852 protein-coding genes, 19 tRNA genes, 3 rRNA genes, 2 other RNA genes, 3 pseudogenes, 3 riboswitches and 3 other annotated features (2 of these 885 running past the window's edge) are annotated in these 922,746 nt (G+C 55.6%); of the genes and pseudogenes, 388 read left to right on the top strand and 491 right to left on the bottom strand.

Going from position 1 to position 922,746, the window contains the following annotated elements:
- Window positions 1–110 carry the 5' end (the start) of a transcriptional regulator BetI gene (gene betI / locus SERS4_RS0108325; RefSeq protein ID WP_012005946.1) on the bottom strand. The gene continues 487 nt to the left of window position 1, outside the view, so only the first 110 of its 597 coding nucleotides appear in the window; its start codon is at window positions 108–110; its stop codon lies beyond the left edge, outside the window.
- Between the two features lie 412 nt (window positions 111–522).
- On the opposite strand from betI, the gene SERS4_RS0108320 reads away from it, so the two are divergent.
- Window positions 523–2,562 (top strand): choline transporter, encoded by a 2,040-nt coding sequence (locus SERS4_RS0108320; protein WP_012005945.1) that lies wholly within the window; start codon window positions 523–525, stop codon window positions 2,560–2,562.
- A 70-nt stretch (window positions 2,563–2,632) separates the two neighbouring features.
- On the opposite strand, the gene SERS4_RS0108315 is transcribed toward SERS4_RS0108320, so the two are convergent.
- From SERS4_RS0108315 to SERS4_RS0108305, 3 genes are read right to left on the bottom strand one after another with little or no spacing between them, the layout of a single operon-like run.
- Complete coding sequence (locus SERS4_RS0108315; protein WP_017892132.1) at window positions 2,633–2,923, bottom strand: pentapeptide MXKDX repeat protein; 291 nt, start codon at window positions 2,921–2,923, stop codon at window positions 2,633–2,635.
- 58 nt (window positions 2,924–2,981) lie between these two features.
- Window positions 2,982–3,770 (bottom strand): molybdopterin-dependent oxidoreductase, encoded by a 789-nt coding sequence (locus tag SERS4_RS0108310; RefSeq protein WP_017892131.1) that lies wholly within the window; start codon window positions 3,768–3,770, stop codon window positions 2,982–2,984.
- Window positions 3,771–3,780: 10 nt separating this feature from the next.
- The gene (locus SERS4_RS0108305; protein WP_017892130.1) at window positions 3,781–4,392 is read right to left on the bottom strand and encodes a cytochrome b/b6 domain-containing protein; all 612 of its coding nucleotides are present in this window, start codon (window positions 4,390–4,392) and stop codon (window positions 3,781–3,783) included.
- A gap of 148 nt (window positions 4,393–4,540) precedes the next feature.
- On the opposite strand from SERS4_RS0108305, the gene SERS4_RS0108300 reads away from it, so the two are divergent.
- Complete coding sequence (locus tag SERS4_RS0108300) at window positions 4,541–5,254, top strand: response regulator transcription factor (protein ID WP_017892129.1); 714 nt, start codon at window positions 4,541–4,543, stop codon at window positions 5,252–5,254.
- Between the two features lie 3 nt (window positions 5,255–5,257).
- Complete coding sequence (locus SERS4_RS0108295; protein ID WP_017892128.1) at window positions 5,258–6,724, top strand: HAMP domain-containing sensor histidine kinase; 1,467 nt, start codon at window positions 5,258–5,260, stop codon at window positions 6,722–6,724.
- Here SERS4_RS0108295 and SERS4_RS0108290 read toward each other — a convergent pair.
- From SERS4_RS0108290 to SERS4_RS0108260, 7 genes are all read right to left on the bottom strand, one after another.
- Entirely contained in the window at window positions 6,721–7,383 is a 663-nt protein-coding gene (locus SERS4_RS0108290) for a fimbria/pilus periplasmic chaperone (protein ID WP_017892127.1), read from the bottom strand. The two genes, SERS4_RS0108295 and SERS4_RS0108290, sit on opposite strands and share 4 nt — an antisense overlap.
- Window positions 7,384–7,392: 9 nt before the next feature.
- Entirely contained in the window at window positions 7,393–9,027 is a 1,635-nt protein-coding gene (locus tag SERS4_RS0108285) for a hypothetical protein (RefSeq protein WP_017892126.1), read from the bottom strand.
- A complete protein-coding gene (locus tag SERS4_RS0108280) occupies window positions 9,017–11,497 on the bottom strand; it encodes a CS1-pili formation C-terminal domain-containing protein (protein WP_051071222.1) in 2,481 nt (826 codons plus the stop codon). The genes SERS4_RS0108285 and SERS4_RS0108280 overlap by 11 nt, the downstream gene beginning before the upstream one ends.
- 96 nt (window positions 11,498–11,593) lie before the next feature.
- Window positions 11,594–12,262, bottom strand: coding sequence for a hypothetical protein (locus SERS4_RS0108275; protein ID WP_012005936.1), 669 nt, complete (start codon window positions 12,260–12,262; stop codon window positions 11,594–11,596).
- An 80-nt stretch (window positions 12,263–12,342) separates the two neighbouring features.
- Window positions 12,343–12,930 carry a common pilus major fimbrillin subunit EcpA gene (locus tag SERS4_RS0108270; protein WP_012005935.1) on the bottom strand — a complete coding sequence of 196 codons (588 nt, stop codon included), beginning with the start codon at window positions 12,928–12,930 and terminating at the stop codon, window positions 12,343–12,345.
- A gap of 435 nt (window positions 12,931–13,365) precedes the next feature.
- Window positions 13,366–13,995 (bottom strand): LuxR C-terminal-related transcriptional regulator, encoded by a 630-nt coding sequence (locus SERS4_RS0108265; RefSeq protein ID WP_026142272.1) that lies wholly within the window; start codon window positions 13,993–13,995, stop codon window positions 13,366–13,368.
- A 158-nt stretch (window positions 13,996–14,153) separates the two neighbouring features.
- Window positions 14,154–14,993 carry a winged helix-turn-helix domain-containing protein gene (locus SERS4_RS0108260; RefSeq protein WP_026142271.1) on the bottom strand — a complete coding sequence of 280 codons (840 nt, stop codon included), beginning with the start codon at window positions 14,991–14,993 and terminating at the stop codon, window positions 14,154–14,156.
- 630 nt (window positions 14,994–15,623) lie between these two features.
- Here SERS4_RS0108260 and SERS4_RS0108255 point away from each other — a divergent pair.
- The 4 genes from SERS4_RS0108255 to SERS4_RS0108240 all read left to right on the top strand — a co-directional run bounded on the left by SERS4_RS0108255 (window position 15,624) and on the right by SERS4_RS0108240 (window position 18,299).
- Window positions 15,624–16,250, top strand: coding sequence for a hypothetical protein (locus SERS4_RS0108255; protein ID WP_017892122.1), 627 nt, complete (start codon window positions 15,624–15,626; stop codon window positions 16,248–16,250).
- Between the two features lie 14 nt (window positions 16,251–16,264).
- Window positions 16,265–16,870 (top strand): cytochrome b/b6 domain-containing protein, encoded by a 606-nt coding sequence (locus tag SERS4_RS0108250; RefSeq protein WP_017892121.1) that lies wholly within the window; start codon window positions 16,265–16,267, stop codon window positions 16,868–16,870.
- Entirely contained in the window at window positions 16,863–17,630 is a 768-nt protein-coding gene (locus tag SERS4_RS0108245) for a molybdopterin-dependent oxidoreductase (protein WP_017892120.1), read from the top strand. Before SERS4_RS0108250 ends, SERS4_RS0108245 begins: the two co-directional genes overlap by 8 nt.
- Before the next feature lie 138 nt (window positions 17,631–17,768).
- Window positions 17,769–18,299 (top strand): GNAT family N-acetyltransferase, encoded by a 531-nt coding sequence (locus SERS4_RS0108240; protein ID WP_012005920.1) that lies wholly within the window; start codon window positions 17,769–17,771, stop codon window positions 18,297–18,299.
- 9 nt (window positions 18,300–18,308) lie between these two features.
- On the opposite strand, the gene SERS4_RS0108235 is transcribed toward SERS4_RS0108240, so the two are convergent.
- Complete coding sequence (locus SERS4_RS0108235) at window positions 18,309–19,184, bottom strand: LysR family transcriptional regulator (protein WP_012005919.1); 876 nt, start codon at window positions 19,182–19,184, stop codon at window positions 18,309–18,311.
- Between the two features lie 93 nt (window positions 19,185–19,277).
- Between SERS4_RS0108235 and SERS4_RS0108230 the strand changes: the two genes are divergently transcribed.
- A complete protein-coding gene (locus SERS4_RS0108230) occupies window positions 19,278–20,261 on the top strand; it encodes a nitrilase family protein (protein WP_017892119.1) in 984 nt (327 codons plus the stop codon).
- 104 nt (window positions 20,262–20,365) lie between these two features.
- Here SERS4_RS0108230 and ompX read toward each other — a convergent pair whose 3' ends face one another.
- The gene (ompX, locus tag SERS4_RS0108225) at window positions 20,366–20,884 is read right to left on the bottom strand and encodes an outer membrane protein OmpX (RefSeq protein WP_012005917.1); all 519 of its coding nucleotides are present in this window, start codon (window positions 20,882–20,884) and stop codon (window positions 20,366–20,368) included.
- Between the two features lie 398 nt (window positions 20,885–21,282).
- Here ompX and rhtA point away from each other — a divergent pair, with 398 nt between their 5' ends.
- The 8 genes from rhtA (at window position 21,283) to ybiO (ending at window position 29,013) form a co-directional block, all read left to right on the top strand.
- Window positions 21,283–22,170: a threonine/homoserine exporter RhtA gene (gene rhtA, locus SERS4_RS0108220; protein WP_012005916.1), complete on the top strand. Its 888-nt coding sequence runs from the start codon at window positions 21,283–21,285 to the stop codon at window positions 22,168–22,170.
- 144 nt (window positions 22,171–22,314) lie between these two features.
- Window positions 22,315–22,782, top strand: a complete 468-nt coding sequence (gene nanQ / locus SERS4_RS0108215) for an N-acetylneuraminate anomerase (RefSeq protein ID WP_017892118.1) — start codon at window positions 22,315–22,317, stop codon at window positions 22,780–22,782.
- Between the two features lie 361 nt (window positions 22,783–23,143).
- Complete coding sequence (gene dps / locus SERS4_RS0108210; RefSeq protein ID WP_012005914.1) at window positions 23,144–23,647, top strand: DNA starvation/stationary phase protection protein Dps; 504 nt, start codon at window positions 23,144–23,146, stop codon at window positions 23,645–23,647.
- 159 nt (window positions 23,648–23,806) lie between these two features.
- The gene (locus SERS4_RS0108205) at window positions 23,807–24,073 is read left to right on the top strand and encodes a DksA/TraR family C4-type zinc finger protein (protein WP_012005913.1); all 267 of its coding nucleotides are present in this window, start codon (window positions 23,807–23,809) and stop codon (window positions 24,071–24,073) included.
- Window positions 24,074–24,420: 347 nt separating this feature from the next.
- A complete protein-coding gene (gene glnH / locus SERS4_RS0108200; protein WP_012005912.1) occupies window positions 24,421–25,164 on the top strand; it encodes a glutamine ABC transporter substrate-binding protein GlnH in 744 nt (247 codons plus the stop codon).
- A 105-nt stretch (window positions 25,165–25,269) separates the two neighbouring features.
- Window positions 25,270–25,929, top strand: coding sequence for a glutamine ABC transporter permease GlnP (glnP, locus tag SERS4_RS0108195; RefSeq protein WP_012005911.1), 660 nt, complete (start codon window positions 25,270–25,272; stop codon window positions 25,927–25,929).
- Window positions 25,926–26,648, top strand: coding sequence for a glutamine ABC transporter ATP-binding protein GlnQ (gene glnQ, locus SERS4_RS0108190; RefSeq protein WP_012005910.1), 723 nt, complete (start codon window positions 25,926–25,928; stop codon window positions 26,646–26,648). The genes glnP and glnQ overlap by 4 nt, the downstream gene beginning before the upstream one ends.
- 154 nt (window positions 26,649–26,802) lie before the next feature.
- Window positions 26,803–29,013 (top strand): mechanosensitive channel protein, encoded by a 2,211-nt coding sequence (gene ybiO, locus SERS4_RS0108185; protein WP_017892117.1) that lies wholly within the window; start codon window positions 26,803–26,805, stop codon window positions 29,011–29,013.
- 52 nt (window positions 29,014–29,065) lie between these two features.
- Here ybiO and SERS4_RS0108180 read toward each other — a convergent pair whose 3' ends face one another.
- The 3 genes from SERS4_RS0108180 to rlmF all read right to left on the bottom strand — a co-directional run bounded on the left by SERS4_RS0108180 (window position 29,066) and on the right by rlmF (window position 34,887).
- On the bottom strand, window positions 29,066–30,370 hold the full coding sequence (locus SERS4_RS0108180; protein ID WP_017892116.1) for a PAS domain-containing methyl-accepting chemotaxis protein: 1,305 nt from the start codon (window positions 30,368–30,370) through the stop codon (window positions 29,066–29,068).
- 322 nt (window positions 30,371–30,692) lie between these two features.
- On the bottom strand, window positions 30,693–33,701 hold the full coding sequence (locus tag SERS4_RS0108175; protein WP_017892115.1) for a DUF4214 domain-containing protein: 3,009 nt from the start codon (window positions 33,699–33,701) through the stop codon (window positions 30,693–30,695).
- 220 nt (window positions 33,702–33,921) lie between these two features.
- Window positions 33,922–34,887, bottom strand: coding sequence for a 23S rRNA (adenine(1618)-N(6))-methyltransferase RlmF (gene rlmF, locus SERS4_RS0108170; RefSeq protein WP_017892114.1), 966 nt, complete (start codon window positions 34,885–34,887; stop codon window positions 33,922–33,924).
- A 120-nt stretch (window positions 34,888–35,007) separates the two neighbouring features.
- Between rlmF and SERS4_RS0108165 the strand changes: the two genes are divergently transcribed.
- Complete coding sequence (locus SERS4_RS0108165) at window positions 35,008–35,646, top strand: flavin reductase family protein (RefSeq protein WP_017892113.1); 639 nt, start codon at window positions 35,008–35,010, stop codon at window positions 35,644–35,646.
- Window positions 35,647–35,709: 63 nt separating this feature from the next.
- Here the strand turns inward: SERS4_RS0108165 and SERS4_RS0108160 are convergent, their stop codons facing one another.
- Genes SERS4_RS0108160 through SERS4_RS0108145 form a run of 4 tightly spaced genes read right to left on the bottom strand, consistent with a single transcriptional unit; the run spans window position 35,710 to window position 40,732 of the window.
- Complete coding sequence (locus SERS4_RS0108160; RefSeq protein WP_017892112.1) at window positions 35,710–37,566, bottom strand: M3 family metallopeptidase; 1,857 nt, start codon at window positions 37,564–37,566, stop codon at window positions 35,710–35,712.
- A gap of 49 nt (window positions 37,567–37,615) precedes the next feature.
- Window positions 37,616–38,575, bottom strand: a complete 960-nt coding sequence (ybiB, locus tag SERS4_RS0108155; RefSeq protein WP_017892111.1) for a DNA-binding protein YbiB — start codon at window positions 38,573–38,575, stop codon at window positions 37,616–37,618.
- A gap of 39 nt (window positions 38,576–38,614) precedes the next feature.
- Entirely contained in the window at window positions 38,615–39,247 is a 633-nt protein-coding gene (locus tag SERS4_RS0108150; RefSeq protein WP_017892110.1) for an FMN-binding negative transcriptional regulator, read from the bottom strand.
- Window positions 39,248–39,307: 60 nt separating this feature from the next.
- A complete protein-coding gene (locus SERS4_RS0108145) occupies window positions 39,308–40,732 on the bottom strand; it encodes an MFS transporter (protein WP_017892109.1) in 1,425 nt (474 codons plus the stop codon).
- 100 nt (window positions 40,733–40,832) lie between these two features.
- Here SERS4_RS0108145 and SERS4_RS0108140 point away from each other — a divergent pair, with 100 nt between their 5' ends.
- Window positions 40,833–41,669: a helix-turn-helix transcriptional regulator gene (locus tag SERS4_RS0108140; protein ID WP_017892108.1), complete on the top strand. Its 837-nt coding sequence runs from the start codon at window positions 40,833–40,835 to the stop codon at window positions 41,667–41,669.
- Between the two features lie 2 nt (window positions 41,670–41,671).
- On the opposite strand, the gene SERS4_RS0108135 is transcribed toward SERS4_RS0108140, so the two are convergent.
- Together SERS4_RS0108135 and SERS4_RS0108130 are read right to left on the bottom strand one after the other, a co-directional pair.
- Window positions 41,672–42,301: a LysE family translocator gene (locus tag SERS4_RS0108135; RefSeq protein ID WP_017892107.1), complete on the bottom strand. Its 630-nt coding sequence runs from the start codon at window positions 42,299–42,301 to the stop codon at window positions 41,672–41,674.
- Between the two features lie 70 nt (window positions 42,302–42,371).
- Entirely contained in the window at window positions 42,372–43,286 is a 915-nt protein-coding gene (locus tag SERS4_RS0108130; RefSeq protein WP_017892106.1) for a DMT family transporter, read from the bottom strand.
- A 136-nt stretch (window positions 43,287–43,422) separates the two neighbouring features.
- Between SERS4_RS0108130 and SERS4_RS0108125 the strand changes: the two genes are divergently transcribed.
- Window positions 43,423–43,857: an Lrp/AsnC family transcriptional regulator gene (locus SERS4_RS0108125; RefSeq protein ID WP_012005895.1), complete on the top strand. Its 435-nt coding sequence runs from the start codon at window positions 43,423–43,425 to the stop codon at window positions 43,855–43,857.
- On the opposite strand, the gene dinG is transcribed toward SERS4_RS0108125, so the two are convergent.
- The 3 genes from dinG to SERS4_RS0108110 are packed head-to-tail and all read right to left on the bottom strand — an operon-like array spanning window position 43,858 to window position 46,827.
- The gene (dinG, locus tag SERS4_RS0108120; protein ID WP_017892105.1) at window positions 43,858–46,056 is read right to left on the bottom strand and encodes an ATP-dependent DNA helicase DinG; all 2,199 of its coding nucleotides are present in this window, start codon (window positions 46,054–46,056) and stop codon (window positions 43,858–43,860) included. It abuts the gene before it with no gap.
- Between the two features lie 14 nt (window positions 46,057–46,070).
- The gene (locus SERS4_RS0108115; protein WP_012005893.1) at window positions 46,071–46,505 is read right to left on the bottom strand and encodes a tautomerase family protein; all 435 of its coding nucleotides are present in this window, start codon (window positions 46,503–46,505) and stop codon (window positions 46,071–46,073) included.
- A gap of 4 nt (window positions 46,506–46,509) precedes the next feature.
- Window positions 46,510–46,827 carry a carboxymuconolactone decarboxylase family protein gene (locus SERS4_RS0108110; RefSeq protein ID WP_017892104.1) on the bottom strand — a complete coding sequence of 106 codons (318 nt, stop codon included), beginning with the start codon at window positions 46,825–46,827 and terminating at the stop codon, window positions 46,510–46,512.
- 394 nt (window positions 46,828–47,221) lie between these two features.
- Between SERS4_RS0108110 and ompC the strand changes: the two genes are divergently transcribed.
- The 3 genes from ompC to SERS4_RS0108090 all read left to right on the top strand — a co-directional run bounded on the left by ompC (window position 47,222) and on the right by SERS4_RS0108090 (window position 50,215).
- The gene (ompC, locus tag SERS4_RS0108100; protein WP_017892102.1) at window positions 47,222–48,319 is read left to right on the top strand and encodes a porin OmpC; all 1,098 of its coding nucleotides are present in this window, start codon (window positions 47,222–47,224) and stop codon (window positions 48,317–48,319) included.
- 192 nt (window positions 48,320–48,511) lie between these two features.
- Complete coding sequence (locus SERS4_RS0108095; protein WP_017892101.1) at window positions 48,512–49,363, top strand: GNAT family N-acetyltransferase; 852 nt, start codon at window positions 48,512–48,514, stop codon at window positions 49,361–49,363.
- A 21-nt stretch (window positions 49,364–49,384) separates the two neighbouring features.
- A complete protein-coding gene (locus SERS4_RS0108090; protein WP_026142269.1) occupies window positions 49,385–50,215 on the top strand; it encodes a 5'-nucleotidase, lipoprotein e(P4) family in 831 nt (276 codons plus the stop codon).
- Window positions 50,216–50,278: 63 nt separating this feature from the next.
- On the opposite strand, the gene SERS4_RS0108085 is transcribed toward SERS4_RS0108090, so the two are convergent.
- From SERS4_RS0108085 to SERS4_RS0108075, 3 genes are all read right to left on the bottom strand, one after another.
- Complete coding sequence (locus tag SERS4_RS0108085; protein ID WP_012005888.1) at window positions 50,279–50,797, bottom strand: GNAT family N-acetyltransferase; 519 nt, start codon at window positions 50,795–50,797, stop codon at window positions 50,279–50,281.
- A 2-nt stretch (window positions 50,798–50,799) separates the two neighbouring features.
- Window positions 50,800–51,369: a helix-turn-helix domain-containing protein gene (locus SERS4_RS0108080; RefSeq protein ID WP_017892099.1), complete on the bottom strand. Its 570-nt coding sequence runs from the start codon at window positions 51,367–51,369 to the stop codon at window positions 50,800–50,802.
- A gap of 110 nt (window positions 51,370–51,479) precedes the next feature.
- A complete protein-coding gene (locus SERS4_RS0108075; protein WP_012005886.1) occupies window positions 51,480–52,934 on the bottom strand; it encodes an MFS transporter in 1,455 nt (484 codons plus the stop codon).
- 104 nt (window positions 52,935–53,038) lie between these two features.
- On the opposite strand from SERS4_RS0108075, the gene SERS4_RS0108070 reads away from it, so the two are divergent.
- The 3 genes from SERS4_RS0108070 (at window position 53,039) to SERS4_RS27145 (ending at window position 55,062) form a co-directional block, all read left to right on the top strand.
- Window positions 53,039–53,692, top strand: coding sequence for a metalloregulator ArsR/SmtB family transcription factor (locus tag SERS4_RS0108070; RefSeq protein ID WP_026142268.1), 654 nt, complete (start codon window positions 53,039–53,041; stop codon window positions 53,690–53,692).
- A gap of 167 nt (window positions 53,693–53,859) precedes the next feature.
- Window positions 53,860–54,783 (top strand): drug/metabolite exporter YedA, encoded by a 924-nt coding sequence (yedA, locus tag SERS4_RS0108065; RefSeq protein ID WP_017892097.1) that lies wholly within the window; start codon window positions 53,860–53,862, stop codon window positions 54,781–54,783.
- A gap of 102 nt (window positions 54,784–54,885) precedes the next feature.
- Window positions 54,886–55,062: a hypothetical protein gene (locus SERS4_RS27145; protein WP_017892096.1), complete on the top strand. Its 177-nt coding sequence runs from the start codon at window positions 54,886–54,888 to the stop codon at window positions 55,060–55,062.
- Here SERS4_RS27145 and SERS4_RS0108055 read toward each other — a convergent pair.
- Entirely contained in the window at window positions 55,050–55,961 is a 912-nt protein-coding gene (locus SERS4_RS0108055) for a LysR family transcriptional regulator (protein ID WP_017892095.1), read from the bottom strand. The two genes, SERS4_RS27145 and SERS4_RS0108055, sit on opposite strands and share 13 nt — an antisense overlap.
- Before the next feature lie 503 nt (window positions 55,962–56,464).
- Here SERS4_RS0108055 and SERS4_RS0108045 point away from each other — a divergent pair.
- Window positions 56,465–56,842 carry a transcriptional regulator gene (locus SERS4_RS0108045; protein WP_017892093.1) on the top strand — a complete coding sequence of 126 codons (378 nt, stop codon included), beginning with the start codon at window positions 56,465–56,467 and terminating at the stop codon, window positions 56,840–56,842.
- 117 nt (window positions 56,843–56,959) lie between these two features.
- A complete protein-coding gene (locus SERS4_RS0108040; protein WP_017892092.1) occupies window positions 56,960–57,694 on the top strand; it encodes an SDR family oxidoreductase in 735 nt (244 codons plus the stop codon).
- Between the two features lie 2 nt (window positions 57,695–57,696).
- Here SERS4_RS0108040 and SERS4_RS0108035 read toward each other — a convergent pair whose 3' ends face one another.
- Genes SERS4_RS0108035 through SERS4_RS0108010 form a run of 6 tightly spaced genes read right to left on the bottom strand, consistent with a single transcriptional unit; the run spans window position 57,697 to window position 63,430 of the window.
- Window positions 57,697–58,476 carry a phosphate/phosphite/phosphonate ABC transporter substrate-binding protein gene (locus SERS4_RS0108035; protein WP_017892091.1) on the bottom strand — a complete coding sequence of 260 codons (780 nt, stop codon included), beginning with the start codon at window positions 58,474–58,476 and terminating at the stop codon, window positions 57,697–57,699.
- Between the two features lie 9 nt (window positions 58,477–58,485).
- Window positions 58,486–59,265: an ABC transporter permease gene (locus tag SERS4_RS0108030; RefSeq protein ID WP_017892090.1), complete on the bottom strand. Its 780-nt coding sequence runs from the start codon at window positions 59,263–59,265 to the stop codon at window positions 58,486–58,488.
- Window positions 59,262–60,197, bottom strand: coding sequence for an ABC transporter ATP-binding protein (locus SERS4_RS0108025; protein ID WP_012005880.1), 936 nt, complete (start codon window positions 60,195–60,197; stop codon window positions 59,262–59,264). Before SERS4_RS0108025 ends, SERS4_RS0108030 begins: the two co-directional genes overlap by 4 nt.
- Window positions 60,194–61,354 carry an ABC transporter permease gene (locus SERS4_RS0108020; RefSeq protein WP_017892089.1) on the bottom strand — a complete coding sequence of 387 codons (1,161 nt, stop codon included), beginning with the start codon at window positions 61,352–61,354 and terminating at the stop codon, window positions 60,194–60,196. The genes SERS4_RS0108025 and SERS4_RS0108020 overlap by 4 nt, the downstream gene beginning before the upstream one ends.
- Before the next feature lie 46 nt (window positions 61,355–61,400).
- Window positions 61,401–62,333, bottom strand: a complete 933-nt coding sequence (locus SERS4_RS0108015; RefSeq protein WP_017892088.1) for an ABC transporter substrate-binding protein — start codon at window positions 62,331–62,333, stop codon at window positions 61,401–61,403.
- Window positions 62,334–62,362: 29 nt separating this feature from the next.
- Window positions 62,363–63,430, bottom strand: a complete 1,068-nt coding sequence (locus tag SERS4_RS0108010) for a fatty acid desaturase (RefSeq protein ID WP_017892087.1) — start codon at window positions 63,428–63,430, stop codon at window positions 62,363–62,365.
- Window positions 63,431–63,904: 474 nt separating this feature from the next.
- On the opposite strand from SERS4_RS0108010, the gene SERS4_RS0108005 reads away from it, so the two are divergent.
- Window positions 63,905–65,386, top strand: a complete 1,482-nt coding sequence (locus SERS4_RS0108005; RefSeq protein ID WP_017892086.1) for an MFS transporter — start codon at window positions 63,905–63,907, stop codon at window positions 65,384–65,386.
- Between the two features lie 155 nt (window positions 65,387–65,541).
- On the opposite strand, the gene SERS4_RS0108000 is transcribed toward SERS4_RS0108005, so the two are convergent.
- Together SERS4_RS0108000 and SERS4_RS0107995 are read right to left on the bottom strand one after the other, a co-directional pair.
- The gene (locus SERS4_RS0108000) at window positions 65,542–66,672 is read right to left on the bottom strand and encodes a Gfo/Idh/MocA family protein (RefSeq protein ID WP_017892085.1); all 1,131 of its coding nucleotides are present in this window, start codon (window positions 66,670–66,672) and stop codon (window positions 65,542–65,544) included.
- Window positions 66,673–66,914: 242 nt separating this feature from the next.
- On the bottom strand, window positions 66,915–67,106 hold the full coding sequence (locus SERS4_RS0107995) for a DUF1127 domain-containing protein (protein WP_017892084.1): 192 nt from the start codon (window positions 67,104–67,106) through the stop codon (window positions 66,915–66,917).
- A 174-nt stretch (window positions 67,107–67,280) separates the two neighbouring features.
- On the opposite strand from SERS4_RS0107995, the gene SERS4_RS0107990 reads away from it, so the two are divergent.
- The 4 genes from SERS4_RS0107990 (at window position 67,281) to SERS4_RS0107975 (ending at window position 71,166) form a co-directional block, all read left to right on the top strand.
- Window positions 67,281–68,729, top strand: a complete 1,449-nt coding sequence (locus SERS4_RS0107990; RefSeq protein ID WP_017892083.1) for a PLP-dependent aminotransferase family protein — start codon at window positions 67,281–67,283, stop codon at window positions 68,727–68,729.
- Between the two features lie 170 nt (window positions 68,730–68,899).
- Window positions 68,900–69,922, top strand: coding sequence for an AraC family transcriptional regulator (locus SERS4_RS0107985; RefSeq protein ID WP_017892082.1), 1,023 nt, complete (start codon window positions 68,900–68,902; stop codon window positions 69,920–69,922).
- On the top strand, window positions 69,919–70,593 hold the full coding sequence (locus SERS4_RS0107980; protein ID WP_017892081.1) for an epimerase: 675 nt from the start codon (window positions 69,919–69,921) through the stop codon (window positions 70,591–70,593). Before SERS4_RS0107985 ends, SERS4_RS0107980 begins: the two co-directional genes overlap by 4 nt.
- A 72-nt stretch (window positions 70,594–70,665) precedes the next feature.
- Window positions 70,666–71,166 (top strand): DUF523 domain-containing protein, encoded by a 501-nt coding sequence (locus SERS4_RS0107975; RefSeq protein WP_017892080.1) that lies wholly within the window; start codon window positions 70,666–70,668, stop codon window positions 71,164–71,166.
- On the opposite strand, the gene SERS4_RS0107970 is transcribed toward SERS4_RS0107975, so the two are convergent.
- Complete coding sequence (locus SERS4_RS0107970) at window positions 71,163–71,588, bottom strand: NUDIX hydrolase (protein ID WP_017892079.1); 426 nt, start codon at window positions 71,586–71,588, stop codon at window positions 71,163–71,165. The two genes, SERS4_RS0107975 and SERS4_RS0107970, sit on opposite strands and share 4 nt — an antisense overlap.
- Before the next feature lie 114 nt (window positions 71,589–71,702).
- Between SERS4_RS0107970 and SERS4_RS0107965 the strand changes: the two genes are divergently transcribed.
- From SERS4_RS0107965 to sseA, 4 genes are read left to right on the top strand one after another with little or no spacing between them, the layout of a single operon-like run.
- Window positions 71,703–72,911, top strand: coding sequence for an SrfA family protein (locus tag SERS4_RS0107965; RefSeq protein WP_017892078.1), 1,209 nt, complete (start codon window positions 71,703–71,705; stop codon window positions 72,909–72,911).
- Window positions 72,911–75,856 (top strand): virulence factor SrfB, encoded by a 2,946-nt coding sequence (locus SERS4_RS0107960; protein WP_017892077.1) that lies wholly within the window; start codon window positions 72,911–72,913, stop codon window positions 75,854–75,856. The genes SERS4_RS0107965 and SERS4_RS0107960 overlap by 1 nt, the downstream gene beginning before the upstream one ends.
- Window positions 75,853–78,081 (top strand): virulence factor SrfC family protein, encoded by a 2,229-nt coding sequence (locus tag SERS4_RS0107955; RefSeq protein WP_017892076.1) that lies wholly within the window; start codon window positions 75,853–75,855, stop codon window positions 78,079–78,081. The genes SERS4_RS0107960 and SERS4_RS0107955 overlap by 4 nt, the downstream gene beginning before the upstream one ends.
- Window positions 78,082–78,123: 42 nt before the next feature.
- Window positions 78,124–78,969 (top strand): 3-mercaptopyruvate sulfurtransferase, encoded by an 846-nt coding sequence (sseA, locus tag SERS4_RS0107950; RefSeq protein ID WP_017892075.1) that lies wholly within the window; start codon window positions 78,124–78,126, stop codon window positions 78,967–78,969.
- On the opposite strand, the gene SERS4_RS0107945 is transcribed toward sseA, so the two are convergent.
- Entirely contained in the window at window positions 78,966–79,835 is an 870-nt protein-coding gene (locus SERS4_RS0107945; RefSeq protein ID WP_017892074.1) for a LysR substrate-binding domain-containing protein, read from the bottom strand. The two genes, sseA and SERS4_RS0107945, sit on opposite strands and share 4 nt — an antisense overlap.
- Window positions 79,836–79,940: 105 nt before the next feature.
- Here SERS4_RS0107945 and SERS4_RS0107940 point away from each other — a divergent pair, with 105 nt between their 5' ends.
- Both SERS4_RS0107940 and SERS4_RS0107935 read left to right on the top strand, forming a co-directional pair.
- Window positions 79,941–80,510 carry a DUF4865 family protein gene (locus tag SERS4_RS0107940; RefSeq protein WP_017892073.1) on the top strand — a complete coding sequence of 190 codons (570 nt, stop codon included), beginning with the start codon at window positions 79,941–79,943 and terminating at the stop codon, window positions 80,508–80,510.
- A gap of 72 nt (window positions 80,511–80,582) precedes the next feature.
- Entirely contained in the window at window positions 80,583–81,800 is a 1,218-nt protein-coding gene (locus SERS4_RS0107935; RefSeq protein ID WP_017892072.1) for an FAD-dependent oxidoreductase, read from the top strand.
- A gap of 44 nt (window positions 81,801–81,844) precedes the next feature.
- Here SERS4_RS0107935 and SERS4_RS0107930 read toward each other — a convergent pair whose 3' ends face one another.
- A complete protein-coding gene (locus SERS4_RS0107930) occupies window positions 81,845–82,483 on the bottom strand; it encodes an RES family NAD+ phosphorylase (RefSeq protein ID WP_017892071.1) in 639 nt (212 codons plus the stop codon).
- Entirely contained in the window at window positions 82,476–83,246 is a 771-nt protein-coding gene (locus SERS4_RS27320; protein WP_253275384.1) for an MbcA/ParS/Xre antitoxin family protein, read from the bottom strand. The genes SERS4_RS0107930 and SERS4_RS27320 overlap by 8 nt, the downstream gene beginning before the upstream one ends.
- Before the next feature lie 129 nt (window positions 83,247–83,375).
- Here SERS4_RS27320 and SERS4_RS0107920 point away from each other — a divergent pair, with 129 nt between their 5' ends.
- On the top strand, window positions 83,376–83,888 hold the full coding sequence (locus SERS4_RS0107920) for a GNAT family N-acetyltransferase (RefSeq protein WP_017892069.1): 513 nt from the start codon (window positions 83,376–83,378) through the stop codon (window positions 83,886–83,888).
- Window positions 83,889–84,043: 155 nt separating this feature from the next.
- Here SERS4_RS0107920 and SERS4_RS0107915 read toward each other — a convergent pair whose 3' ends face one another.
- The 5 genes from SERS4_RS0107915 to urtB form a co-directional block, all read right to left on the bottom strand.
- The gene (locus SERS4_RS0107915) at window positions 84,044–84,556 is read right to left on the bottom strand and encodes a DUF2165 family protein (RefSeq protein WP_017892068.1); all 513 of its coding nucleotides are present in this window, start codon (window positions 84,554–84,556) and stop codon (window positions 84,044–84,046) included.
- Between the two features lie 146 nt (window positions 84,557–84,702).
- Complete coding sequence (gene urtE / locus SERS4_RS0107910) at window positions 84,703–85,401, bottom strand: urea ABC transporter ATP-binding subunit UrtE (RefSeq protein WP_017892067.1); 699 nt, start codon at window positions 85,399–85,401, stop codon at window positions 84,703–84,705.
- An 8-nt stretch (window positions 85,402–85,409) separates the two neighbouring features.
- Window positions 85,410–86,216, bottom strand: a complete 807-nt coding sequence (urtD, locus tag SERS4_RS0107905) for an urea ABC transporter ATP-binding protein UrtD (RefSeq protein ID WP_017892066.1) — start codon at window positions 86,214–86,216, stop codon at window positions 85,410–85,412.
- Window positions 86,213–87,289 (bottom strand): urea ABC transporter permease subunit UrtC, encoded by a 1,077-nt coding sequence (gene urtC / locus SERS4_RS0107900; RefSeq protein WP_017892065.1) that lies wholly within the window; start codon window positions 87,287–87,289, stop codon window positions 86,213–86,215. The genes urtD and urtC overlap by 4 nt, the downstream gene beginning before the upstream one ends.
- Window positions 87,289–88,809, bottom strand: coding sequence for an urea ABC transporter permease subunit UrtB (gene urtB, locus SERS4_RS0107895; protein WP_017892064.1), 1,521 nt, complete (start codon window positions 88,807–88,809; stop codon window positions 87,289–87,291). Before urtB ends, urtC begins: the two co-directional genes overlap by 1 nt.
- A 166-nt stretch (window positions 88,810–88,975) precedes the next feature.
- Here urtB and SERS4_RS0107890 point away from each other — a divergent pair, with 166 nt between their 5' ends.
- A complete protein-coding gene (locus tag SERS4_RS0107890) occupies window positions 88,976–90,106 on the top strand; it encodes an RNA-guided endonuclease TnpB family protein (RefSeq protein ID WP_017892063.1) in 1,131 nt (376 codons plus the stop codon).
- Between the two features lie 113 nt (window positions 90,107–90,219).
- On the opposite strand, the gene urtA is transcribed toward SERS4_RS0107890, so the two are convergent.
- Genes urtA through atzF form a run of 4 tightly spaced genes read right to left on the bottom strand, consistent with a single transcriptional unit; the run spans window position 90,220 to window position 97,750 of the window.
- Window positions 90,220–91,488 carry an urea ABC transporter substrate-binding protein gene (urtA, locus tag SERS4_RS0107885; RefSeq protein ID WP_017892062.1) on the bottom strand — a complete coding sequence of 423 codons (1,269 nt, stop codon included), beginning with the start codon at window positions 91,486–91,488 and terminating at the stop codon, window positions 90,220–90,222.
- 44 nt (window positions 91,489–91,532) lie between these two features.
- Window positions 91,533–92,243 carry a GntR family transcriptional regulator gene (locus SERS4_RS0107880; RefSeq protein WP_017892061.1) on the bottom strand — a complete coding sequence of 237 codons (711 nt, stop codon included), beginning with the start codon at window positions 92,241–92,243 and terminating at the stop codon, window positions 91,533–91,535.
- A 51-nt stretch (window positions 92,244–92,294) separates the two neighbouring features.
- Window positions 92,295–95,918 (bottom strand): urea carboxylase, encoded by a 3,624-nt coding sequence (uca, locus tag SERS4_RS0107875; RefSeq protein WP_017892060.1) that lies wholly within the window; start codon window positions 95,916–95,918, stop codon window positions 92,295–92,297.
- Between the two features lie 2 nt (window positions 95,919–95,920).
- Window positions 95,921–97,750, bottom strand: coding sequence for an allophanate hydrolase (atzF, locus tag SERS4_RS0107870; protein WP_017892059.1), 1,830 nt, complete (start codon window positions 97,748–97,750; stop codon window positions 95,921–95,923).
- 617 nt (window positions 97,751–98,367) lie between these two features.
- On the opposite strand from atzF, the gene SERS4_RS0107865 reads away from it, so the two are divergent.
- From SERS4_RS0107865 to SERS4_RS0107850, 3 genes are all read left to right on the top strand, one after another.
- The gene (locus SERS4_RS0107865) at window positions 98,368–98,979 is read left to right on the top strand and encodes a carbonic anhydrase (protein WP_017892058.1); all 612 of its coding nucleotides are present in this window, start codon (window positions 98,368–98,370) and stop codon (window positions 98,977–98,979) included.
- Window positions 98,976–100,472, top strand: a complete 1,497-nt coding sequence (locus SERS4_RS0107860; RefSeq protein WP_017892057.1) for a SulP family inorganic anion transporter — start codon at window positions 98,976–98,978, stop codon at window positions 100,470–100,472. The genes SERS4_RS0107865 and SERS4_RS0107860 overlap by 4 nt, the downstream gene beginning before the upstream one ends.
- Before the next feature lie 491 nt (window positions 100,473–100,963).
- A complete protein-coding gene (locus SERS4_RS0107850) occupies window positions 100,964–102,604 on the top strand; it encodes a methyl-accepting chemotaxis protein (protein ID WP_026142265.1) in 1,641 nt (546 codons plus the stop codon).
- A 156-nt stretch (window positions 102,605–102,760) separates the two neighbouring features.
- Here the strand turns inward: SERS4_RS0107850 and SERS4_RS0107845 are convergent, their stop codons facing one another.
- The 6 genes from SERS4_RS0107845 to SERS4_RS0107820 form a co-directional block, all read right to left on the bottom strand.
- Entirely contained in the window at window positions 102,761–103,222 is a 462-nt protein-coding gene (locus SERS4_RS0107845; RefSeq protein WP_017892054.1) for a DUF1456 family protein, read from the bottom strand.
- 103 nt (window positions 103,223–103,325) lie between these two features.
- Window positions 103,326–104,225: a phosphonate ABC transporter, permease protein PhnE gene (phnE, locus tag SERS4_RS0107840; RefSeq protein ID WP_012005846.1), complete on the bottom strand. Its 900-nt coding sequence runs from the start codon at window positions 104,223–104,225 to the stop codon at window positions 103,326–103,328.
- Window positions 104,222–105,085: a phosphonate ABC transporter, permease protein PhnE gene (gene phnE, locus SERS4_RS0107835; RefSeq protein ID WP_012005845.1), complete on the bottom strand. Its 864-nt coding sequence runs from the start codon at window positions 105,083–105,085 to the stop codon at window positions 104,222–104,224. Before phnE (SERS4_RS0107835) ends, phnE (SERS4_RS0107840) begins: the two co-directional genes overlap by 4 nt.
- Before the next feature lie 76 nt (window positions 105,086–105,161).
- The gene (gene phnD, locus SERS4_RS0107830) at window positions 105,162–106,094 is read right to left on the bottom strand and encodes a phosphonate ABC transporter substrate-binding protein (RefSeq protein ID WP_012005844.1); all 933 of its coding nucleotides are present in this window, start codon (window positions 106,092–106,094) and stop codon (window positions 105,162–105,164) included.
- A gap of 39 nt (window positions 106,095–106,133) precedes the next feature.
- On the bottom strand, window positions 106,134–106,967 hold the full coding sequence (gene phnC, locus SERS4_RS0107825; RefSeq protein WP_012005843.1) for a phosphonate ABC transporter ATP-binding protein: 834 nt from the start codon (window positions 106,965–106,967) through the stop codon (window positions 106,134–106,136).
- A 119-nt stretch (window positions 106,968–107,086) separates the two neighbouring features.
- Window positions 107,087–108,100, bottom strand: coding sequence for a zinc-binding alcohol dehydrogenase family protein (locus SERS4_RS0107820; RefSeq protein ID WP_017892053.1), 1,014 nt, complete (start codon window positions 108,098–108,100; stop codon window positions 107,087–107,089).
- A 146-nt stretch (window positions 108,101–108,246) separates the two neighbouring features.
- Here SERS4_RS0107820 and SERS4_RS0107815 point away from each other — a divergent pair, with 146 nt between their 5' ends.
- Window positions 108,247–109,152 carry a GntR family transcriptional regulator gene (locus SERS4_RS0107815; RefSeq protein ID WP_017892052.1) on the top strand — a complete coding sequence of 302 codons (906 nt, stop codon included), beginning with the start codon at window positions 108,247–108,249 and terminating at the stop codon, window positions 109,150–109,152.
- Window positions 109,153–109,377: 225 nt separating this feature from the next.
- A complete protein-coding gene (locus SERS4_RS0107810) occupies window positions 109,378–110,736 on the top strand; it encodes an MFS transporter (RefSeq protein WP_026142264.1) in 1,359 nt (452 codons plus the stop codon).
- Between the two features lie 26 nt (window positions 110,737–110,762).
- On the opposite strand, the gene trpS is transcribed toward SERS4_RS0107810, so the two are convergent.
- Both trpS and SERS4_RS0107800 read right to left on the bottom strand, forming a co-directional pair.
- Window positions 110,763–111,770 carry a tryptophan--tRNA ligase gene (gene trpS, locus SERS4_RS0107805; RefSeq protein WP_017892050.1) on the bottom strand — a complete coding sequence of 336 codons (1,008 nt, stop codon included), beginning with the start codon at window positions 111,768–111,770 and terminating at the stop codon, window positions 110,763–110,765.
- A gap of 184 nt (window positions 111,771–111,954) precedes the next feature.
- On the bottom strand, window positions 111,955–112,863 hold the full coding sequence (locus SERS4_RS0107800) for a LysR family transcriptional regulator (RefSeq protein ID WP_017892049.1): 909 nt from the start codon (window positions 112,861–112,863) through the stop codon (window positions 111,955–111,957).
- A gap of 127 nt (window positions 112,864–112,990) precedes the next feature.
- Between SERS4_RS0107800 and SERS4_RS0107795 the strand changes: the two genes are divergently transcribed.
- A complete protein-coding gene (locus SERS4_RS0107795) occupies window positions 112,991–113,737 on the top strand; it encodes an SDR family NAD(P)-dependent oxidoreductase (RefSeq protein ID WP_012005837.1) in 747 nt (248 codons plus the stop codon).
- A 96-nt stretch (window positions 113,738–113,833) separates the two neighbouring features.
- Here the strand turns inward: SERS4_RS0107795 and SERS4_RS0107790 are convergent, their stop codons facing one another.
- The 4 genes from SERS4_RS0107790 to SERS4_RS0107775 form a co-directional block, all read right to left on the bottom strand.
- The gene (locus SERS4_RS0107790) at window positions 113,834–114,361 is read right to left on the bottom strand and encodes a cysteine hydrolase family protein (protein WP_017892048.1); all 528 of its coding nucleotides are present in this window, start codon (window positions 114,359–114,361) and stop codon (window positions 113,834–113,836) included.
- 27 nt (window positions 114,362–114,388) lie between these two features.
- Window positions 114,389–115,492 carry a suppressor of fused domain protein gene (locus SERS4_RS0107785; RefSeq protein ID WP_017892047.1) on the bottom strand — a complete coding sequence of 368 codons (1,104 nt, stop codon included), beginning with the start codon at window positions 115,490–115,492 and terminating at the stop codon, window positions 114,389–114,391.
- A gap of 164 nt (window positions 115,493–115,656) precedes the next feature.
- Window positions 115,657–116,529 carry an oxygenase MpaB family protein gene (locus tag SERS4_RS0107780; protein WP_017892046.1) on the bottom strand — a complete coding sequence of 291 codons (873 nt, stop codon included), beginning with the start codon at window positions 116,527–116,529 and terminating at the stop codon, window positions 115,657–115,659.
- Between the two features lie 58 nt (window positions 116,530–116,587).
- Entirely contained in the window at window positions 116,588–117,568 is a 981-nt protein-coding gene (locus tag SERS4_RS0107775; RefSeq protein ID WP_017892045.1) for a quinone oxidoreductase, read from the bottom strand.
- A gap of 120 nt (window positions 117,569–117,688) precedes the next feature.
- Between SERS4_RS0107775 and SERS4_RS0107770 the strand changes: the two genes are divergently transcribed.
- From SERS4_RS0107770 to SERS4_RS0107750, 5 genes are all read left to right on the top strand, one after another.
- Window positions 117,689–118,579 (top strand): LysR family transcriptional regulator, encoded by an 891-nt coding sequence (locus SERS4_RS0107770; RefSeq protein WP_017892044.1) that lies wholly within the window; start codon window positions 117,689–117,691, stop codon window positions 118,577–118,579.
- Between the two features lie 27 nt (window positions 118,580–118,606).
- Window positions 118,607–119,050 carry an acetyltransferase gene (locus tag SERS4_RS0107765; RefSeq protein WP_017892043.1) on the top strand — a complete coding sequence of 148 codons (444 nt, stop codon included), beginning with the start codon at window positions 118,607–118,609 and terminating at the stop codon, window positions 119,048–119,050.
- Window positions 119,051–119,299: 249 nt separating this feature from the next.
- On the top strand, window positions 119,300–120,325 hold the full coding sequence (locus SERS4_RS0107760) for a methionine ABC transporter ATP-binding protein (RefSeq protein WP_017892042.1): 1,026 nt from the start codon (window positions 119,300–119,302) through the stop codon (window positions 120,323–120,325).
- A complete protein-coding gene (locus SERS4_RS0107755; protein ID WP_012005829.1) occupies window positions 120,318–120,986 on the top strand; it encodes a methionine ABC transporter permease in 669 nt (222 codons plus the stop codon). Before SERS4_RS0107760 ends, SERS4_RS0107755 begins: the two co-directional genes overlap by 8 nt.
- A 17-nt stretch (window positions 120,987–121,003) precedes the next feature.
- A complete protein-coding gene (locus SERS4_RS0107750) occupies window positions 121,004–121,825 on the top strand; it encodes a MetQ/NlpA family ABC transporter substrate-binding protein (RefSeq protein WP_017892041.1) in 822 nt (273 codons plus the stop codon).
- A 52-nt stretch (window positions 121,826–121,877) separates the two neighbouring features.
- Here SERS4_RS0107750 and SERS4_RS0107745 read toward each other — a convergent pair whose 3' ends face one another.
- Entirely contained in the window at window positions 121,878–122,522 is a 645-nt protein-coding gene (locus SERS4_RS0107745) for a TetR/AcrR family transcriptional regulator (protein WP_012005827.1), read from the bottom strand.
- Window positions 122,523–122,697: 175 nt separating this feature from the next.
- On the opposite strand from SERS4_RS0107745, the gene SERS4_RS0107740 reads away from it, so the two are divergent.
- Window positions 122,698–122,955 carry a YdgH/BhsA/McbA-like domain containing protein gene (locus tag SERS4_RS0107740; RefSeq protein WP_012005826.1) on the top strand — a complete coding sequence of 86 codons (258 nt, stop codon included), beginning with the start codon at window positions 122,698–122,700 and terminating at the stop codon, window positions 122,953–122,955.
- Between the two features lie 204 nt (window positions 122,956–123,159).
- Complete coding sequence (locus tag SERS4_RS0107735; RefSeq protein ID WP_017892040.1) at window positions 123,160–123,417, top strand: DUF1471 domain-containing protein; 258 nt, start codon at window positions 123,160–123,162, stop codon at window positions 123,415–123,417.
- Window positions 123,418–123,507: 90 nt separating this feature from the next.
- On the opposite strand, the gene SERS4_RS0107730 is transcribed toward SERS4_RS0107735, so the two are convergent.
- Window positions 123,508–124,431, bottom strand: coding sequence for a bifunctional helix-turn-helix transcriptional regulator/GNAT family N-acetyltransferase (locus SERS4_RS0107730; protein ID WP_012005824.1), 924 nt, complete (start codon window positions 124,429–124,431; stop codon window positions 123,508–123,510).
- 485 nt (window positions 124,432–124,916) lie between these two features.
- Between SERS4_RS0107730 and amyA the strand changes: the two genes are divergently transcribed.
- The 3 genes from amyA (at window position 124,917) to SERS4_RS0107715 (ending at window position 128,341) form a co-directional block, all read left to right on the top strand.
- A complete protein-coding gene (amyA, locus tag SERS4_RS0107725; protein ID WP_017892039.1) occupies window positions 124,917–126,407 on the top strand; it encodes an alpha-amylase in 1,491 nt (496 codons plus the stop codon).
- A gap of 123 nt (window positions 126,408–126,530) precedes the next feature.
- A complete protein-coding gene (locus SERS4_RS0107720) occupies window positions 126,531–127,379 on the top strand; it encodes a PA4780 family RIO1-like protein kinase (protein ID WP_012005819.1) in 849 nt (282 codons plus the stop codon).
- A 143-nt stretch (window positions 127,380–127,522) separates the two neighbouring features.
- Entirely contained in the window at window positions 127,523–128,341 is an 819-nt protein-coding gene (locus SERS4_RS0107715; RefSeq protein WP_017892038.1) for an AraC family transcriptional regulator, read from the top strand.
- Here SERS4_RS0107715 and SERS4_RS0107710 read toward each other — a convergent pair.
- Window positions 128,338–128,931 carry a LysE family translocator gene (locus SERS4_RS0107710; protein ID WP_017892037.1) on the bottom strand — a complete coding sequence of 198 codons (594 nt, stop codon included), beginning with the start codon at window positions 128,929–128,931 and terminating at the stop codon, window positions 128,338–128,340. The genes SERS4_RS0107715 and SERS4_RS0107710 overlap by 4 nt on opposite strands.
- 87 nt (window positions 128,932–129,018) lie before the next feature.
- Window positions 129,019–129,312: a (4S)-4-hydroxy-5-phosphonooxypentane-2,3-dione isomerase gene (gene lsrG / locus SERS4_RS0107705; RefSeq protein ID WP_012005816.1), complete on the bottom strand. Its 294-nt coding sequence runs from the start codon at window positions 129,310–129,312 to the stop codon at window positions 129,019–129,021.
- Window positions 129,313–129,505: 193 nt separating this feature from the next.
- On the opposite strand from lsrG, the gene lsrK reads away from it, so the two are divergent.
- The 7 genes from lsrK to SERS4_RS0107670 all read left to right on the top strand — a co-directional run bounded on the left by lsrK (window position 129,506) and on the right by SERS4_RS0107670 (window position 135,564).
- On the top strand, window positions 129,506–131,071 hold the full coding sequence (lsrK, locus tag SERS4_RS0107700) for an autoinducer-2 kinase (protein ID WP_017892036.1): 1,566 nt from the start codon (window positions 129,506–129,508) through the stop codon (window positions 131,069–131,071).
- A gap of 235 nt (window positions 131,072–131,306) precedes the next feature.
- A complete protein-coding gene (locus SERS4_RS0107695) occupies window positions 131,307–132,491 on the top strand; it encodes an MFS transporter (RefSeq protein ID WP_012005814.1) in 1,185 nt (394 codons plus the stop codon).
- Window positions 132,492–132,551: 60 nt separating this feature from the next.
- Window positions 132,552–133,445, top strand: coding sequence for a LysR family transcriptional regulator (locus SERS4_RS0107690; protein WP_012005813.1), 894 nt, complete (start codon window positions 132,552–132,554; stop codon window positions 133,443–133,445).
- Between the two features lie 52 nt (window positions 133,446–133,497).
- On the top strand, window positions 133,498–133,959 hold the full coding sequence (locus SERS4_RS0107685) for a GNAT family N-acetyltransferase (RefSeq protein WP_012005812.1): 462 nt from the start codon (window positions 133,498–133,500) through the stop codon (window positions 133,957–133,959).
- A gap of 58 nt (window positions 133,960–134,017) precedes the next feature.
- Complete coding sequence (yajD, locus tag SERS4_RS0107680) at window positions 134,018–134,359, top strand: HNH nuclease YajD (RefSeq protein WP_004942039.1); 342 nt, start codon at window positions 134,018–134,020, stop codon at window positions 134,357–134,359.
- Between the two features lie 276 nt (window positions 134,360–134,635).
- The gene (locus SERS4_RS0107675; protein WP_017892035.1) at window positions 134,636–135,271 is read left to right on the top strand and encodes an AAA family ATPase; all 636 of its coding nucleotides are present in this window, start codon (window positions 134,636–134,638) and stop codon (window positions 135,269–135,271) included.
- Window positions 135,268–135,564 carry a hypothetical protein gene (locus SERS4_RS0107670; protein WP_012005810.1) on the top strand — a complete coding sequence of 99 codons (297 nt, stop codon included), beginning with the start codon at window positions 135,268–135,270 and terminating at the stop codon, window positions 135,562–135,564. Before SERS4_RS0107675 ends, SERS4_RS0107670 begins: the two co-directional genes overlap by 4 nt.
- Before the next feature lie 31 nt (window positions 135,565–135,595).
- On the opposite strand, the gene SERS4_RS0107665 is transcribed toward SERS4_RS0107670, so the two are convergent.
- From SERS4_RS0107665 to SERS4_RS0107640, 6 genes are all read right to left on the bottom strand, one after another.
- Window positions 135,596–136,327 (bottom strand): substrate-binding domain-containing protein, encoded by a 732-nt coding sequence (locus SERS4_RS0107665; protein WP_017892034.1) that lies wholly within the window; start codon window positions 136,325–136,327, stop codon window positions 135,596–135,598.
- Entirely contained in the window at window positions 136,320–137,099 is a 780-nt protein-coding gene (locus tag SERS4_RS0107660) for an ABC transporter ATP-binding protein (RefSeq protein WP_017892033.1), read from the bottom strand. Before SERS4_RS0107660 ends, SERS4_RS0107665 begins: the two co-directional genes overlap by 8 nt.
- A complete protein-coding gene (locus tag SERS4_RS0107655) occupies window positions 137,092–138,090 on the bottom strand; it encodes an iron ABC transporter permease (protein ID WP_017892032.1) in 999 nt (332 codons plus the stop codon). Before SERS4_RS0107655 ends, SERS4_RS0107660 begins: the two co-directional genes overlap by 8 nt.
- Window positions 138,087–139,136, bottom strand: a complete 1,050-nt coding sequence (locus tag SERS4_RS0107650; RefSeq protein ID WP_017892031.1) for an ABC transporter substrate-binding protein — start codon at window positions 139,134–139,136, stop codon at window positions 138,087–138,089. The genes SERS4_RS0107655 and SERS4_RS0107650 overlap by 4 nt, the downstream gene beginning before the upstream one ends.
- Window positions 139,137–139,304: 168 nt before the next feature.
- Entirely contained in the window at window positions 139,305–141,602 is a 2,298-nt protein-coding gene (gene bglX, locus SERS4_RS0107645; protein ID WP_026142262.1) for a beta-glucosidase BglX, read from the bottom strand.
- A 116-nt stretch (window positions 141,603–141,718) separates the two neighbouring features.
- Complete coding sequence (locus tag SERS4_RS0107640) at window positions 141,719–142,648, bottom strand: LysR substrate-binding domain-containing protein (protein ID WP_017892029.1); 930 nt, start codon at window positions 142,646–142,648, stop codon at window positions 141,719–141,721.
- A 220-nt stretch (window positions 142,649–142,868) separates the two neighbouring features.
- Between SERS4_RS0107640 and SERS4_RS0107635 the strand changes: the two genes are divergently transcribed.
- Window positions 142,869–144,023: a pyridoxal phosphate-dependent aminotransferase gene (locus SERS4_RS0107635; RefSeq protein WP_017892028.1), complete on the top strand. Its 1,155-nt coding sequence runs from the start codon at window positions 142,869–142,871 to the stop codon at window positions 144,021–144,023.
- A gap of 42 nt (window positions 144,024–144,065) precedes the next feature.
- The gene (locus SERS4_RS0107630) at window positions 144,066–144,845 is read left to right on the top strand and encodes an ABC transporter substrate-binding protein (RefSeq protein ID WP_012005802.1); all 780 of its coding nucleotides are present in this window, start codon (window positions 144,066–144,068) and stop codon (window positions 144,843–144,845) included.
- 320 nt (window positions 144,846–145,165) lie between these two features.
- On the opposite strand, the gene ddlA is transcribed toward SERS4_RS0107630, so the two are convergent.
- Window positions 145,166–146,269: a D-alanine--D-alanine ligase gene (ddlA, locus tag SERS4_RS0107625; protein WP_012005801.1), complete on the bottom strand. Its 1,104-nt coding sequence runs from the start codon at window positions 146,267–146,269 to the stop codon at window positions 145,166–145,168.
- Window positions 146,270–146,438: 169 nt separating this feature from the next.
- On the opposite strand from ddlA, the gene SERS4_RS0107620 reads away from it, so the two are divergent.
- From SERS4_RS0107620 to dld, 3 genes are all read left to right on the top strand, one after another.
- The gene (locus tag SERS4_RS0107620; protein WP_006324220.1) at window positions 146,439–146,642 is read left to right on the top strand and encodes a ParD-like family protein; all 204 of its coding nucleotides are present in this window, start codon (window positions 146,439–146,441) and stop codon (window positions 146,640–146,642) included.
- The gene (gene map, locus SERS4_RS0107615; RefSeq protein WP_012005799.1) at window positions 146,639–147,433 is read left to right on the top strand and encodes a type I methionyl aminopeptidase; all 795 of its coding nucleotides are present in this window, start codon (window positions 146,639–146,641) and stop codon (window positions 147,431–147,433) included. The genes SERS4_RS0107620 and map overlap by 4 nt, the downstream gene beginning before the upstream one ends.
- 183 nt (window positions 147,434–147,616) lie before the next feature.
- A complete protein-coding gene (dld, locus tag SERS4_RS0107610; RefSeq protein ID WP_017892027.1) occupies window positions 147,617–149,317 on the top strand; it encodes a D-lactate dehydrogenase in 1,701 nt (566 codons plus the stop codon).
- A gap of 69 nt (window positions 149,318–149,386) precedes the next feature.
- On the opposite strand, the gene SERS4_RS0107605 is transcribed toward dld, so the two are convergent.
- A complete protein-coding gene (locus SERS4_RS0107605) occupies window positions 149,387–149,977 on the bottom strand; it encodes a Yip1 family protein (protein ID WP_012005797.1) in 591 nt (196 codons plus the stop codon).
- A gap of 204 nt (window positions 149,978–150,181) precedes the next feature.
- Between SERS4_RS0107605 and SERS4_RS0107600 the strand changes: the two genes are divergently transcribed.
- From SERS4_RS0107600 to SERS4_RS0107570, 7 genes are all read left to right on the top strand, one after another.
- A complete protein-coding gene (locus SERS4_RS0107600; protein ID WP_017892026.1) occupies window positions 150,182–150,652 on the top strand; it encodes an acyltransferase in 471 nt (156 codons plus the stop codon).
- Window positions 150,649–151,191, top strand: a complete 543-nt coding sequence (locus tag SERS4_RS0107595; RefSeq protein ID WP_012005795.1) for a GNAT family N-acetyltransferase — start codon at window positions 150,649–150,651, stop codon at window positions 151,189–151,191. Before SERS4_RS0107600 ends, SERS4_RS0107595 begins: the two co-directional genes overlap by 4 nt.
- Before the next feature lie 104 nt (window positions 151,192–151,295).
- Window positions 151,296–152,132 carry a DUF1460 domain-containing protein gene (locus SERS4_RS0107590; protein ID WP_012005794.1) on the top strand — a complete coding sequence of 279 codons (837 nt, stop codon included), beginning with the start codon at window positions 151,296–151,298 and terminating at the stop codon, window positions 152,130–152,132.
- A 131-nt stretch (window positions 152,133–152,263) separates the two neighbouring features.
- Window positions 152,264–153,076: a MetQ/NlpA family lipoprotein gene (locus tag SERS4_RS0107585; protein ID WP_012005793.1), complete on the top strand. Its 813-nt coding sequence runs from the start codon at window positions 152,264–152,266 to the stop codon at window positions 153,074–153,076.
- Between the two features lie 146 nt (window positions 153,077–153,222).
- Window positions 153,223–153,555 carry a type II toxin-antitoxin system PemK/MazF family toxin gene (locus SERS4_RS25690; protein WP_017892025.1) on the top strand — a complete coding sequence of 111 codons (333 nt, stop codon included), beginning with the start codon at window positions 153,223–153,225 and terminating at the stop codon, window positions 153,553–153,555.
- 218 nt (window positions 153,556–153,773) lie between these two features.
- A complete protein-coding gene (locus SERS4_RS0107575; protein WP_017892024.1) occupies window positions 153,774–154,802 on the top strand; it encodes a MerR family transcriptional regulator in 1,029 nt (342 codons plus the stop codon).
- 125 nt (window positions 154,803–154,927) lie between these two features.
- Complete coding sequence (locus SERS4_RS0107570) at window positions 154,928–155,473, top strand: GNAT family N-acetyltransferase (RefSeq protein ID WP_017892023.1); 546 nt, start codon at window positions 154,928–154,930, stop codon at window positions 155,471–155,473.
- 32 nt (window positions 155,474–155,505) lie between these two features.
- Here SERS4_RS0107570 and SERS4_RS0107565 read toward each other — a convergent pair whose 3' ends face one another.
- Window positions 155,506–156,426, bottom strand: a complete 921-nt coding sequence (locus tag SERS4_RS0107565) for a DUF808 domain-containing protein (RefSeq protein ID WP_012005789.1) — start codon at window positions 156,424–156,426, stop codon at window positions 155,506–155,508.
- 257 nt (window positions 156,427–156,683) lie between these two features.
- Here SERS4_RS0107565 and SERS4_RS0107560 point away from each other — a divergent pair, with 257 nt between their 5' ends.
- Window positions 156,684–156,908, top strand: a complete 225-nt coding sequence (locus SERS4_RS0107560; RefSeq protein ID WP_017892022.1) for a hypothetical protein — start codon at window positions 156,684–156,686, stop codon at window positions 156,906–156,908.
- Between the two features lie 71 nt (window positions 156,909–156,979).
- Window positions 156,980–157,507, top strand: coding sequence for a hypothetical protein (locus tag SERS4_RS0107555; RefSeq protein ID WP_017892021.1), 528 nt, complete (start codon window positions 156,980–156,982; stop codon window positions 157,505–157,507).
- 75 nt (window positions 157,508–157,582) lie between these two features.
- Here the strand turns inward: SERS4_RS0107555 and SERS4_RS0107550 are convergent, their stop codons facing one another.
- The 3 genes from SERS4_RS0107550 to SERS4_RS0107540 form a co-directional block, all read right to left on the bottom strand.
- The gene (locus SERS4_RS0107550; RefSeq protein WP_012005787.1) at window positions 157,583–157,993 is read right to left on the bottom strand and encodes a VOC family protein; all 411 of its coding nucleotides are present in this window, start codon (window positions 157,991–157,993) and stop codon (window positions 157,583–157,585) included.
- Window positions 157,994–158,154: 161 nt separating this feature from the next.
- Entirely contained in the window at window positions 158,155–159,084 is a 930-nt protein-coding gene (pbpG, locus tag SERS4_RS0107545) for a D-alanyl-D-alanine endopeptidase (protein WP_017892020.1), read from the bottom strand.
- Window positions 159,085–159,245: 161 nt separating this feature from the next.
- Window positions 159,246–160,349: an adenosylhomocysteinase gene (locus SERS4_RS0107540; protein ID WP_017892019.1), complete on the bottom strand. Its 1,104-nt coding sequence runs from the start codon at window positions 160,347–160,349 to the stop codon at window positions 159,246–159,248.
- Window positions 160,350–160,444: 95 nt separating this feature from the next.
- Between SERS4_RS0107540 and SERS4_RS0107535 the strand changes: the two genes are divergently transcribed.
- A complete protein-coding gene (locus SERS4_RS0107535; RefSeq protein ID WP_012005784.1) occupies window positions 160,445–161,008 on the top strand; it encodes a DedA family protein in 564 nt (187 codons plus the stop codon).
- 23 nt (window positions 161,009–161,031) lie between these two features.
- Here SERS4_RS0107535 and SERS4_RS0107530 read toward each other — a convergent pair whose 3' ends face one another.
- Window positions 161,032–161,925 carry a LysR family transcriptional regulator gene (locus SERS4_RS0107530; protein ID WP_017892018.1) on the bottom strand — a complete coding sequence of 298 codons (894 nt, stop codon included), beginning with the start codon at window positions 161,923–161,925 and terminating at the stop codon, window positions 161,032–161,034.
- A gap of 126 nt (window positions 161,926–162,051) precedes the next feature.
- On the opposite strand from SERS4_RS0107530, the gene SERS4_RS0107525 reads away from it, so the two are divergent.
- Both SERS4_RS0107525 and ansP read left to right on the top strand, forming a co-directional pair.
- The gene (locus SERS4_RS0107525) at window positions 162,052–162,489 is read left to right on the top strand and encodes a PACE efflux transporter (protein ID WP_012005782.1); all 438 of its coding nucleotides are present in this window, start codon (window positions 162,052–162,054) and stop codon (window positions 162,487–162,489) included.
- Window positions 162,490–162,976: 487 nt separating this feature from the next.
- Window positions 162,977–164,440, top strand: coding sequence for an L-asparagine permease (gene ansP, locus SERS4_RS0107520; RefSeq protein ID WP_026142261.1), 1,464 nt, complete (start codon window positions 162,977–162,979; stop codon window positions 164,438–164,440).
- A gap of 38 nt (window positions 164,441–164,478) precedes the next feature.
- Here ansP and SERS4_RS0107515 read toward each other — a convergent pair whose 3' ends face one another.
- A complete protein-coding gene (locus SERS4_RS0107515) occupies window positions 164,479–165,258 on the bottom strand; it encodes a 2OG-Fe(II) oxygenase (RefSeq protein ID WP_017892016.1) in 780 nt (259 codons plus the stop codon).
- A 111-nt stretch (window positions 165,259–165,369) separates the two neighbouring features.
- On the opposite strand from SERS4_RS0107515, the gene SERS4_RS0107510 reads away from it, so the two are divergent.
- Window positions 165,370–166,272, top strand: coding sequence for a LysR substrate-binding domain-containing protein (locus SERS4_RS0107510; protein WP_017892015.1), 903 nt, complete (start codon window positions 165,370–165,372; stop codon window positions 166,270–166,272).
- Between the two features lie 15 nt (window positions 166,273–166,287).
- Here SERS4_RS0107510 and SERS4_RS0107505 read toward each other — a convergent pair whose 3' ends face one another.
- Window positions 166,288–167,142 carry an ATP-grasp fold amidoligase family protein gene (locus tag SERS4_RS0107505; RefSeq protein ID WP_017892014.1) on the bottom strand — a complete coding sequence of 285 codons (855 nt, stop codon included), beginning with the start codon at window positions 167,140–167,142 and terminating at the stop codon, window positions 166,288–166,290.
- 154 nt (window positions 167,143–167,296) lie between these two features.
- Here SERS4_RS0107505 and SERS4_RS0107500 point away from each other — a divergent pair, with 154 nt between their 5' ends.
- Window positions 167,297–168,595 carry an oligosaccharide flippase family protein gene (locus SERS4_RS0107500; protein ID WP_017892013.1) on the top strand — a complete coding sequence of 433 codons (1,299 nt, stop codon included), beginning with the start codon at window positions 167,297–167,299 and terminating at the stop codon, window positions 168,593–168,595.
- Here the strand turns inward: SERS4_RS0107500 and SERS4_RS0107495 are convergent.
- Window positions 168,592–169,173, bottom strand: coding sequence for a hypothetical protein (locus SERS4_RS0107495; RefSeq protein WP_017892012.1), 582 nt, complete (start codon window positions 169,171–169,173; stop codon window positions 168,592–168,594). The two genes, SERS4_RS0107500 and SERS4_RS0107495, sit on opposite strands and share 4 nt — an antisense overlap.
- A 132-nt stretch (window positions 169,174–169,305) precedes the next feature.
- Here SERS4_RS0107495 and SERS4_RS0107490 point away from each other — a divergent pair, with 132 nt between their 5' ends.
- Complete coding sequence (locus SERS4_RS0107490; protein WP_017892011.1) at window positions 169,306–170,205, top strand: LysR substrate-binding domain-containing protein; 900 nt, start codon at window positions 169,306–169,308, stop codon at window positions 170,203–170,205.
- Window positions 170,206–170,229: 24 nt separating this feature from the next.
- Here the strand turns inward: SERS4_RS0107490 and SERS4_RS0107485 are convergent, their stop codons facing one another.
- Entirely contained in the window at window positions 170,230–171,084 is an 855-nt protein-coding gene (locus SERS4_RS0107485) for a DMT family transporter (protein ID WP_017892010.1), read from the bottom strand.
- A gap of 81 nt (window positions 171,085–171,165) precedes the next feature.
- Here SERS4_RS0107485 and SERS4_RS0107480 point away from each other — a divergent pair, with 81 nt between their 5' ends.
- Window positions 171,166–172,104 (top strand): LysR substrate-binding domain-containing protein, encoded by a 939-nt coding sequence (locus tag SERS4_RS0107480; RefSeq protein ID WP_017892009.1) that lies wholly within the window; start codon window positions 171,166–171,168, stop codon window positions 172,102–172,104.
- A gap of 75 nt (window positions 172,105–172,179) precedes the next feature.
- Entirely contained in the window at window positions 172,180–172,941 is a 762-nt protein-coding gene (locus SERS4_RS0107475; protein WP_017892008.1) for an arylamine N-acetyltransferase, read from the top strand.
- 79 nt (window positions 172,942–173,020) lie between these two features.
- Here SERS4_RS0107475 and SERS4_RS27140 read toward each other — a convergent pair whose 3' ends face one another.
- The 13 genes from SERS4_RS27140 to SERS4_RS0107410 form a co-directional block, all read right to left on the bottom strand.
- Entirely contained in the window at window positions 173,021–173,191 is a 171-nt protein-coding gene (locus SERS4_RS27140; RefSeq protein WP_017892007.1) for a hypothetical protein, read from the bottom strand.
- A gap of 65 nt (window positions 173,192–173,256) precedes the next feature.
- The gene (locus SERS4_RS0107465) at window positions 173,257–173,814 is read right to left on the bottom strand and encodes a LuxR C-terminal-related transcriptional regulator (RefSeq protein ID WP_037410673.1); all 558 of its coding nucleotides are present in this window, start codon (window positions 173,812–173,814) and stop codon (window positions 173,257–173,259) included.
- A 65-nt stretch (window positions 173,815–173,879) separates the two neighbouring features.
- Entirely contained in the window at window positions 173,880–175,586 is a 1,707-nt protein-coding gene (locus SERS4_RS0107460; RefSeq protein WP_017892005.1) for a PglL family O-oligosaccharyltransferase, read from the bottom strand.
- A 634-nt stretch (window positions 175,587–176,220) separates the two neighbouring features.
- The gene (locus tag SERS4_RS0107455) at window positions 176,221–177,036 is read right to left on the bottom strand and encodes a hypothetical protein (protein ID WP_156816642.1); all 816 of its coding nucleotides are present in this window, start codon (window positions 177,034–177,036) and stop codon (window positions 176,221–176,223) included.
- A 50-nt stretch (window positions 177,037–177,086) separates the two neighbouring features.
- On the bottom strand, window positions 177,087–178,073 hold the full coding sequence (locus SERS4_RS0107450; protein ID WP_017892003.1) for a reverse transcriptase domain-containing protein: 987 nt from the start codon (window positions 178,071–178,073) through the stop codon (window positions 177,087–177,089).
- The gene (locus SERS4_RS0107445; RefSeq protein WP_017892002.1) at window positions 178,066–178,593 is read right to left on the bottom strand and encodes a fimbrial protein; all 528 of its coding nucleotides are present in this window, start codon (window positions 178,591–178,593) and stop codon (window positions 178,066–178,068) included. Before SERS4_RS0107445 ends, SERS4_RS0107450 begins: the two co-directional genes overlap by 8 nt.
- A gap of 14 nt (window positions 178,594–178,607) precedes the next feature.
- A complete protein-coding gene (locus SERS4_RS0107440; protein ID WP_017892001.1) occupies window positions 178,608–179,084 on the bottom strand; it encodes a fimbrial protein in 477 nt (158 codons plus the stop codon).
- Window positions 179,085–179,098: 14 nt separating this feature from the next.
- Window positions 179,099–179,596, bottom strand: a complete 498-nt coding sequence (locus SERS4_RS0107435) for a fimbrial protein (RefSeq protein WP_051071209.1) — start codon at window positions 179,594–179,596, stop codon at window positions 179,099–179,101.
- A gap of 10 nt (window positions 179,597–179,606) precedes the next feature.
- Window positions 179,607–180,263 carry a fimbrial protein gene (locus SERS4_RS0107430; protein WP_017891999.1) on the bottom strand — a complete coding sequence of 219 codons (657 nt, stop codon included), beginning with the start codon at window positions 180,261–180,263 and terminating at the stop codon, window positions 179,607–179,609.
- 28 nt (window positions 180,264–180,291) lie between these two features.
- A complete protein-coding gene (locus SERS4_RS0107425; protein ID WP_017891998.1) occupies window positions 180,292–181,041 on the bottom strand; it encodes a fimbria/pilus periplasmic chaperone in 750 nt (249 codons plus the stop codon).
- A gap of 6 nt (window positions 181,042–181,047) precedes the next feature.
- A complete protein-coding gene (locus tag SERS4_RS0107420; protein ID WP_026142257.1) occupies window positions 181,048–183,594 on the bottom strand; it encodes an outer membrane usher protein in 2,547 nt (848 codons plus the stop codon).
- Between the two features lie 54 nt (window positions 183,595–183,648).
- Window positions 183,649–184,194, bottom strand: coding sequence for a fimbrial protein (locus SERS4_RS0107415; RefSeq protein WP_017891996.1), 546 nt, complete (start codon window positions 184,192–184,194; stop codon window positions 183,649–183,651).
- Window positions 184,195–184,277: 83 nt separating this feature from the next.
- Window positions 184,278–184,802 carry a fimbrial protein gene (locus tag SERS4_RS0107410; RefSeq protein WP_017891995.1) on the bottom strand — a complete coding sequence of 175 codons (525 nt, stop codon included), beginning with the start codon at window positions 184,800–184,802 and terminating at the stop codon, window positions 184,278–184,280.
- Window positions 184,803–185,204: 402 nt separating this feature from the next.
- Here SERS4_RS0107410 and SERS4_RS0107405 point away from each other — a divergent pair, with 402 nt between their 5' ends.
- Both SERS4_RS0107405 and SERS4_RS0107400 read left to right on the top strand, forming a co-directional pair.
- Entirely contained in the window at window positions 185,205–186,044 is an 840-nt protein-coding gene (locus tag SERS4_RS0107405) for a winged helix-turn-helix domain-containing protein (protein WP_017891994.1), read from the top strand.
- Complete coding sequence (locus tag SERS4_RS0107400; protein WP_017891993.1) at window positions 186,041–186,505, top strand: FidL-like protein; 465 nt, start codon at window positions 186,041–186,043, stop codon at window positions 186,503–186,505. The genes SERS4_RS0107405 and SERS4_RS0107400 overlap by 4 nt, the downstream gene beginning before the upstream one ends.
- A gap of 64 nt (window positions 186,506–186,569) precedes the next feature.
- Here SERS4_RS0107400 and dusC read toward each other — a convergent pair whose 3' ends face one another.
- From dusC to SERS4_RS0107380, 4 genes are all read right to left on the bottom strand, one after another.
- Window positions 186,570–187,499, bottom strand: coding sequence for a tRNA dihydrouridine(16) synthase DusC (dusC, locus tag SERS4_RS0107395; RefSeq protein WP_017891992.1), 930 nt, complete (start codon window positions 187,497–187,499; stop codon window positions 186,570–186,572).
- An 80-nt stretch (window positions 187,500–187,579) separates the two neighbouring features.
- Window positions 187,580–188,539: a D-2-hydroxyacid dehydrogenase family protein gene (locus SERS4_RS0107390; protein WP_017891991.1), complete on the bottom strand. Its 960-nt coding sequence runs from the start codon at window positions 188,537–188,539 to the stop codon at window positions 187,580–187,582.
- A gap of 24 nt (window positions 188,540–188,563) precedes the next feature.
- A complete protein-coding gene (locus tag SERS4_RS0107385; RefSeq protein ID WP_017891990.1) occupies window positions 188,564–189,013 on the bottom strand; it encodes a universal stress protein in 450 nt (149 codons plus the stop codon).
- 12 nt (window positions 189,014–189,025) lie between these two features.
- Window positions 189,026–189,805 carry an IclR family transcriptional regulator gene (locus SERS4_RS0107380; protein WP_017891989.1) on the bottom strand — a complete coding sequence of 260 codons (780 nt, stop codon included), beginning with the start codon at window positions 189,803–189,805 and terminating at the stop codon, window positions 189,026–189,028.
- A 160-nt stretch (window positions 189,806–189,965) separates the two neighbouring features.
- On the opposite strand from SERS4_RS0107380, the gene SERS4_RS0107375 reads away from it, so the two are divergent.
- Complete coding sequence (locus SERS4_RS0107375) at window positions 189,966–191,573, top strand: MFS transporter (RefSeq protein WP_017891988.1); 1,608 nt, start codon at window positions 189,966–189,968, stop codon at window positions 191,571–191,573.
- 2 nt (window positions 191,574–191,575) lie between these two features.
- On the top strand, window positions 191,576–192,604 hold the full coding sequence (locus SERS4_RS0107370) for an HlyD family secretion protein (RefSeq protein ID WP_017891987.1): 1,029 nt from the start codon (window positions 191,576–191,578) through the stop codon (window positions 192,602–192,604).
- A gap of 60 nt (window positions 192,605–192,664) precedes the next feature.
- Here SERS4_RS0107370 and rhlE read toward each other — a convergent pair whose 3' ends face one another.
- Window positions 192,665–194,035 (bottom strand): ATP-dependent RNA helicase RhlE, encoded by a 1,371-nt coding sequence (gene rhlE, locus SERS4_RS0107365; protein WP_012005765.1) that lies wholly within the window; start codon window positions 194,033–194,035, stop codon window positions 192,665–192,667.
- 305 nt (window positions 194,036–194,340) lie between these two features.
- Here rhlE and cecR point away from each other — a divergent pair, with 305 nt between their 5' ends.
- The 5 genes from cecR to SERS4_RS0107340 all read left to right on the top strand — a co-directional run bounded on the left by cecR (window position 194,341) and on the right by SERS4_RS0107340 (window position 200,244).
- Window positions 194,341–195,039 (top strand): transcriptional regulator CecR, encoded by a 699-nt coding sequence (gene cecR / locus SERS4_RS0107360; RefSeq protein WP_012005764.1) that lies wholly within the window; start codon window positions 194,341–194,343, stop codon window positions 195,037–195,039.
- A gap of 208 nt (window positions 195,040–195,247) precedes the next feature.
- Window positions 195,248–196,234, top strand: coding sequence for a secretion protein HlyD (gene hlyD, locus SERS4_RS0107355; RefSeq protein ID WP_017891986.1), 987 nt, complete (start codon window positions 195,248–195,250; stop codon window positions 196,232–196,234).
- Window positions 196,235–196,244: 10 nt separating this feature from the next.
- The gene (locus SERS4_RS0107350; protein WP_017891985.1) at window positions 196,245–197,975 is read left to right on the top strand and encodes an ATP-binding cassette domain-containing protein; all 1,731 of its coding nucleotides are present in this window, start codon (window positions 196,245–196,247) and stop codon (window positions 197,973–197,975) included.
- Window positions 197,972–199,126, top strand: a complete 1,155-nt coding sequence (locus SERS4_RS0107345; RefSeq protein ID WP_017891984.1) for an ABC transporter permease — start codon at window positions 197,972–197,974, stop codon at window positions 199,124–199,126. Before SERS4_RS0107350 ends, SERS4_RS0107345 begins: the two co-directional genes overlap by 4 nt.
- A gap of 11 nt (window positions 199,127–199,137) precedes the next feature.
- Window positions 199,138–200,244, top strand: a complete 1,107-nt coding sequence (locus tag SERS4_RS0107340; protein ID WP_017891983.1) for an ABC transporter permease — start codon at window positions 199,138–199,140, stop codon at window positions 200,242–200,244.
- A gap of 44 nt (window positions 200,245–200,288) precedes the next feature.
- Here SERS4_RS0107340 and SERS4_RS0107335 read toward each other — a convergent pair whose 3' ends face one another.
- The 6 genes from SERS4_RS0107335 to moaA all read right to left on the bottom strand — a co-directional run bounded on the left by SERS4_RS0107335 (window position 200,289) and on the right by moaA (window position 203,977).
- Entirely contained in the window at window positions 200,289–200,999 is a 711-nt protein-coding gene (locus tag SERS4_RS0107335; protein WP_012005759.1) for a Bax inhibitor-1/YccA family protein, read from the bottom strand.
- A gap of 254 nt (window positions 201,000–201,253) precedes the next feature.
- The gene (gene moaE / locus SERS4_RS0107330) at window positions 201,254–201,721 is read right to left on the bottom strand and encodes a molybdopterin synthase catalytic subunit MoaE (RefSeq protein WP_026142255.1); all 468 of its coding nucleotides are present in this window, start codon (window positions 201,719–201,721) and stop codon (window positions 201,254–201,256) included.
- Window positions 201,722–201,723: 2 nt separating this feature from the next.
- Window positions 201,724–201,969 (bottom strand): molybdopterin synthase sulfur carrier subunit, encoded by a 246-nt coding sequence (moaD, locus tag SERS4_RS0107325; RefSeq protein WP_017891981.1) that lies wholly within the window; start codon window positions 201,967–201,969, stop codon window positions 201,724–201,726.
- On the bottom strand, window positions 201,966–202,445 hold the full coding sequence (moaC, locus tag SERS4_RS0107320) for a cyclic pyranopterin monophosphate synthase MoaC (RefSeq protein WP_012005756.1): 480 nt from the start codon (window positions 202,443–202,445) through the stop codon (window positions 201,966–201,968). Before moaC ends, moaD begins: the two co-directional genes overlap by 4 nt.
- 5 nt (window positions 202,446–202,450) lie before the next feature.
- The gene (gene moaB / locus SERS4_RS0107315) at window positions 202,451–202,963 is read right to left on the bottom strand and encodes a molybdenum cofactor biosynthesis protein B (RefSeq protein WP_017891980.1); all 513 of its coding nucleotides are present in this window, start codon (window positions 202,961–202,963) and stop codon (window positions 202,451–202,453) included.
- Window positions 202,964–202,990: 27 nt separating this feature from the next.
- Window positions 202,991–203,977: a GTP 3',8-cyclase MoaA gene (gene moaA, locus SERS4_RS0107310; RefSeq protein WP_017891979.1), complete on the bottom strand. Its 987-nt coding sequence runs from the start codon at window positions 203,975–203,977 to the stop codon at window positions 202,991–202,993.
- Window positions 203,964–204,106, bottom strand: a riboswitch (molybdenum cofactor riboswitch). Its footprint overlaps the gene before it by 14 nt.
- A gap of 260 nt (window positions 204,107–204,366) precedes the next feature.
- On the opposite strand from moaA, the gene yvcK reads away from it, so the two are divergent.
- Window positions 204,367–205,284: a uridine diphosphate-N-acetylglucosamine-binding protein YvcK gene (yvcK, locus tag SERS4_RS0107300; protein ID WP_012005753.1), complete on the top strand. Its 918-nt coding sequence runs from the start codon at window positions 204,367–204,369 to the stop codon at window positions 205,282–205,284.
- A gap of 4 nt (window positions 205,285–205,288) precedes the next feature.
- Here yvcK and SERS4_RS0107295 read toward each other — a convergent pair whose 3' ends face one another.
- Both SERS4_RS0107295 and uvrB read right to left on the bottom strand, forming a co-directional pair.
- Window positions 205,289–205,546: a VF530 family DNA-binding protein gene (locus SERS4_RS0107295; protein ID WP_012005752.1), complete on the bottom strand. Its 258-nt coding sequence runs from the start codon at window positions 205,544–205,546 to the stop codon at window positions 205,289–205,291.
- 107 nt (window positions 205,547–205,653) lie between these two features.
- Window positions 205,654–207,666 carry an excinuclease ABC subunit UvrB gene (gene uvrB, locus SERS4_RS0107290; RefSeq protein WP_017891976.1) on the bottom strand — a complete coding sequence of 671 codons (2,013 nt, stop codon included), beginning with the start codon at window positions 207,664–207,666 and terminating at the stop codon, window positions 205,654–205,656.
- A 1,138-nt stretch (window positions 207,667–208,804) separates the two neighbouring features.
- Between uvrB and SERS4_RS0107280 the strand changes: the two genes are divergently transcribed.
- Both SERS4_RS0107280 and SERS4_RS0107275 read left to right on the top strand, forming a co-directional pair.
- Window positions 208,805–209,515 (top strand): ATP-binding cassette domain-containing protein, encoded by a 711-nt coding sequence (locus SERS4_RS0107280; RefSeq protein ID WP_012005750.1) that lies wholly within the window; start codon window positions 208,805–208,807, stop codon window positions 209,513–209,515.
- A gap of 190 nt (window positions 209,516–209,705) precedes the next feature.
- Window positions 209,706–211,376: a hypothetical protein gene (locus SERS4_RS0107275; protein WP_017891973.1), complete on the top strand. Its 1,671-nt coding sequence runs from the start codon at window positions 209,706–209,708 to the stop codon at window positions 211,374–211,376.
- A 57-nt stretch (window positions 211,377–211,433) separates the two neighbouring features.
- Here the strand turns inward: SERS4_RS0107275 and bioD are convergent, their stop codons facing one another.
- From bioD to bioB, 4 genes are read right to left on the bottom strand one after another with little or no spacing between them, the layout of a single operon-like run.
- The gene (gene bioD, locus SERS4_RS0107270; RefSeq protein WP_017891972.1) at window positions 211,434–212,114 is read right to left on the bottom strand and encodes a dethiobiotin synthase; all 681 of its coding nucleotides are present in this window, start codon (window positions 212,112–212,114) and stop codon (window positions 211,434–211,436) included.
- Window positions 212,107–212,874, bottom strand: coding sequence for a malonyl-ACP O-methyltransferase BioC (bioC, locus tag SERS4_RS0107265; RefSeq protein ID WP_017891971.1), 768 nt, complete (start codon window positions 212,872–212,874; stop codon window positions 212,107–212,109). The genes bioD and bioC overlap by 8 nt, the downstream gene beginning before the upstream one ends.
- A complete protein-coding gene (bioF, locus tag SERS4_RS0107260) occupies window positions 212,858–214,009 on the bottom strand; it encodes an 8-amino-7-oxononanoate synthase (protein ID WP_017891970.1) in 1,152 nt (383 codons plus the stop codon). Before bioF ends, bioC begins: the two co-directional genes overlap by 17 nt.
- A complete protein-coding gene (gene bioB / locus SERS4_RS0107255; protein WP_012005745.1) occupies window positions 214,009–215,046 on the bottom strand; it encodes a biotin synthase BioB in 1,038 nt (345 codons plus the stop codon). Before bioB ends, bioF begins: the two co-directional genes overlap by 1 nt.
- 89 nt (window positions 215,047–215,135) lie before the next feature.
- On the opposite strand from bioB, the gene bioA reads away from it, so the two are divergent.
- Window positions 215,136–216,410: an adenosylmethionine--8-amino-7-oxononanoate transaminase gene (gene bioA, locus SERS4_RS0107250; RefSeq protein ID WP_026142254.1), complete on the top strand. Its 1,275-nt coding sequence runs from the start codon at window positions 215,136–215,138 to the stop codon at window positions 216,408–216,410.
- 4 nt (window positions 216,411–216,414) lie between these two features.
- Here the strand turns inward: bioA and SERS4_RS27430 are convergent, their stop codons facing one another.
- Window positions 216,415–216,816: a YkvA family protein gene (locus tag SERS4_RS27430; RefSeq protein WP_017891968.1), complete on the bottom strand. Its 402-nt coding sequence runs from the start codon at window positions 216,814–216,816 to the stop codon at window positions 216,415–216,417.
- Between the two features lie 166 nt (window positions 216,817–216,982).
- On the opposite strand from SERS4_RS27430, the gene SERS4_RS0107240 reads away from it, so the two are divergent.
- Window positions 216,983–217,465 (top strand): kinase inhibitor, encoded by a 483-nt coding sequence (locus tag SERS4_RS0107240; protein ID WP_012005742.1) that lies wholly within the window; start codon window positions 216,983–216,985, stop codon window positions 217,463–217,465.
- Between the two features lie 42 nt (window positions 217,466–217,507).
- On the opposite strand, the gene pgl is transcribed toward SERS4_RS0107240, so the two are convergent.
- Window positions 217,508–218,503 (bottom strand): 6-phosphogluconolactonase, encoded by a 996-nt coding sequence (pgl, locus tag SERS4_RS0107235; protein WP_017891967.1) that lies wholly within the window; start codon window positions 218,501–218,503, stop codon window positions 217,508–217,510.
- A 167-nt stretch (window positions 218,504–218,670) separates the two neighbouring features.
- Between pgl and SERS4_RS0107230 the strand changes: the two genes are divergently transcribed.
- Complete coding sequence (locus SERS4_RS0107230; protein WP_017891966.1) at window positions 218,671–219,495, top strand: pyridoxal phosphatase; 825 nt, start codon at window positions 218,671–218,673, stop codon at window positions 219,493–219,495.
- Window positions 219,496–219,527: 32 nt separating this feature from the next.
- Here the strand turns inward: SERS4_RS0107230 and modC are convergent, their stop codons facing one another.
- The 9 genes from modC to SERS4_RS0107185 all read right to left on the bottom strand — a co-directional run bounded on the left by modC (window position 219,528) and on the right by SERS4_RS0107185 (window position 228,415).
- Entirely contained in the window at window positions 219,528–220,595 is a 1,068-nt protein-coding gene (gene modC / locus SERS4_RS0107225) for a molybdenum ABC transporter ATP-binding protein ModC (RefSeq protein ID WP_017891965.1), read from the bottom strand.
- The gene (modB, locus tag SERS4_RS0107220; protein ID WP_017891964.1) at window positions 220,596–221,285 is read right to left on the bottom strand and encodes a molybdate ABC transporter permease subunit; all 690 of its coding nucleotides are present in this window, start codon (window positions 221,283–221,285) and stop codon (window positions 220,596–220,598) included.
- A complete protein-coding gene (gene modA, locus SERS4_RS0107215; protein ID WP_017891963.1) occupies window positions 221,282–222,055 on the bottom strand; it encodes a molybdate ABC transporter substrate-binding protein in 774 nt (257 codons plus the stop codon). The genes modB and modA overlap by 4 nt, the downstream gene beginning before the upstream one ends.
- A 286-nt stretch (window positions 222,056–222,341) precedes the next feature.
- Complete coding sequence (locus tag SERS4_RS0107210) at window positions 222,342–222,485, bottom strand: AcrZ family multidrug efflux pump-associated protein (RefSeq protein WP_012005736.1); 144 nt, start codon at window positions 222,483–222,485, stop codon at window positions 222,342–222,344.
- Window positions 222,486–222,653: 168 nt separating this feature from the next.
- Window positions 222,654–223,439 carry an ABC transporter ATP-binding protein gene (locus tag SERS4_RS0107205; RefSeq protein ID WP_017891961.1) on the bottom strand — a complete coding sequence of 262 codons (786 nt, stop codon included), beginning with the start codon at window positions 223,437–223,439 and terminating at the stop codon, window positions 222,654–222,656.
- Entirely contained in the window at window positions 223,436–224,482 is a 1,047-nt protein-coding gene (locus SERS4_RS0107200; RefSeq protein ID WP_017891960.1) for an iron ABC transporter permease, read from the bottom strand. Before SERS4_RS0107200 ends, SERS4_RS0107205 begins: the two co-directional genes overlap by 4 nt.
- A gap of 1 nt (window position 224,483) precedes the next feature.
- Window positions 224,484–225,239: a trans-aconitate 2-methyltransferase gene (locus SERS4_RS0107195; protein WP_017891959.1), complete on the bottom strand. Its 756-nt coding sequence runs from the start codon at window positions 225,237–225,239 to the stop codon at window positions 224,484–224,486.
- A 1-nt stretch (window position 225,240) separates the two neighbouring features.
- Entirely contained in the window at window positions 225,241–226,242 is a 1,002-nt protein-coding gene (locus SERS4_RS0107190) for an ABC transporter substrate-binding protein (protein ID WP_017891958.1), read from the bottom strand.
- A gap of 7 nt (window positions 226,243–226,249) precedes the next feature.
- A complete protein-coding gene (locus tag SERS4_RS0107185; RefSeq protein ID WP_017891957.1) occupies window positions 226,250–228,415 on the bottom strand; it encodes a TonB-dependent siderophore receptor in 2,166 nt (721 codons plus the stop codon).
- 204 nt (window positions 228,416–228,619) lie between these two features.
- On the opposite strand from SERS4_RS0107185, the gene modE reads away from it, so the two are divergent.
- From modE to gpmA, 9 genes are all read left to right on the top strand, one after another.
- On the top strand, window positions 228,620–229,411 hold the full coding sequence (modE, locus tag SERS4_RS0107180) for a molybdenum-dependent transcriptional regulator (RefSeq protein ID WP_017891956.1): 792 nt from the start codon (window positions 228,620–228,622) through the stop codon (window positions 229,409–229,411).
- Window positions 229,412–229,501: 90 nt separating this feature from the next.
- On the top strand, window positions 229,502–230,974 hold the full coding sequence (modF, locus tag SERS4_RS0107175) for a molybdate ABC transporter ATP-binding protein ModF (RefSeq protein ID WP_017891955.1): 1,473 nt from the start codon (window positions 229,502–229,504) through the stop codon (window positions 230,972–230,974).
- Between the two features lie 118 nt (window positions 230,975–231,092).
- Window positions 231,093–231,665 carry a cysteine hydrolase family protein gene (locus tag SERS4_RS0107170; RefSeq protein WP_017891954.1) on the top strand — a complete coding sequence of 191 codons (573 nt, stop codon included), beginning with the start codon at window positions 231,093–231,095 and terminating at the stop codon, window positions 231,663–231,665.
- A 153-nt stretch (window positions 231,666–231,818) separates the two neighbouring features.
- Window positions 231,819–232,637, top strand: coding sequence for a CPBP family intramembrane glutamic endopeptidase (locus SERS4_RS0107165; protein WP_017891953.1), 819 nt, complete (start codon window positions 231,819–231,821; stop codon window positions 232,635–232,637).
- A gap of 285 nt (window positions 232,638–232,922) precedes the next feature.
- Window positions 232,923–233,975 (top strand): galactose-1-phosphate uridylyltransferase, encoded by a 1,053-nt coding sequence (gene galT / locus SERS4_RS0107160; RefSeq protein WP_017891952.1) that lies wholly within the window; start codon window positions 232,923–232,925, stop codon window positions 233,973–233,975.
- Window positions 233,972–235,123 (top strand): galactokinase, encoded by a 1,152-nt coding sequence (galK, locus tag SERS4_RS0107155; protein ID WP_017891951.1) that lies wholly within the window; start codon window positions 233,972–233,974, stop codon window positions 235,121–235,123. The genes galT and galK overlap by 4 nt, the downstream gene beginning before the upstream one ends.
- Window positions 235,117–236,160, top strand: coding sequence for a galactose-1-epimerase (galM, locus tag SERS4_RS0107150; protein ID WP_017891950.1), 1,044 nt, complete (start codon window positions 235,117–235,119; stop codon window positions 236,158–236,160). The genes galK and galM overlap by 7 nt, the downstream gene beginning before the upstream one ends.
- A 196-nt stretch (window positions 236,161–236,356) precedes the next feature.
- On the top strand, window positions 236,357–236,695 hold the full coding sequence (locus SERS4_RS0107145; RefSeq protein ID WP_017891949.1) for a PsiF family protein: 339 nt from the start codon (window positions 236,357–236,359) through the stop codon (window positions 236,693–236,695).
- A 213-nt stretch (window positions 236,696–236,908) separates the two neighbouring features.
- A complete protein-coding gene (gene gpmA, locus SERS4_RS0107140) occupies window positions 236,909–237,661 on the top strand; it encodes a 2,3-diphosphoglycerate-dependent phosphoglycerate mutase (RefSeq protein ID WP_012005722.1) in 753 nt (250 codons plus the stop codon).
- A gap of 70 nt (window positions 237,662–237,731) precedes the next feature.
- On the opposite strand, the gene aroG is transcribed toward gpmA, so the two are convergent.
- Entirely contained in the window at window positions 237,732–238,787 is a 1,056-nt protein-coding gene (gene aroG / locus SERS4_RS0107135; protein WP_012005721.1) for a 3-deoxy-7-phosphoheptulonate synthase AroG, read from the bottom strand.
- A gap of 205 nt (window positions 238,788–238,992) precedes the next feature.
- Here aroG and SERS4_RS0107125 point away from each other — a divergent pair, with 205 nt between their 5' ends.
- Genes SERS4_RS0107125 through zitB form a run of 3 tightly spaced genes read left to right on the top strand, consistent with a single transcriptional unit; the run spans window position 238,993 to window position 243,757 of the window.
- Window positions 238,993–239,598, top strand: coding sequence for a response regulator transcription factor (locus tag SERS4_RS0107125; RefSeq protein ID WP_017891948.1), 606 nt, complete (start codon window positions 238,993–238,995; stop codon window positions 239,596–239,598).
- The gene (locus SERS4_RS0107120) at window positions 239,595–242,807 is read left to right on the top strand and encodes an ATP-binding protein (RefSeq protein WP_017891947.1); all 3,213 of its coding nucleotides are present in this window, start codon (window positions 239,595–239,597) and stop codon (window positions 242,805–242,807) included. The genes SERS4_RS0107125 and SERS4_RS0107120 overlap by 4 nt, the downstream gene beginning before the upstream one ends.
- Window positions 242,807–243,757 carry a CDF family zinc transporter ZitB gene (zitB, locus tag SERS4_RS0107115; protein ID WP_012005718.1) on the top strand — a complete coding sequence of 317 codons (951 nt, stop codon included), beginning with the start codon at window positions 242,807–242,809 and terminating at the stop codon, window positions 243,755–243,757. Before SERS4_RS0107120 ends, zitB begins: the two co-directional genes overlap by 1 nt.
- 37 nt (window positions 243,758–243,794) lie before the next feature.
- On the opposite strand, the gene pnuC is transcribed toward zitB, so the two are convergent.
- The 27 genes from pnuC to sdhC all read right to left on the bottom strand — a co-directional run bounded on the left by pnuC (window position 243,795) and on the right by sdhC (window position 266,266).
- A complete protein-coding gene (gene pnuC, locus SERS4_RS0107110) occupies window positions 243,795–244,520 on the bottom strand; it encodes a nicotinamide riboside transporter PnuC (RefSeq protein ID WP_017891946.1) in 726 nt (241 codons plus the stop codon).
- A gap of 21 nt (window positions 244,521–244,541) precedes the next feature.
- Entirely contained in the window at window positions 244,542–245,603 is a 1,062-nt protein-coding gene (gene nadA, locus SERS4_RS0107105) for a quinolinate synthase NadA (RefSeq protein ID WP_012005716.1), read from the bottom strand.
- Between the two features lie 316 nt (window positions 245,604–245,919).
- A non-coding RNA gene (locus SERS4_RS26195) (RtT sRNA) lies at window positions 245,920–246,044 on the bottom strand.
- A 44-nt stretch (window positions 246,045–246,088) separates the two neighbouring features.
- Window positions 246,089–246,164: transfer RNA gene (locus tag SERS4_RS0107100), tRNA-Lys, on the bottom strand.
- A gap of 53 nt (window positions 246,165–246,217) precedes the next feature.
- Window positions 246,218–246,293: transfer RNA gene (locus SERS4_RS0107095), tRNA-Lys, on the bottom strand.
- 70 nt (window positions 246,294–246,363) lie between these two features.
- Window positions 246,364–246,439 (bottom strand) — tRNA-Lys (locus tag SERS4_RS0107090).
- Window positions 246,440–246,446: 7 nt separating this feature from the next.
- Window positions 246,447–246,522: transfer RNA gene (locus SERS4_RS0107085), tRNA-Val, on the bottom strand.
- Between the two features lie 32 nt (window positions 246,523–246,554).
- Window positions 246,555–246,630, bottom strand: a tRNA-Lys gene (locus SERS4_RS0107080).
- Between the two features lie 178 nt (window positions 246,631–246,808).
- The gene (cpoB, locus tag SERS4_RS0107075) at window positions 246,809–247,609 is read right to left on the bottom strand and encodes a cell division protein CpoB (protein ID WP_012005715.1); all 801 of its coding nucleotides are present in this window, start codon (window positions 247,607–247,609) and stop codon (window positions 246,809–246,811) included.
- Window positions 247,610–247,618: 9 nt separating this feature from the next.
- Entirely contained in the window at window positions 247,619–248,134 is a 516-nt protein-coding gene (gene pal, locus SERS4_RS0107070) for a peptidoglycan-associated lipoprotein Pal (protein ID WP_012005714.1), read from the bottom strand.
- Window positions 248,135–248,178: 44 nt separating this feature from the next.
- Window positions 248,179–249,471, bottom strand: a complete 1,293-nt coding sequence (gene tolB / locus SERS4_RS0107065; RefSeq protein ID WP_012005713.1) for a Tol-Pal system beta propeller repeat protein TolB — start codon at window positions 249,469–249,471, stop codon at window positions 248,179–248,181.
- A 195-nt stretch (window positions 249,472–249,666) separates the two neighbouring features.
- On the bottom strand, window positions 249,667–250,899 hold the full coding sequence (tolA, locus tag SERS4_RS0107060) for a cell envelope integrity protein TolA (RefSeq protein ID WP_026142253.1): 1,233 nt from the start codon (window positions 250,897–250,899) through the stop codon (window positions 249,667–249,669).
- Between the two features lie 81 nt (window positions 250,900–250,980).
- Window positions 250,981–251,409 (bottom strand): colicin uptake protein TolR, encoded by a 429-nt coding sequence (tolR, locus tag SERS4_RS0107055; RefSeq protein WP_012005711.1) that lies wholly within the window; start codon window positions 251,407–251,409, stop codon window positions 250,981–250,983.
- A 12-nt stretch (window positions 251,410–251,421) separates the two neighbouring features.
- The gene (gene tolQ / locus SERS4_RS0107050) at window positions 251,422–252,105 is read right to left on the bottom strand and encodes a Tol-Pal system protein TolQ (protein ID WP_006324117.1); all 684 of its coding nucleotides are present in this window, start codon (window positions 252,103–252,105) and stop codon (window positions 251,422–251,424) included.
- Window positions 252,102–252,506 (bottom strand): tol-pal system-associated acyl-CoA thioesterase, encoded by a 405-nt coding sequence (ybgC, locus tag SERS4_RS0107045; RefSeq protein WP_012005710.1) that lies wholly within the window; start codon window positions 252,504–252,506, stop codon window positions 252,102–252,104. Before ybgC ends, tolQ begins: the two co-directional genes overlap by 4 nt.
- A 130-nt stretch (window positions 252,507–252,636) precedes the next feature.
- Window positions 252,637–252,933 (bottom strand): cyd operon protein YbgE, encoded by a 297-nt coding sequence (ybgE, locus tag SERS4_RS0107040; RefSeq protein WP_012005709.1) that lies wholly within the window; start codon window positions 252,931–252,933, stop codon window positions 252,637–252,639.
- Window positions 252,933–253,046, bottom strand: coding sequence for a cytochrome bd-I oxidase subunit CydX (gene cydX / locus SERS4_RS26190; RefSeq protein ID WP_012005708.1), 114 nt, complete (start codon window positions 253,044–253,046; stop codon window positions 252,933–252,935). Before cydX ends, ybgE begins: the two co-directional genes overlap by 1 nt.
- A 17-nt stretch (window positions 253,047–253,063) precedes the next feature.
- Entirely contained in the window at window positions 253,064–254,203 is a 1,140-nt protein-coding gene (gene cydB / locus SERS4_RS0107030; RefSeq protein WP_012005707.1) for a cytochrome d ubiquinol oxidase subunit II, read from the bottom strand.
- 14 nt (window positions 254,204–254,217) lie between these two features.
- Complete coding sequence (cydA, locus tag SERS4_RS0107025) at window positions 254,218–255,786, bottom strand: cytochrome ubiquinol oxidase subunit I (protein ID WP_017891944.1); 1,569 nt, start codon at window positions 255,784–255,786, stop codon at window positions 254,218–254,220.
- 781 nt (window positions 255,787–256,567) lie between these two features.
- The gene (sucD, locus tag SERS4_RS0107020) at window positions 256,568–257,440 is read right to left on the bottom strand and encodes a succinate--CoA ligase subunit alpha (RefSeq protein WP_012005705.1); all 873 of its coding nucleotides are present in this window, start codon (window positions 257,438–257,440) and stop codon (window positions 256,568–256,570) included.
- Window positions 257,440–258,606: an ADP-forming succinate--CoA ligase subunit beta gene (gene sucC, locus SERS4_RS0107015; RefSeq protein ID WP_017891943.1), complete on the bottom strand. Its 1,167-nt coding sequence runs from the start codon at window positions 258,604–258,606 to the stop codon at window positions 257,440–257,442. Before sucC ends, sucD begins: the two co-directional genes overlap by 1 nt.
- 112 nt (window positions 258,607–258,718) lie before the next feature.
- The gene (odhB, locus tag SERS4_RS0107010) at window positions 258,719–259,933 is read right to left on the bottom strand and encodes a 2-oxoglutarate dehydrogenase complex dihydrolipoyllysine-residue succinyltransferase (RefSeq protein ID WP_012005703.1); all 1,215 of its coding nucleotides are present in this window, start codon (window positions 259,931–259,933) and stop codon (window positions 258,719–258,721) included.
- Between the two features lie 11 nt (window positions 259,934–259,944).
- Window positions 259,945–262,758 carry a 2-oxoglutarate dehydrogenase E1 component gene (gene sucA, locus SERS4_RS0107005; protein ID WP_012005702.1) on the bottom strand — a complete coding sequence of 938 codons (2,814 nt, stop codon included), beginning with the start codon at window positions 262,756–262,758 and terminating at the stop codon, window positions 259,945–259,947.
- A gap of 276 nt (window positions 262,759–263,034) precedes the next feature.
- Window positions 263,035–263,751: a succinate dehydrogenase iron-sulfur subunit gene (locus SERS4_RS0107000; protein ID WP_012005701.1), complete on the bottom strand. Its 717-nt coding sequence runs from the start codon at window positions 263,749–263,751 to the stop codon at window positions 263,035–263,037.
- 16 nt (window positions 263,752–263,767) lie between these two features.
- Window positions 263,768–265,534, bottom strand: a complete 1,767-nt coding sequence (sdhA, locus tag SERS4_RS0106995; protein ID WP_012005700.1) for a succinate dehydrogenase flavoprotein subunit — start codon at window positions 265,532–265,534, stop codon at window positions 263,768–263,770.
- Between the two features lies 1 nt (window position 265,535).
- Window positions 265,536–265,883, bottom strand: coding sequence for a succinate dehydrogenase membrane anchor subunit (gene sdhD / locus SERS4_RS0106990; protein WP_012005699.1), 348 nt, complete (start codon window positions 265,881–265,883; stop codon window positions 265,536–265,538).
- Window positions 265,877–266,266, bottom strand: a complete 390-nt coding sequence (gene sdhC / locus SERS4_RS0106985) for a succinate dehydrogenase cytochrome b556 subunit (RefSeq protein WP_004949747.1) — start codon at window positions 266,264–266,266, stop codon at window positions 265,877–265,879. The genes sdhD and sdhC overlap by 7 nt, the downstream gene beginning before the upstream one ends.
- Window positions 266,267–266,999: 733 nt before the next feature.
- Between sdhC and SERS4_RS0106980 the strand changes: the two genes are divergently transcribed.
- Entirely contained in the window at window positions 267,000–268,292 is a 1,293-nt protein-coding gene (locus SERS4_RS0106980) for a citrate synthase (protein WP_012005698.1), read from the top strand.
- A gap of 107 nt (window positions 268,293–268,399) precedes the next feature.
- Here SERS4_RS0106980 and nei read toward each other — a convergent pair whose 3' ends face one another.
- The 12 genes from nei to SERS4_RS0106920 form a co-directional block, all read right to left on the bottom strand.
- The gene (gene nei / locus SERS4_RS0106975) at window positions 268,400–269,191 is read right to left on the bottom strand and encodes an endonuclease VIII (protein ID WP_012005697.1); all 792 of its coding nucleotides are present in this window, start codon (window positions 269,189–269,191) and stop codon (window positions 268,400–268,402) included.
- 56 nt (window positions 269,192–269,247) lie between these two features.
- On the bottom strand, window positions 269,248–269,892 hold the full coding sequence (pcp, locus tag SERS4_RS0106970) for a pyroglutamyl-peptidase I (protein ID WP_017891942.1): 645 nt from the start codon (window positions 269,890–269,892) through the stop codon (window positions 269,248–269,250).
- Window positions 269,893–269,901: 9 nt separating this feature from the next.
- Window positions 269,902–270,921: a DUF979 domain-containing protein gene (locus SERS4_RS0106965; RefSeq protein WP_017891941.1), complete on the bottom strand. Its 1,020-nt coding sequence runs from the start codon at window positions 270,919–270,921 to the stop codon at window positions 269,902–269,904.
- Window positions 270,918–271,649 (bottom strand): DUF969 domain-containing protein, encoded by a 732-nt coding sequence (locus tag SERS4_RS0106960; RefSeq protein WP_017891940.1) that lies wholly within the window; start codon window positions 271,647–271,649, stop codon window positions 270,918–270,920. The genes SERS4_RS0106965 and SERS4_RS0106960 overlap by 4 nt, the downstream gene beginning before the upstream one ends.
- Window positions 271,650–271,709: 60 nt before the next feature.
- Window positions 271,710–272,447 (bottom strand): 5-oxoprolinase subunit PxpA, encoded by a 738-nt coding sequence (gene pxpA / locus SERS4_RS0106955; RefSeq protein WP_012005693.1) that lies wholly within the window; start codon window positions 272,445–272,447, stop codon window positions 271,710–271,712.
- Window positions 272,437–273,369, bottom strand: a complete 933-nt coding sequence (gene pxpC, locus SERS4_RS0106950; RefSeq protein WP_017891939.1) for a 5-oxoprolinase subunit PxpC — start codon at window positions 273,367–273,369, stop codon at window positions 272,437–272,439. Before pxpC ends, pxpA begins: the two co-directional genes overlap by 11 nt.
- Window positions 273,363–274,019 (bottom strand): 5-oxoprolinase subunit PxpB, encoded by a 657-nt coding sequence (gene pxpB, locus SERS4_RS0106945; RefSeq protein ID WP_026142252.1) that lies wholly within the window; start codon window positions 274,017–274,019, stop codon window positions 273,363–273,365. The genes pxpC and pxpB overlap by 7 nt, the downstream gene beginning before the upstream one ends.
- Before the next feature lie 151 nt (window positions 274,020–274,170).
- Window positions 274,171–274,914, bottom strand: coding sequence for a type 2 GTP cyclohydrolase I (locus SERS4_RS0106940; protein ID WP_012005690.1), 744 nt, complete (start codon window positions 274,912–274,914; stop codon window positions 274,171–274,173).
- Between the two features lie 17 nt (window positions 274,915–274,931).
- Entirely contained in the window at window positions 274,932–275,912 is a 981-nt protein-coding gene (locus tag SERS4_RS0106935; protein ID WP_012005689.1) for an MBL fold metallo-hydrolase, read from the bottom strand.
- A 22-nt stretch (window positions 275,913–275,934) separates the two neighbouring features.
- Entirely contained in the window at window positions 275,935–277,365 is a 1,431-nt protein-coding gene (gene phrB / locus SERS4_RS0106930; protein ID WP_017891937.1) for a deoxyribodipyrimidine photo-lyase, read from the bottom strand.
- Window positions 277,366–277,380: 15 nt separating this feature from the next.
- Window positions 277,381–278,334: a 2-thiouracil desulfurase family protein gene (locus SERS4_RS0106925; protein ID WP_017891936.1), complete on the bottom strand. Its 954-nt coding sequence runs from the start codon at window positions 278,332–278,334 to the stop codon at window positions 277,381–277,383.
- A 143-nt stretch (window positions 278,335–278,477) separates the two neighbouring features.
- Window positions 278,478–278,684, bottom strand: a complete 207-nt coding sequence (locus SERS4_RS0106920) for a YbfA family protein (protein WP_012005686.1) — start codon at window positions 278,682–278,684, stop codon at window positions 278,478–278,480.
- 444 nt (window positions 278,685–279,128) lie between these two features.
- On the opposite strand from SERS4_RS0106920, the gene SERS4_RS25685 reads away from it, so the two are divergent.
- The 6 genes from SERS4_RS25685 to kdpE all read left to right on the top strand — a co-directional run bounded on the left by SERS4_RS25685 (window position 279,129) and on the right by kdpE (window position 287,069).
- Entirely contained in the window at window positions 279,129–279,218 is a 90-nt protein-coding gene (locus tag SERS4_RS25685) for a K(+)-transporting ATPase subunit F (RefSeq protein WP_004949718.1), read from the top strand.
- Entirely contained in the window at window positions 279,218–280,906 is a 1,689-nt protein-coding gene (gene kdpA / locus SERS4_RS0106910) for a potassium-transporting ATPase subunit KdpA (RefSeq protein WP_017891935.1), read from the top strand. Before SERS4_RS25685 ends, kdpA begins: the two co-directional genes overlap by 1 nt.
- 26 nt (window positions 280,907–280,932) lie before the next feature.
- Window positions 280,933–283,002, top strand: coding sequence for a potassium-transporting ATPase subunit KdpB (gene kdpB, locus SERS4_RS0106905; RefSeq protein WP_012005684.1), 2,070 nt, complete (start codon window positions 280,933–280,935; stop codon window positions 283,000–283,002).
- Window positions 283,003–283,021: 19 nt separating this feature from the next.
- Entirely contained in the window at window positions 283,022–283,591 is a 570-nt protein-coding gene (kdpC, locus tag SERS4_RS0106900; RefSeq protein WP_017891934.1) for a potassium-transporting ATPase subunit KdpC, read from the top strand.
- Window positions 283,592–283,667: 76 nt separating this feature from the next.
- On the top strand, window positions 283,668–286,361 hold the full coding sequence (gene kdpD / locus SERS4_RS0106895; protein ID WP_012005682.1) for a two-component system sensor histidine kinase KdpD: 2,694 nt from the start codon (window positions 283,668–283,670) through the stop codon (window positions 286,359–286,361).
- A gap of 18 nt (window positions 286,362–286,379) precedes the next feature.
- Window positions 286,380–287,069, top strand: coding sequence for a two-component system response regulator KdpE (kdpE, locus tag SERS4_RS0106890; RefSeq protein WP_012005681.1), 690 nt, complete (start codon window positions 286,380–286,382; stop codon window positions 287,067–287,069).
- 27 nt (window positions 287,070–287,096) lie between these two features.
- On the opposite strand, the gene SERS4_RS0106885 is transcribed toward kdpE, so the two are convergent.
- The 4 genes from SERS4_RS0106885 to seqA form a co-directional block, all read right to left on the bottom strand.
- Window positions 287,097–287,396 carry a DUF3861 domain-containing protein gene (locus tag SERS4_RS0106885; RefSeq protein WP_012005680.1) on the bottom strand — a complete coding sequence of 100 codons (300 nt, stop codon included), beginning with the start codon at window positions 287,394–287,396 and terminating at the stop codon, window positions 287,097–287,099.
- Window positions 287,396–288,052 (bottom strand): PadR family transcriptional regulator, encoded by a 657-nt coding sequence (locus SERS4_RS0106880; RefSeq protein ID WP_017891933.1) that lies wholly within the window; start codon window positions 288,050–288,052, stop codon window positions 287,396–287,398. The genes SERS4_RS0106885 and SERS4_RS0106880 overlap by 1 nt, the downstream gene beginning before the upstream one ends.
- 185 nt (window positions 288,053–288,237) lie before the next feature.
- Complete coding sequence (pgm, locus tag SERS4_RS0106875) at window positions 288,238–289,881, bottom strand: phosphoglucomutase (alpha-D-glucose-1,6-bisphosphate-dependent) (RefSeq protein WP_026142251.1); 1,644 nt, start codon at window positions 289,879–289,881, stop codon at window positions 288,238–288,240.
- 77 nt (window positions 289,882–289,958) lie between these two features.
- Entirely contained in the window at window positions 289,959–290,498 is a 540-nt protein-coding gene (gene seqA, locus SERS4_RS0106870) for a replication initiation negative regulator SeqA (protein ID WP_017891931.1), read from the bottom strand.
- Between the two features lie 241 nt (window positions 290,499–290,739).
- Between seqA and ybfF the strand changes: the two genes are divergently transcribed.
- From ybfF to fur, 4 genes are all read left to right on the top strand, one after another.
- Window positions 290,740–291,513: an esterase gene (gene ybfF, locus SERS4_RS0106865; protein ID WP_017891930.1), complete on the top strand. Its 774-nt coding sequence runs from the start codon at window positions 290,740–290,742 to the stop codon at window positions 291,511–291,513.
- A gap of 292 nt (window positions 291,514–291,805) precedes the next feature.
- Window positions 291,806–292,093, top strand: a complete 288-nt coding sequence (gene ybfE, locus SERS4_RS0106860) for a LexA regulated protein (protein ID WP_012005675.1) — start codon at window positions 291,806–291,808, stop codon at window positions 292,091–292,093.
- A gap of 228 nt (window positions 292,094–292,321) precedes the next feature.
- Window positions 292,322–292,861, top strand: coding sequence for a flavodoxin FldA (fldA, locus tag SERS4_RS0106855; protein ID WP_012005674.1), 540 nt, complete (start codon window positions 292,322–292,324; stop codon window positions 292,859–292,861).
- Window positions 292,862–293,181: 320 nt separating this feature from the next.
- Window positions 293,182–293,628, top strand: a complete 447-nt coding sequence (gene fur, locus SERS4_RS0106850; RefSeq protein WP_017891929.1) for a ferric iron uptake transcriptional regulator — start codon at window positions 293,182–293,184, stop codon at window positions 293,626–293,628.
- A 207-nt stretch (window positions 293,629–293,835) separates the two neighbouring features.
- On the opposite strand, the gene SERS4_RS0106845 is transcribed toward fur, so the two are convergent.
- The 8 genes from SERS4_RS0106845 to nagE all read right to left on the bottom strand — a co-directional run bounded on the left by SERS4_RS0106845 (window position 293,836) and on the right by nagE (window position 307,006).
- Window positions 293,836–295,797 carry a TcdB toxin N-terminal helical domain-containing protein gene (locus SERS4_RS0106845; protein WP_017891928.1) on the bottom strand — a complete coding sequence of 654 codons (1,962 nt, stop codon included), beginning with the start codon at window positions 295,795–295,797 and terminating at the stop codon, window positions 293,836–293,838.
- Window positions 295,787–296,839 (bottom strand): UDP-glucose 4-epimerase GalE, encoded by a 1,053-nt coding sequence (galE, locus tag SERS4_RS0106840; protein ID WP_017891927.1) that lies wholly within the window; start codon window positions 296,837–296,839, stop codon window positions 295,787–295,789. The genes SERS4_RS0106845 and galE (SERS4_RS0106840) overlap by 11 nt, the downstream gene beginning before the upstream one ends.
- Window positions 296,840–296,888: 49 nt before the next feature.
- On the bottom strand, window positions 296,889–298,034 hold the full coding sequence (locus SERS4_RS0106835) for an MFS transporter (protein ID WP_012005670.1): 1,146 nt from the start codon (window positions 298,032–298,034) through the stop codon (window positions 296,889–296,891).
- A gap of 76 nt (window positions 298,035–298,110) precedes the next feature.
- Window positions 298,111–300,768: a beta-N-acetylhexosaminidase gene (locus SERS4_RS0106830; RefSeq protein WP_017891926.1), complete on the bottom strand. Its 2,658-nt coding sequence runs from the start codon at window positions 300,766–300,768 to the stop codon at window positions 298,111–298,113.
- 14 nt (window positions 300,769–300,782) lie between these two features.
- On the bottom strand, window positions 300,783–301,109 hold the full coding sequence (gene chiQ, locus SERS4_RS0106825) for a ChiQ/YbfN family lipoprotein (RefSeq protein WP_012005668.1): 327 nt from the start codon (window positions 301,107–301,109) through the stop codon (window positions 300,783–300,785).
- 59 nt (window positions 301,110–301,168) lie between these two features.
- On the bottom strand, window positions 301,169–302,572 hold the full coding sequence (locus SERS4_RS0106820) for an OprD family outer membrane porin (RefSeq protein WP_012005667.1): 1,404 nt from the start codon (window positions 302,570–302,572) through the stop codon (window positions 301,169–301,171).
- A gap of 581 nt (window positions 302,573–303,153) precedes the next feature.
- Window positions 303,154–304,818, bottom strand: a complete 1,665-nt coding sequence (gene glnS / locus SERS4_RS0106815) for a glutamine--tRNA ligase (protein ID WP_012005666.1) — start codon at window positions 304,816–304,818, stop codon at window positions 303,154–303,156.
- 241 nt (window positions 304,819–305,059) lie between these two features.
- Window positions 305,060–307,006, bottom strand: coding sequence for a PTS N-acetyl glucosamine transporter subunit IIABC (gene nagE, locus SERS4_RS0106810; RefSeq protein ID WP_026142250.1), 1,947 nt, complete (start codon window positions 307,004–307,006; stop codon window positions 305,060–305,062).
- 334 nt (window positions 307,007–307,340) lie between these two features.
- Here nagE and nagB point away from each other — a divergent pair, with 334 nt between their 5' ends.
- The 12 genes from nagB (at window position 307,341) to SERS4_RS0106745 (ending at window position 315,780) form a co-directional block, all read left to right on the top strand.
- Window positions 307,341–308,141 (top strand): glucosamine-6-phosphate deaminase, encoded by an 801-nt coding sequence (nagB, locus tag SERS4_RS0106805; RefSeq protein WP_012005664.1) that lies wholly within the window; start codon window positions 307,341–307,343, stop codon window positions 308,139–308,141.
- A gap of 18 nt (window positions 308,142–308,159) precedes the next feature.
- Window positions 308,160–309,299, top strand: coding sequence for an N-acetylglucosamine-6-phosphate deacetylase (gene nagA, locus SERS4_RS0106800; protein ID WP_012005663.1), 1,140 nt, complete (start codon window positions 308,160–308,162; stop codon window positions 309,297–309,299).
- Window positions 309,300–309,326: 27 nt separating this feature from the next.
- Window positions 309,327–310,547 (top strand): N-acetylglucosamine repressor, encoded by a 1,221-nt coding sequence (locus tag SERS4_RS0106795; RefSeq protein WP_012005662.1) that lies wholly within the window; start codon window positions 309,327–309,329, stop codon window positions 310,545–310,547.
- Between the two features lie 67 nt (window positions 310,548–310,614).
- Window positions 310,615–311,367 carry an HAD-IIA family hydrolase gene (locus SERS4_RS0106790; protein ID WP_012005661.1) on the top strand — a complete coding sequence of 251 codons (753 nt, stop codon included), beginning with the start codon at window positions 310,615–310,617 and terminating at the stop codon, window positions 311,365–311,367.
- Window positions 311,368–311,545: 178 nt separating this feature from the next.
- Entirely contained in the window at window positions 311,546–313,000 is a 1,455-nt protein-coding gene (locus SERS4_RS0106785) for a carbohydrate-binding protein (RefSeq protein ID WP_017891924.1), read from the top strand.
- Window positions 313,001–313,289: 289 nt separating this feature from the next.
- Window positions 313,290–314,954, top strand: a complete 1,665-nt coding sequence (asnB, locus tag SERS4_RS0106780; protein ID WP_012005659.1) for an asparagine synthase B — start codon at window positions 313,290–313,292, stop codon at window positions 314,952–314,954.
- Between the two features lie 220 nt (window positions 314,955–315,174).
- Window positions 315,175–315,251 (top strand) — tRNA-Met (locus SERS4_RS0106770).
- A 10-nt stretch (window positions 315,252–315,261) separates the two neighbouring features.
- Window positions 315,262–315,346, top strand: a tRNA-Leu gene (locus tag SERS4_RS0106765).
- Between the two features lie 29 nt (window positions 315,347–315,375).
- Window positions 315,376–315,450, top strand: a tRNA-Gln gene (locus SERS4_RS0106760).
- Between the two features lie 47 nt (window positions 315,451–315,497).
- Window positions 315,498–315,572, top strand: a tRNA-Gln gene (locus SERS4_RS0106755).
- 37 nt (window positions 315,573–315,609) lie between these two features.
- A tRNA-Met gene (locus tag SERS4_RS0106750) sits at window positions 315,610–315,686 on the top strand.
- A 19-nt stretch (window positions 315,687–315,705) separates the two neighbouring features.
- Window positions 315,706–315,780: transfer RNA gene (locus SERS4_RS0106745), tRNA-Gln, on the top strand.
- A gap of 84 nt (window positions 315,781–315,864) precedes the next feature.
- Here the strand turns inward: SERS4_RS0106745 and ubiF are convergent.
- Complete coding sequence (gene ubiF, locus SERS4_RS0106740; protein WP_026142248.1) at window positions 315,865–317,046, bottom strand: 3-demethoxyubiquinol 3-hydroxylase; 1,182 nt, start codon at window positions 317,044–317,046, stop codon at window positions 315,865–315,867.
- Between the two features lie 199 nt (window positions 317,047–317,245).
- Here ubiF and miaB point away from each other — a divergent pair, with 199 nt between their 5' ends.
- The 12 genes from miaB (at window position 317,246) to SERS4_RS0106675 (ending at window position 328,890) form a co-directional block, all read left to right on the top strand.
- Complete coding sequence (gene miaB, locus SERS4_RS0106735; RefSeq protein ID WP_017891922.1) at window positions 317,246–318,670, top strand: tRNA (N6-isopentenyl adenosine(37)-C2)-methylthiotransferase MiaB; 1,425 nt, start codon at window positions 317,246–317,248, stop codon at window positions 318,668–318,670.
- 139 nt (window positions 318,671–318,809) lie between these two features.
- Window positions 318,810–319,145, top strand: coding sequence for a zinc ribbon domain-containing protein YjdM (locus SERS4_RS0106725; protein ID WP_017891920.1), 336 nt, complete (start codon window positions 318,810–318,812; stop codon window positions 319,143–319,145).
- 214 nt (window positions 319,146–319,359) lie between these two features.
- Window positions 319,360–320,415 carry a PhoH family protein gene (locus SERS4_RS0106720; protein ID WP_012005655.1) on the top strand — a complete coding sequence of 352 codons (1,056 nt, stop codon included), beginning with the start codon at window positions 319,360–319,362 and terminating at the stop codon, window positions 320,413–320,415.
- Window positions 320,412–320,885 carry an rRNA maturation RNase YbeY gene (ybeY, locus tag SERS4_RS0106715; RefSeq protein ID WP_012005654.1) on the top strand — a complete coding sequence of 158 codons (474 nt, stop codon included), beginning with the start codon at window positions 320,412–320,414 and terminating at the stop codon, window positions 320,883–320,885. The genes SERS4_RS0106720 and ybeY overlap by 4 nt, the downstream gene beginning before the upstream one ends.
- 84 nt (window positions 320,886–320,969) lie before the next feature.
- Complete coding sequence (corC, locus tag SERS4_RS0106710) at window positions 320,970–321,848, top strand: CNNM family magnesium/cobalt transport protein CorC (RefSeq protein WP_012005653.1); 879 nt, start codon at window positions 320,970–320,972, stop codon at window positions 321,846–321,848.
- 7 nt (window positions 321,849–321,855) lie between these two features.
- The gene (gene lnt / locus SERS4_RS0106705; RefSeq protein WP_017891919.1) at window positions 321,856–323,385 is read left to right on the top strand and encodes an apolipoprotein N-acyltransferase; all 1,530 of its coding nucleotides are present in this window, start codon (window positions 321,856–321,858) and stop codon (window positions 323,383–323,385) included.
- A 382-nt stretch (window positions 323,386–323,767) separates the two neighbouring features.
- Entirely contained in the window at window positions 323,768–324,664 is an 897-nt protein-coding gene (locus SERS4_RS0106700; protein ID WP_017891918.1) for an amino acid ABC transporter substrate-binding protein, read from the top strand.
- Window positions 324,665–324,861: 197 nt separating this feature from the next.
- The gene (locus SERS4_RS0106695; protein WP_017891917.1) at window positions 324,862–325,602 is read left to right on the top strand and encodes an amino acid ABC transporter permease; all 741 of its coding nucleotides are present in this window, start codon (window positions 324,862–324,864) and stop codon (window positions 325,600–325,602) included.
- Window positions 325,602–326,276, top strand: coding sequence for a glutamate/aspartate ABC transporter permease GltK (gltK, locus tag SERS4_RS0106690; protein WP_012005649.1), 675 nt, complete (start codon window positions 325,602–325,604; stop codon window positions 326,274–326,276). Before SERS4_RS0106695 ends, gltK begins: the two co-directional genes overlap by 1 nt.
- Window positions 326,276–327,001: an amino acid ABC transporter ATP-binding protein gene (locus tag SERS4_RS0106685; protein WP_012005648.1), complete on the top strand. Its 726-nt coding sequence runs from the start codon at window positions 326,276–326,278 to the stop codon at window positions 326,999–327,001. The genes gltK and SERS4_RS0106685 overlap by 1 nt, the downstream gene beginning before the upstream one ends.
- A gap of 109 nt (window positions 327,002–327,110) precedes the next feature.
- Window positions 327,111–328,043 (top strand): pyrimidine-specific ribonucleoside hydrolase RihA, encoded by a 933-nt coding sequence (rihA, locus tag SERS4_RS0106680; protein ID WP_017891916.1) that lies wholly within the window; start codon window positions 327,111–327,113, stop codon window positions 328,041–328,043.
- Window positions 328,044–328,191: 148 nt separating this feature from the next.
- A complete protein-coding gene (locus SERS4_RS0106675; RefSeq protein WP_017891915.1) occupies window positions 328,192–328,890 on the top strand; it encodes an FMN-dependent NADH-azoreductase in 699 nt (232 codons plus the stop codon).
- Window positions 328,891–328,948: 58 nt separating this feature from the next.
- Here the strand turns inward: SERS4_RS0106675 and SERS4_RS0106670 are convergent, their stop codons facing one another.
- On the bottom strand, window positions 328,949–329,431 hold the full coding sequence (locus tag SERS4_RS0106670; protein WP_017891914.1) for a zinc ribbon-containing protein: 483 nt from the start codon (window positions 329,429–329,431) through the stop codon (window positions 328,949–328,951).
- A 265-nt stretch (window positions 329,432–329,696) separates the two neighbouring features.
- Between SERS4_RS0106670 and leuS the strand changes: the two genes are divergently transcribed.
- The 13 genes from leuS to lipA all read left to right on the top strand — a co-directional run bounded on the left by leuS (window position 329,697) and on the right by lipA (window position 343,194).
- A complete protein-coding gene (leuS, locus tag SERS4_RS0106665) occupies window positions 329,697–332,279 on the top strand; it encodes a leucine--tRNA ligase (protein ID WP_026142247.1) in 2,583 nt (860 codons plus the stop codon).
- A 14-nt stretch (window positions 332,280–332,293) separates the two neighbouring features.
- The gene (lptE, locus tag SERS4_RS0106660; protein WP_017891912.1) at window positions 332,294–332,854 is read left to right on the top strand and encodes an LPS assembly lipoprotein LptE; all 561 of its coding nucleotides are present in this window, start codon (window positions 332,294–332,296) and stop codon (window positions 332,852–332,854) included.
- Window positions 332,851–333,885: a DNA polymerase III subunit delta gene (gene holA, locus SERS4_RS0106655; RefSeq protein ID WP_017891911.1), complete on the top strand. Its 1,035-nt coding sequence runs from the start codon at window positions 332,851–332,853 to the stop codon at window positions 333,883–333,885. The genes lptE and holA overlap by 4 nt, the downstream gene beginning before the upstream one ends.
- Window positions 333,875–334,537 (top strand): nicotinate-nucleotide adenylyltransferase, encoded by a 663-nt coding sequence (nadD, locus tag SERS4_RS0106650; RefSeq protein ID WP_017891910.1) that lies wholly within the window; start codon window positions 333,875–333,877, stop codon window positions 334,535–334,537. The genes holA and nadD overlap by 11 nt, the downstream gene beginning before the upstream one ends.
- A 188-nt stretch (window positions 334,538–334,725) precedes the next feature.
- On the top strand, window positions 334,726–335,043 hold the full coding sequence (rsfS, locus tag SERS4_RS0106645) for a ribosome silencing factor (RefSeq protein ID WP_017891909.1): 318 nt from the start codon (window positions 334,726–334,728) through the stop codon (window positions 335,041–335,043).
- Between the two features lie 3 nt (window positions 335,044–335,046).
- The gene (rlmH, locus tag SERS4_RS0106640; RefSeq protein ID WP_004949595.1) at window positions 335,047–335,517 is read left to right on the top strand and encodes a 23S rRNA (pseudouridine(1915)-N(3))-methyltransferase RlmH; all 471 of its coding nucleotides are present in this window, start codon (window positions 335,047–335,049) and stop codon (window positions 335,515–335,517) included.
- A gap of 38 nt (window positions 335,518–335,555) precedes the next feature.
- Entirely contained in the window at window positions 335,556–337,451 is a 1,896-nt protein-coding gene (mrdA, locus tag SERS4_RS0106635; RefSeq protein WP_012005639.1) for a peptidoglycan DD-transpeptidase MrdA, read from the top strand.
- A gap of 8 nt (window positions 337,452–337,459) precedes the next feature.
- Window positions 337,460–338,572, top strand: a complete 1,113-nt coding sequence (gene mrdB, locus SERS4_RS0106630) for a peptidoglycan glycosyltransferase MrdB (RefSeq protein WP_012005638.1) — start codon at window positions 337,460–337,462, stop codon at window positions 338,570–338,572.
- Window positions 338,573–338,582: 10 nt separating this feature from the next.
- Window positions 338,583–339,668 carry an endolytic peptidoglycan transglycosylase RlpA gene (gene rlpA, locus SERS4_RS0106625; protein WP_017891908.1) on the top strand — a complete coding sequence of 362 codons (1,086 nt, stop codon included), beginning with the start codon at window positions 338,583–338,585 and terminating at the stop codon, window positions 339,666–339,668.
- 178 nt (window positions 339,669–339,846) lie between these two features.
- The gene (dacA, locus tag SERS4_RS0106620) at window positions 339,847–341,058 is read left to right on the top strand and encodes a D-alanyl-D-alanine carboxypeptidase DacA (RefSeq protein WP_017891907.1); all 1,212 of its coding nucleotides are present in this window, start codon (window positions 339,847–339,849) and stop codon (window positions 341,056–341,058) included.
- 111 nt (window positions 341,059–341,169) lie between these two features.
- Entirely contained in the window at window positions 341,170–341,433 is a 264-nt protein-coding gene (gene ybeD, locus SERS4_RS0106615) for a DUF493 family protein YbeD (RefSeq protein ID WP_009636895.1), read from the top strand.
- A gap of 134 nt (window positions 341,434–341,567) precedes the next feature.
- The gene (gene lipB / locus SERS4_RS0106610; protein ID WP_017891906.1) at window positions 341,568–342,236 is read left to right on the top strand and encodes a lipoyl(octanoyl) transferase LipB; all 669 of its coding nucleotides are present in this window, start codon (window positions 341,568–341,570) and stop codon (window positions 342,234–342,236) included.
- On the top strand, window positions 342,229–343,194 hold the full coding sequence (lipA, locus tag SERS4_RS0106605) for a lipoyl synthase (RefSeq protein ID WP_012005634.1): 966 nt from the start codon (window positions 342,229–342,231) through the stop codon (window positions 343,192–343,194). The genes lipB and lipA overlap by 8 nt, the downstream gene beginning before the upstream one ends.
- A 95-nt stretch (window positions 343,195–343,289) precedes the next feature.
- Here the strand turns inward: lipA and tatA are convergent, their stop codons facing one another.
- Complete coding sequence (gene tatA / locus SERS4_RS0106600; protein ID WP_012005633.1) at window positions 343,290–343,499, bottom strand: Sec-independent protein translocase subunit TatA; 210 nt, start codon at window positions 343,497–343,499, stop codon at window positions 343,290–343,292.
- Between the two features lie 216 nt (window positions 343,500–343,715).
- On the opposite strand from tatA, the gene SERS4_RS0106595 reads away from it, so the two are divergent.
- From SERS4_RS0106595 to SERS4_RS0106575, 4 genes are all read left to right on the top strand, one after another.
- Entirely contained in the window at window positions 343,716–344,777 is a 1,062-nt protein-coding gene (locus tag SERS4_RS0106595; protein WP_017891905.1) for a diguanylate cyclase, read from the top strand.
- Window positions 344,778–344,871: 94 nt separating this feature from the next.
- Window positions 344,872–344,934: riboswitch (Fluoride riboswitch) on the top strand.
- A gap of 75 nt (window positions 344,935–345,009) precedes the next feature.
- Window positions 345,010–345,393 carry a fluoride efflux transporter CrcB gene (crcB, locus tag SERS4_RS0106590; RefSeq protein WP_017891904.1) on the top strand — a complete coding sequence of 128 codons (384 nt, stop codon included), beginning with the start codon at window positions 345,010–345,012 and terminating at the stop codon, window positions 345,391–345,393.
- Between the two features lie 302 nt (window positions 345,394–345,695).
- Window positions 345,696–346,292: a TetR/AcrR family transcriptional regulator gene (locus SERS4_RS0106580; RefSeq protein ID WP_017891902.1), complete on the top strand. Its 597-nt coding sequence runs from the start codon at window positions 345,696–345,698 to the stop codon at window positions 346,290–346,292.
- A gap of 5 nt (window positions 346,293–346,297) precedes the next feature.
- Window positions 346,298–347,488 (top strand): multidrug effflux MFS transporter, encoded by a 1,191-nt coding sequence (locus tag SERS4_RS0106575; protein ID WP_017891901.1) that lies wholly within the window; start codon window positions 346,298–346,300, stop codon window positions 347,486–347,488.
- Window positions 347,489–347,554: 66 nt separating this feature from the next.
- On the opposite strand, the gene cspE is transcribed toward SERS4_RS0106575, so the two are convergent.
- Window positions 347,555–347,764: a transcription antiterminator/RNA stability regulator CspE gene (gene cspE / locus SERS4_RS0106570; protein ID WP_002210315.1), complete on the bottom strand. Its 210-nt coding sequence runs from the start codon at window positions 347,762–347,764 to the stop codon at window positions 347,555–347,557.
- A 346-nt stretch (window positions 347,765–348,110) separates the two neighbouring features.
- On the opposite strand from cspE, the gene SERS4_RS0106565 reads away from it, so the two are divergent.
- The 5 genes from SERS4_RS0106565 to SERS4_RS27220 all read left to right on the top strand — a co-directional run bounded on the left by SERS4_RS0106565 (window position 348,111) and on the right by SERS4_RS27220 (window position 353,177).
- Complete coding sequence (locus SERS4_RS0106565) at window positions 348,111–349,274, top strand: M20 peptidase aminoacylase family protein (RefSeq protein WP_012005627.1); 1,164 nt, start codon at window positions 348,111–348,113, stop codon at window positions 349,272–349,274.
- Between the two features lie 184 nt (window positions 349,275–349,458).
- Entirely contained in the window at window positions 349,459–350,784 is a 1,326-nt protein-coding gene (locus SERS4_RS0106560; protein ID WP_017891900.1) for an LLM class flavin-dependent oxidoreductase, read from the top strand.
- A 92-nt stretch (window positions 350,785–350,876) separates the two neighbouring features.
- Window positions 350,877–351,404 carry a GNAT family N-acetyltransferase gene (locus SERS4_RS0106555; RefSeq protein WP_017891899.1) on the top strand — a complete coding sequence of 176 codons (528 nt, stop codon included), beginning with the start codon at window positions 350,877–350,879 and terminating at the stop codon, window positions 351,402–351,404.
- Window positions 351,405–351,452: 48 nt separating this feature from the next.
- Complete coding sequence (locus SERS4_RS27225; RefSeq protein ID WP_017891898.1) at window positions 351,453–352,340, top strand: amino acid ABC transporter permease; 888 nt, start codon at window positions 351,453–351,455, stop codon at window positions 352,338–352,340.
- Between the two features lie 9 nt (window positions 352,341–352,349).
- Entirely contained in the window at window positions 352,350–353,177 is an 828-nt protein-coding gene (locus tag SERS4_RS27220; protein ID WP_012005623.1) for an amino acid ABC transporter ATP-binding protein, read from the top strand.
- Window positions 353,178–353,207: 30 nt separating this feature from the next.
- Here SERS4_RS27220 and SERS4_RS0106540 read toward each other — a convergent pair whose 3' ends face one another.
- Window positions 353,208–353,717, bottom strand: a complete 510-nt coding sequence (locus SERS4_RS0106540) for a VOC family protein (RefSeq protein ID WP_012005622.1) — start codon at window positions 353,715–353,717, stop codon at window positions 353,208–353,210.
- Between the two features lie 166 nt (window positions 353,718–353,883).
- On the opposite strand from SERS4_RS0106540, the gene SERS4_RS0106535 reads away from it, so the two are divergent.
- Both SERS4_RS0106535 and SERS4_RS27130 read left to right on the top strand, forming a co-directional pair.
- Complete coding sequence (locus tag SERS4_RS0106535) at window positions 353,884–354,363, top strand: cold-shock protein (protein ID WP_017891897.1); 480 nt, start codon at window positions 353,884–353,886, stop codon at window positions 354,361–354,363.
- A gap of 268 nt (window positions 354,364–354,631) precedes the next feature.
- On the top strand, window positions 354,632–354,793 hold the full coding sequence (locus SERS4_RS27130; protein WP_017891896.1) for a YnfU family zinc-binding protein: 162 nt from the start codon (window positions 354,632–354,634) through the stop codon (window positions 354,791–354,793).
- Between the two features lie 5 nt (window positions 354,794–354,798).
- Here the strand turns inward: SERS4_RS27130 and SERS4_RS0106525 are convergent, their stop codons facing one another.
- The 3 genes from SERS4_RS0106525 to SERS4_RS0106515 all read right to left on the bottom strand — a co-directional run bounded on the left by SERS4_RS0106525 (window position 354,799) and on the right by SERS4_RS0106515 (window position 358,334).
- Window positions 354,799–356,247 (bottom strand): GGDEF domain-containing protein, encoded by a 1,449-nt coding sequence (locus tag SERS4_RS0106525; RefSeq protein WP_017891895.1) that lies wholly within the window; start codon window positions 356,245–356,247, stop codon window positions 354,799–354,801.
- Between the two features lie 493 nt (window positions 356,248–356,740).
- Window positions 356,741–357,292: a flavodoxin family protein gene (locus tag SERS4_RS0106520; protein WP_012005619.1), complete on the bottom strand. Its 552-nt coding sequence runs from the start codon at window positions 357,290–357,292 to the stop codon at window positions 356,741–356,743.
- A gap of 130 nt (window positions 357,293–357,422) precedes the next feature.
- A complete protein-coding gene (locus tag SERS4_RS0106515) occupies window positions 357,423–358,334 on the bottom strand; it encodes a LysR family transcriptional regulator (RefSeq protein ID WP_017891894.1) in 912 nt (303 codons plus the stop codon).
- A gap of 97 nt (window positions 358,335–358,431) precedes the next feature.
- Here SERS4_RS0106515 and SERS4_RS0106510 point away from each other — a divergent pair, with 97 nt between their 5' ends.
- Both SERS4_RS0106510 and SERS4_RS27215 read left to right on the top strand, forming a co-directional pair.
- Complete coding sequence (locus SERS4_RS0106510) at window positions 358,432–359,493, top strand: aldo/keto reductase (RefSeq protein ID WP_017891893.1); 1,062 nt, start codon at window positions 358,432–358,434, stop codon at window positions 359,491–359,493.
- A gap of 314 nt (window positions 359,494–359,807) precedes the next feature.
- Window positions 359,808–359,969 carry a YnfU family zinc-binding protein gene (locus tag SERS4_RS27215; RefSeq protein WP_216594072.1) on the top strand — a complete coding sequence of 54 codons (162 nt, stop codon included), beginning with the start codon at window positions 359,808–359,810 and terminating at the stop codon, window positions 359,967–359,969.
- A 97-nt stretch (window positions 359,970–360,066) separates the two neighbouring features.
- On the opposite strand, the gene SERS4_RS0106500 is transcribed toward SERS4_RS27215, so the two are convergent.
- A complete protein-coding gene (locus SERS4_RS0106500) occupies window positions 360,067–362,022 on the bottom strand; it encodes an acyltransferase family protein (RefSeq protein WP_017891891.1) in 1,956 nt (651 codons plus the stop codon).
- Between the two features lie 731 nt (window positions 362,023–362,753).
- A complete protein-coding gene (locus SERS4_RS27305; RefSeq protein WP_026142244.1) occupies window positions 362,754–363,275 on the bottom strand; it encodes a hypothetical protein in 522 nt (173 codons plus the stop codon).
- A 244-nt stretch (window positions 363,276–363,519) separates the two neighbouring features.
- Between SERS4_RS27305 and SERS4_RS0106485 the strand changes: the two genes are divergently transcribed.
- Complete coding sequence (locus SERS4_RS0106485; RefSeq protein ID WP_017891890.1) at window positions 363,520–364,209, top strand: VIT family protein; 690 nt, start codon at window positions 363,520–363,522, stop codon at window positions 364,207–364,209.
- 394 nt (window positions 364,210–364,603) lie between these two features.
- Here SERS4_RS0106485 and hxsA read toward each other — a convergent pair whose 3' ends face one another.
- From hxsA to SERS4_RS0106445, 8 genes are all read right to left on the bottom strand, one after another.
- Window positions 364,604–365,239, bottom strand: a complete 636-nt coding sequence (gene hxsA / locus SERS4_RS26170) for a His-Xaa-Ser repeat protein HxsA (RefSeq protein WP_071592997.1) — start codon at window positions 365,237–365,239, stop codon at window positions 364,604–364,606.
- Entirely contained in the window at window positions 365,236–366,348 is a 1,113-nt protein-coding gene (gene hxsC, locus SERS4_RS0106480) for a His-Xaa-Ser system radical SAM maturase HxsC (protein WP_017891889.1), read from the bottom strand. The genes hxsA and hxsC overlap by 4 nt, the downstream gene beginning before the upstream one ends.
- On the bottom strand, window positions 366,341–367,735 hold the full coding sequence (gene hxsB / locus SERS4_RS0106475; RefSeq protein WP_017891888.1) for a His-Xaa-Ser system radical SAM maturase HxsB: 1,395 nt from the start codon (window positions 367,733–367,735) through the stop codon (window positions 366,341–366,343). Before hxsB ends, hxsC begins: the two co-directional genes overlap by 8 nt.
- Window positions 367,732–368,007, bottom strand: a complete 276-nt coding sequence (hxsD, locus tag SERS4_RS0106470; RefSeq protein ID WP_017891887.1) for a His-Xaa-Ser system protein HxsD — start codon at window positions 368,005–368,007, stop codon at window positions 367,732–367,734. The genes hxsB and hxsD overlap by 4 nt, the downstream gene beginning before the upstream one ends.
- A gap of 278 nt (window positions 368,008–368,285) precedes the next feature.
- Window positions 368,286–368,552: an AlpA family phage regulatory protein gene (locus SERS4_RS25675; protein ID WP_017891886.1), complete on the bottom strand. Its 267-nt coding sequence runs from the start codon at window positions 368,550–368,552 to the stop codon at window positions 368,286–368,288.
- A gap of 299 nt (window positions 368,553–368,851) precedes the next feature.
- Window positions 368,852–368,928 (bottom strand) — tRNA-Arg (locus tag SERS4_RS0106455).
- Between the two features lie 145 nt (window positions 368,929–369,073).
- A complete protein-coding gene (locus SERS4_RS0106450) occupies window positions 369,074–369,370 on the bottom strand; it encodes a hypothetical protein (protein WP_017891884.1) in 297 nt (98 codons plus the stop codon).
- Window positions 369,367–369,576 (bottom strand): hypothetical protein, encoded by a 210-nt coding sequence (locus SERS4_RS0106445; protein ID WP_017891883.1) that lies wholly within the window; start codon window positions 369,574–369,576, stop codon window positions 369,367–369,369. The genes SERS4_RS0106450 and SERS4_RS0106445 overlap by 4 nt, the downstream gene beginning before the upstream one ends.
- 230 nt (window positions 369,577–369,806) lie before the next feature.
- On the opposite strand from SERS4_RS0106445, the gene folD reads away from it, so the two are divergent.
- Together folD and ybcJ are read left to right on the top strand one after the other, a co-directional pair.
- The gene (gene folD, locus SERS4_RS0106440; RefSeq protein ID WP_012005607.1) at window positions 369,807–370,673 is read left to right on the top strand and encodes a bifunctional methylenetetrahydrofolate dehydrogenase/methenyltetrahydrofolate cyclohydrolase FolD; all 867 of its coding nucleotides are present in this window, start codon (window positions 369,807–369,809) and stop codon (window positions 370,671–370,673) included.
- Window positions 370,674–370,683: 10 nt separating this feature from the next.
- A complete protein-coding gene (ybcJ, locus tag SERS4_RS0106435) occupies window positions 370,684–370,896 on the top strand; it encodes a ribosome-associated protein YbcJ (RefSeq protein WP_012005606.1) in 213 nt (70 codons plus the stop codon).
- A 68-nt stretch (window positions 370,897–370,964) separates the two neighbouring features.
- Here ybcJ and cysS read toward each other — a convergent pair whose 3' ends face one another.
- Complete coding sequence (gene cysS, locus SERS4_RS0106430) at window positions 370,965–372,350, bottom strand: cysteine--tRNA ligase (protein ID WP_017891882.1); 1,386 nt, start codon at window positions 372,348–372,350, stop codon at window positions 370,965–370,967.
- A 302-nt stretch (window positions 372,351–372,652) separates the two neighbouring features.
- Here cysS and ppiB point away from each other — a divergent pair, with 302 nt between their 5' ends.
- From ppiB to purK, 4 genes are all read left to right on the top strand, one after another.
- Window positions 372,653–373,147, top strand: a complete 495-nt coding sequence (gene ppiB / locus SERS4_RS0106425) for a peptidylprolyl isomerase B (protein ID WP_012005604.1) — start codon at window positions 372,653–372,655, stop codon at window positions 373,145–373,147.
- Between the two features lie 10 nt (window positions 373,148–373,157).
- Window positions 373,158–373,880: a UDP-2,3-diacylglucosamine diphosphatase gene (locus SERS4_RS0106420; RefSeq protein ID WP_017891881.1), complete on the top strand. Its 723-nt coding sequence runs from the start codon at window positions 373,158–373,160 to the stop codon at window positions 373,878–373,880.
- A gap of 165 nt (window positions 373,881–374,045) precedes the next feature.
- Window positions 374,046–374,570 carry a 5-(carboxyamino)imidazole ribonucleotide mutase gene (gene purE, locus SERS4_RS0106415; RefSeq protein ID WP_017891880.1) on the top strand — a complete coding sequence of 175 codons (525 nt, stop codon included), beginning with the start codon at window positions 374,046–374,048 and terminating at the stop codon, window positions 374,568–374,570.
- The gene (purK, locus tag SERS4_RS0106410; RefSeq protein ID WP_017891879.1) at window positions 374,567–375,634 is read left to right on the top strand and encodes a 5-(carboxyamino)imidazole ribonucleotide synthase; all 1,068 of its coding nucleotides are present in this window, start codon (window positions 374,567–374,569) and stop codon (window positions 375,632–375,634) included. Before purE ends, purK begins: the two co-directional genes overlap by 4 nt.
- Window positions 375,635–375,707: 73 nt before the next feature.
- Here purK and galE (SERS4_RS0106405) read toward each other — a convergent pair whose 3' ends face one another.
- The 4 genes from galE (SERS4_RS0106405) to ybbA form a co-directional block, all read right to left on the bottom strand.
- The gene (gene galE / locus SERS4_RS0106405) at window positions 375,708–376,724 is read right to left on the bottom strand and encodes a UDP-glucose 4-epimerase GalE (RefSeq protein WP_017891878.1); all 1,017 of its coding nucleotides are present in this window, start codon (window positions 376,722–376,724) and stop codon (window positions 375,708–375,710) included.
- Between the two features lie 71 nt (window positions 376,725–376,795).
- On the bottom strand, window positions 376,796–378,202 hold the full coding sequence (locus SERS4_RS0106400; RefSeq protein WP_017891877.1) for a sugar porter family MFS transporter: 1,407 nt from the start codon (window positions 378,200–378,202) through the stop codon (window positions 376,796–376,798).
- A 396-nt stretch (window positions 378,203–378,598) separates the two neighbouring features.
- Window positions 378,599–381,031, bottom strand: coding sequence for a putative ABC transporter permease subunit YbbP (ybbP, locus tag SERS4_RS0106395; protein WP_017891876.1), 2,433 nt, complete (start codon window positions 381,029–381,031; stop codon window positions 378,599–378,601).
- The gene (gene ybbA, locus SERS4_RS0106390) at window positions 381,028–381,714 is read right to left on the bottom strand and encodes a putative ABC transporter ATP-binding protein YbbA (protein ID WP_017891875.1); all 687 of its coding nucleotides are present in this window, start codon (window positions 381,712–381,714) and stop codon (window positions 381,028–381,030) included. The genes ybbP and ybbA overlap by 4 nt, the downstream gene beginning before the upstream one ends.
- On the opposite strand from ybbA, the gene tesA reads away from it, so the two are divergent.
- The 3 genes from tesA to SERS4_RS0106375 all read left to right on the top strand — a co-directional run bounded on the left by tesA (window position 381,685) and on the right by SERS4_RS0106375 (window position 384,060).
- Window positions 381,685–382,323, top strand: coding sequence for a multifunctional acyl-CoA thioesterase I/protease I/lysophospholipase L1 (tesA, locus tag SERS4_RS0106385; RefSeq protein ID WP_165366728.1), 639 nt, complete (start codon window positions 381,685–381,687; stop codon window positions 382,321–382,323). The two genes, ybbA and tesA, sit on opposite strands and share 30 nt — an antisense overlap.
- Before the next feature lie 25 nt (window positions 382,324–382,348).
- A complete protein-coding gene (locus SERS4_RS0106380) occupies window positions 382,349–383,125 on the top strand; it encodes an SDR family oxidoreductase (RefSeq protein ID WP_012005595.1) in 777 nt (258 codons plus the stop codon).
- An 80-nt stretch (window positions 383,126–383,205) separates the two neighbouring features.
- A complete protein-coding gene (locus SERS4_RS0106375) occupies window positions 383,206–384,060 on the top strand; it encodes a co-chaperone YbbN (protein WP_026142243.1) in 855 nt (284 codons plus the stop codon).
- A 35-nt stretch (window positions 384,061–384,095) separates the two neighbouring features.
- Here SERS4_RS0106375 and cfa read toward each other — a convergent pair whose 3' ends face one another.
- Window positions 384,096–385,247, bottom strand: a complete 1,152-nt coding sequence (gene cfa, locus SERS4_RS0106370; protein ID WP_012005593.1) for a cyclopropane fatty acyl phospholipid synthase — start codon at window positions 385,245–385,247, stop codon at window positions 384,096–384,098.
- Window positions 385,248–385,512: 265 nt separating this feature from the next.
- Between cfa and SERS4_RS0106365 the strand changes: the two genes are divergently transcribed.
- A complete protein-coding gene (locus tag SERS4_RS0106365; protein WP_017891872.1) occupies window positions 385,513–386,418 on the top strand; it encodes an SPFH domain-containing protein in 906 nt (301 codons plus the stop codon).
- A 2-nt stretch (window positions 386,419–386,420) separates the two neighbouring features.
- Window positions 386,421–386,882: an NfeD family protein gene (locus tag SERS4_RS0106360; protein WP_012005591.1), complete on the top strand. Its 462-nt coding sequence runs from the start codon at window positions 386,421–386,423 to the stop codon at window positions 386,880–386,882.
- Here the strand turns inward: SERS4_RS0106360 and cueR are convergent.
- Window positions 386,879–387,280: a Cu(I)-responsive transcriptional regulator gene (gene cueR / locus SERS4_RS0106355; protein ID WP_012005590.1), complete on the bottom strand. Its 402-nt coding sequence runs from the start codon at window positions 387,278–387,280 to the stop codon at window positions 386,879–386,881. The two genes, SERS4_RS0106360 and cueR, sit on opposite strands and share 4 nt — an antisense overlap.
- Before the next feature lie 105 nt (window positions 387,281–387,385).
- Between cueR and SERS4_RS0106350 the strand changes: the two are divergent.
- From SERS4_RS0106350 to ybaK, 3 genes and pseudogenes are all read left to right on the top strand, one after another.
- A pseudogene (locus tag SERS4_RS0106350) lies at window positions 387,386–387,583 on the top strand (cation transporter); the annotation flags it as partial.
- Between the two features lie 182 nt (window positions 387,584–387,765).
- Entirely contained in the window at window positions 387,766–388,569 is an 804-nt protein-coding gene (locus SERS4_RS0106345) for a TraB/GumN family protein (RefSeq protein WP_017891871.1), read from the top strand.
- 225 nt (window positions 388,570–388,794) lie between these two features.
- Entirely contained in the window at window positions 388,795–389,274 is a 480-nt protein-coding gene (ybaK, locus tag SERS4_RS0106340) for a Cys-tRNA(Pro)/Cys-tRNA(Cys) deacylase YbaK (protein WP_012005587.1), read from the top strand.
- Window positions 389,275–389,310: 36 nt separating this feature from the next.
- Here the strand turns inward: ybaK and ushA are convergent, their stop codons facing one another.
- Window positions 389,311–390,966 carry a bifunctional UDP-sugar hydrolase/5'-nucleotidase UshA gene (gene ushA / locus SERS4_RS0106335; RefSeq protein WP_017891870.1) on the bottom strand — a complete coding sequence of 552 codons (1,656 nt, stop codon included), beginning with the start codon at window positions 390,964–390,966 and terminating at the stop codon, window positions 389,311–389,313.
- A gap of 181 nt (window positions 390,967–391,147) precedes the next feature.
- On the opposite strand from ushA, the gene SERS4_RS0106330 reads away from it, so the two are divergent.
- Window positions 391,148–392,368: an MFS transporter gene (locus SERS4_RS0106330; RefSeq protein WP_017891869.1), complete on the top strand. Its 1,221-nt coding sequence runs from the start codon at window positions 391,148–391,150 to the stop codon at window positions 392,366–392,368.
- Between the two features lie 245 nt (window positions 392,369–392,613).
- Window positions 392,614–394,305, top strand: coding sequence for a YbaL family putative K(+) efflux transporter (ybaL, locus tag SERS4_RS0106325; RefSeq protein ID WP_017891868.1), 1,692 nt, complete (start codon window positions 392,614–392,616; stop codon window positions 394,303–394,305).
- A gap of 165 nt (window positions 394,306–394,470) precedes the next feature.
- On the opposite strand, the gene SERS4_RS0106320 is transcribed toward ybaL, so the two are convergent.
- From SERS4_RS0106320 to SERS4_RS0106265, 12 genes are all read right to left on the bottom strand, one after another.
- The gene (locus tag SERS4_RS0106320) at window positions 394,471–395,775 is read right to left on the bottom strand and encodes an inosine/guanosine kinase (RefSeq protein ID WP_012005583.1); all 1,305 of its coding nucleotides are present in this window, start codon (window positions 395,773–395,775) and stop codon (window positions 394,471–394,473) included.
- A 91-nt stretch (window positions 395,776–395,866) separates the two neighbouring features.
- Window positions 395,867–396,829: a ferrochelatase gene (gene hemH, locus SERS4_RS0106315; protein WP_017891867.1), complete on the bottom strand. Its 963-nt coding sequence runs from the start codon at window positions 396,827–396,829 to the stop codon at window positions 395,867–395,869.
- Between the two features lie 134 nt (window positions 396,830–396,963).
- Complete coding sequence (locus tag SERS4_RS0106310; RefSeq protein WP_017891866.1) at window positions 396,964–398,112, bottom strand: glycerate kinase; 1,149 nt, start codon at window positions 398,110–398,112, stop codon at window positions 396,964–396,966.
- 9 nt (window positions 398,113–398,121) lie between these two features.
- Window positions 398,122–399,387 carry a GntP family permease gene (locus SERS4_RS0106305; protein ID WP_012005580.1) on the bottom strand — a complete coding sequence of 422 codons (1,266 nt, stop codon included), beginning with the start codon at window positions 399,385–399,387 and terminating at the stop codon, window positions 398,122–398,124.
- Between the two features lie 118 nt (window positions 399,388–399,505).
- Window positions 399,506–400,639 (bottom strand): sugar diacid recognition domain-containing protein, encoded by a 1,134-nt coding sequence (locus SERS4_RS0106300; RefSeq protein ID WP_017891864.1) that lies wholly within the window; start codon window positions 400,637–400,639, stop codon window positions 399,506–399,508.
- A gap of 167 nt (window positions 400,640–400,806) precedes the next feature.
- A complete protein-coding gene (adk, locus tag SERS4_RS0106295; protein ID WP_012005578.1) occupies window positions 400,807–401,451 on the bottom strand; it encodes an adenylate kinase in 645 nt (214 codons plus the stop codon).
- 203 nt (window positions 401,452–401,654) lie between these two features.
- Window positions 401,655–403,520, bottom strand: a complete 1,866-nt coding sequence (gene htpG, locus SERS4_RS0106290) for a molecular chaperone HtpG (RefSeq protein WP_017891863.1) — start codon at window positions 403,518–403,520, stop codon at window positions 401,655–401,657.
- Window positions 403,521–403,655: 135 nt separating this feature from the next.
- Window positions 403,656–404,261, bottom strand: coding sequence for a recombination mediator RecR (gene recR, locus SERS4_RS0106285; protein WP_012005576.1), 606 nt, complete (start codon window positions 404,259–404,261; stop codon window positions 403,656–403,658).
- Window positions 404,261–404,590: a YbaB/EbfC family nucleoid-associated protein gene (locus tag SERS4_RS0106280; protein WP_012005575.1), complete on the bottom strand. Its 330-nt coding sequence runs from the start codon at window positions 404,588–404,590 to the stop codon at window positions 404,261–404,263. The genes recR and SERS4_RS0106280 overlap by 1 nt, the downstream gene beginning before the upstream one ends.
- 41 nt (window positions 404,591–404,631) lie before the next feature.
- Entirely contained in the window at window positions 404,632–406,584 is a 1,953-nt protein-coding gene (dnaX, locus tag SERS4_RS0106275) for a DNA polymerase III subunit gamma/tau (RefSeq protein ID WP_017891862.1), read from the bottom strand.
- Window positions 405,235–405,299, bottom strand: a sequence feature (DnaX frameshifting element). (Overlaps the previous gene by 65 nt.)
- 83 nt (window positions 406,585–406,667) lie before the next feature.
- Window positions 406,668–407,219 carry an adenine phosphoribosyltransferase gene (gene apt, locus SERS4_RS0106270; RefSeq protein WP_017891861.1) on the bottom strand — a complete coding sequence of 184 codons (552 nt, stop codon included), beginning with the start codon at window positions 407,217–407,219 and terminating at the stop codon, window positions 406,668–406,670.
- A 113-nt stretch (window positions 407,220–407,332) separates the two neighbouring features.
- Complete coding sequence (locus SERS4_RS0106265; protein ID WP_012005572.1) at window positions 407,333–407,713, bottom strand: DUF454 family protein; 381 nt, start codon at window positions 407,711–407,713, stop codon at window positions 407,333–407,335.
- Window positions 407,714–407,863: 150 nt separating this feature from the next.
- Here SERS4_RS0106265 and priC point away from each other — a divergent pair, with 150 nt between their 5' ends.
- Window positions 407,864–408,400: a primosomal replication protein PriC gene (gene priC / locus SERS4_RS0106260; RefSeq protein ID WP_012005571.1), complete on the top strand. Its 537-nt coding sequence runs from the start codon at window positions 407,864–407,866 to the stop codon at window positions 408,398–408,400.
- 106 nt (window positions 408,401–408,506) lie between these two features.
- A complete protein-coding gene (gene rsmS / locus SERS4_RS0106255; RefSeq protein WP_012005570.1) occupies window positions 408,507–408,686 on the top strand; it encodes a pleiotropic regulatory protein RsmS in 180 nt (59 codons plus the stop codon).
- A 43-nt stretch (window positions 408,687–408,729) separates the two neighbouring features.
- Here rsmS and mscK read toward each other — a convergent pair whose 3' ends face one another.
- The 3 genes from mscK to acrR form a co-directional block, all read right to left on the bottom strand.
- On the bottom strand, window positions 408,730–412,122 hold the full coding sequence (gene mscK, locus SERS4_RS0106250; RefSeq protein ID WP_017891860.1) for a mechanosensitive channel MscK: 3,393 nt from the start codon (window positions 412,120–412,122) through the stop codon (window positions 408,730–408,732).
- A 103-nt stretch (window positions 412,123–412,225) separates the two neighbouring features.
- Complete coding sequence (locus SERS4_RS0106245) at window positions 412,226–412,579, bottom strand: DsrE/DsrF/TusD sulfur relay family protein (RefSeq protein ID WP_017891859.1); 354 nt, start codon at window positions 412,577–412,579, stop codon at window positions 412,226–412,228.
- A 10-nt stretch (window positions 412,580–412,589) separates the two neighbouring features.
- Window positions 412,590–413,273: a multidrug efflux transporter transcriptional repressor AcrR gene (gene acrR / locus SERS4_RS0106240; RefSeq protein WP_017891858.1), complete on the bottom strand. Its 684-nt coding sequence runs from the start codon at window positions 413,271–413,273 to the stop codon at window positions 412,590–412,592.
- Between the two features lie 142 nt (window positions 413,274–413,415).
- Here acrR and sdeX point away from each other — a divergent pair, with 142 nt between their 5' ends.
- The 4 genes from sdeX (at window position 413,416) to ykgO (ending at window position 418,358) form a co-directional block, all read left to right on the top strand.
- Window positions 413,416–414,603: a multidrug efflux RND transporter periplasmic adaptor subunit SdeX gene (gene sdeX, locus SERS4_RS0106235; RefSeq protein WP_026142241.1), complete on the top strand. Its 1,188-nt coding sequence runs from the start codon at window positions 413,416–413,418 to the stop codon at window positions 414,601–414,603.
- A 17-nt stretch (window positions 414,604–414,620) separates the two neighbouring features.
- Window positions 414,621–417,767 (top strand): multidrug efflux RND transporter permease subunit SdeY, encoded by a 3,147-nt coding sequence (gene sdeY, locus SERS4_RS0106230; RefSeq protein WP_017891856.1) that lies wholly within the window; start codon window positions 414,621–414,623, stop codon window positions 417,765–417,767.
- Between the two features lie 180 nt (window positions 417,768–417,947).
- Window positions 417,948–418,205, top strand: coding sequence for a type B 50S ribosomal protein L31 (locus SERS4_RS0106220; protein ID WP_012005564.1), 258 nt, complete (start codon window positions 417,948–417,950; stop codon window positions 418,203–418,205).
- Between the two features lie 12 nt (window positions 418,206–418,217).
- Window positions 418,218–418,358 carry a type B 50S ribosomal protein L36 gene (ykgO, locus tag SERS4_RS0106215; protein WP_012005563.1) on the top strand — a complete coding sequence of 47 codons (141 nt, stop codon included), beginning with the start codon at window positions 418,218–418,220 and terminating at the stop codon, window positions 418,356–418,358.
- Window positions 418,359–418,471: 113 nt separating this feature from the next.
- Here ykgO and SERS4_RS0106210 read toward each other — a convergent pair whose 3' ends face one another.
- The 3 genes from SERS4_RS0106210 to SERS4_RS0106200 are packed head-to-tail and all read right to left on the bottom strand — an operon-like array spanning window position 418,472 to window position 420,943.
- Complete coding sequence (locus SERS4_RS0106210) at window positions 418,472–419,350, bottom strand: metal ABC transporter substrate-binding protein (protein WP_017891854.1); 879 nt, start codon at window positions 419,348–419,350, stop codon at window positions 418,472–418,474.
- Window positions 419,351–419,375: 25 nt separating this feature from the next.
- Window positions 419,376–420,233 (bottom strand): metal ABC transporter permease, encoded by an 858-nt coding sequence (locus SERS4_RS0106205; protein ID WP_017891853.1) that lies wholly within the window; start codon window positions 420,231–420,233, stop codon window positions 419,376–419,378.
- Entirely contained in the window at window positions 420,230–420,943 is a 714-nt protein-coding gene (locus SERS4_RS0106200) for a metal ABC transporter ATP-binding protein (RefSeq protein ID WP_017891852.1), read from the bottom strand. Before SERS4_RS0106200 ends, SERS4_RS0106205 begins: the two co-directional genes overlap by 4 nt.
- A 448-nt stretch (window positions 420,944–421,391) precedes the next feature.
- Between SERS4_RS0106200 and SERS4_RS0106185 the strand changes: the two genes are divergently transcribed.
- From SERS4_RS0106185 to SERS4_RS0106175, 3 genes are all read left to right on the top strand, one after another.
- Complete coding sequence (locus SERS4_RS0106185) at window positions 421,392–421,745, top strand: hypothetical protein (RefSeq protein ID WP_026142240.1); 354 nt, start codon at window positions 421,392–421,394, stop codon at window positions 421,743–421,745.
- A 162-nt stretch (window positions 421,746–421,907) separates the two neighbouring features.
- Window positions 421,908–422,276 carry an Hha toxicity modulator TomB gene (gene tomB, locus SERS4_RS0106180; protein ID WP_004940312.1) on the top strand — a complete coding sequence of 123 codons (369 nt, stop codon included), beginning with the start codon at window positions 421,908–421,910 and terminating at the stop codon, window positions 422,274–422,276.
- Between the two features lie 55 nt (window positions 422,277–422,331).
- Window positions 422,332–422,535 carry an HHA domain-containing protein gene (locus SERS4_RS0106175; RefSeq protein WP_012005558.1) on the top strand — a complete coding sequence of 68 codons (204 nt, stop codon included), beginning with the start codon at window positions 422,332–422,334 and terminating at the stop codon, window positions 422,533–422,535.
- A 77-nt stretch (window positions 422,536–422,612) separates the two neighbouring features.
- On the opposite strand, the gene SERS4_RS0106170 is transcribed toward SERS4_RS0106175, so the two are convergent.
- Entirely contained in the window at window positions 422,613–423,545 is a 933-nt protein-coding gene (locus tag SERS4_RS0106170; protein ID WP_012005557.1) for a LysR family transcriptional regulator, read from the bottom strand.
- A gap of 137 nt (window positions 423,546–423,682) precedes the next feature.
- Here SERS4_RS0106170 and SERS4_RS0106165 point away from each other — a divergent pair, with 137 nt between their 5' ends.
- From SERS4_RS0106165 to SERS4_RS0106155, 3 genes are all read left to right on the top strand, one after another.
- Window positions 423,683–425,470, top strand: coding sequence for an adenine deaminase (locus SERS4_RS0106165; protein ID WP_017891848.1), 1,788 nt, complete (start codon window positions 423,683–423,685; stop codon window positions 425,468–425,470).
- A gap of 82 nt (window positions 425,471–425,552) precedes the next feature.
- On the top strand, window positions 425,553–426,902 hold the full coding sequence (locus SERS4_RS0106160; protein ID WP_017891847.1) for an NCS2 family permease: 1,350 nt from the start codon (window positions 425,553–425,555) through the stop codon (window positions 426,900–426,902).
- A 424-nt stretch (window positions 426,903–427,326) separates the two neighbouring features.
- Entirely contained in the window at window positions 427,327–429,303 is a 1,977-nt protein-coding gene (locus tag SERS4_RS0106155) for an alkyl/aryl-sulfatase (protein WP_026142238.1), read from the top strand.
- Between the two features lie 230 nt (window positions 429,304–429,533).
- Here SERS4_RS0106155 and ffs read toward each other — a convergent pair.
- An RNA gene (ffs, locus tag SERS4_RS26160) (signal recognition particle sRNA small type) lies at window positions 429,534–429,630 on the bottom strand.
- A 156-nt stretch (window positions 429,631–429,786) separates the two neighbouring features.
- On the opposite strand from ffs, the gene SERS4_RS0106150 reads away from it, so the two are divergent.
- Window positions 429,787–430,101: an MGMT family protein gene (locus tag SERS4_RS0106150; protein ID WP_017891845.1), complete on the top strand. Its 315-nt coding sequence runs from the start codon at window positions 429,787–429,789 to the stop codon at window positions 430,099–430,101.
- 66 nt (window positions 430,102–430,167) lie between these two features.
- Here the strand turns inward: SERS4_RS0106150 and SERS4_RS0106145 are convergent, their stop codons facing one another.
- The gene (locus tag SERS4_RS0106145; protein WP_012005552.1) at window positions 430,168–430,659 is read right to left on the bottom strand and encodes a YbaY family lipoprotein; all 492 of its coding nucleotides are present in this window, start codon (window positions 430,657–430,659) and stop codon (window positions 430,168–430,170) included.
- 230 nt (window positions 430,660–430,889) lie between these two features.
- Here SERS4_RS0106145 and tesB point away from each other — a divergent pair, with 230 nt between their 5' ends.
- Window positions 430,890–431,753 (top strand): acyl-CoA thioesterase II, encoded by an 864-nt coding sequence (gene tesB / locus SERS4_RS0106140; protein WP_017891844.1) that lies wholly within the window; start codon window positions 430,890–430,892, stop codon window positions 431,751–431,753.
- Between the two features lie 97 nt (window positions 431,754–431,850).
- Here tesB and amtB read toward each other — a convergent pair whose 3' ends face one another.
- The 5 genes from amtB to SERS4_RS0106115 form a co-directional block, all read right to left on the bottom strand.
- The gene (gene amtB / locus SERS4_RS0106135; RefSeq protein ID WP_012005550.1) at window positions 431,851–433,137 is read right to left on the bottom strand and encodes an ammonium transporter AmtB; all 1,287 of its coding nucleotides are present in this window, start codon (window positions 433,135–433,137) and stop codon (window positions 431,851–431,853) included.
- Between the two features lie 36 nt (window positions 433,138–433,173).
- Entirely contained in the window at window positions 433,174–433,512 is a 339-nt protein-coding gene (gene glnK / locus SERS4_RS0106130; protein WP_012005549.1) for a P-II family nitrogen regulator, read from the bottom strand.
- Window positions 433,513–433,806: 294 nt separating this feature from the next.
- Entirely contained in the window at window positions 433,807–435,585 is a 1,779-nt protein-coding gene (locus SERS4_RS0106125) for a SmdB family multidrug efflux ABC transporter permease/ATP-binding protein (protein ID WP_017891843.1), read from the bottom strand.
- Window positions 435,578–437,353 (bottom strand): SmdA family multidrug ABC transporter permease/ATP-binding protein, encoded by a 1,776-nt coding sequence (locus SERS4_RS0106120; RefSeq protein ID WP_012005547.1) that lies wholly within the window; start codon window positions 437,351–437,353, stop codon window positions 435,578–435,580. The genes SERS4_RS0106125 and SERS4_RS0106120 overlap by 8 nt, the downstream gene beginning before the upstream one ends.
- A gap of 91 nt (window positions 437,354–437,444) precedes the next feature.
- Window positions 437,445–437,906 carry an Lrp/AsnC family transcriptional regulator gene (locus tag SERS4_RS0106115; RefSeq protein WP_012005546.1) on the bottom strand — a complete coding sequence of 154 codons (462 nt, stop codon included), beginning with the start codon at window positions 437,904–437,906 and terminating at the stop codon, window positions 437,445–437,447.
- A 122-nt stretch (window positions 437,907–438,028) separates the two neighbouring features.
- Between SERS4_RS0106115 and SERS4_RS0106110 the strand changes: the two genes are divergently transcribed.
- On the top strand, window positions 438,029–439,069 hold the full coding sequence (locus tag SERS4_RS0106110) for a PLP-dependent cysteine synthase family protein (RefSeq protein WP_017891842.1): 1,041 nt from the start codon (window positions 438,029–438,031) through the stop codon (window positions 439,067–439,069).
- Window positions 439,070–439,129: 60 nt separating this feature from the next.
- On the opposite strand, the gene cof is transcribed toward SERS4_RS0106110, so the two are convergent.
- On the bottom strand, window positions 439,130–439,954 hold the full coding sequence (gene cof / locus SERS4_RS0106105) for an HMP-PP phosphatase (RefSeq protein WP_026142236.1): 825 nt from the start codon (window positions 439,952–439,954) through the stop codon (window positions 439,130–439,132).
- A 103-nt stretch (window positions 439,955–440,057) separates the two neighbouring features.
- Here cof and SERS4_RS0106100 point away from each other — a divergent pair, with 103 nt between their 5' ends.
- Together SERS4_RS0106100 and queC are read left to right on the top strand one after the other, a co-directional pair.
- On the top strand, window positions 440,058–441,785 hold the full coding sequence (locus tag SERS4_RS0106100; RefSeq protein WP_017891840.1) for an SgrR family transcriptional regulator: 1,728 nt from the start codon (window positions 440,058–440,060) through the stop codon (window positions 441,783–441,785).
- A gap of 118 nt (window positions 441,786–441,903) precedes the next feature.
- The gene (gene queC, locus SERS4_RS0106095; RefSeq protein ID WP_012005542.1) at window positions 441,904–442,602 is read left to right on the top strand and encodes a 7-cyano-7-deazaguanine synthase QueC; all 699 of its coding nucleotides are present in this window, start codon (window positions 441,904–441,906) and stop codon (window positions 442,600–442,602) included.
- 35 nt (window positions 442,603–442,637) lie between these two features.
- On the opposite strand, the gene SERS4_RS0106090 is transcribed toward queC, so the two are convergent.
- From SERS4_RS0106090 to bolA, 9 genes are all read right to left on the bottom strand, one after another.
- Complete coding sequence (locus SERS4_RS0106090; protein WP_017891839.1) at window positions 442,638–443,051, bottom strand: thioesterase family protein; 414 nt, start codon at window positions 443,049–443,051, stop codon at window positions 442,638–442,640.
- A gap of 155 nt (window positions 443,052–443,206) precedes the next feature.
- Window positions 443,207–443,596, bottom strand: a complete 390-nt coding sequence (locus SERS4_RS0106085) for a ComEA family DNA-binding protein (protein WP_017891838.1) — start codon at window positions 443,594–443,596, stop codon at window positions 443,207–443,209.
- A gap of 139 nt (window positions 443,597–443,735) precedes the next feature.
- Window positions 443,736–445,619 carry a peptidylprolyl isomerase gene (ppiD, locus tag SERS4_RS0106080; protein ID WP_017891837.1) on the bottom strand — a complete coding sequence of 628 codons (1,884 nt, stop codon included), beginning with the start codon at window positions 445,617–445,619 and terminating at the stop codon, window positions 443,736–443,738.
- Window positions 445,620–445,801: 182 nt separating this feature from the next.
- The gene (gene hupB, locus SERS4_RS0106075) at window positions 445,802–446,074 is read right to left on the bottom strand and encodes a nucleoid-associated protein HU-beta (protein WP_017891836.1); all 273 of its coding nucleotides are present in this window, start codon (window positions 446,072–446,074) and stop codon (window positions 445,802–445,804) included.
- A 216-nt stretch (window positions 446,075–446,290) separates the two neighbouring features.
- A complete protein-coding gene (gene lon, locus SERS4_RS0106070) occupies window positions 446,291–448,645 on the bottom strand; it encodes an endopeptidase La (protein ID WP_012005537.1) in 2,355 nt (784 codons plus the stop codon).
- Window positions 448,646–448,840: 195 nt separating this feature from the next.
- A complete protein-coding gene (gene clpX, locus SERS4_RS0106065; protein WP_012005536.1) occupies window positions 448,841–450,112 on the bottom strand; it encodes an ATP-dependent protease ATP-binding subunit ClpX in 1,272 nt (423 codons plus the stop codon).
- A gap of 162 nt (window positions 450,113–450,274) precedes the next feature.
- On the bottom strand, window positions 450,275–450,898 hold the full coding sequence (gene clpP, locus SERS4_RS0106060) for an ATP-dependent Clp endopeptidase proteolytic subunit ClpP (RefSeq protein WP_012005535.1): 624 nt from the start codon (window positions 450,896–450,898) through the stop codon (window positions 450,275–450,277).
- Between the two features lie 438 nt (window positions 450,899–451,336).
- Window positions 451,337–452,641 (bottom strand): trigger factor, encoded by a 1,305-nt coding sequence (tig, locus tag SERS4_RS0106055; RefSeq protein WP_017891835.1) that lies wholly within the window; start codon window positions 452,639–452,641, stop codon window positions 451,337–451,339.
- Window positions 452,642–453,007: 366 nt separating this feature from the next.
- Window positions 453,008–453,322: a transcriptional regulator BolA gene (gene bolA / locus SERS4_RS0106050; RefSeq protein WP_012005533.1), complete on the bottom strand. Its 315-nt coding sequence runs from the start codon at window positions 453,320–453,322 to the stop codon at window positions 453,008–453,010.
- 361 nt (window positions 453,323–453,683) lie between these two features.
- Between bolA and SERS4_RS0106045 the strand changes: the two genes are divergently transcribed.
- From SERS4_RS0106045 to SERS4_RS0106010, 8 genes are all read left to right on the top strand, one after another.
- Complete coding sequence (locus tag SERS4_RS0106045) at window positions 453,684–454,262, top strand: lipoprotein (protein ID WP_012005532.1); 579 nt, start codon at window positions 453,684–453,686, stop codon at window positions 454,260–454,262.
- 53 nt (window positions 454,263–454,315) lie between these two features.
- Entirely contained in the window at window positions 454,316–455,794 is a 1,479-nt protein-coding gene (gene ampG / locus SERS4_RS0106040; RefSeq protein ID WP_017891834.1) for a muropeptide MFS transporter AmpG, read from the top strand.
- A 440-nt stretch (window positions 455,795–456,234) separates the two neighbouring features.
- Window positions 456,235–457,185 (top strand): cytochrome o ubiquinol oxidase subunit II, encoded by a 951-nt coding sequence (gene cyoA / locus SERS4_RS0106035; protein ID WP_026142235.1) that lies wholly within the window; start codon window positions 456,235–456,237, stop codon window positions 457,183–457,185.
- Between the two features lie 3 nt (window positions 457,186–457,188).
- Window positions 457,189–459,180 carry a cytochrome o ubiquinol oxidase subunit I gene (gene cyoB, locus SERS4_RS0106030; protein WP_012005529.1) on the top strand — a complete coding sequence of 664 codons (1,992 nt, stop codon included), beginning with the start codon at window positions 457,189–457,191 and terminating at the stop codon, window positions 459,178–459,180.
- Window positions 459,170–459,787 carry a cytochrome o ubiquinol oxidase subunit III gene (locus SERS4_RS0106025; RefSeq protein WP_012005528.1) on the top strand — a complete coding sequence of 206 codons (618 nt, stop codon included), beginning with the start codon at window positions 459,170–459,172 and terminating at the stop codon, window positions 459,785–459,787. The genes cyoB and SERS4_RS0106025 overlap by 11 nt, the downstream gene beginning before the upstream one ends.
- Window positions 459,784–460,122 carry a cytochrome o ubiquinol oxidase subunit IV gene (locus SERS4_RS0106020; protein WP_012005527.1) on the top strand — a complete coding sequence of 113 codons (339 nt, stop codon included), beginning with the start codon at window positions 459,784–459,786 and terminating at the stop codon, window positions 460,120–460,122. Before SERS4_RS0106025 ends, SERS4_RS0106020 begins: the two co-directional genes overlap by 4 nt.
- Window positions 460,123–460,139: 17 nt before the next feature.
- A complete protein-coding gene (cyoE, locus tag SERS4_RS0106015) occupies window positions 460,140–461,030 on the top strand; it encodes a heme o synthase (RefSeq protein WP_012005526.1) in 891 nt (296 codons plus the stop codon).
- Between the two features lie 200 nt (window positions 461,031–461,230).
- The gene (locus SERS4_RS0106010; RefSeq protein WP_017891832.1) at window positions 461,231–462,595 is read left to right on the top strand and encodes an MFS transporter; all 1,365 of its coding nucleotides are present in this window, start codon (window positions 461,231–461,233) and stop codon (window positions 462,593–462,595) included.
- 203 nt (window positions 462,596–462,798) lie between these two features.
- Here SERS4_RS0106010 and SERS4_RS0106005 read toward each other — a convergent pair whose 3' ends face one another.
- Window positions 462,799–463,290, bottom strand: a complete 492-nt coding sequence (locus SERS4_RS0106005; protein WP_012005524.1) for a YajQ family cyclic di-GMP-binding protein — start codon at window positions 463,288–463,290, stop codon at window positions 462,799–462,801.
- A gap of 182 nt (window positions 463,291–463,472) precedes the next feature.
- Between SERS4_RS0106005 and panE the strand changes: the two genes are divergently transcribed.
- Entirely contained in the window at window positions 463,473–464,384 is a 912-nt protein-coding gene (gene panE / locus SERS4_RS0106000; RefSeq protein ID WP_026142234.1) for a 2-dehydropantoate 2-reductase, read from the top strand.
- Entirely contained in the window at window positions 464,347–464,937 is a 591-nt protein-coding gene (gene yajL / locus SERS4_RS0105995) for a protein deglycase YajL (protein ID WP_017891830.1), read from the top strand. The genes panE and yajL overlap by 38 nt, the downstream gene beginning before the upstream one ends.
- A gap of 33 nt (window positions 464,938–464,970) precedes the next feature.
- Here yajL and thiI read toward each other — a convergent pair whose 3' ends face one another.
- Window positions 464,971–466,419, bottom strand: coding sequence for a tRNA uracil 4-sulfurtransferase ThiI (gene thiI, locus SERS4_RS0105990; RefSeq protein ID WP_017891829.1), 1,449 nt, complete (start codon window positions 466,417–466,419; stop codon window positions 464,971–464,973).
- 232 nt (window positions 466,420–466,651) lie between these two features.
- On the opposite strand from thiI, the gene xseB reads away from it, so the two are divergent.
- The 4 genes from xseB to SERS4_RS0105970 all read left to right on the top strand — a co-directional run bounded on the left by xseB (window position 466,652) and on the right by SERS4_RS0105970 (window position 470,823).
- Entirely contained in the window at window positions 466,652–466,915 is a 264-nt protein-coding gene (xseB, locus tag SERS4_RS0105985) for an exodeoxyribonuclease VII small subunit (protein WP_012005520.1), read from the top strand.
- A gap of 5 nt (window positions 466,916–466,920) precedes the next feature.
- On the top strand, window positions 466,921–467,841 hold the full coding sequence (ispA, locus tag SERS4_RS0105980) for a (2E,6E)-farnesyl diphosphate synthase (protein WP_017891828.1): 921 nt from the start codon (window positions 466,921–466,923) through the stop codon (window positions 467,839–467,841).
- A 34-nt stretch (window positions 467,842–467,875) separates the two neighbouring features.
- Window positions 467,876–469,741, top strand: a complete 1,866-nt coding sequence (dxs, locus tag SERS4_RS0105975) for a 1-deoxy-D-xylulose-5-phosphate synthase (protein WP_017891827.1) — start codon at window positions 467,876–467,878, stop codon at window positions 469,739–469,741.
- Between the two features lie 107 nt (window positions 469,742–469,848).
- Window positions 469,849–470,823, top strand: a complete 975-nt coding sequence (locus SERS4_RS0105970; protein ID WP_012005517.1) for an aldo/keto reductase — start codon at window positions 469,849–469,851, stop codon at window positions 470,821–470,823.
- A 43-nt stretch (window positions 470,824–470,866) separates the two neighbouring features.
- On the opposite strand, the gene pgpA is transcribed toward SERS4_RS0105970, so the two are convergent.
- The 6 genes from pgpA to nrdR all read right to left on the bottom strand — a co-directional run bounded on the left by pgpA (window position 470,867) and on the right by nrdR (window position 474,994).
- Window positions 470,867–471,361 carry a phosphatidylglycerophosphatase A gene (pgpA, locus tag SERS4_RS0105965; protein ID WP_012005516.1) on the bottom strand — a complete coding sequence of 165 codons (495 nt, stop codon included), beginning with the start codon at window positions 471,359–471,361 and terminating at the stop codon, window positions 470,867–470,869.
- Between the two features lies 1 nt (window position 471,362).
- Window positions 471,363–472,346 carry a thiamine-phosphate kinase gene (gene thiL, locus SERS4_RS0105960; RefSeq protein ID WP_012005515.1) on the bottom strand — a complete coding sequence of 328 codons (984 nt, stop codon included), beginning with the start codon at window positions 472,344–472,346 and terminating at the stop codon, window positions 471,363–471,365.
- A gap of 52 nt (window positions 472,347–472,398) precedes the next feature.
- On the bottom strand, window positions 472,399–472,815 hold the full coding sequence (gene nusB / locus SERS4_RS0105955) for a transcription antitermination factor NusB (protein WP_012005514.1): 417 nt from the start codon (window positions 472,813–472,815) through the stop codon (window positions 472,399–472,401).
- Between the two features lie 20 nt (window positions 472,816–472,835).
- Window positions 472,836–473,306, bottom strand: a complete 471-nt coding sequence (gene ribE, locus SERS4_RS0105950) for a 6,7-dimethyl-8-ribityllumazine synthase (protein WP_012005513.1) — start codon at window positions 473,304–473,306, stop codon at window positions 472,836–472,838.
- Window positions 473,307–473,424: 118 nt separating this feature from the next.
- On the bottom strand, window positions 473,425–474,534 hold the full coding sequence (gene ribD, locus SERS4_RS0105945) for a bifunctional diaminohydroxyphosphoribosylaminopyrimidine deaminase/5-amino-6-(5-phosphoribosylamino)uracil reductase RibD (RefSeq protein ID WP_017891826.1): 1,110 nt from the start codon (window positions 474,532–474,534) through the stop codon (window positions 473,425–473,427).
- A 10-nt stretch (window positions 474,535–474,544) separates the two neighbouring features.
- The gene (gene nrdR / locus SERS4_RS0105940; RefSeq protein WP_004949256.1) at window positions 474,545–474,994 is read right to left on the bottom strand and encodes a transcriptional regulator NrdR; all 450 of its coding nucleotides are present in this window, start codon (window positions 474,992–474,994) and stop codon (window positions 474,545–474,547) included.
- A gap of 187 nt (window positions 474,995–475,181) precedes the next feature.
- On the opposite strand from nrdR, the gene SERS4_RS0105935 reads away from it, so the two are divergent.
- Window positions 475,182–475,736 (top strand): DUF3251 domain-containing protein, encoded by a 555-nt coding sequence (locus SERS4_RS0105935; RefSeq protein WP_012005511.1) that lies wholly within the window; start codon window positions 475,182–475,184, stop codon window positions 475,734–475,736.
- 49 nt (window positions 475,737–475,785) lie between these two features.
- Here the strand turns inward: SERS4_RS0105935 and ttrA are convergent, their stop codons facing one another.
- Genes ttrA through ttrB form a run of 3 tightly spaced genes read right to left on the bottom strand, consistent with a single transcriptional unit; the run spans window position 475,786 to window position 480,651 of the window.
- Window positions 475,786–478,869, bottom strand: a complete 3,084-nt coding sequence (gene ttrA / locus SERS4_RS0105930) for a tetrathionate reductase subunit TtrA (protein ID WP_017891825.1) — start codon at window positions 478,867–478,869, stop codon at window positions 475,786–475,788.
- The gene (gene ttrC, locus SERS4_RS0105925; protein WP_017891824.1) at window positions 478,862–479,920 is read right to left on the bottom strand and encodes a tetrathionate reductase subunit TtrC; all 1,059 of its coding nucleotides are present in this window, start codon (window positions 479,918–479,920) and stop codon (window positions 478,862–478,864) included. The genes ttrA and ttrC overlap by 8 nt, the downstream gene beginning before the upstream one ends.
- Complete coding sequence (gene ttrB / locus SERS4_RS0105920) at window positions 479,917–480,651, bottom strand: tetrathionate reductase subunit TtrB (RefSeq protein WP_017891823.1); 735 nt, start codon at window positions 480,649–480,651, stop codon at window positions 479,917–479,919. Before ttrB ends, ttrC begins: the two co-directional genes overlap by 4 nt.
- 153 nt (window positions 480,652–480,804) lie before the next feature.
- On the opposite strand from ttrB, the gene ttrS reads away from it, so the two are divergent.
- Together ttrS and ttrR are read left to right on the top strand one after the other, a co-directional pair.
- On the top strand, window positions 480,805–482,562 hold the full coding sequence (gene ttrS / locus SERS4_RS0105915) for a tetrathionate respiration histidine kinase TtrS (protein WP_026142233.1): 1,758 nt from the start codon (window positions 480,805–480,807) through the stop codon (window positions 482,560–482,562).
- Entirely contained in the window at window positions 482,537–483,157 is a 621-nt protein-coding gene (gene ttrR, locus SERS4_RS0105910; protein WP_017891821.1) for a tetrathionate respiration response regulator TtrR, read from the top strand. Before ttrS ends, ttrR begins: the two co-directional genes overlap by 26 nt.
- A gap of 58 nt (window positions 483,158–483,215) precedes the next feature.
- Here ttrR and secF read toward each other — a convergent pair whose 3' ends face one another.
- The 5 genes from secF to queA all read right to left on the bottom strand — a co-directional run bounded on the left by secF (window position 483,216) and on the right by queA (window position 488,701).
- Window positions 483,216–484,184, bottom strand: a complete 969-nt coding sequence (gene secF / locus SERS4_RS0105905; RefSeq protein WP_012005505.1) for a protein translocase subunit SecF — start codon at window positions 484,182–484,184, stop codon at window positions 483,216–483,218.
- Between the two features lie 10 nt (window positions 484,185–484,194).
- On the bottom strand, window positions 484,195–486,042 hold the full coding sequence (secD, locus tag SERS4_RS0105900; RefSeq protein ID WP_026142232.1) for a protein translocase subunit SecD: 1,848 nt from the start codon (window positions 486,040–486,042) through the stop codon (window positions 484,195–484,197).
- A gap of 25 nt (window positions 486,043–486,067) precedes the next feature.
- Entirely contained in the window at window positions 486,068–486,400 is a 333-nt protein-coding gene (yajC, locus tag SERS4_RS0105895) for a preprotein translocase subunit YajC (protein WP_012005503.1), read from the bottom strand.
- A gap of 33 nt (window positions 486,401–486,433) precedes the next feature.
- Window positions 486,434–487,558, bottom strand: a complete 1,125-nt coding sequence (gene tgt, locus SERS4_RS0105890; RefSeq protein WP_012005502.1) for a tRNA guanosine(34) transglycosylase Tgt — start codon at window positions 487,556–487,558, stop codon at window positions 486,434–486,436.
- A 72-nt stretch (window positions 487,559–487,630) separates the two neighbouring features.
- Window positions 487,631–488,701: a tRNA preQ1(34) S-adenosylmethionine ribosyltransferase-isomerase QueA gene (gene queA / locus SERS4_RS0105885; RefSeq protein ID WP_012005501.1), complete on the bottom strand. Its 1,071-nt coding sequence runs from the start codon at window positions 488,699–488,701 to the stop codon at window positions 487,631–487,633.
- A 120-nt stretch (window positions 488,702–488,821) separates the two neighbouring features.
- Between queA and SERS4_RS0105880 the strand changes: the two genes are divergently transcribed.
- The 10 genes from SERS4_RS0105880 (at window position 488,822) to SERS4_RS0105835 (ending at window position 499,298) form a co-directional block, all read left to right on the top strand.
- Window positions 488,822–489,403 carry an ACP phosphodiesterase gene (locus tag SERS4_RS0105880; RefSeq protein ID WP_017891819.1) on the top strand — a complete coding sequence of 194 codons (582 nt, stop codon included), beginning with the start codon at window positions 488,822–488,824 and terminating at the stop codon, window positions 489,401–489,403.
- 229 nt (window positions 489,404–489,632) lie between these two features.
- Complete coding sequence (locus tag SERS4_RS0105875; RefSeq protein ID WP_012005499.1) at window positions 489,633–490,235, top strand: peroxiredoxin C; 603 nt, start codon at window positions 489,633–489,635, stop codon at window positions 490,233–490,235.
- 230 nt (window positions 490,236–490,465) lie between these two features.
- Window positions 490,466–492,229 carry a gamma-glutamyltransferase gene (gene ggt, locus SERS4_RS0105870; protein WP_017891818.1) on the top strand — a complete coding sequence of 588 codons (1,764 nt, stop codon included), beginning with the start codon at window positions 490,466–490,468 and terminating at the stop codon, window positions 492,227–492,229.
- A 114-nt stretch (window positions 492,230–492,343) separates the two neighbouring features.
- Window positions 492,344–492,937 (top strand): tyrosine-type DNA invertase, encoded by a 594-nt coding sequence (locus SERS4_RS0105865; RefSeq protein ID WP_017891817.1) that lies wholly within the window; start codon window positions 492,344–492,346, stop codon window positions 492,935–492,937.
- A gap of 418 nt (window positions 492,938–493,355) precedes the next feature.
- Window positions 493,356–493,904, top strand: coding sequence for a fimbrial protein (locus SERS4_RS0105860; RefSeq protein ID WP_017891816.1), 549 nt, complete (start codon window positions 493,356–493,358; stop codon window positions 493,902–493,904).
- Window positions 493,905–493,958: 54 nt separating this feature from the next.
- Entirely contained in the window at window positions 493,959–494,663 is a 705-nt protein-coding gene (locus tag SERS4_RS0105855; RefSeq protein WP_017891815.1) for a molecular chaperone, read from the top strand.
- Window positions 494,664–494,695: 32 nt separating this feature from the next.
- Window positions 494,696–497,209, top strand: coding sequence for a fimbria/pilus outer membrane usher protein (locus SERS4_RS0105850; RefSeq protein WP_017891814.1), 2,514 nt, complete (start codon window positions 494,696–494,698; stop codon window positions 497,207–497,209).
- Complete coding sequence (locus SERS4_RS0105845) at window positions 497,206–498,240, top strand: fimbrial protein (protein ID WP_156816641.1); 1,035 nt, start codon at window positions 497,206–497,208, stop codon at window positions 498,238–498,240. Before SERS4_RS0105850 ends, SERS4_RS0105845 begins: the two co-directional genes overlap by 4 nt.
- A 14-nt stretch (window positions 498,241–498,254) precedes the next feature.
- Window positions 498,255–498,779, top strand: a complete 525-nt coding sequence (locus SERS4_RS0105840; RefSeq protein WP_017891812.1) for a fimbrial protein — start codon at window positions 498,255–498,257, stop codon at window positions 498,777–498,779.
- 27 nt (window positions 498,780–498,806) lie between these two features.
- A complete protein-coding gene (locus SERS4_RS0105835) occupies window positions 498,807–499,298 on the top strand; it encodes a helix-turn-helix transcriptional regulator (RefSeq protein ID WP_017891811.1) in 492 nt (163 codons plus the stop codon).
- A 16-nt stretch (window positions 499,299–499,314) separates the two neighbouring features.
- Here SERS4_RS0105835 and malZ read toward each other — a convergent pair whose 3' ends face one another.
- Window positions 499,315–501,138 carry a maltodextrin glucosidase gene (gene malZ, locus SERS4_RS0105830; RefSeq protein WP_017891810.1) on the bottom strand — a complete coding sequence of 608 codons (1,824 nt, stop codon included), beginning with the start codon at window positions 501,136–501,138 and terminating at the stop codon, window positions 499,315–499,317.
- 248 nt (window positions 501,139–501,386) lie between these two features.
- Between malZ and SERS4_RS0105820 the strand changes: the two genes are divergently transcribed.
- Together SERS4_RS0105820 and SERS4_RS0105815 are read left to right on the top strand one after the other, a co-directional pair.
- On the top strand, window positions 501,387–502,652 hold the full coding sequence (locus SERS4_RS0105820) for a mechanosensitive ion channel family protein (RefSeq protein WP_017891808.1): 1,266 nt from the start codon (window positions 501,387–501,389) through the stop codon (window positions 502,650–502,652).
- 131 nt (window positions 502,653–502,783) lie between these two features.
- Window positions 502,784–503,047 carry a hypothetical protein gene (locus SERS4_RS0105815; RefSeq protein WP_017891807.1) on the top strand — a complete coding sequence of 88 codons (264 nt, stop codon included), beginning with the start codon at window positions 502,784–502,786 and terminating at the stop codon, window positions 503,045–503,047.
- Between the two features lie 33 nt (window positions 503,048–503,080).
- Here SERS4_RS0105815 and proY read toward each other — a convergent pair whose 3' ends face one another.
- The 6 genes from proY to phoB all read right to left on the bottom strand — a co-directional run bounded on the left by proY (window position 503,081) and on the right by phoB (window position 510,626).
- Window positions 503,081–504,487, bottom strand: coding sequence for a proline-specific permease ProY (proY, locus tag SERS4_RS0105810; RefSeq protein ID WP_017891806.1), 1,407 nt, complete (start codon window positions 504,485–504,487; stop codon window positions 503,081–503,083).
- Window positions 504,488–504,558: 71 nt separating this feature from the next.
- Entirely contained in the window at window positions 504,559–505,878 is a 1,320-nt protein-coding gene (brnQ, locus tag SERS4_RS0105805; RefSeq protein ID WP_012005486.1) for a branched-chain amino acid transport system II carrier protein, read from the bottom strand.
- Window positions 505,879–506,325: 447 nt separating this feature from the next.
- Window positions 506,326–507,432 carry a cobalamin-independent methionine synthase II family protein gene (locus SERS4_RS0105800; RefSeq protein WP_017891805.1) on the bottom strand — a complete coding sequence of 369 codons (1,107 nt, stop codon included), beginning with the start codon at window positions 507,430–507,432 and terminating at the stop codon, window positions 506,326–506,328.
- A 208-nt stretch (window positions 507,433–507,640) separates the two neighbouring features.
- Window positions 507,641–508,579, bottom strand: a complete 939-nt coding sequence (locus SERS4_RS0105795) for a PstS family phosphate ABC transporter substrate-binding protein (protein WP_026142230.1) — start codon at window positions 508,577–508,579, stop codon at window positions 507,641–507,643.
- 16 nt (window positions 508,580–508,595) lie between these two features.
- The gene (gene phoR / locus SERS4_RS0105790; protein WP_017891803.1) at window positions 508,596–509,912 is read right to left on the bottom strand and encodes a phosphate regulon sensor histidine kinase PhoR; all 1,317 of its coding nucleotides are present in this window, start codon (window positions 509,910–509,912) and stop codon (window positions 508,596–508,598) included.
- Between the two features lie 24 nt (window positions 509,913–509,936).
- Entirely contained in the window at window positions 509,937–510,626 is a 690-nt protein-coding gene (gene phoB / locus SERS4_RS0105785) for a phosphate response regulator transcription factor PhoB (protein ID WP_012005482.1), read from the bottom strand.
- A gap of 201 nt (window positions 510,627–510,827) precedes the next feature.
- Here phoB and sbcD point away from each other — a divergent pair, with 201 nt between their 5' ends.
- Complete coding sequence (gene sbcD / locus SERS4_RS0105780) at window positions 510,828–512,060, top strand: exonuclease subunit SbcD (protein WP_017891802.1); 1,233 nt, start codon at window positions 510,828–510,830, stop codon at window positions 512,058–512,060.
- The gene (gene sbcC, locus SERS4_RS0105775) at window positions 512,057–515,308 is read left to right on the top strand and encodes an exonuclease subunit SbcC (protein ID WP_017891801.1); all 3,252 of its coding nucleotides are present in this window, start codon (window positions 512,057–512,059) and stop codon (window positions 515,306–515,308) included. The genes sbcD and sbcC overlap by 4 nt, the downstream gene beginning before the upstream one ends.
- Window positions 515,309–515,387: 79 nt before the next feature.
- Here the strand turns inward: sbcC and SERS4_RS0105770 are convergent, their stop codons facing one another.
- The 3 genes from SERS4_RS0105770 to mak all read right to left on the bottom strand — a co-directional run bounded on the left by SERS4_RS0105770 (window position 515,388) and on the right by mak (window position 517,018).
- Window positions 515,388–515,774, bottom strand: coding sequence for a type II toxin-antitoxin system VapC family toxin (locus SERS4_RS0105770; RefSeq protein ID WP_017891800.1), 387 nt, complete (start codon window positions 515,772–515,774; stop codon window positions 515,388–515,390).
- The gene (locus SERS4_RS0105765) at window positions 515,771–516,004 is read right to left on the bottom strand and encodes a type II toxin-antitoxin system Phd/YefM family antitoxin (RefSeq protein ID WP_017891799.1); all 234 of its coding nucleotides are present in this window, start codon (window positions 516,002–516,004) and stop codon (window positions 515,771–515,773) included. Before SERS4_RS0105765 ends, SERS4_RS0105770 begins: the two co-directional genes overlap by 4 nt.
- A 105-nt stretch (window positions 516,005–516,109) precedes the next feature.
- Window positions 516,110–517,018, bottom strand: a complete 909-nt coding sequence (gene mak, locus SERS4_RS0105760; RefSeq protein ID WP_017891798.1) for a fructokinase — start codon at window positions 517,016–517,018, stop codon at window positions 516,110–516,112.
- 210 nt (window positions 517,019–517,228) lie between these two features.
- Here mak and SERS4_RS0105755 point away from each other — a divergent pair, with 210 nt between their 5' ends.
- Window positions 517,229–517,969 carry a response regulator gene (locus SERS4_RS0105755; protein ID WP_017891797.1) on the top strand — a complete coding sequence of 247 codons (741 nt, stop codon included), beginning with the start codon at window positions 517,229–517,231 and terminating at the stop codon, window positions 517,967–517,969.
- Here SERS4_RS0105755 and SERS4_RS0105750 read toward each other — a convergent pair.
- The 6 genes from SERS4_RS0105750 to SERS4_RS0105725 all read right to left on the bottom strand — a co-directional run bounded on the left by SERS4_RS0105750 (window position 517,944) and on the right by SERS4_RS0105725 (window position 524,160).
- Window positions 517,944–518,960, bottom strand: a complete 1,017-nt coding sequence (locus SERS4_RS0105750) for a carbohydrate kinase family protein (RefSeq protein ID WP_026142229.1) — start codon at window positions 518,958–518,960, stop codon at window positions 517,944–517,946. The two genes, SERS4_RS0105755 and SERS4_RS0105750, sit on opposite strands and share 26 nt — an antisense overlap.
- Window positions 518,957–519,817 carry a ketose 1,6-bisphosphate aldolase gene (locus SERS4_RS0105745; protein ID WP_012005474.1) on the bottom strand — a complete coding sequence of 287 codons (861 nt, stop codon included), beginning with the start codon at window positions 519,815–519,817 and terminating at the stop codon, window positions 518,957–518,959. Before SERS4_RS0105745 ends, SERS4_RS0105750 begins: the two co-directional genes overlap by 4 nt.
- Before the next feature lie 11 nt (window positions 519,818–519,828).
- Window positions 519,829–520,515 carry a D-lyxose/D-mannose family sugar isomerase gene (locus tag SERS4_RS0105740; RefSeq protein ID WP_017891795.1) on the bottom strand — a complete coding sequence of 229 codons (687 nt, stop codon included), beginning with the start codon at window positions 520,513–520,515 and terminating at the stop codon, window positions 519,829–519,831.
- A 62-nt stretch (window positions 520,516–520,577) separates the two neighbouring features.
- Window positions 520,578–521,522 (bottom strand): ABC transporter substrate-binding protein, encoded by a 945-nt coding sequence (locus tag SERS4_RS0105735; RefSeq protein ID WP_012005472.1) that lies wholly within the window; start codon window positions 521,520–521,522, stop codon window positions 520,578–520,580.
- 99 nt (window positions 521,523–521,621) lie between these two features.
- The gene (locus tag SERS4_RS0105730) at window positions 521,622–522,611 is read right to left on the bottom strand and encodes a ribose ABC transporter permease (RefSeq protein WP_017891794.1); all 990 of its coding nucleotides are present in this window, start codon (window positions 522,609–522,611) and stop codon (window positions 521,622–521,624) included.
- 28 nt (window positions 522,612–522,639) lie between these two features.
- Window positions 522,640–524,160, bottom strand: a complete 1,521-nt coding sequence (locus SERS4_RS0105725; protein WP_012005470.1) for a sugar ABC transporter ATP-binding protein — start codon at window positions 524,158–524,160, stop codon at window positions 522,640–522,642.
- A gap of 141 nt (window positions 524,161–524,301) precedes the next feature.
- Here SERS4_RS0105725 and SERS4_RS0105720 point away from each other — a divergent pair, with 141 nt between their 5' ends.
- Together SERS4_RS0105720 and rdgC are read left to right on the top strand one after the other, a co-directional pair.
- On the top strand, window positions 524,302–526,914 hold the full coding sequence (locus SERS4_RS0105720) for an ATP-binding protein (RefSeq protein WP_017891793.1): 2,613 nt from the start codon (window positions 524,302–524,304) through the stop codon (window positions 526,912–526,914).
- Window positions 526,915–527,002: 88 nt separating this feature from the next.
- Window positions 527,003–527,914, top strand: a complete 912-nt coding sequence (rdgC, locus tag SERS4_RS0105715) for a recombination-associated protein RdgC (RefSeq protein WP_012005468.1) — start codon at window positions 527,003–527,005, stop codon at window positions 527,912–527,914.
- A gap of 191 nt (window positions 527,915–528,105) precedes the next feature.
- Here rdgC and ppnP read toward each other — a convergent pair whose 3' ends face one another.
- From ppnP to SERS4_RS0105665, 9 genes are all read right to left on the bottom strand, one after another.
- Window positions 528,106–528,396 (bottom strand): pyrimidine/purine nucleoside phosphorylase, encoded by a 291-nt coding sequence (gene ppnP, locus SERS4_RS0105710; RefSeq protein WP_012005467.1) that lies wholly within the window; start codon window positions 528,394–528,396, stop codon window positions 528,106–528,108.
- 234 nt (window positions 528,397–528,630) lie between these two features.
- On the bottom strand, window positions 528,631–529,263 hold the full coding sequence (locus SERS4_RS0105700) for a two component system response regulator (protein ID WP_017891791.1): 633 nt from the start codon (window positions 529,261–529,263) through the stop codon (window positions 528,631–528,633).
- 31 nt (window positions 529,264–529,294) lie between these two features.
- A complete protein-coding gene (locus SERS4_RS0105695) occupies window positions 529,295–532,066 on the bottom strand; it encodes a two component system sensor kinase (protein ID WP_017891790.1) in 2,772 nt (923 codons plus the stop codon).
- Between the two features lie 481 nt (window positions 532,067–532,547).
- Window positions 532,548–533,309 carry a phosphatase PAP2 family protein gene (locus SERS4_RS0105690; protein ID WP_017891789.1) on the bottom strand — a complete coding sequence of 254 codons (762 nt, stop codon included), beginning with the start codon at window positions 533,307–533,309 and terminating at the stop codon, window positions 532,548–532,550.
- A 62-nt stretch (window positions 533,310–533,371) separates the two neighbouring features.
- A complete protein-coding gene (locus tag SERS4_RS0105685) occupies window positions 533,372–534,838 on the bottom strand; it encodes a hypothetical protein (protein WP_156816640.1) in 1,467 nt (488 codons plus the stop codon).
- A 99-nt stretch (window positions 534,839–534,937) separates the two neighbouring features.
- Window positions 534,938–536,707, bottom strand: coding sequence for an ABC transporter ATP-binding protein (locus SERS4_RS25670; protein ID WP_017891787.1), 1,770 nt, complete (start codon window positions 536,705–536,707; stop codon window positions 534,938–534,940).
- 69 nt (window positions 536,708–536,776) lie between these two features.
- Window positions 536,777–538,027: a glycosyltransferase family 2 protein gene (locus tag SERS4_RS0105675; RefSeq protein ID WP_156816639.1), complete on the bottom strand. Its 1,251-nt coding sequence runs from the start codon at window positions 538,025–538,027 to the stop codon at window positions 536,777–536,779.
- Window positions 538,024–538,677, bottom strand: coding sequence for an AAA family ATPase (locus tag SERS4_RS0105670; protein ID WP_017891785.1), 654 nt, complete (start codon window positions 538,675–538,677; stop codon window positions 538,024–538,026). The genes SERS4_RS0105675 and SERS4_RS0105670 overlap by 4 nt, the downstream gene beginning before the upstream one ends.
- A complete protein-coding gene (locus tag SERS4_RS0105665; protein ID WP_017891784.1) occupies window positions 538,674–539,384 on the bottom strand; it encodes a glycosyltransferase family 2 protein in 711 nt (236 codons plus the stop codon). The genes SERS4_RS0105670 and SERS4_RS0105665 overlap by 4 nt, the downstream gene beginning before the upstream one ends.
- Before the next feature lie 252 nt (window positions 539,385–539,636).
- On the opposite strand from SERS4_RS0105665, the gene SERS4_RS26725 reads away from it, so the two are divergent.
- Window positions 539,637–540,290, top strand: coding sequence for a LuxR C-terminal-related transcriptional regulator (locus tag SERS4_RS26725; protein WP_083906158.1), 654 nt, complete (start codon window positions 539,637–539,639; stop codon window positions 540,288–540,290).
- 70 nt (window positions 540,291–540,360) lie between these two features.
- On the opposite strand, the gene SERS4_RS0105650 is transcribed toward SERS4_RS26725, so the two are convergent.
- Both SERS4_RS0105650 and SERS4_RS0105645 read right to left on the bottom strand, forming a co-directional pair.
- Window positions 540,361–540,561, bottom strand: a complete 201-nt coding sequence (locus SERS4_RS0105650; RefSeq protein WP_026142228.1) for a YaiA family protein — start codon at window positions 540,559–540,561, stop codon at window positions 540,361–540,363.
- A 46-nt stretch (window positions 540,562–540,607) separates the two neighbouring features.
- Window positions 540,608–541,012 carry a nuclear transport factor 2 family protein gene (locus SERS4_RS0105645; RefSeq protein ID WP_012005461.1) on the bottom strand — a complete coding sequence of 135 codons (405 nt, stop codon included), beginning with the start codon at window positions 541,010–541,012 and terminating at the stop codon, window positions 540,608–540,610.
- A gap of 100 nt (window positions 541,013–541,112) precedes the next feature.
- On the opposite strand from SERS4_RS0105645, the gene SERS4_RS0105640 reads away from it, so the two are divergent.
- Complete coding sequence (locus SERS4_RS0105640) at window positions 541,113–541,886, top strand: AraC family transcriptional regulator (RefSeq protein WP_017891780.1); 774 nt, start codon at window positions 541,113–541,115, stop codon at window positions 541,884–541,886.
- 19 nt (window positions 541,887–541,905) lie between these two features.
- Here the strand turns inward: SERS4_RS0105640 and aroL are convergent, their stop codons facing one another.
- From aroL to SERS4_RS0105620, 4 genes are all read right to left on the bottom strand, one after another.
- A complete protein-coding gene (aroL, locus tag SERS4_RS0105635) occupies window positions 541,906–542,430 on the bottom strand; it encodes a shikimate kinase AroL (protein ID WP_012005459.1) in 525 nt (174 codons plus the stop codon).
- Window positions 542,431–542,546: 116 nt separating this feature from the next.
- Complete coding sequence (locus tag SERS4_RS0105630) at window positions 542,547–543,065, bottom strand: GNAT family N-acetyltransferase (protein ID WP_017891779.1); 519 nt, start codon at window positions 543,063–543,065, stop codon at window positions 542,547–542,549.
- Window positions 543,066–543,154: 89 nt separating this feature from the next.
- A complete protein-coding gene (locus SERS4_RS0105625; RefSeq protein ID WP_017891778.1) occupies window positions 543,155–545,278 on the bottom strand; it encodes a TonB-dependent siderophore receptor in 2,124 nt (707 codons plus the stop codon).
- On the bottom strand, window positions 545,271–546,386 hold the full coding sequence (locus SERS4_RS0105620; RefSeq protein ID WP_017891777.1) for an ABC transporter substrate-binding protein: 1,116 nt from the start codon (window positions 546,384–546,386) through the stop codon (window positions 545,271–545,273). The genes SERS4_RS0105625 and SERS4_RS0105620 overlap by 8 nt, the downstream gene beginning before the upstream one ends.
- 220 nt (window positions 546,387–546,606) lie before the next feature.
- Here SERS4_RS0105620 and SERS4_RS0105615 point away from each other — a divergent pair, with 220 nt between their 5' ends.
- Window positions 546,607–547,068 carry a GNAT family N-acetyltransferase gene (locus SERS4_RS0105615; protein WP_017891776.1) on the top strand — a complete coding sequence of 154 codons (462 nt, stop codon included), beginning with the start codon at window positions 546,607–546,609 and terminating at the stop codon, window positions 547,066–547,068.
- Here SERS4_RS0105615 and SERS4_RS0105610 read toward each other — a convergent pair whose 3' ends face one another.
- Together SERS4_RS0105610 and SERS4_RS0105600 are read right to left on the bottom strand one after the other, a co-directional pair.
- A complete protein-coding gene (locus SERS4_RS0105610) occupies window positions 547,069–547,626 on the bottom strand; it encodes a class I SAM-dependent methyltransferase (protein WP_012005454.1) in 558 nt (185 codons plus the stop codon).
- 242 nt (window positions 547,627–547,868) lie between these two features.
- Window positions 547,869–548,153 (bottom strand): DUF1471 domain-containing protein, encoded by a 285-nt coding sequence (locus SERS4_RS0105600; RefSeq protein ID WP_012005453.1) that lies wholly within the window; start codon window positions 548,151–548,153, stop codon window positions 547,869–547,871.
- A 309-nt stretch (window positions 548,154–548,462) separates the two neighbouring features.
- On the opposite strand from SERS4_RS0105600, the gene SERS4_RS0105595 reads away from it, so the two are divergent.
- On the top strand, window positions 548,463–549,644 hold the full coding sequence (locus SERS4_RS0105595; RefSeq protein WP_017891774.1) for a low temperature requirement protein A: 1,182 nt from the start codon (window positions 548,463–548,465) through the stop codon (window positions 549,642–549,644).
- A gap of 38 nt (window positions 549,645–549,682) precedes the next feature.
- Here the strand turns inward: SERS4_RS0105595 and SERS4_RS0105590 are convergent, their stop codons facing one another.
- Entirely contained in the window at window positions 549,683–551,047 is a 1,365-nt protein-coding gene (locus SERS4_RS0105590) for an esterase-like activity of phytase family protein (RefSeq protein ID WP_017891773.1), read from the bottom strand.
- A 449-nt stretch (window positions 551,048–551,496) separates the two neighbouring features.
- Between SERS4_RS0105590 and aqpZ the strand changes: the two genes are divergently transcribed.
- Window positions 551,497–552,192: an aquaporin Z gene (gene aqpZ / locus SERS4_RS0105585; RefSeq protein ID WP_012005450.1), complete on the top strand. Its 696-nt coding sequence runs from the start codon at window positions 551,497–551,499 to the stop codon at window positions 552,190–552,192.
- A gap of 99 nt (window positions 552,193–552,291) precedes the next feature.
- Here the strand turns inward: aqpZ and SERS4_RS0105580 are convergent, their stop codons facing one another.
- Window positions 552,292–553,062 carry a class I SAM-dependent methyltransferase gene (locus tag SERS4_RS0105580; RefSeq protein ID WP_017891772.1) on the bottom strand — a complete coding sequence of 257 codons (771 nt, stop codon included), beginning with the start codon at window positions 553,060–553,062 and terminating at the stop codon, window positions 552,292–552,294.
- Window positions 553,063–553,179: 117 nt separating this feature from the next.
- Between SERS4_RS0105580 and SERS4_RS0105575 the strand changes: the two genes are divergently transcribed.
- The 3 genes from SERS4_RS0105575 to SERS4_RS0105565 all read left to right on the top strand — a co-directional run bounded on the left by SERS4_RS0105575 (window position 553,180) and on the right by SERS4_RS0105565 (window position 555,496).
- Complete coding sequence (locus SERS4_RS0105575) at window positions 553,180–553,965, top strand: helix-turn-helix transcriptional regulator (protein WP_017891771.1); 786 nt, start codon at window positions 553,180–553,182, stop codon at window positions 553,963–553,965.
- Window positions 553,966–554,091: 126 nt separating this feature from the next.
- Window positions 554,092–554,844 carry a DUF2076 domain-containing protein gene (locus SERS4_RS0105570; RefSeq protein ID WP_012005447.1) on the top strand — a complete coding sequence of 251 codons (753 nt, stop codon included), beginning with the start codon at window positions 554,092–554,094 and terminating at the stop codon, window positions 554,842–554,844.
- A gap of 100 nt (window positions 554,845–554,944) precedes the next feature.
- Window positions 554,945–555,496, top strand: coding sequence for a GNAT family N-acetyltransferase (locus tag SERS4_RS0105565; RefSeq protein ID WP_026142227.1), 552 nt, complete (start codon window positions 554,945–554,947; stop codon window positions 555,494–555,496).
- Here the strand turns inward: SERS4_RS0105565 and SERS4_RS0105560 are convergent.
- The 6 genes from SERS4_RS0105560 to SERS4_RS0105535 form a co-directional block, all read right to left on the bottom strand.
- Complete coding sequence (locus tag SERS4_RS0105560) at window positions 555,490–555,747, bottom strand: hypothetical protein (RefSeq protein WP_012005445.1); 258 nt, start codon at window positions 555,745–555,747, stop codon at window positions 555,490–555,492. The genes SERS4_RS0105565 and SERS4_RS0105560 overlap by 7 nt on opposite strands.
- Window positions 555,748–555,842: 95 nt before the next feature.
- A complete protein-coding gene (locus SERS4_RS0105555) occupies window positions 555,843–556,286 on the bottom strand; it encodes a thiol-disulfide oxidoreductase DCC family protein (protein WP_017891768.1) in 444 nt (147 codons plus the stop codon).
- Window positions 556,287–556,349: 63 nt separating this feature from the next.
- Window positions 556,350–556,685, bottom strand: coding sequence for a hypothetical protein (locus SERS4_RS0105550; RefSeq protein ID WP_017891767.1), 336 nt, complete (start codon window positions 556,683–556,685; stop codon window positions 556,350–556,352).
- Between the two features lie 212 nt (window positions 556,686–556,897).
- Window positions 556,898–558,067, bottom strand: a complete 1,170-nt coding sequence (locus SERS4_RS0105545; RefSeq protein WP_017891766.1) for a type I restriction endonuclease — start codon at window positions 558,065–558,067, stop codon at window positions 556,898–556,900.
- Window positions 558,068–558,518: 451 nt separating this feature from the next.
- The gene (ycaC, locus tag SERS4_RS0105540; protein WP_012005442.1) at window positions 558,519–559,145 is read right to left on the bottom strand and encodes an isochorismate family cysteine hydrolase YcaC; all 627 of its coding nucleotides are present in this window, start codon (window positions 559,143–559,145) and stop codon (window positions 558,519–558,521) included.
- A gap of 139 nt (window positions 559,146–559,284) precedes the next feature.
- Window positions 559,285–560,166 (bottom strand): pirin family protein, encoded by an 882-nt coding sequence (locus tag SERS4_RS0105535; RefSeq protein WP_012005441.1) that lies wholly within the window; start codon window positions 560,164–560,166, stop codon window positions 559,285–559,287.
- A 126-nt stretch (window positions 560,167–560,292) separates the two neighbouring features.
- Here SERS4_RS0105535 and SERS4_RS0105530 point away from each other — a divergent pair, with 126 nt between their 5' ends.
- Window positions 560,293–561,201: a LysR family transcriptional regulator gene (locus SERS4_RS0105530; RefSeq protein WP_012005440.1), complete on the top strand. Its 909-nt coding sequence runs from the start codon at window positions 560,293–560,295 to the stop codon at window positions 561,199–561,201.
- Here SERS4_RS0105530 and SERS4_RS0105525 read toward each other — a convergent pair whose 3' ends face one another.
- Window positions 561,202–561,585, bottom strand: coding sequence for a VOC family protein (locus SERS4_RS0105525; RefSeq protein ID WP_012005439.1), 384 nt, complete (start codon window positions 561,583–561,585; stop codon window positions 561,202–561,204).
- 1 nt (window position 561,586) lies between these two features.
- The gene (locus SERS4_RS0105520; RefSeq protein WP_017891765.1) at window positions 561,587–562,369 is read right to left on the bottom strand and encodes a DeoR/GlpR family DNA-binding transcription regulator; all 783 of its coding nucleotides are present in this window, start codon (window positions 562,367–562,369) and stop codon (window positions 561,587–561,589) included.
- Window positions 562,370–562,627: 258 nt separating this feature from the next.
- Here SERS4_RS0105520 and SERS4_RS0105515 point away from each other — a divergent pair, with 258 nt between their 5' ends.
- Window positions 562,628–563,245, top strand: a complete 618-nt coding sequence (locus tag SERS4_RS0105515) for a hypothetical protein (protein ID WP_012005437.1) — start codon at window positions 562,628–562,630, stop codon at window positions 563,243–563,245.
- A gap of 9 nt (window positions 563,246–563,254) precedes the next feature.
- On the opposite strand, the gene SERS4_RS0105510 is transcribed toward SERS4_RS0105515, so the two are convergent.
- From SERS4_RS0105510 to pagP, 3 genes are all read right to left on the bottom strand, one after another.
- The gene (locus tag SERS4_RS0105510; RefSeq protein WP_012005436.1) at window positions 563,255–563,518 is read right to left on the bottom strand and encodes a DUF333 domain-containing protein; all 264 of its coding nucleotides are present in this window, start codon (window positions 563,516–563,518) and stop codon (window positions 563,255–563,257) included.
- 58 nt (window positions 563,519–563,576) lie between these two features.
- Entirely contained in the window at window positions 563,577–564,062 is a 486-nt protein-coding gene (locus SERS4_RS0105505) for a DUF2501 domain-containing protein (protein WP_017891764.1), read from the bottom strand.
- 236 nt (window positions 564,063–564,298) lie between these two features.
- Window positions 564,299–564,892 carry a lipid IV(A) palmitoyltransferase PagP gene (gene pagP / locus SERS4_RS0105500; protein WP_371257922.1) on the bottom strand — a complete coding sequence of 198 codons (594 nt, stop codon included), beginning with the start codon at window positions 564,890–564,892 and terminating at the stop codon, window positions 564,299–564,301.
- Window positions 564,893–565,696: 804 nt separating this feature from the next.
- Here pagP and SERS4_RS0105495 point away from each other — a divergent pair.
- Window positions 565,697–567,373: an alpha-keto acid decarboxylase family protein gene (locus SERS4_RS0105495; protein WP_017891762.1), complete on the top strand. Its 1,677-nt coding sequence runs from the start codon at window positions 565,697–565,699 to the stop codon at window positions 567,371–567,373.
- A gap of 16 nt (window positions 567,374–567,389) precedes the next feature.
- On the opposite strand, the gene SERS4_RS0105490 is transcribed toward SERS4_RS0105495, so the two are convergent.
- Window positions 567,390–568,298, bottom strand: a complete 909-nt coding sequence (locus tag SERS4_RS0105490) for a LysR family transcriptional regulator (protein WP_017891761.1) — start codon at window positions 568,296–568,298, stop codon at window positions 567,390–567,392.
- Between the two features lie 70 nt (window positions 568,299–568,368).
- Here SERS4_RS0105490 and SERS4_RS0105485 point away from each other — a divergent pair, with 70 nt between their 5' ends.
- Both SERS4_RS0105485 and SERS4_RS0105480 read left to right on the top strand, forming a co-directional pair.
- Window positions 568,369–569,223 (top strand): alpha/beta fold hydrolase, encoded by an 855-nt coding sequence (locus tag SERS4_RS0105485; RefSeq protein ID WP_017891760.1) that lies wholly within the window; start codon window positions 568,369–568,371, stop codon window positions 569,221–569,223.
- Window positions 569,224–569,238: 15 nt separating this feature from the next.
- On the top strand, window positions 569,239–569,847 hold the full coding sequence (locus SERS4_RS0105480; protein ID WP_017891759.1) for a glutathione S-transferase: 609 nt from the start codon (window positions 569,239–569,241) through the stop codon (window positions 569,845–569,847).
- Here SERS4_RS0105480 and SERS4_RS0105475 read toward each other — a convergent pair.
- Entirely contained in the window at window positions 569,844–570,947 is a 1,104-nt protein-coding gene (locus SERS4_RS0105475) for a DUF1615 domain-containing protein (RefSeq protein WP_017891758.1), read from the bottom strand. The two genes, SERS4_RS0105480 and SERS4_RS0105475, sit on opposite strands and share 4 nt — an antisense overlap.
- 206 nt (window positions 570,948–571,153) lie before the next feature.
- Here SERS4_RS0105475 and tehB point away from each other — a divergent pair, with 206 nt between their 5' ends.
- The 3 genes from tehB to SERS4_RS0105460 all read left to right on the top strand — a co-directional run bounded on the left by tehB (window position 571,154) and on the right by SERS4_RS0105460 (window position 574,450).
- Window positions 571,154–572,014, top strand: a complete 861-nt coding sequence (gene tehB, locus SERS4_RS0105470) for an SAM-dependent methyltransferase TehB (protein WP_017891757.1) — start codon at window positions 571,154–571,156, stop codon at window positions 572,012–572,014.
- Between the two features lie 153 nt (window positions 572,015–572,167).
- Window positions 572,168–572,806: a leucine efflux protein LeuE gene (leuE, locus tag SERS4_RS0105465; protein WP_017891756.1), complete on the top strand. Its 639-nt coding sequence runs from the start codon at window positions 572,168–572,170 to the stop codon at window positions 572,804–572,806.
- Between the two features lie 144 nt (window positions 572,807–572,950).
- The gene (locus SERS4_RS0105460) at window positions 572,951–574,450 is read left to right on the top strand and encodes an aldehyde dehydrogenase family protein (RefSeq protein WP_017891755.1); all 1,500 of its coding nucleotides are present in this window, start codon (window positions 572,951–572,953) and stop codon (window positions 574,448–574,450) included.
- Between the two features lie 36 nt (window positions 574,451–574,486).
- On the opposite strand, the gene feaR is transcribed toward SERS4_RS0105460, so the two are convergent.
- The 3 genes from feaR to SERS4_RS0105445 form a co-directional block, all read right to left on the bottom strand.
- Window positions 574,487–575,395: a transcriptional regulator FeaR gene (gene feaR / locus SERS4_RS0105455; protein ID WP_017891754.1), complete on the bottom strand. Its 909-nt coding sequence runs from the start codon at window positions 575,393–575,395 to the stop codon at window positions 574,487–574,489.
- 180 nt (window positions 575,396–575,575) lie between these two features.
- On the bottom strand, window positions 575,576–577,423 hold the full coding sequence (locus tag SERS4_RS0105450) for a hypothetical protein (protein ID WP_017891753.1): 1,848 nt from the start codon (window positions 577,421–577,423) through the stop codon (window positions 575,576–575,578).
- Between the two features lie 160 nt (window positions 577,424–577,583).
- The gene (locus tag SERS4_RS0105445; RefSeq protein WP_017891752.1) at window positions 577,584–578,225 is read right to left on the bottom strand and encodes a protein disulfide oxidoreductase DsbA; all 642 of its coding nucleotides are present in this window, start codon (window positions 578,223–578,225) and stop codon (window positions 577,584–577,586) included.
- A 221-nt stretch (window positions 578,226–578,446) separates the two neighbouring features.
- On the opposite strand from SERS4_RS0105445, the gene SERS4_RS0105440 reads away from it, so the two are divergent.
- The 3 genes from SERS4_RS0105440 to SERS4_RS0105435 all read left to right on the top strand — a co-directional run bounded on the left by SERS4_RS0105440 (window position 578,447) and on the right by SERS4_RS0105435 (window position 579,275).
- Window positions 578,447–578,695, top strand: a complete 249-nt coding sequence (locus tag SERS4_RS0105440; protein WP_017891751.1) for a hypothetical protein — start codon at window positions 578,447–578,449, stop codon at window positions 578,693–578,695.
- 147 nt (window positions 578,696–578,842) lie between these two features.
- A complete protein-coding gene (locus SERS4_RS27390) occupies window positions 578,843–578,977 on the top strand; it encodes a hypothetical protein (protein ID WP_256378003.1) in 135 nt (44 codons plus the stop codon).
- A 61-nt stretch (window positions 578,978–579,038) separates the two neighbouring features.
- The gene (locus tag SERS4_RS0105435) at window positions 579,039–579,275 is read left to right on the top strand and encodes a hypothetical protein (RefSeq protein WP_026142226.1); all 237 of its coding nucleotides are present in this window, start codon (window positions 579,039–579,041) and stop codon (window positions 579,273–579,275) included.
- 84 nt (window positions 579,276–579,359) lie between these two features.
- Here the strand turns inward: SERS4_RS0105435 and SERS4_RS0105430 are convergent, their stop codons facing one another.
- The 4 genes from SERS4_RS0105430 to SERS4_RS0105415 all read right to left on the bottom strand — a co-directional run bounded on the left by SERS4_RS0105430 (window position 579,360) and on the right by SERS4_RS0105415 (window position 586,577).
- The gene (locus tag SERS4_RS0105430; protein ID WP_017891749.1) at window positions 579,360–579,944 is read right to left on the bottom strand and encodes a flavin reductase family protein; all 585 of its coding nucleotides are present in this window, start codon (window positions 579,942–579,944) and stop codon (window positions 579,360–579,362) included.
- A 205-nt stretch (window positions 579,945–580,149) separates the two neighbouring features.
- Complete coding sequence (locus tag SERS4_RS0105425) at window positions 580,150–581,382, bottom strand: YncE family protein (protein WP_026142225.1); 1,233 nt, start codon at window positions 581,380–581,382, stop codon at window positions 580,150–580,152.
- 46 nt (window positions 581,383–581,428) lie between these two features.
- Entirely contained in the window at window positions 581,429–584,353 is a 2,925-nt protein-coding gene (locus tag SERS4_RS0105420; RefSeq protein WP_017891747.1) for a condensation domain-containing protein, read from the bottom strand.
- Between the two features lie 100 nt (window positions 584,354–584,453).
- The gene (locus SERS4_RS0105415) at window positions 584,454–586,577 is read right to left on the bottom strand and encodes a TonB-dependent receptor (RefSeq protein WP_017891746.1); all 2,124 of its coding nucleotides are present in this window, start codon (window positions 586,575–586,577) and stop codon (window positions 584,454–584,456) included.
- A 504-nt stretch (window positions 586,578–587,081) separates the two neighbouring features.
- Here SERS4_RS0105415 and SERS4_RS0105410 point away from each other — a divergent pair.
- Window positions 587,082–588,683, top strand: coding sequence for a condensation domain-containing protein (locus tag SERS4_RS0105410; RefSeq protein WP_026142224.1), 1,602 nt, complete (start codon window positions 587,082–587,084; stop codon window positions 588,681–588,683).
- A gap of 71 nt (window positions 588,684–588,754) precedes the next feature.
- Window positions 588,755–591,850, top strand: a complete 3,096-nt coding sequence (locus tag SERS4_RS0105405) for an amino acid adenylation domain-containing protein (protein WP_026142223.1) — start codon at window positions 588,755–588,757, stop codon at window positions 591,848–591,850.
- A 43-nt stretch (window positions 591,851–591,893) separates the two neighbouring features.
- Here the strand turns inward: SERS4_RS0105405 and SERS4_RS0105400 are convergent, their stop codons facing one another.
- Window positions 591,894–593,240, bottom strand: coding sequence for a condensation domain-containing protein (locus SERS4_RS0105400; protein WP_017891745.1), 1,347 nt, complete (start codon window positions 593,238–593,240; stop codon window positions 591,894–591,896).
- 486 nt (window positions 593,241–593,726) lie between these two features.
- Between SERS4_RS0105400 and SERS4_RS0105395 the strand changes: the two genes are divergently transcribed.
- Window positions 593,727–595,325: an ABC transporter substrate-binding protein gene (locus SERS4_RS0105395; RefSeq protein ID WP_017891744.1), complete on the top strand. Its 1,599-nt coding sequence runs from the start codon at window positions 593,727–593,729 to the stop codon at window positions 595,323–595,325.
- A gap of 117 nt (window positions 595,326–595,442) precedes the next feature.
- Window positions 595,443–595,967 carry a cytochrome b561 gene (gene cybB, locus SERS4_RS0105390; RefSeq protein WP_083906176.1) on the top strand — a complete coding sequence of 175 codons (525 nt, stop codon included), beginning with the start codon at window positions 595,443–595,445 and terminating at the stop codon, window positions 595,965–595,967.
- 248 nt (window positions 595,968–596,215) lie between these two features.
- On the opposite strand, the gene SERS4_RS0105385 is transcribed toward cybB, so the two are convergent.
- The 6 genes from SERS4_RS0105385 to gpt form a co-directional block, all read right to left on the bottom strand.
- Complete coding sequence (locus tag SERS4_RS0105385) at window positions 596,216–597,001, bottom strand: hypothetical protein (RefSeq protein WP_017891742.1); 786 nt, start codon at window positions 596,999–597,001, stop codon at window positions 596,216–596,218.
- 253 nt (window positions 597,002–597,254) lie between these two features.
- Window positions 597,255–598,508: a glutamate-5-semialdehyde dehydrogenase gene (gene proA / locus SERS4_RS0105380; protein ID WP_017891741.1), complete on the bottom strand. Its 1,254-nt coding sequence runs from the start codon at window positions 598,506–598,508 to the stop codon at window positions 597,255–597,257.
- 9 nt (window positions 598,509–598,517) lie between these two features.
- The gene (gene proB, locus SERS4_RS0105375) at window positions 598,518–599,621 is read right to left on the bottom strand and encodes a glutamate 5-kinase (protein ID WP_012005410.1); all 1,104 of its coding nucleotides are present in this window, start codon (window positions 599,619–599,621) and stop codon (window positions 598,518–598,520) included.
- Window positions 599,622–599,736: 115 nt separating this feature from the next.
- Window positions 599,737–600,138: a sigma factor-binding protein Crl gene (crl, locus tag SERS4_RS0105370; RefSeq protein ID WP_012005409.1), complete on the bottom strand. Its 402-nt coding sequence runs from the start codon at window positions 600,136–600,138 to the stop codon at window positions 599,737–599,739.
- 59 nt (window positions 600,139–600,197) lie between these two features.
- Window positions 600,198–601,445 carry an esterase FrsA gene (gene frsA, locus SERS4_RS0105365; RefSeq protein WP_017891739.1) on the bottom strand — a complete coding sequence of 416 codons (1,248 nt, stop codon included), beginning with the start codon at window positions 601,443–601,445 and terminating at the stop codon, window positions 600,198–600,200.
- A gap of 177 nt (window positions 601,446–601,622) precedes the next feature.
- Window positions 601,623–602,081, bottom strand: coding sequence for a xanthine phosphoribosyltransferase (gene gpt, locus SERS4_RS0105360; RefSeq protein WP_012005407.1), 459 nt, complete (start codon window positions 602,079–602,081; stop codon window positions 601,623–601,625).
- 324 nt (window positions 602,082–602,405) lie between these two features.
- On the opposite strand from gpt, the gene pepD reads away from it, so the two are divergent.
- Window positions 602,406–603,866, top strand: a complete 1,461-nt coding sequence (gene pepD / locus SERS4_RS0105355) for a beta-Ala-His dipeptidase (protein ID WP_012005406.1) — start codon at window positions 602,406–602,408, stop codon at window positions 603,864–603,866.
- Window positions 603,867–603,923: 57 nt separating this feature from the next.
- Here the strand turns inward: pepD and dinB are convergent, their stop codons facing one another.
- Complete coding sequence (dinB, locus tag SERS4_RS0105350; RefSeq protein WP_017891738.1) at window positions 603,924–604,985, bottom strand: DNA polymerase IV; 1,062 nt, start codon at window positions 604,983–604,985, stop codon at window positions 603,924–603,926.
- A 196-nt stretch (window positions 604,986–605,181) separates the two neighbouring features.
- Between dinB and SERS4_RS0105345 the strand changes: the two genes are divergently transcribed.
- Window positions 605,182–606,066, top strand: a complete 885-nt coding sequence (locus SERS4_RS0105345) for a glycerophosphodiester phosphodiesterase family protein (RefSeq protein ID WP_017891737.1) — start codon at window positions 605,182–605,184, stop codon at window positions 606,064–606,066.
- A 47-nt stretch (window positions 606,067–606,113) separates the two neighbouring features.
- On the opposite strand, the gene nqrM is transcribed toward SERS4_RS0105345, so the two are convergent.
- From nqrM to SERS4_RS0105305, 8 genes are read right to left on the bottom strand one after another with little or no spacing between them, the layout of a single operon-like run.
- On the bottom strand, window positions 606,114–606,341 hold the full coding sequence (gene nqrM / locus SERS4_RS0105340) for a (Na+)-NQR maturation NqrM (RefSeq protein ID WP_012005403.1): 228 nt from the start codon (window positions 606,339–606,341) through the stop codon (window positions 606,114–606,116).
- 7 nt (window positions 606,342–606,348) lie between these two features.
- On the bottom strand, window positions 606,349–607,380 hold the full coding sequence (locus SERS4_RS0105335) for an FAD:protein FMN transferase (RefSeq protein WP_026142220.1): 1,032 nt from the start codon (window positions 607,378–607,380) through the stop codon (window positions 606,349–606,351).
- Entirely contained in the window at window positions 607,381–608,604 is a 1,224-nt protein-coding gene (gene nqrF, locus SERS4_RS0105330; protein WP_012005401.1) for an NADH:ubiquinone reductase (Na(+)-transporting) subunit F, read from the bottom strand.
- A 15-nt stretch (window positions 608,605–608,619) separates the two neighbouring features.
- Complete coding sequence (nqrE, locus tag SERS4_RS0105325) at window positions 608,620–609,216, bottom strand: NADH:ubiquinone reductase (Na(+)-transporting) subunit E (RefSeq protein WP_012005400.1); 597 nt, start codon at window positions 609,214–609,216, stop codon at window positions 608,620–608,622.
- A 6-nt stretch (window positions 609,217–609,222) separates the two neighbouring features.
- A complete protein-coding gene (locus tag SERS4_RS0105320) occupies window positions 609,223–609,852 on the bottom strand; it encodes an NADH:ubiquinone reductase (Na(+)-transporting) subunit D (RefSeq protein ID WP_012005399.1) in 630 nt (209 codons plus the stop codon).
- Window positions 609,845–610,639, bottom strand: a complete 795-nt coding sequence (locus SERS4_RS0105315; RefSeq protein WP_017891735.1) for a Na(+)-translocating NADH-quinone reductase subunit C — start codon at window positions 610,637–610,639, stop codon at window positions 609,845–609,847. Before SERS4_RS0105315 ends, SERS4_RS0105320 begins: the two co-directional genes overlap by 8 nt.
- Window positions 610,629–611,870, bottom strand: a complete 1,242-nt coding sequence (locus tag SERS4_RS0105310; protein ID WP_012005397.1) for an NADH:ubiquinone reductase (Na(+)-transporting) subunit B — start codon at window positions 611,868–611,870, stop codon at window positions 610,629–610,631. The genes SERS4_RS0105315 and SERS4_RS0105310 overlap by 11 nt, the downstream gene beginning before the upstream one ends.
- 3 nt (window positions 611,871–611,873) lie before the next feature.
- Window positions 611,874–613,223, bottom strand: a complete 1,350-nt coding sequence (locus SERS4_RS0105305) for a Na(+)-translocating NADH-quinone reductase subunit A (RefSeq protein WP_012005396.1) — start codon at window positions 613,221–613,223, stop codon at window positions 611,874–611,876.
- A gap of 484 nt (window positions 613,224–613,707) precedes the next feature.
- Between SERS4_RS0105305 and dpaA the strand changes: the two genes are divergently transcribed.
- On the top strand, window positions 613,708–614,478 hold the full coding sequence (dpaA, locus tag SERS4_RS0105300; protein WP_012005395.1) for a peptidoglycan meso-diaminopimelic acid protein amidase: 771 nt from the start codon (window positions 613,708–613,710) through the stop codon (window positions 614,476–614,478).
- Here the strand turns inward: dpaA and SERS4_RS0105295 are convergent.
- On the bottom strand, window positions 614,410–615,216 hold the full coding sequence (locus SERS4_RS0105295; protein WP_012005394.1) for a class II glutamine amidotransferase: 807 nt from the start codon (window positions 615,214–615,216) through the stop codon (window positions 614,410–614,412). The genes dpaA and SERS4_RS0105295 overlap by 69 nt on opposite strands.
- Window positions 615,217–615,313: 97 nt before the next feature.
- On the bottom strand, window positions 615,314–615,895 hold the full coding sequence (gene lpcA, locus SERS4_RS0105290) for a D-sedoheptulose 7-phosphate isomerase (protein ID WP_004949058.1): 582 nt from the start codon (window positions 615,893–615,895) through the stop codon (window positions 615,314–615,316).
- Between the two features lie 245 nt (window positions 615,896–616,140).
- On the opposite strand from lpcA, the gene fadE reads away from it, so the two are divergent.
- The 3 genes from fadE to SERS4_RS0105275 all read left to right on the top strand — a co-directional run bounded on the left by fadE (window position 616,141) and on the right by SERS4_RS0105275 (window position 619,538).
- Window positions 616,141–618,597 carry an acyl-CoA dehydrogenase FadE gene (gene fadE, locus SERS4_RS0105285; RefSeq protein WP_017891734.1) on the top strand — a complete coding sequence of 819 codons (2,457 nt, stop codon included), beginning with the start codon at window positions 616,141–616,143 and terminating at the stop codon, window positions 618,595–618,597.
- Between the two features lie 283 nt (window positions 618,598–618,880).
- Window positions 618,881–619,033 (top strand): Hok/Gef family protein, encoded by a 153-nt coding sequence (locus SERS4_RS0105280; RefSeq protein ID WP_012005392.1) that lies wholly within the window; start codon window positions 618,881–618,883, stop codon window positions 619,031–619,033.
- Between the two features lie 352 nt (window positions 619,034–619,385).
- Entirely contained in the window at window positions 619,386–619,538 is a 153-nt protein-coding gene (locus SERS4_RS0105275; protein ID WP_012005392.1) for a Hok/Gef family protein, read from the top strand.
- Window positions 619,539–619,623: 85 nt separating this feature from the next.
- Here SERS4_RS0105275 and mtnK read toward each other — a convergent pair whose 3' ends face one another.
- Window positions 619,624–620,823, bottom strand: a complete 1,200-nt coding sequence (mtnK, locus tag SERS4_RS0105270) for an S-methyl-5-thioribose kinase (RefSeq protein WP_017891733.1) — start codon at window positions 620,821–620,823, stop codon at window positions 619,624–619,626.
- A 143-nt stretch (window positions 620,824–620,966) separates the two neighbouring features.
- Between mtnK and mtnA the strand changes: the two genes are divergently transcribed.
- A complete protein-coding gene (gene mtnA / locus SERS4_RS0105265) occupies window positions 620,967–621,995 on the top strand; it encodes an S-methyl-5-thioribose-1-phosphate isomerase (RefSeq protein ID WP_017891732.1) in 1,029 nt (342 codons plus the stop codon).
- 17 nt (window positions 621,996–622,012) lie between these two features.
- On the opposite strand, the gene SERS4_RS0105260 is transcribed toward mtnA, so the two are convergent.
- The 3 genes from SERS4_RS0105260 to SERS4_RS0105250 are packed head-to-tail and all read right to left on the bottom strand — an operon-like array spanning window position 622,013 to window position 623,852.
- Entirely contained in the window at window positions 622,013–622,555 is a 543-nt protein-coding gene (locus tag SERS4_RS0105260; protein ID WP_012005389.1) for an acireductone dioxygenase, read from the bottom strand.
- A complete protein-coding gene (mtnC, locus tag SERS4_RS0105255; RefSeq protein WP_012005388.1) occupies window positions 622,552–623,241 on the bottom strand; it encodes an acireductone synthase in 690 nt (229 codons plus the stop codon). Before mtnC ends, SERS4_RS0105260 begins: the two co-directional genes overlap by 4 nt.
- Window positions 623,238–623,852, bottom strand: a complete 615-nt coding sequence (locus SERS4_RS0105250) for a methylthioribulose 1-phosphate dehydratase (protein ID WP_026142219.1) — start codon at window positions 623,850–623,852, stop codon at window positions 623,238–623,240. Before SERS4_RS0105250 ends, mtnC begins: the two co-directional genes overlap by 4 nt.
- A gap of 160 nt (window positions 623,853–624,012) precedes the next feature.
- On the opposite strand from SERS4_RS0105250, the gene SERS4_RS0105245 reads away from it, so the two are divergent.
- Window positions 624,013–625,173 (top strand): pyridoxal phosphate-dependent aminotransferase, encoded by a 1,161-nt coding sequence (locus SERS4_RS0105245; RefSeq protein WP_017891730.1) that lies wholly within the window; start codon window positions 624,013–624,015, stop codon window positions 625,171–625,173.
- Window positions 625,161–625,934 (top strand): amidohydrolase, encoded by a 774-nt coding sequence (locus SERS4_RS0105240; protein WP_017891729.1) that lies wholly within the window; start codon window positions 625,161–625,163, stop codon window positions 625,932–625,934. The genes SERS4_RS0105245 and SERS4_RS0105240 overlap by 13 nt, the downstream gene beginning before the upstream one ends.
- A 45-nt stretch (window positions 625,935–625,979) precedes the next feature.
- Here the strand turns inward: SERS4_RS0105240 and uraH are convergent, their stop codons facing one another.
- From uraH to SERS4_RS0105195, 9 genes are all read right to left on the bottom strand, one after another.
- Complete coding sequence (gene uraH / locus SERS4_RS0105235; RefSeq protein ID WP_017891728.1) at window positions 625,980–626,315, bottom strand: hydroxyisourate hydrolase; 336 nt, start codon at window positions 626,313–626,315, stop codon at window positions 625,980–625,982.
- Window positions 626,308–626,808 carry a 2-oxo-4-hydroxy-4-carboxy-5-ureidoimidazoline decarboxylase gene (uraD, locus tag SERS4_RS0105230; protein WP_012005383.1) on the bottom strand — a complete coding sequence of 167 codons (501 nt, stop codon included), beginning with the start codon at window positions 626,806–626,808 and terminating at the stop codon, window positions 626,308–626,310. The genes uraH and uraD overlap by 8 nt, the downstream gene beginning before the upstream one ends.
- Entirely contained in the window at window positions 626,808–628,064 is a 1,257-nt protein-coding gene (gene hpxK, locus SERS4_RS0105225) for an allantoate amidohydrolase (protein ID WP_017891727.1), read from the bottom strand. Before hpxK ends, uraD begins: the two co-directional genes overlap by 1 nt.
- Window positions 628,064–629,305 (bottom strand): alanine--glyoxylate aminotransferase family protein, encoded by a 1,242-nt coding sequence (locus SERS4_RS0105220; RefSeq protein ID WP_017891726.1) that lies wholly within the window; start codon window positions 629,303–629,305, stop codon window positions 628,064–628,066. The genes hpxK and SERS4_RS0105220 overlap by 1 nt, the downstream gene beginning before the upstream one ends.
- Window positions 629,306–629,348: 43 nt before the next feature.
- Entirely contained in the window at window positions 629,349–630,092 is a 744-nt protein-coding gene (locus tag SERS4_RS0105215; protein ID WP_012005380.1) for an amino acid ABC transporter ATP-binding protein, read from the bottom strand.
- On the bottom strand, window positions 630,073–630,729 hold the full coding sequence (locus SERS4_RS0105210; RefSeq protein ID WP_017891725.1) for an amino acid ABC transporter permease: 657 nt from the start codon (window positions 630,727–630,729) through the stop codon (window positions 630,073–630,075). The genes SERS4_RS0105215 and SERS4_RS0105210 overlap by 20 nt, the downstream gene beginning before the upstream one ends.
- Complete coding sequence (locus SERS4_RS0105205; RefSeq protein ID WP_012005378.1) at window positions 630,729–631,394, bottom strand: amino acid ABC transporter permease; 666 nt, start codon at window positions 631,392–631,394, stop codon at window positions 630,729–630,731. Before SERS4_RS0105205 ends, SERS4_RS0105210 begins: the two co-directional genes overlap by 1 nt.
- A 12-nt stretch (window positions 631,395–631,406) precedes the next feature.
- Window positions 631,407–632,198, bottom strand: a complete 792-nt coding sequence (locus SERS4_RS0105200) for a transporter substrate-binding domain-containing protein (protein WP_017891724.1) — start codon at window positions 632,196–632,198, stop codon at window positions 631,407–631,409.
- A gap of 218 nt (window positions 632,199–632,416) precedes the next feature.
- The gene (locus SERS4_RS0105195) at window positions 632,417–633,256 is read right to left on the bottom strand and encodes a MurR/RpiR family transcriptional regulator (RefSeq protein WP_017891723.1); all 840 of its coding nucleotides are present in this window, start codon (window positions 633,254–633,256) and stop codon (window positions 632,417–632,419) included.
- Between the two features lie 145 nt (window positions 633,257–633,401).
- Between SERS4_RS0105195 and SERS4_RS0105190 the strand changes: the two genes are divergently transcribed.
- Genes SERS4_RS0105190 through hpxZ form a run of 4 tightly spaced genes read left to right on the top strand, consistent with a single transcriptional unit; the run spans window position 633,402 to window position 636,989 of the window.
- Window positions 633,402–634,988: a gamma-glutamyltransferase family protein gene (locus tag SERS4_RS0105190; protein WP_026142217.1), complete on the top strand. Its 1,587-nt coding sequence runs from the start codon at window positions 633,402–633,404 to the stop codon at window positions 634,986–634,988.
- A 25-nt stretch (window positions 634,989–635,013) separates the two neighbouring features.
- Window positions 635,014–635,205 (top strand): oxalurate catabolism protein HpxX, encoded by a 192-nt coding sequence (gene hpxX, locus SERS4_RS0105185; RefSeq protein ID WP_017891721.1) that lies wholly within the window; start codon window positions 635,014–635,016, stop codon window positions 635,203–635,205.
- Window positions 635,202–636,602, top strand: coding sequence for an AtzE family amidohydrolase (locus SERS4_RS0105180; protein ID WP_017891720.1), 1,401 nt, complete (start codon window positions 635,202–635,204; stop codon window positions 636,600–636,602). Before hpxX ends, SERS4_RS0105180 begins: the two co-directional genes overlap by 4 nt.
- A gap of 3 nt (window positions 636,603–636,605) precedes the next feature.
- Window positions 636,606–636,989 (top strand): oxalurate catabolism protein HpxZ, encoded by a 384-nt coding sequence (hpxZ, locus tag SERS4_RS0105175; protein ID WP_017891719.1) that lies wholly within the window; start codon window positions 636,606–636,608, stop codon window positions 636,987–636,989.
- Between the two features lie 31 nt (window positions 636,990–637,020).
- On the opposite strand, the gene SERS4_RS0105170 is transcribed toward hpxZ, so the two are convergent.
- Window positions 637,021–637,905, bottom strand: a complete 885-nt coding sequence (locus SERS4_RS0105170; RefSeq protein ID WP_017891718.1) for a siderophore-interacting protein — start codon at window positions 637,903–637,905, stop codon at window positions 637,021–637,023.
- Window positions 637,906–637,910: 5 nt separating this feature from the next.
- Window positions 637,911–639,134 (bottom strand): MFS transporter, encoded by a 1,224-nt coding sequence (locus SERS4_RS0105165; protein WP_026142216.1) that lies wholly within the window; start codon window positions 639,132–639,134, stop codon window positions 637,911–637,913.
- A 137-nt stretch (window positions 639,135–639,271) separates the two neighbouring features.
- Here SERS4_RS0105165 and SERS4_RS0105160 point away from each other — a divergent pair, with 137 nt between their 5' ends.
- The 6 genes from SERS4_RS0105160 to SERS4_RS0105135 all read left to right on the top strand — a co-directional run bounded on the left by SERS4_RS0105160 (window position 639,272) and on the right by SERS4_RS0105135 (window position 647,924).
- The gene (locus SERS4_RS0105160; RefSeq protein WP_017891716.1) at window positions 639,272–641,017 is read left to right on the top strand and encodes an IucA/IucC family siderophore biosynthesis protein; all 1,746 of its coding nucleotides are present in this window, start codon (window positions 639,272–639,274) and stop codon (window positions 641,015–641,017) included.
- On the top strand, window positions 641,014–641,964 hold the full coding sequence (locus SERS4_RS0105155) for a GNAT family N-acetyltransferase (protein WP_017891715.1): 951 nt from the start codon (window positions 641,014–641,016) through the stop codon (window positions 641,962–641,964). Before SERS4_RS0105160 ends, SERS4_RS0105155 begins: the two co-directional genes overlap by 4 nt.
- A complete protein-coding gene (iucC, locus tag SERS4_RS0105150) occupies window positions 641,961–643,709 on the top strand; it encodes an IucA/IucC family siderophore biosynthesis protein (RefSeq protein WP_017891714.1) in 1,749 nt (582 codons plus the stop codon). Before SERS4_RS0105155 ends, iucC begins: the two co-directional genes overlap by 4 nt.
- Entirely contained in the window at window positions 643,706–645,034 is a 1,329-nt protein-coding gene (locus SERS4_RS0105145; RefSeq protein WP_017891713.1) for a lysine N(6)-hydroxylase/L-ornithine N(5)-oxygenase family protein, read from the top strand. The genes iucC and SERS4_RS0105145 overlap by 4 nt, the downstream gene beginning before the upstream one ends.
- A gap of 161 nt (window positions 645,035–645,195) precedes the next feature.
- Window positions 645,196–647,433 carry a TonB-dependent siderophore receptor gene (locus SERS4_RS0105140; RefSeq protein ID WP_017891712.1) on the top strand — a complete coding sequence of 746 codons (2,238 nt, stop codon included), beginning with the start codon at window positions 645,196–645,198 and terminating at the stop codon, window positions 647,431–647,433.
- A gap of 161 nt (window positions 647,434–647,594) precedes the next feature.
- Window positions 647,595–647,924, top strand: a complete 330-nt coding sequence (locus SERS4_RS0105135) for a helix-turn-helix domain-containing protein (RefSeq protein WP_017891711.1) — start codon at window positions 647,595–647,597, stop codon at window positions 647,922–647,924.
- Between the two features lie 27 nt (window positions 647,925–647,951).
- Here SERS4_RS0105135 and puuE read toward each other — a convergent pair whose 3' ends face one another.
- From puuE to SERS4_RS0105120, 3 genes are read right to left on the bottom strand one after another with little or no spacing between them, the layout of a single operon-like run.
- Window positions 647,952–648,890, bottom strand: coding sequence for an allantoinase PuuE (puuE, locus tag SERS4_RS0105130; protein ID WP_017891710.1), 939 nt, complete (start codon window positions 648,888–648,890; stop codon window positions 647,952–647,954).
- A 19-nt stretch (window positions 648,891–648,909) separates the two neighbouring features.
- Complete coding sequence (gene hpxA / locus SERS4_RS0105125) at window positions 648,910–649,653, bottom strand: allantoin racemase (protein WP_017891709.1); 744 nt, start codon at window positions 649,651–649,653, stop codon at window positions 648,910–648,912.
- Complete coding sequence (locus SERS4_RS0105120; RefSeq protein WP_017891708.1) at window positions 649,650–650,399, bottom strand: GntR family transcriptional regulator; 750 nt, start codon at window positions 650,397–650,399, stop codon at window positions 649,650–649,652. Before SERS4_RS0105120 ends, hpxA begins: the two co-directional genes overlap by 4 nt.
- Before the next feature lie 166 nt (window positions 650,400–650,565).
- Between SERS4_RS0105120 and SERS4_RS0105115 the strand changes: the two genes are divergently transcribed.
- Complete coding sequence (locus SERS4_RS0105115; RefSeq protein ID WP_017891707.1) at window positions 650,566–652,026, top strand: NCS1 family nucleobase:cation symporter-1; 1,461 nt, start codon at window positions 650,566–650,568, stop codon at window positions 652,024–652,026.
- Between the two features lie 46 nt (window positions 652,027–652,072).
- Here SERS4_RS0105115 and SERS4_RS0105110 read toward each other — a convergent pair.
- Window positions 652,073–652,149, bottom strand: a tRNA-Asp gene (locus SERS4_RS0105110).
- A gap of 146 nt (window positions 652,150–652,295) precedes the next feature.
- Window positions 652,296–653,036, bottom strand: a complete 741-nt coding sequence (dnaQ, locus tag SERS4_RS0105105) for a DNA polymerase III subunit epsilon (RefSeq protein WP_012005357.1) — start codon at window positions 653,034–653,036, stop codon at window positions 652,296–652,298.
- A gap of 72 nt (window positions 653,037–653,108) precedes the next feature.
- On the opposite strand from dnaQ, the gene rnhA reads away from it, so the two are divergent.
- Window positions 653,109–653,576 (top strand): ribonuclease HI, encoded by a 468-nt coding sequence (gene rnhA, locus SERS4_RS0105100; RefSeq protein WP_017891706.1) that lies wholly within the window; start codon window positions 653,109–653,111, stop codon window positions 653,574–653,576.
- On the opposite strand, the gene SERS4_RS0105095 is transcribed toward rnhA, so the two are convergent.
- Window positions 653,573–654,292 carry a class I SAM-dependent methyltransferase gene (locus tag SERS4_RS0105095; protein ID WP_012005355.1) on the bottom strand — a complete coding sequence of 240 codons (720 nt, stop codon included), beginning with the start codon at window positions 654,290–654,292 and terminating at the stop codon, window positions 653,573–653,575. The genes rnhA and SERS4_RS0105095 overlap by 4 nt on opposite strands.
- A gap of 44 nt (window positions 654,293–654,336) precedes the next feature.
- Here SERS4_RS0105095 and gloB point away from each other — a divergent pair, with 44 nt between their 5' ends.
- Window positions 654,337–655,092 carry a hydroxyacylglutathione hydrolase gene (gene gloB / locus SERS4_RS0105090; protein ID WP_017891705.1) on the top strand — a complete coding sequence of 252 codons (756 nt, stop codon included), beginning with the start codon at window positions 654,337–654,339 and terminating at the stop codon, window positions 655,090–655,092.
- 71 nt (window positions 655,093–655,163) lie between these two features.
- Window positions 655,164–656,552 (top strand): murein transglycosylase D, encoded by a 1,389-nt coding sequence (mltD, locus tag SERS4_RS0105085; protein WP_172491173.1) that lies wholly within the window; start codon window positions 655,164–655,166, stop codon window positions 656,550–656,552.
- Window positions 656,553–656,615: 63 nt separating this feature from the next.
- Here mltD and SERS4_RS0105080 read toward each other — a convergent pair whose 3' ends face one another.
- Both SERS4_RS0105080 and SERS4_RS0105075 read right to left on the bottom strand, forming a co-directional pair.
- Entirely contained in the window at window positions 656,616–657,410 is a 795-nt protein-coding gene (locus SERS4_RS0105080) for an endonuclease/exonuclease/phosphatase family protein (RefSeq protein WP_026142215.1), read from the bottom strand.
- 242 nt (window positions 657,411–657,652) lie between these two features.
- Window positions 657,653–658,828, bottom strand: coding sequence for an MFS transporter (locus SERS4_RS0105075; protein ID WP_026142214.1), 1,176 nt, complete (start codon window positions 658,826–658,828; stop codon window positions 657,653–657,655).
- A gap of 105 nt (window positions 658,829–658,933) precedes the next feature.
- Here SERS4_RS0105075 and yafC point away from each other — a divergent pair, with 105 nt between their 5' ends.
- Window positions 658,934–659,821: a DNA-binding transcriptional regulator YafC gene (gene yafC, locus SERS4_RS0105070; RefSeq protein ID WP_017891699.1), complete on the top strand. Its 888-nt coding sequence runs from the start codon at window positions 658,934–658,936 to the stop codon at window positions 659,819–659,821.
- A 43-nt stretch (window positions 659,822–659,864) separates the two neighbouring features.
- Here yafC and dkgB read toward each other — a convergent pair whose 3' ends face one another.
- From dkgB to SERS4_RS0104985, 17 genes are all read right to left on the bottom strand, one after another.
- Window positions 659,865–660,668, bottom strand: a complete 804-nt coding sequence (gene dkgB, locus SERS4_RS0105065; RefSeq protein WP_017891698.1) for a 2,5-didehydrogluconate reductase DkgB — start codon at window positions 660,666–660,668, stop codon at window positions 659,865–659,867.
- 141 nt (window positions 660,669–660,809) lie between these two features.
- The gene (locus SERS4_RS0105060; RefSeq protein ID WP_017891697.1) at window positions 660,810–662,039 is read right to left on the bottom strand and encodes a beta-ketoacyl-ACP synthase; all 1,230 of its coding nucleotides are present in this window, start codon (window positions 662,037–662,039) and stop codon (window positions 660,810–660,812) included.
- Window positions 662,036–662,767 carry a 3-ketoacyl-ACP reductase FabG2 gene (locus SERS4_RS0105055; protein WP_017891696.1) on the bottom strand — a complete coding sequence of 244 codons (732 nt, stop codon included), beginning with the start codon at window positions 662,765–662,767 and terminating at the stop codon, window positions 662,036–662,038. The genes SERS4_RS0105060 and SERS4_RS0105055 overlap by 4 nt, the downstream gene beginning before the upstream one ends.
- Window positions 662,764–663,237, bottom strand: coding sequence for a hotdog family protein (locus SERS4_RS0105050; RefSeq protein WP_012005346.1), 474 nt, complete (start codon window positions 663,235–663,237; stop codon window positions 662,764–662,766). Before SERS4_RS0105050 ends, SERS4_RS0105055 begins: the two co-directional genes overlap by 4 nt.
- Complete coding sequence (locus SERS4_RS0105045) at window positions 663,234–664,403, bottom strand: beta-ketoacyl-[acyl-carrier-protein] synthase family protein (RefSeq protein WP_017891695.1); 1,170 nt, start codon at window positions 664,401–664,403, stop codon at window positions 663,234–663,236. Before SERS4_RS0105045 ends, SERS4_RS0105050 begins: the two co-directional genes overlap by 4 nt.
- Complete coding sequence (locus SERS4_RS0105040) at window positions 664,403–664,975, bottom strand: DUF3261 domain-containing protein (protein WP_017891694.1); 573 nt, start codon at window positions 664,973–664,975, stop codon at window positions 664,403–664,405. Before SERS4_RS0105040 ends, SERS4_RS0105045 begins: the two co-directional genes overlap by 1 nt.
- A complete protein-coding gene (locus tag SERS4_RS0105035; protein ID WP_017891693.1) occupies window positions 664,975–667,281 on the bottom strand; it encodes an MMPL family transporter in 2,307 nt (768 codons plus the stop codon). The genes SERS4_RS0105040 and SERS4_RS0105035 overlap by 1 nt, the downstream gene beginning before the upstream one ends.
- Window positions 667,271–667,876 (bottom strand): outer membrane lipoprotein carrier protein LolA, encoded by a 606-nt coding sequence (locus SERS4_RS0105030; protein ID WP_017891692.1) that lies wholly within the window; start codon window positions 667,874–667,876, stop codon window positions 667,271–667,273. Before SERS4_RS0105030 ends, SERS4_RS0105035 begins: the two co-directional genes overlap by 11 nt.
- Window positions 667,873–668,301: a thioesterase family protein gene (locus SERS4_RS0105025; RefSeq protein WP_017891691.1), complete on the bottom strand. Its 429-nt coding sequence runs from the start codon at window positions 668,299–668,301 to the stop codon at window positions 667,873–667,875. Before SERS4_RS0105025 ends, SERS4_RS0105030 begins: the two co-directional genes overlap by 4 nt.
- Entirely contained in the window at window positions 668,298–670,016 is a 1,719-nt protein-coding gene (locus tag SERS4_RS0105020) for a glycosyltransferase (protein WP_026142213.1), read from the bottom strand. Before SERS4_RS0105020 ends, SERS4_RS0105025 begins: the two co-directional genes overlap by 4 nt.
- Window positions 670,007–670,351 (bottom strand): 3-hydroxyacyl-ACP dehydratase FabZ family protein, encoded by a 345-nt coding sequence (locus SERS4_RS0105015; RefSeq protein ID WP_017891689.1) that lies wholly within the window; start codon window positions 670,349–670,351, stop codon window positions 670,007–670,009. Before SERS4_RS0105015 ends, SERS4_RS0105020 begins: the two co-directional genes overlap by 10 nt.
- The gene (locus tag SERS4_RS0105010) at window positions 670,348–671,721 is read right to left on the bottom strand and encodes an AMP-binding protein (protein WP_037410202.1); all 1,374 of its coding nucleotides are present in this window, start codon (window positions 671,719–671,721) and stop codon (window positions 670,348–670,350) included. Before SERS4_RS0105010 ends, SERS4_RS0105015 begins: the two co-directional genes overlap by 4 nt.
- Window positions 671,688–672,245 carry a hypothetical protein gene (locus SERS4_RS0105005; RefSeq protein WP_017891687.1) on the bottom strand — a complete coding sequence of 186 codons (558 nt, stop codon included), beginning with the start codon at window positions 672,243–672,245 and terminating at the stop codon, window positions 671,688–671,690. The genes SERS4_RS0105010 and SERS4_RS0105005 overlap by 34 nt, the downstream gene beginning before the upstream one ends.
- Before the next feature lie 42 nt (window positions 672,246–672,287).
- Entirely contained in the window at window positions 672,288–672,539 is a 252-nt protein-coding gene (locus tag SERS4_RS0105000) for an acyl carrier protein (RefSeq protein ID WP_017891686.1), read from the bottom strand.
- Between the two features lie 9 nt (window positions 672,540–672,548).
- Entirely contained in the window at window positions 672,549–672,809 is a 261-nt protein-coding gene (locus tag SERS4_RS0104995; RefSeq protein WP_017891685.1) for a phosphopantetheine-binding protein, read from the bottom strand.
- Window positions 672,810–672,813: 4 nt separating this feature from the next.
- Window positions 672,814–673,632, bottom strand: a complete 819-nt coding sequence (locus SERS4_RS0104990) for a 1-acyl-sn-glycerol-3-phosphate acyltransferase (protein ID WP_012005334.1) — start codon at window positions 673,630–673,632, stop codon at window positions 672,814–672,816.
- The gene (locus SERS4_RS0104985; protein WP_026142211.1) at window positions 673,632–674,348 is read right to left on the bottom strand and encodes a beta-ketoacyl synthase chain length factor; all 717 of its coding nucleotides are present in this window, start codon (window positions 674,346–674,348) and stop codon (window positions 673,632–673,634) included. The genes SERS4_RS0104990 and SERS4_RS0104985 overlap by 1 nt, the downstream gene beginning before the upstream one ends.
- A 285-nt stretch (window positions 674,349–674,633) precedes the next feature.
- Between SERS4_RS0104985 and SERS4_RS0104980 the strand changes: the two genes are divergently transcribed.
- Window positions 674,634–675,023, top strand: coding sequence for a hypothetical protein (locus tag SERS4_RS0104980; protein ID WP_017891682.1), 390 nt, complete (start codon window positions 674,634–674,636; stop codon window positions 675,021–675,023).
- A 186-nt stretch (window positions 675,024–675,209) separates the two neighbouring features.
- Here the strand turns inward: SERS4_RS0104980 and SERS4_RS0104975 are convergent.
- The 8 genes from SERS4_RS0104975 to rluD form a co-directional block, all read right to left on the bottom strand.
- A tRNA-Asp gene (locus tag SERS4_RS0104975) sits at window positions 675,210–675,286 on the bottom strand.
- Between the two features lie 94 nt (window positions 675,287–675,380).
- Window positions 675,381–675,496 (bottom strand): 5S ribosomal RNA (rrf, locus tag SERS4_RS0104970).
- 97 nt (window positions 675,497–675,593) lie between these two features.
- Window positions 675,594–678,503, bottom strand: a 23S ribosomal RNA gene (locus tag SERS4_RS0104965).
- 235 nt (window positions 678,504–678,738) lie between these two features.
- A tRNA-Glu gene (locus tag SERS4_RS0104960) sits at window positions 678,739–678,814 on the bottom strand.
- 143 nt (window positions 678,815–678,957) lie between these two features.
- Window positions 678,958–680,500 (bottom strand): 16S ribosomal RNA (locus SERS4_RS0104955).
- Together the 16S, 23S and 5S rRNA genes with 2 tRNA genes alongside form the textbook arrangement of a ribosomal RNA operon.
- A gap of 559 nt (window positions 680,501–681,059) precedes the next feature.
- Window positions 681,060–683,633: an ATP-dependent chaperone ClpB gene (clpB, locus tag SERS4_RS0104950; protein ID WP_017891681.1), complete on the bottom strand. Its 2,574-nt coding sequence runs from the start codon at window positions 683,631–683,633 to the stop codon at window positions 681,060–681,062.
- Between the two features lie 130 nt (window positions 683,634–683,763).
- Complete coding sequence (yfiH, locus tag SERS4_RS0104945; protein WP_017891680.1) at window positions 683,764–684,495, bottom strand: purine nucleoside phosphorylase YfiH; 732 nt, start codon at window positions 684,493–684,495, stop codon at window positions 683,764–683,766.
- Complete coding sequence (gene rluD / locus SERS4_RS0104940) at window positions 684,495–685,472, bottom strand: 23S rRNA pseudouridine(1911/1915/1917) synthase RluD (protein ID WP_012005329.1); 978 nt, start codon at window positions 685,470–685,472, stop codon at window positions 684,495–684,497. Before rluD ends, yfiH begins: the two co-directional genes overlap by 1 nt.
- Before the next feature lie 131 nt (window positions 685,473–685,603).
- On the opposite strand from rluD, the gene bamD reads away from it, so the two are divergent.
- The 4 genes from bamD (at window position 685,604) to pheA (ending at window position 688,438) form a co-directional block, all read left to right on the top strand.
- Window positions 685,604–686,335, top strand: coding sequence for an outer membrane protein assembly factor BamD (gene bamD / locus SERS4_RS0104935; RefSeq protein WP_012005328.1), 732 nt, complete (start codon window positions 685,604–685,606; stop codon window positions 686,333–686,335).
- A 312-nt stretch (window positions 686,336–686,647) separates the two neighbouring features.
- A complete protein-coding gene (gene raiA, locus SERS4_RS0104930) occupies window positions 686,648–686,989 on the top strand; it encodes a ribosome-associated translation inhibitor RaiA (RefSeq protein ID WP_012005327.1) in 342 nt (113 codons plus the stop codon).
- A gap of 122 nt (window positions 686,990–687,111) precedes the next feature.
- Window positions 687,112–687,238: a sequence feature (Phe leader region), on the top strand.
- Window positions 687,113–687,160 carry a pheA operon leader peptide PheL gene (pheL, locus tag SERS4_RS27210; protein ID WP_198010413.1) on the top strand — a complete coding sequence of 16 codons (48 nt, stop codon included), beginning with the start codon at window positions 687,113–687,115 and terminating at the stop codon, window positions 687,158–687,160. (Overlaps the previous feature by 48 nt.)
- 42 nt (window positions 687,239–687,280) lie before the next feature.
- Window positions 687,281–688,438, top strand: coding sequence for a bifunctional chorismate mutase/prephenate dehydratase (pheA, locus tag SERS4_RS0104925; protein ID WP_012005326.1), 1,158 nt, complete (start codon window positions 687,281–687,283; stop codon window positions 688,436–688,438).
- A gap of 41 nt (window positions 688,439–688,479) precedes the next feature.
- Here pheA and tyrA read toward each other — a convergent pair whose 3' ends face one another.
- Window positions 688,480–689,601, bottom strand: a complete 1,122-nt coding sequence (gene tyrA, locus SERS4_RS0104920) for a bifunctional chorismate mutase/prephenate dehydrogenase (protein ID WP_012005325.1) — start codon at window positions 689,599–689,601, stop codon at window positions 688,480–688,482.
- A gap of 6 nt (window positions 689,602–689,607) precedes the next feature.
- On the bottom strand, window positions 689,608–690,681 hold the full coding sequence (locus tag SERS4_RS0104915) for a 3-deoxy-7-phosphoheptulonate synthase (protein ID WP_017891679.1): 1,074 nt from the start codon (window positions 690,679–690,681) through the stop codon (window positions 689,608–689,610).
- Window positions 690,682–691,264: 583 nt separating this feature from the next.
- Between SERS4_RS0104915 and SERS4_RS0104910 the strand changes: the two genes are divergently transcribed.
- Window positions 691,265–692,029: a YdiY family protein gene (locus SERS4_RS0104910; protein WP_012005323.1), complete on the top strand. Its 765-nt coding sequence runs from the start codon at window positions 691,265–691,267 to the stop codon at window positions 692,027–692,029.
- Window positions 692,030–692,083: 54 nt separating this feature from the next.
- Here the strand turns inward: SERS4_RS0104910 and SERS4_RS0104905 are convergent, their stop codons facing one another.
- On the bottom strand, window positions 692,084–692,980 hold the full coding sequence (locus tag SERS4_RS0104905; protein WP_017891678.1) for a phage repressor protein CI: 897 nt from the start codon (window positions 692,978–692,980) through the stop codon (window positions 692,084–692,086).
- Window positions 692,981–693,226: 246 nt separating this feature from the next.
- On the opposite strand from SERS4_RS0104905, the gene SERS4_RS0104900 reads away from it, so the two are divergent.
- The 22 genes and pseudogenes from SERS4_RS0104900 (at window position 693,227) to SERS4_RS0104795 (ending at window position 711,661) form a co-directional block, all read left to right on the top strand.
- A complete protein-coding gene (locus tag SERS4_RS0104900) occupies window positions 693,227–693,532 on the top strand; it encodes a hypothetical protein (RefSeq protein WP_012005321.1) in 306 nt (101 codons plus the stop codon).
- 74 nt (window positions 693,533–693,606) lie between these two features.
- Window positions 693,607–693,828 (top strand): TraR/DksA C4-type zinc finger protein, encoded by a 222-nt coding sequence (locus SERS4_RS0104895; RefSeq protein WP_017891677.1) that lies wholly within the window; start codon window positions 693,607–693,609, stop codon window positions 693,826–693,828.
- A 4-nt stretch (window positions 693,829–693,832) separates the two neighbouring features.
- Window positions 693,833–695,896 carry a replication endonuclease gene (locus SERS4_RS0104890; RefSeq protein ID WP_017891676.1) on the top strand — a complete coding sequence of 688 codons (2,064 nt, stop codon included), beginning with the start codon at window positions 693,833–693,835 and terminating at the stop codon, window positions 695,894–695,896.
- Window positions 695,897–695,959: 63 nt separating this feature from the next.
- On the top strand, window positions 695,960–696,154 hold the full coding sequence (locus tag SERS4_RS0104885) for a hypothetical protein (RefSeq protein WP_026142210.1): 195 nt from the start codon (window positions 695,960–695,962) through the stop codon (window positions 696,152–696,154).
- A gap of 204 nt (window positions 696,155–696,358) precedes the next feature.
- Window positions 696,359–696,562, top strand: coding sequence for a tail protein X (locus SERS4_RS0104880; protein ID WP_017891674.1), 204 nt, complete (start codon window positions 696,359–696,361; stop codon window positions 696,560–696,562).
- Window positions 696,563–696,565: 3 nt separating this feature from the next.
- Window positions 696,566–696,784, top strand: a complete 219-nt coding sequence (locus tag SERS4_RS0104875; protein WP_012005317.1) for an HP1 family phage holin — start codon at window positions 696,566–696,568, stop codon at window positions 696,782–696,784.
- Window positions 696,768–697,280: a lysozyme gene (locus SERS4_RS0104870; RefSeq protein ID WP_017891673.1), complete on the top strand. Its 513-nt coding sequence runs from the start codon at window positions 696,768–696,770 to the stop codon at window positions 697,278–697,280. Before SERS4_RS0104875 ends, SERS4_RS0104870 begins: the two co-directional genes overlap by 17 nt.
- A gap of 39 nt (window positions 697,281–697,319) precedes the next feature.
- On the top strand, window positions 697,320–697,784 hold the full coding sequence (locus tag SERS4_RS0104865; RefSeq protein WP_017891672.1) for a phage tail protein: 465 nt from the start codon (window positions 697,320–697,322) through the stop codon (window positions 697,782–697,784).
- Between the two features lie 88 nt (window positions 697,785–697,872).
- Complete coding sequence (locus SERS4_RS0104860; RefSeq protein WP_017891671.1) at window positions 697,873–698,508, top strand: phage baseplate assembly protein V; 636 nt, start codon at window positions 697,873–697,875, stop codon at window positions 698,506–698,508.
- The gene (locus SERS4_RS0104855) at window positions 698,505–698,855 is read left to right on the top strand and encodes a GPW/gp25 family protein (RefSeq protein ID WP_012005313.1); all 351 of its coding nucleotides are present in this window, start codon (window positions 698,505–698,507) and stop codon (window positions 698,853–698,855) included. Before SERS4_RS0104860 ends, SERS4_RS0104855 begins: the two co-directional genes overlap by 4 nt.
- A 4-nt stretch (window positions 698,856–698,859) precedes the next feature.
- Window positions 698,860–699,768: a baseplate assembly protein gene (locus SERS4_RS0104850; protein ID WP_012005312.1), complete on the top strand. Its 909-nt coding sequence runs from the start codon at window positions 698,860–698,862 to the stop codon at window positions 699,766–699,768.
- Window positions 699,761–700,282 (top strand): annotated as a pseudogene (locus SERS4_RS27425) (phage tail protein I); the annotation flags it as partial. The gene SERS4_RS0104850 and the pseudogene SERS4_RS27425, both read left to right, overlap by 8 nt.
- A gap of 2,768 nt (window positions 700,283–703,050) precedes the next feature.
- On the top strand, window positions 703,051–704,790 hold the full coding sequence (locus SERS4_RS0104840; RefSeq protein WP_017891669.1) for a phage tail protein: 1,740 nt from the start codon (window positions 703,051–703,053) through the stop codon (window positions 704,788–704,790).
- The gene (locus tag SERS4_RS0104835; protein ID WP_017891668.1) at window positions 704,787–705,335 is read left to right on the top strand and encodes a tail fiber assembly protein; all 549 of its coding nucleotides are present in this window, start codon (window positions 704,787–704,789) and stop codon (window positions 705,333–705,335) included. The genes SERS4_RS0104840 and SERS4_RS0104835 overlap by 4 nt, the downstream gene beginning before the upstream one ends.
- Window positions 705,336–705,477: 142 nt before the next feature.
- Window positions 705,478–706,647 carry a phage tail sheath protein gene (locus SERS4_RS0104830; RefSeq protein WP_017891667.1) on the top strand — a complete coding sequence of 390 codons (1,170 nt, stop codon included), beginning with the start codon at window positions 705,478–705,480 and terminating at the stop codon, window positions 706,645–706,647.
- Between the two features lie 13 nt (window positions 706,648–706,660).
- Window positions 706,661–707,170: a phage major tail tube protein gene (locus tag SERS4_RS0104825; protein ID WP_006323695.1), complete on the top strand. Its 510-nt coding sequence runs from the start codon at window positions 706,661–706,663 to the stop codon at window positions 707,168–707,170.
- Window positions 707,171–707,234: 64 nt separating this feature from the next.
- Window positions 707,235–707,522, top strand: a complete 288-nt coding sequence (locus SERS4_RS0104820) for a phage tail assembly protein (protein WP_017891666.1) — start codon at window positions 707,235–707,237, stop codon at window positions 707,520–707,522.
- A gap of 32 nt (window positions 707,523–707,554) precedes the next feature.
- Window positions 707,555–707,677 (top strand): GpE family phage tail protein, encoded by a 123-nt coding sequence (locus tag SERS4_RS26135; RefSeq protein WP_207213182.1) that lies wholly within the window; start codon window positions 707,555–707,557, stop codon window positions 707,675–707,677.
- On the top strand, window positions 707,670–709,727 hold the full coding sequence (locus SERS4_RS0104810; protein WP_017891664.1) for a phage tail tape measure protein: 2,058 nt from the start codon (window positions 707,670–707,672) through the stop codon (window positions 709,725–709,727). The genes SERS4_RS26135 and SERS4_RS0104810 overlap by 8 nt, the downstream gene beginning before the upstream one ends.
- 12 nt (window positions 709,728–709,739) lie before the next feature.
- Window positions 709,740–710,201, top strand: coding sequence for a phage tail protein (locus SERS4_RS0104805; RefSeq protein WP_017891663.1), 462 nt, complete (start codon window positions 709,740–709,742; stop codon window positions 710,199–710,201).
- On the top strand, window positions 710,198–711,352 hold the full coding sequence (locus SERS4_RS0104800) for a contractile injection system protein, VgrG/Pvc8 family (protein WP_017891662.1): 1,155 nt from the start codon (window positions 710,198–710,200) through the stop codon (window positions 711,350–711,352). Before SERS4_RS0104805 ends, SERS4_RS0104800 begins: the two co-directional genes overlap by 4 nt.
- Window positions 711,353–711,442: 90 nt before the next feature.
- Window positions 711,443–711,661 carry an ogr/Delta-like zinc finger family protein gene (locus tag SERS4_RS0104795; RefSeq protein WP_017891661.1) on the top strand — a complete coding sequence of 73 codons (219 nt, stop codon included), beginning with the start codon at window positions 711,443–711,445 and terminating at the stop codon, window positions 711,659–711,661.
- Window positions 711,662–711,816: 155 nt separating this feature from the next.
- Here the strand turns inward: SERS4_RS0104795 and rplS are convergent, their stop codons facing one another.
- The 5 genes from rplS to ffh form a co-directional block, all read right to left on the bottom strand.
- Window positions 711,817–712,173 (bottom strand): 50S ribosomal protein L19, encoded by a 357-nt coding sequence (gene rplS, locus SERS4_RS0104790; protein WP_012005300.1) that lies wholly within the window; start codon window positions 712,171–712,173, stop codon window positions 711,817–711,819.
- A gap of 54 nt (window positions 712,174–712,227) precedes the next feature.
- Window positions 712,228–712,995 (bottom strand): tRNA (guanosine(37)-N1)-methyltransferase TrmD, encoded by a 768-nt coding sequence (trmD, locus tag SERS4_RS0104785; RefSeq protein ID WP_012005299.1) that lies wholly within the window; start codon window positions 712,993–712,995, stop codon window positions 712,228–712,230.
- 52 nt (window positions 712,996–713,047) lie between these two features.
- The gene (gene rimM / locus SERS4_RS0104780) at window positions 713,048–713,596 is read right to left on the bottom strand and encodes a ribosome maturation factor RimM (protein ID WP_012005298.1); all 549 of its coding nucleotides are present in this window, start codon (window positions 713,594–713,596) and stop codon (window positions 713,048–713,050) included.
- A gap of 18 nt (window positions 713,597–713,614) precedes the next feature.
- Window positions 713,615–713,863 (bottom strand): 30S ribosomal protein S16, encoded by a 249-nt coding sequence (gene rpsP, locus SERS4_RS0104775; protein ID WP_004932501.1) that lies wholly within the window; start codon window positions 713,861–713,863, stop codon window positions 713,615–713,617.
- A 216-nt stretch (window positions 713,864–714,079) separates the two neighbouring features.
- The gene (ffh, locus tag SERS4_RS0104770; RefSeq protein ID WP_017891660.1) at window positions 714,080–715,441 is read right to left on the bottom strand and encodes a signal recognition particle protein; all 1,362 of its coding nucleotides are present in this window, start codon (window positions 715,439–715,441) and stop codon (window positions 714,080–714,082) included.
- 169 nt (window positions 715,442–715,610) lie between these two features.
- On the opposite strand from ffh, the gene SERS4_RS0104765 reads away from it, so the two are divergent.
- Together SERS4_RS0104765 and SERS4_RS0104760 are read left to right on the top strand one after the other, a co-directional pair.
- Window positions 715,611–716,402, top strand: a complete 792-nt coding sequence (locus tag SERS4_RS0104765; RefSeq protein WP_017891659.1) for an inner membrane protein YpjD — start codon at window positions 715,611–715,613, stop codon at window positions 716,400–716,402.
- 40 nt (window positions 716,403–716,442) lie between these two features.
- Window positions 716,443–717,732: an HlyC/CorC family transporter gene (locus SERS4_RS0104760; protein WP_012005295.1), complete on the top strand. Its 1,290-nt coding sequence runs from the start codon at window positions 716,443–716,445 to the stop codon at window positions 717,730–717,732.
- 68 nt (window positions 717,733–717,800) lie between these two features.
- Here the strand turns inward: SERS4_RS0104760 and luxS are convergent, their stop codons facing one another.
- The 13 genes from luxS to pncC form a co-directional block, all read right to left on the bottom strand.
- Window positions 717,801–718,316 carry an S-ribosylhomocysteine lyase gene (gene luxS / locus SERS4_RS0104755; protein ID WP_004950350.1) on the bottom strand — a complete coding sequence of 172 codons (516 nt, stop codon included), beginning with the start codon at window positions 718,314–718,316 and terminating at the stop codon, window positions 717,801–717,803.
- Between the two features lie 166 nt (window positions 718,317–718,482).
- Entirely contained in the window at window positions 718,483–720,045 is a 1,563-nt protein-coding gene (gshA, locus tag SERS4_RS0104750; protein ID WP_026142208.1) for a glutamate--cysteine ligase, read from the bottom strand.
- 82 nt (window positions 720,046–720,127) lie between these two features.
- The gene (locus SERS4_RS0104745) at window positions 720,128–720,556 is read right to left on the bottom strand and encodes a YqaA family protein (RefSeq protein WP_026142207.1); all 429 of its coding nucleotides are present in this window, start codon (window positions 720,554–720,556) and stop codon (window positions 720,128–720,130) included.
- Window positions 720,553–721,119, bottom strand: coding sequence for a fructose-1-phosphate/6-phosphogluconate phosphatase (yqaB, locus tag SERS4_RS0104740; RefSeq protein WP_012005292.1), 567 nt, complete (start codon window positions 721,117–721,119; stop codon window positions 720,553–720,555). Before yqaB ends, SERS4_RS0104745 begins: the two co-directional genes overlap by 4 nt.
- Window positions 721,120–721,293: 174 nt before the next feature.
- A tRNA-Arg gene (locus SERS4_RS0104735) sits at window positions 721,294–721,370 on the bottom strand.
- Between the two features lie 50 nt (window positions 721,371–721,420).
- Window positions 721,421–721,497: transfer RNA gene (locus SERS4_RS0104730), tRNA-Arg, on the bottom strand.
- Between the two features lie 61 nt (window positions 721,498–721,558).
- Window positions 721,559–721,635 (bottom strand) — tRNA-Arg (locus tag SERS4_RS0104725).
- A 3-nt stretch (window positions 721,636–721,638) separates the two neighbouring features.
- Window positions 721,639–721,731, bottom strand: a tRNA-Ser gene (locus SERS4_RS0104720).
- A gap of 310 nt (window positions 721,732–722,041) precedes the next feature.
- Window positions 722,042–722,227 carry a carbon storage regulator CsrA gene (gene csrA / locus SERS4_RS0104715; protein WP_002209449.1) on the bottom strand — a complete coding sequence of 62 codons (186 nt, stop codon included), beginning with the start codon at window positions 722,225–722,227 and terminating at the stop codon, window positions 722,042–722,044.
- 252 nt (window positions 722,228–722,479) lie between these two features.
- On the bottom strand, window positions 722,480–725,107 hold the full coding sequence (gene alaS, locus SERS4_RS0104710) for an alanine--tRNA ligase (protein ID WP_017891656.1): 2,628 nt from the start codon (window positions 725,105–725,107) through the stop codon (window positions 722,480–722,482).
- 133 nt (window positions 725,108–725,240) lie between these two features.
- Complete coding sequence (recX, locus tag SERS4_RS0104705; protein ID WP_017891655.1) at window positions 725,241–725,747, bottom strand: recombination regulator RecX; 507 nt, start codon at window positions 725,745–725,747, stop codon at window positions 725,241–725,243.
- Between the two features lie 64 nt (window positions 725,748–725,811).
- Window positions 725,812–726,873 (bottom strand): recombinase RecA, encoded by a 1,062-nt coding sequence (gene recA, locus SERS4_RS0104700; protein WP_012005289.1) that lies wholly within the window; start codon window positions 726,871–726,873, stop codon window positions 725,812–725,814.
- Between the two features lie 112 nt (window positions 726,874–726,985).
- A complete protein-coding gene (gene pncC / locus SERS4_RS0104695; RefSeq protein ID WP_012005288.1) occupies window positions 726,986–727,474 on the bottom strand; it encodes a nicotinamide-nucleotide amidase in 489 nt (162 codons plus the stop codon).
- Between the two features lie 250 nt (window positions 727,475–727,724).
- Here pncC and SERS4_RS0104690 point away from each other — a divergent pair, with 250 nt between their 5' ends.
- On the top strand, window positions 727,725–729,119 hold the full coding sequence (locus SERS4_RS0104690; protein ID WP_017891654.1) for an MFS transporter: 1,395 nt from the start codon (window positions 727,725–727,727) through the stop codon (window positions 729,117–729,119).
- A 30-nt stretch (window positions 729,120–729,149) separates the two neighbouring features.
- On the opposite strand, the gene chbG is transcribed toward SERS4_RS0104690, so the two are convergent.
- From chbG to SERS4_RS0104665, 5 genes are all read right to left on the bottom strand, one after another.
- Window positions 729,150–729,911, bottom strand: coding sequence for a chitin disaccharide deacetylase (gene chbG / locus SERS4_RS0104685; protein WP_017891653.1), 762 nt, complete (start codon window positions 729,909–729,911; stop codon window positions 729,150–729,152).
- Window positions 729,912–730,064: 153 nt separating this feature from the next.
- Window positions 730,065–730,928 carry a transcriptional regulator ChbR gene (gene chbR, locus SERS4_RS0104680; protein WP_012005285.1) on the bottom strand — a complete coding sequence of 288 codons (864 nt, stop codon included), beginning with the start codon at window positions 730,926–730,928 and terminating at the stop codon, window positions 730,065–730,067.
- The gene (locus SERS4_RS0104675) at window positions 730,928–732,313 is read right to left on the bottom strand and encodes a glycoside hydrolase family 1 protein (protein WP_017891652.1); all 1,386 of its coding nucleotides are present in this window, start codon (window positions 732,311–732,313) and stop codon (window positions 730,928–730,930) included. Before SERS4_RS0104675 ends, chbR begins: the two co-directional genes overlap by 1 nt.
- Window positions 732,314–732,362: 49 nt before the next feature.
- Window positions 732,363–733,724: a PTS N,N'-diacetylchitobiose transporter subunit IIC gene (gene chbC, locus SERS4_RS0104670; protein ID WP_012005283.1), complete on the bottom strand. Its 1,362-nt coding sequence runs from the start codon at window positions 733,722–733,724 to the stop codon at window positions 732,363–732,365.
- Window positions 733,725–733,735: 11 nt separating this feature from the next.
- On the bottom strand, window positions 733,736–734,053 hold the full coding sequence (locus SERS4_RS0104665; RefSeq protein ID WP_020825274.1) for a PTS sugar transporter subunit IIB: 318 nt from the start codon (window positions 734,051–734,053) through the stop codon (window positions 733,736–733,738).
- A gap of 829 nt (window positions 734,054–734,882) precedes the next feature.
- On the opposite strand from SERS4_RS0104665, the gene mutS reads away from it, so the two are divergent.
- The gene (mutS, locus tag SERS4_RS0104660; protein WP_017891650.1) at window positions 734,883–737,438 is read left to right on the top strand and encodes a DNA mismatch repair protein MutS; all 2,556 of its coding nucleotides are present in this window, start codon (window positions 734,883–734,885) and stop codon (window positions 737,436–737,438) included.
- Between the two features lie 80 nt (window positions 737,439–737,518).
- Here mutS and rpoS read toward each other — a convergent pair whose 3' ends face one another.
- From rpoS to ftsB, 8 genes are all read right to left on the bottom strand, one after another.
- Entirely contained in the window at window positions 737,519–738,517 is a 999-nt protein-coding gene (gene rpoS / locus SERS4_RS0104655; protein ID WP_012005280.1) for an RNA polymerase sigma factor RpoS, read from the bottom strand.
- A gap of 53 nt (window positions 738,518–738,570) precedes the next feature.
- Window positions 738,571–739,557 carry a murein hydrolase activator NlpD gene (gene nlpD / locus SERS4_RS0104650; protein ID WP_012005279.1) on the bottom strand — a complete coding sequence of 329 codons (987 nt, stop codon included), beginning with the start codon at window positions 739,555–739,557 and terminating at the stop codon, window positions 738,571–738,573.
- 324 nt (window positions 739,558–739,881) lie between these two features.
- On the bottom strand, window positions 739,882–740,508 hold the full coding sequence (locus SERS4_RS0104645; RefSeq protein ID WP_012005278.1) for a protein-L-isoaspartate(D-aspartate) O-methyltransferase: 627 nt from the start codon (window positions 740,506–740,508) through the stop codon (window positions 739,882–739,884).
- Window positions 740,502–741,263, bottom strand: a complete 762-nt coding sequence (gene surE / locus SERS4_RS0104640) for a 5'/3'-nucleotidase SurE (RefSeq protein ID WP_012005277.1) — start codon at window positions 741,261–741,263, stop codon at window positions 740,502–740,504. The genes SERS4_RS0104645 and surE overlap by 7 nt, the downstream gene beginning before the upstream one ends.
- Window positions 741,264–741,534: 271 nt before the next feature.
- Entirely contained in the window at window positions 741,535–742,581 is a 1,047-nt protein-coding gene (gene truD / locus SERS4_RS0104635) for a tRNA pseudouridine(13) synthase TruD (RefSeq protein WP_017891648.1), read from the bottom strand.
- 4 nt (window positions 742,582–742,585) lie between these two features.
- Window positions 742,586–743,059 carry a 2-C-methyl-D-erythritol 2,4-cyclodiphosphate synthase gene (ispF, locus tag SERS4_RS0104630; protein ID WP_012005275.1) on the bottom strand — a complete coding sequence of 158 codons (474 nt, stop codon included), beginning with the start codon at window positions 743,057–743,059 and terminating at the stop codon, window positions 742,586–742,588.
- A 10-nt stretch (window positions 743,060–743,069) separates the two neighbouring features.
- Window positions 743,070–743,777 carry a 2-C-methyl-D-erythritol 4-phosphate cytidylyltransferase gene (gene ispD, locus SERS4_RS0104625; protein ID WP_012005274.1) on the bottom strand — a complete coding sequence of 236 codons (708 nt, stop codon included), beginning with the start codon at window positions 743,775–743,777 and terminating at the stop codon, window positions 743,070–743,072.
- A 3-nt stretch (window positions 743,778–743,780) separates the two neighbouring features.
- Complete coding sequence (gene ftsB, locus SERS4_RS0104620) at window positions 743,781–744,101, bottom strand: cell division protein FtsB (RefSeq protein WP_012005273.1); 321 nt, start codon at window positions 744,099–744,101, stop codon at window positions 743,781–743,783.
- A gap of 406 nt (window positions 744,102–744,507) precedes the next feature.
- Here ftsB and SERS4_RS0104615 point away from each other — a divergent pair, with 406 nt between their 5' ends.
- The 3 genes from SERS4_RS0104615 (at window position 744,508) to SERS4_RS0104605 (ending at window position 746,820) form a co-directional block, all read left to right on the top strand.
- Complete coding sequence (locus SERS4_RS0104615) at window positions 744,508–745,278, top strand: basic amino acid ABC transporter substrate-binding protein (protein ID WP_012005272.1); 771 nt, start codon at window positions 744,508–744,510, stop codon at window positions 745,276–745,278.
- A gap of 116 nt (window positions 745,279–745,394) precedes the next feature.
- Entirely contained in the window at window positions 745,395–746,114 is a 720-nt protein-coding gene (locus SERS4_RS0104610; protein ID WP_051071220.1) for an amino acid ABC transporter permease, read from the top strand.
- On the top strand, window positions 746,098–746,820 hold the full coding sequence (locus SERS4_RS0104605; RefSeq protein ID WP_017891645.1) for an amino acid ABC transporter ATP-binding protein: 723 nt from the start codon (window positions 746,098–746,100) through the stop codon (window positions 746,818–746,820). Before SERS4_RS0104610 ends, SERS4_RS0104605 begins: the two co-directional genes overlap by 17 nt.
- Window positions 746,821–746,872: 52 nt before the next feature.
- On the opposite strand, the gene SERS4_RS0104600 is transcribed toward SERS4_RS0104605, so the two are convergent.
- The 5 genes from SERS4_RS0104600 to cysG all read right to left on the bottom strand — a co-directional run bounded on the left by SERS4_RS0104600 (window position 746,873) and on the right by cysG (window position 751,712).
- Window positions 746,873–747,190, bottom strand: coding sequence for a DUF3561 family protein (locus tag SERS4_RS0104600; protein ID WP_012005269.1), 318 nt, complete (start codon window positions 747,188–747,190; stop codon window positions 746,873–746,875).
- A gap of 85 nt (window positions 747,191–747,275) precedes the next feature.
- Entirely contained in the window at window positions 747,276–747,905 is a 630-nt protein-coding gene (cysC, locus tag SERS4_RS0104595; RefSeq protein ID WP_017891644.1) for an adenylyl-sulfate kinase, read from the bottom strand.
- A 1-nt stretch (window position 747,906) separates the two neighbouring features.
- Window positions 747,907–749,352 (bottom strand): sulfate adenylyltransferase subunit CysN, encoded by a 1,446-nt coding sequence (gene cysN / locus SERS4_RS0104590; RefSeq protein ID WP_017891643.1) that lies wholly within the window; start codon window positions 749,350–749,352, stop codon window positions 747,907–747,909.
- An 11-nt stretch (window positions 749,353–749,363) separates the two neighbouring features.
- Window positions 749,364–750,272 carry a sulfate adenylyltransferase subunit CysD gene (cysD, locus tag SERS4_RS0104585; protein ID WP_012005266.1) on the bottom strand — a complete coding sequence of 303 codons (909 nt, stop codon included), beginning with the start codon at window positions 750,270–750,272 and terminating at the stop codon, window positions 749,364–749,366.
- Between the two features lie 9 nt (window positions 750,273–750,281).
- A complete protein-coding gene (gene cysG, locus SERS4_RS0104580; protein ID WP_017891642.1) occupies window positions 750,282–751,712 on the bottom strand; it encodes a siroheme synthase CysG in 1,431 nt (476 codons plus the stop codon).
- Window positions 751,713–752,128: 416 nt separating this feature from the next.
- On the opposite strand from cysG, the gene SERS4_RS0104575 reads away from it, so the two are divergent.
- The gene (locus tag SERS4_RS0104575; protein ID WP_017891641.1) at window positions 752,129–753,202 is read left to right on the top strand and encodes an aminopeptidase; all 1,074 of its coding nucleotides are present in this window, start codon (window positions 752,129–752,131) and stop codon (window positions 753,200–753,202) included.
- A 63-nt stretch (window positions 753,203–753,265) separates the two neighbouring features.
- Here SERS4_RS0104575 and SERS4_RS0104570 read toward each other — a convergent pair whose 3' ends face one another.
- The 3 genes from SERS4_RS0104570 to cysJ all read right to left on the bottom strand — a co-directional run bounded on the left by SERS4_RS0104570 (window position 753,266) and on the right by cysJ (window position 757,586).
- Window positions 753,266–754,000, bottom strand: a complete 735-nt coding sequence (locus tag SERS4_RS0104570) for a phosphoadenylyl-sulfate reductase (protein ID WP_017891640.1) — start codon at window positions 753,998–754,000, stop codon at window positions 753,266–753,268.
- Window positions 754,001–754,071: 71 nt separating this feature from the next.
- Window positions 754,072–755,787, bottom strand: a complete 1,716-nt coding sequence (cysI, locus tag SERS4_RS0104565) for an assimilatory sulfite reductase (NADPH) hemoprotein subunit (protein ID WP_012005259.1) — start codon at window positions 755,785–755,787, stop codon at window positions 754,072–754,074.
- Window positions 755,787–757,586 carry an NADPH-dependent assimilatory sulfite reductase flavoprotein subunit gene (cysJ, locus tag SERS4_RS0104560; RefSeq protein ID WP_026142204.1) on the bottom strand — a complete coding sequence of 600 codons (1,800 nt, stop codon included), beginning with the start codon at window positions 757,584–757,586 and terminating at the stop codon, window positions 755,787–755,789. The genes cysI and cysJ overlap by 1 nt, the downstream gene beginning before the upstream one ends.
- A gap of 437 nt (window positions 757,587–758,023) precedes the next feature.
- On the opposite strand from cysJ, the gene queD reads away from it, so the two are divergent.
- The gene (gene queD / locus SERS4_RS0104555; RefSeq protein WP_012005257.1) at window positions 758,024–758,383 is read left to right on the top strand and encodes a 6-carboxytetrahydropterin synthase QueD; all 360 of its coding nucleotides are present in this window, start codon (window positions 758,024–758,026) and stop codon (window positions 758,381–758,383) included.
- Window positions 758,384–758,412: 29 nt separating this feature from the next.
- Here queD and queE read toward each other — a convergent pair whose 3' ends face one another.
- Window positions 758,413–759,084 (bottom strand): 7-carboxy-7-deazaguanine synthase QueE, encoded by a 672-nt coding sequence (gene queE / locus SERS4_RS0104550; RefSeq protein ID WP_012005256.1) that lies wholly within the window; start codon window positions 759,082–759,084, stop codon window positions 758,413–758,415.
- A 323-nt stretch (window positions 759,085–759,407) separates the two neighbouring features.
- On the opposite strand from queE, the gene SERS4_RS0104545 reads away from it, so the two are divergent.
- From SERS4_RS0104545 to hutH (SERS4_RS0104510), 8 genes are all read left to right on the top strand, one after another.
- Entirely contained in the window at window positions 759,408–760,745 is a 1,338-nt protein-coding gene (locus tag SERS4_RS0104545; RefSeq protein ID WP_017891638.1) for an aromatic acid/H+ symport family MFS transporter, read from the top strand.
- A gap of 375 nt (window positions 760,746–761,120) precedes the next feature.
- On the top strand, window positions 761,121–762,812 hold the full coding sequence (gene hutU / locus SERS4_RS0104540) for a urocanate hydratase (RefSeq protein WP_017891637.1): 1,692 nt from the start codon (window positions 761,121–761,123) through the stop codon (window positions 762,810–762,812).
- Complete coding sequence (gene hutH, locus SERS4_RS0104535; protein ID WP_017891636.1) at window positions 762,809–764,344, top strand: histidine ammonia-lyase; 1,536 nt, start codon at window positions 762,809–762,811, stop codon at window positions 764,342–764,344. The genes hutU and hutH (SERS4_RS0104535) overlap by 4 nt, the downstream gene beginning before the upstream one ends.
- 100 nt (window positions 764,345–764,444) lie before the next feature.
- A complete protein-coding gene (locus tag SERS4_RS0104530; RefSeq protein ID WP_017891635.1) occupies window positions 764,445–765,836 on the top strand; it encodes an amino acid permease in 1,392 nt (463 codons plus the stop codon).
- Between the two features lie 52 nt (window positions 765,837–765,888).
- A complete protein-coding gene (locus SERS4_RS0104525) occupies window positions 765,889–766,854 on the top strand; it encodes an ABC transporter substrate-binding protein (RefSeq protein WP_026142203.1) in 966 nt (321 codons plus the stop codon).
- A gap of 68 nt (window positions 766,855–766,922) precedes the next feature.
- Complete coding sequence (locus SERS4_RS0104520; RefSeq protein WP_017891633.1) at window positions 766,923–767,768, top strand: proline/glycine betaine ABC transporter permease; 846 nt, start codon at window positions 766,923–766,925, stop codon at window positions 767,766–767,768.
- A 5-nt stretch (window positions 767,769–767,773) separates the two neighbouring features.
- Window positions 767,774–768,631: a glycine betaine/L-proline ABC transporter ATP-binding protein gene (locus SERS4_RS25660; RefSeq protein ID WP_012005248.1), complete on the top strand. Its 858-nt coding sequence runs from the start codon at window positions 767,774–767,776 to the stop codon at window positions 768,629–768,631.
- Between the two features lie 10 nt (window positions 768,632–768,641).
- Window positions 768,642–770,165: a histidine ammonia-lyase gene (gene hutH, locus SERS4_RS0104510; RefSeq protein WP_017891632.1), complete on the top strand. Its 1,524-nt coding sequence runs from the start codon at window positions 768,642–768,644 to the stop codon at window positions 770,163–770,165.
- A gap of 35 nt (window positions 770,166–770,200) precedes the next feature.
- Here the strand turns inward: hutH (SERS4_RS0104510) and SERS4_RS0104505 are convergent, their stop codons facing one another.
- The 6 genes from SERS4_RS0104505 to mazG form a co-directional block, all read right to left on the bottom strand.
- On the bottom strand, window positions 770,201–771,391 hold the full coding sequence (locus SERS4_RS0104505; protein WP_017891631.1) for a methionine gamma-lyase: 1,191 nt from the start codon (window positions 771,389–771,391) through the stop codon (window positions 770,201–770,203).
- Between the two features lie 46 nt (window positions 771,392–771,437).
- Window positions 771,438–771,809 carry a hypothetical protein gene (locus tag SERS4_RS0104500; RefSeq protein WP_012005245.1) on the bottom strand — a complete coding sequence of 124 codons (372 nt, stop codon included), beginning with the start codon at window positions 771,807–771,809 and terminating at the stop codon, window positions 771,438–771,440.
- A gap of 10 nt (window positions 771,810–771,819) precedes the next feature.
- On the bottom strand, window positions 771,820–773,010 hold the full coding sequence (locus tag SERS4_RS0104495) for an FAD/NAD(P)-binding oxidoreductase (RefSeq protein ID WP_026142202.1): 1,191 nt from the start codon (window positions 773,008–773,010) through the stop codon (window positions 771,820–771,822).
- A gap of 314 nt (window positions 773,011–773,324) precedes the next feature.
- The gene (eno, locus tag SERS4_RS0104490) at window positions 773,325–774,620 is read right to left on the bottom strand and encodes a phosphopyruvate hydratase (protein ID WP_012005243.1); all 1,296 of its coding nucleotides are present in this window, start codon (window positions 774,618–774,620) and stop codon (window positions 773,325–773,327) included.
- An 81-nt stretch (window positions 774,621–774,701) separates the two neighbouring features.
- Entirely contained in the window at window positions 774,702–776,339 is a 1,638-nt protein-coding gene (gene pyrG / locus SERS4_RS0104485; RefSeq protein ID WP_012005242.1) for a glutamine hydrolyzing CTP synthase, read from the bottom strand.
- Between the two features lie 367 nt (window positions 776,340–776,706).
- On the bottom strand, window positions 776,707–777,501 hold the full coding sequence (gene mazG / locus SERS4_RS0104480) for a nucleoside triphosphate pyrophosphohydrolase (protein ID WP_017891629.1): 795 nt from the start codon (window positions 777,499–777,501) through the stop codon (window positions 776,707–776,709).
- Between the two features lie 225 nt (window positions 777,502–777,726).
- On the opposite strand from mazG, the gene SERS4_RS0104475 reads away from it, so the two are divergent.
- The 6 genes and pseudogenes from SERS4_RS0104475 to SERS4_RS25655 all read left to right on the top strand — a co-directional run bounded on the left by SERS4_RS0104475 (window position 777,727) and on the right by SERS4_RS25655 (window position 784,302).
- On the top strand, window positions 777,727–778,320 hold the full coding sequence (locus tag SERS4_RS0104475; protein WP_017891628.1) for a tyrosine-type DNA invertase: 594 nt from the start codon (window positions 777,727–777,729) through the stop codon (window positions 778,318–778,320).
- Between the two features lie 418 nt (window positions 778,321–778,738).
- On the top strand, window positions 778,739–779,326 hold the full coding sequence (locus SERS4_RS0104470) for a fimbrial protein (protein WP_017891627.1): 588 nt from the start codon (window positions 778,739–778,741) through the stop codon (window positions 779,324–779,326).
- 79 nt (window positions 779,327–779,405) lie between these two features.
- Window positions 779,406–780,110: a fimbria/pilus periplasmic chaperone gene (locus tag SERS4_RS0104465; protein WP_026142201.1), complete on the top strand. Its 705-nt coding sequence runs from the start codon at window positions 779,406–779,408 to the stop codon at window positions 780,108–780,110.
- A gap of 94 nt (window positions 780,111–780,204) precedes the next feature.
- Window positions 780,205–782,687 (top strand): annotated as a pseudogene (locus tag SERS4_RS0104455) (fimbrial biogenesis usher protein).
- Entirely contained in the window at window positions 782,684–783,736 is a 1,053-nt protein-coding gene (locus SERS4_RS0104450) for a fimbrial protein (protein WP_017891624.1), read from the top strand. Before SERS4_RS0104455 ends, SERS4_RS0104450 begins: the two are co-directional and overlap by 4 nt.
- A complete protein-coding gene (locus SERS4_RS25655) occupies window positions 783,736–784,302 on the top strand; it encodes a helix-turn-helix transcriptional regulator (RefSeq protein WP_017891623.1) in 567 nt (188 codons plus the stop codon). Before SERS4_RS0104450 ends, SERS4_RS25655 begins: the two co-directional genes overlap by 1 nt.
- A 10-nt stretch (window positions 784,303–784,312) precedes the next feature.
- Here SERS4_RS25655 and relA read toward each other — a convergent pair whose 3' ends face one another.
- Window positions 784,313–786,544, bottom strand: a complete 2,232-nt coding sequence (gene relA, locus SERS4_RS0104440; RefSeq protein WP_017891622.1) for a GTP diphosphokinase — start codon at window positions 786,542–786,544, stop codon at window positions 784,313–784,315.
- Between the two features lie 514 nt (window positions 786,545–787,058).
- On the opposite strand from relA, the gene barA reads away from it, so the two are divergent.
- A complete protein-coding gene (gene barA / locus SERS4_RS0104430; protein WP_017891621.1) occupies window positions 787,059–789,779 on the top strand; it encodes a two-component sensor histidine kinase BarA in 2,721 nt (906 codons plus the stop codon).
- 66 nt (window positions 789,780–789,845) lie between these two features.
- Here the strand turns inward: barA and degP are convergent, their stop codons facing one another.
- Window positions 789,846–791,276 (bottom strand): serine endoprotease DegP, encoded by a 1,431-nt coding sequence (gene degP, locus SERS4_RS0104425; RefSeq protein WP_012005237.1) that lies wholly within the window; start codon window positions 791,274–791,276, stop codon window positions 789,846–789,848.
- Window positions 791,277–791,466: 190 nt separating this feature from the next.
- Window positions 791,467–792,984, bottom strand: a complete 1,518-nt coding sequence (gene dgt / locus SERS4_RS0104420) for a dGTPase (protein WP_012005236.1) — start codon at window positions 792,982–792,984, stop codon at window positions 791,467–791,469.
- 129 nt (window positions 792,985–793,113) lie between these two features.
- On the opposite strand from dgt, the gene mtnN reads away from it, so the two are divergent.
- The 4 genes from mtnN (at window position 793,114) to SERS4_RS0104400 (ending at window position 795,712) form a co-directional block, all read left to right on the top strand.
- Window positions 793,114–793,815: a 5'-methylthioadenosine/S-adenosylhomocysteine nucleosidase gene (gene mtnN, locus SERS4_RS0104415; protein WP_017891620.1), complete on the top strand. Its 702-nt coding sequence runs from the start codon at window positions 793,114–793,116 to the stop codon at window positions 793,813–793,815.
- Between the two features lie 46 nt (window positions 793,816–793,861).
- On the top strand, window positions 793,862–794,623 hold the full coding sequence (gene btuF / locus SERS4_RS0104410) for a vitamin B12 ABC transporter substrate-binding protein BtuF (protein ID WP_017891619.1): 762 nt from the start codon (window positions 793,862–793,864) through the stop codon (window positions 794,621–794,623).
- The gene (locus tag SERS4_RS0104405; protein ID WP_012005233.1) at window positions 794,623–795,237 is read left to right on the top strand and encodes a TRIC cation channel family protein; all 615 of its coding nucleotides are present in this window, start codon (window positions 794,623–794,625) and stop codon (window positions 795,235–795,237) included. The genes btuF and SERS4_RS0104405 overlap by 1 nt, the downstream gene beginning before the upstream one ends.
- 226 nt (window positions 795,238–795,463) lie before the next feature.
- Window positions 795,464–795,712, top strand: coding sequence for a hypothetical protein (locus SERS4_RS0104400; RefSeq protein WP_017891618.1), 249 nt, complete (start codon window positions 795,464–795,466; stop codon window positions 795,710–795,712).
- A 58-nt stretch (window positions 795,713–795,770) separates the two neighbouring features.
- Here SERS4_RS0104400 and erpA read toward each other — a convergent pair whose 3' ends face one another.
- On the bottom strand, window positions 795,771–796,115 hold the full coding sequence (gene erpA, locus SERS4_RS0104395; protein ID WP_012005231.1) for an iron-sulfur cluster insertion protein ErpA: 345 nt from the start codon (window positions 796,113–796,115) through the stop codon (window positions 795,771–795,773).
- Window positions 796,116–796,204: 89 nt separating this feature from the next.
- Window positions 796,205–797,644: a H(+)/Cl(-) exchange transporter ClcA gene (gene clcA / locus SERS4_RS0104390; protein ID WP_017891617.1), complete on the bottom strand. Its 1,440-nt coding sequence runs from the start codon at window positions 797,642–797,644 to the stop codon at window positions 796,205–796,207.
- Between the two features lie 179 nt (window positions 797,645–797,823).
- On the opposite strand from clcA, the gene hemL reads away from it, so the two are divergent.
- The gene (hemL, locus tag SERS4_RS0104385) at window positions 797,824–799,113 is read left to right on the top strand and encodes a glutamate-1-semialdehyde 2,1-aminomutase (protein ID WP_017891616.1); all 1,290 of its coding nucleotides are present in this window, start codon (window positions 797,824–797,826) and stop codon (window positions 799,111–799,113) included.
- A 60-nt stretch (window positions 799,114–799,173) separates the two neighbouring features.
- On the opposite strand, the gene ampE is transcribed toward hemL, so the two are convergent.
- A complete protein-coding gene (ampE, locus tag SERS4_RS0104380; protein ID WP_012005228.1) occupies window positions 799,174–800,028 on the bottom strand; it encodes a beta-lactamase regulator AmpE in 855 nt (284 codons plus the stop codon).
- A 215-nt stretch (window positions 800,029–800,243) separates the two neighbouring features.
- On the opposite strand from ampE, the gene nadC reads away from it, so the two are divergent.
- The 4 genes from nadC (at window position 800,244) to hofC (ending at window position 804,420) form a co-directional block, all read left to right on the top strand.
- The gene (nadC, locus tag SERS4_RS0104375) at window positions 800,244–801,134 is read left to right on the top strand and encodes a carboxylating nicotinate-nucleotide diphosphorylase (RefSeq protein WP_017891615.1); all 891 of its coding nucleotides are present in this window, start codon (window positions 800,244–800,246) and stop codon (window positions 801,132–801,134) included.
- Between the two features lie 198 nt (window positions 801,135–801,332).
- On the top strand, window positions 801,333–801,782 hold the full coding sequence (ppdD, locus tag SERS4_RS0104370) for a prepilin peptidase-dependent pilin (RefSeq protein WP_017891614.1): 450 nt from the start codon (window positions 801,333–801,335) through the stop codon (window positions 801,780–801,782).
- Window positions 801,779–803,224 (top strand): type II secretion system protein GspE, encoded by a 1,446-nt coding sequence (gene gspE / locus SERS4_RS0104365; RefSeq protein ID WP_017891613.1) that lies wholly within the window; start codon window positions 801,779–801,781, stop codon window positions 803,222–803,224. Before ppdD ends, gspE begins: the two co-directional genes overlap by 4 nt.
- A complete protein-coding gene (gene hofC, locus SERS4_RS0104360) occupies window positions 803,221–804,420 on the top strand; it encodes a protein transport protein HofC (RefSeq protein ID WP_017891612.1) in 1,200 nt (399 codons plus the stop codon). Before gspE ends, hofC begins: the two co-directional genes overlap by 4 nt.
- A 67-nt stretch (window positions 804,421–804,487) precedes the next feature.
- Here the strand turns inward: hofC and SERS4_RS0104355 are convergent, their stop codons facing one another.
- The gene (locus SERS4_RS0104355; protein ID WP_012005223.1) at window positions 804,488–805,531 is read right to left on the bottom strand and encodes a GMP reductase; all 1,044 of its coding nucleotides are present in this window, start codon (window positions 805,529–805,531) and stop codon (window positions 804,488–804,490) included.
- A 331-nt stretch (window positions 805,532–805,862) separates the two neighbouring features.
- Here SERS4_RS0104355 and coaE point away from each other — a divergent pair, with 331 nt between their 5' ends.
- Genes coaE through yacG form a run of 3 tightly spaced genes read left to right on the top strand, consistent with a single transcriptional unit; the run spans window position 805,863 to window position 807,477 of the window.
- On the top strand, window positions 805,863–806,477 hold the full coding sequence (gene coaE, locus SERS4_RS0104350; RefSeq protein ID WP_017891611.1) for a dephospho-CoA kinase: 615 nt from the start codon (window positions 805,863–805,865) through the stop codon (window positions 806,475–806,477).
- 5 nt (window positions 806,478–806,482) lie between these two features.
- Complete coding sequence (gene zapD, locus SERS4_RS0104345; RefSeq protein ID WP_012005221.1) at window positions 806,483–807,235, top strand: cell division protein ZapD; 753 nt, start codon at window positions 806,483–806,485, stop codon at window positions 807,233–807,235.
- A 50-nt stretch (window positions 807,236–807,285) separates the two neighbouring features.
- The gene (gene yacG / locus SERS4_RS0104340) at window positions 807,286–807,477 is read left to right on the top strand and encodes a DNA gyrase inhibitor YacG (protein ID WP_013811502.1); all 192 of its coding nucleotides are present in this window, start codon (window positions 807,286–807,288) and stop codon (window positions 807,475–807,477) included.
- A 43-nt stretch (window positions 807,478–807,520) separates the two neighbouring features.
- On the opposite strand, the gene mutT is transcribed toward yacG, so the two are convergent.
- The 3 genes from mutT to secM all read right to left on the bottom strand — a co-directional run bounded on the left by mutT (window position 807,521) and on the right by secM (window position 811,361).
- Window positions 807,521–807,925: an 8-oxo-dGTP diphosphatase MutT gene (gene mutT / locus SERS4_RS0104335; RefSeq protein WP_017891610.1), complete on the bottom strand. Its 405-nt coding sequence runs from the start codon at window positions 807,923–807,925 to the stop codon at window positions 807,521–807,523.
- A gap of 103 nt (window positions 807,926–808,028) precedes the next feature.
- Complete coding sequence (gene secA / locus SERS4_RS0104330) at window positions 808,029–810,740, bottom strand: preprotein translocase subunit SecA (protein ID WP_017891609.1); 2,712 nt, start codon at window positions 810,738–810,740, stop codon at window positions 808,029–808,031.
- Between the two features lie 87 nt (window positions 810,741–810,827).
- Entirely contained in the window at window positions 810,828–811,361 is a 534-nt protein-coding gene (gene secM / locus SERS4_RS0104325; RefSeq protein WP_026142195.1) for a secA translation cis-regulator SecM, read from the bottom strand.
- Window positions 811,362–811,387: 26 nt separating this feature from the next.
- On the opposite strand from secM, the gene SERS4_RS0104320 reads away from it, so the two are divergent.
- The gene (locus SERS4_RS0104320) at window positions 811,388–811,912 is read left to right on the top strand and encodes a DUF721 domain-containing protein (protein WP_012005216.1); all 525 of its coding nucleotides are present in this window, start codon (window positions 811,388–811,390) and stop codon (window positions 811,910–811,912) included.
- 14 nt (window positions 811,913–811,926) lie between these two features.
- Here SERS4_RS0104320 and lpxC read toward each other — a convergent pair whose 3' ends face one another.
- From lpxC to mraZ, 16 genes are all read right to left on the bottom strand, one after another.
- A complete protein-coding gene (gene lpxC / locus SERS4_RS0104315) occupies window positions 811,927–812,844 on the bottom strand; it encodes a UDP-3-O-acyl-N-acetylglucosamine deacetylase (protein WP_017891607.1) in 918 nt (305 codons plus the stop codon).
- Window positions 812,845–812,947: 103 nt separating this feature from the next.
- Window positions 812,948–814,102 (bottom strand): cell division protein FtsZ, encoded by a 1,155-nt coding sequence (gene ftsZ / locus SERS4_RS0104310; protein ID WP_004950150.1) that lies wholly within the window; start codon window positions 814,100–814,102, stop codon window positions 812,948–812,950.
- A 74-nt stretch (window positions 814,103–814,176) separates the two neighbouring features.
- Entirely contained in the window at window positions 814,177–815,433 is a 1,257-nt protein-coding gene (ftsA, locus tag SERS4_RS0104305; protein WP_004950148.1) for a cell division protein FtsA, read from the bottom strand.
- Window positions 815,430–816,281, bottom strand: coding sequence for a cell division protein FtsQ (ftsQ, locus tag SERS4_RS0104300; RefSeq protein ID WP_012005214.1), 852 nt, complete (start codon window positions 816,279–816,281; stop codon window positions 815,430–815,432). The genes ftsA and ftsQ overlap by 4 nt, the downstream gene beginning before the upstream one ends.
- A 1-nt stretch (window position 816,282) precedes the next feature.
- On the bottom strand, window positions 816,283–817,203 hold the full coding sequence (locus tag SERS4_RS0104295; protein ID WP_017891606.1) for a D-alanine--D-alanine ligase: 921 nt from the start codon (window positions 817,201–817,203) through the stop codon (window positions 816,283–816,285).
- Window positions 817,193–818,671 (bottom strand): UDP-N-acetylmuramate--L-alanine ligase, encoded by a 1,479-nt coding sequence (gene murC / locus SERS4_RS0104290; RefSeq protein ID WP_017891605.1) that lies wholly within the window; start codon window positions 818,669–818,671, stop codon window positions 817,193–817,195. Before murC ends, SERS4_RS0104295 begins: the two co-directional genes overlap by 11 nt.
- 83 nt (window positions 818,672–818,754) lie before the next feature.
- Window positions 818,755–819,819 (bottom strand): undecaprenyldiphospho-muramoylpentapeptide beta-N-acetylglucosaminyltransferase, encoded by a 1,065-nt coding sequence (gene murG, locus SERS4_RS0104285; protein ID WP_017891604.1) that lies wholly within the window; start codon window positions 819,817–819,819, stop codon window positions 818,755–818,757.
- Between the two features lie 3 nt (window positions 819,820–819,822).
- A complete protein-coding gene (ftsW, locus tag SERS4_RS0104280) occupies window positions 819,823–821,025 on the bottom strand; it encodes a cell division protein FtsW (RefSeq protein WP_017891603.1) in 1,203 nt (400 codons plus the stop codon).
- Window positions 821,022–822,341 carry a UDP-N-acetylmuramoyl-L-alanine--D-glutamate ligase gene (gene murD, locus SERS4_RS0104275; RefSeq protein ID WP_017891602.1) on the bottom strand — a complete coding sequence of 440 codons (1,320 nt, stop codon included), beginning with the start codon at window positions 822,339–822,341 and terminating at the stop codon, window positions 821,022–821,024. Before murD ends, ftsW begins: the two co-directional genes overlap by 4 nt.
- A 2-nt stretch (window positions 822,342–822,343) precedes the next feature.
- Window positions 822,344–823,426 carry a phospho-N-acetylmuramoyl-pentapeptide-transferase gene (gene mraY, locus SERS4_RS0104270; RefSeq protein WP_012005208.1) on the bottom strand — a complete coding sequence of 361 codons (1,083 nt, stop codon included), beginning with the start codon at window positions 823,424–823,426 and terminating at the stop codon, window positions 822,344–822,346.
- Complete coding sequence (gene murF / locus SERS4_RS0104265) at window positions 823,420–824,781, bottom strand: UDP-N-acetylmuramoyl-tripeptide--D-alanyl-D-alanine ligase (RefSeq protein WP_017891601.1); 1,362 nt, start codon at window positions 824,779–824,781, stop codon at window positions 823,420–823,422. Before murF ends, mraY begins: the two co-directional genes overlap by 7 nt.
- A complete protein-coding gene (gene murE / locus SERS4_RS0104260) occupies window positions 824,778–826,265 on the bottom strand; it encodes a UDP-N-acetylmuramoyl-L-alanyl-D-glutamate--2,6-diaminopimelate ligase (RefSeq protein ID WP_017891600.1) in 1,488 nt (495 codons plus the stop codon). The genes murF and murE overlap by 4 nt, the downstream gene beginning before the upstream one ends.
- A complete protein-coding gene (locus SERS4_RS0104255) occupies window positions 826,252–828,015 on the bottom strand; it encodes a peptidoglycan glycosyltransferase FtsI (protein WP_012005205.1) in 1,764 nt (587 codons plus the stop codon). Before SERS4_RS0104255 ends, murE begins: the two co-directional genes overlap by 14 nt.
- A gap of 42 nt (window positions 828,016–828,057) precedes the next feature.
- Complete coding sequence (ftsL, locus tag SERS4_RS0104250; protein WP_012005204.1) at window positions 828,058–828,378, bottom strand: cell division protein FtsL; 321 nt, start codon at window positions 828,376–828,378, stop codon at window positions 828,058–828,060.
- The gene (rsmH, locus tag SERS4_RS0104245; protein WP_017891599.1) at window positions 828,375–829,316 is read right to left on the bottom strand and encodes a 16S rRNA (cytosine(1402)-N(4))-methyltransferase RsmH; all 942 of its coding nucleotides are present in this window, start codon (window positions 829,314–829,316) and stop codon (window positions 828,375–828,377) included. The genes ftsL and rsmH overlap by 4 nt, the downstream gene beginning before the upstream one ends.
- Before the next feature lie 2 nt (window positions 829,317–829,318).
- Window positions 829,319–829,777, bottom strand: a complete 459-nt coding sequence (gene mraZ, locus SERS4_RS0104240; protein WP_012005202.1) for a division/cell wall cluster transcriptional repressor MraZ — start codon at window positions 829,775–829,777, stop codon at window positions 829,319–829,321.
- A gap of 871 nt (window positions 829,778–830,648) precedes the next feature.
- On the opposite strand from mraZ, the gene SERS4_RS0104235 reads away from it, so the two are divergent.
- Complete coding sequence (locus SERS4_RS0104235; RefSeq protein WP_012005201.1) at window positions 830,649–831,089, top strand: L-alanine exporter AlaE; 441 nt, start codon at window positions 830,649–830,651, stop codon at window positions 831,087–831,089.
- Between the two features lie 32 nt (window positions 831,090–831,121).
- On the opposite strand, the gene cra is transcribed toward SERS4_RS0104235, so the two are convergent.
- From cra to leuO, 5 genes are all read right to left on the bottom strand, one after another.
- Window positions 831,122–832,126, bottom strand: a complete 1,005-nt coding sequence (gene cra, locus SERS4_RS0104230) for a catabolite repressor/activator (protein WP_012005200.1) — start codon at window positions 832,124–832,126, stop codon at window positions 831,122–831,124.
- Between the two features lie 216 nt (window positions 832,127–832,342).
- Window positions 832,343–832,834 carry an acetolactate synthase small subunit gene (gene ilvN / locus SERS4_RS0104225; protein WP_004932806.1) on the bottom strand — a complete coding sequence of 164 codons (492 nt, stop codon included), beginning with the start codon at window positions 832,832–832,834 and terminating at the stop codon, window positions 832,343–832,345.
- A gap of 2 nt (window positions 832,835–832,836) precedes the next feature.
- Window positions 832,837–834,555: an acetolactate synthase 3 large subunit gene (ilvI, locus tag SERS4_RS0104220; protein ID WP_012005199.1), complete on the bottom strand. Its 1,719-nt coding sequence runs from the start codon at window positions 834,553–834,555 to the stop codon at window positions 832,837–832,839.
- 317 nt (window positions 834,556–834,872) lie between these two features.
- Window positions 834,873–836,681: a long-chain fatty acid--CoA ligase gene (locus SERS4_RS0104215; protein ID WP_017891596.1), complete on the bottom strand. Its 1,809-nt coding sequence runs from the start codon at window positions 836,679–836,681 to the stop codon at window positions 834,873–834,875.
- A gap of 463 nt (window positions 836,682–837,144) precedes the next feature.
- Window positions 837,145–838,092 (bottom strand): transcriptional regulator LeuO, encoded by a 948-nt coding sequence (gene leuO, locus SERS4_RS0104210; protein ID WP_017891595.1) that lies wholly within the window; start codon window positions 838,090–838,092, stop codon window positions 837,145–837,147.
- An 878-nt stretch (window positions 838,093–838,970) separates the two neighbouring features.
- Between leuO and leuA the strand changes: the two genes are divergently transcribed.
- The 4 genes from leuA to leuD are packed head-to-tail and all read left to right on the top strand — an operon-like array spanning window position 838,971 to window position 843,655.
- Window positions 838,971–840,545 carry a 2-isopropylmalate synthase gene (gene leuA / locus SERS4_RS0104205; protein WP_017891594.1) on the top strand — a complete coding sequence of 525 codons (1,575 nt, stop codon included), beginning with the start codon at window positions 838,971–838,973 and terminating at the stop codon, window positions 840,543–840,545.
- Between the two features lie 2 nt (window positions 840,546–840,547).
- Window positions 840,548–841,639, top strand: a complete 1,092-nt coding sequence (leuB, locus tag SERS4_RS0104200; RefSeq protein WP_012005195.1) for a 3-isopropylmalate dehydrogenase — start codon at window positions 840,548–840,550, stop codon at window positions 841,637–841,639.
- Between the two features lies 1 nt (window position 841,640).
- Window positions 841,641–843,041, top strand: a complete 1,401-nt coding sequence (gene leuC / locus SERS4_RS0104195) for a 3-isopropylmalate dehydratase large subunit (RefSeq protein WP_012005194.1) — start codon at window positions 841,641–841,643, stop codon at window positions 843,039–843,041.
- An 11-nt stretch (window positions 843,042–843,052) separates the two neighbouring features.
- A complete protein-coding gene (leuD, locus tag SERS4_RS0104190; protein ID WP_017891592.1) occupies window positions 843,053–843,655 on the top strand; it encodes a 3-isopropylmalate dehydratase small subunit in 603 nt (200 codons plus the stop codon).
- 49 nt (window positions 843,656–843,704) lie between these two features.
- Here the strand turns inward: leuD and SERS4_RS0104185 are convergent, their stop codons facing one another.
- From SERS4_RS0104185 to sgrT, 3 genes are all read right to left on the bottom strand, one after another.
- On the bottom strand, window positions 843,705–845,177 hold the full coding sequence (locus SERS4_RS0104185; protein ID WP_017891591.1) for a DASS family sodium-coupled anion symporter: 1,473 nt from the start codon (window positions 845,175–845,177) through the stop codon (window positions 843,705–843,707).
- A gap of 141 nt (window positions 845,178–845,318) precedes the next feature.
- Window positions 845,319–846,518, bottom strand: a complete 1,200-nt coding sequence (locus SERS4_RS0104180; protein ID WP_017891590.1) for a sugar efflux transporter — start codon at window positions 846,516–846,518, stop codon at window positions 845,319–845,321.
- A 156-nt stretch (window positions 846,519–846,674) separates the two neighbouring features.
- Window positions 846,675–846,848 carry a glucose uptake inhibitor SgrT gene (sgrT, locus tag SERS4_RS26115; protein WP_012005190.1) on the bottom strand — a complete coding sequence of 58 codons (174 nt, stop codon included), beginning with the start codon at window positions 846,846–846,848 and terminating at the stop codon, window positions 846,675–846,677.
- Between the two features lie 90 nt (window positions 846,849–846,938).
- Here sgrT and sgrR point away from each other — a divergent pair, with 90 nt between their 5' ends.
- The 7 genes from sgrR to ilvN (SERS4_RS0104145) all read left to right on the top strand — a co-directional run bounded on the left by sgrR (window position 846,939) and on the right by ilvN (SERS4_RS0104145) (window position 854,370).
- Entirely contained in the window at window positions 846,939–848,600 is a 1,662-nt protein-coding gene (sgrR, locus tag SERS4_RS0104170) for an HTH-type transcriptional regulator SgrR (RefSeq protein WP_017891589.1), read from the top strand.
- Window positions 848,601–848,637: 37 nt separating this feature from the next.
- Window positions 848,638–848,743: riboswitch (TPP riboswitch) on the top strand.
- A gap of 58 nt (window positions 848,744–848,801) precedes the next feature.
- Window positions 848,802–849,788: a thiamine ABC transporter substrate binding subunit gene (thiB, locus tag SERS4_RS0104165; protein WP_017891588.1), complete on the top strand. Its 987-nt coding sequence runs from the start codon at window positions 848,802–848,804 to the stop codon at window positions 849,786–849,788.
- Window positions 849,764–851,371: a thiamine/thiamine pyrophosphate ABC transporter permease ThiP gene (gene thiP, locus SERS4_RS0104160; protein WP_017891587.1), complete on the top strand. Its 1,608-nt coding sequence runs from the start codon at window positions 849,764–849,766 to the stop codon at window positions 851,369–851,371. The genes thiB and thiP overlap by 25 nt, the downstream gene beginning before the upstream one ends.
- Window positions 851,358–852,062: a thiamine ABC transporter ATP-binding protein ThiQ gene (thiQ, locus tag SERS4_RS0104155; protein ID WP_017891586.1), complete on the top strand. Its 705-nt coding sequence runs from the start codon at window positions 851,358–851,360 to the stop codon at window positions 852,060–852,062. The genes thiP and thiQ overlap by 14 nt, the downstream gene beginning before the upstream one ends.
- A gap of 88 nt (window positions 852,063–852,150) precedes the next feature.
- Window positions 852,151–852,267 carry an ilvB operon leader peptide IvbL gene (gene ivbL, locus SERS4_RS26920; RefSeq protein WP_371257883.1) on the top strand — a complete coding sequence of 39 codons (117 nt, stop codon included), beginning with the start codon at window positions 852,151–852,153 and terminating at the stop codon, window positions 852,265–852,267.
- Between the two features lie 111 nt (window positions 852,268–852,378).
- Window positions 852,379–854,073 carry an acetolactate synthase large subunit gene (ilvB, locus tag SERS4_RS0104150; protein WP_017891585.1) on the top strand — a complete coding sequence of 565 codons (1,695 nt, stop codon included), beginning with the start codon at window positions 852,379–852,381 and terminating at the stop codon, window positions 854,071–854,073.
- A gap of 3 nt (window positions 854,074–854,076) precedes the next feature.
- Window positions 854,077–854,370 (top strand): acetolactate synthase small subunit, encoded by a 294-nt coding sequence (gene ilvN, locus SERS4_RS0104145; protein WP_012005184.1) that lies wholly within the window; start codon window positions 854,077–854,079, stop codon window positions 854,368–854,370.
- Between the two features lie 137 nt (window positions 854,371–854,507).
- Here ilvN (SERS4_RS0104145) and SERS4_RS0104140 read toward each other — a convergent pair whose 3' ends face one another.
- Window positions 854,508–855,278 carry a DedA family protein gene (locus SERS4_RS0104140; RefSeq protein WP_017891584.1) on the bottom strand — a complete coding sequence of 257 codons (771 nt, stop codon included), beginning with the start codon at window positions 855,276–855,278 and terminating at the stop codon, window positions 854,508–854,510.
- A gap of 184 nt (window positions 855,279–855,462) precedes the next feature.
- On the opposite strand from SERS4_RS0104140, the gene SERS4_RS0104135 reads away from it, so the two are divergent.
- The 3 genes from SERS4_RS0104135 to rluA all read left to right on the top strand — a co-directional run bounded on the left by SERS4_RS0104135 (window position 855,463) and on the right by rluA (window position 861,704).
- On the top strand, window positions 855,463–857,826 hold the full coding sequence (locus tag SERS4_RS0104135; RefSeq protein WP_017891583.1) for a DNA polymerase II: 2,364 nt from the start codon (window positions 855,463–855,465) through the stop codon (window positions 857,824–857,826).
- 264 nt (window positions 857,827–858,090) lie between these two features.
- Window positions 858,091–860,997: an RNA polymerase-associated protein RapA gene (gene rapA, locus SERS4_RS0104130; RefSeq protein ID WP_012005181.1), complete on the top strand. Its 2,907-nt coding sequence runs from the start codon at window positions 858,091–858,093 to the stop codon at window positions 860,995–860,997.
- A 56-nt stretch (window positions 860,998–861,053) separates the two neighbouring features.
- Window positions 861,054–861,704, top strand: coding sequence for a bifunctional tRNA pseudouridine(32) synthase/23S rRNA pseudouridine(746) synthase RluA (rluA, locus tag SERS4_RS0104125; RefSeq protein ID WP_012005180.1), 651 nt, complete (start codon window positions 861,054–861,056; stop codon window positions 861,702–861,704).
- A gap of 57 nt (window positions 861,705–861,761) precedes the next feature.
- Here the strand turns inward: rluA and djlA are convergent, their stop codons facing one another.
- Complete coding sequence (djlA, locus tag SERS4_RS0104120; RefSeq protein WP_017891582.1) at window positions 861,762–862,583, bottom strand: co-chaperone DjlA; 822 nt, start codon at window positions 862,581–862,583, stop codon at window positions 861,762–861,764.
- 228 nt (window positions 862,584–862,811) lie between these two features.
- Between djlA and lptD the strand changes: the two genes are divergently transcribed.
- The 6 genes from lptD to apaH all read left to right on the top strand — a co-directional run bounded on the left by lptD (window position 862,812) and on the right by apaH (window position 869,573).
- Window positions 862,812–865,175: an LPS assembly protein LptD gene (gene lptD / locus SERS4_RS0104115; RefSeq protein WP_017891581.1), complete on the top strand. Its 2,364-nt coding sequence runs from the start codon at window positions 862,812–862,814 to the stop codon at window positions 865,173–865,175.
- 65 nt (window positions 865,176–865,240) lie between these two features.
- The gene (gene surA / locus SERS4_RS0104110) at window positions 865,241–866,539 is read left to right on the top strand and encodes a peptidylprolyl isomerase SurA (RefSeq protein ID WP_012005177.1); all 1,299 of its coding nucleotides are present in this window, start codon (window positions 865,241–865,243) and stop codon (window positions 866,537–866,539) included.
- Window positions 866,526–867,518, top strand: coding sequence for a 4-hydroxythreonine-4-phosphate dehydrogenase PdxA (gene pdxA / locus SERS4_RS0104105; RefSeq protein ID WP_017891579.1), 993 nt, complete (start codon window positions 866,526–866,528; stop codon window positions 867,516–867,518). The genes surA and pdxA overlap by 14 nt, the downstream gene beginning before the upstream one ends.
- Window positions 867,511–868,329: a 16S rRNA (adenine(1518)-N(6)/adenine(1519)-N(6))-dimethyltransferase RsmA gene (gene rsmA / locus SERS4_RS0104100; protein ID WP_012005175.1), complete on the top strand. Its 819-nt coding sequence runs from the start codon at window positions 867,511–867,513 to the stop codon at window positions 868,327–868,329. The genes pdxA and rsmA overlap by 8 nt, the downstream gene beginning before the upstream one ends.
- 12 nt (window positions 868,330–868,341) lie before the next feature.
- On the top strand, window positions 868,342–868,719 hold the full coding sequence (gene apaG, locus SERS4_RS0104095; protein ID WP_012005174.1) for a Co2+/Mg2+ efflux protein ApaG: 378 nt from the start codon (window positions 868,342–868,344) through the stop codon (window positions 868,717–868,719).
- Between the two features lie 2 nt (window positions 868,720–868,721).
- Window positions 868,722–869,573 carry a bis(5'-nucleosyl)-tetraphosphatase (symmetrical) ApaH gene (gene apaH / locus SERS4_RS0104090; protein WP_012005173.1) on the top strand — a complete coding sequence of 284 codons (852 nt, stop codon included), beginning with the start codon at window positions 868,722–868,724 and terminating at the stop codon, window positions 869,571–869,573.
- A gap of 39 nt (window positions 869,574–869,612) precedes the next feature.
- On the opposite strand, the gene SERS4_RS0104085 is transcribed toward apaH, so the two are convergent.
- The 4 genes from SERS4_RS0104085 to SERS4_RS0104070 all read right to left on the bottom strand — a co-directional run bounded on the left by SERS4_RS0104085 (window position 869,613) and on the right by SERS4_RS0104070 (window position 873,583).
- Window positions 869,613–871,502 (bottom strand): PhoX family phosphatase, encoded by a 1,890-nt coding sequence (locus SERS4_RS0104085; RefSeq protein WP_017891578.1) that lies wholly within the window; start codon window positions 871,500–871,502, stop codon window positions 869,613–869,615.
- Between the two features lie 193 nt (window positions 871,503–871,695).
- Window positions 871,696–872,178 carry a type 3 dihydrofolate reductase gene (gene folA, locus SERS4_RS0104080; protein ID WP_012005171.1) on the bottom strand — a complete coding sequence of 161 codons (483 nt, stop codon included), beginning with the start codon at window positions 872,176–872,178 and terminating at the stop codon, window positions 871,696–871,698.
- Between the two features lie 143 nt (window positions 872,179–872,321).
- Window positions 872,322–872,786, bottom strand: coding sequence for a threonine/serine exporter (locus SERS4_RS0104075; RefSeq protein WP_017891577.1), 465 nt, complete (start codon window positions 872,784–872,786; stop codon window positions 872,322–872,324).
- The gene (locus tag SERS4_RS0104070; protein WP_012005169.1) at window positions 872,783–873,583 is read right to left on the bottom strand and encodes a threonine/serine exporter ThrE family protein; all 801 of its coding nucleotides are present in this window, start codon (window positions 873,581–873,583) and stop codon (window positions 872,783–872,785) included. Before SERS4_RS0104070 ends, SERS4_RS0104075 begins: the two co-directional genes overlap by 4 nt.
- A gap of 128 nt (window positions 873,584–873,711) precedes the next feature.
- On the opposite strand from SERS4_RS0104070, the gene SERS4_RS0104065 reads away from it, so the two are divergent.
- Window positions 873,712–874,326 carry a LysE family translocator gene (locus SERS4_RS0104065; protein ID WP_017891576.1) on the top strand — a complete coding sequence of 205 codons (615 nt, stop codon included), beginning with the start codon at window positions 873,712–873,714 and terminating at the stop codon, window positions 874,324–874,326.
- Between the two features lie 43 nt (window positions 874,327–874,369).
- Here the strand turns inward: SERS4_RS0104065 and kefC are convergent, their stop codons facing one another.
- From kefC to dapB, 5 genes are all read right to left on the bottom strand, one after another.
- Window positions 874,370–876,223: a glutathione-regulated potassium-efflux system protein KefC gene (gene kefC, locus SERS4_RS0104060; RefSeq protein WP_012005167.1), complete on the bottom strand. Its 1,854-nt coding sequence runs from the start codon at window positions 876,221–876,223 to the stop codon at window positions 874,370–874,372.
- Entirely contained in the window at window positions 876,216–876,773 is a 558-nt protein-coding gene (gene kefF, locus SERS4_RS0104055; protein ID WP_017891575.1) for a glutathione-regulated potassium-efflux system oxidoreductase KefF, read from the bottom strand. The genes kefC and kefF overlap by 8 nt, the downstream gene beginning before the upstream one ends.
- Before the next feature lie 180 nt (window positions 876,774–876,953).
- Entirely contained in the window at window positions 876,954–880,178 is a 3,225-nt protein-coding gene (gene carB / locus SERS4_RS0104050) for a carbamoyl-phosphate synthase large subunit (protein WP_012005165.1), read from the bottom strand.
- 15 nt (window positions 880,179–880,193) lie between these two features.
- Window positions 880,194–881,342 carry a glutamine-hydrolyzing carbamoyl-phosphate synthase small subunit gene (carA, locus tag SERS4_RS0104045; RefSeq protein WP_026142192.1) on the bottom strand — a complete coding sequence of 383 codons (1,149 nt, stop codon included), beginning with the start codon at window positions 881,340–881,342 and terminating at the stop codon, window positions 880,194–880,196.
- A 470-nt stretch (window positions 881,343–881,812) separates the two neighbouring features.
- Entirely contained in the window at window positions 881,813–882,634 is an 822-nt protein-coding gene (gene dapB / locus SERS4_RS0104035) for a 4-hydroxy-tetrahydrodipicolinate reductase (protein WP_017891572.1), read from the bottom strand.
- 322 nt (window positions 882,635–882,956) lie between these two features.
- Between dapB and SERS4_RS0104030 the strand changes: the two genes are divergently transcribed.
- From SERS4_RS0104030 to SERS4_RS0104005, 6 genes are all read left to right on the top strand, one after another.
- Window positions 882,957–883,688 (top strand): FadR/GntR family transcriptional regulator, encoded by a 732-nt coding sequence (locus SERS4_RS0104030; RefSeq protein ID WP_012005162.1) that lies wholly within the window; start codon window positions 882,957–882,959, stop codon window positions 883,686–883,688.
- A gap of 204 nt (window positions 883,689–883,892) precedes the next feature.
- Window positions 883,893–885,323, top strand: coding sequence for a sugar porter family MFS transporter (locus tag SERS4_RS0104025; protein ID WP_017891571.1), 1,431 nt, complete (start codon window positions 883,893–883,895; stop codon window positions 885,321–885,323).
- Between the two features lie 28 nt (window positions 885,324–885,351).
- Entirely contained in the window at window positions 885,352–886,740 is a 1,389-nt protein-coding gene (locus SERS4_RS0104020) for an MFS transporter (protein ID WP_017891570.1), read from the top strand.
- 2 nt (window positions 886,741–886,742) lie between these two features.
- The gene (gene ilvD / locus SERS4_RS0104015; protein WP_017891569.1) at window positions 886,743–888,455 is read left to right on the top strand and encodes a dihydroxy-acid dehydratase; all 1,713 of its coding nucleotides are present in this window, start codon (window positions 886,743–886,745) and stop codon (window positions 888,453–888,455) included.
- Window positions 888,455–889,357 (top strand): dihydrodipicolinate synthase family protein, encoded by a 903-nt coding sequence (locus SERS4_RS0104010; RefSeq protein WP_017891568.1) that lies wholly within the window; start codon window positions 888,455–888,457, stop codon window positions 889,355–889,357. Before ilvD ends, SERS4_RS0104010 begins: the two co-directional genes overlap by 1 nt.
- Before the next feature lie 25 nt (window positions 889,358–889,382).
- Window positions 889,383–890,165: an SDR family NAD(P)-dependent oxidoreductase gene (locus SERS4_RS0104005; protein WP_012005157.1), complete on the top strand. Its 783-nt coding sequence runs from the start codon at window positions 889,383–889,385 to the stop codon at window positions 890,163–890,165.
- Between the two features lie 53 nt (window positions 890,166–890,218).
- On the opposite strand, the gene SERS4_RS0104000 is transcribed toward SERS4_RS0104005, so the two are convergent.
- The 3 genes from SERS4_RS0104000 to pvcA form a co-directional block, all read right to left on the bottom strand.
- A complete protein-coding gene (locus SERS4_RS0104000; RefSeq protein ID WP_026142190.1) occupies window positions 890,219–891,475 on the bottom strand; it encodes a glycosyltransferase in 1,257 nt (418 codons plus the stop codon).
- Between the two features lie 20 nt (window positions 891,476–891,495).
- Window positions 891,496–892,359, bottom strand: coding sequence for a TauD/TfdA family dioxygenase (locus SERS4_RS0103995; protein WP_017891566.1), 864 nt, complete (start codon window positions 892,357–892,359; stop codon window positions 891,496–891,498).
- A 90-nt stretch (window positions 892,360–892,449) separates the two neighbouring features.
- On the bottom strand, window positions 892,450–893,415 hold the full coding sequence (pvcA, locus tag SERS4_RS0103990) for an L-tyrosine isonitrile synthase (RefSeq protein ID WP_017891565.1): 966 nt from the start codon (window positions 893,413–893,415) through the stop codon (window positions 892,450–892,452).
- Between the two features lie 191 nt (window positions 893,416–893,606).
- On the opposite strand from pvcA, the gene SERS4_RS0103985 reads away from it, so the two are divergent.
- Window positions 893,607–894,530: a LysR family transcriptional regulator gene (locus SERS4_RS0103985; protein ID WP_017891564.1), complete on the top strand. Its 924-nt coding sequence runs from the start codon at window positions 893,607–893,609 to the stop codon at window positions 894,528–894,530.
- Between the two features lie 305 nt (window positions 894,531–894,835).
- Here SERS4_RS0103985 and ispH read toward each other — a convergent pair whose 3' ends face one another.
- Genes ispH through ribF form a run of 5 tightly spaced genes read right to left on the bottom strand, consistent with a single transcriptional unit; the run spans window position 894,836 to window position 900,538 of the window.
- A complete protein-coding gene (gene ispH, locus SERS4_RS0103980; RefSeq protein WP_012005152.1) occupies window positions 894,836–895,789 on the bottom strand; it encodes a 4-hydroxy-3-methylbut-2-enyl diphosphate reductase in 954 nt (317 codons plus the stop codon).
- Window positions 895,770–896,240, bottom strand: a complete 471-nt coding sequence (fkpB, locus tag SERS4_RS0103975) for an FKBP-type peptidyl-prolyl cis-trans isomerase (protein ID WP_012005151.1) — start codon at window positions 896,238–896,240, stop codon at window positions 895,770–895,772. Before fkpB ends, ispH begins: the two co-directional genes overlap by 20 nt.
- 1 nt (window position 896,241) lies before the next feature.
- Window positions 896,242–896,751, bottom strand: coding sequence for a signal peptidase II (gene lspA / locus SERS4_RS0103970; RefSeq protein ID WP_012005150.1), 510 nt, complete (start codon window positions 896,749–896,751; stop codon window positions 896,242–896,244).
- Window positions 896,751–899,567 (bottom strand): isoleucine--tRNA ligase, encoded by a 2,817-nt coding sequence (ileS, locus tag SERS4_RS0103965; protein WP_017891563.1) that lies wholly within the window; start codon window positions 899,565–899,567, stop codon window positions 896,751–896,753. The genes lspA and ileS overlap by 1 nt, the downstream gene beginning before the upstream one ends.
- Before the next feature lie 32 nt (window positions 899,568–899,599).
- Entirely contained in the window at window positions 899,600–900,538 is a 939-nt protein-coding gene (gene ribF / locus SERS4_RS0103960) for a bifunctional riboflavin kinase/FAD synthetase (protein WP_017891562.1), read from the bottom strand.
- Between the two features lie 390 nt (window positions 900,539–900,928).
- On the opposite strand from ribF, the gene rpsT reads away from it, so the two are divergent.
- On the top strand, window positions 900,929–901,189 hold the full coding sequence (rpsT, locus tag SERS4_RS25650; RefSeq protein ID WP_012005147.1) for a 30S ribosomal protein S20: 261 nt from the start codon (window positions 900,929–900,931) through the stop codon (window positions 901,187–901,189).
- Between the two features lie 69 nt (window positions 901,190–901,258).
- On the opposite strand, the gene nhaR is transcribed toward rpsT, so the two are convergent.
- From nhaR to dnaK, 4 genes are all read right to left on the bottom strand, one after another.
- Entirely contained in the window at window positions 901,259–902,158 is a 900-nt protein-coding gene (gene nhaR / locus SERS4_RS0103950; protein ID WP_004950031.1) for a transcriptional activator NhaR, read from the bottom strand.
- A 199-nt stretch (window positions 902,159–902,357) separates the two neighbouring features.
- The gene (gene nhaA, locus SERS4_RS0103945) at window positions 902,358–903,524 is read right to left on the bottom strand and encodes a Na+/H+ antiporter NhaA (protein ID WP_017891560.1); all 1,167 of its coding nucleotides are present in this window, start codon (window positions 903,522–903,524) and stop codon (window positions 902,358–902,360) included.
- 236 nt (window positions 903,525–903,760) lie between these two features.
- Window positions 903,761–904,888 carry a molecular chaperone DnaJ gene (gene dnaJ / locus SERS4_RS0103940; RefSeq protein ID WP_012005145.1) on the bottom strand — a complete coding sequence of 376 codons (1,128 nt, stop codon included), beginning with the start codon at window positions 904,886–904,888 and terminating at the stop codon, window positions 903,761–903,763.
- Window positions 904,889–904,994: 106 nt separating this feature from the next.
- Window positions 904,995–906,908 carry a molecular chaperone DnaK gene (dnaK, locus tag SERS4_RS0103935; RefSeq protein WP_012005144.1) on the bottom strand — a complete coding sequence of 638 codons (1,914 nt, stop codon included), beginning with the start codon at window positions 906,906–906,908 and terminating at the stop codon, window positions 904,995–904,997.
- 324 nt (window positions 906,909–907,232) lie between these two features.
- Here dnaK and satP point away from each other — a divergent pair, with 324 nt between their 5' ends.
- Window positions 907,233–907,832 carry an acetate uptake transporter gene (gene satP, locus SERS4_RS0103930; RefSeq protein WP_012005143.1) on the top strand — a complete coding sequence of 200 codons (600 nt, stop codon included), beginning with the start codon at window positions 907,233–907,235 and terminating at the stop codon, window positions 907,830–907,832.
- A 52-nt stretch (window positions 907,833–907,884) separates the two neighbouring features.
- Here the strand turns inward: satP and SERS4_RS0103925 are convergent, their stop codons facing one another.
- From SERS4_RS0103925 to tal, 3 genes are all read right to left on the bottom strand, one after another.
- Entirely contained in the window at window positions 907,885–909,192 is a 1,308-nt protein-coding gene (locus tag SERS4_RS0103925) for an MFS transporter (protein ID WP_017891558.1), read from the bottom strand.
- Window positions 909,193–909,316: 124 nt separating this feature from the next.
- On the bottom strand, window positions 909,317–909,904 hold the full coding sequence (gene mog, locus SERS4_RS0103920) for a molybdopterin adenylyltransferase (RefSeq protein WP_017891557.1): 588 nt from the start codon (window positions 909,902–909,904) through the stop codon (window positions 909,317–909,319).
- A 149-nt stretch (window positions 909,905–910,053) separates the two neighbouring features.
- Complete coding sequence (tal, locus tag SERS4_RS0103915; RefSeq protein WP_012005140.1) at window positions 910,054–911,007, bottom strand: transaldolase; 954 nt, start codon at window positions 911,005–911,007, stop codon at window positions 910,054–910,056.
- A 381-nt stretch (window positions 911,008–911,388) separates the two neighbouring features.
- On the opposite strand from tal, the gene SERS4_RS0103910 reads away from it, so the two are divergent.
- Window positions 911,389–912,813, top strand: coding sequence for a sodium:alanine symporter family protein (locus SERS4_RS0103910; protein WP_017891556.1), 1,425 nt, complete (start codon window positions 911,389–911,391; stop codon window positions 912,811–912,813).
- A 104-nt stretch (window positions 912,814–912,917) separates the two neighbouring features.
- Window positions 912,918–913,691 (top strand): peroxide stress protein YaaA, encoded by a 774-nt coding sequence (gene yaaA, locus SERS4_RS0103905; RefSeq protein ID WP_017891555.1) that lies wholly within the window; start codon window positions 912,918–912,920, stop codon window positions 913,689–913,691.
- A gap of 61 nt (window positions 913,692–913,752) precedes the next feature.
- Here the strand turns inward: yaaA and thrC are convergent, their stop codons facing one another.
- From thrC to SERS4_RS0103885, 5 genes are all read right to left on the bottom strand, one after another.
- The gene (gene thrC, locus SERS4_RS0103900; protein WP_012005137.1) at window positions 913,753–915,042 is read right to left on the bottom strand and encodes a threonine synthase; all 1,290 of its coding nucleotides are present in this window, start codon (window positions 915,040–915,042) and stop codon (window positions 913,753–913,755) included.
- Window positions 915,043–915,045: 3 nt separating this feature from the next.
- Window positions 915,046–915,975 (bottom strand): homoserine kinase, encoded by a 930-nt coding sequence (thrB, locus tag SERS4_RS0103895; RefSeq protein WP_012005136.1) that lies wholly within the window; start codon window positions 915,973–915,975, stop codon window positions 915,046–915,048.
- Between the two features lies 1 nt (window position 915,976).
- A complete protein-coding gene (gene thrA / locus SERS4_RS0103890) occupies window positions 915,977–918,436 on the bottom strand; it encodes a bifunctional aspartate kinase/homoserine dehydrogenase I (protein WP_026142189.1) in 2,460 nt (819 codons plus the stop codon).
- A 25-nt stretch (window positions 918,437–918,461) separates the two neighbouring features.
- Window positions 918,462–918,580, bottom strand: a sequence feature (Thr leader region).
- The gene (thrL, locus tag SERS4_RS26110) at window positions 918,519–918,587 is read right to left on the bottom strand and encodes a thr operon leader peptide (protein ID WP_071998276.1); all 69 of its coding nucleotides are present in this window, start codon (window positions 918,585–918,587) and stop codon (window positions 918,519–918,521) included. It overlaps the preceding feature by 62 nt.
- 212 nt (window positions 918,588–918,799) lie before the next feature.
- A complete protein-coding gene (locus SERS4_RS0103885; protein ID WP_012005134.1) occupies window positions 918,800–919,486 on the bottom strand; it encodes a tRNA/rRNA methyltransferase in 687 nt (228 codons plus the stop codon).
- Window positions 919,487–920,119: 633 nt separating this feature from the next.
- Between SERS4_RS0103885 and arcA the strand changes: the two genes are divergently transcribed.
- Entirely contained in the window at window positions 920,120–920,836 is a 717-nt protein-coding gene (arcA, locus tag SERS4_RS0103880) for a two-component system response regulator ArcA (RefSeq protein ID WP_004949989.1), read from the top strand.
- 47 nt (window positions 920,837–920,883) lie between these two features.
- On the opposite strand, the gene creA is transcribed toward arcA, so the two are convergent.
- The gene (creA, locus tag SERS4_RS0103875; RefSeq protein ID WP_012005133.1) at window positions 920,884–921,363 is read right to left on the bottom strand and encodes a protein CreA; all 480 of its coding nucleotides are present in this window, start codon (window positions 921,361–921,363) and stop codon (window positions 920,884–920,886) included.
- Between the two features lie 340 nt (window positions 921,364–921,703).
- Here creA and robA point away from each other — a divergent pair, with 340 nt between their 5' ends.
- Window positions 921,704–922,573 carry an MDR efflux pump AcrAB transcriptional activator RobA gene (gene robA, locus SERS4_RS0103870; RefSeq protein WP_017891553.1) on the top strand — a complete coding sequence of 290 codons (870 nt, stop codon included), beginning with the start codon at window positions 921,704–921,706 and terminating at the stop codon, window positions 922,571–922,573.
- On the opposite strand, the gene gpmB is transcribed toward robA, so the two are convergent.
- On the bottom strand, window positions 922,570–922,746 hold the end of the coding sequence (gene gpmB, locus SERS4_RS0103865) for a 2,3-diphosphoglycerate-dependent phosphoglycerate mutase GpmB (protein ID WP_012005131.1). The gene runs 471 nt beyond the window's last position; 177 of the gene's 648 nt are visible here — the last part of the coding sequence; the start codon falls outside the window, past its right edge; it ends in the stop codon at window positions 922,570–922,572. The genes robA and gpmB overlap by 4 nt on opposite strands.

Raw genomic sequence — 922,746 nt, 5'->3', positions numbered from 1 at the left:
CGCGCTATCTGCGCAATGGTGGCATCATGCATTCCAACTTCATTAACTGCGGCCAGCGTGGCATCTATCAACTGCTGCCTTCTGATCGGCTGCATCCCTACCTTTGGCATAATTCGACTCTCACAAAACCGACTTCGGCCTCGTCTCAGCGGCGGAATTTCACTGCCTTTCCGCCTGCTGAACTTGGTCTTCATGCTAACTATTAAACTTTTTTTTGATTGAACGTTCAATAAAAATTGAATATATTTTATTGCCGATTGGTTATAAATATGTATTTTTCGGTTGTGGAACTGGCTGATTTTTGTGAGGTATTTAACGAATCTGACCAAAATCAGTGTCTGTAAGCGGTTCCCACCACGAAGCGATTTTCCGCTTCGTAAACAAGCAAAGCGGCAATCTTTGGCAAGCAATAGTGATTGTCGCGGCGTTCTTATCCGCACTGTTTCCGGGCGACACCCGCGTGTCGTTCAGGCTGGTGTGTGGGCACGATTTTACTCAGTTGTTAAAAAACAGAGGAAGACGATGACAACACGCGAAACCTCCTCAAAACCGCAAAAGGATGGCCTTAATCCTGTGGTTTTCTTTACCTCGGCAGGGCTGATTTTGGCCTTCTCGCTGATGACCATCTTTTTTACCGATTTCTCCGGGCGATGGATCACCCGCACCCTGAATTGGGTTTCAACCACCTTCGGCTGGTACTATCTGCTGGCCGCCACCCTGTACATCGTATTTGTGGTGTTTATCGCCGCTTCGCGCTTTGGTTCGATCAAGCTCGGGCCTGAACAATCAAAACCCGAATTCAGCCTGATGAGCTGGGCGGCGATGCTGTTCGCCGCTGGTATCGGCATCGATCTGATGTTCTTCTCGGTCGCCGAACCGGTGACACAATATATGATGCCGCCGGAGGGTCAGGGTCAGACGCTGGAAGCCGCACGCCAGGCAATGGTCTGGACGCTGTTCCACTACGGCCTGACCGGCTGGTCGATGTATGCGTTGATGGGTATCGCCCTCGGCTACTTCAGCTACCGCTATAACCTGCCGCTGACCATCCGCTCCGCCCTGTACCCGATTTTCGGTAAACGCATCAATGGCCCGATTGGCCACAGCGTAGATATCGCCGCGGTGCTGGGTACCATCTTCGGTATCGCCACCACGCTCGGTATTGGCGTAGTGCAGTTGAACTATGGCCTGAAAGTGCTGTTCCACATACCGGAAAACCTGACGGTTCAGGCCGCGCTGATCCTGCTTTCGGTGATCATGGCCACCATTTCGGTGACTTCCGGCGTCAATAAGGGCATCCGTATTCTGTCCGAGCTCAACGTGCTGTTGGCACTGGGGCTGATTTTATTCGTGCTGTTCTTCGGCGATACCGAGTTCCTGCTCAATGCGCTGGTGCTTAACGTTGGTGATTACGTCAACCGCTTTATGGGCATGACGCTCAACAGTTTCGCCTTCGATCGCCCGGTGGAATGGATGAACAACTGGACCCTATTCTTCTGGGCCTGGTGGGTCGCCTGGGCGCCGTTTGTCGGCCTGTTCCTGGCGCGAATTTCACGCGGGCGTACCATTCGCCAGTTTGTGGTCGGCACGCTGATTATTCCGTTCGTGTTTACCCTGCTGTGGCTGTCAATCTTCGGTAACAGCGCGCTGTACCAGATTATTCACGGCAACGCCGCCTTCGCGCAGGAAGTGATGCAGTACCCGGAACGGGGGTTCTACAGCCTGCTGGCACAGTATCCGGGCTTTACCTTCAGCGCTTCGGTGGCAACCATCACCGGGCTGCTGTTCTACGTCACCTCGGCGGATTCAGGCTCGCTGGTGCTGGGTAACTTCACCTCACGCCTGAGCGATATCAACAATGACGCCCCTAACTGGCTGCGTATTTTCTGGTCGGTAGCGATTGGCCTGCTGACCATAGGTATGTTGATGACCGACGGCGTGCCTGCCCTGCAGAAAACCACGGTGATCATGGGCCTGCCGTTCAGTTTTGTGATCTTCTTCGTGATGGCCGGGCTATATAAATCGCTACGGGTGGAGGACTACCGCAAGGCCAGCGCGCTGAACACCAATGCGCCAATGCCGGTGTCCAGCAATGACGTGCTGAACTGGAAACAGCGCCTGTCGCGGGTAATGAATTATCCGGGCAGCCAATACACACAGAAAATGATGGATACCCGCTGTCGGCCGGCGATGCAGGAAGTGGCGCGTGAGCTGGAATTGCGCGGTGCCAAAGTGGAGTTCAGTGAAGTGCCGCCAACCGAAGATGAGCGTTTAAACCATCTGGAGTTGCTGGTGCATTTAGGCGAGGAGCAGAACTTTATCTATCAGATCTGGCCGCAGCGTTACTCGGTGCCGGGCTTTACCTATCGCGCCCGCTCCGGCAAGTCGCACTACTACCGGCTGGAAACCTTCCTGATGGAAGGCACCCAGGGCAATGACCTGATGGACTACAGCAAGGAACAGGTGATCGGCGATATCCTCGATCAGTACGAGAAACACCTGAACTTTGTGCACATCCACCGCGAGGCACCGGGTAACACCCTGACCTTCCCGGATATGTAAGCACTAATCCGCTGTTAAACACCAAAGGCCACATTACGTGGCCTTTGGTGTTCAGGGTAGGCTGAGCCACTTATTTCCCCATGGCATCTTTTTTCATTTCATCTTTCTTCATGCTGTCTTTTTTCATGCCGTCATGTTTCATCGCATCCTTACTCATGCTGTCTTTCTTCATGCAATCCTTGCCCATGCAATCTTTCTTCATGGCGTCTTTTTTCATGCCGTCTTTAGCCATGCCGTCATGAGACATCTGGCCCATATTGTCCTTTTTCATCGCGTCTTTGCTCATGCTGTCTGCAGCATTGGCACCGATAGAACCCAACATCAACGCGCTGCACATCATCACTGCGAATAACTTTTTCATGGTATTTCCTTCTCTCATTTAAAAAGCACCTGTGTGCCGGGGATAGTTGTGGCCGCCTTTAGCTGCCGCCAAACCAGTTGTAACCTTGATCTTCCCAGTAACCGCCGGGAAAGCGGTTGGTGACTTCAATCACCTGAATATGTTTCGGATTCTTGTAGCCGAGCTTGGTCGGCATACGCAGCTTCATCGGATAGCCGTATTTTCGCGGCAAGATCTGGCCGTCGTAGGTCAGCGCCATAATGGTTTGTGGATGCAGCGCCGTGGCCATATCGATACTGGTGTAGTAATCGTCGGCGCATTTGAAACTGACATATTTGGCGTTCAGGTCCGCACCGATCGCCTGGAGAAATTCCGCGAACGGCACTCCGCCCCATTTGCCGATCGCACTCCAACCCTCTACGCAGATATGGCGCGTCACCTGACTGATTTGCGTCATCTTGTGCAATTGCGGCAGCGTCCAGGGCTGCTTATTCAGCACCAGTCCGTTGACCTCCAGCCGGTAGTCGTCGCCATTGATCTCCGGTGCCTGCTCCTCGGCATAAAACGCGTTGAACGGGAACGGACGAGTGATCATCGACTCGGCATACACCGGTGCCAGATGGTCGGCATTGAACAGCCAGCCCTGTACCCGATCGTTAAAGCGTGAGATGCGGCTCAGCGCCTGTTCGACATTGGTGTTGTCGCTGATGTCACACCCGGTGAGCATGGCAATCCCCCCCAGCGTCAGCCCGTTGCGCAGGAAGCGCCGCCGCGAAGAGGACTCCAGCTTGCGTGCCAGCAGTTGCTGCGCCTCTCTGACGATCTCTTGCCCTTCACTGAGGCTTATTGGCTGTTTCTGTGCTTTCATCAGACTCTCCTTAACGTCCACGCAGCATGGCTAACAGCGTGCGTGGCACCAACGCCACCATCACCAGATGCACCACTACAAAACCCACCAGCCCCGACATGGCGAAAAAGTGGATATAACGCGCCGCTTCATAACCACCGAGCAGTTCACGCAACAGTGGAAATTGCACCGACTTCCACAGCACCAGGCCGGAAAGCACCATCACCACGCCCGCCACCATCACAAACAGATAGGCTGCCCGCTGCACCATGTTGTAATGGCGTAAATCGTTATGGCCGAGCTTGCCCCGCAGCGCCGCCAGCAAATCGCCGAGCAAGGCTTTCGGGCTGAGCGGCCAGAATTTGCGTTTCAGCCGGCCACTGAAAATATTAATCAGCAGATAACACAGACCGTTAATGCCAAACAGCCACATGCCGGCAAAGTGCCACTGCAACGCGCCACCCAACCAACCGCCCAGCGTCAGCTCATTGATAAAACTGAAGTTAAACAACGGTGAAGCGTTGTAGATGCGCCAGCCGCTGGTGACCATAATCAGCATCGCCAGCACATTCAGCCAGTGCGTCAGGCGCAGCCACAGCGGATGGATCAGCACCGGTTTCTCCGGTGTAATGGACATGACCATGAGGCTTTCCTTAGGGGGGCGTTTCGATGCGCTGAGTATCCGCCTGATTTGTTCCCCAAGACCTCACGCAAAGTTAAATAAAATGTGATAACTCCGGCACTGAGGGTTGTGTAGACTTCAATCAGGTCTGGCAATAGCGGTGAGAAGAGTGGAAAAGCCAAAGAAAATTTTAATCGTTGAGGACGACGGCAACATCGCTGAGCTGCTGCAATTACATCTGCGCGATGAAGGCTATGACATCAGCCATGCCGCCGATGGCAATCTGGGCATGGCGATGCTGGAACAGGGTGGCTGGGACGCACTGATCCTCGACTTGATGCTGCCGGGCATTGACGGGCTGGAGATTTGCCGCCGCGCCCGCAATATGACGCGCTACACGCCAATCATTATTACCAGCGCGCGCTCCAGCGAGGTACACCGAGTTTTGGGATTGGAACTGGGCGCGGACGACTACCTCGCCAAGCCCTTCTCGATGCTGGAACTGGTGGCCAGGGTCAAGGCGCTGTTTCGCCGCCAGGAGGCGATGAGCCGCAACCTGCGGTTGGACGCAGGCACCCTGAACTTTGACGGTTTAACCATCGACCCTATTGCCCGAGAAGTGCATTTGAACCAACAGAATGTCGATCTGACGCCGCGCGAATTTGACCTGCTGTATTTTTTTGCCAAACACCCCGGCAAGGTGTTTTCCCGCCTCAGCCTGCTCAATCAGGTGTGGGGTTATCAGCACGAAGGCTACGAGCACACCGTGAATACACACATCAACCGGCTGCGTATCAAGATCGAAACCAACCCGGCGAAACCCGAGCGCATCCTCACCGTATGGGGCATGGGCTATAAATTCGCGGCTGTGCCGCAAGAGTAAACCATGAAAAATCTTACGCTAACGCAACGCCTGACCCTGATCTTCGCTCTGTTGATGGTGATCAGCTGCGCCATTTTCGGCTGGATGCAGGTGCGCAGCAGCACCCAGTACAGCCAGGCGGTGATCCAACGGTTGTCCGGTAATCTGGCGCAGCACATTGCCGACAGTAACCCGCTGTTGGAGCAGAACGGGCCGAACGCAAAATCGGTGCAAAACCTGTTCGATCAATTAATGGCGGTGAATCCCAGCGTTGAGGTTTATCTGCTCGATAAGCAGGGCGAGATTATCGGCAACGCCGCACCGGCCGGTCACCTGAAACGTCAGAAGGTCGATCTGCTGCCGCTGCAGGCGCTCTTCAATGGTGCAAATATGCCGGTGTACGGCGATGACCCGCGTAATCCGGATGCCAAAAAAGTGTTCAGCGCCGCGCCCCTGAAGGTCAACGGTCAGGTTGAGGGCTACCTGTACGTGGTTTTGCTGGGTGAGGATTACGATGCGTTAGCCAGTCATGCCTTGCACAACTCCGCGGTCTCCATGGCGCTGTGGACCTCGGGCCTGATGGTGCTGTTCAGTCTGGTGGCCGGTGGTTTTGCGTTTTATTGGGTGACCCGACCTATCCGCCGTCTGACACGCCAGGTCAGTGAGCTGGACAGCGGTGGCATCGCGGCGGTACAAGCCTATGCGGCACTGCCGGCCGACAGCGGCGGTCGCGATGAAGTCATCCGACTGCAGCAAGCGTTCCGCAGCATGGCGCAACGTATTGCCGAGCAGTGGCAGACACTTTCGCAGCAGGATCAGCAACGCCGTGAGTTCATCGCCAATATCTCGCACGATCTGCGCACTCCCCTGACGTCGTTGCACGGCTACCTGGAAACCTTGTCGGTTAAATCGGCCAGCCTGAGCGACAACGATCGCCAACGCTATCTGGAGATTGCACTGGCACAGAGCCGTAAGGTCGGCCGATTGGCGCAGGAACTTTTCGAACTGGCGCGACTGGAATATGGCGTGGTGAAACCTCAGAAGGAGCCGTTCTCACTCAGCGAATTGGTGCAGGACGTGTTCCAGAAGTTCGAATTGGCGGCAGAGGCTCGCCAGCAAAGGCTGCTGGCGGATATTACCCCCGGCATTCCGTTGGTGTTTGCCGATGTCTGTATGATTGAGCGGGTACTGACCAACCTGCTGGATAACGCCATTCGTCACACGCCGCAGGGCGGTGAGATTGAGGTGCGCCTGTGGCAACAGGCAGGCAAGGTATTGGTGCAGGTTAATGACAGCGGCCCGGGCATCCCGCAAGAACTACGCGCCGATTTGTTTGTGCGCCCTTCGATTCTGAGCAACGCCCACCGCCATGCCAGCGGGCTGGGATTGATGATCGTGCGACGTATCTTGCTGCTGCACGACAGCGATATCCAACTGGTCGAGCGGCCGCAAACCGGTGCCTGTTTCCGCTTTTCGATCCCGCTGCGTTAGTTAATGCAGCTTTTATCGACGCTGATAAATTTGTCGTTATAAATAACAAATTTCTGCCCTTTCAGCCTAATACCGGCATGGGTCAACGTATCACCGGGACGCAGGTATTCGGTGATCCCCTCCTCGTCGGTACTGTCACAACCGGGTTTGAGCAGGAACTTGAAGTAGGTGTTGCCGGTATTGGTGAGAGTGCCACGCTGCGGATCCAACCGATAGGCGAAATTACTCTGGCGTGGGCGCACCACCAAAATGGTGTCCATCACCACTATCGGCTCCAGATTGACAGCGCTGGTTTGACGCTGCGCCGGGTCGAAAAGGCGGGTCGGGATTTCGCGAAATGATACCCGGTAATAACGCTCGCGATCGTCCTGCGGGCCACGGTAGAAGAACTTGTAATATTCGCCCTGCCCGGCCTGCAGTTGCAGCTGGCGCGGGGCAAACAGCAGTTCACCGTCCGCCGGGCGGCTGCGTGTTTCTTTCTCCCCCGGTCTGTCGATGGCGCGCACAGTCACCTGATAAATACGCGCGCTGCGGTTGTTGTTCAGCACCCGCTTGGCGGTGAACGATTGATCCTGATCCATCGCAAACGTCAGGGTGCCGACGTTTATCGCCGTCGCGCCAAATGGCCAACACAGCAGCCAGAACAGCCAGCTTCTCATGGGTTGTTCCTAGTTAATGTTGCGCCAGGTGGCTTCAACGTGGATCTCCCCGGCGGCGCTAACGTCGCCATACCAGCCGTTACCCGCGACCGTTTTCAATGAGATCGGGTTATTCATCGGGATGCTGAACTTGACCCGGGTTTTGTTCAGCACCCCGACCTCACCGGAGATGTCATTCCACGGCGTGCTGCTCCATAACGCATTGGTCATGTCATGCCACTGTCCGTCGCAGCCTGTGTCATAGCTTTGTTGGCCGTTGGTGCTGGTAGTGATACTGAGCATGGCCGGGAAAGGCACCTGACTTTGGTTATCCGCCGAGGAAAAAATGCAGTAATTAATCCCGTTGATCACCTGCGTTGGGCCGGTGGCCATTACCCGCACCTGGTCGGCGGCGGTCTTGCCGCTGGTGGTGACGATATAACCAAACTCCAGCGAAGGCTCCGCCGGGCCGACGTAACCTTCGCGATGTGGCTGGTTATCGTAATCGTCGGAGATGATGCTGATGCTGAAATCACGCGGTTTGATAATCAACTGGTTGGAGGTGGAAAACTCGTACCAGCCAGACTCGGGTGAGGTGGTGTTCTGGAAGCGGAAGTTAATCAGGTCACGAGTGCCGCTGTCGGAAATCCCCAGTTTCACCATTTGCTTGAAAAAGTTGCTGGCGAAGAACACGTAAATCACATTACTGCTCTTCAGTTGATTAAAGGTGTAATAGCTGCCGGTTCCCGAGGTGTTTTTCCAGCTATTGCCATCCAGGCTGAACTGTAAATCGGCGGCGTTGGTCGCCGACGTTAACGCCGCATGGTTGATCGCCGGGAACACGTGAATCGAGGTATTGCTGACGCTGCCGTCGGTCTGCAGATCGTAACTGACCATTTTACAGGTGATACCGGAGCGCGAGCCGATAGTCTGGTTTTTACAGTCGGCATTGCCCTCACCGATGATCGGTACGCCATCACTGTTAACAAACACTTCCGACACCGCGTTGGTGTTGATAAAACGCAGATGCGCCGCCTTGCTGTGGGTTACGGTGCGTTTATACCAGCTACCTCTGCTCTGATTCTGACAGCGCCCCCCGCTACTGGCATCGTAGACATCCGCGGTTTGGCAGGCATTAATCTGCATGCTGAATGCGCTGCCTGGGGCCATTTGCTGCAAGTATTGATAGAAACTCGGCGACATCATGCCATGCATCCATTTAGCCCCACCCGAAGTCACCACCGCACCGTAAAAGCCTTTCTCGTCGGTAGCCTGCGGCAAAATCAGGCTGGTATCCATATTGCAGCCGCCATACCAGTTAATGCAGCGCAGCCCGAGAAACGGGTTCTTGATCGGCGTATTTTCCAGCCACATGTCAAAACGATTGTTGGCTGACAGGCCGGTATTGTAGCCGTTATCCACATAGCCGAGGCTTTGTTGATAGATGGTGCCGGAGCCGCCGTATTTTAGCCCAGTCCACTTGTTGGCGCCGGTCATGCGCGGATCCAGCCCACCGGCCGGCGTAACAAAAAAGTTGTCATCGGCGTTATTCTCGACAAACACGAACTTCATCGTCGCGGCATCCGGCCAGTTGGTGACGCTCACCGCCGCGCGCAGCGGCAAGGTAACCCACAGCATCAGCAGCAGCGTAAACTTAGCCTTCATTGATCGTCTCTCCTGTCTGCAGGTTACCCGCGTAGGTTTGCAGTCCGCTACAAATCACGTCGCCGACCCATATCGCCCCCTGTGCCTTACTCAGGTCCAGACTCACTTCACAGCTCTGGTTACCCCTGTAGGTAAAGTCGATCACCGGGAACTTCTTATCGACGTCCATAATGAACTCACCTTTTTCATCGGTGCGGGTGCGGCCGATATGGTTTTTGATATAGGCGTTGGCCAGCAGTGTGCCGTCTTCCGCCTTGATGCGGCCAAATACCGTCACCATCTGTTTAATTTCCGGCGTGATCACCGCCACGTTGCCCGGATACAGCGTTAACTTGCTCTTGCGCCTGGTGACGATGTCGAAGCTTTCCGCCGAGTTTTTATTGTTCATCAACTCAACTTCGTACTGGCCATACGGCGACAACGGCACATAGTTTTTATTGCCGGTCAGCTTGACCGTCCGGCCATCAACCCGGGCGGTCAGCATGCCGCCATTTTCAATGCCGGTGTTAAAGATGATGCCCGCATTGCCCTCATTTCTGCCGCTGGCCGCAATATCACGCCCCTGCCAGCCGACGCTGCCGCTGGCGGTCAGGCTGGTGTTAACGTAACCGTCGGCAGAGCTACTGACGTTGACCGTACCGGCGGAATATTTGGTGTCAAAGCGCGCATAGGCCCCCCCGTTCATACTGTTGTCGCCCTTGGTGTCACCGGAGATCGCCCGTGACAGATTGGCACCCAGGGTGCGGATGGGCCCGTCTTGAATGTCTTTACGCGCAGCCAGGTTGGCAGTGGTATAGCCGTTCTGGTTTGAAACCCCGGCGCTGAGCCAGTTGCCCATCGGCAGTGAGAAATCGAGTGCGATGTATTTACCGGTATTCGAACTGTAGCCACCGTTGTTGTAGCGCTGTACGCCGGCACGCACGCCAAGCGTGCCAAAACGACCGGTGAAAATATTTTGGTAATAATCAGCGTTGTAATAGTGACTGCCGTTCTTTTTATCGTCGTTATAACTGAGGCTTAAACTCCCCAACGGTGACCAAAGCGCGCCAAAATTCATCGTGCCGCCGATGGCGCGGTTATGCGCATCGTTTTGCAGCAGTTTGTCGCCGATCACCGTTTTTTCCTGATTGACCCACAGGCTGCTGAAACCGCCGGGCAGCGCGGCACTGACGCTGTTGACCAGGCTCCAGGAATGGTCAGATGCCACCATGTTCTGCACGTTGAACTGAATCGACTGACTGAGTGGCACGCTGATACGGCTTTCACCCACCGCGTTGCTGTCAAACGAGTAACCGGACAGCGCCCAGTTCAGCGTCTGCAGGTTACCGGTGGCCGACGCGCCGATCAGGTAAGAATCCTTGGCCTGCCGCTGGCGTTGATCATCACCGCGCCAGTCATCCATACGGATCATCCCGCCCCAAAATTGCCAGGCCAGCGGTGCATTGGCGCCGCGGTTGGGGCTGAACAGCTTGTTCACCCGCTGCATGCGTTTATCCACCACCCGACCGTTGACCACCACCTCAACCTCAACGTCATAAATGCCGTAAGGCAAGTTGCCGGTATCCACCTCATGGTTGCCCATGGCAAAGTTCTGCACGCTCAACAGTCGTCCCTCGCGCGACAGATGCACTTCCCCCGCAGAGGGGAAGAACGCCACGATCGGCGTCAGCGATTGGCTGTTATCAAATACGGTGGAGTTGGCGCGGTTACCATAAGACAGACCATAGATCTTGCTGGAGTTGATGGTAGTGACCGGCCCCAGCGACTGTAGGTTCCAGCTGTCCAGCATGCCGGCGGCAAAGCGACGGCCGGCGAAATCACGTTCGTACATCGCCTTATACAGCGTGGCGTTCTCATCGCCGCTGCCGATGCCATAAACGGAACCATTAACTTCCACATGATGCTCACGCAGGGCAGTGACGCTGTTGAGCGACAGGTAGCTGGAGGTATTGCCCTCGCTGGCCCGGGTGCGGTTATCATAAACCCCGAGGTTATAATCCAGCGTACTGCTGACGGCATCCACGCTGGAAACGCCGATGTCGCTGGAGCGAGCACGCAACAGGGTTCCCATCGCCGCCTCCTTCACCACCAGCTGCAAATTAAGCTGGCGGAAATCCAGCGCCAGCCAGGCGTCATCCGTCAGCGCAATGCGCTGTTGCTGGTCAAACTTAGCCTCCTGCAACGCCTGCAATTGCCTGATGGTCTCTGCGGTCAGCGGCGTGCCATCGTCCCCGTCTTCCAGCGTGATCTGGCGGATTTTCAGCCGATCGTTATCCAGATATAAAAAAGCGTGCCCAATGCGGCTGTCATCTTTTACACCGCTGTTTTTTTCAAAGTGCAGCAGCAGTGGAATACTCATGCCTTCGCGCAGCGCCAGGCTGAAGGTCTGCGGGATCAACACACCGTCAATTTGGGTCAGCCCGGCAGCGATCGCCGCCTGCCCCGGTAGCAACACCGCAGGGATCGCCATCACCCCGCCGGCCAGCAGCGTTTTCAACAGCACAGCCTTCACATGCCACTCCTTGCTTTAATGTGGTGCATTCCGTTTCATTGCAGACAAGCTGCTCTATTTCACCGGGATAAACTGGTCGCCATGCCATAACGCCACGCGACCTTTCTTGTCGTTGACGTCTACTTTGCTGAACCCCCGCGCCTTGCCCGGCATCACGAAATAGTTTTCCTTGCAGTCATTGCCGTCTTTCTTGTTACGACAGTTGCCGTAGGCCACCACCTTGAAAGTGGCGTTGCCGGTGTTTTTGATCTGGCCGGCGGCAAACTGGTAATTGAATTGATCCTGCCGGGGTGCCACCACCAAAATGGTGCCGATTCGTGCAGAGGTGGTCGCGACGGCATTGCGCTTGGCCGAGTTTTGCCCCACGTCGCTCAGTGCCTGATCGAACCAGACGATGCGGTAGTAGCGCTCCTGGCCATCAGTTGGCCCTTTGTAATAAAAGCGAATCACATCGCTGGCGTTGGCCGGCAATATCAGGCTGGCCGGTGATAGCAACATTTCGTCTTTACTGCCCATCGGTACCACCGTTCCGGACTCCAATGGGCTGGAGATACGCTCGATTTTGATGTTCACCAGGCGACCACTGTCGGTGGTGTTCTTGATTTCTTTACTCAGACGCGCGCTATCGCTGTGCATGAACGAACTGATCTCACCGACATCAAGCGCGAAAACAGGGTAAGACAGCGATAACAGCAGGAGGGCGGCGAGAGAGAAAGGTTTCATGACGGTATTCCAGTAGCGTTCTTCAGTAGCGGTGAATAACAGGGGGTTACCCCCCTGTTTTACAGCGGTCACTCAGGGGATTAAGCGGTCCAGGTGGCGTTGAACTCAACGCTCACATCACCGCTCCAGATCCCTTCCGGCAAGGTGCTAAAATCAGTCACTGCGGTGGTGCCGTCAGAGGTGGCACCAATGATGGTGAAGGTGAACTGATCCTGTGCGCTGGTACGAACGGCCTTGTTATAGGCGTTAGACAGCGCGCTCAGGTTGCCACCCAGAATGCCGGCAGAGGTATCAATCATGGTGGTCTCAGCGGTTTTCTCTACGGCCTCGCCGTTGTAGTTCACACCCACGTTCAGGGTAGAACCAGAGGTGTCGAGCTGAGTCAGGGTGTTGGAAACCAGTTTGGAAGTCAGTTTGAATGCGGTAGCGGTGGCATCCCCTTCCACAGTCACGTCAAACAGACCTTTCTGGCTGTTAAAGCCCTTGATGCCTTCCGCGTAGTTGAAGGACAGGCTGCCGATAGGGGTAACAACCAGTTTGCTGGTGGTGTCTTTCTTTGCGGTAGCAGACCAGGTGGCCAACGCCTGAGCGGTGACGTCGGCGGCTTGTGCAGTGCTAACCGCAGCGAAGGCTGAAATGATTGCCAGTGCCAGTGTAATTTTCTTCATGGTAAAACTCCCTTCAACTTTAAATATGATTGTGCGTCCATTAGCGTGACCTGCTTTAGCCAGTCTGCTTGACGAGAAGGAGAGTAACCGCATCAAATCAAAAAAGAACCATTAACTACCAACACCTAAATATTTAGATTTTAATTCCACAATTAACGTCTAACCAACCAAATTTAAGCTTTAAAACCCAGAGCATGCCCACAGCAAGAACAAAATCCCTATTATTTTCCATGCCAATAAAACGGCCAAAACAGCATATGAAATGCTCAATTACGCCAGGCGTAAATGCGGTCATTTGAATTATTTTTGTAGGATATTTAAATTGATCTAAATCAATTCTGGCGAAATGGTAAGTGGCGAGAAAAATAAGCGATCTGAGGAAGTTTTATTAAGCCGCCGATCTGACTGGTAACAAGACGGACCGACGGTTGATTTTCAGGCAGGATGCTGAATGCGGAAAGCCAGAATCAGACGCATAAACCCTGCCTGATTAAGGCCAAGTTTGCGCATGATATTCAACTTATGGGTACTCACCGTTTTGTAACTACGATGGGTGACACGGGCGATGCGCCGCGGATCGCTGTCGGTAATCATCATCGCCAGTATAAGCCATTCGCTGCGTGAAAGAGGCTCCACGGGCTGGGTCAGCGCCGCCTGAATACCCGGGCTGCGAAACCCCACTCCCGTGTCGGCAACGGCAACGGCTTCGAGCAGACAATCCAGCGGATCGCCTTTTGCCACCAGGGATAAATGCGTCTCTGCCGACAGCATCGCCAGTATGCTGGCGTTAGTCACTTCAGTAAATATGATCAGCGGTGTCTTCGGCCAGAAATCATTAATCGTCAGAATGAAGCGTAATACATCATACAAATTCTCACTTTCATTATACAACTCCATAATGAGGATTTGTTTCTCATTCTCCTTCAGCACAGCCTCTATTTCTCTGATGCTGTAGACAAATTGGTAACGCGTTGGCTCGGGTTCAATAAGTGCCCGTAATCCTTTTCTTACCCAGGGATTGGGTTCAAAAAAGAGAATAGCCTCTTTGAAAGGAATATTCGTCATAATCTATTACCGTAATTTAGGTATAAAAATAGCGATTGAGGCGGAAATGCTGCATTAGTAGCCAAAAGGCAAAGCTTAAGTTATTAATATCAAGGTGATAATATTGGCGGCATATTCCTTTCCCCCGGGGTGGTGTTCATCCTGACACCGAGTAATGATTAATTGATAATTGCTGCTTTGTCGCTTTCAAGACCAGAACAAATTTCGACCCTGTGCTCACGCAAAATGCGACAACGCAGGAAAAATAGCCGGGAAATACCGGAAATGTAGGAGCGCACCTGGTTACTACGCACCACCAACAAGAACTCGTCGCCGCTGCACTCTGCCGTCTGCGGGGCAGCATAGGCCAGAATGTCACGACTCAGGCCGGCACTGACGGCAACCGCAGCGCCGGGCATCGACATGAAAACCTTACAGCTGTTGGCCTTACCCAAATAAATCTCCTGCCGGGAAACCGAGCCGGTGAGGTAACAGCTAATCGCCACCACCAGCATAATCACCCCCAGAGCGACGATGCCGGCTATCGTCCACCAACGTCGGGAATAGCCGGCATACACTGTCCCGACGCCCCCCGGCTTTCCGGCCGATGATGCTATTTCCGGTTGAACAGAGGCATGCGGAATAACAGACGTTTCTTCGTCGGTGAAGCTGTTTTCCGGCCCGTCACAATGTTCAACTATTATTTCATAGCGCAGCATAAAACCGACCTTGGGTACGGTGGCGATCACCTCTTCCTCAATGCCCAGGTTTTTAATTACCCGACGTAGCTTGCTCACGCACTGGTTAAGATTATTGTTACCAGAAACCATGCCATAATCGTCCCAAACCTTCTTGAATATCACTTCCCGGCCAACTGCCTCACCATGATGGGTAATCAATAGCAGCAGTAGTCGCTTTGAAGGATTGGAAATAGATATGGGGTCATCAGAGAACTCCGTTAGGCTCAGGGTGCCCGTATCCACATCAAAAATGATGTGATCGTTTAATCTATATTTCATTTTTTAGAGGTCACTCTAGTGATTATTTATCGCCGTCGTTAAATGTTAATAAAATATTAAGCAATATTTAATCAGGTTAATCAGTAATTCCAGTCTCCAATCGCAATGAAAATCAATTAACGCCACAGAATGGATGTTTCTCGCCTTACTGTTTTCGATATAAGATTTTTCTCATAAACCATAACCAAAGATTATACAAACATCACAACCATTGATATATTTATATGTAAAAGTTCTTAAAGTTAGTTTTTTGTTTTGTAAATTATCGCCTTTAAGCTAAAAATCCTTCCCGCTCATTTAATGCAAGCATTTTTAATGAAAAAATAATAATGCATAATTTTTGATGACACTATATTTAACCAAAAATCAAAGGGTAAAGCGTAAAATAGACGCAATTTACGACAGGATTAATCTTTTGATTCGGGGGTTATAGAGACAATAATGGGGGGAAATGAAAGTAAATGGTTACGAATACATTTGCGCCAATAATACCCTGCGTCACTATATTAGCGCTGAATAATAGTCTTGAGCGGCGGACATATTTGATGACATAAATGTCATCAAACGGACATGTTGCTGTCCCTGTTTTGCAACCATGCTTATCCAGCAACCTAAACAAAGGAGAACATTATGATTACCCGTCATCGTTTTGCCGGTTTACTGCTGTCAACCCTGATGCTGTGTAGCGGAGCTGCCACTGCCGCTCAGGCGCCGGATAAGAGCATTGCCCCATTGCGCGGTACCATCGTTCAGGCGACCGACAGCAGCCTGCAGGTCACCGACCGTAAAGGAGAAAAGATCAGCGTTAAGCTTAACGACAAGACCCGGGTGCTGAGCGTTTCTAAAGCCACGCTGGACGACATCAAAGCGGACAGTTTTATCGGCACCGCCGCTATACCACAGCCGGACGGCAGCCTGAAAGCGCTGGAAGTGCACGTTTTCGACGCCAGCCTGCGCGGTATCGGTGAAGGGCAATCGGCCTGGGAGTCCGCCACCGGTAAAACGGGAACCATGACCAATGGCACCGTCGGCAAGCTGGTGAAATCCAATGGACGCACTTTGACTGTGACCTATGGCAATCAGCAAAGAATCGTTAACGTACCGGAAGATGTGCCGATCGTCACTCTGGATCCCGGCGACCGCAGCCTGCTGACACCAGGTACACATATTATCCTGTTCTCTGCGATTGACGATAAGGGCGAACGCGTCGCCGTCTACATTTCCGCCGGCAAAGACGGCACCGTTCCGCCGATGTAATTCTGGAGTGCATGATGAAAAGCAACGCGCTGCAACAAGTGCATCGCTGGCCGGTCCGCATCACCCATTGGATTAACCTGTTCGCCATGGTCTGCATGTTTATGAGCGGCTTGGAAATCTACAACGCTTCCCCGCTGTTTGACTTCCGCTTTCCGCCACAGGTAACGCTTGGCGGCTGGCTGGGCGGGGCAATTGCCTGGCATCTGGCGGTGATGTGGCTGCTAGCCGGCAACGCGTTATGCTACCTGTTGTGGAGCCTGTTCAGCGGCCATTTTCGGCGAGATCTGCTGCCGCTACGCTTCGGCGCGCTACAACGTGAGATCTGGCTGGCACTGACCCTGCGGCTAAAACATCAGCACGGTCGTTATAACGCGATACAAAAGCTGATGTACCTCGGCGTGCTGGTGCTGGGGTTGCTGTTGGTGCTCTCGGGGCTGGCTATCTGGAAGCCAGTACAATTACAAGGGCTGGTGAGCCTGTTCGGCGGTTTTGACACCGCACGTTACGTTCACTTTTACGCCATGTTCGGCATTGGCTTATTTGTGGTGATTCACCTGCTGATGGTGATTCTCGTGCCGCGTACCCTATGGGCAATGATTACGGGTGGCAAACATGAATGATAAAAAACAGCGCCCTGCAGCACCGGCGCTGGAACCGGACCAGAAGAAACAGCTGGTCAATCTGCAACGCCGCCTGATGCTGCGTTCCGGTCTGACGTTGGGCGGTATCGCCATGTTGACCGGATGCAATCTGCAGGATGGCGACCAGGTAGATAAGGCGCTGTGGGCGATGTCGCGCTGGAACGATCGGGTGCAGGCCTGGCTGTTCAACGGTCAAAAGTTGGCACAGACCTATCTCCCGGAGCAGATCACTCATCCGTTCCCGTTCAACGCATTTTACCCTGAGTACAACGTCCCGGAAGTGGACCTCGCCAGTTATCGGCTGGAAGTATCCGGCAAAGTTGAGAAAAAGATGCCCTGGACGCTGGAACAGCTGCAGCGCCTACCGCAGCAGAGCCAGATAACCCGCTTGATCTGTATCGAAGGTTGGAGCGCCATCGGCCAATGGGGCGGCGTGCCGCTGCGCGACTTCCTGCAGCATGTTGGGGCCGATCTGAACGCCCGCTATGTTGGCTTCAAATGCGCGGACCGCTATTACTCCAGCATCGATATGGCCACCGCGCTGCATCCACAAACCATCCTGGCACTGGAATTCGGTGGCAAGGCGCTGCCGGCGGATTACGGCTATCCGCTGCGGCTACGAATGCCAACCAAGCTGGGGTTCAAGAACGCCAAACATATCGCCGCCATTTTTGTCAGCGATACCAACCCCGGCGGTTACTGGGAAGATCAGGGCTATAACTGGTTCAGCGGAATTTAGTTTTCTGCGCAACCGCCCCACACGTTGCGATGGGCTGATGGCCTCAGCGACTTTCTGTTCACCGGGTTGCTGTGGCTGGCGGTGTAATTTCTCTGGCATACTGCACAGACCCTTTTGGCTCTGTGCAGGAAAAAAATAATGCCCCTTATCACCACCGCCCCGCAGTTGCTTACCGAACGTTTACGCCTGGATGCCCATACGCTGGACGACTTTGACTCATTGGCCGCCATGTGGGCCGATCCTGAAGTGGTGCGCTATATCGGCGGCACGCCGAGAGATCGGGAAGACTCCTGGGGCCGACTGATGCGTTACGTGGGACACTGGGCGCTATTAGGTTATGGGTACTGGGCGGTGCGCGATAAAGTCAGCGGCGCTTACCTCGGTGGCATCGGCTTTTCTGACTTCCAGCGGCATATCACCCCGGCGCTCGACGCCCCGGAAATGGGCTGGACATTAGTGACATCGGCGCAGGGCAAAGGCTATGCCACCGAAGCGTTGCGTGCGGCCCTGGCCTGGGGAAAAGAGCATTTACCGGGCGATAAGGCGGTCTGTATCATTTCACCGGAAAACCAGCCTTCAGTGGCGCTGGCGAAGAAGGTCGGTTTTAGTGAAAGCCACCGCAGCGAATACCATCAGAACCCGATACTGGTAATGCACTGCCCGTTGTAAACCGGGCGGTTAACGCACCGACGCCGCGGCCAACGCAACCTGGATAAAATTATCCCGCAGCGCATCAGCCTGCTGCGGGTTCCAGGCAATGCCGACCTGCCACTCGGTCTGTTCACCGCTGAGCGGCAGAATATCGATACCCGCCGGAATAATATGGCTGACGCTGTGCGGCAACAGGGCGACGCCAATGCCGGCGGCAACCAACGCCAACAGCGTCTGGATATCCCCCGCCTGTTGCACCACATTCGGCACCAGTTGATGGGCGGCAATAAAACGCAGCGACTGTTCGCTCAGGCCGCGTCCGCGTTTTGGCGTCAGCTGCAGCAGCGGCAGGGTGTTGAATTGCCCGATGATCGCCTCCGCCTTCAGCGCCAACGCTGCGGGTGCCGCCAGCACCAACCGATCGCTCAGCAGCGCACTGGCCCGCAGCGGTTTGCTGACCGGCAACCGCACGAACCCCACCTGCAGCTCTCCTTGCAATAACAATTGATACTGCCGCTCCGAAGGCAAATCCTCCAGCCCCACGGCAACCTCGGGAAAACGCTGGCGGAAGGCGGCAACCAGTTGCGGTGCCAGGTGAAAACTGGACAGCCCGAATCCAATTGCCAACCGCCCCGCCTCGCCTTGCACGATCCTCAAAGCACGCTGTTGAAACTGTAAATGCTGCCCCACCAGCGCCTGTGCCTCGGGGTAGAGTCGCTGTCCGCTGGCGGTGAGCTGTGCCCCCTGGCGACCACGGTTAAACAACCGGGCACCCAGCAGCGCTTCCAGCGCCTGGATCTGTTTGCTCAGTGCCGGCTGGGTGATACACAGCCGTTCTGCCGCCAGGTGATAATTGCCCTGTTCAGCCAGCACCACAAAGGCGCGCAGTTGTCGAATATCCATTCCGTTTGGTTATCAAATTAAGAATTTAATTGATTATACAGTAATCAATAGCTTTGCTGTAATCAACGCCAGACAACGACCAAAGGTAACCTTATGACAAACTCTCTGCGCGCCGCGACGGTGCAGTTCCAGCATCGCGCCAACGATAAAAATTACAACCTGTCGGTGATCGAGGGCTTTATCACTCGCGCCGCCGCCGAACAAATCCAGCTGCTGACCTTCCCGGAGATGTGCATTACCGGCTATTGGCACGTGCGACACCTCAGCGCCGGCGAAATTGGCGCGCTGGCCGAACCCATTGCCACCAGCCCTTCGTTGGCGCGTATTCGTCCACTGGCGGAGCGCTACAACATGGCGATCGGTGTTGGGCTCATCGAACAGGGTGAAGACGGCAAATATTACAATGCCTACGCGGTTTGCCTGCCCGACGGCAAGCTTCACGTACACCGAAAACTGCATGCCTTTGAGCACCCGGCGATAGCCAGCGGCGACAGCTTCACCGTGTTTGACACCCCATGGGGGGTTCGGATGGGAGTATTGATCTGCTGGGACAATAACCTGGTAGAGAACGTGCGTGCGACCGCTTTGCTGGGGGCTGAAGTCCTGCTGGCTCCGCATCAAACGGGCGGCACCCATTCCCGTAGCCCGCATGGTATGAAGCCAATACCGTTGGAAGTCTGGCAGCAGCGGCAGACAAATCCGGCGGCGATAGAGGCAGCATTTCGTGGCGAACATGGCCGCGGCTGGCTGTTGCGCTGGTTACCGGCTCGCGCTCATGACAATGGCCTTTTTGTTCTGTTCAGCAATGGTGTGGGGCGCGATGACGACGAGGTCCGCACCGGCAATGCGATGATCCTCGACCCGTATGGCCGTATTTTGGCGGAAACCTGGGCGGCGGAAAATCAGATGGTCACGGCGGAACTTGATCTGTCGCTGATCCCGCTCAGTACCGGACGCCGCTGGATCCACGGCCGTCGGCCCGCGCTGTACGGTATTCTCACCCAGCCACAGGGCTATGAGCGAGATGCCCGCAGCGCACGCTTTTCGTCAGAGCCGGCACAGAAACTGGGTAAGTAGCCACCCGCGCCGAATGACAGGCAAAAAAAATCCGCCCGAGGGCGGATTTTTATCTGATGCGGCCAATTGCACCACACGCTCACACCCGTAGGCGTGGAGAAATCTTAGAAACGGTAGCCTACGCCAACGCTCCAGATGCCAACGTCAACGCTGCGGATACGGCTCTGCTCGTAACCCACGTCCAGAGCTACGTCCTGGATTGGGTTGAACTGCAGGCCAGCACCGTAGGTGAAGCCGTAGTCGCTGCTGCCGTTACGGTCAGAACCGTTTTGGGCGTTGTCGATGTTTTTGCCGTAGCCAACACCAACTACACCGTAGATGCTTGCCCAGTCGTTGAAGCGGTAAGCTGGACCAGCAGTGATAGAGTTGTACTGAGCTTTACCGTAGTAACCGTTCTCAGAACCGTTCTTTTCCACGTGGGTAAAGGAACCGATCACACCCAGTGGGTTGTTGTCGAACTCGTAACGGTACTTCAGGTTGAAACCGTCGGCTTTGTTGGCAACGCCTTGGAGATCACCCTGCGCATAGCCTGCGGATACGGTGCTCTGGCCAGCGAATGCGGTACCTGCGGTTACTGCTAATACACAGGCTGCTACTGCGGAAAGACATGCAATTTTTTTCATAACCACCTCAAACGCGTTATATTTTTAAGTAAATCCATTTGTTCATGCATTGAAAATATAACAAAAATTAGCGTGAAACTCTGCCTTAAAATGAGTGTCTAATGCTTTATATCGTGTAACATTAGATTTCAAGAACAGTGTATCTTCTTCTTTTCGCTCTATTTTCGAGCCGTATTCTACGCGTTTCTGTGACAATAATCACCTATTTAAAATCCAGATGATTCTTAAAAAAAGCGCACTTTTTGAGCATAAAACCTAGTCGGCCGTCCTAAATCTGGCGCTTTTCTCCGTTGCGAACGCTTTTCTCAGACACATTTACCTCATTTCATTTACACTGCCATCATCCGAATATCGACGGTCTTCCCTGGTAGTGGGAAACCCATAAAAGGCTCTTAAGGATGTCCTCGTCTGCAACCGCTAAAGCGTCTTCCACGCTGGTGCCTGTCTGTTTATTAATTATTGCCATGGTGTCGATTCAGACCGGTGCCTCACTGGCTAAAAGCCTTTTCCCGCTGGTCGGCGCTGAAGGCATCACCACGCTGCGCCTGAGTATCGGCACGCTGATCCTGTTCATTATCTTCCGCCCATGGCGCATGCGTTTCGCCGCAGGCAGCCGTCTGCCACTGTTTATCTACGGCCTAACGCTGGGCGCGATGAATTATCTGTTTTATCTTTCTTTGCGCACCCTGCCGCTGGGCATCGCTGTCGCCCTGGAGTTCACCGGGCCGCTGGCGGTCGCCATGTTCTCGTCACGCCGTCCGATCGACTTTCTATGGGTCGCATTGGCGATTGCCGGATTATGGTTCCTGTTACCGCTGGGTCATGACATGGGCAGTATCGATCCCATTGGAGCGGCCTGTGCGTTGGGTGCCGGTGCCTGTTGGGCGGTCTATATTATCTGCGGCCAAAAAGCAGGTGGTGACCATGGCCCCGGCACCGTGGCAGTAGGTTCCCTGATCGCCGCCGTGGTGTTCTGCCCGATAGGTGCCTGGCAAACCGGCAGCGCGTTGCTGAATGTCGACATCCTGCCCATTGCATTAGCTGTAGCCATTTTGTCTACGGCGCTACCCTATTCCCTGGAAATTATTGCATTGCCGAAAATTCCGGCGCGCACCTTCGGCACCCTGATGAGCCTGGAGCCTGCACTGGCAGCCCTTTCCGGCATGTTATTCCTTAATGAACACCTGACAACGGTGCAATGGCTGGCACTGGCAGCGATCATCGCGGCCTCGATGGGCGCCACCCTAACCATCAAGCCAAAACCGCAAATCGAAAAGCTGTCCTGAGGATCGCTACGCCTGCATTTGCCAAAAGCGGAATGCAGGCGGGTTAACTGTTTTCACAATGGCAAACAGGCATACTTTTCCGCGCAATATCCCCACGTTTTTATGGAAACGAACCCGACAGGGTTCAACACATGGAGAATTAAAGTGATTTATAACACTCTGTTTAACCCACGCTATGGCCGTGGGCTGTCACCGATACTGAATGAAACCCTCACCGCCCTTCGTCAATACGATCTGCCTGAGCTGGCACTGGGCCGGCATGAGATTGACGGTGAAAAAATTTTTATGGAAGTGATGACGCTAACCACCGGGTTGGCTGAAACGCGACGTGCAGTGCTGCATCAGGAATATGCCGAAATACATCTGTTAATCAGCGGTGAAGAACGTATTGATTACGGCATGCTGGGGGACTGGCAAAGCGAATTGCCCTATGATGAAGCTCAGGATCTGCAACTGTTGGACATCATCCGTCATCGCCAGACGCTGACGATGTTTCCGGGCATGTACGCCATCTTTTTCCCTCATGAACCGCATCAGGTCGGATGCCAGTTGAATACGCCGATGCCGATCAAAAAAGCGGTGGTCAAGATGCATTACACCCTGTTGCTGTGACCGGTGAGCCGGTCGATTCGGCCGGCTCTCTCGTCACTCTATTGAGAGCTGCAGCACTGGAGCTTAAATTTAAAAACAGATTCATCCGAATAAAATAAAAGTGAACAAAGTAATAAATTACATTTATAAATTATTACATCCGCAAACAGCCAGTAAAACACAAAAAAATTAAAAGCAATAAAAATCAATACCTTAAATAAAAACCAATTTATACTCGTTAAGTTACTCTTATTATTTATCATTTTCAATTCGTTACTCCCTATTTATCCAATAGCCATTTTCGGCCTGAAAAAATTCATATCATTGCTATAATTAATCCCGTACCAAAATAGGACTACGTCACAACAAGAGGAGATCTGATATGAGTACCGCTAAACTGGTTAAAACGAAATCTTCTGAGCTGCTTTACACTCGCAATGACATGGACGAAAAAACCAAGCTGGACGCCATCAAGGCGCTGAACCGCCAGGTTATCCAGTTTATCGATCTGTCGTTGATCACCAAACAGGCCCACTGGAACATGCGCGGCGCCAACTTTATTGCCGTTCATGAAATGCTGGACGGGTTCCGTACGGCCATCATCGATCATCAGGATACTTTTGCTGAACGCATCGTACAGTTGGGCGGCGTCGCCTTGGGCACCGTGCAGGTTGTGAACGATAAGACCCCATTGAAAAGCTATCCGACCAATATCCACAGCGTGCAGGAACATCTGAAAGCGCTGGCCGATCGTTACGGTGCCGTGGCCAATGACATTCGCAAGGCCATTACTGAAGTGGCGGATGAAGATACCGCGGATATGTTCACTGCCGCATCCCGCGATCTGGACAAGTTCCTGTGGTTTATCGAGTCCAACATCGAATAAACCCGATAGTACCAATCAAAACGGCCCGCATCGCGGGACTCAGCAGGCTGTGGGCTTTCGCCCCGGCCTGTTTTTCTTTTCACGTGGCTTGAATTGCTCAAAAAACAGCCCATAGTAGATAAAACAGGCGATGAGCTTCGCCACGATAGTGAGGTGACTATGGCAAGCGGATGGGCGGCAGAAGGTGCCGTGCAAGATCAAATCGACTCCACCGTGGATGACGCCGTACAGCGTGCCAGACAGGCGCTGGGCCGGGGTGAAAGCGAGCATTATTGCCAGGAATGCGGAGAAGAAATTCCTTTAGCCCGTCGGCAAGCGCTGAAAGGCGTGCGCTATTGCCTGGCCTGCCAAACCGAGCTGGATAAAAAACAGGCGGCGAGCAGCTTATATAACCGCCGCGGCAGCAAAGACAGCCAGCTGCGTTAACAACGTGCCACCCCAAAGCCCTTTCAGTGAACACTCCTGCACCAGATGCAACAGCCTTGCGGCACAAAAGTTAGAGTTAGTTATCAGTATTGAAGCGAAACTGTTAACTATCGGTTGTTTCAGCCCCGTTATTTGGTTAATGATAGGCCAGTGCACCAACAGGCAACCCAGAGCACCATTTTGGGGCCTCAATTTGGTGCATGAAAATAATAATTCGATCTTCAAACACAACATCACACCACAACTCTTTGTTTTTATAGTAGTTGAAAAGATGGCACGATTCTTTCATGGCACCAACTGCAATATAAAAAATGGGTAATCCGCAACCTGTACAGGAAATTCCTCTCATGAAGTCAATTTTTAAAGTCTCCCTGGCCGCCCTTTCGCTGGCCTTTGCCGTTAGCTCCCACGCAGCAGACAAACTGGTCGTCGCTACCGATACCGCATTCGTTCCCTTTGAGTTCAAGCAAGGCGACAAATATGTCGGCTTCGATATCGACCTGTGGGCCGCTATCGCCAAAGAACTGAAACTGGATTACACCCTGAAACCAATGGATTTCAGCGGCATCATCCCGGCACTGCAAACCAAAAACATCGATCTGGCGCTGGCCGGTATCACCATTACCGAAGAACGTAAAAAAGCCATCGAATTCTCCGACGGCTACTACAAAAGCGGCCTGCTGGTGATGGTTAATGCCAACGACAACAACATCAAGGGCATTGACGATCTGAACGGTAAAGTGGTGGCGGTGAAGAGCGGCACCGGTTCCGTTGATTACGCCAAACAACACATCAAAACCAAAGACCTGCGTCAGTTCCCGAACATCGATAACGCCTATATGGAACTGGGCACCAAGCGTGCAGATGCGGTACTGCACGACACGCCAAACATCCTGTACTTCATCAAAACTGCCGGCGCCGGCAAGTTCAAAACCGTGGGTGAATCACTGGAAGCTCAGCAATACGGCATCGCCTTCCCGAAAGGCAGTGACGAGCTGCGCGTGAAGGTCAATGGCGCGCTGAAAACGCTGCGCGACAACGGCACCTATAACGAAATCTACAAAAAATGGTTCGGTACCGAACCTAAATAACGGATGAAGTCAGTCACTGATTCACTTGAGCACAGGGGTGGTGTCTTAGCCCCTGCGCTTTGTTGTATCTGATTCCCACGTTTGGGATCACCGGGAGAAAACACCATGCAGTTCGACTGGAGCGCCATCTGGCCCGCCATCCCCATCCTGTTAGAAGGCGCCAAAATGACCCTGTGGATTTCGGTCCTCGGTCTGATTGGCGGCCTGATCATCGGCCTGGTTGCCGGCTTTGCCCGTACCTACGGCGGTTGGATCGCCAACCACGTGGCGCTGGTATTCATCGAAGTTATTCGCGGTACACCAATCGTGGTGCAGGTGATGTTTATCTACTTCGCCCTGCCGATGGCGTTCAGCGATTTACGCATCGATCCTTTCAGCGCGGCGGTGGTCACCATCATGATCAACTCCGGGGCCTATATTGCGGAAATTACCCGTGGTGCCGTGCTGTCGATTCATAGCGGCTTCCGCGAGGCCGGCCTGGCATTAGGCCTGTCACGCCGTGAAACCATCCGTTATGTCATTATGCCGCTGGCGCTGCGCCGCATGCTGCCACCGCTGGGTAACCAGTGGATCATCAGCATTAAGGACACCTCGCTGTTTATCGTGATCGGCGTGGCGGAACTGACCCGTCAGGGGCAGGAGATTATTGCCGGTAACTTCCGCGCGCTGGAAATCTGGAGCGCCGTGGCGGTTATTTATCTGATTATTACCCTGGTGCTGAGCTTCGTGCTGCGTCGTCTGGAAAGAAGGATGAAAATCCTGTGATTGAATTTAAAAACGTCTCCAAGCATTTTGGGCAAACCCAGGTGCTGCACAACATCGACCTGAAAATTAACCAGGGTGAAGTGGTGGTGATTATCGGGCCTTCCGGCTCCGGTAAATCTACGCTGCTGCGTTGCATCAACAAGCTCGAAGAGATCACCAGCGGCGATCTGATCGTCGACGGGCTGAAAGCTAACGATCCCAAGGTTGACGATCGGTTGATCCGTCAGGAAGCCGGCATGGTGTTCCAACAGTTTTACCTGTTCCCACACCTGACCGCGTTGGAAAACGTCGCCTTTGGCCCTATCCGCGTGCGCGGACTGAAAAAGTCGGATGCGGAAAAGCTGGCACGCGACCTGCTGGCCAAAGTTGGCCTGGCTGAACGTGCGCATCACTATCCTTCAGAGCTTTCCGGTGGCCAGCAACAGCGCGTGGCTATCGCCCGTGCGCTGGCGGTGAAGCCGAAAATGATGCTGTTCGATGAGCCAACCTCTGCGCTTGATCCGGAACTGCGCCATGAAGTGCTGAAGGTGATGCAGGATCTGGCGGAAGAAGGCATGACCATGGTGATCGTCACCCACGAAGTCGGCTTTGCCGAAAAAGTGGCGTCACGGCTGATCTTTATTGATAAGGGACGGATTGCGGAAGACGGCAACCCTCACGAGTTGATCAACAACCCACCAAGCCCGCGTTTGAAAGAGTTCCTGCAGCACGTTTCCTGATTTATCCTGTTCAACGGCGGGCGCACTCAGCGCTCGCCGTTTCTATTTAGCACGCGTTCCCACTCCCCGTCTCGTATCATTTCCTACTATATTGCTTGTTTTTATTAACATTTGTCTTTAATCCGCCGATTTACAGAGCCCCAAGAGAGGATAAATGCCCGCAACCGCATACTCCCGATTAGGTTCTCATCTGCGAGAACGCTGGTTTCCCCTGTTACTGCTGCTGATAGCCTGCACAGTTTCCCCATTGGCGATGGCGCAATCCGCGCAGAAAACCGCCCCCGTTGACCAAAGCCAACAGCAAAAAGCCTCTTACGCCGCACTGGCGGATATTCTGCAAGACGATAAGGCCCGCGCCGCGCTGATCGGCCACCTCAGACAGGCAGCAGATCAATCTGCCAACGGCCCGCCGAAAACAGAAGCGTCAGAAACGCCAGAGTCGCTGAGCGACAATCTGAGTAATCTGGCACAAGGGGGCATCAGCAGCGTTAACCAAAGGCTAAACTCGCTGCAAAAGCTGATCGACTCGGGGCCAAAACGCAGTTTTAATCCCGACAGTTTTTTCCGCGCCCTGGGCTACTTTCTGCTGACGGTCGCGGTGACCTTCGCCATCTTCCATCTGATCCGTCGGCTGATCCACCCGCTGTACAAACGCATGGGCAGTTGGGGACACAACGCCAAATTGCAGCAGGGGCCGTGGTATAAATTGCCGACGGCCATCCTCGGCGCTTTCGCCGTCGATCTGCTGGTATTGCTGCTGGCGCTGGCGGCGGGCAACCTGTTTGCGCGCCATGTTAATGCCGACAGCGCGACCATCCTGCGTTTGCAAACCCTGTTTCTTAGCGCCTTTGCGGTTATCGAATTCTTCAAGGCGATACTGCGGCTGATTTTCTCGCCCAACTTCGATTATCTGCGCCCCTTCCCGTTTAGCGATGCCAGCGCCCACTACTGGAACCAGCGTCTCGCCTGGCTGAGCGGCCTGATTGGCTACGGTCTGATGGTGGTGGTGCCGGTAGTGGCGACGCAAATCAGCTATCCGGCTGCGGCGGCCGCCAATCTGATTATCATGCTGGCCCTGACGCTGTATGCGGTGGCACTGATCCTGCGTAACCGCAAACCGATACAACGGCAAATTAACCTGCTGGCCGAACGATCCATGGCATTTTTCAGCATTATTTTGCGCGGTCTGGGCCACGTCTGGCACCTGCTGGCGATCGCCTATTTCCTGGTGTTATTTGCTCTGTCGCAGTTTGATATTGGCAACAGCCTGCGCTTTATGATGACCGCGACGGTGAAAAGCCTGGTGGTCGTTGGCCTCGGCGCCCTGCTTTCCGGCATGCTGACCCGTTGGATTTTCCGACGAATCTCACTGCCGGAAGACGTCAACCGACGCTACCCAATGCTGGAACGACGCATTAACTCCTATATTCCCAATGGGTTGAAAATACTGCGGGTGATAGTGGTGTTGGCGGTGACGCTGCTGCTGTTTGATGCCTGGCATCTGATCAATTTGTACCAGTGGGCCGGCAGCGAAAACGGCGAGAAAATCATTGGCGGGCTGGTGCATATCCTGCTGATTGTGGTGATTGCCGTGTTCAGCTGGACGCTGATGGCCAGCATTATCGAACACCGCCTGGCATTGGAACTGAGCAACGGTATTCGCCCGAGCGCGCGTGAACGTACCTTATTGACGCTGTTTCGTAACGTACTGGCGATAGTGATCAGCACCATTACCATCATGATTGTGCTGTCACAGGTGGGGATTAACATTGCGCCCCTGCTGGCCGGTGCCGGAGCACTGGGGCTGGCTATCAGCTTTGGGGCGCAAACGCTGGTGAAAGATGTGATTACCGGGGTATTCATCCAGTTCGAAAACGGCATGAATACCGGCGAATATGTCACCGTCAGCGGTATTACCGGCACGGTGGAGCGCATGACCATCCGTTCAATCGGTCTGCGGGACGACTACGGCGTGTATCACATAGTTCCCTTTTCTTCGATCACCACGCTGGCCAACTATGCCCGCGAATTTGGCGTCTACCGAGCCAATTACAGCGTTAGCCGCGACGAAGACATCGATCATGTCCATCAAGTGCTGCATCAGGCCGTTGATGCATTGAAACAAGACGATCAGGTGAAACATTTTCTGGTCGGCGAACCGGTATTCAACGGCGTGGTCGCGCTGGGTGACCGTTCCTTCACCACCCGGGTCACCGTTCGCACCCAGGCGTTGAAACAGTGGGTGGTGCAGTACGCGCTCGATCGCCTGGTAAAAATGCATTTTGACCAGGCCGATATCGCCATGCCACAACAGGCCATGCAGCTTTCTTATGCTCCTGGCTCAGAACCCCCGGCAACAAAATGAGTTGAATGGGAAAAGGCGCTAACCCTGCCAGTTGGGGCTAGCGCCAGCGGCCTCAGTGCAGCGCTTCTGGCTGTTTTACCGAGGCAAATGTCTGCATAAGTTTCACCACGTCTTGCATGCCCACATTCACCTGATTGATCACCTCACCGGCATCATGCGTCAGGGCAACGCCACCGCCCGCTTGCTCCACACAAACCGCCATTCCGGCAATCGCCGCTGCCACGCCCTGTTGAATCGCTTTGGTAATCCTTTCGATTTCTGTCGCCGCCTGGCGGGACTGTTCTGCCAGAGTACGCACTTCGTTGGCGACCACGGCAAAACCGCGCCCGTGTTCCCCCGCGTGCGCGGCCTCAATAGAAGCATTGATTGCCAGCAAATTGGTTTGAGAAGCAATTTTACGGATTGACTCCACCATGGCACCAATTTGCTGTGACCCTTTGCCCAGTTCGCTGACCACGGCGGAAGTATCGCGTGCGGCCGCTTCCACCTGCTGCATACCCGCCACCGCCTGCTGCACGATCACCGCCCCCTGCGCCGCGGTTCTGTCGGTATCCAAAGAAAGATGGTGCGCATTGCGTACCATCTCTTCCTCGTGCTGCTGCTGGATCATCAGCCGGGTAATGTCCTGGGCAATCTTCACCACTTTCACCAGCCGCCCATCTTCGTTGAGGATTGGGTTATAACTGGCCTCCAGCCAGACTCGCTCCCCACGACGGTTTACCCGCTCAAAACGCCCGGTAATAAACTCACCGCGAGCCAAACGCTGCCAGTGCTGACGGTAATCGTCAGAGGCGGCAAATTCTGGCGGGCAGAGCACCGCATGCGACTGTCCGCGCGCCTCCTCCAGCCGATAACCCATCAGATTCAACATATTGTCGTTCGCGTCGAGGATCTTTCCCTGTGCGTTGAAAGTGATCATCGCCATAGATCGATTTAACGCTGCCAGTAAACTTTGATGTTCCTGTGCCTGGGTAATGCGTTCGGTCACCACGCTGGCAATCTTGACGATCTCTATCACCCGCCCCTGCTTGCTCAATACCGGGGTATAGGTACCCTGCAGCCATACAACTTCACCGTCTTTGCGAATGCGCTTTATATTGTCGGTAATCGGCTTGCCATGATTTAACATTTCCCAGTGCTTACGGTATGCCGTACTCGTAACATATTGCGGGTCACAAAAAATACGGTGATGTTGGCCGATCACTTCCTGGCGCTGGAATCCCATAGTTTGCAGAAATAAATCATTGGCTCGCAGCACGGTGCCGTCGGGTTTAAATACAATCATGGCAACGGCATTTTCTATCGCGTTCAATTCCGCACGGCTGTGGGTATTTAACTGACTGAATCGTAACAGCATAGGGTAAAAATCCTTCTGGCAGATGATTTAGCGAACAATGGCTTCTCATTTTATTTTTACGCACGCCGCGCCCACACGCAGGCGCACATCAACCAGAGAAACAGGCAGGCCTAATTCTCCAGACAGATAACGCTAACCGGGATAAATATATCAATTCAGTAAAGTAACTATTAATTTTTGAATAAATAATTAAATCAGGATTTTTATTATGGTAACCGCATTGAGAATAACGCAAGTTGAAGAAATTGAAAGGAAAACGCGAAGTATTATTGGCGCCGGTTAAATAACCGGCGCCTGCGGACATTAATACGACAGTCAAGACTCAGGCGACCAGTAATTCCTCCGTCGATGCCGTAGCGGTGATAGTAACCTCCGGTGGGAGATAGCGCAGCTCACTGAGCAACATCTGGTGATCCTGGCCCAACAGCAGGATCACGCTGTCAGCCGCATCCAGCCGGTGATCGTCGTTATTGTCGACAATAATATAACTGCTGTTTTGATCGGCCAATACGCTGCTCACCCCCACCTTAGCGCTGAGAGCCCCCGGTCTGCCCAGATCCAGCAGTGCCGCCAGCAGTTGGCTGGCGCTGCCCATCTGTTCATCCCCCAGCACACCAATCCGGGCTTCGATATTTTGGCCGTCGCTGGTGCCGTAATCCGCTAATGAGCGACCTCCGGCATCATGGGATAAGCACACTCCGGACAAAACGTCAGTAATGCTGTCTTGCTGCAGTGAAAAACCCTTGAGTGTGACGCCGGAAGCCGCCGTGCTTGATTGCAGAGTTACGCTGTTCTGCCCTGCACCTGCGATTAGCGTGGTATCTCCCTTGATGTTGAACTGGTCATTGCCCCCTCCACCTTTGACTAACAGTTGCTCACCCACCAGCCCCAATTCGGCCAATAACGGATCCAATTTGGCCTGGCTGGCACCGCTGAGCGGCAGTAAATCCAGCATCTGGATCAGCGTACCGTTTCCGCTGCCGCCATGGGCCGAATTCAGGGTGAACGCATTACCGGCAAAGGCGGAAGCGTCAATCAGCCCCACGTTGTGGTAGCCCTCCTCCAACGTCAGGTTAAAGCTCGCTCGCCCCGAAAGCACAATGTCATGCACCTGGTCATTGCTGCCGGTCAACGTCAGTGCGCTACGCCCCCAACCCGTGGCATTGATGGCAATCAGCTCCAGCGGATTTTCACTGCCGTGAGAATCCAGCGCCAAAGACCCGACGTTTCCGCTGCCGGAAAATAACAGATCGACGCGGTGAGTGGCATTCGCCAGAAAATCGATTTCGAGGCGGCTGTCCGCCTGATCGCCCACGCTGCTGATTTCAAGCCGTGCAGCATTCGCATTAGCGTTAATCACTTTGACATTATCCGCCCGATCGGAAAGCAACAGTCCCCCGCTACCCAGATCGTTCGCAGCCCGATCCTGGACGACATACCCACCCCGAGTGCCCTCTACCGTCGCGTGACCATTTAGCACGCCATAGTCAAAAACGTGGGCTTCAGTCGCCAGTTTTTCTGTCTTAATCCCACTCCAACTGACCTTATTCAGAGTCGCTTCAGCCTGGCCGATATAACCAGCCAGGTTGAGCTGTTCAAAATGGCTGAAGTTGGCAGCGTTGCTGCTCACCGTGCTGACACGCATTCCCCAAAGATCGAGTGTAGAAGTGAGTTTGACGATCAGGTTAGCAGACAGGATGTCCATGCCCGCACCGCCGTCGGCTCTCAGCGCCCAACCGACATGGTTTGCCCCTCCAGTGGAGTTCCCGGCCCATAACAGGCTGTCATTGCCCTCATTGAGATTAAAATTCCCGCTGGCGGCAGCCACATCGGCCAGCGCCATTAACTGTACCTGATCGCTACCGTAGGTACCGTCGAGAGTGACGTTGGCGTTATTTACGGTCACCGCCACGCCATATTTAACGTTCGGGTTATGATGCAACTGAATGGCCGCAGCCCCACCCCCATTGATAGTCAAATAGGAAAGCTGGGAGGCATAGCTCAGATCCACAGAGACATCCTTATCTGCATTGAGGAAAACCCGGAACAGTACGGCAGTTTCCGCGTTGCTCAGCGAGTGTCCGACATGGGTGTTTACCGTCCCGTAAGCATTTCCACCCTCTTCGCTAGTGCCAAGTGAAGCCGTGGTTTTATAGGCCAGGCTTTGGCCAATCTCACGGGCAAACGCCCATTGCTCACTCTGAGTCACTCCGCCAGTGACGTCGTTAGTCATCAGATCCTCAACTACCGCCTGCGTAATCACCCCCTTGTCGTCACCCAAAGTCCGATAATGCGCCAGTTGCTGCTCATCCGCGGCTCTGCCATGAACGGCCTGATACACGTGTTGAATAAAAGCATCCCCCTGCAAATCACCAATCTGTCCCTGAAACTCGGGGGTTGCCAACAGGGCAGCGACCAACTCCGGATAACTCAGGGTGCCGGAAGCCAGAGTTTTGCTCCAGGTTTCCAGTGACGCGGCATCAATACTCCGTTCAGGAATAGCGCGAAACAGCGCTGCCACTTGCTCCAAATAAACCGTGGCAGGCAGTTCCCCCGACGGATATTGATAACCGGCATCATTGAAATGCTGCTGCGCAACCTGATCTTCCGGTGCCACTTCGCCACGTAATTGCTCAATCATGGCAACCAGCAGATCGCCACGCGTCGCCCCTTCCGCCAGTTGATTTTGATAATCGGTCAACTCAGACGCCGTTGGCGGGCGCTCAAAACCCTGTTCGAACAACTGCAAAATAAAATCGCCGTCCGAAAGATTATTTATTGGCAACGTCTCTATTTTTTCCTGCGCCAGAACGCCCAGGTCGGCCCCCTGATTAAGCTGACGGCCATAAGAATTGATTTCGTCAGTCAGCCAAGGGGCTTTCAGTAGGTAGAACATGGCGATGGCATCAGCGGCCCCTCCGACAGCATCATCGGCAACGGACGGGAATAGCCCTTCGGCAATCCTTTGATCCAATGCGTCACGCTGCGCGAGGATAGCCGGATCGTCCCCCAGATAATTAAAAAGACTGATGACCACACTGGCGATCGCGCTATTGAAATGGCCCTGCGTAAGCAGCTCGTTGATATAATCCGGGTCGGGGTAGGCGTTATAAACCGAAAGGTAGACTGAGGTGAGAATATCGTATTCGCTCTGGCCGTTCATCCAGTCGGCATCAGGCTGACTCATTAAAATACTGGCCATGTAAGCCGGTGGCTGGCTGCTGATATCAAATTGACTGTCGTAATAGTCAATTTCAGAAACCGTCGGCAGACGTCCAAAAATCCCGATGATCAGAGCGCCGACTTCTTGTTGCGTAGATAAAGGAATCATAATAACTCCCACTAATGTGTCGAATGAAAGATACGGCACATCAGTGCCGCAACCTGTCTCCAACTGCATGGAGAGAGACGATGCACACTGCTGGGATAGCTATTATTGGTATGGCTACAGTTAAGGAACCTTAATGGGATATGTCAAGAAAGGGTGTCAAGCCTAAAGTCGGTATGGGAGCTGCCTCCCATACCGGCAAAAATCTGTGCAAACTCCGAAATTAGCGCCAGCGTTCTGCCGCCCAGGCGGCCTGCTGCTCGGCGTCATGGAAGGTCCAGGCGACAAAGCGGCTGATCTTTTGCCCCTGCGCCATCTCGATAGTGCGCACTTCCGCCACCCCGGCCAACTTCGCCGCGTGATAAATCGACGGCAAAGTGGTGTGTTTGGATATCAAAGAAGTGAACCACAGGCAGTTCTGCGCCTTGCTGACGCTTTCTTCGACCATTTTACGCACGAAGGCTTCTTCGCCGCCTTCACACCACAGTTCGTTATTCTTGCCGCCAAAGTTCTGTACCGGCTTGTCGGCCACTTCGCCCTTGCCCAACTTGTGCAGTTTGCGGCGGGTGCTGGCCTGCGCTTCCTGCTCGGAGCCGTGGAATGGCGGGTTGCACAGCGTAGCGTCAAACTTCTCTGCCACACCGATGATGCCGTTAAAGATAAACTCCGGCTGTTTTTGCAGGCGCAGGCGCACGCTGTTTCTTAACGTCGGGTTCATTTCGACGATCATTTTGGCCGAATTGAGCGACACCGGGTCAATCTCTGAACCGGTAAAACGCCAGCCGTATTCGCGCAGGCCTACGATCGGATAAATGCAGTTGGCACCAATCCCCACGTCAAGGATCGCCACGCCTTTGCCACGCGGGATCTCACCGTCGTTGCTGGTCGCCAGCAGATCGGCCAGATGGTGCAGGTAATCGGCGCGCCCCGGGATTGGCGGGCACAGGTAATCGGCGGGAATATCCCAGTGCTCGATACCATAGAAGTGTTGCAGCAACGCACGGTTGAGCATTTTAACCGCCGCCGGATCGGCAAAATCTACCGAGATATCCCCCCAGGCGTTCGGCTTGACGAACGGCTCCAACGCCGGGCAGCTGGCGATCAGCGCCGGAAAGTCATAGCGTGAGCGATGACGGTTACGCGGGTGCAGTCCGCTTTTCTGCTGCGGGAAGCTTTTCTTTTTTTCCACCGTGACGGGCTCTCTTAAAGGTATTTCTGGCGCGTAAGATACCATAAAGCGAAGACAAACTTGCAGGCGGCGGGAAACACGTCAAAATATTAGCTCTGTTTCCCCTATCTCAGGCCACCTATGAGCAGTGAGTCCCGTTATTACTATGAACCCGCCGCCGGCCATGGTTTGCCGCACGATCCGTTGAACTCCATTGTCGGCCCGCGCCCGATAGGCTGGATTTCCTCGGTCAGCGTCACCGGCCAACGCAACCTGGCACCCTACAGTTTTTTTAATTGCTTCAATTATCGTCCGCCGATCATCGGCTTCGCCAGCAGCGGCTGGAAAGACAGCGTGGCGAACATCGTTGAAACCGGGGAATTTGTCTGGAATCTGGCGACGCGTCCACTGGCCAATGCCATGAATAACAGTTCCGCCAGCCTGGCGCGCGGTGAAGATGAATTTGCCTTTGCCGGCGTGACACCGCTGCCCAGCCGCTTGGTGAAGGCCGAACGCGTAGCGGAAAGCCCGGTTAACTTTGAATGCCGCCTGTCGCAGTGCATTCAATTGCAAAGCGCCGCGGGTGACAAGGTGGATACCTGGCTGGTGTTGGGGGAAGTGGTGGCGGTGCATATCGATCCGGCGCTGCTGGACGAACACGGCATCTATCAGACTGCCGCCGCCGAACCTATTCTGCGTGCCGGTGGGCCGAGCGCCTACTATGGCATCTCGGAACAGCACCGTTTCGACATGACCCGCCCGGATGCGCAGAAGCGCTGATCGCTCACGGGTGGTGATAAAAAGCCCGCCGGTGCAGACACGCGGCGGGCTTGTTCAGCGGTTTCAGGCCAGACGTGCGTTAATCGCTGCGGCGAAGTCACGGCACATCTTTTCATCGCTCTCGGCGTTATCCGCCAGCACCTGCTCGCCATCCACCACGCGGATATGCGCCGCCAGGTCGAAGTCCGCCGCCGGTTGCGGCCGGGCAGCGGCAGCAGCGATGGTCTGCTGAGCATCCTGCCACGCCTGCGCCACTGTCTGGTTACAGGCCTGCGCCAGATAGTCCGGGTTAAAGCCTTCGCCGGTCAGGCTGCGTAGCGTCTCATCATGGCTGACACCGTTACCCGGTAGCCAGTAGTGATGCGCCAGATCCGGGCCAATCGCCGGGTTATCGGTAAGATAGCCGTCACGCTGCAAGAAGAAATGGCGCGTCTGTTCGACCGCCATCAGTGCCAGCAGATACCCCTGATAGGAACAGGCCGACTCCAGCGACAACAAATGCGGGATCGCCAGCGTCGGACGCGGGCTGCCGCTAATGCCCAGAATTTTGTGCTCAACCTCGCGCGCCAGTGCGGTAATCGCCTCTGGTGTCAGCTGTTGCTCATCCCACTGATACAGCGCCCACTCAAAGTAAGGCACCAGCAGAATATGACGTTCATTGAACGCACGCATCGGCTGGCGTGCCGCAATACTGGCCTCAATCAATGTATCCGGCACCGGCTCACCGGCAGCGTTTTTCGCATAGCGTTTCAGCCAATCGGCGTCGTCCAGCAGGCTGTCACAGAACATCGACTGGGTTTCCGCATAGGCCATTGAGGTCGGCGGGAACTCCTGCGAGAAGCAGGGCGCGTTCTGGCAGATATTGGCAAAGTGCGCGGCATGCCCGCCCTCGTGGAACAGCGTATTGAGCCCATGAGCGCCACTGCCCACCTGATCCGGCTGCGCCAGGCTGGTGAAGTTAATCCGCGCCGGCAGCCATTTCCCCTGCTGGATAAACGGCGGTACCGGACCGTGCATAAAGCCGTTTTCATACTTGCCCTGACGCACCAACAGATCGAGATCCATCTGCGCGCCTCGAAAACCGATGTGCAACCGTTTGAAGCTGTTGATCCAACGCTCCAGCGACTGGGCAAACGGGAAGTAAGGATCCAGTTGTCGGGTCACGTCACCGGCGCTGGCAAAACGGATGTTCCAGGGTTGCAGCGCCTGCTCGCCCTTCTGCGCCGCCAGCTGTTGCAGACTGCGTGAATTGGCATCGCGGGTTTGCTGTTCAAAACGGTCCAGAATGGTGAATAACTGCTCCGGCGTCATGCGCTCGGTTTTATTGACCTTGTAGTCGAAATAGTTGCGAAAACCCATCTGGCGCGCAAAGCGGTTACGCAGACTAATCAGCTCCGGCAAACCGTTGTGCAACAGCCATTGCTCCAGCTCACGCAGCGCATTCTGCGAACTGCGGCGGTAGTCTTCGTTTTCATTAGTGGCCTGGTTGGTCAGCAACTCACCGAGCGAGGCGTTCACCCGCTGCCCGGCGGCATTCAGATGGCTGACCGGGTTGGCCTTGCGTCGGGTATACAAGTCCGCCTCGGCACTGATGATCTGATCCAGCAGCGTCTGAGCCTCGGCATCTTCAATGGCGTTACAGTCAAAGAAACGCAGCCAGCCATTCAGCCCATGTTGCAGCGCATCGCGCTGTGCATCCTGCGGCAGAACTTCAAGCCCAGCCAGCAACCGGCGAATTTCCGCCAATCGACGCGGTTCGGCGATAAAGCGTTTATAAGCGCTTTCCGCCGCCGAAAAACGTGCTGAAACATCGTCACCACCGGTGCCCATATAGTTGTGCCAGAACAGATCTTCTTTGGTGCGGTGAACCTCAAGATAATCCTGATTCAATTGATTGAAGTAATCGAGAGCCTGTTGCATAACCATCCTTTCAGCCGAATAGCGAAGTGTTCCAGTATAGCCAAGGGATTTACGCGCTGCGTAAACGTTCCAAACCCTGTTCCAGGGTGTCAACCTCACCGGCGGCCAGCAGGCAGCAGGCAATCTGGCGTTGGATCGCCAGCGGGATCGCCACCTCACCCGCCAGGCAACGTTCAGTCCAGCGCGCGGTCGTCTCGGCATCTTTTGCCGCCGGCAGCTCGGGAGTTTCATCCTGCGCCGGTCGTTCCAGCAGCACCTGCTGCTCGCCGTTAACCATGTAATGGATCTGCGGGCATCGCTGCGGGTTGGCATAGGCCTCGCCTTCGGTACCGTGCATCAGTAGCCCACGAGCGCCGATTTGGCGGAAAAACGAGGCCACACGGCCGACGTATTCCGGGTGCGACACGCTGGCAATACGCAGCACATCCTGCTCGGCAAACGGGGTGGCCAGTTTGGCCAGGGTATGGGCGCTGTTACGCACCCCCATGCGCCAGCGCAGGCCAAGTTGACGCTCCAGAGGGGCAGACAAGGTGGAAACCGGGATAAACACGACTTCACCTGCATCCAGGCGCTGCTGCGCATGAGCAACATCTTGCGACCAGGGCAGGCCCAACGCCTGGAAGGTTTCGGCGCTGGTGACGCGGGTGCTGTCATCGAGCACGCCATGTACCACCACCGGCAGACCGACGCGTTTGAGCAACAGCGCCAGTAGCGGCGTCAGGTTCGCCTGTTTGCGCGCGCCGTTATAGCTCGGCAACACTACCGGCATCGGTCGCCCAGACGGAGCCTGCAGGCGGATCACCTGCTGTTGCATCGCCTGATAAAAGCCGAGCATTTCCTCTTCGGCTTCGCCTTTAATCCGCATGGCAATCAGGATGCCGCCCAGTTCCAATTCGCCAACCTCATCGGCCAGCATCTTTTGATAGAGCTGAAAGGCGGTTTCCCGATCCAGATCGCGCGCATGGTTCTTGCCACGGCCGATCTCTTTAATGATTTTGGTGTAATCCATGGTCTGCTTTCCCCTGATTCAGTCTGGAGCCAGCATACCTTATCCACGCCGCCGCTCAACCTCATCTGCCAGTTGCTGCTGGTCAGCATCACCGGCTCGCAGCGCGGCGATCACCCCCTCGACATCTTCGGCGTTGCGGTTCTGGCTCATCTTCCATTTGCCTTCGCGGTGAGTCACGGCGATCTCGATACCGACAATGCCCCTGATCTGCGCAGCGATATAATTGGCCGGAGCATCGTCGATATGCCAGGGTTCAGGCTGGCGGCCTTCCTGCAACGCCGTCAACCCGTCCAACTGTTGTCGCAACCAGCCCGCGTCCTCCGTTACCCGCGGCACACCGCGCAGTTGCACCACGCTGTAATTCCAGGTCGGCACCGCCTTGCCGGTCTGACGCTTGGTTTCATACCAGCCCGGCGAGACATAGCCCTCACGCCCCTGAAACACTACCAGGCACTCCGGCAGGGTCTGTAGCAAGGACCAATGGGGATTGGTGCGGGACAGGTGCGCCCGCAACACAATGTTGCCCTGCTCATCGGCGTCAATCAAAAACGGCAGCGGGTCCGCTACCAGTCCCTGTTCACCGTGGCTGATTAACATGCCCAGCGGGTGGGCACGTACCAGAGCAATTTGACTTTCCAGACGGTCATCGCGAAATGAGGCGGGTTGGTACATGGCGTCAGGCATCCTTCAACGTTATCGGGTGGATAAATAGCAATACCACCCACTACCGGTTTACTGAAGATCCACTTTGCGCTGTTGTTGGATGATCCACCTCAGCAACACCAGGGCAACGGCCATCGCCAGCAGGTTGTAAACCATGGCCCCGGCAAACGCCCGCCCATAACCCTCTGCGCCCGCGCCGCCCGCCAACAAGGGAACAAAAAACGCGCCGCTGGCGGCAATCCCCAACGCCCCACCCACCTGTTGCACGGTGGAAATCACCCCGGCCGCCATCCCCGCCTGTTGTTCTTTTGCCAGTCCGAGCACCAGGTTAAGCAGCGGCGTCATACTCAATGCCTGACCAAAGCCCAAGGTCACCAGCCCCGGCAACAGCCACAGTGGCTGAACCAGCGCCGCGCCCCACAGCACCTGCGCCACCAACAGTGCCACCCCGGTGGCGTAAATCACCACGCCAAGCGCCAGCACGCCGTTGCCCCAGCGCTGTACCAGCGTCGGTGCCAGCAATGAGGCCAGCATAAAAGCCACGCTGGCGGGTGCAAACAGGCTGCCGGCCTGAAACGGCGTCAGGCCAATGCCCGCCTGCAACAACAGGGTAAAACACAGAAAAAACGAAGAGGCGGTAGAGTAAATCGCCAACACCACTGCCACGCCCGGGGTAAAACTCCCCTGCCGCAACAATGCCGGATCCAGTACCGCGTCCCCCGCACGCTGCGCCAACCGCCGTTCCCAGCGGATAAAGGCCCACAGTACCGCTACGCCCAGCGCCAGCGTAGGCAACACCCACCAGGGCCAGCCACGCGACGACCCTTCCAGCAGCGGAACCAGTAGCAACAACAGCCCGGTTGCCGCCAACAGCAGGCCAACGCCATCCAGCCGCTGCGCCTGTTCGAGGCGTGATTCGGGAATACGCCGCGCCGCCAGCATGGCCAGCGCTCCCATCGGCAGATTGATCAGAAAAATCATTCGCCAACCGCTGCCGAAGATATCGGCTTCGATAATAAAGCCACCGAAAATCTGACCCAAAATCGCCGCCAGCCCCAGCGTCATGCCCAGCCAGGCAAAGGCCCGCCGCCGCTGCTGCGGGCTGTACAACACCCGCAATAACGCATAGATCTGCGGGAACAACAGCGCCGCCGTCGCCCCCTGCAAAAAACGCGCTACGATCAACATGCTCAGGGAGGTCGCCAAGCCACACAGCGCAGACGTTAACGTAAAGCCCAACATGCCGAGACTGAACATGCGACGACGACCAAAGCGATCGCCCAACCGTCCACCGGCAATCAGTAACACGCCGAATGCCAGCTCATAACCGGCAATAATCAGACCCAGGCCGGCAAAATCAGCGGCGAATTGTTGCTGGATCACCGGCGCTGCCACGTTCACCACAAACAGGTCGAACACCGTGACAAAACCACCCAGCAACAACACCGGCAACCCCGACAGACGACGACCGTCCGCCGCTAATGACTGTTCCATAATAACCTCCAGAGATTGGGATGGCGGCAGTATGGAACATGTCTTAAACTGTTACTATATAGCCAGTTATACTATTACTAACAGCAACAGGACAGCCACTATGCCACCGCGTACCCTCAACCGAACCCGCCAGGATCTGGCGGATTTTCTGCGTCAAAAGCGTGAGAAATTATCGCCGCAGGCGGTAGGTCTGCCGAGTGGCGCCCGGCGCAGGACTCCAGGGCTGCGGCGGGAAGAAGTGGCCGCTCTGGCAGGCGTGGGTCTCACCTGGTATACCTGGCTGGAACAGGGCCGGGAAATCAACGCCTCGGTGGATTTTCTGGAGAATCTGGCACGGGTGCTGAAGCTGGACGCGACCGGGCGTTACCATCTGTTTTTGCTGGCGCATCAGCGCCCGCCGGTACCGGTCGGTCATCAGTGGTGTCAGGTTTCGCCGCTGGTGCGCCGCCTGCTGGACGACCTGCAACTGCGGCCGGCTTACGTCATGAACCTGAGCTGGGACATCATCGCCTGGAACCCGGCGGCGGATTTGCTGTTCGCCATCGGCGATCGCCCGGCGGAGCAGCGCAACATGCTGTGGATGCTGTTCGCCGACCCGCAACTCAACCAGCGCCTGGTGGAATGGCAGGCACAGGCGCCTCAGGTTCTGGCCAGCTTTCGCCGCGACTACGCCCGCGCCCCGGAAGACGCCGTCATGCAGCAACGGGTGCAGGCACTGGAGCAGGTTTCGCCGCAGTTCCGCCAACTGTGGCAACAGCATGATATTCACGGTCGTTGCCAGGGGCAGCGTACTTTCAAGGTGCCGGAGGTCGGCCAGGTGACTTTTGAACATGCTTCGTTCATTGTCGATGAGGAAAATCATTTACGCCTGGTGATGTACAGCGCGCTGGCGCAATGCCCGGCCAGCGCGGCGTTTGAGGCGTTGTTGCACGAGTAAGGCTATTTACGACTGTCAAAAATCAGTTTGCAAGCCAGCCCGGCAAACACGCCACTCAGCAGGTAGTTTGGCCAACGCGCACTGAAGCGACGGCCAACAAAGCGACTTTTCATACTGCTGACCGCCATAATCAACCCGCCGTTAATCAGCAGTCCCACAAGGTTCAGCACGGTCGCCAGTAACAGCATTTGCACCACCAACGAACCTGCCTGAGGATCGATAAACTGCGGGAACAATGCCAGAACGAACAGCGCCATTTTGGGATTGAGGATATTGGTAAACAGCCCCTGCCGAAAAATCCGCATGGCAGGTACCGCCGCTAACCCGGTGGAAGCCTGCAAACTGCTGCCGGTTCGCAGCGTTTTCCAGGCCAGATACAGCAAATAGGCCGCCCCTAACATACGCACCGCGTCATAGGCCAGCGGCACCGCGACGAACAGTTGTGACAAACCTAACGCTGCCGCCAAAGCGTGGCAATAGGTGCCGAGCTGGATCCCCGCCAGCGACGCGAAACCCGCGCGGCGCCCCTGACTGACACTGCGCGAAGCAATCAGCAGCATATCCGGACCGGGGGTAACCGTCAGCGCCAGACAGGCACCGGAAAACAACAAAAGTGTGGAAGCATCAACCATAAATCACCTGGTACACCGTAGCGGGAAACAGGCTTTATCATAGCTCTGCCGCAGCCGTTTTCCAGCACTGTCACTGTTCAGGTGCCTGCTTGCCGCCTGGCGTAGGCGTTAGCCGCACGCGGCGCTCACCCAGCAGGTTCATGCCTGCGGCTGCCAGCAGGATAATGGCCGCACCGGCAAACTGCAGCGCCACCAAGCGATGGCCAAACGCCAGCCGGTCTACCAGCATGGCGGCAATCGGATAAATAAACGACAGCGAGCCGATCAGGTTGGTCGGCAGCTTTTGGATCGCGCCGTACAGCAACACGTACATGAACCCGGTGTGCAATACCCCGAGCGTCAGCAGTATGCCCCATTGCCCGGCATTGGCCGATGCATGGAAATCCACCAGCGGCAGCAGCATCACTACGCCAACCGTCACCTGGATCAGCGCAATCAGGTGCGGCGGCGTTCCTTTCAGCCGTTTGGCGGCCAGCGCCATCAGGGCATAGAAAAACGCCGCCCCCAGCGCCAGCAGAATACCCATCAGGTAGTTGTTCTGTCCGCCAGCCTGCTTCGGCTGCGCCAACACCACCAGCATCATGCCGATAAACGCCAGCACCAGCCATAACAGTTTACGGGCAGTCAGTTTCTCACCGAGGAACAACGCGCCCAGCGCCACCAGCATAAACGGCTGCGTGTTGTACAGCGCGGTAGCAATGGAGATCGACGCATAAGAATAAGCAGCAAACAGCAGCAGCCAGTTGATCACCAGCGCAATGCCACCGGCAATCGCCACCAATAGCGTGGTACGGGTCAAACTGTCTCGCCGCAGTTGGCCCAGCGCCGCGCAAATGCCCAGCAGTACCAGCGCCCCCACCGCACAGCGCCAGAACACCACGTTCACTACCGATTGGCCCGACATCAGCACAAACCAACCAATGGTGCCGGAAATCAGCATCGCGGCAATCATCTCCAGCGAGCCGCGTTTTATCTCTGCGTTCATCGTTGTTTCCTCAGGATAACTCAATACGCTTAGCTTGCGACTTTCTCGTGCCGGTTTCTATGGCATAAAAAAGGTCAACGTGCTTAACTGCCTTTTTATTTAAGGCATAAATCCAAATTAACCTAATGAGGAACTTATGGATGATATCGATCGCCAAATCCTGACCCTGCTGGCGGAGGACGCACGGGTGTCACTGAAAACGCTCAGCGCCAGAGCCGGGCTGTCTTCACCCAGTACTTCAGAGCGCCTGCGGCGGCTGGAAGAAAATGGTGTGATCCAGGGTTATACCCTGAACGTCAATTTACAGGCATTGGGCTACGCTTTTCAGTCGCTGGTGCGCATCAAACCGCTGCCGGGCATGCTCAAGAAGGTCGAACAGTTGATCCAGGATATCCCGGAGGTGATTGAGTGTGACAAGGTGACCGGCGAGGACTGTTTTATCGTGCGGTTGGTGGCGCACTCGATGGAGCAACTCGACCAGATCCTCGATCGACTGGCCGAACGCGCGCAGAGCAACACTTCCATCGTCAAAACCACGCCGGTGAAGCGCCGCCTGCCCCCGCTGCTTTGATTAACGCGTACGTCGGCGGGTGAACGGACTCTTGCGCTTTTTGTCTTTTTTCTCCGCCGCAGCGACAGATTTAATGGCAGCCAGGTGTGCCTTGTCGGCCTCCGGCACTTCGCGCTGTTCGATAGGAAATACCGGCAGTGACGCCAGCAAACGCGAACCGTAGCTTTTGGTCAGCAGACGGCGATCGTAAATCACGATCTCGCCGTGGCATTCATTACTGCGGATCAGTCGCCCCACCTGCTGGATCAGGTTGAACGAGGCGCTTGGCAGGCTCTGCACTTCAAACGGATAACGCTTCAGCGATTTTAGCCATTCCCCCTCGGTCAGGATCACCGGGCTATCGATGGGCGGGAAGGCAATCTTGTGGATATGCACCTGGGTCAGCAGCTCACCTTTCAGATCCAGCCCTTCGGCAAACGACTGCAGGCCGATTAACACGCTGGCCGTGCCCTTTTCGACCCGTTTACGGTGTTCTTCCACCAGCCGATAGCGCGGCTGATCGCCCTGTACCAGCAGCATCAGGCGCAGATCGGTCACATAGCTGAGGAAGGTCTGCATCGCCCGGTGGCTGCTGAACAGGATCAGCATCCCCTTGTGCTTGCCAGTGGCCTGCTCCGCGCGGAAAAAGCGCGCCATCTCTTCCAGATGTTCGGCCTCATTGGCCATCGACGGCTCAAAGCGCATATTCGGAATAACAATCTTGCCCTGTTCCACATGATTAAACGGTGAAGACAGGGATTCAAAGCGATCGCCGGCCTTTTCACTTAACCCGCTCATTTCCTGCAGGCGTGCAAAGCTGTTCAGCGAGCGCAGCGTCGCCGAGGTGATCACCACGTGCGGTACCTTGCGCCACAGCAGCTTTTCCAACTGATCGCTGACGCGAATGCCCACACAATGCAGGTACAGGTGGGTCACGTTATCACGCAGATCGCGCGTGACCCATTTGGAGATCGGTGCGTTAGAGGATTTATCCAGCGCAGCCAGCCGCCACAGTTTACTCATCGCCTCCAGATAGCCCAGGGTGCGGCTCATCTGAATGATGGAGCGGTGCAGCCGCACAATGTCGTGCTTGCCGGTCTGTTCGCTGAGATCGTTGACGATAAACTCCGCCAGCCCGCGCAAGGCGTCGGTAAGCTTGAATAATCGTGCGCAGGTTTCTACCATCTCCGTCGGCAGTTCCCCCATTTCAAATCGATGTTCGGCGATGACCGTATCGGTCGGCAGATAGGCGCTGACCTGATGCTCGAAGATTTGGATCAGTTCGCGCAGTTCTTCACAGTGGTTCTTCAGGCGTTCGTCGTTTGCCAACCCCGGCGGGCTTTTCGGCCGGTATTGCGTCATGCACAGCTCAACCTGGCGCACGATCATGTCCAACTGCAGGTTGGTCGACAGTGCGGTGATTTCGCCTTCAATCTCCAGCGCGTCACGCGCCACCTCCGGCAGATGATGCCCTTCGTCCAGCACCAGCAGCAGCTCTTTCGGGTTCGGCAGTACCGACTCGGTTTCCAGCGCCGCCATCACCAACGCATGATTAGCCACCACCACGTCGGCGGTTTCAATCTCTTTACGCGCGATATAAAACGGGCATTCACGAATGTAATGGCAGTTACGGCCCAGGCAGTTGGCTTTATCGGTACTGAGCTTGATCCACAGCGGATCGTCAATCGACAATTGATAATGGTCACGCAGCCCGTCCCACTCATGGCGGCTAAGCGCCTTGCTCAGTTTTTGACACAGCGCCTGTTCTTCACCGCTCGAAGGCGCAAGTTCGTCACCCAGAAACAGCATCAGGTCGCCCTGCTCGCTGACGTCAGTGCAGAGCGCCGCCAGGTTACGCGGGCAAACATAGCGCCCGCGGCCAAAGGCACCGGTAAATTTCAGATCGGGAATGATCTTCTTCAGCAGCGGCAAATCCTTGCTGTAGATCTGATCCTGCAGCGCCACATTGGCGGTGCTGACCACCAGAGGTTTACTCTCTGCGCGGCCGACGGCGATCCCCGGGATCAGGTACGACAAGGTTTTGCCTACGCCGGTCGGCGCCTCAATCGCCAGATGGCGCGGGTAATCACCGGCCAGCGTTTTTGCCACTTCGGCGATCATCTGCCGTTGCGGTGCACGGGAAATAAAATCCGGTATTTGTTGCTGCAGGGCTTTGTACCACTGGCCAATCTGATCTTTAACTGCGGGGGAGAGCGCCATTCAACTCTATATCTCTACGAAATGATGGCGCTATTGTCCCACAGACCGTCGGCCACGTCAGCCTGGCCTTCAATCATTGAGGCGCGTCCCGCACTGAACGACCACTCATCCAATTGAGTGGTGGTGATCACCACCATCACATCTTGCGGACGCAACTGGAGATTCTCCGCCAGCAACGCCGCCAGCCGTTGATAAAAACGCTGCTTGGTGGCGGTATCACGCGGACGTCCTATGGTGATGTAGAACAGCACATAGTCCGCTGAACGCGGGCCGCCAAGATAGTCTCGATCGTAAATCAATTCGCCGGGGCGATATTGATCGATGGCCTGAAACTTATCGGCTGCCGGGACATTGAAGGTTTCGACCAGCGCCTGATGCAGACTGTCAGACAGGGTTTTCAGGTATTGAGCTGATTTACCCTGGTGCAAAGCGATGCGGCTGAATGGCATAAGACTACTCCTGTTTCAGTTCACGCAGGCGCACCACGGCAGAGGCCGCCGCAGGCCAGCCGGCATAGAACGCCAGATGAGTGATTAATTCGGCAAGCTGTTCAACGTTCACGCCATTGCGCTGGGCCAGTTGCAGATGAAACGGCAATTGCTCCACGCGGTTGAGCGCCACCAACGCCGCCACGGTGATCAGGCTACGCTCACGCGAAGTCAGTATTGGCCGCTGCCACACGTCGTCGAATAATACGCTGTCGCTCAGTTGCGCCAGCTTGGGGGCGATGTCGCCGAACGCCTGCTGCCCGGCCTGTTGGGAAGGTTGCATCATTTTCTCCTGTCGATTTACCAATAGCCTGAAACTACCCGCAATCACGGCAGGTAAAAATCGGGATTTTTGATATTGAAGGTCCACAAAAACAGGATGGTTAAAACAGAGTAACGGCGCGCAAGGTAGCCCGATGCATAAATCACACACATGATTCCTCCAGAAACCTGGAACTACATTGTTAGCGATAAACCGACAACCGACAGTTGTCCGAGGAAGAAATTCATTCTTTCCGCAACTTTTTTAATCGTTCGACATGGAAATGAATATTTTGTCATAAATAGATCACATAACTACGGTAAAAAACCTGCGCTGCAAACAAAACGGGCGGCACAGTAAAACAGCAGTACAACTGATGATAAGCGTCTTTCAATCGAATAAAGCAGGGTAAATCATGAAACGTAATCTTCTGGCCGTTATTATTCCGGCACTTTTAATTGCGCAGACAGCACAGGCAGCAGAAATCTATAATAAAGACGGTAACAAACTTGATTTTTACGGCCGCGTAAAAGCACTGCACTATTTCTCTGACGATGCCGGTAATGATGGCGATAAAACCTATGTGCGTATCGGTTTTAAAGGCGCTACTCAAATTAACGATATGCTGACTGGTTATGGCCAGTGGGAATATCAAATTTCAGCTAACCATTCTGAATCCGACAGCGCAAAAGACACCAAGACTCGTCTGGGCTTCGCCGGGCTGAAATATAAAGATATCGGTTCATTCGACTACGGCCGCAACTACGGCATCATCTATGACGTCGGCGCCTGGACGGATATGCTGCCTGAGTTCGGTGATGATGCCTACGTCAAGACCGACAACTTTATGAACGGCCGTACCAACGGCGTAGCCACCTACCGTAACAACGACTTCTTCGGCCTGGTTGAAGGTCTGAAATTCGCGGTTCAGTACCAGGGCAAAAACGAAAACGACGGCCGCGCCAACAGCAAGGCGAATGGCGACGGCTGGGGCCTGTCTTCCAGCTATGAAATCATCGACGGCCTGAGCGTCGGTGCTGCCTACGCCTCTTCCAACCGTACCGCCGGCCAAAAAGCAGGCACCTTCGGTAAAGGCGATAAAGCGGATATCTGGGCCGGCGGCCTGAAATACGACAATAACGACGTTTATTTGGCAGCGACCTACTCGCAAAGCCGTAATATCGCCCCTATTTCCGGCACCGCGGCCATCAATAATACTTCCACCTCCGTTAGCGGCTTTGCTAATAAGGCGGAAGGTCTGGAATTGGTTGCGCAATATCAATTCGACTTCGGTCTGCGCCCATCGCTGGGTTATGTTCAGCAGAAAGGCAAAGATATTGAAGGCATCGGCGACGCCGACCTGGTGAAATATATCGACGTTGGCGCTTATTACTATTTCAACAAGAACATGTCGACCTACGTCGATTATAAAATCAACCAACTCGACAGCGGCAACAAGCTGGGCCTGAAAGACGACAACGTCATCGCCGTCGCTCTGACCTACCAGTTCTGATGTGATGAAATAACCACCACTGCAAACCTTAGCTTCACTTGATACCCAGAGTCACTTCGCCGGGCGGCAACGCCCGGTTTTTTCATTTGGTGCCCTGACCGCTCTTCGCCTCTCATCGCCGCATCAGGAAACTTGCCTTACAAAACAAACGGGTCTACATCTATATGTTGCGCAAATCAACCTGGATGACCTATGCCAAACACTTCCCCATTCGAATACCACTCAGCGTTGCGCTACAGCAGTGACGAGCTGGCGCAGATCCTCTGTCATTGTTTTGAAAACTACATCGTGCGTTTCGTCATTGACGGTGCCACCTTCGCCCGCCGCTTTGGCGCCGAAGACCTTAGCCTGAATGACAGCATTGTCGTTACGCACCAACAGCAACCGGTGGCGCTGGCGTTGATTAGCCGCCGTGGTTTGCACAGCCGGGTATCGGCGCTGTCCATCCGACCGGAAATGCGTGGTAAAGGGTTGGGAAAAGCGCTGATGAAACGCATTGTCGCCGATACGCGTGAGCGCGGTGACCGCCAGCTGTCGCTGGAGGTGATCGAAGGCAATGACCCCGCGATTGCGTTGTACCATCAGGCTGGGCTGCAAATCGTCCGCACGCTGACCGGCCATCTGGCCGGCCCGCAGATAGCCACCGAAGTTGCAGAACTGCAAGAGGTCGATCCGCTGTTCGTCTCCCACCGCCTGATTGCCGATGGCGCCACCGACCTGCCTTGGCTAATCGCCCCGGAATCGCTGTTCAAACTGCCCGGCAAGCCCTATGCCTTTGCCCTGGGACAACACCAGGCCTATGCAGTGGTGCAGGTCGGCGCGGATAAGTGCTTTTTACGCATGATTTACGTCCCGCCGCAGCACCGTTTCCAGGGCCATGCCCGGACGATGCTGGCCGCGTTACAGACGAAATTCGCGCCGCTACCGCTGACGGCCAACGTTTACGTTCCCGAAGTGGCTGCCCCCTTCTTCGCCAGGCTCGGCTGGCAGCAGGACGCGTTACGCCAGTTTGAAATGACGATGACCTTAGGCACACCACAATAACAAGCAGAGAGTGATTCATTTATGGCAGGAATAAATAAGCAGAAAATGGCCCTTGGCACGGCGATCGGCATGGCGCTACTGACTCTGGTCGGCTGCGCGCAACCGCCAAAAACCGATCTGCAGGCCCAGCAGCGCCTGGCAGATCAGTCCGTGCTGGCACTGAACTGGTTCCAGCAGTCCGGAGAATATCAGGCGCTGTCGCACCAGGCGTTCAACAGCGCCAAACTGGCCTTTGATCAGGCCAGGGCCACGCCGGGCAAAAAGAAAGCCGTGGTGGTGGATCTGGACGAAACCATGCTGGACAACAGCCCGTATTCCGGCTGGCAGGCGCAGCAGGGCCAGCCTTTCGCCGCAGCCACCTGGGCCAAATGGTCGCAGGTAGAGCAAGCCGGTGCGGTTCCGGGTGCCGTGCAATTTGCCCGATACGTCAACAGCCATCAGGGCACCATGTTCTACGTTTCCAACCGCAAGCAGTCTGAATACGCCGCCACGGTGGCCAATATGCAGAAGCTGGGCTTTACCGGCATGTCGGAAAAAACCGTGCTGCTCAGTGGTGATACCTCCAACAAGCAGCCACGCTTCGACGCCATCAAAAACGCGGGTTACGATATTGTGGTCTACGCCGGTGACAACCTGAACGACTTCGGGGCCGCGACCTACCACAAGGATAACGCACAGCGCCGCGCGTTTGTCGCCGACAACCAAAGCAAATTCGGCACCGAATACATCGTGCTGCCGAACCCGCTGTACGGCGACTGGGAAAGTGGCATGGCGCCGGACTATAACAAGCTGACGCCGGAGCAAAAACTGCACATCCGCCAACAGGCTATCAAGGCCTGGAACGGGCAGTAATCCCTGCTCACCCGCTAATCTTGTAGGGACCCCGGTATTCGCCCCTACGGACGACGGGGAAAGTTACAGCAACTTATACATATAACTGGTGGCATCCAGCGCACTGCCGTTGCTGGCGAGGGCGTATTGCGGAATGCTACCCGCCAGTTGAAAACCCAACAGGCGATACATGCCCTCCGCCGTATCGCCGGTCAGGGTATCGAGCACCAATAAATGCCGATGCTGCTCAAGTGCACTTTGCTGCACCTGCAACATCAGGCTACGGGCAATACCCCGGCGGCGAGCGTCCGGGTGCACCATCAGTTTTAGCACCTCAGCCCGGTGGCGGCCGTTGTCCGGCATCGCCAGTAGCAGTTGTACCGTACCCACCACGCGCCCGGCATCGTATGCCACCAGCAGCAACCTTTCCCCACGCTCAATCGCCGGTAGCAGGCCACGCCAGAACGCCTGCGCCTGCTCTAATGTGAACGGCATGATAAAACCAATGCTCGCCCCCTGGGAGACGCTGGCTTGCAGCATTTCGGCCAGTTCCGGGATCGCGTTTTGTGCAGCTTCGGCATTCAGTTGCTGTATCTCAATCATGATTAAGGCCTGCTGATAACAAGGGTGTAGTGGGCCGGCTCAGGGCCGGAGGCATGAAATTTTGAAGCGCCGAACAGCCGATAACGCAGGCAGTCACCCGGCTCAAGCTGGAAGGTGCGCCCCTCCAGCGTCAGTTCGAGCCGCCCTGCCAGCAGCCACAAATGGTGCTCAAGCGCATGTATCGCGGGCGCGTCATAGGCAATCACCGCCCCGGCCTCGAGTGTGCATTCAATAAACTCGGCCTTATACAAGGCAGCAGGCGGTGATACCGAACGGCGATGAAAACCGCTTGCGCGATCCACCCATACCGTCTGCTGCTCACGATGCAGCAACTCCGGCGGCTCGTCCTCGACCTCGCTCAGCAGCCGCGACATGGTCAACCCATAGGCCGAGCACAGTTTGTTTAACAATGAAGCGGTCGGGCTGGTTTCAGCGCGTTCGACCCGCGACAACGTCGCCCGGCTGATGCCGGTTTGCTGCGCCAATTCCTCCAGCGACCAGCCCTGCTGCTGGCGTAAATCAGACAGTCGCTGCGCCAGTCTGAGATCGGCACTTTCCAATCCGTTATCCATGATTAAGTCTCTGATACAAAAAATCCCATATAAGAGAAATAATCTCAAATACGGGATTCGTCAACCAGATTTTTAACTGGCACTACAACTTGGCGAAAAGTCTTTCGCTGTTATGACGGTAGAGCCGACGACTCTGGTACCTGCTTGTCGCTGTCGGCAACCGGCGGTGCGATCGCCGCGCAACGCCAGGCACTGAACACCGCCAGCAGCGGCGCCAATGCAAACAGCAGGAACAGCCAGCGAGCAGCGGAGGCTGCACCCTGCGCACCACCCGGCACATTCAATCCGGCCAGGTTAGCAATCATCCCGGCCAACGCAGCCCCAAAGGCGGTCGCAAACAGTTGCACCGTGGTGATCGACGCCCCGGCAATATCCTTATCGGCCTCAGGCGAAACCTGCAGAATACGCGTCAACAGATGCGGCCAGCCGAAACCAATACCAAAGCCCACCAGCGTCAGCGCAATCACAATCGGCGTCAGCCCTGCCCAATGGCCGCCAGAAGGTATCGGCATCAGCAGGCCCAATGCCAGTAGCCCCACCAACACCAACATCGGCCCGCTGACGATGGCCCGGCGGATGCCCGCACTGCGCCAGCCGGAACTGAGGATTTCCGATAAGGTCCACCCCGCAGCCATGGTGGCCGCAATATAACCGGAAATCAGCGGGGACTGGCCGTGCAGCGTTTGCAGGAAATAAGGCACGAAGATTTCACTGGTCATGCCCACCACCAGTAAAGACACGGTGATATACAACGAGGCCAGCGGCGAACCGCGGCGCAAAGCCCCCTTCGGCAGCAATCGGGCGCGGGAGTGCGCTTCACGCTGTATCAGCCAGGCCATCATCAGCACGGCCAACGCAATGCCGCCAAGATTGACCCACGCGCTGTCCGCCAGGCTACCGGCGGACACCACCATTACCGCCGTCGCCAACAACAGCAACTGAGCCAGCGGTAGCGGTGCCGCCTGTTGCTGCGGTTTGCCTTTTGGCAGGATCAGGAAGGTAAACCCGGCGTACAGCACCATCACCGGCAACAGGATGCCAAAGGCCCAGCGCCAGGCATTCAGTTCGGCAAAAATGCCGCCCACCGCCGGCCCTACCAGGGTCGCGATGCCCCACATTGCCGAGATCAGCGCCATCGCCCGCGGCCAGAGCTTTTGCTCAAATACCAGATTGATCATGGCGTACGAAAGCGCGAAAATCAGCCCGCCGCCGAAGCCCTGCACGGTTCGGCCGAGGAGCATCACCGGCATTGACGGCGCCAGCGCGCACAGCATCGCCCCGGCAATAAAGAACAGTGACGCCACCACGTAGGCACTGCGAGCCCCGTAACCGCTGAGTAAACGAGCCGATAATGCCGAACCCAGAATCGACGCCACCACAAACAGCGTCGTATTCCAGGCATACAGACTCAGCCCGCCGATATCCTGCACCACCGAGGGCAGAATGGTGGTAGCGACCAGAATATTGATTGCATGCAGCGCTACGCCGAGTGAGAGCGCGATCGCACTGGCACCATTTTTGCCGGAAAATAGATCGGCCCAGCGGCTATCATCGTTGGTTATCACAGTTGTCGTCCTGTTTTCAGAGGAATGGCATTGAGTTAAGAGTGATATTGCGTTAAATTTAACAAGAATTATCTTGGAATAAGAGTAGGGCGAGGCGGAGAAATATGTCAAGAATAAACTTGGAAAATGGCGGTACCCCCGCACAATCGGTCAGTGACCGTTTGCTGACACTATTGAAAACCCGCGGCCCACAGCAAGCGTCTGATGCAGGAAAAGTCCTTGGTACCACCGGCGAGGCCGCGCGCCAGCAGTTCGTCAAGCTGGCGAAAGAGGGGCTGGTTGAAGCCGTGGCGGAAACCCGTGGCGTCGGCCGACCGGTGCAGCTCTGGCACCTGACTGCCGCAGGCAATGCACGTTTTCCGGATACCCATTCCGAACTGACGGTACAACTGCTGCGCACCGTTCGCGACAAACTGGGCGAACAGGCCATCGAACTGTTGATCGACACCCGCGAGCAGGAAACGCGCATTAACTACAAGCAGGCGATGGTCGGCGCCACCGATTTGCAGGAACGCGTAGCGCGCCTGACGGCGATCCGTTGTCGCGAAGGCTACATGGCCGAATCGCGCCTGCAGGAAGACGGTTCTTTTCTGCTGGTAGAAAACCACTGCCCTATTTGCGCCGCCGCCACCGTTTGTCAGGGGTTCTGCCGCGCGGAACTGAGTGTTTTTACCGAGGTGCTGCAGGCTCAGGTTGAACGCTCAGAGCATATTCTGGCCGGTGCGCGCCGCTGTGCCTACCGTATTTCACTGCTGTAACCAACGCCCGACACAAGGCAGCCCACAGGCTGGCGTCATCCGATGAGTCACCACCGGAAGCCAGCCCATTGTTCGCTTAAAAAAGTACTGAAAAGCGTTGCTTATCCTCTGCCCGATCGGGTTTACTGAGTCCTCTAATAATAACCTTCCCTGCAGAATTAAAATCCATGCTGAGCCAAAGTAGCCGTAACGTCCTGCCGTTAATCGGGGCGCTGTTCACGTTATATATTGTCTGGGGTTCGACCTACTTCGTTATTCGCCTGGGCGTAGAGAGCTGGCCGCCGCTGATGATGGCCGGCATCCGCTTTCTGGTCGCCGGCATAGTGCTGTTTGGCTTTTTAGCACTGCGCGGCCACGCATTGCCGACGGCAAAACAGTGGCTGGCTGCCGGCACCATTGGCATTTTGCTGCTGGCGGTGGGTAACGGCCTGGTGACCGTGGCAGAGCATCAGCACGTGCCTTCCGGCATTGCCGCCGTAATGGTGGCGACGGTGCCGCTGTTCACCCTGTGTTTCAGCCTGCTGTGGGGCATGCGCAATACCAGGCTGGAGTGGGCAGGTATCGGGCTGGGACTGGTGGGGATCGTGCTGCTGAACACCGGCAATAATCTGGTCGGCAACCCTACCGGCGCACTGCTGATCCTGCTGGCCTCCGCCAGTTGGGCCTTTGGTTCGGTACTGGGATCGCGCATTTCTCTGCCGGCCGGGCCAATGGCCGGGGCGGCGGAAATGCTGGTGGCCGGTGTGGTGTTGCTGGTCGTCAGCCAGCTCAGCGGTGAGCGTTTGACGCAAATGCCCAGCGCCAAAGGCTTCTTCGCACTGGGTTATCTAATTGTCTTCGGTTCGATGCTGGCGATTAGCGCCTATATGTTTTTGCTGAAAAACGTGCGCCCGGCGGTGGCAACCAGCTATGCCTACGTCAATCCGGTGGTAGCGGTATTGCTCGGCATCGGCTTTGCCGGCGAATCGCTGGCACCGCGTGAATGGGCAGCACTGGTGATTATCGTCGCGGCGGTGGTGCTGGTGACCCTGGGCAAATTCCTGTTTGCGCGTCCGACCAAAGTTCAGCCGGTCGGCAGCATTAAAGAGTGACCAAAATGGCGGTCTGCGGGCCGCCATTCAAAACGATTCTTGTTTCGTCCGTTGAAGAGACTATAATTCCCGCTGTTCCGGGCAACCTGCGAAATTATCCCAATGCTTAAAAAATCGTTCATTATCGTTATCTTTCTGTGTGCCTTTGGTTCACTCGGCGGCGTCTTCCTGGCCGGGCTGAATATGTACACCCGCTCCACCACGCCAAGCGAAGAAACCACCACCTCCAGCGAAGCCGCTGCCAGCGCTACCCCGTCAGCCAGCATTCAGACCAAGTGATACGCCATCCAGACCTGACAGCGCTGCTGTAAAAAGCGCTGTAGTAACCTGATGCGCTCCGACACCTGCGAACGATGTGGACAAACCAGGCTGATGGGCACCGCGTCGCTTTGCCACTCCGGCAGCAGCGTCACCAAACGCCCGGCCTGAATATCCGCCACCACATCAATGGCTGATTTACGGACAATCCCGTGCCCGGCCAGCGCCCAGCGACGCGCTACTTCACCGTCATCGGTAAAGTAGCGGCCAGTCAGCGGCACCTCCGTCAATTCATCGCCTCGCCAAAACCGCCATTCCGCCTGCCTGTGCCCACTGGGTTGATAAATCAGAATGCTGTGCTGAGCAAGTTCGGCTGGCGTTTGCGGCGTGCCATGTTGCTGCAGATAAGTCGGACTGGCGCAAATCAACCGTCGGTGCTGCGGCAGGATCGGTAGCGCCACCAGCGAAGAGTCCGCCAGTTGACCAAAGCGCAGCGCAATATCCACCGGTTCACGAAACAGATCGGCATGGCGGTCATTAATAAGTAACTGCAACTGGATATGCGGGTGTTGCCGTTTGAATTCATCAAGCCAGCCCAGCAACAGGTTGCGGCCAAAATCCGAGGGTGCGGAGATCTGCAGCACGCCGGACAGCCCCTGATATTTCTCGCGTATCGCCTGCTCGCCCTCCGCCAGCGCCCCCAAGGCCAACCGGGCACTGTCGAGATAGCGCTGCCCTTCTTCCGTCAGGCGCAAGCTACGGGTAGAACGCACCAGCAGCCGTACCCCCAGGCGCTGTTCCAGCCTTTTTATCGCAATGCTGGCCGCCGCCGGCGTCATATCCAACGCACGCGCCGCCGCTGAAAAGCTGCCGCCTTCCACCGTCCGGACAAACACTTCGAGGTCGATAAAGGATGTCATGGGTTATTCCTGCGGCTGGATAAAATCTGCAAATTTCCCCTATCTTACCGCGCCATAGGCATTCCGCCATGAATTAACATTGACCATAAATCAACCATTAGTTATGTTTAGGTCATAACTTTATGGAGCACCAAGATGGATGAAAACAATGGACTGGACTACATCCTTAGCCTTCATGGCACCCGGGTCAGCTGTGAAGATGGATACTGGTGAAAAATAGAAGCCTGGAAGGTCACCAAAACGGCATTTATTCCCCATGGCATACGCTACAACCTGACGTTACACGATAAATACAACACCCGGGTGTTTGGCATCGACAATGCCCATGCAATTAAAGCCCCTCGAAAAGGGAAATTTTCGGGCAGAGTACTTTATGACCACCAGCACCAGACTCCTACGGATAAAGGCTCTCCCTATGAGTTCCATTCCGCGTTTCAGTTGGTGGAAGACTTTTTCACTAGAATCGATGAAGTAATAAGCAAGAGAGAAAACCGAGGTTGAAGATGAAAGCACTGATTGGCGTAATGCCTGAAGAGTTGATCCGTAAACGGATCCTGGCGATTGCAAAAGGTGAATATCAGCCACCGGAGTGTGAACCGCTAATCTGGTTCACCTCGATGATTGCTTTGGCTCAGGTGCTCAGCAATGAGAACATCGCCCTGCTGCGGCTGATTGATACTGAAAAACCGGAGACCCTGAGTCAGTTGGCTGAGCTCTCCGATCGGCAATTAAGCAACCTTTCTACCACGTTGAAAACGCTTAGCGGCCACGGTTTGGTTACACTCGAAAAATATGGCCGAACAGTCAGACCCAAAGCCTTGTTTACCGACTTCGAGATCATTGTTGATCGGAAACTGAATGCTCGTTTTAGTGCGGCCTGAACGCGCATCTATTATTAAAATAATTTAACAAGTGTTTGCCATTTAGGCCAATTGCTCACGGATTTTCAATCAGGAATGATAGATAGCACTGAAACTCACTGAAATTGAGGCGCTATCATGACTATTCCTTCTTCTTCCCTGAACCGGCAAAAACTGGTGATACTCGGCGGTAACAGCGGCATTGGTGCGGCAGTGGCTTATGCCGCGATAGAACGCGGGGCCAATGTGGTGTTGGCCTCCCGCCGCGTCGGCAGCATGCAGCACTATCAGCCTGCCGACGGTAGCGGTAACATGCGGGTGATGCAGGCTGACGTGACCGATGAAAGCTCACTGCGTGCGCTGTTTGCCGAAGTCGGCGAGTTCAATCATCTGGTCTTCACTGCAGGGCCGCTGGTACAAGCCAGACTGCTGGCGGAAACCGATTTTGATGAAGCGCAGGCCAACTTCGACGTCAAACTGTGGGGCGCCCTGCGCGCCATTCAGGCGGCATTGCCTACCCTGGCGCCACAGGGTTCCATCACCCTGACCTCCGGCCAGCTGTCGCGGAAATACCTCAGTGGCCAGCTGATTAAAACCGGTATCAATGCGGCACTGGAGGCCATCGGCAAGCAGTTGGCAAAAGAGTTGGCACCGCGGCGGGTTAATGTGGTGAGCCCTGGCGTTACGGTCACCGAAGCTTACGACGCCATGAGCGCCGAACAGCGTCAGGCGATGTTTACCAAGATCGGTGCCGGGCTACCGGCTGGGCGTGTTGGCCAGGCGGCAGAGGTGGCAGCGGGTTATTTGCTGGCGATGGAAAACGGCTTTATCACCGGCAGCATCATCGATATTGACGGTGGTGGGCGGCTGTAAGCTTACAGCGACGTCACCCCAAGCGCGGCGGCCTGTTGTTCCAGAACGGCTATTTTTTGGTATGCCGAACGCGGCACCAGGCTGAAATCATCGATCAACAGGCTATCGCTCACCGCTTCACCCAGCATCGCCCTGGCCCCGGCGCGCAGTATCTCCAGCTGTTCCGGCGGGGTTTGTCGCGAGGTAATCAGCGGCAACCCCGGTACGCTGGCCGTTCGCCCAATAATTTTTAGCCCTGCCAGCGCCTGTGGCTGTGCCCGTTTCAACAGTTCCAGACTGACACAGTCAACGGCAGCAATATCCGCCTGCCGATTCTGGATCAGCTTAATCGACTGATAATGCGCACCAGAGGCAATGGCGGCGCGGAAGAATTTTCCCTCCTGAGCCAGGGGGGCAATCAACGCCCGCAGGCTGTTATGGCCTGACTGCGAGTCGGAACTGTTATAGGCCGCAACCCGGCCGCGGAAATCCTCCAGCCGTTCGCCGGGCTCATCATCGCGTACCACCAACCAACTGCTGTACTCCGGCCCTGCGCAACCCTCAACGCGATAATGATAGGTGCCAACCAGTTGCACCTGCGGCAGGCTGATGGCCAGCGGATAGCCGCAGGTTTGGCTGAGCAACAAGTCATCGCGCTGCCAGTGCTGTGCCAGATCCTGTGGCCAACTGAGCGACTCGGGCGCGTGCGGTAATCCCAGTTGCAACAACTTGCCGCGCAGCACCTGCCAGAAGGCTTCCGCCGGTTGATGTGTCACGCCGTACATCGGTAAAGATACCTGCATCATGTTCCCTTATCCGGCAGAAGAAGAAGTGACCAGCGCCTGCTGACGCCAGGCGGTGAGATGGCGTACCCAGCGCTCAAACAGCATATCGGTAATGATCGCCAACAGGGCCACCACCACCGCGCCCTGGATGACGTAGGCAGTATTAAAGCCACTCAGGCCAATAATAATCGGCGATCCCAGGGTTTTGGTACCCACGGTAGAAGCTATCGCCGCTGTACCAATATTGATGATCACCGAGGTACGAATGCCGGCGACGATCACCGGCGCCGCCAGCGGCAGTTCGACGCGCCACAGGATCTGCCGGGGATTCATCCCGACTCCCTGCGCAATCTCGCGGGTGGCGCTGGGCACCGACTCAATCCCCGCCAGCGTGCCCTGCAAAATCGGCAGTAAACCGTACAGCACCAGCGCGATGATCGCCGGCTGCTCACTAAAGCCCATCACCGGCACTGCGATCGCCAGTACCGCCACCGGCGGAAATGTCTGCCCCACCGCCACCAGGGTTTCCACCAATGAGCGGAACTCCTTACCGGCGCGGCGCGTTACAGCGACGCCGGCGCTGACGCCAATCACCACGGCAACCAGGCTGGAAACTGCCACCAGCAACAGATGCGCCCACACCAGTGAGATAAAGCTGTCCTGCTGATACACCGGTCGCTCCAGTTCGGGAAACCAGGCGGCAAACAGGCCATGTAAATGATTCATGCCAAACACCAGTGCCAGCAACAGGGCAAAGGTCCAGGGCAGCGGATCGCGCAGCCAGCGCATGGCCCGAAGCGCACTCATGACAGCGCCTTTTGGACAATCAGATCGCTGAAATGCAGCACGCCGAGCGCTTCGCCCTGTTCACCCGTCACCGGCAAACATTCGCAGCCGCGTGCCACAAACACCGACAGCGCTTCGCGCAGGCTCATGGCGGCGGCAATAGGTTCCCCTTCCACATGGCCAGGCCGCACCCGTTGCGCTACCGTTTCCAGCGACAGCAGCTTGATACCGCGATCGCTACGGCCAAAGAAATCACGCACAAAATCGTTGGCCGGTGCGGTCAACAGTTCCAGCGGCGTGCCCTGTTGCACGATGCGGCCCTGATCGAGCAGCACGATGCGGTCCGCCAGTGCCAGCGCTTCATCAATGTCGTGCGTCACCAGTACGATGGTGCGTCCGGAAAGATGGTGGATACGTGCAATTTCTGTCTGCAGTGCCGCACGGGTCACCGGATCCAGTGCGCCAAAAGGCTCGTCCATCAACAGCACTTCTGGGTCGGCGGCCAACGCACGCGCCACCCCAACCCGCTGCTGCTGCCCACCAGAAAGCTGGTGCGGGTATCGACGGCGGAACAAATCCGGCTCCAGATGCAGCAGCTCCAGCAACTCGGTCACCCGATCGCGAATGCGCGCACGCGGCCATTTCAGCAGTTGCGGCACGGTGGCAATGTTCTCTTCCACCGTCCAGTGCGGGAACAGGCCGATCGACTGAATGGCGTACCCCATACGGCGGCGCAGATCCTGCGGTTTGAACTTCTGGATCTCTTCATCGGCAAAGTAAATTTTGCCCTGATCGTGCTCGATCAGTCGGTTGATCATTTTTAACGTGGTGGATTTCCCTGAGCCAGAGGTGCCGATCAACACGGCAAATTCGCCCTTGGCAATCCGCAGCGTAAGATCGTCCACCGCCGGTTTGCCCTGAAAAATCTTGCTGACCTGATTAAACTGAATCATCGGCGTGACACTTCCAAAATTGAAACCAAAAATTTAAACAGCGAATCGACGATTACCGCCATCACGATCACCGGGATCACCCCCAGCAGCACCAGATCCAGCGCGCTGCTGAGCAGGCCCTGGAAAACGATGGCACCAAAACCTCCGGCACCAATCAGCGCCGCCACCACCGCCATGCCGACGGTCTGCACCGCCAAAATGCGCACGCCAGTCAGGAACAACGGCAACGCCAATGGCAGCTGCACGCGCAAGAAAATCTGCCCACGCGTCAGCCCCATGCCACTGGCGGATTCAATCACGCTGGCCGGCACGCTCTGTAATCCGGCCACTACGCTGCGCACCAAAGGTAACAGCGCATACAACACCAGGGCGACAATCGCCGGAGCCATGCCAATACCGCTGACGCCGTGTTCTGCCAGCCAGGGCAGCGCCTTCGCCAGCCCGGCTAATGGCGCGATCAGCAAGCCGAACAGCGCAATCGACGGCACGGTCTGGATAATGTTCAGTGTAGAAAATATCGGTGTTTGTAAGCGCTCAGAGCGAAAGCACAGCACCCCGAGTGGAATGCCAATCACCAACGCCGGCACCAGCGTGGCCAGCAAGATGGTCAAGTGCTGCAACAGTGCGGCGTCAAATACGTCCTGCCGGTTGTAATACTCTTTCAGCAGCGAAAGCTGATCCAGCTGATGGCTAAACAACAGCACCAGCGCAGGCAGCACGACCAGCAGGTTGCCCAGAATGCGCCACAAATGCGAGGCGGTAACGCGGGTCAGGGCGTCGGCGGCCATCAGCAGGCTCAGCGCCAGTATCAACCAGCAGCCACTGCCCCAGGAAGTGCGTGCCAGTCTGGATCCCTCCGACGCCAACTGTTGGGCCGCGTGCCCACTCAACCAGAAGGTCAATGCCAGCAACACCGAAGCCGTCAACGCGGTAAGCAACGCATTGCGCCTGACCGGTGCCAACAGGCTGAGTACCGCCAGCACCAGCATGGGCACCAGCAGCCACAGCGCCGGGCCGTGCAACAGGGAAATCAGGGAAATGCTCTTGCCCGACAGCAGGCGATTGGGGGCATAGCTGAGAAACGGCAGGCCAAATGCGGCCAGCAGCAACAGAATAAGCAGCGTCAGTAATACGCGGTTTTTTACGGCAATAATCAAAGAAACTCTCCAGCTCCATTTTGGCCCCCAACGGGGGCCAGCGGCGTTACCCCTTAACCAACCCTTTATCTTTCAGATAGGCGGCCGCCACCTGTTTGGCGTCCTGCCCTTCCACTGCAATCTGCGCATTGAGTTTTTGCAGCGTTGGGCCATCAAGTGTTGCAAATACCGGCTTCAGCAGTTCGGCGATGTTGGCATGCTGTTTCAGCGTTGCCTCGCGGATAATCGGTGCCGGTGCGTAAATCGGCTGTACCCCTTTTGGATCTTCCAGCGTTACCAGCCCCAGCGCCGCCACCGGGCCATCGGTACCGTAGGCCATGGCCGCGTTGACGCCAGAAGTTTGCTCCGCCGCCGCCTTGATGGTCACCGCCGTGTCACCGCCGGCCAGTGACAGCAACTGGTCCTGGTTCAGCTTAAAGCCGTAAGCGTTCTGGAACGCAGGCAGCGCATCCGGGCGTTCGATAAACTCCGCCGAGGCTGCCAGCTTGAACTTGCCGCCGCCGTTGATCCACTTGCCCAAATCGGCCAGCGTTTTCAGGTGATTGGTCTCCGCCACGTCCTGACGGATAGCAATGGTCCAGGTGTTGTTGGCCGGAGCCGCATCCAGCCAGACAATTTTGTTCTTGTCATAATCGAGCTTCTTCACCTTTTCAAAACCGGCCTGGGCGTTTTTCCACGCCGGGTCTTTTTCATCAGAGAAGAAAAATGCGCCGTTGCCGGTGTATTCCGGGTAGACGTCAATTTCGCCGGAGGTGATCGCCCCGCGCAGTACCTTGGTGGTACCAAGCTGTAATTTATTGGTGGTTTTGATGCCGTTGGACTCCAGCACCTGCACGATAATGTTGCCGAGCAATGAGCCTTCGGTATCGATTTTAGAACCAACGCGCACCGTGTCGGCGGCCTGCGCCACGCCGACGCTCGCGGCAAGCAAACTCAGCGCCAAAGCCAGAGCGCGACCACGTGATGGGGTGATTGCCATACTTTTTCCTCTTGTTGTGTATTTTCCGGCTATTTGGCCAGATCGATTGGAAAATCCTGCGAAGCGCGCTTCCATCGCACAATAAATGTCTCCGCCGGCCAGGCTTCATTTTCGCCCTCAATTTCCCCTGGCAGCACGCCGGCATTAAACGGATGAACCTCAACGGCAACCGGGGTAAACGCGTATTCACTTACCCACTGGCCATAGCCTGCCACCACAAATCCCTGGCTGCGCTGCCGGTATTCATCACGCTCCGCCAGATACACCTGCCGTAAACCGTACCACGGTAAGCCGGGGAGATCATGGTGAACTAAATGATAGTTCAGATTAAGAAACAGCAGCCGCCACGGCCAGGCTGCCTCATTAATAATAGAACGTGCCTGCGGAGCTTCAACGGCACGATGCTCAAAAAACGATCTCACCTTGGTCAGTGCCAACGCCGGATAGCTGATGGCCAGCAGGTAAAACGCCACGCCAATGCCGTGCTGTTGTAGCCAGCTCAATACCCCCGCCAGCAGCAGCAAATGCACCAGCCACATCGTCAGAGTGCGTAATTCACCGGCGGCAATCGCTTTGGCCGCATTAACCCCGGTGGCGACAATATCCAGCGCCGGGCCAAACAGTATGCGTCCGCTCAGCGTATTGCGCACTCTGGCCAACAACGGGTACAGCCGAGGGAAACGCTGCCACTGCGCCTGGCTGAAGTAATAGCTTTCGGGATCTTCATGCGGAACGGTCAGATGTTCATTGCGGTGGTGCTGAAGATGCGAGTCGCGATACAGCCCGTAGGGATACCACACCGCCAACGGCAGCAGGCCAAATAACTGATTAAGCCGCGGCCAGCGCGTGGGATGACCGTGGATCAGTTCGTGTTGCAGCGACATATACCAGGTGGTCAGCAGGATTAGCAATGGCGTGCCCAGCCACGGCCCCAGCGTCTGCCAGTACTGCACCACGCCAAACCAACCGCCGTAAACTGCCGCCATAATGCCCCAGGTCGGCAGCTCCAGCCGCCAGTACCAACGCTGGCCAAGCTGCTGTATCCAATGGCGTTGGGCAGGATGCAAATAGTGACTGTGGCTTTTTGGAGAAGACATTGCGCGGCTCGCTGTTTGAGATTTGGCTCAGTATCAGCGAGCGGCAGGAGCGCTCAAAATAACGAAAGCGGCATAGCAAAGTTAAAAATCAGCTAGTTGCATCAACGGCCGGCGACACCACGATGAAACTTTCTCAGGATCGGCGGTTTTTCATCGCGTTCTGGGGTGACACCGTGCCGCCAAGAGGTATTCGTTACCTAATTAAAGCGCGGTGCGGCGATGCTTTCCGTTCGAGAAATCGTTGTCGTTTTCCCCGTTCAATGCTGCGCCCCTTACGCCAACCCAGGCAGTGGTGGGCTGAATGATAAAAGTGACGTGACTCCTTCACTAACCCACACTGAATGAATAGTTAAACAGCCCTTAACATGATGATTTTTCAACAACCTTGGGTTGTATGCTTATAACCAGAAAGAATTGGTGAGCGCCTGTTACCCGCCGTTATGCTCAGATTTTTGCTTATTAAGTAGAAATATCATGTCCAGTTATATTGCGGCCTCTGACGCCGCTAATTCGGTAGGGAATACTGATTTACCGACCGGTGAAGTCGTCACCCTGCGCAGCGCTGCCGACGTCTCCACGCTGGTCAATGGCGGTGCAGCCAAAAGCAACAATGCCCGCATTGTCGTAGCGATTGCACTCGGCGGCGTCTTTCTCGACGCCTACGATCTGGGTGCACTGGCTTTCGGCATCAAAGATGTGGCGCGCGAATTCAATCTGTCGCCAACCGGCACCGGATTGATCGCCTCTGCCATTACCTTCGGCGCGATTATCGGTGCATTTATTGGCGGCTACCTGACCGATAAAATCGGCCGTTACCGGGTATTTATGGCCGATATGTTCTTCTTCGTGATAGCCGCATTCGCCTGCGCCTTTGCCCCCAACGAGTGGGTGCTGGGCGGCGCGCGTTTTGTAATGGGGCTGGGAGTCGGCATCGATTTACCGGTGGCCATGGCGTTTTTGGCCGAATTTTCCAAACTGTCAGGTCGTGGCAATAAAGCAGCACGTATCGCCATGTGGTGCCCCACCTGGTATGCCGCAATCAGTATCTCTTATTTGCTGGTGTTGCTGCTGTATGCGGTACTGCCAGAGAGCCACACCGACTGGCTGTGGCGGCTAATCCTCGGCTTCGGAGCCGTTCCGGCGCTGGTGATCATCGCCATTCGCAGTCGATATATGAGCGAATCTCCAGTTTGGGCCGCCAATCAGGGCGACCTCGACGGCGCTGCTGCCATTTTACGCCGTTCCTATAATATCAACGCCGTGGTGGCGAAAGATGCCGAACGAGGTAAACCGATGCAGGCGCGGCGTGCCTCATGGCGCAACTACGGCACGCTGCTGCAAGGGGTTTATCTGCGGCGCACGGTACTGGCCACCGTTATCGCCGTCGCCTCGTCGTTCGCCTATAACGCCGTGGCATTCGGGTTGCCGGTGATCCTATCGAGTTTTCTGGCGCAGTCGATGCTCAGCACGATTCTGGTATCGCTGGCGTTGAACCTGTTGTTCGCCTTTGTCGGCGGGCTAATTGCAGTGCGACTGGTGCCGACGTACGGCGCGTGGAAGATGACGGTGCTGGGCTACGCTTTTCAACTGGCGGCGCTGTTGGGGTTGGCGCTGATTGGTCGGCCGGACAGCGGCACAGAGGCGGCGGTCTCCATCGGTATGTTGGCGCTGTTCCTGCTGGGCCAGGGATTCGGGCCGGGGTCGCACAGTATGACCTTCGCCTCGCTCAGTTACCCCACCTCGCTGCGTGGGGTAGGTGTCGGCTTCAACCAAACGCTGATGCGTTCCAGTTCGACCCTGTCACTGTTCTTGTTCCCGGTGCTGTCCGCCGCGTTGGGTACCGGCGTTTTTTGGGTGATTGCCATTGCCCCGCTCGCCGGGCTGATTGCGCTGTTGTCAATTCGCTGGGAGCCGTCGGGCTACGATGTGGATGCAGAAGACTTCCAGCCGCGTTAAGTAAAACGGGCTTCGTCATGAAGCCCGCTGCCCACAGTAGGGTTCCCGCTGTCCACGCCACAGCCGGCCAGCAACTTATTTAGTTATTAAGTTACTAGCTTGGCAAGTCAATAGGTTGTGACGTTCTCAACTTGTGGGCACCAAAGCCCCTCGCCTCAGTCGCGATTGATTTCCAGCCAGCGGCGCTGTTCGGCGGAAGCGGCAATCGCATCCAGCACGCAGGAGACTTTCCTGCCTTCTTCAAAGTCTGGCCACATAGGGTCACCGGCGGCAATGCCGTTGACCAGGTCACGGATCTCTACCGTTTTCTGATCGTTAAAACCGATGCCATGCCCGGCGCTAATACAAAAGGCGGCGTAATCCGGGTGCTTTGGCCCCACCAACAGGGTTTTAAAGCCCTGGCGTTCTGCCGGTTCATCGTGACGATACAGCTTCAGTTCCGCCATCCGCTCCTGGGTGTAACTCAGCGTGCCCTTGGTGCCGGTGACCACATAGGTCAGCCCCATTTTGCGCCCGCAGGCAATACGTGAGGTTTCGATGGTGCCCATCGCCCCGCCGGCAAAGCGTACCAGCGCACTGGCCTGATCTTCATTTTCCACCTGATGCATCAGCGTAGGGTCTTTCGCATCCGGACGCTGTTTAATGATGGTCTGCATATCGCCGGAGACGGCAACAATGTCCCCCACCAGATAGTGCGCCATATTCACGATGTGCGCCGCCAGATCGCCCAGCGCCCCCAACCCGGCCGTGGCCTTGCGGCAGTGCCAGTCGATCGGTGTACGCGGGTCGGCGAGATAATCCTCGTTGTGGGTACCGTAGAAATGCACCACTTCGCCTATCTCGCCATTGGCAATAATTTCACGCGCCAACTGGCTGGTCGGGTTCTTCATATAGTTGAAGCCCACCAGCGTTTTGACGCCTTTGGCGCGGGCAGCCTGCACCATTTCGGCGGCGTCTTTGGCATCCAGCGCCAGCGGTTTTTCAGAATAGACATGTTTGCCGTGGCGGATCGCCTCCAACGCCATTTCTTTATGCAGGAAGTTGGGGGCGCAGATATCCACCACGTCTATCGACGGATCGGCCACCAGTTGACGCCAGTCACCGGTCGAACGCGAGAAACCAAATTCTGCGGCGCGCTGTTGCGCCAGCTCCGGCGTCACCTCCGCCAGCATTTCCAGCACCAGTTCCCCTTTTAGTGGGAATACCGTGGCTGCCTGCGCATAAGCAATAGCGTGGCAGCGCCCAATGTAGCCGGTGCCAATTAAACCAACGCGAACCTGTTTCATTACTCCCCTCCCCCGTTACCGATCCCATAACCTGCCAGTGCGCACAATGAAACACACCATCTGATAAATGTTTATATGGAATATAAATTTCAATAACAAGTAGGGGACAAAATAAAGATGATATTCGTGATAGCCTTCATAAAAGCTTGCAGGCTTGGATGAAACGATAAAAGGCCGGGCAGGCATAAACCAACCCAGCGGGTGTAAATGAATTTTTTATTCTAAAAAATCACCATCCGTGTTTAGCCTCGCCAGAAAGGCTTGCGCCCTTCCCGCCATGCCTGTGTCCGTGTCAGGCCTATATCCGCCAACTGCACGTCATCCAACAACAACAAGGATTGGCGGGTAAGATAACGCTGCCAATAAAGTCGCCCAAGGAGAATTAATCGGTTCTGACGGGGTGCGGGTACGTCGCCAACAAGAACAGTCATCATTCAATCTCCTTCGATTTAGCCTGAGGTTGATGATGCTGCACAGGCGAAAAACAATACAGATTCAAGCCGGCAGTATTTTTTCCATACAAAAGCTGTCTCCGCCTATCTGAATGGTCTAATTTAACTTCATCTGTACCGGTCTTTTCCTCATTCACTCTTATTTGAGGCATCTGTATGACACGCTACGCCACGCTGGCCGCGATCCTCAGCCAACGCATAGAACAGGGGCTTTACCCGGCAGGCGATCGCCTGCCTTCGGTGCGCATGCTAAGCCAGGAACACGGCGTCAGCATCAGCACGGTGCAGCAGGCTTACCGTCTGCTGGAAGAGAGACAACTGGTAGAGGCGCGGCCGAAGTCGGGTTATTTTGTGCAGACGCGGCGGACTTTGGCCGAACTGCCCACCGTGACCCGCCCGGTGCAACGACCGGTGGATATTTCGCAGTGGGAGCAGGTACTGGAGTTGATCCGCAACAAGCCGCGCGAAGACCTGATCCAACTGGGCCGAGGCATGCCGGATATCAGCGAACCCACGCTGAAACCCCTGATGAAGGCGCTGGGGCACACGGGCCGCCACGGCGATCTGCGTAGCCTACATTACGACAGCATTCAGGGCGTGCTGGGGTTGCGTGAGCAAATCGCCCGCCTGCTGCTGGATTCCGGTTGCCAGATTGATGCCGACCAGCTGGTGATCACCACCGGTTGTCACGAAGCGCTGTCCGCCGGGCTGCGCGCCGTATGCCAACCAGGGGATATTGTGGCGGTTGATTCCCCCTGTTTTCACGGCACCATGCAGACCTTGAAAGGCTTGGGCATGAGAGCGCTGGAGATCCCCACAGATCCGCTGACCGGCATCAGCCTGGAGGCGCTGGAATTGGCGCTGGAACAGTGGCCGGTCAAAACCATCCTGTTAACCCCCAACTGCAATAACCCGCTGGGTTACATCATGCCGGAGGCGCGTAAAAAGCGTTTGCTGACGCTGGCACAGCGCTTTGACGTGACGATCATTGAAGATGACGTGTATGGGGATATCACCTATCAATATCCTCGCCCACGCACCATCAAATCCTTCGACGAAGACGGCCGGGTGCTGCTGTGCAGCTCCTTTTCAAAAACGCTGGCACCCGGTCTGCGCATCGGTTGGATCGCCCCCGGGCGTTATCTGGAGCGCGTGCTGCACATGAAATATATCGGTACCGGCTCCACGGCTACCCAGCCGCAGCTGGCGATTGCCGAATTTATTCGTCACGGCCACTACCTGCAACACCTGCGGCGTATGCGTTCCCGCTACCAACAAAACCGCGACGTGATGACCGATTGGATTATGAAATATTTTCCGCCCGGTACCCGCGTCAGCCAACCACGGGGTGGCTTTATGCTGTGGATTGAGCTGGATGAAGAGTTCGATACCTTGCGGCTGAACCGTTATCTGGAACAACAGGGTGTACAGATCGCGGTCGGCAGTATTTTTTCCGCCTCCGGCAAGTACCGTAACTGCCTGCGCATCAATTATGCCTATGCACCTAAACTGATGCCCGAGATTGAACAAGCGGTATTGCGGGTCGGCGCAACCATCCAACAGTTAATGCTGACGTTCGAAAACACATTGGCGCAATCGGATTAACAGTTGGCGGGATCGGATTATCCGCACAGCGTCTAACCTTCTAGAGTGAAACCTCACCCCATGAACAGGTAAGGAAGGTTTTATGTCGCAATCTCAGGTGTGGTTAATCACTGGCAGTTCACGCGGTCTGGGCTGGCTCGTCGATAACCGGTAAATCAAAAGGAGTAACAATGAGCAGCGATCAGATAGCCCTGCCCAGCGCCCTGTCGGCCCGTCTGAGGACGCTGGGTGTGGATATCGAACGGGTCGGCCAGTTGGCCGGCTTGCCTGAAGGGTTACTCAGCGAGCGACATGAGAAGGTCAAGCTGTCCACCCGGCAGTTTTTCGATATCTGGCGTGCCCTCGCCCAGGTGAGCGACGCCAGCTTCGGCCTGCGTCTGGGCGGCGAGGTGCCATCAGAGCATTATGATATTGCTTCGGTCGCTGCGCTGCACTCCGCCAGCCTCGGCGACGCATTGCAAAAGGTTGCCCGGTACAAACGTCTGCTGTGTCCGGAAGAACTGATGCTGGTAGAGGATGGCGACAGTATCCGCCTGCACACCCGCTGGACCATGGCCAAAAGCCATGCGCCGGAATTGCTGATTGATGCCATGTTTGCCTCGATTATTACCCTGTGCCGCCGTGGCACCGGTCAGGCGATACACCCACGGGCTATCGAACTGACCCGGCGACCGGATCCCTCCTCACCGCTGTCGCACTACTTCGGTTGCCCGGTGCATTTCAATGCCCCGCTGGATGTGTTGGTATTTGACCGTGCGCTGATGCACCAACCCTTTATCACCTACAATCAGGACATGCTGACGGTGCTGCTACCGGGGCTGGAGGTCGAACTGGCCAGATCATTGCAGGGCGACAGTCTGCCGAACCAGGTGATGGCGATCCTGGGCCGCAGCATGCGCGGCCAGCGTCCGAGCGTTAACAGCGTGGCCGCCGAGCTGTATGTCAGTCCGCGCACCCTGCAGCGTCGCTTGCAACAGCACGGTTACAGCTACCAGCAATTGCTGGATAAAACCCGCCACCGTACCGCCTGCCAACTGCTGGCAGAAACCAGTCTGGAGCTGGGGGAGATCGCCTTCGTACTCGGATTTGAAGAATTGAATTCGTTCAGCCGCGCCTTTATGCAGTGGGAAGCGCAAACGCCAAACCGCTGGCGCAACCAACGCCTTACCGGCCCCAGGGAGAACAGAGCATGAAAGTCATTATATTGGGCTCCAGCGGTATGGTTGGCCAGGGCGCGCTGCGCGAATGCCTGCGTGACCCGCAGGTAACGGAAGTCCTCAGCGTCGGCCGCAGCGCGCTGGTGCAGAATCATGCCAAATTAAGGCAGTTGACGCTGCCCGACCTGAGTGACTTATCTGCCATAGAGGCACAGCTTGCAGGTTACGACGCCTGCTTTTTCTGCCTTGGCGTCTCCTCGGCCGGCATGAACGAAGCGCGTTACCGCACCCTGACTTACGACCTGACGCTGGCCGTCGCCCGTCCGCTTGCGCGGCTGAACCCGGCGATGACCTTTATTTATGTTTCCGGCGTCGGCACCGACAGCAGCGAACAAGGCCGCAGCATGTGGGCCAGGGTCAAGGGCGCAACCGAGAACGCCTTGCTGGCACTGCCTTTCCACGCCGTGATGTTCCGTCCCGGCGCTATCGTGCCGCTGCACGGCATCCGCTCCAGAACCCGGCTGTATGATCTGCTGTATCGGTTATTTAAACCGCTGTGGTTTGGCGCGCTTCGGCTGTTCCCCCAGCAGGTCACCACTACCGAACGCGTCGGGCTGGCGATGCTGGCAGTGGCACGCCACGAAACGGCGCTGCGGATCATCGAACCGGCAGAGATCAATCGTCTGGCGCTGCCATCGGCGGGATGATTCTGCTATGTTAAAGCCGCGCGCGTGGGCCGCCTGCCCCACGCTTTCGCCACTGTGACAGAGACAGACTTCATGCCGTCAAAGATTTTATTCAGCGCCTGCCTGGCCGGTTTTAAAGTTCGCTACAACGCTTCCGACAAACCTTTGCTCAACGCCACGTTGCTGCGCTGGCAGCGCGAAGGCCGTCTGGTGGTTTGCTGCCCGGAGCTGGCCGCCGGTTTTTCCACCCCACGTCCCTCGGCAGAAATCACGCGAGCCGCTGAAGGCGCCACGGTACTGGCCCAACGGGCAAGAGTGATTGAAGTCAGCGGCGGTGACGTCACCGCCGGCTATCTGCTCGGCGCCCATCTGGCGCTGGAGACCGCACAACGGCACGACTGCCGCTTTGCCCTGCTCACCGACGGCAGCCCATCCTGCGGCAGCCAGTTTATCTACGACGGCTCTTTCAGCGGTCAAACCAAACCCGGCAGCGGCGTCACCGCCGAACTGCTGCGCCAAAATGGCATTGAAGTGTTTTCCGACCGTCAGATCGACGCGCTGATCGCCCGGATTGAAGCGGTGGAACAGACCTAGCGCTGCAGATGCTGCGCCAACCGTTGCTGCAGGTGCGAAATACCCTGTGGATGATCAATAAAGCGCTCGATGGCCATCATCTGCCAACGCTGCCCTTCTTCGCCAAAGCAAATGGCGGCTATCTGCTCCGGCGTGATGTGGCCCAGCATAAACCAGGTCGGCGGGTAGCCGGGGAAAATCCCTTGGTAACGCTGCCGTAAACTCACCTGCTGTGCGTCAATCTGCAAACCGAACTCTTCCAGCGTTTCCCTCTGCACGCATTGCAGCGGCGTCTCATCCCCTTCGCGCCCACCTCCCGGCAAATCCCAGCAGCCCGGCCAGGGAATATCCGCCTTGTCATCACGCTGGTAGGTAAGCAAGTGGTTACCGCACAACAGCGCGATTTTCGCGCCGCCAAAGTATGAGTCATCAATTTGTGACATCTTGAACCTCTTAAAGAACGGCATTTTACATCTGTCCTTACCCGTTTGACCCTTATGGTCACGGGTTACCATGGCCGATTATTTGTTTAGCCGAACAGGACAAGGTTTTTTGCCGTGGTGAAACCCTTTTTACGCAGTGGCAGTTTAGATGATGTGCTTGCATTGGGCGAAAATGGGCAACCGGTTTACGCCTGCGCACTGCAATTGCGAGAAACATTGCGCATTCGCCAACAGCAACAGGCCGCCGACTGCCTGGCTGTCCCGCAGCCGAACGAAACGGGTACCCGCATTGACTGGTATTCCCCTTTTCCGGGCAAAGTGACTTCCTGGCTGGCAGCGAGTGATGCCCAACGCGCACAGGCCGTGCAGTTGCTGGAACAAAGTCTGGCGACATTTCGTGATCTGGTCGCACAGACACAGACCAACCCACACCCCAGCCACCGTCTGTTTGGCGCATTGCTGGCCAGGGCAATGCAATTCCCCGACCCAAACCATATTTATCTGGTCGATGGCAAACCGGTATTGACCTTCTGGGGCTTTATCAAGCCGACGGCTCAGTGTCAGGATGACCCGCTGGCATGCCTGCGTCCGGCCGAAGAAGAAAAACCGACGCCTATCGCTGCCGCGCCGCGTCCGGCGGTTATTCCTACAGCCAAACCCGTACCGGAGCCGGTGATTAAGCCGCCTGCTGCAACTACGCCGGTGCAAGCACCTCGCCAATGGCGCCACTATCGCTGGATGTTGCCTGTGCTGATGCTGATTGCCCTGCTGGTTACCTGGCTGAACCGCCCAAGCGCTCCACTTGCTGAGCCTGTTGTCGCACCGTCACCGGCGTCGGCGCAACGCGCTGTAGCACCCGCATTCAAACTGCAACTGCCGTTAGCACCGGCGACGCTGATGCCACCCGCTCCGCTCCCTGTTGTCATGCCACCGGCGGACAAACATGCGCTGGTGCTACCCGCCGACTCGGTCAAAGCCGGTTCAGTTCGTTTTCTGAACGGTAAATGGCGTGCCACTGTGGCACTCAAAGATCTGCCAACCGGTAAACGTCCCAGCCTGCAATACCGCATCAAGGAAGGCAAAGGCACTGCAAGCATTACTTACGGTGATGGCATCACCTGCCGGGTGCCGATCGAAGCCGGGCTGATGCAGTCCGGCAATCTGGTGATTAACAGTCGCACCAAAGCACGCTGCAGCGACGGCAGCCGCTACCAAATGCCGGAAATTACCTGTACGCAAAATGAAACCGGCCCGGCAACATGCAGCGGCCGCTACGATACAGATACCCTCTATCCCATGATGTTAAAGCGCGAGAGTAAATAATGCTGGCCCCTCTAACCGATTACCCACGCAGCATGACGCTGGTTCAGGATAGTGGCATTCAATTTTTGGACTTCGCCCTGACGCCGGTTCTGGATGATGAGTTTCCGGGCAAGTTTGTTCGCCAGACCGCCAGCGGCCCGCTACTGCGCCTGCAATGGGATGCCGACAGTGGCAAATACCTGTTGCCCGCCCAACCGGGGCAAAGTGCTGAAGTGGTTCGGCCGGAGTTCAGCCATTCTCTGCAACAATCGCTGCAACTGCTGAATAAAACCTGGCTGCCGCTGCCTTTCTTTCGTTGTACTTCATCAGGGGTATTTTTATCAGGGCCGGATAACTGGGCCCGCATGCAGACGCTGTTACTCGATAGCCCCGACCAGGACGGCAACCTGCTGCGGGTGGTCCTGGCCTTTGATACCCGGCTCGCCGCCGCAGGCCAGGAGACACTCGCCCCAGGCGAAAGCGATATCAATACCGGGATCGGCTTCTCGCTGGGCCATCAAAACCATGAGCTGGGCGAGTTTCTTGATCTGACCTGGGTAGACAGTTGGCTACGTGAAGTCTTTAGCCAATCCGCGAGCAGCCTGGAACTACGCAGCGAAATGGAAATTAACGCCGGGCTGAAAACCTTCGAATATCAGGCGCACTACCTCAACCTGTTGAACCTGCTCGGCAGCCAATTAACGCTGCCGCAGATAAAAATCATCGGGGAGACGCCGCAACAGCCCGCGATCAACGTAGATCTGATTTTGGATGTCGGCAATTCGCACACCTGCGGGGTGATGGTCGAAGATCATCCGCAAGAAAATAATGGCCTGAAACAGACTAATGAACTGCAGTTACGTTCGCTGTCTGCGCCGCATTGCGTTTACAACGAGTTGTTTGAAAGCCGGGTAGAGTTTGCCCAGGCGTCATTTGGCAAACCCCACCTCTCATACCAAAGCGGGCGTGATGATGCCTTTGTCTGGCCTTCCTTCGTCCGCGTGGGCCGGGAAGCCGCGCAACTGGCACTGCGGCGGGAAGGTACCGAAGGCACCACCGGCATTTCCAGCCCACGCCGTTACCTGTGGGACGAAGAACGCTATGCGCCCGGCTGGCGTTTTAACAGCCAACAAGAACCCATGGCTGCCGCCGCGCCATTAAGCTCACTGCTCAACGACGAGGGTGTCCCCCTGTCTGCGCTGCCGGTAGAAGAGCGGTTGCCGGTTTTTGCCGCCCACTATAGCCGTAGCGCGGTCATGGCCCTGATGCTGACCGAGCTGCTGACGCAGGCACTGATGCAAATCAACAGCGCAGCCCAACGCACCAGGATGCCGAACACTGCGGCCCCACGGCGTCTGCGTACCATCATCCTGACTTTGCCTTCGGCGATGCCCAAGCCGGAGCGTGAAATTTTCCGCCGCCGCATGCAGGAGGCGATTGGCCTGATATGGAAAGCCATGGGCTGGCACCCGCTGGATGCCCCGTTCAGCGCTGAGCAAGCCCGTATGCCGGTGCCACTGGTGCATATGGAATGGGACGAAGCCACCTGCGGCCAGATGGTTTATCTGTATAACGAAACTCAGGTTAACTTTGCCGGCCGCACCGATGCCTTTTTCGCCGCCATGGCCAGGCCGGACCAACCGCCAGTACCGGGAGAACAACCGGGAAAATCACTGCGTATCGCTTCAATCGATATCGGCGGCGGCACTACCGATCTGGCGATTACTCAATACCGGCTGGATGATGGCGTAGGCAACAACATCAAAATCAATCCGCGTCTGTTGTTCCGTGAAGGATTTAAGCTCGCCGGCGACGACATTTTGCTGGATGTCATCGGGCAATTTATCTTGCCCGCCGTACAACAGGCGTTCGAACAGGCCGGAGTCAGCGCCACAGCGGCGACCATGGACAAGCTGTTTGGCAACCAGGGGCGTATGGATGGGTTTTCCACCCTGCGCCAGCAGGCCACGCTGCAGATTTTCATGCCCGCGGGGCGTGCGCTACTTAGTGCCTATGAGGATTACGATCCGCTGGACAGCCACGCAGAAATCGCCGCCACGCTGGGCGAACTGCTGCCACAGATGCCCACCTTGCAGGTACTGGCATTTATCAACGATGAGGTTCAGCGCGGATCCGGCAACGCCGCCTTCGACATTCTGCAGACCCCGCTGGTCATCCGGCTGGGTGCCGTGCATGCCGCTTTCCTGTCCGATCGGATCGGCATCAGTCACTGCCTGCGCCTATTGTGCGAAGTGGTGGCGTTGTATAGCTGCGATGTGTTGTTACTCACCGGCCGCCCTGCCTGTTTCCCGGGCATTCAGGCGCTGTTGCGCCACCTGCAACCCTTGCCCGCCAGCCGAATTTTGCCGCTTGAGGGTTATCACACCCGCAGTTGGTACCCGTTTAACCAAGGCGGGCGCATTGACAATCCCAAGTCAACCGCCGCCGTGGGCGCCATGCTGTGCCTGTTGGCTATCGACCTGCGGCTGGAGAGTTTTTATTTTAACGTCGGCGACTTCCAACCCTATTCCACGATTCGTCATCTGGGCATGCTGGACAGCAATAACATGCTGGCAGACGATAATGTCTACTATCGCGATATCGATCTGGACTGCGCAGACTTTGCGCTGGATCCCGACAGCTATTTCCAGCTACGTGGCCCGCTGCGTCTGGGATTCCGTCAGTTGGATAACCCACGCTGGCCGGCATCGCCGCTCTACACCCTGACCATTACCGATGCCGCTCTGGCGCGCAAACTGGCTGGCGATGCGGTCATCAGCCTGCGTTTGGCCATCACCGGCAATGATGAGCAAGGAGCCGAAGGCGTCAGCATTGCCGAAGCCCGCCTGGCCGACGGCACGCCGGTGCCCGCAGATAGCCTGCAACTAAAACTCAATACCTTGGCTGCCAGCGCCTCTGGCGCAACCCATTATTGGATTGACAGCGGGAGCATTTATCAGCAATGAAACCTATCACCTCCAGCCGGCCCGAGCCGATAAACAGCCTTGAAAACAGCATTGCGCAGGCGATTGACTGGGTGGCGGCCACCCGGCAGCAGTCCACTCGGCTAAACCGGGAAGCCGATAACCTGACTGTCCGTCTGCGCCGCAGCTACAACCGGGCCAGGCTGCTGGACAGCGCTATGCACCAGCCTCTGGCCATCGGCCTCTATGGTCATAACGCCGCGGCCAAGGCCCACTTGTTGGCCGCACTGGCACCCGGTGCCAGGCTATTGACCCAAGATGCCACGCTGGCGGTACGCTACAGCTGTTGTGACACCCAAAATCCTGCGTCTTACCCTGTTGCCGTTTCCCTGCTGGATGAGGCGCAGTTGGTTGCCATGATGATCGGCAGCGCATTGATGGGCGGTTTTCATCCGGATTGGAATGCCGGTGCCATGGCCGCACATTCGCACGCACTGGAGCGTCTCCGCCAACCGATGGCGATCGGCGGGCTGGACAGCAACGCGATGGTGGCGCTGTGGGACCACCTTGGTCATCAGGGCGGTAAATGGCAAACGCCGCTGGCGAGGCACTTCTGGCCACATGCCATCTCACTGGCACCCTATTTGAGCGTTGACGACCGTGCCAGGCTGTTCGCACCGCTTTGGGGCGAGGACCCGGCACTGACAAGTTGTTATCGCCAGTTGGCGCATACCCTGCACGCCCTGAGCCACTGCGAGCGCCTGTATGCTCCCCAGCAGGTATTGAGCCAGGATGAGGGGATTGCTCATGCTCAGGCAATCCATGCATCGGCCGGGGAGAAGCTGACCGTGCTGACAGAAAATGGCGTCGAGGTAGCGATCGCGCTGGCCGATCTGGCGTGGTTGGCGGCCTCGGTCACGACAACCTTGCCAGCGAGGGGAAACGTCGGGTTACCGAACAACATCGAGCTGCTAGACCTGCCGGCCGCCACCCCATGCCCGGGTGCTGGGCTGATACAGCGCATGCAGCAGGCAAAACGCGCCAACCTGCTGACTCTTGCTGCCGACGGCCTGCATGCCAGTCTGTTGCTGGTAAGCGATGCGTCCCTTACGCCACAAGATGCCGGCCGTACGGGCAACGCGCTGGCCTACTGGGTCAGACAAACCCAGGGGGAAACCGTGGAACTACGCAGCCGCCGCAAACCGGGTTTAATCTGGGCAATCACCGCGTTCGACTCACGTCAGGAAGGGAAACCGCGCCCCGACGACGCCGTTCAACGCTATGTCGGCGAACCGGGCGAAAGTTGGGCCACCCTGCTGGCGATCGATGAAAGCGACTGCCAGCGCATGGTGGCTTGGTTGGCGACGCAGGCGTCCCCGACATTGAAGCAGGATCGCATCCTTGAACAACAGCAGGAACTGCAACGCGAACTGACTGAGAGCCTGCTCGGCAACTGGCTGCACGCCGCGGACACGCCGTTAACGCAGCAGCGCACCCAACAGTTACTGCGCAAATTGCAGGCACAGGCAGGAATACACGGTGAACTGCTCGAGTGGCTGCTGCCGCAGTGCGATACCCTGCGCCAGTTGTATAGCCAACACAGTAACTTGTCCGCGCCGGTGGTCGCTGCCCCGGCGTTTGATGTTGAGATCGATCTGTTTGACGAGGGAGATATGGCCTGCGTGGCCCCCATCGGGCAAAACAATGATTCGTTTGCCCAGCGGGTATTTGCCGATTGGATAAACCATCTGCGCAGCCTGCCGGACAATAACCAACTGCTGACATTGCTGGGTGTCGGCAAGCAGCATCTGGAGATGCTGGTCGACGCGTTAATCACCGCCGCCTGCCGCCTGGAAATTGCCGAATCACTGGAGCGCGCATTGTCTGCCGGAGCACTGCCTGAACAGGCTGAAGACAGGCAGGTCAGCCAGGCGTTAGCGATATTGGGAGATTTCGTCACCTGGTTGGGTTTCCAGCAGCGCGAGGCGAGGTTACGCCCCGCCAGCCGAATCAATCACGGCCAACCCATATTTACCCCTCCACCGCAGCCCGCCGTGGACTGGAGTAGCCAGCAACGGTTAACCAAACTGGCACCGACCCCGGCGAGAAATACCGCGTTTTATATCTATGACTGGTTGGTTGGCCTGCAGGCGCTGTTGGCGGAGAATGTGGCAACCGGGGCAGAAGGCACAATCGATGAAGCTGCACATCGGGCTTTGGCCGCCATTGTCGCCCCCCTGAACGCCGAGGCAACGCCAATTATTTAAGGTATAGTGAAAAACCGTTTTCACCACAGGCGAATAATAACGATGAACTCTCCGTTTCTGGTTACTCCGCAATGGCTTGCGCAGCATATCAACGATGAAAACCTGGTAGTGGTTGATGTCAGGATGTCCCCGGTCGGCCAGGTGCCGAAAAAAGACATGCTCGCCGAATTTGAACGCGGCCATATCCCCGGCGCGGTGTATTTTGACATCGATGACGTCGCGGATAAAAACACCACGTTGCCGCATATGCTGCCGACGGCAGAGGAATTCAGTGCGGCGGTGGGTAAATTGGGCATCAGCGAACAACAGACCATCGTGTTTTATGACGAAGGCAACCAGTTCTCGGCCCCGCGCGGTTGGTGGACCTTCCGCAACTTTGGCGCGCAGCAGGTTTATGTGTTGGACGAAGGCCTGAACGGCTGGACAGCTCTGGGCCAACCGCTGGTTACCGGCGCGGCTCAGCGCACGCCGCAAACCTTCAACGCCCGCTTTAATGCGGACGCGGTAGTCAATCTGCAGCAGGTGGAACAGGCGCTGAACAGCGAAGTGCAAATCCTTGATGCGCGCGCCGCACCGCGTTTTTACGCCGAAGCACCAGAACCGCGCCCCGGTCTGCACCGCGGCCATATTCCCGGCAGTATCAATATTCCTTACGGCGAACTGCTGGAAAACGGCCGTTTCAAATCGCTGGAAGCACTGAAGCAAACCTTCAGCGACAAGGGCGTGAGTCTCGACGGACCCATCATCACCAGCTGCGGCTCCGGCGTCACGGCAGCGGTGCTGGCTTTCGGCCTGCTGTCACTCGGTGCACCGCAGGTGAAACTGTATGACGGTGCCTGGACCGAATGGGGTGCGTTAAGCGGTAAACAGCCGATCGAGCAGGACTAGCTGTTGATCCGATCGGCGACGATCTGCGCCAGACGCTGGATCGCCGCCGAGGGGTTTTCTTCGGCACGGTGCAGCACCACAGCTAACGGGTTTAGCGCCGGCAAAGCGTCGGGTGGCAAAAGGGACAGCCCCGCCGGCAACCCGGCGTCGGTACGCACCGTTACCCCCAATCCGGCGCTGACCGCCGCCCATACGCCATTCAGGCTGCGACTGGTGAAGACGACACGCCAGGCAATACCGGCACGATCCAGCGCCTGAGTCGCGGCGCTGCGCATCAGACAAGGGGCATCAAACATCACCAGCGGCAGAGGTTCATCCCCCTGGCGCCAGGAGGTCAGTTCAAAATGCGGGGAGGCGATCCAGTGCATCTGCCGTTGCCCCAGCGCCTGATAAAACGGCGTGCTAATACCACCGTCCCACGCCAGCGACAGATCCAGTTGTCCTTTCAACACCCACTCGATCAGTTCAGCATTACGGGCAATACGCGCTTCGATACGCACGCGCGGATGCGCTCGGGCAAAACTGCCCAAGACCTGTGGCAAAAAGGTTTCACCGAAGTCCTCCTGTAGCCCTAACCGCACAATGCCCTGTAGATCCAAGCCGCGCACTGCGGTCGCGGCCTCATCATTGAGCTCCAGCAAGCGACGTGCGTAGCCCAACAGCGTTTCGCCGGCTTCGGTCATTACCATGCCGCGCCCGGACTTACGCAGGATGGGGCTGCCAACCTGCTGTTCCAGCTTTTTCAGATGCGCGCTGACCGCCGAGGTGGATCGCCCCAGCCGCTCTGCCGCTTTAGCGAAACTGCCCAGCTCAATGCCTGTCACGTAACTGCGCAGATCGTCAAGATCGAAGGTGACTCGCCCCATACTAACCATCCCGTTTTTAAGAACCATCAGTCAAAATAATGCCGATATTACTCACAAAGATGGCGTGTCATGCTCAGCCGGTCAATCGCTTTCAGGAGAATCACCATGCTTGCCATGCAATACAGTTTCACCCTGCCCGCCGATTACGATATGGCTATTATTCAGGATCGCATCAGCCGTTTCGGCCATCTGCTGGACAATGCCCCACAGTTGCTGATTAAAGCCTATCTCTACGCACAGAAAGGGGAGTACAGCGAGGAAAATCTGTACGCACCATTTTATCTGTGGAACAGCAGCGCCGGCATGAGTGACTTTCTGATCGGTGAAGGTTTTAAAGGCCTCAGCCGGGCCTTTGGCTGGCCACAAGTCAGGCAATGGCTGCCCTGGGTGACGCATTTTGACCGCCTGCGACTCTCTCAAGCTACCTGCGCCACTCGCCAAACATGGCCGATTGCGCCCTATAGCGATCTGAACGTACTGCAACAACGACAGTGGGTGGCTCCCGGTGCTCTGGCCAGCATCGTTGCGTTTGACCCTACCTTATGGCAGTTAGTACGGCTGGATTTATGGCAAGCACTACCGACAGAGATCGCACCAAACGCCCAGTGTTACCGTATTGGCCACCTTTCCACCCCCTTTGACCACACAGCGCCGCGGGTTGACAGCCTGACTTGATATTGATAATCATTATCAACATTGAGTTTTCAATCAGGATCGGCAGGATGCGGATCCTTAAGGCCAACCGCTATGTCACAGCCACCGATCACACCTTACACCACCGCTTGCTGCATCGTTGGCGGCGGCCCCGCCGGGCTGATGCTCGGCTATCTGCTGGCCCGGGCGGGGATAGAGGTCATAGTGCTGGAAAAGCACGCCGATTTCCTGCGCGACTTTCGCGGCGATACCATTCACCCTTCAACGTTGGAAATCATGCATCAGCTTGGCCTGCTGGAGGAGTTGCTGGCACTGCCGCACCAGCGCGCAGAAACGCTGCATGCTGAAATCGCCGGGCGTGATATTACGCTTGCGGACTTCACCCACCTACCGACGCGCTGCAAATTTATCGCCTTTATGCCGCAGTGGGAGTTCCTTAACTTTCTGGCGGAAAAAGCCGCCGCCTTTCCTGCGTTCAGCCTGATCAAATCGGCGAAGATACACCAGTTATTGTACGATCGCGGCCAGGTCTGCGGGGTGCTGGCAGATACGCCGGAGGGTCCAATCCGCGTCCGCTGCCAACTGGTAATCGGCACTGACGGACGTAACTCGGTGGTACGCGAACAGGCGGCACTCAGCAGTCACAGTTTTGGTTCGCCGCGCGATGTGCTGTGGATGAAGATCGCTAAAAAACCCGGCGATCCAGCCTGGTCGATGGGGCATACCGGGCCAAAACAAAACTTCATCATGATCGACCGGGGCGAATACTGGCAGTGTGGCTATTCAGTCGACAAGGGCAGCTTCGAGGCGATCCAACAGGATGGGCTGGAAAAGTTTTTGCTGCATCTCGCCGAGGTCGCCCCCTTCCAGGACCACCGCCTGCAGGAGATCCTCAGTTGGGATCAGGTGAAATTATTAAGCATTCGTATCGATCGACTGGATCAATGGGCCAAACCGGGCGTGCTGTGCATTGGCGACGCCGCACACGCCATGTCGCCGATTGGCGGCGTCGGGGTGAATCTGGCGATTCAGGATGCGGTTGCTACCGCCAACGTGATTATCCCTCCGTTACGCAGCCACAGTTTGCAGCTCAAACACCTGTTACGCGTGCAAAAACGCCGTAATTTCCCCACCAAAGCCACCCAGTTTCTGCAAATAAAAATGAGCCAGCGCAGGCCGAAAAAACGCCGAGGTGGCAGCGGATCCAGTCTGATGACCCGCGTCGGTAACAGCCGCTGGCTGCCACGCTTATTTGGTCGGATTATCGGACTGGGATTCCGGCGGGAATCGCCGAAACATCTTGCTGAGTGAGGGTTTTCTGCAGTCAAAAATACGTAATGGGCGGAATCGATACATTAATCATCTTCCAGCAGGGTAATACCCATTTTATCCGCCAGTTCAAACAAATGTATTAAAACACTTTTATCTGTTACTGATACCGTTTTAGCAGTAATAGATAACTCGTTTCCATTCAAACGGTCGCCAAACAAAACATAGGCATTACCGGGATGTTGTTTTGACGGCCAAATCAGCCCCTGAATATCTTGATGTTGCTCATAAATAGCTTCAGCCCACTTGCGCGTAACCTGATAGTGGGCAGCATCGCAATGCGCCACCTTTTTAGACGCTCTCATCTTGGCCAGGCCAGGTTGATCTAATGCAGCGAGTTGCAACTCAACATTCACTACCAGTTCGGTATGGACCAAACCCGAAAGTCGTCTGACGTTGAACCCAACATATTGTTTTGTGAAATCGACATCGTGCAAAGGGACTTCACACAACGCCACCTTGGTATTATCACCGGCATAAATAGTGGCGATCACGTTACTGTATTGATCAATAATCGGGCTAAATCGTGCATCGCCCCCAAGGTTATTATTAAAAGCATCGCCAGCGTACTTTTCTCGATGAATACGATAGAGCGGCGTCCCTGCCTTAACAATGTGCTTGTTAATATTGACCTTTCCTACCGGTGGCAGTAAGTCATCATCCATGCTGAGCTCCCGCCTTTTCTATAAGAGCGGCATGTAACACCGCAGCAGGATCTTGCTTCATCAGATCTTTGGGTTTTTTACCCTCCAACCAGCTATTGGCCGTGCCCATCCAGCTCGCAATCGACCAGGCGCTGGTGCTGTCGCCAAAAACGGTCAATATGTCTTTGAGGATTTTTAGCGGCTGGTAAGCTTCATCCAATGCATAAGCCGGATAGCGGTCGTGCCCCTCAACGTTGATCGCAAAAATCTTCCCGCGTTGCTTCCAACCGTTTGGGCCTGCGCTACGGTTGCGATTTTTAAAACCTGCCCGGTCAGAGAGTTCGGTTGATGTCAGCCAGTTGGCATCTGCCAGAAGGTACTGGCGAAAGTCCTGTTTCCTTTCTTCATTGCGGGCCTGAAACTCGGGAAAACCGGCAAAGATACTGGCGGCAGGCATAGCGTTATCGACATCCACTCGGGCCGCCGGTATCTTCCCTGTTGCAGACTTGGCGACCCTATCCCAGGCAATCTCCAGCATTTGCATCGCCGCTTTGGGATCTACTGCAGGATCATTGATCATGTCGGTAAGCTTTTTTCTCAGGGCGCTATTGCCGGCGTCATTGTTACGATCCGAATCGGTGGTATGAGCATCGGGATCAATTTCAATCACCAAAAATCGCGCCGAAGGCTTACTTGGCTTAAGCTGTTGCAGCTGATCGGCAGTAAGCATTTGCATAACAGTACGATGTCCCTGACGACGATGGGTTTGCTGTTTGAGTGTCATACTTCCTCCGGCATGCAGATATTGCGTATATTGAGTATATCTCGTATGCATTGGGTTGTCTAAATCTTCACCAGTGGTGGTTCCCTTTCAGGTTGGCCGCCGTTTCTCATTTCTTACCAAGAGGTCCCTATGTTCAGTATCCGCCAGGCTTTGAGCGGTGATTTAGCGCAGGTTCGTGATGTGGGTATTCGCAGCTATCAGGCCCATTTTGGCGAACTTTGGCACCATAAAGAGGAGTTGGACGCTTTTCTGGCGCAAGATTTTGCGGTTGAGGCATTGGAACAGACGCTGCGGGACGCGGACGTGTGCTGGCTACTGGCTTATGAAAATGACAATTTGGTGGGCTACGCACGGCTGAATTTCAACAGCCTGCTGGCGCCGACTCAAACAAGCGGTGCCGAACTGCAGAAAATCTATTTCCTGCCGGAATATGCCGGCCAGGGTTATGGCCAGCACTTTTTTGAGCACGTACAGCAACGGGCGATCGAACGTAAGCAACAAACGCTGTGGCTGGAAGTGTTGCAGCGCAATACCAGCGCCCAGCGTTTTTACCAACGCCAGGGGCTGAGTATTTGCGGTGAAACCTGCTACACCAGCGCCCAGGGTTCCATCGGCATCTGGTATATGTCAAAACCGCTGTAACCGCTAGCCCGGAAACTCCAGCGCGCCGCCATCGCTTTTACTACCCCAGGGAAATTGGCAAACAGGTTATTAAAGCTGCGATTTTCGGCGTAGATCACCACCACATTTTTCACATGACACCGCAGTTTTCTTAAAAAATCCTGCGGCTTTATCGGTTAGCGGACGTCGCGTTGCAGCATCAGAAATATCAGCGCCAGCGTATTGGGCACCATGTACAGCATCGCACCCAGTTGCACCGCCAGCGGGTGTTCCTTTGCCTGCCAGGCCATAAACCAGTCGCCTGCGACTACCATAAAACCGAGGCCCCATACCGCGATCGCACAGAGCGCGCCCAGCATGGCCCAGGCTTTCCCCCTGGCAAAAGCCGCGTAAGAATGGCCCAGATGTTTCAACATCAGCACCACGCCAAAGCCCGCGGCGATGCCGGCCACAGACTCCAGCAAAGTGATCATCGCCAGCCCAACCTGCCCGGCCCATTCAACGCTGATAGCACGCCACATTAATCCAGGAACCTGATAGGTATCCTGCATGGCCAGCAGCGGGGCCACGGCATGTTGGGCAGTTCCGAAAAAATCGGCGGTATTGTTCAGCAGACTGAAGATCCCCCAAAGAGCCGGGAACAGTGACAGGACGATACAACCCAGACGTGACATAGTGATTTCGTTCATAATTATCCCTAATTTATGGTGATGTATAACCCTGGATTCCTTGTATTGCAGCAGTTTAACTCAGGGTAGCTAAACGGCCACTACCGTTCCACCCAACAAAGTGTTCTGAGAATCATTGCCCTTTCACTGCCCAGCCTTATTGAGCCTTATATCGCCACCAGCCCGCGCACGCCGTCTTGCTCCATCGCGCTGCCTGCACCGCGCTGGATGATACTGCCGCGCGACATCACCAGATAGCGGTCCGCCAGCTCGGCGGCAAAATCATAAAACTGTTCCACCAGCAGGATCGCCATATCCCCCTGGGCCGCCAACTGTTTGATCACTGCACCGATCTCTTTGATCACCGAAGGTTGGATCCCCTCCGTCGGCTCATCAAGGATCAACAGCTGCGGTCGGCAGGCCAGCGCACGCCCAATCGCCAACTGCTGTTGTTGGCCACCGGAGAGATCGCCGCCGCGCCGATCTTTCATCTGCAACAGCACCGGGAACAGTTCATAGATATGATCCGGTACCTTGCGCGCCTGGCTGCCTGAAAAACGTGCCAGCCCCATCAGCAGATTTTCTTCCACCGTCAGGCGACCAAAGATCTCACGCCCCTGCGGCACATAGGCCACCCCGGCCTGCACCCGTTGGTGTGGTTTTCTGCCGTTAAGGCTTTCCCCCTGCCAACTGATGCCGCCGCTTTTGGCCGGGATCAACCCCATCAGGCATTTGAGCAACGTGGTTTTCCCCACGCCGTTGCGCCCCAACAGGCAGGTCACTTCGCCGATATGAGCTTCAAACGACAGGCCGCGCAAAATGTGGCTGCCACCGTAATATTGATTCAGTTCATTCACTTGCAACATAGCTGCTCCTAGCGCCCTAAATACACTTCGATCACCTGCTCGTCGGCCTGTACCTGCGCCAATGAGCCTTCCGCCAACACCTGGCCCTGATGCAGCACCGTGACGTGGTCGGCAATGGTTTCGACAAACCCCATGTCGTGCTCCACCACCATCAGCGAATGCTTGCCCGCCAGCGAGCGGAACAGTTCGGCGGTGTACTCGGTTTCCGCGTCGGTCATACCGGCCGCCGGTTCATCGAGCAGCAGCAGGTGCGGTTCCTGCACCAATAGCATGCCAATTTCGAGAAACTGTTTTTGCCCGTGGGACAGCAGCCCGGCGGGACGATAGCGTTCATGGCCCAGCCGCAGGGTTTTCAGCATTTCATCGATACGGTCGCGTTGTTCGCTGCTCAGTTTGGCGCGCAGGCAGGCCCATACCGACTTCTGAGTTTTCTGGGCGATCTCCAGATTTTCGAACACCGTCAGCGCCTCAAACACCGTGGGCTTTTGGAACTTGCGACCGATGCCGACCTGGGCGATCTGCATCGGATCCAGCGCGGTCAGATCGACGGTTTGATCGTAAAACACCCTGCCGCTGTCCGGCCGGGTTTTGCCGGTGATCACATCCATCAGCGTGGTTTTCCCCGCGCCGTTTGGCCCGATCACGCAGCGCAGTTCACCCACACCGATCTGCAACGACAGATCGCTCAGTGCACGAAAACCGTCAAAACTGACGTTGATCTTGTCGAGCAGCAGCACCGGATCGGTTTGCTGGCGATATTTATCGGCCGGTAGCGGCTGGGTGAACAGTTCGTCGGTCATTTGCAGCGAATTCATTGTGATTTCCCTCTGCGCAGCAGGCCGATAACCCCTTTCGGCAGGAACAGCGTAACGACGATAAACATCAGGCCAAGAAAGAACTGCCAGTATTCCGGAATGGCCATGGTGAACCAGCTCTTGGCGCCGTTGACGATACCCGCCCCCAGCAGCGGCCCCACCAGCGTGCCGCGTCCGCCGAGCGCCACCCAGATGGCGGCTTCGATCGAGTTGGTCGGCGACATTTCGCCCGGGTTGATAATGCCCACCTGCGGCACATACAGCGCCCCGGCCAGCCCGCACAGCACCGCCGATAGCGTCCAGACAAACAGTTTGAAGCCTTTCGGATCGTAGCCGCAGAACGTCAGGCGGTTTTCCGCATCGCGCACCGCCGTCAGCACCCGACCGAATTTGCTGCGTGCCAGAGCAAAGCCGATTGCCAGACTGACGGCCAGCAGCAGCACCGTCGTCACGAACAGCGCCACCCGCGTGCCGGTCGCGGTGATCGGAAAGCCCAGCAGGGTGGTGAAACCGGTAAAGCCATTGTTACCACCAAAGCCGGTTTCGTTACGAAAGAACAGCAGCATACCGGCGTAGGTCAACGCCTGAGTCATGATGGAGAAATACACCCCTTTGATCTTTGAGCGGAAGGCGAAGTAACCGAAGACAAAGGCCAGCACGCCGGGCACCAACACGATCAAACACAGCGCCCAGGCGAAGTACTGGGTGCCGCTCCAGAACCACGGCAATTCATTCCACGAAAGAAACGACATAAACGCCGGCAGGCCATCGCCCGCCGCCTGGCGCATCAGGTACATGCCCATGGCGTAGCCGCCGAGGGCGAAAAACAGCCCGTGCCCCAACGACAGCAGCCCGGCGTAACCCCATACCAGATCAAGCGCCACCGCCACTACCGCATAACACAAGATTTTACCCACCAGCGTCAGGGTGTAAGTGGAGATCGCCAGTGGATGGTCTGCCGGCAACAATGCCAGAAACGGCATGATCAGCAGTACCAGCAACGCCAGCCCGCCGATGCCCAGCGCCAGTCGGGGTGCCTTCTGCAGGCCGGTTACAGTCAATGGTTGGCTCATCAGTCAATCACCCTGCCCTTGAAGGCGAACAGTCCCTGAGGACGTTTTTGAATAAACAACACGATCAGCGCCAGGATCAGGATTTTACCCAGCACGGCCCCAATCTGCGGTTCAAGGATTTTGTTAAGAATACCCAGGCCAAAGGCCGCCACCACGGTCCCGGCCAGTTGGCCAACGCCGCCGAGCACCACTACCAGGAACGAGTCGATGATATAACCCTGGCCCAGCTCCGGCCCGACGTTGCCCAGCTGCGACAACGCCACTCCGCCCAGCCCGGCAATGCCGGAACCCAGGCCGAACGCCAGCATATCGACGCGGCCGGTGGGTACGCCGCAGCAGGCGGCCATGGCGCGATTTTGCGTCACGGCACGCACGTTCATACCCAGGCGGGTTTTGTTCAGCAGCAACCAGGTGAGCACCAGTACCAGCACCACAAACAGGATCACCGCGATCCGGTTCCACGGCAGCACCAGATTGGGCAGTAACTGAATGCCGCCCGACAGCCAGGCCGGGTTGGCAACCTCCACGTTTTGCGCGCCGAATAGCCCCCGAACACATTGGATCAGCACCAGGCTGATGCCCCAGGTCGCCAGCAGGGTTTCCAGCGGCCGCCCATACAGATGGCGGATCACCGTCCGCTCCAGCGCCATACCTATGCAGGCGGTGATGCCAAACGCCACCGGCAACGCCACCAGCGGATACAGTGCCAGCCACTGCGGTGCAAACTGCTGAAACAGCCCCTGCACCAGATAGGCCGAGTAGGCACCGAGCATCAGCATTTCGCCGTGCGCCATGTTGATCACCCCCAGCAGGCCGTAGGTGATCGCCAACCCAAGCGCCGCCAATAGCAGGATCGAGCCAAGCGACAGGCCGGTAAACGCCTGGCCAATCAGATCGCCGATCATCAGCCGGTGTTTCACGCTGGTCAGGCTTTTCAACGCCTCGGCTCGCACGGCGGCGTCCGGTTCATGAGCGGCGTCGGTCATCGCCTGCAGCCGCGTCTGGGTTTCCGCTGCCCCCGAACTGCCGAGCAGCCGCACCGCATTGAGACGCACTTTGGCATCGGCGTCGCCCAGTTGCAGATTGGCCAGCGCGATGCGGAGCGCCTCATGCACCCGGTCGTCTTTTTCCTGCGCCAGGCGCTGGGTCAACAGCGGTAACTGGCTGTTTTTCGCCTCCTGCTGCAGGGCCTGCGCCGCCTGTAAACGCAGCGCCGGATCTTCACTGACCAGCTGCTGTGCCGACAACGCGTTGGCAATCAGGATCCGCAGCCGGTTATTCAGCCAAAGCTTCTTCGGCGTACCGACCGGGGCAGCGCTACCCTCCAGTGGCTGATAGCGATCGCCCTGCTGGATAAAGGCATGTTTGGCCTCGTCGATCACCAGGTTTTCCTGCTTTAACGCCTGCAGTAACGGCAAACGCGCAGCGTCCGGCGCGCTCGCCCACGCCTGCAATAATTTGGCCTGCTGCGTACGGTTGGCCGCAGCAAAATCATCGGCCGGCCCCGCCTGCGCGAACATGGGCAGGCAGCACAGCAATAACCACAGATGCCTGAGATGGCTTAAAGATAAAAGTTTCATCAGAATGCCTCCGGGAAACCTCGGCCTTCAGGCCGGGGAGAAAAGAGGACGGTTTTCAGGCTAACGTCATTTTGCATTCCACATATTCTCCTTTAAAGTGTGATACATGAAGCGGGCATATAAATACCGGTTTTACCCAACACCTGAACAGTCTGCGCTTTTAGCTCAGACGTTCGGTTGTGTCCGTTTCGTCTACAATTCAATCCTCCGCTGGCGCACCGATGCGTACAACGAGCGAAAGGAAAAAATTGGTTATCTACAGGCCAACGCTCGTCTTACGGCCCTCAAAAAAGAGCCTGAATACACATGGCTTAACGAGGTTTCCTGCGTTCCCCTGCAGCAGTCTCTACGCCACCAACAATCTGCTTTTGCGAACTTTTTCGCGGGTCGTGCTGCGTACCCGGTATTCAAAAGCAAGCGCCATAAACAGGCCGCAGAACTGACTTCCAGTGCCTTCAAATATCGTGACGGCAATTTGTACATGGCAAAAAGCAAAGTGCCGTTAAACATCCGCTGGAGCCGTGAATTACCCTCTACACCGTCAACCATTACAATTTCCAGAGACGCTGCAGGACGATTCTTTGTGTCCTGCCTTTGCGAGTTTGAACCTGTATCACTGCCGATGACGGCTAAAACAGTCGGCATTGATGTGGGCTTAAAAGATTTGTTCGTCACCGATAGCGGATTCAAGTCCGGCAATCCTCGCCACACGGCTAAATACGCGGCACGCCTGGCGCTACTCCAGCGCCGTTTAAGCAAAAAGGCCAAAGGCTCAAAGAATCGCGCCAAAGCCCGCTTAAAGGTGGCAAAACTCCACGCCAAAATTGCCGATTGCCGTCTGGATAACCTGCACCAGTTATCCCGCAGACTGATTAACGAAAACCAAGTTGTCTGCGTTGAATCTCTTAAAGTGAAAAACATGATCCGCAACCCGAAGCTGTCTAAAGCGATAGCAGACGCTGGCTGGGGCGAACTGGTTCGCCAGCTACAGTACAAGGGGGAATGGGCGGGACGTAGCATTGTCGCTATCGACCCATATTTCCCAAGTTCCAAACGCTGTAATTGTTGCGGCTTCACCATGAAGAAAATGCCTCTTGATGTACGTCAGTGGGTTTGCCCTGAGTGCGGAGAACCTCATGATCGCGACATTAACGCGGCCCGTAATATCAAAGCTGCCGGGCTGGCAGTGTTAGCCCACGGAGAGCCTGTAAATCCTGAATCGCAGTACGCGGCTTAGGTTCGGCTCGTTGAAGTGGGAATCCCCGTCCTTCAGGGCGGGGAGCAGTCAACAGATGTCTCGTCGCAATAGGGCATGGCTCAGTCAGCCCCCGCCGTAACGGGGGCTGGGCATTACTTGCCGCCTTTTACCGGGCTTTCCGACTTTTTGTCGTTGCCGGCAATGTACGGGCTCCACGGCTGGGCGCGTACCGGAGCATCGGTTTGCCACACCACGTTGAACTGGCCGTTGCCTTCAATCTCGCCAATCATCACCGGTTTGTGCAGGTGATGGTTGGTAGCATCCATAGTCAGGGTAAAGCCCGACGGCGCGGCGAAGGTCTGCCCGGCCATCGCCGCACGAACCTTATCAACGTCAGTGGTACCGGCCTTCTCGACCGCCTGCGCCCACATGTGGATGCCGACATAGGTGGCTTCCATCGGGTCATTGGTCACGGCGGTGGCATAGTTCGGCAGGTTGTGCGCCTTGGCATAAGCGCGCCATTCGCTGACGAACTGCTTGTTGGTCGGGTTATCCACCGACTCGAAGTAGTTCCAGGCCGCCAGGTTACCCACCAGCGGTTTGGTGTCGATGCCGCGCAGCTCTTCTTCCCCTACCGAGAAGGCGATCACCGGCACGTCGGTGGCCTTGATGCCCTGATTGGCCAGCTCTTTGTAGAAGGGGACGTTGGAATCACCGTTGATGGTGGAGATCACCGCCGTTTTGCCACCGGCAGAGAATTTCTTGATGTTGGCGACAATGGTCTGGTAGTCGCTGTAACCAAACGGCGTATAGACCTCTTCGATGTCTTTATCCTGAATGCCTTTCGAGTGCAGGAAGGCGCGCAGGATCTTGTTGGTGGTACGCGGATAAACGTAGTCAGTGCCCAGCAGGAAGAAGCGTTTCGCCGATCCACCGTCTTCGCTCAGCAGGTATTCCACCGCCGGGATCGCCTGCTGGTTAGGGGCCGCACCGGTATAGAACACATTGGGCGACATCTCCTCCCCCTCGTATTGCACCGGGTAGAACAGCAAACCGTTCAACTCTTCAAACACCGGCAACACGGATTTACGCGATACCGAAGTCCAGCAGCCAAACACCGCCGCCACCTTGTCCTGGCTCAGCAACTGACGCGCCTTTTCGGCGAACAGCGGCCAGTTAGAGGCCGGATCCACCACCACCGGCTCGAGTTTTTTACCCAATACGCCGCCCTTGGCATTGATGTCATCAATGGTCATCAGTGCCACATCCTTGAGCGGCGTTTCAGAAATAGCCATGGTGCCGGACAGCGAACTCAGGATGCCGACCTTGATGGTATCGGCGGCCTGCACGCTCCAGGCGATCCCCATACCGACCATGCTGGCAGACAGCGCGAAAGCTTTTATAAAGTGACGACGTTGCATAGTTCAAACTCCTGATGTGTGTTGGAAAACAGGTTCAGAAAAACTCACGTAGGACTGTCTGGTAGCTGGAGGCGTGCTTGATGCAACATATGCAGGGTTATTTTTCTGACCTCAGCCTTACTGACGGCAATATGGTTACTGAGCAGCGTTTGCGCCTCCCCGGTTTGCTGTTGCAGGATCGCCCGCAAAATGGCGGCGTGTTCGTTATAGGTCGCCTCCACCCGGCTGCCCTGGGTGAAGTCCAGCCGACGAATGATGCGAATTTTCTCGGTCAGGTCGCGATGAATGCGTGCCATTTCGCCGTTGCCCGCCGCCGCCACCAGCGCCATATGGAACTGTTCGTCGTGCAGCGAAACGGTTTTGCCGTCTTCCAACCGTGGCTCGTCGATCCAGAAACTGCCGAGCGCCTCCAGTGGCAACGGCATTTCATCCATTGGCCGTGCGCACAGCCGTTTAACCGCCTCACACTCCAGCACGATGCGCAGGTCATACAGCTCCTCGAAGTAGGCAAAATCGAACGGTCGCACCTGCCAACCGCTGCGGAAATGCACTTCGACATACCCCTCGCGCTCCAGCCAAAACAAAGCCTGACGTACCGGCGTGCGGCTGACGTCCATGCGCAGCGCCACTTCGTTTTCGCTAAAGCGATCGCCCGGCAGCAGCTGAAAATCAAAAATATCGTCCTTGAGCTGCAGGTAGATGCGCTCCGCCAGCCCCTCCGGCCGCGCCTTGTTGCGGTTATTGGTGATTTGCATCGCATTCCTCTCTGCGGGTGCAGCCTGCCGCGCCCCGACGATTAAACAGGGTTAACTGGCGTGCTCTAGCCACAGCAGGGCGTCGCCCGGCCCGACCGGCCGCCCCTGCTGACAACTGATGCGTTTGATGATCCCGGCGCGCGGCGCGGTGACCGCCAGCTCCATTTTCATTGCCTCCACCACGATCAACGGCTGGCCGGCTTCGACCTGCTGCCCTGGCGTCACCAGGATCTTCCACACGCTGCCGTTCAGGTCGGCGCTGACCAGATAACCATCAACCTCTTCTTCATCATCCTGTGGCGGCAGCAACTGGGCCTCGGCTTCGCCCTCCTCTTCCTGCCAGCGCGTCACTTCATGGCTGAACGCCTGCTGTTGGCGCTGCTGGAAGGCACTGATATCTTCGGCGTTGTCCGCCAGGAAACGGCTGTATTCGGCAAAATCAAACTCGCTGTTCTCAATACGGACCTGCGCGCGCCCTTCGCGGAACGCCTCGCGCTGCTCATCCAGCTCCTGTTCGCTGACCGGATAGAAACGCACCTGATCAAAGAAGTGCAGCAGCCAGGGCTCACCGGCGCTGAACTGCGGATTCTTGAGGAATTTGTTCCAGATCGGCAGCGTGCGGCCGACCAACTGGTAGCCCCCCGGTGAGTCCATGCCATAGATGCACATGTACATGCCGCCGATGCCGACCGTGCCTTCGGCGGTATGGGTGCGGGCCGGGTTATATTTGGAACTGAGTAGCCGGTGACGCGGGTCAATCGGTACCGCGCAGGGTGCGCCGAGGTAAACATCGCCCAGCCCGAGGATCAGGTAACTGGCATCAAAAATGATGTCGCGCACCTGCTCACGCGTGCTGAGCCCGTTGATACGTTGAATAAAATCGACGTTGTTTGGTAGCCAGGGCGCGGACGAACGCACCGTCTGTTGATAGCGTTCCACCGCCCCCAGAGTGGCAGAATCTTCAAACGCCATTGGCAGGTAAACCGTGCGCGTCGGCACCTTCAGTTGGCTGACATCGCCCAATGCCTGTTCGCGTGCCAGCAAGCGCGCCAATAAATCGGCCTGGCCCAGAACGCGGCTGTCATAGCGGATCTGCAGCGATCGCACGCCGGGTGCCAGCTCCTCGACGCCGGGGATCGCGTCCTGCTTGAGCGACTGCATCAGCAGATGAATGCGTAGTCGCAGCGCCAGACTGAGCACGTTGTCGCCATATTCCAGCAAAATGTAGCCGTCACCGGCCTGGCGATAGACCACTGCCGGGCGGCTGTCGGTCGCCGGCAGTGCCGCCAGGATAGCGGCAGAAACCGTGGCACCCGGCGTCAGATCCGGTGCCGGCAAGGTGATGGCCTTCACCGCCGCCAGCGCTTCGATACTGCCAAGCTGCGCCTGTTCCAGCGATTGCGCCTGTTTGAAACCAATCGGATGGAAGCGAATGCGATCGCCTGGTTTCACCTGGCCGACCTTCCACAGCTCGGCCCTGGCGATGGTCACCGGGCAGACGAAACCACCGAGGCTCGGGCCGTCACGGGTGAGGATCACCGGGAAGTCGCCGGTGAAGTTAATGGCACCGATGGCGTATTCGCAGTCATGTACGTTGGACGGATGCAGCCCTGCCTCGCCGCCGTCCTGCCGCGCCCACTCCGGTTTTGGCCCGGACAGGCGCACCCCCAACCGATTGGAGTTGTAATGCACCTGCCATTCGGTGGCAAAGAAACTGTCGATCGACTCCGGGGTAAAGAAGTCCGGTGCGCCATGCGGCCCATACAGCACGCCGATGTTCCACAGATTGCCGTACTCTGGGATCAGGCTTTCATCCATCGCCTGCGGCGCGGCAATCGGTGCCGGCGTGGTGGTCGCGGCCAATGCTGGTTGCGACACCGCCAGCATATCCGCTACCCGCAGGGTCCGTCCGGCGTGACCGCCAAACTGCCCCAGGGCAAAGGTCGAACGGCTGCCCAGATACACCGGCACGTCAAAACCATTGCGCACCGCCAGATAGGTGCGGCATCCGTGCCGGGCGCGGCCCATCGTCAGTACCTGCCCGGCCCGAACCGCCACCGGCTGCCAGTAATTTAGCGCTTCGCCATCCAAATCTGCCGGGCAGTCCGCACCGGTCAGCGCAATAGTGGCGTCGCAATGGAAACGCAAGGTTGGCCCCTGCAGGGTAAACTCCAGTCCGGCGGCGCTGGGATGATTGCCGACAATGCGGTTGGCCAGCCGGAAAGCAAAGTCGTCCATCGGCCCGGACGGCGGCACGCCAATATCCCAATAGCCGACGCGGCCGGGATAATCCTGCACGCTGCTGTAAGTGCCCGGTTGCAGCACTTCGATACTGCTGGGCTGGAAGCGGAAACTGTCCAGCATGCGGGTCCACACGCTACCGGTCTGGAACTCTGCGGTGGCAATCACCTGCCGCAGGTAATCCAGATTCGTCGCGATGCCGTGCAGCCGGGTGGCATCCAGCGCCAGGCGCATTTTCTCCAGCGCCTGTCGGCGATCCTCGCCGTGAACAATCAACTTGGCGATCATCGGGTCGTAAAATGCCGACACTTCACTGCCGGTGGCGACCCAACCGTCCACCCGTACCCCATCAGGGAAATGCACCTCGGTCAATACGCCCGGGCTGGGCTGGAAGTTCTTCAGCGGATCTTCAGCATAAATACGCACCTCAATCGATGCCCCCTGCGGTGGGCGTTGCAGCGCCGCCCAGTCCAGCGCATCCCCCGCCGCCACCTGCAGCATGCATTCGATCAGATCCAGCCCGGTCACACTTTCAGTCACCGGATGCTCCACCTGCAGACGGGTGTTCACTTCGAGGAAATAAAATTCGTCACGCGCGCCGTCGTAGATAAACTCCACGGTACCGGCGCTGCGATAATTAACCGACGCCCCCAGTGCCACCGCCGCCTGATGCAGCGCCTGACGGGTGGCCGTCGGCAGGTTCGGTGCCGGGGTCTCTTCCACCACTTTCTGGTTGCGGCGCTGCAATGAGCAATCGCGTTCGCCGAGGGCCACCACCCAGCCCTGGCCATCACCAAAGATCTGCACTTCGACATGACGGGCCTGATCGACAAAGCGCTCGATAAAGGCCCCAGAATCGCGGAAGAACTGCTCACCCAGCCGTTTCACGCTGTCGTAGGCTTCACGCAGGGCGGCTTCGTCATCGCAGCGCGTCAGGCCGATACCGCCACCCCCGGCGGTGCTTTTCAGCATCACCGGATAGCCAATCTGTCTGGCGGCGTTGACCGCCTGCTCAACGCTGTCCAGCAGGCCGGTGCCCGGCGTCATCGGCACCTGCGCCAGCGCCGCCAGCTCACGCGCCCGGTGTTTCAGGCCGAACTCGCGAATTTGTGCCGCCGTCGGGCCGATAAAAGCGATGCCCGCCGCTTCGCAGGCGTCGGCAAACTCAGCGCTCTCGGAAAGGAACCCGTAGCCGGGGTAGATCGCCTGCGCGCCGGTTTCTGCCGCCGCCGCCAGGATCTTGTCGATACTCAGGTAGCTGTCGCTGGGTTTTTCACCGCCCAGCGACACCGCCAAATCGGCTGCGGTGACGTGCGGTGCATTGCGGTCGGCGTCAGAATAAACCGCCACGCTGGTCACTCCCAGGCGTTTCAGGGTGCGGATGGCGCGGCAGGCAATTTCGCCACGGTTGGCAATCAGTACGGTAGAAAACATGATCAAGCCCCCTTCAGGCTGGCGACATAATTGCGCCAGCCGCCAAATTCAGTGATATCCGTGGCACCCTGCAGCGCCCAGGGTTCGCAGATAAAGCCTTTCACCCGGCGACCATCCGCCAGTAACAGCGTGCCGATACCCAGCGGCGCCGGGATCTCCGCCACCAATTCGCCAAAACGCGCCAGCGGGATCTCCCACAGTTCCACGCGGATCGCGGCCCCCTGCTCGGTTTTGGCCAGCCCTGGTTTTGGCGGCTGGGTATTGGCCAGCGCGTACAGCCGGTAGCACGGCGCGGTGGTGGTTTGCTCCAGCAAAATCGCGGCACGCTGAGTGAGCTGGAAATTCAGCGGCATCCCGCTGAGGTGAGCGCCGACTACCGCTACCTGCACGTGCTGAGCCGACGGCGTCAGAGAATTCAGCGGCGGTAGCGCGCGGCCGGTCGCGCCCAACGGCAGAGCCTGAGCCTGTTGCCAGCGCAGACCGAAGGCCGCCAGCGCCCGATCGTGCCAGGCCGGAGCAACCAGCGTGATACCGGCAGGCAGGCCGTCGTCGCGCATCGGCGCAGGCAGTGCCAGCGCGCTCAGATCGGCCAGGTTGGTGAAATTGGTGTAGGTGCCAAACTGCGAGTTGAACAACACCGGCTCCTGCTCCATTTCCGCCAGTGTGCGAATGGTCGGTGAGGTCGGCACCACCAGTGCGTCGAAGGGAGCCAGCCGTTGTTCAATCTGCCGCGCCAGCTCGGCACGCAGATATTCCGCTTTGTAGGCGTCACAGGCGCTGTACTTCAGGCCGTTATTGACGATGCCGCGCACCACCGGATTAATTGCCTGTGGGTTGGTACTCAATATCTTCTCGACCGCCACGGTGCGTTCCGCCACCCAGGGGCCGTAATAGAGCTGATCCGCCAGAACGCGGAACGGGGTAAAATCGAGGGTTTCCAGCGTTACGCCGCAGCCTTGCAACTGCTCCAGCGCCCGTTGAAATGCCTGCTCGGCCTGGGTATCGCCGAAAAATTCGAGCTGCGCCGGTACTGCAAAGCGGGGGGCCGCGGGAAGACTCGCCGGGGCGGTATGGGGATTGATGCGGGAATAGGCATCGGCAGCGTCATAGCCGCCGGCCAGTTCGGCCACCAGCGCAGCGTCTGCCACCGTCAGGGCGAATACCGACACCGTGTCATTGAGCCGACAGGCGGGTACCACGCCACGGTTCGACAGCCAGCCCTTGGTCGGTTTCAGGCCGACAATATTGTTGAATCCGGCCGGGACGCGCCCTGAACCGGCGGTATCGGTTCCCAATGAGAACGGCGTCAGACCACGCGCCACCACCGAGGCCGAGCCGGAGCTGGAGCCGCCGCTGACATAGCGACTGTCGAAACTGTTCACCACTGCGCCGTGCGGCGAACGGGTGCCGACCAGGCCAGTAGCGAACTGATCGAGATTGGTTTTACCGATCACCAGCGCACCGGCGGCGCGCAGATTGGCGACGACGGCTGCATCTGCCGTCGCCTGATAGGCAAACTCCGGGCAGGCGGCGGTAGTCGGCCAGCCGCCGACATCGATATTGTCTTTAACCGCAAAAGGCACACCAAACAGCGGCAGGCGGCTGATGTCCCCGGCGACGGCTTCAAGCCGTTGGGCCAGTTGTTGGTACTGCCCCTCCAGTTGTTGAGCGCTGGCAAGGTACAGCCAGGCATTGTCATCCGCTGGCAAATTGGCCAGCAAGGCAACCAGCGTGGCACGCACGCAGGCCATGCGCTCGCCGGCCGGGTGGGTATGATAATGATGCTGCCATTCGCTGAGGGTGAAACCGCGTAGGCTAACGGACTGAGTCATTGGCAAAATTCCATCTGGTACACAAGATGGGATTCATAGAGCAACCGGCGTGCCAATTTTTAATCGGCTGATTTCAATAAAATATAAGAAAAACTTATAGTAAAACGGCAAAAACCTGCACCAGCCGTGGGCAAATGGCGAACAAAAAAGGTGCACTAAATAGCATTATGGCGATATGCCAAAATGGATCTCATTAATTAACCCTAAATTCCATGCGTATAATGGAATACCCATTTACGATTAATCAGAAATCATTAGCCTGTGGATATAATAAATTATTTAGTTACTAAACAATGTGATTGTCTGATTATTCACACAAAAACACAAAAGAATAATGAATTAAATTATTGACCAAAAACAATAATTAAATACCAACAAAAATCAACGAGACAGAATTAAAAACCAATAAATAGCGGTTATATATTTATAACATAATGGAATTAAAAGGCCTTGCCATCAACCCGACCACCTTAATATAGAAAACTTTACACAAACACTGCTTATCATTGGCAAAGTGATTGGACTAACCTTGGACAGGAGTTTTTTGCTAGTGGCGACGGCCTGCACGTCAGCGCCGAACTTTCTCGCTGCCAAATCCCCTGACCCAAGGAGCTTTCATGACATCGATTAATCATCTGCTGGTAAAAAACCGCAGTTGGGCAACTCAGCAACAATCCCGCGATCCCAATTTCTTCCCGCAGTTGGCACAGGCGCAGAAACCGCACATTCTGTGGATTGGCTGCTCCGACAGCCGGGTTCCCGCCGAAACTATTGTGCGTGCACAACCCGGCGAGCTGTTTGTACACCGCAATATCGCCAACGTGGTCGAAGAGCAGGATGATAATTTGATGAGCGTGGTGCAATACGCGGTCGAACATCTGGAGGTCGGGGCCATCGTGATTTGCGGGCATTACGGTTGCGGTGGGATCCAGGCGGCCCTGAGCAGCCGTAACACCCCCAGTAAGGACTCACTCACACGCCGTCTCAATTCGCTGCGTACCAAACTGATGCCACATTTGCCGGCTGAGACCGATACCCATGACGACGACCTGAATAAAGCAGCCCACGCCAACGTACAGCTCCAGCTCAATACCCTCAGCAAAACGCAGTTAATACAACGCGCCTGGCGACACAATGCCGGGTTGACGCTGGTCGGCTGCATTTACGACATGCATACCGGATTTTTAAACGTACTGGAACAGCGCAACGCTGCCGGGAGGATGACATGAATCGTGCCGATCTACGTTTTGACCTGCCCGCCGGGCTGGTGGTGTTTCTGGTCGCCCTGCCGCTCAGTCTGGGCATTGCGCAAGCCAGCGGTGTCCCGCCGTTCGTGGGCCTATTGACCGGAGTGATCGGCGGTATAGTCGTCACCCTGCTCAGCCCTTCCCCCTTTTCGGTCAGCGGCCCGGCCGCCGGACTGGTGACCATTGTCACCGGTGCCATGTTGACGCTGGGCGACTTTTCCACCTTCTTATTCGCCCTGCTATTGGCCGGCATACTGCAACTGGCTTTCGGCCTGCTGCGCGGCGGCAAACTGGCAGCACTGATCCCCGGAGCCGTGATCCACGGCATGTTGGCCGCCATCGGCATTTTACTGATCCTGCAACAGTTGCCGCTGGCAATGGGTTATCCGTCCGGGCATGGTCTGAGTGAAAAAACTTCCACCGAGCAACTGCGTGGGGATATTGCCCCAGCGGCGGTCATGCTTACGCTGGGTGCACTGCTACTGATTGTTTTTTGGGGGAAGTCATCGCTCAAACAGCGCCTGCGACTGACGGCATTGCCTGGCCCGCTGGTCGCTGTGCTGTGGGGTTGTCTGTTTGTCTGGCTGGGCCAGAAGATTTGGCCCGCCATCGGCACGCTGCCACGAATTGAATTACCGGCGGTCGATAGCGTTGAAGCGCTGCAAGGGCAATTTTCGCTGCCCAACTGGCAGGCATGGCGTAACCCGGCGGTCTATCTGGTAGCCATAACTCTGGCGATTGTTGCCAGTCTGGAAACCCTGCTGAGCCAGGAAGCGTTGAAAAAGATGGCGCCGATGATGCCGGAACCGTCACCCGATAAAGAATTGCGCGCGCAGGGGGTGGGGAACTGCATTAGTGGGCTGCTGGGCGGCCTGCCGATTACCGCCGTCATTGTACGTAGCTCTGCCAACGTGCAGGCCGGTGCGCGCAGCCGGGTATCTATTCTACTGCATGGCGTGCTGTTGTTGCTCAGCGCCTTGCTGTTTGCCGAACTGCTCAACAGCATTCCATTAGCCAGTCTGGCTGCAATCCTGATCTACACCGGTTTTAAGCTGGCGCACCCGCGTATTTTTATCACTCTGTGGCGTCAGGGACTGCAACAGTTCGTCCCCTTTGCCGCCACCCTCGGCGGCATTCTGGCGTTTGGCATGCTGGCGGGTATTGCCATCGGCCTGGTCGCGCAGCTGCTGTGGAGCCTGTATCAAAGTAACCGTCACGCCCTGCGGCTGACCCGCTACGACGACCATTACCTGCTGCAGTGCCAGCAAAACCTGACCTTCCTCAATAAGATGCGGTTGAAGCATTTGCTGGGGCAGATTGAGCACAACAGCACGGTGATTATCGATTGCGAGGGGATTAATTATCTGGACGATGATATCCGCGCCATGCTCAACGAATACCGCCAAACGGCGGCGGATAAACAGATCAACATCAGTCTGCACCCACCGAGCAACATTCTGGTACGCAATATCTAAGCTAAAACGGCGCCGGGGATAAACCCGGCGCCATAACCGGAAATCGGCAATACGACTGAACTGGCAAATACAGTTTGGAACGCAGATCCCATTGATTAAGTGGCTTGGCTTGGGCGACATAATCAGTAATTTGTTTTTCAACTGAGATGATATTTCCGTAACTGTATAACCCACCTTCCTTAAATTTACGCTCACCGAACATCACACTCTGATAACAGGCGGCATAAAATAGCAACGGGAAAATACATTCTCTTTAGCACAAGGAACACTGTTACGTTATCAATGACCTTTGTAACACAGGAACCAGAACATGTTATATTTGTGTTTGAATTAAAAACGTAAAGTTAAAAACACCGATAATATCGCATCAACCTCAAACAAAAATTAATCGCTAAAGTTTTAGCGCAGCCTGCCGAAAACAAACAGCACTTCTCGCGGCAAAAAAATGCTATTTGCCGCACTGGCATCTCATTGAAATTTCAGGTTGTACTATGTTTGAACGATTAAAAATCTCCCACGGATTAATGGGGATTTTAACCCTGTTCTGTATTATTCAGATATTCTCCGGCGCGTGGAGCATTCTGGATGCCTCCGGTACCAATAACCGCCTTACACAAATATCCTCCGGCTTTCATCAAATCATGGCAATGGATAATGCCTACGCTTCCGTTACCGAACTCCGCGAAGAAGTGCTTAAAGACGCACTGATGCTCACCACGCAGCCGCAAAGTAACGATACCAAAAAGTCCCTTGGTGAACTTCGTCAGCGCCTCGCAGAGGTGGATAAACTGATGGAAAAATTTTATCGGCTATCGCTGTCTGACCAGAGTGAAAACGAGCGCACCAAGAACGTCAAAAATCTGTATGAAAAAGCGCGCGGCGATCTGCTTCAATTAATTATCAGCCTGGAAGATGGCGATATCACCCGTTTCCAGTCAATTATGCACAATAGCTCAGCAACGTATTTTATGTCCGCGCTTGACGATACTTCGGCCTACGTTGCCAACGATATTATTACTCCAGCAGCCGCTGCGGCACAGACCAGCTATCGCCAAATGGTACCTTTATCGCTCGCATTCATTTTCATCTTTATTCTGCTGACCGGTGCGGTTCTGGTGTGGATCAGAAAATATGTGCTGAACAAGATAAACCAAATTATCGACTATCAGGCCGAAATTTCGAACAGGAATTTGGATATTGAAATTAATGCCGGTGGAAATAACGAAATAGGTCGACTGATTAACGGTCTCGTCAATATGCGTAATGAGCTGGCTAATACCGTCTGCACCGTCCGTGCAGGAACGCAAAACATTTATACCGGCGTGCAGGAAATTGCAGCAGGTAACAACGACCTTTCAAGCCGCACAGAAGAACAGGCGAGTTCGCTGGAAGAAACGGCGGCCAGCATGGAGCAACTTTCTGCTACGGTGAAAAACAACGCAGACAGCGCCGCGGCCGCCACCTCATTGGTGAAACGCGCTTCGCAAAGTGCGATCAACGGTGGTGAGATCACGCGCAAAATGGTCATAACCATGAGCGATATCGCCGATAGCTCACGCAAAATTGGTGATATCACCAGCGTCATCGACGGCATCGCCTTCCAAACCAATATTTTGGCACTGAATGCCGCGGTGGAAGCGGCTCGCGCTGGTGAACAAGGCCGCGGCTTTGCCGTTGTCGCCGGCGAAGTGCGTAACCTTGCGCAGCGCAGCGCTCAGGCGGCTAAAGAGATTAAAACGCTGATTGATACATCGGTGCTGCGTGTCGATCAGGGCAACGATCTGGTGGAAAACGTGAGCGGAGCCATGACGGAAATTGTTACCGCCATCGGTCAGGTAACGGAAACCATGCAAGAGATCTCAAGTGCTTCTGAAGAGCAGAGCCGTGGAATTGCACAAATTGCGCAGGCAGTTAACGAAATGGATAAGGTGACCCAGCAGAACGCCGCGCTGGTCGAACAATCGGCTTCGGCCGCCAGTGCGCTGGAAGATCAGGCCAATCACTTGAATCAAACCGTCTCCCTTTTCAAACTCGCCACAAACGCGCCCGCCGGGGTCCGCGTTCAGCCACAGGCGATAGCCGCACCGAAAGTGGTTGCTAATGATAACGGTGAGAATTGGAGCCGTTTTTGAGGCGCTAATGGATAAGATTTGAGTTTGATTTTTTGGCAGCGTGCAGGTTTCGTTTACCTGCTCCGCCTAACGGCACTGATGGATTAACATCGCTGGTAGAGCAACGCCAACAGAATGTTGGCGTTGGAAAGCCGGTGCCATAAAGAGCGGCGTGACTTATGCACGCAGGCGCTGCGCTAACCCTTTGAGGAAATAACGCAGCATCTGATCGCCACAAGGACGGAAGTTTTTGGTGCCTTCTTTGCGGAACAGCGCGCTCAGTTCCGGCTTGGAAATGCGGAATTCCACGGCGGTGAAGATCTGGTGCATGTCGGTATCTTTCAACTCGAAGGCTACACGCAGCTTTTTCAACACCAGATTATTGGTGATTGGCAGTTCCACTTCCGGCGCCGGGAACTTGTCGTCCTTACCGCGCTTGAAGAACACCAGACCGTTCAGGAAGTGCGCCATCACTTCGTCAGGGCAGTTTTCGAACCCCGGCTCGCCTTCCTTGATGACGTAAGTGCTCATTGCCGAGACCGCAACGTCGAAATTATCCAGCTTGATAATCTCAACCATTTTCGCGTCGTTGATACCCAGCATGTAGCGCACGCTGCGCAGCACGTCATTGTTGATCATAGAATTGCCTTTAGCTTGTAAACCGGAAGGCGCGCACATTGTAATACCCTATACTGCTACGCCTTGAATATGTGCGGCAGTATAGGGATCAGAGCGGGGTTTCTCAATCGATTTGGCTTTTTTGCTGATACAGCGGGATGTCTTCGCCAATAATGTATTTATTGCGCAGGATGGATGACACTTTATCCATTATCATCACTACCACCACCAGGATCAGGGTGATAAACATCACCACGTCCCAGTTCCACAGCCGCATGTTCTCCGCATACACCAGGCCGATACCGCCGGCACCGACAAAGCCCAGCACCGCCGCAGAACGGGTGTTGGATTCAATCTGGTACAGGCTGAGCGCCAGAAAAGTGGGGAACGACTGGGTAAAGATACCGTAACGGTGCTTTTGCAGGCCGTTGGCACCGACCGCCGTCAGACCGCGGCTCGGGGATTTATCCACCGCTTCATGCCCTTCGGCATAGAGTTTGCCGAGTAGCCCGACGTCCTGCATGACAATAGCCAATACCCCGGCCAACGGCCCCATGCCAACGGCACGAACGAAAATCAGCCCCCAAATGGCCATGTCAATACCGCGCAGGATATCCAGCAAACGGCGCACCAGCACCGAAATCGGTCGCAACAACGGCGTCGACATCACGTTGCGTGCGGCAAAGAACGACAGCGGCAAGGCAATCAACGAAGCGGTAATGGTGCCGGCAAACACGATGCCGATGGTGATAAATATCTGCTGGAAGTAGTACATAAACGGCCAGTTAACGAAATCATGCCAGACAAACATACGCATGAAATAACGACCAAGCTGATGACAGCCGTTAATAAACTGCGGCCAGGCTATGCCAAAGAACTGGAAGAAGAACAGGTAATACAGTGCGATAGCCGCTGCCACAATGCCGATGGTGCGCAGGTAGCGGCGTTGCTGTGAGAAGATTTCCGGGTGCTGCTGTTTGAGCGTTTGCAGCTTTTCCGTCGAAATAGTGGGTGCCGTTATCATTTTTTCCCCTCCACGACGCGTTTGCGCAATTCACCTGAGGTGTAATCCAGCAGCGAAACTACCAGGATAATCAGCAGCAACGTCATGCTGACCTGATCGTAGCGATCGAGCTTGATATTGGTCATCAGCTCCTGACCAATACCGCCCGCCCCCACCAACCCCAGAATGGTCGACTGGCGGAAGTTGATTTCCAGGCGCATAAAACTGTACGAAAGAAACACCGGTTTCACCTGTGGCCACATGCCAAAACGCATGCGCTGTAACGGTGTCGCTCCGCAGGCCGTCAGCCCGCGCACCGGCTTGTTGGAGGCGGTTTCAATCGACTCATAAAACAGTTTGGTCAGGCTGCCAATGGTGTGCAGCGCCAATGCCAGAAAGCCCGGAATGGCCCCGATACCGAACGCCATCACGAACATCACCGCCCACGCCAGCTCCGGCATGGTGCGTAAAAAGGCTACCAGCGTGCGGATCGCCATGCGCAACGTTGCCGGGCTGTGGGTGTTGTTGGCCGCCAGAAACGCCAGAACGCCCGCCACCAGCACCGAAAGAAGGGTCGCCGCCAGCGCCAGTTGCAGCGTTTCCCAGATCAGCGGCAGTTGAATGTTCAGCCGGTAACCCCAGTAGGCCAATGACCCCTCGGTGTGCCCGTCAGCGAACAGTAAGCGCCAGTGTAAGGTCGGGATGGTTTCTGCCAGATAATCAAAGAAATGAGGGATCGACAGCCACACGGTGTGCAGGTTGAACTCGGCGATATTGCCGGCGCCCAGGTAGAGCGCCACCAGACCGAGCGACCAGATCAGCGTCTCGCGTTTTTGCTTGCTGCGAACCTGCTGGTAATAGTGCGCAAAATCTTTATTCAAAATAGATTTCCATCTTATGGAACAAGGGGTTCAGCACGCTGAACCCCTTTGGATCGATCAGGACGTAATCCGATGATTAACGGTCGCCTTTGGTCAGCTCACGCTTCATATCGATGATGTTCTGGTATTCCGCCAGGGTGGTCTCGCCGATGTGCTGTTTACCGCCCATCGCTTTGATAAAGCACTGGTGATCGTCCTTATCCAGCTTCTTGATCGCGGTGACGACTTTGGCTTTAAACTCTGCCGGCAGCGCGTTGCTCACCAGGATTGGACCGTTCGGGATTAGCGGCGACTGCCAGATAATGCGGATCTGTTTCATCAGGTCCGGGTGATCCATACGGATCATGCGGGTGAACGCGCCGCTGGTATAACCGGTGTTGTAGTCGCCGATCATCGACGCCCAGGTCACTGCACCTTCAAACTGACCGTTCAACACGCCGAGAACGTCCTGCTCATGGCCACCGGAGAAGGTCACGCTGGAGAAAGTATTGTTGTATTTGTTGTCTACCGTGCCGCCAAACAGTTTCTTGAATTCCTGGTTCGGGATCAGGAAGCCGGAGGTAGAATCCGGATCGGCGAAGCCCACGGCCTTGCCTTTCAGGTCTTCCAGCTTTTTATATGGACTACCGGCTTTAACGATCACCACCGAGTGGTAACCACGGGATTGGTCGACGTCATCAACCGCGATGCCGACGATATCCACCGCTTTCGGATCCTTGATGTACACCGAGGCAAACGACGACGGCGACATGCTCAACACCAGGTCGATCTTGCCGCCCAACAGGCCCTGAATGACGCCGGAATAGTCGGAGGAGTTACGCAGTTTGGTGTCAACGCCAAGCTCCTTGTCCAGGAACTGTTTAACGCATTGGTTATCACCAATTTGCTGGGTGGCGTTTTGCCCACCGAGAATACCCAGATTCAATACTTTGGGTGCGTCCGCTGCAGTAGCGTTAAATACCATCATCGCGCCGGCCATCAGGGTGGTCAGACTCAATACTTTTTTCATTACGCTGCCTTGTGTGTAAAGGTAAAAGTGAAGAAATACTCAATGGATTTGATTGGCTTCCTCGCCATACAGCTGGTGCAGTATCCGTTCGTTCAGTTGCGACGGATGACCGTCAAACACAATTTTGCCCTGGGCAATACCAATCACCCGGGTGCAATATTCTTTCACCAGTTCGACCGAGTGCAGATTCACCATCACCGCAATGTCGTTTTCACTGACTTTTTGCAGCGCATCCATAATGCGACGGGTGTTTTTCGGATCGAGTGATGCCACCGGCTCATCGGCCAGCAGAATTTTGGGGTTTTGCATCAGCGCACGGCAAATCGCCACGCGCTGCATCTGACCACCGGACAGGTTCTCGGCGCGCTGCAACGCATGCGGCAGCATATTGAGCCATTGCAACAGTTCGATGGCGCGGGCGCGGTCGGCGTCATCAAACAGTTTGAAGAAGGATTTCAGGGTAGAAGTGTGGCTCAGACGACCCAACAGCACGTTGGTTATCACGTCCAACCGTGGTACCAGGCAGAAGTCCTGGAAGATCATGCCGCAACGGGCACGCCACTGGCGCATTTGGCGGGCGCTCAGTTGTGCGATGTCCTGTGCCACACCGTCATCTTCAAAGTGCAGCATCTCGCCGCAGCTCGAAGGAATGGTGCCGTTCAGGGTGTGCAGCAGAGTAGATTTACCGGCGCCGGAACGGCCGATCACCGCCACGAATTCGCCAACGTGCAGGTCGAAATTGATATCGTCCAGCACTCGTTGCTGTGATTTATAAGCTTTGCCCAAGCCTTTTACCGATAACACCTTGCGGGAGGATAGCGGTTGTTGCCCTGGAAAGTCGGTGGTTGCTAGTTTTAACTGTGCCTGACCCATATGATTTCTCTGGTTTCAGTGGCTAATCATTATGGGCACCTATTAACGAATAACTTTGTGACAACGGGATGATGGTTTTATGGCCGGGAAATGACGAATGCCGTCATTTCCCGCCGGGGTTAAAAGCGAATAAGGCCTTTAATCAGCTGCTGGTTATTGATCACCTGTTCTTCATAATGCTGCGCCAGGCTGTCGAAGTCGAACTGGTGGGACAGCATCATCCGGGCGGTGATCGCCCCTGCCGCCATCAAACGGCCGACCTTGGCGAAATCCTCTTCGGTCGCATTGCGACTGCCCATCAGGGTGGTTTCTTTTTTATGGAACTCGGGGTCCGAGAATTGCAAATCCCCCTTGAACAGCCCAACAAAAACGATGCTGCCGCCGTGACGGATCAGGTTGACGGCATTGTTCATCGCCTGTCGGCTGCCGGTGGCGTCGATCACTTTCGCCGCCAACATACCGCCAAACTGGCCACGCAGTTGGGCTTCAAACTGCCCGTCCTGCGGGTCGAGCGTCGGCAGTTGCAGCACCTGCTCGACATGCCGCCGCCGTTCGGCGCTGGTATCAACCACCACCACCTGCGCCCCGTCAGCCTTGGCGATCGCCGCCACGCCCAGGCCGATGGGCCCGGCCCCCACCACCAATAGCGGATCGTCCGGCGCTATGGCCGCACGGCGAACCGCATGAGCGCTGATGGCAAACGGCTCAATCAGGGCCGCGGCCTCTGGCGCCACGTCGTCCACCGCCAGCAGGTTGCTGACCGGCACGCTGAGATACTCGCAAAAGCCGCCGTCCTGATGTACGCCAATCACCGAAATATTCTCGCAGCAGTTGGTTTTGCCACTCTGGCAGGCACCGCAATGATGGCAGGCAAGATAGGGCATCACCGTCACGCGCTGCCCTACCTGCCAGCCGGCCGTCTGACTGCCGAGACTGACAATTTCGCCGCATATTTCATGGCCCAGGACCCGCGGATAACTAAAGAAAGGTTGCTGACCGGACCAGGCGTGAATATCCGTGCCGCAAATGCCCACGGTAATCATTTTGATCACCGCTTCGGCCTGCGCAGGAATAGGTGCCGGACGCTGCTGATAAATTAATTTCGTTGGTTGCTCGAGAACTAATACTTTCATTTTTTTATAACCTCCCCTTTATTTATGGGAAGAGTTATTAAATAAAAGCGCCGCCAGGCATGAAGTCGGAAGCGAGATCTGTGAAGCAGTACAAAATAAACCGCTTTAAATTGGTTTTAAATAGATAAAAAACAGCCGAGGCTCGCATGAGCAGAACCCAGAACCTGCGCCACAATGTGGTTAACCAGATGATTGACGGTATCAATAATAACCACCTGTGCTCGCCGCTGCCCTCCCAGGCCGCATTGGCCGAAATGTACAATATCAGCCGCACCACGGTGCGCCATACGTTGACGCATTTGTTCCAACGCGGCGTGCTGGAAAAGGTCGGCGACGACTATGTGATTTTACGCCAGCCACAGCCGGAAGACGGTTTCGACTGCCAAAGCCCTTCCCTGGACGAGCAGGGAAAAAGGTTCGAAAAAGCGTTCTACCAGATGATTAATCAGAAACAGCTGCGCGCCGGGGACAGCTTCAGCGAGCTGCAACTGGCGCGCGCGGTCAATGTAAGCCCGGTGGTGGTGCGGGAATTTCTGCTGCACTTCAGCCGTTACAATCTGATCGAAAGCAGCAAGCGCGGGCAATGGCGTATGAAGCAGTTTGACCAGCGTTATGCCGAACAACTGTTCGAGCTGCGCCAGATGCTGGAAACGCACGCCCTGTCCCACTTTATCAATCTGCCGGCGCATGACCCACGCTGGCTGCAGGCCAGGGAACTGCTGAGCCGCCACCGCCAATTACGGGAAGACATCAGCGACAATTATCGCCTGTTTTCCCAGTTGGATCGCGACTTCCACCTGCTGATCCTTTCCGCCGCCAATAACCCTTTTTTCAATCAGTCGCTGGAGATCATTTCGGTGATTTTCCACTTCCATTATCAGTGGGATGAGACCGATCTTAAACAGCGTAATATCATTGCCATTGAAGAACACATGACCATTCTCAGCGCGCTTATTTGCCGTAACGATCAGGAAGCCATCAACGCGCTGCACCGCCATTTGGATACCGCCAAACAGTCGATGATCCGCTCACTCAATCAGACCATCGCCTGAGCCACAGGGTGTTTTTTATCGATAAAAAACACCCTGCCGTCATTTAAAACCGATAAAAAGCAGCAAAATACTGGCTGTCGCACGGAACCGTAACAAAACCCACCGCCTAAAATATTTCGCCCTCTAGGCTTACTGCCGACCACCTGCTAATACCTTCATTAAGACACCACCCAGGGGAATACCCGGAATAATAAATATTATTAATGCGAAATTCTGGAGGATGAAATGGAAAGAAGTCATACGATTAATACCGGGAAGGAACAGGGTGAACCCTATTCCGATCACATAATTCCGATGCCGCCGGAGGGAATGCTGGTTCGTTCGGCCAGAATTAAAAAAATTCAAACCACGGCCATGTTGTTGTTATTTTTGGCAGCCATAATCAACTTTCTCGACCGCAGTTCGCTCTCGGTGGCGAACTCCACCATCCGGCAAGAAATGGGGCTGAGCGGTACCGAAATCGGCTTGTTGCTGTCGGCATTCTCCCTGGCCTATGGCATCGCCCAATTGCCCTGCGGCCTGCTGCTGGATCGTAAAGGTCCACGCATCATGCTGGGGATCGGCATGTTTGTCTGGTCGGTATTCCAGACGCTGTCCGGCATGATCCACAGCTTTACCCAATTTATCTGGGTACGTATCGGGCTGGGAATTGGCGAAGCCCCCATGAACCCGTGCGGCGTAAAGGTGATCAACGACTGGTTCAATATCAAGGATCGCGGCATGCCGATGGGTATTTTTAATGCCGCTTCGACCATCGGGCTGGCGATTAGCCCACCGATCCTCACCGCCATGATGCTGGCCTTCGGTTGGCGCGGCATGTTTATCACCATCGGCGTATTGGGTATCGCACTGTCCATCGGCTGGTACATGCTGTACCGCAACCGACAGGACGTCAGCCTGAGCGCTCAGGAACAGGCCTATTTGAATGCCGGTAGCGTCAGCGCCCGACCTGAACCGATGAACTTTCGCGAGTGGCGTGCGCTATTCAGGAACCGTACCATGTGGGGCATGATGATTGGCTTCAGCGGTATTAACTACACCGCCTGGCTGTACCTGGCCTGGCTGCCGGGTTATCTGCAGACCACTTACCATCTGGATCTGAAAAGTACCGGGCTGCTGAGTGCCATTCCGTTCCTGTTTGGCGCCGCCGGCATGTTGTCGAACGGCTTCGTCACCGACTTTTTGGTACGTCGCGGCATGGCACCACTGAAAAGCCGCAAAATTTGCATCGTCGCCGGTATGTTACTGTCCGCTTCCTTTACTGCCGTGGTCCCTCAGGCCACCACCACCTACAGCGCGGTATTGTTGATCGGCATGGCGCTGTTTTGCATTCACTTTGCGGGGACCTCCTGCTGGGGCCTGATCCACGTGGCGGTGAATTCACGCATGACCGCTTCGGTCGGCAGCATTCAAAACTTCGCCAGCTTTATCTTTGCCTCATTCGCGCCAGTGGTCACCGGTTGGATCCTGGATACCACCCACTCTTTCAGCCTGGCCCTTACCCTCTGCTCCTGCTTTACCGTCATCGGCGCGCTGTCGTATATCTTCGTGGTTAAACACCCGATCGTTGACAGCGCCGCCTGACGCTCACCCAACAGAGGGGCTGGCACTCAATTGAGGGTAAAGAAATCCAGCCCCAATGCGGCCTTCACCTGCCCCAGCGTTTGCCGACTGACCTGGTCGGCGCGTTGGGTCCCCTGACGCAGAATGCGCAACAGCTCGCCCTTGTCGGCCAGGTATTGCGCCCGACGCGTGCGGATCGGCTCCAGCAGGCTTTGCAGGCAATCTTCCAACAGGCGTTTGATTTTCATGTCGCCCAACCCACCACGGCGATAGTGCGCCTTCAGATCCGCCACCAGCGCAGCGTCCTCGCAGAAAGCATCCAGATAGGTGAACACCATGTTGCCCTCCACCCGGCCGGGATCGTTGATATTCAGGTGGCCCGGATCGGTAAACATGCTCATCACCGCCTTATGCACCCGATCGGCGTCGGCGCCCAGGGTGATGGTGTTACCGCGTGACTTCGACATCTTGCCCTGCCCGTCCAGGCCCGGCAGACGGCTGACGTGACTTAACAATGGCTGGCACTCCGTCAAGACTTGTCGGCCGACAATGTGATTGAAACGCCGCACAATCTCGTTGGTTTGCTCCAGCATCGGCAATTGGTCGTCGCCGACCGGCACGTGAGTGGCACCAAAGGCGGTAATGTCCGCCGCCTGACTGACCGGGTAGACCAGAAAGCCGGCCGGCAGACTGCGGGAAAAGTCTTTTTCGATGATTTCACTTTTCACCGTCGGATTGCGTTCCAGCCGCGCCACGCTGACCAGGTTGAGATAATACATGGTCAACTCAGCCAACGCAGGCAGCGCGGATTGCAGGCAAATCGTGGTCTTCTGCGGGCAGATACCGACCGCCAGATAGTCGGCGACCAGATTAAGCACGTTGGTGCTGATTTTTTGCGGGTTGTTGCCGTTATCGGTCAGCCCCTGCAGGTCCGCCACCAACACCGTTTGCTGATGGTGTTGTTGCAGCTCAACGCGCTGGCGCAGTGATCCGACGTAGTGACCCAAATGCAGGGAGCCGGTGGGACGATCGCCGGTCAGAATGGTATAGCTCATTGCCTTGCTCCTGAAAGTAAATACACCGCCGGATCAACGCAATAAAAATGCCGCCAGAACCGGCGGCATTGAAAAGAGGTGTGAATACCCGTGCCGCCTTCAGAAGAGGCGCCACCAGGACTGATTGAGTGTGGTTTGCATCGGTATATTCATGCTTTTAAGTTATCCCCCAGTATGGGTGTTGTCAATCACCGCTGGTTGCCAAATTCAGCGCCTGTTCAGCGGCAATACGACAAAAAGCGTCAGTCAGCGGTGAAGCCGTGCGCCACGCCAGCGCCAGCGTATAGGCTACCGGGCTGCCTGTGCCGCTCAGTTCGCGGAACACCACGCCGGGGGATTGCAGTCTTGCAAACAGGGCCGGCATCAACGCGATCCCCACACCGCCCGCCACCAGCCCGCCGATGGTCTGCATCTGCCGTGCCTCCTGCACGATACGCGGACTGAATCCCGCCACCGCACAGGCCTGCAGGATCGCCGTGTGCATACCGGGGCCGTAATGCGCCGGAAACAGCACCCAGGGTTGATCGGCCAGGCTGCTCAACGTCACTTGCTGCTGCGTCGCCAGCGGGTGGTTTTCCGGCAATGCCAACACCATGCGATCGAACAGGAAAGGCAAGATCTGCAAGCCCTCTTGCGGCGTTACCGGCAGCACCACCATGCCAATGTCGGCGCGGTCATCGCGCAGGGCGATCAATTGCTCGGCGGTCGTCGCCTCCTGCAAATGAAACTCCGCCTGTGGATGCGCCTGACGAAACTGCCGCAGGATGCCCGGCAACAGAGCGTTTACCGTGCTGTCGACGAAGGTCAGGCGCAGCGATTCGGTCAGACCACGTGCCGCACGGCGGGTATTGCCGAGGGTGCGCTCAAACTGCGCCAGCGTTCGCCGCGCCTCAATCAGAAACACTTGCCCTGCTTCGGTGATCCTGGTGACGCGGTTGCCGCGCTCCAGCAGCAGCACGCCCAGCTCCTGCTCAATCTTTCGGATAGCGGCAGTCAGCGGGGGTTGTGCCATATGCAAGCGCTCGGCGGCGCGGTGAAAGCTCATTTCTTCCGCGACGGCAACAAATTGCCGCAGTTGGCGTAGTTCAATCACGCAATACCTTTTTCGTATTTTGAAAGCATAAATAGAGTATTGGATGTATCAATAGCAAAAGCCAATACTTTCCCGACCGCACAGTGCTGCGCCATTCCGGTGCACCCGGCGAGAAAGGAGAACAGTTATGACGCAACGTACAGCGATTGTTACCGGCGGTTCCAGCGGTATTGGGCTGGCCATCGCTCAACAACTGGCGCAACAGGATTACCGAATCGCCATCGTGGCGCGCGACCCGCAACGCCTGCAGCAGGCGGCGCAGCAAATTGGCCCCGCTACCCGCTACTATTCGGCGGACCTGAGCCGCCGTGGGCCGGTGGAAGACGTCGTCGCCCAGTTGGCAGCCGATCTCGGCACGGTGGATGTCCTGATTAACAACGCCGGATTTACCCGGGTAATTGCCGCCGATACGCCGTTGGCGCAGGCCGAACAAGAATGGGACGCGGTGATCGAAGGGAACCTGAAAAGTACCTTCCTGTTTACCCTGGCGATGTTGCCACACCTGAGCAAACCGGGCGGCCGCATCATTAATCTGAGCTCAATTGCCGCCCAATGCGGCAGCGGCAGCGCGGGTGCATTAGGTTATTCCGCCGCCAAAGCCGGGGTGCAGGGTTTTACCCTCAGTCTGGCACGCGAACTTGGCGAGTTGGGGATTACCGTCAACGCCATTGCGCCGGGGTTTATCGCCGATACTCGCTTCTTCGGCGCCGGGCTACCGCAGGACCGCATTGACGCCATTGCCGCTGAAACGCCGATGGGCCGCACCGGCCGGGTGGAAGACATCGCCAGCGCCGCACTGTGGTTGGCGTCAAAAGAAGCCTCGTTCGTCACCGGAACCATCACCTCGATTAACGGCGGTGCGCGGGTCGGTTAAGAAAACAGAGCTGGCCAAAGTGGCAGCACGCAGGGCGGGATTGAAATAACGTTAGCGGGCCCAACGCATATATCGGGCCCGTTTTTTATCTGGCGATCAGAAGTGAATTTCCGCCGTCGGCAGCGCGTTGATCAACACGCCGTAGCTTTCAATATTCGATAGTGTGGCGTTGTGATGGGCGCGGATCTGCAAGCCAGTAGCGTGGGCTTTGTCATGACTGGTATGGGCGTCGGCGGCCAGCGTCACCGGATAGCCTAACCCGGCGGCACGACGAGTGGTGGTGTCGACACAAAACTCGCTGGAGTAGCCGCAAACCACCAGGTGCGAAACAGCGTTAGCCACCAGCAACGGCCCCAGTCCGGTCCGCAGGAAGGAGTCCGGCGTGGTTTTCTCCACCCGATGATCGCCGTCTTTAACTTGCAAACGGCCGTCAATCTGCCAGGCATCGCTGCCGTGCGCCAGCTCATCGTCCGGAGTCTGGTGCTGGATAAAAATCACCGGTACTCCAGCCCGACGGGCAGCAGTGCTCAAACTGTTAATGCGATCAATCGTCGCTTCGGCATCGGCCGGCGGCGGCGTAAATAACCCTTGCTGCACATCAATAATTAACAGAGCGGACGTCATGATAACTCCCGTGAATTTAATCGGCGATCAGCATAGCGGTTGGCGCGGACGGAAGATATGGTCAACGCCCTGCTCACGTAACTTATTCACCAGATCGTGACCACCATTCGGTGTCGCGTGCGCCAGCAGACGCTCGGCCTCAAATACCGGGCTGGCCCAGAAGATATTCACCGGGTCGCCATACTGTTTTGGCAGGTTCAGGTGCTCGCTATACGGGTAAAACGACGAGGAAAGCACGTAGCCCTCATAACCCTGTGGTGCCACCTCAGATTCCAGAGTATGACCTTCGCCAAACCAGGTAATCTTAGCCCATGGCGCATGGGCGAACCCGGCCAGTGCGCTGGCCATCTGCACCGCGTTCTCTTCGGTCATGTACTGCCCGTCGATGGCGATGCCCATTTCCATGCGGCGGTAATGGGAAGCGTCGTCGTTGAACAGGATCTCTACCCACGGCATTGGGCGGATACTGACGCCCATGGTGAGAAAATAGTAGATGCCGTCGCGCTCATGTTGGGTGATGGCCATTGGTGGCCACTTGCCCTGATCGATCGCGTAGTATTTCACCGAAGGGCCAAAATGCTGATCGTAAATCGCCTGATAGTCGTTCTGCATTTTTGGCCATGGGTTACCCTCTTCCCGCTGCCAACTGCGCCAGAACTGGCGGGTGTTTTCCGCCAGCGCATACTGGGTATTGGTGGAGGCGGATCCCAGCGGATAAGCCAATGGACTTTCCTTGATGCAACTGGCGGAATAGCACACCGAGTGGTCAATATACAGGCTCCAGCCGGGGATCACCGCCAGCAGTTGGCCGTAATACCACAGCGCCGCACCGTCGTCGCTTTCCGTCCAGACTACCATCAGCCCTTCCGGGTTCAGTGGCGCTTCACCCTCCAGATTGCGGCAAAACTCGGCGGCCAGCATCGGTGGCTGTCCCAGTGCCAATGCCGCACTGTCTTCCTGCTGCGGCGCGGCCGCCAGGTTACGCAGCCAGCAGGCGCGCACCTGAAAACGTTCGCTATTTTCTTCTGAAGGATAAATATAAAAATAGGCAGCCCGACTATCTTGCTGAACCACCGCCACCAGCGTCTGGTTCTCATTACTGACTTCAGCAAGTACCTGTGACTCGTTCATATAACCTCAAATAGGGTCAAGGCGCAGAATAACGCTGCACGCTAAATAAAATGGAAATTGGCTTTCGCCCAGTGTAAAGCGCATTAGCGGTCGGATCACCCGTAAAAGTCTCAAAAGTGTCCCTAAACATTGGGTTATTGGTAAGAATTATAGCGTGCGCGGGTTCAGACTGGTCGGCCAATTCGCCGTAGTGCACGTTGATAGGAGCCGTTGCGCATCGAGGCTCGCAACACTTTACCTACGCCACCGACACCGGCGCGCACCAGTTTTTGCCGCAGGACGCCGGGAGAAAAACCAAACTGCTGCTGCGCCCACTCCGGTAGCAGATCTATGCCCGCCTGCATCACCAATATGCCAAAAGGTCGTGCCAGCACGCTCGGTGCCGGGGCCGCCAACAGAATACGAGCCACTTCCTGCGTGCGCTCATCGCACACCAACTGTGACCGCATGCGCTGCAGGTAATCCTCGACCGCCGCGCAAGAGATGGGGATATCGCGTGCCCCCAGTGCAGCGGCGACTCGCGCCGTCTCACGGTAATAGCCGTCCTGCTGTTCGCGGGAAAGATGCGGATTGCGGTAGCGTAAATGGCTGGCTAAAAAGCAGCTGCTTTCCACCACGTGCACCCAGGTGAGCAAGTCAGGATCGCTGGCGGCATAAGGCCTGCCGTCGCTGCTGACGCCGTTGACCCGCAGGTGAATGGCTTTGACTTTGGCGATCAGCCGTTCAGCCTCGGCGGTGGGGCCAAAGGTGGTGACGGAGACAAACTGGCTGGTGCGGCGCAGGCGGCCGAGCATATCGTCGCGGAAATTGGAATGATCCCAGACGCCGGCCAGCGCCAACGGGTGCAGCATCTGCAGCAGTAAGGCACTGACGCCCCCGCACAGCATGGTGGTGAAATCACTGTGTACCTGCCAAATGACCGACTGCGGCCCATACAGGCCCGGATCGCCCGGCGGGTTTTCAAAATCGACATCGCCAAGCGCCAGCCCGGTCAGGCCGATCACCTGTTTTTCTATCGCTGCACGTATCACTTCCATCCTGACTGACCCCCATTATCGCCTGGCGGCCAGTGTAACATGCAGCGGAAGGCCGCTTTTAACTCTGCGGGTCGAGATCGCCCAGCAGCACAATCTTGCCGGCAAAGCTGCGATCCTCCAGCCGGCGGTGAGCGGCCGCCCCTTCACTGAGCGGGAAGGTTTCGATATGGGGCACGGCAAACTCGCCGTTCTGCCAACTACTGAACAGACGCTCGGCTCTTTCTCTCCTTGCCCCGGCGCTATTAAGGTAGGTCCAGAGGTCGCCACCGACCACGCCTTTGGAATCCATCATCAGGTCGTAGGCGGAAATAGCGGGTGTCTCGCCACCTGCCATGCCGAAAGTGACCACCCGACCGCCGGGACGCAGCGCGTCGATGCTCTGTTGCAGCGTGATGCCCACCGAGTCAAAACCGTACTCAACGCCACCGTCGGTCAGCACGGCAATTTGCGCGACCCAATCCTGCTGATAAGTGAAAGCTGCCGCTGCGCCGTTGTTCAGTGCGATCTGCTGTTTGTACGCCGAAGACACCACGGCGTAAACCTGTGCGCCACGCGCCGCCAGCATACGCGTCAGAATTTGTCCGACACCGCCCGCCGCTGCATGCACTAAAGCACGATCGCCCGCTTTCACCTGCACGCTGTCATTAATCAGGTACTGCGCCGTTAGCCCCTGCAACAAAATTGAAGCTGCTTCGACGTCGCTCAGTGCCTGTGGCAGCCGCAGTGCATGCTCCACCGGCACGTTGATTCGCGTGGCGTGGCAGAATGGGACATCAGCGAAACCAATTCGCTCCCCCAACTGCCAGCCATCAACCCCTTCGCCCACGGCGATAATGGTTCCCACACCTTCGTAACCGCCGATATGTGGCGGGTTGCCGTGCAGCACGTAATTGCCCTTGCGGCGGTAGATATCAGCGAAATTCAGCCCGGCGGCCCCCATGCGCACCTGCACCGCACCCGCCGGTACCGCTGGCGTCGGCAGCTCAAGGTATTCGAGCACGTCCGGCCCGCCAAAATGTTCAAATGCTAATGCGTGCATGTTGCTGCTCCGAAAAGTTTCCGCCAATAACACACTGACGGTCGATAGAATGATTATCGCAAAGCGCTATAATCAGGAGAAGTGGCCCACAGAGCATTCAGAAAACACCAGGGGTTTATAATGGACCGATTAACCAGCATGGCGGTGTTTGTGCGGGTGGTGGAAAAAGGCAGCTTCGTTGCCGCCGCCGAGGAGATGGCAATCTCCCCGACCATGGTCGGCAAACACATCCGCTACCTGGAGCAACGGCTGAATGCGCCGCTGCTGAACCGTACTACCCGCAGACAGGGGCTGACCGAGACCGGGCGAGTGTTCTACGAACGTTGCCGCCGTCTGTTAGCTGACGCCGATGCCGCCGAAGCTAGTGCCCGGGCGCTATTGAGCTCCCCCAGCGGCCTGCTGCGCATCAGTGCCCCCGTCACTTTCGGCAACCGCGTACTGACGCCGATCCTCACCGAGTTCCTGCAGCGGCACCCGGAGGTAGAAGCGGAAGTGGTGCTGTCGGACCGCAAGGTAGACTTGATTGAAGAAGGCTACGAGGCGGCGTTTCGCATCGGGCCGGTGGCAGACGATGGCCTGGTGGCCCGCGCCCTGCCCGATTACCGCATGACGCTGGCCGCCTCACCGGACTATCTGGCCCAGCAGGGTGTGCCAACCCAGCCGGAGCAACTCAGCGCACACAGCTGCTTTGGTTTTAGTCAGTGGGACGGCAACCATTTCTGGCGCTTGCAGGGGCCACAAGGGGAAGTCAGCGTGCCGGTCAGGCCGCGGCTGCGGATGGACTCTGGCGAAGGGGTACGTCGGGCGGTGCTGGCCGGTTTCGGCATCGCGCTGCATGCCTGCATGCTGCTGGATGAAGATATTGCCAGCGGCCGATTGGTCCGGGTGCTGCCGGATTATTCACCGCTATCGCGGCCAATGCATCTGGTCTATCTGCCCGAACGACGGCAGTCACCCAAGCTGGAAGCTTTTATCGCCCTGACCGTCGCCAGACTCTGGGGCCGCGTTTAAAATAAGTAAATCAACACAGGAGTTTCCATGATCACTATCCGAGCACGTGCAGCACAAGACAATGCGCAACTGGCGGAGATTTGGCAGCGTTCGGTACGCGCCACCCACCATTTTCTCAACGAAGAGAATATCGCCCAACTCTACCCGTTGGTGCTTAACGACTATTTGCCGGCGGTTGACGTTTGGGTTGCGGAAGACCGGCCCGGTCATCCCTGCGGTTTTATCGGGCTAAGCGGCAATAAAGTAGAAATGCTGTTTATCGATGCGGAGCAACGTGGCAAAGGCGTCGGCAGAGCGCTGCTGGCCCACGCCGAATCGCTGCATGATGAGTTGCAGTTGGATGTTAATGAACAGAACCCGCAGGCCAGCGGTTTTTACCGCCACTACGGTTTTGAAATTACCGGCCGTTCGGCACTTGACGGTCAGGGCAATCCTTTCCCGCTGCTGCACATGAAGCTCGACAAGCGTTAAATGCAATAAAGCGGCCAAAGCCCCGTTGGCCGCGGTTTCACCATCACCTCTGCTCATCACTTTATATATCAAATAAGAATATCTAATAGAATCTATATTCTTCCTGTCACTATAAACCCCCGGTAGGATTGCCCTGTATTCACCAGCAACAGACATCCCGCCTGCCCTTATTCCAGGAAGCCGAACACTGCCTGGCGTTACGCACCCTGGGCGGAATTCTGTGACGTATTAATAAGGATCAACTTCGCTATGATCGTTCTTTCGAACGTTTGCAAAACTTTTGACAGTGCACAGGGCCGCGTCGTCGCGGTGGATGATGTCAGTCTGGCCGTTGAAGCCGGGCAAATCTACGGCATTATCGGCTACAGCGGAGCGGGTAAAAGCACCCTGATCCGTTTGCTTAACGGGCTGGAGGCACCCACCAGCGGCAACATTCAGGTCGAGGGGTTCAATATCGCCGGAGCCAGGGGCGACCAGTTACGCCAGGCACGCCTGAAAATCAGCATGGTGTTTCAGCATTTCAACCTGCTGTGGTCACGCACCGTCAGCCAGAATATTGCCTTCTCGATGCAAATAGCCGGCGTGCCCAAAGCGCAAATAAACCCACGCGTGGCCGAGCTTATCGCACTGGTTGGCCTGCAGGGGCGTGAGGATGCTTATCCTTCGCAGCTTAGCGGCGGACAGAAACAGCGCGTCGGCATCGCCCGCGCCCTGGCCAATAACCCTGGGGTGTTACTGTGTGATGAGGCCACCTCAGCGCTCGATCCCCAGACCACCGACTCGATTTTGGATCTGCTGCTGGATATCAACCGCAAACTGAACCTGACCATCGTGCTGATCACCCACGAGATGCACGTAGTGCGCAAAATTTGCCACCGCGTGGCGGTGATGGAAAACGGCCGCATCGTCGAAGAAGGCCCGGTGATCGATGTTTTCACCCGGCCGCAGCAGCCGATTACCCAGCAGTTCGTTAAACAGGTTTCGCAATATCAGGAAACCGAGGAAAACTTTAACCCTTTACTGGCTCAGCATCTGCCGGGCGCAATTTTCAAGCTGACCTTTGTCGGAGTGCAAACCCATCAGGCGGTGATTTCCGACGTGATCCTGCGCTACAAGGTGAGCATTAACATTCTGCACGGCAAAATCAGCCAGACGCTGAACGGCTCCTTTGGCGAGCTGTATATCCACGTCGAAGGCAACAACCTGCAAATCGACAGCATGCTGAAATTATTGAGAGAACAACAAATCGCCGTTGAGGTGATTAAACATGATTGAGTCATGGTTCCCTCATTTGCGTATTGACCAGTTGCTGAACGCCACCTGGGAAACCCTGTACATGACCGGCATCGCCGGGTTGGCCACGTTGGTGCTTGGCATCGTACTGGGCGTACTGCTGTTTCTGACCTCTCGCGGCCAACTGTTGCAAAACCGCGCCGTCTATTCGCTGATTTCAGTGCTGGTCAACGTATTCCGCTCCATCCCCTTCATCATTCTGATCGTGCTGCTGATCCCGTTCACCAAGACGCTGATCGGCACCATTTTGGGGGCCGATGCCGCGCTGCCGGCGCTGATTGTCGGCGCCGCGCCCTTCTACGCCCGGCTGGTTGAAATTGGCCTGCGCGAGGTGGACAAGGGAGTCATAGAGGCGGCACGTTCCATGGGGGCCAAAACCAGCACCATTATTTTCCGCGTGCTGCTGCCGGAGTCTTCCCCGGCGCTGGTTTCCGGAATTACCGTCACCCTGATAGCACTGGTGAGCTACACCGCCATGGCCGGAGTGATCGGCGCTGGCGGGCTGGGCAATCTGGCCTATCTGGAAGGTTTTCAACGCAATCACGGTGACGTGACGCTGGTGGCGACGCTGACGATCCTGCTGATCGTTTTCGTTATCCAGTTCATCGGCGACACCATTACAACAACGCTCGATAAACGATAAATAACCAGGGAATAATGATGATGAAAAAGCAAATAATGATGCTGGCTTTCGCCTCACTGACCGCGTTGAGCTCCTTTGGCGCCGCCGCGGAAACTAAACTGGTGGTTGGCGCGTCCAACGTGCCGCACGCGGAGATCCTCGAACAGGCCAAGCCGATTCTGGCGAAGGAAGGCATCGATCTGGTGATCAAACCTTTCCAGGACTACATCCTGCCGAACACCGCGCTGGCCAGTCACGATATTGACGCCAACTATTTCCAGCACGTGCCCTACCTGAATTCGGTGCTGAAGGACCATGCAGGCGATAAGAGTTACGACTTTGTCAGCGCCGGGGCCATCCATATCGAGCCGATCGGCATTTACTCCAAGAAATATAAAAGCCTGAAAGATCTGCCGGACAACGGCAAAATCATCATGCGTGATGCCGTGGCGGAAGAAGGACGCATTCTGTCTATCTTTGAAAAGGAAGGCGTAATTAAGCTGAAACCGGGCGTGAGCAAGGTCGATGCTCGCATTTCTGACGTGGTGGAAAACCCGAAACACCTGAAGTTCCTGGCGAACGTGGAAGGCGCGCTACTGCCGCAGATGTACAACAACGATGAAGGCGACGCGGTGGTGATTAACGCCAACTACGCCATCGATGCCGGACTGAACCCGACCAAAGACCCGATCGCGGTCGAAAGCGGTGAAAACAACCCGTATGCCAACATTATCACCGTGCATAAGGCCGACGTGAACAAGCCGGAAATCGTAGCGCTGGTGAAAGTGCTGCACTCCAAGGCGATTCAGGACTTCATCCGTCAAAAATACCAGGGCGCGGTGATCCCGGTTAACCAGTAATGCCCAATCAGGCCGCAGCAATGCGGCCTGATTTCCTGGCGAGTGCCCTTCCCTAGACCTTATTACCCACCTGACTCAGCCGCGGCCAAACCAGCATCAATGCATCGAGCAGATTGAACAAATCCTCGCGGCTGGCCCCTTCACGAGCCTGAACCGACATCCCTTCAATGGTACAGACGATATATTTCGCCAACAGCGCGGTATCGGTTTTCGCCAATAACTCCCCCTGCTGTACCTTGCGGTCAAAACAGGCTCTCAGGCTGGCTTCATTCGAATGATGTTTTTTACGCAGCATCTCGGCCACTTCATCGGAAGACGAAGACAGCGCCGCAGAGGCACAGACCATAAAGCAGCCGGACGGCGTATCCGGATCGGTAAACACCTCCGCTGAAGAGCGAACGTAGGCCTCAACGATTTCCGCTATCGGCAAATCCCGCTCCAACAATTGATTGGTGCAGGTGGTGTATTTTTGCAGATATCGCTCCACCGCCGCGCGGAACAGCCCTTCCTTGTTACCGAACTCGGCGTACAGCGTTGGCGCTTTGGCACCGGTGACTTCTACCAGATCGGCCAGCGACGTAGAGTCATAACCGTGCCGCCAGAACAGATCGAGCGCGCTGTCCAGCGCACGGTCGCGATCAAACTGCTTCGGTCTGCCACGCGTTTTTTTGGCGCAGACTTCTTCATTGATACTCATAGACCCTCTCTTATCCCGCTCCGCAGCAGGGCTTGGCAATTAAATTAACGATCATTATAAAAAAATATTGCGCTGCCGTCGAGAAGCGATTAACATTTAGTTATCGATCGTTAAGTAATTATGACGACAAAGATTAACCAACCCAGTTTACGCTTCTGATATAGGAATTAACATCATGAAAAACTTAAAAATTACTCTTGCCGCCATTGCATTGGCCTCTGCTTCTTTCGGTAGCTTCGCCGCTGACCTGGTTCACAACCAACCGGCAGATCAGCAAAAACTCGGCGTGATCACCGTCAGCGGTGCTTCCGATATCAGCTCGCTGGAAGCCGATTTGGCAGCCAAAGCAGATGCAGCCGGTGCAAAATCATTCCGCATCATTGGTGCCGGTGGCAACAATCAACTGCATGGCACCGCGGTAATCTATCAATAACAATAAGTTAATCGTCAATTACCCGGCTGGTAGTGAACGTTACTCCTCCGGTTAACGACTAGAACAAAAAAATTAATTAACGAACACTAAAAAAATAGTTGCAAAGCGCCGAAGTGGCGTCTAACATTAAATTATCGATCGTTAATTAATTTAACGACCCCAATAAAAAACTTTGTACAGAATACCAAGATAGGAAATAAGACTATGAAAAACCTGAAAATCACCATCGCCGCCATCGCACTGGCTTCTGCTTCATTCGGTAGTTTCGCCGCCGATCTGGTTAACGCCCAGCCGGCCAATCTGCAAAAAGCCGGTGTGGTTACCGTTAGCGGGGCTTCCGACCTGACCAGCCTGGAAAACAAACTGGCTGCCAAAGCGGATGAAGCCGGCGCCAAATCATTCCAGATCATCTCAACTACCGGTGACAACAAGTTGCACGGTACTGCGATCATCTACAATTAATTGCCGAATCAGCAATTGTGCAAAGAGGCGGCCCTGGCCGCCTTTTGTTTTATTGCCCCGCCGAAAATCGTTCTGCTCCACAAGTAGTATTCAGTCGTTTTGCAAATCTTTCAGCATATAGATATCGCAGCCGTGGTGGCCGGTATTGCCACGCTTTTCCGTCAGCAAAGTGAAACCCAGCGCATGATATAACCCCAGCGCTTCTTTGAGTTGCTCGGTGGTTTCCAGATAGCAGTAACGGAACCCCGCCGCACGTGCTGCTTTCAGCGCCTGCACTACCATATAGCGCGCCATTCCCAACCCCCGTACACAGGGTTTAAAAAACAGTTTTTGCAATTCACAGTATCCGGCATCTCCCCCCTTCAGAGGTGCAATGCCTACGCCCCCCACCACCTCCCCATGTTGTTCCAGTACCCAATACTTACCGCCGTTATCCTGGTAAACACCGGTCAGGCGATCCAGATCGGGATCATGCAGACTGACGCCTTCCATTTTATCCATAGCGTACTCGCGAAATACGCTACAAATAATGCCGGCCATCGCGGCGTCATCACTCTGGGTTATCGGGCGTACCAGCAAAGCGGCATCGCGCTGCTTGCGTGCGCTGCGTAATGCCGCAGTCATCTTTTTCATTGCCGCTGTCGTTGCGGCCAATTCATCGTCGTCCAGCTGCGCCAACGCGTCTTGCATAAAACCGTCGGCGTTGGCTTCAATTGCCGCCAGCGTTTTGCGTCCCAACTTGGTCAGTTGATTCAGGTTATGCCGTTTGTCATGCGGATAATCCACCGCTTCAACCATGCCTGCGGCAACCAGGCTGCGTACCGCCCGACTGGCGCTGGCCTTATCGATGCACAGTCGGGCCGCCAGTTCGGTAATGCCCAGCGGCAATCCATTGACCTCAATCAGAATGTGGATCTGCAACGGCGAAAAACGGGTCCCGTTACTTTGTTTATTCAACATGCCCAACTCTCTGACCAAATTACGTGACAACGCCCTGAAATCTCTGATGTTCATAGTCAATCTCCCTGTCTGCGTGAGCAGCAAAACCCCGCACTTAGTTGATAGTGTTATCTAAATTCCCACTACCATAGCGGATCTTTGATAAGGGATAAATCCTGATCAAACAGAACCTTGGCACCAACCAGGTAAATCAACCGGAGTTAAATTCCGAAAAATAACCAACTCATGAAATAAAAAATCAATTAACCCAGGATGAGCGAACGATAAATCAGTCAAAAAACAGGCGATCGGGAAGCTCCGCCAACCGATGAATAACAAACCTGGGCAATGCCTTGTATTTTAATGGACTATTTCGTGCCCGATACCGGCACTTACGTCGGCATTAAGTTACTTTTTGTTACACATACCTAAAGTTCTATCTCTGCAACCAAGCGCCCAAACCGAGTTTCCCTTTTGCCAAAACTAGCCCATGCTGTAACGGTATGGGGTGGGCCACCGCTCATTCTGCACCTCTCTCTGGCAAATAGGGCGGCTTGCTCATGACGAAAAAAACTACCTTGCTGCAGTTTTTCCATTGGTATTACCCGGATGGCGGTCAGTTATGGCCAGAGGCAGCCGAACGCGCCGCGCAAATTGCGCAGTTGGGCATCACCGATCTGTGGCTGCCCCCCGCTTATAAGGGGGCTTCCGGCGGCTATTCGGTGGGTTACGACAGCTATGATCTGTTCGATCTGGGCGAGTTCGACCAAAAAGGCAGCCGCGCCACCAAATACGGCGACAAAGAAGCGTTGGCAAACGCCGTGACTACGCTACGCGACAATGGCGTACGGGTGATTTATGACGTGGTTTTCAACCATAAGCTAGGTGCCGACGAAAAAGAACAGGTGCACGTCTACAAGGCGGATGCCAACAACCGCAACGATATTAATGACCAGGGCTTCGACGCCCTGGCCTACACCCGCTTCACTTTCCCCGGCAGACAAGGCACCTATTCCAAATTCATTTGGGATTACAAATGCTTTGGCGGGGTTGATTACGTTGAGCAGCCCGATGAAAAAGGCGTGTTCAAAATCGCCAATGACTACGGTGACGACGGCTGGAACGATCAGGTCGGTGATGAGAAAGGCAACTACGATTATCTGATGGGGGCGGACGTCGAATTCCGCAACCCGGCGGTGGTGGAAGAGCTGAAATACTGGGCGCGCTGGCTGCTGGAAACCCTGCCCTGCGATGGCTTCCGGTTGGACGCAGCCAAACACATTCCGGCCTGGTTCTTTAAAGAGTGGGCTGACCACGTGCGCGACAGCGCGCAACGCGATCTGTTTATTGTCGCCGAATACTGGTCGCACGATTTGGCCGCGTTGCAACAGTATATTGACCTGGTCGAGGGCAAAGTGATGCTGTTCGACGTAGCCTTGCACCTGAAGTTTCATCAGGCATCGAAACAGGGAGACGGGTTCGACATGGCGCAGATTTTCACCGATACCCTGACCGCGGCCGATCCGGCCCATTCGGTCACGCTGGTCGCCAACCACGACACGCAGCCGTTACAATCGCTGGAAGCACCGGTCGAACCCTGGTTCAAGCCGCTGGCCTACGCCCTGATCCTGTTGCGCGAACAAGGCGTGCCCTGCGTGTTCTATCCTGACCTGTACGGTGCCAGCTATAAAGATAAAGGCAGCGACGGCCAGGAATACCAGATTGATATGCCGGTCATCCCTGAGCTGGAAAAGTTGATTCAGGCACGACAACGCTTTGCCAACGGCGTGCAAACCGATTATTTTGATGATAAAAACTGCGTGGCCTTCAGCCGCAGCGGTACCGCCGACGCCCCTGGTTGCGTAGTGGTGCTCACCAACGGGGCTGAAAGTGGCAAAGCGGTTTCGCTGGGCACTGAACTGGCACATAAAAACTGGCGCGACCTGCTCGGTAACCGTCAGGATGAGGTCACCACCGACGAACAGGGGAACGCCACTTTCCCGGTTAACGGCGGCAGCGTCAGCGTTTGGGTACTGGCAGAAACCCTGTAGCGGGTGCGCCGCTGCGATCATGTATCGCAGCGGCGGCAAACTAAATTTTGCCTTTCGGGTCTAAATTGAGGTAACACCTTAGCAAACCATTCACACCGGAGCCTAAATAGGGTACAAGGCTGCATGAAAATTCCAAAACGACTCCAGCCATTGGTAGATGATGGTTTAATCGACGACGTCATTCGCCGTTTGAAAAGTGGCAAAGAAGCCGACGTCTTTATCGTGCGCTGCGGCGAAGAGATCCGCTGCGCCAAAGTTTACAAAGAAGCAGACAAGCGTAACTTCAAGCAGGCAGTGAACTATCAGGAAGGCCGCAAGGTGCGTAACAGCCGCGATGCGCGTGCCATGAGCAAAGGGTCGAAATTCGGTCGCCAGCAGCAGGAAGAAGCCTGGCAGAACACCGAGGTCGACGCGCTGTACCTGCTCGCCAAAGCGGGCGTGCGTGTGCCGCAACCGGATATCTGTCTCGATGGCGTGCTGCTGATGGAACTGATCACCGACGAAGAAGGCCTGGTAGCTCCACGTCTGAGCGATGTTACCCTGACGCCGGAACAGGCACGGGCCGATCACGCACTGATGATGAATTACGCAGTGCGCATGCTGTGTGCCGGTCTGGTACATGGTGACTTGTCGGAGTTCAACGTGTTGATGGACAAAGATGGGCCGGTGATTATCGATCTGCCACAGGTGGTGGATGCCGCAGCCAACAACCACGCCAAAAGCATGTTCGAACGTGATATCAACAACATGTCGCATTTTTACGGCCAGTACGCGCCGGAACTGCTGGGCAGCAAATACGCCAAAGAGATTTGGGCGCTGTATCAGGAAGGTAACCTGACGCCGGCCAGCGTGTTGACCGGCAAGTTTGTCGAAAGCAACAAACACGCCGATGTCGGTTCAGTGCTGGAGGAAATCCAGGCAGCCAGCGAAGAGCACCAACGCCAGTTGATGGCCCGTAACGAAGAAGATTAAAAGCCCCCCGGTCATCTCTGCGTGGCCGGGGCTTATTCAATCCTGAAGACAGCCAAACACATTAAAAATCATCATCCGCATTCCCCCCCACGCTCATTTTACGCTATAACAAGCTAGCCCTGTCGTCTCTGAAAGGAAAGCTCATGACCGCTACCGCGCCGCAATTCTGGCGTGATCCGCAGCTCCCTTTTGTGGAAGCTCGCGCCATTGAAGATGGCCGCAAAGTTTGTTACGCCCTGCATAGCCATGAAATTTTCTCCATCGGTGCTATCACCGGCGGTACCAGCATTTATATTAACGGCCACCAACAGCGGCAGGTCAGTACCGGCGACGTGGTGATCATTAACCCGCAGCAGGCCCACGCCTGCAACCCCATCGGCGACCAGCGCTGGTCATACATCATGTTTTATATTGATGCCACCTGGCTGGGTAAACTGCAGCAAGAGATTGCCGGTGGCGACGGTGGTTTTATCCCATTTGATCAGGTCATCAGCCGTGACCCTGCCCTGTTCAATGGCCTGAACCGGCTTTATTCCCTTTTGATCGACCCGCAGCACTGCCAGTTGGAAAAACAAATCGCCCTGGTGGAATACTTTACCGAGCTACAAATCTGTCAGGACGATGTTCGCCTGCCTGCCGCCGAAGCCGAGCATCCGAGACTCAAGGCGGCGGCGACCTTTATCAGCCAACATTGCACTCAACCACTGACGCTGGAAGCCATCTGCCAGGCGGCAGCGCTCTCACCCTCTTACTTGATTCGCGCCTTTAAGCGACGTTACGGCATGACGCCGCACGCCTACCTGGTCAATCAGCGCATTCAGTTCGGCCATCGTCTGCTGAAACGGGGCTATCCGATCGCCGCGGTTGCCAGCGAAAGCGGCTTTGCCGATCAGGCGCACTTTCAACGCACCTTCAAACTGCTACTGGCTGCCACCCCCGGCCAGTACCAAAACCCGCGCTAAACGCCGTCGGCCAGCAGATAGCAGGCACTGGCCGCCAACAGCAACGCCATCAAACGATTAAAACGCTGCACATTGCGAGCCTGTTGCAATACCCCGCTCAGCATCGCGCCGGTGTAGGCCCAGCAGGCCACCGAGGCATAGCAGATGACAAAATAAATCACCGCGAACTGCCATAACAGCAAGCGGTCACCGTCGGCGACAAACGCCCCCAGACTGGCCACCGATGCCAACCAGGCTTTAGGGTTCAGCCACTGCAACAAGGCGCCATACCAGAACGAAGGCGCTTGCGACGGGCTGCCATTGCCCAGCCGTCCGTCGTCAAAGGCCAGTTGATAAGCCAAAAACAGTAAAAACGCGATACCTGCCCACTGGATCACCTGAGTCAGCACCGGCCACAGCGTCAGTAACTGGTGCAGCCCCAGCCCAATCAGAATCAATAGCAGGGTAAAACCCAGCGTGGCACCAAAAACATGCCGCAGGGTAGCGTTAAAACCAAATTGCGCCCCGGCGCTCAGCGCCACGATATTGACCGGGCCGGGGGTGATGGAGGAGGCCAGCGCAAAAGCGGCCATCGAAAGATAAATATTCATTACGGGCACCTGAGAAAGAGTTCACAGATGCCAGACTGACGGCCAGAGTAAGCAATGTATTGAATAAAATTACCCTGGCGTACTGGCCTAACCCGGCATCAGGCCGATAAAGCTGGTTTTCTTGCGCGGCCCGGTCATCAACGCCTCCAGTTTTTCCACGCATTGCAGATAGTGCGGCGTCTTTTTGTGGGCGGCGACGGCCTGCTCGTCCCGGTAGGCTTCATAGATATAAAAACGCGTCGGGATGGTTTCATCCTGCAACACGTCAAAACGCAGATTGCCCGGCTCTTCGATCGCGCCCAGATGATTGGCGCGGAAGACCTCAATAAACTCGTCGATTTTGTCCTGTTTAACGTTAATTTCTACCAGAGTGACGTGCATGGTGGCTCCTTGTTTCACCTTGAAGGTCTATACCCTATAGCTTTCCAACCATAGGTTTATTCCCGCTGATTTACCCCCCGCAACGGCAATTTTGCAGCACAGTTCACAAATCCTGCCGGCCTCGCCGTTTCCCTCATCAGTACAAAGTACAGGCCATCTATAGTTAAGATCCCAACCCCAGAGAGTGTGAGCTATGGATAACTATTTGATGGCGCTGGACGCAGGTACCGGTAGCATTCGCGCGGTCATCTTCAGTCTAGCAGGCAATCAGATCGCTCAGGGCCAGGCGGAATGGCGGCATCTGGCGGTGCCGGGGGTGCCCGGCTCGATGGAGTTTGACCTGGCCCATAACTGGCAACTGACCTGCCAGTGCATTCGCCAGGCGCTGCAAAACGCCGGTATTTCCGGCCAGGCGATCCGTTCCATCGCCTGTTGCTCGATGCGCGAGGGCATAGTGCTTTACGATCGCGACGGCACGCCGATCTGGGCCTGCGCCAACGTTGACGCGCGTGCCAGCGAGGAGGTCAGCGAGCTGAAAGAGCTGCATAACCATAATTTCGAACGTGAGGTTTACCAATATTCGGGCCAAACGTTGGCGTTAAGCGCCATGCCGCGCCTGCTGTGGTTGGCGCATCACCGGCCGGATATTTACCGTCAGGCTGCGACGCTGACCATGATCAGTGACTGGCTGGCGAACATGCTGAGCGGTGAACTGGCGGTCGATCCTTCCAACGCCGGGACTACCGGCATGCTGGATTTGGTCAGCCGTGACTGGCGACCAGCGTTGCTCGACATGGCCGGGCTACGCGCCGATATGCTGTCACCGGTGAAAGAAACCGGCACTGTACTGGGACACGTCACCGAACAGGCGGCCCAACAAAGTGGCCTGCTGCGCGGTACGCCGGTAGTGATGGGCGGCGGCGATGTGCAACTGGGTAGCCTTGGGTTGGGGGTGGTGCATGCCGGGCAAACTGCGGTATTGGGGGGTACCTTCTGGCAACAAATCGTCAATCTGCCGGAGCCGGCCACCGATCCGGAGATGAACATCCGTATCAATCCGCATGTGATCCCGGGTATGGCGCAAGCAGAGTCGATCAGCTTCTTCACCGGATTGACCATGCGCTGGTTCCGCGATGCCTTCTGCGCCGAAGAAAAACTGATGGCAGAACGGCTGGGAGTGGATGCCTACAGCCTGATGGAAGAGATGGCTGCACGTGTCCCCCCAGGGGCCTACGGAGTGATGCCAATCTTCTCCGATGCCATGCATTTCAAAACCTGGTACCACGCCGCGCCTTCGTTTATCAATCTGTCGCTCGACCCGGAACGCTGCAACAAACAAACGCTGTTTCGTGCCCTGGAAGAGAACGCCGCGATTGTTTCGGCTTGCAATCTGGAGCAGATCGCCCGTTTTTCCGGCGTACAGGCACGTTCACTGGTGTTCGCCGGCGGTGGTTCGAAGGGTAAGCTGTGGAGCCAAATTCTCAGCGACGTGACTGGCCTGACGGTGCGCGTGCCGGTGGTGAAAGAAGCCACTGCGCTGGGCTGTGCGATTGCTGCCGGCGTGGGAGCCGGGCTATATGAGTCGCTGGCACAAACCGGCGAGCAACTGGTGCGCTGGGAGCTTGAGTATCAGCCGGATATGGCCAATCATCAGCTGTACCAACGACAAAAAGAAACCTGGCAGCAGGTCTATGCCGACCAGCTAACTCTGGTAGACCATGGCCTGACCACTTCGATGTGGAAGGCGCCGGGATTGTGAATCTGGTTTGGGCACAGCCTGCTGTGCCCATCACATAAGCTTATGCCAATTAAGCATTTTACCGGCCGATTGGCTGCCAACCGCCGCTATGCTTGCCTCGCGTGATTATTCCCCCACAGAAACAGTGTAACTACCGCAAACGGATTTATCCGCCGCCAATGCCTGCGTAAATTGTGATCTCTGTCACTCCGCGCCCTGAGCGCGGTTTACACCTTGAACTGGGACGAGCGGTATTATGCTGAATAATAATGATAAACCTGCACCATCAGCCTGGCTGGCGATTTTCTCACTGACGGTCGCCTGCTTTGTGATGGTCACCACCGAGTTTCTGCCGATCGGCCTGCTAACCAACATCGCGCCGTCGCTGGATGTCAGCACCGGCAGAGCCGGCCTGATGGTGACCGTGCCCGGCATTATCGCGGCGATCGCCGCACCGGCACTGAGCCTGGCAGCCGGTCGGCTCGATCGTCGCCTGCTGATGCTGGCGCTGAGCGTACTGCTGGCCATCTCCAATCTGGTTTCCGCACTGGCGGTTAACTTCCCCATGATGCTGCTGGGCCGCGTGTTACTGGGTATCTGCGTCGGCGGCTTTTGGGCTTTCGCCGCCAACTATGGCCGCCATCTGGTGCCGGAAGCCAGCCAGGGACGCGCCACCGCGCTGATCCTCAGCGGTATTTCGGTGGGTGCCGTATGCGGCGTCCCTGCCGGGGCCTTGATTGGTGACCTGTTCGGCTGGCGTGCCGCCTTCTTTGGCAGCGCGGTGCTGGCCGTCGGGGTGTTGCTGGCGCAACTGCGCCTTTTGACCTCGGTCCCCCCTACTCGCCCGGTCACCGCACGCGATCTGCTGTTACCGCTGCGCCTGCCGATGGCACGTACCGGGCTGATTGCCATCGTGCTGTTGTTTATCGGCCATTTTGCCGCCTATACCTACCTGAAACCGCTGCTGCAACAGGTGTTTGTCCTCAGCCCGTCGGCGATATCACTGCAACTGCTGGCCTACGGTGCCATTGGCCTGCTGGGCACCTTCCTGGGTGAACGACTGGCCGAACGCAGCCTGCGTGCCACCTTTATCCTGATCACCGCCATGTTGGCCGCTATCCTGATTGTCTCGCCGTTCCTTAGCGGTATCGCCGGTGCCACGCTGATGGTGATGGTGTGGGGGTTGGCGTTTGGCGCCGTGCCGGTCTGCGCCACCAACTGGATGTTCGCCGCCGTGCCACAGGCACCGGAAGCCGGTCAGGCACTGCTGGTCTGCGTGATCCAGATTGCGCTGGCCTCCGGTGCGCTACTGGGTGGTGAAGTGGTCGACTGGCAAGGCGTCAGCAGCGCCATGCTGTTTGGCGGCGCACTCACGCTGTCCGCCGCGCTGGTTTTCGGCCTGACCTTGCGTTCCGGCATGATTGGCGTTAAACAGTCATAACCATTATTTATCTACAGAAACACACCCCGGCCTCTGCCGGGGTTTTGCACTGAGAGCGCTATGGATCATCATTTACTCGCTATCCGGGTGTTTAACCGCGTGGTGGAAACCGGCGGTTTCACCCGCGCCGCAGATTCACTGCGGATGCCCAAGGCCACCGTCACCAAGCTTATCCAGAGTTTGGAAGATCATCTGCAAACCAAGCTGTTTCAGCGCACCACCCGCAGCGTGTCGGTCACCGCCGAGGGCGAATGCTATTACCAGCGGACGGTAAAGTGGCTGGCGGAACTGGAACAGATGGAAGGCAGCATGACCGAGTCGCAGAGTGCGCCGCAGGGCGTGCTGCGGATTGATGTCGGCGGATCCACCGCACGCCAACTGCTGCTGCCGGCGCTGCCGGACTTTATTGCGCGCTACCCGCAAATCCAAATTGACCTGGGCGTAGGCGACCGACTGATCGACTTGATTAACGACAGCGCCGACTGCGTGATCCGCAGCGGCCCGCTGGCCGATTCCAGCCTGATTGCCCGCCGGCTGTTCGAACTTGAATGGGTCACCTGCGCCACCCCAGCCTATCTGGCGCGCCACGGCACGCCGCAACACCCGTGCGATCTGGAACAGGGTTATCCGTTGGCGCACTACCGCCATGCGCTGAACGATCGCATCCAGCCGCTGCACTTTGTCGATCGGGGCAAAGAGATTGATATCCAGCACCGCTACCACGTCAGCGTCAACGAGAGCAATGCGCTGCTGGCGGCGGCATTGGCCGGGCTGGGCATGATCCAGACCTTCCGCTTTATGGCGCAGCCGCATCTGGACAACGGCGAACTGGTCAGCCTGCTGCACGACTGGCAACCGCCCTCGGAACAGATGTACGTGGTCTATCCCTCCAACCGCCATCTTAGCGCCAAGATGCGCGTGTTTATCGATTGGGCGATCGAGACCTTCAAATAAGCGAAAACTGCCGCTATAGTTGGCTGTCATTGGGCAAAAAACGAACCGAATCATGCATATTGAACAACTATCTGCGTATCGCCAGCGCATTGATGAACTGGCTGCATTACTGCATCAGGAGTGGCAGGATTTTCCCCCGTGGAGCTGCCGCGAAAAAATCAGCCGGCGTCTTGAACAGCGTTGCGAACCGCAGCACCCTGGCATGGCGCTGTTGGCTCTGTCGCCGCAACAAGAGATCCTCGGCACTGCCAGCCTGATCGTTTACGAATTGGCGGATAAACCGGAGCGAAAGTTCTGGCTGGGTGAAGTCTTTACTTCCCCCCAGCACCGCGGTCAGGGGGTGGCTCGCCGCCTGATCGATCACTGCGTCGCCCACTGCCGCCAGCAACAAATCGCCGAATTGTATCTCTACACTCCCGATCAACAGTTGCTGTATCAAAAACTGGGCTGGCAACCGGTTGAGTTGCGGGAGGTTTGTGGCGAAGACGTGACGGTGATGTGCCGCACGCTGTAACCCGGCACGTTGTGGTATTATTTAGCGTATTATTGTTATCACCCGACGGGCACACACCATGGCATATATCCCCAAAAACTACGCGAGGCTGGAGACCGGCTACCGCGAAAAAGCATTGAAAATCTTCCCCTGGGTCTGCGGGCGTTGCTCGCGCGAGTTTGTTTACTCCAACCTGCGTGAACTGACGGTCCACCATATCGATCACGACCACAGCAACAACCCGGAAGACGGCAGTAACTGGGAAATGCTGTGCCTGTATTGCCACGATCATGAGCACTCCAAATACACCGAAGCCGATCAGTACGGCTCCACGGTGATTGCCGGTGAAGACGCGCAAAAAGACGTCGGGGTAGCCACCCATAACCCGTTCGCCAATCTGAAGTCGATGTTGAAAAAGTAACCTTTGCCGCTCAATCATCATTAGCAGCTTAATAACTTATTAAGCTGCTAAATTAAAAAAACTCTCTCCGCGCAGCCACTTCCCAGAGCATTCCTACTTACCCAGCTACTAAGTTAGCAGCAAAATAAGCTGTAAAGTTAACCGCATACTGGCTTGGCAAGCCGCCGTCGTTGGTGCATATTGTTCAAGCGTTGTTATTGTTAACCTGTTTAATTACCAACCCAATAAGTTGTTAACTTAATAAGCTATCAACTTAATAACTTGAGAGATGGCAGCATGATTGTTTTGATTGGCTCGCAAAAAGGTGGCGTAGGGAAATCGACCAAGGCGGTCAATATCGCCGGATATCTGATCCTCAAACAGGGCAAAACTGCCATCATCGTTGATGCTGACGATCAGAAATCAATCATGACCTGGTACAACGACCGCCAGAATGTCGAAGGCCTGCCGCATATCCCGGTGGTGGCTGCCTCGGGCAAAATCAAAGAGACGCTGTTGGAGCTGGATCGCCATTACGATTACGTGATTGTCGATACCGCCGGCCGTGACAGCGCCGAGCTGCGTTCCGGTCTGCTGGCCGCCGATCTGTTCCTCTCCCCCCTGCGCCCATCACAGATGGATCTGGACACCGTCGGTTATCTGTCGGAAATGTTTGCCACCGCGCAGGAATATAACGAGAAAGTGAAAGGCTTCATTGTGCTGAACATGTGCCCGACCAATATCTTTATTAATGAAGCTAACGAAGCGGCGCAGGTGTTGAGCGAATATCCGGAGTTGCAGCTGGTCAGTAACCGTCTGTGCGACCGCAAGATTTACCGCGATGCCTGGGGCGAAGCCATCACCGTGCATGAGGCGAATAACCTAAAAGCGCAGGCGGAAATCGAAAGCCTGGTGAAGGAGGTGATCCTGTGAAAAAACGCACCCCAAGCCAGCGTATGTCGGAAGACGAATTCATCAACAGCGCCACTTCCCACACCTTGCTGGCCCCCGCGCCGGAAGCCAAACCGCAGGGCCGCAAACGCACTTATAAAGCTATTTCGGTCAGCCTGACCGATAACCACGTCGACGCCATTGATGAAATCATTGTGCAGGCAGCACGAAACGGCGTGGTGCGCATTACCCGCTCCGACATTATCAAGCTGGCGATCGACGGCCTGGCCGAGAAGAGCGAAGACCACCTGCTGCAACTGCTGAAAAAACTGTAATAGCCTCACAACCTGCCAACTTGATAAGCTACTAACCTATTCTGTTGGCAGGTAAAAAGCCCTGTTCCCTCAGTATCCCCTGCCCCTGCTCCGCCAGAATAAATTCGGCCAAGGGCTGCGCTCGCACATCCAGCAGGCACAGGCCATAGTCCGCTTCTATCGCCAGTGGCGTGGGTAACTGGCGCACCAACAATTCGGGATAGCACGCCAACGCTGCACCATAGCTGGCATAGCCGAGGAAAATATCCGCCTGGCCGCTATTGAGCAGGTACTCTGCCGCCAGTCGATGCGGCGGCAGCGGCACGGAGTCGGGCCCGCCTACCAACGCCAAAGCCCGCTGCTGCAAAGCGACGCCCTGCCCCGGTGCCAACAGCTCAATACGCTCGAACAGTTGCTGCGCATAGTCGCCGGAAGGGTCAGCGCCCGGCGTTGACGTCGCCACCCGCCACCGTGAGTCCCGCAGCACTTCCAGTAAGGGACGATCCGTTAACCCGGCAATGTTTCGTACCGTGGCGCACAGCCTATTCCGGGCAAAAAGTTGCACCTGTGACGATAAGCGCAAATCCACCAATCGTTGCGGATGCGCCAGATTGGCCGAAGCGAAAATATGCGGTCGCTCCCCGGTTTCGATTCGCTGGCGCAACAGGCCCGCCGGGCCAAATACCGTCTCCACCGCTGCACCGGTTTGCACCTGAAACGCGGCCAGCAACGGACCCAATGCCCCGCGCAGGCTGCCTGCGGCGAACAATAAAATATTACTCACATCCACGCTCCCGTTGGCTGCGATACAAGGGCACCAGGGTTTCGAACTGCCGACCGTCAATTTGCAATGCTACCCGCTCAATCGTTAAATCGAACAGCGGCGACAGGCTTTCGGCCGTCAGCACCCTGGCACAAGGCCCAACCTGATGTTGTCCTGCGGCCCCTAACAACAGGGCGCGATCGGCCACTGCGTGAGCGTGGTTGGGCTGATGGGTAGAGAACATCACCGCCATCTGCCGCTCCCGCGCCAGCTGCGAGATCAGGCTCAACACCCGGTCCTGATGATGTAAATCCAATGCCGAGGTCGGCTCGTCCAACATCAACACCTCGCAGCTCATCGCCAGTGCGCGGGCTATTAATACCAATTGCCGTTGCCCGCCGGACAGGCTGCCAAATTCGCGATCGGCAAAGCCCAGCATATCCAGCGAATGCAGCGCCTCTTTCGCCAATCGGTGATCCTCCGCCGACGGGGTACGGAACAGACCCACGTAACGTGCCCGCCCCATCAGCACAATATCCAGCACCCGATAAGCAAAGGGAGCGCTGAAATGCTGTGGCACAAAGCCGATACCCTTGCCACGTTCAACCTCCCCCTGCTGCAGGGGCAAGGTGCCGAGCAGCAACTGCATCAAAGTGCTCTTGCCACGCCCGTTGGGGCCAAGCACCGCCAGCACCTCACCGCGCTGTAACTGCAGATCCAACCGGTTAAACAACGGGGCCTGACCGGGCCAGCCAAAGCTCAAATCCCTGACCGTCAATAGCGTCTCAGCCATGCCAACCTCTCAGTTGCGCCCGGCGCAACAGCAACGCAAACAGCGGCGCACCAATCAGCGCAGTCAGGATCCCCAATGGGATTTCGCTGCTGCTCAGGGTACGCGCCAAATCGTCTATCAACACCATATACAGCGCACCAAGGCACATTGAGGCAGGCAGCAGGCGACGATGATCCGGGCCGACCAGCAACCGGGCAACATGCGGTATCACCAACCCGACCCAGCCTATGCTGCCACTGACCGCCACCTGTGCCGCGACAATGGCGGCACACAGCGTCAAAATCAGCCAGCGGGTTCGTTCGACGTTGATGCCCAATCCTGCGGCGTCCTCATCTCCCAGCGACAACAAATTAATACGCCAGCGCAACGCCATCAGTAACCCACCGGCCAGCAGCAACGGCAGGAACAGCATCAACAGTTTGTTATCGTCGGCGGTCGCGAAACTGCCTAACAGCCAGAACACGATGCTCGGCAGTTTCTCTTCGGTATCGGCCAGATATTGCAGCAGGCTGACGCAGGCGGAGAAAAAGCCGCTGAGGATCACGCCGGCCAGCACCAGCGACAGAATATTGCGCCGGGCGATAGCGCTGGTAATGGCAAAAATCAGCAGCAGGGCCGCCATGCCAAACACGAAAGCGGACAGCAACAGCGCCACCATCGGCAGGCTGAGTAATATCGCCAGCGTACCGCCAAATGCCGCACCGGAGGAGACGCCGATAATATGCGGATCCACCAGCGGGTTGCGAAACACGCCCTGCAACGCCGCGCCGCACAGGGCCAACGCCGCCCCGGCACCCATCGCCAGCAACACCCTGGGCACGCGCACCCCGAGGATCACCTGACGTTGTACCTCATCAATGCCACCGTGCGGACCGGTCAGCGGCTCCAGCAGGATCATCACGCTGTGAGTCGCCGATACCGGGTAGCGACCAATGCCCAATGACAGCAATGCGCAGAGCAACGTCAGCAGGATAAGCCAGCCCAGCCTCATGGCTCACTCTGGCAGCAGCTACTGCGGTAATACTGCCGGTAGTAGGCATCCACTCGCTGTTGCAAATTAACGTCGCTGAACCGCTGCGGATAAAGCTTTTTAGCCATCCATAATTCGCCCAGCGCCAGCGCTTCCGGCATCGGGTAACCCCAGGCCTTGGCGTATTCCGGCATCAGATAGACGCGCTTATTTTTCACCGCATCAATCCCCTGCCACTGCGGCGAATTGAGGATTTGCTCCACCACCTCGGGGTAGCGCTCCTGTACGAAAATCACCGCCGGGTTCCACTTCAGCACGTCCTCAATCGACACCTGCTTAAAACCTTTAATCTCCTTCGCCGCCACGTTGAGCGCCCCGGCATGCTGCATCATCAGCCCGGTGTATTTACCCGACCCGTAGGTGGTTAAGTCCGGGTTAGCCATGTAGACCCGCACCCGCTGATCCTCCGGCAGGTCGCGCAGCCGGTCCGTCACCAGCGCCCGCTGCTGGAACACGTCCTGGATCAGCGCCTCGGCCTGTGGCTGGTGGCCCATTACGCTGGCGATCAGGCGAATGCCATCCTGCAAGCCCAGGTTATAAGCCTGATCTTCATCTTTCAGCACCGGGTTCATTTTCCCCGCCTGATCCGCCGCCTCGCGGCGCAGTGAAATGGCCACCACCGGGATACCGGCCCTTTCAATCTGGGCAATCATTTCCGGCGGCGCATAGTTGGCGACAAACACCACCTGTGGATGCAGGCTAAGCAAACTTTCGATATTTACCGAGGTAAGATCGCCCGGCATCGGCATGTTCGCCAACCCAGGTGCCAGGCGCAGATAATTCGGGCCCAGTTGCTTCTTCCAACTGCTGAGCACGCCAACCACCTGCGGCAGAGCATCGAGCTGCACCAGCAGGTTCAGCGTCTGGTGTTGCAACACCACCGCGCGGGTGATGGTATCGGGCAGCGTGACCTGTCGGTTGAGTTGGTCAGTCACCTGACGATCCGCCTGCGCGGCACAAGAGAAAAGGACAAAAAGCAGCAACAGCCATGGGAAGCGTTTCAACATGGGGATTTCCGGTGAGTTATCGTTATATACAAAATGATATAGCGATAGTCATGGCGAAACAATCAGCGGGATCAACGATTGAGGAAATGAGGGGAGATAAACAAGAAGTGTTGGCCTTGCACGCCAACAAAACCCTCCCCCGCGGTAGCGAGAGAGGGTCATCAGATATTACTTCAGCGTAAAGCTCTGCGCCTGTACGTCGTCGGAATCCAGGCCGACAAACACATTAAACTTGCCCGGTTCCGCGCCCCATTTCAGGCTGGCGTTATAGAACTTGAGATCCTCTTCGGTAATAGGCAACTCCACCTTCTGCGCCTGCCCCGCTTTCAGCATCACCTTTTTAAAGTTACGCAGCTCTTTCACCGGGCGGCTGACCGAAGCGGTCACGTCCTGCAGATACAACTGCACCACGGTGGCACCATCATATTTACCGGTGTTCTTGAGCGTGACGCTGGCAGTGATCTTGCCGTTGCGCGCCATCGTCGGGCTGGAGAGTTTCAGATCCGACAGGCTAAAGCTGGTGTAGCTCAGGCCATAACCAAACGGATACAGCGGGCCGTTCGGTGAGTCGAAGTAGCGGGAGGTGTACTTGCCCGGGTTTTCCTTGCCGAACGGACGGCCGGTATTCAGGTGGTTGTAGTACATCGGGATCTGCCCGACAGAACGCGGGAAGGTCATCGGCAGCTTGCCCGACGGGTTGTAGTCGCCAAACAGTACGTCGGCCACCGCATTGCCGCCCTCGGTGCCGCTGTACCAGGTTTCCAGCATCGCATCCGCCTGCTGACTTTCCCAGCTCAGCGCCAGCGGTCGGCCATTCATCAGCACCAGCACCAGCGGTTTGCCGGTTGCTTTCAGCGCGGCGATCAGATCACGTTGGCTTTGTGGAATGGTAATGTCGGCGCGGCTGGAAGCCTCGTGAGCCATGCCCTGCGATTCCCCCACCACCGCCACCACTACGTCGGCTTTCTTCGCCGCCTGCACCGCTTCGTCAATCATCTGCTGTGGCGAGCGGGTATCAAACACTACCGCCGGCTCATATTCATTCAGATAGTTGATAATGCTCTTGTCCTGAGTGACGTTGGCGCCCTTGGCGTAGAGGATTTTAGCCTTGTCGCCCACCGCACGTTCCAGACCCTCACGCAGGGTGACCGACTGTTTAATCACCCCGGCCGCCGACCAACTGCCCATCACATCACGCTGGCTGTCGGCCATCGGCCCGACCAGCGCAATGGTCGCCTGCTTGCTGAGCGGCAGCGTCTGCTTGTCATTCTTCAACAGCACCATGGTTTTACGCGCAACTACGCGCGCTTCGGCACGATGCAAACGGCTTTCGGCGTTAGTGTCCTGCGGATCGGAACCGACCGGCCCCAAGTGGGTGTAAGGGTCTTTAAACAGGCCCATATCATATTTGGTATTCAGCACGTCGCGACAGGCACGGTCGATGTCACTTTCCGATACCAGCCCGTCCTTCACCAGCCCCGGCAGGTATTGGTCGTAATATTCGTCGCTCATGCTCATATCGACGCCGGAGGTAATCGCCAGGCGCACCGCATCGCGCGCATCTGCGGCCACGCCGTGTTTGATCAACTCTTTAATCGCACCGTGGTCACTGATGGTGATGCCCTTGAAGCCCCACTGGTCGCGCAGCAAATCTTTCAGCAACCAGGGGTTAGCGGTAGCCGGAATGCCGTTTATCGAGTTGAGCGAGACCATCACCCCACCGCTGCCGGCGTCAACCGCGGCCTTATAAGGCGGCAGGTAGTCCTGGTACATTCTCAGTGGACTCATATCGACGGTATTGTAATCGCGGCCACCCTCGGTGGCACCGTACAGCGCGAAGTGCTTCACGCTGGCCATGATTGCGCCAGGCTTGGAAGGATCGCCATTCTGGTAGGCATCCACCATCACTTTGGCGATTTTGGACACCAGCCAGGTATCTTCGCCGAAGCCTTCCGAAACCCGGCCCCAGCGCGGATCGCGGGTGATATCAACCATCGGCGAGAAGGTCATGTTCAGGCCGTCGTCGCTGGCCTCCTGCGCCGATACCCGGCCACTGAGGGCGATGGCTTCGAGATCAAAACTGGCCGCCAGCCCAAGGCTGATCGGGAACACGGTGCGTTGGCCGTGCACCACGTCGTAGGCAAAGAACAACGGAATTTTCAGGCGGCTGAGCTGCATCGCCTGATCCTGCATGGCGCGAATATCCGGCCGGGTGACGGTATTGAAGATGGCGCCAATCTGCCCCTTGCTGATGCCGTCGCGGATCGCCTCTTTCGGGTTATCCGGCCCGACGCTGATTAAGCGCAACTGGCCGATTTTTTCTTCCAGCGTCATCTGTTTCATCAGGTTGCTGACAAAGGCGTCGCGCTGCTGGGCATTAACGCCCTGGATCACGGCGCTTTCCTGCGCAAAAACCGGGCTGATGGCCAGACCGGACAACATACTCACCACACAAAGCCATTTCATATTTTTTAATCTCAGGCATGTTCCCGCCGCAGGCGGCGACGGAGATGATTTATCAATGTGAAAAGGCAGTGTGCCATACTCCTTTTCGGCGCAGAAATAATTTGTAATGTTAAAAGTTACAAGCTGTTAGCGGAGGCTGCTCGATAATTTTGCAGCCGGCTACGGCTTTGCGCCGCTTCATCGCTGAGGAAATTGACCAGTTCGGTTAATGCCTGCGGCACCACCGCCCGTTCAGGATAGACCAAATAATAGGCTGCGCCGCTGGCCACGCTGAGCGGGAACGGCGTGACGATACGCTGCGCCTGGATATCTTCCTCCAGCAGACACAGGTCGCCGATGGCGATGCCAAAGCCTTGCAGCGCGGCACTCATCGCCAGATCCAGCGTATCGAAATGCTGCGCCTTGCCGGATGGCAACGCCTCCTGCCCCACCGCCTTCAACCACAGTAACCAATCGCGGCGATCGCGCGTGGGGTGCAGCAGGGTTTTATCCGCCAGATCGGCCGGGGTCAGGGGGCGTGACAAATCCGGCAGGTAAGACGGCGTGCAGACCGGCGTAAGAATTTCATCGAACAGGTGATGCACCCGCAATTTTTTGCCCTGTGGCTGACCGAATACCACCGCGGCATCAAAATGTTCGGCGCCAAAATCCAGCCCGTGCGACACCGAGGCGGTTAGCTCAATATGCATTTCCGGCCGTTCATTTTGCAGCCGGATAATGCGCGGCAGCACCCAACGCATGGCGCAGGTCGGGCACTTGATGCGCAGAGTGCCCGGTTGCGCCCCAACCCGAGCCAGTGCCTCGTCCAGTTGCCCCAGCGCCTGCTGTACCGGCACCAGCAACATCGCGCCCTGCGGGGTCAGCGTCAGGCCGCGTGCCCGCCGGCTGAACAACGGGTAACCCAGTTGCTGTTCCAGCCCGAGGATCTGCCGACTGACGGCGCCCTGCGTCAGATGCAGGCTCTGGGCTGCATGGGTGAAATTAAGCCGCTGGGCCACCACCACAAAGGTTTTCAACACGTCGAGCGAAGGTAAGGATAACGACATAGTTAGCTCCTTTAGATGCCAGAAAATGGTCGGGACGAATATATGCGTCCCCTACGGCGATCCCGCATGGTAGGGGCGCTGCATGCTGCGCCCGTGGCGATGAGCAGAAGATAACAGCCATGATCTCTGTGCATGGCGAGTATGACAAACTTTCCCTTGTTGGCCCACCCTCCGTGATGCTTAATCAAGCGATATCTCCCCCATTTCCCTGGAGCCACTCATGCAGAGCGCCTGCTCACACCGCTCGAAGTTGCCGGACGTCGGCACCACTATTTTCACCGTTATCGGCCAGCTTAGCGCCGAACATCAGGCGTTGAACCTGTCGCAGGGCGCACCGAACTTCGCCTGTGAACCGCAGTTGGTTGAAGCGGTGGCGCAAGCCATGCGCAACGGTCATAACCAGTACGCGCCGATGAGCGGCGTGGCGGCATTACGCACCGCGCTGGCGGATAAAGTTGAACGTTTGTATGGCGCACGCTATGACGCCGACGAAGAAATCACGGTGATTGCCAGTGCCAGTGAAGGATTGTATTCCGCCATCAGCGCACTGGTGCATCCGGGCGATGAGGTGATTTATTTCGAACCGGCGTTCGACAGCTATGCGCCGATTGTACGTCTGCAAGGCGCTACGCCGGTCGCCATCAAACTGTCGCTGCAGGATCTGCATATTGACTGGGACGAAGTCGCCGCCGCCATCAACAGCAAAACGCGGATGATCATCGTCAACAGTCCGCACAACCCGACCGGCAGCGTGTTTGGCGAGCATGACATCGAACGGCTGACCGCCCTGACGCGCAACACCGATATCGTCATCCTGTCCGACGAGGTTTATGAACACGTGGTGTTCGACGGCGATATCCACCACAGCATGGCGCGCCACCCACAGTTGGCAGAACGCAGCGTGATTGTGTCGTCGTTTGGCAAAACCTATCACGTGACCGGCTGGCGTGTCGGCTACTGCATGGCGCCGGCAGCGTTGATGGACGAGATCCGCAAGGTGCATCAGTTTATGGTGTTCTCCGCCGATACGCCGATGCAGTACGCCTTCGCCGAGGCGCTGGGCAATCCGCAAAGTTATCTGGGTCTGGCAGACTTCTATCAACAAAAGCGTGATTTACTGGCGAGCGCGCTGCAGGATTCGCGCTTTGAATTACTGCCCAGCCGTGGCAGTTTCTTTATGCTGGCCCGCTTTAGCGGTTTCAGTAACGAAAGCGACAACGATTTTGCGGTGCGCCTGATCCGCGAAGCCAAAGTTGCGACGATCCCGCTGTCGGCGTTTTACAGCGACGGCACCAACACCGGCATCATTCGACTGAGTTTTGCAAAAGACAATGAGACCCTGCTGGAGGGCGCACGCCGTCTGTGTCAGGTATAAGAAATTTATTTTTGCTTTGACCATGGGAAAAGGGCTCCAACTATGAAATCACTGAAAACGTTGATCGCCGCAGGCTGCCTGCTGGCCGCCGGTTCCACGCTGGCGGCGGAAAACACCCTGCGCTTCGGGCTGGAAGCGCTGTACCCACCGTTCGAATCCAAATCGGCCAGCGGCAAGCTGGAAGGTTTTGATATCGATCTGGGCAACGCGGTGTGTGCCGCCGCCCAGTTAAAATGCAGTTGGGTCGAGACCTCGTTCGACAGCCTGATCCCGGCGCTGAAGGCACGCAAGTTCGACGCCATCAATTCGGCGATGAACGTCACCGACCAGCGTCGTCAGGCAATAGACTTTACCGATTCAATCTATCAGGTGCCAAATCGCCTGATCGCCAAGGCCGACAGCGGTCTGTTGCCAAACGCCACCTCGCTGGCAGGCAAGCATGTCGGCGTGCTGCAAGGCTCGATTCAGGAAACCTACGCCAAGGCCCACTGGGCGCCGCAGGGTGTAGACGTGGTGTCCTATCAGGATCAGAATCAGGCTTATCTTGACCTGACCGCCGGGCGGCTCGACGCAACGCTGGTCATGGCACCGTCGGGCCAAAGCGGTTTCCTGGCGCACCCGGACGGTAAGGGTTTCGCCTTTGTCGGTGATGCGGTCAGCGACGACAAAATCCTCGGTGAGGGCATTGCCTTCGGCCTGCGTAAGGGTGATGACGCGCTGAAGAAAAAACTGAATGAGGCGATCGTCAAAGTGAAGCAGCAAGGCACCGTGAGCGAGCTGGCGAAGAAGTATTTTGGCGATATTGACGTGACGGTGAAGTAAGAAACCAGCTTCAAAAAAGAGCTGAGTGGTTAACTCAGCTCTTGAAGTACATGCAGCACACCTTTGGGTGGGAGCAAACCGGACGGCACCACCCGTATCCAGTCGGGACCAATGGAAATCGTTTGTGATTCACCACCCGCCTTGTACTACTCCGACACACCTGTCATCGCCATTGACTATAAAACAGACTGAGCGGTTTGTAATCAAACAAAACACCGGGTACACTGAAAAAAGGATGACAAGTATGTGCGACACAGCTCTCTTTTAGAGCCGATAATAGAAGAACCAGGCCACCAACCTGGTTCTTTTTTTATGCCCGCTTACCGGTCAAACACCGAGCTGTTCAAAGCGCGATCCTGCTGATGGCGTTCCATCGCCAGCTCAATCAGGCGAGTGATCAATTGGCTGTAGCTGACACCGCTGGCGGCCCACAGTTTGGGATACATGCTGATATTGGTAAAGCCTGGCAGCGTGTTGATTTCGTTGATCACCACGTTGTTGTCCGGCGTCAGAAATACATCGACGCGCGCCAGCCCGAAACACTCCAGCGCCCGAAAGGCTTTTAGCGCCACGTCGCGGATTTTATCGCTCACCTCCGGTTCTATCGCCGCCGGCACTATCACCTGAGCACCCTGCTCATTGATGTATTTGGTGTCGTAAGAGTAGAAGGCGTCACTCAGCACGATTTCGCCGCACAGGCTGGCCTGAGGTTCGTCGTTGCCCAATACCGCGCATTCTATTTCACGACCGACAATCGCCGACTCCACCAGCACCTTATGATCGAAGCTGAACGCCAGCGCCACCGCAGCTTCAAAACCGGCGCGATCCTGTACCTTGCTGACCCCTACCGAAGAGCCCTGGTTGGCCGGTTTAACAAACAGCGGCAGCCCCAGACGTTCGCTAAGCTGCTCAAAATCGAATTTGGCGCGGTTGCTGCGGGTCAGCGTCACAAACGGCGCTATCGCCAGCCCGGCATCACGCAGCAGGCGTTTGGTCACGTCTTTATCCATGCTGACCGCCGACCCCAACACGCCGGCACCGACGAACGGCAGATTAGCCATTCGCAACAGCCCCTGCAGCGAACCGTCCTCACCCAATGTGCCGTGTACGATCGGGAATATCACATCCAACTGGCCCAGTGCGCCCTGGCTGCCCGACTCGATCAGCTGCTGTTTCTCCTGACCGGGGATCAGCGCCACATTTTTATTTGAGCGGTTCAGCGCGATCAGCGCCGGGTTTTCCGCATTCAGCAGGTAATTGGACGCATCGTTAATGTGCCATTGCCCCTGCTTGTCGATCCCCAGCAGCGTGACGTCAAACTTCTCTTTGTCGATTGCATCCACAATATTTTTTGCCGACTGCAGCGAAACTTCATGCTCCGCCGATTTACCGCCAAAGATCACCCCAACACGTAATTTGCTCACGCCCTAAATCCTTCTGAAAAATCAGTGCAAAAAAGTCGTTTATCACAATAAACGCATTGCCGGGCGGCGACAATCATTGTGACCAAGAATATTCCCATGCCACAGAAAGCAAAATTTGCAGCATCCAAACCATATACACTCCGTATATAAATCACTAATGGAACAGACGATGGGCATTGTGAAAATTTCTGACGCGCTGCATGACGATCTGCGCCTCGCCAGCCTGACGATGACGCGTTCGATCAACGCGCAGGCGGAATACTGGATCAAGATTGGCATGTTGGCGGAGTTCCATCCGGAACTGACCTATCCCCAACTGGTAAAAAAAATGATGAAAGATAACGCGCTGACGTTGAAGGAGATTGTCGGGTGAAAGAGATTGTGATCAAAACGCCGGAACAGATTGCCAAAATGCGTCACTCTGGCGCCCTACTGGCGCAGGTGTTTGCTATGCTCGATCAGGTGATTGTCGAGGGCATCTCCACCATGGAGATCAACGACCGCGCCGAGGCCTTTATTGTCAATGAGCTGAAATCGCGCCCGGCCAGCAAAGGGCAGTACGATTTCCCTTATGTGCTCAATACGTCGATCGACGACGTTATCTGCCACGGCATTCCGTCGGTCAGCAAAATCTTGCGTTCCGGCATGATTGTTAACGTCGATATTACGCTGGAAAACGACGGCTACATTGCCGACTCCAGCAAGATGTACTGCATCGGCCAGACCACGCCGGTCGCCAAGCGCCTGGTGAACAACGTGTATGAGTCGTTGTGGCAAGGCATCCGGGCAGTAAAACCGGGGGCGACGCTGGGTGATATCGGCCATGCAATTCAGCAGCACGCCGAACAGGCCGGCTACAGTATTGTGCGTGAGTACTGCGGTCACGGTATCGGCCGGGATATGCACGAAGAGCCGGCGGTGCTGCACTTTGGCCAACCGGGAACCGGTATGGTGTTGCAGGAAGGCATGGTGTTTACCATCGAACCGATGATTAACCAGGGCGACCACCGGATTAAACAGAAGAAAGACGGTTGGACGGTGGTAACGCGCGACAAGAAACTTTCGGCCCAATGGGAACACACCGTGGCAGTCACCGCCGACGGCGTGGAGATCCTGACGCTGCGGGACGAAGAACGCCAGGCCGGTTTTGCAGAGCGTTATTAAGCCACCAGGCTAGCAGCCTAATAAGTTAGTAATTCAATTCATACCCTATAGCTTTCAAGTTGCAGCTAGGCGGCCAACTCGCTCATCCCCAGGCGCTTACTCGAGTAAGTAACTGGGGTGAGCGAGTGCAGATAACAACGCTGCAGCTTGAAAGATGACGGGTATATTCGAAGGGAGATCGGCATGACACAGCCCAACCAGGCATTCCTCAATCAGTTGAAAAGCATCGTCGGCGGCCCACAGTTGCTGACCGGCGAACGCAGTACCGAACGCTACCGCAAAGGCTTCCGCTCCGGCGTTGGCCAGGCACTGGCGGTGGTGTTTCCGACCAGCCTGTTGCAGCTCTGGCAACTGCTGGAGGCCTGCGTCGCTGCTGACAAAATTGTCATCATGCAGGCGGCCAACACCGGCCTGACCGAAGGTTCAACCCCCAGCGGCAACGACTATGACCGCGATGTCGTCATTATCAGCACCCTGCGACTCAACCACGTGCAGGTGCTGGATAACGGTAAACAGGTGGTCGGTTTCCCCGGCAGCACCCTCAATCAGCTGGAAAAATTGCTCAAACCTTATGGCCGCGAGCCGCATTCGGTTATCGGCTCCTCCTGTATCGGTGCGTCGGTGATCGGTGGCGTGTGTAATAACTCCGGCGGTTCGTTGGTCAAGCGCGGCCCGGCCTACACCGAGATGGCACTGTACGCCCAGTTGGGGGAAGACGGCCAACTGCGGCTGGTAAACCATTTGGGGATTAACCTCGGCGATACACCGGAGGAGATCCTCACTCGCTTAGAGAAAGGCGACTACCGGCCGGAGGATGTCGAGCATGGCGAACTGCGTGCTTCCGATAACGAATATGCCAGCCGGGTGCGCGACGTCGATGCCGATACGCCTTCCCGGTTTAATGCCGACAAGCGCCGCCTGTACGAGGCCTCCGGCTGCGCCGGCAAGCTGGCGGTGTTTGCGGTACGGTTGGACACCTTCGAGAAAGAAGGCAAGGAACAGGTATTTTATATCGGTACCAACGATACCGCCGTGTTGACCGAACTGCGCCGCCATATGCTGAGCCAGTTCGACAACCTGCCGGTGGCCGGTGAGTATATGCACCGGGATATTTTTGATATTGCCGAAGTGTACGGCAAAGATACCTTTATGATGATCGACAAGCTCGGCACCGACCAGATGCCAAGCTTCTTCACCCTGAAAGGCCGTATGGATGCCAGCCTTAACAAGCTGCCATTACTGCCGCACAACCTGACCGACCGGCTGATGCAAGGCCTGAGCCATCTGGCCCCCAGCCACCTGCCGAAACGGATGAAAGACTACCGCGAACGCTTTGAACATCACCTGCTACTGAAAATGGCCGGTCCGGGCGTTGAAGAAGCGCAGCAGTACCTGAAACAGTACTTTGCCCAGGCCAACGGCGAGTTTTTCACCTGTACCCCGGACGAGGGCAAGAAAGCCTTCCTGCACCGCTTTGCCGCCGCCGGTGCCGCCGTGCGTTACCATGCGGTGCATGCCGACAAGGTAGAAGATATTCTGGCGTTGGATATCGCGTTGCGCCGTAACGACACCGACTGGTTCGAAACCCTGCCGCCGGAAATCGACAGCCAGCTGGTGCACAAGCTGTATTACGGCCACTTTATGTGCCACGTATTCCATCAGGATTATGTGGTGAAAAAAGGCGTCGACAGCCACGCATTGAAAGAGAAAATGCTGGCGATCCTCGACCAGCGCGGCGCAGAGTACCCGGCGGAACATAACGTCGGCCACCTGTACCCGGCCAAGCCCGACCTGCAGGCGTTCTACCGCAGCGCCGACCCGACCAACAGCTTTAATCCGGGCCTGGGCAAAACCAGCAAGCGGAAAAACTGGGCCGACAATTAACTTCGTCAGGCCTAAAAAGCAAAAGCCCCCCACGCCAGAGCGGCGTGAGGGGCAATATCAAAACAGAGTTTAGAATAACCAGGAACCATACCCCCACAGCAATACCGTTACCCCCAGCAGCAGCTCAAGCAGCAAGATGCCAATGGCAAAGGTAGAGCTGGAGAAGATAAACCCTTCTTTACTGTCGATATTCAGGAAGTGCGGGATACCCAGATTCAGCAGATAGCCCGAATAGCACAGGCCAATCACGCCGACAAACAGGCACAGCCACACGACGGGATACAGCGCCACGATACCGCTAAGGAACATTGGGGTAGCAATATAGCCGGCAAACACCATGCAGCGATGCAGACTCGGACGCACTTCATAACGCCGTGCCATCCAGTGGATCACTTTCCCCATGATCGCCACACCCGCCAACATCAGCAGGTAGAAAGCCACCGCGGTATAAGATGCGGTGAACATGTCGAGCCGGATAGCCTGTCCTTCGCCGGAGAGCCAGCCCAGTTGGGTGGTACCGATAAAGGCGCAGACAACCGGTATCAACGCCAGCAGCAGTACATGATGGGTGTAAAGGTGCGAGACGCTTTCATTCTCGCTTTTGATCTGTTCGAACTCGGTGCTTGGATGCGCCAGAAGTCCCCAAACATGACTAACCATGAGACACCTCCTCCATCGCCGTAGGTCGCGCTCGGCGAACGAATTTACCCCTCTGACGGATTGCTACCCGTACGAGGATTGCGGCCACGGGGCTCTCTCCCCTGTACTAATTATAGTCTTTCGCTGAAAAAACGTTCGGAAAGCACAGACGTGGCGACGGTTTGTTTTATAATTCCCCCCTGCGTCACTGCCGTGAGGAATGTCATGTCATCCGCCATTCGTGTTCTTCAGGCCGGTATTGTCGATGTCGACGCCGGCCAAAATGTCACCCTGGTCCAGCCCTGCAATCTGTATGGCTGCCGACTCGGCGATGGGGTGTTCGTCGGACCCTTTGTCGAGATCCAAAAAAACGTCAGCATTGGCGCCCGCAGCAAAATTCAGTCACACAGTTTTATCTGTGAATATGTCACTATTGGCACGGACTGCTTTATCGGCCACAACGTCACCTTTGCCAACGATCTGTTTAAAGATGGCGCGCCCAATGCCGATGCAGCCAGCTGGGGCCGCACGCAAATTGGCGATAGTGTTTCCATCGGCTCCGGCGCCACGGTGCTGGCGGTGGAAATTTGCAGCGGTGCGGTGATCGGTGCCGGTTCGGTGGTCACCAAAAACATCACCCGTAAAGGGATCTATGCCGGTAACCCGGCGCGTTTGCTGAGGGAGCTTGCACCATGAGCCAGGCGATCCAAATTGCCCCGGTCAGCCGTTTACCCGACGGCTACCTGACCAGTTGCGACTTTAGCTTTCACATCGCCCACTACGCCCAGCCGGTTTTTGATGCGCCGGTCGACAGTTGGCCATTGCTGCCGGTTACCCCCTTTCGCAAGAACTACCCGCTGGCCCCGTTCGTCAACGATGAAAGCGACACCTTTCTGGCCCGTCATCGCGGCGAGCCGGTCGGCCATATCACGCTGAGCAATAACTGGAACGGCTATGCGCTGATTGAAGAAATCGTGGTCAGCGCCCACGTGCGCCGCCTGGGGGTTGCCAGTGCATTGCTGGAAACCGCCCGGCACTGGGCGCAACGCCACGAAACCGCCGGGCTGATGCTGGAAACGCAAAACACCAATCTGCCCGCCTGCCACTGTTATCAGCACTTTGGTTTTATCCTTGGCGGTATCGACCACCTGCTGTATCGCGCCCAACCGGACATCGCCGATCACGAAATCGCCCTGTTCTGGTACCTGCCGTTCAACAGTGAAATCGGTTATTAAGTGTTAACCGAACGTTGAGGCTATGTTTAAGCATTGCCCCTCCAGGCGATAGTGAGAGCTGTTATCATTTTCGCCATCACGTGCCAAAACCATCGGAGGGGAAAATGTACAAGGTTGTTTCATTGATATTGGCTATTGCGCTCAGCGGCTGTGCAGATAAAATTCCCGTTGGGCAAACGCCTGAACCCATAATTACCCCACCCGCAGATCTCAAGGCCAGCATGGATAACCAGACGTTAAACAAACTCAATCAGCTTCTCGCCTTGCGTGCCGCCGCGCCAACAGAGCAGCAGCAGGATAGCGGCCAGATGATCGATCTGCTGTCCCGCCCCTTCCTCGGTACGCCTTATGTGGCCAACATGCTGATTGGCTCGCAGAATACGCCGGAAAAACTGGTGATCGACTTCCGTGGTTTGGACTGTTTTACCTATATCGATTACGTCGATGCCCTGCGCCAGGCGAGCAGCCAGGCAGATTTTGTCCAGCGGCTGACCCATATCCGTTATGCCAGTGGCGAAATCAGCTTCCTGCAACGCAAGCATTTCTTTAGCGATTGGTCACACCAGGCCAAAACCAACGTCACTGATATCACCGCCACACTCAGCCCGCATACCGTAACGCTGGTGAAAAACCTGAACCAAAAGTCAGACGGCAGCAGCTATCTGCCGGGGCTGAAAAACGTTCAGCGCAGTATCACCTACCTGCCCAGCGATTTTATTGACGACAAGGTACTGGCCCAGTTGCGCACCGGCGATTACATCGGCATTTATACCCATTTGGCCGGGCTGGACGTCACCCATACCGGCATCTATATCATGACCGAAAACGGCCCGGTGCTGCGTAACGCCTCTTCACGCAAAGAAAATATGCAGGTGGTGGACTCGCCCTTTATGGATTACGTGCTGGCCACGCCGGGCATCGTGGTATTTCGCGCCAAATAAAGGTGCGCTAAAACTTCCTGTTATTAGTTAGAAGCCTTTGTGCTGAGCAGGTGTTTGACTTCCCCACGGGTTCAGGCTTAGCTAGCAGCACAAAACCAACTGATTTCATTGTTTTTTTCAGGGAGAAGTCGATGTCCAAAAACTGGCGTTATACCCCACTGCTGGCGGCCTTCGCCGCCGTACTGGCGCTACAAGGCTGCGACCAAAAAACCGATCAGAATCATATCAAGGTCGGGGTCATCAATGGTGCAGAGCAAGACGTGGCGGAGGTGGCCAAACAGGTGGCCAAAGAGAAGTACGGTCTGGAGGTTGAACTGGTCGGCTTCAGCGGTTCGCTGCTGCCCAACGACGCCACCGACAAAGGCGAACTGGACGCCAACGTCTTCCAGCACCGGCCGTTCCTCGAACAGCAGAATAAAGATCACGGCTACAAGCTGGTGGCCGTGGGCAATACCTTCGTATTCCCGATGGCCGGCTATTCGAAAAAAATCAAATCACTGAAAGAACTGCAGGACGGTGCGGTGATTGCCATCCCGCTGGATCCCACCAACCTCGGCCGCGCACTGCTGCTGCTGGAGAAAACCGGCCTGATCACGCTGAAACCGGGCAAAGGGCTGCTGCCAACCTCGCTGGATATCAGCGCCAACCCGCATAACTACAAGATTATGGAACTGGAGGGCGCACAGCTGCCGCAGGTGCTCGATGACCCTAAAGTCACCATCGCCGTCATCAGCACCACTTACATCAACCAGACCGGTCTGACGCCAACCAAAGACGGCATCTTTATCGAAGACAAAAATTCGCCGTACACCAACATCATCGTGACGCGTGAAGACAACAAGGATGCGCCGAACGTGCAAAACTTCATCAAGGCCTACGAGTCGGATGAAGTCGCCAAGGCCGCCGAGAAAATCTTTAATGGCGGCGCGGTAAAAGGCTGGTAACTCAGCAGGTTGTTTGCGAGCTCTTGCGTAGGAGCTCGCATTTTTAATCTTCTCCTCCCATAGACTCCTACCAATACCTTTCTCCGGCCTGGCAACAGACTCATTATTACCTGCCTCATTTTTATAATGGCCGTATTCCACCAGAAATGGTGAAGAATCGACTTATCGTCGTACTCAATGGCAAAATCAATGGTAACGCCTGTATCGTTGTACCTCTGTCGACCACCAAAGATATAAACAAACTTAATCTGGGTATGCATATTGAGATCGCCGATGCAGTCATTGAAGATATGCGGTTCTTTCCCCCACAAACGCGTTGGGCCAAGGGCGATTTGGTGCAACAGGTGAGCCGCCAACGCCTGAGCAGGCCGCGTAAACAACGCGGATTTCTCGTTCAATGTTTACACCGTGACCTGGTTGCCGAGATACAACGAGCGGTAATCAAATCAATTAATGCGCGAACCCTGCTGCCGATATAACACCCAATGTGTTGACAAAACAAACAAATCGGGCAACACTGCTGCCGTAGCCGAAAAAGGCCCTATGCTATACCTTCCCTTTAAGGGATCCGCAAAGCCCAGTCATAGCGCTGGGCTTTTGCCATTCAGAGCTTCCCCCCGAAAATATCCCCCCCTATTGACCCTCACGCCACGTCAGGCTTTAGTATTCCTGCACGCACAAGGGAGGAGTACACCACATGTTATTGAAAGTTGGCGAACTGGCCCGCCGTTCCGGCATCACCGTCAGGACGCTACATTATTACGACAGCATTGGTTTGCTGGTTCCTTCTGCGCGTTCCGATGCCGGCTATCGTTTATATAATCGGGCTGATATTAGCCGCTTGCACCATATTCAGGCGCTGCGCCGAATGGGGATCCCGCTGGCGGAGATCGGGGCAATTCTGGCACGTTCGGGGATGATGCTAACGACGGTGATTGAGCAGCAAATTGCCATGCTGGAGCAGCAACTGTCCCAGACAGCCGCACTGCGCGATCGTTTGCAACAGATGCATGCACAACTCACCGCCGGAGATGAGCCGGAACTGAACGACTGGCTGACGACATTGGAGTTAATGACCATGTACGACAAATATTTTACCGCAGACGAGCTGGCGCAATTGCCTTTCTATCAGGCCGATCCCATGCGCAATCAGCAATGGGGCAATCTGGTCGCTAGCATGCGCCAGTTGATCGACAGCGGCGTCACGCCGCAAGCATTGGAGGCGCAGACTCTGGCCCGGCGCTGGATGCAGATGCTGGAACGCGATACCGCTGGCAACCCGGCGTTTCTCACCCGGCTTAACGCCATGCATGCCGACGAACCCTCCATGCGCGAACAAACCGGCATCACCCCGGCGATGACCGACTACGTGACCCGGGCCTTTGCCGAAACCAAGTTATCAATTTATCAAAAATACCTGTCGGAGGAGGAATACGCCCATGTGCGCCAACACTATTTTACCCGCTTGCAGGAATGGCCGGCGCTGATCGCCCGGTTCCACCAGGCGCTGAATGACGGCGTACCACCGGAGTCAGGGCAGGCGAAACAGCTGGCGGCGCAATGGCTTGAGCTGTTCCAGTCCTATGCCGGTACCGATCCTGCAACCCAGATGAAAATTCGCCAGGCGATGGAACGGGAACCCACGCTGACTGAGGGCACCTGGCTGACCCCGCCACTGTTGAGCTATCTGCAGCAGGCGGTGGCGCAGTTGATGCGCGGTGCATGACAAACCCAGATGGCAAGACCATAAATTTTTCTTATATTCAGCATAAGAAAGCCCAATTTATCTTGTCGGCGGGCGCGGCGCATAATGTGCTTATCTTATGATTTTCAAGGTAAACAGGAACCGTTATGACCCTTTCCGCCCCGTTAATGCTCACCGATGCCACGGCAGACGACATGGCCGCCGTGCAACAGATTTACACCCATCATGTGTTGTACGGCGCGGCGTCGTTTGAAGAAACGCCACCGACGCTGGAAGAAATGCAGCAGCGTCTCAGCAAGGTACAGGAAGCGGGTTTACCCTGGCTGATCGCCAAGCAAGCCGATCTCGTGGTGGGCTATTGCTATGCCACGCCTTATCGACCGCGCCCGGCCTACCGGTTTACTGTGGAAAACTCCGTCTATATCGCCGAGGGTCAGCAAGGGAAAGGTATCGGTAAAGCGTTGTTGTCCGCACTGATCGCACGCTGCGAACTTGGCCCTTGGCGTCAAATGCTGGCTACCGTTGGCAATGCCAAAGAGAATCAGGGTTCGCTGGCCTTGCATAAGAAACTGGGGTTTAGCAGCGTAGGCACGCTCAGGGCGGTGGGTTTTAAATTGGGCGAGTGGCGCGACACCCACATAATGCAACGCACCCTGGGCGAAGGTAGTGATGGGCTGCCGCACAATGGATAAACCGGGTGCAGAAGATGCACCCGGTGAAATTATCAGGCTTTTAAACGGCCACGAATGGCACCGAGAGCCGAAACCACCAGCAGCACCACGCCGCCGGCAATCAGGCCAAACACCACGTTGAGCAAAGCAGGAATAACCCCCTGCAAGATCTGGCCGAAGGTCGGCACCACGGTGGCATAGGACGCCCAGTCCTCAAACAGATGATGCACCGGCGGCAGCCCGTGGGTCAGGATACCGCCACCGACCATAAACATGGCGATGGTACCGACCACCGACAGGGTCTTCATCAGGTAAGGCGCGGCGCTGACGATGCCGCTACCGACAGAACGGGCTAACGCGCTGCTTTTACGGCTCAGATACAGCCCCAGATCGTCAAGTTTGACGATGCCGGCCACAATGCCGTAAACCCCCACCGTCATCACCAGCGCGATGCCGCACAGCACGATCACCTGCTGGCTGAAGGTCGCTCCCGCCACGGTGCCCAGCGTAATGGCAATAATCTCGGCGGACAGCACAAAGTCAGTCCGTATTGCTCCCTTCACTTTGCGTTGTTCGTAGGCCGCCACGTCTTCGTTGGCGTCCAGCGCTTCTGAGTTATCCTCCCCGGCCTGCTTTTTGTGAGTCAGGCTATGAAACACCTTCTCAAAGCCTTCGTAGCACAGGTAGGCACCGCCCACCATCAACAGCGGCGTAATTGCCCAAGGGGCGAATGCACTGATCAGCAACGCCAGCGGCACCAGGATCGCCTTGTTGATAAACGACCCTTTGGCCACGCTCCACACCACCGGCAGCTCGCGATCGGCCTTTACCCCGGAAACCTGTTGCGCATTCAGCGCCAGATCGTCCCCCAGTACCCCGGCGGTTTTTTTCGCCGCCATTTTGGTCATCAGCGAGACATCGTCCAGCAGTGAGGCGATATCGTCGATTAACGTCAGTAAGCTACTTCCGGCCAAAGCGGTTCATCCTTTTCATATTCATCGGTTGTCACCTGTTTAGCATAGCGGCAACTGTGCCCAAATATCCATTCTGATGGTCAGGCAGAGGCATTTTATTAGGATCCACAGTCCAAAATCGGACCTCATTCTCGGTGAAGCCTGGCCTCGTTACTGTTTCAATAGAGGCAGACAAATTACCTGCCCCCTCGTCTGCAGTCAGAACAACACGCCAGACTCGATGGGGAAAATTGACTCAGCCCAAAAGAGGATGACTTATGTTCTGTAAAACAACGATCCGAACACTGGCCCTGATCATTGGCTTGTTGAGCGTTATTGCCACTGCGGCGATGGGATTTGGTTCCGCCGTCGAAACCTATGGCTGGGCGTTCAACCAAGGATACAACCCGGTTCACCTTGAACATTGCCCGATGATTGCCGGCACGGCACTGCTGTTGGCGACTTTCGCCTTCACCCTGTTCAATAGCCGAAGAATGCAATGATCGCGTGGCGAAAACAAAAAAGGTGGGCTATAGATAAACCACCCTAATGAACCAGAATTCAAGGATGTATGATGATAAAAAGAATAGTTTTAATCACTGTCTCGACATTGTTATTTTCATGCCATGTTTTTGCTCAGGACAATGTTATTCCCGGAGTTGAAAAACAATTCATTAATGTCGTAAACAGTGCAGCGACCAAAGCGAACACAACGCATAATAATGTGTACCGCGCTAATACAAAATTAGCTCGTGATAATGCAATCTGCCAAACGCTGAATGGCCAACCCATTAAACAGTGGGTCGGTCAGGTGGAAAGCAGCCAAATTAATGGCCATGAAGATGATTTCATACGGATAAAACTCGCCGACCACATAACCGTTCAATCGGCCAAAATACCGACATCATCAGGTAAGCTGGAGAATACGCTACCGCAAAACATTGCAGCCGAAAAACTTAAAATAGGTGACAAAGTGACCTTTTCCGGAAAATTTGCCCCGGGAACCAATGCCTGTATCTGGGAAACCAGCGTCACTTTGGATGGCGGCTTGTTTAACCCTAACTTTGCCTTCAAGTTCGATAATATTTCTGCAATGCCATAAACACCAACAATATGCCTCGGGTTAATATTGATTTAATTTTAAAATTAATAATAAACCCCGAGGCTTTTATCCTGATCAAACCACATCCCCTGCCGGTACATTAAGCTGCCAGGACAAACCGAATCGATCGTTTAGCCAACCGAAGCGCGCGCTGAAGCCATAATCATCAATCGGCATCAGCACCTTGCCGCCTTCTGCCAGACGGGTGAAAACCCGGTCAAGTTCAGCTTCATTGGCCAGATTAACAAACAGGGATATTGCCGGGGTGAAGCTGAAATCATGGCTGATTGGGCTATCGGTAAATACCAGACTCTGTCGATCGAAGTCGATGAACGCCTGCCTGATACGCAGTGGCCCATCATTACTGTCATCATAATGTTGCACCTGCTGAACCTTGAAACCGGCGAACAACTCACTATAAAGATCAATAGCCTGTTGGGCATGGGCATTACCCTGGAACATGACAAAAGTGGAAACCTTGCTCATGGGATGCTGTCCTCACGACGATAGAGTATTCATTAATGATAGCGGATGGATTAGCACCGCGGCTCTACCCAAGGTAATTGGAGATGTTGCTGACGGCAAGGACAAGGCGGCTTTAGGGAGAGACGCGGCCTGCAGAAAAACTCCGCAGGCCGCAGAGCGGGTTATTCGGTTTCGTTCTTCGCCAAACGGGCATCTTTCTGACGGCGGTAATCACGGGCCGCCGCAGGGATCGGCGTCACCTTACCGGTTTCGATCCAGGTGCGCAGGCGGTTGGCATCGGCGAAATGGGTGTACTTGCCAAAGGCGTCCAGCACCACCAGCGAGACCGAACGGCTACCGATCATGGTACGCATCGCCAGGCAGTGCCCCGCTTCGTTGGTAAAGCCGGTCTTGGTCAACTGGATATTCCATTTCTGGTTATATACCAGATGGTTGGTGTTGCGGAACGGCAGCGTGTAGTTCGGATCCTTAAAACTCGCCATGCGTTCGGTAGTGGTGCTGAGCTGGCCAATCAGCGGATATTGCTTGGTGGCAATCAACAGCTTGGTCAGGTCGCGTGCGGTCGAAACGTTATGAATCGACAGCCCGGTCGGCTCCACGTAACGCGTGTTGGTCATCCCCAGGGATTTGGCTTTGGCATTCATCGCTTTGATAAAGGCGCCGTAACCGCCCGGATAATGATGCGCCAGACTGGCGGCCGCACGGTTTTCCGACGACATCAATGCCAATAGCAGCATATCTTTACGGCTGATTTCACTGTTCAGACGAACGCGCGAGTAGACCCCTTTCATCTCCGGCGTCTGATGTATGTCCACCGACAACATTTCATCCAGCGGCAGATGGGCGTCCAACGTGACCATCGCGGTCATCAGCTTGGTGATCGAAGCGATCGGCACCACTTCATCCGGGTTACGCGCATACATCACCTTGTGGGTCTGCATATCCACCACCATGGCACTGCCGGAAGCCAGTTCAGGCTCGGCGGCACGGGTTATCGCGTTATTTTCGCTGGCTAGCGCGCGCGGCGCGATGCCTGCTCCTGCCTGCAAAGCGAGCAGGGTTAGTACCAAAACACGTATTTTCACATGCATTACTCTGTGACGAAGAAGATGAAGGTCTTATTTGGCCGAATTATATGTGAGGGATCTGAAGTTGGCACTGGGATTATGCAAGCCGATTTGTGACAAATTCTGTCGAACAGAAAATTGCGCAAACCGCGAGCGCTCTGGGATAAGCGCCCGCGAGAGAAAAGTTACAGCGCCGGCTGCCAGGCCGACTGCGGCAACAGATATAAACCAGGCTGCTGCCGGGCACCGTCACCGACAATATGACCAATGCCCGCCGCCATCACCGCCAGCGTCACGTCAAAGGCATTCAGACTGTCACCGTAGCCCGCCGTCAGGTTGAACATCGAGCCGTTGGCCAGTAAATACAGGGTTTTATCTTCCAGTTGGTAGGCGTTTACAAACGGCATAGGCTCGCTGTGCGGCAGATTTTGCAGGAAGCCAACGTCAATTTCCGCCGTCACATGACCCACATTAAGAATAAACACCCCGTCCTTCGCCTGCTGCAGATGCCGCGCCGACAGCACGTTTTTCGCCCCTGTAGCGGTAGCAATCACATCGGCCTGGCTCACCGCACTGGCAAGATCGAGTACCGCCCAGCCGTCATAGCGTGCCTGCAGCGCCCTCGCCGGATCGATTTCTGCCACGATCACCTGCCCGCCGTAGGCTTTCGCCGCCGCCGCGACGCCCTGCCCAACCAGGCCATAACCTATCACCAGCACGCATTTTTCATGCAGCGTCAAATGGGTGGTCTGGAAGAAAGTGTGCCAGGCGGTCAGGCCGACCATATGGCGGTTATGCAGCCCTTCTTTTACCGGCAGGTCATCCCAGTTGAAGATCGGATAGCGCGGTGCCATGCCGTTCAACCTACTGATGCCGGAACCGGTGGCCTCCAGCCCGGCGATAATTTGCGGGCCATCAACTGACTGATGCAGACGGGTGGTCAAATCCGCCCCCATTTCGCACAGGTGGGTCGGCCCCCAGGCCAATGCGCGGTCGAACGATGCCGACCAGTCGGCGTCGCTCATATCACGCCAGGCGTGAGCCTGTGCTCCGCGGCGCTCCAGCCAGGCCACCACGTCATCCTGTACCGTGGTCGGGTTGCAGGTGGTCAGATAAATCGCCGCGCCCTTGTCCAGCAGGCCAGCCACCAGCGGTGCCATTTTCAGATCCAGATGCATATTGCACGCCAGCCGCACGCCGCTTAAATCCGGTAACGCCGCTACCGCCGCCCGGGTGCGTGGCATATGGCGCATCGCCCAGTCCAGTTCGCTCTCAAAATCCTGATACATCTGTTGCTCCTCTACGGCTGCGTCGCGCCGACAGGGCGCGGCTGACTGACAGAGAGTATACTGACCCTTATGTATTAAAGACATAGGGGATCGGAATGGCGGATTTGGCCCACTACATTACGGATTACGGCTACTGGGCGCTTTTTATCGGCTGCCTGGCCGAAGGCGAAACCATCACTCTGCTGGGGGGGATTGCGGCGCACCAGGGGTTACTGCATCTGCCCTGGGTGATTGCGGTGGTGGCATTGGGGGGCACACTAGGGGATCAGATCCTGTATTTCCTCGGTCGGCGCTTCGGCGGAAAGGTAATTTCACGCATGAAGAGCCAGGAAAAGCGCATTGAACGCGCCAGAAAGCTGATTGCCCGCCACCCGATGTTGTTCGTGATTGGCGTGCGATTTATGTATGGCTTTCGCATAATTGGCCCGGTGCTAATCGGTGCCAGCAAGCTGCCGCCGTCGCGCTTTGTCCCGTTGAATATTCTGGGCGCTATCCTGTGGGCGACGATCTTTGTGTTGCTGGGCTATTTCGGCGGTGAAGCTATCGCCCGGTTTATCTCGGGCTTCGACAAACGGCTGACCAGCGTGCTGTTCTGCGCACTGGTGATCGCCGTCATCTTGCTGCTGCGATTTTGGTGGCGTCGCCGCCATGCCGACTAGCGTTATCGGTTTAGGCCCTGGGATTACTCCGCTTGCGGCCTGTCCCGCATTAACGCCACCAGTTCATGGGCGGCCTTCTCCAGCGGCCTGTTTTTCAGCCAGATCAGGTGCATCGGCAGGCGCAGTTCGTTTTTGGTGTTTTTGAATTTCAGCCTGACCAGCCGTTGCTGCGCCAACAAGGGCGCGGTCAACGACAGCGGGAAATTGCCCCAGCCCAAACCGGCCTCCACCATGCTCAGCGCCATCGGCAGGCTGTCGGTACGCCAGTAGGATTCCGCCACCTGCGGCCGCAAATCGGTAATCTGCAAATCGCGGCTGGCCACCATAATCTGCCGTACGTTAACCAGATCTTCGAGAAACAGCTCGCCTGCCGCCCAGTTCAGCGCCGGGTGCGAAGGTGAGAGCGTAGCAACCAGTGATTCAGCACCGACAAAGTGGAACTGCTCCTGGCTGTTGATATTGAGCCCACCGAACGCCAGAGCAACGCCAATCCTGCCCTGATGCAGCATATGCAACACGTCGTCCTGCGGGGCGGTCAGCACTTCGATATTCAGCAACGGGTAGCGTTCCGCCAGCGTTTTGACCGCAGCCAACAGGCCGCTGCTGTTGATGTCCGAGGCGACACCGACCGACAGAGTGCTTTCCAGCCCTTGGGATAATTCGATGGCGTGGTTCTGTAGTTGTTTTAGCTGATCGGCGATCAGCCGCGCATGCGGCGCCAGTGCCAACGCCAGCGGGGTGGGCAACGGTTCCCGGTGTGAGCGATCAAACAACTGAAACCCCAGTTCCGCCTCCATGTTGGCGATGCCCATGCTGACCGCCGAAGGGACACGCCGCAGCGAGCGGGCAGCAGCGGAAAACGACCCGCGATCCAGTACCGCCAGAAACAGCTCAATGTTATCGCTGGAAAAGTTCATTGCATCACCTGTCAGCAAAACTGACAGCTCCTGACTTTTTCTATCAATATGATTGACGGTATCTTACTCGTCAGACGGCAAAAGGTCACCCGACCACCAAGCCAAAAATCAGTCAGGAGATGAGTAATGCAAGGCGTTAAACGCAAACTGGTGTATGTCACCGCCTATGAAATTATCGGTATGGCGATCTCCGCACTCGGGCTGGCATTGCTTTCCGGCACCGCCCCCAGCAGTACCGGGCCGCTGGCGGTGATCATCACCACCATCGCAGTCAGCTGGAACTTCATCTATAACTCACTGTTTGAGCTATGGGAAAGCCGCCAGGCAACGCGTGGCCGTACGCTCAAGCGTCGTATTTTGCATGCCATAGGCTTTCAGCTGACGCTGGTGATGTACCTGATCCCGCTGATCGCCTGGTGGATGGGAATTACGCTGTGGCAGGCGCTGCTGCTGGATATGGCGCTGATCGTCATTATCCCGTGCTACACCTTTGTGTTTAACTGGGCGTTCGACAAAATATTCGGTTTGCCTGCGTCGGCCTTGCCGGTCGGGGAATCAGCCTAAAATCGCCCCCTTCCCATGATGTTCCTCGCCTGTGGCAATATCGCCGCAGGCGAAGTGAAGTTTATTACCCCACCTTTTTTCTCATCGCGAATAAATAAGCAAAATCCCCTGTAGTTTGCACGGTAATTATTATTCTGTGATTTTCATCACCTTTTATTACTCGTTATTTCCGTCTTGATAAAATCAACCATCTTATTGAATAATATGTTCTTTTGTATATGGAACAAAAAATAAACACACTTGTTCACGATTTATACGCAGGATTTTTTGCCACATTTCCAGAGAAAAGGTAGCATGCCTCGCCGTTATTTAACGGCAGCTGTTCATATAATATACGCTATGAATTTCATTGCTGAAGATCGAAACACGACGGGTATAAACAACAGAATGATGCCATGACCTCATTCTCATCACGGTTGGTAGTAGCAATCGTTTGCTCCGAAGCTGGAGCAGGATAATTTTACAGACGGGTAAAACAGGACGAACGATGCAATCACAAAAAAAATCGGCGCATGAGCAACATGCAGCCAGAAGACGATGGTTAGACTCCCACGAATCCGGTTATCACAAAAGCATGGGCAACCGGCAGATTCAAATGATCGCCATCGGCGGTTCAATAGGTACCGGCCTGTTCCTCGGCACCGGCGGCCGGCTGGAACTGGCAGGGCCGGCGCTGGCGCTGGTGTATCTGGTCTGCGGTATCTTCTCTTTCTTCATTCTGCGGGCATTGGGCGAACTGGTTTTACACCGCCCTACCAGCGGCAGCTTTGTTTCTTACGCCCGTGAGTTCCTCGGTGAAAAAGCCTCTTACGTCGCCGGCTGGATGTATTTCCTCAACTGGGCGATGACCGGTATCGTCGATATCACGGCGGTAGCGCTGTATATGCACTATTGGGGTACCTTTGCCGATGTGCCGCAGTGGTTGTTTGCCCTCTGCGCCCTCGGGGTGGTCGCCACCATGAACATGATCGGCGTGAAGTGGTTCGCCGAAATGGAGTTCTGGTTCGCCCTGATCAAAGTGGTCGCCATCGCGCTGTTCCTGGTGGTCGGCGTGGTGTTGCTCGGCACCGGCACTCCAGTGGCGGGCAACACCACCGGCCTGCACCTGATTACCGAAAACGGCGGCATGTTCCCGCATGGCCTGCTGCCTGCGTTGGTGCTGGTACAAGGGGTGATCTTCGCCTTTGCCGGGATTGAGCTGATCGGCACCGCCGCCGGCGAGTGCAAGGATCCGGCCAAAATGCTGCCGAAGGCTATCAACAGCGTTATTTGGCGCATCGGCCTGTTCTACGTTGGTTCGGTGGTGCTGCTGGTGTTGCTGCTGCCGTGGAACGCCTACCAGGCGGGCCAAAGCCCGTTCGTCACCTTCTTCAGCAAGCTGGGCGTGCCCTATATCGGCACCATCATGAACATCGTGGTGTTAACTGCCGCGCTCTCCAGCCTGAACTCGGGCCTGTACTCCACCGGCCGTATTCTGCGTTCGCTGTCGATGGGTGGCTCGGCGCCGAAATTTATGGCCAGGATGAGCGGCCAGCAGGTGCCTTACGCCGGGATCCTGGTGACCTGCGGTATCTACGTGATCGGGGTGGTATTGAACTATCTGGTACCTTCACAGGTGTTTGAAATAGTGCTGAACATCGCTTCGCTGGGCATTATCAGCTCCTGGGCATTTATCATCGTCTGCCAGATGCGTCTGCGTAAGGCGGTGCGTGAAGGCCGTGCCAAGCCGGTTACCTTCAAGATGCCTGGCGCACCGGTCACCTCCTGGCTGACGTTGGCGTTCCTGCTGGCGGTGGTGGTCATGATGGCGTTTGACTACCCGAACGGCACCTGGACCATCGCAACCATTCCTGTGCTGGTCGTGCTGCTGGTGCTGGGCTGGTTTGGCCTGCGCAAGCGCGCGCAGGAAGTGAAACTGGAACAACAGGCGCACGAAGAAGCCCATCACTGAGTTTTTAAACTGCCCCAACCGGGGCAGTTTTATTCTCCTTACACCCGGCCGTAAAAGGTCATTCTGGCGCTTTCCGACAGCGCGATATCCGGTTGTGCATTATAAGCCAGCACCACCAGCATGCGGGTGATGTCACCTTCGGTCGGCGTGACCCGATGCATGGCGTTGCGGCCACGGAACAGCACCAAATCCCCCTCTTCCATCGCCAACGGCTTCACCGCTCGTTCACCGTCGAGCACCTGGGAAACTCCGGCGTAATTCATCTCGCCGCGGTCGGCATCGCGCAGGTTTTCCACATATTCAAAGCGTCCACCGGCCTGCGGTTTCTGGATCAACAGCGTGATGGCGAACGACGAGTTATCGAAATGCCAACCCAGTTCCTGCCCGCGATGGGCATAGTGCAGATTGATCGACGACAGGCGATCGGCGTAGGGATACAGACACTGTTCTTCCAGCACCGCGCAGAGAAAATCGCGGAACGGCTGCGCATCATACAGTGCACGCAGCGGTGATTGCGGTGGGATCTCCTCATCGGTAATGCAGCCCTTGGACGAGACCACCAGCCGGTTGCGTGCATGATCGGCCGGCAGCGTTTCATCCTGCGGCCTGAGATAGACGTTATGCTTGCTGGCGGCATAAAACGCCGCATGGCTGTGCTCCGCCCCTTCCAGACGGATAGTCGCCAGCGCCGCCGCCGTCAGAAAGCCCGGCAGCACCAGCGCGCCCGCCGTATCCAGCGTAGTTTTGCATTGCGCCCGAAAGGCCGGATCACCAATCGGGTTGGCGGTTAAATCAACGATATGAGCAAGTGGCTGCATCAGAGACTCCTTAGGCATAGCGGCCGGATAACCCACTGTAGCGAATGCCGGATTGCCGTAATAACAAAAATACGTTAAGGATGAGCTAACCATTTCTTAGCGATAAGCGCCATGAGCCCAACTTCCCGTCCCCGGCTGCCCAAACTGAACGCCATTCTGGCGTTTGAAACCGCCGCCCGCACCGGCAGCCTGGCCAAAGCGGCAGACCACCTGGCATTGACCGCCGCCGCCGTCAGCCAACAGATCCGCCAGCTTGAGCAGCAGCTGGGTATTGTGCTGTTTATCCGCGCTAAAAGCGGCGTGACGCTGACCGAGCAGGGAGCGGACTACCTGGCCTACGTGCAACAGGCCTTCGAAACGTTGCGCGTGGCACAACAGCATGTCGATCGCCAGCGGGGCAAGGAAACGCTGACGGTATTCGCCTTGCCGGCATTGGCGTCAAAATGGCTGAACCCGGCGATCGGCGATTGGCTGGCCCGGCATCCACAGGTGGATATCCGCCTGCACGCCACCCATGCCGAAGTCGATTTCGCCGCTTCCGCGGCGGACTTTGCCCTGTGTTTTGGCGATCAGGACTACCCGCTGTTGGAAAAAGTGCGGCTGTTTCAGGACTGCGTGCAGCCGGTTTGCAGCCCGCAATTGCAGGCCGGCGGCGACTGGACCCAACGGCCGCTGATCCATGTGGATTGGGGCAAGGAAAGTCAGTTCCTGCCAGGCTGGCATGACTGGTTCAGCGCCGCCGGGTTGCCGCCGCCACAGCGGCGTGGCCTGACCTATAACCTGACCTCACTGGCGATTGACGCCGCGGTCGAGGGCCACGGCATTTTGCTCGGCCAGCAACGGCTGATCCAGCGCGAACTGGCCAGAGGGACGCTGGTGCCGCTGGCAGAACCGGCACTGCCGCTCAGCAAGCCCTACTACCTGGTTTATCCGCAACGCACGCTGGACAAACCCAAAGCGGCGGAGTTTCTAAGATGGTTGCAAAGCATCGCGCCAGTGGACAGTGACCGCTAAAGGCTGCAGCAGCTACTACCCGGCTTTGGACATCATCTCGCCCAGCAACAGGTTGGTCGCACGCGGCAGGTAAACCTCGTTGCCCGCACCGGGAGTCAGCGTCAGTTCACCAATGTAGATTTGCTCGCGGGTGAGATAGAAGTCGACGCGGCAATAGTCCAAATCTGCCGCAACGGCTTTCGCCACCCGGATCATTTCATCCCAGAACGCCGGTTTTTCATACAGAGTATTGACCTGCGGGATATCCGCCTGGGTAAAGAAACAGTGATGCGCATGCTCGTCCAAAAACTCCAGTGAAGTCGGCTCAGGCCCGCCACGTAACAGCTCTACGAATAAATAAGCATGCTGGCCGTTAAAAACATGCACCTTGTAGTCAATCAATTCACCTGCCGTTTCTATATCCAATAGCTGTTCGACGATAATTTTCTGCGGGATGTTGTCGTAGTGTTTTTCGCGAAACCTTTTCCAATAGGTTATTTCAGACCATTCATTAAGAATCTTCGCAATATCGTCAAAAGTAACTTCGTTTTTATCTTTGACTATCTTGACCTGTTGCGAAGCATTATTGGTTTTGATAACAAAAGATTGAGGCAATGAAAGGTAATCTTTTTCGGTAAAATTATCGCTAATCATAATGATGGGGGTTAGGTACTTTTCCGATACCCGCTGTGAAATATAGTCTCTGACTGCCACCTTGTCCGCTAACATACTGAAATCATGGCATGGATAGCGCATACGCCGATAAATTTTCTCTGAAAATGTCTTGGGGGATTTGAAGTTAATCCAGGCGCCATGGGCAAGATAGTGGCTGACTTGATAATAGATAAAATCGGGCGCGGCCCGATAGAGTCGTTTTGCGAGTTTTCTCATTCTTCTCTTTCTTCCATGAATCTAGCATAGGGATAAATGCTGCTGACATTCCGGTTATTGCATCTTAATTATAAAACCCTGTGGGTCATTCCTTACAGAGGGTAAGGAAATAATCGGATGATTCTTATTATAAGGTGCGACAGGGAAAGTCCCCATGAAATTAAAATTCATAGATATCAATATCGTGAGAAATGCGTTTTGGATGATATCCGAAAAAATGGTGTCTATCCTTGGCGTCATTTTTATCACTGCCTATATGGCGAGATATATCGGCCCGGAAAGCTTTGGTAAAATCACCTTTGCCACCGCGATTTTCGCCATTACTCAAACGCTGGCGCTGCTGGGCTCTGATACCGTGCTGTTCAAGCGGATTAGCCGCAACCCGGCCTCGGGAACGGCATTGATGTTTTCCACCAACCGGCTGCGTCAGGGCTGCTTTGTGCTGTTCTCTGCGGCAATATTGATTTACACCGGGCTACGGGAAGATTTCATTACCTTCTACTTTTGCGCCGCCACCTTTGTCGCCAGCTTCTTCTCACTCAGGGACGTTTTCACCATCTATCATGATGCCCGGCTGGAATCGCGCTTCAATACGCTGGCCAACGTCAGCGGGCTGGGCAGTGCGCTGCTGGTGCGTTATCTGATCGTTTATTTTGATCTGCACCTGTATTACCTGGCGATCCCTATCGTGATGGTTTATTTGATCCCCTACCTGATCCGCCACCATATCTATCACCGCCGTAATCCGCGCTTTGCCGCACCAGGGCGCGTTCGCCGCAAATACGTGCGCTATCTGCTCGCCAGCGGCCTGCCCCTGGCGGTTTCCAATGTCTCCATCGCCATCTACACCCGGCTGGCACAGTTGTTCCTGATGTGGTTCGTCTCCGCCGAAGCGCTGGGAATTTACTCCGTTGCCATTACGCTGGCCACCGCCTGGATGTTTGTCACCGATGCGGTGATCACCTCGTTTTTCGCTAAAATATTCGCTTATCAACGTGATGACGCCATGCGCACCGCCGCCAAACTCAATGGGCTGGTGCTGGCGATTGCCGCCGCGATCGTCGCCGGCATCTTTTTGCTCGGCAAACCGGTGATTGTGCTGCTGTACGGCGAGCAGTATTTAGCGGCTTACCCGGCGATGGGGGTGTTGGCGGTTGCCACCCTGCTTTCCGCCCTGGGCACCCTGGCCTACAAATACATTGTGATTTTCTCCGGCTACGGCTTCTTGTCGAAGAAGATGTTCCTGGTATTTATCATCAATATTCCGCTGTCATACTGCCTGATCCGCCAATACGGCATGATGGGCGCGGCCTACAGCACCCTGCTGACCGAATTGTTGTCGCTGACCCTCCTCAACTACTTCTTCCGTCGTGGCACCGTATTGCAGATGCACCTGCGCTCGCTCAATCCTTTGACCTATATCCGGCGACCGGTTAGTCACATCAACGGCTAGCTCTCCAGCTCGACCACCCTTACGTACAGGGCCGCAAGTAGCGACAGGTCAATCAACATGGCAAAAGCGTAGGGAAAACCCGTTATTCCGCTAAAACTCGATTGGATCAGCAGGACAGCCGCAACCGCGAGGATACTCCCTGCAATCAGCAGTGCGCGTCGGCGCAGTCCATGGCCGTCGTTGTGGGTGCCTCGACGTATCGCGGCGCTGTAAACCATTCCCTGACCCAAGCCGCAAATGGCCATTGACGAAAACAGCTGCAGGTCGTTTGGCAGACCATGCAATACCAGGATCAGCAGCAAGGTGCCGACGGCACTGATGACAAACCCATGGCGTACCAGGCTCAGGCGACTTTTGCTCTGGAACACTTTCAGCTGCATTAAAAATACGGCCAAAACAAAGGCAATACTCAAGCAGGCCAGCAAAGCGATCAGCAGCAGCGGGTTCTCCAGCGCATAGAGTTTCAGTAACAGTGCAACTTGCGCTACCAGCCCACTGACTAAAAGAATACCGGCATTGGTTTGCGCCTGCTGTTGCGCAGACGCGGCAAAAGGGACGGATAAAGGAGACGTGCTCATAATGATCCTCACTATATAAAAGCGGCGATAGAAAATTTATTTCATCCTTACAAGGAGGTATGTTGAGCCTATCGCATATATAATCAGGCAATCAAAGTCAGAGTTTTCACCCATGGATGAAAATAACTCATCATGAAATCTTCCCGTTTACCGCCGCTGGGCGCACTGCGCGCCTTCCATGCGGTTGCCGATTGCCTTAGCTTCAAGCAGGCTGCCGGGCAACTGAATGTCAGCGCTACCGCTGTCAGCCATCAAATCCGTTTGATTGAATCCGTGCTGGAATGCCGCGTGTTCGAACGCAACGCGCAGGGGGTGAAACTGACCGAGGCCGGACACTTGCTGTATACGGGCACGCAATCCGCCTTTACCGCCCTGGAAGAGTCGGTAAAAAAAATTGATCAGGCCAGACAACCTCCGGCGCTGACCATCACCACCACCTCGAACTTTTTGACCAATTGGCTGGTGCTACGCCTTGAAAGCTTTAAGGCGCAATTTCCCGAGATTGATTTACACCTGCATACCAGCGTGCAAAGCGTCGACTTAACGCAACGAACCGTCGACGTAGCCATACGTTATCGTGAAACCGCTGAAATGGGCCTTCACAGTACCTTGCTGTATGAGGATCGGTTTATCGTGGTTGCCAGCCCGGCACTGGCCTTGAATACCCTGAGCGACCTGCACCGCACGACGCTGTTTCACGTCGAGAACAGGCATGTTCCTGCCGAAAACCCTGACTGGAAACACTGGCAGCAAGGTTACGGGCCGGAGAATCTGAATATATCAAGAGGCCTGTATTTCAGCGATGAAACCCATGCGCTGCAGGCCGCCGTTGCAGGGCAAGGGGTGGTTATTGCCAGTAAGTTGCTGGCAGAGGATTTGATAAAACGCAAAATGCTGGTGGCACCGTTCGAGCTGTCTTTACCCGGCGCGAATTATTATCTGGTGACGCTGGAAGACACTGCCGATCGCCCCGATGTCGTGTCATTACGCAACTGGATGCAGAAAAATATGCACCCCGGCACGCTGGAGTAAGGACTTATTGACTGAGCCTGGAACTTAATGCCAATGCAGCACCACGGCACCGGCCAATACCGTTAACACACCCAACCACTGTATGACGGCAAGGCGCTCACGCAGCAGCAAAGTGCCCAGCAACGCGGCAATACCGCCAGACAGGGTGCTAAGCACCGTTACCACCGCCACCGATCCGCCACCGGCCCCTACGGCAAAGGCACTAAAGCCACCCAGGTTGAGCAAACTGGCAGCCAGCAACAGCCCGCCCTGCCGCAAGCCTGGACGTGCCACCAACGCACGCCGGTTAGTGCTCAGCGCCAGCAGAGCCGTCAGCCCGAGCGTATAGCCGAGCCACAGGCTGACACTCGGCCCCAGTACCGGCAGCGTGTATTTCCCCTGCAGCCAAAAACCGGTGCCATAACAGCATGCGGCGATCAGCGCGAAGCCTATCCCCGGTAAGGTCGACGAAGAGTTTTCCGGCTGCCGATCAGGGCTGACAGCAGTCAGCATCACCCCCAGCACACAAATAATCAGCCCCGTCAGGGTAAGCCCCGCCAAAGGTTCGCCACTTAGCCACGACAATAGCGTGGTAACCGCACCGTAGCTGGTGACCAGAGGGGCCACCATCGCCGCCTTGCCAATAGCGAAGGCCTGCGACAGCGCCAATGAACCGCCTACGATCAGGGCAGCGGCCAGCAATGCCAGCCCCCAAACCACGCCGGAAGTCGCAAAGACAGGAACCGCCGTTGCCGGTAATAAGGCAGTAAAAATCACAAAGCCAATCGCCTGCGAAAAAAAAACCGCCCTGCGCACCCCCACCGATCGGGCGTTGATACTGACCAAAAAATCCGTGCCGCCCCAGCACAGTGCGGCAGCCAGCCCCATCACAATGTCCACGCGATACTCCCGTCGAATATTTGCCCTAAAAGTAAGCAAAAAATCACTTGTGGAACATCGATAGATTGGCAATATGGTTGAATGAAACTCAAGCTGAACGCTCAACCTCGCCTGCCCTCCCTGAAAGCCTTGCACACTTTCGAGGTGGCGGCGCGCTGCGCCAGTTTTACCGAGGCGGCGGAAGAGTTGAACGTCACGCTGGGGGCGGTCAGCCGCCAGATACGTCATTTGGAAAATGAGCTGGGCGTCGAGCTGTTTCACCGCAAGGGGAACGCGGTGGCGCTAAACGACACCGGCAAACAACTGGCCATCGACGTGACCCGCGCACTGACGTTGCTGCAAAAAGCCAGCGATCGCGTCCGGCCAGAGCAACAACAAACGCTGAAGCTGACCTGCACGCTGGGCATTGCCAGCCACTGGCTGGCCGCACGACTACCGGCACTACGCCGTGCCGATCCTGATGTTTCGTTGGTGCTGGACGCCAACGAAAGCCTGCGCGATCTGGCCAGCGGTGAAGCAGACATCGCCATCCGTTACAGCCCAACGACCAACCCGCCGCCGCACTCCCGCGAGCTGCTCGCCGATGCCTTCGCGCCGTTAGCCAGCCCGGCCTTTCTTGCCGCGCACCCTCGTCACATCACGGCCACCGATTTGGCGCTGTCGCAGTTGATCCACTCGCCGTGGAAGGATGGGCAGAAGATGGGTGTCGCCGGCTGGCAAGACTGGTTCGCCGCCTTTGGCGAAGGCACCCCGGCACCGCGCGGTATTCTCACCTTTAACAGCGTCGGCCATGCCCTGCAGGAAGCGATAGAAGGTAACGGCATCGTACTCGGCAGCCTGGCAGTCGCGCAGGATGCCCTGGCCACCGGCAAGCTGGTTCGGGTCTTTGGCGACGACCGACAACTGCCCGCCGCCTACCACTACCGCCTGTGCTGGGCGGACAGCGCGTTCGTTAGCGCCACCACCCGCCGCTGGGTGAATCTGCTGCTGCAGGCGGCAGACCAACCCCCGGCGTTCTAACGCAGCACGTATTGCGCCCACAGCAGTGAAAAATCCAACTATTTTATAATCAATTTTTTTGCTGCGAGACACACCGTGGACAGACAACGCTACCTGCAACATATTGGATTCGCAGGCATCCCCAAGCCCGACCTCCTGACGCTGCAACAGTTACACCGCTGCCATATGCTGAGCGTGCCCTTTGAGAACCTGAGCATTATTTATCGCCAGGGGATTCATCTGGAGGAACCGGCGCTGTTCAATAAAATTGTCGAACGCAACCGCGGCGGCTTTTGCTATGAGCTGAACCGGCTGTTTGCCGCGCTGTTGAAAGACATCGGCTTTAACGTACAGTTTATTTCCGGCGAAATCCGCGCGCGCGACGGCAGCTTCGGCGCGCCCTTCGACCATATGGCGCTGATGGTGGAGCTGGATCAACCGTATCTGGTGGACGTGGGGTTTGGTGATTCGTTCCTGACGCCGCTGAAGATCACCACCACCGAGCAGCAACCGCAGACCAGCGGCACCTTCCATTTAGAGCAGGAAGGCGAGACCTATTACCTGGAACGCAGAAACGGCGATAATCGCTCGCATGCCAAAACCCTGTACCGCTTTACCCTGCAAGCCCGTGAGCCAAGTGAGTTCGACGGCATGTGCCACTACCACAGCACCTCGCCGCAGTCGCATTTTACCCAGCGGCTGGTGTGTTCGCGGCCAACGGAAAATGGTCGGGTGACTATCAGCGAGAACAAACTGATTATCACCGAAGATCACCAACGCCATGAATCGACGCTGCATTCCGAAGACGAACGGCGTGCAGCTCTGATGCGTTATTTTGGTATTGATCTGGAAAGTTGAGAATATCACCGTGGCGGATGAAGCGCTTCATCCGCTAAATAGCGGCGCCTAATAGTGCTACAGATGAAGAGTGTTCAGGTTATGCGCCAGGCTTTCCATTCTGTTCAGCTAGTAAAATGCGCGCAAACACGTTTTCCATTTCACTCACTTTTTTTATAAATTCTTCCGGTGAATACACTACCCCGGCGTGTGCAATATAGTGCAGCGCCATTTCACGAGATTTTTGCGTCACCCATTGATTTCTTAACATACTCATATCCTTAAATAATAAAATTCGATCCGCCGCCATTCAGACAGCAGACTTTCGGTATAAAATTAATTAAATAACTTAGACAGCTTAACCAAAGAATAGGGCGTATTATCTAAACCCAACTTCTTCAGCGCGTTGATTTTTTGGCTGCTGATGGTTTTTATGCTCTTGCTTGTTCTGCAGGCAATTGCCGTTGGACTCAAGCCTGACAAGGTAAGTTTCAGAACGTTATATTCTATAAAAGATAAAATCTCGCGTTTCCCTTCAATGCCAGAAAACGCCTCTCCCTCTATGACTTCGCGCTCAAACACCTCAACGCTCGCCTCCTCCTCAATAAACCTAAGCGTTTTCATGGATAAATACTCCATGATTGCGATAACCCGCTTTTGCGCAATGAAGATGATATCCCGATGTCCATAAACATGAGAGTTCCTTAGCAAGGGTAAAATAGTTGGGTAGTCGTCATCTGTAATATGAATTAACACTATCGCCTGACCAATATTACCCCTGCTAAAATAATCCGGCCCAATAAACGCCATTTCATAGCCTGTTTTATTTTCAAAAACGGCCTTTAATGCCAGCCTGGTGAACTGGCATTGACTCATCAATAATATTTTTTTCATTTCGGCCAATACGCTAAAGAGTAAAAAAAGTTTCTGGAATAGACAGTGCTTTATACCCATTTCCGTCAAAAGCTTGAGCGCGCAAACCGCCTGTCATGAGGAAACAATAACGCCGCCTCGTACCGCAGTTCATCAGCCCGAACATATTGTTGCTGTTGATACAAGATAACCAACAGGTTGGCGTAAACGTTTTTATCAATGCGGTGATTCAGATAACGCTGCGCCCATTGGGCATAGGTTTCCAGCCGCTGCTCGTCACGCGTTCGGTTAAAGGCGAGCAAGCCCGCCAACTGGCGATCAAACTGCAGGCGATCGTCATGCATCCAGCTTACCCAGTCCGGCAAGGCGTCCACCTGCCGCATATCCTGCAACCCGCCGCGCTCCGCCTGGGTCAATACCCGCCCGCTGTAAAACCCGGTAGCCATCACGAAAATCGCCACCAGTGACAGAGTCAGCATCGGCAGTCGCCAGCGTTTTAACCCACAGCCGGTGCCAAGGCGCGGACTGACCAGTCGATCGAGCATTGCCAGCAACAACAGGAACACCAGCCAGTGCAGTGCCGACAGGTAAAACGGGTATTCGGTTTGGCTATGCAATGCAATCGGCAGCAGCGCCACGCATAGAGCCAGCGCCTCACCCGCCGATGATTTACCGCAGGCAAAGGCCCGCTTGTCGCGCCAGCGGGCGTGGGCCAGCAGTTTGATGCCCGCCCGCACCAAGAGCAGCGTACCCAGCAGCGCGACCACGCCCCCTTCCACCCACCACAGCAGCAATTCGTTATGCGGATGACGGGCGATTTCGGTCACCGCCGTGGGCGGGGTTTGGTTAATGCGAAAATGCTGAAAACTGTACTCAAAACCGCCGTAGCCCCAGCCAAGCAGCGGCTTTTCGGCGATCATCGCCAGCGTATCGCGCAGCATGGTGTAGCGCGCATGGTTGGAGCCGGCATGGCTGGCGTAGCGCAACGCACCGCCCAACTCACTCCCCCACCACAGCACCAGCACCGCCGCCACGGTACCGCCGGCAACCAGCAGTGAGGCAATGGCGACAGCCTGCGGATAACGGCGGCAAAAACACAGGATAAACAACCCCAGCACCAGGGCACCCGCCAGCCAGCCGGTGCGGGATTGCGCCCACACTAACACCATCGGCAGCAGCACCAGCGCCAAGGCCAGGGCGCGGCGACGCCAGCGTTCTACTCGCGGATCCAGTCGCTGGAAGCCAGGCAGCACATACGCCGCCAACGCCAGCGCCAACCCGGTGGCGATAAAACTCGCCAGCACGTTAGGCTGCTGGAATATGCCGAAGGCGCGCGAGCTGCCGGATGGGATCCAGGATTGTGCAATTGCTGGAGCAAACAGCTGCAACAGCACGATTAACGTCTGAACCACCGCCGCCGATAAAATCAAATACAACACCGCATGGCGCTGGCGTGCGGTCATGCGCACCTGCAGCCAGGTGAAATAGAACGCTGCCCCGGCAAATAAACCAGCCAGCCGCCAAACGGCGGCGCTTTGCCATTCGGGCCGGGTAAATATAACTGGCAGCGCCAACAGCAAACAGGCGGCTATTATTGTGCGACAGGTCGGCGTTATCACAATTCGGCACAGCAGTGTTGCCCGCCAGCAAACCCCCATTAATAGAGCCGTGCCGCCGTAGACCAGAAAATTAAATGGCAGCGACAATCCACTCCCGCCGGGGTTGGGGATATATATCGCCAGCGGAATAAAAAGCAAAAATATAAATAAGAAAAAAATACGATCGAATATCATAAACATCCTGAAATATCATAAATTATTATCGTTACCAATAACACTAAGTTGGAGCAGATATCCATCAGCATGAGGGTCGCCGTCCAGATGATTGGTTACGGCAGGAACGACTATCTCCAAGGATTCCCCCATCCCCAAGAAGTCAGGTAAATAGTCCCCCCCCCTCCAATGTTTGCCCAATACGTGTTCCGCCCAGAACCCCTGCGCCACATATCCCGACGCATGCGTGGTGGAGGTCCCTCATCCCGCAATGTCCAGCGTCCCGTAACACTCCCACTCAAGGAACCATGATTCATTGGATTGTGAGAAAAGCGGTGGGCACTAACGGTCGAATTTTTTGAGCATTATTTTGGGGGGGGGGGCTGAGCACCCCGAGGGTGTGGGAACTGCTCTGCAGATTCCCTCTATTTGATAAAACGACGTACAGGTTATTCACGGTGACCGCGTCGCGCGCGTGGCAGGCCGCCGGATCCCAACGCATAGCCCCTTGCAGTGGAGGACCCGCCCCGCGCGTTCGCATCAAGGCTTCGCGCGCTGGGGCTCGGATGCCTGCGAGCGATGTCGTACGCAGGATGGAGGTAGCCCCCGGATAGGACAAGCCGGACCGCATGCAGTTATGAAACAGAATCTTTTGTCACTGCAGTTCGGCGGTTACGACCGCAGACGCGGTGTACGTCCCCGGAGCGGCAGACCCAGGGACGGTGGTTGCTCTCACGGTCGCATCAATGGACTGATTCTTATTGGCGTGCACACGGTAAACGTTCGACCCGCCGCCCGCGCTCTCGGCAAAGCTCATGCGAACGCTGCCGCCCGGGGTGTATGCAACTTCCGCGCCCCCGTCCCGCGCCCCAACCGTCACGGTCACACCAGTGTCCGCGTTGCATTTGATAGTCAAGGTGGTCCCGGCGGTGTTGGTCTCATCGGGGCGTACGGACCCGAGGTCTATGGCACCCGCTGTTAGGCTACATGAAGTCGGCTTGGGAAGCCCGTGCCATTTTGTTATATGTATTATCTGTGTGTAAAACCCGTCGGTTTTACCGCGCGCGACGACCTGCACCGCGCTGGGCAATTTCGGGTCGGGCACGACATACCAATAAAACGGCGATTCGACGAGATAGGATTGTATAAATATGTCTATCAAGCTTGCCGCTCTTTTCGGGTCTAGAACCATGTTTGTACCCATGAAGCAGGGTTGCTCGATGGGTTTGACCAGGTTAGGGTATGTCCAGCCGTCCAACGACAGCGCGATGCATACGTTCACGCTTCCCCCCAGATTGCCTGGCGTTGGGATGCCGTCCCATTTCAGTTTCTTCAGAACCGCGCGTCCCAGAGTTGCGTCCCAGTGACCTTCGGCTGTGGCGTCCCCAGCATGAACGGGCGGGCATATGAGGGTCGTCCCGACGAGGTACAAGGCGGCGATCGAGGCGATTCGTCTTAAGGTAACGGACATTTTCTTTAATTCCGAATAACAGATCATATGATCTAAGAATTGACGGGCGTTTAAGCCGTTTCGCCAGTACTACATACTGGTTTCAACATACGCTCTGCCCATAATGTCCACCGTGCCTCGTACGTTCGCACTCGCAACTCAGTCTCTGTCGATGACAGCTTCTGCCTGCGACCTTGCTCGTAAAGCCGCGCGCGTCGTGCACGATGGTTTTCCAGCGCTCTGGGCGCTATGGTGGCCCCCGAGGGGGTAAACCATACCCCGAGCCAGTCAAAGCCATGTTCAATCCTTCCCAATTGTGTTTTATCAGGGTGAGCTTCAAAGCCCCCCAGGTTAAAAAATTCGTGCAGCCGTTTAACACAGCGCCGCAGTTGCCAGCGGGTGCGGGTAAGCACCAGAAAATCATCCATGTATCTTGCATAAAAGGTTCCTTCCTGCGCATTAAAATAGCTGTCAACGTGGTGCAACAAGCTGCCGCCAATCAGCGGGCTCAGCGCACAACCCCGGCAGATGCCGCTGGGTGGGGTATAAAACTCACCGCCGTCTTCTACGCTGTAATGCACGTATTGCTGAATCACATCAAACAACACCGGGTCGGCCACATGCCATTTCAGCTGATTGATCACCTGCTGCTTACGGATATGCCGGTAGTAACCACGAATGTCCGTTCTGTAGACAAAAGCGTATTCTCCGCCGGCCAGGGCTTCCCGCACTTCCGCCACCGAAACCACGCTACCGCCATGCCCGCGCAAGTGCATGCAACGGGCAGGTTTTGGCAGCAGGGGCTCCGCCAGCAGCGCAGCCCACTTCAATATCAGCGCATCCTGCGCGCACCACTGCACCCAACTGCGGCTACCACGCCGCAATACCTGCATCGGTGCCAGCCGGTAATCCCCACTTTGCAGTTGCTGATACAGCCGGTCGTCCTGCTGCGCCCAGTGAAAGCGCAAATGCCAGATATCCGCATTGGGCGGCGCATGACGGCGACGTTGGCACAGCCAGCACCAGGCGGCTTGCCATGCCGCTGCACTGTTATTCATATTCCAGACTAAAGGTCACTACCGCGCTGAACGGCCCGCGTTCAATGGTTTTATGCTTTAACGCGTCCGGTTCACCCTGCACATAGGCATGCGCCGTCAGGGTATTGGCTCCGCTGACCAATGCCTGCGCCTTGCCTTGCTGGTTAATGGGCAACGGCTCGCCCTGCGGGGTTTCCATGCCGATGGCGATGCCACTGGCCTGGCTGGCACCGTTCAGTGCCAGCAGCCCCGGCAGCGCCGCGCTTTCATTACCGCTGAAGGTCACCCTGACCGTTTTGCCCAGGCTGAGATCGCACTGCGCCAGATGCAGCTTGAACGCTTGGCCGTGGGTGCGGGTGTTCAGATACAGGTACTTGTCGATTACCGTGTCAAAATCCAGCACCACCGTTTCATCGCCCGGCGGGATCACGCAGGGTTCGGCCACCAGCGCGCCATGCAGCCGCATGTTGTCTGCCGCCATAACTGGCGAACTGCACAGCAGCAGCGCCGCCGTTGCGCACCAGCCTGCTTTATTCCCCATGCTTATTCTCCGCCTCATTGGTACACCGCCAGCAGAGTGGCCGTGGCTTCAAACGCCCCTTCTTTCAGCGCTGCGCCCGGCCGTTTGACCGGCACCGCCGCAAGCGTTGGCGGCGCGTTTAACTTGATCGGGATCGGTTGATTCAACGTAAACCGCTTGCCGTTTTGCAGCAGGCGGATAGCCAGATCGTCCACATTGCTCTCGATCGCCGCCTCGTCGTAATCCGCCGGGGTGCCGACCACTGCCAGCGTCATGCTCCATGCCCCTGCACCGGGGCCGCAGGTGATCCGGTAGTTCACCGGTTGCAGGTAGTTAACGCCATCCACCTTGGTGACCCCGACCCGGTTGCCGAAATCGACATCCACCTCGCCACCGTCGTTGATGGTGCACGGCGGCGGTTCGATCAGGGTGCCGGAAAAACGCATGTTGTCCGCCGCCGTCGCCGGGCCGCCGAGGGCCATTAACAGAAAAATGCTGCCATATCGCGCCATTGCCTCAGCCCCTTTCACTGATACTCCACCTTCATGGTCGCCCCGGCGGAGAATACGCCGCCACTCAACGTCGCCCCGGCCTGCTTGACTGGCACCGCCTCAAACTTTGGCATATTGGGGTAGGTAAAATTCACCCAGGTGTTGATCGGCTGCCGATTGCCGTTGCGCAACAGCGCTATCCCCAAATCATCCTTGTTGGTTTTCAGCACGTCAGTGTCAAAGCCGGCGCCGGTACCCTGAATTTGCAGTTTCATCGCATTGTTCGGCGCGTTTTTGCACTCCACCGAATACACCACCGGCTGTTTCTTGTAGTTGCCGTCGATGCGGGTGGTCATGACGTCGTTACCAAAATTCACTTCGATCAGGTTATTGTTGTTAATCACACAGGGCGGTGGCGCGAGGATGGTCACCGTCACCTTGATCGTAGTGACCGCCTGCACCTGCGGGCCGTACAACAGCACCAACGCCGCCAGCCCACAGCAGGGCAAACACCGTCTAAATTTTGCCTTCATGCCTATTCTCTTAGTCATAGCTGAGCTGGAAATCCACCACCGCCGCATAAGCACCGGACAGCAACGGCGCGCGGGTGCGTTCCGGCGTAATTCGGTAGTTCAGCGCGTTCTGTCCCACGGCCAGGGCCAACGGCGCACCCCGGCTACCAAGGCGGATATCCCCCCCGCGCTCATCACTAATGCGCAACGCCAGCCCGGAAGCGCCGTGCACCTTCACCAGTTCCGGGTTGTCAGCATCCGCCGGGGCGATAAAACTGACCGACACCGCCGGCTGCTGGGTGCTCCATAACAGGTTGCCGGTACGCTGATCCCGGTTGACGGCCGGGCTCCGCAGGCAGTCGCGCAGCTGCAATTGCACGCTCACTGGCGCACCGCGATCGCCCGCCCTCGCCAGTTGCGCCGTAGCGGTATTGCCCAGCCAAACCGTCTGATACGCGCTCGCCATCTCCAGCCGACAGGCGCTTTCGGTCAGTTCGCCGCGTACATGCAGCACGCCATGGGCGCCTTCCACCTGCCAGTTATTCGCCGCGATGGCTGACGGCAGCAGCCATAACATTGCGCAGACGCACAATGGCACCATCAACGCCGCCGCGGTAATCACCAGGGCATACAACCATTCATGGCGGTGGTAACCGCCGCCGTTCCATCGCCGGGATTTTGTTCGCATCGCTTATCCACCTGTTTTTCAGTGAGCCTTATTTGCTGCCCGCCACCGCCTGGCAGCTCGCGCCGTTACAGTTAAAACTCAGCTGTGGGCGGCCGCCGTAGTCGTTGACGTAGGTCAGTACCGGCGTATTCCCCAGAGCAGAGGCGGCGACCTTCAGCGGCGCACTGCCCTTGGGCGCCACCATCAAGGGTTCGAAGCCCGGCGCGCTGACACCGTCTTTTTTGCTGCTGGCGTCAACCAGCGTCACGTAATACGGCGTCGGGTTATTCACCTGGTAGCTGTCACCCTGTTTGGTCAGGGTCAGTTTTTCCTGCCACGGCGCGCTGGCTTCCGGGTTGGCTATCGCAATCGCCTTCGGCCGGTAGAACAGCTTGATGCGGGTTTGCAGCGCCAGTTGCAGCGTGTTGGGTTTGTCGCTCTTCGGCGGGATCTCGCGCAGGTTGAAGTAGAACAGCGTTTCGCGGTCCTGCGGCAGCGTATTGGCGGCCGGCAACCCCTGCACTTTCACCTGGCTTTTGGCCCCCGGCTCCAGGCGCTGTACCGGCGGTAATACCGTCAACGGGCTGGTGATCTTTTTGCCGTTGGCGTCTTCGATCCAGCCCTGCGCCAGGTAAGGCAACTGCTTGTTCTCGTTGCTGATGCTCATGCTCACCGACTTATCGCCGCCGCTGAAAATCACCCGGGTGCGGTCCAGCGCGATGGCGGCCGTTGCCTGTTGGGCGCACAGCAGGCCTGCCAGGCCGCCGGCAATTAATGTCACTAGATTATTGGTTTTCATTGATCTCTACTCTTTAACAGTGTTTAACGCCTTGCCGTTGGCCACCGGGCCGCAAGGCAGTAACAGATTGGTTAATTCGCTCGGCGACAGCGTCTGCGGCAGGGCAAAGCCACACTGCTCCGCGCCGCCCCAGCTCACGCTCATCGCTTCCCCGGCATTAATGCCGCTCAGGTACACTTCGCCGTTGTCATTGATAATGCCCACCTCCTGCCGCTTGCCGTTGCGCACCGTGGCGCCAAACGGCGGGGCAGATCCATCCGCCAGCCGCACGACCGCCATCGCCTTCTCGCCGGCGATCACCTCAAAACGTCGGTAGCCGATGGCACCTTCGGTCAGGGTGGCTTGCGCCACGCTCTGGCTGACGTCGGCGTTTTCCGGCAACGCGTTCAGATCGATACTGAACTGGTTGCGGTAGTAACTGCCGACGTCCACCACCACCGCTTTGCCAAAGGCGTTGCTCAGGGTCGGTGAGCTGTAACCGCGGATCGGGATCCCCGGCACGCCGTCGGTATCCAGCAACATGCGGGTGCCCCCACTGATGCTGCTGCGGTGCAACGCCGCCCCTCTCAGGGTGGCGGTCGCGCCGCCCTGCATCGACAGCCCCAGCGAGCTGTACTGGCCGGCCTGGTAGCTGGCGCTGGCGTTCACCTGGCTGAGATCGCCACTGTGGCTGTAGTAGCCGCTGGCGGTCGCGCCGCTGCGCGCAGTGCCGGTGCTCACCTGATAGGTATCGCGCTCATTGAGCCGGTCGTAATACCCCACCTGATGGGTGTTATCGTTGCGGTTGTAGCTGCCGCTGTAACTCAGCGAGCCGTTGCTACCCCACGGCAGCGACAGCGACAGGTACATGCCGTCGTCGTTGGTGCCGTTATATTTATTGCGATAGCCGGTCAGCGACAGGCTGATATTCCGGAAACGCCCCAGATCGAAATAGCGCGACAGCGTCAGGTTGTAACGGTCGTTCGGCGGCCGGTCCCAGTAGGTCTGGTGGTTGTAATTGAGGTAGGCACTCAACCCCAGGTCACGGAACTGCTGGTTAAAGGTGATGGTGTACATCTCCTTGCTGCTGTTGGTTCGCGTGCCGTCGCGACGGGCATCCAGGTATTCGCCCATCGACATATAGTTACGCTCCGAGAAGCGGTAGCCGGCAAAGGTCACCTGGCTGTCGTAGTCGTCAAAGCGCTTGGAATAGCTCAGGCGGTATGAACCGCCGCTCAGCGTGCCCTGTTGCGGCAGGTTGGCGCGCGACTGAGTGGCGTCAAAAGACAGCGCGCCAAACATCATCAGGTCACGCCCCACCCCCAGCGCCAGCGCGTTGTAATCGCCGCCCGCCACGCCGCCGCCGTACAGCGACCAGCCGTTGCTCACGCCCCAGGAAAACTCGCCGGTGCCGAACATCGGCCCGTCGCTGTGGTGCTGCCAGTCCGCCGGCCGACCGGCCGCTACTTTGTAACGCACCGAGCCCGGTCGGGTCAGGTACGGGATGCTGGCGGTGTCCATCTTGAACTCCTGCACGCTGCCGTCCTGCTCTTCCACCCGCACGTCCAGCTGGCCGCTGACCGCGTCGTTGATGTCCTGAATACGGAACGGCCCCGCCGCCACCTGGGTTTCATACAGCACGCGTCCTTGCTGGCGGATTATGACTTTCGCATTGCTGCGTGCTATCCCCGTCACCTCCGGCGCATAGCCGCGCAGGTTAGGCGGCAACATGTTGTCGTCGGTCACCAGGCTGGCACCGGCGAAGCGGAAACTGTCGAAGATGTCGGAATTTAAGTAGTCCTCACCCATCGTCAGCCTGGCGCCCAGCGTTGGCAGTGCGCGGTAGGCGTAGTAACGGCTCCAGTCCCAGCTGGTGCGGGTCGGCTCACCGGAACCGCCCTGGCGATCCAGCCGCGATTGCCAGTCAGCCCGCAGCCTCCAGGCCCCCAGATTGCCGCCCACCGTGCCGTTGCCGCTGAGGTTATAACTCTGCGTGCCCTGCTTTTGCTGGCGCTGACTCTGCGCATTCAGGTTGTAATCAAACAGCAGACCGGGAATACCTTCGTCCCAGCGCGACGGCGGGTCCCAGTTTTCTGCGGTGTATTCCAGGTACGCCTGCGGAATATTCAGGTACAGTGCCGCCGCGCCTAAATCGCCGCGCACTTCCATCCCCTCCAGGCTATGGGGATCCAGACACTGGTTTTGGTGCCACCAGGTCAATTTCAGTAATGCAGATTCTTTTAACCCCAGTTGTTCAACCAACTGCGGCGTAATACAGGCTTCACTGCCTTTGGCATCGTCATCCGGCGGGTAAAACGCCACCGGCTGGTCGGTTAATGTCTGTTTATTAATGTGCACGGCAAACAGATAATCGCCGGGCATAATAAAGTTGCCGCGAGAAAACTGCTCCAGGTCAATATTGGCGCGATCCGTCACATCCAGTACGTCGGTATTGAATTCAATATCAGCAGCTGCGGCGCAGGCAGCATTCCCCGCCAGAATAAATGAGATCAACAGCCCAAGAATTCGCGGTCGTATTTTCCCTATACAGCCATATGACGGAGTAGTTGACATCCGCAGACCCTTATCAATAATTATTTAATTCGCAGTGACAACGTTCAGACAGGTTTAGTAGTAATCCATTTTAAAGCGCACGGTGGAGTAATAACTCCCGGCCTTCATTACCTGATTATTGCCCATCAACCGCAGGCCATAATTAAATTCCATGGTGCCGGGTTGTAATTCATTTTTTTCCATAGGCATACCCGGTGCGGCGACATTCCCCCGCTTATCGGATATTTGCAGGGCAATGCCCTTGGCGTTTCCGTCAATACCAAATAACCCGGCATCTTCTCTGCCATCAAATGTCACGGCAAAATATCGCCAGTCATCCAGCGCAGGGTTGAATCTCTCCAACGTGCAATTCACCAGTTTAATATTGAACTCATGCAACTCGCCCTGGCCGTCACGAATAATCTGGCTGACGGGCAATGTCGCCATGATAATGGTTTGATCAAGGCTTTCGGTATCAATGGCGCAGGCGGAGGCGATAATTCTGCCGTTCACGGTCACTTCGCCACGCCCCTGATTGGCGGCGTGCGCCAAAGAGGAACACAACAACAGATTAACTAACACCGCACTGTGCAATATCCTTTTGCCATGCTGTGAATGCATACCCTCTCCCCACATAACAAGTTAATAAGCAGCATGCGGGTTGCCCCGCATGCAATTAACTGTGCGAATTAATCGCCGTGGGCTTATTGATACGCCAGGGTAAAGTCAGCAACAGAGTTGAATTCGCCCGGGGTGATGGCAGCAGAAGCACCGTCGCCCTGCAGGTGGGCGCTGAAGCGCAGGGTCGCCTGGCCGTCTTCAATTTTTTGTGCCTTGCTGGCTTTGGTCAGCGGCAGCAGTTTACCGTCGATGTCGTTGATGGCGATGCTGGCACCACGTGCAGAACCTTTCATAGCCAACAGACCAGGAACGGCTTCAGACTCGGTACCGCTGAAGGTCGTGGTCACATCTTTAGCAGTTTCTACATCACAGCCAACCAACTTGATCAGGATATCCTGCGGCGTAGACTTGCCGCCGTTTTTCAACTGAACAGAAGCGATATCGCCCAGTTTCACGGTTTGATCCAGGCTACCTGGTTCAATAGAGCATGGTGCATCAATGATTGAGCCTTTAAAAGTTACGGAGCCGCCACCCTGGTTAGCCGCGTTAGCCATAGAAATCGTACCCAGAGTCATTACCGCAGCCAGCATGATTTTGTTCAGTTTCATTGTGTTAATTCCATATATACAATTAATTTAATAAAGAAAGAGTCCTTGTGCTTACGCAGCCACCCTTTATTTGTTCACCTTCGCCACTACAGAGAATCTTGCTAGCCCCCTGTTTTGGCGATGTGAAAATGATACCCCCACCAGAAATTAAACAGCAAAATAAACTAAATAATAATTAATTTACGACATTAAAAACCAAAAAGCACAAATAAATTATATTTTTACACCAAAAATTATCAAGTCAATGACAGCAACAAGATTATTGCACCAGAATGAAAATAATAAATTAGCTCCACTGGAATTTTCTTATGGTGACAATGAGATTTTTCTTGAAAAGAAAACAATCTGCGATAGGATGTCTGCTAACAACAACACCTGCTCATCAACATAAAACTTATAAATATGAAATACATAATAAATAAAATCGTTGTTTTTAACTCTGACGAATTGACATTGTTTCTTTACGAGAATAACCAGGCCGTCACCAAACTGACTAAACCGGCAAGCCGATTGTTGTTGGAACTAATACAGAACAACAAAAAAAATATTACCCGGAATGACCTCCTGGAAAGGGTATGGTCCACCTATGGTTTCACCGCCTCTAATGCCGGTTTAAATAATTACATCAGCGAACTGCGTAAGGCATTCGCGCTTTTTGGGCTAGTGAATGAAATTATCGTGACAATTCCTAAACTGGGATTTCGCTTTGAAGGTGATATTGTTCTTGCAGAAGCCATGTTGCTGCCCTCAGAACCGATGGACAACCAGGGAAACAGCCCCTATAACGAAGTAGAAGTAGAAGTAGAAGTAGAAGTAGAAGACAAAATGATTGAAAAAGAGGGTTCAAAAAAACGCTTTTACCTTCGCTCATTTACAAAAAACAAAAAAATCACCGTCTTTATAGTGTTGGCCGTGGGTGCATTACTGATAGCAATACTGATATCCAGGTATAAAGAACACCATAATTACGCCCCCTACACCAAGGTGTCTGAGTTGAGTAACTGTGAAATTTACGTTATTGGCCATGCTGAAATAGATACCAGCAATATAAAAAAAGTAACAGACGTGCTTAATGATAAAAAGATTGATTGTGTAAGCAGTGAGAAGGACGTTTTTTACTCAGAAGACAAATTTTATAGCAAATTACAAAGAGTAATGCTGATTTCAGTTTGCAGTAAAAACAACGAAAACCATTACGACAACTGCTTAAACCTCAAAATACAGAGAAACGCATTAAAATGAAAAAGATACTCATAACCTTTAATGCTATTTTGTTTTTAGTGTTTTTCTCATTGCCCATTCGCGCCGACGAACCGTTTAAATGCACATCGCAATACCAACTTCTGATAGAAAAAGATAACGACTTCATCTCATTTGTAGGACGGTTGAATTTTTTTCTAACGGATGATACGGAGGGGTTTTTCAACATCATGGGCACCGTTAAGACGAAAGAACATAGCTACTGGCTCTCCAGAAGCAGCTACTTCTCGCTTTCGCCTAATGAAACCAATAAGGTTAAAGCCATGAAAATAACCAAAGTAGTCAAACACTCCATAGACACGACCCCAGAAGACATCTGGTCAAGGGATATCTTGCCCGAATCACCTGGCGTTGAGTTTCATATAGAAATAGCGCACTTAAAAGATAATGCGATTTTGATAAAAAGCATTAATACTCCGCATCTTATTTGTGCAAAAGAATAATTATTTCTATCAAAGATATAAATTAGCGCGGGTTATCGCCGGGGTAACCCACCGTTTTCTCATTTTAGCGGCAGATCACCCGGGCAATGTCCTTCGAGTTGGTCAGCGCACGCACTTCGCCGAACAACTCGGTGGCCTCGGCATACTCTTTGCGCAAATACCCCAGCCACTGTTTAATCCGCGCCACGTGATACAGGCCGGTGTCGCCCTGTTTTTCCAGGTGAACGTATTTTTGCAGCAGTTGCACCACCTGCGGCCACGGCATGCGCGGTTCGTTGTATTTCACCACCCGGCTTAGGTTCGGCACGTTTAATGCGCCGCGCCCCAGCATCACCGCATCACAGCCTGTGGTTTGCAGGCAGTCTTGTGCGCTTTGGTAGTCCCAGATTTCGCCGTTGGCGATCACCGGAATGGTCAGCCGCTTGCGGATCTCGCCAATCGCCGCCCAGTTAATGCGCTCGGCCTTGTACCCGTCCTCTTTGGTACGGCCATGCACCGCCAGCTCGGTGGCACCCGCCTGTTGTACCGCGTCGGCGATTTCAAAACTGCGGCTGTCGCTGTCCCAGCCCAAGCGTATTTTTACCGTTACCGGCAAATGGGCAGGTACCGCTGCACGCATGGCTTTGGCGCCCTGGTAAATCAGCTCCGGGTCTTTGAGCAGCGTCGCCCCACCGCCGCTGCCGTTAACCAGCTTGGACGGGCAACCGCAGTTAAGATCGACACCGTAAGAACCCAGTTCCACCGCGCGAGCGGCGTTTTCTGCCAGCCACTGCGGGTATTGACCGAGCAATTGGATACGCACCAGGGTGCCGGACGGCGTACGGCTGGCGTGGTGCAGTTCAGGGCACAGGCGGTAGAAAGACTTGGCAGGCAGCAGTTGATCAACCACGCGCAGGAATTCGGTGATGCACAGGTCGTAGTCGTTCACTTCGGTGAGCAGCTCACGCACCAAAGAATCGAGAACGCCCTCCATCGGAGCCAATAATACGCGCATGTTCACCCCTGCTAAAAAAGACGCGCAATGATACGGGGGAATGCCCGCAGCAGACAAGCATCTGGGGGAATAAAACCGCGCTACGCCAATTGACGCAGCGGAACACCGGCGATAAACGCCTCAATGTTTTCGATCGCTTCGCGGAAATAGATTTGATAGTTGCTGTCGGCCACATAACCCAGATGCGGCGTCGCCAACACGTTGGGCAGTTGGCGGAAGATGTCGTCACTCGGCAAGGGTTCAACCTCAAACACGTCCAGCCCGGCACCGGCGATCTGCCCTTGCTGCAATGCGTCAATCAACGCGTTGCGATCGACAATCGCCGCACGCGAGGTATTGATCAGATAAGCGGTTTTCTTCATCGCCTGCAGCTCTGGCCGGCCCACCAGCCCACGGCTACGCTCACTGAGCACCAGATGAACCGAAACAAAGTCGCTCTGTTCAAACAGCGCCTGTTTGGATGCTGCCAGCGTCACCCCCACCTCGGCGGCCCTTTCTGCCGTCAGGTTTTGACTCCAGGCCAGCACCCGCATACCAAACGCCTGCGCCACCACCGCCATTTGGCTACCAATCTTGCCCAACCCCAGCAGGCCCAGCGTCTTGCCCTGCAGGGTCACGCCAACCGCTTGCTGCCAGGGGCCGTTATTACGCAGGCCGACGCTTTCCGGCACCATATGCTTCGCCAGCCCGAGCAACAGTGCCCAGCTTAGCTCCATCGGTGCGGCAGAGCCGCTGGCGGTACCGCTGACAATAACCCCGCGCTGTGCCGCCGCCGCCAAATCAATAGAGGCATTGCGCATGCCCGAGGTGATCAACAGTTTTAACTGAGGCAAACGCGCCAGCAGCGTGGCGGTGATTGGCGTGCGTTCACGCATAATCACCAAAATATCGCAGTCCTGCAGATGCACGGCCAGTTCCGCTTCATCACTAAAATGCTGACCGATGCTGAACACCTCAACCCGATCGCCGAGGGCAGACCAGTCGGCCATGCTGAGCGCGACCTGCTGATAATCATCAAGAATGGCACATTTTAGTTTCATCTTCGGCTCCGGGATTAGGCAAAGTCAGTCGGCACGCACGTCAACCAGCACCGGGCAATCGGCATTCTCAATCACCAGGGCGCTGTGCGACCCATTTAACAAACGTCTAAAGGGGGAAAGATGGCGTCGCCCCATAATAATCATTGTCGCATTCAGCTCTTTAGCCTGGGCAACTATGGTTTCTGCCGGTTCACCGGCCACCACCCGCCCACGCGCATTGACCCCTGCCGCCTGCAGTTCGCTCAGTGCCCGGTGCACCACGGTCGCGGCGGCCTGTTGTTCATCCTGCGCGCAACCGAAATCTGCCGGATCTTCACCCGGTTCAATTTCAAACGGCCCCGTCATGGAATAGCTAAGATCGACACAACAAAGCACCACTAGCGCCGCCTGTTGCGCCAACGCCTGTTCGCCAGCCAGTGAAATGACCTTACGGGCATTAGCGGAATTATCAACCGCAACCAACAGCGTTTTCATTATCTTCTCCGGTTAATCTCGCGACGCCACCTTGCCAATCTCATCGATCAACGCGTCTTTACACTTAAGGATCTCCTCGCGGAAGCGAGCTTCATTCTTGGCCAAACGGGTGCTGGGCACTAACAGACTGATGGAGAAACGCCCCAGAATGGTGTCGATAGCCACCGCCATGGTAGAGACGCCTTCCAATGTTTCTTCCCGATCGAAGGACAGGCCGGTACGGCGTATTTCGGTCAGGTGCTGCAGCAGTGCCGGAAAATCACGCACCGTCAGATCCGTCACGGCCCTATAGGCCTCACCCAGTAAATCCCGGGCCGCATCGTCGCTGTTCAACGCCAGCAACGCTCGCCCGCCGGAGGTGCTGTACAGCGGCAGATTCATGCCGATGCGTGGCACCACTCGCAGCTCACGATCCGCCACAATGTAGTGCACTACCGCCAGTTGCAAACCGCTGGCGCGCCCCAGCGATACCGTCTCGCCGGTGGCGTCACATAACGCCTGCAACCAGGGGGTCGCAATCGACACCATTTCGGTATGTACGCTGGCAATCAGCCGCAGCAACGACGGCCCCAGACGCACACCACCGGCACCACCGCGCACCAATTGCACGGAGTCCAGCGCGTTGACGATACGTTGCACGGTGGAACGCGGCAGATCGACCGCCAGCGCTATTTCGCCCAGGCTCATGCCATTGGGCTTGGCGCCCAGCGCATCGAGGATTTTAGCCGCACGGGTAATGACCTGAATACCGCCGGCTTTTTCATCATCACAACATGTTGAGGGTTCGGACATGGAAGGCTCTTTTCCTTGCTTTTGACCACACTGTAACATTTTTTCCGGTCAGGCGGCACGATGTACCACATTGCAATACAGTGCATCACAATGTAGCATGCGTCACAATGTATCGCTATGCAATACAGTGCATCGTAAGTTTCGTTTCTGGAGTCATACTATGAATGCTCAGCCTGCGCCTGCCGTCGCTGCGCCGCATCCTTTTACCCTGCGTCTGGCTGTGGGGTTGGTGGGTGTGCTGATTGCCGCCCTGACCTCAGGACTCAATGATCGCATCAGTGATTTGGCGCTGGCGGATATCCGCGCGGCTATCGGTATCGGTTTCGACCAGGGGAGCTGGATCACCTCGGCCTATCAGGCCGCGGAAGTGTCGGCCATGATGGTGGCCCCCTGGTTTGCCGTGACCTTTTCGCTACGCCGTTTCGCCCTGGTGATGATCGGCGGTTTTGCCGCCGTCGGCGTACTCCAGCCGTTAACTGCTGATCCCACGCTGTTTATTGCTCTGCGGGTGGTGCAAGGCCTGTTTGGCGGGGCATTGCCGCCGTTGCTGATGACGGTGGCGCTGCGTTTTCTGCCCCCGACCATCAAACTTTACGGGCTGGCCGCCTATGCGCTCACCGCCACCTTTGGCCCCAATGTCGCGGCACCGCTGGCGGCGCTGTGGACCGACAGTCTGGGTTGGCAGTTTGTCTTTTGGCAGGCGATCCCGCTGTGTCTGATAGCCTCCTTACTGATCGGCTGGGGGTTGCCGCAGGATCCCTTGCGGCTGGAGCGTTTCCGCCAGATCGATCTGTTCGGCATGCTGACCGGTTGTAGCGGTATTGCGCTGTTGATCCTTTCGCTAACTCAGGGTGAGCGACTCGACTGGTTCAATTCACCCTTGATTAGCCTGATGTTGCCGGTGTCGATCGCGCTGCTGATGACGTTTTTAATCAACGAATGGTTCCATCCGTTGCCGCTGTTAAAACTGCAATTACTGCGGCGCATCAATCTTTCTTATAGCCTGCTGACGCTGGCTGGCGTGCTGCTGCTGGCGCTGTCAGGCTCAATGCTGCCGTCGTTTTACTTTTCGCAGGTGGAGGGTTTTCGCACCGTACAATTTGCGCCGCTGGCGTTAGCCGTCGGCCTGCCGCAGTTGGTGATAGCCCCTTTCATCGCCGCCCTGTTGAACCTGCGTTGGATAGACGCCCGTTGGGTGCTGACTATCGGTGCCGCGCTAATCGCCGTCTCCTGCCTGCTGGGAATGCAATTGACCGACGATTGGGCACGAGAAAACTTCTGGCTAATCCAAGGCCTGCAGGCATTTGGCCAACCGATGATGATTTTACCGGTGTTAATGACCTCTACCAGCGTGATCCTGCCACCGGAAGGGCCTTTTGCCTCGGCAATGTTTAACACCGTGCGCGGTTTTTCCGCCGTGGCGGCGGGCAGCCTGGTTGAGAATTTTATTAGCCACCGGGAGCAATTTCACTCTCATGTGCTGGTTGACCGGCTGGGTAATCGCCCGTGGCTGATGACGGCAGAGAGCTCAGAACACGCCAGCGGAGCTATGCCGCTGTTACCGGACGGCTCGGTCAGTTCAGCGGAAAATCTCGGGCATTTTTCGACGCTGGTGAAGCATCAGGCGGTGATCCTCAGTATCAGTGACGCCTACCTGCTGATTATTGGCTGTGCACTGCTGTTGGTGTTGCTGACCGCCTGGTTGCCGAAGCGTGTCTATCCGCCGCAAACGCTTTTACCTCTAGTTCCAAAAACATCAGGATCATAACCATGAGCTTCACCCCTGCAAAACGAACCTTAACCCTGGCGTTGCTGCTGTTAATCCTGCTGGCGATTGCTTTTTTTGTCCGCTCATCGCTCAATCGCCACCATTTGCGTACCGATGATGCAGTCGTGAGCGCCGATTACACGCTGGTGGCCCCCAAGATTTCCGGCTATATCCGCAGCGTCAACGTCAGTGACAACCAGCAGGTAAAAGCCGGTGAGGTGCTGGCCACCCTCGACGATCGGGATTACCGCGTGGCGCTGGAAACGGCTCAGGCCAATCTGCAGATTAGCCAGGCCAAATTGTCCAGTATTCAGGCGCAGCTGGATCAACAGCAGGCCAATATTGCCCAGCAGGAAGCCGGCGTCAGCGCCAGCCAGGCCACGCTCAACTACGCCGGGCAGAACGCCGATCGCTATCGCCGGTTGCTGAAAACCGGTACTGCCACCGCTGATGAGCAGCAGAAATCGGCCTCCGTGATGCAGACCGCCGCCGCACAGCTAAAGCAGAATCAGGCGGCGGTGGTTTCGGCACGTAAAGAAGTCGGGGTGTTGCAGGCCAGTCGCAAACAGGCCGAAGCGAATATTGCCGCCTCGCAGGCCAGCGTTGATCAGGCGCGTCTGAATCTTTCCTATACCCAGATTATTGCGCCGATTGCCGGCAGCGTCGGCCAGCGGGCGGTACGCCAGGGTGCCTGGGTCTCCGCCGGTACGCGGCTGCTGGCGGTGGTGCCGTTAGAACAGAGCTACGTGGTCGCCAACTTCCTGGAAACCCAGTTAGCCAACGTGTCTGCCGGCCAGCCGGTATCCATCACCGTCGATGCGCTGCCCGGCGTGACGCTGCGCGGCCACGTTGACAGCATCGCCCCGGCCACTGGCTCGACCTTTGTCGCCATCAGCGCCGATAACGCCACCGGCAACTACACCAAAGTGGTGCAACGCCTGCCGGTGAAGATCCTGCTGGAACCCAACCAGCCGGAACTGGCGCGGCTGCGCGTTGGCATGTCGGTGGTACCGGAACTTGAGATGCGCTGATTTTTGCCAATAAAAAAGGCCACCCTAAAGGTGGCCTCTGACGGCTGACAACAGCGCAATTTACTCAGCCGGGCGGCTGCGCGGACGGCGCGGAGCACCTGAACGCGGCTTGCCATCACCCTGCGGACGCGCACTGCCGCCACCGCGGTTTTCACGCTGACCGCCATTGCCGCCACCGTTGCCACTGCGCTGGCCGCCACCGTTACCGGAGCGTTGACCACCGCCGTTGCCGCGTGGCGCACCGCGCCCGCCAGCCTGACGGCCGTTGATGATCGGCTCGGCCTTGATGCTCGGATCCGGCTCATAGCCCGGCAGAGCAATACGCGGGATCTCACGTTTGAGCAGGCGTTCGATATCACGCAGCAGTTTGTGTTCATCCACGCACACCAGCGAGATCGCCTCACCGGTACGTTCAGCACGACCGGTACGGCCGATGCGGTGTACGTAGTCTTCCGGCACGTTAGGCAACTCGTAGTTCACCACGTGTGGCAACTGGTCGATGTCCAGACCGCGTGCCGCGATGTCGGTAGCGACCAATACGCGAATTTTGCCGTCTTTAAAATCGGCCAGTGCGCGGGTACGAGCGCCCTGGCTTTTGTTGCCGTGGATAGCCGCGGCAGTGATGCCGTCTTTGTTCAGTTGTTCAGCCAGGTGGTTGGCGCCGTGTTTGGTGCGGTTAAACACCAAGACTTGCTTCCAGTCACCTTCGCCGATCATCTGGGACAGCAGTTCCCGCTTACGCTTCTTGTCAACGAAGTGCACGCTTTGCTCAATCTGCTCGGACGCGGTGTTGCGGCGCGCCACTTCAACCGATGCCGGGTTGTGCAACAGTTTGTTGGCCAGCCCTTTGATGTCGTCGGAGAAGGTTGCAGAGAACAGCAGGTTCTGACGCTTGGCAGGCAGCTTGGCCAGCACGCGGCGGATATCATGGATAAAGCCCATATCCAGCATGCGGTCTGCTTCGTCCAGCACCAGAATTTCAATTTTGGACAGGTCAACCGCGCGCTGGTGTTCCAGATCCAGCAGGCGACCCGGTGTTGCCACCAGCACGTCGACGCCGCCGCGCAGTTTCATCATCTGCGGGTTGATGCTCACGCCACCAAATACCACCAGCGAACGCAGGCGCAGGTATTTGCTGTAGGATTCGACGTTTTCGCCGATCTGCGCAGCCAGTTCACGGGTAGGCGTCAGGATCAACGCACGTACCGGACGGCGACCTTTGACCGCATGGTCATGCTTACTCAGCAGCTGTAGCAGCGGCAGGGTAAAGCCAGCGGTTTTACCGGTACCGGTCTGGGCGCTGGCCATCAGGTCACGACCTTCCAATACGACAGGAATAGCCTGGCGCTGAATTGGCGTAGGTTCGCGATAGCCCTGTTCTTCAACAGCGCGCAGAATTTCAGCACTTAAGCCGAGGGTTTCAAATGACATAAAGAGAAAAACTCCAGATCCCCCCTAACCTAACAGTGTTCGGTGCAGTTTCCTGGGAGGATTATCAGACGGGACATTTTGCATGACCACGAGGGATTGGCACAAACTGCAGTGCACCAAGCGGGCGAGTGTAGCAGAAGTCGAACAAGAAAACGTAAATTAAGTGACGCAGAGCACAATATGCCGACAATTCAGCCAAATCCGAAAAGATACCCTTAAATAAACCGCGGTTACTGATTGCATTTCATGCAATCTGGCATAAAGTTAATCATATGATTGATTAACTTTTATGAGCGCCATCAATAATGCCAAATAATCAGACTGCCGGCCGGGCACGGGGCGAGCAAGCGCGTCAGCAGTTGATCGCCGCCGCCATCGAAATGTTCGGTGAATACGGCATTCAGGGTGCCACCACCCGCGATATTGCCCAGCGTGCCGGGCACAACATCGCCGCCATCACCTACTACTTCAATTCAAAAGAGGGCCTGTATCTGGCCGTCGCACAATGGATTGCCGATTTTATCCAGCAGGCGTTTCGCCCGCTGGCCGAAGAGATTGACCGCTTCTGGCAACTCCCGGAAGCCGAACGTCTGCCGGAACACTACCTCGAACATCTGAAACGTGGCCTGCTGGCGTTCAGCGATTTGATGACTCAACCACAGACGCTGAACCTGAGCAAAATCATGTCGCGCGAGCAGCTCTCCCCCACCGATGCCTATCCGCTGATCCACCAACAGGTGGTGGCGCCGCTGCATAACAAGCTGTGCCGCCTGCTGGCGGCCTACACCGGCATCGATCCGCAGTCGACCAAAATTGTGCTGCATACCCACGCGCTGATCGGCGAAGTGTTGTCGTTTCGCGTGGCGCGGGAAACCGTTCGCCGACAGGCCGGTTGGCAGCAGATCGACACTGCCGAGGCGGAACAAATCAGCGAAGTACTGGCTGAACACATTGAGATTCTGGTTAATGGGCTGCGCCAACGCTATGGCGCGTATACCCTATAGCTTTCAAGTTGCAGCTAGGCGGCCAGCTCGCTCATCCCCAGGCGCTTACTCAAGTAAGTAACTGGGGTGAGCGACAAATCTGTCGGGAACAGATTTGAACGCTGCTTGCAGCGGCCCTGAAAGGGCAAGGACCATGGATGGGCCTTGTAAGCAGGTAACAACGCTGCAACTTGAAAGATGACGGGTATAAATTCAGGCAGGGAGAATTATGAATAAAAAACGCAGTGCCTTTTTGGTGGCGGTTGTTGTGCTGATCGCCGCGGCCGTTTACGGGGTCTGGTATTACCAACAGCATCAGGATAAACCGCTGACGCTGTACGGTAACGTGGATATTCGCACGGTGAATTTGGGCTTCCGCGTCGATGGGCGGCTGGCGTCGCTGACGGTGGATGAAGGCGATACCCTGCAATCGGGGCAATTGCTCGGCAAACTGGACGACGCGCCCTACATCAACGCGCTGCAGCAGGCGCAGGCTAACGTCGGCAGTGCCAAAGCCAAGTTGGCGCTGCTGATGGCCGGTTACCGCGCCGAAGAAATAGCCCAGGTACGTTCGGAAATGGCGCAGCGCCTGTCCGCCTTTAGCTATGCCGATAGCTTCCTGAAGCGCCAACAGGGCCTGTGGGCGAAAAATGCCACCTCTGCCGACGCACTGGAAGATGCCCGCACCTCACGCAATCAGGCGCAGGCCAACCTGCAGGCGTCGAAAGACAAGCTGGCGCAATACCTGAGCGGTAATCGTCCGCAAGAAATAGAAGAGGCCAAAGCCAATCTGGCGCAAAGCGAAGCCGCACTGGCTCAGGCCCAGCTTAACCTGCACGACACCACTTTAGTTTCCCCGTCCGCCGGCACGGTGCTGACGCGTGCGGTCGAGCCGGGCACCATGCTCGGTGCCGGTGGCACGGTGTTCACTTTGTCGCTGACCCGTCCGGTGTGGGTGCGTGCCTATGTGAATGAAACCAGTCTGAGTAAAGCGACGCCAGGCACCGAACTGGAAATCTACACCGACGGCCGGCCAGACAAGCCGTATCACGGCAAAATCGGCTTTGTCTCGCCGACCGCTGAATTCACTCCGAAGAGCGTCGAAACCCCGGACCTGCGTACCGACCTGGTGTACCGCCTGCGGGTGATAGTGACCGACGCCGATGACGCGCTGCGCCAGGGGATGCCGGTCACCGTTCGCTTTGCCCAACCTTGAGGGAGCGGTGATGGAACAGGTCATTGAGCTTGAGGCGTTGGAAAAGCGTTTCCCGTCACTGGCAAAACCGGCGGTCGCCAGCCTGACTACCCGGCTGACCAGCGGCGCGGTCACCGGGCTGGTTGGCCCGGACGGTGCCGGTAAAACCACCCTGCTGCGGATGCTGGCCGGGCTGCTCAAACCCAGCAGCGGTACCCTGCGCGTCGCCGGGTTGGATCCGATCGCTCAGGATCGTCAATTGCATGCCATTCTCGGCTACATGCCGCAAAAGTTTGGTCTGTATGAAGATCTGACGGTGATGGAAAACCTGACGCTGTACGCCGATCTGCGCGGCGTCACCGGCGATCTCCGCAAGCAGACGTTCGATCGCTTGCTGACATTCACCGATCTCACCCGTTTCACCACCAGGCTGGCAGGCAAACTTTCCGGCGGAATGAAGCAAAAACTCGGGCTGGCCTGTACGCTGGTCGGGCAACCGCAGGTGCTGTTGCTGGATGAGCCGGGGGTCGGCGTCGATCCTATCTCGCGTCGCGAGCTGTGGCGCATGGTGCATGAACTGGCCAACGACGGCATGCTGATCCTGTGGAGCACCTCTTATCTGGACGAAGCCGAACAGTGCCGCGAAGTGCTGCTGCTTAACGAAGGGGAACTGCTGTTCAGCGGCGCACCGAAAGATCTTACTCAGAGAATGGCCGGGCGCACGGTGCTGATCGCGCCACCGGCCGGTAGCCACCGCGCCCTGCTGCAACGGGCGATCTGCCTGCCGGCGGTCACCGACGGCGTGATTCAGGGGAAATACCTGCGGCTGATCCTCAAACAAGGCGAAGATCATCGCCAGCTACTGCAGGCATTGGATCTGCCGGATGCCGAACTGAGCGAAGCGGAACCGCGCTTTGAAGATGCGTTTATCGATCTGCTCGGCGGCGGGCCAAACAGTAAATCGGCGCTGGCGGAGATCATGCCGACCGTCGAGGGAGAAAGCACGGAAACGGTGATCGAAGCGCAAGGGCTGACCAAGAAATTCGGCGACTTTGCCGCCACCGACCACGTGGACTTCAAAGTGCAGCGCGGGGAGATTTTCGGCCTGCTCGGCCCGAACGGTGCCGGTAAATCCACCACCTTTAAAATGATGTGCGGGTTGCTGGTGCCCACCGAAGGCAAGGCGCTGGTGCTGGGTATGGATTTGAAAACCAGCTCCGGCAAGGCGCGCCAGCATTTGGGTTATATGGCGCAGAAATTCTCGCTGTACGGCAACCTGACGGTGGCACAAAACCTGAAGTTTTTCTCCGGCGTTTATGGCCTGAGCGGCAAGGCACAGCGCGATAAAATCAGCGAGATGTCCAACGCCTTCAACTTTGGCCCGATCCTCAATCAGACGCCGGACTCGCTGCCACTGGGCTTCAAACAGCGGCTGGCGCTGGCCTGCGCACTGATGCACGAGCCGGATATTCTGTTTCTCGACGAACCGACCTCGGGCGTCGATCCCCTGACCCGGCGCGAATTTTGGCTGCATATCAACGGCATGGTGGATAAAGGCGTGACGGTGATGGTCACCACCCACTTTATGGACGAGGCGGAATACTGTGACCGCATCGGGCTGGTGTATCGCGGCAAAATTATCGCCGCCGGGACCCCGGACGATCTCAAGCATCAGGTCGCCAGCAGCGATAACCCCAATCCATCAATGGAACAGGCGTTTATCGAACTGGTGCAGGGTTACGATCAGGAGGAAAAAGCATGAACAGTCAAACCGCCACCCGCGACGACAGTGGTTTTTCCTGGCGACGGCTGCGCGCGCTGTGCCTGAAAGAAACGCGGCAAATTCTGCGCGATCCAAGCAGCGGGCTGATCGCCTTCGTCATTCCCCTGATGCTGCTGTTTATCTTTGGCTACGGCATCAATCTGGACTCCAGCAAGCTGCGGCTGGGCATCCTGATGGAGCAGCAGAGCGAAGAGGCGCGTGACTTGGCCAATGCTTTTACCGGTTCACCCTACATCGAGCCGACCATCAGCGACAACCGTCAGCAGTTGATCCAACTGATGCAGGCCGGACGCATCCGTGGGCTGGTGGTGATCCCCAACGATTTTGCCCAACGTATGGCGCGGCCGCACGACAGCGCACCGATTCAAATTATCACCGACGGCAGCGAGCCGAATACCGCCAACTTTGTTCAGGGCTATACCCAGGGGGTGTGGCAAGTGTGGCAACAACAGCGCGCCACCGACCGCGGGCGCGAGGAAAAACCCTTAATCGACGTGCAGATGCGCTATTGGTTCAACCCGGCGGCCATCAGCCGGCACTACATCATTCCCGGCGCTATCACCATTATCATGACGGTGATCGGCGCTATCCTCACCTCTTTGGTGATCGCACGCGAGTGGGAGCGCGGCACCATGGAGGCACTACTTTCCACCCAGGTGACGCGTACTGAGCTGCTGCTGTCCAAACTGGTGCCCTACTATTTCCTCGGCATGATCGCCATGGTGTTATGCATGGCGGTATCGGTGTGGGTGCTCGGCGTGCCCTATCGCGGTTCGCTGCTGATTTTATTCGTTATCAGCAGCCTGTTCCTGGCCAGTACGCTCGGCATGGGGCTGCTGATTTCTACCATTACTCGCAACCAGTTTAACGCGGCGATGGTGGCACTCAACGCCGCTTTTCTGCCATCGATCATGCTGTCCGGCTTTATCTTCCAGATCGACAGCATGCCGGCCATCGTACGCGCCATAACCTATATCATTCCGGCACGCTATTTCGTCAGCACGCTGCAAACGCTGTTCCTGGCGGGCAACGTCGGTACGGTGCTGATGATTAACCTGCTGTTCCTGATCGCTTCGGCGGTGGTGTTTATCGGCCTGACGGCCTGGAAAACCCAGCGGCGGCTGGATTAAGGGGAAAGACGATGTTTCACCGTCTCTGGACGTTAATCATAAAAGAAATGCAGTCGCTGCTGCGCGATCCGCAGACCCGTGCCATCCTGATTATGCCGGTTATCCTGCAGGTGCTGCTGTTCCCGTTCGCCGCCACGCTGGAGGTGACCAACGCCACCATCGCGGTGTACAGCGAAGACAGCGGCCATGCCTCGGTCGAACTGACCCAGCGCTTTGCCAAAGCCAAGGCCTTCTCGCATGTGCTGCTGTTGCGCAGCCCACAAGAGATTCAAACCACCATCGACAACCAAAAAGCGCTGCTGCTGATCCGCTTCCCGGCCCAGTTCTCGCGTGATATCGCGAGCGGCAATACCGCCCCGCTGCAACTGTTGCTTGACGGACGCAACTCCAACAGCGCGCAAATCGCCGCCAACTACGTGCAGCAAATTGTGCAGGACTATCAGAATGAGCTGATCGGCGATCGGGCCAAACCCAACAACAGCGAACTGGTAATACGCAACTGGTATAACCCGAATCTGGATTACAAGTGGTTCGTGGTGCCGTCGCTGATCGCCATGATCACCACTATCGGTGTGCTGATTGTCACCTCGTTGTCGGTAGCGCGAGAGCGCGAACAGGGCACGCTGGAACAGTTGCTGGTGTCACCGTTGACCACCTGGCAGATTTTTATCGGCAAGGCGGTACCGGCGCTGATCGTCGCTACCTTCCAGGCCAGCATCGTGTTGTTGATTGGTATCTTTATCTATCAGATCCCGTTCGCCGGTTCGCTGCTGCTGTTCTATGGCACCATGCTGATTTACGGGCTGTCTTTGGTCGGGTTCGGCCTGCTGATTTCGTCGCTGTGCGCCACTCAGCAACAGGCGTTTATCGGCGTTTTCGTGTTTATGATGCCGGCGATCCTGCTTTCCGGCTATGTCTCGCCGGTAGAAAATATGCCGGTGTGGCTGCAAAACCTCACCTGGGTGAATCCCATCCGCCACTTCACCGACATCACCAAACAGATCTACCTGAAGGACGCCAGCTTCGGCATCATCTGGCATAGCCTGTGGCCGTTACTGGCGATCACCGCCACCACCGGCAGCGCCGCTTACGCCATGTTCCGCCGTAAAATTGCATAAAAAAAGGGCTCAGCATGCTGAGCCCCTACAAGTCATATAGATTCTTATCTGCGGTTGCCGAAAATACGCAGCAACATCAGGAACAGGTTGATGAAATCAAGGTACAGCGTCAGCGCGCCAACGATGGCGTACTTGCGGAAACTGTCTTTGTCATCGGCGTTCAACTGTTCGCCCATCGCTTTCAGTTTTTGGGTGTCATACGCCGTCAGGCCAACAAACACCACCACCCCGATATAGGTAATCGCCCACATCAGCGCGGAGCTTTTCAGCCAGATGTTGACCAGCGAAGCCAGCACTATCCCGATCAGCGCCATGAACAGCATGCTGCCGAAACCGCTCAGGTCACGCTTGGTGGTGTAGCCGTACAGGCTCATCGCACCAAACATACCGGCGGTTACCACGAAGGTACTGGCGATCGAGCTGTAGGTATAGGCGATGAAAATGCTGGAAAGCGTCAACCCGGTCAGCGCCGAATACAACATAAACAGCGAGGTGGCGACCGTGCCACTGAGACGATTGACCATGCCGGAAATCACGAACACCAGACCCAGCTGCGCGATAATCAGACCGAAGAAGGTGATCTGGCTGGAGAAGATAAAGTTAAGGATCGCGGGCGTGTTGGCCGCGTACCAGGATACAAACGCCGTCAACAGCATGCCACAGGTCATCCAGCCGTATACCTGCGCCATATAAGCCTGAATGCCGCTGTTGGCACGTTCGACGATTGAACCATTAGAGCGTGGATATCGGTCCATGACGGTTACCTTTTGCGTGTGGAACAAGATTTGAGTCCCATTTTGCGAGACTCGGCCTGCTATAAGCGTATCACAGAAAATATAATGGCAAAGCGGCAAAGGTATTGATTTGTTTCTGCTGTTTACACCCGTCGCCTTTCAAACTGTAGCGTTGTTACCTGCACTCACTCACCCCAGTTACTTACTCAAGTAAGCGCCTGGGAATGAGTGAGCTGGCCGCCTAGCTACAGCTTGAAATTCATAGGGTGTACAGATCACTTAATGATTTTATGCCAGCGTTCCGCCGCCTGACGATCGCTGTCGCGTGCGTCAACCCAGCGGTCGCCCTGGCCAACGGCTTCGCGCTTCCAGAACGGGGCGCGGGTTTTCAGGTAGTCCATGATGAACTCGCTGGCCTCAAACGCCATGCTGCGGTGGGCGCTGGTCACGCCGACAAACACAATCTCATCGCCAGGGAACAGCTCACCCACGCGGTGGATCACCGTCGCGCGCTGCAATGGCCAGCGGCTGCGTGCTTCGTCCACGATTTCCGTCAACGCTTTTTCGGTCATGCCCGGGTAGTGTTCCAGCGTCAGCGCACTGACGTTATCGCCCAGATTATGGTTACGTACCTTGCCGGTAAAGGTCACCACGGCACCGTCATCGTCGCACTGCGCCAGCCACTGGTATTCTTCGCCGACGTTGAACGGCGCTTCCCCCACGCGGATACGGGTATTTTCCACCATTAACCCCCGGTTACCGGTGGAAAGAAAGCGACTTCATCACCGGCACGCAGCGGATGTTCGGCGGCCACCAGGGATTGGTTTACCGCCGTCAGCAACTTGCCTGACTCCAGCGCCAGCGCCCAGCGATCGCCACGTGCGCACAGCGCCTTACGCAGCGCCTCTACCGTTGGATAATCCGCCGGCATCGACAGATCGCCGGTGCCAACCAGCTCGCGTACCTGGGCAAAAAACAGAATGTTAATCATAGTTCCACCTTAAAATCACCGGATTTACCGCCGCTTTTCGCCAGCAGCCGCACCGGGCCGATCACCATGTCTTTTTGTACCGCCTTGCACATGTCGTAAATGGTCAATGCGGCCACCGAAGCGGCGGTCAAGGCTTCCATTTCGACGCCGGTCTTGCCGGTCAGCCGGCAGCAGGTTTCAATCCGCACCCGGCTGTGTTCCGGCTGCGCTTCCAATTGCACCTCGACCTTGCTCAGCATCAGCGGGTGACACAGCGGGATCAGCTCCCAGGTGCGTTTCGCCGCCTGAATACCGGCAATGCGCGCCGTGGCAAACACATCACCCTTGTGATGGCTACCCTCGATAATCATCGCCAGCGTGGTCGGCAACATTTCAACAAAGGCCTCGGCGCGCGCCTCGCGCACCGTCTCTGCCTTGGCGGAAACGTCGACCATATGGGCTTCGCCCGCGGCGTTAATGTGAGTCAGCTGCGTCATAGTTTTTATTTCTTCAAATGTGGCAGGAAGTTGCACGGGCGGTGACGCGCGTCCAACTGCTCTTCAATAATGCGTTCCCAGGCGGTGCGGCAGGCACGAGTCGAGCCAGGCATGGCAAAAATCACCGTCTGATTGGCCATTCCGGCCAATGCGCGCGACTGAATAGTAGCAGTACCAATCTCTTCATAGGACACCATACGGAACAGTTCGCCGAACCCTTCCACTTCACGATCGAACAGCGGCAGCAGCGCTTCCGGGGTGTTGTCCCTGGCGGTAAAACCGGTGCCCCCGGTGATCAGCACGGCCTGAACCTGCTCGTCGGCGATCCACGCGGAGACTCGCGCGCGGATTTGATATTTATCGTCTTTGACGATGGCGCGATCCACCACCTGATGCCCGGCCTCAAGCGCCGCTTCCTGCAGATACTGGCCCGAGGTGTCTTCCGCTTCACCGCGACTGTCCGAAACGGTCAGAATAGCGATATGCGCCGGAATGAATTCACTGCTGGCATGACTCATTGCTTGCTCCCGTGCAATTGGAAAAATTTATCCGCCGATAAACGACAAATTCTGCGTGATGCCACTGTTGCCCTGATGCAGGAAGTGGGTCTGCTTTTTGGTCCGAAGCCCGCCCTGAATGCGATCCTTCAACTCTTCAAGCTGGCCGTCATTCATCAGCAGATCGCGCAGGTTAATACCCTGCTCACCGAACAGGCACAGGTGCAGATTACCGATGGCGGAAACCCGCAGCCGGTTGCAGCTGGCACAGAAATCTTTTTCGTACGGCATGATTAAACCCACTTCACCCTGGTAATCCGGGTGGCTAAACACCTGCGCCGGGCCGTCGCTGCGGCCGCGCGGTTGCAGTTGCCAACCCTGCTGTTCCAGTTGCGAACGGATCACTTCGCCAGACACGTGGTGTTTGCGGAACAAGTCGCCACCCTCACCGGTTTCCATCAGCTCGATAAAACGCAGTTGGATCGGACGGTCTTTTATCCAGTGCAGGAAAGCGCCCAGTTGCTGATGGTTAACGTCACGCATCAGCACCGCGTTGACCTTGACCTTGCTGAACCCGGCGGTAAAGGCGGCGTCGATGCCCTCCATCACCTGGCGGAATTTGTCCTGGCCGGTAATGGCGTGAAATTGACGGGGGTCCAGACTGTCGACGCTGACGTTGATCGCCGTCAGGCCGGCGTCACGCCAGCCGGCAACGTCGCGCGCCAGGCGGTAGCCATTGGTGGTCACGGCAAGCTGGCGAACGGCCGGATTTTCACGCACGGCGGCAATGATCTCGGTAAAATCGCGACGCAGCGAAGGCTCACCGCCGGTCAGGCGCACCTTTTCGGTGCCCAGCTCGGCGAAGGCACGGCTGACACGTCGGATCTCATCGAGCGACAAGAAGGTTTTCGGGCTGCCGTTAGGGCGATAGCCATCCGGCAAACAATAGGTGCAACGGAAGTTACACACGTCGGTGATCGACAGGCGCAAGTAATAGAATTTGCGCTCATAAGCATCAATGAGTTGCGGCACCATAACACCTTCCAAAGTCGGGAGATGCGAGCGTTTCCGCTCTGCACCCTGGTGGCTGACTTCGCCACGGCCCAAGCGCCATATTGTTCTCAAGAACAACGTAGGCCCAGAGGCTAGGAGTTTTGGTTTCAGTTCCCGCTGCCTGAGTAGCCGGAACGAAACCGTGGTTTTCTCCAGAATTCTAGCGCTAAACAAAGGCGATAGCCAACGCCCAATTTCGCTATATAATTGTGTATACAGCGTTTTTATGCGCTTCTGAATCGGGTAAACCATGATAAACGTCCTTTACGCAGACGAATTGACCGGAATCACGCAAATCACACTCTTTTTCGCGTTTTTACGCCAAATCCGCTACTTTATGCGGGCAGTTAAGCCCCTTTGTAAGGAAATTTATGCGTAATCGTACCCTGGCCGATCTCGATCGGGTGGTGGCATTAGGTGGTGGTCATGGTCTTGGCCGCGTGATGTCTTCCCTGTCGTCTTTAGGATCCCGTTTAACCGGTATTGTCACCACCACCGATAACGGCGGTTCCACTGGCCGTATTCGCCGCTCGGAAGGCGGCATTGCCTGGGGCGATACCCGTAACTGCCTGAATCAGTTGATCACCGAACCGAGCGTGGCCTCGGCGATGTTCGAGTACCGCTTTAGCGGCAATGGCGAACTTTCGGGGCATAACCTCGGTAACCTGATGTTGAAGGCGTTGGATCATCTCAGCGTGCGCCCACTGGAGGCGATCAATCTGGTACGCAGCTTGCTGAAGGTCGACGCGGCGCTGATCCCGATGTCTGAGCAGCCGGTGGATTTGATGGCACACGACCATGAAGGCAACCACGTCTATGGTGAAGTGAACGTCGATCAACTGACTGACATGCCGCAGGAACTGATGCTGTCACCGCGCGTCAACGCGACACGCGAAGCGCTGGATGCCATCGCACAGGCCGACGTGATCCTGATTGGGCCAGGTAGCTTCCTGACCAGCCTGATGCCGCTGCTGCTGCTCGATGACCTGACTCAAGCCTTGCGCCGCAGCAGTGCCAATATGATTTATATCGGCAATCTGGGGCGTGAGCTAAGCGTCGCGGCAGCCGCCTTGACGCTGAAAAACAAGCTGGAGCTGATGGAAGAGAAAATTGGCCGCCGGATGATCGACGCGCTGATTGTTGGGCCGACGGTAGATGCCAGCGAAGTACAGGATCGGGTGGTGATTAAACAACCGCTGGAAGCGACGGATATCCCTTACCGCCACGACCGTCAGTTGCTGCGCCAGGCGCTGGATCAGGCTTTGATCGAGTTGGGTGCCCGCGGTTAAGGCTTTACTGGCCGCCGCGCAACCACGGGTTATCGCTGGCGGCCTTCTCGACCATATCGATATAAAGATCTTCCACCTGCTTGCGCGCCCACGGCGTGCGGCGCAGAAACTTCAGGCTGGATTTAATGCTGGGATCGCTGCTGAAACAGTTGATGCGAATGCGTTCAGCCAGCCCTGACCAGCCGTAGCTCTCCACCAGTTTATTTAAAAGTTGTTCCAGAGTGACGCCGTGCATCGGGTCTTTGGACTGGTGTTCGGTCATGGTCTGCGGCTCGTAGTTGTCAATTGGCCGCACACCATAATCAGCTTTGGCGGAGGCGACAAGGATTTTATGTTTGGCAGCGCCACCCCTGGCGGCGCCCCAACCGGTCACGAAATAGCGATAAACTGCTCGCGCAGCTGGTGGATCTCATCACGCAAGCCTGCCGCCAACTCGAACTCCAGATTCTGTGCGTGGGTATACATCTGCGCTTCCAGCTCGCGGATTTTTTGATCCAGGGCTTTTGGCGTGAGGTGTTGATATTGCGCGGCGTTTTCCGCCGCCTTGCCCTTCCCTCGACCCTTGCCACGGTTACCCGGTTTACCCAACTGCAGAACATCGGAAACTTTCTTGTTCAGGCCCTGCGGCACGATGCCATTTTCTTCGTTGAACGCCTGCTGTTTGGCGCGACGACGTTCGGTCTCGCTTATCGCCCTGGCCATCGAGTCGGTAATTCTGTCACCGTAGAGGATCGCTTTACCATTGAGGTTACGCGCCGCACGGCCAATGGTCTGGATTAGCGAACGTTCGGAACGCAGGAAGCCTTCTTTATCTGCGTCCAGAATCGCCACCAGCGACACCTCAGGCATGTCCAGCCCCTCACGCAACAGGTTGATACCCACCAGCACGTCAAACTCGCCCAGGCGCAGGTCACGAATGATTTCGACCCTTTCCACGGTATCAATGTCCGAGTGCAGATAGCGTACCCGCTCGCCGTGCTCTTCGAGATATTCGGTCAGATCTTCCGCCATGCGTTTGGTCAGGGTAGTGACCAGTACGCGTTCGTTGATTGCCACCCGCTTGCGAATTTCAGACAGCAGGTCATCCACCTGGGTGGTCACCGGCCTGACTTCTATTAGTGGATCCAGCAAGCCGGTAGGGCGCACCACCTGATCGATAATATCGTCGCCGGACTTCTCCAGCTCATATTTGCCCGGCGTGGCAGACACGTAGATCGTCTGTGGGGCCAACGCTTCGAACTCTTCAAAACGCATCGGGCGGTTGTCCAGCGCCGACGGCAGGCGGAAACCGTATTCTACCAGCGTCTCTTTACGCGAACGGTCGCCCTTGTACATAGCGCCGATTTGCGGAATGGTGACGTGGGATTCATCGACCACCAGCAGGCCATCCGCCGGTAAATAATCAAACAGCGTCGGCGGTGGCTCGCCCTCTTTACGCCCGGACAGGTAGCGCGAGTAGTTTTCAATGCCGGAGCAGTAGCCCAGTTCGTTCATCATCTCCAGATCAAACTGGGTGCGCTGCGTCAGGCGCTGTTCTTCCAGCAGCTTGTTATTGGCCAACAGCACCTTGCGCCGTTCGGCCAGATCCACTTTGATCTCTTCCATCGCCTGCAGGATCCGCTCGCGCGGCGTCACGTAGTGCGACTTCGGATAAATGGTAAAACGCTGGACCACCTGTTCGATCTGCCCGGTCAAAGGATCAAACAGCGAAAGCCGCTCGACCTCCTCATCAAACAGTTCAATACGCAGTGCCAGCTCGTCCGACTCTGCCGGGAAGACGTCGATCACCTCGCCACGTACGCGGAAGGTCGCGCGCTGGAAGGCCTGATCGTTACGGGCATATTGCAGCTCCGCCAAACGACGCAGGATCGAACGCTGATCGATGATCATGCCCTTGGTCAGGTGCAGCATCATCTTCAGATACAGATCAGGATCGCCCAGACCGTAGATCGCCGAGACCGACGCCACCACGATCACATCGCGCCGCTCCAGCAATGCTTTGGTCGCGGAAAGACGCATCTGCTCGATGTGTTCGTTCACCGCAGCGTCTTTTTCGATAAAGGTGTCGGAGCTGGGTACGTAGGCTTCCGGTTGGTAGTAGTCGTAGTAAGACACAAAATACTCGACCGCATTCTCGGGAAAGAACTCTTTCATCTCGCCGTACAGCTGCGCCGCCAGCGTTTTGTTAGGTGCCAGCACCATGGTGGGCCGGTTCAAATCGGCTATCACATTGGCGACGGTAAATGTCTTGCCCGACCCGGTAACGCCCAGCAGCGTCTGGTGTGCCAGGCCGTCTTCCAGGCCCTCTTCCAGCTTGCTGATGGCCTGCGGCTGATCGCCGGCCGGTTTGAATTCGGAATGCAGTTTGAAAACTTTACTCATGGACTCGGCTACCCTGTGGAGATGTGCGCGCTCAGGCGGCCATTGAGCTAATGCTCAATTGATGGCCTCTAATTATGGAAAGCCCCGGCGATTTTTGCCAGTGCCCATGATACTGGATATAAAACCAGCTTCAAGCGATTCGTCGCTTTAGCGTGCGTCAAATCAGGCTGAATGCACCGTCGGGGTTACAGCCGCGTGACATTTTTATTGTCAATAACAGATTTATCCCCAAAATCCGTCACGAATTAACTTATTGATAGCACTGCGGCCAAAAATCATACATAGAGACTTCATCAATAGATTGGCCGCTTGATTTTAGTTAAAATATTGATAATTAATGACTTTACAAAAAAGACGAGATTGCGGACAAAGCGAACACAACCCGCGTCCGCTCTCGCTTTAAACCGGTTTTCTCAATCTAATGCACAAGGTTATCCACAGGAATGGTGGATAACTCTCACCACCCCGCCCCGGCTGGGAGTTGCAGAAAGAGCGCTTTTTGCCGTTTCTGTCCGCCAAGATGACTTTTTTAGTTATTTTTTCACAATAATATCGCTTTGGTTATGCCGATTAATGCTAAAAAGCCCCATTGCCAAAAACGGATTTATCTCATTGCTGCCGTCACCTGATGCATCTTGCTACAACCGACGAAATAGTTTGCACCATAAGCATTCTTCGCAGCACTGGAAGAGTGCAAAAATCGTCCGCGTTAACTTTCCCCTCTATTTTCACTTGGTCCGCCAGCCCTGTCCTGGCGCGAAAAACCGTTAACAAGGCAATAACAATCCTGTTTTTAACGGTTTTATAAAGTTGGCCCAAGGCTTGCATTATCCTTGGGTGGCAAAAGTACGATCGGGATAAATATCCGGGATGTAATGGCGGAATTATCCGCTGTCATTTAGCGGACAGACGGAAGTAAAACAACCGCTCTTTACTTGATAAAGACCAGAGAGCGCGGACAAGCCGACAATAACTGCGATTTTTGCCTATGTATCACTTGTTTTACCCGAATTTAAACTGCCTGGTAAAAGGCAGTCATTCAGCATTTTATTCTGGACATTAAAACACTCGGGAAAGAAACCGCTACCGTGAAAACGGTGGTAAGGAGTGGAATACGATTCTTTGAGGAGAATGCCGGATGTTGAGTTTAAGGTCAGTGAATCAGTTTTACGGGCAAACCCATACCCTGTGGGACATCAATCTGGAATTGCCGCGCGGCCAGTGCACGGTGCTTATCGGCCGTAACGGCGTGGGCAAGACCACGCTGGTGAACTGCATCATGGGCCATTTGCCGGTGGTCAGCGGCAGCATGACCTGGCAGTTGGCGGATGAACCGCCACAAAACCTGCTGCAGCAACCGGTGGAAACCCGCACTGCGCTGGGGATCAGCTATGTTCCGCAAGGGCGGCAAATCTTTTCGCAGCTCAGCGTAGAGGAAAACCTGCAGGTAGCGCTGATGGCCGGCCGCGATAAAAACCGCCGCATTCCGCCTTTGATTTATAACCTGTTCCCCAACCTGCGAGAGATGCGCAGCCGCAGAGCCGGCGATTTGTGCGACGGTGAGCAGCAGCAACTGGCGATTGGTCGCGCCCTGGTGCTGGAGCCAGAGTTGCTGATCCTCGATGAGCCCACCAGCGGTGTACAGCCCACGATCGCGGCCGATATCGGCAACGTGATCCGCAAACTCAACCGCGAACTGGGTATGACCATCCTGCTGGTGGAACACAAGCTGCCGTTTGTTCGTCGGGTGGCGGACCGTTTTTGCCTGATGGATCAAGGGCGCAGCGTAGCCGATGGCACGCTCGAACAGTTGGACGAGGAATTGATTAATGCCTATCTGGCAGTGTGACTGGCAGGGGTGTGCAATATTGCACACCCCTCTCATGGCTTATCCCAGACTAACGCCTTCAGAACCGCACCACTCATTTCGCCTTGTGTTGTATCAGCGAAGACCAAACTCCGTTTGTTGGAAATGACCAAACGCTCCCTCCATATTCAACGGGTTTTCACAACCGTTAACTTGAACTGAGGGATAGACCATGGCCGATAACGATGCAAAATTTATCCAATATAGCGACCTGAACGGGAAGATCTGGACTTTGCAAGATCGTCTTGATGTTGAGGGGATTTACGTCAAATCTCGCGATGAGCTGCTCAAGGCACAAACCTTTATTACAGGCACATTAAAAAGACCAACAATTGTAAAATTCACCGCGCCGTTTGAGGTGTGGACGGCTCCCAAGACCGATATCGATGTCGGCTACGTTTATATTGACGGCAACGGTGTAAATATCACCACCAATATCCCCAACGGGACTGAAAACGACCACAACTACTTCCTGCGCTGCTATACGTCGGCTGAAACACTGGATATCGGGATCCCCATTCGCCCTGCACCAATCTTAAAGAACTTTACCGTCAAGGGGATTGGGGCAACTCAGTCTGAAGTGCCCGGTCAAAAGACAGCATATAACTTTATAGATGGGATAGTGTTCCAATCACCGGAAAGCCTGTTGGGAAATTTTTCCGTTAATAACGTATATATTTCCGGTTTCTATTACGGCATGTATTTTGGCACCAACGCGTACATTGGGCATCACTATGGCTGTGAGATCGTCCGTTGCTATGAGTGCGTACATATGCCAGCCGCTAAAACCACTAATGTGCCACCATCACAAACAGGTGATAAAGATCCTATCGATCATAACTTTGGGGAAGGGATCAACTTCTTCGGTGGCACTATTGGCAACTCTCAGGGATTGGCTATCGGCAATCAGAACCAAAATGGCGCATTTCGTTTCTTCGGCACATCAATAGATTATGCGGGTGCGATTGTAAATGTAGAAGCTGGAAGCGTTGAGTTGCACGGCTGCCATATTGAGTTCGGTAATAGTAATAGCCCACTCTCTGATTTCCCCTTCCGCTGTAGCGCCAACCAGAATGCGTCATTACTCCTTCAGGGTGGGGAGATCATTACGCTGCAAACCACTCTGGCCCAAGACTACTGTTTTTACGCCGAAGCAGGCAGTAGCGGAATTATCGTAGACAACGTTAAGTTCTATGGGGTGCGAACAGCGACCGGCCGTTATTTTGGCGGTACCGGCGACTTTGTGATTAAAAACAGTCGGCTGGATGGCGGCGGTGGCGGCAAAGGCATTCAAACTTTGACCACCGCCAATAATAACAAGCTTAAAGACGGTAATTTCTCGTTTACGACCAAGCCGATAGGTTGGGAAGTTTCCGGTGGAAACGTTAGCAACCCCTTTATCTCGGACGCCATTACCCTGACTATTGAGGCCGGCGCAGGCGTTAATGGCAGCAATGCGCTAAAAGTGACCAAACTGGGAAATACCAACTCCAGTGCCGGAGTGCGGGTAGTGGTTCCGGTATCGCAATATGAACAGTTGGGAGCCTGTTTTACCCTGAAAACGTTGAATGGGGGATCAGGGAATTTATTCGCCTCGCTGCGCTATGCCTGTATTCAGGAGGCGGAAAGTAACGGCGTATCGATCGTCGCTAAATCAGATGTGGCCGCCTGGGATGGCACTCTCAATGCCAGTGATTATGCCGAGTTTAAGGAATACCGTTTTAACGCCAACCGACGAAAAGTGCCGGTTTGGGCAACCCATGTCATTTTGTCTTTCAATTTGTACGCCTTAGCGAAAAACGGGGTACTTTACTTCGACAATGCTTGCATCACCGCCATGTAAAATAGCAAGTCAGGTTATCTCCGTCCACGGTGAGTCCGTGGACGGAGGATTTAACGCTCAAAGGGATAAAACACTCAAATCCAGATAGTGCCCCAAAGCCTGCCGTTCGGGTTCGGCCAGATGGGGGATCTCTCCCAGCAATGGCGCTGGCAGCATGCGGCGCAGCGTGGTCAGATATTCCTGATGACGGCGGCCCGGTGGGCTAACGTCATTGGCGATCCAACCGACCAACGACAACCCCGCCTGTTTGACAGCCTGCGCAGTCAGCAGCGCATGGTTAATGCAACCCAGTTTGATGCCCACCACCAAAATCACCGGCAGTTGCTCCTGCTGTACCCAGTCGGCAAAGGTATGCTGCTCAGAAAGCGGCGTAAACCAGCCTCCGGCGCCTTCGACCAGCAGCCAGTCGGCCTTCTGTTCCAGGTGGCGTAATCCGGCGGAAAGCCGGGCCAGTTCGATCGGCCGCCCTTCATCGGCGCTGACAATATGCGGCGAGGTCGGTTCGGCGAAAACGTAAGGGTTTACTTCCTGGTAACTTAGCGCAACTGAACCGTTAGCCTGTAACGCCAACGCATCACCGTTACGCAACCCTTCGGCGGTCATCTCACTGCCGGAGGCCACCGGCTTGTAACCGGCAGTGCGGTAACCCGCCATATTCGCCGCCTGCAACAAGGCGCTGCTGGCCACGGTTTTGCCCACTTCGGTATCGGTACCGGTGACAAACCAACGCTTAATCACGATAAATCACTCCATAAACCAGATGATAACTGAGCGGGAATTGCCCGCGCCGACAAGGGTAAGCCGCCTGCAAGGCCGCAAGCCGTCGGCGCGACAGCAGCCCGGCATCACGCCCCTGGTGCAAATGGGTCGCCCCGATCCCCTTGAGCGATCGCATCAGCGCCATCACATCCGGGTAATTCAAGGTTTGCCACTCCACTTCCAACTGGTGCCGATAGTCGGCGCAGGCTGCGCTAATCTGCGCCAGCGGCAGAAAATCATTCACATGACGTTCGCCGTCCACCTGCTGCCAGGCGTCGCCCAGTTCGCCCAGCGATCCTTGTGCCAGCGTAGAAAACAGGATCACACCGCCGGGGCGGGTAACCCGGTATAGCTCCGCCAGCGCGCGTGGCAGGTCGCTACACCATTGCACCACCAGGCTGCTGAAGCAGATATCCACGGCGGCGTCGGGCAAGGGCACATTTTCGATATCCCCCAGCAGATAATGATCCGCCGCCTGCTGCTGACGGGCAAACGCCAGCATGCCGGGAGCCAGATCCAGTGCGGTAACCTGTTTGCCGAGTTCACGCCAGCGGCGGCTAAAGTGACCGGTACCACAGCCAGCATCGAGCAGTTGTTCACCCCGCTGATCCCGTCCCATCCCCAGCAAGCGCTCACCAACATCACGCTGCAGCACCGCCGCCGCATCATAGCTGCCAGCGGCACGGCTGAAGGCCGAGGCCACCGCCTGCTTATTGAACGGTTCAAATGCTGACGTCATGCAATACCTCCAGCAGACGATCGATATCCTGCGGTTGATGCGCCGCCGTCAGGGTAATACGCAGGCGCGCACCACCCGGTGGCACCGTTGGCGGGCGAATGGCGTTCACCCACAGACCCTGTTCGCGCAGGTTTTGCGCCAGATCTAGCGCTCGTTGGTTATCGCCCACCAGCAAAGGTTGAATGGCGGTCACCGACTCCGTCAGGGTCAGCGACAACTGGGCCGCTCCCTGGCGGAAACGCTGAATGTTATCCTGCAGCCGGGCACGTAATTCGTCACCCTGCCGGATGCAATGCAACGCTGCCTGCAATGCGCTGGCCTGTGCCGGTGGCATCGCGGTGCTGTAAATCAAATGGCGGGCAAACTGCAGCAAATATTCGGCGGTAGAGTCATCACACAACACTGCGGCACCGCTGAGGCCAAAGGCTTTGCCGAAAGTGACCACCAACAGTTCGGGCCGTACGCCCTGCTGCCAGCAACTGCCGCGCCCCTGCTCGCCGTGCACGCCGATACCGTGGGCATCATCGACCATCAGCCAGGCCCCTGCCGCGCGGGTCAAACGATGCAGCTCCGCCAGTGGCGCACTGTCGCCGTCCATGCTGAATACCCCTTCGGTCACCGCCAACATTTGGCCGTCGCAGGGTTTGGCAAGCAAATCAGCCAGCGCCTGGGGCTGATTATGACGAAAACGACGCAACTGGGCCGGTGAGTGGGCAGCCGCCTCCAGTAAAGAAGCATGGCTGAGCCGGTCGGCTAAAATGCGATCTTCGGCCTGCATCAGAGCCGCCAGCAGCGCCTGGTTGGCGGCATAACCCGAGATAAACAGCAACGCGCGCGGGTAGCCAAGCCAGTCCGCCAGTTGCTGTTCCAGCACCTGATGTGCCGTAGAAAAACCGGTAACGTGGCCAGAGCCACCGCTACCGACCCCATACTGCTGCGCGCCCTGCTGCCAGGCGGCGATCACCTGTGGCTCCTGGCTCAGGCCAAGGTAGTCATTGCCGGAGAAATTCAGGTAATGCTCGCCATTAAGCTGAATATGGCGGCCATTGCCGCCCTGATTCACCTGACGGCGGCGGTAAGCGGCGCTCTGTTGCCGCTCCTCCAGCGCTTGTTCAATGCGTTGTTGCCAGCTCATTACAGTGCCGCGTTGTAAAACTCAGCGGTATCCGCCTGCATCAACTGCGCAGCCAGCGCCTGTTGCTGCTGGTTGTCGCCGTGCTCGGTTTCGGTCTGCTGCGGGTTCAGGCCCAGTTTGCGGAACAGTTGCAGATCTTTGTCTTCTTCCGGGTTTGGCGTAGTCAGCAGTTTACAGCCATAGAAGATCGAGTTGGCACCGGCCATAAAGCACATCGCCTGAGTTTGCTCGTTCATCTGCTCACGGCCGGCGGAAAGACGCACGTAAGAAGCCGGCATCATGATGCGTGCCACCGCAATGGTGCGGATGAAGTCAAACGGATCGACGTCTTCGTTATCGGCCAGCGGCGTGCCTTTGACCTTCACCAGCATGTTGATCGGCACGCTCTCCGGTGGCGTCGGCAGATTGGCCAACTGCACCAGCAGCCCGGCGCGGTCACGCACCGTTTCGCCCAGCCCGACAATGCCGCCGGAACAGACTTTAATGCCCGCGCCGCGCACTTTACCCAGGGTATCCAGACGTTCCTGATAGCTGCGAGTGGTGATGATATTGCCGTAGAATTCCGGCGAGGTGTCCAGGTTATGGTTGTAGTAATCCAGCCCGGCATCCGCCAACCGTTCTGCCTGCGTGCCATCCAGCGTGCCCAGCGTCATGCAGGTTTCCATGCCCATCGCCTTCACCCCTTGCACCATCTGCTGCAGGTAAGGCATATCGCGCTCGTGCGGGTTTTTCCACGCCGCCCCCATGCAGAAACGGGTCGATCCATTCGCCTTGGCCTTACGTGCCGATTCCAGCACCTGCTCCACCTGCATCAGTCGCTCCGACTCCAGGCCGGTTTTATAGCGCGAGCTTTGCGGGCAATACTTGCAGTCTTCCGGGCATGCGCCGGTCTTGATTGATAACAGCGTGCTCACCTGTACCTGACGCGGGTCAAAGTGCTGACGGTGAACCGTCTGGGCTTCAAATAACAATTCGAGCAAAGGTTTATCAAACAGGGTCTGGGCAAGACCCACTGTCCAGTGAATGCGATCGGCCATCACGGCGTCTCCAAAATGAAAAAAGTGTCGTCAGTTTAGATATTGTGGATATACTGTCAACCATTACGAATATGATTTGGTTTACAAGCATGTCTATCACTGCCTCTGACCTTGAGTTCGATCAACGCCATATCTGGCACCCGTACACTTCCATGAGCCACCCGCTGCCCTGTTACCCGGTAGAAGCCGCCAACGGCGTTGAGCTGCAGCTGGCCGATGGCCGACGTCTGGTTGACGGCATGTCCTCCTGGTGGGCGGCTATTCACGGCTATAACCACCCGCAACTGAACCAGGCTGCCACGCAACAGTTGGAAAAGATGTCGCACGTGATGTTCGGCGGCATTACCCATCCTGCGGCCATTGCCCTGTGCCGCCGTCTGGTGGCAATGACACCGGAGGCGTTGCAATGCGTGTTCCTGGCGGATTCCGGCTCGGTGGCGGTAGAGGTGTCGCTGAAGATGGCGTTGCAATACTGGCAGGCTCGCGGGGAAAGGCGACAACGCATTCTGACCCTGCGCCACGGTTATCACGGCGATACATTTGGCGCGATGTCGGTGTGCGATCCGGACAATTCGATGCACAGCCTTTATCAGGGTTATCTGGCGCCGCACCTGTTCGCCACCGCGCCGCAGTGCGGTTTCGACCAGGTCTGGGATGAAAATGATATTGCGCCGTTCGCCGCGCTGCTGGAGCAGCATGCCGGAGAAGTGGCTGCGGTGATCCTGGAGCCGGTAGTCCAGGGCGCAGGCGGCATGCGCATCTACCACCCGACCTATCTCAAGCGGGTGCGTGAGCTGTGCGATCGTCATCAGGTGCTGCTGATCGCCGACGAGATCGCCACCGGTTTCGGTCGCACTGGCAAGCTGTTTGCCTGTGAACATGCCGACGTGGTGCCGGATATTCTGTGTCTGGGCAAAGCGCTGACCGGCGGCTATATGACGCTATCCGCCACCCTGACCACGCGCCACGTGGCGGAAACCATCAGCAACGGGGCCGCCGGTTGCTTTATGCACGGACCAACCTTTATGGGCAACCCGCTGGCCTGTGCGGTGGCCAACGCCAGCCTGTCGCTGTTGGCGGAAAACCACTGGCAGCAGCAGGTCGCCGCTATCGAAAGCCAGCTGAAACAGCAGTTATTACCGCTGAAGGCGCTGCCAAAAGTGGCGGATGTGAGAGTACTGGGGGCGATTGGCGTAGTAGAAATGCGCGAATCGGTGGATGTGGCGCAGCTACAGCGTGGTTTTGTCGAGCGCGGCGTGTGGATCCGGCCCTTCGGCAAACTGATTTATTTGATGCCGCCGTATATTATTGAACCTGAACAGCTCAGCCGGTTGACCGCCGCCGTAGCGGCCGCAGTAGAGTAATTGCTTACCAATGCTGGTCCAGATAACGGGCCAGCCACACCAGGCACCCCACCCACAGCAAAATGATCATCACCGCCGCCATCCGGCCGGTTGGATTATCAATGCGCCGTTGCGCTTTCTCACGAAACTCCACCATCAGCGGTTTGGGGATCAGCCGCACCGCCAGCATGATGCCCAGCGGCACGATAATCACATCGTCCAGATAGCCCAATACCGGAACAAAATCCGGGATTAAATCTATCGGCGACACCGCATAACCCGCCACCAGCAGGGCGACCAATTTGGCATACCAGGGCGTGCGCCGGTCCCGGGCCGCCAGCCAGAGTGCATAAATGTCGCGCTTGATGCCCCTGGCCCAGCGGCGCAGCCAGCCAAACCACGGCGTGCGTTTTTTGAATGAAATCATGTTTACTTTATATCGGGCTGTGAATGATTGATGTCGCGAATGTAACCTCGACGTTAACGATGGTAACTCATAGATGACGCTGCTGGCGAGATACAATGCTGCTTGTATTGTTGCAGCAAAACGGTCTAGCTTAGGGTTCTGCTTTTATCGACAACAGGGAGTCAGCATGACTTTTCGTTTGTACAGCAATGAGTTGCAGGACGGCGCAAAAATGCCGGAACGACAGGTATTTAACGGCATGGGTTATCACGGCGATAATCTGTCACCGCATCTGGCCTGGGATGGCGTGCCGGAAGGCACCAAGAGCTTTGTGATTTCAGTTTACGATCCCGATGCCCCGACCGGCTCCGGCTGGTGGCACTGGGTGGTCGCCAATATCCCGGCGGCAACGCGTGAACTTCCGCCGGGCGCTGGCTCCGGCAAAGGCGGCTTACCGGCTGGGGCAATCCAGACCCGCACCGATTTTGGTTCTGCCGGTTACGGCGGCGCGGCCCCACCGCAGGGCGAAAGCCACCGCTATCACTTCACCGTGCATGCGCTGGATGTAGCAAGCATTGAGGTGGACGAAGGCTCCAGCGGCGCACTGGTTGGTTTTAACGTGCACTTCCATAGCCTCGGCAGCGCTACGCTGACGGTGAAGTACAGCTGATTTTTTGGCAAACTAAGGGGCGAATGTATTCGCCCCCAGGTTTTATTTAGCCAGGATGGTTACCCACATCGGGCCTTTACCCACCGGGTACCTTGCCAGCGTGGTCAGCTCGCCGCTGGCCTGATCAATCTCATACACCCCGATATGACCGGACTTCTGGCCGGACGAAATCACAAAGCGGCCGCTGTGGTCGATATTGAAGCCGCGCGGCTGCTCTTCGGTCGGATGATAACCGACCACCGACAAGGTACTGCCATCTTCGGACACGCTGAAAATAGTCAGGATACTGGCGGTACGGTCACTGGTGTACAGGAAGCGGCCGTTCGGCGTGATATGAATATCCGCCGCCCAGCGGGTACCGTTGAAATCGGCCGGCATGATATCCAGCGTTTGCACCAGAGTATATTTACCGCCGTTTTCGCTGATGGCGAACACGTCTACCGTGCCATCGAGCTCATTCACGCAGTATGCATATTTGTCGTTATGGTGGAATGCCATATGACGCGGGCCTGCGCCGCTGGCCGTCGTCACGGCTTCCTGAGCGTGCGGCGTCAGTTCACCTTGCAGATCCAGATTAAACAGGCGGATGCGATCTTCTTTCAGACAAGGCACCAGCAACAGTTGATTGGTCGGGTCGATATTGGCCGAGTGCGGCGCGGTCAAACCGTCGATCTGCTGAATAGGCGCTACCACCACGCCGTCATGACCGATAGGGCTGACGCTGGCACAGTTGCCGCTGTAAGAAGCGGAAAACAGATAGCGCCCCTGCAAATCGGTAGAAATATGGGTTGGGCTGCCTGGCAGCGGCGCCATACCGGCCTGTTGCAGTGTGCCGTCCGCCTCAATGCGGTAGCTGACAATACCGAAAGCCGGGCGCACACCCACGTACAGATGCGTTCTGTCCGGGTGGATCGCCATCGGTTGCACCTGGCCCGGGGCCTCGACGGTCTGCAGCAACTCTAACGCACCCGCGTCGCTTAACTGCCACACGTGAATTTGTTGGCTTTCCGGGCTGGCGACATAAACGATTTGCTTCATGAATTCTCCTTGCATAGGGTAAAAGAGAAACCGGTTTCAGGTTTTTCGGTTTCCCCTAGCTTACCTCACATCCGTGACGCGTTGCAGATGAAATCTGTGCGGTTTTATCCGTTGCTTATCCGGTGTACCATCGGTTTAATTTTGTTGCTAACTATAATGAGATCCCTATGAGCTACCGCGTCATTGCCCTCGATCTGGATGGCACCTTGCTGGACAACCAAAAACGCATTTTACCGCAGTCGCTGGCAGCCCTGGCCCAGGCGCGTGCCGCCGGCGTCAAAGTAGTGGTAGTCACCGGTCGCCATCATGTGGCAATCCACCCGTTCTATCAGGCGCTGGAGATAGACACTCCGGCAATCTGCTGTAACGGCACCTATTTGTATGACTTCCAGCAGAAAAAAGTGCTGGCGGCCGATCCGCTGGAAAAAGCTCAGGCCAAGCTGGTGTTGCAGATGCTGAAACAAAGCGACATTCATGGCCTGATGTACGTGGACGACGCCATGCTGTATCAGGAGCCGAGCGGCCACGTCACCCGTTCATTGGCCTGGGCCGAAACCCTGCCGCCGGCGCAACGCCCAACGCTGTTGCAGGTCAACAGCCTGGCTCAGGCAGCCGATGAGGCGCAGTCAATCTGGAAGTTCGCCACCTCGCACGCCGATATTCCTGCACTGCGCCGCTTCGCCGAAACGGTAGAAAAAGAGCTGGGGCTGGCCTGCGAATGGTCGTGGCACGATCAGGTCGATATTGCCAAAGGCGGCAACAGCAAGGGGAAACGCCTGCAGCAATGGGTGGAGTCACAGGGTTTAAGCATGAGCCAGGTGGTGGCCTTCGGGGATAACTACAACGATCTCAGCATGCTGGAAGCGGTTGGCCTGGGTGTCGCCATGGGCAACGCCGATGACGCCATCAAACAACGCGCCGATCTGGTGATTGCCGATCACCTGCAGCCGGGCATTGCCGAAGTCATTCACACTCGAGTTTTGGGTCAGTAATGCCATTGCCCTCCCTGCCGGGAGGGCCGAATTCAACGCGCCTCGCGGCTGATCGACACGCTTTTAACCTGCGCATACAGCCACTGCCCCGGCCGGATCGCCAGTTCGTCTCGTGCCCACGGCGTAATACGCGCCCAGAGTACGCTTTCTCCTACCGCCAGTTTCACCTCCACCTGCCCGTCAACCTCCAGGCACTCGGTCACCCTGGCCGGCAAGACGTTGCGGATACTGCTGTTGACCGGCGGCTGCAATACCAGCGAAACATCGGCCGCGTTGATGCGGATACGCAGTTGGGCACCCAGGGCGGCGTCGACGCCGCTGACCCACAAACGTTGGTCGCCCAACGCCAACGCCGTCATCGCATAACGCGGGTGATGTTCAATCACGCTGACGCGCAGCACGCTGCTTTGATCCTCTCGCTGCAACCAGGGCCGCAACGCGCTGCTGGCCCACACCTCCTCCAGCCCGCCGAACGCCCTCACCTGGCCGTTATCCAGCACCATCACCTGCTCCGCCAGGCGCAGAATTTCGTCCATGCTGTGGCTGACGTAGAGAATGGGGATATTAACGTCCTGCGCCAACCGTTCCAGATAGGGCAACAGCTCGCGCTTGCGCGGCAGGTCCAGCGAGGCCAGCGGCTCGTCCATCAACAGCAACTCCGGCGCGGTCAGCAGGGCTCGACCAATCGCCACCCGCTGTTTTTCACCGCCGGACAGCGTCAACGGCAGACGATTAAGCAACGGACCGATGCCCAGCAGCTCGACAATACTGTCAAACTGCGCGCGCATCTCAGCCGCCATACCGTATTGCAGGTTACCGCGCACCCGGTAATGCGGGAACAGACGCGCGTCCTGAAACACATAGCCAATACGACGTTTTTCCGGCGGCAGGCACAGGCCACGTTCGGTATCCACCAGCGTGCGGCCATTGAGCACGATCCGCCCCTGTTGCAAGCGCGTCAGGCCGCCGATGGCGTTGATTAGGGAGGTTTTACCGGCGCCGGACAGGCCAAAAATCGCGGTAATGCCCTGAGCAGGCAGATCGGCGCGCACATTGAGGTTCAGGTCGCCAAGGCATTGGGAAAAATCCAGCTCCAACATTTATACGCCCATCCGTTTGCGTCCCCAGCGGGCCAGCCACTCGGAAACCATCAGTGAAACCAGTGACAGCACAATAGCAATCACGCACAGGCGTGCGGCGGCGGATTCCGCCCCCGGCGTTTCAATCAGGGTATACATTGCCGACGGGATGGTACGCGTCTCGCCGGGAATATTGGAAACAAAGGTAATGGTGGCGCCGAACTCACCCAGCGAACGGGCAAAACCCAGCACCACGCCGACGATCAATCCCGGTAACGAAAGCGGCAAGGTAATGGTGAAAAACACCCGCCATGGGTTGGCGCCAAGAGTACGGGCAGCCTGTTCCAGACGGGTATCTACCGCCTCCAGCGCCAGCCGGATGGCGCGTACCATCAGCGGAAACGCCATCACTGCGGAAGCCAGGGCTGCACCGCGCCAGCTAAAGCTGAAACTGAAACCGAACCAGTGGTACAGCCATTCACCGACCGCGCCGCGCCGCCCCATGGAGATCAGCAATAAATAGCCCACCACCACCGGCGGCAGCACCAGCGGCAGGTGAATAATACCGTCCAGCAGCGATTTGCCGGGAAACTGACAGCGGACCAATACCCAGGCCATCAGAATGCCAAAAGGTAAGCTGAACACCACCGCCACGCAGGACACTTTCAGGCTCAGCTCAACCGCTTGCCACTCGTACTCGCTCAAAATCATTTACGCGGGGAGAATCCATAATGTTTGAAAATAGCCGCCGCTTCCGGGCTCTTCAGGTAGCTGTAGAACGCGCTGACGGCCGGTGTCTGATGGCCTTTAACGATGGCCATCGGGTATTCAACCGGTTTGTGGCTGTCTTCCGGGAAAATAGCCACTACGCTGACTTTATCACTGGCCACCGCGTCTGAGCCATAAACAATGCCCAGCGGCGCTTCACCACGCTCTACCAGCGTCATGGCACTGCGTACGTTGTTGGCACGCGCCAGTTTAGGCTCCAGGGCAGCCCAGGCCCCCAGATTTTGCAGTGCTTCCTTGGCGTAGATACCGGCCGGTACGTGATCCGGGTCGCCCACCGACAGCCGGCCGCCATTGAGTAATTTCGTCCAGTCTGTCTGCTTATCGAGCGTGATTTTAGCCTGTTTGGCATCTTTGGCGGCGATCAGCACCAATTCGTTACCCAATAAGGTATAGCGGGTATCTTTAACCATCTGCTGTTTGTCGATGGCATAATCCATCCACTGCTGATCGGCGGAGATGAACAAATCGGCCGGAGCGCCCTGCTCTATCTGGCGTGCCAGCGTGGAAGAGGAAGCGAATGAAGAAACGACCTGAACATCCTTGCCCTTCTGATACTGGGTCGCGATGTCCTGCAAGGCATTAGTCAACGACGCTGCCGCAAAAACGGTCACTTTTTCCGCCGCAGAAGCCTGCATAACCATACCGGACATCAATACGATACCGCCGACCCACTTGGTCCATTGCTGTTTCATTGTTTTCTCCGCAAGTTAACGTGCATTATCACTCTTCGTTATATAAAAAATAATATAACGTCACGCAGAAGCTTGTCATGCGGTTTATCGGCACGGTGGGAGATAACTTGAGAAATACCCACCGAACGATGCCGGCGGGTATATACCCGTCATCTTTCAAGCTGCAGCGTTGTTATCTGCACTTGCTCCCCCCAGTAACTTACTCGAGTAAGCGCCTGGGGATGAGCAAGCTGGCCGCCTAGCTGCAACTTGAAAGCTATAGGGTATTAATAGAGGAAAGGTGGTGCTAGGTGCGGTTCTCTTTAGAATGACCCACTTTGGAGAAGACGTTGAACACCTCACCCAAACCGTAGATCAAACCGAGGATGATGGCCATGACAATCGGCACCATCACTACGGCGAACAGCAAACTTATCAATAATTCCATCATGGTAGCCTCACTTAACTGCCATTGAGCGGTAATGAACACCGCCACGTAATCTTTACTTTAAACCAAAATACACACTAAAACGTGGTTATTTTAAAGACCGTACGAAATTTGTAACCGGCCAAACGTGCCATTTGTGCCGAACTGTCTAATCCTTACGATCAATGAACACTATTGGGCAGGGTAATAGATCAGTGGTGCAACATACTTCTCGACCGTCGCCAGCCGAGCCTCCACACCATATACCTGGTCAATAACCTCCGGCGTCAACACCTCCCTCGGTGAGCCAAATGCGTGCATATTCCCCTGCTTTAACAGCATCAGACGGTCGCAGTAACAGGCCGCCAAATTCAGGTCGTGCAGTGACACCACCACGCTGATGCCCAGACGTCGCAGTAAGGCCATAAACTGTTGCTGGTGAGCAATATCAAGATGATTGGCAGGCTCATCCAGCAGCAACCACGGGGTTTGCTGTGCCAGTGCCCGCGCCAAATGAACCCGCTGTTGCTCGCCACCGGACAATTGATGCCATTCCCGTTCGGCAAGCCGCGAAATGCCCACTTGCTCCATCGCCAGCCCGGCAATGCGGTAGTCTTCTGCACTAAACCCCGTCCAGCGGCTGGCGTAAACCAGACGCCCGAGCAGCACCACGTCTTTAACCTGTATAGCAAACGCACCCGGCCCGGACTGTTCGAGGAAAGTCATACTTTTGGCGCGTTCACGCCCTGGCAGGCTGGCAATGTCGGTATCTTGCAGATAAACCCGCCCGTGCGCCGGAGGGATCAATCCCGCCAACAGTTTAAGTAAGGTGGATTTTCCGCTGCCGTTGACGCCAAGCACGCCGGTAATTTCGCCGGAACGGGCATGGAAGCTAAGGTTATCCAATATCCTTTTCTCCGGTGTAGACCAGCCCAACCGTTCGGCACGCAGCCCCGGTAAACCCTTTTCAGCCGTCATGCGTTTATTTTCCGATACAGCAATGCCAGAAAAACCGGTACGCCCAACAATGCCGTCAATACCCCCACCGGCAGCTCACGCGGCGCGAACAGGGTTCTGGCCAGGGTATCTGCCGCTACGGCAAACAGTGCGCCGCACAATGCGCTGGCCGGCAGCAGTACCCGATGGCGTGGCCCAACCAACAGCCTGGCGACATGCGGCACCGTCAGGCCGATAAACCCCACCGCGCCGCTGAACGCGACAATAACGGCAGTCAGCGCCATAGTGATGGCATACAACAACAGCTTCAGCGGTGCCACCGCCACCCCCAAAGAGGCTGCCGTCAGGCCGCCGAAGGCCAGGGCATCCAGCTCCCCCGCTCTCATCCAGCAAACCAGCAACGCCAGCACCAGCAGCAGCGCAACCAAACCAACCTGCGGCCAGCGAGCGTCACTGAAGGATCCCAACAGCCAGAACATCACGCCGCGGGTGGCATTGGCATCCGCCTGCCACAGGGTAATCAGCGAGGTCAGGGCTGAAAGCAACTGCGTGACAGCCACCCCGGCCAGAATAAACAGCGTTGATTCCGCCTGCAGGGAACGCCCGGCAAGCAGCAAAACCAGCGCAAATGCCCCGGCCGCCCCGAGAAACGCCCCACCAGGTACCGACAGCAGGCCACCACCCAGTCCCAACACCAGAACCAACACCGCCCCCACCCCGGCCCCAGAGGAAATCCCCAGCACCCAGGGATCGGCCAACGGGTTACGCGTCAGTGACTGCAGAATAGTGCCGGCCAGTGCCAGCCCGGCACCCGCCACCGCCGCCAGTAAGGCTCTCGGCATTCTCAGTGACCAAATGATTCGTTGATAAACCTCGGTGTTTTCCTGGGCATTAGCGCCACCGGGGTCAGATAAAATATGCCACGCGTCATGCAGCGATATTGGTGCCGGTCCGTACAGCGAAGCGCCCAGCAAAAACAGCGGCAACGCCAGGATCAGCAATAACAGCCAGCCCCCGGAGCGCCCCGGCAGCAGAGTAAAATGGCGGCGTACAGACCCGTCCATGCTATTTCCAGCCTGCAATCACGTAGTCATCCAGCAACTGCCAGACCGGCCCCGCCTCGGTGAAACCCGCCTGCATCAAGCTGGCAACCTGAAAGTCCAGCGCGGTCGCCGGGGGGATCGGCCGCCCGGCAAACAGGTTCTCGCGCGCTTGTCGATATTGCGCCAGCTCCGGCAACTGCTGCACTTTGGCAAACCACCGATCCCAATCCTCAACACCGTTCTGCCAGGCCCGTTGTTGCGTCTGTTCGTCGTGCCGTTCAGCCAACGCTTTACTGCGCAGGTGCCGATGATCGTAACGCTGATGATCGGCGTTCAGAAAAATGCCGCCGTCAGGCAACAGTTCAGCGATATTGCGGTACAAAACCCCCAAATGCTCCGGCATGAGCCAGTGCAGCGCAGTGCTGGAAACCACCGCCTGCGGTGCCGGATCGTCGAGCGATGAAAGACAAGCGGGATCGGTAAGATCGGCCTGAATGATACGGATCCTGTCACCGTATTGCGCCAGTGCACCCCGCGCAATAGCCAGCAATAACGGATCGAGATCCACCGCCGTTACTCTGGCCTGTGGAAAGCGCTGAAGAATTCGCAGGCTAAGCGAACCTGGCCCACAGGCCAGATCCAGCACCTGAAAATCCTGGCCCACCGAGAGCTCCAGCACGTCGAGCTGGGCATTGAAACGCGCCTCCCGCTCGGCAATGTAAGCGCCCTGTTGTTGATCCCACGAGGTCAGCAGTGAAGAGAATGATAACGAGGACATATCAGGGTTCCTTATTAGGAGTGGGTAAACGTAAAGCCTGCTGCTGCAGACCCGTTATTAAACGGTGCAAGGACGCAACCGTGCGGGCTGAGGGATCCAGGTCATAGCCGGGCAAAATCACATAGTTTTTTTGCCGCACGGCACGCAGGGTGGCGGTCAGTGGGTGATGCTCTAAAAAATGGATTTTGTCTTTTGCGCTATCGCCGAGCCCGCCACGAGGCAAATCGCCAAGCACAATCAGGTCGGGATCGCGGGCAGCAATGGTTTCCCAGGAAACGGTGGGCCAAAGCTCGGGCAGGTCGCCAAACAGGTTTTCGCTGCCCACCTGCTTGGTCAGCAATGCCGGTGCGCCGCAACATCCCGCCACATAAGGGGTTTGAGTGTCGGCATACCACCAGAGTATTCGTCGATGAGGGAGCGATGCCGCCTGCTGCCCCAGATCGCGCAGTTGAATTTGCAGCTGCTGAATTAAGGTTTCGGCGTCGCGGGAAACATCAAAAATGCGGGCGATATCCCGCAGTTCGGCAAAAATGCCGTTAAAACTGGCCGATGAGCTTGCAGCACTTTGCTGACCCCCGCAGACATTAGGCGAGAGATAGGTGGCGATCCCCCACTCTGCCAGCCGATCGCGGCTGGGCGTTTCCGGGCTGTTGAACCAGTAATAGCTAGCCGAATAGATAAAATCCGGGTTCAACAACAGCAAGGGCTCCGCCGACGGTGGCGCAGTGGCCGACAGTTGGCTCAGTACCTTGCCCCATCCCGCTGGCGTCGGTGAAGGAGCCGTATCCCGCGCATAGTCATAGCCGATAACCCCGACAATGCGCTGAGCCAACCCCAGAGCCAGCAGGTTTTCCAGCGCGGGGTTGGCGTACACCAGTATACGTTTCGGTACCGCCGGGTAATGGTGTTGTTGGCCACAGTTGTTGAACACAACAGCCCCGGCCTGCACCAGCGCACTAAACAGCAGCCCCAGTACCAGCAGCAGGTGAATTATCGGCTGCATGGCGCTATCAGAACCTCACCGAAATAAAGCTTTCATAAGTCCGCGACGGCGCAATCAGCACCTGATCCGGGTAGGTCCGCTGGTAAGCATAGAGTTGATTGGTGGCGTTTCTGATGCGTACCCCCACGTCGATCACCGGCGTGAGCTGGTAGTCTGCAGCCAGATCTAGCGTGGTATAGGCCGGCATTTTGCGTTGGTTGGCATCGTCGTTATAACTGCTGCCCACGTAGCGCAGCGATGACGTGAGCCCCAGTTGCTGGGTCGGTTTGTAACGTGCGGTAAGGTTAGCGGTCCAGTCGGGGATGTAAGCCGGACGGTTACCGTTATAGCTGCCTACCGGGCTACCACCGCGATATTCATCATAGCGGGCGTGGGTATAGGCCGCATTGGCAGCCAGCTCCCATTGCCAGCTGGGACGTAGCATCAGGCTTAACTCTACGCCGCGCGAAGTTTGTCGCCCGACCGCATTCAGCTTATCCGGCTGCTGCGCATTGGGCACGAACAGGTTGTCCTTGCGCAGCTCGTACAGTGCCAGCGTGGCCTCTCCCTTGTTATCCCAAAACTGCCCCTTGGCACCGATTTCCCATTGGCGTACCCGGGTGAGCGGCAGGCTGGTTTGCGCCGGGCTTAAAAAGAACAGGTCGTTGCCAGGCTCCTGGCCGGTGGTGTAGTTGGCATAGATATTGAGATTGTCGGTTAACGCGTAGCTGGGGCCCAGGCTCCAGACACTGAAGACGTAGGTGTGCTCATGGGTTTCCTCTTGTGGGCTCTGGAAATGCCAATCCATCTGCATATGGTTGTAACGTAGCTGCCCCAGCAGGGTTAAGCGGTCGGTCAGGCTAAAACGGTCTTCCAGAAATCCAGCGTACTGGTTTTGCGTGACGTGGCGAACCGGGGTGCGCTGGCGGTCCGTTCCCTGTGAAAAATCTTCTCTGACCGGAGCCAGCAAAGGCACCTCTTCAGAGCCGGGAAAACCGTTGGAGTAGTACTGAAAGCGCCGTTTGCTCACATCAACGCCAACCACCAGCCGGTTGTCAAAACCGCCCAGCGGCCGGTCGAACACCAGGGAGCTGCGGTTGCCGATCAGGTCATCATCGTGGGCCAATGCCCCGAAAGAATCGCGGTTGACGTAACCGGGCTGAGTCGCCGCCGAGGCTCGAAAGCGTTCTACATTGCGCCACTCACGAAAACCGCTGTAGTAGTAGAACTGGTTATGCAACTCGATTTCCGGCGTGGTGAACCAATCCAGACTGGCCTGGAACGAGGTCGCGTTGCTCTGGATCCGGCTGTCGGTCAGGTTGTTGTAGTTAATATCGCGCAACTCTCGGGCAATCTGCCCTTCCACCAGCGGCGTGCCGTAGTAAGGATTGATGGTGCGGTTGAGCATGCGATCCAGGCTCAACGTCAGCCAGGCATTCTCTGTCAGCTTAAGCAGCAAGGCGCCGGACACCCGTTTCTGTTTGTCGCGCTCATATTGCACGTTGGTGCCGCTGTCGCTACCGCTAACATCCAGCCGATAAGCCGCCACGTCATCCAACAGCGTTCCCCCGGAGCCAAAGTGCAGGCGCTGGCTGTTGTAACTCGACAGTCCGTAGTCGAGCTCAACGGGCTGACGGCTGAAGGTCGGCTGGCGCGAGATCAGATTGACGCTGCCGCCGGCGGCGCTCAGGCCATTCAGCACCGAGCCAGGGCCATGTAGAACTTCTACGCCGTCGTAGTGGGATGGGTCCGCTAACTGGAGGGTACTACCGGGGGTTTCGACACCGTTATACAACCAGGATACCGGCCGAAAACCACGGAGCGAAAAGTCATTGCTGAGCGTCGGCGAGGCCACTCCTGACATACCGGGCGCATGCTCAACCACTTCGGCCAGCGTCCGGTCCCCACGCTGCTCAATAGCCTGCTGGCTGATAACATCGACACTGCGCGGCGTTTCCTGGCGGGTCAAGCCCAGGCGTGAAGCCGTCTGGGTGACGGCATTTAACCCGCCATAGGGGTTTTGCGGCTGTGTTGATGCCTCAACGGTAACGCTGTCTTCGCAGCGCGGTGAGTTTCCGGTTTTATTGCAGTCTGCGCTGGCCTGTACGGTACCCGACAGGCTGAAAAACAAAGCCGAGGCCAAATAATAAGGTGGTTTTTTGGGCGTGACGAAACGTCGACGTGCAGCACTCATTTACAGCATCCCTGTGGTGAAATAAAAACCCGGCACGGCCGAAGACCGTCATTGTATTTTTTGTTATGTTATAACGTATCAATAATCAGGCGCCAGTTTTTATTGTCCCTGTGTAACCGCGCCTATCACGGTTGGCGACGCATCATTTGGCGCTTTCGCCACAAATCAGCGACAATAACCCTTTTGCAGCCGACAGGACGTGTTATGCAGGCCGAAATTCTTCTTACTCTAAAACTCCAGCAAAAACTGTTCGCCGATCCGCGCCGTATCGCGCTGCTTAAGCAGGTCCGACACACCGGCTCCATCAGTCAGGGGGCTAAACTGGCAGGCATCAGCTATAAGAGCGCCTGGGATGCGATTAACGAAATGAACCAGTTGGCGGAGCAAACGGTGGTGGAGCGCGCTACCGGCGGCAAAGGTGGCGGCGGTGCTCAGGTAACCCATTATGGTGAACGGCTGATCCAGCTTTACGACCTGCTGGGGCAGATCCAGCAAAAAGCCTTCGACGTACTGCAGCAAGACAACCTGCCACTCGACAGCCTGCTGGCGGCCATCTCACGTTTTTCGCTGCAAACCAGCGCGCGCAACCAATTTTTCGGTACGGTGATCGAACGCGACCATCAGCAAGTGCAGCAACATCTGGATATTTTACTGAACGACGGCAAAACCCGCCTCAGTGCAGCTATTACCCAACAAAGCGCCGATCGCCTGCAGCTCTCGCCCGGTAAGGAAGTGCTGGCGCTGATTAAAGCCCCGTGGGTAAAGCTGAACACCGATCCGGCACTGGCCGGCGCGGCAGACAACTCGCTGGCAGGCGTAGTGGCCAGCATCCAGCCAGGTGCCGATCACAGCGAAGTTTTGGTCACGCTCACCGGGGGCGAAACCCTGTGCGCTACCATAACCAACGCAGAACTACAGCAGCTTAAACTGCAGCCCGGCAGTACGGTGTATGCCTTGTTCAACGCCGATCGGGTGATTGTCGCCACGTTGTGTTAAACGCAACGTAACGTTGCATTTTTGCCGATTGACATCACCCTGCAATGCGCCTATTTCTAAACAAAATAATTGCATAAAAAGGAACAGGTGATGTCGTCGTTGCACATTTCGCAAGGTTCATTCCGCTTAAGCGATACCCGCACCCTGACGCTGGATGCGCTGGATATTCAGGCCGGCGACAGCTGGGCCTTTGTCGGCGCCAACGGCAGCGGTAAATCTGCGCTGGCTCGCGCACTGGCCAATGAGCTGGTGTTATTGAGCGGCGAGCGGCGAAGTGATTTCCGCCATGCGGTACGTATCTCTTTCGAACAGTTGCAAAAACTGGTCAGCGACGAATGGCAACGCAACAATACCGACCTGCTTAGCCCTGGCGAAGAAGATACCGGCCGCACCGTGGCGGAAATCATTCAGGAAGAGCTCAAGGACCCAGCCCGCTGCGCGCAATTGGCCGAACAGTTCGGCATCACCCCGCTGTTGTCACGTCGCTTCAAATATCTTTCTACCGGCGAAACACGCAAAACCTTGCTGTGTCGGGCGCTGATGTCGCAACCCGACCTGCTGATCCTCGATGAGCCTTTTGACGGGCTGGATGTCAATTCACGCGCCCAATTGGCTGCGCTGCTGAGCGACCTTTCAGGGCATGGCTATACCCTGGTGCTGGTACTCAACCGTTTTGACGAGGTGCCGGACTTTATCCGTCAGGTGGGTGTATTGGCGGACTGTACTTTGGCAAGCCAGGGAACCCGGCAGCAGGTGATGGCCGACGCACTGGTCGCTCAACTAGCACACAGTGAAAACCTGGATGGTCTGGCGCTGCCGGAAACCGAAGATCCCGCGCAAAAAACCACGCTGCCGGCAGACCAACCATTAATCATCCTGCGTGATGGCGTGGTCAGTTATAACGATCAACCGATCCTCAATCATCTCGACTGGCAGGTTAACCCCGGCGAGCACTGGCAGATCGTCGGCCCGAACGGCGCCGGTAAATCCACCCTGCTCAGCCTGATCACCGGCGATCATCCCCAAGGGTACAGTAACGATCTCACCCTGTTCGGCCGCCGTCGCGGCAGCGGGGAAACCATCTGGGATATCAAACGCCATATCGGCTACGTCAGCAGCAGCCTGCACCTGGACTACCGCGTCAGTGCCAGCGTACGTACCGTGATCCTGTCCGGTTTCTTCGATTCGATTGGCATTTATCAGGCGGTGTCCGATCGCCAGCGGCAATTGGCCGACCAATGGCTGGCACTGCTGGGGCTGGGTGGCTCAAAGGGAGAAGCCCCGTTCCATAGTCTGTCCTGGGGGCAGCAGCGGTTGGCATTGATTGCCCGCGCACTGGTCAAGCACCCGGCGCTGCTGATCCTCGACGAACCGCTACAGGGGCTGGATCCGCTCAATCGCCAACTGGTACGCCGTTTTGTCGACGTGTTGATCGGTCAGGGCGCAACCCAGCTGTTGTTTGTTTCGCACCATGCAGAGGACGCGCCACAGAGTATTACCCACCGCCTGAGCTTTGTGCCTGACGGCGACGGCTACCGTTACCAGCACGATACGCTGAACTGAAAAATCCGGATGGGGGGCTTTGCCACTCATCCGATGACATATCCGGCAACACTTCCCCGGTAACACATCACATTTGGCCTTTTATCATAAGGGGAAAGGATTCGTTTCTGGAGACACTATGTCCGCCGCACTGATTATTATCGATCTTATCGACGATTTGATTGGCCCCAAAGGGCGTGCAAATCATTGCCGTGAACAGGTGATCGCGCAAAATCTGATTGCCAACACCAATGCCGCTGCGGCTTACGCTCGGGTACGCAAAATTCCGGTGATTTGGGTACGCGTCGGTTTTGCCGATGACTATCACGATATTCCCGCCCACTCTCCGCTGTTCAACCACCTAAAACAGATCGGCGCGCTGCGTTTAAGCAGTGCCGGTTGCCAGTGGGAGCAGGATTTGCAGGTATTACCTGCGGATTTTCAGTTCGAAAAGAACGGAGTTTGCGCCTTTGCCGGTAACAATTTGTTAGCCTGGCTGCAGCAGCATCACTGCCATCATTTGTTGCTGGGCGGCGTCAGTACCCCGCTGGCAATCGAGAGCACCGCCAGACAGGCGCACGACGCCGGTTTTCAGGTCAGCATCTTGCAGGACTTGTGCGCCGCACCAACTCTGGAGATGCACCAGCAGAGCCTGGATATTCTGCAGAATCTGGCGGAAATCACTCGTTCATCGGCCTGGATGAAGGGCTGAACGCACTATTTCACCCACTGCACCGACCTTTACTGTCATTTCACTGTGCTACTATCCAAAATAGTGCCCAACTCACCGATCATCAGCACACCGATAAAGCAATGATTGCCTTCGGTAATGGGCACCGTGTGCATATTTTAAAGGGACATAGTTATGTGGGGCGTACTGGCTACGGCGTTATTCTTTTTGCCATTTAACCGGCTTATTGCCTGGGTAATTTTGGCCGCATCGGCAGGAATGGGGATGTACCATGGAGTACTGACCCCGCTCAGCCTGGCGTGTTTATTAGGTATTGTCGCTCTTGCAGGATTGCGACACCATTTTCGTGCTCAGCGCAATCTGGCGGTTGCACTCGAAGTACTGGTGGTTGCAAGCTGTGTGGCGTTATTCCTGCATTGGGTGCCGGGGTTCCATAACCAGTTGATGATTGACGGTGATAAAGCCGGCCCGTTGAGCGCGCCGTTCACCATGTATTACAACTTCGACAAGGCGCTGGTGCCTTTCCTGCTGTTTGCCTGTTTGCCTACGTTGTTTACGGCGCAAACCGGTAAAAGCGCTAACAAACCCGGTTGGATCGCGCTGATTATCAGCGTCCCGGCCTTGCTGCTGTTGGCGGTGGCGCTCGGCGGCCTGAAGATTGAATTGCATGCCCCAGCCTGGATCCTGGCGTTTATCATGGCCAACCTGTTCTTTGTCTGTATGGCCGAAGAAGCGCTGTTCCGTGGCTATCTGCAGCAACGTCTCAGCCAGTGGTTAGGGGCCTGGCCGGCATTGATTATCGCCGCACTGATCTTCGGCGCAGCGCACCTGGCCGGCGGTATGCTGATGGTGGCTTTCGCTACGCTTGCCGGGCTGATTTACGGTCTGGCGTGGATGTGGAGCGGCCGCCTGTGGGTGCCGATTCTGTTCCACTTCGGGCTTAATCTGACCCATCTGCTGCTGTTCACTTACCCGCTGTACCAACACCCCTGATCCTCAGAACCGGCAGGCAAATCCCTGCCGGTTATGCCGCTGAAAACGCTATCACTCGCCCCTGATTGTTACTTTTCCTGCTTTCTTTCCCCTGCCGTTCTAGCGGTATTCTTGCTTGTGTCACGCCGTGTAAACGATTCCATTTTTCGCTCTGGATCACCTTTTTACTCCAAAGGACATGCTATATTTTTGGCCATAGTTATCCATTTACATGAGTCAAATGGGCGTTATCGGTAGGTGAAAGCGATTACACACAGCCGCAGCGACCAAGAAAAAGGAACCGTCATGACGGATTTTAATCCCATCGATCATCCCCATCGCCGCTACAACCCGCTGACCGGTCAATGGGTATTGGTATCACCGCACCGCGCCAAACGTCCCTGGCAGGGCCAGCAGGAAGCCGCACAGCTTGAAACACTGCCGCAGCACGATCCGGACTGCTTCCTCTGCCCGGGGAATACCCGCGTCACCGGTGATAAGAACCCGGATTATCAAAACACCTATGTGTTCACCAATGACTTTGCCGCGCTGATGACGGACACCCCGCTAGCGCCGGAGAGTCAGGATCCCTTAATGCGTTGCCAGAGCGCACGCGGCACCAGCCGGGTGATCTGCTTCTCCCCCGATCACAGCAAAACCCTGCCGGAGCTAACGCTGCCGGCCCTGGAAAGCGTGATCGCCGCCTGGCAGGAACAGACCGCCGACCTGGGACGCCGCTATCCGTGGGTGCAGGTATTTGAAAATAAAGGCGCGGCGATGGGCTGCTCCAACCCGCATCCGCATGGCCAGGTTTGGGCCAACAGTTTCCTGCCCAATGAAGCTGAACATGAAGATCGCCTGCAGCGCGAGTATTTCCAGCAGCACCAATCCTCAATGCTGCTGGACTACGTGCAGCGCGAACAGGCTGACGGCAGCCGCACGGTGGTGGAAACCGAACACTGGCTGGCGGTCGTCCCCTACTGGGCCGCCTGGCCGTTTGAGACGCTGTTACTGCCGAAAACCGCAGTGCAACGCATTACCGATCTTGACGCCGCACAGAGCAGCGATTTGGCGCTGGCACTGAAAAAGCTCACCAGCCGTTACGACAACCTTTTCCAATGTTCCTTCCCCTACTCCATGGGCTGGCACGGCGCGCCGTTCAATGATGCGGATAACCGCCACTGGCAGCTGCATGCCCATTTCTATCCGCCACTGCTGCGTTCCGCCACGGTGCGTAAATTTATGGTGGGTTATGAGTTGCTGGCGGAAACCCAGCGTGATTTGACCGCAGAACAGGCCGCAGAACGTCTGCGTGCCGTTAGCGATATTCATTACCGTGAAGCCGGAGCCAAAAAATGAGTTTGAAGAACCTTACCCACACCCTGTTTACCGAACGTTTTGGCTACGCGCCCACGCTGACTATTCAGGCCCCTGGCCGGGTGAATTTGATCGGCGAACACACCGACTATAACGACGGTTTTGTGCTGCCGTGCGCCATTGACTATCAGACGGTGATCGCCTGCGCCAAACGCGACGACCGTCAGATCCGGGTGATCGCCGCCGATTACGAAGGTCAGCAGGATCAATTCTCTCTCGACAGCCCGATCGTCAGCCATCCGGATCAACGTTGGTCCGATTATGTACGCGGAGTGATCAAACACCTGCAGCAGCGTAATGCCGACTTTGGCGGCGCGGATCTGGTGATTTCCGGTAATGTGCCGCAGGGCGCCGGTCTCAGTTCTTCTGCCTCGCTGGAAGTTGCCGTTGGCCAGGCCATGCAGGCGCTGTATGCCCTGCCGCTGGATGGCGTAGCACTGGCGCTCAATGGTCAGGAAGCGGAAAACCAGTTCGTCGGCTGCAACTGCGGGATTATGGATCAGTTGATTTCCGCACTCGGTGAAAAAGACCATGCGTTGCTGATCGATTGCCGCACATTGGAGACCCGGGCGGTATCAGTCCCGGAAGATGTTGCCGTGGTGATCATCAATTCCAATGTGAAGCGCGGGTTGGTGGACAGCGAATACAACACTCGTCGCGAGCAGTGTGAAGAGGCCGCACGCTTCTTCGGCGTCAAGGCGCTGCGCGACGTCAGCCCGGATCTGTTTTTCCCGATCCAGCATGAACTGGATCCGATCGTCGCCAAACGAGCGCGCCACGTGATCAGCGAAAACGATCGAACCCTGGCCGCAGCCGATGCGCTGGCCGCCGGTGATATGAAACTGATGGGAAAATTGATGGCAGAGTCACACGCCTCAATGCGCGATGACTTTGAAATTACCGTACCGCCGATTGACCGGCTGGTAGAGATCGTTAAATCGGTTATCGGCGATCGCGGCGGTGTGCGCATGACCGGTGGCGGCTTTGGTGGCTGCATCGTAGCCTTGATGCCGCTGGCGCTGGTGGAACCGGTTCGCGCAGCCGTGGCACGCGAATATCCGTTGCAGACCAACGGGCTGAAAGAAACCTTTTACGTCTGCAAAGCGTCAGAGGGGGCCGGTACATGCTAAGCAACAGCCAGACGCTGGCACCGGACGGCCAGCCTTATCAGTTAACCCAGTTGAAAAACGCCGGCGGGATGACCGTCACGCTGATGGATTGGGGCGCTACCTGGCTTTCCGCCGTACTGCCGCTGAAGTCAGGCAAAACGCGTGAACTGCTGCTGGGTTGCCAAACACCGGCAGATTACCTGCAGCAGGCAGCCTACCTGGGGGCTACCGTCGGCCGCTATGCCAACCGCATCGCTAACGCCAGCCTGTTGATTGATGGCAAGCCGCATCCGCTGGTGGCCAATCAGGGGGAACACCAGTTACACGGTGGGCCGGAGGGCTTCAACACCCGTCGCTGGCGGATTGTTCAGCAGGATGAACAGCAGGTGAGTTACGCGCTGCATTCGCCAGACGGCGACCAGGGGTTTCCCGGTAACCTCGACGTGCAGGTCAACTACCGCCTCACCGCCGATAATCGCCTGGAAATCAGCTATCAGGCGCGGACCGACAGCGCCTGCCCGGTCAACCTGACCAATCACGCCTACTTCAACCTGGACGGGGCCGGCACCGATGCCCGTCACCAGCGGCTGCAACTGTTTGCCGACCGCTATCTGCCGGTCGACAGCGAGGGTATCCCCAGCGCCTCCCTAACCCCGGTAGAAGGCAGTGGCATGGACTTCCGCCAGCCGAAAACCCTGCTGCAGGATTTTTTGAGCGATCGCGACCAGCAACGGGTAAAAGGCTACGACCACGCCTATCTGCTGCACCGTACCTGTGGCGCACTGGATTGCCCGGCGGCTCACCTGTGGTCGGCCGATGGCCAGGTGCAAATGAGCGTGTTCACCAGCGCACCGGCGTTGCAACTCTACAGCGGCAATTATCTGGGCGGCACCCCGGCACGTGATGGCGGCAGCTATGCCAATTACGCCGGGGTAGCGCTGGAAAGCGAGTTTTTGCCAGACAGCCCTAACCATCCGGAATGGCCGCAGCCCGACTGTTGGTTGCAGCCGGGGCAGCAATATCTCAGCGCCACCCATTATCAGTTTTATCCTATTTGACCCGCCACGCCCCTTGCCAAGCGGCAGGGGGCCGTTTGTTATAAATGCTTACCTTTTTACCCCTCCGCGCCGCAGGCCGCTGCCTTTCCTTATTCCAAAGTGCACACTAGAATCAGGCTACGGTGATAAGCACAACACCTTGTGTAAAATCACAAATTTCGGCCACCCCGGCCGGTCAATAGCTGAAGGAACACCTATGCGTCTGATTACTGCACTTCCATTACTGGCGGGTTTACTGCTGAGCACCAACCTGATGGCTGCCGAAACTGCAGCAAAAACCCCGTCACCGGCGCAGGCTGCACAGCAGAAACGCATGACCGATTGTAATCAACAGGCCTCTGGCAAAGCGCTGAAAGGCGCGGACCGCTCCACCTTTATGAGCACCTGCCTGAAATCCGAAGGCACCGCTGCGACCAAAACCTTAACCCCGCAGCAGCAGAAAATGAAAACCTGTAACGCCGACGCCAAGACCAAAAACCTGACTGGCGACGCACGTAAAACCTTCATGAGCACTTGCCTGAAAAAATCGGCCTGATCCCCTGCTCCTACGGCACGGCTGAATTCCCTTTAGCCGTGCTGCCTTCCCTATCTGCGCCCGCCTGAACGATTCAGCTTTTCCTCGGCACAGCACTTACTTTGCGGCAAGAAATTGGCTATGGTTAAACACTATCGATTGCCGAGCCACCGGCCGCGGCAATATAATGATTTTCGTTATCATTGAAATGTCAGATTATTAAGGAGTTAAGCTATGGCTGTAACTAAGCTGGTTCTGGTGCGTCACGGCGAAAGCCAGTGGAACAACGAAAACCGCTTCACCGGTTGGTATGATGTTGATTTGTCTGAGAAAGGCCGCACCGAAGCGAAAGCTGCTGGCGAACTGTTGAAAAACGAAGGTTTCGCTTTTGACTTTGCTTACACTTCCGTACTCAAGCGTGCTATCCACACCCTGTGGAACATTCTGGACGAACTGGATCAAGCCTGGCTGCCGACTGAAAAATCCTGGAAACTGAACGAACGTCACTACGGCGCGTTGCAGGGTCTGAACAAGGCTGAAACCGCAGAAAAATACGGTGACGAGCAGGTTAAGCAATGGCGTCGCGGTTTTGCCGTAACCCCACCAGAGCTGACCAAAGATGACGAGCGCTACCCAGGCCACGACCCACGTTACTCCGCGCTGACCGAGCAAGAGCTGCCGCTGACCGAAAGCCTGGCGCTGACCATCGATCGCGTGATCCCTTACTGGGATGAAGAAATCCTGCCACGTATCAAAAGCGGCGAGCGCGTTATCGTTGCTGCTCACGGCAACTCCCTGCGTGCGCTGGTGAAATACCTGGATAACCTGAGCGAAGACGAGATCCTCGAACTGAACATCCCAACCGGCGTGCCGTTGGTGTATGAGTTCGACGAGAACTTCAAGCCAATCAAACGTTACTACCTGGGCAATGCCGACGAGATCGCTGCTAAAGCGGCCGCCGTGGCAAACCAGGGTAAAGCGAAGTAATCTTCACCCGTTGATCTAAAAAGCCCCCGGTTTTTGGCCGAGGGCTTTTTTTATGGCGCAAAGTGGGGCTTTACTTGTTGCGACGCACTTTCACTGCTTCCGCCAGTTCACGCAGTACAGTTTCGGTGTCTGACCAGCCGATGCAGGCGTCGGTGACGCTCTTGCCGTAAACCAGCGGATCGCCGCTTTCCAGATTCTGGTTACCTTCCACCAGATGGCTTTCGATCATCACGCCCATAATCGCCTTTTCACCGCCGGCAATCTGTTGGCAGACGTCTGCGTTCACTTCCAGCTGCTTTTTGAACTGCTTGCTGCTGTTGGCGTGGCTAAAATCGATCATCACCTGTGCAGGCAGACCCGCTTTAACCAGGCCTTCTTTGACTTGTTTCACGTGTGCCGCACTGTAGTTCGGCTCTTTGCCGCCGCGCAGAATGATGTGACAGTCGCCGTTACCGCTGGTGTTAACAATGGCCGAGTGGCCCCATTTGGTTACCGACAGGAAACAGTGCGGCGCGCTGGCGGCGTTGATGGCATCAATCGCCACCTTAATGGTGCCGTCGGTGCCGTTTTTGAAGCCAACCGGGCAAGACAGGCCGGAAGACAGTTCGCGGTGCACCTGAGATTCCGTGGTGCGTGCGCCAATAGCGCCCCAGCTCATCAGATCTGCCAGATACTGCGGGGTGATCATGTCGAGGAATTCGCCGGCAGCCGGCAGGCCAGAATCATTGATATCCAGCAGCAGCTTACGCGCCAAACGCAGGCCGTCGTTGATCTGGAAGCTATTATCCATCTGCGGATCGTTGATCAAACCCTTCCAGCCCACGGTAGTACGCGGTTTTTCAAAATAAACGCGCATCACCACTTCCAGCTCACCGCTCAGTTCCTGACGCAGCGCCAGCAGGCGACCGGCGTACTCTTTAGCGGCTTTGGTATCGTGGATCGAGCAAGGGCCGATCACCACCAGCAGGCGATCGTCGCTGCCACGAAGGATCTGATGAATGGCATTGCGTGCCTGTGACACCGTCTCTGCTGCGCGTTCAGTGGCCGGAAACTTTTCTAACAGGGCCACCGGTGGCAGGAGTTCCTTAATTTCTTTAATACGTAAATCGTCATTTAGGTAATTCATCACTTTTCCATTCGGTATCGAGAGGCGTTATTTCGCAGAGCGTAGATCTGACCAATTTAGCCTGTGAGGATAACGCTGTAAATCACCTTTGCCGCCTGCAGAATGAACGTCCTGATTAACAGTAGATTGTGCTGTTTCATCAGCAGAGCACAGTGGCTCCTTTTTGGTTATGCTAACGGCCAGGATCCGTTACTCGAGCCAAGCCATGCCCTCATTGTTATTAGTTGATGACCACCCGGTGGTTCATGTCGCACTGGAAGCGGCGCTAATCAAGTCTTCCCGCTCCTATGTTCTACAGGCGGTAGAGGATGACGTACAGGCGCTGGCCCAGTTGGCCGCAGCCGACTTTGCACTGGTGATCCTCGATATCGGCCTGCCGCAGGTAGACGGCCTGCAGCTGCTGAAAAAGATTCGCCGCCATTACCCGCAGCAGTCGATCCTGATTTATACCGCCCAGGAAGAAGAGATTTATGCCCGTATGGCCTATGCGGCCGGTGCCAACGGCTTTGTTCACAAGGGCAGCCGACTGGAACAACTGGTGCTGGCGATTGAAACCGTGCTGGGCGGGGAACTGAGCTTTCCCACCGCCGCGATGGCAGAAGAAGCCCAGCCGACAGAAGGCTCGCTGCTGACGCCAAAAGAACTGCAGATTCTCGGGCTGCTCAGTAAAGGGTTGTCCAACCTGCAAATTGCCGAGATGCTGAGCATCAGCAACAAAACCGTCAGCACCCACAAGAAGAATATTTTGCGCAAGACTGGCGCCAGTAACCTGCTGGAGCTGGTGGCGGTGTTTAAAGAGCTGACGCCATGATGCGTGGAGTCCTGTTGCTGTTAACCCTGCTGCTGAGCCTCGGCAACGTCACACAGGCAGCGCAGCCGGTGAGTTATCGGTTGGTCAGCAACCTGAATATCCCGCTCGATATGCTGATCGCCAGTGAGAAAAACCCCTGGCGCGATACCACGTTGCGTGTCGGCATCATCAGTGAAAATACCAGCCCCTATAACATCATTGTGGATGACGATTTGTACGGCTTGAACGCCGACTATCTTGGTTATGTTCAGCAGGTTACCGGCATTCACTTTCAGATTTACGGCTTTGCCGATCTGGCGCAGCTAGAGCAGGCGCTGCATGACGGGACTATCGATCTGGTGTACGGCATTCCGCAAAACGAAGCCCTGCACGGCCTGAAAATTTCGCAGCCTTATTACGTCAGTAATCTGCGTGTGCTGCGGGATCGCAGCAATGACCGCCAGGTGATGCTCAATTCCGCCAACGCGCGGGTGGCTATCAGCACCCTGACCGATATGCAGGCCGGTCAAGCGTTGCAGGCGGTGTCCTCTCACGTGCAGCGTTATGACAACAACCTGCAGGCGGTGTATGCCTTGCTCAACGGCAGCAGCGACTACTTTATTGCCGACGAAGCCAGCGCCAGTTTTATCATTGACCAGTTACAGCTCGGCCAGCTTTATCAGATTGAAAGTACCATCAACCTCGGGAATCTGTCATTCGTATTCGCCTCCGCCAACCCGACGCTGATCGACACCCTCAACCTGGCCATCGCCGATACCCCGATGGAGTTTATGAACGCCATTCAGAGACGCTGGAGCAAGAAGATCCCCAGCTATCTCGATACCGGCAATGCCGATCTGACCCAGATGGAAAAACACTGGGTGGCGACCCATCCCACCGTTTATTACGCCGCCATCGAGAATAATTTTCCGTTCGCCTACCGGGGTTCCGGCGGGCAGGCGCGTGGATACGCAATCGACATTCTGAATATCATCGCGCAGAACACCGGGCTACGCTTTATGCCGCTCTGGGCGCGCAACCCCGAGCAGGCCGACCAATTGGTGCAATCCGGACAGGCCAGTTTCCGTACCGCCCTGCCTTTGGCTCGCGGCGTTAAAGCCCGCTATAGCGCCAGCATGCCGATCCACCGTTCACTGTGGGGGGTTTATGTCGGTCAGCAGGCCAACGGCATTTCCACCTGGAGCGATTTGGCCGGTAAACGCATCGGCGTGCTGCAGGGCGACCTGGCACAAAGTCTGGTGCCGGCCAACGAAGAGTTGATCCGTTTTACCGACGGCAAGGCCATGTATGACGCCCTGGCCAACGGCCAGCTGGATGCGCTGGTGGATAATGTGATCTCGGCAAACTTTGTCGCCCTGTCACGTTATTCCGGCGCGATAAAACTGGCGTTCGCGGCCAATAACATCGCCTACCCGGTAGCATTCGGCGTGCGGCAGGATCAGCCACTGCTGCTGGCTATCCTCGATAAGAATCTGATGCAGATCCCGTCCGAAACGCTGCAATCGCTGCGCGATGAATGGATTGTCGATCGCAGCAACCTGATTGATGCCGTAAATGAAAACCGCATGCAGCCGCAAACCACCTGGCTGCTGGCGCTGTTGGCGGCAGCGATCCTGCTGCTGCTGGGGCTGACCCTGCGGCGCTTCATCCTGCAGCGTAGGGAAAAACGTGAGCGTGAGGTCATCGAGCAGGCTCGTCAGCATGCCGAAGCCGAGAACCGCATGAAGAGCAAGTTCCTGGCCACCGTCAGCCATGAACTGCGTACGCCAATGCACGCCATTCTTGGCCTGCTGGAACTGGAACTGAAACGCCAGCCGACGCCGGAGGGCTTACCGGTGATTTACAGTTCGGCGTCGTCTTTGCTTAACCTGCTCAATGACCTGCAAGATCACGCGCGGCTGGAAACCGGTTCGTTGACGCTGGTCGCCCGGAGCGTGGCGCTGCAACCCTGGATAGCCCACATCAACGCCCTGTATCAACCGCTGATCGGCGAACGCCCGGTGACGCTAAACGTCAGTGCGGCCGACAACCTGCCCGCCGCTGCTCTCATTGATGGTGAGCGTTTACTTCAGGTGGCTAACAATCTGATAAACAATGCAATTAAGTTCACGCCACACGGCACTATTCAGGTGAATATCGGTTGGCATGAGCAGGTTCCACCGCAGGGGGAACTGTGGCTGACGGTGGCCGACAGCGGCTGTGGTATCGCCGCCGATGAGATAGATAAACTGTTCCAACCGTTCTATCGCGCACGCGGTGCACAGCGCGTATCCGTTCAGGGGACCGGGTTGGGGCTGTCTATCTGTAAAGAGATTATCGAACAAATGGGCGGTCGAATTGCGTTGCAATCGCAACCCGGCCTCGGCACTCAGGTGACACTGTCCGTGCCGGTAAGCCAGGTCGCTGTCGATCCCACGACTCAGCAGGCCGACACACCACTCATTCTGCCGCCGCCAACCCTGCGCGTAGCCCTGATCGACGATCACCCCACCAACCTGCTGTTGATGGAGCGGCAACTGCGCCACTTCGGCCTGCAGCCGACGTTATTCGAGCAGGGCCATAAGCTGTTGAAGGCCCACCGTCGGCAGCCGTTCGACCTGCTGTTTATCGATTACAATATGCCGCGTCCGGACGGCCTGACGCTGGCGAGGCTGATACGCCGCGACGAGCAACGCCATCAGCGCCCGGCCTGCCAGATCATTCTCTGCTCGGCCGACGTGCAGGAATTTACCCGCATCCCGCCGGGCCTGGTGGCGATAGATCGCTTTTTAACCAAGCCAATTGCTCTGGCCGCAATAGCCCAGACGCTACCGCAGCAACCCCAGGCGCTGGAGCGGCAGTTAGTCCTTACTGACCTGCAGCAAACCCTGGTTGATATGGCCGGTAATGAGCGACCGATGATCCTGCGTTTGGCAACAACGCTGCAGGCGACGCTGCGGCAGGACCGGCAACGGCTTGAGCAGGCGGCACAGAATCAGGACTGGCCAACCCTGGCGCAAACCGCGCATCGCATCAAGGGCAGCCTGCTGATGCTACAACTGCCTGCAGCGGCCAGCCTGTGCCAACAACTGGCGGACAGCGGTCGTGAAGGAACATTCATTCAGGCCGCCTATACTGAATTGAGTACGTTAGTGGAACAGATCCTGATAGAACTGGATAATCTGGTCAGCACTGACGAGTCGTATTTTGCTATGGATAAGGAAGAATAATGTCGGACGCCCCACACGTACACCAGCCAAAAGACAGTAATAGTAAACGCCTACTGACCGCTTTTTTAGTCACCGCGGTCTTTATGGTCGCCGAAGTGGCCGGCGGGTTAATTTCAGGCTCACTGGCGCTGCTGGCGGATGCCGGCCATATGCTCACCGACGCCGCCGCACTGCTGGTGGCCTTGATGGCCGTCCACTTCTCACAGCGTAAGCCCAATGCGCGCCACACCTTCGGTTATCTGCGTCTGACCACCCTGGCGGCCTTCCTCAACGCCGCCGCGCTGTTGGTGATCGTGGTATTCATCCTGTGGGAGGCGATACGGCGTTTCTTCGAGCCACAGCCGGTGATGGGTACGCCAATGCTGATTATCGCCATAGCGGGGCTGCTGGCCAACCTGTTCGCCTTCTGGCTACTGCACCGGGGTAGCGAAGAGAAGAATATCAATGTGCGCGCTGCCGCATTGCATGTGCTGGGGGATTTACTGGGGTCGGTGGGTGCCATCGCCGCCGCCATTGTGATCCTGACCACTGGCTGGACGCCGATTGACCCGATATTGTCAGTGCTGGTGTCTTGTCTGGTGATTCGCAGCGCCTGGCGACTGCTGAAAGAGAGTTTCCATGAGCTGCTGGAAGGCACGCCGCAGGAGGTGGACATCAACAAGTTGCAAAAGGACCTGTGCCTGAATATTCCGGAAGTGCGCAATATTCATCACGTCCATGTGTGGCAGATTGGTGAACAAAAGTTGATGACGCTGCATGCGCAGGTGATACCGCCGCACGACCATGATGGTTTGCTGCGCCGTATTCAGGCCTATCTGCTGGAGCACTATCGGATTGGTCACGTAACCATTCAGATGGAATATCAGCACTGCGATACACCCGACTGTGGGATTAACCGGGCCCCCGAGCCGAGTGACCACTCACATTCACATGTGGGACATCATCACTAGAATCCACTGGGGCGCCTTATTCGGCGCCCCAGTTATGTTATGGTGCAGAAGATAATGGCCGCGATTGGTTGTTGCCGGCGCTTTTGATCCACAGCCAGGAGCCGTTCAGCGCAATCAACGTCAAGATCACGTATTCCAGCGCCATGGCATAAACGCCCTGGTAGGCGAATATCGCCACGCTGATCACGTCAATCACTATCCACAACAGCCAGTTTTCCACGTACTTGCGCGTCATCAGGATCATCGCCACGATCGACAACACCATCATGGTCGAATCCCAGAATGGGAAGGCATCCGGCTGCAGCTGCGGCATTTGCACGCTCAAACCAAGCCCCTGCATCACTGCCACCGCTGCCTGCGTCAACCAGGCAAACACGCGGTCAATATTGAACGTCATCAAGGCTATGCCGATAACGCACACCGCCGCCCAGCTCAGCGCCTTCGGCAGTGACAGCCAACGTATCTTCAGCTCGGCCTGGTTATCCTGAGTCTGACGGCTCCAGGCGTACCAGCCGTAAATATTGGCGACAAAAAAGAACAGCTGCAGCAGCAGGCTGGCGTAAAGCTGGATTTGAAAGAAAATCACCGCAAACAGCGTGACGTTAATCAGGCCGAACAGGTAATTGATAATTTTCTCTTTGCTGGCATACCAAATGCACAGCAGGCCAAACAGGGTGCCGATAGCCTCAATCCATGACAGATCGTAGCCCCCCGCTCCCAGCGGGATATGCACCAGGATATTGCTGGTACTGAAAAAGCTCATTTTATTTTCCTTATTAAATGGTTAAGCGTTCCCTTTAACTTGCACCCTTAACTCAGCGGCGAAATCCAACATCCGGTTCAGCGGGATCAGCGCCTTCTGACGCAACGCGGCATCGACATGGATCTCATGCAGAACACCGCCGTGCTCCAGCCCATCGGCGATAGCCTTCAGGCCATTCATCGCCATCCACGGGCAGTGTGCGCAGCTGCGACAGGTGGCACCTTCCCCGGCGGTTGGCGCTTCGAACAACTCTTTGTCCGGGCAGGCCTGTTGCATCTTATAAAAAATACCGCGATCGGTGGCAACAATCAGCTGCGAATTAGGCAGCGTTTTCGCCGCCTGAATCAATTGGCTGGTTGAGCCTACCGCATCGGCCAGGCTGACCACCGCCTGTGGTGACTCCGGATGCACCAGTATCGCCGCGTTCGGGTATAAGGCCTTCATCCGCATCAGGGCCTGGGTTTTAAACTCGTCATGGACGATACAGGCACCCTGCCAGCACAGCATATCTGCACCGGTTTGCTTTTGCACATAGCTCCCCAGATGGCGATCCGGCGCCCAGATGATTTTCTCACCCAGGCTGTCGAGATGTTCAATCAGTTCAACGGCGATACTGGAGGTGACCACCCAGTCCGCCCGCGCTTTTACCGCCGCTGAGGTATTAGCGTAGACCACCACGGTTCTGTCCGGGTGGCTGTCGCAAAAGGCATTGAATTCTTCTTCCGGGCAACCGAGATCCAGCGAGCACTCCGCGTTCAGCGTCGGCATCAGCACCCGTTTTTCGGGGCTGAGGATCTTGGCGGTTTCCCCCATAAAACGCACCCCGGCAACCAGCAGGGTCGAAGCCGGATGATTGCTGCCAAAGCGCGCCATCTCCAGCGAGTCCGCCACGCAGCCACCGGTTTCTTCCGCCAGCGCCTGGATCTCCGGATCGGTATAGTAATGGGCTACCATCACCGCATTACGCTGCTTGAGCAGGATTTTAATCTTCTCGCGGTAAAACGCCTTCTGCGCGTCGTCCAGCGGTACCGGCTTGGGCGGGAACGGGTACACCGCCGCATTAACATCAAACATTTCACTCATCGCTGCAATCTCTGTGCTAGGCTGGGTGTCTGCTGCCCGGGTATCACCCCATCGCAACCCCCTTCGTTTTATATACTAAACAAAATACCTTTATTTGTGCGAAAAGTCCGCTGATATTTTATATTTGCGCGGAAGGTGTTTAATTCATTAAAAATTTGAAAGGATAAAATGCAAAGAAAGAGAGGGTTCCAGGTACAACCAGGTACTAAAAGAGATAAACGGATAAAACGGATTGAAGATGCTGGGGGCAAACCGGGGATACCCTGCGGGATTACTCGGCTAAAGAGTAGCGCGGTGTACTGTTTTGAAGCGACTGAGATGTAACGTGCGGGATTGATTCGGCCTTTGGCCTCACCCTACGGGCAACGCTATGCGTTGTCGTATCGCTGCGCGATGCTCGAACCTGAACGTAGCTTCTCACCCACACGGTTCGTGCGTTATGCAATGCTCAAGTTTTGGGAAAAGTGCTGAGGTACTCTTTGAAATGGTGGGCCGTGCGGGATTCGAACCTGCGACCAATTGATTAAAAGTCAACTGCTCTACCAACTGAGCTAACGGCCCACTGAGGGGATACTGCTGAACCGCGTAAGCAGGAGAGGAACTCGCTGCAATAATGGTGGGCCGTGCGGGATTCGAACCTGCGACCAATTGATTAAAAGTCAACTGCTCTACCAACTGAGCTAACGGCCCACTGACGTGGTTTACTGCTGAACAACCAATACAAAACCGAAGCTCGTATTGCGGAAAAACCATTCTGAAATGGTGGGCCGTGCGGGATTCGAACCTGCGACCAATTGATTAAAAGTCAACTGCTCTACCAACTGAGCTAACGGCCCACAGCAGTGGTGGGTGATGACGGGCTCGAACCGCCGACCCCCTCCGTGTAAAGGAGATGCTCTACCAACTGAGCTAATCACCCACTAGTGTGGTTACTGCTACTACTTCAGAAATTGGTGGGTCGTGCGGGATTCGAACCTGCGACCAATTGATTAAAAGTCAACTGCTCTACCAACTGAGCTAACGACCCAATTTCCTTGCTGCTTTAACATCTTGCAAGATGTCTTGGCAACGGCGGCATATATTACTAATTTATCTTGGCAGCGCAACCTAAATTTATAAACAACAGGTTCAACTGCTTGTTCTTCACACGAATGAGCCCAGAAATCGGTCAAATCGACTAACTTCTGGGCTCATTTTTTTACTGACTAACCTGCTACTCGACTTTTCGCCTGTTTGGCCGCAGCACTGGTTGGGTATTGTTTAATCACCTGCTGGAACACGGCTTTGGCTTTATCGGCCTGCCCTTTTTCCTGCATGATGATACCTACCTTGTACATTGCGTCCGGTGCCTTAGGTGATTTTGCGTAATTCTTCACCACCACCGCATAATAGTAAGCCGCATCATCTTTCTTACCCTTGTTGTAGAACAACTGGCCGAGCCAATAGTTGGCGTTGGGCTGGTAAGTTGATTTTGGGTACTGTTTTACGAAGGACTGAAAAGCGGAAATAGCCTGGTCATACTGCTTTTTTTCCAGCGCCAATGAAACAGCGGCGTTGTAGTCGCTGTTTTCATCACCCGTACTGGCCGGCGCTGCGGCTGTAGCGCCCGCAGAGGCGCTCTCAGCGCCGTCAGTGGACGCAGCCGCTGCTGCCCCACCTGCGGCACCCGCTGCAGCAGCGGAGCTCTGAGCGCCGCCCTGGCTGATGCTATCCATCTGTTGATAGATCTGCTTTTGGCGTTCAACAACCTGATTCAGTTGATATTGGTTTTCCTGGATTTGCCCGCGGAGAGAGTCAATATCGCGCTGGTTGTCAGAGAGTTGTTGCTGGAGTTGGTTTAAAAGCTGGCCCTGAGCATTGCTGATGCGCTCAAGTGAGGTGACACGGTCTTCGACCGAGCCGGAGCCGACATTACTGATTGGCGCTTGGGCAGTAGCGGCCCATGGGACCGCTACGCCAACCAGTAACGACAGACTCAACAAGTGACGTCTGAAGTTACTGTTCATGCGATTCTCTTAGTAAACCAGAACTGCACGACGGTTTTTAGCATAAGCCGCTTCGTCGTGGCCCAGTACTGCTGGTTTTTCTTTACCGTAAGAAACGATAGAGATCTGGTCAGCAGAAACGCCTTTACCTTGCAGGTACATTTTGACTGAGTTAGAACGACGCTCACCCAGGGCAATGTTGTATTCCGGCGTACCGCGTTCATCCGCGTGGCCTTCAACGGTCACTTTGTAAGACGGGTTGTTACGCAGGAATGCAGCGTGCGCGTCCAGCATCTGAGCGAACTCAGAGCTCACGTCATACTTGTCCAGGCCGAAGTAAACAATGTTGTTCTTCTGCAGTTCTTGCATCTGCAGACGAGCTTGTTCTTCAGAAGACAGGTTGCTGCTGCCATTTTCTGTACCAGTGCCAGCGCCAGCGCCCATACCAGATTGGTCGTTGTTTGCGCTTTTGTTAGAACTACAAGCCGCTACAGCCAGAACTGGCAGTGCCAGCAGAAGCCCTTTCAGCACTTTGTTCAGTTGCATTTCTTTAATCCTTTTATAGTTTGCCATACATATTTACACATGCATCACAGATACGGCGACCAGGCAGGGAATTTGACCTGTCCATCAGTTGCCGGAAGACGCGCTTTAAAACGCCCATCAGTCGATACCAGTTGCAGCACGGAGCCCATACCTTGCGTGGAGCTATAGATCACCATGGTGCCATTTGGCGCAATACTAGGCGTTTCGTCCAGGAAGGTGCCGGTCAAAACTTGAACCGCCCCCGATCCGAGATCTTGTTTGGCGATATGCTGAGCACCACTGTTAGAGCTCACCATCACCAGGAATTTACCATCAGAGCTGACTTCAGAATCCTGATTCTGAGAGCCTTCCCATGTCAGACGCTGTGACGCACCGCCACTGGCACTGACTTTATAAATCTGTGGTCTGCCGCCCTGATCGGAGGTATAGGCCAGAGACTGCCCATCCGGGAACCAGGTCGGTTCGGTATTGTTGCTGCGCCCGTCGGTGATTTGGGTGATCTGGCCAGAGCCAAGATTCATCACGTACAGGTTCAGGCTACCGCTTTTAGACAGCGCAAACGCCAGGCGGCTGCCGTCCGGTGAGAACGCCGGCGCACCGTTGTGACGCGGGAACGAAGCGATCTGACGGATAGCACCGTTAGCCAGGGTCTGCACAACCAGCGCAGAACGGCCGCTTTCAAAGGTGACGTACGCCAGTTTGCTGCCGTCCGGCGACCAGGCCGGGGACATCAGCGGTTCTGGTGAACGATGTACCGTAAACTGGTTGTAGCCGTCGTAATCCGCTACGCGCAGCTCATACGGGAATTTCCCACCGTTGGTCTGCACTACGTAAGCGATACGGGTACGGAATGCGCCCTTGATACCGGTCAGCTTCTCAAACACTTCGTCACTGGCGGTGTGAGCAGAATAACGCAACCATTGTTTGGTCACTTTATACTGGTTCTGCGCCAGAACGGTGCCTGGTGAGCCCGAAGTGTCCACCAGTTGATAAGAGATCAGGTAGCCGCCGTCTGCACCAGGTTGCACCTGGCCGACCACGACCGCGTCAATGCCCAATGCAGTCCAGGCCGCCGGCGTCACTTCAGACGCGGTGGTAGGTTGCTGCGGCATACGCGCCACGTCAATTGGGTTGAATTTGCCGCTGTTGCGCAGGTCTGCGCCGACAATTTTGCCAATATCTTCCGGAGGCGTGCCTGGGCCCGCCCATTTAAACGGCACCACGCCAATCGGACGAGCGGAGTCGACCCCTTGGGTGATTTCAATGCGAACTTCCGCGTGAAGAACGGATGCCCACAGTATTAAAAAACCTAGCGCTACTCGAAATGCCTGCTTCATCTCATCTCCCTTATCCAGGCGGAATGCCTGCGATAAATTAGCAGAATTTTAACAAACCAACTCAAACAAAACTACATAATCCCTGTTGGTTACCTTAGTACATCCCTGCGATATGTCTCAGCTAAAACAACCATTATTGTGGCTTAAACGTAAGGGGAGCATTCTTAAACACCTCATATACTGCCTGAGAAGTCATTACCGAGGATTAAAATCAATTGGAGCATTTTTAAATGCCTCGTAAACCTCTTTACTTGGTGGCTTAGGCATTTTCGCCTGCCGAGCTGCCGCAGCAGCTGCTTGGCAAAGTGCTGGATCGCCGCCCTCAACTTTCACACCAATCACGAAACCATCAGGAGCCATATTAATTCTCAATGTACAAGTACGTCCCTTGTATGAGTCCCAATCATAGAACTTATTCTGCACCGCATTTTTTATCTGGTTACCGTAGCTGGCCAAATCAGCACCACTGGCACCCGCAGTCTTGGCATTGCCCTGACCGGCCGGTTTACCGTCACCCTTCTGCTTGCCGCCGCCTTTCGGCGCGTTTTTACCGTCCGCCAGGCCACCAAACAGTTCGTCAACCTCTGAAGACTGATTCGCAGCTGCAGCGGCCGCTTTCTTCTTGGCATCTGCGGCTTTCTTGGCTGCGGCCTTTTCAGCAGCAGCAGCCTTTTTCTCCGCCTCTGCGGCCGCTTTCTTCTCGGCATCAGCAGCCGCTTTTTTCTCAGCCTTTTCAGCTTCTGCGGCAGCCTTCTTCTCGGCGTCGGCAGCGGCTTTTTTCTCTGCAGCTTCAGCAGCAGCGGCTTTCTTCGCTTCTTCCGCCTGTTTCTTGGCGGTAGCCGCGGCGGCAGCTTCTTTCTTGGCTTCAGACTCGGCTTTCTTCTGCGCGTCGGCCTGTGCTTTGGCGACTTTATCCGCTTCGGCCTTGGCCTTGGCGGCAGCGGCTTCCGCTACTTTCTGTTGTTCTTTGGCTTTCGCCGCGGCGTTCTCGGCCACTTTTTGCTGTTCAGCTGCCTGCTTTTGTTGCTCTGCGGCCTGCTTTTGCTGTTCAGCCTGTTCTTTCGCGTCCTGGGCCGCTTTTTCCTGCGCGGTCAAACGCTCTTTCTCCAGCTCTTTCAGGCGCTGTTGTTCCGCCGCCTGCTTCTGCTGAAGTTCTTCGGCCTGTTGCTCCGCTTTTTTCTGGCGCTGCTTTTCAGCACGCTGCGCGTCGTTACTCTGCTGTTGCTGGCGGTTGTACTGCTCCACCACTGCCCCGGGATCGACCATCACTGCACCGACGACCGAACCGTCGCCGCCACCGCCGGCACTCATTTCGACGTTTTCTTGCAGCGAGCCCCAAATCAGCAGGGCAATCAATACAAAGTGCAGAACGACCGAAACAATAACGGCGCGGTTCAGCTTATCGTTTTGCTCAGTTGCCTTTACCAAAATAGATTCCCAAAAACTGGTGTTGCTTATACGGGGTTCCTGCACCGCAGCGCAGGAACCGGGTTGCCACTGACCTTAGGGTCAAATTGGCTGGGTCATCAGCCCCACGGAAGTGACGCCCGCCTGATGGAGAATATTCAATGCCTTGATAATCTCATCGTACGGAACTTCCTTCGCCCCACCGATCAAAAAGACCGTCTTGGGGTTGGCCGCCAAACGCGACTTGGCTTCGGCTGCAACCTGCTCCGGCGGCAACAGTTCCATGCGGTCGTGATCCACCACCATGGTGTATTGGCCCACGCCGGAAACCTCGAGGATCACCGGTGGATTATCACTGCTGGAAACCGCTTTGGAATCGGTGGCGTCCGGCAGATCAACCTCAACGCTCTGGGTGATGATCGGTGCGGTTGCCATAAAGATCAGCAACAGCACCAGCAACACGTCGAGCAACGGAACGATGTTAATTTCGGACTTCAGCTCGCGCCGATTACGTCCACGAACTCTCGCCATGCTACCTCCTACTTATTTGCTGTCGCTGGAGAAGGCCTGACGATGCAGAATAGCGGTGAACTCTTCCATAAAGTTGTCGTAATTCTGCTCAAGCTTGTTGACGCGCTGGTTGAGGCGGTTATAGGCCATAACGGCCGGGATAGCGGCGAACAGACCGATGGCGGTTGCGATCAGTGCTTCGGCGATACCCGGTGCTACCATTTGCAGCGTGGCCTGTTTCACCGCACCCAGTGCGATAAAGGCGTGCATAATCCCCCACACGGTGCCGAACAGGCCGATATACGGACTGATCGAACCCACGGTGCCGAGGAAAGGAATGTGGTTTTCCAGCGTTTCCAGTTCGCGGTTCATCGAGATACGCATGGCACGTGACGCACCTTCGATCACCGATTCCGGCGCATGGTTATTAGCGCGGTGCAAACGAGCGAACTCTTTGAAACCAGAGTGGAAAATTTGCTCTGAGCCGGTCAGGCTATCGCGACGTGCCTGGCTTTCCTGATACAAACGGGAAAGCTCAATACCGGACCAGAATTTGTCTTCAAAGGCTTCGGCGTCACGCGTGGCCGCATTAAGGATGCGGGTACGCTGGATGATGATCGCCCAGGAGGCCACTGAGAAGCATATCAAAATCAACATGATAAGCTTAACCAGCAGGCTGGCCTTCAAGAATAAATCTAGGATGTTCATCTCATTCACTGCTTAAACTCCGCGACAATAGACTTAGGAAGCGCTATCGGCTTCATTTGGTGTGGATCAATACATGCAATCAACACGTCGGCCTGACTCAAAAGAGTTCCGTCAGAATTGACAATGCGTTGAGCAAACGTAAGAGAAGCCCCGCGCATTGAGGTGATTTCACTCTGGACTTCCAGCTGGTCGTCAAGACGAGCAGGAAGCAGATAATCAACCGTCATGCGCCGGACAGCGAAGGCGACATTTTCACTGAGCAGCTGCTGTTGATGAAAGTTATGATGACGCAGCATCTCGGTGCGCGCTCTTTCAAAAAAAGCCACATAGCGGGCGTGATAGACCACACCACTGGCATCGGTATCTTCGTAGTAAACGCGAACCGGCCATCGAAACAACGTATTACTCACTCTACTTCCCAGCAATGCAATTTAACGGTGCTACTATACGCAAGACGGATCGGGTTGGGAATGGGTTACAAGATGGGAACGAAAATAATTATGGGCCGCGATGGCCCATAACTTGGGGGTATAGCGGAGATTATAAAGAAACGTAAAGTAATCCTGCGGCCAGGATCACAATTGCCGGAAGTGGCGCAAAAAAAGCTCGCCACAGGGTGCGTTGCGGTCGAAACCCGACCCCATGAACCACCCCGGCACAGACTGCCCAAATAAGCAGCAGCCCTTCCCAAATCTCCAGCGAGCTGGTCTTCGCCGCAAAGCGGGTCGGATCCCAGAAAATACAGCCCGCCAAAATCAACGCCAGCACCAGTGAAAGGGCCCGGACCGGGCCCTTGTCGGTGATAGCGTACAGCTTGTCAGTCAGTGACAAACTCATCACTTATCGTCTTGCTGTGCTTTTGAATCTTCGTGGTGCTCAAGCGCCAGCGCCGTGATGATGCCGAAGGCACAGGCAAGAAGCGTTCCGAGAATCCAGGCAAAATACCACATGGTTTAGCTCCCTATCCTTAATACAGCGAATGCTTGTTGTTCTCGATGAAGTTCTTGTCGAGACGGCCGAACATTTTGTAGTACGACCAGCTGGTGTACGCCAGAACGATAGGCACGAAGATCGCCGCGACAACGGTCATCACTTGCAGCGTCAACAGGCTGGAGGTGGCGTCCCACATGGTCAGGCTGATGTTAGGCACGGTGCTTGACGGCATCACGAACGGGAACATGGTCACCCCGGCGGTCAGGATCACACAGGCAATGGTCAGCGACGAGGTCACGAACGCCAGCGCGTCTTTCGACAAGCGCGAGAACAGCACCGTGAACAGCGGCAGCACCACGCCCAGTGCAGGCAGTGCCCACAGCAGCGGATACTTGTTGAAGTTGATCAACCAGGCACCGGCCTGATGAGCCACTTCTTTACGCATCGGGTTAGACTCCGCCATGGTGTTCAGCGTCGAGGTAATCACATAACCGTCGATGCCTTTGACCAGCCAGATGCCGCCCAACAGGAAGAATACCGCCATCACCAACGTGGAGATCTGCGCCGCAGCGCGAGCACGCAGGTGAATTTCACCGCTGGTACGCATCTGCAGGTAAGTTGCCCCCTGGGTCACCAGCATGGTCAAACTGACCACGCCCGCCAACAGACCAAACGGATTGAGCAGTTGGAAGAAGTTGCCGGTGTAGAACAGACGCATGTATTCATCCATGTGGAACGGCACGCCCTGCAACAGGTTGCCGAACGCCACGCCGAATACCACCGCAGGCACGAAGCTGCCGATAAAGATGCCCCAGTCCCACATGTTGCGCCAGCGGCTGCTCTCCAGCTTCGAGCGGTAGTCAAAACCGACCGGGCGGAAGAACAAGGCTGACAGCACCAGGATCATGGCAACATAGAAACCGGAGAACGCCGCCGCATAGACCATCGGCCAGGCGGCGAACAGTGCACCACCGGCAGTGATCAGCCACACCTGGTTACCGTCCCAGTGTGGTGCGATGGAGTTGATCATCACCCGGCGCTCGGTATCGGTTTTACCGATAATGCGCACCAGGATGCCGACCCCCATGTCGAAACCGTCGGTGACGGCGAAACCGATCAGCAGTACGCCAATCAGGACCCACCAGATAAATCGCAGTACTTCATAATCAAACATACGTGGACTCCTGTTTAGCGCGCTTCCTGCACGGCGGCAGTCGGTTGTTCAAAGTGGTAGCGGCCAGTTTTCAGGCTGCTTGGACCCAGACGTGCAAATTTGAACATCAGGTACATTTCAGCCACCAGGAACAGGGTGTACAAGCCGCAAATCAGCCCCATCGAGAACAGAATGTCGCCTGCAGTCAGTGAAGAGTTGGCGACCGCAGTCGGCAGCACCTCACCAATCGCCCAAGGCTGACGACCGTATTCAGCCACAAACCAGCCGGCTTCGATCGCGATCCACGGCAGCGGCAGGCCATACAGCGCCGCACGGTGCAGCCATTTTCTCTGGCCGACACGGTTGCGGATCACGCTCCAGAACGACAGACCGATGATCAACAGCATCAGCACGCCACAGGCCACCATGATACGGAAGGCGAAGTACAGCGGTGCTACGCGTGGGATCGAGTCTTTGGTTGCCTGCTGGATCTGCGTTTCCGTCGCGTCGGTGACGTTCTGGGTATAACGCTTCAACAGTAAGCCGTAGCCCAGGTCCTGCTTGGCTTTATTGAACTCGGTGCGTACCGCCGGGTCAGTATTGCCGCTGCGCAGCTCTTCCAACAGCCCATAGGCTTTCATCCCGTTGCGGATACGCACTTCATGCTGCGCCATCAGATCTTTCAGGCCGGTGACCTGGGTATCTGTTGAGCGGGTAGCAATAAGGCCAAGCGCGTAAGGGATTTGGATCGAGTAGAAGTTTTCCATTTTATCCTGATTCGGAATACCGAACAGGGTAAAGGAAGCCGGTGCCGGTTGCGTGTCCCACTCGGCTTCGATGGCGGCCAGTTTGGTTTTCTGCACGTCGCCCATTTCGTAGCCGGATTCATCACCCAGAACGATAACGGACAGCACGGCAGCCATACCGAAGCTGGCGGCAATAGCGAAGGAGCGTTTGGCAAAGGCGAGGTCGCGGCCTTTCAACAGGTAGTAAGAGCTGATACCCAGAACGAACATCGCGCCACAGGTGTAGCCGGCGGCCACGGTATGCACGAACTTCACCTGTGCAACCGGGTTGAGCACCAGTTCGGAGAAGCTGAGCATCTCCATACGCATGGTTTCGAAGTTGAAATCCGAGGCGATCGGGTTTTGCATCCAACCGTTGGCGACCAGGATCCACAGCGCAGAGAAGTTTGAGCCCAGTGCCACCAGCCAGGTAACGGCCATGTGCTGCACCTTGCCCAGACGATCCCAGCCGAAGAAGAACAGGCCGACCAGCGTCGATTCAAGGAAGAACGCCATCAGACCTTCGATGGCCAGCGGGGCCCCGAAAATATCACCGACGTAGTGGGAGAAATATGACCAGTTAGTCCCGAACTGGAACTCCATGGTCAAACCGGTGGCCACACCCAGGGCAAAGTTAATTGCAAATAACTTGCCCCAGAATTTGGTCATATCTTTATAGATTTGCTTGCCTGACAGTACATATACCGTTTCCATAATTGCCAGCAAGAACGCCATACCCAGCGTTAATGGGACAAATAAGAAGTGGTACATCGCCGTTAAAGCAAACTGTAAGCGCGACAGTTCGACAATATCAAACATCTTGACTCCTTGCTCCTCGCAGGAAGACTCCGACATGCGGTTATCGATATGACTTCGGGTGAAGCTACCGGTAACGCCCCGCAGTGAATGCCCTTAAACACAACAAAAATTTGATCCAGCCTCTCCGCTTTCAACCATGCATTCGACGCGGGCCTGACTACTGGCCAGTGCACAAAACACACCACTGAAAACCGACAACGGGTAACAAATGCAACAAGATCAATCATCCATATTCAGCATGGATGATACTCGCCCAATCCCACACAATAAATAGGTTTTTACGTGATGTGGGTTAGACTTTGGGTTACAGGTCAAATTTTCCCCCAAAGAGGTATTCAGGCGTAATTTGATCTGAAACAATTTAAGCCTATCGGGATTTTATTTCCAGATTCAGCTCACAATTTCTCATAATTATCTTGTGGTTATGTTACACAATGGTTTCGTAGTCTATGTAGGTACTTTTTGTGTTAAATAGATGTGATATTTAATGGCTAGCTGTATTTAAATGAAGTCTTGAGTGTGAATGATGTTAACGTTTATTAACCTACCAATAGGACAAGCTTAGCTTATTTTTTTACTCTGATAATTATAGGCAATAAAAAGAATTATTATCGATAAAGCAGCGCTTAAATACGCCTGCCCCAGCCCCTTTCCCGCTTAATTGACGCCGCTAATCCCCACCACGACCACATTGATGCCCGGCCAGCCCTCCGACAGGCAAAAAAAAACAGGGCCAGACGCTTGGTCTGACCCTGCTTGAACACGGACTACCGCAGGTAAATTAGCGGTTCAGAACCGCTTTGACTGCCTCGCCGATGTCAGCCAGGCTGCGCACGGTTTTAACCCCTGCCGCTTCCAGCGCCGCAAACTTCTCGTCTGCAGTCCCTTTGCCGCCGGCAATGATGGCGCCGGCATGGCCCATACGTTTGCCTTTAGGCGCGGTAACACCCGCGATATAGCCAACCACTGGCTTGGTCACGTGCTCTTTGATATAGGCTGCCGCTTCTTCTTCAGCGCTACCGCCGATCTCACCGATCATGACGATCGCTTCAGTCTGCGGATCTTCCTGGAACAGTTTCAGGATATCGATGAAGTTGGAGCCTGGGATCGGGTCACCGCCGATACCCACACAGGTAGACTGGCCCAGACCGGTATCGGTAGTTTGTTTTACCGCTTCGTAGGTCAGGGTGCCAGAGCGGGAAACGATACCCACTTTACCCGGCAGGTGGATGTGGCCAGGCATGATGCCGATTTTGCACTCGCCCGGGGTGATAACACCTGGGCAGTTCGGGCCAATCATGCGCACGCCAGCTTCATCCAGCTTCACTTTCACGGTCAGCATATCCAGCGTCGGGATGCCTTCGGTGATGGTGATGATCAGTTTGATGCCTGCATCGATTGCTTCCAGAATGGAGTCTTTGCAGAACGGAGCCGGTACATAGATAACGGACGCGGTAGCGCCGGTCGCTTCTACGGCTTCACGCACGGTGTTGAACACCGGCAGGCCCAGATGCTCGGTACCGCCTTTGCCCGGCGTTACGCCACCGACCATTTTGGTACCGTAAGCGATAGCTTGCTCGGAGTGGAAAGTCCCCTGGCTACCGGTGAAGCCCTGGCAAATTACTTTGGTGTTTTTATCGATTAAAATGGACATTATTTGCTCCCCACTGCCGCAACAACTTGCTGAGCCGCATCAGTCAGGCTGGTCGCAGCAATGATATTCAGACCGCTGTCCGCCAGTTTCTTGGCGCCCAGCTCGGCGTTATTCCCTTCCAGACGCACCACCACCGGGACGTTAACGCCCACTTCGGCTACTGCGCCAATGATACCGTCAGCGATCAGGTCGCAACGCACGATACCACCAAAAATGTTAACCAGAACCGCTTTCACCTTGTCATCAGACAGGATGATTTTGAAGGCTTCGGTCACGCGCTCTTTGGTTGCGCCGCCGCCCACATCGAGGAAGTTGGCGGGTTCGCCGCCGTGCAGTTTAACGATGTCCATGGTACCCATCGCCAGGCCTGCGCCGTTCACCATGCAACCGATGTTGCCGTCGAGAGCAACATAGTTCAGCTCCCACTGTGCCGCACGGGATTCACGCTCATCTTCCTGAGAAAGGTCGCGCATTTCACGCAGCTCAGGCTGGCGGAACAGGGCGTTGCCGTCAGCGCCCAGTTTGCCGTCCAGACAGATCAGATCGCCCTGCTTGGTCACCACCAGCGGGTTGATCTCAACCATGGCCAGGTCACGTTCCAGGAACAAGGTCGCCAGACCCATGAAGATTTTGGCGAACTGGCCGACTTGCTTACCGGTCAGACCCAGTTTGAAAGCCAGTTCACGGCCCTGGAAAGGCTGTGGGCCTGCCAGTGGATCGATGGTCATTTTGTGGATCAGTTCCGGGGTTTCTTCCGCAACTTTCTCGATTTCAACGCCACCCTCGGTGGATGCCATGAACACCACGCGACGGCTGGCACGGTCAACAACCGCACCCAGATACAGTTCTTTATCGATGTCGGTCGCCGCTTCTACCAGGATCTGGTGAACCGGTTGGCCCAGTGCGTCAGTCTGGTAGGTCACCAGACGCTTGCCCAGCCAGGCTTCAGCGAAAGCACGGATGTCTTCCTTGCTGTTAACCACTTTAACGCCGCCAGCTTTACCGCGACCGCCAGCATGAACCTGACATTTAACCACCCACGGGCCGGAGCCGATTTTGGATGCGGCTTCTTCCGCTTCACGCGGTGTGGTACAGGCATAACCGGTTGGTGCCGGCATACCATACCGAGCAAACAGCTGTTTTGCCTGATATTCGTGTAAATTCATGATGTTCTATCCATTCAGTTCTGAAGGTTTTAGCCGAGCCATTTTGGCGGAAAACCGCATGACTTTAGTCGGCCACATAGCACAGAGTGTGGGCGTACCGCGCCCATCAGGGTTATACGTCCAGCAGCAGACGAGCCGGATCTTCCAGCATCTCTTTAACCGTCACCAGGTAACCCACGGATTCTTTACCGTCGATCAGGCGATGGTCATAAGACAGTGCCAGATACATCATCGGCAGGATCACAACCTGGCCTTTGACCGCCATTGGGCGATCTTTAATGGCGTGCATGCCCAGGATGGCGCTCTGCGGTGGGTTGATGATCGGGGTAGACATCAGTGAACCGAATACGCCGCCGTTGGTAATGGTGAAGTTACCGCCGGTCAGCTCTTCCACAGTCAGTTTGCCATCACGGCCTTTGACTGCCAGCTCTTTGATTTTCTTCTCGATGTCCGCCATGCTCATGCTGTCTACATCGCGCAGCACCGGGGTCACCAGGCCACGAGGAGTAGATACCGCAATGCTGATATCGAAATAGTTGTGGTACACCACGTCGGTGCCGTCGATAGAAGCGTTCACTTCCGGGAAGCGTTTCAGCGCTTCAACCACCGCCTTGATGTAGAAGGACATGAAGCCCAGACGTACACCGTGGCGTTTTTCGAAGGCTTCACCGTACTGCTTGCGCATATCCATGATCGGCTGCATGTTGATTTCGTTGAAGGTCGTCAGCATCGCAGTGCTGTTCTTCGCTTCCAACAGACGCTCGGCCACGCGCTTGCGCAGACGGGTCATAGGAACACGCTTCTCGCTGCGGCCGCTCAGAGCAGGCTGCGGAGCGGCTTCAACGGCGGCCGGCTTGTCGGCTTTCTTGCCGTTGGCCAGGTGCGCTTCCACGTCTTCGCGGGTGATTCGGCCACCCACGCCGCTGCCTTTGATGGCAGCTGCATCGAGGTCATGTTCGGCAATCAGGCGGCGGATAGCCGGGCTGAGTGCGTCGTTGCTCTCTTCTTCCAGGCTGGCGGTTGCGCGCTGGGCTGGAGTGGCTTCTTTAGCCTGGCTTTTTTCTTCGGTCGGCTTGCCAGAGCTGTCGCCCGGACGAATACGGCCAAGGATCTGGCGAGAAAGCACGGTTGCGCCCTCTTCTTCCACGATCGCATCCAGAATGCCTGCTTCGCTGGCCGGAACTTCCAGCACCACTTTGTCAGTTTCGATTTCAACCAGAACTTCGTCACGCTGGACGCTGTCACCTGGTTTCTTGTGCCAGGTGGCGACGGTCGCATCGGCAACCGATTCAGGAAGGTCAGGAACCAGAATATCTACGCTACTCATTTAGCTTTCCCTTAATCTTTAACAATATTCAGCGCGTCATTAACCAGAGCCTGTTGCTGCTTCTGGTGTACGGACATATAACCCACTGCCGGAGAGGCAGAGGCTGGACGTCCGGCGTAACGTAAAGAAGCCCCGAACGGCACCACTTCACGGAAGTTGTGTTGGCTGCAGTACCAGGCACCCTGGTTCAGCGGCTCTTCCTGACACCAGACGAAATCATGCACGTGAGCATACTTCTCCAGCACCGCCTGAAGGGCCTGATGCGGGAACGGGTACAGTTGCTCGATACGTACGATGGCCACGTCTTTCTGGTCGTTCTTGCGACGCTGTTCCAGCAGATCGTAATAGACCTTACCGGAGCACAGCACCACACGTTTGACCGCTTTCGGATCCAGATCGTCAATTTCGCCAATCGCCGGCAGGAAGGTGCCGTTAGCCAGCTCATCCAGAGACGAAGTCGCCAGCGGGTGACGCAGCAGAGATTTCGGTGACATCACCACCAACGGACGGCGCATACCGCGCAGCGCCTGACGACGCAGCATGTGGTAAACCTGTGCCGGGGTAGACGGGATGCACACCTGCATATTCTGCTCGGCACACAGTTGCAGGTAACGTTCCAGACGCGCAGAGGAGTGCTCTGGACCCTGGCCTTCGTAACCGTGCGGCAGCAGCATCACCAGGCCACACATACGGCCCCATTTCTGCTCGCCGGAGCTGATGAACTGGTCGATCACCACCTGAGCGCCGTTGGCGAAGTCACCGAACTGCGCTTCCCAGATGGTCAGGGTGCGAGGTTCTGCGGTGGCATAGCCATATTCGAACGCCAGAACGGCTTCTTCAGACAGTACGGAGTCCCAAACTTTGAACTCGCCCTGCCCGCTGTGGACATTGGCCAGTGGCACGTAGACCGAACCGTTTTTCTGGTTGTGCACTACCGCATGACGGTGGAAGAAGGTACCGCGACCGGCATCTTCACCGGATAGGCGGATTGGAATGCCTTCGTCAACCAGGGTGGCATAAGCCAGCGTTTCCGCCGCGCCCCAGTCGAACGCTTTATTGCCTGCAGCCATCTCTGCGCGGTCACCGTAGATTTTCGCTACGCGTGACTGCATTTCAATAGCTTCCGGCGCGGTGCTGATGCGACGGGCCAGTTCCTGCAGGCGCTTCATTTCAACCTTGCTTGGGTACTCTTCGTCCCACTCGTGGTTGAGGTACGGCGACCAGGTAAAGGAGTGCAGGTTCATCGGACGCCATTCTTCAACCACGCAATCGCCGCGGTCGAGTGCATCACGGTACAGGTTGACCATTTCCGTGGCATCTTCCAGGCTGGCGACTTTTTGTTCGGTCAGCACGTCAGCATAAATCTTGCGTGGCGTTGGGTGTTTCTTGATCTTCTGGTACATCACCGGCTGGGTTGCACTTGGCTCATCGGCCTCGTTATGCCCGTGGCGACGGTAGCAGACCAGATCGATCATCACGTCACGTTTGAAGGTGTTACGGAAATCCAACGCCAGACGGGTAACAAAGGCCACCGCTTCCGGATCGTCAGCATTGACGTGGAAGATCGGCGACTGCACCATCTTGGCGATGTCAGTACAGTATTCGGTAGAACGCGCATCCAGCGGGTTGGAAGTGGTGAAACCAACCTGGTTGTTGATCACGATACGTACCGTGCCGCCCACTTCGTAACCGCGAGCCTGCGACATGTTCAGCGTTTCCTGAACCACGCCCTGGCCGGTAATGGCGGCATCACCGTGGATGGTGATTGGCAGTACCATGTTGCTGCGCGCTTCGTCCAGACGGTCACGACGGGCACGTACAGAACCCATAACTACCGGGCTGACGATCTCCAGGTGCGACGGGTTAAACGCCAGCGCCAGGTGAACCATGCCGCCTTCGGTTTCTACGTCGGAGGAGAAGCCCTGGTGATATTTCACGTCACCGGTGCCGAGGTGTTCTTTATGCTTGCCGGCAAACTCGTCGAACAGGTCGGCAGGTTTTTTACCCAGCACGTTGATCAACACGTTCAGACGGCCGCGGTGGGCCATGCCCAACACCACTTCGCGCGTGCCGTTCTTACCGGCGTGGCGCACCATCTCTTTAAGCATTGGCACCAGCGCATCGCCACCTTCCAGCGAGAAGCGTTTTGCTCCTGGGAATTTGGCGCCGAGGTAGCGTTCCAGACCTTCCGCTGCGGTCAGCTCGTTCAGGAAACGGCGCTTCTCGTCATGGGTAAAGCTGGCGTGCCCCACTACCGATTCAATACGCTGTTGGATCCAGCGTTTCTCTTCGGTATTGGTGATGTGCATGTATTCCGCACCGATCGAGCCGCAGTAGGTCTGCTTCAGCGCAGCGTACAGGTCGCCCAGCTTCATGGTTTCTTTGCCGATGGCGAAAGAACCCACGTTGAAGGTTTCCTGGAAGTCGGCTTCGGTCAGGTTGTGGTAGGCGGGTTCAAGGTCAGGAACTTGCTCACGCTGCCACAGACCGAGCGGATCGAGGTTGGCATGCTGATGTCCGCGGAAACGGAAGGCGTTAATCAGCTGCAGTACCTTGACCTGTTTGGCGTCGGTGTCTGGATCGTTGATGGTGGTGTTGTAACGCGCGGAGTCTTTCGCCAGGCGGCGGAAGTAGTCACGCGTTTGAGAGTGAAGCTGATCGGGTTTTACACCCGCGGTTGGTAGCTGTTGAAAAATGGAACGCCAGCTATCTTCAACGGAGCCCGGATCGGTTAAGAAGTCTTCATAGAGCTGTTCTATGTAAGACTGGTTCGCGCCCGCCAGATAGGAGGAATCCAGCCAGGCCTTCATTGCGCCGTTCTGCATCATGATCCCTTAAGCTTTGAAGCTTTAGTTTTCGCCGTGGTTAACATAATTACCGTGATGGATACGGTTTGCCGTAGAAACGGTTCACTCGACGTACTTTTAGCCAAAAGAAAGGCTCGGTACGTTCTGCTATGGACCTTGCGGTCCCTTACAAGGAACCTCTAAAAACCGGCGGGCGAACCAGGCTGCTTAGCGCCGCAGCCGCGGGTCAGTTTTTAGAGGCTCCCTCCTTTGTGATGTGCGCCGGAAACTGCCCGGCGCAGCATCTCATTCCACTTATGCGCCGCGTTGCAGCAGCATAGACTTGATATGACCGATTGCACGGGTCGGATTCAAGCCCTTAGGGCATACACTGACACAATTCATAATGCTATGGCAGCGGAAAACACTGAAAGCGTCGTCCAGATCGTCTAAACGTTCTTCCGTTTCCGTGTCACGGCTGTCAATCAGGAAGCGGTACGCCGCCAACAGGCCAGCCGGGCCGATAAACTTGTCAGGATTCCACCAGAATGACGGGCAAGAGGTCGAACAACAAGCGCATAAAATGCACTCGTACAGACCATCGAGCTTGGCACGCTCTTCCGGCGATTGCAGGTGCTCACGCGCCGGCGGGTTCTTGCCGTCGTTCTGCAGGAAGGGCTTGATCTTTTCATACTGGGTATAGAACTGACCCATATCGACCACCAGATCGCGCACTACCGGCAAGCCCGGCAACGGACGGATCACAATCTTTTTATTGCCTTTGGTCAGCGACGACACCGGAGTGATACAGGCCAGGCCGTTTTTACCGTTCATGTTGATCCCATCGGAACCACAAACGCCTTCACGGCATGAACGACGGAACGACAGGCTTGGATCTTTTTCTTTCAGCTGGATCAACGCATCCAGCAACATCATGTCGCGACCTTCTTCCGCTTCCAGGCTGTAATCCTGCATGTGCGGAGCATCGTCAACATCCGGATTGTAGCGATAAATTGAAAATTCGAGTTTCATCAATCGATCTCCGCAATTAGTAAGAACGCACTTTCGGCGGGAATGCCGGGCGCAGCTTCGGTTGCATGTTCACTTCACGACGCGTCATGCTTTCCGATTGCGGCTGATACAGCGAGTGACACAGCCAGTTGGCATCATCACGTTCCGGGAAGTCGAAGCGGCTATGCGCGCCACGGCTCTCGGTACGGAAGTTGGCCGACACGGCGGTGGAAAACGCGGTCTCCATCAGGTTATCCAACTCCAGGCATTCGATGCGCTGGGTGTTGAATTCGCTGGAGGTATCGTCCAGACGTGCGTTCTTCAGACGTTCACGGATCTCTTTCAGTTCTTCCAGCCCTTTCGCCATCGCATCACCTTCACGGAATACCGAGAAGTTGTGTTGCATACAGGCTTGCAGCGCCTTGCGGATTTCAACCGGATCTTCACCTGAACGGGTGTTGTTCCAGCGGTTCAGACGATCCAGCGACGCTTCTACATCGGATTCGCTCGCTTCACGGCTGGCGCCCTGCTCGAGGATAGATTCCTGCAGATGCATGCCGGCGGCACGACCGAACACCACCAGATCCAGCAGCGAGTTGCCGCCCAGACGGTTGGCGCCGTGCACCGATACGCAGGCAATTTCGCCCACGGCGAACAGCCCAGGGATCACTACGTCTTCGCCTTTCTCATTCACGGTCAACGCCTGGCCGGTCACTTTGGTCGGAATACCGCCCATCATATAGTGGCAGGTTGGGATAACCGGGATAGGCTCTTTCACTGGGTCGACGTGCGCGAAGGTGCGCGACAGTTCCAGAATGCCCGGCAGGCGGGATTCCAGCACTTCTTTACCCAGGTGATCCAGCTTCAGCTTAACGTGCGGGCCCCACGGACCGTCACAGCCACGGCCTTCGCGGATTTCAATCATGATCGAACGGGCTACCACATCACGGCCCGCCAGGTCTTTGGCGTTCGGCGCATAGCGCTCCATGAAACGCTCACCGTGTTTGTTCAGCAGATAACCGCCTTCACCACGACAACCTTCGGTCACCAGAACCCCGGCACCGGCGATGCCGGTCGGGTGGAACTGCCACATTTCCATGTCCTGCACCGGCACGCCGGCACGCAGCGCCATGCCGACACCGTCACCGGTGTTGATATGGGCGTTGGTGGTGGACTGGTAAATACGGCCTGCACCGCCGGTCGCCAGCACGGTGGCTTTGGCTTTGAAGTAAACCACTTCACCGGTTTCAATGCAGATAGCCGTGGTGCCGACCACTGCGCCATCCTGGTTTTTCACCAGATCCAGCGCATACCACTCGGAGAAGATAGTGGTGTGATTTTTCAGGTTCTGTTGATACAGGGTGTGCAGCAGGGCGTGACCGGTACGGTCAGCCGCCGCAGCGGTACGTGCTGCCTGCTCGCCACCGAAATTCAGTGACTGGCCGCCGAATGGGCGCTGATAGATGCGGCCATCGTCGGTACGGGAGAACGGCAGCCCCATATGCTCCAGCTCCAGAACTGCTTCCGGGCCGGTTTTACACATATACTCAATGGCGTCCTGGTCACCGATATAATCGGAACCTTTCACCGTGTCATACATATGCCATTCCCAGTTATCTTCGTGGTTATTACCCAGGGCTACGGTAATGCCGCCCTGTGCAGACACGGTATGGGAACGGGTCGGGAATACTTTGGACAGCAGGGCACAAGAAGAACCCGCTTGAGAAATTTGCAGTGCCGCGCGCATACCTGCGCCGCCTGCACCGATAACTACAGCATCAAACTCTCTGACCGGCAGTTTCATCTTACGCACCCCACACTACGATTGTTCCGTACAGTAAATAGACCAGCAACACGACAACGATCGCCAGTTGCAACACCAGACGTACCGCTACCGGCTTGACGTAATCCGTCAGCACCTGCCACAACCCGATCCAGGCATGAGCCAGAATCGACAGCAGCGTCAGCAGCGTGAACACTTTCGTAATAGAAGTGGCGAAGAAGCCGCGCCAGATTTCGTAGGTGAGATCCGGAGCCGTGACAAAGAAGCCCAGGATATACAGAACATACAGGGTGATGACGATAGCGGAAGCACGCAGTAACAACCAATCGTGTACGCCGTTGCGTCCTAATGCAGAAACATTGTTTACCATACGAGGACTCCAGCCAGAACTGACAGCACGACGGTCAGACCGATTGCCACTTGGGCAGAACGGGTACCGGCGGCTAAACTCTCTTCGATATAGCCAAAATCCATTAACAAATGGCGAATGCCACCGCAAATGTGATAGGCCAGCGCAGTGAGGATGCCCCAGAATATGAATTTGACAACGAAGCTATTCATGATGGCAGCAGCCTGCATGAAACCCTCTTGGGAAGAGAGTGACAGGCCCAGCAGCCAGAGGAGGATACCCACGGCAACGAAGGTAATTACGCCAGAGACTCGGTGTAAGATGGACGCTATCGCAGTTACGGGAAACTGAATCGTTTGCAGATCCAGGTTGACAGGTCTTTGTTTTTTCACGTTTTTGCCCACACAGCTCTTATTATTTTCCTTCCTCCGGCCTGGGCGGGGATCAGACAGCGTTAAGAGCCAAAACCCTCACACGTCACGCGCTCAAACAACAACATCCTCTGTGCTTAAACGGCGCGTAGTTATAACGCTGGGTGCTCCTACTTCAGGGTATCCCGGAGACCTGGCGGCAGTATAGGAGGATCACATTCTGATTACAATTCCCATACAATCCCTTTGGTAACATTTCCCCCGAACAGTGATTTAGATCACGGATTTCACAATTAGCATAAAATTAATTATCTGATTTGACAAGAGATCAACAATTCCATTACATATAGGGGCACAAACGGCCCTATGATGCGCAATAGGTCAGCAGATACACTTCCCCCGATGTTCAGGATATGCAACAGTGTATTTGAAAGAACCTATCCCAATGGCGGTTTTTGCCGGTCACGTTTGCAGCCCATCACCGCAGACGAGAACAAATAAGGCATATAAAACAGTTTATTGGGATAGGTTCAACCACCCCCGAACACGTCGTAGGTAAGATTAACAGAACATAACGAATTCCGATGAATCGTTAACAACTGGTCACCCACCTCGTTCGCCTGGTTAGCACTCTGTACCCTACCCGCGCATTTGCGCAGTCGCTCACAGAGTTAGCGTCCGCTCCATTTTTTGCGGGCAACCTGAGGAGAATTAAGGTATTTCAGTTGTTAGAGGTTTTTAAAATAAGGCGCAAAGGAGACTGTAAATGACTGATAAGAAAGCGACGCTAACCATTAACGATGGTGAAGCTCCAATCGAACTGGGCGTATTAACCCCGACACTGGGCCCCGATGTCCTTGATGTCCGCGCCCTGGGCTCCAAAGGTTATTTCACGTTTGATCCCGGCTTTACCTCTACCGCTTCCTGCGAATCCAAAATCACTTTTATCGACGGTGACAAAGGCGTATTGCTGCACCGCGGCTTCCCGATCGAACAGCTGGCGAAAGAGTCTTCCTATCTGGAAGTGTGCTACATCCTGCTGTACGGCGAAACGCCGACCGCAGAAGAGTTCGAGACCTTCAAAACCACCGTGACCCGTCACACCATGATCCACGATCAGATCACCCATCTGTTCCGTGGCTTCCGTCGTGACTCACACCCAATGGCGGTGCTGTGCGGCGTGACCGGCGCCCTGGCGGCGTTCTACCACGATGCACTGGACGTCAACAACGAGCGTCACCGCGAGATCACCGCGTTCCGGCTGCTGTCCAAAATGCCTACCGTGGCGGCCATGTGTTACAAATATTCACTGGGTCAGCCGTTCGTTTATCCACGCAACGATCTGTCCTATGCCGGTAACTTCCTGCATATGATGTTCGCCACCCCGTGCGAAGAATACGTGGTGAACCCGGTGCTGGAACGCGCAATGGATCGCATCCTGATCCTGCACGCCGATCACGAGCAAAATGCTTCCACTTCTACCGTACGTACCGCAGGTTCTTCAGGCGCTAACCCGTTTGCCTGTATCGCTGCCGGTATCGCTTCACTGTGGGGCCCGGCACACGGCGGCGCCAACGAAGCCGCACTGAAGATGCTGGAAGAGATCAAAACCGTTGAGCACATTCCTGAGTTCATCAAGCGTGCCAAGGACAAGAACGACTCGTTCCGTCTGATGGGCTTCGGCCACCGCGTGTACAAGAACTACGATCCACGCGCCACCGTGATGCGCGAAACCTGTCACGAAGTGCTGAAAGAACTGAACAAGAAGGACGACAACCTGTTGCAAGTGGCGATGGAGCTGGAACACATCGCGCTGAACGACCCGTACTTCATCGAGAAGAAACTGTATCCGAACGTCGACTTCTATTCAGGCATCATCCTGAAGGCGATGGGGATCCCTTCTTCCATGTTCACCGTTATCTTTGCCATCGCCCGTACCATTGGCTGGATTGCACACTGGAACGAAATGCATGACGAAGGCATCAAGATTGCCCGTCCGCGTCAGTTGTACACCGGCTATGCCGAGCGTGACTTCAAGTCCCAAGTGAAAAACAAATAACGCCGCTTTACCCTACGTATTGCAGCAAGACGCCGCCCCCCAGGACGGCGTTTTTTTTTGCCCTCTCCCTGGGGAGAGGGTCGGGGTGAGGGGAAACATTGAATAACCTATTTCTGGCAACCTGGGCACCAATAAAAGGGCCTTGAAGACAGCGTCGTACGTTCGATCATCGCACCACAACGCTCGCAAGGTTCACCACTGCGGTGGAACACCTTAAAGCTGAACAACGCGCCATGATGGCGGTTCTCATCCACCTGCCCACGCGTCTGATAAGACAAGCGCGGTACCGCCAGCAACGCCTCCGCCAAGCGCTGCAAGGTTTCCGGCGCCAGATCCTGTGGCTTATGCTGGGGGGCCAGCTCTGCCTGCCAGAGGATCTCGGCCCGCAGGTAGTTGCCCAACCCGGCGAGAAACGCCTGATCGAGCAACATGCCGCCCAGTTGCCTGCGGCGAAACGCCGGTGACAGCAGCCGTTGCTCCACCGCGGCCACCGTTAACGTCATATCCAGTACGTCGGGGCCGATACGTTGCAAGAACGGATGCTGCTCAATTTCCTCGCGCGGCCCGACGGTAATCTCCGAGGCGCTGTACAGCAAAATCGCCCGATCTGCCGTTTCCAGCCGCACGCGCAGATCCCGTTTGGTTTCCGGCGTCTCCCCTGCTTTAACCACTTTCCACACGCCATACAACTGGTTATGGCTATACAGCGTCAGACCATTGGAAAAATGGGTCAGCAGTGCCTTACCCCGTGGTTCAATAGCGATAATACGCTCGCCAATTAACCGGTCGCGGTAATGTTTAAGCTGGGGAAAGGCAAAACCGACTTCGGTCAGCGGCTGGTCGATCACCGCCGCCGCCAGTGCATCCGCCGCCCGGCGAATTTCCGGTCCTTCCGGCATATGAAAACTCCTGAATGGACCCCGGTGCAGCAGGCCGCACCGGGGAATAACTGCGATTAATGCGTCGCGCCACCGACTACTTTCAGGTCGTGTTCAACCTGTAACGCAATAGAAATGGCCAGTTCCAGGGCGAACAATACCGTGGTCGCCGCCATACTCGGTGCGCCAGGGTGTGCGGCAGCCTGTTCAGGCAGATAAGGAATATGAATAAACCCGCCCTTGATTGCCTGCTGGCTGTTTAAACGGTGCAACAGACCGTACATCACATGGTTGCAGACGTAGGTACCGGCCGTTTGCGATACCGAGGCGGGAATACCCGCTTCGCGCATCGAGTCGACCATCGCCTTGATCGGCAGCGTGCTGAAATAGGCCGCCGGGCCGCTTTTAACGATAGGTTCGTCGATCGGTTGCTGCCCCTGATTATCGGGGATACGGGCATCATCGACGTTGATCGCCACCCGTTCGATGGTGATATCGGTACGTCCTCCGGCCTGGCCGATCGCCAACACCATCACCGGCTGCACTTCATCAATCGCCGCATTCAGGGCTTCCAGCGCCGTACCAAACACGCAGGGCAGTTGGCGTGCAATAATGCGCGCACCGGCCAGTTCCATATCATTGAGTTGCTTTACCACTTCCCACGAAGGATTAACGCGTTCGCCGCCAAAGGGCTCAAAGCCCGTGATCAATACCTTTTGCATGCGTTCTCCTTACAGGAACATCAGGAAATAAAGCAGGAATACGTTGACCAACAGCAGCAGCACCCCGGTCGGGATCTGCGCCTTGATCACCGCATTCTTGTCCGGCAATTCCAGCAACGCCGCCGGTACAATATTAAAGTTAGCAGCCATTGGCGTCATCAGCGTGCCGCAATAGCCGGAAAACATGCCGATGGCCGCCATTACCGCCGGATTACCGCCGTGCTGCAACACCAGGATCGGGATACCAATACCGGCGGTGACGATAGGGAAAGCCGCAAAGGCGTTGCCCATAATCATGGTCAACAGCGCCATGCCGATGGCATAAACCGCCACTGCGATAAAGCGGTTATCGACCGCCAGATACTCCTGGGTCAGATGAGAAATGGCCGTGCCGACACCGGCAGTGGTAAACAGCAGGCCCAGCGTGGCGAGGATTTGCGGCAGAATAAATGCCCAACCGATAGAATCCAGCAGGCGACGCGCTTCCTGAATCGGCTGTAGCGCTTTTTCGTGGGTCATTTTCACCGCGATAACCAGACCAAGCAAACAGCCGACGGTCATCGAGAACAGGGTAATCAGGGTGGCGTGGTTGCCGCTGCCGAAGACCGCGGTTTGCAGCGCCGGAATATTATTGAACAACAGCACGCCAACCACCGTTACCACCGGGATCGCCAGCGCAGGAATAAACAGCCGGTTGCCCAGGCGTTTGGCGCTCTCTTCACGTTGCTGTGGGGTACGTTGGTGATAGCTGCCCAGACGTACGCCGCCGAAACCGGCGATCAACGCCATGATCACCACCACCACACCGACGATGATATGCAGCATGCGTTTCTCATTGCTACCCTCACCCAGCACGTCGCCCAACAGGCTATAGGTCCAGTCACCGACCAGGAAAATCAGGCCGTACAGCGCCCAGAACAGACCCGTGGCGACGCGGCGCGGGTTGGCGCGATCGCGGAAAGACATCACCGCCACGATCAACAGCACCACGCCCGCCAGCCAGTAAAGATATTGTTGTTGGAAAGTCATTGGACATCTCCTTTGGCCTGCAGCGCCGCCTGGTTGAGCTGCGAAAGTTCGGCACTGAGCTGTTTATCCATCCGGTAAAGCCGGAATGCATGGATCAGGAAGGCAAAGATGGCGGTAGGAATGCCCCACAAGGCGATATGCAGCGGTTCGGTCTGGATGCCGCCGGATTCCAGCATAAAGTTGTGCATGAAGATGATCGCGCCGAAGGCGACAAAAATATCTTCGCCAAAGAACAACCCAACGTTATCCGTGGCGGCAGACATCGCCCGCAGGCGGTGGCGCGTACGCTCCGGCAGCTCGCCGTAACGGTTTTCCGCTGCCCCTTCGGCCATCGGTGCCAACAGTGGGCGCACCATTTGCGGATGCCCCCCCAGGCTGGTCAGCCCCATGGCAGCGGTAATTTCACGCACGAACAGATAGACGATCAGCAAGCGGCCGGCGGTGGCACTTTTGATCTTGGCGATCCACGCCTGCGCACGCTCTTTTAGCCCGTGACGTTCCAGCAGACCTATTACTGCCAATGGCAGCAGCAGGATCAGCGGCAGGTTACGGGTATTGAGGAAGCCTTCACCCAGTTTTTCCAGGATCGTATCCAGCGGCATCAGCGCTGCCAGCCCGGTGATAATGCCGGCGGCAATCACCACCAGCACAGGGTTAAAGCGTAAAACAAATCCAACCACGATGGCGGCGATGCCAATCAGTGGCCAAAGGTTAACGGCCTGTTCCATAGTATTCCCTCGGTAATTTCTAATAGTTTTTGTTGTGTTGTGTGTTGTGTATGTACTGCCTTACTGAGCGCTGACGCTGATGCCTTCCACGGCAAAACGTTCGCGCAGCGTGCGCGCATATTCCAGCGCATGTTCACCGTCGCCGTGCAGGCAGACGGTTTCGGCCTGAACGGCGGCCCAGGTGCCGCTCAGGGTACGAACCCGATGATGACGCACCATTTCCAGCGTTTGCGCCAGTGCCAGTTCGTCGCTGGTAATCAACGCCCCCGGCTGACCACGCGGTACCAATGTGCCGTCGGCCTGGTAGCCGCGATCGGCGAACACTTCCTGCCGCGTTACCAATCCTTGCTCTTCACCGGCGCGGATCAGCTCACTGCCCGCCAGCCCCACCAGCCGCAGCGTCGGATCGACCGCTTTAACCGCCCGGGCGATAGCCTGCGCCAATTCCGGCTCCACAGCCGCCTGGTTATACAGCATGCCGTGCGGCTTGACGTGGACCATCACCCCGCCTTCGGCACGGGCGATCGCGGCCAATGCACCCAGTTGATATACCACCTGGGCATAGACCGTTTCCGCTGGTAGCTGCATACGGGTACGGCCAAAGTTCTCGCGATCGGGAAAACTCGGGTGCGCACCAATAGCTACGCCGTACTGGAGTGCCCAACGCACCGATTGCCGCATGGTTTGCGCATCCCCGGCGTGGAAACCGCAGGCAATATTGGCCGAGCTGACCAGTTGCAGCAGCGCCTGATCGTTGGCGCAGCCCTCGCCGAGATCGGCATTTAAATCAACGATCATCTAACCCCCAGGCAATCTGTTGGATAAAGTGCTCCTGCTCGACCCTGGCGCGTTGCGCCTCGGCCAAAGTACAGGTAACAAAGTGGATGGCCTCGCCCAGGCGGATCTGCGCCAAATGGTAGAGATCGGCCTCGATCACGCAGGCAATACGCGGGTAACCGCCGGTCGTCTGTGCATCGGCCATCAGCACAATTGGTTGGCCGTTATGCGGTACCTGCACCACCCCCGGTAACAGGCCGTGCGATAACATTTCGCGGTCAGTGGTGCGGTTTAACGCATGGCTGCCGTGCAGACGATAACCCATGCGGTTACTCTGCGGGCTCAGTTGCCAGGCTGTGCGCCAGAAAGCCTCTTTCGCCTCTTCGCTGAACTCATCATATTCCGGCCCCGGCAACGCACGGATGCGGTTATTGAACAGCGGTTGCTTCACACCAAAACTCTGCTTTGGCAATGAATGACTTTGCCCCAGCGGCAGGCTGTCGCCATCCCGCAGATTACGCCCTTCCAGCCCACCAAAAGCGGCTTTGTTATCGGTGCTTCGCGAGCCGAGCATTTCCGCTACCGCGATGCCGCCACTGATCGCCAGATAGGTGCGCATACCGCGTTTTGGCGTTTTCAGTATCAGCTGTTGGCCCGCATTGACCGGATAGCGCCAGCCGGTCCACAGCGGTTTGCCATCGAGTTGCGCATCACAACCGGCACCGGTCAGAGCGATCCAACCTGACTGAGTAAATTCGGCGCTAAATTGCCCGAGAGTGATTTCCAGCCCGGCGGCATTGGCAGCATTACCCACCAGCAGGTTGGCGATCCTCAGCGCAGGTTCATCGAGCGCCCCGCCCTGGCTGACGCCCAAACGACGGAAACCGTTACGGCCCAGATCCTGCACCGTGGTGTAAATGCCCGCACGCAAGATCTTCAGCATACGCCCTCCTTCTGCGGCACAAACCGCACGCTATCACCGGGGCGCAGCAAGGTTGGCGGCATTTCATAGGGATTAAACAGCGCCAAAGGAGTACGGCCAATCAACTGCCAGCCACCGGGGGTGACCAGCGGATAAATCCCGGTCTGGCTGCCGCCGATGCCAACGGAGCCTGCCGCCACCGACAAGCGCGGTTCAGCGCGGCGCGGCGTCGCCAACTTTTCCGGCATGCCGCCCATGTAAGAAAAACCGGGCTGAAAACCGAGGAAATAGACCACGTAGGCCGCCGAGGAGTGGCATTCCACAACCTGCTGCGGCGTCATGCCGGTGTGGCGTGCCACTTCATCCAGGTCGGGGCCGTCCTGACCCCCATAGATCACCGGAATATCCACCTGGCGCGATTCCGGCACCAGGATTTCCTTGCTGTCCCAGCCCCGTTGCAACAGCGTCAGCATTTGTTCTGCGTCGGCCTGCGGCGTATGCAGCAGCAACGTAAGATTGTTCATGCCCGGTATCACTTCACGCACATCGGGATGATGATTCAGTTTTTCGGCCAGCGCCCAGATCCGCTGCTGGCTCGGCAGCGTCACCGGTGGCGACAGCTCAAGCACTACCGCTCTTTCACCTAATAGGTAACATCGTGCTCGTTGCACCCTTTTCTCCTTATTATTATCGCGATGAAAACACAACAGTTATGCGCGACGACGCTCTGGCTGTCAATAGAACAACCTTTGAGAAAATAAGGGATTAGGCTATTAAAAGGATTCAGCCACGGTAAAAGCCGGGCTGGATCCTGGGGGATAATCAGGCGGGATTGGGGATGTCAATAAAGGTCACGTCAAAGCCATGCTGTTGGGTCAGCCATTCACCGAGCGCCTTAACGCCACCGCGCTCAGTGGCATGGTGCCCGGCGGCAAAGAAGTGAATACCCATTTCTCGCGCGCTGTGGATAGTTTGCTCAGAAACTTCACCGCTGATAAAGGCATCAACGCCAAAGCGTGCGGCGCTGTCGATAAAGCCCTGACCGCCGCCGGTGCACCAGGCTACACGGCGGATATGCGCCGGTGCGTTATCGCCGCAGTGCAACACCGCACGGCCCAGACGGCTCTCGATGCGCTGTTGCAGTTCAATACCGGTCAATGGCTGCTCGAATTCGCCGTGCGGCACCAGCGGCTCCACTTCGCCAATCACCCGGATCCCGAGCAAATGTGCCAACTGCGCGTTGTTACCCAGCACCGGATGCGCGTCCAGCGGCAGATGATAAGCGTACAGGTTGATATCATTACTCAGCAGCGTTTTCAGCCGGTTGCGCTTCATACCACGCACCGAAGGCGCTTCGTTTTTCCAGAAATAGCCGTGATGCACCACAATGGCGTCCGCCTGATGTGCCACTGCCGCATCCAGCAGCGCCTGACAGGCGGTCACGCCGGTGACGATACGCTGCACGTGCGCTCGCCCTTCCACCTGCAGGCCATTCGGCCCGTAATCCTGAAACGCGGCGGTGTTCAGTTCTGTGTTGATCAACTGTTCCAGATCGAGGTTACGCATAGAGTTCTCTCTTTAATTCAAAATGTCTGCCGGTCGCCCTGTTCCATCAGGATATATTTTACGCCCAGGCTGTTACCCTGTTCCAACTGCTGTTTAATGGTCGCGCGCACGTCTTCGCCCTGCTTCAGGCTGGGCTTGATATGGCTGATCACCACCGGGAAATCTTTCAGCGAGCCTTCGCCGCCGCTGTACTGAGTCAGATTCTTCAACTCTTTTTGCAGCCACGCCGGCGTCAGGTGGCCATACAGGTTTTTATCTTCCACCTCATTGGGATAGGAGGTTTCGATAATCATCCCTTTCAACTTTTTCTGCTCAATCAACGGCCCCAGCGCACGCCAGGCGCTATCGAGATTGCGCGACTGCTCAAGTGCGTCCGCTCCGGTATCACCAAAATAGGCGAAAGAGCCGCTGCGATCGGACACCAGCAACATCGAAGAAGGGTAGCGGTCATGACTGAGCGGATACATCACGCCACTCAAACCAGTCATGCCCAGAGTCACGCGCTGCTGTGGCCGTACCGTTTGCAACCGGTAAGTCCCCAGTCGCGAACCGTTGCCGGAATCAGTGAAGTTAGGCCAGGCCTTCCAGTTAAAATAATGATTACGCAGGGTCAAAATGGTATCGACCTGGGCATAGATATTCTTTTTACTGTCTTCCGGCGAACCGATAATCAGCCCGGCCACGTGGTCCAGATGACCATGGCTGATAAAGTAAGCGCCGATTAACTGGCGGAAGATATAGCCCTGCGGGGTATAAGGCGCAGCCAGTTCAGGGGTGACCTGCGGGAAACTGCCCTTTTCCAGCCCCTTGGCGATGCCCGGTAGCAGTGAGCCGGCATCCAGCGCCAGATACTGCGTCTGATTGTCGCTGCGGATCAGGTAGGAGGTCAGATTGCCGCCCCCCACGCCGCCGTCCACGCCCAGCGCCACCACGTCAAAGCCGGCCTGCGCCAGGGCGCAATAGCCGCTCAGGCACAGGGCCAGCACCTTTTTCATCATTATTTTGCTCCTTGCTGTTGCCTTAATATTCCCCGCGCTTCGCCACTTCAAAGGCCGCCAGCGTCTCCAGCCGCGCCTGTTTGTGGTCGACAATCGGCAGCGGATAATCCAGCACGCGCTGCTGTTGTTCCGCCCAGCGATGGGGTTGATGAATAGCATTGTCCGGTACATCCGCCAGCTCGGGCAACCATTTACGGATAAAAGTGCCTTGCGGATCAAAACGTTCGCCCTGAGTGGTCGGATTAAAAATGCGGAAGTACGGCGCAGCGTCGGTGCCGGTTGAGGCCGCCCACTGCCAACCGCCATTATTGGCCGCCAGATCGCCATCCAATAACTGTGACATGAAATAGCTTTCACCGGCACGCCAGTCGATCAACAAGTCTTTCACCAGAAAGCTGGCGCTGATCATGCGTAATCGGTTGTGCATCCAGCCAGTGGTATTCAATTGGCGCATGGCTGCATCGACAATCGGATAACCGGTCACGCCCTGCTGCCAGGCCTGCAACCGTTCTTGGTTATCCTGCCAGCGTACCCTATCCGTCCATTCGATAAAGGGACGGTGCTTGCATAACGCGGGATAGGCCACCATCAAATGCCGATAAAACTCGCGCCAGATCAGCTCATTGAGCCAGCCGAAGGCACCGCTGTCATGATTTTCCAGCAGCTGCGGACATTCAGCCCGCAGGCGGTTAAAACATTGGCGCGGCGACAACACGCCCATCGCCAGATAAGGCGACAGGCTGCTGGTCCCGGCAATGGCGGGTAAATCCCGCTGCTCGAGGTAATCCTGCACCTGCTCACGGCAAAAGCTGCGTAGCCGCTGTAGCGCCGCTTCTTCCCCGGCGGGGAAATCCTCGTTCGGCTCTGCCGGCGGATAATCAAATGCCTCTGGGATAGCGGTTACCGGTAATGCGCCGCCTGCCCGTGGTTTAGGCGCAGGCAAGGATTGAATGTCGGATTCAGTCAGACGCTGGATAAAGGCTTTACGAAACGGCGTGTAGATTTTGTACATTTCGCCGCTACCGGTCTGCACGCTACCCGGCGGTAACAGCAGGCTGTCATCAAAACTCTGGCAAATCGCCTGCCCGGACAAACGCTGTTCCAGCCGTTGGTCGCGCTGGCGCTCATTGATTTCATACTGGCGATTGTAAAACAGCCTATCCACCTGCTGCTGCGCGCAATACGCCGTCAGCCAGTCAACCGCGGCGGCAAAATCATCACACTGGTGGTAGCCAAGCGGAATGCCGCGTTCGGCAAGAGCCTGCTGCACCTGCAGCAGGTTGGCATGGATAAATGCAGCCTGGCGGGGGGCCATTTCGTGCTGTCGCCATTGTTGCGGGGTGGCGATAAACACCGCCAGCACGCGGGCGTCGGGATCGCTGCAAGCGGCATGCAACGCTTTGTTGTCGGTAATACGCAGATCGTTACGCAACCAGACCAGATGCGTGGTCATAAAACTCCTTGTCAATTAATGGCCATAACGCAGGCGCAACGCCTCGGGATAGGGCTCGAAATAACGCTGATCGGCCAGATAGCGATCGGGGTATTCGGCCATGTAATGTTTGAGCAGAGTAATCGGCGCCAACAGCGGCTGCACACCCTGCCGATAGCGGTCGATCAACTGCGCCAGTTCCTGACGCTGCGCGGAACTCAGGTGACTGCGAAAATAACCCTGTACGTGCATCAGCACGTTGGTATGGTTGCGGCGCGTCGCCTTGTGCGCCAACAGTCTCATCAGACGGCTGCGGTATTCAATGGCGAACGCCTCCAGCGACTCCCATTTATCCACATCAGCCACAAAGCGCCCCAGTTCGCGGTATTCCGGCTGTGAGTGCGCCAGCAGCGACAGCTTATAACGGCTGTGGAAGGCGATCAGCCCACCACGAGTCAGCCCCTTGCGCCACAGCATGTTCAACTCATACAAGGCATAAACGCGTTCGACAAAGTTTTCCCGCAGCGTTGCGTCATTCAGGCGTCCGTCTTCTTCCACCGGCAGCCAGGGCATTTGGCGCTGCAGTTCGGCGGTGAACAACCCGACGCCGCTTTTACGCGCGCCTGCACCGCTCTCATCATACAGCCGTACCCGTTCCATGCCGCAGCTTGGCGAATTAGCGCAGACAATGTAGCCGCACAGATGCTGCAAAGCAGCAATACGCTGGGTGGAAAACTGCTGCATCTGGTCGGTCACATCGATGCTGTCGTCATTGCTGTAACGCAGGGCGACATGATGTTGTTTTTTGATCAACCGCAGCGCCGGGCGCGGGGTCGACAGGCCGATCGCCATTTCCGGGCAAATCGCCTCAAACCGCACATAGGGCGCCAGTTGTTCCACCGCGAAGGCCAGCCGTTTATGGCCGCCGTCAAAACGCACCTTTTCACCCAGCAGGCAGGCGCTGATCCCGACCGGAATTTTGTCACTCATCATGGGCTCCCGCAGCGTTGGATGATGTTAAAAGTGTAGAGGAATTTCCCTCTCAGGACGAACCTTACCAACACAATGACCGAACCGCGCCCATAAAAAAACCCCCGCTGCGAAGCGAGGGTTTCAGGGGACAGCGGCGGCAATCAGTAGAAATCGCAGGCCGCCAGTTCCGCCTGCTGCAGCCAGACCGGTTTATCGCTGGTTTTTGACCAGACGCGGTGCAAATAGCTGTAAAAACGAGCACGGTCACTGCGGAAAAGCATTACCGGTAAAGCCAACACACCTGCCAGGATCACTGCGCTGCGACGCAGGAGAATCCGATGCAATGAATAAGCTGGGTAGATAGACATGCGAACCTCCTTAAAAACGCCCGGCCGTTGATTTGTCTTGCAAACAGCACTGGCGTAAACCATTAAAACGGGATGATTTGGTAACTGGACAAAATTTTAGCGCAATTGATGAAAGTTTACTACTCATCCGACCACTAAACTGGTCAAAAAATCGCAATTAAATGCGTCATCACGTAATTTTGTTACACACAAGTTAATAATTAACTAACCATCGGTTACATTGTGGTTATTTACACCCTGTTTACGCAAACCTTCATCTTCACGCCCCCAAACAGGAGTCCAACTACGCTACGCCCCCCAAAATCGAGGCTAAAAAGCCATTTTCTGCTGTAATTTCAGCCATTTTTATACTTTTTTTACACCGGCCAGCGCTATTTTTTCATCTTCTTTCTACCGCCCTCCCTACACTCGCTCTATCAAAAACTACACCTCTGGAGGTGTCCTGTGAGTATCAGCGTTATTGGTGGTGCGCTGTTGGTCCTGCTGCTGTTGGGCTATCTGGTTTATGCCCTGTTCAATGCGGAGGATTTCTGATGGCAGCTTCAGCCTTTTTATTGATTGCCAGCTTTATGCTGGTGCTTTTGCTGCTGGCCCGGCCGTTAGGCAGTTTCCTGGCGCGCCTGATCGAAGGTGAACCTTTACCCGCGCTGCGTCGGGTGGAGGCCGCCGTCTGGCGTTGCTGTGGCAATACCACCGCTGAAATGAACTGGTGGCAGTACGCGCTGGCAATCTTGTGGTTCAACCTGCTCGGCCTGGCGCTGCTGTTTGCGCTGCTGATGGCGCAAGGCTCGTTGCCGCTAAACCCGCAGGGCTTCCCCGGCCTGTCATGGGATCTGGCGTTCAATACTGCCGTCAGCTTTGTCACCAACACCAACTGGCAGGCCTACAGCGGTGAAAGCACCCTCAGCTACCTCAGCCAGATGGCCGGGCTGGCAGTGCAGAACTTCCTGTCTGCCGCTACCGGTATCGCCGTGGCCTTTGCACTGATCCGTGCCTTCACCCGCCGTTCCAGCGCCACCATAGGTAATGCCTGGATCGACGTGTTCCGTATAACGCTGTACGTGTTGCTGCCGATCTCGCTGCTGATCGCGCTGTTCTTCGTCAACCAGGGCACGCTGCAAAACTTCCTGCCTTACCTGCATATCAGCACGCTGGAAGGCGCGCAGCAGACGCTGCCAATGGGGCCGGTTGCCTCTCAGGAAGCGATCAAGATGCTCGGCACCAACGGCGGCGGCTTCTTCGGCGTCAACTCGGCTCATCCGTTCGAAAACCCGACCGTACTGACCAACTTTGTGCAGATGTTGGCGATCTTCCTGATCCCTTGTGCGCTGTGCTTTTCCTTCGGCCAGGTGGCCGGTGAGAACCGTCAGGGCCATGCGCTGATCTGGGCGATGTCACTGATCTTCGTGGTGGCCGTCGTAGTGGTGATGTACGCCGAGCTGGCCGGTAATCCGCATCTGAGCGAGCTGGGCAGTGCCAGCAACATCAATATGGAAGGCAAGGAATCGCGCTTTGGCATTCTCGCCACCAGCATGTTCTCGGTGGTCACCACCGCAGCGTCCTGTGGGGCCGTCAACGCCATGCATGACTCCTTCACCGCGCTGGGCGGCATGGTGCCCATGTGGCTGATGCAGATTGGTGAAGTGGTGTTCGGCGGCGTCGGTTCCGGCCTGTACGGCATGCTGCTGTTCGTGCTGCTGACGGTGTTTATCGCCGGGTTGATGATTGGGCGTACCCCGGAATATCTGGGCAAAAAAATCGACGTCTATGACATGAAAATGACCGCGCTGGCGATCCTGGTCACGCCGACCCTGGTGTTGCTGGGCAGCGCACTGGCCATCTCTACCGACGTAGGCCGCGCCGGCATTCTTAACCCGGGTGCGCACGGTTTCAGCGAAGTGCTGTATGCCCTGTCCTCCGCCGCCAATAACAACGGCAGCGCCTTTGGTGGGCTGAGCGTCAACACGCCGTTCTACAACCTGCTGTTGGCCTTTGCCATGTTCGTCGGCCGCTTCGGGGTGATCCTGCCGGTGCTGGCAATTGCCGGTTCGCTGTGCGCCAAGAAACGCCAGCCTGCGGGCAACGGTACCTTGCCAACCTACGGGCCGTTGTTTATCGGCCTGCTGGTCGGCACCGTACTGCTGGTGGGCGCATTAACCTTCGTGCCTGCGCTGGCGCTGGGACCGGTGGCTGAGCATTTGCAACTTTGGCTGACCAAATAATCGACGTCATAGAGAGAGAATAAAAGATGACTCGCAAACAACGCGCGCTGTTTGAACCGGCACTGGTCCGTACCGCGCTGATCGATGCGCTGAAAAAGCTGGATCCGCGTACCCAGTGGCGTAACCCGGTGATGTTCGTGGTGTATATCGGCAGCATTCTGACCACGGCCATCTGGCTGGCGATCCTCGCCAAACAGACCGACGGCAGCGCCGCCTTTACCGGCAGCATTGCCATGTGGCTGTGGTTCACCGTGCTGTTCGCCAACTTTGCCGAAGCGCTGGCCGAAGGGCGCAGCAAAGCTCAGGCGGAAAGCCTGAGAGGCACCAAGAAAACCAGTTGGGCGAAGAAACTGGCCGGACCGCGCCGTGAGGGCGCCACCGAGAAAGTCTCCGCCGAGAGCCTGCGCAAGGGGGACGTGGTGCTGGTCGAGGCCGGTGACACCATTCCCTGCGACGGCGAAGTGCTGGAAGGCGGTGCATCGGTGGATGAAAGCGCCATTACCGGTGAGTCCGCACCGGTGATCCGTGAGTCCGGCGGCGACTTCTCATCGGTCACCGGCGGTACCCGCGTGCTGTCCGACTGGCTGGTAGTGCAGTGTAGCGTCAACCCGGGCGAAACCTTCCTTGATCGGATGATTGCCATGGTGGAAGGCGCCAAACGCCGCAAAACCCCGAACGAGGTGGCGCTGACCATTCTGCTGGTGGCGCTAACCCTGGTGTTCGTGCTGGCGACCGCTACGCTGTTCCCGTTCTCGCAATACAGCGTTGACGCCGCCAACGGCGGTTCGGTGGTCAGTATCACCGTATTGGTGGCCCTGCTGGTCTGCCTGATCCCTACCACCATCGGTGGTCTGCTGTCCGCCATCGGCGTGGCCGGGATGAGCCGGATGCTGGGCGCCAACGTCATTGCCACCAGTGGCCGTGCGGTGGAAGCCGCCGGTGACGTGGATGTACTGCTGCTGGATAAGACCGGCACCATCACGCTGGGTAACCGTCAGGCATCCGAATTTCTGCCGGCGCCGGGAGTGAAAGAACAGGAACTGGCCGACGCCGCGCAGCTGTCTTCGCTGGCGGATGAAACGCCGGAAGGCCGCAGCATTGTCGTACTGGCCAAACAGCGCTTTAACCTGCGCGAACGTGACCTGCAGGCGTTGAACGCTACCTTCGTGCCCTTCTCTGCCCAGACGCGCATGAGCGGCGTCAACGTGCAGGACCGCATGATCCGTAAAGGCGCAGTGGATGCCATTCGCCGTCACGTAGAATCCAATCAGGGTCACTTCCCGCAGGCGGTAGACGACCTGGTGGCCAGCGTGGCACGCACCGGTGGTACGCCGCTGGTGGTGGCAGAAGGGCCACGGGTGCTGGGGGTGGTGGCGCTGAAGGATATCGTCAAAGGCGGTATCAAAGAACGCTTTGTCGAACTGCGCAAAATGGGCATCAAAACGGTGATGATCACCGGCGATAACCCACTGACCGCTGCCGCCATTGCCGCCGAAGCCGGGGTGGATGACTTCCTGTCGGAAGCGACGCCGGAAGCCAAGCTGGCGTTGATCCGCCAATACCAGGCTGAAGGCCGTCTGGTGGCGATGACCGGCGACGGCACCAACGACGCCCCGGCGCTGGCACAGGCCGACGTGGCGGTGGCGATGAACTCGGGTACCCAGGCCGCCAAAGAGGCGGGCAACATGGTCGATCTGGACTCCAACCCGACCAAGCTGATTGAAGTGGTGCATATCGGTAAACAGATGCTGATGACGCGCGGCTCGCTGACCACGTTCAGTATTGCCAACGACGTGGCCAAGTATTTCGCCATCATCCCGGCGGCGTTCGCGGCAACCTATCCGCAGTTAAACGCGCTGAATGTGATGCATCTGCACTCCCCCGCTTCCGCCATTATGTCGGCGGTTATTTTCAACGCCCTGGTGATCGTGTTCCTGATCCCGCTGGCGCTGAAAGGGGTGAGTTACAAGCCAATGAGCGCCGCTGCGCTGCTGCGTCGTAACCTGTGGCTTTATGGCGTGGGCGGTCTGCTGGTGCCCTTTGTCGGTATCAAGCTGATCGACCTGCTCCTGGTCGCGCTGCATATCGCCGGTTAATCATTAAGAGGAAATGAAAATGTCTTATTTACGACCTTCACTGGTGATGTTGATCCTGCTGACGTTGATTACCGGTATCGCCTACCCGCTGCTGACCACCGGGCTGTCGCAGCTGTTGTTCTCCGGCGCGGCCAACGGCTCGCTGCTGTACCAGGGCGACAAAGTGGTAGGTTCGGCGTTAATCGGCCAAAACTTTACCAAACCCGAGTATTTCTGGGGCCGCCCTTCTGCCACCGCTGATTCGGCCTATAATGCCATGGCGTCTGCCGGTAGCAATTTGGCCGCCACCAACCCGGCGCTGGATAAAGCCATTGCCGAGCGTGCGGCACAGCTGCGCCAGGCTAATCCGGCGATGAAAGGCCCGATCCCGGTCGATCTGCTGACCGCGTCCGGTAGCGGTCTGGATCCGCAGATCTCTCTTGCGGCGGCACAGTATCAAGTGGCGCGGGTGGCTGCGGCGCGCCAACTGGCACCGGAAAAAATCGCCAAACTGATTGATGAAAGCACCGATCAGGCCACCCCCAACTTTATGGGTGAGTCGGTGGTGAACGTGCTGAAATTGAATCTGGCACTCGACGCATTGAAATAATGCCCCGCGTGTTAAAGGATAAGTAACGGGTCCGGCGTGCCGGACCCGCTTTACGTTGCTGCAAAAAGGAACTCCGATGGTGGAAGAGGAACAACAGCGCCCCGACCCTGATAGCCTGCTGGCGCTGGCCAATGAAAAGCCCCGTGGCCGCCTGAAGGTGTTCTTCGGCGCTTGCGCCGGGGTAGGCAAAACCTACGCCATGCTGCAGGAAGCCCAGCGGCTGCGTGCCCAGGGGCTGAACGTGCTGGTCGGCGTAGTGGAAACCCATGGCCGCAGCGAAACCGCCGCGCTGCTGGGCGGGCTGGATTTGCTGGCGCAAAAGCGCATTCAGTATCGCGGCAGAATGGTGCAGGAGTTTGATCTCGACGCCGCATTGGCTCGTCACCCGGCATTGATCCTGATGGACGAGTTGGCGCACAGCAACGCCCATGGCTCACGCCATCCGAAGCGCTGGCAGGATGTCGAAGAGCTGCTGGATGCCGGTATCGACGTGCTGACCACCGTCAACGTACAACATCTGGAAAGCCTGAACGACGTGGTCGGCGGCGTGACCGGGGTACGGGTACGTGAAACCGTGCCCGATCACGTGTTCGACGAAGCCACCGAGGTGGTGCTGGTTGACCTGCCGCCGGACGATCTGCGCCAGCGTCTGAATGAAGGCAAGGTGTATATCCCCGGTCAGGCCGAACGTGCCATCGAGCACTTTTTCCGTAAGGGCAATCTGATTGCCCTGCGCGAACTGGCATTACGCCGCACCGCCGATCGGGTCGATGACCAGATGCGCGCCTTCCGCGACACTCAGGGGCGTGAACGCGTGTGGCATACCCGCGACAGTATCCTGTTGTGCGTCGGCCATAACAGCGGCAACGAAAAACTGGTGCGTATCGCCGCCCGTCTGGCGGCCCGGCTGGGCTGCCACTGGCACGCAGTCTATGTCGAAACGCCCAAATTGCACCGTTTACCGGAGAGCCAGCGCCGGGCAATTTTGCGAGCGCTGCGGCTGGCGCAGGAGTTGGGGGCCGAAACCGCCACCCTGTCCGAACCTGACGAAGAACGCGCGGTGCTGCGTTACGCCCGTGAGCACAACCTGGGCAAAATCATTATCGGTCGTCGCAGCGAACAGCGCTGGAAACTACGCGGCAGCTTTGCCGATCGCCTCGGCAAGTTGGGTCCGGACCTCGATCTGGTGATTGTCGCGCTGGAAAACGACAGCCCCCCGCAGCCAGGCAAAGAACACGACAGCCGCAACTTTGGCGAGAAATGGCGTATGCAACTGCGTGGCTGTGCCGTCGCCGTCGCACTCTGCGCCCTGATCACTCTGCTGTCCCAGTGGCTGCTGCCGGGCTTCGATCAGGCCAATCTGGTGATGGTTTACCTGCTTGGCGTGGCCATTGTCGCGCTGTTCTTCGGCCGCTGGCCGTCGGTGCTGGCGGCGGTGATCAACGTCGCCAGTTTTGACCTGTTTTTCGTCCAGCCGGAATGGTCGTTTGCCGTCAGCGATATGCAATATCTGCTGACCTTCGGCGTGATGCTGACGGTCGGCATCACTATCGGTAACCTGACCGCCGGCGTACGTTATCAGGCGCGGGTGGCGCGCTACCGCGAGCAGCGGGCTCGTCATCTGTATGAGATCTCCCGTGGGCTGAGCCAGGCGCTGACCACCGAAGACATCGCCAAAACCAGCCGCCACTTCCTCTCCAGCAGTTTCCAGGCCAAAACCGTGCTGCTGCTGCCACAGGAAGACGGCAAGCTGCAGCAAATGGTCGGGGAAACCGGCGGACTGCTGTCGGTAGATGAGGCTATTGCGCGCTGGAGTTTCGACAAGGGCATGCCGGCCGGAGCCGGTACCGATACCCTGCCCGGCGTTCCCTATCAACTGTTGCCGTTAGCCACGTCGAAACAAACCTTTGGCCTGTTGGCCATCGAGCCCAGCAACCTGCGTCAGCTGATGGTGCCGGAACAACAGCGGCTGCTACAGACTTTTGCGGTATTGATTGCCAGCGCGCTGGAACGCTTGCATTTGGCGCGCAGCGCCGAGGAAGCCAAGTTGGACGCCGAACGCGAACAACTGCGCAACTCGCTGCTGGCGGCGCTGTCCCACGATTTACGCACTCCGCTGACGGTGCTGTTCGGTCAGGCAGAAATTCTGACGCTCGATCTGGCGGCGGAAGGCTCCAACCATGCAACCCAGGCCAGTCAGATCCGCCAGCAGGTGCTGAGCACCACCCGGCTGGTGAACAACCTGCTGGATATGGCGCGCATTCAATCCGGGGGTTTTAATCTGCGTAAAGAGTGGCAATCGCTGGAAGAGATCGTCGGCGCATCGCTGCATATGCTGGAGCCGCTGATGACTCAGCATCAAATCAAGGTTGAGCTACCGGCGGAGCTGGTATTGGTTAATTGCGACGGCAGCCTGCTGGAGCGCGTGTTCACTAACCTGTTGGAAAATGCCAATAAATATGCCGGCTACGATGCTACTATCGGTATTCGTGCCCATACTCTGCCAGAGTGGCTGGAAGTCGAAGTCTGGGACGATGGGCCGGGCATTCCCGAAGGGAAAATGCAGCTTATTTTCGATAAGTTTTCTCGCGGCAATAAAGAGTCGGCGATCCCCGGCGTGGGTTTGGGGTTAGCAATTTGCCGTGCCATTATTGAAGTGCACGGTGGCCGTATCTGGGCCGAAAACGGTGCCAACGGCGGTGCCAGTTTCCGCTTTGTGCTACCGCTGGAGAAACCACCAGAAATAGACAGCGAAGCCTTTGATCTTTAATCAAGTCCCGGGAGTCTTGTGAGCAACACGCCAACCAATATTCTGATTGTTGAAGATGAAAAAGAGATCCGGCGTTTCGTCCGTACCGCCCTGGAAAGTGAAGGCCTGCGGGTGTTTGAAAGCGAAACGCTGCAACGCGGGCTGATTGAAGCCGGCACGCGTAAACCGGATCTGATTATTCTCGATTTGGGGTTGCCGGACGGCGACGGGCTTAACTATATCCGCGATTTACGCCAATGGAGCGCCATTCCGGTCATCGTGTTGTCGGCACGCAACGCTGAGGAAGACAAAATCGCCGCGCTGGACGCCGGGGCGGATGACTATCTCAGCAAGCCATTTGGTATTGGCGAATTGCTGGCGCGCGTGCGGGTCGCGTTGCGACGTCATTCCGGTAGCCTGCAGGAAAGCCCGTTGGTCAGCTTCTCAGAAATCACCGTAGATCTGATTAATCGCCGGGTGCTGCGCCAGGGGGAAGATTTGCATCTGACGCCAATAGAGTTTCGACTGCTGGCCGAGTTGCTGGCCAACTCCGGCAAGGTGTTAACCCAGCGGCAGCTTCTTAGCCACGTGTGGGGGCCGAACTACGTCGAACACAGCCATTATCTGCGAATTTATATGGGCCATCTGCGGCAGAAACTGGAGGCCGACCCGGCCCGGCCAAAACACTTGCTGACCGAAACCGGCGTCGGTTACCGCTTTATGCCTTGAAGTTAACGGGCGCAGCATGCGGCGCCCCTACTGTTGTGGGCCTTTCTTCAACCCTATCATAAATTCCTTGAACGCTTCGCGCAGCGGTGCAAATACCGGATGCTTGCGGTTTTCGATCATCACTTCGGAAAACAGCTTAAGGCCAACGGCAAAGGCCGCACTGTTGTTCTCGCCAAAGTTCAGATCTTCACGCGCTTTGATGCGCTCAACTATTCCAAGAATGTCGTCGTGGTTTTCTACTTCAAAACTCAGTGGCGCTTTCTCTACCGGCTCGCCTTTGCGATCGCTCAGGGCTTCAACGGTGATGCGGAAACGGTGGCCTGGCATTATTCATTCTCCTGTGCCGTCGGGGTAATGTTCATTTCGCTTTCAATCGCCGCCACGGCGGTCAGCAGCGCCGCATTAATGTTCTCAACCTGCTGCGGTGAAAGATCGGCACGCATCACGTTGCCACGTAGCAAACTGCGCAGGCGGTTCATGGCATCAGAGATGCCCTCTGCCAGATTGCCGTGATGATGATGACCGCGATCGGCACCGGCCAAACGGGCCAGGATCACGTCGACAACGGCCTGGTGCTTTTGCAACTCATTCTGCCCCAGTTCGGTGATCTGATAACTTTTGCGGCCGTTGCTGCTGGTGACAGGCTCGAGGAAATCCTGCTCTTCCAACAGCGTCAGGGTCGGGTAAATCACCCCTGGGCTTGGCACGTACAGGCCGGAAGAAGCCTCATCAATGGCCTTGATCAGTTCATAACCGTGGCTCGGTTTGCGTGCCACCAGCGCCAACAGCACCAACCGCAGGTCCCCATGTTCAAACATACGCTGACGGCCACCACGACCGCCGCGTCCGCCCCGGCCATGCTCTTCGCCGTGATCGCCGCCAAAGTGATGACGTCCGCCGCGGCGGCGATGATGATGACAGTGCCCTTCTTCGTGCTCAGGGTGACCGCCGTGACGACGGTGTGAATCTAAACGGTGAAACATAGCTATACCTCTCAATAGATAGTTAGTTGACGAGGTGGTTTAGATATATCTAAACGACTTCGATATAGCTAATCTAGATCGATATATCTAAATGCGCAAGCGCTGTTCGTAAAATAGATATATCTAAATTGCAGGCATAAAAAAAGCGCTGTAAAAACAGCGCTTTCATCGGGAGTGGGGAAAACTTACTTGGCGGAAGCCAGCACTGCGCTGACGATTTCGACCGCTTCGTGCTCGATCTTTTCGCGATGTTCGGCCCCCAGGAAGCTCTCACAATAAATCTTGTAAGCCTCTTCGGTACCGGAAGGACGCGCTGCGAACCAGCCATTGTCAGTCATCACTTTCAGGCCGCCAATGGCTGCGCCATTGCCCGGTGCTGCGGTCAGACGTGCGGTGATCGGATCACCCGCCAGGGTATCGGCCTTGACCATTTCCGGTGACAGCTTGGACAACGCGGCTTTCTGCGCTGAGGTTGCCGGCGCCTGAATGCGGTTGTAGCTCGGTGCGCCAAAGCGTTTGGCCAGATCTTCGTAGTGATTTTGTGGGTTTTCACCGGTGACTGCGGTGATTTCCGCCGCCAACAGACACATAATCATGCCGTCTTTATCGGTAGACCAAGGTTTGCCGTTGAAACGCAGGAAGGATGCCCCAGCGCTCTCTTCGCCACCAAAGCCCAGGCTGCCATCGTACAAGCCATCGACAAACCATTTGAAGCCCACTGGCACTTCCACCAGTTTACGGCCCAGAGAGGCGACCACGCGGTCAATCATTGCACTGGAAACCAGCGTTTTGCCCACCGCCACATCGGCGCCCCACTGTGGACGATGCTGGAACAGGTAGTTGATGGATACCGCCAGATAATGGTTCGGGTTCATCAGGCCTTTCGGCGTAACAATGCCGTGGCGGTCGTAATCCGGGTCGTTGGCGAACGCCAGATCGAACTTGTCACGCAGCGCCAGCAACCCCCCCATCGCCGGCACTGACGAACAGTCCATTCGGATCACGCCGTCGTGGTCCAGGTGCATAAAGCGGAAGGTCTGATCGATAGAGTCGTTCACCAGCGTCAGATCCAGCTTGTAATGCTCGGCAATACGCTGCCAGTAGGCAATGCCGGAACCGCCAAGCGGATCGACGCCCAACTTCAGGCCGGCACGCTGGATAGCAGGCATATCGACAATATCCACCAACCCTTCGACGTACGGCTGCACCAGATCTTGTGCGTGCACGCGGCCGCTGTTCCAGGCCTTGTCCAATGACTGACGCTGAACGCCTTGCAGCTGCAAAGACAGCAGTTCATTGGCGCGCTTTTCAATTACCGAGGTCAGATTGGTGTCGGCCGGGCCGCCGTTGGTCGGGTTATATTTGATGCCACCGTCTTCCGGGGGATTGTGAGACGGGGTAATAACGATGCCGTCGGCCAATGCCCCACCGTTGCGGTTATGGCACAAAATGGCATGGGATACCGCAGGGGTTGGCGTGAAGCCATTATTTTCCTGCACGACAACATCGACGCCATTGGCGGTCAACACTTCCAGCACAGAAATAAAGGCAGGCTCAGACAGCGCATGAGTGTCTTTGCCCACGTAGCATGGGCCGGTTACCCCTTGCTGATGGCGGACTTCCGCAATCGCCTGCGCAATAGCGAGAATATGGTTTTCATTAAAGCTATGGCGCAGAGCGCTGCCGCGATGGCCCGAAGTACCGAACTTCACCGCGTGTGCTGCATTGCCGGCTTCAGGTTGCAGTACATAGTACTGCGACGTCAGCTGGGCTACGTTGATCAAATCGCTTTGCTGAGCCGGCTGCCCGGCACGTGGATTATTCGCCATCGACATATCTCCCTCATCCCTGTCCTGCGGCCTGGCAATATGTCGCTCACGGCCACCATGACGGGCTGTTCGCTAAATTAGATAGTGCCGCAAACTTTTTCTGTCAGTTCCGCTGGGAACTGCATAGCCTGCATGATGTGTTCCACCATGCTGCGTTTACGACCGGTATTGGTATTGGTGATCACCCAGTAAGGCGTGCCCGGAACGTGCTTTGGTTTGGTGTGCGTTCCGTTCGCCAGCAGGGTTTGCTGATCGCCGGCAAAATAGGTGCGGGTACGTCCATGTAACGCCTCGGTCGCCGTGGCAAAACCGGCCGCGTCGAGGGTATACAGGGTGGAAAGTACCAGCATAAAACGGTTCACCGCTTTGTTCTGCTCGGCATATTCATCCGACAACAGCAGCTCACGCACGGCACGTACGCGATCGCGCGGGCGCGACGCGGCAACAATTTTATCCTGTTCAGCGCTCTGAGCACTGGCAGCCGGCATCGCACGTAACGGCTGACCTGCGGTAAATTTCAACATGCGGCGCAAAATATCGGACGCGCTCTCACCAATATGTTGCGTGTGGCTGGCAATATAACGGTAGAGCTCTTCGTCGACTTCAATAGTTTTCATCTTTATCCAGTACTGTTTTTTTCTACTTAGAACCTGAAGCCAGATCCTGCATTCAAGCCATGGGATTATAAGGTTAAAAGCGCAGATGCGAACATCACAATGTGCCTCAACACGGCAAAAGCAGATAATTACCTAAAGCCTGCCTGGCATCGGCTCTGCTAACCCATCACCTTACCATGAAAAATCCGCGTTATTCATCGTGTGTTTTAATCATGATACCCTAATCTGAATCTCACTCAGTATGAACTTCGCCATGAAATTACATTATCAACTGCTGGCCTGCGAGTCCGACGCTCTGCCGGTTGTCCTGATCCACGGGCTGTTTGGCAATCTGGACAATCTGGGCGTACTGGCGCGCGATCTCAACCAACAGCACAGCGTGATTAAAGTCGATCTGCGCAACCACGGCCTATCGCCACGTTCAGAGGTGATGACCTACCCGAAAATGGCAAAGGATCTGTTGGCGCTGCTGGATGATTTGCAGTTGGACAAGGTCATTGTGATCGGCCACTCGATGGGCGGCAAAGCAGCGATGGCGCTGACGGCAATCGCACCTGAGCGAGTGGAAAAACTGATCGTTATTGACGTGGCACCGGTGGATTATCAAACCCGTCGCCACGACGAGATTTTTGTCGCCTTACAAGCCGTAAGTGCGGCCGGTATCACCCAACGCCAGCGGGCGGCAGAACTGATGCGCGATTACCTGAAGGAAGAAGGAGTGATCCAGTTCCTGCTGAAATCCTTCCACCAGGGCGAATGGCGCTTTAACCTGCCGGTGCTGATCGAACAATACGAAAACATCACCGGCTGGCAGGAGGTTCCCGCCTGGCCGCATCCCACATTATTCATTCGTGGTGGTCTGTCGCCCTACGTGCAGGACAGCTACCGCGCAGATATTGCCCGCCAGTTCCCGCAGGCTCGCGCGCATGTGGTCGCCGGCACCGGGCACTGGGTTCATGCGGAAAAACCGGAGGCGGTGCTGCGCGCAATTCACCGTTTTCTCGGCGAAGCCTGAGTCGACCAGCCCTTTAGCCTGATGCGTAGAGCCGCCCAAAACAATCATCTGGTGAAAAAACGCGCTAAAGATAACGGCTTAGCACGTTTTCGGCTCAGTTAAGCATTGTCGTTGCTCCACCTGCTGGGGTAATATGGCGCGCTATAATTTTGCCGCCGTGTCGAGCGTGTTGATTAACGCCTGGCTGGGGGTGAATTTGGGTTAGGGTTTATTGGCCCGAAGTGTGTTAACCGAACCATCCAGAAGCGTCTACGCGCTTTTAGATGCAAACTCCCTTGCAGTACCGCTACCTATGGCAAAAGAACAAACGGATCGCACGACGCTGGATCTGTTCGCAGATGAACGCCGTCCGGGGCGCCCGAAAACCAACCCGCTATCCCGAGATGAACAGCTTAGAATCAATAAGCGTAATCAGCTTCGACGCGATAAAGTCCGTGGCTTACGGCGTGTGGAACTGAAGATCAACGCGGATGCGGTGGACGCTCTGAACAAACTGGCGGAACAGCGGAACATCAGCCGCAGCGAGCTTATTGAGCAAATGCTGTTGGCACAACTGGCGGACGACCAGCCAGAACATTGATCATTGCAGCCGCACATGCGGCGCGGCGTTAAGGATGACGCCCGATCAACATCATTTTATTCCACCCGGTATCGCATAAACGTGATAAAACCCCGGGGTAAATTTCTGGCATGATACGCAATTACCGGTGAGGGCTCCCCTTGCCATGGCATCATTTTAATCGGTGTTATCGTGGTCAGCGCTAACATCGTGTAATGCAATTTATTGAATTTAAAGGTTATACGCGATATGGCTAATGTAGGCATTTTCTTTGGCAGCGACACTGGCAATACCGAAAACATTGCCAAGATGATCCAGAAAATTCTTAAGCAACAGTTCGGTGACGATGTGTGCGAAATTCACGACATCGCCAAAAGCAGCAAAGAAGACCTGGAAGGCTTCGACATTTTGTTGCTCGGTATTCCAACCTGGTACTACGGCGAAGCCCAGTGTGACTGGGATGACTTCTTCCCAACGCTGGAAGACATCGACTTCAACGGCAAGCTGGTAGCCCTGTTTGGCTGCGGCGATCAGGAAGACTACGCAGAATATTTCTGTGATGCGATGGGCACCATCCGCGACATCATTGAACCGCGTGGCGCTGCCATAGTCGGCCACTGGCCAACCAAAGGCTATCATTTCGAAGCCTCGAAAGGTTTGGCAAGCGACAGCCACTTCATTGGCCTGGCGATTGACGAAGACCGTCAACCTGAACTGACCAATGAGCGTGTTGAAGGTTGGGTAAAACAAATCGTCGAAGAGCTGAGCCTGGCCGAGATCGTCGGCTAACGCCAAAGGTTGAACAAAAGCCCTGCAAAGTGCATAGTGTTGCCAGCAGGGCCATCATTGGCAGTACTGATTACTGCAATCGAAGATACATATTTGTAACTTCCCACATCGTCAAGGTAAACTGAGTTATCGGTTTATCCCGCCCATCAAGACGTTGCGTGTGTAACATGCAATAGTGCAATTATATCTTTGTTAACAACCGGCGGTTTCTATTTAGGTCAACCGGTTCTATAATGAGACGCAATTAACTCTTTGTGCCGACCGATGCCACAGGCGAGAACGCCTCAACTTGATTAGCATAGTAACAGGACTGAATCCGCATGACTGACAACAACACCGCATTGAAGAAGGCCGGCTTAAAAGTCACGCTTCCGCGACTCAAAATCCTGGAAGTACTGCAAAATCCGGAATGCCATCACGTCAGTGCGGAAGATCTGTACAAAAAACTGATAGATATGGGCGAAGAAATTGGCCTGGCTACGGTTTACCGCGTACTGAACCAATTTGATGATGCCGGCATTGTGACCCGTCACAATTTCGAAGGCGGCAAGTCCGTGTTCGAACTGACCCAGCAGCATCACCACGATCACCTGATTTGCCTGGACTGCGGCAAAGTGATCGAATTCAGCGATGAATCTATCGAAGCTCGTCAGCGTGATATCGCCAAACAGCACGGCATCAAACTCAGCAATCACAGTCTGTACCTGTACGGCCACTGTGCAATTGGTGACTGCCGCGAAGACGAAACTCTGCACGATAAAAAATAATGCCCTCAACCAGCATTAAGAACCGCCTTCATGGCGGTTTTTTTATGCCCATAGCCCGGTGACTAACAGATAAAAAAATCCCCGGACAGGTCCGGGGAAAGTTCACAGCTTGAAATACAACAATTGCAGCGGCACTTCTCTCTCGCTTCCCACTTACACTCACTTCACCGTCAACTCACCCGCCGACACGCGGGTGGGCAAACCTCTTCACAGCTCATACTCAAGAAACAGCAGCCGATCAAAAAATAACGACCAGGCCTGATCGAACACACCACGGACACGGAACCCTTTGTTCAGATAAATTTGGCTGGCCTCACTGCTTTGCCATACGCACAGCACGATATTTTTCGCCTGTTGCCGATCTGCCCGCTGCTTTATCAGGGCAAACATCTGATTAAAATGCCCTTGCCCGCGGAATTGGCTCTCAATTGCCAGACTGCAGATAAAATAATCGTCAGCAACGCACTGGCTTTGCACAAAGCGATCGTATGCCTCATCAAGCGACCTCATTTCATCGCGATAAAGGTAGTCCGCTTCTATGCCATACAGTTCGCTAACGGTGGCCGCGTTGAAAAAGCCGACAAACTCTCCACGCCGGTCGTAAGCCACCGTGATCAACCCCAGATAAGGCTCAATATTTTGTGCCTGCTGTAACGACACCAGATCCAGTCCGGCCCGGTTGCCAACAGAACAGTACTCAAGGTAACTGGTACTAAAAATCAGCTTCGCCATGCGGGTTTTATCGGCTTCACTCGCCTGTCGTCCTGGTAGAAAATGCAATGCCCCGCCCGGCTCCGGCAGCACCGCTTCCCCTATTCCAGCAGTCGGACACCAGTAATTACCCGCCGTAATCTGCCGCCGGTTATCGGCGATCAGGTACTCGCCAAATAGCTGGTTTACCCGATCAAGCGTGCGGTCATGGGAAAGCACGGAATAATAGTGGTAATGGTCGATATCGGAACGGATCTGCGCTGGATAGGCCATACGCGGCACTTCATCGACGGTAAATATTTCCGCATAACGAGCCAGATCCAGCGGCTGTTCGAGCTGCCAATCCAGCTGTTCCAGGCGGCTGACGCATTGCTGGTAGCTAAACTGTTCCTCCTGCGACAGCGGTAGCCGCTCATTGGTGATCACATCTTCCAACAGACGCATACCACGGATACCACAGGTGACTGCCTGTGGATGCGCATCATAATGGACGCCATAATCCTGACAGAAGCGGTCGTGACTGAGGAAGGACCGGCCTATGTGGCGACTCCACAGCTGATAAAAGGGATCAAACAATTTCCGCTCATAAACCGAATTCTTGTCCGGCACTTCACCGCTTTGCGCCGCATAGATCTGATCCAACCCTGCCAACATCCGGCACAGCGAGATATCTCCTTTGCGGCTGATAATCATGCCGGTTTCATCGAGAAACAGATTCAACCAGCTAACATGGCTGACTTCCCCTGCGGGCAGAAACTGAAGATAATCCGGTAATTCTGGCTTGGTCAAAAACAGCGTCGCCGATCGGTGGGGAATGGTATCGATATCCATGTACAGTCCCCCCATCTCGATCAAAATCAGAAAACGGAAGTAGTCGGAAAGCGTGGCGTAATAACGCTTATCGTGCAGTTGATGGATAAAGCCCAGGTTGTCGCCGACCCTTTTTTGCGCCAGCTCGCTCAGCGAATGCACCTGCAGGCGATGATTACCGGCATCATACTCCCCCAGGTAGCCGCCTTTTATCACCGGTACGGGGATGAAACACGTATCCCTTGCCAGTTGCTGCGCGTCCCAAACCCATAACATGCCGACCCAGTCATTCGTCTCGACGCTAGCCACCACCTGCTGCGCGTCGCCCCACTGGGAGATAACCTCTCTGGCATCGTCAGGGATAGCGCCCCCCAACCAGATACGGTGCAGCCGTTTTTCACTCGCAACCAGCGGACGAGTGGGCACGCAGAACAACGAAGAACAGCGGTCGGCATTGAATAAATGCCCGTGCGCTGCCCGCCACTCGCGCAGTTGAGCGACACCGCGCTGAAAACTTTCCAGCCGTGCCGGTGAAGTCTGGCGCTGATATTTAACGAACTCAAACTTCAGCTCGCTGATCCGCGCTTCGTATTCTGCCCGGAACAGATCATCCTGCAGAACACCCAAATGCCCGTCGTTAAGCTTCATCGGCCAGCATCCTTATCGATGGCATCGTTGCACAGCGGCTGTAACCCTGCGGATTTTTGCTTTGCCATGACCAGGCATCACACACCATTTTTTCCAGACTGCGTTTAGCTTGCCAGCCCAGCTTTTCTGCCGCCAACGATGGGTCGGACCAACACTCGGCAATATCTCCCGCACGCCGGGGATTAAATTGGTAGGCGATTTTGAAGCCACAGGCACGTTCAAACGCCCGAATAATCTCCAGCACCGAGTAGCCTTTGCCAGTGCCCAGGTTATAGACGTTAAAACCTGGCTGCAGGTTATCCAGCGCTTTCAAATGCCCTTCGGCCAAATCCATAACGTGAATGTAATCACGTACCCCGGTACCATCGCTGGTAGGGTAGTCGTTGCCATACACCGGCAACACCGCGAGTTTGCCAATAGCCACCTGCGCCAGATAAGCCAGAAGATTATTGGGAATGCCGGCGGGATCCTCACCAATCAAGCCGGACTCGTGCGCCCCGGCCGGATTAAAATAACGCAGCGCGGTGATCGCCATCTGCGGGGCCGTGGAAGCGAACTCCGCCAGGATCTGCTCGACAATCAGCTTGGAAGTTCCATAAGGATTAGTGGTCTGCCCAACACGGCAATTCTCCGTCAGAGGGGTATATTCCGCCGGTCCATAAACGGTGGCCGAAGAGCTGAAAATAAATTGCTTAACGCCGGCATGGCGCATTCTGTCCAGTACGATCAATGAGCCGGAAATATTATTTTGATAATATTTCAGCGGCTCTTCGGTAGATTCCCTGACCGATTTCAAACCCGCAAGATGAATAACCGCATGAATATCATGCTGACGAAAGATATGATCCAACAAATGGTGTTGCTGAATATCCCCATGATAAAAATTCACTTTTTTACCGGTTAATCGCTCGACCCGAAACAAAGACTCTGACGAACTGTTGGACAGGTTGTCCAGTACGACAACTTCCTCCCCCCTTTCCAACAGCGCCAACACCGTATGCGAGCCGATATAACCGGCGCCGCCCGTCACCAATATAGCCATTATATTTCCTTGTTTATGCTTAAAAATAAACGATTCACTCAGAAACCACCTAAACTTCCCGGGTTTTAAAACCGACAGGTAAAGCAATACAAAGCAGTAATATGGCTAACAGATAAACGGAGGAATGCGGCCCGTATTCGGTCAGGATCCCTTGTAATATTCCGGCCAGGATCACACCGGTAGAAATACTGTTGGTGAATAAAGTGGTGGCCATGCCCGCCCGTTCCGGCATTAAATCCTGGAAATACAGCATGCCGACTGTGGCAATAATGCCGATAAATATCGCGTTGAACAGCTGCCAGACCAGTAACCCGGCGGCCGAGGTAAACCACAGCATCCCGGCATAAAACAGTATGCCGGCCACCATCGCCCCCGCCATCATCAGGCGCTTGCCCACCCGGTTTACGTAGCGCCCTACCAGGATCATGATGGGGATTTCGATCGCGGCGGCGACGCCCATCATCCAGCCGGTCAGACTTTGCGGCAAACCCAACTCGGCAGTGATATACAACGGCACATCAATCAGATACATGGCGCTGCAGGTCCACATCAATACCGAGGCGAAAAACAACCGGCTAACGTCTTTATCGAAGACCGTTTTTTGCGGTATGGCGATTTCATTACCCACAGGCGGGCGGGTGACCTCGGGTAATATCCACCAGGCCAGCAGCGTGACCAGCAAGAATATGCCGGCAGCAAACATAAACATGGCCGTGAAGCCATAATTCACCACCAGCATAAAAGCCAATGGTGGGCCAAAAACCCAGGCCAGCGAAAGTTGGGCGCGCATGATGGCGCTGAACATAGCGACGTTTTGCGATGACCGCTCCCCGTACTCACGCGCCAGAGCGAATAATTGCGGTATCGCCGTATTGGCGATGGCGGTTAGCAGCACGCCCGCGGTAATTAACGTCAGGTAATTGCGATTAAAAGCAAATAACAGACAGTTTCCCGCCGCCAATAAATAACAGATTAAAATCAAATGGCGCCGGTCGCGCTGGCGATCTGATTTTTTCGCCAGCAAAAAACTGACAATAATGCCGACCCCGGCGTTTACTGCATAAAAAAAACCGACCCATAATGACGTCACCCGCACCTCGGTGGTGAGGAACAGGCTCAGGGTCGGTATTTGCAGCGCCCCGGCAATGCCGGAAAAAAAAGCAACGACCATAAAGGTCAGCCGTATCGAATTCATCGCTGATTACCACCGGTCGCTGCTGTTAACGATCAATAACGGCCCGCCTGCGAACAGACGGGCCGTGGTTTATGATTTACACTTTCTCAGCGCGGCTATAACGCTTGCCGTCCGGACTGACCGCACGGACCAGCACCTCGCCGCTGACCCCAGGTTTAGCCTTGGCGTCGTAGCGCTGCCATTGCTTACCGCCGTCGGTTGAATACTCAATGCCCAGACCCGGCAACGAGATATTGGCCTCCAGCTTGCCCCCCATCACGCGGGCGCCCGGTACCGGCAGCCGATAACTCACGCCGCCCTTGTCCAGTTTCGCCAACTCTCGCTGACCGAGGATATTGGCAAAGCGCAGCCAGTCGCGGTCCAGTTTTTTGCTGTCGATAAAGTGGGTTTCGCCGCCTTTATATTCACGCCCCGCCTGATAATCCTGCTCCCAGCCGGCCCGGTGCCATGCACGCTCGGCCACCGACAATGAACGTGGGAAGATCATGTATTCCATTTGCTCGTCGGTACGCTGAGTTTCACTCCACATTTGGGCAGAAATGCCGTAAGCACCCGGCCACGGCTTGTCGCTCTTGGCGGTAAAGTGATTGCCATCGCGGTCAACCGAGGTTTCGGCGTTCTGCGGCAGGTTGTTCGGCGCGAAGCTAAACATTTTCTGCTCGTCGCTGAAACGAGTCCCCCAGTAATAACCACGCTCGTCCGGGTTCACCTCATACGGGAAATCCATATAGACGTAATCCGGGTTGGAGAGGATCACTTCGTAGCCTTTGTTCGCCCAGTCATTGGCACTATCAAAACCGCCCCAATACAGGGTATCCCAGAAGTTCACCCCAACGCGTTGAGTGGCGAAGGCCTTGGCGTTTTTCGCATCTTTCAGGCCGTCCTGCCAGGCCTGCATTCTGTCGATGCCATGCGCTTTCACCAGTTGACTGACTTCCACGCCAAAGTAGCTTGGCAGATGTTCCATATCGGCGACTTTGCCGTCTTTGATCATCTTTTGGCACACCTGGGATTTCGCCCAAGGCTTATCTTCTTTGCTCTGATCGATGATGCCTTTGCCTGCTTCTGGCTTGGTAAGGTCGGTATAGCCTGCCCCCAGGCGAATGTTTTTCGCTTCGTCGCCGCCAAAGTGCCAGGTGCGCAGAGGCTGCCCGGCCTCTTTATGCATCTGGGCAATTTCACCAATCACCTTATCGACAAAGCGCTTGGACGAATCCAGGCAAGGGTTAAGGTAACTTTGACGGTTAAAATACTGCACCGAGGTGGTATTGGAAGTATCGGTCGGATCCACCAGGCGGAACTCATTGGCCTGCTGCTCTTTACCGGCGGCATGCAGCTTTTTATAGCGGGCCTCCATCGAGACCACGGCGGCACGGGCATGTGCCGGCATATCGATTTCCGGGATCACTTCAATCTGACGCGCCTGGGCGTATTTAATGATCTCGATGTAATCCTGACGCGAGAAGAACCCGCCATACACCTCAGGCCCCTGGCCGTACTGTGGCAGCAGGCAGGTAGTTTCGCTCAGGTCATGACAACGCCGGCCCCCGACTTCGGTCAGTTCAGGCAAGCCTGGGATGGCAATACGCCAGCCTTCGTCGTCGCTAAGATGGAAGTGGAATTTGTTGAGCTTATAAGCCGCCATCTGATCGAGTAAACGCAGTACCGCATCTTTCTGATGGAAGTTACGTGCTACATCGAGGAAGATGCCGCGGTACTGGAAGCGTGGTGCATCCCTGGCCTCCAGAGTGGCGATTTTAGCGCTGCCGTCGGTCGGAACCAGCGACAGAATAGACTGCAGGCCATAGAACACCCCGGCCTGATCGAAGCCAATAATTCGCGCTTCCTTATTGCCAATTTTCAGCTCATAGGCTCCCGGCACGGCCAGTTCACCTTTAAATTTACCCGGCTGAATATCGGTTTTAATCGGGTAGCCCGCCGCGTTATGGGTTATGCCCAACAATGCAAAACGTTGAATGGCGGCGTCCGCTGCCGGTTTGGCCAGCGCACTCAGCTCCAGCGCCACGCCGTTGTTCAGACTCACATCTTGTGGATGTACTTTCACTTGCAACGGCGTCGGTACGATCTGGCCGCGCAGCGAAACTGCAGGCAAGGTTTTCAACTCGGCGTTTTTGGTAAAGCGGGAGGCCGGAGTCATCAGGATATTGTTGTCATCCTTGATGCGCTTCCATTGATCGCCACTAAAGGGGGTCACAAACTGGCTGAGATCTTCGGTATCGGTGTTGACCAGAATTTTTGGCTTGGCATCGCCAGAGGTGGCGTACCAACGTGGTACGAAGTCGGTTTTAAACAGTTGCCAATATTCGGCAATAATCGGGATCTCAACCGTTTGACCGGCCGGGAAGCCGGTAAATTTATCGGTAGGTTCCAGTTTGTACAAGTCACCGGTCAAATGAGCTATTTTGAACTGCTCGTTATCCACCCGCATGGTCTGACGGGCGCTGTGGAAGTAAATCGCCCAGTCGTGACCTTTGATCTCCTGATGATCGTTGGTCAGGCGGATCAACACCTTGTTGCAGGCCGCCCAGTCGGCACCCAATTTACCGCAATCCAGGCCGCTGTCGGCGGCCCGGTTATCGACCATTTTCAAATTCAATTTTAACTGGCTCAGTTGATCCACCAGCGGCTGATTGGCCAGCGCATTCCCCGCGCTGCCAAATAATCCAACGGTTGCCGTTAATGCGGCAAGCGTACTCAATTTGAATTTGTTCATTTTTAACATCATCCTTAATTATTGTTATCGTGGATCTCTTGCCAAATTTTGCCGCACTGGGCGTCATAAGCCTGACCGTTACCACTGTGAACCGCCTGAATGCAGTTCTGATAATCCATCACCCGCACCGTTTCTTTTTCGGCAAACTGCTGGTGTTGCTTCTCTTGTTTCAGCACGTTCAGCACCGCCTGGCACGACTGCAGTTTTTCCGGTGAGCCTTCTGCGGTATTAATGCAGGCGCTGTAGGCCTGTTTCAGCTTGGCATCTTCCGGTGGTGCGGTTGGCTGTGCGCAGGCGCTCAACGTGACGACCGCGGCTAACATCAGCATGATTTTTTTCATCGTTATATTCCCGTTAAGTTTCAAAAACGCTGTCCCCGGCGCTGCCGCCGGGGAACGCATCAGAAAATGGTAAATGGCGCGATAACCATGAATTTGACGTCTTTCTCATCCTGGAAGATGTTGCCGTAACCGCCACCCCAGCTTGGGATGTTGGTGTGGTTGTCATACTGGGTGTAGTGCAGTTTCAGCAAGGTGCCTTTGGCGCGACCTTCCTGAATGGTGTACAACGCGTCCAGGCTCCAGGCGCTCTCTTTCAGGCGCTGGCTCTGGTCGTACATCGGGTTGGTGCTTGGCTTGGCATCCCAGGCGTAAACGTAAGAACCGCCCACCGCCATGCCCGGCAGGTTCCAGTTGCTCAGGTCGTACATTACCCCGGCGTAAACCGCTTTTTCGCCGTTGGCGTTGAAGTCGGAACGGTTATCCCACCAGACGTCGAGACGACCGTTGGAGGAGGCGTAAGTTGGGGTCATACGTTGCAGGAAGTAGCCCTGGTTGCCCTCGGCCTTGACCATGGTCCCTTCAAGGCGCCAGTTGAACTGACCAGTGGTGTAACCGAAGGTCAGCGCCTGCAGCCAGGCCAGGCCGTCGTAAATGCTGTTTGGGTCGTTCTTGTCGCTGATGCGATCTTCGGTACCATAGAACTGGTAGCTGGTGGTCAGCGGGTTGCCCACCAGATCGAATTTGTAAGATGCCTTGGTGAAGTACTGATTCACATAACCTTCGGCCTGACCAAAAGCGGCCTCCAACACCAGGTCATTTTTAAAATCGTACTTGGCACCCAGTGAGTGCAAATAAGAAACGCCGGTGGTTTTATCGTTCTGGCGGAAATCATCCATTTCGATATGCCATGGCGCTTTGTATTTATCTGTCCACATGTAGGAGAAACTCAAAGCACCGGCATCGCCGTAATCAAAGTTTGCTCCCGCTTCAGCGCCCCGGTAGGTACCCGGCATAAAACTCCAGTGTGGGGCAATCAGCGTTTGCCCGCTTGGCTGGATATAACCGGCGCGTGCCCAGACGGGGCCATACTTGAATTTACCGGCGGCCTTGTACAGGCTGATGCCGCCTTTATCGCCGGAGTAGTCTTCATCATAGGTACGGTTTTTGGAGGAAAATGCGATTTCATTCGGGTGACCGCTGGCGCTGGATTCGGCCAGCTCAATGGCGGTAAAGGCTCCCACATCCAAACCGAACATGTCCCAGGCATAGCCCGAGGCGAAATCCAGGCTCAGGTTGGCGGTCGAGTGTGACAGGTTGGTAGTGTATTTATTGTAATCGTCACTGGTCGGGTTGAGATCTTTACGGTCACGTTCACGCTGCCAGTAATACACACCGCCGGTCATCGTGGAATCATCGATAAATCCTGCGGCTTTCGCCTCAGGGGCCATGGCAAACCCTGTTCCCAACAGCGCACCCGCGACTGCGAGCGCCAGCGTTTTACGCTGAGCACCGTGCGTACCCATAATGAAATTCCTCTTTGACTTAACTTTAAAAGTTGCAGTCGCCCGTGTTCACCACTGCCCTGCACGACCGCTAATAAAAAACCCAATCGGGTAAAAAATATTGCTGACGGGTTAAAATCCCACAGCACTTATTGCTACAGACAGACTATTTTTCGCGACGCGAATTATCAAATGAATTATGAGAGAGATTTGTCAAAGTATGACAAAGAGCACATATCGATGAGATTATGTTACGTGGCTACGCAAAGAGGCTGTCGAATAAAAAATTCAATAAAATCAGAATAAAAATTAATATCAGGTCAATCAGAGACGATTAATGGTTTCAGCCTAAGCAAAAAGGTCAGCCAAAAGAAAAAACATGAGAGCGCTCTCTAAATGACATTAATTCGCATCACGAATATATAAGGCAATGTTATATGACTAATGATTTTTATCAAGAAATTGCTGATAACAACCCTTCGATAAAAAATTAAAAATAGATTGAGGAATTAAAAGCATTAACGGGGGAGAAAAACCGGGCTGGCGGACAAAAAAAAGCGCAACCGAAGTTGCGCTTTATCGCATTAGCTTTTGATCAGCACTCAGGCGCCAATTTTAGCCCAGGTATCGCGCAGGCCCACGGTGCGGTTAAACACCAGATGCTCGGCCGAAGAGTGACGGTTGTCAGCACAGAAATAACCTTCACGTTCGAACTGGTAGGCTTTTTCCGGCTGTGCGGCCGCCAGACTTGGCTCAACAAAGCCGTGCTTGATAACCAGTGACTCCGGGTTAATGGTGGTGAGGAAGTCCTCTGCCGCCGCCGGATTTGGCACGCTGAACAGACGGTCATACACGCGAATTTCCGCCGGCAACGCATGCTCGGCTGACACCCAGTGGATCACGCCTTTCACCTTGCGGCCATCGGCAGGATCCTTGCTCAAGGTATCTGGATCGTAGCTGCAGAAAATAGTGGTGATTTCACCTTCAGCGTCTTTCTCAATGCGTTCCGCCTTGATCACGTATGCATTGCGCAGGCGAACTTCTTTACCCAGCACCAGGCGCTTGTACTGCTTGTTGGCTTCTTCACGGAAGTCGGCGCGATCGATATAAATATCACGGCTGAATGGCACTTCACGGCTGCCCATTTCCGGCTTGCTCGGGTGGTTAGGCATGGTCACCATTTCCACGCCGGTGGTCAGGTTTTCAATGACTACCTTCACCGGATCCAGCACGGCCATCGCACGTGGTGCGTTCTCGTTCAGCTCTTCACGAATACAGGCCTCAAGCGCCATCATTTCGACGTTGTTATCCTGCTTGGTCACGCCGATACGCTGGCAGAATTCGCGGATTGACGCAGCGGTATAACCACGGCGACGCAGGCCGGAAACGGTCGGCATACGCGGGTCATCCCAACCCTCAACGATTTTCTCGGTCACCAACAGGTTCAGCTTGCGCTTCGACATGATGGCGTACTCAAGATTCAGACGCGAGAACTCGTACTGACGCGGATGACAAGGGATGGTGATGTTATCCAGCACCCAGTCATACAGACGGCGGTTGTCCTGGAACTCCAGCGTACACAGCGAATGGGTGATCCCTTCCAGCGCATCGGAAATGCAGTGGGTGAAATCGTACATCGGGTAGATGCACCATTTATTGCCGGTCTGGTGGTGTTCTGCAAATTTGATACGGTACAACACAGGATCGCGCATCACGATAAACGAGGAAGCCATGTCAATCTTGGCACGCAGGCAAGCGGTCCCTTCGGCGAATTCACCGTTACGCATTTTTTCAAACAGCGCCAGGTTCTCTTCCACGCTGCGGCCACGGTACGGGCTGTCTTTACCCGGCGCAGTCAGGCTGCCGCGATATTCACGGATTTGCTCAGGCGACAGTTCGTCGACGTAAGCCAGGCCCTTGTTGATCAGCTCCACCGCATAGTTGTGCAGTTGATCGAAGTAATCCGAGGAGTAACGAACGTTGCCGCTCCACTCAAAGCCCAGCCACTCGACGTCATGTTTGATTGACTCAACGAACTCGATGTCTTCTTTCACCGGGTTGGTGTCATCAAAACGCAGGTTGCATTGGCCCTGGTAATCACGAGCGATACCGAAATTCAGGCAGATGGATTTCGCATGGCCGATATGCAGATAGCCATTTGGCTCCGGCGGGAAACGGGTATGGACTGACTTGTGTTTCCCGGACGCCAGATCTTCATCAACGATCTGACGGATAAAATTGGTTGGGCGGGCTTCAGCCTCACTCATTTCACTATTCCTCAATGCAAAGCGCTACTCATAACCGCCTATGTTCCAACAAGCCACGCCCGGAAACAACCGTTTGTTTCACGAAAAATGCGGAGCATTGCACCACAACAGGTCAAGGCACCCTGACCGGACAACCGCTGCCCATAAAAAAGCGGGAAGAGATTGCTCTCTTCCCGCCAAAGGTAGGGTGCGTTCCGTCATGACTCGTTAAACACCCCGGGTACTACTCAGGTAAAACGGTTTATTTCTGGATCTCGAACAGTTTGGTCTGGCCGGCTACTACAGAACCGGTCGCCAGCGCCGTCAGGCCAGCGTAATCGTCAGAGTTGCTGACCACTACCGGGCTTATCATCGAGCGGGCATTGGCGTTCAGGAACTCCAGATCCAATTCAAGGATTGGCTGGCCGGCTTTCACCTCAGCCCCCTCTTCAACCAGACGTTTGAAGCCCTGACCGTTCAATGCCACGGTGTCGATCCCCATGTGCACCACAATCTCCGCGCCCTTGTCGGTTTCCAGACAGAAAGCGTGGTTGGTGTTGAAGATTTTCACGATGGTGCCATCTGCCGGAGCTACTACGGTTTTGTCGGTCGGGCGAATCGCCAGGCCGTCGCCTACTGCTTTGCTGGCAAAGGCTTCGTCAGGCACCTGATCCAGGACCACGACTTCACCGGTCACCGGGGCCACCAGCGACTCGAAGGCCACCTTCGGCGTATTAGGCACTGCCTGCGATTTAACTGTAGCCACGCCTGGAGCCGGTGCCACTTCTGCCGCAGGCACCGGGCCGGCAGCAATCACCGCACGCATGCCGTCAGCAATGGCTTCGGCTTTAGAACCCACGATAACCTGAACAGTTTGCTTGTTCAGTTTCACCACGCCTGATGCACCCAGGCGTTTACAGCTGGCATCCAGCACTTTAGAAGAGTCTTTAACGGTCAGGCGTAAACGGGTGATACAGGCATCAATGCCGGTCAGGTTGTCAGAACCGCCGATGGCACCAATATAGCTGCGGGACAGTGCGCGCAGGCCTTCATCGGTATTGCTGTTGGCTTCAGGTGCGACGACATCGTCAGACGCATCTTCACGGCCCGGGGTTTTCAGGTTGAATGCACGGATAATGACGGAGAACAGGACGAAGTACACCGCGAAGGCGACCAGACCCATCAACACCAGCATCCAGACGTTCTTGCTCGCAGCCGGCAGGTTGTACATCAGCACATAGTCGATGGCACCTGCAGAGAAGGAGAACCCGGCGTGAATACCCAGCAAGGTGGCTACAAACAGGCTGATACCGGTCAAAATGGCGTGGACCAGATACAGCAGCGGAGCCAGGAACATGAACAGGAATTCAAGCGGCTCGGTCACACCGGTCAGGAATGCGGTCAGCGCAACGGACAGCAGCATACCGCCAACCATTGGGCGACGTTCTTTCGGCGCAGCGAAGTACATGGCCAATGCCGCACCCGGCAAACCGAACATCATGATCGGGAAGAAGCCTGACATGAACATCCCGGCAGTACCGTCACCCGCGTAGAAGCGGTTGATGTCGCCATGGAAGATGGTACCGGCAGCGTTGGTAAACTCACCAATCTGGAACCAGGCAATGGTGTTCAGAACCTGATGCAGACCGGTTGGGATCAGCAGACGGTTAACGAAGCCGAAAATACCGGAACCGATAGCGCCCATCGAAACAATCCATTCACCGCCTGCGTGGATCGCATTTTGTACCGGTGGCCAGATATAACCAAAGATGGCAGCAAGGATTAAACAGAAAAAGCCGGTAGCGATTGGGACGAAACGCTTGCCGCCGAAGAAGGAGAGGAACTCGGGCAGTTTGATGCCGGACCAGCGGTTATAGACCGCACCGCCCACCAGGCCGGTAATGATACCCGCCAGCACACCCATATTGATCGCCGGGTTAATGGTGACCATCGCCTTGGTCAGGATGAAGTAACCCACCGCGCCCGCCAATGCGGCTGAACCGGCATTGTCTTTCGACCAGGTTGCCGCCACACCGATAGCAAAGATTAACGCCAGGTTATCGAAGATTGATCCACCGGCCTGTGCGATGAATGAAATATTCAGTAAATCAGGCTGGCCGAAGCGTAGCAAAAGCGCCGCAACGGGCAGTACTGCGATTGGCAGTTGTAACGACCTGCCCAATCTTTGGAAAAAGCCGAGTATGTTCACCTTAATATTCCCCCTAATGCCCTTTAATGAGCTTTATCATATTTTACGCAAGCGCCATCACACACTGCGATTAACTCTGGACGAACGACAACACGTGGAGTGTAAAAAAATTATTTCGTATCGCAAATTAAAACCTCCTTTTTTGTGATTTACATCACCAAAAAGCAGTCTTAAGCTGCCACATTGCTAGCCATCACACAAAACTTATTTTATCATTAAAAAAATCATTGGACCTGAGACATCACGTGAGAATCATAAAGCTGGGTTAGGCTTAAGACTCTCGTTCAGGCTCGAACCAGTATAGCTTTAGTTTACTTACCCCAAGAGGTGTTAGATGAGACTTATCCCACTGAAAGATACTGCACAAGTCGGCAAATGGGCCGCCCGCCATATCGTCCAGCGCATCAACGCATTCAAGCCTACTGCGGAGCGTCCGTTTGTGCTCGGCCTGCCAACCGGCGGTACCCCGCTGGAAGCCTACAAACATCTGATTGCGATGCACAAAGCAGGTGAAGTAAGCTTTAAGCATGTGGTGACTTTCAACATGGACGAATACGTTGGCCTGCCGCAGGAACACCCGGAAAGCTATCATACCTTCATGTACCGTAATTTCTTTGATCACGTTGATATCCCAAGTGAAAATATCAACCTGCTGAATGGTAATGCGCCGGACGTTGACGCCGAGTGCCGCCAGTACGAAGCGAAAATCAAATCCTACGGCAAGATCAACCTGTTCATGGGTGGCGTTGGCATCGACGGTCATATCGCGTTTAACGAACCGGCTTCATCGCTGGCATCCCGTACTCGCATCAAAACCCTGACTGAAGATACCCGTATCGCCAACTCCCGCTTCTTCGGCGGTGATGTCAGCCTGGTGCCTAAATTTGCCCTGACCGTGGGCGTGGGCACGCTGCTTGATGCAGAAGAAGTGATGATTCTGGTGACCGGCCATGCCAAGGCACAGGCGCTGGAAGCCGCAGTGGAAGGCAATATCAACCACATGTGGACCATCAGTTGCCTGCAGTTGCATGCCAAGGCCGTTGTGGTGTGCGACGAGCCATCCACCATGGAACTGAAAGTCAAAACCGTTAAATATTTCCGCGAGTTAGAAGCGGAAAGCGTTAAGAGTCTTTAATTCTTGCAGGGGGCTACGATGTTCGCTTTAACCCACGGCCGTATTTATACCGGCCACGACGTACTTGACGACCACGCAGTTATTATCGCTGATGGGCTGATTGAACGAGTTTGCCCGCTGGCTGAACTGCCGGCCGGCATTGAAACGCGCGATCTGGGTGGCGCTATCCTGGCCCCCGGTTTGATCGACGTGCAGCTTAACGGCTGTGGCGGCGTGCAATTTAACGACTCGCTGGAGGCCATTTCGGAACAGACGCTGGAGATCATGCAGCGTGCCAACGAAAAATCCGGCTGTACCAGTTATCTGCCGACGCTGATCACCAGCAGCGACGAATTTATGAAGCACAGCATCGAAGTGATGCGCGCTTATCTGAAGAAACATCCCAATCAGGCGCTTGGCCTGCATCTGGAAGGGCCGTACCTTAGCCCACTGAAGAAAGGCACCCATAACCCGGCGTTTATCCGCAAACCGACCAGCGAGATGATCGACTATCTGTGCGCCAATGCCGATGTGATCACCAAGGTCACGCTGGCGCCGGAAATGGTGGAGCCGCACTTTATCAAGCAATTGACCGAAGCAGGCATCGTGGTGTCCGCCGGTCACTCGAACGCCACCTACGATCAGGCCCGTATCGGTTTTGCCGCCGGTATCACCTTCGCCACTCACCTGTATAACGCCATGCCGTATATCACCGGGCGTGAACCAGGGCTGATGGGCGCGATTTTCGACACGCCGGAGGTCTATACCGGGATTATCGCCGACGGCCATCACGTAGCCTGGGCGAGTATCCGTAACGCCAAACGCATGAAAGGTGATAAATTGGTGCTGGTCACCGACGCCACCGCGCCGGCAGGTGCCGATATCGACCAATTTATTTTTGCCGGTAAAACAATATACTATCGTGATGGGCTGTGCGTGGACGAAAACGGCACCCTGAGCGGCTCAGCGCTGACCATGATTGACGCGTTAAAAAACAGCGTTGAGCATGTCGGTATTGCATTGGACGAAGCACTGCGCATGGCAACGCTGTATCCGGCGCGCGCTATCGGCGTGGACCACCGTTTAGGCACTATCGAGCCCGGTAAAGTGGCGAACCTGACTGCCTTTACCCGTGATTTTAAAATCACCAAAACGCTCGTTAACGGTAACGAGGTTTAATTTAATGAACAGCGAGTAAAATTATTGATGAGTACTGGCGGACAGGCACAGATAGGGAACGTTGACTTAGTCAAGCAACTCAACGGCGCAGCGGTTTACCGCCTGATCGACCAACAGGGTCCGATTTCGCGCATTCAAATAGCCGAACTGAGCCAGCTAGCGCCCGCCAGCGTCACTAAAATTACTCGCCAGCTGTTGGAGCGCGGGCTGATCAAAGAAGTCGATCAGCAAGCCTCTACCGGCGGCCGCCGCGCCATTTCCATTGTCTCCGAAACCCGGCATTTCCACACCGTGGCCGTGCGCCTCGGTCGTCACGACGCTACCATCACCCTGTACGATATGAGCGGCAAGTCGCTCGGTGAAGAACACTACCCGTTGCCGGAACGCACCCAGGAGACACTGGAAAACGCGCTGTTTATCGCCATTGCCCAGTTTATCGAAAACTATCAGCGCAAGCTGCGTGAGCTGATCGCCATCGCGGTGATCCTGCCAGGCCTGGTTGACCCGGCGCTGGGCGTAGTGCGTTATATGCCGCATATCAGCGTCAACAACTGGGCGCTAGTCGACAACCTGCAGCAACGTTTTAACGTCACCAGCTTTGTTGGCCACGACATCCGCAGCCTGGCGTTGGCAGAGCATTACTTTGGTGCCACCCGCGACTGCGAAGACTCTATTCTGGTGCGCCTGCACCGTGGCACCGGTGCCGGTATTATCGTCAACGGTCAGATTTTCCTGGGCAACAACGGCAACGTCGGTGAAATCGGCCATATTCAAATTGACCCATTGGGCGAACGCTGTCACTGCGGCAACTTCGGCTGTCTGGAAACCGTCGCCGCCAACGCCGCGATTGAACACCGTGTACGCCAGTTGCTGACCCAGGGCTACCCCAGCAAGCTGACCCTCGACGACTGTAGCATCTCCGCCATCTGCAAGGCCGCCAACCGCGGTGATCTGCTGGCCAGCGAAGTGATCGAACACGTTGGTCGCTACCTCGGCAAAGCCGTGGCGATCGCCATCAACCTGTTCAATCCACAGAAAGTAGTGATCGCCGGCGAAATTACCGAGGCGGAAAAAGTGTTGTTGCCGGCGATCCAAAGCTGCATCAATACTCAGGTGCTGAAGGACTTCCGCAAAAATCTGCCGGTGGTCACCTCCGAACTCAATCATCGCTCGGCGATCGGCGCTTTCGCCCTGGCCAAACGAGCGATGCTCAACGGCGTGCTATTGCAGCGATTGCTGGAAAGCTGATCCGCCGCTTCAGGCAGGTGTGCTATCTTCGCGTTTTGCCTGCCGCAAATCATGAGAAACAGCAACAATGACAATCAAAAACGTTATATGTGATATCGACGGCGTGCTGCTGCATGACAACACGCCGGTGCCCGGCGCCGATCTTTTCCTCGCTCGCATTCAGGAACAGGGCATGCCGCTGGTAGTGTTGACCAACTATCCGTCACAGACCGCGCAAGATCTGGCGAACCGCTTCGCCGCCGCCGGACTGGAAGTGCCGGAAAGCGCGTTTTATACCTCCGCGATGGCCACCGCCGATTTCCTGCGCCGCCAGGAAGGCAAAAAAGCCTATGTGGTCGGTGAAGGCGCGCTGATTCATGAACTGTATAAAGCCGGTTTCACCATTACCGACATCAACCCGGACTTCGTTATCGTCGGCGAAACCCGCTCCTACAACTGGGACATGATGCACAAGGCCGCCTACTTCGTGAATAACGGCGCGCGCTTTATTGCTACCAACCCGGATACCCACGGCCATGGCTTTGTTCCGGCCTGCGGTGCGCTGTGCGCCCCAATCGAGAAAATCACCGGCCGCAAACCATTTTACGTTGGCAAACCAAGCCCGTGGATTATCCGCGCCGCACTGAACAAAATGCAGGGGCATTCGGAAGAAACGGTGATCGTCGGTGATAACCTGCGCACCGATATCCTGGCGGGCTTCCAGGCGGGTCTGGAAACCGTCTTGGTGCTGTCCGGCGTCTCGACGCTGAACGATGTCGAGACCATGCCGTTCCGCCCGAGCTATATCTTCCCGTCCGTCGCCGATATCAATATTTTCTAATCTCTGCGGTGGCCATTACGGCCACCGTTTAATTTTACCATCTTGAATTAAATTTATTATTGCCCACCAAAGGTTTCACCCCGACCTCGTTAAAAAGTCGCACTATATATTCACGCCCCGTCAAGAATAAACATTGACGGTCAGTGGAAATAATCTTACCTACAATAACGAGGTTCCCATGAGCACCAATAATATTATCAATGCACAAGCAGCAGATGACGCCGCTATCATGCCGGATATGACCAATAAAAAAATCATGATGGGTTTTTGGCACAACTGGGCCGCCGGTGCCAGCGACGGCTATCAGCAAGGCCAATTTGCCAATATGAATCTGACCGACATTCCGGCCGAATATAACGTGGTCGCGGTGGCCTTTATGAAAGGCGAAGGCATCCCAACCTTCAAGCCTTACAACCTGTCTGATGCCGAGTTCCGCCGTCAGGTTGGCGTGCTCAATAGCCAGGGCCGCGCAGTGCTGATTTCACTGGGTGGTGCAGACGCGCATATCGAATTGAAAACCGGCGACGAAGACAAGCTGGCCAACGAGATTATCCGCCTGGTGGAAACTTATGGCTTCGATGGGTTGGATATCGATCTGGAACAGGCCGCTATTGGCGCAGCCAATAATAAAACCGTGTTGCCGGTTGCACTGAAAAAAGTAAAATCGCACTATGCGGCCGAAGGTAAAAACTTTATTGTCAGCATGGCACCAGAATTCCCTTATTTACGCACCAACGGTACTTACCTGGATTATATTACCGCGCTCGAAGGCTATTACGATTTTATCGCGCCGCAATATTATAATCAGGGTGGTGACGGCATCTGGGTTGATGAAGCCAACGGCGGTAAAGGCGCCTGGATCACCCAGAATAACGACGCCATGAAAGAAGACTTCCTGTATTACCTGACCGAAAGCCTGGTTACCGGCACCCGTGGCTATAGCAAAATCCCGGCGTCCAAATTCGTTATCGGTCTGCCAACCAACAATGACGCTGCCGCCACCGGTTATGTGGTCGACAAGATGGCGGTCTATAACGCCTTCGCACGTCTTGACGCCAAAGGTTTGTCGATCAAGGGCCTGATGACCTGGTCGGTAAACTGGGACAATGGCCGGAGCAAAGCCGGCGTGGCATATAACTGGGAGTTCAAAACACGTTACGCAGCCCTGATCCAGGGAGGGGTCATTCCGCAACCGGGAAAGCCTGACGCGCCAACGGCATTGAACGCCACGGCGATCGCTGCAACGTCTTTGACGTTGAACTGGACGGCTTCCAGCAGCGTCAATCCGGTTAGCCAATATACGGTTTACCGTAACGGTAGCGCTATCGGCCAGACCGGCGGCCTGTCGCTGCAAGAAAGCGGCCTGACTCCGGCAACGCAATACAGCTACTTCGTTACCGCCACCGATAACCAGGGCAGTACCTCACTGCCGAGCAGTGCGCTGGCGGTGAAAACCGCAGACGGCGGCACACCGCCCGATCCTACCCCAGGCGAGTGGCAGAACAACCACAGCTATAAGGCCGGCGATGTAGTGACCTATAAAGGCAAGAAGTACACCTGTCTTCAGGCCCACACCTCTAACGCAGGCTGGACGCCGGATGCGGCCTTCACCCTGTGGCAGTTGACCGCCTGATAAGCGGCAATGAGTTGCCGGAAAAACTGTCCGGCAACTCATCTATTCAGTAAAAAATTGCACATTCGTTAATTTAAACCTCCATTAACTGAACATTCGCTAATATTAACCCTATCCCAAACAACTATTTTTCGGCGTAGCGCTAAAACGCTTGCATCCCCTGCCGCTTTTGACGCATTTTCATAAACACAACGCAGCAAAACCGCGCCATCGCTGATGAGCCAACCATGCTGCCTATAACAACCAAAACAACATCACAGTCTAAAAAAGTCGTTAGGAGAGTCGGTATATGTGTTCTATTTTCGGTGTGCTCGATCTGAAGTCCGATCCCGTTGAACTGCGTAAGAAAGCGCTGGAGCTGTCCCGTCTGATGCGCCATCGCGGCCCGGACTGGTCCGGCGTTTACGCCAGCGATAAAGCCATTCTGGTGCATGAGCGCCTGTCGATTGTCGACGTCAATAATGGCGCCCAACCGCTGTACAACGCTGCGCACACCCACGTTCTGGCGGTAAACGGTGAAATTTATAACCACCAGGCGCTGCGCCAGCAACTTAGCGATCGCTATGAGTTCCAGACCGGTTCCGACTGTGAGGTGATCCTGGCGCTGTATCAGGAAAAAGGCACCGACTTCCTCGACGACCTGCAAGGGATGTTCGCCTTTGCCCTGTACGACTCCGAGAAAGACGCCTACCTGATTGGCCGCGACCATTTGGGCATTATCCCGCTGTACATGGGGCATGATGAATTCGGCAACCTGTACGTGGCTTCTGAAATGAAAGCGCTGGTACCGGTTTGCCGTACCATCAAAGAATTCCCGGCGGGCAGCTACCTGTGGAGCCAGGACGGTGAGATCCGCGAATATTACCAGCGTGACTGGTTCGATTACGACGCGGTTAAAGACAACGTCACCGACGCCAACGCCCTGCGCAACGCACTGGAAGACTCGGTGAAAAGCCACCTGATGTCCGACGTGCCGTATGGCGTGCTGCTGTCTGGCGGTCTGGACTCTTCGGTGATCTCCGCCATTACCAAAAAGTACGCCGCGCGCCGTGTGGAAGATCAAGAGCGCAGCGAAGCCTGGTGGCCACAACTGCACTCCTTCGCCGTCGGCCTGGAAGGTTCACCGGATCTGCGCGCTGCGCAGGAAGTGGCTAACCACCTGGGCACCGTACACCACGAAATTCATTTCACCGTGCAGGAAGGTCTGGACGCCATTCGCGACGTGATTTATCACATCGAAACCTATGACGTCACCACCATTCGCGCCTCGACCCCGATGTACCTGATGTCACGCAAGATCAAGGCGATGGGCATCAAGATGGTGCTGTCTGGTGAAGGTGCGGACGAAGTGTTCGGCGGTTACCTGTACTTCCATAAGGCACCGGATGCCCGTGAGTTCCACGACGAAACCGTGCGTAAACTGCTGGCGTTGCATATGTTTGACTGTGCGCGCGCCAACAAGGCGATGTCCGCCTGGGGTGTGGAAGCCCGCGTGCCGTTCCTGGATAAAAAATTCCTCGACGTGGCGATGCGCATCAACCCGAAAGACAAAATGTGCGGCAATGGCAAAATGGAAAAACATATCCTGCGTGAATGTTTTGAGTCCTATCTGCCGGCCAGCGTGGCCTGGCGCCAGAAAGAGCAGTTCTCCGACGGCGTTGGCTACAGCTGGATCGACACCTTGAAAGAAGTCGCTGCCAAGCAGATCAGCGATCAACAGCTCGAAACCGCACGTTTCCGCTTCCCGTACAACACGCCGAGCTCCAAGGAAGGCTACCTGTATCGCGAAATCTTCGAAGAGCTGTTCCCACTGCCAAGCGCGGCCGAGTGCGTGCCTGGCGGCCCGTCAGTGGCCTGCTCCTCAGCGAAAGCCATCGAATGGGATGAGTCGTTCAAAAAGATGGACGATCCTTCTGGTCGTGCAGTCGGCGTTCACCAGTCCGCCTATAAATAATCGCCGGACGTTTTATTCCCTGGGCGGACCTTCGGGTCCGCCTTTTTGTTGATGTTTTCAACCATTAATTGTCTGAATTGATGATTTTATCGCCATACTGTTCACAACCCAGACAAACAACACATCCGGTCGCTTTTTCGGGAAAAAACTTGTTGACGCAAAACGGCCATATACGCATAATGCGCCCCGCAACGCCGATGAAGGTTGCGCGAAAAAAGATGGCTACGTAGCTCAGCTGGTTAGAGCACATCACTCATAATGATGGGGTCACAGGTTCAAATCCCGTCGTAGCCACCATCTTTTTTTTGCGGGAGTGGCGAAATTGGTAGACGCACTAGATTTAGGTTCTAGCGCCGCAAGGTGTGCGAGTTCAAGTCTCGCCTCCCGCACCATTTCTTATCATCGGGTTGCAGGCATCAGATGGGGTATCGCCAAGCGGTAAGGCACTGGTTTTTGATACCAGCATTCCCTGGTTCGAATCCAGGTACCCCAGCCATTTTTTAAATGGTTGGATGCAGTAAGAAGAAGTTGAAAATTTGTTGATGGGGTATCGCCAAGCGGTAAGGCACTGGTTTTTGATACCAGCATTCCCTGGTTCGAATCCAGGTACCCCAGCCATCAACATCATTGACTTTTAAAGTAAAATATCAAAAATGGCTACGTAGCTCAGCTGGTTAGAGCACATCACTCATAATGATGGGGTCACAGGTTCAAATCCCGTCGTAGCCACCATATTTTACTGTTTTACAATTGGGGTGTCGCCAAGCGGTAAGGCTCTGGTTTCTGATACCAGCATACCCAGGTTCGAATCCTGGCACCCCAGCCACATTTAGAAAAGCCCGCTTCGGCGGGCTTTTTGCTGTCTGTCATTCGGCAAATGACCGGGCCCAGCAAGCTGAACCCGTTCAGGTTATAAACCCAGCGCGTACTTCAACGCATTTTCCTTTAGCTTGCCCGCCCGTTGTGCCGCCATCAACGCAAGATTGCGTGCCACGCTTAACGGTGCCAGATTATTGCTAAAGGCGGTGTAAAACAGGTCCATGCCACTTTGCATCAGCAGATTATCGGTACGGCGACGACGCTGATAGCGCATCAGCACCGCTTCGCTGCTCCAGTCCTCACCCTGTTCCCGCGCTTCACTCAAAACCGCCAGCAAGGCGTCCACATCGCGATATCCCAGGTTCACGCCCTGCCCGGCTAACGGATTAATGGTGTGCGCCGCGTCACCGAGCAACGCCAGCCCCGGTAACACATAGCGCTGTGCGTGGCGACGCGCCAGCGGGAAAGATCCGGCGGCATGCACTTTCACCGTTCCCAAACGTGCAGGAAACGCCTCAGCGATTTCGCGCTCAAGCTGCGCCGGCGGCATCGCCTGCAACTGACGAATACGCTGCGGGCTGTCGTACCACACCAGCGAGGCCCATTGATCATACAGCGGCAGGAAAGCGCGTGGGCCCGAAGGGAAAAATTGCTGCCAGGTTACATCCTGCTGCGGCGCATCGGTCTCAACGGTGATCAGCATGCAGGACTGACGGTACTGCCAGCCACTGGTGCCGATAGCCGCCAAATTGCGCACCTGCGAGTTGGCCCCGTCAGCCCCGACCACCAGACGCGCCTGAAGCGTCTCAGAAGAGTCCAGTGTCACTTGCCAATGGTCATCGCCCCGCTGCAGCGAACGCAGCCTGGCGGGGCAATAGAGCGTCAGATTGTCGCACTGCTCGAGTTGCTGCCACAGCGCCAGTTGCAAAATGCGGTTTTCCACCATAAAGCCCAGCTCCGGCAGGCCGAGTGAAGCGGCGTCAAACGCCACCCGTGCCGACGCCCACTCCCAGGTTTCCAAACGGCGGTACGGTGCGGTGCGCATCGCTTGCACCGCCGGCCAGGCACCGAGCTGTTTGAGCAACCCTACCGAGGTGCAGCCAATCGCGGAAATACGCAAGTCCGGCGGGCTTTGCGCATCAAACGCTTGCGGCGCCTGATGTTCCAGCAATGCCACCGACCAACCGGCCTGCGCCAGCCCCAGCGCGGCGGCCGCGCCAACCATGCCACCGCCTACCACCACCGCGTCATACCGTTTTTGAGAAGTGTTCATATTGTTGGCTATTTTTTCTTGGTTAATTATCGCCATCCCCACCGGCATGGCGTTTGGCATCAGTGTAACGGATTTTTAATTTGGCTTCAGGTCGCATGCCGTTTTCCCCGCGCTGGTCACAACGGCGTCAAATGTTTACAATAGCGCCCTGCATGTCGCGTATCGCAACTTTCGCTCCGCACTGAGTAATGGCAAGTCAATGACCAAAAAACTACATATCAAAACCTGGGGCTGCCAGATGAATGAATATGATTCATCAAAAATGGCGGACTTACTGGGAAGCACGCACGGTTATCAATGGACCGACAACGCTGAAGAAGCGGACGTGCTGCTGCTCAATACCTGCTCGATCCGCGAGAAAGCGCAGGAAAAAGTTTTCGCCATGTTGGGCCGCTGGAGGCTGCTGAAAGAAAAGAACCCGGCGCTGATTATCGGCGTGGGGGGCTGCGTGGCCTCGCAGGAAGGTGAACACATCCGTAGCCGTGCGCCCTGTGTCGACGTGGTGTTTGGGCCGCAAACCCTGCACCGCCTGCCGGAAATGCTCAATCACGTGCAGGGCACCCGCAGCCCAATCGTCGATATCAGCTTCCCGGAGATCGAAAAGTTCGACCGCTTGCCGGAACCCCGTGCAGAAGGCCCGACCGCCTTTGTCTCCATCATGGAAGGCTGCAACAAATACTGTACCTTCTGCGTGGTGCCTTATACCCGCGGAGAAGAAGTCAGCCGCCCAAGCGACGACGTGCTGTTTGAAGTCGCCCAACTGGCGGCGCAAGGCGTGCGTGAAGTCAACCTGCTCGGCCAGAACGTCAATGCCTACCGCGGGGCAACCTACGACGGCGGCATCTGCTCCTTTGCCGAACTGTTGCGCCTGGTGGCGGCCATTGACGGCATCGACCGCATCCGCTACACCACCAGCCATCCGATTGAATTCACCGACGATATTATTGCGGTATACGAAGACACGCCGGAGTTGGTCAGTTTCCTGCATCTGCCGGTACAGAGCGGTTCAGACCGCATACTGACCATGATGAAGCGCGCGCACACCGCACTGGAATACAAAGCGATCATTCGCAAACTGCGCAAGGCGCGGCCGGACATTCAGCTCAGCTCTGATTTTATTATCGGCTTCCCAGGGGAAACCCAGGCCGACTTCGAACAGACCATGAACCTGATTGCCGAGATCAACTTCGACACCAGCTTCAGCTTTATCTACTCGTCACGCCCAGGTACCCCGGCGGCCGATATGGTGGACGACGTCAGCGAAGACGAAAAGAAACAGCGCCTGTATATCCTGCAGGATCGCATCAACCAGCAGGTGCTGCAGTTCAGCCGCCGGATGCTCGGTACCGTTCAGCGCATTCTGGTGGAAGGCACCTCACGTAAAAGCGTGATGGAGCTGGCGGGGCGTACCGCCTGCAACCGCATGGTAAACTTTGAAGGCACGCCGGATATGATTGGCCAGTTCGTGGATGTGGAAATCACCGAAGTCCTGACCAACTCACTACGTGGTGCAGTAGTGCGTACCGAACAGCAGATGGATCTGCGCGTACATGAATCCCCGCAGTCGGTGATCGCCCGTACCCGCAAAGAGAATGCGCTGGGTGTCGGCATTTACCAGCCCTGACGCTGTTTTAGCCTGGCGCTAACCGTGGCGGCCGCGCTTGCCGCCGCCACGATAACGATGATCCTTATTATTTCTCTGTCGGGCCATGCGCCCGGCAATTTTCTTTTTTTTATTTTTTTGATTGAAGAGGCGACATAGCATGCAACTCCCACACTGCCCGAAGTGCAATTCCGAATACACTTATCAGGACAACAATCTGTTTATCTGTCCTGAGTGCGCCCATGAGTGGAGCGACAGCGCCCCGGCGGAAGACAGCGATGCGCTGATTGTCAAAGATGCCAACGGCAACCTGCTGGCCGACGGCGATGCCGTGACCGTGGTAAAAGATCTGAAGGTCAAAGGCAGCTCTTCGATGCTGAAAATTGGCACCAAGGTGAAAAACATTCGCCTGGTGGAAGGCGACCACAACATCGACTGCAAAATTGATGGCTTTGGCCAAATGAAACTGAAGTCCGAGTTCGTGAAAAAGAACTGATCCCAGCTTCCATTCTCAAGTCATTACGCGGCTGTTTTGGCCGCGTTTTTCCTCCCCCTGCCCTTGAAATTCAGCGCCGACGCACAGATAGATCATGGGTAAACTTGCGCCCATGCGTCGCACCATGAATAATTCAGGGTAGAGAACCTCAGGGTTTGCCCTGAATGCGCGTACCGAAAATCAACCAGGCCCGATATGAGCCTTGAGGAATAGTTTGAACGTCGCAACACAAGAAATTTTGTTAGAGCCGGCAGACAATCAGCGATTGCTCAGCCTGTGCGGCCCGTTTGATGACAATATCAAACAACTCGAACGCCGGTTGGGCATTGAAATCAACCGCCGCGATAACCGTTTCAAGCTGGTTGGCAAAAACCTGTGCGTGGTTGCCGCCGCCGATATCCTGCGCCACCTGTATGTGGACACCTCGCCCATCCGCGGCGTGATCCCGGATATTGACCCGGAACAGATCCATCTGGCGATCAAAGAAAGCCGGGTGTTGGAACAGGTTGCCGACAGCGTGCCGGATTACGGCAAAGCGGTCACCATCAAAACCAAACGCGGCATGGTTAAACCACGCACGCCGAACCAAGCGCAGTACATCGCCAATATTCTCGACCATGATATTACCTTCGGTATTGGCCCGGCCGGTACCGGCAAAACCTATCTGGCGGTTGCCGCTGCGGTAGACGCGCTGGAACGTCAGGAAATTCGTCGCATCATGCTGACCCGCCCTGCGGTCGAGGCCGGTGAGAAACTGGGCTTCCTGCCGGGAGATCTGAGCCAAAAGGTCGATCCTTACCTGCGCCCGCTGTACGACGCCCTGTTTGAAATGCTGGGCTTTGAGCGCGTGGAGAAACTGATTGAACGTAACGTGATTGAAGTGGCACCCCTGGCCTATATGCGCGGTCGTACTCTGAACGATGCATTTATCATTCTTGATGAGAGCCAGAACACCACCATCGAACAGATGAAAATGTTCCTGACGCGCATCGGCTTCAATTCAAAGGCAGTGATTACCGGTGACGTGACGCAGATAGACCTGCCGCGCAACCAAAAATCCGGCCTGCGCCATGCTGTGGAAGTGCTGTCGGATGTCGAAGAGCTGAGCTTCAACTTCTTCCATAGTGAAGACGTGGTACGTCATCCGGTGGTGGCCCGCGTGGTCATCGCCTATGAAGCCTGGGAAGCCGCCGAACAAAAGCGCAAAGACGCCATTGCCGAACAACGTAAACGCGAGGCGACCCTCGCCTCCGAGCAGGAGACACCATGAGTCAGGTGATTTTGGATCTGCAGCTGGCCTGTGCAGATAACAGTGGCCTGCCGGACGAAGCCACCTTCCAGCGCTGGCTGGAAGGCGTGCTGCCGCAGTTTCAGGAAGAAGCGGAGGTCACCATTCGCCTGGTGGATGAAGCCGAAAGCAATGAACTGAACCTGACCTATCGTGGCATGGACAAACCGACCAACGTGTTGTCATTTCCGTTCGAAGCTCCCCCGGGTATCGAGCTGCCGCTGCTTGGCGATCTGATCATCTGCCGTCAGGTGGTTGAACGGGAAGCCGCTGAGCAAGACAAGGCGCTGGAGGCCCACTGGGCGCATATGGTTGTCCATGGCAGCCTTCATCTGCTAGGGTATGACCACATCGAAGACGATGAAGCCGAAGAAATGGAGTCTTTGGAAACCGAAATCATGCACGGACTGGGTTACCCGGACCCGTACCTGGCGGAAAAAGACCCCCTCTGACGTCAGCTGATTTCCCCGCAGCCCCTGTATGGGGCTGTCGCTGACTCCCCTAACTCTGACATGAGTGATATTAACTAAAACGCCATGAGCGACGACCATTCACAAAGCAATGACAGCCCCAGTCCCAAGAAGGGGTTCTTTACTCTTATCCTTAACCAGCTGTTCCACGGCGAACCTAAAAACCGTGGCGATCTGGTAGAGCTGATCCGTGATTCCGAGCAAAACGACCTGATCGATCCCGATACCCGAGACATGCTGGAAGGCGTGATGGATATCGCCGAGCAGCGCGTGCGCGACATCATGATCCCGCGCTCCCAGATGGTGACGCTCAAGCGTAACCAAACGCTGGAAGAGTGCCTGGACGTGATTATTGAATCCGCCCACTCGCGCTTCCCGGTGATCAGCGAAGATAAAGATCACATCGAAGGCATTCTGATGGCCAAGGATCTGCTGCCGTTTATGCGCGCAGAGTCCGAGGAATTCAGCATCGACAAGGTGCTGCGCACCGCAGTGGTGGTGCCGGAAAGCAAGCGGGTCGACCGGATGCTGAAGGAGTTCCGCTCCCAGCGTTATCACATGGCGATTGTCATTGACGAATTCGGCGGCGTGTCCGGCCTGGTCACCATCGAAGACATTCTGGAACTGATTGTCGGCGAAATTGAAGACGAGTATGACGACGAGGACGACCTGGATATCCGCCAGCTCAGCCGTCATATGTATACCGTGCGCGCACTGGCGCCGATTGAAGACTTCAACGAAGCCTTTGGCACCCACTTCAGCGACGACGAGGTCGACACCATCGGTGGCCTGGTCATGCAAGCCTTCGGCCACCTGCCTGCACGTGGGGAAACCATTGAAATCGAAGGTTACCTATTTAAAGTTGCGATGGCCGACAGTCGACGTATCATCCAGGTTCATGTAAAAATTCCGGACGATTCTCCGCAACCGAAACTGGAAGAATAAATCGAACATGGCTAAAGCCTCTTACCTTGATCGCCAGTGGGTTCGCGCCCTGCTGGCGCTGTTGACTGGTGCCAGTGGCACGCTGGCGTTTTCCCCTTACGATATCTGGCCGGCGGCCATTGTCTCCCTGGTTGGCCTGCTGGCCGTGACCCTGAACCGCACCACCAAACAGTCCGCCCTGCTCGGCTTCTGCTGGGGCTTTGGCCTGTTTGGTAGCGGGATCAACTGGGTTTACGTCAGTATCGCCGACTTCGGTGGCATGCCGTTCTCCGTCAATATCTTCCTGGTGGCGCTGCTCGCCGCCTATCTGTCTCTGTATACCGGGCTGTTCGCCGGCTTGCTGGCACGCCTTTGGCCAACCACCAGTTGGTATCGCCTGGCCATTGCTGCGCCGGTGCTGTGGCAGGTCACCGAGTTTTTACGCGGCTGGGTGCTGACCGGCTTCCCCTGGCTGCAATTTGGCTACAGCCAACTCAACGGCCCGTTGAAAGGCGTGGCGCCACTGCTGGGGGTAGATACCATTACCTTTATGCTGATGGCGATTGCCGGGTTGCTGGTGTATGCCGTCAATCAACGTCGCATCACGCCGGCGGTGGTGGCGGTTGCACTGCTGCTGTTGCCGTGGCCGCTGCGCCAGTTGCACTGGTATACCCCTCAGCCGGACAAGGCGGTCAACGTCGCTATGGTGCAGGGCAATATCGCTCAGTCGATGAAGTGGGACCCGAAAGCGCTGGTCAGTACGCTGCAAACCTATCTGGATGAAACCCGTCCTTATATGGGCAAAGCGCCGATCATCATTTGGCCGGAGTCCGCCATCCCGGATTACGAAGCCAGCCAGAACGGCTTCCTGACCATGATGGACGACCTGATGCGCGCCAAAAACAGTAGCCTGATCACCGGCATTGTTGACGTTCGTGCCACCCCACAGGGCCAGCAAATCTACAACAGCGCCATCGTGTTGGGTGAACCGACGCCATACGTTTATCCGGCCAAAGACCGCTACAACAAGCACCATCTGGTGCCGTTCGGCGAGTTTGTTCCGTTGGAAACCCTGCTGCGTCCACTGGCCCCCTTCTTCGACCTGCCGATGTCCTCTTTCAGCCGCGGCGATTACGTCCAGCCCCAGCTCAGCGTGAAGGGCTATAACCTGACAGCGGCGATTTGTTATGAAATTGTCCTCGGCCAGCAGGTGCGCGATAACTTCCGCCCGGACACCAACTTCCTGCTGACCATCTCCAACGATGCCTGGTTCGGTCATTCCATCGGCCCGTGGCAGCACTTCCAGATGGCGCGCATGCGTGCACTTGAGTTGGGCAGACCTCTGTTGCGCAGCACCAACAACGGCGTGACAGCCGCAGTGGATGCTAACGGTGAAGTGATTGCAGAGATCCCGCAGTTCACTCGCAAGGTGCTGGAGGTGAAAATGACCCCCACCACCGGCATTACGCCTTATGCCCGCTTTGGCGCCACGCCATTGTGGATAATCACCTTGCTGCTCGGCGGCCTGGCGCTGTTCCTCGGCATGCGTCGTAAATAATCCCCCGGGGCGTGGCCATCGGCGCGCCCCGTTGTTTTTCCCTCCCTGTCAAAAATCATTGCCAAATCAACGCTTCTGGCACACTCCTTGCTTTACTTACTCCGTGATTTAGAGCCGATTTACTTTTGCTGCCGTTTCGTCGTATTTGCGCACAACTCGAGAGCATCACTGGCACCATCAAGGTGCATTGGGGTTTTGTTGCATTAATTTGGTGCGCGTGGCGTCTCAAAAAAAGAAACATTTTAGTTTCAATCTGTTCACAATCGGCTATTTTCTAACGGTTATCTGTTCTAAGACTATCTTTATACTTGAGCAATAAATCTCCATTTAGAATCTGATGCTCTTTGAATTTGAGCCACCACAACAGCAAAGGAGTTGGACCATGCAAATGCGTAAATTGGCGTTATCGTTACTGCTGATCGGTACGGCGGCTAACGTAGCCCATGCGGAAGAACTGACCGGTACGCTGAAGAAAATCAAAGACAACGGCGTGATCGTTGTCGGCCACCGCGAATCGTCAGTGCCGTTCTCCTACTACGACAACCAGCAGAAAGTGGTGGGCTACTCCCAGGACTACTCCAACCAAATCGTTGAAGCAGTTAAGAAAAAACTGAACGCCCCGGATCTGCAGGTCAAAATGCTGCCGATCACCTCACAGAACCGTATTCCGCTGCTGCAAAACGGTACCTTTGACTTCGAGTGCGGCTCGACCACCAATAACCTTGAGCGCCAGAAACAGGCCGCCTTCTCCGACACCATCTTCGTGGTCGGTACCCGCCTGCTGGTGAAAAAAGGCTCTGACGTTAAAGATTTCAAAGATTTGGCTGGCAAACCGGTCGTAGTCACCTCCGGCACCACTTCGGAAGTGCTGCTCAATAAACTCAATGACAGCGGCAAGATGAACATGCGCATCATCAGCGCCAAAGACCACGGTGATTCATTCCGCACCCTGGAAAGTGGCCGAGCAGTCGCCTTTATGATGGATGACGCCCTGCTGGCCGGTGAACGCGCGAAAGCCAAGAAGCCGGACCAATGGGAAATCCTCGGCACACCGCAGTCGAAAGAGGCCTACGGCTGTATGCTGCGTAAAGAGGATCCTGAGTTCAAAAAACTGGTCGATGACACCATCGCTCAGGCCCAGACTTCAGGCGAAGCGGCAAAATGGTTTGATAAGTGGTTCAAACAGCCAATCCCACCGAAGAACCTCAACATGAACTTCGAACTGTCAGACGACATGAAGCAACTGTTCAAAGAGCCTAACGACAAAGCACTGAACTAATAAAACAAAGTCCAGGGTAACCTGGTCTTGTTGATGGCTGGGACAGACAGGAATGCGGGAGGCCGTTCCCCTCCCGCATTTTCCCCTTAACGCACCACCGATGCCGCACAGACAGGTCAGCCCGACTGGCCGCGGTACTTTCGGCGTGAATAGTCATCAATCTTTAGGCGCTCTGCGCCCGCTTAACGGAGTTTGTTATGTCAATAGATTGGAACTGGGGTATCTTCCTGCAGCAGGCCCCGTTTGGGAATACCACTTACCTCGGCTGGATTTGGTCCGGCTTTCAGGTCACGGTAGCCCTCTCCGTCTGTGCATGGATTATCGCTTTCTTTGTCGGTTCGCTATTCGGTATTTTGCGTACCGTACCCAACCGCTTTCTTTCCACCCTCGGTACCTGTTACGTCGAACTGTTCCGTAACGTGCCGCTGATCGTGCAATTCTTTACCTGGTATCTGGTGATCCCGGAACTGCTGCCGGCCAATATCGGCATGTGGTTCAAAACCGAACTCGATCCTAACGTGCAGTTCTTCGTTTCCTCGATGCTGTGCCTGGGGCTGTTTACCGCCGCCCGCGTATGTGAACAGGTCCGCGCGGCCATTCAGTCACTGCCACGCGGTCAAAGAGCCGCCGGACTGGCCATGGGCCTGACGCTGCCGCAAACCTATCGCTACGTGCTGTTGCCGAACGCCTATCGGGTGATTGTGCCGCCGATGACCTCGGAAATGCTTAACCTGGTGAAAAACTCCGCCATCGCTTCCACCATCGGGCTGGTCGACATGGCTGCGCAGGCCGGCAAACTGCTGGATTACTCCGCGCATGCCTATGAATCCTTTACCGCGATTACGTTGGCCTACATCGCCATCAACGCCGTGATCATGCTGTTTATGCGACTGGTAGAGCGAAAAGTGCAGTTGCCCGGCAATCTGGGGAGTAAATAATGTACGAATTTGACTGGGCATCAATTGTCCCAAGCTTCCCTTACCTGCTGCAAGGTCTGTTGATCACGCTGAAGATCACCGTGACCGCTATCGTCTTCGGTATCCTCTGGGGCACCATTCTGGCCGTCATGCGTCTGTCGCCATTCAAGCCCATCAGCTGGTTTGCCGCGCTGTACGTCAACCTGTTCCGTTCAGTGCCGCTGGTGATGGTGCTGCTGTGGTTCTATCTGGTGGTTCCAAGCTTATTACAACAAGTTCTGGGGCTGTCGCCGAAAACCGATATTCGCCTGATCTCGGCTATGGTAGCCTTTTCCCTGTTTGAAGCGGCCTATTACTCGGAAATCATCCGCGCCGGTATTATCAGCATCTCGCGCGGCCAGTCTTCCGCCGCGCTGGCGCTGGGCATGAGCCACTGGCAGTCAATGAAACTGGTTATTTTGCCGCAGGCGTTCCGCGCCATGGTGCCACTGCTGCTGACTCAGGGCATCGTACTGTTCCAGGATACTTCTCTGGTCTACGTACTGAGCCTGGCTGACTTCTTCCGTACCGCCTCAACCATCGGCGAGCGCGACGGCACCCAGGTTGAAATGATCCTGTTCGCCGGCTTTGTCTACTTTGTTATCAGTCTCGCCGCCTCGGCGCTGGTAAGCTATTTGAAGAAAAGGACTGTTTGATGATATCCCTGAAAAATGTTTCTAAGTGGTACGGTCACTTTCAGGTTCTGACCGATTGCACCACCGAAGTCAAAAAAGGTGAGGTGGTGGTAGTCTGCGGTCCTTCAGGCTCGGGAAAATCTACCCTGATCAAAACCGTCAACGGCCTGGAGCCGATCCAGCAGGGCGATATCCTGGTGAACGGGACCCCGGTCAACAACAAGAAAACCAACCTGGCTCAGCTGCGTTCCAAGGTCGGCATGGTGTTCCAACACTTTGAGCTGTTCCCGCACCTGTCGATCATCGACAACCTGACGCTGGCACAGGTAAAAGTGCTCAAGCGCGATAAAGCCGCCTCACGCGAGAAAGGCCTGAAGTTACTGGAGCGCGTCGGCCTGACCGCTCATGCCAACAAGTTCCCCGGCCAGCTTTCCGGTGGCCAGCAGCAGCGTGTGGCTATCGCCCGTGCGCTATGCATGGATCCTATCGCCATGCTGTTCGATGAACCCACCTCGGCGCTCGATCCGGAAATGATCAACGAAGTGCTCGACGTGATGGTCGAACTGGCAAACGAAGGCATGACCATGATGGTGGTGACCCACGAAATGGGCTTTGCCCGCAAGGTCGCCAACCGGGTGATCTTTATGGATGAAGGCAAAATTGTCGAAGACCGCAATAAAGACGACTTCTTCAACAACCCCGAGTCTGAGCGTGCCAAAGACTTCCTGGCAAAAATCCTGCACTGATTTATCTGATGCGCTCCTTTCGGGGCGCATCTCCCCTCTCCCGGCACTAAAAGCGCTTGTTTCTCCCTGGTTTTGATCCGATGCTCGGAACACAACCAGGGAGATCCACATGCCTCGCCCTATCATTATCGATTGCGATCCCGGCCTCGACGACGCCATTGCCCTTGCTATGGCACTGAGTTCACCGGAACTTGAAGTGAAAGCCATTACGACCTCTGCCGGTAACCAGACGCCGGAGAAAACCCTGCATAACGCGCTCGGGCTGCTGACGCTGATGAAACGCGAAGACATTCCTGTCGCCGCCGGTGCCGCGGCCCCGCTAATGCGTGAGCTGGTGATTGCCGACTATGTGCATGGCAAAACCGGCATGGGCAATACCCATCTGCCAACGCCCACCATCAAGCCGGTCAAACAAAGCGCCGTCGAACTGATCGCCAGCCTGCTGCGCAGCAGCCCGCAACCCATCACTCTGGTGGTTACCGGTCCGATGACCAATATCGCCCTGCTGCTGGCTCAACACCCTGAGCTGAAAGGCAACATCGAGCGTATCGTCTTTATGGGCGGCGGCATGAACGCCGGCAACACCACCCCGGTGGCGGAGTTTAATATTTTCGTCGACCCGGAAGCCGCCGAGATGGTGCTCAAATCCGGCGTGCCGCTGACCATGGCAGGTCTGAACGTCACCCATCAGGCGCTGGTGCTGCCGCAGGATATCGAACGAATCCGCCAGATTGACAACCCGGTCGCGCAGGCGGTAGCAGAAATGCTCGACTTCTACCTGCCGCTGTATCTCAGCCACCCGCGCGGGTTGCCCGGTGCCGCGATGCACGACCCCTGCACCATCGCCTGGCTGTTGGCACCACGGCTGTTTGGCAGTATCGAACGCTGGGTCGGTGTAGAGACCAAAGGAGAGTACACCCAGGGGATGACGGTGGTGGATATCTTCGGACAAAACGGCAAAGCGGCCAACGTGGAAGTGCTGACCGATATCGATCGTGAAGGGTTTATCAATCTGCTGGCCGAACGCGTCGCGCGTTACTGACCCGCTGGGACACCAACATAGTCAGCATTCAGTTTTTTTGATTTAACTCAGCGAATTTTTACGCTATCACTGGCCCAGGCTTGCCTCTAAGATGCTTTAAACGCACAGCAAACGCTGACAACCTTAGAGCAAGCCTGGAGATATCCGCATGAGTCGTATACTGGTCCTGAAATCAAGTATCCTGGGCGATTACTCCCAGTCTGGAAAATTAGTCGATTTTTTTGTTCAACAGTGGCGTGAAGCACACCCAAGCGACAACTTTACCTTCCGCGATCTGGCCAACCCAACCCTGCCGGAGCTGGATGGTGAAGTGATTGGCGGCTTTAGCGCCGGTGATAAGCCCTTAACGCCACATCAGCAAAAAACGCTGGCGCTTTCCGATGAGCTGATTGCCGAGCTGAAATCGCACGACACCATTATCATCAGCGCCCCAATGTACAACTTCAATATTCCGACCCAGTTGAAAATCTATTTCGACCTGGTCGCGCGTGCCGGCCAAACCTTCCGTTATACCTCCGAGGGTTCCGAAGGCCTGGTCACCGGTAAAAAAGCGATTGTGATCTCCAGCCGCGGCGGTATCCATGCCGAGACACCAACCGACCTGATCACGCCTTACCTGAAGCTGTTCCTGGGGTTCATCGGTATTACTGACGTGGAGTTCGTGTTGGCGGAAGGTTTTGCTTACGGGCCAGAAGCGGCAGAAAAAGCAACGCAGGACAGTCGCATAGCGGTTGCGCAGAAAGTGCCTGCGACGGTATACGCCGCCCTCGCAAACCAGCCTGAACTGGCCACAGCGCCGGCCGGCGGCGGTTTCCTCAGTAACCTGATGAAAAAACTGTTCGGTTAATCACGATCTCCCTGCCCCGGCCCTTTCCGCACAGGAAAAGGCCAGGGTGCGGGAAAACTCAAGGTTCGAAAGGCCGACGCTGAAACTGGTCATGGCCACATTTCGGGCATAGCGGCAACACTTCCGGCGTGTAAAACGCCAAATGATGATGACACTGCTCGCACACCAGATTCCCCAGGCCGACCACCTCACCGCTGTGGTAAACGCCATGGTGGCTGACGTCCTTGAAAACCTCGCGCCATTCCAACTGGGTTTTGTCGGTAATGTCCGCCAGTTCCTGCCACAGGCTCTCTTTAATCACTCGCATAAAAACGCTGTCGGTAAATTCTTCCCGGCTTTCCTGGTAACTGCGTGCAAACTCTTCCAGATCGCGCCGTACCGCCAGGGTCACCTGCTCCACTTCATCGCGCGTCAGCTCACCGGCTTCGTTCAGCCGTTTTTCAGCGCTCGCCACCAGTGAATCAATATCACGCTCGCCATTTTTCAGGCGTTCGGTCAGAGATGCCACCAATTCGCGGTAGTACTGAGCAACCTTGTTCATAATCTCTCCTCGATGAACTTACGTGACGGGGCTTACCTCTTAACGTATCCCTTATCATTTTAGCCGTAAATTGCTGATGTCACTTGGCAAGGCACGGGATCCTCAAGATGTGAGTCATATCATGGCGGGGATTTTTTAAATACGCCGAGTCGGGCGCTTGGTGTTGTTGCCGAGAGGTCTTATCAGCTATGCTATGCGGATCTATAAGTACTCAACAGAATGCTACGGATGTAGCTGTTTTACACCTACAGGACCACCAGCCGCCATGCAAGAGCAATACCGTCCAGAAGACATAGAATCGAACGTACAGCTTCACTGGCAAGAGAAGCAGACTTTCAAGGTTACCGAAGACGCGAGCAAGGAAAAGTATTACTGCCTATCCATGCTGCCATACCCATCAGGCCGTCTGCACATGGGGCACGTTCGTAACTACACTATCGGCGACGTGATCTCGCGCTACCAGCGCATGCTGGGCAAAAACGTACTACAGCCGATCGGCTGGGATGCGTTCGGCCTGCCGGCGGAAGGCGCCGCGGTTAAAAACAACACCGCTCCGGCCCCGTGGACCTACGACAACATCGAATACATGAAGAACCAGCTAAAACTGCTGGGCTTCGGCTACGACTGGGATCGCGAGATCGCTACCTGCGATCCGGATTACTACCGTTGGGAACAGTGGTTCTTCACCAAGCTGTACGAAAAAGGCCTGGTCTACAAGAAGACCTCTGCGGTCAACTGGTGTCCGCACGATCTGACCGTGCTGGCCAACGAACAGGTTATCGACGGCTGCTGCTGGCGCTGCGACACCAAGGTCGAGCGTAAAGAAATCCCACAGTGGTTTATCAAAATCACCGATTACGCTGATCAACTGTTGAACGATCTCGATACGCTGGAAAGCTGGCCAGAGCAGGTGAAAACCATGCAGCGTAACTGGATTGGCCGTTCCGAAGGGGTGGATATCACCTTTGACGTGGCGGGCAGCGACGAGAAACTGACCGTTTATACCACCCGTCCAGACACCTTTATGGGTGCGACCTACGTGGCCGTTGCCGCGGGTCACCCATTGGCGCAACAAGGCGCGGTGAACAACCCGGCGCTGGCTGAATTTATCGAAGAATGCCGCAACACCAAAGTGGCCGAAGCCGAAATGGCAACGATGGAGAAGAAAGGCATGCCAACCGGCCTGTTCGCCATCCACCCGCTGTCCGGCGAGCAAGTGCCGGTTTGGGTCGCCAACTTCGTGCTGATGGAATACGGCACCGGCGCGGTAATGGCGGTTCCGGCTCACGACCAGCGTGACTGGGAGTTCGCCACCAAATACGGTTTGCCGATCAAACCGGTAGTGCTGGCGCTCGATGGCAGCCAACCGGATGTCCAGGCCGAAGCCATGACCGAGAAAGGCACGCTGTTCAATTCCGGCGAGTTTGACGGTTTGGACCACCAGGACGGTTTCAACGCCATTGCCGACAAACTGGTCGCCAAAGGCGTCGGCCAGCGCAAGGTTAACTACCGTCTGCGCGACTGGGGGGTTTCCCGTCAACGTTACTGGGGTGCGCCAATCCCAATGGTCACGCTGGAAGACGGCACCGTAATGCCGACCCCGGAAGACCAACTGCCGGTGATCCTGCCGGAAGACGTGGTGATGGACGGCATCACCAGCCCGATCAAAGCCGATCCCGAGTGGGCAAAAACCACCGTTAACGGCCAACCGGCGCTGCGTGAAACCGACACCTTCGACACCTTTATGGAGTCTTCCTGGTACTACGCACGCTACACCTGCCCGCAGTACGACAAGGGCATGCTGGATCCGGCCGCCGCCAACTACTGGCTGCCGGTCGATCAGTATGTCGGTGGTATCGAACACGCCATCATGCACCTGATGTACTTCCGCTTCTTCCACAAGCTGTTGCGTGACGCGGGCCTGGTCGATTCCGACGAGCCGGCAAAACGCCTGCTGTGTCAGGGCATGGTGCTGGCAGACGCCTTCTATTACAGCGGCAACAGCGGCGAACGCGTCTGGGTTTCCCCAGCCGACGCCATCGTTGAGCGCGATGACAAAGGCCGCATTATCAAAGCCACCGATCCACAAGGTCGTGAACTGGTCTATGCTGGCATGAGCAAAATGTCGAAGTCGAAAAACAACGGCATCGACCCGCAGGTGATGGTTGAGAAATACGGTGCGGATACCGTGCGTCTGTTCATGATGTTCGCTTCGCCGGCAGAAATGACGCTGGAATGGCAGGAATCCGGCGTGGAAGGGGCGAACCGCTTCCTGAAACGCGTGTGGAAACTGGCCTACGAACACCTGGGAAAAGGTGCCGTACAGCCGCTGAACGTGGCAACGCTGAACGAAGACCAGAAGGCACTGCGCCGCGATCTGCACAAAACCATCGCCAAAGTGACCGATGATATCGGCCGTCGTCAGACCTTCAACACCGCCATTGCCGCCGTGATGGAGCTGATGAACAAGCTGGCCCGTGCTCCGCAGGAAAGCGAGCAGGATCGCGCTCTGCTGCAGGAAGCCCTGCTGGCAGTGGTCCGCATGCTGTATCCGTTCACCCCGCACGTGTGCTTCTCACTGTGGCAGGCATTGGGCGGTGAAGGCGATGTGGACACCGCAGCCTGGCCGCAAGCCGACGAACAGGCGATGGTCGAAGACTCCAAGCTGGTGGTAGTACAGGTCAACGGCAAGGTCCGCGCTAAAATTACTGTGGCAGCTGATGCAACCGAAGAACAGGTGCGTGCGCGCGCCGCTGAGGAACATCTGGTCGCTAAATATCTGGACGGGGTTACGGTTCGTAAAGTGATCTATGTTCCGGGCAAATTGCTTAACCTGGTTGTGGGTTAACACAAGGAGGAATTGTGCGACAACGTATTCTGACGCTGTTGCTGGGGTTGGCGGTGCTGGTCACCGCCGGCTGCGGTTTTCACCTGCGTGGCACCACGCAGGTACCCTCGGAAATGAAAACGCTGATTCTGGACAGCTCAGACCCTTATGGTCCGCTGACCCGTTCGGTGCGTGAGCAATTACGTCTGAGCGACGTGACCATTGTCAAAGATGCAAAACGTAAGGATCTCCCTTCCCTGCGCATCATTGGCGCCACCGAAAGCCAGGATACCGCCTCTATCTTCCAGGACGGTAAAACCGCTGAGTACCAAATGGTGCTGACGGTCCAGGCACAGGTGTTGATCCCGGGTCACGATCTGTATCCGCTGAACGTAAAAGTCTTCCGTTCGTTCTTCGATAACCCGCTGACCGCACTGGCAAAAGATTCCGAACAGGAAATCATTCGTCAGGAAATGCGTGAGCAGGCCGCCCAGCAACTGGTGCGTAAACTGCTGACGGTGCACGCGGCGGAAGAAGAAACGCAGCAGAAAGCCGCTGCGGCCGGTGAAAAAGCGGCCAGTCGCGTAGATCAATGATCCGTATTTACCCTGAACAACTTGCCGCGCAGCTCCGAGAGGGGCTGCGCGCTTGTTATTTATTGAGTGGCAATGAACCGCTGCTGTTGCAGGAAAGTCAGGATCTGATCCGCCAAACGGCACAGCAACACCAGTTCACCGAGCACTACAGCATTTCGCTTGATGCCCATACCGACTGGGACGCCATTTTCAGCATCTGTCAGGCGATGAGTCTGTTCGCCAGCCGTCAGACGCTGTTGCTGATCTTCCCTGAAAACGGGCCGACCGCCCCGATAGGCGAACAGTTGATCAAGCTGGCTGCTCTGCTGCATGACGATATTTTGCTGATGCTGCGTGGGCCACGCCTCACCAAAGCTCAGGAAAACAGCGCCTGGTTCAAGGCGCTCAGCCCGCATGGCGCTTACGTCAGTTGCCAGACACCGGAGCAGGCGCAGTTACCCCGCTGGGTAGCCCAGCGCGCCAAAACCATGAAGCTGGAACTGGACGACGCGGCTAATCAGTTGCTGTGTTACTGCTACGAAGGCAACCTGCTGGCGCTGTCGCAGGCGCTGGAACGACTGTCGTTATTGCATCCGGATGGCAAGCTCACGCTGCCGCGTGTCGAGCTGGCGGTCAATGACGCCGCGCACTTCACGCCATTCCATTGGCTGGACGCCCTGCTGGCGGGTAAGAGCAAACGCGCCTGGCATATCCTGCAGCAAATGCAGCAGGAAGATGTCGAACCGGTGATCCTGCTGCGCACCCTGCAACGCGAATTGCTGCAATTGCTGAACCTGCAACGACGCATGGCGTCAGTGCCGCTGCGTACGCTGTTCGACCAGTACAAGGTCTGGCAAAACCGCCGTAACCTGGTCACCCAGGCATTGCAGCGGTTATCCGGTGCCGAGTTGCGGCAAGCGGTTCATCTGCTGGCGCAGATTGAAATCACCCTTAAGCAGGATTACGGCCAGTCGGTCTGGTCGGAACTGGAAACCCTGTCGATGCTGCTGTGCGGCAAACCTCTGGCCACGAGTTTTTCCGATGCCCACTAATTCGCAAGACACCACCGTCCTGCACGCCCTGTTTGGCGGCACCTTTGACCCAATCCATTACGGCCATCTGCGCCCGGTGGAAGCGCTGGCGGCGGAGGTAGGCCTGAACCGGGTGACGCTGTTGCCGAATCATGTGCCGCCACACCGCCCTCAGCCCGAGGCTAACGCACAGCAACGGTTGAAGATGGTTGAACTGGCGATCGCCGGCAACTCGCTGTTTGCGGTTGACGATCGCGAACTGCACCGCACCACGCCCTCCTATACCATAGAGACGCTGGAAGCCATTCGTAAAGAACGTGGCGCTGCATTGCCGCTGGCGTTTATCATTGGCCAGGATTCGCTGCTGACGCTGCACAAGTGGCACCGCTGGCAGTCGCTGCTGGATACTTGCCACCTGCTGGTGCTGGCCCGTCCGGGCTACAATGACCGAATGGACACGCCGGAACTGCAACAGTGGCTGGAACAGCATCAGGTGACCGATGCCGCGCTGCTCAGCCGGCAGCCACAGGGCTATATCTACCTGGCCGATACGCCGCAGCTGGAAATTTCAGCCACGGAAATCCGTCAGCGTCGCCACCAGGGCCTCAACTGTGACGACCTGTTACCGCGTTCGGTACAACGCTATATCGAGTTACAGGGTTTATATCGCTAGCGAGAGCCGCATGATATACTGCGCCGCTATTTTTCAGGTATTCGCTGAAAACCCCGGAAACCTTAGCTGGCCGGGCAGTCACCAGCTGGCTTTCAGCGGCATCCTGCCGACTTATCATTGATTCAGGCCGCAAAACGGGCAGTTGCCCGCCGCAGTCGAATGAACAGAACACTCCCGAGGGGGAACCTTTGCAAGGTAAAGCGCTCCAAGATTTCGTCATCGATAAAATTGATGACCTGAAAGGCCAAGACATTATCGCTCTGGATGTCCAGGGTAAATCCAGCATCACCGATTACATGATCATCTGCACCGGTACCTCTACCCGTCACGTGATGTCGATCGCCAACCACGTGGTGCAAGAATCCCGTTCTGCGGGCATGGAACTCTATGGCATGAAAGGCCAGGAAGCTTCCGACTGGATAGTGGTTGATTTGGGCGAAGTGATCGTCCACGTGATGCAAGAAGAAAGCCGTCGTCTGTATGAGCTGGAAAAACTCTGGAGCTAAGCGGTGAAACTGCAACTGGTCGCTGTCGGCACTAAAATGCCAGACTGGGTGCAGACCGGCTTTATGGATTATCTGCACCGTTTTCCGAAAGACATGCCGTTTGAGCTGACCGAAATCCCGGCGGGCAAGCGCGGCAAGAATGCCGATATCAAACGCATTCTGGAAAAGGAAGGCGAACAGATGCTGGCGGCGGTAGGCAAAGGCAATCGCATTGTCACGCTGGATATCCCCGGTACGCCGTGGGAAACGCCGCAGTTGGCGCAGCAGCTCGAACGCTGGAAGCAGGACGGCCGCAACGTCAGCCTGCTGATTGGTGGCCCGGAAGGGCTGGCCCCGGCGTGCAAGGCCGCAGCCGAACAAAGTTGGTCGCTCTCACCTTTGACATTGCCGCATCCTTTAGTGCGCGTCCTGGTGGCTGAAAGCCTCTATCGCGCCTGGAGTATTACAACAAATCATCCTTACCACCGGGAATAACCGGTGGTAACCGTGACAGAGTGAAATAAAGCAGCGGGATGAAAATAGAACGTAACCCTTTTCGCGACTATACGGCTGAATCCGCCCTGTTTGTACGCCGCGCCCTGGTGGCGTTCCTGGTCATCCTGGTGCTGACCGGCACCCTCATCGCCAATCTGTATAACCTGCAAATCGTCCGCTTTGAGGATTACCGTACCCGCTCCAACGAAAACCGCATAAAACTGGTGCCTATCGCGCCCAGCCGCGGCATTATCTACGATCGCAACGGCACCCCGTTGGCGCTCAATCGCACCATTTATCAACTGGAGCTGATGCCGGAAAAGGTCGATGACCTGAAGGCCACGCTACAGGCACTGCGTCCGGTGGTCGATCTGACCGACGAAGACATCACCAACTTCGAGAAAGAGCGCAAACGCTCACGCCGCTTCGTCTCCATTCCGGTGAAAACCGCCCTGAACGAAGTCCAGGTGGCACGTTTTGCGGTTAACCAGTTCCGCTTCCCCGGCGTCGAGGTCAAAGGCTACCAACGTCGCTACTATCCTTATGGCTCCGCTCTGACCCATGTCATCGGCTACGTATCGAAAATCAACGACCGCGACGTCGAACGTCTGGATAAAGACGGCAAGCTGGCCAACTACGCCGCCACTCACGATATCGGCAAGCTGGGCATCGAACGCTATTACGAAGAAACCCTGCATGGCAAAACCGGCTACGAAGAGGTTGAAGTCAACAACCGCGGCCGGGTGATCCGCCAACTGCATGAACAACCCCCTTCCGCCGGTCAGGACGTTTACCTGACGCTGGATCTCAACCTGCAACGCTATATCGAGCAGTTGCTGGTCGGCAGCCGTGCGGCGGTGGTGGTGAGCGATCCGCGCACCGGCGGCATTCTGGCGATGGTCTCTAACCCCAGCTATGATCCGAACCTGTTCGTTGATGGCATCTCCAGTAAAGATTACCAGGGGCTGCTCAACGATCCGAACCGGCCGTTGATTAACCGCGCCACGCAGGGGTTATATCCACCGGCGTCTACGGTTAAACCCTACATTGCCGTCTCGGCGCTCAGTGCCGGGGTGATCACCAAAAACACCAGCCTGTTCGATCCCGGCTGGTGGCAATTGCCCGGCTCGGAAAAACGCTTCCGCGACTGGAAAAAATGGGGCCACGGCCGCCTGAACGTCACCAAAGCGCTGGAAGAGTCAGCGGATACCTTCTTCTATCAGGTCGCCTACGACATGGGTATCGATCGCCTGTCGACCTGGCTGACCAAGTTCGGTTACGGCGATTATACCGGTATCGATCTGTCCGAAGAACGTTCCGGCCTGATGCCGACCCGCGACTGGAAATTCAAGCGCTATAAAAAACCCTGGTATCAGGGAGACACCATTCCGGTGGGCATCGGCCAGGGCTACTGGACGGCAACGCCGATCCAGATGGCCAAGGCACTGACCACGCTGATTAACGACGGCAACGTCAAAACGCCACACCTGCTGCAGAGCACCAGAATCAATGGTGCGCTGGTGCCCTTCACCCAGGAAGAGAGCAAGCAGATCGGCGATATTCATTCAGGCTTCTGGGAAATTGCCAAAGACGGCATGTATGGTGTAGCCAACCGTCCGAACGGGACGGCACGTAAGTACTTCTCGGATGCACCTTACAAAGCCGCGGCGAAATCGGGTACCGCACAGGTATTCGGCTACGAAACCTACAACGCCCACAAACTGGCGGAACACCTGCGTGACCATAAATTGATGACCGCCTTTGCTCCGTTCAACAATCCAACGGTATCGGTCGCCATCATTCTGGAAAACGGCGGCTCCGGTCCGGCGGTCGGGACAATCACCCGTCAGATCCTCGACCATATTTTGCTGGGCGACAACAATACGCAATTACCATCTGAAGCCCCACTGCCACCAGGCGTAGAGGGTGATTAAGGTAGAACATGACTGAAAGCCAACAAAAGGGCTCGATCTGGACCAAAATCCATATCGACCCCACATTCCTGCTATTAATTCTGGCCCTGCTGGTCTACAGCGCGTTCGTGATGTGGAGCGCCAGCGGTCAGGATATTGGCATGATGGAGCGCAAGATCGGCCAGATTGTCATGGGGCTGATAGTGATGGCCGTCATGGCGCAAATCCCACCGCGGGTCTATGAAAGCTGGGCGCCGTATTTATATATTTTCTGCGTGATCCTGCTGATACTGGTAGACGCTTTCGGCCAGATCAGTAAAGGCGCGCAGCGCTGGCTGGATCTTGGCTTCGTGCGTTTCCAGCCGTCCGAGATCGCTAAAATCGCCGTGCCGCTAATGGTGGCGCGCTTTATGAACCGTGACGTTTGCCCGCCTTCGCTAAAGAATACCGCGATTGCGCTGGTGTTGATTTTCCTGCCGACCCTGCTGGTCGCCGCGCAGCCCGATCTGGGGACTTCGATTCTGATTGCCGCCTCCGGCCTGTTCGTGCTGTTCCTGTCCGGCATGAGCTGGAAGCTGATCGCCGTAGCCGCCGTGCTGCTGGCGGCCTTTATCCCGGTGCTGTGGTTCTTCCTGATGCACGGCTATCAGCGCGACCGCGTGATGATGCTGCTGGATCCGGAAACCGACCCACTCGGTGCCGGTTACCATATTATTCAGTCGAAAATCGCCATCGGCTCAGGTGGCCTGTCCGGTAAGGGCTGGCTGCACGGCACGCAGTCACAGCTGGAATTCCTGCCTGAGCGCCACACGGACTTTATCTTCGCGGTCCTGGCCGAAGAGCTGGGGCTGATTGGGGTACTGGTGCTGCTGGCGCTGTACCTGCTGGTTATCATTCGTGGATTGATGATCGCCGCCAAGGCGCAAACCACCTTTGGTCGGGTGATGGTCGGCGGCCTGATGCTGATTTTGTTCGTTTATGTGTTTGTTAACATTGGTATGGTCAGTGGCATTTTGCCGGTAGTTGGCGTACCTTTGCCTCTGGTCAGTTACGGGGGTTCGGCGCTGATTGTGCTTATGGCTGGGTTCGGCATTATCATGTCGATCCACACGCATCGAAAAATGATGTCCAAGAGTTTATAAGGGGTGAGTAATGCGTAAGGAATGGCTTTGGGTCGGCGTTGTCGCGGTATTACTTTCCGCCTGTACCGCCCCGACCACGGAACAGCAAGCGCCACCGCAGCAGCCGTATAACGGCCCCGTGGTGGAGATCGGTGGCGTTGAACCTCAATATGAACCCTATAACCCTAATAATATGCAGGATTATAAGGTTAATGGCGACACTTACCGCATCGTCAAGGATCCGCAGAACTTCTCGCAGACCGGTCTGGCCAGCTCCTACGGTGAAGAAGCCCGGGGCAATACCACCGCGCTGGGGGAACAGTTCGATCCTAATGGGTTAACCGCCGCGCACCCAACGCTGCCGATCCCAAGCTACGTACGTGTGACCAACCTGGCCAATGGCCGCCAACTGGTCGTGCGAGTGAACGATCGCGGGCCTTACACCCAGGGCCGCATTATCGATTTGTCGAAAGCCGTCGCCGACCGCCTGAACCTGTCCAACAACACCAAGGTCAAGGTTGATTTCATCAACGTGGCCCCGGACGGCACTCTGAGCGGCCCTGGCACCATTGGTACTACCGTTGCCAAACAAAGCTACGCCCTGCCCGCACGTCCGGAACTCGGCTCCAGCAACATGGGAACCCCGGTGCAACAGGATGTCCCGGTCCCCAACGGTGCCGCAGTGCACCCGATTGACAACAGCAGTTTGAACACCGGCGACAACGCCCCGGCCGCTACCACCGGCAATAGCCGCAGCGGGTTCCTGGGTGCGCCAAGCGCCGTACCGGCCGGCGTGCTGGAAGGCTCAGAGCCTGAAGCTGCCGTCAGTGCCGCAGCCATTGCCGCACCGGTCGCGGCCTCCGCCGCCGTTGCCGCCAATGCTTCTGCTGGTGGTAGCTACGTGGTGCAGGTCGGCGCACTGAGCAGTGCCGAACGCGCGCAGAGCTGGCAACAAAGCCTGAGCCAAAAGTTTGGCGTACCGGGTAAAGTGGCCGCCAGCGGCAGCGTCTATCGCGTACAGCTGGGCCCGTTCAGCAGCCGTCAGCAAGCCGCCGAACTGCAGCAACGTCTGGCCAGCGAAGCGCAGCAACAATCTTTTGTCACTGCCGCACCTTAAAACAAATATCCGGCAGGCGAACGCGGTTGATAAGCGTTCCTTTAGCTGAAACATTTTCTTTCAGCTAAAGCCAATAAAGCGCGATTAGTCAGAGCATTGGCTAATGCCTGCCGGGATCTCATCTGTTATAGTGTGGCTCGTTTTTAATTTTACCCTCATGGATGTTGTAGTCTCGATCATGAAACAAGTAACTTCTTTTCGCTTAATCAAGAGCATAGCGCTCGGCACCGTTATCGCGATGAGTGCAACCTCCGTTGCGCATGCCGATGACGTTAATATCAAGACCATGATCCCAGGGGTACCGCAAATCGATGCGGAATCCTACGTCCTGATTGATTACAACTCCGGTAAAGTTTTGGCGGAAATGAACGCCGATGCCCGCCGCGATCCAGCCAGTCTGACCAAAATGATGACCAGTTACGTCATCGGCCAGGCGCTGAAAGCAGGTAAAATCGGCCAGGAAGACATGGTTACCGTGGGGCAAGACGCCTGGGCTACCGGCAACCCGGTATTCAAGGGTTCTTCGCTGATGTTCCTCAAGCCAGGCGACCGCGTACCGGTCTCCAAGCTGACCCGCGGCATCAACCTGCAGTCCGGTAATGACGCCTGCGTGGCGATGGCCGACTACGTAGCCGGCAGCCAGGACGCGTTCGTTAACCTGATGAACACCTACGTCAGCAAGCTGGGCCTGCAGAATACCCACTTCCAGACGGTACACGGCCTGGATGCACAGGGTCAGTACAGTTCGGCGCGCGATATGGCGTTGATCGGCCAGGCGCTGATCCGCGACGTGCCGGACGAATATGCGATTTATAAAGAAAAAGAGTTCACCTTCAACAATATCCGCCAGATGAACCGTAACGGTCTGCTGTGGGATACCAGCCTGAACGTGGACGGCATCAAAACCGGTCATACCGATGCGGCAGGCTACAACCTGGTCGCTTCTGCGACCGAAGGCCAGATGCGTCTGATCTCTGCGGTGTTGGGCGGTCGTACTTATAAAGGCCGTGAAACCGAGAGCAAGAAACTGCTGACCTGGGGCTTCCGCTTCTTCGAAACCGTTGCGCCACTGAAAGTGGGCAAAGAGTTTGCGTCTGAACCCGTCTGGTTCGGCGATGCGGATCGCGTTGAGTTGGGCGTAGACAAAGACGTTTACCTGACCATCCCACGCGGCCGGATGAAAGATCTCAAAGCCAGCTACGTGCTGAACACGCCGGAAATTCATGCACCACTGGCGAAAAACCAGGTTGTCGGCAGCATCAACTTCCAGCTCGATGGCAAAACCATCGATCAGCGCCCACTGGTGGTGATGAACGAAGTGAAAGAAGGCGGTTTCTTCAGCCGTATCGTGGATTACATCAAACTGATGTTCCACCACTGGTTCGGTTAACAGTTGAAATGGGCGAAATCGCCCCCATATACTGATTAACATTAACTCCCGCTCCGGCGGGAGTTATAATTTATAGAATCGCTATACCGATAGCCGCACTCTGGAGCGCACATGAAAACTAAACTGAACGAACTGCTCGAATTCCCTTGCTCATTTACCTACAAAGTAATGGGCCTGGCACAACCCGAGCTGGTGGACCAGGTGGTTGAAGTGGTGCAGCGCCATGCTCCCGGGGATTACAACCCACAGGTTAAACCTAGCAGCAAAGGCAATTACCACTCCGTGTCCATCACCATCACCGCCACCCATATCGATCAGGTGGAAACCTTATATGATGAGTTGGGCAACATTGAAATTGTCCGCATGGTTCTGTAATTACAGCACAAAACCCTGCTTTTCAGCCCGGGCCAGAGCATCCTCTGCCCGGGTTGCGCATTTTTGGTCAGTGAAACGCTGGTCGCCGGCCAGAGCGCCCGGTATAATGGCGACACCACTTCTGTAACCTGACGATGACTCTTTTGCAACCAGACAAGATCATTTTGCGTCAGCTGGGGTTGCAGCCCTATGAGCCTGTATCCCAAGCCATGCACAACTTCACCGATCGCCGCACCGAAACCACGCCCGATGAGCTGTGGCTGGTTCAGCATCAGCCCGTGTTTACCCAGGGCCAGGCCGGTAAAGCCGAGCATCTGTTGATGCCGGGCGATATTCCGGTTGTCCAGAGCGATCGCGGTGGCCAGGTGACCTATCACGGGCCGGGCCAGCAGGTGATGTATGTGATGGTCGATCTGAAACGCAACAAGGTTGGCGTTCGCCAACTGGTCACGGCTATCGAAGATACCGTTATTAATACCCTCGCCCACTTTCACATTGAATCGCGTGCCCGTCCGGATGCACCCGGTGTTTATGTGGGGGAGCAAAAAATCTGTTCGTTGGGTTTGCGGATCCGTAAAGGCAGTTCATTCCACGGCCTGGCCCTGAATGTGGCCATGGATCTCACCCCCTTCCAGCGTATCAACCCTTGCGGTTACGCCGGTATGCAGATGGCGCAGGTCAGCGCGCTGGTGCCCAGTGTTGGCATAGAAGACGTACACCCAGTCCTGGTACAGGAATTTGTTCATTTACTCGGCTACCCGAAGGTCGAGCTTCGTAACTGGAACCTGCACGATTATGAGTAAACCAATTCAGATGGAACGCGGCGTCAAATACCGCGATGCAGACAAAATGGCGTTGATCCCGGTAAAAACGGTGGTCACAGAACGGCAGGAGCTGTTACGTAAACCCGAGTGGATGAAAATAAAACTTCCTGCCGACTCTACGCGCATTCAGGGCATTAAAGCCGCAATGCGTAAAAACGGTCTGCATTCGGTGTGCGAAGAAGCTTCCTGTCCGAACCTGTCTGAGTGCTTCAACCACGGCACCGCCACCTTTATGATCCTCGGTGCCATCTGTACCCGCCGCTGCCCATTCTGCGACGTGGCCCACGGCCGCCCGGTGGCACCAGATGCCAACGAGCCGGAAAAACTGGCTCAGACCATCGCCGATATGGGTCTGCGTTACGTAGTGATCACCTCGGTTGACCGCGATGACCTGCGTGACGGTGGTGCCCAGCACTTTGCCGACTGCATCGCGGCTATCCGCGCTAAAAACCCGACCATCAAGATTGAAACGCTGGTACCGGACTTCCGCGGCCGTATGGATCGCGCGCTGGAAATCCTGACCGAAACGCCACCGGATGTGTTCAACCACAATCTGGAAAACGTACCACGCGTCTACCGTCAGGTTCGTCCGGGCGCTAACTACGAGTGGTCATTGAAGCTGCTGGAGCGGTTTAAAGAGGCGCATCCGCACATCCCAACCAAGTCTGGCCTGATGGTCGGTCTGGGTGAAACCAATGCGGAAATCGTTGAAGTGATGCGCGATCTGCGTCGCCATGGCGTCACCATGCTGACTCTGGGCCAGTACCTGCAGCCTAGTCGCCATCACCTGCCGGTACAGCGCTACGTCAGCCCGGCCGAGTTCGATGAGATGAAAGAAGAAGCGATGGCGATGGGCTTCACCCATGCTGCTTGCGGTCCGTTTGTCCGTTCTTCCTACCATGCCGATTTGCAGGCAAAAGGGATGGAAGTGAAGTAATTCTGGTAATGGATTGTTACCATTAAAGTGACAGACACGGCAAAAAACGGATGACCTTGCGGCATCCGTTTTTTATTGCCCGTCAGAAAGCGGAATTAAACGTCTTTCTTTTCGACGCTCTGCGGGTTGGACTGACTTTCTGCCGTATTTGCCGCTGGCGGAGTCGTATCGTCACCCACCGCCTTTTTGAAACCCTTCAGCGCAGCACCCAAGTCCGCGCCCAAAGTACGCAGTTTGCTGGTACCGAACAGCAAGATGATCAACACCGCAATCACCAGAAGTTTGGTAATACTGATCCCTTCCATACTCACCTTCTTATTCATATAGCGCTGCGAACGCAGCGAGAAAAAACCTTGCCTGAGGATATTTACCTACTTTCCCAGATTCAAAACAACAGCAACATGTAACAGAGTAAGATCCACGCCAATATGCAACTTTAAATCGGCTGGTTACGCTTCAGACTATTCTGAGTTTTTAACCCGCATGATACGCTGTTCCCCTGCTCATCATGGAGTTGCCGGATGTATACGCCATCAGTGATTGATACCAGACGTTCCGGCCTTAGCTTCGCCAGACGCACTTATCTGCCACGTGTCGTCGGCCTGGGGATCGGTTTTATCTGCGTGTTCTCAGTATTCTATACGCAAAAAACCTCATACTGGGTCTGGGGCCTGCTGATTTTCCACGGTTTTATCTGGCCACACCTTGCCTACCAATGGGCGCGCCGTTCCGCCATGCCCTTCAAGGCTGAAATTCGCAACCTGCTGATCGATTCGTTTTTCGGCGGGCTGTGGGTAGCCATGATGGCATTCAATGCCTTACCGTCAGTCGTTATCCTGTCGATGATGGGCATGAATAACATGGCTTCTGCCGGCAAATCTCTGTTCTTTAAAGGGTTGGCGGTACAGGTACTCAGCGCCCTGGCAATCAGCGCTCTGCTGGGCTTCCCTTGCCAACCGCAAAGCACACCGCTGCAGATCTATCTGTGCCTGCCGATGATCTATTTCTACCCTATCCTATTGGGATTAGTGACCTACCGCACCGCCAAACGGCTGGCGGAAAAAAAACAGGAGTTGTTGCGCATCAGCATGCGCGACGGCCTGACCGGACTGTACAACCGCCGCCATTGGGAACATTTGCTGCATCACCAATTTGACAGCTGCCGCCGCTATCAGCACAGCGCGACGCTGATCCTGATGGATATCGACCGCTTTAAAACCATTAACGACACCTTCGGCCATGCGCTGGGTGACGAGGCGCTGGCGGTACTGGCAGAGGAATTGCTAATCGGTTTGCGCGCCGTGGATATTGTCGGACGCTACGGTGGCGACGAATTTGGGGCCGTGTTGCCCAACACCAGTGCCGAACAGGCCAGCATAGCGCTGTTGCGCATTCAGGAACGGTTGAACGAGATTGTTTTCCGCGAAGCGCCGCAGTTACGGCTGAACATCAGCGCCGGCATTGCGGATTATCACGGCGACATGAGCGGCTATCTGGACTGGTTAAAAGCCGCCGACAACGCGCTGTACCGGGCGAAGAACAACGGTCGCAACCGCCTGGAGCTGGCCGTACCCGGCCACTGAGACCAGAGGAACAATTTCAGTTTCCAGTCACTTTTTATACTACAAAATAGGCAGCGCCGGGTGTAAGATCCCGTCTGCGCGGCAAACAGCGGCGTCGAACGACGGAGATGACATTCCTCCTTAACCGCCTTCACGGGCTGATGATGTCTACGTAACCTCTCGGAGAGGTGCGTAGCATTGCGCCTGAACCTTTCTGAGCTTGTCCCCCATTTAATGAAAGGCATTTTCGACCATGTTGAGTTCTTTACTGGCAGTTTTTATTGGCGGCGGTATGGGTAGCGTTCTGCGCTGGGCCATAAGCATGAAGATGAATCCGCTTAACGCGTACATCCCGTTGGGGACGCTGACAGTCAATCTGCTGGGCGGCTTTATTATCGGTTTGGCTATCGCCATCTTCACCCGTTTGACGCACCTGGATCCCACCTGGAAGTTGCTGATCACCACCGGTTTTTGCGGCGGGTTAACCACCTTTTCCACCTTCTCTCTGGAGGTAGTGTATTTGCTGCAAGATGGGCGTTTCATGTGGGCGTTGGCCAATATGCTGCTTAATTTGGCCGGCTCGCTGGTGATGACCCTGCTGGCGTTTATGCTGGTGGTGTGGATTAACGGCCAATAATTTAATTTCGGCGTCTTAATGTTTCCTTAATCTGCCCTGAGCATAATCTCATCCAGTACCCCCACTGGATGAGAACTCAGATGTTTAGCCTGCCAAAAACACCCGCTGAAGTGACCGCCACCCTGCTGTGCCTGCTGATTGTTGGTGCCTTCATCAGGGTTTATCTGTTCGCCTGAAGTCCGCACCTGCAAAAACCATCTTTACCGTTGCGCTCTTGCCAATTGCCATTGTTGCATTACAATTGAGAATGAACGTTCGCACCCAGAAAGCGAACCGCATTTCACTTGGCAAAGGATCGGGACATGATATCCACCAGCGACAGCAGGCAGGCCAAAGCACAGGCCCGCCGCGATCAGATTGTCGACGCCGCAAAACTCTGTTTTCGTCAGCACGGTTTTCACGCCGCCAGCATGGCGGAAATCGCGCAGAGTTCTCAGCTTAGCGTCGGTCAGATCTACCGCTACTTCGACAATAAAGATGCGATCATCGAAGAGATCGTTAACCGTATCATCGCCAGTAAAATGCGGCGACTGGAAGATCTTGGCGATCACATCAACCTGATCGCCGGTACCCTGGCGGCGCGCACCCTGTTTCAACAGCCCGGTGAAAGCGAAACCGACCATATGCTGATGCTGGAGGTCACCGCCGAGGCCACACGTAACCCGATAGTGGCCAAAATGCTCAGCGATGCCGAAACGCGGTTATTCCACCATGTTTGTCAAAACCTGCGGCGGATCTATCCTCACTTCAGCGAGCAGGAAATCGCCGCCAGAGTAGAGTTTATCGCCGTATTAAGCGAAGGCACCGGTTACCGCATACTGACCACACAAAAAGCCGACGTCAGCCTGCTGAACGGCCTATACCAACAAGCTATCTCTCACCTGTTCAGGAAACCTTAATCCTTATGACCAGACAACTCGCCAGACAACGTCTGGTGTACGCGCTCGTGCTTGGCCTGCTAGCCTCACTGGGGCCGCTGTGCATCGACCTCTACCTGCCCGCCCTGCCGGAAATGGCCGGCGATCTGAACACCTCTACCGCTACCGCGCAGCTCAGCCTGACCGCCGGCCTGCTCGGTTTGGGCGTCGGCCAGCTGATTTTTGGCCCCTACAGCGACAAGCTCGGCCGTATGCGCCCGCTGTTACTGTCGCTGACGCTATTGCTGGCCGCCTCGCTGTGGTGCGCCCTGGCCCCCAATATCGATCAGTTGCTGATTGCCCGTCTGTTGCAAGGGCTGGCCGGTGCCGGCGGTGCCGTCATTTCTCGCGCTATCGCCCGTGACCTTTATTCCGGACACGAACTGACGCGTTTCTTTGCCCTGCTGATGTTGGTCAACGGCCTGGCGCCGATCATTGCGCCGGTGTTGGGTGGCGCCATGCTGCAGTTTATGGACTGGCGCGGGATTTTCGGCGTACTGGCGGCCATTGCCGTGCTGCTGTTCACGCTCGCCAGCCTGAAGTTAGATGAGTCATTGCCTGCCGAACGCCGCAGCCAGGGCGGTATTTTTGCCATGTTGCGGTCACTGGGCGGATTGCTGACCCAGCGTCAGTTTATGGGCCTGTGTCTGACGCAAGGTTTTGTGATGGCCGGGATGTTCGCCTATATCGGCGCTTCGCCTTTCGTGCTGCAGCAGATTTATGGCCTCAGCCCACAGATGTTCAGCCTGTGCTTCGCCATCAACGGCGTCGGACTGATTATTTCCGCGCAGATCGCCAGCCGCCTGAGCATACATTTTGGTGAAAGGAAGGTATTGAAAGGCGGATTAACCCTGGCGGCGGTTTCTTCTCTGCTGTTACTGTTGGCAGCCAGCCTGCACGCGCCGCTGGCACTGTTGATGGTACCGCTGTTCTTCTCGGTGGCCGTAATCGGTATTGTCGGCCCGACGGCATCATCATTGGCGATGCAAAGCCAGGGCGACAAGGCGGGCAGCGCCTCTGCGCTGATTGGCGTGAGCATGTTCGCACTCGGTGCCTGTAGCGTGCCCTTGACGGGGCTGGGTGGCACTTCCAGCGTATCAATGGCACTGACCATTGTCGGCTGTTACGCCGTCGCCATCACGCTGTTTAAACTGCTGGTACGCAAAACGCAGGCATAAAGCGACGGGAAAAAGGCAATAAAAAACCCGCTCAGTGAGCGGGTTTTAAGAATTTCGGCTGTAGCATTAGATAGCGATAACGTTAGCAGCAGATGGGCCTTTGGCACCGTTCGTGATTTCAAATTCTACACGCTGGCCTTCAGCAAGAGTTTTGAAACCATTGCTAGCGATGGCAGAGAAGTGAACGAAAACGTCCTTGCTACCATCTTCCGGAGTAATGAAGCCGAAGCCTTTGGATTCATTAAACCACTTAACGCTACCTTTAATCTTAGACATCAAACTTACCTTTAACGTGAATGAAAGACACTAAACATGTGTCCAATACAGTACAGCAATTAGACGGGATTTTGTCCACAACCTGGATCACATAAAATCGATAAAGAGTGAAAAAATCCGTGTCCTTCGGTGTAAATCGCTTGCCCCCCTTGCCATTGTCTCTGCAGGTAGTCCAATCCTCTTCAAACTCCGGCGAACAGCGGTCGAACGCCTGTTTCACCCGCCGTCAGCCTGCCTTGCCGGCGTGATGCAGACAAAATCGCTATGAAATATAACCAGATAGTCTTTTTGCTTCCGGCCGCCCTGCACTAGGGTTAGAGCTTACTAACCACTGTGAGCCAAGACTATGACCAGCCAACTGGCCGAAAAAATCGTCGCCTACCGCCGTGAACTGCATCAGAACCCTGAGCTGTCCAACCACGAGTTCGCCACTACCGCCCGCCTGACCCGCTGGCTGGAAGAGGCCGGTATCCGTATTCTGCCGCTGGCGCTGAAGACCGGCGTGGTGGCTGAAATCGGCAGTGGCAAGGGGCCTGTCATTGCGCTGCGCGGGGATATTGACGCCCTGCCGATTGAGGAAATTTCCGGCGTGCCGTTCAGTTCGCAAAACAGCGGCGTGATGCACGCCTGCGGACATGATTTTCATACCTCGGTGATGCTGGGCGCGGCACATTTGTTGAAAGCACGCGAAGCTACCCTGCCCGGTACGGTACGCATTTTCTTCCAGCCGGCGGAGGAAACCTTCAACGGCGCCCAACACCTGATCGACGCCGGAGCACTGGATAACGTGGCGGCGGTATTCGGTCTGCACAACGCGCCGGAGCTGCCGACCGGCACCTTTGCCACCCGCGCCGGGGCGTTTTACGCCAACGTCGATCGCTTCCAGATTCTGATCACCGGCAAGGGGGCGCACGCCGCCAAACCGGAGCAAGGGGTGGACACCATCGTCACCGCCAGCCAGATTGTCAACGCGCTGCAAACCCTGCCCAGCCGCAGCTTCAGTTCGCTGGAGTCGTTGGTGGTGAGCGTCACGCGCATTGAGGGCGGTAACACCTGGAATGTTCTGCCACAGACCGTAGAGCTGGAGGGCACGGTACGGACCCATAGCGATAAGGTTCGTCGCCAGGTACCGGATAAAATTCGCCAGGTGATTAACGGCGTCGCCGCATCCCTTGGCGCACAAGCGGAACTACGCTGGCAGGCAGGCCCACCGGCGGTAGTCAATGACGCACGCTGGGCAGCCTTCAGTAAAACCGTCGCCGCCGAAGCCGGTTACCGGGTGGAAGAGGCTGAGCTACAGATGGGCGGGGAAGACTTTGCGCTTTATCTGCACCACGTGCCGGGCGTCTTTGTCAGTATTGGCTCGGCAAGTGAATTTGGCCTGCATCACCCGCGCTTCAACCCGGATGAACAGGCGATTTTCCCGGCCTCGCAATATTTCGAACTGTTGGCTGAGCGCACGCTGCAGCAATTAGTCACCACACCGGAAAAAGCCACCAGCAAGGCTTAGAACTCCCTCGATTATTATTCGCGGCGCGGTATATTCTGCGCTGCGAGTTATTATTTCCCCCTCGGTTATATTTGCCGATTTCAACATTAGAATATGCTGTTTTGTTGTTTTACATCCTGATGGTGCTCGTCAATAGTGGGGCTCTAAAGATAGCGCCACACCGGCACTTAACAGGGTGAAAGCAATGAGCAACAGTGCGAAAGAACAACGACAATTGCGCCTTGGCGCCATTTTGCATGGCGCATCGGGAAATATGTCTGCCTGGCGACATCCGGACGCCACTGCCGATGCCAGTATTAACCTCGATTTTAATATTGCCACGGCAAAAAAAGCCGAACAGGGTAAATTGGATTTCGTGTTTGTGGCCGACGGCTTATATATCAATGAGAAATCCATTCCCCATTTTCTCAATCGTTTTGAACCCTTAACCCTGCTCGCCGCACTGTCCGCCGCCACCGATAAAATCGGGCTGGTGGGCACCTTATCCACTTCGTACAGCGATCCTTTTACCGTTGCGCGCCAGTTCGCCAGCCTGGATCACCTCAGCAAAGGCCGGGCCGGCTGGAACGTGGTGACCTCGCCGCTGGAAGGGTCAGCAAAAAATTTCTCCCGCACCGAACATCCGGAGCACAGCCTGCGCTACCGCATTGCCAGTGAATACCTCGACGTCACCAAAGGATTGTGGGACTCGTGGGAAAGCGACGCTTTTGTGCGGAACAAGAACAGCGGTGAATTTTTCAGCGCCGGTAAACTGCATACCCTGAATCACCAGGGCGAGTTCTTCTCTGTGCAGGGGCCGCTGAATATTGGTCGCACGCCACAAGGGCGGCCCATTCTGTTCCAGGCCGGCGCCTCGGAGGACGGCAAGCAATTGGCAGCCAAACACGCCGACGCCATTTTCACCCACCATGAGAGCCAGCAACAGGCACAGGCGTTTTATCAGGACGTTAAAAAACAGTTGGTTGAGCAGGGCCGTGAACCGGATGACCTGCGGATTTTTCAGGGCGTCAGCGTGATTGTCGGTGACGACAATGAAGACGTGGAGCGTCAGTATTGGGAAACCGCCCGCCTGGTCAGTATCGAAAACGCACTCAACTACCTTGGCCGCTATTTCGAGCACTATGATTTCGCCCGTCATCCGCTCGATGAACCCTTCCCGGACGTCGGTGAACTGGGTCAAAACAGCTTCCGCAGCACCACCGACGCCATCAAGCGCAATGCCCGTGAACGCAATCTGACGCTACGGGAAGTCGCGCTGGAAGCCGCCTCACCTCGCCCGGTCTTTGGCGGCACGCCGGAAGCGGTGGCGGACGGCCTGCAAAACTGGTTCGACACCCAGGCGGCCGACGGTTTCATCATCAGCGGCGGCACGCCAAATTCATTCGGCCACTTTGTCGATCGCGTAGTGCCGATCCTGCAGCAGCGCGGCCTGTTCCGCAGCGATTACAGCGGTGACACGCTGCGCGACCACCTGGGCCTCAAGCTGCCTGCCAATCAATTCACTCAATAACAACAATAATTTCTCAGGGATATCCGCTATGCGAACAACCTTTAGCGTCCTGCCCAGCCAACGTAACGATCTGGGCGATTAGGAGCATACAGATGGCAAACGACGTTTTTATCCAAACGCTGCCAAGCGATCCTCTGGTCCAGCCGGTGATCGCAGGGCTATTCGGTGAATATCGCCAACGCTACGGCGACTATTTTGGTGACCAGGAACAGGAAGCGCTGGATTTGTACGCCCCGCCGCAAGGCGCCTTTATCGTGCTGTTACGCGCCGGGGAGCCGATCGCCATGGGGGCCTTCAAACGCTACGATCCGCAAACTGCCGAGCTGAAACGCATATGGACACGAACCGATTTACGCCGCCAGGGCCTGGCACAACAAGTATTGCAGCAACTGGAAACGCTGGCGCAGCAACAGGGTTATCGTCAGCTCTACCTGACCACCGGCTTTCGCCAGCCAGAGGCGGTGGGCTTGTATTTGAGCAACGGCTACCAGCCGCAGTTCGATACCAGCGTCGATACTGAAGTTTACAGCCGCCCCCCTTACGATGGCCGGCTGCCATTTCGCAAAAGCCTGATAACAGCGGACGCATTCTGTTGCGCACCGGAAAGGAAGATTGCCTAGGGGACATGCCCCCTTCTTCACCCTTTTATCTGTTTCAGGAGAGTAGTGATGCCCAAACAAGAAGTCTTAAAAGTGGTTCCCGCACGTTACCCGCTGCGGCTGGCAGGTGCGTTGTTCTCGGTGTTTATTCTGGCGGCGATCCTCCAGTCTGTGGCGACCAACGAACGCTGGGAATGGGGGGTATTCGCCGAATGGTTCTTTGCCCCGGCGGTGCTGTCGGGTCTGGGACAAACTCTGCTGCTGACGCTGCTCGGCACGCTGTTCAGTATCATCTTCGGTACGCTGCTGGCCCTGGCGCGGTTATCTCGCTCCTACCTGTTGGCTTCGCTGGCGTGGGGTTATATCTGGCTGTTCCGCTCGCTGCCGCTGATCCTGGTGCTGATCGTTCTGTATAACTTCTCTTATCTGTACGACTCCATCTCACTGGGTATCCCCTTTACCTCGCTGGTGTTCGCCAGCTATCCGACCATCGATATCCTCAGCCAGTTCTCGGTGGCGGTGCTGGGGCTGACGCTGGTGCAGTCGGCCTATACCGCAGAAATCATCCGCGGCGGTATTATCGGGGTCGAGTACGGCCAGCATGAAGCGGCTGCGGCACTGGGGCTGCCGGGCTATCGCCGCACTTTCCGCATTATTTTGCCCCAGGCGCTGCGCTCGATCATTCCAACCGGCTTCAATGAAATTATCAGCCTGGCGAAGGGCACTTCGATTGTCTACGTGCTGGCGCTGCCGGAGCTGTTTTATACCATTCAGGTGATCTACAACCGCACCCAGCAGGTGATACCGCTGCTGATGGTCGCCACCGTCTGGTACCTGTTCATCACCACCGCACTGTCGGTCATTCAGTATTACATCGAGCGCTATTTCGCCCGTGGCGCAGTGCGCGAACTGCCGCCAACGCCATGGCAGAAACTGGCCGGCTGGTTAAAACGTTAGGAGGATCCCATGTCCGAAGCCATTGATTATTATGCCCTGCGCGAAGCGGCGGTACACAGCATCGTGCCAGTACCAGCGCGCGGCCTGATTGAAATCAGCAACGTCAGCAAATTTTTCGGTAAACACAAGGCGCTGGACGACGTCAGCCTGACGCTGCAACCGGGCACCGTCACGGTGATCCTCGGCCCTTCCGGTTCCGGCAAGTCCACCCTGCTGCGGGCCATCAACCACCTGGAGCGGGTCGATGAAGGCTTTATCCGCATCGACGGCGACTATGTCGGCTACCGGCGCAAAGGTGACAAGCTGTATGAGCTAAAAGAGAACGCCATTCTCAAGCAGCGTATCAACGTCGGCTATGTGTTCCAGAACTTCAACCTGTTCCCTCACCTGACGGTACTGGAGAACATCATTGAAGCCCCGATAGTGCATAAAATTTACTCGCGGGCCGAGGCCAAAGAGGTGGCTTATCAACTGCTCGATACCGTCGGCCTGCGCCACAAGGCAGACGCCTACCCGCGCCATCTGTCCGGCGGGCAACAGCAGCGCATCGCCATTGCCCGCGCGCTGGCGCTGAACCCGAAGGTGATTTTGTTTGATGAGCCGACCTCGGCGCTCGATCCAGAGCTGGTCGGTGAAGTATTGGACGTCATCAAGGGGCTGGCAGATCTTGGCGTAACGCTGGTGGTGGTCACCCATGAAATTGGCTTTGCCCGTGAGGCAGCCGATCAGATTGTCTTTATGGTCGATGGGCAAATCGTCGAACAGGGCGATGCTCGTCGGGTACTGAACCACCCGCAACACCCTCGCACCATCAACTTCCTCAATAAAGTGCTGTGATCAGCGGGGCGTCAGCGGCGCCCCGCTCTGTTAGAGCAATGCGAAACGGCGTTTTTCAGCGGTAAAATCCAGCGGTTTGATGCCACGCTGATTACGATCCTGTTCGGTCAGTAGCTCGGGAGGAATAAACCAGGTCACTTCAAACAGTAACCCATCCGGATCGTGCCCATAGATGCTTTTGTGCACGCCATGATCTTCTTCCAGCCCAAGAATGCCGCGCTGCGCCAACTGGTCGCGAATGCGCTCAAGTTCGTCCAGGCTGTCGACCTCCCAGGCCAAATGGTACAACCCGGCCGGCGGCTCGTTTTCCGCCGGTGGCTCACCGTTGGCGCGAAACACTCCGGCCCGCTGCTGCCCCAGGTTCTTGCTGAACAGCGCCAGATCGTGATCGTTATCCGAATCGGCCGCCTGGGTAAACACCGCTTTCTCGGGGCTGCCCGAGGGCTTGAGCTTAAATCCCAGTACCTGATGATAAAAATCCGCGCTCTGCTGCACATCGCTGACATACAGCACCGCATGGTTTAGCCGTTTAATGCCCATCGGTTGTCCCTTTCAGAAATAAATAAAGTCAGAAAGAAAATAGCATGTGGCGACAACCCCGCTAAATGCCGTAATCGCATTATCAAATGCCGGGCACGCAATCTGTCACTGCAAGGCATTCCGCGCTATCATATGCACTGTATTGAGCGACTTTATGAGAATGATGATGAACGGCAAGATAACGACTTTTTTTGAAGACAAAGGCTTCGGCTTTATTACCGATGAGAACGGGGAAAATCGTTATTTTCACGTGATTAAAGTGCAGAACCCGGAGCTGATTAAGAAAAACGCGGCGGTGACTTTCGAACCGACCAACAACACCAAAGGCCCATCGGCGTTTGCGGTCAAGGTGCTGGCGTCGAGCAAGTACATCATCATCGCCAACGAAAGAATCAAGATCACCAGCATTAAATCCTTCAACACCTTCACCAAAGAAGTGCCGGTGAAAGCGGACGTGGATAAAGAAAATACCGTGCTGTCGGTCGGCCTGTTGATGAACCGCATTCGCCCGCAGTCAGAAGAAGCGCCGCAAACCATGCAGACGCTGCGCATGCTGACCATCACCACCTTCCAGAACGACACCCATACCTTCTCAGAACATGAGATCGACATGGATGAAACCCTGAAAGTGCTGAAAAGCCTGTAATCACAACCACCGCCAGCCGCATATACCCTATGAATTTCGAGTTGGCCGCTCTGGCGCGTCCATGCGCTCGCGGCATTTGTACATCCCTGTACAGCACAGCTAGGCGACCAGCTAGCTCATCCCCAGGCGCTTACTTCAGTAAGTAACTGGGGGGAGATAGTGCAGGTAACAACGCTGCAGCTTGAAAGGCGACGGGTATAAAACATTCTAAGCAATTTGATACCACCTGTGTTAGCGTGGGTTTTCACCTGACACAGGCCATTTTATTATGTCTGATACCAGCAGTGTTAAAGGCTTTATCAACCGCTCCACCCAAATCGCCTGCCCCAAATGTGCTTACGTCACCACCCAAAAATGCGCGACGCTGCGGCAAAATGTCCTGCTTATCTGCCCAAACTGCGGTACCGAGTTTGAACCCAAGCAGAACTGAAACCCTTATTTAAACATGATGTGGCCAACGCTGTTGCCACTTACCGCGTTAAACGACTCCACCCGGTTACGCCCCTGCGACTTGGCGCGATAAAGCGCGATATCTGCCATATTCATTAACTGTTCCAGCGATTTAACTTCGTTCATCCCCAGACTGGCGACGCCAACGCTGATAGTGATGTTCAACGGCACCTTGCCAGTGGGGAGCAAATCGGCTTTTTGTACCAATTGCCGCAAATGCTCTGCCAGTGCCACCCCCTGCGCCGCCAGCGCCCGCGGCAGCATAATGGCAAACTCTTCCCCACCCAAACGGCCAAACAGCTGATCGTGCCGCAACTCGCGCCGCACAATATGGGCGAATGAAGCCAGTACCTGATCGCCCACCAGATGCCCATGGGTATCATTAATCTGCTTAAAATGGTCGATATCGATCAGCAGCAGCGACACCGCCTCTTTCGCTTTATGTTTGTGCTCCAGCAATTCGCCAGCCTTGCGCGTCAATGCATTACGCGCCAATACGCCAGTCAGAAAATCGTGATTGGCGCTGTGCTCCAGCCGCCGCATCAGCTTGCGGTTAACAGCAATTGAACTGGCAAGGATCAGTGGCCCCATCACCAGCATGGCGATCCCCAAACGGGCTGACATCAGCGTGTCGAGGAAGGCAATGTGGTTGTTCGGCGTTTCATACAGCATCAGGTTGGCGGAAATACTGCTGATTTCGGTCATGCCGGTCAGCAGCGTCAATAAGGTCACCGTGAACAGTTGGTAACGAACCGCACACCACAGCAGTGCAGGAATGGGGAAGGCAATCGCCCCCGGGCCGCCGATATACACACTGAACACCAGTGAAAACAGCAACGCCAGCAGCGGCATACCGGCACGCAGTTGCCAGTTGATCTGCATACGCAACAGCTGTTTGAGACGCGGTGCCGCCAGCAGCACCGGCAACAACAGCAGATTGGTCGAGAACTGCTCGCTGAACCAGGCTAACCAGGCGATAACGGCCGTGTTGTTGTACAGGCTGTCATTACGCAGTATCGATAAGGTCGACGCCACCGCCGCGCTACTCAGGCTGGCGGTAAACATATAAAGGATAGTCTGGGGTTTACCCATCCGGCGTTGCGACTTTGGCAGCAGCGACATCACGCCGTAACCGGTAGCAATCAGCGACATATTGCAGGCGTTCAACCACATCGCCAGCGACAGACTCTCACCGTTGGCCAAATCTGCGGCGATCATCCCAATATAGATAGCCAGCCAACCGGTCGGACTGGCATAGGCGGGTTTGCGTAATAGCAGACCGAGTAAAATCGCATTCACCGGCCAAAACAGCGAAAGCGATCCTATTGGGCGGGTAAAAATACCCAGCAGGGAAAGCAAAAATGCCAGCAGAAAAAGCGTAATCAGCTGGATAGCCACAGGCAAGCCATGTTTGTCGCTTATTCTGGCGTTCATCGCCTTACCCATATATTTATAATAACCAGAGCAACTCTATGCATATTCCCTCGCCCGGCATAATGAAAATGACATAAAAACCAGAGGCAGACTTAAAAAATACAGGCAGATCAATCACAAAGATACATTCACTTTTATTTAACGGAATGTTCTTAACTCAAGTTGTCAACGAGATGCTTCATGATGAAACGAATTTTCATCCTTGCGAAAATAATATTCAAGGATATCTAATAGCATAGCGTAAAGCAGCACTCATCAGCACCACGCAAAGGCCATAATTATATAAAGGGTATTTTACTTGCCGCCCAAAACTGGTCTGCCGGCTATTATTTCCCGGCAAGTCATGTTCGACATGCAATTAGAGGCAACAAAAAACCCGGTCTAGGAACCGGGAATGTTTGTACGAAATGCAGTGTTAGCCCAAGCAGGCTAATAACATTCCCCACTTTACGCTGTAATTGTGTAGAAAAAATGAGCGCAAGGGGAATGGCTATTAAGCCAGTTTGGCAGCAAAGCCCGCCACGCGCTGGCCGTAAAGGCTGGCGGTTTCCAAATCACCCGACAGCATTTCATCCACACCGGCGTCGGCGGGCGTTTGCACCAGCAGCCCCACCGAACCGCCCAGGTTGTTTATATCGGTACGCTGCGCCGACTTGGTATTCGCGGGCATCAGCCCCAGGCTGACCCACAGGCCGCCATGCTGCGAGGCCAGAGTTTGTAGAGCGATCAGCGTAACCTGCTTATCACCGTTCAGGCTGGCGCTGTTGGTGAACCCACCGAAAACCTTGTCCTGCCATTTACGGCCAAACCAGGCTTTAGAACTGGCATCGGCAAACTTTTTGAATTGCCAGGATGGGCCACCCATATAGGTCGGCGAACCAAAGATAATGGCATCCGCCTCATCGAGTTTCTGCCAGGCTTCATCGCTGATATTGCCTTCCTGATCGATAGCGATCAGTTCCGCTGCCGCACCTTCGGCAACAACCTTTGCCAAACGCTCGGTGTGGCCGTAGCCGGAATGAAAAATAACCACTGTCTTCGCCATTAGGAACTCCCAGATCGTTGCAGTAGAGTGCCGACGGCACCCGAGGATATTCTTATCCAATCTAATCAACTGACCCTGGGGTGAATACCAAATTTATCTGACAAAGTTATTCAAAAAAACCGGGCGGTATTCATGCGCCAATGGCCTGTGGGCTCTGCTGCCGGGCGAAATCAATAAACGCGCGCAGCGGCCGCGGCATTTGCCGGTTGGCGGGGTAATAAAGATAGAAACCGGGAAACGGTGGCGTCCAGGCCACCAGCAACGGCAGCAATCGGCCGTCGTTCAATGCCTCTGCCACCTGACTCTCAAACAGATTGGCAATCCCCAATCCATCCACAGCGGCACGCACCAGCACCTGCGGTTCATCCACAATCAACGGCCCCTCCACCGCGATTTCCAACTTTTCACCACCGCGCTCGAATTCCCAACGATAAATACTGCCATTGGTTGGCCAGCGAGTATTCAGGCAGCGGTGCTGACGTAGCGCATCGGGGGTTTGCGGCGTGCCATAACGCGCCAAATAAGCTGGCGAGGCTACCACGCACATTCGTTGCTCGCCCCCCAGCGCGACGGCCACCATATCCTTCTCCAGCCGCTCATGCAGCCGCACACCCGCGTCAAAACCCGCGGCCACCATATCCACCAGCCGATCCTCCACGCTCAGATCCACAACAATATCGGGATAATGCGCATTGAACGGGGCCAACAGCGGAGCCAAGTAATGGATCGCCGCCAGGCCGGAGGCGTTAAGCCGTAGGGTACCCGCAGGCTGTAAACGCAGCGCGGCGGTCTGCGTCACGGCGGCCTCAATCTCGGCCATTGCCGGTGACAAACGCGCCAACAGCAACTCCCCCGCTTGGGTTAGCGCGACACTTCGCGTGGTGCGATTCAGCAGACGCACGCCCAACCGGGTTTCCAGATTGCGCTGCGTCTGGCTAAGCGCTGAGGCGGAGATGCCCAATTGCGCTGCGGCACGGGTAAAGCTGCCATGCTCAACAATGACGGCAAAAGCGCGTAATTCCGCGAAGTCACTTCCTCTCATTATGCCCTCTTTACTTAATAATTCATGAAGATTATAGCGTATTCATTACACTCCCGGTGGGGCCTATGCTTGAACAAAACCACAGAGGAAATACCCCATGCTGACATCACTGGCCCTGAACCATTACCGCCTGCTTGGCCGCTCTGGCCTGCGCGTTTCGCCGCTGGCACTCGGCACCATGACCTTCGGCACCGATTGGGGCTGGGGCGCAGAACAAGCAGAAGCTCGTCGGCTGTTCGACGTTTATGTAGAACGTGGCGGCAATTTTATTGATACCGCCAACCGCTATACCGAAGGCAGTTCCGAACGATTTATTGGAGAATTCGCCACCGGACGCCGCGACCGTCTGGTGATCGCCACCAAATACACGCTCCCCATGCAGCCCGATAACCCAAACTCTGGCGGTAACCACCGTAAAAGCATGGTGCGCTCGGTGGAAGAAAGCCTCAGACGCCTGAAAACCGATTATATCGACCTGCTGTATCTGCACGCCTGGGACGCAACCACCCCGGCGGAGGAGATCATGCGTGCCATGGACGATCTGGTGCGTGCCGGCAAAGTGTTATATCTGGCCGTTTCGGATCTGCCCGCCTGGCAGGCCGCCAGAATGCAGACACTGGCGGATTTACGCGGTTGGTCACCGTTGATTGGCCTGCAGATTGAATACAGCCTGTTGGAACGTACCGTGGAGCGAGAACTGATACCGATGGCGCAAGAGCTGGGCCTTGGCGTCATTCCATGGTCACCGCTGTCCGGTGGCATATTGAGCGGAAAATACAGTCGCCAGGATTTGCAGGTGCAGGCGGAAGAGAACGGTACCCGACGTGCCATGGTTCGCGACAAGGGTATGCTGACCGAGCGCAATATTACCATTGCCGAAACGGTATTGACGCTGGCCAGGGAGACGGATTTTAGCCCTTCTCAGGTAGCCCTAGCCTGGACGCTGCGCAACCCGGCAGTGACGGCCCCAATCATAGGTGCACGCACGTTGGCACAACTGGAAGATAACCTGGGAGCGCTGGAGGTCAGGCTGACAGAAGAGCAGTGGCGGCGTCTGGATACGGTAAGCGCCATTGAACTGGGTTTCCCCCATGATTTTCTGGCGCTACAGGTTACGCGCGATATCATGTTTGGCGGTTTGACGATTGAGCGCAGATAAAAAAAATCCCGCTCAAGGCGGGATAAACTTAACAGGGATGGGGTAATACACTACAGGGAATGGATAACACACAACATCATCGGGTAGGACTACACTATCAATCTCAATGTATAGAACTGTCATCCCTGAGTAAGTTTGCTCCGGCAGATGTAACGCCGGATGGAAATGTGACATTTTTACCGCGTACTTCCTTACTTCAGACCACCATAATCCTCGCGTCGCGCTCACAAAAATGATTAATAAACAATCAATAAAGGGCTATTGCCAATACCGAATGGTAGAATGAGGTTCCCTACATCTACCCGGTGAAAGATATGTCTATCTTTGATGCCCTTAAGATGTTCAGCAGCACAACGGTAAAAGTGAAGTGTCCAGAATGCGCTCACATGTTTGAACAAAATAGCCGCAAAGTGCGTAAAAACATCACCCTGATTTGCCCTAAATGCGGCCACTATTTCCTTCCTGACGAAAAGTAGTGCCAGCAACGCCTCACCGCCTTTAGTGCGAAAGTGCGTCAGCGCTGATTTTTAACACAAACCTCAGCGCCAACGCAAAATCAACTTCGAATTAACGTTAAAACATCTTCTGGAACATCGGAACTAATAATTTATTACCGTACTCACTGACATGATTATCATCATAATAGATAGGACGACCATCATGAGTGCTTTCGCACTTGCCATTTTTACAAAGTAGCGGCAATGGATTCAGGATCTTCACGCCGCATTTTGCTGCTGCTTCGTCCTGAGCCTCCCACACAAATGAGTGACGCTTCATATAATCACTTTCAGAAAGGTAAATGTGTGGAGCCTCTTTACCAAGCATCATTGCTCTGGATATGGTTTTTGACACATTAGATGTCATTTCAGGCATCGGCCTGACCATAAAGACAGGGTGCTCAGCCGCCAGTTCACAGGCACTATCTATCAGAGATGCCTTAAATTCAGCCAAAAACTCAGGCGTTGGCGTCTGGTATACGGTGGAAAAATAAACTATCGGGGTATTCATTCTTTCTGCGACAATCTGGCGCCCAAATGCATAAACCGAAGTCCTGTTAACGATGACGATGGGGATCGATTTATCAAGACCAGCCAGTTTTTTCCGCTGCCATTGATTGAACCCATAGCAGTCTTGATTATCTGTTGCTTCACCAGGGACAGTTTTTGCCCGATAAATTGTTGGGCAACCAGCATAAGTCAGATTTAAGACCCCATCGTTTTTACTCGGTAATGCAGCTTCCACCGCAGTAGTCATGGCATTTGCATGGCTGTCGCCAACGAGTATTGCCTTAATCTTGCTACCACCAAAAACGCACCCGGGAGAGGTTGTACCCGATATGGCAAAACAGCCCACCCGGCTTGGATTGGAATTAAGGCTCTCGTTAGCGATAAGGTCAATCTTTGCCGGAACTCTATCAGGATAATTAAATTTAAACATCGCGACGGATGCAACACCAATAATCATCATGCAGGCAGCGATAGTGAACACATTACCCCATGCAGTTTGTCTGGATAATCCTTTACGCGTAGGGTTTTCAATCAACCTCAACGACAACTCACCCAAAATGACGCTTAAAATGAGCCCGACAATCATCCATGTCCATAATCCGGCAGTATTGTTGTACGCCAGAAAGACCACAATCGGCCAATGCCAAAGGTAGATAGAGTAAGAAGAAACCCCAACACGCTCTGCAACATAATTTGACGTAAAGATAGAGCCTTGCCTGCCAGCAGCAAGCACCAGCATTGCTCCCCCAACCGGAACCAATGCATAAATGCCCGGCCAGGCAAGCTTAGGTGTGAAAAATACAATCGCAAAAGTAATCATGATGAAACCCACTAGTTCCATCAGCTTTTCTTGGTTCTTGGAAAATTTCGCGTTGCGGGTCAGCCACCATACAGCACCACCGCCCAGCATCTCCCAGGCCCGCGTTGGCAATAAGAAAAACGCGGCAGAAGGCAATTTGATTGATAAATAACAGGCAAGGGAAAACGAGAGAATAAACCCAGCGAAGATCGTGAATTTTATCCCGCCAGCTTTCCAAAATCTCCACATAATCAGCAAGATAATGGGGAGAATGATATAGAACTGCCATTCAACAGATAGGGACCAGGTATGAAGCAACCACTTTTCATGAGATGCAGCATCGAAATAACCCGATTCTTTCCAGAACTTTACGTTTGAAATAAATAGAACCGCGACTAAAACATGCTTTGAAAGCGTACTGTAATCTACCGTAGTGAGGAAAAACCAACCAAGAACAAGCAGAGTCAAACACAAAGCCAGCAGTGCAGGGATAATTCTACGGGCGCGGGCCAGATAGAACCGCCAAATTGAGAATTTACCGGTTTCCAACCCAGTGACGATAATCTGCGTCATCAGAAAACCAGAAATAACAAAGAAGACATCCACCCCGACAAAACCGCCAGCGAAACCAGGTATGCCAAAGTGGAAGAGAACAACAGCGATTACAGCCCAGGCGCGAAGCCCGTTGATGTCATGCCGAAAAGTCCTTGCAGTAGAAGACATATATAATACTCATCTTTCAAAATTATGAGGATAGCTAACAGCTTGTAATATTTCTTGACGGTGCATTTTGCATCATGTGCAGAATTTTACCTATAGGAGGAATGACTAATCAGATTTTTACGGTGGATTCTTATAGAAGTGATATCAATCAGAAACTGACTGCCCTGAGCTACAGGGCCGGTTCTTTATACCACGCCACACATCACTAGCGTTGAGCAACGACTGGAGTCTGAGAGCGGATACGTGCACTGGCGGCATCCACTTATCTGGCGGGGTGAACCACAAACAGGCGCGATTCAAACCCACCACTTTTAAAGGTACGGGTATTAACCACCCCAAGGGTGAGCGACCAAAATTCTGATTGAAATCTCCTCCGCTGACCAACCATACCCGGCGATGGTTCAAGGACAGAACTTTGAGATTATCGACGTAGGTTTGCGCCGCCCGATCGTGGAAGAACGTCCCAAATCCATAGGCATTGGGTTTACCGGAAATACCATTAGGTTTTATCTGGGTATATAACAACGCGCGGTAGTTTTTTTGTTGTAATAGACATAGCTCAGATAATTGAACATGTTGCTGACAACAACGGCATCGCCAGGCTGATAGCCACTGTTGATATGGTGCACCATCCCCTAAACTGATCTTTATCCGATAAATAATCATCACGTAACCCACTGTTGAACAGCAGACTAAAAAACACCAGCAGCGAAACCCCACGCAGCTTACTTTTACTTTCTGCAATCAGGATCGCCAAAATGATTGGGATACCTTACGCAGCAAAAAAAATAGCGATCAACAAACAGAGGCATTCGCCAGGAAACCGCAAACAGCAGTAAGACCGGGACAAATACACCACTGAGCTGCAATAGCTTGAATTTGTTTTCTACCCCACAAGAAACCAACAGCAAAGCAGATAACCCAAAGAAGAATGCCGGCAGCAACAGGAAAATACCCCAGTAATAATTCCGGCCGTCATCTCCGGTTAAAAAACGCCAGAACATGGCGGGCAGATCGCACAATACCACTTGTGGGATCCAGCCAACGTCCCCATCAGCGCATACATGCGCGCTTCCTGACTGTAGCGCACCGCCATCGGCATCATTGCCATCAGGCCACCGGCCACCGGCCAGCAACGCTGCCCTTTCATTGGCCAACCAACGGGTTAGTTTGATTACCAGCGCCACCGTAACGACGCCAAACAGCATGCTGAGGGATTGCACCGCCAGAATGCTATCGCCAAACAACAGCATCCACCCATGCAGTAGCAGATAATAAAAATGTGGAGACGCCGCGTCATCATTGCCGAGATCAAGTAAATGGTGACTCAATCAATAGGTAAAAGTCAGTGAAACCTCCCGGCAAAGCATCCACTTTACGGGCATCGGCCAGATGCAGGCTAAACTAAAATTTCCGAACTTTGCTCGCTGATAAACCAGCCGGAGTTCCGCAAAGCAGACCGGTTGAATCGACAGGATAAAATATGGGAGCGGCGTGATGCACAGAGAACGACACAGCATAGAGAAAATAGGCTGGCTCAGAGCGGCGGTCCTTGGCGCTAACGATGGCATCGTTTCTACCGCAAGCCTGCTGTTGGGGGTAGCATCCGCCAATGTCACTCACCAAAGTATTCTATTAACCGGCATTGCCGGTTTGGTCGCTGGTGCGATGTCGATGGCAACCGGTGAATATGTTTCCGTGTCTTCTCAGGCAGACACCGAGAAAGCAGCCCTGGCGGAAGAACAGGCCGAGCTGGATGCCGATTTTCAGGGGGAATTTCGCGAGTTAACCTCAATTTATGTCCATCGTGGTCTGGACGCCGCGCTGGCGAAACAAGTGGCAGCAAAACTGATGAGCCATGATGCTTTGGCAGCTCATGCGCGCGAGGAATTGGGCATTTCAGAAATTACCACAGCCCGCCCCTTGCAGGCTGCTCTGACTTCTGCAGCAAGTTTCTCGACGGGAGCCATATTGCCTTTATTGGTGGCCGCGATTGTCCCGGCCCAGTCGGCGATCGCCGCCATTGCCCTTTCCGCATTAATTTCTTTGGCCATTCTGGGCGGGATTGCCGCCAGGGCCGGTGGGGCACCGATACTTCCCGGTATTATTCGCATTACTTTCTGGAGCGCCCTGGCAATGGGTGTTTCATCAGGCGTCGGGGCACTTTTTGGGTCTATGGTCGGCTGAGGTCGGCGCCCCTGTGAGTCCCCATTCTGGTTATAAAATAATGACGCACACTACCGGTAATGTATTCAAAACAATTCCCCAGGTAATACTGGAGCGTAAAATAGTCTCGGCTGCTATTGCAGGCGCTATTTTATCCGTTAGTCCTTCAGTCTTTAAATATTCAGAAAAACGTTCGAGGTTGACATTAAATTCCTTTATCAGTAACTTTAACGCCTTTGGCAACAATGCCACTGTAAGCATCCCGCTTAACCGGCCCATTCTCTTTTAGAGAGCGCTCCGCCCGCTAAATTCCGCTTCCCGCTCGAGGCAGCCTAAGCTACGCGGCGGTTCAGAACAATAATGAACACTACTGACCATCAATAACTGTGAGCATGCTATAGCTACCAACCTTCTTTTAGCGAGCCAAGATATTCAACGAGTTCAATAATTGCGTATCAAGCGTTTCCCTTGCCTGAATGGGTAAACCATTTTCAACACGATAATTCTTTATGGCAGTTCGTGTTGAAGGTCCCATTATTCCGTCGATGTTCCCGTTGTAGAACCCTTTATCAAGTAAGGCAAACTGCACTCGCATGATTAGACGCCTACGTTTTTCAGAATCAGAAGTCAGGCCATCAGTTGCACGATTAGCTCCGGTAGAGTCCACAGAATTGGTGGTTGAAGTGGTATCAGAATTATTCGAACGAAGCGAACGCACAGACGAGGATGTTCCTGAATTCAAATTTGATGACGAAGATGTTCCGCTGCGAGTAGTTGATGGTGAGCTTGTCGTCTTTGGATAATATGGCGAACTATAGTAGCCGCCACCTGAAGACGAGCGATGTGAACTGTGGCTTCTGTGGGAGCTATGACTACGATGCCCTGCAATGTAGAACGGGATGTCAGTATTTAGAGGAGCCAAGATCAGATCGTGATCTTTCAGAGACATATTAGAGATGTCCCCTATATCCATAGCCGAATCACTTGCCCACACAGAATTGTTTAGAGCTAAAAACCCAGGAAGTAATGCTGCGAAGTTAAATTTTTTCATAGTATTGGTCTCGGATCTTGATGAAATCGTCCTTTTGAAGAGCTAAAATATCCGGCACAATTATTTTTTTCAGTACAAACGTCACACTCTTTAGGATAGTAATTCTTCCAATCTGAAATCGATTGCACCGAATAATCCCATAAAGCATTGGGTAGATGACAGAGTGGATAATTAAAGAACAATATATCTAACCTAGCTCTGGATGCTACCTCAACTGCCGCCGATAAATAATTAGCACTATCATTATGTTCTATGGCTATCTCTTGCCAGTTTTTTCTTGCCCATCCTATTGACTCCAATCCCATAATTGATATTTGATTTATGTTGGAGAAAACACGGCTAACATACTCTATTATGTTAGGTAGATCACGATAGTTGGATTTTGTTGGTATTATCCGCAATTCAATATTGATACCCAAGTTCCCTGCATTAATCAACCCGCAAACCGTTTCTTTGAAGGCTCCATCACTCCCTACAAGATGGTCATGGATGGATTGTCTAGAGGAATACAAAGGAACACCGAACGTAATTTTCAATTGATCGCATCGTTGTTTCACTTGCCTGGCAAAATTGCCATCTGCAAATGCTCTACCATTAGTGAGTACATGTAGTGATGTTTCAGGTGAATTTTCAGCTATGAAATCAAGAAAATCTAAAAAATCATCACCATATAGTAATGGCTCACCACCACTAACGCCTACGACACCATCAAGATTGAATGCTGCAATCGCTAACGCGGATTGAGTCAGCAACCAATCGTCATTCGCTTTTTTGGGGGGCTGTGAACAGAATAAGCAAAGGTTATTGCACCTTTCAGTCACCAAGACAGTATTATGATTAGCCCGACGAGACAGGATCACTCTGAGCATATTACCATTATTAACAACAGCAATGTCCCCATCATCAATTGCGTTGAAAAGACCTCGATTCTCAATGTAAGCGCTATAGCAAGGAAGTATGCTCTCTTCCTGAAATTTTTCCCTTACCAGTAGGTTAGGCAGATAAAACTCTGGATTCACTGGCGTTTGTTTACATAACCGATAGAAGCCCGGTGGGACATCATCTTCGCTCTCATATCTGAAAATATCGTTCCTGATGACGTCAGACATAAACCCACCCTCTCAATATATCAGCCACTTCTCCACCTTTTGCCAGTTTGTCTATCAGAAATCGGAACATCCCTTTATGGTATTGGCAAAATGTTGATTTGCTCCTGTCTCCAACAGGTTCTCCTTGCATACTGATGTTTTGGCAAGGATCTGAGCCGCAGAAAGGCTGATAAGCACAAGTATCGCATCCAGGTAAGGCGAAATTGAATGACGAAGCCAAAACTGTTCGATAGTAGTCGCTTTTTGAAAATGACATGTTGGCGATCTCCCCAGCACTGAAATCAACATCGCTGTTCACTTTCTGGAGCATACGGCTTTCATCGCTTCCATATACCCGACCGTCATAGTTAAAGAGGATACAGTTCAGAACAACGCCACTGGGGGATTTCAGATCGGCATAACCGCTAAAACCTGGATTGAAGATCCGTTTCAGATGTATCGCTGCCGAATGCTCAACAACGGGTATTCCATTTTTGTTATGTTCTACAATGTCTTCTATGAGTTTTTCATAAAATCCAAAGTACTCATCCATAGAAAATGAAAAATTGTCTTTATGTGCAAAACCATACGGGCTTACAGGCCTGACAAAAAGATCTGTCAACCCCAATACCAAGTGTGCATCGATGATAGAAGATGGACTTTTAATAAGTTCTTTCGTTACGGTCGTTACCGTAGAAACTCGACTCTTACCCAAATCGTCCTTAATCCGCTGAATCCCATCCACCGCTTTTGAATACGACTCATCGTGAGTCAAGACACGGTTCTTATTGTGGATAGTTTCACTACCATCCAATGATACCGAAAAGGTGATATTACGTTCTTTCACCCAAGTTAGGATTGATGACTCTAGCAACGAAAGGCTTGTCGCAATCACCATTTCGAAAGCATCTACACCCAAGCTCTCTTCACACTGCTCATAGAGTAGTTTTACTAGGTCAAAGCGCAGGAGAGGCTCACCACCTTGCACTTCAATTTTGTACGGTGGCTCTGATAGTTTTTTGATCTTATTTACGATTACTGGGATAAGAGTGGGATCGAGATCATAGTTCTTTGCACCAACAGCAGCACGGCTCACCTGACAATATTTACAGGTGTGATCGCACCTCAGTGTTGGAACAATCATAAAGATTGGATTTAATGCCAAATCACTCATAATCCGCTTTGCAAAACCCGAACTCAAAACAGAAGCAGTAAACGCCTGTTCATCATCCCCAGAGATAAAGAGCTTACTCTCAAGAGCATCAGTAAGAGTCGGATCATCTGGAACGGAGAGTCCGACAAGCTGCGAAAAATTTTCCTCAGAGAGGAACTGATGAAACCCAGCCAGGTTACTTAGAAAAACCGTATCATCGTTTATCCGGTCGAAGTTGAACGGCATGAGTTTCATTCCGCTAACCTCTTGTCAATACTACTCAATACGTTATCTATGATCGATGCCCTAACTTGGCCGGTTTGCCTTTGAAGGGACTCCCTGAGCTTATAGTCATTCAGCAACCGCTCAAACTCGAACTGGCTCTCTTCGGTAAAAACATCAAATGTGATAACCCAGTTCAGCTCATTCTCATCAAGCCTCCAACGTGTGTATGCAGTTATCCAGTAAAGGACACTGCGAATAACCCACTCTGAACACTGTTCTTTTTTAATTTTTCTTTGCCACATTACTAGTACCCAACCAAGCCAATAATAACGGCATGAAATAATTATATATCAAGAAATTAAACCCATTTTTATGATGCTACAACAATCCTAGTTTTCTGCAATAGTTTGGATTGATAAACGTATTACCTGACACATAAAACTTCATTTTAAATAATTAAAATAGATATAATTTCAATTTAAAGTTAATTGTGTGCAACAATGATGCAGCTGTACTCCCCCCAGAAATAAATTCATTGGTATAGCACCACTAAGTTAATAATATTATGCTTGCATGTAGCTTAAAAATACACATCAAACCCTTTAAAATAAACGTCTACTTCCGCATTAAAATTTAATTTAATCGGTGTTACTCCTTGAAAATTTATTGTTAACTTAATCCCCTTATCAATTTTACTTTCGAGAAATTCCATAGCACGAATACCAATTTTTTTAGGCACAAGAAACCGCCCTTCACCGAGCAGGCAATAGATCCAGGCTTTATCAAATCCCGTTATTTCTAGAACTTGTGGTAAGCGGAAAAGTCGGGTGTTGTTGTGCTGATTCATAGGATGTCCCTCATGTGTTTCGACGAGGAGACATACAAATGGATCAGCGAGGAATAAAGCCCACCGCCATCAGAGAGATTGTAAGGTTTATCCTTCAGCTTGACAGTATCGACTTTCCTGGCATTGAGCTTCATGCGGGGGTATTTCACTTTATTGAACCTGCGAATACCCCCCAAATGCCCCCCCACTTGAGCGTAGACTTCAATAGGTGGCAACAGACGTAGGAATAACAAGATCCTTTAATTTACTAGGCAGAATGGGGATTAGTAGATTTGAATAGGTATTGGGAGAAGTAAAAATGGTACGCCCTACAGGGCTCGAACCTGTGACCTACGGCTTAGAAGGCCGTTGCTCTATCCAACTGAGCTAAGGGCGCATTGGGATGCGGCAACCGGAGTTGCGGAGTGCGATTATACGGTCAGGGGTTACTGAGTCAATGCCTTTTCATGACGTTACGGCGTCAGCCGTGCTTTATGGTGATTTTTCAGCCATTGCTGCCGCCGTCCCTCGGCAAAACGTCTTTATTTCCCTTGTATTAGCTCCGGCAACAGACTCCCGCTGTAGTGAACCAGGCCGGATTCGGCCTGTTCGGGGAGCCGTTCCGATTGCTGTTGCCCTGCCGGGCGCTGCAGACAAATGCGGGCCGAGCGCACCACCGCATTGATATTTCCCCAGTCGGCATGCTCGGTAGTCAGCAGGTTGCAGGCGGTCGCCAACGGTTGGTTTAGTGCGGCGCTGACCGGCGTGGCATTCAACGAGGCATGACCCATTGGCATCCACGCCAGCAGCATAAAACCAATCCCTCTGATATATCTCATACGTGCAACCTCCGGCACAGCGCACGCAGGCGTGCTCGCCAGGATGGCGGTGTTTTATGTTCCGCGAGCTGATGAAACACCATCAACTGCGCCACGTCCGCCGGGTGCATTGATGAGTCGAACACCGTTTCGCCCACGTGTTTGGGCGGGTTAATCGGGCTGGCAATCTGCTGATGCCATGGGTGTAGCCGAGTGATGATCATCATGATTGTGGCTCCGTTAGCGCCTGCGGCTGGCGCGAATACCGCAGTGTGAATAGCCACAGCTTAAGTAGCGCAAGGTAAAAAAGGCGTAGAGGATCATTCTGTTGGCATAAAAAAAGCGTAAATCTCCCCCGGCAAACAGCGTCGAACACGATTCAGCGCCTGACAGCGCGCTCCGCTTCTGACAAAATAGCGCCATCCCCGCTTTTCTTAATTGATGGATTTCCTCACTGATGTCAGCAAAGATTATTGATGGTAAAACGATTGCGCAGCAGGTTAGAAACGAAGTGGCTGAGCAAGTTAAACAACGTCTGGCCGCCGGCAAACGCGCGCCGGGCCTGGCAGTCGTGCTGGTTGGCGAGAACCCGGCCTCACAGATTTACGTCGCCAGCAAGCGCCGCGCCTGTGATGAGGTGGGTTTCCTCTCTCGCTCCTACGATTTGCCTGCCACCACCAGTGAGGCCGAATTGCTGGCGCTGATCGACCGGCTGAATGCCGACGGCGAGATCGACGGCATCCTGGTGCAGTTGCCACTGCCTGCCGGCATCGATAACGTCAAAGTGCTGGAACGTATTCATCCGGATAAAGACGTTGACGGTTTCCACCCTTACAACGTCGGCCGTCTGTGCCAACGCTCGCCTAAACTGCGCCCATGTACCCCACGCGGCATCGTGACCCTGCTCGAGCGTTACAACATCGATACCTATGGCCTGAATGCCGTTGTAGTTGGCGCGTCCAACATCGTTGGCCGCCCGATGAGCATGGAGCTGCTGCTGGCCGGTTGCACCACCACCGTGACCCACCGTTTCACCAAGAACCTGCGTCATCACGTTGAAAATGCCGATCTGCTGATCGTCGCGGTCGGTAAACCGGGCTTTATTCCGGGTGATTGGATCAAGCCGGGCGCGATCGTGGTGGATGTCGGCATTAACCGTCTTGAAAGTGGTAAAGTAGTCGGCGACGTAGAATTCGATGCCGCCAGTGAACGCGCGGCCTATATTACTCCGGTTCCGGGTGGCGTTGGCCCAATGACCGTTGCTACACTGATCCAAAATACCTTGCAGGCCTGCGAGGTTTATCACGACGTTCAACCTAAATAAGTAAGGCAGTATGGAAACTTTTAATCTGGATAATCACCCGCACGTCGAACTGTGCGACCTGCTCAAGTTCCAGGGCTGGTGTGAAAGTGGCGGTGCCGCCAAAGAAGTCATCGCCGATGGGCAGGTGAAAGTAAACGGCAAAGTAGAAACGCGCAAGCGCTGCAAAATCGTCGCCGATCAGGTGGTGGAGTTTAATGGCGGCAAGGTTGTAGTTAAGCCATAAGCCGTGCTCCATAAAAAAGGCGCTGAGTTAACCCTCAGCGCCTTTTTTGCTTTTCAGCCTAAAGCGAATTACTTACGGCGCCAGGTGGTTCCCTGCGGACCATCTTCCAGCACAATGTTCATCTCGTTCAAACGGTCACGCGCGGCATCCGCCAGCGCCCAATCTTTGGCTTTGCGCGCGTCATTGCGCTGTTTGATCAGTGCCTCGATCTCCGCCACTTCACCGTCGTCCGCCTGTGCGCCGCCCTGCAGGAACAGTTCCGGTTCTTGCTGCAACAAGCCCAGCACCTTCGCCAGCTTACGCAGTTCCGCCGCCAGGCCGTTGGCTGCAGTCAGATCTTCCGCTTTCAGGCGGTTAACCTCGCGTGCCAAATCAAACAGCGCCGAATAAGCTTCCGGGGTATTGAAGTCGTCATCCATGGCTTCGCGGAAGCGAGCTTCAAACACTTCGCCACCGGCCGGTTGAGCGTTAACGTCGGTACCGCGCAGCGCGGTGTACAAACGCTCCAGTGCGGTACGCGCCTGTTTCAGGTTCTCTTCGCTGTAGTTCAGTTGGCTGCGATAGTGGCCAGACATCAGGAAGTAACGCACGGTTTCGGCGTCGTAGTAACCCAGCACGTCGCGGATGGTGAAGAAGTTATCCAACGATTTCGACATTTTTTCTTTGTCGATCATCACCATACCGGAGTGCATCCAGTAGTTGACGTACGGGCCGTCGTGCGCACAGCTAGACTGGGCAATTTCGTTCTCGTGATGCGGGAACATCAGATCGGAACCGCCGCCGTGGATGTCAAAATGGGTGCCCAACTGCTTGCAGTTCATCGCAGAACATTCAATGTGCCAGCCCGGACGGCCTGCGCCCCATGGCGATTCCCAACTAGGTTCGCCCGGCTTGGACATCTTCCACAGCACGAAATCCATCGGGTTGCGTTTTACATCATCGATTTCTACCCGCGCACCGGCCTGCAGCTGATCCAGATCCTGGCGTGACAACAAGCCGTATTGCGGATCGCTGTCGATAGAGAACATCACATCGCCGTTGCTGGCCACGTAGGCATGATCGCGATCGATCAGGCGTTGGGTGATCTCAACGATCTCGGCAATATGCTGAGTGGCGCGCGGTTCGATGTCCGGACGTTCAATCAGCAGAGAATCGAAGTCGGCGTGCATCTCTGCCAGCATGCGCGTGGTCAGTTGATCGCAGCTTTCGCCATTCTCTGTTGCACGGCGGATAATTTTATCGTCAACGTCGGTAACGTTACGCACGTAGTTCAGCGAATAGCCGAGGTAACGCAAATAACGCGCGACGACGTCGAAAGCAACAAAGGTACGCCCGTGGCCGATATGACACAGGTCATAGATGGTTACCCCGCACACGTACATGCCAACTTTACCGGCATGAATGGGCTTAAATTCCTCTTTTTGACGACTCAGGGTATTAAAAATCTTTAGCATCGGGACATTCCGTGGTGTGCGTGATAACAAAAATAGTAATTAGGCGATTCACCCAGCAGCGTATTGAAACCCGAAGCCTGATCTAATGCAAGGTTAAGGCCGCGCTTTGCTAAGCTGAGAGGTGGAAAACGGTGAGAAATCAGCGATCGCCACTAGTGTTATAATATAACAATTATCGTTTTACCACAGCCAGCGTGCGGTTTACCCGCTGCTGACTGATTAAAGGAGATATGTTATAACGGCGGTCTGATTGTTCACTCGATCCTTGTGACATCTCAATTCATCTTGTTAGGACTAAAACTATGGTTACTTTCCACACTAATCACGGCGATATCGTTATCAACACCTTTGCTGACAAAGCGCCGGTTACCGTTGAAAACTTCCTGAACTACTGCCGTGAAGGTTTCTACAATAACACCATTTTCCACCGTGTTATCAATGGCTTTATGGTTCAGGGCGGCGGTTTTGAGCCAGGCATGACCCAGAAAGACACCAAAGCGACTATCAAGAACGAAGCCAACAACGGTCTGAAAAACACCATCGGTACCCTGGCAATGGCTCGCACCAACGATCCACACTCTGCGACCGCACAGTTCTTCATCAACGTGGCAGACAACGACTTCCTGAACTTCCGCGGCGAAAACGCGCAGGGCTGGGGCTACTGCGTATTTGCTGAAGTGGTTGAAGGCATGGACGTGGTTAACAAGATCAAAGCGGTGAAAACCGGCCGTAGCGGCATGCACCAGGACGTACCGGTAGAAGACGTCATCGTCACTAGCGTTACCGTCAGCGAGTAATCGCGGCTGCATGAACACGCTGTTCATCGCAGATCTGCATTTAAGCGCACAGGAACCGGCAATCACTGCCGGTTTTCTGCGTTTTTTGCGGCAAGATGCCATTCACGCCGACGCCCTGTACATTCTTGGCGACCTGTTTGAAGCCTGGATCGGCGATGACGATCCCGAGCCATTGCACGGCGAAATCGCTGCGGCACTGAAGGCGCTGCAACAGGCTGGCGTGCCCTGCTACTTTATCCACGGCAACCGTGATTTTCTGGTCGGCAAACGCTTTGCCCGTGCCAGCGGTATGCAACTGCTGCCGGAAGAGCAGGTGCTGGAGCTGTATGGCCGAAAAATCCTGATCCTGCATGGCGACACGCTGTGTACCGACGATCAGGCCTACCAACAGTTTCGCCGCAAGGTACACAATCCGCTGATCCAAAAACTGTTTCTGGCCATGCCGCTGCGCTGGCGTCTTAAGATCGCGGCCAAAATGCGTGCCCGCAGCCAGCAGAGTAACCAGTACAAGTCGGACTCTATTATGGACGTCAACCCACAGGCGGTTGAGCAGGCGATGCTGCGCCACAAGGTTCACTGGATGATCCACGGCCACACTCACCGTCCGGCGGTGCATGAATTGGCATTGAGCAACGGCAAGGCCCACCGCGTGGTGCTGGGAGCCTGGCACGTTGAAGGCTCCATGATCAAAGTCAGTGCCGACGCCGTCGAGCTGATCCAATTCCCGTTCTAAGTTCCTGACTTGTCGCACAGGTAAAAAAATTCACGCTTTTGGCAATGAAAACCGGCGACGCAACCGTTTTCCTCGCCGTGCGCTCATGGTATGCTCTGTGCCCTCATTCGGCCTCCCGCCGCAGGCAACCGGCCGTCGTTTGTACAATACAGGAGCCTTACACCCATGGGAGCCAACGCCGCTTCAGCCACCCACGCTGGGGTTAAAATCGCAATTGTAATGGGATCGAAAAGTGACTGGGCCACCATGCAGTTTGCCGCCGAAGTCCTGACCTCGCTCGATGTCCCGTTCCATGTCGAAGTCGTTTCCGCTCATCGCACGCCAGACAAGCTGTTCAGCTTTGCCGAGCAGGCAACTGATAATGGCTTTGACGTGATCATTGCCGGTGCAGGCGGTGCTGCGCATCTGCCGGGCATGCTGGCGGCGAAAACGCTGGTTCCGGTGCTGGGTGTTCCGGTGCAAAGCGCCGCACTGAGCGGTGTAGACAGCCTGTATTCGATCGTGCAAATGCCGCGCGGTATTCCAGTGGGTACGCTGGCCATCGGCAAAGCCGGTGCCGCCAATGCTGCCCTGCTGGCGGCACAAATTCTGGCGCTGCACGACGCCGCGCTGGCACAACGCCTCGCCGACTGGCGGCAGGCACAAACTGACGAGGTGCTGAACCACCCGGATCCGCGGGAGGAAGCATGAAGCCGGTTTGCGTACTGGGCAACGGCCAGTTAGGGCGCATGCTACGCCAGGCCGGTGAACCGCTGGGCATCGCCGTGTACCCGGTAGGCCTCGACGCCGAACCGGAAGCCGTGCCCTACCAGAACAGCGTGATCACCGCCGAAATCGAACGCTGGCCGGAAACCGCGCTGACGCGCGAACTGGCAACCCACAACAGCTTCGTCAACCGTGATATTTTTCCGCGTCTGGCAGATCGCCTGACGCAAAAACAGTTGCTCGATCAGCTTGGCCTGGCTACCGCGCCGTGGCAACTGCTGGCTGACGCCGCCGAATGGCCGCAGGTGTTCGCGACTCTGGGTGAACTGGCGATCGTCAAACGTCGCGTTGGCGGTTACGACGGCCGCGGTCAATGGCGTTTACGCCCAGGGCAAGAGGCCGAATTGCCGGCCGATGCCTATGGCGAATGTATCGTCGAGCAAGGGATTAACTTCTCCGGTGAGGTGTCGCTGGTCGGCGCACGCGGGCATGACGGCCAGTCGGTGTTCTATCCGCTGACCCATAACCTGCATGAAGAAGGCATTCTGCGCACCAGCGTGGCGCTGCCGCAGCCCAACCCTGGCCTGCAACGGCAGGCGGAGCAAATGCTGACGGCCATCCTTGATGAGCTGAACTACGTCGGCGTAATGGCGATGGAGTGCTTTATCGTTGGCGATCGCCTGTTGATTAACGAGCTGGCCCCCCGGGTACACAACAGTGGCCACTGGACGCAGAACGGCGCGTCTATCAGCCAGTTCGAACTGCATCTGCGCGCTATTCTCGCCCTGCCGCTGCCAAAACCGGTAGTAAGCACGCCGTCGGTGATGGTCAACCTGATTGGCACCGCAGTGAATCAGCAGTGGCTGGCGTTACCGCTGGTGCATCTGCACTGGTATGAGAAAGAGGTGCGCGAAGGTCGCAAGGTCGGGCACCTGAACCTGAACGATCCTGACGCCGCTGCGCTGCTGCAGACCTTGCAGGCACTGGCACCGCTGCTGCCGAGCGAATACCAAAGCGGTCTGGCCTGGGCGCAGCAAAAGCTGGCTTAAACGTTTCCCCGTACCAAAAACAAAGGGTTCAACTCATGGAGCTGAACCCTTTTTTATTTATTGCCGATGAAAGCTAGCGGCGATAGCCCTGCGGATTTTTGCTTTGCCAGTTCCAGGTATCGCGCATCATCACGTCAAGCCCGCGCTGCACTTGCCAGCCCAGTTCCTGTTTTGCCAACCCGGCATCGGCCCAAAAGGCAGGCAGGTCGCCCGCACGGCGCGGTAAAATCTGATAAGGAATGGTCACGCCCGAGGCTTTTTCAAACGCCCGCACCATTTCCAGCACCGAATAACCGACCCCGGAGCCCAGGTTATAGGCTTTAAACCCGGCAATCTGCGCTAAATGATCCATCGCCGCCAGATGGCCCTGCGCCACATCCATCACGTGAATGTAGTCGCGCACGCCCGTACCGTCTTTGGTTGGATAGTCGCCGCCAAACACGCTCAGAGTTTCCCGCTGACCAATGGCCACCTGTGCGATATAAGGCAGCAGATTATTGGGGATGCCACTCGGGTCTTCGCCAATCAGGCCCGACTCATGCGCGCCTACCGGGTTGAAGTAGCGCAGCGCGATAATCGAAAATGCCGGTTCAGCCCTGGCAAAGTCCTGCAGGACCTGCTCCACCATCCATTTGGAGGTGCCGTAAGGGCTGGTAGTGCCGCCAATCGGCATATCTTCCCGGTAAGGTACCGGCGCATGTTCGCCGTACACCGTGGCGGAAGAGCTGAAGATAAACTGATGAACTCCCGCCTCGCGCATCGCCTCCAGCAGCACCAAGGTACCGGCCACGTTATTCTGATAGTACTCCAGCGGTTTTTGGGTCGACTCCCCCACCGCCTTCAGGCCGGCAAAGTGGATCACCGAGGTAACGTTGTTTTCCTCAAAGATGCGCTTCAGGCAGCCGGCATCCTGTACATCTCCCCGATAAAACGTCGCGGCCCTGCCTGTCAGTTGCTCCACGCGGCGCAAAGACTCTTCTGACGCGTTGATCAAATTATCCAGCACCACCACATCTTCACCACGTTCCAGCAAAGCCAGCACCGTATGTGAACCAATGTAGCCGGCGCCGCCGGTCACCAGAATAGACATAATTTCCCCTTAATCAGTGTCAGGAGCGAAAGCCCGCCGTATCAGCGGGCCTCGCGTGCCTGGCTTACCGCTCAGCGTGAACCAATGTTACGTAACGGTTTACCGGCCATCAGATTGCGTTCGATATGTTCCAGAGAGATATTTTTGGTTTCCGGGATCAACGCCAGCGTGATGAAGATAAACACCAGGTTGAGCGCCGCGTAGACCCAGAAAGTGTAGGCGCTGCCCAGAGAATTAAGCATGGTCAGGAAGGTCGCCCCGACGATCATGTTGGCGATCCAGTTGGTGGCAGTGGAACAGGTGATACCAAAGTCACGGCCTTTCAGCGGTTGGATCTCAGAACACAGCACCCAAATCAGTGGGCCGGCGCTCATGGCAAAACCGACAATAAACATCAGCAACATGATAACAGCGAAGTATTGCTCGGCAGGCGAACTCATCCCCACATGCATCATTATCCCCAGGGCCCCCATGCCCACCGCCATGACGATAAAGCCCAGCGTCAGCGTCGGTTTACGGCCCCAGCGGTCAACCAGCCCAATGGCGATAAAGGTGGCCAGCACGTTCACCAGGCCAACGATCACCGTACCCCACATCTGCTGTGCGGTACTGGCAAAACCCGCCAGACCAAAAATCTTCGGCGCGTAATACATGATGACGTTCATACCGGTGAACTGTTGCATCACCTGCAGCAATACGCCGAGAAAAACGGCACGGCGGAAGTTTTTATTGTCTTTAAACAGCGACCAGCCGCTCTGTTTCAGCTTGAGGCTCTCACGAATTTCATTCAGTTCATGTTGCGCCTGGGCGCTGCTGTCACGCAGTTTCTCCAATACCTGACGTGCCTGCTCATGGCGGTTACGCGAAGCCAACCAGCGTGGGCTATCAGGCAGGAAGAACACCCCAACCAGCAGCAGCACGGCAGGAATGGTGATCACCCCCAGCATCCAGCGCCAGGCACCGGTGTAACTGAACGCGGTATCCGACAGATAAGCCGCCAGGATGCCGATGGTAATCATCAGCTGGTACATGGAAATCATGCTGCCGCGAATTTTTTCCGGCGCGATTTCAGACAGGTAAATGGGCGCCGTATAGGATGCGACACCCACCGCCAGTCCGAGCAGAATGCGCGACACCAACAAGACTTCAACGTTAGGCGCTGCCGCTGAGCATAAGGATCCCAACACGAACAGCACGGCGCCAATCATCAGGCTGTATTTACGCCCGATGCGGAAATTCATCCAACCACTGCCCACGGCACCGACCGCAGCGCCAAACATCATTGAGCTGACCACCCACTCCTGCTGGGAACTGGTCATATGAAACGAATCGGTGATAAACGGCAGAGCCCCCGCAATAACGCCGATATCCAGACCAAACAGCAGCCCGGCCAGTGCGGCCAAAAAACAGACGAAGAAAGTCATGCCTGCATTGCTTTGGCTATTCTCAGCCGCCGACACTTTGACGGTAGTACTCATACTGCCTCCAATCGATAACGTTCTTAAGTTGCCGTTATGATAGGAGGCAATCCGTCAGAGGTAAGTGAGTGTGATCACATTAGTGGAAACGATTACACGACTTTATCTTAATCAGTATAAAAGCAGGATCACCACAAAACAGTAAAAAACCCTTGATTAAGAAAGATAATAATCTCATTCACTGCTTTAAAATGAAGACAACCGCAACATCTTATTACCATATCGCAGGGTATCCATTTTAATAACCCTCAATTAAATGTAATCGATATCACACCACAAACGTCCGAACGCCGTGGATAAAAGACTGGTGATTGGGGGGAAGCGAAGGTCAGATAAGAGGGAAATAGCGATCGTTGTTCGGCTGGCCCAATAACCTGGGCCAGCTTGATATGTGAGTTAACCGTCGTAACTGCGGAACAGCGCCTGCCCGCGCAGCAAGCGCACGCCCAGCCAACCACCGCACAGCGACAGCAACAACGCACTGAGTAGCGGCAATGCCCACCACAGCACCGGTGTTGGCGCCCATGGGAAGTCAAATACCTGGCTTTGCAGCAACCACAGTGCCGCTTCTGCCCCCACCGCGGCGGCAATGCCCGCCACCAGCCCCAGCAGGGCAAACTCACACCACAGCGTGCTGCGCAACAGGCGCTTGCCGGCGCCGAGCGTACGGTACACCACCAGTTCCTGACGCCGCTGACGCATACCCACCTGCACCTGCGCCATCAGCAACAAACCGCCGCAGAGCACCACCAGCACCACCATCACTTCCAGCGCGCGGCTCACCTGCTGCAGCACACCGCCCACCTGTTTGAGGATCGAACCTATATCCAGCAGGCTGAGCGTCGGGAACTGGCGATTAAGCTGGGTCAGCATCTGTCCGTCCCCGTCGTAACGGAAACTGGTGAGCCAGGTTTGCGGCTGGCCATCCAGCGCACCCGGCGGGAAGATGAAGTAAAAGTTCGGTTTCAGGCTTTCCCAATCCACCTGGCGCAGGCTGGTGACCCTGGCGCTGAACGACTGGGTATCGCCGCTGAAGGTCAGCGTATCACCCAGTTTGATCTTGAGTCGTCCGGCAATGCCCTGATCCATCGACACCTCGCCGGCTTTCGGCGGCCAACTGCCTGCCAGCAATGGATTGTGCGCCGGCAGCTCTGCCAGCCAGGTCAGGTTCAGCTCACGATTCACCGCCTCGCCGCCCGGATCGTCCTCATGCACCCGTTCGGTCGCCACCTGCTGGTTAATCTCGGTCAGGCGTACGCGGACAATGGGATAGTAGGTTTCCGGTTTAATTTGATGCTGTTGCAGGAAGGTTTTCACCTGTGGCACCTGCGCCTCAGTCATGTTCAGCAGGAAGTAATTCGGGCTGTCCGGTGGCAGTTGCTGCTGCCAACGCTCAAGCAGATCGCCACGCAGCACCAGCAGTAACGCCAGCAGCATAAACGACAGCGAGAAAGCCGCCAGTTGGCTGACCGTGACCCAGGGTTGATGCAGCAGACGGTTAACCGCCAGTCGCAGTGCCAGATTCTTCAGCGTAATTCGCCGCAGCAATAACAGGCTGCCCCAGCCGATAGCGCCCAACAGCAGCGCCAGCACCAGAATACCGGCGAGGATCGACCACAGTAGCGTGCTGGCCCCCATCAACGCCGTCAACAGCGCCACCACAATCACCGCCGTCACCGGCAGGAAATAACGCAGCGGCCAAACGTTGGCCACCACATCGCGGCGCAGCACCCGCAGCGGCTGGGTCGCCAGTAACTGCCGGTACGGCCGCAGCCCCACCAACAGAGAAATCATCAGCAATGCGCCGACCGCCCACAGCCACGGCCAGGCCCCGGCGGCTGGCAGTTCCGCCGGCAGCACCGGTGCCAGCAGGCGGATCAACAGCGCTTCAAACCCCAGCCCGATAATGCCCCCTCCGACGGCGGCCAGCAGAATTACCGCCAGCCACTGGCCGACAATCAACTTACGCAATGCGCTGCGGCCAGCCCCCAGAGTTTTCAACACCGCGATCAAGTCATAACGGCTGCGGCAATAATGGCTCATCGCCACCGCGACGGCGGCAATCGACAGCAGCAAGGTCAGCAGCGCCGACAGCAACAGGAACTGCTGCGAGCGTTGCAACGATTTACCCAATGCACTACCGGACTCCTGCAAGCCAAACCAGCGCTGATCGGGGCCAAGCTGTGGCGTCAGGCGATCTTCGTACCGCTGGATATCCTCCGTAGCCCCGGCAAACATATAACGGTAGGTCAGACGGCTGCCCGGCTGCACCGCCCCGGTTTTGTCCACGTCCGCCAGATTGATCATGATGCGCGGTGCCGTCTGGAAGGGGTTAAAGCCGGAATCCGGCTCCTGAATAATTTCACCGGCAATGCGCAGGCTGGTATCGCCCACGTCCAGCCTGTCACCGACCTTCACGTTCAACAACGCCAACAAACGTGGTGCCACCAGCACGCTCCCCGGCGTCAGTTTGACGTTGGCCGGGCGGGTCTCCAGCTTGCCGTACAGCGGATAGGCAAGATCGGTGGCCTTCACGTCTGCCAACTGGGGCCGATCGCCGGCATAGGTCATGGTGGTGAACGACAACTGTCGACTGACTTTCAGCCCCTGTTGTTGCGCGTCCAGCAGCCAGCCTTCCGGCACCGGCCGGGCGCTGCGCAGTACCCGATCGCCGGCAATAAAATCGCGGCTCTGCTGGCTCAGACCTTTGTCCATACGATCGCTGATACTGCCCAATGCCAATACGCAGGCCATCGACAGCGTCAGCGCCAGCCAGACGATCAGCAGTGACGGTGAGCGCCACTCACGCCAAAACCAGCGCCAGATCATGCTTCCTCCCACAGCTGGCCTTCACGCAGGCGCAGCCGACGCTGGCAGCGAGCCGCCAGGGTTTCGTCATGAGTGACCAGGATTAACGTAGTGGAGAAATCGCGGTTGAGGGAAAACAGTAAATCGGCGATGCGTTCGCCGGTCTGGCGATCGAGGTTGCCGGTGGGTTCATCGGCAAACAGCACCCGTGGTCGGCCACTGAACGCCCGCGCCAATGCTACGCGCTGCTGCTCACCGCCGGAAAGCTGCGCCGGCAAGTGGTCAAGACGCTTGCCCAGCCCAAGTTGCTCCAGCAGCTGCACCGCCTGTTCGCGGCTCTGGCGATCGCTTTCCCCACGCAGCAACGCCGGTAACTGGACGTTTTCCAGCGCATTGAGCGTCGGTACCAACATAAAGGATTGAAAAACAAAACCGACATTTTTGGCGCGAAGCGCGGCGCGACCCTCTTCATCCAGCGCGGTCAGTGACTCGCCCAACAAATGCACCTCCCCTTCACTGCCGTCGTCCAACCCGGCGAGGATCCCCAGCAGCGTTGACTTGCCCGAGCCGGACTCGCCAATCAGGGCAATTGTCTGCGCGGGTTTGACAACCAGCTCGACTCCGGTAAGGATGGAGAGCTGATGCTCACCCTGACCAACGTGTTTACTAAGATGATGAACTTCAAGAACGTTTTCCGCTGGCATCTTCCCTTCCTTTTGCTGTTGGGATTATTCAGTTTACGCGCTGTCGCCGCCGATACCTTATTGATATTAGGCGACAGTTTAAGCGCCGGTTACCGCTTGCCGGTAGCGCAAGCCTGGCCGACGCTGCTGGCCGACCAATGGCAGAAAAAACCGGATGACCCGCAACTGGTCAACGCCAGCATCAGTGGCGATACCGCCGCTCAGGGGCTGGCACGTCTGCCCGAGCTGCTGAAACAACATCAGCCACGCTGGGTACTGATTGAACTGGGTGCCAACGACGGTCTGCGCGGTTTCCCGGCGCAGGATCTGCAACGCGACCTCAGCCAAATCATCACGCTGGTACAACAAGCCGGCGCGCAGCCGCTGCTGATGCAAATCCGTATTCCGCCCAACTATGGCCGCCGCTATACCGAGGCCTTCAGTGCGATTTACCCGCAGCTTGCCAAACAATTCGACATTCCACTGCTGCCGTTCTATATGGAACAGGTGGTGGTGAAAGCGGAATGGATGCAGGATGACGGATTGCATCCCAATAAGGATGCCCAACCGTTTATCGCCACCTGGATGGCGGAACGCCTGGAACCTCTAGTAAAACATGAGTCTAACTAAATAGGGTTGTACACTAGGTAAAGTTATGCAAAAAGCAGTATTGATAACCGGCTGTTCCAGCGGGATTGGATTGATTGCCGCGCAGGATCTGCGTAACCGTGGCTACCGGGTGCTGGCCGCCTGTCGCAAGCCGCAGGACGTTGAAAATATGCGTCAGCTTGGGCTGGAAGGCATTGAGCTGGATCTGGACGACAGTGACAGCGTCGAACGCGCTGCCGCACAGGTGATCGAACTGACCGGCGGCCGCCTGTATGGCCTGTTCAACAACGGCGGTTTTGGCGTTTACGGCCCGCTGAGCAGCATTTCGCGGCAGCAGTTGGAACGCCAATTCGCCACCAATCTGTTCGGCACCCATCAATTAACCCAGCTGCTGTTGCCGGCGATGCTGCCGCACGGCGAGGGGCGTATTATTCAGACCAGTTCGGTGATGGGGCTGGTGTCCAGTGCCGGGCGCGGTGCCTATGCTGCCAGCAAGTTTGCGCTGGAAGCCTGGTCCGACGCGCTGCGGATGGAGCTGCACGGCACGGGCATTCAGGTCAGCCTGATAGAACCCGGCCCGCTCACCACCCACTTTACCCAGAACGTTAATCAGGCGCAGAGCGATAAACCGGTGCACAACCCCGGCATTGCCAAACGCCTCACACTACCGCCGGAAGCCATTTTGCCCAAACTGCGCCACGCGCTGGAAAGCCCAAGGGCCAAGCTGCGGTATCCGGTGACCCTGCTGGCGCACGCGCTCAGCGTATTACGCCGCATCCTGCCCGGCCGCTGTCTGGACTGGGTGTTACGCAGCAACGGTTAATTTGGCTGGCCGGGGTTGAAGAATGCCGTCCCGCCCCCATCTAAAAGCCAATGGCTCCGCAAGATCAGAGAGAAAATTACATGCTAGCTCAAGCTGTTGTTGATATTAACGAAACAAACCTGCACCAGACGCTGGAACAGTCAATGTCCATGTCGGTGGTGTTCTACTTCTGGTCGGATCGCAGCCAACACTGTCTGCAACTCACCCCGATACTCGATAAGCTGGCGGCGGAATATGCCGGCCAGTTCCTGTTGGCAAAAGTGGATTGTGACGCCGAGCAGGCCATCGCCGCTCAATTCGGCCTGCGCTCGCTGCCGACGGTATATCTGTTCAAAGACGGCCAGCCGGTCGACGGTTTCCAGGGCCCGCAGCCGGAAGAAATGATCCGTGAATTCCTGCAGCGTTTCCTGCCGAAGGAAGAAGATCTGAAACTGGCGCAGGCGACCGAGCTGTTGGCCGAAGGCAATGCGGCAGAAGCACTGCCGCTGTTGAAAGACGCCTGGCAAGCGAGCCAGCAACGCAGTGATATCGGTTTGACGCTGGCGGAAACCCAGATCGCGCTGAACCGCACTGAAGAAGCCGAAGCCGTGCTGGCGACCATTCCGTTGCAGGATAAAGATACCCGTTATCAGGGCCTGCTGGCGCAGATTGAACTGCTGAAACAGGCCGCCGACACGCCGGAAATTCAGCTGTTGCAACAGCAGGTAGATCAACAGCCGGAGAACGTCGATTTAGCCGTGCAGCTGGCGCTGCAACTGCATCAGGTTGGGCGCAATGAAGAAGCGCTGGAGCTGTTGATCGGGCATCTGAAGAAAGATCTCGCCGCCGCCAACGGCAGCGCGCGTAAAACATTGATGGATATTCTGGCCGCACTGGGCACCGGCGATGCGCTGGCCGCCAAATACCGCCGCCAGCTGTATTCGCTGTTGTACTGATAGTTCGGGGCGTAGTCCGCTGCGCCCCTCCCTTCTCAACGGTAAACCCGTGCCCCACCTTCAACGCCTTTCGGGCTGAACAACACCTGCCACAGTTGAATATCACGCGAGCGGAATGCTCCGGCGCAGGCGTTCAGGTAATAGGTAAACATCCGTTCGAAACGTTCAGAATAGCCCTCGGACAGCATCGGCCACGCCTGTTTGAAATTCTCATACCAGGCCATCAGCGTGCGATCGTAATCGGCGCCGATATTGTGCCAATCCTCCATCACAAAGCGCCCTTCGCTGGCTTGGGCAATATGGCGCACCGAAGGCAGACAGCCATTGGGGAAGATATACTTGTTTATCCAGGCATCGACGTGAAGATTGGTTTGGTTGGCGCCAATGGTGTGCAGCAGGAACAAACCGTCGGGCTTAAGATTACGCGCGGCAACACGGAAGTAAGTGTCGTAGTTTTTCGGCCCCACGTGTTCAAACATGCCGACTGAAACAATACGATCAAACTGGCGGTTCAAGTCACGGTAATCCTGCAGCACAATTTCGACCTCAAGACCGGCGCAGCGCTCCTGCGCCAGTTTTTGCTGCTCGGCGGAAATGGTCACACCATGCACTGTTACGCCGTAGTTTTCCGCGGCATACTGCGCCAGCCCACCCCAGCCACAGCCGATATCCAGCAACGACATGCCCGGTTTCAACTGCAGTTTCTCGCAGATCATTTTCAGCTTGGCCAACTGCGCCTGCTCCAGCGTATCGGCCTCTTTCCAGTAACCGCAGGAATATTGCATATAGGGATCGAGCATGGCACGGAACAGATCGTTGCCGATATCGTAATGTTCTTTACCCACCTGCCAGGCGCGTTTGCGTGACTGAAGGTTGAACAGCCGGGTATAGGCGATGCGCGCAATGTCGCTCAGATTTTTTGGCAAGCGTTCATCAACGCCGGCCTGCAGGACGCGGGTAAATAATGCGTCCAACCGCTCGCAGTCCCACCAGCCGTCCATGTAGCTTTCACCGAACCCCAGCGACCCCTCCTGCAAAATACGTTTAAACAACGCCGGGTTGTGTACCTTGATATCGCAGGCACGGTTGCCATTGATGGCAATACCGGCAGCGGACAGTAATTCCTCCACAATGCGATACCAACGATCTTTTTTTGGGGCGAGTTCATCAACACTGATTGAGTCCATAACAATCCTTGGAGAAATGTCATTTCAAAAAGCATAGTCGCAAATAAAAATGACAAATATTCGAAGTGAAAAGCGGCAATGCTTTTTACTCTAGCCAAGACGGACAACGTCATGAAATGAATTAAAATTATTGGAAACATGCCAATTTGGAATGTTAATGCTAGTGCAGCTAACAACGCTGCAACTTGAAAGATGACGGGTATATTAGTCTTTGCACTCTAGCTGGCGTAATATCTGTTTACATATGTCTGACAGGAGGTTTGCCATGTTTACCCTTATTCCCATCGTGATTGTCGTCGCACTGATCATCGTATTCGCCGGCGTCAAAATTGTTCCCCAGGGGTTCCAATGGACGGTGGAACGCTTCGGCCGCTACACCAAAACGCTGATGCCCGGTTTAAACCTGGTGGTGCCGTTTATGGACCGCATCGGCAGAAAAATTAATATGATGGAGCAGGTGCTGGATATTCCTTCGCAGGAAATTATCTCGCGCGACAACGCCAACGTGGCCATCGATGCGGTGTGTTTTATCCAGGTCGTCGATCCGGCACGTGCCGCTTATGAAGTCAGCAATCTGGAACTGGCGATCGTCAACCTGACCATGACCAACTTCCGTACCGTGCTCGGCTCCATGGAGCTGGACGAAATTCTCTCGCAGCGTGACAGCATCAACAGCCGCCTGCTGCATATCGTCGACGAAGCCACCAATCCGTGGGGCATTAAAATCACCCGTATCGAGATCCGTGACGTACGTCCACCGGCAGAGTTAATCTCGGCAATGAACGCCCAGATGAAGGCCGAGCGAACCAAGCGTGCGGATATTCTGGAGGCCGAAGGTGTGCGTCAGGCTGCCATCCTGCGTGCCGAAGGTGACAAACAGTCGCAAATCCTCAAGGCGGAAGGTGAACGTCAGTCGGCGTTCCTGCAGGCCGAAGCCCGTGAACGTGCCGCTGAAGCGGAAGCGCGAGCCACTCAACTGGTTTCCGACGCTATCGCCAGCGGTAATATCCAGGCGGTGAACTACTTTGTGGCACAAAAATACACCGATGCGCTGCAAAAAATCGGCTCTGCCAACAACAGTAAAGTCATCATGATGCCGCTGGACGCCAGCAGCCTGCTCGGTTCCATTGGTGGCATTGCCGAACTGTTGAAAGACAACAAAGGCAAGTAATCATGCTCGAACAAATTGCAGCAAACCCGCACTGGTTTTGGCTTTCCCTTGGCGGGCTGCTGCTGGCGGCAGAAATGCTCGGGGCCAGCGGCTACCTGTTATGGAGTGGCGTATCGGCGGTGGTGGTCGGCGCCATCGTCTGGCTGCTGCCGCAGCTGGCCTGGGAGTGGCAGGGGGTGATTTTTGCCGTACTGACCGTGGTGGTGGCCTACCTGTGGTGGTACTGGCTACGCCAGCGCCCGGCAGCGGCTTCCAGTGGTTCGCAGGTGCTGAACCAACGCAATCGTCAGTTGATTGGCACCCGCGCTACGCTGACCGAACCCATGCACAACGGTATGGGCCGTATTAACATCGGCGACAGCAGCTGGCGCGCGCAGGCCAGTGAAGACCTGGCGGTGGGCACCGAAGTAGAAGTCATTGCCGTCGAAGGCATAACTTTGGTGATCCGCGCCATTGCCCGTTAATGCTTATGGCAACAGCCCGCCAGGTTGTTAATGATTGGGCACTCGGCTCCGTCATCACCCGGGCATTGATCTGCCAGCGCCACCAAACGCTGGCGCATCTCACCGAGTTCGGCGATGTGCTTTTCAATATCCGCCACTTTTTGCAGCGTGCGCGCTTTCACATCGGCGCTGTGGCGGGCCGGATCGTTAAACAGCGCCACCAGCTCGCGACATTCATCCAGATTAAATCCCACCTGCCGTGCCTGGCGCAGCAGCGTCAGTTCTTCGATGTGCTTCGGGCTGTAGCTGCGATAGCCGTTGTCGGTACGGATCGGCGCAGTCACCAGCCCTTTCTCTTCATAAAAGCGAATGGCCTTGCTGGTTAAACCGGTTTTTTTCGCTACGTCGCTAATATTCATTTTCACTCCTTGACCTTCCCCTTGCTGGAAGGTTTATCCTTCATTCTTAGTGAAAACAGGCAAAGCGGTCAACCTTTAAACACCGTTCTTGAGAGGAATCGAACCATGTCACAAATTACCGTACTGGCATTGCAGGGGCTGACCTGCATGCATTGTGTTGGTAGCACACGTAAAGCTTTAGAAGCCGTGCCTGGCGTTAGCGCCGTGGAAGTCGCCCTTGATAGCGCCAAAGTGACCGGCGATGTCGCGCCACAAATGCTGATTAACGCGGTGGAACAGGCCGGTTATCAAGCCACCCTTGCCTAACCTCCCCATAGGCCGAGCCAAGACCACGGGGCGCACATCAATGCGCCCTTTTTTCTTTGGGATAATTCCTTCACTCTTCAGACTTTCTTGTCTGCCTGATAGCGTTTAGCATGGGGTAAATGTTACGCCCCTCACCTTTCAAGCTGAAAGGCGAACAAGTTATTCAGGAGCCACGCTGTATGGGTCAACTGTTACGCCGCATCGCCGCCTTTCTCGGTCTGATCTCTCCCATGACCTACGCCTATCCGGCGCTGGATATTCGACTGCCTGGCGATCGTCAGTTCCATCTGGTCGGCAGCATTCATATGGGTACGGTAGATATGTCTCCGCTGCCGGCCAAACTGGCCGCACGCCTCAAGCAGGCAGATGCCTTGATTGTTGAAGCCGATATTACCGGCTCCGCCTCGCCGTTTGACCATATAGAACAGCAAGCAGAACTTGATCAACGTCTCTCTGAACCCGAATTTCAGCAGTTACTGACGCTGTGTCAGGAACTGAGCACCGATGCAGCAACCTTTTCAACCCTGCCCGGCTGGCAGGTGGCGCTAATGATGCAGGCCCGCCAGGCTCAGCGTTTGGGGTTGCGCGCTGAATACGGGGTGGATTATCAACTGCTGCAAGCGGCCAGAGCACAGCATAAAAAGGTGATTGAGCTGGAAGGCGCGCAGCAGCAAATGGCGATGCTGGAGCAGTTACCGGAAGGGGGCATGGCCCTGCTGCGTGATACGCTGGAACACTGGCATACCAACGCACGGCTGCTGCAAACCATGGTGAGCTGGTGGCTGGACGCGAAACCCAGCGGTATGTTGGAAACCCTGCCAGCCACTTTCAGTGCCGATCTTTACGACGTGCTGATGCATCAACGCAATCGCGATTGGCGACAAAAACTGGAGGCGTTACCGGCCGGTAACTACGTGGTAGCGGTGGGTGCGCTGCATCTGTACGGCGAGGATAATCTGCCGGCAATGCTGCAGGGGCAGTAAAAAAGTGGCCAATATCGCTACTGGCCAGTCAAAGAGGAATTTCTTGTATTGTAGTTATACGCATTGTAACCCTGTTAACGGTTACAATAGACAGGGTAGCAACCGAGTGAACATCTTGGCAACCCGCATTACGCTGCCGTTGCTCAGGTTGCTGTTACCGTTATATTTTTGTAATTTTGTTGCATCCCGTTGCAACCTTGAGCAGTGGGAGAAATAGGAAAACAAATGACACCCGCCGTGATCCTGCTAGAGAAACAAAAAGTCGCCTTTACCCTTCATTCCTATCATCACGACAGTGCCGAAACCAATTTCGGTGATGAAGCGGTGAAAAAGCTCGGACTGGATGCCGACCGCGTCTATAAAACGCTGCTGGTGGCGCTGAACGGCGATGCCAAACATCTGGCGGTGGCCGTCACGCCGGTTGCTGGCCAATTGGATTTGAAGAAGGTTGCCCGCGCACTGGGGGCGAAAAAGGCCGAAATGGCCGATCCCGTACTGGCGCAGCGCGTCACCGGTTATCTGGTGGGCGGCATCAGCCCGCTGGGGCAAAAAAAGCGCCTGCCTACGGTGATTGACAGCCCGGCACAGCAGTTCGCCACCATTTACGTCTCCGGCGGCAAACGCGGGCTGGACATTGAGCTGGCGGCAGAGGATCTTTGTCGGCTGCTGGCCGGCAGCTTCGCCGATATCGCCAAGCGCGATTGAAAAGTCAGGGGAGCCTTGCGGCTCCCCTGCCACCACTTACTGATAAACAATCTCGCCCTTCGGCTCATAGGCCGCCGCATCCAGCGGAGAATGTTTCTCGATATACTGTTTCAGTACTTCGGCATCGATAAAGCCGGTGTTGACGTAGCTTGGCAAAGTATCCAGCTTCGGATAACCGTCACCGCCCAGCGCATTGAAGTTCAGCGTGGCCATACGGTAAGTTTTATCCGCCTGCAGCGGCTCGCCTTTGATTTTGACATTGCTGACGCCCTGCTTGCCGTCCGCCGTCAGGCTGACGTTGGCAAACTGCGCGTAGGCGCCGGAATCCACTTTCATATTGGCCACCACCGCCAGGTATTTCTCCACCTCGCTGCCTTTCATTTCGACGTAGACCAGCGTGTTGCCAAACGGCTGTACCTTCAGCACGTTTTTATAGGTAATGTCACCGGCTTCAATCGAGTCACGTACCCCGCCCCCGCTCATTACGGCAAAGTCGGCCTCGGCACGTTCCATCTGCGCTGCCAGCAGCACGCGTGACAGGTTGGTCTGAACAAAGCGCACCTTGCTGCGATCGCCTTCCAGCTTGCCGTTGACGCTGCCAATTTTAACGTCCAGCTGCGCCTTGCCCTTTTCCTGGAACGGCGTCAGCAGTTTCATCATCGACGCATCTTCCGCGATCTGCTGGGTGTAATAGACGCGCTCGCTGGTGCCGTCGGCTTTCTCCACCTTTTTCTTCAGATTGACCGGGATCAGCTGATAATGCACCAGCTTCAGTTCACCGTTACGGAACTGGAAATCGGCACGGCCCACGTACTTGCCCCACTCATGCGCCTGCACGATCCAGGTGCCGTTCTGACGATCCGGCGAGCACAGGGTGCCCGGCACATAATCCACCTGCTTGTGGTTTTCACCGGCCATACAAACCGGATCCTGCGAGTGGCCACCGACGATCATATCCAGATAGCCGGCAGGCAGGCTGCGCGCCATTTCTACGTCACCGGGTGCATTGGAGCCGTGGTTGCCGTCATCGTAATGGCCCATGTGGGTCGCGGCGATGATCACGTCAGGTTTCTCTTCCTTGCGCAGTTGCTCCACCACCTGTTTGGCTTCCTGCGCCGGCACGTGGAACTCAATGTCGGTGAAATATTCCGGGTTGCCAATCTTGGAGGTGTCATCGGTAGTCAGGCCGATCACCGCGATCTTGATGCCCTGTTTATCGAACAAGGCATAGGGTTTGAACAGGCGCTGCTGGGTGCTTTTCTGATAGATGTTGGCCGACAGCAGCGGGAAAGTGGCCCACTTCTCCTGCTGGCGCAACACGCTGAGCGGATTGTCGAATTCATGGTTGCCGATCGCCATCGCGTCATAGCCCACCAGATTCATGCCGCGGAAGTCCGGCTCGGCATCCTGCAGATCGGATTCCGGTACGCCGGTATTAATATCACCGCCCGACAGCAGCAACAGGCTGCCGCCCTTGGCCGCGACCTCCTGGCGAATGCTGTCCACCAGCGTTTTTTGTGCGCCCAGACCATATTCACCGTGGTCGTTCTGCCAGAAATGGCCGTGGTGATCGTTGGTATGCAAAATGGTGATGTTGTAGGTCTTATCCTTTTCCCAGGCGCTGGCGGCTCCCGACAGGAAAGTCAGGGACACGGCCAAAGCGCATGCGGTGGTCTTTAACGAAAAGCGCATGGCGGAACTCCATATGATATTTAACTGCTTTTTTGAGATGGTCGAAATTGTAGCGCGAAACAAAGGCAACTAATTTCAAATTTTTGCGATGTGCGTCAAATTATGTCGGATATGGTAAATATTGAACATCTTGCCTAAGATATCTGCTCTGTCCTCTAAAACTTACCAGGCTAATAATAAAATGACCGACCGTAGCGAAACCGCCCTGCCACAGGCCAAGGGCAGTGCGGTTAAAGGGACTGCTTTCTCGATTCTCGGTGCCATCAGCGTCTCTCACCTGCTCAACGACATGATTCAATCGCTGATCCTGGCGATTTACCCGATCCTGCAGGCTGACTTCAGCCTCAGCTTCGTGCAGATCGGCATGATTACTCTGACCTACCAGCTCACGGCGTCCTTATTGCAGCCGCTGATTGGTTACTACACGGATAAACATCCACAGCCGTATTCGCTGCCCATCGGCATGGGTTTTACCCTGTGCGGACTGCTGCTGCTGTCCGTGGCCAATACCTTCCCGCTGGTGCTGTTGGCGGCGGCATTGGTCGGTACCGGCTCTTCGGTATTCCATCCTGAATCCTCCCGTGTGGCGCGGATGGCTTCCGGTGGCCGACATGGCCTGGCACAGTCACTGTTCCAGGTGGGCGGTAACTTTGGCAGTTCCCTCGGGCCATTGCTGGCGGCGCTGATTATCGCGCCTTACGGCAAGGGTAACGTCGCCTGGTTCTCCCTGGCTGCGCTGCTGGCGATTGTGGTGCTATTGCAGGTCAGTAAATGGTATCAACAACAGCATCGGGCAACAAAAGGCCAGCCTAAAACGGCCTCTTTGGTGAAACCGCTGCCGAAACGTACGGTTACCTATGCCATTGGCATCCTGCTGGTGCTGATTTTCTCCAAATACTTCTATCTGGCCAGCATTAGCAGTTATTACACCTTTTATCTGATGCACAAGTTCGGTGTTTCAGTGCAAAACGCCCAATTTCATCTGTTCGCCTTCCTGTTCGCCGTAGCCGCAGGCACCATTATCGGCGGGCCTCTTGGCGACAAGATAGGTCGAAAACGTGTTATTTGGGGCTCCATCCTTGGTGCAGCGCCATTTACGCTTGTTTTACCCTATGCATCTCTGTATTGGACCGGCATTTTAACGGTGTTTATAGGGGTAATACTCGCTTCGGCGTTTTCTGCCATTCTGGTTTACGCTCAGGAACTGATCCCAGGCAAAGTGGGCATGGTTTCCGGTTTATTCTTCGGTTTTGCTTTTGGCATGGGCGGATTAGGTGCGGCAGTTCTTGGTTATGTCGCAGATTTGACCAGTATCGAGCTGGTCTACCAAATCTGTGCTTTCCTGCCACTGATCGGCATTATTACCGCATTGCTGCCCAATATGGACCATAACTCACAATAACCCTGCTACAAGCCCGGTTTGAATTCATCGCCAAACCGGGTCATCCCCCACACAAATCCATATTATTTGGCTTATTAAGTGTTAAATCTCCTCATTGGCACACCAAAAGCGGAATCCTCTGCTTTTTCGCAAAATAGCTATATTTAGCTAAGCACGTCGCGAACAAATGCAATAAACTAAATGTATCTTTTCGTAACTCTGTTGCGATTCCCCTCTGCTGCAATGCATAGCTAGAAGGAGTCTGGATGCATAATTCAACACCGTTAATCACCACCATTGTCGGAGGCTTGGTCCTCGCCTTCCTCCTCGGTATGCTGGCGAATCGCCTGCGCATCTCCCCGCTGGTCGGGTACCTTGCCGCAGGCGTGCTCGCCGGCCCTTTTACCCCCGGTTTTGTTGCCGACACCTCGCTGGCTCCGGAACTGGCGGAAATCGGCGTGATTTTGTTGATGTTTGGTGTTGGCCTCCACTTCTCTCTTAAAGACCTCCTCGCAGTAAAACATATCGCCATTCCCGGTGCCGTGGCCCAGATTGCCGTTGCCACCTTGCTGGGTATGGGGCTATCGAAACTGCTCGGCTGGGATTTGATTTCCGGTCTGGTGTTCGGGCTTTGCTTATCCACCGCCAGTACCGTGGTACTGCTGCGTGCACTGGAAGAGCGTCAGTTGATTGATAGTCAGCGTGGGCAAATCGCCATCGGCTGGCTGATCGTAGAAGACCTGGCGATGGTGCTGACGCTGGTATTGCTGCCGGCGTTCGGCAATATGCTGGGCAATAATAACGCCAGCAGCGGCCAGTTACTGATTGAGTTGGCAGTGACCATTGGTAAAGTCATCGCCTTTATTGCGCTGATGATTGTGGTTGGCCGTCGCCTGGTGCCGTGGATCCTGGCGAAAACCGCCAGTACCGGTTCACGTGAACTCTTTACCCTGGCGGTGTTGGCATTGGCACTGGGTATTGCCTATGGCGCAGTGAAACTGTTCGATGTTTCCTTTGCCCTGGGGGCATTCTTCGCCGGTATGGTGCTCAATGAGTCTGAGCTGAGCCATCGAGCGGCCCACGACACCTTACCGCTGCGCGATGCCTTCGCCGTACTGTTCTTTGTCTCGGTCGGCATGCTGTTTGATCCGATGATCCTGATCAACGAGCCTCTGGCGGTGCTGGCAACGCTGGCGATTATCGTGTTCGGTAAATCGGCGGCCGCATTCCTGCTGGTGAAAATGTTCGGCCACTCCAAACGCACCGCGCTGACCATCTCCGCCAGCCTGGCGCAGATTGGCGAGTTTGCCTTCATCCTGGCAGGGCTTGGGATCACGCTGGGCATGATGTCGGAGCATGGCCGTAATCTGGTGCTGGCCGGGGCTATTTTGTCGATCATGCTTAACCCGCTGCTGTTCACCCTGCTCGAACGTTATCTGGCCAAGACCGAGACCATAGAAGACCAAATCCTGGAAGAAGCGGTAGAGGACGAGAAGCAGATCCCGGTCGATATGTGCAACCACGCTTTGGTGGTCGGCTATGGCCGCGTCGGCAGTCTGCTGGGGGCCAAGCTGGCCGAAGCCGGTATTCCGCTGGTGGTGATCGAAAACTCACGGCCACGGGTTGAAGCATTGCGTGAACAGGGCATTAAAACGGTGCTGGGCAACGCCGCCAATCCGGAAGTGATGGATCTGGCACGGCTAGACTGCGCGCGCTGGCTGTTGTTGACCATCCCAAATGGTTACGAGGCCGGTGAGATCGTAGCCTCTGCGCGAACCAAGCGGCCCAACATCGAGATTATCGCCCGGGCGCATTACGATGACGAAGTATCCTATATCTCAGATCGTGGGGCGAATCAGGTGGTGATGGGAGAACGGGAAATCGCCAACAGCATGCTGAATATCCTTAAGTTGGATACGCTGACTGAAGAAGAGAAAATGGGCGGCTGCCCGATTTGATCGGTCATTCGATATAACAAAGTCGTCTTTGAATCCGAGATACCCGGGCCTAGCGCACCGAGGGGCGCTCCGGCAGCTAAAGCTGCTACGACCCCTTCGGCACGCTCTCCCTAATAACGGGCTTTGTCAGTAGTCTGAGGTCCGGCGAGCCGGACCTTTTTGTTTTTACCGTTCCCAGTAAGACTCTTCCAGGCTGTCCTCTCGTTCCGGCAGGCCGCGCGTCAGACGCGGTGAATGCTGGTTCAGTACCTGATAGCTGACGCGGTTGGCATATTTACACACCTGCGCCAGCGAGGAGTAAGTCAGGTAACTGCGAACGTGCTTGCTGGAGTTCGGCACGTTATTACGGTGAAAACCGTTGGCGGCAATATCATGCAGCAGCGCTGACAGCGCCCCATCACCGGCACCGTTGGTGTTCATGATTTTTTCCGGCCCGCCCATATAGGGTGCAATGTGCGAATAGATGCGGAACGGGTTCTCGCAGCTTTCACGACGCATCGCGCGGCTGAACTCATAGCGGTTGAATTCGGCAATATGCCCCGGCAACAGCGGATGCTGAGTTTCGCGCTTATTGGCCTCTTCGGTGTAACCCGCCATATACAAACCACTTGGCCCGGCGGTACACAACACCAGATCGACCCATTCCAGCGCCATGTCAGAAGCGGTCAGCGGATCGCTCAGCCCGGTCAGCTCCAGCGCTTCATCTTCGTTCATCGCCAGAATAGAAACGTGCTGTTTCAGGAAATCGCGCCACCACTGCGGGTTGTCGGCGATCACGTACTTGGTGCCCAGCGTCAGTACCACCGGTACATCGTGCTTTTTGGCAAACTCGATCGCCTGCATGGTCGCCGCCGGCATCGGCTCACCTTCCTTGCAACGCACCAGATAGGACGTCAGCACCAATGCCGAGGCACCGGCAATCACCTCTTCCGTCACGCTTTCCGGCCGCAGTTGATTCATCTGCCCTGGGCTGATGGCGAAGGTGCGCTCACCGCTTTCACCGATCAGCGTGAAGCAGCGACCAATAGCACCGTCAACCGCCTGCAGGTGGTTAAGATCGGTACGGCTGGAGGTATTGCACAGATAGCGGTAGGCGTAGCTGCCAATCTTGATATTGCTGCACATCACGCCGAGCAGCACCGAACGGTCATCCGCCAGCACTGAATAGTTGTGCAAAGTATTGCCGATGGTACCGCCGGCAAACTGATGGGTGATTAAATTGTTGTCGATCAATTCCTGATATAGCGCCTCGGCGACGTCATCCTCGATCACCAGAGAATGCCCCAGACTCAGGCCATAGCGCTGGACGAAGCTGTCGTCCACTTTGGCTTCGATATCCACCAGCGTCTGGTCAATACCGACGACATAAGAGGTGCTGATTTCATTTTCGGGCTGAGCCTGCTGCAAGAGCGGATCGCGGGCGTTCACCGGAAAATAGTGTTTGGACTTACGTTTACCAGGAAATTTCATTTAATTGGCGGCAGTGGCAGTTAACAGGCAGAGAATGTTAGCACATTCCTGCCCGATTGATGATGGCCGTCACCATTTTGCGTTCTGAGGATCAGAAGCGCTGTGCCACCAGTTGCTGCATCATATCAATGTGCGCCAGCTCGTCGTTGAGCGCTGAAATGTACTCGAACTTCTCACCGCCGGCCTTAAGGAAGATCTCGCGGTTTTGCTCTTTGATCTCCTCCAGCGTTTCCAGGCAGTCCGCCGAGAAACCGGGGCAGATAAGCTGAATATGTTTAACGCCCTGAGCCGGCAGGCCTTTGAGGGTCTCGTCGGTATAAGGCGTCAGCCAGGGCTCACGACCAAAGCGCGACTGATAAGTCATCATCACCCGCTCCGGTGCCAACGGTAACGTGGCAGTCAGAGCTCGTAACGTGTCTTCGCAACGCTGCGGATAATCGTCGCCGAGACGCACATAGCGCTTGGGAATGCCATGGAATGACAACACCAGCCGATCCGGCTGACCATGTTCGGCAAACGAATGCTCAACACTTTGGCGCAGCGCAGCAATGTAGGCCGGATGCTCGGCATAGTCGCGGATAAAGCTGACTGACGGCAGGCGACGGTAGCCTTTCAGTATCCGGGCCACTCCGTCCCATACCGCGGCGCTGGTCGAGCAGGAGTATTGCGGGTACAGCGGCAACACCACCAGATCGGTCACGCCTTGCGCCAGCAGCTTGTCAATCGCCTCGGCCAGGCTTGGGGAGCCGTAGCTCATACCCAGTTCAACCGGCGTGTTGGGCATACGTGCGGCCAACGCGCGCTGCTGGCGGCGGCTGTAAACCAGCAGCGGAGAACCTTCGTCCATCCATACCGACTGATACAACTTGGCAACCCGCGGCGAACGGATCGGCAAGATGGCGCCGTTGAGGATCGGCCACCAAATCAGCGGGGCCGTATCCACCACGCGGTCGTCACTGAGGAATTCCTTTAGATAGCGTTTTACCGCCGACGAGGTCGGAGCATCCGGCGTGCCCAGGTTCACCAGCAATACTCCGTGTTTCTCTTGCTTCATCACAGTTCCCCTTGGTTCCTTGCAAGCTAACCCCCCGTTCTGGGTCAGGGGGTTAACGTCAATTAATGGCGCCCATTGTAACGGAAAAGCGCCTCATCGGAACCGATATCAGCAACAGGTAAAAGGTATGAACCTCAGGATTGCGCCAGTTTCCAGACCGCCGCCACATTGCGGGCCGTGACCTCAAGATTATCGGCCGCGTCAGTCAGGGCTTCTTCCAGCGTGACGACACGGTCAAGCACCGAAAAAGCAGCGTCAATGCCATGCTGGTGTACCACCTGATAATCTTTCGACAGGCTGCCGGCGATGCCGATCACCGGCAAGCCATGGCGTTTGGCAACCCTTGCCACGCCAATCGGCGTTTTGCCGTGGATCGACTGGCTGTCCAGTCGCCCCTCTCCGGTGATCACCAGATCGGCGTCGCGAAGCGCCTCTTCCAGCCGCAAAGTTTCAATCACGATCTCAATTCCCGGCCGTAAGCGAGCGTTGAGCATGCCGAGCAAGGCCGCCCCCATTCCGCCCGCTGCACCGGCGCCCGGTGCGTTAAGCACCTCGCGGCCGGTGGCCTGCTGCAGCAAACTGCCGAAATGGCTTAGTGCCGCATCCAACTGCGTCACCATCTCCGGCGTGGCTCCCTTCTGCGGGCCAAACACCGCCGAAGCCCCATGAGGGCCACATAACGGGTTATCCACGTCACAGGCAGCCGTTACGCTCACCAGCTGCAGGCGTGGGTCTACCGCTGAAAGATCAATTTGCGCTAACCGGGCCAGTGCCGCGCCACCCGGCGGCAGCGGTTGCTGTTGGTCATCCAGCAGCCTGGCCCCCAGCGCCTGCATCATACCGGCCCCCCCGTCGTTGGTGGCACTCCCGCCGATACCCAGAATAATCGTCTTCACGCCGCGTTCCAGCGCCGCCAGGATCAGTTCACCGGTACCGTAACTGGTGGTAATACGCGGATCGCGCTGTCCCTTGGGCGCCAAATGCAGACCGGAAGCGGCCGCCATCTCGATAACGGCAGTTTCCCCCTCCCCCAGCAAGCCGTAAAAGGCAGAGACTGGCTGGCCCAACGGGCCGGTGACCTCAACCCTGACGATTTCTCCGCCGGTGGCCGCCACCATCGAATCCACCGTGCCTTCGCCGCCGTCCGCCATCGGCAATTTTACATACTGCACCTGCGGGTAAATCTGGCGGAATCCGCGCTCGATGGCCTCAGCCACCGCCATCGCACTCAGGCTCTCTTTAAACGAATCCGGGGCAATTACCACTTTTTTCAGCGTTTTCATCAGTATTCCTTATCCTGCCAGATTAAATACGCCAAACATCAACGCCGAGACGGCGGCAATGGTGAAGCCTATCAGGGTTTCATACGGCAGTAATTTCAGCCGTTGATGCACCACCATATTGACGCTGCCGCCGGTGGCGTGGAAGAAACTGCCGTGTGGCAGGTGATCCAGCACCGTGGCCCCGGCATGGATCATCGCCGCCCCCGCCAACCCGCTGACGCCCAGCTCCAGCAAGGTGCTGCTGAATACGCCGGATGCCACGGCGGTACCGGCGGTGGTGGAAGCGGTCGCCATCGACATCAATGCGCCGGACAGCGGGGCCAGCAGCCAGGCCGGCATACCGGTGTGGGTCAATCCGTTAATCAATGCGTCCTTCAGCGCCGAGTTGGCGATAATGCCCGCCAGCGTCCCCGTGCCGAGCAGCATAATCGCCACCGGCGCCATGCGGCTCAGGCCAGAAACCATAAACTGATTACACTGGCGAATGCGTCCCATCAATAACGCTCCCACCAATCCGCCGGCCGGTAACGCAATCAGCGGATCGACGGCGATACCGGCGATCGGCCGCAGCGACAACAGCACAATGGCAACCAACGGCGCGCTGATCGCCGCCGCAAAACCTGGGCGAGAACCTTCAGCATGCTGCGTCAGTTCCTCTGCCAGCACCTTGTCACCCTTGTTGCTCAAGCGCCGGGCCAGCAGATAGGCCACCACCAGCCCACACAGGCCAGGCACGATGCCGGCCATCATTACCGAGGTCAGCGGCACGTGGAAGTTATCGGCAGCCGCAATGGTGTTCGGGTTGGGTGACATCACGTTACCGGCCTTGCCGCCACCGATCATCGCCAACAGGATGGCACCGCGAGAGATCCCGGCCTTCTGGGCAATGGAGAGAGCGATCGGCGCTACGGTGATCACCGCCACGTCGATAAATACCCCAACCGCCGTAAGGATCAGTGTAGCTATCGCCAGCGCCAGCAGCGCACGGGTTTCCCCAACCTTGCGGACAATGGTTTCAGCAATGGTGTGCGCCGCGCCGGACTCAATCAGCACCCCGGCCAATACCCCCGCGGCCAGAATGCGCATCACGGCGTTGGTGATGCCCTGAGCACCGGTGATCATCAGCGTCACGGTCTGTACCAGATCGGCGCCGCCACATAGCCCACCGGCCAGCGCACCGGCAATCATGCCGTAGGCTGGCGGAACCTTGCGTAAAATCAGAACGATAGCGACGACCAATGCCACCAGCGCCCCCAATGTGGATACCGTTGTCATTATTGTTTTCCCCGTTGTTGGTGTGGGGAAAACATATCCTGAGCGCCGAACATTAGCGTGAGAGGAAGCCACAAAAACGCACCGGCCGGCACGCCGGAAAGTTGTGGTTTTACACAACTCAATGGTGCATCAGCATGCCGATGTATAACTGCAAAGCATCAGTTAACTGATTGATTTTCAATCCGGTAATCGCCTCAATGCGCTGCAGGCGATAGCGCAGGGTATTGACGTGAATATGCAACTCAGTGGCGGTCTGCGTCTGATCACAATTCCGCGAAAAATAGTGCCGCAGGGTGCTGCGCAGTACGCCTTTTTCATCACTGGCCCCCAGGATCTGCCAGGGGCGTGAAAGCTCCTGCGCACGCCAGTCTTCGCCCAAATCGCACAGCAATGACGGCAGCGGGTAATCTTGGTAGAACAGCGTCTTGTGGCGCAGTTTCAACCGCTGCGCCATCGCCTGGGTGGCGCGGGCGGTCAGGTTAGAACGGTGCAGCCCCGCCTCACCGCTAAAGAAGCCACCGATAATCAAACGCAGGTTGAAACGCGACTGGAGCTGGCTTTGCAACTGCTGTGCCTGTTTGCGCTCCTGTTTCAAACTCCATTCCCCCTGCACCAGACTGGCGGGCCGCAGCAGGACCATTTCGTTGAGGCCGGTGATGGCGAGCAGCGCCTCACGCTGGGTGTGTTCCAGTTCCGCCAGCAGTTCACGCAATAAATTCGGCTGGGGATCCTGTAACTCCAGGATCCAGACGATACGCGGCAGTTGCAGATCCAGACCCAGATAGGCAGCCATCGCCTCCAGTGAGGCCGATGCCGGCTGCGGCTGCAACAACTGATTCGCCAGCTCCTCGCGATAACGCTTTTCCCACTGGTTTTGGCTCAATAATGCCGCCTGCTCCACCATCAGCTCAGCCGCCATTTTTACCAGTTCGGCATAGGCGCGCACCTGGGTGGGTTCGCCGGAAATGCCGATCACCCCCACCTGCTGGCTACGAAAGCTAAATGGCAGGTTAATGCCTGGCCGTACCCCTTTAAGATGCGCTGCGGTCACCGCATCAATTTCCACTACCCGGTTCTCGGTTAGCGCCAGCACCGCGCCCTCATGGCGCTGGAACAGGCGTGAGGGATTACCGGAGGCAATGATGACACCGTTGCTGTCCATAACGTTGACGGAATGATTGATGATGCCCATCGCCCGCTGCACGATCTGGCGCGCGGTGGATTCTGCCAGCAAATTGGTGGATCTGAGCATCAGGAGAGTCCTCATGGGTTTTTATGGAGGCAGTTATACGTTATTTATCGCGGGTGATTAATGCGCACTGGCTCAACAAGCCACGGCGATCACAGTTCGGCTGGAAAATAGCAAAAAAAACGCCAGACCGATAAGGCCTGGCGCTATACACCGCAATGAAAAACCGATCAGCCGAGGATGGTCGCCAGTTCAGCGCTCACTTCGGTCACTTTACGGGTGCCGTCGATTTTACGGTATTGGGTGTTGCCTGCTGCAGCTTCTTTGCTGTAGTAGGAAATCAACGGTGCCGTCATCTGGTGATATTCAACCAGACGTTTGCGCACGGTTTCTTCCTGATCGTCTTTACGGGTCGTCAGGTCTTCGCCGGTTGCGTCGTCTTTGCCTTCCACCTTCGGCGGATTGAATTTAACGTGGTACACGCGGCCAGATGGCGCATGCACGCGGCGACCAACGATGCGATCAACGATCAGTTCGTCCGGCACGTCGAATTCCAGCACATAATCCACGTTGATGCCGGCTTCTTTCATCGCGTCAGCCTGTGGAATAGTGCGTGGGAAACCGTCCAGCAGGAAGCCGTTACGGCAGTCTTCCTGGGTGATGCGTTCTTTAACCAGTGCAATGACCAGTTCATCGGTTACCAGCTTGCCGGCATCCATGATTTCTTTCGCCTGCTTGCCCAGTTCACTGCCGGCCTTCACGGCTGCGCGCAACATATCACCAGTAGAGATTTGCGGAATACCGTATTTCTCCATGATGAATTGAGCCTGAGTACCTTTACCAGCGCCCGGAGCGCCCAGCAGAATGATACGCATTGCGTAAATCCCCTTGCTATGTAGTTTTTATAAAATTGCGAAAACGCTCAACCATACCATTTCAGGGGGGGCTGGCTCAAGGTACGCGAGGAAATCGATTGCGGAGCAGAAAGGGCAAAAAAGAGGGTAAAACGCTGAAAATCAGTGAGAAAAGCAAAAAAAAACGCCTCCAACCTTTAGGTCAGAGGCGTATAAGGTCGAAATTATGCGGACAACAGCTTATTCATGCGGCGGATAAACTGATTTGGGTCTTCCAGCGCGCCGCGTTCGGCCAGCAGCGCCTGATCCAATAACAGGTCAATCCATTCGGCGAATTGTTCGTTATCGCCCACATCGGATGCGCGTTTGACCAGCGCATGCTCCGGATTCAGTTCGAAAATGTATTTCACGGCCGGTGCTTCCTGGCCCGCAGCGGCAAACAGTTTTGCCATCTGGGTGCTCATTTCATCGGCGTCGGTGATGACGATAGCCGGTGTGTCGGTCAGGCGGTGCGTCAGACGCACATCCTTCACACGATCGCCCAGCAGAGTCTTCACGCGGTCAACAAACGGCTCCAGCTGCTTCTCAGCGGCCTTCTGCTCTTCGGTTTCATCCGCCAGTTTGTCCAGCGCGTCGTCCGCCTTGCTGACCGACTGGAACGGCTTGCCGTCAAACTCGGTCAGGTAGCTCATCATCCATTCATCGATACGGTCAGAAAGCAGCAATACTTCGATGCCTTTCTTGCGGAACAGCTCCAGGTGCGGGCTGCTCTTGGCGGCGGCATAGCTGTCGGCAGTGATGTAATAAATCTTCTCCTGCCCTTCCGCCATGCGGCCAACGTACTCTTCCAGAGAAACCGTCTGCGCCGAGCTGTCACTCTGGGTAGAGGCGAAACGCAGCAATTTGGCGATGGTTTCTTTATTGTTCGCGTCTTCCGCCGGGCCTTCTTTCAACACCAGACCGAACTGCTGCCAGAACTTCTGGTAGCCTTCCGCGTCGTCTTTGGCCAGTTTTTCCAGCATCTGCAGCACACGTTTGGTCAGCGCGCCACGCAGGTTTTGCGTCACACGGCTGTCTTGCAGAATTTCACGCGAGACGTTCAGCGGCAGATCGTTGGAATCTATCAGGCCACGCACGAAACGCAGGTAGTTCGGCATGAACTGCTCAGCGTCGTCCATGATAAACACGCGCTGAACATACAGTTTCAGGCCGTGCTTGTGATCGCGGTTCCACATGTCCCACGGGGCCTGGGCCGGGATATACAGCAGGCTGGTGTATTCCTGCTTGCCTTCCACCCGGTTGTGGCTCCAGCTCAGCGGATCGGTAAAGTCGTGAGCAATGTGTTTGTAGAACTCTTTGTATTCTTCGTCGGTGACGTCGGCCTTGCTGCGGGTCCACAGGGCCTGCGCCTTGTTGATTTTTTCCCAGGTGACGGTGCCGTCTTCTTCGTTTTTGGTTTCAATCTCAACCGGCAGTGCGATGTGGTCGGAGTATTTACCGATCACCGAACGCAGACGCCAGGCGTCGAGGTATTCATCTTCGCCTTCGCGCAGATGCAGGGTGATTTCGGTACCGCGATCTTCTTTACTGACGTCGGCAATGGTGTAATCGCCCTCACCGACGGACTCCCAGAACACGCCCTGATCGGCGGCTGCACCGGCTGCGCGGGTACACACGGTGACTTTATCCGCCACGATGAACGCGGAGTAGAAGCCCACGCCGAACTGGCCGATCAATTGGCTGTCTTTGGCCTGATCGGAGCCGATAGACTCCAGGAAGGCTTTAGTCCCTGATTTTGCAATGGTGCCCAGGTTTTCAATTACTTCTTCGCGGTTCATGCCAATGCCGTTGTCGGCAATGGTCAGCGTACGCTGGTCTTTATCGAAGGAAAGACGCACACGCAGCTCGCCGTCGCCTTCATACAGCTCTGGCGCGGACAGCGCGCGGAAACGCAGCTTGTCGGCGGCGTCTGAGGCGTTGGAGATCAGCTCGCGCAGGAAAATTTCTTTATTGGAGTACAGCGAATGAATCATCAAATGAAGCAGTTGTTTTACTTCAGACTGGAAACCACGGGTTTCTTGACCTTTCATACTCATTGATTACCTCAAAGATATAGCTACCAAAATCGGACAATGAGGATCAAGTGGGGGTCAGAGCATTGTTTTTCAAGCGACTGGGGGAATTTTTTTGGCAAAGTAACGGGGCCGTGATGGCCCCGCTAAGCATCAGAACTTGATAACGTGGCGACCGGCCAGGGAATGCGACAGCGTGGTGCCGTCGACCATCTCCAGCTCGCCACCCACCGGCACGCCGTGGGCAATGCGGCTGGCCACTACGCCATACTGGCCACACATCTCGGCGATGTAGTTGGCGGTTGCGTCACCTTCCACCGTCGGGTTGGTCGCCAGGATCACTTCGGTAACGCTTTCTTTTTCCAGCCGTTGCTCCAGCCGATCCAGACCGATATCGCCTGGGCCAATGCCGTCCATCGGCGACAGGTGGCCCATCAACACAAAGTAGCGCCCGGCGAACTGGCCGGTCTGCTCGATGGCGTGAATATCAGCCGGGCTTTCCACCACGCAGATCTGGCCGTTTTGTTGACGGCGCGGATTGGCGCAGATGGTGCAGATATCCTGCTCGGTGAAGGTGCGGCAATCGGCACAGTGGCCGATTTCCGACATGGCGCGGGTCAGCGCCTGCGCCAAACGCATGCCACCGCTGCGATCGCGCTGCAACAGTTGGAATGCCATGCGCTGCGCTGACTTTGGGCCAACGCCCGGCAGGCAACGCAACGCCTCCATCAATGTTTCAAGGAGCGGGCTGGTTTGCATCAGAACGGCATCTTAAAGCCAGGTGGCAGTTGCATGCCATTGGACACAGACGCCATTTTCTCTTTCTGGGTTTCGTCGATACGACGTGCGGCGTCGTTGATCGCAGCAGCGATCAGGTCTTCCAGCATATCTTTATCGTCTTCCATCAGGCTCGGATCGATCTCCACACGACGGCAGTTGTGCGCGCCATTGATGGTGACTTTCACCAGGCCGGCACCGGATTCGCCAGTCACTTCCAATTTGGCGACTTCTTCCTGCATCTGCTGCATTTTTTCTTGCATTTGCTGGGCTTGCTTCATCAGGTTGCCCAGACCGCCTTTACCAAACATAGTCGTCTCTCGTCGCTAGGGCCGCGCACTTTACGCAGCGTTTAAATGGGGCGAATACTCTCTTCATCCAGGTCCGCGTCGAAGAAACGGCGCAAAGTCTGAATATGGGTATCCGTAACGATCGACTGGCGCGCCTGCGCCAGTTTTTCTTCATAAATGGCTTGTCGCCACTCCAGCGGAGTCCGCTCCGCCGGATTATCGTCTTCCACCACGGTCAACTCAACCGGGCTACCGTACAGCTCGCTGAGCGCATCGGTCAGGACCTTCTGCGCCGAAGGCGAATTCAGGTGACGCTGCGAAGACCGCAGGTGAAGACAAATCTTACCGGGTTCCAACTGTTGTTTAACCGCGTTTAATGCCAGTTGCTGCACCAGTTTTGGGATTTTAAGCTTATCGATTTCCGCCGCCCAGGCGTCGCGTTCCAGCGATTCAACCACCAGTTTGGCCGACAGCTCGGGCGTTTTCTCATGCTCGAGCGCGGTGCGCAACGCTTTCGGCGTAGCCAGCGGCTCCGGTTCGGCCTCCGGCTCGGTCAGTGCGCGCCAGCGATAAGCCTCCGGCTTGGCCGGTTTTTCCTGCACGATCTTTTCCGCCTGGCGCTGCTGGCTGCGCTCAGTCACGGAAGCCAATCGCTCCAGTGCCGAGTTCGCCGGCCGCGCTTTTCCAGGCGCCGCCGGTTCACTCTTTTTTGTTGTGGATGCTCCCTGCTGCCTCAGCAGTTGGGTACGCGCCTTTAATAATTGCGCGGTGGCGTCCGGTAAATTCGCTTGCTGGCTGTTCTGCGGCGCAACCTGCCCTAACGGCGGCGGTGCGTCCTGAAACTGTGGCGCCTGGGCCGCTTGAACCTGCGGCTGAGCCATCTGTACCGGTGCGGTCTGCACCATGGCTACCGGCTCGGGGATCATAGCCTTCGGATGAAACGCCAGCGCGCGCAGCAGGGTCATTTCAACCCCCATGCGGCGATCCGGCGCAAAGGCCAGCTCTTTGCGGCCAACCAACAGCGTTTGGTAATAGAGCTGTACGTCAGTCGGCGGCAAGGTACGCGCCAGCTCACGCAGCCGCTGTTCAATGGCGGCGTAATGATTATCCAACACCGACGGCAGCAACTGCACCATCGCAATGCGGTGCAGCAATGCCAGCGTCTCGATCAGCAGATTTTCCCAATCGACACCGCGCGAAGCGGCCTGCGCGACCTGGGCCATCACCTTTTCGCCATCGGCACTGACCAGCGCTTCGAGAATGGCCAGCGGCTGTTCATCGTCAAGCGTGCCCAGCATTTGGCTGACGGTGGCGGTAGTCACCTGCCCCTGTCCCATGGCAATCGCCTGGTCAGTGAGGCTCAGAGCATCACGCATGCTGCCATCGGCGGCACGCGCCAATAGCTGCAACGCACGCTGATCGCTGGTGATCTGTTCTGCCTGCAGCACCGTTTCCAACTGGCTGCGGATCTGATCGACGTCCAGCGCCTTCAGATGAAATTGCAGACAGCGGGACAAAATGGTTACCGGCAACTTTTGCGGGTCGGTGGTTGCCAACAGGAATTTGACGTGCGAAGGCGGCTCTTCCAGCGTTTTCAACAGCGCATTGAAGCTGTGACGCGAGAGCATGTGCACTTCGTCAATCAGGTAAACCTTGAAGCGGCCGCGGGCGGGAGCGTACTGGACGTTATCCAGCAGATCGCGGGTATCTTCCACCTTGGTTCTGGACGCGGCGTCGATCTCGATAAGATCGACAAAACGCCCCTGCTCAATCTCGCGGCAGTTATCACATTGACCGCACGGCGTGGCGGTGATGCCGGTTTCACAGTTCAGGCCTTTGGCCAGCAGGCGCGCAATGGTGGTTTTACCCACGCCGCGCGTACCTGAGAACAGATAGGCGTGATGGATCCGCCCCAGCGAGAGGCCGTTAGCCAGTGCCGTCAGGACATGTTCCTGTCCGACCACATCTGCAAACGTTTGAGGGCGCCACTTACGGGCTAGAACCTGATAGCTCATTAATACCGGAAAAGTCGAGTAATCTGGAGGGTCATGCTAACACAGCCCCGCGGCGATCCGCGAGGCCGTTGTGGTAATGCAGATCAGTGGCCGGAGAAGTTGACCAGGCTGTAGCATTCAATACCCAGGGTGTTTAAACGCGCTTCACCGCCGAGATCCGGCAGATTGATAATGAAGGCGGCGTCTGTCACTTCACCACCCAGACGGCGGATCAGTTTTGCTGTGGCTTCGATGGTACCGCCGGTTGCCAGCAGATCGTCCACCACCAGCACTTTATCACCGGCGCTGATAGCATCGGTGTGGATTTCCAACTTGTCGGTGCCGTATTCCAGCTCATAGCTTTCGCTGAGGGTGGCACGCGGCAGCTTGCCCGGTTTGCGCACCGGTACAAAACCCACGCCCAGCGCCAACGCAACCGGGGCGCCAAACAGGAAGCCGCGCGCTTCGGTGCCAACCACTTTGGTGACGCCCGCTTCGCGGAAACGCTCAACCAGCAATTCAATGCTGGCGGCGTAGGCCAGCGGATTTTCCAGCAGGCTGGTGACGTCACGGAACAGTATGCCCGGCTTAGGGTAATCCGGGATGGTTTTGATACTGTCTTTAATAAACTGAAGCTGCTGCGCAGTAGCGGTCATAATTGTTGCCTGATAAAACTGCCTGATGACTTGCGCGCAGGTCATCTTAACCCGCACACGAAAACGGTCAAATTTATGCAAACTGGCGGACAAATGCAACCGACGGTGTGCGATCAGCGCTGTTTTTGTTGTGGCAGGTCAACAACCGGCAGCCGTGACATAAAGATCAGCAGAACGGCCAGCATCACTAACAGTAAGCCGCGCACCCACCAAAGCTTCACCAACCACAGCGAAACCGCAAACGTCAGCACAATCATCAATACGGCCTTCCATTTGGTCCCCGGCGGCAGGGCGCGGTGCTGTTGCCAATGGCGCAGATAAGAGCCAAACCATGAACGGTACAGCAACCAGGCGTGAAATCGCGGCGACGAACGGGCAAAGCACCAGGCGGCCAGCAGCAAAAAGGGCGTGGTGGGCAACAGCGGCAATACCACGCCCAGCGTCGCCAGCACCACCGCCAGCCAACCGAGGATTATCAATAACCAACGCGTCATGGGGATCCTTGTCCATCAATCTGTCTGACGTCACTTTATCACCAGCCTCCCCAGCGTCACCAGTCGCAGCGGCCGGAATATGCGTACAGCGCTTGTTTCACGGTGTGAACGCGTGCAAGCTGAGCCCACTATCCTCGTCATGGAGCCAACGTGAGTACTCAGCGTCTTTTACAAGTGTTAGAACAACAGATCACGGTGTTAGCCGGCGAAATCACACCGCAAGGCGACGCACCGATCCCTCAGGCACGCTTTGACGCTGCGTTATTTTCCAACCGCGGCACCCGGCTGCGCGATTACCTGACAGAAGTACAAAAGAACTTCGCCCAGTTGCAGACCGCAGCCAACGACAGCCGCACCACCCAGGTGGCCTTTCTGGCCGAGAGACTGGTGGCGCAGATCACCGCCCTGCAGCGCGAATTGGCGACCCAGGCACTGCGCCGGAAAAATCAGCCCAAGGAAGTCGTGGCGGCCGATTTGTACCATAAGCTGGCTGAGCATCAGGATTATGAGCGTCGGATTATTTCGATGATCCAGGATCGGGAAAGCCTGTTGGGCAGACAGACCACGCTGGCAGCGCAGCAAAAACTGCAGCATGAGCTGGCGGCGCTGGAAGGCCGATTGATGCGTTGCCGCCAGGCGTTGGCGCGAATCGAGCGCAGTATTGAACGTAAAGAAAACGGTTTTTGAAGATTTATCACAATATTTTAATGATTCTTCCCCTCCGCGGATCTTGTTCACTATACTCAGCCGAAGCGAAGCATCACTCATTCATCTCAATTTAAACGTGGGTTTTATGTCTCTAGAAAATGCCTCAGCAGAATTGCAACTGGCGGTAGACCTGATTTACCTGCTGGAATGCAATGAGATCGATCCGGCCACCGCGCTGGCGGCGCTGGATATTGTCAAACGGGACTACCAGGAAAAGTTGCAGCGCAACGGTGTAACCTCCCCTTACCTGCCTGTCGGCCAGTAAAAAGGGTTCAGCCTGCGCTGAACCCTTGCTTCTCATTCCATTATCATCCTGCCGACGTACCGCCTTCATCCGGCGATAATGTCCGTTTCACTTCCTGCACCTCGTTGCCCTGCTGATTGTGCAAATACACCTCAAGCTGGTTGAAGGCGATATTGATATCGTTCTCACGGCACAGGCGTTCGATCGAGCGGTTCAGTTCGTCAACGGTATAGCTGCGGTCACGCAACTCACGCACATAAAGGCGCAGTTCGTGATCCAGCGTGCTGGCGCCGAAATTAAGGAAGAACACCTGCGGTTCGGGATCGGTCATCACCCGCGGGTTATCACGCGCCGCCTGCAACAGCACCGCTTTCACCTTGTCCAGATCAGATCCGTAGGCTACGCCAACCTTGATCAATACGCGGGTGATGGTGTCTGACAGCGACCAGTTGATCAACCGCTCGGTAACAAACGCCTTGTTAGGGATGATCACTTCTTTGCGGTCAAAGTCGGTGATGGTAGTGGCACGAATGCGGATTTTGCTGACCGAGCCTGAGAAACTGCCGATAGTAATGGTATCGCCGATACGGATCGGCCGTTCAAACAGGATAATCAGACCGGAGACAAAGTTGGCGAAAATCTCCTGTAAACCGAAGCCCAGCCCGACGGTCAAACCGGCCGCCAACCACTGCAGCTTATCCCAGGATACGCCCAGCGATCCCAGTGCGGTCACTGCCCCAACGGTGGTAATCAGATAGGTCAGTATGGTGGTAACGGCGTAAGAGGTGCCCTGCCGTAACTGCAACCGCGACAACACCACCACCTCCAGTAAACCAGGCAGGTTGCGAGTCATGACGTAGGCGACGATAACCGCCGCTATCGCTACCATCATGTTGCCCAGCGTTACCGCCTGCGCCACGCTGCTGCCGGCAACGGTAGAGGTGTAATGCCATAACGTGATGCTGTCCAGATACGAGATCACCGTCACCAGATCGGACCAAATGGCATAAAAAGCGCTGGCGAAGATAATAAACAGCGCCATGGTGGTCAGACGCAGCGACTGCTGGTTGATTTGATCGAGCGCCAAAGGAGGTTCCTCAACCGGTTCCAGCCCTTCGGCACCCTCTTTCTCTTTCGCCAGGCTCTGGCGACGGGCCAGCGCACGGCGGTAGGCCAGACGGCGCGCCGCGACGCTCAACCCACGGATCGCGGTCAGATATACAATATTCCACAGGAAAAACAGGTACAAACTGTCGATCCAGCGGCCGGCCAGCCGCAGCGTGGTGTAGAAGTAACCGGCAAACATCAGCCCAAGCAGGATCAACGGCGTGGCGGCAATCGCGGTAACAATCACCAATCGCACCGCGTGCGAACCCTTCTCTCGCCAACTGTCACGGCACATCGGGAACACCAGCACGGTCAGCAGTGCCAGCGTCAGCATGACCACCACCTGGCCGATCACGTCTTCCACCAGCCGCAGCGGCGCTTTCTCACCCAGCACCGACCAGAAGATTAACGGCAGCAGCGCCAGGCCCAGGCGCACCGTCTGACGGCGGTAATGCGCACAAAGCTCAGGGGCAAAATTAAAGTGCCGCTCACAAACGCCGCCGACTGCCAGCATGCGGTAGGTGAAGCCGAAAATCAGCCAAAATAGCGCCAGCTGCTGCGACAGCGCCCAAATGAAATCACTGAGGCCAATTTCGGCACGATCCCCCCAGAACCCCGCCCCCAGCAGCAGCGCCGAGCCGGGAACGACCTTCAGCAAGGTCAGTAAGATGGCTTTGGGTGTGTGCAGTTGGCCATCGCGCTTTAACTGCCCGACATCGTTGGCCAACCGTTGCAAATGGCTGTCGATCAGCTTGTAGCGCCAGCGTAACAGGCCGAGCAACAGCAACAGCGGGATCAGCACCACCAGCGAATTCAAACCGCCCTGCACTATTTTTCCAAGGTCTAATTTGAAATCGAGGGTGGCAAGCTGATCTCTGACCGCCCCCGGCAGAGCTTTCAACCACGCCAAATCAACCGGTTTGTTACTGTTAACCCAGAAAATCTGCTGGGTCAGCGTATCCCGCAGCGAGCTGTTAACGCTGGTCAACTGCTGCTGGTTGATCTGCAGATTGATCGACTGCGCCAACTGATTGCTAAGCTGTTTGTTCAACTGATCCAGCAACTCACGCCGCATATCGACGATTTCGTTTAAAGCGTCCAGCACGTCCGCACTGGCTTTTTCTTTGCTGTCGGCAACCAGCTTATTGATGTAATCGTCGCCTTTGAACAGGTCGTCGCGCTGCTGGTTGATATCAAACTGTTCCAGACGCAGATCGGCGATGCGCGTGCCCATGTCTGCCACCAGCGTCCCCTGCGGCAGGCTCTGTTGCTGCTGATACAAAATGCGTGACAGGACCAGACTGCCTTTGAGCACCTGGATCTGTTCTTTCAGATTACGTTCCGCCTGCAGGCCACGATCGAGCCAGTTCTTCACCCGAATATTCTGCTGGAACAGCACGTTGCTCTCTTCGGTGGCAGCAATCAGCCGTTGGCTGAGCTGGCGGTTAACATCCAGCTCTTTACTGACTAATTGATCGTGCTGAATGTCCGTGGCATCTTCCGGGTTCTGCGCCTCTTTGGCAGTTTTTTCCGACAGCGTCAGGCGCTTGCTGTTGACCACTTCTTGCAGCAACTGCACGCTGTGATCCAGCGCATCAATATGCCCGGTGGTGTAGTCGCGCTGTTTCTGCAGCAAATCTTGCAGGGTGGTGTTGGCTTCCAGGCTTTTGCGCTGCAGATCAATTTGCGCATTGAGCAACGTCTGTTCGGTTGCCAGCATCACTAGCTGGCTGTCGCGCAGTGAGTTTTGGCCCGGCGTCTGATCGTTGATTTGGTTACGGATCTCCTGCAGACGCTGCGAAGCGGTGTACATGCTGCTCTGCACCCGCTCCGGCTGGGTCTGCAGTGAAACCAGCTGGCTGTTATAGGTCGACAGGTTTTCCTGCGCAGTCTGCAGGTCGTCGAGGGTTTGATAAAGGCGGGTTTCCAACTGGCGCAGCGAAAGCTGCAGCAGTTCGGCCCTGGCGGCCGTGCCATCTACCGGCGTCTTGAGTGCATCGAGATCGGCGGTTACCTGACGTAATTTGCCCGGCGCCAGTTGCAACTGTTGCTTAAGCTGAGCGCCGTCCTGTTTGGTGCGTTCAATCGCGTCCAGCAGCTCAAGCGTGCGGGCCAAATCTTGTTGGGTGAGCTTATTGACCGGGGTCAGCGTCTTTTGCTTGTTCAAGGCTTCAATCTGGCTTTGAATTTCGCTACGGGACGGCAGGTCGCCATTCAGGGACGCATAGGCCGCAGGTTGGCACACCGCACAAACCGCGATCAGTAAAAACAGGGCAAGGGTGCGGGAAAGGCCCACACTCAGGAACGAGGGGAACGCCAGAAAAGAACCTTTAGCTAACCTGCGATGCATGATTTGGCTTCGAATCAATAATAAAGAAGCCTAAAGATTATCACGATCGCAGATAGCCAAAGAATAAGAAAAGCATTGCTGGTGATGTACAGATGTCGCAGGATCAGAACGTCAGCACTTTTCCTGCCGCCAGCGTCCACTGCGCCAACTCGATCAGGGTTCCGATCTCTACCCCATCCGCCAGTGGCAATTGGCTCACGCCACGTGCGTCGGCGCAGGTCTTGCACAGCCTCACCGGCACCTGTTGCGCAGTGAGAATTTCCAGCATCTGCTGCAAATGGTAACCTTCGCGCGGCTGTTGGCCTGCCAGCCCGGCCACCACCGCATCGGACATCAGAAACAGTTTCAGGTCGAGATCGCTTTGCTGCTCTTTCAGGGTAATGGCCAGACGCAGGGCGTTAAACAGGGATTCGTGGCCATAGGCGGCGCCATTGGCAATCAACACTACGGATGACATGGTGTATCTCCTATAAAGGATGGATTTCGACGCTGTGTGGCTGCGTCGCCAGTTCTTCCGGCTTGATTCGTAAGGCGGGACTGAATTGAACCATTTCGAGGAAGGAGTCGATCAGCGCCGTCGCTTCGGCTTTCAGATCAAAGCTCTCCGGCATAAACAGCCAATTCTCCATCAGGCCGGTAATATAAGCATGCAGGATAATTGCCGCGCGGCGGGTGTGCAAATCAACGGGCAGTTGGCCATGGGCCATACAGTCACGCAGCACCGACTCAATACGTTCATAACCTGCCAGGTACAAGACTTTACGCGCCTCATGCAGCGGCATCATCTCACCGACGAATTCGCACTTGTGGAAAACGATTTCCATCAGCGCTCGTCGGCGGCTGTCATCGACCGTAGCCGTCAGAATGTAAATCAGAATTTCCCGTAAAATACGCAGTGGATTCTCGGGGAACTTTGCCTGATACTCTAGTTCCAGATCACCAATTTTTGACTCTGATAATTCCCAAACTTCATTAAACAGGTCTACCTTGTTCTTGAAGTGCCAATAAATTGCACCACGCGTAACTCCGGCAGCAGTGGCAATATCTGTCAGTGACGTTGCAGAAACGCCACGTTCAGAAAATTCTTGCACCGCAGCATCAAGTATGTGCTGTCGAGTTTCTAGCGCCTGCTGTTTGGTTTTTCGTGCCATGACGTTGTTTTTTCGGGGGAGTGTGATTTACATACATTCGCGTATGTATGTACCATAGCACGCACATATAATTAACGCAGCAATGGGTTTTAAAGCTTGTGATCCATTGATCATTTTGAAATCGGACACTTGAGGTTTTTCTATGAACAAAAACAGAGGGTTAACGCCTCTGGCGGCAGTTCTGATGCTTTCAGGCAGCTTAATGCTTACAGGATGTAACGATAAAGAAACCCAACAGCAAGGCGCCCATCCACCGGCTCCCGAAGTGGGTGTAGTGACTTTGAAGGCCGAGCCTCTCAATATGACTACCGATCTTCCTGGCCGCACCGCTGCGTATCGTATCGCCGAAGTTCGCCCTCAGGTCAGCGGTATTATCCTGAAACGCAACTTTGTTGAAGGCAGTGATATCAAGGCAGGTACTTCCCTGTATCAGATTGATCCTGCTACCTATCAGGCAAGCTATGACAGCGCCAAAGGCGACCTGGCCAAAGCACAGGCCAGCGCTTCTATCGCGCGCGTAACGGTCAACCGCTACAAACCCTTGCTGGGTACCAGCTACATCAGCAAGCAGGATTACGATACAGCCGTTTCCAACCTGCAACAGGCAGAAGCCGCGGTCGTGGCCTCTAAAGCCGCAGTGGAAACCGCGCGCATCAACCTGGCTTACACCAAAGTGACTTCACCGATCTCCGGTCGCATCGGCAAATCTGCCGTGACTGAAGGCGCGCTGGTCACGAACGGTCAAACCACTGCACTGTCCACCGTGCAGCAACTCGATCCGATGTATGTCGACGTCACTCAGTCGAGCAACGATTTCCTGCGCCTGAAACAAGAACTGGCCAGCGGTGCGCTGAAACAGGAAAACGGCAAGGCCAAGGTGAAACTGCTGCTGGAAAACGGTGCGCAATACGCCCAGGAAGGTACGCTGGAGTTCTCTGACGTCACCGTGGATGAAACCACCGGTTCCATCACCATTCGCGCCGTGTTCCCTAACCCGAACGATACGCTGCTGCCGGGCATGTTCGTCCGCGCCCGTCTGGACGAAGGCGTGCGTAACGATGCATTGCTGGTGCCGCAGCAGGGTGTGACACGTAACCCACGTGGCGAAGCTACCGCGATGGTGGTGGGCGCTGACGATAAAGTCGAAATGCGCACGTTGAAAGCGGATCTGGCAATCGGCGACAAATGGCTGGTTACCGACGGCTTGAAAGCCGGCGACCGCGTGATTGTCACCGGCCTGATGAAAGCCCGCCCAGGCGCTCAGGTAAAAGTGCAGGAAGTTGACACTCAGGCGCAAAAGCAGCCGCAGTCTGAAGCGCAGAAGTCATAAAAAGGAGCCGGTAAGACATGGCTAAGTTCTTTATAGATCGCCCTATTTTCGCCTGGGTAATCGCCATCATCGTCATGTTGGCGGGTGTGTTGTCAATAATGAAACTGCCGATTGCGCAGTATCCAACTATTGCACCACCGGCGGTCAGTATTACCGCAAACTATCCAGGTGCGGATGCAAAAACGGTGCAGGATACCGTGACTCAGATTATCGAACAGAACATGAACGGTATCGATAATCTGATGTACATGTCCTCCACCAGTGATTCCTCTGGTAGCGTAACCATTACATTGACGTTTGATTCCGGCACCGATCCTGACATCGCTCAGGTTCAGGTTCAGAACAAACTGTCATTGGCTACGCCTTTACTGCCGCAAGAAGTGCAGCAGCAAGGGTTGAGCGTTGAAAAATCCAGCAGCAGCTTCCTGATGGTGGCCGGCTTCATTTCCGATGATCCGAACATGACTCAGGACGATATCGCGGACTATGTGGCCTCTAACATCAAGGACCCAATCAGTCGTTCATCCGGCGTGGGTGAGGTGCAGCTGTTTGGTGCCCAGTATGCGATGCGTGTCTGGTTGGATCCTAACAAGCTGAATAACTTCCAGCTGACCACTACCGATGTGACGTCGGCCATCTCCGAGCAGAACAACCAGATCGCCGCAGGGCAACTGGGTGGGATGCCACCGGTACCGGGCCAACAGCTTAACGCCTCGATCATCGCGCAGACCCGTCTGACCTCGCCTGAAGAGTTCGGTAAAATTCTGCTGAAGGTTAATGCCGACGGTTCTCAGGTTCGCCTGAGCGATGTGGCGCACATTGAGCGCGGTGCGGAAACCTATGCGGTAACCGCACGTTATAACGGTAAACCGGCGGCAGGCCTGGGTATCAAACTGGCTACCGGTGCCAACGCCCTGAACACCGCACAAGGTGTGAAAGACGCGCTGACCAAAATGCAGCCTTTCTTCCCGCAAGGGATGAAAGTGGTTTATCCGTACGACACCACGCCGTTCGTTAAAATTTCGATTAACGAAGTGGTGAAAACGCTGATCGAAGCCATCATCCTGGTATTCCTGGTGATGTATTTGTTCCTGCAAAACTTCCGCGCAACCCTGATCCCAACCATTGCGGTACCGGTGGTGTTGCTGGGGACCTTTGCCATTCTGGCGGCCTTCGGCTTCTCGATAAACACCCTGACGATGTTCGGCATGGTGCTGGCGATAGGCTTGTTGGTGGATGATGCCATCGTGGTGGTAGAGAACGTCGAGCGTGTAATGTCCGAAGAGGGACTGCCGCCGAAGGAAGCCACCAAGAAATCGATGGAGCAGATCCAGGGCGCGTTGGTCGGTATTGCCATGGTTTTGTCGGCGGTATTCGTCCCTATGGCGTTCTTCGGCGGCTCGACCGGTGCTATCTACCGTCAGTTCTCCATCACCATCGTTTCTGCGATGGCGCTGTCGGTACTGGTAGCGTTGATTCTGACGCCTGCACTGTGCGCCACCTTGTTGAAACCCGTAGCGAAAGGCGACCACGGGGTTAAAACCGGCTTCTTCGGTTGGTTTAACCGCATGTTCGAAAAGAGCACCCATCACTACACCGACAGCGTAGCCAACATTCTGCGCAGCACCGGTCGTTATCTGGTGATCTACCTGCTGATCGTTGTCGGCATGGCGCTGCTGTTCCTGCGCTTGCCTTCCTCGTTCCTGCCGGACGAAGACCAGGGTATTTTGCTGACCATGGTGCAGTTGCCTGCGGGTGCTACCGAAGCTCGTACCTCTAAGGTTCTGGAAGAAGTCACCGACTACTTCATGACCAAAGAAAAAGACAACGTGGTTTCGGTGTTTACCGTTGCGGGCTTCGGCTTTAACGGTAACGGTCAGAACAACGGTTTGTCATTCGTCAGCCTGAAAGACTGGTCTGAACGTAAAGGTGAAGAGAATAAGGTCCCGGCGATTGCAGGCCGCGCAATGGGCGCGTTCTCGCAAATCAAAGATGGCCTGGTATTCCCGTTCAACCTGCCGGCGATTATCGAACTGGGTACCGCGACCGGTTTTGACTTCCAGTTGATTGACCAGGGTGGCCTGGGGCATGAAAAACTGACCGAAGCACGTAACCAGTTGCTGGGCATGGCTGCCAAGCATCCGGACATGCTGGTGGGCATGCGCCCTAACGGTCTGGAAGATACGCCGCAGTTCAAACTGATTATCGACCAGGAAAAAGCCAAGGCTCTGGGCGTTAGCATCACCACCATTAACAGTACGCTGAGCACCGCGTTGGGTGGCTCTTACGTTAACGACTTCATCGATCGTGGTCGTGTGAAGAAAGTGTACGTACAGGCTGATGCGCCGTTCCGTATGTTGCCGGAAGATATCAATAAATGGTTTGTCCGCGGCACCAGCGGCCAGATGGTTCCATTCTCCGCCTTCTCCTCGGCGAAATGGGAATACGGTTCACCGCGTCTGGAACGTTATAACGGTCTGCCTTCCATGGAAATCCTGGGTCAGGCAACGCCAGGCAAGAGTACCGGTGAAGCCATGAACCTGATGGAAGAACTGGCCTCCAAGCTGCCGAGCGGCATTGGTTACGACTGGACCGGTATGTCCTATCAGGAACGTCTGTCCGGTAACCAGGCTCCAGCACTGTATGCCATCTCGATTCTGGTGGTGTTCCTGTGTCTGGCAGCATTGTACGAGAGCTGGTCAATTCCGTTCTCGGTCATGCTGGTTCTGCCACTGGGGGTTATCGGTGCGTTGCTGGCGGCCACCATGCGCGGCCTTAACAACGACGTTTACTTCCAGGTGGGGCTGTTGACCACCATAGGTCTGTCGGCGAAGAACGCCATATTGATTGTGGAATTCGCCAAGGACCTGATGGATAAAGAAGGCAAGGGTCTGATAGAAGCCACGTTGGAGGCGGTGCGTATGCGTCTGCGTCCAATTCTGATGACTTCTCTGGCATTCATCCTCGGGGTTCTGCCGCTGGTTATCAGCAGCGGTGCAGGCTCCGGCGCACAGAACGCGGTAGGTACCGGCGTTATGGGCGGGATGATTACCGCGACCGTGCTGGCCATCTTCTTCGTTCCGGTCTTCTTCGTGGTGGTTCGCCGCCGCTTCAGCAAGAAGTCCGAAGATGTGGAACACAGCCACCCGGTTGATCATCACTGATAACTCAGTGACTGCTTCCCCCTGAATACAAAGGCCGCTTATGCGGCCTTTTTCTTTGGCTTCATCGGCTTAATGCAAACCACTCTCATTAATTTATCGGCAGATGCATTTTGTACTTGATCCGCCTTGCCGTGCGGCGCATAATTATTGTTATAGTATAACATTACATTGGAGCGCATCATGAAAGCAGGCATCCACCCAAACTACCGTACCGTGGTGTTCCACGACCTCAGTGCCGATACCTACTTTAAGGTGGGTTCGACCATTAACACCGATCGCACCATTGAGCTTGAAGGTGAAAGCTGGCCGTATGTCACTCTCGACGTCTCTTCCGCTTCGCACCCGTATTACACCGGCAAGCAGAAAGAGTTCTCTAAAGAAGGCAGCACTGCGCGCTTCCAGCAACGTTTTGGCCGCTTCTTTACCGGCAATAAGTAACAGGGGATCCACATGCAGGTTTTGAGTTCATTGCGTTCGGCGAAGAACCGCCATCCGGATTGCAAGGTCGTGCGCCGTAAAGGCCGTATCTATGTGATTTGTAAAACTAACCCACGCTTCAAAGCGGTACAGGGACGTAAGAAAAAGCGCTAAGTAAAGCAGTGCCATCTGTCTGTCGCAAAGCCCCGTTGCTGCTCAACGGGGCTTTTTTTATGGAGAAAGCTGAAACACCAAAAATGCCCTGCCTGACAGACAGGGCGAATCCGTTATTTCATGCTGCCGAGTAGAGTATCGACATTGTGCTCAAATGCCTGCACGTAAGTGGCCGCTGGACCATTAGCTTTGGATAAGGCTTCCGGATACAGTTCCCCCCCTGCCTTGGCACCGGTGGCGGCGGCAATTTGCTTCACCAGGCGCGGATCGGTTTGGTTCTCAATAAAGTAGGCATTAACCTTCTCCTGCTTGATCTGTTTGATCAGCCCGGCCACGTCGCTGGCACTCGCCTCAGCCTCGGTAGAGAAGCCGACCGGGGCAAGGAAGGTGACGCCATATTCTTGACCAAAGTAGCCAAAAGCATCGTGACTGGTCAGCACCTTGCGTTTTTGTTGCGGCACTGCGGCAAACTGCGTTTTGGCCCACAGATCCAACTTCTGCAGCTGCTGGATATACTCCGCGCCGCGCTGACGGAAATAGTTGGCATCTTCAGGATCTGCGGCAATCAGCGCGTTCATCACGTTGGTGGCGTACTGCACGCCATTCTTCATGCTGTTCCAGGCATGAGGATCGGTGACCTCTTTGCCGTCTTCATTCATCTGACGCGAGTTGATCCCCTGCGATGCGGTAATCACCTGCCCTTTGTAACCCGAGGCACTGACCAGGCGATCGATCCACCCTTCCAGGCCCAGGCCACTGACGAACACCACGTCAGCCTGCGACAATAGCTTGCTGTCTTTCGGTGAAGGTTCGAAGCTGTGCGGGTCGCCGTCCGGCCCCACCAGCGTAGAGACATTGACATGTTCTCCCCCCACCTGCTTGACGATGTCGCCGAGGATAGAAAAACTGGCGACAGCGTCAACCGTCTTCGCCATAGCCAATGGGCTGGACAGCAGAGCAGCGACTGCCAGCGATATAGGTAAACGTTTCATACTTTCTCCTTGCACTTGGCACTTCTCAACGGCGCGCCAGGGAATAAATCCCCCCACGCGTCCCAAACAAAATTGACCCAAAGAAAATCACGCTGGCACTGAGCACGATCGCCGGCCCTGCAGGCAATGACGCGTAGTACGACCATTCCAACCCGATAAGGCTTGAAAGCATGCCGATACCCATAGCCACCGCCAACGTATGCGGCAAATTACGCGCCCAAAAGCGCGCGCTGGCGGCGGGAAGCATCATCAGCCCGACCGACATCAATGTGCCGAGGATCTGGAAACCAGCGACCAGATTGACCACCACCAACGCCAGGAACAATCCATGTATCAGCGCCAGCCAGCGCGGTGCGCTGACGCGTAAAAAGGTGGCATCGAAAGATTCAATCACCAGGGCACGGTACAGTGCGGCCAATGCCAGCAGCGACAAGCTGGCTATCGCCCCCACCATCACAATCGCATGAATATCCACCGCCAGAATCGAACCGAATAGCACATGCAGCAAATCAACGCTGGAACCACGCAGCGAGACTAAAGTGACGCCCAGCGCCAGTGACCCCAGGTAAAAACCGGCGAAACTGGCATCCTCTTTCAGCGGCGTTCGCCGGCTGACCAGCCCGGATAGCATGGCCACCGCCAGCCCGGCAATAAAGCCACCGACGCCCATCGCCACCATCGACATACCGGAAATCAGATAGCCTATCGCTGCACCGGGCAAAACAGCATGGGACAGCGCATCGCCGACCAAACTCATGCGCCGCAACAGCAGAAAAACGCCCAACGGTGCTGCGCTGAGCGACAGGGCAAAGCAAGCCACCAGCGCACGGCGCATAAAACCGAACGAGGCAAAGGGATCGACAAGGAGATCAACTAACATCATTGCGTCACCGCCATTCGACACAGCGGCGAGCTGGCAATATTCAACGCTGGAATGTGTTCCAGTACCCGATCTGCCGCCCCCCAGTGGCAACACTGTGGCGTCAATAATAAGGCCTGTGGGAAATGGTTCGCCACCATCGACATGTCATGCAACACCGCGATGACCGTCTTGCCTTGTCGATGCAACTGAGCGATCACTTGCAGCAATAGCCGGATAGTGGCGCTGTCGATACCGGTAAAAGGTTCATCCAGTAAAATCAGCGGCGCCTGCTGAACCAACATTCGAGCAAACAGTACCCGCTGCAGTTGGCCACCGGAAAGCTCACCGACCGGGCTGCGGGCCATCGGAGTCATCCCCAGGGTATCCAGCGCCTCGGCTATCTGCTGCGCAGCTCGCTTATTTAGCCCTCGAAACATACCGATCTGCGGCCAACTGCCCATCGCCACCAGATCGCTGACCAGCATTGGGAATTGGCGATCCAACTCGGCCTGCTGCGGTAAATAAGCCATACGCGGTAATTTATTTCCGCTAAAAGACAGGCTCCCACTTTGCAGAGGCAAAAGCCCGGCCAACGTTTTCAATAGTGTTGACTTGCCAGCACCGTTCACACCGACGACGGCGGTCAAAGAGCCGGCAGTGAAGTGACCGCTGAGCGGCGGAAAAAGCGGGATACTACCGTAGCCCACGACAGCCTGTTGTAAGGTAATCATGGCAGTGCCGCCGCCCAGTAGATGCCTGCCCAGAGTATCGCCAGCAATAAAATGGCGATGCCACAGCGCAACCGGGCAGAGGCGGTAAACAATGAACTCAAGGACGGTATGGCACCATCTTGCGGTGTGGATGTCAGTTTCATGGCCAGACGGAAGGAAAGTTAAATGTTATATTATAACATCACAAGCATTTCACTGACTCAAGCTCTCAGTCAACGAATAATGCAACTGAACGTAACAAGGAATGCGCTACTTTCGCTGGCAATTCACCGCTTTGACAACGTCAGCGCTACCTCTTCCGGGATATACCGAGAAATATCAGGGTTATTAATCGATAAACAACGTTGAGATTCTGTAAAAAAACCGGCTGCTAACGAAAAGTTTACCGACGAATTGATAAAAAAGGAGTAAGATTAATAGATAGGAACGCTATACTGCCAGGCATTATATGCAAGTCACTCTTAGCTGCGACACAATGACTGAAGCACTTTCTGTTAAAAAACTAAAGAAAGTGATTAACGAAAAAATATCAGAGTTAGTGCCAGCATTGACCAGCGGCCTGAGTTTTTATTCGGAAAGCGCGCGTTATGCTGAAGGTTCATTAGAAATACTTGATATTCAGGAATTGAGCAGCAGCCAGTATTCAATGAGTTACCGCTATAAATGGACAATTTTCAATGCCTGTCTGGATATCAGCGCAGAGGAATACATCAGCGACAGCGTCACTTTCAGCCTGACCGAAGCGGGACTTATCTTTGACCTCATTGATAACTCCCGCCCATCTACCGCAGATGAATTGTAAGTTTACGTAATAACAGCAGGCCAGATGCGAAGAAATGATTTATATTCATTATACGGGAAGTTTATTTTATCATCATCTTTAAGCTACCTCTGTCCATGATGTAAATCAGCTTACTCACAGAGTGTTATCAACACCGAAATTAAGACTTACGGAGGGGATGATATGGATGAGTATTCGCCTAAAAGGCACGATATTGCTCAGCTGAAATTCTTGTGTGAAAACCTGTATGATGAAGGTATCGCCACGCTGGGCGACAGCCATCATGGCTGGGTGAACGATCCGACGTCTTCCGTCAACCTCCAGCTTAATGAGTTGATCGAACATATTGCTTCGTTTGTGATGAGTTATAAAATTAAATACATGGACGAAAGTGATTTATCGGAACTCGTCGAAGAGTACCTCGATGATACCTACACGCTGTTCAGCAGTTACGGTATAAATGATTCCGATCTGCGTCGTTGGCAGAAAACCAAGGCGCGATTATTCAGAATGTTCTCAGGAGAGGACATCTGTACGACAATGAAAACTTAGGGGATAATTATCCCCAAATTATTCTATTCGACGGTTTATAACACCAAAGGTTATCATGACTAAAATTGATTATCTGATGCGTTTACGTAAATGCACCACGATCGAAACACTGGAACGCGTTATTGAAAAAAACAAGTATGAGCTTTCAGATGACGAACTGGAGCTGTTTTACTCTGCAGCCGACCACCGCCTGGCTGAGCTCACCATGAATAAACTCTACGATAAAATCCCTACTGCCGTTTGGAAATTCGTAAGATAATCCGGGCTAAAAACGCGTTGAGCCGATACATTCGTCGGCCTCAATGTTACCTCTATCTCCCCATTTTTCTCATTGACTTACTGCACTTTCATTCGTTGTTGAAAATCCTGTAATAACAATTGGAAACAATCCTCAATTAACGCCGGATGGTTCCGATGCGCGCTGCGCATTAACGCCACGGTGCGGCTAAGCATTGGTTGCTGTAGTTGAACCACGGTTAATTCATCATCGTTCAAATGTGTGGTATAAAGTTGCGGTAGAATAGCCACCGCCAATTTCGAACGCACCAAACCATATAACGTCTCCAAAAAATCCACCTGGAATCGGGCGGTTAAATTCAGACGATGGCTTTCTGCCAGCGCCAAAACCAACCGACTGATATTCCCCTTGGAGAAAACCGCGATATCTCGTCGGGTTAATTGACGCCATGGCAGATGATGAGATTCAGCCAGCGGATCGTCACGGCGCATAACCACCACGAACGGATCCTCCTGCAACGGATATATCTCCAGCGATTCCGGCACCGAACTGTCGAGCGCGCCAATGCCAAAATCGATCAACCCGTTCTCTAATTGCAATAACAATGAGTCATTGGTTTGATCGTGAAATTCTATCCGCAAACGCGGAAAATTTGCCGCCAGCAATTGCGGCACGGCCGGAAACAACAGCCCGCTGACCGAGGGCACCAGCCCGATACGTACAGTACCATCCCCGCCTGCCAGCATGATGCGCTGCATATCATCAAAAGCCGCCTGCGCCACATTCAGCAGTCGTTCGGCATGCGGCAAGATAGCTGCGCCCTGTTCAGTCAGCGTCACTGCTGAAGCGGTACGGTTCACCAGCTTGCCACCCAGCACCGTCTCTATCTGCCGTAATGCGCTGCTCAATGCCGGTTGGCTGATCGCCAGACGGTTCGCGGTATCGGTAAAATGCCGTAGCTGCGCCAGGGTGACGAAATATTGGATCTGCTTTAGAGAAAGCGCGGGTAATCGGCGCCAGGGTTCAGACATGTCAGCTTTCCGTCCGCTAAAAAGTAAACGTTTGCGACAGCATAAACGTTTCTTATCAGGCGATAAATTAAATCATCTGTGCAAAGCCAGTCCGCCCCCCTAGAGTAACAACCCTGTCATCATGCCGGGTAATTACCATGACCACTCATTGCATCAGCACGGGCGAACGCCAGCGTGCGGTGAAGGCCGCATTGGGCCAACTTCCCTTTGATTTGCTGCTGACCAACGCCGCGTTAATTGACATGGCAACCGGCGAAGTCCGTAACGTCGACGTCGGCATCGTCGGCGCACTGATCGCCAGCGTCCATCCCTGCGGCACCCTGACCGAAGCCTTGCAGACGCAGGACTTGGCCGGTGCTTATCTGAGCCCAGGACTGATCGACACCCACGTGCATGTTGAAAGCTCACACCTGCCACCAGAACGCTATGCCGAGATCGTCGTCGCCCAAGGCACCACCACCATTTTCTGGGATCCGCACGAGTTGGCCAACGTGCTCGGCGTTGCCGGTGTGCGTTATGCGGTAGACGCCAGCCGCGACCTGCCACTCAGAGTGATCTGTGCAGCCCCTTCAAGCGTCCCCTCCACTCCGGGGCTGGAAATGTCCGGTGCCGATTTTGCCGGCCAGGAAATGGAAACCATGCTGGCGTGGCCAGAAGTCGGCGGCGTCGCCGAGGTCATGGACATGCACGGCGTGTTGAATGGCAGCGAACGCATGCTGGAAATTCTCAATGCCGGGCTTAATAGCGGCAAATTGATCGAAGGCCATGCACGCGGGCTGAGCGGCGCCGACCTGCAGGCCTATCTGGCGGCGGGAGTCACCTCCGACCATGAGCTGACCTCCGGAGCCGATGCGCTGGAGAAATTACGCGCCGGTCTGACGCTGGAAATCAGAGGTTCCCACCCTTATCTGCTGCCGGAGATTGTCGCGGCGCTGAAAACGCTGCCGCACCTGTCCTCACAAATCACCGTCTGCACCGATGATGTCCCGCCAGATATGCTGCTGGAAAAAGGCGGCATAGTAGCGTTACTCAATATGTTGATCGAACAAGGCCTGCCGGCGACCGACGTGCTGCGGATGGCCACGCTCAATGCCGCCATTCGTTTGCAGCGCAACGATCTCGGGCTGATTGCCGCAGGCCGCGTTGCCGATCTGGTGGTGTTTGATTCGCTGACTCAGCTTAGAGCGCAACAGGTCTACGTCGCGGGTAAATTGACTGCACAGCAAGGCAAGATGCAAAAGCCGCTCAACGCCAACCCTAACGTGGCGGCACCGCGTGACACCCTGCGGCTGCAACCTTTGGCTGCCGGGGACTTTGTATTGAAGGTTCCGGCGATCCGTCACGGCAAAGCCACTCTGCGCCACATAAAGGGCGCGCGTTTTACCCAGTGGAACGAGACCACGGTCGAAGTGCGTAACGGCGAAGTGCAGATCCCGCAAGGCTTTAGCCTGATCTGGGTGCAGCACCGCCATGGCCGCCATCAGGCCACACCGCAACTGGCATTGCTGGAGGGCTGGGGTGAGTTGCGGGGTGCCATTGCCACCAGCTACTCACATGACTCACATAATCTGGTAGTGCTGGGTCGTGATGCCGCCGACATGGCGCTGGCCGCCAACGCCCTGATTGCCAGTGGCGGCGGCATGGCCCTGAGTCAAAACGGGGAAATTCTGGCGCAGGTGGCAATGCCGATTGCCGGTATGCTCTCTGACTTGCCCGCAGCAGAGCTGGCACAACAGTTCAAAAACCTGCGCGATTTGAGCGCACGAATCGCCGACTGGGAGCCGCCTTACCGGGTTTTCAAGGCGATTGAAGGCACCTGCCTGGCGTGTAACGCCGGGCCGCACCTGACCGATCTCGGCCTGACCGACGGCTCAACACGCCAGATTGTCGATCCGCTGATCGCCTGCTGGGAAACCCCGGTATAAAAATAATCATAATAACGATATTTATCCTATGGATTTCAAGTTGCGGCTTGAAATACGACGGGTAACGACGGAGAGAATTTAAATGGCTGAAAATTCAGTACCTGCATCTGCTCCAACACCAGGGGGCTGGCTGCAACGACGTTTTCAACTGCATGCACGGCAAAGCACGGTTAAAACCGAATGTCTGGCCGGGATTACCGGCTTTTTGGCGGCCGCTTATCTGCTGGTGGTGATCCCCGGATTGTTAGCCGTCGGCGGCATGGATAAAGGAGCAGTGACGACCGGTACCATTCTGGTTTTCGTGCTGGGTAGCCTGCTGATGGCGTTTTACGGCAACCTGCCGTTTATCGTCGGGCCAGGCATTGGTGGTTCTGTGCTGGTCGGCGTAACGCTGGCAGGCAGTGAAGGCATCAGTTGGCAGATTGGCTTGGGTATCGCCTGTTGGTCCGGTATTTTGTTTTTCGCCCTGACGCGGCTCGGGCTACGTGAGGTGGTCACCCGTTCGGTACCGCAATCGATCAAGCTGGGGCTGACGGCCTCTATCGGGCTGTTCGTGGCAATACTGGGGTTCCGCAATGCCGGGCTGGTGCTGGCCAACGCAAAGTCCAATGCGTTGATGCTGGGTGACTTCACCGCGCCCGGTGCATTGATCGCCCTATGCGGCCTGTTCCTGGCAATCGCCCTGCAGGCCCGGCGTATTCCCGGGGCTATTTTGTGGGCCATCCTGTTCGCTACTCTGGTCGGCATCCCGTTCGGCGTCACCCATCTGCCAACCAGCCTGGTGGCGATGCCGCATTCATTGGCCCCGGTGCTTGGCCATGTTGACCTTATCGGTGCACTGAATATCGCCTTCCTGCCCTATTTGTTCGTCTTTTTCGCCTCGGAGTTTTTCTCCACCATGGGCACCACGCTGGCCGTAGGCGGTGAAGCCGGCCTGCTGGACGAACACGGCAATATGCCGCACATCAACCGGCCCTTTATGGTGGACTCTATCGCCGCCGCGCTTGGCCCTATAGTCGGTATTCCTGCCGCCACCGCCCTGATTGAATCCTCTGCGGCGGCAGAAGCCGGTGGAAAAACCGGGCTAACCGCCTTGGCCGCTGCGGTGATGTTTTTGCTGATGCTGCTGTTCACACCGATTGCGCTGATGATCCCGAAAGAAGCCACCGCCCCGGCGCTGATTTTGATCGGTCTGAATATGTTCAGCGGACTACGCAAAGTTGATTTGGCCAACTTCACCGACGGCCTGCCGGTACTGATGATGGTAATGATCACCCTGATCGCCAACAGCTTTGGTACCGGTATCGCTGGTGGATTGCTGTTTTATATCATTATCAAGGTGATTGCCGGTCAATGGCGCGAAGTACCCGCCGGGTTGTATCTGTTGGCGATCCCACTGGCGTACTATTTTGCCACGCTGGTCAGGCACTGATCTAAAAGTGGTGCACTGATATTCTGTCAGCGCACCACTTTAATAACTCGAGTACAGAAATATATTCTCTGTCGCCCTGTAAAATAGACCACACAGGGAGATAACCGATATAAAAACACTTCTTTTACGAAAAATCCCATCAACCACTCCAAATAATACATAAACCCATAAAAACGTAAAATCAGATCAACAAAAATAATAACTATTTGATTTTAAATGATTACATTACAAAACCAAAACCGGCCAAACTAAAACCCCATTCCTGATATAAAAACCAACGCTATTTTGCCTAAGCACAACACTTTGTTTATTTAAACTTGCCGAATCTCAATCATCTATTACATTTAATACTTGAGTTACAAATCGTTACAAGGGAAATCACTGTTACTCATCATTCTCCATCTAACAACCAACGGGGATCCTAATGAAATTAACACCAATCATGAGAGGGCTGGCGTTAGCGGGAATGCTATCCGGCTTTGCTATTTCATCCTGGGCTGAAGTTGCGCCGAAAGAAGCAGCCTCCGCAACCAAACAAGCCAATGATGCACTGTACGATCAGCTCCCCTTCTCAGATAACACCGATTTTGCCAACGCACATAAAGGTTTCATAGCTGCCTTGCCCACCGAAATTATCAAAGGTGAAAAAGGCAATGTCATCTGGAATCCCCAACAGTATGCCTTCATCAAGGAAGGCGAAAAATCGCCGGATACCGTGAACCCAAGCCTGTGGCGCCAGTCGCAGTTGATTAACATCAGCGGCCTGTTTGAGGTCACGGATGGTGTTTACCAGATCCGTAACCTGGATCTCTCCAATATGACCATCATTGAGGGGAAAGAAGGCGTTACCGTGGTTGACCCTTTGGTTTCGGCAGAGACCGCCAAAGTGGGTATGGATCTCTATTATAAAAATCGAGGTAAAAAGCCCGTTGTCGCTATTATCTACACTCATAGCCACGTAGACCATTATGGTGGTGTGCGAGGTGTAGTCGATGAAGCCGATGTCAAGTCTGGCAAAGTGAAGGTTTATGCCCCCGCCGGCTTTATGGAGGCCGCCGTGGCAGAAAACATCATGGCGGGTAACGTCATGAGCCGCCGCGCCAGCTATATGTACGGCAATCTGTTGAAACCGGATGCCAAAGGCCAGGTGGGTGCGGGGTTGGGCACCACCACTTCGGCGGGTACCGTCACCCTGATTGCCCCAACCCACATCATAGAGAAAGATGGCCAAAAAGAGGTCATCGACGGCCTTACCTATGATTTCATGCTGGCGCCAGGCTCTGAAGCACCATCAGAAATGCTGTGGTTTATCGAAGAGAAGAAACTCATCGAAGCGGCAGAAGATGTGACCCATACGCTGCATAATACTTATTCCCTGCGTGGCGCAAAAATCCGCGAACCCCTCCCTTGGTCAAAATATATTAACGAAGCGATAGTTCGCTGGGGTGACAAAGCGGAAATCATCATGGCTCAGCACCACTGGCCAACCTGGGGTAACGAGAACGTCGTTAACCTGCTCAAGAGCCAGCGCGATCTTTACCGTTATATTAATGACCAGACCCTTCGCATGGCGAATGAGGGTCTGACCCGTGATGAAATAGCAGCGAAGTTCAAACTACCGGACAGCCTGGCGAAAACCTGGGCCAACCGGGGTTATTACGGTTCGGTGAGCCATGATGTTAAAGCGACTTATGTGCTCTATCTGGGCTGGTTTGATGGCAATCCTGCCACGCTGGATGAACTGCCACCGGAAGAAGCCGCGAAGAAATTCGTCGATTACATGGGCGGTGCCGATGCGATCCTCAAGAAAGCCAAAACCGACTTTGATCAGGGCAACTATCGTTGGGTCGCTCAGGTTGTCAGTAAAATAGTCTTTGCCGATCCGAATAATCAGGACGCGCGTAATCTTGAAGCTGACGCCCTGGAACAACTGGGCTATCAGGCTGAATCTGGCCCATGGCGTAACTTCTACCTCACCGGCGCTCAGGAACTGCGCAACGGCGTGGTGAAAGGGCCAACCCCGAATACCGCCAGCCCGGATACCGTTCGAGCGATGACGCCGGAAATGTTCTTTGACTTCCTGGCGGTGCATATCAACGGAGAAAAGGCCGGCAAGGCCAAGGCCGTGTTTAACATCGATCTTGGTAGCGATGGCGGCAAGTACAAACTGGAACTGGAAAACGGCGTGCTAAACCACACCGCCAATGCCGAAGCCAAAGATGCCGATGCCACCCTCACCCTTAACCGTGACACATTGAATAAAATCATCCTCAAGGAGGAAACGCTAAAACAAGCGGAAGATAAGGGAGAAGTGAAGGTAACGGGGAACGGGGCGAAAATGGACGAAATGTTAGGCTACATGGATAACTTTGAATTCTGGTTCAACATTGTAACTCCGTAACCCTCATACCCTGCGGCTTTCTACGTCGCAGGGTAAATCCGAACATATCGGAAATCCGCACGCCGCATTGCCATGCTCCCGCCCTGCTTTGGTATCCAGATATTTTCCAGCAGTTCATCACCCGTTTCTGGAGCCCTACTTTTCTATGTTGATTTTTACTTTATTGGGCGCTGAAGAAGTACTTGAGAGGATGGTAAGAAAAAGCAATGAGAGGCAGAAATTGGTGGAGGCCCTGCCAGCTACATCCCGGCACACACGTCACCTGCTACGGCTGCTTCCTTCCGGATCTGACCGAGTTCACAAGTTAGTGTTGCGGGAGAACCAACAGGGCCCCCATTGACGGCTTCTGTACTCTGAAGCGGTGGGCATTATCGGTGATGACCAGCCAAATAGCAAGCCAACCGGGGCCAACCGCTGTTTTCTTACCCACCTCGACTGTGGCACACTTTCATCCTTGGTTTTTGCCGCAGCAGGAAAACAGAAATGGAGCCAGAAGATGCCTCATTCAGCCAACGCGTGTTCCACGTGATAGCCGCTATTCCCTATGGCAAGGTCACGACCTATGGCGAAGTAGCGCGGCTGGCCGGTTCACCACGCGCCGCACGTCAGGTCGGCGGCGTATTAAGGCGCCTGCCCGAAGGTAGCAGCCTGCCCTGGCATCGGGTGATTAACCGGCACGGCCAAATTTCACAGCAGGGAGAGGACTTCCAGCGCCAGCGACAGGCGTTGCTTGCGGAGGGGATTATCTTCGGCACGCACAGCACGGTGGATCTGCTGGTTTACGGCTGGCGCTGGTAATAAACAAAACAGCCTTTGGCCGAAGCGCAAAGGCTGTTGAAGGTTTACTCTTTCAGTGCTGCCAGCTTACGGCATGGTTGCCGGGGCTGCCTGAACCGCAACGCCCTGCACCGGGACCATTACCAGGTCAGCACGGGTGCCGTTACGGTTTACCACTTCCTGGATCGTATCGGTAATAAAGGTCATCTGCCCATTTACCGTAATTGCCGCACTCAGGATGATGCGTGCATTAGGCTGAATATCGGCCGGGTTGTACGGCAGGACAAAATTAAACGGTGCCTGTTTACCCTCGGTGCGAACCGCACGCTGGGCAATGACTTTAGACGGAGCATCCGCCAGCGAGGCATCAGAGAGCGTGACGGTCAGTACTGCATCCGGTGGCAGCGCGATGCGCTGGCGAATGTTAACCGAGCCAGTCACCGCTGGGCCCTGAATCTGCGTTTGCGCAATCGCCGGGTTTCCCGTTGTTGGTACAGGCACATTCGCACTCTTTTGGGCACAGCCCGCCAGGGTGAGGGTCAATGCAGCTGCTCCACCTACGATTTGCCAGAGTTTCATGGATCGCTCTCCTTTTTTATTATCAACATGTTGGTGGCTTTCACCACCGCACCTATTAAACTTAGCACAAAACACTGAAAAATCCATTTAGTCCTGCCTATTAATCACTTAGCCCTCTAATAACGCTCAGCATTCAGTCAATTTTCTCTGTGCCATAACGCAATATATTGACGTCTTACCGTGATATTCCGCACACTGCGCAAAATGATTATTAAAAGGGTAGTAACTTTATGAGCCAGGCACTGCAAAACCTCCTCGATCTGCTGGATCTGGAGAAAATTGAAGAAGGGCTGTTCCGCGGCCAAAGTGAAGATCTGGGATTACGCCAGGTCTTCGGCGGCCAGGTGGTGGGCCAGGCACTGTACGCCGCCAAGCAAACGGTGCCTGCCGAGCGCAGCGTCCACTCGTTCCACAGCTATTTCCTGCGTCCGGGCGACAGCAGCAAGCCGATTATCTATGACGTGGAAATCCTGCGCGACGGCAACAGCTTCAGCGCCCGTCGCGTCAGCGCCATTCAGCACGGTAAACCGATTTTCTACATGACCGCCTCTTTCCAAAGTCCGGAAGAAGGCTTTGAACACCAGAACACCATGCCGGACGTGCCGCCGCCAGAAGGGCTGATGTCTGAGTCAGACATTGCCCAGAAGCTGTCGCATATGCTGCCGGACAAGGTGCGTGAGAAGTTTATCGGCCAGAAACCAATTGAGATGCGTCCGGTCAAATTCCACAATCCGCTGAAAGGCAGTGTGGAAGAACCGCACCGCTACGTATGGTTCCGCGCCAACGGCACCATGCCGGACGATCTGCGCATCCATCAGTACCTGCTGGGTTATGCGTCTGACTTCAACTTCCTGCCGACGGCGCTGCAGCCGCACGGCGTCGGTTTCCTGGAGCCGGGCATGCAGGTGGCAACCATCGATCACTCAATGTGGTTCCACCGCCCATTCCGCCTGGATGACTGGCTGCTGTACGTGGTGGAAAGCACGTCCGCCTCCGGCGCCCGTGGATTTGTACGCGGTCAATTCTATACCCGTGACGGCGTATTGGTTGCCACCACGGTACAGGAAGGCGTGATCCGCCAGCGCGAAGCCTGATAAACGCAGGCCAAAACAAAAGGGCGATGGTGACATCGCCCTTTTTGCATCATCATTATTTTTCGAGTTATTTTAGCGCACTGCCCTTCTTCAAGGCTTATTGGTTATAGGCACTCTCGCCATGGCTGTTGACATCCAGACCTTCGCGTTCCTGCTCTTCCGGGACGCGCAGCCCGACGATGGCCCCCGCCACTTTAAAGGCGATAAAGGCAGCAACACCAGACCACACCAACGTGATCACTACGCTTAACAACTGGATCCACACCTGATGGCCCATGGTGACGCCCTCGGCGTACCCAGTACCGCCCAACGAGGCAGAGGTAAACACCCCAGTCAGCAGGCAACCGACAATACCGCACACGCCATGTACACCGAACACGTCACAGGTATCATCTACCTTCAGCCATTTCTTCAGCGTGACCACGCCCCACAGACCGGCAATACCGCCAATCAGGCCGATAATCAACGCCCCGCCAATACCCACGGTGCCTGCAGCCGGCGTGATGGCAACCAGCCCGGCGATCATGCCGGAACAGGCGCCCAACAGGGAAGGCTTGCCACGAACAATCCACTCGGCAAAGGTCCAGGAGAGGATCGCGCCGGCAGTCGCCACCACGGTATTCAGGAACGCCAGGGCCGCAATGCCGTTAGCCGCGCTGGCAGAACCGGCGTTAAAGCCGAACCAGCCGATATACAGGATGGAAGCCCCGGTAAACACCATGGGCAGGTTGTGCGGTTTGAAAGCTTCCTTACCGAAACCGGCACGCTTACCCAGCAGGTAAGCGCCAACCAGACCGGCACTCGCTGCGTTGATGTGCACGACAGTACCGCCGGCAAAGTCCAACGCGCCGTCAGCGGCCAGGAAGCCGCCGCCCCACACCATGTGGGCAATCGGCAGGTAAGAAATGGTGAACCAGATGGCTGCGAAGATCACCACCGCAGAGAAGCGGATACGCTCGGCAAAGCCGCCCACCACCAGCGCAACGGTAATACAGGCGAACGAACACTGGAACGCCACGTGGATCATCTGGCTAAAGGTCCCGGTGACGCTGTCGATGCCAATGCCTTTGAGCATCGCCGTCTGGAAACCGCCGAAGAAGGCGTTACCTTCGCTGAAAGCCAGGCTGTAGCCATAAAGCACCCACAGCACACAGACCAAGGCAAAGGTAACGGTGACCTGGGTCAACATGGAGAGCACGTTTTTGGAACGCAGCAAACCACCGTAAAACAGAGCGACACCCGGCAGGGTCATGAACAGCACCAAAGCGGTGCAAATCATCATGAAGGCGTTATCCGCCTTGTCTGCGACCGCCGGAGCGGCCAGTGCCAAAGAAGGAACCATGGTTACCGTACTCAGGCCCAACATGGATAAAAGTTTTTTCATTATCAATCCATCCCCATTACTTTACTGAGCCAGTGATTACAGTGCTGCTTCGTCTGTTTCGCCGGTACGAATGCGAATGACACGTTGCAATTCGGCAACGAAAATTTTGCCATCACCGATTTTGCCGGTGTAGGCCGCTTTACTGATAACATCGACCACTTCGTCCAACTGATCGTCGGCGATAGCGATGTCGATTTTTACCTTAGGTAAGAAGTTGACGCTGTATTCGGCTCCACGATAGAGCTCAGCATGCCCCTTCTGGCGACCAAAGCCTTTTACTTCGCTTACGGTCAGCCCCTGAATACCCACAGAGGATAGGGCTTCACGCACGTCCTCCAGCTTGAATGGTTTAATCACCACGGTCACCAGCTTCATATTGCCCCTCCACGAATTAAGCCCAAACTCACCCCTGGTACGAGTCTTATAAAGCAAAGGCTATGCCATAAATGGATTGGTACGCTAATTCAGCCAATTAACCGACCAGGCTGGGGCGTAACGCAACGCCGCGAGCCAATGGCAGGCTATCGCACAGGGAATTGATTAAATATTGCGCACTATTTTGGTGCGTGACGCGTCGAAAAAGTGCAGAGAAAGGGATTTAAAACGCAGCGATGCCTGTTTATGGTGCGTGGCGGGAAAAGAAAGAGGCCGCTCAAGCGGCCTCATAGATCATGCAGTTTGTGTTTCTTCGCGGTTGGCGGCTGCCAGCTCTTCACCCACCAGTTGTAGCTGATACATCTGGTAGTAACGCCCCTGCTGCGCCAGCAGTTGCTGATGGTTACCCTGCTCGACCGCCTGACCACGGTGCAACACCAGAATCGAATCGGCATCAACAATGGTCGACAAACGGTGAGCGATCACTACCAGCGTGGTGTGCTCGCGGATCAAACTCAGCGCCCGCTGAATAGCTTGTTCCGTACCCGAGTCAATGTTGGCGGTGGCTTCGTCGAGGATCAGGATCTTCGGTGCCTGTACCAGTACCCTGGCCATCGCCAATAGCTGCTTCTGACCCACCGACAGGTTATTACCCTGCTCGCCCAGCCGCGTGTGAATGCCTTCAGGGAAAGAGCGAACCAACTCAGCCAGTTGCACCCTTTCCAATGCCTGCCAGACCGCCTCTTCACTGATATTGCGCCCCAGAGTGACGTTGGCCAGTACCGATTCGGCAATCACCACCGGATCCTGCTGCACCATAGCGATGCCCTGCCGCAGGGTAGCGTGCGAAAGGCTGGACAGAGGCCGTCCGTCGAGACGCACTTCCCCCTGATCGACCGGGTAATAGCCCATCAGCAGATTGGCCAGCGTGCTCTTGCCGCTGCCGGTATGGCCGACCAGCGCCACGAAGCCGCGTGAAGGCACCGACAGCGAAATATGCTGCAGCACCTTTTTGTCATCACGGTAGGAAAAACTCAGGTCGTCAATATCAATACGGCCGCTCTCCAGCAGACGAGCATCCGTCCCGTAGCTCTGCTGGCGGCGATCCATCAGTTCGAAAATACGCTCACCGGCCACCACCGCCTGCTGCAAAATCGACTGCTGCGACGTCAACTCAATCAACGGCTCATTCAAACGCCCCAGATAGTTGATAAAGGCATACAGCACACCGACGCCGATCGCCCCTTCGCCGCTGAAACCGAACAGCATCAGCAGGCCGCACAACACCAGCGCCGAAAACAGGCTGAGCAGCGGACGCAGCAGGAAACCGTCCAACCGCAGCGTTTGCATACGCGCGGTATAGTGGGAACGGCTGGCAGCGCTCATGCGCTCGCCGAAGCGGATCTGCTGGCGGAACTGCTGGATCACGCCCATGCCGTTAATCACTTCGTTAAAACCGTCGTTGATGTCGGCCAGATAGCTACGCACCCGGCGTACAATAGGGATGCTGTAGTATTGGTAAATGCCCATCACCACGAATACCGCCGGGAAGATGCAGATCGCCACCAGCGCCATGCGCCAGTCGAGGCTGAACATGGCCACCAGCATAGCACCAATCAGCGCAGCGCTTTTCAGCACCGTAGACACCACCATCACGTACAGATCTTTGATCACCTCGGTGTCATTGGTCACCCGGGAGATCAACTGCCCGACCGGCTGAGTATCAAAAGCGCTCAGCGGCTGGCGTAATGCGGCATCCATCACGTCCGTTCGCAGACGTTGAACCACCCCGACCGCCGCCTGATTGAACAGCAACGCCTGGAAATAGTGCAGCGCCGCCGCCAACAGCTCCAGCAGGATATAGGCCGCCGCCAGCCCGCAGACGATAGTCAGCGGCAACTGCCCTTTGGCAACGTAGTTATCGATAAAGTAGCTGACCAGGATCGGTCCGGCGACTTCCGCCGCCGCCGCGACCCACAGCATCAACACCGCCAGCCCCAAGGGTTTGCGGTACGGCGATCCATAAGCCAGCAACCGTTTCAGCGTCGGCCACAGCTTTTGCATCTTATTCATTGGCTAGTATCTCCTCGCCGCTTTCCGGTGCCTCGTCCAGCGCCGCTTCCAGTTGCTGATAGCGGTACATATCGCGATACCAGCCCGGTTGGGCCGCCAGTGACGCATGTTCACCACGCTGTGCCACGCCGCCGTGCTGGATCACCAAAATCTCGCTGGCTTCAGTCAATGCCGAAAGCCGGTGCGCACTGATAATCACCGTGCGGTTTTGCCCCCAGCTGCGCAGGTTATGCAGGATCTGGTGTTCGGTACGGCCATCCACCGCCGACAACGCGTCGTCGAGGATCAGGATTTCCGCGTCCAGCAACAGGGCGCGGGCGATGGAAATACGCTGTTTCTGACCACCGGAAAGCATCACGCCACGCTCGCCCACCTCGGTTTCATAGCCCTGCGGCAGGCGCAAAATATCCTCGTGCACGCTGGCCAGGCGGGCCGCACGCTCAATCTGTTCCTGCGTCGCCCCTGGGTTGCCGAGCGCGATATTGTTCGCCACGCTGTCAGAGAACAAAAACGGTGTCTGGCTGACCACGGACAACCGCGAACGCCAGTCGTCGAGTTTCACCTGGGTCAGCGGCAGCCCCTGATAGCTGATCTGGCCGTCATCAACATCAAATTGGCGCTGGATCAGTGACAGCAGCGTCGATTTACCGGCACCGGTCGGGCCGCACAGGCCGAGCATTTGCCCCGGCTCCAGCTTCAGCACCACATCATGCAGCGCCGGGTGGGTATTGCCCGGATAGTGAAATGCGCGAATGTCGATTGCCAGATTGCCACGCCCTGCCGGCAAGGCTTGATCGCCGTCCGTCACTGCCGGCGCTTCATCCAGCAGGCTGCGGATACGGCTATAGGCCGCGCTGCCGCGTTCAACGATGTTGAACATCCAGGCCAGCGCCAACATTGGCCAAATCATCAGGCCGAGGTACATCACAAAGCTGGTCAGTTGGCCCAGTGTCAGAGTACCGTTCACCACCATCCAGCTGCCGCCGCCGATAGCCAGCAGATTGGCGGTACCGATGGCGATATAAATCGTCGGGTCGAAACGGGCATCCACCCGCGCTACGTGCATGTTTTTGGCCCCGGTCTGGGCAGCCACTTCGGCAAACTGATTAGACTGATGATCTTCCAGCCCAAACGCCTTGATCATGCGGATACTGGTCATGCTTTCCTGCGCCTGATCGTTCAGGCTGGAGAACGCCGCCTGCGCCGATTTAAAACGCTGGTGTAACTGGTCGCCGTAGTACTTGATGACGATCGCCATGATCGGCATGGGGATCAGCGACAGCAGGGTCAGCTGCCAGCTAATTTGGGTACTCATCACCACCAGCACCGCTAATCCCATCACCAGTGAATCCACCAGCGTCAGCACCCCTTCACCGGCGGCGAAAACCACCCGGTCGACATCATTGGTGGCGCGCGCCATCAGATCGCCGGTACGGTGGCGCAGATAGAAGGCCGGATTCTGACGGCTAAGCTGGCGGTAGAAGTTTTCACGCAGCTCCACGGCTAGCTGATAGGATGCACCAAACAGCAGAACCCGCCACACATAGCGCAGCAGGTAGACCACCACGGCAGTGCCGAGCATCAGCCCCAGCCACGCCATTAATACGCCGCCGGACATCTGTTTTTCGGTGACGCCATCCACAATGATCCCCACCAGCTTGGGCGGCAACAGTTGCAGTATGGCAATGATGATCAGCAGCACCACCGCCCCGAGGTAGCGGCGCCACTCGCGGCGGAAATACCAGCCGATTTGAGCAAATAGTCTCACGCAGTTTTATTCCAGGATGTAATGGTTTTTTCTCTCTTTCTGCCTCAGCAGAGTAGGATACCACCGTTACTTTGCCAATTTGGTGAACTTTTCACTCAGGAACCGGCAGTGCGGTGGTGTATTTGATTTTTTCCATCGCGAAGCTGGAAGTGACGTCGATCAGCCCCGGCACGCCGTTCACCAGGCGCTTGTAGAAGCTGTCGTAACTCTTCATATCCGCCACTTCCACCTGCATCAGGTAATCGTACTCTCCCGCCATGCGATAGAAGGCCAGCACCTCCGGCATCTGCTTGGTCAGTTGCACGAACTGTTGATACCACTCGCTGCTGTGCTGCTGGGTTTTGATCAGCACAAATGCCGTCAGGCCCAGGCCGAGCTTTTCGTTATCCAGCAGCGCGACTCGCCCACGGATATAACCTTCTTCTTCCAGCCGCTTGAGCCTTTTCCAGCAGGGTGTTGACGTCAGATTGACCGCGTCGGCCAACACCTGCAGCGGTTGCGTACAGTCCTGCTGCAGCATGCACAGTAATTTACGGTCTGTTTTATCTAACATATCGTCAACCAGGAGAATAATTTTCTCTCATTAGGCGATTAAACAGGAAAAATGGCAATCCTTTTTTCCTCGCTGCAGGCTATATTATGCAACAAACAAGCCCCCTATTCTGAGGCCAGATGATGACAAATTCTTGGGTAAAATATGCTATTGGTGAAATAGAAGCGGATTTTCAACGCTCCGCCGATACTCACCTGATCCGCCTGAACCTGCCGGAATTTCCCGGCATCTGCCTGTACCTGAAAGATGAAAGCACTCACCCGACCGGCAGCCTGAAGCACCGGCTGGCGCGTTCACTGTTTTTGTATGGTCTGTGTAACGGCTGGATCACCGAAAACACTACGATTATCGAGGCCTCCTCCGGCAGTACCGCGGTATCCGAAGCTTACTTCGCCCGGCTGATTGGCCTGCCGTTTATTGCCGTCATGCCTTCCTGTACCGCACGCCGCAAGGTTGAGCAGATCGCGTTCTACGGCGGTCGCTGTCACTTCGTCGACCATGCGGCGCAAATTTACGCCGTCTCCGAGCAGTTGGCGAAAGAGCTGAACGGCCACTATATGGATCAGTTCACCTACGCTGAACGGGCCACCGACTGGCGCGGCAACAACAACATCGCCGACAGCATCTTCCGCCAGATGGAACGCGAACCTTTCCCGGTACCCAAGCATATCGTAATGAGCGCCGGCACCGGCGGTACCTCTGCGACCCTGGGCCGCTATATCCGCTATCAGGGGCACGACACCCGCCTGACGGTGGTCGATCCGGAAAACTCGGTGTTCTATGATTGCTTCCACCAGCATGACCGCCCCCTTATCGGCAGTTGCGGCAGCCGTATCGAGGGCATTGGCCGCCCACGCGCCGAGCCATCCTTTATTCCGTCGGTAGTCGACAGCATGATCCGCGTGCCGGATGCCGCCAGCGTCGCCACTATCCACTGGCTGGAAACGGTGCTCGGACGCAAGGTAGGGGCATCCACCGGCACCAACGTGTGGGGTGCGCTGCAGTTGGCGAAGCAAATGCGGGAAAACGGCGAGCAGGGTTCGATTGTGACTCTGCTGTGCGACAGCGGTGAGCGCTACCTGGACACCTATTACAACCCGGAATGGGTCAGAAACAATATCGGTGATCTGACGCCTTATCTGGCGCAGTTGGCAGATTTGTAATCAGCAGGTTCAGAGGAAAAAAAGCCGGGTAAGTCTACCCGGCCGGCTGCCAATAAAGCCTCATAATTCGGGGGAATAGGTGAGGTAGGGTGAACGCAGCCAATGTTGCAAATAGTGGGCCACTGCCTGCTGTTCGCAGTGGCCGATAACCTGTAGCTGTGGCAATAGCGACTTCAGCTGTGGCAGGGCGTTGCCCATTACCACCCCGTGCCCTACCGTCGCCAGCATTTCCTTGTCGTTCATCGCATCACCAAACGCCATACAGTCCGCCATCTTCAGCCCCAGATGGCGGCTCAGCATATCCAGCGCCGAGCCCTTGTTGCAGCCCAGTGGCAAGACCTCCAGGCATTCATAGGCCGAGAAACAGAGATCAACCCGCGCAGCAAAGTGCCGGCGCAGCTGCACCTGAAGTTTCAGCAGTTCCTCATGCGGCCCGGCAAAACAAACCTTGCTGTTGCCGAAAGCCGGTAAACGCCGCAGTTCGGTAAGCTGATAATGGAAGCCACTCAGGTGGTGGGCCTGCAACATTTCTTCCGGCACCGCAAACTCGGTCATCCAGCCTTCATCACGGAACACGTGCATGCTGGCGTCGGTACGCCAGTGAGTATGCAGCACCTCTTCGGCAATATCGGCCGGCAAATCGGTAGCCTGCAGTTGCTGCCCCCGGTCGTCATAGACCCGCGTACCGTTGCCGGTAATCAGATAACCCTGCAGGCCCAGCTGCGCCATGATCGGCTGTGCATCAAGGTAGTGGCGCCCGGTGGCGAAAGTCACCACCATCTCCCGTTCAACAAGTTGCTTTAGCACCGCCAGAGTCTCCGGCCCGACCCGGTGATCCGGTGTCAACAAAGTGCCATCCATATCAAAAGCCGCCAGGCGATACATAAAAACCTCGTGAATGTGAACGCGATTACAGTCCGTGCAGTATGGGATGGTATTTACGGAAGTAATAGTGAACAATTCTGGAAAACTGTTCCGGATTTCCATCATGCGCCTGACCCACCGCCTCAGCCAGTATCAACGCCTGTACCAGCAGCTCGGTGGCACGCCGGTCGCCATTACCGTTGGCGAGCTGGCGGCGATGTTCTATTGCAGCGAACGCCATGCCCGCACGCTGGTGCAACAACTGCAGGATCAGGGCTGGCTGAACTGGCAGTCACAGCCCGGGCGCGGTAAACGTGCGCACCTGCACTGCCTGAAAACGCCGGATGAGCTACGTGCAGCCCATCTGCAAAGGTTGCTGAAGGAAGGCGATCATCAGGGGGCGCTGGAAATGGCGCAGTTGGATCCGCAACATTTGCAGGAGCTGCTCAGCCCACATCTTGGGGGGCAATGGCAAGCAGGCAGCCCAACGCTGCGTATCCCCTACTACCGCACGCTCGAATCGCTGGATCCGTTGACTCTGACCGGCCGCGCCGAACAGCATTTGGTCGCCACCCTGCATGCCGGCCTGACTCGCTTTATTACCGGTAATCCCGAGCCGCAATCTGACCTGGCCCATCATTGGCAAATCAGCCATGACGGCCTGCGCTGGCAGTTCTTTCTACGCAGCCAATTGCGCTGGCACAACGGTGAGCCGCTGACCGGCCAGCAACTGCTGCAAACGCTGGGAAAACTGCAGCACCATCCTCGCAGCCAACCGAGCCTGGCCAACGTTGCCGCTATCAGCCTTCCCCATGCGCTGTGCCTGCAGTTTGATTTACAGTGTCCGGACTACTGGCTGGCGCACCGGCTGGCGGAGTTGCCTTGTCTGCTGACCCATCCGGAGGCTTCGGGCATGGGAGCCGGCCCGTTTAAGCTGACGCTGAACCAACCTCACCTGGTCCGGCTGGAGCAACACCCGTTTTACCATTTGCAACATCCTTTTCTTGAGAGCATCGAGTATTGGATCACACCCGAGTTGAACACCGGTGAGGCTTATACCAGTTGCCAGCATCCGGTACGCATTACCCTCGGTCAGCAGGAAGAGATAGCATTAGCGCGGCCGGTACAGCGCAGCATGAGTCTGGGTTGGTGCTATCTGGCGGTAAATTTGAAGCACGGCGTGCTCAGCGAGGCTCAGGGAAAAAAACTGCTGATGCTGATCCAGCAATCCGGCCTGTTGGCCAATCTGCCGGTGCCCAACAGCGTCATCACCCCCAGTCGTGAGATGCTGCCCGGCTGGGCAATTCCACAACATCAGGCCGCTGAGGATATTGCCCTGCCCGCTAAATTGACGCTGTTGTATCGGCCCCCGGTGGAGCTGGAGACGGTCACGGTGGCCTTGCAGCAACTGTTGGCGCAACACGGCTGCGAGCTGGAGTTGCGCTACTACGCAGGTAAACGCTGGCAAAGCGCCGAACAAATCGAACAGGCCGACCTGCTGCTGGCGGATAATTTGATTGGAGAGTCACCGGAGGCCACGCTGGAAAGCTGGCTACGGCAAGATACGCTGTGGCGCGGTATCCTGCCCGACGCCCGCTGGCAGCACCAGCAACAAACGCTGCAACAGATCCAGCAGCTCCCGGCGCAGCAAACGCGTTACCAGCAATTGAAAGACTATTATCAGCAGCTTATGGCGGCGGCGATCATCACTCCGCTGTTTCACTATCAGTATCAAATCAGCGCGCCGCCGCGCATTCATGGCGTCACCCTGACGGCCCACGGTTGGTTCGATTTCTGTCAGGCCTGGCTGCCACCGCCGGTAGAAAATACCACGCCTCCATCAACCGACTGAATTTGCCCGGCCCAGCGGTATGCCACCATTTCTGCTACCATTGCTGCCGCAACGCATTTTTATCTTACCGCCCGAATGTGTATCGGGTAGGGTCTCAGCAATAAATTGAGGTTATTTTATGAAGCGCGCGGTTGTCGTTTTCAGCGGTGGACAAGATTCCACGACCTGCTTGATTCAGGCATTGAAACAGTATGATGAAGTTCACTGCGTCACCTTTGACTACGGCCAGCGTCATCGCGCCGAAATTGAGGTGGCTCAGGAACTGTCGGTGGCCCTGGGGGCCAAGGCGCATAAGCTGTTGGACGTAGGCCTGCTCAATGAGCTGGCGATCAGCAGCCTGACCCGTGACAACATTCCGGTTCCCGCCTACGACAGCACGCAGAGCAATGGGTTACCGAGCACCTTTGTGCCGGGGCGCAACATTCTGTTCCTGACGCTGGCGGCGATTTATGCCTATCAGGTCGAAGCTGAAGCGGTGATCACCGGCGTGTGTGAAACCGACTTCTCCGGCTACCCAGACTGTCGCGACGAGTTTGTCAAAGCGCTGAACCAGGCGATAGTACTGGGCATCGCCCGCGATATCCGCTTTGAAACCCCTTTGATGTGGCTGAACAAGGCAGAAACCTGGGCACTGGCAGATTACTACCATCAGCTGGAGCTGGTGCAGCAGGACACTCTGACCTGCTACAACGGCATCAAAGGCAATGGCTGCGGTGAATGTGCGGCCTGTCATCTGCGCGCCAACGGCCTGCAGCAGTACCAAATCAACAAGGCCGAAGTGATGGCGAGCCTGAAGCAAAAGACCGGGCTGGTCTGATTGAATAACGGCGGCACAGGTTGCCGCTCGTTGCTTTACCTATCTTCAAGCGGCGTGAGCACCTGCAGGTGTTCGCGCAGTTGCCCTTCGATCGGCAATGCCCGCTGGGTTTTCAGATCGACACAAACAAAGGTCAGCAGTGCATCCGCTACCGGAGCCCCGCTGGCATCCTGCGAGACCTTCTGGCTCAACACGCCGCTTTTGCCGTTTAGTTGTACCATCTGGCTGTCAATGCGTAACTTGTCGCCCAATACCGCAGGGGTGCGATAGTTAATGTTGATGTTCACCACGATAAAGGCGATGTTGTTTTCCGTCATCCAGCGGAAGCCTTCCTGGTTCTCCAGCCAATCCCATCGCGCCTCCTCCAGAAACTCCAGATAGCGGGCGTTGTTCACGTGCTGATAAACATCAAGATGATAACCACGGACTTTGATAAAGGTCTGGTGCATAGGTAACAGCCGCTCCTGCCTGGTGATTACAGAAAGAAGGAGCCGCAAGCGACTCCTTCACCCATTTGGTCAAGATGCCAAACTGGTAAGACCTGTAAAATGTAGCAGAGGAAAAAGGGCTGCATTATCACTTTGCCACACAGCCGTGATCGAAATCACATTTTGAGCCGCGCGCGATTCCTTTCAAACAGTGCTGGCCCAATGCCCGGTACTTCCTGAAGCTGCTCAATCTGCGTAAAGGGGCCATTCTGCTCGCGGTAGCGCACAATGCTCTCCGCTTTTTTTAATCCAACTCCCTTGAGTATGCTGGCCAGCTGTTCGGCATCGGCCTGATTGATACTGACCGATGCTTCATCATTGGCAGCCGCCACGGCCTCTGCACCCTGCCCGGCATTAGCCGCCGTTACGGATAGCACCGGTTGCCCGGTAAGCGCTTTTTCTTCCGCGGCCAAAGATGGCCCGGTCAGGCAGAGCAGTGCTACGGTCAGCAAGGCTTTGAAGTTAAAACCACTCTCATTTACCGCTTTTATTTCTGTAGGTTGCATGCTGTATCCTCCTTGTGTGTAACAGCAAGCTCACCTTGCCGCAGCGAAGAAACTTCAGCAATTGGCGGATTTCAGATATGGAAAAGGCCGCGAAAGCGGCCTTTGAGGATTACATTGCGTTGCAGAAAACTGCGGCGCTTTACTGAGGTTGCTGCTGTTCAGCGGCACCCATGGTGATCTTGGCTTCTTTGCGCAGGCTGGCCAGCAGAGAGTCAAAGGACACGCCAGTCGCACCTTCTTCCATCTTGCTGACGAAGGTTTTCATTTCTTCAGCCGGCAAGGTGCCTGGCTTCACGGCATCCAGTGCAATCAGTACCACGTTGTCCTGACGGTCCTGAGACATGCCATAAACCGGCTTGCCTTCCTGCGGATGCGGCAGCGCGAACACGCTCTGCACCAGTTGGCTGTCTTCCGGCGCACGCGCCATCTTCTGTACGCTGCCAAAGCTCAGGCCGGCGGCTTTCATCGCCTCGTCGCCCTTACCCTGCTTCAGCTCAACCAGCAGCTTCTCGCCCTGCAGTTTGGCTTCCTGTTCCGCTTTGTTGCGCTTGACCAGTTCTGCCACGCGATCTTTCACCTGGTCGAACGGCTCAATGCCCTCTGGCTTGTGGCCAGACACGCGGATCACGAAGGCACGGTCGCCATCAACGGTGATCACGTCGGAGTTGCTGCCCGGAGAGCCACCTTCACCAATCAGGGAACCATCGAAAATCGACTGAATGACCGGTTTGAAGTTCAGCGCTGCCGGAATGTTGTCGCGGGTAAACCAGTCGGTATTCGCCGCTTTCACGCCGGCGGCCTCTTCGGCCGATGCCAGAGACTCGTTATCGCTGGTAGCCGCTTCACTCACCTTCTGTTGCAGTGCGTAATAAGCGTCTACCGCTTTCTCCTGCTTAACCTGCTTGGCGATAGCGTCACGCACTTCGCTCAACGGCTTCACTTTTTCCGGTTCGATGTCGTTGAGACGGATCACCAGATAGCCTACTGAAGACTTCACGACGCCGGAAAGCTGGCCTTTTTCGGTCAGGTTAGCCTGCTTGAGTTCGTCTGCAGTGGTGTCCGGCTCCAGCCAGCCCAGTTCACCGCCGGTACGGCGTGAAATGATGTCGGTGGATTTGTCTTTCGCCAGGGTGGCAAAATCGCCGCCTTTCTTCAGTTCATCCAGTACCGCGTTGGCTTCCGCCTCGGTTTTCAGCTGGATCACGCTGTAGTTCTTGCGTTCAGGCTGGCCGTAACTGCTTTTGTGCTGGTCGTAATAGGCGCTGATATCCGCGTCGGCTACCGTCACCTTGTCTTGCATAGCAGCGGCGTCCATTGGGATATAGCTTACTTTGACCTGTTCTGGCGCAATAAAGCTGTTCTTGTTCTGGCTGTAGTAGTCTTTCAGCTCGTCGTCGGTCACGGTCTGCTTGGCCTGCAACGCTTTCAGATCCAGCGTAGCCAAGCGTACATCGCGCTGTTGCAGCACCAGTGCCGTCATGTCCTGAGCTTCGACAGGCAGAATGAAGCCCGATCCGCCAAAGGCCTGGATCACCTGCTGGTTAACCAACTGCTGACGCATTGATTGTGCAAAGTTATCGGCGGTGTAACCCATGCGGCTAATCAGATCGAGATATTTCGCGTTATCGAACTGGCCGTTTGTCTGGAAGTAAGGTGCTTTACGGATAGCTTCTTTCACCTGATCGTCACTGACGCTCAGGCCTAATTTCTTGGCATATTGGTCCAACAGCATGTTGTCGATCAGCTGTGACAGTGCCTGATGGCGCATCTGCTGCATATAGCCTTCGTTGCCCGCCAGTGCGGAGAACTGGTCACCCAACTGTTGCTGCATGCGGCTGCGTTCGCTTTGGAAAGCCTGTTCCAGCTGAGCACGCTCGATCACCTGGCCATTGACCTTCGCTGCATAATCACCGGCACTCCCCTGATAGCTGACCACCCCTGTCAAAAGAAATGACAAAATGATCAAGCCCAGGATGATTTTGAGCACGACGTGATTAGCTGCCGCGCGTAAATTGTCCATCATAGTGTGACAACACTCCGCTGTGATGTGGATTAAAAACACCCTTGTGCAGGCGCGTTCCCTGCGACAAAAATAAAAAAAGCGCATCAATCTGATGCGCCTTATATCTTACCTTACCAGCACCGTTGCGTCAGGTGATTGTTTATTACAAAGCCCTGTAACGCTAAACGGTTAGACGCAAACAATCAGTTTACTGCGTCTTTCAGCGCTTTCCCTGCACGGAAGGCCGGAACTTTGGCTGCCGCGATTTTGATCTCTTTACCGGTTTGCGGGTTACGACCGGTACGGGCCGAACGTTCACGCACGGTGAAGGAACCGAAACCCACCAGGGCCACGTCATCCCCTTCCTTCAAGGAGTCAGTAACAGATGCAATCACTGCATCTAAAGCACGTCCAGCTGCCGCTTTGGAAATATCAGCACCTGCGGCAATTTTGTCGATCAGTTGTGACTTATTCACTCTATCATCCCCTCTAGAATTCAATCGTCGCACCGAAAAATCCCTACGGTTGCGACAGCGCAGCTGTTATATCAATCCCATCGTGCCTTGGCAAGCCACCGTAAGCGTGACAAAACGCGGGCCGACAGCTGTCTAACTTAGCGGTACAAAAAAAGACTGGCAAGTCCGAAATGACTTGCCAGCATAAGTTTTATCAATGGTTTTTGCGATACATCACTATTTTGCCGCTACCGGCAGTGCACCGAAGGCCGGATTGAGCAACGCAAGGTCCAAAACTTCATCAATTCGCTGCACCGGATGAATAACCAGATCGGCAATAACATTGGCCGGGATCTCTTCCAGATCGCGCTTGTTTTCATACGGGATCAGCACGGTTTTGATACCGCCGCGATGCGCCGCCAACAGTTTCTCTTTCAGGCCACCAATCGGCAGAACCTGACCACGCAACGTGATCTCACCGGTCATCGCCACATCGGCACGAACCGGGTTGCCCGTCAGGCAGGAAACCAGCGCGGTGCACATCGCAATACCAGCGCTTGGGCCATCCTTAGGTGTAGCGCCTTCCGGCACGTGCACGTGGATGTCACGCTTCTCGTAAAAATCAGGGTTAATCCCCAATTTATCCGCGCGCGCACGCACCACGGTCAGTGCAGCCTGGATAGATTCCTGCATCACTTCACCGAGCGAACCGGTGTAGGTCAGCTTACCTTTGCCCGGTACGCAGGCGGTTTCAATGGTCAGCAGATCGCCACCCACTTCCGTCCACGCCAGGCCGGTAACTTCACCCACCCGGTTTTCGGTATCCGCACGGCCGTAGTCAACACGCTGTACGCCCAGGTAATCCTTCAGGTTGTCGCCGTTGATTTCGATATGCTTGAGCTTCTTGTCCATCAGCAGCGTTTTCACCGCCTTACGGCACAGCTTGGAGATTTCGCGCTCCAGGCTACGCACCCCAGCTTCACGGGTGTAGAAGCGGATAATACCGGTAATGGCGCTGTCGTCGACCGTCAGTTCACCTTTTTTCAGGGCGTTACGCTCAAGCTGCTTCGGCAACAGGTGCTGCTTGGCAATATTGAGTTTCTCGTCCTCGGTATAGCCAGACAGACGGATCACTTCCATACGATCCAGCAACGGCGCAGGAATGTTCATCGAGTTCGAAGTCGCCACGAACATCACGTCGGACAGATCGTAATCCACTTCCAGATAGTGATCGTTAAACGCCACGTTCTGTTCCGGATCCAACACCTCAAGCAGTGCAGAGGCCGGATCGCCACGCATGTCGGAAGACATCTTGTCGATCTCATCGAGCAGGAACAGCGGGTTTTTCACCCCAACCTTGGCCATTTTCTGGATCAGTTTGCCCGGCATTGAACCGATATAGGTACGGCGGTGACCACGGATTTCCGCTTCGTCACGCACGCCACCCAACGCCATACGCACATACTGGCGGCCGGTCGCTTTAGCGATCGACTGGCCCAACGAGGTTTTACCCACGCCAGGAGGCCCTACCAGACACAGGATCGGCCCTTTGATTTTGCTTACGCGGCTCTGTACTGCGAGATACTCAAGAATACGGTCTTTGACGCGCTCCAGGCCGTAGTGATCGATATCGAGCACTTCCTGCGCCTTGAGCAGGTCTTTTTTAACCTTGCTGCGTGCATTCCACGGCACCTGCAGCATCCAATCGATGTAGCCGCGCACCACGGTTGCTTCCGCAGACATTGGCGACATCATTTTCAGCTTTTGCAGTTCCGCTTCGGTTTTTTCACGCGCGTCTTTCGGCATTTTCGCCGCTTCGATCTTGCGCTTCAGCGCTTCATGCTCGTCCGGCGCATCGTCCATCTCGCCCAGTTCTTTCTGAATCGCCTTCATCTGCTCATTCAGATAGTACTCGCGCTGACTTTTTTCCATCTGTTTTTTGACGCGATTGCGGATGCGTTTCTCAACCTGCAGCAGGTCGATTTCCGATTCCATCATCGCCATCAGATATTCAAGACGTTCGGTGATATCGAACATCTCCAGTACCGACTGCTTGTCGCTGAGCTTCAGCGGCATGTGCGCGGCGATGGTATCCGCCAGGCGCGCAGCATCGTCGATGCTGTTCAATGACGTCAGCACCTCCGGTGGAATTTTCTTGTTCAGTTTGATGTAGCCTTCAAACTGATTGATTGCAGTGCGTACCAGCACTTCTTGTTCACGCTCGTCAATCGCGGGTGACTCAAGATATTCTGCCTGGGCAGCAAAATGCTCGCCGCTGTCGGAAAGCGTAGTAATACGCGCCCGCTGCAGGCCTTCGACCAGCACTTTTACCGTGCCATCAGGCAATTTCAGCATTTGCAGGATCGACGCTACCGTGCCGACTGAGAACAAATCATTAATGCCAGGTTCATCCGTTGAGGCCTCTTTCTGTGCCACCAGCATGATCTTTTTATCGTGATCCATTGCTGCTTCGAGGCACCGAATCGATTTTTCCCGGCCAACAAATAACGGGATCACCATGTGCGGATAAACCACCACGTCGCGCAACGGCAACACGGGGATTTCAATGCGTTCGGAACGCTCAGGGTTCATAGAGCTCTCTCTTAAGTTTAACTTCCGCCAGGTTGAGGGGGAATCTCATGAGACGCAAGCATCAAACGTTTCATAAAATCTGGTTAATGAGTATATGGGGATGAATCTCTTACATTCAACGGCAAGAACGCAGGAAATAAAAATGGGGGATAAAATCCCCCATTTTGACATTAACTTTCTGGTTTGACTGGCGAATTATTCGCCTGAAGCCTGTGCTTCCGGTTTGCCGTAAATCAGCAACGGTTTGGACTGGCCGGCGATGACCGACTCGTCGATCACCACTTTGTCGACGCTGTCCATTGAAGGCAGGTCATACATGGTGTCCAGCAGCGCGCCTTCCACGATAGAACGCAGGCCACGTGCACCGGTTTTGCGTTTCATCGCCTTTCTGGCGATGGCGTTCAGTGCTTCTTCACGGAATTCCAGCTCCACACCTTCCAGATTGAACAATGCCTGATACTGCTTGGTCAGGGCATTTTTCGGCTCTTTCAGGATCTGGATCAGCGCATCTTCGCTCAGCTCACTCAGCGTGGCCACGACCGGCAGACGACCGATGAATTCAGGGATCAGGCCAAACTTGATCAGATCTTCCGGTTCAGCCTGCAGCAGCAGTTCGCCTTCGGTCGCTTTCTCAGACTCACCCTTCACGGTGGCGCCAAAACCAATACCGGAACCGGTATTAACACGCTGACCGATCACTTTATCCAGGCCGGCAAATGCACCGCCGCAGATAAACAGGATTTTCGAGGTATCAACCTGCAGGAATTCCTGCTGCGGATGCTTGCGGCCCCCCTGAGGAGGAACGGCAGCAATAGTGCCTTCGATCAGCTTCAACAGCGCCTGCTGCACGCCCTCACCCGAAACGTCACGGGTAATGGACGGGTTGTCTGACTTACGAGAAATTTTATCGATTTCATCGATATAGACGATGCCGCGCTGGGCTTTCTGCACGTCGTAGTCACATTTCTGCAGCAGCTTCTGGATAATATTCTCCACGTCCTCACCCACATAACCGGCTTCGGTCAGCGTGGTGGCATCGGCCATGGTGAAAGGCACATCCAGGAAGCGTGCCAGCGTTTCCGCCAGCAAGGTTTTACCACTACCGGTAGGACCAATCAGCAGAATGTTGCTTTTGCCCAACTCGATACCGTTGCTGGTATCGCCGTTGCGCAGGCGTTTGTAGTGGTTATACACCGCTACCGCCAGCACTTTCTTCGCCGGTTCCTGACCGATGACGTAGTCATCCAGGTGGTGGCGGATCTCATGCGGCGTCGGCAGCGCGCTGCGCTCACGATGCGGTGAAACTTCTTTAATCTCTTCGCGAATAATGTCGTTACACAGGTCAACACATTCATCGCAGATATACACTGACGGACCGGCAATCAGCTTACGCACTTCATGCTGGCTTTTGCCGCAGAAAGAGCAGTACAGCAGCTTTCCTGAACCGTCTTTGCGCTTATCTGTCATCAGTAAACCTCTTCTTTAGTCTTTGTCCCGCAGGAAAATCACGGCGGCCGTGCGCCCCGAATTCATACCAGGAATGCCGATAATGCTCACCAGAGCGAGCCACGCCCGCTCTGATTACTATAGTCTATCGGCTCGCACAATTACCTCGCCAGCCGCGTGGTGTTACTTGCGGTGCGTCAGAATGCCGTCAACCAGACCGTATTCTACCGCTTCTTCCGCGGTCATAAAGCGATCGCGCTCGGTATCGCGTTCGATCTGCTCCAGTGTCTGGCCGGTGTGTTCTGCCATCAGCTCATTCATACGCGCCTTCACCTTCAGGATTTCACGCGCATGGATTTCGATATCCGTCGCCTGGCCCTGATAGCCGCCCAGCGGCTGGTGGATCATCACACGTGAATTCGGCAGACAGAAACGTTTGCCCTTGGCACCCGCAGTCAGCAGGAAGGAGCCCATCGAGCACGCCTGGCCCATACAAATGGTGCTGACGTCCGGCTTGATGAACTTCATGGTGTCATAGATTGACATGCCTGCGGTGATCACGCCACCCGGGGAGTTGATGTAGAGGAAAATGTCTTTTTCCGGGCTTTCTGCTTCGAGGAACAGCATCTGCGCCACAATCAGGTTGGCCATGTGATCTTCGACCTGGCCGGTCAGGAAAATAATGCGCTCTTTCAGCAGGCGGGAATAGATGTCGTAAGAACGCTCCCCGCGTGAAGTCTGCTCTACCACCATCGGCACCAGGGCCATGTTAGGTGCAAATTGATCTCGTTCGCCACTGTATGACATTACCGTCTCCTAATAGAAATTGCCTTGGCGGCCAGGGTTACACCCTATTACACCGATTCTACTTGAGAACGGTCATGATGACTATGCTCAAGCATTCGACCCACGCCACACGTACCCGACGGTTTTTTTATCCCGCGCACTCTGGCAAATCGCTTATATATGTACTTTTTACAGATTGGGGCCACAGACAGAATTTCAAGCCCGGCAGAGTATTTTTAGCGGTTATCCTGCACACCCTGACTGCAGGTGATAACCATCATGCCAGACTGTGCCAAGAGCAACAGTGTAAATATAGTGCATATTGTCACGCTTAACCTGAGATTAATCAGCAACGTGGCAAAAAGAAAAGCCCGCAACCGAAGGTTACGGGCTTTTTTAACGCCAGAGCCGGCAAGCCGGCCCTGAGAGCGCAACAAGTTGCGCTCTGGCGTACAGACATTACGCCTGTTGAGTCTGGTTCATCAGCTCGCTGAAGGTAGTGGCTTTCTCAGTCACTTTCGCTTTTGCCAGCAGGGCTTCAACCGCTTGTTCTTCCAGAGCAACGTTGCGCATGTTGTTCATCAGCTCTTTGTTTTTGCTGTAGAACTCAACAACTTCACTTGGATCTTCGTAAGCGGAAGCCATTTCTTCGATCAGCGTTTTAACGCGCTCTTCGTCAGCTTTCAGATCGTTGGTGCTGATCACTTCGCCCAGCAGCAGACCGACAACTACGCGACGCTTGGCCTGCTCTTCGAACAGTTCGCGTGGCAGTTCCAGCGCTTGCTTCTCGTTGCCGCCGAAACGCTGTGCAGCCTGACGGCGCAGAACGTCAACTTCGCCGTCGATCAGCGCAGCAGGAACGTCGATTTCGTTAGCGCTGACCAGGCCGTCGATTGCCTGAGTCTTGATGCGGTTACGCACTGCGCCTTTCAGCTCGCGCTCCATGTTTTTACGCACTTCAGCACGCAGGCCTTCGGTAGAACCATCAGCCACGCCGAAACGTTTGATGAATTCTTCAGTCAGCTCTGGCAGTTCACGCTCTTCCACTTTCTTCAGAACGATAGCGAACTTAGCCGCTTTGCCCTTCAGATTTTCAGCGTGGTAATCTTCTGGGAAGTTAACGTCGATGGTGAACTCTTCACCGGCTTTATGACCGACCAGACCTTCTTCGAAGCCTGGGATCATGCGGCCCTGGCCCATAGCCAGTACGAAGTCAGAGGCTTTGCCGCCTTCAAACTCTTCACCGTCGATAGAACCAGAGAAGTCAACGGTCACACGGTCTTCAGCCTGAGCTGCGCGATCGGTTTCTTTCCAGGTCGCCTGCTGCTTGCGCAGGGTGTCCAGCATGGTGTCAACGTCAGCGTCGTTAACTTCAACCACCGGCTTCTCAACTTCGATGCCGTCCAGGCCTTTCAGCTCAACTTCTGGATACACTTCGAACTCAACGGCGAAAGTGAAGTCTTCACCTTCTTTGTACTCGCCTGGCACGTAGTTTGGTGCGCCAGCCGGATTGATCTTTTCTTTGATGATCGCATCAACGAAGCTGCGTTGCATCGCATCGCCCAGTACGTCTTGACGAACGGAAGCGCCATAACGTTGCTCAACGATGTTCATCGGTACATGGCCTTTACGGAAGCCATCGATACGAACGCTTTTTGCAGCGTTGATCAGCTCTTTTTTAATAGCCTGCTTGATTGTATCAGCGGGTACAGTAATAGAGAGACGGCGCCCAAGGCCTTGAGTGGTTTCTACTGAAACTTGCATCTTGTTACCTCAAAAAAATCACAGTGCTCGGTCAACTCCGTTCGAAGAACCAGGACGGCTACATTACAGAACCGAGTTTCCTGATGACAGAAGTGTCCCGAAACCATTCCGGAAAAATAAGACGCGACATTATAGCGGCGCAAGCGGAGCGAGTCGAGGAAAGCAAGGCAGCGGCGGCGCGCTAAAACTCACACTTTTGCCGATTTGATCGCCAAAAGGCCGCCGAAGCCGACCCGGCCTTGGCTGCATTGCGCATCGGCTGTGTCGTCGTCAAAAACAGAAACGGCCCGCAGGCCGTTCCAAAATTCGTCTGTAGTAATACCCCAAATCGTGGTCAAAGTTCCACTGATACCGCAAATTTAGCCGTCAGGCCAAGGTTCCGGCACCACGACAAGGGGGGGAAGCCGGCACGGTATCCTGCAGCCCTTCCCACTCTTTCAGGGTATAAGTGTGCAACGCCAGCGCATGTACACCATCGGATAACTCTTCCGACAGGACGCCGTAAATCGAGCGATGCCGCGTCAGGAAACGTTCGCCAACGAAGCGATCGCTGACCAACACCACCTTGAAATGACTTTCTGAACCCGCCGGAACGTTATGACGATAGCTTTCATCAACGACTTCCAGATACGCGGGCTCAAATGCCGCCCTTAACTTTGCTTCTATTTGCTCGCGAATCATAGGATCTCCTTACTACACCGGCAGAGGACCGTCCCCATCTATTTCAATATTAGCCTCTTTCTCCCCTTTTAGACCATTGCGCAGGTAAATTTCTCTTCTTTGCGGACAAAAAACGGCCAACATCCGCCGCCGCTTGAGGTTTTTCTGATTGAGACGGTCAAAAAAGCATGTTTTTATCAACGGCAGGTAAAAATTTGTCACTCCGGTGCGTTCTGCGCTTCCTCCGGCCGGCGGCGATGCTATGATGTCGACAATTTGTTGTTGGCTATCCCGCTCTGATTATTACAGAAAGCTTGCTCAAGCCAGCCTCTCTATATTGGGATTGGGCAGCTTAAAATCCATCGAGAATGAGACAGTAACTATGTTAAAGAAACTTTGCCTTCCACTGTTGGCCGCACTGCTGCTGGCCGGCTGTGCTACCAGCAGCAACACCCTGAACGTGACTCCAAAGATCGTATTGCCGCAGCAGGACCCGACTCTGCAAGGCGTCACCATCAGCATTAACGGCGCGGATCAGCGCAAAGATCAGGCCCTGGCCAAAGTTAACCGCGACGGCCAGCTCGTGACGCTGACGCCATCACGCGACCTGCGCTTCTTGCTGCAGGAAGTGTTAGAGAAACAAATGGGCGCACGCGGCTATATGATCGGTGCCGACGGCGCCGTTGATCTGCAAATCGTGGTGAATAACCTGTACGCAGACGTCTCCGAAGGCAACCTGCGCTACAACATCACCACCAAGGCCGATATCTCGATCATCGCTCAGGCGAAAAACGGCAATAAGCAGGTGAAAAACTACCGCTCAACTTATAACGTCCAGGGCGCCTTCACGGCAACCAACGATAAAATTACTAACGCGGTCAATAGCGTGTTGGGTGACGTTATTGCCGATATGGCGCAGGACACCAGCGTCAACGACTTTATCAAGCAAAACGCGCGTTAATCCGCGAACGCCTTGCACCGCCCGGACAGTCGGGCGGTGCAGACAGGGAACTCATGTCGAAACACTATCTGAACCTCTTCACCCAGCGTAACTCCGCGATCCTGCTGCTGCTGGGCTTTGCCTCGGGTCTGCCACTGGCACTGACCTCCGGCACGCTGCAAGCCTGGATGACCGTCGAAGGCATCGATCTGAAAACCATCGGCATTTTTTCGCTGGTCGGTCAGGCCTATGTGTTCAAATTCCTGTGGTCACCCTTTATGGACCGCTATACCCCGCCATTCCTCGGTCGCCGACGCGGCTGGCTGCTGATCAGCCAGGTGCTGCTGGTAGTATCGATTGTGGCGATGGGCTTTATGCAACCGACACAGCATCTGTGGTGGCTGGCAGCATTGGCGGTATTGGTGGCGTTCTGTTCTGCGTCGCAGGATATTGTTTTCGATGCCTATAAAACCGATCTGTTGAGCGCTGAAGAACGCGGCACCGGTGCCGCCGTTTCGGTTCTGGGCTACCGCCTGGCGATGCTGGTGTCCGGCGGGCTGGCGTTGTGGCTGGCGGATCGTTACTTCGGTTGGCAGTCAACCTACTGGCTGATGGCCGGACTGATGCTGATCGGCATCGCCGCTACTTTGCTGGCACCGGAACCGGACGACAGCATTCCGGCACCGCGTACCATGGAACAGGCGGTAGTCGCCCCGTTGCGTGATTTCTTCGCGCGTAACAATGCCTGGCTGATTCTACTGCTGATTGTGATGTACAAAATGGGCGATGCCTTTGCCGGCAGCCTGAGCACCACCTTCCTGATCCGCGGCGTTGGGTTCGATGCCGGGGAAGTGGGGCTGGTGAACAAAACTCTCGGCCTGTTCGCCACTATCGTCGGGGCGCTGTTTGGCGGCGTGCTGATGCAACGCCTCAGCCTGTTCCGCGCCCTGATGCTGTTCGGCATCCTGCAGGCGGTCTCTAATCTCGGTTACTGGATACTGGCCGTGACCGATAAAAACATCATGACGATGGGCAGCGCTATCTTCCTGGAAAACCTGTGCGGCGGCATGGGCACCGCCGCCTTCGTCGCGCTGCTGATGACGCTGTGCAACAAATCATTTTCCGCCACCCAGTTTGCCCTGCTGTCGGCGTTATCCGCCGTCGGCCGCGTCTATGTTGGCCCGATTGCCGGCTGGTTTGTTGAAGCGCACGGCTGGCCGCTGTTCTATTTATTCTCGATTGCCGCGGCCCTGCCCGGTCTGTTGCTGCTGCGCCTGTGTCGACAGACGCTGGAATATACCCAGCGCACGGATAACTTCATGCCGCGCACCGAATTCCGGCAATTTTACCGCTGGGCGTTGCGTATGCTGACCCTGGGTTGCTCATTGCTGGGCCTGTGGTTGATTCTGCTTATCACCAATGCACTCGACTGGAGCGCCTTGCCAAACCTGGCCGATCGGTTACTGCAGATGGGTGCAGCGCTGAGCCTGGTGGGCATTGTCATGGGCAGCCTGTTGGACTATCTGGCGTTGCGGCGTACCCGGTTGGCCTGATATCGTCGGCCGGTGGTAACACCGGTCGGCAAAAATGCATCAGTGTGATGTATTTATTTAGTTAAAAAATATAATTCCCGTCCAAATTATTTTTTTATCCGAGTGTAGCGCTCGGGAAATAAAATTAAATTCACCTTTAAGACACAATTCTTTTACATTAAATAAACCTTTCATTCGTATTTCCAAAAAGCGTTTTTACCTGCTGGATTCATCATACCTTTAGTTTTCCTTAACATACGAATTGCCCGGCACGATTCAGCGTGCCAACGCTTTGTTGCCATTAGTAAATTGTCACGCAACGTGACATCTGTGACCCCCTTAACAGAAAGTGTCAACAAGGCGCTGACACTCCCTTAAGCATGTTTACAGTACTGCAACCTTCCCGTAAAATGCCCGCACACATGAAACGACAATAGAGCCTTTGTAATTGAGGTCGTTAGATGAGACTTAAGAAATACAATAAAAGTATTGGGATGTTGTCATTAATTGCCTCCACTGTAATGCTCAGTGGTTGCAATATGGTATTGATGAATCCCAAAGGAGCAATTGGTGTTGAGCAACGGACACTGATTATCACTGCTATCGCATTAATGCTGATCGTGGTGATACCAGTTATCTTTATGGCGTTCGCCTTTGCCTGGAAGTACCGTGCTTCCAACAAAGATGCCAAATACAGTCCGAACTGGTCACATTCCAACAAAATCGAAGCGGTCGTCTGGACCATTCCTATCATTATCATCGCCATCCTTGGCACCATAACCTGGAAGACCACCCACGAACTCGATCCGTTCAAGCCGATTGTCACTGACAAGAAGCCGATGACTATCGAAGTGGTATCGCTCGACTGGAAATGGCTGTTTATCTACCCGGAACAAGGCATCGCAACGGTTAATGAACTGGCTTTCCCGAAAGACGTTCCAGTTGAATTCAAAATCACCTCTAACTCGGTAATGAACTCGTTCTTTATCCCTCAGTTAGGTGGGCAGATTTATGCGATGGCCGGGATGCAGACCAAACTGCACCTGATCGGCAATGAAGCAGGCAAATACGACGGTATTTCCAGCAGCTTCAGCGGTCGCGGGTTCTCCGGCATGAAGTTCACCGCCATTGTCACCCCAACCGAAGGCGACTTTGATCAGTGGGTTGCCAAGGTGAAAGCATCGCCGACTAACCTTAACGCCACCAGCGACTTTAACAAACTGGCAGAGCCGAGTGAAAATAACCCGGTTGAGTACTTCTCCAGTGTCAAACCGAATTTGTTCAAAGAAACTATTGGCAAATTTATGGGCGACATGAACATGCACAAGGGCGCTACCACGCACGAAGGTATGGACATGAGCCAGGGTATGGACATGGGTGAACATGCAGCTCACGCCGGAGCCGAGGAATAACTGATGTTGGGAAAATTAACGATTGATGCGGTTCCGTACCACGAACCGATCATCATGGTCACCGTTGCTGCAATTGTTATCGGGGGTCTGGCTCTGCTGGCTCTGATAACCTATTTCGGCAAGTGGAAATGGCTATGGAGCGATTGGCTGACTTCGGTCGACCATAAGAAAATTGGTATCATGTACATCATCGTGGCAATGGTTATGTTGCTGCGTGGTTTTGCCGATGCCATCATGATGCGTAGCCAGCAGGCGCTTGCGTCCGCCGGCGAGGCCGGATTCCTGCCGCCGCACCACTACGACCAGATCTTTACCGCCCACGGCGTAATCATGATCTTCTTCATGGCGATGCCTTTCGTGGTCGGCCTGATGAACGTGGTTGTACCCTTGCAAATCGGTGCGCGCGACGTTGCCTTCCCGTTCCTGAACTCCCTGAGCTTCTGGTTCTTCGTGGTGGGTGTCGTCCTGATCAACATCTCTCTGGGGGTGGGTGAGTTTGCGCAGACCGGTTGGCTGGCGTATCCGCCGCTGTCGGGTAAGGAATACAGTCCTGGCGTCGGGGTCGATTACTGGATCTGGAGTCTGCAGATTTCCGGTCTGGGTACCCTGTTGACCGGTGTGAACTTCTTCGCCACCATCATGAAGATGCGTGCTCCTGGCATGCCTCTGATGAAGATGCCGGTGTTCACCTGGGCGGCGCTGTGTACTAACGTCCTGATCATCGTTTCTTTCCCAATTCTGACTGTTACCATCGCGTTGCTGACCCTGGATCGCTACCTGGGCTTCCATTTCTTTACCAATGATATGGGCGGCAACATGATGATGTACATCAACCTGATTTGGGCCTGGGGTCACCCAGAGGTGTATATCCTGGTTCTGCCAGTGTTTGGTGTGTTCTCTGAAGTCACCGCGACCTTCTCAAGAAAACGCCTGTTCGGCTATACCTCACTGGTATGGGCAACCATCGCGATTACCGTTCTGTCGTTCATCGTATGGCTGCACCACTTCTTTACCATGGGGTCCGGCGCGAACGTTAACGCCTTCTTCGGTATCGCCACCATGATCATTTCCATCCCTACCGGGGTGAAAATCTTCAACTGGCTGTTCACCATGTACCAGGGCCGCATTCAGCTCAACTCCGCAATGCTGTGGACCATCGGCTTCATCATCACCTTCTCCGTGGGTGGGATGACCGGCGTTCTGCTGGCAGTACCGGGCGCGAACTTCGTGCTGCACAACAGTCTGTTCCTGATTGCCCACTTCCATAACGTGATTATCGGTGGTGTGGTGTTTGGTTGCTTCGCCGGCCTGACCTACTGGTTCCCTAAATCCTTCGGCTTCACGCTGAACGAGACCTGGGGTATCCGTGCGTTCTGGTTCTGGATCATCGGTTTCTTCGTGGCCTTTATGCCACTGTATGCTCTGGGCTTTATGGGTATGACTCGTCGTATCAGCCAGAACATCAACCCAGAGTTCCACCCACTGCTGCTGGTAGCGGCTGGCGGCGCGGCTCTGATTGCCTGCGGTATCCTGTGCCAACTGATTCAGATTTACGTCAGTGTGCGTGACCGTGAGCAGAACCGTGATCTGACCGGTGACCCATGGGGCGCTCGTACGCTGGAGTGGTCTACTTCGTCTCCACCGCCGTTCTATAACTTTGCCGTAGTGCCGCAGATTCATGACCGTGATGAATTCTGGGACATGAAAGAAAAAGGCAACGCTTATAAGAAACCGGCGAAATACGAACCGATTCATATGCCGAAAAATACCGGCGCCGGTGTGATTATTGCTGGCTTCAGCCTGGTATTTGGTTTCGCGATGATCTGGGACATCTGGTGGATGGCGATCGCTGCCTTCGTAGGTATGATCGTGACCTGGATTGCCAAGAGCTTCGATGAAGATGTTGATTACTATGTGCAGGTTGATGAAATCGAGCGCATTGAAAACCAACACTATGAACAAATCAGCAAAGCAGGCGTGAAACATGTCAACTGATACTCTGACTAACCATGACGCAGCCCATGCAGAGCATGGGCACCACGACGCAGGTGAGACCAAAGTCTTCGGATTCTGGATCTACCTGATGAGCGACTGTATTTTGTTTGCGAGCTTGTTCGCGACTTATGCAGTACTGGTGAACGGGACCGCTGGCGGTCCCTCTGGCAAAGACATCTTCGATCTGAAGTTTGTTCTGGTTGAAACCTTCCTGCTGTTGTTCAGCTCCATCACCTACGGTATGGCGATGATCGGCATGAACAAAGGCAAGGTTGGCAGCGTTAATACCTGGCTGTTCCTGACCTTCCTGTTTGGTCTGGGCTTCGTAGCGATGGAAATCTATGAATTCCATCACCTGATCGTTGAAGGCTATGGTCCGGATCGCAGCGCGTTCCTGTCCGGCTTCTTCGCACTGGTTGCTACCCACGGTCTGCACGTGACTACCGGTCTGGTTTGGATCGTTATCATGATGATTCAGGTCAGCAAGCGCGGCCTGACTTCAACCAATAAAACCCGTCTGATGTGCCTGAGCCTGTTCTGGCACTTCCTGGACGTGGTTTGGATCTGCGTATTCACCGTTGTTTACCTGCTGGGGGTTATGTCATGAGTCATTCATCCCATGAAACTTCTCACGGCGGCGCAAGCCACGGTAGCGTCAAGACCTATCTGATCGGCTTTATTCTGTCGATCATCCTGACGGTGATTCCATTTGCGATGGTGATGAGCGGCACCGCCTCTCATTCAACTATCCTGGCGGTTGTAGTCGGCATGGCGGTGATTCAGGTTGTTGTTCATCTGATTTACTTCCTGCACATGAATACCTCATCGGAAGAGCGCTGGAACCTGGTGGCATTGCTGTTCACCGCTATGATCATCGGTATCGTTGTTGTGGGTTCACTCTGGATTATGTACAACCTCAACATCAATATGATGGTCGATTAAGAGCAGAGCTGGACGTGATGATTAAGCAATACCTGCAAGTAACTAAACCAGGAATTATTTTCGGCAATTTAATTTCTGTCGTCGGGGGATTCCTGCTCGCCTCTAAAGGGAGCATCGACTATCCCCTGTTTCTCGCCACCCTGGTGGGGGTCTCGTTGGTTGTCGCTTCGGGCTGTGTATTTAACAACTACATTGACCGCGACATCGACAAGAAAATGGAGAGAACGAAGAATCGGGTGCTGGTTAAGGGCCTGATCGCGCCGAGTGTAAGCCTGGTTTATGCTACCGCTCTGGGTATTGCGGGCTTTGCGTTGCTGTATATCGGTGCCAACCCGCTGGCCATGTGGCTGGCGGTGATGGGCTTTGTGGTTTATGTCGGTGTTTATAGCCTGTACATGAAACGCCACTCGGTCTATGGCACGCTGATCGGCAGCCTGTCGGGCGCTGCGCCACCGGTTATCGGTTATTGCGCAGTCACCAACGAGTTCGATGCCGGCGCGTTGATCCTGCTGGCTATCTTTAGCCTGTGGCAGATGCCGCATTCCTATGCGATTGCCATCTTCCGCTTTAAAGATTACCAGGCAGCCAACATTCCGGTCCTGCCGGTAGTGAAAGGCATTTCGGTGGCGAAGAACCACATCACGGTCTACATTGTGGCGTTTATGATTGCCACCCTGATGTTGACCCTGGGCGGCTACGCCGGCTACAAATACCTGATTGTCGCTGCGGCGGTGAGCGTATGGTGGCTGGGCATGGCACTGCGTGGTTACAAAACCGAAAATGACAGCGTTTGGGCACGCAAGCTGTTTGTGTTCTCGATTGTTGCTATCACTTCGCTGAGCGTAATGATGTCTATCGACTTCAGCGCAACAGCCGCGCCGGAAGCGTTGATGACGTACGTCTGGTAAGCCAAATCGTCTGTGAATGGGCCGCTTTAGCGGCCCATTTTATTTGTCTCGCCCAAAAGCCGACGAACTGTAATATCTGTTAAACAACATTAGATTTACCCCCCCTGCCCTTCACACTAAAATGACGCTTCTTTCACAGAAGCTATCCCCTCAGGCGTTATCACCGATAGCCTGACGGAATGGCTTTTAATGAGGTTTTAATGAACGATAATGCAATGACCCCGCTGGAGAGACGAGCGACCTGGGGATTAGGCACGGTATTCTCACTGCGCATGCTGGGCATGTTTATGGTGTTGCCGGTACTGACCACCTACGGTATGGCGTTGAACGGCGCCAGCGAAACGCTGATCGGTATCGCCATCGGTATTTATGGCCTGGCGCAGGCGGTGTTTCAGATCCCCTTCGGCCTGATATCCGATCGTATCGGCCGTAAACCGTTGATTGTCGGCGGGCTGCTGATCTTTGCGCTGGGCAGTGTCATTGCCGCCGCGACCGACTCCATCTGGGGGGTGATCCTCGGCCGGGCATTACAGGGCTCCGGCGCTATCGCCGCGGCAGTGATGGCACTGCTGTCCGACCTGACCCGGGAACAGAATCGTACCAAGGCAATGGCGTTTATCGGCGTCAGCTTCGGTATTACCTTCGCTATTGCCATGGTGGTCGGCCCGATCGTTACCCACGCCTTTGGCCTGCATGCGCTGTTTTGGATGATTGCCGTGCTGGCATTAGCCGGCATCGTGATCACTCTGGCGGTGGTTCCTTCGGCCAGCCACCACGTGCTGAACCGGGAATCGAGCATCGTACGCGGCAGCTTCAGCAAGGTGCTGAGCAACTCCCGGCTGTTGAAGCTCAATTTCGGCATCATGTGTCTGCATATCCTGCTGATGTCCAGCTTCGTGGCGTTGCCGCTGGCGATGGAAAAAGCCGGTCTGGCGCCGAGCGAACACTGGATTGTCTATCTGGTCACCATGCTGGTTTCTTTTGCTGCCGTGGTGCCCTTTATCATTTATGCCGAGAAGAAGCGCCGCATGAAGCAGGTCTTTATGGGTTGCGTAGCGGTGTTGTTCTGCGCGGAAGCGCTGCTGTGGCTGTCCGGCGCGCACCTGTGGGGCATCATTGCCGGCGTGCAACTGTTCTTTATGGCGTTTAACGTCATGGAAGCCATTCTGCCTTCGCTGATCAGCAAAGAGTCTCCGGCCGGCTACAAAGGTACGGCGATGGGGGTTTACTCCACCAGCCAGTTTATCGGCGTGGCGATCGGTGGCAGCCTGGGTGGCTTGCTGTATGGCCTGCAGGGCGCGGGACTGGTGTTTATCGCCGGGGCGGTGTTGGCGGCAATCTGGTTTTTGGTCAGCAGCACCATGCAAGAACCGCCTTACGTCAGCAGCCTGCGTATTACGCTGTCGGAACTGGCCGTGAAGGATTCGGCACTGGAAAGCCGCCTGAAAGCCCAACCGGGCGTGGCGGAAGCGATAGTGGTGCCGGAAGAGCGCAGCGCCTACGTGAAGGTCGATACCAAACAAACCAACCGAGTCCAATTGGAAGCGCTGGTGAATTCACTGTAAAGAAAAGGGCCAGCAAGCTGGCCCTTCAGACGGCTGACAAAGCCCATTATTAGGGAGAGCGTGCCGAAGGGGTCGTAGCGGCTTGCCCGCCGGAGTGCCCCTCGGTGCGCTAGGCCCGAGTATCTCAGGCTCAAAGACAACTTTGTCATCTAACCCAAGGGCCAGCAAGCTGGCCCTTCAAGATCGTCACCTTCGCAAAAACCTTAATCGCGGAAGTTCTTGAACTGGAACGGCTGTCCGAGATCGGCACCGCGCACCAGCGCCATCACGCCCTGCAGATCGTCGCGTGATTTGCCGGTCACCCGCACTTCATCGCCCTGAATCTGTACCTGGACCTTCAGCTTGCTGTCTTTGATCAGCTTGACGAGTTTCTTCGCCTGGGCGCTTTCAATCCCCTGCTTCAGCTTGGCATCCACGCTGTAGGTTTTACCGCTGTGAGTCATTTCTTCCGGGATCTCGAGTGCGCTGCCTTCAATGCTGCGCTTGCTGAGCTTTTCACGCAGAATATCGAGCAACTGTTGCACCTGGAAATCAGATTCACTGGCAACTTTAATGCTTTCGTCTTTTTCGTTCAGCTCAAAGCTGGCCGGCACGTTGCGGAAATCCCAACGGGTGCCCAGATCGCGCGTGGCGTTCTCGACGGCGTTACGCACTTCCTGCATATCAATTTCGGAAACAATGTCGAAAGATGGCATACTTCTTCCTCCTGAATGAGAGCCTATTGAGATAGGCGATTTCGATGCCGAGCATGATAACCGCTTTAGCGTCTCAGGCAAAATCTGCTGAAGCTACCGGCGGATAAGCCGCCGAACAGCAGAAAAGTCTATAATTATAAGACAGTCATTGAGCGATATTCCCGTTACCCCAAGGAGTCTGGATGAAAATAACTATTCTTGGTTGCGGCGCGCTCGGACAACTGTGGCTCTCCCGGCTTTATCAGCAGGGTCACGATGTACAGGGATGGCTACGGGTGCCACAACCCTTCTGCGCAGTGAACGTTATTGAGCCGCAAGGCGCTTCGTTCAACCGTAATTTACCCACTAACGACCCCGAACATTTAGCCCAGAGCGAACTGCTGCTGGTCACCTTGAAAGCCTGGCAGGTATCGAGTGCGGTCAGCACGCTGCTGCCAAAGTTGAACCCACGCTGCGCGATCCTGCTGCTGCATAACGGCATGGGCACCCAGGATGAACTGCCGCCGAACAACCAACCGATACTGCAGGGCACCACTACCCATGCTGCGCGTCATGACGGCAGCACTATTATCCATGTCGCCAGTGGCACCACCCATATCGGCCCGACCTCCCCGGCGGCGCAATCACTGAGCCACCTGGCAGAAGTGCTGCACGAGGCCATGCCTGACGTCGCCTGGCACAATAATATCGCTTCGGCGAACTGGCGCAAGCTGGCGGTCAACTGCGTGATCAACCCGCTCACGGCGCTGTATAATTGCCGTAATGGCGATCTGCAACGCTATCCCGAACAAATCGAGCTTATCTGCCGCGAGGTCTCCAGCGTGATGGAAATGGAGGGCTACCACACCTCATGCGAGGGCTTGCTGCAGTACGTCATGGAAGTGATCCAAAGCACTGCGGACAACGTCTCTTCAATGCTGCAGGATATCCGCACCCAGCGACACACCGAAATCGACTACATTACCGGTTACCTGCTGCGCCGCGCGCGTAGCCACGGCGTGACTCTGCCAGAGAACGCACGTCTGTTTGAATTGATTAAGCGAAAGGAAAATGAATATGAGCGTATCGGCGCTGGTCTGCCTGGCACCTGGTAGCGAAGAAATCGAAGCCGTCACCACGATAGATTTGCTGGTGCGGGCGGGCGTTAAAGTCACCACCGCCAGCGTAGCCGGCGATGGCGACCTGACTATCGTCTGTTCACGCGGGGTAAAACTGCTGGCCGATGCACCGCTGGTGTCGATTGTGGGCGAGCCTTTCGACGCCATTGTGCTGCCCGGTGGCCTGAAAGGTGCCGAGTGCTTCCGCGACAGCCCGCTGCTGGTGGAGAAAGTGCGTCAGATGCACCTGCAGGGCAATATCGTCGCCGCCATCTGCGCAGCACCGGCGCTGGTGCTGCAACACCACGATCTGTTCCCCATTGGCAATATGACCGGGTTCCCGGGGCTGAAAGAACAGATCCCGGCCGACAAATGGATAGAAAAACGTGTGGTGTTCGATCCGCGCGTTAACCTGCTCACCAGCCAGGGGCCGGGAACTTCAATGGAGTTTGCGCTGAAGCTGATTGATTTACTACTGGGGAAAGCCAAAGCGGCGGAGATCGCCGCTCAGCTGGTATTGATACCTGGAATGTACGATTTTCGCGATTAAATCACGGGGGCGGCAGTGCGCCCCCTAAATGACTTACGGGCGGTAAACCTTAACATTGGTGAAGCCTTGCTCCAGCAAATATAGCGCCTGCAGGCGGCTCATTACGCCGCGCTCACAGTACAGCAGGTAGGTTTTGCTCTGATCCAAATCGCCAAACTGGGTGCTGAGCTTGTAGAACGGCAGCGGTTTCACCTCGACCTGCTCCAGCTTTAGCGGCTTATCTTCCTGCTCGTCGTTAGAACGAATATCCAGAATCACCTGGTCAGCATCGAACTCCGCCACGGTTTCGACTTCGGTAACCTGCTCCTGAGTCTGCTCGGCGATGGTGCGAATATCCACGTTCTTGGCTTCGCTGACCACACGGTCAAGAATGCTGAAATCAAAGTGCCCTTCTTCTTCTTCGATCTTGGCTTTAATCGCCTTCACCGTCGGGCTTTTCGAGATCACACCGCAGTACTCCGGCATGGTCTTGGCGAAGTCCTCGGTGCCGATCTCACGCGCCACTTTGATGATGTGCTCTTTATCGTGGGAGATCAGCGGACGCAGGATCAGCGTATCGGACGCGTTGTCGATCAGGCGCAGGTTAGTCAGCGTCTGGCTGGATACCTGCCCCAGCGCTTCACCGGTCACCAGCGCCTGCACGCCATAACGTTCGGCAATCTGCGAAGCGGCACGCACCATCATGCGCTTGAGCACCACGCCCATCTGGCCGTCTTCGATCTTTTCCAGGATCTCGCCAACCACAGGTTCAAAATCGATAGCGATAAAGCGCACCTTGTGCGAACTGGCAAAGCGGTTCCACAGGTAGTGAGCTACCTGACGCACGCCAATTTCATGCGCCGCGCCACCCAGATTGAAGAAGCAATAATGCACGCGGCAACCGCGGCGCATCAGCATATAGCTGGAAACACCCGAGTCGAAACCACCGGAAATCAGCGACAGCACGTCTTCCTGGGTGCCTACCGGGTAGCCGCCGATGCCTTCGCGGCGGGCTTTCACCAGCATCAGCTTGTCGTTTTCGATTTCCAGGTTAACCGTCACCTGCGGATGCGACAGCTTAACGCGCGCGCTTTCAATATGCTGGTTCAGACCGCCACCGACGTAACGCTCCACGTCCTGCGAATTGAAGTCCTGCTTGCCGCGGCGCTTAACGCGCACGCAGAAGGTCTTGCCTTCCAGTTGCTCGCGGTAGGCTTCCAGCGTCTGCTCGAAAATATGGTGGATATCGGTATAGTCGCGGTCTTCCACTTCCAGAATGTGGTGGATACCGGGAATGCGCGTCAGCGCGTCGGCAATCACCGGCCGCTGGTTTTCATCTTTGGCGCGAACTTCGATATGATCCCAGTGACGGACAACCGCCAGTGTTTCATCATACTGCTTCAGGACGTTGCGAATACTGGTCGAGAGGATCTTGATAAAGCGCAAGCGCACAGATTGGCTCTTGATGGTGATTTCCGGGAACAATTTAATGATAAACTTCATGGCGGTCTTTATTGTCAGAATTACGAGGGAAAAGGATTTACAATGTATATGCGATTGATAAAACCAACGGGGCTGCCGAATGTTTTATCAATCGCATTTGCGGCGCCGAGTATACCACTATCTGGTGGGGCTCGGTGCACAAAACCACACATGTGCGCCATGATTTGCCAATCAAGACCCGCTAAGATAGGCTCTGGCGCCACTGTTCACATGATGATGTAAAAAGAAAATTATGCCAAAAAAACCTGCACAATCAGACAGTACAGAGCAAAGCGTCAGCTTTGAAAGCTCCCTTAGCGAGTTGGAAAGCATCGTCACGCGTCTGGAATCGGGTGAGTTACCGCTGGAAGACGCGCTCAATGAGTTCGAACGCGGCGTACAGTTGGCACGCCAGGGCCAGCAGAAACTGCAGCAGGCGGAGCAACGCGTACAAATTTTGCTTAACGACAGCGCCGATGATGCCGCGCTGACGCCTTTCACACCGGATGCCGAGTAATCACCATGTCCGAGACTGTCCAACAGACCGCCTTTTCTGACCAGTTGCAGGCTTTACGCCAGCGGGCCGACCGCACGCTGCTTAATTTTATCGCGCCACTGCCGTTCAATGATGGCAACATGGTGGCGGCAATGCGTCACGGCGCGCTGCTGGGCGGTAAACGTCTGCGTCCGTTCCTGGTGTACACCACCGGACAGATGTTTGGCGTATCACTGAATAATTTGGATGCGCCCGCCGCTGCGGTAGAATGCATTCACGCCTATTCTTTGATCCATGACGATCTGCCGGCGATGGACGACGACGATCTGCGTCGCGGTCAGCCGACCTGCCACATCAAATTTGGTGAGGCCAACGCCATTTTGGCCGGCGATGCCCTGCAGACGCTGGCATTTTCCATTCTGGCCGATGCCGAGATGCCCGACGTGGCACTGCGCGACCGGCTGGCGATGGTGTCCGAACTGGCAACCGCCAGCGGCGTTGCCGGCATGTGTGGCGGCCAGTCGCTGGATCTGGAAGCCGAAGACCGGCAGATTGGTCTGGAAGCGCTGGAGCAAATCCATCGACACAAAACCGGCGCCTTGATTCGCGCAGCCGTTCGCCTTGGGGCATTAGCCGCCGGTGAGCCTGGCCGCGCCGCACTGGTGCAGCTTGATCGCTACGCCGCTGCGATTGGCCTGGCGTTCCAGGTACAGGATGATATTTTGGACGTGGTCGGCGAAACCGAAAAAATCGGTAAACGCCAGGGGGCGGACCAGCAACACGGAAAGAGCACCTATCCAGCTTTGCTCGGGCTTGACAGCGCGAAAGCAAAAGCGTGGGATCTCTATCAGGAAGCTTTAGCTGCATTAGACACTTTGGCAGCACAATCTTATAACACAGCGCCATTGCGAGCGTTAGCCAGCTTCATTATTGAACGCGACAATTAACGTGTGACGTTAACTCCTCTGATATGAGTATCGAATGAGTCTTGATATAGCCAAATACCCGACCTTGGCGCTAGCGGAAAATCCGGATGAACTCCGTTCGCTGCCAAAAGAGAGCCTACCGAAGCTGTGTGACGAACTTCGGCAATACCTGCTGGACAGCGTCAGCCGCTCCAGCGGCCACTTTGCCTCCGGGCTGGGTACCGTCGAACTGACGGTGGCATTGCACTATGTTTACCAAACCCCCTTCGATCATCTGGTATGGGACGTTGGCCACCAGGCCTACCCACATAAGATTCTGACCGGTCGTCGCGACAAAATCGCCACCATCCGCCAGAAAAATGGCCTGCACCCTTTCCCGTGGCGGGCAGAAAGTGAATACGACGTCCTGTCGGTCGGTCATTCTTCCACCTCGATCAGTGCCGGTCTTGGCATGGCGGTAGCCGCTGCGCGTGAAGGCAAAAATCGCCGTACCGTCTGCGTGATCGGCGATGGCGCGATCACTGCCGGCATGGCGTTTGAAGCCATGAACCACGCCGGTGACATCGACCCGGATATGCTGGTGGTGCTGAACGATAACGAAATGTCGATTTCGGAAAACGTCGGCGCGCTGAACAACCATCTGGCGCAGCTGCTGTCCGGCAAGCTTTACTCCACCCTGCGCGAAGGCGGTAAAAAAGTGCTGTCCGGCCTGCCGCCGATTAAAGAGCTGGTCAAACGCACCGAAGAACACCTGAAAGGCATGGTGGTACCGGGCACGCTGTTCGAAGAGCTGGGCTTTAACTATATTGGCCCGGTCGACGGCCACGATGTCCAGGGGCTGGTTGCCACGCTGAAAAACATGCGTGACCTGAAAGGCCCGCAACTGCTGCACATCATGACCAAAAAAGGCCGTGGTTACGCCCCGGCGGAAAAAGACCCGATCAGCTTCCACGCGGTGCCAAAATTTGATCCGGCCAGCGGTACCCTGCCGAAAAGCGCTGGCGGCCTGCCAACTTATTCAAAAGTTTTTGGCGACTGGCTGTGTGAAACCGCCGCCAAGGACAGCTCGCTGATGGCCATCACCCCGGCCATGCGTGAAGGCTCGGGCATGGTGCAGTTCTCTCGCGACTATCCGCAGCAATATTTTGACGTGGCGATTGCCGAACAGCACGCGGTGACCTTCGCCGCCGGTCTGGCCATTGGCGGTTATAAGCCGGTGGTAGCAATTTATTCCACCTTCCTGCAGCGCGCTTACGATCAGTTGATCCACGACGTCGCCATTCAAAAGCTGCCGGTGATGTTTGCCATCGATCGCGGCGGTATTGTCGGCGCTGACGGCCAGACTCACCAGGGAGCCTTTGATCTGTCATTTATGCGTTGCATCCCGACCATGGTGATCATGACGCCAAGTGATGAGAATGAGTGCCGTCAGATGCTGTACACCGGCTATCACTATAACGAAGGCCCAAGCGCCGTGCGTTATCCACGTGGCAATGGTACCGGTGCACCGCTGGAACCTCTCAACTCTCTGCCGATCGGCAAAGGCCTTGTCCGTCGTGAAGGTGAAAAGCTGGCGATCCTGAATTTCGGCACGTTGCTGCCGGAAGCCGCGCAGGTAGCGGAAACGCTCAACGCAACGCTGGTGGATATGCGCTTTGTGAAGCCACTGGACGAACAGCTGATACTGGAGCTGGCAGCCAGCCACGACGCACTGGTCACGCTGGAAGAAAACGCCATTATGGGCGGTGCCGGCAGCGGCGTGAACGAGTTGCTGATGGCCAGGCGCCGTGTGGTACCGGTGCTGAATATCGGCCTGCCGGACTTCTTTGTCTCCCAGGGTAGCCAGGAAGAAGTCCGTAGCGATCTCGGCCTGGACGCCGCCGGCATCCAGCGGCAAATTGAGGTCTGGCTGGCGCAATAACCGTAGCGCCCGCTCGATCGACGCCTCCGCTTTGCGGGGGCGTTTTTATTTCTGTCACCCGAAAATCCGCTACAGTTAAAGTTCTGTGCTGACACCGGGAGGCAAGCATGAAGTATCTGAAACTGGGTAACACCGACCTGAACGTCTCACGTATCTGTCTGGGCTGCATGACCTACGGCGAACCCAGCCGTGGCAACCATGCCTGGACGTTACCGGAGGAAAGCAGCCGACCGCTGCTGAAACAGGCGCTGGATGCCGGCATCAACTTCTTTGACACCGCCAACAGCTACTCAGACGGCAGCAGTGAAGAGATCGTCGGCCAGGCACTGCGCGATTATGCCCGCCGTGACCAGGTAGTGATCGCCACCAAAGTCTATTTCCCCCTGAGTAATCTGCAGCAGGGACTGTCGCGCGCCAAAATCATGCAATCCATCGACGACAGTCTCAAGCGGCTGGGCACCGACTACGTTGATCTGTTGCAGATCCATCGCTGGGATTATGAAACGCCGCTGGAAGAAACGCTCGAAGCGCTGCACGATGTGGTGAAAGCCGGTAAGGCACGCTACATCGGCGCATCGTCAATGTACGCCTGGCAGTTCGCCAAGGCGCTGTACACCGCCGATCTGCACGGCTGGACGCGCTTCGTCAGCATGCAGAACCAGTACAACCTGATCCAGCGTGAAGAAGAGCGTGAGATGTTACCGCTGTGCGCTGCCGAAGGCATTGCCGTGCTGCCCTGGAGCCCGTTGGCGCGGGGTCGCTTAACCCGCCCCTGGGGGGAAACCACTGCGCGTCTGGTCTCCGATCAGGTCGGTAAAAATCTGTACGATGAAACCGAAGGCATCGACGCCATCATTGCCGAACGCGTGGCCAGTATTGCCGAAGAACGCGGTGTGCCCCGTGCGCAAATCGCACTGGCGTGGCTGTTGAGCAAGCCTGTCGTCAGCGCGCCGATTATCGGTGCGTCACGCCATGACCATCTGGAAGACGCCGTCGCCGCCGTCGATCTTGAGTTAACACCGGAAGAGATTGCCGAGCTGGAAACGGCTTATGTGCCGCACCATGTGACAGGATTTGAATAACCTGGAGAGTTCAGGGGCGCAGCATTGAACTGCGCCCTCAAAATCAGAACAACCCAAGCGGCCAATGGTGACCAATCAGGTAGATGATACCGGCGGAAAGGACCCCGGCGACGATATCGTCGACCATGATCCCCATGCCACCGTGCACATTGCGATCAAACCAGCGGATCGGCCATGGCTTCCAGATATCCAAAATACGGAAAATCACGAAACCTGCCGCAACCCACTGCCAGTCGTTGACCGGCAGTGCCATCAGCGTGATCCACATGCCGACAAACTCGTCCCAGACGATGCTGCCGTGATCGTGCACCTTCATATCTTTGGCGGTCTGATGGCACAGGTAGACGCCAATACAAATGCTGAACATCACCAACAGCGAATACAGTTGCCATGGCAGTTGGATCAACAGCAGCCAGAAGGGGATCGCCGCCAGTGAACCCATGGTGCCCGGCATCACCGGCGACAAACCGCTACCGAAGCCGGTGGCCAGCAGGTGCCACGGATTACTCATCCGCAAGCGGCGTTTAGCTTCATCCATGTTACGCCTGCCCTTCGCTGAAATGATCGAAACCGTGCCACGGCAGTTCCACCACTTCATCGCTGCGGTAGAATTTGATGCCTTCGGAAAGCGGGCCAATCTGACCAATACAGGTATAGTCAGCGCCCAGATGGCTTAACGCCACCTCCAGTGCACCACGGTTGATTTCCGGTACGGTGAAGCAGAGTTCGTAATCTTCACCACCGGTCAATGCCCAACGCAGCGCCTGATCGGCATCCGTATGGCTGCTTAACGCCTGCGACAACGGCAGCTCATCGAGATTGATGCGCGCACCGCATTCAGAGGCTTTCAGCACATGTTTCAGGTCAGAAATCAGGCCGTCGGAAATATCAATCGCCGAACTGGCCAGATCGCGCAGTGCCTGCCCCTGCAATACCCGTGGCTGAGGCCGCAGATGACGGCCAATCAGGTAATTGCGTGCCTCGGCGTCCGCTACCTGCAAACGTTCCTGCAGCACCGCCAGACCGGCGGCGCTGTCACCCAGCGTACCTGTGGTGTAGATCCAGTCGCCGATACGCGCACCGCTGCGGGTCAATGCCCGCCCGGCCGGGATCAGGCCGTGAATGGTTAACGTCATGCTTAACGGGCCGCGTGTGGTATCACCGCCAATCAATTGCATACCGTAATAATTAAGTTGTTCGAACAGGCTATCGCTGAACGCCTTCAGCCAGGGTTCATTCACCTCCGGCAGGGTTAACGCCAGTGAAAGCCAGGCGGGATCGGCGCCCATGGCTGCCAGGTCGCTCAGGTTAACTGCCAGTGCTTTGTAGCCGAGATCGGCGGGATCGATATCCGCCAGGAAGTGAACGCCCGAAACGAGAGTGTCGGTACTGACGGCCAAAAGCTGTTTTTCTGCCACTGTCAGAAGTGCGCAGTCATCTCCAATGCCCAACTGTACATCCCGGCGCAGACTCTTAAACCGGTCAAAATAGCGGGCAATGAGGTCAAATTCGCCACATGCCATGGTCGATATTCCAATAGAAGAAATTAAGGCCGGGGATACCGGCCTTAATTTTTTATTTTTTCTTGCGAATGCTTGGTGCCACTTTATCCAGCACGCCATTCACAAACTTGTGGCTGTCTTCAGCGCCGAAGGTTTTCGCCAGCTCGATCGCCTCGTTAATTGCCACCTTGTAAGGCACATCCTCACGCATTTTCAGCTCATACAGCGCAATACGCAGAACGGCTCTTTCTACCTGGCCCAGCTCTTCGAGCTGACGCGACAGGACAGGTGCCATCAGGCTATCCAGCAGACCTGCATTCACCGCCACGCCGGACAGCAGCTCCCGAAAATAGACGATGTCTACATCTTTGACATCTTGCTCCGACAGGAACTGGTGTTCAACATCGGCAATGTCATTTTTAGACAACTGCCAAGAGTAAAGCGCTTGAACAGCGCACTCACGAGCGCGGCGACGAGCAGCAGGTTTCACGGAATTCCCCTTAACTAAATTCAGGCTTTAATAGCTTTGATAACATTAATCATTTCAAGTGCGGTCAGAGCCGCTTCAGCGCCCTTGTTGCCCGCTTTGGTGCCGGCACGCTCGATAGCCTGTTCGATGCTTTCGGTCGTCAGCACGCCAAAGGCAACCGGGATTTCAGTGTTCAGAGAAACACTGCCCAGGCCGGAGCTGGCTTCGCCCGCGACATATTCGAAGTGCGCGGTGCCCCCACGGATAACGGTGCCCAGTGCGATCACTGCATCGTATTTGCCGGTGTTAGCCAGCACGCGTGCAGTCAACGGCAACTCGTAAGCGCCCGGGACCCAGACAACGGTGATGTTGTCGTCAGCAACCTGGCCAATGCGCTTGAGTGCGTCGATAGCACCTTGCAGCAGGCTGTCATTGATGAAATTGTTAAAACGTGCAATTGCAATCGCCACACGGGCATTTGGAGTAGCAACAACACCTTCGATAACTTTCATGGGCTTTCCTTAAAAATGGGTTCAATACCCCGCAGGGGGGCGGATTCTATCACATTCTTTATCTGCCTGCGCGGCGGTTTTGTAAAACGACAGCCGACCCGGCACGCAGGTTTTAAAATCAGTATTTTGCTTTCAGCCGCAGCCGCAAATCAGGGCCGATTTGCCGCACTTCGCTGAAGACGAATTCCGGTGCATTGGTCAGGTGTTCAAGGCCCGGCAAATGGCACAAACCGCGGCCATTATCACCCAACAGTTTTGGCGCGATATACAAAATGAGCTCATCGACCAGCCCGGCCTGCAACAAGGCACCGGCCAACTGCGCGCCCGCTTCGACCCAGATGGAATTCACCTGGCGTTTCGCCAGTTGCATCATCATCACCACCAGATCAACGCCACCGCCGTGTGCCGGGAAGGTCAGTTGCTCGACATCCTGCGGCCAAATTTGCTCATCCGGCTGCAGGCGCGCCAGCCAGGTTTGCCCCGGTTGTTGTACCACCCGATGCTGTGGGGTGACGCGATTTTGGCTATCCAGAATAATGCGCAACGGTTGACGCAGGTTTTCACGCGGGTAAATGCTTTGCGTTTCGGCGTCCAGTTCATCCCAGCGCACCGTCAGTGACGGATCGTCAGCCAATACGGTAGCACTGGTGCTGAGAATAGCGGCGCTTTGCGCTCGCAGACGCTGAACATCCTGACGTGCCTGTGGTGAAGTGATCCATTGGCTTTCGCCGGAAGCCATCGCCGTGCGGCCATCGAGTGAGGCGCCGAGCTTCAGTTGCACATAAGGGAAACCGGTGCGCATCCGTTTGAGGAAACCCAGGTTCACCGATTCAGCTTCGGCCAGCATCAAACCGTGGCGCACATCCAGCCCCGCCTGCTGCAGTTTATACAGGCCACGTCCGGCAACTTCCGGGTTGGGATCCTGCATCGCCGCCACCACACGGGCTACGCCGGCGGCGACCAACGCATCGGCACAGGGCGGCGTGCGGCCGTGGTGGCTACAGGGTTCCAGCGTGACATAAGCGGTGGCACCGCGCGCCTTTTCACCCGCCATGCGCAGCGCATGAACTTCCGCATGCGGTTCACCGGCGCGCAGATGGAAACCCTCGCCGACGATTTCGCCATCGCGCACGATAACGCAGCCGACATTGGGATTCGGTGCGGTAGTAAAACGCCCCAGTCGCGCCAGCTCAAAGGCGCGAGCCATATAAAACTCGTCGTTATGCATCAAAGCCCCTTTAGTCCTGCAGACGGGCGATCTCTTCGCCGAATTCGCGGATATCTTCAAAGCTGCGGTAAACCGAGGCAAAGCGAATATAGGCCACTTTATCCAACTTTTTCAGCGCGTCCATCACCAGGTTACCGACCAGTTTGGTCGGGACTTCACGCTCGCCGGTGGCGCGCAACTGGGATTTAATGTGGTTGATCGCGTTCTCCACGTCGTCGGAGCTGACCGGGCGTTTTTCCAACGCCTTCAGCATGCCGCGACGCAGCTTGTCTTCGTTGAATGGCTCACGCACTTCATCGCTTTTGATTACCCGTGGCATCACCAGTTCAGCCACTTCAAAGGTGGTGAAGCGTTCATTACAAACCAAACATTGGCGGCGACGGCGCACCTGCGAACCATCACCCACCAGGCGGGAATCAATGACTTTGGTATCAACGGCGGCGCAGAAAGGGCAATGCATAACACGTCCTGATAAACGTTTTCATAGTTAAGAACAGTTTACCCCGAAGTACGGTTACAACAAAGGCCGTCGGCTATTTGTTGCGGAGCGCCCCTATGAACGACGCCCCGGAAGGACAATGAACATGACTTTCCCCATCAGGCGGACTAAGCTGATAACAGGAGAAGTTGAATAGGAAATCCCCGCCATGACAACCCGTTACCCCAAGATTTTCCTGCTCAGCACACTGGTGCTGCTGGCAGGCTGCGCGCAAACTCGCGAAGTGCCCAAGCTGCGTAATCAGGTGGTTGAGCTAAATCAGCAATTAACCACCCTGACTAACCAGGCCACGGCGCTGGAACAGCAAAACCAGTTGAACAAGAACTCCACCAGCGGCGTCTATCTGCTGCCGGCAGCCAATAACGCCCCACGTTTGCAAAGCAGTCTCGGTGAACTGAGCGTGTCACTCAGCCACGTAAAAAGCGAGGCTAACGGCACCCAGGCCATGCTGCACGTTCGCACGCTATCGCAGGCCTCCCTGCCGGCGTTCAAGGCCATTGTCGAATGGGGCCAATTGGATGCGACCACCGGCAAACCACTGACGGCTGAAGCACTTTCGCAGCCGATCGTGAGCCAGGACTCATTGCTGCCCAAAACGGAATACAGTTTTGAGCTGCGTTTCAGCGGCCTGACACCGGATCAACTGGGCTATGTGCGACTGCACAGCGTAGAACCCACAACGGCAGCCGCCGCACAAAACTAACCAGGCCAGGCCCACGTTCCCCCCCCCTTAGAGAAAGTGGGCCACCTGCTTAACCCAGCCGTTGCAGCCTTGCCGGTAACCCCTGGCGCACCGACGCCCCACTGACCCAATCCAGCCAGCTATTGCTGATTTCTCTGGTCGGATCCGGCAACCCAAGGTCGTTTAAGTTGATTCCGGCGGCAATGCGCGCATCGGCAGCCAGTGGCTGACCATCCAGTAGGTGCGCACGCGCCCCCATTTCGCGATGGCCATAACCGTGCTCAATAGCAATCACACCCGGCATCACGCCGTCGAGCAAGCTGATCTGCGCCTCAACGCTGCCACCAGGGGTTTGCAACTGCACCCGATCGCCATGTTGTAGTCCATAACGCTCACCATCGGCCGGATTGAGCGCCACCAGGTTGACCGGTTTCACTGCACGCAGGCGATTGATCGGCGCCGTAGAGCTGCTCATCAGATGCGACTTGAACGACATCAAACGGAACGGCCATGCCTCTGGCGGATAGTGATCCCCAACATCGGAACCGTCGGCAAAACGCGACGGATAATAGGTCGGACAGCCGCTATAACGCTCTCCGGTCATGGCATGGCGATGGCGCGCCACCTCTTCATTCCAGATATTCAGCCCTTTTTTCCACTGCGGCCCGGTTTCATTGCCTCGCCAGGCCTGCTCATAAGGTGCAAAACGCCCACCCCGTGCCAGCATATAGCCGACCCGCAACCGTTCATCCGCTTTCAGCACCTTATCCAGAGCGGGTTGCAGGCGATCAACACCGGTCAGCCGCAGCTCGCTTTCCGTCGCTTCCGGCACCGGCTCGCCGGCAAAAGCCACGTTGGCCGCAGCTCGCAGATAATAATCTTCGGCATTGTGTAATCCAAAAGCATTACCCTGCGCATCTTGCAGGGCATCCTCACCAAACCCCGGCAGCCCCATAGCCTTCGATAAAGCAATAACAAAGCTTTCCAGCGCTACCGGCTGCCCATCGGCCGTAGTCGCGGTACGCGACGGGACAATCGGCCAGCGCGCAGTACTCGCCCGCACCATCACACCGGACCAGGGGGCGGTAAAACCCCAGCTTTCGAAGTTGTGAGTGTCCGGCACGATGTAATCCGCCAACGCACTGGTTTCGTTAATAAAGGCATCTATCGCGATAAACAGCGGCAGTTGCCAGGGATCTTTCAACCGGCTTTCGACCACCTCTCGCAGACCGGCAACCCCGTACAGCGGGTTACCCATATGGCTGATCCAGGCTTTTAGCGGATAGGGATATCCCATCAGCGCCGGGGCCAATTGCTCGGTGAACTGGCCCGCGACAAACGGGTACCAGGGGCCGCGCGCCGGGTAAGGTTTTTCACCCTGCTCAATCTTGCGGCGATATTCGTCCGATTGTTCGTACGCCTGTTTGCTACGCGACAGCACCAGCCCTTTCGGTTTCACCATGCCGGGAAATGTCTTCAGGTTATAGCGCGGCCCATCGGCAAACTCTTTGAACTTACCGCCACCGACCGAGACGCCGCCCTTAAGATTCAGGTTACCGATCAGCGCATTGAGCATCATCACCGCCCAACTGTTATAGAAACCGTTGCCGCTCATCATGCCGCCATGGGCGATCACCGCCGCTTGCCGCTGATAGGAAGTAAACTCTTTGGCTAACGCCGCAATGGTCTCGGCACTGACGCCACAACGAGTACTGTACTCAGCCAGCGTGAAGCGCTCAGCCGCCCGCTGCAGACAGAGAAAGCTCGAACGAACCTGGACCTGTGAACCGTCGGCCAGCCGCAGCTGTTGCTCCACCCGCAACGCGCCCTGTAGCGCCTGGTTAGCCGACACCGGTTCAGCCCGCTGCGTATCCCAGACCAAAGGCGGGCTTTCGGCCTCTCCGGTTGTACCGCCGTCCAAATGTACCTGGCGCAAAAACTGGCCGCACAACGGATGATCGTCATTCATCACCACCAGATGTGTGGCATTGGTCCAGCTCTTTTCACCGGCCGCCTGCATAGCCGTCTCGCCGGGCAGCGCCAGGTAGTCGGCGTTATAACGCTCCTGTTCGATGATCCAACGGATCATGCCCATCACCAGCGCGGAATCGGTGCCCGGTAACACCGGCACCCAACGGTTGTGATCGTTGGCCAGCGTAGTGGTCAACGGCAGCGCCGGTGCCACCACCACATACCGGAATTCATCACGCAGACGGGCGTTGGCCAACTGACGCCCCTGACGTTTAAATGGGTTGCCGGACTGTGCCGGCGAAGTGCCGAGGAACAAGCCAAAGCGCAAATTGTCCCAATCCGGTTTAACGTGCGCATTAGTTTCCAAATCCCCCATTAACGCCCCGGATCCCGCACGGTAAGCCAGCCCGCAATAAGCGCCGTGATGGCCGAAATTACGTGTCCCAAAGGCGTTTTGCGCAAAGCGTTTGATAAAAGCGTCCCGCCCTTCATCACCGGCATTAGTGACCAGTAACTGATTGGCCTTTGGCCCCAGCGAAGGTTGCTCAGGATCGAGCGGCGTTTCGAGATCGCGGATCGCCCGCAGCCCCTCAACCGGCCCCTCACCAAACAGATCGCCGCCCTCGACCACTTCATGGATCAACTGTTCAAAACTGATGCGTTGCCACTGCCCGCTGCCGCGTGGCCCTACCCGCTTCATCGGTTCCAGCACGCGATAAGGGCTGGTCAGCCCTTCCAGCAAGGTCGCTCCGCGGGCACAAGCCGTCGAGCGCTGCTCCAGGCCCTCGTCGCCCCCCAGGCGGTTGAGCGCGTCACTCACCGGCAAAGAATAGGGAAAATGATGGTCATGAGACAATGGATGATATGGGTTACCCGCCACGCGCAAAATCTGATTACTGTCGCGATCCACCCTGACCCGCAAGCCGCACAGCGTCCAGCAACCAAAACACTGGGTCATGGACACCGCCTGCTGCGGATTGGCCTGCCAACCTTCCGGGTGCCGATGGCCCTCTGTCGGCAGCGAGTTGGCGCTGATCCGGTCGAGCGTCAACTTGCCACTGCTGCCGTCACGCAGGCCGGTAAACACTTTCTGCACCATCTCGCTGTAACTGGCACCAAACACTGCCAATCCACCCAGGGCGAGCCCGCCTTTTAACCACTGACGCCGCGTTGACTTAGCCATAGTGTTTTTTCTCCATCAGCCCATGCTGTAATTCACGAATTCCAATAATTAAAGCTATCCATAAACCCAGGGTGCCCAGGATCGCCAACAGCCCTTCGCTACCGAGCGGTAACACATAGGGATTGGTCAATACGTTGAACTTGGGCAGCGTCTGAGTTTGCATCAGCAACATCCAGCGCACGCCCCAGCACAGCAGCAACGCCGCGGTAGATTGCACCAGTAGCCCTTTGGTGCCCAACGGCCGATGGCAGGTACGCCACGCCAGCGCCAACAGCAACAGGGTCAGGGCGACAAAGGCGATACCGGCCCACTGCCAGACCGCCCCCTGAGTCGAAAGCGAGCGCAACGCGACGGAAGAAGTGCTGCCATCCAGCCACCAGCCAAGACCGGAGAGGCACAACAGCAGCAGGCTGGCGGCCTGATAGCGAGCCAGACGCGGCTGCCATTGCGGCTCCTGGCGCAACCAACAGGCCAACAGCGGCGGGACGGCCTGCATGGCGGTAAGCAACAGCAGCCAGGGTAACCAAAGGCTGAACCACAGCGGCTGCGCCCGCAGCACCGAAACTTCGCGTCCGGTATAAAACAGGATACTGACCGCAGACAGTAAAGTGGCCAACGCTACCCAACTCAGCCATTTTTCTTCACGCCATGTCGGGCGCAACTGCAGCCAGCGCGCCCAGAACGGCAAGGTCTTCGCTCGCAACTGCCCACGCAGCAGCAGAACGAAATAGCTGACCACCAGCAGGGTAAACAGCGGTAAAAATAGCGAGCCGAGCGACATCCACGACCAGGGGGTAAAGTAGGCGTAGAAATGCCAGATGCGGGCGGGTTGATGTAAGTCCGCGCTTAGGGCCATCGGCGCTACGGTGCCGCTCACCACCGCCAGTGAGACGGCGGCCAGCTCCAGCCGGGATGTATGCTGCGAGTCGCGCCAGCGCAGCCAGACGGCAATCATGATGCTGCCGCATGCCAGGCCAATAAAGAAAAAATACTGCACCGCCCAGGGCAACCAGGCGATCTCCTGCGGGCGAGCCATAATTTCGCGGATCATGGATGCACCTCCTGCCACAGTGCCGGTTGTCCCCGGACGTGACTGACAAATGCCTCATCAAGCCCCAGATAGAACACCTGAGGATGTGTCCCCTGTTCGGGTTTCAGTACCTTGAGCTGTGCCTGATGCTCATCCAGAGCCCGCCTTAATGCACCTTGCCGATCGTTAAGATCGCCAATCATTCGCGCACCACCGACACAGGACTCGACGCAGGCGGGCAACAGCCCGGCATCCAGCCGATGCACGCAGAAAGTACACTTGTCGGCGGTCTGGGTTTCATGGTTGATAAACCTAGCCTCATAAGGGCAGGCCTGCACGCAATAGGCACAGCCGACGCAGCGGGTATTGTCGACAACCACAATGCCGTCCTGACGCTGGAAAGTCGCCTGCACCGGGCAGACCGGCACGCAAGGCGGATTGTCACAGTGGTTGCACAACCGTGGCAGCAGCACGTTGGTGGTCGAGTCCTGCCCCGTCAGGCTGACCTGATATTGCAGTACGCTGGTGCGAAATTGCCCCTGCGGTAGCCGGTTTTCCACCGCACAGCTAACGGTGCAGGCCTGACAGCCAATGCAGCGGCGCAGGTCAATCAACATCGCCATGCGCTTTTTGCTGTCACCTTCCCGCCGAGCCGGCTGCAACTGCCAGCCTGACTGCGCCAGCGGCACCAGAGCTGCGCCGGCAGTCAATGCACCGAGTCGTTGTAAAAACTGCCGTTTCCCACTGTCCATTGATTTCTCCCAATAAGTATCCGCCGGGGAACTGATACAAAGGAGTGTAAAAACAGCGACCGACCGCCAATATTGTGGTTTACCACATTCCCCACGGCGGCTTGATCCAGGACAATTCAACCCGGTGATGCAGATCATAAAAGTGGAGAAGAGGTGAAAAGAGCAGCGCTAATCTTGTTGCTGGGGGGTTGGTTAAACGCTTCCTGGGCGGGGCAATGGACCATCGCGGTGCTGGCGCTGCGCGGCGACGCGCATGCACTGGCCCAGTGGCAACCCTTGGTCGATCACCTTAATCGCCAGTTTCCCGGCGATCACTTCCAACTGTCGCCGCTAAGCCTGGCCGGTATGGATGAGGCGGTCCGTAATGAACGCGTGGACTTTTTGCTCACCAACCCGGCCCAATATGTCCAGTTGGATAACCGCTACCCGCTGCGCTGGCTGGTTTCGCTGCGTTCTTCCCAACAGCCGCAGCAGGCCTCAGGCAACGTGGTCGGCAGCGTCATACTGGTGCGCCACGACAGCCCAACCACTACGGCCAGCCAGTTAGTTGGTAAAAAGGTCGGTGCCGTCGCCGCGGACGCCTTTGGCGGCTACCTGCTGGGATATAAAGAACTGCTTGGCGCGGGCCTCGACCCGGAGAAAGACTTGCAACTGCATTTCAGCGGTTACCCGGCGGATGCCCTGCTTTATCAGCTGCGCGATCGGGCGCTGGATGCGGTGATTGTGCCGGTTTGCCTGCTGGAAAAAATGCAGGCAGAAAGGTTGCTGCAGGCCAGTGATTACCGCACCCTGTTGGCAAAACACAGTGGCCAGCCCTGCCTGACCAGCACCGAGCTGTATCCCAACTGGTCATTTGCCGCCCTGAACCACGTCCCGGATCGGCTGGCAGATGAGTTAACCCGCCAGTTACTGCAGATGAACGCTCCCGGCCTGCCGGTTTGGGGCGCCCCGGCGTCATCCCGCCAGGTTAATCAGCTACTGCGCGATTTGAATATCCACCCAAGCCAACGCTCACTCTGGCAGGAGGTGACCCTTTGGGCACAGCAACACCTGCTGTTGCTCGGTGGCATCTTCGGGGGGATGCTGTTGCTCGGCGCTAACCACCTGTGGATCGGCCATCTGGTGCGCCGTCGCGGACGCCAACTCGAACAGATGCATCAGACGCTGCGCGCCAGAGAAACCGCGCTGGCTCAGGCACAACGTCTCAGCACTCTGGGCGAAATGGCGTCCGGCTTTGCTCATGAGCTTAACCAGCCGCTGGCGGCGATCCGGCACTATGCGGAGGGCTGCCGTATTCGTCTTGAGCGCAGCGATCGACAGCACGAGTTGCTGCCGATCCTCGAACAAATTGGCCAGCAGGCGCAGCGTGGTGCGGAAAGCATTGTCAATTTGCGACGCTGGGCCAGCAAAACGCCGCACCATGAAAGCACACGCCCCCTGCTGTTGCGTCCGCTGGTGGAACACCTGATTAAACTGATGCAAATAGAACAACAGTATCCGCTGTGCCGCATGACCCTGGCCATCCCGGCCCAAAGCCAGTTGTATAGCCAGACGACGTTGTTGGAGCAAGTGCTCACTAATTTGCTGAGTAACAGCCTGCAAGCAGGTGCCCAACAAATCACTCTGCGGCTGGAAGTCGACCAACATCAGCAACGGTTGATCGTTGAGGACGACGGCGGCGGCCTGAACGCCGAGCAGCTGACGCTGCCGTTCGTCCCGTTTCGCAGCAGCAAACCGGAAGGCCTCGGCTTGGGGCTGGTGATCTGCCAGCGGTTGCTGAAGCACCAGGGCGGCGATCTGACACTGGAAAACTATTTTTCCGCTTCTCAACAGCAAGGGTTGCGCGTGACCCTGTACTTCCCCGTGATCCAACAGGAAACCTGCCATGGCGTTAATACATCTGGTCGATGACGATTTAGCCGTTACCGACGCCTGCCGCTTTTTACTCGAGGGGCTGAACTATCGGGTGCAGATCTGGCACGACAGCCAAAAGTTCGTCGACCAGGTCAGTCTTTATCAATGCGGTGTGGTGATGCTGGATATTCGTATGCCGGGCATGGACGGGCAACAGGTTCATCAACAACTGCGTCGGCAGGAAAGTACCCTGGCGGTGGTGATCGTCACCGGTCACGGTGATATTGCCATGGCCGTGACGGAGATGAAGCTGGGGGCCGTGGATTTCCTGCAAAAACCGATTGCCGCCGCGCCGCTGATCGAAGCGCTGGATCGCGGGATCGCCCATTCTCAAAACCGGTTGGAACGCCATCAGCTACAGCAGCGTTTCAGTGCGCTGACGCCGCGTGAGCGTGAAATAGCCCGCGCCGTGGCCGCCGGAATGACCAATAAACTGATCGCCGATCGTCACTTTATCGCGGTGCGTACCGTTGAAGTGCATCGGGCCAGAGTGATGGAAAAAATGCAGGCCGCCAGCCTGGCGGAGCTGGTGAATTCACTCAATCAACTGACGTTAACCGAACCCTCAGAGAGCGGGGTTAGTCGCCTGTAGGCAAAAAAATGCCGGTCGGGGTAAGCCGACCGGCATCGTATTTCAACTCACGGGCAAATCACGGCATAATCGAAGGCTGATCTGCGCCCTCTTTTTCCACTTTCTGCTGCAGCATGTGTTCGCGTTTCATACCCAGTTTCAACGCCAGCGCGGACGCCACGTAGATAGAGGATATGGTACCGATAGACACACCAATCAGCATAGCCAGAGAGAAGCCGTGCAGCATCGCGCCGCCGAAGATGTACAGCATCAGAACCACCATCAGGGTGGTACCGGAGGTCATCAAGGTACGGCTCAGCGTCTGGGTCAACGACACGTTCATGATTTCGTAAGGCGTGCCGCGGCGGATCTTGCGGAAGTTCTCACGAATACGGTCGGAAACCACGATGCTGTCGTTCAACGAGTAACCGATAACCGACATCAATGATGCGACGATAGTCAGGTCAATCTCGATATGGAACAACGACAGCACGCCCAGAGTGATGACCACGTCGTGCGCCAACGCGATAACCGCCCCCAGCGCCAGGCGCCATTCGAAGCGGAAACCGACGTAAATCAGAATACAGATCAGCGCTACCAGCAGCGCCATGCCGCCGTTTTGCGCCAGTTCGGTGCCCACGCTCGGGCCGACGAACTCAATCCTCTTCACCGTGGCGTTTTTATCGACCGAGTCGTTAATCACGCTGATGACTTTGTTACCCAGTTCCTGGCCTGCGGTGCCGATCGCCGGTGGCATACGCACCATCACGTCACGGCTGCTGCCAAAGTTCTGAATAATCGGGTCCTGGAACCCGGCTTTTTCCAGCGTATCGCGCATCAGATCGAGGTTGGCCGGTTGTTCCAGGCTGATTTCAATGACGGTACCGCCAGTGAAGTCCAGACCCCAGTTAAAACCACGCACCGACATAATGGCGATTGACGCGATCAGCAGCAACAGCGAGATGCCGAAGGCCACGTAATCCCAGCGCATAAAGTCATAGACTTTACGGCCGTAGTTGAGTTGTTCAACAGTATAATCCTGTGCCACAACGCACTCCTCAGATAGACAGCTTGTTAATGCGTTTGCCGCCGTAAAGCAGGTTGACGATGGCACGGGTACCGACAATCGCGGTGAACATGGACGTCGCCACACCGATTGCGGTGGTAATCGCAAAGCCTTTGATCGAACCGGTGCCCACTGCGTACAGAATAATCGCGGTGATCAGGGTGGTGATGTTGGCATCAACGATACTGGAGAACGCGCCTTTATAGCCTTCATGGATCGCCTGCTGAACGGAACGTCCGTTCTTCAGCTCTTCCTTGATACGTTCATTGATCAGTACGTTGGCGTCGACCGCCACCGCCAGCGTCAGCACGATACCGGCAATACCCGGCATGGTCAGCGTCGCCCCCGGCAACAGGGACATCACGCCGACAATCAGCACCAGGTTGGCGACCAGCGCCGTGGTAGCGATCATGCCGAACTTACGGTACCAAACCACCATAAACACGATGGATGCCACCAGGCCCCACAAGCAGGCTTCCAGACCTTGGGTGATATTCTGTTGCCCCAGGGTCGGACCGATTGTCCGCTCTTCCACGATCTGGATAGGCGCAATCAGCGCACCGGCGCGCAGCAGCAGCGAGAGCTGACGTGCTTCGTTCGGGTTGCCGATGCCGGTAATACGGAAGCTGTTGCCCAGACGCGACTGAATGTTCGCCACGTTGATCACTTCTTCCTGTTTCACCAGGACTGCACGGCCGTTAGCGTCTTTCTTGCCGCTGTCCTTGTACTCCACAAACAGGGTCGCCATCGGCTTGCCGATATTGTCCTTGGTGAAGTTGGACATCGCGGTACCGCCGGCACTGTCCAGCGAGATATTAACCTGAGGCTGGTTGTATTCGTCGGTACTGGAGGTGGAGTCGGTAATGTGGTCACCGGTCAGGATCACGCGCTTGTACAGCACAACCGGCTGGCCTTCGCGGGTGTCTTTTACTTCGGAATCACCCGGCACGCGGCCATTGGCTGCCGCAGTGGTATCCGCATTGGTGTTAACCAGACGGAATTCCAGCGTCGCGGTAGCACCCAGGATCTCTTTGGCACGTGCGGTATCCTGAATACCTGGCAGTTCGACCACGATGCGGTCAGAACCCTGGCGTTGTACCAGCGGTTCGGCAACGCCGAGCTGGTTAACACGGTTACGCAGGATAGTGATGTTCTGCTGCACCGCATACTCACGCGCTTCGCTCAGGCGGGCATCCGTCAGGTTGGCTTTCAGGGTGTTGGTGCCGTTGGCAGAGAACACCATGTCACGTTGGCGTGGGCCAAGGTAGCTGATGGCCTGATCGCGGGCAGCATCGTCACGGAAACGCACTTCCACGCCGTTGTTGTCCAGCTTGCGGATAGACGCATAAGGAATGCCCTTTTCACGCAGCTCGCTGCGCAGGGTGTCCATGGTCTGTTCCTGCAGCTTGCTCAGCGCAGTGTCCATGTCCACTTCCATCAGGAAGTGCACGCCACCGCGCAGGTCCAGACCGAGTTTCATCGGTTCGGCGCCCAGCATGGCCAACCAGGCCGGCGTGGCCGGGGCCAGGTTCAGCGCCACCACGAACTTGTCGCCCAGCTCCGCCATTAAGGCTTCACGCGCGCGCAGCTGAATATCAGGATTGCTAAAGCGAGCCAGGATGGCGCCATTTTCCAGCGCAATCGACTTGCTCGCGATCTTGTCTTTTTCTAATACGGTACGGACTTGGTCCAGCGTAGTTTCACTGGCGGCGACACCGCGCGCGCCAGTGATCTGTACAGCCGGATCCTCACCATAGAGGTTGGGAAGCGCATAAAGCAGACCGATGATGATCACTACGATCAGCATCAGATACTTCCACAAAGGATAACGGTTTAGCACGGCAATTCCCTTCGGGAAAACAAAATTACAGGGCCTTCATGGTACCTTTCGGCAGAACGGCCGCCACGAAGTCACGCTTGATCATCACTTCCGTGGTGTCGTTCAGCGCAATAGCGATGATGCCGGTGTCAGCCACTTTGGTCACGCGACCAATCAGGCCACCGGTGGTCAGCACTTCATCACCCTTGCCGATCGAGTCCATCAGTTTCTTGTGCTCTTTAGCGCGTTTCTGCTGTGGACGCAGGATCATGAAATAGAAAATCAGGCCAAAAACCACCAGCATAATGATCAGAGAGTACGGGCTTCCCTGAGACGGAGCTCCTGCGGATGCGACGGCGTCAGAAATGAAAAAGCTCATTGAAATTCCCTCATTAAGTTATCAATTATTAATTCAAGCGTTTAAAGGTGGAACCGGTTTACCGATCCGACCGTAGAAATCCGCAACAAACAGCTCTAATTTACCCTGTTCAATGGCCTCGCGTAAACCCGCCATCAGGCGTTGGTAGTGACGCAGGTTATGAATGGTGTTCAATCGGGCACCGAGTATTTCGTTGCAACGATCGAGATGATGCAAGTAGGCGCGGCTGTAATTGCGACACGTGTAGCAATCACAGTCTTTATCCAGCGGAGAAGTATCATCCTTGTGCTTGGCATTACGGATTTTTACCACACCGTCAGTCACGAACAGATGGCCGTTACGGGCATTACGTGTTGGCATCACGCAGTCGAACATATCGATACCGCGACGCACGCCTTCAACCAGATCTTCCGGTTTGCCAACGCCCATCAGGTAACGTGGCTTATCTTCCGGAATTTGCGGGCAAACATGTTCAAGAATGCGATGCATATCCTCTTTTGGCTCACCTACTGCCAAGCCGCCCACAGCGTAACCATCAAAACCGATATCCACCAGCCCTTTTACTGATACATCACGTAAATCTTCGTAAACACCGCCCTGAATAATGCCGAATAAAGCGTTCTTGTTATTCAGTTCGTCAAAACGCTGACGGCTGCGCTGCGCCCAGCGCAGAGACATTTCCATCGAGCTCTTGGCGTAGTCCCAGTCTGCCGGATACGGCGTACATTCGTCGAAGATCATCACGATGTCAGACCCCAGGTCATACTGGATTTCCATCGATTTTTCCGGGCTGAGGAACACTTTATCGCCGTTAATCGGGTTACGGAAATGTACGCCTTCCTCTTTAATCTTGCGCATCGCGCCCAGGCTGAACACCTGGAAGCCGCCGGAATCGGTGAGGATCGGGCCATGCCACTGCATGAAATCATGCAGATCGCCATGCAGCTTCATGATCTCCTGCCCTGGGCGCAGCCACAGGTGGAAGGTGTTGCCCAGCAGGATCTGCGCACCGGTCTCTTTCACTTCTTCCGGCGTCATGCCCTTTACCGTGCCGTAGGTGCCGACCGGCATAAAGGCTGGGGTTTCCACCACGCCACGTTCAAAGATCAGGCGGCCACGGCGAGCGCGGCCATCGGTTGTGTCTAATTCGTACTTCACAAAGCCTCCAGCATCAGAGAAACAGTCTGATGTCGTTAAAACAGGGTTGCGCCAGATGCGCAGCCCAGGAAATCAGGCGCCGACGGACTCTTGCTCCGCCTGCGGGTTACGGCTGATGAACATCGCATCGCCATAGCTAAAGAAACGGTACTGCTCGGCCACCGCCTGCTGATAGGCATGCATGGTGTTTTTATAACCGGCAAAGGCGGAAACCAGCATAATCAGCGTCGACTCCGGCAGGTGGAAATTGGTCACCAGTGCGTCAACCACCTGATAGTGGTAACCCGGGAAGATAAAGATGCTGGTGTCGTCGAAGAACGGCGCAATCAATGCCTCTTTGCTGGCGTTGGCGGCACTTTCAAGTGAACGCACCGAGGTGGTGCCGACAGCCACCACGCGCTTGCCGCGCGCTTTGCAGGCCAATACGGCGTCAACCACCTCTTGCGGCACCTCTGCGTATTCGGCATGCATGACGTGCTCTTCGATGGTTTCCACCCGCACCGGCTGGAAGGTGCCCGCGCCCACGTGCAGGGTGACAAACGCCATCTCGATGCCCTTCTCGCGCAGCGCAGCCAACAGCGGCTCGTCGAAATGCAGCCCGGCGGTTGGTGCAGCTACCGCGCCCGGTTTTTCGCTGTAGACCGTCTGATAAAGTTCGCGGTCGGCGTCTTCGTCCGGACGATCGATATACGGCGGCAGCGGCATATGGCCAACGGCATTAAGGATAGTAAAGACGTCGCGCTCGTCGTTGAAGCGCAGTTCGAACAGCGTATCGTGGCGCGCGACCATCGTCGCGGCGATGCTTTCGTCGTCGCCCAGCAGCAGGTCGGTGCCCGGTTTCGGGGCCTTCGAGGCACGGACGTGCGCCAATACCCGATGGTCGTCCAGCACGCGCTCGACCAACACTTCAATCTTGCCACCGCTGACCTTGCGGCCAAACATGCGTGCCGGGATCACCCGGGTATTGTTGAACACCAGCAGATCGCCGGCTTCCAGGTTATCCAGCAGATCGGTGAATACGCCATGCTTAAGCTCCCCGCTCGGCCCGTCCAACTGCAGCAAACGGCAACCGCTGCGTTCAGGCTGGGGATAGTGGGCAATCAGGGACTCGGGAAGTTCAAACGAAAAATCGGCGACGCGCATGGCTATTCACTTCTTCAATATAGGACTGGTTGGTAAAAAACAGGCGGCCTAGTCTAAAGCTGCGGGCGGTCAGCGGCAAGAAATAAGGAGGATTTGCATGACTTCAGGTATAGTTGCCGGATGAATTATCTCGCTCATCTCCATTTAGCCTCACTGGCGGAAAGCTCGTTGCTGGGCAATCTGTTGGCCGACTTCGTGCGCGGCAACCCTGCCGGCGAGTACGATCCCGCCGTGGTGGCCGGCATTATGATGCACCGTCGCGTCGATGTACTGACCGACAACCTGCCGCAGGTAAGAGCCTGCCGCGCCTATTTCTCTGAAGAACACCGACGCGTGGCCCCCATAACGCTCGACGTGGTGTGGGATCACTTTCTGGCACGTCACTGGCAACAGCTGGAACCCTCCCTCAGCCTGCCGGGTTTTACCCAGCAAGCCCAGAGCCAAATCCTGCCGCATTTGCCGCTGACGCCGCCACGCTTTCAGAATCTGAACGGCTATATATGGCCGGAGCGCTGGCTGGAGCGCTACGCCGAACTGCCGTTTATCGGTAACGTGCTGGCAGGCATGGCCAGCCGTCGTCCGCGTCTGGCCGCATTGGCCGGCTCCTTCGCCGACGTGGAGCGCAACTATCATCAGCTTGAAACACAATTCTGGCAGTTTTACCCAAAGATGATGCAGCAGGCCAAAGACAAGCAGCTGTAAGGTCAAGCCAAAGCCTTTGAAAATGCGATGCTTTACAAGAAATTGCTTTTTAAGCCTTGCCCTTTTATGGGAAAAGGTTATTTTTAAAACCTGCTAAATTTAATCACCGACTTTGATAGGTGAAAGCTATCTCATTGATTGGTCTTTTACCCTTTATTCGCCAAGTCGTGGCCCCTATACTGGCCTTTGCTTTTACATCAACCCCTTAACACCTATTACAGGAGTAATTATGGTCCTGGTAACTCGTCAAGCCCCTGACTTCACTGCAGCTGCCGTACTTGGCAGTGGCGAAATCGTAGAAAACTTCAACTTCAAGAAGCACCTGAACGGCAAACCAGCCGTCCTGTTCTTCTGGCCGATGGACTTCACCTTCGTATGTCCTTCTGAGCTGATCGCATTCGATCACCGCTATGAAGAATTCCAGAAGCGTGGCGTTGAAGTGGTTGGCGTTTCATTCGACTCAGAATTTGTCCACAACGCATGGCGTAAAACCCCTGTCGAGAATGGCGGCATCGGGGAAGTGAAATACGCAATGGTTGCTGACATTAAGCGTGAAATTCAGAAAGCTTATGGCATCGAGCACCCAGAAGCAGGCGTTGCCCTGCGTGGTTCTTTCCTGATCGACAAAGACGGTGTGGTTCGCGCTCAGGTTGTTAACGACCTGCCAATCGGCCGTAACATCGACGAAATGATCCGTACCGTTGACGCGCTGCAATTCCATGAGCAACACGGCGAAGTGTGCCCGGCTCAGTGGGAAAAAGGCAAAGCAGGTATGGGCGCATCTCCGGACGGCGTGGCTAAATACCTGTCTGAGAACGCTTCCAAGCTGTAATTTCAGCCTGCAAGTGTATCAACCGGCCCTCGCGGCCGGTTTTTTTTGCCCTTTTTTAGGGCACATCGCCCCGATTACGTGCTTCATTTGCTTGTTTCCGCTCACATTTCCCCGGCTATTTTCCGCACAATCCCTTAACTCTGGCTAGTATCAATAACGCTGGCCCGCTCTTTGCACGGCAGGAGGGGCAAGCCAAACACAATAAGAAAACTGACAGGGTAGGAATAACTATGTTTTTACAAAAATGGAGCAAGCCGCTGACCATGGCGGCGCTGCTGGTCAGCAGCAGCCTGTATGCCGCCTCCAATCCGGCGGTCGAAGCCAAAAACGGCATGGTGGTGACATCGCAACATCTGGCCTCGCAGGTCGGCGTGGATATCCTGAAGCTGGGCGGCAACGCCGTCGATGCGGCCGTAGCCGTGGGTTATGCGCAGGCGGTGGTCAACCCGTGCTGCGGTAATATCGGCGGTGGCGGCTTTATGACGGTGCACCTGGCCGATGGCACCGACACCTTTATCAACTTCCGCGAAACCGCGCCGGCAGCGGCCAGCGCCAACATGTATCTGGATGCCGCCGGCAACGTGAAGAAAGGCGCCAGTCTGTACGGCTATCTGGCTGCGGGCGTGCCGGGCACCGTGCTGGGCATGGAAACCGCACGCAAAAAATACGGCAAACTGAGCCGCGAGCAGGTCATGGAGCCGGCAATCAAACTGGCACGCGAGGGCTTTGTGCTGACCCGCGCCGATACCGATATCCTTGATACCACCATCGCACGCTTTAAACAGGATCCGGAATCTGCCCGAATCTTCCTGCGCCCGGACGGCACGCCGTTGCAACCGGGCGATCGTCTGGTGCAGAGCGACCTGGCCAATACGCTGGCGGCCATCGCCAAAGAAGGCCCGGACGCCTTCTATAAAGGCAAAATACCCCAGGCGGTAGAGGCGGCAGCCAAACAGGGCGGCGGCATCCTGACGGCAGCCGATTTCGCCAATTACCAAGTCACCGAAACCCCGCCGATTACCTGCAGCTATCGCGGCTATAAATTTGTTTCTGCTCCCCCGCCAAGCTCCGGCGGCGTCACATTGTGCGAAATTCTTAACGTGGTCGAAGGCTACGACCTGAAAAGCATGGGCTTTAACTCGGCGGCGGCCATTCACACCATGACCGAAGCTATGCGCCACGCCTATATGGACCGTAATACCTACCTCGGTGACCCAGAGTTCATCAAGAACCCGATCGACAGATTGGTCAGCAAAAGCTATGCCGAGGAAATCCGCAAGAAAATCGTCGCGGACAAGGCCACGCCGTCGGAGAACGTGCAGCCCGGTATGGAACCCCACGAAAAACCGGAAACCACCCATTATTCGATTGTCGATCATCAGGGTAACGCCGTTTCCACCACCTATACTGTCAACGGTCGCTTTGGCGCGGTGGTGATTGCGCCAGGCACCGGCTTCTTCCTCAACGATGAAATGGACGACTTTACCGTCAAGGTCGGGGAGAAAAACCTCTATGGGCTGGTGCAAGGCACTGCCAACAGCATAGCCCCCGGTAAGCGCCCACTATCGTCGATGAGCCCGACACTGGTGACCAAGGACAATAAAATCTTTATGGTTCTCGGCTCGCCGGGCGGATCGCGCATCATCACCATCACGCTGCAGACTGCACTGAACGTGATCGACCACGGTATGGCGCCGCAGGAGGCCGTAGACGCACCGCGTATCCACCATCAGTGGTTACCGGATGAGGTTTACTACGAACAGCGCGGAGTTTCTGCCGATTCGCTGAAAATCCTCAGCGGTATGGGCTACAAGATGGTTGAGCAAACGCCATGGGGCGCCGCCGAACTGATTCTGGTCGGCCTGCCAGGCGCCGCAGGCGTCAGCCCGGCCAACTCCGGCAATGACTCCGCGGTTTCCGGCAGAGTGCGCGAAGGCTACCTGTACGGCGCCAATGACGTTCGTCGCCCGGCCGGCTCCGCCGTAGGTTATTGATGATCCCTGCGTTGGCTCGGTATTGCGTGCCAGCGTTAGGCTATACTCCCCCCACTCTGTCTGTGACAGACCACGGTCGGCACCCGCCGGCCGTTTCTTTTTGAGGAGAATACCGTGATCAAATCACAACAGCACCGCAAACACCTCACCCGGGGTGAAGTCGGGCGTCTGCTGCTGCAAGCCGCCGCCGGCCGGGCGCCCGAGCGTGATACCTGCCTGATCTGGATGGGCTTCATTCATGGCTGTCGCGTCAGCGAACTCACCGGCCTGCGCCTCGCCGACCTCGACATGGACGACGGCTGCCTCTACATCAGCCGCCTTAAAAACGGCCTGTCCACCACCCACCCGCTGGAAGCCACCGAGAAACACCTGTTGCAACGTTGGCTGGAAAAACGCCAGTTCTGCCGCAACCTGGACGACCAGGACTGGCTGTTTCTGTCACAAAAGGGCCATCGCCTGTCGCGTCAGCGTATCTTTCGTATGTTGCGTGAGTATGGCCGTCGGGCCGGGCTGGAGGTCGAGGCGCATCCGCACATGCTGCGTCATGCCTGTGGCTATGCGCTGGCGGATAACGGCGCCGATACGCGGGTGATTCAGGATTATCTGGGGCATCGCAACATTCAGCACACGGTGCTGTATACCGCCGCCAATGCCGGGAGATTCAGGTACTTATGGGAGGAAAAAAGCCGAAAAAATGTAACACTTTGAGCCAAACTGACACATAAACTAAGAATTCCCCGAAAAGAAGTCAATACCGCCGTCGTATTTTTTTTATCCATCGAATAAACATCACATTATCAGTAAGATATATCCCGCGCCGTTAAAACGTTCCTTTCCTGATAAAAACCCGGTTTCGCCCAGCACCCAGTGTGTTTTTTATTCACCTCGTTCATTGACCACTATTCACCCAGATAAACACATCATTAAAACACCGTCCCTGGTGTTATCTCCTGACAATCCCCCTTCTTAGCCTGACGTTTAGAACAATATGTAAAATGTAACACTTTGGCTCAAAATGTTACCTTTTTTCCAACGAAAAACGCGTCGGGCCAAACCAAAAGGAACAACCTTTTCAAAGGGTTAATGGATTTTTATGTGTGGAACACATGTTGAAAGGAATTTATCAATGAAAAAGACACTACTCGCCACGGCACTGCTCGCCACCACCGCTTTCTCCCTCTCTTCTGCCCTGGCGGCAGACGGTACCGTCAACTTCACCGGCTCCATCACCGCCGACGCCTGTACGGTCGATATGGGCGGTTCCACCACCCTGGCCGTCCCAATGGGGAAAATCAGCACCAAATCCTTCTCCGGCGCCGGCAGCACCAGTGCCGCTTCCAAGTTCAGCCTGAAACTGAAAACCTGTCCTGCCGCCACTACCGCCACCGTGAAATTTGACGGTATCGCCGCCGGCGGTGACGATAAGGTGCTGGCCCTGACCAGCGGCACCGGTGTCGCCACCGGCGTCGGTATCCAGCTCTCCGACAAGAGCGGCGCAGTGCTGCCGCTGGCCACCAACTCGACCAGCTACACCCTGGCGCTCGGCGATGCCACAGATACCACCAAAGACGTCACCAACGACCTGGACTTCACCGCCCGCTACATTGCCACCGCCGCGACGGTGGTCGCAGGGACAGCCAACGCCACCGCCAGCTTCACCATCAACTACAACTAATACCCCTCTGGGGCGGCAGCGACTGCTGCCCCTTTTCCTGCCGGAGACAATGCCATGACCTATCGGCTCACTGCACGCTATCGCCGCGTTCTGATGACCGCCACGCTGATTGCCGGCGTGTTGACGACCAGCCTGCCGACTCAGGCCGGCGTGGTGGTCGGCGCCACCCGCCTGGTCTACGAGGGTGACAAAAAAGAGAGCTCCCTGACCGTCAGCAACCCGGACGCCTCGCCTTACCTTATCCAGTCCTGGGTCGAAACCGCCCGGACCGACGAGAGCAAGGCCCCCTTTATCCTGACCCCGCCGCTGTTTCGCCTCGACGGGGGGCAGCAAAACGTCCTGCGCGTGGTGCGGGTCGGCGGCGCCCTGCCCGAAGACCGGGAAACGCTGTACTGGCTGAATGTCAAAGCCATCCCCTCGGCCGTGCGCCAGGACAACACCCTGCAAATCGCCATCAAGACGCGCATCAAACTGATTTTCCGCCCGCAGGCCCTGAGCGGCCGCCAGCCGGAAAGCGTCGGCGGTCAACTGACCTGGCGCCGGGTGGCGGGCAAGCTGGAAGTCAGCAACCCCACGCCGTTTTACATGAACTTTCAGGGTATCAAGGTCAATGGCCTGCCGGTGAAAGACGCCACCTACGTGGCCCCGTTCAGCAGTGCGACCCTGACCCTGCCGGGCGACGGACGTGAAGTCAGCTGGCGGCTGCTGAACGACTTCGGCGGCGCGGGGCAATGGCTGAAAGGCACCGTGGCCGGTTAACCGGTTACGGCGACGCAAGCAAGGAGCATGCGATGCAGCAACAACGGACGACAGGCATAAACCCGCTGAGGATGATGATACTGACCGCGCTGGCGTTGTCGCCGGCGGCACAGGGGCGGGACTACTTCAACCCGGCCCTGCTGGAGCAGGGCGACGCCCGCCAGAGCCAGACCGACCTGTCGGTCTTTGAAGACGCCGGCGGGCAGCCCCCCGGCACCTATCGGGTAGATATCCTGCTCAACGAACGCCTGACCGAGACCCGGATGGTCACTTTCAGCGCCGCGCCGGGCGGCCTGCAACCCTGCCTGAGCCTGGCCGACCTGGCCGGCTGGGGGGTCCGTACCGCCCTGTTCCCGGCGCTCGGCAGCGCAGGCAGCGACTGCGCCAATCTGGCCGCCATTCCCCAGGCCTCGGCGCAGCTGCGTTTCAGTCAGCAGCAGCTGGTGCTGAGCATTCCCCAGGCGGCCATGACGCCGCAACCGCGCGGTTATGTGCCGTCGTCACAATGGGACGAGGGTATCCCGGCGCTGATACTCAATTACAGCCTGACCGGCGCCAACACCACCGCCCGCGGCAGCGGTCAGGGCGGCGACAGCAACAGCCAGTTCGCCAACCTGCGCCCCGGCCTGAACGCCGGCCCCTGGCGCTTGCGCAACTACACCACCTGGAGCCGCAGCAGCGACGGCCAGGACAAGTGGGACACGGTCTACACCTACGCCCAGCGCAACCTGATTGGCCTGCAAAGCCAGCTGACCCTGGGCGACAGCAATGCCCCGGCCGAGGTGTTTGACGCCGTGCCCTTTCGCGGCGTGCAGATAGCCTCGGACGACGAGATGCTGCCCGACAGCCTGCGCGGTTACGCCCCGGTGGTGCGCGGTATCGCCCGCACCAATGCCCAGGTGGTGGTGCGCCAGAACGGCTATGAAATCTACCGCACCTTTGTCGCCCCCGGTGCCTTCGTGATTAACGACATGTACCCCACCGGCGGCAGCGGCGACCTGCAGGTCACCATCAAGGAAGCGGACGGCAGCGAACAACAATTGGTGGTGCCCTTCGCCTCACTGCCGGTGCTGCAGCGGGAAGGCCGGCTCAAATACAGCCTGACCGGCGGCCAGTACCGCAGCTATGACCGCAGCGTGGATAAAAGCGCCCTGGTGCAGGGCACCGCGATTTACGGCCTGCCGTGGAACACCACCCTGTACGGCGGCGTGCAGGCGGCGCAACACTACCAGTCGGCGGCGCTGGGGCTGGGCAACAACCTCGGTGAGTGGGGCGCGTTTTCCGTGGACATGACGCAGTCGCGCAGCCAACCGAAAGACAAAGACAGCGCCACCGGCCAGTCCTGGCGGGTACGCTACAGCAAAAATCTGGTGCAGACCGGCACCAACTTCGCCATCGCCGGTTACCGTTACTCCACCGCCGGGTTCTATTCGCTGGCGGAAGTGCTGGACGGCTGGCGCAGCAATGCCAGCCCTCTCTGGCAGAACGAACGGCGGCGCAACCGGGCCGAGCTGAGCATGAACCAGCAGCTGGGGCCGCAGGCGGGCAGCCTGTCGCTGAGCGCGGTGCGGGAAGACTACTGGAACAGCGAGCGCAGCCTGGCGTCACTGGGGCTGGGTTACAGCAACAGCTGGCGCGGCATCAGTTACGGCGTCAACTGGAACTACAACCGCAACACCCAGGGTACCACCCGCAGTAACGACCAGCAGATAGCGCTGAACCTCAACGTGCCGCTCAACCTGTGGGACAACAACAACGCCTGGGTCAACTACGGCCTCAACAGCACCAAAGGCGGCGCAACCAGCCACAACCTGGGGCTGAGCGGCGTGGCACTGCCGGACAACAGCCTGAGCTGGGGCGTGCAGCAGACCTACGGCAGTCGCGGTCAGGGCTACGGCGGCAACAGCAATCTGGACTACCGCAGCACCTACGGCGAAGTGACTGCCGGTTACGGCTATGACAAAGACAACCGGCGGCTGAACTACGGGCTGCAGGGCAGCGTGGTGGCGCACCAGAACGGCATTACGCTGGGCCAGCCGCTGGGGGAAACCGCCGCGCTGGTGGCGGCACCGGGTGCGCCGGGGGTGAGCGTGAGCAACCAGACCGGGGTACGCACCGACTACCGTGGCTACGCGCTGGTGCCCTACCTGACGCCGTACCGCAATGGCAACGTGGCGCTGAACCCGGAAACGCTGCCGACGGACGCGGAGATTGAACAGAACAGCCAGCGGGTCACCCCGACGCGGGGTGCGCTGGTGCGCGCCACCTTTACGGCCAAAGTGGGCGCACGGGTACTGATGACCTTAACCCAGGCCGATGGCCGCCCGGTGCCCTTTGGTGCCACGGTGAGTACGGCCGAGCAAAACGCGGCCCAGGCCAGCATCGTCGGCGACGCGGGCCAGGTGTACCTGAGCGGCTTGCCCGACAGCGGCAGCCTGCGGGTGAAATGGGGCAACGGCAGCGGCGGCGCCTGCCGGGTTAATTACCGCTTGCCAACAGCGCCCCAGCCGGGTGGCGTAGTGCAGATTAATGAGGTGTGTGGATGAAAGATCCAATAGAAAAGAGAAGGCTGACAATGGCAACAACACATGGCCTGAAGACGCTGAGCCTGGTGAGCGGCACTATATTGGCAGCATTGTATAGCCAGCCGGGGCGAGCATGGACCTGTACGCCGATAACCAGTTCGGCCACGATAGATTTAGGCACAATTATTGTGCAGAGAGATACACCAAATTTATCCGCGTTAACAGGCGTGCTGCAAGGAACCCGCAGCGGCTACAACTGCATAAACCCGGATAGCAACGTTGGTGTTGGAGTCAAAACCTATGGTGCTTACGCAAATAACAATATTGATGGGGTAAAGAGGGTTTTTGCGAGCAATATATCCGGCATCGGATACATTCTTGGTGTTGACAAAAATTCCGTATGGATCGGTGGTAAGGGTTTTTATGGTTCTACCGACACCTGGGTTATGGCCACTAGTGCCGTAGCTGCCCTCAACCCTAACTGGCCTTTAATTCCCCAAATTCAGCTATATAAAACAGGCATGCTGGACAGTGGTCCATTGACTGGTAAAGTCGGCGCGCTGATAAGTGGTAATGCTGGCAACATCCCGACGAGCTGGACCACCGAAATCCCCATCACTATCACCGGCACCGTCACAAAAGTCGCCTGCTCCCTCACTAACACCAGCATCAGCGTCCCCTTGGGTGATGTCTCCGCCACCCAATTCACCGGCATCACCACCACCGCCGGCGATAAAACCTTCAATCTGGGCCTGAGCTGCGACAAGGATGCCAATATCAACGTCGCGCTGGCCGGCACCCAAAACGCAGACACCACCGACACCAGCGTGCTGGCCCTGACCAACGCCGGGCAGAGCGGCACCGCCAGCGGCGTCGGGGTGCAACTGCTGTACGGCAGCGTGCCGCTCAAACTCAACAACAATATCCTGCTGAAAACCTCCGCCGGCGGTCAGGAAACCCTGCCGTTCAGCGCGCGCTATTACCAGACCAAAACCGCCATCGGCGCCGGGCTGGCCAACAGCAGTGCCACCCTGAATATCACCTACCAGTAAACCGGGAGAAACGCATGACCCTTTTCAAGCCCCTGATGGCGGCCGGGCTGGCGTTGCTGCTGCCTGCCGCCGCTCTGGCCGACAGCGCCAGCATCAACGTGACCGGGCGGATACTCTCGTCCGCCTGTCAGCCGGAGGTCAATCCGCTGAACGTGCCGCTCGGCACCCTGTCGCAAAGCGCCCTGGCGGGCAAGGGCAGCACCGCCTCGGCCACCCGCTTTACCCTGCGGCTGAAAAACTGCCCGGCGGAAATCAGCCAGGTACAGGTGCGGTTTGACGGCAGCGCCGTCAGCGGTGACACCAGCGTATTGGCGCTGACGGCGGGAACCGGCGTTGCCGGCGGCGTCGGCATTCAATTGCAGGATGCCGGGGCGACCGTACTGCGGTTTGGGCAGCCCTCGGCGGCCATGGCGATCCAGGGCGGTGCCGGCAGTGTTTCATCGCTGGCCTTCACCGCCCGTTATATCGCCATCAGCGATACCGTGACCGCCGGCAGCGCCAATGCCAGTGCCACCTTCACCATTTTGTACAGCAATTAACGCAGTCATTGCCTGCAGGAGACGCCCATGCCGTTAACCAATATCGCCCCACGCCCCCCCGTATTGTTGCCCCCGCATCTGGCAGAGAAATTAACGCCGAACGAACGCCTGGTGCTGCAGGCCCTGCTCAACGGGCAGGACCTGACTACCATTGCCCAACGGCGTAACCGCAATATCCGCACCGTCAGCAACCACAAGCAACGGGCGATGGAAAAACTGGGCCTGAACAACAACGCCATGCTGTATGCGCTGGCCGCCCTGCTGAGTCCGCCCTTGCCGCAGGCCTCCCCTCAGCAAATGCAGTCGCTCTCGCCGCGGGAGCATCGGGTACTGGCTGGCCTGTTGCAGGGTAAAACGGTGGGCGCGATTGCCCGCGAGCAGCATAAAAGCATCAAAACCATCAGCCTGCAAAAGCAGCGGCTGATGGAGAAACTGAGGTTATGCAGTGCGGTAGACTTGTTCAGGTCTGCGCCCGGCCAGGCGCAGACACTGTTGGCCAACTGGGGACAGGTTTTTTAAGGGGAACCTGGCCAGATTAGCCTGTTAGCCGCCACAGGCTTACCGACTCTTCACCCAGTTGCAGCGAGATCGCGTTTTGCCCGTCATGCAACTCGCCGTCGCCTTCCAGCCGTTGCCATTGGCCTGCGGCCAGCAACGGGCTGTGTGGCAGGGTCACGCTGCCGTTACCGTCACGCTGTAACGCCACCAACACCTGTTCCTGTTGGTAAATACGCACAAACACCAGCGTTTCAGCGGCGGCATGCAGCACCTGACAACCGCCGCGACGCAGCGCCAGACTCTGTTTGCGCAGCGCCGCCATGCGCTGGTACAGGGCCAACAGGTTCTGATCCCACTGGCTTTCATCCCACGGAAAAGGCTTGCGGCAGAACGGGTCGTTGGCCCCATCCAGACCAATCTCGTCGCCATAATATAGGCAGGGTACGCCTATCCAGCTCATCAGCCACACCGCCGCCATGCGCATCCGCGCCTGATTGCCCTGTAATAGCGTCAGAAAACGTGCAGTGTCATGGCTGTCGAGCTGGTTGAACTGAATCAACTGACGGCCATGCGGCAGCCCGGCCCGATAACCGTCCATCCACTGGGCGCAGTCCGCCGCATCCAGCTGCACCGGGTGGTGCGCCACGTCCAGCCCGGCGAGGAACCCCCGCACCGGCAGGGCAAAGCCCATGTAATTCATTGCCGCATCTTCCACGCCGGCATGCAGCCAGCGACGCGCGTCGCCAAAATGCTCGCCCAGCACGTAGGCCTGCGGGTTTTCCTGTTTAACCGCCTGATAAATGCCCGCCAGATGCTGCAAATTGCCGGTTGCGCCCCCGTTCTCACCCAGCATGTGCACCACATCCAGCCGCCAACCGTCAATGTTGTACGGCGGCCGTAACCAGTGACGCACCACACTGGCGTCACCGCGATAAATCGCTTCCGCTACCTGCGGTTCAGCGAAGTTAAGCTTCGGCAGGCTGGCATTCCCTTTCCAGTCGAGTGCGCGGCCATCGGGGTAGAAATTGAACCAGCCACGGTAAGGTGAATCGGGGTGATGGCAAGCGCCGTTGTCCCCTTGCTGGTGGCGGTCAAACCACGGATGCGAATCGCCGGTATGGTTAAACACCCCGTCCAGCACCAGTTTCATCCCCACCTTGTGAGTACTCACTCGCAAACGCTGCAGGGCGGCGTTGCCGCCGAAATAGGGATCGACCTGGTAATAATCTTCGGTATCGTATTTATGTACGCTGGGCGCGGTGAAAATCGGATTCAGATACAGCGCCGTCACGCCCAGCTGCTGTAGATAAGGCAGTTTTTGGCTGATGCCATCCAGATCGCCACCGTAGAAGGTGGACGCAGCATGCCGGTCTTCCAGCGGATGGTGCCAATCCTGACGCACAACATCACAACCGGCCGCATGATGACGATAGCTGCCGCTCTGAATGCCGTGTTCCCCCCCGCTACTGGAGAAGCGATCGGGGAAAATTTGATAGAAAACCTGATCCGCCACCCAGGCCGGGCTGCGGTCGGGCACGTCGACAGCAAACTGCGCCAGTTGCCCCGGCGGCGTCAGCGACCAACCCTGGGGGCCGAACCATTGCTGACTGGCGGCCCAAACCAGCTTGAAGCAGTAACGGCGGGTCGGCTCACCCTCATTGAGCGTCAAACTGGCCTGATAGCGATGCAGCCCGTCAATATGCTGCACTTTCATCGTCAGCAACCATTCTTCATTATCCGGCTCGGCGCGTAAAAACACCCGTTCGGGCACATCATCACCCTGTAACCACAGCGTGATATCAAGACGTTGCCCCTTCTTCACCACGAAGGGCGGGACCGGTTGATGCCAGGCGTTAAGCATGACTTTCCTCCTGCTGTACAAAACGAAATCGACGACGTTATTCAATGCCACGAACAATGCCACGTTGAGTGCCAGTCCCCCTCCTCTTTGGTCGGTAAACTCGGGGAGGAGCCGGGGGGTGGAGATAGTCGGTCAGCGGCAAGCCTATGTAAAAAAGGGTAAAAAGACGCACATTGTGGCCCGCAGCCATTAGGCTAACGTGTTTTGAGTCTATTGGATATTTTTTGCACATTTTTTAAGGAGCGGCAATGCAACAACAGATAACCCTGTGGCTGGAGAAGTTCGGGCTGGAATTTAGCGGGGTGATGTCTCTGCTGATGGTGCTGGGGCTGATCGTCCTGATTTCGGTGGTGATCCATCTGGTGCTGCACCGCGTAGTGCTGAGGGCAATCCAGCGCCGTGGCCAGCAATCGCAACGCGTATGGCAACAGGCAATCACCCAATACAAGCTGTTCCAGCGTATGGCGTTGTTATTGCAGGGGGTGATCATTAATCTGCAGGCGGTGCTGTGGCTGCACGCCGGTGGCCAGACGCAGGCGGTTATCGTCACCGCCGCCCAGGTGTGGATCATGGGCTTCGCCCTGCTGTCATTGTTTTCCCTGCTGGATACGCTGTTGGCGATGCTGCGCCAAAGCCCGATTTCAAACCAGTTGCCGCTGCGTGGTATTTTCCAGGGGCTGAAGCTGGTAGCCGCCATCCTGATCGGCATCATGATCGTCTCCTTGCTGATGGGTAAATCACCCTTGCTGCTGCTCAGCGGCCTGGGGGCGATGACCGCGGTGCTGATGTTGGTGTTCAAAGACCCGATCCTCGGTCTGGTAGCCGGTATTCAGCTTTCCGCCAACGATATGCTTAGCATCGGCGACTGGCTGGAAATGCCGAAATACGGCGCAGACGGTGCGGTCACCGACATCGGCCTGACCACGGTAAAAGTGCGCAACTGGGATAACACCGTCACCACCATCCCGACCTACGCGCTGATCTCCGACTCTTTTAAAAACTGGCGCTCCATGTCGGAATCCGGCGGGCGTCGCATCAAGCGCAGCATCAATATCGACACCACCAGCGTGCATTTTTTGTCGGATGAAGAACAGCAGCGGCTGAACCGCAACCCGCTGCTGCAACGCTATCTGAACGATAAAACGCAGGAGTTAAGCCAACATAACCAGCAGATTGCCGTAGATCTCAGTTCCCCCCTCAACGGCCGCCGCCTGACCAACCTTGGCACGCTGCGCGCTTATCTGGTGGCGTACCTGCGCGCCCACCCGAATATTCATCAGAATATGACGCTGATGGTGCGCCAATTAGCACCAATGCCGGAGGGCCTGCCGCTGGAGATTTACGCCTTCACCAACACCACGGTCTGGGCGGAATACGAAAGTATTCAATCGGATATCTTCGACCATATTCTGGCGGTGATTAACGAATTCGACCTGCGGGTACATCAAACGCCAACCGGCAACGATATGCGCAGCATGCTCAGCCAGATGCACCAGGCGCCCGACCTTTCCTGACGCAGGTTGACGTAACTGTTTCTGCCGGTAATGACTCTCAACCCAGGGGCAACGGATGTCTCGGTTCGCTTCTCTTTCGGCATAAAAACCGCGTTAATGCGTTGATTATCGCCCGCAGAAGGAAAAGAGGATTGCTGAAATCATTACGCCACCGGCTGTTTACCCTGCTGGCCACGCTGCTGTTTATTGGCTGCCTGCACAGCGCTTCACTGGACGAAAGCCATATGAGTCGGACCTTGCAGCCAGCGCTTAGCGCCCTGAGCAGCAATATGCAGGATATCCGCGAGATGCTGGCGCGCGCAGCAGGAGAAGGGAAGGAAGAACGGCTGAACGACAGCAGCCTGCGCATCGAAGCTCGCTCCTCCGGGGACGATGAGCCAGAGGAAAAGCATTAAAAAAACACCGGCGCATGGCCGGTGTTTTCATTTTCAATCCTGCTGCTGCGCCAGCACCGCCAGCTTCTTCTGGTGGTTGAGCTTGAAGTAGTAGCCCGCCAGCAGTACCACCACCCAGACCAGACCGGCGTACAGCGATACGCGGGTGGTTGGGAAGTAGCCGATCAGACCGATGATAAACACCAGGAAGATGATCGCCACCACCGAGGTAAACACGCCGCCACGCAGCGGGAAGGCCAAGTTTTTCACCTGATCTTTGCTCAGGCTGCGACGGAAGGCAATCTGCGAGAACAGGATCATGATCCACACCCACACGGTGGCGAAGGTCGCCAGGGAGGCAATCACCAGGAACACGTTTTCCGGCATGATGTAGTTGAGATACACCGCCAGCAGCAGCGCCAGCATCATCACCACCACAGTGACCCACGGAATACCGCGTTTGGAGACCTTGCTGAATATCTTCGGCGCGTGGCCCTGTTCAGCCATGCCGTGCAGCATGCGACCAACGCCAAACACGTCGCTGTTAATCGCAGACAATGATGCGGTGATCACCACAAAGTTAAGGATACCTGCCGCCACGGTAATTCCCATGTGCTGGAAGGTCAGCACGAACGGGCTGCCATTGGTGCCCACCTGGTTCCACGGGTAGATAGACATGATGACAAACAGCGTACCGACGTAGAACACCAGAATACGCCACGGCACCGAGTTAATGGCCTTGGGAATCGAGCTTTTCGGATCTTTGGCTTCACCGGCGGTGATACCGATAATTTCGATGCCGCCGTAGGCAAACATCACCAACTGCAGCGACAGGATCATGCCGATAAACCCGTTACTGAAGAAGCCGCCATTAGACCACAGGTTATGGATACCGGTCGGCTGCCCGCCGTTGCCAATCCCCCAGATGATGATGCCGATACCGGCAGCAATCATGATGATGATGGTGGCCACTTTGAAGAACGAGAACCAAAACTCCAGCTCACCGAACACCTTCACGCTCATCAGGTTGATGGCGCCAATCACCAGCACCACGCTCAGCACCCAAATCCAATGCGGCACCTCTGGGAACCAAATCCCCATATAGATACCGAACGCCGTCACGTCGGCAATCGCGACAATCAGGATTTCAAAACAGTAGGTCCAACCGGTGATATAGCCGGCCATCGGGCCAAGGTAGTCCTGCGCGTAGCGTGAAAACGAACTGGCCTGCGGGTTGTTGACCGACATCTCGCCCAGCGCGCGCATGATGATAAAGGCGACAATACCGCCAATCAGGTAGGCCAGCAAAACGCTCGGGCCGGCCATTTTAATGGCGTCCGCCGAACCGTAGAACAGACCGGTGCCGATAGCCGAGCCAAGAGCCATAAAGCGAATGTGACGCGTACTAAGACCGCGTTTCAGCTTATTGGCCGCAGGAGCGGCGGGTGACTGTTGTTGCATGAAGATAACCCGTGTTTTTTAAACGTAAAAAAGCCACGGACAAGTCCGTGGCCCAAAATTTAGCCGGGGAATTAGGAGTGCGCGGTCACTTCGGAGCGCGAACAAACCCGGTCATAAATTGCGACCAGCACCAGCATCAGCAGCGACGGCGGCAACCATGCCAACCCTTGATCCGCCAATGGCAGGTGATTGGTCCACTCCGGCAGGAAGTGCTGGAAGGTGGACGCTTTCACCGCGTCAAGGATACCAAACAACAGGCTGACTAACATCACCGGCGCGATGATACGCGGCGCGCTGTTCCACCAGCGCTGAGTGAAACTCAGCACCACCAGCACGATACACGGCGGATAAATCGCGGTCAGTACCGGGATAGAGATCTGGATCAGATGGCTCAGGCCCAGGTTGGAAACCAGCATCGAGAACAGACCCAAAATGAACACCAGCGTCTTGTAAGAGAACGGCAGGTATTGGGCAAAGAACTCGGCACAGGCGCAGGTCAGGCCAACCGCAGTCACCATACAGGCGATAAAGATCAGCGCGGCCAGGAAGAAGCTGCCCAACCCACCGAAGGTGTTCTGTACATAAGCATGCAAGATCACCGCGCCGTTGGTAGCGTCCGGTACCAGCACACCGCTGCCGGAACCCAGCTTGAACAGGCTCAGGTAAACCAGCGTCAAACCGACACCGGCGATCAGGCCCGCCAGAATGGTGTAACGCGTCAGCAATTTGGCATCCTTCACGCCGCGGGAACGCGCAGCGTTAACAATGACGATGCCGAAGACCAGCGCGCCCAGCGTATCCATGGTCAGATAGCCGTTAACGAAGCCGGTAGAGAATGGAACGTTCTGATAGACCTCGGTGGCCGGAATTGGCGTACCCGCAGGCCAGGCCAGCGCGGCAATACCCAACGCGCCCAGCGCAACAATTTTCAGCGGTGCCAGTACGTGGCCAACGGTATCGAGCAAGCGGCCCGGATACAAAGAGATGCCGATCACCAGTGCGAAATACACTAGGCTGTAAATAAACAGCGGCATGGCACCGTCACCGGTCAGCGGTGCAATGCCCACTTCGAAGGAGACGGTCGCGGTGCGCGGGGTGGCAAACAACGGGCCAACGGCCAGATAGCAGACGGTCGCCAGCAGCAGACCGGCGCGACGACCAATTGGCGTGCTCAGGGCGTCAATGCCGCCACCGACACGAGCCAGCGCGATCACCGTCATCACCGGTAGACCGACGGCAGTGATCAGGAAGCCGATAGCTGCAGTCCAGACGTGTTCACCGGACTGTAAACCGACCATCGGCGGGAAAATGATATTCCCGGCACCGACGAATAAGGCAAAGGTCATAAAACCCAGTGCAATAATATCTTTTGACGTTAAACGATGACTCATACGATGTCGTGTTGCCTGTTCAAATGAAAAAAAGTGTCCGATACGTGGTGGCGTTATGCCCCACCCGGTTGCCGGCTTGCCATTTCATCACGAGACCAAATAAGAGCAGAAAACGCATAACGTCCGGCGTTTTGTCCTTATTCGAAAGTGACCACTCATGATGATGGGCAGAGTTTTAGGAGTTATAAATGGAGGTTTAGTCCGACAACGGGGGCTAAGTTAAACGTTTATAGCGTTGAAAGGCAAGACGCATGACAAAAAGCAGAGTTATAGACCAGATAATCTTTCGGGGCCAGTCGATCATAGTGGCTATCAATAAATATACAATACATGATTTGTATAATTTTTAAGCGACAGATTCACAAAACGTGAAGGCTTTGGCTAATGACCGCGCGAAAACGCCAATAAACAGCCAGTTTTCGCGCAGTCTGAACGGGTTTTTCGCCGTTACCAAACCTGCCGGGCAATATTCACCACGCTTTGCAGTTTATTCCACTGCTGTGACTCACTCAGGCTGTTGCCCTCTTCAGTCGAGGCAAAACCGCACTGGGTACTGAGGCAAAGTTGGCTGTGGTCGACAAACTGCGCGGCCTCCTCAAGACGCTGTTTCACCTGTTCAGGATTCTCCAGCTCGCCGTTTTTGGTGGTGATCAGCCCCAGCACCACCTGCTGTTTACCTGGCTTAATAAAGCGCAGCGGCTCAAACCCGCCGGACCGCTCATTGTCATACTCCAGGAAGAAGGCGTCGATATTCACCTGACCGAACAGGATCTCCGCCACCGGCTCATAGCCGCCCTCGGAGATCCAGGTGGAGCGGAAGTTGCCGCGGCAAACGTGCAACCCAATGGTCAGATCGTCCGGCTTGTCGGCGATCGCCGCATTCAACACATCGGCATAAATACGCGCCAGGCGATCCGGATCCTCTCCGCGCTCGCGGATCTGCCGGCGTTGTTCGTCTGAACACAGATAAGCCCAGACGGTGTCATCAAGCTGCAGATAGCGGCAACCGGCATCATAAAATGCCTTGATCGCATCGCGATAGGTTTGGGCCAGATCGTCGAAATAGGCGTTCAGATCCGGGTAGACCTGACTGTCTATGGCCTTGCGCCCACCGCGAAAGTGCAGCACGCTCGGGCTTGGAATAGTCATTTTCGGCACCGTATCACCGGCGATCGCCTTCAGGAAGCGGAAATCTGCCAGCATCGGATGCTGCGGGTTAAAGCCCAGCTTACCGACCACCTTGATGCTGCGCGCTCGGGTTTGCACGCCGTTGAACTGGATCCCCTGTTCCGCGTCATAGCCTTCCACGCCGTCCAGCCCTTCCAGAAAATCAAAATGCCACCACGCCCGGCGGAATTCGCCGTCAGTCACCACCGCCAGGCCGAGCCCTTGCTGTTTGGCCACCGCCAGACGGATCTGCTGATCCTCAACCGCCCGCAGCTCAGTAGCGTCAATATCGCCTTGTTGAAACTGTTGGCGAGCGGTTTTCAGCGCTGCGGGGCGCAACAGACTGCCGACAACGTCAGCGTGAAAAGCGTGGTTGCAATCGCACATATTATGACTCCCGGTAGCAGGTAAAAGATCGGGCCTTTACCTCAGTAATTGACAGTTTGAATTATTACGTCAGGTTATTATGGACATCCAGACGTCTAAAAAGGATAGAGAGCATGCTGTCATACCCACTGCAGGGCAGCAATAGAAGAATTTTCATTGGTAGTGAGAGAAATTCATGTTGAGGGCGAATCAACGCCCCGAGGGAAATTTATTGCAGACCCAACGCCTGGCGGGTTTTCTGCAAAGTAGCAGAAGGCAGCGGCAGATAGCCGTCATGGTTCACCAGGTTTTGTCCGGTGTCGGACAGGACGCGATCGAGAAATGCGGCGGTCAGCGGCTCCAACGGCTGGTTGGGCGCTTTGTTAATGTAAATATACAGATAGCGCGACAGCGGGTAGCTACCGTTGCGCACGTTGACGTCGTTGGGGGTGACATAGTTTTCGCCGGACTCGGCCAGGGGCAACAGCCGCACACCACTGGCGCGAAAACCAATGCTGGCGTAACCGATACTGTTCAGTGAACCGGCCACCGCCTGCACCACCGAGGCAGAACCGGGCAGTTCATTGACCCGTGGCATAAAGTCACCGCCACACAGCGCACGCAGTTTGAAATAGCCGTAGGTGCCGGATGCCGAATTACGCCCAAAGCGTTGCAGCGCACGCTGCTGCCAATCGCCGTTCAACCCCAGTTCACCCCAGCGCGTCACCGGCTGGTTTTCGCCACAGCGCAGGGTAGCGGAGAAAATTCGGTCTAGCTGCTGCAGATTAAGACCGCGCAGCGGGTTGTCCTGATGTACCAACACCACCAGCGCATCGACGGCGACCGGCACTGCCAGCGGCGCATAGCCATAGCGGTGTTCAAATGCCGACACTTCCGCCGCCTTCATCGGTCGGCTCATCGGCCCCAACTGCGCGGCCCCCGCAGCCAAAGCGGTCGGCGCAGTTGAGGAGCCCGCGGCCTGGATCTGCAAATTAACGTTGGGATAATGCTGGCTGAAGTCCTGTGCCCACAGCGCCATCAGATTCGCCAGCGTATCGGAACCGACGCTCGACAGGTTGCCGGACAGCATGCCGTCCGGCTGCGCTAATGCGCCACGGCTCACCAGCAGCGCCAGGCAAAGCAACAGCCCTCGGGTCATTCGGATCATACCAGCCTCTCGCGCGTTAATTTTTCACCGCATTCTCTGATAAAGCTGCGGGAACAATCAACCGGTTAGGCAAGGTAAAGATGAATCGGGTGCCGATGCCCTGCTCACTGAGGATCTCCAGCCGCGCGTCATGGTGGCTGAGCGCATGCTTGACGATCGCCAGCCCCAGCCCACTGCCGCCGGTCTGGCGTGAACGGGCCTTGTCGACGCGATAGAAACGTTCGGTCAGGCGCGGAATATGCTCGGCGGCGATGCCCGGCCCATTATCACTGACCTGGAACTGCGCGCCGCTTGGCGTCTGTTGCCAGCTCACTTCAATATTGGTGCCCTTTGGCGTGTGATTGACGGCGTTGTACACCAGGTTTGATACCGCGCTGCGCAGTTGGTCGTCGTTGCCGAACACCTTGAGCTGTTCGTTCACCCGGAAGCTAATCTCATGGTTGCCGCCGCTCAACGACTGCGCTTCGCGTTGCAACACCCGCAACATCAGCGGGATATCGACCCGTTCGTTCATCTCGACGTTAGGCGCCGCCTCAATCCGCGACAGCGTCAGCAGCTGTTTGACCAGCCCATCCATACGCCGGGTCTGCTCTTGCATGGTGCCCAGCGCTTTGCCGCGCAGCGAGCCATCCAGCTCTTCGTCGCTCATCATCTCCAGGTAGCCCTGCAACACCGTGAGCGGGGTACGCAGCTCGTGGCTGACGTTGGCGAAGAAGTTGCGTCGCGCGCCTTCCAGCTGGCGCATTTGGGTGACGTCACGCGCCACCATCAGTAATTGCCCTTCGGAATAAGGCATCACGCGGAATTCGACGTAGTGCTCATTGTTCAACTGCAGCGTCAACGGCCGGGTGAACTCCTGCTGTTGCAAATAGTGGCTGAACTCCGGATAACGCAGCAGGTTAAGGATGTGCTGACCATTGTCTTCCGGCCAGCGGAAACCCAGCAGATGCTGCGCCAAACCGTTACACCAAAAGATATTGCCTTCGACGGTAGTCATCACCACCGCATCGGGCAGCGATTCCGCGCCGCTGCGGAAGCGTTTGATCAACAGCGCCAGTTCACGCCGCCGACGGCGATTACGCTGCTGCATCTGGTACAGGCCGTAAAACAGCGGCTCCCAGCTCCAGCGCCCGGGTGGCGGCGTCATGCTGCGGTCAACCCACAGCCAGTGGGAAAGTTTGAGTTGGTTGTAGAAATTCCATACCAGCGCCGCCAGCACGGAGGCCAGCAGCAACCAGGGCAGATAACCGAAAATCAGCCCCAGCAACAAGGCAGGCAAGCAGAAAAGGGCCAGCTCCAGGGCCAGCCTCTTCCAGGATAGACGTTCTAGCACGGCATATTCTCCAGCGCGTCGCGATCAGTAGCGCGTTGAGAATCGGTAGCCGGTGCCCCGAACGGTTTGAACCATTTTGTCATGACCACTGGTCTCTAACGCCTTACGGAGCCGACGGATATGCACGTCAACGGTGCGGTCTTCCACATAAACGTTAGTGCCCCAGACGTGATTAAGCAACTGTTCGCGGCTATAAACACGCTCTGGATGAGTCATAAAGAAGTGCAGCAATTTGAACTCGGTCGGCCCCATATCCAGCGCCTGCTCGTTGGCCATCACCCGGTGTGAAGAAGGATCCAGGCTCAGCCCTTGCATTTCAATCACTTCTTCCACCGCCATCGGTGAAATGCGGCGCATTACCGCCTTGATGCGCGCCACCAGCTCCTTCGGCGAGAAGGGTTTGGTGATGTAATCATCCGCCCCGACCTCCAGCCCACGGACACGGTCTTCTTCTTCACCGCGTGCGGTCAGCATCATCACCGGAATATCGCGGGTCATCGCTTCACGCTTCATATGTTTAATAAACTGAATGCCGGAACCTCCGGGTAACATCCAGTCGAGCAACACTAAATCAGGGAACGGCTCAGACAGGCGCGTCACTGCGCTGTCATAATCCTCAGCTTCCAACGGTTGGTAACCATTCTGTTCCAACACAAAGCACACCATCTCACGGATCGGCGCTTCGTCTTCCACCACCAGTATGCGTCTTGCCATCGTCAATCCTGCCAATGTGTTAGCGATCACAGTTGATTGCGGGCGCCATTATGCGTCAGTTTTGTGACAGATTTATGAAATAAATAGCCATGAAATAAACCGGGTGTCATAGGCAGTAAGCATAGCGATTATTTCTAATAATACAGAAACATCATATTCCCTTTATAATCCCTGCCATTACTCTATCGCCCCGGGAGTGTCATGCGCCTGATCCACACCTCTGACTGGCATCTTGGCCAGTATTTTCTCACCAAAAGCCGCGCCGCCGAACATCAGGCTTTTCTGCGCTGGCTGATCGAACAGATCGAACAACAGCAGGTGGATGCGCTGATCGTCGCCGGGGACCTGTTCGATACCGGCTCGCCGCCAAGTTATGCCCGTGAGCTGTATAACCGATTCGTGGTGGATCTGCAGCGCACCGGCTGCCAGTTGGTGGTGCTGGGCGGTAACCACGACTCCGTGGCAACCTTGAATGAATCGCGTGAATTGCTTTCCTGCCTGAATACCACCGTGATTGCCAACGCACAGAGCGAAACCGAACAGCAAATTCTGGTGCTGAATCAGCGCGATGGTCAGCCGGGTGCGGTACTTTGTGCCATCCCTTTCCTGCGCCCACGCGATCTGCTCACCAGCCGAGCCGGCGACTCCGGAGTGCAAAAACAGCAGGCGCTGCAAGAGGCTATCGCCGACCATTATCAAAGGCTGTACCAAGCGGCCTGTGCGCGTCGCGATGCGCTGGGCTTGCCACTGCCGATTGTTGCCACCGGCCACCTGACCACCGTGGGCGTCACCACCTCCGATTCGGTGCGCGATATCTACATTGGCACGCTGGACGCCTTCCCGGCCCAGGCCTTCCCGCCGGCCGACTACATCGCGCTGGGGCATATACACCGCGCGCAGAACGTCGCCAAATCCGAACATATTCGCTACAGCGGCTCGCCGATCCCACTCAGTTTTGACGAGTTGGGCAAAGCCAAAAGCGTGTTTATGGTGGATTTCAGCGCGGGCGCTCTGCAACAGGTCACTGCGCTGGAGATCCCCAGCTTCCAACCGATGCAGCTTATCAAGGGTGATTTGGCGCAGATCGAACAACAATTGCAGCAGTTCGCCGATTATCAGGGTGAACTACCGGTGTGGCTGGACATTGAAGTGGCAACACAGGACTACCTTAGCGACATTCAGCGCCGCATCCAGTTACTGGCCGATCAACTGCCGGTAGAAGTGGTGCTGTTGCGCCGCAGCAAAGAACAGCGGCGCCAGGCCATTGAACAGCAGGACAAGGAAACGCTCAATGAACTGAGCGTCAACGAGGTGTTCGAACGGCGGCTGGCGCAGGAGCCTGAAATGGCCGAAGAACGTCGGCAACGAATGAGCCAAATGTTCCAGCAGGTGGTCGAGTCCGTGCGGCACAACGACCAGGAGCCGAGCCAATGAAAATCCTCAGCCTGAGATTAAAAAACCTCAATTCCCTGCAGGGCGAATGGAAGATCGATTTTACCGCCGAGCCCTTTGCCAGCAATGGGTTATTCGCCATCACCGGGCCTACCGGCGCGGGCAAAACCACCCTTCTGGACGCCATTTGTCTGGCGTTGTACCACCAGACGCCGCGCCTTAACGTCACGCCGAGCCAGAACGAGCTGATGACGCGCCACACCGCCGAATCGCTTGCGGAGGTCGAATTTGAAGTTAAAGGGGTCGGCTATCGCGCCTTCTGGAGCCAGCGCCGCGCCAAAAATGCCCCGGACGGCAACCTGCAGGCACCTAAAGTGGAGCTGGCGCTGCGTGAAGACGGAAAAATTCTGGCGGACAAGGTACGCGACAAGCTAGATATGACCGCCGCGATCACCGGGTTGGACTTCGGCCGCTTCACCAAATCGATGATGTTATCCCAGGGGCAGTTCGCCGCCTTCCTCAATGCCGATGCCAACGATCGTGCCGAACTGCTGGAAGAACTGACCGGCACCGAGATCTACGGCCAGCTTTCCGAGCGAGTTTTCGAACAGCATAAGCAGGCCAGGGCCGATTTGGATGCGCTGCATCAACGCGCCAGCGGCATTGAACTGCTCAATGACGAACAGCGTCAGCAGCTTGAAAACCAATTAATTGAGCTGGGAACGCAGGAAAATACCCTTGGCGAACAGGCCCACCAGCAGCAGCAGGCGCTGAACTGGTTGCAGCAGTGGCAACAAACACAACAAAAACAACAGGAATACCAACGTCAACTGAACGCGGCACAACAAGAACAGGCGGCGGCCGCACCGCAACTGCAGCAGTTGGCGCGCAGCGAGCCGGCAGAAAAACTGCGGCCGTTGCTGAATGAACGTAACCGCTGCCGCAACGATCAGCAGGCGCTGCAACAGCAGATAAGCCAATTAACGCAACAGCAAGAGCAACAGCTAGCCCAGATGGCGCCGTTGCAACAGGCGGTGGAGCAGGCCCGTGCGCAACTGCAGGCGCATGTTGAACATCAGCAGACGCAACAGCGGCTGATCGACGAGCAAGTCGTCCCGCTCGATCACCAGATTGCCCAGTTACAGAAAACGCAGGCCGATCTGCAACAGGCGTGCGATAGCGCTGCACAGCAGTATGCCCAGCAAAAAACAGCGCTGGAACAACTCGAGGTTCAGCGAAGCCAGTTGACCGCACAGGCCGGGCAGCATCAGGAAAAACTTAACGGCCTCACCGCCGCGCTGACGGCGCAGCAAAAACAGCAAAATACGCTGGAAGCCCAGTCGCCCCTGATGACACTGCGCCAGCGCCAGACCGAACTGGCCGAGCTGCGCCCGGTACGCCAGCAGTTATTTACCCTGTCTTCCCTGTTTAGCCAGGTCAGCGAACGTCTGGAGCAGCAGCGCAAGGAGTTTGCCGCCCGCCAGACGCAACTCGGCGAACATGAAAAACAGCTCGAAGAGACGCGGCAGCAGTATAAACAGCAAAAAGCCCACCAGACAGACGTGGAGAAAGCCCTCGAGCTGGAACAGCGCATCGTCAGCCTGGAAGCCGAGCGCGCCCGCCTGCAAACCGGTGAACCCTGTCCGCTGTGCGGCTCCTGCAGCCACCCGGCCATTGAGCAGTATCAGGCGGTAAAACCTTCTGAAACCGCATTGCGCCTGGCCCAGATGCGCGCCACAACCGAGGCTTTGTATACTCAGGGCACCGAACTGCGCACCCGTTGCGAAAGCCTGAAAGAACAGCAACAGCGCCAACAGCAGCTCATCACGCAAGACGAGCAACAGTTGGCTACTCACCTGCAGCAGTGGCAAACCCTCAGTACACCGCTGGTATTTGACTTTACCCTGCAAGACGCCGACCGCCTGAGCCAATGGCTGAACGCCTGCGACAACGAAGAACGTCAGGGTCAGGCCGCCCTGCTGCTGCACGAACAGGCGTCGCACGCCGTGCAGCAGGCCAAAGACCAATTGGCCACACTGCAAACGCAACAGCAGCAGGCGCACCAAGAGAAAGCACGGCTGGACGAGCGTTTCATCCTGCTGGAGAAAAGCCACGCAGAGGCCCAGTTGCAACAGCAGCGGCTGCAGCAACAGTGGCAGGACGGCGAACGAGTCCTTGGCGAGCAACGTTCGCAGCGTCTGGCCCTGTTTGGCGAACAGCAAATCACCCAGGTGCGCGAACAGTTACGCGCCCGGCAAACGGCCTGCGAGCAGGCCAGCCAGCAGGCGGCCGAACAGTGGCAGAAAGCCCAGGAGCAACGCGATCGGCTGAGCGGCCAGTTGGCCGGGTTACAACAGCAACTGCTGCAACAGACCGAGCGGCTGCAACAGGCGGAACAAGTGTGGCTACAGGCGTTGGCCGCCAGTGAATTCAGCGACGAAGCCAGCTTCAGCGCCGCACTGTTGGATGACGACCAGCGCCGACAGCTGCAACAGCGCAAAGAACAGCTGCAACAACGCCAGGTTGAAGCCAGCGCCCTGCTGGCACAGGCCGTTGACAGCCTGAAACAGCAGTTGCAACAGCGTCCCGAAGGGCTGGATGAGCATCAGACCGATCCCCATGCCCAGAGCCAGAGTCTGGCAGCGCTGGCGCAGCAGTTAAAAACCTTGCAGCTACGCCAGGGCGAAGTGCGCAATCAATTAGAAAGCGACACTGCCCGCCGCATCAATCAGCAGTCGCTGTTTGAGCAAATCAGCCAGAGCCAGAGCCAGTACGACGACTGGAGCTATCTCAATCAGCTTATCGGCTCCAAAGAAGGGGATAAATTCCGTAAGTTTGCCCAGGGGCTGACGCTCGATCACCTGGTGTATCTGGCCAATAACCAGTTGGGACGGCTGCACGGGCGCTATTTGTTGCAACGAAAAACCAGCGATGCGCTGGAGCTACAGGTAGTGGATACCTGGCAGGCGGACGCGCTGCGCGATACCCGCACCCTGTCCGGCGGTGAAAGCTTCCTGGTGAGCCTGGCGCTGGCACTGGCGCTGTCTGACCTGGTCAGTCACAAGACCAGTATCGACTCGCTGTTCCTCGACGAAGGCTTTGGCACGCTGGATGCGGAAACCCTGGATACCGCGCTGGATACGCTCGACAGCCTGAACGCCTCCGGGAAAACCATTGGTGTGATCAGCCACGTGGAAGCCATGAAAGAACGGATCCCGGTACAAATTAAGGTGAAAAAGGTCAACGGGCTCGGCATCAGCCGGCTGGAGCCGCAGTTCCGGCTGGAATAACCCAGCTCTGATTGAGAAAGAGGGTTGCAGCACCGGCGAAAGGGAGCCTGTGCCTAGTGAACCCCAGGGTTAACCCGCTTTAGCACCGGGCGTCAAACACCCGGATGCCATACTGCGGAAAAGCGGCGTCGGCGGAAACCAACGTCAGCCCTTCGGCCTGCGCCTGGGCGATCAGCATGCGATCAAAAGGATCCTGATGATGCGGCGGCAACTGGCCCGCCTGCTGACCGTGAAAGGCCGCCATCGGCAACGGCAAAAAATCTTCTGCCTCAATTATCTCGAAGATATCCTCCGGCAGCGTCAGCTTGCCCTGCGCACGCTTAATCGAAATCTCCCAAATGCTGGCCGCGCTGACATACACCACGTTGCCGGGATCGGCGATCTGCCTTCTAGCGTTCTCCCCCAGGCTGGGATCGTCTATCAACCACCACAACAGCACATGGGTATCCAGCAGCAGACGTTTCACTCGTCGCCCTCAAACAGTGCGGTGATGTCTGCATCGCCATCATTAAAATTGTCCGGTACGGTGAATTGGCCCCTTGCAGCACCCGGTTTGCGGGTTTGCCCCTTGATGGCCACCAGCTGAACATAAGGCTTCCCTGCTTTCGCTATAATCACGGTCTCTCCCTGTACGGCTTTATCCGCCAGTTGGCTCAGGTTGGATTTGGCTTCGTGCATATTGGCCTGAATAGGCATACGCGATCTCCTTAGCTAAGTTAGCTAAAGCATAGAGGGGAGTCCAGTTTTTGTACAGTGGATTGATTAAAGCGCGAGCAGGCCCGCGCTTTTTTGCAACGGTAATTAAAGTTGCGGCCACAGCCACGCCGCGCCGCGCACGCCGCTGGAATCGCCGTGAACCGCCTTGCGGATCGGGGTTTCGCATTCGCCACCGAACACCCAGGATTTCACCAACTGCGGCACCCGCTGGTACAACCGATCCACGTTGCTCATCCCCCCGCCCAGCACCACTATGTCCGGATCAAAAATATTGATCACATGCGCCAGCGATTTCGCCAGCCGCAGCTCGTAACGGCTGATGGCCTGCTCCGCCACCGCATCCCCTTGTGCCACCAACGTCATGATTTCATGACCTTTTAGCGGATTGCCGCTCAGGCGTGCATAGTCGGTGGCAAAGCCGGTGCCGGAGATAAAGGTTTCAATACACCCCTGCTTACCGCAATAACAGGGAACCTCTGCGCGAAAACGCAGCTCGTCATCATCCAGCCACGGCAGCGGGTTATGCCCCCACTCGCCAGAGATGCCATTACCCCCCGAGTGCGCCTGGCCGTTAATCGCCACCCCGGCGCCACAACCGGTGCCAATAATCACCGCAAATACGGTTTGCTTGCCGGCCGCTGCACCATCGGTGGCTTCCGACACTGCCAGGCAGTTGGCATCGTTGGCAATACGCACTTCACGGGCCAGCATCGCCGACAGGTCTTTATCCAGCGGTTGGCCGTTGAGCCAGACCGAGTTGGCGTTTTTGACCAGCCCGGTATAGGGCGACAGCGTGCCGGGAATGCCGACGCCGACCGAGCCTTGCTGGCCGGTATTTTCTTCTGCCAATTTCACCAGACCGGTAATCGCATCCAGCGTTTGCTGATAATCATGGCGCGGCGTGGCGATGCGATGGCGGAACAGTTCCTGCCCATCGTTGGCCAACGCGATCACTTCAATTTTGGTGCCACCCAGGTCGATACCAATGCGCACGATTTTTCTCCTCAATGCACAACAACGTTGCCACAGCCTAATATATTCAGTTGCCAGGATCACTCAATCAGCGCCGAGTGTGACGGTGATGGCAATTTCTGCATCGGATTCGCACCCGCTACCGATTATTAATTAGCCATCGGGTACACTGCATTTAATCAGTTAACTTATTGATAACATTTTCCGCATCATAAAATCCGGAGAGCAGCGATGAAACCTGCCATATTGATCGTCGACGACGACCCCGCCATTTGTGATCTACTTTGCGACGTCCTCAACGAGCATGTGTTTAGCGTGCATGCCTGCCACCGGGGCAGCGAGGCGTTAACCTTACTCAGCCAGCAACCGGATATTGCGCTGGTGCTGCTTGATCTGATCCTGCCGGACACCAACGGCCTGCTGGTGTTGCAGCAGATCCACCGTCTGCGCCCGGATCTGCCGGTGGTGATGCTGACCGGTCTGGGGTCCGAGTCCGACGTGGTGGTCGGTCTGGAAATGGGGGCCGACGACTACATTGCCAAACCCTTTAACCCACGCGTGGTGGTCGCCCGCGCCAAGGCGGTGTTACGCCGTACCGGTGCGCTGGCGCTGGAGCCGGCCACCGCTGGTCGGAACAAACCCGAAGGCTGGCAGTTCAACGGCTGGTGCCTGGATACTGCCCGCTGCACCCTACACAACCCGCAGCGACAACCGGTCGATCTGACCCAGGGCGAATACGGCCTGCTGCTGGCGCTGGTACAGCACGCGCGCAAAGTACTGACCCGCGATCGCCTGCTTGAGCTGACCCACAGCGAAACGCTGGAGGTGTTCGATCGCACCATCGACGTGCTGATCATGCGGCTGCGACGCAAGATCGAGATCAACCCGCATCAACCCGAGTTGATCCGCACCATTCGCGGGCTGGGCTATGTTTTCGCCGCCGACGTCAGCCAGCCGGTGGCTGCCGCCTGATATAATCCTGCAGTTCCGACAAGGGGCGTGCGCCATCGATCGCGTTGGCGCACAGTAGATTGAACCGCGCACAGGCATGCGCCAATTGCAGCGTCTCGGCCAAAGGCCAGTTTTCATGGCTGGCGTACAGCACCCCGGCGCAGAAGGCATCCCCGGCACCAACGCTGCCGACGATTTCAGTTTCGCCAACCTGCCACGACGGTTGCCAGCGCGCTTCACCGCCTTTCTCCAGCCCATATGCACCTTCCGGGCAGTGGATCACCACTCGCCGCCGCACACCGGCCAGCAATAGCTGTTCTGCGGCCTCGGCCATCAACTGCGGTTGCACCGCGCCATTGGCCGCACGCAATGCCAGCCCGGTAAACTCACCGCCCTCCAGCTCGTTGATCACCAGATAATCCAGCCAACGCAGCGCCGGTAGCACCAGCGGTCGATAGTGCGGATCGCCCTGGCGCGACACCAAATCCAATGAAGTTTGATAACCACGCTGCTGCATTTGCGCCAGCAGGCGGGCGCTGCGGGTGCCGAATTCCTCATCCGGGCGATCCAGGCTGTCGAGCAGCAGCAGATAACCCAGATGGAAAATTTTATGTTCAGTGTGCAGTTGGTCGAAATCGGCCAGATCCAACTGCCGGTTGGCCCCCGGCGCGTGAAAAAACGTCCGTTGCCCGCCCGGTTCGGTCATCACCTGCGACATGGCGGTCATCGCCGTTTCGCTACGTCTGACCAGGCCACTGTCGACCCGGTGCTGCGCCAGCATCTGCAGGATATAGTCACCGTCTGCGTCGCAGCCGATCAACCCGAGCGCCGCCAGCGGTAACCCGGTCTCCATGCGTGCCAGCGTCAGCAACACATTAAGCGGAGCGCCGCCGGTAGCGCGTTGGCTATGTTCTATCTCGACCAACCAGCCCGGCTGCGGCCAGTGCGCAATTTGATGCACATGATCCACCAGCATATTGCCGGCCGAAACAATGCCACGCCGGGTCATCACAACCGCCCGGCGCTGCCGAAAATATGCATTTGCTGCTGCACCACTTCGCTGATCGACTGCTCCACCGCCAGCAACACTTCGGCGAATTCATCGTAAATCGCGTGGCGTTGCGTTATCCGCTGCTCCACCGCCCCCAGCGCCGCCTGAGACATGCCGGTATAGAAATTGATTTTGTGAATTCCCAGGCCAATGGCGCGTTTGAAATCAGCATCGCTAATGCCGGAACCGCCGTGCAGCACCAGCGGGATCCCCGCCTGCTGCTGGATAGCCGCCAGCCGTTCAAAATCGAGCTTCGGCTCGCCTTTATATTTGCCGTGCGCATTGCCAATCGCCACCGCCAGCGCATCAATGCCGGTCAATTCGACAAATTCACGTGCTCGCTGCGGGTCGGTAAATTTATTGCTGTCAGCCTCGCCGTACAGCGCGCCGCCTTCGTCACCGCCGACCGCACCCAGCTCAGCCTCAACCGAGACGCCGACCGCGTGACACATGCGCACCACCTCCTGCGTCTGACGCACGTTCTCTTCGTAGCTCAGGCCGGAACCGTCGAACATCACCGAGCTGAATCCCAGCCGCAGCGCCTGCACCACCGCCTCGAAATGCAGGCCATGATCCAAATTCAACACCACCGGGATATCATGCTGCGCCACTTCACTTTTAATCGCCGCCACCAGGGACTCCAGCGAGACGTACTTAAAGTGCACTTCGGCAATATTGATAATAAACGGCGAACGCGCCGCCTGCGCCGCAGCGAACAACGCGCGCAGGAAATGGCTGTCGAGCACGTTGAATGCGCCCAGCGCATAGCCGTGTTGGCGAGCCTGCGCCAACCCCTGCGCCAATGAAATTAATGCCATGCTGGTTCTCCTTAAGCGATAAAGCGCAAATATTCATGACACAGCAACCACTGCGGTGGCTGGTCCTCTTCAATCTGGCTAAAGCGGCTGAGCGGCTGCAGGAAACGGTTGTCGTTATCGTCATCGTTTACCGTCGAGACTTCCCCTACCAAAACGTCTCCGAAGCCCTCTTCGCCCCAGAAACTGTGATAGATACCCGGCGTGAGACAGATGCTTTCTCCCGGCGCCAGGCGCAGGCGCGAACCGGCGGCGTGGGTCTGTCGACAGCCATCCAGCGTCACGGTCACGGCGGTCTCGGCCAGCCCTTCCCGAGAGTCTGCGTTGTGCAGTTCAACGATCAGGTTGCCGCCGCCGCGGTTAATAATGTCTTCCCGTTTACGCCAGTGGAAATGCATTGGCGTCACCTGAGCTTCGCGGCAATGCATGATTTTCTCCGCATAACCTTTGGCGTAAGGCTGTCCGCCGGGTGAACCGTTGCGCAGGGTAAACAGCGTTAGCCCCTTGCGGGCAAAATCATCGTCGCCGAACGCCGTGACGTCCCAACCCAGTTTCAGGTCAAACACCTCCTGCCACGGCTGGCGATCGAGCTGCTGCCAGACCGAGGGGCTAAAATGGGCGAAGGGCGGCAGCTGGACGTCAAAACGGGCAAAAAAGTGTTGGGTTTGCTGCAGAATTTGATTCACGGCGGAACGGTTCATGGTACCTCCGCAAGCGGTAGAGGAATGAGGGGCCCAGTCTGGCAGGCCCCGCCGATAACAGGTTATTTCACCGTCCAGCCTTTGTAGCTGCCGATATTGTTTTTATCGATCATGGTTACCGGGATCAGCACCGGCGCGGTTGGCGCAGGTTTACCCTGCAGAATGTCGTAACCGATCTCGACCGCCTTGGCCGCCATCACCTGAGGATCCTGCGCCGGCGTCGCGACAAACAGCGATTTCCCGCCGCGCTTGAGCGCCTCTTCCCCGTCCGGCGATCCATCCACGCCAACGATAAAGAACTCGCTGCGCTGCGCCTGTTTGGCCGCCAGATCGGCGCCGATCGCCGTAGGATCGTTAATCGCAAACACGCCGTCGATCTTCGGATTGGCCGCCAACAGCGCGGTCATGATCTCCAGCCCACCTTCACGGCTGCCCTTGGCATTCTGGTTATAAGACAGCAGTTTGATCTCCGGGTGTTTCTTCAACTCGGTCATGCAGCCTTCGACCCGGTTTTGTACCGCGGACACCGGTGGCCCGTTGATGATCACCACGTTGCCCTTCTCTTTCAGGCGATCGCTGATGTATTTACAGGCCATCGCGCCGGCCTGGGTGTTATCCGAGGTGATGGTGGCATCGGCACCTTCGGCCGCCACGTCAACCGCCACTACCACGATACCGGCATCCTTGGCGCGTTTTACCGCCGGGCCGATACCCTTGGAATCCGCGGCGTTCAGGATGATCATATCGACCTTGGCAGCGATAAAGTTATCGATCTGCGCCACCTGCTGGCCAAGATCGTAACCGCTCGACACCAGCGTCACGTTGACCTTATCGCCGGCCAACTCGCGCGCCTTCATTTCTGCACCCTTGGTGATCTGGACAAAGAACGGGTTGGCCAAATCGCCCACCGTCACCCCAATCGATTTCAACTCTTTTGCCTGCACCAACGAGGCACTGCCGAGCGCGGCAGTAACCAGCAAAGCGGTAATCAATGGTTTGAAACGCATAGTGTTTTCCTCATTATTTTCCGATCTACGAAAACCTGCCCCGGTGGGCGCCGACCTTTCTTTATCACTCACCCCGCAGCTTGAAAGACACCGGGTAAGTTAGTGTTGGTAGTTGCGGGTGCGATATTTGTCGATTAGCACAGCTATGATGATCACCGCCCCTTTGATCACCAATTGCCAGAAGTATGAGACGCCCATCAGCGTCATGCCGTTGTTCAAAGTGGCGATAATCAGCGCCCCCACCAGCGTGCCGGTAATGGTGCCAATGCCGCCGACAAAGCTGGTGCCGCCGAGGATCACCGCGGCAATCGCATCCAGCTCATAGCCCATGCCGAGGTTGCCGTTGGCGCTGTACAACCGTGAGGCACTCATTATTCCCCCCAACCCTGACAGCAAACCGCTCATGCCGTAGACGAACAGCAGCACCGCACCGACCTTAATCCCGGTCAGGCGTGCCGCCTGCATGTTGCCACCCACCGCGTAGATATGAACTCCCAGCGTAGTGCGGCGCAGAATGAACCAGCACAGCGCGATCACGGCAAAGGCGATAATTACCAACCAGGGGATCGGCCCCAGATACGAGTTGCCGATCCATTCGAAACTGATATCGGAATTGATGATGGTGGTGCCGTCGGCCAGCAGATAAGCCGCGCCGCGCAGTGCGGTATAGGTCCCTAGCGTGACAATAAACGGTGGTAAACCGGCGTAGGCCACCAGAAAACCGTTAAACAATCCCATACCCAAACCGGCCAGCAGCGCCAGTGGGATAGACAGCCCGGCCAGGCCCGGCATCAGTGAAACCGCCATCGCCACCACCGCCGTGGTGCCCAGCATCGAGCCAACAGAAAGATCGATACCGCCGGTCAGGATGATGAAGGTCATACCCGCCGCCAGCACGATGTTAATCGACGCCTGCCGGGCAATATTCAGCAGGTTGGCGTCGGTAAAGAAATTCGGTGCGACAAAGCCGAAAACGGCGACGATCAGGATCAATATCGGCAAAATGCCGACGGTTTGCATCATATCGCCCAACAATGCCCGTTTCAGCGTGGGATTTTTTGCGGCGGGTGGCAGCGGGTTCGAAGTCATGACAGGCTCCTTGAGCGTAGGGATAGAATTATTCATGGCTGGCCGCCTCCAGGGCGGGTTCGACGCCGGTGGCCAGCGTCATGATGCTCTCCTGGCTGATCTCGGTGCCGCTCAATTCCCCGGCAATACTGCCTTCGTGCATCACATAAACCCGGTCACTCATGCCAACCACCTCGGGCAGTTCACTGGAGATCATCAGGATCGCCACTCCCTGCTGCGCCATCTGACTCATGATGCGATAAATTTCGCTTTTGGCACCCACGTCAACGCCGCGAGTGGGCTCATCGAGGATCAGAATACGCGGGCCGATCGCCACCCAGCGTGAAATCAGCAGCTTCTGTTGGTTGCCGCCGGACAACCCACCGGCCCGTACCTGAGCATGCGGCACGCGGATATTCAGCAGGCCGATGGCGTCGCTGGAAATACTCTGAGCCTTACGCCGATTCAGCAGGCCATAACGGCCGTCACGCTCCAGCGTCGCCATCACGATATTTTCATGCGCTGCCAGATCGAGAAACAGGCCCTGCTCTTTGCGGTTTTCGGTGAGAAAACCGATGCCCAGCGCAATGGCGTCACGCGGTGAACGGATATTGACCGGCTTACCGTCAATTTCCACCGTACCGCCGCTGGACTTGCGCACGCCGAAAATCAGCTGCGCCAGTTCGGAGCGGCCGGCGCCCACCAGCCCGGCCAGGCCGACGATCTCACCGGCACGCACCTGCAGGCTGACCGGTTTCACCTTCTTGCCGTCGGTCAGGCCATGCAGCGTAAGGCGCGGTTCGCCCACCGCAATGCCCTGCTCCTTGTTGAACAGATCGCTCAACGGGCGACCCACCATCATGCGTACCAATTCGCTGGCGGACAGTTTGTCGCGCATCAGGCTGCCAACGTACTGGCCGTCGCGCAGCACGCTAACGCGATCCGACAGCTCGTAGACTTCCGCCATGCGGTGGCTGATGTAAATGATCGCCATCCCCTCATCGCGCAGTCGCTTGATCAACTCAAACAGCCGATGCGTCTCACGCGAAGACAGCGCCGCCGTCGGTTCGTCCATCACCAGGATGCGGCTGTTGCGGTGCAACGCGCGGGCGATTTCCACCTGCTGCTGTTCGGCAATGGTTAATTTCATCACCCGATCGCCGGCGCTGAACTGCGCGCCCAAACGATCGATGACTTTCTGTGCTTCCAGCAACATCTGCTGGCGCTTCACCAGGCCGCCGCGCTGGATCTCGCTGCCCAGAAAAATGTTCTCCGCCACCGTCAGATTCGGTGCCAGATTCATTTCCTGGTAAATCAGCGTGATGCCCGCCGCCAGGGCATCTTTTGGCCCTTTAATGGCAAATGGCTGCCCATCGATAAAAATTTCCCCGCTGCTGGCGATATAAGCGCCGGCCAATATTTTCATTAAGGTGCTTTTACCCGCGCCGTTTTCACCCATCAGCGCGTGGATCTCACCGCTATAAACCGTCAGGTTGACGCCCTTCAGCGCGTAAAACTGACCAAAACTCTTGGCGATGTTGTGCATTTCCAGGATCGGGGTCGCGCTCATCGTCATACCTCGGGTTGCGGTTCGGATTGAGTGCAGTTAACCACGCCTAAATAAATGCAAAATGTCAGCGGTCGTTCATCTTTGTCATATTGTTAATGGGACGGGGATTTATAATGCGGACAGTCAGTTACGGGGGATCCAATGCGCAGACTGCCTTTCCTTGCCGGTGCACGTGGGCGCCTGCTGATGTTCAACCTGTTGGTGGTGGCGGTGACGCTGATGGTCAGCGGCGTGGCGATCGTCGGCTTTAACCATGCGGGCAAGCTGCAGGAACAAGTTCAGGCGCAAACGCTAAATGAGATGAACGGCAGCATGGCGCTGAGCCGGGATACTTCGAACGTGGCGACCGCCGCCATTCGGCTATCGCAGGTGGTGGGTGCGCTGGAGTATCAGAGCGAGTCAGCCCGGCTGAAGCAAACCCAGCTGGCGCTGCAGGCCTCGCTCAGCCGACTGGCGGACGCTCCGCTGGCACATAGCGAGCCGGAGCTGGTTCAACGCATCATCAGCCGCAGCAACGCATTGGAAACCAGCGTGACCCGCATGCTGGATCTCGGTCACGCACGGCATCTGCAACGCAATATCCTGCTCAGTGGGCTGTATCAGGCGCAGAGCACGCTGCGGCATATTGCCAGTCTCAACCAACGTAATAATCAGAACCCGCCCTCGCTGCCGCTGCTGAGCCAGATCGACCGGCTGCTGGCGATCGCCATTCAAACCCCGACGCCCAAGGCCGCCGCCCAGCAACTCGACAGCGTGATGGCCTACTGGCCGCAGCACAGCCCGGATGCCTTGGTCGACGAGAAAATGCGCCAGTTCCGCGACAGCGAACAACGCCTGCTGCCAGAAACGCTGGAGCTGGAGCAAAGCGATCTGGCCCTGGCCTATTACACCTACCATATCAAAGCCTTAGTAGCGATGCTCAATGACGACATCAATCTCTACGTACAGAAGGTGGCGGACGAGTCGGAGCTGCGCACCCATCAAACCCATCGCGAACTCAGCTCCATCAGCTGGTTTATCGGCCTGTTCGCGCTGCTGGCGCTGGTGATTACCGGCTTCGCCGGGTGGTATATCTACCGTAATCTGGGATCGAACCTGACGGCGATCGCCGGCGCCATGACGCGGCTGGCGCGCGGCGAACGTGACGTCAGTGTGCCTGCGCTGCAGCGCCGTGACGAACTGGGCGATTTGGCGCGGGCATTCAACGTCTTTGCTCGCAATACCGCCTCGTTAGAGCAAACTTCTCGCCTGTTGAAAGAGAAAAGCACCCAGCTGGAAACCACCTTTCTGGCAATGCGCGACGGCTTTGCGCTGTTTGATAACGACGGCCAACTGGTGGTATGGAACCCGCAATATCCGCTGCTGCTGGGGCTAAACGAACACCAGTTGCACCGGGGCCAACACTACCGTGAACTGCTGCAACACGTGACGCCCCCGGCGGGTCAGCGCTGGGAAGCGGTGCTGGCCAACCTGTCCAGTGAACTGCCGCAGCCGCAGGAACTTCGCCTGAGCGACGGCCGCACCGTCGAGCTGCGCTTCAGTCCGGTACCGAACCGTGGGGTGGTCAACGTGGTGTTGGAGCGTACCGAGCGCAAAGCGCTGGAAGAGGCGCTGCTGCACAGCCAGAAAATGAAGGCGGTCGGTCAGCTCACCGGCGGCCTGGCGCATGATTTTAACAACCTGCTGGCGGTGATTATCGGCAGCCTGGAACTGACCACCCAACAGACTCAGGACGCCCAAACCGAACAGCGCATTGCCCGGGCTCTGAAGGCCGCCGAACGTGGTGCACAGCTCACCCAACGGCTGCTGGCATTTTCGCGTAAACAGGCGTTGCATCCGCAGGCCATCACGCTACAGACGCTGGTAGAAAACCTGCAGGAGTTGCTGCGTCATTCACTGCCTACGACGTTGTCGCTAAGCATTGAGACTCAGCGACCCGGCTGGCTGGCGTGGGTGGATGCCAATCAGTTGGAAAACGCGCTGATCAACCTGGTAGTCAACGCCCGGGATGCCATGGATGGCCGCAGCGGCGTGGTCAAGATCCGTATCTACAACCAACGAGTGGTGCGCAGCGGTGGCAAGAAACAGGACATGGTGGCGCTGGAGGTGATCGACACCGGCTGCGGCATGTCGGAGGAAGTGAAAGCGCAGGTGTTCGAACCTTTCTTCACCACCAAGGCAGTGGGCAGCGGCAGCGGGCTGGGGCTGTCGATGGTTTACGGCTTTGTTCGCCAGTCCGGCGGCCGGGTGCAGATTGAAACCGCACCGGGCGAAGGCACTCTGGTGCGTCTGCAACTGCCGCGCGCCCCGGCACCGGCAATCGCCCAAGCACCGCCCCTGCCGCTCGAAGAAAGCGACGGCACCGACAGTCTGGTGTTGGTGCTGGAAGATGAAAACGACGTGCGCCATACGCTGTGCGAACACCTGCATCAGCTCGGCTACCTGACGCTGGACTGCGCAGACAGCCATGAAGCGCTGGCGCTGCTGCGCCAGACGCCGGATATTGGGGTGCTGGTCAGTGACCTGATGCTGCCGGGCGAACTGGACGGCGTGCAGGTGATTGGGCTGGCGCGAGAGATTAATCCGCGCCTTACCGCGCTGCTGATCAGCGGTCAGGATATACGCCGTCACCACGAAGACACACTGCCCAACGTTGAACTGCTGCGCAAGCCTTTCAGCCAGCGGCAACTGGCGTTGGCACTGCAACGGGCACGCCGCTCAAACGCGGCCGCTGACGCAATTCGGAGGGAATGAGGCGATTTTTCGCCCCTGATTCGTTATTATGCCGCCCTGCTTTTGATGAATAAGCGTGCCAGATGCACGCCCAGCCAGGGATAACATTATGCTGTGGTTTAAGAATTTGATGGTTTACCGTTTGAGCCGCGAAGTGGCGTTAAACGCGGATGAAATGGAAAAACAACTCAGCGCTTTTGCTTTCACCCCGTGCGGCAGCCAGGACATGGCGAAAACCGGCTGGGTTTCTCCGATGGGTTCCCACAGCGAGTCACTGACGCACGCGGTTAATGGCCAGATCGTTATTTGCGCGCGCAAGGAAGAGAAAATCCTGCCGTCGCCGGTCATCAAACAAGAGCTGCAGGCCAAGATTGAACGCCTGGAAGGTGAACAACACCGTAAGCTGAAGAAAACCGAGAAAGACGCGCTGAAAGACGAAGTGCTGCACAGCCTGTTGCCACGCGCCTTTAGCCGCTTTAATCAGACTTTTATGTGGATCGACACGGTTAATGACCTGATTATGGTTGATGCCGCCAGCGCCAAACGCGCGGAAGACACTCTGGCGCTGCTGCGCAAAAGCCTGGGTTCACTGCCGGTAGTGCCCTTGACCATGGAAAGCCCGATCGAACTGACGCTGACCGAGTGGGTACGCTCTGGCGAGCTGCCGGCCGGCTTTATCATTCAGGACGAAGCAGAGTTGAAGGCAATTCTGGAAGACGGCGGCGTGATCCGCTGCAAGAAACAGAACCTGATCAGCGATGAGATTGCGGTACATATCGAAGCCGGCAAGCTGGTGACCAAGCTGGCGGTGGACTGGCAGGAGCGCATTCAACTGGTGCTGGCAGACGACGGTTCGCTGAAGCGTTTGAAGTTCGCCGATACGCTGCGCGAGCAGAACGACGATATCGATCGTGACGACTTCGCCCAGCGTTTTGACGCCGACTTTATCCTGATGACCAGCGAACTGGCGGCGTTAATCAAGAACACCATCGAAGCCCTGGGTGGCGAAGCCCAGCGTTAAGGACACAAAGGCGCAAATCGCTGCGCCTTTGTTCCACATGAGTAGCGTTGCAACACAGATAGCATACCCAAATTAATTGGAGTTGCAGCTAGGCGGCAAGTGCGGGAATCCCCAGGAGCTTACTCAAGTAAGTGACTGGGGTGAGCGCACGCAGCCAACAACGCTGCAGCTTCAAGTAAGAAGGGTATGGGTTATTTACTTAAATAACGGCACAGATAGGCGGTCGCGTCGGCCACCTGCAGGTTGAACTCACTGTGTGCCGGTACGAAGAACTTCTCACCCGGCATAAACACCTGCCAGTCCGGCGAGCCCGGCAGCAACACTTTCAACGCGCCGGTAATCACGGTCATTTCTTCCGGCAGGGCGGTGGTGAAGGTGTACTCTCCCTCTTCCATGACACCGACGCTGGTAAGGCCGATGCTGCTACTATCGAAACCGATAGACTTCACTTTTCCGGCAAAATACTCGTTTACTTTCAGCATAGACTGACACCCGCGTAATCAACTTTATGGGAAATCCATATTGGGGGATTGCGGTTGATCTGTCACTGGTTTTTCTCGCGAAATGCGATCGTGGCGCAGAGTAAAACGCTGCCAAGCGGTTGACCGTCAGCCTGCCGTTCTGGATAAAAAGGCAAAATACTGGCAAGCAAAGAAAACTCGGCCATTTCAGTACATTTTATCTTCTTTTGAATCAATTAAATAAATACCACCCTATTAACTTAACAGCCCAAGCCGATGCGCAGACTTAAGTAGTTCAGTTACCTTGTGCGCTTTAAGCTTGCGCATAGTATTCAGGCGATGAGTCTCAACCGTTTTAATGCTAATATTCAGTAGTTCAGCAATATTGCGATTAGCGTTACCTTCACTGATCAGTTGAAGAACCTGATGTTCGCGGCAAGTGAGCAAAGTGAGATTTTTTAGCTCACGACCCAAATCGGCAATGGCAAACTGATTCAAACAAGGATCGAGATACTGTTTTCCAGCAGCCACGCTGGTTATTGCACTCAACAAAACCATTTGCGAGCTGGTTTTTAGCACATATCCCATAGCACCGGCACGTATCACTCGGCTGGCTGTCAATTCGTCCTGTGTTGCGGTGAGTACAAGTATTCGCAAGGCAGGCCAACGCTGGCAAAGTTGAGGTATGACATCCAAGCCGCTCAGTCCCGGCAAGCCCAGATCGAGAATGACGATATCCGGTGTAAATTCGCGACAGGCGGCATATATGGAAAGGCCATCTTCAATCTGCCCCACGACCTGGTAACGAGGGTACGCCGAAAGAAGATTCTTCACGCCGTGAATAATCAACTGATGATCATCAACTATTAACACGCGGTATGAGTTCATATTAATATTAAACCTCGCAGAAAAACGGTCACTATTGATGCTCAAAATGTGAATCCGACAGGCTATGGATCAACTGACGCAGAAGGAAGAGCGTCTTTTGTTGCGGTATTAAACCGCCGAGCATCTGAAACTCCATTTCAACAATAAGATCTACCGCCGTTTGCAGCCCAGCTTGCCCACATAAGCCTTTCATCGTATGTAAAAGCCTGTTCATCGACTCCCGCTGATAATCGTGCTGCTCAGCACCGTCCAACAACCGAAATAACTCGTCGCAGACTTTATTTCGTACCGGTGATACTGCCATAGGGAGCATGGGCTCCCCGGGATCCTTTTGAAGGATTAGAGTGATATTGCGTCTTAATTGATACTCGGCAGTGAGCTCCAGCATTTGTGAAAGATCGCTTAGAGTCACCGGCTTAGAAAGGTAGTCATTCATTCCCGCATGTATGGCGCGTTCTTTTTCTTCGGTCTTGGTGTTAGCCGACAGAGCAACAATCATGCAATCGGCGTCCTGCACTTGGGCGTCATTCCGCCATAAACGGGTGATCTCCAGGCCATCACTGCCCGACAGCAATATATCCATCAGAACCAAATCAAAACGATAAAGCTGACCCAGCTGCAATGCCTGTTCCCGATTTTCGGCCAGGTAAACCTGCTGCCCCAAACGCTTGAGCATTTCTCCGATAATTTCGCGATTAGTTAAAATATCGTCCACCAGTAAGACACGCATGCGCCAAGGTTGAAGGGGGACGACATCCTTAACAGACGGGGTAATTCCTACCAACAAACGTTTGGTTATCTCGTTCAGACGACCTGGTAAAAACTGCAGGTCACTATTGGACAGCTCGTCAGAAGGATCTCCAGTCAGGCACGATACCCCCCATGCCATCAACTGCGGATGCAATGCTACGGGCGCAAAAATCCCCCCCCGCAAGGGTTCAGGCACACTGAACTCTGCCAGTGGCAGCTTGAACACCACCCGGCTTCCCTGCCCTAAAATGCTGTTAAAAACCAGTTGTCCTCCCATCATCTTGGCCAAATTGGACGCTATCGTGAGCCCCAAACCAGTCCCTTGTGCATGTGCCTGCACCTGATAGAAAGGAACGAATACCGCGTTGATATTTTCCTCAGATACCCCACACCCGCTGTCGTCAACAGTAAGAACAAGGGTGTTACCCGTTCGTTCTGCCGTCAACGAAATACCACCTTGATCGGTGAATTTACAGGCATTACCTAGTAAATTGACCAAAATTTGCTGAACGCGAAGTGCATCCAACGAAACATGGTTTGGCACATTTTCAGCCAAGTGTACTTTCAGCGCCAATCCTTTGCTCTGCGCCATTCCCTGGACAGTCAACATAGCTTGATCAAGGATGGGGAACAATTGACAAGGGGCGCACTGCAACTCAATTTGCCCAGCCTCTATACGGGAGAAATCGAGCAATTTATTGATGATGCCAAGTAAAGTCCGGGTACATTGATGTGCGGTGTCAGCAAGCCACAATTGTTGTTTATCTATGCCACCGGCTTTTAACAGCTCAAGCGCTCCCAAAATGCCGTTTAGAGGGGTTCGTAATTCATGGCTGATTGCTGTTAAGTGCCGACTCTTACGCTTGTTCGCTAATTCGGCCTGCTGCTTTGCTTTCGTCAGTGCCCGCGTTCTTTCCGCCACCTTTTTCTCCAAAGTGGCATACTGCTGATTCAGAGTGTCCAAAAGTCGATTGTAGGCAACCGCGATTTGACCAAGTTCGTCCTGTCGATTCTCAAGTAGCCGTGGGTAAAAATTCTCAGGGCTTGTTTTGCAAATCACATCAACAAATTGCCAAAGTGGCCGCGCCAGATAGCAGCGTAACATTCCAAACAGCGCCAGAGTGATTAACAACAGAATGCCCAAAGCAAAAGGCAATTGCGTCCTGGCCTGTTCTGCAATTTCTTCGAACATCCCTCTGTTAGGGTAAATCACTAATTGCTGCCAGCCAGGTCCTTTGAGTTGAGTACGTAAAACCTGATAGCCTGGAATCTGCTGCCATCCGTCCTTCAATTGAATATCTTTCAGCGCTTTTAGAATGTTAGCCTCTTCTTCCGCAGGATATTTTCCATGAAAGAAGGGCAAAATTTGTTGCTGCTGATCCAACCAGATATCGATATCAAAGTCAGTGACCGTCTGACCATAGGATAATAGATCATCTAGTTTGATCGCATACCCTACCAATCCACCAGTCTTGTCACTCGCCGCCACTGAAATGCTCCAGCCGCTACCTGAGATATATTCTGGTTTTCCCCAATAGATATTGTCGTGGGTCGGCTCTGATTGAAAATTAGCCAACTCCAATCGGCGCTTGGCGAAATAATCACCAGCTATCTTCTCCGGTGGATAAATGGATATTCCTTGCGAGCGTTTGAAAATGAAGCTATCCAGATAGTATGTTTGCCCTGCGGCACCGTAAGCCTGAATAAACCAGTTATCCTGACTAATTGTTCGATCTAGATAACAGACATTGCTATTCATGGGCAGAAACCTACTGTCATTCTTTGACGGCACACTTTTTTCATACTCATGATTTTCATAGAAAATATCGTAGCGCCTGGCAAGATCATGTGCATCTTTTTCTCCACCAACAAACCGATGATTACTTAGCTCTGCTCGCAAGTTCGCTAAGTTTGATAGTTCGTCCATAACGTGCTGATGAGCATTATTCAACGAAAAAAATACGGTAGTTACAACAGAAACCAACCAGATAAAAAACAAACTTATTGATAAAAAAACAGTAAGACGAAACACCAGTGACGAATGTATTCTCATTTTTTCACCCCTGTAAGACAGGGCATATTTTTTATGAAGGGATAAAGTTACCCAAATCCATTGTGGGCATGCCTAACGCTCAATCAACGTTACTTGATGAAATATAAGTAATATCCCCCCATCTGTGTAAAATACTAATGAGTTAGACCAAGGGAACCTTATCACATCACTTTCATTGAAAATGATAGCAAGCTCATAATATAAAGGCAGACTATTGCGCGAGGGATATTATAGCGAATAATTATACGTGGAATTCATACGAAGGGTAAACGACTCAGGTATTTATAAATATGCCGTTGGCAACTTGCGATGAAAGTCACCTTATTCAAGGATAATAATAAATTTCTTAATTCACAATAATCCAAGCAAGTCTCACCACGCGCACAGTACAGTGCAACACGATAGTAACATTAGCTAGTGAACGAATAATACATAACGCCAGATAAACTCATCTAGCGTTATGGCTCAGTGCGCAGAAAACTTACTCAGTACCAGGGAGATCCACAGTCTTGGAGGTGATTTCCTTCTTCGCGTCGTTCAACTCTATGATAAACTGAGCATCAGCGTTCAAGCGAGCAAACACTGCTGCGCCCATAATTCGCCCGGCATCTACATCGCTCTGCCAGTGTGCGCCACAAATTACTCTGCTTTGGCCAAACTCATAGCCACGCTGTAAAAGAAGATTTTGTCTTTCCGGTCTTATTTCGGCCAGCACTAATGCTGTTGTCCATCCTAAAGTAGTATGCCCTGAAGGGTAGGAACCATTCATTCGAAGTTTGACTTCATCTTCAGGAGTGCAAGTATGCGAATTGAAAAACATAAAAGGTCTTGGCCGCATATAATAACGCTTGGCCGATGCTGTAGCGAACCGCCCGGCATCTATTCGAATTTTTTTTAACAACTGATAAGTCGCTGGTGTTTCTGATGGAGAAATATCGACCCCTAGCGCTTTCTCAAAAGGTTTCCCGATATTATCATCCGATAAATTAGCATCGGCAATGGCCTGGTGCCATCTGTCGGTTCCCGTCAGACTTCGGCCTTGTTCATATGCGGCTTTATCCATTAAAAATGCTATGCTGTCACTCCGTGGCGGCAAAGGCAAAATCGACAAACTATCAGGTGCCTGAGGATCGGATAAAAAAGAATTCCGAGCTGAGCCCTGACTATTTTCATGGGCAAATAGGATATCAGGAATTAACACAATAAAAAAAATAGCAGTCGTAATATTTAAGGTTTTACTCATAAAAATACCCAGTAATCATAAAATAAAAAACAATTGAAATGAATAATAAAACTTACCGTCAGCTAAAAATCATTCAGTAAAAAAGTCTTAAAATCATTATAATAAGATGCCGACATTGATAAACCAGCGGCTTTAACCCACTCTTCAAATGGTGGGGTAGATTTCATATAAGTAGCATGTGCTATTTGAGCATAGTTAATAAAATTAACCAGGAATGCTCTATAAAAATTATCTATATCATCAACATACTGCTCATATACTTGAAAGAAACCGACCACGAGCGAATGAAAATACCCGTCATTATATATACGTTCAAAACAGAGCAAAGAAAGAATGAAGGGAAAATCATACATCATATCCCCGCACTGCCTCATTCTATCAATAAACACTAATTCATAATTAGGCGCCATAAGTATATTTCGTAAATGCAAGTCTCCGTGAATCCTCGTAAAATAGCCATGGGTGTTCTCATTGATTTCCTGACGGCGTTCTAATTGTCTTACTGCACATATTTTTTCATAGTCTTTAATAATAATAGGTTCTGCCCAATGAAGCTTGGCCAGAAAATCAGCAAGATTGTTAACTAACTCAGATACTCTCCCATGCCTTTCCCGTACAATGACTTCCAGTGTTTCACCCGTGGTAAAAAAATAGTTAATAACACAATCATGCAATTGACTTCTTACATGAGCAGGAAAACTATTATACTGACGGTGTAACGCCCTGGCGTCAGAGGAAAATTGACATTTTTTTTCAACACTGTAGGAGTCGTTAAATCGCGTCTGCACAATTCCGGAAATCGGATTTTCTATTTCGGCATCCTCAATCATATATTCGGCAATCTGTCGCATATAATCATAATAATCTGTTTTATTTTCGACCAACATTTGAGTGAGGTGGCCTTCAGATATTTTAAATGCTCGTTTAACAGGAGCGATGAGATCATAGTAGTCCCCGCGTCCCAACCTAAATATTTTATCAGTTCTCTCAACTGTACTTTCGTGAATAGGGAAATCCATATATTCCAGACTTAATTGTTTCATGGCAGTAGTGAAACAATCTGGCAAATCCGTAGCACGCAGTGCAGCTGCACAAATGTGGCCATCAGGGATCCCATTTTGTCGTAAATAATGTCGAAGATACTCAGTTGCTGCGGCCAGAGAAGCCCCCGAGTCAACAAAATCGACTACTACCCAATGGGATTTTCTCTTTAACTTTACATCAGAAATAAACCTCTGGAAGTGATCACCAAGTGCAATCATTTGGTCTCTGGAAAGTGGATCTCTTAATAATGAAATATTTTCACCAGGGTAATTATGACGAAAACCACTAAGTGGTAATATAACTATTTGGTCAGACCCTAAGTAACACTCAATAAAAGCCATCAATGGTGTAGGTGTACGTCCGACACCGATAAATATAACTGGCCATTTATCAGACGTTTTTTCAATAAGAGATAACCCCAAACGTTTTAGTTGTTGATACTCAAATGGAGAGACCGTCAATCCATTATTTATTTGACCATTCATAATGTACCTCCCACAATCAACCAATTATGATTAGATATAAATTATATTTAAATTAAAAATTAACGCGCATTTTAATTAAAAAAACCAAGAATACGAATTCTATTTATCCACAAATTTCTGATATTCAAATAATTTTTTATAAAGTCCGCCATGCTGTAGTATGAGTTTGTCATGAGAACCTTGCTCAACAATCCGACCATTATCGAAAACCAAGATTCTATCCATCTTGGATAAAGTGGAAAGACGATGAGCAATCACCAAAGTAGTTCTGTTGAGCATCAGCATATCCATTGACTGTTGTATGTGAGTTTCACTTTCACTGTCTAAACTTGAGGTGGCTTCATCAAGAATCAATAAAGGTGCATCCAACAGGAAAGCGCGCGCTATTGCCACGCGCTGACGCTCTCCCCCTGATAATTTGACTCCACGCTCACCCACTTGCGTCTCATACCCTTCGGGTAAGTGGCTAATTAACTCGTGAATTCCAGCTAACTTCGCCGCAGTCACTATTTCATCATGGCTAGCATCTGGCTTGGCATAAGCAATATTTTCAGCTAGAGAACGGTGGAATAATAGCGGTTCCTGAGGAACGATGGCGATTTGACTTCGCAAGGAAGCCAATTGCATTTGAGCGATATCTTGGCCATCAATAGTTATTTTCCCACTTTGAATCTCATAGAGTCGCTGGATCAACCTAACGAACGTCGATTTCCCCGACCCTGAATATCCGACCAGACCAACCCGCTCACCAGGCGTAATCATCACACTAAGATGTTGATAAAGAGGTACTGAATCAGCAGCACAGTAACTGAAATTCACCTCAGAAAAACAAATCTCACCGCGTTTAATCTCCGCATGTACAGCCGCATATTGTTCGGATTGTTCAGTAGGGGAATATTCGAATCCAACCAATGCCTCCAACTCATTCACCGACCGTTGGAGATGACGAAAATTGCTCCCTATCCGCCGCAGATAACCTTGCAACATAAAAAGGGTCGTCAGCATAAATGTGATGTCCCCGACATTAATCAGACCGCGCTTCCACAGTAGCAATAACAGCCCCAGTATCATGGTTTGCAATGCAACCAGCATTAAGTCTTGTACACCGCCGTTAACATTGCTGCGCATCCAGGCCCACGAAGTGTGGTGACGCCAAAGGGCCATGATCTTTGAGAGCCTCTCTTCTTCTCGTACTTCTGCACCAAATGCTTTTACTACTGCATTACAGCTTAAAGCATCGGCCAAGGCTCCGCCGATGCGGCTGTCCCAGGCGTTGCCCTTACGTGCAACGGGTGCAACATAAAGCACTGTCAGAATCACGGTCACCACGCTAAATAAAGCCACTCCTACGGCAAAAACACCGCCAGCGACAGGCCAATGTAACCCTACAGTAATAGTACTGCCGATCAACATAACTCCAATAGGTAACAAGCCTGCCAATAGTGTTTCATTAAAGGAGACCAAAGCCCACATGCCACGAGTTATTTGTCTAACCGTCGAGCCGGCGAAACCATTCGCATGCCAATCAGTAGTAAATGACTGTATTTGCTTAAAAGCACGCCCCCCGGCTAAACTCATCATCGTCAGCGTCAATGATGCAATATTTACATTAAGGCATTGGCGTAAAAAAACACCGGACACGCCCAATCCAATCATCATGTAAAAAGCTGTCGTTGGACTATCTCCCGCAGTCAATACGTTGACAAAATCAGCAGCAAATAATGGCATGAGAATATCGCTTAACGCAGAGAGCATCGCTATTACTACAATCGTCCCTATCCGCCACGGCCTCTCGGCCCATTGCCTAAAAACAAATGAAAATGTCTTTTTTAAGGAGGAGTTATCTGAAAATTCTTTTTTATCACTCATATAATCACCACTTACTAAATAAAATTTCAGAACAACACCGATAACAATCGCTCTTTGTTCTAAAACAAATCACTCTCTTGGAGTTTTAAACCACAAATCAACTTTTGGATTAGCCATTAAAAAATAACTATAAACAGCGCCAACACAGTTAATAAAGCTTTTTATTAAAAGCGCAATATAAATACTTGATGAACTAGCATTAGCTTTAAAAAAAACATCAAGTATTGGTTTGTGTAATAACACCACGTACCAATAAGTCAACACCAGCATGAGAACAACAGCTGGCCACCATTCAAAAGAAAATGATATTCCTATTGCTAAAATAGTTAATATCGGACCAAAAGGCCATTGCAACATCTGAAAAACACGCTTCCCTAGTAAAAGAAAACGTTTTTTATTTTTCACTTTAGATCTGGAACGCATCAATATCATTATTGAAGATAAATCTCCCGCATGCCAACGAGCAGATTGTCGCACCGCTATAGCTAACCGGGGAACAGACGAACAATAATCAAAATAAGGTAAAGGCTTTACATAAACTTTACCCAAAACAGCCTTATAACCAAATAACAAGTCTTCCGTTACTGTTTCTGTAGGAAAAGGATTATTTTCAAGGTACTGTCTTCGAATAAACAAACCATGTCCGATACAATAAGATAAAAGAATCGGTTTTTGCTTACGGTAATTTTTCAATAAGGCTGGTAATTCATGACTCATCATCCACCGAGTTTGGAAGATCGCGGATGCCTTTCCCAGAAGAGATAGCTCATTGAAATTTGTCGAATAGACTGGCGGCATTTGATAGATTTCCTCCCTGTGAACATCTTGGGAGACATAATTCAGTCCACGTGGATCGGGTCGTGAGTCCGCGTCAAAAACCCCATAATATGTTTCAATATCATCAGTATTTAACATGGAATTTAAACGCCTTACGGCGTAGTTTATCTGACTAGCTTTGTTACCCGTAGTAAATGGATAATGAATAATTAAAACCTCCTCTGATAAATATGGCTGTATTTTTTTATATGTTTTATTTTTATTTCTGTCCCCTTCTTTTTGAGTAGTCACAAATACCAACATACTCTTAGGATAGGATGCCAAAATTTGTTTGAAATACTTTGTCGTCCCATCGATAACAGAACACTCATCCATAACAGGAATCAAAATAACAATTCGGTTTGTTTTTTTTGCAAGCAATAAATTCCTAGATTCATCAGCAATAAACTCCCTACTCTTTTTTATGTTACTGTACTGCCGGATATTGATAATAAGAAGAGTGCAGACCGATATAAAAACAAAGCCAACAATTAAAACCATCATTTTTCTCCACATCTGACTTTATCAATAAAAACATTACAATCAACATTCCCATTCTGCGAACCTGGACAGTTCACAAGCCATTGTTTCAATTGACTAACCTTTTCTTCCGTTTTTAATTTAGCGTCAATAACAAGCAGCGGAATTCCGATAATCGATGTGAATAAATGTTGGTAAGCATAGAGAGTGTCATTCAAGAAACTCTCACAGCGCCAAAACTCAGGCAACCCCTTAGTTATACGATTGGCAATCTTTTTTTTCTGTCTAACAATAGACTCTACACTGCTAATGTCGACATAAATTACACATTCTGGTTTGGGTAAACTGCCATCTGCGATCTTGTCTGCATACATCCTGACTGTCGACTCAAAAATATCAAGTGATGCCCATCGGCTGTAAGCATAGGCATAACAAAGATGTGTAAAGTAAGAGCGATCGTAGAAAATTAATTTATTATCATTCATCCTTTCCGCCTCCCTACTTATAAACCAATTATTAATTCTCTCTACCTCATCAAGGGATTTTCCATTACCAGGAAAATCCTCCCTACTGAGTACCTTTCCTAACTCGAAACAAACTGAATCGCCCTGTTCTGCCAGAGCATTAACCAATAAACTTTTTCCGGCACAGGGTAATCCTTCGATAAAAATCATTTGAATTTTCCCTCAAAAATAAGTTTAGATTTTTTTATCTCACTTTTAGAGTCGATACCCAAAGAGGAAAAGGTTGAGTGGCAGAAATGGAAAACAAAACAATCAAGTGCCAGCCCTATTTTAAAATTAAATTCTAGCGCTCTACGACAAAAATCATCATCAGTATGATAACCAGACTCAAAAGATTCATCCAATAACCCAACTTTTTCTAAAACCTCACGCTTCATCAATAAACAATGGCCATAAGCACTGGAAATTGATATAGAACGCATATGGTTCTTAACATAAATAGCTTCACTAAATTTTTCCAGATCGTCGACCAGCGGATCAAAACCAATCAGTAGTGGATTTTCACCATCATCTGGTACTGAAGCCATATTGGTTAATGGGGCTATTATGTCATATTTATTTAAATGTTCCAGCATACGTTGTAGTACGTTAGCTGGAAGTATTACGTCATTATTGGCAAAAAGAACACAATCATTTTCCACCTGTAATAGTCCCTGATTCATTCCCTTGGTATATCCGATATTGAATTCATTTGTGATCAAAGTTGCGTCAAGGCTATTGAGATACAACTGCATATCTTCATCACTTCCGTTATCAACGATAATCAATCTACTCTCAATTTGATCAGCCAGTGAATTTACAAAAATGGTCGTTTTTTCCATTTGATTAAAAACTGGCACTACAACATCAATAACCATGCTATTCTGATCCCATTTACATTTAATTAATATTTCCTGATGCATAACACTTTATAAATACCACCTAAACTAAAGTTTAAAAACACACATCAGAACAGCATGGAATATTATCTGCATGACAACGTTACAGATATCAGGTAATCACCTGAGATCCCTTAAAAATAATGCGCAAATAAGTCTTTTACCTGATATAAAAAAATCACGATAATTGTTTTAATTCGCAATTCACCAAAACAAATAATAACCAAGAAAATGAATGAAAAATTAAATTCTGACAATGAATTAAAAAACACACTTCATGATAGCAATCATAGGATACGATGCCGACTGTCTATAATTAGCAACTGTAAATTAACTTGTTATGGGTTGAGCGATTTATTGGTTCCTCATGTTGAACATTTCCGTTCTTACTCATCCCCCATTGAATTCATAAAAAACATAGAAGAAGAACATGATTTTATATTGTTTCATGCCAGCACCAAGAACTTACCCTTTTTGCACAATCTTTCGTTGCTGTACCGACGCGTATACCGCGCTCAAAATTGTTATCCAGCATTATTAATCGATCCCAGAACGATGCATAGCCGCAGTCTGGCAATAAAAATGGATTCACCTGCCACATTCAGTATTCTTCAGCCAACTTCCGTATTATTGAACGAGCTCTTTTCCTGGATGATACAAAAAAAAGAACAACCAACGAAAAAAAACATGCCGCTGACAATACTGACAGAAAAAGAACGGCAAGTAGTATTGGCCACGCTAAAAGGAATGCCCATAGCAACGCTGGCACGCCAGAGAGGGGTTAATGTCAAAACGATATATACACAAAGACGAACGGCGATGGATAAACTCGGCATAAAAAATACCCATGAGTTACTCTGCTTAAGAGTACAGGGATTACTCTAGGCCTGATCTAATGCATTTATGGCGGCCAAAACAAGAAACCGGCCTGATGCCGGTTTCAGAGGGATATTATTTAATCTTCCAGCGCCGGATCTTCATAACGATGCTTGGCATCGAGCGCTTCCTGCTCGGTAGGATGCTCACTGAGTAGCGTATTGGGCTCAATATCATCGGTGCGCACCTCAAAACGGTGCATATGCAAGCTTGGATCGCCCCGGTCAACGGCGACCACTCGGGCAGTTCTCGGATAGCCAGGTCGGTTATTTTCGCGCATGCTGATCTCCCGTGTGATTCCACAAGTTTAAGTATAGCAGCGGTATCTATACCGACACGCGTGACCCCAAATCGCGATCGCCGTGTTCGCCTTCCAGCAGCTGCGTCAGCTCATCGCAGGCGCAGATCTTGCCGTCACGCACGGTGAAATGTGCCAATACCTTAACCAGGCTGCGGCTTCCGTCACGCTTTTCCACCCGAACCTGGTGGTGGGTCAGTACCGAATCCCCCTGCCCGGCTACGGCGACTATCTCCAGCGTCATGCTGCGGGTGAGTTGTTTCAGTAACGCCATATGCTGCATGAAGTGGGCGTAATCCAGCGTGTTGCCGTCCACCTGCTGGAGGTAATCTTCACTGAAAAACTCAGCAATCAGCAGCGGCTGGTGTTGTGGTGCCGCGACGACCCGTTGCAGGGCCTCGAGCACCAGGGCGGTTGGGGTTTGCAGGCTCATTTTTATCTCCAAAATTAAACGTTGAGGAGATCATAGATCAGGCAGAGAATGGCATAATAACCGCAACTGGACATTCAATACGGTAAATCGGCCAATCAAGATGATCCTGCAAAGCGAACGACTGTGGCATGAAAAAAAGCACTTAACGCCCTGGCATCAACATACCCGCGGACAGCTCTATTTATTAACCCACGGCATGATTGCGCTGGAAACTCAGGAGCAACAATGGGCAATGACCGCCGGCAGTATCGGCTGGCTGCCAGCGAACTGCGCGCACCAGGCATTGGCCTGTGGCAACGTCGCCGGCTGGAGCCTGTATCTGCCTGGATCCCTATGTGCAGATCTGCCGAAACAACCTCATTTGAGCACGGCTTCCGGGTTGATTTTGGCGTTGGTGGAACGCCTTGCACAATTCGCAGGCCAAAGACTGAACGCGCCGCAACGGCGACTACTACAGGTATTGCTCGATGAGATGTGCGCGCAGGAAAATACTCCGTTACAACTGCCTCTGCCGCAGGACGCACGACTGCTGAAAATCGCCCGTGCGTTACTCAATGAGCCGGCCAGCGAACGCAGCCAGAGTGAATGGGCCGCCTGGGCCGGGCTGAGCGTCCGCACCCTGAGCCGGCATTTCATCAGCGAAACCGGCGTGACTTTCGCCCGCTGGCGCCAGCAGGCCCGGGTGCTCCGTTCGCTGGAGCCATTGTCACGCGGTGAAGCCGTCAATCAGATTGCCGGCGACTGCGGTTATGACAATGTCAGCGCCTACATTGCCGCTTTCCGTCAGCGTTTTGGTACCACACCGGGGTTGTATTTTGTTCATCGCGAGACTCATGTTCGGGAGAAAAACGAGGCAGCCGCCAGGCGCAATTGACGGTGCCCCAAGAGAGAGCTTATTTTACCGTTTCCAACTGCAGGGCGGAGAGGATCTGCTCAACCACCTGTTGCGGGCCACCGGTGCCGTCCATCACGTAGTGAGCGGCCTCCTGATACAGCGCTTCACGCGCGGCCAGCACCTCCAGCATTTCTTCGGCAATCGGACGGCCGGTCAGCGTAGGGCGCTGTGTATCTTGCGGGTACTCTTCCAACCGCTGTGCCAACACTTCGGCGGGTGAACGCAGATAGATGACCTTGCCGTGCTGACGCATAAAGCGGCGGTTCTCCTCCGCCAGGATCGCACCACCACCAGTGGCAACTACAGTTGACGGTTGAGTGACCGTTTGCAGAGCAATGCTTTCACGGCGGCGAAATCCCAGCCAGCCTTCTTGTTCGACCATTTCCGCCACGCTCATCTGCGTGGTCTGCTGCATAAACAGATCGGTATCGATGAATTGATAGCCCAGCGCCAGCGCCAGTGCGCTGCCCACCGTGGTTTTACCGGCTCCGCGCGCGCCTACCATGAAAATGGTTTGTGTCATTACGGGTTGTCCCTTATACGGTGACTTGAGTGCATTTGCTCGCCAGAACCCGGCGTGCTAAATCCTGCGATGGCGTGGTTGCTGCATCATACCGCCATCACTCTGTATTTCAATATTTACGATAGTGTAAATTCCATGGCACAGCGACTGCCGACGGCGAAGCCATCCGCCACCTCCTGCGCCAACCGAGAGCTCAATGATGCACTGAGCCGCTCAGGGGCTATCGGCCGGAAACCCAGCCGTTGGTAATAGGGTGCATTCCAGGGCACATCAATAAAGGTGGTCAGCGTCAGGCGCTGCGCCCCCTGCAACCCGCCCTGTGCTGCGACCTCGGCAATCAACCGACGTCCAATGCCCTGACGTTGCCAGTTGGCGGCAACCGACAGTTCAGCGATATGCCAATCCTGCTGTTGCGCCATCACCGCGATAAACCCGGCCGCCTCACCCGCGGTGCTTTCCGCCAGCCATTCCTGCCGCCGCTGAATAAAATCAGTATGCTGCTGCGCATCCATCACCGGGCCTTCGGCAATAAAAGCCCAGGCCGGTTGTTGATGAAATAACTGCGCAGCCGAGCGTTCGACGGCGATCAGTTGAGCAATATCCTGCAGTTGCGCCAAACGAATTTTCAGGCTCATCGGATCCTCCTTAACAACAGGCCGGCTATTTAACCAGATTTATCCGACGGCAGATACCCGCCGCCGGACTGGCTTCCCAGCCCACCAAATTAGAAGTCGACGCTGGCACGCAGCACCACTTCACGTGGTTCCCCCACCGCCACACGCAAATTGCCGCCGCTGGAAGGATAATAGGTTTTGTCGAACAGGTTCTTCACGTTCAACTGCCATTTCACCCGGTAGCCATTGACCGGCATGATGTAAGCGGCGAAGGCATCGGCGACGGTGTAATTATCAAGATTAAAACTGTTGGCAGCATCGCCAGGGCGGCGGCCCACATAACGCGCACCGGCTCCCATGCGCAGGTTGTCTCCGCTGTATAGCCCTGGGGAACCCAAATCCTGCGTCAGGAACAGTGAAGCCGTGTGGCGCGCCACGTTGGTCATTTCCTTGCCCTTGTTGTCCGGGTCGTCCACCACCCGCGCATCGGTATAGGCATAAGAACCGATCAGGCTCAGCGAGTCGGTAATATTGCCTGCGACATCCAGCTCCACCCCTTGCGAGCGCACGCGCCCGGCGGTGCGGGTCACGGTTTCGCCATTCACCAGTTCGCTGACCATCACGTTGCGTTTGGTGATATCGAACAAGGCCAGGGTCCCGGTGACACCGTTCGGCAACTCAACCTTGCTGCCCATTTCCCAGGCCTTGCCCTGTTCCGGCGGTAGCGAACCAATCTGGCTGGCGATGGAAGAGTTTGGTTTGAAAGACTCGGTATAGCTGCTGTACAGCGACACATACGGCGTCAACTTGTAGACCACCCCGGCGCGGGGCACCAGTTTGCCATCGGAGCTGTCGGTATTGGTGACAAACGGCCGCCCTTTGCCGGCAAACACGTCAAAGGCGTCGTAACGCAGTCCGCCCATCACCAGCCATTTATCGGTCAGCTGCACGGAGTCCTGCATAAACCAGCCGTAGCTGGTGAGGTTTTCACGCTGATCGCTGTCTTTGGCGCTGACGGCGTTCGAGGTGGGCATCTGGCCGTAAACAGGGTTGTAGATATTGAAATCACTGTTCTTCTTGCCGCGGATCATATTGCCGCGATAGGTGCGATTATCTTCAAAATCAAAGCCGAACAGCATTTGGTGGTTGATGCTGCCCCAGTCGACGTCACCGTTGAGCGTCAACTGCACCGCGTTGGCATGGCTGACCGCATGGGCGGTGGAGTCGGCCTGGCGCGACAGCACGCCGGTTTCAGGATCCAGAGCCAACGCACGTGCCTGGTTGTCGCTGTAGCTGTTGCGACTGTAGGCGTAGGTCAGTGAGCTTTTCCAGCTCTCGTTCAACACCTGATCAACCTGCAGGGTAACGCTGTCCTGATCGCCGCGCGTGGCGTTATAGCTTTCGTCGAAGCGACGATCGCGCGGCGTATTCACCGGTTTGCCGGTTCGCGAATCGATGATGGTACCGCGATCGAACGACACCAAATACTCCATATGCTCGTAGGCAACGCGCACCGTGGTGCTCTCGCCGAACCACATCAGCGACGGCGCAATCACCGTTTGGCGGTTGCGGCCAAAGTTACGCCAGTAGTCGGTCTCGTCGTGATCGACAATCATCCGATAGGCGAATCCTGAAGTCCCCAGCGGCCCGGTAACGTCCAACTGGCCGCCACCGCCCTTGAAGCTGCTGCCCCAGCCTTCCACATGGGTATGCTGCTGCAACTGCGGCTTTTTGGTGATCATATTGATCATCCCGCCCGGTTCACCCATGCCGTACAACATCGAGGCCGGGCCTTTCAGCACCTCAACCCGTTCGGTGGTTGGGGTAAAGTTGCGTGCCTGCACCGAGCGCACGCCATCGCGCAGAATTGAGCCGTCGCGGTTATCGCCAAAGCCACGTTTCATCACCGCGTCCTGAGTTCCCCCCAACGTATTCGCCTGGGTGATGCCGCTGACGTTATACAGCGCCTCATCCAGGCTGCTGACCGCCTGATCGGTAATCACCTGCTGCGGCACCACATCGATAGCCTGCGGCACGTCCAGCAGGCTGGTTTCCGTGCGGGTGCCGGTCACGCTGGTCAGCGGCTGATAGCTTTGTACGCCATCGGCCTGCGCCTGGCCAACCACCAGCAGGGTTTCCCCCTTCTCTGCGGTTTTGTCGGCACCGATCGCCGGTACAGAGGCGCAGGCCGCCAGAGGCAGTGCACACCACCAGCCACGTTGGGTGTTATTCATTATTTAACTGACTCCAATAGGTCCCTGAAAAAGGTAACGGCAAAAATTGTTGATATAACTGCTTAAAGGTCTGCTGCGGGTTGATGTCTGCAAACAGATCCGGATAGAAGGTTTTGGCGAACATCTCAACCGCGACAACGTGATAAGGGCTGAGATAAAAGTTGTGCCATATGCTCCAGGCCTGGTGATTTTTTATGGCTTTCAGGTTGGCGAGCATCGGTTGTTTTTGCATCACCCGGCTAAAGCTCTCATCGGCTTCCTGCTGGGTGACCAGCGGCCCAAGGCGCAGATCGGAAAAATGCTTGCCCTGCGGCCCGGCCATGCCGGTGGCGATGTAGATGTCAGGATTGGCGGTCAGAATGGTTTCCGGGTTCAGCTCACCGTAGACGCCTTTGATGCTGGCGTTGGCAATATTGTCGCCGCCGGCAAAGGTCAGCAAGTCACCGAGGTTGCCATGGGCCGCCGTGGTGCAGCAGGTTTCGCGCCGCCCGAGGTGCAGGTGCAACATCACCTTGGGTTTCGGCCCCTGATAACCGGCCAGCCGCTGCTGGATCACCGCCATATGCTGTTGATAGAAGTTGATGAACTGCTCTGCGCGCTGCTGACGGTTAAGCACTTCGCCCAACAGGCGGACGCTAGGCACGGTGTTATTCAGCAGATCGACCCGTAAATCGACGTAGATCACCGCAATGCCGGCCTTGCTCAACGCACTCAGCAATAAATCACTGTCACCCTCTTCCCGCGCATAGCGCGCGAGGATCACTAAGTCCGGCTTCAAGCGGATCAGGTTTTCAATATTTACCTGGCGGAAATTGCCCTTGCTGATAGAGGGGATCGCTTTGATCTGCGGAAATTTCTGCGTATAGAGTTGCCAGCTTTGCGCATCGAAACGCGCCATATCTTCCGGCCAGCCAACGATACGTTGGGCGGGGTTTCCCGGTTCGAGCAGCGCCAGGGTATACAACATGCGGCTCTCGCCCAGCACAATACGCTGCGGATTGTCCGGCACCTCAACCTGACGCCCCGTAATGTCAGTGACCATTTTTGCCTGAACGCCAAAAAAGCCGAACAGCAGGGAAAGCAGCAGAAAAATGAGGGAATTGCGCATCAGTGAGCCGGATTAGCCAAAATATGCGCGCATGATAATCACTCTCATTAGCACTTTCAATCACAACAAGCAAAGAGCGAGTCAAATCCGCTGAATTACGCAGTTTCGTCACTGATGCGTGCAAAACCGCTATAAATGCGGTTTTATTAAGTTAAAAAAGCGGTCGATAATCCGCTAGCGGGTGAGCCAGATTGGCCGATAATTAAAAGGAGGGGCGGAGATGACTCAACAGATTATTCCACTGACCGAGTGCCCAGAGTTTAGCGACGTTTGTGCCGCATGGGCCTTTGGCCAATGGGGTTCGCAGCGCGGCGGTTCTCTGGAACGCACGCGTCAACGCTTTGCCCAATGTGCGCAACCGAGTGAAGACTACACCACCTTGTTGATGATTGAAGACGGACGCCCGCTGGGCATGGCCAGCCTGTGGCCGAGTGACGATCATCACCGGATGGACCTTTCCCCCTGGCTGGCTGGGGTGTTTGTTCATCCTGACCATCGCCGTCAGGGCATTGCACAGCGCCTGGAGGCCGCCATTGTCCAACTGGCACGCCAACGCAACCATCCCGTATTGCACCTGATCACTGATAAATCAGAGCCGCTATATACGGGTTGGGGCTGGCAAACTATCGAACGTCGGCAGCAATATGATGGCCAGGTGGTGGTGATGGAGAAAAGGCTTTAGCTAACGCGGAGTACAGACGTACACCAGCGCCGGCGGGAAGTTACGCACTACCCGCAGTCGTTTCCAGTGGAAGTAGCGGGACAGTAATTTTTCCGACAGGTGACTGTACTGGAACAGTACCAGCGTGCCATTGCGTGCACGCAGGCACTGCTGCGCCTGCTGCAAAATACGGATGCTGATTTTAAGCGGAATGGACAGCAGCGGCAGGCAGGAGAACACCACGTCATAATCGCGAGCCATCTGTTCCGCCGACCGGTCCATTACCTGCAGGCGGCGATCGTCGATTTTCCGCAATTGATGGACAAAGTTTGATTGAATTTCAAAAGCTTCCAGCGAAGCATCGGCGCGCATGCGCCCCAATATGCGCTTGGTCAGCACGCCGTCCGCTGCACCCAGCTCCGCGATCGACAATGCGCCTGTCCATTCAATCTGATTGAGCATCGCCTGGCACAGCCAGGGGGAAGAAGGCGCCAGGGTGCCAATGGTGCGTGGCGAAGCCATAAACTGCTGGAGATAGGAAAAGTGGTTCTTCAGTTGCAGCCGTGTCGCATTTAACATTGGGGCCTCCTTAGGTTGAGTAGCCACCAATCTGAACTCAATTCCTTAAGTATTCATTAACATGTGTCCTAAAACCACCGACACAGTTGTAATAAAATGCAACTGACAACCGAAAAAAAACGGCTGCGGATAATGATCATCGGGTTAGCCAATAATGGCCTTGCCGGTCAGATTATTATCCACAACCGTTTATTTTATCGGCCACTTATTTAAGTGACCGATTTTAATTTACTGCCTGATAATTACCGGTAAATTTCCGCATTACCACGCCAGTTGCTGGAATCCCCCGGGGTGTCCAGCCCAATAATACGCAGGTGGCTGGCGCCATCGGCCTGAGCTTTTTCTTTCAGCGCGTGAACCGCATCAGCCGGTGAACCACTGACACCGGAAACCGATACTACGCCAAGGCTCTGCAGGCCACTGGCTTGTTCAGTATTGACCTGTTTTACCGATGACAGCGGCGCTGCAAAAGAAGAAAACGAAGCGGCTGCCAACAGAACTGCTGCGATGCCAGGTAATAGTTTCATGATTAACTCCAGGTGTTTTTGTTTATTTCGTCGTATCAGTGGAGTTAATTATCCGCCAGGCAGTGAAAATGGACGTAATCCAATGTAAAGAACATCAATCATTGTGACGAAAATAAGGAGAAGGTGAGTGCAGATATGTCTTACAGGGAATAATAGCGGTCTACACAGCGACTCTACTCCCGGCGGATGACAATTAAAAGTCCGTTTGGTCAATCAAAAGATAAAAACCTCACTTTTAAGATTTCTCTCCCACCCGCAGGTGGCTGAACTACGCTATTGCTGAAGGTTACCATTTTGGAAGGACTCTCTATGTCACAAACCTTACTACGTGTACGCGATGGCCATGGGGCCTCGGTTTCTTTCTCGGAACTGTTGTTCGATCTGATCTACGTTTTTGCCGTTACCCAACTTTCCCACTATCTGCTGCACCATCTGACGTTAACCGGTGCGCTGGAAACCCTGTTGTTATGGTTCGCCGTCTGGTTGGCGTGGCAATACACGGCCTGGGTCACTAACTGGTTTAACCCGGATACTCGCCCGATTCGCATCCTGCTGTTCGCCATCATGCTATTGGGGTTGTTCGCCTCATCCGCGCTGCCGCAGGCATTTGGTGAACGAGGACTGACGTTCGCACTATTTTACGTGGCAATCCAGGTTGGCCGTTCACTGGTAGTCCTGAATCTATTACCGGCCCACCATCCGCTAAAACAAAACTTCCAGCGCATTCTCGGCTGGATGTGCATCTCGGCGATTTTCTGGATCCTCGGTGGCCTGACGGAGGGCAACCATCGACTGCTGCTGTGGGCCGTGGCGGTCCTGTGTGAATACGTTTCGCCGATGTTCGGTTTCCGCTTACCGGTGCTTGGCCGTTCCGACAGCAGCAGCGAATGGACGATTGAAGGCCATCACCTGGCAGAGCGCTGCCAACTGTTTGTCATTGTGGCACTGGGGGAAACCATTCTGATCACCGGTTCCACCCTCAGCGAAATGGAGTCCTGGACAGCGCCGGTGCTGATTGCGTCAGTGGTGGCCTTTCTCGGCAGTCTGGCGATGTGGTGGGTTTATTTCGATACCAGCAGCAAAGCCGGCAGCCATGCCATCAGTCAGGCAGCAAACCCTGGCCAGTTGGGTGCCTATTTCCATTATGTCCATGTGGTACTGGTGGGTGCGATCATCGTCTGCGCCGTCGCCAATGAACTGGTGATCGCCCACCCTGACGGCCACATCAATAACGTGACGGCAGCGGTGCTACTGCTGGGCCCGGCAATTTATCTGCTCGCCAATGCGCTGTACAAGAGACTGGTGTATCGCCGTTTCCCGCTGTCGCACTTACTGGGGCTGATCGCGCTGGCGGTGCTGGCACCGATTGCCTATCTCACAGATTTATTGATGGTGAACGGCCTGACCACGCTGATTATGGTGGCCGTGGCGGTATGGGAAAGCATCTCGCGTGGCAAAGCGTCACAGGCTAACCGCGACGCTATCATATAAGGAAGAAAGACCGGGGGCCTCGCCCCCGGCCGTGATGTTTACTTCAGCGATTGCGGCAACGTCAAGACCCAGAGTTCGCTGAGCGACTCCGGTTTTTCCAGCGGCTGCAATTCGATACGGGTCGAGACGGTTTTGCCATCCAGGCTCAGCTTGCCCTGTTGATCCAACTGATAATCGCCGATTTTCTTCCCTTCCGGTTGCGCGTCTACCAGCTTGGCCTGCAGACCAAAGTCATTATCGTTGATGACGACTAATGTGCGATCGTCAATCAACGACAAACCTTCCACTTTCTCCTGCTGCCAGCCCAATTTGCGCAGATCCACCACTTCACGCTTCTGGGCCAATTTCACGCCACGTTTGGCGAGATCTTTCGCATCGTCAAATTCCAACGCCTTGCCCTTGCCGTCAAAATTCGTCAGGTCGGTTGCCTGGCTGAGATCAACCAGGTAGATCTTGTTGATCATCTGCTTGTCTTTGTCGCTGCCCTGCTCAACCAACAGGATGTGCTGATCATCGACCGCCACAATGTCGCCGACCTTGGCGTCTTTGGCCTTTTTATAGCTGTCGATATCGATCGGATAGCCGTACATCGCCGTTTTACCGCTGGCGGGATCAAAACTGACCAGACGGGTGAACTGCGCCTTGTTCTTGCTTTTACCCTCAACGTCGAGCGTGCTCTGTACCGCCGCTAAAATCCGTCCGTCCGGCATCCGGGTAATGCCCTCAAAGCCGCGATTCGGCTGGCGCCACTTGATGATATTCGGCAACCCACCGGCCACCGCCTGCTCGCCCTGTTCCGCCGTTGGGCCATATTTGGCAAGGATTTTGCCCTGGCTGTCGATATGGATCAGGAAAGGGCCGTATTCGTCACACAACCAGTAACCGCCCTTGCCGTCCGCAGTGATACCTTCGGTATCCAGCCCGCGCCGATCGCCCTGCAAGGTTTTCAGCGTATCGCTCAGCGCCACTTCGTTGGTGGAACCAATCAGGCCCGCCGGCAGCGGCAACCCGCTGATCGGCCCTTGCTGGTCATGCAACGGGCGTGAATTGCCGGCAACGGCCTTGCCGCCGCCGACGCGAATATCCATCAACAACGGAACAAACTCCGGGTTGGCAAAAATTTTAGCTTCCTGTTCACCCACCGCTGGTGCGTCAGCATTGGGGCCGCGATCGGTCAGGGTGGTCAGCAGCAGATCCTGGCCTTCACGGCCATTGAATACCAGGCCCGAACCAATGCCTACAGGCAACCCCTGTGGGAAATTCCTGGCGAATGCGCCTTGATAGCTCACATGTTCGCCGCCGGGAAAGCTAACCACGTAGCGCGCCACCTCAACGTCGGTGGCGGCATAAGAAAACAGAGGGAACAACGAACTGATTAACAGCGAAACCGATTTTATTTTCATGGTTATGGCTCAGAGTTAAGGGGATGAAGTTGGCAGCTTGCTAAGGTATTAGTCCTGCATGACGATTTGATGACAAGACAGACCTAATGCCCTGAATTTTCGTGAAAATTAAATATAGCAAATAGGAATTAACAATTAACCCTGATAAACTCAATGGAAAAATCATATGAGAAATCGAAAATAGCCATGGCTATTTTCCGCCAGAAATACCTATACCGCTTAAGCTTAGGGTAAATTCTTATAACAGCGATAAAAAAACCAGCAAACGCACTGCAAAGCCACATATATAGCCGCATTCGCATAGACAAAGTTAATTGGCAGGGATTTAATATCTGTCGTTATTCAAGGTTCATTAAGAATAATCCTGATAGAAACCTGCATTAATTGAAAAAGGTGTTCTATAGTTTTTAGTGCTAACGCCCGTTAGTATTTTCCGTAGGATGGAGTCTATGTCAAAGCGACTTTTTGCCGAATTTTTTGGCACATTTTGGTTGGTGTTCGGTGGTTGTGGTAGCGCAGTATTAGCAGCGGCATTTCCACAGCTGGGTATTGGTTTTCTTGGTGTCGCGCTCGCTTTTGGTTTGACCGTGGTCACCATGGCTTATGCCGTTGGCCATATTTCTGGCGGGCACTTTAACCCGGCGATTACCGTGGGATTGTTTGCCGGCGGCCGTTTCGCCGCTAAAGACGTGATCCCCTATGTGATTGCTCAGGTTATTGGCGGGATTGCTGCAGCGGCGGTGTTGTATTTGATCGCCAGCGGCAAGGCAGGTTTTGACGCTACCGGCGGCGGCTTTGCCTCCAACGGTTACGGTGAACACTCACCGGGCGGCTATTCTCTGCAGTCCGCAATCGTAATCGAATTAGTCCTGACCGCATTCTTCCTGATCGTTATTCATGGTGTCACAGATAAACGTGCGCCTGCGGGCTTTGCTCCATTGGCCATTGGTTTGACGTTAACCCTGATCCACCTGATCAGTATTCCGGTTACCAATACTTCCGTTAACCCGGCGCGTAGTACCGGCGTAGCAATATTCCAGGGAACCTGGGCATTGCAACAACTATGGGTATTCTGGCTGGTGCCATTAGTGGGCGGTGTTATCGGCGGCCTGATTTATCGCTGCCTGCTGGAAGACAAGAAGTAATTTCTTACCTGGCAATATTCTGTCAGGGCAGCCGCTATATCCCACGTGTTTCCGCTTGCCATCGGGAAAATGAAGGGTATATCGGCTGCCCTGAATTATTTAACCTCTGACGACTTCAAACATCATAATGTCGCTGGTGAATGAACCGTCCGGCTCGATGGCAAAATGCTGCAGCACATCTTCAGAGAGTCCCTGTTGCAACGCGCGAATCGCAGTGACGAAATGTTCTGGCGTACGCATGCGCTCCACCCAACTGCTGAACTCCAGATAAAGCCGATCCGACGTCACCTCCCGAACCAACAATCCAGACTCTGTCAGCAGACTCAGCCATTCACCTGGTGCGTAATTGCGCACATGTGAAGTATCACGCAGTACCTCTACGGTTTGCAGATAGATATCCAACAGCGGATGCCCCGGTGCAACCACATCCATAAAGATGGCCCTGCCGCCCGGTTTCAATACCCGGCGAACTTCGCGCAGCGCCTGACCGACGTCATGCCAGTGGTGCGCCGAGTAACGGCTGATCACCACATCAAAGCTGGCATCGTCAAACGGCAGCGATTCTGCCACGCCCTGCTGCACCTGAATGTTGTTGAAACCTTTATCCTGCGCCGCCTGGCTTACCACATCCAACATCTGCGCCGATAAATCATAGGCCACCACCTGCGCCACTTTAGCCGCAGCAGTAAAGCTGGCATGCCCTGCGCCACAACCCAGATCCAGTAATTTGGCGTTGGCATGGGGTTCCAGCAGTCGTGCCAGCCGCTGTAAATCCTTTCCCTGTGCATGCACTGCACTGGTCAGGTAGGCGCTGGCCTGCTCACCAAACTGGCGGTCGACCGCATTTTTATGGCTATTGCTGATGCTCATAGGTGCTCCCTTTATTGTATGGCTTGCGCCTGTGCCGGATGGCTTTCAATGACTATAATTGGCTTATTATACGGGTACAATATAAGCAGTTATCCTAGTATCATGAGGTACCAGTCTATGCAATCAGAAGCCTTATCCGGCCCTAAAGCCCTGGGGGCCTTCCTGCGTGCGCACCGGGAACGCATCACACCGGAAATGTTGGGTTTACCCAGCGCCCCACGCCGTCGCACCAGCGGCCTGCGCCGTGAAGAGCTGGCACAAATCAGCGGTATCAGCGCCACCTGGTATACCTGGATCGAACAGGGGCGCGAAGTTTCCATATCCCCCCATACGCTGGCACGCATTGCCAAAGCGCTACGGTTGGGAGCAGCCGAACGTCACTACCTGTTTACCCTGGCTCGGGTAGCCGATCCCGAACAGGAGCAGCATCAGGAAACGGCGAATAGCGCCGTGTTGCAAAGCGTTCACCAGGTAACGGGGCCTTGCTACCTGCTGGATATCACCTGGAATGTCGTTGCCTGGAACCCGCAGGCGGAAAGCCTGTTCAGCGGTTGGCTGGGTCAGGCCGCTACCCCCAACCTGTTGCACTTTATGTTCTTCCATCCGTTGGCCAAAACCCTGGTCAGCGACTGGGATGACCGCGCGCGACGCGTGGTCGCCGAGTTTCGGGCCGAAACCAGTCACCATCAGAACACGGAAGAAATGCGTGCTTTCGTGCGTAACATGACGCACAACAGTGAGGCCTTTAACCACTGGTGGAAACAGCAGGACGTGCTGGCACGAGAAGGTGGCGAGCGTGCGTTTACCCACTTGCAACAGGGGACATTGCGCTATCGGCAACTGACGTTTAACCCGGCGGAAAATAGCGGGTTGAAGCTGGTGATGCTGATCCCTCTGCCGTAACTGGTAACAAATTCATAAACAGGTTTACCTGCCATTTATTTATTGGTTCATATAAACGCGCTAGGGTGATAGCTACCGATGATATCCATCATCCAGTAACGTTATTCATCTCCTTGAGGTAATCCTATGCAATCCGAAGAACAACGTCTTATCGATGGTCTGTTTGGCCGCTTGAAAGAAGCCGAGACCAAGACGGGCCAGAGGGATCTCCAGGCAGAGCAGCAAATCAACCAGCACATCCGTGAACAGCCTTCCGCGCCCTATTACATGGCGCAGGCGATGATCATTCAGGAAGCGGCGCTCAAACAGTTGGATCAGCGGGTGAAAGATCTGGAGGGCCAACTAGCCCAACAGCAGCAAAATAACGCCAGCCAGCCAAGCAGCGGCGGCTTTCTGGCCGGGCTGTTCGGCGGCGGTAACCGCAGCACGCCAAGCCCGCGCGAGCAGTATCAGGCACAACAGCAAAATAATGCGGCGTGGAACAATCAGACACAGCCGGGCTATGCTCAGCAACAGCAGCAACCGGCTTACAGCCAGCCACAACAGGCAGCACCTTCACGCGCCGGTGGGTTCCTTGGTGGGGCATTGCAGACCGCTGCCGGCGTGGCAGGCGGGGTGGTATTGGCCGATATGCTGACCGGCATGTTCCGTCACTCGCAACCGCAAGAGATTGTGAACATTATCGACGAGACCCCGGCAACGCCGGTGGATGACAGCGCGATGAGCAATTTCGACGCTTCCAACAACCTGGACACCTTCAACGGTGGCGATAGTCGCTTCCTCAATCAGGACAACGGTTTCCAGAACGCGGATTATCAAAACGATGATAACACCGACTTCTCTGATGACGACTACAGCGACGACGATTCGTTTATCTGATGCCGCCCCCTCTCCGTCCGGGGAGGGGTTTAATGTTTCTTGTTCCCCGCATCCTGGTCTACAGTTAACCCTTGCCAATGACCGCAAGTGACGAGAAACCATGCCGCAAATTCCCTCAACTCCCCCTTTTGTCAGCGCCCGCATGCTGATGCGTCCGCCGGTAGCCGACGATGTTGCCCGCTTTTACGCTATTTTTGGCGATCCGGAAACGCAACGCTTTAACCCCGCCGGGCCTGTCGCCAATGAGCAGTTGGCACAGCAAGCGTTGTCGGAGCGGATCGAAAGCTGGCGGCAGCACGGCTATGGTTCCTGGGCGATTGCGCTGCATGAACGGCCGGAGTGGATTATTGGATTTGGCGGGATTTCCTGGCGGCCGCTGGGGGCCCAACGTACGGTGAATCTGGGCTATCGTTTTGACACACAGGTTTGGGGCCGAGGATTGGCTACGGAACTGGCACAAGCCGCGCTGGAATATGGTTTCGAACAGCTACGGCTGGCAGAAATTTCCGCGATTGTTCGTGAAAAAAATCGGGCCTCGTGCCGCGTGCTGGAAAAAGCAGGTTTACGTCGTGTTGATACCCTCGATGACGTGCCCGGCGATACGCCCAGCCTGGTCTACAGCATCACGCGCAGGGACTATCAGGGCTACTGAACCGGAGGTTCGTCGTTGATTTTCGCCAGTTCCCGGCGGTAGGACTTCACCTTCTGGCGTTTCTTCAGCCAGGTGGTGGTGGATACGATAAAAATCAGCCCGGACATGGTCAGTACGCCGATCGGATGGCCGTAAAACACCATCAGGGCAAAGTAAATGGCAGAAACAATCGCTACCCATTTCGCCGTATTCCCCATCGTATTCTTTTCCTGACTTAAACGGCGGATGTGCTCTTCTTCACTGATTCCCATACTCTCTCCCGATTGGCTGAACGTTCCATTATATGGGGCCGGAACGCTGATATTTCAATCGATTAAAGGGTAAAGAAGCGTAAAGCTCAGCGAGTTTATTCGCCACGACGATGCAGATAGCGCTCCGGCAGCTCAAGCCCAGGCAAGGCGCTGCCGTCGTTGCGACCAAACAGCCGATAGCGGTTACGCGCCACCGCATTGTATAACGCATCCGCCAGCCGTTGCGGCAGAAAGCGAGCCAACGCCAGCAGGCGAAATGGCCAGCCAAGCTGCCGCAGTGCCTGAAAGAACGCCGCCGAGCGCAGCCAATGCTGGCCCTGTGCCAGGTAAACAATGGAGTCAAAACGATCGGTAGGTAACGCCAGCCAGCGCAGAATGGCCTGCCCTTCCTCGGATTGCACCGTGGCCAGCATGATCTTGCCTTGCCGATCGGCACGGATCAAAAATCGCACCAGCCCGTGGCACAGATTACATTCACCATCGAATAACAGCACCCGATCACCGGGTTGCAGATAAGGGGGGAGTCCTGGCCGATTCATCCTGCCTCCTGAGGGGTTGCCACCAGACTAACGCGCATTTCCCCTCAGTGCCAGCAGGCCCGTTTAAGGCGCAGGCGGGGCCGGAGGGTTATCCGGTAATGCCACCACAGAGATACGCACCTCATAATGTTTGGCACTGCCGGCCGGGATCACCGACGTTAGCTTATTGATGGTTTCAGTTGGATTATCACTGGCGGAAGTCGCGCAAAATAGCTCGCCCCCGTGGCAGAAACCCGGTTTGGGCATATGCCCGCCAGGGAACGGCGGCAAGCGGAAGCCTTGCTCAGGCGGCGGTGAGGCATTTTTATCGGCCGGAGCCGGAGCGGAAAGCGCACTGACGCTGAACAGCGTCACGCCAGCCAGAAAAGGCAGTGCCAGTAATTTGACGGTATTTTTCATGTTATTGACCTCATTTGCCGGGATTGGATTTAACCTACTCCGCCCCCGGCCCATGAGAAAGTCGCTTTTCACGACCTTTTCACCCCCGATGATCTTTGCTTACATACCAGCGCTAACGTGATGAAAGCTTAAGGATTATGTAAAGATCATGAAGAAACTTTTGTTGAGAACACACGGCTGTACAATATGGAAGGCATTCAGCCTAACCATTTTTACGACTGCGTTTTTTTCTTCTGTCTGAAGTTTTCATCATCAATACAATAATGGTAGGAGTCGATAATCAGACCTGTTAGCCGCAAGATATTCTCAGGTCGGTCAATAATAATATGCCCTCCAGCCGCAAGTTCTAAACCCGCTCGGATAATTTCGGCATGTCTCTCTTCATTGATTTCCAAAGGGAGTAATACGGTAGGTCTTTGCTTATTGTCGAAATAGCGTAGCACCCATCGGGTAGTCTTCCCCTGAACCAAAATACTGAAATAACTTTCCGTATCTTTTGCTGTTAAATCTGCACTTTCACCCAGGATCATTGCCACATTTTCAAATAAAGCCCGCTCAGCAAAAGTGGTAACTATCTTACTGTTTTCTGGGTCAATAATCGGCGCTAGCGGATCGATTTCGTTGCTTTTCTTAACGTCACCAAACTCTTCAGACGGCGCTTTATTTTCAGAAGTCACAGACAACCCTGAAACAACCATTGCACTAACCGCTTTCTCCACGGCCAGGCGCACCAAAGGGGTGATCGTCTCAAGAAAACGCTGGTTAAGTTGACGTTGGACGTTAGATCGATTCGCCACATATCTGACAAAATCCACGTCCACATCTCTTAGGCTGGCACTGATGGTCTTGGTAAATGAAGTCAGATAAATGCTTTCTTCAGCCAAGGTTCTCAACGCTTCCGGCTGAAATTGATCGTGTCTAAACCTATAAAGCTGTTCAATATCAGAGTCATTCAAATCATTAAAATCTATCTTAAGGAAGGGCGTATCATCCATAATATTTTTATCTTTTAGATCGGTAAAGAACCGCCATTCCTTGCCGTTGGTGATTGCTGATACGGTGACTTCTGGGGTGGCATTAAAGTAACGAGATAGCTGTGGGCTGTGGTTTGTTAAGTTTTGACTGAAGGATTTCGCCTCAATAAACATGACAGGTACGGCATGACAGAAAAGAGAATAATCAACCCGCTCTCCCACTTTAACCCCTGGGAAATCAGCGCCATATTCTGCTTTTACTTTAGTGGGGTCATAAGGGTGAAAACCAAGAATTTCCAATAATGGTAAAATTAATGCCTGCTTTGTTGTTTCTTCCGTGTTGCAATGCTGGCCTACCGCAGCGACATGATGTACATGTGCTTTAAGCTTGTCTCTGAATGCATTCATCAAACATCCCTCTTGCTGTGTTAGAAATTGGTCATTTCTTAAAGTCATACCTACAGAAAGGTTTACTAATTTCACCAACGTTACCGTATCAGCAACTGGCTGAGTTTATTTATTGAATAAAATAATATTAACCTTAAACATTAAATATATAGCAGAACAAGCAAGCTTTGATCAAAGGCATCAATTCAATATTAATACATAGTTCAAAAATAATCGCTCAGCATTCATAACCAGAAGAAAACTTATAGAAATTAAATAATTGCAATCACAATTAAATTTCAGTATCTCGCTTTTATATATTTTGTATTTCTCTGGTGGGACAGAACGAGGTAAACGGCAAGAAGATGGGTATAACAGATGGATTTATCTACTAAAATTGTTCAGTCAACCAATATCACTCCGTCTGATTAAAATCAAATGGAGCACAGCCAGAAGCTGCGCTCCAGAGAAATTACTTGCCGCTGGTCAGCGTGCTGTAACTGGTCATCAGGTTACGGTAATCAGGGATATGATTGGCAAACAGCGCCCCCAGTCCTTCCACATCGTTACGCCAGTCACGGTGCAACTCACAGGCAACGCCGAACCAGGTCATCAACTGCGCGCCTTCGGCTTCCATCCGGCTCCAGGCCGATTGACGAGTCAGTTCGTTAAAGGTACCGGAAGCGTCGGTGACCACAAACACCTCAAAACCCTCACTGAGAGCAGACAGCGCCGGGAAGGCCACGCACACTTCGGTAACTACCCCGGCGATAATCAATTGTTTACGACCGGTGGCTTTCACTGCCTTGACGAAGTCATCGTTGTCCCAGGCATTGATCTGTCCAGGGCGAGGAATAAAGGGCGCATCGGGGAATTGAGCTTTAAGCTCAGGCACCAGCGGGCCGTTGGGGCCATCTTCAAAACTGGTGGTCAGAATGGTCGGCAGGTTGAAATACTTCGCTAAATCACCCAATGCCAGTACGTTGTTTTTAAAACGATCGGGATCGATATCTCGTACCAGTGAAAGCAGCCCTGCCTGATGATCCACCAGCAATACGGCGGCCTGATCCTTGTCGAGGCGTTTGTAATTTGCAGTCATGGTTTACTCCTGTGGGGTTTTGATTGTTGCGGCTAAAGTTGCCCTTGGCCGATAAGGCCAGAGCGCAGAGATTGTCTTAAAGTGTAGAACCGGATCCGGAGCTGTTTTTCCGGATCGGTTCTGAAGTGTGGATCAGTGCTTAGCCAGCCTGGTGTTCAGCTGCCATGCTGCCGAACTTGCCGCCGTTGAAGTCCTGGAAAGCCTGCTGGATTTCAGCGTCGCTGTTCATCACGAACGGGCCATAACCGACGATAGGCTCGTCGATCGGCTCGCCGCTCAGAACCAGCAAGCTGACATCGTTATTGGCTTCGATAGTGACTGAATCCCCCGCACGGTCAAACCTGACCATTTGGGTTTCGCGCACCACTTCCTCGCCGTTAACATGAATGGCACCGTGCAGTATCACCAGCGCCAGCGTATGGCCTTCTTTCACCGTCAGCGTGGTGGTGTGACCGGCGTTCAGCTTCATGTCCCAGACATTCAGCGGGCTGAAGGTGCGTGCCGGGCCTGCTGCGTCGCCGAAGCTACCGGCAATCACCCGAACCTGCCCTGCGCCATCCGCCAGTGGAACCACCGGGATATCCGCATTCAGCAGCGTCTGGTAACCCGGCTCAGCCATTTTGTCCTTGGCCGGCAGGTTTACCCACAACTGCACCATTTCCATGGTGCCGCCGTTGCGCGAGAAGTCCCGTGAATGGAACTCTTCATGCAAAATACCCGAGGCGGCAGTCATCCACTGCACGTCACCAGGGCCAATCACCCCGCCGCTGCCGGTGGAATCGCGATGCTCGACTTCCCCCTGATAGACGATGGTCACCGTTTCAAACCCGCGATGCGGGTGCTGGCCAACGCCACGGGTGCCGGATGCAGAGCGGAACTTGGTTGGTGCCGCGTGATCCAACAGCAGGAACGGGCTCATTTCCGCCCCCAGATCGTTATAGGAGAACAGCGAATTCACCAGGAAGCCGTTGCCGACCCAGTGGGCTTCAGGGCTGTTGTAAATACCGAGGATCTTTTTCATCTTGAACTCCTGTTTCAGGTCTCACGACCTTAGGTTGATGCCAGAAGTTTAATCCAACGCCATTTGCTGCAGTAGTAGGCAAGATGTACACTCAGCGTTCTATAAATGGAACGATAAGGACAGACGATGTTCACTGATTTGAACGATCTGTTTTACTTCGCCGCCGTGGTCGATCACCAGGGATTCGCCCCCGCCAGTCGTGCGCTGGGTATTCCCAAGTCAAAACTGAGCCGCCGTGTGGCACTGTTGGAAGAACGCCTGGGCGTGCGCCTGATCCAACGCTCAACGCGGCGTTTCTCCGTCACCGACGTCGGCCAGAACTACTATGCACACTGCAAGGCGATGCTGGTGGAGGCCGATGCGGCGCAGCAGGCGATCGAACAAACCCGCGCCGAACCCTGCGGCACGGTGCGCATGTCCTGCCCGGTGGCGATCCTGCATACCCGTGTCGGCAGCATGGTGGCGGCCTTTATGGCCGATTACCCGAAAGTCACGGTGCACCTGGATGCCACCAACCGCCGGGTAGATGTGGTGGGGGAAGGCCTGGATCTGGCGATCCGCGTGCGGCCACCGCCGCTGGAAGACAGCGATCTGGTGCTGAAGATCCTGGCGCAGCGCACCTGGTGTATCGCCGCCAGCCCGGCACTGGTGCGCACCCTCGGCCCGGTGCAACGACCGGAGGATCTGCATAAGTATCCCACGCTCGATCTCGGGCCTGCGCGCGCACAACACCTGTGGCAATTGACCGGGCCGGACGGCGAAAAAGTGGAATGGGAACACAGGCCACGGCTGGTTACCGACGATATGCTGATGTTGCGTACCGCGGCGATTGCCGGCGCCGGTATTGTGCAACTGCCGTCGATGATGATGCGCGACGACATGTTGCGTGGCGAGCTGGTGCAACTGTTACCCGGCTGGCAGCCACAGGGCGGCGTGGTGCATGCGGTTTACCCGTCACGCCGTGGGCTATTGCCAGCGGTACGGCTGCTGCTCGACTATCTGGCGCAGCAGTTCGCGACTATCGAAGAAGAGTGATCAGCCGGTGATTTCGATGGCGTTGCCGTCCGGATCGCGGATGATCGCTTCGTAAAAACCATCGCCGGTCCAGCGTGGCGGCGCTTGCAGGATCCCCTCCTGCTGCGCACGCTGCGCCAGTTGATCGACCAGGCCCTCGTCGCCGACCGACAGCGCAATATGTGCCCAACCGACTCGTTCATTGGCCTGCTCCGTTGGCAGCAACTCCGGCAAACTCATAATCTCCAGCGTTGGGCCGCTAGCCAGGCTGACAAAACGGGAAACAAACCCCGGGCGATTCTTGCTGACGTACAATTCTCCGGCCACGCCGTTGAAGTAACGCTGCCAGAACGCCACCTGCGCATCAATATCACGGGTCCACAGGGCAACATGGGCTATTTTCATTTCACTCTCCAATAGGGGAATCGCTGTACAACACCTTGCCACCGCTGTGGGTCACCTGCTGTTCGAGCTGTGGGTGCTGGCCGGGAGGCGTTACCAAATAATCAACCCGGCTGGCATCGAGGAAACTGTAAGGGGCATAGGTATTAAGTTTGTCGCCGGTACAGAGCACCGCCACGTTACCGCAACGCGTCAGCAGGCGTTTCTTGAACTGGGCATCCTGATAATTCAGCGCCGAAAAACCGCTGCCCGGCTCATAGGCACAGATGCCGGTAAAGGCGATGTCGAAATAAAAACCGTCAATTTCCTGCACCGCTTTAGCGTCCACGCAACCACCGATGTCGGCATCCAGCTCACCGCCGATTAAAATAGTGCGGATCCCCGGCCTTTCCAGCATTTTGACGGCGATACTCAGTGAATTGGTCACCACTGTCAGCCCTTGGTCAGAGGGCAACAAATCGGCCAGGTAAAGGTGGGTGCTGCCGGCATCGAGGAAAATCACCTGATCCTGCTTGATCAACGCCAGTGCGGCCAACGCCAGCGCCTGCTTCTCATCACCGCTCAAATGCAGTCGTGCCTCGATCGGTCCGGTTGCCGGTGTCGGTGCCAGTGCGCCGCCGTAAATGCGCTTACACAGGTTCTGAGCCGCCAACTGGCGCAGGTCGCGCCGAATGGTGGCTTCGGTGGTGTTCAGGCGCTCGGCCATTTCGACCGCCAGCACCTGCCCCTGTTGCTGCAGCAGGGTCAGGATCGCTTCATGGCGTTGGTTGGGGAGCAGTTTGGACATTCTGTCTCTCGGTGGCGAACAAGTGATCATAAATGTACACAAATGTGCATAAACGTACAAATAATTCGAAAGCGGGGCTGGGCTGGTGGGTTTTGTGGTTGCCGTCGTGGTGGGCATTTACTGCTGCTGTTGCTGGAAGAAGGGATCGGGTAAGCACGGGAATTTCATCAGACGCTCTCCTCAGCCCGAATGATTTGACTATACTGAGGCAAGCAACGTTACCGCAGAACGTAACGGCTTGGGCGCTAAGGGAAAAAGATGCTGTCAAAAGTGGTGAAGTGGCTGTTTCAATTGCCGGGCAGGCTGTTTGGGGGAATTTTCAGGAGTCGCCTGACGATTTTTATCTTCTTTATGCTGATCGCCGTTGGGGTGTTCAGCGCCAAGCGCTATCTGCGCGCTCATCAAAATGACGATGAGTTTGTCTCGGTCATCCCCACTGATTACAACCGGGCTATTCAGCGTGAAATGCCGCTGCGCGAGGCACGTGAACAGTGCGGTGGCCCCCTGCATGACAATGCAGGACAACCCTGGCCAACCTCAGCCGGTTTCTTGCACCAGGCGGAACACCAGGCCAACGGGCGCCTGCAGCAACTGACGCTGGATAATCAAAACAACGATTTTCCGGTGTTGGTCAAACTGGAAACGCCCGGCCAGCCGCAACAGCTGGCCGAAGTGTTTATTCCCGCGGCCGGCAGTTTCCATCTCAAAACCAATCCGGCCGGCGAGTATGTCCTGAAGGTCAGAAATATCAAAAGCGGCTGTAACTTCCGCTCCCGGCCTTTCACCCTCAACAGCCAGCAGAATTGGCGGCTGCCGCTAACCCCGCAAACGGACGGCAGCGTGCGGCTACAGCCGATCAGCGATCGTGAGTTTTAACCCGAGCGCTTATTTCTTCACCGGGTGATCGCGGCGAAACAGTTCCCAGCTTTCAATTTCCTGGCCATCAGGCAGGGTACAGGTGGAATACTGGCCGTTGGCATTTTGTTTGGCATTCAATTTGCCGCCAATCTCGGTGCAATAAACGTCTGCCGGATTGGCCATGCCGATCGGTTTCATTTTAGGTGGGGGTGGCGCATCGTTGGAGTTCATGGTGCAGCCCTGTAGCATCGCCATCCCTGCGAACAGCGAGATCATCAGAATTTTTTTCATGTTTTCAGCTTATACAAATTAAAACGGCGGTAACTGTTGTTAACCGCCGTTTACGCTATCAGGAAATAAAGGATGCGCCCTGCTTCAGTACCAGATCGCAGGCCTTTTGCTTCACTTTTTCGGTAATTTGCGAGGTACCCAGGCTGTTCAGATCCAGGCTCTTGCCTTCGCCGGTTTGCAGCAGACCGCCCAGCCCTTGCTGGTAGTCCTGGCTCTTGGCGTTCTCAGGGCTGCTGATACCCAGCTTACTCAACAACTTGTCCTGTACCGCTTCAGTGCTGTTGCCTGACAGTACGTTGTTTTTCACACAGTACTGCAGGATGCCGGCGGCATTGGTCATGCTGTTGGAACTCAGCGCTTTATCACCGCCGTTCAACAGGCCGGTTAGTGAAGACAGTGACGTGCCGCCAGTGCTGTCGCCTGACTTGCTCAGCTCACCGGCGGCGCTGCTGAGAGAATCCATCAGTCCGGCAGCCTGAGCCGCGCCACAGGTCATAGTGGTGGTCAATGTCAGTGCCAGCAGTAAACGTTGCTTGGTGTTCATTAGGGTAAAACTCCTGTTATCTCGCCATTCCTGCCTGCTTCCATTGCCCTGTACGGCAGGGGAAATCAGGCGGGCCTATCCGGTGCAATAAGCGCAATGCGCTGGGTCACATCTTCGGACGCCACCACCGGCGACAAGTTCCTTTTAACTGACAATGCCGCGATTTTTTCGGAATTGAGGTAATTTTTTTGCTGAATAATCAGCAACAGGGGGCAGATCGAACGACCCGCCGGTGATTAGAACTGCCAGCGGAACCAGCCAAAGAACACGTTCCCGTTATTGTAGGTGCCGGGAATATAGGTGGCCTGGAAGGTCAGTTGTTTGTAACCGATAGAGGCCAACGGCAAGGGTGCCGGAATAGGGATGTAATTCCAGTTATCACGCGCGGTGATGCTGGCGGTAAAGCCCAGGCCAAGACGGAAATCCTTGTCCTCCAGCGGCCGCCAGATCTTCTCATAAGCGTAACCGCCGATCGGTTCCCACTTATTGAACGAATCCTTGAATACCATCATATAGAGGCCATGCCAGTCGCCGTCGCTGTCGTAACGCGAGATGCCATAGCCACCGCCCCACGGCCGCTCGTTGTACGAGTCGATTTTTTCCTGGCTGTAAGTCAGGCGGTTGTGCCAGGTAATTGCCGGCACATAGAGATCTTTATTCGGAGAGTTGTTCCAGGTTTCGGCCACGTTACTGGTGAAACGCTGCCACAGGCCCGGTTTTTCAGCCTGCGCGGAATTGCCATTTTCTGCACCAACCTCAGCGTAAGAAGGTAGTGCAGGAAATAGCAGCGCCACTGTGCAAGCCAAAATGGTCCGTTTAAAAAGCATTATCAAACTCCTGTAAAAAATAAGGCCGGGGATTTTTACCCATCACCTAATCAATATCAAGCTGTATCTTATTTATCCAGCCTGTTTCTCCCCCCTCGTTGTCACTTGGTTAAGTTTAGCCGTCATCAGGGGCGAGAGCCGATTTTGGGCGCTCAGGCTACCCTTCCCTCAGGGCAGCGTCTGTCAGAAAACTCCGCAATCGCCCCGCCACGACGGCAGGTTCTGGCGGTTATAAAACCTGTGGGAAAACTTCTTTTCTACTCTGGGTGTAGCGAAATGTTTACTGCCGACCGGCAAGCAAATGTAACGGCGGTCACGTTTTTAATCGGGACTGAAAACCCGTTATATCGGCGATCCCATCCAGCTCAGGCCCCCGTCGGGCAGCGCCGCTGTAAATATCGGGTTACATCGCTGCAATAGAGGCCAATGTCGTCGATAACGGGTGGATGGCAGGCAGCAATTTAACCCGCAGGCAAAAGTACCGAACGTTCAACCAGCGCCCCATGATCTGGCTACATACGCCAAATTTTACATATCTATTACATTCAATGAAAAATACCAACAACAATAGCCCTATATTTAATGCTGATTAGTCACAACGTAAACCCCCGAATACAAGCCACCTGCTCCCGACACCACCACCGCAACTTGAACAAGCCGATAGTTTAAATAATTGTTAAAGCTAACCAGCGAAGCCCTGCTCATACGGGTTCAGCGTTATTTCATGGTTCGCGACACAACATCACCGGCAATTAACTTTGCCGTTCTCTGCCTGATAAAAGAAAGATAAGAAATCCGGAGAAATACATGAAAATCACTATTGGAGCCTTTATCCTGCAACAGCTCCGCACCCTGAACATCGATCGTATTTATGGCGTACCCGGCGACTATAATCTGGCGCTGCTGGAACTGATTGAACAGGATGACAAGCTGGAGTTCATTGGCAACTGTAATGAACTCAATGCCTCCTACGCAGCCGATGGCTATGCACGGCTAAAAGGCGCCGGAGCGCTAATCACTACCTATGGCGTCGGCGACCTGGCCGCACTGTCCGGCATTGCCGGTGCCTACGCCGAATCGGCCCCGGTGGTCTGCCTGTCCGGTACCCCGCCGCTGCATGCCATGAAAAATCACCTGCTGCTGCACCACACGCTGGCGGACGGTAACTTTGATAACGTGATGAACTGTTTTAAACAATTCACCGTCGCCCAGGCATTAATTACGCCGGAAAATGCGGCTGTGGAAATTCCCCGCGTTATTTCCCGCGCCTGGACGGAAAAGAAACCGGTTTATTTGCAATTACCTTCTGATATTTGTGATGTAGAAATTGAAATCACTCAGGCGGTGGTACCACCACAATTACCCGCCAGCGACAAATATAATGTTCAACTGGCGGCAATGGCGTTGCTTGCGCGGCTAAAACTGGCAAAAAAACCGATTATTCTGGTCGACCAAATGGTGGACCGCTTTCAGCTACAACAATTGGTGATCGACGTGGCGCATAAATTCGCCATCCCGCTCACCAACATGCCGACGGCCAAATGCATTATTCCTGAAACCACGCCGGGCTGGATCGGCGGTTACAGCGGTAATCTGTCACGCCCCGAACTCTATGAACACATGGCGCACTCAGACTGCGTGCTGAGCTTCGGCGTACGGTTGGTGGACTCCACCACCGGCTATTTCTCGCATCGCATCCCGTCCGACGCGCAAATCGATATTCAGCCGTTTTCAGTGAAGCTGGGAGAGACTTCTTATCCGGCAGTGGCGACGACAGACCTGCTACAGGCGCTGCTGGCATTGGGTGAAGGCGTGGCAGATCATCAGCCGGCCGTGCTACCCGAAGCGCGCCATCGGCTACCGACGCCGAGCGAAACCCCAATCGATCAGGCTTATTTATGGCAGCGCCTGCAGCGCTTTATTCGGGCCGATGACGTGCTGGTGGTAGAAAACGGCACCTCGGGCGCGGCGATTGGCGGCATGCGGATGCCGGACGGCGTCCAGGTGGTCAATCAGCCGATTTGGGGCTCGATCGGTTATACCTTACCGGCGCTGCTGGGTACCATGATGGCTGCACCGGAACGGCGACACCTGCTGTTTATTGGCGATGGCTCGTTCCAGCTTACCGCGCAGGAAGTTTCCACCCTGCTGCGTTACGATCAGAAGCCGATTATCTTCCTGATTAATAACGACGGTTACACCATCGAGCGTTACATTCTCGGCGAAAATTCGTCGTACAACGATATTGGGCCGTGGGACTACGCCAAACTGCCTGCCGTGCTCAACACCCAGGCGACACCGTTTTGCGTGGCGGTAGAAACCACCCAACAGCTGGAGTTGGCGCTGGAGCACGCCTCACGACAGGATCAATTGACCTTTATCGAAATTAAGGTGCCGATGATGGACACACCGCCGGTGATGAAGGAGTTCTGCAACCGCTGCAATAACTTTAACTTCGGCCTGACCAACCCGCGCCGCGCTTAGCTCCATCAGCCGTTGCTCAGGTAACGGCGGATTTACCCAGAGCTTGCACCACCTGCTGCTGCAAGGTTTGCAGTAATGGGTGGTGCCGCCTGGCCCCCAGACGTAACGCATGCGCTACGGGTGGCAAAGGCAGACTGCGCTCAAAGTTGGCCTCGATCTGTACTCGCTGATCGACAGACTGCTGATTGAGCAGACCAATGCCCATTCCGGCAGAGATGGCCGCCAGCATCCCCGCTACCGACGGACACTCCACCGACACCTTATAAGCAATACCCGCGGCGCTCAGGCGCTCTTCAGCCAATCGGCGGTAAAAACAGTCCGGTCCGTAACTGACCAGTTTCACCCTGTCTCCAGGCTGATAGCGCCAACCCGGTGGTACACACCAGTGAATACGCTCCGTTGCCAGCACCACATCTTCTGCGCTCAGTGCATCGCAAAACTGTTGGTGTAGCACCAGATCCAGCGCTCCATGCTCCAGTGCATTACGCAACACCTGGCTTTGCTCAATGACCAGTTGCACATCCACCTGTGGATGTTGGTGAGTGAATGCCGCCAGCAGGGCAGCCAACTGAGGTAAAGACATCTGTTCCGTGGCACCAAAACGCACCTTCCCCTGCAATAATGAAGGAGAAAAATGCGCCAGTGCCCGATCGTGAGCCTGCAGAATCTGCCGTCCATGCGACAACAGTGCCTCGCCATCCGCTGTGGCAGTCAACGTCATGCCTTGACGATTGACCAGCGTGCGCCCCAACTGTTCCTCCAACCGTTTGATTTTCCAACTTACCGCCGACTGGCTGAGATTTAGCTGTTGCGCCGCACGCGTCATGCTACCGGTATCGATAACGCTTAATAGCGCTCGCAATGCATCAATGGATAAACGCTGATTCATAAGCAGGCCATGACAAAAATTGGATTTAATCACCATAACTTGTCATTGGCGTCATAGGAAGACGATGAGTATGGTTTGTGTACAACACGGCAACCGGATAATCAACATGAACGGCTTAACATCGGTGCTTAATCAGCAGGTTATTGTCAATGGCCATCGTATTGCCACCGGCATACATGGCACCGGCAACCCCCTGGTATTGGTACACGGCACCCCTGCCCACTCAATCATCTGGCGGGATTTGCTGCCCAGCCTGACGGCGGCAGGCTTTAGAGTCCATATCTACGATTTATTGGGTTACGGCGCATCAGAACGCCCATTGTCGGCTGACACTTCAATTGCTGCACAGGCAGATGTACTGATCGACCTGCTGGACCATTGGCAACTGGAGTCCACCCACGTGTTTGGTCACGATATTGGCGGCGCATTGTCGCTACGCGCAGCGTTTGGGCACTCCCGGCGCTTTCGCTCGCTGACCATCGCGGATATTTGCAGTTATGATTCCTGGCCTTCGCCAAGCTGGCGCGGCATCCGCGATAATTATCATCAGTACGCCGTCATGGACGCCTCACAGCATGAGCAAACCCTGGCTCGCCAACTGAAAATGGCGGTGTTCAACAAATCGCGGATGTCCGGAGAGCTATTACAGCACTATCTGGCACCGATCGTCGGCGTGGTCGGTCAACCGGCATTTTATCAACATCAAATCGCCCATTACGACGCGCGCTATACTGAAGACTTCGCCCAGCGCCTGCCTGAGCTACGTCTGCCGGTGCAAATCCTGTGGGGTGAGAACGATGAGTGGCAACCGGTCAGTTACGCCTATCGTTTGCAGGGCGATATTCCCGGTGCCAGGCTGCAGGTGATCCCTCAGGCGGGCCATTTTTTAATGGAAGACGCGCCGGAAACGGTAGCCCAACGGCTGGTGACGTTTATTCATTCACTTAAATCGGGCGAATAGGCTCTGGAGAACATGATGCAACTGATTGGCATGCTGGATTCACCCTACGTACGCCGGGTAGCTATTTGTCTGAAATTATTGGAGATCGAGTTTGAGCACCGCGCAATTTCGGTATTCAGCGGTTTTGAGCAATTCAAAACCATTAACCCGGTGGTGAAAGCCCCGACGCTGGTACTGGCCGACGATCAAATCCTGATGGACTCCTCACTGATCCTGGAATACGCCGCCGGCATCGCCCCCAGCGGTAAGGCTCTGCTGCCGACTGAGGGTACTGCGCGACTCTATGCCCTGCAACTCAATGGCCTGGCGCTGGCCGCCTGCGAAAAAACGGTGCAAATCGTTTATGAACAACAGTTACGGCCGCAGGAGAAACAGCATCAGCCCTGGTTGGATCGCGTTCAGGGCCAGTTGCTGGCAGCCTATGCCGAACTGGAAAAACAGTTGGTGCGAGCCGGCACTGCACTCGCGGTGATCGGCAGCGCTGAGGTCAGCGTGGCGGTGGCCTGGAGCTTCACTCAACTCATGTTGCCCGAATTGATTAGCGCCGATAATCATCCGACGCTGGCGGCATTTGCCGCCCAGGCCGAGCGGCATCCTGCATTTATCAGCACCCCACAGGTTTAACCCGCCGAGGCGCGGGTCATGCAACGTTGGCGCCGCTCATCCACCCGTTTGGCAAACCAGGCGGTGGTCAACTTGCGGGTGATTTTCGGGCTTTCCAGTTGAATGCCCGGCAGCATTTCCCGTGGCAGTTTCTTGCCGGTGGATTTCTCCGCCAGGGCATAGACTCGCTCATACAGGTCGGTGTCGGCAAACTCAGGCAAATCGCCCTTCTCCAGCGCCCGACGAATCGACGAGTCGCTCATGTCCAACCGCTTGCCGAGGGTGCGTACCGCCAGCTCGGTGGTGCCCGGCTTATCGGTACCGTAGTTAATCAAATCGCCGTCCAGCGCCAACGGAATGCCCGACGTGCGGCTGACTGCGCTCTGGAAGGCCGCGTTGCGGCTGGCGTACCAACCAGCATTGAAGTCGGCAAAGCGGTAAATCGGTTGGCTGTAGTTGGCCGGATAGCCCAACAGGTGAGCGATACCGAAATACATGCCGCCACGACGACTGAATACTTCGCGGCGGATGGTGCCGTCAATCGGGTACGGATAGCCTTTGGCATGGGCTTCGGCGAAGGCAATACTCACCTGCATCGGCCCGGCGGTATGCACCGGATTGAGGCTGCCAAACAGTTTTTGCCCCATCGGCACCGAATTAATCATGTCATCAAAGATATCGCTCAGATCTTTTTCGGTGCGCACCTTATCGAGCCGCTCGCTGTAGCTCTTGCCGTTTGGTGATTTGATCATCAGGGCGGTATGCACCAGGAAGTTGGGAATATGCAACTGGTCAGCGCGGCGGTCGATCTCTTTCCAGGCGATTTTTGGCAGCCCCGGCACTGGCGGGTTGGCCTGGAAGGTCGACTCCTGCTCGGTGACGGCCAGCACCGAACACAGGTTCTGGTCGCTGGGTTCAATACCCTGCGCGGCAAAAGCGGCGGTGATATCGGTGGCCCACCCCTGTCGGTCTGCGGTGTTGGCCGGCATTAACCGCACCAGTTGGGCTTTGACGTCTGCCGGATGTTGCACCGGCGTAGTGGTCGTGGTTTTGGTGCTACAACCGGCCAGCACCAACAGTGCACCCAGGCTCAATGGCTTGATAAAATGGCGAATTAGCATCTTTTCCCTGATCTTTTAGCATAAACTGCACTGACGTTAGCCCAGGCTGGGACCGTGATCCAGTTTAAATATGCCAATCCTCTCGTACGGCCACCAGGAAAATGCACTTTGATGATCTCAGGCATGTTCAAAGCGACCTTAAACATGTATTTTATATGCAACATATAGAATCGTAATGCGGCAACGCAGAACCCAAGGAGTGATAGATGAACCAACTGCTTTGTTATAAAACCCTGCCGGAGTGGAACAGCACCACGCTGCCAGAGAGCTTCCAGCAAAAGCACAACACCCAGAGCGGCACCTGGGCCAAACTCAGGCTACTGAGCGGGACATTAACCTTCGCACTGATGAACGAACAGGGCGAAACCACCGAAACCTGGCAGTTCAGCCCCGAGAGCCAACCGCCGTTTATCGAGCCACAGCAATGGCACCGCATCGTTTCATTCTCCGATGATATGACCTGCCAACTGGCTTTCTATTGCTCGCCGGAAGATTACTATCACAAGAAATACCAACTGACGCGTACCCACTCCGAAGTGATTGAGGCCGTACAGCAGATCGCACCCGGCAAGACGCTGGATTTGGGCTGTGGCGGCGGGCGCAACTCGCTTTATCTCAACCTGAAAGGCTTCGACGTCACCGCCTGGGACAAACACGGCCCGTCGATCGATAACCTCAACGGCATCATCGATAGCGAAGGTTTGTCGCACATTCGCGCCAGCGTGCAGGATCTCAATACTTATACTTTCAGCGGCGAATACGACTTTATCCTTTCCACCGTGGTGTTGATGTTCCTCAACCCGGCGCAGATCCCGCGGCTGGTGAAAAACATGCAGGACAGTACCGTCGACGGCGGTTACAACCTGATCGTCGCGGCGATGGATACCCCGGATTACCCTTGCAGCCTGCCCTTCCCATTCACTTTTAAACCGGGTGAGTTGAAAGACTATTACGCCGGGTGGGAAGTGCTTAAGTACAACGAGGACGTTGGCCAACTGCACAAAACCGATGCCGCCGGTAATCGCATTTCGCTGCGTTTCGCCACGCTGCTGGCACGTAAGCCATAACCCCTGTCTGCCTGCGCGTAACTGATGGCGAAATACGGCAATCAACATGAAGTTTATTACGTTGCCAACCCGCCCCCGCGGCGTTAGGATCGCGCCCGGCTACGGGTGTAGCCAGTGTTATTGGCTGTCAGTTCCGCGCATGGAGAGGTTATTGTGTTAGAAAGTTTTGGCGTCCTGAATCTTTGGACCTATCTGGCCGGGGTGATTTTTATCATCATCCTGCCGGGCCCGAATACGTTGTATGTGTTGAAAACCGGCGTAACACGCGGTGTGCGGGCCGGCTATACCGCCGCACTGGGCGTGTTTATCGGTGATGCAATCCTGATTTTCTGCGCCTACATTGGCGTGGCCTCGCTGATCCGCACCACGCCGTTTCTGTTTACCCTGGTGCGTTTTCTCGGCGCAATTTACCTGCTGTTCCTGGGTGCCAAGATTCTCTACGCCACCTTTATCCAGAAAAATGCCGAGCAGCATCAACAGATTGAAGGCAGCCACAGCATTCTGCGCAAATCGCTGACGCTCAGCCTGACCAATCCGAAAGCGATCCTGTTTTATGTGTCGTTCTTCGTACAGTTTATCGATTTCAACTATGCCCATACCGGTCTGTCGTTCACCATTCTGGCGTTGATCCTCGAATCGGTCAGTTTTATCTACATGACCACGCTGATCTTTTCCGGCGCGATGCTGGCGCACTTCTTTAACCACAAGAAAGGCCTGGCAAAACTGGGCAATGGTCTGATTGGCCTGCTGTTCCTCGGCTTCGCCACCCGCCTGGCGACCCTCAGCTCCTGATCCTGCCGATTAACGGCTGACTCATTCAGCCGTTATGTCACGCAGAGCAAACCGATTGTCAGGCAGACAAAAGTCCTGCCGCTGGGCCTGCTGTAGACTTTTAAGGTTAATGATAGCGACCTTTTTTGTCTGACAGGAGGGCGTATGCCTGACAACACCCTAGCAGTGATGGACAGCGTTTCGCGTTTTCTCGATCGTCATCATGGGCTGTATATTGACGGCCAATGGTGCGAGTCCAGTGCCGAACATCGGTTGGCGGTATTTAACCCCGCTGACGGAAGACAAATTTCCTCCACCGCCGACGCCAACGCACAGGACGTCGCGCGTGCCGTACAGTCTGCCCACCAGGCTTTCACCTCCGGAGTCTGGGCACAACGTTTACCCGCCGAGCGCGAGCGCATTCTACTGCGCTATGCCGACCTGCTTGAACAACACACCGAAGAGCTGGCCCAGTTGGAAACGCTGGAACAGGGTAAGTCTATCAATATTGCCCGCATGTTCGAGGTCGGCTGCACGCTGAACTGGATGCGCTACACCGCCGGGCTGACCACCAAAATCACCGGCCAAACCCTGGACGTGTCAATCCCGATGCCGCCGGGCGCCAAATATCAGGTGTACACCCGTAAAGAGCCGATTGGCGTGGTGGCCGGTATCGTGCCGTGGAACTTCCCGCTAATGATCGGCATGTGGAAGGTGATGCCGGCGTTGGCGGCGGGCTGCTCTATCGTCATCAAACCGTCTGAAACCACCCCGCTCACCCTGCTGCGCATGGCCGAACTGGCTACCGAGGCCGGTATTCCGCCGGGCGTATTTAACGTGGTAACCGGCAAAGGCACCGGCTGTGGCAAGGCACTGACCGAACACCCGTTGATCGCCAAAGTGAGCTTCACCGGCTCCACACCGGTGGGTAAAGGCATCGCGCGGGCGGCGGCAGATCGCCTGACCCGCGTCACGCTGGAGCTGGGCGGTAAAAACCCGGCCATCGTGCTGAAAGACGCCGATCAACAACAGGTTATCGAAGGCCTGATGGCGGGCAGTTTCCTCAATCAGGGCCAGGTGTGCGCCGCCAGCTCACGGATTTATATTGAAGCACCGATCTACGACAGCCTGGTTGCCGGGTTCGAGCAGGCGGTGAAGTCACTGACCGTCGGGCCGGGCATGGATGCCAATGCGCAGATCAACCCACTGGTCTCCAGCGATCACCGGAATAAAGTGGCGGCCTATCTGGACGACGCCAGATCCAAGCATGCGGAACTGATCAGCGGCGCAGCCGGGCCGGACTCGCAAGGGTTCTATATTCCGCCGACGCTGGTAATTAACCCGGATGATCAGTTGAATCTGGCACGCGAAGAAGTGTTTGGCCCGGTGGTGAATCTGATCCGGGTGGCGGACGTCGAAGAAGCGCTGAGCAAAGCCAACGACACCGATTACGGCCTGACCGCCAGCCTGTGGACCACCAGCCTGCAGGCAGCAATGGCTTATACGCCACGCATTCAGGCCGGTACGGTCTGGGTCAACACCCATACGTTGATCGACGCCAACATGCCTTTTGGCGGCTTTAAACAATCGGGTAGCGGCCGCGACTTCGGCCCGGACTGGCTGGATGCCTATACCGAATCCAAATCGGTGTGCATTCGTTACTAAAGAGCGCCTTCATCATCAATAGCGCCGCAGAAGGCGCTATTGATACTGCTTGCGATATTCGCTCGGCGAAACGCCAAAACGGCTTTTGAAGGCGGTGGAAAAGTGGCTGTGATCGGCAAAACCCCAGTCATAACCGATAGTGGCCAGTTTCTGTCGCTCCGGCGCGCTGCGTAACGCCTGTGCGCACAAGTCCAGGCGGCGGTGCTTGATATATTGCGCCACCACCAGCCCCTGACGAGCAAACATCCGATACAGACTGCGCACCGAAACGCCAAGCTCATCGGCGATCCACTCCGGCCGTAACTGCGGCGACTGAATATGCGTATCGATAAACGCCAGCGTACGGCTGAAGCTGCGTGGAGGGCTGTCTTCCCCCACCACGCGATCGACCAGCGCCGGACGCAACAGCGTCGCAACCGCGTTCAATATCGCCTCACTCTCTGGAGCGCTCATCTGTGTGTCTTGCATGCATCCCAGCACCAGTTGCCGGCTAAGGCGCACCACGCTGCTTTGTGCATCCAGCCGCCGCACGCACTGTACATCGGACGCAGACTGCTCAAGATAGCTGCGCGGCATCAGCAATGAAATTTGGCGGGAGTCTTGTTGAAAGGTAAAGCTGCTGGTGCGCGAAGCGTCGATTAGCGTGACGTCACCGGCGGACAACACCGCCTGCCGATCGCCCTGCTCCATCAATGAGCTGCCACGTAGCTGAAATACCGTGAAAAAGTGCGAACCGTCGCTACGGGCAATCTCCTGTTGGGTACGATACAACCGGGTTTGAGCGGCATCCACCACGCTCAGGCGCAGCGCGTGGGCACGGAATTCCTGCATAGCCCCGCTAAAGCCAGGCCCCAATGTCCTGGCGCAAAAGCGGCCGCAGGCGGAGTTGATTTTCGCCAACCACTCCTCGAAACCGGCCTCCCTGACCTGCGCGGAAATTGCCATGCTTTACCCCTTCACACATCAGCGACAAACGCTGTCGGCGTTGAACAGAAAATCAACATAACAACCCGATAACATACAAGCAATGCCGGAGCCGGGATCTGGCGCCGAGATCACAGATTGCGTCTTGCGCCACCCGATACGAAAAACCCGGCCGTAGCCGGGTTTGCCAGACAAGCTGGATCATAAAACGTTAAAGTTGATATTACCGATATATAATGATGCACCGGTCGGCAAGTTAGTCAGATCGATATAGAACAACAGCCATTGCTGGCTACCATCAGCAATATTACGCGGCGCTTGCCCGCTGCCTACATTGAAATCGCTGGCGTTACCGAACATGTTGATTGCCGTAGTTGGCGCGGTGGTCACATTGACCGTACCGAAGTTCCAGGTATCCTTAACGTTAGAGAAATAATAGCCGACCGGTGCGGTCACACTGCGGATCCCCTCCCCGGAAAATGCATAACCGGCGGTAGTAGTGAAGTCTACCGATCCCATTACCTGCACTCGGCAATAAGGTACCTTGCCAGACTCCATCGCCATCGGGATGGCAATTCGTTGGCTACCGGCAGTATCGGCCGTTTTTCTGATCTCAATGACCTTACCGCTAAAAGCAGAACCGGCAGGCGGATAAACGGTTTGTACCAGATAACTTGCGGCGGTAAATGCATAACCGTATAAAGTGGCCAAATAAGAGGTCACTTGCTCTGCCGTTTGCAACTTCAGCATTTTATTGTTTTTCGAGGTTAAGGGCTGTAACACGGGGCATTGATTTTGGTTAACCATAAAGCATCCCTGAGTTCTTAACTGCCCCTCCCCGGATAACAAGCTGCTGTGCCCAAAAGTGTTCTCAAACTCGCAGTCCTGCAGGATCACTTTGCTGTGGTATTGTTGGGCATCGAAGTAGGAAGGTGCAGTGATAGGGACATTGGTAGTACCGTAAAACTTGGTGCCAACAGCGCTAAAACTGCCGGTACCGGTAATCACCACACGGCTGTCGGTGATATTACTGTTAATTTCCATATGACCACCGAGCATACATACCCGGGCATTCTTAATCATAAAACCGAACTTTTGATAATCGACAGAGCAGTTGACAAAGTTATGCGCACCACCTTCCAGATTCAGAACGCCTCCATTGCCAAAAGTGCAGTTGGTATAGCTGAAGTTCTCCCCGGCGTCGGCGATACCTGCCGGGTAATAAACATCCCCACCTGAGTTTTGCGAGAAATAACAGTCATAGAAACGGATCAAATAGGCGCGCGCGCCGTATCTGACCGCTGGAGCCGTATGGAAATGGTAGAATTTTGCCTCGCGAACAACACATCGACAAAAACGGAAATCCCCCGCGACACCTTCACCTTCAAACAGCATCCCTGTCACACCCAGGTTAATGGTGCTGCTGTCGATACGGTTTGGACTGCATGAATACATTTCCAGTTTTTCTAGCGTGCATTCAATGGTCGGCCGATTTTTTCCGTTGTACAACTGCAACAGGGCTTTCGGATTGTTCACATCCTGGTTAAAACCTTCGTTGGCAAAAATAGCGCCACCGTTAGCGTACAAATTAATACGAGTGTTCCAAATAACGGTAGAGCCGAAACCATATTGACGATTACCTTTAAAGCGCACGCCTGCCGGTTTAGGAGTCCAGTTGATATAGGTGCCACCCGGCGCTGTACCCACAGTACCAACCAACCAGGCCAGCATGCTGCTAAATGCCGGGGCACTGTCATAACCATCGTTTACAAAGTTACCGGATTTATTACGGTAAAATGGTCGGGCTCCCCACCACTCAGGATCGACGCAGTCTTCAAAAACTCGCTCCCATATAACGTTATTGGCGTCTTTAATAAGCATTACGCCGTCGACATCCCAACGATCTACCGTCGGGCTAGTGACTTGCTTGATAAACCGACCGCCGGTATAGCTGTCCGTTACAACAATCTCTTCGGTATTACTGGTGTTTAACGCGACGTCATGCAGAGTGGCAACATAGTAAATGGTGCTCGATGAAGGTAATGGCATAGAGGGCTCCAGGATGTCAGTGGCAGAGGTCATTTAACGCCTGCGAAGGAGTCACAACTATATCGACGACAACAAGGTGGGGTTAGCGTAGCGCGTCCACTGGTAGCTGGCACAACAATCGAAGAATAAGGCACAGGGGAAGCCCCTGCACCCTCAGAAATTAAGGCTGGGTGGTCAGCAGATAGTGGACTACGGCGGCGTACTCTTTGGCATAGCCGTCAACGCTTTGGCTCGCCATTCCGGCATTGTCGATCTTGTACTTGCCGGAAACATAAAACGATGGAGTGGCGCGCACGTCCAGCGCTTTGACCGCTTCATTCTGTTTGGCGATCATGCCCTTCACCAGCAGGCTGTGACGCGCATTTTCATAGGTGGCCGCATCAACACCGGCAGCGGCAAACACCCGCTGAATATCCTGTTCACTGTTGATGGCACGCTTCTTTTGCAGCTCGTCGAACAGCATGCCTTCGATTTTGTCCTCAATGCCCATCACCATCGCCACCGACCAGGCCTCGGTCAGCTCATTCCCCAGTTTGCCCATCAGGCCAACGTGGTATTTGGTCAGTTTGGTGCCCGCAGGCAATGCCTGGCTGACGGTGCTGCCCACATGGTAAGTCTCGGCAAACTGATAGCACGGGCCGCAATAGAAAGAGAAAAACTCCACTACCGCAGGGGCCGACGCCACCGGCTTATCCAGACGAGTATATTGCTCGCCCGCGCGGTAATCCGCCGCCGCAGCAACGGCAGGCAGCAATAACACCAGTAACGCACCGGCAAGCAGACGATTAACTTTAGCCAACATAACTACTCCAATTCAGATGAGAACATTGTCCCTAACGCCGGTGTTTATAATCAAATTATCGGTTCAAGGCCAGGTTTTATTACCTTATGTTTATGTGGAATTGACTCATATCAAAGGTCTGATCCAGAGGGTCAGTGGTGTTCTCCGACCCAGGCACTATGCTTAAAAGAAGGCGTTGACCGGTGCGTAGCTGCATCAGGAAATTGTATACCGAGGTTAAAATGACACCCATTAATAAGAATATTGGCGAATACGATTTCACTGCGGAAAAGAGAGCGGGCATGATCACCGGCACCATCAGCGGTGAATTCCCGGACAGCGATGCCAGCCTTCCTCTGCTGCCCTTCTCCGGTACCTTTGTCGCGCCTTCCGTCGAGGAAGCCATAAACGATATTACGCGGCAATTCCCTGACATAGAGCCGGCGATAATCGATTTATTGCGAGATGAAATGCTCAGGGCGGGATATTAACCCCTCCTACTACCGTAATAGGTCACACCCAGATTAGAATATTCTTACTTACAGAACCTTTTCGGTTTGCCTACTCTTTCCATATTGCTAATACCAACGGCGGAAGATGATACTAGCCATCTTAATTTAGAGATTAAAGGTTATATTATGCATCGTATTATGATGTTCATCAGCACGCTGGCGATTAGCGCAATGCTTTCCGGCTGTATATTCCCGCCTCCAGGCGGTGGTGGCGGCGGTGGGCGCGGTGGCCCTGGCTATCATTTTAACGGCCCACGTTAAGGAGTCAGCCCCTTGTCTGGGGCTGACCGAAAACACCACTGAAATAAATCAGGACATCATAATGAAAAAACTGATACTCATTATTACCGCCGTAATGGCGCTAAATTGCACATCGGTATTCGCTGCAGCACCGGTTAATAAATATAATGACAGGCCGGTAGTTCATCAAAATAATAAAAAGCCGCACAGCAATAAAATGCAACCAAAATCACATCACAATAAACAAGCGCACAAGAAACCATATAAAAAAACGCCAGAAAAACGTGCGCCAGAGGCTCGCCCCGCTCACCACAATTAATGCCGGTGACTGAGTCAGCGATGATTCAAATGCGGAAAACTCACACCCACGTGCTTACCGCGGGTGTGAGTGGCTGAAAATTATTTATAGGCTTTTTGCCCGCAGGGTATCGCCGCTGCGAATAAAATTGCCGGCCCCCAGATGATGAATGGTGTGCAACTGCGGATCGGCGTCGGTAAAGTTCCAGCGGCCACCCTGAAATACCCGTTCATCTGCGGCAGCGGCGACCACTTCGCCGAAACAGGTGTCATATTTCTGCTGAGCGCCACTCTCCGGTAACAGACGGCACTCCAGCCAGGCCACGCAGCCCTGTTCTATCAAGGGGACATTCAACGTCGCACTGGAGATCGTGGCAATATTGAAACGGGAAAACTTATCCTCCACCTCCTGCCCCGAGATATTGCCCACCGCATAGGTGGTGTCGATAAACATCGCAGCCGGAATGCAAATACCAAACACCCCGCTCTCTTCGATCATTTGTCGGGAATGCGCCGCCTTGTCGACCACAATGGCAATTCGCGGCGGCGTAAATTCAACCGGCATCGACCAAGCGGCCGCCATCACATTGCGCCGTGCGCCATCCTGACTTCTGCTGGTGATCAACACCGTCGGGCCATGGTTAAGTAAACGGCTGGCATGTTCCAGTGCAACGGGTCGAAAATGATTCATGGGAAGCCCTTAATGGAGGTATTTGGCTGATCAAATATCGGGGGGAATGGCGATGCCTTCCGTCCAGCAGTGTAGATCTGCGTTGCAGTGGGGATCAATTGCGTTGGCCGTGAAGAAGCACAGAATGTGTATGCATGAGCTGGCGGCGTATTGAGGTCGGGCAGAAATACGCTGCGTCAGCCTTCACTGACGCAGCAGGATAAAACTAGTTTTTCGGCAGTTGAATACGCACCACGCTTTCCGGTTTACCGGCCTTGGTGCTGGCACCGTCATTTTTCACCGTCACGAACAGCACATTGTTACTGGTATCCAGTGCCAGGCTGTTAGGGTGCGGTGGCAAATCCAGCGTTTGCAGGCGTTTGAGGGTCTTCGAATCGAACACCGTTAACGTACCCGCGCCGTGGTCGACACGGACCCCATTGCGGTTGGCGACGTACACCCGCTGATTACGATCGTCCAGCAGCAGACCGATCGGCACTTCATCGGTCAGTTCGCTGGCCAATACCTTGCCGCTGTCCGCGTCCAGTGCAAACACCCGGTGACCACTGCTGCGCTTCACGTAGTCGCGCTCCAGATGAGTGTTGCGATAGTTATCGCGATCGATCCCCTGATCCACGCCTAACAAACGGTTGTTCTTGCCGTCATACACCAGATTCAGCAACTGATCCGCCTGGATCTCTTTGGTGGAGGTGATCGCCAGCGTGTCGGCATTCAGGGTGATCAACTGTCCCTGCATGTTAGAGACAAATACGCGCCGTCCTTTTTCGTCGAGGGTGATCCCTACCGCGTTGTAGCCAAACCCTGGGATCATTTTCTCCAGTTTTTTGGTTTTGGTGTCGACCACAAACAGCACGCTATCCACCCCGAAGCCCAGCCCCGGCAGGAACAGGCGACCGGTCTGCGCGTCATATTTCACCTCGCGGATACGGTATTGATAGTCTTCGGTTATCTTGAAGCGCTTAAGCTCTTCGAGCAAAAACTCCAGTCGTTTACCGCTGATACCGGCGTCTTTGTAGGTTTTTTCCAGCATGCTCTTTTCGGTCACCGGGATGCTGGCCAGTGCTCGGTTAGTGGTGGTGTCGACCACGCCGACCGAGCCGTTGAAACCTTGTGTCAGATAGAGCCGATGCCCGGCATCATCCAGCGCCACGCCGAAGCCCTTCACCTGCAGCGGGATCTCCGCCTGCACCGCCAGCGTGGCCGGATCCAGACGCAGCACGCGGGATTTCGCCTCTTCCTTCCAGTCCGGCGCACTGACAAACAGTGCCTGCTGGCTTGGGCTGAAGGCCATTTCCACCACCGCCGACGATAAAGGCTGACGCTTGATATCTTCTGGCTTAATACCGGCATCACGGGCCTGTGCCGCACCGGCCACCACCAACGACGTGGCGATCAACAATGACAATAAAGCGCGGGGTGTTCCTAAAGTTCCAGACATCCGTTTATCTCCATGAAAGTAATAAAGTCAGTTAGGGTGAACAGTGTCATTGCCGTGGTACCGGCGGCAGGGCTGCCAGCGGCATATCCCCGTCGGCCAACTGGGCAAAATGTGAAAACACGTGCTGAATGCTGCCGGCAATCAGCTCAGCCTGTTGCGCGGTGTAGTGATCGGTGCGGTAGGTCATCATCACGCGCAGGGATTTCGCGCCATCGAGATTTTCTTCCATCACTTCAAACTGTAAACCGAGCAGCGATGCGGTTTTCTCCGGCTCTACCTGACGGTAGGCCACCCTGCGGCCATCCTGCAGGGTGAATGCCCCATTCAACTTGATGCGGCTGTGGATCTGAATGAACACTTCGAACATGTGATTCTTGCGATCGGCATCAACGCCAAACAGCCCTTCTTCCACCAGATCGATGGGGATATCGGTGTAGGGCATGGAACCGTTGATGGTGTTTTTAACCTGATCAATCAGGCCCGCCACCGTCAACTGTTCGGCGAAACGTACCCGGTGCACCACCACAGTGGTGAAGTAGCCGATGGTGTCGAAAAACTCGGCGTCGTTACGGCCAGAGGTGGAAGTGCCCACCAGCAGATCCGCCGGGCCACCGAGCAGGCGCAGGGCCGAGGTAATCCCGGCGTAGACCACGTTGAACAGTGAGGCGTTGTTCTTTCTGGCCTGCGCGTACAGCCCATCGGCCACCGCCGGGTCGACGTCAAACTCCAGCCAGCCGCCGTCAACGTCGGCGTCGGCCGGTACCGCAGGATGGTGCGAAGGTTGCTGCTGGAACAACGGCTGACCGACCGGCGCGTCGCGCAGGTTATCCAGCCAGTAATCCAGGTGCTGCTGTACTACGCCGCCCGCCTGCTGCTGCCGGGCAAAGGCGTGAAACTGCGGCACGGCACTTTTCCACTGCGGCGCTTGCCCCGCCACGCGCTGGCTATAGGCAACCCCCAATTCGTCCATCATCAGGTTCAGCGACCACTCGTCGAGTACCACATGGTGGAACAGCAGCGAAAGCAACTGCTGACCGGTGGCGGCATCCCGCAGGAAGGTCGCGCGCAGCGGCAGCTCGGCGGTCAGATCAAAGCGGTGATCCCCCGCCCTGGCCAACAACTCACTGGCATTACCGGCCGGTGTTTCATCGGAGAAATAAAACCAGCCGTAATCCAGCAGGTCAGCGGCTGGCACCACCTGTTGATATACCTCGCCGTCGCGGTCGATAAACAGCGAACGCAATACGCTGTGGCGGGTCATCACGTCGATAAACGCCTGACGCAGCGCGGTTTCATCCACCGGATCAAGGAAACAGATGGCGAATGGCAGATTGAAGATTTCGTCGTGGCCGAAGGCCTCGTAGACCTTCCACAAGGAGTGCTGCGCCAGAGACAACGGCGCCTGAACCGCCTCCCCCTGTGTTTGCGCGGCAAGTTGCGGTGCGCTCGGTTCCGCCACTGCCTGACGTTTGGCGTAAGCCGACAATCCACGGGCGGTCGCGTGGCTGAACAGATCGTTAATGTTGAGTTCGATGCGGTGCAGGCTGAGCAGGCGGCCGATAACCCGGGTAGCCACCAGCGAGTGCCCGCCGCGATCGAAGAAATCTTCATCGGCGGTCATCTCCGGTGCGACCAGCGCGTCACGGAATTCCGCCAGGATCAGTTGGGTAATCTCGGCATTTTCTGCTTGCGCGTCTTGAGTCGCCAAAACGCTCTCTTGCAAGGTTGACGGCTGCTCAGCGGCAGGAAGCAGCGCCGTGGTTATTAACCGTCCGGCGAGGAAAGCAACAAACTGCTCCAGCAGGAAAGGCGCGGCATGTGGGGTTAAACGGGGATCAGTAACCAGTTCCAGCACCACCGAGTCCGGATCCGGCAGGCTCAGGGCCAGCACCATTTCAAACGGCGTATGCAGTGGTGGCAGCAACAGTCGTTCGGCGCTGACACCGTCAAGCTGCAACGCCACCGACGAGTCTGCCAGCCAGGTCACCAACAGTTGGGCCAGTTGGGGATTAGCCCGTTCCGCCGTTTGCTGTGTCAGCAGGCGAGTTTCCGCCTCAGGATCCACAGGCCCCAGGGTCAGACGTTTGAGTTGTGCAGTGCTCATCCAGGCGTCCAGACCGCTCGCCTGCTGCGCATCGCCCTGCGGCACACTCAGTTGCACCGATTGTCCGCCGGACTGGGCGCTGATAAAGCGCCCAAAACGCACGGCAATCGCCGCCAGCAGCGTCGCCGGGTTGTCTGCAGCCGGCAAGATTTTGCGCGCTACGCGAGTCGCTATACGCACCCCGGCCTGAGCCAGTAGCTCATCCTGAGGGACGGATGTCTGGTAATCGCGCAGGGCCGTCGCCTGACGCGGCCACGGCAGCACCAGTTCGCTGGCTTCCGCCAGGGTCGCCACCGGAGGAATGATGGCAAAACTCGGCGTCGGCTCAATGCCGTTATACAGCGCCGACAGCATGGTCAATAATTGCCGACAGGACAGCGTTTCCGCCAAAATATCGTGCGCCACCACGCCTAATACCGCACCGGTGCCGGTGAACAGCAGGAAACGTATCGGTGCTTCTCGCGCCAGTTCGAGAGGAGCGGCCTGCGCCTGCAGCAAACGGCTAACCGCCTGTCGTTCGTCCAGCACCGCCTGAATGCTCACCGGGTTTAGCGTCGCGCTACCGCGCAGTTTGCGTAAGCCCTGTTCGTCATCGAAGTCATAACGAACGTCCAGTTCAGGCATCAGCCGCGTCAGGGCTTCCAGCGCGCTAACCAAACGGCCGATATCCGGCTCGCCGCCCAGACGCCAGGCCATTGCCTGCTGGCTGCTGCCATCGCCCCGCTGCTGGTGCATGAACCACGCCAGCTCTTCCGCTTCACTCAAGGGTTGAGAGGCATCCGCCGCCCGCGCACCCAGCGTCTGGAACGCCAGATCCAAACGCTGGGCTTCGTCATCGCTAAGAATATTGTCAAAATAACCGCTCACTGCTCTATCTCCTTGCGCCCGGCCACGCCGGAACATCGGGGAACGCGAGTCATGAAAAGGGGCGTTGGTACGCCCCTTGTGCAGACTGGCTGCTACCGCATCAGAATGTCAGTTCAAGTGCCGCGCCAATCATGCGCGGGCGCTGTTGAGTCGCCGTGTACACGTCGTTGCCGCTGACCATCACGCGACGCTCAGAGTCAAACAGGTTCTGTGCATACAGGGTGGCGCGCCCATAGGCGAAGGTGTACGCCAGTTGGGTATTCGCCGACCAGTAAGAACCGATGCGCCCGCGTGAGTCGTTGTCGTACTGCGAGTAGTAGGAGTCCGAGAACGCCACGTTGCCGCTCAGTTCCAACCCGGCCATCAGTTGGTACTTGGCGCCCATGTTGGCGGTATAAGCCGGCGCACGCGCCAGTTCGTGCCCATCGACGCCGCTGCCCGAGAACTTCTTGATTTTGGTCTTCAACAGGCCAACGTTAGTGAACAGCTCGAAGTCCCAGCGCGGCTGCCAGGTCGCCCCCATCTCCGCACCGTAGGTTTCCACCTTGTCGGCATTGCGGATCACCGATGAGTTTGGCCCCAGGGAGTACGGCAGCTGCATATCCTTGTAGTCGTTGTAGAAAATGTTGCTGGTCAGAATGACGTTGGCGTCTTTCAGGTGGTGACGAGTGTAGAGCTCATAGTTCCAGACATACTCGGAACCGTAGGTGTAGTTGACCACCGGCGTGCCGATAGTGATGCCCGCGCCACCGGCGTTATAACCCCGCGCCACCTTGGCGCCGTAGGTCTGGGTATCCGTCGGTTTCCAGGCCAGATCCAGCTTCGGCAGGAACACGTCGTAGGTTTCGTCGAAGTCGATACGTACGGCCTTGCTGCCACCGGTACGCTGACGGTGCTCTCGCTCCAGGCGGCTGGCGGCGGTAAGGTCCACCTGTGGCGTGATGGCATAGGTCAGTTCGGCAAACACCGAATTGGTGTCGGTTTTATCCTTGAAGGTGGAACCACCGAAAATGTTAACGAACTCATCCTGCTTGGCATGGAAGTAACGCAACCCCGCCAGCCCGTGCAGGCGGCTGCCCGGCCCGCCAAAGCGCGCCACCGGCTCCACATGCACCTCTTTGCCGCCGATATCGGCGTACGGCAAGGCATAAGCGGTAGGACGGTTGATATTGAAGTCGGTGTAGATCACCCGGTTTTCCAGCGTCAGGCTGTCGGATTGCTCCCAGGCCAGATCCCAGACGCCGCTGTTGGTGTTGCTTTTAAATACCGCACGGCGCGGATCGTGACGCAGGCTGGTCGGGTGAACCAACGGGTTGAGGCTCTCGTTTTGCGGTGAGGTGCTGCCAAAATGGTTAAAGGTCAGCTTGGTGGTCAACTCGCGCATGCCTGCCGGGTTGAACAACAGTTTGGCACGGGCGGTAGTGGCTTCAACCTCGCGCGGATCGCCCACCGGTTCATAGGCGGGCAGGTCGACGTCACTACGGCGGCGCTGACGATCGACGCTGATGCGGAACGCCAGTTGGTCTTCCACCAGCGGGCCGGAGACCATGGCGGACAGTTGTGAAGAATGCTGGTTGCCCGCGCCCCCCTTGAAGGCACTTTCCCAGTCAAAGGTCGGATCCTTACTGGCCATCACGATGGCGCCGGCAATGGCGTTGCGCCCCTGAATATAGCTCTGCGGCCCGAGGAAGACTTCTACGCGATCCAGATCCCACAGCGACTGCGGGCCGTAGGCCTGCTCGTTATAGGTTAATGAACGCCCATCCAATGACAGATTGAGACGTGGGCGGGTGCCGCTGAGGAAGGCATTGGCACCGGTATTCGGGCCGGAGCCATCGATACCGCGCACGGTCGGAAGGTCGTTACCGATGCCCACATCCATGACGTTGGCAGTCATCCTCAGTAAATCAGGGACCTGCAACGCATTGGGCATAGAGGCAATACGTTCGCTGTCGAACACTTGCACGCTGGAGCCGGTATCAAAAATGCTGCGTTTGATTTTTTCGCCGGTGACCAGCAGGCTCTCGGAGTCCTGCCAGTTGTCGTTATGTTTGCTGTCTGCGGTTTCCTGAACTTTCTCGTCCACGGCGGCGGCGTTAACGCTGCCGACAAACAGAGAGCAAAGACCCAGAAAGAGTGAGGAAAATGCCCCGATGACCTGTAAGCCTGCTTTTTCCTTGTTTCCTACGATTTTATGCCTTTGAGCCGCTGAATGCTTGCTCATAGATGTATTCTCCTTTCATCCCAGATGCACAAAAATTTAATTGTTTTCACATAGGTAACGACGCTGCTTTTCACACTGACAATGGCATTGCGGCCTTCCTGACCTTGCTGTTGCATATCCTTGCCGCAGACAAACGCCCCACCCCCGATACGCAGCGGGTAGAGGCTGATTTTTGTCTGGAAACGTAAAGAATTGTTAATAATGATAATATTTTACATATTTTAATGCAAATCATTATCACTTGAGTGAATGAATACCAGGGAAAACAATCAGAAAGGAGATCGGTAAAGCAAAAGATTCACATCACTAAAAAAACAATAATTTCATTTAAAATGAATATAAAACATAACCATATCAGAGTTAATAATTTATCCCCCTGAGTACCATCCAGCATTAACCACATTATTCCTCTGCGTTATCACCATAAATATTAATAGTAATAATTTTCATTCCCATTAACATTGCAATATATTCTTACAGTCTCTCAATCTTGATGGAAACCCGATGAAAGCCTTGACTACGATGCAGGCCGCCTACTGGGTGGGCCGGCAATCCGCAGCGCCACTGGGAGGCGTCAGTGCCCACCTGTATGCGGAATTTAACTGCTGCGACCTGGATGTCGAACGACTGAGACAGGCCGTTGCCCTTCTTTACCTGCATCACCCCATGTTACGCCTGCAGGTCACCGCCGATGGCCAACAAACTATCGCCCCCTGCGGCCCGCAACATGGCCTGCATCTGGACGATTTTAGCCACGCGGACACTGCCGATGTTACCCACAGGCTTGCCGAAAAACGGCTGGCGAAAAGCAGCCAAATGCTGCCGCTGGAACAGGGTATCCCCTGTGATATCAGCCTCAGCCTGCTGCCGGGTGGCCACAGCAGGTTGCATGTCGATTTGGATATGATTGCCGGTGATGCCATGAGCTTTCGCGTGCTGATGGAGGATTTGGCGCGCTTTTATCATCAATGCCCGGCTGCACCGAGCGACAATGGCATTGCCTACTTTGACTATCTGGAACGGCAGCAAGCTGACACCGAGCTTCAGGCACACCGCACCCGCGCGCAGGCCTGGTGGCGTGAGCGGCTAACCCAGTTGCCGCCCGCACCGCACCTGCTGCGTACCCCGGATCGCTGCCGTAGCGATCGGCTGGCGCTGCAACTGAGCGCCACAGAAACCAAAGCCCTGGAGCAAGTCGCCAAAGCGCACCGCATCACGCTTTCATCGTTGTTTTTAGCGCTGTTCGCCGTCACCGTCGGCCACGGCTGGAGGCTGTCGCGCTTTCGGCTGAACGTACCGCTGTTCCATCGTGCCGAAGAAAACGTCGACAACCTGATTGGTGACTTCTCCAATTTGGTGCTGCTCGGCGTGGAGCTGGATCCGGCAGAAAACCTGCCCGCCTTCTGCCGACGCCTGATGTCGCAGTTGGCAGAATTGATCGCCCATGCCGACTATCCGGGCGTCAGCGTGATGCGCGATCTGTCGCGCCTGCAGGGCAGCATGCAGCCCTCGCCGGTGGTATTTACCGCCGGTTTCGGCATTCGCGGCAAAGCGCTGTTCTCAGACAATGTCACCCGCACCTTTGGTCCGCTGGAATGGGTGATTTCCCAGGGACCGCAGGTGGCGCTGGATGCCCAGGTGGCGCACGCCAACGGCGGCATTCTGATCAACTGGGACGTGCGCCTGGATGCCTTCCCGGATGGGCTGCTGCCACAGTTGTTTGCCACCTATGGCGCCTTGCTGAAACAGGCCGCCAACCAACCGGGCAGCTTCAATCTGCCGCTGGCGCAGTGGCTGGCAGAGTGTTCCACAGCGGCATTGGCCCGCCAAATGCCAGTGCGCCAACTGCTGCATCGTTTGCTGGCACGCGTGGTGCCGGACGCCAGACTGAGTGATGACGACGACATCAACGCCCTGCCATTGCCGCAGGACGGGCTGCCGGCATTACTGGCGGTGGTTAACAAATATCTGTCGGTGGCGCTGACCCCGGCGGACGTAGCGGCTAATCCATCCCCGGCGGCCCTTGCTGCGCTGATCTGCCGGCAGGCGCCCAACGCCGCCGAGGGGGCGCAAATGCTGCTGAAGGTACTGACACCCAAAGCCTGATATCAGTGACGGGCGCGTAGCCTCACGCGCTCCGCATTCTTTTCGTTGGTTAGCGACAATAGGGAAATACCATGGAGACACCATTAACCACGCTGCAGCAGGCTTATCTGCTCGGCCGCAGCGAACAATGGCCGCTCGGCGGCGTGGCAATGCACGACTTTCGCGAATATCACGGCCTGCGGCTGGATTTGGCACGGCTGGAAGCCCGGCTGAGGGAGCTGGTACAACATTACGCGGCGCTTCGCACCTGCATCGATCCCCAGCGCTTTACTCAGCATGTTCGGCCGGAAGCCACGCTGAACCTGGATCGACAGGATCTGCGGGCGCTCGATCATCAGGCTGCACAACAACGTCTGGCCGACCTTCGCGAGCAATATTCGCACCAGCGCCACGATCCCGCGCAGCCGCTGTGGCGTATTGTCGCCATTCAATTGCCAGAGATGCAGGACGAGGCAGGCAACCCTTACGACAGTGTGATTTTCACCAGCTTCGACGCGCTAATTCTCGACGGTCAGGGCATCTCCAGCGTGATCGCCCGGCTGTTTGACGACGCCACGCTGCCGCCCATCGCCCCCACCAGCCCACCGGCCATCGCCACGGCAGAGCAGCGTCAGGCCGACGCCGCCTACTGGCAGGCCAAGCTGCAGGACATTACCACCCCGTCGGCGTTGCCGTGGCGCACTCCGCTGGCCAATATCAAATCTTCGCGTTACCGCCGTGCCAACCTGACCCTGCCGCGCGAGGTACTGAAACAGTTTTCACGCCTGGGGTCCGCCCATGCCCTGCTGCGCAACAGCAGCCTTTCGGCGCTGATCCTCGATACGCTGGCGCAATGGACCACCGACGGCGAGCTTTGCGTTGGGGTGCCGGTGGCATTTCCAGCGGCGGATGGCTCACTCAGTAACGCTTCCACCTTCGTGGCGGTGCGTTATACCCGCCTTGGCGGCAGCTTTGTCAGCCGCGCGCAGGCGCTGCAAGACGACGTGCTGGGCGCGCTCGACCACCTGACGTTTTCCGGCGTTGATCTGGCGCGGCAGCTACAAAGCCACAGTCAGGGATCTCCTGCGCTGCCGGTGATCCTCACCAACTGTCTGGGCTGGGAGACACTGCCGGCCCATGCACCAGTGCGTTATTTTGACGGCGTAACCCAGACGCCGCAGGTGGCGATTGATATCCGGCTGACGCAGGATGCCGACAAAAACCTGCTGCTGTGCGTTGACTATGCCGAGCAAGCGCTGGATGGCGAGCAGGTGCAGGCGATGCTGGGCGCGTTGCAGCGCCGGGTGATGCTGATGTGCCGGGACGGTGATCTGGAAATTGCCCCGGCGCAATTTATCGATTATCAGCATTACCGCCATAACCACGACGAGGCGGCATTCAGTGCCTCCCCTTATCTTGCTCAGTTGGCGGAACGACTGTTTAACGATCCGCAGCCACGACCGGCGCTGATCTGCGATCAACAAACCCTGACTTACCCGCAACTAGGCGAACAGGTCGCCGCGGTAATGGCCAACCTGCAACAGCGTGGTCTGGGGCCTGGCAGCGTATTGGCGCTGTATCTGGCGCGTAGCCCGGAGCATGTCACTATCTCGCTGGCCTGTGCGCTGTTGGGGATTATCTGGGTGCCGATCGACATTAACTCGCCGCCGGAGCGCACCGCTTATCTGCTGACCAACTGTCGGCCGGACCTGGTGGTTCAGCGTGGTGAACTGGAAACACCGAACGGGGTAACACCGGCAGCGCTGCTCGCCCCGTCAGCAAGCCACGCAGCATTGCCGGACCGCCAGACGCTGACCGAGCGCAGCGCCAGCAGCGAGGCCAGTTATTACCTGTATACCTCCGGTACCACCGGCAAGCCGAAGTGCGTGGTGCTCAACAACCGCGCCACCGCTAACGTTATCGGCCAGACCCTGCAACGCTGGGCGGTCACCGCCGATGACGTGATGATCTCGGTCACGCCACCGCACCATGATATGTCGATGTTTGATCTGTTCGGCTCGCTCAGCGCCGGTGCGACCCTGGTGTTACCGGCACCGCATCAGGAAAAAGACGCCATCAGCTGGAACCAACTGGTGGAGCGCCATCGCGTCAGCCTGTGGTGTTCGGTACCGGCCATTTTGGAGATGCTGCTGACCTGTAAAACCGAAGACAGCCTGCGTTCGCTGCGGCTGGTGGCTCAGGGCGGCGACTACATCAAACCGGCCACGGTGCAGCAATTGCGTGGCCTGCGCCCGGATATCAGCCTGTTCTCGCTCGGCGGGCCAACCGAAACCACCATCTGGAGCATCTGGCACCCGATAGCACCGCAGGACACCGGAACCGTGCCCTATGGCCAGCCATTGCCGGCCAACCAGTATTTTATTTGCCATGACGACGGCAGCCACTGCCCGGCCGGTGTGGTCGGCCGCATCCACACTGCCGGGGTGAATCTGGCATTGGGTTATCTGGAAGACGGTGATTTAAAACAGCATGATTTCGTCACGCTGGAGGGGCCAGACGGCCAACCGCTGCGCGCCTTCCGCACTGGCGACCAGGGTTACTATCGTGCCGATGGCAATATCCTGTTCGCCAGCCGGGTGAACGGCTACGTGAAAATCCGTGGGGTGCGCGTCTCGCTGCCGGAGATTGAAGACGTCTTGCGTGGACACGAGGCGATCCTCGACATCGTGGTGGTGGATTACCCCGGCGGAGATAACGGCGAAGCCACGCTCGGGGCGATGTACCTCACTCACAACGGCGAACCATTGTCGCTGGCAGCGATCCGCGCGTTCTCAACCGGTTATCTGCCCTGCACCCATATCCCGACGCGCTTTATCCACGCCGAAGCGCTGCCGCTTTCGGGCAATGGCAAGACAGACCGCCACCGCATCCGCGCCGCCTTCAGCGCCGAACGGGCGGCACCGGGGTTAAACGCCTGCGCCGCACCGTTGCCAGGCGCAGCACCGGCCAATAGCGGCAAGATTTTAGCTATCTATTTGCAGACCATCGGCGCAACGCCGCGCCCGGAATGGGGAGATGAAACCGCCTTTATCAGCATGGGGCTGAAACTGCCGCACATTCGGCAGGTGGCCGCGCAGCTCAACGACGCCTTCGGCACCCGTCTGCCACCCACGCTGCTGATCCCCTGCAAAAATGCCCGGGAGGTCGCAGCGCTGCTGGCGCGTTAAGCGGGATATCACCGCGGGCAGGGTCAAACCCTGCCCGATTTTTTCAAGCGGGCACCGCCACCAGTTCACCGACCGCTGTTTCCAACGCCTCTTCCTGCAACGCACGCAGTAAAAACTCCTGCAGGGCATTGCCATAGTCGGCAACTCCTGCCGTGGGGAACTGCTGCACGTAAATATCAATATCCAGATACAGATCGCCGGCATCGGTGCGGCCACGGAAAGTCAGGTTAGCGCCGTCGCCAGATCCGCCGGCCAGTACCCGACGCGTGCTGGTGCAACCGCTGAAACCGGCCGGATCAAACGGCTGGACGTTAATAAACGGGGAGATAAACAAACGCGAAGCCGGCGTCACGCCGCGATCGGCAGCAATCTGCCGCAAGCGATAACCGGCGTGACTGCGCAGCTCGCGCAGCCTCTGCGCCATGTCCGACAGAAAACGCCCCAGCGTCTCCTCCCCGTGCAGTGATACCAACAACGGCAGCGTATTGACCGCCAGCGCCGGAGTATTGGTCGCCTGGCTGCTGCGGCGATTCATCACCGGCATCCATAGGGTGCGCGTATCGCCTTTATCATGCGGCAACGGCGGTAAGGTAAAGAACAGCCAGGCGGCGGACAGTGCCAGCAGCAGATCGGGCCAGCCAATACCGCTGCGTTCCGACAGCTCACGCAACCGCAGCGAAATCTCTTCCGGCAGAGCCGTGCTGGTGCTCAGGCATTTCACGCCGTACTCCCGGCCGCCTTTGCGCACCGTCGGCAAGGTCTGCGACGGCGGCAGATAGTTCTGCCAAAAAAACCGATCCTTTGAGCAACGTTCAGAAGCGGCATAGGCCAGTTCATGATGCTGGAAAGCGCTGAAGCTGCCCAGAGCCTGCCCCACTGCGCCGTTGCCAAGGAAATGCGCGTATAGCGTGGCGCAGCGGTGTTCGACCAACGCCATACCGAAGCCATCGATCACAATATGATGAGTACGCAGATACCAGACGTAGCGCGACGGATCCAGTTTGATCAGCCATACGGCCGCCACCGGTTCGCTGCGTAAATCTATTGGTCGTTCGACATCCGCCTGCATCAGCCGCATCGCCGCCTGATAAGGATCGGACTGCGCCTGCAGATCAATTTGCTGCAAGGGCGGCACCGATTGAGGGTCGTAACGCTGCAGCGGCGGGCTATCGCCAGTACCGGCGCTAAGCCGTAAGGCAAACGCCTGCGTTTCCGCCATGGTGAGCGTGATTGCCCGAGCCAGCGCCAGCCCATCCACCGCGCCACGGAGTTCGGTGACGTGGGCGACGGTGGAAAAGGGCTGCCTGGGGTGCAAGGTAAATTCGTCCCAGAAGTCTAACTGCGCCGGTGTCAGCGGCAGCCATTCAGTAGCTAAAACAGTTCCCGACATGTTACCTACCTTTGAAAAGCCATAAACAAATGTTGAAACAACACAAGCCAAAACCTCGCCGCCGCAAATTACGTTTGATAGCGGCCAAAGCGGGATGAATGCTGGGCACGGCTGGGCGACCCGTTGGCAGACTGCCCGGCGTGTTCCTGCTTATTGTGGTTGGCGTGCCTGACCTCCCTGGTTCAGGTAAAAACGAGACGGCGTGGACCACTAAAAACAACGGCCACAGCGCACTGAAGATGTTTCGATTCAGTTACAAATGAAAATGATAATAACACTTATTATCATTTTCATGAATATAGAACAACCTGTTCATACCGCAAACTTGCCTGACCAACCGGCGCATGACGAAGCAACAGATCGGGAGAGAACTCTCATCCCCCAGTTCCCATATCTGCTATCAATCACTTATATTTAATTTGAGGGCTGCCTGAATGCCAATGCGGCGGCAGTGTCCTCAATTAACCTGAGGGAGCCATCCATTTTATGCGTTTAAAACCAAGCACTGTGGGTTTGTTATTGGCAGGAACCGGCCTGTTGACGGCGGGCCATGCCCTGGCCGCCAGCGATACCCTGGTCTACTGCACCGTGGCCTCGCCGGAGTCTTTCAACCCGCAGCTATCGAGCTCCGGAACCACCTTTATCGCCACCTCGCAGGTGTTGTACAACCGCCTGCTGACGCTGCGTGAAAGCGATAAAACCCCCGCTCCCTCACTGGCGACCGAGTGGACCATCAGCCCGGACGGCAAGACCTACACCTTTACGCTGCGCAAGGGCGTGAAATTCAACAGCAACAAGTTCTTCACCCCAACGCGTGACTTCAACGCCGAGGACGTGGTGTTCACCGTGATGCGCCAAAAAGATGCCAATAATCCGTATCACAAGGTGTCCGGCGGCAACTACGAGTACTTTACCGACACCGGGCTGGACAAACTGATCACCAAAGTGGAGGCGGTGGATAACGACCACGTGCGCTTTACGCTGAGCCAGCCTAACGCCGCCTTCCTGGCGGACTGGACCATGGACTTCGCTTCGATCCTTTCCGCTGAATATGCCGATGCCATGCTGAAAAAAGGCACGCCGGAGAACGTCGATAACTGGCCGATCGGTACCGGTCCGTTCGCACTGCAGCAGTACAAGCAGGACTCGCTGATCCGCTACATCGCCAACCCGCATTACTGGCAGGGCGAAGTGGCCAGCAAGCACCTGATCTTCTCCATCACGCCAAACCCGGAAACCCGGCTGGCGAAGCTGAAAACCAACGAGTGCCAGATTATCCCTGCCCCGCTGGCGGAACAGTTTGACGCCATCAAGAGCGACAAAAACCTGCAGCTGCACAGTATCGACGGCCTGAACGTCGGCTATCTGGCATTCAATACCCAGAAGAAGCCGTTTGATAACGTGCTGGTGCGCCAGGCGCTGAGCTACGCGGTGGACAAAAAGGCCATCGTCGCGGCGGTGTTTAAAGAAAGTGGCAACACGGCCAACTCGATACTGCCGCCGGGCATGCTGGGCTACAACGACAAGCTGCCGGAATACGCTTACAACCCGGACAAAGCGCGTGAACTGCTGAAACAGGCCGGGCTGGAAAAAGGCTTTGAGACCGATATCTGGTCGATGCCGGTAGCCCGCCCTTACAACCCTAACTCACGCCGCATCGCCCAGATGATCCAAAACGACTGGGCGAAAGTGGGCGTGAAGGCCAAAATCGTCACCTGGGAATGGGGCCAGTACCTGGCCGGGCTGCGCAAAGGGGAACAGCAGAGCGCGTTGTACGGCTGGATGTCGGATAACGGCGACCCGGACAACTTCGCCACGCTGCTCAACTGCGCCGGCGTGCAGACCGGTGCCAATGCGGCCCGTTGGTGCGACAGCAGCTATGACAAGCTGATCCAGCAGGCAATTTCGGTCAGCGCCCCGGCCGAACGCGCCAAGCTTTACCAGCAGGCGCAGGTGATTTTTGCCAAACAGCTCCCCCTGCTGCCATTGGCTAACGGCAAGGTGTTCTACGCCACCCGCAGCAACGTCAGCGGCTATGTGGTTGACGTTAACGGCAGTGACTTCGCCAAAGCCAAGGCCAACTGAGTCACTACACGCGCCGGATGATTTTCACATCCGGCGCTTTCCTCCTCTGTAACATTTGGTTACTCTCATCAGCACTGTGATTTAACATTCAAAGGCAACCCGGTGCAGAACTCTTATATGCCGATGCAGATCCGTCTGCACTGGCTGGTGGCGATCCTGCTGATCATCACCTGCACGACGATTGAGCTAAGAGGATTTACCATACCGGGCACCCCGTTATGGTACGTGTTGGTGGTGACCCACTTCAGCTGTGGGGTGACGGTGTTTGTATTGATGATCGCCCGTCTATTCCTGCGCTGGCGCCACACCAGCCCTGCCATCAGCCCGAAACCGGCTAAATGGCAAACCGGCGCGGCGCATCTGGTGCACAGCCTGATTTATCTGTTGCTGCTGACGCTGCCAGTGTTGGGGGTTTATTCCCGCTATCTGGGCGGTAAAGAGTGGTTTCTGTTTGGCCTGCCGATGCCTTTTGCCGAGGTCGCCGATCGGCCGCAGGCGCGGATGATTATCGGCTGGCACAAGACGCTGGCGGCCTTCGGTTATTGGCTGATTGGGCTGCATGCCGCCGCCGCGCTGTTCCATCACTATATCGTTAAGGACAATGCGCTGGTGCGCATGCTGCCGTGGCTGAAAAAGCGTTAACATTTGAATCAACACCATATTTACTGAAAATATATTGCTTAATGTTATGTGGTGTTCTATTTCATACAGTGTCAAATATTATTTAATCAAACTTAGCCTTTCAATAAATATAAATAACTATTGAAACGAAATTTACTCTAAATAGATGATCGGTTGTTGAACTATTCTGTTACATGGGTTTATTCTCATAAAAAGAAACCTAAAAATAATTAATTGCAATAAACAACATATAAGACAAAAAACAACCATTAATATTTTACCCTTTGCATTTCAAAACATTTTTTTATTTCTTGAATTCTCTTTGCGTCTGAAACTCTAACATAAGTATACTTAGTCGAATCTTCACTATAATTAAACGAAACTCCATTTTTTGAACATCGCCCTGTAACAAACTTATTGTTATAAACATTTAATAGGAAAGCACTTGGATTAGTATCAGACTCGTAGATACGAGTACTTTTATAAGCGGCTATTTTACCAGCAGAGTAAAAGAAAATCGCCGAAGTGAAAACAGTTAAAACTAATAATATCGAACGAGACCATAACTCTCGTTTTCTCATACTCAAGATATGTTCATTATCGCCGCCTTGTTCTTCAGCCTCTACAAGATACATTCTTGTTTGCAAGTAAGCGTTAACGGTAATAGCAAGATTAATCGGCAAGTATGCTATATTAGAAATTTCACCAAGTGTGATCGTAGAATCTGAGTCAAGTAACTTTAATGGGTTTTCAAATCCAAAAACAATTAGATATGCAAAAATTAAAATAAGAAATCCAACCGCAAGAGCAACCAATCGTCTCCCGTTTTTCAAAGCTATGTATTGCCCAGTCAAAAGAGTGGCAGCAATAACACCAAACCCTAATAACCAAAACAATGTTTTCAACATAGTATTTATGTCAATATATATAAACTCAGTTGGATATCCAAAATATGAAGAATACCCCCACTGAAACAAGTATGCTATTCCATAGCATAATGCTGTGATTAAAGTAACAATAGGTATTTCATTCTTCAATAAATTATCAATACGCATTTTCAGTCCATTTTATTTTCTTGTTGCCTATTATAAATATAAACACCTAATTTCATACACAGTGAAACTTAATTTACAACCCACAATATCATCATCGGTCAAATATATTAACCTAACTTTAATATCAATAGCGCAACTGTCAACACAACATATATTACCGAGGCTTAAAAATAATATACTCTACTATTCCGATACATTTAGGGCACAGTCCAATGAACTGCGCCCCTGCATTTTTGAAACACCGAACCAAAGCTTAGCTACGAACCAAATCATCACCGTAGCCGATCCATTTGTAGGTGGTCAGAGCATCCAGGCCCATTGGGCCACGGGCGTGCAATTTCTGGGTGCTGACGGCCACTTCTGCGCCAAGGCCGAACTGGCCGCCGTCGGTGAAGCGGGTGCTGGCGTTGACGTACACCGCGCTTGAATCCACCGCACGCACGAAGTGCTCGGCGCTGCTCAGTGAACGGGTGAGGATCGCGTCGGAGTGGCTGGTGCCGTGGGTGCGAATATGGTCGATGGCCTGATCGATGTCATCCACCAGCGCCACGTTCAAATCCAACGACAGCCATTCATCGTCGTAATCTTCCGCCGCTACCGCCACCACCGTTGCCGGGCCGTCTTGCAGCAGTGGCATGGCGTTCTCCGCTGCGTGCAGGGTGACACCGACCGCCGCCATTCTGCTGCTCAGTGCTGGCAAGAACTCTGCGGCGATGTTGCGGTTCACCAGCAGCGTCTCCAGCGAGTTACAGGCGCTTGGGCGTTGAATTTTGGCGTTCTCGATCACCGTCAGTGCTTTGTCGAAATCAACGCTGTCATCAACATAGGTGTGGCAAACGCCGATACCGCCGGTGATCACCGGGATGGTTGACTGTTCGCGGCACAATTTATGCAGACCAGCACCGCCGCGTGGGATCAGCATGTCGACGTAGCGATCCAGGCGCAGCAATTCATTCACCAGTGCGCGATCCGGGCTTTCAATCGCCTGTACCGCCGCAGCCGGCAGGCCGCACTGTTCCAGCGCCTGCTGGATCACCTTCACCGTCGCCTGATTGGTGTGGTGGGTTTCTTTACCGCCACGCAGGATCACCGCGTTGCCGGTTTTCAGGCACAGGCTGGCGACGTCGATGGTGACGTTGGGCCGTGCTTCATAAATCACGCCAATCACGCCGAGCGGCACCCGGCGGCGTTCCAGCTTCAGCCCGCTGTCCAGCAGGCTGCCGTCCAATACGTGGCCGACCGGGTCGTTCAGGCGGCATACCTGACGCACGTCGTTGGCGATCGCCGCCAGGCGTGCCGGGGTCAGTAACAGGCGATCGAGCAGCGCTTCGCTCATTCCGCTGGCGCGTGCCTGCTCCATGTCCTGTTCGTTAGCCTGTAAAATCACTTCGCTTTCGGCTTCCAGTTTGTCGGCAATCACCGACAGCACCTGGTTTTTCTTCGCCGTGCTCAGCACCGCCAGTTGCCAGGAGGCCTGCTTGGCGGCCTTCCCCATCTGCTCGAGCATGCTCACTCCTTAGCTGACAATCATATCGTCGCGGTGAACTGCCACCGGGCCGTATTCATAACCGAGAATTTCGCTGATTTCCTGCGAGTGGTGACCGGCAATCATGCGCATCGCGTCGCTGTTATAACGGCTGACGCCGTGCGCCAGATCGCGCCCCGTCAGGTTGCGGATGCGGATCACTTCGCCACGGGAGAAATCGCCTTTCACCTCGCGGATGCCCTTCGGCAGCAGTGAGCTGCCGCGCGCCATAATGGCGTCGACCGCACCGTCGTCGACGGTGATCTCACCGGCCGGGGGGGCGCCGAAGATCCAGCGTTTGCGGTTTTCCAGCGGGGTTTCCAGCGCGTGGAAACGGGTGCCCACCGGTTTGCCTTCAATCACGTCAGCCACCACGCCCGGCTTGCTGCCGGCGGCGATGATTACGTCGATACCGGCGCGGCAGGCCACGTCGGCGGCTTGCAGCTTGGTGCCCATGCCGCCGGTGCCCAGGCCAGAAACGCTGTCGCCGGCGATGGCGCGCAAGGCGTCGTCGATGCCGTGCACTTCACGGATCAGCTCTGCCTGCGGGTTGTTACGTGGGTCGGCGGTGTACAGCCCCTGCTGATCGGTCAGCAACAACAGTTTGTCGGCCCCGGCCAGGATTGCCGCCAGCGCCGACAGGTTGTCGTTGTCGCCTACCTTGATTTCTGCGGTCGCTACCGCGTCGTTCTCATTGATTACCGGCACGATACGGTTGTCCAGCAACGCCGTCATGGTGTCACGCGCATTGAGGAAGCGTTCGCGGTCTTCCAGATCGGCACGCGTCAGCAACATCTGCCCGACGTGGATGCCATAAATGGAGAACAGTTGCTCCCACAGTTGGATCAACCGGCTCTGCCCGACCGCCGCCAGCAACTGCTTGGAGGCGATGGTGGCGGGGAGTTCGGGGTAACCCAAATGTTCGCGCCCGGCGGCAATCGCGCCGGAGGTGACGATAACGATGCGGTGACCCGCTGCATGCTGTTGTGCGCACTGGCGAACCAGTTCGACAATATGGGCACGGTTAAGACGCAGCGATCCGCCGGTCAACACGCTGGTGCCCAATTTCACAACCAGTGTCTGGCTGCCGTTCATAGTGTTTCTGCCGTGTAAGATGAGAAGAATAATACTAGGGACTTTGTAACAGGAGAGACGCGTTATGCCAACAGGCACAACGCGAAATCAGCAGAATACTTGCGGTCAAACGGGGTCAGGCGGAAAGTTTAATCAGTTTTTCTTTGAAATCAGCGGCGGGTTCAAGCGTCAGCTCCATGGTGGCCAGCAGTTCGCCCAGGCGACGATGGAAATCACGCAGGGTGGTTTCCAGCTTGGTTTTGACTTCAGTATCCTTAATCTTTTCCGGCGTCCACTGCCCTTTCTTATCAAACAGGCCAAACTGATACGAATAGGTAAAACGCGTATCTTCAGCATGCAGTTCGATCCACCAACCCCAAAACTCTCGCAGCTCTGGAGCAGGCTTAACATTGACGCAGACGGCTAAACAATCAAAGAAAAAACGGTCGTTCTCACATTGCCCTTCACGCAGATACGGCCCCAAGCTGGCGAAACGTTTCATTAGTCGGCTTTTAGGGTGACCACTCGGTAACGTCATTCTTAAGCTCCTCAATGTAGACCATTCTTTTTAACAAACTGTTAAAATTTAGCAACTAATTAACGCATTTTATCTTTCATCCAATGGGACATTTGCAGCAGCGCCTTGTGGAAACTGCTGTACACCGGCTTGCGCGGTATAGCGATCAGTTTGCCGTCCATCGAGGACGAAACGATCAGCTGCGACTCTTCTTTCGGGCTGAGCGGATCCTGCTCCCAGTAGCCGGCCAGCATCGGCGTCGGGCAACGGCGGCCCAACAGCCCCTGGGTTTTCAGCGAATAGCTGTTCAACTCGACCTTCAGCACATGATCCGAAGCGTTGGCCATGCCCATCCGGCTGGCCAGCACGTCCATATACATGTCCGGTACGTGCTTCTGGGTGCTGCTGTCGCACAGCAGGCGATGCACCACCGGCCCCAGGCAGGCCACGCCACGCAGCCGCTGTGGCTCCAGATAGGCCAGACGCACCGCCACATTGGCACCAAAGCGGAAACCAAACGCGGTGACGCGCTGATGGTCAATCCAGGGCACTGTGGTTAACTGGGTCAGCACCTGCTGATGCAGGAAGCTGGAATCTTGCGTCAGTTTCCACTTGTAAGAAGAACCGATGGAAGGCATATCAATGGTCAGCATGGCGATGCCCTGCGGTGCCAGATAATCGCGGAAAAGGCGGTGATAGTCGGTCTGCAGGGTATCCAGGCTGCCGCACATCAGTACCGTCGGGAATGGCGCTTCGCCCTTCTCCGGCAAATGCAGGAAGCCGGTGATGCTGCTGCCACCTTCAATGCGAAACTCCAGCTCTTTCAACTGGTACGGCAGTAATAGCGCGGCCTCTTCGTAAGCCCGGTTGGACAACGCCTCCGCCTGCTCGGCCAACTCGTCACCTTTCAGATGCGGGTAGCCGGCAATGCTGTAAAAGTTGGCGGCGTTGAGCCAATACTGGCCGCCGGTCAGCGGATCCTGCTGTTCCAGCGCTCGCTGCTGCCAAAGCATGCCCTGATGCACCCATTCGTAGATCCAGTTGCCATTGCGGTAACCGACCACGGTATCCAGCCATTTGTCGTTGGTGTGTTCCACATCCGCAACGGCAATACGGGCCAGCACTTCGTTGATTTCAATGGGATCGACACCGCGCCAGGCCCACAACAGCGGGTTGAGCATGCGGTACCAATTGCTGACGGTATTGCCTTCCAGCGTGGAATGCAGTTCAGCACTGATTTTACTGCGCGCGCGCAGTACCAGAGTTGAGGTCTCAGGGTGCTTAAATGAGGGTTTGAACAGGATTTCAGAAAGGTTGGCTTGTGCCATGGTAACAACAGCCTCCGTAAATCTGGTAATAGGCCGCAAACAGCCTAATCAACTGGAGGTAGTGTACCTAAGTCTGGAGCGATAAACCCGTCATACTTGAAGCGGATCTGTGGGGCGGAAATCAGAAATGCAAACGCCCGGCGGAACCGGGCGTTTTGGCAAATCGGCGTGGCGAACTTAACGACCGCCGATCGGTGGCACGAAGGTCACCGCCATGTCCCATGGCTGCTCGATCCAGGTATCCTGTGGGATATCAACCACATAATCGTCTACCAGCGGGCGACCTGCCGGCTTGGCAAAGATAGTGACGAAGTGCGCTTTCGGGTACATTTCACGGATCGCTTTCGCGGTGCCGCCGGTATCCACCAGATCGTCGATAACGATAAAGCCTTCACCGTCGCCTTCAGCGCGCTTGAGCACTTTCATTTCGCGTTGGTTGTCATGGTCATAGCTGGAGATGCAGACGGTATCCACGTGGCGAATACCCAGCTCACGCGCCAGTAAGGCAGCCGGTACCAGACCGCCGCGGCTTACGGCAATAATGCCCGTCCATTGGTCAGCAGGCAGCAGGCGGTGAGCCAGTTTGCGCGCTTGCATTTGCAGCATGTCCCAGGTAACAACGTATTTTTCGCTCATAGAATGGTGTCCCAGCCAGCAGTGGTGCGGCTTACTCAGTAATCAGGGGAAAAAAGGTTGCGCGAGATTATAAAGACTGACCGCATCAAATGCCAGTTGTACCTTGGAATTCATAAGTATTTCGTCTGGTGATTGATGCTGAATAAATGAGCAACGACCAACCAAACTAGTGTGATCAAGCGCTTAAACAGCACAATACGGGACGGGCACCGCCCGGAATAAAGTGATATTCTCTGGAGATCGTGCCAAAGCCGCACAGATGCCCCTAACCCTAACCGAGCGGCATTCCCGCACTGCCGAGAATGCTGTTACAGGAGACTTATAGTGTCTGAATTGTCTCAACTTTCGCCACAGCCGCTGTGGGATATTTTTGCCAAAATCTGCTCTATTCCGCATCCTTCTTATCATGAAGAAGCGCTGGCACAGCACATCCTCGAGTGGGCCAAAGAGAAAAACCTGCACGCCGAGCGTGACCATGTAGGCAACATCCTGCTGCGTAAGCCGGCCACCAAAGGCATGGAAAACCGCAAGCCGGTCGCCCTGCAGGCGCACCTGGATATGGTGCCGCAGAAAAATAACGACACCGTGCACGACTTCACCAAGGATCCGATTCAGCCGTACATCGACGGTGAGTGGATCAAGGCGCGCGGCACCACGCTGGGTGCCGACAACGGCATCGGCATGGCCTCCGCGCTGGCCGTGCTGGCCGACGACAGCGTCGAACACGGCCCGCTGGAAGTGCTGTTGACCATGACCGAAGAAGCCGGTATGGACGGTGCATTTGGCCTGCAGGCTAACTGGCTGCAAGCGGATATCCTGATCAACACCGACTCAGAAGAGGAAGGCGAGATCTACATGGGTTGCGCCGGCGGTATTGATTTCATCACCACCCTGCCACTGCAGCGCGAAGCCGTGCCTGCCGGTTATCAGACCCTGAAGCTGACGATCAAAGGCCTGAAAGGCGGCCACTCTGGCGCGGATATCCACGTTGGGCTGGGCAACGCCAACAAACTGCTGGCACGCTTCCTGTTTGATCATACCGCTGAGCTGAACCTGCGCCTGCTGGATCTGAACGGCGGTACGCTGCGCAATGCTATTCCGCGTGAAGCCTCTGCGGTGGTTGCCGTGCCGGCCGAGAAAGCCGATGCGCTGAAAGCGCTGAGCCAGGCGTTCCTGGCTACCCTGCAAAACGAGCTGGCTGCCAAAGAGAAGAACATTACCGTCTTGCTGGAGCCTGTCACCAGCACCTCGCAGGCGATGACCAGCGATAGCCAACAGCGTTTTGTAGCGCTGCTCAATGGCACGCCAAACGGTGTGATCCGCATGAGCGACGCGGTGAAAGGCGTGGTGGAAACCTCACTGAACGTGGGCGTGGTCACCACCAGCGACAGCGAAGCAGAAATCATCTGCCTGATCCGCTCGTTGATCGACAGCGGTAAAGACTACGTGGTCGGCATGCTGACCGCTCTGGGTCAGTTGGCCAACGCCAAAGTGGCACCCAAAGGCGGCTACCCAGGCTGGCAGCCGGACGCAGACTCACCGGTAATGCATCTGGTGCGCGAGATTTATCAGGATCTGTTCAACAAGACGCCGAACATCATGGTGATCCACGCCGGTCTGGAATGCGGTCTGTTCAAAAAACCGTACCCAAACATGGATATGGTGTCGATTGGGCCAACCATCACCGGGCCACACTCGCCGGATGAGCAGGTGCATATCGAAAGCGTGGGCCTGTACTGGAAGTTGCTGACCGCACTGCTGAAGGCTATCCCAGAGCGCGCGTAAAATATTACAGATGACTTAGTGATTAAGCCAAGGGCGCAAACTTGAATTGCGCCCTTGTTATTCCCAGGGTAGCAGCAGTTGCCGCTCCAGTTGCGGATCCAGCAGCGTCACGTGCAACCCGACCAGTCGCACCCCGCGCCCTTCGCGCCGCTCACGCCATACCTGCCGTGCCACGTTGATTAAATCGTCTTTATTCAGTACCGGCCAAACATGTTCCTGCGTCGTTTGCTGGAAATCCTGAAACTTCAGTTTTACCCCCTGCCGGGCGATGTGCAGATCCGGTTTCACCTTACGCAACCGCAGTTCCAGCTCGGGATAGAGTTTGTCGACAATCAACGCTTCGCAGTCTTCCCAGTCATGGATATCTTCCGCCAGCGTGCGCTCCACCCCCACCGATTTACGCAACCGCTCTGGCGAAACCTCACGCAGATCGATCCCCTGACAACGCTCCCACAGCACCCGGCCAAACTTGCCGAAGCGCTTTAACAGCGCCGCCAAATCGTACTGCTGTACGTCGGCGCAGGTGATCAGCCCCACTTCTTCCAGCCGTTTGGCGGTCACTTTGCCCACGCCGGGGATTTTACTCAGCGGTAACTGCTGTAAAAAAGCCGGCACCTGCGCCGGGGTGATGACGTATTGTCCGTTCGGCTTATTCAACTCTGAGGCAATTTTGGCGAGGAACTTGATCGGCGCGATACCGGCAGAAGCGGTAAGGTTGAGTTCATCGGAGATAGTCTGGCGGATTTGCTCGGCGATCAACGTCGCCGAGCCGTTGCACTGGCGGCAGTCGGTCACGTCCAGATAGGCTTCATCCAGCGACAGCGGTTCAATCAGCGGGGTGTAGCGGGCGAAGATTTCGCGGATATGCTGCGAGGCTTCCTTATACGCCGCCATGCGCCCGGGCAGCAGCTTAAGGTGCGGGCAAAGCTTGAGCGCCATCGCCGTCGACATCGCACTGTGCACACCATAGCGGCGTGCAGGATAGTTGGCGGTGCTGATCACCCCACGCCGGTCGGCACTGCCACCGATCGCCAACGGAATATCGCGCAGGCTGGGATCGTCGCGCATTTCTACCGCCGCGAAGAAGCAGTCCATATCGACATGAATGATTTTACGCATCGCGCCTCCAATAACACTGTATAAGTATACAGGCAACAATGGAAAGCTCAAGCCTCGGCTCTACTCGGAGAAAACAGGCTTTCACCCAATTATCTTCGACTTGTTAAAAAAGCGTAATTTTTCAATAGTACACTGTGGCAAATTAGTCGCCACAGTTACTGACAACAATAACTCTACGCACAGGATGGTGCCCTACATGAAAACATTATCGGTCTATTTGCTAGCCTCAGCCTTATCCCTGATATCCCTTGCTGCTACCGCCGCTCCCGCCATTATCGCTCACCGTGGTGGAACCGCCGACGCTCCTGAAAATACCCGCGTCGCCATTGAAACCGCACTGAAAAACGGCGCCGACGCCATCTGGATCACCCTGCAGGAATCCAAAGACGGCGTGATCGTGCTTTACCGCCCTTCGGATCTGAAAGCGCTAACCGATCGGCAGGGATTGGTTTCCGCCTTTACCGCTGCGCAACTGGCGAAAGTTGACGCCGGTTGGTCATTTGCCAAAGGTGAAACCCATCCGTTCCGGGGTAAAGGCATTGGCATTCCACGTTTGGATGAGATCCTCAATGCCTTCCCCAAGGTTAACTTCTATCTGGATATCAAATCCCCAGACGCAGACCCGGCCCAGTTCGGCAAAGCCCTGCTGGCAACGCTGGAAAAAACCAACAGCCTGAACCGTACCCGCGTGTACTCCACTGATGCCAAATATCTGCAGGCGTTGCCGCCCACGATCAAACGTTTTGAAACCCGCGATGAAACCCGCGACCTGCTGGCGAATATCAGCCTGTCGCATCTGTGTGAGCTGAAGCCAGACCATCAGCAACCGCGCTGGTACGGACTGGAACTGAAAAGAGAAGTGGAAGTGGTGGAGAAATTTACCCTGGGTGAAGGGCGCTCCAAGGCGTTTCTGACCTGGGATAAAGAATCGATCGACTGCTTCCGTTCGCAAGGCCCGGCGCACATCATTCTGTTCGGCATCAACACCCCGGCTGAATACCAGCAGGCGCTGGCGCTGGGTGTAGACGGGGTTATGGTTAACTCACCGGCTGAAGCCAGAGAGTTTGCCAAGGCCAAATAACCGATTTAAAACGCTGTAAAAAGGGGCGCTGTATGCGCCCCAGTTATTCAGATAATCCGGTGTTTTTCCAACTGTTGCTGGCGCAACGCCTCTTTCTCCAGACGCTTTTTACGCGCATCGCAGGGTTCTGGACAGTCACAGACTTTATCCATCCCCAACGCCGTGATCCCGCCGCAGCTGCCTTGCAGGCTTTTACGCTTGAACACGTACCCCAACGACATCCCGCCGACAATCAGCAGAAACAACACAAAGCTGGCGACAAATACTGTCAACATAGCGACCTCACAAGCTCTTGTTCAAATAGGGTTTGAACGCTTCGGAGTAGCGCTCTTCAAAACCTTTGGCGGTTTTCACAATCATGAACACCGGGATCCCCATCAGGTTCGCCAACGCCATGCCGCGCTCCGGCCCCAATACGTTCAACCCGGTCGACAGACCATCGGCGGCCATACAGGTCGGGCTCAGCACCGTAACCGACACCAGATGATGATGGATCGGCTTGCCAGTAACCGGATCTATGGTGTGCGAATAACGCACGCCGTCCTGTTCGAAGTAGTTGCGATAATCCCCCGAGGTGGCGATCGACATCTCGCCCGGCTGGATCACCAGTTGCGCCTTCTGCTCCATGCCGGCCGTCGGCCGTTCAATGGCGATACGCCACGGTTTTTTCTCACCGTTGTGGCCACGAGTACGGACCTCACCGCCAATATCCACCATGTAGTTCTTAACCTGCTGCGATTGCAGATACTGGGCAATCACATCCACCCCGTAGCCCTTGGCGATCGAGGAGAGATCGACATACAGCTCAGGAATGCTCTTTACCAATGCATTGCCCTGCACCGAAAGCTTGTCGATACCGGTCCAGGCGCGGCGGCGCTCCAGTTCGGCAGCGCTCGGCACCTTGTCCGGCCGCCCTTCCGGGCCGAAGCCCCACAGATTAACCAGCGGCCCGACGGTCACGTCCAGCGCGCCGTCGGTGACGCGGTTAATGCGCAGCGCTTCCAGCACCACCTCGGTGGTTGCTGCCGATACCGGGAAGGGTTTATCAACAGCGCGACTGGCGTTGAAGCGGCTCAGTTCAGAGCCTGGACGGTAGGTGGACATCTGGTCATTCACCAACTCCAGCCGCTTGTCGATCTCCGCCTGTATTTTGGCGGCAGACGGCGTGTCATCACCGGTGACGTAGCGAACTGAATACGATGTCCCCATGGTTTTGCCATCGAGATTGACCTGCTCCGGTCCGCAGCCGGTCAATAACAGGATGGCGCTGAGCGCCACCGTCGTCATCAACCCCTTCATTGCCCATGCGCGCATTTAGCCACCAAAGTCATCAAGCATGATATTTTCGTCTTCGACGCCCAGGTCTTTCAGCATCTTGATCACCGCAGCGTTCATCATTGGCGGACCGCACATGTAAAACTCACAGTCTTCCGGGGCCGGATGGTTCCGCAGATAGTTCTCCAACAGAACATTATGGATAAAGCCGGTGTAACCCGTCCAGTTATCCTCAGGCTGCGGATCGGAAAGCGCCACATGCCAGGTAAAGTTCTCGTTCTCTGCCTGCAGTTGGTTGAAATCTTCCTCGTAGAACATCTCACGCAGTGAACGCGCGCCGTACCAGAAGGTGATTTTACGCTTCGACTTCAGGCGATTGAGCTGGTCAAAGATGTGCGAACGCATCGGTGCCATACCGGCACCGCCGCCGATAAAGATCATTTCCGCGTCGGTGTCCTTGGCAAAGAACTCGCCGAACGGCCCGGAGATCGTCACCTTGTCCCCGGCCTTTAACGACCAGATATAAGAGGACATGATGCCCGGCGGTACGTCAGGATCGCGCGGTGGGGGCGTGGCGATGCGCACGTTGAGCATAATAATGCCCTTTTCGTCCGGGTAGTTGGCCATCGAGTAGGCACGTACCGTGGTTTCATTCACTACCGAGCGGTAGCGGAACAGGTTGAACTTGTCCCAGTCGCCACGGTACTCGTCAGGCACGTCAAAATCGGCATAGCTGATATCGTGTGCAGGCGCTTCGATCTGGATAAACCCCCCGGCGCGGAACGGCACGTCTTCCCCATCAGGGATTTTCAGCTTCAGCTCTTTGATAAAAGTGGCTTTGTTATCATTGGAGATAACCTCGCACTCCCACTTTTTCACCCCGAAGATCTCTTCCGGCAGCTCGATTTTCAGGTTCTGTTTCACGTTCACCTGACAAGCCAGTCGGCAGCCCTCTTTCGCTTCACGCTTGTTGATGTGCGACAGTTCGGTCGGCAGGATATCGCCGCCGCCCTCTTTGATCACCACCCGGCACTGGCCGCAAGAGCCGCCGCCACCGCAGGCGGACGAAACGAAGATCCCCTGGCTGGAGAGCATGTTCAGCAGCTTGTCACCCGCGGGAGCGGTAAAGCTCTTGTCGAGATCGCCGTTAACTTCTACCGCAATGTCACCGGTGTTCACCAGCCTGGATTTGGCGAACAGGATGAGCAACACCAACACCATAACGATGCCGGTAAACATCGCGACGCCTAAAATAATTTCCATAAATTCTTCCCGCCTTTACAACTGAACACCGGAGAAGGACATAAAGCCCAACGCCATCAGCCCGGTGGTGATAAAGGTAATGCCCAGGCCGCGCAACCCTGCGGGGACATTGGCATACTTGAGTTTTTCGCGGATCCCCGCCATCGCGACAATCGCCAACATCCAGCCGGTGCCGGAGCCGAATCCGTACACCACTGATTCAGCGAAGTTGTAGTCACGTTGCACCATGAAGGACACGCCGCCGAAGATGGCGCAGTTCACGGTGATAAGCGGCAGGAAAATGCCGAGTGCGTTGTACAGCGACGGGAAGAAGCGATCGAGGATCATCTCCAGAATCTGCACCAGCGCCGCAATCACGCCGATAAAGGTAATGAAGTTGAGGAAGCTCAGATCAACACCTTCCACCAGCGCGCCGTCGCGCAGGATCAGGTTGTAGACCAGGTTGTTCACCGGCACGGAGATCCCGAGCACCAGGGTCACCGCGATGCCCAAACCAAAGGCAGTCGATACCTTCTTCGATACCGCCAGGAAGGTACACATCCCCAGGAAGAACGCCAACGCCATGTTCTCAACGAACACCGCGCGTACAAACAGGCTGATATAATGTTCCATCGGCCATTACTCCTTTTCGATCTGCGCTGGTTTCAGGCTGCGTAGCGCCCAAATCAGCAGGCCGATGATAAAGAACGCGCTCGGTGCCAGCAGGAACAGGCCGTTCGGTTGATACCAGCCGCCGTTCTGCACCGTTTCCAGCACCGGAATGCCAAACAGCTTGCCGGAACCGAACAGCTCACGCAGGAAACCGACCAACACCAGGATCACCCCGTAGCCCAAGCCGTTGCCGATACCGTCCATAAAACTCTCGATCGGTGGCGATTTCATGGCATAGGCTTCGGCACGCCCCATCACGATACAGTTGGTGATGATCAGGCCGACAAACACCGACAGCTGCTTGGATATCTCGAACGCATAGGCGCGCAGCAACTGATCGACCACAATCACCAACGAGGCGATAATCGCCATCTGCACGATGATGCGCACGCTGTTCGGGATATGGTGGCGGATCAACGAAATAAAGAAGCTGGAGAACGCGGTGACCAGCGTTACTGCGATGGTCATCACCACCGCCGTTTCCAGCTTGGTGGTCACCGCCAGCGCAGAACAGACACCCAGCACCTGCAAGGCAATCGGGTTGTTGTCGAACAACGGTCCTAAAAGGACCCGTTTAATCTCTTTGGAATCAGCCATTTTTCAGCGCTCCTTCACGAACTTTTTGCAGGAACGGGCCAAAGCCGTGCTCGCCCAACCAGAAGTCAAAAGTATGCTGCACGCCGTTGGAGGTCAGCGTGGCACCGGACAAGCCGTCCACCCCATGCTCATCCCCCTGACGCGCCCCGCCTTTCACCACGCGGATCGCCGGTTTGCCGCTGTCATCAAACAGCTTTTTACCGATCCACTGCTGACGCCAACCGGCATTTTCGACCTCACCACCCAGCCCCGGAGTTTCCCCTTGCTGGTAGTAAGTGATGCCCTTCACCGTGTTGCCGTCGTTATCCAGCGCCACAAAGGCATACATCATCGACCACAGGCCGGTACCGTAGACCGGCAGCACGATTTTGTTGACCGCCCCGCTGTCGTCGCGCACCAGGTAGATTTCCGCCTGGTTGCTGCGACGCTTGATGCCGGCCGGATCGTCAGCCGCCGGTAGCGCTACGCTTTTGGCGTTATCACGCAGGGCTGCGGGCAGATCGAACGCCGTCGCGTTACCCGCAACAAATTCACCGCTGTTCAAATCCAGCAGACGTGGTTCGATACGTTGGGTGAACAGCGTCTTGACCTGCTCGCCTTCCATTTTCGGCTGCAGCAAACCGGCCACGTCGAGAATATTGCGCTGTTTGTCGAGCAACTTCTGTTCTTGCTGTTTGGACTTCAGGCCGACGGCGGAACCCGCCACCACCACAGAACACACCAGGCACAGCAGCAGTACCACCAGCAGCGTTTTACCGATGCTGTCGTTTTTAGATTCATTCGCCACGGGCTTTTCTCCGCTTGATGTTGGCCTGCACCACCAGGTAATCGAACAGCGGTGCGAACAGGTTGGCGAACAGGATCGCCAGCATCATGCCTTCCGGATAGGCCGGATTGACCACCCGGATCAGCACGCACATCACGCCAATCAAAATGCCGTACCACCACTTCCCCTTGTTGGTGAACGAGGCGGAAACCGGATCGGTAGCCATAAAGATCATGCCGAAGGCGAAGCCGCCCAACACCAGGTGCCAGTACCAAGGCATGGCAAACAGCGGGTTGGTGGTAGAGCCGATACTGTTGAACAGGAAGGCGGTAGCCATCATGCCGAGCATCACGCCGGCGACAATGCGCCAGGAAGCTACGCGGCCAAACAGGATTATCGCTCCGCCGAGCAGGATCATCAGCGTGGAGACTTCACCCACCGAGCCGGGAATGTTGCCGAGGAACGCATCCATCCAACTGATGGACTGGCCGGTAGCCACGTTGCTCAGGCTGTGTGCCCCGCCCGCGCTCCACTGTGCCAGCGGCGTCGCGCCAGAGAAACCGTCGGCGGAGGTCCACACCAGGTCACCGGAAATCTGCGCCGGATAAGCAAAGAACAGGAACGCACGCCCAGCCAAGGCCGGATTAAGGAAGTTGCGTCCGGTACCGCCAAATATCTCTTTCGCCACCACTACGCCGAAGGTGATCCCCAGCGCGGCCTGCCACAGCGGCAGCGTGGGCGGCACAATCAGTGCAAACAGGATTGAGGTGACGAAGAAGCCTTCGTTGATCTCATGCTTGCGAATGACCGCGAACAACACCTCCCAGAAACCACCGACCAGGAACACCACGGCGTAAATCGGCAGGAAATAGCAGGCGCCCAGCACCATTTTGCTGATCCAGCCCGCGTCCGCCGCCAGCGATGCCCCCAGCCATTGTGCCAACCGATAGTGCCAATCCCCCGCCAGCACCTGCTGCAGTTGATCGCCACTGTAAAGGTGGTGCAATGCCGGAATGGCCTGTTGGCCGACGTTGTACATGCCCCAGAACATCGCCGGGAATACCGCCAGCCACACCAGGATCATCATACGTTTCAGGTCGATGGCATCGCGCACGTGCGAAGCCCCGCGCGTCACCAAACCAGGGGTATAGAACACCGTGGTAGTCGCTTCAAACAGCGGATACCACTTTTCCAGCTTGCCGCCCGGTGTGAAGTGATGCTCGATTTTTTCAAAAAAATTCTTCAGGCCCATCGGTTATCCTTCCTGCTCAATCTTGGTCAGCACATCGCGCAGCACCGGAGCGTATTCATACTTGCCGGGGCAAACGAAGGTGCACAGCGCCAGATCTTCTTCATCCAGCTCCAGACAGCCCAACGCCTGTGCGCTGTCGCTGTCGCCCGCCAGCAGGTCGCGCAGCAGCAGGGTCGGCAGGATATCCAGCGGCATCACCCGCTCGTAGTTGCCAATCGGCACCATTGCACGCTCACCGCCGTGGGTGGTAGTCGAGAAGGCGAACAGTTTGTTCTTCAGGAAATGGCCCAGCGTAGTACGGGTGATGGAAAATTTATCCGGTGATGGGGCGATCCAACCGAATAACTCTTTATCGCGCCCTTCCTGCAGTACGGAAACCAGCGAATGGAAACGGCCGAGGTAAGCATTCGGCCCGGCAACGTGGGTGCCGCTCAGCACCGAACCGGAAATCACCCGGTTCTCACCGGCTTTCAGACGCCCGGCGGTCAGTTCGTCGATGCTGGCACCCAACCGGGTGCGCAGCAACACCGGCTGTTCCACCTGCGGGCCGGCCAGTGCCACCACCCGACGGGTATCGAGTTTGCCGGTGGTGAACAAGGTGCCGATGGCGATCGCATCCTGATAGCCGATATGCCAGACGGTTTTTTTCAAACTGACCGGCTCGAGGAAATGAATATGGGTGCCCACCAACCCGGCAGGATGTGGACCGGCGAATTCGTTATAGGTCACCTGCGCATCGGGTTGTTTGCCCAGGTTCGCGCCCGCGGCATGGCAAACGTGCACCTTGCCGTCGGTCAGCCTGGCCAATACCGCAAGTCCGGCGTTGAACGCTGCCAACTGCTCGGCGATGATCACCTGCGGATCGGCAGCCAGCGGCTGGCTGTCCATGGCGGTAACAAAAATGGCACGTGGAGTGCTACCCGGTGCAGGCGTTTTACTGAATGGGCGGGTACGTAGCGCAGTCCACAGACCGCTGGCGAGTAATTCGCTTTCAACCTGTTCCCGCGGCAGCATCGCCAGTTCGGCAACCGGATAATGAGCAAACTCCAGTTGCTCATCGCCGCCATTTTCAACGGCGATAACTACCGACTGCAATACGCGCCGTTCACCGCGGTTGATCGAAAGAATGCGGCCACTGGCGGGTGCGGTGAAGAAAACCCCGGGGGTCTTTTTATCTTCGAACAGCGCCTGGCCTTTCTTAACGCTCTCGCCTTCCTGCACCAGCATAGACGGGCGCATTCCGACATAATCTTCCCCAAGCAGGGCGACATGCTGAATGATTGGGCCGTCCTGAATCGCCTGAGCCGGAGCTCCGGCAATGGGCAGATCTAACCCTTTTCTGATTTTAATCATAGGATTTATACGATGTTGGTTAGTTTCACACGTCTTACCGGCCCCAGAGGCTGGTGCTGACGATGCCTGGATGATGAGGCCGCTTCGGCAGCCTCTGGGTTGAGCGAAACGGCATCACGCTCAACATGAAATCTTTCGCACTGACAAAATGGGGTAACGTACATTCCCTTGATTAACTCCTGCGTCCATTTTTTGCGCGCTAATTCGAGGCGGAATATTAACATTTTTCACAACATTTTTCTGCGTCAGGCAGTGACCTGAGTCAAGCAAACACAATTAAATTTCGGCTGTTTCGCCCCACTAATCGTTAAAATCTGCCTGTCGATTCACTTTTATCGAAGTTTGTAGTTTTTTTATACACAACACATATTGCTAAAAAAGAACACACTGGTAATCTGACGGTGTTTTAAGACCGTAAAACAATAATCAGTGGCATGTTGGCCAAGTGCATTGAGCCAGCAGATAAATATAAGCAGGAATAATAATGAGCAAAATCGCGTTGTTGTTTGCGATGCTTTTTTCTATGCCGATGATCACGGCCTGCAGCGCCAGCGAGCAGGTTCCCGAGGTTCCGGTAGTTAAGCAGCAATTAGTAGGGTCACCGGTCTATATTCAGATCTTCAAAGAGGAACGCACGCTGGAATTGTATGCCAAAATGGGCAACGAATTCCGTCTGGTGAACTCTTTCCAAATCTGTAATTTCTCCGGCGGCCTCGGCCCGAAACGCCGTGAAGGTGACTTTAAGAGTCCGGAAGGCTTTTATAGCGTCGACGCGCGTCATCTGAAACCCGACAGTAAGTATTATCGAGCCATCAATATCGGCTTCCCGAATGATTACGATAAATCACAGGGTTATTCCGGCGCTTATCTGATGATCCACGGTGAATGTAAATCTATTGGGTGTTATGCAATGACCAACACCTATATGGATGAGATTTATCGCTACGTCGAAGCCGCGTTTGCTTACGGCCAGAGCCGGATTGATATCAGTATCTATCCGTTCCGCATGACCGACAAGAACCTGAAACGCCACAGCTCCTCCAGCTACATCGCCTTCTGGCGCCAGCTGAAGCCGGGTTATGACTACTTCGTCAAAAACCACCAGCCGCCGATGGTCAGCGTAGCCAATGGCCAGTACGTGTTGGGTCAGCCCGTGCTGAGCAGCGGCCAGATGACGCAGTATGCGTCAACCACGGCTCCCACTGTCAGTACCAATCCCTTCGCTCAGACCAAGCCGCTCACCGAAGTGAAATAGTGCGAATTCACCTGGCGCAATCTTGTGCCAGGTTTCATTCGCCGTCAGCGGCTGGGTAGCAATCACCGTGACCACATCGTTAGGCGTGGTCTGCTGCTGAAAATCAATCTCTACGTCCTGATCGAGCAGCGTGGCTTTGCCAAACGGCGCGCGACGCGTGATCCAGTACAGGTTGGTCGAACAATAAGCCATCACAAAGCGCCCATCCGACAGCAACATATTGAATACCCCCTTCTGACGCAGTTGATCCGCCAGCAAAGCGATATAACGGAAAACCGGCGGCCAGCGGCTCGGGGTGCGCGGATATTTCAGGGAAAGCTGATGCAGCAGCCAGCAGAAAGCGTATTCGCTGTCAGTCTGGCCCACCGGACGGAAAGTGCCGGTTTCCAACTGACGGTAGCCTTTCAACTGGCCATTGTGCGCATAGGTCCAGTTACGGCCCCACAGTTCACGGGTAAAGGGATGGGTATTTTCCAGCGCCACTTCACCACGATTGGCCTGACGGATATGCGACACCACCGCGCAGGATTTGATCGGGTATTCCTGCACCAGACGGGCAATCGGCGAGTCGAAACTCGGCTGGGGATCCTTAAACGTGCGGCAACCGTTCCCTTCGTAGAAGGTAATGCCCCAACCATCTTTATGTGGCCCGGTACGGCCACCGCGCTGAACCAGCCCGGTAAAGCTAAAGCAAATATCGGTCGGTACGTTTGCGCTCATCCCGAGCAGTTCACACATCGCCAGCACTCCTTAACCACACTGACACCGTTTATTAGGGCGCGACCTGCCGCACCCCGGTGCATTATTAACGGGGGCAATATGCCCCCTAAAGCCGTTAAGCCTTAACCATCTCTTTTTCAATCAGCTGAATCAAGATGTGGATCGCTTTGATATGAATTTCCTGAATGCGGTCTGCGTAACCGAAGTGTGGTACGCGGATTTCCACATCGGCAGAACCGGCCATTTTGCCGCCGTCTTTGCCGGTCAGGGTGATCACTTTCATCCCTTTGGCGCGCGCAGCTTCGATGGCTTTAATAATGTTGCCGGAATTGCCGGAGGTGGAAATGCCCAGCAAGACGTCGCCTTCACGACCTACCGCTTCCACATAGCGTGAAAACACATACTCGTAACCAAAGTCGTTGCTGACGCAAGACAAGTGGCTAACGTCGGAAATAGCAATCGCCGGATAACCCGGACGGTTTTCACGGTAGCGGCCGGTCAACTCTTCGGCAAAGTGCATCGCGTCACAGTGGGAGCCACCGTTACCGCAAGAAATGACTTTCCCGCCGGCTTTAAAGGAATCGGCCAGCAGCACTGCTGCGCGTTGGATAGCGTCGATATTGGCGTCGTCATTGATAAATTTCGCCAGGGTATCGGCCGCTTCGTTCAGTTCACTGCGAATAAGGTCGTGGTACATGAGGAACCTCTTGTTATCGTCAATCTTCCGCTCCGCAGTGTAACGGATCGGGGAAAAACCGAGAAGCATTGTCAGTCAAACAGCAGCCCGGTTGAGGCAGCGATGAGGTTTTTGATGATTGATGCGGTCAGTTTGTGACTTAAGTTGTAATTAAACTGTAAATGCATTGATAAAAATATGGGGTTGTACTAAAACCTATTACATACACACAACAGGTCAGACCTCTTGCCACTTTGGAGCTTCTTATGATGGTTCTTAGTATTGTTGTTTTGCTGGCACTCATTGGTGTGGTGTTTTATCACCGAGTGAACCTCACCCTCAGTAGCCTTATTCTTCTGGCGTACACCGCCGCCATGGGCGCTATCGGCCTGTGGAGCTTCTGGATGCTGCTGCCGCTGGCGATTATCCTGCTGCCGTTGAACGTCACCTCATTGCGCCGTTCAATGCTGTCCGCCCCGGCGCTGCGCGCATTCCGCAAGGTGATGCCGCCAATGTCCACCACCGAAAAGGAAGCGATCGAAGCCGGGACCACTTGGTGGGAAGGCGATCTGTTCCGCGGTACGCCGGACTGGAACAAGCTGCATAACTACCCGAAACCGCAGCTGACCGCCGAAGAGCAAGCGTTCATCGACGGCCCGGTGGAAGAAGCCTGCCGCATGGCCAACGACTTCCAAATCACCCACGAGCTGGCCGATTTGCCGCCGGAGCTGTGGGCATACCTGAAAGAACACCGCTTCTTCGCGATGATCATCAAAAAAGAATACGGCGGCCTGGACTTCTCTCCTTATGCTCAGGCGCGCGTGCTGCAAAAACTGTCCGGTGTTTCCGGTATTCTGGCCATCACCGTCGGCGTGCCAAACTCCCTCGGCCCCGGTGAACTGCTGCAGCATTACGGTACTGACGAACAGAAAAACCATTACCTGCCAGGCCTGGCGCGCGGCGACGAGATCCCTTGTTTCGCCCTGACCAGCCCGGAAGCCGGTTCCGATGCCGGGGCCATTCCGGACGTCGGCACCGTCTGCATGGGCGAGTGGCAAGGCGAACAGGTGCTGGGCATGCGCCTGACCTGGAACAAACGCTATATCACGCTGGCACCGGTTGCGACCGTGCTGGGCCTGGCGTTCAAACTGTATGACCCGAATCACCTGCTGGGCGATAACGAATCACCGGGCATCACCTGTGCGCTAATCCCAACCAGCACCCCAGGTGTTGAAATCGGTAACCGTCACTTCCCGCTGAACGTGCCGTTCCAAAATGGCCCAACCCGCGGTAATGACGTGTTCGTCCCTATTGACTACATCATCGGCGGGCCAAAAATGGCCGGTCAGGGCTGGCGTATGCTGGTTGAGTGCCTGTCGGTAGGCCGTGGCATCACCCTGCCTTCCAACTCGACCGGTAGCGTGAAGTCCATGGCACTGGCGATTGGGGCATACGCCCATATCCGCCGTCAGTTCAAGCTCTCAATCGGCAAGATGGAAGGTATCGAAGAGCCACTGGCGCGTATCGCCGGTAACACCTACGTGATGGATGCCGCGGCTACGCTTATCACCAGCGGCCTGATGCTGGGCGAGAAACCGGCCGTGCTGTCGGCCATCGTGAAATACCACTGTACCCATCGCGGCCAGCAGGCAATCATTGATGCAATGGATATCGCCGGCGGTAAAGGCATCATGCTGGGTAAATCCAACTTCCTGGCCCGAGCCTATCAGGGCGCGCCTATCGCCATCACGGTAGAAGGCGCCAATATCCTGACTCGTACCATGATGATCTTCGGTCAGGGGGCTATCCGCTGCCATCCTTACGTGCTGGACGAAATGGCTGCAGCGCAGAAGAACGACCTGAACGCCTATGACAAATTGCTGTTCGGTCATCTGGGCCACGTGGGCAGCAACAAGGTGCGCAGCTTCTGGCTGGGCCTGACTAACGGTCGCACCAGCAGCACACCAACCAAAGACGCGACTCGTCGTTACTATCAACAGTTGAACCGCCTGAGCGCTAACCTGGCGCTGTTGTCAGACGTTTCCATGGGCGTGCTGGGTGGCAGCCTGAAGCGCCGTGAGCGTATCTCCGCCCGTCTGGGAGATATCCTCAGCCAAATGTATCTGGCTTCTGCGGCACTGAAACGTTTTGAAGATGAAGGCCGTCAGAAAGAAGATTTGCCGCTGGTACATTGGGCCGTACAGGACAGTCTGCATCAGGCAGAACAGGCACTGGATGACCTGCTGCGCAACTTCCCGAACCGCTTTATCGCCGGAGTGATGCGCCTGGTCGTCTTCCCGTTAGGCCGTGTCCATACTGCACCGTCTGACCGTCTGGATCACCAATTGGCCAAGATCATCCAACAGCCGTCTGCTACCCGTAGCCGTCTGGGCCGTGGCCAGTATCTGACACCCAGCGAGCATAACCCGGTAGGCCTGCTGGAAGCCGCACTGTCTGACGTGATCGCCGCCGAACCGATTCACGACCGTCTGTGCAAGGCGGCCGGCAAGAATCTGCCGTTCACTCGACTGGATCGTCTGGCACAACGTGCACTGGAAGAAGGCAAGATCAGCGCCGACGAGGCGAAGATCCTGGTGAAAGCCGAGGAGAGCCGTCTGCGTTCCATCAACGTGGATGACTTCGAGCCGGATGCGCTGGCGGCCAGTAAGCCGGAAAAGCCGCTCAAGCAGGATAAGCGCCTGAAACACACCGAAGCCGCGTAACTGCAAAAAACTGACTTACCCAGGGGCGATAATCATCGCCCCTTTTCTATTTCTGCTTAAAAATGCGCAGTGCTCCGCAACGTTGCCAGAACGGCTAATTTAACCCCGGGGATAATCGGATAGACTGCGAATGGGTGCTCTGGATCTTTCTGTCCGGAGCCTTGGTAACAGATAGAAAGAGAAAGGCCCCGAGTCGATATTATCAACCCGAGGCCACTCTGAACGTCTAGCAACGTCAGGTTAGCCTCTTCCCCGCCGCAAGGCAAGGATAAGGAGGTCAAAAATGCAGCAAGAACGGGTCGTTCTGAGGCTGATGATTATCTGCATCACGCTGATAGCGCTGATGTGGATCACCCGTGGTTCGCTATGTGAACTGCGCATCACACTGGGAGACACGGAGGTAGCCGCCATTTTGGCTTACGAAACCGAAGGGTAAGGCAACCCAACGGCGGGGTTCGCCCCGCCTGTTGGTTGTTGACGACGGATCCATGAGCACCCTTCCCCTCAGCCAGACTTACGGATTTGCATCATCGACCCCTTTCACCGGCATTCCGTTCAAAACTGCGCGGTGCTCCGCAACGTTGCCAGAACGGCTAATTTAACCTCGGGGATAATCGGATAGACTGCGGGTGGGTGCTCTGGATCTTTCTGTCCGGAGCCTTGTATCGGTAACGGATAGAAAGAGAAAGGCCCCGAGTCGATGTAATCAACCCGAGGCCACTCTGAACGTCTCAACAACGTCAGGTTAGCCTCTTCCCCGCCGCAAGGCAAGGATAAGGAGGTCAAAAATGCAGCAAGAACGGGTCGTTCTAAGGCTGATGATTATCTGTATCACGCTGATAGCGCTGATGTGGATCACCCGCGGTTCGCTATGTGAACTGCGCATCACACTGGGAGACACGGAGGTAGCCGCCATTTTGGCTTACGAAACCGAAGGGTAAGGCAACCCAACGGCGGGGTTCGCCCCGCCTGTTGGTTGTTGACGACGGATCCATGAGCACCCTTTTTTCACGGTATCCAGGAGATTTAACCGTTCTGGCGAATACGCGCCAACAACGCATCGATATGCTCAATCTGGGGCGCATTCACAATCAACGCTCGACCCAACCCCAAAGCGTTGCGCTGACATTCGGCACGCATCTCGGCGTCACCGATACTGTCCAGATCGGCAACGTGCGCCAGACCGATAGTACGGCGGATCAACTCACTGCCGCAGTAGCCGACGGCATCTGTCCACACCTGCTGCAGGAACTGTTCGGCATAACCCGGCACCGCCAGTGCCGCTTCGCGGGTCTGTTGGTGGCACAATGCCAGGAAGCGATCGGCGAAAATCAACCACAGCTCGCGCACATCCTGCAGACGTTGCTCACGCCCGGCAGCGGCGTCGCGCGGCCCGAACAGGCCCGGTAGACCGCAGTAATTCAATAACAGATTACCCAGCGCGGTACCGACGTCAAAACCGATCGGGCCATAGAAGCCGAACTCGGCGTCGATCGCCTTCAGCTTACCTTCCGCAACAAAAACCGAACCGCTGTGAATATCCCCATGCAACAGCGCTTCCGCCTTGCTCAGGAAACGATGCTTCAGCCCGGCGACCGCCAGTCTCAGCGCTGCATCGTCACGCAGTTCAAGCACCTGCGGCAACAGCGCCGGATCAAACTGATTGCGCTCATGGTCGATATAGGGATCGGTAAAGAACAGATCTTCGGTGATCTGGCACAGTTCGGGGTTACTAAAACGGCTGACCTCCGCTTTTTTCTCCTGCGCGGTCTGATAAAAGTCGGAAGTATGGAACAGGGTTTGCGCCAAATATTCTGCCAGTTGCCCTGCCGCCAAGGGGTAATAGTGGCCCTTGACCAATTCGCTGCGCCAGATGTGATGATCCGAAAGATCTTCCTGCACCATCACCGCCAATTCGGCATCGTGATGGAGTACCTTTACCGTATGCCTTGGGCAAAAACCGCCGTGAATCAACAGGGTTTCCGCTTCAATGCGCGCCCGATCAAGCGTTAGCGGCCAGGATTCGCCCACACAACGTACATACGGCAGCGCCTGCTTTACAATCACCCGGCTAACGCCGTCACGATCGCGGATCTTGAACACCAGGTTCAGATTGCCGTCACCAATCTCGTCAGCGCTTACCAACGCCTGTGGATCGGCTAACTGCCCGTATTGACGAGCATATTCAACGGCATCAGCAGCAGTAAACGTACGATAATGTGACATCCCCAACCCCTTTAATCTTTCTCACTGACCCAGCGATTATATTTTTTAGACGTAAAAGCATTTGGACGTCTATACATCCGGAAGTCATGTTGGCAGAATAGCTTTCCAGATGCAATAACTACGCAACAAGGAATTAACCGCCAATGCAAGCGCTTAACACCACCAGTTTGACCTTGAGTGACAACCGACTTTTGATCCTCGATCAGCAGGCTTTACCGCAGGAAAAACAGTGGCGCAGCTGCGACAGCGTGGAAGAACTGGTCGATCATATCCTTACCCTGCGAGTTCGGGGGGCACCGCTTATCGGCCTGTCTGCCAGTCTGTTATTGGCCTTGCTGGCAGAGCGCGGCGTGCCGCGTAAGGAACTGGAAAAGGCACTAATCACTCTGCGTGCCTCACGGCCGACGGCAGTCAACCTGATGAATAATCTGGATCGCATGAAGCTGGCATTGGCACAGCCGCAATGGGTACCTGCGATGGTGGAAGAAGCGCAGCGGTTGGTGGAGGAAGACCGAAAATTGTGCGATCGCATTGCCGATCACGGTGCCGAGCTGGTGAAACCCGGCAGCCGCCTGCTGACCCACTGCAATACCGGGGGCCTGGCTACCGCCGGTATCGGTACCGCTATCGGCGTACTGTTGCGTGCTCATCAACAGGGCAAGGTACAGCAGGTGTGGGTCGATGAAACGCGTCCGCTATTGCAGGGCGGCCGGCTGACCGCCTGGGAGCTGGGTGAACTGGGTATCCCCTACCGATTGATTTGTGACTCCATGGCGGCCAGTCTGATGGCGCAGGGCCAGGTAGACGCCGTATGGGTGGGGGCCGATCGCATCGCTGCCAACGGTGACGTCGCCAACAAGATTGGCACCTATAGCCTGGCGGTACTGGCGCACTATCACCGCATTCCATTCTACGTCGCCGCACCGCACACCACTCAGGATCCGCATTGCCCGAACGGGGCTGCGATCCCGATTGAACAACGGGCCGCAGTTGAAGTGACCGGTGTCACCGGCAGCTTTGGCTCATGTCAGTGGGCACCTGTCGATGCCCCGGTTTATAACCCGGCGTTCGACGTGACACCGGCGGCATTGATTAGCGGTTGGGTCTTCGACAGCGGCGTGATCACGCCACAGCAGGTTAGTGAAGGGATTTTTCAGCGGGCGTTGGGTTAACGCCCGCGTTATAGCGCTCAGTCGAGACGCGGGTAGGCATCGGCGATGTTATCGCCGGTGAAATGCGCCACCCAGCCTTCCGGGTTATCAAACACGCGGATCGCAGTGAAATTCGGTGCTGAACCCATATCGAACCAATGACGGGTATTGGCCGGCACCGAGATCAGATCGTTCTTCTCACACAGGATCTGGAAGATCTTGCCATCCAGATGCAGGCAGAACAGCCCGGCCCCCTCGACAAAGAAACGCACTTCATCTTCGCCGTGGGTATGCTCGGACAGAAACTTGCTGCGCAACACTTCGCGCTGGGCATTATCCGGACGCATGCTGATCACATCCCAACTCTGGTAGCCCTTCTCTGCCACCAGCCGGTCGATCTGATGCTGATAGGCGGCGATCACGACGGCCGGATCCGGGTTTTCACCCAGTTCACGATCCGCCTGCCAGCGTTCAAAACGTACGCCGATTTGCGCCAGTTGCTGCCCAATGGCCTGCGCGTCACGGCTCTGCCACAGCGGCTGCTGCGGCTCTTGATCGCTGAAAATGGTCAATCCACTCATGAGGCAAACTCCCCTAAATCGATTTGATCAAAACGGTTAACCTGCGGATGCTGGCTTTGGCTATCGGCTTCATCGCGGATCAGTTGGCAGGTATGCCAACCAGCGGCACGCGCGGCGTCCAGCTCTTGATGAATGTCGGAAAGAAATAACAGTTCATCAGCTGCAATACCGATTTTACCCGCGATATTAAGGTACGAAGCGGTTTCACGCTTGGCACCGACGTGAGTATCGAAATAACCGCTGAACAATGGCTGCAGATCCCCGGCATCGCTGTAGCCGAACAGCAGCTTTTGCGCCTCTACCGAGCCGGAAGAATAGACGTACAGCTTCAGCCCCTGCTGCTGCCAGGCGGCTAACTGCCCGGCTACTTCAGGGTACAAATGTCCGCGAAAATCGCCGTTCTGATAACCACTGCGCCAGATGATACCTTGCAGCGCCTTCAGCGCGGTGGATTTGCGGTCTTCGTCCATAAAGCGGTACAGCGCAGCAATCAGTTGCTCAATATCCGCCTGCGGTTGGTCAAGCTCCTGGCGTAAAGCGGTCAGTGGCGCGGCGACTTCGGCATCTTCAGCGTGAAGACGGAGAAAGGTGGCCAGGCGTTCACGTGCGTAAGGGAACAGCACCTGATGAACGAAACGGATATCGCTGGTGGTACCTTCAATGTCGGTAACGATGGCGCGGATCATTTGGCCTCCAGTAAACGGCGTTGCAGTTCGCACTGGAACAGGAATTCCAGCCCTTCAAGATGACGACGAGCTTCCGCGACCTGGCGACCCCAGCAATACAGACCGTGGCCACGCACCAGAAAACCGTACTGCAACGGTGTAGCTTCGGCATGGGCCGCCACCCGCGCCGCTAATCGCGAGATATCCTGATCGTTATCGAAAATCGGGATCACCACGCTGTCCAGATGCGTAGTCTGCCCACCGAGTGATTTTTGCATCTCATAGCCCTGCAACACCAGCCCATCGCTGCGTTCAACCCGCGACAGCACGGTCGCATTCACCGAATGAGTATGCAGTACCGCGCCAATCTGCGGGTACAAACGATAAATAAGGGTATGCAGACCGGTTTCCGCAGATGGCGTGCGGCCGCTCGGCACATGGTTGCTGGCGGTCTCCACCAGCAGGAAGTCAGTTTCGGTCAGGCTGCCCTTATCCTTGCCGGATTCGGTGACCAGACAATGTTGGTCATCGAGACGCAGCGACATATTGCCACCGGTCGCCGGGCACCAGCCCTTTTCACCAACCCAGTGACAGGCCGACAATAACGCTTTAAGTTGCTGATTCTCTGTCATTAACATTTTTTGACCTGTAGGTTATAAGCAAATGATGTCTAGAATGATTTGATTAAGGGCAAGACTTTTTCTTCATTTAGCCATCTAAGCGTCTTGATTGCCAAATACTAACATCGTGTTATATTGACGGCAACATAAGCGCCAGGAGTATTAGCCTACGATGAGCACTTCAGCACTGATCCCCGAAAGTAAACTACCCGCGCTGGGCACCACCATTTTCACCCAGATGAGCGCGCTGGCGGCGCAGCATCAGGCAATCAACCTGTCGCAGGGCTTCCCCGATTTCGATGGCCCGGACTACCTGAAAGAACGTCTGGCCTGGCATGTCAGCCAGGGGGCGAACCAATATGCTCCGATGACCGGCGTTGCCCCACTGCGCGAAGCCATCGCCGAGAAAACCGCGGCTCTGTACGGCTGGCTACCGGACGCCACTAACGAAGTCACCATCACGGCGGGTGCCACCGAGGCACTGTTCGCCGCCATCAGCGCCCTGGTGCGCCCCGGTGATGAAGTTGTCTGTTTTGATCCCAGCTACGACAGCTATGCGCCGGCGGTGACCCTATCCGGTGGCACGCTAAAACGCATTGCGCTGCAGCCCCCGGCGTTCAGCGTCGACTGGCAACAGTTCGGCGAGTTGCTGTCACCACGCACCCGGCTGGTGATCCTCAATACGCCGCACAATCCTTCTGCTACTGCCTGGCAGGCGGAAGATATGCAGCAACTGTGGCACGCCATTAGCGATCGCGAAATCTACGTGCTGAGTGATGAAGTCTACGAACACATTTGTTTCGCCAGGGGCGGCCACACCAGCGTCCTGGCTCACCCGCAGCTGCGCCAGCGCGCCATCGCAGTGTCCTCTTTCGGCAAGACCTTCCACATGACCGGCTGGAAAGTGGGTTACTGTGTGGCCCCGGCAGCGCTGAGCGCGGAAGTGCGCAAGGTGCATCAGTACCTGACCTTCTCGGTCAATACCCCGGCCCAGTTGGCGCTGGCGGATATGCTGCGCAGCGAGCCTGAACACTGGCAACAGCTGCCGGCATTTTACCGCGCCAAGCGCGATCGTTTTGTGCAGGCACTGTCCAGCAGTCGACTGGAAATTTTGCCCTGCGAAGGTACATACTTCTTACTGGCAGATTACAGCGCCGTTTCCGATTTGGACGACGTGGCGTTCTGCCATTGGTTAACCGAGCACGTAGGCGTGGCGGCGATCCCGCTGTCGGTCTTCTGTGCCGATCCTTTCCCCCATAAATTGATCCGGCTGTGCTTCGCTAAACAGGATGCCACGCTGGATGCGGCTGCGGAGCGGTTATGTCGACTTTAAAAATTACCCTGTTGCAGCAACCCCTGGTTTGGCGTGATGGCGAAGCCAACCTGCGGTATTTTGATGAGCTGTTGGCGCCATTAAGCGGCCGCGATTTGATTGTACTGCCGGAGATGTTTACCACCGGTTTTGCCATGGATGCCGGAGAAAGCGCACTGCCGGAACAACAGGTTGTCGACTGGCTGCACGGTTGGGCGAGCAAAAGTAACGCTCTGGTCGGCGGCAGCGTAGCGCTGAAAACCGCCGAAGGCGCGGTTAACCGTTTCCTGCTGGTGGAGCCGAACGGCCGGGTGCATGCCTATGATAAGCGCCACCTGTTCCGCATGGCCGGTGAGCACCTGCACTATCAGGCAGGCAAAAAACGTGAAATTTTCGAGTGGCGCGGCTGGCGCATTCTGCCGCAGATCTGCTACGACCTGCGCTTCCCGGTGTGGTCACGCTATCAGCAGGATTACGATCTGGCGCTGTACGTTGCCAACTGGCCGGCCCCGCGCAGTAAACACTGGCAAACGCTGTTGGCCGCTCGCGCCATCGAGAATCAGGTATATGTGGCCGGTTGTAACCGCGTCGGCGAAGACGGTAACGGCCTGAACTACAGCGGTGACAGCCTAATCCTCAGCCCGCAGGGGGAAACACTGGCCCAGCTGGAACCCGGTGCCGCCGCACGGCTGGACGCCGAACTGTCGCTGGAAAACCTGCAAAGCTACCGCAGCGCCTTCCCGGCCTGGCGTGATGCCGACAGCTTCCTGCGCCACGATTAATCATTGCGGGTGCGGTTCGCTGCACCCGTAACTTCTGACGAGCGTCTAACTGCCCCGGTAGGTCGAGTAGGAATATGGGCTGATGAGCAGCGGTAAATGGTAATGCTGCGCCGCATCCTGAATAACGAAATCGATAATTGCCGTGGCGTACAGCGTTTCACGCAGGTCACGGGTAAAGTAAGCGCCGAGATCGGCAGCCAGGCGGTAATGTCCGGCAAGCAGACTGTCAGAGGTTAGATCACCCGCGCGGCCGTCAGCATCGGTCTGGCTTTCTGCCAGGGTTCGCCATAACCCGTCCTGTTCGTGTTCCAACCACACCCGCACGCCCGCAGCGGGCTTACCGAGTGAGGTGTCCAGAATATGGGTGCTGATATTACTCATCGCTCAGTAGCTCCTTAAAACGCAGCATCGTGATTTCACGCAGTTGTTCCGCCGTTTCCCGCCGTTCCTGTTCCGCACTGTTATTCAATCGCCGTTGCAACTCGCGCAGAATGCTCTGGCCGTCGCGACCGGCGGCACGGATCAAAAATACCTGACCAAATTGCTGTTCATAGCGTCGATTGCCGACCCGCAGCGCTTCGCTCAGCTCTGCATCCTGCGCATTGACCGCCGCTTGTTCACGCTGCGAAAACCGCGCCTCTTGCCCCTGGCCTTTGGCACCTTCGCCGATACGCGGGTGCTGGGCCAGTGCCTGGCTGACCTCTTCCGGTTGCCAACGCAACGCCGCTTGCCAGGCCACCGCCAGCGCTGCATCAACACTACTGAATGGCCGCGCTACCACCACCGCCGCAATCCAGGCCGCAATATCCACGCAGGGCCGCAGTAACAGCTCCGCTTGCGCCTCCGGTAACTGATTAAATCGCTGCAGACTCATCAGCCCTCCTCCCAACCGCCAACCGTATGGCAGTAAGCCTGGATCGCCAGCGCCACATCGGACTGGCTGACGGCTTCGGCCGGATGGTGGCTGATACCGCGATCGCAGCGGACAAACAGCATACCCACCGGCCAACAGGCCGCTACGGCAATCGCATCATGCCCGGCGCCGCTCGGCAACGCCATGCTGCGCCCCTGAACCGCCATCACGCCCTGCTGCCAGCGTTGTTGCAAATTTGCATCACAAGCCGTTGCATTTATGCGGTAAAACTCTTCACTGTCAAAACTCAGCCCCCGACGGGTACAGATCGCCTGCGCCTGTTCCAGCAGCTGCGTCAGCAACGCCGCCAGCGGGCCATCTTCCGGCCCACGCACGTCCAGCGACAGCCTGACCTCACCGGGGATCACATTCACCGCCCCCGGAAGACTTTCAATTCGGCCGACGGTCGCCACCAGATGCCGATCGCTGGCCGAGGTGATCGCTTCTACCGCCACCATCCATTCCGCCGCCGCCGCCAATGCATCTTTGCGTTGCCCCATCGGCACGGTACCGGCATGCCCAGCCTGGCCGGTAAAGGTACAGTTAAGCCGACGGGCACCGTTAATGGCCGTCACTACCCCCAAAGCCAGATCGGCGGCCTCCAGACAAGGCCCCTGTTCAATATGCAATTCCAGATAGCCGCAAATATCACTTTGCGCGCGTCGCGCTTCACCGACGGCTGCCGGATCCAGCCCAAACTCACGTAACGCCTGTGCCACGCTGATGCCGTCGGCATCGGTGCGATCCAACCAGTCGGTCGGCCACTGCCCGCTAATGCCCCGGCTGCCTAACAGGGCGATACTAAAGCGTGTGCCCTCTTCATCGGCAAAGCCAATCACCTCGACCGCCACCGGCAAACGCCGCTGCTGCCGATGTAAATGCGCCACCACTTCCAGCGCGGTCAACACGCCGAGCATGCCGTCATAGCGCCCGGCGTTGCGTACCGTATCCAGATGCGAACCGAGCAGCAGTGCGGGGGCATTGGGCGTTTGGCCTTCATAGCGGCCGCAGAGATTGCCGACGCTGTCCTGCCAAACCTTCATCCCGATAGTGCGCATCCAGTCGCCGACCAGTTGGTTGGCTCGCTGATGTTCCGGCGACAGGTAGACCCGCGTCAACTGGCCCGGCGTGGCGCTGATCGCCGCCAGCGCATCGCAGCGTGCCATCACCCGAGCCGCGGCCTGCTCCGCCTCCTGGGCGGTTAACAGCGCGGCCATCAACGGCTGCCGTCGTCGTAGGTATTCCATGCCGCCTGCAGCGCTTCGCCCTGTTTGCTGGCGAAACCCAACCGGTTCAACACCGCCTCCAGTGCAGTCAGCGTCTGCAGTACGCAGTCTTTACGCGCGTTATAGCCCATGGTGCCGATGCGCCAGATTTTTCCCTGTAGCGGACCGAACGAAGTGCCGATCTCAATGGCGAAGTCGTTCAGCATCATCTGGCGTACCTGCTCGCCATGAACCTGCTGCGGGATCACCACGCCGAGCACGTTATTCATTCGGTTATCCAAATCGCCGAAGACTTCCAGCCCCATGCCCTGAATGCCGGCCAACATCGCCGCACCGTGCAGCTTATGCCGGGCGATGGCGTTATCCAGCCCTTCTTCCAGGATAACTCTGGCGCACTCGCGCGCGGCAAACAGCATGCTGGTGGCTTCGGTATGGTGGTTCAGGCGCTCCGGGCCCCAGTAATCCATGATCATGCCGAGATCGAAATAGTTGGAGTAGATCATCTCGTCGTCACCATCGGCGTGATCGAGGGTGCGAATACCCTGCTCCACGCATTTGCGACGGCGGACAATCTCTTCAAACTGCGGGCTGAGCGTGACCGGCGAACTGCCCGATGGGCCGCCCAGGCACTTCTGCAGACCGGCGGAAACCGCATCCAATCCCCAGGCGTCGGTCTCCAGCGGGTTACCGCCAAAAGAGGCGGTGGCATCGGTGTAAAACAGCACGCCGTGACGGCGACAGATATCACCCAGTTGCTCCAGCGGCTGCAGCATGGTGGTGGAGGTATCGCCTTGCACCGTCAACAGCAGGCGCGGGCGTACTTTCTTAATGGCATCTTCAATCTGGTCGGCGCTGAACACTTCCCCCCAGGGCACCTCTATGGTGTGGACTTCGGCGCGGCAGCGGCGGGCTATCTCACACAATAGATGGCCAAAACGACCAAATACCGGCACCAGCACCTTGTCACCTGGACGAATGGAAGAGACCAGCATCGCTTCTATACCGGAGCGAGAAGTGCCGTCTATCAGCAGGGTCCAGCGGTTTTCGGTGCGGAACAATGCGCGGTACAGTTCCATGACCTGATTCATGTAACCGGTCATCGCCGGATCGTACTGACCAATCAACTGGCTCGACATGGCACGCAGCACGCGTGGATCCGCGTTGATCGGCCCCGGCCCCATCAACAGGCGGGCGGGTGGATTAATCTGATCGAATTGGGTGATATCTAACATATTAATTCCTTACCAGCTTAATAACTTAATAGATTTGATGGCATCAGTTCTCAGACAAACCGCGGACCGAAGCAATAAATTGTTTTAATTCCTGCGTTTGCGGATTGGCGAACAGCGTGCGGCTATCGCCCTGCTCCCATACCTTGCCCTGATGCATAAACACCACCCGGTCGCCGACCTCGCGGGCAAAGTTCATTTCATGGGTCACCAGGATCAGCGTCATGCCCTCTTTGGCCAGCTGTTCCAGCACTTTCAGTACTTCGCCCACCAGTTCAGGATCCAGCGCCGAGGTAATTTCGTCACACAGCAACACTTTCGGGTTCATCGCCAGCGCCCGGGCAATCGCCACCCGTTGCTGCTGGCCGCCGGAAAGGTTAGCCGGTGAGTAATGCATGCGCTCAGCCAACCCGACCTTGTTCAACATCTCTTCCGCCAGTTCGCGGCATTCGGCCGGGCTTTTCTTCAGCACCCGACGCGGCGCCAGCATCACGTTCTCCAGCGCGGTCATGTGCGGGAATAAATTGAAGTTCTGGAATACCATGCCAATGGAACGGCTGATTTCACGCGCCTGCGAATCGCGATCGGTCACCGTCATACCGCCCAGTTTGATACTGCCTTCCTGATAACCTTCCAACCCGTTGATGCAGCGTAACAATGTACTTTTGCCGGAGCCGCTACGGCCGATGATCGAAATCACCTGACCCATATCGATATCCAGATCCACGCCCTTCAGTACATGGTTCTGACCGTAATATTTTTGAACCTGATTAATTGTGATGAGCGGCATGGAATTTCTTCTCCAGATAATGACTGTAGCGCGACAGCGGATAACACATCAGGAAATAGCCCAGCGCGACCAGACCAAAAACTTTAAAGGGTTGATAAGTGACGTTGTTCAGCATAGTGCCGGCCTTGGTCAGTTCGACGAAACCGATGATCGACGCCAATGCGGTCCCCTTGATCACCTGAACCGAAAAGCCGACGGTAGGTGCAATGGCGATGCGCACGGCCTGCGGCACAATGACCCGCACTAACGTCTGGCCAAAACTCAGCCCCAGACAGCGCGACGCTTCCCACTGGCCTTTCGGCAGTGCGGCGATGCTGCCGGACCAGATATCCACCAGAAAAGCGCTGGTGAATAACGTCAGCGCCAACGCGGCCGCGGTCCAGGGGCTCACATCAATGCCGAACAGTGCCAGTCCAAAAAAGGCCAGGAACAGCTGCATCAGCAGCGGCGTGCCCTGAAACAGCTCGGAATAACCGCGAACAAACCGCAGCGCCCACTTACGCTTGCTCAGGCGCAGCAATAACAGCGGCAGCGTCACCAGGGTGCCACCAAAAAACGCCGTCAGCGACAGCAGTAAGGTCCAGCGTGCCGCCAGCAGCAGGTTGCGCACAATGTCCCAGTCGGTAAAAGTCAGCATCAGCCCTGGCTCCCCAGAAAACGGCGTCCGGCGGCCAGCAACAGCTGGCGCATCAGTATCGATAACAACAGGTAAAACAGCGCCGTCACCAGATACACCTCAAAACTGAGGAAGGTGCGCGACTGGATCAGGTTGGCGGCGAAGGTCAACTCTTCGAACGACACCTGCGACACCACCGATGACCCCAGCATGACGATAATGCACTGGCTGACCAACGCCGGATAAATCCGCTGCAGCGACGGTGGCAGCACGATGCGCAAAAACGTCTGGCTACGGCTGAGCCCCAGCACCCTGCCGGCCTCCCACTGGCCTTTCGGCGTCACCTGAATACCGGCACGAATAATCTCGGTACTGTAGGCCCCCAGGTTAATCACCATCGCCAGCAGCGCCGCCTGCCCGGCGGTCAGTTTCCAGCCCAGGCTCGGCAGGCCGAAGACGATGAAGAACAGTTGCACCACGAACGGCGTGTTGCGTACCACCTCAACGTAAATGCCCCAAACGCGACTAACCAGGTTAGCCTTGCCGCTGCGGATCGCCGCACCGCAAATCCCCAGCGCCACCCCGATCAACGTGGCCAGAGCCGTCAACTCAATGGTGGTCAACAAACCGGCCAGCAACTCGGGCAGGTAAGGCCACAGGGCGGGAAAGTTCAGCTGATAGGTCATCAGGCGCCCCCGTTATGCGCCGAAGTCGGCAGGCAGCGGCGCTTTGAGCCATTTCTCGGACAGACCATTAAGGGTGTTATCCTTCAATGCCTGTTCAATCAGTTGGTCCACTTTCGCTTGCAACGCCGGTTCACCCAGACGCAGCCCCACATAGCAGGGTGAATCTTTCAGCATAAATTTGGCCACCGGTGCCTTGCTCGGGTTCTGCCGTGCTATGGCGCTCACCACCAGATTGCCGGTAGCGATGTATTGCACCTGACCGGACAGATAGGCCGACAGCGTGGTGTTATTGTCTTCATAGCGCTTGATCTGCGTGCCCTTTGGCGCGGTGTCGCTCAGCACCATGTCTTCCACCGCACCGCGCGTCACGCCGATGGTTTTACCATTCAGCTGCGTGGCGTCCGCCAGCACCGACTCTTTCGGACCAAATACGCCCAGGAAGAACGGCGCATAGGTGCGGCTGAAGGCGATTGCCTTCTCGCGTTCCGCGTTTTTGCCCAGGCTGGAAATCACCAAATCAACCTTGTTGGTCTGCAGATAAGGCACGCGGTTGGCGCTGGTGACCGGCACCAGCTGCAACTTAAGTTTCATTTTGTCGGCCAGATACTGCGCCATATCGATGTCATAACCCTGTGGCTGCAGATCGGTGCCCACGGAGCCGAACGGCGGGAAGTCCTGGGGTACCGCTACCCGCAACACGCCGCGCTGCTGGATTTCCTGCAGTTGATCCGCCATCACCGAAGCGGCCTGAGCCATCAACAGCACTGCACCTAATGCCACTACGCCGATTTTCTTGAAGTTCATAGACTATCCCCGATGGTGAAATGATGAAACAAAAGATTCTTTGATCATCACTCTGCAACTAATGTGCCAATAAGCGGCGTCGGGAACGTTTGCCATTAGTGTCGCTAAGTTAGGGGGTTAAGATGGGAATTTCCCTGCCAACGTAATGACAGGGTGAATGAATAAAGTGAGCAAATTGCGCACCATCAAAGTGCGAAAGCACCAAAATGGCGCTGGGCTCAGCGCTGCTCCAGCTCATCCAGCCCCATATACAGATCGGCAATTTGGTGAATTCGTTGCCGCCCTTGCGCCAACGTCTCGTGCAGCAGAGCATTGCTGAGCAGGTTGGCCAGACTCATGGCGGCGGAATAGCTGTCAAAGGCGGAAACGCTGTCGAGCGGTGCCGCCAGATGCCAGTTCGCCAGCGGGATTAGCGCCTGTGCCTGAGGTTCACACACCAGCAGTGTCGGTACCTGCTGAACCTGCAACTGCGTCAACAACGCCCGCACCTGGCGCGGTCGGCGGCGAAACGCCACCACTATAGCTACATCTCGCGGGGACAGACTCACCAGCTCTTCCGCCAGTGTCTGACCCGGCTGCGGCACCAGTAACACCTGCTCACGCACCTGCATCAGCTGCTGGCGCAGGTGCATCGCCACCGGATAGCTGTTGCGAAACCCCATCAACACCACCCGCCGCGCCTGCACCAAAGCAGCAATCACTGCGTTGAACTGCTCGGCATCAATATGGTTCACCCACTGGGTAAGGTTAGCCATTTCCTGCTTGTAGTGGCGCGCCAACAGGGTATTGCCCTGCACCGCGTCACGGTTATCGGTCAGCGGCATACCGCTCTGGCGCAGAGTGCGCAATTCGTCACGCATCGCGCGGTAGCTCGGATAACCCAGGCGTTTGAACAAGCGGCTGACGGTGGCTTTGGATACCCCGCTCAGCCGCGCCAACTCGGCGCTGTTGTAGCTGATCAGGTCATCGAAGTGATCGAAAATAAAATCGGCCACCCGCTGTTCCTGCGGCGTGAGCTGCGGATATTCCCCGCGCAGGCGTTCATCAATCTGCTGCATTGCTACTCCTGCTGTAACCTTTGTTTCAGCGGAACATAGCACGGCCAATCCACCCGCTGGCAAGCGATTATTGTCCTGGCGGAAAACATGGAACGTCTCTTGCTTGTGTTTGAGGCAGATGCTGACCTCAAACAAGGGCCAAGAAATGATTAACAGCAACACCGCGCCATTGGGCATGGCCGTCACGCCGCACCACCTCGCCAGCGAAAGCGCACTGGCGATACTGCGCAAAGGCGGCAACGCGATTGAAGCCATGGTCGCCGCCGCCGCTACCATCGCCGTGGTCTACCCACACATGAACGGCCTGGGTGGCGATGGGTTCTGGCTGATCGTGCCGCCGCAGGGTGATCCGTTGGCCATCGACGCCAGCGGCGCAGCCGGATCGCTGGCCACGCTGGATTTTTACGCCGGGGAAAGTCACATTCCCCATCGGGGGCCAAAAGCCGCGCTGACCGTCGCCGGTACCGTCGGGGGCTGGCAGGAAGCGCTGGATTACTCCGCTGAACTGGGCGGCCAGCAGTTGCCGTTGCCACGCCTGCTGGCTGATGCGATTCGCTACGCTGCAGACGGTATTCCGGTCACCGCCTCGCAGGAGGCGGCTACCCGCAGCAAATATCATGAGCTGGCAGATCGGGAGCATTTTGCCCGCACCTACCTGCCGCACGGTGAAATTCCTCACGCCGGACAGCGTTTCTGCCAGCCACAGTTGGCGGAGACTCTGATTACCCTGGCCGAACAGGGGTTGGACAGCTTCTATCGCGGCCGATTGGCAGAGAGCATGGCGGCGGATATGGCCAGGCTAGGCATGCCGCTTACTGCGCAGGATCTGGCGGATTATCGGCCGCGCCGCCGCACGCCGCTGCGGCTGGAGCATCAGAAAGGTGAGATCTTTAACCTGACGCCACCGACTCAGGGCCTGGTGTCACTGGCGATCCTCGGGCTGACCGACCGTCTGCCACTTGCCAGCCGCAGCGAAGGCGCGGTGGTACATGGCATCGTCGAGGCTACCAAACTGGCTTTCGGCCTGCGTGACCAATTCATCACCGATCCGCGTCAAATGACGCAGGATCCACAGGCATTGTTGACTGCCGAACACCTGGACGCGCTGGCCAGGCGCATCGATCCTGAACAGGCCGCCCCCTGGGGCAAAGGCAAAGGGCCGGGTGATACCGTGTGGATGGGGGTGATGGACAGCAGCGGTCTGGCGGTGTCCTTTATTCAAAGTATCTATCACGAATTTGGCAGCGGCGTGGTACTGCCGCAAAGTGGCGTGCTGTGGCAAAACCGTGGCGCGTCTTTCAGTCTGGATGCCGCGCACCTGCTGGCATTGGCGCCGGGTAAACAACCTTTCCACACCTTGAACCCGGCAGCCGCACGCCTGTATGACGGGCGTACCCTTGTATACGGCTCGATGGGCGGTGACGGCCAGCCGCAGACCCAGGCAGCGGTGTTTATCCGCCATGTGGTGCAGGGGCTGCCGCTACAACAGGCAATCAGCGCGCCGCGCTGGCTGCTCGGCCGCACCTGGGGCGAAAGCTCCGACTCATTAAAACTGGAGGGGCGTTTTAGTCAGGAAACCCTGGCCTACCTGCGTCAACGCGGCCACGAGGTAGAACTTTTAGCGGATTTCAGCGAGGCGGTCGGCCACGCCGGCGCCATTGTTCGCCATACTAACGGCATGCTCGAAGGCGCTTTTGATCCACGCAGCAACGGCAGCGCCGCCGGCTTCTAGCCGCACTTTCAATAAGGGGATCCCCATGAACCATCCACCTGCCACCGACTGGGCGGCTTATATCAGCCAGATGGAAAACATACTGGCCCTGGAGCTCAATGACGTGCGCCGCCAGGAACTGCTGATCCAATTCAACCGCATCGCCGCAATGGCAGAGCCGCTGATGGCCCTGCCGCTCGATCAGCGTCTGGAAATTGCCGGGGTATATCGAGCATGAATCCAATCAGCGCACTGTCGATCGCCGAGATCCGCGCCGCCCTGCAGCAAGGTGCGATTTCCGCCCGCGAGGTTGCCCAGCAAACGCTGGACAATATCGACACCCAAAACCCTTCGCTTAACGCCTATACCCACATCACCCGTGAACGTATGCTGACGGAGGCCGACAATCTCGATCGTGCCCGTGCCAAAGGGCAAGCGCTACCCAGCCTGGCGGCCATTCCTTATGCGGTGAAAAATCTGTTCGATGTCACCGGGGAAACCACCCTGGCCGGTGCCAGCCTGTTTTGCGATAACCCCCCCGCCAAACAAGACGCCTGGGTGGTCAACCGGCTGGCGGCACAGGGCGCGCTGCTCTCCGGCATGCTGAATATGGACGCCTATGCCTACGGTTTCACCACCGAAAACAGCCACTACGGCGCGACGCGTAACCCACACGACACCACGCGTATTGCCGGGGGCTCCTCTGGGGGTTCAGCAGCTGCGGTCGCCGCCGGGCTGGTAACATTTTCACTCGGCAGCGATACCAACGGCTCAATACGCGTGCCCTCTTCGCTGTGCGGCATCTTCGGGCTGAAGCCGACCTTTGGCCGCCTGTCGCGCAGCGGCAGCCAGCCGTTTGTCGCCAGTCTGGATCATGTCGGCCCCTTTGCCCGGCGGGTACGCGATCTGGCCGCGGTGTATGACGTGATGCAGGGCACCGATATCGAAGACCGCTTCCAGGCGGAAAAACCGATCACCCAAACCGAGTCGCTGCTGCCGCGTGGCCAACAAGGGTTACGTTGCGCGGTGCTGGCCGGCTATTTCCAGCAATGGTGCAATGAAGACGCCAAAGCGGCGGTGCAGCAGGTCGCTCAGGCGCTGGAGGCCGTCGCCGAAGTCGAACTGCCCCAGGTTGAACTGGCGCGTTCGGCGGCGTTTATTCTCACCGCCGCCGAGGGAGGTAACCAGTATCTGCCGCAGTTGCGCAGCCAACCCGAGCGCTTTGAACCGCTGTCGCGCGAGCGGCTGCTTGCCGGGGCCATGCTGCCCTCCGCCTGGTACCTGCAGGCACAACGTTTCCGCACCCATTTCCAGCAGCAGGTATTGCCGCTGTTTGAACACTGGGACATTCTGATCGCCCCGGCCACACCGTGCGCCGCGACGGTCATTGGTCAGGAAACCCTACGTATCAACGGCACCGACCTGCCGATCCGCGCCGGTATGGGCATGCTGACACAGCCGATCTCCTTTCTCGGCCTGCCGGTGGTGACGGTGCCGCTGAAAACCGCGGCGGGGCTACCGATCGGCCTGCAGCTTATCGCACCGCCATGGCGTGAAGATCTGGCACTGCGAGCCGCCTATGCGCTGGAACAACGCGGCGTAGCTACCTGTGTTTTACCAGGGAAACAGGATTAACTAATGAAGAGTGAATATATCGATCGGCCGGCAGTGCTGGCAGAAGTGAACGCCGCCTTTTATCGTTACGAACAGGCGCTGACTGGCAATGATATTGACGTATTGGACGAACTGTTTTGGCACGATGGGCGCACCGTCCGTTACGGTGCCACGGAGAATTTGTACGGTATTGAACAGATCCGCGACTTCCGCCAACAGCGGCCATCAAAAGGGCTGGATCGCGTACTGGAAAACACCGTTATCACCACCTACGGTGATGATATGGCGGTCGCCAGCACCGAATTCCGTCGCCCCGGCAGCGACAGTGTCGGCCGGCAGATGCAAACCTGGGTCAAACTGCCCTGCGGCTGGCGCATTGTGGCTGCGCATGTGAGTTTGATGGGATAAGGCTTAGGGCGCGAGCCTCGCGCCCTTTAACTCAACACCAATAGGCCATAAAATTCACGGTGGAACGGTCCAAATCGCGTTCGCCAATCAGGTAACGGCGCAACGCCTTCACCGCTGAAGACTCCGCCGCGACCCAGGCGTAGAAGCTTTTCGCCCCTTCGGCCCGTTCCCACAGCAGGTCGCCACCCAGGCTGTTTTCGGTCAGCGACTGTGACTGCGTACGCGCCGACGCTGGAATATTCACCCGCTGGCGTACCGATTCCACCAGCAAGGTGCCGTGCATCTGCTGATGCCCCACGTCACGCGGTAACCAATACACCTCGGCAAACGGGAAGCGATCCATATTCAGGCAGTCACCCGCGACCGGCACTTCAAAGAACGCCTGCACTCTTGGTGGATTGGCCTGCTGCGCCAGCTGTTCCAAAATACCCACTGCCGCCGGCACCGCAGTTTCATCGGCGATCAGCAGTGCCTGTTGCAATGCGCTTGGCGGTACCCATTCATAACCGCCGCTGTCGCCGTCAAAATCGGCATTGGGCGCAACCACCTGCAGGGTATCACCCGGTTTGGCCTCGGTCGCCCAGGCGGAAGCCGGGCCGTTGACGCCATGCAACACAAACTCGACGTCCATCTGATTCTGTTCACTGCGCAATGCGCGCAGCGTGTAAGTACGCATCACCGGGCGCTGTTCTTTGGGTATCGCCATATAATGACGATACCAGTCGTCGCTATTTTCCAGACAGGAAAGTTGGCCATTCTCGGCCGGGAACAACAGTTTGATGCGCTGATCCGGCGCCTCCAGCTTCATGCGGTGGACGTCCGGTCCTTCGAAAACGCAGCGCAGTAAGGAAGGCGATACGTTTTCTTTTACTTTCAGTGTGATATCAAAAACTCTGTAGCTTGATGCGCCGGACATAGCTGTTACTCTCCCGCAGAATTTACCCTGACACGGTGCTGGCACCACAGCCAGCCGCTGATACCGCCCAACAGGACCGCCATCGTCAGAGCCGCCGCAATCAGCTGCGACTCACCATAAAACCTGGCCACCACCGGCACCATCAGCGCGCTCAGACCGTAACCCAGCGTGTGGCTGGTGGCGATGGCTCCCGACCCTTTGCCGGTGGACAATTTATCATTCAACAATAGCTGGTAGCCCGGTGTCGCCATAGCCGCGCCAAAGGAAGCCAACGCACAACCGGCATAGAACAACGCCAGCGGCTCAGCGCACATCAGGCCCAATCCGACCACCATCAATACCGCAGCAAGCAGCAGCAGTTGTGACGCGCTAAAGCGCTGTGGGCGCACCACCAGAAACTGTGCCAACAGGGTACAACCCGCCGCTACGCTCAACAGCACCGCCACATGATGGCTAACGCTGGTGGCAGAGTGGCTGAATAAACGGCTCAAATGCGGCGCCAACCCGAGTTGCATCAGGCTGACCGAAGCCGCCAACAGCACCGCGCACAACAAATAAGGCACCATATTGAGGCGCAGTCGGTTTTGCTGATGGGCCACCGGTGGCAAAGGGGGATCGTTATGCTGGCGGCATATCACCAGCAGGGCGATTAATGGCGCAAGCGCCATCAGCCACAGCGGTGCCATCGGATGAATCGACAACGCCAACGCGGCGCACAGGGGTCCAAGCAGCCGCCCGCAGCTCAGCCCGGAGCTGATGGTCGCCAGCGCCGACATACGTTGCTCATAACCGGCCCGCTGCAGGGCCCAGGTCTGACTGGCAGGCACCATGCCGGACACCGTCAAGCCATAGATAATCCGTGCCACGATCAGCGCACCTAATCCCGTCATCGGCGAAAGCCAGCCTGCCGCCAGCCCCCAAACCGCCAGTGCCAGCAAGGCAAAACTGAACAAATACCCTGCTAACGCCATGGTGACCACAAACTTGCAGCCGCGAATTTCGGACTGCTTGCCCCACCACGGAGAGCCGACCAGAAACAGCATTGAGCCGAGCGTGAGTAATCCGGCCCAGACGGAAAGCGAAAGATGAGTCATGCTGACCAATACCGGCAATGCCACCAGCAGGCCGTTTTGCCCGATGCCCAACAACCCGGCACAAAGCGCCAGTGGCCAGTTGGAAGGAGACGTATTCCCAATTGTCGGTGATTTAGGGGGAGAAGAAATATGCATCAAACGTAAATTTACCGTTAATAAAATTATAAGGTTATGTTCAATTCATTGAAAAATTGTATCATAGGATGATTGATAACAATAAATATTATTGATATAAGAATCATTCTCAATTGATTCAACAGTGAAATGGGATCATGACAATCCAGTTTGAAACCGCGACGACCGACGTGGCTGCACAATGTTTTCTCAACGCATTGATGCGTGAAACCCGGGACTGGCAAATCGTTCCGGCGGCCAGCCACCAACAGTATCCGCAACTGCACATTCCACTTTCGCCTTCTCAGGCTATTCGCATCGCTTTACGCCATACCTCCCCTACTCATCATCACCAGTACCTGTTCCCCGCTTATCTGTATCAGCAGGATGACGGTGCAGGGGTTGCGCTGAGCGTGGAACAGCTTATCTCCTTGCTGTTGGAAAAACCGGCGGTGAAAGGCGAATTGTCCGATGACGTGGTGGCCCGTTTCCGCCAGCGTGTACTGGAAAGTCATGAAAATACCCAGCAGGCGATCAATATTCGTCTGGACTGGCCTGCGCTGCGCGACAAGCCGCTGAACTTCGCCCAGGCGGAACAGGGGCTGCTGGTCGGTCACGCCTTTCACCCGGCACCGAAGTCTCATGAGCCATTCAACCATCAGCAGGCGCACCGCTATCTGCCAGATTTTGCCGCCAGCTTCCCGCTGCGTTGGTTTGCCGTCGATAAACGCCAACTGTGCGGCGACAGCCTGAATCTGACGCTGCAGCAGCGCCTGCAACGTTTTGCCGCCGAAAGTGCCCCACAGCTGTTGGCACACTTTAGCGATAACGTCTGGCTGCTACCGATGCATCCGTGGCAGGCCGACCATTTGCTGACACAGAGCTGGTGCCAGGATCTGGTGGCCCAGGGACTGCTGCAGGATCTGGGCGAAGCCGGCGAACGCTGGCTGCCTACCAGTTCTTCGCGCTCGCTTTACAGCGCCAGTAACCGTGACATGATCAAATTCTCCCTCAGCGTGCGCCTGACCAACTCGGTGCGCACCCTGTCGGTAAAAGAAGTGAAGCGCGGGATCCGCCTGGCGCGTCTGGCGCAAACCCCGCGCTGGCAACAGTTGCAGGCGCGCTATCCGACCTTCCGCGTAATGCAGGAAGACGGCTGGGCCGGTCTTCGTTCGGCAGACGGCACCGTCCAGGAAGAAAGCCTGATGGCGCTGCGCGATAACCTGCTGTTCGACCAGCCGCAAAACCAGACCAACGTGTTGGTGACGCTGACCCAGGCCGCGCCGGATGGCGGCGACAGCCTGCTGGCTGCGGCGGTACGCCGTTTGGCCAGCCGCCTGAATCTGCCGTTGCGACAAGCCGCCCACACCTGGCTGGATGCCTACTGCCAACAGGTGTTGCTGCCGCTGTTCAGTACCGAAGCCGATTACGGGCTGGTGCTGCTGGCTCACCAGCAAAACATTCTGGTAGAGATGCAGCAGGACCTGCCGATCGGCATGCTGTATCGCGACTGTCAGGGCAGTGGTTTTACCCGTGACGCCGGCCCCTGGCTGGAAGAAATTGGCGAAGCCGATGCGGAAAACCGCTTCAGCGAGCAACAGTTGCTGCGCTACTTCCCTTACTACCTGCTGGTGAACTCCAGCCTGGCCGTCACCGCCGCACTGGCTGCGGCCGGTTTCGACAGCGAAGAGGCATTGATGGCCCGGGTACGCGACGCACTGAGCGGCCTGCGCGCCAACGCCAAAAACACTCTGTGCCTGGACTACGTGCTCGACAGCAGCCACTGGAACTGTAAAGGCAACTTCTTCTGTTACCTGCACGATCATAACGAAAACACCATCGTTGATCCGGCGGTGATTTACTTTGATTTCGTTAACCCGCTGCGCCAGGGAGCCGCCCAATGATGCCGCACGCCAAACTGATGCATGCCGGCAGCGGTTTTCGCTGCGAACGGCTGGAACGGGAGTTGCAGCTTGGCCTCGGTCTCGACGGTAGCGCCGTGCTGCACTACCCGGGCCCACTGCCACAGGGCTGGCTGGTTCAAGCGTTAGACCAGTTACTGGTGGCCGCGCCGCAGCTCAGCGGTGTCACGCTGCCTTACGCGCAATGGCGTGAAGAACCGCAGGCGCAGGTGCTGTTCGCGTTGGCTAGCGGTGACTATCTGGCACGCGAAACCTTTTATCAATTGCCGCTGTGGCTGATGGCTGAACGCAACCGCGCCTCCGGCCAGATGCAGTATGACGCCGAACGCAGCCTGTGGTACCCGCAGCGCCCGGCTCGTCCCAACGGTGAGGTGTACCGCCGCTACGATCCGCAGTTGAAGAAAACCCTCAGTTTCCGCCTGCCGGAAGTGGAACGCGACGCCGAACAGTTCACCCGCTGGATGAATTCACCGCGCGTTGACGCCTTCTGGGAAATGAGCGGCCCGCTCGAAACCCAGGCCGCCTACCTGCAGCGTCAACTGGACTCCAGCTACTGCTACCCGCTGCTGGGTTGCTTTGACGATCGCCCGTTCGGCTATTTCGAAGTTTATTGGGCGCCGGAGGACCGCATTGGCCGCCACTATCGCTGGCAACCCTTCGATCGTGGGCTGCACATGCTGGTGGGTGAAGAAGACTGCCGCGGTGCGCAGTACATCCGCAGTTGGCTGCGCGGCCTGACGCATTATTTGTACCTGGATGAGCCTCGCACCACGCGAGTGGTCGCCGAGCCGCGTGCCGACAACCAACGCCTGTTCCGTCACCTGCCTGCCGCCGGTTATCACACCCTTAAAGAGTTTGATTTCCCACATAAGCGTTCGCGTTTGATAGTGAATCAGCGTGCCGAATTCTTCCAGGAGACCTGCGTATGATGACGCCAGATTACGCCGACTGGCAGCGCGTTAACCGCCAGATGATCGCCAAGATCCTCGCCGAGCTGGAATACGAGCGCGCACTGCAGGCCGAACATCACGACGGGCAATGGCACATTACGCTGGGCGACGTCCACTACCGCTTCAGCGCCGAACGCGGCATCTGGGGCTGGCTGCACATCGATCCGGCTACCCTGGCCTGCGATCAATCGCCGTTAGCCGCCGACCAAACGCTGCGCCAGCTGGCACAGGTGTTGAAGATGGACGATGCGCAGGTCGCAGAACATCTGGAAGACCTGTACGCCACGTTGCGCGGCGATATGCAGTTGCTGTCTGCCCGTCACGGTATGAGTGCGCAGGATCTGATCGCACTGGACGCCGATGCACTGCAATGCCTGCTGGCCGGACATCCCAAGTTTATCTTTAATAAAGGTCGTCGTGGTTGGGGCCTGACCGCGCTGCAACAGTATGCCCCGGAATACCAGAGCCAGTTCCGCCTGCACTGGGTGGCGGCCAAGCGTGGTAGCTTCGTCTGGTGTGCTGATGAAGCATATCCGCTGACCCAGTTGCTCGATAGCGCCATGGACAGCGCCGAACGCCAGCGCTTCGACCACCGCTGGCGCGAGCTGAAACTGACCCATGACTGGATCCCGGTGCCCCTGCATCCGTGGCAGTGGCAGCAAAAGATCGCGCTGCACTTCCTGCCGCAGTTGGCCGAAGGTGAACTGGTGGAGTTGGGGGAATTTGGTGACAACTATTTGGCACAGCAATCGTTGCGTACCCTGACCAATATCAGCCGCCGCTCCGCCTTCGACATCAAGCTACCGCTGACCATTTACAACACCTCGTGTTATCGCGGTATTCCGGGCAAGTACATCAGCGCCGGACCGGCCGCTTCCCGCTGGCTGCAGCAGATCTTTTCCGAAGACAGCACGCTGCGCGCCAGCGGCGCCGAAATACTGGGTGAACCGGCGGCGGGTTATATGACCCACCCAACCTACGCATCCCTGGCCAAAGCCCCCTACCGCTATCAGGAAATGCTTGGCGTGATCTGGCGTGAGAACCCTTCTTGCTATCTGCAGGAGGGTGAGCAAGCCATTTTGATGGCGACGCTGATGGAAACCGACAACCATGGCCAGCCGCTGATCGCCGCTTATATTGCTCGTTCCGGCCTGAGCGCTGAAGCCTGGCTGCAACAGATGTTCAGCGTGGTGGTGTTGCCGATGTATCACCTGATGTGCCGCTACGGCGTGGCGCTGATCGCCCACGGGCAGAACATCACGCTGGTGATGAAAGACCACGTGCCGCAACGCGTGCTGCTTAAAGACTTCCAGGGAGATATGCGCCTGGTGGATAAGGACTTCCCCGAAGCGGCGACGCTGCCAACAGTGGTGAAAGACGTCACCGTGCGTCTCTCCGCCGATTACCTGATCCATGACTTGCAAACCGGGCATTTCGTCACCGTGTTGCGCTTTATCTCACCGCTGATGCAGGCCTGCGGAGTCAGTGAAGCCCGTTTCTATCAGCTGCTGGCGCAGGTGCTGGAAGGCTATATGGCACGGCACCCGGAGATGGCGGAACGTTTTGCCCTGTTTGATCTGTTTAAACCACAAATCATTCGCGTAGTGCTCAACCCGGTGAAACTCACCTACTCGGAGCAGGATGGCGGCAGCCGTATGTTGCCAAACTATCTGCAGGATCTGGATAACCCTCTTTACCTGGTCACCAAGGAGTTTGCCCAATGAATCAGCCCCTGGATTTCATCGGCATTGGCGTAGGTCCGTTCAACCTCAGCATTGCCGCTCTCGGCAGTGAAGTTGCCGGTTTTAACAGTAAATTTCTCGAGCGCAAACCGCACTTTTCCTGGCACCCCGGCATGATGGTGCCGGATTGCCATATGCAGACCAGTTTCCTCAAGGATCTGGTCAGCGCGGTATCGCCGACCAATCCCTACAGCTTTATTAACTATCTGGTGAAACGGAAGAAATTTTACCGTTTCCTGACCACCGAGCTGCGCACGGTGTCGCGCGAAGAGTTTGCCGACTACCTCGACTGGGCCGCCAATGGCCTGAAGTCGCTCGAGTTTAGCCAGGACATTCAAAGCGTGGATTTTGACGACCAGCAGCGGCAATTTGTCGTCACCACCCAGCGCGCCACCTATCGGGCACGCCACGTCTGTCTGGGCATCGGTAAACGCATCAAGCTGCCGGGCTGCGTTACCGAACAAAACGATCGCTGCTTCCATGCCAGCGAGATGACGTTGCGTAACCCGGATCTGACCGGCAAGCGCGTCACCATCGTCGGCGGCGGCCAGAGCGGTGCCGATCTGTTCCTGAACATCTTCCGCGCCGAGTGGGGCCAGCCGGCGCAGTTGAACTGGATCTCGCGTCGCAACAACTATAACGCCCTGGATGAAGCCGCTTTCGCCAACGAGTACTTCACCCCGGACTACGTTGACAGTTTCTATGGCCTGAACGACAGCGCCAAACAGCGCATGCTGACCGAGCAGAAGATGACCTCTGACGGCATCACCAGCGACTCGCTGTTAGCGATTTACCGGGCGATGTACCACCAGTTTGAAGTGCTGCGCGAAAAGCCCTGGGCGCACCTGTTACCCAGCCGCTCGCTGGCGGCGATCCAGGCCGCAGGCAACGGCTGGCAGTTAGTGACCCACCATCATCTCGATCAGGGCAAAGAAACCTTCGATACCGATGTGGTGATCTTCGCCACCGGCTATCAGCAGGATCGTCCGGCGTTCCTTGAACCGCTGGCGGACCGTCTGTTAACCACCGCCGATGACCAGTACCGCGTAGCCCCCGACTTCACCCTGGAGTGGCAAGGCCCCAGCGAAAATTGCCTGTTTGCGGTGAACGCCGGTATGCACAGTCACGGCATCGCCGAACCCCAGCTCAGCCTGATGGCCTGGCGTTCGGCTCGTATTCTCAACCGGGCTTTAGGACGCGACCAGTTCGATTTAACGTCCACCCCGGCGGTGATCCAATGGCGCAGCCAGCAACCGGGCACCCCAGCCCGAGCGACACACGCCATGCTCAATTACACCGAGTTTTAACTCTACCTTATAGCTTTCAAGTTGCAGCTAGGCGGCCAGCTAACTCATCCCTAGGCGCTTACTTTAGTAAGTAACTGGGGTGAGTTAGTGCAGGTAACAACGCTGCAGCTTGAAAGATGACGGGTATACACACCAATGATGGGAAACACAGGTTAATAATGATGAAGCGCAAACACCTCTGGGTATTAAATCCTTGTCTGCTGGCGATGATCGCACCAGCAGCAGCCTGGGCAGAAGAACAAAAAAGCGAAGAGCAAATGGTGGTTTCCGCCAGCCGTGCGCACCGTACCGTAGCAGAAATGGCGCAGACCACCTGGGTGATTGAGAGCCAGGAAATTGAGCAACAGGTACAGGGCGGCAAAGAGATCAAGGACATGCTGGCACAGTTGATCCCGGGGATGGACGTCAGCGGTCAGGGCCGAACCAACTACGGCATGAACCTGCGTGGCCGTTCAATGATGGTGATGATCGACGGCGTGCGTTTGAACTCTTCACGCAGCGACAGCCGCCAGTTGGATTCGATCGACCCGTTTAATATCGACCACATTGAAGTGATCTCCGGTGCCACCTCGCTGTACGGCGGCGGCAGCACCGGCGGTTTGATCAACATCGTCACCAAAAAAGGCCAGAAAGAGCAGCAGGTTGAGCTGCAGATCGGCGGCAAAACCGGCTTTGGCGGCCATAACGACCACGACGAAAACGTGGCGGCGGCGGTCAGCGGCGGCAACGATAATGCCTCGGGCCGCCTGTCGGTCTCTTACCAGCGCTACGGCGGCTGGTACGACGGCAAGGGCAATGAAGTCTTGATCGACAATACCCAGACTGGCCTGCAATATTCCGATCGCCTCGACGTGATGGGTACCGGCACCATTAATATCGACGATCACCAGCAGCTGCAACTGACCACCCAGTATTACAAAAGCCAGTCCGACGGCGACCACGGCCTGTTCCTGGGGGAGAATTTCTCCGCGGTGACCGGCAGCGCCAAAGCTTATAACAGCGGCAACCTGAATTCGGATCGAATTCCTGGCACTGAACGTCACCTGATCAACCTGCAATACTCCAACACCGATTTCCTCGGGCAGGATCTGGTGGCGCAGGTTTATTATCGCGATGAGTCGCTGACCTTCTATCCGTTCCCGACGCTGGCGGGCAAAGCGCCGGACTACTACGTCAGCAGCATCGGTGCCTCGCAGCAGAAAACCGATTTTTACGGCGGCAAGCTGACGCTGAACAGCAAACCGATCGACGCCCTGACGCTGACCTACGGCATCGACGCCGAGCATGAAACTTTCAATTCCAACCAGCAGTTCTTCGATCTGGCCAAGGCGCAACAGTCCGGCGGCATGGACTTGCAAAACGCCTATAACACCGGGCGTTACCCAGGCTACACCACCAGCAATCTGGCCACCTTCATGCAGGCCAGTTACGATATCAACCCTATCTTTACCCTTAGCGGCGGTGTGCGTTATCAGTACACTGAAAACAAGATTGATGACTTTGTTGGCTATAACCAACAGCAGGCCATCGCCACCGGCGGCGCGACCTCAGCGGACGCGATCCCAGGTGGGAAAACCGACTATAACAACGCCCTGTTCAACGCCGGCCTGCTGGCGCACCTGACCGAACGCCAACAGACCTGGGTCAACTTCTCGCAGGGCTACGAGATCCCGGATCCGGGCAAATATTACGGCAACGGCACTTATTCGCTGAACAACGGCCACTATCAGTTGAACAAAAGCGTCAACGTCGGCGATTCCAAGCTGGAAGGCATTAAGGTTAACTCTTATGAGCTCGGCTGGCGCTATACCGGTGACAACCTGCGTACGCAGATCGCCGGCTACTACTCGCTGTCTGATAAGAGCATTTCGATCAACAAAACCGATATGACCATCAACGTCAATTCGGATAAGCGTCGTATCTACGGGGTGGAAGGCGCGGTCGATTACTTCTTCGAAGACAGTGACTGGAGCGCGGGCACCAACTTCAACTTCATTCGATCCGAGACCAAGGTCAACGGCGAGTGGAAAAAACTGTTGGTGGACACGGCCAGCCCATCGAAAGTCACCGCCTATGTCGGCTGGGCACCGGGCGACTGGAACCTGCGCCTGCAGTCACAGCAGAGCTTCGACGTCTCGGATGACGGTGATTACACCAAGGTCGGCTCCACTCAGGGCCGCAAAATTGATGGCTACAACACCATCGATTTCCTCGGCAGCTATGCCCTGCCGGTGGGTAAACTCAGCTTTAGCGTAGAGAACCTGCTGGACAAGGAATACACCACCGTCTGGGGCCAGCGCGCACCGATCCTTTATAGCCCAACCTACGGCTCACCAGAGCTTTACAGCTATAAAGGCCGTGGCCGCACCTTTGGTCTGAACTACTCCGTACTGTTCTGATCCTTCGGGCGGAGGTCACTCCGCCCTATCTTCCTTCCCACATTGCCGCTTTATATCAGTTGTGTAATAATCCAAAACAGGCGTGGCGACACCCAAAGCGGATATTGAACTCATCAAGTCTCGCCTTAATAGAGCCAAACAGGTTTATGAGGACATGAAAAATGGCAAAGTTTGACGAAAATGATTTTGAGCTCGGCTCGGATAACATTTTTGCCGATTTAAATCTGCCTGATGCCGACAATCTGCGACTTAAAGCCGATCTCGCTATCCAGATCATCAATACCATCAAACAATTAGGCCTCAATCAGGCTGAAGCCGGCAAACGTATGAACCTGCCGCAGGCACGCGTCTCCGCGCTGTATAACGGTAAGTTTTTCAATATGTCGGAAAAAAAGCTGATGGATTGCCTCAACCGCCTTGGCTATGACATTGAAATTATCGTCAGGCCGAGCCAGGATCCCGTTGGTCATCGAACCCTTTCGGTGGCATGAAAATCCAGGGCCACTTCGGCCCTTTTTTCATTTCTTGAACGGGTGCTGCGCTACCCAGTGCTCAGCGATATCCTGCCGCCGGCATACCCAAACCCGATCGTGTTGCTCGATATAATCCAGAAAGCGCTGCAATGCGCGAAACTTGCCAGGACGCCCCAGCAAGCGACAATGCATGCCGATCGACAGCATCTTCGGCGACTCTGCCCCTTCGGCGTACAGCACGTCAAAACTGTCTTTAAGATAGGTAAAGAACTGCTCGCCGGTGTTAAACCCCTGCGGCGAAGCGAAACGCATGTCGTTAGCCTCTAGCGTATAAGGCACGATCAAATGCGGTTTCTTCTCACCATTGGCGCACTGCACCTCGGTCCAGAACGGCAGGTCGTCACCGTAATAGTCGCTGTCGTACAGTAAACCCCCTTGTTCCACCACCAACCGACGAGTATTCGGGCTATCGCGACCGGTATACCAGCCGAGCGGCGCCTTGCCGAACAGATCGCGCAGTACTGTGATGGCCTGCTGCATATGCTGCCGTTCGGTCGCTTCATCCATATGTTGATAGTGGATCCAGCGCCAACCGTGGCTGACTACGTCGTAATCGGCGTTTTTAATCGCTTCAACCACCAACGGATTACGCGCTAGTGCCATTGCCACGCCAAACACCGTCAACGGCAGACCACGGCGCTGAAACTCATGATGAATGCGCCAGAAACCAGCACGTGAACCATATTCGTACAAGGAATCCATCGACATATGGCGTTCGGGATAACTGGCAGCACCAATGATATCGGAAAGAAATTGTTCAGAACCGGCGTCGCCGTGCAGCACGTTATTTTCCGCGCCCTCTTCGTAATTGAGAACAAACTGCACCGCGATTCGCGCCTGACCAAGCCAACCTGCGTGCGGCGGACGGCCACCGTAGCCGATTAAATCTCGGGGATAATCTTGATTGAACTGGAACTCACCCATCGCTGTTTCCCTTTACTGATTACCCGCTAAAACTGCCAAACATACCGGACAAGGGTTTTGCCCGCGGAAAGTCCAGATCGCCGTGTTTGCTGGTGCTCAGACCAAGGGCATTCAACGACTCGATCATTTTCACCGCGGCGCTGACACCGTCGATCACCGGGATCCCCAGCTCCAGCGTCAGTTCACGCGCCAAATCCGCCATGCCGCCACAACCGAGCACAATCGCCCCGCTGCCGTCCTGTTGTTTTGCCTGGATGCACTGTTCACGTACCTTTTGTTGCGCCAGACCGCTGCCGTCCTCCAGCGCCAACACCGGCAGGTCGATCGCATGCAACGCGGCGCAGTGTCGCTCAAAACCATATTGATGCAGTAAATGTCGTGCGATAACCAACGTACGCGGCAGCGTGGTGACGATGGAAAAACGCGTCGCCACCAGCGTCGCCATATGCATTGCCGCCTCGGCGATGCCAATCACCGGCCGGTTTGCCAACTCCCGCGCCGCCAGCAGGCCCGGATCGCCGAAACAGGCGATGACATGGCCGCTGACCCCCGCTTCTCGGCCCAACTTCACCTGCTGCAATACGCCGATCGCAGCAATGGCTTCGTCAAAATGCCCTTCTATTGACGGCACCCCTTCCTGTGGGCAAACCGCCAGGATCTTGGTACCCGGCGCGGCCACCGAACGGGCAGCGGCAGCAATGGTTTCCGTCATTGCCCGGCTGGTATTCGGATTGATGACCTGAATGATGCAGCCAGCGGTCATAGCGGTTCCCTCGAGCCGGATTCGGCAAATATCCGGGCAAAATCCGGCGTTTCATTTGCACTATGATCAAACCGCAGGTTGGCCACGATGTCGTCAAAATGGCGGGCCATATGATCCGCCAGCGCCACACTGTCTTTGTCGCGCAACAGCCCCAGCAGATCACCGTGGTCGTGGCAACGACAACCCTGCTGCCAGGGCGAGCCGTAAACGGCTATCACCAACGATGAACGCAATGTGAGCAGCGAAACCATCTCGGTCAGCACCTGATTACCGGCGATCGCTTGCAATTGAACGTGAAACGCGGCGGACAGGCGGATCGCCGCCGCGCCGTCCTGATCGCGGTGCGCCTGCTGTTCCTGCGCCACTAGCTCTGCCATCGCCAGCAAATGCTCTTCTTTGCAGTGGGTAACCACCTGCGGCAGGTTGGCGCACTCCAGCATTTTTCTCGTCTGGAAAACATTCGCCGCTTCGTCCTGTCCCGGCGTGGCGACCTGTGCACCACGTTTGGGCAGTTGAGTGACCAGTTGCACTGCGGCAAGGCGCTGCAGCACCCGCCGGATGCCGGTTCGGCTGACGCCAAAAGTCTCCGCCAACGCTTCTTCCGGCAATTTGCTGCCGGGCAGCAACCGATGTTCAACGATGGCTTTCACCAGCGAGTTGTAAATGCAATCGTCTTTATCTTCAATGAAATAACTGGCCTGGTGCCCATGCCACACGGCGTTGGTGTCGATCGCTGTACCGATCATTTTTCTGCTCCCCGTCCCCTTTAATCGTCAAATCGTATACAAGAATTAGATATTTTGTATACAAAAAAGAGCAGTCTGGCCTGGATCCTGCAAATGCCCTCTCAGCAATCTTTGCCAAAAAACAGATAACAACATCCGGGTGACGTTCTTGAGAGGAGCACGATTTATGCCAAACCCTAATGAAAACTACAGTCCCAAGCTGTGCAACGACGATCTGGCGCCCACGCGTGACCAGAACTGGAGCTGGTACAACATATTTTCTTTCTGGATGTCCGATGTACACAGCATGGGCGGCTATGTGGTGGCCGCCAGCTTTTTCGCCCTCGGCCTGTCGAGTTGGCAGGTTTTGATTTGTCTGCTGGTAGGGATTTGCATCGTGCAGTTTTGCGCAAACCTGGTGGCTAAGCCCAGCCAACTCGGCGGCGTGCCCTACGCCGTATTAAGCCGTCAGGCGTTTGGCGTGTTCGGCGCCAATATTCCGGCGGTGATCCGCGGCATGATCGCCTTCGCCTGGTACGGCATCCAAACCTATCTGGCCTCCAACGCGTTGATGCTGACGCTGCTGAAATTCTTCCCGTCGCTGGAACCGATGACCCAGCCGCATTTCCTCGGGCTGTCGCAGCTTGGCTGGGGTTGTTACATCACCATGTGGCTGTTGCAGGCGATGGTGTTTTGGCACGGTATGCAGGCAATCAAGCGTTTTATCGATATCGCCGGACCGGCGGTTTACCTGGTGATGTTTGCGCTGGCGGGCTGGATTGTTTATCGCGTCGGTTTCTCCAACCTTTCCCTCACGCTGTCGAGCAAAAACCTGAGCGCCGGCGAACAGGGCTGGCTGATGCTGACCGCGACCGCGCTGGTGGTGTCCTACTTCTCCGGCCCGCTGCTTAACTTCGGCGACTTTACCCGCTACGGCAAAAGCTTTGCCGAAGTGCAGCGCGGTAACCGTTGGGGCTTGCCGTTCAACTATCTGCTGTTCTCATTAGTGACCGTGGTGATCGTTTCCGGCACGCTTCCGCTGTTTGGGCAACTGATCACCGACCCGATCGAAACCGTTACCCGTCTCGACAGCGATATTGCCGTCGCCCTGGGTTTGCTAACCATGATTGTCGCCACTATCGGCATCAATATTGTGGCCAACTTTGTCTCACCGGCGTTTGACTTTTCCAACTGCTCGCCGCAGAAGATCAGCTTCCGCACCGGCGGGATGATCGCCGCCGTCGGCTCATTCCTGCTGACACCGTGGAACCTGTTCCAGTCACCTGAACTGATTCATTACACGCTGGACGTATTGGCTGCCTTTATCGGCCCGCTGTTCGGTATTCTGTTGGTCGACTTTTACATCATCAAGCGCGGTGAATTGCACGTCGACGATTTGTATAACGCCACACCAAACGGCCGTTACTGGTACAAGAATGGGTTCAATCCGAATGCGATTTGGGCGCTGGTGCCGTCAGTGGTGATCGGGTTGGCGATCAGTTTTACGCCAAGTCTGCATCAGGTGGCGAACTTCAGTTGGTTTATCGGGGCGGCACTGGGTGGGGGATGTTATCGGATCATTGCCCGTCGCGAATGGGCAGCCAATCAGGCGGTAACCTTTGCCAAGGCGGAATTAAGCAAAGATTAAAAACAACGAAGCCCTGAGTTATTGCTAACTCAGGGCTTCTTAATGTTGGCGGAACGGACGGGGCTCGAACCCGCGACCCCCTGCGTGACAGGCAGGTATTCTAACCAACTGAACTACCGCTCCGCGCCGTTCTTCTCTTTCGAGAGGAACGAGGCGCATATTACGGTTGAGCCACTATGGCGTCAATGCCTTTTTCTTACCAAATGAACCGTTTGCACAGTTTTTCAGCTAACCGGGCCGAAAGATTATCGGCCCGGATTAAAACGCCGTTATTCCACTTCGGTACGCCACAGGCAACTGCCGCCCTTTTTCGCCACTAAATCCAGACGCGCTTCGTGGGCCACCACTTCTTCATCGCTGGCATAGACGACTTTCATCGTCGTCGCCGGGCGCACAATGCGCTGAATGTCCTGCGTTGAATTGCTATTTTGCGTATCGCCTTCCATCTGGAAGGCCATCGAGGTTTGACCACCGGTCATCGCCAGATAGACTTCCGCCAGGATCTCGGCATCGAGCAAGGCGCCGTGCAGCGTACGCTTGCTGTTGTCTATCTCGTAACGGCTGCATAACGCATCGAGGTTGTTACGCTTGCCGGGGAACAGGCGGCGCGCCATTAACAGGCTGTCGGTGATGGTACAGAAGGTATCGGTCTTCGGGATGCCCTGCTGCAACATGCGGAATTCGTGATCCATAAAGCCGATGTCGAACGCCGCGTTATGGATGACTAACTCGCCGCCGCGGATAAAGTCGATAAACTCATCGGCAATTTGGGCAAAGGTCGGTTTATCCGCCAGGAACTCATCGCTGATGCCGTGAACCCCATAGGCCTCAGGATCCACCAGCCGATCCGGCTTGATGTAAACATGGTAGTGACGACCGGTTGGGCGGCGGTTAATCACTTCCAGCGCGCCAATTTCAATGATGCGGTGGCCTTCGTAATGCACCCCGAGTTTGTTCATACCGGTGGTTTCGGTATCGAGGACAATCTGTCTGGTGGTTGTAGAGATCATATTGCAGTGCTCGCAGCGCTTGTTTATGTCAGACTTGGCTTTTATAAAACTGATAGGAAGAGTCTACCAGAGATGCTCAAACAGGTAGAAATTTTCACCGACGGCTCCTGCCTTGGCAACCCGGGCCCCGGTGGTTATGGTGCAATACTGCGCTATAAGCAGACGGAAAAAACCTTCAGCGCGGGCTTCCGCCTGACCACCAACAACCGCATGGAGATGATGGCGGCGATTGTCGCGCTGGAAGCTCTGACTACGCCCTGCGAAGTGACCCTGAGCACCGACAGCCAGTATGTACGCCAGGGCATTACCACCTGGATCCACAACTGGAAAAAGCGCGGCTGGAAAACGGCCGACAAAAAACCGGTCAAGAATGTCGATTTATGGCAGCGGTTGGATTTGGCCATTCAACGCCATACGGTTAAATGGGAATGGGTCAAGGGCCACGCCGGCCATCCGGAAAACGAACGCTGCGACGTGCTGGCGCGTGATGCGGCCGGCAATCCAACCCAGGATGATGTCGGTTACAAACCGGAAAGTTAAGGCAGTTTGCGATAACTCTTGGTCGCGCCGACGGCGCGGCTGAGAGCAGGTTTTCTCGCACCGAATTTCATCGGCGTTGGCGTCAGCGGCAAGGTGCGTTTACGCGCCACAATCACGCTCATGCAGCCCAATGCCGGCAAATGGGTGCATAAAAACTTCCCGCCTTTACGCTGCCACGGCAACACGTGAAAACGCGACTGATGCAGTACTTCATAATTAAGCAGGCTCAGCCAGTCCAGCAGACGCATCTGGGTGAACATCCGACTAGCATAAGGTTGACGGTGACGTAACCCTGGCACCAGCTTACCCAGCCCCAATAAACTGAACGGATTGAAGCTGCTGATCACCAGCCAGCCGTCGTCGATCAACACGCGATCCACCTCTCGCAGCATGCGGTGCGGGTCGTCAGCATAGGACAGCGTATGCGCCAACAGGCAGGCATCCACCGATTTGGCAGCAAAGGGGAGCTGATAGGCATCCGCGATCACCTGCAGGTTCTGCCCTTCCAGGGCTACATTTACCTGATGAGAAATGGCGCATTTGTCGGTCGCCAGACTGGCACTGAGATTACCGAGCTTTAACAGGTGGAAACCAAACAGCTTCGACCACCAGGGTTGCAACTGCCGCTCGAGCGCCTCACGATAGTATTCTCCCCACGGCAACTCTGCCCAGGACTGTGGGCCGGTGAGCTTTTGTAGAGTATGGGCTGGTTTCATGATTTATTATCTTCTTTCAAGCCGTTGCCAACGAGAGGTCCAACATGAATCTTATCAGCATTCCCGCCTTCCAGGACAATTACATTTGGTTATTGGATAACCAGCAGGGGCATTGCATTATTGTCGATCCCGGTGAAGCGCAGCCGGTATTGGAAACGCTGGATCGCCTGAATCTGACGCCTGACGCCATTGTGCTTACCCATCATCATCACGATCACGTTGGCGGCGTAGCGCAAATTGTGGCGCGTTATTCCGGGCTAAAAGTCTATGGGCCGCAGGAAACTGCCGACAAGGGAGCCAACCACATCGTTCATGATGGCGAAACCATCGAAATTAACGGCCAGGAATTCGCCACAATCGCGGTTCCCGGACATACCTTGGGCCATGTGGCATTCTATAGCGCACCTTATCTGTTCTGCGGAGACACTATTTTCTCTGCCGGCTGCGGAAGGCTTTTTGAAGGAACCGCAGAGCAAATGTTCAACTCATTTCAACAGCTCGCGCAACTTCCCGATAACACCTTAATTTGTTGCGCGCATGAATATACGCTTTCAAATCTTAAGTTTGCGCGAGCTATTTTGCCGAAAGATCGACACATTGAAACATATCAGCAACAAGTTGAGGCGTTACGGGCAAAAGGCCAATCCAGCGTACCCACGACGCTACAATTAGAGCGTAAAATTAACCTATTTTTACGCTGCCATGATACTGATTTACAAAGAGAATTAGGCTTTCATACGCCACCAGAGCATCTTCATTCGGTTTTTTCCGAATTACGCCTGCGTAAAGACAACTTCTGAGCTTTTAGTTGTGTTGTTTGGCGAAGCAAAGTATGATTGCTCGTCTTTTAAGCAACTACATTGACACACACATGAAGGCTAAAGCGATATTTCTCGCCTCAGTCTTGCTAGTGGGGTGCCAGTCGTCCAGGCAGGACGCACCGGCCCCAGAACAGCATGCACAGAGTTTGTCTTCGGCAGGTCAAGAAGGTGAAGCAGGAGAGTACACAGCGAATGGTCGAGCGAGCTCGGCGCGGTGGCTAGATAACAATAGTGGTGCCGCGCAACAGAACCTGTGGAACTTCATTAGCGACGAGCTGAAGATGGAGGTTCCGGAAAATTCCCGGATCCGTGATCAAAAAAGAAAGTACCTAAAAAGTAAGAGCTATCTCCACGATGTAACATTACGGGCAGAGCCGTACATGTACTGGATAGTCGGGCAGATTAAGAAACGCAATATGCCGATGGAACTGGTACTGCTACCCATAGTGGAGAGCGCTTTTGACCCCCACGCCACGTCAAGTGCCAACGCCGCAGGGCTATGGCAAATCGTGCCGCAAACGGGTCGGAATTATGGTTTGAAAAACAACCAGTGGTATGACGGGCGACGCGATGTCGTGGCCTCGACGACTGCTGCGCTTGATATGATGCAGTATTTGAACCGCATGTTTAACGGTGACTGGTTACTGACCATTGCCGCTTATAACAGTGGTGAAGGCCGTGTCATGCAGGCGGTTAAGGCGAATAAACGCCAGGGTAAGCCAACCAATTTCTGGGCATTGTCGCTTCCGCGTGAAACGTCAATTTATGTCCCGAAAATGCTGGCGCTGAGCGACATCATTAAAAACAGCAAGAAGTACGGTATCAATCTGCCTAAGACTGATAACACCCGTGCACTGGCGCGTATTGATGTTGGTCAGCAAATACAGTTAACTCAGGCGGCTGAGATGGCTGGGCTTTCACTGACCAAGATGAAGGCTTATAACCCAGGCTACAAAAAAGGCGTTACGGCACCCAACGGGCCCCATTATATTATGGTTCCCAAAGGTCATGCCGATCAGCTGAAAGACTCGTTGGCCGATGGCCAGATCGCAGTGACTCAGCCAACCACTCAGTTGGCGAAGAACAGCGGCCTGTCTGGTGGCAGTTCGTATAAAGTGCGCTCCGGCGACACGGTATCGGGCATTGCCAAGCGGTTGAATATCAAGTCCAGCGATTTGCAGAGTTGGAACAATTTGCGCGCCAAGAGCACGCTAAAAGTTGGGCAAACCCTGCAAGTGGCCAGCAATACCGGCAGTAACAGCAGCATCACCTATCAGGTTCGTAAAGGTGATTCGCTCGCCAGTATTGCACGTCGTCACGGCGTCGATATTAACGACGTGATGCGTTGGAACTCAACGCTTGCCAAAGCCAACAGCAACCTGCAGCCGGGTCTGAAATTGACCCTGTTTGTCAGCGATAAAACGTCGCCGGATACCTAAATTTTCGGCACAAAAAAAGCACCCTTCGGGGTGCTTTTTTATTGTCTGAATATGGTGCGAATATTACCAATGCGGCTTGTCGGCTTCAGGGTGAAACTCCACCAGCAGCGGATTATGATCCGATGCGCTGGTCACCAGCACCGAAGCCTCTGCCACCCCCATGTTGCGATAAAACACGAAGTCCAGCGGGCGGCCAAACGCCTTGCGGCGGTGATCGTCGGTAAAGTTCACCTCACGCAGCGCCATATCACTGGCAAACTGGTATAGCGCATTAATTCGCTTACGACTCCAGGCATTAAAATCCCCGGCCATGATCACCGGCCCCTGGTGATTGGCAATCTGCTCACCAATCGGTCCCAGTTGCTTACTGTAGACATCCACGCCCAGGCTGAAATTCACCGCATGGATATTCACTACCATCAATAGCTGGCCGTTAAACAACGGGTAGACGGTAATCAGCGCCGACTTGGCCAGCCGCAGCAATGGCTCACGTTCACGCAGTGGGCAACAATAGACCGGATGCGCCGCCGCCAGCGTCATTACGCCGGAAGGATGCTGAGGCAACACGAATGCCGGCACCTGATCGGCAGCCAGATAGTTTGACGTGGCAAAGCTCACCAGCTCAGGCGTGGTTTGCGCCTCCTGCAACAGCACCAGTTGCGCATCCTTGCCATAACTTTTCAGCACCGAAAGCCAATCTGCCCGCTGCTGTTTAAAGATGTTCCACACCATCACCCGTAATGCACCGGACGTGGGCAATGCAGCCCCAGGCGGCAGCGGTTGGTTGATGGCGCCAGGGAAAATTCGCTCAACTGGCTGACCTGCAACATACCTCATTGCATAAGTTCGTTTCGGCACGCTATTCGCCTATTTCCCATTAGGATAAAACTGGCAGTGACATTCCCGCCAACAATGAATTGATTATACGCCTGCCCTCGGCTGACGGCATGGCTTTTAGGGGTTATACCCTTTCAGTTATAGGGGCGTGGTACAGGGATTTCAATCTTCTGACAGTATATGTGTGTAAAGGTTGGCGGCGCCGTATCATAAATGCGAAAAGGCCCGCAAAATACGGGCCAGAGAAGAGAGCGTGAGGAGGTTTAGGCTAATTGCGGCCGATATTTCTTATCCAACCGTCCACTTAGGCTAACCAATAATAGAGCCACCAGCACGATCAAAGCACCAATCCACGGAGTTTGTGCCAACCCCAAAGTGGCTACCGTTTGCCCACCAATCACCGAACCAAGGGCAATACCTACGTTAAAAGCCGCAATGTTCAGGCCGGAGGCCACATCCACCGCGTTCGGCGTGTACTGTTCGGCTTTCTGTACCACATACACCTGCAGCCCCGGAACATTACCAAAGGCAAACACTCCCATGACGATCACCGTCAGCAACGCGGCAATGCTGTGGCTGGCGGTGAATTGGAACACCAGCAGCAGAACGGCCAGCGCGGCAAAAATAAAGCTGAGTGCGCGTACCGCCCCGTGACGATCCGCCAGTTTGCCACCCCAGATGTTACCTATCGCCACCGCAATGCCGTAGGCCAGCAGGATCCAGCTGACTGCCGGAGCAGAAAAGCCCGCCAACTCCTGCATCATCGGAGCCAGGAAGGTGAAAGTCGTGAACACGCCGCCGTAACCCAGTGCAGTAATGGCGTAAATCAGCAACAGGCGAAGATGGGTCAGCACTTTAAACTGTTCCTTAATGCTGGCGCTGGCCTGATTTTTAATGTTGTTTGGCACCAAAATAGCGCTGGCTACGGTGGCTATTACACCAATCAGTGATACTGCCAGGAAGGTTTCACGCCAGCCAAAGTGCTGACCGATAAAGGTCCCCAATGGCACCCCTGTCACCAGCGCCACGGTCAGGCCACCAAACATGATGGCGATCGCCGAAGCGGCCTTCTCTTTCGCGACCAGGCCGGTAGCAATAGTCGAACCGATTGAGAAGAAGACCCCGTGGGCCAGGCCGGTCAACAAGCGGGCCACCACCAGCGTCCCATAGCCAGGCGACTGCCAGGCCAATAAGTTACCGAGAGTGAACAGCACCATCAGGCTGATCAGCAACAACTTGCGCGGCACGCGACCGGTTAAGGCTGTCAGCACCGGTGCACCAATAGCCACGCCGATAGCATAAATGGTTACCAGCAGCCCGGCTGACGGTACGGTCACCCCCAACTGTTCTGCGATAGTCGGGATAAGTCCGACAATCACAAACTCCGTGGTGCCGATAGCAAAGGCACTAATGGTCAATGCAAGTAATGCGAGAGGCATCTTTTTACTCCAAATAGCATTCAGGTTGATGGCGGCTATTATCGACCCGTGCTTAAATGATAAAAATGCTCAAAATATCAAATTAATTTTGCCAATGGAGCAACAGTGAAAGCGAACTCTGATGAGTTAATTACCTTCGTCACCGTGGTGGAAAGCGGCAGCTTCAGCCGGGCAGCAGAACAACTTGATCAGGCCAATTCGGTGGTCAGCCGCACGGTCAAGAAGCTGGAGGCCAAGTTGGGCGTAACGTTACTCAACCGCACTACGCGCCAGATCAGTCTGACGCAGGAAGGGGAAAACTATTTCCGTCAGGTACAGAAGGTACTGAGTGATATGGCTGCGGCAGAGAATGCGCTGATGGAAAGCCGTCAGCGTCCGCAGGGACTACTACGCGTCGATGCCGCCACTCCGGTGGTGCTGCACGTATTGACCCCGCTGGTGGCGGAGTTTCGGACACTGTATCCGGAAATGTCGTTGTCGCTGGTGTCGTCGGAGAACTTTATCAATCTGATTGAGCGCAAGGTGGATATCGCCATTCGCGTCGGTGAGCTGACCGACTCCAGCCTCAAGGCGCGCAAGCTGATGACCAGCTACCGGCGTGTGCTGGCCTCCCCCGCCTATTTGGCACAGTACGGTACGCCGCAAAAGGTAGAAGAATTAGAGCAGCATAGCTGCATTGGTTTTAACGATTTGCCCAGCCTCAACCGCTGGCCACTGGCCTGTGCTGATGGCCGCCAGTTGGAAATTACACCTGGCCTGACCACCAACAGTGGGGAAACCCAGCGTCATCTGTGTCTGCACGGCAACGGTATTGCTTGCCTGTCGAATTTTATGATTGATGCCGATATCGAGCGCGGCGATCTGGTGCCGATTTTGGTTGAAGAAACCCTGCCGGTAGCAATGCCCGTTAACGCGGTGTATTACAGCGACAGTGCAGTTAGCAATCGCCTGCGCAGCTTTATCGATTTTATCAGTGAGCGATTGGCGCAATAAAAAAGCGCCCGTTTGGGCGCCTCAATGCGTATGCCATCGAAAATCAATCCCAGTTAGGTGCCAGACCTTCCGGGCTGACCAAACGGCCATTGTTTTCCAATTTGGCGATTTCCGCCATTTCCTCGGCGGTCAACGTTAGCTGTTGCGCCAACAGGTTGCTCGCCAGGTTTTCACGCTTGGTTGATGATGGGATCACCGCGTAACCCAATTGCAGCGCCCAGGCCAGGATAACCTGCGCCGGAGTAGCATGGCGGCGTGCCGCGATGGCCTTGATGGTCTCATCCTGCAGTGCCTGCCCATAGGCCAGCGTCATATAGGAAGTGATGGCGATGCCATGCTGCTGGGCAAATTCCACCACTTTGCGGTTCTGCAGATATGGCGACAGCTCGATTTGGTTAGTGGCGATCTGATCGCTACCCACGGCATCAATCGCCTGTTGCATCAGATCCAGAGTGAAGTTGGAGACCCCAATCTGGCGGGTCAGGCCCAGTTTTTTGGCTTCCGCCAGCTCAGTCATAAACTCGGCCACCGAGACTTCGTCATTCGGCGAAGGCCAGTGGATCAGAGTCAGGTCAACATAGCTGGTTTGCAGTTTGCTCAGGCTCTCCCGCAGGCTTGGGATCAGCTTGCCCTTCGCCAGATTGGCGATCCAGATTTTGGTGGTGATAAACAGCTCGTCACGTGGCACACCGCTGGCAGCAATCGCCTGGCCCACCGCAGCTTCATTTTCGTAGATTTGTGCAGTATCAATGGCGCGATACCCCAGCTCCAGCGCCGTGCTGACCGAGTCGATGACGACCTGATCCTGAAGACGGAAGGTACCTAAACCAAATGCAGGGATGCTCATAATTTTATTCTCTCATTAGGATGTTGAAGCGATATGGGAGGATTATGGCAACTGTTTTGTTGATCAAAAACGCCCTATTGTGCATAAGACTTTTGATTAAACGGCAATAATTGCCGGGGTGAGCACCCCGGCAACGCAAAATTACGACCAGCGGCGCAGGATCAGTGAGGTATTGATGCCACCAAACGCGAAGTTGTTTGATTGCACAAACTCGGTCTCAATCTGACGATAGCCGCCCATGATGTAGTCCAGATCGCCACAGGCGCTGTCCGGCTCACTGAGGTTAATGGTCGGCGCAAAGCGGCCTTCACGCATCATTTCCAGCGCCATCCAGGCCTCCAGTGCGCCGCAGGCCCCCAGCGTATGACCAAAATAACTTTTTAATGATGAAATCGGCGTGCTATTGCCGAAGATCGCTGCCGTTGCCTGACTTTCTGCGATATCACCACGATCGGTCGCCGTGCCGTGGGCACTAATATAACCAATATCGCTGCTCGCCAGTCCGGTGGCCTTCAGCGCCTGCTGCATGCAGATTTGCATGGTTTCCTGCTGCGGCTGGGTAATATGAGCCGCATCGCAGTTGGTGGCGAAGCCGATAATCTCGCCATAAATGGTGGCACCACGCGCCAACGCGTGCTCCAACGACTCCAGGATCAGCGTCCCGGCGCCTTCGCCAATCACCAGTCCGTCACGTTGACAGTCAAACGGACGTGGCGAAAGCTCCGGATGATCGTTCTGCTGACTGGTGGCAAACAGCGTGTCGAATACCGCCGCCTCTGAAGGGCACAGCTCTTCGGCACCGCCCGCCACCATCACTGTCTGATAGCCGTGGCGAATGCTCTCGTAAGCGTAGCCAATTGCCTGACTGCCCGAGGTGCAGGCGCTGGAGGTCGGGATCACCCTACCGCGCAGACCGAAGAACAGGCCCGTGTTCACCGCCGCGGTATGAGGCATCATTTGCACATAGGTGGTGCCGGTAATATTGCCGGTGTGCTTCTCGGTTAACATGGTGGCGAACTCGCTGACCGGCTTGGTACTACCGGTCGATGAACCGTAGGCGATACCGGTCTCACCATTGGTCAGTACCGCCTCCCCCAGTAACCCAGCCTGCTCAAGTGCCAGTTCGGTGGCGCGGGTGGCCAACAGTGAAACCCGCCCCATCGAACGAATGCGCTTGCGGGTATAGTGCTCCGGCAACACGAAATTCTCGACCGGCGCGCCAAGGTGGGTATTCAGCCCCTGATACTCTTCCCACTGCGTCATATAACGCACCGCATTCTTGCCCTGCTGCAGGCGGCTGGATACGTCTGCCCAGCTATTGCCAAACGCGGTCACGCCTGCCATGCCGGTAACTACCACTCGTTGTGTCATACCATTCCTCCATTAATGGAAATGACCTGCCGCGTCACATAGCCGGCGATATCCGACATCAGATAGCTGGCCAGCCCGGCCACCTCTTCCGCCGAGCCCATGCGTTTGAGCGGAATAACGCGCATCGCTTCATCCAGCGCCGCCGGCTCCATGTCGATCATGCCGGTGTCAATCAGCCCAGGCGCAATGCAGTTAACGGTGATTTTGCGTTTCGCCAGCTCAATCGCCAGTGCCTTGCAGGCACCAATCACCCCTGCTTTGGCCGCACTGTAGTTGACCTGCCCACGGTTACCCATCACGCCGGAAACCGACGACAGCGCGACGATCCGCCCCCCCTTGCGCAGGCCAATCATCGGCATCACGCAGGGGTGCAGTACGTTGTAGAAGCTGTCGAGATTGGTATGGATCACGCCATCCCAGTCATCTTCACTCAGCGCAGGGAAAGCGCCATCGCGGGTAATACCGGCATTGTTCACCACGCCATAATAGGCGCCGTGGGTTTCAATATCCTGCTCCAGCACCTCACGGCACTGGCTGCGATGGCTGATATCAAACTGAATCAGCCGCCCTTGCCCACCGGCGCTGATAATCTGCTGCAGTGTGTGTTCGGCCCCGGTCTTATCGCTGTGGTAGTGAACGGCTATCAAAAAGCCATCGGCAGCCAGGCGGCAGGCAATAGCCTGACCGATCCCTTTACTGGCGCCGGTGACTAAAACGGAACGCATCATGCGTCTCCCCTTAAGGTCGTCAATTGAATGATTTCTTGTTGATCAGGCTGGTAAGTGTTCAGCCTGCCCTGTGCGATGCGCACATTATCGATACTGATTTCACACTCAAAACTGGCCAGCTTTTCATCTTTTAACAGTTGCTGCACGCTAACCAACAGTTTACTGCCGGCAGGAAAAGCCGGTAACTCGCAGTGAATCGCCCGCCCGCCCAGCAGCATGCCCAACTGTGGCGACTGAGCGCTCTGACAAGCATGCCAGCCGCTCCAGACCCCGATTGCCTGCGCCATCAGCTCAATACCATACCAACCCGGCAGTGCGCCTTGCGCGTCAAGAAACGGTGCCAGCACGCCGTCGCTATTCACCATGACGGCGCATCGGGCATGTTCTTCCCCCACTTCAAGCACCTGCTCCAGCAGCACCATTGGAGAGGCATGGGGCAGATAGTATTCGGCGGCGTGATAATGAATCATCGGGCGTCCCCCAGCAGCAGACAAGCATTGTTACCGCCAAAGGCAAACGAATTGGACAAAATCGCACGCTGCCCCAGCAATTGTGGCTGGCAAACCAGACCGATCGTTGCCAGTTCGGCATCGCGCGGCCCGCGGCTGAAATCTTGCTGCGGCAGCGGCAATGGCTGAGTCAACAATAGCCAGCTCAACGCCGCCTCCACCGCACCGGCCGCGCCCAGCGTGTGGCCAGTGAGATGTTTGGTAGAACTGCACGGCGTCTGGGGGCCAAACAGCCGATTTACCACCTGCGCTTCAACCTGATCGTTCAGCCGCGTAGCCGTACCGTGCAGATTAATATAACCAATTTGTCCGGCATTGAGACCGGCCTGCCGCAGCGCCATGTTGATGGCCCGCTCGGCGCCCTCACCGGCGGGATGCGGTGCTGACATATGCCAGGCATCAGATGATTCGCCAACCCCCAACAGCGCTACCGCTGCCGGCTCCCGCGTTAACAGCATCAACGCCGCTGCCTCGCCGATATTAATGCCACTGCGCTCGGCCGCAAATGGCGTGCAACGTTGCGCGGACAGTGATTCCAGGCTGTTGAAACCGTTAATGGGCATTTGGCACAGGCTGTCGGCACCGCCAACAATCGCCGCATCCACCAGCCCGGCGTCGATCAGCCGCTTACCGCTGATGATGGCCCGTGCGCTGGAAGAACAGGCCGTAGACAGGGTATAGGCCGGACCACGGGTCGCGAGAAAAGCGCTAAGAAACAAACCCGGATCGCCCAGCTCCTGCTGCCGATAGTCATAGCCCTGCGGCCACTGCCCTGCCTGATACTGTTGCAGCGCCAGCTCGCCTTCATGGATACCGGAGGTGCTGGTGCCCATAATCACCGCGACGCGATCCGCACCGTAGCGGGCGATGGCTGCGCGCACTGGCGTGTCGATCTGCGCCAGCGCCGCCAACAGCAGGCGGTTATTGCGCGAGTTATGGCGTTTGAGAGGTTCAGGAATAGTGGGCAGTTCGCCCTGTACGTTACCGAACCAGGAAGTTTCCCCGCCCAGCAGCCACTGCGTCTGCTGCTGCATGCCGGGCGACACGCCAAGCGCCAGATTTTCCGCAATCTGCGACAGGCTGTTGCCCAACGCATTCACCATCCCTACGGCAGAGAAGTAAACCATTATTCGCTCCCCAGATTCTGAATAGCGATGCGATAGTGGAAGGCGGATTGGGCAATCGACTGCGGTTCGCGCCGGCCGTCGGCCTGCTGGTAACGGATTTCGCTGATGATCGTCCCGCGATCGTCATACAGCCGGCGCATCTGCGGCTGATCCTCAAGTCGCCACCCGGCGGGCAACAAAGGCTGCCAGTCAGCCAGCGGCCAGTAACTCAGCATGATGTCGGCCAACACCTGGCTGGCGGGTGGCAATTCGCCCACTTTGATCAGCTGTTCGGTGTGGATCCCCTGACGATCGTAGGTCAGGTTGAATAACCGGATACCGAGCGGCGACATGCCCACCAGTTGCAGGCGCTGGCCGTCGGCGTTGAGCAACACCAACATCGAATGCTGCTGCCCTTTCACTTCGGCGGTCAACAGTTGCTGCTGGCTGAAGGGTTGCGCCAGCGTCGGAGCCGGTAATGTCACCCGCGTACCGGGTTTCAGCCACGCCTGCGGCAGGGTTGCCTTCTGCGAACCGGCACAGCCGACCAGCAGGGTGGCCAGTATTAACAGCGAGATTCGTAAGCCGCGCATCAGGCTTTTCCTCTTTTTCTTCTGGTTGCTAATGTCAGTGGTGCCAACAGAAAGGCCACGGCGATACCGCTGCTCAATACGATGCCAAAACTGCTGATGGCCTGAGTATGACTCAGCACCAACATGCCAAAGGTCAGTTGGGTGGTGAGTACCGCCATAAAGATGGCAAACATCGAGGTGGTCGGCGTGCCCCGGGGATTAGTAAAGAACAGCGTATAGTTAATGCCGATCCCCAATACCAGCACCAGTGCCAACAGCGAGAACAGGTTCAGCGTATGGCCGCTCAGCGCCAATACCGCAATGCCGCTGCCCAGTGACAGCAGCGTCGGCACCATGCAGCGCAGACCGTGTCGCAGGCCAAAACGCCACAGATAAATCAGTGCGATCGCCGCCACCGACAGCATCAGCAGATACGAAAGATACAGCCGGTAGTGGCCAAAGAGTTCGCTGAATTCGGTTTTACGGTCGATCCAACCGGTGCCCGGTACCTGTTCGGCCAGGGCCTGCATCGCCGCGCTGTTCTGCACGCCGTTGACCGGGACCAGCGCCGCACTGCGCCCATCGGGCAGAGACAACCACAGTAGCCGCCAACCCTCACTGACCACGCTGCCCAGCCACTGCTCCGGCAGCACCCAGTCCGGGGTTAAGTCAGGGGCTTTCAGGGCCAGATCCGCCTGTTGTAATTGCGTCATCACCTGTGGTGCCACCCGTTGTAACAGGGCGATGTTCTGCTGTTGGCGCTGAAGCGAAGGCAGAGGTAACAGGCGATAATCCGCCAGCACGCCCTGCCGTTTTGCCTGTGCCAGCCTGGGCTGCAATAGCTCGATACGCTGCAACAACTGCTCGGTATTTTCGCCGTACACCACCAACCATTTCTGATCGTTATGCTGCCCGGTCAGCGCAGCGATGCGCTGCTCTTGCTGCTGCAGCCCCGCAGGCAACGCCTGCAATTGGCCAATATCGTCATCCACCTTCAACTGGCTGAAACCAGCCACCACCAGTAACAACACCGCGGTGGGCAACCCGTAGCGCAGCAAACGCCGATGGCGCCAGGCATGCAGCCAGCCCAGGATCAGCCGTAGCCCCGGTGCCGGACGCACCGGCAGCCGACGCGACAAACGTGGGTACCAACAAATTACGGTGATGCAAGCGGCGCTTAGCCCGGCAGCGGCAAACACCGCCAGCTGTTGCAGGCCCGGGAAGGGAGCAATCAATAGTGCCAGATAGGCAACCACGGTGGTCAGCAATGCCATCAACAACGCTGGCAACAGCTTCTGCAAGCTGGCCAGTGGCGTTGACTGGTCACCGTGTACCATACGTTCGGTCAGGAAATAGAGCGTGTAATCGGCCGAAATGCCGACAATGCTGATGCTCAACACCAGCGTCATCAAATGTATTTCGCCAAAAGCCAATAGCGTGGCGACAGTACCCGCCAGGGCTCCCATCCCCACGGATAACCCGCACAACAGCAGAGGCAATGGCGAACGGAACATCAACAACACCAATAAGAACACGCCAACTACCGACGCCAGGCCAATAGTCGAAATATCTCGCTCGGCCTGTTGGCTGGCGTAGTTGCTGTAAAACAGCGTACCGCGGTTGAGTACCTCTGCCCCCGGCCAGCGCTGCTGCAGTTGCTGTTGCATCGCGCTCAGTTTGTCCACCGTGCGCCGGGCACTGCTGATGTCATAAGAAGATGCGCTCAACTCGGCGTGCAGCAGATACCAACTGCGGCCCTGTGCATCACGCGCCACCAGCCAACCATTGGACAAGCTCAGCAGACCACCGTTTTGCTGCTGAGCCAACTGCGAGGCTCGCACCAGCATTAGCGGATCGTTAGCCAGTTCCTTGCCGCTGACCCCGGCGAAGGCAGAATAGAGTTGCCCGAGGATCCACTGACTTTGCACGTCCGCGCCCTGCTGCAAACGCTGCCGGGTGGTGTCATCCAGCAGCACATTGCGGTGCTGGTAGAAAAAACGCCCCCACTGCTGCTGACGTTGCGCATCCATAGGCCCGCCCACCTGCTGTAGCTCAGGCATCTGGCGCAATTGCTGCCACCACCAGCTCACCGCAGTGTTGTCCGTACCCGGCGGCGGGCTGACCAACCACATCAGTTGCCGATCGAGCCGACGGCTGAAACCTTCGGCCAGTTCATCCGGCACGCCCACCAGTTGCTGCTTCGGTAATAACGCCAATACGCTGCTGTTGATCTGGCTGCGCGGCAACAGCCAGCACAGTGCCGCCAACAGCAACAGGCAAATCGCCAGCCAACCGAACGCCAGCCGCCGGTGCAGTTCAGGACGCAAAACGCTGTTGCTCCTCGGCGGTCAGCGTCTGCGGTGCCGTACGCTGGTTAAAGAAGCGGATATGGGTCGCGTCACTTTGCATGTCATCGATATCAATGGTTTCCAGGAAATCCCCGCCGTTGAGGGTGATGCGCCTGAACAGCTTGTCGAGTGGCGTGGTTTTTGGTGTCAGCACCAGCCGCCATTGGTTATTACCCAAGTCGCTGAACTGCAAAGCAAAGTTTTGTTCCAGTGCTTGGCTGTCGGCGTGGAATAATGCGGTCAGCAAGTGGTTGAACTGGAACATCTGCGGATTGTTTTCTGCCGTCACCACCTGCGGCGGCTGACCGGCCAGAGTTTGCACCATACGCTTATCATCCAGCAGCAAGGTCAGTGGGAAGGGTTTCTGCTGTGCCCACCATAACCCTTTTTGTTGTGAAATCAGCAGCTCACCGCTGGATTTTAAGGGTTTCGCCATACCGCTGATGCTGCGCTGCTGTTCGAACTCGGCGCGCAGCACCGGCTGTTGGCTAAAGCGCTGTTGCAGCTCCGGCAGCGTGACCGCCTGGACGCTCAGGCTGAAAAAGGTGATAAGAAACAATAACCCGTACTTCATTGCGCCCCCTCAATGTTGTCCAGCAGCACCTGCGGTGAGGCAAAACACATTTCTTTGCTGTCAGCGTCTACCGCTACCTGAATGGTATGACCGCGGGTGGTGGTTTTGCCGCTCTCTGCATCCAGAATGCGGTAGCCAATGCGCAGGCGGTTTTCATACTCTTCCAGCTCGGCACAGACGATGATCCGTTGTTCAAACAGCACTGGCGCGATGTATTTCACTCGCGTATCCACGATCGGCCAAACATAGCCCGAAGCCTGCATCTGCCGATAACCGTAATTAAACTGTTTGAGTAGCGCTTCACGCGCGACTTCGAAATAACGGAAGTAGTTGCCGTGCCAGACCACGCCCATGGCATCGGTATCATGGAAAGGGATTGCGATTTCAATGCTGACGGAAAATCGCGGGTCGTCTTTTAGCTTCATGTCTCAGGCCCCTGTTGCACTGGCGGCTGTGCCGCCAACTGCCAGAAATCGAAAAAATTAAACCAGTCGAGCGGTGCCAGCAGGCAATAGTGCTCCAGCCGCGCGGCATAACTGTCCACCGCATCTTGCAACGCCTGTTGGCGCTGCTGACGGGGTAATAACAGCGGATCGGCGAAGGGTTCGAAATAAACGTTAAGACGCCCCTGTTGCTTGAGGCCGAACATCAGAAATACCGGGCAGCGCAGCGCGGCAGCCAGGACAAATGGCCCCTGAGGAAAGGGTGCCGGTTGGCCAAGGAAGCGGCTCCACACCACGCGCGGTTGCTCACCCCGCTGATGCTTGCCCGCCGAGGTACGATCGCCGACGATCGCCACCCATTCACCGGCATCCAATTTATCTTGCAGGCGCATGGCCGTTTCTGGCCCCAACGACGTCACCTGGATCAGATTCAGATTGGCACGCGGATTCACCTCTTTCATCACCTGATTGAAGCGTTCGGCGTGCTCGGTAAACACCAGGGCATTCACCCTTACGCCAGAATCCAGCTCGCCCAGTGCGCGGCAAGACTCGATATCCCCCAGGTGTGAAGCCAGAATCAGCGTGCCTTTGCCGGACGCTATCTGCTTCTCACAGCGCGTGCGATCCACCAGCCGTATGTCATTGAGCTCCCCTCGCCAGCTCGCCAGCTTGTCGAGCATAGCATCACCAAATCTCATAAAGTGACTGAAGCTGTTGAGCGGTGCAGGCAGTGGCTGTTGCTGTTGCTCGGCGAATTGCCGCAGGCGTTGCAGGTAGCCGCGTGATGCCTCACGCTGGCTGCGCCCAGTCAGCCAGAAATAACCGATCACCGGATACAACAATAATTGAAATACCCGGCGGCCAAACAGTCGGTAGACTTTTAACATCAGCCGGATACCCCACAGGCCATGGCGTTCTGGGGTTGCCGACCAGTGTTGTGAACTGGCAGCACGTCGACGTTGGCGCAGCAGACGAGGAATACGCGGCAACATACCGAGGAACAAACGGGTATGCATCCAGGAGATGCGCAGGTTATCGCGTAGTGCATCAAAATGAGAAACGCCGTCAGCCGGATAGGTCACGCGCGTCGGCATAAAACGGCTGGGCACGCCCTGCCAGTACAGTCTGACCATCACTTCGGTATCGAAATCCATCCGTTTGCCGAGCGGATGGCGTGTTGTTAATGCCAGCGTCGCAGCCACCGGGTAAACGCGGAAACCGCACATGCTGTCTTTCAGCGACAGCGACAGGGTTTCTATCCACACCCAGACATGGGTGACATAGCGGCCATACAGGCGTGCTTTTGGCACTGAGCTGTCGTAAATGGGGCGGCCGGAAATCAGACAGTCCGGATGAGCGCGGGCTTCGTCAATCATTGCCGGAATATCGCTCAGTTGATGCTGACCGTCGGCATCCACCTGTAAAGCGTGGCTGTAGCCCTGTCGCTGCGCCAGTTGCAGGCCGGCGATCACCGCCGCGCCTTTCCCCTGGTTTTTATCCAACCGCATCAACCTGACCCATGGCCGGTCAGCAGCCAGGCGCTGTAGCTCTTCGGCAGTGCTGGCATCGCTGCCATCGTCCACTATCAGGCATGGCAGGCCATAATCGGCTAACCTGGTCAGCACTGCGGCCATCATCTGTCCGTGATTGAAACAGGGGATAACAATGCAGGGAGTAAAGGGAGGCTTCACTGACATAATGAGATCTTGCCGCTGCTGGCGGTCGCCTCACCCACGCGGTAGCTGAACAACAGTTTATGCCGTGCCGGCTGCCATTCAAGCTGCAATAACACGCTTTGCTCCGGCAGCAAGGGCTGTTGAAATTTCACCACGTCGATCCCTTTGAACCCGGCCTCGATAGCCAGCAATTGACGAGCATACTGCATCACCCAGTTCAGCTGTGTGACTCCCGGCAGGATCGGATGCTCAGGAAAATGGCCACGAAACCAAAACAGTTCGGCAGGCAAACGCAGTAGCAGACTGGCATGGGTAGCGTCGCTCACCTGCTGTTGCAGCACCTCAGGTTGCATCATAAAAACAGCTCCTGTAGTTCAGCATAAGCGCGCTTGCCCTGCGGATTCAGAGGGATAGCATCGATAATACGCCAACGGCGCGGCAGGGCCACCGGCTCCAGCCAGCCCCGCAACGCCTGATGCAGTTCGCGGGTTAACACCCCTTCTGACAATTTTTGTCGTTGGCTTTTGCCATAGGGTGACAACACTATCGCTGCTACTAATACTGTGCGCCCTGTTTGCTGCTGCGTTAGCACGGCAGCATCGGCGACCTCCGGCAGGGAAACCAGCCGGCGCTCGACTTCGGTCAGCGACAGACGCTTTTCTTCCAGCTTGATAATGCGGTCGGCCCGGCCGTTTAACTGAAATTGCCGACCATCTGGCGCAAGCTGAATAATATCGCTTAGAGTAAGTTCACCGGTATCGGGTATCAGTGGCGACGCAACATTCATGCTGTGATCTGGATTTGCCGTTAGTGTCACTCCGGCAAACAGCCGCCACAGGGAGGCTTCTCGAACTTGCTTGCGCCATGCCAGCGAGCCGGTTTCCGTTGTGCCGTAAATTTCCAGCGGCAATACACCCAATGCCTGCTGCGACAAGTTAGCTTCCGCGTAAGAGAGCGGGCCGCCGGCGGAAAATACCTCAACGCACTCTGCCAGTGCCAGGTGGTTATCCAAACGCTTAAGCCAGGCTGGGCTGCTGACAAACACCAAACGTCGCCCCTGGTGACGGGCAATCAACTGTTCGTGATACTGCGTTAACTGCGCATCGAACGGCAGGCCAAAAGCCAGTGGCAGGAACAAGCGGAAGCTCAGGCCATACATATGCTGATGAGAGACCGACGCGATCACGCTGCAACCCTGAAAGACATCTTTCCAGCTTGCGGCCAACAGTTCGCTTTCACGATCCATGCAGGCAACGGACTTGGTCACGGCCTGTGGTTGGCCGGTCGAGCCGGAAGTATAAAGGATAAAACGAGGATCCTGGGGCCAGGCGGGCAGTGCTATCTCCGTACTGCCCCCTTCTGGTACCGGCAAAACCGGTACACCAAGATTGAGGGGTAAATCAGTTAGCAGTGCGTCGAAATCTGCCCGCTGCTCTTTGAGGATAGCTTCGCGCTGATGACCAAAAATTACCGGTACCCTGTTGGCATACAAAGAGGCCAACAACGCAATGGCGAAACGATAGCTATCATCAAAACACAGCGCCCAACGCTGCTCTTCCCTGCCTGCCAGCTGTGCAACCAATGCGGAGACATCCCGGCGAAATTGACCGAGACAAAATGCCTGAGCGCCACGCCAGGCAACAATCACTCCATCATTACGCTCCACGCTGAGCCATTGGCTCATCGGCAAACTCAGACGCGCCTGAGCCTTTTCCTGACTATCCATTCAATACCCATTAATGCCCCCATCAGCAGGTAGCTGATGCCGCCGTTATACAGCGTCCAGAGTGTGATATCCCCGGACAGACAGGTTGCCAGCGCTATCGCACCGTTAACAATAAAGAACCCGCACCAGACCTGAGTCACCTTGCGAGTATAAGCCACGCCAGCGGTATCCAGCTGTGGCTCGGTTATACGCGCCAATCGCTCCACCACGGTGGGTGGCGCAAACAGCGAATATGCAAACAGCAACAGCAGTAATGCGTTAACCAAGACCGGGTAATACAACAGCCAATGACTTTGCTTCAGCGCCCAACTGGCAAGCGCCAACAAGATGCCGACCATAGCCAGGGCCTTGCCCAACCATATTTGCTGACGAAGTTTACCGCGCAGCAGTATCAGCCGTAAGGTAAAGACTGCCACCAGCAGCGGCGCCAGAACGGTGGTACCCCAACGCGCCAAACCAAACCAGACCGCCAGCGGGTAAAGCAGCAGCACCAGCCAGGTTACAGCCTGCAACAGTCGCAACATCGGGTTTATCCAAGGGGACGTTTTCACCTTAACGCAGTGGCCTTAACCGTCTGACTTGAGCAACTCATCAATGGCATCAACTACGTCTTGCACGGTGCGCACCGACTTGAACATTTCCGGCTTGATCTTCTTGCCGGTTGTTTTTTGCAGATGCACCACCAGATCCACCGCATCAATGCTGTCCAGCTCCAGTTCTTCGTACAGGCGGGACTCGGGCTTGATATCATCAGTATCAAGTTCAAACAGTTTGACCAGCAACGCCTGAATCTGCAGGTAAATTTCTTGCTTATCCATGAAAACCCCTTATTTGCTACGCTGTGCAGAAACAAACTTTGCCAGCGTTTCCACGGAATAAAAATGTTGGCGCATATCCTGGCTTTCAGCCGACAGCACCACGCCATAACGGTTCTTTAATGCCAGGCCCAATTCCAATGCATCAATGGAATCCAGACCCAGTCCATCACCAAACAGCGGTGCCTCGGCGTCAATCTCCTCCGGTGTCATACCTTCAAGATTGAGCGTATCAATGATCAATTGCTTGATTTCGGTGCTCAATAAATTCATTCCGCTATATCTCATTATTTATAGGTTCTGACTGTAAGGCGTCAGTTAAATGCTGGGTTAATCTTCTTGCCGCAAGGGCGGGAGAAACGTCATTTGCATGAATGAATGCGCGGGCGTCGATCTTATCCTGAACGGTGATATGGAACTGCGGTTTTATCGCCGGGATCTTATACCATTTGCCCTGCTTCGTCAGCATGGGGGGATGGCAGTGGATATGCACTACCCGGATATCACATTGCCCCCGCAGCGCAATATTGGCCGCCCCCCGTTGCAAGGTAAGCGCCTTACCCGGCGTGGTACGGGTACCTTCCGGGAAGATCAGGATGGTCCCTCCGCTGGCCAGACGTTGGCGACATTGTTCCAAAAGAATATCCGACTGCGCATTCGCCAAATATCCCGCCGCTTTGATCACCCCGCTGACAAATACATTTTCCAGCAAGGCCTCTTTGACGATGCAGTCACAGCGCGGCATTTGTGATGCCAGGAGCACATAATCCAACAGGCTGGGATGGTTGGCGATCACCAGGCAACCGCGATCCTCACTAAAGCGTTCTACATTGTCGAAATGATAATCCAACACGCCGAAAAAACGTGTCGTTGCCAGGAAGAAACGGAAACTGTGACGGATTGAGTTCTGCGTTAACCGGCTGCGGCGTGCGGGATCTCGCACCACCAGGCGCATCAGATTAAACCAGACGCCAGACAGTAGCAGGCCACCCAAACCAAATAGCGAAAAGCAAAAGCCCGTTGCCACCACTCTCCAACAACGATTAAGCCATGAGGATCGTTCGGGAGCCGTTTGGGCAGAGATCGTTGTCGCCATCAGCGTTTCCACAACCAGTCGTGCCGCTGGCCCGGCACCGTGAATTCATCATCAGCGCCCAGCCACCCCCTTAAAAACGACAGGCCTTGCGGCTCCTGGTGGTTCACCTGTTCGGCCGTTGTTGCCTGACATTGCAGCGTGCCACCGCTTTCGAGCAGCAGGGCGACAGCATAGGGAACCGAATTTTCCGGCGCGAAAGGCCGGTAAACCTCCGGTACGATCCCGTCGAAATCGATTAATAACACCCGTTCCGCACTGCCCGTGGCCAATACGGCCTGGGCTTCAATCATCCCCTGCTGAAAGCTGTCTTCGCCAGCGGCCAGTGAAGTGGTCGGCAAAATATTCTTCGCCATAATAGTCAACCATCCCGCCGCCGTGTTGTGTACCGACATGGCAAAATCCGTTGGCGATAAGGGTTGCTGCTGATGCAAGTGCTGGAGAATTTTGTGCGTCCGCTCCAACTCGCCATGACGACTGGTAAAAATTGCCATATCCGCCGGGTAATCATTCAATAAGATCAACCCGCTTTCTACCGCCAGGCGCGTTCCGATACTCATTCGACGCAGCGACATCATGGGGATATGAGAACAACCGGGTAATCCCCCCGAGTATTCAGCGGTAAATGCATTATCCGTAGCCCATTGGCGCCATGCATCACGCGTTCCACGATCGGGAGCCATTGCCCACCAACTGAGTATATTCATGTCGCCCGCCATTAAGGGGATTACCGGTCAGAAAAATTCCGTGGGTAAATTTATTATATCTAACCCCAGAATGCATTCCCAAAATTCCTATTTTTTCACGGAATATCCGATTAAACGATTAGGCTTACTTATCGACATAACCTGATGAGACTTGAGAAAAAAGGGTGTTATCACGATAAAAAACAGCAATATTTGTCGAATTTTTCCGATGAGAGTATCTTAATCAAGGAGCGTCATGCATCACTTCCTCTGCATGATTAATACCTTTCTTATTTACCAACACTCATGGACAAGAGTATGAAACCATTTAAGCTCATTTTAACTGGCGTATTCGCCGCTATGCTGGTTACCGGTTGCGCTGGCACGGCTCCGGTTAAAAACGTCAGCCAAAACATTGCAGGTAGCCACAGTAATGCACAGGTACGCCAGGCGATCCTCTCCGCCGGCTTGAACCGCGGCTGGATTATGAACCCTACCGCAGATGGCGTGATCGATGGCAAGATTTTGCTACGTGGCCACAGCGCAGATATACGTATCACTTACAATACAAATAGTTATCAGATTAACTATATTACTAGCGGTAATATGGATGCCAAAGACGGAAAGATTCATCCAAACTATAATCGCTGGGTGGCCAACCTGAATAAGGATATTCAGTTGGAACTTGCCCGCCAGAATATTAAGTAATCACCAAACTTATTACCCGGCAGGGTTCCTACTGCCGGGTATATTATTCTTTATATTGGCATTCAATTCAGATAATTATTTATCAGAACTGATTTTCACCGCATAAAACACGCTGCAATATTTAATTTTGTTGAATTTTACATATGAAAAAGCCCTGAGTCAGAGACTCAGGGCTTATCAAATTAGTGGCGGAACGGACGGGGCTCGAACCCGCGACCCCCTGCGTGACAGGCAGGTATTCTAACCAACTGAACTACCGCTCCACCGGTTCTTTCACGTTACATCTTTCGATGTGGCAAAATCGCGCTTGGCGATCCTGCTCATTACCGGGTGTCAAACCGATAACGTTTAATTGATGCCTGGCAGTGTCCTACTCTCGCATGGGGAGACCCCACACTACCATCGGCGCTACGGCGTTTCACTTCTGAGTTCGGCATGGGGTCAGGTGGGACCACCGCGCTATTGCCGCCAGGCAAATTCTGTTTCATTCCAGCCGTCATTTCCATGACCACCAGAACCAATCTCGGAACGCGCTGAAAATCTCTCAAATCAAAACACTTTTGGTGTTGTAAGGTTAAGTCTCACGGATCATTAGTACTGGTTAGCTCAATGCATCGCTGCACTTACACACCCAGCCTATCAACGTCTTAGTCTTAAACGTTCCTTCAGGGGAATCAAGTTCCCAGGGAAGACTCATCTCGAGGCAAGTTTCGCGCTTAGATGCTTTCAGCGCTTATCTTTTCCGCACTTAGCTACCGGGCAATGCCATTGGCATGACAACCCGAACACCAGTGGTGCGTTCACTCCGGTCCTCTCGTACTAGGAGCAACCCCTCTCAATCTTCCAACGCCCACGGCAGATAGGGACCGAACTGTCTCACGACGTTCTAAACCCAGCTCGCGTACCACTTTAAATGGCGAACAGCCATACCCTTGGGACCTACTTCAGCCCCAGGATGTGATGAGCCGACATCGAGGTGCCAAACACCGCCGTCGATATGAACTCTTGGGCGGTATCAGCCTGTTATCCCCGGAGTACCTTTTATCCGTTGAGCGATGGCCCTTCCATTCAGAACCACCGGATCACTAAGACCTACTTTCGTACCTGCTCGAGCCGTCACTCTCGCAGTCAAGCTAGCTTATGCCTTTGCACTAACCTCACGATGTCCGACCGTGATTAGCTAACCTTCGTGCTCCTCCGTTACTCTTTGGGAGGAGACCGCCCCAGTCAAACTACCCACCAGACACTGTCCTCACCCCGGATTACGGGGCCGAGTTAGAACATCAAACATTAAAGGGTGGTATTTCAAGGTTGGCTCCACGCAGACTGGCGTCCACGCTTCAAAGCCTCCCACCTATCCTACACATCAAGGCTCAATGTTCAGTGTCAAGCTATAGTAAAGGTTCACGGGGTCTTTCCGTCTTGCCGCGGGTACACTGCATCTTCACAGCGAGTTCAATTTCACTGAGTCTCGGGTGGAGACAGCCTGGCCATCATTACGCCATTCGTGCAGGTCGGAACTTACCCGACAAGGAATTTCGCTACCTTAGGACCGTTATAGTTACGGCCGCCGTTTACTGGGGCTTCGATCAAGAGCTTCGCCTTGCGGCTGACCCCATCAATTAACCTTCCAGCACCGGGCAGGCGTCACACCGTATACGTCCACTTTCGTGTTTGCACAGTGCTGTGTTTTTATTAAACAGTTGCAGCCAGCTGGTATCTGCGACTGGCTTCGGCTCCGAGAGCAAGTCTCTTCACCTACGCGCCAGCGTGCCTTCTCCCGAAGTTACGGCACCATTTTGCCTAGTTCCTTCACCCGAGTTCTCTCAAGCGCCTTGGTATTCTCTACCTGACCACCTGTGTCGGTTTGGGGTACGATTCTGTGTTACCTGATGCTTAGAGGCTTTTCCTGGAAGCTTGGCATCAACTACTTCTGCACCGTAGTGCATCGTCATCACGCCTCAGGGTTGAATAAGCAACCGGATTTACCAGGTCACTCCCCCTACACGCTTAAACCGGGACAACCGTCGCCCGGCTAGCCTAGCCTTCTCCGTCCCCCCTTCGCAGTAACACCGAGTACAGGAATATTAACCTGTTTCCCATCGACTACGCCTTTCGGCCTCGCCTTAGGGGTCGACTCACCCTGCCCCGATTAACGTTGGACAGGAACCCTTGGTCTTCCGGCGAGCGGGTTTTTCACCCGCTTTATCGTTACTTATGTCAGCATTCGCACTTCTGATACCTCCAGCAATCCTCACAGACCACCTTCAACGGCTTACAGAACGCTCCCCTACCCAACAACGCCTAAGCGTCGCTGCCGCAGCTTCGGTGCATGGTTTAGCCCCCGTTACATCTTCCGCGCAGGCCGACTCGACCAGTGAGCTATTACGCTTTCTTTAAATGATGGCTGCTTCTAAGCCAACATCCTGGCTGTCTATGCCTTCCCACATCGTTTCCCACTTAACCATGACTTTGGGACCTTAGCTGGCGGTCTGGGTTGTTTCCCTCTTCACGACGGACGTTAGCACCCGCCGTGTGTCTCCCGTGATAACATTCTTCGGTATTCGGAGTTTGCATCGGTTTGGTAAGCCGGGATGGCCCCCTAGCCGAAACAGTGCTCTACCCCCGAAGATGAGTTCACGAGGCGCTACCTAAATAGCTTTCGGGGAGAACCAGCTATCTCCCGGTTTGATTGGCCTTTCACCCCCAGCCACAAGTCATCCGCTAATTTTTCAACATTAGTCGGTTCGGTCCTCCAGTTAGTGTTACCCAACCTTCAACCTGCCCATGGCTAGATCACCGGGTTTCGGGTCTATACCTTGCAACTATTCGCCCAGTTAAGACTCGGTTTCCCTACGGCTCCCCTATACGGTTAACCTTGCTACAAAATATAAGTCGCTGACCCATTATACAAAAGGTACGCAGTCACCCAACTAGTAGGCTCCCACTGCTTGTACGTACACGGTTTCAGGTTCTATTTCACTCCCCTCGCCGGGGTTCTTTTCGCCTTTCCCTCACGGTACTGGTTCACTATCGGTCAGTCAGGAGTATTTAGCCTTGGAGGATGGTCCCCCCATATTCAGACAGGATGTCACGTGTCCCGCCCTACTCATCGAACTCACAATTAATGCATTTTAGTGTACGGGACTATCACCCTTTACTGTGCGACTTTCCAGACGCTTCCACTAACACAAGAACTGATTCAGGTTCTGGGCTCCTCCCCGTTCGCTCGCCGCTACTGGGGGAATCTCGGTTGATTTCTTTTCCTCGGGGTACTTAGATGTTTCAGTTCCCCCGGTTCGCCTCATACGACTATGTATTCATCGTATGATAGTGCAACGAATTGCACTGGGTTTCCCCATTCGGGTATCGCCGGTTATAACGGTTTATATCACCTTACCGACGCTTATCGCAGATTAACACGCCCTTCATCGCCTCTGACTGCCTAGGCATCCACCGTGTACGCTTAGTCACTTAACCTCACAACCCAAAAGTGTTTCCACTTTCGCGCTGCTACATTTGAGAGACTCTATGACAGGGTACTCCTTACTCCAGTACTTCTACGGAGGAGTAAGTTTCAGCTGTCATGTTTCAATTTTCAGCTTGTTCCAGATTGTTAAAGAGCAATATCTTAAACACGACTCGTTAAAGTCATCTTTAAGATGTTTTCGGTGCAGCAAGCACCGGTGATAATGTCTTTCACTCATTATCGGAATGGCGTCCCCAAGGGGATTCGAACCCCTGTTACAGCCGTGAAAGGGCAGTGTCCTAGGCCTCTAGACGATGGGGACACGAAATTCCGATTAGACTCTCGTCTTAATCGGTTCGTATCAGCATGAGTCAGAGACTCATTACATCAACAGGTAGCGCTTTTGCTCATTACTTTTCTATCAGACAATCTGTGTGAGCACTTCACGCAATCAATATCATTAGGTAAGGAGGTGATCCAACCGCAGGTTCCCCTACGGTTACCTTGTTACGACTTCACCCCAGTCATGAATCACAAAGTGGTAAGCGCCCTCCCGAAGGTTAAGCTACCTACTTCTTTTGCAACCCACTCCCATGGTGTGACGGGCGGTGTGTACAAGGCCCGGGAACGTATTCACCGTAGCATTCTGATCTACGATTACTAGCGATTCCGACTTCACGGAGTCGAGTTGCAGACTCCGATCCGGACTACGACGTACTTTATGAGGTCCGCTGGCTCTCGCGAGTTCGCTTCTCTTTGTATACGCCATTGTAGCACGTGTGTAGCCCTACTCGTAAGGGCCATGATGACTTGACGTCATCCCCACCTTCCTCCGGTTTATCACCGGCAGTCTCCTTTGAGTTCCCGCCATTACGCGCTGGCAACAAAGGATAAGGGTTGCGCTCGTTGCGGGACTTAACCCAACATTTCACAACACGAGCTGACGACAGCCATGCAGCACCTGTCTCAGAGTTCCCGAAGGCACTAAGCTATCTCTAGCGAATTCTCTGGATGTCAAGAGTAGGTAAGGTTCTTCGCGTTGCATCGAATTAAACCACATGCTCCACCGCTTGTGCGGGCCCCCGTCAATTCATTTGAGTTTTAACCTTGCGGCCGTACTCCCCAGGCGGTCGACTTAACGCGTTAGCTCCGGAAGCCACGCCTCAAGGGCACAACCTCCAAGTCGACATCGTTTACAGCGTGGACTACCAGGGTATCTAATCCTGTTTGCTCCCCACGCTTTCGCACCTGAGCGTCAGTCTTTGTCCAGGGGGCCGCCTTCGCCACCGGTATTCCTCCAGATCTCTACGCATTTCACCGCTACACCTGGAATTCTACCCCCCTCTACAAGACTCTAGCTTGCCAGTTTCAAATGCAGTTCCCACGTTAAGCGCGGGGATTTCACATCTGACTTAACAAACCGCCTGCGTGCGCTTTACGCCCAGTAATTCCGATTAACGCTTGCACCCTCCGTATTACCGCGGCTGCTGGCACGGAGTTAGCCGGTGCTTCTTCTGCGAGTAACGTCAATGCAATGTGCTATTAACACACTACCCTTCCTCCTCGCTGAAAGTGCTTTACAACCCGAAGGCCTTCTTCACACACGCGGCATGGCTGCATCAGGCTTGCGCCCATTGTGCAATATTCCCCACTGCTGCCTCCCGTAGGAGTCTGGACCGTGTCTCAGTTCCAGTGTGGCTGGTCATCCTCTCAGACCAGCTAGGGATCGTCGCCTAGGTGAGCCATTACCCCACCTACTAGCTAATCCCATCTGGGCACATCTGATGGCGTGAGGCCCGAAGGTCCCCCACTTTGGTCCGAAGACGTTATGCGGTATTAGCTACCGTTTCCAGTAGTTATCCCCCTCCATCAGGCAGTTTCCCAGACATTACTCACCCGTCCGCCGCTCGTCACCCAGAGAGCAAGCTCTCTTGTGCTACCGCTCGACTTGCATGTGTTAGGCCTGCCGCCAGCGTTCAATCTGAGCCATGATCAAACTCTTCAATTAAAAGCTTGATTTGCTTCAACTCGTGAAGCGATGCTCGAAAATTAACTTTCGTAATAGTCGTTCAGTTGGACAAGCCAACGAAACAACTTATTGCTTGGTCACTCTTCAAGACTTGATATTTTTTCGAACCCGAAGGTTCTGGATATCGCCTTGTGGAGTGCCCACACAGATTGTCTGATAAATTGTTAAAGAGCAGTGAGTTAGCCGCCGTAGCTTGCTATCTCGAGGTGGCGTATATTACGCTTTTCACCCGAAGAGTCAAGCGTTTATTTCGCTTTTCTCTTTCCGACTGGGCGACTTGGTTCTCGTTAGAGGAGTCGTTGTTCCCGGTCAGTGGAGGCGCATTATAGGGAGTTCTCAGAAGGCCGCAACCCCTAAATGCAAAAAACTTTTCAAGCGTCCAAATAACAACCAATAAAGGTCTTTTAGGATATTTATTAGCCGGAAAAGTGATGTTTTAAGGCCGTTAGCCCGGAAAACTCTCTAAGAGCAATGAAAACAGATAAAGAAAAGGGAGCGGTCGCCCGCTCCCTTTTATCACAATGACTATAGATAGCCGTTACTGTTTGGCGACGATATGTTCGTCTTCTACATCCAGCGTCACCGGTTTGCCCGGAATCAACTTGCCGGAAAGGATTTGCTGCGCCAATGGGTTTTCGATCTCCTGCTGGATAGCGCGTTTCAATGGACGCGCACCATATACAGGGTCGAAACCAGTTTTGCCCAGCAGTTCCAACGCCGGTTCGGTCATAGTGACTTCGTAACCACGCTCTTCCAGACGTTTGTACAGACGCGCCAACTGAATCTTGGCGATCTCGGCAATGTGTTTCTGGCCGAGTGGGTGGAACACTACCACCTCATCTATACGGTTGATGAATTCCGGACGGAAATGATGCGTGACCATTTCCATCACCGATTCCTTCATCTGCGCATAGTTCATCTGACCGAAGTGTTCCTGGATCAGATCGGACCCCAGGTTAGAAGTCATGATCACCACGGTATTACGGAAATCAACGGTACGTCCCTGACCATCGGTCAGTCGCCCATCGTCCAAGACCTGCAGCAGAATGTTGAACACATCCGGGTGCGCCTTCTCAACTTCATCCAGCAGGATCACTGAATAAGGTCGACGACGTACCGCCTCGGTCAGATAACCGCCCTCTTCATACCCGACATAGCCCGGAGGCGCACCCACCAGCCGCGATACCGAATGTTTTTCCATAAACTCGGACATATCGATACGCACCATGGCATCGTCACTGTCGAACAGGAACGAGGCCAGCGCCTTACAGAGTTCGGTTTTCCCCACCCCGGTCGGACCGAGGAACAGGAACGAACCGATTGGACGGTTTGGATCTGAAAGCCCAGCTCGGCTACGGCGAATGGCGTTAGATACCGCGCTCACGGCTTCATCCTGGCCAATCACCCGAGAATGCAGCTCCTGCTCCAGGCGCAACAGCTTGTCACGCTCGCCTTCCAGCATTCTGGCAACAGGAATACCGGTAGCTCGCGCCAACACTTCGGCAATTTCTGCGTCGGTCACCCGGTTACGCAACAGCTTCATGGTTTTGCCTTCGGCCAGCGTGGCGGCAGCAAGCTGTTTTTCCAACTCTGGGATCTTGCCGTACTGCAGTTCCGACATCCGCCCCAGATCGCCGACGCGGCGCGCCTGCTCCAGGGTTATCTTGGCCTGCTCAAGTTCCGCTTTGATATTCTGCGTACCGGAGAGTGAGGCTTTTTCCGCTTTCCACTCTTCTTCCAGCTCTGAATATTCACGCTCTTTCTGCTCCAGCTCACCGCTAAGCATTTCCAGACGTTTCTTGCTGGCGTCGTCCGACTCTTTACTCAGCGCCTGTTGCTCCAGCTTAAGCTGAATAATGCGGCGCTCCAGACGATCGAGCGATTCCGGCTTGGAGTCCATCTGCATACGGATGCTGGACGCCGCCTCATCGATCAGGTCAATAGCCTTATCCGGCAATTGACGATCGGAGATATAGCGGTGTGACAAGGTCGCTGCCGCAACAATCGCCGGGTCAGTGATCTGCACATGGTGATGCAGTTCATAACGTTCTTTCAGGCCTCGCAGGATAGCGATGGTGTCTTCAACGCTGGGTTCCGCCACATAGACTTTCTGGAAACGACGTTCGAGCGCCGCGTCCTTCTCTATATACTGGCGATATTCGTCCAGCGTGGTGGCACCGACGCAGTGCAGTTCCCCACGTGCCAGCGCCGGTTTCAACATATTGCCGGCATCCATTGCGCCATCGGCTTTACCCGCGCCGACCATAGTGTGCAGTTCATCAATAAACAGAATGACGCTGCCTTCCTGTTTGGACAGATCGCTCAGCACCGCTTTCAGACGCTCTTCAAACTCACCGCGGTACTTGGCCCCGGCAATCAGCGCCCCCATATCGAGGGACAGCACTCGTTTATGCTTTAGGCCTTCCGGGACTTCACCATTAATGATGCGTTGCGCCAAACCTTCGACGATGGCGGTTTTACCCACGCCAGGCTCGCCGATCAACACCGGGTTGTTTTTGGTACGACGTTGCAGCACCTGAATGGTGCGACGGATCTCTTCGTCACGGCCGATAACCGGGTCAAGCTTGCCCTGCTCGGCACGTTCGGTCAGATCAATAGTGTATTTCTTCAATGCCTGACGTTGGTCTTCAGCACCCTGATCTTCCACGCTGTCTCCACCTCGCATTTGCTCAATAGCCTTGCTGATTTTATCGGTTGTCGCACCGGCCGCTTTCAACAGATCGGTCAATGTTCCACGATCCTCAAGCACCGCCAGTACAAAGAGTTCGGAAGAAATGAATTTGTCCGCCCGCTTTTGCGCCAGCTTGTCGCACAGGTTAAGGACACGCACCAGTTCATGGGACGGTTGAACATCACCACCGGTACCTTCGACTTGAGGCTGACGAGACAGTGCCTGTTCGATTTCAGTGCGCACGCGCCCTGCATCGATACCGGCAGAAGTTAAGAGTGGACGAACCGTGCCCCCGTCCTGATTGAGCAGAGCGCTCATCAGATGTAACGGTTCAATAAACTGGTTGTCGCGCCCAAGGGCTAAAGATTGGGCATCGGCGAGGGCAAGCTGGAATTTGTTAGTAAGACGATCCAGACGCATAACACCTCCAAGATGGGTCGAAATTGCTACTGGAGATTAAATGAGGTCATCCCTCAAAAATTCAAGGTTATTTCGACTGTATATTTTCGGTACTACATCATGCGTCTTTGGACCGTCCTAATTCAATAGGTTATATCAGCCAGATTAAACTTGCCAGACGTCCGGTTATTCCATCGCGACGATAGGAGAAAAAATGACTGATTTCGCTCACCGTGCAGCGATCGCCACCGTAGATGGCGTGAATGCCTGCGCGTTGCAGGCGCTGACGAGCCAATAAATAGATATCGGCCAGGAATTTATCACCCTGGGGGGTGAATGCTGCCGCCGCTGCGTCATCCACAGCAATAAATGCCGCACGGACCTCTGGCCCTACCTCAAACTGTTGCGGGCCAATCGCCGGGCCGAGCCAGGCGCTGATGCGACCCGGTTCAGCAGCAAAAGCAGCCAGAGTTTGTTCCAGCACGCCATTGCACAGCCCACGCCAACCGGCATGGGCTGCAGCAACTTCATCACCGGCCTGCGAGCAAAACAGCACCGGCAAGCAATCCGCCGTCATCACGGCACACACTTGCCCCGGAACATTACTGTAAACGGCATCCGCTTGCAGGTCGGCTGGCGTTTGCCCATCCAGCCGCACTACACGGGTACCATGGATTTGATCCAGCCAGACTGGCATCTGCGGCAGGCCGGCACCCTCCACCAGCCGTTGGCGGTTATCCGCCACCGCCCGCGCATCATCACCCACGTGGGTTCCGAGGTTGAGCGAGTCATACGGCGGTAAACTGATGCCGCCGTGACGGGTCGTGCTGCAGGCTTTTACCCCAGCAGGCAACGGCCAATCGGGCAGGATAAGCGAATCCATTACCAGTTCATCTGATCTTTAAATTCTTCGGTATCGGCTTTCAGCGCGTTAATCAAATCGACCATATCCTGAGGCAGCGGCGCGTGCCACTCCATCTGGATACCGCTGATTGGATGATATAAACGCAGCATGGTAGCGTGCAGTGCCTGGCGATCGAAACCGCGCAGCGTGGCAATAAATGCATCCGACGCACCTTTTGGCGGACGCGGACGGCCACCGTACAGCTGATCCCCCACCAACGGATGGTTGATATGTGACATATGCACACGGATCTGGTGAGTACGGCCGGTTTCCAGACGCAGACGCAGGCGCGTGTGCGCACGGAAGTGCTCCATAATACGGTAATGCGTCACCGCGGGTTTACCCATCGGGTGCACTGCCATATGGGTGCGCTTGGTCGAATGGCGCGAAATTGGCTCTTCGACAGTACCGCCGGCGGTCATGGTGCCAATGGCGACCGCTTCATATTCACGGGTAATATCCCGCGCCTGCAGCGCTTCTACCAGTCGGGTTTGCGCCGGAACGGTTTTGGCCACGACCATCAAACCGGTAGTGTCCTTGTCCAGACGGTGCACGATGCCGGCACGCGGCACATCGGCAATTTCAGGATAGTAGTGCAGCAACGCATTGAGCACCGTGCCATCCGGGTTGCCGGCGCCAGGGTGCACGACCAGGTCGCGTGGCTTGTTGATGACCAGAATGTCACTGTCTTCGTAGACGATATTCAGCGCGATGTCCTGCGGTTCCCAACGGGCGTCTTCTTCTATCTGTGCATCAATGGCGACCGTCTCTCCCCCCAGTACCTTCTCTTTCGGTTTGTTTATCGTTTTGCCATTAACCTGTACCCGATTGTCCAGGATCCAATCTTTTATGCGAGATCGTGAATAATCAGGGAACAATTCGGCCAAAGCCTGATCTAAACGTTGTCCGAGTTGAGATTCGGCCACCGTTGCGGTGAGTTGTACTTGTTGTGCCATATGCAGCTTCTTCGTTAACGTTGGGTTTTCACGGCGATGCCGTTTAATATAATGTGCTATTGTAACTGGTCTTTGTCGGGAGCTTAACGGACAGTCTCCCGGAATAACACCCTGAGGATAATCAAAACGTCATGACGCGTATGAAATATCTGGTGGCGGCAGCCACGTTGAGCCTGGCGCTGGCAGGTTGCTCCACATCCAAGGATGCGGTTCCCGACAACCCACCTTCGGAAATCTATGCTACTGCCCAGCAAAAACTGCAGGACGGTAACTTTAAGGGCGCGATTACGCAACTCGAAGCGTTAGATAACCGCTATCCTTTCGGGCCGTACTCTCAGCAGGTTCAGTTGGACCTGATTTATGCCTACTACAAATCTGCCGATTTACCACTGGCTCAGGCGTCTATCGATCGTTTCATGCGTCTGAACCCTACGCACCCGAACATCGACTACGTGATGTACATGCGTGGTCTGACCGATATGGCGTTGGATGACAGTGCATTGCAAGGCTTCTTCGGGGTCGATCGTTCAGACCGCGATCCACAGCATGCTCGCGCTGCGTTTCGCGATTTCAGCCAGCTGATTCAGCAGTACCCGAACAGCCAGTATGTGACCGATGCCAACAAGCGTCTGGTGTATCTGAAAGACCGCCTGGCCAAGTATGAGCTTTCGGTGGTGGAATACTACACTAAACGCGGTGCCTACGTCGCGGTCGTTAATCGCGCCGAACAGATGCTACGTGAATATCCGGATACCAAAGCAACGCGCGACGCGCTGCCGCTGATGGAAAATGCGTATAAGCAGTTGCAACTGAACGGTCAGGCCGACAAAGTGGCCAAAGTGATTGCCGCCAACCCGGCATAACCGAATTGGCAACGGCAGAAAAACAAAACGGCAGCCTTGGCTGCCGTTTTCATTTGCTGCGAACTTAGCCAGAACTGGATAAATACCCAAGCAAAAACACGATGTTAGCAAGTCTGCCCCACCGCTTATCCTTTCAATAATGCGCGTTCCGCTCACAAGACTCAAGCGTTAGATAGCCAATTCAAATGCTGAATCACAGATTGAACTAACTTTGCAAAAAGTGACAAAAATACGTGATTTTCATCACGCATTTAAGCAAAAAGCGGGGTATGCTGGATCCATCCAAGACGGAAAGACAGAGAGGTAAGTTATATGACATTGAACATTACCAGCAAACAAATGGATATCACTCCCGCAATCCGCAGTCACGTCGAAGACCGTCTCACCAAACTGGAAAAATGGCAGGCCCAACTGATTAACCCACATATCGTCTTATCCAAAGAACCGAAAGGGTTTGTTGCCGACGCCACCATTACTACCCCTAACGGCCCGCTGGTCGCCAGCGCTAAACATGAAGACATGTACACCGCCGTTAACGATCTGATCGCCAAGCTGGAACGCCAGTTGAATAAGGTGCAGCACAAAGGCGAAGCACGCCGTGCCGCGACCAGCGTGAAGGACATCATTCCGGAAGTCGAACCGGAACAGGAATAACCGTTTAGCGGCTGTTTCACATCAAACGCGCCTGAGGGCGCGTTTTTTGTCTGGTTTTTTTATTGACGAGATAAAGGCCTGCGGTTACTTTAAAACCTGTCTCACGCATACTCTGGATAACCCATGCTCCGTAAACCGTTTTTCTTCGCATTCTTTTTTACCTTCCCCTGATTGGGAGGCGTTTCGTCGTGTGATAAAGAATGCGAAGACGAACAGCAAAGCCTCCTGAAATCAGGGGGCTTTTTTTATGGCTATTTACGACGTATAAAAAATATAAGGCAGAAGCTGATTATGACTGACAACCCGTTACTCGTGCTGCGCGAACGCATCAGCGCACTGGATCTGAAACTGCTGTCCCTGCTGGCAGAACGCCGTGAGCTGGCGGTAGAGGTAGGGAAAACCAAGCTGCACTCTCATCGTCCTATTCGGGATAAAGAGCGTGAGCGCGACCTGCTGGACGCCCTGATCGCCGCCGCCAAACCCTACGATCTGGACGGGTTCTACGTCACTCGCCTGTTCCAGCTAATTATCGAAGACTCGGTATTAACCCAGCAGTCGTTACTGCAAAACCAACTCAATCAAGTCAGTCAGCATTCAGCCCGCATCGCTTTCCTCGGCCCGAAAGGCTCTTATTCACACCTGGCCGCACGCCAATACGCTGCTCGTCATTTCGACCAGTTGATCGAGTGCGGTTGCCAGAAATTCCAGGACATATTTACCCAGGTCGAAACCGGCCAGGCGGATTACGCCATTCTGCCGATCGAAAATACCAGCTCAGGTTCGATTAACGATGTCTACGATCTGCTGCAGCACACCAGCCTGTCGATCGTCGGCGAACTGACCAACCCAATCGATCACTGCGTCCTGGTAGCCAGCGATACCGATCTTGCCCAGATTGAAACCGTGTATAGCCACCCGCAGCCGTTCCAGCAATGCAGCCAGTTCATTAACCGCTACCCACACTGGAAAATCGAATATTGTGAAAGCACTGCCGCAGCGATGGAAAAGGTCGCCAAATTGAACTCGCCAAAAGCCGCAGCGCTGGGCAGCGAAGCTGGCGGGGCACTGTATGGCCTGCAGGTGCTGGAGCACAATCTGGCCAATCAACAGCAAAACATCACCCGCTTCATCGTGCTGGCGCGTAAGGCTATCGACGTCTCCGAGCAAGTGCCGGCTAAAACCACGCTGATCATGGCCACCGGGCAGCAGTCTGGTGCACTGGTTGAAGCGCTGCTGGTGCTGCGCGAAAACGGTATCATCATGACCAAACTGGAATCTCGCCCGATTAACGGCAATCCGTGGGAGGAAATGTTTTATATCGATGTGCAGGCTAACCTGCGTTCTGAATCAATGCAGAAAGCATTGAGGGATCTGACGCCGATAACTCGCTCGCTGAAGGTGTTGGGCTGCTACCCCAGCGACAACGTGGTGCCGGTCAATCCATCCTGAATGAGATAAAAAAGGGTTCGGCATTGCCGAACCCAGATATTTTACTGTCGACTGTCGTTCGCCTGACGCAACAACGAACGGCTTTCCACCAGGAAACGCTGCGCGTAGTCGCCAAACCAATGCTCGACCTTTTGGAAACTCTGGATAAACGCCTGTTTATCACCCTGTTCCAGCAGTTTGATCGCCTCGCCGAAACGCTGATAGTAACGTTTGATTAGCGCAATGTTCTCTTCCGACGACATGATGATATCTGCGTACAACTGCGGATCCTGCGCAAACAGCCGCCCGACCATTGCCAGCTCCAACCGGTAGATTGGTGAAGAGAGTGCCAGCAACTGTTCCAACTGAACGTTTTCTTCCGCCAAATGCAGACCATAGGCAAAAGTGGCAAAATGGCGCAGCGCCTGAATGAAGGCCATATTCTGATCGTGCTCAACCGCGCTGATACGGTGCAAACGCGCGCCCCATACCTGCAGTTGCTCCAGCAACCATTGATAGGCTTGCGGCTCGCGGCCATCGCAATAGACCACCACCTGCTTGGCCACGCTGCCTACGTCCGGACCAAACATCGGATGCAGACCCACCACCGGGCCAGAGTGCGCTGCCAACATGGCATTTAGTGGGCGATTTTTTACCGACGCCAGATCGACCAGGATACAGTCTGCCGGCAGCGGAGGTAATCTTTCAATCACCTGCTCGGTCACGTGAATCGGCACGCTGACAATCACCATTCCGGCGTCTGCCAGCAAAGCATCGGCCTGCGGCCAGTCTTGCTGATCCAATACCTTGACCTGGTAGCCGGACAGCGTCAGCAGGCGATTAAACAACCGTCCCATTTGGCCGTTACCGCCAATGATGACAATCGGACGCAGCTGTGGGTTCAGGGTTTTAAAGCCTTTGTCGTTCTCGCTGACATAAGACTCGCGCATTACCCGGCGCAGTACATCTTCAATCAGATCGGGCGGTACACCCAGATTCTCTGCCTCTTGACGCCGTGAGGCCAACATTGCCGCCTCACGCTCGGGAACATACACCGGTAACCCGTGGTGGCTCTTAACCTCACCCACTTCTGCCACCAGCTGCAGGCGTTTCGCCAGCAGCTCCAGCAGCGCCTTATCCACTTCGTCGATTTGATCGCGCAACGCGGTCAGTTCAGCCACCATAACTTACTACTCTCCAGTACGTGCCGTCAGCGCAGTGCCGAGTTCCTGGTGCATATGGCGCAACAGCGTCTGGGTACTCTCCCAGTTAATGCAGGCGTCAGTAACAGAAACCCCGTAACGCATATCTGCACGCGGTTGCTCAGAAGACTGGCTGCCTTCGTGCAGGTGGCTTTCCAGCATGATGCCGGTGATCGAACGGTTACCCGCTTTAATCTGCTCTACCACGGACTCGGCAACCGTCGGCTGACGGCGATAGTCTTTATTCGAGTTGCCATGGCTGCAATCTATCATCAAGGACGGGTGGAGTCCCGCGTCCTGCATCTGTTTTTCACAGGCCGCAACGTCTTCGGCACTGTAGTTCGGCGTTTTACCACCGCGAAGGATCACGTGCCCATCCGGGTTACCCTGCGTTTGCAGCAGGCACACTTGCCCTGCCTGGTTGATGCCGACAAAACGGTGTGGCATCGCCGCGGCCCGCATCGCGTTGATTGCCGTCCCCAGGCTGCCGTCGGTGCCGTTTTTGAAGCCCACCGGCATCGACAAGCCTGAAGCCATCTCGCGGTGAGTCTGCGATTCTGTGGTACGCGCACCAATCGCTGACCAGCTGAACAGGTCACCCAGGTATTGCGGGCTGTTCGGATCCAAGGCTTCGGTGGCCAACGGCAGACCCATACCTACCAGATCCAGCAACAGACGACGCGCGATGTGCAAACCGGCTTCAACATCAAACGAACCGTCCATGTACGGATCGTTGATCAGGCCTTTCCAGCCAACGGTGGTGCGTGGTTTTTCAAAATAGACGCGCATAACGATATACAGCTGATCGCTCAATTCAGCCGACAGGGTTTTCAAATGACGGGCGTAATCCAGGGCAGCATCCGGGTCGTGGATAGAACAGGGTCCGCACACCACCAGCAGGCGATGATCGCGCCCCTGCAAAATATCGGCGATGGTTTTGCGCGCGGTAGCGATTTCATTTTCATCGCTGGCGCTGAGCGGGAACTGGTTCTTCAGTTCTTCCGGAGTGATCAGAATTTGTTCTGCACTGATATGAACGTTATTGAGCGCGTCTTTTTGCATGATGCTATTCCTGTCGTTTGCCGTTATGCGTAAGCGTTAATACAACCTTGAGCGTTTCAGGTCCTTACCATACCATGTGATGTAAAGTTTTCAATCCGATATCTGTAAATAAAAAATTACCACTGACAAACCCTCTTGAAAATCCATATTAAAAGAGACAACAAACAACTAGTAATCATATGATTTACAAAAAAAATAAACAAACCCAATCAAGGTTATCGTATATCCCCTTTAAGCTTTAAGAATCGGAATCATCACCACAAAGTGTAAATTAAAATATACACCATGTTTTCCACAACAATGCATCAGGCCGCGATACAGCTCTCAGTCTCATCCAGATTATCGAGCACGGCTGCCCACCCGCTGTTGCCACCCGGCGACAACCTTAGCCAAAACCCAGCCAAACGCTAAGGATACTCAGCATGATATGCCGCAGGAAGGGGTTAATTAAGTAGAAGAAAAGTGAATAAGTAAGGATGAGAAATTAAAAACTTAAGCTAATCGTAGCTATTTTGGTCGCCATGACGAACCGATATAATGTGACTGACATCACTTATAATCACTCTTAACAACTGGATCCAAAATGCTCTCTTTACGCGCTCGCCGCGCTATTCCGCTGTTCATTAGCTGCTTAACGACTTTCACCAGTGTTTCAGCCCTTGCCGACAATACGCTTTTCACCGCGATGGACGATCCGGCCACCGCTAAAAAGCCGTTTGAAGGCAACGTCCAGGCCGGCTACAACTCGCAGTCTGGTAACTCACAAAGCTCGACCCTGCTGGCCAACACCAGCATGACCTGGTTCAACAGCGATGCCGCCTACAGCCTGTGGGGAGCCGCCAACAACACCACCTCCTCTAACGTGCGCTCGTCTGAAAAGTATCAGGCCGGTGGTCGTACCCGTTATAACCTGTCCGATCGCAACTACCTGTTCGGTCAGGCAAGTTGGCTTAGTGACCGCTTCAACGGTTATGACTCCCGTTCCACGCTGACCGGCGGTTATGGTCGCCAAATCCTCAACGGGCCGCTCAGCGACCTGCGCGTTGAATTTGGTCCCGGCGTACGTCACGATGAATATCATGGCGGTGGTCGCTCCACCAAAGCGCTGGCTTACGGCGCAGCCAACTATTCGTATCAGTTGACCGACAATACCAAGTTCTCCGAAGGTGTTTCCGCACTGGCTAACGAAGAAACCACCTTGAACTCCGAAACCGCGCTAAGCGTCGCGATTAACGAAAGGTTCGCACTGCGTCTGGCTTATAACGTGACTTACAACAGCAAGCCGCCAGCGTCAGCACCGAAGAACACCGACACCACCACTTCCATCAGCCTGGTGTACGGTCTGTAATCTTTTCGGTTCCGCATTTCTTATACGACCAAGCCCATCATCGATGGGCTTTTTTTATGCCTGAGGCGTCAGAGTCAACCAGACCATGCCCAAGGCTTTCAGCGCATCAGTGGAGCACTGGAAGTCAGCATTTCCCCCACTGACCTGAACCTGATTACCCGGCAAACGCGCAATATCATAGACGTCGATATTGCCGTCGATATCGATCAGCCAACGGCCATTGGCAATGTGCGTCACTGCCAAATCCACCAGCCAGGATAACCGACCGCCGTCAACGTAGGCCGGTTGCGCTACCCCTGCCGGGATCAGCGAACTGTCCGCAAACCATTCTCCCGCATCTTTCAACTGCCCGGCGACGAGCCGGTATTTCGGCAGCGCTTGCCCGCCAGTAGGTACCGTCACCACCGTGCTGCCACTGCCCATTTCCCCCTGTCCGGTTGCCAGCCACAACAGAGAAACGCCGGTATCCAGAGCGCAAGTCACCACGATATCCCCAGGGAAATAATTACGACGAACCCAGGTGCTCATGGTGCCCGACGAAATACCCAGTAAATCTCCCAGCTCTTTTTGCAGACTGAAACCATAGGCGTCGAGGATGCGGCGCAGCACACCTTTACCGCCAGAGGCCAGAACCCGATCGTAAAGCGCTTTTCCCTGCGCGGGTTGAATCGGTTTACGTTCGTTTTTTGCTTTTGCAAGCTCCCCGGTCATAAGCCAGGCCAAATCCGCGCCCGTAGCCAGCGCGCAGCTGATGATCACATAGCCAGGCACACTGCCACGTTGCTGCCAACTGCTGATGTTGTTAGGAGCTATCCCCAGGATTTCACTCAGCTCTTTCTGCGTGCCAACGCCATAAGATGAAAGGATCCTTTCAATCACTGCGCCTACTGAGGCGTTATCGTTCACAGTCTCTTCACGCATATCATCACCGATTAAAATCAAAATTTGCATTTACAAGTCGCATTTTGCGATCTAAAGTGCCGCAAGAAAGTTTCACAAACGGCTTCAATGTCACTTTAGTTAAGATGATGCGACATGATTGATGAAAATGCAAACATCGCGGTAGTCCAATAGCAAGTTATGCTGCCATTGGTTAACGGTAAGCAGGCACGTTGCACACAGGGTAACGGTGATCCGAACCGAGATCAGCCTCGCTTTTGCAAGCCCATATATCACTTAGCATCCAGGGAGGTTGCCATGCTGTTGGCGAGTGAAGAGCAACGGGCTATCGGCCTACGGCGTATCGCTGAAATCCGCCGCACGCTATTCGCCCAATATAAAAATCAGGCCGAGGAGATCTACAACACGGCACCGCTGCATCTACGTCACACGCTCTGCTTTCATGCAGGCCTGACCGAGCGTCACGTGATGCTGCAGTTCCACGAGATGAGTTATCCCCAGCGACAGAAAATTGTCGCTGCACTCAATGCATTCATTGAACTGGGCAAATCACTGCCGCGCTATATCAGCGAAGAGGATTGCCTGCTGAATCAGAAAAAATAGCCGTTCTGCAACTTCTGGCGTGCAACCCGCCGGATGTCGTTCGGCCCAAATTTACCCTATCTGGAGAACACACCATGGCTGACACCATTGATATGGCGCAAGAACGCCAGGCGCTGATGCTCGAAAAGCAAATCGCGCACGCCAGGCCCGTAGTCACCCAAGCCTCTGCGCAGTTTTGCACAGACTGTGACGGGGAGATCCCGGAGGTACGACGCCGCGCTATTCCCGGCGTAAGCCGCTGCGTGGCCTGCCAGGAGATCTCAGAGGCTCAGCAACGTCACTTTATCCGGCGTTAATACGATGCCAGCTTCCCCCGGCCTTATTGGCCCCCCGCCTTCAGCCTCATTTGAAGGTGCCTATCCCTGGAATGCCCCGCGGCCAGCCATTGGCCGCGACCCCACGCTAAACCGCGATCGGTTACGCCAGTGGCAAGCCGCGCTGCGGCGCGTCAATTCTCTACCTTATTATCTGCGTATACAGTTTACCGAGCGCCACCAACATCTGTTGAGTCAACAAGGTTCGAAGGCTGCCTGGCACTATTTGGTGTTGGTTTTCGAACGTCGTATATGGCCGCGTATTCAGCAAGTGAATGATAAATTTGCTCTGAATCGGCAGGCCTCGATGCGCTTTGGTAGTGAGTCCGACAACTATAATGCTTTGCCCACGTTGGGTGACAAGGCGCTGGAACAGTTGGCAAAACGTATCGCCGGCCAGTTACTGGCGCTTTATCAAAGCGAGAGCGACACCCTACTGACCAGGCATGCGGGAGACTCTTCTGTCCTGCTGCGGGACGAAATTCAATCGCGGTTGTATGGCCAGATTGCCGGTATGGCACGCGCTTTCAATATTCAGCCCATGCACTGGTACTGTTATCGCAAGGGGTTGCTGGACAGCCACCGCGCGGTAGCGGCACTGTCGAGACTGACCAGCGATCGTTGGTGGCTGCGGCGCCTGAAGATGCAACGTATGCAGTGGCGCGAAGCGCTGCTGATCGCCATTGGCAACGTCAGCCGCAACACATCACCCTATGCCAGCCGTCAGGCCATTCGTGACGTGAAGGCGCGACGCCAGTCAAATCTGGATTATCTTCGCCGCTGCGATTTGGAAAATACCGTTACCGGGGAGCGTATCGATCTGATGGAGAAAGTGCTCGGCAGCATTGCCAACCCGGCGATCCGCCGTATGGAGCTAATGAATACCCTCGCAGGCATTGAAACCTACGCCGCGCGCAGCAGCCACATCGGCCTGTTTGTCACCCTGACTATCCCTTCCCGTTTTCATCCCACGCGCACTGCCGGCGACCGCGGTAAGTCACGCTTTAATCACCGCTGGGACTGCGAAGATTTTACCCCCAAAGACGGCCAACGCTACCTGGTGAAACAATGGAGTAAAATGCGCACTGCTTTCAAAGATCGCCAGTTGCAGGTCTACGGTGTTCGCGTGGTGGAACCGCATCACGACGGCACACCGCATTGGCACCTGATGCTGTTTACTCCCAATAATCACCGTCAACCGGTGATCGATATTCTGCTTCGTTATGCACTGCAGCAAGATGCCGGGGAACCCGGAGCGCAAGAGAATCGTCTCCAGTATAAGCACCTGAATCGAGGGGGAGCGACCGCTTACATGGCCAAATACATTGCCAAGAATCTCGATGGCTATGCACTGGAGGAAGAACTCGATCATGAGACCGGTAGCCCGCTGAGTGAAACCGCCAATGCCGTCAGCGCCTGGGCCAGCACCTGGCGTATTCCGCAGTTTCATCCTTTTGGTTTGCCCAGCATAGGCGCATATCGCGAGTGCCGTCGCATTCGTGGGCAAAGCCTGACGCAGCAGTTCGATGCGCGAACCGAAGCCGTACGCGCCGCCGCCGATACGGGAGATTTTGCCGGTTATATCAATGCTCAGGGCGGTGCTAACGTGCCGCGCAGCCGGCAGTGGGTGCGCGTAGCGCGTGATGATGCGCCCACGCTGAACAGCTATGACGAACGAGTGCAAAAGGTGGTCGGTATTTATGTCCCCCATCTGGGCCCTGATCGGGTGTACCGGACCCGTACGCTACAATGGCGCATCGTCGCTAAAAACCGCGAACCTGCGACACCTTGGAGTTCTGCCAATAACTGTGGATCCTCCTCCTTTAACGTCCCAAAACCGGCGCCCTCCGCACGTCTGACTCCAGCACAACAGCAGTATTGCCTGACTATTGCCCGCGATCTTCGGCAGACAGGCATCGTTCCGCAGCGCTGGCAGTTGGAAGTATTAGCAAGAGGAGGGAAAATCAGCTTTGACGGACAACTTGTACAATTTCCGCTAATCAATGACTGGGCCCATTTTTACTGCACAAATGATAAATCCAATCATTGACGCCTTTAGCGTTTTGCTTAATACTGTATAAATAAACAGTATACTTAAGAGAGGGCAAGAACAGTGGAAATTATGGATAAACAACAGCTAACACTGTCCCGCATCCAGTTCATCGCCGATGTTTCGCAGGCCGCGCAGTGCAGTGCCGCCGAATTTCTGATCGCCATGTCGCTGATTTCGGATCTGGCCAGCCAGGTGTTGCCAGACAATGATTATCAAGAAATATTTTACCCGGCTGACGGACAAGACTCTCGTTAAACCAGTCCCAGCTTGCACTCCCCCCCTTTTCCAACACCCGCCGCCGGCGGGTGTTTTCGTTTCTGCGTTCGGCATTTTCTCCCTTCGGTTGTGCCAGCCCATCCACAACCCCATCGCGTTGCCGACGTCTGCCCGCTACGGGAAACTGGCGCATATCCAGGGCCTCCACGCCTACCGCATTTTCCCCCACGCAGGAGCGTAATGATGAAAATTTATGCACAACAAGGCGACACCATCGACGCGATTTGCTGGCGCTATTACAGCAGCACTCAGCGTCTGGTAGAGCAGGTCTATCTCGCTAATCGCGATCTGGCCGAGGCAGGCCCGCTACTCCCCCACGGTCATCCGGTAGAACTGCCGGATCTGCCGGCGGCCGCTCAACGAGAAACCGTCAAACTGTGGGACTAAGCGATGGAAAAACTCACCTCAACGCTTGCCTACCTCACGGCGGCCTGTCTGGCCTGGATGGGGCGACATTCCACACAGGACATTGCCCTCTTGGTCGGCGCTGCGGTCGGTGTCGGTACTTTCGCAGTGAATTGGTACTACCGGCGTAAAAGTTACCAGCTGTTGAAATCGTTAAAAAAAAACGGTCTGAAACGCGGAGTCTACGATGAGCTCACTCGCTAAACGCTGCAGCGTGGCGGCTATTCTGGCCCTCGCCGCCCTGCTGCCACAGTTCAATACCCTGCACACCTCTGAACAGGGATTGCGCCTGATTGCCGATTTCGAAGGCTGCAGACTCTCCCCCTACCAGTGCAGTGCCGGGATATGGACCAACGGCATCGGCCATACCGCCGGTGTGAAATCCGGCTCCGTCATCGACGAACGTCAGGCAGCGGCCAATCTGATCGAGGATGTCCGCACCGTCGAGCTCGGCATCGCACGCTGCATGGCCGTAGAGATGCCGCAGCCGGTTTACGACGCAGTCAGCGCCTTTGCCTTTAACGTTGGCGTCAGCGCTGCCTGCAATTCCACATTGGCCACCTTTATCAAACGCCAACAATGGCAGGCGGCTTGCGATCAGCTACCGCGCTGGATCTATGTCAAGGGCGTTAAAAGCCAGGGGCTGGAGCGCCGTCGTCATGCCGAACGTGCTCTGTGCCTGCAGGGTATTCAGCGCTGATCCTGGCTGCATCGCTTCAACCACTCAAGGAGAGACATCATGCTAAAACCCGAGCAGTTGCGTACTGCGCTGACCACCGCTCTGCCAGACCTACAGACGCACCCCGATAAGCTACGCATCAGCCTGGATAATGGCCGCGTGGTCTCGACATTAGGCCCTTCGCTGTCATTCGAATACCAATACCAGCTCAATCTGACGCTGAGCGACCAGACAACCGAAGAAGACCTGGTGATGGTCACTGTCTTGGCCTGGTTGCGCAGTCACCAGCCCGACATTCTCGCCAACCCGGATAAACGTAAAAACGGTTTTGCCTTTAAACGCGACGTCAGCACCGCCGGCCAGCTTGATCTTCAGTTGCAATTGACCGAGCGCATCCAGGTAGAACAGCGCGAAGGTGCACTGCATATCACCCCTCTGGCCGAGCCGCCGGAGCCGGAAAACGTCATTCGCTTCACCCGTGTTTACCTGCACGGCGAGCTGATCAGCCAATTTCAGCAGCCATAAACTGACCCTGGGGACGGCTTCGGTTGTGCTGGCGTCAGCTAAACGCCGCCGCGTTGTCGCCCCCCTTATACGGCGGCATTCTTAACAAATGAACACAGACAACTTCGATATTCAGCGCCTGGTGCGCAACCTGATACGCATCGGCACCATCAGTGAGCTCGACCTCGAACGCGGGCGCTGTCGCGTTGCCACCGGTGGCAACCTCACCGACTGGCTTAACTGGCTAACCGGCCGAGCCGGTGACGCTCGCTGCTGGTGGGCACCCAGCGTAGGCGAACAGGTACTGGTGCTGTCGCTGGGGGGCGAGCTTGATACCGCCTTCGTGCTCCCCGGCATTTTTTCCGATGCCCATCCCGCGCCGTCAACCTCGGCTCAGGCGGCACACATCACCTTCCCTGACGGCGCGGTAATCGAATACGAACCGGCAGAGGGGGCACTGAAAGTCATGGGGATCAAAAGCGCCACCATTGAAGCCACAGAGCAGGTAAGCGTCACTGCACCGGCCATCACCTGTCGTGCAACGAGCAAGATCACGCTGGATGCCCCCGAGGTGGAATGCACCCAGCTATTAACCACCGGCACCATCGCCATCCGGCAGGGCGGCTCGATGACCGGCGATCTCAACCACTCCGGCGGTAGCATCAGTTCTAACGGCGTGGTGGTACATAGCCACACCCACGGCGGCGTGCAAAACGGCGGAGGCCAAACGGATAAACCAGCATGAATAACGCGAAATATCTTGGCATGAATCGCGGCTCAGGCCGCGCGATCACCGACATTGAACATATCCGTCAGTCAGTGAGCGACATTCTGATCACCCCAATCGGCTCACGCATCATGCGCCGCAATTACGGTTCGCTGCTGTCCGAGCTGCTGGATCAGCCGCAAAACGACGTGCTGCGGCTGCAGATTATGGCCGCCTGCTACAGCGCGCTGCTGCAGTGGGAGCCGCGCATTCAACTTAGTGGCATCACCTTTAACACTACCATCGACGGAAAAATGGTGGTCGACATTACCGGCAACCGTATCGATACGCCGGATACCTTTTCTCTTTCTGTTTCTGTGAGCTGACACCATGGCAACCATTGACCTGAGCTTATTACCCGCCCCCACGGTGGTGGATCCCCTCGACTACGAGTCGCTGCTGGCCGATCGCAAGGCCACGCTGATTTCCCTTTACCCGGAAGAACAGCGTGAAGCCATTGCACGCACGCTGACGCTGGAGTCGGAACCGATCGTCAAACTGCTGCAGGAAAACGCATACCGCGAACTGATCCTGCGCCAGCGCATCAATGAGGCCGCTCAGGCGGTGATGCTCGGCTATGCCGGTGGCAGCGATCTCGATCAGCTTGGCGCTAACTTCCAGGTTGAACGCCTGGTGGTCCAGCAGCCTGACAATACGGTCATTCCGCCGGTAGCGGCGATTATGGAGTCCGACAGCGATTTCCGCGTTCGCATCCAGCAGGCATTCGAAGGGCTGAGCGTGGCCGGCTCCAGCGGTTCCTACGAATACCACGGTCGTTCCGCCGATGGCCGGGTGGCCGACGTTTCCGCCACCAGTCCCAGCCCGGCCAACGTACTGATTTCGGTGCTGTCGCGTGAAGGTGATGGCACCGCCAGCGCCGAGCTGGTGGCAATTGTCGATAAAGCGCTAAACGATGAAGACGTGCGCCCGGTGGCGGATCGGGTCACCGTCCGCTCCGCCACTATCGTCAATTACAATATCGATGCGCTGCTCTACCTCTACCCTGGTCCGGAAGCAGAACCTATCCGCCGCGCCGCCGAAGCCAAGTTAAAAAGCTACATCAGCGCCCAACACCGTCTGGGGCGTGATATCCGTCTGTCGGCAATTTACGCCGCTCTGCACGCCGAAGGGGTGCAACGGGTGGAACTGAAAAGCCCGCAGGCCGATATCGTGCTGGATAAAACCCAGGCGTCGTACTGCGCCAGTTATCTTCTGACCGTCGGAGGCTCCGATGAGTAACCGTCTGCTGCCGGTCGGCTCTTCACCGCTGGAGGTCGCTGCGGCGGCCGCCTGCGCCGAGCTGGCCACGATGCCGGTACCGCTGCGGGAGTTGTGGAACCCGGCCACCTGCCCGGTCAACCTGCTGCCGTATCTGGCCTGGGCGTTTTCGGTCGATCACTGGGATGAGGGCTGGACGGAAGAAACCAAACGCAACGTCGTCTCCTCTGCCTTCTTCGTGCATCGCCATAAAGGCACTATCGGCGCCATCCGCCGCGTGGTCGAGCCCTTGGGCTATCTGATAAAACTGCGTGAATGGTGGGAAACCAACGCGGAACCCGGCACCTTTTCACTGGATATCGGCGTGCTGGAAAATGGCATCACCGAAGAAATGTACCTGGAAATGGAACGGATGATCGCCGACGCCAAACCGGTCAGCCGCCACTTGACCGGCCTGGCGCTGAACCTGGAGGCCGCAGGCAATATCGAGGTGGCCGGTGGTCATTACGACGCCGAGATAACCACGGTATATCCGGATTATGTCGAGTTCGCCCGTCAAATGCTGGAGGGCCACTATCAGTTTTTACAACGTAATACCGGTACCACCCTGGATTCGACCCAACAACATTTTGTTCTCAACTCAGAACATGTTCTGGCCGACTCACGCCATGAACGAGAGCTTTCACGCATGGCGGGATTGCCCAATGATGCCACCACCGAGGGGCAGGCGTTGCAAATTCTCGGCTATGCCCATGCCTTTTTGGCGACCCAACAACAGAAGTATCTGGATCAGGCCATTGCCTGTTTCGATGCTTATGTGACTCATTTTTACGACGGCGCCCCCATCCCGAAAACCCCTCAGCGTTGGGTAGCCAACTGGATCGTCAACGCCAAGGAGCCGGTGCCGGCCAACTGGCCGGTAGACAGTAAAGATCCGACGCACAGCGGTTTCAAAGGCGTCCCCATGACCTTCATTAAAGGCAAAACGCAGATCCCGCAGGGCGCGCCTTACTGGGGAGAATATCTGGATATCGCCACCTTCGCCTTTGACGGCACCCTGGCCTGGGACGCCATCAATGCGCAGGTGCGTGCGGTTGACGCCGCCGGCAACGTGGACTGGAGCAGTGACGGCAAGCGTTACGACGTGGCGTGGATCATTAACTGGCAGGGTTATCAGATTAGCGCCGACGGTGACATTCTGGCCCAGGGTCTGCCCGCCGCGCAGTTTGGTACCGTTCAACTGAAAGATGACACGCTCAGTGGCAGTCATAAGCTGAACTTCGCCAATCGTCAGCCCGTCGAGCACGGCGGCGTCATGATTGAACGTAATCAGGCTCAGCACAATCGTCCGCTGCACGTGCCGGTCCCGCACAATGCCATGGGTAATGCGGCAGACGCCGAGCTATGGTTTGCCGATGCCTGTCACCTGCTGCACAAAATCACCGGCGAGCAACGCTATTTCAATGCCTGGAAAAGCGTTGAATTCACCGCAATGGAATACACCGATATTGACGCGCAGGATAAGTTCTTCCGCCAGAGTTTGCATGCCAATACTCCCTTCACCGACGGCATCTCCTACGACTGGTCATATCCTGCCGGTGCGCCCGTCAGCTATGCACGCAATGCCGATGGCATGATCACCCTGCGCAAAGAAATTGCGTCACAGCAGTCACTGGAACAGCAATCCGTGTGGTTCCGCATCAACAACCAATCGAAAGTACGCACCAGTTTCGGCGGCGTTGATGACCAGAACCAGCCTATTTCCTGCCGGTTGCAATTGGCCATAGCAGTGGAAAAGGATGCAAAACAAACCACCGACTGGGGCATCGGTCTGCCGCAGTCCACCCAAACGCAGGTAAAAACTTACGATATCCCACTCACCAGTCTGGCGGCATTGTCCCGTAAAGATGGTAGCGATTATCTGCTGGCCGACCTGCGTGCGGTGACCGATTACGGCGGTTGCGTGATCGGCAGCCGGTTTGAAGAACAGGTTTACGATAGGCGCAGCGCAACGGTGATCAATGCCAGCTACCCCAACGATGACGCTGGCATGGTGATCGGCGCCTGGCTGACCGCCGAGGAACGTTTTCCGGTAAACCAACTGGTTTATCGTGCTGATGCCGACTTCAATCTGCGGCTTGAGGACGACGATAAATGGCGCTGGTACTGGATGCTGCCCGCCACCGAGGGTAAATGGAAGTTGGCAACCTTTGACCCGACTGCTGCGGTGCTGAGCGGCTATCAGCCAGACCATCAGGATGGCGATGAGAAACCTGCCCGTCCTGATTTCAGCACGGTGGATCAGGTCACTATCCTGCAAGACGGCAATGTAGCGAACGCTAACTTCAGCTACTACGTACTGAATGATATTCCGCCAACCTTCAACGCCGACGACGGTTACACCATCAAATATCGCGTCACGTTACAGGCGGAAAATCCTTATACCGCGCTTTTGGGGGATTGCACCCTGCTGGGCCATCGTCAGGACAGCCTGTTCTGCACGCCCGGCGTGATCCCCTTTTCCAATATCTATCAGGCAGACAGCCAACAGTTCGACGGCTGGCACGGCATGCCTTATCCAGGCTACCAATACCCCTTTATTTTCGTGCATGCCGACGCCGATCCCGACGGCCTGATGCTGAACAACATGACCGAATTCCTGTGGCAGTCACAGCAATGGTACCAGCAGCAGTTTGGCGTATTGGGGCCAGGAGCTTCCGCTTATATCTGGAATCGCTGGGACAACCTGAGCTATGGCAATGCGGACAGCTGGACCATGTATCACTGGGGCGATGGCACCGCCTGGTCTGGTTATCAGCCGCGAGCTTTCTTTGGCGCTGCACGCGCCTGGCATGAGCTGACACTGGCGGGTAAAACACCGCCGGCCAAATTGGTCAGCTATGTCGAAAACTGGCTGCGCTGGCTGATCGGCTTTACCCAGGACTCAGGCGGTATTACACCGACCGATTTCCCGATGACGGGTATCCCGCAGCCCAACAAACATGATTTTACAGGCCATATGTGCGGCCTGTGGTTGGCTGGCGCCGTGCTGACAAAAATGGCCGGCAGTGAGATTACCGGCACCGAACATTTTATCGAACAATGCGTTACAGAGTTACAGAAGAATTATCTCGCCACTGGGGATGTGATGGATGGCGCCTGGTCACCGGCACCACGTCCCGGCACGGACAACGGGATGTTCTTCGGTTTTTGGTCGGGTGAAATCCTGCGCGGATTGAGCCTGTATGTGATGTACAAGAACGGCCTGAATGACCTGGCCGACAAACAAAAGAGAGCAACGACATGACAGCAAAATATCGCGCCCTGCTCACCGATCAGGGTAAAGCGCTGCTGGCTAACGCCGCGGCAACCGGCCAGAAGCTGGAGATCACCCAGATGGCGGTCGGCGATGGCGGTGGCTCAGCCACTCTGCCCAGCGAAAGCCAAACCAAGCTGGTGAATGAAAAACGCCGGGCGGTGCTCAATTCCCTGCAGGTTAACGCCGACAGCAGCAACCAGGTGATCGCCGAGCAGGTGATCCCGGAAGATACCGGTGGCTGGTGGATCCGTGAATTGGGGTTGTACGATAAAAATGGCGTACTGGTGGCCGTGGCTAATACACCAGACACTTACAAGCCATTGCTGGCCGAAGGTGCCGGTCGTACTCAGGTAGTGCGCATGGTCCTGCTGGTCAAAGGTGACGCCAGCGCGGTGATTGTGGCAGACAAAACCGCCGTGCTGGTTTCCCGCGATACGCTGGATGCGGCTATCGCCGAACATGCCCGTTCACGTAACCACCCGGATGCCACCCTGCTGGCCAAAGGCTTCACCCAACTGAGCAGCGACAGCAACAGCAACAACGAAGTTCTGGCAGCGACGCCAAAAGCGGTGAAAGCGGTTAATGACGAGGTCAAAAAACGTCTGCCACTGAGTGGGGGTGATATCACCGGTTTGGTAAGAATGAGTTATAAAACGGGTATCTACGGCCTGGACGCTGCCGGCGCGCAAAACAATATGGTCATGCTCGGGAACCAAACCTACCCTAATGCCGTATTATTGGGTGGTAGTAATGTTCCCTCCATTATTATCTCGCAAACCAACCCACAAACGCTGGTAGCCGGTAAGCCTTATACATTTTTTCACACGGGTTTTAAACCTACGGCGGCGGATGTTGGGGCCTACAATAAGGCCGATGCCGACGGCAAATTTGTCAAACAGAGCGGCGATACCATTACCGGTGGCCTGACGGTGAATGGCTCCATCGAAACAAAATCTGGGCTGACCACTCCGTCATTATCAGTGAATGGCTCAACCACTATCTCAGGTGGACTTACAGCCAAGGCTAGTGTGGAACTTTACGGTTCTACTCCATATATAGATTTTCACTATGATAATAGCACCGGTAATTTTGACACCAGATTAGTTAATGACAATAAAGGGATATTGTCTTTCCACGGTTCAGAATATTATGTTAATGGAAAGTTGAGTGTAACCGGCGATGTTTGGTTTGGTGGCGCTACAAATATTAACGGCCCCACTATTCTCTATAATTCTGAATTTATTCACAAACGAGGGAATATAACTTACGCTGACGGTAATCGACAAACCAATGGTTTTCGCCTTCAAGGCCAAGGGGATCTGCTTACCGACATTTACCATTACGAAAAGGTTGGCAGTTATCACGAATTTGGCTTTCATGTAGCTAATGGCGGAGCTGATGGTTGGTTCACTTTCCGCAACAACGGTGAGTTTCGTGCTAATGGCGCAGTCTTCGCTGCAGGAGCGACGTTTCAAACAGACGGTAATATTAATGGCAGCATCTGGGGAGGCTATTTAAATAATTATCTTGACAGAAGCTATGTGCGTGACATTCGCCTGGCTAGTCGAGGAACTATTCTCACCGATGGCAATATGACTGAGGCCCCTTCAGGAGCGGTAATAACCGGCGGCAACGGTAATGAAGGAAATCAACTTGGGTATATGTATTATCGCATGTTGCAAAAACACATTAACAACAACTGGTATACGGTGGCTTACGCATGAAAAATCTCGGCCCATTTTTTACTTATAAACCTGAGAAAGGCACACCTCAGGCAATCCTTTCAGGAAGTTCAAATATATTGTTTATGAAAGACAAAAACGGAGATGATTGGTATGACGTGCAACATCACTTCAATGAAAAAACACTGAAAATAGTTTTCGATAGTAGCGGAATTATACATAGCGCCAGTTACGATGCATCTAGCTTATGGCCCATTGATGCATTTGTCGCTGAAATTTCAGCCAGTGATATTCCGGATAAATTCCCACTCCCGATTAAGGGACTAGACTGGCAATTCAATGGGAAAGAGATAGAACCGCGAACTTATACCGCTGAGCAATTAAAAATTCAGGCAAAATATGAAAAAGATACTTTGCTGAACCAGGCGGCGAAAGAAATTGCACCTCTAAAGGATGCTGCCGACCTCAATATTGCCACTCCAGGTGAACTTGAACATCTGAAAACCTGGATGCTATATAGGGTGATGCTCAGCAGAGTCGATCCAGGCTTGGCCCCAGACATCGACTGGCCGCAGCCGCCACAATAATCGCACCTTCAACGCCCCGCCCGGGGCGTTTTTTTATCTTGATTTTCCTGCTGTTGTACCAGTTCTCATACATACCCAATGAGATGCGCGGCCCCATCGCGAAGGGCATTCTGTTGTTACCAACCACAAACGGAGTAATGCTATGGGTGATTATCACCACGGCGTGCGTGTCCTCGAAATCAATGAAGGCACCCGCGTAATTTCCACCGTCTCGACGGCGATTATTGGCATGGTTTGTACTGCAGAAGATGCCGATGCCAGCCTGTTCCCTCTCAACACTCCGGTGTTGATCACTGACGTTCTGGCCGCCAGTGGCAAGGCCGGCAAAAATGGCACCCTGACACGCTCGCTGCTGGCGATTGCCGAGCAGGCCAAACCGGTCACCGTCGTGGTACGTGTGGCAGAAGGCAAAGACGAGGCCGAAACCACCTCCAATATCATTGGCGGCGCCGATGAAAACGGTAAATACACCGGCATGAAAGCCTTGCTGGCGGCACAGGCCGAACTGGGTGTGAAGCCACGTATCCTGGGTGTGCCAGGCCACGACAACCTGGAGGTAGCAACCGCACTGGCCGGTATCTGCCAACAACTGCGTGCCTTTGGTTATATCAGCGCTTACGGCTGCAAGACCGTCTCCGACGCCATCAAGTACCGCGCAGGCTTTAGCCAACGCGAACTGATGTTGATCTGGCCAGATTTTGTTAACTGGAACACCACCACCAACAGCAGCGACATCGCATACGCCACCGCTCGTGCACTGGGTCTGCGCGCCAAGATTGACCAGGAGACTGGCTGGCATAAAACCTTGTCCAACGTCGGCGTCAACGGCGTCAGCGGTATTTCAGCCAGCGTATTTTGGGATCTGCAAACCGTCGGCACCGACGCTGACCTGTTGAACGAAGCCTGCGTCACCACCCTGATCCGCAAAGATGGCTTCAAGTTTTGGGGCTCACGCACCTGTTCCGACGATCCATTATTCCAGTTCGAAAACTATACCCGTACCGCGCAGGTATTGGCTGACACCATGGCCGAAGCTCATCTGTGGGCAGTTGACCGCCCAGTTACGCCAACGCTGATCCGCGACATGATCGACGGCATCAAAGCCAAGTTCCGCGAGCTGAAATCCGCCGGACTGATCATTGACGGCGACTGCTGGTACGACGAAAGCGCCAACGATAAAGAAACCCTGAAGGCCGGCAAACTGTTTATCGATTACGACTACACCCCGGTACCGCCGCTGGAAGATTTAACCCTGCGCCAGCGCATCACCGACCGTTACCTGGCGAACTTCGCCGCGTCCGTGAACAGCTAAGGAGACCTGAATAATGGCACTGCCAAAAAAACTGAAATATCTGAACCTGTTTAACGACGGCTTCAACTACATGGGTGTGGTCTCGGCCATGACCCTGCCAAAACTGACCCGTAAGCTGGAAAAATTCCGCGGCGGCGGCATGAGCGGCGCAGCCTCGGTGGACTTCGGTCTGGATGACGATGCGCTGGTAGTCGAATGGACCATGGGCGGCATCGATGAGCTGGTGCTGAAACAGTGGGGCCGCGTCGACGCGGTACCGTTGCGCTTTACCGGTTCTTTCCAGCGTGACGACACCGGTGAAGTATCGGCACTCGAAGTCGTGATGCGCGGTCGCCACAAAGAAATCGACAGCGGTGACTTCAAACAAGGCGAAGACACCGAGACCAAGGTTTCTACCGACTGTACCTACTTCAAACTGAGCATCGACGGCAAAGAGCTGATCGAGATCGATACCGTCAACATGATTGAAAAAGTCGACGGTGTGGATCTGCTGGCGGCCCACCGCCGCGCTATCGGCCTGTAATTCATCACCTCAATGGCCAGCCTTGGTGCTGGCCCTGTTTCCCTGACAATAATTGGATACCCCCATGGAACTGAATGCATCCCCAGAAAATACCGTAATGCTGGAAACCCCGATCAAACGCGGTGACAGCGAGATCCGTGAAGTACAGGTCACCAAACCGAATGCAGGCAGCCTGCGCGGTATTGGTCTGGCGGCACTGGCCAACGCCGACGTCGACGCCCTGATCACCATCCTGCCGCGCGTCACCTACCCGAACCTGACCAAGGAAGAGTGTGCACGCCTGGAGCTGCCGGACCTGATCGCGCTGGCCGGACAGGTGATCGGTTTTTTGTCACCGAAATCGGCCGAGTAAACATCGACCCCGTTCTGACCGTGGACGATCTGATGGCGGACATCGCAGTGATTTTTCACTGGCCGCCATCAGAGATGAACGGCATGACGCTGACAGAGCTGATGGAATGGCGCTATAAGGCCCTTCAACGTAGTGGAGTAAATACAGATGAGTAGCAGCGGCAGCAAAAAAACGTTGGCAAACGCGGACACCAGCATCCGCAACCAGCAAAAGCGGCTAAAAACAGAACAAAAAAAACAGACTCAACTAACCCAATTACTGAAGATAAAAGCGGCGCAAGCCGACGTACTGATTGAGCTTGATGCGATTCAAAATACCCGTATGGCTTTGCCCACGTTTTTATCTTCCCCCAAAGATATTGAAACAACGCAGCAGGCGAATCTCAATCACGTCGTGCAAAAGGCCCGTGGAGCCATTTTATCGCTCCAGCAAGGCCATCTGGAAAAACAGCTCCAGGGCAAAGGGATTGATACCGCCAATTTAACCGGCGCCCAGCAACGCTCACAAGAAAATTCAGAGACCGCCCAAAACCTTCTTAGCCGCCAACAAGGTGTCCGCCAAAAACTGCGTCAGCAAAGACGCACAAAAGTGCTTGGTGATTTTCAAACCCGACAGAACGGAATTGGAAAGATTCGCGATGTTGCTTCAAAGGGGTTGGGACTGGCAGGTACTGCCTTCAATACGGGTAAAGATTTGCTGGCACCGGGTATGAAGTTTGAAAAGCAGATGTCCGGTATGCAGGCGCAGTTGGGATTAAACAAAGACGACCACCGGTTAACAGCCCTGCGCCAGCAGGCAACCGGCAGGGTGTCCAAGGGACAGTCCCCGCAGGAGGTCGCTGAAACGCAATCCGCTCTGGCCGCCGCTGGCTACAACCCTCAGGAAGTTTTGGCTGCGGCCCCCGCAGCACTGAATCTGGCCAAGGCCAGCGGCAGCAGCATCGAGGAGGCAGTAAAAGCTCTATCGGGTATCCAGCAGGCGTTTCAGCTGCCGGCCGATCAGGCTGGAAATATCGCCGATATAATGGCCAAAGCCAGCAGCAGCTATCAGTGGAGCCTTGATGAGTTCGATAAAAAAATACGGACAGCCGCACCGGCAGCCCTCCAGAGTGGACAGAGCCTGGAGCAAACCGCCGCACAGTTGGCCCCACAAGGGCACAGCCTGGGAAACGTCGATGGCGCGGCTCAGGCGATGGTCACCGTACGGGGGGATAATCTGGATGGCGATATCAAGAAACTGTTCGCCAACTGGGACAGCATTCGCATAGATCTTTTCGACGGCCAGAATTCATCTCTGCGCCAACTCACACAAATCGCGACCGGCTGGCTCAACACCCTGGGCCAATGGTCAAAAGAAAACCCTACGTTAGCCAATAGCCTGATGACCGTTGCCATTGCAATCACTGCACTGATTGGCGGCCTGTCAGCCATAGGTACCTTTATCGTGCCGGCGCTGAGCGCCATTAACATGCTGATGGCCGGTGCGGGTCTACTGGGCACCGTATTCACTTCCGTTGGCGGCATGATAGCCGGAGTCTTTGCTACCCTCAGCCTGCCCATTGTCGCCGTAGTCGCAGCGATCGTCGGAGGAGCCGCCTTAATCTATAAATATTGGGAACCGATTAGCGCCTTTATCGGTGGAGTCGCGGAAAGTTTCAGTACGGCAATGGGTCCTATTGGTGATGCATTTTCTCCAGTGATTACAGCCTTCAACAGCGTCATGGACAAGTTAAAACCGGTCTATAACTGGTTTATGCAATTATTGACACCGATAAAAAGCACTCAGGAAGAACTGAACACCGCAGCGGCTTACGGAAAAATGCTGGGCGAATGGCTGGTTTGGGCATTCAGGCTGCCCGGCGATGCGCTTAACCAGTTGATTGGCTTAATCGGCAGGGCGCGAGGCATCATTGATTCGGCCATTGGATGGTTTAGCAATGAAAAAAGCGATCCAACCTCGGAAAAATATGACAGTAGCCTCTCCCCCAGCGGTGGCGTGCTGAGCTTGGGCAACGAAAACTATCGTGCCGTTCGCCCAACCGCTCCCCCTAACCTTTCAGATAACAGCGTACGGACCAATAACGTCTCTATCAACGTACCGGAGGGAACTACGCGTGACGAAATGGAACGCGTAGTCCGTTCAGCCATGATGGACATCGAAAATACTCGCCGTAATCAGCACCTCAGCGCTTATGCGCAGGTATAAGGAGCCAGACTAATGATGCTAACACTGGGACTGTTCGTATTTATGTTACGCACCCTGCCCTACCAAGCTATGAACCGTCAGTTGAGCTATCGCTGGCCAACAGGAAGCCGCGTCGGCCAAAGACCAAGCGCTCAATTTCTGGGGGTGGATGGTGAAACTATCACCTTAAGCGGACAACTGATGCCTGAGCTAACCGGAGGTAGGCTTTCTTTACTTGCCCTGCAAACCATGGCCGAACAGGGGCGTGCCTGGCCGCTTATCGAAGGCAGCGGCACCATTTACGGCATGTTTGTGATCGAGAAAATCACTCAAGACAGCAAAGAATTTTTCGCTAACGGCCAACCACGCCAAATTTCCTTCACCATCACATTAAAACGCGTGGATGAATCGCTACATGCCATGTTCGGTGATTTGCGTCACCAGGCTGGCGACCTGTTGGCGAAAGCGCAAAAAGCGACGGGAATGTCATTATGATCGCCGATGTTTATCAGCCCATGGGGGCCAAACCGGCCCCCGACTTTATCCTGACGCTGGCGGATAAAGACATTACCAACGATGTCCGTCAGCGGCTGATCTCGTTAAACATGGTAGATAATGGCGGCCTGAGCGCCGATCAATTGACCGTTAATCTGGACGACAGCGATGGCCTGATGTCCCTGCCCAGCCGGGGAGCCATTCTGGAGTTGTTTCTTGGCTGGAATAACTCGGCGCTGGTTGGCCAGGGCAAGTTTATTGTCGATACTATCATCCACTCTGGCGCTCCCGATCTCATCTCAATCACAGCTCGTAGCGTTGATTTTCGCGGCTCACTGAACGAATCCCGCAGCGAGTCTTATTCAGACAAGACCTTTGGCGAAATCGTGCAACAAATTTCAACGCGTAATGGGCTGAACGAACCCTATTTGAGCGATGAGTTGGCTGCAATAAAGATTGCGCATATCGACCAAACCAATGAGACCGATGTTCAATTTCTTTCCCGGTTAGCCTTGGTAAATAGTGCACGAGTGACTATCAAATACCAGCGCCTGCAGTTTATCAAACCCGGGTTTGGTCGCAGCCCGCGTGGCGAGCCAAACCCAATAAAAACACTGACCCGCAGTGACGGCGACACTCACCGTTTTGAACTGAAAGATCGCGGCGGTTACACCGGTGTCAGCGCCAGTTGGCTGAATACCGAACATCCGGATCGAGCCAACAGCAGCGTACAAGTAGAGCGGGAAATCCCGCAGGCAAACGCCAGTACATCCCGGCATCCTGCCGCCAAATTCGCTGACAAAATAGCTACCGCGCCACAGCAAACCAGTAGCTACATGGTCGGTAAAGAAAAGCAGGTCTACCACATTGCAAAAATCTATCGTGATAAAGAAACCGCCATGCGGGCAGCTCAGTCACTGTTTGAGCAATTACAAAGAGGGATCGCAACCTTTAGTATCAGCCTGGCCACCGGACAGCCAGATCTGTTCCCTGAGACTCCCATCCGAGTTTATGGTTTTAAGGAAGCTATCGATCAGCAACTGTGGGTGGTTAATAAGATCACTCATACCTTAAGCAACAGTGGCTTCTTCAGTAATCTGGAACTTAACGTCTACATTGAGGGTGTTGAGATCACTACCAAAGAAAATTAATCTCGCTTTCGAAAATCTAATCTTGTTTTTGCAAGTTATTGAGCTATTATAAGTCATATAACTTGATGCAGTCGAAAGAGGGATTCAACTATGATGCACTGTCCACTTTGCGGTAGCGTGGCCCATACTCGCTCCAGTCGCTACCTGAGTGAAGCGACCAAAGAGCGCTACCACCAATGCCAGAACATTAACTGTAGCTGCACCTTTGCCACGCATGAGTCCGTCGCGCGGGTGATTGTGAAGCCTGGCGATATTATTCCGGCTCAGCCGCACCCGGAAAAAGCCAAGCCGCGCGCCGCCGCGCTGTAACGCAAAGAGCCTGCCACCGCAGGCTTTTTTATATCTACGGAAACCTACTTTTCCGAAAACAAAATCTTGCAAATGCAATCAACAGATTTTAAGCATAAAAAAAGGGGTCGGCATATTGCCAACCCCTTCATAGTTATTAACTTTTGGATGCAGCGTTAGCCGACGCGGTTCAGACGCTCTTTGATACGAGCAGACTTACCAGTACGCTCACGCAGATAGTACAGTTTGGCTTTACGAACGGCACCACGACGTTTAACAGCAATGCTGTCAATTACTGGTGAGTGAGTCTGGAATACACGCTCAACACCTTCGCCGTTGGAAATCTTACGAACAGTGAATGCAGAGTGCAGACCGCGGTTACGGATAGCGATAACCACGCCCTCGAATGCCTGCAGACGTTTTTTGCTACCTTCAACGACCCATACCTTAACTTCCACGGAATCACCCGGACGGAATGCAGGTACGTCTTGCTTCATCTGCTCTTGTTCAATTTGCTTAATAATGTTGCTCATAATATGTCTCTTACCCTAGGTAAACTGATATATCGGTCCCGTCGAGCCAATTGCTCAGACGTTCCCTTCATAGTCCTGCTGCTTGGTCTGATGTTCCCGTTGGAACTCAGCCAGCAACACCGCTTGCTCGTCAGTCAGAGCTAGGCTTTCCAGAAGTTCAGGTCTTCTAAGCCAGGTACGGCCCAGCGACTGCTTTAAGCGCCAGCGACGTATCTCGGCATGGTTGCCCGACAGTAGAACTGGCGGAACCTCCATCCCTTCCAACACCTCAGGACGGGTATAGTGCGGGCAGTCCAGCAATCCATCGGCAAAAGAATCCTCTTCTGCTGAAGCCTGATGGCCCAGCACACCCGGTATAAAGCGGGCGACTGAATCAATCAGGGTCATTGCCGGCAGTTCCCCGCCGCTGAGGACGTAATCGCCGATTGACCATTCTTCATCAATTTCGGTTTGGATTACGCGCTCGTCTACCCCTTCATAACGACCGCACACCAGAATCATCTTCGGGTTGGCCGCCAGTTCGCACACGCCGGTTTGATCCAGCTTGCGCCCCTGAGGTGACAGATAAATCACCTTTGCTCCCTCGCCTGCCGCTGCTTTTGCTGCATGAATGGCTTCCCGCAAGGGTTGCACCATCATCAGCATTCCCGGGCCGCCGCCATAAGGGCGATCGTCCACGGTACGATGCCGGTCGTAGGTGAAGTCACGTGGACTCCAACACTGCACGCTCAGCAGGCCATTTTTTACTGCCCGGCCAGTCACCCCGTAATCGGTGATCGCGCGGAACATCTCAGGAAACAGGCTTACAATACCAATGAACACAAGCCAATCCCCATACTGTCATTCCACTTGTTTCGACCGTTTAATTCGGAGGTCAAAAACCAGGATCCCAATCTGCTTCAATCACGCGAGCAGTGAGATCGACTTTCTTGATAACCTGCCCATGAAGAAACGGGACCAACCGCTCCTTCATACCGAATGCATCTTTCAGGTTTGCCCGCACGACCATGACGTCGTTAGAACCGGTTTCCATCATATCGATGACTTTACCCAGTTCGTATCCGGAAGTGGTGACTACCTGGCAGCCCATAAGGTCTTTCCAGTAGTAATCATCGCCTTCCAGCGGAGGCAACTGCTCGGAATCTACGACAATTTCGCAATTGGTCAGTAAATTCGCAGCATCCCGATCGTCAATGCCTTTGACCTTGATGATCAGATCCTGACTGTGGCGTTTCCAGTCTTCCAACTCGACAAACTGCCACTGACCAGAGCGCTGGATTAACCAGGGCTGATAGTCAAATATGCTTTCGGCGTTCTCGGTGGATGAAAACACTCTGAGCCAACCACGGATGCCGTAAGTAGACCCCATCTTACCGAGTACAATCGGCTGCTTAGGTGCTACCGGTTTGAGTTGCTTGCTCATTGCCACCACCGCGACAGATTAAGCTGCTTTCTTAGCGTCTTTGATCAGCGCATGAACGCGATCAGAAACGGTAGCACCCAGACCAACCCAGTGCTCAATGCGATCCAGGTCCAGACGCAGTGCTTCAGCCTGACCAGATGCGATTGGGTTGAAGAAACCTACACGCTCGATGAAACGACCATCACGAGCATTGCGGCTGTCGGTCACTACTACTTGATAGAACGGACGCTTTTTTGCGCCGCCACGTGCCAAACGAATTGTTACCATAACATCCTCTTTAGTTAATAAAACAGCCGGGCCCCATTGAGGGAACGGGGCCCGGTTGCAATATAAAAAGCCCGAAAATTTTACTCATTTTGGCGCAAAAAGCAATCGAAAGCGTAGATCGTCGTCAACTACTTTTTTTCGCCAGTAATATTTCGGGCGGTTTTCACCGCGAACGGCAAATGCTTAAACAGGCTCACCCCAGAGGGCAAGCGGCTGTCAGCGGCCAGGGAAGCCCGGCGGCATCATACCTTTCATGCCGCGCATCATCTTCGCCATTCCGCCTTTCTTCATCTTTTTCATCATGCGTTGCATGTCGTCGAACTGCTTTAACAAGCGGTTAACATCCTGCACCTGCATGCCGGAACCCACCGCAATACGACGCTTGCGCGAACCTTTGATGATTTCCGGTTTGGCGCGCTCTTTCAGCGTCATCGAGTTGATCATCGCCTCCATGCGCACCAAAACCTTGTCGTCCATCTGCGATTTTACATTGTCCGGCAGTTGGCCGGCGCCGGGCAGTTTGCTCAGCATGCTGGCCATACCGCCCATGTTACGCATCTGCTTGAGCTGCTCCAGGAAGTCGGTCAGATCGAAACCGTCGCCCTTTTTCAGCTTGTTAGCCAGTTTTTCCGCCTGTTCGCGGTCAACTTTGCTTTCGATATCTTCGATCAGCGACAGTACGTCGCCCATGCCGAGAATGCGTGACGCCACGCGGTCCGGATGGAATGGCTCCAGCGCTTCGGTTTTCTCGCCCACGCCGAGGAACTTAATCGGTTTGCCGGTAATGTGACGGATGGACAGCGCAGCACCGCCGCGCGCATCACCATCGACCTTGGTCAGCACCACGCCGGTCAGCGGCAGCGCCTCGTTAAAGGCCTTGGCGGTGTTGGCCGCATCCTGGCCGGTCATGGCGTCGACCACAAACAGGGTTTCCACCGGCTTGATCGCCGCGTGCACCTGTTTGATCTCATCCATCATCGCTTCGTCAACGTGCAAACGGCCGGCGGTATCGACGATCAGAACATCGTAGAATTTCAGCTTGGCCTGTTGCAGTGCACGGTTAACGATGTCGATCGGCTTGTCTTTAACATCGGACGGGAAGAAGTCGATGCCGACGCTTTCCGCCAGCGTTTCCAACTGTTTGATCGCCGCGGGGCGATAAACGTCAGCGGAAACCACCAACACTTTTTTCTTCTGTTTTTCTTTCAGGAACTTGCCGAGCTTGGCGACGCTGGTGGTTTTACCGGCGCCCTGCAGGCCCGCCATCAGCACCACTGCCGGCGGCTGTGCCGCCAGGTTCAGCTCGGTGTTCACTTCGCCCATCGCGGAAATCAGTTCGCTCTTGACGATTTTTACAAACTCTTGCCCCGGCGTCAGGCTTTTGTTGACTTCATGGCCAACCGCGCTTTCTTTTACGCGATTGATAAAGTCCCGCACCACCGGCAGCGCAACGTCCGCTTCCAGCAATGCCATGCGCACTTCACGCAGGGTTTCCTTGATATTTTCTTCGGTCAGCCGCCCACGGCCGCTGATATTGCGCAGGGTGCGCGACAAACGATCGGTTAAATTTTCAAACATCGTCTCTTGCTCAACGTGTAATGACAGGCCGCTCTGGCGACATAATTGCGGCGATTATAACACGAAGCTAAGAGGATCTCTGCCTCAGCGTTGGAGATCGGTTGGAGTGGGACGCGCACGACGCTATACTGACAATCCAATTCACCACGCCGAAGCAAAATTAAACGCTATGCCAGTTTTCTCCATTGTGGCTTTGATCGCCTACCTGCTCAGCCTTGGACTGATTATTCCCAGCTTGTTGCGGAAGAACAGCGCATACCGTCGGCTTGCTCTCGTCTCGGCGGTGGTGGCACTGGTTTGCCACGCCATCGCACTGCAGCAGCGTATTTTTGACGTTAGCGCCGGACAAAATCTCAGCTTGCTGAACATCGGTTCGATAGTCAGCCTGATCATCTGTTCGGTCATGACCTTTGTTGCCTCGCGCGACCGCGGCTGGTTCCTGCTGCCGATTGTTTATAGCTTCGCGATGATCAATCTGGCCTTCGCCAGCTTTATGCCGGGTGAGTTCATTACCCATCTTGAAGCCAGTCCGGAACTGATGGTGCATATTGGCCTGGCGCTGTTCTCCTACGCTACGCTGATTATTGCCGCGCTGTATGCGCTGCAACTGGCCTGGCTGGACTACCTGCTGAAAAACAAAAAGCTGTCGTTCAGCGCCGACATGCCACCGCTGATGAGCATCGAACGCAAAATGTTCCACATCACCCAGATCGGTGTCGTGTTGCTCACGCTCACGTTATGCACCGGCCTGCTGTATATGGATAACCTGTTCAGCAAAGAAAACGTGCACAAGGCCGTGCTGTCGATCATGGCATGGTTTGTCTATATCGTTTTGCTGTGGGGCCATTACCATGAAGGCTGGCGTGGCCGCCGTGTCGTGTGGTTCAGCTTTGCCGGCGCCTTTCTGCTAACGCTGGCCTACTTCGGCAGCCGTCTGATCCAGCAAGTGATGGTTCGCTAAGCCCTCAGGCTATCTTTCTCCATACATAAGGAATACCGCGTTGGAGCACGTTTCGACAGGAACCCTGATCATTATCCTGGTGGTTATGATCGTGGTTTCCGCTTACTTCTCAGCATCCGAAACCGGCATGATGACGCTAAACCGCTATCGTCTCCGTCATCTCTCCAAGCAGGGCAACCGCTCTGCCCGCCGGGTCGAAAAACTGCTGCAAAAACCGGATCGTCTGATTGGCCTGGTGCTGATCGGCAATAATCTGGTCAACATTCTCGCCTCGGCGCTGGCAACCATTGTCGGTATGCGCCTATATGGCGATTTCGGCGTAGCCATCGCCACCGGTATCCTGACCTTTGCCGTGCTGCTGTTCGCCGAAGTGTTGCCGAAAACCTTCGCTGCGTTATATCCGGAGCGCATCGCCTTCCCCAGCAGCGTTCTGCTGGCACCACTGCAGAAGGTGATGTTTCCGCTGGTATGGCTGCTTAATGGCATCACCACGCTGGTCTTGCGCCTGTTCGGCATCCACACCAACGTGCGGGTCAGCGATGCCGTCAGCAAGGATGAGTTGCGCACCATCGTTAATGAATCCCACTCACAGATTTCTCGCCGCAATCAGGACATGTTGATTTCCGTGCTGGATCTGGAGAAGGTAACGGTTGACGACATCATGGTGCCCCGCAACGAGATCGTCGGCATCGATGTCAACGACGACTGGAAGTCGATCATGCGTCAGCTCACCCACTCGCCGCACGGTCGCATCGTGCTGTATCGCGGCTCACTGGACGATGCTATCGGTATGCTGCGGGTGCGTGAAGCCTACCGCCTGATGACCGAGAAGAAAGAGTTCAACAAAGAGAACCTGCTGCGCGCCGCCGACGAGATTTACTACGTGCCTGAAGGCACGCCGCTTAACGTCCAACTGGTGAAATTCCAGCGCAACAAAGAGAAAGTCAGCATCGTGGTGGACGAGTACGGTGATATTCAGGGGCTGGTGACGGTCGAAGATATCCTGGAAGAAATCGTCGGTGATTTCACCACCTCCATGTCGCCAACGCTGGCGGAAGAGGTCAATCCACAAAGCGACGGTTCGGTCCTGATCGACGGTACCGCCAACGTGCGCGAGTTAAACAAGGCATTCAACTGGACGCTGCCGGCCACCGATGCACGCACCATTAACGGCATGCTGCTGGAGGAGCTTGAGGAGATCCCTGAGGTGGGCACCCGGGTTCGGGTTGGCCATTACGACGTCGACATCCTCGACGTGCAGGACAACATGATCAAACAGGTGCGGGTCACGCCGATAAAATCGCTGCAATCGAGCGTTCAACAACACTGACCGCCCACCAGAAAGGAAAAAAGACGCGAACATCGCGTCTTTTTTTATCGCTGTAGCCCGGTGACGAACTAGATGTGCAGTTCCTGCAGCTTCTCTTTCGGCAGCGCCAGCTCTTCGTTGTGGTTCACTACCACGTCGTGGTCAAGGATGTGCTTGGCGATTTCCTGCGCTTCTTCCAGTGAGTGCATGTGGTAAGTACCGCACTGGAACTCATTCAGCTCAGGAATTTTACGCTGATCGGTCACTTTCAGCACGTCACTCATCGCAGCTTTCCAGGCATCGGCAACTCGCTGCTCTTCCGGCACGCCAATCAGGCTCATGTAGAAGCCGGTACGGCATCCCATCGGGGAGATATCGATAATCTCAACGCCCTGGCCATTCAGATGGTCACGCATAAAACCGGCAAACAGGTGTTCCAGCGTATGGATGCCACGCTCAGGCATCACTTCCAGATTCGGGCGGCAAAAACGCAGATCGAATACGGTGATGGTATCGCCATGAGGAGTTTTCATGGTTTTCGCAACGCGGACAGCCGGGGCTGCCATGCGGGTATGGTCTACGGTGAAGCTATCCAGCAGTGGCATTTCGTTACCTCCTCGTAAAAGAGTATTTATTTCGAAACTTTTTTATCTATCCAGGAAACCTTTTCTAACTCAGCGAGTCTGAATATGTGAAAGACGCGCATTTGTTATCATCATCCCTGTCATCAGAGATGCATATTTGGCCACATTGATGTGGCCTTTTTCTTTTTCAGCTCCCGCCATGCAGCTTCAGGAACTCTTCAAAGCTTAGCGTATCACTGGCTTCTACGTTACGTTGGCGCTGCCATGAGGCTTCCTGCTCCTTCGCCAATTCGGCTTCAGTCAGGATTTCCAACGGCTCTTCAATCAGCATCTGACGGTATTGCTCAGCTAACTGCAGGCCCACACGACCGGTGCCCTCTTCCTTCATCGCTTTCAGGATACGGGCCGAGAACGTCAGTTCCGGATCGTCAAACGCTGCGACCAGTTCGTCACACACCTGCTGATACTGGCGATCGCCGGCTTCGCTATCCAACACTTCCGCCACGCGGCGCAAATCATCGAACAAGGCTTTGCCTACTTTTGCCAATGGCTCACGGCTGTCATCGCAACCTATGCCAATGGTCTGTCCCGGTTTACGCCCTTCGAGGATCACCCGGTTCCAGTTTTTGCGCGTGCAGAGCAATTCATCACTGCTCATCTCTGGCGCATCGGCCAACACACACCATATCAGGAACAGGTCCAGGAAACGTGCCTGTACCGCATCCACACCGATTGGCGAGAACGGGTTGATGTCCAGCGAGCGAACTTCGATGTATTCGATACCGCCGCGCAGCAGCGCATCTGACGGTGTCTCACCGCTTTTAGTCACCCGCTTCGGCCGGATTGGTGCATAGAGTTCGTTTTCGATCTGCAGCACGTTACTGTTCAACTGCAGATGACGATCGCCATCTTTCACACCTAATTTGGCAAACTCTTCCGAAGGCGTAACAATCGCCCGCTTCAGGCCTTCAACATAACTTTGCAGATCGTTAAAGGTAATGCCCAGATTGCTTTGTGATTTATTGGTGTAACCCAGGTCACTCAAGCGTAGCGAAGTGGCATACGGCAGATAACACATACCCTGTTCTGTACGCTCAAACGGCAACGCGGTCTCGCGCCCTTTGAGGAACGAGGAACAGATCGCCGGCGATGCGCCGAACAGATACGGGATCACCCAGCCAAAACGATAATAGTTGCGGATCAGACGGAAATAGCCCGCTGAAATCTGTTCCTTACCGCTTTCTGCGTCTTTAACGCCGGCCCATGCCTGCCAGAACTCCAGCGGCAGGGAGAAGTTGTAGTGCACGCCGGAAATGGTCTGCATCAGCGCGCCGTAACGGTTCTTCAACCCTTCACGGTATAACGTCTTCATGCGGCCAATATTCGACGAGCCGAACTGCGCCAGTTCAATGTCCTGCTCGGCTTCAATAAAGCACGGCATGCTGAGCGGCCACATGCGCTCCTCACCCAGATTACGCGCCACGTGACGATGAATATCACGCAAGAACGTCAGCAGGTGATCGAGGTTGTCGTCAACCGGCGTAATAAATTCTAACAGCGCCTCGGCAAAGTCTGTGGTTATCCAGTGGTGCGTTAATGCCGCCCCCAATTTTTCCGGATGCCCGGTTGTTGCAAGCTTTCCGTCTTCGGTGACACGCAGCGTTTCACGCTCAATGCCGCGACGAATGCCTTTTAATGCATGGGGATGGGCTTCCAACCAAGAAAGCGCCTGGGATACGTCCGGGATCAAATTGACCTCCCGCTTCTAAAAACAAGAACTCGTAAGCATACTGAATCTGCACCCGAGAGAATATTGAGTTATATTCACGTCGTTAATGCCACCAGGCCATTCCCTGTAGCGTTATCATAGTCAAAATGATGTAACGCAGCGCCTTTCCGATACACAGAAATAGCGCAACAGGGCCCCAGGGCATGCGCAGCCAGCCTGCCAACACGCACAACAAATCGCCCACTACCGGTACCCAACTGAGCAACAGCGCAGCCGGGCCAAAGCGTTGCATCCACCCAAGCGCTGTATCCAGCCCTCGCTGTGGTTTCAACACCGGTAACAGGCGCCCGATAATGACATTGGTCAGCCCACCGAGCGTATTGCCCAACGTCGCGGCCAGCACCAGTAACTCCGGTGAGACACGGCTGTTGGTCAGCAAGGCAACCAAAATAATTTCTGAATTTCCCGGCAACAACGTCGCACTGAGAAAGCTGCCGCCGAATAACGACATCACCGCCAGCGTACTACTCACAGCGTACGAACGTCTACCACCGCCATATTGGCGCTTTTCGCCGCCTGGATGCCGAAATCTGCGTCTTCAAACACTACGCATTTCTCCGGCGGTACGCCAATCAGTTCGGCACAGCGCAGGAAGGTGTCCGGTTCCGGCTTGTGACGCTGCACATCATCGGCACCCACGATCGCATCAAAGCAGTGGAACAGGCCCAGATGGCGCAGCAGAGTTTCCGCCATGCGATGCTCACTACCGGTACCCACCGCCATTGGACGGCGGCCATGGTAGGCCTTCACCACCTCAATCAGCGGCAAGGGGCGCACGCTGTCCAGCAGCATAATCTCTACCGCTCGGGTTTTCTCTGCAGCCAACTGATGGGGATCGAGATCGGCCTGATGGCTGGCAATAATCGCCTGGGCAATATGCCAGGTCGGAGAACCGCTCAACGCCATCACCGCGGGCTCATCAAACGTCATACCGTAACGGGACAACACTTCACGCCACGCCTTTCGGTGCGTCGGCTCGGTATCGAGAATGGTGCCGTCCATGTCGAAAATAAGACCCTGATAGCGGTCGTACATCGTTACTCCATGATCGTTGAGGAAAGAAAACTACTTTAGCGTAAAGCCGGAAGGTTGTCGCTGATCGCGTAATAGCGGAATGTGCTGTGCACAAGAGGAAAGATGATGGGATTACAGCAGCGTATCGCCGAATGCCAGAAAGCGAAAAACCCGCCAAGGCGGGTTTTTCTTAGATGGTGCATCCAGGAGGATTCGAACCTCCGACCGCTCGGTTCGTAGCCGAGTACTCTATCCAGCTGAGCTATGGATGCATTACTATTTTTGGTTTGTCTGCTTGAAGAAACAAGTTTGACAGAAAGAATGGTGCATCCAGGAGGATTCGAACCTCCGACCGCTCGGTTCGTAGCCGAGTACTCTATCCAGCTGAGCTATGGATGCACAGGAATTCTTTTTTGATACCGTATGGTACGTTGTTACTACCCCACCATACTGCAAAATATGGTGCATCCAGGAGGATTCGAACCTCCGACCGCTCGGTTCGTAGCCGAGTACTCTATCCAGCTGAGCTATGGATGCAAATGGCGGTGAGGCGGGGATTCGAACCCCGGATGCAGCTTTTGACCGCATACTCCCTTAGCAGGGGAGCGCCTTCAGCCTCTCGGCCACCTCACCATACGCTTCTTGCGAATTGTGCCTAACTTGCTTTGGAGAAGCTCATCGGCACTGCGTGGCGCACATATTACTTTCTCCGACTTTTAAGTCAAACAATTTTTCCCATCTCATGTGCGTTTGCACAATTCACACTCAACATGGGCGATTTCACGTCAAAAAGATTGTTTTATCAACAGACAATAACAGTGAATCAGCAAACAAAGTGGGAGGAGCTGCAGGAAGATTTAACAGGGTAAGTCAGAGGATAGTCTGTGGGGGGCACAAAAAAGCTCAGTAGCGTCTCGCTGAGCAACGAGACGCTGCATCGAAATCAGTAAGTCGTCGGTTGAGACTTCTCTGCCTGAATGCGCTGATAGATTTCTTCGCGGTGAACTGACACCTCTTTGGGGGCATTCACACCAATACGAACCTGGTTGCCCTTGACCCCTAACACTGTGACAGTGACCTCATCGCCAATCATGAGGGTTTCACCAACTCGACGAGTCAGAATTAACATTCTTTGCTCCTTGAAAGATTAAAAGAGTCGGGTCTCTCAGTTTCCCCGTCATTATCCATCATATGCTGCGAAAACGTAAGTCATGTAATCCACAATAAGTGTAAGCAGACTTGGTCTCACCTCAGATAATGATAAGTTTAGCCGACCTGAAAAACTTTGTTCCCGTAATTGTAACCAAATTGTGTTAGCACAGGTTAAAAACGCCATAATCAGTAATGAGTTATGGCGTTTGTAAGTGCTATTTATTTATATTCACAGTTTCGAGGCCACCCAGGCTTCTACGCTGTCTAATGCCGCTGGCAGGGCGCTGACATCCGTTCCCCCGGCCTGCGCCATATCAGGGCGTCCGCCCCCTTTACCGCCAACCTGCTGCGCTACGTTACCGATCAGCTCGCCGGCTTTTACCCGGTCGGTCAGATCTTTGGTCACGCCGGCAATCAGGCTCACCTTATCATCCGCCGTGGTGGCCAGCACGATAATCGCGGAACCCAGTTGATTTTTAAGATCATCAACCATAGTACGCAGCATTTTGGCCTCAACGTTATCCAGTTGGCTGACTAACAGCTGTACACCGTTAACCATTTTCGCCTTGCTGGACAACGAAGCACTTTCTTGTGCCGCCTGCTGGTCCTTCAACTGCTGCAGCTCTTTTTCCAATGCGCGGGTACGATCGAGCACCGCACGCACTTTGTCCGTCAGGTTATTGCTGTCACCCTTAACCAGATGAGCAACGTCCTGTAGCAGATCGTTTTGCTGATGCAAGGTAGCAATCGCGCCATCACCGGTTACCGCTTCAATACGGCGGATACCTGCGGCGGTACCAGACTCGCTCAGAATGCGGAACAGGCCGATGTCACCGGTACGGCTGGCATGGGTGCCGCCACACAGTTCGGTCGAGAAGTCGCCCATGGTCAGTACGCGCACGTTGTCGTCGTACTTCTCACCGAACAGCGCCATAGCGCCCTTCTCTTTGGCATCATCCAGCGCCATAACCTCGGTCTGCACCGGCAGGTTACGACGAATCTGTTGGTTCACCAAGTCTTCCACGGTGCGAATTTGCTCCGGCTTCATCGCTTCAAAATGCGAGAAGTCGAAACGCAGGTATTTATCGTTAACCAACGAGCCTTTCTGCGCCACGTGCTCACCCAGCGTCTGGCGCAGTGCAGCGTGCAGCAGGTGGGTTGCGGAGTGGTTCAGACGAATGCGGTTGCGTCGCACGGTGTCGATCTGCGCGTCAACGCGGTCGTTCACCTTCAGCGAGCCGTGGGACAGCTTGCCCTGATGGCCAATAGCCTGACCGTATTTCTGGGTGTCGCTCACTTCAAAATCAGCATTGGCAGCTTTCAGCACGCCCTTATCGCCAACCTGACCACCGGACTCACCGTAGAACGGAGTCTCGTCCAGTACCACCACGGCCTCTTCACCGGCGTGGATCTCGTTCACCGGCTGACCATCACGGAACAGCGCGGTCACGGTGGACTGCTGTTGCTCGTGGTCATAACCGCTGAATTGGCTGGCACCATCAACACGGATCATGCTGTTGTAGTCTGCGCCGAAGCCGCTGGACTCACGCGCACGGCGCCGTTGTGCTTCCATTGCCTGCTCGAAACCGGCTTCATCCACTTTCAGACCACGTTCACGGCACACGTCTGCCGTCAGATCGACCGGGAAACCGTAAGTGTCGTACAGACGGAATGCGGTTTCACCATCCAGGGTATCGCCCTGCAAGTTGGCCAGCTCTTCGTCCAGCAACGTCAAGCCACGTTCCAGAGTGCGGGCAAACTGATCTTCTTCGGTTTTCAGCACTTGCTCAACCAGTGACTGCTGACGCTTCAATTCGTCGGCTGCCGGCCCCATCACTTCGATCAACGGTGCAACCAGCTTGTAGAAGAAGGTGTCTTTCGCACCCAGCATGTTGCCATGGCGAACGGCGCGGCGAATGATGCGGCGCAGAACATAACCACGACCTTCGTTGGACGGTGTAACACCGTCTGACACCAGGAAAGCACAAGAGCGAATGTGGTCGGCGATCACGCGCAGGGATTTGTTATCCAAATCTGTGGCACCGGTCACCTTGGCCACGGCGGTAATCAGCTTGCTGAACAGGTCGATTTCATAGTTGGAGTTCACGTGCTGCAATACGGCGGCAATACGCTCCAGCCCCATACCGGTATCTACCGAAGGTTTTGGCAGCGGCAGCATAGTACCGTCGGATTGACGGTTGAACTGCATGAAAACGAGGTTCCAGATCTCAATGTAGCGATCGCCATCTTCTTCCGGGCTGCCCGGCGGGCCACCCCAGATATGATCGCCGTGATCGTAGAAAATCTCGGTGCACGGGCCGCATGGACCTGTATCACCCATCTGCCAGAAGTTGTCTGAGGCAAAGGCGCCGCCTTTATTGTCGCCAATGCGGATAATACGTTCTGCCGGCACACCAATCTGCTGCTGCCAGATGTCGAAGGCTTCGTCATCGGTTTCATAGACGGTCACCCACAGCCTTTCTTTCGGCAGGTTGAACCAGTTTTCACCGGTCAAGAGTTCCCATGCGTAGCTGATGGCATCATGTTTGAAATAATCGCCGAAGCTGAAGTTGCCCAGCATTTCAAAGAAGGTGTGGTGACGTGCGGTATAACCGACGTTCTCCAGATCGTTATGCTTACCGCCCGCACGCACACAACGCTGTGAGGTAGTGGCTCGGGAATAGGCACGCTTGTCCAGCCCCAGGAAAACATCTTTAAATTGGTTCATGCCGGCATTGGTAAACAGCAATGTCGGATCATTGTCAGGCACCAGGGAGCTGCTCGCTACAACCTGATGGCCCTTACTATGAAAGAAATCGAGAAACGCTTGACGGATCTCAGCGGTGCTCTTGCTCATAATTTTCCCGGAAAGGCTAGAATAACGACACGTGAGCAAGATACGCGACATCCTGACGATGGCACCTAGCTCACGAACAAAAAGTGGGGATAAGATAAATTTTCTTCAAGGGGAAGTAAAACCCCGTGTGCGTTCATTGCGCAAAATCACGGTAAATTGACTGAATTTCTTCCTGGAAGAAGCCACGATAGAGCAGATAACGCTGCACTTTGGCTTTCTCTTTCCAGTCCGTTGGCAGTTGATCGCCAAATTTACGCTGCGCCACCTGTTTGGCCTGTTCACACCAGTCAATCTCGCAGTCCGCCAGCGCCGCCTGCGTCAATTCCTTATCCACACCTTTTTGCATCAATTCGGAGCGGATCCGCTGCGCGCCATAGCCTTTACGGCTGCGGCTACCAATATAACTGCGGGCAAAGCGTTGATCGTCCAGCCAGTTATGCTGGTAACAATAGGCAATAACCTGTTCTATAACGGCAGGGTCGACGGGTTCTTCAGGCTGCGGAGCGGAGGACGAGGGAGTTTTGGTGCCAAATCTGGCTTTCGCCATAAATGGCTGCGCCGCAAGTTTGCGGCGCAGTTCAGCTTCACTATGATCGCGTTGCGACAGCAGGCGCATGGCGCGGCTTAGCAAGTCATTCATTTTTCAAGCCTGATTTAGTTGACGTTCGTGAACCTATAACGATGTCCACGAACGCCAGCAGCGATTAAAACTCTTCGCTGGTTTCAGCTTCGTCGTCGAAGCCTTCGTTGGTTGCAGCAACCAGTTCGCCGTTGCTGTGCAGCAGCAGGTCACGCAGTCGTTTATCCAACTCGGCAGCAACCGCCGGGTTTTCTTTCAGGAAGTTACAGGCGTTGGCCTTACCCTGACCGATTTTATCGCCGTTGTAGCTGTACCAGGCGCCGGCTTTCTCGATCATCTTGTGCTTAACGCCCAGATCGACCAATTCGCCACGGCTGTTGATACCTTCACCGTACAGGATTTGGAACTCGGCCTGTTTGAACGGCGCAGCGATTTTGTTTTTTACCACTTTTACGCGGGTTTCGCTGCCGACCACTTCATCGCCTTCTTTAACCGCGCCGATACGGCGGATATCCAGACGGACAGAAGCGTAGAATTTCAGTGCGTTACCACCGGTGGTGGTTTCAGGGTTACCAAACATCACACCGATTTTCATACGGATCTGGTTGATGAAGATCAGCAGCGTGTTGGCGTTTTTCAGGTTACCGGCCAGCTTACGCATCGCCTGGCTCATCATACGCGCCGCCAGGCCCATGTGTGAGTCACCAATTTCACCTTCGATTTCCGCTTTTGGCGTCAGCGCCGCTACGGAGTCAACGATGATCACGTCGACCGCGCCAGAGCGGGTCAAGGCATCACAGATTTCCAGCGCTTGCTCACCGGTGTCCGGCTGCGAACACAGCAGGTTGTCGATATCAACACCCAGCTTTTTCGCATAAATCGGATCCAGCGCATGCTCGGCATCGATAAACGCACAGGTTTTACCTTCGCGCTGTGCCGCAGCGATAACCTGCAGCGTCAGGGTAGTTTTACCGGAAGACTCCGGGCCATAAATTTCAACGATACGACCCATTGGCAGGCCGCCCGCACCCAATGCGATGTCCAGTGACAGTGAGCCGGTAGAGATCGTTTCTACGTCCATAGAACGGTCTTCACCCAGACGCATGATGGAGCCTTTGCCGAACTGTTTCTCAATCTGGCCCAGTGCCGCAGCTAGCGCCTTTTGCTTGTTCTCATCAATAGCCATTTTTGCTCCTTCGTTACGCAATGTCGGTGTTACCCCACACTGCCACTGATTGTATGTTGTGCAGGAAATGTCACTAATTATACTGTATGGTCATACAGTATCAAGCCTAATTTTACAAAAAATCATCAAGCGCGGTTTGCAGCGCAAAAATCGTCGCCTGAAGCCGCACGGCATCACGATCGCCGGCAAATTGCTTCCTGTGCGCCAGTACCCGTCCAGAGCCGTCGGCAAAGCCAAACCAGACGGTGCCCACCGGTTTTTCCGCACTGCCGCCGTCCGGCCCGGCAATGCCGCTGACCGACAGCGCCAGGCTGGCACGTGCTGCGTGTAACGCCCCCTGGGCCATCTCGCGCACCACCTCTTCGCTCACTGCGCCATGGGCCGTCAGAGTCGCCTCCGCCACGCCCAGCAACTCATGTTTCGCCGTATTGCTGTAGGTGACAAAGCCGCGATCGAAATAGGCAGAACTCCCGGCAATGTCGGTGATGGCTTTGGCGATGCCGCCACCGGTGCAGGATTCCGCACAGGTGATCCACTGGCCGTTGGCCTTCAGTTTTTCGCCCACCGCAATGCTGAGTTTACGCAGTTGATTTTCACTCATAACCTCTCCTTAGCGAATCAGGTATATGCGCCCGATAGTAGCATTTATCAAGCTTGCCCGAGCGTGCGTTGACACAAATGCGCGCCGCTTCGCAGGCGAGGCGGTGTTAAGCGGCAAACCAAACTGCTAGTATCAAATGTAACGCCCGGGTTAACGGGCGGTGTTTTGCACGAGGGATCTCACCGGGTTGCCTTTGCCGCCGGCAGGGTCAACCCCATGGCAAACCAGGATAAAAGATTAGGATGATAGAGTGAAAAAAACGTTAGGCGTCTTCTTTCCGTTGTATACCACCACCCTGCTGATGCTGCTGGGTTCAGGGTTGCTCACCACTTACATCTCCCTGCGTTTAACCTCTATCCACGTGACCGGTGCGCTGATCGGCGCGATTATTGCCGCCAACTACATCGGCCTGGTGATCGGCGGCAAGGTCGGGCATTTTCTGATTGCCCGCGTCGGCCATATCCGCGCCTACGTTTCCTGCGCCGGCATTATCACCGCGGCGGTGTTGGGGCATGGCCTGACTGAATATATCCCCGTGTGGGTGGTGCTGCGGCTGATTATCGGCATGTGCATGATGTGTCAATTCATGGTGCTGGAAAGCTGGCTGAACGATCAGGCGGAATCCAATCAGCGCGGAACGGTTTTCGGCTTTTATATGGCGGCCACCTATCTGGGTATGTCATTGGGTCAGGTGGTGTTAATGCTACAGAGCAATCTCGGCATTACCACCCTGCTGCTGATCGCCCTGTGCTTTGCACTCTGCCTGGTACCTATCGCCCTTACCACCCGCACCAACGCACGGCATATGTCACCAGCTCCTATGGAGCTGCGCTACTTTATCGGGGCCATTCCCAAGGTGCTGGCCACCACGCTGGTGATCGGCATGGTGGTGGGATCTTTCTATGGTTTGGCACCGGTGTACGCAAGTCTGCAATCGCTGACCACCCAGCAAACCGGCCTGTTTATGGCGATAGCCATCTTCGCCGGGCTGGTGGCGCAGTTCCCACTCAGTTGGCTGTCGGACCGCTATAACCGAACGCTGCTGATGCGCATTAACGCCATTTTATTGATCGTCGCTTCCCTGCCGCTGGCGCTGGTGCCGCACATTGATTTTCCGGTGTTGCTGGTGGTGGGCTTTATCGTCAGCATGTTGCAGTTCACGCTGTATCCGCTGGTGGTCGCCCTGGCGAACGATTTGATCGAACCGGAACGGCGCGTATCCCTCGCCGCCTGTTTGCTGATGGCCTTCGGTGTCGGTGCCAGTATCGGCCCATTGGCGGTCGGTTCACTGATTGAACCGTTAGGCGGCAATATTCTGTATGCCTTCTTCTCGCTTTGCGGCGTGTTGCTGGTGGGCTTCAGTCGGACGGTAAAACAGGACGAGTCGCAGTTTGCGCAGGATGCGCCATTGCCACATATTCCGCTGCCTGACAGCCTGACCAGTTCCCCGCTTTCTCCGGCGCTGAACCCAACCTTCGATGAGCAGATAATCCACGACACCATGCCACCACCGGAGGCGGCGCCTGATCCGGTAGAACCACAGGTCAGTGAAACGTCGGGGGAAGACGAAGCCGAAGCGGCCATCCCGCAGGGGGCCGATCCTGATGAGGATACCGGGCTGAAGAAGGCCCACTCGATGCTTTAAGCGGGCCATATTTATATCAGGTTGTACCTGTTACAGATCGAGGAAAGAACCCAGGCGGTAACCGCGTTCCGCGATCGCGATTTTAAGCCCCGGCGAAGTCAACACGTCCACTTCGGCCAGCCGTGGATAGCAATACTTGCTCGCCAAAATAGTGTTATCCAGAAACGCCGGGTGGCACATCATCTCCACCGACCGGGCGCCGCGTTGATCGGTGCGCTCAAGCACCTGTAAAAACAGCGCCTCGGATATTTCCTCACCATAAAAGCCCGCATCAAACCATTCGGTGCTGTGGCCATAGCTCAGTGGAATGCCTTGCCGTTCAACCTCCTCGCGACCTATGCGCAACGGCAGGGATTTTGACTTGGCAAAAGCCTCCACCAGCGGATAAATCTGCGGCAACATGTGCACGTGATGATGGCTGTCGATATGCGTCGGCGCTTTACCGAACACCGCGACGAATTTGTCATATTGACTCACCAACTCGTCGTGAATTTCATCCAGATCCAACTGCGCGGACTCAGCCCTTTCCCATAACCACTTGCCCAATTCCCCACGTTCGTTGACCAGCGACGACATGGCAGTCAGGGGCTTCCCGTGGGTCAGCACAAAGTGCAGGCCAATCTGCAGCCCGGAATAGAGCTGGCTGAGCCTGGCGGCATGGTGTACATCCACGCTATTGACCATGGCAGTGGTTGAAGAGACAACCCCGTAGTGATACGCCTCGATAACGCCATAATTCTGGCCCTTGCTCAGACCAAAATCGTCAGCATTCACTATCAGTAACTTTTCCATTTTGGCATCCATTTAACAAATTTTTGGCAAGGGAATACCGTCCGTCAGGTACGGCAATTCCCCTTCGCTTAAGCAAAGAAATTTATCTCATCAGGCTATTGGCGGCCTGAAAGGTATTCGGAATATCGGCGTTAATGCTTATCGGGAGCGGCCCTAAATAGGGCCGTAGAACTTTTTTCGGTAATTACCCGGCGTCACTTCAGTGAGTCTTTTAAAGTTTTTAATAAACAGGCTCACGTCGCCATAGCCCGAATCAAAAGCAATATCCGAGACCGAATAGTTGGTGACCTCAAGCTGGGTTTTGGCGAAATTAATGCGGATTTCATTAATCACCTGCATCGGCGTTTTATGGTAATAACGCCGCATTGCCCGGGTCAGGTACTCCTGGGTTTTACCCGACAGCTCAACCATATTGAGCAACGCCTTTTCACCAAACATCGCTTTATCATGCATGCCGGCCAGGGTGTTCTTCAGCCACTGAGGTATATCATCCCCCTCGCCACTCTCTTCTTTATAATGACGAATGCGGCTGATGATATAAAAGGTCAGCGTTTCCAGAAACTCGGCAAAATCATCCTCACGGAATTGTGGGGAACCTACCACCGACTCGATATAAGCCAGAAACTCATTCTTCAGGCTATAGGCCTGAGAGGCGACAAAGCAGCGAGGCAACTGCTGCAGGTAGTTTTCTTCAAAGAAAACCTTGCCGACCGCCACGTTAAAGATTTTCGCGGCGCCGAACTCATAGAAGCTCTGGTGACGCGAGCCAATGGGGATAAACACAAAGTCCCCCCGCTCCAGCAGCACCCGCTTACCGTTGATCTCCTGATAGCATTTGCCGCTCAGGACGATAGTGAATTCATAATAGTCATGCTGATGCAGCCCGGTGGCGCTCTCCACCTTGTTATAGATAAACAGATGGAAATCTTTGCAGTTAAAAAAATCCTGCTCCCGAATCAGCTTAACGTCGTTGGTATTCAGCGAAACCAGGTTGTCAGACACCGCGCGCGCTCCCATTAATCAAAACCGTTTTGCCTGGCCGTCTCGGCAAACCAATAGCCGCTCTTTTTAATCGTACGTTGCTGGCTATCCCGCTCCAGCCGGACCAACCCGTAGCGATTCTTGTAGGCATTGAGCCAGGACCAGCAGTCAATAAAGGTCCATAGATGGTAGCCCTTACAGTTGGAGCCCTCGGACAACGCCTGATGCAACCATTTCAGATGGTCACGAATAAAGTCGATTCGATAATCGTCCTCTACCCGCCCACTGGCACCGATGAAGGCCTCTTCGCCCTCCACGCCCATACCGTTTTCTGAAATATAGCAGGGAATGTTGCCGTAGTTTTCCTTCAGATCCATCAGGATGTCATACAGGCCTTTTTCATAGATTTCCCAGCCGCGGTGCGGGTTAATCTTGCGGCCCGGCATGGCGTAATAGCTGAACAGGTCTTCCGGCATCGTTACCGGGTCGCTGGCCTGATAACCTTCTTTTGCTTTGACCCTGCGCGGTTGATAGTAATTCACGCCCAGAATATCCACCACCCCATCGGCAATCAGCTGCACGTCTTCCGCTGCTGTCTGCGGCAACAAATCATTGGCCCGTAGTAAATTCACCAAATCGTCCGGATAACGCCCTTTGGTCACCGGATCGAGGAAGCTTTTATTCAGCAACAGATCCGCATAGTGAGCCGCCACGCCATCTTCCTGGCTGTCCGAACGAGGATAGGTCGGACTCAGGTTCAAAATAATGCCGATAGCACCCTGGTTCCCCAGCGCCCTGAACTCGCTCACCGCTTTGGCATGGGCCAACACGCTGTGGTAAGCCACTGTAATTGCCCTTTTGAAATCAATGACACAAGGATAATGCAGGTCGTTCAGATACCCGGCTTCGACCGGGACAATCGGCTCATTAAAGGTGAACCAATGGCTGACTCTGTCACCGAACAGGCTGAAGCAGGTTTTGGCATAACGCGCGTAGGCATCAACCACCGCCCGGCTTTCCCAGCCCCCCTGTTGCTGCATACACAGCGGCATATCGAAATGGTAAAGATTGATAAATGGCGTGATGCCCTGAGCCAACAGGCTGTCGATCAGCGCATTATAGAAAGCCACCGCTTTCGGATTCACTTCGCCATCCCCATCCGGGATCAACCGCGACCAAGAGATAGAGGTTCTGAAGGTATTATGCCCAAGGTTTTTTAACAGCAGGATATCTTGCTGGAAGTTGTCATAAAACGTGGAGGTCTCGGACGGGCCGACCTGATGATGAAAACGTTCTGGTGCAATCTCATACCAGTAGTCGAAGATGTTCTGGCTTTTGCCATCCCGTGCGGCAGCCCCTTCCGACTGGGGTGCCGAGGTGGCGCTTCCCCACCAGAAATCGTCAGCAAATTGATATTTCATCAGAAGCCCCTCTAAAACCGGGGCAGCGGATTGCTGCCCCAGACTGCAGTTAGAATTTCAACGCTTTGGCGATGTCTTCTTCGCTTTCCGTTGCCTGATCAATCTGGCTCTGCGCCTTGTTGGAGATCATCACGAACGGCAGGTAAATCAAGGTCGCGACGCCCAGGTTGAAGAAGCTCAGCAACATGGCAACGATACTGCCGTTAGTGTTGAAGAACGCCCCCAGCCCCACCGGCATGGTCCATGGCGCAATATTGGTGATTGGCGGGATCAGCCCGGTGTAATAAGCCACCGTGGTAATAATCGTCAGTACCGGCTGAACCAGAATAAACGGAATAAACATCACCGGGTTCATAATCACCGGCAGACCAAACAGGATGGGTTCGTTGATCTGGAAGATGCCCGACGGCGTCGCCAGCTTGGCGACCTGACGATAATCTTCACGGCGTGAAGCGATAAAGATGGCAATAATCAGCCCCAGCGTCGAACCCGTCCCGCCCAGATAGATGTAGGAGTCAACGAACGGCTTCGCCCACATGTGGAACTCTTTACCCGCAGCCACCGCGGCTTCGACAGAACCGTACTTGTTATACAGCTCGACGTTCTCCAGTGCGAATGGCGTCATGATACCGCTGTCCAATGCGGCCAACGCCATTGAACCATGTACCCCGAAGAACCACAGCAGAGAGGAGAACATCACATACACCCAGCCCACTACGCTGCCCATTTTTGCCAGCGGTGCCGAGATGCTGTCCATGATGATTTGGTGGAAGTTGGTGCCCCACAGCGTCAGACAATAGGCCAGTACGCCCATGATCGACAGGATAAGAAAGCCGGGGATCAAGGCCGAGAACGAACGTGACACTGAAGAAGGTACGCTGTCCGGCAGGCTGATCACCCAGTTGCGGCGAACCACAAAGGTGAACATCTCCGCCACCACCAGGCCGATCACCATACCGGAAATGATGTTGGCGCCACCCAGCCAGTTAGCACCTACGGCATAAGCCTCACCGACGCTGAACGGGGTCACGGTCATAAAGGCGGCAACCGCCAGCAGCGCTGCGGCCAACGGGTCGACTTTGCGCTCTTCAGCCAAAGCCATACTGATAAAAAAGGGCGTCATCAGGGACATAATCCCCAGGGTGCCGTTATAAACGCTGCCACCGATGGCCTTCAGGCCATTCAACGTCTCAATGGTAGACGCATCCAGCCGCACCCCCATTGAAAAGAAGAACGAGCCTTCGCCGAAGCTAAGAAACACGTTGTTGATCAGAACGAACATCGCCCCGGTCAACGTCAGCGGCATCAAGCGAATGAACCCGTTTTTGATGGCATTAACATGGGGCTGTTTACCAATTTTCACGGCAAAGGGCAGAATGACCTTTTCCAACGAGGCAATTAACGTATTCACGGCAGACCCCTTTATTGGTTAGCTTTTTTTATGGTGGCGACTGCGGCCTTCAACACGCCCAGGCCATCGAGCTTGCCGTATAAGGCAGAGTCGATCACTTCAACGGGCTTGTTGGGTAACTGCTTTTGCACTTCGGCCAGCGTGTAGGCAATCTGTGGCCCGAGCAGAATCAAATCTGCCTCGGCACCCTTTTCTGCGGCCAACGCCTCAGGATAGGCGGCAATGATCACCGGCACTTCGTACTTCTCGGCCTGTGCTTTCATTTTTGAAACCAGCAGGGAAGTCGACATACCAGCAGAACAAAACAGATAGATTTTTTTCTTTTCCATACCCAATCCCTCAAGATAATCAAACAAGCCCCGTGTCATTTGTTTGCCAGATGCAATAGCCATTGCCTCACGCACATTCCTTATGAAAATTTCCGTTACTTTGCCCTGGTTACAGACAGTATACGGAGGCAGTGAAGCGGATCGGTAAGCCATCGCCAGCAAGAACCGTCTCTGCTTGACCTTCCTGATTGACCCTCTTCACATTTCGCATAAAAAAATAGTGTGACCTGTCTCGCAAATAACCTTAAATTACTGAACTAATTCGTCAAAAACAAACAAATAACAATTATAAACAGTAAGTTATAAACATGCGGAGTATTTATGGATAATTCTGTGCGCGGGGTCATCCATCGGTCGATTGATGAGCATAAAATCGTTCGCCCTTGATTAGCGCGCTTCAGCAAGATATGACGATCCGGGGGTTGGAAAAGAAGTGGTAAATGGAAGAAGTTTTGGGGGCCAGGCTTTGACAGGTCAGGCTCAGGCAGGGCTGGGTTACTCTTCGGGACAGATCGCCTGATTGGAGTAACACACTGCTTTGATTGCCCACTAATGACATCTGCAACGCAGCGCTGTATCCCCCAAGATTAACCTGTGCAACGCTCTCCCCCGTCTTACAAATCGACTTTGCGTAAAGCTTCCCATTTTTACCTGTGACAGCCGATTGCCCGCTGGGCTAGTATAGCGACAGTATTAAGGGCTTATTGATCCTTACCGCCGTCAACCACTGCTCTATCGAGTGGTTTTTTTGTGCCGCGGCGTGAACCCTAATGATGACAATCAACATCACAACCAACTTTAAATTCAATGGATTGGAAACAGTAATCTTATGAATAGTACCGATAAGCTCGATTCACACACGCCAATGATGCAGCAGTATCTGCGCCTCAAGGCACAGCACCCCGAGATCCTGCTGTTCTACCGCATGGGCGACTTTTACGAGCTGTTCTATGACGATGCCAAACGCGCTTCCCAACTGCTGGATATCTCGCTGACCAAACGCGGTGCCTCAGCGGGCGAGCCCATTCCGATGGCCGGCGTCCCTCACCATGCGGTCGAGAACTATCTGGCCAAGCTGGTGCAACTCGGTGAATCCGTCGCCCTATGCGAACAAATCGGCGATCCGGCCACCAGTAAAGGCCCGGTGGAACGCAAAGTAGTGCGCATCGTCACGCCAGGCACCATCACCGACGAAGCCCTGCTGCAAGAACGTCAGGACAACCTGCTGGCGGCAATCTGGCAGGATGCACGCGGCTTTGGCTACGCCACGCTGGACATTAGCTCAGGTCGTTTCCGCGTGGCCGAACCGGCAGATATCGAAACCATGGCGGCAGAGTTGCAGCGCACCAATCCTGCCGAGCTGCTTTACCCCGAAACCTTTGAACAGATGTCGCTGATTGAACAGCGCCATGGCCTGCGTCGTCGCCCACTGTGGGAGTTTGAACCCGAGACTGCGCGCCAACAGCTGAATCTGCAGTTCGGCACCCGCGATCTGACCGGTTTCGGCGTTGAACAGGCCCATCAGGCACTGCGCGCCGCCGGTTGTCTGCTGCAATATGTTAAAGATACTCAACGCACCTCATTACCGCATATCCGTGGCATCACCATGGAGCGCCAGCAGGATGGCATTATCATGGATGCCGCCACACGGCGTAACCTTGAGCTGACCCAGAACCTGTCCGGCGGCAGCGAAAATACCCTGGCGGCCATCCTCGACCGCAGCGTGACGGCGATGGGTAGCCGTATGCTTAAACGCTGGCTGCATATGCCGACCCGTGACATCAAGGTATTGAATAACCGTCAGCAGGCGATCGGCTCCCTGCAGGATCTGTATAGCGACCTGCAACCTTCGCTGCGTCAGGTAGGCGATCTGGAACGCATATTGGCCCGTCTGGCATTACGCAGTGCCCGTCCACGCGATCTGGCCCGTATGCGTCATGCTTTCCAACAGTTGCCGGATATCCACGCGTTACTGAAAGGGGTAGAAACCCCGTATGTGCAACAGCTACTGTCACAGATCGGTCAGTTTGATGAGCTGCAAGACTTGCTAGAACGCGCAGTGGTCGAAGCCCCACCGGTATTGGTACGCGACGGCGGCGTTATCGCTCCCGGCTACAATAGCGAGCTGGATGAATGGCGCGCACTGGCCGATGGAGCCACCGACTACCTCGACCGTCTTGAGATCCGCGAGCGTGAAAAGCTGGGGCTGGATACGTTGAAGGTCGGCTTCAATGGCGTGCATGGCTATTACATTCAAGTCAGCCGTGGGCAGAGCCACCTGGTACCGATCCACTACGTGCGCCGTCAGACGCTGAAAAACGCCGAACGCTACATCATTCCCGAATTGAAAGAGTATGAAGACAAAGTATTGACTTCAAAAGGGAAAGCGCTGGCGATCGAGAAGGGTCTGTACGAAGAGTTGTTCGATTTACTGTTGCCGCACCTGGGCGATCTACAGCAAAGTGCCGCTGCATTGGCCGAGCTGGACGTGCTGGCCAACCTGGCTGAACGTGCAGAAACACTCAACTACGCCTGCCCAACCATCAGCGAACAGCCCGGTGTTCGCATCACTGAGGGCCGCCATCCGGTGGTCGAACAGGTACTGAGCGAGCCGTTTATTTCCAACCCGCTATCGCTGTCGCCTCAGCGGCGGATGTTGATCATTACTGGCCCTAATATGGGCGGTAAAAGTACCTATATGCGCCAAACGGCGCTGATCGTACTGATGGCACACATCGGCAGCTACGTGCCGGCGAGCAAGGCGGTCATCGGCCCGGTAGACCGAATCTTTACCCGCGTGGGCGCGGCGGACGATCTGGCCTCCGGCCGTTCTACCTTTATGGTAGAGATGACTGAAACCGCCAATATCCTGCACAATGCCACCGAAAACAGCCTGGTGCTGATGGATGAAATTGGCCGCGGTACCTCAACCTACGACGGTCTCTCTCTGGCCTGGGCCTGCGCCGAGAACCTGGCCAGCCGCATTAAAGCCATGACGCTGTTCGCCACCCATTACTTTGAGCTGACCACCCTGCCGGAGAAAATGGAAGGCGTGGTCAACGTGCATCTGGACGCGCTGGAGCACGGCGACACTATCGCCTTTATGCACAGCGTACAGGACGGTGCCGCCAGCAAGAGCTATGGCCTGGCGGTGGCCGCTCTGGCAGGCGTGCCACGTGAGGTGATCAAACGCGCGCGCCAAAAACTGCGCGAGCTGGAGGCGATATCCAGCCATACCGCGACGGGTACCGTTGATGCCACCCAGATGACGCTGCTGAATGAGGAAACCTCACCGGCGGTTGAAGCGCTCGAGGCACTGGATCCGGACTCACTGTCACCTCGTCAGGCGCTGGAGTGGATTTATCGCCTGAAGAATATGGTCTGACCCTTCGCAGGCCGCAGGCATAAAAAAACGGTGAGCATAGTGCTCACCGTTTTTATTTTGATGCGATTCAACTGCCTGGGTTACTCGCGGAACAGTGCCTCAATGCTCAGGCCTTGCATTTGCAGAATTTCACGCAGACGGCGTAAACCTTCAACCTGGATCTGACGTACTCGCTCGCGAGTCAGGCCAATTTCACGACCCACATCTTCAAGCGTTGCCGCTTCGTAGCCCAGCAGGCCAAAACGACGCGCCAGCACTTCACGCTGTTTGGCGTTCAGTTCGAACAACCATTTAACGATGCTCTGTTTCATGTCATCGTCTTGCGTGGTGTCTTCCGGTCCGTTGTCTTTCTCGTCGGCCAGAATATCCAACAAGGCTTTCTCCGAATCTCCACCCAATGGCGTATCGACAGAAGTGATACGTTCATTCAGGCGCAACATACGGCTGACGTCATCGACCGGCTTGTCGAGTTGCTCTGCAATCTCTTCAGCGCTCGGCTCATGATCCAGTTTATGAGAAAGCTCGCGCGCGGTGCGCAAATAGACATTCAGTTCTTTAACAATGTGGATAGGCAAACGGATAGTACGGGTTTGGTTCATGATCGCCCGTTCAATCGTCTGCCGGATCCACCAGGTTGCGTAAGTCGAGAAACGGAAGCCGCGTTCTGGGTCAAACTTTTCCACTGCGCGGATCAGACCGAGGTTACCCTCTTCAATCAGATCCAGCAGCGCCAGGCCGCGATTGCTGTAACGGCGGGCGATTTTCACCACCAACCGCAGGTTACTTTCAATCATTCGGCGGCGGGACGGCACGTCACCGCGCAGTGCACGCCGTGCAAAATAAACTTCTTCCTCTGCGGTCAGCAGCGGAGAATAACCGATTTCGCCAAGATAGAGCTGCGTCGCATCCAATACGCGTTGGGTCACGCCTTGTGACAACAACTCTTCTTCCGCTAGATCACTCTCACTGGCCTCTTCTTCAACCAGTGCTTTTTCGTCGAATGATTCCGCTTCCGTTGCGTTCTCGTCGAAATCCGCATCGTCATGTAACTCGTTAACTTTCAGCGTATTTTGGCTCATATGCTGCTCCTACCCGTGATACCGCGAGCAGAATACAGCGTATTCTGCCCAATCTATCGCTGCGGAAGATAACGCAGCGGGTTTACGGATTTCCCCTTGTAACGAATTTCAAAATGCAAACGTACTGAACTGGTTCCGGTGCTACCCATGGTGGCTATTTTTTGACCCGCCTTCACTTCTTGTTGTTCCCGGACCAGCATTGTGTCGTTGTGAGCGTAGGCGCTCAGGTAATCATCATTGTGTTTGATGATGATTAGATTACCGTAACCCCGTAAAGCGTTGCCTGCGTACACTACACGACCATCGGCGGTAGCGAAGATAGGCTGCCCACGAGTCCCGGCGATATCGACACCTTTATTCCCACCTTCTGATGAGGAAAAGTTATCAATAATCTTACCGTCAGTCGGCCATCTCCAGGTACTTACTGGGGCGCTGTTGCTGACGGTGCTGCTCACTGGTGGAGCAACGACCGGTGCGGTAACAGGGGCTGTTGCGGTAGTTGCCGCCACTGCGCCTGCTGCAGGTAACATCTTACCTACATTCTGTTTACCCGAATTATCAGAATACGCGTTAGTTGATGGAGAATCAACCGTTGCAGTTTGTATCTGAGAGGTCGATGGTGGCTTAGGAACGCCACCGCTGGTCGCGTCTGTTGCCGCCAGCATACCGCCGTTTCCGTTGGCGGAACCATTACCAAGCTGAATGCTTTGGCCCACATTCAGGCTGTATGGCTCAGGGATATTGTTGCGCTGGGCCAGGTCACGGTAATCGTTTCCGGTGATCCAGGCGATGTAAAACAGCGTGTCTCCGCGCTTAACCGTGTAGGTATTGCCGCTGTAGCTCCCTTTGGGGATCGAAGTGTAACTGCGGTTGTAAACAATGTGCCCTTCAGCGTTAGCCTGCGCTCCAGCGTTGCTGGATGCGGCGGCTCCGCCACCGTCCACGCTACTAATAGGGGCCGATGTCGATTCAGTGTTCGTACAACCTGCCAACCACAAACTTACCATCGTACACACCGCAACCCGGCGTAATGTAATCATTGGGCTTCCCGTGCTCATGCTTCCCCCATGACAGCAATATCAGCGATATATCCAAATACCCTTTACATGGTAGCTGAGCTTTTAACATTCTCTCGATTTCTACCCTGAAAGGTGCCCACGGCCGATCCCTGAACGTCAGGAAATCTCATGCCGGAGCCTCAAAACAGCGCGCCAATGCTAACCACATTAGCGCTGCTGCACCATAAGACAACTACGCAGAAAGGCAATTGTATTGAAAATTAGTTTTATTGAAACGTTAAAACATTAACCGGAGGTGATGAAAGTGCAACAGATTTCGTTTCCTGTCGAAAATTCAGACAATCGCTAGGCCAGTTCACCCTTCACCAGGGGAACAAAACGCACCGCTTCGACGGTATCGATAACAAACTCGCTTCCCTGTCGCCGAATATACTTCAGAGTTTGGGCCTGCTCACCGACAGGTAACACCAGAATGCCACCGTCGTCCAACTGCTCCATCAGCGCCGGAGGGATCTCCGGCGGCGCTGCCGTGACAATGATGGCATCAAACGGCCCTCGCGATGCCCAACCCTGCCAGCCATCGCCATGACGAGTGGAAACATTGTGAAGATCAAGTTGTTTCAGCCGCCGCTTGGCCTGCCATTGCAGCCCCTTAATACGTTCAACGGAACAAACATGCTGTACCAGATGCGCCAGGATAGCGGTTTGATAGCCAGAACCGGTGCCGATCTCCAATACTCTGGAGGTTGGCGTCAGATTCAGCAGTTCGGTCATGCGTGCAACCATATAAGGTTGAGAGATAGTTTGGCCGGAGCCAATAGGTAACGCAGTATTCTCATAAGCCTTGTGTTCAAGTGCCTCATCAACAAAGCGTTCACGCGGCACTGCTTCGATCGCCTGTAGCAACCGTTCGTCCCGGATCCCCTGTTGACGCAGCTGCGTCAGCAATGTTTGCATACGCTTGTTCACCATTCCCCGCCAACCCCTGCTTTGGTTAACCACGTTTTTACCACGTCCTGGGCTGCATAAGCGGTTAAATCCACCTGCAGTGGCGTGATGGCCACATAACCCTGTTCTACCGCAGCGAAATCCGTGTCCGGCCCGGCATCAAACTTATCACCAGGCGGCCCAATCCAATAGAGATTTTGCCCACGCGGATCTTGTTGGCAGAACACTTTGTCAGCCGGATGGCGACTACCACAGCGGGTCACACGAATGCCCTTAATCTGGTCCAGCGGCAAATCCGGCACGTTGATATTCAGAATTTTACCGGTTCGCAACGGTTCGCGCTGTAACGCACGCAGCACCCGGCAGGTGATCGCCGCGGCGGTCGCATAATGCTGATGGCCGTTCAACGACACGGCCAGCGCAGGCAATCCCAAATGGCGTCCTTCCATGGCAGCAGCCACAGTGCCGGAATAGATAACGTCATCGCCCAGATTGGGGCCCGCATTGATGCCGGAAACCACGATATCCGGCGCAGGCTGCATCAGGGCATTCACTCCCAGATACACGCAGTCTGTCGGCGTTCCCTGCTGTACGGCGATATCTCCATTGGGCATCGTCAGGGTGCGCAATGGAGATTCCAGCGTCAGCGCATTGGAAGAACCACTGCGGTTACGATCGGGCGCTACAACTTGCACTTCGGCGAACTCTCTCAATGCCGCCGCCAGCACCTGGATGCCCGGGGCGGTCACGCCGTCGTCATTACTCAGCAATATCCGCATAAAAGATTGTCTTCTTTTTTATCTCTCAATCAGAACGCCTTTAACGCGGCCTGGTATTTAAATACTCGAAATCAACGCCCAAAAGGAGGGACTTAACCAGCAGATATTATGTTTACTCCCCCCGACATGTCCAGTCACCAAGGGAAAAGACGATTTTTCGCGCTGCTTCCAGGCTTCGTGTTAGCACCGAAAACCGCAGTTGGGCAAACACACCTCGTTACGTCGTCATGCTCCAGACGAAAAAAAACCTGCATAAGCAGGTTTTTAATTATTACTCACTAATATCCGCATCACTACTGTCCTGCCGCATAATTTCGCGCACCACGCTGGTGGCGAAACTGCCGGCCGGCAGCCAAAAACGCAGTTCAACGGTGGCATCATCCCACCATTCCCACTGCATGTTTTTTGGCTGTAACAGCAACGCACGGCGGGCCGGATCAACACGCTCACGCTTTAAAAGCGCCATCAGTTCCGGTTGCTCCAGCAAGCACTGCTGTTCAAAACTCAGTGCTTCACCGGCGGTACCGGGTTCGCCGTCACCCGGCAAAGGAGCGGTAATCATCAGTTCGCCGGCATCCAGCCGCTGTTGCAGCGCTTCCAGCTCTTCCGGCTTGGCGACAAACCAACTGCCACGCCCACTGAGCTGTAAGGCATCACCTTCCAGCACGGTATGTTGTTGCTGGTTGGCCAAGCGTCGGCTGGCAATCAAATTAAACAGCGCACTGCGGCTGGCAGAAAGATAAAAACTGCGCTTGCTGCGTTCTTTAACCCGGATTTCATCATTTGCCCAACGGCGCGCCATCACCAGGTTATTACCGCCGCGACCAAAGCGCTGGCTGCCAAAATAGTTTGGCACGCCGCCGGCCGCAATCGCCTGCAGCCGCGGTTCGACATCCTGACGGTCGGAAATATGACGCAGCACCAGAGTGAAAGCATTGCCTTTTAGCGTGCCTATACGCATTTTGCGCAGGTGGCGGGCGCTAGCCAGCACTTCGCAGCCTTCCAGTGAAAACTGAGTAAAATCAGGTGTCTCTTTGCCCGGTAGATGCAGGCAGAACCATTGTTCGGTCACCGCATGGCGATCTTTCAGACCCGCGTAACTGACAGAACGGGCGTGAATACCGGCAAAGCGCGCCAAATAATCGGCGACAAACTGAGTGTTACAGCCGTTCTTGCGGATGTTCACCAGCACATGTTCGCCTTCGCCGTCCGGCTCAAAGCCCAGGTCTTCCACCACCACAAAATCTTCCGGGTTGGCTTTCAACACGCCGGTGCTCTGTGGCTGGCCATGCAGCCAGGTCAGATTAGCCATATCCATGCGTTTATTCCTTGATCAACAAGGCAACCGCTTCGCAGGCAATGCCCTCGCCGCGCCCGGTGAAACCGAGCTGTTCGGTGGTGGTAGCCTTAACGTTGACGTCGTCCATATGGCATTGCAGATCTTCCGCCAGGAATACGCGCATTTGCGGGATATGCGGCGCCATTTTAGGGGCCTGGGCAATAATGGTGATATCCAGATTCCCCAGACGATAGCCTTTGGCGCGGATGCGTTTCCAGGCCTCACGCAGCAGAACGCGGCTGTCGGCCCCTTTGAATGCCGGGTCGGTATCCGGGAACAGCTTGCCGATATCCCCTAACGCCGCCGCCCCCAACAGAGCATCGGTCGCCGCATGCAGCGCCACGTCACCGTCGGAGTGAGCCAGCAAACCTTTTTCATAAGGGATACGAACACCACCGATCACCAGCGGCCCTTCGCCACCAAATTTATGTACGTCAAAACCGTGACCGATACGCATGATGCGCTCCTTAATTGTCCAACTGAGTTAAGTAAAAGGCCGCCAGCGCCAAATCTTCCGGGCGCGTGACTTTAATATTGTCCGAGCGTCCACTGACCAGCAGCGGATGATAGCCACAATGCTCCAGGGCAGAAGCCTCATCGGTGACCGTCGCACCGTCATCCATCGCTCGCTGCAGGCAGAGCTTGAGCAACGCCAGCGGGAACAGTTGCGGAGTTAACGCATGCCACAGATCCTGGCGTTCAACGGTGTGTGAGATAGTACTGCGACCAGGTTCGGCACGTTTCATGGTATCACGCACCGGCGCGGCCAAAATGCCCCCTACCTCGCTGTGTTCGGTGATCGCCAGCAAACGTTCCAGATCTTCGGCATGCAGGCAGGGCCTTGCCGCGTCGTGTACCAGCACCCATTTGGCCTCGCCGGCCAGTTGCAACCCGGCCATCACCGAATCGGCGCGTTGCTGACCGCCGACGGTGACCCGCACGCGGGGATCTTTGGCAATCGGTAACTGGTGGAACTGCTGGTCATCGGGACCGATCGCCACAATCACCTGCGGAATACGCGGATGGCGCAATAGCGCATGGATCGCGTGCTCGAGAATGGTTTGGTGGCCGATGGTTAAATACTGCTTCGGGCAATCCGCCTGCATACGGCTGCCGATACCGGCAGCGGGCAGGACGGCAATCACCGGTGGAAAGGTTCCTGCGGAGTGATTCATGCGTTACTTTTGTAGGTTATTTTGCGAGGAGGACGCCGCGTTGCGTCTGGATTGGTCAGGAACCAGACGATAGAAAGTCTCACCGGGCTTGATCATGCTCAGTTCATTGCGCGCACGCTCTTCGATCGCTTCCTGACCGCCGTTCAAATCGTCGATTTCGGCGAACAGCTGATCGTTACGCGCTTTCAATTTAGCATTGCTGCCCTGTTGGACCGCAACGTCATCATTGACCCGCACGTAATCGTGAACACCATTTTTGCCCAGCCACAGTGAATACTGTAACCAACCGAGCAATGCCAGCAATAACAGCGTAAGTTTTCCCATCTCCGCCCCCTGAAAAACCGCCTAATCATCCCACAACTTTTCGTTGGACTCCACACTGGGAACGGCATTTCACCGCCAAATTCAGAGTAGGATGAGAATTTCTTGAGTTTATAACCTAAATTCGCGCCGAAAGCGGCAAAAAAAAGCACTTTCATCCGATAAGTCACCGATCGACAGCTTCACATTCCCTCACTCAATGTTTATATCGGTTATGCAGCAAGAAAAACTGGCTGCACCGCAGTTTCACCAACGCTTCCGCCAATCACAATAGAAAAGTGCATATTTATCACCATTAAAAATCACACCATCAGGTAGGAGTTGTATTTTTATTCATTGAAGGTTATTTTTATGCACACATAGTGCATAAATAAATCCAATGAATAACTTTTAATTATCGGGGATAGTGATGTTAAAACGCATAATTCTGATTGGCGCCTGCCTGGCCGCCACCCTGTCGGCTTCTGCTCTGGCGGCAGAACCCACTTACGTCGTCGGCTCCGGCGGCACCTATCGTCCATTCGAATTCGAAAACAGCAGCAAACAGCTGGAAGGCTTTGATATTGATATCATCAAGGCCGTCGCCAAGGCCGAAGGCTTCCAGGTCAAGCTGGTAAATACACCGTGGGAAGGCATCTTTGCCACGCTGAACTCCGGCGATCGCGACATCATTATTTCCGGCATCACCATCACCGATAAACGCAAGCAAATGGTTGATTTCTCTGCGCCTTACTTCCCGGCGGAGCAGACCATCGTGGTTCCCAAAGACTCTCAAGTGAACTCTATTGCCGCGCTGAAAGCGCTGAAAGTTGGCGTGGTGAACTCCAGCACCGGCGACATCGTGGTATCCGACGTGCTGGGTAAAAACAGCACCGCTATCAAACGTTTCGACAATACCCCGCTGCTGCTGCAGGAGTTGTACGAAGACGGCATCGGCGCAGCCGTAGGCGACGTTGGCGTAGCCAAGTTCTACATAAAAACCCACCCGGAAAAAGAGTTCAAATTGGTGTCAGACGCCAAATTCGAACGTCAGTATTTCGGCATTGCTGTTGCCAAAGGCAACGATGAACTACGCGGTAAAATCAACGCCGGCCTGAAGAAAATCATCGCCGACGGCACCTACGCCAAAATTTACCAGACCTGGTTTGACAGCAACGTTCCGACACTGCCTGCCGAATAAGCCTTAAGTGACCGGAGCTCGCACGAGCTCCGGAGCAACACTATCGAGAGAATACCGAGAAGGAACACCCATTGAATTTCCGTTGGGAGATTATCCAGGAATATGCCCCGCTGTTTATGGAAGGCGCCTGGATGACCATCAAATGCACCATTATCTGCGTGATACTGGGCACCACCTGGGGGCTGCTCCTGGGGTTAGGCCGTCTGGCGCAAGCGCCGCATGGAGTCTGGAAACCAATACTGCATTACGGCGTACAGTGGCCGGTGCGCATTTATATCAGCGCCTTCCGCGGCACGCCGCTGTTCGTGCAGATCATGGTGGTGCACTTCGCCCTGGTGCCGCTGTTTATTAACCCGCGTGACGGCCTGCTGGTCACCAACGGCCTGATGAGCAGTGATTTCGCCCGTGCATTGCGCTCCGACTATGGCGCATTTCTCTCCTGTGTGGTGGCGATTACGCTCAACGCCGGCGCCTACGTTTCGGAAATTTTCCGCGCCGGTATTCAGTCAATCGATCGCGGCCAGATGGAAGCTTCGCGCTCGCTGGGCATGGGCTACGGCAAAACCATGCGCAAAGTGATCCTGCCGCAGGCATTCCGTCGCATGCTGCCACCGCTGGGCAATAACGCCATTGCCATCGTCAAGGATTCCTCACTGGCCTCCGCCATCGGTCTGGCCGATTTGGCCTATGCCGCCCGGACGGTTTCCGGCGCTTATGCCACCTATTGGGAGCCTTACCTGACCATTTCGCTGGTCTATTGGGTCCTCACCTTCCTGCTTTCGCTGATGGTGCAACACATGGAAAAGAGGTTCGGGAAAAGTGATTCGCGTACATAACCTGCAAAAACAATTCGGCGAAAGCCACGTACTGCGTGGTATCTCCTGCGAGATCGCGGCCAACGAAGTGGTCTGCGTCATTGGCCCGTCCGGTTCCGGCAAAAGTACCTTTCTGCGCTGTATCAACGCGCTGGAGACGCTCTCCGGCGGCGAAGTTCTGGTCAACGGTTTCGCCATTCACAGCCAGAAAACCGATCTCAATAAAATGCGTGAAAGCGTGGGGATGGTGTTTCAGCGCTTTAATCTGTTCCCGCATATGACGGTGCTGGAGAACATCATTATGGCGCCGATGGGGGTGAAAAAACTGTCGCGTGCCGACGCCATCCTGCGTGCAGAAGCGCTGTTACGCAAAGTGGGTCTGTTGGACAAGATAGACGCCTATCCCAGCAGCCTGTCCGGCGGCCAGCAACAACGGGTGGCCATTGCCCGGGCGCTGGCGATGGAGCCAAAAATCATGTTGTTCGACGAACCCACCTCAGCACTTGATCCCGAGTTGGTCGGCGAAGTGCTGGCGGTGATGAAGTCATTGGCACACGAAGGTATGACCATGGTGGTGGTGACCCACGAGATGGGCTTTGCCCGTGAAGTGGCCGATCGGGTGTTGTTTATCGATCAGGGGATCATTCAGGAAGAAGGCACACCGCAGCAGATTTTCAGCAATCCGACCAACCCGCGCACTCAGGCTTTTCTAAGCAAAGTTTTGTAACCTTCGGCACGGCTTTGCAATGCTTCGGGCGCAGGCAACTGCGCCCACTCTCTCACCAGCCGGTGAGAAAACTGAATACCAGCCAGAACAGACACAGCACGATAGCGCCGGTCAGCAGCAGCGTCAGGATCAGGCGACCACGCAACAGCATGCTAAGCGTGATGCCAATCAGTACCGATACCGGCATCAGGGCCAGGAAGAACGGCCAGGTGTAGAGCAGGAAGAAGAGCGTGTTGGAACCGTAGACCACAAAAGGCACCGCGAACGCCAGCCAGTAGAAAACAAAGCCGCAGACGCCGCCCAGGAAAGAATAAGAGGGTTCCTCTTTTTCCTGGTTTGAGTCAATCAAGATAGGCGAGACATTTTGCATAGTGATCCCTGGTTATTCGGCACGCTCTCCGGCGGGCTTAGCGTAAAAAGCGTATGGCGCAAAAACGCCACACGCTTTTCTGAATTCAGGGTTTGATAATAGCCCGACCACGCAGCACGTCTAACAATTGCTCAATCAAATTTGTTACCAATTGTTGGCCATCAAGGTGAATATCCGGCCGTTGCGGGGCCTCGTAAACCGAGTCGATTCCGGTGAAATTACGCAGTTCCCCAGCCCGGGCTTTTTTGTACAATCCCTTCGGATCCCGCTGCTCACAAATCGCCAGCGGCGTGTCGACAAACACCTCGATAAAGCGCTCTTCATCAAGCAGTTCGCGCACCATCTGTCGTTCTGTGCGGTGCGGTGAAATAAACGCGGTCAGCACCACCAGCCCGGCATCTACCATCAGTTTGGACACTTCTCCCACGCGGCGAATATTCTCGCGCCGATCGTCATCTGAGAATCCCAGATCGCGGCACAGGCCGTGACGCACGTTATCGCCATCCAGCAAATAGGTGCTGACGCCAAGGGCGTGCAGCGCCTGCTCCAGCGCACCGGCAACGGTGGATTTACCCGAGCCGGACAGCCCGGTAAACCACAGCACCACGCCTTTATGGCCATTACGGGCTTCGCGATCCGCACGCGCTACCGCATGCGGATGCCAGACCACGTTGTCATCATCCGGCCCGGTGGGTCGTTGCTCTACGTCGGCCACGTTACTTGCCCCCGATCAGGTCGCGTGCGCCCCAATGCGGGAAGTGTTTACGCACCAAAGCATTAAGTTCCAGCTCGAATGCGCTAAAGTCACCAGTGGCTGCCTGAGCGTCCTGCAAGGTTTCGCGGATCAGCCCGGCACCAACCGTGACATTGCTCAGGCGATCGATAAAGATAAATCCGCCGGTGTCATGATTACGCTGATAGCTGTCCAGCACCAGAGGTTCGTCGAAGGTCAGTTCCACCAGGCCAATGCCGTTCAGCGGCAAGGTATCCGCCTGATGCTGAGCCAGCGAGTTGATTTCTACCTGGTGGCGAATACCTTCCACTCGTGCTCGAGTCTTTTTGCCAGCGACCTTGATGTCGTAGCTCTGCCCCGGTAACAGCGGCTTCTCGGCCATCCACACCACGTCCACCAGTGCGCTTTGCGCCGCCTGCAGAGTTTCCCCGGCATCAACCAGCAAATCGCCGCGGCTGATATCCACTTCATCCTTCAGCACCAGGGTGATCGCTTCACCCGGTACCGCTTCCTGCAAATCACCATCAAAGGTGACAATGCGTGCAACGGTGGATTCCACGCCGGAAGGCAATACCTTCACGCGTTGGCCGACGCGCACCACACCGGCAGATAGGGTGCCTGCATAGCCACGGAAATCCAGGTTCGGACGGTTAACATATTGCACCGGGAAGCGCAGCGGCTGCGTTTCGCGCTCGCTGACAACATCCACGCTTTCCAATACCTGTAACAACGTAGGGCCGTTGTACCAAGGCATATGGGTGCTTTCGCTGGCCACATTATCGCCGTCCAGTGCCGACAGCGGGACAAACTTGATATCCAGATCGTTTGGCAACTGCTGAGCGAAGGTCAGATAATCCTGTTTGAACTGCTCAAATACCGACTCTTGGTAATTCACCAGATCCATCTTGTTGACCGCCACCACCAAATGGCGAATGCCCAGCAACGTAGCAATAAAACTGTGTCTGCGGGTTTGATCCAGCACCCCTTTACGCGCGTCAATCAGCAAAATTGCCAGATCGCAGGTGGAGGCGCCGGTCGCCATATTGCGGGTGTACTGCTCATGCCCAGGGGTATCGGCGATAATAAATTTGCGCTTTTCAGTCGAGAAATAGCGATAGGCCACGTCAATGGTGATGCCCTGCTCACGCTCGGCCTGCAGGCCGTCGACCAGCAATGCCAGATCGAGCTTTTCGCCCTGGGTGCCAATACGCTTGCTGTCACTGTGCAGCGTGGACAGCTGATCTTCGTAGATCTGGCGGGTATCGTGCAGCAGACGACCGATCAGGGTACTTTTACCGTCGTCGACGCTGCCACAGGTCAGGAACCGTAACAGGCTTTTATGTTGCTGCGCGTGCAGGTAAGACTCGACCCCGCCCTGGTCAGCGATTTGTTGGGCAATTGCCTGGTTTTGCGAAACTATAGTGTTCATCCGGCGGCTCCTTAGAAATACCCTTGACGCTTTTTCAGCTCCATCGAGCCGGACTGATCGCGATCGATCATCCGTCCCTGGCGCTCACTGGTGGTGGATACCAACATCTCTTCGATGATTTCCGGCAGCGTTTGCGCTTCGGACTCCACCGCGCCGGTCAGCGGCCAGCAACCCAGGGTGCGGAAGCGCACCATGCGCTGGCTGATCACTTCACCCGGCTGCAGATCAATGCGATCGTCGTCCACCATCAACAGCATGCCGTCACGCTCTACCACCGGACGTGGTTTCGCCAGGTACAAAGGAATGATGTCGATTTTTTCCAGGAAAATGTATTGCCAGATATCCAGCTCGGTCCAGTTCGACAGCGGGAACACGCGGATGCTCTCGCCCTTGTTGATCTGACCGTTGTAGTTGTGCCACAGCTCCGGGCGCTGGTTCTTCGGATCCCAACGGTGGAAACGGTCGCGGAAAGAATAGATACGCTCTTTGGCGCGTGACTTTTCTTCGTCACGGCGAGCGCCACCAAAGGCGGCATCAAAACCGTATTTGTTCAGCGCCTGCTTCAGACCTTCGGTTTTCATGATATCGGTGTGCTTGGCACTGCCGTGAACGAACGGGTTGATGCCCATCGCCACGCCTTCCGGATTTTTATGTACCAGCAGCTCAAAACCGTATTCCTTAGCGGTGCGGTCACGGAACTGGTACATCTCGCTGAATTTCCAGCCGGTATCCACGTGTAGCAGTGGAAACGGCAGCGTGCCTGGGAAGAAGGCCTTGCGCGCCAGGTGCAGCATCACGGAAGAGTCTTTGCCGATGGAATAGAGCATCACCGGGTTGCCGAATTCAGCGGCGACTTCACGGATGATATGGATACTCTCCGCCTCCAATTGCCGCAAATGAGTGAGTCGTTTTTCGTCCATAACAGATCCTTAAGCCAAATTCACGACGGCTGGGCGTGATACCCCTTCCGCCTGCGGTTGATGCCCAAACCAGGCGATTTGGTGATGTAATTCCACCACTTCGCCGATCACCAGCAGCGCCGGTAACGGTGCCTGTTGAGCCAATTGTTCGAGTTGTTGCAGCGTACCGGTTTGCACCAGTTGGTCCGCACGGGTGCCACGGCTGATTACCGCCACCGGCGTTGTGGCCGCACGGCCGTGGGCTATCAGGCGCTGGCTGATATCCGCCGCCTTCATGGTGCCCATGTAGATAGCCAGAGTCTGGCGCGCACGCGCCAAATCGGCCCAGTCCAGGCCATCGCCGTCGGGGCGACAGTGGCCAGTAATAAAGGTAACGCTCTGTGCGTGATCGCGGTGCGTCAGCGGGATGCCGGCATAGGCGGTTGCCCCGGCGGCGGCCGTTACTCCCGGTACCACCTGGAAGGGAATGCCCGCCGCGGCGGCCACCTGTAATTCTTCACCACCACGGCCAAAGATAAAGGGATCGCCACCCTTCAGCCGCACCACACGTTTGCCCTGCTGTGCCAGTTCCACCAGCAGACGGTTGGTTTCTTCCTGGATCACCGAGTGTGCGCCGGCGCGTTTGCCCACGCAGATGCGTTCGGCATCGCGACGAACCAAATCAAGAATTTCATCGCTAACCAGATGGTCGTACAGCACTACGTCGGCCTGCTGCATCACCTGCAGCCCGCGCAGGGTCAGTAACCCCACGTCGCCCGGCCCGGCCCCCACCAGGGCAATTTCGCCCTGAGTGCCTTCGCTGCCCTGTGCAAACTGCTCTAAGTCCTGCTCCAGTTGCCGCTGCGCCTCGGCGGTTTGGCCATTGGCCACCAGCGTTGCGAAGCGGCCGCCAAAGGTTTTCTCCCAAAAGCGACGGCGTTCGCCAATGGCATTCAGCCGTTGCTTCACCTGACCACGCCAGCGCCCGGCGACCTCAGCCATCTGTCCCAGGCTGGCGGGCAACAAGGCCTCAAGTTTTTCACGCAGCATGCGTGCCAACACCGGAGCCTGACCACTGGAAGAGACGGCGACCACCAAGGGTGAACGGTCGATAATCGACGGGAAGATGAACGAACAGCGCGGCTGATCGTCCACTACGTTGGCCAGCACCCGGCGTTTATCCGCCTCGCTAAATACCTCGGCATTCAGCGCACTGTCATCGGTAGCGGCAATCACCAGGAAAACCTCATCGAGTTGCTGGGCGGCAAAAGCCTGTCCCAACCAGTGGATCTGCCCCTGCTGACGCAGTTGTTCGAGTATCGGTGAGAGTGACTGCGCAACTATCCGTATTTCAGCCCCGGCGCGCAGGAGAAGGTCAACTTTGCGCGCAGCCACTTCACCGCCGCCAACGACCAACACCGGGCGTTGTTTCAGGTCGGCGAATATAGGTAGATAGTCCACAACAGCCTTTTCATATATGCAGAAAGATACTGTGACTATACGGGCTGAGATTTAGCCTCTGAAATGACGAAAAGGAATGACTAGTTCTTTTATGGAATATAGGCCGCAGCGTCAGGGTTTGCGGCGGTCATACACAGGCCAGTTACAGCTAATAGAGTGCTAATCACCCATATGGCACTAATCATCCATTTAGTTTAATTAGCCATCTCTTTATGAACCAAACCGATCTCCCGGTGCAGCAATCCTACTTCCTTATGTAAATCGCCTTTGGTAACAAGTTGCGCATAGCACCGAAATTTTGCCTCTGCAGCTAAAATTTCAGAGCGGTGGAAATTGTTTAATCTGCCGCCGAGTCTCATACTGAGGGCCGCAAAAAGAATCGGTATTACCGACATTAAAAAGAAGGATTTTTCGGTATGTTTTCCCGCTTTTATCTAAAGGCCGGCCTGCTGGTGGCAGTGCTCGGCGGTGTTTTCAGCGTTTCTGCCGCCACACAGCCCGCGAAAGATCTCCCGATGGGTAAATTCGCCGCTGACCAAATCCGCCATATCGCTACCTATTTCCCCGGCCGTATGGCAGGCAGCCCGGCCGAACTGCTCACCGCAGACTATCTAAACCAGCAGTTCAGCAAGATGGGTTATCAGAGCGATATCCGCAGCTTCAATACCCGTTATCTCTACACCAGTAAAGACGGTAAAAAGAACTGGAATAATGTTACCGCCAGCTCGGTGATCGCCGCTAAAAATGGCAGCAATCCGCAGCAAATTCTGATCGTGGCGCATTTTGATACCTATACGCCACAAAGCGACGCCGACCTGGATAACAACCTCGGCGGCCTGACGCTACAGGGCGTCGATGACAATGCCTCCGGTATCGGTGTAATGCTGGAGTTGGCAGAGCGCCTGAAGAACATCCCCACGGCTTATGGCTTGCGCTTTGTTGCCACCAGCGCCGAAGAAATCGGCTCATTGGGGGCGCAGAACTATCTGCAACGTATGAGCCCGGAAGAAAAACGTAATACTGTGCTGGTGATTAACCTCGACAGCCTGATCACCGGCGATCGCCTGTATTTCAACGCCGGCCGCAACACGCCACCCAAGTTGGCGAAACAGAGCCGCGATCGCGCACTGGACATCGCCCACCGCTATGGCATTGCCGCCGCCACTAACCCAGGCAGCCAGGCGCATCCGAAGGGCACCGGCTGCTGCTCCGATCAGGAAGTGTTTGATAAAGCCGGTATTCCGGTGCTATCCGTCGAAGCCACCAACTGGTCGCTGGGCAAGAAAGACGGCTATCAGCAGCGTGCCGTCAGCCCGCACTTCCCACAGGGCATGAGTTGGCACCGCCCGCAGTACGATAATCTGCAATACCTGGAGCGTAATTTGCCAGGACGGATCGATAAACGCAGCCGCGAGAGCGTGCAGATCCTGCTGCCGTTGATCAAAGAGCTGGCGCAGGCGCATCCACCTAAAGCGCCAAAGAAAAAGTAATCCCCCCACAGAAACACCAAGGGCCCAGCCAATGCTGAGCCCTTGGTCAGTTTAAAGAGGGCATTAGCCTTCGTGCAGGCCGCACTCACGCTTCAGGCCGAAGAAGCGGGTTTCTTCCTCGCTCATGCCCGGTTCCCATTTCTGCGTAGTGTGGGTATCTCCTACCGACAGATAGCCTTGCTCCCACAGCGGGTGGTAACTCAGGCCGTGCTCGGTCAGGTATTGATATATTTTTCGATTGTCCCAGTCGATAATCGGCAGGATCTTGAACACTCCGCGCTGCACTGCCAACACCGGCAAGTGAGCACGACTGCCCGATTGTTCGCGACGCAGGCCGGCGAACCAGGTCTGCCCGCCGAGGGTTTCCAGCGCGCGATTCATCGGCTCAACCTTGTTGATTTGGTTGTATTTCTCAATGCCCTCAACGCCCTGCTCCCACAGTTTGCCGTAGCGTGCCTCCTGCCAGGCAGGCGACTGCTCGGCGCGAAACACCTGCAGGTTCAACTTCAACTTGTCAGCCAACTGATCGATAAACTGATAGGTTTCCGGGAACAGGTAGCCGGTATCGGTGAGGATCACCGGGATATCCGGCTTGATCCTGGTCACCAAATGCAAACACACCGCCGCCTGAATACCAAAACTTGAAGAGAGTACAAACTCGCCCGGCAAATGCTCCAGCGCCCATTCGACACGTTGCTCGGCAGAAAGGGTTTCCAACTGACCATTAACCACCGCCAGTGCCAACGCCTGCCCTGATTTGGGCAGCGCGTTCAGCTCCGCCAGATTGAATTCAGCCATGTTGCCTGCCTCCTGATGCTTGAATCATACCGCGCAGATCCAGCCCCCTGTACCAGCGGGGCCAAATGCCGTCAGTCCCAGAAATCCTGTGCCGGATCGACCACCGGCCTGACCACACCGGCGCGGATGGTGAAATCACCAAAGCCTTCGCCTGCCGTGCGCTCGGTGGCCCAACGGCCCACCAGTTGGTCAATCTCTCGCAGAATTTCTTCTTCGTTAATATTTTCTCGGTACATGCGCGGAATACGCGTGCCTTCCCGGTTACCGCCCAAATGCAGGTTATAGCGACCTACCGCTTTACCCACCAGGCCAATCTCCGCCAGCAGTGCGCGGCCACAGCCATTCGGGCAGCCGGTGATGCGCAGCACTATGTGCTCGTCCCCCACGCCGTGCCGATGCAGGATCCCTTCCACCTTGGTGACGAACTCCGGCAGGAAACGCTCGGCCTCCGCCATTGCCAATGGGCAGGTCGGGAAGGATACGCAAGCCATCGAGTTTTGGCGCTGTACGCTGACCCCATCGTCGATCAGCCCATGATCTCGCGCCAGAGCTTCGATCTTCGCCTTCTCGCTTTCCGGCACACCGGCGACGATCAGGTTCTGGTTGGCCGTCAGGCGGAAATCCCCTTTGTGGATCCGCGCGATCTCGGCAACGCCGGTTTTCAGCGGACGCCCCGGATAATCCAATAACCGACCGTTCTCAATAAACAGCGTCAGGTGCCATTGGTTATCAATACCTTTCACCCAACCAATGCGATCGCCGCGACCGGTGAATTCGTATGGGCGGATCGGCTCAAAAGTGATGCCTGCCCGTTTTTCTACTTCGGCGCGGAAAGTATCCACCCCGACGCGCTCCAGCGTATATTTGGTTTTGGCATTTTTACGATCGGTACGATTACCCCAGTCGCGCTGGGTGGTCACTACCGCTTCGGCGACTGCCAGCGTGTGCTCCAGCGGGATGTAGCCGAACTCGCTGGCCTGGCGCGCATAAGTTTTCTTGTTGCCATGTTCAATCGACAGACCGCCGCCCACCAGCAGGTTGAAGCCCACCAGCTTGCCGTTTTTGGCGATCGCCACAAAATTCATGTCGTTGGCGTGCAGATCAACATCATTCTGCGGTGGGATCACCACCGTGGTTTTGAACTTACGCGGCAGATAGGTAGCCCCGAGGATCGGTTCTTCGTCGGTGGTCGCCACTTTTTCCTGATCCAGCCACACTTCCGCGTAAGCACGGGTGCGCGGCAACAGATGTTCGGAAATCTTCTTCGCCCACTCGTAGGCTTCCTGATGCAGTTCTGACTCCACCGGGTTAGAAGTACAAAGCACGTTACGGTTAACGTCGTTGGCGGTAGCCAGCGCGTCCAGCCCCAGGCGGCCCAGCAGTTGGTGAACCGGCTTAACGTTGCCCTTCAAAATGCCATGGAACTGGAAGGTCTGGCGGTTGGTGATACGAATGCTGCCGTACAGGGTGCTTTCCTGCGCGAACTTATCAATGCCCAGCCACTGTTGGGGTGAGATAATCCCTCCCGGCAGACGGCAGCGCAGCATCATCGCGTGGCGCGGCTCCAGCTTTTGCTCGGCACGTTCGGCACGAATATCACGGTCGTCCTGCTGGTACATGCCGTGAAAACGGATCAGCAGGAAGTTGTCACCGGTGAAGCCACCGGTCAAACCGTCCTTCAAATCTTCAGCGATGGTGCCGCGCAGGAAGTTGCTTTCTTTCTTCAAACGCTCGGCATCGGCCAATTTGCCTTCAACCACCAGAGGCCCCGGGTGTTTATCACTCATCAGTAAACATCTCGCTGATAACGGCGCTCAAGGCGCAGCTCACTTAAAAATTCATCCGCCAGCTCGGTATCCATACCACCGTGCTCGGCCACCAGTTCCAGTAATGTGTTTTCCACGTCCTTCGCCATGCGGTTGGCATCGCCACAGACGTAAATATGAGCGCCTTCCTGGATCCAACGCCACACTTCCGCGCCCTGTTCGCGCAGTTTGTCTTGAACATAGACTTTATGTTGTTGATCGCGTGACCAGGCCAGATCGATACGAGTCAGCAGGCCATCCTTCACATAGCGCTGCCATTCGACCTGATACAGGAAATCTTCGGTAAAGTGCGGGTTGCCGAAGAACAGCCAATTCTTACCGCCGGCACCATCAGCGTCACGTTGCTGCATAAAGGCGCGGAACGGCGCAATGCCGGTGCCAGGGCCAATCATGATCACTGGCGTTTCCGGGTTGGCCGGCAGGCGGAAGTTGTCGTTGTGCTCGATGAACACCCGCACATCACCGTCCTCTTCCAGGCGATCGGCCAGGAAGCTGGAAGCGCCACCGGCACGAGCACGACCGTCAATGTCGTAGCGCACCACGCCGACGGTCACGTGCACTTCGTTTTCGTTCTCAGCCTGCGAGGAGGCGATGGAGTACAGGCGCGGCGTCAGAGGGCGCAACAGGCCAATCAACTGTTCGGCATTGAGATCGGCCGGTGCCTGACGCACCATGTCGACAATCGGCGTGCTGTGCGCGTAATGCTGCAGCGCGGCTTTATCTGCCAGTAAGCCAATCAGTTTCTCGTCGCGAGACAGCGCCGCGTATTTGTCGACGATCGGCGTAGTGTTCTGCGTCAATTCGAAATGGCTGCGCAACGCTTGCGCCAGCGGCAGAGTTTGACCTTCGACCTCTACCGGCTCGTCGCCTTTCAGCCACAGCAGTTGCACCAGTTCGTCCACCAGCGCAGGATCGTTATCGAACCAGACGCCCAACGCGTCACCCGGTCGGTAGCGCAGACCCGAATCGCCCAGATCAATCTCGATATGGCGTACGTCTTTATCTGACGCACGGCCGGTAATTTTTTGCTTCACCGCCAGTTGCGCGGTCAGCGGCTGTTCTTTGCTGTATGGGCTGCTATCGAGCAGATCAACTGCGCCGCTGGCCAGTACGCACGGTGCGGCGTTTTCCGCCGGCGCGCGGGCTTTCAGCACTTCCACTACCTGTTTACGCCAGGCCGTGGCCAGTTCCTGATATTCCACGTCGGCATCCACCCGCTCGACCAGGCGCTCGGCACCCAGTTCGGCCAGCTTGCCGTCGAAGTCTTTGCCCGACTGACAGAAGTTTTCGTAGGAAGTATCCCCCAGCCCAAAGACCGCAAACGCGGTCTCGTTAAGCTTGGGCGCTTTCTTTGAGAACAGGAATTTATGCAGCGCAACCGCCTCTTCCGCCGGCTCGCCTTCCCCCTGTGTGGAGGCGACGATCACCAGCAAGCGTTCCTGGGCAATCTGCTTGAATTTGTAGTCACCGGCATTCACCAGGGTGACGCTCAGCTTGGCGGCCAACAGATCGTCGCGCAGCTGTTCCGCCAGGCGACGTGCATTGCCAGTCTGCGAAGCAGAGATCACCGTGATGCTGGCGGCAGCGGAAGCCACCGGCGCAATGGCAACGCTGCCAGGCTGTTGATTAACCATTCCCCAGAAATAACCTGACAGCCACGCCAGCTGCGTTGGTGAATATTCACCAATCGCCGCCTGCAGGCGCGCCAGCTGTTCGGGCGTCAGCGGGAGCAAAGATGTTGGAGGTGCCTGAGTCGTCATTGCAGTACTTATTTCCTATACATGGCACCTATCCAGCCAGGTGCTCGCCAGTGTCAGCCGCTATTTTTTCGTTCGGTCTGCGGTCCTGAAAAGATCAGGAGAGTTTGTAAGGTTACCCAGCCGATTGGCAACGATTAAATAAGGGATAGCAATAAATAATAACTAAAATGACTAAGCTGTTTTTCTGGTAACGGATAGTGCTTAAAGCGCTAAGCGGACTTTTTTATCCACATGAAAATTAAACCGTTTTTTTGGTGCTTATTGAATGAATCGCATTTACCGCTCATAACCCCAACCGATAGGTCTATCAAGGACCAAACAAAAAAAGTGTTAAGCCAACTTTGACAGCGCTACCGGTAGACCAAAGCGGTATAAATGGCAAGAAAGCTCCGTTTCCGGTAAACTTCGGCGGTTTTTGAGTCAATGAGGCCGTAATAATGGCAACCACGCTGTTTAAAGATTTTCAGTTTGAAGCCGCACACCGCTTGCCGAACGTAGCGGAGGGCCATAAATGCGGCCGTCTGCACGGGCATTCGTTTATGGTGCGTCTGGAAGTGACCGGTGAAGTGGATGCACACACCGGTTGGGTGATGGATTTCGCCGAGCTTAAAGCCGTGTTCTCCCCAATCTGGGAGCGCCTGGATCACAATTATCTCAATGATATTCCAGGATTGGAAAATCCCACCAGCGAAGTCCTTGCCGCCTGGATTTGGCAGCAGCTTAAACCCCAGTTGCCGGAACTGACTGCGGTGATGGTGAAAGAAACCTGTACCGCGGGATGCGTGTATAAAGGCTAAAGAAAGGGCGCCCTATGGCGCCCTGAATTTTATGCGATATTCAGATACTTATGGGTCTGCATCGACAGGCGCCAGTTGCGCGCAATGCAGGTTTCAATACACAGGCGGGTCGCCTCTTCCTTCTGACTGATCGGCTGCAACGCGATAATCCGCGGCTTCTCATCGTGCAGCGTCGCCAGCAGCGCATCCAGCGCTTCAATATCACGCTCACGTCCGACCGGATGTTTCACTTCATCAGCGCGCTGCAAAGCCTGGCTCAGCACCTTCATGCCGCCGCGCATATTTACCTTGGGTGAAACCGTTACCCAGGTTTTCGCCGAGCATTGGATCTCGTGAGTGCCGCTGGTTTCAATCTGGCAACCGTAGCCGTGCTCTTCGAGTAATTCAGTCAGCGGAGTCAGATCGTAAATGCAGGGTTCACCGCCGGTGATCACCACATGGCGCGCGGTGTAGCCTTGTTGGCGAATGACCGCCAGTAACTGCTCGGCGCTGGCGCTGCCCCAGGCGTCGCTCTCTTCGGTTTTCACCAAAATCCTTTGCATATCAACTTCCCGATTGGCTTCCTTTTCCCAGGTATGTTTGGTATCGCACCAGCTGCATCCTACCGGGCAGCCCTGCAGGCGGATAAAAATGGCCGGAACGCCGGTAAAAAAGCCTTCGCCCTGCAAGGTTTGGAACATTTCATTAATCGGGTACTGCATCGGTATCTCAATCTGGAAAGGTAAAAAGGGATTATCGCAGATTCCGGCCCGGCGACCAAACGGGCGAAATTGTATTAAATTTTATCCAGCGCTCGGCGGCCAGCCGATCTCACCGGCTATCGGCTTCATTTAATTAGTTTACTGAACCAGTCCCTTGCACTGACGGTGTAATCTGCTTCGCAAAAACAACATTTAATTAACGTATAAGATAAATATATTTGACATAAATCGTTCGCACGCAGATGTATATACAGGCAAGCACAAGCCGGACGCCAGTTTCGGCGGTTCATCCACCACAATCACATCTGCGTTTAGAGGGTGCCATGGCTCATTCCACCGAGTTGAATATTCAGCAGGCCATCGACGACAGCAAATTCTCGCTGTTTCACTGGACCTTAATCATTTTGGGATTCCTGATCCTGGCCATTGATGGCTTCGACACTGCGGCCATGGGGTATATCGCCCCTTCGGTCGCCAAAGACTGGGGTATTGTGAAACAGGATCTCGGCCCGGTACTGAGCGCCGCCCTGTTGGGCCTGTCACTCGGTGCACTGGTTGCCGGGCCGATCTCCGACCGTATCGGTCGCAAACGGGTGTTGGTGTTTTCATGCCTGTTCTTCGGTCTTTCAAGCCTGGCCACCGCCTATGCCGGCTCACTCAATAGCCTGACGCTGTGGCGTTTTCTCACCGGTCTGGGGCTGGGAGCGGCAATGCCGAACGCCATCACGCTGATTTCCGAATATGCACCGCAGCGCTGCCGTTCATTGGCGATTAACACCATGTACTGTGGTTTCCCTCTGGGCGCCGCAGGCGGCGGAGCGATTTCGTCATGGCTTATTCCGGCCTATGGCTGGCACAGCGTACTGTTGCTGGGAGCGATCGCTCCGCTGGTGCTGACGGTATTGTTGATCCTGTTCCTGCCGGAATCGGTCAAGTACATGGTTAACCGCGGCAAAGACGCGATCAAAATCAAACGCATTGCCCAGCGCTTTGTCAGCCAAAATCTCGATAACGTCACGCGTTTCTATCTGTATGAAGAGAAACTGGCACAGTCGAAAACCAGCGTCGGCCTGTTGTTCACCCGGCCTTATCTGACCGGCACGCTGATGCTGTGGCTGACCTACTTTATGGGGCTGGTAATTTATTACGTGTTGCTGAGCTGGATGCCTATCCTGATGCAGGGGCTGGGCTATCAGTTGGAGCAGTCGGCGATCCTGACCTCGCTGTTCACCTTCGGCGGCACCCTTGGCATTCTGGTGGCCGGCTGGCTGATGGATCGCTGGAACGCCCATAAGGTGGTGTCGAGCGGCTTTGTCATTACCGCACTGCTGATCGTGGCAATGGCCACCGAGGACAGCCATATCGTGCTGCTGGGCACCTTTATCTTCCTGATGGGGATTACCATGAACGGCGCGCAGTCCGGCCTGCAAACGCTGGCGGCGACCTTCTACCCCACCCACAGTCGCGCAACCGGCATTGCCTGGATGCAGGGCATCGGCCGCTTTGGTGGCGTGGCAGGAACCATGATGGGAGCGCAGCTGCTGGCCATGCAGTGGGAAGTGCAGAGTATTTTGATGTTCCTGTGCGTGCCGGCGTTGATCGCCGCTATCGCCACGGTATTCAAAATGACCCGTCGAGCGGTATTACAGCCTGCTGCATAAAGACAAATGCCCGCCCTCTGGCGGGCGTTTTGCTTTCAGATATAGGACTTTTTTATCACAGGGCCTAACTTGTAATAGGTATGTAAATTTATTGTGATTTGACGCGCAAAATTGACCCATTTTTAATTCATTTTTGTTGAATAGCTCACTGTTCTCCCCTGCCAAGCTAATGGCCACAACGTCTGATTAAACAACATCATATTGATTAATAACAAAAATAACTTTCTCTTATGCCATTTTTGGCATCCACTGGTCGGTGTTGCATATGCTTGTACATACAAGTATATGTTAATAAACCCTACGCATTGTTATGGCGTGGTGATTCACCCCACCGCGTTATGGGATTCTGCACCAATACTGTTTGAGGAAAATGCTGTGACTGCAAATAACAAAGTTCGCAATGTCGAAGTACGCGCGCCACGCGGCACAAAATTAAATGCAAAAAGCTGGCTGACCGAAGCGCCGTTGCGCATGCTGATGAACAACCTCGATCCTGAAGTGGCGGAGAATCCGCACGAGCTGGTGGTATACGGCGGCATCGGCCGCGCCGCGCGTGACTGGGATTGCTACGACAAAATTGTCGCTACCCTGAAAACCCTGGAAGACGACGAAACCCTGCTGGTGCAGTCCGGCAAACCGGTTGGGGTATTCAAAACCCACAGCAACGCGCCACGCGTGCTGATCGCCAACTCCAACCTGGTGCCTCATTGGGCAACCTGGGAACACTTTAACGAACTGGATGCCAAAGGCCTGGCCATGTACGGCCAGATGACCGCCGGCAGCTGGATCTACATCGGCAGCCAGGGCATCGTCCAGGGCACCTACGAGACCTTCGTCGAAGCGGGTCGCCAGCATTATGACGGCAGCCTGCAAGGCCGCTGGGTACTGACCGCCGGTCTGGGTGGCATGGGTGGCGCACAGCCGCTGGCCGCCACGCTGGCAGGTGCTTGCTCACTGAACATCGAATGCCAGCAGAGCCGCATCGATTTCCGCCTGAAAACCCGCTATGTCGATGAACAGGCCAAAGATCTGGACGACGCACTGGCCCGCATCAAGAAATACACCGCTGAAGGCAAAGCCATCTCCATCGCCCTGTGCGGTAACGCGGCGGACGTTCTGCCGGAACTGGTGCGCCGCGGTGTGCGTCCGGACATGGTCACCGACCAGACCAGCGCCCACGATCCGCTGAACGGCTACCTGCCTAAGGGCTGGAGCTGGGAAGAATACCGTCAGCGTGCGCTGACCGAACCCGCTCAGGTGGTTATCGCCGCCAAGCAGTCAATGGCCGAACACGTTGAAGCCATGCTGGCGTTCCAGAAAATGGGCGTGCCAACCTTTGACTATGGCAACAACATTCGCCAAATGGCGAAAGAAATGGGCGTCAGCAACGCCTTTGATTTCCCAGGCTTCGTACCGGCTTATATCCGTCCTCTGTTCTGCCGCGGCGTTGGCCCGTTCCGCTGGGCAGCACTGTCTGGCGATCCACAAGACATCTACAAAACCGACGCCATGGTTAAAGAATTGATCCCGGATGACGAGCATCTGCACCGCTGGCTGGATATGGCACGCGAGCGCATCAGCTTCCAGGGTCTGCCGGCACGTATCTGCTGGGTCGGTCTGGGCCAACGCGCCAAACTGGGTCTGGCGTTCAACGAAATGGTCCGCAGCGGTGAGCTGTCCGCACCTATCGTCATCGGCCGTGACCATCTGGACTCCGGCTCGGTTGCCAGCCCGAACCGTGAAACCGAATCAATGAAAGACGGCTCAGACGCCGTGTCCGACTGGCCGCTGCTCAACGCCCTGCTCAATACCGCCAGCGGCGCGACCTGGGTTTCCCTGCACCACGGCGGTGGCGTCGGCATGGGCTTCTCCCAACACTCCGGTATGGTTATCGTTTGTGACGGCACCGATGAAGCCGCAGAACGCATCGCCCGCGTATTACATAATGACCCGGCCACCGGCGTAATGCGTCACGCCGATGCCGGTTACGACATCGCCATTGAATGCGCCCGCGAGCAAGGTCTGAACCTGCCGATGGTGGCTGCGACTCAAGGAGACAAAGCATGAAAGCGCTGACTATTCGCCCAGGCCAACTGACACTGGCGCAACTGCGTGAAATTTATCAACACCCGGTCACCCTGACTCTGGACGACAACGCCTACGCAGATATCCAGAAAAGCGTTGCCTGCGTTGAACGTATCGTTGAGGAAAACCGTACCACCTACGGCATTAACACCGGTTTCGGCCTGCTGGCATCCACCCGCATCGCCCGCGAAGATCTGGAAGATCTGCAGCGTTCTATCGTGCTGTCGCATGCCGCCGGTGTCGGTGCGCCCACCGACGACAATCTGGTGCGCCTGATTATGGTGCTGAAAATCAATAGCCTGTCGCGCGGCTTCTCCGGCATCCGTCTGGAAGTGATCGAGGCGCTGATGGCGCTGGTCAACGCCGAAGTCTATCCGCATATCCCGCTGAAAGGCTCCGTAGGCGCCTCCGGCGACCTGGCACCGCTGGCACACATGAGCCTGGTGCTGCTGGGTGAAGGCAAGGCCCGTTATCAGGGCGAATGGCTGCCTGCCACCGAAGCGCTGGCCAAAGCGGGCCTGAAACCGCTGACGCTGGCGGCCAAAGAAGGTCTGGCACTGCTGAACGGCACCCAAGTTTCCGCTGCCTTTGCCCTGCGCGGTTTGTTTGACGTGGAAGATCTGTACGCCGCGGCAACGGTCACCGGTAGCCTGACGGTGGAAGCCGCTCTGGGTTCACGCAGCCCGTTTGATGCGCGCATTCATGCCGTGCGCGGTCAGCGTGGTCAGATCGACGCCGCCGCCGCTTACCGCCATCTGCTGGGCGAGCGCAGCGAAGTGTCCGATTCACACCGCAATTGTGAAAAAGTGCAGGATCCGTACTCCCTGCGCTGCCAGCCACAGGTGATGGGCGCCTGCCTGACGCAAATTCGCCAGGCCGCCGAAGTGCTGGAAATTGAAGCCAACGCGGTGTCCGACAACCCGTTGGTATTCGCAGAGCAAGGTGATGTGCTGTCCGGCGGTAACTTCCACGCCGAACCGGTCGCCATGGCCGCCGACAATCTGGCGCTGGCGTTTGCCGAAATCGGTTCACTGTCCGAGCGCCGCATCTCGCTGATGATGGATAAACACATGTCGCAGCTGCCACCTTTCCTGGTGGACAACGGCGGGGTGAACTCCGGCTTTATGATTGCCCAGGTGACCGCCGCGGCGCTGACCAGCGAAAACAAAGCGCTGGCGCACCCGGCCAGCGTCGACAGCATTCCGACCTCGGCCAACCAGGAAGACCACGTTTCCATGGCACCGGCCGCCGGTCGTCGCCTGTGGGAAATGGCGGATAACGTTCGCGGTATTCTGGCCGTCGAGTGGCTGGCGGCCTGTCAGGGGCTGGATCTGCGTAAAGGGCTGAAAACCACCGAAAGCCTGGAGCAGGCCCGCCACACACTGCGCGAGCAAGTCAGTTACTACGACAAGGATCGTTTCTTCGCCCCCGACATTGAAGCCGCCAGCCTGCTGTTGGCGGCCGGTCACCTGACCTCGCTAATGCCTGCAGCGCTGCTGCCTAGCCAGGCATAAATAAACCCTACCACGCAGTTTGTTCTGTCCCACCGGGCGCTATCCGCCCGGTGCGGATAGCGCGTGCCTGTTCTGCCGTAAAAACTCGACGGGAAGCAACATGCATAACGAAACACCACAACTCAGACGCGGATTAAACGCGCGACATATCCGCTTTATGGCACTCGGCTCCGCCATCGGCACCGGGCTGTTCTATGGCTCCGCCGGGGCGATCCAACTGGCCGGTCCTGCAGTGCTGCTGGCCTATCTGGTGGGCGGCGCGGCGGTCTTTATGGTGATGCGCGCGCTGGGGGAAATGGCGGTGCATCAGCCGGTTTCCGGTTCGTTCGGCCATTACGCCAGCCATTATCTTGGCCCGCTGGCCGGTTTCCTCACCGGCTGGACCTATACCTTCGAAATGGTGATTGTCGCCCTGGCGGACGTGACCGCCTTCGGCATTTATATGGGGCTGTGGTTCCCGGACGTCGCCCAATGGGTGTGGGTACTCAGCATTATCATGTTTATCGGTGCGCTCAATCTGTGCAGCGTGAAAGTGTTCGGCGAAATGGAGTTCTGGCTGTCGTTGATCAAGGTTGCTGCCATTGTGGCGATGATAGTCGGCGGCGGTGCCGTGATGCTGTTTGGTTTTGGCCAGGCTCAGCACGCCACCGGCATCAGCAATCTGTGGGCGCAAGGCGGCTTTATGCCTAACGGCATCGGCGGCGTGGTCGCTTCATTGGCGGTAGTGATGTTCGCCTTTGGCGGCATTGAAATCATCGGCATTACCGCCAGCGAGGCAAAAGACCCCGCGAAGGTACTGCCGAAGGCGATCAATGCCGTACCGATCCGCATTTTGCTGTTTTATGTGCTGACGCTGCTGGTGCTGATGGCTATCTATCCGTGGAACAGCATCGGCCAGAACGGCAGCCCCTTTGTTGAGATTTTCAGCAATCTGGGCATCAGCTCGGCCGCCAACGTACTTAACGTGGTGGTGATCACCGCCGCCATTTCCGCCATTAACAGCGACATCTTCGGCGCAGGCCGCATGATGTACGGCATGGCGCAGGATGGTCAGGCACCGAAAAGCTTCTCCAAACTGACCTCCAATGGCGTGCCCTGGATGACGGTGTTGGTGATGTCAGTCGCCCTGCTGCTGGGCGTGGTGCTCAATTACCTGATCCCCAAACAGGTATTTATGATCATCGCTTCCATCGCCACCTTCGCCACCGTCTGGGTATGGCTGATGATCCTGCTATCGCAGATTGCCATGCGCCGTACGCTGACGCCGCAAGAAGTCAGCAAATTGAGCTTCCCGGTGCCGTGGTGGCCGGTCGCACCAGCGCTGGCAACGATATTTATGCTGTTCGTTATCGGCCTGCTCGGTTACTTCGAAGACAGCCGCATTGCCCTGTACGTCGGGCTGGTGTGGGTGGCCTTCCTTACCCTGGCTTACTGGTTGTGGGTACGTAAAAAAGGCGGGGGTTCACCCGTCACGTCCTCACCACAGTATTAATCTCACGAGCCCGCCGTTCCCGGGCTCTTCGTCATTACAGTGGAGTATCACTATGCAAACACGACACAAACTATGGATACCGCTCATTGCGCTCGGACTTATGACAGGCAGCCTGTCCGCGCGTGCAGCTGGCTGGTGTGAATCCGGCAAGCCGGTCAAATTCGCCGGACTCAACTGGGAAAGCGGCATGCTGCTGACCGACGTCATGCAATATGTGCTGCAAAAGGGCTACGACTGCAAAACCGACGCGCTGCCGGGTAACTCCATCACCATGGAGCAGGCGATCGGCACCAACGACATTCAGGTGTTCGCCGAAGAGTGGATTGGCCGCAGCGAAGTCTGGAACAAGGCAGAGAAAGCCGGCAAAGCGGTCAGCGTCGGTGCGCCGATTGTCGGCGCGGTTGAAGGCTGGTACGTGCCGCGCTATGTGATTGAAGGCGATGCCAAACGCAAGTTGAAACCGCTGGCGCCGGATCTGAAAAGCATCCCGGATCTCGCCAAATATGTGCAGGTATTTCGCGATCAGGAAGAACCGGACAAAGGCCGTTTTTACAACTGCCCGGCCGGCTGGACCTGCGAACTGGATAACACCGCGATCCTCAAAAAATTCAAGCTGGACGACAAGTTCACCAACTTCCGCCCTGGCACCGGCCCGGCACTGGATACCGCGATCCTCTCCAGCTACCGCCGCGGCGAACCTATTCTGTTCTACTACTGGTCACCTACCCCGCTCATGGGCCAGCTCGATCTGGTGAAACTGGAAGAACCGGGCGTGGACAAGAACATCCATATCAAGGTCGGTATTTCCAGCGTGTTTAACCAGCAGGCACCTGAACTGGTGCAGGTGTTGTCAAAAGTGAATCTGCCGCTTGATCTGATTAACCAGAATCTGGCGCGCATGAGCAAGGAACGCATCAGCTCAGAGAAGCTGGCGCTGGAGTTCTTCAAGCAGCACCCGGAAATCTGGAAACAGTGGGTCAGCGAAGACGCAGCGAAAAAAATTCAGGCCTCCTTGTAATCGCTTTGGCATTCAGTAAACACCAACCCGGAGCCTGTGCGCTTCGGGCCTGACAGGGGTAAATACTTATGTTTCCAGATCGTTTTACTTTCTCCATCGCCGATTGGATCAATCGCTGGGTCGACGTGCTGGTCACCAACTATGGCGATATGTTCCGCAAGATCTCCGACACCTTGCTGTGGGCGGTGATCCACCTCGAAAGCCTGCTGCGCGCCACCCCATGGTGGGTGATGCTGGCCGTGGTCGGGTTACTGGCCTGGCACGCCACCCGCCGTTGGCTGCCGACGGTGGTGATCGTCGGCCTGTTGCTGCTGGTCGGTACCGCAGGGATGTGGGACAAGTTGATGCAAACCCTGGCGCTGGTGCTGGTCGCCACGCTGCTGGCGGTGATTATCGGCATTCCGCAAGGCATATTGGCAGCGCGTAGCGATCGCGTACGGGCCGTAATGATGCCGCTGATGGACGTGATGCAAACCATGCCGAGCTTCGTCTACCTGATCCCGGTGTTGATGCTGTTCGGGCTGGGCAAGGTGCCGGCAATTCTGGCGACGGTGATCTACGCCACGCCACCGCTGATCCGCCTGACCGATTTGGGTATCCGCCAGGTGGACAAAGAAGTGATGGAATCCGTCACTGCCTTTGGCGCCAACCGCTGGCAGAAACTGTTCGGCGTGCAGTTGCCGCTGGCGCTGCCAAGCATTATGGCCGGTATCAACCAGACCACCATGATGTCGCTGTCAATGGTGGTTGTGGCCTCGATGATCGGTGCTCGCGGGCTGGGCGAAGACGTGCTGGTGGGCATTCAGACACTGAACGTCGGTCTGGGCCTGGAGGCAGGTCTGGCGATCGTTATTCTCGCCGTAGTCATTGACCGTATCACCCAGGCTTATGGCCGCACCGCCATTGCGAGGTAACCCCGATGAACAAAATCGAAATCAAGAACGTCTACAAGATCTTCGGCCACAAAACGGCGGCGGCGCTGGCAATGAGCCAGCAGGGTAAAACCAAGCAGGAAGTTCAGGCCGCGACGGACTGCGTGATCGGCGTGCACGATCTGTCGATGTCGATCGAAGCCGGTGAGATCTTCGTGATTATGGGCCTGTCCGGATCGGGTAAATCCACCCTGGTGCGCCACTTCAACCGGCTTATCGATCCCACCAGCGGCCAGATCCTGGTGGATGGCGAAGATATCCTGCGCTACGACGAAAAGCAGCTTGAGCACTTCCGCCGTCACAAGATCAGCATGGTGTTCCAGAGCTTTGGCCTGCTGCCGCACAAGACGGTGCTGGACAACGTGGCCTACGGATTGAAAGTACGCGGTGAAACAAAAGAAGTGTATCAGGAGCGCGCACTGCATTGGATCAACACCGTCGGGCTAAAGGGCTATGAAAAATCCTACCCGCATCAACTCTCCGGCGGCATGCGTCAACGCGTCGGGCTGGCGCGTGCGCTGGCCACCGATACCGATATCATTTTGCTGGACGAAGCGTTCAGCGCGCTCGATCCGTTGATCCGCGCCGAAATGCAGGATCAACTGCTGGCGCTGCAAAAAGAGCTGCACAAGACGCTGGTGTTTATCACCCACGATCTGGACGAGGCCGTGCGCATCGGTAACCGGATCGCGATCCTCAAAGACGGCAAACTGATCCAGGTCGGTACGCCGCAGGAGATCCTTAACAACCCGGCCGATGAGTATGTTAACCGCTTCGTGCAACGCCGTCTGGCGCTGGATGAGAACGTACAGAAACCGCGCCCGATGATCGCGGCCCGTGCCTGAGGAGAGCAATATGCACTACCCTATTTCGGTCACCCTCGACAACCTGCCGTTGCGCTGGCAGGACGTGGTGGCGGTAGCCAGGTATCAGGCACCGCTCAACCTGTCAGACGCTGCCTGGGCGCGTATCGACAATGCGCAGGCCATCGTTCAGAAAATTGTCGCCAGTGAACAACGTGCCTATGGCGTCAATACCGGCCTGGGGGCGCTTTGCAATCAGGCGCTGCACGGCGAACAGCTGGCGCAACTGTCCCGCAACACGCTGATGAGTCACGCCTGCGGCGTAGGGGAACCGCTGAGCGATGAGCAGACCCGCGCCATTATCTGCTGCGCCATCGTCAACTATTGCCAGGGTAAGTCCGGTATTCAACGCCCGGTAGTAGAAGCGCTGCTGGCACTGCTTAACCGGGGGATTACCCCGCGGGTGCCGTCGCAAGGGTCGGTCGGCTATCTGACCCATATGGCACACGTCGGCGTCGCGCTGCTCGGTCTGGGCGAAGTCAGCTACCGTGGCCAACTCGTCACCGCAGCCCAGGCTTTGGCGGAGGAAGGTATTGTGCCGCCACAGTTGGGCGCCAAAGATGGTCTGTGCCTGGTCAACGGCACGCCGTGCATGACGGGATTGAGCTGCCTGGCGCTGGCCGATGCCTGGCGGTTGGCCCGCTGGGCGGACGTGCTCGCGGCGATGAGCTTTGAAGCGCTGGGTGGGCAGATCGCCGCCTTCGACAGCGAAATCCTGGCACTGAAACCGCACCCGGGTATGCAACGGGTCGGCAGTAATTTGCGGATGTTATTGAACGGCAGCGAGATGATTGCCGCCAGCAAGGGCATTCGTACCCAGGATGCGCTGAGCATCCGTTCAATCCCGCAGGTGCACGGTGCCTGCCGCGATCAAATTGCTCATGCAGAACGGCAGATTGAAATCGAGCTGAACGGCAATAGCGATAATCCCCTGCTGCTCGGCACGCCGGACAACTATAGAGTGATGTCACAGGCCAACCCACACGGCGAGTCTGTGGCCATGGCCGCCGATCTGCTGGCGATTGCCATCGCCGAACTGGGTGGTATCGCAGAACGGCGCATTGATCGGCTGATTAACCCACTGGTCAGTGGCTTACCGGCATTTCTGGTCAGCGAGCCCGGGGTGAACTCAGGCATGATGATCGCTCAATACGTGGCGGCATCGCTGTGCGCGGAGAACCGCCAACTGGCACAGCCTTGCGTGGTGGATAATTATGTGACCTCGGCGCTGCAGGAAGATCACCTCAGCCTGGGCACCGGGGCGGCGCTAAGGCTGCATAAGGCGCTGGCCAACGTTAACCAGATCCTGGCGATTGAATACCTGCTGGCGGCACAGGCCTTTGAGTTCCTGCAGCAGCACCGTTTCGGCGACGGCACCCAACGTGCCTGGCAACGGCTGCGGCAAACAGTGGCCCCTTATCATCAGGACCGCTGGCTGGCACCGGATATCGCCAGCAGCGCCGCACTGTTACAGGATGAACAGGCGCTGGCGGAGATTGCCCCGACGCTGCTGTAATCCCCGCCCCTGCCTTCTGGGCGGGGGCATCGTGCTTAGCGCTGGGCCAAGGCCTGACGGATATCCGCCTGCAGATCGTCAGGATCTTCCAGTCCGGCAGACAGCCGCACCAAACCGTCGCTGATATGGTGGCGCTGCCGCTCCTCGGCGCTGTAGGCCGAGTGAGTCATACTGGCGGGGTGCTGGGCCAGAGACTCGCAATCCCCCAGGCTGACCGCACGCAGAATCAAGCCTAGTCCATTGAGGAAGCGGATCCCCGCCGCCATACCGCCTTTCAATTCAAAGGCCAGCATGCCGCCCGGTCGCGCCATTTGCCGCTGCGCCAATGCATACTGCGGGAAATTCTCCAGACCGGGATAATAAACCCTTTCCACCGCCGAATGCTGCGCCAGCATTTCCGCCAGACGTTGAGCGTTGTCGCAGTGGCGTTCCATACGCAACGGCAAGGTTTTCAGCCCACGCAGCAACAGTGCGGCATCCTGCGCCGACAGCACCGCCCCGTTCATGTCCTTCAGCCCGACCAAACGAATGTCCTGCGCCAGATCCTGACGCGTCACCGCCAGACCGGCCAGTAAATCACCGTGTCCGCCGATGTATTTGGTGGCGGAATGCACCACAATGTCCGCCCCCAACTCCAGCGGCCGTTGCAGGTATGGCGTGCAATAGGTGTTATCCACCAGCAGCAGCGCTCCCTGACGGTGGGCAATTTCGGCCACTTCGGCAATATCGACCAGGCGCATATTGGGGTTAGCCGGCGTTTCGCAATACACCAGCCGGGTACGCGGGCCTATCGCCGCCGCCAACCGCTCCGGCCGGGTCAGGTCAACGTGGGTGATTTTCACGCCGTAGCGCGCCAGCCCATGATGAAAATAGCTGAAAGTGCAGCCATAAATGGTTTCATCGACGATCAGCTCATCCCCTGGACTGAGCAGCGTCCAGCAGCAGGCGGTAATCGCGCCCATGCCGGAGGCAAAGGCCACCGCCGCCTCCCCGCCCTCCAGATCGGCAATTCGCTGTTCCAGCAGGTTGACCGTCGGATTGGCAATACGCGAATAAAAATAGCCTGGCTCAGTACCGGCAAAACAGGCACCGCCGTATTCCGCCGTCGGGAAGGTAAAGGTCGAACTCATAAACACCGGCGGGCAGAGCGCTCCCAGATATTGCTGGGGATCGTAGCCATGGTGGATCGCACGTGTGGCAAAACCGTGCCTAAATGTGACAGACATGACAACTCCTTTCCTGAGTGAGTGAAAGCAATTCCAATGATTTCGCTTAAACGTCCGGCGGTAACGCGCTGCTGCGTACCCGCTGGCCGATGATTTGCAGGGTGCGAAGTACCAGCATCAGACCCAGCAAGGTATCCGGCTGACGCAGCAAGGCATACAGCGAGCGAAAATTAGCGGACGACGGATCTGACTGCAGCTCGGTATGCGCCATCTTCAACGCCATTCCCCCTTCCCAGCCTGCCGCCACCAGGCCTTCAAACACGCCGGCCAACTTTTCCACCAGCGCGTTATCGGCGATATCCACCAGGTCCGACAGCAGTGACAATAAATCGACCACGTTATCGAGCCGCCCACCGGCCAGCAGTGGCTGCAGCTTGTCCAGCAAGGGTGCCAGGGATGCTTGTTCAGATGCGTTCATAAGCTCTCCGTTAAATCAGCCCGCGTACCGTTGCCCAATACAGCCCGCGATTAAAGCCGTTGCGCAGCATGCCGCCCACTTTGCTTGACGGCGTCGGCAGCACATCGTGGCGATAGTCGTAAACCAGCGGCATACCGGCCTGTAGCCCCATTTGAGCGATCGCCTGCACCTTGCCGTCATAGTGGCTGACGGTCTGTCCCAGTCGCAGTTCAGCCACGATATTGTCGGCGATCACCGGTGCCTGATTGTGGCAAGAGCCACCGGCCTTGCTGACCGGCAGATCCACCGTATCGCCGATGACATAAACCCCCTGTTGACCATAAACCTGTAATGTCTGGTGGTCGGTCGGCAGCCAGCCTTCGCCATTATTACCCTCGCTGAGGTCGGTATTGCGCACCGCTTCTACGGCGCGGATCGGCGGCGTGGCCATCAGAATATCGAACGGCTGTTCTTCTCCCTCGGCGGAGTAAGCGACTTTCTGCTGCGCGTCCACCCGGCTGAGAGTAAAGCCACGCTGATGACGGATATCACGCGCTGCGAAGATACCGGGCAAGGCTTCGGCGGTCGGGCGTTGCAAAAACAGGCAGTTACGCAGCAGCTGCGAGACGCTGGGATAGGTATAAACAATTTCGATTGCCTTACGCACCCCGCGTCGACGCAGGTAATCATCGAGCATCAGCGTGGTTTCTATCGGGGCAATGCCGCACTGATGCGGCACGTTAGGCGTTTCGGGGAAGGAGACGGTAATAAAGATTCGGCCTTTCTCAATCGTTGTCAGCTTTTGCGCCAGCTGTCGGGCGGCCTGATATTGATAGAAATGATCGCCCGCCTGCGCCAGCCCGTCGATACGATCCGGCCAGGGCACACAGCCGGTGGCAAACACCAGAAAATCATAGGAGTAATGTTTACCACTTTGACAGTGAATGACCCTTTGGGATAAATCAAAACGCTCGGCTTTATCGACAATAAATTTTATTTCCGGGCGCAGCAGACTTTGTTGAGAGCGGGTCAACTCCTGCTTAAAAAAAGCGTTGAAGGCTATGTACATAAAAGCGGGTTTATAATAATGAACCGGAGAGTCCGAAAGCATTAATAACTCAACTTTATTATTCAATATCTCCCGGTGTAATTTCGCCGCCAGTAAATTGGCCAATATAGTCCCGCCAGTGCCACCACCGACAATCACAATCCTGTTTCGCATCAAACCCTCGCCCAGCCGGCCTGCGGGTCGGCAGCCATGTTATGGGAAACGAACTGAGGCAGGACGACGGAGGATAAACACTCTGCCCTACTGGCAGTCTAGTAACTAAAAGATATAAAGCAATTTAAAAAGGAATTTATGAATAGGAATTTTATTATTATAATTAAATTATAGGCTTAAAAACCACAAAAAATAAATTAATAACTCACTAATAAATAACACACTATAACTGACTGTAATTATAGTTAAGTGAATAACACCTATAAAAAAACCCGCCGCAGCGGGTTTTTATTTAACAACGAATCAAACCGTTATTACTGACCTTTAACTTCTTTCAGGCCATTGAAAGGTGCGCGTGAACCCAGCGCTTCTTCGATACGGATCAGTTGGTTGTATTTGGCAACGCGGTCAGAACGGCTCATGGAACCGGTTTTGATCTGGCCAGCCGCAGTACCTACCGCGAGGTCTGCGATAGTTGCGTCTTCGGTTTCACCTGAACGGTGAGAGATCACCGCGGTGTAGCCTGCGTCTTTCGCCATCTTGATAGCAGCCAGAGTTTCGGTCAGAGAACCGATCTGGTTGAATTTGATCAGGATGGAGTTAGCGATGCCTTTCTCGATGCCTTCTTTCAGGATCTTGGTGTTGGTAACGAACAGGTCGTCGCCCACCAGCTGGATTTTGTCGCCCAGCACTTTGGTCTGGTATGCGAAACCATCCCAGTCAGATTCGTCCAGGCCATCTTCGATGGACACGATTGGGTACTGTTTGGTCAGGTCTTCCAGGAAGTGAGTGAACTCTTCGGAAGTGAAGGCTTTGTTGCCTTCGCCGGCCAGTACGTATTTACCGTCTTTGTAGAACTCGGAAGCCGCACAGTCCATTGCCAGGGTCACGTCTTTGCCCAGCTCGTAGCCTGCTGCTTTTACCGCTTCAGCGATAACCGCCAGCGCTTCAGCGTTGGAACCCAGGTTTGGTGCGTAGCCGCCTTCGTCACCGACAGCCGTGTTCAGGCCTTTGGCCTTCAGCACTTTGGCCAGGTGATGGAAAACTTCAGAACCGATGCGAACGGCTTCTTTCAGGGATTTAGCGCCAACCGGCTGAATCATAAATTCCTGAATATCGACGTTGTTGTCAGCGTGCTCGCCGCCGTTGATGATGTTCATCATAGGCAGTGGCATAGAGAATTTGCCTGGGGTGCCGTTCAGCTCAGCGATGTGCTCATACAGCGGCATACCTTTGGAAGCCGCAGCCGCTTTGGCAGCAGCCAGAGAAACCGCCAGAATGGCGTTAGCGCCGAACTGGGATTTGTTTTCGGTGCCGTCCAGGTCGATCATGATCTTGTCGATGTTAGCCTGGTCTTTGGCATCTTTACCCAGTACTGCCTGAGCAATCGGGCCATTTACTGCAGCAACGGCTTTCAGTACGCCTTTACCCAGGAAACGAGACTTGTCACCGTCACGCAGTTCCAGTGCTTCACGGGAACCGGTAGAAGCACCTGACGGCGCAGCAGCCAGACCTACGAAACCGCCTTCCAGATGCACTTCGGCTTCAACAGTCGGGTTACCGCGGGAGTCGATGATTTCACGACCGATGACTTTAACGATTTTGGACATTAGGTTTTCCTCAGTACAAGTTAAACTAAAACTCCAGACAAACAGCGCGCGGTTCTCACCGCGCGCCGCCTACCAAATATTTTATTTCACCTGGCGCTTCTGATACTCACCAGCGGCCTTCACAAAGCCGGCGAACAACGGATGACCATCACGCGGCGTCGAAGTAAATTCCGGGTGGAACTGACATGCTACAAACCACGGGTGATTCGGCAGTTCGATAATCTCAACCAGCTTGTTGTCTGCGGAACGGCCGGCAACCAACAGCCCGGCGGCTTCGATCTGCTTCAACAGCATGTTGTTAACTTCATAACGGTGACGATGACGTTCAACAATGGTCGGTTCGCCGTACATCTGACGCACCAGGCTATTGTCGGTCAGGTGGCATTGCTGGCCACCGACACGCATCGTGCCACCCAAATCGCTTTCTTCAGTACGCACTTCGACGTTGCCGTCTTCGTCGCGCCACTCGGTGATCAACGCCACCACCGGGTACTTACAGTCTGGCACAAACTCGGTAGAGTTGGCGTTCTCCATACCCACCACGTTGCGGGCGAACTCCATCAGTGCCACCTGCATCCCCAGGCAGATGCCCAGGTAAGGGATGTTATTTTCACGCGCGTAACGCGCGGTCATCACTTTGCCTTCCACACCACGGTAACCGAAGCCGCCTGGGATCAGGATAGCATCCAGACCTTTCAGCACTTCTACACCGCGGGTTTCCACATCCTGCGAGTCGATCAGCTTGATGTTCACGGTCAGACGATTTTTCAGGCCGCCGTGTTTCAAAGCTTCAATTACCGACTTATAGGCATCCGGCAGTTCGACATATTTGCCGACCATACCGATGGTCACTTCGCCGCCCGGATTGGCTTCTTCGTAAATCACCTGCTCCCATTCGGCCAGGTTGGCTTCCGGCGCATTGAGGCTGAATCGTTTACAAATATAATCATCAAGCCCCTGAGATTTCAAGAGGCCTGGAATTTTATAAATAGAATCAACGTCTTTCAGGGAGATAACCGCTTTTTCCGGCACGTTACAGAAAAGTGCGATTTTTGCACGTTCGTTAGCAGGAACGGCGCGATCGGAACGGCAAATCAGCACATCAGGCTGAATACCGATGGAAAGCAGCTCTTTTACGGAATGCTGGGTAGGTTTGGTTTTCACTTCACCGGCAGCGGCCAGGTACGGCACCAGCGTCAGATGCATGTACAGGGTGTGCTCACGGCCCACTTCCACGGCCATCTGACGAATGGCTTCCAGGAACGGCAGCGATTCGATATCGCCCACGGTACCGCCAACTTCCACCAATACCACGTCGTGACCTTCGCCACCTTCGAGGATACGCTCTTTGATCGCGTTGGTGATGTGCGGAATAACCTGTACGGTTGCGCCCAGATAGTCGCCACGGCGTTCTTTACGCAGAACGTCGGAGTAGATACGACCGGTGGTGAAGTTGTTGCGACGCGACATTTTGGTACGGATGTAGCGCTCGTAGTGACCCAAATCCAGATCGGTTTCTGCGCCGTCTTCGGTGACGAAAACTTCCCCATGCTGAATCGGGCTCATGGTGCCCGGATCCACGTTGATGTACGGGTCCAGTTTCATGATGGTAACGTTGAGGCCACGGGCTTCAAGAATAGCCGCCAGAGAGGCTGCGGCAATGCCTTTACCCAGAGAGGATACGACCCCGCCGGTCACAAAAATATAATTAGTTGTCATGCTGAACCTGAGAGTTTAGGTTTAAAGACGATGGAAGAACCAAGACGGGAAAGTAGTATACCCGAACCTCTTCAGACCTACAAACGATCGTTTTACTGTCCATCATCTCTTTTCCCCTCGGGAGTTCATCCGGGTTTACTCTTTCGGCCCGCTAGAAACGCTCTTTTTAAAACAATGAGTTAGCACAGAAAAATTCAATTTACCGCCCTTTCGGGATAATAAAACGCCTTAGAATTCAGTTTGTTGGCGTTTTACTGTCGGCGGACCACAGTTCAGCAAACCATGACCCTGAGCTTAACCGTTTCAGCTTGCGTAAATCTTGTCGCCGATCAACATTGCGATAATCATAGGACAGCACTGCTGCTGATTAGTTTTCCTGGCGTTTAACCTGTTGCCACGCCTCTTCCATCTGCTCCAGCGTGGCTTCGCCCATCTGCAGCCCGCGCTGTTTGACAATTTCTTCCACCTGACGGAAACGGCGTTCGAACTTGCGATTGGCGGCCTGTAGCGCGTTTTCTGCCTTGTGGCCCAAATGACGCGATAAATTCACCGTGGCGAACAGCAAATCGCCGATTTCCTCTTCCAACTTCTGTTCGTCGACTACCGCCTGCCGCGCTTCATGCATCACTTCGTCAATCTCTTCGTACACCTTGTCCAGCACCGGCCCCAGGGTGTGCCAGTCAAAACCGACCGAGGCACAGCGTTTTTGGATTTTATGCGCCTTCATCAACGCCGGCAGCGCCTGCGGAATATCATCCAACGCCGAATGCAGCTCTTTCTCGGCGCGTTCACCGGCCTTCAGTTGCTCCCAGCGCGCCGCAACGGCCTCACTGTCTGCTGCATCGGCTTCGCCAAAGATATGCGGATGACGGCGTTCCAGCTTGTCGCTGATGGCATTGCACACCTCGTCGAAGTCAAACAGCCCCTGCTCCTGGCCCATCTGGGCGTAAAACACCACCTGGAACAGCAGGTCACCCAGTTCGTCACGAAGATCGCCGTAGTCCTGACGCTCTATGGCATCCAGCACCTCATAGGTTTCTTCCAGCGTGTAAGGGGCGATAGTGGCAAAGGTCTGCTTGCGGTCCCACGGGCAACCGGCCTGCGGATCGCGCAGCGTTCTCATGATATTCAGCAAGCGTTGTAACGGAGTCGATGAGGTCATGTTTAAATCTCTGAATATAGGCAAGATAATGATATTTAACGATCTGAAGAAGCGCCAAACCCAATAATCAAAGAATGCCATAAAGTACGCCAGAGATCCCATTCGGCTTAACGATCCCTGCGTTGGCCCGGTATTGCGCGCCCACGTTAAGCTATACTCCCCCCACTCTGTCTGTGACAGACAACGGTCGGCACCCGCCGGCCGTTTCTTTTTGAGGAGAATACCGTGATCAAATCACAACAGCACCGCAAACACCTCACCCGGGGCGAAGTCGGGCGTCTGCTGCTGCAAGCCGCCGCCGGCCGGGCGCCCGAGCGTGACACCTGCCTGATTTGGATGGGTTTTATTCATGGCTGTCGCGTCAGCGAACTCACCGGGTTGCGCCTCGCCGACCTCGACATGGACGACGGCTGCCTCTACATCAGCCGCCTTAAAAACGGCCTGTCCACCACCCACCCGCTGGAAGCCACCGAGAAACGCCTGTTGCAGCGCTGGCTGAAAAAACGCCAATCCTGCCGCAACCTGGACGACCAGGACTGGCTGTTTCTGTCACAAAAGGGCTATCGCCTGTCGCGCCAGCGTATCTTTCGTATGTTGCGTGAGTATGGCCGGCGGGCCGGGCTGGAGGTCGAGGCACACCCGCACATGCTGCGTCATGCCTGTGGCTATGCGCTGGCGGATAACGGTGCTGATACGCGGGTGATTCAGGATTATCTGGGGCATCGCAACATTCAGCACACGGTGCTGTATACCGCCGCCAATGCCGGGAGATTCAGGTACTTATGGGAGGAAAAAAGCCAAAAAAATGTAACACTTTGAGCCAAACTGACACATAAACTAAGAATTCCCCGAAAAGAAGTCAATACCGCCATCGTATTTTTTTTATCCATCGAATAAACATCACATTATCAGTAAGATATATCCCACGCCGTTAAAACGTTCCTTTCCTGATAAAAACCCAGTTTCGCCCAGCGCCCTGCATCTTTTTTATTCACCCCGTTCATTGGCCACTATTCACCCAGATAAACACATCATTAAAACACCGTCCCTGGTGTTATATCCTGACAATTCCCCTTTTTAGCCTGACGTTTAGAACAATATGTAAAATGTAACACTTTGGCTCAAAATGTTACCTTTTTTCCAACGGGAAACCTGCCGAGCCAAGCCAAAAGGAACAACCTTTTCAAAGGGTTAATGGATATCCATGTGTGGAACACAGATTGAAAGGAATTTATCAATGAAAAAAACATTATTAGCCACTTCCCTGTTCGCCTCCTCGCTGTTTGCCGCGACTGCCATGGCCGCCACCGTCCCCGGCGGCACGCTCAACTTTGTCGGCACCGTCGTTGACGCCGCCTGTGCGGTGAGCGCCGGACAGGGCGGCACCAACTCCACCGTGCAGATGGGCCAGGTTACCCTGCGTTCGATGGGCACCTCCACCACGACGGGAACAACCACCCCGGTCACCACCACCACCTATGTCGCCGGCACCCGTGCCAATGTCACCCAGCCGTTTAAAATCGTGCTGACCGCCTGTGACACCACCACGCAAAAGAATGCCGCCATCACCTTTAAAGGCACCGCGTCTGTCGGCAACACCAAGGTGCTGTCGGTCGGCACCGGCGCCGGCTCGGCGCAGGGTATCGGCCTGCAGATTTATGGCGCTAACGGCACGGCCATTGACCTGGGGGACGCTTCCCCCGTCATCGCGCTGAACGCAGGTGAGAACAGCCTGGACTTCTCCGCCGACTACATCACTACCAGCACCACGCCGAAGGCCGGCCAGGCGAATGCCACCGCCACCTTCACCGTCACCTATTCCTGAGTGTGATATCGCCCCCGCCGCCTGTCGGCGAGGGGCTTTTTCCGCAATGACAAGCAACACATCAACAGAGAGGACCTGCATGACAACCACAGGATGGTGCAAGCGGACAATGGGCAAAATGGTTATCGGCGGGCTATTGCTGGGCCTGCTCTCTTTTGGCGCACAGGCCGGCGGCGTGGCGCTGGGGGCCACCCGGGTGATTTACCCGGCGGACAACAAACAGGTCTCGCTGTCGATAGTCAACACCGACAGTCAGGCGGTCTACCTGCTGCAGTCCTGGCTGGAAGACGCGGACGGTAACAAGACGCAACACCTGCTGGTAACGCCACCGCTGGTGCTGATTAACCCGAATCAGGAAAACACCCTGCGCATTGTATCTACCGGCGCGCCGCTGCCCACCGACCGGGAAAGCCTGTTTTGGGTCAACGTGAAATCGGTGCCGTCGGTGGACAAAACCCAGCAGGAAAACGTCCTGCAACTGGCGATAGTCAACCGCATCAAACTGTTCTGGCGGCCAAAGGGGTTGGCGCTCAGGGTGGCAGACGCCCCCGCACAGCTGCGTTTTCGCTGGCAGGGCAAACAGTTGCACATCAGTAACCCCACGCCGTACTACCAGACCCTGGTCGACCTGCAGGCCGGCAGCGACACCCTGGCGAACGTCATGGTGCCGCCCCAGGGCAGCCTGCAGGTGGAGACCCGTGCGCCTTCCGGCAGCGAGGTGCGCTTCAGCACCCTGAATGACTACGGCGCCACCACCGCACCCCAGCGCGGCATTCTGCAGTAATACCTCAGGGTATCCGCGCGACAGCGCACGCATTTTTTGCCGGTGAGCCTCATCGGCGGCACAGGGAAGCCACAGACACACAGGGACGAGACCCATGACAAGACGCAAGAAGCGACATGCCTTGTTGACCGGTCTGCTGCTGACGGCAGGCACGACCCAGGCGGGGTACTATTTTGACCCGGCCTTTTTGAGCGAGGACCCGCAGACGGTGGCCGATTTATCGGCGTTTGAGCAGGGGCTGACGGCCCCGCCGGGCACCTACCGGGTGGACGTATTCCTCAATGGGCAGTTACAGGGCAACCGCCCCCTGCGGTTTATCGCCGGCAGCGACAAGACGCTGCAGGCCTGCCTGACGCGGGGCGAACTGGAAAAACTGGGGGTGCGGACCGCGGCATTTCCCGCCCTGAGCGCGCAACACCCCGACGCCTGCACCCCGCTGGCGCAGGTCATTCCGCAGGCCGACAGCCGGGCGGACATCAGCCGCCAGCGGCTGGACATCCGTCTCCCGCAGGCGGCGCTGCTGCGCGATGCGCGCGGCTACATTCCCCCCAGCCAGTGGGACAACGGCATTCCCGCCGCCCTGTTCAATTACAGCCTCAGCGGCGGCAACCAGCTCAACAGCGACGGGGGGGCAACAACAGCGGCAACTATTACGCCAACCTGCGCAGCGGCGTCAATCTGGGAGCCTGGCGCCTGCGCGACTACTCGGCGTGGAACTACAGCCAACAGCAGGGCACCCGCTGGAGCCACATCAGCACCACGCTCTCGCGGGCGGTGGTGGCATTACGCAGCGAGCTGACGGTGGGCGACGGTAACACCCCGTCCGATGTGTTCGACAGCCTGCCGTTTCGTGGCCTGCAGCTGGCCTCGGACGACGGCATGCTGCCGGACAGCCTGCGCGGCTTTGCCCCGGTGGTGCGGGGCATCGCCCAGAGCAATGCCCGGGTGAGCGTGCGCCAGAACGGCTATGAAATCTACCAGAGCTACGTGCCGCCGGGCGCCTTTGTGATTGATGACCTCTACCCCAGTTCGTCGAGCGGCGACCTGCTGGTGGTGGTGACCGAAGCCGACGGCAGTGAAAACCGCTACAGCGTGCCCTATTCCTCGGTGCCCCTGCTGCAACGTGAAGGGCGGCTGCGCTATGCCCTGACCGCCGGCAAGTTTCGCAGCAGCGGCGGCGACCAGCGTCAGGACAGCTTCAGCCAGTTGATGGGGCTGTGGGGCTTGCCTTACGGCATCACGCTGTACGGCGGCAGCCAGCTGGCGGCCAAATACCAGTCCGTCGCGCTGGGAGTGGGGAAAAACCTGGGCGACTGGGGCGCGCTGTCGTTTGACATCACCCAGGCCAACAGCACCCTGCAGGACGACAGCAAACGCCAGGGCCAGTCGCTGCGTTTCTTGTACGCCAAGGTACTCAATAACTGGGGCACCAACCTGCAACTGATGGGTTACCGCTATTCCACCGCCGGTTTTTTGACGCTGGACGAGGCGGCACAGTCCCTGAGCGGCTGGAATGCCGAGCAGCTCCATTACAACAAGCGCGGCAAATGGCAGGCCAACCTGTCACAGCAGGTCGGCAACGGTTCGCTGTTTATTACCGGCAGCCAGCAGAGTTACTGGCATACCGACCGCACCGACCGGCTGCTGCAAATGGGCTACAGCGGCAGCCTGCGGGACATCAGCTACAGCCTGGCCTGGAACTATAACCAGAGCCGCTGGGGCGCCGGGGCCGGGGAACAGCTGTTCTCGCTGAACCTGTCGCTGCCGCTCGGGCGCTGGCTGTCGGGCAACGGCAACAACCGCACCTGGGCCAACTACAGCGCCAACAGCGACCGGCACGGCCGGCTGCAGCAAAACGCCGGGGTCTCCGGCACCCTGCTGGCGGATAACAACCTGAGCTGGAATCTCCAGCAGGGCTACGCCAACCACGGCGGCGGGGGCAACGGTAATGCGTCGCTCAGCTACCAGGGCGGCTACGGCAATGGCACGCTGGGGTACAACTACAGCGGCAGTCGGCAACAGGTCAACTACGGCCTGAGCGGCGGCGTGGTGGTGCATGCCAACGGCGTGACGCTGAGCCAACCGTTGGGGGACACCAGCGTGCTGGTGAGCGCGCCGGGGGCGGCAGGCGTGCGGGTGGAAAACAGCACCGGGGTGCGCACCGACTGGCGGGGCTATGCGGTGGTGCCCTATGCCAGCAATTACCGGGAAAACCGGGTGGCGCTGGACACCAATACGCTGGGCGGCCATGTGGAGCTGGAAGAGACCGTGGCGCGGGTGGTGCCGACCAAGGGCGCACTGGTACGGGCGACGTTCAGGGCGCAGGTGGGCTACCGGGCGTTAATCACCCTGACGCGCCGGGGCGTGCCGCTGCCGTTTGGCGCCACGGTGAGTGCGGGCAGCGGTGCCGGTATCGTGGGTGACAATGGCCAGGTCTATCTGTCCGGCCTGCCGGCCGGCGGGCAACTGACGGCACAATGGGGCGCAGGCGATGCACGCTGCGTGGCCAACTATCAACTGGATGAACAGCAGGCCGCGCACACGGCGGTGAGCCTGCTGAAGGCGGAGTGTCTATGATATATGCAGCAAAACCAATTTATTACTTACCCTTGCTCGGCTATCTGGTAACCAGCGTAACAGCATTCGCTACCGTAGGGCAGGGAGAATGTTACCCGATTAATAACACCCCCTATCAGTATGAAACAACCTTTATTAAAAACGTGACCAATCCCGATGATAATCAAGGTGGAGTTAAACTGGATAACTTTTATAAATGGGATCTAGGCAAGAACTATCAAGGCTATTGTAAGCCCTCCACCCCTGCCGCAGGTTATACCTATTTTCGAGCAACCAGCAACCTTGCACATGGTGATATTATTGATGGAAAACAGTTTTTTAAAATAAATGAATATCTATCAGCGGCAGCGAGAATATATATTTGGGGGAAAGGCTATGTATCCTCTCCATTTAATGATGTAGTCAATAGCCTATATGAAACCATTTCCCCTGATGTAATTACTAATAATTGGAATTCAGGTGCAGAAGGTTGGTTGGACATATATATCACCAAACCATTTGTTACCTCCTTAACCATACCAAAAACTAAAATAGTGGCACTTTATGCCACCCGAACCCCAGGCAATTACGCCAATGTACCGATGTCAGAAGTGGCAATTTCCGGCTCGATCACCGTGCCCCAGGGTTGTGAAATCAATGCCGGGCAGGTGATCAGCATTGATTTTGGCACCATCAACAGCCGCAACTTTAGCACCAAAGGGGAAAAGCCCGACGCCGTGGCGCCGGTGGAGAAAAACATCACCTTCCGCTGCTTCGGGCTGACCGACACCGCCAAATTATCGCTGCGGGTGATGGGCCGGACCGACACGGACCTCCCCAGCGCCATCGCCAGCGACAAACCCGGTATTGGCGTGATGGTGGCCAACGCGCAGGGCAATGTATTGACCCCCAACAGCACCAAAGAGCCGCTGTCGCTCAACCTGCCGGATCCCGCCAACAACCGCAACGCCGAGGTAAAATTACAAGCCTGGCCGGTCAATACCAACGGCCTCCCGGCACCGAAAGGGGTATTTACCGCCACCGGCACCTTACAGGTGGACTTTGACTGATGAGCCAACAAACCAGCCTGATACAGCAACCCGAGACGCACAACGACCGCGCTTCGCTCAACGCACCGGTGACGGCGGTAATGCTACCGCCACCGCTGGCCGAGTTATTGACACCGAAAGAGCTGCATATCCTGCAGGCGGTATTGAACGGTCAGGATCTGACCACCCTTGCCTGGCGGCTGAACCGCAATATCCGCACCGTCAGCAACCACAAACAGCGTGCGATGGACAAACTGGGGTTGACCAGCAATGCCATGTTGTATGCGCTTGGGGCATTGCTTAGCCCACCGCTGCCGGAAGGTTGCGTCCAACGGATGCACTTGCTGACCCCGCGCGAACACCGGGTGTTGGCGGGATTATTGCAGGGAAAAACCGTGGGCGGCATTGCCCGCGAGCAGCATAAAAGCATCAAAACCATCAGCCTGCAAAAACAGCGGCTGATGGAGAAGCTGGCGTTGTGCAGCGGGGTGGATCTTTTCAGATTTGCACCGGATCGCGCGCGGGTGTTGTTGGCCAACTGGAGCGCGTGGCCGGATAAACCAGGACAACAGCAACCATCGGTGTGACAAAAGGCAATTAACTGCCGTGCAGTCGTTTGGCATCAATCACGTCCGGCAGTTGATTGAGCTTGGCCAATACCCGGCCCAGCACCTGCTGGTTGTAGATTTCAATGTCCATATCGATGGTCGCCAACTGCTTTTTGGTGTCGCTGCGGCTGGCCACGCCCAGCACGTTGACCTTTTCGTTGGCCAAAATGGTGGTGATGTCGCGCAGCAGACCGCTGCGATCGTTGGCCATCACGCGGACCACCAGCGAGTATCCGCTGGAATAGCTCTCGCCCCACACCGCGTCAACGATGCGTTCCGGCGCGTGTGACTGCAAATCCACCAGTTGGTCACAGTCTGCCCGGTGGATCGAAATGCCGCGGCCCTGGGTGATAAAGCCGATAATATCGTCACCCGGGATCGGCTGGCAGCAGCGGGCAATGTGGTGCATCAGGTTACCTACCCCTTCCACCACCACCCGGCCATTGTCCTTGCTGCGCGTTGCCGGCGGCGCTTTGTGCTGAACCAATTGGCGTAACGCTTCGCGATCCTGCTCCTCAGCACTCGGTTTGTTGAACTTGCCCTGCAGGAAGTTCACCATCTGATTCAGGCGAATGTCCCCGCCGCCAATCGCCGCCAGGATCTCATCCAGCGAATTCATGTTGTAACGCGGGATCAGCAGCTTCTCGGCCTCTTTCAGGCTGATGCCGAGGTGTTCCAGCTCGTTGTCCAGCATTTGGCGACCGGCCAGGATGTTCTTATCGCGATCCTGCTTGCGGAACCAGTTGTGGATTTTGGAGCGTCCGCGGCTGGTGGTGACATAGCCCAGGTTCGGGTTCAGCCAGTCGCGGCTTGGGTTCGGCTGCTTCTGGGTGATAATTTCAATCTGATCGCCCATCCGCAACTGATAGGTAAAGGGCACGATACGGCCGCCAATTTTGGCGCCGATGCAGCGGTGACCAACGTCACTGTGAATATGATAGGCAAAGTCGAGCGGCGTGGAGCCGGCCGGCAGATCCACCACGTCGCCTTTCGGGGTAAACACATAAACCCGATCGTCGAACACCTGGCTGCGAACCTCGTCGAGCATTTCGCCAGAGTCCGCCATCTCTTCCTGCCAGGCGATCAGTTTGCGCAGCCAGGCGATGCGTTCTTCATAGCCGGAACGTACCGTCGCAACCGCGCCCTCTTTGTATTTCCAGTGCGCGGCCACGCCCAGTTCGGCGTCTTCATGCATCTGGCGGGTACGGATCTGGATCTCGAGCGTTTTACCGCGTGGCCCCAGAACTACGGTGTGGATCGACTGGTAACCGTTGGGTTTCGGGTTGGCGACATAGTCATCGAACTCATCCGGCAGATGGCGGAAGTGGGTATGCACAATCCCCAGCGCCGCATAGCAGTCCTGCAAGCGCTCGACCACCACGCGCACCGCGCGCACGTCAAACAGCTCGTCAAACGCCAGCGCCTTCTTCTGCATCTTGCGCCAGATGCTGTAGATATGTTTTGGACGGCCGTAGATGTCGGCCTTAACGCCCTCGTCCCCCATCGCGCTACGCAGCGAGGCAACGAAATCATCAATAAACTGTTCGCGGTCGATGCGGCGCTCGTGCAGCAGCTTGGCGATGCGTTTGTATTCATCCGGGTGCAGATAACGGAAGCAGAAATCTTCCAGCTCCCATTTCAGTTGGCCGATACCGAGACGGTTGGCCAGTGGCGCATAAATATTCGAACACTCTTTGGCCGCCAGTACCCGTTCGTCTTCCGGCGCATCTTTCACTTCACGCAGGTGGGCGATACGCTCCGCCAGCTTGATCACCACGCAGCGGAAATCCTCCACCATCGCCAACAGCATGCGGCGCACGTTGTCGACCTGTTCGGAGGCCATCGAATCGTTTTGGGTGGCTTTCAGTTGGCGAATGGCGTCCATATCGCGTACGCCATGTACCAGGTAGGTGATGCCCTTGCCGAAGGCTTCGGTCAGGGTTTCTTCATCCACGATACCGGCATCCACCAACGGGAACAGCAGCGCAGCACGCATGCTGTCGTTGTCCATGCTCAGGGTGGAGAGGATTTCCACCATTTCCAGCCCGCGCCACAGTAACAGCGACGCGTTGGGATGGTTCTGAGTCTGTTGCTCACAGTAGCGCCAGGTTGCGGCTAATCGCTCACATGACTGCGGGTTAGGTAGCCCCAAGCTGGCAATCCACTCGTCGAGAGCAAATTCGCCAGCCGTGTTCAGATGTGCACTTCTTACCGCAACCATAACCTCTCCCTACTTTGCAGCGACCTCTGGCGCAAAACCGTTAATCAACAGCGCCATTGACTCAAGATGCCCCGTATGCGAAAACCGCTCCAACATCCACACACGCGCAAGACGATAAGAAGCCAGCGTAACTCAGCCTATTCTTATGTGCATTATATTGCCCATTCGCTCGCGGTGTGGCAACACCTCTATGCCAGCGGCGCGTCGCGCCAACGGCAGGACAGAAAGGCCCTGACCGCAGAACAGATCCAATACCCGATCATTGGGTTGAATAGCGAACCATTCAAGGGCCTGCCCCACCATTAACTGATTTAATAAGCTATTTATATGAATAAAGTCACACGGACGGCAGTCTAAGCGTAGTCCGTCGACCTGATAATACAGCGTTTCACCGCACAGTTTTTCGAGGCGCTCACTCAGGATGCCGAATAAAGAAATGCACCATAGTTTGTCGATCGAGCGCCGGTTCATTTAAAGTAGAGTCTGTCCGGCAATTTTCCCACTTTGGAAACCCATGACCAAATACAGCCTGCGGGCGCGCATGATGATCCTGATTCTGGCCCCAACGCTGTTGATTGGTCTGTTGCTCAGCACCTTCTTCGTAGTGCATCGCTACAATGAATTGCAGGAACAGCTGGTTGACGCCGGTGCCAGTATTATCGAACCGCTGGCGGTGGCCAGCGAGTACGGCATGACGTTCCGCAGCCGCGAGTCGGTCAGGCAGTTGGTCAGCCTGTTGCACCGCCGTCATTCAGATATCGTGCGCTCGATTACGGTGTTCGACGCGCAGAATAATCTGTTTGTCACCTCCAATTATCATCACAACTTTACCCAACTGCAGTTGCCGAAAGGGGTACCCATCCCCACCGATCTGATGCTGACACGGCGTGGCGACTCACTGATCCTGCGCACCCCGATCCTGGCGGAGAGCCAGTATCCGGATCAGGCCGCCAGCAGCGATCCTCAGCAGGACAACCGCCTGGGCTACGTGGCGATCGAGCTGGATCTGCAATCGGTTCGTTTGCAGCAATACAAAGAGGTGTTTGTCTCTACCCTGCTGCTGCTGCTGTGCATGTGTATCGCCATTTTGTTCGCTTACCGCCTGATGCGCGACGTCACCGGCCCGATCCGCAATATGGTCAATACCGTTGACCGCATTCGCCGCGGCCAGCTCGACAGCCGCGTCGAAGGCTTTATGCTCGGCGAACTGCACATGCTAAAGAACGGCATTAACTCGATGGCGATGTCGCTCACCGCCTACCACGAAGAGATGCAGCAGAATATTGATCAGGCGACCTCCGATTTGCGCGAGACGCTGGAGCAAATGGAGATCCAGAACGTCGAACTGGACCTGGCAAAAAAACGTGCCCAGGAAGCGGCGCGCATCAAATCCGAATTCCTGGCGAACATGTCGCACGAGCTGCGTACCCCGCTCAACGGCGTGATCGGTTTTACCCGCCAGATGCTGAAAACCGAAATGAGCGTCACCCAGACCGACTATCTGCAAACCATCGAGCGCTCGGCCAACAACCTGCTGACCATCATCAACGACGTGCTGGACTTCTCCAAGCTGGAGGCCGGCAAGCTGGTGCTGGAGCATATCCCGTTCGCGCTGCGCGAGACGCTGGACGAAGTGATAGTGCTGCTGGCGCCCAGCGCCCATGAGAAAGGGCTGGAGCTGACGCTGGACGTGCACAACGACGTGCCGGAACAGGTGATTGGCGACTCCTTGCGGCTGCAACAGATCATTACCAACCTGTTGGGCAACGCGATCAAATTTACCGAAACCGGCAACATCGATATCCGCGTCGAGCTGCGTGGCCAGCAAGAGCGCCAGATGGAGCTGGAAGTACAAATCCATGACACCGGCATTGGCATCTCAGAACGGCAGCAGTCACAGCTGTTCCAGGCGTTCCGTCAGGCGGATGCCAGCATTTCGCGCCGCCACGGCGGAACCGGCCTGGGGCTGGTGATCACCCAGAAGCTGGTGAAAGAGATGGGCGGCGATATCTGTTTCCACAGCCAGTTGAACCGCGGTTCGACCTTCTGGTTCCACATTACCCTCGACCTGCACGAGGGCATGCTGTCGCTGCCGTCGAACCTGCCGGATCTGCAAGGCAAGACCCTGGGCTATATCGAAGCCAACCCGATGGCGGCGCAGGCGACGCTGAATATGCTGAGCGTCACCCATTTGGTGATCACCCATTCGCCAACGCTGGCCCAGTTGCCGAAGAAAAATTACGACTTCCTGCTGGTCGGGGTACCGATCCCGTTCCGCGAGAATATGGCGCAGCACGAAAGCAAACTGCTGGCGGCGCTGAAAATCGCCGACCGGGTGATTCTGGCCCTGCCCTGCCAATCACAAATCAACGCCGAACAACTTAAACAACAGGGTGCGGCCGGCTGCCTGATCAAGCCGATCACCAGCAACCGTCTGTTCCCGCTGCTGCGCATGGAAACACCGCCGCGCCTCGCCGCCCTGCCGGAACATAAGCGCCTGCCGCTGACGGTGATGGCGGTCGATGATAATCCGGCCAATCTGAAGCTGATTGGCACTCTGCTGGCCGAGCAGGTGGAAAAGACCCTGCTGTGCGAAAGCGGCGAAGAAGCGCTGCAGCTGGCGCGCGATAACGTGCTGGATTTGATCCTGATGGATATTCAGATGCCCAATATTGACGGCATTCGTACCAGCGAGTTGATCCGCCAACTGCCGCACCACAATTCGACGCCAATCGTCGCCGTCACCGCCCACGCGGTCAGCGGCGAGCGCGAGCATTTGTTGCAGGCCGGGATGGATGACTATCTGGCCAAGCCGATTGACGAAGCGATGCTGACGCGCGTACTGGCGCGTTACTACAGCGGCGAGCCGGAGCCGGAAACTGCGGTCAATCAACCGCTGCTGTCGCTCGACTGGCCGTTGGCGTTGCGTCAGGCGGCGAACAAGCCCGATCTGGCGCATGACCTGCTGCAGATGCTGCTCGATTTCCTGCCGCAGGTCAGCGGACGGGTGCAAGCGATACTGGACGGCGCGCAGGATGACGGCATTCTCGATTTGATCCACAAGCTGCACGGCAGTTGCAGCTACAGCGGCGTACCGCGCCTGAAACAGCTGTGTTTCTACCTTGAACAGCAGTTACGTCAGGGCGTCAGCAACGACGAGCTGGAGCCGGAATGGCTGGAACTGTTGGATGAGATTGAGCTGGTCAGCCAGGCGGCTCGCGCTCATCTGGCCTGATACGACAGGCAACAAAAAGGCACTCCGTCGTGGAGTGCCTTGTTCACAAGGATTGGCTGGTTAACCTTACTGCATCAGCAGATACAGCGTGGTATCACCGCGCAGGATATTCAGCGCCAGTACCGACGGTTTGCTGTCGAGGATTTTACGCAGTTCGCCCAGGTTCTGGATCGGCTGCTGGTTAACCCCAAGGATAAAGTCGCCTTTTTTCAGGCCGATACGTGCGGCAGCGCTGCCGGCCTTGACGTTATCGACCTTCACGCCTTTCTGAGCGCCAGCCTGACCATTGCTCAGTTCGGCGCCTTCAATACCGGTGTAGATATTGCCGGATTCAACCTGAGTCTGGGCGCTTTGCTCCAGCGTGACGTCCACGGTCACCGGTTTGCCGTCGCGGATAATGCCCAGCGACATTTTGCTGCCGACCGGCAAAGTACCGATTTCCGCACGGAACGACGCGAAGCTGGAGATGGCTTTACCGTTCATGGTAACAATCACATCACCGGCCTTGATACCCGCCTTGGCGGCAGAGGATTTCGGCATCACCTGGCTGACAAAGGCCCCGCGCTGCGCGTCCACTTTCATCGCTTTCGCCAGCTCAGAGTTCAGTTCGGTGCCCATAATGCCCAATTCGCCGCGTTTCACCTGGCCATATTCGACCATCTGCGCCGTCAGGTTTTTCACCATGTTGCTCGGGATGGCAAAGCCGATACCGATGTTGCCGCCGTCCGGTGCCAAAATGGCGGTGTTAATGCCGATCAGTTCACCGTTCAGGTTAACCAACGCACCACCGGAGTTACCGCGGTTAATCGCCGCATCGGTCTGGATGAAGTTCTCGTAGTTTTCGATATTCAAGCCGCTGCGGCCCAGTGCAGAAACAATACCGGAGGTGGCGGTTTCACCCAGCCCATACGGGTTGCCGATCGCGACGGTGTAATCACCTACTCGCAGTTGTTCGGAGTCTGCCATTTTGATCGCCGTCAGATTTTTAAAGTCTTTCAGTTGGATCAGCGCGATATCGGAGCGTGGATCCTTGCCGATCACCTTGGCGTCAAATTTACGGCCGTCGTTCAATTGGACCTGAATTTTATTGGCGTTATCCACCACGTGATTGTTGGTCACCACGTAGCCTTTAGCGGCATCAATCACCACCCCGGCGCCCAGCGCCTGGAATTTCTGCTGGGTCCCCTGACCCGGTGCACCCGGCTCGCCACCCTGACACATCGGCGAAGCCTGGAACGGTGAACCGTCCTGGCAGAACGGCGAGTCTTCACCGAAGAACTGTTGGAACTGCGGCGGCATCTTCGCCGTATTGACCGTGGTGCTGCCTTCAACATTAATGCTCACCACGGAAGGCATCACTTTTTCCAGCATCGGTGCCAGGCTTGGCAATTGTTGAGTGCTGGAAGAAGCGGTTTCTGCGGCGCTGGCCGTCATCGGACCCATCGCCATACCAATACTGAATGCCAATGCGCTCAGAACTAATGCGGTTTTTTTCATCTGTGTGTCTCTTATAAAGTCGTTCAGAAAGTATTACGGTCTTTGTGCATAATCAGAACCTATTAATACCGCTAAGTTCCGGCGCAGGTTATTGGTAATAGTAAACAAATATTGTCCGTCTTTACAAAACTCCAAATAGGACCGTAGCACCAGGCAAAGTGCTTAAAATAATATTTATTAGCTGAATGAATTATTCCGCAGCCATTAATCGCCGGTATTCGTCATAGGCATAAAGATCGGTCATGCCGCTGATATAATCCTGCAGTAACCGCGCACGGAAATAATACTCGCGGATCGCCAACTGCTCGGGTGACAGATGTTGCAGGCCTTCAATCGCTTCGATATAGGCCAGCCGATGCTTGGTTGAAAGCTTATGAAACAGACGCGTTTCGATCGGGTAAGCTCGGTGGCTGTCTTCCTGCACCAACAGGGTAAAGTCCGCCAGCGGCATCGCCAACAGTGGGCTGTAGATATCCAGTAGGCCGCTGATCACCCGGTAGCCCTGCAGCTCCAGCTGTTCCACTTCGGGGTGATTGAACACGTGTTTGAACGCGACATTCTTGAATATTTTCAGTAATTGGTAAGCCGGGCTGGAGTCCTCCAGCAGCGCCTGATTAAAGTTCCCCTGATAGACCGCCTCCAGGTTATCAATAAAACGCTGCGCCGCATGCGGGACCAACCGCGCCACGGTAAAGACCCGTAAATACATGAAGAACTGATCTTCGCTACTGCGCCGCGCACCACCGTGCGCAATCTTGCGAAAAGCGCTGGCCACGGTTTTATCAAACAAATCGCCAGGCGTGACTTCGCCCCACTCCTGGGTTAAATGCTGGTAAAGCTGCTCGACGGTAAAAATGTTTTTTTCCACCGCATCTTCCAAATCGGCCACGCAGTAGGAAATATCGTCAGCGGCTTCCATAATATAGGTCAATGGGAAACGGTCGAACTCGCCCATATTCAGCTCGCGCCGCAGGCGATCGACAAAGGCCTCTTCCGCCAGATAAAAGCCCGGTTTTTTCATCAGGTAGTTATGGCTGGCGGGAATGTCACTCGCCCAATAGGCCGGGCGGGTATATTTCAGGATACAGCCCACCTGCGCGTAGGTCAGGTTAAGCTTCAGCAGGGTATGCACCAGCCGGATCGCCTGGGCATTACCTTCAAAATGGCTGAGGTCGTGACGGATGCGGCTGCGCAGGCGGTTAAGATCGCTCTCGCCTTCGTGCAGACGCAATGCGCTGACCTGGCAGCGATCGTTGCTGGCCGGTTCGCTGCCGCAGCTGGCGGGATCGAGACGCTGGGAAAACCAGTTGTTGATCGCCGACTCGCCAAAATGACCAAAAGGCGGGTTACCGATGTCGTGCATCAGGCAGGCCATTTCGACAATGCTTTCAAAAGGATCCAGCAGTTTGGTCAGGCCGAGAGCGTCGACTCGCCCGTCCTGTTTAAAACGATTGAGGATCTCTTTGGCGATATGCCTTCCGACCTGTTGCACTTCCATCGAGTGCGTCAGGCGACTGCGGACCGCGGCGTTACGCTCGAGAGGAAACACCTGGGTTTTTTGCTGCAGACGGCGAATCGCGGCGGAATTGACTATGCGCCCGCGATCGCTCTCGAACTGCCGGACAATGTCGTATTCTTCCTCGGCTTCAATTGGCTTGCTGAATGGCCGCTGGAAGCTGATTTTCTGCTTAAAGTCGATCCCGGACATCTGTTTCTCCGCCGTTGTACCCTGCCCCCGTGATAACAATTCCCGACGGCATATGCAACGGATTATCTCTCTATGAGAGCCATGATAGACTATGGCGAAATTCCCACACCCAATCAGTGAGCGTTATTTATGAAAGTAGGCATCATCGGCGCAATGGAGCAGGAAGTCACCCTGCTGCGCGATCAAATTGAAAACCGTCAGACCCTTCAACGCGCGGGCTGTGAAATCTATACCGGCCAGATCGGCGGTGTTGACGTGGCGCTGCTCAAATCCGGCATCGGTAAGGTTTCTGCCGCCATGGGTACCACCCTGCTGCTGGAACACTGCAAGCCGGACCTGGTGATCAATACCGGTTCCGCCGGTGGCCTGGCCAGCACGCTGAAGGTCGGCGATATTGTGGTATCCGAAGAAGTGCGCTACCACGATGCCGACGTGACCGCCTTTGGTTACGAGCCAGGCCAAATGGCCGGCTGCCCGGCGGCGTTTGTGGCAGACGACGCGCTGATTGCGCTGGCCGAAAGCTGCATTAAGCAATTGAACCTGAACGCTGTACGCGGCCTGATTTGCAGCGGTGATGCTTTCATTAACGGTGCAGAGCCACTGGCACGCATCCGCGCTACCTTCCCGAACGTAGCGGCAGTAGAAATGGAAGCCGCGGCAGTCGGGCACGTCTGCCACCTGTTCGGCACGCCGTTTGTGGTAGTGCGCGCTATCTCTGACGTGGCCGACAGCGAATCGCACATGAGCTTTGACGAGTTTCTTGTCGTGGCGGCCAAGCAATCTACGCTGATGGTCAACGCCATGCTGCAGACTCTGGCTAAGCGCGGTTGATGTGACGCGACGCTTTTCAGCCCTGCTGTGGCTGCTGGCATTATGGATGGCGCTGCCCGTCGGCGCCGCCCAACGGGTGATCAGCCTGGCACCCAACACCACCGAGCTTGCCTATGCTGCCGGCATGGGCGATACCCTGCTGGCAGTGAGCGCTTATTCCGATTATCCCCCGGCGGCCAGCAAGCTGGAGCAAGTCGCTTCCTGGCAAGGCATCAACCTGGAGCGGGTGCTGGCGCTAAAGCCGGATCTGATCCTGGCCTGGCGCGGCGGCAATCCACAACGGGTGCTGGATCAGATCGCCTCTTTTGGCATCCCGATCTTTTATGCCGATGCCACCACCATCGATGACATCGCCCAGCGGCTGGATGACCTGGCCCAATACAGCCCACACCCAGAACAAGCGCATCAGGCCGCGAACGCGATCCGTCAGCAAATTGCCGCGCTGAAAGCAAAATATCCGCACAGTCAGCCGCGACGGGTGTTGCTGCAATTCGGCACCCAGCCGCTGTTCACCAGCTCTGGCGCGACGTTGCAAAGTCAGGTGTTGTCGTTGTGCGGCGCAGAGAACATCTTTGCCGACAGCCGCATGCCGTGGCCGCAAATCAGCCGCGAACAGGTACTGGCCCGCCAACCGCAGGCCATCGTCATTACCGGCGACCAAAAAGAAATCGCCAGCGTGAAAGCCTTCTGGGCGCCGCAACTGCAGGTACCGGTGCTTGCGGTGAATGGCGACTGGTTCAACCGCGCCGGCCCACGCATCATGCTGGCGGCCCAGCAACTGTGCAGCCAACTGGCGGAGATTCATTAATGCTGGTGTTTTGGCTGGATATTCTCGGCACTGCGGTTTTCGCCATCTCCGGCGTGTTGTTGGCAGGCAAGTTGCGGATGGATCCGTTCGGCGTACTGGTGCTCGGCGTAGTCACGGCGGTCGGTGGCGGCACCATCCGCGATATGGCGTTAGCCAACGGGCCGGTATTCTGGGTGAAAGATCCGACCGACCTGGTGGTCGCCATGATCACCTGCGTGCTGACGCTGCTGTTGGTACGCCAGCCGCGTCGTCTGCCCAAGTGGATCTTGCCGGTGCTGGACGCCGTTGGGCTGGCGGTGTTTGTCGGCATCGGGGTCAATAAAGCCTTTGCGGCCGACGCCAGTCCGCTGGTGGCAATCTGCATGGGGGTGATCACCGGGGTCGGCGGCGGTATTATCCGCGATGTGCTGGCGCGGGAAATTCCGATGATCCTGCGAACTGAGATTTACGCCACCGCCTGTATTATCGGCGGCATTGTGCATGCTACGGCCTATGCGACCTTCGGTATGCCGCTGCAACAGGCGATGATGCTCGGCATGGGCATCACGCTGGCGATCCGCCTGGCGGCCATTCGCTGGCACCTGAAACTTCCCGCCTTTATCCTCGAACGCTAAACCCTCCGCCCGGTTTCGGGCGGAGCTTTATCAAGCTGTCACATTTCAAAACAGAATTTTCGACCAATTAATGAGCAAAGTGTTATTATCATTGCCTGAAAAATGCAGGGAAAACAATGTAATAAACTTTTTAACTCCAGGTTAATTATTATCCCACCCTGTTAAATCTTATTAACTTTTTGCCGATAAGCCACTATGTGATTGCTTACGGATGGCTATTCCCCAAATGATGAAAAATATTCTGTTTTTATTCAGTGCGCTGCTGTGCAGCCCTTTCGTTTATGCCGGCGCCACCAGCGGGCAAATCGGTGTCAGCCTGACCATTACCCCAAAGTGCAGCGTGCGTACTGACGGCCCAGAGCCTCAGATAAAATGCGGCGGTACGGCCGATCCCCAGCCTAAAGTCACCCGCAGCCGGTTGCTGACCGAGGGTGAACATAATCCTCATCAGGAGCTGGTCACGGTGGAATGGTAGCGATAAAAAAACCCGCAAACCGGTGAGGTTGGCGGGTTTTATACTGCAGCAGGCAGGATCAGACGCTGAACGAGGATCCGCAGCCGCAGGTGGTTTTGGCGTTCGGGTTGGTCACCACGAAGCGGGAGCCTTCCAGCCCTTCGGTATAATCGACCGAACCGCCGACCAGATATTGCAGGCTCATCGGGTCTACCACCAGCGCAACGCCCTGCTTCTCGATGGTCATGTCGCCATCGTTGACCTTGTCGTCAAAAGTGAAGCCGTACTGGAATCCGCTGCAGCCGCCACCGGTAATATAAACCCGCAACTTCAGATCCGGATTTTCTTCATCAGCAATCAGGACTTTAACCTTGCTTGCTGCTGCCTCGGTAAATTGCAGGGGCAGTGCTGTTTCATCACTCATACTCTTTACTCCCAACATTGTTCTGCATCAGGTCGCTACAATGGCGGCCGGATTAATGTTATTGATTATCTAATACCTGAGTGTTGCGTTCAAGTATTCACCGCATTTGTTGTATCTTCTTTACCTGTTTTATCTGCCGCTTCACGCGCCTGCTGCGCTTCCTGCCGCTGTAAGGTACGAGCCAATATTGAGGAATACAACGGCTTACCGCCGAGGAACTGTGCTACCAAGGTAGCCCCCAGGCAGGTAATAATCATTGGCAGTATCAGCTGGTAGTTATCGGACATTTCCAGCACCAGCACAATACCGGTCAGCGGCGCACGCACCGTGGCAGCAAACAGGGCGCCCATTCCGGCAATGGCAAAGGTACCGGCCTCGATACCGTAGGCTGGGAACAGATGGGCACCGGCCAGGCCAAAAGCGGTGCCAAACAGCGTACCCAGCGCCAGCATCGGCGCAAAAATCCCGCCCGGCGCGCCGGAGCCAAAACATAACAGCGTGGTGATCACCCGGGTAATAAAAATAAACATCAGCATGCCGACGCTGTAGTTACCTGCCGCGGCGATCGGGATCAGCCCAAAACCCCCGCCGGCCGCTTCCGGCTGGATCAGCCCCAGAATGCCGCAAATGCCGCCAAGCAATCCGCCTATCAGCAAAACCTTACGCATTTTGCCGCCGTGCAGGCGAGCGAACATGTCCTGGGTGCGGAAAATCAGCGCGTTGAACATCACGCCCACCGCACCAAAGATCGCCCCCAGCACCAAGTACAGCCAAAGGGTGTTAATCGGTGCCGAAGAGAGCTTGCCCACCGCGATCACCGAACCCTCGCCGTTGAACAGCTGGAACACCACGCTCGACATAATGACGCCGATAAATACCGCTTTAATCGAGATCAGGTTATAGCGGAACTGCGGACGCATCTCTTCAATGATAAACAAAATGCCCGCCAACGGCGCGTTGAAGGCGGCGGAAAGGCCGGCAGCCGCACCGGTAGCCAATAGCGAATGACGTGCTTCGGCACCGCGCAGGCGGAAAATATCCAGCACCATACGCCCGACATTGCCGCCCATTTGCACCGTAGGCCCTTCACGCCCCAGCACCATGCCTGCCCCCAGCGTGCCCATGCCGCCGATAAACTTCACCGGGATCACCCGCCACCAGCGCACCGGGCGCAACTCTTCCAACGCCCCTTCGATCTCCGGGATACCCGAACCGCCCGCCTCCGGGGCAAAACGGTGCACCAGGTAGTACCCCAACACCGCCAACGCGGCGGAAAGAATAAAGGCCAGCGGCCAAACCAGGATCCAATAATCGGCGACCTGTGCCAGCCCGGACAAACGCTGTTGCTGCACCCAATCCACCGCTTTATCAAAGGCCACGCCGAGCAAACCCGCCAGGGTTCCCACCAGTGCCGCCATCAACAGGATCGCCACCGGCGTTTTATCCCGGCGTATAAGCTGGCGCACCGCGTCGCTACGTTTCAGGCGTGGAGCACGCGCTAGCGGCGGTTGTTGCTGTAATTCAGTCATAATGGGTTATTCATTAATGGAATCAAATGTAATACAAATAGGCCAGCTGATTATTCTAGCCTACCCGCTGACTGACCGCCCCTCTAAATAGGTATCTGACTGTGATCGTTTCATATCGGCGAACACTTCACTAGAATAGCGCGGTCAAATCATTCAAAACAGAATCCAGGAGCCGATTTATGAGCTTACACAGCAAGTCCGAAAGTCTGTATGCCCAGGCAAAACAGGTAATCCCAGGCGGGGTTAACTCTCCGGTGCGTGCATTCAACGGCGTTGGCGGTGTGCCGCTGTTTATCGAACGGGCAGACGGGGCTTACCTGTTCGACGTCGACGGCAAAGCCTATATCGACTACGTCGGTTCCTGGGGCCCAATGGTATTGGGGCACAACCACCCGGCGATCCGCAACGCGGTCATCGAAGCGGCGCAGCGCGGCCTGAGCTTTGGCGCCCCTACCGAGATGGAAGTTAAAATGGCGGAGCTGGTTACCGAACTGGTGCCGACCATGGATATGGTGCGCATGGTGAACTCGGGGACCGAAGCCACCATGAGCGCCATTCGCCTGGCGCGCGGCTACACCAACCGCGATAAAATCATCAAATTTGAAGGCTGTTACCACGGCCACGCGGACTGCCTGCTGGTGAAAGCCGGTTCCGGCGCGCTGACCCTGGGCCAGCCAAACTCCCCAGGTGTGCCGGCTGACTTTGCCAAGCACACCCTGACCTGCACCTTTAACGATCTGGACTCGGTACGCACCGCATTTGAGCAGTACCCTTCCGAGATCGCCTGCATCATCGTCGAACCGGTCGCCGGTAACATGAACTGCGTACCGCCACTGCCAGAATTCCTTCCGGGCCTGCGCGCACTGTGCGACAAGTACGGCGCACTGCTGATTATCGACGAAGTCATGACCGGCTTCCGCGTGGCGCTGGCCGGGGCACAATCCTATTACGATGTGGTGCCTGACCTCACCTGTCTGGGTAAAATCATCGGCGGCGGCATGCCTGTTGGCGCATTCGGCGGCCGTCGTGAAGTGATGGCAGCGCTGGCACCAACCGGCCCGGTCTATCAGGCAGGCACGCTGTCCGGTAACCCGATTGCGATGGCGGCAGGCTTTGCCTGCCTGACCGAAGTTTCGCAGGTCGGTGTCCACCAGACGCTGACCGAACTGACCGATATGCTGGCTGCCGGCCTGCTGCACGCGGCTAAAGAAGAAAACGTCGCGCTGGTGGTGAACCACGTTGGCGGCATGTTCGGCCTGTTCTTTACCGATGCGCCGTCAGTCACCAGTTATCAGGACGTGATGCAGTGCGATGTAGAACGCTTCAAGCGTTTCTTCCATCTGATGCTGGAGGAAGGGGTTTATCTGGCGCCTTCTGCCTTCGAGGCCGGCTTTATGTCCATTGCGCACAGCAAAGAAGACATTCAGCGCACTATAGATGCCGCGCGCCGCTGCTTCGCCAAACTGTAAGTTTCGGCTATCCAATAAAAACGGGCGCTGAGCGCCCGTTTTTATTTCCAAATTTCGCCGTCAGAGCAAAGTACCGTAAATCGTCAGCAGGGCTACCACCACCACGATAATCATCGTCACCTTACGTGCCAGGGTTACCGCCGCCCGCGGGGTCTGCACCGGATCCATATGGGGGTCACGCGCCAGTGAGAACTGTGCCAGCCGCGTCAGCACCTGATACTGCGAAGAATGGAGATCGCCCAGCGATGCAAACCATGCCGGCAGTGCTCGCTCACCATGTCCAAACAGGGCGTAAGCCACACCGGCCAGACGCACCGGGATCCAGTCCAGCCAGTTCAACAGATGATCGATGCCCGACTGCGAACGCTCCAGCGGGGTATTATGGCGCGCCAACCAGGTCTGGTAAGCACGCAGGAAGGAGTAGCCCGCCAGCGCAATCGGCCCATAAGGCCCGCAGACCACGAACCAGAACAGCGGTGCCAGATAATAACGGAAGTTAATCCACAGCAACGCATTTTGCAGTTCACGCAGGCGCAGCTCTTCGCTGCAATCCACCGGCAAACCGTGGATCAGTGCCAGCTCCTCCGCCATCTGGTCGCTGGCATGAGCATCCCCTTGCCGCGCCGCTTTCAGATAGGCGCGATAGTGTTTACGCTTGATGCCCGCACCCACACACAGCAAATCAATGATAATCCACAGCAACAGCGTCACTACGCCGAAAAACAGCCCTTGAGACAGCCACAGAATGCCCCCGACCACCACCATCCAGGCCAGGGTCATCAGCAACGTCTGCGCCAGCGAGAACCGATGCAGCCGATGAAACACCACCTCCAGCCGATGGTCCAACTGCCAATGCTCACCCAGCTTGAACAAACGTTCCCACGCCAGAACCAGTAACAGCGTAAACAGCGTCATTAGCGACTCCTCTCCCTTTCCATTGTTCCAAGCATAGCGTCATCAGGCTTGCCGGGTTGTTCCAGAGATGCCAGATTAAAATCCCGCTCAAATATCGCCGCTGGATCGGATTAATACCAGATTAGCGGTGCAACCACCGCGCTGCGGTGGTACTTATCATGGCAACAGAGTAGCATGTTCCCCCTACGATCTTACCGTCCATTTCGGAGTTTTCTATGCCGACACGCCGCTACAGTGCCGACAGTCGCCGCACCGAGCTTCTTGAACGAATTGAAAGCGATATCCCCTATACCGTTGCCCAGGCGCTGCGTGAAGACCTGGGTGGTGAAGTCGATGCCGAACGCGATATTACCGCGCAATTATTACCGGCTGACACCCAGGCCGAAGCCACCATTATTACCCGCGAGCCCGGCATCTTTTGTGGTAAGCGTTGGCTGAATGAAGTCTTCATTCAACTGGGTAACCAGGTGAAAGTGGAATGGCAGGTGGCGGACGGCGATAGCCTGGTCCCAGACCAGCCGCTCTGCAAACTGACCGGCCCGGCTCGGATATTGTTGACCGGTGAGCGCACCGCACTGAATTTTGTCCAGACGCTTTCCGGCGTAGCGACCGAAGTCAGCCGCTACGTGGCGCTGTTGCAAGGCACGCAAACCCGCCTGCTGGACACCCGCAAAACTCTGCCAGGGCTGCGCACCGCGCTGAAATATGCCGTGCTGTGCGGCGGCGGCAGTAACCATCGCCTGGGGCTGTCCGATGCCTTCCTGATCAAGGAAAACCACATCATTGCCTCCGGTTCGATTAAAAAGGCGGTCGAGAAAGCCTTCTGGCTGCATGCCGACGTGCCTGTAGAGGTGGAGGTCGAATCGCTGGATGAACTGCAGCAGGCGCTGGATGCCGGTGCCGACATCGTCATGCTGGATAATTTCAGCGTCGAGATGATGCGTGCTGCCGTGGCGCAAACTCAGGGGCGTGCCCAACTGGAAGTTTCAGGCAACGTGACCAGTGAAACCCTGCGCACCTTCGCCGAAACCGGCGTGGACTACATCTCTGTTGGCGCCCTGACCAAACACGTGACTGCGCTCGATCTGTCGATGCGCTTTAAATAAACTCCGTCATCCCTGCCTCCCTGTCCATCGGGGAGGTATTTTCTCGTCAGAATTGCGAAGCTCGCCCCATCTTTTTTCTTTCCTCTGCAATGCGGATAAATTGCTGTGGAACTGCGCCCAAAAACGACCATAACCCGCTCGAAACCCACGTCCTGTACGCTTACCTTTGCTTCCACATTCACACGGAGGCAACAACAGATGGAAACACAGCGCGGCTTTACCCTAATCGAACTGATGGTGGTGATCGCCATTATCGCCATCCTGAGCGCCATAGGCATTCCCGCCTACCAGCGCTATATCCAAAAAGCAGCGATGACCGACATGCTGCAAACCATGACGCCGTATAAACTGGCCGTTGAGTTGTGCGTGCTCGACACTGGTGCGCCAACCGGCTGTAATGCCGGCAGCCAAGGTATCCCTGCCGGTGATGCCTCACGCTACGTCAGCGCAGTCAAGGTCACCCAGGGCGTGATCTCACTGACCGGTACGCAAACGCTGCAAGGGCTGACGGTCGCACTGACCCCAACCCAAAACGCCAGCGGACTGACACGCTGGACACGTCAGTGCACCAGCAGCAACGCCAATCTGCAGGAAACCTGCCAGGAAGTTTTCCGTTTTGACACCACCACGACGGCGCCAACACCATGAGTACGACGATCAGTGACGAAATCCATGCGCTGTGCCGCCGTTATCAGGCACTGGCGCTCAGCGAAGATCGGTACTGCCTGAATGTAGCCCTGACTACGGAGGCGCCAGAGGCGCTGCTGTCGGCGCTGCGTTTCGCCACCGGCAAGCGCATTCATCTGGAACAGTGGCCAGCCGCCCGGCTGGAAATGGAACTTAACCAACGTCAAATACAAGGAGATCGCCCTCCGCAAGAAGCACCGGAGACACAACCTGACACACCCTCATTAAACGACGACAGTGACGCTCCCGTTGTGCAGTTTATCAATCAGACGCTGCGCATCGCCATTCAACGGCGTGCCTCGGATATTCATTTCGAGCCTTACCAACAGACGCTACGTATCCGCCTGCGGATCGACGGGGTACTGCAGGCGATAACCTCACCGCCATTCACGCTCGCCGCTCGCCTCATCGCCCGGCTGAAGATCATGGGGCAGTTGGACATTGCCGAACGTCGCCTGCCACAGGATGGCCAGCTCAGCGTGCAATTGGATAACGCCAGTTACTCGATGCGCATCGCCACCCTGCCCACGCTGCACGGCGAAAAAGTGGTGCTGCGAGTCCTGCAAACCGAACGCCAGGAGCTACCGCTGGATCGGCTGGGAATGGATCCGCCGGCGTTGGCGGAGTTTGCCGCGGCATTGTCCTGTCCACAGGGTATGATCCTGGTCACCGGCCCGACCGGCAGTGGTAAAACCGTGACGCTTTACAGCGGCCTGCGTCAGTTGAATGATGCGCAAAGTAATTTATGCAGCGTCGAGGATCCGATCGAGATCCCGTTGTTTGGCGTTAACCAGACGCAAATTAATGCCAAAACCGACCTGGATTTTTCCCGCGTTTTACGCGCCTTACTGCGACAAGATCCGGACGTGATCATGATCGGTGAAATCCGCGACAGGGAAACGGCAGAGATCGCGGTTAAAGCCGCGCAAACCGGCCATCTGGTGCTATCCACATTGCACACCAACTCCACCAGCGAAACCCTGACGCGCCTGACCCATATGGGGATTCCCGGCTATCTGATTGCCGCCTGCCTGAAGCTGGTGATAGCCCAGCGGCTGGTGCGCAAACTTTGCAGCCACTGCCGCTATCAGCAAAGCCAGCCCGTACGCTTCCCTGCCGCCATTTGGGCCACGCCCCTGCTGCCCTGGCAGGCTGATGGTTGCGAACACTGCTTTAGCGGCTACTACGGCCGCACCGGGGTATATGAATTACTGACTATCACCCCAGAGGTGCAGGCCGGGCTGTTACGGAGCACCGCCCCTGGTGAACTGGCCGACATTGCCCAACAGCAAGGGCAGACAACGCTGCTGCAAGCCGGGTTAACGCTGGTTTCACAAGGCGTCACTTCACTGGAAGAGGTATATCGCATTGTTGGCATCATTGCCGGTGAGGAGGTAACGTGAAAGCGCTGCGCCTTTTCCTCTGGCAGGCGATTGACCCTCAGGGTCAACTGCGTCAGGGCGAACTGATGTGCAGCGAAAAGAATTTGGTCAACCACTGGCTGATCGAACAAGGGCTACAACCCTGCCAAATTAACAGCGGGAAACGCATTGCCCCCAGTCAGTGGCGTGGAGAACCCTTGATCCAGTTCACCCGCCAACTTGCCACCCTGCTGCAGGCCGGGTTGCCGCTGGTCAGCGGGTTGCAATTGCTGGCGGCAGAACACCCGTCTGCCGCCTGGCGCTGTCTGCTGCGGGACATCAGCGAACAGGTGCGGCAAGGCCAACCCTTTTCCGAGGTTATCGCCGGGCAACATGCCATCTTTCCTCTGATCTACCGCCAGTTGATCGCCATTGGGGAACTGACCGGCCACCTGGATCAGTGCTGTTTGCAACTGGCCCAACAGCAGGAAGCACAGCAAAAATTGCAGAAGAAAGTGGTTAAGGCGCTGCGTTATCCCTTGTTTATCTGCGCAGTGGCGCTGTTGGTGAGTATTCTGATGTTGGTCATGGTGTTACCGGAATTTGCCGGCGTCTATCAGTCCTTCAATGCGCCGCTGCCGTGGTTTACCCAGGGGCTGCTGAACCTGTCTACCTGGTTGATCCACGGCGGCCCCTGGCTGGTGACGGGGATGGGTTGCACAATATTTGCTTATTTTCGAAGATTGCACCCACAGTCACACTGGCGCAGGCGCGAACAGGCGGCATTACTGCGCCTGCCGCTGATCGCTCAATTGATCAAAGGCGGTTGCCTGAGCCAAATATTCCGCATTCTGGCCATGACTCAGCAGGCCGGGCTCACGTTGGTTGAAGGATTGAATGCCGCAGCGCTGTCGGTGGACAACCTGTTTTACCGACAGGCGATGGAGAAGGTGCAGCACCAGATAGCGCAGGGTCAGACTTTCCACAGTGCGTTGGGGGAACAGGCACTTTTCCCCCCGCTTTGTCAGCAGTTAGTCCGGGTGGGCGAAGAATCCGGCTCGTTAGATACGCTGTTGGGCAAGCTGGCGCTGTGGCATGAGCAGCAAACTTTTGAGTTGGCCGATACGCTGGCGCAAACGCTGGAACCGATCTTGATGCTGGTGGTGGGCGGGATCGTCGGCACGCTGGTGATCGCCATGTATTTGCCGATATTCCAGTTGGGGAACGTTTTGGGGTAAGTTCTGGAAAACCTTGAGTGCAGCACTGAACTGCGCCCAAGGTTTGGTCAGGTTGAAGCGAGCCGGATTAGTTACTGCCGAATACGCGGTTTTCCTGCTCCGCTACGCGGATAAAGGTGGTGCGTTTGGTCAGCTCTTTCAGACGTTCCGCACCGACATAAGTACAGGCGGAGCGCAGGCCACCAAGAATATCACGGACGGTAAACTCAACCTCGCCACGCAGTGGCAGTTTGACGGTTTTGCCTTCTGCCGCACGGTACTGGGCAACACCACCGACGTGACGTTTCATCGCCGATTCGGAACTCATACCGTAGAACAGCATGAATTTCTCGCCGTTCTCTTCCACTACTGTGCCTTCGCACTCGTCATGACCGGCCAGCATGCCACCCAGCATGACAAAATCTGCGCCGCCACCAAAGGCTTTAGCTACATCACCCGGTACCGAACAACCGCCATCACTGACGATCTGACCGCCAAGGCCGTGTGCCGCATCGGCGCACTCGATCACCGCAGACAGCTGCGGATAACCCACACCGGTTTTCACTCGGGTGGTGCAGACTGACCCAGGACCAATACCCACTTTGACGATATCGGCACCGGAGAGGATCAACTCTTCCACCATTTCACCAGTGACTACGTTACCGGCACAGATCACATGGTTCGGGCAGGCTTCACGCGCTTTCTGCAAGAAGGCGACAAAATGCTCTGAGTAACCGTTGGCGACGTCGATACAGATAAACTTCAACCCCGGCGACAAGGCCAGAATTTGTTGCATCTTCACAAAATCAGCTTCTGAAGTGCCGGTTGAAACCATAACGTGGCGCAGCACCGATGCCGGTACGCGCTGCACAAATGCGGCCCATTGTTCAAGGGTGTAGTGTTTGTGTACGGCGGTGAGTACGTCGAAGGAAGCCAGTGCCTCTGCCATGCTGAAGGTGCCGACTGAGTCCATGTTGGCGGCGATAATCGGCACGCCGGACCAGCTCAGGCCAGAATGTTTGAAGGTAAACTGACGCTCCAGTTCAACTTCTGAACGGCTTTTCAGCGTGGAGCGCTTAGGGCGAATCAGCACATCTTTAAAGCCTAACTTCAAATCTTCTTCAATACGCATGACTTATGATTTCCTGGTTTATGGCGACGGATCGCAGAACGCAATGTCTTGAAAGGCGACGGTAGATTAATGCCAGTTCCAGTGACGCTATCATACGCGCTAAAAATCGCCGGACAAGACTGCGAATTCTCCTTTATTTACGCTACAATCCGACAAATTTACCTGCGAATACGCAGTGTGACCGCCCGCTCATTTTTTCTTTCCGTCTGCATTTTTTATCACCGTACAGCGCAAGCTGCCGAACAAGCGCCGCCTGCTGACTTGCACTTCTGCGCGATCGCTTTATGATTCGTCTATTATTTTTTTATGAACATCAGGTGCATTCCCTACCATGGCCTACATTGTTGCGTTGACAGGGGGTATCGGCAGCGGTAAGTCAACCGTGGCAGACGCCTTTGCCCGCCATGGCGTGACGGTGGTCGATGCAGACGTTATCGCCAGGCAAGTTGTCGAACCTGGCACCCCGGCGCTGGCTGCTATCGCCAAACGTTTTGGTAATGAAATGTTGCAGCCTGATGGCAGGCTTAACCGCGCTGCGCTCCGTCAGCGTATCTTCAGTAACCCGGATGAAAAGAGCTGGCTGAACCAACTACTGCACCCGCTGATTCATCAGGAAACCCAATGCCAACTGGCGCAAGTGACCAGTCCTTATGCACTTTGGGTGGTTCCCCTGCTGGTTGAAAACAACCTGCAGGCACGCGCCGATCGCGTCCTGGTGGTCGACGTTGACAGCGAGACTCAGTTGGCCAGAACCATCGCCCGCGACGGCATCAGCCGTCAGCAGGCACAGAACATACTGTCCGCGCAGGTCACGCGCGAGCAGCGCCTGGCCGCTGCAGATGACATAATTGATAATAGCGGCACCGCTCAGGGGATAGAGCCATTGGTTGCCGCACTGCATCGCCGTTACCTTGAGCTGGCGGCATCAGCGACCCGACAGGATTAAACTGAATGAGTGATGTTTCCCCAAGCGTTCTTTTTGAACACCCGTTGAATGAAAAAATGCGTACCTGGTTGCGTATGGAATTTTTACTGCAGCAATTGCACGGCCAGCGGGCATTGAGCGAAACAGCCATTGCCCTGACCTTCTTCCGTACCGTCGCCGATCTGCTCGATGTGCTGGAACGCGGCGAAGTGCGCACAGAATTACTGAAAGAGCTGGAACGGCAGCAGCAAAAGCTTTTGGCCTGGGCCGATGTGCCAGGTGTCGACATGTCGCTGGTGGATCAGTTGCGCAATCAGTTGAAACAGCGCGGGGCGGCATTGATGTCGGCTCCGCGTCTTGGCCAGTCGCTGCGTGAAGACCGGCTGATTAGCCTGGTGCGTCAGCGCCTGAGCATCCCCGGCGGGTGTTGCAGCTTTGACTTGCCGACCCTGCACATGTGGATGCATGCGCCCCAGCAAGAACGGGATGATGACGTAGCCAACTGGCAGCAAACGTTGGAGCCACTGAACCAGGCGCTGACCATGGTGCTGGATCTGATCCGTCAGTCCGGGCAGTTTCGCAATCAGATCAGTTTGAACGGTTTCTTCCAGGATAACGCGGAAGGCGCCGATCTGTTGCGCTTGCGCATCAATCTGGCACACCAACTTTATCCGCAGATTTCCGGCCATAAGACGCGCTATGCGATCCGCTTCCTGCCGCTGGACAGTGAGCTTGGCGTGGTACCGGAACGATTAACCTTTGAGTTGGCCTGTTGCTAACCCAATGACATAAAAACCTTTCACGTGTTGGAAGGGAGTAAGGAACAGATATGACGACCGTAGTGAAATGCCCAACCTGTGGCAAAGGTGTAGTTTGGGGTGAAGTGAGCCCGTTCCGCCCGTTTTGCAGCAAACGCTGTCAGTTAATCGATCTGGGCGAGTGGGCCGATGAAGAGAAGCGTATTCCCAGCAACAGCGATCTGTCGGAAAGTGAAGAATGGAGTGAGGAGGACGATCGTTGATCGATCGCCTTTTGTCGGCCTGGTTTCTGCCAGGCCGCTCGTTTTACTGTGCAGCGTTCGCCTGTGCCACCAACAGTTTGATAATACTGACATTGGCCTCCGGGAATTCCTCCTCCCGTAAATCGGCCTGTTTCACCCAGCGCATTGGCTGACCTTCACGGCCAAACGGCTCACCTGCCCAACCTTCCACCAGATAAAAATTCAGCGTCACGATACGATCGCTAAACCGGTGTTCAAGCACTTCCAATAGCTCTGCACGCTTGGTTTCAATGCCTGTTTCTTCCTGCAGTTCACGGCTAAGCGCCTGCTCCGGCGTCTCCCCCTGCTCAATCTTGCCGCCTGGAAACTCCCAGAAACCGGCCATATGCGAATCGGCGGCACGCCGGGTAATAAAGATTTCCTGCTGGGCGTTTCGAATGATGCCAACGGCGATGTTCAGATGTTTCATCGCATCCTCCTGATTGATCCATCGGGGCACGGGCTTCACCCCAAAAAAAACAGGGGCTCAGCACGCTGAACCCCTGGGTTTTATTGGTTAAACATTGCCGGGCTTAGCTCTGAAGACGGCCGTGGCACTGTTTGTATTTTTTACCGGAACCGCATGGGCAAGGATCGTTACGTCCTACTTTACGTTCCGCCGTTGCCGGCGCATTCGGATCCTCGGTAACCAGCGCATTTTCTTCATAGTGGCTCAGCTGTTGCTGCTTGGCCAGGCGCTCGGCTTCTTCACGACGCTGCAGCTCCAACGCTTCAACCTCTTCCGGCATCCGCACCTGAACCTTGCTCAGTACGCTGATGACTTCATGCTTCAGCGATTCCAGCATGGTGGCAAACATGTTGAAGGACTCGCGTTTGTACTCCTGCTTAGGATCTTTCTGCGCATAACCACGCAGATGGATGCCCTGACGCAGGTAGTCCATCGCCGCCAGATGCTCTTTCCACAGGGAATCCAGTGTCTGCAGCATCACACCCTTCTCGAAGTTGCGCATCATCTCGACGCCAACCACTTCTTCTTTACGCTGGTACTCTTCTTTCGCCTTTTCCAGAATACGCTCACGCAGAGTTTCTTCGTGCAGCTGAGGCTCTTTGTCCAACCATTCGGCGATTGGCATATCCAGATCGAAGTCGTTTTTCAGGCGCTCTGTCAGCCCCTCAATGTCCCACTCTTCTTCCAGCGATTCTGGCTGAATGTAGCCGTCGATAGTGGTCTTGAACACGTCTTCACGGATGCTGGTGATGGTTTCGCTAACGTCAGACACGTCCAACAGTTCGTTACGCTGGCTGTAGATAGCGCGACGCTGGTCGTTGGCCACGTCATCGTATTCCAGCAGTTGCTTACGAATGTCAAAGTTGCGGCTTTCCACTTTGCGCTGTGCATTGGCAATCGCCTTGGTGACCCATGGGTGCTCAATGGCCTCACCTTCTTTCATACCCAGTTTACGCATCATGCTGGAAACGCGATCCGAGGCGAAAATACGCATCAGAGCATCTTCCATCGACAGGTAGAAGCGGGATGAACCGGCATCACCCTGACGACCTGAACGGCCGCGCAACTGGTTATCGATACGGCGTGATTCATGACGCTCGGTACCAATGATGTGCAGGCCGCCTGCGGCCAGTACCGCATCATGGCGAATTTTCCAGGCTGCCTTGATTTCGGCAATTTGCTCTTCAGTTGGGTCTTCCAACTGTTCAATCTCGGCCTGCCAGCTGCCGCCCAGCACGATATCGGTACCACGACCCGCCATGTTGGTGGCGATAGTGACCGCACTGCTTTGGCCTGCCTGGGCCACGATGTCCGCTTCCATGGCGTGGAATTTGGCGTTCAGAACCTTGTGTTCGATACCGGCTTTGGTCAGTTCGCGGGAAACCACTTCGGATTTTTCAATCGAGATGGTCCCCACCAGCACAGGCTGTCCGTTGACGGTACGTTCACGGATATCTTCAATGATGGCGCCAATCTTCTCCAGCTCGGTCATATAGACCAGATCCGGCATGTCCTTACGGATCATCGGACGGTTTGTCGGCACCACTATGGTATCGAGCTTGTAGATAGAGCTGAATTCAAAGGCTTCGGTGTCGGCGGTACCGGTCATCCCCGCCAGCTTCTCGTACAGACGGAAGTAGTTCTGGAAGGTGATGGATGCCAGCGTCTGGTTCTCGTTCTGGATTTCCACGCCTTCTTTGGCTTCCACCGCCTGATGCAGACCATCAGACCAGCGACGCCCCTGCATGGTACGGCCGGTGTGTTCGTCAACGATAATGACTTCACCGTCTTTTACGATGTAGTCAACGTCACGGGTAAACAGCACGTGAGCACGCAGCGCAGCGGTCACGTGGTGCATCAGCATGATGTTGGTCGGTGAGTACAGTGACTCACCTTCATCCATGATGCCGGCTTCCATCAGCATTTCTTCGATCAGGATCAGACCGCGTTCGGTCAGGTGCACCTGGCGCGCTTTCTCGTCAACCGAGAAGTGGCCTTCGCCCTGGAAGGAGTCGGAATCTTCTTTTTCCTGACGGATCAACTGAGGGATCAGCTTGTTAACTCTGATGTACATCTCGGAGCTGTCTTCAGCCGGACCGGAGATGATCAACGGAGTACGCGCTTCATCGATCAGGATGGAGTCAACCTCATCCACCAACGCATAGTGCAGCTTGCGCTGAACTCGCTCTTCCGGACTGAACGCCATGTTGTCGCGCAGGTAGTCAAAGCCGTATTCGTTGTTGGTACCGTAGGTAATGTCGGCGGCATAAGCTTCACGCTTGGCCGGTGCCGGCATACCTGGCAGGTTGATACCGATGCTCAGGCCGAGGAACTCGAACAGTGGGCGGTTATTTTCGGCGTCACGCTGTGCCAAATAGTCGTTCACTGTAACCACGTGCACGCCACGGCCGCTCAGGGCGTTCAGATAGGCCGGCAGGGTTGCAGTCAGGGTTTTACCTTCACCGGTACGCATCTCTGCGATACAGCGATCGTTCAGTACCATACCGCCCAGCAGCTGCACGTCGAAGTGACGCATGCCGAACACGCGCTTGCTTGATTCGCGCACTACGGCGAAGGCTTCCGGCAGCAGGTTTTCCAGCACTTCACCCTTTTCCAGGCGTGCGCGGAACTCGTTGGTCTTGGCTTTCAGTTCGTCATCGGACAGTTTTTCCATGTCCGGTTCCATCTGATTGATCAGTTCAACCGCTTTACGCATGCGACGCAGTGTACGATCGTTACGGCTACCAAAAACTTTGGTCAATAATTTCACTAACATGATGTTTGATATCTCTGTCATGACAGCCAACACAGGCCGTCAATTTGCTGTTATTTTTAGGTTTTTTGTCGCCCGACGGGCAAGAAATCAGCTTAAGACTGCGGGTCCGGCGCGAATGCCCTGCACCTGTGCCAGCCATAACCCTGTCTGATGCTGCGCAAAGGCAGGTAACACGGCATGGTGGGTATCACGAATGATGGTCGGCGGCTTTTGCTCATGCGTCAGCAGCGCGTTGAGAGTAGAAAGCAGCGCCAGTTGCGCTACCTGTAATGGGGGTTCGGTCGCTTCCGCTTCTCTTTCCTGCCCTCGCGCGAAAACCGCCTGCGGTGCAAGAGCAAAAGAAAGGTGACGAATGACGGTGCGAAGCGCATGCTGGTGCCAATAATCGACACTGAAGGTCGGGCGGCGATGCGCTTCCTGCAGTAATGCCAGGCTATTAAAGGCACCGCTGGCGGAATTTTGCCGGTTCAGGCTGGACGAGGTGCTCGGCAGAGCGGCTTGATCGGGCGTGCCGGACAGATTTGTAGGTACGCCAAGCGTGGCCGCGACCATCCCTAACAGGAGATGGGGCCAGAAATAACGTCTGCCAAATTGTCGCCAACGATTTAGAATACCGATCACGAGTTTATTATCCGCCGGAGCCCATTATGCGCGATAGCCGTCCACAATTATTAGATTCCCTGTTTGACGACGCTAACACAGAAGACAAAGGCCCGCTGCATAACGTCCAGCAACGCGCAGTGGCGCTGCTGAAGCTTAACCGTGCAGTGAAAGGCGTATTGCCGGTTCAACTGCATCCCTGGTGCCGCGTCGCAAATTTCCGACAGGGTATTTTAGTGCTAGAAACGGCAAATGCCAGCTGGATGATGCGTCTACGCTACGAACAACCGGCTTTACTATCTGCACTACGAGCGCAAATTCTACCATCATTGTCGTCGATCGACATCAGGATTAATCCGGCCTTGATGGCAAAAGGGAGCAACCTTGTGCAGAACGCCGCAAAAACGGCAGGAAATACGCAGGAGAAGGTGCCTATGCGTCATCTGAGCCAGGAAAGTGCTGAGGAATTAAGGGGATTGGCGAGCCGGAGCCCAGAAAAACTGCGCAAGATATTGGAACGACTGGCATCGCTGGCCGGAGAAGGTGCCAACGCTACCAGTCGTGATAAATAATCAGTGGTATCAGCTTATGCCAATACGGTGGACGGGGCTTTGAATGCCAAAGGCATTTCGGCTTCGTCCTGGAAGGTGACAAATTCCCACGCTTCCTGTTTCGCCAGAACCGCTTGCAGCAGTTTGTTATTCAGCGCATGACCAGACTTGTACGCGGTGAACGCGCCAATGATGTTATGGCCGCACATGAACAGGTCGCCGATGGCGTCCAGCATTTTGTGGCGTACGAATTCGTCTTCAAAGCGCAGGCCGTCTTCGTTCAGAACGCGGTAATCATCCACCACGATAGCGCAGTCAAAGCTGCCACCCAGGGCCAGGCCACGTGACTGTAAATACTCGATGTCACGCATAAAACCGAAGGTGCGCGCACGGCTGATTTGACGCACGAACGAGTCGGCAGAAAAATCAAGGCGGTAGCGTTGCGTACTGGCATCGATAGCCGGGTGGTTGAAGTCGATGGTGAAGTCCAGGCGGAACCCGTTATGCGGGGACAGCTCGGCCCACTTATCGCCATCTTCAACACGCACGGTGTCTTTCAGACGCAGGAATTTCTTCGCAGAGTTCAGTTCTTCAATGCCGGCATCCAGCAACAGGAAGACGAACGGGCTGGCACTGCCGTCCATGATAGGAATTTCGGCGGCGTCAACTTCGATAACGATGTTGTCGATACCCAAACCAGCCAGCGCGGCATTAAGATGCTCAACGGTAGAAATACGCACGTCATGCTCGTTCACCAGGCAGGTGCACAGCATGGTATCACGCACGGATTTTGCATCAGCCGGAAAATCAACCGGGGGATTCAAGTCAGTGCGACGATAGATGACCCCGGTATTAGCCGCTGCGGGGCGCATTGTCAGCGTGACTTTCTTGCCGGTATGTAAACCGACACCAGTCGCCTGAACAATACGTTTTAATGTCCGTTGTTTGATCATCGTTTTATCTCGCAATGTTATCAATCCTACCGACCAAGCATACAGCATGGCCGGCGGGACAGTTTAGCACAAAGAGCGGAGATTCCAAATTCTCAGGATATTCTTAGTCTGCCTGCTTGCGCAGGAAGGCAGGAATATCGAGATAGTCGGGCTCTTTATTAGGCTGCGCAGTCGGATCGTTTACTACCTTGGCGGCAGGTTTCACTTCCTGCGGCAACGGCGACATGCCGTGCTGCTGGTAGCGATGGTCCATCACTGGCTGGCTGGCCTGTTTGTTGGTCACCAGAGTGATTTCCGGACGTTTGTCCATGCCGATACCGGTCGCAACCACGGTCACGCGCAGTTCGTCGTTCATTTCCGGGTCCAGCGAGGTACCGATAACTACGGTCGCATTGTCGGAAGCGAAAGCACGAATGGTGTTACCCACGGTTTCGAACTCATCCAAACGCAGGTCGAAACCGGCGGTGATGTTGACCAGAACGCCGCGAGCGCCGGACAGGTCGATGTCTTCCAGCAGTGGGCTGGAGATCGCCATTTCCGCTGCTTCTTCAGCACGGTCTTCACCACAGGCAACGCCGGAACCCATCATCGCGTAGCCCATTTCGGACATTACGGTGCGCACGTCGGCGAAGTCGACGTTCATCAGGCCCGGACGGGTGATCAGTTCGGCAATACCCTGCACCGCGCCTTTGAGCACGTCGTTGGCCGCGCCGAACGCGTCCAGCAGAGAAATACCGCGACCCAGAACTTTCAACAGCTTGTCGTTCGGGATAGTGATCAGTGAGTCCACATGTTTGGACAACTCTGCAATACCCTGCTCAGCGAACGCCATGCGTTTCTTGCCTTCGAAATTGAAAGGCTTGGTAACCACGGCCACTGTCAGAATACCCAGATCTTTAGCAACTTCTGCGACGACTGGCGCTGCACCGGTACCGGTACCGCCGCCCATGCCGGCTGCAATGAAGACCATGTCTGCACCATCGAGTGCGGCACGCAAGGCTTCACGGTCTTCTTCCGCTGAATTGCGACCCACTTCAGGGTTCGCGCCCGCACCCAGACCTTTGGTAATACCGCTACCGATCTGGATGGTTTGGCCAACTGCCGTTTTACGAAGCGCCTGAGCGTCTGTATTAACGGCGAAGAATTCAACACCTTCGATGCGCTCGCGCACCATGTGCTCAACGGCGTTGCCACCGCCACCGCCGACGCCGATGACTTTAATCACCGCGTCATTGGTTAGTTCCATTGGTTCAAACATAGTTTCTCTCCGTTTTGTGCCTGTCGCTGCGAGATCATAAAAAGATTACTCAGCATGATCTCTTTGTTGAAACATTAAAACTCTTTTCTCAGCCAGCTATTGATACGTTTAAACCAATTGCCCACCGAGGCGCGTTTTTCTACTTCTGCCTCACCACTCAGGTGAGACTCTTTTCCATAGTGCAGCAGACCTACCGCCGTAGAGTAGTAAGGCTCCTGCGCATAATCCGTCAGACCCGTGATGTTCAAGGGTTGGCCGATGCGTACCTGGGTATGGAACACCCGTTGCGCACAAGCTGCCAGGCCATCAATCTGGGCGGCGCCACCGGTCAGCACAATACCCGCTGCCAGATGATGCTTCACCCCTTGCTGACGCAGTTGCTCCTGCAATTGCAAAATCTCATCGTTAACCAGATTCAACAGTTCGGTGTAGCGTGGCTCGATAACTTCAGCCAGTGTCTGTCTTTGCAGACTACGAGGAGGACGCCCCCCAACGCTTGGCACCTCTACACTTTCATCCTTGCTAACAATCGACCCAAGCGCACAGCCGTGTCGAACTTTGATCGCTTCCGCATCTGTCGGCGGTGTGCCGAAGGCGTAGGCGATATCGCTGGTGACCACGTTCCCGGCGTAAGGGATCACTTTGGTGTGGCGCAGCGCACCGCCGGTGTACACCGCCATATCCATGGTGCCGCCGCCGATATCCACCACACAAACGCCGAGTTCGCGCTCATCTTCGGTCAGTACCGCATAGCTGGCGGCCAGACCGGCGAAAATAAGTTGGTCTACTTTCAGACCGCAACGTTCTACTGCCTTGACGATGTTTTTTGCCATATCGTTATGGCAGGTGATCAGGTGCACCTTGGCTTGCATACGCACGCCGGACAACCCAACCGGGTTTTTGATGCCTTCCTGATAATCGATGGCGTATTCCTGAGGGATGACGTGCAGGATGCGGTGTTCATCACGGACGCGTACCGATTTAGCGGTATGCACCACGTTCTCCACATCTTCCTGTGTCACTTCCTCTTCGGAAATAGGAACCATCCCTATTTCGTTCTGGCAGCTGATGTGTTTACCCGATAATGCGAGGTAAACCGAAGAAATCTGACAATCAGCCATCAGTTCGGCCTGATCGATAGCGCGCTGTACGCACTTCACTACCGACTCCAGGTCGTTAACGCCACCCTTATCCATACCGCGAGACGGGCAGCTGCCCACCCCGATAATGTTGACCATGCCATCGGGCAGAACTTCCCCTACCAATGCGGAGACTTTTGCAGTACCGATCTCCAGTCCAACTACCAGTTTTCTGTCCGTCGACTTGATCATTGTTGTTTTGCCTGTGCCTGATTCTGTTGCTGATTACTGTTTTGCTGATCGCCTGCTGCCTGCGGGTCGATTAACACTGGGGCCCAACCTACCGATGCACCGGCCTCATAGCGTAAGTCGACGTAGCTGACTCGCTTGCTTTCTGCCTGCCCCTGCTGCTGCAATATCGGATAAAGCTCGATAAAGCGCTGCAGGCGTCCGGTGCGATCGTCGCGTCCCAGCTCCAGCCGAACATCATTATCCAAAGCCAGCTGCCAGGAATGGCGAGCACTCATGGCTGCCATTTTCAGCGTATATTTGCTGGCCGCTAACATGTTGCTCATGGTCCGATATCCGTCCAGAACATCCTGTTCGCTCCCTTCCGGGCCATAAAGCAACGGCAACTTCTGTTTGCCAATTCGTTCTGCCGGCACGCTGAAGGATTTGCCTTCGGCGTCCACCATGTGCAAATCATTCCAGCGCGCCACCGGGACATATTCCACCAGGTGGATTTTCAGCTCGTCCGGCCATTGCTTGCGTACGCTGGCCTGCTTGATCCACGGCAGGCGTTCAATCTGCTGCTGGATGATATCCACATCCTGCGTCATGAAAGTACCCGGCGATCCCAGTGCCAGGATCGCCTGGCGAATATCGTCGTTGGTGGTGTAATGGCGTTCACCGGTTACCACCAGTCGTGACAGCGGCAGGCGGCTGGCGTCTTTCATCCAGCCAATCACCGCCCAGCCACTCCACAGGACCGTTCCCAATACCATCAGCAGGAAAACCATTCCCGCCAACTGGGTTCCATTGCTGCGGCGCGGGTTGTTATCCACCTCGCGTTCACGCGCATTCAGGGCAGCTTGCGACATATCAGTCGGCCAACTCCAAAATTCTCGCTACCAGCTGCGAGAAGCTTAAACCAGACTGGCGCGCTGCCATCGGCACCAGGCTATGACTGGTCATGCCCGGCGAGGTATTCACCTCAAGCAGATAGAAGCTGCCATCGCTATCCTGCATCACATCCACGCGGCCCCAGCCGCTGCAGTCCAGCCCACGGTAGGCGCGTAACGCCAGGGCAGCCATTTCGGCTTCCTGCTGCGCACCCAGGCCACTCGGACAGAAATACTGGGTATCGTCCGAAATGTACTTGGCCTGATAGTCATAAAATACGCCGGCCGGTTGAATGCGGATCGAAGGCAGAACCTGGTCGCCCAACATCGCTACCGTGTATTCCGGGCCGCTCAACCACTTTTCGACCAGCACGTCGTCGTCATGGCGAAAACCTTCTTCCAACGCCGCTTCGAGCGCGTCACGTTCAGTGACTTTGCTCATGCCGACGCTGGAACCTTCACGGCTCGGCTTGACGATTAATGGCAGGCCCAGGGCTTCCACGCGGGCAAGCAGCGCCGCTTTCTCTGCACCAGCATACTGTTTGCGGTTCAGCGCGACATAAGGCGCCACCGGTAAGCCCATCGACTGCCACACCATTTTGGTGCGCCATTTGTCCATGGTCAGCGCCGAAGCCATCACACCGCTGCCGGTATAAGGCAGCTCGAGGAACTCCAGCATCCCTTGCAGGGTGCCGTCTTCGCCGCCGCGACCGTGCAATGCGATGAAGACTTTGGTAAACCCGTGTTCTTTCAACTGGGTAACCGGGAAGTCACGGATATCAATGCCGTGGGCATCGATACCGGCTTCACGCAGCCCGGCCAGCACGGCAGCGCCGGATTGCAATGACACTTCACGTTCAGCAGAGGTGCCACCCAGCAGTACGGCAACTTTATCGGCCATGGTGTTCCTCCTCTTTTTTCTGTGGCTGCAGCTTCAGCTCAGCCAGTTTGCGGGCAACTTTGCCCACGTTGCCGGCGCCCTGCACCAGCACTAAATCGTCGGCCTGCAACAGCTGCGCCAGGGTTTCCGGCACGGTGTCCGCATCGGAAACCAGAATCGGATCCAGCTTGCCGCGGCTGCGGATAGTCCGGCACAGTGAGCGGCTGTCCGCCCCTGGGATTGCCGTTTCACCCGCCGAATACACGTCCAGCATCAGCAGCACGTCCACCTGCGACAGCACGTTGGCGAAGTCGTCATACAAATCGCGCGTACGGGTGTAACGGTGCGGCTGGAAAATCATCACCAGACGCTTGTCCGGCCAACCGGCACGCGCCGCTTTCAGCGTTGCGTCAACCTCAGTCGGATGGTGACCATAGTCATCCACCAGCATCGCGCTGCCACTTTTGCCGTTGACCGGCTCCAGCGGGAATTCGCCGAGGAAATCAAAACGGCGACCGGTACCCTGGAAGCCGGCCAGCGCACGCAGGATATCTGCGTCGTCAATGCCTTCCTCTGTTGCCACTGCCACTGCCGCCGCGGCGTTTAACGCGTTGTGACGGCCCGGCGCATTCAGGGTGACCGTCATTAACGGTTTGTCCTGACGGCTCAGCGTAAAGTGGCCCTGCGGCCCAACCTGGCGATAGCTCTCGATGCGTACGTCGGCATCATCACTGAAACCGTAGGTGGTGATATGGCGGCCCACGCGTGGCAGCAGTTCGCGCACCACCGGGTCATCAACACACATCACCGCACGACCGTAGAACGGCAGGTTGTGCAAAAAGTTAATAAACGTCTGCTTCAGATTTTCGAAGTCGCCCTGGTAGGTCTCCATATGGTCGGCTTCGATATTGGTGACTATCGCCACCATCGGCTGCAAATGCAGGAACGACGCATCGCTCTCATCCGCTTCCGCAATCAGGTAACGGCTGGAACCCAAACGCGCATGGGTACCCGCCGCTTTCACCAGCCCGCCGTTGACAAAGGTCGGGTCCAGGCCGGCTTCGGCATAAATGCTCGACACCATCGCCGTGGTGGTGGTCTTGCCGTGCGTACCGGCAACGGCGATACCGTGGCGGAAGCGCATCAGTTCGGCCAGCATCTCTGCGCGACGGATCACCGGGATACGCGCCTCACGGGCGGCGACAAGCTCTGGGTTGTCCGCGGAAATGGCGGTAGAAACCACCACTACGCTGGCATCCAGTACGTTTTCCGGGCGGTGATGGAAGTAAATCGTCGCCCCGAGCGCGCTCAACTGTTGGGTTACCGGGTTCGGTGCCAGGTCAGAACCGCTGATTTGATAACCTTCGTTAGCCAACACTTCGGCGATACCACCCATGCCGGCGCCACCGATGCCGACAAAGTGAATGTGCCGGACGCGTCGCATCTCGGGCACGATAGTACGTAGTTTCGCCAGTTGTTGTGTATTCATCACTCTCTCTAATCCGGGTCCGGCATACCGGGCCCCTGTATGACATTCTTTAATTCAGGCCCGGCGTACCGAACCCCTGCAAATTATTTGGCGACCCGCACCAGCTCCGCCGCCACACGCTCGGTAGCATCCGGAATGGCGACAGCGCGCGCCTTTTCAGCCATTGCCAACAGCGTTGGACGATCCCAGCCGGCCAGCAGTTCCGCCACTACATCGGCGTTAAACTGCGGTTGTTCGATAATCTTCGCCGCGCCGGCTTCTTCCAGTGGACGAGCATTCCAATATTGCTGACGGTCCTTGTGCTGGAATGGCACAAATATCGCGGGCAGGCCTGCGGCAGCAATCTCGCTGACGGTCAACGCGCCGGAACGGCACACCACCACATCAGCCCAGGAGTAAGCGGCAGCCATGTCATCAATAAACTCGGCCACCTTGTGCTGTGTCTGCCCTACCCTCTCGTAGTCGCGCAACACGTTTTCCAGTGCACCTTTACCTACCTGATGCCAGAGCGTTATTTTATCGCCCAATCTCGCCGCGACTTCAGGAACTGTCTGATTCAGTACCCGTGCCCCCTGACTTCCGCCAATCACCAACACGCGGATCGGCCCTTCACGGCCAATCAAACGTTCTGCCGGTAGCGGTAATGCCAGTACGTCGGTACGAACCGGGTTACCCACCACCTCGGCGTTCGGGAACGCACCAGGAAATGCCTGCAGCACGGTTTTGGCAATACGCGCCAGCCAACGGTTGGTCAGGCCGGCAATACCATTTTGCTCGTGCAATACCACCGGGATACCGCACAACCATGCCGCCAAACCGCCAGGGCCGGAAACATAACCGCCCATGCCCAGCACCACGTCCGGCTGGTAGTTGCGCATGATTGCCTTCGCCTGGCGTACCGCGTGCCAGATACGCAACGGTGCGCTCAACTGGGCCTTCAGCCCTTTGCCACGCAGGCCGGAAATACGGATGAAATCAATTTCGATCCCGTGCTTTGGCACCAGATCGGCTTCCATTCGGTCTGCGGTTCCGAGCCAGCGCACCTGCCAGCCCTGCGCCATCAGATGATGTGCGACCGCCAGTCCCGGGAACACATGTCCACCGGTACCGCCTGCCATCACCATTAAACGCTTAGGTTTCCCGCTCATCCCTTACCTCTTCACAAACGCCTGGGCTTTCGCCAGACGCGTTTCATAATCAATACGCAATAACAGCACAATCGCCGTCGACATAATCAGCAGGCTTGAACCGCCGTAGCTTATCAATGGCAGCGTCAGACCTTTGGTCGGCAACATACCTGCCGCCGCCCCGACGTTAACCAACGCCTGGAAGCTAAACCACACGCCAATTGAGCAGGCCAAAAAGCCGGAAAAACGTTGATCAAGCTCCAGCGCACGGCGGCCAATCGACATAGCACGAAAAGCGACGCAGAATACCATTAACAATGCAAAAACCACACCGATATAGCCCAGTTCTTCGCCTAAAATCGAGAAGATAAAGTCGGTGTGCGCTTCCGGTAAATACTCGAGTTTCTGTACCGAGTTCCCTAACCCCTGTCCCCAGAACTCACCGCGTCCAAAGGCCATCAGCGACTGGGTCAACTGGTAGCCGCTGCCGAACGGATCGGCCCATGGATTCCAGAACGACGTCACGCGGCGCATACGGTAAGGTTCGGCAATGATCAACAGCACCACCGCGAAAGCACCGGAGCCGATAATCGCCAGGAACTGCCACATTTTGGCACCGGCCAGGAACAGCATCGCCAGCGTGGTAATGAACAGCACGACCACGGTACCCAGATCCGGCTGGGCCAGCAGCAATACCGCCAGCACCACCATCACACCCATCGGCTTGCAGAAACCCCAAAAGTTGGAGCGCACTTCTTCAACCTTGCGCACCAGATAACTTGCCAGGTAGCAGAACAGCGACAGCTTGGACAGCTCTGCCGGCTGAATACGTAGCGGACCCAGCGCGATCCAGCGCGATGCCCCGTTTACCGAGCTGCCGACCACCAATACTATCAACAGCATCACAATCGACATCAGCAGCATGATGTTGCTGTAGCGCTGCCAGACTTCCATCGGAATGCGCAGCGTCACCATCGACAGGCCGAACGCCAAGGCGAGGTAGAGCGCATCACGCTTGGCGAACAGGAAAGGATCGTCCGCCAGACGCTGACCGATCGGCATCGATGCCGAGGTCACCATCACAAAACCGATAATGGCCAACCCAAAGGTCAGCCACAGTAAGGTGCGATCGTACAACACCATATTGACCGAGTCGTTATCACGCGATCCCGCGACCCAGTTTTTAAACAGTTCGGTCAGCCCGAAGTTCGGCAAGCGTAGTCTCATCCGCCGAGCTCCTGTGCCAGACGGGCGAACTCGTCGCCGCGCACTTCAAAATTACGGAACTGGTCCAGGCTGGCGCATGCCGGTGACAGCAACACCATATCGCCGGACTGCACCCGACCGGCTATCGCCTGCATCGCCTGTTCCATGGTCTCGGTCAGCGTAGCGACCTCCGGCCGCAGCTGCGCCAGTTGTTCGCCATCACGACCAAAACAGTAAAGACGGACGTTATCGCCCTGCAGATACTGCGCCAGCGGGGAAAAGTCGGCAGACTTGCCGTCGCCGCCCAGCAACAGATGCAGAGTGCCGTCCACCTGCAGACCATTCAACGCCGCTTCGGTACTGCCGACGTTGGTGGCTTTGGAATCGTTAATCCAGCGTACGCCGTTATGTTCCCACGCCAGTTGGAAGCGATGTGCCAGGCCGGTAAAGGTGGTCAGCGCTTTCAGACTGGAGGCTCGCGGGATATTGACCGCATCGGCCAATGCCAACGCCGCCAGCGCATTGGTGTAGTTGTGACGGCCGGTCAGCTTCATCTCGCGAGTATTGAGGATTTTCTCGCCACGCACGCGCAGCCAGGTTTCGCCCAGTTGACGGTTCAAATGGTAGTCGCCCACATCGGCACCGAAACTGATGCAGCGCTTATCGGCGCCGCGAACCGGCATGGTCAGCGCGTCATCCGCATTGACCACGCAGACCTCGGCATTTTCATAAACGCGCAGTTTGGCTGCACGGTACTGCTGCAGGCCAAACGGGTAGCGGTCCATGTGATCTTCTGTGACGTTCAAAATGGTCGCCGCGGCCGCATGCAGGCTGAAGGTGGTTTCCAGTTGGAAGCTTGATAGCTCCAGCACGTACAGTTGGCACTCCTGACGTAACAAACTCAGCGCAGGCAGGCCGATATTGCCGCCAACGCCCACCGCCCAACCGGCCGCTTTCGCCATCTCACCCACCAGGGTAGTGACGGTGCTTTTGCCATTAGAGCCGGTGATGGCTACGATCGGTGCCTGCGCTTCGCGGCAGAACAGCTCGACGTCGCCGACGATCTCCACGCCGGCATCCGCAGCGGTGCTTAATGCCGGGGTAGCCAGCGCCATTCCCGGACTGGCAACGATCAAATCCGCCGCCAACAGCCAGTCCTGATTCAAATCGCCCAGATGACGCTCAACGCTTTCAGGCAGCTTGTCCAGCCCTGGCGGTGAGATGCGGGTATCCATAACGCGTGGCGTCACGCCGCGCGCCATAAAGAAATCAACACAGGACAGGCCGGTAAGGCCCAGCCCGATGATGACCACCTTTTTACCCTGATAATCCGCCATAATTACCGCACCTTCAGCGTCGCCAGGCCAATCAGCACCAGCATCAGCGAAATAATCCAGAAGCGCACGATCACGCGCGGCTCTGGCCAGCCCTTCAATTCATAGTGGTGGTGAATCGGTGCCATGCGGAAAATACGTTGTCCGCGCAGCTTGAACGACCCCACCTGCAAAATCACCGACAGCGTTTCAACCACGAATACGCCGCCCATAATCAACAGTAAAAACTCTTGGCGCAGCAGCACCGCGATAGTGCCCAGCGCGCCGCCCAGTGCCAGTGAGCCAACATCACCCATGAAGACCTGAGCCGGGTAGGTGTTGAACCACAGGAAACCCAGACCGGCGCCCACGATGGCAGTACAGACAATCACCAATTCACCGGCGTGACGCAGATACGGGATGTGCAGGTAGTTGGCGAAGTTCATGTTACCGGTCGCCCAGGCCACCAGTGCAAAACCCGCAGCCACGAACACCGTTGGCATAATTGCCAGGCCATCCAGACCGTCGGTCAGGTTGACCGCGTTGCTGGTGCCGACAATCACAAAGTACGCCAATAGCACGTATAACAGGCCCAGCTGCGGCATGATGTCCTTAAAGAACGGCACAACCAGCTCGGTGGCTGGCGTGTCTTTTCCTACGGCATACATGGCGAAAGCAACCACCAGCGCAATCACCGACTGCCAGAAATATTTCCAGCGGGCAATCAGCCCCTTGGTGTCTTTGCGCACCACCTTGCGGTAGTCATCAACGAAGCCGACGATGCCGTAGCCCACCAGCACGAACAGTACGCACCACACGTAAGGGTTGGACGGATAGGCCCACATCAGCACCGAAACGGTGATGGAGGTCAGGATCATGATGCCGCCCATGGTCGGCGTGCCGCGCTTGCTGAAATGCGACTCTGGACCGTCGTTACGCACCACCTGGCCGAAGGACATCTCCTGCAGGCGTTTAATCACCCGCGGCCCCATCCACAAGGAGAGGAACAGCGCGGTCAGCAGGCTGACAATGGCTCGGAACGTCAGGTAGGAAAAGACGTTGAAGCCGGAATAATATTTGACCAAATGTTCGGCCAGCCAAACTAACATGGTGCTTTCTCCTGTAACGCGCGTACTACCTGCTCCATTGCGGCACTACGTGAACCCTTGATTAACACGGTAATTACCGCATGTTCTGACAGTAATTCCGCCACGCGCGCGATCACTGCTGCCTTATCCTGAAAATGTTCGCCATTACCCGAAGCTTCAATCAGCACCTGGCTTAACGGACCGACACCCAATACTTTGTCGACCCCTGCCAACCGGGCGGCTTCGCCCACCTGACGGTGACACTCTTCGGCTTCTGCCCCCAACTCTGCCATGTCACCCACCACCATCACGCGGTAGCCCGGCATTTCCGCCAATACCTGTGCGGCGGCAGTCATTGAACCGACGTTGGCGTTATAGCTGTCATCCAGCAGCAGCTGATGGTCAGAAAGTGCAATCGGGAACAAACGCCCCGGCACCGCCTGTAATTGCTTGAGCCCCTGACGCACCGCCTCAAGCGATGCTCCGGCCGACATGGCCAGCGCCGCAGCGGCCAACGCATTGGCTACGTTATGGCGCCCCGGCAACGGCAGTGCAATCTCTGCGGTGCCGAACGGACTGTGCAGCCTAAACTGCGTGCCCTTGCCGTTCACCTGCACGTCGCTGGCAAAGAAATCAACGCCTTCCGACGCCTGCGGCGAGAAGCGCCACACGGTTTTGCCGTCCAGCATGCTCTGCCAGTGCGGCCAGTCGTTGTTGTCGGCGTTGAGGATCGCCACACCGTCAGCCGGTAAACCGGCAAAAATTTCGCCTTTCGCCTGAGCGACGCCGGCCAAAGAGCCAAAGCCTTCCAGGTGGGCGGCCGCCAGGTTATTCACCAGGGCGGTTTGCGGACGGGTTAAAGCGGTGGTGTAAGCAATTTCGCCAATATGGTTGGCACCCAGTTCAATCACGGCAAAGTCATGCTGTGGCTGCAAACGCAACAGCGTCAGCGGCACGCCGATATCGTTGTTGAAGTTACCGGCGGTATACAGCACTTCACCGCATTCACGCAGAATGGCCGCGGCCATTTCCTTCACCGAGGTCTTGCCCGATGAACCGGTTAACGCCACTACGCGGGTCGGCACCTGCTGGCGAACCCAGGCAGCAAGCTGTCCCAACGCCAAACGGGTGTCTTTTACCACCAGTTGCGGAACCTCCACCAATAAGCGCTTACTTACCAGCAGTGCCCCGGCGCCAGCGGCTATCGCATCAACAGCAAAATCGTGAGCGTCGAAACGCTCGCCTTTCAGTGCCACAAACAGGCAGCCTGCGGTTACCTGACGGGTATCTGTCGTCACCTCAACGATTTGGCAATCGGCGCCGATCAACTCAGCGCTCAATACATCGGCCAGTGTCCGAAGGGAGACAGGGATCATGCTACTACCCCCAGCAGACGCGCTACGGTGGTACGATCGGAGTAATCCAAACGGCGATTCCCCACCAGTTGGTAATCCTCGTGGCCTTTACCCGCCACCAGTACCACATCTTGTTCTTTGGCTTGCATGATGGCGCTGGTTACCGCCTCCGCACGACCGTGGATCACCAGAGCGCGCCCGGCGTCCAGCAGGCCGGTAAGGATATCGGCGATAATCGCCTGCGGCTCTTCGGTACGAGGGTTGTCATCGGTCACTACTACGCGATCGGCGAACTGTTCTGCGATGCCGCCCATCAGTGGGCGCTTGCCTTTGTCACGATCGCCGCCGCAGCCAAACACACACCACAACTGCCCCAGGCAGTGCAGACGCGCGGCTTCCAATGCTTTTTCCAATGCGTCCGGGGTGTGGGCGTAATCGACCACTACCGTCGGTTTACCCGGCGCGTTGAACACTTCCATGCGGCCACAGACCGGCTGCAGCTGATTGCCGGTGGCAACCAATTTGGCCAGCGGGTAACCCAACGACAGCAGCGTCGCCAGTGCCAGCAGCAGATTGCTGACGTTGAAGGCTCCCATCAGACGGCTTTCAATCTCGCCGTCGCCCCAGCTTGAGCTGAAGTGGATAGTCGCGCCGTTATCGTGATAGTTGACCGCGGTAGTCTTCAGCCAGCGCCCATGGCAGCCTGGCTGCAGGTTATCCTGCATGGTAACGGCCACCGCATCCGGCAATTGGCTTAACCAGCGCTGACCGACTTCATCATCGGCATTGATAATCGCCTGACCCACTTCGTGACCGGCGAACAGCGACCACTTGGCCGCTTCGTAATTGGCCATGTCACCGTGGTAATCCAGATGGTCGCGGCTCAGGTTGGTAAATACCGCAGCGGCAAACGGCAACGCCGCCACACGGTGTTGCACCAGGCCGTGGGAAGAGACTTCCATCGCGGCAAGGGTCGCGCCCTGATCAACCAGTTCATTTAGCACGTGTTGAATATCCACCGCAGAACCGGTGGTATTCTCGGTTGGGCATACCTGGCCCAGCAGGCCGTTGCCCACGGTGCCCATCACTGCGCTGGTTTCACCCAACAGTTGGCCCCACTGTGCCAGCAGTTGAGTGGTGGTGGTCTTGCCGTTGGTCCCGGTGACGCCGACCAAACGCAGACGCTCTGCCGGCTCATGGTAAAAACGACCGGCCAATGCGGAAAGGCGCTGATTGAGCTGGCTCAGATAAATCACCGGCACGCCGTGCATTTCGGTGATAGTACCGTCTTCAGCCTGACCTTCAGCTTCGGCAATCACAGCGGCAACGCCCTGCGCGATAGCCTGCGGAATAAAGCGGCGTCCATCTGCCTGATGGCCAACAACGGCGACAAACAGATCCCCGGCAGCCGCAATACGGCTGTCTAATGTCATTTCCCGCAGCGCGCGCCCGGGCGCCGTTGGCACCCACGGAGCGAGTAAGTCGCGCAAATTACGATCGGCCACCTGAACCCTCTTTTCTGTTAATTACAAAATCGCTTTTCTCACCGGTAGGCAACGCGTCCGGCTCGACGTTCATGGTGCGCAACACGCCGCCCATGATGGCGCCAAATACCGGTGCGGAGATCGCACCACCGTAGTATTTCCCACCCTGCGGGTCATTGATGACCACCACCAGAGCAAAACGGGGATTACTCGCCGGCGCAACGCCGGCGGTATAAGCGATGTATCGGTTGACGTATTTGCCGTCCGGGCCCACCTTTTTGGCGGTACCGGTTTTGATGGCAATTCGGTAGCCCTTGATCGCGGCTTTCACCCCACCGCCGCCCGGCAGGGCAACGCTTTCCATCATGTGCACCACGGTGCGCACCAGAGGTTCAGGGAAGACGCGCTCACCGGCAACCGGTGGGTCAACTTTGGTAATCGACAGCGGGCGATAAACGCCCAGGCTGCCGATCGTGGCGTAGACTCGCGCTAACTGTAACGGGGTTACCATTAGCCCATAGCCGAAAGAGAAGGTGGCCCTCTCTATGTCAGACCACCGTTGTTTTTTTGGGTATATGCCACTGCTTTCTCCGACCAGCCCCAAATTGGTCGCTTTTCCCAATCCAAAACGAGAGTAAGTATCTACTAACGCTGAGGACGGCATCGATAACGCCAGTCGTGAAACACCGACGTTACTCGACTTCTGCAAGATCCCGGTCAGGGAGAGTTCCGCGTAACGCGCAACGTCCCTGATTTCCTTGCCGTTGATACGGTAAGGGACGGTATTGAGCACGCTGTTTTCTTTCACAATGCCGTGCTGCAATGCCGTCATGACCACCATAGGTTTTACGGTGGAGCCGGGTTCAAAAATATCGGTGATAGCACGGTTACGCATGGTTTCTTTCGGCGTACCGGCCATATTGTTCGGGTTATAAGACGGGCTGTTGGCCATCGCCAACACTTCGCCGGTGTTCACGTCCACCAGTACCGCGGTACCGGATTCAGCCTTGTTGAACGCCACGGCGTTGTTCAGTTCGCGATAAACCAGTGCCTGCAGACGTTCGTCGACGCTCAGCACCAGGTTATGCGCCGCCTGACTGTCGACCGAAGAAATGTCCTCGATCACCCTGCCAAAGCGGTCTTTACGTACGGTTCTTTCGCCCGGTTGCCCGGTCAGCCAGCGGTCGAAGCTCTTCTCTACGCCTTCAATCCCCTGACCGTCGATGTTGGTCACGCCGATGATATGCGAGGTCACCTGGCCGGACGGATAGTAGCGGCGAGACTCCTGACGCAGGTAAATGCCCGGCAGTTTCAGCTTGTGGATGTAGTCGCCAATCGCCGGATTCACCTGGCGCGCCAGGTAGACAAAGCGCCCTTTCGGGTTGGCGTTAATGCGTGTAGAAAGCTGATCCAGCGGGATATTCAGCGCATCAGACAGTGCCTTCCAGCGGCTGTCCAGCGTTATGCCACCGCGCTCATTGAGCTCTTTCGGGTCGGCCCAAATGGCGTTCACCGGCACGCTCACCGCCAGCGGCCGCCCTGAGCGATCGCTGATCATGCCGCGCGAAGTGGGCACTTCCTGCACGCGCAGTGAACGCATGTCGCCTTCTTTCACCAGGCGGTCCGGATTAATCACCTGCAGATAAGCCACACGCAGCATCAACCCAACCAACGCCAGCAAAATACAGCCGCACAGCAACGCAAAACGCCAGCTTACAAAGCTGGCCTGATCTTCCTGGCGTTTCAACTTACCGGGCCGTGCTGCTTTCATGCGTTCCCTTTCTACTCCGTGTAGTGATTTCAGTTAAACCATTCATTGTTTAACGATGATATTTTCCTGCGATGGATCAACATGTTGCATCTGCAGTTTTTCAGTAGCGATGCGCTCTACCCGACTGTGGTCCCCAAGAGCATTCTCTTCCAGGATCAGGTTGCGCCACTCAATGTCCAGAGCATCTCGCTCTAAAACCAGCTGCTCGCGCTCGGCGGTCAGCAAACGGGTGCGGTGCGCGGTAGTCACCACAAAAACCGCTGACACCAGCGAAGCAATCAGCAAAATCAACGGGATCTTGGCGTTACGCAGCAGATCGCCGCCAATCACCCCAACCAGGCCGTGACGCTCATTACCAATCACGCGGGCATCCTCTCGGCAATACGCAGCACCGAGCTACGTGCGCGCGGGTTTTCCGCCACTTCGGCATCCCCAGGCATCATCTTGCCCAGCGCTTTCAGCGTACGTCCGCCCATACTGCGCAATTGCGCTTCGGTCAGCGGAATACCGGCCGGCACCTGAGCGCCGCGGCTGTGGTGGCGAATAAAGCGTTTAACGATACGGTCTTCCAGCGAGTGGAAACTGATCACCGACAGGCGCCCCTGTGGAGCCAGCACTTCCAGCGCGCCGTCCAGCGCACGTTCGATCTCTTCCAACTCACTGTTGATGTAGATGCGGATCGCCTGGAAACTGCGGGTTGCCGGGTGTTTGTGCTTGTCCCGGAACGGGCTGGCGTTGGCGATCAAATCGGCCAGCTGTTTGGTGCGAGTCATCGGGTCGACCAGGTTTCTTTCCACGATGGCGCGAGCGATACGCTTGGCGAAACGCTCTTCGCCAAAGGTTTTCAGCACCCAGGCAATGTCGTCGGCTTCCGCTTTCATTAGCCACTCGGAAGCTGACTGACCGCTTGAGGAATCCATACGCATGTCCAGCGGCCCGTCACGCATGAAGGAGAAACCGCGCTCTGCGTCATCCAACTGCGGCGACGAAACGCCCAGATCGAGTAAAATGCCGTCAATCTGCCCCACCAGTTCGCGTTCCCGCACATAGTGTGACAAATCTGAAAAGGGGCCGTGTACGATGCTAAAACGAGGATCTTCAATAGACTTGGCGGCTGCAATCGCCTGTGGGTCGCGGTCAATTGCCAGCAAACGTCCTTCCGGCCCCAACTGGGACAGAATCAGACGCGAATGGCCACCGCGGCCAAAAGTACCGTCGATATATGTGCCGTTACTGCGAATATTAAGGCCGTTAACTGCCTCATCCAACAGTACGGTGGTGTGTTTATAATTTTCCAACATGCTTATAGCGACAAGTCCTGTAGCCGCTCAGACAACGGTTCCTGAGTCGACTGTTCTGCGTCAATATCATCCTTGACTTGTTGATACCAGGTCTGTTCATCCCACAGTTCAAACTTGTTGAACTGCCCGACCAGCATCACTTCTTTGGTAAGCCCGGCGTGTTGGCGTAGCGTTGTCGCTAACAGCAACCGACCGGCGCTATCCATCTGACACTCACTGGCATGTCCCAACAGCAAACGCTGAACGCGGCGCTCGGCGGGATTCATACTCGACAGACGGGATAACTTTTGCTCAATAATTTCCCATTCGGGTAGTGGGTAAAGCAGTAGGCAGGGCTGGTGGAGGTCAATGGTACAAACCATTTGGCCTTCCGATTGCTCGTTCAGCAATTCCCGGTAACGGGTGGGTACGGCAAGCCGCCCTTTGCTGTCGAGATTAACCATCGTTGCTCCACGGAACATGCCTGAGCTACCCCTCCACGACCGTTTTCACCACTTTACCCCACAAATTCCCACATAATGGAGTTTACGGAGGGTATGAAAACCTTGTCAAGCCAGAGCGCCAGCGCTTTGGCAATATTTCTTCGGTCATTTTGGGAGCTGGCTCGCGAAAGGAACGCTATTTATTAGATGATTAAAAATTAACATCATGATAAACGGGGAGAAATTTCTAAGCGGAAAGAGCGTGATTAAAAACCTGACAAATTGGCGATTAATTAACTCAATACTTCCTTCTGCAATCGATGTCTCATTTTTTAGCTCGGCAATCACATCCCTGTAACCCGGTGCGACCCGCACCGGACAAGGCTCGGCGCAAACTCGCCCTAAAGCCGAAATAGGGCTTAAGCCATTGAGTTAATAACACTCAACGCTTATTAGGCTGCAGGCCGGCCGCTATTTTACTTCAATTAAAGCCTCAGTGATAAGTGCGCTGAAAAAATAAATGACTCGGATATTACGAGCAGAGCTAATTTCTATTTAAATCAATTTAGTAAGATTATTCTCAAAATACCTGTTTACAATTATGGTTTCATTTCCTTACATCATTTATTCCCACAATTTTTACTGTGAAAAATCGCCCGTTCGCAACAAATAATGCAACTCATTGTTTTTAATTGAATAGTTTGAATTCATCCATTTTTAATCCCTTCGCGCCATATTCCTCAGCCTGAGCTCAGCACAAAAACCACGCAACGCCTTTAAATAAAAATATTCAGCTACTTAGTAAATTAAATGCAGAAGTGTAAACTACAAGAAGAATAAAAAACTAGTTTTAACACCTTAAAAGTAACAATTTAACAGAACATTAACCAATAATCATGGAGATTGCATCATGCTTTCGCCTGTTGCTCACTGGCGCAGCGCCGCCGCCGATACCTTTGCACTGGTGGTGTACTGCTTCATCGCCGGTATGGCGATAGAAATCCTGGTGTCCGGCATGAGCTTTCAACAATCACTCTCGTCCCGCCTGCTGTCGATCCCGGTAAATATCCTGATCGCCTGGCCCTATGGGCGCTATCGCGATCTGTTTATCCGTGTCGCCAGGCGCTTTCAACGCCAACCTTTTTTACTGCGTAACCTGGCCGATTTGTTGGCCTACGTCAGTTTCCAATCACCGGTCTATGCCGCCATCTTATGGAGCGTCGGCGCCGATGGGCAACAAATCATCACGGCGGTGACCAGCAATGCCGTGGTATCAATGGCGATGGGCGTGGTGTATGGCTATTTTCTGGAATACTGCAGAAGGTTGTTCAGGGTAGCGGGCTACGTGTGAAGCAGGAGCGCAACGGGCGCTCCTGTTTGGGTTTACTTCCGGCTAAGGCTGCCGCGGCGGAACAAATTACGGCGGATACGCGTCAGACCCGGCTTGGGTTTACGCGGCTCATCCAGGCTGGCCAGTACCAGTTCAAGCACCCGCTCAGCCACGTCACGATGGCGCTGAGCGACCGCCAGAACCGGACACTCAAGGAAGTCCAACAGCTCGTGATCGCCGAAGGTGGCGATGGCCAGATCGGTCGGCAAACGGCCACGTTGCTTCAGCGTCACATCCATCACCCCTTGCAACAAAGAGAATGAGGTAGTGAACAGCGCCTGGGGCATAGGATGGGTTTTCAGCCATTCGGCAAACAACACGCCGGCCGCCTCACGCTCATAGCTGTTGGCATACAGATAATCGACAGGTCGTTCGTCATCCTGCCAGGCTTCGCGGAAACCCTGCTCACGCAGGAAGCTGACGGAAAGCTCCGGCAACGCTCCCAGATACAGTACCGACTCCGCCGGGAAGGTACGAAGCTCCTGCGCCAGTGCGAAAGAATCCTCTTGGTCGGCCCCGACCACACTGATGAAATGCTCGCGATCCAGCGCCCGATCCAGTGCGATAATTGGCAGCGGATCATTGGCCCAGCGCTGATAGAACGGATGCTCCGGCGGCAAGGCGGTAGAAACGATTAACGCGTCGACCTGGCGTTGCAGCAGATGCTCAATACAACGCATTTCGTTATCCGGCTGATCTTCCGAACAGGCAATCAACAGCTGGTAACCGCGTTGACGGGCCTGACGCTCCAGATAATTGGCAATGCGGGTATAGCTGGTGTTTTCCAGATCCGGTATCACCAGACCTATTGAACGAGTTCGCCCGGCGCGCAACCCTGCCGCGACGGCATTCGGGTGATAGTTGTGCTCCCTGACCACGGCCATCACTTTTTCGACGGTTTTATCGCTGACACGATACTGCTTCGCCTTGCCGTTGATGACATAACTGGCCGTGGTGCGCGAAACGCCTGCGAGACGCGCGATTTCATCCAGTTTCACGTTAACCCCTTAATGACGCTGAAAATAGAAGTGAAAACCATGCTCGGATTAACCATCGCATCCTGTGCGGTTATTCAATCCAGCCTCTGCGATCTAACAGCAGAAAACACTGCCTAGCAACCGCTTTTGCCGAAAGGTGCCAGCAAACGGGCAAAAAACACCGAAAAACAAAGGGCGCAGCCTGGCCGCGCCCTCAGATTATGCCAATATCACGCCTCAGCGCATGATTTTATCGCCGCGCGACACGCCGACCACGCCGGAACGCGCCACTTCAACAATTTCGGCCACTTCACGCACCGCACTCAGGAATGCATCCAGCTTGTCACTGGTGCCCGCCAGCTGAACGGTGTACAGCGTGGCCGTGACGTCAACGATTTGACCGCGGAAAATGTCGGCGCAACGTTTCACCTCTTCGCGGCCATAACCGCTGGCCTGCAGCTTCACCAGCATGATTTCACGCTCAACGTGAGCACCCTGCACCAGTTCGCTAACGCGCAACACGTCTACCAGCTTATGCAGCTGTTTTTCGATCTGCTCCAATACCTTTTCATCGCCGACGGTTTGAATCGTCATACGTGACAAAGTGGGATCGTCGGTCGGGGCTACCGTCAGGCTTTCAATGTTGTAACCGCGCTGAGAGAACAAACCCACCACACGCGATAACGCACCGGATTCATTTTCCAGCAATACAGATAAAATACGGCGCATGATCAGGTCCTCTCCGTTTTGCTTAACCACATTTCGTCCATGCTTCCACCACGAATCTGCATTGGGTAAACATGTTCGGTCTCATCGACGGTCACGTCGACAAATACCAGGCGCTCTTTCTCGGCCAGCGCCTGAGCCAGTTTGCTTTCCAGTTCATCGGGCGTGCGAATGGCAATGCCCACGTGGCCGTAAGCCTCCGCCAGTTTGACGAAGTCCGGCAGGGAATCCATATAAGACTGGGAGTGACGGCCGGAATAAATCATGTCCTGCCACTGCTTCACCATACCCAGATAGCGGTTGTTAAGATTCACCACGATCACCGGCAGGTTGTATTGCAGCGCGGTGGACAGTTCCTGAATGTTCATCTGGATGCTGCCGTCGCCGGTGACACACACCACGGTTTCATCAGGCAGAGCCAGCTTCACGCCCAGCGCCGCCGGCAGACCAAAGCCCATGGTGCCCAATCCGCCGGAGTTGATCCAACGGCGTGGTTTGTCGAACGGATAGTAGAGTGCCGCGAACATCTGGTGCTGGCCGACATCGGAAGTGACATAAGCGTCCCCTCTGGTCAGCCGATGCAGGGTTTCGATCACTGCCTGCGGCTTAATGGTGCCGCTGTTTTTGTCGTAACCCAGGCAATCACGCGCACGCCACTGTTCGATAGCCTGCCACCAGTCGCGCAGCGCGTCGTGATCCTGCGCTTTATCTTCCTGCGCCAGCAGCTCCAGCATTTGGGTCAACACCTGCTTGGCATCGCCGACAATAGGAATATCGGCGTCTACCGTCTTGGAAATTGAGGTAGGATCAATGTCGATATGCAGCACGGTAGCGTTCGGGCAGTATTTGGCCAGGTTATTGGTGGTGCGATCGTCAAAACGCACGCCGACGGCAAAGATCACGTCAGAGTTATGCATGGTTTTGTTGGCTTCATAAGTGCCATGCATGCCGAGCATACCCACGCTCTGGCGATGCGTGCCGGGGAAGGCCCCCAACCCCATCAGGGTACAGGTGACAGGCAGATTCAGCTTCTCCGCCAGTTCCAGCAGCTCTGCGTCACAGGCCGAGTTGATCGCCCCGCCACCAACGTACATAACAGGTTTTTTGGCCGTCAGAATGGTGTGCAGTGCCCGTTTGATCTGCCCGCGATGCCCTTGCACCGTCGGGTTATAGGAACGCATGCTCACGTCCTGCGGATAGGCGTAAGGCATTCTCACCGCCGGGCCCACGATGTCTTTCGGCAAATCGATCACCACCGGCCCAGGGCGACCGGTTGAGGCCAGGTAAAAAGCCTTTTTCAATATGCCGGGAATATCTTCGGTACGTTTGACCAGGAAACTGTGTTTCACCACCGGGCGTGAAATCCCGACCATGTCGCACTCCTGGAAGGCATCATAGCCAATCAGCGAGCTGGGAACCTGACCGGAAAGCACCACCATCGGAATGGAGTCCATATAGGCGGTTGCAATACCGGTGATCGCATTGGTCGCTCCAGGTCCAGAGGTCACCAGCACCACCCCCACTTCACCGGTCGCACGCGCATAGCCATCGGCCATATGCACCGCACCTTGCTCATGGCGCACCAATATGTGGTCGATCCCTCCGACCGTATGCAGGGCGTCGTAGATATCGAGTACCGCCCCGCCCGGATAACCGAATACATGCTTAACGCCTTGATCGATCAACGATCGGACGACCATCTCGGCTCCTGACAACATCTCCATGGGTTTGCCTCCAGGCTAACTTATTCTTATCTGGCACCGGAACGTGGCACCTGTTGTGGGGCAATACCCCAAAATTTTTATGGATTGACTATAACCCATTAACATAACGTCAGAAGATAAGGCAGGCAAACGGCAAAATGGCACAACAACAGAAAGGTTACTGGCTACGGGCTGGGGATCGGGGATTTACAAAAACAATGCACTAGCCGCCGGCAAATCGGGCTAGGCATTGTTTCAGTCAGGTGGAGAATTACAGAACTATATCAGGCAAGAACGATGCTGATTTTTTAACCGGATAATCTGCCCCGGCAACAAGATTAAGTCTTATCCTGGTACATCGAGTCAATTTCACTCTGGTAGCGCTGCATAATCACCTTACGGCGCAGCTTTAGCGTTGGCGTCAGCTCACCCAACTCCATCGAAAAGGCCGCCGGCAACAGAGTAAATTTCTTCACCTGTTCGAACCGCGCCAACTCTTTTTGCATCTCGCGCAGACGGCTTTCGAACATTTCCAGAATATGGCTATGGCGCAGCAGTTCAAGCCGATCCTGATATTTCAGGTTGATGGACTTGGCATATTCTTCCAGCGACTCAAAACTGGGCACAATCAAGGCGGAGACAAATTTGCGGGCATCCGCGATGATTGCCACCTGTTCGATAAAGCGGTCTTGCGCCAGCGTGCCTTCAAGCATCTGCGGGGCAATGTACTTGCCGCCGGAGGTTTTCATCAGATCCTTAAGACGCTCGGTGATAAACAGATTTCCCCCTTCATCTATGGCACCGGCGTCGCCGGTCTTCAACCAGCCATCTGCAGTAAAGGAGGCGGCGGTTTCCAGCGGCTTATTGAAATAACCGCGCATCACCACCGGGCCACGCACCTGAATTTCACTTTCCTCGCCAATACGCACCTCTATCCCCGGCAGCGGCTTACCAATCGAGCCAAAGCGGAAATTGCCCTCTTCCCAGCAGGAAACGGTGGCGCAGGTCTCGGTCATGCCATAGCCATATTTGATGTTAATGCCCATCGCCTGGAAAAACAGAATGACGTTGTCGTCCAGTTTGGCACCGGCGGCCGGCAAGAAGCGCACTCGCCCACCGAGGATGCCGCGTAATTTGCTCAGCACCAGCTTGTCGGCCCAGCGGTGGGAAAGATCAAACAGCTTGCCCAGTGGTTTGCCGGCACGTTCCTGTAAAAACTTGCGTTCACCACAGACAATCGCCCAATGAAACAGGGCACGACGCAACCAGGGTGCACGCGCAACTTTCTCGTGCACCGCACTGAAGATTTTTTCGTAGAAACGCGGTACCGCACACATCAGCGTCGGACGTACTGCCGTCATGGCTTCACGCACCCAGTCGGTATTCGGCAAAAACACGTTTTGCGCGCCGGAATGCATAATGAAGAAGCTCCAGGCACGTTCGAACACATGCGACATCGGCAGGAAACTGAGAGAGACATCTTCTTCATTTACCGTCAGCCGCCCATCGTGCAGATAAAGCTGTGCCGCCAGGTTACGGTAATCCAGCATCACCCCTTTGGGTTCGCCGGTGGTACCGGAGGTATAAATCAGCGTGAACAGATCCTCCAGGCAGCAATCGGCAATGCGTTGCTGTAACTGCGATTCAAACGCCGCCAGATCGGCTTCGCGCTCAAAGGTGCTCAGGTGCTGAGCTATCTCACAGCCACGCAGATCGGCGTCATCATCAAATACAATAATGTGGATCAGTTGAGGGCAGACACCGCGCAACGCAATGGCGGCGTCCAGTTGAGCCTGCTCGCCAACGAACAAAATGCGGATATCGGCGTCATTAATGATAAAAGCCGCCTGGGCCGGCGTATTGGTGGCATACAGCGGTACGCTGACCCCACGTAACCGCAGCACGGCCAAATCCGCCAGCGACCAGGCCATGCAGTTATTGGCAAAGATCGCGATACGTTCCTGCACGTCGGTACCCAAAGCCAACAGCGCACTGGCGATGCGGCTGATATGCGTATCGACCTGTCGCCAGGTCAGTTGGCTTTCGCCACTGGGAGACCATTGGCGAAAAGCGGTGCAATCGGCACGCTGGGAAATTTGGTGCTGTATACGGTGAGTTAAATGGTATTGCAGCAGATTATTGATCATAGCGCCCTGAGCCTGAAATGAATCAAACAGTTAGCGTTGAGCAGGACATCTGGCTCTGCGTCTCAGCTTACACGTGTTTACTTTTTTTCGCGCAGTCTACCTACTCCATGGCGGCGGGAAAAGAGATTTCAGCGTAGAAGTGTGAGCTAAAACTCAGGTTAATTTCACCGCCTCCTCCAGTTGGACAGAAGGGTGATGAAAAGGTTTTATTTAGCTCACAAAATGGGTGTTCAACAGGCAGCGATGGAAACAGATAAAAACACCAGATGTAATAAATATCTCAGCACATAATTTTATAATGATAATTTTTAATGAAACTATCGAAATCTTTCGGAAGCGGTTAATTTAACACAGTTAAGCCAAGATATATCTTAGATAAACCCAAGATAATTCTTAACCAAAGCACGGGAAAATTATTCCCCCTATGGAAAACCACCACCTCGGGGGGTAATAATAGGCTGATTTATTCAGTCAACTCAGACTGGCCAAGCATCAGTTTCATCCATTGATGTCCCTTATCCCGTTCAGCCGACTCATGCCAGGACAGATAACAGGTCACCTTGTTTTCATTCCAGGGTAAAGGAATAAAACGCAGCTTTAAGGATTCAGCCTGCTGTCGAGCCAGCCAGGCCGGAACAATGGCAATCATGTCAGTACTGGATACTATATTCAGTACGCTGTATAAATCAGTACATTGTTGAGCCACGACTCGTTGCATAATTTCATCTATATAGTATGGCTTACTGAAAGAATAAAAGCTCTCGAGTGAAACTACCGCGTGTTGCTCCGCCAGGATTTGTTCCGGCGTAATGGATTTTTCTATCCTCGGATGCTTCCTGGAAAATACCAGCACCAGCTCGTCATCAAAAAGCGCCATACTTTTAAACTCTGAAGACTCAAAACTGGCATAGCCAACAACGAACTCAACCTCCTGGTAGCGTAATTGGTTATCGATGTTATTGGTTATATATGACTTTATTTTCAAATGGGTATGAGGCGCTATTTCCCTCATGTGATTGATTATGGTAGCCCCCAAACGCAAATCAAGCGGACTGCAAATGGCGATAGAGAAAGCTCGCTCACTGCTAAAGGGTTCAAACTCCGCTCCGGGCAGCTCATTTTGCACCAGCTGTAACGCCTGCCGAACCGGGCCAAACAGCTGCTTAGCCCGCACCGTAGGCTGGATCCCACGCCCACAGCGGACGAACAGCTCGTCATTAAACATCAGCTTTAAACGTGCAACGGCGTTGCTCACCGCTGGCTGCGACATCCCCAAAAAGCTCGCTGCCCGGGTAATATTCTGCATCTGCATAACGGCATCAAACACGGTGAGCAAATTCAGATCGACACTGCGCAAATGCAGTTCGCTGGTTTCTTTATCGATAACAACTCCTGAATTACATTCCGACATATCCCACTCCACTAAGTCCTGTGTAGATAATTCCCCACGCGTAATAAAAATGACAAAACAGCGCCATCTTGATTTCACACGGTAGAATTAGTTATCTCTCGCTCCGTTCATTTAAAACCAAGCTCAAGCATCATCCTATATACAAACATGGTTAAGATTTTGTTCTAATACACACTGGGTTTATTTTCTAACAGAGAGTCATCTCGCACACCATCAAAATAGACCCATTGTAGTAGCCCATCACCACACTATCATTTACCGTTTATATTTAATCAAACGATTAAATACAGCATGCATAACCGCCCTCTATTCATTAACGCCCATAGTTTTCCAACACCAGTCAGCCTTATGAACAATTCATAAAAAACATAACTGACAACAACATATTGATATCAAGAATACAAAACTCACAATTTTAATCTTTGGCTAGCACGCCTTCAGCAGTTTTGCATCTTTAATTTTAACCCAATCAACATCAGAAGCAATTGCGGCGATATATATTCATTTAATTTATGCTAACAGGCTCGCAAATCTCCCCTTACTTTTTATCTGACAATAGCATTTTTTACCGAATTATCCTCTACTGGCACCAGTCCGTTAATCTGGAGGTAAAGGAGTACCCTCATTTTCAATCAGGTGTTGACATAACCAAGCCAATAACGTATCAAATTAGGCAACGAAACTATTTTAGAGAGCTGAACCGCCATGAACTCTACTTTCCGTCTACTAGGCCTACTACTTAACGCATCTTGTTTGCGCGGTATGCCGGTGGACGCAGTTCAGAGCTGATTCAGCCCACCTCATAACAAACCCGCGCTACTGCGCGGGTTTTTTTTTACCCGCTTAGCGTGAAATAAACACGATAAGGAACCACCCTGATGAGCCAACAAGTCATTATTTTCGATACAACGCTGCGTGATGGTGAACAAGCGCTGCAAGCCAGCCTGAGCGTGAAAGAGAAGATTCAGATCGCGATGGCGCTGGAAAGAATGGGTGTCGACGTCATGGAAGTCGGCTTCCCGGTCTCCTCGCCGGGCGATTTTGAATCTGTGCAAACCATCGCGCGCCAGATTAAAAACAGCCGCGTATGTGGCCTGGCCCGTTGCGTGGATAAAGATATCGACGTCGCAGCCGAAGCGTTGCGCGTAGCCGAAGCCTTCCGTATTCACGTGTTCCTGGCCACCTCAACCCTGCATATTGAATCAAAATTGAAGCGCTCGTTCGACGAAGTGCTGGAGATGGCGATCCGCTCGGTGAAACGCGCCCGTAATTACACCGACGACGTAGAATTCTCCTGTGAAGACGCAGGCCGTACGCCAATCGATAACCTGTGTCGCGTGGTAGAAGCCGCGATCAACGCCGGTGCCACCACCATTAACATTCCGGATACCGTGGGCTACACCACGCCGAACCAGTTTGGTGGCATTATCACCACCCTGTATGACCGCGTACCGAATATCGATAAGGCCATTATCTCCGTCCACTGCCACGACGACCTGGGTATGGCGGTCGGCAACTCCATCGCCGCGGTGCAGGCGGGTGCTCGCCAGGTCGAAGGCACCTTGAACGGCATTGGTGAACGCGCAGGCAATACCTCGCTGGAAGAAGTGATCATGGCGATCAAAGTGCGCCAGGACATCATGAACGTGCACACCAATATCAATCATCAGGAAATTTTCCGCACCAGCCAAATCGTCAGCCAGCTGTGCAACATGCCGATCCCGGCCAACAAGGCTATCGTCGGTTCCAATGCCTTCGCCCACTCTTCTGGCATTCATCAGGACGGCGTGCTGAAAAATCGTGAAAACTACGAAATCATGTCACCGCAGACCATAGGTCTGAAAGATGTGCAGTTGAACCTGACCTCTCGTTCCGGCCGCGCTGCAGTGAAACACCGTATGGAAGAGATGGGCTACAAAGAACAGGACTACAACCTGGACAACCTGTACGCCGCCTTCCTGAAGCTGGCCGATAAGAAAGGTCAGGTATTCGATTACGATCTGGAAGCTCTGGCCTTCATTAATAAGCAGCAGGAAGAACCCGAGCATTTCAGCCTGGACTACTTCAGCGTGCAGTCAGGCAGCAGCATCATGGCCACCGCATCGGTGAAATTGATCTGTGGCGAAGAAGAAAAAGCCGAAGCGGCCACCGGCAACGGGCCGGTTGACGCGGTCTATCAGGCCATCAACCGCATTACCGGATACCCGATCGAGCTGGTGAAATACCAGTTAACCGCCAAAGGCCAGGGCCGTGACGCACTGGGCCAGGTGGATATCGTAGTGTCCTACAACGGCCGCCGCTTCCACGGCGTGGGTCTGGCGACAGACATTGTGGAATCCTCTGCCAAGGCGATGGTTCACGTATTAAATAATATTTGGCGCTCCCAGCAGGTAGAAAAAGAAAAACAGCGTCTGCAGCAAAGCAAACATCAAAATAATCAGGAAACGGTGTGAACATGACGAAGACCTACCACATTGCCGTCTTGCCCGGAGACGGAATCGGCCCGGAAGTAATGGCCCAGGCGCGTAAAGTGTTGAACGCAGTGCGTCAGCGCTTTGATATCCGCATCACTGAAGCCGAGTATGACGTCGGTGGCATCGCCATCGATCGCCATGGCAGCCCGCTGCCTCCGGCTACCCTCGCCGGTTGCGAGCAGGCCGATGCCATCCTGTTCGGCTCGGTCGGTGGCCCGAAGTGGGAACACCTGCCGCCGGCAGAGCAGCCTGAACGTGGCGCTTTGCTGCCGTTGCGTAAACACTTCAAACTGTTCAGCAACCTGCGCCCTGCCCGTTTGTATCAGGGGCTGGAAGAGTTCTGCCCACTGCGAGCCGATATCGCCGCACGCGGTTTCGATATTCTGTGCGTGCGTGAACTGACCGGCGGTATTTACTTTGGCCAGCCTAAAGGCCGCGAAGGCCAGGGCATGCAGGAACGCGCCTTCGATACCGAGGTGTATCACCGCTTCGAGATCGAGCGTATTGCACGCATCGCCTTTGAGTCTGCCCGCAAGCGTCGTAACAAAGTGACCTCGATTGATAAGGCCAACGTACTGCAAAGCTCCATTTTGTGGCGCGAAGTGGTTAATCAGGTCGCCCAGGATTACCCGGACGTGTCGCTGTCACATATGTACATCGACAACGCCACCATGCAGTTGATCAAGGACCCGTCCCAGTTCGACGTGCTGCTGTGCTCCAACCTGTTCGGCGACATTCTGTCCGACGAATGTGCGATGATCACCGGTTCGATGGGCATGCTGCCTTCCGCCAGCCTGAACGAACAGGGCTTTGGTCTGTATGAACCGGCCGGTGGCTCAGCGCCGGATATCGCGGGTAAAGGCATTGCCAACCCAATCGCCCAGATCCTGTCTGCCACCCTGCTGCTGCGTTACAGCCTGGGCGCCACGGAGGCGGCCGACGCCGTTGAGCACGCCATCAATCAGGCACTGGAACAAGGTTACCGTACCGCCGATCTGGCCGGTGTCGGCCCAGCCATCAGCACCGATGAAATGGGTGACATCATCGCCCGCTTTGTCGCTCAGGGGGCATAACATGTCTAAAACTTTATATCAGAAATTATACGATGCCCACGTGGTGTACTCAGCGCCGGAAGAAACCCCGCTGTTATATATCGATCGCCACCTGGTACACGAAGTGACTTCACCTCAGGCATTCGACGGCCTGCGCGCCATGGGCCGCAAAGTGCGCCAGCCGGGCAAGACTTTTGCCACCATGGACCACAACGTCTCTACCCAAACCAAAGACATCAACGCCAGCGGCGAGATGGCACGCATTCAGATGCAGGAACTGATCAAGAACTGCGAAGAGTTTGGCGTATTGCTGTATGACCTGAACCACCCATACCAGGGCATCGTACACGTGATCGGCCCAGAGCAGGGCATGACACTGCCGGGTATGACCATCGTCTGCGGCGACTCCCACACCGCGACTCACGGTGCTTTCGGTTCGCTGGCGTTTGGTATCGGCACCTCCGAAGTGGAGCACGTGTTGGCGACCCAAACCCTGAAGCAGGGCCGCGCCAAGACCATGAAAATTGAAGTGACCGGCGACGCCGCGGAAGGCATCACGGCGAAAGACATCGTACTGGCGGTGATCGGCAAAACCGGCAGCGCCGGCGGCACCGGCCACGTAGTGGAATTCTGCGGCAAGGCCATTCAGGCGTTGAGCATGGAAGGCCGCATGACGCTGTGCAACATGGCGATCGAAATGGGTGCCAAAGCCGGGCTGGTTGCGCCGGACGACACCACCTTTGATTACCTGAAGGGCCGTCAGTTTGCGCCAACCGGCAGCAACTGGGAACAGGCCGTTGCCTACTGGCGCACGCTGAAATCCGACGACGATGCCAAGTTCGATACCGTTGTCACCCTGCGTGCTGAAGACATCGCGCCACAGGTGACCTGGGGAACCAACCCTGGTCAGGTTATCGCCGTCAACCAGACCATCCCGGCCCCTGAGTCGTTCAGCGATCCGGGTGAGCGTGCCTCGGCCGAAAAAGCCCTGGCCTATATGGACCTGAAACCGGGCATCAAGCTGACAGAAGTGCCGATCGACAAAGTCTTTATCGGTTCCTGCACCAACTCACGCATTGAAGACTTGCGTGCAGCGGCTGCCATCGCCAAGGGCCGCAAGGTTGCCAGCGGTGTTCAGGCCATCGTGGTACCCGGCTCCGGCCCGGTAAAAGCGCAGGCGGAAGCCGAAGGCCTGGATAAAATCTTTATCGATGCCGGTTTTGAATGGCGCCTGCCGGGCTGCTCAATGTGTCTGGCGATGAACAACGACCGCCTGAATCCCGGCGAACGCTGTGCCTCCACCAGCAACCGTAACTTTGAAGGGCGTCAGGGCCGCGGTGGGCGTACTCACCTGGTCAGCCCGGCAATGGCCGCTGCGGCCGCTATTGCCGGCCATTTCGCCGATATCCGTGATATTCACTAAGGAAGGCTACCGTGGCTAAATTTACTCAACATACCGGTTTAGTGGTGCCTTTGGATGCGGCGAACGTCGATACCGATGCCATTATTCCAAAACAGTTTTTGCAGAAGGTGACGCGCACCGGTTTTGGTAAGCACCTGTTTAACGACTGGCGTTTTCTGGACGATGCCGGCCAGCAGCCAAACCCGGAGTTTGTCCTGAATAAACCGCGCTACAAAGGCGCCAGCATTTTGCTGGCCCGGGAAAACTTCGGCTGCGGCTCATCACGCGAGCATGCGCCCTGGGCGCTGACCGACTATGGTTTTAGAGTGGTGATTGCCCCCAGCTTTGCCGATATCTTCTACGGCAACTCGCTCAATAACCAGCTGCTGCCGGTTAAGCTAAGCGAACAGGACGTGGAAACGCTGTTCCAGCTGGTGGCTGCCAATGAAGGCATTGAATTTGAAGTTGACTTGGAAAACCAGACGGTCAAAGCCGGTGGCAAAAGCTATCCGTTCGAGATTGATAGCTTCCGCCGTCACTGCATGATTAACGGGCTGGACAGTATCGGCCTGACGCTGCAGCACGAAGCGGATATTTCCCGCTACGAGGCGCAGCAACCCGCCTTTCTGAACTGATATTAATCACCCGCCGCCAGGCGGGTGTTTTTTTATTATTAATAACCGCTTACCAGTAGCCCAGCCACTTCCACCAAGCCCCACCAATCAATATCCAAATCAGCAGGTTGACCACGCTCATCACAAAGCCGGCTTTCCACCACTCACCCAAGGTCGCATAGCCGGAGCCAAAGACAATCGGTGCCGTGCCGGTACCGTAGTGGGTCAGCGACATCATCAGCGAGGAAGAGAACGCCAGGATCAAGCCCAGCAGCGCGGGTGGAGCACCCAGTGCAATGCCGGCGGCAAAGAACGCGGCAAACATGGCGGTAACGTGCGCGGTGGTGCTGGCAAAGAAGTAATGCGAATACAGATAGATAAGGGTCAATAGGATGGTGCCGCCAATCCAACTCATTCCCATATGATCAATCCCACTGCCCACGGTTTGTGACAGCCAACCAATCAACCCCAACTTGCCGAGGAAGCTGGCCATCATCACCAACGCGGAGAACCACACCACCGTGTCCCAGGCCCCCTTGTGCTTGAGCACATCTTCCCAGCTCAATACCCCGGTCGCGAGCAGCACCGCCAGACCAATCAGCGCCGCCGTGGTTGGGTTAACCGCCAGTGCCGGGCCGAAGATCATCGCCGGAATACCAGCCCACAGCACCAACAGCAGGGCAAACACCGCCAGCGTGATTTTCTCCGGCAGCGTTACCGGCCCCAGGGCCTGTAGCTTTTCACGAGCGAAACGCGGCGCGTCCGGGGTGCTTTTCACCTCCGGCGGGTAGAGCAGGTAAATCACCAAGGGCATGACAATCAGCGAACACAGCCCAGGCACCAGTGCGGCCACCGCCCACATGGACCAGGACAGCTCGAAGTTGCCATGAGTGCCCTTGGCAATCAGGCTGACGATCAACGGGTTCGGCGCGGTAGCGGTGATAAACATCGCTGAAGTGATCGGGTTGATATTGTAATTGACCAACGACAGATAGCGGCCAATCTTGCCGGAGGTATTGAGCTCGGGTTTGGAGCCGAAGCTGTCGGCAATCGACTTCATAATCGGATGGATAATCCCGCCGCCACGCGCGGTGTTACTTGGGGTCACCGGCGCCAGGGTGGTTTCCGCCAGCGTCAATGCATAGGCGATCCCCAGCGTCTTTTTACCAAACAGCGAGATGAAGTAATAACCGATACGCGCCCCCAGCCCGGTTTTGTTCAGGCTGAGTGAGATCATGATCGAAAAACCAATCAGCCAGATCAACTGGTTGGAGAACCCGCTGAGCGCGTCATTGAGCGCAGCACCGGGTTTGTCGGGGTTGGTGACGCCGGTTACCGCCACCAGTGCAATGGCCACGATGGAAACGGCACCTATAGGCATGGCTTTACCGATGATGGCGATGATGGTACCGATAAACAGCGCCAGCAAATGCCAGGCATTGGGTGCCACGCCCTCAGGCACCGGGATCACAAACCAGATGAGTAAAGCAGCGGCGACGGCACACAGAGAAGGGACGGGCTTGAGCGGCGTTAGTTTATCCATAACATACCCACTTTTCTAAACGGAACGGCATCTTGGCAGCAAGATGAGCGGGAACGCGCTCATCGCGTTCCGGGTCCGTTCAGCTTGGGGGGCGGGCGTAATGTTCTCAATGACATGCGTCAAGGTTGGTGACGTTTAAGCTCACACTTCCCGCACGCGGGCACTCATCCACAGCGCCACTACTGCCAGGATAGTCGCCAACCAGTAAACCGCATAGTGCCCCAGGTTTTCCACCAGCGCCCCCTGCAGCACCCCGGCTAGGATCACCCCGGTGGAAATACTGTTGGTAAACAGCGTGGTCGCCGCCCCCGGTCGTCCCGGCATCAGGTCCTGGAAATAGAGCATGCCAATACCGGCGATGATGCCGATAAATATGGCGTTGAACAGCTGTAATACCATCAGCGCCAGCTTAAATTTAAACACCACCAATCCGGCATAAAACAGGATACCGGCCGCCACGGCGAACAGCATCATATTGCGCTTGCCGAACCTTTTGACGTAGTAACCCGCCAGCAACATCGCCGGGATCTCCAGCCCGGCGGCCGTGCCCATCAGCAGCCCGGCAAGGTTTTCCGGCAGGCCCAAATCGGCGGTGATATACAGCGGCATATCGATGATATACATGGTATTGCAGGTCCACATCAGCATCGACGCAATAAACAAACGACGTACATCGCGGTTGCGCCAGGCGCTGACGGGGACCATCGGAACCGAAGCAGTAGCGTTCAGCTCCGTACTACTCGGCTCCGCACGTGGCACAGAAGGCAGGGTAAACCACACCAGCAATGCGCAAATCGCGAAGGTCGCAGCGGCAATCATGAACATCCAGGTAAATCCGTAGTTCAGCGCCAGCGTAAATGACAGCGGCGGGCCAATCACCCAGGCCAGCGACAGTTGTGCACGCATCACCGAGCTGAACATCACCACTTCGCGCGCCGAACTGTCTGCATATTCTCGTGCCAGCGCAAAAATCTGTGGCATCGCGGTATTGGCAATTGCCGACAGCAATACCCCGGCGGTGATCAGCGTCAGGTAGTCACGGTTAAAGGCAAACAGCAGGCAGTTACCGACCGCCATCAGGCAGCACAGCAAAATCAACTTGCGACGATCGCCGCGCGTATCCGAACGCTTGGCCAACAAGAAACTGACCGCGATGCCGACAATGGCGTTGACGGTATAGAACAGGCCAACCCACAGCGGCCGTACCTTAACCTCGGTGGTCAGGAACAGGCTCAGCGTCGGCGCCAAAAGCGCGCCGGCAATGCCGGAAAGAAAGGCAATCAGCAGGAATGCGGCAAAGACGGGATTAAAGCGGCGTGGCAGCCAGCGCTGACGTTTCATCTCTTCGTTCCTGACCCTAAAGCGGAAGACAGAACCTTAGGCTACGGTGGCAAAATTGCAAGAATATCCCCGCGACCGAGAATAAAAAAACCAGTGGGTATGACCCCACTGGCTGGTGAACAACACCATTACTCAGAAACTTTTTCTACCCGAGCCTCACAGATGCTCACGGTATTGCTTATCCGTCATGGAGTGGATGTCCCACTGGGTCAGGTGGGCCAGCATCTCCAGCCGCGCCTGTTCAGGCACCAGCCCCAGCCAATCGGCCCGCTGGCGACGCACCGCGCTGAAATAGCGCTGATAGAACTGTTTTGACAAGAAAACTTTCATCCGTCGCCCTCCCCCTTTCATTGAGGAAAATTATCGGCGTAATATAGGGAAAGATAAATTGATGGGTTGATGCCGGAGCGTTCCTCTTTTATGTCCACCTCCAGATTGCAACAGCAGTTCATTCGCCTGTGGCAGCGCTGCCACGGCGAGCCGACCGAAACCACCCTGCAGGAGCTGGCCGAAGTGCTCAGCTGTTCGCGCCGCCACGTGCGTTCGCTATTGGGGGCCATGCAGCACCAGGGCTGGTTAACCTGGCAGGCCGAGTCCGGGCGCGGCAAGCGTTCACGGCTCACCTTCCACTACACCGGCCTGGCACTGCAACAGCAGCGGGCGGAGGAATTGCTGGAGCAAGACCGTATCGATCAACTGGTGCAACTGGTCGGCGATAAAAACGTGGTGCGCCAAATGCTGCTATCGCAGCTGGGACGCAGCTTTCGTCAGGGGAAACACATCCTGCGGGTGCTCTACTATCGCCAGTTGTATAACCTGCTGCCCGGGTCGGCGCTGCGGCGCTCGGAAACCCATCTGGCACGGCAAATTTTCAGCGGCCTGACGCGCATAAATGAGGAAAATGGGGAACTGGAGTCTGATCTTTCGCATCACTGGCAAGCTTTGACCCCGCTGCATTGGCGTTTTTATCTCCGCCCGGCGATTCATTTTCACCATGGGCGCGAGCTGGAAATGGAGGATGTCATCAGTTCGCTCAATCGATTGATGCCGCAGCCGTTGTTTTCCCATATTGAACGTGTGACCTCACCGACGCCTTATGTGATCGACGTGCATTTGCACAGTCCCGATTACTGGCTGCCGTGGCTGCTGGGCAGCGTGCCCGCGATGATCCTGCCGCGCGAATGGCAGAGTCTGCCGGACTTCTCGCGCCACCCGGTGGGCACCGGACCATATAGCGTAGTACGCAACCACCGCAGCCAGATGAAAATCCACGCCTTTGACGATTACTTTGGCTACCGCGCGCTGATCGATGAGGTGAATATCTGGGTACTGCCGGAAGTGACCGAAGAACTGGTGCATTCCGGCGTCCAGTTGCAGGCGGACGACACCGGCAAAAACGAACTGGAAAGCCGGCTGGAAGAAGGCTGTTATTTCCTGCTGTTCGATCAGCGTTCGCCACTGGCGGCCGATCCGGCCATTCGCAGTTGGCTGTGCGAGTTGATCAACCCCATTGCGCTGCTGAGCAATGCCGGCCCGGTCTATCAACGCTATTGGTCGCCGGCCTACGGCCTTCTGCCGCGCTGGCATCACAACCGCGCACTGGCACAATTGCCCAAACCGGACGGGTTGACCGAGCTGACGTTGACTTACTACAGCGAGCACTCGGAGTTTCACGCCATTCAATTGGCGATCGAGCCCCTGCTGGCGCAGCAGGGTATCAAGCTGAAGATCCAGGCCGTGGATTACGACACCTGGCATAAAGGCGAAGCCATCAGCGATCTGTGGCTCGGCAGCGCCAACTTCTATCTGCCGCTGGAGTTCTCGCTGTTCGCCACCCTGTATGAACTGCCGCTGATGCAGCACTGCATGAACGAAGATCTCGCTGAGGATGCCGCGTTGTGGCGCGCCAATAGCCTGCCGCTGGCCGATTTTTGCCAGCGCCTGGTCAGCAATCATCAGTTACACCCGCTGTTCCACCACTGGTTGCAATTGCACGGCCAGCGCAGCATGCGCGGCGTACGGATGAATACCCTGGGCTGGTTTGATTTTAAATCCGCCTGGTTTGCGCCGCCGGAAGCATAAGCGCCTTTCACCGACGCCCGTTAGTCTTTACAATGACGCCGTCTCAACGGGGTGCAAAATGCGGCGTGCCGATTTTGCTGAGAACAAACCCGTCGAACCTGATCCGGTCAATACCGGCGGAGGGATTTGAGCCCAGCGAACCGGCAGCCGCCGCTCGCCCCCTCAGATACCCTTGCCCCCCTAAATTTTCAGGAGTGCAAAGTGGTCAAAAAAAGCCTGCCCTTGTTACTGTTGTTGTGCGCCGCACCGGTGTTCGCCAAACCGGTACTGACGGTCTACACCTATGATTCTTTCGCTGCCGACTGGGGCCCTGGCCCGGCGGTCAAAAAAGCCTTTGAAGCCCAGTGCGACTGTGAGCTGAAGTTTGTCGCGCTGGAAGACGGCGTTTCGCTGCTTAACCGCCTGCGCATGGAAGGAAAAAACAGCGCCGCCGATGTGGTGTTGGGGCTGGACAACAATTTGCTGCAGGCCGCGCAACAAACCGGTTTATTTGCGCCAAGCGACGTCGACAGCACTAAGCTGAGCGTGCCCGGCGGCTGGCAGGATAAAACCTTCGTGCCTTATGACTACGGCTACTTTGCCTTCGTTTACAACAAAGAAAAACTGAAGAACCCGCCCAAAAGCCTGCAGGAACTGGTCGACAGTGACCAGAACTGGAAGGTGATTTACGAAGATCCGCGTACCAGCACGCCGGGCCTCGGCCTGCTGTTGTGGATGCAGAAAGTCTATGGCGACAAGGCTCCCGAAGCCTGGCAAAAGCTGGCAAAGAAAACCGTCACCGTGACCAAGGGCTGGAGTGAGGCTTACGGCCTGTTCCTGAAAGGCGAAGGCGACCTGGTACTCAGCTACACCACCTCTCCGGCCTACCATCTGATTGAAGAAAAGAAAGACAGCTACGCCGCCGCTAACTTCAGCGAAGGCCACTACCTGCAGGTCGAGGTGGCAGGCAAACTCAAGGCCGGCAAACAGCCGGAGTTGGCAGAGCGCTTTATGCAATTTATGGTGACCCCGGCATTCCAGAACAGCATTCCCACCGGCAACTGGATGTATCCGGTGATCAAAACCCAGCTACCGGCCGGGTTTGAGCAAATGACCGTACCGCAGACCGCGTTGCAATACAGCGCTGAAGAAGTGGCCAAACAACGCGGCAACTGGATCCGGGCATGGCAAACCGCCGTCAGCCACTGATCCCACGCTGGCTATGGCCGGGGCTGCTGGCTTCCGGTCTGATCCTGACCATCGCCGTACTGGCGATGGGTTCGCTGTGGCGACACGCGCCCGAAAGCGACTGGCAGGGTCTGTGGCAGGACAGCTACCTGTGGCACGTGGTGCGTTTCACCTTCTGGCAGGCGTTGCTGTCGGCACTGATCTCGGTGCTGCCCGCTATCCTGCTGGCGCGAGCGCTGTTCCGTCGCCGTTTCCCTGGCCGCCAATTGCTGCTACGGCTGTGCGCCATGACGCTGGTGCTGCCGGTACTGGTGGCGGTGTTCGGTCTGCTCAGTGTTTATGGCCGACAAGGCTGGCTGGCCGCAATATGCGGTTGGCTCGGCATTAACTACAGTTTCTCCCCCTATGGCCTGCAGGGCATTCTGTTGGCCCATATGTTCTTCAACCTGCCGCTGGCGACCCGCCTGCTGTTACAGGCGCTGGAAAACATTCCGGTCGAACAGCGTCAACTGGCTGCGCAGCTTGGCATGAGCGGGCGGCAGCAGTTCCGCTTTGTCGAGTGGCCGGCACTACGCCGCCAGATCCTGCCGAGCAGTGCGCTGATCTTTATGCTGTGCTTTGCCAGTTTCGCCACCGTATTGTCACTGGGCGGCGGGCCGCAGGCCACCACCATCGAATTGGCGATCTACCAGGCGCTCAGCTACGACTACGATCTCAGCCGTGCCGCGTTATTGGCACTGATCCAACTGGCCTGTTGCCTGGGGCTGGTGGTGCTCAGCCAGCGGTTAAGCCAGGCATTGCCGGTCGGCAATACTCACGCCCAAGTCTGGCGTAATCCGGAAGACAACCTGCGGCGTCGCGTTAGCGATTTTCTGCTGATCGCTGCCGCCCTGCTATTGCTGCTACCCCCACTGCTGGCGGTGATTGCCGACGGTGCCAACCAAAGCCTGGTCAGCGTGCTGCAACAGCCTGTGCTGTGGCAGGCGTTATTTACCTCATTACGCATTGCTCTCGGTGCCGGCGTACTGTGCGTGCTACTGACCATGATGCTGCTGTGGAGCAGTCGTGAGCTGAAGCTGCAACAGCGGCTACGCTGGGGCCAACGACTTGAGCTAAGTGGCATGGTGATCCTGGCAATGCCAGGCATCGTGCTGGCGACCGGTTTCTTCCTGCTGTTGAGTGACACCGTCGGGCTGCCGCAGTCGCCGTATGCGCTGGTGATCCTTACCAATGCACTGATGGCGGTGCCCTACGCGCTGAAAGTGCTGGAAAACCCGATGCGCGACCTGGCCGAACGCTACAACCCACTGTGCCTGTCGCTGGATATCCACGGCTGGCAGCGGCTGCGGCTTATCGAACTGAAAGCATTGCGCCGCCCACTGGCCCAGGCGCTGGCCTTCGCCTGCGTACTGTCGATTGGCGATTTCGGCGTCGTCGCCCTGTTCGGCAACGAGCACTTCCGCACTCTGCCTTACTACCTGTATCAACAGATCGGTGCCTATCGCAGCAATGATGGCGCGGTCACCGCCCTGTTGTTGCTGCTGTTGTGCTTCCTGCTGTTTACCCTGATTGAACGCTTACCGGGCCGCCATGATAGAGCTTGAAAAACTGACCTACCTGTATGAACACCTGCCGATGCGCTTTGACCTGCACATTGCGCCTGGCGAACGTGTTGCGGTGCTTGGCCCCAGCGGCGCGGGCAAAAGCACGCTGCTCAGCCTGATTGCCGGGTTCCTGCCGGCTGCCAGCGGCAGGTTGCGGCTCGACGGCAGCGATCACACCGCCACGCCACCGGCCAAACGCCCGGTCTCGATGCTGTTTCAGGAAAACAACCTGTTTGCTCACCTGAGGGTAGAGCAGAATATCGGGCTGGGTCTGGATCCGGGGTTGCGGCTGAATAACGATCAAAAGCAGCAATTAGCGCAAATTGCTCGCCAGGTGGGACTGGAAGAACATCTGTCGCGTCTGCCGTCCCAGCTTTCTGGTGGCCAACGCCAACGTGCCGCTTTGGCGCGCTGTCTGATCCGCCAGCGGCCGATCCTGCTGCTCGACGAACCTTTTTCGGCGCTCGATCCGGCATTACGCAATGAGATGCTGCAACTGCTGCAAGAGGTGTGCGACCAACGTAACCTGACGCTGCTGATGGTATCGCACAATCTGGATGACGCCGCGCGTATCGCCCCGCGTACCCTGCTGGTGGTCGATGGCCGTATTTTTTACGACGGCCCAACGCAGGCGTTGCTGGACGGCAGCGCACCGGAAGCCAGGGTGCTGGGCATTTCACACAAACCGTGATCTGCAGCGCGTTTTTTATGCTGCGCAAATAAACCTGTTGTGTGAATTTTGCGCCTGTGGTTTTATAAAAACCTGACTTTTTTTACTGATGATAAGGTTCCTTGTGATCGCATCCTCGCTGACTTCGACCCTACTAGTTACCGCGCTACCAGCCGCGGTGATGGTCGTCGTGCGTGTGGTGGTGGTCGTCGGCAATGCGCCGTAGGGTCCGAATCAACGCATCGATTCCCAAACCCCGCCGGCGCAAACCGGGCGGGGTTTTTAGTTTCAGTCCCCTGCCCAGAAAAGCGAACCGGCCTTGAGAAAGGATAGGAACATGGCAATTTCGGGCACGCCACAGCAAGGCAACAGCTTCACCGGCGCACAGTTGATCGTCCACCTGTTGGAACGTCAGGGCATCACCACCGTTGCCGGCATTCCCGGCGGCGCTGCACTGCCGCTGTATGACGCACTGAGCCAAAGCACCCGCATTCATCACGTACTGGCCCGCCACGAACAGGGCGCGGGCTTTATGGCACAGGGCATGGCACGCGCCAATGGCAAGGCGGCGGTGTGTATCGCCTCCAGCGGGCCGGGTGCCACCAACCTGGTCACCGCTATCGCCGACGCCAAGCTCGATTCCATCCCGCTGGTGTGTATCACCGGCCAGGTACCCTCTTCGATGATCGGTACCGACGCCTTCCAGGAAGTTGATACCTACGGCATCTCGATTCCTATCACTAAGCACAACCATTTGGTTCGCGATATCCGTGAACTGCCGCAGGTGATCTGCGACGCGTTCCGTATTGCCGAATCCGGCCGCCCTGGCCCGGTGTGGATCGATGTGCCGAAAGACGTGCAAACCGCGGTGATCACTCTGGATGAACTGCCGCCGATAGCTATTCCCGACGCGGCACCGGCCTTCGAGACCGCAGCCGTAGCGCAGGCCGCCGCGATGATCAACCGGGCCAAACGCCCGGTGCTGTACCTGGGCGGTGGCATCATTTGCGCCAATGCTTACCAACAGGCGATTGAGCTGGCGGAACGCGCCAACCTGCCGACCACCATGACGCTGATGGCGTTGGGTGCCATGCCGGTGCAGCACCCGCTGTCGCTGGGTATGCTGGGGATGCATGCCGCACGCAGCACCAACTTTATTCTGCAAGAGGCCGATCTGCTGATCGTACTGGGTGCCCGCTTTGACGATCGGGCGATTGGCAAAACCGAACAGTTCTGTCCGAACGCCGCCATCATTCACGTGGATATCGACCGTGCCGAACTGGGCAAGGTCAAGCAGGCCAACATTGCCATTCACGCCGACGTTGGCCAGGTATTGCAACAGCTGTTACCACAGATTGAGGCACAGCCGCGCAGCGAATGGCTGGAGACCGTCAACGGCCTGAAGCGCGAGTTCCCGTTCAGCATGCCGAATGCCGAAGATCCTCTGAGCCACTATGGGCTGGTGCTGGCTGCTGCGCGCTGCGTGGATGAAAGCGCCATTATCACCACCGATGTCGGCCAGCATCAGATGTGGGTGGCGCAGGCCTACCCGCTGAGCCGTCCGCGCCAGTGGCTGACCTCCGGCGGATTGGGCACCATGGGCTTCGGTCTGCCGGCAGCGATAGGTGCAGCCCTGGCCGAACCGCAGCGCAAGGTACTGTGCTTCTCCGGTGACGGCAGCCTGATGATGAACATTCAGGAAATGGCCACCGCCGTCGAGCATGATCTGGACGTGAAAATTATCCTGATGAACAACCAGGCGTTGGGGCTGGTGCATCAGCAGCAAACGCTGTTCTACCAGCAGCGCATCTTTGCCGCCGCCTATCCCAAGCGTACCGACTTTATCAAGATTGCCGCCGGTTTCGGGCTGGACACCTGTGATTTGAACGCCGCAGAAGATCCGCAAGCCGCGCTGGCCGAGGCGATCCAACGGCCTGGTCCTTGTCTGATCCACGCGCTGATTGATATCAATGAAAAAGTCTTCCCGATGGTGCCGCCGGGTGCCGCCAACATCGACATGATTGGAGAATAAGCCATGTCAGAACAATTGAATAATCCACAGGTGATCCTGGAACTGACGGTACGTAACCATCCCGGCGTGATGTCGCACGTGTGCGGCCTGTTTGCCCGCCGCGCCTTCAATGTAGAGGGTATTTTGTGTCTGCCGCTGAAAGACGGCAAACAGAGCCGTATCTGGCTATTGGTGGCGGACGATCAGCGGCTGATGCAGATGATAAGCCAGGTAGAAAAACTCGAAGATGTACTGCAGGTAAAACGCCACAGCGAGGACGTGCGGGTGTTTGAACAGTTGGAGGCCTTCTTCCAGTAATCTAAAGTTGTCTTTGAACCCGAGATACCCGGGCCTAGCGCACCGAGGGGCGCTCCGGCGGACAAGCCGCTACGACCCCTTCGGCACGCTCTCCCTAATAACGGGCTTTGTCACAGTCTGGGGCGAATAACCCCTTGTCACTGACCGGACAGCACCTTCCACAGCAAATGCCGGTAAACCGGCATCAGCGGCTGCAGGGACAGGTAATAAAAGGTGCCGAACGCCAGGATCCAGCTCAACACGCAGGCTATCCGCAGCCGCAGTGGCGACAGCCAGCGGCTCAAGCGGTCATTGCTGCGTTTACCTTCACGCCACCAGCGCCAGCTCAGCCAGGCGGCCAGCCAAATCAGCATCGCCACGGCAAACAGCAGCCATTTGAATAAGGCACTGTTGGCGCTGGCAGGAATGTCGATGGCCACGCCGGCCAGAATGCCCGGGAAGAAATAGACCGGCGGCCAGGTGATACAGCCGATAATGTTCGGCAATGCGAATTTGTACGGCGGCAAGTCCAGCATTCCGGCCACCATCGGCACCAGCGGGCGCGTCGGACCGACAAAACGACCAATCAAAACGGTTGCCATACTATGTTGATGCAGCGCGTGCTCGGTCTTGTCGAGCATCGCCTTGTTCTTTTTCAGGAACGACCAGCGGTGCAGCGGCCCCTTGAAAGCGCGGCCGATAAAGTAGGAGATCCAGTCCCCCAGCAGGCAACCGACGATCCCCGCCGCCCAGGCATAATAGAAGTCCACCTGGCCACTGCCGATCAGCGCGCCGATGCTGGCCATCATCACCGTACCGGGCAGCAACAGCCCTACCAGCGCCAGAGATTCCAGAAACGCGACGAACATGACCACCATCAGAGTGAAAGCCAAAGACTGGGTAATCAAATGCTGTAAATAGGCTTCCATTAAACCTCTGTTGGTTATCCAAAGCGCGTGGGCGTGGGATTGTCAGGTGCGGCCGGGAACGAGTCAACCGGTGAATTGTATGCGTTTTTGGCAGAACTGTGCGGCAATGGACAATTACTGTATAAAAACCCATACTATAACTTATGTCTTCTCCCTTATAGCTTAGCTTGTCAGGAACAGCGCGATGTCACTCCAACAGGGTTTCTTGCTCACCCGCCACTGGCGTGATACACCCGCCGGCACCGAGGTGGAGTTTTGGCTGGCGACCGACAGCGGCCCGCAGCAACTTCGCCTGGCACCGCAGACTTCGGTCGCCTTTATCCCGGCCGAACAGCGCCAACGCGCCGAGCTGTTACTGCGGGAAGAGCGGCAATGGGAGCTAAAACCGTTGCCGCTGACCGATTTCCATCATCGCCCGGTGTTGGGGCTGTATTGCCGTCAGCATCGTCAGTTGATCAAACTGGAAAGGCTGCTGAAAGACGGCGGCGTTAACCTCTATGAGGCCGATATTCGCCCGCCGGAACGCTACCTGATGGAGCGTTTTATCACCGCACCGGTCTGGTTCAGCGGCCAGGCCAACGGCAATGGCCCGTTGATCAACGGGCAAATGAAACCGGCACCGGAATACCGCCCGACCTTGAAACTGGTCTCGCTGGACATTGAAACCACCGCCCACGGCGAGCTGTACTCGATCGCGCTGGAAGGTTGCGGTCAGCGCCAGGTGTACATGCTCGGGCCGGCGAACGGGGGCAATGAAGCGCTGGATTTTGACCTGGAGTACTGCGTCAGCCGCCCGCAAATGCTGGAACGGCTGAATCAGTGGCTGGAGCGGCACGATCCCGATGCCATCATTGGCTGGAACCTGGTGCAGTTCGATTTACGGGTGCTGCAAAAACACGCTGAGCGTTACCAAATTCCGCTAAAACTGGGCCGCGGTGGCAACCTGCTCGAATGGCGTGAACACGGCTTCAAACAGAACCACTTTTTCGCCTCCGCTGCCGGTCGGTTGATAATCGACGGTATCGAGGCGCTGAAATCCGCCACCTGGAACTTCCCTTCTTTCAGCCTCGAACATGTGTCGCAGACGCTGTTGGGCGAAGGCAAGTCGATCGACAATCCCTACCAGCGAATGGCAGAAATCGACCGGCGCTTCGCCGAAGATAAACCAGCGCTGGCACGCTACAACCTCAAAGACTGCGAACTGGTGACGCAAATCTTCGCCAAGACCGATTTGCTGACCTTCCTGCTGGAGCGCGCCACGGTGACCGGATTGGCGGCCGACCGCAGCGGCGGTTCCGTCGCCGCATTCAGCAATCTGTATATGCCGCGCATGCACCGGCTGGGTTTTGTCGCCCCCAACCTTGGCGAGCAGCCGGAAGAGCACAGCCCCGGCGGCTTTGTGATGGATTCACAGCCCGGCCTGTATGACTCGGTGCTGGTGCTCGATTACAAGAGCCTGTACCCGTCGATCATCCGTACCTTCCTGATCGACCCGGTCGGACTGGTTGAAGGCATGCAACACCCCGGCGATGTCGATTCGGTGCCCGGTTTCCGCCATGCCCGTTTCTCGCGCAGCAAACACTGCCTGCCGGCGATCGTCGAGCAGATCTGGCAGGGCCGCGAAGCGGCCAAACGTCAGCAGAACAAAGCCTTGTCCCAGGCATTGAAGATCATCATGAACGCGCTGTACGGCGTATTGGGATCGAGCGGTTGCCGTTTCTTCGATCCCCGTCTGGCCTCGTCGATCACCCTGCGCGGCCATGAGATCATGCGCCAGACGCGCGAACTGATCGAGGCTCAGGGTTATCAGGTGATCTACGGCGATACCGACTCCACCTTCGTCTGGCTCAAACAGCCGCATGACGAGCAGCAGGCAGCGCAAATAGGCCGGACATTGGTTGAACAGGTGAACCAATGGTGGCAACAGCATTTGCAACAACAGTATGGGTTGGAGAATGCGCTGGAACTGGAGTTCGAAACCCATTACTCACGTTTCCTGATGCCCACCATTCGCGGTGCCGAACAGGGCAGTAAAAAACGTTATGCCGGACTGATCGCCAAACCGGACGGCAGCGAAGAGATGGTGTACAAAGGGCTGGAAACGGTACGCACCGACTGGACCCCGCTGGCGCAGCAGTTCCAGCAGCTGCTTTACCAACGTATTTTCAAACGCCAGCCGTATCAGGATTTTGTGCGTGAATACGTTCGCCAAACGCTTAACGGCGATTTCGACGATCGGCTGGTCTACCGCAAGCGCCTGCGCAGAAAGCTCGACGAATATCAACGCAACGTCCCACCACATGTCCGCGCAGCCCGCATCGCCGACGACTATAATCGTCAGCAGGGGCGACCGCTGCAATACCAGAACGGCGGCTGGATCAGCTATGTGATGACCGTGGCCGGGCCGGAACCGCTGGAAACCCAGCAGTCGGCGATTGATTACCCCCATTATCTGGAGCGCCAGTTGGAACCGGTGGCAGACGCTATACTGCCATTTTTGCATGACGATTTTACTACGCTGGTGACCGGGCAGATGGGCCTGTTTTAGCATTCAGCCCACTCTGCGGGTTTTGCGAAGGGTTAAAAAAATTCATCGGGTTTTGCAGGTGACGAACGCGCCGCCTTCCATTACCATAGCGCCCTTCCCAAATTCTGGACCACACTCCACCCATGCCGTCTCACGATGTATGCATGGGGTGAATAGCTATTGCCCGCCATATTAAAATAAATCGGGATTAGCAACGTTTGATACGGGTGCCGCGGCCCTTTCGCCCGGTAACAAGACTTACTTAAAGAATCGAGCCGACAATATATGCCTTTTACACTTGGTCAACGCTGGATCAGCGACACGGAAAGCGAATTAGGACTGGGAACCGTCGTGGCGCTGGATACGCGCATGATTACCCTGCTTTTCCCCGCCACCGGCGAAAACCGCCTCTATGCCAGAAATGACTCGCCAATCACCCGCGTGATGTTCAACCCGGGCGACACCATCAGCAACCACGAAGGTTGGGAGCTGCAGGTGGAAGAGGTCAAAGAGGAAAACGGCTTGCTGACCTATATTGGCACCCGCCTGGATACCCAGGAAAGCGGTGTGGCAATGCGTGAAGTGCTGCTGGACAGCAAACTGACCTTCAGCAAGCCACAGGACCGTCTGTTTGCCGGCCAGATCGACCGTATGGACCGTTTCGCCCTGCGTTTCCGTGCGCGCAAATACCAGAGCGAGCAGTATCGCCTGCCATTTGCCGGCCTGCGCGGCATGCGCGCCAGCCTGATCCCGCACCAGTTACATATCGCCTATGAAGTCGGCCAGCGCCATGCGCCGCGCGTGCTGTTGGCAGATGAGGTGGGTTTGGGTAAAACCATCGAAGCCGGGATGATCATTCACCAGCAATTGCTGGCAGGCCGTGCCGAGCGCGTACTGATCGTGGTGCCGGAAACCCTGCAGCACCAGTGGCTGGTCGAAATGATGCGCCGCTTCAACCTGTATTTCTCGCTGTTCGACGACAGCCGTTACTCCGAGGCCAAGCTCGACAGCAGCAACCCGTTTGAAACCGAACAGTTGGTGATCTGCTCGCTGGACTTCGTCCGTCGCAACAAACTGCGCCTGGAAGAGCTGGCCGACGCCCAGTGGGATCTGCTGGTGGTCGATGAAGCCCACCATCTGGCCTGGAGCGAAGAGGCACCAAGCCGCGAGTATCAGGTCATCGAACAACTGGCTGAGCACATTCCCGGCGTGCTGCTGCTGACCGCCACCCCGGAACAGCTCGGCCAGCAAAGCCACTTCGCCCGCTTGCGCCTGCTGGATCCGAACCGTTTCCACGATTACCAGGATTTTGTCGCCGAACAGCAAAAATATCGCCCGGTGGCCGATGCCGTCACCCTGCTGCTGAGCGGTGAACGCCTGGCCGATGACAAACTGAACCTGCTGGGCGAACTGATCGACGAGCAGGATATCGAACCGCTGCTGAAAGCGGCCAACAGCGACAGCGACAACAGTGAGCAGGCGCGTCAGGAACTGGTCACCATGCTGATGGACCGCCACGGCACCAGCCGCGTGCTGTTCCGTAACACCCGTAACGGCGTCAAGGGCTTCCCGCACCGTTTCCTGCACCAGATCAAACTGCCGCTGCCGACCCAGTATCAGACCGCGATTAAAGTGTCCGGCATCATGGGCGCGAAGAAAACCGTTGAGGCGCGCGCGCGCGATATGCTGTATCCGGAGCAAATCTATCAGGAATTCGAAGGCGAGAACGCCACCTGGTGGAACTTCGATCCGCGCGTTGAATGGTTGCTGAACTACCTGGTGGCCAACCGCCACGAGAAAGTACTGGTGATCTGCGCCCACGCCGCCACCGCGCTGCAGCTTGAACAAGTGCTGCGTGAACGTGAAGCGATCCGCGCCGCGGTATTCCACGAAGGCCTGTCGATTATCGAACGCGACCGTGCCGCCGCTTACTTCGCCTCAGAAGAAGATGGCGCTCAGGTGCTGCTGTGCTCGGAGATTGGCTCAGAAGGCCGTAACTTCCAGTTCGCCAGCCACCTGGTGATGTTCGATCTGCCGTTCAACCCGGACCTGCTGGAACAGCGTATCGGCCGTCTGGACCGTATCGGCCAGATGCATGACATTCAGATCATGGTGCCTTATCTGGAAAACACCGCTCAGGCGGTGCTGGGCCGTTGGTTCCACGAAGGGCTGGATGCCTTCGAGCACACCTGCCCGACCGGCCGTACCATTTATGACAGCGGCTACGAGCAGCTGATTGGTTTCCTGGCGGCACCGACCGAGCAGGAAGGGCTGGATGAGTTCATTCACCACTGCCGTCAGCAGCACGACCACCTGAAAGTGCAACTGGAGCAGGGCCGTGACCGCCTGCTGGAAATGCACTCCAACGGCGGCGAGAAAGCGCAGGCGCTGGCAGAGGCTATCGCCAATCAGGACAACGACGTCAACCTGGTGGGCTTTGCGCTTAACCTGTTCGATATCGTCGGCATCAACCAGGACGATCGCAGCGATAACCTGATTGTCCTGACGCCATCCGACCACATGCTGGTACCGGACTTCCCGGGCCTGCCGCAGGACGGCTGCACCGTGACCTTCGATCGCGAACAGGCACTGTCGCGTGAAGATGCGCAGTTCGTCAGTTGGGAACACCCGATTATCCGCAACGGCCTGGATCTGATCCTGTCCGGCGATACCGGCAGCTGTGCGGTTTCCCTGTTAAAAAACAAAGCGTTGCCTGTCGGCACCCTGCTGGTCGAACTGGTCTACGTGGTAGAAGCTCAGGCGCCGAAGCATCTGCAACTGACCCGCTTCCTGCCACCGACGCCAATCCGTATGCTGATGGACCGCAAAGGGACCAATCTGGCGGCACAGGTTGAATTCGAAAGCTTCAACCGTCAGTTGAACGCGGTTAACCGCCATACCTCCAGCAAACTGGTCAATGCGGTGCAACAGGATGTGCATGCCATGCTGCAACAGGCGGAAAGCCTGGTTGAAGAGCAGGCACGCGCATTGATAGAGCAGGCGAAACAGGAAGCGGATGACAAGTTGAGCACCGAGCTGGCGCGTCTGGAAGCCCTGAAGGCGGTCAACCCGAACATCCGTGATGACGAAGTCGAAGCGCTGGAGTTCAATCGCAAGCAGGTGCTGGTAAACCTGAATGAAGCAGGATGGCGTCTGGATGCTATCCGTCTGGTGGTGGTAACTCACCAGTAACCTGCGCACAGGGGAACTTCGGTTCCCCTGTTGTCACTTTCAGCGGAGCCAATTAGATGGAACCCTACAATCCCCCGCAAGGCCCGATGCATATTCTGTATCAGGATGAGCACATTATGGTGGTCAACAAACCGAGTGGCCTGTTGTCGGTACCCGGCCGCGCCCCGGAAAATAAAGACAGCCTGATGACGCGCATCCTGGCGGATCACCCGGCGGCAGAATCGGTGCATCGCCTGGATATGGCGACCAGCGGTGTGATTGTGGTGGCGCTGAACAAGGCGGCAGAGCGTGAGCTTAAACGCCAGTTCCGCGATCGCGAGCCGAAGAAATCTTACATCGCCCGCGTATCGGGCCATCTGGAGCACGATGAAGGCCTGGTGGACTTACCGCTGATTTGTGACTGGCCGAACCGGCCGTTGCAGAAGGTGTGTTTCGAGACGGGCAAAGCGGCGCAAACCGAGTATCTGGTGCTGTCACGCGACGCCGATGGCAGCACGCGGGTAAAACTCATGCCGATTACCGGCCGCTCGCATCAGTTACGCGTGCATATGCTGGCGCTGGGCCACCCAATCCTCGGTGACGGTTTCTACGCCCCGCCAGAAGTCAAAGCCATGGCGCCCAGGTTACAGCTGCATGCCCAGGAACTGCGTATTACCCACCCGGCGTTCCAGACCCCCATGCACTTTCGCGCCGAGCCGGATTTCTGAGTGGGATTAAAGACGGGCCCAGCATGCTGGGCCCTTATCTGGCATTCAGGATCAGACTTACTTGAAGCCTTTCTCACGCTTGATCAGATCGTACGCTGCCTGAATTTCCTGCGCTTTCTGCTTGGCCATTTCCATCATTTGCGGCGGTAAACCTTTCGCCACCAGCTTGTCCGGATGGTGCTCGCTCATCAGCTTGCGGTAAGCGCGCTTGATGGTGGTGGCATCGTCGCTACTGCTGACACCCAGCACTTTGCAAGCATCATCCAGCGTTGGCCCACGTTGCGCCTGCTGGAAACCGCCGTGCGAATAACCGCCCTGCTGACCGCCGCCAAACTGGCGCCCGCCTTCCATCATGCTGAGGAATTGATCGAACTGCGCACGCGAAATACCCAGTTCTTCAGCAATCACATACAGCACCTGCCGCTCGTTGGGATGCAGCGAACCGTCGGCGAATGCCGCCTGGATTTGAATTTCCAGAAACATCCGAATCAGGTCAAAACGGCCGAAACAAATGCTGCGGAACTGCTGCAGCGTTTCTCTCAGCGGAAACTGACTCTGTTTGCCTTCACGAAATGCCTGCTGCGCCGCGGTTCGAGCTTCTCCGTGCAGTTGCAGACGATCCATAAACAGGCTGGCGATCTGAATATCCGCCTCGGTAACGCGTCCTTTTGATTTGGTCAGGTGACCCATCACCTGAAAAGTGGTGCGGAAAAACAGAGTTTGCCGCGTTTGCTGGCCGGAGAAAAAGCCCCGGCTACGCTTATTGCTGCGCGCAGTATCGATCATATGACCGACAATCAGCCCCAAAACTACACCCCAGAATCCCGCGCCAGCCCAAACGGCCACGATGACCCCGAGCAGTTTTCCCCAATACTGCATATACTCCTCAATTATCATGCCGAAAGCCGACTGCTCCCTTCCGTCTTAGGTAAGGGTTAAGGCGATTTTTCTCAGGATTTGGATTATCATACCTGTCATTTATCTTTGCGCCTATCGACGACGCAAGTAAACGGCCGGATTTAACACTAGCGCAACGCAGATGAGTAATATAGTCTCTGACCGTTTGCCGGACATGACGCCTCTGATGACGGAACACCAAAACCGCGTATGAAAAAAAGTTTCCCAACACTGCTGGCCACACTGATTTGGACGGCACTCTACAGCCAGCACGCTCTGGCTGACCTTGCTGAGCAATGCATGCTTGGCGTTCCTGTTTATGATAAACCGCTGGTCAGCGGCGATCCCAACAGCCTGCCTGTCACCATTCACGCCGATGACTCCCGCGCGGACTATCCGAAAAGTGCGCTGTTCACCGGTAACGTGAATATTGAACAAGGCAACAGCACCCTGACCGCCAAACAGGTGGAACTGAACCAGACGCAAAATCCGGGGCAGACCGATCCGGTGCGCACCGTGACCGCTACCGGTGACGTGCACTACAGCGACAATCAGATCAAGCTGAAAGGCCCGAAAGCCTGGTCGAACCTGAACAACAAAGATACCGACGTTTATGAGGGTGACTACCAGATGGTAGGCCGTCAGGGGCGTGGCGATGCCGACAAGATGAAGATGCGCGGCGCCAACCGTTATACCATTTTGGAAAACGGCACCTTTACCTCCTGTCTGCCCGGCGACGACAGCTGGAGCGTGGTCGGTACCGAAGTGATCCACGACCGCGAAGAGCAGGTGGCGGAAATCTGGAACGCCCGCTTTAAAATTGGCGGCGTGCCGGTTTTCTACAGCCCGTACCTGCAATTGCCGGTCGGTGATAAACGTCGCTCCGGTTTCCTGATCCCGAACGCAAAATATGGCAGCAGCAATGGCTTTGAATTTATGCTGCCGTATTACTGGAACATTGCGCCGAACTTCGACGCCACCATCACACCGCACTACATGTCCCGACGCGGCCTGCAGTTGCAGAACGAATTCCGCTATCTGGTGCAGCCGGGCCTGGGCCTGATGGAGTTCGACTGGTTGCCGAACGATAAGGAATACAGCAAGGACAACCCTGACGACAGTAAACGTTGGTTGTTCTACTGGAACCACAATGGGGTGATGGACCAGGTGTGGCGCTTCAACGTCGACTACACCAAGGTCAGCGATTCCAAATACTTTACCGATCTGGATTCAACCTACGGTTCCACCACCGACGGCTATGCGACGCAGAAATTCAGCCTCGGCTACGCCATCGATAACTGGGACGCGACGTTAAGCTCCAAACAGTTCCAGATCTACGACGATACTGACCGCAGCCAATCCGACTCTTATAAAGTTCAGCCACAGCTGGACCTGAACTACTATAAAGACGATCTCGGCCCGTTCGATTTCCGCATTTACGGCCAGGCGGCCAAGTTCATCAGCGTCAACCCATACAGCCCGGACGCCACTCGTCTGCATATGGAACCGTCGTTGAGCCTGCCGCTGACCAACGGCTGGGGCAGTCTGAACACCGAAGCCAAACTGCTGGCAACCCACTATCAGCAGGATATTCCAGACGGTTTTGCCGCCAACTACAAGAGCCGTACCGGTAACAATGCGCCAGGTCTTGAAGACTCGGTCAACCGCGTGTTGCCGCAGTTCAAGGTCGACGGCAAGATGGTATTCGACCGCCCAATGGATTGGTCCGAAGGCTATACCCAGACCCTGGAACCGCGCATGCAGTACCTGTATGTGCCGTATCGCGACCAGAGCAACATCTACACTTACGACACCACGCTGCTGCAAACCGACTACTCCGGTCTGTTCCGTGACCGTACTTACAGCGGCCTGGATCGCATCGCTTCACAGAACCGTGTTTCAACCGGTTTGACCACGCGAATTTATGATGACGCGCTGATTGAACGTTTTAACGCTTCCGTGGGTCAAATTTACTACTTCAGCCGTTCCCGTACCGGTGACCAAACCACGGGCTACGATAACAATGATGATACCGGCAGCCTGGCCTGGGCCGGTGACACCTATTGGAAGATTGACGATCGTTGGGGCCTGCGTGGCGGCCTGCAGTATGACACGCGCCTTAATAGCGTTTCATTGGGCAACGGCGTACTGGAATACCGTCAGGATTCTGAACGCGTCCTGCAGTTGAACTACCGTTACGCCACGCCGGAGTATATTGAAACGGCACTGAACACCACGCAGGTTCCGGCCTATCAGGACGGTATTTCGCAGGTGGGCGTCACCGGCAGTTGGCCAATCGCCGATCGTTGGGCCGTCGTTGGGGCTTATTACTACGACACCCGTGCCAAGCAGTCCGCCGATCAGTTGCTCGGTGTGAAGTACAACACCTGCTGCTGGGCAGTGACCTTGGGCTATGAGCGTAAGATCACCGACTGGAATGGCAGCAACAATACCAGCGTTTATGACAACAAAGTTTCGTTCAACGTCGAACTGCGTGGCCTGAGCAGCGATCACAGTCTGGGCTCCGCGGAAATGTTGCGTTCCGGCATTCTGCCTTACCAGCGTGCATTTTGATGCTTTGTAACACTTTGAAAACGAGAACTTTAACCCGCATTTGCGGATTACATAATGGGAAATGTATGAAGAACTGGAGAACGCTTATTCTCGGATTGGTGGTTTGTGCCAATACCGCGTTCGCAGCACCCCAAGAAGTGGATAAAGTCGCCGCCGTCGTGGATAACGGCGTGGTCCTTGAGAGCGACGTAAGCACCCTGTTGCAGTCGGTGAAACTCAATGCACAGCAGGCCGGCCAGCAATTGCCGGATGACAAAACGCTTCGTCACCAGATCCTTGAGCGTCTGATTATGGATAACATCCAGCTGCAGATGGCCAAGAAAATGGGGATCAACGTTTCTGACGCCGATCTGGACAAAGCCATCGGCAACATCGCCGCACAGAACAAAATGAGCATCGATCAGATGCGCAGCCGTCTGGCGTATGAAGGCCTGAACTACAACACCTACCGTTCGCAGATCCGCAAGGAAATGCTGATTTCTGAGGTGCGTAACAATGAAGTGCGCCGCCGCGTCACTATCCTGCCGCAGGAAGTGGACTCACTGGCCGCCCAGGTTGGCGCTCAAAACGGTAGCGATACCGAAATGAACATCAGCCACATCCTGATCCCGCTGCCGGAAAACCCGTCGCAGGCGCAGGTAGACGACGCGGAAGCGCTGGCTAAAAAACTTATGGGTGAAATCAACGGCGGCGCCGACTTCGGCAAGCTGGCAATCTCCTACTCTGCCGACTCCCAGGCGCTGAAAGGCGGCAACATGGGCTGGGGCAAACTGCAGGAGATCCCGACCCTGTTCGCCGAAAGACTGGTTAACGCCAAAAAAGGCGATGTGGTTGGGCCAATCCGCTCCGGCGTCGGCTTCCACATCCTGAAAGTGAATGATATCCGTGGTGCCAACCAGTCGGTATCTGTTACCGAGGTTCACGCTCGTCACATTCTGCTGAAACCTTCTGTGGTGCTGACTGACGATCAGGCACGTGCCAAGTTGCAAGAGGTGGCCGAAGCCATCAAGAGCGGTCGCGCCAAGTTTGCTGACGAAGCCAAACAGCTTTCTCAGGATCCAGGTTCTGCATTGCAGGGCGGCGATCTGGGCTGGGCTTCTCCAGACATCTACGATCCGGCCTTCCGTGACGCGTTGATGAAGCTGAGTAAAGGCGAAGTCAGCCAACCGGTGCATTCTTCCTTCGGCTGGCACCTGATTCAGTTGCTGGATACGCGTCAGGTAGACAAAACCGATGCGGCGCAGAAAGATCGCGCTTACCGCATGCTGTTCAACCGCAAGTTTGCTGAAGAAGCGCAGACCTGGATGCAGGAACAACGTGCTCAGGCTTACGTGAAGATCCTTGACGGTAATGCACAACAATAATCGCATCGTAATCACCCCCGGCGAGCCTGCCGGGGTTGGGCCGGATTTGGTGGCAGCGCTGGCGCAACAGGATTGGCCTGTTGAACTGGTGGTGTGCGCGGATCCGGCCTTGTTGCTTGAACGCGCCCGGCAGTTAGACCTGCCGCTGCAACTGCGCACCTATCAGCCACAGCAACCTGCTCAGCCGCAGCGCGCGGGTACCTTGACGGTGTTGCCGGTCGCTACCGCTCATCCGGTAGTAGCGGGTGAGTTGAACGTAGGTAACAGTGCCTACGTGGTAGAAACCTTGGCGCGTGCCTGTGACGGTTGTCTGAACGGTGAATTCGCCGCGCTGATCACCGGCCCGGTGAACAAGGGCGTCATCAACGACGCCGGCGTGCCGTTCATTGGCCATACCGAATTCTTTGCCGATCGCAGCGGTTGCGATCGCGTGGTGATGATGTTGGCGACCGAAGAGCTGCGCGTGGCGCTGGCGACCACCCACCTGCCCTTACTGGCGGTGCCTGGCGCTATCACCCGGCAAAGCCTGCATGAAGTCATCCGCATTCTCGACCACGACCTGAAAACCAAATTTGGCCTCGCCCAACCGCAGATCTACGTCTGTGGCTTGAACCCGCATGCCGGGGAAGGCGGCCATATGGGACGTGAAGAGATAGATACCATCATCCCGGCGCTCGACGCGCTGCGTGCTGAAGGTATCACTCTGATCGGCCCACTGCCGGCAGACACCCTGTTCCAGCCCAAGTATCTGCAACATGCCGATGCGGTGCTGGCGATGTATCACGATCAGGGTCTACCGGTGCTAAAATACCAAGGGTTCGGCCGGGCGGTAAATATTACCCTCGGTTTGCCTTTTATCCGTACCTCGGTCGACCACGGTACCGCTTTGGAACTGGCCGGCACCGGCACCGCCGATGCAGGCAGTTTTAAAACGGCCTTGAATCTCGCCATTAAAATGATAATTAATTGTAATGAATAATAAAGTCCACCAAGGGCACTTTGCCCGCAAACGCTTTGGACAGAACTTTTTAACCGATCAGTTTGTCATCGACAGCATTGTCTCCGCCATTCACCCGATGCCGGGTGAAGCGGTAGTTGAAATCGGTCCCGGCCTGGGCGCACTGACCGAGCCGGTCGGCGCACGCATGGATCGCATGACGGTGATTGAGCTGGACCGCGATTTGGCGGCCCGCCTGGCAAATCACCCACAGCTGAAAGACAAACTGACCATTCACCAGCAAGATGCCATGACGGTGAACTTTGCCGAAATGGCCGAACAGGCTGGCCAGCCGCTGCGCGTGTTTGGTAACCTGCCGTATAACATTTCGACGCCGCTGATGTTCCACCTTTTCAGCTATACTCAGGCCATTCGCGACATGCACTTTATGTTGCAGAAAGAAGTGGTTAACCGCCTGGTTGCCGGCCCGAACAGCAAGGCCTACGGGCGTTTGACCGTAATGGCGCAGTACTACTGCAACGTTATTCCGGTGCTGGAAGTGCCACCGACCTCCTTCACCCCGGCACCGAAAGTGGATTCCGCCGTGGTGCGTCTGGTGCCACACCTGGTGAACCCGAACCCGGTAGGCGACGTGCGGATGCTGAGCCGTATCACCACTCAGGCGTTCAACCAACGCCGGAAAACCGTCCGTAACAGCCTGGGCGACCTGTTCACCCCAGAGCAACTGACGGAGTTGGGTATCGATCCGATACTGAGAGCAGAGAATATTTCTGTGGCGCAATACTGTAAGCTGGCCAACTGGCTTTCAGCCAATCCCGCGCCGCAGCAATAAGGAGTAGTGGTCATGATTGATTCGCCCCGCGTATGTATTCAGGTACAAAGTGTCTATGTGGAATCACAGTCGATACCTGAGGAAGAACGTTACGTCTTCGCTTATACCATCACCATCCGCAATTTGGGGCGTTTCAATGTGCAACTGCTGGGCCGCTACTGGCTGATCACCAACAGCAATGGCCGTCAGACCGAAGTTCAGGGCGAAGGCGTCGTCGGCGAACAGCCGCTTATCCCGCCCGGTGGAGAATTCCAATACACCAGCGGCGCGATCCTTGAAACGCCATTGGGTACCATGGAAGGCCATTACGAAATGGTTGATCATCAGGGTCAGCCGTTCCAGACCGCTATTCCGGTGTTCCGCTTAGCTATCCCAACGCTGATTCACTAATTATGTCGACATATCTTATCGGCGACGTTCATGGCTGTTTTGATGAACTGAAATCGCTATTGGCCCAGGTGGCTTTCGATCCTCAGCAAGACCAGCTGTGGCTGACCGGCGATTTGGTCGCCCGCGGCCCCGGTTCACTGGATGTATTGCGCTACGTGCGTTCACTCGGCCCTGCGGTACGCATGGTGTTGGGCAACCACGACCTGCACCTGCTGGCGGTCTACGCCGGTATCAGCCGCAACAAACCCAAAGACCGCATCACCCCGCTGTTGGAAGCCCCGGACGCCGACGAGTTGATCAACTGGCTGCGCCGCCAACCGGTATTGCAGGTAGATGAACAACTCAAGCTGGTGATGGCACATGCCGGTATCACGCCGCAGTGGGACATTGAAACCGCGCAACTGTGCGCCCGTGAAGTGGAAGCGGTGCTGAGCAGCGACAGCTACCCACTGTTCCTCGATGCCATGTACGGCGATATGCCGAACAACTGGAGCCCGGAGCTGAGTGGGCTGGCGCGCTTGCGTTTCAGCACCAATGCCCTGACGCGCATGCGTTACTGCTTCCCGAATGGCCAGCTCGACATGATCTGCAAAGATGCGCCAGGCACCGCGCCTGCGCCGCTCAAACCCTGGTTTGAGTTGCCACGATTGGTCGATGCCGATTACACCATTATCTTTGGTCACTGGGCATCACTGGAAGGCAGAGGTACACCGGCAGGCGTTATTGGCCTCGATACCGGCTGCTGCTGGGGAGGCGATCTGACCATGCTGCGCTGGGAGGACCAACAGTACTTTACCCAACCTGCCAATCGCCGGGATCTGCTGGACGGCGTGCACCAACAGGCCGCGTCATAATCAAGCCGGGGCGGTCAATGCCGCCCCGCTGTTTTCTTCTTAAGCCCCAATCACTCCACCGTCTTCACGCGTAATCATCAATACTGACGAGCGCGGACGCGGACTATTGTTCGGGAAATGAGAGTCTCCTTCTTCCCCCGGATGCTGAACGTTGACGAACATCGTCTTGTAATCCGGCGTGAAGGTAATCCCGGTCAGCTCACACGACTTTGGCCCAACCATAAAGCGGCGGATCTCGCCACTGAGTGGATCGCCCACCAGCATCTGGTTGTTCCCCTGCCCGGCATAATCGCCCTTGTTACTGTATTTACCGTCGGTGAGGATCCACAGGCGACCGGACTTATCAAAGCCCAACCCGTCCGGGCTGTTAAAGGTATTGTCTGCCGTGATATTTGGCGTACCGCGGTTCACCCCTTCCGGATGCGCAATCGGGTTGCCGCACAGCGCATAAATATCCCAGGTGAATGACGCCGCCGTAGCATCGCCGCCCTCATCCCAACGGATAATCTGGCCATAGACATTGTTCGGGCGCGGGTTAGCCGCGTTCAATGGCATGCCTTCTTCGCCGCGCTTGCTGTTGTTGGTCAGTGTGCAGTAGGCACGACCATCATGCGGGTTGACCGCGATCCATTCCGGACGGTCCATTTTGGTGGCGCCCACCTGTGCCGCGGCCTTGCGGGCGAAGATCAACACTTCGGCCTCATCACAGAAACCGTTTTCCGGCGTCAGGCCATTTTTGCCGAACTCCAGGGCAATCCAGCGGCCGGTGCCTTTCAACGGCGTGCCGCCGGCATCACCGTCAAACTGCGCCACATACAGCGTGCCTTCGTCCAGCAAACTACGGTTATTGGCCGGGTTAGCCACGTCCACCACACCCTTGGAAACGTACTTGTAGATGTGTTCCCCGCGCTCATCGTCGCCCATGTAAACCACCAGGCGACCATCCTTGGCAACGGTTACCGCAGCATTTTCATGTTTGAAGCGGCCCAGCGCCGTGTGTTTGATTGGCGTCGAAGTTGGATTCATCGGGTCGATTTCGACGATCCAGCCATGACGGTTAAATTCATTCGGATTCTTCGCCACGTCAAAACGCTCGTCGTAATCCGGCCAATTGCGCTCCGGTTCGCTGACTTTTAGCGTATAGCGCTTTTGATCCGCCGTGGTCTTATAGTCGGCCTGATGGGTGCCGAAATAGGTATCGAAGTTCTCTTCGCAGGTCAGATAAGTCCCCCAGGGCGTTTTACCGTTGGCACAGTTGCCGAAGGTGCCCAGTACCTTGCGCCCGGTCGGGTCGGCTGCCGTTTGCAGCAATGCATGACCGGCGGCCGGGCCGCTGAACTGCATCTCGGTGTTGGCCGTAATACGACGGTTATAGCGCGACGGACGCTCTACTTCCCAACGCTGGCTGTCACCGGCGCGCTTCACTGCCACGATAGAAACACCGTGCGCGGCCTGCGATTTACGCACATCTTCCAGACTGGTGGCTTTGCTGCCGCCATGGGCAAACAGATACTGCTCGTTAACATATTCATTGTTGATGGCCATCACGCCGTGATTATCATCAATCGGGAAGAAGCTCATACCATCGTTGTTGTCGCCGAACTGCTTTTCCTGGTCGGCGGCACTGTTGTTACCCTGCGGGTCAAAAGCGGCAGCGCCCTCTACCAGCGGCTCACCCCAGGAGATCAGCACCTCGGCACGGTACCCCGGTGCAATCACCACCTCATCGGCCGTTGAGGCCGCAATGCCTTTGAAACCCAGCAGCTTGTTCGGCGGTAAATCCTCGGCCAGTGCTTCGGCGGAAACCGTCCAGATGCCGCCGCCGAGGAAACCGGCCAGGCCTACGGCTCCGGCGCTGCCCAGCAGCAGTTTACGACGGGTGGGATCGGTCAGGCGGTCGGCATCTAATGGCTCAATTTTGCTCGTCATTGCATTGCTTCCTTTTTTAAATGGCGCCGCAGTCAAGATTCACCAGAGTTGCCGGGCGCTCAGAGTTGGGCTTCATACTAATCAGGAAGTGTGACGAAAATGTTACAATCAGAAGTCGGCGGAGGTTTGCCGCAGAAACGACAAAGGGCGCAATCTCTTGCGCCCTCAGGAAGATACAACTAACGCCCGGGAATTAACGGTGTTCTAAAATCTCGAAGCAATAGCTGTGAGAATTCACTTCGTCAGCATCGTGGAACTCGCTGAACGACGTTTCCCATTCATCCGGCTCATAGTCAGGGAAATGGGCGTCGCCACCGACTTCGGCATCGATATGCGTCAGATACATGCGATTGGCGCGCGCCAGGAATTGGCTGTAGATACGCCCACCGCCGATCACCATCACTTCTTCCACATCCCCGGCAGCGGCCAGCGCTTCGTCGATAGACGTGGCCCAGGTCACCCCGGCATCGGTGCCGGCGCGGCTGCTTAACACGATGTTATGGCGGCCCGGCAATGGACGACCAATCGACTCGAAAGTTTTACGGCCCATAATCACCGGTTTATTCAGCGTGTTACGTTTAAACCACGCTAAGTCCGCCGGCAGGTGCCACGGCATGGCGTTTTCCATGCCAATAACGCGATCCGCCGCCAAGGCAGCGATCAGGCTGATAATCATTGTTAAACCCTGTGTAGGCAGCAAAATTGCTCACACTATACGTAAAGCCCCAACTGCCGTCGATAGGCTAATCAAGCAATATGAATATATAAGATAGCTCTTATCAGTATATCTAATAATCAATTTTACCGGCTTGGTCACGCTTAAACGCCAGGGCGTTTCCGGTACAGCCACAACCCGGGTAACGACAGCCCGATCGATAACGCGCCGACGATAAAACAGGCCTTGAGGAGGTTGCTCATCAGGGTGGCCATCAGCGCCTCGCTGTAACCCAAATGCGAAATTTCCACCACCGAGATCATCGCGGTATAGGCCGAAATGCCCGGGAACATCGGGATCACTGCCGCCACGGTAAACACCTTCGGGTGTGCCAGCAGCCAGCGCGACCAGTAAATACCGATCATGCCGATCAAAATCGCCGCCAAAAACGTGGCCCATTCGATGTTCATTCCTGCGTGCATCATCAGCATGCGTGAACCGTGGCCTACTGCGCCAAGCAACGCACAATAACGCAGTGCGCGCACCGGGACGTTGAATACCATGGCAAAACCCAGCGCCGGTACCGCCGCCAGCAGCATGTCCTGCAGCAAAGCCCAAAGCAGATTCATGACCACCCCCGCAGATCCCACAGCGACATTGCCATCACCACGCCAATGCAGGTCGCCAGCGTCAGCAGGCTGGCCATCGCCCAACGCGCCAGCCCGGTATTGATGTGGCCTTTGAACATGTCCGCAACCGCGTTAATCAGCGGAAAGCCCGGCACCAGCAGCAACACGCTGGCAGCCATCGCTACGGTGGAGGTTTCACTGAACATCGGCAACCGCAGCAACAGGCCGGAAACCGAGGTGGCAACAAACGCCGTCAGGCAAAAGTTGATCAGTGGATTCATGTGGCGCGCGGTCAGCATTTGGCGCACGCTCATCGCCAGACCACTGGCGATAAAGGTCACGGCGAACGCCTTCTGATCGCCGCCGTTCAACACGCTAAAGCAGCCACAGGACAGCGCCACCATTAGCACCACCAGCCAGCGCGGATAGCGCAGCGGGCGAATTTTCTCGAAGCGTCGGGCCACGTCGTGCGCGTCCGCCAACCGGTGTTCCGCCAAAATAACGATATGCTGTACCTCGGTCACCATCTGCATATTGATGCCGCGATCGACGTTCTTGCGCGTCGTCGTCAGGCATTCGCCGTGACTGATTGTCGTCAGCACCACCGCATTGGCCGAGATAGAGCTTTCCACGCTGTCCATCCCCAGCGCCAGCCCCAAACGGGTCGATAACTGCTCCACCACCGTGCTTTCGGCGCCGTGCTGTAACAACAGCAAGGCACATTGAATACACAGACGAGTGATTTCACGCTGTTGCCGGTTCAGCTCCGGCGTTTCTGTCGGGGTTGCCTGATGCATTATGCTCCGTCACGTCCGTGAGTGAATATTCATCATAGTGCTACACATTACCTCATTGGGTTGATGCGTATCAGGGGAAGTGGCGTTATTATCAGCGCAATTAGGCCTTTTGTGCAGAGAGTCAAATCATGCTTGAAACTTCGCTGTTCGTTGCCGGTATTGCTACCCTGGGTATGCTGTCGCCCGGCCCGGATTTTTTCATGGTGATCAAGAATGCCGCCCGCTACCCGCGCCTGGCCGCCATGATGACCGCTTTCGGCGTGATCTGCGGCGTCGCGACCCATATGTCTTACTGCGTTGCCGGACTGGCGGTAGTGATCACCACCACCCCATGGCTGTTTAACGTGCTGAAATACGCCGGTGCGGTCTATCTGGTCTGGATTGGCATTCAGGCGCTGTTGTCACGCGGCGGCAGTAAAATGAACGTCAGTAATGTGCCACAGCAGCAGGTGAGTCTGAAAAGTGCCTTTGTGCAGGGCTATCTGTGTAATCTGCTCAATCCGAAGGCCACGCTGTTCTTCCTGGCGGTATTCACTCAGGTATTGCAGATCGACTCCGGGTTGGGTGAAAAACTGTGGTATGCGGGGATTATCCTTGGCCTGTCCGTCCTGTGGTGGCCGGTGCTGGTGTTCCTGATCCAAAGTGGCCCGGTGCGTCGCGGGCTGGAAAAGACCCAGAAGATAGTTGATAAATTGCTGGGCGGGATGTTGATTGCCCTGGGCATCAAAGTCGCACTGAGCTAACTCTTCTAGAATGGGGCGCAGCACCGCGCTGCGCCCACTGGGTTTATCCCTTGGCTTCCACTACCTCATCCTCTGGTGCCTTGCCGTCAATACTGCCACGCCAGCCACTCTGCTGTACCCGTGCCAACCGATTCTGATCCTGCTCGATAGCCGCACTGAGCATCTCTTTGGCCCGTTGCAGACCCGCGAGACGGAATTCGGTATCCTGATAATTCTCCAGCGTTTCCTCGAGCATTTTCAGGTTGTAGCGCCGGAAGGTATCCGCTTTTTCACGTGCCTCGTAAGCATCCAACCCCAACAGTTCCAGCGTTTCGCGACCAATGCGCAACGAGCTTTCAAAGGTTTCACGTTCCGGACTTTCCACCCCTAACTGGCGCAACTGATACCAGTGGTCAACATCACGTGCGCGCGCCACCACTTTCAGGTGTGGGAAATGCCGCTTGGCCAGTTCGGTTAATTGCAGATTGGCCTCCACATCATCGATAGCATTGATCAGTACCTTGGCATGCTCGGCGCCTGCGGCTTCCAGCAGATCGGCGCGGGTGGCATCACCATAAAACACCTTGGTGTCGAATTTGCGCAGCGTTTCAATATGGTCCGGATCGTGATCCAGTACCACGGTATGCACACCATTGGCCAACAGCAAACGGCCGGCGATCTGGCCAAAACGGCCAAATCCGGCAATGATGACGCTGGCATTCTCATCATCGATTTCATCCGCCGGACGTTCATCTTTCGGTGCGTTTTTCTCAATCCTTGCAGCCACCACCAGCAACAGCGGCGTCACCGCCATCGACAAGGCCACCGCCAGCGTCAAGGATTTTGCCCACTCCGGCGGCAATACCCCGGCCAACTGCGCGGCCCCGAAGATCACGAAGGCAAACTCACTGCCCTGACCTAATAAAATGGCGAACATGCCGCGCTGGCGTTTCGGTACGCCAAGCCAGGGAGCAATCAACCACAACAGCGCCGCTTTGATCAGCATAAAACCCAACAGCAGCGAGGCAATCAACAGCGGATGATGGAACAGGGTGCCGAAGTCGATCGACATGCCAACACCGATAAAGAACAGCCCGAGCAGCAGGCCCTTGAACGGCTGAATATCACTTTCCAATGCATGACGGTATTCAGAACTCGCCAGCATCACCCCGGCAAGGAAGGCGCCCATCGCCATCGACAGCCCGGCCATTTCCAGCAGGATGCCAAAGCCAAACACCAGGAACAGCGCCACGGCACTAAAAACTTCACGCATGCCGGAGCGGGCGACAAAGTGCAACAGCGGCCGGGTCACATAGCGGCCGAGCAGCACCACAATCACCAGCGCGCCGACGACCTTGGCCGCCGACAGGGCGAATGTCGCTAACGTGGTGACGGCGCCGCTGCTGGCCAACAATGGGATCATCGCCACCAGCGGGATCGCCGCAATATCCTGGAATAACAGGGCGGCAAACGCGCTGCGACCAATCGGTGAGGGTGTCAGGTTACGTTCACTCATTGCCTGCATGGCTATCGCAGTAGAGGACAACGCCAGCGTCAGGCCAATCAGCAACGCCACCTTCCAGTCCAGCCCGAGGAAATAGCAAAAGGCGCTCAGCGCCAGCCCACAAGCGGCCATCTGGATAATGCCGCCGCCAAATACCGAAGCACGCAGTGTCCACAGCCGTTTCGGATCCAGCTCCAGCCCGATGATAAACAGCATCAGCACCACACCAATCTCGGCAAAGGTGAGGATCGACTCGGCATCAGAGACCAGTTTCAGCCCCCAGGGGCCAATAATACAGCCGGCGATCAGATAACCCAGTACCGACCCCAACCCCAGCCGCACCGCGATCGGCACGAACAGCGCGGCCGATCCCAGATAGATCAGCCCCTCAATCATCATGTGGTGATTATCCATGTTCTACTCCCTGCTCCGCCGGTTCACTGTGTTCCATCAGGTAATCCACCAGCCGGCGCCGGTAGGACTCGCCGGCGGCAATCAGCGCCGGTTCATTGCAGGTAAAGGTGTTATGCACGGCAAAATAGGGCTGCCAGTTCATCCCGCAATACAGCGCCGTGGCCTGCAGCGGCTGCCCCAGAGCGGCAAAGTTGGGGTAATCACCCAGTTCGAAATGATGCTCATCCCCCCCGCTGGTTACCGCCCACAGGACATCTTTGCCCACCAAGGCATCGCCTTCATGGCCGTAAGCCCAGCCGTGTTCCAGCACTTTGTCGATCCACAGTTTCAGCAACGGCGGTTGGCTGTACCACTGCATCGGATGCTGCAGCACCACCAGGTCGGCACGCTCCAGCGCTTGCTGTTCGGCGTTGATATCGATATTGAAATCGGGATACAGCTCATACAGCGAACGGACTTCCACCTCGGGAAGATCCTTGACCGCCTGTAACAGACGGTGGTTGGCATGAGAATGCCGGGGATAAGGATGGGCGTAAATTATCAGGATCATGGTTGTCGTCGTTCCTTCGTTCCTTGCCAATATATCAAGCATATACCAATCACACAGAGTGACAGTTTGCTGAATGATTGATAGCGGAAATTTTTAACGCGAGACAACAAATTGGCTGAAGGAGATAAAAAAAGGGCGCTGCATTGAACTGCAGCGCCCCGATGTTACGGCCTGGGGAGATTACTTACCGATGCGTGCGTGCATCTCCTGCACCGAAGTGACCTGTTCGGTCGGGTCAGCCTTCAGCGCCATCGCGGTGGCGAAGCCGCCGTTCAGGGTAGTGTCGTAATGCACCTTGTACTGCAGCGCACTGCGGCGAATCAGCTTGGAGTCCTCAATCGCCTGACGACCGGCCGTGGTGTTAACGATGTAGGTGTACTCGCCATTCTTGATACGGTCCTGAATGTGCGGACGGCCTTCATGCACCTTGTTGACCAGGCGCGGGTTAATCCCCGCCTCTCCCAGCACCACGGCGGTCCCGTGGGTAGCATCCAGTTCAAAGCCCTGTTTCAGCAGGCTTGCCGCCAGATCCACCACCCGGGCTTTATCGCCTTCACGTACCGACAGCAGTGCACGGCCCTGTTTCTTCATGCCTGACTGGCTGCCGAGCATCGCCTTGGAGAAGGCTTCCGCGAAGGTGCGGCCAACGCCCATCACTTCCCCGGTAGAGCGCATTTCCGGCCCTAAAATCGGGTCGACGCCCGGGAACTTGTTGAACGGCAACACCACTTCTTTCACCGAGTAGTAAGGCGGGATAACTTCTTCCGTTACGCCCTGCTCGGCCAGCGTTTTGCCTGCCATCACGCGTGCCGCCACCTTGGCCAACTGGACGCCGGTCGCCTTGGAGACGAATGGCACGGTACGCGCGGCACGTGGGTTGACTTCAATCAGGTAGACTTCGTTGTTCTTCACCGCAAACTGCACGTTCATCAGACCACGAACCTGCAGCTCGAACGCCAGTTTCTCAACCTGCTGACGCATCACGTCCTGGATCTCTTTGCTCAGGGTGTAGGCCGGCAATGAGCAAGCGGAGTCACCGGAATGCACGCCCGCCTGTTCGATGTGTTCCATGATGCCGCCAATCAGCACCCGCTCGCCGTCGCAAATCGCATCGACGTCGACTTCTACCGCGTCATCCAGGAAGCGGTCCAGCAGCACTGGCGCGTCGTTAGAGACGCTGACCGCGTTCTGGAAGTAACGGCGCAGGTCGATGTCGTCGTAGACGATTTCCATCGCGCGGCCGCCCAGTACGTAGGAAGGACGAACCACCAGCGGGTAGCCGATACCGGCAGCCTTTTCTACCGCCTGTTCGATGGTGGCGACGGTGGCGTTGGCCGGCTGTTTCAGGCCAAGACGCTGTACCGCCTGTTGGAAACGCTCGCGGTCTTCCGCACGGTCAATCGCATCCGGGCTGGTGCCGATAATCGGCACGCCTGCGGCTTCCAGCTCACGCGCCAGCTTCAGCGGGGTCTGGCCACCGTACTGCACGATCACGCCTTTCGGCTTCTCGATACGCACGATTTCCAGCACGTCTTCCAGCGTGACCGGCTCGAAGTACAGACGGTCGGAAGTGTCGTAGTCGGTTGACACGGTTTCCGGGTTACAGTTGACCATAATGGTCTCGTAACCGTCTTCGCGCAGCGCCAGCGAGGCGTGTACACAGCAGTAGTCGAACTCGATGCCCTGGCCGATACGGTTCGGACCGCCGCCCAGTACCATGATTTTCGGACGGTCGTTGGTCGGATTGGACTCGCACTCTTCTTCATAGGTGGAGTACATGTAAGCGGTGTCGGTGGCGAATTCTGCCGCGCAGGTATCCACACGCTTGTAAACCGGGTGCAGCCCATAACCGTGGCGCAGCTTGCGGATTTCGCTTTCGGCAACGCCGGCCAGGGTAGCCAGACGCGCATCGGCGAAGCCTTTACGCTTCAGGGTGCGCAGGAACTCCTGCGTTAAACCGTTAATGCCGGTTTCGGCCACCTGCTCTTCCAGGCGTACCAGTTCTTCAATCTGCACCAGGAACCAGCGGTCGACGTTGGTCAGGTTGAATACGCCGTCCACCGACAGGCCGGCGCGGAAGGCATCGGCGATGTACCAGATGCGGTCAGAGCCGGCATCTTTCAGTTCACGGCGAATCTTGGTCAGCGCTTCCGGGTCGTCCAGGCTTACTTTAGGGTCAAAACCGGTGGCGCCCACTTCCAGACCGCGCAGCGCTTTTTGCAGCGACTCTTGCTGGGTGCGACCAATCGCCATCACTTCGCCGACGGATTTCATTTGGGTGGTCAGACGGTCGTTGGCGCCGGCAAATTTCTCGAAGTTGAAACGAGGAATTTTGGTTACCACGTAGTCGATGGACGGTTCAAACGAGGCCGGCGTACGGCCACCGGTGATATCGTTCATCAGTTCGTCGAGGGTGTAACCCACCGCCAGCTTGGCGGCGATTTTGGCAATCGGGAAGCCGGTGGCTTTCGATGCCAGCGCCGAAGAGCGGGACACGCGCGGGTTCATTTCGATAACGATCAGGCGGCCGGTTTTCGGGTTAACCGAGAACTGCACGTTGGAGCCGCCGGTTTCCACGCCGATTTCACGCAGCACCGCCATCGAGGCGTTACGCATGATTTGGTATTCTTTGTCGGTCAGTGTCTGCGCCGGGGCCACGGTGATGGAGTCACCGGTATGGATGCCCATGGCGTCGAAGTTTTCAATCGAGCAGACGATGATGCAGTTATCATTCTTATCGCGCACCACCTCCATCTCGTACTCTTTCCAGCCAATCAGCGACTCGTCAATCAGCAGCTCTTTGGTCGGTGACAAGTCCAGGCCGCGTTCGCAGATCTCTTCGAACTCTTCGCGGTTATAAGCGATGCCGCCGCCGCTGCCGCCCATGGTAAAGGAAGGACGGATGATGCACGGGAAGCCAACGTCAGCGGCAACCGCCAGCGCTTCTTCCATATTGTGCGCGATACCGGAGCGCGCGGTGTCCAGGCCGATTTTTTTCATCGCCACGTCGAAACGGCGACGGTCTTCAGCTTTATCGATCGCATCAGCGGTGGCGCCAATCATGGTCACGCCAAATTCGGCCAGCACGCCCTGACGTTCCAGCTCCAGCGCGCAGTTCAGTGCGGTTTGGCCGCCCATGGTCGGCAGCACGGCATCCGGGCGCTCTTTTTCGATGATTTTGCGTACTACTTTCCAGTGAATCGGCTCGATGTAGGTCGCATCGGCCATTTCCGGGTCAGTCATGATAGTGGCCGGGTTGGAGTTCACCAAAATAACGCGGTAACCCTCTTCGCGCAGCGCTTTACACGCCTGAGCACCCGAGTAGTCGAACTCACACGCCTGGCCGATAACAATCGGGCCAGCGCCGAGGATCAGGATGCTTTTTATGTCTGTACGTTTTGGCATTTTTACTGCTCCTGATTATTTGGCGTTAGAACGGTAAGTCTCGATCAGTTCGATAAAGTGATCGAACAGCGGCGCGGCATCGTGTGGGCCCGGGCTGGCTTCAGGGTGGCCCTGGAAGCTGAACGCCGCTTTGTCGGTGCGGTGAATGCCCTGCACCGTGTGGTCAAACAAGGATTTGTGCGTTACGCGCAGTTCCGCCGGCAGGTTATTTTCGTCCACGGCAAAACCATGGTTCTGTGCGGTGATCATGACGCAGTCTTTATCCAGGTCTTTTACCGGGTGGTTGCCGCCGTGGTGGCCGAGCTTCATCTTCACGGTTTTCGCGCCGCTGGCCAGTGCCAGCAACTGGTGGCCGAGGCAGATGCCAAACACCGGAATGTCGGTTTCCAGGAACTGCTTGATGGCGGTGATGGCGTAATCACAAGGCTCCGGGTCACCCGGGCCGTTGGACAGGAAAATGCCGTCCGGATCCATCTTCAACACTTCATCTGCCGGGGTCTGTGCCGGCACTACCGTCAGGCGGCAGCCGCGATCCACCAGCATACGCAGGATGTTGCGCTTGGCGCCGAAGTCGTAAGCCACCACGTGGAACGGCAGTTCGGAGGCCGCTTTGGCTTCCGGCAGTTCGCCTTCCAGCGTCCAGCTGCCTTGCTGCCAGCTGTAAGCTTCCTGGGTGGTCACTTCTTTCGCCAGATCCATGCCTTTCAGGCCCGGGAAACCTTTGGCCTTGGCCAAGGCCAGGGCTGCATCCGGGGTATCGGCAGCAATGATGCAACCGTTCTGTGCACCCTTCTCACGCAGCAGACGGGTCAGCTTGCGGGTATCAATATCGGCGATCGCCACGATGTTATGACGCTTCAGGTAGTCAGACAGGCCTTCTTCGTTGCGGTAGTTGCTGGCAATCAGTGGGAGGTCGCGAATGACGAGGCCTTGGGCGTGTACTGCGGAGGATTCTTCGTCAGCAGCATTGGTGCCGACATTGCCGATATGAGGATAAGTAAGAGTAACGATCTGGCGGGAGTAGGAAGGATCAGTGAGGATTTCTTGATAACCGGTCATCGACGTATTGAAGACCACTTCTCCTACTGCCGTACCCTCTGCCCCGATGGCCCGACCGTGGAATTGGGTTCCGTCTTCGAGAACCAATAGCGCTGACTTAATCAAAACACCCTCCAAGGAATAATCAATCACAATATTTGCATATTAATTCAGATATCGCGATCTAAATCAATGCAAAAACCGCCCTCAAGGTCAATTTTTGGCAAATTGGGCGCATTCTAATGATGGGAGCTCCGCTTGTCTACCCAAAGCGCCATTTTTTCTCTTATTTTTGCACTTCTCGACGTTTAATAGGGTTAGCAGCCATAAAAACACCGCTAAACTCGGGTTGGTAAACGGTTGCGGGGATGAATGACAAAAAATCGCAATGATGAAGGCAAAATTCAGGGCAAAAAACATCACCACCAGGAGATTCCGGTTAAAAAACACATGAAAACATATAAAAAAAACCATTATGAAAACAAATAAATGCATAACTCATGTTTTATGTGTTAAAAAAAAGGACAATAAAATTATTGTCCACTAATCATAGTATTATGATCAACACAACCACATCACGATGGTATATAAATCAATTATAACTGGTCAAGATTGAGCACGTCTCGCATATCAAACAGCCCTTTATCACGGTTATGTAACCATGATGCCGCCCGTACCGCTCCGCTGGCAAAAGTCATCCGGCTGGAGGCTTTATGGGTGATCTCAACCCGCTCGCCAATGTCGGCAAACATGGCGGTATGCTCACCCACGATATCGCCTGCACGAACAGTGGCAAAGCCAATGCTCTTCGGATCGCGTTCACCGGTATAACCTTCACGCGCATATACCGCGCACTCTTTAAGATCGCGCCCCAATGCGCCAGCGATAGCCTCACCCATTGCCAACGCCGTGCCCGAAGGGGCATCCACTTTATGGCGATGATGCGCTTCAATAATTTCGATATCGGTATAGTCGCCCATCACCTGAGCGGCTTTTTCCAACAGTTTCAGCACCAGATTGACGCCGACGCTGAAGTTGGCGGCAAAGACGATCCCAATCTGCTGCCCGGCGGCACGGATGGCGTCTTTACCGGCGTCATCAAAGCCGGTAGTGCCAATCACCATGGCTTTTTTATGCTCGACGCAGAAAGCCAGATAGGCCAGAGTGCTTTCCGGGCGGGTGAAGTCGATCAGAATATCGAAATCATCGGCCACCTTTTCCAGACTGTCGCTAACGGTCACGCCCAGTGCGCCAACGCCCGCCAGTTCACCGGCGTCGGTACCGATCAGGCTTGAACCTGGCCGCGATATCGCTGCCCCCAGCACCACACCCGGTGCCTGCTGTACCGCCTGGATCAATTGACGGCCCATACGGCCGCCGGAACCCGCAACCGCGATGCGGATTAATGAATCAGTCATACTTGCTCTCTTGTTGATTTGACGCCTATCCCATTAGGCTATCGGTTCAGGGTAACTGCCTCGCCCTATCACCGCCAGAGGATTCATTTCATAATTAGAAAATTATGATATCTCCCGTATTTCATCAGCAATGCTGTCAATGGGTTAACAATTGACCTAAAAGTGTCTGTTGCCGATTGTACATAATCATGCAATTTCAATGGCTAAACATCGCAGGAAAAAACCCTCATTTCATTCACTAAAACCGGCATGGGTACCACCAATCAGCCGCTTAGCTTAGTATATGCCTTAACTGCCGCTTTATTGCCTGAGAGCCACACGGATGAAAACCGCACCCACGACCCTATCGGAAACCCTGACGCAAGATTTGGCACGCCGTATTATCAGGGGCGACTTGCCGCCCGGGCTGTCGTTGCCGGGGGAAAATGAGCTGGCACAGCAGTACGAGGTTTCACGCACCTCGGTACGCAATGCCTTGCAGGTGCTGGCCGCAAAAGGGCTGATTTCCATCCAGGCCAAGAAGCGCAGTACGGTTAACTCACGCCAGCAGTGGAGCTTTTTAGATACCGATGTTCTGGCCTGGCTGGCAGAAGACAGCCTCGATCCGTTGTTGATTGAACAGCTAATGGTCACTCGTTTGATCTTTGAACCCAATATCGCCGCGCTAGCGGCGGTTAATGCCACCGGTCATGATTTGGCGGCGCTCGAAGATGCCTGCAAGTTGATGGCGCAAGGGCAGCAACAAGCCAGCCGCGAACTGTTCGAACAGGGCGATATGGCATTTCATCTCGCTTTACTGGGTGCCAGCCATAACCCCTTTTTACATTCATTAGGCAGTGCGCTGTCCGCCGCAATGGCCCTCTCTTTTCAGCAAACGCTGGAAGAGGACGTACGCCTGGCCCAAAAAGCCGTCGAAGAACACCAACAGCTGCTGGAGGCTATTCGCTTCAAGCAGGTGGAGAATGCGCGCCAATGCATGCGTGTCATTCTGCTCAACGCGGCCAGAAAGAATAATTGGCATAAACAGCCGGAAATGTTCGCTCATATCCTCTAAAAACCCTCCTTTGCTGTAATTTCGATCAATCTCACAGTTCCCGAGTGCTTTTGGCCTTAGCATTCTTGTATTACAAGATATCTAATTTTGTATTACCTGAATGAATAATAACTGAACGGCTTACGTCTGGGGCGGGCTTCACCGACAGTTCGGTGCCAGCGCTTTCCGCATAAAAAATAACGCATTGAATAAAAAGGTGTTGTTATGAAAAAAATCGCTGTTCCCGCCAAAACTAACCGGCAAACCCTGCAGGTTTGCTTTCTCGCCGCCTTAGCAGGACTGCTGTTTGGCCTGGATATGGGGGTAATCGCCGGTGCATTGCCGTTCCTGGCCCACGAATTCAGCCTGTCCAGCCAACAGCAGGAAATCGTGGTCAGCATTATGATGCTCGGTGCCGCACTCGGGGCACTGGGCAGCGGGCCGATGTCTTCCCGCCTTGGCCGTAAAAAAAGCCTGTTGTTGAGCGCCGTGTTGTTTGTCGTCGGCTCTGTCGGTTGCGCCATTGCCCTTAATCTCGAAGTGTTGGTTATTTCGCGCTTTATTCTGGGTTTAGCCGTCGGCGTAGCGTCGTTCACTGCTCCACTGTACCTGTCGGAAATCGCCCCGGAACGAATTCGCGGCAGCATGATCTCGCTTTATCAATTGATGATTACTATCGGCATTCTGGCGGCCTTCCTGTCTGACACCGCCTTCAGCGCCGGAGGTCACTGGCGCTGGATGCTGGGTATTATCACATTCCCCGCCATCATCCTGTTTATTGGCGTGGTGACGCTGCCGGAAAGTCCGCGCTGGTTAGCCATGAAAGGCCGCAGCGAGCTGGCCTCAAAGGTGCTCATGCTGCTACGTAACTCGGATGATGAAGCCCGCGTGGAACTGGACCAAATCCGTGAAAGTCTGCAAATGAAGCAACGCGGCTGGCAACTGTTTCGCCACAATGCCAACTTCCGCCGTTCCACCTGTCTTGGCATCTTGCTGCAATTTATGCAGCAGTTCACCGGCATGACGATAATCATGTACTACGCACCGAAGATCTTTGAAATCGCCGGTTTCTCCACCACCAGCGAACAAATGTGGTGCACCGTGATCGCCGGGTTGACCAACGTGCTGGCTACCTTTATCGCTATCGCGCTGGTCGATCGTTGGGGACGCAAGCCAATGCTCAAGCTGGGTTTCGGTGTGATGGCCATTTGCATGGGCACCCTGGGTTATATGTTCCACACCGGCATCAGCAATCCAGCAGAACAATACGCAGCGGTTATGGTGCTGCTGATTTTCATCACCGGCTTTGCCATGAGTGCAGGCCCCTTGATTTGGGTATTGTGCTCCGAGATCCAACCGCTGGCCGGACGCGATTTTGGCGTTACCTGCTCCACCATGGCCAACTGGATGGCCAATATGATCATCGGCGCTACCTTCCTGACGCTGATCGACACCGTCGGCAGTGCCGGTACTTTCTGGCTTTATGCTGGGCTCAACCTGTTCTGTATCTTGCTGACGTTATGGCTGGTGCCAGAAACCAAGAATATCTCGCTTGAACACATCGAAAAAAACCTGATGAACGGTGTTGCCCTGCGCCACATCGGCAAATCACCGCAGCCGAAGGCTGATGTTCGCTCCTTGAATACGCCGGTATAACCCGACTAATAAATCTGAGGAACCGCTCATGAAGTTGACGACGGAAAAGCAGACGGTGAAGCAAGCCGTTGAAACACAGGTCTACGGTAAGATCACACGCCGCCTGATCCCTTTTTTGATCCTGTGTTATTTCTTCGCTTACCTGGACCGCGTTAACGTCGGGTTCGCCAAGCTGCATATGCAGGATGCTTTGAACTTCAGCGATACCGTCTATGGCCTGGGCGCCGGTATCTTCTTCATTGGTTATTTTATTTTTGAGTTGCCCAGCAATCTGCTGATGCAACGCTTTGGGCCACGATTCTGGATAGCCCGCATCATGGCGACCTGGGCAGTACTGTCAGCTGCCATGATGTTTGTCACCACCCCCACCAGCTTTTACGTATTGCGCTTTCTGCTCGGCGTGGCCGAAGCCGGTTTCTTCCCTGGCATCGTGTTCTATTTAACCCTGTGGTTTCCCTCATGGCGTTCCGCCCGCACTCTGGGGCTGTTTATTCTGGTCACGCCGCTGTCGGTGATCATCGGCAGCCCGCTTTCAGGTTTGATCCTCAAGCTGTTTGAAAACGTCGGCGGCTTGCATAACTGGCAGTGGCTGTTCCTGATTGAGGCAATCCCGTCTTTACTCCTGGCCTTTGTGGTGTTGCGTTACCTGGATAACAATGTGGCCGAAGCCAAATGGTTAACTGCCGCAGAGAAAAACCTGGTGCAGGCCGATCTGGCTAAAGATCAGGCCAACCGCGACCGGGCGGCCAACGGCAAAGCGGCTCACAGTCTGAAAGAGATGCTGGCTAACCGCTACGTCTGGCTATTGGCATTGATTTTCTTCAGTTTTAATGTCGGCTACTACGGCATCAGTTTCTGGCTACCTTCCATCATCAAAACCTCAGGCATCAGCGACGATTTACAAATCGGCCTGCTGGCGGCCCTGCCCTACGTGTTTGGCGCGTTGTTTATGATATGGAACAGCCGTCATTCCGATCTGAAACAGGAGCGGCGCTGGCATATTGCCATTCCGGCGGTGATTGGCTGCATCGGGCTAACCCTCAGTGCTTACTGCAGCGGCTCGACCTTCTGGATGATGACCTGGATCTGCGTTGCCATGTCCGGCACCCTGGCGCTAATCCCCACCTATATCAGCCTGCCGGGCGCATTGCTTTCCGGCACTGCGGCGGCGGCCGGTATCGCACTGGTGAATTCGGTCGGCAACCTCGCCGGGTTCTTCGGCCCCACGGTACTCGGCTGGCTGAAAGACCAAACCGGCCAGACTGACAGTGGACTGTATATTTTGGCGGGCTTCCTGCTGCTGTGCGCCCCGTTGATCTTCATGCTTCCGGCCAGATTGATAAACCCAAAGATCAAACCGCATCAGGCGACTCAGCCTGATACCGAAGGCCCTTTAAATATCACTGAGAGATTTTAATTATGAGCGGATGTGGAACCTGTGGCGGCGGCAGTTGCGGCGCGCATTTTAACCCAATCCTCGAGGGTGATGACGGTGCGCTGAAACGTGCGCTGTATAAATCGATGGGCCACAGCGACGAACAACTGCGACGCCCGGTGATCGCCGTGGTCAACAGTTATACCAATGCCACCGCCGGCCACGTCAACCTCAATGAACTGACGGCCAGGGTGTTACAGGGCATTGAAGAAGCCGGCGGTGTCGGCATGGTGTTCGGCACTATCGCCCCCTGCGACGGTATTGCCGAAGGACATCTTGGCATGCGCTACATCCTGGCCGCCCGCGAGGTGATCACCGCCTCAATTGAAGTGATGATGCGCGCCCATCGTTTCGACGGCATGGTACTGCTGGGATCCTGCGACAAAATTGTGCCTGCCATGCTGATGGCGGCGGCACGGCTGGACGTTCCGGCGATCATCGTCAACGGGGGGCCGATGTATCCAGCGGAATATAAAGGCAAGCACTGGGACGGCAACATCGTCACCGAAGCCATCGGCTGGAAAAAACGCGGCGAAATCGATGAGGCGGAATTCGCTCATATCGAAAATATCGCCGAGCCCGGCCCCGGCTCCTGCACCATGTACGGTACGGCTAACACCATGTGCTGTATCGGCGAAGTTTTGGGTATGAGCCTGCCGGGTAGCAGCACACTGCCGGCGGTGTCAACAGAGCGGCGCGAATGCGCTGTCGAAACCGGCCGCCAGGCGGTGGCGCTGGTGCTCAATGGCATCAACGCGCGACAGATCATCACCGCGGCGTCGATCCGCAATGCGATGGTTTATCTGTTGGCCACCGGCGGTTCCACCAATGCCATTCTGCATCTGCAAGCCATTCACTACGAAGCGGAATTGGGGCATCTGCCGCTGTCCGCCTTTGATGAACTGAGCCATCAGGTGCCACTGGTCGCCTCACTCTACCCGGCCTCCGAGCATGACATGATTGATTTCTGGGAGGCGGGCGGCGTACCGGCGGTCGAAGTTGAGATTGCCAAACTGCTCGACCTTAACGCCTTGACCGTCACCGGCAAAACCAAGGCTGAGCTAGTGGCGAAGACCCGGCCGAGCCGACGTCCTGAGGTCATCCACACCCTGGCCATTCCGGTGCGCAATGAAGCCGGCGTTGCCGTGCTGCACGGCAACCTGTCGCCGCTCGGCTGCGTGGTGAAGCCTGCGGCCGTGCCGGAAAATTTGATGCGTTTTAGTGGCCCCGCCGTGGTGTTCAACAGCGAGCAGGAATCGGTCGACGCCATTATGTCCGGCCAGATTAAACCGGGCAGTGCCCTGGTGTTGCGTTATGAAGGGCCTAAAGGCGGCCCCGGCATGCCGGAAATGTATAAACCGATGAAATCACTGGAAGGTATGGGCCTGTCCGACAGTTGCGCCTTGATCACCGATGGTCGTTTCTCCGGTTCCAACCGCGGGCTGTTTGTCGGCCACATTTCACCTGAGGCGGTGGAGGGCGGCGAACTGGCACTGGTGCAGAACGGAGACCCGATCTCCATCGATATTCCTGCTCGTACCCTAACGCTGCATGTCAGCGAGAGCGAACTGATCCTGCGACGTAAAAACTGGCAACCGGTGGATAAAGAAGTGCCACGCGGTTTCCTGCGACTTTATCGCCGCTGGGCAATGCCGGCCGCGCAGGGTGCCGTACTGGCTGACCGGGAGGAAGAATAATGAGCCGTTATCAAGCCGCAGATATTTGCGGCGTCAATCCTATTGTCGCTATGCCGTTTAGGGCTGACGGCGAGATAGATGAGAAAAGTTTTGTGCGATTGTTGGAGCATTTAGCCGCCACCGGCGTTCAGGGAACGACGCTGTTTGGTATCGCCAGTGAGTTCCCTAAACTGGACGACCGCGAACGCGCTCGGCTGGCGGAAATATTTATCGCCACGCTGGCGGGTGCCCCACTGTACCGCGCGATCTCAGTCACCGATCACAGCAGCGAAGTCGCCGTTAAACGCGCTCGTCATTATCAACAACTGGGGGCGGACGCGTTGATGCTGCTGCCGCCATTTTTCCTGCAGCCCAGTCCGCAGGCGATCCAACAGCACATCTTTGCCGTACTGGATGCCGTAGACATCCCGGTGATGGTGCAATACGCGCCGGGTGAAACCGGATTGCCGATCACGCCTCAACAATTGGCTGACGTGGCGGCACGCTACCCCCATGCGGTGTTTAAGATAGAGTGCAACCCGCCGGTGGATTACACCAAAGAATTTCTGCAACTGGCGCCGCAAGCCAGCGTGTTAAACGGCTATGCCGGACTTTATATGTTGCCAATGCTGGCGGCGGGGGGCAAAGGCGTGATGCCCGGCTGTTCATTCAGTGAGGTATACCTGCGCATTTATCACCACTGGCAAGTCGGTGAAGCTGAACAGGCACAAAGGCTGCATCAGGCACTCTTGCCTTACATTCAGCGCTGGATGAGCCACTGCGAATACATTATTCAGGTTGAGAAGACGATTCTGCAGCGGCGCAATATCATTGCCACCGATTACTGCCGTCACCCCGGCTGGCAACTCACCGCAGACGATCACCTGATGATCGACCGGTTTTTAGGCCAGTTTTCTCTTTAGCAAAACAGCCCTTGCCGAGGTTTATATGCTTATCGACAAATCCGGACGAGTGGTGATCGTCACCGGTGCCAGCCAGGGCATAGGTCTGGCTATTACCAAGGCCTTTCTCGCTAACGGCGATAGCGTTATGGGTTGCGCCGAACCAGCCCTGGAGAAAGCCCCCCATGCCCAGCAATTGCGGCGCGAGTACCCGCAACATTTTTTCTACGACTCGGTGGATGTCACGCAGACCACCGAGATCAAACGTTTTGTCGCCAATGCTGAGCAACGGTTCCATCGTATCGATATTGTGGTTTCCAACGCCGGTAAAAACGTTTTCAAAGGTATTGATTGCGAAGAAGAAGACTGGACACATAACTTCAATCTCAATCTGCGCTCACATTGGTATCTGGCCAAATGTGCCCGTGCGGCCCTGACCCAAAGCCGGGGCGTGATCCTGGTGATCACCTCCAACCACGCATTTTCCACCCTGCCGGGCTGTGCGCCGTATAACATCAGCAAGCGGGCACTACTCTCCCTGGTACAAAGCCTGACTATCGAGTGGGGTCCGGCGATCCGCACTCTGGGGATTGCTCCTGGTTTTATCGATACCGAAGGCAACCAAACCTGGTTCGATAGTCACCCAGATGCCAAACTGGCGCGGGAAAGAACCGTTAACAAGCACCCGGTCGGCCGCCTGGGAGCACCTGAAGAAGTCGGTGATTTGTGTTTGTTTCTCGCCAGTGAACACGCGGGATTTATCGCAGGCACCACGATTGTGATGGACGGAGGACGCAGTGCCATCATGCAGGATGAAGACCCCGACTAACTGAAAGAAAAGCGGGGAGCCAAAGCCCCCCGTTCGACAGACCATTCAACCGGCTAGGTTAACGTAGCCACCTCGTCGGCGATTGCCATCAGTGCATCATGACGGGCGTAATCGGCCTGCACTACCGCAGCACGCTGCCGATAAGCCGGCTGCGCCAGAATTTGCTGCACCGCCTGACGCAACTGCTCCTCATCCGGGGTGCTGGTATGCAGGCTAATGCCGCAGCCCGCGGCCACCACTCTGGCGGCGGCTTCGAGTTTATCCTCGCCGGTTCCAGCGACAATCAATGGTACTCCCTGATCCAGGGCGTAGTTGATTGAGCCATAGCCACCGTTGGTGATCAGCAGCGCCGCCTGCGGCAGCCAGTGTTCGAAAGAGATAAACTCCCGCGCTCTGGCGTTAGCGGGTAACAGCGCCAACAGTGGGTCGACGGCACGCCCACCAGTGGTCGCCAATACCCGTACCGGCAATTCAGCCAGTGCTTTCAGCGTCGGGACAATCAACTGGTGCAGATCGACATTCGCCAGCGTCCCCTGCGAAACAATCACCAACGGCCGCAGGTCGGCCTCGTCCCATTCATCGGTGGCTTCAACCGCCGCCACCGTGCTGCGCAGCGGCCCGATAAAGCGCACGCTGTCCGGCAGATCTTCGCGTTGATACTCCAGCGCCGGAGTGGCCAGTTGCAAAAAGCGATCGCAGCCGCCAATCAACGCATCGGTAAAAGGCTGTTGCAGCGGCCGGCCACCAGATTGTGCCATCGCAATATCAAAACTCCGTTGCACCTCATCAATTAACGCGCGAGTGTCTTCGTCCACCAACTGCTCTCGCTGCAGCTCTCGTGGCAACAGCGCAGGAGGAATACGCGGCCCATAGAAGATTGAATCCCTTGAGGAATACGACAACGGCGTTACCCCAATGCCAATCACCGGTGGACGATCCGTCCTCTGTAACAACGGTAGCACCCCATAAAAGCAGTTTTCCACGATCAACAGATCAGGAGTCTCGGCAGCCATCACGCTGCGTAACTGCTGATCCAACAACGGGATCGGGGCGGCAAAGAAGTCTTTCAGCGCCAGTGCCATCTGTGCATTGCCCGGGGGTAGCGCAGCCCGTTCGGGAAAGTGCTGCTCAAGATAGCGATAGTCGAAATCTACCCGCTCATCAAAGGCGATAAACTGCGCGCCTGCTGCCTCAGCACGTTGACGAAACAGCGCACCGGTCATCACCCGCACCTGATGCCCTTGCTCAATCAAGTACCGGGCAATGCTCAGCATCGGATAAACGTGGCCGGGCGTGGCCACTGCGGTCATCAGAATACTTGCCATAGGGATTAAACCTCTGCGTTGGCCGGCTTCAGTGCCTGATTGGCGCACACCGGGTTGCTCTGAATATGCACCCGCTGCAAATGGCGAGCAGAACGCGCGGTAAAGCCTTCGCGCCCGTGTAACAACGAGAAGTTATCCGCTATCACCACGTCTCCCTGCTGCCATTGATGGGCGTAATAATGACGCGGATCGTAGAGATGCTGTTGCAGGATCTGATGAAATGCCTCCTGCTGCTCCTGTGGCACCCCGTGATATTCCAGCGCGTGCTGGTTAAGGAACTTTTTGCCTTCGGTCGGCGGCTCGTTGTAGCGCATGATCTGCCCATTGCCGTTCGGATGATCCACTACCAGCGGCGAACGAACCTCACCGCCGTAATGCACCACCTGCTTAATGCGATAAGAGATCGACACTTCCCGCCACTGCGCCAACAAAGACTCATCGGCATTAGCCAGCAGGCACGTGGTGTCGACAAAAGTGGTGCGGCCGCCTTCATCCTGTGAAGGTGCTGCCACACAATGGAACAGCTGGAATTCCGGAATGGTCGGCTTGTACATGCCATCCCAATGCAACGGCACATAGCTGCTGTCGAAAATATGATCTTTGGCATCCGGATGCTCTTTCACGTCCAGCACCGCTCCGAACGGCCACATCATGATTTCGCCCCAGCCTTCGGCATAGCGGGTTAGTAACTGCGGATCGGTAAAACCAGAGTCGAAGCCGCGCAGCACCAGCAGGTGATGCTGCTGGGCCAGTGAACGAAGCGCTGCCACCGGCAGTTCGCGAATAGATTGGCCAGGATACTGCGGGGTCAGCACTGCGCCAAAAGGGGTATTAAGTTCAATGCGGCAGTTCAGCGTTTGATTTTCCATGGGTCACTCTCCTTGAATCGAATTTGCTGCTCACACGGCCACCGTGCCGTTAAAAGACGCCCGTTAAAGTGGCGGGCGCAAGATGCTGCATTACGCCATCTGTGGCTGTTCAACCAGGTAATGGCTGGGTGTTCCGCGGATCGCCACCAGTTCACCCGCCAGCTGCTGCGCGTCTTTGCGCTTCATCAGCACAAACTGTCCGTTAACGTTGGCTGCCACGCCATGCCAGGGAGTCAGCCAGTCGTCTTTGGTCGGCATCATGTGGATACCCATTTTCAGGCTGTCGGCGGGCTGTGGGTGAATCGACAAACGTATTGCCAGCGGGAAATGCTGGGCCAGCAAATTGCCCCAGGCCCAACTGCGCTGGATCACGCCACAGGCGCGCTGTTTGGCGTCTTTCTGCAACGCTGCATTGGAGCCGCTGTAGCCCGGTAGTTGGCTGTCTTCATACAGGAATCGGGTGATTGCGCGATACAACTGTAACCCCTGCTCGTCCTGCATCAACCGGTGTTTGATCGTCTCCTCCGGCTCGGCATAGCCGTCAACCAGCAACTGCCGCAGCAGGTCATAGTCGTCGGTATACTCGGCCAGCCCTTCCACGTCACCCAGATTGAAAACGCTCAGATGAGTCGCCCCCACCTCGTGCAGCAGGTTTTCAATTTCATGCTGATAACGGTTGATCGCGTCGTCGCTGACACGGATTAAATCACCGAAAACGTGGCCATCGGAGCAGATGATGATATGAGCACCCGGCGGGTAATAAAGCTGAATACGCTGACAGAGGGAATTAAGAAATATCAATGACAGTCGCTCGGCCATATCGGGCAGTGCACCGATCACCTTATTAGTATTGGGTGATTTGGTCGGGAAGGCAGGCAGGACAAATTCAATGCGCTGCTCATTTTCAATAAATGCTCGAATACGCGGTAATTGCACCAGAGAAACTGCCTGTTCCTCTTCAGCGTTTGAACTTTCCCCACCCGGAAATCGACGCCGATATTGCAATAGCTCATGAAGGATTTTTAACGATATTTGTTCAATGCGAGCACTATCCACAATTAACTCCTGTTCAGATGTGGCGCAGGCAACTTATTTGCAAACGCAATAAGACTTATCAAAAAGAGAGAGGCCGAACGGGAAGTCGGACTTACCTCGCGATTTATCTGCGTCAGGCAATATAGAAGAGATAATGCTATATTATTAGCCCTTATAATTAACAATCTTGGTTAAGTTGAACTTAACAAACTATGAGTAATATTCTAAAACGCATGGCTATTTTTTCTAAAGTTGTCGATTGCGGTGCATTCAGCACGGCAGCCAAAGAATTAGGCATTACAACCTCCGCCGTCAGCCAACATATCCGCCTGCTGGAAAACGAGTTGGGCATTCAATTACTTCTGCGTTCTACCCGTTCACTGAGCCTGACCGAGGCCGGGCTGTGTTTTTATGAGGATTGCGTGTTGATGATCCATGCCGCCGAACGCGGGCAACAACGTATTGCCGCGCTACGCGGTGAACTGACCGGGGAACTGCGCGTCGCCACCTCTACGGAGTTTGCCACTCATTATCTGGTGCCGGCACTGCAAAGCTTCCTGGACGAACACCCGCGCATCACGCTGAGGCTGGAAATTCATGATGAAAAGATAGACCTGATAAACCAGCGTATTGATCTGGCGATCCGCGGTGGCGTGATGGCTGACTCCAGCTATGTCTCCACCCGTCTGGGGCGCTTTCGGGAAGTGCTGTGTGCCTCGCCAGCCTACCTTGCCAACCACGGCATGCCAGAAACGCCACAGGCGTTGACACACCATCAATGGGTCACTTTTACCCCGCTGGGGAACCCACAATTTGTTCGCCTGCTCCACCCTGATGGCGACGAGCATCGGCTGCGCATGACCGGACGTTTATTTACCAATAACGGCATGGCGATGAAAGAATTGGCGCTGGCCGATAAAGGGATCATCCGTAATTTCTTCGTCAATGTTGAAAAGGAATTGAACCGGGGTGAGCTGGTCGAGGTACTGCCAGAGTGGCGCCTACCGGATATTAGTTGCTATGCCATTATGCCGCGCAGGGACAGCCAACCATTAAAGGTCCGTCGTTTACTTGAACATATGAAAATCCATTTACAGCAAAAAGAGCAAAATTCCGTAGGACAATTACGCATTTAAAATAAGAATAATCTGTAACGCCAGTTAATTTAGTTATTTAACCTTTCAGCCCGTTGCTGACCAGCACCAGAGTTTATTTAGATTGCAGCCTAATGATATTAACCTTAATAACTTTATCACCGTCTATATAATCATTCCCTCTGCCATTAATTCAAATTGTCAGAACAAATTTGACTTTAAGTAACAGAAAATTTGAATCAGTCATCCCTCAAGTTCATTTTTAATAATTTCATTGCCGGTACCGATCCCTAAAAACAAAACGGAGAGCCGAAGCTCCCCGTTATCTTATTTATGCCCGATGCTGATTAATCGACCTGTTTGATATCAACCCGCAGCTCTTTCGGTACTTCGAACACGATGTTCTCTTCACGACCGCTGACTTCCTGCACGTTGACACCGCCCAGCGCTTTCAGGCGGCTGATAACATCCTGTACCAACACATCAGGTGCCGAAGCCCCTGCGGTAACGCCGATATTATGAGCGTCCTTCAGCCAGGCTTCCTGAATGTCAGCGGCGGAATCGATCAGGTATGCCGGCTTGCCAACACGCTGTGCCAGTTCTGCCAGACGATTGGAGTTGGAGGAGTTTTTCGACCCCACCACCAGCACCACGTCCGCATCCCCGGCCAGGTTGCGTACCGCTTCCTGACGGTTGGTGGTAGCGTAGCAGATGTCGTCCTTACGCGGCCCGATAATACTCGGGAAACGCTTGCGCAGGGCATCAATCACGTCAGAAGTGTCGTCCACCGACAGCGTGGTTTGCGTCATAAAGCACAGGTTGCTTTCATCCTTCACCTGCAGCTTCCAGACGTCGTCCGGTGACTCCACCAGGTACATGCCGCCCTTCGGGTTGCTGTACTGGCCCATGGTACCTTCCACTTCCGGGTGACCGGCGTGGCCGATCAGGATCGCCTCGGTGCCACGGCGGCTGGCTCGCGCCACCTCCATATGCACCTTGGTCACCAACGGGCAGGTGGCGTCAAACAGCATGGTTAAATCACGCGCCTTAGCCTCTGCTCTTACCGCCTGGGAAACCCCGTGCGCCGAGAAGATCAGAATCGACCCGTCCGGCACTTCGGTGATTTCCTCAATAAATACCGCCCCACGCTCACGCAGGCTATCGACCACGTAGCGGTTATGCACCACTTCGTGACGCACGTAGATAGGCGCACCGTAAATTTCCAGCGCGCGTTCAACGATACTGATCGCACGATCAACCCCGGCGCAAAAGCCGCGTGGGTTAGCCAGCAATATTTGCATGCGTCTCCTCCTGCTGCGGATCGATCTCCAACACTTCAATATCGAAGGTGACCGGATGGCCCGCCAGCGGATGGTTGAAATCAACGGTAATCGAATCTTCCGCCACCTCGCGCACCACACCCGGCATTTCGCTGCCGTCGACCGCGGTAAACAGCATGATGGTGCCCGCGTCCGGTACGCCGGTTTCCGTGAAGTCACGACGTGAGAAGAACTGGACCAGGTCCGGGTTCTCTTCGCCGAACGCCGCTTCCGGTTGCAGGGTAAAGGCGCACTTGTCGCCCGCCTTCAGACCGAGTAACTGCGCTTCCAGCGGCTCGGACAGGCTGCCGTCGCCCAGACGAAACAGCGCCGGTTTACCGTTGCCACGAGTGGACTCTGCCGTCGTTCCGTCTTCCAGTTTCAGCGTGAAGTGAACCAATACTTCGCTGTCGCCCTTAACCTGAGCCGTCATATTACTCACCTTTGCTCTTTGCACTTTTGTTCGCCGGCGACAAGAAGCCTTCCAGCACGATCATCGCCGCCCCCACGCAGATAAAACTATCCGCCAGGTTGAAGGTCGGGTAGTGCCAGTTGCCCACATAGAAGTCGATAAAATCGACCACGAAGCCGTGCCACAAGCGATCGAACAGGTTGCCGAGCGCTCCACCGATGATAAATGCATAGGCAATGTTGTTCAGTTTTTGCTGCGCCGAACTGCGGTACATCATCACCAGCAGCACCGCCACGATGGCGACGGCAATACCGGCGAAGAACCAGCGCTGCCAACCGCCGTGATCGGCCAGGAAGCTGAATGCGGCACCGTAGTTACGCGCATAAAACAGATTGAACGACGGGATCAGCGGCTGGGACTGGCCCAGCACGAAGTTACCGAGGATCCACTGCTTGCTGGCAAAATCCAGCACCAGCACTACCACTACCAGCCATAGCCAGCGCAAGCCGGTCGAACAAATAGGTTTACTCATCAGGCAAACTTACGCTTTTCGCCGTCGCCGGCTACGTTGACAACACAGCGGCCGCAGAGATCTGCGTGCTCCGCCACCAGGCCGATATCGGTGGTGTAATGCCAGCAGCGCGGGCACTTCTCACCTTCTGCGGTGCTGAAGGCAATTTTCAGGCCTTTCACCAGCTCTGCAGCTTGTGCATCTGCCGGCGCATCGGCCAGAGGTGCAACGCGCGCGCCGGAAGTCAGCAGCACAAAGCGCAGTTCATCCTGCAGGCTGTTGAGGCGTTCAGCCAGTTCACTATCGGCATACAGCGTCACCGCGGCTTCCAGAGAACCGCCGAGACGTTTGTCGGCACGAGCCTGTTCCAGCACCTTGTTCACTTCGCCACGAACTTTAAGCAGCTCGGCCCAGAAGCTATCGTTCATGCCTTCGCCTTCGGCCAGACCGAACAGGCCGTCGTACCACTCTTCAGTGAATACGTACTGCGCGCGTTTGCCCGGCAGGAAGGCCCAGATTTCATCGGCAGTGAACGACATGATCGGTGCCATCCAGCGAACCAGCGCTTCTGCGATATGGAACAAGGCAGTCTGGCAGCTACGACGGGCGACGCTGTCGCTCTTCGCGGTGTACTGACGGTCCTTGATGATATCCAGATAGAAGGAGCCCATCTCAACAGAACAGAACTGCATCAGACGCTGTACCACTTCATGGAAATCGTAATTGGCGTAAGCCTTTTCGATATCCTGCTGCGCCGCCAGTGCACGACCCACCGCCCAGCGATCCAGGACTACCATTTCTTCCGGTGCCACGCAGTCGGTGCTCGGCTCAAACCCGTTCAGGTTGGCCAGCAGGAAGCGCGCGGTGTTACGGATGCGGCGGTAAGAATCGGCAGAGCGTTTCAGGATCTCGTCCGACACGGCAATTTCACCGGTGTAGTCGGTAGAAGCGACCCACAGGCGCAGGATGTCGCCACCCAGCTTGTTCATCACGTCTTGTGGACTGATGGTATTGCCGATCGACTTGGACATCTTGCGGCCCTGACCGTCCACGGTGAAGCCGTGGGTCAGAACTTCTTTATACGGTGCCTTGCCTTTCATCGCAGTGGAGATCATCAGTGATGACATAAACCAGCCGCGGTGTTGGTCGGAGCCTTCCAGATACATGTCGGCGCCATGGCCATTGAACTCGGGACGAACGTCGACCACGGAAGAGTGGGTCGAACCGGAGTCGAACCAGACGTCCAGGGTGTCTGGTACTTTCACGTAATCGGCAGCATCCGCACCGAGAATGTCGGCCGCGTCCAGATCCCACCACGCCTGAATACCGTCCTGCTCAACGCGCTTGGCCACTTCTTCCATCAGCTCAACGCTGCGTGGGTGCAGTTGCTCGGTGTCTTTGTGCACAAACAGTGACATTGGCACGCCCCAGGTACGCTGACGCGAAATACACCAGTCCGGGCGGTTGGCAACCATGGTTTCGATGCGCGCCTGGCCCCATTCAGGGATCCATTGCACGCCTTTGATCTCTTCCAGCGACTGCTTGCGCAGGCCTTTCTGATCCATGCTGATGAACCATTGAGGGGTCGCGCGGAAGATGATCGGCGTTTTGTGGCGCCAGCAGCACGGGTAGCTGTGAACCAGTTTTTCCACGTGCAGCAATGCGCCTTTCTCGCGCAGCAGCTCAACGATCAAATCGTTGGCCTTGAACACAAACTTGCCATCCAGCAGTGGATGGGTGCCGGTCAGATAGCAGCCGTTCGGCCCTACCGGATTGGCGATTTCCAGACCGTATTTCTGGCTGATGACAAAGTCATCCGGGCCATGGCCACCGGCGGTGTGTACCGCACCGGTACCGGCATCCAGCGTGACGTGTTCACCCATGATCGCCGGTACGTCGAAGCCCATGAACGGGTGTTCGAAACGCATCAGCTCCAGATCGGCACCTTTGCAACTGCCCAGGACTTCCCAATGGGTAATGCCCGCGCGTTTCATTACGCTTTCCACCAGCTCAGCCGCCAGGATCAGGCACTGGCCTTCTACCTGTACCAGCTGGTAGGCAAATTCCGGGTGCAGCGAGATGGCGCGGTTAGCCGGCAGCGTCCACGGGGTGGTGGTCCAGATGACCAGAGAAACCGGGCCGTTGAAGCGGGTTACGCCAAATTTGGTCGCCACGGCAGCCGCGTCAACCGCGTGGAAAGCCACATCGATCGACGGCGAAGTTTTGTCGTAATACTCCACTTCCGCTTCCGCCAGGGAAGAACGGCAATCGGTACACCAGTGCACCGGCTTGGCGCCTTTCAGCAGATGACCATTGCTGATGATTTTACCCAGCGCGCGGATGATGTTGGCTTCGGTTTTGAAGTCCATGGTCAGGTACGGACGATCCCAGTCACCCAGCACGCCCAGGCGGATGAAGTCTTTCTTCTGGCCTTCAACCTGCTCGGCGGCGTACTCACGACACTTGATACGGAATTCTGCCGCGGTGAGTTTTTCACCCGGCTTGCCGTACAGTTGCTCGACCTTCAGTTCGATCGGCAGGCCGTGGCAGTCCCAACCCGGAATGTAAGGCGAGTCGAAACCGGACATCCCTTTCGACTTGATAATAATGTCTTTGAGAATCTTGTTAACCGAGTGACCAATGTGAATGCTGCCGTTCGCATACGGAGGGCCGTCATGCAGAATGAAGGATTTCTTGCCCTTTTTGGCAGTACGAATCATCCCGTACAGATCCTGTTCATACCAACGTTGCAGCATGCCAGGTTCACGCTTGGCCAGATCGCCGCGCATCGGGAACCCTGTTTCCGGCAAGTTCAGGGTATTCTTGTAGTCACTCATTAGATTCTCGGTTCCGTTTTCGGCTATAGAGATTAAACCGGTGTCTGTAGCCCGAAGAACTTCCGGGCCGTCACCACATCATTGGCGATTTGCTGCTTCAGCGCATCGAGCGAAGCAAAACGCTGTTCATTGCGCAATTTCGCGCGGAGCACCACGTCTAGATGGCGCCCGTAAAGATCCATTGTGACATCCAGCAGGTGGACTTCCAGCTGCTGTCGCACGCCGGCAACGGTTGGGCGTGTACCAATATTGGCCACGCCGGGGAGCGGCTGGGGCCCCAGGCCATAAACTTCCACCGCATAGACTCCCTTCACCGGGGCAACCAGGCGTTTCAGTGGCAGGTTGGCGGTGGGAAAGCCGATGGTACGGCCCAGTTCGTCGCCGTGTACCACCCGACCAGAAATACTGTACGGATGGCCCAGCAGCGTTTCAGCCAATGCCAGGTCGTCATCGCGCAGCGCATTGCGGATCGCGGTGCTGCTGATGCGTTGATCGCCCTCGCGGAAGGTCGGCGTGCTAATCACTTCAAAACCGTATTCTTTCCCGGCTTTTTGCAATAGCGGAAAATCGCCCTGGCGAGTCGCGCCAAAGCGAAAATCATCCCCGACCATCAGGAATTTCACGCCCAGTTTCTCCACCAGCAGTTCGGCAACAAATGCCTGCGCCGTATTGGCAGCGAAACGCGGGTCGAACTTGACGCACAACAGGTAGTCAACGCCCGCCTGCGCCAGGTATTTGGCCTTGTCACGCAAACGCGTGAGACGGGCCGGTGCCTTGTCCGCTGCAAACATTTCCAGCGGCTGCGGCTCAAAGATCATGACCATCACTGGCAGCCCGAGGCGTTGCCCCTCTTGTTTCAGCTGCTCCAGCAACGCCTGGTGACCGCGGTGTACGCCGTCAAAGTTGCCGATGGTGAGCACGCAACCATGGTGGCGTGCCCGGATATTGTGAATGCCGCGAATTAGCTCCATAGCTGGCTCAAAACAGTGGAAATCGCCGGATTATACCTTGTACAGCGGTTAAGGTTAACCCGCGATTGGTGCCTTTATGTAATAGACATACCATACCGGAGATAATCTGCAGGTGAAACGCCCTGACCGCAGTTTATCCGGCGATTGAAAGCTGATTATCGACCACGACCAATAGCTTGCAGCCAATGCGCCAACTCATTGGTGAATTTTCTCGCGAAACACTGTATTCCCACGACCGAAGCTGGTAAAATCCTGCGCCATCACAACGTAGCAAGTGCCGCCCGTACAAACGGCGCTTATTTGCACAAATTCATTGACAAACGCAGGCCAAAAGGGCATATTCCTCGGCCTTCGAATTGTCCTCAATAGAATATATTTGGGAGTTGTACCTTGGCTAATATCAAGTCAGCTAAGAAACGCGCCGTACAGTCTGAGAAGCGTCGTAAGCATAACGCTAGCGGCCGCTCAATGATGCGTACCTACATCAAGAAAGTAGAAGCTGCTATCGCCACTGGCGACAAAGAAGCTGCGCAAGCTGCTTACGCTGTAATGAAACCAATCGTGGACCGCAAGGCTGCTAAAGGCCTGATCCACAAAAACAAAGCTGCACGCCATAAGTCAAACCTGTCGGCGCGCATCAACGCTTTGTAATAAGCATCGTGTTGTCTGCTTGAAAAAAAACCGGCTCAGGCCGGTTTTTTTACGTCTGCAATACCCGGTCTAGTAAGCAAACAACGCAGAGAAGTCCTTGTTGCACACCCGCTGTACCGCCGGATGCTGGATCATGCGCTCGGCAAAGATGATGTAGTACTCTTCCTGCACGCTATCAATACGTCCAATCTCCACCACGTCATCATCGTTATAGGTATCCTGCGCATACAGCGTCGGCGCAACGAAGATCGCGTTGTGGTACATGCCAAAAGTTTTCATCAGGGCCGCATCATCAAACTCACCCAGTATCTCCACCTGAATGCCCTGGGTGTTAAACCAGTTCAGCAGTTTACGGCCCAACATTGAACGCCGACCCGGGATCAGCAGTTTTCGCTGTTCCAGACAGGCGGGGAACGGCAGATCCGGTGCCGGTTGGCGGCAGAAGAAGCTGATACCGCATTCACCCAGCTTGAGCGAAAACAACCCTTCCTGCTGGCTGGAATCCACCGGGCAGTCTGAAAGGATCATATCGAGCTTATGCTGACTGAGCTGCTCCAGCAGCATCTCATGCGTCGACTCAAAGCACCGCAGGTGAATTTGCTCATTATCCACCACTACCGCCGTCTCCAGCACCTGGCTCACCAAACGTTTGGACAACGCATCCGCTACCCCGACGTCAAACAGCAGGTTGGATTCCTTGCGGTAATTAACGATATCCAGCATTTCCTGGCTGAGCATAAACATCTTGTCGGCATAGCGAAAAACCAGTTGCCCCAATTCGGATGGCACCAGCCCACGCCCCTGACGCTTGAACAGCTTGCCGTCCAAACGCTCCTCCAACGCTTTGATCTGGCCGGTGATGGTCTGGGGTGTCAGAAACAAGGCTTCGGCGGCGCCGACCACCGAACCTTCCTTGCAGACCTGCCAGAAGTAGTAAAGGTGATTAAAGTTGATATGCGACATCCTCACGAGGTGCTCTCCTTAACATTCCGTCATGGCAAAACTGCGGCCATAACGAGCGACTAATGTCCTTTCCCTGTTTCAGACAACCTGTTGCTGCATTCGTCCCAAACAGAATGGCCGAAGCTGCGCATATTTTATCCTGCGCAGCTCCGACCAGCTATTGTATTGTAGTGAGTCCCCACGAACAGGGGATCCCCTAAAAGAGTTATCTGACTCGTGGTAACGACATGCGTAACAGACCATACCCGACCACCGCCGCCGTGGTTGACCCAATCAGGATCCCCAGTCGCGAATAGGTGCTCAGAACAACATCCGCATCGCCAAAGGCCAGCGAAGCGATAAATATCGACATGGTGAAACCAATACCACAGAGCACGGAAACGGCAAACACCTGTTTGAAACCAATTCCTTCAGGCAGCCTGGCAATACCCAGTTTCACTGCCAGCAGGCTAAAGGTGAAGATGCCCAACGGCTTACCGATAAACAGGCCTGCCGCAATGCCCACCGGCAACAGTGAGGTCAGCCCGCTCAGTGACACGCCTTGTAATGAAACCCCGGCGTTGGCAAAGGCAAACAGCGGCAGTATCAGGAATGCCACCCACGGATGCAGTTCATGCTCCAGCGTCTCTGACGGCGACGACCCTTTCTTCACGTTCAGCGGGATCATAAAGCCGATAATAACCCCGGCCAGCGTCGCATGTACCCCGGACTTAAGGATAGCCACCCACAGTACCAGGCCGACAATCATATAAAGCGAGGTTTTGCCCACCCCGCGCCAGTTCATAAACGCCAGCACTGCAATAGAGGCTGCTGCCACGCCCAATGCCGCCATCGAGACTTCGTGGGTATAGAACAGTGCGATAATCACGATGACACCCAGGTCATCGATGATCGCCAGCGCCAACAAGAACACCTTCAGGCTGGTCGGCACGCGGTTACCCAATAGCGCCATCACCCCGAGGGCAAAGGCAATATCGGTTGCCGCCGGGATCGCCCATCCCTGACGAGTAACCTCGTCCGCCCCGTTGAACATCAGGTAAATCAATGCTGGTGCCAGCATGCCGCCCAGTGCGGCGATCGCCGGGAACACGGCCTTGTCACGCCCGGCCAATGAACCTTGCATCAGCTCGCGCTTGACCTCCAGCCCGACCACCAGGAAAAAGATCGCCATCAGGCCGTCGTTAATCCACAACAGCAGTGGCTTGGCAATCTCCAGTGAGGACACTTTCACCATCACAGGCAAATTGAGGAAGGCGTGATAAATCCCCTGGGCTGGGGTATTGGCCATGATCAACGCGATAATCGCGGCTACGATCAGGATAATGCCGCCCGCGGCTTCCTGACGTAAAAATTGACGAATGATGTTGGTCACAATACGTCTCTCCAGAGCAGCGCAAGGCACAGACGGCCCTGCAGACAAAGTAATGGAATGAGTATAGACGGCGAATCACTTCGATAAAATACGTTTATAAATGCTTAAAACATCGTAAAAACCGATCTATAAGCGATTTATATCACACTTTAACCAGGGCTATTGGCGGAAGTTAAGCTAGAAAAAACCCCGGTTTTGACGCCGGGGTTATGCAGTACGCTAACGGAAACAGTAGCTTAGCGCGTCAGGTCATCAAAAAACTTTTTCACCCCGTCGAAGAAGCTCTTCGAACGTGGGCTGTTTTTATCACCGGAAGGGCCACCCAGGCTCTCTTCCAGTTCCTTCAGCAATTGCTTCTGCTTGTCGTTCAGGTTAACCGGAGTTTCTACCACCACACGGCACAGCAGGTCGCCCTGGCTGCCACCACGTACCGATTTGACCCCCTTGCCGCGCATGCGGAACAGTTTGCCTGTCTGAGTCTCTGCCGGCACCTTCAGCTTCACACGGCCATCCAGCGTCGGGACTTCAATCTCGCCGCCCAATGCCGCCATCGCGAAGTTAATCGGCACTTCACAGTACAAGTTATTGCCTTCGCGCTCGAAGATAGGGTGCGCTTTCACCTGAACCTGAACGTACAGATCGCCTGCCGGCGCGCCGTGCTCACCCGCTTCACCCTCACCCGCCAGGCGGATGCGGTCACCGGTATCAACGCCGGCCGGGATTTTCACCGACAGCGTTTTGGCTTTCTCTACCCGGCCATGGCCGTGGCAGCTATTGCATGGGTCTTTGATGATCTGACCACGACCATGACAGTGCGGACAGGCCTGCTGCACGGTAAAGAAGCCCTGGCGCATCTGCACCTGGCCCTGCCCGTGACAGGTTGGACAGGTCACCGGCGAGCTGCCCGGCTTCGCGCCGCTGCCGTGGCAAACGCCACACTCTTCCAGCGTTGGGATGCGGATCTCTTTGGTCACGCCACGAACCGCTTCCTCAAGGGACAGCTCCATGTTGTAGCGCAGATCGGAACCGCGGCTGGCGCGCTGACGGCGGCCACCACCGAAGATGTCGCCAAATACGTCGCCAAAGATATCGCTGAATTCAGCACCGCCGCCAAACCCGCCGCCGCCGCCCATACCGCCTTGTTCAAAGGCCGCATGGCCGTATTGATCGTAGGCCGCACGTTTTTGAGCGTCAGTCAGGATTTCGTAGGCTTCCTTGATCTCTTTAAACCTGGCTTCGGCGTCTTGCTCCTGGTTGCGGTCAGGATGGAATTTCATCGCCAGACGTTTATACGCCTTTTTGATCTCACGCTCTTCCGCCGTCTTGGAGACGCCGAGAATCTCGTAATAGTCTTTCTTCGCCATTATTTCTGTAACCCTTAACATGCGTGCACGGGCGTAGAGTTGCCTCGACGCCCGTGCTGGTTTGCGGTAACGGCCTCTCGGCCGTTCCGTGCCCGCTTAAGGGCGATTATTTTTTGTCTTTAACTTCTTCGAACTCAGCGTCAACCACGTCGTCGTCTTTCTGCGCCGCGTTGTCAGCACCGGCATCAGCACCTTGCTGAGCCTGCTGCGCCTGAGCCATTTCCAGCAGCTTGCCGGAAACCTGCACCAGAGCCTGGGTCTTCGCTTCGATCTCGGCTTTATCTTCGCCTTTAACCGCTACTTCCAGATCTTTCAGCGCCGCTTCGATAGCCGTTTTGTCTTCCGCCGGCAGTTTATCGCCCGCTTCTTCCAACTGCTTACGAGTGCCGTGGATCAGGTGGTCGGCCTGGTTACGGGTCTGCACCAGCTCTTCGAACTTACGGTCCGCTTCGGCGTTCACTTCGGCATCACGCACCATTTTCTGGATTTCTTCTTCGTTCAGACCGGAAGAAGCCTTGATGGTGATTTTCTGCTCACGGCCAGTATTCTTGTCTTTGGCAGACACGTGCAAAATACCGTCGGCGTCGATGTCGAAGGTCACTTCGATCTGCGCCATACCGCGTGCAGCAGCCTGGATGCCGTCCAGGTTGAACTGGCCCAGTGACTTGTTATCGTTGGCGCGTTTACGCTCACCCTGCAGCACATGGATGGTTACCGCAGACTGGTTGTCTTCAGCGGTAGAGAACACCTGGCTGTGCTTGGTCGGGATAGTGGTGTTTTTGGTGATCAGCGGAGTCATCACGCTGCCCATGGTTTCGATACCCAGCGACAGCGGGGTAACGTCCAGCAGCAGAACGTCCTTCACATCACCGGCCAACACGCCGCCCTGTACCGCAGCACCCACCGCAACGGCTTCGTCCGGGTTAACGTCTTTACGTGGTTCTTTACCGAAGAAGTCAGCAACTTTCTTCTGAACCATTGGCATACGGGTCTGGCCACCGACCAGGATCACGTCCTGAATGTCGGAAACCGACAGGCCTGCGTCTTTCAGAGCTACTTTCAGCGGCTCGATAGAACGCGCAACCAGATCCTCAACCAGCGACTCGAGTTTTGCACGGGTCACTTTGATGTTCATGTGCTTTGGACCGCTCGCATCTGCAGTGATGTACGGCAGGTTAACGTCGGTCTGCTGAGCAGAAGACAGTTCAATCTTCGCTTTCTCAGCGGCTTCTTTCAGACGCTGCATCGCCAACGGATCGTTGCGCAGATCGAAACCTTGTTCTTTCTTGAACTCTTCCACCAGGTAGTTGATCAGGCGGCTGTCGAAGTCTTCACCACCCAGGTGGGTATCACCGTTGGTTGCCAGAACTTCGAAGGTTTTTTCGCCGTCAACTTCGTCGATTTCGATAATAGAGATATCGAAAGTACCGCCACCCAGGTCATAAACCGCGATGGTACGGTTGCCGACTTCTTTGTCCAGGCCGTAAGCCAGGGCCGCAGCGGTCGGTTCGTTGATGATACGTTTTACTTCCAGACCTGCGATACGGCCGGCGTCTTTGGTCGCCTGACGCTGTGCATCGTTGAAGTATGCAGGTACGGTGATAACCGCTTCAGTTACTGGTTCGCCCAGGTAATCTTCAGCCGTTTTCTTCATTTTCTTCAACACTTCAGCAGAGATCTGCGGAGGTGCTACACGCTGGCCTTTCACTTCAACCCATGCGTCGCCGTTATCAGCAGCCACAATTTTGTACGGCATGATGTCTTTATCACGCTGCGCTTCTTCATCCTGGAAGCGACGGCCAATCAGGCGCTTAATCGCAAACAGGGTATTTTGTGGGTTGGTAACAGCCTGACGCTTAGCAGGTTGGCCAACCAGAATTTCACCATCCTGGGTATATGCGATGATCGAAGGTGTAGTACGGTCGCCTTCGCTGTTCTCCAGCACGCGCGCTTTACCACCATCCATAATTGCTACACAAGAGTTGGTAGTACCCAGGTCGATACCAATAATTTTGCCCATCTAAACGTCTCCACTAATAAATTCATATTCGGTCAGGTTGCTAACCTATATGTGGGCAATTTTTTGTTTTTCAACTGCCCAACATTTCAGTCTTAGCCGCGGTCAGCAACTGCGGTTGCAAATAAGATGGGGTCATACAACCGAGCATCAAGGGGCAGGACAAAAAAAAATTCTTTTTTATCGTCACTCAGATCATTGTTTCCTGTTCTGGGGATCATTATGATGCCGCGCGCTCTGATGGAAGTTATCAACTTTTCGGCCATTCAGACCATATATGAATTTACTTCACTGTTTCCGTTAATTTTCTGTTATTGCAGAGGACTTATGCACACCAACAAGTTGGCGAATCCCGGCCCTCTCGGCCTGATGGGCTTCGGGATGACCACCGTCTTGCTGAACCTGCACAACGCGGGCTTTTTCCCATTGAACTCCGCCATTATCAGCATGGGGATTTTCTTCGGTGGACTGGCCCAGATTATGGCCGGCCTGCTGGAATACAAGAAAGGCAACACCTTCGGGATGACGGCCTTTATCTCTTACGGCAGCTTCTGGCTGAGCCTGGTCGGGTTGCTGTTGCTGCCGCGTCTGGGTCTGGCGGAACCGACCGATGCCGGCGTGCTGGGGATTTACCTGGCACTGTGGGGCGTCTTCACGCTGTTCATGTTTTTCGGCACTCTGCGCGCCAACCGCGTGCTGCAGTTCGTGTTCGGCAGCCTGACGCTGCTGTTCGCTCTGCTGGCCATCGGTAACATCACCGGCAACCCTGCACTGCTGAACTTTGCCGGCTACGAAGGCATTATCTGCGGTGCCAGCGCCATTTACCTGGCCATGGCGGAAGTGCTCAACGAGCAGTTTGGCCGCACGGTGCTGCCGATTGGCGAGCCAACAGTCGACAATGTAGAACCAATTCGGGCAGTGGCATAAACGCCACTGGCCTGAAACAAGAAGCCCTGCGGTTGATTGCAGGGCTTTTTTTTCAGCTGTAGGAACCGGCGCGCTGTGCCTTGGTTTCGCTGTTTAGATCGCGATGCAGATAAATCCCCAGCAGCAGTCCGATGCCGGACAGCGCCAGCACATAGTAAGCGGGCGCTAACGGGGTTAACTTCATGATCAACGTCACAAATATTGGGGTTAAACCGCCAAAAATGGCGTATGCGACATTATATGAGAACGAAATCCCGGTAAATCGCACTTCCGCCGGAAAAGCCCGCACCATCACGTAGGGGACCGCGCCCACTACGCCTACGCTGAAGCCCACCAGCGCGTAGCAGGCGAACAACATTTCCGGGTGTTCACCCACCGTCCGATAAAATAGCCAACTGCAACCGGCCAGCAGCAGGCTGCCGACGATAAAGGTTTTGCTGGCGCCAAAGCGATCCGCCGACAAGCCGGCGATGATGCAACCGGCGATCAGCATGATGGTAGCGATGCTATTGGCCTGCAACGATAACGCCGGGGCGATACCAAACTGTTTTTGCAGGTAGGTCGGAGTCATCAGGATCACCACCACAATGCCGGCGGACAAAAGCCAGGTCAGCAGCATAGACACCACCACTTCCTTGCGATGATTGAGCACCACCGATTTCAACGGCAGCTCTTCTGCCAGGGCCTTACGCGCCTGCATCTCGATGAAGATCGGCGTTTCCTGCAGCCAGCGGCGCAGGTACATCGCCACCAGGCCGAAAATGCCGCCCAGCAGGAACGGGATACGCCAGCCACCGTCAATAATGGTCTGTTGACTAAGCGTGGTGTTGATTACCGTCGCCACCAGCGAGCCCAGCAGGATGCCGACGGTCAGGCCGGCAGTCAGCGTGCCGCAGGCAAAACCGATGCGCCGGCGCGGCACGTGTTCAGCCACAAATACCCAGGCCCCCGGCACCTCGCCGCCGATCGCCGCCCCTTGCAGCACACGCATCAGCAGTAGCAACAGCGGTGCGGCAATGCCGATGCTGGCATAGGTCGGTAACAGGCCCATCGCCAATGTCGGCAGCGCCATCAGCAAAATACTCAGGCTGAACATTTTTTTGCGGCCGACCAGATCGCCGAAGTGCGCCATCACAATGCCGCCCAGCGGGCGGGCCAGATAACCAGCGGCAAAAATGCCGAAGGTTTGCACCTGACGTAGCCATTCCGGCATATCCGCCGGGAAAAACAGCTCGCCCATCACCGCCGCAAAGAAGACAAAAATGATGAAATCATAGAACTCCAGCGCACCGCCCAGGGCAGCTAACGTCAGAGTTTTGTAGTCTTGCCGGTTTAACCGGCGATTATTATCGTGAGGCATAGGGTACCGTCGGAGGAAACTGTGAAAATAAAAGCCAGCGGCTTTCTGTAAACGAATCCTTACTATAACGGCAAATTATTTTCACACCAGATCGGCTAGCGCTAATCTCACAAAAGGCTGAAATTTAGAGGTTTATCTCGCGACGCGCATTCTTCGGACGAAATGCTGCTACCACTGCCGCCTCGGTTTCCACATAGGGCCCCTCAAGCAACTGTATGCAGTACGGCACGCTGGCGAAGATGCCATGCACCACCACCTTGCCCTGCTCGTCCTTAACCCCTTCCAGCGTTTCCTTGATCGACTTGGGTTGCCCCGGCAGGTTGATGATCAATGCCTGCTTGCGGATTGCCCCCACCTGACGTGAAAGAATGGCCGTTGGCACATAGTGTAGGCTGATTTGACGCATTTGCTCGCCGAAGCCGGGCATCACGCGATCGGCAATGGCCAAGGTAGCGTCAGGTGTCACATCGCGGCGCGCGGGGCCGGTACCACCGGTGGTCAGCACCAGGTGGCAGCCCATTTCATCCACCAGCTCACACAGGGTTTGTTCGATCAACGTCTGCTCATCTGGGATCAGGCGGGTCTCCAGCTTAAACGGAGTGCTCAGCGCGCCAGTCAGCCATTCCTCCAGCGCCGGTATCCCTTTGTCCTGGTAAACGCCGCCGGAAGCGCGGTCAGAAACGGAAACCAAACCAATACGTAATATGTCCATGCGTAACCTCTACAGCCTGATGGGGTTCGGACGGGTTCGCTTCCCGCCCTATTTTCAATCTGAGAGTATAAAGTGTCTGCCTGCCTGCGGGATCTGCAGGTATAAAAAAAGGCGGCCTAAGCCACCTTTTTCTGCGCTGATTGCCGGAATTACAGCAGATCGGCGATCATTTTTTCCAGCTTGCCCTGGTCTACGGCAAACTTGCGGATACCGTCGGTCAGTTTCTCAACTGCCATTGGATCCTGGTTGTGCTGCCAGTAGAACTCAGGCTCGGTCAAAGCGGCAGGACGCGCTTGCACTTCGCCGGTGTAGGCCAGTTTACGCTCCAGTGTACCTTCGCTCTCTGCCAGCTCTTTCAGCAATGCAGGCGCGATGGTCAGGCGGTCACAACCGGCCAGTTCGATGATTTCGCCAACGTTACGGAAGCTGGCGCCCATCACCACGGTTTTGAAACCGTGCTGTTTGTAATACTGGTAGATCTCGGTAACGGAAACCACACCTGGATCTTCGTTTGGCGCGAACTCTTTCTTGTCGCCATTGGCTTTGTACCAGTCGAGGATACGGCCAACAAACGGAGAGATCAGGTAAACGCCGGCTTCGGCGCAGGCACGGGCCTGAGCAAAGGAGAACAGCAGCGTCAGGTTACAGTTGATGCCTTCTTTTTCCAGCTGTTCCGCAGCGCGGATACCCTGCCAGGTAGAGGCCAGTTTGATCAGGATGCGATCGTTGCTGATGCCGGCATCGTTGTACAGTTTGATCAGGCGCTTGGCCTTGGCAACGCTGGCTACGGTGTCGTAAGACAGACGAGCGTCCACTTCAGTGGAGATGCGGCCTGGAACCAGCTTCAGGATTTCCAGACCAATGTTAACGGCCAGCTTGTCGGCGGCATCGGCGATCTGCTGTTCGCGATCGCTGCTCTGCTCGCGTGCCCAGGCAATGGCTTCGTCAATCAGTTTGCGGTATTCAGGAATTTGGGCTGCATTGAGGATCAGCGAAGGGTTGGTCGTAGCATCTTGCGGTTGATACAGCTTCATAGCCGCGATATCGCCCGTATCTGCAACCACGGTAGTCAGTTGGCGCAGGGAAGTTAATTTATCGGTCATGTTGGCATTATCTCATCGTGTGTGCATGAACTTTTGGCATCGTTCAACCATGCCCTGCCCTGATAATAACATGCGCAAGGCCCGGTGCAAGGCTGGAAAATCACGCCCCGACGGTGCTGGTTTTATCCTTGAGCGAGCAACCGTTTACGCTGCTATCTTTCGTCATTCCCGAGCTGATGAAAAGGCAATAACGTGCTATCGCTTGAATAAATTATGTTAAATTCGCGAAAATTAATGCAATAGGTTTCGAAATCTGAGAAAAGTCTCAATTGCTCGGAACCGGCCTGATTTCAGCTAAGCTCTTGTAAAAACTCAGTCAATATATTTTCACCCGCGGTGGATACGGCGCGGTGCGCAACAAATTTCAACAAGGAGGGATCCGTGACGGACCTGATAAATTTTATAAATAATATTTTGTGGGGTTCGGTACTGATTTATTTGCTACTCGGTACCGGTATTTATTTCACCCTACGCACGCGTTTTATCCAGGTTCGCCATTTCGGCCACATGTTCTCGCTGCTGAAAAACAGCAACAAGAGCGACAGCTCAGGTATCTCCTCCTTTCAGGCCTTGTGTACTACCCTCGCCGCTCGCGTCGGTACCGGTAACCTGACCGGCGTGGCCATTGCCCTCACCGCCGGTGGCCCCGGCGCTATCTTCTGGATGTGGGTAGTGGCCTTTATCGGCATGGCCACCTCCTTTGTGGAAAGCAGTCTGGCACAGCTCTACAAAACCAAAGACGACCAGGGTAACTACCGCGGCGGCCCGGCCTATTATATGGAGAAAGGGCTGGGCATGCGCTGGATGGGCGTGCTGTTCTCTATCTTCCTGATCATCGCCTTCGGCCTGGTGTTCAACGCCGTACAGGCCAACTCCATCGCCCAGGCTTCCGCCGTCGCTTTCCACGTTAAACCGCTGTATGTCGGTATCGGCCTGGTGGTCCTGAGCGGTATCGTGATTTTCGGCGGCATTCGTTCCGTGGCCCGCGTGGCCGAACTGGTGGTGCCGCTGATGGCCGCAGCCTATTTACTGCTGGCCCTGTGGGTAATTGGCCATAACATTGAACATATGCCGGCGATCCTCTCGCTGGTGGTGAAAAGCGCCTTCGGGCTGCAGGAAGCGGCGGCCGGTGCCGTCGGCTACGGTATTTCGCAGGCGATGACTCAGGGTGTGCAGCGCGGCCTGTTTTCCAACGAAGCCGGTATGGGTTCTGCGCCCAATGCGGCGGCCTCCGCCTCACCTTACCCACCGCATCCGGCCTCGCAGGGCTATGTGCAGATGCTCGGGGTGTTTGTCGACACTATCGTGATTTGTAGCGCAACTGCCGCCATCATTCTATCCTCCGGCGTATTGGATCAACCGGTGGACAACATCAGCGGTATCGACATGACCCAGCGCGCGCTGTCCGCTGCCGTCGGCAGTTGGGGCTCGCCGTTTGTCGCCATCGCCATTTTCTTCTTCGCCTTTACCTCGATTATCGCCAACTACGCCTATGCCGAAAGCAATCTGGTGTTCCTGGAGCGCAACCACCCGGCCGGCCTGTTGATTTTCCGTTGCGCCGCACTGGGTATGGTGATGTTTGGTGCGTTGGCCGAATTGCCGGTGGTATGGAAAATGGCCGATACCTCTATGGCGTTGATGGCTATCACCAACCTGACGGCGATCCTGCTGCTGTCACGCGTTGCGTTGAAATTGGCTAACGATTACCACCGTCAGCGAACGCTGGGAAGATTGCCCACTTTTGACGCCAACCGCTTCCCCGAGCTGAAATCTCAGCTTGAACCGGGCGTGTGGGACAAAAATTAATTTTTGCGGGCGCGTCAAACGCGCGCCCTGCCTATCAGACCCATTGACCCTTTTTCCCGCGCTTTTTGCTACAGTAGCGGTTCTTGGAAAAACAGGATCTGGCCATGCTCGTTATTATTTCACCTGCAAAAACTCTTGATTACGAAAGCCCACTGGCAACCGAACGCTTCACCCAGCCGGAACTGCTGGATAAATCGAAGCAGTTGATCAAAATCTGCCGCGATCTGACGCCGGTACAAATCTCCAAGCTGATGGGCATCAGCGATAAACTGGCCGGCCTGAACGCCGCTCGCTTTGGCGACTGGCAACCGAAATTCACCCCGGACAATGCCCGCCAGGCCCTGCTGGCGTTTAAAGGCGACGTTTATACCGGCCTGCACGCACAGGACTTCAGCGAAGATGACTTTGATTTCGCCCAACAGCATCTGCGTATGCTGTCCGGGCTGTACGGCGTGCTAAGGCCGCTTGATCTGATGATGCCTTACCGTCTGGAGATGGGCATCAAACTGGACAATGCCAAGGGCAAGGATTTGTACAGTTTCTGGGGCGAGCAAATCACCAAAAAACTTAATGAAGCGCTGGAACAACAAGGTGACGATGTGGTGGTCAACCTGGCTTCCGACGAATACTTCAAATCGGTGAAACCGGCTAAACTGCACGGCGAGCTGATTAAACCGGTGTTCCTCGACGAGAAAAACGGTAAATACAAAGTGATCAGTTTCTACGCCAAGAAGGCGCGCGGACTGATGAGCCGTTTTATCATCAAAAATCGCCTGACGCAGCGTGAACAACTGCTTGATTTCAATCTGGAAGGCTACGCATTTGACGAAGCCAATTCCCAAGGTAACGAGCTGGTGTTCAAACGCCCAGAGCAGTGAAACTCCCGCCCATAAAAAAGCCGTCGCAAGGACGGCTTTTCGCTTTATGTGGCCATGAGGATCAGGCTGGCAAGGCCATAAGGAACTTGCGCAGTTCGCCAAAACCGGCGGGCAGGTTGTGAGACAGCAGCGGCAAATCAGCACGCAGTGCCAGCGCCTTCGGCAGTGGCAATTCCTGGCCGAGAATGTCCTCGACGCTCTCTTTGAATTTGGCCGGATGTGCGGTGCCGAGGAACAGACCAAACTCCCCTTCCTGCAACTGGTCACGCAACGCACGGTAAGCAATCGCCGCGTGCGGCTCGGAGAGATAACCCAACTTCGCCAGTTCACGCATAGTGTCTTTGGTGGTTTCGTCACTGACCGTGGCATGGCCCAGCTCTTTCAACTGCCAAATCTTACGGCGGAACAGCTCTTCGACCCGTGGCCAGTTGTTCGGCTGGCTGACATCCATCGCATTAGACAGCGTAGCCACCGTGGCATGAGGCTGCCACTGACCGTTAGTCAGGAAGCGCGGTACGGTGTCGTTGGCATTGGTCGCGGCGATAAAACGCTTCACCGGCAGGCCCAGTGACTTGGCCAGCAGCCCGGCGGTCAGATCGCCGAAGTTGCCGCTGGGTACCGAAATCACCAACTGGTTGCGTGCTTCCTGTGGCAATTGCGCAACCGCTTCGAAGTAATAACAAATCTGCGCCAGCAGGCGGCTGATGTTAATCGAGTTGGCCGAGTTCAGGTGCAGGGCTTCTTTCAATTCCTGATCGTCAAATGCCTGCTTCACCAATGCCTGGCAGGCGTCAAAATCGCCGTCAATCGCCACGGTATGGATATTGCCACCCAGGGTGCAGAACAGTTTTTCCTGCAGCGGGCTGATTTTGCCCTGTGGATACAGGATCACCACGCGCACATTCTTCAGGCCATAGAAAGCATGGGCCACCGCCGCGCCGGTATCACCGGAGGTCGCGGTCAGGATAGTGACCGGCTGATCGCCCGCCACTTCCGCCAGCATTTGCGCCATAAAGCGGCCGCCGAAGTCTTTAAACGCCAGCGTTGGGCCGTGGAACAACTCCAGGCAGGCGATATCATCTTCAACTTGCGCTACCGGTGCCGGAAACTCAAAGGCCGCCGCCACACGCTTATGCAATGCTTCTTCAGAAACTTCATCGCCAATAAATGCCGACAGGATACGGCTGCTGCGCGTGACAAAATCCTGTTCCAGCAGATGGTCAATTTCGGTCAGTTCAAACTCCGGTAGATCCAGCGGGAAAAACAGCCCTTGCTGTTTGCCCAGGCCCTGTTTGATCGCCTGTGTGAAGCTGACCTGCTCGTTATGATCCTTAAGGTTGTACAGTTTCATGCGTTATCCCAGTAGTCGTGCGCCTGCGGTATCCAGGCGGCAAATATGAACAAAACCTTCGTCGTTTTGCAGATAATGATTAGTCAGCCAGTCGGCCATGCGTTGCGCCGTTGCGCCGTCATCACAAACGGCGAACAGCGTCGGGCCGGAACCGGAAATACCGCAAGCCAAAGCACCGATATCCTGAGCGGCTTTGCGTGCGTCGGCAAAACCCGGCAACAGGCGGGTGCGGTACGGCTCGGCAATCACGTCCTGCATCAGTTTGGCGGCCAGGCGCGGTTGTTGGGTATGGCAGGCATGGATAAAGCCCGCCAGATAGCGACCGTGGCTGATACAGTCCTGACGACGATACTGCGCGGGCAGGATCGCACGCGCTTCGGCGGTGGATACCTTGATGCCCGGATAGGCCATCACCCACAGCCAGTCTTTAAAGCATGGCACTTCCTGGCTGATGAAGCCTTCTTCTTCCAACATCAACTGCAGGCCGCCGAGGTAGCAAGGCGCTACGTTATCGTAATGCACGCTGCCGGAGATGCGGCCTTCCAACTCGCCCATCAGGCCCAGCAGCGTCATTTTATCCAGCGGGCGGTTGCAGAACTCATTCATCGCCATCAACCCGGCGACCACCGAGCAGGCACTGGATCCCAGACCTGAACCGATAGGCATATTTTTCTCGAGTCGCATCGCCACCGGGATCTGCTGACCGATTTCCTGGCAGAAGCGCTCCCAACATTGGTAAACGATGTTCTCTTTCGGATCGTCCGGCAGCTTGCTGACGAAGCGACCGGCATTTTGCAAACTGAACGTTTCGGCAGCCTCTACACTGACGCAGTCGCCCAGCAAGGTACCGTCAATTGGCGACACCGCTGCACCCAGAACGTCGAAACCGACGCTGACGTTACCAATTGAGGCCGGCGCATACACCTTAACCATATTAAACTCCCAACTTCCATGACAGTGTGCGCAACAGGTCGGCAAATACCCCTGCGGCGGTCACATCGTTACCGGCACCGTAGCCGCGCAGCACCAGTGGCAATGGCTGATAGTAGCGGCTGTAGAAAGCCAAGGCGTTCTCGCCGTTCTTCACTTTATACAACGGATCGTTACCGTCTACCGCATCTATACGCACCTGACAGCGGCCATTTTCGATCGCCCCGACATAGCGCAGCACCTTACCCTGCTCGGTGGCATTGGCCACGTTGCGGGCGTACTCTTTATCCAGCTCCGGCAGGCGCGCCATAAAGGTTTCCACGTCGCCGGAAGCGTCAAAGGAAGGTGGCAGCACCGACTCAACCTCGATATCGGCCAACTCCAGTTTGTAACCCGCCTCACGCGCCAGGATCAGCAGCTTGCGCGCCACATCCATACCGGAAAGATCGTCACGCGGATCCGGCTCGGTATAGCCCTTGGCTTTGGCCTCCAGGGTCGCGGCCGACAGCGACATGCCCTCATCGAGCTTACCGAAAATAAACGACAGCGAACCGGACAGAATGCCAGAGAAGCGCGTCAGCTCATCACCGGCGTTCAGCAGGTTTTGCAGGTTTTCGATCACCGGCAACCCCGCACCGACGTTGGTGTCGTACAGGAACTTGCGACGTGAACCGGCCGCGGCGGTGCGCAGTTGTTGGTAGTAATTCATCGACGAAGTGTTGGCCTTTTTGTTCGGCGTCACCACGTGGAAACCATCGGCCAGGAAATCGGCGTATTGATCGGCAACCGCCTGGCTGGAGGTGCAATCGACAATCACCGGATTCAGCAGGTGGTACTCCTTCACCAGGCGGATCAGACGGCCAAGGTTGAATGGCTCCTGCGCACCGGCCAGTTCATCACGCCAACTATCCAGCGCGATACCGTGTATGTTGGTCAACATGGCGCGTGAATTGGCAATGCCGCACACCCGCAGGTCGATATGCTTTTGCTTCAGCCACGGCTGTTGACGGTAGATCTGTTCGATCAACGCACCGCCGACGCCGCCAACGCCGATAACAAACACTTCAATCACCTGATCGGTGTTAAACAGCATCTGGTGGCAGACGCGAACCCCGGTAGTCGCCGAGTCGTTGCTGACCACCACCGAGATGGAACGTTCGGAGGACCCCTGGGCAATAGCGACAATATTGATGTTGGCGCGCGCCAGGGCGGAGAAGAAGCTGGCCGAAATCCCGCGCAGGGTGCGCATGCCATCGCCGACGACCGAGATAATCGCCAACTGCTCCATCACGTCCAGCGGCTCCAGCAGGCCATCTTTCAATTCAAGATAGAATTCGTCTTCCAGTGCGCGACGAGCACGCTGCAGCTCACTCTGCGGTACGCAGAAGCTGATGCTGTATTCGGAAGAGGACTGGGTGATCAGCACCACAGAGATACCGGCACGGGACATCACGGCAAACACGCGCGCGGCCATGCCGACCATGCCCTTCATCCCTGGCCCGGAGACGTTGATCATCGCCATGTTATTGAGATTGGTGATGCCCTTCACCGGGGTATCGGTATCCAGATTTTCGCCGCCAATCAGCGTGCCTGGGGCCTGCGGGTTGGCGGTATTTTTGATCAGGCAAGGGATTTGGAACTGGGCAATGGGAGCGATAGTACGGGGGTGAAGCACGCTGGCGCCGAAGTAGGAAAGCTCCATAGCTTCCTGATACGACATCGATTTCAGCAACCTGGCGTCTGGCACAGTACGAGGATCGCAGGTATAAACGCCGTCGACGTCGGTCCAGATCTCACAGCAGTCGGCGCGCAGGCAGGCAGCCAGCACCGCAGCAGAGTAGTCGGAGCCGTTACGGCCCAGCACCACCAGTTCCCCTTTATCGTTACCGGCGGTGAATCCGGCCATCAGCACGATGTGATCCGCCGGGATTGCTGCGGCGGCGATGCGCAGTGTGGATTCGGCAATGTCTACCGTGGACTCCAGGTAATGCCCCTGCGCCAGCAGTTTCTCCACCGGGTTTATCACCGTAACCGGGAAGCCTTTGGCGCGAAACACCCCTTCCATGATGGCGATAGAGAGCTTCTCACCGCGGCAGATGATAGCCGCATTCACGCTATCCGGGCATTGCCCCAGCAGCGCAACGCCATGCAGTACCTGTTTGAGTTGGGAAAACTCCTGGTCGACCAGCGTCTTGAGACGATCGTATTCAAAGCCGGGCAACGCCTGTGCCAGACCGCTCAGCAGGTCGGCAAAGATGCGTTCTGCATCGCTCATATTTGGCAGAATGTCCTGCCCCGCTACCGTTTTATCAATCATCGCCACCAGGTGGTTGGTGATTTTAGCCGGAGCGGACAAGACCGTGGCCACCTGTCCCTGACGTGCGTTACTTTCCATGATGTCGGCGACGCGCAGAAAACGTTCTGCATTCGCTACCGAGGTTCCGCCAAATTTCAGCACTCGCATTTCTTGTCTCTCCCGAATTTAAGCCGAAAAAAAAGCCCGCACTGGTTAGGTGCGGGCTTTTTTCTTTTGTTTCCTGTACGCGTCAGCCCGCCCCGTTACCTGTGGTATCGGTGGTGGTAATAATTGTTGTGTTCAGGCTGATATTTCGCATTTTGTCTGTCTGTCTCATTAAATACTCTGTCCCCTCTATTGGTTAAAGCAATCGCTATCCCAAGTCAAATTATTTCTTGTTTTTGCTTGTTTATTGCCCAATGCAGCAACTGGGCAATGCGACAGTCGAAAAGCCAAATAGCAGGATAAAAAGACAGACAGACGGCAGTTTTGCAGTGGATCACACTGCCTAATTAGCCATGTTTACGGGTATCACTTTGTCAGTTTTTTTTCGATGTCATGCAGCAAAGTATGCAACATTGCCGTATCGCGCTGCTGCAAAGTACCAAGCCGCTGGTGCAGCCAATCGCGCAATTTTTGATCGTCACCCACCCCCAATGCCCCCAGCAAACCATCGGCACGCTGACGCAGTGCTTTAAGCTGGCCCTCATTAGCCACTGGTTCCTGCGGTGCGCTAACCTTCATCAGTTCCGACAATTGATAGCAATACACCATCACCGCCTGGCCGAGATTCAACGAAGGGTAATCTGCCTGCATCGGCACACCGGTCAGCAAATCGGCCAACTCCAGCTCTTCATTGGTCAGGCCGGAATCTTCACGGCCAAACACCAACGCTGCCTGCCCCACCCACTGACTGCGCTCACTCAACTGACCCAACAGTTGCTGCGGCGTACAGTAATAATGGAAACGCGCGCGGCTGCGGGCAGTGGTAGCAACGGTGAAATCCACGTCCGCCAGCGCCTGCTCGAGAGTGGCGAAAGTCTGCACGCCGTCGAGGATATCCCCCGCCCCATGAGCCACCCAGCGAGCCGCCGGTTGCAGGTGTGCTTCGCTGTCGACAATGCGCAACGAAGTGAAACCCATGGTTTTCATTGCCCGCGCCGCAGCGCCGACGTTTTCCGGCCGCGCCGGAGCCACTAAAACAATATGAAGCTGCATCAATACTCCACTAAACGACAGATCGCGTATTTTTGACTGTTTGGGATAGTCTGATTATATTTACATCTACGCAACAATAATCCCGAAATTGAGGGTAGATAGAGCTAAATAGGTTATTGCCCCGATAAATTGCTCGTAATACATATTATTGCTACTTATGTTTTACTGTGCTTATTAATCAAAGCGTTAAAAGAAGCCTTTTATCAATAAGTCAATAATTCTACCTCATTAGGCGCCGCAATGCTGAATCGTACACAGAATTTAGGCTTCTGTGACTTAAGCTGGCATTTCTGTAAGTGTTTTTCACAAAACTGTTAACGTGCTACAATTGAATTTGATATATGTCAACAAACCTTAGTTTTGTTGGGTGATGAATTCGGTGCGCACTGTTATATTGCTGTTAATACGGTTAGGATATGCACCGTTTTGGCACCTTTGGGGATGTAAGGAATAGCGCCCCAACCAAGCTAGCGATCTTGTTGACATGGGATGGAAAGTGCATCAAGAACGAGTTTACGTACTTTAGTCGTTTGGTAGAAGGGAACGTGAGCGCTAATCTCTGCCCTCCGCTATGAAAACAAAGACTTCTGTACTTCCTATTTTCTATTTTGTTGGCAATTTTAGGTAGCATATATGCAGACCCCGCACATTCTGATTGTCGAAGACGAGTTAGTCACTCGTAACACCCTGAAGAGCATTTTCGAGGCGGAAGGCTACGTTGTTCATGAAGCCAATGATGGTGCAGAGATGCACAACATCCTGTCTGAAAATGATATCAATCTGGTTATCATGGACATCAATCTGCCAGGCAAAAATGGCCTGCTGCTGGCGCGTGAATTGCGCGAACAGGCCAGCGTTGCGCTGATGTTCCTGACCGGCCGTGATAACGAAGTTGACAAGATCCTCGGCCTGGAAATCGGCGCCGATGATTACATCACCAAGCCATTTAATCCGCGTGAATTGACCATTCGCGCACGTAACCTGCTGTCACGCACCATGAACCTGGGAAGCGTCGGCGAAGAACGTCGCCTGGTTGAAAGCTATAAGTTCAACGGTTGGGAGCTGGACATCAACAGCCGCTCACTGATCAGCCCCGCGGGCGAGCAATACAAACTGCCACGCAGTGAATTCCGCGCCATGCTGCACTTCTGCGAAAACCCGGGCAAGATCCAATCCCGTGGCGAACTGCTCAAGAAGATGACCGGTCGTGAGCTGAAGCCGCATGACCGCACCGTGGACGTGACCATCCGTCGCATCCGCAAGCACTTCGAATCGACGCCGGACACGCCGGAAATCATCGCTACTATTCACGGTGAAGGTTACCGTTTCTGCGGCGATCTGGAAGAGTAAGCCTCCTCCCGCGTTAAAATATTTGGGGTTCCGCAGAACCCCAAATCTTATTTTGCCTCACCCCACGGGATGATCGGCACTGCACTCAGCGCATTCTTCGGTGAACCATCCACCACGCGGTCTGAATAACTAAGATAAATCAATGCATTACGTTTAGCATCGTAGAAACGCACCACCTGCAGTTTCTTGAACACCAGCGACGTTCGCTTCTGGAACACGACCGTCCCTTCCGCCTTACCATTTTTGATTTTATCAGTCAGCTCAATCGGCCCAACCTGCTGGCAAGAAATGGCGGCATCCGCAGTATCTTCCGCTAATCCCAACCCACCTTTGATGCCCCCGGTTTTTGCCCGGCTGATATAACAAGTTACATTTTTAACATCAGGATCGTCGAACGCTTCCACCACAATTTTATGGTCCGGACCAAAGAGTTTAAATACCGTATCAACCGACCCAACCTGTTCTGCCTGCGCACTATTCACCGTTGCGCAAACTAAACAAAACAAAAATAACCATCCTTTTTTCATTCACTTAACTCCAATAGGCTAAATCCTAAAAATGGGTTCCGGCAATCAATATTGTTTATGTTTTAGGTCACAGAAAAGGATCTTTCTGGTCCGCACCGGTCTTTTTAGCACAGAGCGTGAAAAAAATCTTTGAGAGTCTCGGAGGAAAAAAATTGCTATTATGCGGCGTCGTTATATCTTTGCGCCCGTTTAAGGTGTGCCCCTATCCAACCCTTGCTCAACAGTGGCAAGAGGAAAGAGTGCTACGCAAAATGGCTCATGGATTGGTCTGATAGCGCAAGCACCAGCGTAATGAATAAACAGTTCGGGTTCCTACCCTAAAGCTCTACGAGGAAGATCTATGGATCAAGCCGGTATTATTCGTGATCTGCTTAGCTGGCTGGAAAGCCATTTGGACCAACCTTTGTCACTGGACAATGTGGCGGCCAAAGCAGGTTACTCTAAATGGCATTTACAACGGATGTTTAAAGATATTACCGGTAACGCCATCGGGGCTTATATCCGGGCAAGGAGATTATCCAAGGCTGCGGTAGCGCTGCGTTTAACCAGCCGACCTATTCTGGATATAGCCTTACAGTATCGCTTCGACTCGCAGCAGACATTTACCCGCGCATTTAAAAAACAGTTTGCGCAAACGCCGGCACTGTATCGCCGTGCAGAAGACTGGAACTCATTCGGCATTTGTCCGCCAATCCGCCTGGGCGCCTTTACTCTGCCGCAACCCGAGTTTGTCACGATGCCGGAACAGCACTTGATTGGCCTGACGCAGAGCTATTCCTGTACGCTGGAGCAAATTTCCAACTATCGTACCGAGCTGCGTTCACAGTTCTGGCGCCAGTATCTGGGCGAAGCAGAGTCGCTGCCGCCGGTGTTATACGGGCTGCACCATTCACGTCCGAGTCAGGAAAAGGATGACGAGCAGGAAGTGCTGTACACCACGGCGCTGGAACCGCATCACGTACCGGCGAAAATTCAGGCCGGACAGCCGTTGGTGTTGCAAGGTGGCGAGTATGCGATGTTCAGCTATGAAGGCCCGGCTTCTGGCCTGCAGGACTTTATTCTGACCCTCTATGGCACTTGCCTGCCGGCACTCAAACTCACGCGCCGTAAAGGGCACGATATTGAGCGCTTTTATCCCAAGGGTGACCGCCGGCCACCCCAACCGCCAACCGAGATCAACTGCGACTATTTGATCCCGATCCGCCGTTAACGCTGCAGTTCATCCAGCGCGGGCGTGTCCAGATGCGTGACATCGCCCGCCGTTTCGACGATCCAGCCAGAAGCCAACCAGGGACTCTGCTGATGATCGACTCGCGACAGTGAACAGTTGCGTAAACGCAGGCGGCGCTCGGCATAGGCCGGTAGCCCGAGCACGGTACTGAT

Source organism: Serratia sp. S4 (assembly GCF_000347995.1).
Classification (GTDB): domain Bacteria; phylum Pseudomonadota; class Gammaproteobacteria; order Enterobacterales; family Enterobacteriaceae; genus Serratia; species Serratia quinivorans.
Note: the sequence above shows the minus strand (reverse complement) of the source record. Positions and strands in the feature narration are given on the sequence as shown.

Coding starts and splice junctions, on each gene's coding strand:
- SERS4_RS0104645 (WP_012005278.1), bottom strand. CDS start 740,508: ATGGTGAACAAGCGTATGCAAACATTGCTGACGCAGCTGCGTCAACAG.
- SERS4_RS0107410 (WP_017891995.1), bottom strand. CDS start 184,802: ATGAAACTGAACAAAATCATGCTGGCTGCGGTAATGACTCTGGGTACG.
- SERS4_RS0105720 (WP_017891793.1), top strand. CDS start 524,302: ATGCGCAGACTGCCTTTCCTTGCCGGTGCACGTGGGCGCCTGCTGATG.
- SERS4_RS0105345 (WP_017891737.1), top strand. CDS start 605,182: ATGAAAACATTATCGGTCTATTTGCTAGCCTCAGCCTTATCCCTGATA.
- lsrG (WP_012005816.1), bottom strand. CDS start 129,312: ATGCACGTCACTCTGGTAGAAATTAACGTTAAACAGGACAAAATCGAC.
- btuF (WP_017891619.1), top strand. CDS start 793,862: ATGGCGCTGCCCGTCGGCGCCGCCCAACGGGTGATCAGCCTGGCACCC.
- SERS4_RS0104825 (WP_006323695.1), top strand. CDS start 706,661: ATGGCACTGCCAAAAAAACTGAAATATCTGAACCTGTTTAACGACGGC.
- purK (WP_017891879.1), top strand. CDS start 374,567: ATGAAGCCGGTTTGCGTACTGGGCAACGGCCAGTTAGGGCGCATGCTA.
- SERS4_RS0106280 (WP_012005575.1), bottom strand. CDS start 404,590: ATGTTTGGTAAAGGCGGTCTGGGCAACCTGATGAAGCAAGCCCAGCAA.
- SERS4_RS0104355 (WP_012005223.1), bottom strand. CDS start 805,531: ATGCGTATTGAAGAAGATTTGAAGTTAGGCTTTAAAGATGTGCTGATT.
- SERS4_RS0107190 (WP_017891958.1), bottom strand. CDS start 226,242: ATGCAGCCGATAATTCACCTGCTGCTGGTACTGGGGCTGCTGTTTAGT.
- SERS4_RS0107170 (WP_017891954.1), top strand. CDS start 231,093: ATGTCCGCCGCACTGATTATTATCGATCTTATCGACGATTTGATTGGC.
- ribD (WP_017891826.1), bottom strand. CDS start 474,534: ATGCATAACGACGAGTTTTATATGGCTCGCGCCTTTGAGCTGGCGCGA.
- SERS4_RS0107415 (WP_017891996.1), bottom strand. CDS start 184,194: ATGCATTCACAGCATGGCAAAAGGATATTGCACAGTGCGGTGTTAGTT.
- modB (WP_017891964.1), bottom strand. CDS start 221,285: ATGATTTTGAGCGAGTACGAGTGGCAAGCGGTTGAGCTGAGCCTGAAA.
- SERS4_RS0105880 (WP_017891819.1), top strand. CDS start 488,822: ATGAATTATCTCGCTCATCTCCATTTAGCCTCACTGGCGGAAAGCTCG.
- clpB (WP_017891681.1), bottom strand. CDS start 683,633: ATGCGTCTGGATCGTCTTACTAACAAATTCCAGCTTGCCCTCGCCGAT.
- tomB (WP_004940312.1), top strand. CDS start 421,908: ATGGATGAGTATTCGCCTAAAAGGCACGATATTGCTCAGCTGAAATTC.
- SERS4_RS0108125 (WP_012005895.1), top strand. CDS start 43,423: ATGGATGATATCGATCGCCAAATCCTGACCCTGCTGGCGGAGGACGCA.
- SERS4_RS0105855 (WP_017891815.1), top strand. CDS start 493,959: ATGACCTATCGGCTCACTGCACGCTATCGCCGCGTTCTGATGACCGCC.
- SERS4_RS0104235 (WP_012005201.1), top strand. CDS start 830,649: ATGCTTTCGCCTGTTGCTCACTGGCGCAGCGCCGCCGCCGATACCTTT.
- rdgC (WP_012005468.1), top strand. CDS start 527,003: ATGCTGTGGTTTAAGAATTTGATGGTTTACCGTTTGAGCCGCGAAGTG.
- SERS4_RS0106830 (WP_017891926.1), bottom strand. CDS start 300,768: ATGAACAAATTCAAATTGAGTACGCTTGCCGCATTAACGGCAACCGTT.
- SERS4_RS0107575 (WP_017892024.1), top strand. CDS start 153,774: ATGTTATTGAAAGTTGGCGAACTGGCCCGCCGTTCCGGCATCACCGTC.
- SERS4_RS0107390 (WP_017891991.1), bottom strand. CDS start 188,539: ATGAAACTAAAATGTGCCATTCTTGATGATTATCAGCAGGTCGCGCTC.
- SERS4_RS25690 (WP_017892025.1), top strand. CDS start 153,223: ATGGTGAAGAATCGACTTATCGTCGTACTCAATGGCAAAATCAATGGT.
- bioF (WP_017891970.1), bottom strand. CDS start 214,009: ATGAGCTGGCAACAACGCATTGAACAAGCGCTGGAGGAGCGGCAACAG.
- SERS4_RS0107530 (WP_017892018.1), bottom strand. CDS start 161,925: ATGAACTTTTCCAGCGATAACATTGAGCTGTTTCTGGCGGTACTGGAT.
- bglX (WP_026142262.1), bottom strand. CDS start 141,602: ATGAAATGGCTTTGTGTGGTGAGTATGTTGTCCGGTCTGGCCATCAGC.
- SERS4_RS0105120 (WP_017891708.1), bottom strand. CDS start 650,399: ATGATCGGTACAGCGATCGACACCAACGCCGTGTGGCATGGGCACCAG.
- sdhA (WP_012005700.1), bottom strand. CDS start 265,534: ATGAAACTGCCGGTCAGAGAGTTTGATGCTGTAGTTATCGGTGCAGGC.
- barA (WP_017891621.1), top strand. CDS start 787,059: ATGACCAAATACAGCCTGCGGGCGCGCATGATGATCCTGATTCTGGCC.
- SERS4_RS0105555 (WP_017891768.1), bottom strand. CDS start 556,286: ATGAATCGGCCAGGACTCCCCCCTTATCTGCAACCCGGTGATCGGGTG.
- bamD (WP_012005328.1), top strand. CDS start 685,604: ATGACGCGTATGAAATATCTGGTGGCGGCAGCCACGTTGAGCCTGGCG.
- relA (WP_017891622.1), bottom strand. CDS start 786,544: ATGGTTGCGGTAAGAAGTGCACATCTGAACACGGCTGGCGAATTTGCT.
- SERS4_RS0104840 (WP_017891669.1), top strand. CDS start 703,051: ATGACAGCAAAATATCGCGCCCTGCTCACCGATCAGGGTAAAGCGCTG.
- SERS4_RS0107495 (WP_017892012.1), bottom strand. CDS start 169,173: ATGAGCACGTCTCCTTTATCCGTCCCTTTTGCCGCGTCTGCGCAACAG.
- SERS4_RS0105495 (WP_017891762.1), top strand. CDS start 565,697: ATGAAAATCACTATTGGAGCCTTTATCCTGCAACAGCTCCGCACCCTG.
- galE (WP_017891878.1), bottom strand. CDS start 376,724: ATGTCTATTCTGGTGACCGGCGGCGCCGGCTACATTGGTTCACATACG.
- SERS4_RS0105460 (WP_017891755.1), top strand. CDS start 572,951: ATGCCTGACAACACCCTAGCAGTGATGGACAGCGTTTCGCGTTTTCTC.
- SERS4_RS0107510 (WP_017892015.1), top strand. CDS start 165,370: ATGAGCCCAACTTCCCGTCCCCGGCTGCCCAAACTGAACGCCATTCTG.
- SERS4_RS0105520 (WP_017891765.1), bottom strand. CDS start 562,369: ATGTCCAAACTGCTCCCCAACCAACGCCATGAAGCGATCCTGACCCTG.
- SERS4_RS0107810 (WP_026142264.1), top strand. CDS start 109,378: ATGGAAAGAAGTCATACGATTAATACCGGGAAGGAACAGGGTGAACCC.
- SERS4_RS0104320 (WP_012005216.1), top strand. CDS start 811,388: ATGCGCGATAGCCGTCCACAATTATTAGATTCCCTGTTTGACGACGCT.
- cfa (WP_012005593.1), bottom strand. CDS start 385,247: ATGGACTCAATCAGTGTTGATGAACTCGCCCCAAAAAAAGATCGTTGG.
- moaA (WP_017891979.1), bottom strand. CDS start 203,977: ATGGTGCCGCAACTCATTGATGCTTATGAGCGCAAATTCTATTACTTG.
- odhB (WP_012005703.1), bottom strand. CDS start 259,933: ATGAGTAGCGTAGATATTCTGGTTCCTGACCTTCCTGAATCGGTTGCC.
- proB (WP_012005410.1), bottom strand. CDS start 599,621: ATGAACGGCAGCCAGACACTGGTTGTGAAATTGGGCACCAGCGTGTTG.
- SERS4_RS0106305 (WP_012005580.1), bottom strand. CDS start 399,387: ATGACAACGGTATCCACATTGGGGGCGCTGGTGGCATTGGTCGTCGCT.
- SERS4_RS0105735 (WP_012005472.1), bottom strand. CDS start 521,522: ATGCGTTTCAAACCATTGATTACCGCTTTGCTGGTTACTGCCGCGCTC.
- SERS4_RS0107740 (WP_012005826.1), top strand. CDS start 122,698: ATGAAAAACTTAAAAATTACTCTTGCCGCCATTGCATTGGCCTCTGCT.
- SERS4_RS0106700 (WP_017891918.1), top strand. CDS start 323,768: ATGCAAATGCGTAAATTGGCGTTATCGTTACTGCTGATCGGTACGGCG.
- queA (WP_012005501.1), bottom strand. CDS start 488,701: ATGCGCGTCGCCGATTTTTCGTTTGAACTTCCCGAGTCCCTGATTGCC.
- htpG (WP_017891863.1), bottom strand. CDS start 403,520: ATGAAAGGTCAAGAAACCCGTGGTTTCCAGTCTGAAGTAAAACAACTG.
- SERS4_RS0104675 (WP_017891652.1), bottom strand. CDS start 732,313: ATGAAATATCAATTTGCTGACGATTTCTGGTGGGGAAGCGCCACCTCG.
- SERS4_RS0106330 (WP_017891869.1), top strand. CDS start 391,148: ATGACCGACCGTAGCGAAACCGCCCTGCCACAGGCCAAGGGCAGTGCG.
- SERS4_RS0104905 (WP_017891678.1), bottom strand. CDS start 692,980: ATGCAAATTTTGATTTTAATCGGTGATGATATGCGTGAAGAGACTGTG.
- SERS4_RS0105280 (WP_012005392.1), top strand. CDS start 618,881: ATGCAGCAAGAACGGGTCGTTCTGAGGCTGATGATTATCTGCATCACG.
- SERS4_RS0103925 (WP_017891558.1), bottom strand. CDS start 909,192: ATGCCTCACGATAATAATCGCCGGTTAAACCGGCAAGACTACAAAACT.
- SERS4_RS0106685 (WP_012005648.1), top strand. CDS start 326,276: ATGATATCCCTGAAAAATGTTTCTAAGTGGTACGGTCACTTTCAGGTT.
- SERS4_RS0106960 (WP_017891940.1), bottom strand. CDS start 271,649: ATGGAACAGGCCGTTAACCTTTGGCCACTGATTGGCATCGCCGCCATC.
- rpsP (WP_004932501.1), bottom strand. CDS start 713,863: ATGGTAACAATTCGTTTGGCACGTGGCGGCGCAAAAAAGCGTCCGTTC.
- SERS4_RS0104025 (WP_017891571.1), top strand. CDS start 883,893: ATGAAAAAAATCGCTGTTCCCGCCAAAACTAACCGGCAAACCCTGCAG.
- SERS4_RS27140 (WP_017892007.1), bottom strand. CDS start 173,191: ATGTTAAGAAATCAATGGGTGACGCAAAAATCTCGTGAAATGGCGCTG.
- SERS4_RS0107375 (WP_017891988.1), top strand. CDS start 189,966: ATGAATGCTCAGCCTGCGCCTGCCGTCGCTGCGCCGCATCCTTTTACC.
- mog (WP_017891557.1), bottom strand. CDS start 909,904: ATGGACATATTACGTATTGGTTTGGTTTCCGTTTCTGACCGCGCTTCC.
- SERS4_RS0106345 (WP_017891871.1), top strand. CDS start 387,766: ATGGGTCAACTGTTACGCCGCATCGCCGCCTTTCTCGGTCTGATCTCT.
- eno (WP_012005243.1), bottom strand. CDS start 774,620: ATGTCCAAAATCGTTAAAGTCATCGGTCGTGAAATCATCGACTCCCGC.
- SERS4_RS0107780 (WP_017892046.1), bottom strand. CDS start 116,529: ATGGAAGTGATACGTGCAGCGATAGAAAAACAGGTGATCGGCCTGACC.
- cyoA (WP_026142235.1), top strand. CDS start 456,235: ATGAGACTTAAGAAATACAATAAAAGTATTGGGATGTTGTCATTAATT.
- SERS4_RS0105145 (WP_017891713.1), top strand. CDS start 643,706: ATGAATCAGCCCCTGGATTTCATCGGCATTGGCGTAGGTCCGTTCAAC.
- SERS4_RS0104070 (WP_012005169.1), bottom strand. CDS start 873,583: ATGCATCAGGCAACCCCGACAGAAACGCCGGAGCTGAACCGGCAACAG.
- SERS4_RS0105210 (WP_017891725.1), bottom strand. CDS start 630,729: ATGCTGACTTTTACCGACTGGGACATTGTGCGCAACCTGCTGCTGGCG.
- SERS4_RS0106565 (WP_012005627.1), top strand. CDS start 348,111: ATGACCAGCCAACTGGCCGAAAAAATCGTCGCCTACCGCCGTGAACTG.
- yajC (WP_012005503.1), bottom strand. CDS start 486,400: ATGAGCTTTTTCATTTCTGACGCCGTCGCATCCGCAGGAGCTCCGTCT.
- thrB (WP_012005136.1), bottom strand. CDS start 915,975: ATGGTTAAGGTGTATGCGCCGGCCTCAATTGGTAACGTCAGCGTCGGT.
- SERS4_RS0106185 (WP_026142240.1), top strand. CDS start 421,392: ATGCAAGTCACTCTTAGCTGCGACACAATGACTGAAGCACTTTCTGTT.
- SERS4_RS0104995 (WP_017891685.1), bottom strand. CDS start 672,809: ATGAATTTATTGAGCACCGAAATCAAGCAATTGATCATTGATACGCTC.
- ybiB (WP_017892111.1), bottom strand. CDS start 38,575: ATGGATTACACCAAAATCATTAAAGAGATCGGCCGTGGCAAGAACCAT.
- hpxZ (WP_017891719.1), top strand. CDS start 636,606: ATGAAGAGTGAATATATCGATCGGCCGGCAGTGCTGGCAGAAGTGAAC.
- sseA (WP_017892075.1), top strand. CDS start 78,124: ATGAACTCTCCGTTTCTGGTTACTCCGCAATGGCTTGCGCAGCATATC.
- dgt (WP_012005236.1), bottom strand. CDS start 792,984: ATGTCCGGGATCGACTTTAAGCAGAAAATCAGCTTCCAGCGGCCATTC.
- SERS4_RS0104530 (WP_017891635.1), top strand. CDS start 764,445: ATGCATAACGAAACACCACAACTCAGACGCGGATTAAACGCGCGACAT.
- uvrB (WP_017891976.1), bottom strand. CDS start 207,666: ATGAGTAAAGTTTTCAAACTGCATTCCGAATTCAAACCGGCCGGCGAT.
- SERS4_RS0107525 (WP_012005782.1), top strand. CDS start 162,052: ATGCAAGGCGTTAAACGCAAACTGGTGTATGTCACCGCCTATGAAATT.
- lipA (WP_012005634.1), top strand. CDS start 342,229: ATGAGTAAACCAATTCAGATGGAACGCGGCGTCAAATACCGCGATGCA.
- ampE (WP_012005228.1), bottom strand. CDS start 800,028: ATGACGCTGTTTACGCTGTTACTGGTTCTGGCGTGGGAACGTTTGTTC.
- SERS4_RS0104600 (WP_012005269.1), bottom strand. CDS start 747,190: ATGCAAAATGTCTCGCCTATCTTGATTGACTCAAACCAGGAAAAAGAG.
- SERS4_RS0105075 (WP_026142214.1), bottom strand. CDS start 658,828: ATGCCTCTCGCATTACTTGCATTGACCATTAGTGCCTTTGCTATCGGC.
- SERS4_RS0106210 (WP_017891854.1), bottom strand. CDS start 419,350: ATGAAACGTTTACCTATATCGCTGGCAGTCGCTGCTCTGCTGTCCAGC.
- SERS4_RS0107550 (WP_012005787.1), bottom strand. CDS start 157,993: ATGAGCAAGGTTTCCACTTTTGTCATGTTCCAGGGTAATGCCCATGCC.
- leuA (WP_017891594.1), top strand. CDS start 838,971: ATGAGCCAACAAGTCATTATTTTCGATACAACGCTGCGTGATGGTGAA.
- SERS4_RS0105260 (WP_012005389.1), bottom strand. CDS start 622,555: ATGAGTGGATTGACCATTTTCAGCGATCAAGAGCCGCAGCAGCCGCTG.
- rluA (WP_012005180.1), top strand. CDS start 861,054: ATGGAACCCTACAATCCCCCGCAAGGCCCGATGCATATTCTGTATCAG.
- SERS4_RS0106400 (WP_017891877.1), bottom strand. CDS start 378,202: ATGAGTACTACCGTCAAAGTGTCGGCGGCTGAGAATAGCCAAAGCAAT.
- SERS4_RS0107620 (WP_006324220.1), top strand. CDS start 146,439: ATGGGCATTGTGAAAATTTCTGACGCGCTGCATGACGATCTGCGCCTC.
- mtnN (WP_017891620.1), top strand. CDS start 793,114: ATGAAAGTAGGCATCATCGGCGCAATGGAGCAGGAAGTCACCCTGCTG.
- SERS4_RS0108290 (WP_017892127.1), bottom strand. CDS start 7,383: ATGAGAAGCTGGCTGTTCTGGCTGCTGTGTTGGCCATTTGGCGCGACG.
- SERS4_RS0106695 (WP_017891917.1), top strand. CDS start 324,862: ATGTCAATAGATTGGAACTGGGGTATCTTCCTGCAGCAGGCCCCGTTT.
- SERS4_RS0107980 (WP_017892081.1), top strand. CDS start 69,919: ATGAAAGTCATTATATTGGGCTCCAGCGGTATGGTTGGCCAGGGCGCG.
- SERS4_RS0107435 (WP_051071209.1), bottom strand. CDS start 179,596: ATGAAGGCAAAATTTAGACGGTGTTTGCCCTGCTGTGGGCTGGCGGCG.
- SERS4_RS0104010 (WP_017891568.1), top strand. CDS start 888,455: ATGAGCCGTTATCAAGCCGCAGATATTTGCGGCGTCAATCCTATTGTC.
- apt (WP_017891861.1), bottom strand. CDS start 407,219: ATGACCGCTACTGCGCAGCAGCTTCAGTTTATTAAAGACAGTATCAAA.
- SERS4_RS0105795 (WP_026142230.1), bottom strand. CDS start 508,579: ATGATCCGAATGACCCGAGGGCTGTTGCTTTGCCTGGCGCTGCTGGTG.
- SERS4_RS0107850 (WP_026142265.1), top strand. CDS start 100,964: ATGTTTGAACGATTAAAAATCTCCCACGGATTAATGGGGATTTTAACC.
- SERS4_RS0105245 (WP_017891730.1), top strand. CDS start 624,013: ATGAGCACTTCAGCACTGATCCCCGAAAGTAAACTACCCGCGCTGGGC.
- SERS4_RS0108005 (WP_017892086.1), top strand. CDS start 63,905: ATGTCCAGTTATATTGCGGCCTCTGACGCCGCTAATTCGGTAGGGAAT.
- SERS4_RS0108280 (WP_051071222.1), bottom strand. CDS start 11,497: ATGGCGATCCCTGCGGTGTTGCTACCGGGGCAGGCGGCGATCGCTGCC.
- SERS4_RS0106820 (WP_012005667.1), bottom strand. CDS start 302,572: ATGGGTACGCACGGTGCTCAGCGTAAAACGCTGGCGCTCGCAGTCGCG.
- SERS4_RS0105570 (WP_012005447.1), top strand. CDS start 554,092: ATGCAATCCGAAGAACAACGTCTTATCGATGGTCTGTTTGGCCGCTTG.
- robA (WP_017891553.1), top strand. CDS start 921,704: ATGGATCAAGCCGGTATTATTCGTGATCTGCTTAGCTGGCTGGAAAGC.
- pgl (WP_017891967.1), bottom strand. CDS start 218,503: ATGAAGCAAATCGTTTATGTCGCCAGCCCGGAAAGCCAACAAATTCAC.
- SERS4_RS27145 (WP_017892096.1), top strand. CDS start 54,886: ATGCTTAAAAAATCGTTCATTATCGTTATCTTTCTGTGTGCCTTTGGT.
- SERS4_RS0107755 (WP_012005829.1), top strand. CDS start 120,318: ATGATTGAGTCATGGTTCCCTCATTTGCGTATTGACCAGTTGCTGAAC.
- queD (WP_012005257.1), top strand. CDS start 758,024: ATGGCAACCACGCTGTTTAAAGATTTTCAGTTTGAAGCCGCACACCGC.
- SERS4_RS0107125 (WP_017891948.1), top strand. CDS start 238,993: ATGCCCTCATTGTTATTAGTTGATGACCACCCGGTGGTTCATGTCGCA.
- cspE (WP_002210315.1), bottom strand. CDS start 347,764: ATGTCTAAGATTAAAGGTAGCGTTAAGTGGTTTAATGAATCCAAAGGC.
- SERS4_RS0108055 (WP_017892095.1), bottom strand. CDS start 55,961: ATGACATCCTTTATCGACCTCGAAGTGTTTGTCCGGACGGTGGAAGGC.
- SERS4_RS0107690 (WP_012005813.1), top strand. CDS start 132,552: ATGGATCATCATTTACTCGCTATCCGGGTGTTTAACCGCGTGGTGGAA.
- SERS4_RS0107745 (WP_012005827.1), bottom strand. CDS start 122,522: ATGAGTATCAATGAAGAAGTCTGCGCCAAAAAAACGCGTGGCAGACCG.
- SERS4_RS0106245 (WP_017891859.1), bottom strand. CDS start 412,579: ATGTCATCCGTAGTGTTGATTGCCAATGGCGCCGCCTATGGCCACGAA.
- ispA (WP_017891828.1), top strand. CDS start 466,921: ATGTCCGAGACTGTCCAACAGACCGCCTTTTCTGACCAGTTGCAGGCT.
- zitB (WP_012005718.1), top strand. CDS start 242,807: ATGTCGGACGCCCCACACGTACACCAGCCAAAAGACAGTAATAGTAAA.
- pgpA (WP_012005516.1), bottom strand. CDS start 471,361: ATGGATGAAGCTAAACGCCGCTTGCGGATGAGTAATCCGTGGCACCTG.
- SERS4_RS0108080 (WP_017892099.1), bottom strand. CDS start 51,369: ATGGATAACGGATTGGAAAGTGCCGATCTCAGACTGGCGCAGCGACTG.
- SERS4_RS0106175 (WP_012005558.1), top strand. CDS start 422,332: ATGACTAAAATTGATTATCTGATGCGTTTACGTAAATGCACCACGATC.
- SERS4_RS0107295 (WP_012005752.1), bottom strand. CDS start 205,546: ATGACCGAACACCAGTCCAAAGACCCGATGCACGGCGTCACTCTGGAA.
- raiA (WP_012005327.1), top strand. CDS start 686,648: ATGACATTGAACATTACCAGCAAACAAATGGATATCACTCCCGCAATC.
- SERS4_RS0105115 (WP_017891707.1), top strand. CDS start 650,566: ATGCCAAACCCTAATGAAAACTACAGTCCCAAGCTGTGCAACGACGAT.
- SERS4_RS0108145 (WP_017892109.1), bottom strand. CDS start 40,732: ATGGAACAGTCATTAGCGGCGGACGGTCGTCGTCTGTCGGGGTTGCCG.
- SERS4_RS0107340 (WP_017891983.1), top strand. CDS start 199,138: ATGTTTCACCGTCTCTGGACGTTAATCATAAAAGAAATGCAGTCGCTG.
- SERS4_RS0106265 (WP_012005572.1), bottom strand. CDS start 407,713: ATGACGCGTTGGTTATTGATAATCCTCGGTTGGCTGGCGGTGGTGCTG.
- SERS4_RS0106110 (WP_017891842.1), top strand. CDS start 438,029: ATGACAAATTCTTGGGTAAAATATGCTATTGGTGAAATAGAAGCGGAT.
- kdpA (WP_017891935.1), top strand. CDS start 279,218: ATGGCAGCTTCAGCCTTTTTATTGATTGCCAGCTTTATGCTGGTGCTT.
- ivbL (WP_371257883.1), top strand. CDS start 852,151: ATGATAAGGTTCCTTGTGATCGCATCCTCGCTGACTTCGACCCTACTA.
- SERS4_RS0106880 (WP_017891933.1), bottom strand. CDS start 288,052: ATGTTTCACCGTTTAGATTCACACCGTCGTCACGGCGGTCACCCTGAG.
- SERS4_RS0104985 (WP_026142211.1), bottom strand. CDS start 674,348: ATGGCGGGCGACATGAATATACTCAGTTGGTGGGCAATGGCTCCCGAT.
- SERS4_RS0107775 (WP_017892045.1), bottom strand. CDS start 117,568: ATGCACGCATTAGCATTTGAACATTTTGGCGGGCCGGACGTGCTCGAA.
- SERS4_RS0105525 (WP_012005439.1), bottom strand. CDS start 561,585: ATGAAAATAGCCCATGTTGCCCTGTGGACCCGTGATATTGATGCGCAG.
- SERS4_RS0104830 (WP_017891667.1), top strand. CDS start 705,478: ATGGGTGATTATCACCACGGCGTGCGTGTCCTCGAAATCAATGAAGGC.
- SERS4_RS0107815 (WP_017892052.1), top strand. CDS start 108,247: ATGAGCAGAACCCAGAACCTGCGCCACAATGTGGTTAACCAGATGATT.
- panE (WP_026142234.1), top strand. CDS start 463,473: ATGAAAATAACTATTCTTGGTTGCGGCGCGCTCGGACAACTGTGGCTC.
- SERS4_RS0107820 (WP_017892053.1), bottom strand. CDS start 108,100: ATGAAAGTATTAGTTCTCGAGCAACCAACGAAATTAATTTATCAGCAG.
- SERS4_RS0106790 (WP_012005661.1), top strand. CDS start 310,615: ATGACAATCAAAAACGTTATATGTGATATCGACGGCGTGCTGCTGCAT.
- ybaL (WP_017891868.1), top strand. CDS start 392,614: ATGCATAATTCAACACCGTTAATCACCACCATTGTCGGAGGCTTGGTC.
- SERS4_RS27320 (WP_253275384.1), bottom strand. CDS start 83,246: ATGACACTCAAACAGCAAACCCATCGTCGTCAGGGACATCGTACTGTT.
- rpoS (WP_012005280.1), bottom strand. CDS start 738,517: ATGAGCCAAAATACGCTGAAAGTTAACGAGTTACATGACGATGCGGAT.
- SERS4_RS0105395 (WP_017891744.1), top strand. CDS start 593,727: ATGCGTTTAAAACCAAGCACTGTGGGTTTGTTATTGGCAGGAACCGGC.
- SERS4_RS0106155 (WP_026142238.1), top strand. CDS start 427,327: ATGAAATTAACACCAATCATGAGAGGGCTGGCGTTAGCGGGAATGCTA.
- SERS4_RS0104295 (WP_017891606.1), bottom strand. CDS start 817,203: ATGGCCGATAAAGTTGCCGTACTGCTGGGTGGCACCTCTGCTGAACGT.
- carB (WP_012005165.1), bottom strand. CDS start 880,178: ATGCCAAAACGTACAGACATAAAAAGCATCCTGATCCTCGGCGCTGGC.
- ileS (WP_017891563.1), bottom strand. CDS start 899,567: ATGAGTGACTACAAGAATACCCTGAACTTGCCGGAAACAGGGTTCCCG.
- SERS4_RS0107370 (WP_017891987.1), top strand. CDS start 191,576: ATGAGCTTCACCCCTGCAAAACGAACCTTAACCCTGGCGTTGCTGCTG.
- SERS4_RS0106450 (WP_017891884.1), bottom strand. CDS start 369,370: ATGAGATATATCAGAGGGATTGGTTTTATGCTGCTGGCGTGGATGCCA.
- aqpZ (WP_012005450.1), top strand. CDS start 551,497: ATGTCAAAGCGACTTTTTGCCGAATTTTTTGGCACATTTTGGTTGGTG.
- SERS4_RS0104000 (WP_026142190.1), bottom strand. CDS start 891,475: ATGACCGCAGTGGCCACGCCCGGCCACGTTTATCCGATGCTGAGCATT.
- SERS4_RS0107440 (WP_017892001.1), bottom strand. CDS start 179,084: ATGGCGCGATATGGCAGCATTTTTCTGTTAATGGCCCTCGGCGGCCCG.
- uraH (WP_017891728.1), bottom strand. CDS start 626,315: ATGAGTAATATCAGCACCCATATTCTGGACACCTCACTCGGTAAGCCC.
- seqA (WP_017891931.1), bottom strand. CDS start 290,498: ATGAAAACTATTGAAGTCGACGAAGAGCTCTACCGTTATATTGCCAGC.
- gpt (WP_012005407.1), bottom strand. CDS start 602,081: ATGAGCGAAAAATACGTTGTTACCTGGGACATGCTGCAAATGCAAGCG.
- thrC (WP_012005137.1), bottom strand. CDS start 915,042: ATGAAACTGTACAACCTTAAGGATCATAACGAGCAGGTCAGCTTCACA.
- bioB (WP_012005745.1), bottom strand. CDS start 215,046: ATGGCCGATCGCATTCACTGGACAGTGGGTCTTGCCCAGACCCTGTTT.
- cysN (WP_017891643.1), bottom strand. CDS start 749,352: ATGAACACTATAGTTTCGCAAAACCAGGCAATTGCCCAACAAATCGCT.
- alaS (WP_017891656.1), bottom strand. CDS start 725,107: ATGAGCAAGAGCACCGCTGAGATCCGTCAAGCGTTTCTCGATTTCTTT.
- SERS4_RS0106575 (WP_017891901.1), top strand. CDS start 346,298: ATGACCAGACAACTCGCCAGACAACGTCTGGTGTACGCGCTCGTGCTT.
- pncC (WP_012005288.1), bottom strand. CDS start 727,474: ATGAGTGAAAATCAACTGCGTAAACTCAGCATTGCGGTGGGCGAAAAA.
- SERS4_RS0108235 (WP_012005919.1), bottom strand. CDS start 19,184: ATGGATATTCGACAACTGCGCGCCTTTGTGGTGCTGGCTGAACAGGGC.
- SERS4_RS0107710 (WP_017892037.1), bottom strand. CDS start 128,931: ATGAATATTTATCTTTCGATGGCCGCTTTTGCGCTGGCCTCCTCCATC.
- SERS4_RS0107465 (WP_037410673.1), bottom strand. CDS start 173,814: ATGAAAAAAATATTATTGATGAGTCAATGCCAGTTCACCAGGCTGGCA.
- SERS4_RS0105200 (WP_017891724.1), bottom strand. CDS start 632,198: ATGAACTTCAAGAAAATCGGCGTAGTGGCATTAGGTGCAGTGCTGTTG.
- SERS4_RS0104875 (WP_012005317.1), top strand. CDS start 696,566: ATGGAAAAACTCACCTCAACGCTTGCCTACCTCACGGCGGCCTGTCTG.
- SERS4_RS0104505 (WP_017891631.1), bottom strand. CDS start 771,391: ATGTCTGTCACATTTAGGCACGGTTTTGCCACACGTGCGATCCACCAT.
- SERS4_RS0105165 (WP_026142216.1), bottom strand. CDS start 639,134: ATGCATATTTCTTCTCCCCCTAAATCACCGACAATTGGGAATACGTCT.
- SERS4_RS0107145 (WP_017891949.1), top strand. CDS start 236,357: ATGCGTCTGATTACTGCACTTCCATTACTGGCGGGTTTACTGCTGAGC.
- lipB (WP_017891906.1), top strand. CDS start 341,568: ATGACTCTTTTGCAACCAGACAAGATCATTTTGCGTCAGCTGGGGTTG.
- ispH (WP_012005152.1), bottom strand. CDS start 895,789: ATGCAAATATTGCTGGCTAACCCACGCGGCTTTTGCGCCGGGGTTGAT.
- hpxA (WP_017891709.1), bottom strand. CDS start 649,653: ATGACCGCTGGCTGCATCATTCAGGTCATCAATCCGAATACCAGCCGG.
- SERS4_RS0105560 (WP_012005445.1), bottom strand. CDS start 555,747: ATGGGAATCAGTGAAGAAGAGCACATCCGCCGTTTAAGTCAGGAAAAG.
- rluD (WP_012005329.1), bottom strand. CDS start 685,472: ATGGCACAACAAGTACAACTCACCGCAACGGTGGCCGAATCTCAACTC.
- SERS4_RS0107640 (WP_017892029.1), bottom strand. CDS start 142,648: ATGTCGTTATCCTTACCTTCGCTCGACGTGTTGAAAACCTTTGTGGTG.
- ppiD (WP_017891837.1), bottom strand. CDS start 445,619: ATGATGGACAATTTACGCGCGGCAGCTAATCACGTCGTGCTCAAAATC.
- glnS (WP_012005666.1), bottom strand. CDS start 304,818: ATGAGTGAGGCTGAAGCCCGCCCAACCAATTTTATCCGTCAGATCGTT.
- ompC (WP_017892102.1), top strand. CDS start 47,222: ATGAAACGTAATCTTCTGGCCGTTATTATTCCGGCACTTTTAATTGCG.
- SERS4_RS0108150 (WP_017892110.1), bottom strand. CDS start 39,247: ATGTACCAACCCGCCTCATTTCGCGATGACCGTCTGGAAAGTCAAATT.
- fldA (WP_012005674.1), top strand. CDS start 292,322: ATGGCTAATGTAGGCATTTTCTTTGGCAGCGACACTGGCAATACCGAA.
- ansP (WP_026142261.1), top strand. CDS start 162,977: ATGCAATCACAAAAAAAATCGGCGCATGAGCAACATGCAGCCAGAAGA.
- yacG (WP_013811502.1), top strand. CDS start 807,286: ATGACGACCGTAGTGAAATGCCCAACCTGTGGCAAAGGTGTAGTTTGG.
- ybcJ (WP_012005606.1), top strand. CDS start 370,684: ATGGAAACTTTTAATCTGGATAATCACCCGCACGTCGAACTGTGCGAC.
- ilvN (WP_004932806.1), bottom strand. CDS start 832,834: ATGCGCCGTATTTTATCTGTATTGCTGGAAAATGAATCCGGTGCGTTA.
- SERS4_RS0107455 (WP_156816642.1), bottom strand. CDS start 177,036: ATGTCCGTTACCTTAAGACGAATCGCCTCGATCGCCGCCTTGTACCTC.
- cecR (WP_012005764.1), top strand. CDS start 194,341: ATGCCAAATAATCAGACTGCCGGCCGGGCACGGGGCGAGCAAGCGCGT.
- SERS4_RS0107460 (WP_017892005.1), bottom strand. CDS start 175,586: ATGATATTCGATCGTATTTTTTTCTTATTTATATTTTTGCTTTTTATT.
- SERS4_RS0104810 (WP_017891664.1), top strand. CDS start 707,670: ATGAGTAGCAGCGGCAGCAAAAAAACGTTGGCAAACGCGGACACCAGC.
- SERS4_RS0107400 (WP_017891993.1), top strand. CDS start 186,041: ATGAAAAAGATACTCATAACCTTTAATGCTATTTTGTTTTTAGTGTTT.
- queC (WP_012005542.1), top strand. CDS start 441,904: ATGAAGCGCGCGGTTGTCGTTTTCAGCGGTGGACAAGATTCCACGACC.
- murF (WP_017891601.1), bottom strand. CDS start 824,781: ATGATCCCTGTCTCCCTTCGGACACTGGCCGATGTATTGAGCGCTGAG.
- phrB (WP_017891937.1), bottom strand. CDS start 277,365: ATGACCACGCATCTGGTCTGGTTGCGTAACGATCTGCGTATTACCGAC.
- SERS4_RS0106045 (WP_012005532.1), top strand. CDS start 453,684: ATGTTAAAGAAACTTTGCCTTCCACTGTTGGCCGCACTGCTGCTGGCC.
- SERS4_RS0106485 (WP_017891890.1), top strand. CDS start 363,520: ATGCACAGAGAACGACACAGCATAGAGAAAATAGGCTGGCTCAGAGCG.
- SERS4_RS0108035 (WP_017892091.1), bottom strand. CDS start 58,476: ATGCAGGTATCTTTACCGATGTACGGCGTGACACATCAACCGGCGGAA.
- SERS4_RS0108110 (WP_017892104.1), bottom strand. CDS start 46,827: ATGCAACCTTCCCAACAGGCCGGGCAGCAGGCGTTCGGCGACATCGCC.
- tolB (WP_012005713.1), bottom strand. CDS start 249,471: ATGAAGCAGGCATTTCGAGTAGCGCTAGGTTTTTTAATACTGTGGGCA.
- SERS4_RS0104835 (WP_017891668.1), top strand. CDS start 704,787: ATGAAAAATCTCGGCCCATTTTTTACTTATAAACCTGAGAAAGGCACA.
- yfiH (WP_017891680.1), bottom strand. CDS start 684,495: ATGGATTCGCTTATCCTGCCCGATTGGCCGTTGCCTGCTGGGGTAAAA.
- SERS4_RS0106670 (WP_017891914.1), bottom strand. CDS start 329,431: ATGAACAAGGTTGCTCAGTACTACCGCGAATTGGTGGCATCTCTGACC.
- SERS4_RS0106510 (WP_017891893.1), top strand. CDS start 358,432: ATGCTGACATCACTGGCCCTGAACCATTACCGCCTGCTTGGCCGCTCT.
- SERS4_RS0107660 (WP_017892033.1), bottom strand. CDS start 137,099: ATGGCTGAGACGCTATTGACGGTCAGGGATTTGAGCTTTGGCTGGCCC.
- SERS4_RS0108230 (WP_017892119.1), top strand. CDS start 19,278: ATGACAAACTCTCTGCGCGCCGCGACGGTGCAGTTCCAGCATCGCGCC.
- SERS4_RS0106360 (WP_012005591.1), top strand. CDS start 386,421: ATGCTCGAACAAATTGCAGCAAACCCGCACTGGTTTTGGCTTTCCCTT.
- SERS4_RS0105610 (WP_012005454.1), bottom strand. CDS start 547,626: ATGTTAAATGCGACACGGCTGCAACTGAAGAACCACTTTTCCTATCTC.
- SERS4_RS0105475 (WP_017891758.1), bottom strand. CDS start 570,947: ATGCTAATTCGCCATTTTATCAAGCCATTGAGCCTGGGTGCACTGTTG.
- dxs (WP_017891827.1), top strand. CDS start 467,876: ATGAGTCTTGATATAGCCAAATACCCGACCTTGGCGCTAGCGGAAAAT.
- SERS4_RS0105055 (WP_017891696.1), bottom strand. CDS start 662,767: ATGATGCGTTCCGTTTTAGTCACCGGCGCCAGTAAAGGGATCGGTCAG.
- SERS4_RS0105155 (WP_017891715.1), top strand. CDS start 641,014: ATGATGCCGCACGCCAAACTGATGCATGCCGGCAGCGGTTTTCGCTGC.
- truD (WP_017891648.1), bottom strand. CDS start 742,581: ATGGATATGGCTAATCTGACCTGGCTGCATGGCCAGCCACAGAGCACC.
- mutS (WP_017891650.1), top strand. CDS start 734,883: ATGAATAGTACCGATAAGCTCGATTCACACACGCCAATGATGCAGCAG.
- SERS4_RS0105025 (WP_017891691.1), bottom strand. CDS start 668,301: ATGAAGCTAAAAGACGACCCGCGATTTTCCGTCAGCATTGAAATCGCA.
- dusC (WP_017891992.1), bottom strand. CDS start 187,499: ATGCGCGTATTATTGGCTCCGATGGAGGGCGTTCTCGATTCTTTGGTG.
- ispD (WP_012005274.1), bottom strand. CDS start 743,777: ATGAATCACTCCGCAGGAACCTTTCCACCGGTGATTGCCGTCCTGCCC.
- SERS4_RS0104140 (WP_017891584.1), bottom strand. CDS start 855,278: ATGGAAGCCTATTTACAGCATTTGATTACCCAGTCTTTGGCTTTCACT.
- hxsA (WP_071592997.1), bottom strand. CDS start 365,239: ATGAAAAAATTTAACTTCGCAGCATTACTTCCTGGGTTTTTAGCTCTA.
- leuC (WP_012005194.1), top strand. CDS start 841,641: ATGTCTAAAACTTTATATCAGAAATTATACGATGCCCACGTGGTGTAC.
- coaE (WP_017891611.1), top strand. CDS start 805,863: ATGGCCTACATTGTTGCGTTGACAGGGGGTATCGGCAGCGGTAAGTCA.
- SERS4_RS0107335 (WP_012005759.1), bottom strand. CDS start 200,999: ATGGACCGATATCCACGCTCTAATGGTTCAATCGTCGAACGTGCCAAC.
- SERS4_RS0108010 (WP_017892087.1), bottom strand. CDS start 63,430: ATGTCTTCTCCAAAAAGCCACAGTCACTATTTGCATCCTGCCCAACGC.
- modA (WP_017891963.1), bottom strand. CDS start 222,055: ATGAAACAGCAATGGACCAAGTGGGTCGGCGGTATCGTATTGATGTCC.
- yaaA (WP_017891555.1), top strand. CDS start 912,918: ATGCTCGTTATTATTTCACCTGCAAAAACTCTTGATTACGAAAGCCCA.
- pyrG (WP_012005242.1), bottom strand. CDS start 776,339: ATGACAACTAATTATATTTTTGTGACCGGCGGGGTCGTATCCTCTCTG.
- rapA (WP_012005181.1), top strand. CDS start 858,091: ATGCCTTTTACACTTGGTCAACGCTGGATCAGCGACACGGAAAGCGAA.
- sdhD (WP_012005699.1), bottom strand. CDS start 265,883: ATGGTAAACAATGTTTCTGCATTAGGACGCAACGGCGTACACGATTGG.
- SERS4_RS0104545 (WP_017891638.1), top strand. CDS start 759,408: ATGGCTCATTCCACCGAGTTGAATATTCAGCAGGCCATCGACGACAGC.
- SERS4_RS0106025 (WP_012005528.1), top strand. CDS start 459,170: ATGTCAACTGATACTCTGACTAACCATGACGCAGCCCATGCAGAGCAT.
- apaG (WP_012005174.1), top strand. CDS start 868,342: ATGATTGATTCGCCCCGCGTATGTATTCAGGTACAAAGTGTCTATGTG.
- SERS4_RS0107505 (WP_017892014.1), bottom strand. CDS start 167,142: ATGAGAAAACTCGCAAAACGACTCTATCGGGCCGCGCCCGATTTTATC.
- galE (WP_017891927.1), bottom strand. CDS start 296,839: ATGGCTATATTGGTGACGGGCGGCGCCGGTTATATCGGCTCGCATACG.
- cydX (WP_012005708.1), bottom strand. CDS start 253,046: ATGTGGTATTTTGCCTGGATTCTCGGAACGCTTCTTGCCTGTGCCTTC.
- SERS4_RS0104615 (WP_012005272.1), top strand. CDS start 744,508: ATGTTAAAACGCATAATTCTGATTGGCGCCTGCCTGGCCGCCACCCTG.
- SERS4_RS0106835 (WP_012005670.1), bottom strand. CDS start 298,034: ATGAATTCGATACGGCTGACCTTTATGGTCGTTGCTTTTTTTTCCGGC.
- SERS4_RS0105135 (WP_017891711.1), top strand. CDS start 647,595: ATGGCAAAGTTTGACGAAAATGATTTTGAGCTCGGCTCGGATAACATT.
- SERS4_RS0104075 (WP_017891577.1), bottom strand. CDS start 872,786: ATGAATCTGCTTTGGGCTTTGCTGCAGGACATGCTGCTGGCGGCGGTA.
- cueR (WP_012005590.1), bottom strand. CDS start 387,280: ATGAATATTAGCGACGTAGCGAAAAAAACCGGTTTAACCAGCAAGGCC.
- mrdA (WP_012005639.1), top strand. CDS start 335,556: ATGAAAATAGAACGTAACCCTTTTCGCGACTATACGGCTGAATCCGCC.
- gltK (WP_012005649.1), top strand. CDS start 325,602: ATGTACGAATTTGACTGGGCATCAATTGTCCCAAGCTTCCCTTACCTG.
- SERS4_RS0104465 (WP_026142201.1), top strand. CDS start 779,406: ATGACAACCACAGGATGGTGCAAGCGGACAATGGGCAAAATGGTTATC.
- SERS4_RS0107240 (WP_012005742.1), top strand. CDS start 216,983: ATGACTTTTCGTTTGTACAGCAATGAGTTGCAGGACGGCGCAAAAATG.
- SERS4_RS0105305 (WP_012005396.1), bottom strand. CDS start 613,223: ATGATTAAAATCAGAAAAGGGTTAGATCTGCCCATTGCCGGAGCTCCG.
- pdxA (WP_017891579.1), top strand. CDS start 866,526: ATGCACAACAATAATCGCATCGTAATCACCCCCGGCGAGCCTGCCGGG.
- moaC (WP_012005756.1), bottom strand. CDS start 202,445: ATGACGCAGCTGACTCACATTAACGCCGCGGGCGAAGCCCATATGGTC.
- fur (WP_017891929.1), top strand. CDS start 293,182: ATGACTGACAACAACACCGCATTGAAGAAGGCCGGCTTAAAAGTCACG.
- SERS4_RS0107345 (WP_017891984.1), top strand. CDS start 197,972: ATGAACAGTCAAACCGCCACCCGCGACGACAGTGGTTTTTCCTGGCGA.
- SERS4_RS27130 (WP_017891896.1), top strand. CDS start 354,632: ATGTCTGATACCAGCAGTGTTAAAGGCTTTATCAACCGCTCCACCCAA.
- SERS4_RS0107720 (WP_012005819.1), top strand. CDS start 126,531: ATGAAAATTCCAAAACGACTCCAGCCATTGGTAGATGATGGTTTAATC.
- queE (WP_012005256.1), bottom strand. CDS start 759,084: ATGCAGTACCCGATTAATGAAATGTTCCAAACCTTGCAGGGCGAAGGC.
- nqrM (WP_012005403.1), bottom strand. CDS start 606,341: ATGTTGACAGTATTTGTCGCCAGCTTTGTGTTGTTTCTGCTGATTGTC.
- SERS4_RS0105850 (WP_017891814.1), top strand. CDS start 494,696: ATGCAGCAACAACGGACGACAGGCATAAACCCGCTGAGGATGATGATA.
- SERS4_RS0107515 (WP_017892016.1), bottom strand. CDS start 165,258: ATGCAGCCACTTGCTCATATCGTTGATTTAACCGCCAACCCGATTGGT.
- SERS4_RS0106725 (WP_017891920.1), top strand. CDS start 318,810: ATGCAACTCCCACACTGCCCGAAGTGCAATTCCGAATACACTTATCAG.
- bolA (WP_012005533.1), bottom strand. CDS start 453,322: ATGATTCGCGAGCAAATAGAAGCAAAGTTAAGGGCGGCATTTGAGCCC.
- csrA (WP_002209449.1), bottom strand. CDS start 722,227: ATGTTAATTCTGACTCGTCGAGTTGGTGAAACCCTCATGATTGGCGAT.
- SERS4_RS0105505 (WP_017891764.1), bottom strand. CDS start 564,062: ATGAACACCAAGCAACGTTTACTGCTGGCACTGACATTGACCACCACT.
- kdpC (WP_017891934.1), top strand. CDS start 283,022: ATGTCTTATTTACGACCTTCACTGGTGATGTTGATCCTGCTGACGTTG.
- SERS4_RS0105600 (WP_012005453.1), bottom strand. CDS start 548,153: ATGAAACTATTACCTGGCATCGCAGCAGTTCTGTTGGCAGCCGCTTCG.
- ilvB (WP_017891585.1), top strand. CDS start 852,379: ATGGCAATTTCGGGCACGCCACAGCAAGGCAACAGCTTCACCGGCGCA.
- SERS4_RS0105575 (WP_017891771.1), top strand. CDS start 553,180: ATGCAATCAGAAGCCTTATCCGGCCCTAAAGCCCTGGGGGCCTTCCTG.
- SERS4_RS0106005 (WP_012005524.1), bottom strand. CDS start 463,290: ATGCCATCTTTCGACATTGTTTCCGAAATTGATATGCAGGAAGTGCGT.
- SERS4_RS0105515 (WP_012005437.1), top strand. CDS start 562,628: ATGCTGTCAAAAGTGGTGAAGTGGCTGTTTCAATTGCCGGGCAGGCTG.
- SERS4_RS0107920 (WP_017892069.1), top strand. CDS start 83,376: ATGTTCAGTATCCGCCAGGCTTTGAGCGGTGATTTAGCGCAGGTTCGT.
- SERS4_RS0104860 (WP_017891671.1), top strand. CDS start 697,873: ATGAACACAGACAACTTCGATATTCAGCGCCTGGTGCGCAACCTGATA.
- SERS4_RS0104575 (WP_017891641.1), top strand. CDS start 752,129: ATGTTTTCCCGCTTTTATCTAAAGGCCGGCCTGCTGGTGGCAGTGCTC.
- gloB (WP_017891705.1), top strand. CDS start 654,337: ATGAATCTTATCAGCATTCCCGCCTTCCAGGACAATTACATTTGGTTA.
- puuE (WP_017891710.1), bottom strand. CDS start 648,890: ATGGGTGAGTTCCAGTTCAATCAAGATTATCCCCGAGATTTAATCGGC.
- lpxC (WP_017891607.1), bottom strand. CDS start 812,844: ATGATCAAACAACGGACATTAAAACGTATTGTTCAGGCGACTGGTGTC.
- urtC (WP_017892065.1), bottom strand. CDS start 87,289: ATGAGCCAACCATTGACTGTAACCGGCCTGCAGAAGGCACCCCGACTG.
- SERS4_RS0104900 (WP_012005321.1), top strand. CDS start 693,227: ATGCTGTTGGCGAGTGAAGAGCAACGGGCTATCGGCCTACGGCGTATC.
- SERS4_RS0105545 (WP_017891766.1), bottom strand. CDS start 558,067: ATGAATGCATTCAGAGACAAGCTTAAAGCACATGTACATCATGTCGCT.
- SERS4_RS0105550 (WP_017891767.1), bottom strand. CDS start 556,685: ATGAAAAATACCGTCAAATTACTGGCACTGCCTTTTCTGGCTGGCGTG.
- ybbA (WP_017891875.1), bottom strand. CDS start 381,714: ATGCCAGCGGAAAACGTTCTTGAAGTTCATCATCTTAGTAAACACGTT.
- SERS4_RS0106515 (WP_017891894.1), bottom strand. CDS start 358,334: ATGAGAGGAAGTGACTTCGCGGAATTACGCGCTTTTGCCGTCATTGTT.
- SERS4_RS0104870 (WP_017891673.1), top strand. CDS start 696,768: ATGAGCTCACTCGCTAAACGCTGCAGCGTGGCGGCTATTCTGGCCCTC.
- SERS4_RS0108135 (WP_017892107.1), bottom strand. CDS start 42,301: ATGGTTGATGCTTCCACACTTTTGTTGTTTTCCGGTGCCTGTCTGGCG.
- SERS4_RS0107945 (WP_017892074.1), bottom strand. CDS start 79,835: ATGGGGCGAGTCACCTTCGATCTTGACGATCTGCGCAGTTACGTGACA.
- mltD (WP_172491173.1), top strand. CDS start 655,164: ATGAAGGCTAAAGCGATATTTCTCGCCTCAGTCTTGCTAGTGGGGTGC.
- sbcC (WP_017891801.1), top strand. CDS start 512,057: ATGAAAATCCTCAGCCTGAGATTAAAAAACCTCAATTCCCTGCAGGGC.
- purE (WP_017891880.1), top strand. CDS start 374,046: ATGGGAGCCAACGCCGCTTCAGCCACCCACGCTGGGGTTAAAATCGCA.
- SERS4_RS0105690 (WP_017891789.1), bottom strand. CDS start 533,309: ATGAGTAAAACCTTAAATATTACGACTGCTATTTTTTTTATTGTGTTA.
- SERS4_RS0104915 (WP_017891679.1), bottom strand. CDS start 690,681: ATGCAAAAAGACGCGCTCAATAACGTTCATATCAGTGCAGAACAAATT.
- mtnA (WP_017891732.1), top strand. CDS start 620,967: ATGCAAGCGCTTAACACCACCAGTTTGACCTTGAGTGACAACCGACTT.
- cyoE (WP_012005526.1), top strand. CDS start 460,140: ATGATTAAGCAATACCTGCAAGTAACTAAACCAGGAATTATTTTCGGC.
- creA (WP_012005133.1), bottom strand. CDS start 921,363: ATGAAAAAAGGATGGTTATTTTTGTTTTGTTTAGTTTGCGCAACGGTG.
- rsmH (WP_017891599.1), bottom strand. CDS start 829,316: ATGTTGGAAAATTATAAACACACCACCGTACTGTTGGATGAGGCAGTT.
- dnaJ (WP_012005145.1), bottom strand. CDS start 904,888: ATGGCGAAGAAAGACTATTACGAGATTCTCGGCGTCTCCAAGACGGCG.
- SERS4_RS0106170 (WP_012005557.1), bottom strand. CDS start 423,545: ATGTCTGAACCCTGGCGCCGATTACCCGCGCTTTCTCTAAAGCAGATC.
- mrdB (WP_012005638.1), top strand. CDS start 337,460: ATGACTGAAAGCCAACAAAAGGGCTCGATCTGGACCAAAATCCATATC.
- frsA (WP_017891739.1), bottom strand. CDS start 601,445: ATGGCACAAGCCAACCTTTCTGAAATCCTGTTCAAACCCTCATTTAAG.
- SERS4_RS0106010 (WP_017891832.1), top strand. CDS start 461,231: ATGAACGATAATGCAATGACCCCGCTGGAGAGACGAGCGACCTGGGGA.
- ilvD (WP_017891569.1), top strand. CDS start 886,743: ATGAGCGGATGTGGAACCTGTGGCGGCGGCAGTTGCGGCGCGCATTTT.
- SERS4_RS0105430 (WP_017891749.1), bottom strand. CDS start 579,944: ATGAATCATTTTCGACCCGTTGCACTGGAACATGCCAGCCGTTTACTT.
- SERS4_RS0107205 (WP_017891961.1), bottom strand. CDS start 223,439: ATGACGGCTGAAAAGGGTTTACCGGGGCTGCGTGCCGAACGGTTGGGC.
- SERS4_RS0104665 (WP_020825274.1), bottom strand. CDS start 734,053: ATGGAAAAGAAAAAAATCTATCTGTTTTGTTCTGCTGGTATGTCGACT.
- SERS4_RS0107535 (WP_012005784.1), top strand. CDS start 160,445: ATGGCGGATTTGGCCCACTACATTACGGATTACGGCTACTGGGCGCTT.
- moaD (WP_017891981.1), bottom strand. CDS start 201,969: ATGATTAACATTCTGTTTTTTGCCCAGGTACGCGAGCTGGTTGGCACC.
- SERS4_RS0105845 (WP_156816641.1), top strand. CDS start 497,206: ATGAAAGATCCAATAGAAAAGAGAAGGCTGACAATGGCAACAACACAT.
- SERS4_RS0107600 (WP_017892026.1), top strand. CDS start 150,182: ATGTCATCCGCCATTCGTGTTCTTCAGGCCGGTATTGTCGATGTCGAC.
- ompX (WP_012005917.1), bottom strand. CDS start 20,884: ATGAAAAAAATTGCATGTCTTTCCGCAGTAGCAGCCTGTGTATTAGCA.
- cysD (WP_012005266.1), bottom strand. CDS start 750,272: ATGGACGAAAAACGACTCACTCATTTGCGGCAATTGGAGGCGGAGAGT.
- SERS4_RS0104570 (WP_017891640.1), bottom strand. CDS start 754,000: ATGGCTGAATTCAATCTGGCGGAGCTGAACGCGCTGCCCAAATCAGGG.
- nadC (WP_017891615.1), top strand. CDS start 800,244: ATGCCGACACGCCGCTACAGTGCCGACAGTCGCCGCACCGAGCTTCTT.
- SERS4_RS0107760 (WP_017892042.1), top strand. CDS start 119,300: ATGATCGTTCTTTCGAACGTTTGCAAAACTTTTGACAGTGCACAGGGC.
- nqrF (WP_012005401.1), bottom strand. CDS start 608,604: ATGGAAATTATTTTAGGCGTCGCGATGTTTACCGGCATCGTTATGGTG.
- chiQ (WP_012005668.1), bottom strand. CDS start 301,109: ATGAAAAAAATCATGCTGATGTTAGCCGCGGTCGTCACGTTGAGCGCC.
- SERS4_RS0107655 (WP_017892032.1), bottom strand. CDS start 138,090: ATGAGGCTGGGCTGGCTTATCCTGCTGACGTTGCTCTGCGCATTGCTG.
- SERS4_RS0104865 (WP_017891672.1), top strand. CDS start 697,320: ATGCTAAAACCCGAGCAGTTGCGTACTGCGCTGACCACCGCTCTGCCA.
- feaR (WP_017891754.1), bottom strand. CDS start 575,395: ATGGCAATTTCCGCGCAGGTCAGGGAGGCCGGTTTCGAGGAGTGGTTG.
- aroG (WP_012005721.1), bottom strand. CDS start 238,787: ATGAATTACCTAAATGACGATTTACGTATTAAAGAAATTAAGGAACTC.
- SERS4_RS0107350 (WP_017891985.1), top strand. CDS start 196,245: ATGGAACAGGTCATTGAGCTTGAGGCGTTGGAAAAGCGTTTCCCGTCA.
- SERS4_RS0105730 (WP_017891794.1), bottom strand. CDS start 522,611: ATGACTTCGAACCCGCTGCCACCCGCCGCAAAAAATCCCACGCTGAAA.
- SERS4_RS0105220 (WP_017891726.1), bottom strand. CDS start 629,305: ATGTTAGATATCACCCAATTCGATCAGATTAATCCACCCGCCCGCCTG.
- modE (WP_017891956.1), top strand. CDS start 228,620: ATGCAGGCCGAAATTCTTCTTACTCTAAAACTCCAGCAAAAACTGTTC.
- SERS4_RS0104980 (WP_017891682.1), top strand. CDS start 674,634: ATGAAACCATTTAAGCTCATTTTAACTGGCGTATTCGCCGCTATGCTG.
- SERS4_RS0108315 (WP_017892132.1), bottom strand. CDS start 2,923: ATGAAAAAGTTATTCGCAGTGATGATGTGCAGCGCGTTGATGTTGGGT.
- pgm (WP_026142251.1), bottom strand. CDS start 289,881: ATGGCGAATAATCCACGTGCCGGGCAGCCGGCTCAGCAAAGCGATTTG.
- asnB (WP_012005659.1), top strand. CDS start 313,290: ATGTGTTCTATTTTCGGTGTGCTCGATCTGAAGTCCGATCCCGTTGAA.
- thiI (WP_017891829.1), bottom strand. CDS start 466,419: ATGAAGTTTATCATTAAATTGTTCCCGGAAATCACCATCAAGAGCCAA.
- SERS4_RS0108140 (WP_017892108.1), top strand. CDS start 40,833: ATGCCACCGCGTACCCTCAACCGAACCCGCCAGGATCTGGCGGATTTT.
- SERS4_RS0105620 (WP_017891777.1), bottom strand. CDS start 546,386: ATGCGCAATTCCCTCATTTTTCTGCTGCTTTCCCTGCTGTTCGGCTTT.
- hlyD (WP_017891986.1), top strand. CDS start 195,248: ATGAATAAAAAACGCAGTGCCTTTTTGGTGGCGGTTGTTGTGCTGATC.
- djlA (WP_017891582.1), bottom strand. CDS start 862,583: ATGCAGTATTGGGGAAAACTGCTCGGGGTCATCGTGGCCGTTTGGGCT.
- SERS4_RS0105665 (WP_017891784.1), bottom strand. CDS start 539,384: ATGGTTATTGATGTTGTAGTGCCAGTTTTTAATCAAATGGAAAAAACG.
- SERS4_RS0104910 (WP_012005323.1), top strand. CDS start 691,265: ATGCTCTCTTTACGCGCTCGCCGCGCTATTCCGCTGTTCATTAGCTGC.
- chbG (WP_017891653.1), bottom strand. CDS start 729,911: ATGGAAAAGTTACTGATAGTGAATGCTGACGATTTTGGTCTGAGCAAG.
- galM (WP_017891950.1), top strand. CDS start 235,117: ATGCTAAGCAACAGCCAGACGCTGGCACCGGACGGCCAGCCTTATCAG.
- SERS4_RS0106420 (WP_017891881.1), top strand. CDS start 373,158: ATGAACACGCTGTTCATCGCAGATCTGCATTTAAGCGCACAGGAACCG.
- SERS4_RS0107230 (WP_017891966.1), top strand. CDS start 218,671: ATGAGCTACCGCGTCATTGCCCTCGATCTGGATGGCACCTTGCTGGAC.
- ybeY (WP_012005654.1), top strand. CDS start 320,412: ATGAGTCAGGTGATTTTGGATCTGCAGCTGGCCTGTGCAGATAACAGT.
- ubiF (WP_026142248.1), bottom strand. CDS start 317,046: ATGAACACTTCTCAAAAACGGTATGACGCGGTGGTGGTAGGCGGTGGC.
- SERS4_RS0106580 (WP_017891902.1), top strand. CDS start 345,696: ATGATATCCACCAGCGACAGCAGGCAGGCCAAAGCACAGGCCCGCCGC.
- SERS4_RS0106125 (WP_017891843.1), bottom strand. CDS start 435,585: ATGAATAAGATGCAAAAGCTGTGGCCGACGCTGAAACGGTTGCTGGCT.
- SERS4_RS0105425 (WP_026142225.1), bottom strand. CDS start 581,382: ATGTCTGGAACTTTAGGAACACCCCGCGCTTTATTGTCATTGTTGATC.
- SERS4_RS0105310 (WP_012005397.1), bottom strand. CDS start 611,870: ATGGGCCTGAAGAATTTTTTTGAAAAAATCGAGCATCACTTCACACCG.
- SERS4_RS0108015 (WP_017892088.1), bottom strand. CDS start 62,333: ATGGCAATCACCCCATCACGTGGTCGCGCTCTGGCTTTGGCGCTGAGT.
- SERS4_RS0105755 (WP_017891797.1), top strand. CDS start 517,229: ATGAAACCTGCCATATTGATCGTCGACGACGACCCCGCCATTTGTGAT.
- SERS4_RS0106795 (WP_012005662.1), top strand. CDS start 309,327: ATGAGTACTGGCGGACAGGCACAGATAGGGAACGTTGACTTAGTCAAG.
- SERS4_RS0106145 (WP_012005552.1), bottom strand. CDS start 430,659: ATGAAACTCTGGCAAATCGTAGGTGGAGCAGCTGCATTGACCCTCACC.
- SERS4_RS0106555 (WP_017891899.1), top strand. CDS start 350,877: ATGGCAAACGACGTTTTTATCCAAACGCTGCCAAGCGATCCTCTGGTC.
- thrA (WP_026142189.1), bottom strand. CDS start 918,436: ATGCGAGTGCTGAAATTTGGCGGAACCTCGGTAGCGAATGCAGAACGT.
- SERS4_RS0106785 (WP_017891924.1), top strand. CDS start 311,546: ATGAGCACCAATAATATTATCAATGCACAAGCAGCAGATGACGCCGCT.
- rhlE (WP_012005765.1), bottom strand. CDS start 194,035: ATGTCATTTGAAACCCTCGGCTTAAGTGCTGAAATTCTGCGCGCTGTT.
- kdpD (WP_012005682.1), top strand. CDS start 283,668: ATGGTGGAAGAGGAACAACAGCGCCCCGACCCTGATAGCCTGCTGGCG.
- yvcK (WP_012005753.1), top strand. CDS start 204,367: ATGCGTAATCGTACCCTGGCCGATCTCGATCGGGTGGTGGCATTAGGT.
- dkgB (WP_017891698.1), bottom strand. CDS start 660,668: ATGAGCATCCCTGCATTTGGTTTAGGTACCTTCCGTCTTCAGGATCAG.
- rimM (WP_012005298.1), bottom strand. CDS start 713,596: ATGAGCAAGCAACTCAAACCGGTAGCACCTAAGCAGCCGATTGTACTC.
- pxpC (WP_017891939.1), bottom strand. CDS start 273,369: ATGCTGAAGATCTTGCGTGCGGGCATTTACACCACGGTGCAGGATCTG.
- SERS4_RS0104610 (WP_051071220.1), top strand. CDS start 745,395: ATGGAAGGCGCCTGGATGACCATCAAATGCACCATTATCTGCGTGATA.
- tehB (WP_017891757.1), top strand. CDS start 571,154: ATGAACCAACTGCTTTGTTATAAAACCCTGCCGGAGTGGAACAGCACC.
- rlpA (WP_017891908.1), top strand. CDS start 338,583: ATGCGTAAGGAATGGCTTTGGGTCGGCGTTGTCGCGGTATTACTTTCC.
- hxsC (WP_017891889.1), bottom strand. CDS start 366,348: ATGTCTGACGTCATCAGGAACGATATTTTCAGATATGAGAGCGAAGAT.
- ftsQ (WP_012005214.1), bottom strand. CDS start 816,281: ATGTCGCAAGCTGCCCTGAATGCGCGTGAACGCGAGGTGGATAACAAC.
- aroL (WP_012005459.1), bottom strand. CDS start 542,430: ATGACACAAACCATTTTCATGGTAGGCGCGCGCGGAGCCGGTAAAACC.
- SERS4_RS0106940 (WP_012005690.1), bottom strand. CDS start 274,914: ATGCGTAACCTCGATCTGGAACAGTTGATCAACACAGAACTGAACACC.
- ppdD (WP_017891614.1), top strand. CDS start 801,333: ATGGAAACACAGCGCGGCTTTACCCTAATCGAACTGATGGTGGTGATC.
- SERS4_RS0106965 (WP_017891941.1), bottom strand. CDS start 270,921: ATGACTTTCCAACAACAATATCTTTACTGGCTGGCGGGCGTGGTGCTG.
- dnaK (WP_012005144.1), bottom strand. CDS start 906,908: ATGGGCAAAATTATTGGTATCGACCTGGGTACTACCAACTCTTGTGTA.
- SERS4_RS0105695 (WP_017891790.1), bottom strand. CDS start 532,066: ATGAGAATACATTCGTCACTGGTGTTTCGTCTTACTGTTTTTTTATCA.
- SERS4_RS0105625 (WP_017891778.1), bottom strand. CDS start 545,278: ATGAATAACACCCAACGTGGCTGGTGGTGTGCACTGCCTCTGGCGGCC.
- SERS4_RS0107770 (WP_017892044.1), top strand. CDS start 117,689: ATGGACCGATTAACCAGCATGGCGGTGTTTGTGCGGGTGGTGGAAAAA.
- SERS4_RS0105410 (WP_026142224.1), top strand. CDS start 587,082: ATGAAAGCCTTGACTACGATGCAGGCCGCCTACTGGGTGGGCCGGCAA.
- SERS4_RS0107985 (WP_017892082.1), top strand. CDS start 68,900: ATGAGCAGCGATCAGATAGCCCTGCCCAGCGCCCTGTCGGCCCGTCTG.
- folA (WP_012005171.1), bottom strand. CDS start 872,178: ATGATTATCAGCCTGATCGCTGCCTTGGCGGCGGATCGCGTTATTGGC.
- murC (WP_017891605.1), bottom strand. CDS start 818,671: ATGAATACACAACAACTGGCGAAACTACGTACTATCGTGCCCGAGATG.
- SERS4_RS0107960 (WP_017892077.1), top strand. CDS start 72,911: ATGCTGGCCCCTCTAACCGATTACCCACGCAGCATGACGCTGGTTCAG.
- SERS4_RS0107405 (WP_017891994.1), top strand. CDS start 185,205: ATGAAATACATAATAAATAAAATCGTTGTTTTTAACTCTGACGAATTG.
- SERS4_RS0106090 (WP_017891839.1), bottom strand. CDS start 443,051: ATGCACCAGACCTTTATCAAAGTCCGTGGTTATCATCTTGATGTTTAT.
- kefC (WP_012005167.1), bottom strand. CDS start 876,223: ATGGATAATCACCACATGATGATTGAGGGGCTGATCTATCTGGGATCG.
- SERS4_RS0105490 (WP_017891761.1), bottom strand. CDS start 568,298: ATGGTGATTAAATCCAATTTTTGTCATGGCCTGCTTATGAATCAGCGT.
- SERS4_RS25675 (WP_017891886.1), bottom strand. CDS start 368,552: ATGAATCAGCACAACAACACCCGACTTTTCCGCTTACCACAAGTTCTA.
- ushA (WP_017891870.1), bottom strand. CDS start 390,966: ATGCGCTTTTCGTTAAAGACCACCGCATGCGCTTTGGCCGTGTCCCTG.
- dinG (WP_017892105.1), bottom strand. CDS start 46,056: ATGGCGCTCTCCCCCGCAGTTAAAGATCAGATTGGCCAGTGGTACAAA.
- SERS4_RS0107765 (WP_017892043.1), top strand. CDS start 118,607: ATGATCACTATCCGAGCACGTGCAGCACAAGACAATGCGCAACTGGCG.
- leuB (WP_012005195.1), top strand. CDS start 840,548: ATGACGAAGACCTACCACATTGCCGTCTTGCCCGGAGACGGAATCGGC.
- SERS4_RS0104890 (WP_017891676.1), top strand. CDS start 693,833: ATGCCAGCTTCCCCCGGCCTTATTGGCCCCCCGCCTTCAGCCTCATTT.
- hutH (WP_017891636.1), top strand. CDS start 762,809: ATGAAAGCGCTGACTATTCGCCCAGGCCAACTGACACTGGCGCAACTG.
- SERS4_RS0105195 (WP_017891723.1), bottom strand. CDS start 633,256: ATGCAGCAGATTGATGAACGCCTGCGCGGGGAATATCCGCAGCTCACG.
- chbR (WP_012005285.1), bottom strand. CDS start 730,928: ATGGGAGCGCGCGCGGTGTCTGACAACCTGGTTTCGCTGAATACCAAC.
- SERS4_RS0105645 (WP_012005461.1), bottom strand. CDS start 541,012: ATGAGCCTGCAAACCCCAACCGCCCTGGTGCTCGAGGCCCTGCAACGG.
- leuS (WP_026142247.1), top strand. CDS start 329,697: ATGCAAGAGCAATACCGTCCAGAAGACATAGAATCGAACGTACAGCTT.
- SERS4_RS0107605 (WP_012005797.1), bottom strand. CDS start 149,977: ATGGTTAGTCATGTTTGGGGACTTCTGGCGCATCCAAGCACCGAGTTC.
- sgrR (WP_017891589.1), top strand. CDS start 846,939: ATGTCCACCTCCAGATTGCAACAGCAGTTCATTCGCCTGTGGCAGCGC.
- pxpA (WP_012005693.1), bottom strand. CDS start 272,447: ATGATCGTTGATTTAAATGCCGATCTCGGCGAGGGCTGCGCCAACGAT.
- nagA (WP_012005663.1), top strand. CDS start 308,160: ATGTTCGCTTTAACCCACGGCCGTATTTATACCGGCCACGACGTACTT.
- atzF (WP_017892059.1), bottom strand. CDS start 97,750: ATGACTCAGTCCGTTAGCCTACGCGGTTTCACCCTCAGCGAATGGCAG.
- hemH (WP_017891867.1), bottom strand. CDS start 396,829: ATGAAGCAAGAGAAACACGGAGTATTGCTGGTGAACCTGGGCACGCCG.
- SERS4_RS27430 (WP_017891968.1), bottom strand. CDS start 216,816: ATGATTTCATTCAAAAAACGCACGCCGTGGTTTGGCTGGCTGCGCCGC.
- mraY (WP_012005208.1), bottom strand. CDS start 823,426: ATGTTAGTTTGGCTGGCCGAACATTTGGTCAAATATTATTCCGGCTTC.
- luxS (WP_004950350.1), bottom strand. CDS start 718,316: ATGCCACTGCTGGATAGCTTCACCGTAGACCATACCCGCATGGCAGCC.
- thiL (WP_012005515.1), bottom strand. CDS start 472,346: ATGGCATGTGGCGAATTTGACCTCATTGCCCGCTATTTTGACCGGTTT.
- SERS4_RS0107540 (WP_017892019.1), bottom strand. CDS start 160,349: ATGTATCAGGATTTTGAGAGCGAACTGGACTGGGCGATGCGCCATATG.
- SERS4_RS0108085 (WP_012005888.1), bottom strand. CDS start 50,797: ATGATTGAGATACAGCAACTGAATGCCGAAGCTGCACAAAACGCGATC.
- dinB (WP_017891738.1), bottom strand. CDS start 604,985: ATGCGTAAAATCATTCATGTCGATATGGACTGCTTCTTCGCGGCGGTA.
- urtD (WP_017892066.1), bottom strand. CDS start 86,216: ATGAATTCGCTGCAAATGACCGACGAACTGTTCACCCAGCCGCTACCG.
- bioA (WP_026142254.1), top strand. CDS start 215,136: ATGTCTATCACTGCCTCTGACCTTGAGTTCGATCAACGCCATATCTGG.
- SERS4_RS0105160 (WP_017891716.1), top strand. CDS start 639,272: ATGACAATCCAGTTTGAAACCGCGACGACCGACGTGGCTGCACAATGT.
- SERS4_RS0107845 (WP_017892054.1), bottom strand. CDS start 103,222: ATGATCAACAATGACGTGCTGCGCAGCGTGCGCTACATGCTGGGTATC.
- SERS4_RS0105535 (WP_012005441.1), bottom strand. CDS start 560,166: ATGAAAAAGATCCTCGGTATTTACAACAGCCCTGAAGCCCACTGGGTC.
- SERS4_RS0106320 (WP_012005583.1), bottom strand. CDS start 395,775: ATGAAATTTCCTGGTAAACGTAAGTCCAAACACTATTTTCCGGTGAAC.
- SERS4_RS0108070 (WP_026142268.1), top strand. CDS start 53,039: ATGTCAAGAATAAACTTGGAAAATGGCGGTACCCCCGCACAATCGGTC.
- SERS4_RS0107185 (WP_017891957.1), bottom strand. CDS start 228,415: ATGAGTGCTGCACGTCGACGTTTCGTCACGCCCAAAAAACCACCTTAT.
- SERS4_RS0104470 (WP_017891627.1), top strand. CDS start 778,739: ATGAAAAAAACATTATTAGCCACTTCCCTGTTCGCCTCCTCGCTGTTT.
- SERS4_RS0105010 (WP_037410202.1), bottom strand. CDS start 671,721: ATGGATAGTCAGGAAAAGGCTCAGGCGCGTCTGAGTTTGCCGATGAGC.
- SERS4_RS0107560 (WP_017892022.1), top strand. CDS start 156,684: ATGTTCTGTAAAACAACGATCCGAACACTGGCCCTGATCATTGGCTTG.
- SERS4_RS0107935 (WP_017892072.1), top strand. CDS start 80,583: ATGTCACAGCCACCGATCACACCTTACACCACCGCTTGCTGCATCGTT.
- SERS4_RS0107975 (WP_017892080.1), top strand. CDS start 70,666: ATGCCGTCAAAGATTTTATTCAGCGCCTGCCTGGCCGGTTTTAAAGTT.
- SERS4_RS0106925 (WP_017891936.1), bottom strand. CDS start 278,334: ATGAGTGACAAAATTCCGGTCGGGATCAGCGCCTGCCTGCTGGGTGAA.
- SERS4_RS0105415 (WP_017891746.1), bottom strand. CDS start 586,577: ATGAGCAAGCATTCAGCGGCTCAAAGGCATAAAATCGTAGGAAACAAG.
- thiP (WP_017891587.1), top strand. CDS start 849,764: ATGGCAAACCGCCGTCAGCCACTGATCCCACGCTGGCTATGGCCGGGG.
- ampG (WP_017891834.1), top strand. CDS start 454,316: ATGTCGAAACACTATCTGAACCTCTTCACCCAGCGTAACTCCGCGATC.
- yqaB (WP_012005292.1), bottom strand. CDS start 721,119: ATGTACGACCGCTATCAGGGTCTTATTTTCGACATGGACGGCACCATT.
- apaH (WP_012005173.1), top strand. CDS start 868,722: ATGTCGACATATCTTATCGGCGACGTTCATGGCTGTTTTGATGAACTG.
- clpX (WP_012005536.1), bottom strand. CDS start 450,112: ATGACAGATAAGCGCAAAGACGGTTCAGGAAAGCTGCTGTACTGCTCT.
- SERS4_RS0105450 (WP_017891753.1), bottom strand. CDS start 577,423: ATGCCATTACCTTCATCGAGCACCATTTACTATGTTGCCACTCTGCAT.
- cydA (WP_017891944.1), bottom strand. CDS start 255,786: ATGTTTGATATTGTCGAACTGTCGCGCTTACAGTTTGCTTTAACGGCG.
- urtE (WP_017892067.1), bottom strand. CDS start 85,401: ATGTTGCAAGTGAATGAACTGAATCAATATTACGGTGGCAGCCACATT.
- rplS (WP_012005300.1), bottom strand. CDS start 712,173: ATGAGCAACATTATTAAGCAAATTGAACAAGAGCAGATGAAGCAAGAC.
- hemL (WP_017891616.1), top strand. CDS start 797,824: ATGAGCTTACACAGCAAGTCCGAAAGTCTGTATGCCCAGGCAAAACAG.
- SERS4_RS27215 (WP_216594072.1), top strand. CDS start 359,808: ATGTCTATCTTTGATGCCCTTAAGATGTTCAGCAGCACAACGGTAAAA.
- SERS4_RS0107480 (WP_017892009.1), top strand. CDS start 171,166: ATGAAACTCAAGCTGAACGCTCAACCTCGCCTGCCCTCCCTGAAAGCC.
- SERS4_RS0105745 (WP_012005474.1), bottom strand. CDS start 519,817: ATGGCATTAATTTCATTGGCGCAGGGGTTGGCGCAGGCTCGCCAACAC.
- SERS4_RS0107210 (WP_012005736.1), bottom strand. CDS start 222,485: ATGATGGAATTATTGATAAGTTTGCTGTTCGCCGTAGTGATGGTGCCG.
- ykgO (WP_012005563.1), top strand. CDS start 418,218: ATGCAGGTTTTGAGTTCATTGCGTTCGGCGAAGAACCGCCATCCGGAT.
- rnhA (WP_017891706.1), top strand. CDS start 653,109: ATGCTCAAACAGGTAGAAATTTTCACCGACGGCTCCTGCCTTGGCAAC.
- SERS4_RS0106540 (WP_012005622.1), bottom strand. CDS start 353,717: ATGGGCATTAAACGGCTAAACCATGCGGTGCTGTATGTCAGCGATGTG.
- SERS4_RS0105860 (WP_017891816.1), top strand. CDS start 493,356: ATGAAAAAGACACTACTCGCCACGGCACTGCTCGCCACCACCGCTTTC.
- dps (WP_012005914.1), top strand. CDS start 23,144: ATGAGTACCGCTAAACTGGTTAAAACGAAATCTTCTGAGCTGCTTTAC.
- SERS4_RS0105675 (WP_156816639.1), bottom strand. CDS start 538,027: ATGATGGTTTTAATTGTTGGCTTTGTTTTTATATCGGTCTGCACTCTT.
- fkpB (WP_012005151.1), bottom strand. CDS start 896,240: ATGACGGCTCAGGTTAAGGGCGACAGCGAAGTATTGGTTCACTTCACG.
- SERS4_RS0106935 (WP_012005689.1), bottom strand. CDS start 275,912: ATGATGAAAAAGGTGCTGGCCCTGTGCCTGAGCGGCTATTGCGCCCTG.
- SERS4_RS0104850 (WP_012005312.1), top strand. CDS start 698,860: ATGGCAACCATTGACCTGAGCTTATTACCCGCCCCCACGGTGGTGGAT.
- SERS4_RS0106525 (WP_017891895.1), bottom strand. CDS start 356,247: ATGAACGCCAGAATAAGCGACAAACATGGCTTGCCTGTGGCTATCCAG.
- ispF (WP_012005275.1), bottom strand. CDS start 743,059: ATGCGTATCGGTCACGGTTTTGACGTACATAAATTTGGTGGCGAAGGG.
- SERS4_RS0106885 (WP_012005680.1), bottom strand. CDS start 287,396: ATGCCAGGCCACCGTTTCCGCATCACCGTTGAAGCCCTGAGCGATCGC.
- SERS4_RS0105580 (WP_017891772.1), bottom strand. CDS start 553,062: ATGAGCATCAGCAATAGCCATAAAAATGCGGTCGACCGCCAGTTTGGT.
- cyoB (WP_012005529.1), top strand. CDS start 457,189: ATGTTGGGAAAATTAACGATTGATGCGGTTCCGTACCACGAACCGATC.
- SERS4_RS0105060 (WP_017891697.1), bottom strand. CDS start 662,039: ATGACACAACGAGTGGTAGTTACCGGCATGGCAGGCGTGACCGCGTTT.
- SERS4_RS0104520 (WP_017891633.1), top strand. CDS start 766,923: ATGTTTCCAGATCGTTTTACTTTCTCCATCGCCGATTGGATCAATCGC.
- SERS4_RS0106220 (WP_012005564.1), top strand. CDS start 417,948: ATGAAAGCAGGCATCCACCCAAACTACCGTACCGTGGTGTTCCACGAC.
- sdeY (WP_017891856.1), top strand. CDS start 414,621: ATGGCTAAGTTCTTTATAGATCGCCCTATTTTCGCCTGGGTAATCGCC.
- cybB (WP_083906176.1), top strand. CDS start 595,443: ATGCCGATGCAGATCCGTCTGCACTGGCTGGTGGCGATCCTGCTGATC.
- pnuC (WP_017891946.1), bottom strand. CDS start 244,520: ATGAGCTTTTTCAGTACCAGCAATATCCTGGTGCATATCCCGCTGGGA.
- SERS4_RS0104255 (WP_012005205.1), bottom strand. CDS start 828,015: ATGAAAGCAGCACGGCCCGGTAAGTTGAAACGCCAGGAAGATCAGGCC.
- rsmS (WP_012005570.1), top strand. CDS start 408,507: ATGTCTCTAGAAAATGCCTCAGCAGAATTGCAACTGGCGGTAGACCTG.
- SERS4_RS0106200 (WP_017891852.1), bottom strand. CDS start 420,943: ATGATTACCTTACAACAGGCTGTCGTGGGCTACGGTAGTATCCCGCTT.
- clcA (WP_017891617.1), bottom strand. CDS start 797,644: ATGACTGAATTACAGCAACAACCGCCGCTAGCGCGTGCTCCACGCCTG.
- zapD (WP_012005221.1), top strand. CDS start 806,483: ATGAGTGATGTTTCCCCAAGCGTTCTTTTTGAACACCCGTTGAATGAA.
- SERS4_RS0107595 (WP_012005795.1), top strand. CDS start 150,649: ATGAGCCAGGCGATCCAAATTGCCCCGGTCAGCCGTTTACCCGACGGC.
- SERS4_RS0108265 (WP_026142272.1), bottom strand. CDS start 13,995: ATGACGAATATTCCTTTCAAAGAGGCTATTCTCTTTTTTGAACCCAAT.
- SERS4_RS0108310 (WP_017892131.1), bottom strand. CDS start 3,770: ATGAAAGCACAGAAACAGCCAATAAGCCTCAGTGAAGGGCAAGAGATC.
- SERS4_RS0105800 (WP_017891805.1), bottom strand. CDS start 507,432: ATGTGCGATTGCAACCACGCTTTTCACGCTGACGTTGTCGGCAGTCTG.
- ybaK (WP_012005587.1), top strand. CDS start 388,795: ATGACACCCGCCGTGATCCTGCTAGAGAAACAAAAAGTCGCCTTTACC.
- SERS4_RS0107430 (WP_017891999.1), bottom strand. CDS start 180,263: ATGCGAACAAAATCCCGGCGATGGAACGGCGGCGGTTACCACCGCCAT.
- SERS4_RS0104180 (WP_017891590.1), bottom strand. CDS start 846,518: ATGAAACGTCAGCGCTGGCTGCCACGCCGCTTTAATCCCGTCTTTGCC.
- holA (WP_017891911.1), top strand. CDS start 332,851: ATGATCCGTATTTACCCTGAACAACTTGCCGCGCAGCTCCGAGAGGGG.
- SERS4_RS0107915 (WP_017892068.1), bottom strand. CDS start 84,556: ATGAACGAAATCACTATGTCACGTCTGGGTTGTATCGTCCTGTCACTG.
- SERS4_RS0106115 (WP_012005546.1), bottom strand. CDS start 437,906: ATGTTAGATAAAACAGACCGTAAATTACTGTGCATGCTGCAGCAGGAC.
- ppiB (WP_012005604.1), top strand. CDS start 372,653: ATGGTTACTTTCCACACTAATCACGGCGATATCGTTATCAACACCTTT.
- SERS4_RS0108030 (WP_017892090.1), bottom strand. CDS start 59,265: ATGAGTGCGCTTCGGGCCATGCGCTGGCTGCGCGATCCGCTGCCCTGG.
- SERS4_RS0104500 (WP_012005245.1), bottom strand. CDS start 771,809: ATGAACGCATCTGAACAAGCATCCCTGGCACCCTTGCTGGACAAGCTG.
- SERS4_RS0105440 (WP_017891751.1), top strand. CDS start 578,447: ATGACACCCATTAATAAGAATATTGGCGAATACGATTTCACTGCGGAA.
- dpaA (WP_012005395.1), top strand. CDS start 613,708: ATGAGCAAAATCGCGTTGTTGTTTGCGATGCTTTTTTCTATGCCGATG.
- sgrT (WP_012005190.1), bottom strand. CDS start 846,848: ATGAAAGTTTTCTTGTCAAAACAGTTCTATCAGCGCTATTTCAGCGCG.
- SERS4_RS0104030 (WP_012005162.1), top strand. CDS start 882,957: ATGAAAACCGCACCCACGACCCTATCGGAAACCCTGACGCAAGATTTG.
- SERS4_RS0107995 (WP_017892084.1), bottom strand. CDS start 67,106: ATGATGACTGTTCTTGTTGGCGACGTACCCGCACCCCGTCAGAACCGA.
- SERS4_RS0104765 (WP_017891659.1), top strand. CDS start 715,611: ATGCCAGTTTTCTCCATTGTGGCTTTGATCGCCTACCTGCTCAGCCTT.
- kefF (WP_017891575.1), bottom strand. CDS start 876,773: ATGATCCTGATAATTTACGCCCATCCTTATCCCCGGCATTCTCATGCC.
- SERS4_RS0106520 (WP_012005619.1), bottom strand. CDS start 357,292: ATGGCGAAGACAGTGGTTATTTTTCATTCCGGCTACGGCCACACCGAG.
- mazG (WP_017891629.1), bottom strand. CDS start 777,501: ATGACCTCATCGACTCCGTTACAACGCTTGCTGAATATCATGAGAACG.
- SERS4_RS0107970 (WP_017892079.1), bottom strand. CDS start 71,588: ATGTCACAAATTGATGACTCATACTTTGGCGGCGCGAAAATCGCGCTG.
- SERS4_RS27220 (WP_012005623.1), top strand. CDS start 352,350: ATGTCCGAAGCCATTGATTATTATGCCCTGCGCGAAGCGGCGGTACAC.
- SERS4_RS0108175 (WP_017892115.1), bottom strand. CDS start 33,701: ATGATTCCTTTATCTACGCAACAAGAAGTCGGCGCTCTGATCATCGGG.
- SERS4_RS0106165 (WP_017891848.1), top strand. CDS start 423,683: ATGACCACTCATTGCATCAGCACGGGCGAACGCCAGCGTGCGGTGAAG.
- SERS4_RS0108165 (WP_017892113.1), top strand. CDS start 35,008: ATGAGCAGTGAGTCCCGTTATTACTATGAACCCGCCGCCGGCCATGGT.
- SERS4_RS0104400 (WP_017891618.1), top strand. CDS start 795,464: ATGATGAAAAATATTCTGTTTTTATTCAGTGCGCTGCTGTGCAGCCCT.
- SERS4_RS0107165 (WP_017891953.1), top strand. CDS start 231,819: ATGTGGGGCGTACTGGCTACGGCGTTATTCTTTTTGCCATTTAACCGG.
- SERS4_RS0106595 (WP_017891905.1), top strand. CDS start 343,716: ATGTATACGCCATCAGTGATTGATACCAGACGTTCCGGCCTTAGCTTC.
- ribE (WP_012005513.1), bottom strand. CDS start 473,306: ATGAAAGTTATCGAAGGTGTTGTTGCTACTCCAAATGCCCGTGTGGCG.
- SERS4_RS0106375 (WP_026142243.1), top strand. CDS start 383,206: ATGCTAGCTCAAGCTGTTGTTGATATTAACGAAACAAACCTGCACCAG.
- lspA (WP_012005150.1), bottom strand. CDS start 896,751: ATGAGTAAACCTATTTGTTCGACCGGCTTGCGCTGGCTATGGCTGGTA.
- SERS4_RS0105095 (WP_012005355.1), bottom strand. CDS start 654,292: ATGAAACCAGCCCATACTCTACAAAAGCTCACCGGCCCACAGTCCTGG.
- SERS4_RS0105565 (WP_026142227.1), top strand. CDS start 554,945: ATGCCGCAAATTCCCTCAACTCCCCCTTTTGTCAGCGCCCGCATGCTG.
- SERS4_RS0106100 (WP_017891840.1), top strand. CDS start 440,058: ATGCGCCTGACCCACCGCCTCAGCCAGTATCAACGCCTGTACCAGCAG.
- SERS4_RS0105190 (WP_026142217.1), top strand. CDS start 633,402: ATGATTAACAGCAACACCGCGCCATTGGGCATGGCCGTCACGCCGCAC.
- SERS4_RS0106845 (WP_017891928.1), bottom strand. CDS start 295,797: ATGAAGCTTAACGACGGGCATTTGGGTGTTCTGCAGGATGATCTGTTC.
- mtnC (WP_012005388.1), bottom strand. CDS start 623,241: ATGATCCGCGCCATCGTTACCGACATTGAAGGTACCACCAGCGATATC.
- lnt (WP_017891919.1), top strand. CDS start 321,856: ATGGCTAAAGCCTCTTACCTTGATCGCCAGTGGGTTCGCGCCCTGCTG.
- SERS4_RS0107275 (WP_017891973.1), top strand. CDS start 209,706: ATGGCCGATAACGATGCAAAATTTATCCAATATAGCGACCTGAACGGG.
- iucC (WP_017891714.1), top strand. CDS start 641,961: ATGATGACGCCAGATTACGCCGACTGGCAGCGCGTTAACCGCCAGATG.
- SERS4_RS0107570 (WP_017892023.1), top strand. CDS start 154,928: ATGACCCTTTCCGCCCCGTTAATGCTCACCGATGCCACGGCAGACGAC.
- surE (WP_012005277.1), bottom strand. CDS start 741,263: ATGCGGATATTGCTGAGTAATGACGACGGCGTGACCGCCCCGGGCATC.
- erpA (WP_012005231.1), bottom strand. CDS start 796,115: ATGAGTGATGAAACAGCACTGCCCCTGCAATTTACCGAGGCAGCAGCA.
- SERS4_RS0105835 (WP_017891811.1), top strand. CDS start 498,807: ATGCCGTTAACCAATATCGCCCCACGCCCCCCCGTATTGTTGCCCCCG.
- ffh (WP_017891660.1), bottom strand. CDS start 715,441: ATGTTTGAAAATTTAACCGATCGTTTGTCGCGCACCCTGCGCAATATC.
- SERS4_RS0105320 (WP_012005399.1), bottom strand. CDS start 609,852: ATGGCTGATTCCAAAGAGATTAAACGGGTCCTTTTAGGACCGTTGTTC.
- SERS4_RS0108320 (WP_012005945.1), top strand. CDS start 523: ATGACAACACGCGAAACCTCCTCAAAACCGCAAAAGGATGGCCTTAAT.
- SERS4_RS0107585 (WP_012005793.1), top strand. CDS start 152,264: ATGTCCAAAAACTGGCGTTATACCCCACTGCTGGCGGCCTTCGCCGCC.
- thiQ (WP_017891586.1), top strand. CDS start 851,358: ATGATAGAGCTTGAAAAACTGACCTACCTGTATGAACACCTGCCGATG.
- gpmA (WP_012005722.1), top strand. CDS start 236,909: ATGGCTGTAACTAAGCTGGTTCTGGTGCGTCACGGCGAAAGCCAGTGG.
- SERS4_RS0108305 (WP_017892130.1), bottom strand. CDS start 4,392: ATGGTCATGTCCATTACACCGGAGAAACCGGTGCTGATCCATCCGCTG.
- SERS4_RS0105840 (WP_017891812.1), top strand. CDS start 498,255: ATGACCCTTTTCAAGCCCCTGATGGCGGCCGGGCTGGCGTTGCTGCTG.
- SERS4_RS0105045 (WP_017891695.1), bottom strand. CDS start 664,403: ATGGTTTACTTCTCTGCCGTAGGGATGGTGAATGCGTTGGGCAACAGC.
- nqrE (WP_012005400.1), bottom strand. CDS start 609,216: ATGGAACATTATATCAGCCTGTTTGTACGCGCGGTGTTCGTTGAGAAC.
- SERS4_RS0107880 (WP_017892061.1), bottom strand. CDS start 92,243: ATGCAAATCACCAATAACCGCAACAAGGCGCGGCCGGAGGGGCTGGCG.
- SERS4_RS0105510 (WP_012005436.1), bottom strand. CDS start 563,518: ATGAAAAAAATTCTGATGATCTCGCTGTTCGCAGGGATGGCGATGCTA.
- recA (WP_012005289.1), bottom strand. CDS start 726,873: ATGGCTATTGATGAGAACAAGCAAAAGGCGCTAGCTGCGGCACTGGGC.
- tal (WP_012005140.1), bottom strand. CDS start 911,007: ATGACCGATAAATTAACTTCCCTGCGCCAACTGACTACCGTGGTTGCA.
- SERS4_RS0106380 (WP_012005595.1), top strand. CDS start 382,349: ATGCAAAAAGCAGTATTGATAACCGGCTGTTCCAGCGGGATTGGATTG.
- SERS4_RS0105205 (WP_012005378.1), bottom strand. CDS start 631,394: ATGACCTATCAGCTGAACTTTCCCGCCCTGTGGCCTTACCTGCCCGAG.
- SERS4_RS0106020 (WP_012005527.1), top strand. CDS start 459,784: ATGAGTCATTCATCCCATGAAACTTCTCACGGCGGCGCAAGCCACGGT.
- SERS4_RS0108295 (WP_017892128.1), top strand. CDS start 5,258: ATGAAAAATCTTACGCTAACGCAACGCCTGACCCTGATCTTCGCTCTG.
- SERS4_RS0105170 (WP_017891718.1), bottom strand. CDS start 637,905: ATGTCCGGCGCATCAAGCTACAGAGTTTTTGATATCACACTGAAAGTA.
- SERS4_RS0108285 (WP_017892126.1), bottom strand. CDS start 9,027: ATGAAGGCTAAGTTTACGCTGCTGCTGATGCTGTGGGTTACCTTGCCG.
- SERS4_RS0105020 (WP_026142213.1), bottom strand. CDS start 670,016: ATGTCAGTGAAGCCTCCCTTTACTCCCTGCATTGTTATCCCCTGTTTC.
- dnaQ (WP_012005357.1), bottom strand. CDS start 653,036: ATGATCTCTACAACCACCAGACAGATTGTCCTCGATACCGAAACCACC.
- SERS4_RS0108045 (WP_017892093.1), top strand. CDS start 56,465: ATGAAAGCACTGATTGGCGTAATGCCTGAAGAGTTGATCCGTAAACGG.
- SERS4_RS0104855 (WP_012005313.1), top strand. CDS start 698,505: ATGAATAACGCGAAATATCTTGGCATGAATCGCGGCTCAGGCCGCGCG.
- SERS4_RS0107280 (WP_012005750.1), top strand. CDS start 208,805: ATGTTGAGTTTAAGGTCAGTGAATCAGTTTTACGGGCAAACCCATACC.
- nrdR (WP_004949256.1), bottom strand. CDS start 474,994: ATGCATTGCCCTTTCTGCGCCGCCGTTGATACCAAAGTCATTGATTCC.
- SERS4_RS0107380 (WP_017891989.1), bottom strand. CDS start 189,805: ATGTCCGAACCCTCAACATGTTGTGATGATGAAAAAGCCGGCGGTATT.
- SERS4_RS0105765 (WP_017891799.1), bottom strand. CDS start 516,004: ATGCCTATTCAGGCCAATATGCACGAAGCCAAATCCAACCTGAGCCAA.
- folD (WP_012005607.1), top strand. CDS start 369,807: ATGTCAGCAAAGATTATTGATGGTAAAACGATTGCGCAGCAGGTTAGA.
- SERS4_RS0107445 (WP_017892002.1), bottom strand. CDS start 178,593: ATGGGGAATAAAGCAGGCTGGTGCGCAACGGCGGCGCTGCTGCTGTGC.
- SERS4_RS0105590 (WP_017891773.1), bottom strand. CDS start 551,047: ATGAAAATAAAATCGGTTTCGCTGTTAATCAGTTCGTTGTTCCCTCTG.
- surA (WP_012005177.1), top strand. CDS start 865,241: ATGAAGAACTGGAGAACGCTTATTCTCGGATTGGTGGTTTGTGCCAAT.
- SERS4_RS0106365 (WP_017891872.1), top strand. CDS start 385,513: ATGTTTACCCTTATTCCCATCGTGATTGTCGTCGCACTGATCATCGTA.
- SERS4_RS0108025 (WP_012005880.1), bottom strand. CDS start 60,197: ATGATTCAGTTTAATCAGGTCAGCAAGATTTTTCAGGGCAAACCGGCG.
- hpxK (WP_017891727.1), bottom strand. CDS start 628,064: ATGGCCGCGCTGTTAACCGCCCAGGAGGCGGAGCAGGCCGCGGCTCGG.
- SERS4_RS0105970 (WP_012005517.1), top strand. CDS start 469,849: ATGAAGTATCTGAAACTGGGTAACACCGACCTGAACGTCTCACGTATC.
- corC (WP_012005653.1), top strand. CDS start 320,970: ATGAGCGACGACCATTCACAAAGCAATGACAGCCCCAGTCCCAAGAAG.
- cydB (WP_012005707.1), bottom strand. CDS start 254,203: ATGTTTGATTATGAAGTACTGCGATTTATCTGGTGGGTCCTGATTGGC.
- SERS4_RS0107630 (WP_012005802.1), top strand. CDS start 144,066: ATGAAATCACTGAAAACGTTGATCGCCGCAGGCTGCCTGCTGGCCGCC.
- pal (WP_012005714.1), bottom strand. CDS start 248,134: ATGCAACTGAACAAAGTGCTGAAAGGGCTTCTGCTGGCACTGCCAGTT.
- dld (WP_017892027.1), top strand. CDS start 147,617: ATGACACAGCCCAACCAGGCATTCCTCAATCAGTTGAAAAGCATCGTC.
- SERS4_RS0105485 (WP_017891760.1), top strand. CDS start 568,369: ATGAACGGCTTAACATCGGTGCTTAATCAGCAGGTTATTGTCAATGGC.
- SERS4_RS0105595 (WP_017891774.1), top strand. CDS start 548,463: ATGTCACAAACCTTACTACGTGTACGCGATGGCCATGGGGCCTCGGTT.
- SERS4_RS26135 (WP_207213182.1), top strand. CDS start 707,555: ATGGCGGACATCGCAGTGATTTTTCACTGGCCGCCATCAGAGATGAAC.
- ybbP (WP_017891876.1), bottom strand. CDS start 381,031: ATGATCTGGCGCTGGTTTTGGCGTGAGTGGCGCTCACCGTCACTGCTG.
- mscK (WP_017891860.1), bottom strand. CDS start 412,122: ATGCATCGCAGGTTAGCTAAAGGTTCTTTTCTGGCGTTCCCCTCGTTC.
- SERS4_RS0107425 (WP_017891998.1), bottom strand. CDS start 181,041: ATGAAAACCAATAATCTAGTGACATTAATTGCCGGCGGCCTGGCAGGC.
- SERS4_RS0107500 (WP_017892013.1), top strand. CDS start 167,297: ATGAAATTAAAATTCATAGATATCAATATCGTGAGAAATGCGTTTTGG.
- SERS4_RS25670 (WP_017891787.1), bottom strand. CDS start 536,707: ATGAGTGATAAAAAAGAATTTTCAGATAACTCCTCCTTAAAAAAGACA.
- lsrK (WP_017892036.1), top strand. CDS start 129,506: ATGGATAACTATTTGATGGCGCTGGACGCAGGTACCGGTAGCATTCGC.
- modC (WP_017891965.1), bottom strand. CDS start 220,595: ATGTTGGAGCTGGATTTTTCCCAATGCCTTGGCGACCTGAACCTCAAT.
- SERS4_RS0105335 (WP_026142220.1), bottom strand. CDS start 607,380: ATGCGCGCATGGGCAATGAAGGGGTTGATGACGACGGTGGCGCTCAGC.
- mraZ (WP_012005202.1), bottom strand. CDS start 829,777: ATGTTCCGTGGAGCAACGATGGTTAATCTCGACAGCAAAGGGCGGCTT.
- SERS4_RS0103885 (WP_012005134.1), bottom strand. CDS start 919,486: ATGCAGCTTCATATTGTTTTAGTGGCTCCGGCGCGGCCGGAAAACGTC.
- ybiO (WP_017892117.1), top strand. CDS start 26,803: ATGCCCGCAACCGCATACTCCCGATTAGGTTCTCATCTGCGAGAACGC.
- ftsB (WP_012005273.1), bottom strand. CDS start 744,101: ATGGGAAAACTTACGCTGTTATTGCTGGCATTGCTCGGTTGGTTACAG.
- sdeX (WP_026142241.1), top strand. CDS start 413,416: ATGAACAAAAACAGAGGGTTAACGCCTCTGGCGGCAGTTCTGATGCTT.
- cysI (WP_012005259.1), bottom strand. CDS start 755,787: ATGAGTGATAAACACCCGGGGCCTCTGGTGGTTGAAGGCAAATTGGCC.
- ttrA (WP_017891825.1), bottom strand. CDS start 478,869: ATGGCTAAGTCAACGCGGCGTCAGTGGTTAAAAGGCGGGCTCGCCCTG.
- SERS4_RS27390 (WP_256378003.1), top strand. CDS start 578,843: ATGCATCGTATTATGATGTTCATCAGCACGCTGGCGATTAGCGCAATG.
- dapB (WP_017891572.1), bottom strand. CDS start 882,634: ATGACTGATTCATTAATCCGCATCGCGGTTGCGGGTTCCGGCGGCCGT.
- SERS4_RS0105670 (WP_017891785.1), bottom strand. CDS start 538,677: ATGATTTTTATCGAAGGATTACCCTGTGCCGGAAAAAGTTTATTGGTT.
- SERS4_RS0107450 (WP_017892003.1), bottom strand. CDS start 178,073: ATGAATAACAGTGCAGCGGCATGGCAAGCCGCCTGGTGCTGGCTGTGC.
- SERS4_RS0106205 (WP_017891853.1), bottom strand. CDS start 420,233: ATGATGTTAGTTGATCTCCTTGTCGATCCCTTTGCCTCGTTCGGTTTT.
- SERS4_RS0107695 (WP_012005814.1), top strand. CDS start 131,307: ATGCTGAATAATAATGATAAACCTGCACCATCAGCCTGGCTGGCGATT.
- nei (WP_012005697.1), bottom strand. CDS start 269,191: ATGCCGGAAGGACCGGAAATTCGCCGGGCGGCGGATGCACTGGCGGCG.
- gspE (WP_017891613.1), top strand. CDS start 801,779: ATGAGTACGACGATCAGTGACGAAATCCATGCGCTGTGCCGCCGTTAT.
- lpcA (WP_004949058.1), bottom strand. CDS start 615,895: ATGTACCACGACCTTATTCGCAGTGAACTGAACGAAGCGGCCGATACC.
- SERS4_RS0107200 (WP_017891960.1), bottom strand. CDS start 224,482: ATGGACGGGTCTGTACGCCGCCATTTTACTCTGCTGCCGGGGCGCTCC.
- SERS4_RS27305 (WP_026142244.1), bottom strand. CDS start 363,275: ATGCTGTTGTTTGGCGATAGCATTCTGGCGGTGCAATCCCTCAGCATG.
- recX (WP_017891655.1), bottom strand. CDS start 725,747: ATGAATGACTTGCTAAGCCGCGCCATGCGCCTGCTGTCGCAACGCGAT.
- SERS4_RS25655 (WP_017891623.1), top strand. CDS start 783,736: ATGAGCCAACAAACCAGCCTGATACAGCAACCCGAGACGCACAACGAC.
- SERS4_RS0105435 (WP_026142226.1), top strand. CDS start 579,039: ATGAAAAAACTGATACTCATTATTACCGCCGTAATGGCGCTAAATTGC.
- clpP (WP_012005535.1), bottom strand. CDS start 450,898: ATGTCATACAGTGGCGAACGAGATCAATTTGCACCTAACATGGCCCTG.
- tesA (WP_165366728.1), top strand. CDS start 381,685: ATGAACTTCAAGAACGTTTTCCGCTGGCATCTTCCCTTCCTTTTGCTG.
- SERS4_RS0105295 (WP_012005394.1), bottom strand. CDS start 615,216: ATGTGTGAACTGCTCGGGATGAGCGCAAACGTACCGACCGATATTTGC.
- SERS4_RS0107865 (WP_017892058.1), top strand. CDS start 98,368: ATGACATCGATTAATCATCTGCTGGTAAAAAACCGCAGTTGGGCAACT.
- SERS4_RS0103985 (WP_017891564.1), top strand. CDS start 893,607: ATGAGTAATATTCTAAAACGCATGGCTATTTTTTCTAAAGTTGTCGAT.
- phnE (WP_012005846.1), bottom strand. CDS start 104,225: ATGATAACGGCACCCACTATTTCGACGGAAAAGCTGCAAACGCTCAAA.
- kdpB (WP_012005684.1), top strand. CDS start 280,933: ATGACTCGCAAACAACGCGCGCTGTTTGAACCGGCACTGGTCCGTACC.
- sucD (WP_012005705.1), bottom strand. CDS start 257,440: ATGTCCATTTTAATCGATAAAAACACCAAAGTAATTTGCCAGGGCTTC.
- SERS4_RS0107555 (WP_017892021.1), top strand. CDS start 156,980: ATGATAAAAAGAATAGTTTTAATCACTGTCTCGACATTGTTATTTTCA.
- SERS4_RS0104880 (WP_017891674.1), top strand. CDS start 696,359: ATGAAAATTTATGCACAACAAGGCGACACCATCGACGCGATTTGCTGG.
- SERS4_RS0104405 (WP_012005233.1), top strand. CDS start 794,623: ATGCTGGTGTTTTGGCTGGATATTCTCGGCACTGCGGTTTTCGCCATC.
- SERS4_RS0107685 (WP_012005812.1), top strand. CDS start 133,498: ATGCATATTGAACAACTATCTGCGTATCGCCAGCGCATTGATGAACTG.
- ilvN (WP_012005184.1), top strand. CDS start 854,077: ATGTCAGAACAATTGAATAATCCACAGGTGATCCTGGAACTGACGGTA.
- SERS4_RS0108245 (WP_017892120.1), top strand. CDS start 16,863: ATGAATGATAAAAAACAGCGCCCTGCAGCACCGGCGCTGGAACCGGAC.
- yedA (WP_017892097.1), top strand. CDS start 53,860: ATGCTGAGCCAAAGTAGCCGTAACGTCCTGCCGTTAATCGGGGCGCTG.
- SERS4_RS0105685 (WP_156816640.1), bottom strand. CDS start 534,838: ATGAATGGTCAAATAAATAATGGATTGACGGTCTCTCCATTTGAGTAT.
- urtB (WP_017892064.1), bottom strand. CDS start 88,809: ATGTTCGCGCAGGCGGGGCCGGCCGATGATTTTGCTGCGGCCAACCGT.
- leuO (WP_017891595.1), bottom strand. CDS start 838,092: ATGTCGGAATGTAATTCAGGAGTTGTTATCGATAAAGAAACCAGCGAA.
- SERS4_RS0107795 (WP_012005837.1), top strand. CDS start 112,991: ATGACGCAACGTACAGCGATTGTTACCGGCGGTTCCAGCGGTATTGGG.
- malZ (WP_017891810.1), bottom strand. CDS start 501,138: ATGCTTAACGCCTGGCATCAACCGGTCCCGCCCTTCGTGGTGAAGAAG.
- ppnP (WP_012005467.1), bottom strand. CDS start 528,396: ATGCTGAAAGTAAACGAGTATTTTGCCGGAAAAGTGAAGTCTATCGGT.
- nadD (WP_017891910.1), top strand. CDS start 333,875: ATGCCCACTAATTCGCAAGACACCACCGTCCTGCACGCCCTGTTTGGC.
- rsmA (WP_012005175.1), top strand. CDS start 867,511: ATGAATAATAAAGTCCACCAAGGGCACTTTGCCCGCAAACGCTTTGGA.
- ftsW (WP_017891603.1), bottom strand. CDS start 821,025: ATGAGACTACGCTTGCCGAACTTCGGGCTGACCGAACTGTTTAAAAAC.
- nadA (WP_012005716.1), bottom strand. CDS start 245,603: ATGAGTGAAATGTTTGATGTTAATGCGGCGGTGTACCCGTTCCCGCCC.
- SERS4_RS0105725 (WP_012005470.1), bottom strand. CDS start 524,160: ATGAGCGCGACCCCGATCCTGGAAATGCACAACATCGCCAAGAGTTTT.
- SERS4_RS0105275 (WP_012005392.1), top strand. CDS start 619,386: ATGCAGCAAGAACGGGTCGTTCTAAGGCTGATGATTATCTGTATCACG.
- urtA (WP_017892062.1), bottom strand. CDS start 91,488: ATGCAACGTCGTCACTTTATAAAAGCTTTCGCGCTGTCTGCCAGCATG.
- SERS4_RS0107195 (WP_017891959.1), bottom strand. CDS start 225,239: ATGTCCTCGTTATCATTCTCTTCACTGCTGACCTCGTGGGATCAACAA.
- SERS4_RS0104525 (WP_026142203.1), top strand. CDS start 765,889: ATGCAAACACGACACAAACTATGGATACCGCTCATTGCGCTCGGACTT.
- SERS4_RS0107790 (WP_017892048.1), bottom strand. CDS start 114,361: ATGACGTCCGCTCTGTTAATTATTGATGTGCAGCAAGGGTTATTTACG.
- SERS4_RS0106675 (WP_017891915.1), top strand. CDS start 328,192: ATGAGTCGTATACTGGTCCTGAAATCAAGTATCCTGGGCGATTACTCC.
- SERS4_RS0107735 (WP_017892040.1), top strand. CDS start 123,160: ATGAAAAACCTGAAAATCACCATCGCCGCCATCGCACTGGCTTCTGCT.
- ycaC (WP_012005442.1), bottom strand. CDS start 559,145: ATGACTGCAAATTACAAACGCCTCGACAAGGATCAGGCCGCCGTATTG.
- phnC (WP_012005843.1), bottom strand. CDS start 106,967: ATGGGTCAGGCACAGTTAAAACTAGCAACCACCGACTTTCCAGGGCAA.
- hxsB (WP_017891888.1), bottom strand. CDS start 367,735: ATGAAACTCATGCCGTTCAACTTCGACCGGATAAACGATGATACGGTT.
- SERS4_RS0108160 (WP_017892112.1), bottom strand. CDS start 37,566: ATGCAACAGGCTCTCGATTACTTCAATCAATTGAATCAGGATTATCTT.
- lon (WP_012005537.1), bottom strand. CDS start 448,645: ATGAACCCTGAGCGTTCCGAACGCATTGAAATCCCCGTGTTGCCGTTG.
- crcB (WP_017891904.1), top strand. CDS start 345,010: ATGTTGAGTTCTTTACTGGCAGTTTTTATTGGCGGCGGTATGGGTAGC.
- ggt (WP_017891818.1), top strand. CDS start 490,466: ATGTTTTTACAAAAATGGAGCAAGCCGCTGACCATGGCGGCGCTGCTG.
- proY (WP_017891806.1), bottom strand. CDS start 504,487: ATGCAACAACAGTCACCCGCCGCTCCTGCGGCCAATAAGCTGAAACGC.
- uraD (WP_012005383.1), bottom strand. CDS start 626,808: ATGAGTCTGCAGCGATTTAATCAGTTACCGGAGGCGCAAGCGGAGCTG.
- SERS4_RS0105385 (WP_017891742.1), bottom strand. CDS start 597,001: ATGCGTATTGATAATTTATTGAAGAATGAAATACCTATTGTTACTTTA.
- SERS4_RS0108250 (WP_017892121.1), top strand. CDS start 16,265: ATGAAAAGCAACGCGCTGCAACAAGTGCATCGCTGGCCGGTCCGCATC.
- SERS4_RS0107650 (WP_017892031.1), bottom strand. CDS start 139,136: ATGTTGAAACGCTTCCCATGGCTGTTGCTGCTTTTTGTCCTTTTCTCT.
- tyrA (WP_012005325.1), bottom strand. CDS start 689,601: ATGGTGGCTGAACTGACCGCGTTGCGCGATCAAATCGACGAAGTGGAT.
- brnQ (WP_012005486.1), bottom strand. CDS start 505,878: ATGAGTCATCGTTTAACGTCAAAAGATATTATTGCACTGGGTTTTATG.
- SERS4_RS0104800 (WP_017891662.1), top strand. CDS start 710,198: ATGATCGCCGATGTTTATCAGCCCATGGGGGCCAAACCGGCCCCCGAC.
- SERS4_RS0106150 (WP_017891845.1), top strand. CDS start 429,787: ATGGAGCCAGAAGATGCCTCATTCAGCCAACGCGTGTTCCACGTGATA.
- cpoB (WP_012005715.1), bottom strand. CDS start 247,609: ATGAACAGTAACTTCAGACGTCACTTGTTGAGTCTGTCGTTACTGGTT.
- mtnK (WP_017891733.1), bottom strand. CDS start 620,823: ATGTCACATTATCGTACGTTTACTGCTGCTGATGCCGTTGAATATGCT.
- sucC (WP_017891943.1), bottom strand. CDS start 258,606: ATGAATTTACACGAATATCAGGCAAAACAGCTGTTTGCTCGGTATGGT.
- glnK (WP_012005549.1), bottom strand. CDS start 433,512: ATGAAGCTGGTGACCGTGGTGATTAAACCATTCAAGCTGGAGGACGTG.
- SERS4_RS25660 (WP_012005248.1), top strand. CDS start 767,774: ATGAACAAAATCGAAATCAAGAACGTCTACAAGATCTTCGGCCACAAA.
- sbcD (WP_017891802.1), top strand. CDS start 510,828: ATGCGCCTGATCCACACCTCTGACTGGCATCTTGGCCAGTATTTTCTC.
- SERS4_RS0104065 (WP_017891576.1), top strand. CDS start 873,712: ATGCTTGAAACTTCGCTGTTCGTTGCCGGTATTGCTACCCTGGGTATG.
- bioC (WP_017891971.1), bottom strand. CDS start 212,874: ATGACGTCAGCATTTGAACCGTTCAATAAGCAGGCGGTGGCCTCGGCC.
- trpS (WP_017892050.1), bottom strand. CDS start 111,770: ATGAGCTATACCATTCTGACCGGCGATCGTCCCACCGGCTCCCTGCAT.
- SERS4_RS0104805 (WP_017891663.1), top strand. CDS start 709,740: ATGATGCTAACACTGGGACTGTTCGTATTTATGTTACGCACCCTGCCC.
- SERS4_RS0108240 (WP_012005920.1), top strand. CDS start 17,769: ATGCCCCTTATCACCACCGCCCCGCAGTTGCTTACCGAACGTTTACGC.
- hpxX (WP_017891721.1), top strand. CDS start 635,014: ATGAACCATCCACCTGCCACCGACTGGGCGGCTTATATCAGCCAGATG.
- SERS4_RS0105180 (WP_017891720.1), top strand. CDS start 635,202: ATGAATCCAATCAGCGCACTGTCGATCGCCGAGATCCGCGCCGCCCTG.
- SERS4_RS0104990 (WP_012005334.1), bottom strand. CDS start 673,632: ATGGCGACAACGATCTCTGCCCAAACGGCTCCCGAACGATCCTCATGG.
- SERS4_RS0107930 (WP_017892071.1), bottom strand. CDS start 82,483: ATGGATGATGACTTACTGCCACCGGTAGGAAAGGTCAATATTAACAAG.
- crl (WP_012005409.1), bottom strand. CDS start 600,138: ATGACGTTACCGAGTGGTCACCCTAAAAGCCGACTAATGAAACGTTTC.
- tolR (WP_012005711.1), bottom strand. CDS start 251,409: ATGGCGAGAGTTCGTGGACGTAATCGGCGCGAGCTGAAGTCCGAAATT.
- SERS4_RS0105240 (WP_017891729.1), top strand. CDS start 625,161: ATGTCGACTTTAAAAATTACCCTGTTGCAGCAACCCCTGGTTTGGCGT.
- SERS4_RS0104185 (WP_017891591.1), bottom strand. CDS start 845,177: ATGGATAAACTAACGCCGCTCAAGCCCGTCCCTTCTCTGTGTGCCGTC.
- glnH (WP_012005912.1), top strand. CDS start 24,421: ATGAAGTCAATTTTTAAAGTCTCCCTGGCCGCCCTTTCGCTGGCCTTT.
- SERS4_RS0106300 (WP_017891864.1), bottom strand. CDS start 400,639: ATGCTCAGATCCACCAATTTGCTGGCAGAATCCACCGCGCGCCAGATC.
- murG (WP_017891604.1), bottom strand. CDS start 819,819: ATGAGCGGGAAACCTAAGCGTTTAATGGTGATGGCAGGCGGTACCGGT.
- SERS4_RS0107420 (WP_026142257.1), bottom strand. CDS start 183,594: ATGTCAACTACTCCGTCATATGGCTGTATAGGGAAAATACGACCGCGA.
- sucA (WP_012005702.1), bottom strand. CDS start 262,758: ATGCAGAACGGCGCAATGAAGGCCTGGCTGGATTCCTCCTATCTGGCG.
- cof (WP_026142236.1), bottom strand. CDS start 439,954: ATGTATCGCCTGGCGGCTTTTGATATGGATGGCACTTTGTTGACACCG.
- SERS4_RS0108000 (WP_017892085.1), bottom strand. CDS start 66,672: ATGAAACAGGTTCGCGTTGGTTTAATTGGCACCGGCTACATTGGGCGC.
- SERS4_RS0105040 (WP_017891694.1), bottom strand. CDS start 664,975: ATGCGCGGCTTACGAATCTCGCTGTTAATACTGGCCACCCTGCTGGTC.
- arcA (WP_004949989.1), top strand. CDS start 920,120: ATGCAGACCCCGCACATTCTGATTGTCGAAGACGAGTTAGTCACTCGT.
- SERS4_RS0106560 (WP_017891900.1), top strand. CDS start 349,459: ATGAGCAACAGTGCGAAAGAACAACGACAATTGCGCCTTGGCGCCATT.
- SERS4_RS0106920 (WP_012005686.1), bottom strand. CDS start 278,684: ATGTCTATCTACCCAGCTTATTCATTGCATCGGATTCTCCTGCGTCGC.
- phoB (WP_012005482.1), bottom strand. CDS start 510,626: ATGGCAAGACGCATACTGGTGGTGGAAGACGAAGCGCCGATCCGTGAG.
- SERS4_RS0104215 (WP_017891596.1), bottom strand. CDS start 836,681: ATGATCAATAATCTGCTGCAATACCATTTAACTCACCGTATACAGCAC.
- SERS4_RS0107120 (WP_017891947.1), top strand. CDS start 239,595: ATGATGCGTGGAGTCCTGTTGCTGTTAACCCTGCTGCTGAGCCTCGGC.
- SERS4_RS0106445 (WP_017891883.1), bottom strand. CDS start 369,576: ATGATGATCATCACTCGGCTACACCCATGGCATCAGCAGATTGCCAGC.
- tatA (WP_012005633.1), bottom strand. CDS start 343,499: ATGGAAGGGATCAGTATTACCAAACTTCTGGTGATTGCGGTGTTGATC.
- miaB (WP_017891922.1), top strand. CDS start 317,246: ATGACCAAAAAACTACATATCAAAACCTGGGGCTGCCAGATGAATGAA.
- nlpD (WP_012005279.1), bottom strand. CDS start 739,557: ATGATTACATTACGCCGGGTTGCGGTGTGTACGATGGTAAGTTTGTGG.
- SERS4_RS0108090 (WP_026142269.1), top strand. CDS start 49,385: ATGGCAGGAATAAATAAGCAGAAAATGGCCCTTGGCACGGCGATCGGC.
- xseB (WP_012005520.1), top strand. CDS start 466,652: ATGCCAAAAAAACCTGCACAATCAGACAGTACAGAGCAAAGCGTCAGC.
- amyA (WP_017892039.1), top strand. CDS start 124,917: ATGACGAAAAAAACTACCTTGCTGCAGTTTTTCCATTGGTATTACCCG.
- ttrB (WP_017891823.1), bottom strand. CDS start 480,651: ATGGACAGTGGGAAACGGCAGTTTTTACAACGACTCGGTGCATTGACT.
- ybgE (WP_012005709.1), bottom strand. CDS start 252,933: ATGAGTTTGTCACTGACTGACAAGCTGTACGCTATCACCGACAAGGGC.
- ribF (WP_017891562.1), bottom strand. CDS start 900,538: ATGGAGCTAATTCGCGGCATTCACAATATCCGGGCACGCCACCATGGT.
- tesB (WP_017891844.1), top strand. CDS start 430,890: ATGAGCCAGGCACTGCAAAACCTCCTCGATCTGCTGGATCTGGAGAAA.
- SERS4_RS0108270 (WP_012005935.1), bottom strand. CDS start 12,930: ATGAAGAAAATTACACTGGCACTGGCAATCATTTCAGCCTTCGCTGCG.
- glnP (WP_012005911.1), top strand. CDS start 25,270: ATGCAGTTCGACTGGAGCGCCATCTGGCCCGCCATCCCCATCCTGTTA.
- SERS4_RS0108130 (WP_017892106.1), bottom strand. CDS start 43,286: ATGAACGCAGAGATAAAACGCGGCTCGCTGGAGATGATTGCCGCGATG.
- SERS4_RS0105700 (WP_017891791.1), bottom strand. CDS start 529,263: ATGAACTCATACCGCGTGTTAATAGTTGATGATCATCAGTTGATTATT.
- acrR (WP_017891858.1), bottom strand. CDS start 413,273: ATGGCACGAAAAACCAAACAGCAGGCGCTAGAAACTCGACAGCACATA.
- ybfF (WP_017891930.1), top strand. CDS start 290,740: ATGAACTTCGCCATGAAATTACATTATCAACTGCTGGCCTGCGAGTCC.
- SERS4_RS0107590 (WP_012005794.1), top strand. CDS start 151,296: ATGTACAAGGTTGTTTCATTGATATTGGCTATTGCGCTCAGCGGCTGT.
- SERS4_RS0104450 (WP_017891624.1), top strand. CDS start 782,684: ATGATATATGCAGCAAAACCAATTTATTACTTACCCTTGCTCGGCTAT.
- uca (WP_017892060.1), bottom strand. CDS start 95,918: ATGTTTTCTACCGTACTGATTGCCAACCGTGGCGAAATTGCCTGCCGC.
- SERS4_RS0107955 (WP_017892076.1), top strand. CDS start 75,853: ATGAAACCTATCACCTCCAGCCGGCCCGAGCCGATAAACAGCCTTGAA.
- SERS4_RS0106980 (WP_012005698.1), top strand. CDS start 267,000: ATGACTGATAAGAAAGCGACGCTAACCATTAACGATGGTGAAGCTCCA.
- SERS4_RS0107675 (WP_017892035.1), top strand. CDS start 134,636: ATGATTGTTTTGATTGGCTCGCAAAAAGGTGGCGTAGGGAAATCGACC.
- lptD (WP_017891581.1), top strand. CDS start 862,812: ATGAAAAAAAGTTTCCCAACACTGCTGGCCACACTGATTTGGACGGCA.
- SERS4_RS0106085 (WP_017891838.1), bottom strand. CDS start 443,596: ATGCAACCTACAGAAATAAAAGCGGTAAATGAGAGTGGTTTTAACTTC.
- ttrR (WP_017891821.1), top strand. CDS start 482,537: ATGGCGTTAATACATCTGGTCGATGACGATTTAGCCGTTACCGACGCC.
- SERS4_RS0104820 (WP_017891666.1), top strand. CDS start 707,235: ATGGAACTGAATGCATCCCCAGAAAATACCGTAATGCTGGAAACCCCG.
- pheA (WP_012005326.1), top strand. CDS start 687,281: ATGACTGACAACCCGTTACTCGTGCTGCGCGAACGCATCAGCGCACTG.
- SERS4_RS0105640 (WP_017891780.1), top strand. CDS start 541,113: ATGATCCTGCAAAGCGAACGACTGTGGCATGAAAAAAAGCACTTAACG.
- SERS4_RS0107860 (WP_017892057.1), top strand. CDS start 98,976: ATGAATCGTGCCGATCTACGTTTTGACCTGCCCGCCGGGCTGGTGGTG.
- SERS4_RS0105030 (WP_017891692.1), bottom strand. CDS start 667,876: ATGAAGTACGGGTTATTGTTTCTTATCACCTTTTTCAGCCTGAGCGTC.
- rhtA (WP_012005916.1), top strand. CDS start 21,283: ATGTCCTCGTCTGCAACCGCTAAAGCGTCTTCCACGCTGGTGCCTGTC.
- SERS4_RS0105050 (WP_012005346.1), bottom strand. CDS start 663,237: ATGATTCATTATCACGCCGCCGAATACTATCTGCCCCATGCCTCTCCA.
- ybeD (WP_009636895.1), top strand. CDS start 341,170: ATGAAAACTAAACTGAACGAACTGCTCGAATTCCCTTGCTCATTTACC.
- modF (WP_017891955.1), top strand. CDS start 229,502: ATGTCGTCGTTGCACATTTCGCAAGGTTCATTCCGCTTAAGCGATACC.
- SERS4_RS0105530 (WP_012005440.1), top strand. CDS start 560,293: ATGTTCACTGATTTGAACGATCTGTTTTACTTCGCCGCCGTGGTCGAT.
- SERS4_RS0108260 (WP_026142271.1), bottom strand. CDS start 14,993: ATGAAATATAGATTAAACGATCACATCATTTTTGATGTGGATACGGGC.
- SERS4_RS0105935 (WP_012005511.1), top strand. CDS start 475,182: ATGACAACCCGTTACCCCAAGATTTTCCTGCTCAGCACACTGGTGCTG.
- amtB (WP_012005550.1), bottom strand. CDS start 433,137: ATGAAAAAACTTTTATCCATGTTGGGCCTGAGTACGGTAACCATGGTT.
- SERS4_RS0104020 (WP_017891570.1), top strand. CDS start 885,352: ATGAAGTTGACGACGGAAAAGCAGACGGTGAAGCAAGCCGTTGAAACA.
- SERS4_RS0105005 (WP_017891687.1), bottom strand. CDS start 672,245: ATGTTGCGACTGTTGCAGGCTGTAACCTGGCTGGTGCTGCTGCTTTAC.
- SERS4_RS0105650 (WP_026142228.1), bottom strand. CDS start 540,561: ATGCGCGAAAATAACCGACCTGGCTATCCGAGAACTGCCCGAGTGGTC.
- ttrC (WP_017891824.1), bottom strand. CDS start 479,920: ATGATCCGCGAAATTATGGCTCGCCCGCAGGAGATCGCCTGGTTGCCC.
- SERS4_RS0107730 (WP_012005824.1), bottom strand. CDS start 124,431: ATGAACATCAGAGATTTCAGGGCGTTGTCACGTAATTTGGTCAGAGAG.
- secA (WP_017891609.1), bottom strand. CDS start 810,740: ATGTTAGTGAAATTATTGACCAAAGTTTTTGGTAGCCGTAACGATCGT.
- recR (WP_012005576.1), bottom strand. CDS start 404,261: ATGCAAACCAGCCCGCTCCTTGAAACATTGATGGAGGCGTTGCGTTGC.
- SERS4_RS0107635 (WP_017892028.1), top strand. CDS start 142,869: ATGCAGAGCGCCTGCTCACACCGCTCGAAGTTGCCGGACGTCGGCACC.
- SERS4_RS0108180 (WP_017892116.1), bottom strand. CDS start 30,370: ATGCTGTTACGATTCAGTCAGTTAAATACCCACAGCCGTGCGGAATTG.
- SERS4_RS0104495 (WP_026142202.1), bottom strand. CDS start 773,010: ATGCGAAACAGGATTGTGATTGTCGGTGGTGGCACTGGCGGGACTATA.
- SERS4_RS0105140 (WP_017891712.1), top strand. CDS start 645,196: ATGAAGCGCAAACACCTCTGGGTATTAAATCCTTGTCTGCTGGCGATG.
- SERS4_RS0103995 (WP_017891566.1), bottom strand. CDS start 892,359: ATGGAAAATCAAACGCTGAACTGCCGCATTGAACTTAATACCCCTTTT.
- SERS4_RS0107715 (WP_017892038.1), top strand. CDS start 127,523: ATGACCGCTACCGCGCCGCAATTCTGGCGTGATCCGCAGCTCCCTTTT.
- SERS4_RS0108040 (WP_017892092.1), top strand. CDS start 56,960: ATGACTATTCCTTCTTCTTCCCTGAACCGGCAAAAACTGGTGATACTC.
- SERS4_RS0105480 (WP_017891759.1), top strand. CDS start 569,239: ATGCAACTGATTGGCATGCTGGATTCACCCTACGTACGCCGGGTAGCT.
- SERS4_RS0107490 (WP_017892011.1), top strand. CDS start 169,306: ATGAAATCTTCCCGTTTACCGCCGCTGGGCGCACTGCGCGCCTTCCAT.
- SERS4_RS0105445 (WP_017891752.1), bottom strand. CDS start 578,225: ATGTTGGCTAAAGTTAATCGTCTGCTTGCCGGTGCGTTACTGGTGTTA.
- mutT (WP_017891610.1), bottom strand. CDS start 807,925: ATGAAACATCTGAACATCGCCGTTGGCATCATTCGAAACGCCCAGCAG.
- SERS4_RS0105405 (WP_026142223.1), top strand. CDS start 588,755: ATGGAGACACCATTAACCACGCTGCAGCAGGCTTATCTGCTCGGCCGC.
- SERS4_RS0105250 (WP_026142219.1), bottom strand. CDS start 623,852: ATGACAGAGAATCAGCAACTTAAAGCGTTATTGTCGGCCTGTCACTGG.
- SERS4_RS0107940 (WP_017892073.1), top strand. CDS start 79,941: ATGCTTGCCATGCAATACAGTTTCACCCTGCCCGCCGATTACGATATG.
- proA (WP_017891741.1), bottom strand. CDS start 598,508: ATGCTCGAGCAGATGGGGAAGGCCGCCAAGCAGGCCTCCTGGCAACTG.
- rihA (WP_017891916.1), top strand. CDS start 327,111: ATGCCTCGCCCTATCATTATCGATTGCGATCCCGGCCTCGACGACGCC.
- SERS4_RS0108115 (WP_012005893.1), bottom strand. CDS start 46,505: ATGCCATTCAGCCGCATCGCTTTGCACCAGGGTAAATCAGCTCAATAC.
- SERS4_RS0107000 (WP_012005701.1), bottom strand. CDS start 263,751: ATGAAACTCGAATTTTCAATTTATCGCTACAATCCGGATGTTGACGAT.
- ybfE (WP_012005675.1), top strand. CDS start 291,806: ATGGCAAAAGAACAAACGGATCGCACGACGCTGGATCTGTTCGCAGAT.
- hxsD (WP_017891887.1), bottom strand. CDS start 368,007: ATGTGGCAAAGAAAAATTAAAAAAGAACAGTGTTCAGAGTGGGTTATT.
- SERS4_RS0104005 (WP_012005157.1), top strand. CDS start 889,383: ATGCTTATCGACAAATCCGGACGAGTGGTGATCGTCACCGGTGCCAGC.
- SERS4_RS0105820 (WP_017891808.1), top strand. CDS start 501,387: ATGCAACAACAGATAACCCTGTGGCTGGAGAAGTTCGGGCTGGAATTT.
- SERS4_RS0107785 (WP_017892047.1), bottom strand. CDS start 115,492: ATGAACGAGTCACAGGTACTTGCTGAAGTCAGTAATGAGAACCAGACG.
- SERS4_RS0106500 (WP_017891891.1), bottom strand. CDS start 362,022: ATGTCTTCTACTGCAAGGACTTTTCGGCATGACATCAACGGGCTTCGC.
- yajL (WP_017891830.1), top strand. CDS start 464,347: ATGAGCGTATCGGCGCTGGTCTGCCTGGCACCTGGTAGCGAAGAAATC.
- SERS4_RS0105630 (WP_017891779.1), bottom strand. CDS start 543,065: ATGAGCCTGAAAATTCGTTTGGCGCAACTGCAGGATATTGCTCAACTG.
- SERS4_RS0104085 (WP_017891578.1), bottom strand. CDS start 871,502: ATGACGAGCAAAATTGAGCCATTAGATGCCGACCGCCTGACCGATCCC.
- tig (WP_017891835.1), bottom strand. CDS start 452,641: ATGCAAGTTTCAGTAGAAACCACTCAAGGCCTTGGGCGCCGTCTCTCT.
- cysS (WP_017891882.1), bottom strand. CDS start 372,350: ATGCTAAAGATTTTTAATACCCTGAGTCGTCAAAAAGAGGAATTTAAG.
- SERS4_RS0105000 (WP_017891686.1), bottom strand. CDS start 672,539: ATGGATAAGCAAGAAATTTACCTGCAGATTCAGGCGTTGCTGGTCAAA.
- hutH (WP_017891632.1), top strand. CDS start 768,642: ATGCACTACCCTATTTCGGTCACCCTCGACAACCTGCCGTTGCGCTGG.
- SERS4_RS0105400 (WP_017891745.1), bottom strand. CDS start 593,240: ATGTCGGGAACTGTTTTAGCTACTGAATGGCTGCCGCTGACACCGGCG.
- dacA (WP_017891907.1), top strand. CDS start 339,847: ATGAAACAAGTAACTTCTTTTCGCTTAATCAAGAGCATAGCGCTCGGC.
- SERS4_RS26725 (WP_083906158.1), top strand. CDS start 539,637: ATGAATGAAAAATTAAATTCTGACAATGAATTAAAAAACACACTTCAT.
- murD (WP_017891602.1), bottom strand. CDS start 822,341: ATGGCGGATTATCAGGGTAAAAAGGTGGTCATCATCGGGCTGGGCCTT.
- SERS4_RS0105875 (WP_012005499.1), top strand. CDS start 489,633: ATGGTCCTGGTAACTCGTCAAGCCCCTGACTTCACTGCAGCTGCCGTA.
- galT (WP_017891952.1), top strand. CDS start 232,923: ATGACGGATTTTAATCCCATCGATCATCCCCATCGCCGCTACAACCCG.
- adk (WP_012005578.1), bottom strand. CDS start 401,451: ATGCGTATCATTCTGCTGGGCGCTCCGGGCGCTGGTAAAGGTACTCAG.
- dnaX (WP_017891862.1), bottom strand. CDS start 406,584: ATGAGCTATCAGGTTCTAGCCCGTAAGTGGCGCCCTCAAACGTTTGCA.
- SERS4_RS0105015 (WP_017891689.1), bottom strand. CDS start 670,351: ATGATGCAACCTGAGGTGCTGCAACAGCAGGTGAGCGACGCTACCCAT.
- SERS4_RS0108205 (WP_012005913.1), top strand. CDS start 23,807: ATGGCAAGCGGATGGGCGGCAGAAGGTGCCGTGCAAGATCAAATCGAC.
- galK (WP_017891951.1), top strand. CDS start 233,972: ATGAGTTTGAAGAACCTTACCCACACCCTGTTTACCGAACGTTTTGGC.
- ftsA (WP_004950148.1), bottom strand. CDS start 815,433: ATGATCAAGTCGACGGACAGAAAACTGGTAGTTGGACTGGAGATCGGT.
- SERS4_RS0104135 (WP_017891583.1), top strand. CDS start 855,463: ATGTCACTCCAACAGGGTTTCTTGCTCACCCGCCACTGGCGTGATACA.
- SERS4_RS0104795 (WP_017891661.1), top strand. CDS start 711,443: ATGATGCACTGTCCACTTTGCGGTAGCGTGGCCCATACTCGCTCCAGT.
- nagB (WP_012005664.1), top strand. CDS start 307,341: ATGAGACTTATCCCACTGAAAGATACTGCACAAGTCGGCAAATGGGCC.
- ilvI (WP_012005199.1), bottom strand. CDS start 834,555: ATGGAGATGTTGTCAGGAGCCGAGATGGTCGTCCGATCGTTGATCGAT.
- phnD (WP_012005844.1), bottom strand. CDS start 106,094: ATGAAAAAAGTATTGAGTCTGACCACCCTGATGGCCGGCGCGATGATG.
- SERS4_RS0106535 (WP_017891897.1), top strand. CDS start 353,884: ATGAACGGCAAGATAACGACTTTTTTTGAAGACAAAGGCTTCGGCTTT.
- SERS4_RS27225 (WP_017891898.1), top strand. CDS start 351,453: ATGCCCAAACAAGAAGTCTTAAAAGTGGTTCCCGCACGTTACCCGCTG.
- SERS4_RS0108275 (WP_012005936.1), bottom strand. CDS start 12,262: ATGAAACCTTTCTCTCTCGCCGCCCTCCTGCTGTTATCGCTGTCTTAC.
- SERS4_RS0108095 (WP_017892101.1), top strand. CDS start 48,512: ATGCCAAACACTTCCCCATTCGAATACCACTCAGCGTTGCGCTACAGC.
- ftsZ (WP_004950150.1), bottom strand. CDS start 814,102: ATGTTTGAACCAATGGAACTAACCAATGACGCGGTGATTAAAGTCATC.
- SERS4_RS0106160 (WP_017891847.1), top strand. CDS start 425,553: ATGGCTGAAAATTCAGTACCTGCATCTGCTCCAACACCAGGGGGCTGG.
- degP (WP_012005237.1), bottom strand. CDS start 791,276: ATGAAAAAAACCGCATTAGTTCTGAGCGCATTGGCATTCAGTATTGGT.
- SERS4_RS0107990 (WP_017892083.1), top strand. CDS start 67,281: ATGACACGCTACGCCACGCTGGCCGCGATCCTCAGCCAACGCATAGAA.
- SERS4_RS0105615 (WP_017891776.1), top strand. CDS start 546,607: ATGACTCAACAGATTATTCCACTGACCGAGTGCCCAGAGTTTAGCGAC.
- satP (WP_012005143.1), top strand. CDS start 907,233: ATGCACACCAACAAGTTGGCGAATCCCGGCCCTCTCGGCCTGATGGGC.
- fadE (WP_017891734.1), top strand. CDS start 616,141: ATGATGGTTCTTAGTATTGTTGTTTTGCTGGCACTCATTGGTGTGGTG.
- yajD (WP_004942039.1), top strand. CDS start 134,018: ATGGCATATATCCCCAAAAACTACGCGAGGCTGGAGACCGGCTACCGC.
- SERS4_RS0107750 (WP_017892041.1), top strand. CDS start 121,004: ATGATGAAAAAGCAAATAATGATGCTGGCTTTCGCCTCACTGACCGCG.
- pbpG (WP_017892020.1), bottom strand. CDS start 159,084: ATGCATGTGAAAATACGTGTTTTGGTACTAACCCTGCTCGCTTTGCAG.
- SERS4_RS0108255 (WP_017892122.1), top strand. CDS start 15,624: ATGATTACCCGTCATCGTTTTGCCGGTTTACTGCTGTCAACCCTGATG.
- SERS4_RS0107385 (WP_017891990.1), bottom strand. CDS start 189,013: ATGAAAACGCTGTTGGTTGCGGTTGATAATTCCGCTAATGCCCGTAAG.
- SERS4_RS0105215 (WP_012005380.1), bottom strand. CDS start 630,092: ATGCCGCTCATCACAATTAATCAGGTTCAAAAATATTACGGTCAGAAC.
- SERS4_RS0107890 (WP_017892063.1), top strand. CDS start 88,976: ATGAAGCGGGCATATAAATACCGGTTTTACCCAACACCTGAACAGTCT.
- SERS4_RS0104895 (WP_017891677.1), top strand. CDS start 693,607: ATGGCTGACACCATTGATATGGCGCAAGAACGCCAGGCGCTGATGCTC.
- SERS4_RS0105740 (WP_017891795.1), bottom strand. CDS start 520,515: ATGAACCGTTCCGCCGTGAATCAAATTCTGCAGCAAACCCAACACTTT.
- moaB (WP_017891980.1), bottom strand. CDS start 202,963: ATGAGTCATGCCAGCAGTGAATTCATTCCGGCGCATATCGCTATTCTG.
- pcp (WP_017891942.1), bottom strand. CDS start 269,892: ATGCAAAAGGTATTGATCACGGGCTTTGAGCCCTTTGGCGGCGAACGC.
- SERS4_RS0106310 (WP_017891866.1), bottom strand. CDS start 398,112: ATGAAAACGCTGAAAAAAGTGGTAATTGCCCCGGATTCGTTTAAAGAG.
- cysJ (WP_026142204.1), bottom strand. CDS start 757,586: ATGACGACTCAGGCACCTCCAACATCTTTGCTCCCGCTGACGCCCGAA.